The following is a 922,746-nucleotide window of genomic DNA, read 5'->3' as shown; positions in this document are numbered from 1 at the left end:
CGGTCGCCCCGCTCAGCACCGTCGAGTTCATGCCGATGAGGCACCCGTTCTCGATCACCGCACCGTGCACGACGGCGTTGTGGCCGATCGAGACATCGTCGCCGATGACGGCGGCACCGCCTGCACCGCGCTGGGTGTGGATCACTACGCCGTCTTGCACGTTGCTGCGTGCACCGATGCGCACGGAGTTGGAGTCGCCGCGCACGACGGCGTTGTACCAGACGCTTGAGTCGGCATCGATCTCGACGTTGCCGACGATGACGGCGCCCGGCGCGATCCAGCTCGACTCGTGCACGCGCGGGGCGCCGTAGGGTGCGACTGTGATGATCTGGCCGTGGTGGTCGGGGTGCCGCTCGCGCATCGATCCTCCTGTGGATAGCAGAAAACCCTCACCGTTACGGTGAGGGTTTCGATTGCTCCCCCGGCTGGGCTCGAACCAGCGACATCCTGATTAACAGTCAAGCGCTCTGCCAACTGAGCTACAGGGGATCATTGCCGCAGCAACCCCTCTATGTTAGCAAGCGCGATCGAGGCGGTGCAAATCGGTGCGGGTCGCCCGGGCGAGGCGCGGCCGGAGGTGTCTAGTCGTCTGCGATCTCGTCGTATGCGGTGGCCCGCAGCGCCTGCGCGAGCCGCTGCACGTAGCCGTGATCTGCGTGGCGGAAGATCTCGTTGATGTCGCCCTGCCCCACCATGTGGCCGTGCTGCATGACGATCACCTCCTGCACGAGCGCTTCGAGCATGCCGATGTCGTGGCTGATGAGCAGCATCGTGGCGCCGGTGCGCTCGCGGTACCAGCGCAACAGTTCGACGATCTTGGGCCTGTTATTGGCGTCGACGCCGAGCGTGGGCTCGTCGGCGATGAGCAGGGCCGGATCGAGCATCAGCGAACGCATCACGGCGACACGCTGGCGCTGACCTTTCGAGAGTTCGTAGGGGTATTCCTGCAGCTTCGCGAGGGGCAGCGCGACGATATCCATCATCTCGGCGATGCGCTCGCCCAGGGCTTCGCGGTCGAAGTGCTTGCTGCGCTCAGCGATCGGCTCGAAGAGGATGTCGCCGACGTTCAGCTCGGGGGTGAGCGTTGCGCCGGCATCCTGTGCAAGGTGGCCGACGTAGGCGGTGAGGCGGGAGCGGGTGCTTCGGCTCAGACGTCGCATGGGCACGTCGAAGACGGTGGCGGCACCGCCGGTGAGCTTGATGCGGGCGGCTTTCTCACCGGCGTCGGCGGCGCGGCCGGCGAGAAACTTGGTGAGCGTCGACTTGCCGGATCCGCTCTCGCCGAGCAGCCCGACGACCTCGCCGCGGGCCACCTCGAAGCTGACCCCCTCGACCGCTTGGAATGCGCGCCCGCCGGCGTGCGCCGGATATGCGAGCGAAAGGTCGGAGACCTGTACCGTCGGATGAGCGTCGAGTACGGGGTGTGCCATGGTTGACGATCTTACTCTTCGCGGAGCCCGCGTCGCGCAGCCTCGAGGGCAACGAGTTGCTGCTGGATGCGGCGCGCGCCGGGGTCTGCCGCGTCGCCGATGCGCTGGTGGCGTGCCAGCAGTTCTTGCTTGAGGGCGAGCAGGTCGCGGTCGAGCAGCGAAATCACCACGTCGCGGGCGTAGGCGGCAATCAGCTCGGGTTTGCGCTGCGGCACGGGAGCGATTGCGAGCTCGCGCACGAGGCCACGGTGGCTTTCTGGGGCGGATCCGATGACGGTGTCGAGCCAGGCCTGCGTGCCGAGTGCCGGCAGTGCCTCCGCGATGGCATCGCGCACCACGCGCAGATTCGGCTCGCTCACCTGTGCAGTGACGGCCTGCTGCAGCAGGTCTGCGCCGACGGCCTCGCTCTGCTGCAGCATCGCCATGAGGGCGTCGCGTTCGAGCCAGGTCGTCGGAGCATTGCGCAGTGAAGATAGCCCGATGCGCGGGCGTGCGGGTTCGGGCTGCGAGCCGGTGCCCGGCTGCGCCTGTTCGGTTGTGGGGGCGGATCCGCCGCGCCCTCGCGGGTTCCGCTCGGCCGCGCGCACCGCCTGCTGCACCTCTGCAAGTTCACTGCCGAGCATTCGTGCGAGTTCTCGCGTGTACCCGGGGCGCAGCGAGGGATCTTTGATCTCGGCGATGATGGGCGCGGCGGCGCGCAGCCCGTTTACGCGCCCTTCGACGCTGTTGAGGTCGAAGCGGGACACCGCCTGTTTCAGCGCGAACTCGAACAGCGGCGTCTTGCGCGTGAAGAGTTCGCGCACGGCGTCGTCACCGCGGTGCAGCCGCAGATCGCAGGGGTCGAGGCCGCCGGGAGCGACGGCCACATAGGTTTGCGCGGTGAAGCGCTTCTCCTCGCTGAACGCTCGCAGCGCGGCCTTCTGGCCGGCCTCATCGGGGTCGAAGGTGAACACGACCTCGCCCGCGGCGTCGTCGCCCATGATGCGGCGCAGCACCGCGATGTGATCTTTGCCGAAGGCGGTGCCACAGGTGGCGACCGCTGCTTCCTCGCCTGCGAGGTGGCAGGCCATCACATCGGTGTAGCCCTCGACCACGATGGCGCGCTTGCCGCGCGAGATCGCCTTCTTCGCGAGATCGAGCCCGTAGAGCACCTGCGACTTGTGGTACACCGGCGACTCGGGCGTGTTGAGGTACTTAGGGCCGTTGTCGTCGTCGTAGAGTTTGCGGGCACCGAAACCGAGCGTTTGTCCGCTGGTGTCGCGAATGGGCCACACCACGCGCCCGCGGAAGCGGTCGTAGATGCCGCGTTGCCCTTCGGAGACGAGCCCGGCCTGGGTGAGCTCTTGCGGGGTGAAGCCCTGCTGGCGCAGATGATCGGTGAGGTGGTTCCAGCCGCGCGGTGCGTAGCCGACGCCGAAGCGTTCGCAGGCTGCTGGATCGAAGCCGCGCTGCGATAGGAACTCACGGCCCGCCGCGCCCTCCTCGCTCGCCAGCTGGGCGACGTAGTAGGCGCCGGCAGCCTGGTTCGCAGCGAGCAGCCTCGCGCGGTTCGGCCCGTCCTGCCGGCGTTCGCCGCCCTCTTCATAGGTGAGAACGTAGTGGATGCGGGCCGCAAGGCGCTCCACCGACTCAGAGAAGGAGAGGTGATCCATCCGCTGCAGGAAGGTGAAGGCGTCGCCGGATTCGCCGCAGCCGAAGCAGTGGTAGTAGCCGAGCGCCGGGCGCACGTGGAAACTCGGGCTGCGCTCGTCGTGAAAGGGGCACAGGCCCTTCATCGAGTCGATCCCGGCGTTCTTCAGCGTGACGTAGTCACCCACCAGATCGGCGAGATTGGTGCGGCGCTTCACTTCCTCGATGTCGCTCGCCCTGATCCGCCCTGCCATAGCTGCAGTCTAGCCAGTTCCCCGCCGCGACCCCGCCCGGTTATGCCAGCGGTGCGTCGCAGAGGCGCTTGTACCAAGCAATCGCCGACTGATCGGTAAGTGAGGCCACCTGATCCACCACGGCTCGTCGGGCGGTCGCCTCATCGGAGGCCGCGCGCAAATCGGCCGCGTAGGCCGGTTCGAGTTCGTGCGCCCCGGTCTCCCACAGCGTGTGCAGCAGCTCGATGAGCAGCCCGCGCTGCCGACGGTAGGTGGGTTGACGTCTGCCGCTCTGCATCACGAACGCGGCGACCACGCCCTTGAGCACTGCGATCTCAGCGCGGATCTCCCGCGGCACCACGATTTCGGCACCGTAGCGTGCGAGCGGGCGGCCGTCTGCAGCTTCGAGCGTTGCGGCGATCGCGAAACGAGCGAAACGACCGATCATGTCGCTGGTGAAGTTCTTGAGCTGCGCCTGGTGCCGGCGCGAGCCGTCCCAGCTGGTGAGCCAGTTGCTGCTCTCCGACATGCGATCGAATGCGGCACCCAGTTCGTCGACGGTGTAGCTGCCGCCCGCCCATTCGGCGACGGCGCGGATCAGCGCGCCGTGACCGGAGCGGGCCGTGAGAAACTGCGGATCGATGTGCTCGGCGACGATGGCGTCTTCGAAGTCGTGCACCGAGTAGGCGATGTCGTCAGAGAGATCCATCACCTGCGCTTCGACGCTTTTGCGGCGCTCGGGCGCGCCGCGCCGCAGCCAGTCGAACACGGGTGCGTCGTCGGTGAAGTAGCCGAACTTTGCGCTGCCAGGTGCAGCCTCGGACAATGCCCACGGATACTTGCAGCTCGCGTCGAGCGTGGCTCGCGTCAGATTGAGTCCGACGCTTTCACCGTCGTCGGTGAAGTGCTTCGGCTCGAGTCGGGTGAGAATACGCAGCGTCTGCGCATTGCCCTCGAAGCCGCCGAAGTCTGCCATCCACTCGTTTAACGCCCGCTCACCGTTGTGCCCGAAGGGCGGATGCCCCAGGTCGTGCGCGAGGCATGCTGTGTCGACAACGTCTTGTGAGATGCCGAGTGCTACCGCGAGTTCTCGGCCGATCTGCGCGACCTCGAGCGAGTGGGTGAGGCGGTTCCGGGCGAAGTCGACGCCGGCGGTGGGGCTGAGCACCTGTGTTTTGGCGGCGAGTCGGCGCCACCCGCTCGAGTGCAGGACGCGGGCGCGATCTCGTGCGAAGTCGCTGCGGTGGCCGCTGTGCTGCTCGGGCACGAAGCGTTCGGCATCGGGTGGCGAATACCCCGCCGGCAGTGTGGGCTCAGCCACCGTCGGATCCTCCGTCGACGCGTTCTGCTTCGGCGACGATTGCACGGGCCGCAAGGTCGGTGGTGCGGCTGTTGAGCCAGCCGTCGGGCAAATGTACTCGCTTCGGGCTGCCGGCGCGGCCGCGCTGACCTTCGGCGCCCTCGCCCGGGTAAGGCATGGCGGCATCCATTGTCGCGAAGATCTCATCCATCTGTTCCAGCGACTCGACCGCCGCGAGCGCGCGCCTGGTGTCGCCCCCCACACCGTAACCCTTGAAGTACCAGGCGACGTGCTTGCGGATGTCGCGGCAGGCGCGATCCTCCTCGCCGTCAAAGAACTCGACGAGCAGTTCGGTGTGGCGACGCATCGCGTCCATCACGAAGCCCAGCGGGGGTCGCGCCATTGAAGCCTCAGCCTCTGCACGGCTGATCTCCCCCGCCTCTGCGCGGAACGCAGCGGAGAGATCACCGAACAGCCACGGCCGTCCCAGGCAGCCGCGGCCCACCACAACACCGTCGCAGCCGGTCTCGCGCACCATGCGGATCGCGTCGTTGGCCGACCAGATGTCTCCGTTGCCGAGAATCGGCACGCTGGTGATCGTCTGCTTGAGCGTTGCGATCGCGCTCCAGTCGGCGTGCCCCGAGTAGAACTCGTTCGCCGTGCGACCGTGCAGCGCGATTGCTGCTACCCCCGCCTGCTCTGCGGCCTTCGCCGCGTCGAGATAGGTGAGGTGATCGGGATCGATGCCCTTGCGCATCTTGACGGTGAGCGGGATGTCGCCGGCCGCTTGCACGGCACCGGTCACGATCGCTTCGAACAGGTCGCGCTTCCAGGGCAGCGCGGATCCGCCGCCCTTCCGCGTCACCTTCGGCACCGGGCATCCGAAGTTCAGGTCGATGTGGTCTGCGAGATCTTGATCGACGAGGAATCGAACCGCCTCCGATACCGTCTTCGGATCGACCCCGTAGAGCTGAATCGAACGCGGAGTTTCGCTCTCGTGATGCTTGATCAGTCGCAGCGAGGCCGGAGTGCGCTCGACGAGGGCACGGCTGGTGATCATCTCGCTCACGTAGAGGCCGGCGCCGTATTCGCGGCAGAGCCTGCGGAAGGCAGTGTTGGTGATACCTGCCATGGGTGCCAGCACCACGGGCACATCGAGCTGGAGCGGTCCGATGCATAGCGGCGAACCAGTCAGAGTCTGAGGAGTCATAACCACCCCATTCTCTCACTATTCATCGCTTCGCCCCGTCAGTGCTGCCCCGTGTAGGCCGCCCTGCTGTGAGGTTGCTCAGGAGGGTTGGTCGACGGCGCCGCCGAAGCGGCGATCGCGCGCGTGATAGATCTGGATCGCACGCCACAGCTCCTGCCTGCCGAAATCAGGCCACAGCGTGTCGAGAAACACCATCTCGGCGTAGGCCGACTGCCACAGCATGAAATTGCTGATGCGCTGCTCCCCCGAGCTGCGCAGAAACAGATCGACGTCAGGTAGCTCAGGCACATACAGGTGGCGCTCGATCGTGCGCTCGGTGATGCCGCGCGAGGTGAGGCGGCCGGCCTCGACCTCCGCCGCAACCGCCCGCACCGCATCGGTGAGCTCGTTGCGACCGCCGTAGTTGACGCACATGGTAAGCGTCAGTCCCGTGTTGTCGGCGGTTGCGCGCTCCGAGGCCTTCAACTCGCTGATGACCGAGCCCCACAGTCGCGGCCGCCGGCCCGCCCAGCGCATCCGCACGTTCCACGCGTCGAGCTGCGCGCGGCGGCGACGCAGCACATCGCGGTTGAAGCCCATCAAGAAGCGCACCTCGTCGGGCGAACGGCGCCAGTTCTCGGTCGAGAACGCGTAGACGCTGAGGTGCTTCACTCCGGCCTGCACGGCACCGGCGACCACGTCGAGCAGCGCCTGCTCCCCCATGCGGTGACCCTCGACGCGCGGCAACCCGCGGCGGTTCGCCCAGCGGCCGTTGCCATCCATCACGATCGCCACATGCTGCGGAGGTGGGCCGGTGAAGGCGGGCGGCTGCTCGCCTGTCCAATCGACGGGGACCAGGCTGTCCGGGGCGTGATGCATGGGTGAAAGTCTATTAGCGGCGGGCGTTGAAGGAGCGCAGCCCGCGTTCGAGATGGAACTGGGTGTAGGCCGCCGCGATCTCGGCAGCTTGGCCGCGCTCCCGTTCGCCGCTCGCGAGCGAGGCATCCCAGTCGCCTGCGAGCAGCGCTGCGAGCAGTGAGATCGACCCAGGGTCGAGCCGGGGTGTGCCCTGCAGTCGGCAGGCCTGGCAGGTCACCCCGCCCAGCTGCACCGCGACCGCGGTGTGCGGGCCGGAGGTGCCGCAGTTGACGCAGCTGTCGAAGCCGGGGGTCCACCCCGCGAGACTCATCGCGCGCAGCAGATAGCCGTCGCGCACGAGCTCCGGGGGAATCTTCGCTGTCGCGAGCGTGCGCAGCGCCCCCACAAGCAGCGCGTACTGCTCACGCGACGGTGCGCCCTCGGCGAGACGCTCAGCAGTTTCAACGATCACACAGCCGGCACGGTAGCGGTCGTAGTCGGCGCTGATCGCGGGACCGTAGGCGCCCAGCGTCTCAGCCTGCGTGATGGTGTCGAGGCTGCGCCCCTCAAAGCACTGGATATCGGCAACCATGAACGGCTCAAGCCGGGCACCAAACTTCGAAGAGGTACGGCGCACCCCTTTCGCCACAGCGCGCAACAGCCCGCGACCGCGCGTCAACATCGTGACGATGCGGTCGGCCTCGCCCAGCTTGTGGGTGCGCAGCACGACGCCTGCTTCACGGTAGAGGGGCACCCCACTATTCTCGCATCAGAAGGGGCAGAGGCCGAGTGCGGCGGCACGGGATCGTGCACCGGGGGCCCGAGCGAGCGTGTGCGCTCCGACCCGCGATCCGCCATCTGCCCAAAACCGCGCCGCCCCAGCCGTGAGCTCCCACGGTGCGCGAGAATAGAGGAGTGCTCGACCAGACCTTCCAGACGCCGCTCGCCGCAGACCTCGTCGCGGTGGCCGCGGGCAGCCTGCAGGGTGCCCTCTTCGCGGCCGGCTTCAAACGGATCGACATGCTCGGCGTCGCGTTCATCGGTGTCGCAACGGGCATCGGCGGCGGCCTGCTGCGCGACATGCTGCTCGGCGTCACCCCTGCAGCGTTCTCGAACAACCTCTACCTGATCGTCGCAGTGGGCGCGGCGCTGCTCGGCATGCTGCTGCCGCGGCTGTTCCGCCGCCTCGACCCCCTCATCTCCCTGCTCGACGCGCTCGGCATCGGCATGTTCGGCGCGATCGGCGCCACCAAAGCCCTCGCCATGGATCTGCCGCTCGTGCCAGCGCTGTTCATCGGCGTGGTCTCTGCCGTCGGCGGTGGCGCTCTGCGCGATGTGATGCTCAATCTTCCGATCGCCGTGATGCACGTCGGTTCGCTCTACGCGGTCGCGAGTCTCGTGGGTGTCTCGGTGCTCGCCGTGCTGCTCGCTTTCGAGGTGCCCGTGGTGATCAGCGGCATCGTCTGCGTGGCGGTCACCACGGCGGTGCGCCTGCTCGCCGTGCGCTTCGGATGGAGCCTGCCAGAGCAGCGCGCCCTGAGCAGGGTGCGGCTGCGCCGCCAACGCCAGGTGGAGCAGGCAATCGATGAAGCCCTGCAGACCGGCACCATCACGCTGCCGATCGTGCTCCCCGACACGGCCTCTGATGCAGACACGCCAGGGGGTCGCCGCGATGAACCCGAGGAAGGTCGCCACGCGTGCTGAGACGAGCAGGACGCATCAGGATCGCGGATCCGATTAGGATCGCGCGCCGCGCCGCCGGCCGAGCTTCGACTCGGCCTCTCGCCATGCCCGCTGTGCCGGGGTCTCACCGCTGGGGCCCGCAACCGGCGCATCGAAACGCTCCATGCGCTGAGCCGCCCCGCCGCGGCCCAAATGCCAGGCGTGCGTGATCGCGAGGGCGAGTGCGTCGGCGGCGTCCGCCGGCTTCGGCGGGGCCGCGAGCCCCAGCAGCCGCGTCACCATCGTGGTCACCTGCGCCTTGTCGGCGCTTCCATAGCCGGTCACCTGCGCCTTCACCTCGTTCGGGGTGTAGAGGGCGACCGGGATCCCCCGCTCCTGCGCAAGAAACATGACCACGCCGCTGATCTGCGCAACCCCCATCACGCTCGCGACGTTATCCTGCGCGAACACGCGCTCCAGCGCGATACCGGCGGGCTGCTCCCCGTCAAGGAGGCGGGCGATACTCGAGCCGATGCGATGCAGCCGCTCTGGCAGCGGCATATCAGCCGAGCTGCGCAGCACCTCGACATGCTCGAACGTCACCTTGCGGGAAGGGCCTGCGGTGACGATGCCAACACCGCAGCGCGTCAGACCAGGGTCGATACCGATGATGCGCATAACGGTGGCCCTTCGATCGATCGGTGGAGTGAAGACGGCGACGGCCGGGCATCGGAAGTGCCGAGTGCCCGGCCGTCGCCGCAGAGCATTGCGAGCTACTCGTCGTTCGCGAGCTCGGCCTGCACCTCGGCAGACAGGTCGAAATTCGAGAAGACGTTCTGCACATCGTCACTGTCTTCAAGGGCGTCGATCAGGCGGAACACCTTGCGCGCAGTGTCGGCGTCGATCTCGACCTTGAGGTTCGGCACGAACTCGGCCTCGGCCGATTCGTAGTCGATGCCTGCCTCGACGAGCGCCGTGCGCGCGGCGACGAGATCGGAGGCTTCGGTGAACACCTCGAAGGCTTCGCCGTTCGGGGTGGGCACGACCTCTTCGGCACCGGCGTCGAGCACGGCCATGAGCACGTCGTCTTCGGTGGTGTTCGCCGCAGGAACGGTGAGCACGCCCTTGCGCGCGAAGTTGTACGCGACGCTTCCGGGATCGGCGAGGGTACCGCCATTGCGGCTGAGCGCCGTGCGCACCTCGGCCGCAGCGCGGTTCTTGTTGTCGGTGAGGCACTCGATCATGAGGGCGACACCGTTCGGGCCGTAGCCTTCGTACATGATCGTCATGTACTCGACGGCGTCACCGTCAAGGCCGGCACCGCGCTTGATAGCGCGCTCGATGTTGTCACCGGGCACCGAGTTCTTCTTGGCCTTGTGCACGGCGTCGGCGAGGGCGGGATTGCCCGAGAGATCGGCGCCGCCGATCCGCGCGGCAACCTCGATCACCTTGATGTACTTGGCGAAAGCCTTTGCTCGACGCGAGTCGATGATCGCCTTCTTATGCTTCGTGGTCGCCCACTTGGAGTGTCCGGACACGGGAGCTCCTGTTCCTGTCGGTTGAAGTTCAGTAGATCATTCTAGGTTCGGCCTAGATCGCCGGCCCAGGGTCCACGGGCCAGGCGGCGGCGATCGACGCGCGCACATCGCCGAGCAACTGCGGCAGCGCCTTCGTCTTCGCAATGATCGGGAAGAAGTTCGCATCGGAAGCCCAGCGCGGCACGATGTGCTGGTGCAGGTGCGCCGCGATCCCCGCCCCCGCAATCTCGCCCTGATTCATGCCGATATTGAAGCCGTCGCAGCCCAACACCTCTCGAGCCACCCGCATCGCGGTTTGGGTGAGAGCACCGATCTCGGCGACCTCCTCAGCGGTCGCCTCGTCGTATTGCGAGATGTGGCGATACGGGCACACCAGCATGTGCCCGGTGTTGTACGGAAACAGATTGAGCAGCACATAGGCCGTTCTTCCCCGCGCCACGATGAGGGCGTCCTCGTCGCTGCGCGCCGGAGCCGCGCAGAACGGGCAGTCGCTGCGATCTGGCTGGTGGTGATCCTGCACATAGACCATGCGATGCGGCACCCACAGCCGCTGCATCCCGTCGGGGGTGCCGACGGCTGCGGTCTCGCCCAGGGTCTCTACTCGGTCCACGCCGTCGACACCTGCTCGTGGGTCTCGATCGCGCGCACGATCCGCTCAACGGCCTCAGCAACAGGCACACCGTTCAGCTGCGAGCCGTCGCGGAAGCGGAAGCTCACCGCACCCGCGGCTCGGTCGTCCTCGCCCGCGATGAGCTGGAACGGCACCTTCGCCTTGGTGTGCGTGCGAATCTTCTTCGGCATGCGGTCGTCGCCGTGATCCACCTCAGCGCGCACGCCGCGCTCGCGCAGCTGCGCAATCACACCGTCGAGATACTCGCCGTACTGCTCGGCAACAGGAATGCCGACCACCTGCACGGGCGACAGCCACACCGGGAACGCCCCGGCATAGTGCTCCAGCAGGATCGCGAAGAAGCGTTCCACCGAGCCGAGCAGAGCGCGGTGAATCATCACCGGCTGCTTGCGCGTGCCATCGGCTGCAGCATACTCAAGCTCGAACAGTTCGGGCTGGTTGAAGTCGAGCTGCACCGTTGAGAGCTGCCACGTGCGGCCGATCGCGTCACGCGCCTGCACCGAGATCTTCGGCCCGTAGAACGCAGCCCCGCCGGGATCGGCGACCAGCTCAAGACCCGACTCCTCACCCACCTCGCGAAGCGTCTGCTCGGCGACAGCCCACTGCTCCTCGGTGCCCACCGACTTCTCGGGATCCCGGGTCGAAAGCTCGAGGTAGAAATCATCAAGGCCATAGGCGCGCAGCGTCGCGAAGACGAACTCCAGCTGGCGCTTGATCTCGTCTTTCACCTGCTCATCGGTGACGTAGATGTGCGCGTCGTCCTGGGTCAAACCGCGCACACGGGTGAGCCCCGAAAGCGTGCCGCTCTTCTCGTAGCGATACACCGTGCCGAACTCGGCCAGACGCAACGGCAACTCGCGGTAGCTGCGGGCGCGAGCCCGGAAGATGAGGTTGTGGAACGGACAATTCATGGGCTTCAGGTAGTAGTCCTGGCCCTGCTTGACCACGTGGCCCTCGCCGTCGGTCACCTCGTCGAGGTGCATCGCCGGGAACATGCCGTCCTTGTACCAGTTGAGGTGCTGGCTCGTCTCAAACAGCGTGCCCTTGGTGATGTGCGGGCTGTTGACCACCTCGTAGCCGTTCTTGAGCAGCTCGCTGCGCATGAACGTCTCGATCTCGTGGCGGATGATGCCGCCCTTCGGGTGGAACACCGCAAGCCCCGAGCCGATCTCATCGGGGAAGCTGAACAGGTCGAGCTCAACACCCAGCTTACGGTGGTCGCGCTTCGCCGCCTCCTCCAGCCGGGTCTGATACTCGCGCAGCTCGTCCTTCGTGGGCCATGCAGTGCCATAGATGCGTTGCAGCATCGGGTTCTTCTCGCTGCCGCGCCAGTAGGCACCCGCCGAACGCATCAGCGCCCAGCCATTGCCGATGACGCGAGTGCTCGGCACATGCGGGCCGCGGCACAGATCCTTCCAACACAGTTCGCCGGTCTTCGGATCGACATTGTCGTAGATGGTGAGCTCGGCGCCGCCAACCTCAACGCTCTCGTTGTCGGAGCCCTGATCCGCCCCGCCTTTCAGCCCGATCAGCTCAAGCTTGTATGGCTCGTTCGCAAGCTCCTCGCGGGCCTCAGCCTCGGTCACCACGCGACGCACAAAACGCTGACCCTGCTTCACGATCTTCTGCATCTCCGCAGAGATCGCCTTCAGATCTTCAGGGGTGAACGGCTCGGCCGGGTCGAAGTCGTAGTAGAAACCGTCGGTGATGGGCGGACCGATGCCGAGCTTCGTCTCCGGGTTGATGCGCTGCACCGCCTGCGCAAGCACGTGCGCCGCGGAGTGACGCAGAATATTGAGCCCGTCTTCCGAATCGATCGCGACAGGCTCGACAGTGTCCGTCTCTGAGACCGTCGTCGCGAGATCCTTGAGCTCGCCGTTGACGCGCATAGCGACGATCGAGCGATCGGTGAACAGGGAGAAGCCATCGGCCACAGGGGCACACTCCTTCGAGACGGAAGCACTAACCCCACGATTCTACCGGGTGAGGCGAGGCCACCTGAGAAACGACGAAGGCCCCCGCATGGCGTACGCGGTGGCTTCTCTCACCAGAACCCGTGGGACTGCGCATCAGTCGGGGAGGAAACCCCGGTCTGCGTGCTCACGGTGCTCACCGCGCGCCAGTTTGTTAGGCGCCCGTCAGGGTCAGTCCGATCCCCGTATGGGTTCTGTAGGGACGCATGTTTCCGGGGTGGGAGCGGGTGTTTGATCGGGAATCGCGCCCGCTGTTCCGGGCCGCGAGGCCAGCGGATCTGCTGTCGCCTGTTATCTGAATGGAGCTTGCTGTGCTTGACATCGTCTTCGTGCTGGGCGTGATCGCCTTGTTCCTCTTCTTGGGGCTGCTGGGGAAGGCGGTGGAGAAACTGTGATCGTCAGTGAACTTCTCGCTGCCTGTCTCGGGGTTGCGGCGATTGCGTATCTTGTTGTCGCACTCGTGAAACCGGAGCGCTTCTGATGGCGTGGCTCTCACCGCTTCTCGTTCTCGCCACCGTCGCCATCATCCTTGGAGTGCTGTATCGCCCCTTCGGTGACTACATGGCCTGGGTGTACACCTCCCGCAAAGATTGGAAAGTCGAACGCGGGGTCTACAAGATCATCGGTGTCGACTCCGCTGCCGAGCAGACCTGGCAGGCCTACCTGCGCAGCGTCCTCGCCTTCTCCGCAGTCGGCCTCCTCATCGTCTACGGGCTGCAGCGCCTCCAGCAGTGGCTCCCATACTCGCTGGGTCTTCCGGCCCCGTCTGAGCATCTGTCGTTCAACACAGCGGCATCATTCGTGGGCAACACGAACTGGCAGTCGTACTCCCCGGAACTCACCGTCGGATACACCGTCCAGTTCGCGGGCCTCGCGGTGCAGAACTTCGTCTCGGCCGCGGTGGGTATCGCGGTCGCGATCGCACTGGTGCGCGGATTCGCGTATCGCCGCTCGGGCACGATCGGGAACTTCTGGGTCGATTTGATCCGCGGCACGCTCCGCATCCTGCTCCCGATCGCGGTGATCGGCGCGATCGTGCTGATGATTGGCGGAGTGATCCAGAACTTCAACGGCTTCACCACCGTCACGACACTCACCGGCGCTCACCAGACGATCCCCGGTGGTCCGACGGCATCGCAGGAAGCCATCAAGCTCCTGGGCACCAACGGCGGCGGGTTCTTCAACGCGAACTCCTCCCATCCCTTCGAGAACCCCAGCCCCTGGACAAACGTGTTCCAAGTGCTGCTGATGCTCGTGATCCCGTTCTCACTCCCCCGCACCTTCGGCCGGATCGTGGGCGACAACCGTCAGGGCTACGCGATCCTCTCGGTCATGGCGATGCTCTACGTTGCATCGTTCGGCATCCTCACCGCACTGGAATCTGCGGCTATGGGCACCGCTCCGGAACTCGCCGGAGGTGCCATGGAAGGAAAGGAACAGCGATTCGGGATCGTCGGGTCGACACTGTTCGCCACCACCAGCACCGGAACCTCTACCGGGGCGGTGAACTCCATGCACGACTCGTTCACCGCGTTGGGCGGGATGATGCCGATGCTGAACATGATGCTCGGCGAGGTTACCCCCGGCGGTGTGGGCTCCGGTCTGTACGCGATGCTCATTCTCGCGGTTATCGCCGTGTTCATCTCGGGCCTGCTGATTGGACGCAGCCCGGAATACCTCGGCAAGAAGATCGGCCCGCGGGAGATTAAGCTCGCTGCCCTCTCCATCCTGGTGATGCCCACCCTGGTTCTCACGGGCACGGCGCTGAGCTTCGCGATCCCCGGTATCCGGGACGAGGTGGAGAGCACGTCGATCTGGAACCCGGGAATCCACGGCATGTCAGAGCTGCTGTACGCCTTCACATCCGCGGCGAACAACAACGGTTCCGCGTTCGCCGGTCTCACCGCGAACACGCCGTGGCTCAACATCACCTTGGGGCTCGCGATTCTGCTGGGTCGCTTCGTGCCGATCGTGTTCGTTCTTGCCCTTGCGGGCTCGCTCGCTGCCCAGAACAAGGTCCCCACGACCTCCGGGACCCTCCCCACGCACCGTCCGATGTTCATCGGGCTGCTGTGTGCGGTCACGATCCTCGTGTCCGCACTGACCTTCTTCCCCGTTCTCGCGCTAGGTCCGCTAGCGGAAGGGCTGATGTAAACCATGTCCATCATGACTGAAACACCTCCGACCACGACGGTTGCCCCCACCTCACAGGGCGGGTTCACCTGGGAACACGTTCGGGCAGCCCTGCCCGGCGCGTTCCGCAAGCTCAACCCCGCAGAACAATGGCGCAACCCCGTCATGTTCCTCGTTTGGGTGGGTGCCGCACTCACCACCATCCTCGCAATTGCCGAGCCATTCACCGGTGGCCCGGCGCAATCCGGCGGCACAGTCGTGCCGTGGTCGTTCACGGGCGCGATCGCAGGGTGGCTGTGGCTCACCGTCTTGTTCGCGAACCTCGCCGAATCGGTCGCAGAGGGCCGTGGCAAAGCGCAGGCGGAAACCCTGCGGAAGACCCGCGCCAGCACGATCGCCAACCGCGTCGCGAGCTACGATCCGAAGGCGGATGCTGCCGCGGAGCGGGCCGCGACGACGCAGATATCATCTGCAGATCTCACCCTCGGTGATGTCGTTGTCGTCACGGCCGGAGAGCTGATTCCTGGCGACGGCGACATCGTGTGGGGTATCGCCTCGGTGGATGAGTCAGCGATCACGGGCGAGTCCGCCCCGGTGGTGCGTGAATCTGGTGGTGATCGCTCTGCCGTCACCGCCGGCACCCGGGTGCTGTCGGATCGGATCGTCGTGCGCATCACCTCAAGGCCGGGTGAGACATTCGTGGATCGGATGATCTCCCTCGTCGAAGGCGCGTCACGTCAGAAGACTCCGAATGAGATCGCGCTGAACATTCTGCTAGCGTCCCTGTCGATCATCTTCGTCATTGTCGCACTGACCCTGAACCCGATTGCCTCCTACGCGGCCGCTCCAGTGAGCGTTACCGTGCTGGTCGCGCTCGTGGTGTGCTTGATCCCGACGACGATCGGAGCGCTCCTCAGCGCGATCGGAATCGCCGGGATGGACCGGCTCGTGCAGCGTAATGTGCTGGCGATGTCCGGGCGTGCAGTTGAAGCCGCAGGCGATGTCACCACGCTGCTGCTGGACAAGACCGGCACCATCACCCACGGGAATCGGCGCGCCAGTGAGTTTGTGCGCCTCGGCGGCGTGCAGGAGCAGGAGTTGATCCTGGCTGCCGCACTGTCGTCGTTGGCGGACCCGACCCCAGAAGGTGTATCGATTGTCGAACTCGCCGAGCAGCAGCAGGGAGCCTTCGACCGGAACACGGCCGGTGAGATCATCCCGTTCACGGCGCAGACCCGCATGTCGGGCCTGGACCTGCCAGACGGTACTCAGATCCGGAAGGGCGCCGGCTCCGCTGTGCTGGCTTGGGTCGCAGCCGATGGAAACTCGCCGGCGTCGTCTCTGGTTGCTGAGCTTGATGCGTATATCGAGCGCATTTCCCAGTCCGGTGGCACCCCGCTCGTAGTTGCCACCAAAGATGCGACCGGTGCCGGGCGCATCCTCGGTGTCGTGCATTTGAAGGATGTCGTCAAGGAGGGGTTGCCGGCGAAGTTTGCCGAGATGCGGGCAATGGGGATCCGCACAGTAATGATCACTGGGGACAACCCGCTCACTGCCGCTGCGATCGCTGCAGAGGCAGGCGTGGACGACTTCCTCGCCGAGGCCACCCCGGAAGACAAGCTCGCCTACATCCGTCAGGAGCAGGAGGGCGGCAACCTCGTTGCGATGACCGGCGACGGCACCAACGATGCGCCTGCGCTCGCGCAGGCGGATGTCGGAGTGGCTATGAACTCCGGCACTTCGGCTGCGAAAGAGGCCGGGAACATGGTCGACCTCGATAGCGACCCGTCAAAGCTCATCGACGTTGTGCGGATCGGCAAGCAGCTGCTGATCACCCGCGGAGCGCTCACGACGTTCTCGATTGCGAACGACCTCGCGAAGTACTTCGCGATCATCCCGGCCATGTTCATGGGTGTGTTCCCGCAACTCGCGGCGCTGAACATTATGGGACTGCATTCGCCGGCCTCGGCGGTGCTGTCGGCGATCATCTTCAACGCCATCGTGATCGTCTTCCTGATCCCGCTTGCGCTGCGCGGCGTGAAGTACCGGGCGGGAAATGCGTCGAGCATTCTCGGACGCAACCTCGCCATCTATGGACTCGGAGGTGTGATTGCACCCTTCGTAGGAATCTGGATGATCGACCTGCTCGTTCGTCTTATCCCCGGCTTTTGACACGCCCTCAGAAAGACAGAGAACCACATGAACACGCAACGTCGCGCAGTCGCGCGCACAGTCGGGGTTGCAACCCGCGCCATGATGCTCCTCACCCTCACCCTCGGGGTCGGATACACCCTGGTGATCACCGGTGTCGGTCAGCTCGCCCTGCCCGCGCAGGCCCAGGGGTCGATCGTCACGGACCAAGCCGGCGATCCCGTCGGTTCGTCCCTGATCGGCCAGTCCTTCACTGACGCGCTCGGCAACCCGCTGCCCGAGTACTTTCAGTCCCGACCCTCCGCTGCTGGTGACGGCTATGACGGTGGAGCATCCTCAGGCTCGAACTACGGGCCGGAGAACGAGGATCTGATCGCCGCCATCACGGAACGCAAGGCCCAGGTCGCGGAGTTCAATGGCGTCACCGAGGCAGAAGTGCCTGCCGATGCGGTTACGGCCTCTTCGTCAGGGCTGGATCCCCACATCAGCACCGCATATGCGGATATCCAGATCACGCGGGTCGCTGAAGCACGCGGAATGCCGGTGGAGCAGGTGCGGGAGATCGTCACGGCGCACACTGCTGGCGCCGACGCTGGGTTTTTGGGAGAAACGAGGGTGAACGTCTTGGAACTCAACCTCGCGCTCGATGAATGGGAGGGCTGATCATGCCGAAACGGGGGCAGCTTCGGGTGTTGCTCGGCGCTGCCCCTGGCGTCGGCAAGACCTTCTCAATGCTCGAAGAAGGGCGGCGCCTGATCGGAGCAGGCGTCGACGTCGTCATCGGGATCGTGGAGACGCACGGCCGCGCCGCCACGGCCGCAATGGCCGAGGGAATCCCCAGTGTGCCTCGCATCGTGACCGAGCACCGGGGGGTGGCACTCGAAGAGATGGACCTCGGGGCGGTGCTGGAGCGAATGCCCACCGTTGCGCTGGTCGACGAGCTCGCCCACACCAATGTGCCCGGTTCAAAACACGACAAACGGTGGCAGGACGTCGAAGAACTTCTCGCCGCGGGGATTGACGTGATCTCCACCCTGAACATCCAGCATATTGAGTCTCTCAACGATGTCGTCGAGCAGATCACCGGAGTCCCCCAGAGGGAGACCGTCCCGGACAGCTTCCTGCGCGGTGCCGAGCAGATCGAAGTGATCGACCTCGCGCCCCAAGCTCTCCGCGACCGACTCGGTGGCGGGTTCGTGTATCCGGCCGAACGCATTGACGCAGCCCTGTCCAACTACTTCAGGCTCGGAAACCTCACCGCATTGCGTGAGCTCGCGCTCATCTGGCTGGCCGACGAAGTCGACCAGGCCTTACAGGGCTACCGAGAGGATCACGGCATCGACAGCACCTGGGAGGCCCGCGAACGAGTGGTCGTTGCCCTCACCGGTGGCCCTGAAGGTGAGACGTTGCTGCGCCGAGGCGCCCGCATCGCCGCCCGCTCAGCAGGCGGCGAACTCATCGCGGTTCACGTCACCAGCCAGGATGGGCTGCGTACAGGCAACCCCGCAGCACTCGCAGAACAGCGGGCGCTCTCGGAGAAACTCAACGGCACCTACCACCAAGTCATCGGCGAGGATATCCCCACCGCGCTGGTGGAATTTGCACGCTCGGTCAACGCCACCCAACTCGTCCTCGGCGCGAGCCGCCGAGGACGCATTGCTTCCGCGATAACCGGGCCAGGCATCGGAGCGACCGTGGTTCGTGAGTCCGGCGACATCGACGTCCACATGGTCAACCACGCCGCCGCCAGAAAACGGCGCGCGCTGCCGCCGCTCACGGGGGCACTCACTCGAAAACGCCGCATCCTTGGCAGCATCGTCGCTCTCCTGGGAGGGCCCGCACTCACGGCACTGCTGGCTCTGTTTCGCAGCGAAGACTCCATCACCACGAACGTTCTTTCATATCAGCTGCTCGTGGTTGTCGTCGCCCTGATTGGCGGAATCTGGCCGGCGCTGCTCGCCGCGGTGCTGTCGGGGATCACCCTGGACTTCCTCTTCATAGAACCGCTTCACACGATCCATATCCACCAGCCCCACCACCTCATCTCCCTGATCCTGTATGTAGTGATCGCAAGCCTGGTGAGTTTTATCGTCGACCGTGCCGCTCGCTACACTCGGGCTGCCCGCAGATCCGCCTCAGAATCCGAGCTGCTCCAAACGATTGCGGGCGGTGTGCTGCGAGGTGGGAACGCGATTCAAGCGATCATCGACCGCACCCGCGAAGCGTTTCAACTTCAGGGGGCACGTCTCATGCGCGGAGAAGAGGTGCTTGCCTGCTCGGGCGAAGCCCTGTCCGACGGCCTTCCCACCATCATCCGCGTCACAGACGACACCCACCTGGAACTGTACGGTCCCGACCTCGCCGTGGCTGAACAACGCATCCTTGCGGTGGTCACCGCGCAGCTCACTGCCGCCCTCGAACACCAGCACCTCACCCAGACGGCGCAGCAGATCGAACCGATCGCAGCGTCGGACCGCGTGCGGGGTGCCCTCCTCTCAGCTCTCAGCCACGACCTGCGCCGCCCCTTGGCCGCAGCGTCCGCCGCCGTCGGAGGCCTCAAGACCGCAGGCCCCAGCCTGGGGCCGGGCGACCAACAGGAGCTGCTGGACACCGCGGATGAGAGTCTCGCCGCCCTTGCTGCCCTCGTGACCGACCTGCTCGACGTGAGCCGTCTCCAAGCCGGAGTGCTCACCGTCACCGGCATACCCACCGATCCGGCAGAAATCGTCGCGCCGGCCCTGGATGAGCTCGGCTTGGAACCGAGCGATGTCACCCTCAACATCGCCCACGGCGACGCGCTCGCGCACGCAGACCCCGTGCTCCTGCAACGAGTGCTGGTCAACCTGCTCGCCAATGCCCATCGCTATGCCCCGGTCGACACCCCGGTCCATGTCAGTACCAGCACCTTCAAAAACCGGCTCGAGATCCGCATCGTTGACCATGGCCCCGGTATTCCTCCCGAGAAGATCAATGACATTTTTCTCCCCTTCCAACGCCTCGGCGACACCGACAACACCACCGGTCTCGGCCTCGGCCTTGCGCTCTCGCGCGGATTCATCGAAGCGATGAACGGCACGCTCACACCCGAGGACACCCCCGGCGGTGGCCTCACCATGGTCATTTCTCTCACCACCACGAACAACGCCAGCCAGGAGCATGCATGAGAATCCTGATTGCCGATGATGACCCGCAGATGCTTCGCGCTCTGCGTCTCACGCTCAGCGCCAGAGGGTACAAGATCTATACCGCGGCCGACGGCGCGCAGGCGATCACCGCTGCCATCGACCACCATCCCGACACCTTCCTCATCGACCTCGACATGCCCAAGCTCGGCGGTATCGACGTCATCCACGGCATCCGCAGCTGGTCGCAAGCCCCGATCCTCGTGGTCTCCGGTCACGCCAGCGCCGCCGACAAAGTCGAAGCCCTCGACGCTGGCGCAGACGACTACATCACAAAACCCTTCGCCATTGACGAACTTCTCGCGCGCATCCGCGCCCGCACACGCCGCGCATCCGCAGAAGAAGCCACCCCCGTGGTGCATCTCGGTTCGATCACCATCGACCTGGTCGCGCAGCGCGTCACCCGCCACACGCCTGATGGGCATCAGCAGATCCGACTGACCCCCACGGAGTGGCAGTTCATCGACATCCTCATTCGTAACGCCGGAAAGCTCGTCACCCGTCACACCATTCTCACCACCATCTGGGGTGCCGGGCACGCCGAAGACACCGGCTATCTCCGTCTCTACGTCTCCCAACTACGTCGAAAGCTCGAAGAAGACCCCGCGAGGCCCGTGCATCTGCTGACGGAGCCCGGCATGGGCTACCGTCTTGAAGGCATGACGACCTGACGGCCACGACGTGACCGCGATGCTGAGCGGGGTTGGCGCATCGGATGCACTGCTGTCATGCATTGATGCGCGAATCGACGTGGTGAATGCAGAGACGGTGAGCGATTCCATCGCCATGCTCGACCTGGCAGTTTGGGTGCCAGACCCGGCATTGCTCAGCAGCACACGATCCAGTAAGAGACGTCGAATCCGCGCCTATCGCATGCAAGAACGTCAAGAATTTGGTGGGCGATACCAGACTCGAACTGATGACCTCTTCCGTGTGAAGGAAGCGCGCTACCAACTGCGCCAATCGCCCGTGTGACCCGGATCAGCGATCCGCACCAACCCGACCAATCTTACACATATCTGCAGGCCACTGCGCCAATCGTACCGCGACCGGCGGAATCATGCCGGTCGCGGGCGATTCGAGCCTCACTCGCTCGGGCGTGTCGTGACCGGAGCGAGGTCGCTGTTCAGCTGCTGGTCGAGCTCCGAACTCAGCTCCCCCAGCTGCTTCAGCTGCGCGCCCAAGCCGTTGTAGTAATCAATGTCAGCCTGCAGTTGAGTGAGTGTCTGTTCGAGTGCATCTCGGCGATCCGCGAGCTCACCGCGAATGCGATCGAACTCGCCAGGGTTGCTCGAGAACTCGTAACGCTCGTTCCGTGCACTGAACTCCGCGGCGTCCTCGTTGAAGCGGCGCACATCCTCGTCATAGGCGGTCTTGCGGGCCTCAATATCTGTCCTCAGCGTCGACATCTCAGCCTGAAGCGTGTCGGCCTGCTGCTGCAGATCGACAAACACGGCGTGATACCTCTCGAAGATGTCGACGAGCGATCCGCGATCCGCAAACCACTGCGCATAATGCTCTTCCAGCCAATCGGGGAGCCCGCGCACCTCCGTGCCAAGCACCGAATGCAACTCATTCGCAAAAGCCGCATCCGACAGGTGCTCGTAGACCTGCATGCGATCCCGAAGGGCGGGATCCTGCGCCGACAACTCCTCGTAGACGGCCCGCAGACGCGGCGCGAGCGCGGCGCGATCACCCTCCCCCAAACGGGCGTAGGTGGCGTGCAACAGCTCGTGGGCCGCAGTGACCTCAACAACGCCCTGTACGCGATCGTCGGTGACATCGAACAGGTGGATGCGCTCCCCCGTGAAACACCCCAGCACATGGCCTTGCTCGGAATGATCCACCTCGGCGCACTGCTCATTGAAATGCTGGCTGCCATCGATCGTCGGCTTCGTGGCAAGAAAGACCCGCTCCCCCGACGCGGTGAGATCGAGCTCGCCCATCACCTCAACCACCCGCGGATGCGGCTCGAAGCCCATTGCAGCGAAGTGATCGCGGATCTCCTGTCGGTGCGAGAACGCGAACACCGCAATCGCCGCCACCAGGAGCACGCACAGCAGTGCGACTCCCCGCTTCAGAGCCGACCGCCCGCGCTTGCCCATGGACACCACGCTAGTCGGGATCGGGGCCGCAGGGGTGCACATTCGACCTCAGTTGACGAGGAATGTTGCACCAGGGTGCACAAACTGCGTGAACACGAGGTGAAAATGAGGCGGAGACAGGCGGCGCGCCCGGGCGTTCCAGGCTGATTTGCGTCGCGCCAGGGACGCGCATATAGTTATTCAGGTCGCCACGGCAGCGGAAACGCAGCAGGGCGGCGATGCGGATGTAGCGCAGTTGGTAGCGCATCACCTTGCCAAGGTGAGGGTCGCGAGTTCGAGTCTCGTCATCCGCTCGAGTGGCCGAGTTTTCTCGGCCGCTTGTGGTGTCAACCACCACTGCGGTGGCGTGGCCGAGAGGCGAGGCAGCGGCCTGCAAAGCCGTATACACGGGTTCGAATCCCGTCGCCACCTCGCTTACAATTTCATAAGCCTGAATAGGCGCGATTGGCGCAGCGGTAGCGCGCTTCCCTGACACGGAAGAGGTCACTGGTTCGATCCCAGTATCGCGCACAGCGAGACCCCCTCTACGAGGGGGTCTTTTTTGTTGCGCGCAGTACCGGGCTCTCCCCCAGTGACCTCGCGAGAATTGCGAACGCTTCGCGTCCGCCCTGAAATTCTCGCGCTGGTTCGATCCCAGTATCGCGCACAGCAAGACCCCCTCGATGAGGGGGTCTTTTGTGTCCGCGATATGTGTCTCTTCCTACTCCGCGGTGTTCATGCGCTGGCGTTCTCGCTGCCCGTGAGTCAGCATCCTGATGTCTGCATCGGAGTCAAAGCTCGACCCGAGCGCACCGGCCACGGTGCCGAGCGAAGCGCTCAGCACCGCGATATCTAAGTAGTTCGAGAAGCGCGCCTCCGATCCGAGCACGCTGCTCATGAAGTCGGGATCGATCACGATGAGCGCGCTCAGCAAGATGATGACGACGAGCGAACCGTAGAGAGCGAGCACGCACAGCAGCAGCGTCAATACTGTCGACAGGTTGTAGAGCAGGATCACCTCGGTCAGGCTCGCATACCGGGGCCGATCCCACAGGCGGTTGCCAATCAACAGCCAAACTATGATCACGAAGATCGCGAGTCCGCTGATGAGCGCGAGACGAGACGGACTGAGCGCCGCCGACATCTGCCAGATCGAGTTGTAGAACACTCCGAAGGCGCCTGCAGCGGCCGCAGCCGCGAGCGCACTAGATAGCTTGGGCACGATCCGCCAGGGATCGTTCGCGAGCACCATGCCACAAACGGTGCGCGCGCCCCCTGACAGGCGGCGTGCTTGCAGCAGCCTGTTGGCGTTCTCAGCACTCCCCCGCCACCTTGCCCAAGATATGCGGTGCTGAGCGTCTTCCTCGGCCGGTGCAGCGCGCATCTGCATGATGCACGAGACCATCACGCGCAGCAGGCGACTGTTCACGGCTCCCACCCCGAGGGTAGGCAGTGACACGACCGCCACATCGTCCGCGACGAGCACCTCGGAGACCAGAGGCCGACCGAATCTGTGGCGTGGGATCTCGGTGGCCATCAAGACGATCTCGAGGCCCTCGTGCCCGTTTGAGCGCCGTTTCACATCCGAAACGTCCAGTGTGTCGTCTGGATCGATGCGGATCAGCTCAGTGCGCATCTGCACTGCTACCGGGGTCGTCAGCGCTCGCTCGAGCTCGGCCTCCAACCGCTCGCGAATGCGTAAAACGCGGCGTGATGGCTGACCGGGATCAGCAACGACAAGCACCCTCAGCATTCCTCCTCCTTGACGGCGCAGGCGATTGCGTCACGAAGCCCACACCGTGCATTACCTCGGCCGGGCCCAGAAATGCAGAAGTCCCCGCGAACCCCTTCCGGGGTTCGCGGGGACCGTCTGTGTGGGAGGTCAGTGACCGAAGACATCCTTGGCGGCGTCCTTAGCGTTCGCGGCAGCGTTCTTGAGGTCGCCCTTCGCCTGGTCGGCTTTGCCTTCAGCGACCTTTTCGTCGTCACCGGTGACGTGGCCCAGGGCCTCTTTCGCCTTGCCCTTCGCCTTGTCCATACCGGCCGACAGCTTGTCTGATGCACTCATGTGGCTCCTCCTTCGTGTTGACGCACCCCACTCTTCCAGGCACCGCAGGGCATCTCCAGGGGGTTGCCCGGCGGCCTGATTTGTGCGATCCTTCGCGCCCGCGTCTGTCACCACCTCGGTGCCTCGCATGCGCGGAGCACCGGATACGCTCGAAGCGTGAAACCCGAGGTGAAATCTGCGGCACGCTCTGCAGAACGCAAGACGCCGCTTCGCGTGCTGGCCCGCAGCGGCTATGTAGCGAGCGGTCTCATCCACCTCATCATCGGCGGTATCGCCCTCGCTCTGGCGTGGGGCGGGCGGGGGGAGGCGGATCAGGCCGGCGCACTCACGGCGCTTGCTTCGGCGCCGCTCGGCTTCGCCGCGCTCTGGGTGGTGGCTGGGCTGCTGTGGGCCTTGGCGGCGTATCACGGCGTACACGGTGTCGCGCTGCGCATTGAACAACGACCGAAGCGCTGGGCCCGCCGGTCCGCCGAGTGGGGGCAAGCGGCCCTGTTTCTCGTAATGGGGGTGCTCGCTGCGGCTGTTGCGGTCGGGGCGCGCCCGGATCCTGATTCGAGTGCCCGTGAGGCCAGTCGTGGGCTGCTCACCGTTCCGGGCGGGCCGGTGCTGCTGGGGCTCATCGGGGCGGGCGTGGCGATCGGCGGCGTCTCGTGGATCGTGATGGGCGTGCGGCGCAGCTTTCGCAAGCGGGTGGCGTTGCCGCCCGGACTGTTCGGCAGGGTGGTCGCCGGGATCGGCGTGCTCGGTTTCGTGATGAAGGGGGTCGCGCTCACGGCGGTGGGTGTGCTGCTCGTCGAGGCTGCGGTGCAGCGAGATCCTCAGGCGGCGGGAGGCTTCGACGCGGCCATTGAATCGCTGCGGGGTTTGCCCTTCGGCGGTGCGCTCGTTGCGGTGATGGGAACGGGCTTTGTCGCGTACGGGGTGTTCTGCGTGTTCCGCGCCCGCTACGCCAAGCTCTAGCGCGCTACAGCGTAGAAGGTGCCCGGTGGTCGTCCGGGAGACCGCCGGGCACCCTCAGCTGCGGTCGCTACTCGTTGCCGATTTTGCCGTCGAGGTTGTCGCGCAGTTCAGTGACCTTGTCGCTGTGCTTGCCCCCGGTGACCTTGTTCGCGAGGTTCGCCGCACCGTCGAGAATCTTGTCGCTGATGCCTTCGGCCTGCTCGCTCTGCAACGCCTCCTCGATCTTGCCGGCATTCTGCTTCGCGAACTCGCCGGCCTTGCCTGCCAGCTGGGACGCCTGCTTGCCCAGATCCTCAATGCCCATATGCAGCTCCTCTCGTCGCGCGCCGACCGATTCGTCGCGTTGTCGACATTATGGCCCGGGACGGAGCCGCCCAACAGGGGCGGGGCCGAGAATCACCCGCGAATGCCGTGCAGCCGCGCGACAGTCTGCACTGCCGTCACGAAGTGTTCGCGGTCCAGCACGTGCCCTTCGCGGCGCATACCGCTGTCGGTGATCCGCAGCACCCGATCGGGAGCGAGGAAGCTCTCGCGCCCCTGACTGTCCCAACCGCCGCTGCCGACCGAAACGAAGCCGCGATGCGGTTTCGTGCTCAGATAGCAGCCAGCCGTCGTGCCACCGTCGATCCGTGCAATGATCAGCACCGGCCGGTCCTTGCCGCGGCCGTCGTGTTCGGCGTAGGGCACCCAGGTCCACACGATCTCACCGGGGTCGGGGTCGCCGTCCGGGTGAGGCTCGTAGCTGGGTCGCAGACTGCGAATCTCAGCTGCAGTGAGGTCGCGGGTGGCACCCGCACCGTTGCGGCCCGGACTGTCGCTCTCGTCGTGCGGCACTAATTGCGCGCGGCTTGCGGAACGCAGGGTGGCGGATCCGCCCCGCGAACTACGGCCAGAAGCACCGCGCCGCTGCGAGCCGACCAGCACGTCGGTCACGGCGCGCGCGAGCAAGCGCAGCAGCCCGCCCTCCGATCCCCCGCCGGCCACGCGCTCCTACGCTTCGATCTCGCTCGAAGTGAGCGCGTTCAGGCGCGACATGCAGCGCAGATACTTCTTGCGGTAGCCGCCGTCGAGCATGCCGCCGCCGAAGATCGAAGTGAGCGGTGTTCCTGTGGCGCGGATCGGGATCTGCGCGTCATAGACGCGGTCGATGAACGCTACGAAGCGCAGCGCTGCCGACTGGTCGGTGAGCTGGTGCACGTCGCGCAGGCCGATGCACTGCACGCCGTCGAGCATGCCGACGTAGCTTGAGGGATGCACGGTCGCCAGGTGGGCGATGACCTGGGAGAAGTCGTCGTCGGTCATGCGCTCCCCCGAGGCCGCCACATCGGCGAGCGCGAAACGGTAGGCGTCGGTGTCGAGCGCGACGGCGTCGCCCTCGATGTCGCGCTGGCGGTAGTCGACGCCGTCGATCCGCACCGTGACGAAGCGATCAGACATCGCCTGAATTTCGCGCATGAAGTCGGCTGCGGCGAAGCGGCCCTCGCCCAGCGCGTTCGGCGGGGTGTTCGAAGTCGCGATGAAGCGGGATCCTGTCGCAGTGAGGTCCTTGATGAGCCGCGTCATCAGCATGGTGTCGCCCGGATCATCGAGTTCGAACTCGTCGATGCAGATGAGACGCGCACCCTGCAGCACGCCCACGGCTCCGTCGTAGCCGAGTGCGCCCACAAGCGCCGTGTACTGGATGAAGGTGCCGAAGTACTTTCGCCCGGCGGTGGCGTGCCACGCCGCAGCAAGCAGGTGGGTCTTCCCCACGCCGAAGCCGCCGTCGAGGTAGACACCCGGCCTGCTCGGTGCGCTGGGACGCGGATCTGCGGGCTTCTTCCGACCGAAGCCGAAGAAACCGCCGCGAGCGGCGGGCGGCTCAGGTTCGGTAAACGAGCGCAGCAGGCTTCGCGCCTCGTCCTGCGACGGGTACGCGGGATCGGGCCGATACGAGTCGAACGAGGCGTGATCGAACTGGGGAGGCGGAACGAGCGTCGCGACGAGGTCGGCACCGGAGATGCTCGGGTGACGGTCGACGAGACGTGCGGAGCTGTGCTGGGGGTCTGAAGACATCGCCCACCAGTCTACTGCCGCCGAGGCGCCATCTCAGCCGCGCCAGGCCGGGCGGGGCAGCGCTCGCGCGAACTGCTCCGTGACCCGCTCCCACGGTTCGGGATCCACGTTCCACAGTTTCACATGCTCGCCGTGCTGCTGCAGGCGCAGCTGCACCAGATCCGGTCGTTCCTCAGCGAGGCTCTGCGACCCGCTGCACGGCACGAAGGTATCCTGCTCGCTCGCGTGAATGAGCACGGGAACCTGCAGCTCGCGCCCAAATGCCGCCGCGTTCAAACTGTCGAAGGCGATGCCGCCGTGCTCACCGCTGCGCACCCGCCCCTGCCAGAGCAGGCGGATCCCGAGCTCAGCGACCAGCCGCGGGGCCCGCCTGCCGGCCGCGTGATACCGCAGCAGCTCGCTCCAATCCACCGCGGGAGAATCGAGGATCAGACCGTCGATCACGTCGCGATTGGCACCCCGAGTCGCCGTGACCAGCGCCGCCGTGCCGCCCATCGACCAGCCGAACAGCGTGACGCGCTGCGCCCCACGGCGGCGCGCCTCAGCGATCGCCGCGTCGACATCGCGGGCCTCCGACACTCCCACGCCGTAACGGCCGTTGACCCCGCTCGGAGCCCCCGGATCATTGCGGTAGCTGATCACCAGGCTCGTCACACCCGCACGTGCGAGCGGGGCGACCCCGCGCAGCGCTTCCTCGGGTGGGGCGCCGCGACCGTGCACATGCACCGCCCAGCGCTTCCTGCGAGCGCGGGCGGGGTGCACGATCCACGCCTCGGCATCTCCGAGTTCGGTCGGGTAGGTGATCCGCTCAGTCGCATACCCGAGTTCCTCTGGTGAGGTGTACCACCAGCCCGTCAAGCGGCCCGTCATTCCTGCGCGAGGCTCGCCACGATCCATCCGCAGGAGCTCACGAATCGTGCCGTCCTGCCCTGAGGCGAGCACCGGCCCCAGACGGGCATGGCCGGCACCGTGATCAAACACCAGGGAGTAGCGCCCCGGAAGATCGCAATCGACGCCCCGCATGCGCACCAGGGTGGCTGCCCCCTCGCGATGCACACCGAGCACCGTGACCGGAGACTCGGCCTCCTGCTCCGGGGTGACCGCGATCCGCGCCAGGGCCACACCGCCGGCAATGACGCCCACCGCTCCAACCGCCGCCGCACCCGCTGCGAAGCCGAGTGCGCGAGCGGTGTTCCGCTGCCAGTCCTCCATGAGCCGGTCTCCTCTCCTGCGATCCACCCCTGCCCGGCGTGGCATCGCAAAAACCCTCACAGCAAACTCTAGTGTTCCCTCTGTGATGGCAAGGATTGGTCTGCAGTCGATCGACTTCGATGTCGCCGCCGCTCAGATCCGGGGCGCGCAGCTGCGCAGCGAACTCGTGACGCAGGAGATCCCCGCCCCCGAACACATCGCGCCGCGATCGATTGCGCTCGCAGCAGGGGTCGCGCGAGGGCCCCGACGCGGCCTCTCCCCCGATGGCTCGATCGATTCGCATTACGGGGCCGGCCGTCTCGTGTTGATGCACGACCCGGACTCCGCCGAAGAGTGGGGCGCGCCCTTCCGCATCGTCTGCTTCGCGCAAGCCCCGCTCGAAGTCGAGATCGGTGTCGATCCCTTCATTTCTGACGTCGCCTGGTCATGGCTCGTTGACGCGCTCGATTCTCGCGACGCGCAGTACACCTACCTCTCGGGAACCGCGACGAAGACGTTGTCGAGCGGCTTCGGCACGCTTGAGGCCCAGGGCGACGCTGCCCAGATCGAACTGCGTGCTTCCTGGACACCACTCGGCACCGATTTCGCAGCTCACGCCGAGGCCTGGTCTGAACTGCTCTGCCTGCTTGCGGGCCTGCCGCACCGAGAGAGCGAGTGACCATGGTCGAACAGTCAGAACTCGACACCGACTGGTTGCTCGTCACCGACGATGCCGGCCTGGAGCGTGCCGCCGAAGCGCTCGCCGCAGCCGATGGGCCGGTGGGTGTCGATGCTGAGCGAGCCTCCGGGTTCCGCTACGGTTCAGACGCCTATCTCGTGCAGATGTTTCGACGGGGCACCAGGCCGTTCCTCTTCGATCCGACCGAGATCGAGAGTTTCGCTCCCCTGGCCGAGGCCATTACCGACGAAGAATGGATTCTGCACGCCGCGAGCCAGGATATTCCCTGCCTCAGCGCGCTGGGCCTCTCCCCCACACGCCTGTTCGACACCGAGCTTGCAGCGCGTTTGCTCGGCTACGAGCGGGTCGGGCTCGGTGCGATCGTCGAATCTTTGCTCGGCATCAGTCTTGAGAAAGCTCACTCCGCAGCCGACTGGTCGCAGCGGCCTCTGCCTGAACCTTGGCTGGAGTACGCAGCTCTTGATGTCGCGTTGCTGCCGGACTTGCGCGATGCGGTGGCGGCGGATCTCGAAGCGCAGGGTAAATCCGAGTTCGCGCGGCAGGAGTTCGAGGCCGTGCGCACTCGACCCGATAAGCCTCGCAGCCCTGAACCGTGGCGCAAGCTCTCGGGTGGGCATTCCTTGCGCTCGCCGCGCTCCCTCGCGATTGCGCGGGAGCTGTGGCTCGCGCGCGACGAGCTTGCCCGTGAGCGGGACGTCGCTCCGGGTCGTTTGATCCCTGATGCTTCGCTGGTGGCAGCTGCGTCTGCCAATCCCCGTTCGAAGGGTGGTCTCGCCCGCCTGCAGACGTTCCGGGGTCGCGCAAGCCGCACCGAGATCGATCGCTGGTGGCGGGCGATCCTGCGCGGTAAAACGACCGAGGACCTGCCCGGCCCGAAGCCTCGCGATCCTGACTCGGTGCCGCATCATCGCGGCTGGTCGCAACGGCACCCCGAGGCCGCCGCGCGGCTCACAGCGGCTCGAACCGCGCTTGAGGCCGAGGCGGAGCGGCAGCGGATCCCGATCGAGAATCTTCTCACCCCGGATACGCTCCGCAGGGTCGTGTGGAGCCCGCCGGGTGACCGTTCAGCCGATGCCGTGGCACTGCGTCTCAAGGAACTGGGTGCCCGCGATTGGCAGATTGGCATCACTGCACCAATCATTGCTGCCGCTTTTGTGGATCTCGCATAATTACTGCGGCGATACCGCTCGGAATTGCGGCGAACCCGCACGCCCCCTTCCATCTGTGAGACTCCGTCTCTAGGATGGTGAGCACGCAGATCACACACCTGATGGAGGCACAGTGGCCGCAATGAGAGAAGTCGTGTTCGTCGACGGGGTGCGTACCCCGTTCGGGCGTGCCGGCGAAAAAGGTATGTACGCGGGAACGCGCGCCGACGACCTCGCAGTGAAGGCGCTGCAGGGGCTGATCGAGCGCAACGAGGCGCTGCCGCTCGAACGCATCGACGACGTGGGCATTGCCGCGACCACGCAGCAGGGCGATCAGGGGCTCACCCTCGGCCGCACAGTTGCGATGCTTGCCGGGCTGCCCGTCACCGTGCCGGGCTTTGCGCTCGACCGCATGTGCGCAGGTGCCCTCACCGTCGCCTCCTTCATGGGAGCCGCAATCGGATCCGGGCAGTACGACCTCGCTATCGCAGGCGGCGTGGAACACATGGGGCGCCACCCCATCGGCCTCGATGCCGACCCGAACCCGCGCTTCGTCGCCGAGAAGCTCGTCAGCCCGGACGCCCTCAACATGGGCATCACCGCCGAGCGACTGCACGACCGCTTCCCCGAACTCACGAAAGAGCGCGCAGACCGCTTCGGCATGCTCAGCCAGCACAAGGTGCAGGCGGCATATGACCGCGGTGACATCCAGGCCGACCTCGTTCCGGTCGCGACGCGCTCCGCAAACGGCTGGGGTCTGGCCACCGAAGACGAGGGCCGCCGCCCGCAGACCACGATGGAAGCGCTCGCCGAGCTCAAGACCCCCTTCCGCCCCCACGGCAGGGTGACCGCCGGTAACGCCTCGCCGCTGACCGATGGCGCAACGGTCTCGCTCCTCGCCGGTGCCGACACCGCCAAGGAGCTGGGACTCGGTGCCAAGATGCGACTGGTCGGTTTCGCCTTCGCGGGCGTACAGCCGGAGGTGATGGGACTCGGCCCGGTGCCCTCCACCGAAAAGGCGCTCCGTCGTGCGGGGCTCACCATTGACGACATCGGCCTCTTCGAACTCAACGAGGCCTTCGCGGTGCAGGTGCTCTCCTTCACCGATCACTTCGGCATCGCCGACGACGATCCCCGCGTCAACCCGTGGGGCGGAGCGATCGCCTTCGGCCACCCCCTCGCAGCCTCGGGCGTGCGCCTCATGATCCAGCTCGCGCGCCAGTTCGAGCAGCGACCCGATGTGCGCTTCGGCGTCACCGCCATGTGCGTCGGGCTCGGCCAGGGCGGCACCGCCATCTGGGAGAACCCCCACTTCGACGGCAAGAAGGGCAAGAAGTAAGCGCCATGACCGACTACAGCAAGATCGATTTCTCTCCGATCATCGAAGCCTCAGCCGATGAGGTCGTCACCGAGTCGTACGTGCGCGATGTGGCGCTGCCATCAGGCGGCACACTCGCACTCATCACCCTCGACAATGGTCGCGACCACACTCGCCCCAACACCCTGGGCCCGCGCACCCTGCAGGCACTCGAGCGCGTGCTCGACGAGCAGCGCAGCCGCGCCGCAGCAGGAGAAATCCGCGCCGTCGCCATCACCGGCAAGCCGTTCATCTTCGCCGCTGGCGCCGACCTCTCGAAGGTCTCCACCCTCGCCACCGAGCAGAACGCCCGTCTCATGGCGCAGTACGGCCACCGTGTGCTCGGAAAGCTGGGCACCCTCGGTGTGCCCTCTTTCGCCTTCGTGAACGGACTCGCATTGGGCGGTGCGATGGAGATCGCCCTGAATTCCGACTACCGCACGCTCGATGCCTCCGCGGCCGCCCTCGCCTTCCCCGAGGTCTTCCTGGGCATCATCCCCGGCTGGGGAGGCGCGACGCTCGTGCCCAACCTCATCGGCATCGAGAAGGCGCTCGAGATCATCGTCTCGAACCCGCTCAAGAACAACAGAATGCTCAAGCCTCAGCAGGCCTTCGAACTGGGCCTGTTCGACGCGATGTTCGGCGCCGCGAGCTTCCTGGAACAGTCCATCGCCTGGGCCGACGGCGTCATCGCCGGCACCGTCAAGGTGGAGCGCCCCCATGTGCCCGGCAAGCTTGAACGCCTCACCAAGTGGCCGGCGGCGATCAAGATCGCCCGCGACACCCTCAAAGCACGTATCGGCACCGCGGCGAAGGCGCCTTATGTCGCGCTCGATCTGCTCAGCGCCGCGAAAGACAACGACATCGAGCGCGGCTTCGAACGCGAAGACGAGGCGCTCGCGCAGCTCATCTCGAGCGACCAGTTCGCTGCCTCCATCTACGCCTTCGATCTCGTGCAGAAGCGTGCGAAGCGCCCGGCTGGTGCCCCCGACCGTGAGCTCGCCCGCCCGGTGAAGAAGGTCGGTGTGATCGGTGCCGGCCTCATGGCTAGCCAGTTCGCGCTGCTCTTCGCCCGCAAGCTGCGCGTGCCGGTGCTCATCACGGACCTCGACCAGTCGCGCGTCGAGAAGGGCCTCGCCTACATTCGCGGCGAGATCGACAAGATGCAGGAGAAGGGCCGCCTCTCCTCTGATGACGCCAACCAGGTGAAGGCGCTCGTGAGCGGCACCACCGACAAGTCGCTCTACGCCGACTGCGACTGGGTCATCGAGGCGGTCTTCGAAGAACTCGGGGTGAAGCAGCAGGTGTTCGCCGAAATCGAGCCGATCATCTCGTCCGAGGCGATTCTCGCGACGAACACCTCGTCACTCTCGGTCGAAGAGATCGGCGCGAATCTCGCGCACCCCGAGCGACTCGTGGGCTTCCACTTCTTCAACCCTGTCGCGGTGATGCCGTTGATCGAGGTCGTGCGGGTGCCCGCCACCGACGACCCCACACTCGCCACCGCGATGGCTGTTGCGAAGAAGCTCGGCAAGAGCGCCGTGATCACCGCAGACCGCCCCGGCTTCGTGGTGAACCGCCTGCTGGCAAAGGTCATGGGCGAGGCCGCCCGGGCACTCGATGACGGCACCCCGCTGCCCGTTGTCGAACGCGCGCTCGGGCCGATTGGTCTGCCGATGGGCCCCTTCGAACTCATCGACCTTGTGGGATGGAAGGTCGCGGCGCATGTGCAGGACACGATGGTGCACGCCTTCCCGGATCGCTTCTACGCTTCCGAGAACCTGCACCGGCTGGCCGAGGTCGACGGGCCGCTCCTCAAGACCAAGCTTGGCAAAGTGGAGGATCTCTCGAAGGCGGGTCGCAAGGCCGTCGTGCTGGGCAAGACCGCTGTGAGCGAAGAAGAGATTCTGCGCCGCGTGGAGGACCAGCTCGCTGAGGAAATCCGCATCATGCTCGACGAGGGCGTAGTGGCAGCCGCAGAGGACATCGATCTCTGCCTCATTCTCGGTGCCGGGTGGCCCTTCCAGGCAGGCGGGGCGACCCCCTACCTCGACCGCGTCGGAGCAAGCGAACGTGCTGCCGGCGGCGCCTTCCACAACCCGCGCATCCAGGGCGCCCACTAACAGCGCACTGCAGCACAGAGCCCCTGCTCGGGTCATGTCCGAGCAGGGGCTCTTGCCTATATGAAGATGTGGCCGCGAGTGGCGGCTACTCCGGGCGGGCGATCGGGATCCGCTTTCCGCGCACCTGATCCGCCACCGCCGTAGCGATCTGTTCAGCGGTCAGGCCCGCGTCCTGCAGCAGCTCCTCACGGGAGGCGTGCTCCGGGAACGCATCAGGCGTGCCGAGCTCGCTCACCGCCGTGTCCACGCCGGCATCGCGCAACGCCTGCCGAATACGTGTACCGACGCCGCCCACACGAATGCCATCTTCGATGCTGATGAGCAAACGGTGGCTGCGTGCGAGCTCGGTGACCGAGTGTGCAACAGGCACCACCCAGCGAGGATCCACAACCGTGGCCGTGATGCCCTGCTCGGCGAGGATTGCGGCGGCTGCAAGGGCCACCCGAGCCATCGGGCCCACAGTGACGAACAGCACGTCAGTCGATGACGTGTCGGTCTGCTCAGCGCTGTCAGCATCGCTGCCCGACGCACCTTCGTGTGCTTCGAGCAGCACGTCGACACCATCGTGGAGGCGCCGCACGGCCGGCACCGGCGCGCCCACCGAGCCCTTCGGATACCTGATCACCGTGGGGCCGTCATCCACCAGCACGGCCTCCCCCAGCAGCTCCCGCAGCGTCGCCTCGTCTCGGGGTGCGGCGATCCTGATGCCCGGCACGATCTGCAGCGTCGCGAGATCCCAGACACCGTTGTGGCTCGCACCGTCAGGGCCGGTGATGCCCGCCCGATCCAGCACGAAGGTGACGCCCGCGCGGTGCAGAGCGACGTCCATGAGCAGCTGGTCAAAGGCGCGGTTCATGAAGGTCGCGTAGATCGCGACCACAGGGTGCAGCCCACCGTAGGCGAGCCCTGCCGCGCTCGTGACCGCGTGCTGCTCGGCGATCCCCACGTCGTATACGCGCTCAGGGTGTCGTTCGGCGAGCAGGTCGAGGCCGGTGGGTGCGAGCATGGCAGCAGTGATCGCGACGATGCGTTCGTCGCCCGCAGCAAGCTCCACGATCCGCTCACGGAACACCGACGTCCAGCTTGCACCGGATGCCGCCTGCACGGGCACACCGCTATCGGGGTTGATCTTGCCCACCGAGTGGAACTGGTCGGCCTCGTCGTTTTCTGCGGGAGCGTAGCCGCGCCCCTTCTCAGTGATGACGTGCACCAGCGTGGGGCGGCCGTAATCTTTCGCCTGCCGCAGCCCTCGCTCAACAGCCTCGAGATCGTGGCCGTCGATGGGGCCCACGTACTTGATGTCGAGATTCGAGTAGAGATCCTGGTTACCCGATGCCCGGCTCGCGATGCCGCGCATCGCCCCGCGCGTGGCACGGTATACGGTACGGCCGGGAGCGCCGAACGCAGAGAAGAAGCGCTCACTGCCCTCTTGCAGCTCGCGGTAGCTCGTCGAGGTGCGCACACCGTTGAGGAAGCGCGCCATGCCACCGATGGTGGGGGCATAAGACCGACCGTTATCGTTGACGACGATCACCAGGTTGCGGTCGTTGTCATCGGTGATGTTGTTGAGCGCCTCCCACGTCATCCCGCCGGTGAGGGCACCGTCACCCACGACGGCAACCACGTGCCGGTCGTGCTGGGCGCGCCGGGCGAATGCTCGCGAGATACCATCGGCCCAGCTCAACGAGCTCGAGGCGTGTGAGCTCTCGACAATGTCGTGCTCGCTCTCGGAGCGCTGCGGGTAGCCGGCGAGCCCGCCGCGCTGACGTAGCCGCGAGAAGTCTCTACGGCCCGTGAGTAGCTTGTGTACGTAACTCTGATGGCCGGTATCGAAGACGATCGGATCCCTCGGTGAGTCGAACACCCTGTGAATCGCGATCGTGAGCTCGACGACACCCAGGTTCGGGCCGAGGTGACCGCCGGTCTTCGCAACCTCGGCGATGAGAAACTCCCGGATCTCGGCCGCGAGCTTCCGGCACTCCTCGGGAGTGAGTGCGTCGAGGTCTCGGGGTGTTTCGATTCGATCCAGGATCGCCACTCGCCACCTCCGCTGTCGGTTCCGGCGGAATGCGCCGGGCATCCCCCGAGTCTACCGCGCCCGGCCAAGACGAAAGCCCGCCCCGCCCCAGCGAGTCGAGGACTCAGGGCGGTGCGGGCTTTCGTGCGGTGCTGGCTCAGACAGTGTTCATAGTGCCGGCCACGCGCAGCGCAGGCGGTGTTGGTTCAGATGGTGTTGGCTCAGACCAGCGAGCGCAGCACGTACTGCAGAATGCCACCGTTGCGGTAGTAGTCGGCCTCACCGGGGGTGTCGATGCGCACGATCGCGTCGAAGGCGACCTGCGAGCCGTCTTCCTTGGTTGCGGTGACCGCGACAGTCTTGGGGGTGACGCCCTCGTTTAGCTGCTCAACACCGGTGATGTCGAAGGTCTCAGTGCCGTCGAGGCCGAGGCTGTCGGCGCTCTGACCCTGGGGGAACTGCAGCGGCAGCACGCCCATACCGATGAGGTTGGAGCGGTGGATGCGCTCGAAGCTTTCGGTGATGACGGCCTTCACGCCGAGCAGGCTGGTGCCCTTCGCCGCCCAGTCGCGAGACGAGCCCGAGCCGTACTCCTTGCCGCCGAGAACGACGAGCGGAATGCCCGCGGCCTGGTAGTTCTGGCAGGCGTCGTAAACGTAGGCCTGGGGTGCGCCCTCCTGGGTGAAATCGCGCGTGAAGCCCCCCTCGACCCCGGCGCCGTTGTTCTCGGCGGCGAGCAGTTGGTTGCGGATGCGGATGTTCGCGAAGGTGCCGCGGATCATGACCTCGTGGTTGCCTCGACGCGAGCCGTAGGTGTTGAAGTCCTTCGGGGCGATGCCGTTGGCGACGAGGTACTGACCCGCGGGGGTCTCTGCCTTGAAGCTGCCGGCGGGGCTGATGTGGTCGGTGGTCACCGAATCACCGAGCTTCAGCAGCACGCGCGCACCCGAGATATCGCTGACGGGCTCCGGATCGCGCTGCATGCCGTCGAAATAGGGCGCCTTGCGCACGTAGGTCGACTTTTCATCCCAGGCAAAGGTGTTTCCGTCGGGGGTGGGGAGCGAGGTCCAGTGCTCGTCACCATCGAAGACCGTGGCGTACTTTTCGACGAACATCTCGGAGCCGATCGAGGCGTCGGCGATCTGCTGCACCTCGACGGGATCGGGCCAGATGTCGCGGAGGTAGACGTCGTTGCCCTCGGAATCTTCGCCCAAGGGCTGGTTCTCGAAGTCGAAGTCCATGGTGCCCGCGAGCGAGTAGGCGATCACGAGCGGCGGGCTCGCGAGATAGTTCATCTTGATGTCGGGGTTAATGCGACCCTCGAAGTTGCGGTTGCCCGAGAGAACTGCCGTCACGGCGAGGTCGTTGTCGTTGACGGCCTGCGAGATCTCTTCGTTCAGCGGGCCCGAGTTGCCGATGCAGGTGACGCAGCCGTAGCCGACAGTGTAGAAGCCGAGCGCTTCGAGGTCGTGCTTGAGGCCAGACTTCTCGTAGTAGTCGGTGACAACCTTTGAGCCGGGAGCGAGGGTGGTCTTCACCCACGGCTTCGCCTTGAGGCCCTTGGCGACGGCATTGCGGGCGAGCACGCCGGCCGCGAGCATCACGGAGGGATTCGAGGTGTTGGTGCAGGAGGTGATCGACGCGAGGGTGACCGCGCCGTGATCGAGCTCGAACTCGTTGCCGGCCTGATCCTTCACCTTGGCGGGGTTCGCGGCCTGGGCGTAGTTCTTGAGGTCGGTTTCGAACTGGCTCTTCGCGTTGCTGAGCTCGATGCGATCCTGCGGGCGCTTCGGACCTGCGATCGACGACACCACGGTGCTGAGGTCGAGCTCGAGGTACTCGCTGAACTGCGGCTCGCGGGCAGGATCGTGCCACATGCCCTGCGCCTGCGTGTACGCACGCACCAGCTCGATCTGCTCCTCGCTACGACCGGTGAGGCGCATGTAGTCGAGGGTGACATCGTCGACCGGGAACATGGCCGCGGTCGAGCCGAACTCGGGGCTCATGTTGCCGATGGTGGCGCGGTTGGCGAGCGGCACCGAGCCGACGCCCTCGCCGTAGAACTCGACGAACTTGCCCACGACGCCGTGCTTGCGCAGCATCTGGGTGATGGTGAGCACCACGTCGGTAGCGGTCACACCAGCGGGGATCTGACCCGACAGCTTGAACCCGACGACACGCGGGATGAGCATCGAGATGGGCTGGCCGAGCATCGCGGCCTCGGCCTCGATGCCGCCAACGCCCCAGCCGAGAATGCCGAGGCCGTTCTGCATGGTGGTGTGCGAATCGGTGCCCACGCAGGTGTCGGGGTAAGCGCGCAGCACGCCGTCAACAGTGCGGGTGAAGGTGACCCGTGCCAGGTATTCGATGTTGACCTGGTGCACGATGCCGGTCCCCGGGGGAACCACCTTGAACTCGTCGAAGGCGCCCTGGCCCCAGCGGAGGAACTGGTACCGCTCACCGTTGCGCTGGTACTCGATCTCGACGTTGCGCGCCGCAGCGCCGGGCGTGCCGTAGACATCGGAGATCACCGAGTGGTCGATCACCATCTCAGCCGGCGCGAGCGGGTTGATCTTGTCGGGGCTGCCGCCGAGATCGACGACCGCTTCACGCATAGTAGCGAGGTCGACGACGCAGGGAACGCCGGTGAAGTCCTGCATGATCACGCGCGCGGGAGTGAACTGGATCTCGGTGTTGGGCTCTGCGGAGGGATCCCAGCCGCCGAGCGCCTCGATGTGCGCGCGGGTGACATTGGCGCCGTCTTCGGTGCGCAGGAGGTTCTCGAGCAGCACCTTCAGGCTGTAGGGCAGGCGCTCGTGTCCCGGCACCTGATCGATACGGAAAATCTCGTACTCCTGCTCGCCTACGGCGAGAGTGCCCTTCGCTCCGAAGCTGTTGACCGCTGCCATTGCAGTTCCTCCACTCATGTCACGACACGCCGTATTCGGCGCCCTGCCCGCAGGCAAGATATCTCGATGTCGAGATAATTCTACACCCACTGCGGGCGCTCTTCGATCACTCTACCGGAGGCGGAACCCCTGCTTTTGCAACGGTTTCGGGCGCTTAATCATCAGATGATGGGGTCGTGTTCGACTGCTCTGCGAGCGACGCAGACACCCGACTCAGCACAAGCCAGGTCAAGATCGCGGCCAGCGCGAACAGCGGAACACCCATCAGCAGCCGGGCGAGTCCCAGCGCATCCACCGCAGCGTCTCCTCCGCCGCGCTCCGCAGCGAAATAGAGTGGCAGCTGCACGGCGAGACGCGCGCCGAAGGCGGCAATCCAGAACACCGTGCAGAGCTTCGCAGCGCGCCGCAGCACCGGGATCCGCCGCCACTCCGTGAGTGATCCGCGCAGGAAGCCGAGCAGCAGACCGATCAGCGGCCAGCCCACAAGCAGCGACACCGTGTGCGCCACGATCCACGCCGCGTTGATCCAGAATCCGGGCAGGTAGTAATCCTCGCCGCGGCCGGTGAACATCGTCACTGCCACACAGATCAGCACACCCACCAAACCCGACAGTGCCGCAGAAACCGGCTCCCGACGGATCAGCCGCCAGCCGAAAGCGAGCAGCGCAATCACGAGAGGCGCGATCGCCGCCACCCGGGCGTCGCGGGTGACGATGTACACGCCCAAATAGAGCGTTGCCGGCACCAGTGCCTCCGCGATCCCGCGCCAACCGCCGATCGCATCGAGCACGCCCCGTGCCGAGACGCCCTCGCCGTGCATCCCAGCCTCGACAACACCGCCCAAGCCGCCCCGAGACCCCAGAGCACGCGCATCGGGGCCGGTCGTTGCCTCAAGCCCCTCGGATGCGTCGTCGGGTCTGGCGCTCACGCCTGCTGAACCCCACCTGCGGCAGGCTCCTGGCGCTGCGCCTGCACACCTGCCGGCACGCGCAGCGGCAACAGTTCGCTCGGAGGCATCGGCTGCTCGCCACGCACCACAACGAGCTCACGGAACAGATCCATCACCCGCTCGCGAGTCGCCACATCAATGGCAGCCTTGCCCATGATCACGCCGCGCAGCATCCAGCGAGGGCCGTCCACTGCGATGAAGCGCGCAACACGGGTGCCGCCGCCCTGCTCCGCCGGAACTGCAGTCTGCGCCACAAGCTCTGGACCGAGCGGGCCATCTTCCTCAACAAGCGCCGCTCCCTGGCCAGCCATCTGCTGCGCAAGCTCAGCGCGCACGCCATGCCATAGTCCAGTGGATTTCGGCGCAGCGAAAGCCTGCACCTGCAGCAGCGACTCCGCATAGTCGAGCGACACTGCAACTACGCGATTCGCGCGCTCATCGACCTCAAGACGCAACTGCAGCCCCTCGCGCGGCGCCACCTTGATGCCGCCCAGATCCACGTAGGGGCGCATCGCAGGAACTTCGCTCGCGTCGAAGGGGCCCGCTTCGGCCCGATCCGCGGGCGCCGACTTCGCATCGTCGATCTGCGGCGCCTGAGGCTCCCTCAGCTCGACCTCGTCGGCCTGTCGTTCTTCGCTCATCCTCGGAACACTCCTTATTCGTGCCCGGGCTTCCGGGCTCTCCGTCAATTGTGGGAGCGCGGTCTCAGCCGCGCACTCCTGTCGATCCGAACCCTGACTCGCCACGCACGCTTTCAGGCAGCTGGGACACCGGCACGAATACCGCGCGAGACACCGGGGTGACGATCAGCTGCGCGATCCGGTCGCCGGCCTCCACCTGGAACGGTTCGGAGCGATCCGTGTTGAGCAGCGTCACCTTGATTTCACCGCGGTATCCGGCGTCCACCGTGCCGGGCGAGTTCACCACGGTGATGCCGTGCTTTGCGGCAAGACCACTGCGAGGCACCACGAAAGCCGCGTAGCCCTCGGGCAGTGCAATGGCCACTCCCGTGCCGATCAGCGCACGCTCCCCAGGCTCCAGCAGCACCGATTCGGAGGCGAACAGGTCGGCCCCGGCATCATCGGCGTGCGCATAGCGCGGGGGGATCTCGGCTCGAATGGGAATCTCTACGACATCGGTCACCCGGACAGGCTACCGGATCCGACCGAGAACCCCTGTGCGCCTCAGCAGCCGAGCCTCGGCGCTCGGCATCCTCCCCGCGCGACGCTGGGATAATGGAGGCATGACGAGTCGATCAGACGCAGCGCCCACCGCCCGTGCCTACCGGGAGCGACTGCTCCCCGGGGTCGGCCTCTACATCGCCCTGCTGCTGCTCGTGCCCGCGGTCGCGCTGGTACTCACCCCGATCGATTCGACACTCGCCTTGCCGGTAGGCATCGCGGCGTACCTCATCGTCGCCGTCGCGGTGACGCTCATGTGCCCGCTGATCACCGTGCAGGGGCAACGCCTGACGGCCGGGCGGGCCGAGATCCCGGTGCAGCAGCTCGGCAGCATCGAGTTGCTCGGCTCAGAGGGCATTCGCGCAGCAATCGGGCCGGGCGTCGACGCGCGCAGCTACCTCGTGGTGCGCGGGTGGATTCACCGAGGTGTGCGGATCGAGAACATCGACCCCGCTGATCCGGCACCGTTCTGGATCATCACCACGCGGCACCCGCAAAAGCTCGCCGAAGCGATCGAGGCCGCGAAGGGCTGACTCGTGTTCTGCCCGAGGCGAGAGCCTCGGACAGAACACGACTCTCCGCTGGCTGAATTCAGGCAGCGCATTCCCGGAGCTAAGGCCCCGGTGCGGCATGCGCTGAATCGCCTGCTGGATTCAGGCTGCGCACTCCGCGCAGACCGGTCCGAGATCAGTCTCCTCGGCCATCTGCGAGCGGTGGCGCACCAGGAAGCAGCTCACACAGGTGAACTCGTCGTCTTGCTGCGGCAGCACTACCACGTCGAGCTCGACGTCGGACAGGTCCGATCCGCCGATGTTGAAGCTCGGGTTGTCGGCATCCTCCGAGTCGATACCGGAGGCTCCCTTGGCGGGTCCGCGTTCCTTCAGAGCCTCGATCGACTCGGCTTCTTCCTCGGACTTGCGCGGGGCGTCGTAATCGGTGGCCATTCTCTCCTGCATTCCCGTGCCGCGGGAGCGGCACCTCATCGTTCGAGCGGCCATAGTCTGCCCTACGATCACGGTTCGGCGCAAACTCTTCGCCTCGGATTTCTCTGTACGCGAAGTCTCGCAGGCATGTTCTCCGCGGCATTCTGGGGCACGCGCCGCGTCAATACCCAGAGGAACGGCGGATCTGTGGCAGCCTGGGTCGCGACTCACGAAGGGAAGCGCCGATGGACGAATTGCGCCTTGTGCGACGCGAAGAGCGTTCGCTGATCGTTGCCAACGACGCCGGCGAGGAGTTCCGTCTCGTCGTCGACGATGCCGTGCTCAGCGAAATGCGCCATCTGGGCCGGCGGGAGCGCGACACTTCCCGCGTGCGCCCACGCGAAATCCAATCCCTCATCAGAGCTGGAAAGACACGCTCGCAGGTCGCGCAGTTGACCGGCCTCGACGAGGCCGACATCGAGCGCTATGAGGAGCCCGTGATCGCCGAGCGCAACTATGTGCTCGAACGCGCCCACGCCGTACCCGTGCGCACCGGATCGGACGATGACGGCGATCAGCGCTTCGGCGCCGTGATCGCTGAGCGTCTCATCGGCCTCGGATGTGACACTAGTGAGTGGTCGTCATGGCGTGATCCCGAGACTGGTTGGATGATCGCCCTCGAGTTCATCTCCCACGATGTTGCGCATCGCGCGGTCTGGGCGTTTGAGCACCGCAAGGGCCTGCTTTCCCCGGTCAACCCCGACGCCGTCAACTTGTCGAAGCAGGGCGATGTCGGAGACAGGCTCATCCCGAAGCTGCGTGCCGTCGATGCAGCCGATGCCTCACCGCGTTTCGACTCCGGGGCTTTCCGCGAATCGTCCGAGGCTGAATCAGTTGCTTCCGAAGACGCCGCAGAAGCGCACGGTGACCCCGTCGAACCAGAGACCACTGCAGACCTCCCCGCCCCACTCTCCGACGCGAACGCCGAGTACCAGCGTCGTCGCGAGATCGATCAGCGCGCGATCAAGTCGGAGGCTGCGGACTCCGATCTGAGCCAAACCGCGGATCTGCTCGACGCTCTGCGCAAACGACGTGGCGAGCGCGATCGCAGCCGGAACACCGCGGAGGAGCCGCTCGAACGGCCGACGCCAGTGCACCCCAGTGTGCAGCCCGTGCCTCCGGCTCCTCCCGCTCCTGCGGCCGATCCTGAACCAATCCCAACTCCCCCGCGCAGCATCTGGGGTGCCGTGAGCGGCGCCCCAGAGGCAACTGAGCATACGACGGAGCAAACCGAGCTGGCCCGCCAGAACGAGGCAAACCGCAAGCCAGACTCCGGCCGCAAGGGCGAATCGTCGGAGGGCGAACGAGGCGGGCGAAAGGGCCGCGCTTCGATTCCCAGTTGGGATGACATCCTCTTCGGCACCCGCAGCGACGAGGACCCGGCGTAGGGGGTCTCGGCAACGCCCGCGAGGCGCTGTCTAAAACGCCGGCGTCGCTGCTGCGACGGCTGAAGCGAAGCCGCTGCCCGCGAGCGCACCCGCCAGCACAAGCGGCACGCCTCGCTCGTCCTCGCTGAACGACCCGTGCTGCCCCACCATGTCGAGCGAGCGCGGATCGTCGGCTGAGCTGTAGTAGGCCACCTGCTTGCGCGCCGCGATCACCACGTCGCCGATCCGCTGCGCAACCTCCGGCGCGACAGCACCGAAGCACCCGGAAGCGACGGCTTCCTCTCGCGTCGCGACCCACGCGCGGGCACCCTCGGCCTCGGCCCAGAGGCGCGCGACTGCCTGCGCGTCGGCACCGTCGAGCAGGAACAGTGAGCGGAAGCGGGGCTCTCCCCCAACCTCGTCGACATCCGCGAACAGCTCGGTATCGGCGTCGAGCATCACTTGCTGGTGCGCGCCAACGTCGACAATGCCGTGATCGGCTGTCACAACGACCCCAACGTCTCCAGGCAGCGTACGCAAGAACGCATCGAGTTCGGCGTCGAAACGTTCGAGCCACCGCGCCCAGGCGTCGCTCTGCCAGCCGTGCTCATGCGCCGCCTTGTCGAGCTCGTCGATGTAGAGATACGCCACGATAGGCTCGCCGCGCCGCAGCAGCTGCGACGCGGCCGCGAAGCGATCCTCGATCCGCTGCCCTGGTACGTACTCAGCACCGCTGAGAATTGCCTCAGTGAGGCCGCCTGTAGCGTGCGCCGGTCGCCCGATCGCGACGGGCCGAGCGCCGATAGCGCTGGCGACCGTGAACAGCGGCGTCGCTCGCTGCCAGGCCGAGCGATCCTCGATGCCCTGCCAATCTTTCAACGTGGTTACGAGGCCGAGCTTTGGGTGGCGGATCCGGTAGCCGATCAATCCGTGCGCACCGGGCAGGCGCCCGGTGGTGAGCGTGGTGAGCGCCGCACCCGTGGTCGATGGGGCAACGGTTTCGATGCGCCGTTTGGGCAGCTTGGCGAGCGCCGGGGCGTGCCCCTTGCGGGCCTGCAGATTCGCGTGGCCGAGGCCGTCGACCACGATCATCACGAAGGAGCGGATCGCGGGGAGCTTGGCGGTGTCGGGCACTGGCACGCCCGGGGTGATCTCGAGCGCTGCTCGCGGATCGACGCCGAGCCCCCTGGCGACCGCGGAGATCCCGCTTGGCAGAATCGCGGCCAGCCTCGCACCGTTGTCGGCGGTCGTCGGTAGCATGATCTCCATTATGACCGAATCCCGAAGTGACGCCCCGCACGAGACCGCGGGGGAACGCATCGAAGACATCGACATCTCGCAGGAGATGGAGGGATCATTTCTCGAGTACGCCTACTCGGTGATCTACTCGCGCGCTCTTCCCGACGCCCGCGACGGGCTCAAGCCCGTGCAGCGGCGCATCCTCTTCATGATGCAGGACATGGGCCTGCGCCCCGAGAAGGGCCACGTGAAGTCGGCGCGCGTCGTGGGCGAGGTGATGGGCAAGTTGCACCCGCACGGTGACGCGTCCATCTACGATGCGCTTGTGCGCCTCGCCCAGGGATTCGCGATGCGTTTGCCACTCGTCGACGGCCACGGCAACTTCGGCTCGCTTGATGACGGCCCAGCCGCGTCGCGTTACACGGAGGCGCGCCTCGCAGGCGCCGCGCTCGCGATGACCGAAGCGCTCGACGAAGACGTCGTTGACTTCGTGCCCAACTACGACAACCAGATCATGCAGCCGGAGGTGCTGCCCTCAGCGGTGCCCAATCTGCTGGTGAACGGTGCCAGTGGCATCGCTGTCGGCATGGCCACGAACCTCGCCCCGCACAACCTCATCGAGGTCGTCGACGGCGCGAAGCATCTGCTGCATCACCCGGAGGCCACCATTGACGAACTCATGGAGTTCATCCCGGGCCCAGATTTGCCGGGCGGCGGCATCATCGTCGGTCTCGACGGTGTGAAAGACGCCTACCGCACCGGGCGCGGCGCGTTCCGCACCCGCGCAAAGGTGTCGGTCGAGCCGCTCGGGCCGCGACGCACCGGCTTGATCGTCACCGAACTGCCCTACCTCGTCGGCCCCGAGCGCGTCATCGAGAAGATCAAGCAGGGCGTCGAAGCGAAAAAGCTCTCGGGCATTTCCGATGTGGCCGACCTCACCGACCGCAAGAACGGGTTGCGACTCGTCATCACCCTCAAGACCGGGTTCTCGCCTGAGGCCGTGCTCGAGCAGCTGTACCGCTACACCCCGCTTGAAGACTCGTTCAGCATCAACTCGGTGGCTCTGGTGAAGGGGCAGCCGCAGACGCTCGGCCTGCGTGAAATGCTGCGGGTCTTCCTCGACCACCGCGTCTCGGTGATTACGCGCCGCAGCGAATACCGCCTGAAGAAGCGCCGCGAACGGCTGCACCTCGTCGAAGGCCTGCTCATCGCGATCCTCGACATCGACGAGGTCATCCAACTCATCCGCACGAGCGACGACGCCGAGACGGCCCGCACGCGGCTCATGCAGGTGTTCGACCTCTCCGAGCCGCAGGCCGAGTACATCCTCGAGTTGCGCCTGCGCCGCCTCACGAAGTTCTCCAGGGTCGAGCTCGAATCCGAGCGAGACCAGCTGCGTGCCGAGATTGAGGCCCTGCTCGAAATTCTGAGCAGCGACGAGAAGCTCCGCGGCGTCGTCGCCGCCGAACTCGACCAGGCGGCCGAAGCGTTCGGCACCCCACGACGCACCGTGCTCACCGGAGCGGTGGCGCGACCAGCGCGCGCCTCAGCATCCGCGGCCTCGCTCGAAGTGGCCGACACCCCTTGCACGGTGCTGCTCTCGGCGACGGGCCGCGCGCTACGCATCGACCGCGACCCCGAGGCCGCAGAGTCGCCCCGCGCCGCAGCCCGGGCGACCAAGCACGGTGCCGTGGTGTCGCGCGCCGACGGCACTGTGCGGGGCGAGCTGGGCGCGATCCTCTCCGACGGCACCCTGCACCGCTTCACCCCCGTCGACCTGCCGCTCGTGCCGGCCGCATCCATCGCGTTCTCGGCCGGCGTGAAGATCGCCGATTACCTGGGCCTCACCGACAAAAAGCTCCGCGTCGTGGGTCTCGTGCCGCTCGACGTCGAAACGCCAGTAGGTCTCTTTACCGAGCAGGGCACGGTGAAGCGTGTGGTGCTCACCGACCTCCCTGCGAAGCCCTCGTTCGAGGTGATCGGGCTGAAAGCGGGCGACCGCCTCGTCGGCGCCTTCGCGGCGCCAGACGACAGCGAGTTCGCGGTGGTAACGAGCGATGCGCAGCTGCTGCGCTTCGCGGCATCCTCGGTGCGACCGCAGGGTCGCCCCGCCGCCGGAATGGCGGGGATCCGCCTCGGCAACGAAGCACGGGTCGTGTTCGCGGGAGCCGTGCCCAACGGCGCAGAGGCTCGCGTGGTCACCGTCGCCGACAGCTCGATCACTCTGCCGGGCACCGACGTCGCCACTGCGAAGGTGACCGAGTGGTCGGAGTTCCCAGCGAAGGGGCGCGCCACCGGCGGTGTGCGAGCTCAACGCTTCCTCAAGTGGGAAGACCAGATCGCCTGCGCGTGGATCGGCACCGGTGAACCTCGCGCTCTCGCCGCCGACGGCACAGCTCGCAAGCTGCCGAGCGAACTCGGCAAGCGCGACGGCTCCGGGCAGCCCATCGACGGTGCCGCAGCCTACGTCGGCGAAGCCCCGTAGCATTCATGTGGCACGGCCTTAGCGGGCCGTGCCACATCAGCGGCCGGCGATCCGCCCCCGCATGCCTGCGTCACAGCGCCACCATCAGCACCCCTACCACCACGATCCCCGCGGCCAGCAGCCGCAGCACCGGTCGGTTTTCTTTGTAGCGGATCGCACCGTAGAGCCCCACCAGCACCACGCTCACCTCACGCACAGGCGCCACCAACGACACCGGCGCAAGTGTCACAGCCGTCAACACGAGCACGTAGGAAAGCGGCGACAGCACACCAAAGGCGAGCAAACGCAACCTATTGCGGCGCAGCTCCTCACGCAGCCGCGCGATCGCTCCTCCGCGCTGCTCAAGCAGCAGCATCACGGAGAAAAGCGGAATCTCGGCGAGCGTGCACCCCACCATGAACGCCACAGGCGCGATTCCCGTGCCCGCCACTGCGTGAGCGTCCCACACCGTGTAGGCGGCAATCGCCACCCCTGTCAGGAGCCCATAGACGAGCCCGGGATCGAAGCGACGCCGCCGCACTCCTCGGCCGGGTCGGCCGACAACACCAAACGCCGCAACACCTCCGATCACCAGTAGCACACCGATGAGCGCGCCAGGGCCGGGGCGCTCGCCGAGCAGCGCGACGGCCACCACCACAGTGAGGATGGGAGCGGTGCCCCGCGCCGTCGCGTACACCGTGGAAAGATCACCGCGCGCATAGCCGCGTTGCAGCACGAGCATATAGAGCACATGCAGTGCACCGGAAACACCGACACCCAGCAGGAACGCGCCGGCCGAGGCAGTGCCGAGCCCGCCGGTAACGGGCACCACAGCAGCCCAGAGGAGGGTGCTCGCCACCAAGCCCCACCAGAGGAACGGCACACCGGAACGGCTCGAACCGTGCGCGATGATGTTCCACGCCGCGTGAGTGATCGCCGCAGCGAGCACGAGAAACAGGGCTGAAATGGGCACGGCAGAACCTTCTGCCCGATCGCGAACGGCGCGACGGGCGAGGTTCCTCCGGGCTTTTGTCCTGTCAGATGACGCCGGATCATGGAACCCGACGTGGCACCGCTCGGACCAGACGGATCAGGTGCGAACACCGCGACCCCGGAACCCTAGGCGCTATCGCTTTCAAGCCTAGCAGCGGGCCGACCGCCCGTGAGCTCGGCCGGTCCGCTGTACGCTACGCGTCGATGCGCTCCCTGTCGAGATCGTCGGCGTTCTCCACGATGAACTCCTTGCGTGGAGCAACCTCGTTGCCCATCAGCAGCTCGAATACCCGAGAGGCGGCCTGCGCATCCTCCACACGCACGCGACGCAGCGTGCGCTGCGAACGATCCATTGTCGTCTCCGCGAGCTGATCCGCATCCATCTCACCGAGGCCCTTGTACCGCTGAATGGGCTCCTGATACTTCTTACCGCGCTTGCGCAGATCGGCGAGCAACACCGTCAGCTCGCGTTCGCTGTAGGTGTAGATGACGTCGTTCGGTTTGCGCCCGGCGTTCTGCACGATCACCCGGTGCAGCGGCGGCACTGCGGCGTAGACGCGCCCCGCCTCGAGCATCGGCCGCATGTAGCGGAAGAACAGCGTGAGCAACAGCGTGCGAATGTGCGCGCCATCAACATCGGCGTCGCTCATGAGGATCACCTTGCCGTAACGTGCCGAATCGATCTCGAAATCACGGCCAGACCCCGCACCGATGACCTTGATGATGGCACCGCACTCGGCATTCGACAGCATCTCGGCGACAGAGGCTTTCTGCACATTGAGGATCTTGCCGCGAATCGGCAGCAGCGCCTGAAACTCGCTGTCGCGCGCAGGGCGGGCCGTGCCGAGTGCGCTATCGCCCTCGACGATGAACAGCTCGGTTTCGGCCACGTTCTTCGAGCGGCAGTCGATGAGCTTCGCCGGCAGCGACGAGCTTTCGAGTGAGCTTTTCCGACGCGCGGTATCCCGCTGAGCTCGCAGCGCGATGCGGGCCTTCATCTCGGAGACCATCTTCTCGAGCAGGGCGCTCGTCTGGGCTTTATCGTCGCGCTTGGTCGAGGCGTAACGCTCGTCGAGACCCTTCACGATGGCGCGGGAGACGATGGAGCGCACAGCAGCGGTGCCGAGCACCTCCTTGGTCTGGCCCTCGAACTGAGGTTCTGGCACACGCACGGTCACCACTGCGGTGAGACCAGTGAGAATGTCGTCCTTGTCGGGCCGGTCGCTGCCGGCCTTCAGCTTGCGAGCGTTCTGCTCGATTTGCTTGCGGAAGAAACGAGTGAGCCCCTGTTCGAAGCCGCTGAGATGCGTGCCGCCCTTCGGCGTCGAGATAATGTTGACAAAGGTTTGCACCTCGGTGTCGTAGCCGGTGCCCCAGCGCAATGCGATATCGACCTCGCAGCTGCGCTCCACCTCGCGCGACACCAGGTGCCCGGTTTGTTCGTCCATCACGGGCACCGTCTCAGTGAAGGTGCCGGAATCGATGATCCGCCAAGTTTCAGTGAGGGGCGCATCGACCGCGAGGAAATCGACGAACTCAGAAATGCCACCCTCGTACTCGAAGCGGTGCACCGGCGGCTCACCGGCCTCGGTGAGCGACTCAGGCCGACGATCAGTGATTTCGATGGCGAGGCCGGGCACGAGGAACGCGGTCTGACGTGCCCGGGCCACGAGAGCATCGGGTTCGAAGCGGGCGGTGGCGAGGAAGATTTGCGGATCGGCCCAGTAGCGCACGCGGGTGCCGGTTACGCCCTTCTTCACCTTGCCAACGACGCGCAACTCCGAGGAATCCTCGAACGCGGTGAACGGGGCATCGGGACCATCGCCGTCGAAGATGCCAGGCTCGCCGTGACGGAACGACATCGCCCAGGTCTTGCCGTCGCGATCGACCTCGACGTCGAGCCGGGAAGAGAGTGCGTTCACCACCGATGCGCCGACGCCGTGCAGACCACCGGAAGAGGCGTAGCCGCCGCCGCCGAACTTGCCGCCAGCGTGCAGCTTCGTGAAGACGAGTTCGACGCCGGACAGGCCGCTCTTCGGCTCGACATCGACAGGCACGCCGCGCCCCTGATCGGAGACCGTCACACTGCCGTCTTCGTGGAGGGTGATGCCGATCTCACGGCCGTGTCCTGCCAGGGCCTCGTCGACGGAGTTGTCGATGATCTCCCAGAGGCAGTGCATGAGACCGCGCGAATCGGTCGTGCCGATGTACATGCCGGGCCGCTTGCGCACCGCTTCGAGACCTTCGAGCACGGTGAGGTGCCTGGCGGAGTAGCTCGACTCCGCTGAGGTGGACGTTGCCGCCCCGGTCGCTGAACGCTCCGATGCCACTGTGGGGATCTCCTCTGCTCGACGGACGCATCTACCCTAGGGCAGACCACCGACGTGGACTGTCGTATCGCTCGGCGAGTGCGGATCCCGCGCGATGCGGGGCTACGCGCACAGCGAACCCGGGCTCGCTGAGGCACGAAAATCACCTCGGCGTGCTTGGATAGAGGTGGAACGATTGATCGGACGAACGGGAGGATGCCATGACGACACTCGAGCAAGATCGTGCGACCGAGGTCGAGGCGGCGGATCGCCCGCTCAGCGCCTTGGACCGCTGCGACAGCTGCGGCGCCCAGGCATATGTGCGAGTGATGCTCAGCGGCAGTGAGCTGCTTTTCTGCGCCCACCACGCCCACAAGCATGAAGAGAAGCTGCGCCCGATGGCAGAGGTATGGCACGACGAGAGCCACCGCCTCGGGGCCTAGAACTTTCCCGCAGCACACACGAAGCGCCGCCCCTCGAATCACTTCGAGGGGCGGCGCTTCGGCTATGCGCCTGCTGGCGACTTACTCCAGGTAGTCGCGCAGCTGCTGCGAGCGTGAGGGGTGACGCAGCTTCGCCATCGTCTTCGACTCGATCTGGCGAATGCGCTCGCGCGTCACACCGAAGGTGTCACCGATCTGATCGAGCGTCTTCGGCATCCCGTCACCGAGGCCGAAGCGCATGCGGATCACTCCGGCTTCGCGCTCGGAGAGCGAATCGAGCAGCTGCTCGAGCTGCTGCTGCAGCATCGTAAAGCCCACCGCATCGGCCGGCACGACCGCTTCGGTGTCCTCAATGAGATCACCGAACTCGCTGTCGCCATCTTCACCAAGCGGGGTATGCAGCGAGATGGGCTCGCGCCCGTACTTCTGCACCTCGACGACCTTCTCAGGGGTCATGTCGAGCTCGCGGCTCAGTTCTTCAGGGGTGGGCTCGCGGCCGAGATCCTGCAGCATCTGACGCTGCACGCGCGCGAGCTTATTGATGACCTCCACCATGTGCACCGGGATGCGGATGGTGCGAGCCTGATCAGCCATGGCGCGCGTGATGGCCTGGCGGATCCACCAGGTCGCGTAGGTCGAGAACTTGAAGCCCTTGGTGTAGTCGAACTTCTCAACCGCGCGGATCAGGCCGAGGTTGCCCTCCTGAATGAGGTCGAGAAACTGCATCCCGCGTCCCGTGTAGCGCTTCGCGAGCGACACCACGAGGCGCAGGTTCGCGCCGAGCAGATGGCTCTTCGCGCGCTGGCCGTCACGAGCCACCCACTTGAGTTCACGGGTGAGCTTCTTCGAGAGGCCCTTCTCAGTCGCGAGCTTCTCCTCCGCGAACAGGCCTGCTTCGATTCGCATCGCAAGCTCGACCTCTTCAGCGGCATTCAGCAGCGCAACCTTGCCGATCTGCTTGAGGTAGTCCTTCACCGGATCCGCGGTTGCACCGGGGATTGCGGTAGTGACAGTGGGCACGTCCTCCTCATCGGAGGCCTTGAGCACGATTGCACCGGTGGGCAGAGGCTCGGCCACCACGGGGCTGGGCTTCTCCTCCTCGGCTTCTGCGTTCTCTTCATCGACCTCGGCGTCGACTTCGTCGAGCAGATCGTCTTTCTTGCTCGCGCGACGCCCGGCAGGCTTCTGAGCTGCCGACGCGGCCTTCTTGGGCGCAGCCTTCTTGGCGGCGGGGGCTTTCTTCGCCGCCGGCGCCTTCTTCGGTGCCGCGGCCTCGACGACCTCCTCCGTTGCGACCTGATCGGCCGTCTCGGAATCCTTCTTCGCCGCCTTCGCGGACGTTGCACGAGTCCTGGTCGTGGATGCAGTTGCCACGCAGCCGCCTCTCTGTCTGGTGTCTCCGCCTGAGCCGTCGATGGCATCGACGAGTGCTCACAGCATGAAAACCCATGTCAAGCCCGTCGTATTCCCGAGCACGGGATAACGCCGGATTGAATGGGCTACAACCTCTATTATTGCATGCCGAGCGCGCCCCATCTGACAGCCGCTGCAGTGCCCTCAGCGACCGCCGCCGAGTCCGCTATCGCCGTCCGATCCGGCGCCTGAATCATCGTCGGAATCGGATCCGGTTTGGCGCTCCGCGAGGAAGCGCTCAAGCTCGCTCGCCAGCTGCTCCGCGGTCGGAATCATGCCGTCTTCGCCGATCAAAGGCGAACGGATGGTCTGATCCTCCATATATGCGTCGTAACGCCCCTCAAGCGTGCGCACCATATCGAGCGACTCCTGATTTCCGGCGATCTGCTCGTCAACCTGCGTCATGAAACGACGTGAGGCCTCGCGTACCGAGTCGGTCGATAGGATCAGCCCTGTTGCCGCCATGATGCCGTCGAGAGCCGCGTAGAGGGCCTCCGGGTACTCGGTGTTCGCGAGATAGTGCGGGATCAGCAGCGCGAATCCCACCACCTCCTCACCGAGGCTGTGCAGCCGATACTCGAGCACATGCGCCGCAGAGGCCGACAGCCGAGTGGTCGGACGCCACACCGAGCGCTCCTCGATGAGATCATCACGCGATCCGCTGACCGTCATCGATATTGGCCGAGTGTGAGGCACCGGCATGGGAAGCGCGTGCGACCACACCGTGATCGAGACCTCGAACTCGTGCACCAGCAGCAACACCGTGTCGATGAACTGCTCCCAGCGGAAGTCGGGCTCGTACCCACTCAACAGCAGGAACGGCTTGCCGAGCTCGTCGTGCACGAGGCTGAGCATGAGCTCCTCGGGAGAGTAATCGACGAGGTGATCCTCATCGAAAGTGATGACCGGCCGACGCGCGCGGTAGTCGAGCAGCAGGTCTGCGTTGAAACGCACCAGCTCTTCAGGCTCGTAGCGATCCCAGAGATACTCCTCGAGCTGCGAGACCGCGCCGCCGGCATCGGTCAGCCCCTGCATGGCAACAACGAGCGGCAGGCCGCGCGGCACCCGCGCCCGTCGCTCGGCGTAGTCTGCGGAGAAGATCGAATCGGTCACGCCTCCATCCTACGAAGCCACGAGCACGGCGCGCCCGTGCGCCGTCACGCCGACAGCGAACCGGCCAGCCGCATGCGGAGCACCCGAGCCACCACACAGCGCCGGGTGTAGGCTGGACGCAGTGCGCCCGACACCACCCCGGGCCGCCGAGACACATTGCGAACACCCCGAGGGAGATCCCACTTGGCCGATCAGCAGTTTGACATCGTCGTTCTGGGCGGCGGAAGCGCCGGCTATGCAGCCGCCATCCGTGCGACGCAGCTCGGCTTCAGCGCCGCCGTCATCGAGAAGGACAAGCTCGGCGGCACCTGCCTGCACCGCGGTTGCGTGCCCACCAAGGCCCTGCTCCACTCTGCCGAGATCGCCGATGTGGCGCGCGACGGTGAGGCGTACGGCGTGCTCACGAGCGTTTCCGGCGTCGATATCGCAGGCGTCACCCGATTCCGCGAGAACCTCGTGGCGGGCAAGTTCAAGGGCCTGCAGGGTCTCCTCAAGGCCAACGGCATCACTGTCATCGCCGGAGAGGGCCGCCTCGTCTCGCCCACCACGGTGCAGGTGGGCGAGGATCGCATCAGTGGCAAGCACGTCGTGCTCGCCACTGGTTCATTCTCACGCTCGCTTCCCGGGCTTGAGATCGGTGGCCGCGTCATCACCAGCGAGCACGCACTCGAACTGCAGGAGATCCCGAAGCGAGTAGTCATCCTTGGCGGCGGCGTGATCGGTGTGGAGTTCGCCAGCGTGTGGCGTTCCTTCGGCTCTGAGGTCACCATCGTGGAGGGTCTCCCCCACCTGGTTCCCAATGAAGAGGAGTCTGTCTCGAAGCAGCTCGAGCGCGCCTTCCGCAAGCGCGGTATCGACTTCAAGATCGGCGTGCGCTTCAAGTCGGTCTCTCAGGATGCAAACGGCGTCTCGGTGTCGCTCGAAGACGGCACCGAGCTGGCAGCCGACTACCTGCTCGTCGCCGTCGGTCGCGGCCCCGCGACGCAGGGCCTCGGTTTCGAGGAGGTCGGGATCGCAATGGATCGCGGCTTCGTGCTTACCGATGAGCGGCTCGCCACCAACGTGCCCGGCGTCTACGCCGTCGGCGACATCGTTCCCGGCCTGCAGCTCGCGCACAGGGGCTACCAGCAGGGCATCTTCGTTGCCGAAGAGATCGCCGGTCTCGCACCTGTCGTGGTGCAGGACGTCAACATCCCGAAGATCACCTACTGCGACCCTGAGATCGCGTCCGTCGGGCTCACCGAGGCCAAGGCTAAAGAGCAGTTCGGCGCCGAAAACGTGAGCAGCTACGAGTACAACCTCGCGGGCAACGCGAAGAGCTCGATCCTGGGCACCGCCGGCACGGTGAAGGCCGTGCGCGTGAACAACGGCCCCGTGGTGGGTGTGCACATGATCGGTGCCCGCGTTGGCGAGCTCGTGGGCGAAGCACAGCTCATCGTCAACTGGGAAGCGTACCCAGAAGACGTCGCCCCCTTCATCCACGGCCACCCGACCCAAAACGAGACCATCGGCGAGGCCATGCTGAAGCTCGCCGGCAAGCCGCTGCACGCCATCTGAGCGCGGCGACAGACTTTTACGAACGAAACAGGAGATAAGCACGATGAGTGAATCGGTGGTCCTCCCCGCACTGGGCGAGAGTGTGACCGAGGGCACGGTGACCCGCTGGCTGAAGAACGTGGGCGATACCGTCGAGGTCGACGAGCCCCTGCTCGAAGTCTCGACAGACAAGGTCGACACCGAGATCCCCTCCCCCGTCTCTGGCGTGGTGGAAGAGATCCTCGTGCAGGAGGACGAGACCGCTGAGGTCGGTGCCGTGCTCGCACGCGTGGGTGACGGCAGCGGTGCATCCGCTCAGAACGCGGCACCTGCTGCTGCGGCTCCCGAGGCGCCCGCGGCACCTGCCGCTGAAGCCCCCGCGGCCCCGCAGCCCGCAGCTGCTCCCGCGCAGCCCGCAGCGGCGCAAGAAGCACCGGCTGCCCCCACCTCCGCTGACGCGCAGGACATCGTGCTGCCCTCCCTCGGCGAGAGCATCACCGAGGGCACGGTGACCCGCTGGTTGAAGAGTGTCGGTGAGACCGTCGAGGTCGATGAGCCTCTCCTTGAAGTGTCGACAGACAAGGTTGACACCGAGGTGCCCTCGCCGATTGCGGGCGTGCTGCAGGAGATCGTGGTGCAGGAGGACGACACCGTCGAGGTCGGCGGCGTGCTCGCGCGCGTCGGCAGCGGTGCCGTTGCCCAGGCCGCCCCCGCCCAGCCGGCGGCCGAGGCCACCCCCGCGCCGGCGGCCCCCGCCGTTGAACAGCCCGCGGCAGCCGAGGCCCCCGCACCTGCTGCCGAGACGGTACAGCCGGCCGCGGCACCCGCGCAGCCCGCAGCTGCTGCACAGCCCGCTGCGGCACAGCCCGCTGCGGCACAGCCCGCAGCTGCTGCTCAGCCCGCTGCGGCACAGCAGCCCGCTGCCCAGGCGCAGTCGACAGCCTCCGCAGGCTACGTGACACCGATCGTGCGCAAGCTCGCTCACGAAATCGGCGTCGACCTGTCGGCGGTCGCGGGCACCGGTGTTGGTGGCCGCATCCGCAAGGAAGACGTGCTGGCCGCCGCCGAGACGACGAAGAGCTCGGCACCCGCGGCAGTAGCTGCCCCCGCGGTGCAGGTATCGGAGCTGCGTGGCACCACGCAGAAGATGAGCCGCCTGCGCAAGGTGATCTCTGAGCGGGCCGTGGCATCGCTGCAGAGCACCGCACAGCTCACCACCGTCGTCGAGGTCGACGTGACGCGCGTCGCGCGTCTGCGTCAGGCGAAGAAAGACGAGTTCCTGCAGAAGACCGGCTCGAAGCTCTCTTTCCTGCCGTTCTTCGCTTTGGCCGCGGCTGAGGCGCTGCGCACCTACCCGATCATCAACGCGACCGTTGACGGCGACTCGATCGTCTACCCCGATACCGAGAACATCAGCATCGCGGTCGACACGGAGCGCGGTCTGCTCACCCCGGTGCTGCGCGCCGCTGGTGAGAAGAACCTCGCGCAGATCTCGGGCGAGATCGCGGATCTTGCCGAGCGCACTCGCGACAACAAGCTCACCCCCGATGAGCTGAGCGGTGGCACCTTCACCCTCACCAACACCGGTTCGCGTGGGGCGCTCTTCGACACCCCGCTCGTGTTCCTGCCGCAGTCCGCGATTCTCGGCACCGGCGCTGTGGTGAAGAAGCCTGTTGTGATCTCGGGCCCCGAAGGTGATTCGATTGCGGTGCGCTCGACGGTCTACCTGGCACTCTCCTACGATCACCGCATCGTCGACGGTGCAGACGCCGCCCGCTTCCTCACCCAGGTGAAGCAGCGTCTTGAGGCCGGCGATTTCGAGGGCAACCTCGGCATCTGATCCGTATCAGAACCCGCGTGGGCCGCGGTCGCCTTATCGGCGGCCGCGGCCCATTTCATTGCATGGGTCTTGCCACGGCGCGGGCGTGATCCTCTGGCGCAACGCATAGGAAATCGCATCGCACGCGAATTGTAGGTCCCACTGGCCTCCGAGCGCCTCGATATCGCCCACGGCCTCTTCGAGAGCCTCACAGACGAGCCCAGCAGCTCCGGTGGTGTCCCAGGCGCGCACGGCGCTCGTGAGGCGACGAATCGGCAACCCAATTGCCGTGCATCCTCGATCGTGGGTGTGGGCGTCTGGCAAGCGGCCTGATCCGCCGCGGGGGTCTGCGCAGCCCCCCAGTGACCTGAGTTCGATTCCTGCAAGGCAGATCCGCTCCGCCCTGGCCGCGAGCCGCGAGGCACTTCCGGCCCGCGTAACCGTGCGTGCGCTTCGTCTCATGCTGCTCCCTCTGCGACTCCCGGAGATGAGCCCGGGCGCGACACCAGTCTCGCCGGTGCGCGACTGTGGACGACTCTTACAAAAGGCATCTGTGGAGAACTCGCCCGAAGTTCGCCGAATCCTGCTGCTGTGAGCGAACATCCGACTCCCTACGGGTGTCGAGAGGCGCCGCGCGGTCGGCAGGCACGGCAAGAGCCGATATCCTAGATGGCATGGCAGCAGAGAAGGCGAAGCGCAACGGTCGCATCAGGCAGATGGTGGAGATCTACAAGACCACCAAGGTTCACGATCGCAACCTCCCCTGGGTGCTACTGCTGTGCTTCATCGCCCCCGTGGCAGTCTCCGTGCTGCTCGCGTGGCTGCTGCCCGGCGGCTGGTTCGGGTGGATCATCTGGCCAGTCACGGGTGTGCTCGTCGGCATCCTGCTGGTAATGATCATGCTCGGCCGACGCGCCGAACGCATGGCGTACCAGCAGATCGAAGGGCGACCGGGTGCTGTGGGCGCGGTTGTGCAGAGCGCTCTGCGCCGCTCCTGGCGCGGATCCGAGGTTCCCGTCGCGATGAACCGCAACCAGGATGCGGTCTACCGGGTGGTGGGCCGCGGAGGTGTCGTGCTGATCTCGGAGGGTTCCCGCCAGCGCACCGAGCGCATGGCGGCCGACGAGGAACGCAAGATCAAGCGCGCGCTTCGCAACGTCGAGGTCGTGCACCTGTATGTCGGGCCCGACGGCGACGGCGTTCCGCTGCCGAAGCTCTCAAAGACACTGGTTCGCCTGAAGCCCAAGCTCAACCGCAATGAGGTTGCTGCGGTCTACAACCGGCTCTCCTCGCTACAGGCCACACCTGTGGGCATCCCCAAAGGCATGGACCCCAATCGGGTTCGCCCGCAGCGCCCGCGTTGAGCCCCATGCCAGCGCCCTCCGCTCCGCAACGATTCGGCGATCTCGAGCCCAGCAAGTGGCCGGGTGAGCGCCTCGGTCTCCCCGATGCGGGCCCGCGGTCCGTTGCCCGGCTCGGCCGCCGAACGCTCGCGATCCTCCTCGACTGGGGGCTCGCCGCACTGCCGGCGTACCTGCTCATCGGGGGCGCTCATCCCGAGTGGTGGAACTACCTGATCTTCGCAGTGATGCAGATCGTGTTCATCCCCACCATCGGCGGTTCCATCGGTCACCGCCTGCTCGGTATGCGCGTCGTGCCGATCGCCGGTGGTTGGGTGGGCCTGTGGCGGCCAGTGGTGCGCACGCTGCTGCTGTGCCTCGTGATCCCGGTGCTCGTGTGGGACTCCGATCAGCGCGGCTTCCACGACAAGATCGCAGGGACGGTGCTGATCCGTGCCTGATCCTGTTCAGGGCTATCCGCACCCCCGTGTAACACCCGCGAAACACACGAATCACGGATTTGAAATCAGGCTCGCATAGGCTGGTACCAAGCAATCGGCCTGCGACGTCGTGAACGCACGGCCGATCTGACATCGAGGAGCAGTATGTTCACCACCCCCCAAGAAGTGATCGACTTCATCAAGGAGACCGACGTCAAGTTCGTCGACATCCGCTTCGTCGACCTCCCCGGCGTGCAGCAGCACTTCAACATCCCGGCATCCACCGTCGACCTCGAGTTCTTCGAGATCGGGCAGATGTTCGACGGCTCTTCGATCCGCGGCTTTGCAGGCATCGCTGAGTCCGACATGCAGTTGATCCCCGATGTCAGCACCGCCTACATCGATCAATTCCGCGCCGAGCGCACCCTGATCCTGGTCTGCGACATTTTCAACCCGCGCACCGGTGAGATCTACTCGAAGGATCCCCGTCAGATCGCGAAGAAGGCAGAGCAGTACCTCGCCTCCACGGGCATCGCCGACACCGCGTTCTTCGCACCCGAAGCCGAGTTCTACATTCTCGACTCGGTGCGTCATGAGACCACCCCCCGCCGCACCTTCTTCGAGATCGATTCCGAGGAAGCCGGCTGGAACTCCGCCCGCGCCGACGAGGGCGGCAACCTGGGCCACCACACCCCAGCCAAGGGCGGCTATTTCCCTGTCTCCCCCGTTGATAAGCAGGCGGATCTGCGTGACGATATTTCGCTGCGACTGATCGAGGCTGGTCTCCAGCTTGAGCGCTCACATCACGAGGTTGGCGCTCCCGGCCAGGCGGAGATCAACTACCGCTTCGACACGCTGGTAAAGGCTGCCGATGATGTGCTGAAGTTCAAGTACATCGTCAAGAACACCTCCGAGCTGTGGGGCAAGACCGCAACCTTCATGCCGAAGCCTGTCTTCGGAGACAACGGTTCGGGCATGCACACCCACATGTCGCTCTGGAAGGGCGGCGAGCCGCTGTTCTACGACGAGAACGGCTACGCTCAGCTCTCGGATGTGGCCCGCTGGTACATCGGCGGCATTCTGCACCACGCGCCAGCGCTTCTCGCGTTCACGAACCCTACGATCAACAGCTACCGCCGCCTGGTCAAGGGCTACGAGGCGCCCGTCAACCTCGCCTACTCGGCGGGCAACCGTTCGGCTGCGGTGCGCATCCCGCTCACCGGCTCCAACCCGAAGGCGAAGCGCATTGAGTTCCGCGCACCCGACGCCTCGGGTAACCCCTACCTCGCGTTCGCCGCGCAGCTGATGGCCGGCCTCGACGGCATCCGCAACCGTATCGAGCCGATGGAGCCGATCGACAAGGATCTCTACGAGCTTCCCCCGGAGGAGGCGAAGAACATCCCGCAGGTGCCCGGCTCGCTCGACGAGGCCCTTGATGCACTCGAGGCGAACCACCAGTTCCTCCTTGAGGGCGGTGTCTTCAGCGAAGAAGTGATCCAGACCTGGATCGACTACAAGCGCGAGTACGAGATCCTGCCAATGGCAGTGCGCGTGCACCCCTTCGAGTACGAGCTGTACTACGGGGTGTAACGACCCGTAGTACCGATGCGAAGCGCCCCTCACCACTCTCCGTGGCGAGGGGCGCTTCTCTGCGCCATCAGACCTCTGCAGCGCCCGTTTTCAGTGGTCGCTGACCCCGGATGAGGGTGCATGGAGACCGCACTGAGGTCGCGACCGCATACGGTTGGAGGTGCTGCGGCATTATCTCGAGGCTTTTCGTGCGGTGTCTGAACAGCCGCGGTACTACGCTGACCTCAAGGCATTGAGACTCGAAGGGGAGCCGCTCATGGAAACCGTTCTGTTCATCACCCAACTTTTGGTCGTACTCGGTTGCATCGTAATGGGCACACGCTCCAGCGGTGTTGGGCTTGGGCTTTGGGGCGGCACAGGTGTAGCGATCCTCGTATTCGTCTTCAGGCTCACACCCGGAAACCCGCCGGTAGACGCATTGCTCATCGTGCTTTCAGTCGTCCTCGCCTCTTCGATGATGCAGGCCGCCGGTGGCATCGATTGGCTCGTTTCCGTGGCTGCAAAACTCATCGCGAAGAACCCCAAGCAGATCACGCTCGTCGCCCCGCTCGTCTCCTTCGTATTCTCAGTCGGAGCCGGCACTTCGAACATTCTCTACCCGTTGCTGCCTGTCATCCAAGATCTGTCGTATCGCAATGGCATTCGCCCCTCGCGGCCGCTGTCGCTCTCAGTAGTCGCGACTGGTGTAGCCCTCGCCTGCAGCCCGGTGTCAGCTGCAATGGCAGCAATGGTCACGCTCACCGATGTCGCGCCCTGGAATTTCGAGCTCATCGATATCCTAAAGGTGACCATTCCAGCTGCCATCGTGGGCATCGTGTTGTCAAGCTTCATCGTCAATCGAATCGGCGCGGAGATCTCCGCGGATCCTGAGATCCAGGCGAAGATCACGTCAGGAGAGATTCCACCGCCTGGGGACTCTGGGGCCGCTGTCCAGGCAAATGTTACTGTCACCAAGTCGGGGCGCAATGCAGCGCTGGTCTTTCTCCTTGGCGTTGTTGCCATCGTCATATTCGGGCTCTGGAAAGGTCTGCGCCCACTCGACGGAGCCGGTGACCCAGTTTCTATGCCGCCGATTATTGAAATCGTGATGTTTGCGGTCGGCACGATCATCTTGCTCGTTTCTCGCCCGAAAGTCGCGGAGATACCGACCACAACAGTGTTCAAAGCAGGCATGGTGTCGGCAATTGCGCTCTTCGGTCTCGCCTGGCTCACCGACACCTTCCTTTCGGCGCACACCGATCTCATCGCTGGTGGTGTTGGCGCGCTCGTAGAGGTCGCCCCGTGGATCTTCGCGCTCGGCATCTTCCTCGTCTGCGTTCTCACAACGAGCCAGTCAACCGCCACCCGCACCATCGTGCCCATTGGCTTGGCTGCAGGCGTACCGCTCGGACTGCTGTCGGGCATGTGGGCCGGAGCATTTGCAGGTATCTATCTTCTGCCTACGAATGGTTCGCAGATTGCCGCCGCGAACTTCGACACCTCTGGCTCGACGAAACTCGGCACCAAGCTCTACGACCACTCGTTCTTCGTACCGACGTTGGTTCTGGCTGCGATTACCATTGCGTTCGGCGCATTGTTCGGTGCGCTCTGGGGTGGGTAGCGCTACGCTCCCGTCAGATCATGCACTTTCGCGGAACAGATTCCACGATCGCATACAGCTGCGGGCGATCATATCGATGTGCGCCTGATCCTCGTCGACCCAGTCAATTCCGGGCCGGTGGAGCTCTTTGGCCGCAGCTTCACCGAGCAGAAACTCACGAAGAAACTCTGCCTGTACCGCTCCGAGCACAAGTCCAGCTGCTCTGGCTTCCTCCGCGAGGTCTCGAAACTTCTGGCCGTCGACAAGAATTTCTTGGCTTCCGAGGTATGGCTGGTTGAGCGCGACATCTTCAGGCTCGCGTACTTGGAAGCCCTCCCGGTGTGACTCGGCCAGGCGTCTGAGCGCTGCAGGGAGCATGGTCGGAGGATCGTCGGGGGCTCGCGACTCGCCGCGAGCATCACCTCGGTTCGACAGAGCCACCACTCTTGGCAGCCGATCTTGGGGCAGGCGCTCGACGTTCACCGCTCCCTCTCGTGTGGTGGTGGTGTTCATCGTGTCGTGAAACGAGAGTCGGGTGAAGCTGCCTCCATGTTCGAGCCCGCGAGCTACGAATCTGTCTACGAGATCTTCACAGGTGCGCTGGTAGACGTCGACACCTTGCTGAGCGGTGGTAGCGAACGCGTCAACCAGCCGATCGAGGTCTGCGGAGTTCTCGGGAATCTCAATTATTGGAAAGAAGGAGAAGGTCACCGGCCGGATCGCATCAACACCGGTGAGGTCAACTCTCTGCCAGGGACCCGCCGCCCTCACGCGCGCAATCGCCTCGGCTAGCTTCGCGCGCACGTCATCTGGCTTCGCGCGATTCGGGTCGCGCACGAGACGCGGATGCTGGTTGATCACAGCAACAATTCGAGGATCGATCTCGGCCCAGCGCTTCACAACGCCTGCCGTGGCAACGTCCGAGAAGTCATTCTGCAAGCGTCGAGTGAGAGCGGGTGAGATGAACTCCGCGATCTCTTCAGGAATTGCGGAACCTGAATGCGGGGTGGTCACGAGAACATCAGCTTGCGAAATAGCCTGCTCGAGCGTGCGGCCACCGTTAGTCTTCCCCTGCCAATGCGTGATTTCGTCGGCAGAAAACGTTGTACCTGCGGGAATGAGATCGAGACCGCTCATGGCCTCAGCGTAGCCGCCCGGACAGGGTTTCCCAAGGAATGCTCTACAACGGAGCTTCGGAAGCCCGCCAGCACCCCGCGAGATGGTCGTCGACCATGCCGGCCGACTGCATCAGCGCGTACATGGTGGTCGGCCCCACAAACCGGAAACCCCGCCGGCGCAGCTCCTTGCTCAGTGCCGTCGACTCGGGCGTGGTGGCAGGCACCTCCGCCATCGAAGCGGGGCGCAGGCGGGCAGCGTCACCCGAAGGCGCGAACGACCACATCAGCAAGTCAAGTTCGCCTCCCCGCATGTCACGCACCAGAGCAGCATTGCCGATCACGGCGGTGATCTTCGCGCGATTGCGCACGATGCCGGCATCGGCCATCAAACGAGCAACGTCATCGGCATCGAACTCTGCGACCCTGGCTGGTTCGAAACCTGCGAATGCCTCACGAAAATTGGGCCGCTTGCGCAGGATCGTGATCCACGAGAGCCCCGCCTGAAAACCTCCCAGCGACATCTTCTCGAACAGCGCACGGTCTCCCCGCAGCGGAATACCCCACTCTTCGTCGTGGTAGCGGCGGTACTCCGGGTCGTCTCCGACCCAGCCGCAGCGAGCGATTCCATCAGACCCCGTCACGATCGCGTTCACCAAGACAGGCTATCAAGCCGAGCCATCCGGCACAGCAGAAGCCCCCGGCCGCAGGGCCGGGGGCTTCGCTCTTTCGTGTCAGGCGACGTCGCTGTCGCGTGGCTCACCGATCAGGATTCGAGTTCGTCTTCGAACTCAGCACCGTCTTCAGCGAGGAGGGCCTCGAGAAATGACTGTAGGTACTGCATAACGATCAGATTACGCTTCGGTAACGCTGTAGGGAAGACCTGAGCGTGAACTTCGCGATGATATTGCGTATCGTGACGGTGAACGAGGTCACGGCAGTGGGAAGCGCACGTCCTGATCCGTGTAACCGAAGAACTCGCGCTCGAAGACGGTGCGGGCACGACGGGACACCGCGAACCAACGCTCCTCAAGCTCGAATGTGCGGCCCCGAGGCAGGTCGAGCACCCCGGCAATGCCATCAAGATCGCTCCGATCGACAGGCAAAGAATCAGAAGAACGGCCCGTCCACAGCTTCAAGGCACTGCGCACCCGGCTCGCGAACCGCCACGAGTCGGCAAGGTGCTCGGCATCGATCGGATCGAGCAATTCGAGCTCGCTCGCCGCCGCCAAAGCGCGCAACGTCGAAACCGTGCGCAATGCTTCGAAGCGAGCTCCCTCGCGCAACTGCAGCAACTGCACCAACCACTCAACGTCGCTGATGCCGCCAGGGCCAAGCTTTAAATGCCGGCGCGGATCCGCCCCCTGCGGCAGCCGCTCCGCCTCGACGCGGGCCTTGATCCGCCGCACCTCCCGCACCTCAGCGTCACCGAACTCCGTGGGATAGCGGATCTCATCGGCCAAGGCAATGAAATCGGCGCCCAGCGCGGCATCACCCGCCACCACCCTGGCGCGCAGCAGCGCCTGGGCCTCCCACGTCACCGACCAACGCCGATAGTAGGAGCGGTACGCCTCAAGGCTGCGAGCGAGCGGGCCGTTCTTCCCCTCGGGCCGCAGATCGAAATCGAGGTCGACAGGGAAACGCGGATCCGAAACCAGCCGGCGCAGCTCCGAGATCAGCCGCACCCCCTCACGAGAAGCGAGATCCGGAGCCACCCCCTCAGGCGCGCGGAACACCGCGACCACATCGATATCGGAGGCGAAGCCGAGCTCTCCCCCGCCGTAACGGCCCATTCCCACAAGCGCGACCTCAAGCGGTTCGCCTTCCCACTTCGCGGCAGCATCGAGCCTGATCGCGGTGAGCAACGCGTCGAGCAGCGCAGTGTGCGCCGCATCAAGCCCCGCAGCAACCTCGGCCTCGCCGATGACCCCCGTCACCCTGCCCATCGCCAGCCGCAGCACCTCGCGCCGGTGCACCGTGCGCAGCGCAGCAGCAGCTGCCTCTGCGCCGTCACGGCGTGATGAGAGCGAACGCATCTCAGCAAACAGTTGATCACGGCCCACGGGGCGCAATTGCTCATCGCGCTCCAGCCACGCCACCGACTCTGGCAGGGACTCGAGCAGCTCGGCGGCGAAACGCGAGCACGACAGCACCCGGGTCAGCCGTTCGGCGGCCTCCGTGCCGTCGCGCAACAGACGCAAATACCAGGGCGTTTCACTGTTCGCCTCGCTCACGCGGCGAAACGCGAGCAGACCGAAATCGGGGTCGGTGCCCTCGGCGAGCCACTGCAGCAGCACCGGCATGAGATTGCGTTGGATGCGCGCCCGCCGGGAGGTGCCGCGGGTGAGCGCGGCGAGGTGCCGCATCGCCCCGTCAGGATCGCGGAAGCCGATGCTCACGAGACGTGCGCGCGCCTCGTCGCTGCCGAGCACGAGTTCTTCTTCGGGCAGGGCTGCGACCGCGCTCAGCAGCGGCGCGTAGAAGATTTTCAGGTGCAGCTCGCGCACTTCACGCTTGGTGCGCTCCCAGCGCTGCAGCATGTCGGTGCCGGTGGACGCGAGGCCGGAAGCGCGGGCGAGCACCCGCAGCGCCTCATCGTCGGTGGGCATGATCGCGGTACGACGCAGCTCGCGCAGTTGCAAACGGTGTTCGAGCACCCGCAGAAAACGGTAGTCGGCGGCGAGCCTGTCGCCGTCACTGCGAGCCACGTAGCCGCCCTCGACAAGCGCGCGCAACGCCGGCAGCGTTCCGCGCAGATGCAGACGGTCATCGTATTGGCCGTGCACAAGCTGCAGCAGCTGCACGCTGAACTCGATGTCGCGCAAGCCGCCGGGGCCCAGCTTGAGCTGCACTTCGAGCTCGTCGTCTGCGATGTGTTCGGTGACGCGCTGCCGCATACGCTGCACCGAGCCCACGAAATCTTCGCGCGACGCCGACGCCCACACCAACTGCCGGGTGCGCTCCACGAACTCGCCGCCGAGTGCGAGATCGCCGGCGAGGGGCCGCGCCTTTAGCAGGGCCTGGAACTCCCACGCCTTCGCCCAGCGCTCGTAGTAGCTGAGCATCGAGCCGAGCGTGCGCACGAGGGCACCGTGGCGCCCCTCCGGGCGCAGATTGGCGTCGAGTTGCCACAGCGGCGGCTCAAGCAACGGATCGTGGATCCCTCGCATGGTTTCGCTCGCGAGGCGGGTGCCAACGCGGATCAGCGCATCACCGTCGAGTACGTCTTCATCTGCGCTTGCGGCGATGAAGACCACGTCGACGTCGGAGACCACGTTGAGTTCTTCTGCCCCGCATTTGCCCATCGCGACGACCGCGAGCTGCGCGGCGGCAATACGCTCGGGTGCGATCTGTGGGCCGGCTCCGCCAGCTGCGAGGGTGGCCCGTGCCACCGCGAGTGAGGCCTCGATCGCAGCACCGGCGAGCGCTGACAGCGACAGCGCGACCTCTTCGAAGACGGCGGGCGCATCGCCTTTGGCGCCGCGCCTCAGATCGAAAAGCATCAGTTCGGCGAGCAGTTCGCGGTAGCGTACCCGCAGCGCGTTCCAGCCGGCCTCAGCTGCGCGCACCTGGCCGGCGCCGTCCCCGCCATCGGCATTGGTGTCGACAACCGCGTCAAGCAGCGCGGTGCGCGCTTCTTCGGCGCTGATCACCCGGCCACCGCGCTCGAGAATCTCGCCGAGCCGCTCGGGGCGCCTGGCGAAGAAGTCGCCCATCGCCGGTGAGGCACCGATGAGCAGGCAGAGCCGCCGCAGCTGCGAGCTGCTGAGCGCCCGCAGCTGCTCGGGGTGGGCATCGGCGAGATGTCTGATGCGGATCAGCGCGGCGTCGGGATCGGCCGCACGTGCATACGCCTCGAGCAGTGCACCGACGGGCGCCTGGAGCGCTTCGGCGAGAGCGTGCAGCTCGCCTCGCGCGGAGGAGAGCTCCCTGAAGCCAGCACGCGCCACTTCGGCGAGGCGCAGGACTGTCGGCTCGACCACGCTGGGATGCCCCTTAGATGGTGTCGAGCATCGAGCCGAGCTCGTAGGGTGTGACCTGCGAGCGGTACTCGCTCACTTCGCGCCGCTTGTCTCGAATGAGGTAGGCGAACACCTGCTCGCCCAGCGTCTCGGCAACCAGTTCGGAACGCTCCATCACCGCGAGGGCGTGGTCGAGGCTCGTGGGCAGCGGATCGAAGCCCATCGCACGGCGTTCGCCGTCGCTGAGCGCCCACACGTTGTTCTCGGCCTCGGGCGGCAGCTCGTACTCATCACGGATGCCTTTGAGACCAGCGGCGAGCAGCACCGAGAAGCCCAGGTAGGGGTTCACTGCACTGTCCATGCCGCGGTATTCGACGCGTGCGGCACCGCCCTTGCCGGGCTTGTACATGGGCACCCGCACGAGCGCCGAGCGGTTGTTGTGCCCCCAGCTGACAAAGGAGGGCGCTTCGTCGCCGCCCCAGAGACGCTTGTAGGAGTTGATGAACTGGTTGGTGACGGCAGTGATCTCTGGTGCGTGTCGCAGCAGACCCGCCACGAAGCGGCGGCCCGTCTGCGAGAGCTGGTAGAGGGCGCCCGGATCATAGAAGGCGTTCGTGTCGCCCTCGAAGAGCGAGAGATGGGTGTGCATACCAGAACCGGGGTGCCCGACGAGCGGCTTCGGCATGAAGGTGGCGTGCACGCCCTGCGAAATGGCGACCTCTTTCACCACGGTGCGGAAGGTCATGATGTTGTCGGCCATGGTGAGGGCGTCGGCGTAGCGCAGATCGATCTCGTTCTGGCCGGGGCCGGCCTCGTGATGGCTGAACTCGACTGAAATGCCGAGTTCTTCGAGCATCGCAACGCTCTCACGGCGGAAGTCGTGGGCGGTGCCACCGGGCACATTGTCGAAGTAGCCCGCGCGGTCGACCGGGATCGGGCCCTCCGGGCCGTACTCTGCCGACTTCAGCAGGTAGAACTCGATCTCGGGGTGAGTGTAGAAGGTGAACCCCTGCTCGGCAGCCTGCGCGAGGGTGCGCTTGAGCACGTTGCGGGGGTCGGCGACGGCGGGTTCGCCGTTGGGGGTGCGAATGTCGCAGAACATGCGTGCGGTTGGCGCCGACATGCTGCGCCAGGGCAGCAGCTGGAAAGTCGACGGATCGGGCACCGCGAGCAGATCGGACTCGTAGGCGCGGGTGAGCCCCTCGATGGCAGAGCCGTCGAAGCCGATGCCCTCGCTGAACGCACCCTCGACCTCGGCAGGCGCGAGCGCCACTGACTTCAAGGTGCCAGAGACATCGCTGAACCAGAGCCTGACGAACTTGACGCCCCGCTCCTCGATGGTGCGAAGAACAAAATCGCGCTGTTTGCTCACGCCGGCTCCGTTCGCTCAGTTGACGGTCATGGACAGACTAGCGCGCCCCTGTGACATCAGTGTTTCGGGGAGCGGTGCACTGTCGCCTACGAATCTTCTCTGGCGTCTTCTTCGGCCCACTCCCGGGCGCGCTCCTGCAGCTTGGCGGGGCCGTTCTCCGCCTCTTCGCGCGTTGCGAACGGGCCGATCCGATCGATTCCGAGCGACTGCGGCCCTTCCTCGACCTGCCCGGTGCGCGTGTTGTACCAGTACGTGGTCTCGGAGTCGTCGACTCCCCAGTCCTGCTTGCTCATCGTGGCCTCCTCGCTCAGCGCGGATCGCGCGTTCTTCGACACCCGTCGGCACCCGGAGGATCCGGGCCCGAAGCATCGGGCTCACTTCATAGACTAGAGGTATGCCCTTCGACGCACACGGTCATTTGATTCCGGGATCCACTCCGCAGCCGCGCACGGTGCCGCAGCACATCGCTCGCCCACCATACGTCGGCCTCGCCGTGCCGCCCGCGTACACCGGTGACGACACCTACACCGAAGACGAGATCGCGCGTATCCGCGCCGCCGGCCGCATCGCATCCGGCGCGCTCGATGCCGTCGGAGCTGCGGTGCGCCCAGGAATCACCACCGCGGAGCTCGACAGGATTGCGCACGAGTACGTCGTGTCCCACGGCGCCTACCCGTCGACGCTCGGCTACCGCGGCTACTCCGCCTCTTCGTGCACTTCCGTCAATGAGGTCATCTGTCACGGCATCCCCGATGACACCGTGCTGCGTGAGGGCGACGTCGTGAACGTCGACGTCACCGCCTACCTCGACGGCTTCCACGGCGACACCAACCGCACCTTCCGCGTTGGCGAGGTTGCCGCAGATGTCGATCTCCTCATCGAGCGCACCCACGAAGCGATGATGCGCGGCATCAAGGCGGCGAAGCCCGGCCGTCAGGTGAATGTGATCGGACGGGTCATCGAGACCTACGCGAAGCGCTTCGGCTACGGGGTGGTGCGCGACTTCACCGGGCACGGCGTCGGCTCGTCATTCCATTCCGGGCTCATCATCCCCCACTACGACTCGGCTCCCGCCTACGGCGACGTGATCAAGCCGAACATGGTCTTCACCGTCGAACCCATGCTCACGCTCGGTTCTCATGAGTGGGATCAGTGGGACGACGGCTGGACCGTCACCACGCGGGATAAGAGCATCACCGCCCAGTTCGAGCACACGATCGTGGTGCGCGAGAACGGTTTCGAGCTGCTCACCGTCTCGGAGTGAGCAGAGGGGGAACGGGCCGGCTGTACGCCGGGTTCTGTCCCGGCCGCCGAAGCGGCCGGTGACGGTCATCTCTCTCGGGGCACTGTTGCCAGTACCCTCTAGCGGCCTACCCGCAGGCTCGGCGAGGAGCGTCAACGCCTGCTGTCTGGCCTTGCTGCGAACGAGGTTTGCCTGGCCGCCCGTGTCACCACAGACGCCGGTGGTCTCTTACACCACCCTTTCACCCGTGCCTCCCGGCTTGCACCGGGAGGTCGGTCTGCTCTCTGTTGCACTTTCTCGCGGGTTGCCCCGGGTGGGTGTTACCCACCGTTCTCCTCTGTGCAGCCCGGACGTTCCTCGGCGCATGCGCCGAAGCGCTGCGACGCGACCGTCCGCCGGCCCGTTCCGGCGACCAGTCTACTCCCCCTCGACCCGCACGAGAATCGCGCCCGTTCCCGGGCAGAAGACCAGCTCGTCAGGCGCGGCGGCCCGGATATCGCTGAGCTCGGCGGGCGTCAGCGCCATGTGGCTCGCCTCGGAAACCCCACCGCGCAACCGTGCCGCCCCGACCCCGAGGCGACCGCGCAGCTCTTCGTAGAGATCGAGCAGATCGCGCTGCAGCTCGGCTGCGAGCCCTGCCCGCTCCGCCGTGTATGTCGCGAGATCCTGATCGATGCGCTGCTCGGCTTCGGAGATTTTGGCGCGGATCGCGGCGCGTCGCTCGTCCACTCCTGCGAGCACCTGTTGCGCGGCTGAGAACTCGGCCTGCGCCCGCTCCTGCACCTCCATGATTTCAAGCTCGCGATCTTCGAGCTCGCTCTGCCGCCGTGCGAGGGTGTCGAGTTCGTGCTGCAGCGCCTGAGCCTCTTTCGAGGAGGTACTGACGGCGATCAGCTCCTCGTCGCGCTCCCGACGTTGGCGCACGAGCTGCACATCGGTCTCGAGGCGTGCGATCTCTGCGTTCTGCGCGTCGAGGTCGCGCTGCGCCGCCATGAAACGATTTCTGGCCTCACCAGCCTCACCGCTCTGCCCTTCGAGCTCCGCCCGCTCGGGCAGCGTGCTGCGCTTGCGGCGCAACCTGGCGATCGTGTTGTCGAGGTCTTGCAGGTCGAGCAGCAGCTGCTGCTGGCGAGGGCTGGCTTTCATGGCTCCAGCCTACCGGGGCGGCACTGGCCGAGGTTCCCGCAGACGGTGCCGAATTCTCAGAGCGTTCGCCGCGCACCGGTCCGGTGCACGGTGTTGTCCGAGGCAGCGGAGTGCGGCGCTCCGCCCGACGCAGCGCCGTTCAGTTCGCGGGCCCGCCCACGGCGAAGCTCCACGGATCGGTGCGTCGACGACTCACCATGAACTCAACACCGGGCAGCCTGGCCGACAGCCGCTCGGCAGCGCCGTCAAGCCACAGCGACTCGCTGGCCCAGTGAGCGACGTCGACGAGAGCCGGGCCGCCCACCGTCAGTGACTGCTCCAGCGACTCCTGCGCGGGGTGGTGGCGCAGATCCGAGGTGAGGTAGACGTCGGCGCCTCGCACCGACGGGTGATCGAGCAGACTGTCGCCCGCGCCGCCGAGCAACGCGATGCGCCGCACCGGCCGCTCCGGGTCACCGGCAACGCGCACACCACCAACAGTAGCGGGCAGGATCGCAGCGACCCGCTCGGCGAACGCACGCAGCGAGATCGCCTCCGAGAGTTCACCGACGCGCCCCACACCGAACACCTCGCCGGGCCGTGGGCCGACCGCGGGCACAATCGCCTCAGCGTGAGCGAGCCCCAGGCGTTCGGCAAGCACCGCTGAGACACCCCCCTCCGGCTGATCCGCGTTCGTGTGCGCTGAGAGCAGCGCACAGCCCCCGCGAATGAGCTTCGCGAGTAACGCGCCCTTCGCCGTGTCCTCGGCGATCGTGTGCACGCCGCGCAGCAGCAGCGGATGGTGGGTGAGCAGTGCGTCGGCTCCCAGCTCGATCGCCTCATCCACGGTCGCCGCGACAGCATCGACGGCGAGCAGCACCCGCCGTAGCGGTGCGTTGCCGGCCCCTGAGATGAGGCCGACACGATCCCAGCCCTCTGCAGTCGCAGCCGGCCAGAACTCCTCCGCGATCCGCTGCAGATCACTGAGAGTGCTGATCCTAAATGACACCGGTTACCTCCTGAGCAGCTTGCGCGCGATCACGTTGCCGAGCAGCTGCACGAGCTGCACGATCGCGATGATGATGAGCACCGCAGCCCACGTCACCCACGGGTTGAACTGCCGGTACCCGTACTGCAGCGCGAGATTACCCAGACCGCCGCCGCCGATCACACCGGCCATCGCGGTCATATCGACCACGGCGATGAACGCGAAGGTGTAGCCGAGCACCACCGGGCCAAGACCCTCGGGAATGAGCACCGTGAGGATCGTGCGCAGCGGCCCGGCGCCCATCGCGCGAGACGCCTCGATCACTCCCGGCGGCACGGTGAGCAGGTTCTGCTCGACGAGGCGGGCGATGCCGAAGGTCGCGGCGAAGACAAGTACGAAGATCAGGGCGCGGTCGCCGATGCCGGTCCCCACAGCGATGCGCGCGAGGGGCTGGATCGCCGCGATGAGGATGACAAACGGGATCGGCCGGAAAAAGTTCACGAGGAAGTTCAAGATCCAGTACAGCGCTCGGTTCTGCAGGATGCCGCCCTGCCGGGAGACCGTCAACAGCACACCGATCACGAGGCCCAGCACACCCCCGATACCCATCGCGAAGACGACATAGACGAGGGTCTGGATCGTCGCCTCGAGGAACTTGCCGTTTGCGAGCAGCTCGATGAGCTTGTCCATCAGGCCAGCACCTCCAGGTCGGTTTCCTGCGCGAGCGCCGCGATCGCGTGCTCGACGCGCAGCTCCTCGCCAATGAGTTCGAGGGTGAGTTTGCCAAAGCTGCGTCCGCCCACGTCCGTGATGCCGCCGTGCACGATGCTAACGCCGACGCCGCGCTCGGCGAGCGTGCGAAACACGACAGGCTGATCCACATTGCCATCACGGAAAGTCAGGGTGACGAGCCGGCCGCGATGACGCTCACGCAGCTGTTCGAGATGTTCAGCCTCGGGCTCCGTGGGCAGCGCACTCGAAACGAAGCGCCTCGTCGTGGCGCTCTGCGGGCTCGAGAAGACATCGAAGACGCCGCCCTGCTCCACCGCGCGGCCCCCGTCCATCACGGTGACGCGGTCGGCGATCTCGCGCACCACCTCCATCTCGTGCGTGATGAGAATGATCGTGATCCCGAACTCCTGATTGACGCGCTTCAGCAGCGCGAGCACCTCCTGCGAAGTCTGCGGGTCAAGCGCGCTCGTGGCCTCGTCGGCAAGCAGCACGCCCGGGTTCGTGGCGAGGGCGCGGGCGATGCCCACGCGCTGCTTCTGGCCGCCGGAGAGCTGATCGGTGTAGGCCTCGGCCTTGTCGGCGAGGCCGACGAAGTCGAGCAGCTCGGCCACGCGCCGCTTGCGCTCGGCCGCCGCGACGCCCGCCACCACGAGTGGATACTCGATGTTTCTCGAGACTCGCTTCGAGTGGAACAGATTGAACTGCTGGAAGATCATGCCGATGCGGCCGCGCACCGCACGCAGCTTCGCCTCGGGCAGGCTGGTGATCTCGTCGTCGCCCACGAGGATGCGCCCCGAACTCGCCTGCTCGAGCCCGTTGACGAGCCGTAGCAGCGTGCTCTTGCCGGCGCCGGAGTAGCCGATGATGGCGTGGATCTCGCCGGAGGCGACATCGATAGAGACGTCGTCGACGGCGACCACAGGCTCCGCACCCTTCCCTCGGCCCGGGTAGCGTTTCGAGACGCCGATCAACTGGACTCGCGTCATGCGCGGTCTCCCTCCTGCTTGCTGCGGATGCGGATCGGGGCGCCCGGTATCACCGAACGCCCCGATCCTAATCGCTGCTCGCGCTGCGCGCAGCGCGGCTACTTGTTGTCGCGAACCTGAGCCTCGGAGTCGGCGAGGATCTGCTGCAGCTCCGAGACCGGGGTCTGCACGAGGATCGCGCTGTCGCCCGAGTTCTTGAAGACGCCGTCCTGCACATCCTGGTTGGTCTGGTAGATCTCGACGAGCTTCTTGTAGGTCTCGTTGTCCTTGTCCTCGGCACGCGCCGCGAAGATGTTGATGAAGTACTTCGCGCCGTCATCCTCGGGGTCGTCCTGGTAGAGCGCCTCGTCGAACTTCAGGCCCGCGTCGGTAACGAAGTCGTTGTTCACGACCGCGGCATCGACGTCGGCGAGCGAGGTCGCGGTGAACGAGGCGTCCATCTCAGTGACCTTCACCTTCGACGCCGAGGCGTCGATGTCGTCGGGGGTCGAGAAGAGGCTGCCGCCGTCGCTGAGCTTGATGAGCTCTGCCGCCTGCAGCACGTTCAGCGCGCGGGCGCGGTTCGTCGGATCGGAGGGGATCGCGACGGTGCCGCCCTCGGGGATGTCGGCGAGCTTGTCGTGCTTGGTCGAGAACACGCCGAGCGGGTAGATCGCGGTCGAGCCGATCGCCACGAGGTCGTCGTCGTTCGCCACGTTGTAGTCGGCGAGGTACACGATGTGCTGGAACTGGTTGAGGTCGAGCTCGCCCTCGCTCAGCGCCGGGTTCGGCTGGTTGTAGTCGGTGAAGTCGACGAGCTCGACCTCGATGCCCTCCTCGGCGGCAGCCGCGGTGAAGGTCTCCCAGTAAGGATCGCTCGCGCCGACAACACCGATGCGCACGGTCTCGGATGCACTGTCGCCGCCCTCCGTTGCTGCGGGGGCCGAGCAGCCTGCGAGCGCCGTCGTGGCTGCCAGCGCGAGCGAGGTGAACGAGGCGGCGAGAAGGCCGCGCTTCTTGAAGGTCATGATGCTCCTCATGATCGATGTGCGGGTGGAACGCAGCGCAGCGGGCGCGGCGGGTACGGGATCAAGCGTGCAGGATCCCGCTCCGACCCGAGAAATCAGGGTGTCACACGACGTCATCGAAGGTGGTTCGTGGGATACTGGCAGAGACGAACAAGCGTCTTCGGCGGGCAGGCCGATTCTCTTCATGACAGTGTTGGAAGGAACCCTCCGTTCACATGATTCAGCGTGCTGATGCTCACCTCGAAGCTTGGAAGGCGAAGCAGGAACTCGCAGAGCGGATGATTCCGCTGATCGGCCAGCTCTACCGCGACCACGACGTCGTCATGTCGGTGCACGGTCGCAGCCTGGTGGGCCGCTCCCCCATCGACATCATCCGCGCGCATTACTACGCGCACAAGATCGATGACGTCGAGCTGCCCCTGGCCGAGACCTCTGCGATCGTCGAGGCGCTCGCCCGCATCCAGCCGGGCCCGGTCTCGCTCGACCTCGCCCTGCTCGCAAACGACTTCCGCGCCTCGGGTGGCGACGACGTCGAGGCCTACCTGCGCGAGCAGCTCGCGCCGGTGCTCGACGCGAGTTCCGGTGAGGGCACTGATGTGGTGCTCTACGGCTTCGGGCGCATCGGCCGCCTGCTCGCCCGCATCATCATCGACCACTCGGGCAGCGGCAACGGCCTCAACCTGCGTGCGATTGTGGTGCGCCGCGGTTCGGAGAACGACCTCGTGAAGCGCGCCAACCTGCTGCGCCGCGACTCGGTGCACGGCCCCTTCAACGGCACCATCAAGGTGCTCGAAGACGAGAACGCGATCCTTGCGAACGGTGTGCGCATCCAGGTCATCTACTCGAACGACCCGGCCAGCGTCGACTACACCGAGTACGGCATCGAGAACGCGATCCTCGTCGACAACACCGGCCGCTGGCGCGACGCCGACGGCCTCGGCCAGCACCTGCAGAACAAGGGCATCTCCCGCGTGCTGCTCACCGCACCCGGCAAGGGCGACATGCTCAACGTGGTGTACGGCGTCAACAACGACAAGATCACCGACGAGCACACCATCCTCAGCGCAGCATCGTGCACCACCAACGCGATCACCCCGGTGCTCAAGGTGCTGAACGACCGCTTCGGTGTGAAGCGAGGCCACGTCGAGACCGTGCACTCGTACACCAATGATCAGAACCTCATCGATAACTTCCACAAGGGTGACCGTCGTGGCCGCTCCGCCGCGCTGAACATGGTGCTCACCGAGACCGGCGCCGCGAAGGCCGTCGCGAAGGCGCTGCCCGAGTTCGAGGGCAAGCTCACCGGCAACGCGATCCGCGTTCCCACCCCCGACGTGTCGATGGCCGTGCTCAACCTGCAGCTCGAGCAGGAGACCACGAGCGATGAGATCAACGCCTTCCTCGAGGAGGTGTCGCTCACCGGCGCACTGCGCACCCAGATCGACTACGTCGCCTCCCCCGAGATCGTGTCGAACGACTTCGTCGGTTCGAACCGCGCGGGCATCGTCGATGGCCTCGCAACGATCGTCACTGGCGACAGCGCTGTGGTCTACGTCTGGTACGACAACGAGTACGGCTACAGCTGCCAGGTGGTACGTATCATCGAGCAGCTTGCGGGGAGCCACCCTGCGCATCTGCCGGCGCTGAAGGCCTGAGCCCAGCGCCGCGCAACCGAGAGAAAGGAAACGAAGATGTCACTGAAGTACCTCATCGGTGTTGACGGATCCGAGCAGAGCCGGGTCGCACTCGCCTGGGGTCTCGCCCGCGCTTCCGAGCGCGGCGCCGAGGTCGAACTACTGCACGTCGCAGACGATTCCTTCCTCTCGGAGAGCGTGGCGTTCCTCTCAGAAGCGCAGCAGGCGTCCGAGCAGATGCTGCAGGCCGAGACCGAGTACGCTCGCAGCCTCGGCTTCACCGGCAAGATCTCGGGCACCGCGGTGGTCGGTCACCCGATCGCAGAGGTCGAGGAGGCCTCGAAGCGAGCTGACCTGCTCATTCTCGGCGCTCACAACGGCAGCCGCTTCGCCGGCTCGTTCTTCGGCACGCGCGCGGTGAAGGTCGCGGCGACCGCGCACTGCCCGGTCGCCGTGATCCCCGCGGTCGCGGCGGCCGAGCCGAAGCCCGGTGTGGTTGTCGGCGTCGACGGCTCGGAAGCCTCGAAGAAGGCGATCGCCGTCGCCGCCGAGGCTGCCTCGTTCCGCGGCTCGCCTCTGATCGCGGTCTATGCGTGGATGCCTCCCCTCACACCCGGTCTCGAGTATCTGTGGAGCGAGGAGCTTGTCGAGTCGCAGCGCTCCGCGGCTGAGGAGGCCATCGCCATCGGTGTGGCCGGCCTCGCCGAACGCTACCCCGATCTCGAGATTCGTCGTGAGATCGTGCAGTCGCCCCCGGTGGCCGCGCTGGTACAGGCGGCTGAGGGTGCTGAGCTGCTCGTCGTGGGTAGCCGCGGCCGCGGCGGCATCTCGCGTCTGCTGCTCGGCTCGGTGAGTCACGGTGTGCTGCAGGCATTGCCGTGCCCCGTCGTAGTGACCCGTAGCTGAACCGTCTGAGCCTCATGTCTGCTGCACGGATCGACAAGGTGGTGACCCGCGGCCTCGTCGGCGCGGGTCGCCCCGGCTACCCGGTCGATGGGGTTGAACTCGAGAACAACACGTGGATCATCGGCGACGACGAGCAGGCGCTCATCATCGACGCCTCGCACGACGCCGAAGCGATCGTGGCTGCGGTGGGTGAGCGGGACGCCCTCGGGATCCTCCTCACTCACGGCCACGAAGACCATGTGAACGCTGCGCTGACTGCTGCAGCGCAGCTCGACACGCACGTGTACCTGCACCCTGCGGATCTGTTCCTTTGGCAGCAGACGCACGGCGACGCGCTGCCCGACTTCGAGCTCGCCGACGGTGCAACGTTCTTGGTTGCCGGTGTCGAACTCGCGGTCGCGCACACGCCCGGCCACACCCCCGGTTCGGTGTGCTTCATCGCGCCGGCGCTCGGAACGGTGTTCTCCGGCGATACCCTCTTCCGGGGTGGTCCGGGTGCGACCCGCTGGGAGTATTCGAGCTTCGATCAGATCGTGGAGTCGATCCGCACTCGTCTCTTCACACTGCCTGGCGCGACCGTCGCCAGGCCGGGCCACGGCGATGTCACCGCGGTGGCCGATGAGATGCCAGATCTTGAGGCGTGGCTCGCACGAGGCTGGTAGTCGGCTCTCAGCACCGTTGCGTGCCGTGGTGTCGCATTGCGGCAAGGGCCTAGACTTGACCGGTCGCAGTGCCGCGCAGTTCTCAGTGCGCGGGTGGATCCGGGCGCTCCCCCGCCACCTGAAAGGTCGACCGTGACCGTTGCCCCGCATTCTCCGCTGCGCCGCGGAGTCGCACTGTTCGCGCTCGCCTTCGGCGGCTTCGGAATCGGCGTGACCGAGTTCGCCACAATGGGGTTGTTACCCGATATCGCCGGCGAACTGCTGCCCGGCTTCGACCAGGCCCCCGACCAGGTGATCGCGCAGGCCGGTGCGCTCGTCACCGCATACGCGCTCGGCGTGGTGGTGGGTGCACCCACGTTTGCGGTGCTCGCCGCGCGCATGTCTCAGACGAAGCTCGCGTTCTGGCTGCTCGGCCTGCTCGTCGCCGGCACTGTGGCGTCGGCGTGCATGCCGACGTTCGGCTCGCTCGCGATCTTCCGCTTCGTTGCCGGGCTGCCGCACGGTGCCTATTTCGGTGTCGCGTCGCTGCTCGCGGCGCGCATCATGGGTCCGGGGCGCCAGGGCCGCGGGATCGCACTCGCCCTCTCAGGACTCACGATCGCGAACGTCATCGGCGTGCCGCTCGCCACCGGCATGGGGCAGGCGCTGGGCTGGCGTTCGGCCTACGTGCTCGTCGCCGTGATCTTCGCAACGACGCTGCTGCTCGCCGTGCTCGCGCTCCCCCGCTACCCCGGGAATCCGTCGCGCAGTCCGTTGCGGGAGCTGTCGGCGCTGAGTAACCCCCGAATCTGGGTGATGATCGCCGTCGGCTCGGTGGGGTTCGGCGGATTCTTCGCCGTCTACTCGTACATCGCCGAGGTGACCACCCGTGAGACGGGCCTTCCCCCGACGATGGTGCCGTGGGTGCTGGGGTGCCTGGGTGTCGGCATGACGATCGGCAACCTCATCGGCGGCTGGGCCACTGATCGCAACCCTCGCCGCACCGTCAACTGGGGGTTTCTCGCCTTCATCGCCGCGCTGGTGCTGTACACACAGCTCGCGTGGCATCCGCTGGGGTTGTTCGTCTGCGTGTTCCTCCTGGGCAGCACCGCGTCACTGCTGATCCCGTCGATTCAGGCGAGGCTGATCCGCATCTCCGATGAAGCGGCGCTGCTCGGCGCCGCAGTGAATCATGCCGCCTTCAACATCGGCAACAGTCTGGGAGCGTGGCTCGGTGGTCTGGTGATCGCGGGCGGCCTGGGGTATCTCGCGCCGGGCTGGGTTGGGGCCGTGCTCGCGGTCGCCGGGCTCGCACTCATGCTGTTCAGCAATGCGCTCGAGGCGCGCGACAAGGCGAGCGGCCTCAACACCGTCGGCGTCAGGATCCGCTAGACGCGAGCACTACTCCACCGGCGCAAGGGTGCGGAACGCGCGGTCGAGGTAGACCATGGGGTCGGCCGGTTCACCGAAAACGGCGTCAAGCACTTCTGCGACGACGATCACCGAGGCGCCCACTCCAAGCGAGTGCAGGGTGCGGCAGCGTAGCGCGACACGGGTGCTCGGCAGGTACGGTTCTCCTGTAGGCAGGGTTTCCCACCCCTGCTCTGCGGTGAAGCGCTCGGTGCCCGAGACCGCGAATGTGGCCCCGATTGATGCGTGGCGGGCATCGAGCAGGTGCACGAGGTAGGTGTCGGCTGCGAGGATGCCTCCTGCGCTGCCCGTAGCGCGGGTCACCGAGAACGAGAGCGTCGCAGGATCGAGTCCCACCGAGGCGACGCTTGACGCGGTGAGCCCCACCGGGCCCTCAGGGGTTTGCGCCGTGATGAGCGACACCCCCGCCGGGTGCTCCCTGAAAGCGCGCTTCAGCGCTTCGGCTCCGGTGTGCTCGGACTGCGGATCTGCGGCCATCCGGTGGCTCTCCCTCATCTCGTGGGCCGCATCGGGGCGGCCGCGTTCATCGACGCGATTCTCAACGCGGCGCGATCCGCAATCATTCCTCGCGGTGTCTGGCAGCGTGTCTGCGCGAGGCGTAGGCTGGCCATATGAACGAGCTGCGCGAGGTTCCCCTGACCACCATCGATGGCGAACAGACTTCGCTCGCCGAGTATGCGGATCGTGCGGTGCTCATCGTCAACGTGGCCTCGAAATGCGGCCTCACACCGCAGTATGCAAAGCTCGAAGAGCTGCAGCGGCGGTATGCGGATCGTGGCCTGACGGTACTCGGTTTTCCCTGCAATCAGTTTCTTGGTCAGGAACCGGGCAGCGCTGAAGATATCAAGACGTTCTGCTCGATGAGCTACGGCGTGACCTTCCCGCTCATGGAGAAGGTGCGCGTGAACGGGCGCCGCAAGCACCCGCTGTACGCGCTGCTGCGGGAAACACCGGACGCAGACGGAAAGCGGGGGCGGATCAGCTGGAACTTCGAGAAGTTCCTCGTCGCCCCCGACGATTCGGTGACCCGCTTCCGCCCCACCGTGGAGCCGGATGATCCTGCGGTGATCGCCGCTATCGAAGCCGCACTTCCGGCGTAGGTAGATCACGATCCTGCTTCGCAGTACGGCGATGAAGTGAATGGTGGGCCCTGAGGGACTCGAACCCCCGACCCTCTCGGTGTAAACGAGATGCTCTAACCAACTGAGCTAAAGGCCCCGACCGCGAAGCGGACTTCACCAGCATAGGGGAAGCCGCCTCGCAGTTGCGAATCAGTCGCGGTGTCGCGCGAGCTGCGCTCAGGGGAGCTGAGCAAGCGCCTCACGATAGGCACCAAAGTCGCGGGCCTCACCGGGCGCGGTCTCGAACGAGGCCAGCACGCGGCGGTCCTCACCGATGATGAGGGTTGCTCGGGTCGCGATCCCCGCTTCCTCGACGAATGCGCCGTACTGACGCGCCACCTCACCATGCGGCCAGAAATCGGAAAGGATCGAGAACTCGTAGCCCTCCTGCTGCGCCCACGCCTGCAGCGCGTACACGGAATCGATCGAGATGCCGAGCAGACGCACCTTGCTGTCGGCGAAGATCGACAGGTTGTCGCGCAGCTCACACAGTTCACCGGTGCAGATGCCGGAGAACGCGAAGGGGAAGAAGACGAGCGCAACGGGCCCCTCCGCCACCATCTCCGACAGCGTCAGCTCCTCGCCGTGCTGATCCGAGAGCGTGAAATCTGGCGCCTGCGCGCCGACCTCGAGCACCATGGGTGCCTCCTTACCGGCGCCGGGAGCGCCATCGATGTACAAACGCCTCCACACTACCGATCCCCGCTCGTCGCAGACGAGATCCGCCGCCTCCGAATCGCCACCGAATATTGTGCGTCTGTAACACCCTCGACAAGAGATGTGCGAGTTTCTTCGTGGAACTTCGATAGTCTGGACCCGACCCGCGGACCAGCGGGGCTGACCGAGCATGCCGTGAACGACTGCACCAACCCGCTTCGCAGCGCGGCGCTCCCAGTGGTGATTGGAGCACAACCTTGGCTGTGAACACGCAGGATCCCTACGCGCCCGATCGTGATGATATGGACCCGCAGGAAACCGCCGAGTGGCGCGAGTCGCTTGATGCCGTAGTCGAGGAGCGTGGCGCAGGCCGCGGCCGCGACATCATGACCAGCCTGCTCGATCGTTCGCGACAGCTGCACTTGAACGTTCCCCAGGTGCCCACCACTGACTACGTCAACACCATCGCCTCGGCCGACGAGCCCGACTTCCCCGGCGATCACGACGTCGAGCGCCAGTACCGCTCATGGATCCGCTGGAATGCAGCGATGACCGTGCACCGCGCGCAGCGCCCCGGCATCGGCGTCGGCGGCCACATCTCCACCTACGGCTCCGCTGCCTCCCTCTACGAGGTCGGCTTCAACCACTTCTTCCGCGGCCAGGATCACCCCGGTGGCGGCGACCAGATCTTCATTCAGGGTCATGCCTCCCCCGGCATGTACGCCCGTGCCTTCCTCGAGGGTCGCCTCAGCGAGGATCAGCTCGACGGCTTCCGCCAGGAGAAGTCGCACGCCCCCCACGGCCTGCCCAGCTACCCGCACCCGCGCCTGCTGCCCGATTTCTGGCAGTTCCCCACGGTGTCGATGGGCCTCGGCCCGATCAACGCCATCTACCAGGCGCAGCTCAACAAGTACCTCACGAACCGCGGCATCAAGGACTGCTCGGATCAGCAGGTGTGGGCCTTCCTCGGCGACGGCGAGATGGACGAGGTTGAGAGCCGCGGCCAGTTGCAGGTCGCAGCGAACGAGGGCCTCGACAACCTCAACTTCGTGATTAACTGCAACCTGCAGCGGCTCGACGGGCCGGTGCGCGGCAACGGCAAGATCATTCAGGAGCTCGAAAGCTTCTTCCGTGGTGCCGGCTGGAACGTCATCAAGGTCATCTGGGGCCGTGAATGGGACGACCTGCTCAACCGCGACACCGATGGTGCGCTGCTCAACGTGATGAACACCACCCCCGACGGTGACTACCAGACCTACAAGGCCGAAAACGGTGCGTTCATCCGCAATCACTTCTTCGGTAAAGACGAGCGGGCCCTGCGCCTCGTGGAGAACTACACCGACGACCAGATCTGGCAGCTGCGCCGCGGCGGCCACGACTACCGCAAGGTGTACGCCGCCTACGCAGCCGCGGTCGCCCACAAGGGCCGCCCCACGGTGATCCTCGCAAAGACCGTCAAGGGCTACGGCCTCGGCCCCCACTTCGAGGGCCGCAACGCGACCCACCAGATGAAGAAGATGACGCTCGAAGACCTCAAGCTCTTCCGCGACACCATGCACATCCCCATCTCGGACGCGCAGCTCGAGGCCGACCCCTACCGCCCGCCCTATTACCACCCGGGCGAGAACGACTCCACGATCCAGTACATGCACGATCGCCGTCGCGCGCTCGGCGGGTACCTGCCGGCGCGTCGCAGCACACACACCGAGGTCGTCCTGCCCGAACCGAAGAGCTACGCCATCGCGGCGAAGGGCTCCGGCACGCAGGAAGCAGCGACCACTATGGTGTTCGTGCGCATGCTGAAGGATCTCATGCGCGACAAGGGCTTCGGATCACGCCTCGTGCCGATCATTCCCGACGAAGCGCGCACCTTCGGCATGGATTCCTACTTCCCCACCTCGAAGATCTACAACCCGCACGGCCAAAACTACGTGTCGGTCGACCGCGAACTGCTGCTCGCCTACAAGGAGAGCCCTGAGGGCGTACTGCTGCACGTCGGCATCAACGAGGCCGGAGCCACCGCAGCATTCACAGCGGTCGGCACTTCGTACTCGACGCAGGGCGAGCCGATGATCCCGATCTACATCTTCTACTCGATGTTCGGGTTCCAGCGCACGGGTGACGCCTTCTGGGCTGCTGGCGATCAGATGGCGCGCGGCTTTGTCATCGGCGCGACCGCCGGCCGCACCACGCTTACGGGCGAGGGGCTGCAGCACGCCGACGGACACTCCCTGCTGCTCGCAGCCACGAACCCCGCAGTCGTCTCCTACGACCCGGCATACGGCTACGAGATCGGCCACATCGTGCGCTCCGGCATCGAGCGTATGTACGGCGGCCAGCACCCCGACCCCAACGTCATGTACTACCTCACCGTGTACAACGAGCCGATCGTGCACCCCGCCGAGCCGGAGAACGTCGACGCCGAGGGCATCGTGCGCGGTATTCACCGTGTCAGTGAGGCCGCAGCAGGCGGCCACCGTGCGCAGATCCTCGCGTCCGGCGTTGCTGTGCCGTGGGCGATCGAGGCGCAGGAGCTGCTCGCACGCGACTGGGGTGTTGCCGCTGACGTGTGGAGCGTTACCAGCTGGAACGAGCTGCAGCGCGACGGTGCCGCCGCTGAGGAGCACAACTTCCGCTCGCTCGACGGCGAGACCCGCGTGCCCTACCTGCAGCAGAAGCTCGCCGACGCTGAGGGCCCCTTCGTGGCCGTCAGCGACTGGTCGCGCCAGGTGCCCGAGCAGATCCGCCCCTACGTGCCGGGCGACTACTCCGTGCTCGGTGCAGACGGTTTCGGGTTCTCGGACACCCGTGCTGCTGCGCGCCGCTACTTCGGAATCGACCGCGAATCGATCGTGGTGAAGGTGTTGCAGCGTCTTGCCGCGCAGGGCCGCATCGACGCAGAGGTGCCCCGCCGCGCCGCCGAGCAGTACCGTCTGAACGACGTGAACGCCGGCACTACGGGCGGCGCTGGCGGCGACGCCTGATCGAGCGATCGCACATGGATCGGACGAAGGAGCAGGAACTCGCCTGGCTGCGCACCATCACAGGCGAACTCTCTACGCGCACCATCACCCGGCTCGACGAGACGCTGCCCTGGTACGGCAAGATGCCGCCCAGTCGGCGCTCGTCGGTCGGGCTGGTGGCGCAGACCGGCATCACCTCGTTCATTCAGTGGTACGAGGATCCGAGTTCGACACCGTGGATCGCTTCTGATGTGTTCGGTTCAGCTCCGCGCGAGCTGCTGCGCTCGATCAGCCTGCAGGAGACTCTGCAGCTGATCCGCGTGGTGGTTTCGGTCGTCGAGGAGCGTGTGGCTCCTCGGAGTGAGTCGCTGCGCGAGGCCGTGCTGCACTATTCACGCGATGTCGCGTTCGCTGCGGCCGATGTGTACGCACGCGCTGCTGAGGCTCGCGGGCTGTGGGATGCCAGGCTGGAGGCGCTCGTCGTCGACTCGATCCTGACGGGTGAGAGCGACGACGAGCTGCCGAGCCGGATCGCAGCTCTCGGCTGGCACGGCGACGGCGAGGCCGCGGTGCTGGTGGGCACGGCTGAGCGTGTCGTCGATGTGGACCAGCTGCGCCGCCTCGCGCGACACGCCGGTGCTGATGCGCTGATCGGTTTGCAGGGCACACGTCTAGTGCTGGTGCTCGGCCGTTTGGATGCGCCGCAGCCGGGTGCGCCTGCTGCTGAGAGCCGCCTGAGCTTTCTGGAGATCGCAGCCCGACTGGCTGATGGTTTCTCGGATGGGCCACTGGTGCTTGGCCCCACCGTCGACAACCTGGTGGATGCGTCGCGCAGCGCTCGGGCCGCGCTTGCTGGGGTTGCTGTGGCGAGGTCGTGGCGCAACGCTCCCCGCCCTGTTGCTGCCGACGATCTGCTGCCTGAGCGTGCGCTCGCAGGCGATGGTCTTGCGCGCCGCACCCTCATCGAGCAGATCTATGAACCGCTCGCTGCGCACTCGGGCGAACTGCTGGAGACGCTGTGGTGCTATCTCGACAACGGGCGCTCGCTTGAGGCGACCGCTCGCGAGCTGTTCGTGCACCCCAATACGGTGCGCTACCGGCTCAAGAAGGTCTCGGAGGTGATCGGCTGGAATGCGACGGGTGCGCGGGAAGCACTGATCCTGCAGTCCGCCCTCATCACCGGCTCCATCGCCCACAATGGACGGCGCGCAGCGCCGTCTGCAAAGTAGCCGCGACGGCCCACAGGCCGGAGCGGAACCTCCGCTGTTGCGCGCAGCGCCGTGTGACGACCCTTCGAGCACCGAAACTGCTGTTTCCCACAATCATTTTCAAGATTTATCGTTCGCAATATGCAGGATCTGGGCCGTTGATCTGAGAAACTGGACGACGTGATTGTTATCGCCTGCCCTGGACAGGGCTCCCAAACCCCCGGATTCCTGAACGAGTGGCTTGAGCTGCCCGGCAGCCGCGAGTTCCTCGGCACCGCATCCGAGCGTGCGGGCGTCGATCTCATCGAGCACGGCACCGTGAGTGGCGCCGACACGATCCGCGATACCGCGATCGCGCAGCCGTTGATCGTTGCGGCGAGCTTGCTCGCGTGGCGTGAGCTGTCGGCGCGTGTGGCTGTGGCTGAGGCCGGTATTGCCGGTCACTCGGTGGGCGAGTTCGCTGCGGCTGCTGCCGCGGGTGTGCTCTCTGAAGACGACGCCCTGCGCCTTGTCGGGGTGCGTGGTCGTGCGATGGCCGAGGCGGCCACGCAGGCGAGCACCGGTATGGCTGCGGTTGTGGGTGGCGTGGAGGCCGATGTGCTCGCGAAGATCGCGGAGCACGGGCTGACTGCCGCGAATCGCAATGGCGGCGGCCAGATCGTCGCCGCCGGTTCGCTTGAGGGCCTGGCGGCGCTTGCGGAGGACGCACCGCGCGGCGCACGCGTGATCACGCTGCAGGTGGCCGGCGCGTTCCACACCGATTACATGTCGAGTGCCATTCCTGCTCTGCGGGAGGCCGCTGAGAGCGTGACCGCCGCCGCGCCCACGCACCCGCTGTGGACGAACGCTGACGGTTCGCTTGTCGACAGCGGATCGCGCTTTGTCGAGCTGCTGGTCTCGCAGATTGCGAGCCCGGTGCGCTGGGATGCGTGCATGGAGGGCTTCCAGCAGGCCGGCATCTCGGGGCTTGTTGAGCTCGCCCCGGCTGGCGCGCTCACGGGAATCGCCAAGCGCGCCCTGAAGGGTGTGCCCGCTGTTGCGGTGAAGACCCCAGCAGATCTCGACGCCGCTGTGGCGCTCATCACCGAGACTGCGTCAGCAGCCTGACCGTCGAACCGAAAGGACCCATGCACATGGCATCACTGGTGCAGCCCACTGGCCCCGCGCACACGCGGATCCTCTCCGTCGGCGCGGCCCGCGGCAACCTCGACGTACCGAACGACGACCTCGTCGGCCCGATCGATTCCTCGGATGAGTGGATTCGCCAGCGCACTGGCATCGTGCAGCGTCGCCGTGCCAGCGCTGACGTGGCCGCGGTCGACCTTGCGGTGGCCGCGGGCGAGGAAGCCATCGCGAAGTCGGGGCTTGATCGCTCCGAGATCGACGGTGTCATCATTTCGACGATTTCGAACGTGGCGATCACCCCCTCGATGGCGGCGCTTGCGGCGCATCGCCTCGGGCTCACGCCCGCCGCGGCATTCGACATCTCGGCTGCTTGCGCCGGGTACGTTTACGGCGTGGGCCAGGCCGACGCCCTCGTACGCTCGGGGCTGTGCAAGAACGTGCTCGTGATCGGCGCCGAGAAGCTCTCCGAGATCGTCGATCCGACTGATCGCAGCATCTCGTTCCTGCTCGGCGACGGTGCCGGCGCCGTGATCGTCGGCGCGAGCGACCACACCGGCATCGGCCCCACCGTGTGGGGCTCTGACGGCGAGAAGTGGGACACGATCCGCATGACCTCGACCTTCGAGGAGTACCGCAGCAACCCGTCCGAGGTGCCGTGGCCCACGCTGCGTCAGGACGGTCAGACCGTGTTCCGCTGGGCTGTCTGGGAGATGAAGAAGGTCGCTCAGCAGACCCTCGAAGCCTCGGGCATCGAACCCGGCGATCTTGCCGCGTTCATCCCGCACCAGGCGAATATGCGCATCATCGACGAGTTCGCGAAGCAGCTCAAACTTCCCGAGTCCGTGGTCGTGGCCCGTGACATCGAGATGCAGGGCAACACTTCGGCGGCGTCGATTCCCCTGGCCATGCACGCGCTGCTCGAGCAGCACCCCGAACTCTCGGGCGGCCTCGCCCTGACGATCGGCTTCGGGGCCGGTCTCGTCTACGGCGCGCAGGTCATCGAACTCCCGTAGCCGGATCGCGCGCGTCTCCACGGCGCCGCGCCTGACGGCACGTACACTTCTTCAACCCCCACCCATATCAAGGAGAAACACACAATGGCATTCAGCAACGAAGAGGTCCTCGCGGGTCTTGCCGAGATCATCAACGACGAGACCGGAATCGCGGCCGACGTCGTCGCCCTCGACAAGTCGTTCACTGACGACCTCGACATCGACTCGATCTCGATGATGACCATCGTGGTCAACGCCGAGGAGAAGTTCGACGTGAAGATCCCCGACGAGGAAGTCAAGAACCTCAAGACCGTCGGCGACGCTGTCGACTTCATCGCCAAGGCTCAGGCCTAAGGTTTGCGGAACGGGGTCGGGCTCAGCCCGACCCCGCCTCCTCACCACTCACCCAAGTTCGTTCCCCACCAGATCGCGGAGCACGCAAGCATGAGCAAGAAGATCGTCGTCACAGGTATCGGCGCCTCCTCCCCCATCGGCGGCACGGCCCCTGAGAGCTGGGAGTCGCTCCTCGCCGGCGAGTCGGGCGTACGCACCCTCGACTACGACTGGGTGACCGAATACCAGCTTCCCGTCACCTTCGCCGGTCAGGCCCGGGTGAAGCCCACCGAGGTGCTCGACCGTCCGGTCGCGAAGCGCCTCGACCCATCGAGCCAGTTCGCGCTGGTCGCCGCGAAGGAAGCTTTCGCCGATGCCGGCAGCCCCGAGCTCGCCCCCGAACGTCTTGGCGTCGACTGGGCGACAGGGATCGGTGGCGTATGGTCGCTGCTCGACGCCTGGGACACCCTGCGCGAGAAGGGACCGCGCCGCGTGATGCCCTTGACCGTGCCAATGCTCATGCCGAATGCTCCTTCGGCAGCGGTCTCTATGCACTTCGAAGCGCGCGGCTACGCACGCACCGTGGCGTCAGCCTGCGCCTCCAGCACCGAGTCGATCGTCAACGCTTACGAGCACCTGCAGGCGGGGCTTGTCGACGTGGTGATCGCCGGCGGCTCCGAAGCTGCAATCCACCCCATCACCGTGGCATCGTTCGCGTCGATGCAGGCCCTCTCGCGTCGCAACGACGATCCGGCCACGGCTTCCCGACCGTACAACATCGACCGTGACGGCTTCGTCATGGGCGAGGGCGCTGCTGCGCTCGTGCTCGAGACCGAAGAGCACGCGCTCGCGCGCGGCGCGAAGATCTACGCCGAGATCGCCGGCGGCGGCGTCACCGCAGACTCCTACCACATCACCGCGAACGACCCCGAGGGTCGCGGTGCGATCCGCGCCATGCAGATGGCGCTGGAGCAGGCCGGGGCAACCCCCGACGATGTGACGCACATCAATGCGCACGCCACCTCGACGCCGGTGGGCGACATCAACGAGTTCACCGCGCTGAAGGCGATCTTCGGTGACCGCGCCGAGCAGATCCCGATCTCGGCGACGAAGGCCGCCACCGGCCACTTGCTCGGCGGCACCGGCGCGCTTGAGGCACTGTTCAGCGTGCTCGCCGTGCAGCACCGCATCGCGCCCCCCACGATCAACCTCATCGACCAGGATCCCGAGATCCCCGTCAATGTCTCCTCGGAGCCGCAGCCCCTGGGTGACGGCCCGCAGCTCGCGATCTCGAACTCGTTCGGGTTCGGTGGCCACAACGCCGTCGTCGCGATTCGCTCCGTCGACTGAGCGCAACTCCACTGAGCTACGGGGCGTCTGCCCGGCCTGATGGGCCGGCGCGGGCGCCCCGTAACAGTTCGAGATGCGTTCGGCGACGATCCGCACACGCGCTACGGTAGTACCCATGAAACCGTTCCTGCTCATCACGACTCGGGGCGAAGACGACGTCGCTGCCGATGAGCATGCGGCCTACTGTCGCTTGACCGGGCTGCTGCCCGAGGAACTCGCGTGGCGGCGCATCGATAGAGCCCCGCTCGGTTCCGTAGATTTCGGTTCCTATTCGGGCATCATCCTCGCCGGCAGCCCGTTCACTGTGAGCGAGCCTGTTGAACGCAAATCAGAGACCGAACTGCGTGTCGAACGCGAGCTCGCGCAACTGCTCGACGATGTGGTGCGGGCCGATTTTCCCTTCCTCGGCGTCTGCTACGGGATCGGCACGATCGGCGCCCATCAGGGCGCTCGGGTAGACCGCACCTACGGAGAATCTTCGCAGGCGGTGCGTATCAGCCTCACCCCTGCCGGCATCAGCGATCCGCTGCTGCACCAACTGCCCGCCGACTTCGAAGCCTTCGTGGGCCACAAAGAAGCGATTGCCGAGGTGCCTGAGAGCATCACCGTGCTGGCGAGCTCACCCACGTGCCCGGTGCAGGCGTTTCGTGTGGGTCGCAATGTGTATGCGACGCAGTTTCATCCCGAGCTCGACACGGCCTCGTTCACGTCGCGGGTGCGTGCCTACGCCGATCACGGCTACTTCCACCCGGCCGAGGTCGAGGCGATCATCGAGCGGGTCGAGCGCGCCGATGTGCGCGCCTCGCACATGGTGCTCGGACGTTTCGTGGAGGAGTATCTCGATTCGCGGCCCGCGCAGACAGGGCCGTTGATAGCGCTGCCTGCTGCGAGCATCGGCATCGAGTCTGAGCGCGCGAGCACGGTGGCGCCGTCGGGCGTCTGAGCGCTGCGCTACTCGAACAGCGCCTGGGCGAGAAAATCACCCGACTGCACGCCCGATGGAATAGCCCACAGCCCTGAGCCGATGTGACGGATGTACTCGTTCAGGAGATCCGCCCGCAATGACTGCTGCACGCGCACGAAGGTCTGCGGATCGCGCTGGAACGAGATGAAGAACAGGCCGGCGCCCAGCTGTCCGAGCCCGTTTGAGCCGTCGACGTAGTTGTAGCCGCGCCGCAGCATACGGGCACCACCGTTCTGATTGGGGTGCGCGAGGCGCATGTGTGCGGCGATGTCGATCGCTGGGTGCGCCGCATTCTCCGCACTCGGAGCAGCGAAGTCGGGCGCTGCGAACTCGTGCCCGCCGCTCAGCGGGCCGCCTTCGCGTTTCGTGCGGCCGATGATCCGCTCCTGCTCACCGAGAGATGCGCGATCCCAGCTTTCGATGGTCATCTGAATCTTTCGAGCCACGAGGTAGCTGCCGCCGCGCATCCAGTCCGGGGCTTCGGTGCCAACCCAGATGTGTTCGGCGAGAGAGGCCTCGTCCTCGGCCATGATATTCGCGGTACCGTCTTTGAAGCCGAAGAGGTTACGCGGGGTGTCCTGGCGGCGTGAGGTCGATGCGGTGCGTCCGAAGCCGAGCTGGCTCCATGAGAGATGCGCGCGTCCGGCTGCGATGCGGGCAAGATTGCGGATCGCGTGCACTGCGATCTGCGGATCATCGGCGCAGGCCTGCACGCAGAGATCTCCCCCGCTCTGGGTGGCGTCGAGCAGATCGAACGCGAAGGATGGAAGCGGCTCGAAGGCGCGTGGCAGGCGAGAGCGGATCACGAATGGATCTTCGGGGTCGGCCGCCCCGGTGCGTGCGGTGAAGAGCTGCCTGCCGAGCCCGAAGGTGAGGGTGAGGTTTCCCGCGCCGAGGCTGGCAGCCTCGCCTGTATCGTCTGGCGGCAGCAGCGGGTTGTCGGGTTCGAGGCCGGTGCCAACTTCCTGTCCACGGACGAGCCGCTCGGCTGCCTCGGTCCAGTCCCGCAGCAGCGCGATGAGATCGTCTCTGGCTGTGCCCGACACCATGTTGAATGCGGCGAAGTGGAGGCGGTCTTGCGCGGGGGTGACGATACCGGCCTGGTGGGCGCCGTGGAACGGCACTGCGCCGGATTCCGGGCCCGAGCCACCACCGGCCTGAGCCGCGAGGGCGGTGGCTGCGCCGCCGCCGAGCGCGAGGCCCGCCGCGCCGGCGCCGAGCAGCCCGAGGAGGCCGCGTCGCGAGGGTCGCAGGGCGCCAGGGTCGCTCTCCTCCGTCGTCTGTCCGATCTCGTCGGGCTGCTCGTGCGCCGTCATCAGCCCTGCACGACGCCCGCGGTGAGCTTCGACATGGGTTCGCTGAGCGCGGTGAGCTTCGCCGCGAGCTCGTTGCGCTGCTGCTGGCCGACGGTGTCGTAGAACACGAAGCCCGCATCGTAGGAGCCGTAGCTCTCGAGCAGCGCGAACATGTCGGCGAAGCGCGTGTCGAGCTCTTGCGCGAGGTCTTCACCGCCGTTCGCCTCAAGCAGGCCGCGCACGGTGTCGAAGGCCACCTGGGCGCCCTCGACGTTCGCGGTGAAGTCGTAGAGGTCGGTGTGCGCGAACTCGTTCTCTTCGCCGGTCAATTTGCCATCGGGGGCGGCAACCTCGTCGAGGAGGCCTTTCGCGCCCTCGGTGATGTCGGCGAGGGTGAGCGTGAAATCGGGGCTCGCGACCTCGTCCTTCAGCTCGTTCACATCGGCGAGCAGCTGCTCGCCGAGCTCCGTGCGCTCCTCGGGGGTGAGCGGCTTGAGGTCGTCCTTCGGGTAGTGGTCTTTCTCGGGAGTCGAGTAGTTGGCGATCGCCTCGTCGAGCCACAGGTCCTGCTCGATGCGGTGGAAGCCGGTGAAGGGCAATCCCTCTTCGATGGCACCGGGCTTGCGGTAGTCGATCTTTGGGTCGAGGTCACCGAACTGCTCGGCGGTCGGCTCGATGCGCTCGTAGTTGATGCGCGCGATCGGGAAGAGTGTACGAGCGGTTGCGTCGTCACCGGCCTGGTAGGCCGCGACGAAGGCCTCCACTTGCGGCACGAGCTCCTCGGTCTGAGCTTTGACGTAGCTGATGTACTGCGCGACGACCGCGTCCTCCTCGGGTGTCGTCGCCACGGCGTCGCCGGTGACCGCGAACGCGGCCTGGCCGACGCCGGCACCGACCATACCGGGCTTGCAGCTCGTGAAATAGTCGCCGGGGCCGAGCTGCACGGTGAGGTTGCGGCTGGTGCCGGGTGCGATGTTCTCGACCTCGCCGAGGATCGTCAGCTCGTTGCTGCCGAGCAGATAGAACTCGGTGACTTTGCTGCCGTTGTTCTGCACGGTGAAGGTGAGCGTGCCGCTCTGCGCCTGCGCGGTCTCGACCTCGCAGGCCGTATCGCTCGCCGTGACGGCGATGGACTGCGCGTTCGCGCCGGTGCCGGCGTTGGGCACGCAGGCGGTGAGTGCGAGACTCGCGGCGCCGATGGCGGTTACTGCGACGATGCCGCGGCGTGTGCTGATGGTGGGCAAGGGGCTTCCTTTCTCGGGGCGCGCGCTCCTCGGTATGAGGCGATGAGGAACAGCGGAAGGGTGATGGCGAGGTAGAGCGCCCAGGCGATCACCTCGAGTCTGGTCATCTCCGGCGAGAAGCCGACGGTGCCCTTGAGCAGCACGCCGAGCACTCCGTCTGGAGCGATGATGTGGGGAATGCGGAACGCCCAGGCGGCATCGCCGAACCAGGTGGCGAGGACTTCCGCTCCGGGCGGCGGGGCGGCGAAGGGGCCGGGGAGCAATCCGGCCTCCTGCAGGTCGTGGACCGCGTAGGCGAACACGCCGGCGGCGAAGACGATGAGGAGCGCGCCGGACCAGCGGAAGAACACGGTGAGGTTGATCCGGAGCATGCCGCGATAGAGCAGCCAGCCGAGCACCGATGCCAGGAGAATGCCCGACACCGCCGAGAGGAAGCCGACGAGGGGTGCTGTGTCGCTCGCCCGCGTGGTGGCCCAGATGAAGAGGGCGGTCTCGATGCCCTCCCGCGCCACCGAGACGAAGCCGACCGCGGCCACGCCCCAACCGTTGCCGAGCAGGGCCCTGTCGAGCTGCGATCGCAGCTCGCTGCCGATGCCGCGGGACATGCGCAGCATCCAGAAGACCATCCAGGTCACCATGGCGACGGCGACGAGCGACAGTGCGCCGCCGATCGCCTCCTGCGCGGTGAAGGAGAGCCCGTAGGCGCCGTAGGTGAGCACGGCGCCGGTGATGAGGGAGAGCAGGATCGCGGCTGCGACGCCCAGCCAGATCTTGCGGGCTGCGTCGCGACGTCCGAGACGGTTGACGTAGGCGAGCAGGATGCTCACGACGAGCGCGGCTTCGAGCCCTTCGCGCAGGCCGATGAGCAGTGTGGCGATCATGCGGGAGCACCCTCCGAGGCTCATTCGACAACATGTGATGTTAGTAAGGCGCGCCTTACTGGAACAACATAGCACAATTCATCTGATGTGAAACCCGCGGAGGTAACGCAACAGGGCCGCGCCCCCACCAGGAGAGACGCGGCCCTGTACACCCACCGCGCACAGGGCGCGGCTGAACTCGTCAGTCGGCGTAGTGCGAGAAGAGGAACCAACGATCCTTGTCGAACTGCTGCGCGAATGCGATTGCGAGATCCTGGCTCACGGGGTCGATATCTTCGAGCCCCTTCACCGCGGCGTAAATGGTCTCGAGCGTAGCGTCGAGCTGCGCAACAACCTCACGCACCGTCACCTCGGACTGCTGAAAACCGACAGTCATCTCCGGCGTTGAGGTCTGCGCTGCGACGGTGCCAATACGACCATCGACAGGCAAGCCCAGGGCCACCATGCGCTCCGCAGCCGTGTCGGCAGCATCCTGCGCGTGCGCTACGACCTGGTCGAGAAACTCATGCACGCCCATAAAGTTGCTGCCGCGCACATGCCAGTGCGCCTGCTTGCCATTCACCGCGAGAGCGATCAAATCGTGCAGAACCGGCGTCAGGTGCTGCGCAACCCCTGAGAGTCGCCCAAACTCGCCCTGCGCTGCGATCGGCTGCTGCTCGAGAGTGGTCATAGTGAACCTCCGTCTGATCTGCCGGGGAGCTTCTCTCTGCCCGGTACACCCTCCACGATACGCCGATCCGAGCGATCCGCAAGCAAGTGAAGGCTTGCCTAAACTGCGTTCTACCAGGGATTTTTACGCCGACACCGCGAACTTGAGCAGTATCTCAGGGTCGCGGCGCGGACCCGTGAAGAAGGGCGTCTCCTCAATCACGTGCCGCCGCGCACCCGTCGCCCGCAACTCGCGCATCATATCCACGATCCGCGTCAGATCGTCGGCCTCAAAGGCGAGCAGCCACTCATAGTCGCCCAGCGCGAACGAGGCCACGGTGTTCGCGAGCACATCACCGTAGTCTCTGGCCGCAGCACCGTGCTCGCGTAGCAATTCCCTGCGCTCTTCATCAGGTAGCAGGTACCACTCCCGGCCACGCACGAACGGGTACACGCAGACGTAGCCGCGTGGCGCATCACCCGCGAGAAACGCTGGCACGTGCCCACGATTGAACTCAGCTGCGCGATGCACCCCGATCGACGACCACACGGGCAGCAGACGACCGCCGGCCCAGTCAAGCACTGTTCGGTAGGCATCTTGCAGCGCCTCGGGGCTCGGAGCGTGCCACCACACGAGCACATCGGCGTCCGCACGATAGCCGGCAACGTCATACCATCCGCGGGTGGTCAGGCCGTCGATGCTGTCAAGCTCGGCGAGCAGTCCTCGCACAATCGCGCTCCAGGCCGGGGTGAGCCCGAGGGCAGGCCCTGACCGTGACGCGCTGAAGACCGCATACATCGTGTAGTTGACGTCGGCATTGATGGCGTCTGCGACGGCGGAGTGGTCAACGGTTTGGCTGCGTGCAGTCATAGGTGCTCCCATGTTTCTCAGCATCCTGCTGGTCGGTTCTCAGTTCTCAGTTCCGGTGAGGCGGGCACTCAGTCATCCACGCCCGCGAGCACCGGGATGCCGGTGGACTCGCCGTGACGCATACGACAACTCCCGGCGGGAGCATCGTCTGGGAAGGCAGCCAGTGCGCCGACGGTGCGGGCCGGGGCGGTCTCGCCACGCTCGCGCGCAGCCCGCTCGAACACCATGTCGATGAGCCCGGCCACGAACTCCCTTCGCACCCCCGCGGTGCCGGCACGAACCGCAGCGATGCCCTGTTCTCGTGCCGTTTCGAGCGCTTCGACGTCGAGGTCGAAAGCGACTTCCATATGGTCGGAAATGAAGCCGATGGGCGCGATCACGATCTTGCGCACGCCCTGTGCAGCCAGCGCCTCGATGTGGTCGTTGACGTCGGGTTCGAGCCACGGAACTCGCGGATCCCCCGAACGGGAGCAGTAGGCGAGTGAAGAGGCAACTTCGGTGCCGGTGCGCGCAGCCAGTGCAGCGTCAAGGGTAGCGCGCACGTCTTCATGCTGCTCGCGGTAGCCGGGACCGGTAACCGCTGAGGCATCCTGCATCGTGTCGGGGATCGAGTGGGTCACATACACGATATGCGCGCCCGCAAGGCCGCCGTCGAGTGCTCTGGCCGCCTCTTCGATGGCGCGACGGTTGGCCTCAACGAAGCCAGGGTCATTGAAGAATGGGCGGAGCACGTCGAGGCGCGGAGCCGCATCGCCGAGTTCGGTCACGGCGGCCGCAAGGTGCTCACGGTACTGCCGACTGCCCGAATAGGAGGCGTAGGCGCTGGTGACGAGCACGAGGATACGCTGCGCGCCGAAGGCTGAGGCGTCTCGCAGCGTATCGACAGTGTAGGGGTGCCAGTTGCGGTTGCCCCAGATCACCGGGAGGTCGGCACCGCGCTGCCGCAGTTCGTCTCGCAGTGCTTCGGCGAGGGCGAGGTTCTGGGCATTGATCGGGCTGCGCCCGCCGAAGTGGTGGTAGTGCTCCCCCACCTCGGCGAGCCGATCTTCGGGGATGTTCTTGCCCCGTGTCACGTTGCGCAGGAAGGGGATGATGTCATCACTGTGGTTGGGGCCACCGAATGAGCACAGCAGCAGGGCATCGTAGGGCAGCGGATCGACGGAAGGACTGGCGGGGTGATCGTTCTCGGTCATGTGCTGCACCGTATCACCAGCTTGCCTGTAGATCTGATGTATAACATCAGATCTACACGGGGTGGTGGGTATGGTCAGAATCACGCACTGCAGAACCGATGCACCCCAAAGCGCGGCGCACCGGCGTAGCATGATCGCATGTCCGAGACGGTGTCGCTGTGGATCACGCCCCCGCCTCTGCCCCGTCGACTGAGGGGCGGCCAGGCTGAGAGGCGGCACTATGGGCAAGAGCCGCCCACGATGCCGGATCCGCACCCCTCAGGCCGAGCCCATCGCAGCACCGCGGTAAGGAGCAGATCGTGAACTCACCCCCAGATCACACCACGCAGGAAGCACGCAGCACCCCAACTGGCCGCGAAGACACGCTTCGCGCGGTGCCTGACGACCAGGGCATCACGCCGCGTGTGCTCGTGCTCGGCGCGACGGGTTACATCGGCGGCCGCCTCGTGCCCCGACTGGTCGCCGCCGGTTACCGGGTGCGCGTGCTTTCACGATCCCGTGAACGAGTCGCCGCCCTCCCCTGGGCCAATGAGGTCGAGATCGTCACCGGCGACGCCTCAGACCCAGAAGCCGTCGGCCAGGCAATGCGCGAGGTAGACGTGGTCTGCTACTTGCTGCACTCCATGTCGAGCGGCGCCGACTTCGAGCGCCTCGACCGGGAGATCGCCCGCACCGTCGCGGGCGCGGCTGAGCGTGCCGGTGTGAGCCGCATCGTCTACCTTGGAGGCCTGCACCCCGAAGGAGCCTCACTCTCACGGCATCTGCGGTCACGAAAAGAGGTGGGCGACATTCTGCTCGCTTCGGAGGTGCCCACGATCGTGCTCCAAGCAGGGGTAGTCATCGGCTCAGGCTCAGCATCGTTCGAAATGGTGCGGCACCTCACCGACGTGCTGCCCTACATGCCAGCCCCCAAATGGGTGCGCAACTTCATTCAGCCAATCGCGGTGCGCGACGTGCTCTACTACCTGCTCGCTGCGGTGCGACTCGAACCCGAAGTCAATCGCGCACTCGACATCGGCGGGCCGGACGTGCTGCGCTACGGCCAAATGATGAACGGCTACGCCCTCGAAGCCGGCCTCAGGCAGCGTCGGATCGCCTCACTGCCCGTGCTCACCCCGCGGCTCGCCTCCCACTGGGTGGGGCTCGTCACCCCCGTGCCGCGCCGCATCGCACGCCCGCTCGTTGAATCACTGCAGCACCCCTGCGTGATGCGGGATCACGCCATCGACGCACTCATTCCGCCACCACCGGGCGGGCTCACCCCGTACCGCGACGCCGTGAAGCTTGCTCTCGGCCGCATTGAAATCGACGCCGTCGAAACCAGCTGGGTCGACGCGCGGTTGGACGGCGCCCCCAGCGATCCGCTGCCCAGCGACCCGGACTGGGCTGGCCGCACCGTCTTCACCGACGTGCGGCGTCGCCGCACCTCAGCGGATGCGGCAGCCGTATGGTCGGTGATCTCCCGCATCGGCGGTGCGAACGGCTGGTATTCGGCGTCGGTGCTGTGGGCGGTGCGCGGTTGGCTGGACCGGCTCACCGGAGGCGTCGGCCTGCAGCGCGGCCGGCGCAGCCGATCGCGAATCACCGAGGGCGACGCGATCGACGTGTGGCGCGTGGAGCGCGTCGAACCCGAGCGGCTGCTGCGGCTGCGCGCCGAGATGTGGACACCGGGAAGCGCGTGGCTCGAACTCGGAATCGACGACTCCCCCGGCGGTGTCAAATACTGGCAGCGGGCGGTCTTCTTCCCTCGGGGCTTGCTCGGGAGACTGTACTGGCTCGCAATGCTGCCCTTTCACGGCCTCATTTTCAGTGGCATGGTGAGCAGGATCGTGGCGCTCGCCGAAGCCGACGATGCTCGCAGTAGTTCCGCGAATCGCGCCCGGCACCGCTCCGAGTGATGGAGCGGTGCCGGGCGTGGAAGGTGGCGTGAGCGGCCAGATCTCACCAGAATACGGCTAGCGCAATGTTGACGAGGGTCAATCCGCCAACCGCGTGCGCAACACCGACCGGAACCGCCTCACTCTTCTTGACTTTTCGGCGCCCGATCCATGCTGCAACCAGGATGACGACGAGAATAGTGAGCTTTGCCGCGACTTTTACGTGATTCACTCCCCCGTCGCTCATCTCGTTGACTCCGACCAGCAGAATACCGGTCACCAGTTGCACCCAGGCACCGACGAACTGAAAGAGGCCGACGGTCGGAGTCTTGAATGTGGCGAGCCATCCGCCGAGGAGTGCGGCTGCTCCGAGAATGTGTAGGAATACGAGCGAGGCATGAAGTAGGTCCATGCTTTCAACGTATCCGGCATACTCCTCCCTCGACCCCCCATTGGCAACCGGTCACGGATACTCACAGTTCCCTTTCAGATTTATCGACATACTGTTGACATGTTTGTTGACAGGTAGTCGATAAAATGCTGGCGGGAGAGGAAGACATGTTTCTAGCGATCCGCGAACTGAGGTTTGCGCGCGGGCGATTCGGCCTCATGGGTGCAGTCGTCTCGCTCGTCGCGCTGCTGATAGTTCTACTCTCGGGCCTCTCCTCGGGCTTGGTCAACGACGGCGTATCTGGGCTCAAATCGATGCCGGTCACCGCGTTTGCGTTTGACGCCGGCACGAAGACCGACAACGCATTCTCGCGCTCAGTGGTCGAGGAGTCTCAGCTCGAGATCTGGCAGGCTTTTCCCGGAGTGGAGGCCGCGAGTCCGGTCGGGGCGGGAATGACGAATGCCACGACCGAAGATGGGGTTCAGATTGACCTCTCGCTGTTTGGCATTGTCCCTGATTCCTTCATGAGCCCGAACGTCTCTGAGGGATCGACCATCTCGGGGCTTGGGGGCATCGTGGTGTCCGAAACAGCGAAAAGCGACGGTCTCGAACTGGGCAGCATCATCACCCTTGATCGGCTCGATACCCAACTTGAGGTGGTCGGTTTTACCGAAGGACAGGCCACGTTCGGTCACGTCGACATGGCCTATCTCAACATTGATACCTGGCGGCTCATCGCCTCCGGAGCAGCACAACCCGGCGTTCCGACACAGGATCAAGTAGACGCGCTCGATTTCGATGTCGCGAGCGTCATCGCAATCCAAGCGAGCGATGCAGAAGGGCTCGATCTCGCCGCAGGCGACCTTCAGGCGACGACCACAGCCGTGCCCCTGAAGGAATCTTTCAACTCATCTCCGGGCTACGAGGCAGAGACACTGACGCTCAGCATGATTCAGATGTTCCTCTACGCAATTAGCGCCCTCGTGGTCGGAGCCTTCTTCACCGTCTGGACGATTCAACGGCAGCATGAGCTCGCGGTGCTCCGAGCTGTCGGTGCCTCGGCTCGTTATTTGCTTCGGGACTCGCTGACCCAAGCGGCGATCCTGCTCGTATCTTTCACAGCAATCGGTGTGGCTGCTGGTGTCGGGCTGGGCTCCATCATGCCGGACGGCATGCCTTTCGCTCTTGAACCCACGCCCGTCCTCACCGCCTCCTTGATCACAATCGCTCTGGGCCTCATCGGGGCTGCGATTGCGGTTCTCCGCATCTCGCGAATCGAACCCATCTCCGCCTTGGGAGGGCAGCGCTAATGTCTTCTGCACACAACCTGGAAACAGTACTGCGCTTTGAGAATGTCACGCTCGAACTCGGAGACGGCGACAGTAGGGTGCGACCCCTGGACTCCGTGAGTCTTGAGATCGCGCGGAGCGAATTCGTGGGCGTGGTGGGCCCATCTGGAGCCGGAAAGTCGACCCTTCTTGCCGTGGCAGGAGCACTACAGTCACCCGACAGCGGTTCAGTTCGAGTGCTCGACCAAGAACTCACAGAGATCGCCGGTTCTCAGGGAAAAATGGCCAAGTTTCGTCTCAGAAACATCGGGTTCGTCTTCCAATCGGGCAATTTGATCCCCGCACTCAACGCTGCAGACCAGCTCCGTCTCGTGAACCGGCTCGCAGGCGGATCATCGGCGTTCGACCCGATGCCGTTCCTGGAGGCCGTTGGCATGGCGCACAAGGCGAAGAATCTTCCCCGGCAGCTCTCCGGGGGCGAGCGACAGCGCGTAGGCATCGCCAGAGCGCTCGTCACCAGTCCGGGTCTCCTACTCGTCGATGAACCAACCGCAGCACTCGACCGTGCCCGAAGCCAGCAGGTTGTCGCTCTCCTCGCGGAACAGAGTAGGACCCAAGGAGTTGCCATCATGATGGTCACCCATGACCACGAAGTGCTCGGGCACTGCGACCGCGTACTCGAGATGGTCGACGGCCGACTCGGAGCATTCCAACCGGCGACAACGTAGCCTCCACGAGTCTTCCACCTCGCCCGAACGGTCAGCTTCACGGTAAGTTCAGTAGCAGGCGACGGAATGAGACCGGTGGAGGATGAACTGTGCCACGAATCACTGCGAATACCGTAGCTGAGCACCGCGCAAATCAAGAGCGCCTGCTCCTCGACGTCGCACACGCGATCCTTGAGGAAACGGGCGAAATCGGAAGCATGCGAAATGTCGCTGAGCGCGCAGGGTTGGCAAGATCAAGTGTCTACCATTACTTTGAATCCACGGAAGCGTTGCTTCAAGCACTGGTGGAGGACATTTTCCCCAGATGGACCATACGCATCACTGATGCCATGGATGCTGAGGCCGAGCCAAGCGGCCGACTCGTTGCCTACGCAGTTGAGAATCTTCGTCTCGTGCATGAAGGAGCACACGCCGTCGGCTCTGCACTTGCGGCCCTCTCTCCCGGAGAAGCCCTGAACGAACAAGCAGCGAGCATGCATCGGGCCATTCAGGAGCCACTGATTCGCACACTTGACGACCTGGGGGTCGAAGATTCCGAGGCTCTGGGTGAGATGATCAATGCGGTCGTTCACTCGGCCACTCGTCTCCTGGAAGCGGGGAAACCGTTCGATCAGGTGTCATCAACACTCATCGCCATGATTAAGCCGATGGCAGTCGAACTGCAAAAACGGGCCGCAGCAAAAGAATCGTAGGATCTCAGAGATCCCACTTGCTCAACCCCGGACCTCGGAGGCATCGGGCTCCCGGGCTGAAGTCAACGCCTGAGCAGGGTTTTGGATGGGTACCCACAAATCGCCGATCAACGAAGACCGCGCAGTGCTTTCCAAGCACTCGTAGGGCGTGCGGGGCTTGAACCCGCGACCGACGGATTATGAGTCCGCTGCTCTGACCGACTGAGCTAACGCCCCTTGCAACCGTTCCATAATAGTGGAGCAGACGATGCGTCTCGCGCGGCCGCAGCCACCTCAGGACCGGATGCGGTTCGGGTCGTAGCCGGCATCGATGAGCGACGTGGCGCGCTCGGTCTGCCCGGTGAAGTCGAGCATGTCGGTGCGCAGGCCGAGGTCGCGATCGACATGCAACGCCATCGAGTGCGCCGCGTTGCGCACATCGCGTGCGGCGATGGCGTCGAGCACGGCACCGTGGTCGCGGTGCATCGTTTCAAGTGTGGTGCCGAGGATCACACGGCCCTCGGTGCTCGCCCCTTCAAGCACCGACATGACCCCGAGGTAGAGGTCGAGCAACAGTTTGCTGCCGCTCGCCTCGACCACGAGCCTGTGGAAGGCGTCGGGGGCGGTGCTGCGGTTACAGGTATCAAGGGCTTCGGGCGAGGCCGCGCCGGCAATCCCCTCGTGCACTCGGCGATACGCCTCCCGGAGCCCCTCGAGCTGTTCCTCGGTGCGGTGCACGGCGGCGTGTTGGGCGGCTTCGATCTCGAGAGATCGCCGGTAGACGAGCACTTCTTCGAGATCGTGATCTGCGAGAAATTCCGACAAGATCGAGCTCACCGGGGTGCGGGATCGCACGAAGGTACCCACGCCGGGAACGGTTTCAAGCATGCCGAAGGCTGCGAGCGATCGCACTGCTTCGCGCACAGTGGAGCGGCCCACGCCGATCAGTTCGACAAGCTCGGGTTCTTTCGGAATCAGATCGCCGACCGACCATTCGCCGCTCGAGATCCGGCCGCGCAGGAAGTCGAGCGTGTCGCGCGCCTTCTGGGAGCCGCGGGTGGTGCTTGCCATGTCAGACCTCGTGGGGGGGGTGTGGGGAACTGCGTCAACTCTATCGGGTACACACAGGCGGCTCACACCGATTGCGTGGTGTTGCTCATATCACGATGGTGGTGGCCGACACGTCGACGCGGCGCAGCCGATTCGCAGTCCAGATGATGAGCGCCCCGAGCAGCACGAGGCAGATGCCCCCGATCACGGCGATCACGGCGAGGGCGATTCCAGGCCAGGCCAGCGCAACGATTCCGCCGACGAGGATCAGCACACCGGGCACAAGAATCACGGGGCTGCGCCCAGCGAAACGAGCACTGATCGCGATCCACAGCACCCCGAAGACGACGAGCGCCACACCGACGAAGGCGACGATCGCACCGACGGTGAGGTCTGAGAATACGATCGCGAGCACTCCGGCTGCGATGAGCACGAGGCCACCGATGAGCGCGGCCGAGGAGCCGGCGGATCGTGTGAGCACGGCAAGGCCGTTCGCGATGAGTGCGGATCCGAAGAGCACGACGAGCATCCAGCTTGCCGCAAAGAACGGCCAGATGAGGAAACCGACGCCGACGGCCGCAACGAGCACGCCGGTGATAAGCAGCGTCCACCAAGGGAAGCGCCGCTGCCCGGTGCTGGTGACTATGGGATACTGGCTCACTGTCGACCTCCTCGGCACCCTGATGGTGGACGGGCGCTCCCTCCCAGCGTACGGCACGGGCCTTGCATCAGAATGGATGGGTGGATCGCGAGCTGTTTTTCTCCCCCGCTCTTGAGGTGGCCCCGATGCTGCTGGGTGCCAGGCTCGCCGTCGCCGGTGATGACGGCGTCGGGGGTCGGGGTGTGGTGGCGATCCGCATCACCGAGGTTGAGGCTTATCACGGGGTCGGCGTTCCGGGCCCTTATGATCCTGGCTCGCACTCGAAGGATCGCCGCACCGATCGCAATGCTTCGATGTTCGGCCCGCCCGGTCACGCCTACGTCTACTTCAGTTACGGGATGCACTTTGCGCTGAATCTCGTGTGCTCCCCGGAAGGCGCCGCTTCCGGGGTGCTGATCCGGGCGGGCGAGGTGGTCGAGGGGCACGAGATCGCGCAGCGGCGTCGTTCGGCGAAGCGGGGTGGCACGATGGTGCCGGCGCATATGCTCGCTCGGGGCCCTGGCAATGTGGCGACGGCGCTCGGCATCTCTCGTGAGATGCACGACGGCCTTGACCTGTTCGAGGCGCCATTCATATTGCGCGCACCAGAGGCGCCTGCGGCGGATCTTCGGAGCGGCGCGCGGGTGGGGGTTGCCGGTGAGGCTGGAGGCCCTGCATTCCCGTGGCGCTTCTGGATTGGGGGCGAGCCCAGTGTGTCGGCGTTCAGGCCCGGCCGCGGCGCACCTCGGTCGTATCGCGGCTGAAAGGCACGCCTCAGTCAACCGGCGCAGCTGATTCAGGCAGGTGCGCCGGTGCCCGCGGGCAGCCAGGCACGCAGCGCAGCGCCGTCGGGTTTCGACTGCAGGATGAGTTCGCCGCCTCGATCCGAGATGCGACCGCCCAGGCGGGCGAGCCCGCTGAGTTCGGGGTTGTCGACGGGTGCCGCACCGAGGTGGCGCACTTCGGCAAGAATGCGACCGTCGCTTCCTTCGAGCCTCAGCGCCAGCTCACTCGCCTCACCGTGACGCAGCGCGTTCGATACGCCTTCTTCGATAGCGCGCACGAGCAGCAGCCTGCTCGTGCGGTCGAGCGGGTCTGGCACGGGTACCTCATTGACTGAGACATGCACGGGGATGGAGGGCGGAATGCGGGCCATAAGCGCCCGGGCTGCAGGCACCAGACCGAGATCGAGCGCTTCGGGATAGAGCGCAGCGCTCAGGGCGCGCAGTTCGCGCTCGCGCAGCTCCTCCAGTTCGGCGCGTACCGCGCGCACACGTTCCGCGACAACCCGGGATTCGGCGGCATCAACGCCCGAGTCAAGCTGCGCGCCTGACTCGGCGAGTGACGCTGCGAGCATCACGAAGCGATTCTGCAGGGTCCCGTGCAGGGTGTCTGCGACTTCGCGCCGCACCCGGATCTCTTCCTGCTGCAGTTCGTCAAGGGCTTCTGCGGCGCGGATCGCCGCCGCATGCCGTTCTCGGTCTGCAGAACGCGCCCGCCTACTCAGGGCGACAATCGCCACTCCGGTGCCGAGCACTGCGAGCGAGACTGGCACCAAGGTGATGGCGTCGTGCAGGGTGTCCAGGGGTTTCTCGACAGGGTGAACGTCGAACGTGAGTTGGAGGGCACCGCGCACCGTCGCCGCGACGACTGAGACGAGCAGCGCGCAGGCGGCGGCGATCCAGAGGGGTCTGTCGATGATCCGCATCCACGCGGCCCCGAGTGCAATGATGCCCACGGTGAGCAGATTGATCGAGGCCCGCAACGTTGCTTCCGCAACGGGTCCGAGCGCGTGTCCGCCGAGGCGAGGTGCGGGCACACCGTGCACGAGCATGGACTGGGCTGTGGCGCCGAAGGCGAAGAACACGCCGATGAGCACCACCGTCAGTATCAGCAGCCGTGCATCCGCGGCTTGATCCGTGGGGTGCGGATCGCGTGACGAGTCTGGAATCACGCGGTCTCCGCCAGGAAGATGCGTGCCGCAGCAACGCGCGGGTTGCAACGTTCTCGGTCGATGTCGAGGCTCGCGTAGATCGCATTGACGTGGTTGTTCACTGAGCTGAGGGCGATGCCGAGCTGTTCGGCGATCGACTGGTTGGTGAGCCCCTCGGTGACGAGCTGCAGCACCTCGACGTGGCGGGCGCTCAACGTGGCGAGCCGGCCGCCTGCCCGCACCGTGCGGGAGGTGATGATCTCGGGGTCGATGATGCAGTGTCCCGCTGCGGCGGCGCGCAAGGTGCGGATCAGTTTGGCCGCGGAGGTCGAAGAATTCTTCGAAAGGTAGCTCCACTGCTCGCGTTCATCGAGGTCGACGAGCAGCTGCGTCCGATCTACGGCCGAGAGCAGCACGATAGCGAGATGGGGGTTGGCTCGCTGCAGGGCACGCCCAGCGTCGATCCCGGTGCCGTCTGGCAGTTCGACATCGAGCAGCGCCACGTCGAGGTGTTGCGGATCCCAATTGTCTCGCGCAGCGGCGCAGTCGCCGGCGGCTACCGCCGTGAAGCCCGGCACGGAGCGGAGCAGGTGCAGCAGCATCTCCCGAAAGAGCGGCTGGTCTTCGAGAACCCCGATGCTGAGTGTCTGCGTCACCCGTCTCTCCTCCATCGATCGTGCCTATTGAGCGTCAGTTCCCGTCTGATACGGCAGGATTCGCGTCTCTCACTTGCTGCGAAGGTCCGTCGGGGTCCGCACCAGCCTCATCGAGCGCCGAAGCACCCGTCTGCGGATGGAACTTCGCGAGCCCCACCACGCCCACCACGGCCAGCGCACCAGACCCGATGAACGCGAAGATTGCCCACAGCGGGGCGTTCGCGGCCTCCCCCAGCACGACGATACCAATGAGCACCGCGACAATCGGATCGATCACCGTGAGCCCGGCAACCACGAGATCAGGCGGGCCCGAGGAGTACGCGTTCTGCACGAAGACCATACCGAGCAGTGCCCCCACCGCGAGCGCTGCTACGCAGAGCCAGGTGAGCGTCTCGAACTCGCCCTGCTGCAATCGGCCGATGACGGCCTTCGCGAAGGTCGCGACGAAGCCATAGAGCACGCCGGCACCCACGATGTAGATTAGCGCCACCCCGCGGTGCCGCAACAGCACGAAGGCGGTGAGGGCCACCACCAGGACCACGGCAAAAGTGATGAGGATCGTGGTGAGCTTCGCGTCGGTGACCGGCCTATCAGTGGCGGTGAACGCCGCGATGCTCACGAACACGACGATCCCGAGCACTGCCAGAGCCACAGACACTCGCACCTTCTTGTCGAGCCGCACGCCACTCATGCGCGAGTTCAGGATCGAAGTGATGACCAGGCCCACCACACCGATCGGCTGCACGATGATGATCGGCGACAACGCCAGCGATCCGATCTGAAACGCCACCGCGAGACCGAGCAGCAGCGTGCCACTCACCCACGACGGTCGGCGCAGCAGACCGAGCACATGCCGAAAGGAGAGGCCAGAGCCGGCGCTCGCACCGACGAGGCGCTCAACCTTGTTGAGACCACGCGACTGAAACTGCGCACCAAAGGCGAGCAGCGCCGCGCCGATCAGCGCGAGTGGGATCCCCAAGAACTGCTTCGGGTCGAGCCCAGCAACCTCTTCGATCCCGGACATGACCAGCATCGTCACGGTCACGCACCGCCGCGCATGAGCTCGACAAGACGTGCTGCAGCGCGCGGCACCTCGTCATTCACGATGATCTCGTCAAACTCTTCGGCAGCAGCCAGCTCGACCTTCGCGGTCTCAAGCCGACGCTCCCGCTCCTCTGCATCTTCCGTGCCCCGCCCCACGAGGCGGTTTACCAGCTCATCCCAGCTCGGCGGGGCAAGGAACACGAGCCGCGCCTCCGGCATACTCGCGCGCACCTGACGCGCTCCCTGCAGGTCGATTTCGAGCAGCATGAGTTCGTCGCGCGCGGCCGCTTCGAGCACCGGACCGCGCGGCGTGCCGTAGCGGTACTTGTTGTGCACCGTAGCCCACTCCAGCAGTTCGTCGGCGGCGAGCATCCTGTCAAAGCCCTCATCATCGACGAAGAAATAGTGTCGACCGTGCTCTTCGCCGGGCCGCGGCGCACGGGTCGTCGCAGACACCGACAGCCGCACTTCCGGGTAATGCTCGCGAATGTAGGTGGCGACGGTGCCCTTGCCGACCGCTGTCGGGCCGGCGAGCACGGTGAGCGGCGGCCGCTCCGAAGAGGCAGCACCGGTGCGCTCGCGCACGAACCCTTCGAGCCGTTCGCGCTGGAGCGCACCCAGCCCGCCCAGACGCTTACGTTCCGAAATGCCGAGATCATCGCGCACGCGGTCGGCCTTCACCGCACCGATCGCCGGGAACGAGAGCAAGAAGTCGGTGATGCGCAGCGTCGCCTCGGTGCTGCCAGGCACCCGAGACTGCTCAAGCACCCGCAGCGGCGACACCTCGCCGCTGCGCAGCCGCCGCTTCAGCTCGGCGCGCGCCCGGCGTGCGGCGATCGCGGCGCGATTTGCCGCAACCCTGTCGACCTCGGGCATCGTGCGCTGCTGCGGTGTGCCATTCGTGCTCATCGTTCTGCTCCTCAACTCCCGGTTCCAGGCTATACGCGCGAAGCGCTGAGCGCCGCAGCAATCGCCTCGGCGCGTTCACGCACGCGAGCGGCGAGGCCATCCGCTCCCCCGGCGAGAATACTGCGCGACTCGTTCGCGAGCAGCGCGTGACCGATACCACCGAAGATCTGCGCGGCCTCCTCGATACGGGCGCCCTGATGGCCGAAGCCCGGTGCCAAGACTGGCAGCGCCGGGCCGACCGCCGGCTTCGCAACGTCGATGCCAAAATCTGCCAGGTCGAGCGTGGCACCCAGCACCACGCCGACAGCACCCACCGCAGCCGCGGTCGACCCCGTCGCGAGATCGGCGTTGAACGCCTCAGCGTCTTCGACCATGGCGCGGGCGACGCTGCGTGAGTCGTCGCGCACCGCACGCTGCACCTCACGCGCCTCCGGGTTCGAAGTAGCAGCAAGCACGAACAGGCCCTTGCCGTGATCGCGCACCTGCGTGAACGCACCCGCGAGGCTGCCGAAGCCCTGATAGGCCACCGCCGTCATCGCATCGGCCTCCAGCGGCGACCCCGGGGCCAACCAGGCTTCAGCGTAGGCGCCGAAGCTCGAACCGATGTCACCCCGCTTCACGTCGGCGACCACCAGCAGCCCGGCCTCACGGGCGTCTGCGAGCACGCGTTCAAGAGCTGCGAAGCCCGCCGAGCCGAAGCGCTCGAAGAACGCCACCTGCGGTTTCACGCAGGCGGCCACCCCGGCAGCAGCGGCCACAACCTCACGGCCCATCCGCTCCGCTCCGGCAGCGTCATCGCCGAGCCCCCAATCGGCGAGCAGCGGCGCGTGGGGGTCGATACCGGCGCAGAGGTGCCGGCCCGCGGCGAACTCCGCCGCGAGCCGAGCACCGAATGCGAGAGACGTCATCGCGCGGTCGCCGCCTCGCTGAGAGCCGCGTCGCGATCCGCCTGATACTCCTGCAGCGACTTCACCGCGAAGCCCTGCTGCTGCGCCGAAATCGCACCCACAGCAGCCGAAAGCTCAGACACCGTGGTGAAGATCGGCTTATCGGCGGCGACGGCAGCGGCACGGATCTCGTAGCCGTCGGCGCGCGCGGACGAGCCCGAAGGCGTGTTCACGATCATGTCGATCTGCCCGCTGTTGATGAGGTCAACGATCGTGTCGCCCTCAGCCTGCGCGGAGTGCTTGCGCGCCACCTCCGAGGAGATCCCGTTGCGGGCCAGCACCACCTGGGTGCCCTGCGTCGCAAGAATGCGGTAGCCCAACTCCTGCAGGCGCAGCGCCGGCAGCACCACCGCACGCTTATCGCGATCCGCCACAGACAGGAACACCGTTCCCGAGGTCGGCAACTCGCTGCCAGCGGCCGACTGGCTCTTCGCGAACGCGGTCGGGAAATCACGATCCATGCCCATGACCTCGCCCGTCGAACGCATCTCAGGGCCGAGCAGCGAATCGACCACAAGACCCTCATGCGTGCGGAATCGCTTGAAGGGCAGCACAGCCTCCTTCACCGCGATAGGCGCATCGATCGGGGCGCGCGAACCATCGCGCTCCGGAAGGAAACCACCTTCGATGAGCTGCGCAATCGTCTCGCCGGCCATGATGCGCGAAGCCGCCTTAGCGAGCGGGATCCCCAGCGCCTTCGACACGAATGGGACGGTGCGGCTGGCGCGCGGGTTCGCCTCGAGCACGTAGAGCACGCCCTGGCCGATCGCGAACTGCACATTGAGCAGACCGCGCACGCCGATGCCCTCGGCAATGCCGAGCGTGGCCTCGCGCACCTGGGCGATCTGATCGTGGCCCAGCGTCACCGGCGGCAGCGTGCAGCTGGAATCGCCCGAGTGTACGCCCGCCTCTTCAATGTGCTCCATCACGCCGCCGACGTACAGCTGCTCGCCGTCGTAGAGCGCATCGACATCGATCTCGATCGCGTCATCAAGGAAGCGGTCGACCAGCAGCGGGTGTCCCGGGCCCACAAGCGCGTGGCCCTCGATGCGCCCGAAGTAGCCGCGCAGCGAAGCCGTGTCGTACACGATCTCCATGCCGCGACCGCCGAGCACGAACGACGGGCGCACGAGCACCGGGTAGCCGATCTCCTCTGCGATCCGCACCGCACCGTCCTCGTCGATCGCGGTGCCGTTGCGCGGGGCGGTGAGGCCGGCGCGCTCAAGGATGCGGGAGAACGCGCCGCGCTCTTCTGCGAGGTCGATGGCCTCAGGAGTGGTACCGAGGATCGGGATCCCGGCATCCTTGAGCGGCTGCGCGAGCCCGAGCGCCGTCTGACCCCCGAGCTGCACCACAACGCCCAGCAGCTCACCCGAAGCCTGCTCGGCGTGGATGACCTCGAGCACGTCCTCGAGCGTGAGCGGCTCGAAGTAGAGCCTGTCGCTCGTGTCGTAGTCGGTGGAGACCGTCTCGGGGTTGCAGTTGATCATGATCGTCTCGTAGCCCGCCTCGCTCAGCGCGAAGGAGGCGTGCACGCACGAGTAATCGAACTCGACGCCCTGGCCGATGCGGTTGGGGCCCGATCCGAGGATCACGACCTTCTTGCGTTCGGAAGGGGTGACCTCGGTTTCGAGATCATACGAGGAGTAGTGGTAGGGCGTGAGCGCCGGGAACTCGCCCGCGCAGGTGTCGACGGTCTTGTAGACGGGGCGCAGGCCGAGACCGTGACGGAGGCCGCGGATCTCGCTCTCGCTGACTCCGCGGATCGCGGCGATCTGCGCATCGCTGAAGCCGTGATCCTTCGCCTCGCGCAGCACGTCGAGCGTGAGCTGCGGCGCCGTGCGAACGGATTCGGCGACCTCATTGATGAGCTGAATCTGATCGAGGAACCACGGATCGATGGCGGTCGACTCGAACACCTGCTCGATGGTCGCGCCGAGGCGCAGCGCCTGCTGCACGTCGACAATACGACCGTCGGTGGGACGCTTCGAGCTCTCCAGCAGTTCGGCGACGCGCGCCTCGCGCTCGGACTCCGCAACAGGATCCCAGTGGAAGGAGGTGCCGCGCTTCTCGAGCGAGCGCAGCGACTTCTGCAGCGCCGTGGTGAAGTTGCGGCCGATCGCCATCGCCTCGCCCACCGATTTCATGGTGGTGGTGAGGGTGTCGTCGGCGGCGGGGAACTTCTCGAACGCGAATCGGGGCGCCTTCACCACGACATAGTCGATGGTGGGCTCGAAGCTCGCGGGAGTCTTCTGGGTGATGTCGTTCGGGATCTCGTCGAGGCGGTAGCCGAGGGCGAGCTTCGCCGCGATCTTCGCGATCGGGAAGCCAGTGGCCTTCGATGCGAGCGCCGAGGAGCGAGACACGCGGGGGTTCATCTCGATGACAATGATGCGGCCGGTCACCGGATCGACGGCGTACTGGATGTTGCAGCCGCCGGTGTCAACGCCGACGCGACGAATGATGTCGATGCCGATGTCGCGCAGCTTCTGGAACTCGTGGTCGGTGAGGGTGAGCGCGGGAGCCACGGTGATGGAGTCGCCCGTGTGCACGCCCACCGCGTCGACGTTCTCGATCGAGCAGACCACCACAGTGTTGTCGGAGGTATCGCGCATGAGCTCAAGCTCATACTCCTTCCAGCCGAGGATCGACTCCTCGAGGAGCACCTCGCTGGTGGGGCTGTAGTGGAGGCCATCGCCGGCGATGCGGATCAGGTCCTCCTCGGTGTAGGCGAAGCCCGAGCCGAGGCCGCCCATGGTGAAGGAGGGGCGCACCACGAGGGGGTAGCCGAGATCCTTCGCGAATTCCTTCGCTTCTTCCAGAGTGTGCGCGATGTGCGAGCGGGCCACGTCGGCGCCTGCCTCGAGCACGAGATCCTTGAAGATCTGGCGATCTTCGCCGCGGCGGATCGCATCGACCTTCGCACCGATGAGCTCCACGTCGTACTTCTCAAGGATGCCCTGCTCGTGCAGCGCCATGGCGGCGTTGAGCGCGGTCTGGCCACCGAGGGTGGGCAGAATGGCGTCGGGCTGCTCCTTGATGATGATCGACTCGATCACCTCGGGGGTGATGGGCTCGACGTAGGTGGCGTCGGCGAAGTCGGGGTCGGTCATGATCGTCGCCGGGTTGGAGTTGACGAGAATCACGCGCACGCCCTCCTCGCGGAGGACGCGGCAGGCCTGGGTGCCCGAGTAATCGAACTCGCAGGCCTGACCGATGACGATCGGGCCCGATCCGATGACGAGAACGGAGTTGATGTCTGAACGCTTGGGCATGGCTTAGTTGGCTCCTTCTGCGCTGGCCGAGCCTGCCGAGGCCCGATCCGTCACCAGCTGGCGGAATCGATCGAAGAGGTAGAAGGCATCGTGCGGACCTGCCGCAGCCTCAGGGTGGTACTGCACCGAGAACGCGGGGATGTCGAGGCACTCGAGCCCCTCAACCACCTGATCGTTGAGGCTGTAGTGGCTCACCTGAACCCGGCCGAAACCCTCGGGCGCGTCGTGCACGCCCTCGATCGGGGCGTCGACGGCGAAGCCGTGGTTCTGGGCCGTGATCTCAACCCGGCCGGTGCGCTTATCGAGCACGGGCTGGTTGATGCCGCGGTGGCCGAAGGGCAGCTTGTAGGTGCCGAAGCCGAGCGCGCGACCGAGCAGCTGGTTGCCGAAGCAGATACCGAAGTAGGGGATGCCGTCGCGCAGCAGTTCGCGCAGCAGCACCACCTGCTGCTCGGAGGCAGCAGGATCGCCGGGGCCGTTCGAGTAGAACAGCGCGTCGGGCGCAATGGCGCGAATCTCGTCGACCGAGGTCGTCGCGGGCAGCACGATCACGTCGAAGCCGTGCTCCGAGAGGTAGCGCACGGTGGCGCGCTTGATACCGAGATCGAGCACCGCGATGGAGCCGACACGCTCGACGCCCTCAGCAGCCGGCACCTCGTAGCGCTCTGCAGTGGTGACCTCTGCCGAGAGATTCTTGCCTGCCATGCTCGCCTGCTCGCGCACGAGGGCAAGCTGCTCATCGGCCGAGAGGGCGAGGTCTGCGCCCGAGAAGACACCAGCGCGCATGGCACCGGCGGATCGGATGTGCCTAGTGATAGCGCGGGTGTCGACCCCGGAGATACCGACGACACCGTCATTGACGAGGTCTTCGTCGAGCGAGCGCTGCGCACGGAAGTTGGAGACGCGACGTGCTGGGTCGCGCACCACGAAGCCCGCCACCCAGATCTTGCGCGACTCCATATCGGTGTCGTTGGCGCCCGTGTTGCCGATGTGCGGCGCGGTCATCAGCACGATCTGCCCCGCGTACGAGGGGTCGGTCAGCGTCTCCTGGTAACCGGTCATGCCTGTCGAGAACACGACCTCACCGAGCGTGCGGCCGGTCGCACCGTAGGCTCGGCCCTCGTAGCGGGAGCCGTCCTCGAGCACCAGCACGGCCCCGCCCTGCGGCACTGCGGCTGCCGGTGGCGCCGTCACAACGCTCGTCGTCGACTGGGGGGTCGACACCTCTTCACCTGTGTTCGTGGTCACGCGTCCTCCTGCGTCGTTCCGTGTGTGTCCCGGTCCCCCGCCCCGCACGCTGCGGGGGTAAGGATCTGTTTGATAGCCGCTGAGAAGCGCCGCTGTTCGGCGGCATCTGCAAAGCGGAAGCTTGATTCGAGGATCCGGCCATCATCGCCGGCCTCGGGAGTGCCGTGGCTGTCGTCGGCTCGCCACAGCAGCAGAGAGAGCCCACCCTGTTCGACGGCTTTGCCGATCCGCATGCCCGCCTCATCCGTGCCGAGCACCCGCGCTGCGCCGATGTGCACGGGCCGCTCGCCGGTGACCTCGATCGTGACGCCATCCCGGCGCACCGTCACATCGGCGTAGCCCTTGTAGCGCAGGCCTGGCAGCGCGATCCGTTCAAGCGGAGCACCCTCGGCAGTGGTCGAGACATACGCCGCACGCGGGAAACGCGCGATCGTCTCACCGTCGGGCGCCGGTGATGACGCAGCCGCGGCGGCGTCCCGTCGGCTGCGCGCGCGCCAGGCGAACCACATGCTCACGAGCACCAGCACACCGGCGGCGGCGAAGAGCAGTGCGATCGAGGCAGCGCTCACCGTGCCCCCTCCAGCGCAGCCGCTGCGGCGGCGACAACCTCAGGCGCGACGAGTTCGCCGCCGTCGAGGGTGAGGTACCCGCGACGCACCGTGTAGGCGACGCGGCCGGGCAGCTGCATCCCCAGGAACGGCGAGTTGACGCTGAGGCCGTGCAGGCGGTCGACGTCGAAGGCGCTCGACCCGCTCGGGTCGATCAGCGCGAGATCGGCGGGCTCGCCCTCGGCGAGCGCCGTCGGGTGGCCCCGCAGGCGCCCAATCTCGGCGGGCTTCTGCGAGAGCAGCGTTTCAAGCTCGGCCCAGCTGGCATGGCCCTCGTTCACGAGAGTGAGCAGCGCAATCGGCAGCGCCGATTCGAGGCCCACCATGCCGAAGGCGGCGACATCCCACTCGCACTCCTTCGCCTCGACAGGGTGGGGGGCGTGATCGGTGGCGATGATGTCAATAACGCCCTCGGCGACAGCGGCCCGCAGGGCGCGCACATCGGCCTCGCGACGCAGCGGCGGGTTGACCTTGTAGCGCGGATCATAGCTGCGCACCAGCTCCTCCGTGAGGATGAGGTGGTGCGGCGTGACCTCGGCGGTGACCTGCACGCCGCGGGCCTTTGCCCAGCGCACCACCTCGACGGAGCCGGCCGTCGAAAGGTGGCAGATGTGCAGTCGCGCCCCGATATGCTCGGCGAGCAGTACGTCGCGGGCGATGATCGATTCCTCGGCCACGGCGGGCCAGCCTTTGAGGCCCAGCTCGCTCGACAGTGCGCCCTCGTTCATCTGGGCACCCTCGGTGAGGCGCGGATCCTGCGCGTGCTGCGCGATCACGCCGTCGAAGGTTTTCACGTATTCGAGGGCACGGCGCATGAGCAGCGGATCGTGCACGCACTTGCCATCGTCGGAGAACACTCGCACGCCCGCACGCGACTGCGCCATCGCTCCGATCTCGCTGAGGCGCTCCCCTGCAAGATCTTCGGTGACGGCACCGATGGGGCGCACGGTGGCGTAGCCGGCGGCGTCGCCGAGCGACTGCACCTGCTCGACGACTCCGGCGGTGTCCTGCACGGGCATCGTGTTGGCCATCGCGAACACACTGGTAAAGCCGCCGGCTGCTGCCGCGCGGCTGCCCGTGAGCACCGTCTCGGACTGCTCGAAGCCGGGCTCGCGCAGGTGGGTGTGCAGGTCGACAAGGCCGGTGATCGCGACGAGACCGTCGGCTTCGATCACACGATCACCCTCGCGGGGCTGCAGCTCGGCACCGCGCTCGATGATGCGTCCGCCTGAGATCCGCAGGTCGACCGGTGCGGCGGAGCTGAGGTCAGCGCCGCGCTCGGTGAGGTCTGCGGCGATTCGAGCGCCGCGGATCAGGATGTCGGGGTTGCTCAATGGGTGCTCCGTTCAGATCCGCTCAACAACAGGTACAGGGCGGCCATACGCACCGAGACGCCGTTCGCGACCTGCTCGAGCACTGTCGACCGATCGGAGTCGGCCGCCCGGGATGAGATTTCGAGGCCGCGATTCATGGGGCCGGGGTGCATCACGATGGTGCGCTCGCCGAGTCTGGCGAGACGCGCGTCGTCAAGGCCCCAGTTACGGGCGTATTCACGCTCATTGGGGAAGAACGCGGCGTGCATGCGCTCGGTCTGGATGCGCAGCAGCATCACCACATCGGGCTGCTCTTCGCGCAGGGCGACATCGAGGGAGTGATGCAGGGTGACGGGCCAGTTGCGCGCGCCGTAAGGCAGCAGCGTCTCGGGCGCGACGAAACTGACGTGCGCGCCGAGAGCATTCAGCAGCCACAGATTGGAGCGGGCCACGCGCGAGTGCGCGATATCGCCGACGATCACCACGGAGACGCCGTCGAGGTCGCGGCCACGGCTGGCATCGCCGAAGAGACGGCGGCGCATGGTGAAGGCGTCGAGCAGCGCCTGCGTGGGGTGCTCGTGGGTGCCGTCGCCGGCGTTGAGCACACCGGCGTCGATCCAACCGCTACGGGCGAGTCGTTCGGGTGCGCCGGAGGCCGGGTGGCGGATCACGACACCGTCGGCGCCGATGGCCTGCAGGGTCTGGGCGGTGTCTTTCAGGGATTCGCCCTTCGATACCGACGATCCCTTCGCGCTGAAGTTGATGACGTCGGCGCTGAGGCGCTTCGCGGCGGCCTCGAAGGAGATGCGGGTGCGTGTCGAGTCTTCGTAGAAGAGGTTGACCACGGTTTTGCCGCGCAGGGCCGGCAGCTTCTTCACCTCGCGCTGCTGCGCGGCGTCCATCTCCTCGGCGGTGTCGAGGATGAGGATCGCGTCCTCACGGCTCAGGGTGCGCGTGTCGAGCAGGTGCCTCATGCTGGGGCTCCTCCATCGTTGCTGCCGATCGCGACCTCGTCGACGCCGTCGAGCTCTTCGAGACGTAGTGAGATGCGCTCGTGCTTCGCGCTCGGCAGGTTCTTGCCAATGTAATCGGCGCGGATCGGCAGCTCGCGGTGCCCCCGATCGATGAGCGCGGCGAGGCGCACGGCGCGGGGCCGGCCGTGGTCGTTCAGCGCGTCGAGGGCAGCGCGCACGGTGCGGCCGGAGTAGAGCACGTCGTCGACAAGCACGACAGTGACGCCGTCGACGCCGGCCACGGGCATGTCGGTGGGCTGCGGTGCGCGGGCGGGCTGGCGCGAAAGGTCGTCGCGGTACATGGTGACGTCGAGGCTGCCGACAGGAACGTCAACGCCTTCGATTCTGGCGATGTTCGCGGCGATGCGGTGCGCCAACAGGGTGCCGCGTCTGGGAATGCCGACGAGGATCAGGTCGTCGGTGCCCTTGTTTGCTTCGACGATCTCGTGCGAGATGCGGGTCAGCGCTCTCGAGATGTCGTCGGCGTAGAGGAGGGTACGCATGTGCCCAGCACTCCTTTCCCGCCTCACTGGACGGACTTAAAGGAACTCATTTCCTTCAACCATACCAGGCCCGGCACCCCAGACCCACGCACAACACCCCACGCCAAGCCCCCGTGCTGCGCCCACGCACCCCGCCGCACCCCTGCGGCCGCAGCAGACCCCTCGAAGGGCGGATTTCGCGGCGAAACTCGCAAATCCACCCGCGAAATTCGCCCTTCGGCGGCAGCACTCGGCACAGCGGGGTCACAGGCCCCACCCCAAACACACCGACGGCCCGCGCTCCGAAGTTCGGAGCGCGGGCCGTCGTCGTGCTGAGGGGCTGCCAGGCTATGCCTGCGCGTGGTCGGCGATGCGTCCCAGCACGCCGTTCACGAAGCGGCCGGAATCATCTGTGGAGTACTCCTTGGCGAGTTCCACAGCCTCGTCGATCGCCACAGCCGTGGGCACCTCGTCGTTGAAGAGAATCTCCCACGCCGCGAGCCGCAGCAAGGCGCGGTCGACGTTCGGCATGCGCTCGAGCGTCCACCCCTGGGAGTAGCTCATGATGAGTTCATCGATCTCGTCGCGGTGATCGGTGACACCATCGACGATCTCGCGAGCATACAGCCACGAGGCCTCACGGTCTGGTTCACCGGCGGCACGCCGAGCCTCGGCGCCCACGATCGCGGTGATCGGCTCGTGGCGCACATCGGCCTGAAAGAGCATGTCGAGGGCGCGTTTGCGCGCCTTGGAACGAGCTGACACGGTGACTAGTCGTTGACGCGGCCGAGGTAGTCACCCGTGCGGGTGTCGACCTTGACGCGGGTGCCGGTCTCGAGGAAGAGGGGCACCTGGATCTCGGCGCCGGTCTCGACGGTGGCGGGCTTGGTGCCGCCCGTGGAGCGGTCGCCCTGCAGGCCCGGCTCCGTGTAGGTGATCTCGAGCACCACCGAGGCGGGCAGCTCAAGGTATAGCGGAGCGCCCTCGTGCAGTGCGATCTGCACATCCTGGTTTTCGAGCATGAACTTCGCCGAGTCGCCGACGACAGCGGCTGCGACGGTCAGCTGGTCGTAGTCGCTCTTGTCCATGAAGACGAAGTCGGCACCGTCCTGGTAGAGGTACTGGTAGTCGCGACGGTCGACGCTGGCGGTCTCGATCTTCGCGCCGGCGTTGTAGGTCTTGTCGATGATCTTGCCCGAGACGACGTTCTTCTGCTTGGTGCGCACGAAGGCACCGCCCTTGCCCGGCTTCACGTGCTGGAACTCGACCACGCTCCAGAGCTGACCGTTCTCCTTGATCACGGTGCCGTTCTTGATGTCGTTCGAGGTTGCCATACGGGTATTCTCCGGGTTCTATCGGGTTCGAGCGCCAGACCAGCGCCGATACAGTTTACACCGCCCTCGCGGCACCGACCTTGCAGCTCTCCCACAAATGGTGTGCGTTGCGTGCCGCCGCGGCCCTATCCTGCGGTGATGCACATGCTCTTCCGCACCTTCTGGCATCTCTGGTTCGTCGGGCCCCGCGGCCCGAGGCTCGGCTTCGGCGACGTTTCGCGTTCGCGGTTTCGGGTGTGGCCCACCGACCTGGATGTGCTGCGCCACATGAACAACGGCAAGTACCTGTCAATCATGGACGTGGCGCGTTTCGACCTGATTCAGCGCAACGGCGCACTCGATGTCTTCAAACGCGAGGGCTGGTACCCGGTGGTTGTGGGCCAGACCATCTCATATCGCAAATCGCTGAACCCGTGGATGCGGTTCTGGATCGAGTCGCGCATCCTCGGCTTCGACGAGCAGGCGGTGTATATCGAGCAGCGCTTCGTGCGCCCCGACGCGCAGCGGCGCCCTGAGATTTACGCTCGCGCAGTGGTGCGGGGCCGTATTCTGCGCCGCGGCGGCGGCACGGTGCCGGTGGCTGAGGTCATTGAGAAGAGCGGTGCGGATCCGGATCAGCTGCGCGTTCCCGACGACGTACTCGCGTGGGGCACTGCCTCCCGACTGCCTTCGACGCGCGCCGACGCCCGGAGCGTGTGGGAGTAGGACCGCTCAGCCGATCGGCGGCCGGGCCCCGAGGTGCGGGCCCTGGTTTCCGACCTCGCGGCAGTTGATGCGCACGCTGTGCTCGGCGGCGTCGTAGACGTGTCTGGCGGCGAGTCGGCCGTCGGAGAGCGTGCCTGCGAGCCAAGTGAAGCTACGAGCGTCAACGAGAGGCTCGCCCGCAACGGCGCGCATAAGCTGCAGCATCAGCATTTCCGGCAGCGTCGCGTGCGGGCCGTGCTCGAAACTGAGGCCGAGCACCGCCGGCGCGAGGCCGGCGGGCACGAGTCGCAGGGTCCAGTCGACGCCGCCGCTGTCGCGCACGACGGGAACCCCTGCGGCGGCGCGGTCGAGACTGGTGAACTCCCGTTCAGCTTCACTCGCCAGCACGAGCGGGGATCCGCCATCCTGGTGCGACAGCGGGCCGTCGTCTGCTGCAGCCCGCGCGAACAACCGCCGCCACCCAGCCATGCCGAGGCCGTGGGGCGCGGGCACGGGTAAAAGGGTGGGGTCGGCTGCGAGGGCTGCGCCGAGCCCGCTGAACGCGACGCCCGCGTGGGCGAATGCCTCCGGCTGCGGCAGTGCGAGGTCGAGCCACGCTGCGACGGCGCTTGCCGCCGCGAAGGCGCGTTCGAAGCGCTCGCGCTGGGCCACGTCGAGCACCTCGGTGAACGCGGCCGCACCGATGGTGGTCGCACGCAGTCGCGCGGTTTCGCCGTCGAGCCAGGCATCGAAGTCGTCGGCGGTGCCGCCGTTCGCAGCGAGGGCACCGTCGAGTTCGGCCGCGAGCTCGGGGAAGAGCCCTCGCATCAGGCGGGTGCGATCCCCCGTGTCTGCCGCGGTCATGTGGTCTCCGATCTGGTGTGGCTCACCATCACCGTATCCCACGTTCGACAAGCTGTTGGATCGCCTCGGCGATGCCTGCGGGGTCGTCGATGCGTCGGCTGCTCGGGGCGTAGCGCCGCACCACCTCATCCGAGCCGATGCCGATGCCGTGCACCTCGGCTCCGGCATTCCGCAGCCGACGCAGCTCACCCGCGGCGGCGGCGGGATCATTCGATCCGCCATCGCTCACGAGCAGCACCACGCGACGCCGTTCGACGCCGTCGCCGAGCGGGCCAGCAGTGCCAGAAACGCCCGCAGCGCCCGGCACGATGCCGAGCTGCTGGGCGGCCAGCCGCAGCGCCGCCCCGTCGTTCGTGGATCCGCGCGGGGAGCGGATCTCGGTGTGCATGCGGCGACGCACTCCATCGTCGAGGCCACGACTCAATGGCTTCACGAGGACCGGCTCGCCGTCGAACACCACGAGCGCCGTGCGGATGTCGAGATCGAATTCGACCCCGGCCTGCTGCTCGGCGTGCGCGATGTCGCGTTCGACACCGGCGAGCGCTTCCAGCATGATGAGTGCGGCATCAGCTGCGGCGTCGGCGACGCGGCCCTGCATGGAGGCCGAACGGTCGACGAGTAGGACGTAGTCGGTGCTGCCTGCGCGCCGCCGCCGTCGGGGGCGCGTTTCCCGCCGCAGGAATGCTGCCGGGCGCGCCACACCGGCGCGCGCTTCTGCGACGGCACGGGCAAGGGCATCGGGGGCGAGCATTTCCCCCTCGGGCACCGGGCGCCGCCCGATTCCACGCAGTTGCGCGATGCGTTCGGCGATGACCTGCGCCCACACAGCGCGCATGCGTTCGATCGCGTCTGCGAGTTCTGCGACTCTGTCGCGGTAGTCGGCGCGGGCGCTGCCGCCGCCCCCGTCGGCCGAGCCGCCGCCAATGTCGCGCTGCTCATCGCCCGGCTGCGGGGTGGCCTCCAACTGGGGCAGCGCCATCGCTTCCAGCAGCGCACCCTCGGCTGGCAGGGGGGTGGCGAGCATCGCGGTGACGAAACCGGCCTGCTCGGCGGCGAACAGGTCGGCGCCTTCGGCTGCTTGCCGCCCCTCCCCTGCGCGCGCCCGCTCGTCTTCGCCCGGCGCTTCGGTTTCGCCCTCGGCGGGGCCGTCGTCGGTGGCTTGTTGTTCGGCGTCACCGCCAGCCCCGGCGGCTCCGAAGTCGTCTGAGGCCGCGCCGCCCTCGTGGTGTTCTGCCTCTGCGCCGCGGGGGCCGTCGCCGAGGCCGCGCTCCTGCGCATCGCGAGCGAGCAGTCGTTCGTAGGGCGGCAACAGCAGCGCGAGCGCTCGTTCGAAGCGTTCAAGCGGCGCCCGGCTCGGGTCCGGGGCGAGCACTCGCCGCAGCGCGTCGCCGTCGCGGGAGGCGTGCACGAGGGTGTCCCATTCCGCGACGACTTCGGGTGCGAGACCTGCAAGGCGTGCGGCGCCGGTGCCTGCTGCGAGCAGCAGCGCGACCCACTGCAGATGCCGGGGCTGTTCGGCGAGGCTGCCTGGGAGGCTGCGCACGATTGCTGCGGCGAGCCGGTCCCGGAGCCCTGGCAGCGCAGTGAGCAGCTCGGATACTGCTTGCAGGCGGATCACCGCGGCCACGAGCGGCTCAGCGAAGGGGTGTGCGGCGATGATCGAGCGACCGCGGCGCGCCCGCTCGGGGGCGCGCCGTTCGCCGTGCACGCTCTCCCAGAGTTGCAGCAGCGCGAGCGCTACGGCCTCTTCGTGCCCGTGCCCGCGGCTGGCGTACCAGCCGAGCCCCACCCGCAGCGCACTGTCATCGAGCTCCCAGATCTCATCATCGGTGACAATGATCGGCACCCCGATAAGCGCGCCAACGGCTCGCAGGCGCTCGCGCTCCTCGATGCCTGCGTCCACCATGCCCACACCCTACCGGGCCACGACGGCCGTGGCGCGGTGGTAGCGTGACGGGCATGCTGGCTTTCGACGCTGACCCCGTGCTGCGCGAGGCGCGCACCCTTGCTGACGAGCGACGCCTGGTGCGTCGCGCTCTCGCATCGTCTACCGGTCAGGCGGAGGCTGCAGAGCATCGGGCCGATCTCGCGGCTGTTGAGGGCCGACTCGCTGCGATACTCGACGACGCCGATAGCCGCTCATTGATCGAGGCCGCCCTTGATGAGCGTGCGCGCGTGCTGCGCACCACTGTGGCGGCGCATCGCGAGGGGGCGTCGCGCAGGGCGCGTCTCGCTGCGGCCGACGCGGTTGTGGCGCGAGCTGTGGTCGCGGGGCGGGCTCTGACCGCGTCGGAGGGTGTGCGCGTTCGCGAGCTGCGCGCCGCCGCTGAGCTGCGTTCGGAGGGCGGCTGGCGATCCGCGGTGTCGACGGCCGATCGGCGCGACGCCGTGCTGGAGTCCCTGGGCACCTTGCGGCTGCGTCGGGCGGCGCGTCAACTGCGCGGCGGTCTGCTCGAAACCGATCAGATGCGGGGCATTATTTCTGAGGCGCTGCCCGCAGTGCTGCGGGGGGATCCGGTGCTGCTCGTCGGTGAGACGGGCGGCGCGAAGACGGCGCTCGCCGAGCATCTGTCGCGCCTGGCCGTCGGTGCGGAGCCCGAGTTCGTCTCGGGCTACGGCGACATCACCGGAGCGCAACTGATCGGCACCCACGAGTTGCGGGCGGAGGCCGGTGCCACGGTGAGCGTGTTCGTGCCGGGGCCGCTGCTGCGTGCGATGGCGGAGGGGCGGCCGGTGATCCTCGACGAGGTCAATGCGATGCCCGCTGAGTTTTTGAAGCGTCTCAACCGGGTGCTGCAGTTGCGCCCCGGCGATGTCTTCAGCGTGCAGGAGGATGCTGGCCGGGAGCTGCGGATCGCCTCGGGTTTCGCGATCCTCGCCACTGCCAACGAGCAGACGCCGCATCGCTATCGGGGTCTCGACCGGCTCAGCGCCGAGCTCGTCAACCGCTTCGGTGCGAACGCTTACCGGGTGCACTATCCCGATACCGGTCTGGGCTACGAGGAGTTTCCTGCCGAGAACGCGCTGCTCGCGGCTGCGGCCGTCGTCGACGAGCGCGGCGAGTTGCCGCCGGGTATCGGGGTCGACGAGCTGCTGCGGGTAGCGCGGGCTGCGTTTATCAGCCAACAGGTGTTTTCGGGTGAGCACGGCGAGGGTTTCGGTGCGTACGTGAGCACGGAGCGCGAGATCGATGGCCGCCCGGGTTTGGAGGAGGCGGTGCTCGCGCCGCGCACGCTCGTGGCGATTCTGCAGAAGGTGGCCGGCAGTGCCGGGGCCGTGACCCTTGATCGGGCGCTGAGCCGCTTCGTGGAGGGCGTGATGCACAGCGAGGATCGCCGCGTGCTCGCGCTCATTCTGCAGGGCCAGGGGTTCAGGATCGCCTGAGCCGCCCTCTAGAAGATCTGGCGCAGGTTGGTGCGTGCCAGGTCGAGCACCTCGTCGCCTCTCCCCGAGAGCACGGAGCGCAGCGCGTAGAGCGTGAAGCCTTTCATTTGCTCGACGCTGATCGAGGGCGGCATCGACAGCTCCTGGCGGTCGGTGATCACCTCGACGAGCGCGGGCCCGTCATGGGCGAAGGCGTCGCGGAGTGCGTCTTCCAGCTGCTCTGATTCGCTCACCCGGGTGGCGTGCAGACCGATCGCCCGCGCCACGGCGGAGAGGTCGGGGTTTTTGAGCTCGGTGCCGTAGTTCACGAATCCCGCGGCTTTCATCTCGAGTTCGACGAAGTTCAGCGAGGAGTTGTTGAACACCACGATCTTGAGCGGCAGCGGCGCGTTCTGTTCGAGTGTGAGCAGTTCGCCGAGCAGCATTGCCAGCCCGCCGTCGCCCGCGAGCGCTACGACCTGACGGCTGCGGTGGGAGGCCTGCACGCCGATGCCCTGCGAGAGCGCGTTCGCCATTGAGCCGTGGCTGAAGGAGCCGATGAGACGGCGGCGGCCGTTCATGGTGAGATACCGGGCCGCCCACACGACGGGCGATCCGACGTCGGGAATGAACACGGCGTCGTCGGCGGCGAGGGTGTCGATGAGCCGGGCGACGTACTGGGGGTGGATCGCCTTCCCCGGCCCCGTGGGCGTGGCGAGCTCATCGAGCTTCTTGCGCGTTTTTCGATAGTGCTCGAGCGCGTCGTCGAGGTGGGATCGGCGCTGCTTGCGCTGCAGCAGCGGCAGCAGTGATGCGGCGGTCTCGCGCACGTCACCGACGATTCCCAGGTCGAGCGGAGCGCGGCGTCCCAGCTGCTCACCTCGCACGTCGACCTGGATCTTGGTCGCGCCCGCCGGGTAGAACTGCTGGTACGGGAAGTCAGTGCCGAGCATGAGGATAGTGTCGGCTGCCTCCATGGCGCGGTAGCCCGAAGCGAAGCCGAGCAGTCCGGTCATGCCCACGTCGAAGGGGTTGTCGAACTCGATGTGCTCCTTGCCGCGCAGTGCGTGCACGATGGGCGCGGCGAGGGAGTCAGCGAGGGCGATCACCTCATCATGGGCGCCGGCGACGCCAGCTCCCGCGAGGATCGTCACCTTCTTCGCACCGTTCAGCATTTCGGCTGCGAGCTCCAGCTGCTCCTGCTGCGGCACGACCCTGGGCCGCACCGTGGTGACTTTGGCGAGTTCGTTGCTGGGGATCTCGGAGAGGGCGATGTCGCCGGGGATCACGAGCACCGCGACGCCCTGCTTCTCTACCGCGGTCTGCATGGCAATACGCAGCAGCCGGGGCATCTGCGCCGGGTCGGACACGTGCTCGACGTAGACGGAGCACTCGCGGAAGAGTTCCTGCGGGTGCGTTTCCTGGAAGTAGTTCGAGCCGATCTCGGCGCTCGGGATGTGCGCGGCGATGGCGAGCACCGGCACGCGCGAGCGCTGTGCCTCGTAGAGCCCGTTGATGAGGTGCAGGTTACCGGGGCCGCAGCTACCGGCGCACACCGCCAGGCTGCCGGTGACTGAGGCCTCCCCTGCGGCGGCGAAGGCCGCCCCCTCCTCGTGACGGGCGTGCACCCACTCGATGCCCGAGGTGCGCAGGGCGTCGGTGATGCCGTTCAGCGAGTCGCCCGGAATGCCGTAGACGCGTTCGATCCCGTTCGCCTCGAGTGTGTCGACGAGGTTCTGAGCAATCGTGGTCATGGGATCCCCTCCGACGGCGGAGGGTCCGCCGCTCCCTCCCCATCCTCAGTGTGATCCGGGAGGAACGCAAGGGGTTGCGGAGGGGCGGCGGCCATGCGGGCTCAGGCGGCGGGCGCCTCGTAGGTGAGCACCCGTGCAACATCGTGCTCGGGCTTCTTCTCGCCGGCGAGCACCTCGAAGTCGAGGTGGTTCTGGCGGGGCGGCAGCGGGCAGGTCACGAAGTTGGTGACCGCGCACGGCAGCGCGACGGCGTAGTTGAAATCGATCCAGTCGATGCGACCGGCGCCGTCCTCGGAGAACTGCAGCTCGATCACGCGGCCGGCGCCGTAGCTGATGGGGCCGCTCGTGGCGTCGCGGATGTGGGCGACGGGCTGCACCCGATCTCCCGCGTCCTTACCGATGAGCACGATCTCATACGGCGTGCCGTTGTGCTCGAAGCGCAGGGTGCCGATGCGGCTGGTGGTCTCCCGCACGCCGCGCTCGACGGTTTCTTGCTCGACATCGTCGCGTTCCGCCGGGGTGAACACTGCGGGGAGGCGCCACGCGGGGTCGTAGTCGAAGGCTGTGAGGCCGATCTGCTCGGCCCGCACCGACACCCGCGGATCGCGCACGCGCACGCCGAAAATGCGGTCGCCCGCATCGTTGGTGCGCGGCACCGTCTCGACTTCGCAGGCACCGAAGTAGACGGGCACGCTCGCGCCGTGACCGTAGGTCTGATTGCGGCCGGTGACGATCTCGACGGGCCCGGTCGGGTACTCGCCGTTGACGGAGAGCTGCGGCCCTTCTTCCGCGGGGGTGTGGATCACCTTGCCGTCGCTGACGCTCCAGGTGCCGGGCAGCAGCTCGAGCTCCACGTCTGACGCTCCCTCGTGCAGCCAGTACTGCGCGACGAGCGCCGTCCAGCCGTAGGGTCGGGTGAGGTCCGAGACGTGCTTGTGGCGCCACTCGCGCCACTGCCCGGCGAGATGCTCAGTTACCGGCATCACTGCTCCTTATCGTTGATGGTTGGAAGTGTGACGCGACGCCGTGCGGTGCACGAAGGCGCAGACCTGTGCGAAGGAGTCGGCACTGGCTTCGGCGTTGCCTCGCGGGGTGCCGCCGTTCGAGTAGTGCACCCCTGAGACGGGGTGCATGCGCTCGATCTCGGTGCTCGGCAGGTGCGGGATCGCGATGCCGTGGCCGGCGTCGACGTAGTCGAGGTGCAGGCGCTCGGCGGTGTGGCCGTGCCGCGCGAGAGTGTCGAAGACGATGCGGGAGGCGAAGCTCGACGGCCAGGCGCGATCGTCGAGGCCGGATACGCAGGCGACGGGGCCTGTGAAACGCTCGATGGGGATGCGCGAGGCGCGGGCGAGCTCGCGGTCGTGCAGGCCGTCGACGTAGACGTCTGCGTGCCTGGTGGGCGCCGGGTCGTCGTTCCAGGGCTGCCAGTCGACGCCGCTGTTGTTGTGCCAGAGGTGTTCGAGCGGTGCGCCGCCCAGGGTCCAGGTGGGCCCGTTCCAACCTTCGGCGGGGTCGGCTGCGCCCTGGGCGCCGAACACGAATGCAGCGGGCACGAAGGCGACCGCGCCGAGGATCCGCTCAGGAAACAACGATGCGAGCAGCAGGGTGAGTTCTCCGCCGCGCGACTGCCCGCTCACGAGCGGTGCGCCGCCCAGTGGGTCGAGTTCGGTGGTGACGAAGTCGATGGCGCGCTCGAAGTACTCGAGGGGGGTGCGCGAGATGTAGTCGGGCAGGCCGGGGGCTTTGAAGTAGCCGAGTGCGAGGGCTTGGATGCCGTGCGCCGCGTAGAGGGCCGCACGCGCCTCGTTGATACCGCCGCCCGAACCGTTCATCACGATGATGGTGGGGTGCGGGCCCTCGCCGGTCGGCGTGAACAGGGTGCCGACGAGCCCATCGCGCCGAATCTCAGCGCGCTGCACGCCGTCGGCGAGCAGCAGTTGCTCGATGACCAGCTCGGCTGAAGCTGGTTGCGCGCCAGCGCGGAGGACCCCTGCGGCAGGCACATCGAGCAGGCCGGTGCCCGGCTCGGCGTGTGCGGTGATGCGGGTGCGGATCGGCGCCGACACATCACTCGGTTCGACGCTGCCGCCTGCGTTTGTCTGACGGCGCTGCGCCCAGAACAGCCCCATTGCGTCGGCAACGCGGTAGTCGCCCGAGACGGGCGCTGAAGTATCGAGGTCGAGCCGACCTGCAGCGTCGACGAGGTACGTCGCCTGCGCCGCCCACAACTCGGCCCCACGTCGGGTCTCGGCCCGCAGGGTGACGAGCGATCCGGGCACCGCCGAGTCAACGGTGATGCGGCGGCGCTGCGAGAGCAGGCCGGTCCGCGGCTCCGCCTCAATGCGCAGCACGCCAGGGTTTGCGGGGCCGCTCACGCGCCGGCCTCGCCTGCGCGGGCGAGCAGCGCATCGAAGTCGGTCTGTTGCAGACGGATCACCGTGTCAGGCGCCTCCGAGTGCGAAGACTCGAGCGCGTCGAAACGCCCCGGCACATGCCCACCTGCCGCACGCCACTGCTGGGCGATCTCAGCACAGGTTTCAGAGACGTGCGTGCCGCCTGCACGAGCGGGATCGATTGCAATCACCACAGCACCACGCCCATCGACAGGGGTGCCCGCGGGTGCGCGGCCACCGACAGCGGCCCCCGCAAGCACTTCGACGAGCAGACCCGCGAGTGAGCCGAGGCGCCCCTCGGGCAGCAGCGCGGCGACCTCGTCGGGAGCTGAGGTGGGGTGGCCTGCGGCGTCAATGGCGACTCCATCGGGCAGTTGCTCTCCTGCCTCACGGAGACGACGCAATTCGGCGAGCGTGATCTGCGAGGTCGCGAAGTCAGCGACGAGCGGCGCAGAGCCTGCCCGGGGTGCAGCGAATGCGATCGGGTTGGTGCCGATCGCCGGCGCGGATCCGCCCCACGGCGCGACCATCGCCGGCGCCTGCGCCGAGATCAGCGCAACCCGCCCACGCTCAGCGAGCACGCGCGCCGCGAGCCCCAGCACACCGAGCGCACCCACGTTGCGCACGCCAACAAGCCCGATGCCGTGGGATGCCACGGCGGCCTCGGCGATCCGCACCGCAGCTGCGAGAGCCAGCGGCCCGGGGATTCCCGCCGCGTCAATATCTGAAATCGCGCCGGAGAACGAGGAATCACCGGCAGGATCGATGTCGGCTGGCCTGGTGTGAGCTGGAACAGCCGGCCGCGATCCGCTCTCCACCCGGCGCAGATCCCGCAGCAGCATATCGACACCGAAGCCCGCAAGACCAAGGTGCTCAGCCTGCACAATCCAGCAGGCCGCGCGATCCGCATCCTCAGCGACATACACGCCGCCCGCCGCATACGGCGCGAGCACCCGAGCCACCGCGAGCCGCACCCTCCCGGCCGCGACCTCCATCACCGCATCCACCGCGCTCAGTACTTCACCCACGGCACCACACGGCGCTCGATCACGCCTTCGAGCGCGGTTGCGCCATAGCCGAGCGCAGAGATCGTGACAATGCCCACGTACATCTTCGACACCGCGAACGTCGACCACGAACTCCAGATGAGATACCCGAGACCGCTCTGCGATCCCACGAACTCAGACGCCGCGATGATCACGAAAGCGCCACCCGTGGCAAGCTTCATACCCGTGAAAATCGACGGCAGCGCGTACGGGAATGACACCGTAAACCAGCGCTGCAGGCGGGTAGCCCCGTTCGCGCGAGCCACATCCTCGTACAGCGTCGGCGTCTGCATCACCCCGCTCATCGTGTTGAAGAACAGGTAGAAAAACACGCCGATTGCGACGATCACATACTTGCTCGTCTCACCAAGACCGAAGATGAGCAGCAGCAGCGGGAAGATCGCCACCTTCGGAATGGGCAGCAAGCTCGAGAAGATCGGTTCGAGCAGCTGACGCAGAGGCCGCACCGTGCCCAGCAGCACCCCCAGCAGCACCCCGGGAATCGCCCCCAGCAGGAAGCCCACGAAGATGCGCGACAACGTCATCGCCGTGTGCTCGATGAGCACCCCGTCCATGAGCATCTTCACGAAGGTCTCGACAATCGAGCTCGGCGGAGGGAAGAACCTCGCGTCGAGCACACCTGCGCGGCTCAGCACCTCCCACACGAGGATCAGCAGCAGCGGCGTGTACGGGCCGATACGGCGAATCCACGGCGAGCCCTTCTCAGCGTGCACGGCAGAGGCAAGCTTCCGCTTGACCTCTTCACGCGACTCCGCAGGATCCTGCGTGGCTTCCTCAAGCTGAGCGGTCACGCCGCCTCCTCCCCCGCCGCGTCCTGCTCAAGCAGGTTCCAGAGCTGATAGGTGATCTCGCCGTAGCGAGGGTCGCGCCGCAGCTCGATGATGTCGCGCGGCCGCTCGAACGGGATCTCGATCTCGGCCACGATGCGGCCGGGCCGTTGCGACATCACCACGACGCGGTCGGCGAGGGTCAACGCCTCATCGACGCTGTGCGTAATGAACATCACCGACTTCGAGGTCTGCTCCCAGATGCGCAGCAACTCCTGCTGCAGTGCCACACGGGTCTGCTCGTCGAGCGCACCGAACGGCTCGTCCATGAGCAGCGCGTCGCCGTCGTCGGCGAGAGCGCGCGCCACCGAAGTGCGCTGACGCATACCGCCGGAGATCTGTGCTGGATAGTAGCTGCCGAAATCTGAGAGCCCCACGAGTTCGAGCAGCTCGCGCACCCGCTCCCGCCGCGCCGAACGGGGCATGCCCCGCAGCTTGAGCGGGTAACCGACGTTCTCGGCGACGGTGAGCCAGGGGAACACGCCGTGCTCCTGGAACACCACCGACGGGCGGCTCGCCGTCTCGACAGAGCCAAGGCTCGGCTTCTCAAGCCCGGCCGCCACCCGCAGCAGTGTGCTCTTCCCGCACCCGGACGGGCCGAGCACACAGACGAATTCGCGTTCGCCGATCTCCAGGGAGACGTCCTCGACGGCGACGAGCACATCGCCCTTCGAGTCGGCGTCGGGGAACGCCTTCCAGAGATTGCGGATGGAAATGCCGGGCTTCGTCACTTCGCGGCTGCCTGCTCCGCGGCCTGCGCGACCGCCTGCTTCAGGATGTCCTTGCGGAAGACCTGCTCGATACCGGAGGGGCCGTCGAACTCGAGAGCGCCGCGCTCACGGAAGAACGCCTCCTGACGGGCAACATCCTCCCAATCGATGGCACCCTCGGGATCCTGCTTGGTGAGGCCGATCGCGGTGAGAGTCTCGACGGGCAGGTCGGTGTACTCGGCGATGATCGCCTGATCGGCGGGATCGTTCCAGCCACCGTCCTCAAGCTCCTGCACAGCACGCAGGTACGCGGCGGTGAACGCCGTCACGGCTTCGGGGTACTTGTCGACATACTCACTGTTGAAGACGAGCGCACCGAGTTCGACGCCCGACTGGTAGTCGATGGGCAGCAGGTCATGCCCGATGTCCTTGCCTGAGATCGCCGAGGAGATCGGTTCGATCGTCCAGCTCGCGTCGACGGAGCCGTTGGCCATCGCCGGCGGGATATCGCCGGGGCTCAGGTTGACGAGCTCGACGTCGTCGAGGCTGAGGCCGACGGAGTCGAGGGCGAGGTGCACCGAGTAGATGCCGAAGCCGCCATCGCCGGGGATACCGATCTTCTTGCCCTTGAGCTGCTTCGCGTCGGTGATGCCCGACTGCTCTGATGCCATGAGCGGCGCAGGGTTCTTGCCCTCGTCGGGGATCTTCGAAACGCTGGCGATCACCGAAAGCGATGCACCGGCCTTGGTCGCGTTGAAGAGGCCCGCACCCCAGGTGGCGCCGCCGGCCGTGATGCTGCCGGTGCTGACCTGCTGGTAGGTCTCACCCGAGCTGCCGCTCTTCGAGATCAACTCAACATCGAGGCCGGCGTCCTTGAAGTAGCCCTTGTCCTCGGCGATGAAGAACGGGGCGTAGTCGGCGTACGGCGAGTAGAGGAAGGTGATCTTCGGTGCGTCTGCCGGATCGCCGCTGCCTGCCTCGGCGGTGCCGCCCGAGGCGCATCCGGCAAGCAGGACAGCACTGGCAAGGAGGGCGATGCCTCCCGAGAGTCGGCGTCGAAGGCTCATGGGGAAACTCCTGTGTCAAGTGGGGTCGCGGTGTCGCCCGCAACCAGTCAAATCTATCGGCCCGGCAAACGTCCGGCGCGTTGCGTGTCACATTCAGCAACACCGTGTCGCACCGGGGCACGGCCAGACGCGTTTAGGAGGCGATTTCCTGGTAGGCGAACTGCAGCACCGACTCATCGACGCCCGCGAGCACCCGCGGCTTCGCGATGTCGTCGAGCACGATGAAGCGCAGCATCCCAGCCCTCGCCTTCTTGTCCCGTTGCATCGCGGCGAGCAGACCGGGCCAGCGGCCAGCGGGGTATGAAAGCGGCAGCGACAGCGATGACAGCACCCGACGGTGGCGCTCCACCGCCTCATCCGAGAGCGAGCCGGCCATGCGCCCCAGCTCGGCGGCGTACATCATGCCGATCGCGATCGCCACACCGTGACGCCACTGATAGCGCTCGGCGTGCTCGATGGCATGGCCAAGGGTGTGGCCGTAGTTGAGGATCTCACGCAGTCCACCCTCGCGGAAATCCTCGGAAACCACACGCGCCTTGACACCGATGGCGAGCTCGACGACGCGCTGAAACTCGGGGGTCGCCGGATCGGTGGCGCGATCCACATCGGCTTCGAGAATGTCGAGGATTTCTGGTTCGGCGATGAAGCCGCACTTCGCAACCTCAGCGAAGCCGGCAAGGATCTCGTTCTTCGGCAGCGTGCTGAGCAGATCGAGATCGCAGATCACCGCTGCGGGCGCGTAGAAGCAACCGACGAGGTTCTTGCCCTCGGCAGTGTTGATGCCCGTTTTGCCACCCACCGAGGCATCGACCATGCCGAGCACCGAGGTGGGGATCTGCACGAGCCGCACGCCGCGCAGCCAGGTGGCTGCAACGAAACCCGCGAGGTCGGTGACGGCGCCGCCGCCCAGACCGATCACGGCGTCGGTGCGAGTGAAGTCGGCCTGACCCATGATCTGCCAGCAGAACGCCGCAACCTCGACGCGCTTCGCAGACTCGGCATCGGGCACCTCGGCGAGCAGCACCTGGCCGTAGTGCTGCTGCAGCTCGCTGCGTAGCTCGTCGGCGAGACGCCCCACCGTGGCAGTGTGCACGATCAGCACCTTGGCGACTCGATCACCCAGTGCCTCGGCCACCCTGTCGAGCACGCCGCGCCCCACGGTGACGGTGTACGCGGCGTCGCCGGTGACCTCGATGCGGGTGGGGGTGTCGCTCATGCCTGGTCGCTCCTCTTTCTGAAACTGCGGGCCCACTGCGCCACACGGCGTGCGAGCTGTTCCTTGGTGGCCCTGTCGGTGCGATAGGTCACATCCGCGACCTCCTCGTAGAGCGGGCGCCGCTCTTCGAGAATGCGGCCCCACGCCTCCGGGTCGTCACGCAGCAGCGGCCGACGAGACAGGTTCGCGGTGCGCAGCACCGCTTCCTGCGTGGTCATCAGCAGCACGACGGGGTGCCCGGCGAGCAGTTGCCGAGTGCTCTCAGTGAGCACCGCTCCCCCGCCGAGGGCCACGATCCGCCCCCCTGCGACCGCGAGTTCGGCCGCGATCACCTCGGCCTCGATACGCCTGAATTCTGGCTCACCGTGCCGCTCGAAAAACTCCGTAATGGGGCCGTGCTCACGCACGAACACCGCATCAGTGTCGATGAACGGCACCCCGAGTTCACGGGCGACCCGCTTACCGAGGCTCGTCTTGCCCGCGGCCATCGGCCCCACGAACACGACGGCACGATCCGGCAGGCGCGCACCGCCCCGCCGCCGCCGGCGCCGCCGCGAGCGGCCACGCGCGCCCGAGGGAGCCGCGGCTCGACGCGACGCGGCGGAAGCCACTTCGTCGGTTGCCCCGGCATCACCCGACGGGGCAGGCTTCGTGGGCGGCGCGGGCTTCGGCTTCGCCGCGGGAGGCCCCGAGGCGCGGCCCGCTCGCCGGTGACCGTTCACGACTCGATGACGGTCGCCAGCCGCTCGGGGATCGCCGCCACATAGGCCTCGAGGTTGCGCCGGGTCTCGGGCACGCTGTCGCCGCCGAACTTCTCGGTCACAGCGTCGGCGAGCACGAGTGCGACCATCGCTTCAGCCACAACGCCGGCCGCGGGCACCGCGGTGACGTCACTGCGCTGATGGTGCGCCTTCGCCTCCTCACCGGTGGCCACATCGATCGTGGGGAGCGCGTGCGGCACAGTGGCGATCGGCTTCATACCAGCGCGAACGCGCAGCACTTGGCCGGTGGTCATGCCGCCCTCGATGCCGCCGGCACGACCCGTTTCGCGGGTGATGGTGCCGTCGGCGAGGTGCAGCTCGTCGTGCGCGGCAGATCCGCGACGGCGGGTGGTCTCGAAGCCATCGCCGACCTCGACACCCTTGATCGCCTGAATGCCCATGAGGGCGCCGGCGAGGCGTGAGTCGAGGCGACGGTCCCAGTGCACGTAAGAGCCGAGCCCCGGCGGTAGGCCATAGGCAAGCACCTCGACGATGCCACCCAGGGTGTCGCCGGTCTTCTTGGTGTCGTCGACCTCGGCAACCATGCGCTCGCTCGTTGCAGCATCGAAGCAGCGCAGCGGATCGGCATCGAGCGCGGCGACATCTTCAGGGCGCGGCAGCGGCGCACCGGCAGGCACGGCCACCTCACCCATGGAGATGGTGTGGCTCACGAGCGTGATTCCGAGTTCTGCGAGGAACGCACGGGCCACGGCGCCGAGTGCCACCCGGGCCGCGGTTTCGCGCGCACTCGCGCGTTCAATCACGGGGCGGGCTTCGTCGAAGCCGTACTTCTGCATACCCGCAAGATCGGCGTGCCCGGGGCGGGGGCGGGTCAGTGGGGCGCCGCGGCCGCGTGACTTCTCGGTGAGTTCGGTCTGCTCGGCGCTCATCACCTCGGTCCACTTGGGCCACTCGGTGTTGCCGATACGGATCGCGACGGGGCCGCCGATCGAGACGCCGTGCACGACGCCTCCTGAGAGGTGCAGTTCGTCTTGTTCGAACTTCATCCGCGAGCCGCGGCCGTAGCCGAGCTTTCGCCGAGCGAGGTCTTCGCGGATTCCGTCGAGCGAAACGGGCACGCCGGCGGGCAGCCCTTCGAGGACGGCGATCAGTTCAGGGCCGTGAGATTCTCCGGCAGTCAGCCAACGCAGCATACCTGCTATCTTCCCATATTCGTGGGCGTCGCCGCGTCGCGCATCACCTCGAGGAGGCGTTCTTCGTGCTGCAGCGGCGTCGCAGGGTCGCCTGCCACGAAGATGCGAATCTGCAGCAGTGCCTGCTCGATGAGCATGCCGTCTCCCGAGTGCGCTGCGCTTCCAGCCGCGCGCCAGCGCTCTGCAAGCGGTGACGGCCAGGGATCATAGGCGACGTCGAAGAGCGGGGCGCGCAGCAGCGCCTCTGGCAGTTCGAGTTCGTTGCCGGCCTGGCCTGGCAGCGTTGAAATCACGAGGGTGGGCACCGCTGCCTGCTGCGGCGCGGAGTTCTCGGCCGCACCCGTGCGGTCAGGTTCCTGCGACGTCACGGTGCCCGAGACCTGCAGCGGCCGCTCCGTGCCGGGCTCACAGGTGTCGCAGAAGCGTGCAACCAGGTCGGCGACAGCAGCAGCGTTGCGCGCCACGATCTCGACGTGCTCGGCACCCAACCGACGGGCCGCCAGCAGCGCTGACACCGCGGTCGCCCCCGATCCGATCACAGCTGTGCGCGTCGCATCGAGGCCGGCCTTGGCAATCGCGGCGGCAAGCCCGCCAACATCGGTGTTGAAACCGGCCCAGGCCGATCCACCGCCAGGGGCGGGCACGCCGAGGCGCAGCAGCGTGTTGACAACACCGCTCTCCTCAGCGATCGGATCACGCACGAGAGCGATCCGATGGGCTTCTTCTTTGAGTGGCATCGTGAGCGACAGCCCCCGCCACTCGGGGCCGAGCCCGGCAAGAAAGCTCTTGAGATCCGCTGCCTGCAGTTCTTCTCGGCCGTAACTCCAATCAAGACCGAGTTGCGTGTACGCGGCGGCGTGAATCGCGGGCGATTTCGAGTGGCGGATCGGCGATCCCAGCACGGCAAGGCTCGCCGTCGGCAGCGCCGTCACAGGCGGGCGGGGCTGAGCGTGCTCGTGCTCGTGCTCGTGCTCGTGCTCGTGCTCGTGCTCGTGCTCGTGCGACACCTCAGCACCCGCTGTCGGGTGTCGCAGCGCACCAATCGCGGTACACCTGGACCGCAGCCTCGTGATCCGCCTCGTTTGAGGTGAAGGTCAGTGCGCCGTTGCCGCCTGGCGCGTTCACGAAGAAGAGCCAATCGGTGTCGGCCGGGTGCAGAGCCGCATCGACCGCGGCGCGCCCCGGGTTGGAGATGGGGCCGATCGGCAATCCCTTGTGCACGTACGTGTTCCAAGGATTGTCGTCGCTCAACGCCTCGTCGCTCGACCAGAAACTGCCGTGCTCGCCTGAGCCGTACTGCGCCGTCGAATCCATACCCAATGCCATATCGATCGCGAGTCGCTTGTGGATCACCTGCGAGATCATTGCGAAGTCGGCGTCGCGGCCCTCGCGCTGCACAATCGACGCGATGGTGAGCACGCGCTCGCGATCCGCCTCGGGCACTCCGAACTCGTCGAGCACCTGCACCTGATGGCTCACGAGCAGGGCGATGATGTCCTGCGCGGTCATCTCCGGCGAGAACTCGTAGGTGGCGGGGAACAGCCAACCCTCCAATGAGGGCACCCCTGCGGGCACGCCGTATGCTGCCGGGTCGGCGGCGGCCGCGGCGAACTCCTCATAGGGGATACCGGATCCCTGTGAGAGCCGCTCAAGCGTGCCCTCGATGGTGAGCCCCTCTGGAATAGTGGCGCTGAGCTGACGACGGTTCGCGGGATCCTTCAAGGCGTCGAGCGCAGCCTGTGCACTCATACGCTCACGCACCGTGTATACGCCGGGAAGGAACTCAACCTGAGGCTGCTGCGCGAGCAGCAGCTCGTAAAAGGCGTCGGAGGTCTTCACCACACCGGCCTTGTGGAGCGAGGCCGCGATATCGGAGCCAATCTCGCCGGAGCGGATGGCAACCGTCACTTCCTCACCCTGATCGCTGTCGTCGTAGTCGTTGGTGGACCACCCCATCGCCAGAGAGATCTGCTCGCCATACTGCGACCAGAGAAAGGCCCCGGCACCGGCGAGACCGCCGAGCAGCAGCAGGGCGACGAGCAACGAGATGAGCACACGGCGGCCGGTGCGGCCCTCCTGCTCTGATGAACGCGCGTTCATGGGCGAGTCTCCTCCTCGGGGGGCTCGGGAAGTGCGGCCGCCTGGCCGGGGGCTTCTCCCCTGGCGCGCTCCAAATCGAGCGCGTGCTGCAGGATCACCACGGCCGCCGCCTGGTCGATGATCGACCTGCTCTGCTTGGTCTTCTTTCCGGCCTGACGCAGATGCCCCTGCGCCGACACCGTCGACAATCGTTCGTCGACAAGCCGCACCTTCGCCGCCTCTCCCCCCAGGCGGGCGGCGAGGCGCCCCGCGAACGCTGCCGCGTCGTCAGTCGAGGGGGTACGCTCGCCCCGCAGGTTCAGCGGCAACCCCACGATCACCTCGAAGGCGTCGTGCTCTGCGACGATCTCGGCGATGCGCGCGAGATCGGCGTCACCACCGAGGTCGCGCGGCACCGTCTCAACCGGCGTCGCCAGCATCCCGTGAGGGTCGCTGCGGGAGACGCCAACGCGGGCTTTACCAACGTCAATCCCCAGACGTACTCCGCTGCGCATCAGCCACCCAGGTGTCGCCGGATCTCGGCCAGCGCATCGTCGATCTTCGCAGGATCGGCACCGCCGCCCTGGGCGAGATCGGGCTTGCCGCCTCCCCCGCCGCCGAGCACCTGAGCACCGAGCTTCGCGAGATCACCGGCACGCACGCCACGGTCGCGCGCATCAGCGGTTGTCGCGGCGAGCACCACGGGCTTGCCACCGGTCTCGCCGGCGAGCACCACAACGCCTGCCTCCGAGGCGAGCCTGTCGCGCAGCTGCAGCACTAGAGCGCGCACATCATCTGCCGAGCCGACAGTGCCGAGCGATCCGAGCACGGCGCGCACCTCGCCGAACTGCTGCGCACCAGCCAGCAGCTCAGGCACCCGTTGCCCCAGTTTCTCGGCCTCGAGGGCCGCAATCTTCTTCTCGGCCGCCCGCAGCTGTGCGCCGAGATCCTGCACCTTTGAGACAAGCTCGGCCCGCGGCACTTTCAGGCCACCGGTGAGCTGCTGCACAATAGCGCGCTCAGCAGCGAAATTGCGGAAGGCTTCGATGCCGACGAGCGACTCGACGCGGCGGTTCGTCGAACCGACCGAGCTCTCGGAGATGAGGCTGATCATGCCGATCTCAGACGAGCTGGACACGTGCGTGCCGGCGCAGAGTTCGCGCGACCACGGGCCGCCGATGTCGACGACGCGCACACGGTCGCCGTATTTCTCGCCGAAGAGCGCCATCGCGCCCATGGCCTTCGCCTCGTCGATGGGCATCTCGCGAGTGACAACGTCGAAGTCGCTGCGGATCGCAAGGTTCGAGATCTCCTCGATCTCGCTCTTCGTCTCTGCCGAGAGGGCTTCGGCGTGGGAGAAGTCGAGCCTCAGATACCCGGCCTTGTTGTAGGAGCCGGCCTGGTGGGCACTCGAACCGAGCACCTCCCGCAGCGCGGCGTGCACGATGTGCGTACCCGAGTGGGCCTGCGTGGCACCACGGCGGTAGTCGGCGTCGACACGGGTCTCGGCCCGCGCGTCGAGCCCGATCGTGCCGATCGTCACCTTGACGGTGTGCACGATGAGGCCGGGCACCGGCCTCTGCACATCGAGCACCTCAGCCTCAAAGCCGTCGCCCACGATGAGGCCCTGGTCAGAATCCTGACCGCCGGATTCAGCCCACAAGGAGGTCTCAGCGAGCACGATCTCGGCCATCTGGCCCTCACGCGCCTCAGAGGCGGGGGTGCCGTCGACAACGATCCCGAGCACGCGGCTCTCGTGGTTGAGTTCGTCGTAGCCAACGAACGCGGTCTCGCCGAGGCCGCGCAGCTCCTTGTAGACGGAGAGGTCGGCGCGCTGGCCCTTCTTCGCCTTGGCGTCGGCCTTGGCGCGGTCGCGCTGCTCCTGCATGAGCGCGGTGAAGACTTCGCGGTTCACCGAGACGCCGGCCTCCTCGGCGATCTCAAGCGTCAGCTCGATCGGGAAGCCGTGGGTGTCGTGCAGCAAGAACGCGGTGTCACCGGGCACCGAGACGTCTGCAGATTTTGCTGCAGCCACCGCCGAGTCGAGAATCTGAATGCCCGAGGCGAGGGTGCGCAGGAAGGTCTTCTCCTCGGCGTAGGCGGCTCGCGAAATGAAGTCGAAGTCGCGCTCCACTGCCGGGTAGGCCGACTGCATCGCGTCGCGCGACACGGGGAAGAGTTCAGCGAAGCTCGGGCCGTCGAAGCCGAGGAGACGCATCGAAAGAACAACGCGGCGCAGCAGGCGGCGCAGGATGTAGCCACGGCCCTCATTAGATGGGGTGACCCCGTCGGCGATGAGCATCAGGCCGCTGCGCACGTGATCGGCGATGACGCGCAAGCGCACATCGTCCTCGTGGTTCGCACCGTAGGTTTTGCCCGCGAGTTCGGCAGCGCGATCGAGCACGGGGCGCACCTGATCGATCTCGTACATGTTCTGCACGCCCTGCTTGATGAACGCGACACGCTCGAGACCCATACCGGTGTCGATGTTCTTGTTCGGCAGCTCGCCCACGATCGTAAAGTCGGTCTTCGACTTCACATCGGTGATCTGGTATTGCATGAAGACGAGATTCCAAATCTCGACGTAGCGATCGTCGTCGGTGGCGGGGCCGCCATCGACGCCGTACTCCGGGCCCAGATCGTAGAAGATCTCGGAGCACGGACCAGCGGGGCCGGGCTGACCGGTCGACCAGTAGTTGGTGTCTTTGCCGAGGCGCTGGATGCGTTCGTCGGGAAGCGACGAGTGCTGCTTCCAGAACCCGATGGCCTCATCGTCGTCTTCGTAGACGGTAACCCAGAGGTCCTTCGCCTCAAATCCGAGGCCGCCTTCGGCCTCACTCGTAGTGAGCAGTTCCCAGGCGAAGCGAATCGCTTCTTCCTTGAAGTAGTCACCGAAGGAGAAGTTGCCGCACATCTGGAAGAAGGTGCCGTGACGCGGGGTCTTGCCGACCTCTTCAATGTCGTTGGTGCGAATGCACTTCTGCACGCTCGTGGCCCGCTTGTATGGAGCGGGAACCAGACCCGAGAGGTAGGGCACGAACGGCACCATGCCGGCAACGGTGAACATGAGGCTCGGGTCGTCGCTCACGAGGGAGGCCGAGGGCACGACAGTGTGTCCTCGCTTTTCGAAGAAGTCGAGCCAGCGGCGGTGGATTTCGGCGGTCAGCATCCGAGCGGAGTCCTTCTGGGTGTGTGGGTGGTGGGGTCAGCGCTGCTGGCGCAGCTTGCGCAGCGCGTTCTCGACGTCGTCGAGCAGTTCGTCGGCTTCGGCTTCGGCTTCTCGATAGCCGGTGACGAAAGCCCGGTTCAGCTCGTCGACCCCGCGGTTGACGCGAGCGAAGAAGCGTCGCCCCTCCGGCGTCTGATTGACGAAGTGCGCGGCGACGAATCCCAGCACCACTCCGTTCAGCAGCCACAGCAGTTTGCGCATGTTTCCATTCCTCCTCGTGGCGTTCGTGCGCGATTATCGGTCGTGCACGAGAAACGTTTCTCAAGCTTAGCGGTAGCCTCCGACACCCAGCGGGATGTCCCCCGGAGACGCCGAAGGGGCGCCGGATTGCTCCGACGCCCCTGCGGCATATGATGCTCGGTGCTTAGCGGCCCGAGTAGTACTCGACCACGAGCTGCACTTCACAGGTCACGGGGACCTCAGCGCGCTTCGGGCGACGCACGAGACGTGCCTGGAGCTTGTCGAGCTCGACCTCGAGGTAGCCGGGAACGTTCGGCAGCACCTCGGCGTGACCGCCGGCAGCTGCGACCTGGAAGGGCTCCATGCCCTCGGAGCGCTCCTTGACGTGGATGAGCTGGCCCGGCTTCACGCGGAAAGAGGGGCGGTCGACGATCTTGCCGTCGACGAGGATGTGACGGTGCACGACCATCTGGCGAGCCTGCGCGGTGGTGCGGGCGAAGCCGGCGCGCAGCACGAGTGCGTCGAGACGCATCTCGAGCAGCTCGACGAGGTTCTCACCGGTCAGGCCGTCCTGACGACGGGCTTCCTTGAAGGCGATGACGAGCTGCTTCTCGCGGATGCCGTACTGGGCGCGGAGACGCTGCTTCTCACGCAGACGGACGGCGTAGTCGCTGTCGCTCTTGCGCTTGGTGCGGCCGTGCTGGCCGGGGCCGTAGGGGCGCTTCTCGAGGTAGCGCGCAGCCTTGGGGGTCAGCGCGATGCCGAGCGAGCGGCTCAGGCGGGTCTTGGAACGGGTACGCGACGTAGTCGACACGTTGATCCTTTCGGGTTTCTGACAGTGCGAGCTCGGGATCGAGCCCTGTGTTCTCTCGGCCACGCTGCGCCCGCATTCACGAACCTTCGTTCGCAATGCACGCGACGCAACAAACCGTCTTCGGTGAGGGAACGACCAGTGCAGAAACCCGGCTACAGGGCGACTGCCACCTGCTATTCCGCGCGCAGCCGTGCGCGGCAGCGGTGTTGGCCAGCGACTATCGTATCAGAAACTACTGCTTCTCTCAGAATTCGCCGCTGCTCACCCCCTGGTGATGCGGCGGATCTTGTCGAGGCGCTCTGAGATCTCGCGTTCGTTGCCGTGCTGCGTGGGCGCGTAGTAGACGCGGTCGGCAAGTTCTTCGGGGAGATACTGCTGCCGGGAGACTCCGCGCGGATCATTGTGCGGGTAGAGGTAGCCCTTGCCGTGGCCGAGCCGCTTCGCGCCCGGGTAGTGCGCGTCGCGCAGGTGCTTCGGCACGAGGCCGAAGCGCCCCGCCTTCACATCGGCAATGGCCGAGTCGATCGCCGTGATGACGGCGTTCGACTTAGGCGCCGTAGCAATATAGATCGTGGCCTCGGCGAGCGGGATCCGCGCCTCAGGCAAACCGATCAGCTGCGTCGCCTCAGCCGCCGCGACCGCAATCGGAAGCGCCTGCGGGTCTGCAAGGCCCACGTCTTCTGCCGCGTGCACCATGAGGCGCCGCGCGATGAATCTCGGATCTTCTCCTGCCTCGATCATGCGAGCAAGATAGTGGATCGCGGCATCGGGGTCGGATCCGCGCAGCGATTTAATGAAGGCGCTGATGACGTCGTAGTGCTGATCGCCGTTGCGGTCATAGCGCAGCAGCGCACGGTCCACCGCTGCAGACACGATCTCGGCGGTCAGCTGTGCACGCTGAGGCCCGGCCTCACCGTTGATCTCAGGTTCTTCGTCAGAGCGAGCCGTGCTGTCTGGCTCAGTTTCGGCGGCGGAGACGGCCACTCCCCCGGCGAGCGCCGAAGCGGCCGAGGCCTCGAGTGCGGTGAGGGCCCGCCGCGCGTCGCCCGATGCGAGCTGCACCAGCGCATCAAGCGCCTCACCGTCGGCTTCGACAGCACCTGCCAAACCTCGTGGGTCGGCGATTGCGCGTTCGAGCAGCCTACGCAGATCGGCATCGTCGAGAGGTTCGAGGGTGAGCAGCAGCGAACGCGACAGCAGCGGGCTGATCACCGAGAAGGACGGGTTCTCTGTCGTCGCGGCTACCAGCGTCACCCACCCGTTCTCGACACCGGGCAGCAGTGCATCCTGCTGCGCCTTGGTGAATCGATGGATCTCGTCGAGGAAGAGCACCGTCGCGATGCCGTACAGATCGCGATCGTTCAAGGCGCGCTCCATCACGGTGCGAACGTCTTTGATGCCTGCGGTCACTGCCGACAGTTCGACGAAGCGGCGCCCACTCGAGTGCGCGATGGCCTGGGCGAGCGTAGTCTTGCCCGTGCCAGGCGGCCCCCAGAGAATCACGGAGACGGCCCCTCCGCCCCCTTCGGAGTCGGAAGCGAGCGTGCGCAGCGGTGATCCTGCCCGCAGCAGATGCTGCTGCCCCACGACCTCATCGAGCGAGCGCGGCCGCATGCGCACCGCAAGAGGAGCGGTGTGCGCCGGAGCGGTGTTCGATTCCACGCCCCCAATGCTACCGAGCACCCCTGACATTCGCGGTCAGTACGGGCCCGGGCAACGCTGGCTATGGCATAGTGGAGGGGTCTATTCCGTTATGGTCGGCGAGCCGGCCCCACACGACAGGTGAGCAGAACCTTGAGCGAAGCGAGCAACGAAACGCCCTGGGGCCGAGTCGACGACGACCGCACCGTCTATGTTCGCGAGGGCGACAGCGAACGCGCGGTTGGTTCGTTCCCCGACGGCACCCCCGAAGAGGCACTGGCCTACTTCACCCGCAAGTACGCCGACCTCGAAGGGCAGATCGTGCTACTCGAGGCGCGCGTCGCACGCGGCACCGCCGACGGATCGGCGGTTGACAGCGTCGCCAAGCTGCGCGAACAGCTCGTTGAGCCCGCTGCGGTGGGCGACATCGCGGCACTGCGCAGCCGTGTCGAGAAGCTCGCCGAGAAGACCGCTGCCCTCGGCGAGAAGCAGCAGGCCGAGCGCGAAGCCGCCCGCCAGGAGGCCGTCGCCAAGCGCGAGGCCATTGTCGCCGAGGCTGAGCGCCTCGCGGCCCAGCCCGAGGCGTCGATCCGCTGGAAGGACACCAGCCAGACCTTCGAGCAGCTCTTCACCGACTGGCAGACCGCGCAGCGCAGCGGCCCCCAGATCCCCAAGGCACAGGCAGACGCCATGTGGAAGCGTTTCCGCACCGCTCGTCAGTCCTTCGACTCGGCACGCCGCGCGCACTTCGCGCAGATGGACGCCAACAACAAAGACGTGAAGCAGCGCAAGGAGCGGATCATCGCCGCAGCCGAGGCGCTCGCATCTCAGGGCATCGACGGCATTCCCGCGTATCGCGCGCTGCTCGACGAGTGGAAGGCTGCCGGCCGCGCCAGCCGCAAGCTCGACGATCAGCTCTGGGCTCGCTTCAAGGCCGCCGGTGACGTGCTCTACGAGGCGAAAGCCGCCGAGGCCGCGCAGACCAACGAAGAGTACGCTGCGAACCTCACCGCGAAGCAGGCACTGCTCGACGAAGCAGCCCCTATCCTCGATCAGCGTGAGCACGGTGCAGCCCGCAAGGCACTCACCGATATCCAGCTGCGCTGGGATGAGATCGGCCGGGTGCCCCGCGAGGCGCTGCGTGATATCGAGTCACGCCTGCGCAAGATCGAAGACCACGTCAAGGGTCTCGAAGAAGAGCACTGGCGCAAGACTAACCCGGAGACGAAGGCTCGCAGCGAGGGCCTGCGCGGCCAGCTCGAAGCCTCGATCGCCGAGCTGACCGCCGAGGTTGAGGCGGCACGGGCCGCCGGAAACGCACAGGCGCAGGCTGAGGCCGAGCAGAAGCTCGCAACTCAGCAGTCGTGGCTCGCAGCCATCGGCGACTAACTCAGGCTCCGCTCACAGCCGCGCGACTCGCGCAGCCTTGGGCGAGTTATCCACATTCGACGCCGGGGTCTGGCATTTTCAGGCCCCGGCGTCGAGCATGGGGAGCATGACTCAGCGCTCCCTGCCACCGCTCCCCTGCTTTGATCACTGGCCCGCAGCCGTTCGCTCGGCCGAGCGGCTCAGAGGCACGCTGCTGCGATGCGGCCCCGGTGTGCGCGGCGTCGGCTGGCCCGAGACACCACGCGTGCGGGCAGCAGCACTGCGCCCCTGGCTCGACGCCGATCACGTCGCAGTGCGACTCACGGCCGCCTGGGTCTGGGGTGTTTGTCGCGAGCCAGGGCACCCGCTTGAATTCTCAACGCTCAACAGGCGCAGACCCGAACGCCGCACACCGGCCCCGGGCGTCTCGGTGCATCAATTCGCTTACGCACACCACGAGCTGAGTGCCTTCGCCCCAGATCTGCGGGTCACCACCCCTGCGCAGACCGCATGCGACCTGCTTCGCAACCCCGAAGCCTTCGACCGTGCGCACCTGGTGGCAGTGCGCCTCCTGATCCGCATGATCCCAGGCGGCTCCGACCAGCTCCGCACCACGCTCAGGAACGGTCGGGCGCAGTACCGCGCGGTGGCGCTGCGGCGACTCGATTCGCCCACGAAGCAGATCCCGCGCCAGACGCCGCCCGCAGCGCGCAAACCAGTCGATCAGTTCGTGATGCGATAGACGTCGTAGACCCCGTCGATGCGACGCACAGCGTTGAGCACATGGTCGAGGTGCGTCGAGTTGGCCATCTCGAACACGAACTTGCTGACCGCCAGCCGCGCCGTCGAGGTGTTCACCGAAGCCGAGAGAATGTTCACGTGGTGCTCCGACAACGAGCGGGTGATATCGGAGAGCAGACCAGAACGATCGAGCGCTTCGACCTGGATCTGCACGAGGAACACGCTCTTCGAGGAGGGCGCCCACTCGACCTCGACCACTCGATCCTGCTGCTCTCGCAGATTGATGAAGTTGTGACAGTCAACTCGGTGCACCGAAACACCATCGGACTTCGTGACAAAGCCCATCACGTCATCTCCGGGCACTGGCGTGCAGCACTTCGCCAACTTCGCAAGCACACCCGAAGCACCCTTCACGGCAATGCCGCTGGAATCGGCCACCCGGCTCGCGCGCGGCGCTTCGATGATCGGCAAAGTGGCAAGAGCGGGCTCCGTCGAGCTTTGCTCGTCGAAAAGCAACCCGGTGACCTTCTCCACCACCGACTGCGCCGACACGTGCCCGGCTCCCACGCCTGCGTAGAGCGCCGTGACATCTGCGTAGCGCAGCTGCAGCGCCACCTGCTGCAAGCCCTCAGAATTCATCACCTGGTGCAGCGGCAGCCCCTGCTTGCGCAACGCCTTCGTGATCTCGACCTTGCCGTTCTCGGCGTCTTCTTCGCGACGCTCCTTGGTGAACCACTGTCGGATCTTGTTCTGGGCTCGCTTGCTTTTCACGAAATCGAGCCACGACTTATTCGGGCCCGCGTTCGGATCCTTCGAGGTAAACACCTCGACAACGTCACCGTTCTGCAGCGGCGTCTCGAGCGACACGAGGCGGCCGTTCACGCGGGCCCCCATCGTGCGGTGCCCCACCTCCGTGTGCACGGCGTAGGCGAAGTCGACAGGGGTGCCGCCGGAGGGAAGCCCGATAACGCGCCCCTTCGGGGTGAAGACGTACACTTCCTTCGCGCCGATCTCGAAGCGCAGCGCATCGAGAAACTCGCTCGGGTCTTCAGTCTCAGCCTGCCAGTCCGAAATGTGCGCGAGCCAGGCCATATCGCTGGAACCTGGCGCCTGCTGCCCCTGCTGGCGCTGCTTGTACTTCCAGTGGGCTGCCACGCCGTACTCGGCGCGCTGGTGCATCTCGACGGTGCGGATCTGGATCTCGACAGCACGCCCGTCAGGCCCGATCACCGTGGTATGCAGCGACTGGTACAAGTTGAACTTCGGGGTGGCGATGTAGTCCTTGAAGCGGCCCGGGATCGGGGTCCACCGCGCGTGCACCGCACCGAGCACGGCGTAGCAGTCGCGAATCGAGTTCACGAGCACGCGGATTCCCACGAGATCATAGATGTCGTCGAAGTCGCGGCCGCGCACCACCATCTTCTGGTAGATGGAGTAGAGCTCCTTGGGGCGGCCCGTCACCTCGCCGCGAATCTTCGCATCGCGCAGATCATTCTCGATCGAACTGATCACCGTACCCACGAGCTCGTCACGCTGCGGATTGCGCTGCGTCACGAGGTTCTCGATCTCGGCGTACAGCTTCGGCTTCAGCACTGCGAAAGAGAGATCTTCGAGCTCGGCCTTCAACGACTGAATACCGAGCCGATGCGCGAGCGGCGCATAGATCTCAACAGTCTCCTGCGCCTTGCGCTTGGCGGAATCGCCGGGCACAAAGCCCCAGGTGCGGGCGTTGTGCAGCCGATCCGCCAGCTTGATCACCAGTACACGGATGTCTTTCGACATCGCGACCACCATCTTGCGCACGGTTTCGGCCTGCGCAGAGTCGCCGTACTTCACTTTGTCGAGCTTCGTCACACCGTCGACGAGCATCGCGATCTCATCGCCGAACTCGGCCGTCAGCTGTTCAAGGGTGTAGTCGGTGTCTTCGACGGTGTCGTGCAGCAGCGCGGCAGCGATCGCCACGGGAGCGACGCCCAGCTCGGCGAGGATCTGAGCGACCGCGATCGGGTGGGTGATGTACGGCTCGCCACTGCGTCGCTTCTGCCCGCGATGCGCGCGTTCTGCAACGACGTAGGCACGCTCAATGACGGAGAGGTCGGCGCGCGGATAATTCGCACGCACGGTGCGCACGAGCTGGTCGACGGCGCCCGGTGAGCTGCCTCGGGAGAAGATTCGAGGAACCAGGCGACGCAGCGCCGTCGTACCGCTCTGCTGCGTGACGTCGTTCGTGACCACTCTGACCTCCCTCGAATGTTTGAACGTTACACCACGAGAGGTCATTCCCACGAACCGGCGCTAAGCGCTGATCGCGGCCCCGTTCTGCTCCTCGGCGTCGCTCGACTGAGCCTTTCGCGCACGCAGCACCTTCTCGTCGTGACGCTTGATCGCGGGCTCGTTCTCGCGCAGATGCGCATAGGCCGGCGCAGCGATGAAGATCGTCGAGTATGCGCCCACCAGAATGCCGATGAACAGTGCCAGTGAGATGTCGCGGAGCGTTCCTGCACCGAGCACGAAAGCACCGATGAAGAGAATCGAAGCGACCGGCAGCAGGGCGACGACCGAGGTATTGATCGAACGCACGAGCGTCTGGTTGACACCCAGGTTGACCGACTCAGCAAAGGTGCGACGGTCGTTCAGCTCGCCCCCTGAGGTGTTTTCGCGAATCTTGTCGAACACCACCACGGTGTCGTAGAGGGAGTAGCCGAGGATCGTGAGGAAGCCGATCATCGCAGCCGGCGTGATCTCAAATCCCGAGATGCCGTAGATGCCCGCAGTGATGACGAGGTCGTGCAGCAGCGCGATGATGGCCGCCAGCGACATCTTCCAGGTGCGGAAGTAGATCGCCATCACCAGCGCAGCGAAGAGCAGGAACACCACCAGGGCGATGACCGCCTGCTTGGTGATGTCCTGGCCCCAGGCCGGGCCGATGTACGAGTAGGTGACCTCATCTTCGCTGACGCTGTAAGCCTTGGCGAGGGCGGCGTTCACGGCCCGGTTCTCGGACTCGTCAAGCGCCTCGGTCTGCACACGGATATCGGTGGGGCCGAGCTGGGTGACGCGAGGGGCCGCAGCAGGCAGCACCTCGGCCACTGCGGATTCAGCAAGCGCGGGGTCACGGTCACCGCCTTCGGCGAGGTGCACCTGGAACTGGCTGCCGCCAGTGAACTCGATGCCGAAGGTGAAACCGCCGCGCGCGAGCGGGCCGAGCACCGAGAGCACAATCAGCACGAGGGAGACCAGGTACCAGACCTTGCGCTTGCCGACGAAGTTGATCGACTTCTCGCCGGTGTAGAGAGCGTTGCCGAATTCGGCGAATGAGCGAGCCATGCTTAGCTCTCCTTTCCGGTGTTGGCGGATTCGAGCGAGATGCCCTGTTCCGCCGCCTTACGCTCGGCGATGGTCTGCCGGCGTTCTGCTTCCTTCTGGCTGCGGGCGTTCTTCTTGCCCGCACCCTTCGTAGCGACGACGGGCTCGCGGAACTGCGCGCGCCCGCGGTAGACGGCGCCCAGACGCTTCGGATCGAGACCCGAGGCCGGGTGGCCCGAGCGGTAGAAGCGGGTGCGGGCCAGCAGCACCATCATCGGGTGCGTGAAGAGTGCCACCACGAGCACATCGACGAGCGTGGTGAGGCCCAGCGTGAACGCGAAGCCCTTCACGTTGCCGACGGCGAGAATGAAAAGGATCACCGCGGCAAGGAAGTTCACGCCGTCAGAGGCGAGCACCGTGCGGAAGGCGCGCTTCCAGCCGTGCTCGACAGCGCTCTCGATGCTGAAGCCGTCACGCAGTGCGTCGCGGATGCGCTCGAAGTAGACGATGAACGAGTCGGCGGTGAAGCCCACCGCCACGATGATGCCGGCCACGCCCGCGAGCGACAGACGGTAACCTTGTCGCCACGAGAAGAACGTGAGCAGCAGGTATGTCAGAATCGCGGCGACGCCCAGAGAGGCGATCGTCAGCGAACCGAGAGCTCGGTACTGGAAGATCGAGTAGACCACCACGAGCAGCAGACCGATCAGGCCCGCGAGCAGGCCAGCCTGCAGCTGGTTCGTGCCGAGTGTCGCGGAGATGTCCTCCTGGCTCTGCACGGTGAAGTCCATCGGCAGTGCACCGAACTTGAGCTGATCGGCGAGCGCCTTCGCGGACTCCTGGGTGAAGCTGCCGCTGATCGAGGGGCGGCCGTCGAGGATTTGCCCGTTCATGGTGGGAGCCGAGAGCACGCTGCCGTCGAGCACGAAGGCGAAGCGGTTCTGCGGTTCTGCGGCACCGAAGAGCCTGGTGCTGATCTTGCCGAAGGTGTCGGCGCCCTTACGGTTCATGGTGATCTGCACGACCCACTCACCGGTGCTGGCGCCGGTGCTGGTGGTGCCCATCTGAGCGACGGCATTGGTGATGACGTCACCGCTCAGCTCGACCGGGCCGAGGATGAACTTCTCCATGCCGGCGTCGTCGCAGGTGATGAGGGGGCGATCCGCTGCAGCATCGCGCGTATCGAGCGCAGCCTCCGAATCGCAGCTGAACGCATCAAACTGCTGCTGCAGAGCGGGGGTGATCCAGGCCAGGTCGCCGGCCTCGGTGGGCAGCGGATCAGGGTCGACAGGCCCCGCGGCTGCGTCCTTTGCGGCAGCGTCCTTTGCGGCGGTGTCATCCTGCGCAGCGGCAGCGGGATCGGCAGTGTCGCCCTCGGCGGTCGCCTGCTCGTTCTGCTGCTGCAGCTTTTCGAGGTCGACGCCCATACCGGTGGCGAGCACAGGGCGGAAGTCGAGCTTCGCGGAGGCTTCAATGCGCTTCAGCGTCGCTTCGTCTGCCTTGCCGGGGATGGAGACCGAGATGTGCTGGCTACCCTGCGTGGTGATCTCGGCTTCGGAGACGCCGGCCGCGTCAACGCGCTGACGGATGATCGAGACCGCCTGCTGCAGTTGCTCACCGCTCACGGCCTGACCGTCGGTCTGCTCGGCGGCAAGCAGGATCTGCGTGCCGCCCTGCAGGTCGAGAGCCAGTTTTGGCGTCCACGTCGCATCGCTGCGGAATACGCCGTAGGTGATGAGGCCCGCGAGGCCGACGATGAGGACCAGAAGGAATACGAGGGAGCGACGAGCCCTCCGCACCGCAGGTGTGGACGCCAAGACTGACTGCTTTCTGTCTGAGTGAAGTGGTTCTTGCCGCGGTCCCCTCCCACGGCGGTGGCCGATCAGGCCTTGGGCGTCTGCCCGTCGGTCTGATCGTCGGCGTCGGGGCGCTCGCTTGCTTCGCCGGTGGCCTCGGGAGCCTCAGTGGTCTCATCAGCTGCGGGGGTTGCGTCGCTGGGCGCGCCCTTAGCGAGACGTTCACCGAACTCGGGATCATCGTCAGGTGCGAAGGATGCGGTCGCCTGAACGGCATCGTCGGCGCCTTCGACAGGGGTGACGATCTGCGAAATCGCGTTGCGGTGCACCACGAAGGTGGAGCTGCCGCTGCGCACGGTGGCGCGGTTTTCGTTCTCGTCGATGGACTCGATGGTGCCGAAGATGCCCGACTGCAGCATCACCTCAGCGCCGGGCCGGAGGCCGTTCTGGAGTTCCTGCATCGCCTGCTGACGCTTCTTGCCGTTGCGGAACATGAAGAAGATCAGAACGGCGATGAGGCCGAACATGATGAGGCTGATCGGGTCGAGAGTCACGAGGATCCTTTCGGTGGGCGGTCCCGAAATGTGGAGCCGCGAGGCACAGATTTCATTAGCTTAGCGTGCTCCGGCTGCAAACCCCGACCGTTCCAAGGCACTGTTCAGCAGCGCCGCACCGCTCAGATCAGCGTGGGTGTGCCCGCCGCTGCGGGCGGTACGACGCCGACATGCTCCCAGCCGAGCCGGGTCGCCACTCGGCCGCGCGGGGTGCGGGTCAGCAGCCCGGTGCGCACGAGGAAGGGCTCAACGACAGCCTCGATCGTCTCGGCTTCCTCCCCCACTGATACCGCAAGTGTCGAGAGACCGACGGGGCCGCCGGCGAAACGTTCGACAACCGCGCGCAGCACCTCCCTATCGAGCCGGTCGAGCCCGTGCTGGTCGACGTCGTACAGTGCGAGGGCGGCCTGCACGCTCTCAGTATCGCCGGGTGTCTCGTGCACGAGGCTATAGTCGCGCACGCGCCGCAGCAGCCTGTTCGCAATACGAGGCGTACCCCGCGACCGTCGGGCGATCTCCTCGATGCCCTGCTCCGAGAGGCCGAAGTCGAGCAGCCCGGCAGCGCGACGCACCACGCTCGCCAGCTCATCATCCGAGTAGAACTCGAGATGTGCAGTGAACCCGAAGCGATCGCGCAGCGGGTTCGGCAGCAACCCCGCCCGCGTGGTCGCACCGACAAGAGTGAAGGGAGCGAGCTCCAGTGGCACGGAGGTGGCTCCGGCACCTTTGCCCACCATGATGTCGACTTTGAAGTCTTCCATCGCGAGATAGAGCATTTCTTCAGCACTGCGGGCCATACGGTGAATTTCATCGACGAACAGCACCTCACCGGGGGTGAGCGCTGAGAGCACTGCCGCGAGATCGCCGGCGTGCTGGATCGCCGGGCCCGAGGTCTGGTGCAGCGGCTTGCCGAGTTCGGCGGCCACGATCATCGACAGCGTGGTCTTACCCAGGCCGGGAGGCCCCGCCAGCAAGATGTGATCGGGCGTGTGCCGCCGCATCGTGGCGGCGTCGAGCAGCAAACCGAGCTGACGACGCACCTTCGACTGCCCGACGAACTCGGACAGCGTCGAGGGGCGCAGCGCACCCTCGTAGCCCTGCTCCGACGGCGATGCCTGCGGTGACAGCTCCCCCGTCATCGGCGTGCTCCGCTGCGCGCGGCCTGCAGCAGCGCAAGCGCTGCACGCAAGAGACCTGCGTGATCGTCTGGGGCTCCGGCGTCGCGAGCGTCCTGCACGGCCTGGCGAGCATCGGCATCAGACCACCCCAGCCCCACGAGACCTTCTCCAACGGCTTCTGCGACGAGCTGCGCGGCGTCACCTGCTCCTCCAGCGGGAGCACTGTCGTCGGCGAATCCGAGTTCCGGGAGCTTACCGGCGAGCGACACCACGATGAGCTTCGCTGTTTTGGGGCCGATGCCCGAGACCTTGCGGAACGGCTTTTCGTCTTCGGCGGCCACCGCACGGGCCACCTCTGCCGGGCTCAGGGCCGAAAGCACCCCGAGCGCGCTGCGAGGCCCCACTCCGGACACCGCGATGAGGTGACCGAACACCTCGAGTTCGTCTTGCGTGGCGAAGCCGAAGAGCGTCAGGGAATCTTCACGTACCACCAGAGAGGTGTGCAGGAAGACCTCATCGCCGACGACAGCCTGGGACGCTCTGCCACTGGGCACTTCGACGCGCATACCGATCCCGCCAACACCCACGACGACCCAAGCGGCACCGGATGCGAGCACGGGCCCGCCTATCGAAGCAATCACATCCCCAGCCTAGGGTGCGCCTCCGACAGACGGGCCCGCGCCACACCGATTATTCGAATATATCTACGAACGGCGTGCTCGGGGCAGTTGCGTTAGGCGTTCGCCCCGACAACCTGCACCTGCTCGTGCGATGCGCGCACCGCACGGTTCACGGCCGACACGATTGCTTTGAGAGTGGCCCTGGTGGTGTCGGGGTCGATGCCGACACCCCACAGCCGCTGCCCGTCGACCTCGAGGTCGACGTAGGCCGCCGCCACGGCGTCGCCACCCGAGCTCATGGCGTGCTCGACGTAGTCGAACAGGGTGACGTCGTGGCCGTTCTGGTTGATGCCCGAGATGAAGGCATCGACAGGCCCGTTGCCGCGCGCGGTGAGCTGGTGCTCCCCCTCGCCGTCGCGGTAGTCGACGGTGAGCTCGGTGACACCGTCGCCCGCGCTGGTCGAGGCCGTGCGGAACAGCTCGTAGCGGCCCCAGCGATCGAAGGAGGAATCGGTGGTGGGGAGGTATTCGTCCTGGAAGATGCGCCAGATCTCATCGCTGGAGACCTCGCCACCCTCGCTATCGGTGAGGCCTTGCACCACGGCACTGAACTCGATCTGCAGACGACGCGGCAGGTCGAGACTGTGGTCAGTCTTCAGCAGGTAGGCGACGCCACCCTTGCCCGACTGCGAGTTGACCCTGATGACCGCCTCGTAGGAACGGCCGAGATCCTTCGGATCGACGGGCAGGTAGGGCACAGCCCACTCGATGTCGTCGACGGTGACGCCCGCTTCTTCGGCGTCGCGCGCCATGCGCTCGAAGCCCTTCTTGATGGCGTCCTGGTGCGAACCCGAGAAGGCCGTGTAGACGAGGTCGCCGGCCCAAGGGCTGCGCTCGGGCACCCGCAGCTGGTTGCAGTACTCGGCGGTGCGGCGCACCTCGTCGAGACGGGAGAAGTCGATCTGCGGATCGATGCCCTGCGTGAACAGGTTGATGCCCAGCGCGACGAGGTCGACGTTGCCGGTGCGCTCGCCGTTGCCGAAGAGGCACCCCTCGATGCGGTCGGCCCCGGCCAGGTAGCCGAGTTCTGCGGCGGCGACGGCGGTGCCGCGGTCGTTGTGGGGGTGCAGCGAGATGATGACGTTCTCGCGGTGGTTGAGGTGTCGCCCCATCCACTCGATGGAATCGGCGTAGACGTTGGGGGTCGCCATCTCGACGGTGGCCGGCAGGTTGATGATCACCTTGCGCTCGGGGGTGGGCTCGAAGATCTCGAGCACCTCGTTGCAGACCTCGACGGCGTACTCGAGCTCAGTGCCGGTGTACGACTCGGGCGAGTATTCGTAGTAGATGTCGGTGTCGGCGCAGATCGCCTCGCTCTCACGACAGAGCTTCGCGCCGTCGGTGGCGATCTTCTTGATGCCTTCACGATCCGAGCGGAAGACCACGTCGCGCTGCAGGATGCTCGTGGAGTTGTACAGGTGCACGATGGCCTGCTTGGCGCCAATGAGCGACTCATAGGTGCGCTTAATGAGGTGCTCGCGCGCCTGGGTGAGCACCTGGATGGTCACGTCGTCGGGGATCGCATCGTCTTCGATGAGCTGACGCACGAAGTCAAAATCGGTCTGGCTTGCCGAGGGGAAGCCGACCTCGATCTCTTTGTAGCCCATCTTGACGAGCAGATCGAACATGATGCGCTTGCGCTCAGGGCTCATGGGATCGATGAGGGCCTGATTGCCGTCGCGCAGATCGACCGCGCACCAGCGGGGGGCCTCGGTGATGCGCTTCGTGGGCCAGGTGCGATCGGGCAGATCCACGTTGATGATCTCGTGGAACGGGCGGTAGCGGTGCACCGGCATACCTGAGGGCTTCTGCGTGTTCTTCATGGGCTCGTACTTTCTCGTCTCAATATCTCTTGCTCAGCCAAACACGAACACCGCGACGAGGGAGGCCTGGGGTTAGGACTCGTCGCGGCAGCTAAGGAGAAGCGAGCCGAACAGCATGCAGCAACTATAGCACCGCCTGGTGACACTCGCGGCGGCGCAGCCATAGGGTGGATCGTATGAGGACGATGCGGAGAACGCTGCTCGGGATCGCTGTCGCACTGCTTGGGATCGGCGCGGCGGTGGCCACTGCGCCGACCCCGGCCGCGCACGCCGGCACGGAGGATTTCAGCTACGACAGCTGGCAGGTCGAGTATGAGGTCGACACCGACGAGGACGGGCGCGCCCTCGCGCACGTCACCGAGACGCTGACCGCCCGCTTCCCCGACTTCGATCAGAATCGCGGTCTCGTGCGCGGGCTGCCGATCGACTATCAGGGGGCGTCTACCGATCCGCGTGACTTCTCGGTCTCCGACGCGGCTGGCAAGCCGGTGCCCTTCGAGATCGAGTACGACAACGGCTTCGTCGCGGTGCTCACGGGCGATGATCGGTACCTGCGCGGTGTGCACAGCTTCGTGATCGAGTACACGCTGAGCGATGTGGTGCTTGCCCGTGATGACGGCAAAGCCGACGAGTTCTACTGGGATCTCACCGATTTCGAGCACCAGCAGCCCATTGATGACTTCTCTGCGCGAATCACGTTCTCACCCGGACTCGCCGAGCGATTGAACGGCGAAGCCCGCTGCTACTTCGGAGCACCGAACTCCACGCAGGAGTGCACCATTACCGAGTCCGGGAGCACCTTCGCAGTCTCTGGCATCGCGTTGGGCCCCGAGGAGGGTGCCACGGTCGCTATCGGGCTCGCGCCTGGGAGCGTGGTGCAGCCGCCCGCGCGCCTGCCGAACTTCGCCCTCGACACGCTACCCCTCGCGGGTGCAGCAGCGGCGCTCGGTGTCGGAGCCGCCGGCCTGATCCCGGTGCTCGCCCTGCGACGGCGCAGCCGTACTGCGCGCGGAGTGATTGTGGCGCAGTACGATGTGCCGCCCTCGCTGCCGCCGCTTCTGGCCGCCCCGATCGTCGGGAGCACCTCGAATCCCACCTCAGCACAGCTGGTGCACCTCGCAGTGAACGGCACCCTCCGCATCGAAGACGGCGTTCCCGAGCAGGGTCTGTTCGGGCCGAAGCAGGCGCAGCCGGTACTGCGCCTGCTCGATCCCGAGCGCGTCGGCGATCCGCTCGACAGTGATACCGTGCGGCGGGTGTTCCCGCATGCGGCACCGGGCGAGGCATTCACGATCCCCAAGCAGAGCGAATCGTTCGCCTCGAAGATGAGCAAGCTGCAGTCGAAGGGAGCCGAGCAGGCTCGCGAACGCGGCTACTTCCGGCGTGCGCACAGCCCTGCAGCGCGCGTGCTCGGCATCGCCGGCATCGTGCTCTCGCTGGGCGTGCTTGTACTATCGCTGATCGCGGTTGTCCAGCGCGACAGCGCGGCCGGCGTTGTCGGCCTCGTGGCTGCCGCAGCAGGCGTGGTGCTCTCGATCATTGCGATTTGCCCGCACCGGGTGCACACCCCTGTGGGAGCCGAAACCCGGGAATACCTCAAGGGAGTGCGCGAATTCATCAGGGTTGCCGAAGCAGATCGCATCCAGATGCTGCAGTCGTACACGGGAGCCGAGCGGTTGCAGGACGGATCCGTCAACGTGATCCACATCTACGAACGACTGCTGCCCTACGCAATGCTCTTCGGGCTCGAAAAGCAGTGGACTCGCGCACTCGCCGTGCGATACGAGCAGAGCCCCGGCTACGTGCCGTACTGGTATCCGGCCGTTGCCGTTCACGGACTCGGCGCCTTCGACAGCACCATCTCGCGATTCACCAGCTCCCTGAACTCGTCGGTGAGCTACACCTCCAGCAGCTCAGGAGGTTCGAGCGGCGGCGGCTTCAGCGGCGGCGGCGGGGGCGGCGGCTTCAGCGGCGGCCGCTGAGCACCGGCACCACAAAGCAGGGATGGCCCGGATTCACCGGGCCACCCCTGACGGCGGGCCGAGTTGCCTCGGCACGGAATGTCGATCAGACGCGACGCTCGCTGTACTGGGCGCTGCCGAAGCCGATGATGAGGTAGCCGATCACGGAGAACAGCCACAACAGGAAGAACGAGAATGCTCCGCCCTTGCCGAAGCGCTCACCGAGACGGATCGCCACGAAGATGCCGAACACGATGTTGACGATCGGAATGAAGTAGAGCAGCGCCGCCCACGCCGAGTAGCCCGCCACCTTGACGAGGAAGAACACGTTGACGATGGGGATGAGCGCGAGGATCCCGGGGTACCCGGCCTTCGAGAACACCCGCCACAGGGCAATCGCGACGACAACATACCAGGCGATGGCGAACACACCGTACTCGGCTGAGAGCGCGGTGATCTGAGCTTGATCGGTGATTGATTCAGTGAGCTGCATACTGCAGACAATACTGGATTCCGGTCAGAATCCGAGCCTTCCGAGCGCTTTCGGATCCCGCTGCCACTCCTTGAGCACCTTCACACGCAGCGACAGATAGACCCGCTGCCCGAGCAACGCCTCGATCTCGCGCCGAGCGCGCTCCCCAACATCGCGCAGCCGCGATCCGCCCTTGCCGATCACGATGCCCTTTTGGCTGTCGCGCTCGACATAGATGGAAGCGTAGATTTCAAGCAGGTCCGGCGCCCCGTCAACGCCCTCGCGCAGTTCGCGGTCGTCGACAGTCGCGGCCAGCGAGTGCGGCAGCTCCTCGCGCGCGCCCTCAAGCGCGGCCTCGCGAATCAGCTCCGCAATGCGGTCGTCTTCGCCTTCATCTGTGGTGGTCTCGTCCTCGTACAGCGGGGGCGAGGTCGGCATCAGTCCAAGCAGCACATCGCTCAGCACATCGAGCTGCTCCCGAGTCACCGACGAGATCGGAATGACGGCATCCCACTCCCGCAGCGAGCCGAGGCGCGTGAGCTGATCAATGATCTCGCCCTTCGAAGCCTCGTCGACCTTGGTGAGGATCGCCACCTTCTTTGCACGCGGGAAATCGTCAAGGCGTTCGTTGATGAAGCGATCGCCAGGCCCCAGCTTCTCATTCGCCGGCACGCAGAACCCGATCACATCAACATCGCCGAGGGTGGCTTCGACAAGCGCATTCAAGCGCTCACCCAGCAGGGTGCGGGGCCGGTGAATGCCCGGTGTGTCGACGATGATGAGCTGGCCGTCGGGCCGGTGCACAATACCGCGGATCGCGCGGCGCGTGGTCTGCGGCTTCGGGCTCGTAATCGCGATCTTCTCGCCCACGAGGGCGTTGGTGAGCGTCGACTTGCCAACGTTCGGTCGCCCCACGAACGACACGAAGCCCGCACGGAAGTCGGGGGTCACCCCCGGAACAGCCGCCTCGGCCCCACCGGAGCTCTGCTCGGCACCGCCGCTGCGCTGCTCACTCATTCGTCTTCCTCTTCCTCTTCTGGCCCGACCCAGCGGGCCACGACGGTCAGCAGTCGCTGACGCTTTCGCTCAGTGTCGGCGGCGGTGAGCTCGACGCCCTCCACGGTCACCGTGTCGCCGGTCTCGGGCAGACGGCCCAGATGCTTCGCGACAAGCCCGCCTACGGTGTCGACGTCGTCATCGTCGAGTTCGATGCCGAACAGTTCGCCCAGGTCATCGATCGAGAGCCTCGCGTTCACGAGGTATGAGCCATCTCCCCGCTCGGCTACCTCCGGCACTTCACGATCGTGCTCGTCTGCGATATCGCCGAGCAGTTCTTCAATGAGATCTTCGAGGGTCACGAGGCCCGAGATGCCACCGTACTCGTCGACCACGAGCGCCAGGTGATTCGACTCGCGCTGCATCTGCCGCAGCAGCTTGTCGGCCGGCTGCAGCTCCGGCACGAACATCGCCGGCTTCATAATTCGGGTGACCGATTCGGTTTCGGCTTCCTCGGGACGGCGCAGCACGAAGCCGCTCGCGTCACGCAGATAGGCAACACCGGCGACATCGTCAGGGCCGCCTGTGACCACAGGCATGCGCGAATGGCGCGAGGTCAGCAGCGATTCAAGCGCCTCTCGCACGCTCTGCGTCGCATCAATCGTGCTCATATCGGTGCGGGGCACCATCAGCTCGCGCACAATGGTGTCGCCGAATTCCAGGACCGAGTGGATCACATCGCGGTCGTCGTCATCGAGCAGGTCTTGATCCGCCGCCTGATCGACAATCGACAGCAGCTGCTCCTCATCACGCACGCGACCGCGGCCGAGCGCCACAATCGCGCCGATGCGCTTCGCCGTTGCCGACAGCCGGCGCGGCAGCGGAACAGAACCTGTCGGAGGATCAACGCTCACTTGCGACCCCGTTCACGCATCGCAAACGAGAGCAGCAGATCCCGCTGCAGACCGAACATCTCAGCCTCCTCATCAGGAACAGCATGATCAAAGCCCAGCAGGTGCAGCATGCCGTGGGTGAGCAGCACCGCCATCTCCTGCTGCAGATCGTGGCCCGCGGCCTCGGCCTGCACCTCGGCAACCTGCGGGCAGATCACCACATCGCCCAGCAGACCCGCCGGGGTGCGGGCATCAATACGACCGGGGCGCAGCTCGTCCATGGGGAAGCTCAGCACATCAGTAGCCCCGGGCTCGTCCATCCACTGCACGTGCAGGCGCTCGATCGCGGACTCATCGACCATCATCACTCCGAGCTCGGTGTCGGGGTGCACGTGCAGAGATTCGAGCACGAACGCCGCAAGCCGCTGCAGACTGGACTCCTCGACTTCGACGCCCGACTCGTTGTTGATCTCGACGCTCACTGGGCGTCTCCCTTCTGCTGCTTCTGGTCGTAGGCGGAGTATGCGTCGACAATGCGACTTACGAGGTTGTGGCGCACGATGTCGTCCGAGCCGAGCTCTGCGAAGTGGATGTCGTCGACGCCACGCAGGATGCGGTTCACCACACGCAGGCCACTCGCGGCGATCGGCAAATCGATCTGGGTGATGTCGCCCGTCACCACCATCTTCGAGCCGTAGCCAAGCCTGGTGAGGAACATCTTCATCTGCTCGGGAGTGGTGTTCTGCGCCTCGTCGAGGATCACGAAAGATTCGTTGAGGGTGCGCCCACGCATATAGGCGAGCGGTGCCACCTCGATCGTTCCGCTCGCGAGCAACTTGGGCACCACATCGGGATCCATCATCGATCCGACGGCATCGAACAGGGGGCGCAGGTAGGGGTCGATCTTGTCTTCGAGGCTGCCAGGCAGATAGCCCAGGCGCTCGCCGGCTTCGACCGCAGGTCGCGTCAGGATGATCTTCGCGACCTCGCGCCGCTGCAGCGCCTGCACAGCCTTCGCCATCGCGAGGTAGGTTTTGCCGGTGCCTGCGGGGCCGATGCCGAACACGATCGTATGCTCGTCGATGGCGTCGACGTAGGCGCGCTGCCCCCGAGTCTGCGGGCGCACGGAGTGACCCCGCACCGAGAGGATGGGTTCGCTGAGCACCTGCGCCGCGGTGGGCCCGTTGCCCTCGTGCACCATTCGGGTGACCTCTTTCACATCGTGACGAGAGACCGCGCCGCTGAGCTTCGCGATCTGCAGGATTTCATGCACCACCTGTTCGGCGGCGCGCACCTCAGGAGCAGGCCCGCGCATCGTCAGCACCTGGTCGCGGGCGTGGAAGGTGACGCGCGGGTGCTGCGATTCGAGGTCGGCGATGAGCTGATCTCGGTGCCCGAGAAAGGACGCCAGGTCGACGCCGGCCAACAGCACCGTGCGCTGCAGCTCAGCTTCGGAGCCCTGCTGAGGGGCGTCGCCGCCTTGCGCGTCAGTCTGATTCACGGGCTCCCTCTCTAGGATCCAACGAGCGAGCGCTCCTCGAGTTCACCGGCGAGCACGTGCGCGTGCACATGGAACACGGTCTGACCTGCGCTCGCACCATTGTTGAAGATGATGCGAAACTCGCCATTCGCTCGTTCATCGGCGAGCCGCTTCGCGACAGCGATCATTTCGGCGAGCAGTTCGGGATCGCCTGCAGCAAGCTCGGCCACATTCTCGTACTGCGTGGTCTTGGGGATCACCAGAATATGCACCGGCGCCTGGGGCGCGATGTCGGGGAACGCGATGACGCGTTCGGTCTCCGCGAGAATCTCGACGGGGATCTCGCCCGAGACGATCTTGCCGAAAATGGTGTCCTGTGCCATGGATGAAGTCTATCGCCGTGCCGCGCAGTCCTACCAGCGACCGAGCGCGGCGCCGAGCACTGCGAGCGCGGCCGGCCCTGCAGAGGAGGTGCGCAGCACGGTGCTCCCGAGCACCAGCACCGATGCGCCCGCGGCTTCGAGTGCGTCGAGCTCAGCGTCGGCAAAGCCGCCCTCGGGACCGACGACGAGCACAATCTGTTCGGCTGCGCGAGCTTCGCTTTGACCGGCCCACTCCACGAGGCGGTTTCCGCTGCGGGGGTGCAGTGCCACAAGCTCAACACCGGGCTGGCCTGCGAGACGGCAGAGATCGTCGGTGGTCACCACCTCGCCGATCTGTGGCACCCTCGCACGGAGCGACTGCTTCGAGGCCTCGCGGGCGATCCGGGCCCACTTCGCAATACCCTTCGCTGCTTTGTCAGATGCGGATCCGGTGCCGCCGGCATCCCAGCGCGACACCGAGCGCGCAGCCTGCCAGGGCACGATGGCATCGACGCCGAACTCGGTGGCCTGCTCAACGGCCCGCTCATCTCGGTCGCCCTTCGCGAGCGCCTGCACAAGCACGAGCCGCTGGCCGGGCTCAGGCACCGTCTCGACGTGCTCGATGCGCACCGCGAAGCGATCCTTCGCCACCTCTTCAGCAACCCCCTCGCCGAGCGAGCCTGCGCCGTCACCCACGAGAATCCGCTCCCCCTGGCGCAGTCGGCTCACCCGCACCGCGTGGCGCGCTTCGTCACCGGTCACCTCGACGATCGCGCCCGGAGCGATCGCCCCGGCTGCGAGATCTTCGCGGTAGTAGAGGTTGGCCATTGTGGGCTAGCCCTGCCTGAAGAAGCGGTCGCGCAGCTTGCCGAAGAATCCCTGCTGGAACTCACCGAGATGCGGCGGCTCGTCGCCGCGCAGCGAGGCGAGCTGACGCACGAGATCCTGCTCGCGCTTCGAAAGCTTCGTGGGGGTGTTCACCTGCACCGCGATCTTCAGATCACCGCGGGTGGTGCTGCGCAAGCCCTGAATGCCGCGGCCGCGAACCGTGAGCACATCGCCCGACTGCGTGCCTGCGGCCAACTCGATCTCGACCTCACCATCAAGCGCCTGCAGCTTCGCCGCGGCACCGAGCACCGCGTCAGTCATCGACACCTGCATCGTGCAGAGCAGATCGTTGCCATCGCGGCTGAACACGTCGTGATGCATCACCCGGAACTCGATGAACAGGTCACCGTTGGGGCCGCCGCCGGGGCCGACCTCGCCGCCGCCGCGCATCTGCAGGCGCGTGCCCGTGTCGATGCCGGAGGGGATATCGACGGGGATCGTGCGACGCTCGCGCACCCGCCCCTTGCCTGCGCACTCCACGCACGGGTGCTCGATGACGGTGCCGTAGCCGTGGCAGCTGCCGCAGGGATGCATGGTGACGACGTTGCCGAACAGCGAGCGCACCTGCCGCTGCACCTGCCCCTGACCGCCGCACACATCACAAGTGACGGGCTGCGTGCCGGGCTGGCAGCAGCTGCCTTGACACACGCCACAGAGCACCGCGGTGTTCACGGTGATGTCGCGCTGCACACCGAAGATCACGTCTTCGAGAGAGACATCGACGCGGATCATGGCGTCGTCACCACGCTCGGTGCGCGAACGCGGGCCGCGCTGACCGCCGCCGAAGCCACCGCCGAAGAACGTCTCGAAGATATCGCCGAAGCCTGCCGCTCCGCCCTGGCCGCCGCCCATGTCGTAGCGCTGACGTTGCTCCGGGTCGCTCAGCACGTCGTAGGCGTGGGTGACGCTCTTGAAGCGCTCCGAGGCTTCTTCGCTCGGGTTGACATCGGGGTGCAGCTCGCGCGCGAGCCGGCGGTAGGCCTTCTTGATCTCTTCGGGCGTCGCCTCGCGCGACACGCCGAGGGTCTCGTAGTGGTCGGCCACGTTGTGCTCCTCAGGGGTGTTGTTCAATGAAACGGATAACCGGGCTGCGGGGCGGGACGCCCCGAGGTGCTACTGCTCCTCGCCCAGGAAGCGGTTGAGATAGCGTGCCACGGCACGCACGGCGGCGATGTTGCCGGCATAGTCCATGCGCACGGGCCCGAGCACGCCGAGCCGCGAGACCGAGTCGGCCTCCTGCTCGTAGCTGGAAGCGATCACCGAGGTCGCAGAGAGCCCGTAGGGGGCGTTCTCGCGGCCGATCGATGCGGCGACGTCGCGGCCATCACGGGCGAGTTCACCGAACAGTCGCAGCAGCACCACCTGCTCTTCGATGGCTTCAAGCACGGCCGGCAGTGAACCTGCAAACTCGCTCGGCCGTGACAGGTTCGCGGCACCCGCGACGGCAATGCGCTCACTGCGGTTGGCCTGCAGCTGGCTCAACACAACCGAAAGCACTCGACGCACCAGTTCGGCCTCAGCGGGCTGCGCCCAACTTTCGACGCCCTCGATCAGGCCCGTCACCGCTGCAACCGCCGTTTCGACGTCGGACCCCACAGCGGCCTCGGCGATCCGCTGCCTGAGCCCGTGCACCCACGCCTCGGTCACCTGCGAAGCCGGCAGCCACGCCACCTGCTGCTCGACGACGCCGCTGCCGAGAATGAGCACGCACAGCACCCGATCCTCGCCGATGGCCACAAGGTCGATGTGGCGCACCACCGTGCGCCGCAGCGACGGGTACTGGGCGACGGCCACCTGGTTGGTGAGCTGCGCGAGCAGCCGCACGGTGCGGGCCATCACATCATCAAGGTCGCTCGACTCCCCCAGAAAGCGTTCGATCGCGGATCGCTGCGCCGCACTGACGGGGCGGATCTTCGCGAGCGTGTCGACGTAGAGCCGGTAGCCCTTGTCGGTGGGCACACGACCGGAGGAGGTGTGGGGCTGTGCGATCAGCTCGTCTTCTTCGAGCAGCGCCATGTCGTTGCGAATCGTGGCGGCGGACACGCCGAAACTGTGCCTGTCCACAATCGCACGGGAGCCGACGGGCTCATTCGAGGAGACGTAGTCGCTCACGATCGCGTGCAGCACCGCCAGGCTGCGCTCCGACACCATGTCACGCCCCTCCTTCTTGGCACTCACCAACTCAGAGTGCCAAGTCTATCGCAGGCCCCTCTGCGCTGTCGGCAGCGAATCACGCCGTCGGCGAAACCCGGAGCCGGAAACAGCCGGGGCCATCCGTCAGCCAAGCAGACGATGCACCACGGTGTCTGCGAGCAGACGGCCACGCAGCGTCGGCACCACGCGCGCGATCCGTCCCGGCCCCGCAATCGCAGCCCTGCCGTCGATGAGACCGTCAGCGATGAGCTGCGGGATCGCACGGCGTTCCGCAGGCTTCAACACCTCGACGGGCAGACCGTCGGCGATCCGCGTCTCCAGCAGCACGCGCTCCTCGCGGCGCGCATCCTCGCTCAGCGTCTCGCGAGCGTGCGCCGGGGACACCCCCGCTGCAATGCGCTGCGCATAGGCGCCGGGATGCTTCACGTTCCACCAGCGCACCCCGCCGATGTGACTGTGAGCGCCGGGGCCCGCAGCCCACCAATCCTCGCCAGTCCAATACGAGAGATTGTGCCGCGAGCGGGTCTGCGGCGTGCGCGACCAGTTGCTGATCTCGTACCAGGAAAACCCCGCGGCCGCGAAACGAGCTTCGGCGAGCTCATACATCTCAGCGTGCAGATCCTCGTCGGGTGCCGGCACCTCGCCGCGCTTAATCTGCGCCGCGAGCTTCGTACCGGGCTCCACGATCAGGGCGTACGCCGAAATGTGATCGGGCTCGGTCGCGAGCGCGGCATCGATCGAGCGCTCCCAATCGGCGAGCGACTCCCCCGGCGTGCCGTAGATCAGGTCGACGCTCATCTGCAGGCCCGCCTCGCGCGCCCACCGCGTCACGAGCGGAATGCGCTCGGGGGTATGCGTGCGGTCGAGCGTGGCAAGCACATGCGGCACCGCCGACTGCATGCCGAAGCTGACGCGAGTGAACCCGGCCTCCGCGAGCGTCGCGAGATAGGCCGCATCGACCGAGTCAGGGTTCGCCTCGGTGGTCACCTCAGCTCCGGATTCGAGGCCCCACTCGTCGCGGATCCTGCCGAGCATCGCCGCGAGATCACTCGCGGGCAGCAAAGTGGGCGTGCCACCCCCGAAGAACACCGTCGACACCCGGCGCTCGGGTAGCCCCGCTCGCCGCAGCACCTCAGCACCGAAGCTCAGCTCATGCTGCACCTGCGCAGCGTAGTCATCGCGGCGGGTGCCGCCGAGTTCCGTGGCGGTGTAGGTGTTGAAGTCGCAGTAGCCACAGCGCACCCGACAGTAGGGCACATGCACGTAGACACCGAAGCGGCGCTCTGCTGCACCATCGGCGACACCGAAAGGCAACGAACCGTCAGCCGGAGCGGGATCGCCCTCAGGCAGAATGCTCGGCATCGTCACCCGCATCCGCGCCGTCGTGGCCCGCGGCCTCGGATGCGGCTTCGGGATTGGATTCAGCTTCGATGCTCTTCGGAGCGTTCGGATCAACGACGGGCACCGCACCCGGTGCGAGCGCCGCGAGCTGCGCCCTCACTGCCTCGACAGCGACGCGCAGATCAGCGCGAGCTTTCAAGCCCAGCAGACCGCTCTTCGGTGCCGCGAGGAAGCCGCGCGCAACAGCCCACACCGTGTCATCTTCGCGATGCTCCACAAGAAACAGCTGCTCGCCAACGGCACCGGCCTCATCGCAAGTGCCCCACGCGAATCCCGAGCTCCGCTCCTCATCCACCGTGTAGACGATCAGCACACTGCGGGGATCCTGCCCAGGCGCGTGCAGCACAGCGGTGGTGCCGGCCACCAAATATGCCTCGCCGTCAGGACCGAACTGCTCTTCGATCTCGCCCGCGGCCTGCGGCGTGCCGGCGTCGTCAAAACTCACACCGGCGTAGCGCTCACCAGAGCCACGCACCACATCGGCGACGGCGACACCGCTGCCGCGCTGCGCACCCCAGGTCATCAGCAGGCTCGATGCCAGCAGAAAACGCTCCTGCCCACTGCCCAAGCGCAGCGACTCCTCATAGGGAGTCGTGCCCTCCGGCGGAAAGCGCAGCAAATCTGGGGCCTTCGAAGCGCCCACCGCCGCGTAGGCGACAGGCATCTCGACGTGGCTGCTGCGCCGTGCGGGCTGCTCGTTGCTCATCGTCAGACCCCTACTTCTTCGCGGTTTCCTTGCCGTCGACGTCGCCCGAGAGGGCGGCGATGAAGGCTTCCTGCGGCACCTCGACGCGGCCCACCATCTTCATGCGCTTCTTGCCCTCTTTCTGCTTTTCGAGCAGCTTGCGCTTACGGCTGATATCGCCGCCGTAGCACTTGGCGAGCACATCCTTGCGGATCGCGCGGATCGTTTCGCGGGCGATGACGCGCGCGCCGATGGCGGCCTGAATCGGCACCTCGAACTGCTGACGCGGGATCAACTTGCGCAAGCGCTCGGCCATCATCGTGCCGTAGTGGTAAGCGTTGTCGCGGTGCACAATCGCGCTGAAAGCGTCAACTTTGTCGCCCTGCAGCAGAATGTCGACCTTCACCAGATCGGCCTCCTGCTCACCCATCGGCTCGTAGTCGAGGCTCGCGTACCCCTGGGTGCGGCTCTTCAAGTGGTCGAAGAAGTCGAACACGATCTCTCCGAGCGGCATGCTGTAGCGCAGCTCCACGCGCTCGCCGAGATATTCCATGCCCAGCAGGCTGCCGCGGCGGCTCTGGCAGAGCTCCATGATCGCGCCCACGTAGTCTTTCGGAGCGAGAATCGCGGTCTTCACGACGGGCTCACGCACGCTCGCGATCTTGCCGTCGGGGTACTCGGAGGGGTTGGTGACCGTGACCTCTTTGCCGTCGTCGGTGGTGACCTGGTAGATCACGCTCGGCGCGGTCGCAATGAGATCGAGATCAAACTCGCGGCGCAGGCGCTCCGAAATGATCTCCAGATGCAGCAGCCCCAGGAAGCCGCAGCGGAAGCCGAAGCCGAGCGCCACCGAGGTCTCAGGCTCGTACTGCAGCGCCGCATCCGACAGCTTCAGCTTGTCGAGAGCCTCGCGCAGAATCGGGTAGTCACTGCCGTCAAGCGGGTACAGGCCCGAGAACACCATCGGCTTCGGATCGGTGTAGCCAGGCAGCGGATCCTGCGCCGACTTCAGCTTCGTGGTGACGGTGTCACCCACCTTCGACTGGCGCACATCCTTCACACCGGTGATGAGGTAGCCCACCTCACCGACCGCGAGCCCCTTCGTCGGGGTGGGGCCGGGAGCCGAAACGCCGATCTCAAGCGCCTCGTGCTCGGCCTTTGTCGACATCATCAGGATCTTCTCGCGCGGCGTGAGCCGCCCATCGATCATGCGCACATAGGTGACGACGCCGCGGTAGGGATCGTAGACCGAATCGAAGATCATGGCACGGGCAGGAGCATCGATCGCACCCACCGGCGCAGGAATGCGCTCGACCACACGATCGAGCAGTTCTTCGACCCCGGCACCGGTCTTGCCTGACACCTTCAGAATGTCTGCGGGGTCGCCGCCGATGAGATCCGCGATCTCACGCGCCACCCGCTCAGGATCAGCAGCGGGAAGATCGATCTTGTTGAGCACCGGGATGATCTCAAGGTCGTTCTCCATCGCCAGATAGAGATTGGCGAGCGTCTGCGCCTCAATACCCTGGGCGGCATCGACGAGCAGGATCGCTCCCTCGCAGGCGGCAAGCGAACGCGACACCTCATAGCTGAAGTCGACGTGCCCGGGGGTGTCGATCATATTGAGAGCGAAGTCGGCACCACCCAGCGACCAGTGCATGCGCACGGCCTGCGACTTGATCGTGATACCGCGCTCGCGCTCGATATCCATGTTGTCGAGGTACTGCGCACGCATATCGCGATCCGAGACGGTGCCTGTGATCTGCAGCATTCGATCGGCGAGCGTCGACTTGCCATGGTCGATATGCGCGATGATGCAGAAATTGCGGATCTGCGCGGGGTCGGTCGACGCCGGCACTGGGGGGTTCACACTGCGAGGAGACATTGCCCGCCATTATCCCACAGCACAGCCCCTCCCTCCGCCGCGCATCCGCGCGATGCCCGCACTGCAAGGATTCCGCACGGGCCGCCGACACAACCGTATGGAAACCGTAAGGATTCTCTCGCCGCCCCTCACGCAGCGCTTCGATAAGAGTGTGCAACGAACATCGACGACCTCGTCACTCGAGCGGCTCCCGGTCGACGCGCCCTCACGGCGCAACGCCGGCAGCGTACGCCGCTGGCTTCTCGGCGACAACGCCGAATCGCCGGGCAGGCAGACGGGCCCCCACGGCCAGCCCGAGGAGCACCGCCGCACCCACTGGCTGCGCGTCATGTGCCTCACAGGCGTCGACTACTTCTCCACCCTCGGCTACCAGCCCGCCATCGCAGCGCTCGCCGCAGGTGCCGTTGCCCCCATCGCCACGATCGTGTTGGTGCTCGTCACCCTGCTCGGTGCGCTGCCCGTGTACCGCCGCGTCGCGAAGGAGAGCCCGCACGGCACCGGCTCAATCTCGATCCTGGCAAAACTGCTGCCCCGCTGGCGCGGCAAGCTTGTGGTGCTCGTGCTGCTCGGCTTCGCAGCAACAGACTTCATCATCACCATCACGCTCTCCACCGCAGACGCCACCGCGCACCTCATCGAGAACCCGTTCGCCCCGAAAGCACTGCACGGACAGCAGGTGCTCGTCACTCTCGTGCTGCTCGCTGCGCTCGGCGCCGTGTTCCTGCGCGGCTTCCGCGAAGCGATCCGCCTCGCCACAGCGCTGGTGGCGGCCTTCCTCACACTGAACCTCGTGGTGCTCATCGTCGCCATCGGACACCTGGTCTCCAGCCCCGTCGTGATCACCGACTGGTGGACCACCCTCACCACGCAGCACGGCAACCCGATTCTCGTCGTCGCCGTCGCGCTGCTCGTCTTCCCCAAACTCGCTCTCGGACTCTCCGGCTTCGAAACCGGCGTCGCCGTCATGCCCCAGATCAAGGGTGACGCGAGCGACACCGAAGCAAATCCTGAGGGGCGGATCCGCGGCGCGCGTCGGCTCCTCACGACGTCCGCGCTCATCATGAGCGGCTTCCTCATCACTTCTTCTGTAACCACGGTGGCCCTCATCCCAGCCGCAGAGTTCCAGGAAGGCGGGGCCGCAAACGGGCGCGCACTCGCCTACCTCGCGCATGCCTACCTCGGCGAAGGCTTCGGAACCGCCTACGATCTCGTCACCATCATGATTCTCTGGTTCGCAGGCGCCTCGGCGATGGCCGGGCTGCTCAACCTGGTGCCCCGCTACCTTCCCCGCTACGGCATGGCGCCTGCATGGGCGCGAGCCACCCGACCGCTCGTGCTCGTCTTCACCACGATCGCGGTGATCATCACCATCATCTTCCAGGCAGACGTCAACGCACAGGGCGGCGCCTACGCAACGGGTGTGCTCGTGCTCATCACCTCCGCGGCAGCGGCTGTCACCCTCGTAGCTCGCCGCCGCAAAGAGCGCGCAGCAACCATCGGCTTCGGCATTGTGACCGCGGTGTTCCTCTACACCACAGTCGCGAACATCATCGAACGCCCCGACGGCATCAAGATCGCCCTCTGCTTCATCATCGGCATCGTCGTGGTGAGTTTCATCTCCCGCATTGCGCGCTCCACCGAACTGCGCGCCACCTCGGTGCGCCTCGACACCGCAGCCGCCGAGTTCGTCGAAGCGTGCCCCGAGGGCGCGCTCAGGCTCGTCGCCCACACCCCGAACGACATCAGCGCGAAACGCTATCGGGCCAAGCTCGAACACGCTCGGATCGTGCACGGCCTGCCAGACGACGACGTGCTCTTCCTCGAGATCGAAATCGCCGACAGCTCTGACTTCGAAGGCGAACTGCTCGTCGAGGGTGTGGAACGCCACGGCTACCGGGTGCTCACCGCCCGCGGCAGCACGGTGCCGAACGCCATCGCGGCCATCGCCCTGCACCTGCGTCGTGAAGTGGGCTGCACCCCGCACGTCTACTTCCGCTGGACCGAAGGGCACCCACTGCACCACCTGATCCGCTTCCTGATCCTCGGCGACGGCGAGATCGCCCCGATGACCCGCGAGGTGGTGCGCGAAGCCGAACCCGATGTCACCAGGCGACCCTGGGTGCACGTCGCGTAACAGCCCGCTCGCCGCAGCACGGCATACAGTGGAGGCGTTGACCAGGGAATCGGGGATCGGATGAGCGTGCAGCGTGGAGTGAGCCTCAGTCGCCAGCTCGGCGGATTCGCGCTCGCCATCGGCGGCGGCCTGCTGCTGCTCATCCCCCTCCGGTCGCTGCACGGCCCCGAGACGATCACCGTCGAAGTGCTGAGCTACCAGCTGCTCGTCGTCGCCGTTGCACTCGTCGGCGGCATCTGGCCAGCACTCACCGCCGCAGCCTTCTCGGGGGTGGTGCTCGATCTCGCCTTCATCGCGCCCTACCGCGACATCACCATCGCCGACCCGATTCACCTACTTGTGCTGCTCATGCACGTGGCCATTGCGGTGCTCGTCAGCTTCGTGGTGGGCCGCGGCGCGCGCACCCGGCGGCGGCTGGAGGCAACCGTCGACGAATTCGAGACGGTCACCGGATCCGATCGCTTGCGCGGAGCACTGCTCTCCGCACTGAGCCACGATCTGCGGCGCCCCCTCGCCTCGGCAACGGCCGCCGTCGGAGGCCTGCGCGCGACGGGATCCGCGCTTTCCGATGGGGATCGCGCAGCGCTCCTCGAAACCGCCGACGAAAGCCTGGCAGCGCTCAGCACCCTCATCACCGACCTGCTCGACGCAAGTCGCCTGCAGTCGGGAGTGCTCGCAGTGGCTGAGATTCCGTGCGACCCCGCCGAGGTGATCCTGCCAGCGCTCGACGAACTCGATCTCGGCCCCGGACAGGTGCGACTGGCCCTCAAACACGGCGACAGCCTCGTCCGCTGCGATCCGGTGCTGCTGCAACGCACTCTCGTCAACCTCATCGCGAACGCGGCCCGCTACACCCCCGAGGGCAGCCTCGTGCTCATCGAAACCATCGCCCTCGACGCCCGCATCGACATCCGCATCGTCGATGAGGGGCCTGGTATTCCCGCCGACCGCTTCGAACAGGTGTTCCTGCCGTTCCAACGACTCGGCGACACCGACAACACCACAGGCCTCGGGCTCGGCCTCGCCCTGTCGCGAGGCTTTGTCGAGGCGATGCACGGCGAGCTGCGACCCGAACAGACACCCACCACAGGCCTCACCATGATCGTCTCGCTGCCCGCAGCAGACACCCCATCGCACCCGGAGGCGAACTCATGAACATCCTCATCGCCGACGACGACCCGCAGCTGCTCCGCGCGCTGCGCATCACCCTCACCGCCAAAGGCTACGACGTGCTCACCGCCGCAGACGGTGCCGAGGCAGTATCGCTCGCCGCCGATCACCGCCCCGAGCTCGTGCTGCTCGACCTCGGCATGCCGCGGCTCGACGGCGTCGAAGTGATCCAGGCCATCCGCGGCTGGTCAGAGGCCCCGATCCTCGTCGTCTCCGGCCGTGCAGGTGCCGACGACAAAGTCGAAGCGCTCGACGCCGGTGCCGACGACTACGTGGTGAAACCCTTCTCAATCGAAGAGCTGCTCGCGCGCATCCGGGCGCTCACCCGCCGCCAAGCCGGGCAAGAACCAGCCCCCATCGTGCGCTTCGGTACCGTCACCATCAACCTCGCAGCGCACACCGCCATCGAGGCCACTGCGGGCGGCGAACAGCGGATCCGCCTCACCCCCACCGAGTGGCAGATCATGGAACTGCTCATCCGCAACGCGGGGAAGCTTGTCACACGGCAGATGCTGCTCAGCAGGATCTGGGGCACCGAGCACGCGCGCGACACCGGCTATCTGCGGCTCTACCTCTCACAGCTGCGCAAAAAACTCGAACCTGACCCTTCGAGCCCGCGATACCTGCTCACCGAGCCTGGCATGGGATACCGGCTGCAACTCGACGCCTGACACCTCGAACGAGGGGTCACTTCGGAGGGTCACGGCACAGACGGCGGGGCGACGCGTGGCGGGGCGACGCGCCGCGATCCGCCACGACACGAACCTCCTCTGCGCGGCCTTCTCAAAAGCCGATCTGCTAGACTTGGTTCTTGGCTTGCGTGTGGTGACATCCACACAACCCGCAAGGTGCCCTCTCTCACCGCGCGGAACAACCGTAAACCTGTATTTAAAGGACACTATTCAACGTGGCAAACATCAAGTCGCAGATCAAGCGCATCAAGACCAACCTCAAGGCGACCGAGCGCAACAAGGCCTACAAGAGCGAGCTCCGCACCGTCGTGCGTGCAACCCGCGAGGCCATCGCTGCCGGCGACAAGGCTGTGGCCGAGCAGAAGCTCGCCCTCGCCAGCAAGAAGCTGGACAAGGCCGTCTCGAAGGGCGTCATCCACAAGAACCAGGCTGCGAACCGCAAGTCGAAGCTCGCCACCCAGGTGGCCGCGCTCTAAGCGACAGCTTCTTCAGCAGTTTCACGAAAAGACCCCGCCGCGGCGGGGTCTTTTCGCGTCCCGGGCGGTCCCGGGTCCGCTCAGTCGGCCCCTCCGTGCCGAGTCGGCCTGCTTGTAGCGCGATTCGGGGGCCGAGTCGATAGCAACAGGTCTACTCGATGCGCGAGCGCGAGCTACCGGCCGCGCTTCGCAACGAACAGCAGATACTTCTCCAGGGCATACTCGGGGTCGCGGCTGCCACCCTTGAGCAGCCACTCGGTCTCGGCAGCGAGATCGATGCAGCGCGCGAGATCCTCCTCGCGCCAACCACGCACCTCGCGCAGCGCGCGATCCACCTGCCACGGCGCCATGCCCAGCTCCTTCGCGAGCTGACCGCCCGATCCGACGGCGCCATACACCCTCGCCATCGCCCGCACCTTCATGTTGAGCGCGGCGAGCATCGGGATGGGGTCAGTGCCTGTCGACAGCGCCTGACGCAATAGCACCAGCGCATCGGCTGCACGGCCGGCCGTAGCCGCATCGGCCACCTTGAAGGCATTCGTCTCGACACGCCCCTCAGTGGCGCGGTTCACTTCTTCCTCGGTGATGCGCGACCCGGCGTCTGAGACGAGCTGCGCGCAGGCGCCCGCAAGCTCGCCGATGCCGCCCGAATAGGCCCCCACGATCATGCGCAGCGCGCCCGGGGTGATCTGTGCGCCCAGGCGGCGAAACTCGGCCTGCGCAAACGTCAAGCGATCCTGATCCTTCTTCACCTCGGCGCACACGACTTCGATACCGCCGACCGTTCCCCCACGCACCGCGTCGAGCAGCGCCTTGCCGCGCTGCCCACCCGCATGCCGCAGCACGAGCGTGGTGTCGTCTGCCGGCTCGGCGATGTAACGCTTCGCGTCTTCGATGAACGCGTCGGAGCACTTCTCGACGCCCTCGACCCGGATCAGCCGCGGCTCGGCGAACAGCGACGGGCTTGCAATAGTGAACAGCTCACCCGCCGTGTAGGAGGCGGCATCGACATCGTGCACCTCAAGCTCGTGATTGGCATCGAGCAGCGCGGCGCGGATCGCCTGGGCGGCACGGTCGGCAAGGAAAGCCTCCGGCCCACTCAACAGCACCACCGGCGCGGGGCGCGCCTCCGTCCAGTCGAGCTGCGGGATCTTGCTCTTCGCTCCTCGTGCTGCTGCCACCCCTCAAGCCTAGTCGCCCCGCGCTGCGGCAGGCGCAGCGCGTTCGCCCCAGACTCGGAGCTTGCCGGGCTCGCCGCTGACCGCGATCGAACCGTGCGTATCGGTGCGCAGCGGGCGTGAGCCTACGAGGGCGAATGCGTCGAGTGTCTCGGCGACCGGGTGGCCGTAGCTATTGTCTGCCCCAACCGAAACGAGCGCGAGTTCAGCTTCCACCGCGGCGGCCAGCGCCGGATCCTGATCCCGGCTGCCGTGGTGCGCCACCTTCACCACTGCCGCGTGCAGATCGGCGCCGACCGCGCGCAGCGCGCGCTGTTCGTCTTCGCCAGTGTCAGCGAGAAGGAGCACTGTCGCTGCTCCCGCACGCACCCGCAGCACCAGACTGGCGGCGTTGGTGTCGCCTGGCGTGCTCCCGTGACGCGGGGCGAGCACTTCCCAGGCGAGACCGACACCGCCGCGCTGCCCAGCAGCGCCCACCCGGTAAGGGATGCCTGCGGTGTGCAGCTTGTCGAGCAGCGGCCTGCTGCCGCCGTCTTCCTGTGCGTTGGGCGCTATGAGCGCGGAGTCGGTGTGGCTGACCACCTCACTCAGCGCGCCCACGTGGTCGCGGTCGTCGTGAGTGAGCACGAGCAACGCGATACGAGACACTGCGAATCGGTCGAGGCAGGCCCGCAGCAGGCGCGGCTCATCACCGGTGTCGATGAGCATCACCGTGCCGGGGTCAGCGGGATCGCGCAGCAGGATCGCGTCACCCTGACCCACATCGCAGGCCACGACGAACCAGTCGCTCGGCGTGCCGATCCTCTTCACCGCCGGAGCGACAAGCACAGGGCCCGAGAAGGTGCCCCCAGCGGAGCAGAGCAGCACGGCCACAAGCACGCGCGCACGCAGCGAGAGTCGTCGCCGCGCAAGCCACGGCCGACGGCCGGATTGCCGGTCTTCGGGAAGCGCGAGCCTCCGCGTTGCGAACGCCCAGGCGAGGAGCAGCACCAGCTCGATCGCCGTGAGCAGCAGCGCCCCGGGGCAGCCATCCGGCCAGGGCCAGCGTGCGAACGGCAGCCCCTCGGTGATCTCGGCGGTGGCCACGATCCACCGCGCCGGCAGGCTTGCAAGCCGCACAGCCGCGGCCCCCGCGTCCGGCCACCACGGGAGCAGCAGGAGGGCGTGCAGACCGAGACCGGTGCCGAGCGGAGCGGCGGGGCCGGCGATGACATTGGCGAGCACGCCGACCGCTGGGATTCCCGGTTGCAGCAGCAACAGCAGCGGCCCGCAGGCGAGCTGAGCCGACAGCGCCACCGCGATCGGGAGCAGCATCCAGCGCGGGATCGGCAGAAGTCGTCGCAGTCCACGTTCGAGCCCTGGCACGAGCAGGAGGATCCCGGAGGTCGCCGCCACAGACAGCGCGAACCCGGGTTGCAGCGACTGCCAGGGGTTTGCAAGCAGCATCACGAGCATCGCCGCGCCCAGCGCGGGAAGAGCCACGGCCTGTTTGCCGCCGAACCGGGAGAGCAGCACGACGGAGGCCATGAGCGCGGCACGCTGCACGCTTGCGTCGGGGCCGACGATGAACAAGAATCCGGCGAGTGCGGCAGCCGCGACGACGATCCGGGTGCGGCGCCCCGCTCCCAGCATGGCTGCGCACCACACCACCGCACCGGTGACGAGTGCGCAATTGGCCCCCGACACCGCAACGAGGTGCGTCAGCGAGGTGTGCTGCATGCGCAGTTCGAGTGATTCGTCAACGAGGGTGGTGTCGCCCACCGCCAACCCCGGCACCAACGCAGCTCCTGGCACCGTCTCAGCGGCCTCACGTAACCCGCCCCGCAACTCGGCTGCCGCCCGGCCCGCCATCTCCAAGACACGCGCCGGCCCGGGCACCCCAGCTGCTGGGCTCGCTTCACTCACCCGGACCCCGTACGCAGCGGCTGAGCTCGGCCCGAGTGAGACCGGCACCCCGCGCACCACGAGCCGAGCGCCAGGCGCCCACTGTTCGCCCCCAGGAGCGGCCCCCTGCAGCCACAGCACCACAGGCGCTTCTCCGCCGGGAACACGCACACCGGCCGCGACCCAGCCCGAGAAGCTGCCGGGCCCCGCACCCGCGGCGGGCCCCGCAGACCCCGCAGCTCCCTCAGACCCCTCAGGCCCGGCATACCCGGCTGCCCCCGAACCCCCCGCACGATCCGCACCATCCGCACCATCCGCACCATCCGCACCATCCGCACCATCCGCACCATCTGAACTGCGAGTGTGCGGGAATCCACGCAGCACCACCTCCAGGTCGACTGCGGAGCCGTCGTCTGCCGCCGCAGCGAGGTGCGGATCGGCACGCGCTCGCTCGCCCGCCTCAACAGCAGCGCCCAGAAGCACCAGCGCAGCGCAGAACACCGCCCCGTAGCTGAGACCGGCTCTGCCGAACTGCCGGAGCCGCGCCAGAGTTCCCCGCCCTGCCTGCGGGAGCCCGGGCCGAGTGCCTGCAAGCACCAGCAGGAGCACGCCGGCACCGCCCGCAAGCAGGGCGACCACCCGCCCGGAGCCTGGGTGCCCGATCGCGAGGGCCGCCACCACCCAGACGAGCAGGGCGGGGGCGAACAGCCGCCAAGTACCCGGTGGGGAGCGCATGCGCGCACCGGCCTGCGCTGGCGCGTCGCCAAACGCGCACTTCTCTGGCGACGCAGTGCTGCCCGCCGCGACGAGCTTCGGTGGCCTTCCTTGATCGAGACCGCTGGCGCGCGGAACCGGGCTCGGATGGCCGCTCATACGCGCAACCGCTCTCGCATTCCGTCGAGAATCTTCGCTCCGATGCCTGGCACTTCAAGCAGTTGATCAACGCTCGTGAAGCGACCGTTCGCGGCCCGCCAGTCGAGAATGCGCTGGGCGAGCGCCGGCCCGACTCTCGGAAGCGTTTCGAGGGTGCCAGCGTCGGCGGTGTTGAGGTCGACCACCGCGGGCGCGCCGCCATCTCTTGCCGCACCGCCGACCCCAGCTGCACCGCCGCTTCCGGTCGCAAGGGCGCCTGGCATCGCCCCATCTTGCACCTGCTGCGCGTTGGGCACCACGATCTGCTCGCCGTCGACAACAGCGCGCGCGAGGTTCACCGCCGACAGCGCTGCAGTCTCCGAAGCGCCTCCGGCAGCTTCGATGGCCTCGGCCACTCTCGCGCCGCTCGCCACCTCGATCACTCCGGGGCGGGCCACCTCCCCCACCACATGCACGAAGATCCGCTGCGGCCCCGTCTCACCGCCCCCACCGGACCCGGTGCCAGCGCCGGCCCCCGCGCCTCCCACCGGCTTCGAAGATCCGCCCCCGTCCACAGCACCCCCATTACCGGCAGCACCCCCGGAAGCAGCGTCATCGCGCAGCTCGGTGCCCGTATCGGCGCTGGCGAGATCGACCCCCGTGCCTCCCGGCTGCAACGCCGCAACGGCGATCGCGATCAACACTGCAACCACCAGCACCACCGCGCCCGCCAGAACCGGCACCGACACCGCATGCCTGATACGACGCCGCAAGCTCGGCGTAGGCTCGCGCTCGAGTGCCGCGGGAGCTCCTCGCGCCGCTCCCGCTTCAGGGGGCTGCTCACGCCACAGACCCCGTTCCAGCACCGCCTCTGAACGCCACCGCTCGCTCGGCCCTGCGGGCTCGCTGCTGCGCCCCGCGGCCCACCCTTCACCGGGCGGCGACTCGGATCCGCTCACGTCTACCGGAGTGGTCGCAGCGTGCTCCGGCAACCCCGGCACCACCGCCTCTGCCAACACCACCGGCACCGCCGTCGTCTCGAAGGCTCCCGGCGGCTCGGGTACATGCCACGAGCCGTGCCGCGGCGACCCCGATGTGCTCCCCTGCAGTTGACTCATGCGCCCACGCTAGGCGAGTGCGCCCACCCCTGAGCATGCCCCGCAAGCATCTGTGGAAAAGTCGGGTCATAACCGTGACACTCCCCCACTGTGAGCGAAGTCCCCGCGGCCGAAGCCACTCAGGCCCTCACGATCCCCCACATCACGAGCCCAACACCAAAACCCACGAAGCAAGGCCCTACAACGACTCGTGCCTGGAGCGCTATCCCAGAGATAGCGCACCAGGCACGAGTGCAATCCCAGCGAGCGGCTATTCCCGAGCGGCTATTCCCGAGCGTCCACACCGCTCCGCCTACTTCGTGGCGATGCTCACGATCTTCGGCACGCGCACGACCACGTTGACGATCTCGCGGTCGCCGATGGCGCGCTGCACGGCGGCGGAGGCACGGGCGGCGGCTTCTGCCTCGGCCTCGGTAACTGAGGCAGGCAGCGTGAGGCGATCTCGCACCTTGCCGTCGACCTGCACCACCATGGTGACCTCGGCTTCGACAAGCAGCGACGGGTCGGCTGCCGGCCACTCGACGAGCGCCACCGTGGGCTCGTGGCCAAGCTTCGCCCACATGTCTTCTGCGGCGTAGGGCGCGAACAGCGAGAGAATCACCGCGATTGCTTCGGCCGACTCGCGCACTGCAGGGTCTGCGACGCCGCAACCGGAGTCGATGGCCTTGCGGGTGACGTTGACCTGCTCCATGAGCCGGGCGACCACCACGTTGAACTTGTACGCTTCGATCAGCCCGGGTGCGTCGGCGAGCAGGTGATGAGTGTGCTTGCGCAGCGCGGCGTCGCCGCCTGTGAATGGCACGCCGACGGGCGCCCCGGCGGTCTCGATGTCGTCGGCGATGCGCCACGCACGCGCCAGGAACTTCGCCGAGCCCTGCACCGACACGTCTGCCCAGTCGATGTCGTCCTCAGGCGGGCCTGCGAAGGCGAGGGTGACGCGCAGCGCGTCGGCGCCGTGCTCTCTCAGCTCCGAGGCGAACTCGACGAGGTTGCCCTTCGACTTCGACATCTTGGCACCGTCGAGCAGCACCATGCCCTGGTTGAGCAGCGCGGTGAAGGGCTCCTCGAAATCGAGGTAGCCGAGGTCGTGCAGCACCTTGGTGATGAAGCGCGAGTAGAGCAGGTGCAGGATCGCGTGCTCGACGCCGCCGGCGTACTGATCGATGGGCCCCCAGCGCTTCGCGGCTGCCGGGTCGAAGGCCTGCGTGTCGTCGTTCGCCGAGAGGAACCGCAGGTAGTACCAGGAGCTGTCGACGAAGGTGTCCATGGTGTCGGGGTCGCGCGTCCAGCTCTCGCCGGTGACAGGGTCGACGACGGTTGCCCACTCGGTTGCGGCGCCCAGCGGCGACGAGCCCTTGGGCTTGAGGTCAAGCCCTTCAGATGAGGGCAGCTCGACGGGCAGCGCCGACTGCTCGACGGGCTTCATCTCGCCGTCGGCGCCGTGCAGGATGGGGATGGGGGTGCCCCAGTAGCGCTGGCGCGAGATCAGCCAGTCGCGCAGACGGTAGGTAGTGGCGGCGCGGCCGGTGCCGCGCGCTTCGAGCACCTCGATCGACTTCGCGATCGCATCAGCCTTCGCAAGGCCGTCGAGCTCGGCGGAGTTGATGAGGGTGCCGTCGCCCACGAGCGCGATGCCGCTCTCTGCGGGGTCGGGCAGCTGTGCACCGTCGGCGTCGCGCACATCGAGCACGACTCGCACGGGCAGTTCGAACTTGCGGGCGAAGTCGAGGTCGCGCTGGTCGTGCGCGGGCACGGCCATGATCGCGCCGTGGCCGTAGTCGGCGAGCACGTAGTCGGAAGCCCAGACGGGGATGCGCTCACCGTTCACGGGGTTGACGGCGAAGTGGTCGAGGAACACGCCGGTCTTCTCACGGTCGGTGCTCTGACGCTCGATCTCGGTCTGCTTCTGCGTCTGCTCGAGGTATGCCTGAAACTGCATACGAGCCTCGGGCGAGGCTCCGGCTGCCAGTTCGGCGGCGAGATCGGAGTCGGGAGCGACCACCATGAAGGTGGCGCCGTGGAGGGTGTCGGGGCGGGTCGTGAAGACGGGCACCTTCTCGGCGCGGCCCTCAATCTCGAACTCGACCTCGGCACCGCGCGAGCGACCGATCCAGTTGCGCTGCATGTTGAGCACCTTGGCCGGCCACTGCCCCTCAAGCTGGTCGAGGTCGTCGAGCAGGCGATCCGCATAGTCAGTGATGCGGAAGTACCACTGGGTGAGCTTCTTCTTCACCACAATGGCACCCGAGCGCTCGGAGGTGCCGTCGGCGAGCACCTGCTCATTGGCGAGCACGGTCTGGTCTACCGGATCCCAGTTGACCCAGCTCGCCTTGCGGTAGGCGAGTCCCTTCTCGTACATCTTGAGGAACAGCCACTGGTTCCACTTGTAGTACTCGGGGTCGCTCGTGTGCAGCACGCGGCTCCAGTCAAACGACGGCGCGTAGATGCGGAACGACGCCTTCTGCTGGTCGATGTTGGCGTAGGTCCATTCGCGCGGGTCGACGCCGCGTTTGATCGCGGCGTTCTCTGCGGGCAGACCGAAGGAGTCCCAGCCGATGGGGTGCAGCACGTCGTAGCCGCGGCCGCGCCAGTAGCGGGCGAGCACGTCACCGAAGCAGAATGCCTCGGCGTGGCCCATGTGCAGGTCGCCCGAGGGGTAGGGGAACATGTCGAGCACGTACTTGGCGGGGCGGTCGCTGTCGCCGCTCACTTCGAAGGGCTTCAGCTGGTCCCAGACCGGCAGCCACCGGTCCTGGATCGCTTGGAAGTCGTAGCCTTCGGCGTCTCGCGCCTGCTGCTCGACTGCGCCCACCTGGCTGCTCGCTTGCCGCTCGCTCACACACACCTCGATCTCGTTCTGGATCGCCCGCTGCCGCGGGCTCGCACATATTGTTCAAGACTACCGCGGATGCGGCGTGCGATCGGTGCTCCGGCCTGCGGGGCGGCCACGGTCGGCTATGCGGTGGCGCAGGAGGCGAGTGCGGCTAGGACCGGGGCTGCTTTGAGGTGCTTCTCTGCTGTTTCTCGATGCGGATCGGAGTCGGCGGTGACCCCGCCCCCGGCGCCCACCAGCGCGACGCCCTTCCCCGCGCTTCCGCGCAGTTCGATGCTGCGGATCGTCATGGCGAGTTCGGCGTCGCCGCTGTCGGCGATCCACCCGAAGCAGCCGGAGTAGAGGCCGCGCGGCCCTCCTTCGAGGGCGCGCAGAATCTCGACGGCGCGCCGCTTGGGTGCGCCGGTCATCGAGCCGCCGGGGAAGCACGCGGCGATGGCATCGAAGATGTCGTGGCCTGCGCGCAGTTCGCCGCTGATGGTGCTGACCAGCTGGTGCACATGCGGGTGGGTTTCTACCCGCAGGAAGCCTTCGACGGCCACGGTGCCGGTTGCGCAGACCCGACTGAGGTCGTTGCGCATGAGGTCGACGATCATGAGGTTCTCGGCGCGCTCTTTTGGGTCGTTCGCAAGCTGCGCGGCGAGGGCGTTGTCGGTTTTCGGGGTGGTGCCGCGGGGCCGGGTGCCTTTGATCGGGTGGGTGAAGATGCGCTGCCCACGCACGCTGAGGAAGCGTTCGGGGCTGGCGCTGACGAGCGCCCGCTCCCCCGCAACGATGACGCCGCCGCGCACGGCACCGCCGCTCTCGCGAAGCCGCAGGTAGAGGTCGAGGGGGTCGAAGTCGCCGCTCGCCTGGGCGGTGTCGGTGAGGCAGAGCACGTAGGCGTCGCCGTCGCGGATGGCGGATCGACACGCCTCGACCTCCGCGGCGTACTCGGCGTCGCTGCGCCGCCACGCACCGGCGTGCTCACCCGCACAGGCGTGCACGGCGCGGTCGGACGAGGCGCAGGAGTCGAGCAGGGCGGCGAGCTGCGCGGTGTCGCCGCGGGCTTCGACGGTGCCGCGCTCGTGGTCGATAGCCAGGACGCCGTCGAGGCGCAGTGCCAAGGCGGGCGGCGCGGGATCCGCTGCGATCCCCGAAATCGGGTCGAGGCCGAGCAGTGCCAGGCCGAACTCGTAGCTCAGCGCGACGGCCCACCCGGATTCCAGCCCCGGCGCCATGACTCCCCCCGGGGCGGCGCGCAGCCCCGCCAGAAACTCGCGTTCCAGACCGGACTCGGCGATCCGCAGTCCTGCCGCCACCCCGAGATAGCTCACCCGGGGTTCTCCGGGGGCTGCGGCTGCCCCGTCGAACCAGGCCCAGGGGCGGCCGCTTGCGGCGAGCACGCGCGCGATCTCCGCTGCGTCGCTCGGCCAGGCTTGTCTCCCCGTCACCTGACCACCCTACCGAGAGCAGCCCGTGCCGAGCGCGCGGCGGGTAGGGTGGGCGCGTGAGCGCAGCATCGAGCAGACGGCTTCTCGTGGCCGATTCGTTTCGTGTGCGCGCGAATCCGGGCACGGGCGCCCCGGAGGTGCGCGGGCTCGACGATCATCTGCGCCGCTTCCAGAGTTCAGCGCTCGGGCTGCTGCCGGGTGCCGAGGGGGGCGCGCGCATCGACACCTTCCTTGATGACGCCAGAGACCGTATCGCCGAATATGGCGCGGGCTTTCCCCGCCTCGAACTCTGGGAAGCCGAGCGCGCGGGCGGCGATCCCCAGCTCTCGCTCTCGTTGCGGCCGCTGCCCGAGCTGCGCGACACCATCGAGCTGCGTTCGTCCCCGGGCGTGAGCCTCGACCATCCCGAACGCAAAGGCCCGAACATCTCGCGCCTCGCGGAGCTGAACCGCAGGCTCGGTGCCGAAGCGTTGCTGCTTGATGCAGCGGGGCACGCGGTCGAGGGCGCAACGACGAGCCTCATTTGGTGGACCGGCCCCGGCGACGCCTCCGGCCACTACGTCGCCGACGCGCCATCGCCAGGGAGCGCAACCCGCGTCGCATCGGTCACCGAGGGGCTGCTGCGGCGGGTCGCAGACGCGCGTCTCCTGGGGCGCAAACCTGAGCGACAGCGCCGCGGCTCCCTATCACCGGCCACGCCCACGGTGGCGCAACTCGCGGGCTCCGAGGTGTGGGCGGTGAACGCACTGCACGGCATCCGCATCGTGACGAGCATCGACGGCGTGCCGCAGGCCGCCCCCGAGGAGCAGCGCTTGCGCTGGTTCCACGAGGCCCTCGACCTCTGCTGGCAGCCGCTGCGCTGACCCCGGGGGCCACCGCAGCCCGGGACTATTTCTGCTTCGGCCCTCGCACGCTCACAGGGCGAGGTGGCGAGCCTCAACCCCCGCGGGCAGTTCGGTGTGGGTGATGAGGATCACGGCCCGGTCGGCGGGCACGGCCCCCAGCAGTTCGGTGAGCAGCCGATCGGCAAGCTCCCGATCTACCCCGGCTGTGGGTTCGTCGAGCACCACCACGGGGAAGTCGGCCAGGATCGCGCGTGCGAGTGCGATCCGCTGCGCCTGCCCGCCCGACACGAGCGCACCGTGCTCGCCCACCGCGGCGTCGAGCCCGCCCCGATCGCGCGCCCAGTCGCCGAGCCCGACACGGTCGAGCGCGACCATGAGTTCGTTGTCGTCGGCGGTGTCGCGGGCAAACTTGAGGTTCTGCCGAAGGTCGGCGTCGAAGAGGTGCGGAGTCTGCTCGCAGAGGCCGACGGTGCGGCGCACCTCGGCGATCGGCAGCTCCCGGGCTTCGACGCCGCGCAGGCGGTAGCTGCCGCGGTAGTCGAGAAAGCGCACGAGTGCGAGCGCGAGGGTGCTCTTGCCTGCGCCGCTCTCGCCGGTCACCACCAGCGTCTCCCCCGCCCGCAGTTCGAAGCCGACGCCTGCGACGGCATCGCGTGCGGCACCGGGGTGCCGCACGGCGAGGTCACGCACCGCGATCAGGGGGGCGGTCGGCACCGGCTCAGGCACGCCGGCAGCAACATCGACGGGAATCTCGGCGGGTAGCGGTGTCTCGGTAAGCGCGGCGACTCGGTCGGCGCTCGCCCGCACGGCCCTGCGAGCTGTGAGCGCCGCCGGCACCTGCGCGAAGATTTCGAAGACCGCCGCCGGCACCACCACCACGGCGGCAAAGAGCGGCGCTGTGAGTGCTGCCCCGAGCGCGGGCAGCAGCGTGACGAGCAGCAGCAGCGAAGCGAGACCGGCCCCGAGCGACAGCAGCCCGCCGGTGAGGCCTGCGGCACGCGCCCGGCGCAGCTGCACACGCGAGAGACGCGCCTCTGCGGCGGCGATGCGCGCGCGCTGCATCTCGGTCGCACCGAAAGCGGCAAGCACCTCGGCAGAGGAGAATCGTTCGAGCAACGCATCGACGAGCCCGGCGCGGGCGGCACTGAGCTCACGGTCATCGGCTCCGGCAAGGCGTGCACCGAGCACCACGGCGAAGCTGCCCGCAGCCAGCAGCACCGCTGCCAGCAGCAGTGCCGCAAGGGGTGATGCACAGGCGATGAGCAGCAGGCTGAGCACCACCACGACCCCGCTCACGAAGAGCGGCTGGCGCACGCGCAGAGGCTCGTCTTGCAGCTGATCCACATCATCGACGAACGCAGCGAGCACCTCGCCGCGCCGCTGCGATTCGATGGCACCGGGCACGCGGGGCACGAGCGCGTCAAAGGTTTGCGCGCGCAGCGTCGCGAGCTGCGTCAGCGCAGCGTCGTGGCTGAACAGCCGCTCGGTGTAACGGAGGGCGGCGCGCCCGATCGCGAGGGCGCGCACTCCGACGATCGCGAACGTGAGATGCAGAATCGGCGGCTGTTCGCCGGCCCGCACAATCAGCCACATGCTGAGCCCGAGCAGCCCGACGACGCAGGCGTCGGCGAGCACGCCCAGCAGTGTGCCAGGGATGCGACGGCGCAGCGATGGCATGGCACGCGCGAGCACGGCGCGGCGCGGCGCTTCGTTCACGGTGGTGCGGCGGATCATGCGTCCCCCTCCTGCCCGCTTGCGGTGGTGCCGCCGGCAGAGCCGGGCACGGCGGGGTCGACGGCAGCTGCAATGCGCACCACTCTGTCGGCGGCGGCGAGTACAGCGGGACGGTGGCTCACCACGAGCACTGTGCGGCCCGCCTGTGCTTCGTTACGCAGCGCCCGGCAGACCAGCGCCTCATTGTCGGCGTCAAGCGCTGAAGTGGGTTCGTCGAGCAGCAGCAAGGGTGCGTTGCGGATCCACACCCGATACAGGCAGCGGGCGATCGCAACCCGCTGCGCCTGCCCCCCTGAAAGCCCCGCGCCGGTGGCCCCGAGCTGGGCTTCCGGGTCGAGGCCTGCGAGGCCGACCGCCCCAAGTGCGCGCTGCACGAGCGCCGCGTCAGGGCGAGACTCCCCCAGCGCCACGTTCTCTGAGACGCTGCCCTGCAGCAGGCCGGGCCGCTGCCCGCACCAGGCGACCTCGGCCGGCCGCGCGATCCGCCCCTCTTCGGGAACAATGAAGCCGAGCAGCGCCGCAAGCAAAGATGATTTGCCGGCGCCCGACGGCCCCGCGATTCCCACGACCTCGCCGGGAGCCGCGCTGAGGCTCAGCGGCCCCGCCACGCGCCGCCCACCGCGGCGGAGCACCACAGCGTCGACACACACTCCTTCGCTCGTGGCGACTTCGGCGACGCTACCGCCCGCGCTGCGCTCGATCAGCTCGAACACCTGCGAAGAAGCAGCAAGCCCCTCGGTCGAAGCATGGAACGCGGCACCCACCTGCCTGATGGGGATGAACACCTCGGGCAGCAGCAACAGCACAAACAACCCGAGCGCGAGCGGAAACGCACCGTCGACCAGACGGGTGCCCACCGTCACCGCGACGAGCGCAATCGAGAAGGTGCCCGCCAGGTCGAGCACAAACCCCGACAGGAAGGTGACGCGCAGCACCTGCATGGTGCGCGAACGATACTCGCCTGTCTCACGGGCGATGCGCGCCGACTGCCGCCCCTCGCGGCCGAAAATCTTCAGCGTCGCAAGCCCTGAAACGGCGTCGAGAAACGAGCTCGAAAGCCGCTGCAGCTGCGCCCACTGGCGGTCCTGCACCGCCTGGGTGGCAAGCCCGATGAGGATCATGAAGAGGGGGATCACCGGGAAGACGATCAGCACCGTGACCCCGCTTACCGGGTCGGCGAGCAGCACCGCGAGCACCAGCAGCGGCGTTGAGACCGCAGTCAGGATGAGCTGGGGCAGGTACGCCGAGAAGTAGCCGTCGAGCGCGTCGAGGCCGCGCCCCAGCATGGTCGCCTGCTCGGCATCCGAAGGCCCCTCGCGCAGCGGTGACGACGCGTCGATCACATCAAGCGCAACAGCACGCAGCTGCGACTTGACCTGCACGGCGCCGCGTGCCGCGACAGCATCCATGGCCCACGACGAAGCCGACCTGACTCCCAGCGCAACAAGCGCGCCGAGCAGCAGCCACGGCAGCTGCTCGGGCGGCAGCGCGTCCTCAGAAACGCGGCCCGATCCGCCACCCAGCCCCCCGAGCACAGGAAGCACGGCCACCGCGAGAGCCTGCGCCAACAACCAGCTCCAAGCGAGAATCGCGAGCGTGCGCACGGCACCGAGCATCGCCCCGATCAGCAGTACACCGCGAGCGGCGCGTGCGTGCCGGAGCAGCCTCGGATCGAGTGGTTTCACGGGGTTCCTATGGGTTCGTGCGTGCAGAACAAGGGCGAGCGATGTCCGGCTCACCAACGGCAGTCTAGGGCAGTTCTGCACCTCACATCTGATGAGCGACACAGGCACCGCATACGAAGACGGGCGCCGCATCACCGAAGCGACACGACGCCCGCTGCGCTATCAGACTAGGCCTGTCAGTGCGCGCCCGCGGTGATCGTTTCGCGGGTGAGCCGCTTGCGGAACACCCAGTACGTCCACGCCTGGTAGGCGAGCACGAGCGGCAGCGTGAAGACCGCCACCCAGGTCATCAACTCGAGCGTCTTCTGCGAGCTCGCCGCCCCCTCGATCGACATCGAGAACGCGGGATCGATCGTCGAGTACATGAGGTAGGGGTAGAGCGCGGAGAAGATGGTCAGCAGCGCGAACGCGATGCCGACGGCGTTACCGGTGAACGCCCAACCCTCACGACCGGCGAGGTTCGCAACGAAACCGCCGATGAGCGCGAGCGCGGCAACCGCGGCGCAGGTGATGATGAGCCAGAGCAGTTCGTGGTCGAGGTGCATCACGATGGTCCACACGAGGAACACCGCGCCGGCGAGGATCGCACCGATTCCCACCTTCGTCGCGAGCGCACGCGCCCGCTCGCGCATGTCGCCCGTGGTCTTCAAAGAGATGAAGACGAGACCGTGCGTGAAGGTAATGAGCACCATGACCATGCCACCGAGCAGCCCGTAGGGGTTGAGCAGCGTGAGCAGCGTGCCCTCGTAGATCCAGCCACCGTTGGGCAGCAGGCCGATCGGCAGGCCCTGCACGAGGTTCGCGAAGGCGACGCCCCACAGCAGCGGAGGCACGACGGAGCCCCAAATGATGAACTGGTCGAACCAGCGCGTCCACCGTTCGCCCTTGCCCTGATGCCGGTACTCGAAGGAGACACCGCGCAGAATCAGTGCGACAAGGATCAGCAGCAGCGCCAGATAGAAGCCGGAGAACATCGTCGCGTACCACTCGGGGAACGCGGCGAACAGCGAAGCACCGGCCACGATGAGCCAGGTCTCGTTGAGATCCCAGACCGGGCCGATCGTGTTGATGATGAGTCGGCGGTCGGTGTTGTCCTTGCCGAGGAACGGCAGCGCCATGCCCACGCCGAAGTCGAAGCCGTCGAGCACGAAGTACCCGATCAGCATCACTCCGACAATGAGGAACCAGACTGTGGTGAGTTCCATGTTTCCGTTCCTCCTAGTAGACCGTCGCCAGCTTCTGCTGGTCTGGTTCGCCTTCGCCGTCAGCGTCGCCGTTCATCTCAATCTCGGGCGGCCCCTCTTTCGCGGCCTTAGTGATGAGCTTGAACTCGACAACCGCGAGGCCGCCGTAGACGAGCGTGAAGACGATGAGCGAGACCAGCACGGCCCAGCCCGGCACGCCTGGTGAGACCCCCTGCTCGGTAGTCATCAGACCAAACACGATCCAGGGCTGACGGCCCATCTCGGTGAAGATCCAGCCTACGAGCGAGGCGAGCATCGGGATCGGCGCGGTCCAGATCGCGACCTTCCACACCCACTTGGGCAGATCGGCGTTCTTGCGGGTGATCCAGAGACCCACGGCCGAGACAAGTGCCGCGAATGCGCCCAGGCCGATCATCCAGCGGAACGCCCAGTAGGTGACCCACACGATGGGCACGAAGTTACCGTCGCTGGGGCAGGTCAGGGCGCTGTCGGCGCCGCAGAAGGCCAGCTCGTACTCGGCCTGCAGATCGCGAATGCCCTCGACGCTGCCGTCGAAAGTGCCGTTCGAGAGGAAGGAGAGCAGGTACGGAATGCGGATCGAGAAGATCTCGTGCGCCCCATCGGGCGTGCCCCAGCTGAAGATCGAGAAGGAGGCGTCAGCACCGCTCGCGGTGTTGTAGAGCGCCTCCGCGGCGGCCATCTTCATGGGCTGGGTCTGCGTCATCACCATGCCGAGCTCGTGGCCGGTGAGGCCGACACCGAGGAAGGCGATGATGTTCGTCCAGGCCCCGAAACGCAGCGTGGTACGCATCTCGTCGACGAACTGGCCGCGCTGCAGGTGCCAGGCCGCAACCGCGACCATTACGACACCGGCGAACATGATCGACGCGAAGAGGGTGTGCGGGAACTGCGTGAGGGCGACGGGGTTTAGCAGCACGCTGCCGATACTCTCGAGCTCGGCGCGCCCGCGCTCTTCGTTGATCGTGAAACCGTCGGGGTTCTGCATGAACGCGTTGGCCGCGAGAATGAAGTAGGCCGAGAACACAGTGCCGATCCACACGAACCAGATCGTGAGCACGTGAACCTTCTTGGGCAGCTTGTCCCAACCGAAGATCCAGAGACCGATGAAGGTCGCCTCGAAGAAGAAGGCGATGAGCCCCTCCATTGCGAGGGGTGCGCCGAAGATGTCACCGACGAAGCGGGAGTAGTTCGACCAGTTCATGCCGAACTGGAACTCCTGCACAATGCCCGTGACGACGCCCATCGCGAAGTTGATGAGGAAGATCTTCCCGAAGAGGCGGGTGAGACGCAGGTACTTCACCTTGCCGGTGCGCACCCAGACGGTCTGCAGAATGGCGACCAGCAGGCTCATGCCGATGGTGAGGGGCACGAAGATGAAGTGGTAGAGCGTCGTGAGCCCGAACTGCCATCGGGCGAGCGTCAACGCGTCGAAGAATTCGTTCATGTATCGCTCCTGAACGAAGGAGGCCGCGCCTCACTGAGGAGCGCACTCCCGTAGTGAGATCCGCCACGAGATGTCATTCTCGCCGGAGCTGCCGATCGGCGACCGGCCACTCACGATTCTACCCTTTCTGTGAGTTTCCTGCGAGTGCATTTCGACGTCAAGACAGTTTTCGTTCGACGTCGAAACTCTTTTCATTCGATGTCGAGAAAGCCGCGACCGCGCGACACCACACCCTGAGGTGACACCCAGCGCCCGCAAGGAACCGCGAAGGGTCGCCCCCTAGACTGGTCGGGTGACCCTGAACGCTCCGCCAGACACCCGACCTCGCTTCGCGGCGCGCCTCGAAGACTGGGTGCATGGACGACGCGCGAGGCGGGCTGTCGCGCGCGGCAAGGTGCCTTCGGTGATCCCCTATATCGGCTACGGCGGTGATGGTTGGGTACGGGTATTGGGCCGCGTGCTGTTCTTGAAGCCCGAGAGCCGTGAGCACACGCGCCTGCGCCCCGACGTGGCTGCGGTGTCGCGTGTGCGCGGCTGGCGCACCTTCACCAGCCTCAATGTGCCCTATCAGCAGGTACGGGTCTCCATCGACGGTGAGTTCGTCACTGAGATTACGGCGGATCGCGGCGGCGTGATCGACGCGATGGTGCCCGTCGCGCTCACCCCCGGCTGGCACACCATCACCCTGCAGGCCGGCGCGAGCGAACCCGCCGACGCGCCCGTGGTCGTGGTCGATCCCGACGCGAAGATCGGCGTCATCTCCGACGTCGACGACACCATCCTCATCACCGCGCTACCGCGCCCCTTCGTAGCCGCGTGGAACAGTTTCGTGCTCGACGAGCACGCGCGATCCGCCACCCCAGGAATGAACGTGATGCTCGATCACCTGGTGGCTTCGCACCCCGGCGCACCGGTGATCTACCTCTCCACGGGTGCCTGGAATGCCGCGCCTGCGCTCAGCCGTTTCCTGGCGCGCAATCTCTACCCGATGGGCCCGCTGCTGCTCACCGACTGGGGGCCCACCCACGACCGCTGGTTCCGCAGCGGCAAGGAGCACAAGCGCCGCGAACTGCAGCGCATCGCCCAGGAGTTCCCCGACACGCAGTGGGTGCTCTTCGGAGACGACGGTCAGCACGACGAACAGCTCTACCACGAGTTCGCGACCGAGCACCCCAACAACGTGGCCGCGGTAGCGATCAGGCAGCTTTCCGTTGGCGAGGCCGTGCTGCAGGGTGGCCGCTCGAAAGCGCGCCTGCACCGCAGCACGAGCGGTGTGCCGTGGGTTTACGGGCCCGATGGGGCCACCCTCCGCGACGAACTGCGCAAGCTGGGGCTGCTGCGATGAATGCGGGCTGCGGCGCAGGCCGGCCCCGGGTGCGGGGGCGGCTGTGACCGGCCCCTCCCCTGCGGGCTGGCGGCGTGCACCGCAGCAATTGACGGGGCGGTTCATCGCGGAGCGCCGCACACCACTGATCCAGGTGGTGAAGACGCTGGTGGCGATGGTGCTCGCCTGGTTCACCTGCCTGCTCATCTTCCCCGAGCAGTTGCCCATCTTCGGGGCGATCGCGGCGCTGCTGGTGGTGCAGGACAACGTCGACCAGTCACTGAGCAAGGGCGTGGAGCGCGTGGTGGGCGTGCTGCTCGGCGTGACTGTGGCGCTGCTCACCGGCGAGGTGCTGGGCCAGCACTCGTGGCTGTTCATCGCGGCCCTCGTGGCGGGCCTCGCGCTCGGCTGGGTGCTGCGCATGACGCCGAGCGCCGCGAATCAGATCGTGGTGAGCGCGCTGCTGATGATCGCGCTCGGCGGGCTCGAGCTGCACTACGGTGTGGAGCGGCTGGTGGAGACGCTGATCGGCGCGCTCATCGGTGTCGCGATCAACGCGCTCGTCGCGGCCCCGGTGCGCACGCTGCCGGTGCACGAGGCGATCGTGTCGCTCACGGCCGATGCTGCGGCGTCACTGCGGCGGATCGCCGACGCTCTCGACGCTCCGCGAGATGACGCCTGGCTCGAGCAGATGCACGTCGAGGCGCGTGCGCTGCAGAGCGAGCGCACGCGGGTGCACGGGCTGCTGCGGCAGGCGCGGGAGAGTCTGCGGCTGAACCCGCGCAGTCGACGGTACCGGCGGGGTCTCGCCGAGGATGATGCACTGTTTCAGCGGTTGCAGCCGATTGTGACGCAGGTGATTGGCATGTCGCGCGCGGTGTACGACCTGTATGAGCCCGACCTCGTCACCGACCCATCGGTGATCGGCATGGTGGAGGAGATGCGCCGAGCCGCGCACGACCTGGAGCGCCTGGTGTCGCTCTCCGGCGACGAGGGGCACGAGGTCGAACCGCCCGCACTCACGCAGCCGTACACGATTCCGCAACCCCACCCTGATCACTGGGTGCTCATCGGCTCCCTGATGGAGGATTTGCGGCGGGTGCGGGGGCGGATCGTGGGCGAGCTCGACTGAGGTGCCACCACCCCGAGCCGCGGTTTCGCGGCACTCGCAGGGCTGCCCGCCACCAGCGCCCCGCAAACGACGGTGCCCCCTCCGGAGGTCGGAGGGGGCACCGGCAGCGGGGCATGATTGAGCGCTGGATGCGCCGAGCGCCGGGTTACTCGGAGGCGAGTGCTGCCTGGATGTCGAGGGTGATGGTGACGTCGGAGCCGAGCAGCAGGCCGCCCTTCTCGAGGGGGGCGTTCCAGGTGAGCCCGAAGTCTTCGCGCTTCACGACGGTGGTGGCGGTGAAGCCGGCCTTGTAGTTGCCGTAGGCGTCCTCGCCGAAGCCGCCGAACTCGAAGTCGAAGGTGACGGGCTTCGTCACGCCGCGCATGGTGAGGTCGCCGTCGACCTTGAACTCGCCGTTCTCCTCGCGCACACCGGTGGAGACGAAGGTGAGCTGCGGGAACTCTTCGGCGGCGAAGAAGTCGCCGGTGCGCAGGTGGCCGTCGCGGTTCTTCTCGTTGGTGTTGATGGAGGCGACCTCGGCGGTGGCGGTCACGGTGGTGTCGAGGGGGTTCTCGGCGGTGACGAAGGTGGCATCGAACTGCTCGAACTTGCCCTTGACCTTGCTGATCGCGAGGTGGCGCACGGAGAAGCCGACCTCGGAGTGGGTGGGGTCGACCTTCCAGGTGCCGACGCGGTAACCGGGGATCTGATCAGCGGTGATGGTCATGGTGTGCCTTTCTGTCGTGGGGGCCGCTCGCGGCGGCTTCAGGAGAGAGTAACGGGGCCACTCAGAACTATATTCCCGTGCATATAAATTTTCTTGCGCGGGTTCCGGATCGCGGGATGCCGCCCGCCTCTCGCTTCGTTCCGCCAGGCTTCATCTGCCCACCGGCACTCCCCCACGGCACAAACCGTCAGCGGCAGCCGTTGGCCGACGCAACGATGTCCATCGGCCAGCCTGCAACACAGGCCGCCCGCCGCGTCCTTACCGCGGGCGGCGCTTCGCGCTTTCGCGCGCCCGCTGCACGGTCTCGTCAACACCGGCGACGGGCTCGAAGGAGCCGTAGCGACGCCGCGCCGCTTCACCGATCAGGAAGTCACTGAGCGCCGGGTTCTTCGGCAGCAGCGAACCGTGCAGGTAACTGCCGATCACGTTGCCGGTGCGGGCACCCTCGAAACCGTCGTCGGGGTTGTTGCCCGCGCCCTGCGTGACGCGCCCCAACGGCCGCGATCCGGGCCCCAAACGCGTGTCGCCGCTGTGGTTCTCGTAACCGATGATCTCGCCGAACTCTTCGGAATCAAGCACGATGTTGCCGATCATGCGCACGTCGCCGCCGCGCGTCTCAACATCGAGCACCCCGATACCCACCAGCTCTTCGCCCGTGTAGGTGATGAAGCGGTGCCCGAAGAGTTGATACAAACCGCACACCATCAACATCGGCACACCGTCAGCAGCGAGGGCACGAATCTCATCGGCTCGCGCCGCGAGATCCTGCGCGACGCGCCCCTGACCCGAATCCTGGCCGCCACCGCCCAGGACGATATCGACGTGCTCGGGCAGCGGATCGCCGGGATTCACCTCGACCACACGCGGCTCGAAACCGTGAGCTGCGGCGCGCCGCGCGAGTGACAGCACATTGCCGCGGTCGCCGTAGATGTTCATGTCGCGCGGGTACAACGACACGATGACCAGCTCGCGGCCGCCGGCGCCCTCAACCGTGCCCTCAACAGTGCTCACCAGATGTCCTCCACGTCGGTCAGCTCGGCCAGCGCCCGCCGCAGTTCGAGCATGGCGGTGTAGGTGCAGTAGATGCGGCGTGGCCGGGCACCCGCGCCGTCGCGCAAGGTGCGTTCACGGAACGACGCGAGGGCGCGACCCAGATCTTCTTCCACCTGCCCCACCGGCACATCATCGTGTTCGAGCCGCAACGCCATATCCCAGGCTCGCGTGCCCGACACCGTGTCGACACCCTCCTCGGCGAGCGAACCGAAGTCGACATCCCACAGCCACGACATATCGCGCCCGTCAGCGTACTGGTCGTTGATCGCGATCATCACATCGACGCCGCTCGCCTCGAAGGAGGCAAGCCCCAGCCGAAACCCAGCGGGGTTCTTCACGAGCACGAGTTCGAGCGGCTGCCCATCGAGCACCAGCTGCTCACCGCGACCGAACGCCGGCCGCACCTCGGCGAGCGCGGCGACGAGTGCCGCGTCGGTGTCGGCTGTGCGATACGAAGCCGAGTGCCCCGGCAGCGGGCCGGCGTCGAGCACCATCCGCACGGTCGCGAGCGCCGCCGCAGCATTGAACGTGTTGTAGAGGCCCTCGAGCTTGAGCGCGGTGCGGTGATCGTCGCCCGCGATGCGGAAGACGGCTTCGTGGTCGCCGAGTTCAACGAGGGTGACGTCGGCGTCGGGGCGCTCCGGCGCGTCATCGGCCGCGGCACCGGCGAGGGGCGTCGCGTGGAAGTCGTCGTCGCTCGGGAAGGTGGAGAGCAGAGCCGATGACAGGCCGAACTCGCGCACAACCGGCAGCCCATCAGGGGTGGCGGATCCGCCGCGCTCGCGCGTGCGCTCGCCAATCGCGGCCACCAGCCGATCCTCACGATTGACCACCACACCCTCGGAGGTAGCGTCGGCGATGCGCTGCAGCAGCTTCGCCGTGGTGTCGATCTCACCGAAGCGGTCGAGCTGATCGCGAAGGACATTGAGCAGCAGCGTGAAGCGAGGCCGCACCCTGTCGATGAAATACATCGCGTGCGCCTCGTCGAGTTCGAGCACCGCCACATCGGCGTCGAGCTTGCCACCGAGCGAGCACTCCTGAATCGCCGCCGCCACAACACCGCGCGAAAAATTCGAGCCCGTCTTGTTCGTGAAGACACGCAGCCCACGAGCCTGCAGCAACTCCACGATCATCTTCGTGGTGGTGGTTTTGCCGTTGGTGCCGCTCACCGCGATCACCCCGTAGGGCAGCCGGCCGAGCACCCGGCCCATGAACCCGGGGTCGAGTTTTTCAACGACGAGGCCGGGCAGGGCGGATCCCCCACCACGCAACCTCGCCGCCTGCCGCACCGACTTGCCGATGACGGCGGAGAGAACATCACGCATAGATCAAGCCTAGAGCCTCAGCCACACCGACGTTACTCAGCAGCGTGACGGCCGCGCGACTCGCCGCGCAGCTCGCGCGGCAACAACTCCGGGCGCACCCGCCGCGTGCGCTCAATGCGCTGCTCGCGACGCCAGGACTCGATGGCGGCGTGGTTGCCGCTCAGCAGCACCGGCGGCACCGCGCGGTCACGCCACTCGGCAGGCTTCGTATAGCTGGGGTATTCGAGCAGGCCGTCTTCTTCGTGCGACTCCTCGACCAGGCTCTCAGGGTTGCCCACCACACCCGGCAGCAGCCGCCCTATCGCCTCGATCATCGCGATCGTGGCAACCTCTCCCCCGTTGAGCACGTAGTCGCCGATGCTCACCAGGCGCACCCGCCCGCGCGCGGCATACTCGTCGAACACGCGCTGGTCGATGCCCTCATAGCGACCGCAGCCGAAGACGAGATGCTGCTCGTGGGCGAGCTCCCGGGCCATGCGCTGCGTGAAGACCTCACCGGCGGGCGAGGGGAAGATGATGAGCGGATCGCCGGCAGCGCCGGGCTCGGCGTCAGCCGCAGCTCCCGCCGAATTGCCCGCCTCAGCCAGGATGCCGTCGAGCATTTCGCCCCACGGCTCCGGCTTCATCACCATGCCGGCGCCGCCACCCGTGGGAGTGTCGTCAACGGTGCGGTGCTTGTCGTGAGCGGCGTCGCGCAGATCATGCACGCGCACGTCGATGAGCCCCCGCTGCTTCGCCTTGCCAAGCAGCGACAGCTCGAGCGCGTCAAAATAGCCGGGAAAGATCGATACGACGTCGATCCTCATGCGGGCATGCCCTGCTGCGAGTCGTCGCCGGGAGCCTCAGCGGCATCTTCAGGGATCTCCTCAAAAAGGCCTGCCGGCGGGGTGACACGCACAACACCGGCCTCGATATCGACGCTCGGCACGATGGCCTCAACGAAGGGCACCAGCACGGTGCCGCCGTCGGTGTTCACGACGAGCAGATCCTGCGCCGGGAAGTGCTGCACCTCTGCGACGGTGCCGAGCTTCACGTTGCCGGCCTCGCCTTCGCCTTCGCGCACCACGTCGAGCCCCACGAGCTGGTGGTCGTACCAGGCGTTGTCTTCTTCGCCTTCGGCCACGGCCTGCTCATCGATCCACAGAATCGCGCGCACAATGCCTTCGACCGCGGTGCGGTCGGGCAGCTCCTGGAAGAAGCCGACCGGTGACTCGTTGAACCAGCGCAGCTCACGCATGGTGATGGTGCGACCGAACCACGGCGACTCTTCTGGCACCTGGAGGTGGAAGACCGCGCCGGGCGTGAAGCGCAGCTCGGGGTTGTCGGTGAAGAGCTCGAGCTTGACGCCGCCCTTCAGGCCGTGAGGTTTGGTGAGGCGCCCGACGCGCAAACTCCCCGCCCCGCTTGCGGGACGGGGAGCTCGCACACGCCCGTGAGCGTCGGCCATCAGACGGCGCCCTCCGCGTCGACCGAACCGGCCTCGTCGCCGAGGTCGTGCTGGTCGGTGTCGATCACGTCGACGCGCACGCGCCCGCCGTCGGCCAGCGCCGACACGACGGTTCGCAGCGACGACGCGGTACGACCGCCGCGGCCGATCACCCGGCCGAGGTCGCTCGGGTGAACGCGCACCTCGAGCACCTCGCCGCGCGGGGTCTCACGAGCATCGACGCGCACCCGCTCGGGGTTGTCGACGATGCCGCGCACCAGGTGGTCGAGCGCTTCGGCCAGCGCCTGCTCAGCCAAGAGGATTAGGCCTCGGTGGTCTCGGCAGCGGCCTCATCGGCCGGAGCCTCAGCAGCCTCAGCCTTTGCTGCGGGCTTCTCAGCCTTGGGACGCAGCACGGGCTTCTTGGCAGCGTCGACCTCGAAGACGGGCTTGGGCTCGACGGGCTTGACCTGCGACTCGGTGTTGCCCTCGCCGGTGAACTTACCCCAGTCGCCGGTGAGCTTGAGGATGGCGGCAACCTGCTCGGTGGGCTGGGCGCCCACGCTCAGCCAGTACTGCGCACGCTCCGAGTCGACCTCGATGAACGAGGGCTGCTCGGTGGGGTGGTACTTGCCGATCTCCTCGATGACGCGACCGTCGCGCTTGGTGCGCGAGTCGGCGACGACGATGCGGTAGTAGGGGGCGCGGATCTTGCCGAGGCGCTTGAGACGGATCTTGACAGCCATGATGACTCCTTGAATCGAGTGAAACGACGCCGCGCCTCGTGATTCGAACGGGAGCGGAAGCCTGGGCGCGCAGGATTGCGCGAACCCTTCAATCCTCACACATTTCGGCCCCAGACGCAATTTTTGTCACGATCAGGGATTTTGTCCCATTCCCACGTCTCCCACCACTGGCGAGACCGCCCGCAACCCGATCCGCCTGGCAGCTTCGCGGCACGAAAGCACTTCGCGCAAACGGCCATCATAGGCTGGCCAGGGTCGAATCAGCGCGAGGATCGGGTGCCGCCCAGGCGGCGCTCAAGCGCCGAGAACAGACGCTCGGCCACCCCATCATGATGCACACCGTCATGCTCATACTCGTTCGTCACCCACGCATTGGCCGAGCCCACCCGCGCCGCAGTGTCGAGCGAGAGCTGCGCATCGACGTACATGTCATCGAAGTAGACGGCCGCTTCGACCGGCACCTCGTTCGCGGCGAGCCGCTCGGCGTCGTAGAGCGCGATCGGCCACTCACCCTCGGCAAGCCGCTCCACACCGGCGCGGAAACCGTGCAGCGAACGGATCTCCTCGAACATCCACGGGAAAACCATCTCACCGGTGAAGAGGAGCGGCCGCGACGACTCCGCGAACTCCGGCCGCCGATCCCGCTCGCGCTGCGCCGCCCACGCCGACGGACCCGGCCCGTAGATCGCCTCCTGCAGGGCCGCGTACAACGGCTGCCCCGCAAACCCCGTGGCAGCCCCGACCGCCTCCACGAAGGTGTCGCTCAGGCGCGTCTCCGCGGCATCGGCGAACGCCTCGTCGAACAGCCAGTGCACCCGATCGAAACCGGGCGCCACCCCAAATTCGAAGCCGAGGGTCTGCAACCGCCGCACGGTGAGACGATCGCCGTCTGCCAAGCGCACATCCTCCGAAGCGAGCACCTCGGCCGCCCGCGAGATCCGCTCCGCCACATGCGGCACGCGCTCACGGAACGCTCGATTCTTCTCGACGACGCGAGGGAAGGTGCGGCGGTAGACCTCCGCAGGATCCGCATCGAGACCCGCAAGACCTCCTGTCACCGCCGAGCCGATAATCGCCTCCGGCGCCGCCGAGAGGTAGTGCAGCGTGAGGAAGCCGCCATAGCTCTGCCCGATGGTCCACCACTGGCGCCCCTCGTAGTGCGTCTTCCGCACCGCCTCGAGATCGCGCACGATCGAGTCGGCGCGGTGCAGCGCCAGACGACGGGCAGCCTCATCGGCGGGCATCGCCCCGAACTCGGCACCGCTCACCGGCGTCGAACGCCCGGTGCCCCGCTGATCTGGAATCACCAGACGGAAACGATCGAGCGCCGCCCCCACCCAGCCCGAACGGCCGAGCGGACGCGAGCCCTTGCCACCCGGGCCGCCCTGCAGATGCACGAGCAGCGGCAGATCTTCGTTGCGCTTCTCGGCGGCCACCAGCTCACGGGCGAAGACCCTGATCGTCTCACCGTCAGGATCCGACCAGTCGAGCGGCACCGTCGTCCACACGTCCCGGGCCACGATGTCCGTACCGATCCAATACTCGGGGCTGCTGCTCATGCGATCCACCCTATTGCCAGCCGCAGCCGCACGGCACCCGCCGACGCAGCCGGCATCCGGGCCACCGGATTCACGAACGAGGACGCGCCCGCCTCCGCCCCGCGACCATCAGCCGGAAGTAGTCGACCCCCACCACGACGTGCATCACCACGCCGACGGCCGTGATCCACCGCCCGATGTCGCCGAGCCACCCGAGCCCCGGCAGGATCCCGAACCCCACCGCCGCGATCCCCGTCATCATGACCGCGGTGCGCGCCTTGCCCAGCAGACTGGCCTCGGGAATGCGCGCCGGACGCGCCACGGCGTAGACCACCAGCAGCACCAGTTCGACCCCGGGGATCGCGATCGCCGTCCACGCAGGCAGCAGGCCCGCCACGATCATCGCGAGCACGATCGCCACCACCCCGATCCGATCCGCGAGCGGATCGAACAGCTTGCCGAAGCTTGACACCTGGCCCAGCAGCCGCGCAAGCGTACCGTCGATCCAGTCGCTCGCGCCAAAGATGACGAGCAGCACCACGGTAAGCACCGGCTGCTCCCCCTCGACCAGCAGCACCACAATCGGCACCACCAGCAGCAGTCGCAGCAGCGTAATCGCGTTGGGCAGCGTCGCCCAGGAGTGCTTCTGTGTCATGCGCCCTCCCCTCGCGTCTCCGAGCAGTCTACGCGGGCGAGCACGGGCACCCCAGAGCTGCCGAGCGGAAACCGGAAGTCACCCACCCAGTCAGGCACGGTCGCGACTCAGCGCAGCCCCTTGCCGAGCATCTGCTGCAGCTTCGCAAGATCTTCCTCACTCGGCTGCGCCTTGCCCGCCGCGCCGAGCCCGAAACCGGAGCCCGCTGGAGCCGCGGCCTGCTGAGCGGCCACGCCGGCGGCCTGCTGGGCGCGCTTCGCCGGGTTGCCCGACTGCTTCTTGCCTTTGCCCTTCGCCTGCTGCTTCTTCTTGCCACCGTGGCTCATGCCCGGCATCGGCCCCATGCCCGGGATCTGCGGCACGCCGCCACGGGCCACCGTCTTCATCATCTTCGCGGCCTGCTCGAAGCGCTGCACGAGCTGATTGACGTCGGTGACCGTCATGCCCGAACCCTTCGCGATGCGCAGACGGCGTGAACCGTTGAGGATCTTCGGATTCTGTCGCTCGGCCTTCGTCATCGACTGGATGATCGCCTCGGTGCGCACGATCTCGCGCTCGTCGAAGTTGTCGAGCTGATCCTTCATCTTGCCCATACCGGGCAGCATCCCCATCATCTTCTTCAGGGAGCCGGCCTTGCGCAGCTGCTGCATCTGGCCGAGGAAGTCGTCGAGGGTGAAGGCGTCGGTGGCGATCTTCTCCGCGACCTTACGCGCCTCTTCCTCATCGAAAGCCTGCTGCGCCTGCTCGATGAGGGTGAGGATGTCGCCGAGGTCGAGGATACGGCTCGCCATACGGTCGGGGTGGAAGGGCTCGAAATCGCCGAGGCCCTCACCGGTGGAGGCGAAGAGGATCGGGCGGCCTGTCACGCTGCGGATCGAGAGAGCGGCGCCGCCTCGGGCATCGCCGTCGAGCTTCGTCAGCACCACGCCGGTGAAATCGACGCCCTCCTGGAAGGCCTGTGCCGTCGCGACGGCGTCCTGGCCGATCATGGCGTCGATGACGAAGAGCACCTCGTCAGGATCGGTGGCCTTTCGGATATCGGAGGCCTGCTGCATCAGCTCGGCGTCGACGCCCAGGCGGCCGGCGGTATCGATGATGACGAAGTCGTACTGCTTCGACTTCGCCTCGGCTACGCCGTTCTTGGCGACCTTCACCGGATCGCCGACGCCGTTGCCGGGCTCCGGCGCGTAGATCGCAACGCCCGCCTGCTCAGCGACGACACCCAACTGGGTGACCGCGTTGGGGCGCTGCAGATCACAGGCCACGAGCATCGGCGTGTGGCCCTGATCCTTCAACCACTTCGCAAGCTTGCCGGCGAGCGTTGTCTTGCCTGCACCCTGCAGGCCCGCGAGCATGATCACCGTGGGCGGGTTCTTCGCGAATTCCAGCCGGCGCTGCTCGCCGCCGAGGATGCCCACGAGCTCCTCATTGACGATCTGCACGACCTGCTGGGCCGGGTTGAGCGCCTGGTTGACCTCATCACCGAGCGCGCGCTCGCGCACCTTGCCCGTGAACTCCTTGACCACGTCGAGCGCGACGTCAGCCTCGAGCAGGGCGCGACGAATCTCGCGCACCGTGCTGTCGACGTCGGAGGCCGACAGCTTGCCCTTCGCACGGAGGTTCTTGAAGGTCTCGGTGAGCCGAGCAGACAGGTTTCCGAAAGTAGCCATAGCGGATCCAGTCTACCCGGCTCGCCCCCGGTCTTCGGACCTCACTCGTAGGAGTAGAAACCCCGGCCCGAACCCTTACCCAGGTAGCCCTTGTCGATGTACTCGCGCTTGATGTACTCGGCGAACTGGCGCTGCTCGGGATCGTCGCTGTCCTTGCCCAGGTTGTAGGGGGTCATCATGCCGACTACGTCGTAGATCTCGAACGGCCCGGCCGGTGCCCCGGTTGCGATCTTCCAGGTGCGGTCGATGTCTTCAGGGCTCGCCACGCCGCGCACCAACAGCCGCGAAGCCGCATTCAGGAAGGGCACGAGCAGCGAATTCAGCACGTAGCCCGGCTGCTCCTTGTGAATGCGGATCGGCACCATGCCGATCTCTTCGGCGAACTGGGCGACGGCCTCGAAGGCCTCGGGGTCGGTGCCCGCATGCCCCATCACCTCGCCCGTGTTCTTCGCCCACACCTCGTTCGCGAAGTGCAGCGCGAGAAACTTCTCGGGCCGCCCCGTGAACGGAGCGATGTCACTCGGCAGCAGGGTCGAGGAGTTCGTGCAGAAGATCGTGCGCTCGGGGGCCACCGCGGCGACCTTCTCCCAGGTCTGCTGCTTGATGTCGAGACGCTCGGGCACGGCTTCGATGATGATGTCAGCATCGTGCACCGCGTCGGCGAGGTCGGAGCTCGTGCGAATGCGCGCCACGGCCGCATCGAGCTTCTCGGGAGTCGCGTCAGGCAGGTCGCGCAGATAGAGGGGCTTCAGGTACTCCCATCGGGCGGGCAGCTTCGCGAGGATTTCGTCGCTCAGATCGTAGGCGACCACATTCTTGCCGGAGTATGCGGCCTGGAAGATGATCTGGGATCCGAGTACGCCGGTTCCGAGTACGGTGAGGTTCTGCAATGTCATGCCTTTCTCGAATGATCCGCCTCGTGGGCGGTGATCCGGTCCGGCGGTCGCAGCGCGGGGCTCGGCCGTCAGGCCTCACCCTCTGGTCTACTCCTCTTCACAGCGCGAAGGGGAGGTTTTCGCTGACAGCGAGAAAACGGCGGCGTGAGCCGACCCGCTGCTGGGCAAAAACGTGCGGCGTCAGCCGACCAGCTGCTGGGCAAAAACGTGCGGCGTGAAGCCGGTGAGATCGCCAATGCCCTCGCCCTGGCCCACGAGTTTGATCGGCAGGCCGGTCTTCTGCTGCACAGACAGCACGAAACCGCCCTTTGCCGAGCCGTCGAGTTTGGTGAGCACAAGACCGGTGACCCCCGCGTGCTCGATGAAGGCTTCGGCCTGCGCGAGCCCGTTCTGGCCTGTGGTGGCGTCGAGCACCAGCAGCACCTCGGCGACGGGGGCCTGCTTTTCGATGACGCGGCGCACCTTGCCGAGCTCGTCCATGAGGCCGCCCTTCGTCTGCAGGCGGCCGGCGGTGTCGATGATGGCGATGTCGTAGTTCTCGTTCTTGGCACGTTCGACGGTTTGGAAGGCAACCGAAGCGGGATCTTGCCCCTGCTGCTGCGGCTTCACGATGTCGACGCCGGCCCGCTCGGCCCAGGTGCCCAGCTGTTCGACCGCGGCGGCGCGGAAGGTGTCGGCGGCGCCCACCAGAATCTTCTTGTCGAACGCGGTGAGGTAGTTCGCGAACTTGCCGATAGTGGTCGTCTTGCCCACGCCGTTGACACCCACGACGAGGATCACCGCGGGGCGCTCGGAGAGGTGCAGTGTGGGGTCGTAGGCGGCAAGCCGCTCTTCGATGGCGTCGCGCAGCATGCGGCGCATGTCTTTCACCTCGGTGACACGGTGGCGTTCGACGTCGACGCGCAGCTGGTCGAGGATCGACTCGGTGACGTCGGGGCCGAAATCGGCCGTGATGAGCGCGGCCTCGAGATCGTCCCACGTCTCCTCGGTGATGAGCTCGGGGCCCGTGAAGAGAGTGCGGAACGCTTTCGAGAAGGACCAGGATCGCTCAGCCATTGCTCAAGTGTACCGAGATCGGCCCGCCCGTTGCCCCGTCACTCCTCGCGGCCGACGCGCTGGCCGACCACAGCGCTGATGCCGTCCTGGCGCATGGAGACACCGTAGAGCGCGTCGGCGATCTCCATCGTGCGTTTCTGGTGCGTGATCACGATCAGCTGCGAGTTCTCACGCAAGCGTTCGAACACCTGCAGCAGGCGCCCAAGATTCGCATCGTCGAGCGCGGCCTCGACCTCGTCGACGATGTAGAACGGGCTGGGGCGCGCTTGGAAGATTGCCATCAGCCACGCCACCGCAGCAAGGGAGCGCTCGCCACCCGACAGCAGCGACAATCGTTCCACCTTTTTACCTGCCGGTTTCACCGCCATATCGATGCCCGTGTTCAGCAGATCGTCGGGGTCGCTCAGCGCGATCTCACCCGATCCGCCGGGGAACAGAATCGGGAACACCTCAGCGAAGGCCGCCCGCGTGTCCTCGAACGCCGCTGCGAAGATGCCCTGCATCTTGCGGTCGAGCTCTTCGATGATGGCCAGCAGGTCAGAACGGGTCTTGGCGAGGTCCTTCAGCTGCTCGCTGAGGAAGCGGTGACGCTGCTCCAGCGCCGCGAACTCCTCAAGCGCGAGCGGGTTGATGCGGCCCAGCTGAGCAAGCTGCTTCTCTGCCCGGGCGAGACGCCGCTCCTGCTCCGCGCGCACATAGGGCACGGTGTCGTGTTGCTGGTTCGCCAAGGGTGGCGGATCCGCCGGTGCTGCAGGCCCAGCCGAGGCCGCGGGCTGCGCGCCCGCCAACCCTAGCTCAGCTGCAAGCTCAGCCTCGAGTGCGTTCGCGAACGCGGGTTCGGTATCCGGCTGCGCCGCTTCCCCGGTCTCGTCGTCGTGTTGCGCGGGAACCGGGATCCCCACCAGGGGGCCATACTCGGCGATCAGCACATCCTCGACAAGCCCCAACTCGTTGCCCGAACGCTCCAGCAGCGCCGAAAGCTGCAGCTTGCGCTCGTAACTCTTCAGCTCGGCGCCGTGCACCCGCTCGGTAAGGGTCTGCAGTTTCTGCCGTAGCTCGGACTCCTCCGAGCGCAGCAGAGTCAGCTCCTGACTGTGCTTCGCTCGCTGCTGCTCGGCGGCCTGCTGAGCAAGCCGCGCCTCAGCCAGCGAGCGATCGCAGGCATCAAGAATCGCGGGCAGCAGCTCAGCCACCCGCTCGGCCTGCGCCACCTGCCGCGACCGCAGCACGGCCCGTCGCGCAGCCTCTTCAGCGGCCAGCCGTTCAGCATCGAACTGCTCAGCGAGCGCACTGCGGCGCGCTTCAGCAGCGCGCGCCCGCTCACGAGCGGTTTCCAGTGCAAGCCGCAGCTCCACCTCGGCCGAGCGTGCACGCTCCAACTCAGCGAGCATCTCATCGCGCTGACTCGCATCAAGAATCGGCCGAGGCTCCGCCTCAGCCGCCGCGAACGCCTGCGCTGCGCGATCCGCCTCCGCAGCAGCCTCACCCACCGACTGCTCAACAGCGACAAGCGCCTGCCTGGCCCGGTCAGCCTCGGCCTGCGCAGCCTCCGCCCTCGTCGAAAGCCTGTTGCGCTCCTTCGCCGCCTCGGCGAGACGCGCATCCGCGGCGCGCAGCTCAGCGAAGGCCCGCTGCGCGTCAGTCTTGGCTCGCGCCGCAGCCTCGCGCAGCTCGGCCAGCTCGGCCTCCGTCTCAGCGATCCGCTCCGCCACGCGGGTGCGAGCCTGCTCCGCCTGCTCCAGTTCGGCGGTGAGCTCGATACGCGACGGCGCCAAACCTGATCCGCCACTGAGCGTGTGCTCCGTGAGCACATCTCCCCCGCCGGTGACCACCGTGTAGGCACCGCCGGGCCAGCGCTCACGCAGCGCATCGGAGACGCGGATCGCAGACGCCAGATCATCAACGATGTAGCTGCGGGCCAGCAGACCGCGCACCCCGGCCGGTGCCTCAACGATCACATCGACGGCCCTGGTCGCGCCGTCGATCTCGGGGCCGGCACCTGCCTCGGGATCCGCATCGCCCCGCGCACCGCCAGCCAGCACCGCCCGCAACCTGCCCAGATCGCGTTCGTGCGCGGCAGACACCGCGAGGCCGGCAGCCGCCGCCGATTCGGCGAGCAGCGCGTCGCCGAAGACACCCAGCGCCGCACCCACGGCGGCCTCCGCTCCCTCGCGCACCCGCACATGATCAGATACGCGGCCCGCAATTCCGCTCGGCGCATCAGCGAGCAGCGCCCCCGAAGCGTCGCGCTGATCCAGCGAACGCGTCAACGCACTCACCCGCGCCTCAAGCCCAGCCCGCTCCTGCTCAAGCGCGTGCAGCCGCTCCCGCGCCTCATCGCGGCGCTGCTCGGCATCGCTCTGACGCTCCTGCGCAGCACGGTACGCGGCATCCCAGTCGGCGATGCGGTCACTGTCGCCGGGCGCCGCAGCACCCGGATCCTCGGCCTCAGCGCGCTCCCCGAAACCCGCAAGCTCCGCGCGGGCTGCCTCGGCCCGCTCCTCGGCCTGCGCAACCGCGTGCTGCCGCCGCGCCAACTCCTGCGCCACCGTCGCACGCTTCTGCTCGGCCGTCTCGGCCCGCCCCCGCAACTGCGACAGCTGCAGATCGTGCCGCGACACCAGCGCGCTCTGCGCCGCGATATGCTCGTCGATCGCGTCGAGCGCCTGCTGCGCCTGACGTGTCACCGCACCGCCGTGCTGCCACGCCAACTCAGCCTCGGGGATCAACGCCTCAAGCGCACGCACCTCCTCGGCGGCCTCATCGACAGCCGCGCGCGTCAGACGATTCACCTGCTCCGGCGCCTCCGCCTGCGTCGCCAAGAACGTGAGCCGCTGCTGCGCCTGCGAAAACAGGCCACGCAACTTCGACTGCGCAGACTCCAAACCGATCGTCACCCGCCGCGCCGCATCGAGCTCGTCGCTCTGCTGCTCCTGCTCCAGACGCTGCACCCGCAACTGCTTCTGCTCCGCCTGCTCCTGCAGCACGATCCGCTCAGAATGCCGCTCCGCCTCATCCTTCGCCAGCTCGTCGAGTTCGGCGCGCAACCGTGCGACATCGTCGGCGAGCAGCCGCGCCTTCGCATCGCGCACCTCAGCCGCGATCGTCTGCGCCTGCCGCGCCACTTCTGCCTGACGCCCCAGCGGCTTCAATTGGCGGCGGATCTCACCCGCGAGATCGTTCAAGCGGGTGAGATTCGTCTCCATCGCATCGAGCTTGCGCAGCGTGCGCTCCTTGCGACGACGATGCTTGAGAATGCCCGCGGCCTCCTCGATGAAGCCCCGGCGATCCTCAGGTGTCGCACGCAGCACCGCGTCGAGCTGCCCCTGGCCCACGATCACATGCATTTCGCGGCCCAAGCCAGAATCGCTCAACAGCTCCTGCACATCGAGCAGGCGACAGCTCTCACCGTTGATCGCATACTCGCTCGACCCGTTGCGGAACAGGGTGCGACTGATCGTCACCTCGGTGTACTCGATCGGCAGCGCACCATCAGAGTTGTCGATCGTGAGGCGCACCTCAGCACGGCCCAGCGGGCCGCGGGTGGAGGTGCCCGCGAAGATGACATCCTCCATCTTGCCGCCACGCAGCGTCTTCGCGCCCTGCTCGCCCATCACCCAAGCGAGCGCATCGACCACGTTCGACTTGCCCGAACCGTTCGGGCCAACGATGGCAGTGACCCCGGGTTCGAACTGGAAGGTGGTCGACTGGGCGAAGGACTTGAAGCCCTTGAGCGTGAGGCTCTTGAGGTGCACGCCGCCGCCTTTCCGTCTCTCGCTCGGCCGACAGGAATCCGTCGATCTCTACGAGAGTACCCGGCCACACCCCGCCAGGCCGCCATTGCTGCCGCGCGAGTACAGCCGCATAGCCTCCTCTACCCCAGCACGCTCCCCACCGGGATGATGCTGCCGTCGGCGTCACGGAAGCCGAAGCCGAAGGCGCGATCCGCCGCAATATGCACAAACCAAGCAGCACCCGCGAGCGCGAGCGGCCAGAACCCACCATCGAAGCCGCCCGTGATGAAGAACGCGACCGCGCCGAGCACCAGCATCGCAATAGGCACCGGCATCGAGTGCAGCGTGTTGTAGAACTTCACACGCTCGGGCTTCAAGCGACCCTGCTGCGCGAAACCACCGATGAGCGCCACATCAGGAAGCGCCCCGAACAGCACCGCGATCCCCACGGCCGGCCAGCCCAGCGCCACGCAAGTCAGCACGATGAAACCGAACCAGACGAAGGCACTCATGCCCCAGCTCACACGCATGAAGTTCATGAGGTCAATGCTATTGCTCAGCCCGCCGCCAGCTGCGCCACGAGCCAGCTCCCCACGAAGAGCAGCAGCACCCCCACCAGTAACGGCCAGAATGCCCGCCTACCGCGCGGCGTCACCGACCAGATCGCGAGACCATAGCCGATCGCCCCGGTCAGGAAGTACGGGAGGCTCGCGAAGCAGAGCACCATGAAGAGCCCGGCTCCCCACGGGCTCGGGCCGATGACCCTATTCACCACCTCGACCAGGATCACCAGCGCGAACACTGCGGCGAGCGCGATGCTGCTGAACATCAGCGACTGGAGGAACGGATGGAACTCTCGCAACCAGGGGCCAAGCACCGCCGCGGTCGCGATCATCACCAGTAGTTGCGGTACCCCGAACCAAACCAGGTTGAGAGTAATCTCGGGCATCGTGGTGCCGATGAGAAGCGTGATCACCAGCAGCACGCAGAGCCCGGCAACGATTGCCCCGAGCGCCGCACGCCACACGATCCCCCACCGCGAGAGCGCAAGCCACGGGTGCTCCGGGGGCAGACCGGACTCCGTCTGATGCAGATCGACCATCCCGTCTGCCTACGCTCGACCACGCTCGTCGACGGGGCGTGCGCGGTACTCCCGCCAAGCGGCGAGCAGTTCTTCACGGCTGCCATCCGGGTGGGCGGTGTGCCAGGCCCGCGTGAAGCGGTTGTATTCGAACTGGGCGTCAATGCCGCGCTCTCCCTGCTCACGCGTCGCAGCCCAGTAGTCGAGGGCGTGCTGCAGTGTCTGCGTGCCATCCGAGGCCGCGAAGAAGGCGCGCATCTCGGCGTCGAAGTGGAAGCCCGACCCCACCTGCTCCGTCATCCACGCCCGCACCGTCTGGCTGCACCGCTGCCCCACCGGGATCAGGGTCTCGGGCGTCAACGTACCCGCGAGCTGACGTCCACCGGAGCGCCTCGGCTGCGACGGCTCGACGAACTTGCGGCCGTCAAGGCGAGCAGCGATCCGCTCCGTCAGCAGATCCTTGCCGCCGGTAGTCCGGATACCGAGCGACCGCGCGAAATCGCTCAGTTCGTCTTTCAGCCAGTACCAGCGCCGCAGCTCGGCGCCTGAGAGCCCCGGCGTGAGCGCGGGGCGGTCGGAACTTGGCGAGGAGTGGGTCATCCCTTCACCCTATGGGCGACTGCGATCTCCCGGTAACCGGGCCGTCATCCCAGTCCCGAGATGAGATTGACCACGTTCGCAATGATGCCAACGCCGAAGAGGTAGCCGAGCAGCGTCTGCGCGATCACCACGCGACGCAGATCGGAGCTGCTGACATTCGTGTCTGCTACCTGGTAGGTCATGCCGAGCCCCACCGAAAAGTACACAAAGTCGGTGTACTGCGGCGGATCGGCCTGATTGAAGTCGATACCGCCCCGTGGCGCACCATCAGGGCCGCTCGCGTAGTAGAGCGCGGCATACCGCAGCATGTAGTCGGTGTGGATCAGCGCCCAGGAGCTTGCGACGCTGAGCAACGCAATGCCCGCGAGCAGGAACGCCTCAATGCCGTGAGCCTGTTGCGCCTGCGCCGCCACGACCGCGACCGCCACCAGACTCGCAACGCTCGCAGCCACAGCGACCACCCGGGCGAGGCCGCGGCCAGGATCCTCAGCGGTCGCATGCGCCCGCGTCTGCTGCGGATCCATGTGCCAGACCGTCAACAGCGCCCACACCACATTGATGAGTGCGATGAGCCCCCAACCCGCAAGCAGCGCTGCCGCAACCCCGAGCGGAGGTGCCACCACAGCACCCACCCCGATGCCGATCAGTATGGAGACGCCGACGCGCAGCCGCAGATGCGCGTGCGAGGTAACTTTCGAACCCATGGGCGCAGTCTATGTCGAAGCGGGGTCGGGCAGCGCGCGCATAGGATGAGGTCATGCATGTGTGGAACGGTGAACGCCTCGGCCGTCTGAGCCTCCGCATCGACGCGGCCTACTGCGCAGCGCTCGGAACGGGCGTCGCAATCGCCGGCCCGGCAATTGCGCCAACCCTCGCTTTGCCCGCTTGGCTGGTCGTCGCCATCGGCGTCGTTGTGGTCGTCTGGGCCGGTCTGATCCTACTCATGCTCACCAAGCTCCGACTGCGCACCTCCCTCCGGCTGGTGATGGTCGCGAACCTGCTCGCCTCCGCCTCAGTGGCAGCGGTCTCGGCAGCGGGTGCCGCGGTGCTGGTCGCCCTCGCCGTGCTCGCCATAGCCATCGACATCGCTCTCTTCGCCGCCAGCCAGGCCGTCGCGCTGCGACGCCTGCGCTTCGCCGCCTGACCTCGCGTAGCAGTGATCGGCACGCTGCCTCCTGCGACAATGATCGGATGCATCTCGAAACCTCGCGCCTGCAACTTCGCGAACTGAACGAGGATGACCTGCCAGCACTCCGCGCCATCCTGCAGGACGAGCAGACGATGACGGCCTACGAGGGCGCCTTAGACGAAGCGATGGTGCAGGGCTGGCTGCAGCGCATGCGTGAGCGGTATCGGGAGGATGGTTTCGGGCTGTGGGCTGTTGAGCTCGGTAAAACCGGCGAAATGATCGGGCAGTGCGGGCTCACCCGGCAGCACATTCTCGGCGATGACGTTGTCGAGGTCGGCTACCTCTTCAATCGCGCTCATTGGCACCTTGGCTACGCCGTCGAAGCAGCGACCGCCTGCCGCAATTACGCCTTCGATGAGCTCGCCGCCGAGCGGGTGTGGGCTCAAGTGCGTGACACGAATCTCGCCTCGATGAACGTGGCGATCCGCCTCGGAATGACCGTGCGCGGGCGCTTCGTGAAGCACTATCGCGGCGTCGAGATGCCGCATCTGGCGTTCGCAGTGGATCGCGGCGACCGTTGACCCGAAGCGCGGTACACAGGTCACAACTGCCGGGTCGGATCCATTCGCTGATGCAGAATGCGGATCACGTCGATGCCGGGCTCTGCCTCGACGTAGAAGATCAGGTGGCTGCCCACGGCATAGCGGCGATAGTTCGCTCGCACTTCGTCGCAGCGCCTCCCCCGCTCCGGCTGTTCTGCCACGCGCTCAATGGCAGACCGGATTTCACCGATGTAGATTTCGGCCTGGCGCACATCCCATCGTTCCTGCGTGTAGTCCCAGATCGAGGAAAGATCTCTGCGGGCTGCAGGGGTTAGCCGAATGGCGCTCACGAACGCTTCGCGGCGATGAACGCATCAAAGTCGAAGGGTTCAGCGGCACCGCTTGCCTCACCCTCGACCAGAGCCTCACGCAGCGCTGCCATCTGCGTTTCTCTGTCTTCGAGCAATCTGAGGCCTGCCCGAACCACCTCGCTCGCCGAGCGATAGCGGCCCGTTGCAACCTCGCGGGACAGAAAATCAGCGAAGTGATCGTCCAAACTGATCGACGTGTTGCTTGCCATACGACAAGATTACCAAGAAGTGGTAACAAGTGGAACTCACCATAGCTTTCAAAGCATCTACGTGAGGGTGTGATTTTCTCCTCCCTATGTATCGACTGTCGCGATCAGACAAACAACACACCTATCTCACAACTCAATATCCTGAACTCACTCGCATTCATGCACGAGTCAACACAACTGGCCATGAAGTGCCCCAGCCTAATCACTTCGCGACGGAAGCCTCCTGTGCAATAGCCCGTGCCACGACTTCACCGCCGCTCGTGCGCAAGGCACGCCGCCACGGCAAGGTTCCCTCAATTTCAATCTGGATCGACATGCTCAGCACCGTTCTGATGAGCACGATGAGACCCAGCACGGCAGCATCCTCGAGCGACGGGGCCGAGAGGGTGTGAATGATGTCCGCCGCGACAAAGATCTCGAGGCCGAGCAAGATCGATCCACCGATCGTGGTGCGCAGTACCTGATAGGCGGCTTGGCCCCCGGCGCCGCGGCGAAGCGCGCGCGTGGCGAGCACGGCGGCGATCCCAAACCCGATGATGACGACGCAGACCCCGATAACTTCGATCACCATGACGACAACCGCGAACAGTGACTCAGTGAACATGTGCACAGTATATGGAGCCACAGCGACCGCATGGCTCCTCAATTTTCCCGTTGAGACTCAGGGGGTAGCAACAGCAGCCTGACCACCACAGTCGCGTGCATGTATACGCCCGGCCACATGCGGCGTTGTTCGGTAGCGTCCGCGAAGTCCTCAAACGCAGACGATTGATCTTGCTGCGCTTGTTGAGCCTGACAATTCAGACCAGAACTCTGAGCAGTACCAGGCTCGAAATCGCTGCGCTGCTCCTTGAAGTGAGGTGCACTGGGGTCAGCGTCGGCGCTGACACCTCTGACAGAAATGCGATGACCGCCCGCCGATGATGATGCGCCGGATGGGCTCACCGCAGCGGGGGCATGGCTGCCCGGTGCGACCGTAGGCGTTGAGCGAGTGCGCGAAGTAGCCCGCCTGCCCGTTCACGTTGACGTACTGTGCGTCGAAGCTGGTGCCGCCCTCGGCGAGGGCTTTGGCGAACACTTCGCGCAGCGCGGCGAGCAGTTCGCGGGCCTTTCGGGGGCCGACGGCGGCACCCGCGGTTTCGGGGTGCAGCCGGGCTCGCCACAGCGCCTCGTCGGCGTAGATGTTGCCGACCCCGCTGATGAGCCCCTGTTCGAGCAGCAGCTTTTTCACGCCTGTGCTGCGGGATCTCAGGGCAACGAGGAAACGCACATCGTCGAAGAGCGGATCGAGCGGGTCGCGCGCGATGTGGCGCGCCTGGCTCGGGATCATGCCTCCTCCGTCGGCCTCGGCGAGCGCGTCGAGCGCGAGCGAGCCAAAGAGCCGCTGGTCGGCGAAATCGAGCCGAAGTTCGCCGTGCTCGGGGTGCTCGATCCACAGCCGGATTCGCACGTGCCGGTCATCGGGTGCGTCGAGCGCGCGCAGCAGCAGCTGACCGCTCATGCCAAGGTGCGCGAGGAGAGCGGATCCCGGTTCGGCTCCGCCTTCATCCTCAACGGGAATCCACATGAACTTGCCGCGCCTTTGCGGTGCCGCGAGCCGTAACCCCGTGACTCGCCGCTCGAAATCGGCAGAGCGCGCGAGGCCAGCCTCGAGCGGCAGCGTGACGCTGTGCCCGCCGAGCCCGTCGTCGCAGGGCAGCCCGTCAATGCCGAGGGGCAGGTGCCGTTTCAGGGCGCGCGGATCGCGCACCTCCACCGCAGCAACTCTGGCGCCTGTTATGGCGGGGGCGAGGCCGGCGCGCACCACCTCGACTTCGGGCAGTTCGGGCACGCAGGGCTACTTTCGGTGCCCGCGCTCGGCGCGTTGACGGCGCGCTGCGAGCAGTTGCTCGACAGCGTCGCGCGCTGCCGCAAGCTCTGCAACCTTCTTGCTGGTGCCTTCGCCCACGCCTGTGACGCCGTCGAGCACAACCCGGGAGGTGTAGCGCCGGTCGTGGTCGGGGCCGGTGCCCGTGGTCTCATAGGGCGGGTGGGGCAGGCCGCGCCGGGCGGCCTCCTTCTGCAGCGAGGTCTTCGGGTCGACCGCCGCCGTGAACCGTTCAGGGTCGGCGAAGAGCGGGGCCACGAGGTCGAGTACGAACCGGTTCGCCGTTTCACCGTCGGTTGACAGGTAGACGGCACCGATGATCGCTTCGACGGTGTCGGCGAGAATCGAGTCTTTGTCTCGCCCACCGGTTTGACGCTCACCCTTGCCGAGGCGCAGTGAGGCACCGATTCCGAGCCCGCGCGCCAGTTCAGCGAGCGCGACCGTCGACACGAGCGCCGAGCGGCGCTTCGCCAGCTCACCCTCGCTCAGCTCAGGGTAGTCGCGGTACAGCTTGAGCGTGACGGCCTGGCCGAGGATGGAGTCACCGAGAAACTCGAGCCGTTCGTTGTGCGGTGCTCCCCCGTGCTCATACGCCCAGGAGCGGTGCGTGAGGGCGAGTTGCAGCAGCTCGGGATCGATCCGCACCCCAAAGGGCACGAGAAAGCCGCCGGGGTCGCCCTGCGGCGTTCCCGACGGCTCTCGAGAATTCGATGCCAATTTAGGCGTCGGCGACCTTGCGGCCCTTGTACTCGAGGAAGAGGGCGTTGCCCTGCGAGTCCTCGACCACGCGGGCGCGGTGCGGGAGGCTGTACACGGTGCGGCCGTTCTCGACGGTCTTCACCAGCTTCGGGGCCTCGGCCTTCCACGCCGAACGGCGGTGGCGAGTGTTCGAACGCGACATCTTGCGCTTGGGAACAGCCATGATGCTCTCTTTCCTAATTGCTTTCAGGATCGGCGAACCGATCCACGTCTTCTTCCTCGGCCAGATACCCGGCCAGCGCAGCCCATCGCGGATCCACCACGCTGGGCTCGGCTGCAGCCTCGGCCTCGCGCAACTCACCGGACTCGGGATCGAGCCCCGGGCAGTCCGGGCGACACACTGGCTGAAACGGAAGTGCAAGCACTACCGCGTCTCGGAGCGGGGGTTCAAGATCCACGTGATCACCGTGAACCCCATACTCGTCGGCCTCCGTAGGAGTATACGCGAAAAGCTCCTGAAACTCGACTTGAAACGGCGTGGCGAACTCTTTCAGGCAGCGGCCGCACTCCGCGTGCACCGTGGTGCGCACCTCAGCGGAGACCAGAATGCCCTCGTGCACCGACTCCAACCGCACATCAAGGTCGAGGTTTTCGCCCTCGGACACCCAGGCCAGCCCCTCGCCCAGCTTTTCGGGTGCAGCGACGGAGCGTGAACGCTCACGCATCTCACCCGGGCGGTTGATGAGATCTCTGATGCTCTCCTGGAACACGCGTGCATTGCTCATCAGGCGGGCCTCGTCTTCGCGAGGAAGCGTGCAACGGCCGGCGGCACATAGGCCGACACATCGCCGCCCATCGAGGAGACCTGACGCACCAGCGTGCTCGACACATGCGCGTGCGCAGGGTCGGGCAGCAGGAACACAGTCTCGACACTCGCGAGGCTGCGGTTCATGATGACCATCGGGGTCTCGTAGGCCACGTCGATCTGCGAACGGATGCCCTTCACGAGCACCGAGGCGCCCACCTCGGTGCAATAGTCAACCAGCAGGCCGACAGACCATGACGCTACGAGCACATTGCTGGGCATCTGCGGATCTTCATCGAGGGCTTTCTGAATCAGGCCCACGCGCTCCGAGATCGGCAGCATCGCATCTTTGCCGGGGTTGTGCACGACGAGAACATGCACCTCGTCAAAGATGTCGGCGGCTCGACGGATCACGTCGAGGTGCCCAAGGGTGACCGGGTCGAATGACCCAGGTACGACGGCAATCTTGCTCATAGCTTCCACCCTACCGGCCACAGCTTGATACATCTCTGAGTCGTCAGCGATCGCGCAGCATTCGCATTCGCACTCGACCGAGCTCTAGAGCCCGTGTCGTTTCGCGAAGATCACTGCATGCACGCGATCACGCAGCTGCAGTTTGGCGAGCACCCGCCCCACATGTGTCTTCACAGTGGACTCGGAGAGAAACAGTTTGGCGCTGATCTCAGCGTTGTTGAGCCCCTCCGCGATGAGCCGCAGCACGTCAAGCTCCCGCTCGGTGAGTACCTCGAATACCTCTGCGACCCCGGCAGCGCCGTCTGCGGCCGAGGTGGTCGGCACTGCCGCCATCGGCGCTGCCTCACCCAAGCGCAACTGCTCGATCAGTCGCCTGGTGACGCTCGGCGCCATCGCGGCGTCACCGCCCGCAACTCTGCGGATCGCATCGATCAGGTCGTCGGGCCGCGCGTCCTTCAGCAGAAAGCCGCTCGCCCCAGCCTGAATCGCCCCCGTCGCGTACTCGTCAAGGTCGAAGGTGGTGAGCACCAGCACTCGCGTGTCAGGATGCTCGGCGACAATACGGTCGGTCGCCTCGATACCGTTCATTCCCGGCATCCGCACATCCATCAACACCACATCGCACCGATCGCCGCGAGCCTCCATCTCAGCGAGCGCTGCCAACGCGGCTTCTCCGTCGGCCGCTTCTGCAACAACGTCGATGCCGGGCTCAGCCAATAGCACCAGGCGGAACCCCGTGCGGATCAGCTCCTGGTCATCGACAAGCATCACCCTGATCTGAGCCTCGCTCATCTGTTCTCCCCTTCAGTTTCCGGATCGGCGGCTGCGCCGCCACTCTGAGACCCCGCTCTGTCGCTGGGCGCACGCTCGCGCGCCTCCGCGCTGACAGGCAACTCGGCGCGCAGCCGCCAGCCGCCGCCGAGATCCGCCACCGGACCAGCCGAGATCTCACCGCCGAACACACGGGCCCGCTCACGCAGCCCCGCGATCCCCCGCCCCGAGCCAACACCTGACACCGGCGGGGTCATGCCCGCGGCCGCACCGAAATCTCGCACCTCGATCACCGTGCGATCAGGCAGGCGCTCGATCCGCACTTCCGCCCGCGCACCCGTGCCCGCATAGCGCAACACGTTGGTCAAGCCTTCCTGCACCACCCGGTACACCGCAAGATCTTGCCCGCGATCACCGGATGCCTCGCCGCACACCACCAGGCTGACATCGATGCCGGCATTACGGAAACCACTTGCAAGCTCGGGCAGATCTTGCACCCCGGGCTGCGGCACGAGTTCGGCCTGCTCGCCCTGGTCGGTGAGCGCGCCGAGCAGGCGGCGCATTTCGGCGAGCGCGGTGCGGCCCGTCTCAGCACTGCGGGACATGGCATCGGCCGCGGCTTCCGGAGCAGCCTGCGCCGCCCGCGCCGCACCCTCGGAAAGAGCGATCATCACCGACACCGAATGCGCCACGATATCGTGCATCTCGCGGGCGATGCGCGAGCGCTCCTCCGCGACGGCAAGCTGCGCGAGCTGGTCGCGTTCACGTGCGAGCTGATGCGCCCTGTCGATGATCGCCTGCAGGTAGCGCCTGCGGTTGCCGAGGTTGATGCCGAGCATGAGCACGGCGAGATACCAGATCGCGGTCATCACACTGATCGTGATGAAGTCGGGCCACGAAGTGGGGCCAGCACCGTCCACGCGACTGATCCCGCCAGGAGTTATCTCGCCGACGGTCCCCCACGTCGCATCCGACAGCATCCAGACGAGACTGCTGCCCACACTCGCCACCACTGCGATGGCATAGCCGATCCACCCGGCAGCAACACTGCGGTAGACGGGCACCGCATACAGCATGAAGAGCAGCGCAACCCCCGATGCCAGCGCCTGCGCACCGTGCTCGCCGAGCATCGCAACAGTCACGACGATGAGGCCCGTGAGCGGGTAGCGCCGCCTGAACAGCAGCGCCGCACCGATGACCACAACCCGCAGCACGGCCAGCGGCCACCACGGCCACTGCAGGTAGCCAGGCAGCGAGAACCAGTCGGAAATGGCAAGACCATCGACGGGTGCCTGGGCGGTCACCAGATCGATGAACACCCCCAGCAGGCACCCGATCACAAACCAGACCACGATGAACACGTCAACCGCAAGCGGATGCGCCGCCATCGCCCGCCGGATCACTCCCGGCGGGCGTGGCAGCCGCACCTCATCAGAGGCCGTCAGTTCTGGGTTCACCCCTTCACCCTACTGATTCACGCAGCGCAGCGGATCAGCGCGCGTCGCGGCGCTTGAAGAGCAGCGCGGCAGGCACCAGGGCTGCCACTGCCCAGACCACCATGGCGATGAGCGCCTGCCAGTAGCCAAGGCCCGCTGCTTCGCCCTCGACGGGCATACCCGCAGGCGTCGACGCGTCGGCGATTCCGGCGGCGAGGGTGCTGCCGAGGTCACTCGGCAGATAGGCCGCGGCGGTGGGCAACCATTCCCAGCCCGTCAACATGAGCACCTGCATGGCAATCGGCAGCACGAAGGTGACACCGGCGATCACGGCGACACCGCCAGCCGTCGAACGCAGCATCGTCGCAATGCCGAAGGCCAGCAGCGTGATGAGTACCAGATAGGCCACGGTGCCGAGGCCGCCCGAGATCACCGCGGTCGAACCGAGCTGGCCGGCCGACTCCGGCAGGAACGCCATGGCGAGCGCAAGACCGCCGAGCACGAGCACGATCGCGGTTACCGCTGCGACCGCTGCCGTCACGATCGCCTTCGCCACCAGCACCGGTGTGCGCTGCGGCACCGCGGTGAGCGTCGACAGGATCATGCCGCTCGAATACTCGCTGGTGACGGCGAACACACCCAGCACCCCGAACACAAGCGAAAGGAAGGGCGCAGTGAAGGTCGAGACGATCAGCAGATAGTTTTGCAAGCCCGCAGCATCGGCGGCCATCATCGCGTCCGCACCTCCCACTTCGCGGCTCCAGAGCAGCGCGATCATCGCACTCAGGCCAAGACCGGCGAGCACGGTGATGAGCAGAGTGAGACGGATACTGCGCAGCGACGACAGCTTGATGCGCTCAGAATGCAGCACACCGCCGAAGGTGAGCCGCGGTGCGCTGCCCATCGCTGGCTTGGGGGCGGATTGGGGGGCGGATCCGCCGGCATCGTGGCCGGGAACGCGGCTCGCGTCGATGGTGATGGTTGAGGTCATGGTCTGATTCCTTCGTGAAGTGGATGGGGCATGGGCGCGTCTCGTGGGTGGTTGCCGTTGCGAGCAACGCCTGGGCGGGGTGCCTACGCGGCCTGGTACTCGAGTTCGCCGCGGGTGAGAGCGAGGTAGGCGTCTTCGAGCGAGGAGGTGATTGGACTGAGTTCGTGCAGTTCGATCCCCTGTGCGGCGGCGGCGCGACCGATCTCAGCCGCAGAGATGCCGCGTGCCAGGAAGGCCTGCTCCCCCTCAGGGTCAAGCTCTACGCCTGCCGCGGTCATGAGCAGCGCGGCGAGCCGTGCCGCGTCCGGGCTCTGCACCCGCACTCGCTCCCCCTGTGCACCACCGGCGACGAACTCGGCGATGGGTGCGTCGGCGACGACCCGGCCGCGCCCGAGCACGATGACGTGGTCTGCGGTCTGCGCCATCTCGCTCATCAGGTGGCTCGACAACAGCACCGTGCGGCCCTCACCTGCGAGGTGGCGCAGCAGCTGCCGCACCCACAGCACACCGTCGGGGTCGAGGCCGTTGACGGGCTCGTCGAGAATGAGCGTCTGCGGGTCTCCGAGCAGCGCCGCGGCGATGCCGAGCCGCTGCCCCATGCCGAGGGAGAAACCGCCGACGCGCTTGCCTGCGACCGCGGAGAGTCCGGTCTGTTCGAGCACCTCGTGCACGCGGCGATCGGGGATGCCGTGCGTTGCCGCGAGTGCGCGCAAGTGGCTGCGGGCACTGCGGCCCGGGTGCACACCCTTCGCGTCGAGCAGCGCGCCCACCTCAGCGAGCGGTGCCGGGGAATCGGCGTAGCGCTTGCCATTGACGGTGACCGTGCCCGCCGTGGGCCGATCCAATCCCACCATGAGGCGCATGCTCGTCGACTTGCCGGCACCGTTGGGGCCGAGGAAGCCGGTCACCTGGCCGGGCTTGATCGAGAAGCTGACGTCATCGACGGCGGTCTTCTTGCCGTACTGCTTACTCAGGCCTCGTGCCTCGATCATGGTGCTCTCCTTCGCGTGGACGATTGTCGATGCACAGTGCTGCATCGTTATCTTCACGCTACGGGCAAGCGGATTCGGGCGGATCAGCCCCGGGTGCCTCGCGGATGGTACCTGGGTACTGTGTTCGCTACGACTTCGCCAGATTGTCGAGCAGGCCAGCCTCGTGTTCGCGCGCGATGAGCTCTGCGAGCTGCGGCGCGGTGTGCAGCTTGGGATCGCGTTCGAGCAGCGCGGCGGCAACATCGCGGGCGTGCGAGATGAGCTCACCGTGCTCAGCCACGCGCAGCAGTTTCAAGGTCGACCGCCCGCCCGACTGCGCGGTGCCGAGAATGTCGCCCTCGCGCCGCAGTTCAAGGTCGACCTCGGCGAGTGCAAAGCCGTCGGAAGTCGCGGCAACGGCCTCGATGCGCTCACGTGCAACTGAGCCCTGCTCGGCAGCGGTCATGAGCAGGCAGAGCCCCGGATGCTCGCCGCGCCCCACACGGCCGCGCAACTGGTGCAGCTGTGAAATGCCGAAACGGTCGGCGTCACGCACAATCATGATGGAGGCATTGGGCACATTGACGCCCACTTCGATCACCGTGGTGGCGACGAGGATGCCGATCCGCCCCTCGGCGAAGCCGCGCATGATGCGGTCTTTCTCATCGCTCGCCATACCGCCGTCGAGCCCTTCGATCTGCACCCCCGCATATTCTGGGCGGCGGCGCAGCTCGGCGACGGTGTCTTCGACATTGGCGAGCGGCCGCGCTCCTTCGGCGGTCTCTTCGACGTCAAGCTCGGGATCGACCTCGCCGGCCGAGATCGCCGGGCACACCACATACACCTGCCGACCAGATGCGAGGTCTTCAGCGGTGCGAGCCCAGACGCGGGCGGCCCGGTTGGGCATCTCAAGTTCGGGCACCGTGAAGGTTTCGATGCCCTGCCTGCCCGGGGGAAGCTCACGGATCGTGGTGACTTCAAGATCGCCGAACGCGGTGAGCGCGACCGTGCGCGGGATGGGGGTGGCGGTCATGGCGAGCACATGCGGGGAAGCACCCTTGCGTCGCAGCGCCTCACGCTGCTCGACGCCGAAGCGGTGCTGCTCGTCGACGACGATGAAACCCAGGTCGTAGAAGGTGACGTTGTCGCTGATGAGGGCGTGCGTGCCGACCGCAATACGGCAGCTGCCCGAAGCCAGTGAAAGCAGCGCCCGCTTGCGCTCCGCAGCCGGCATGCGGCCCGTGAGCAGCACCGGGTTCAGTTCGGCCGTGAGATCGGGACCCAGCACATCCGTGATCGAGCGAAAATGCTGCGCGGCAAGCACCTCGGTGGGTGCGAGCAGCGCGCTCTGCCCACCGCTCGCAGCCACCTGCAGCATCGCGCGTAGCGCGACGAGTGTTTTACCCGAGCCCACCTCGCCCTGCAGCAGCCGATGCATGGGGTGGGGCTGCGCAAGCTCGCGCGCAATAGTCTCGCCCGCGAGGCGCTGGTCTCCTGTGAGATCGAACGGCAGCGCAGCATCGAAACGGCAAAGGGGGGTGGCTGCTGCTGTGCCTGCTGCGAGCGGCCGCGGGGTGCTCGCTTCGAGCCCCGCACGGCGGCGGCGATCGAGCAGGGCGAGTTGCAGCTCGAACGCCTCCCGGAAACGGAGACTCTGCTGCGCGCCACGCCAGTCTGCGTCGTGTTGCGGCCGATGGATGAGTTCGAGCGCCCGACCATACGGCATCACGCCCTCTGCCTCGCGGATCTCTGCGGGCAGCGGATCTGGCACCGGGCCGAGCGCGTCGAGGGCGAGTTCGACCGCGCGCTGGATGGTCCAGCTCGGCAACTGCGCGGTGGCGGGGTAGATCGGCACCGGGGTCTCGGCCCACGCCTTCGCAGCAGCCTCGTCGAGCTGCTCAGCGCCCGGCGCCTCATCGCGATTCTCGAACAGCTCATACTCGGGGTGCTGCAACTGCAGATTGCCCCGATACTCACTCACCTTGCCTGCGAAGATGCCGCGGCGCCCGGCCACCAGCTCGCGGCTTCGCCACTGCTGGTTGAAGAAGGTGAGGGTGAGCGTGCCCGTGCCGTCGGTGATGCGGGCTTCGAGCAGGCTGCCGTTGCGGCGCTGCATGCGACGCTCGCGCACATCGAGCACCTGGGCCACCACGGTGATCTGCTCACCGATGGGCAAACCCCGCAGCGGCGTCAACTCACCGCGGCGCGAGTAGCGGCGCGGGAAGTGGTGCAGCAAATCTGACACGGTGCGCATCTCGAACGCGCGCTCGAGCGGCTTGGCCGTGCGCGCGCCCACCACGCCATCAAGGCGAGTGTCGAGCGAAGCCTGGGTCATACCTCAAGCGTAGCGGCGACCTCTGACGTGCACCGCAACCGACGCCTGCGACGACGAGGCGGTACCCTCGTGGGATGACCAGAATCATCGCCGGAGCCGCAGGTTCGCTGCGCCTCGACGTGCCGAAGTCGGGCACCCGGCCGACCAGCGACCGGGTGCGAGAAGCGATCTTCTCGACCCTGGAATCCTGGGGCCTCGTCGACGGTGCGCGCGTGCTCGACCTCTACGCCGGTTCAGGCGCACTCGGGCTCGAAGCCGCGAGCCGCGGCGCCTCGGCAGTGACGCTCGTGGAGAAGCATCAGCAGGCGGCCCAGGTGGCAAACCGCAACACGGGCACGGTGCTGGGGGCGTTCGGCGGATCTGGATCCGCCCCCCGTGTCGAGGTGGTGCGGCAGTCGGTGCAGGGATTCCTCGACAGGGCGGGTGCCGCGCGCTGGGATGTGGCGCTGCTCGATCCGCCCTACGATCTCTCCGAGGCTGAGCTCGCCGCGAACCTCACTGCCCTCGTGCCGCTGCTCGCCGAAGACGCCGCCGTGCTCGTAGAACGCAGCAGCCGCTCCCCCGAGCCGAGCTGGCCGACAGGGCTCGCCCCCGTGCGCGAGAAGCGCTACGGCGAAACCGCCCTCTGGTGGGCCGAACCCATCTAACCCGCAGCCCCCGCACACACCTCGGGCCCGAACCCTCGGCAGAGGTTTCGGGCCCGAGTGCGAATTCCGGCTCGAACTACGAGCGCGGGATGAGCGTGTACTTCGTCGAGAGGAACTCGTGAATGCCGTCGAAGCCGCCCTCGCGGCCGATGCCCGACTGCTTCACGCCGCCGAACGGTGCAGCCGCGTTCGACACGAGGCCCGTGTTGAGGCCCATCATGCCGGTCTCGAGCTGCTCGATCATGCGGTGACCGCGTGCGAGGTTCTCGGTGAACACGTACGAGACGAGGCCGTACTCGGTGTTGTTGGCGATCTCGACAGCCTCCTCCTCGGTGGAGAAGCGCACGATGCCGAGCACAGGTCCGAAGATCTCCTCGCGCATGATCGCAGCCTGCGGGCTCAGGTGGTCGATCACGGTGGGCTGGAAGAAGTTGCCCGGGCCGTCGATCGTCTCGCCACCGGTGACGATGGTGCCGCCGGTCTCGACTGCGTCTGCCACGAGGCGAGCCGTGTTGGCCACGGCCTTCTCCTCGACCAGCGCGCCGATGTCGTTGCCCTCGTCGGCGCCACGACCGATCTTCATCGCAGCAACCTTCTCGCCCACGCGGCGCGCGAACTCGTCGGCAACCGACTCGTGCACGATGATGCGGTTCGCGGCGGTGCAGGCCTGTCCAATATTGCGGAACTTCGCAAGCATCGCACCCTCGACAGCCTTATCGAGATCCGCATCTTCGAAGACGATGAACGGCGCGTTGCCGCCGAGCTCCATCGAGGTGCGCAGCACGTTCTGAGCCGCAGCCTCGAGCAGCTTCACACCCACCGGGGTCGAGCCAGTGAAGGAAAGCTTGCGCAGGCGCGGGTCGCTGAGCAGCGCCGACGACTGGGCGCTCGACTTCGAGGTGGGGACCACGTTGACAACGCCTGCGGGGAGGCCCGCCTCTTCGAGCAGCTGCACGAAGTAGATGGTGGTCAGCGGGGTGAGCGCGGCGGGCTTGATCACCGAGGTGCAGCCTGCTGCCAGCGCCGGAGCGATCTTGCGGGTCGCCATCGCGAGCGGGAAGTTCCACGGCGTGATGAAGTAGCAGGGGCCGACGGGAATGTGCGAGACCACCATGTTGCCGGTGCCCTCGGGGTTCTGTCGGTAGTCGCCCTGCACGCGCACGGCCTCCTCCGAGAACCAGCGCAGGAACTCGCCGCCGTAGACGACCTCACCGCGCGCCTCGGCGATGGGCTTGCCCATCTCCATTGCCATGAGCAGCGCGAACTCTTCCTTGCGCTCCATGAGCAGGTCGAAGGCGCGGCGCAGAATGTTCGAGCGCACGCGGGTGGGCGTGTTGGCCCATTCCTGCTGCGCCTCGACGGCAGCATCGAGCGCGCGCACGGCGTCTTCGACGGTGGCGTCGGCGATCGTCTTGATAACCTCGCCGGTCGCAGGGTCGGTGACGTCGAAGGTTGCGCCCGAGGTGGACGCCTCCCACTTGCCGCCGATCCCGAGGCCGCTTTCGACGCGGTCGAGCAGATCTTGCTCGTTGGGCTTCAGTGCCATGTTCTCTGTCCTTTCATAACGCCGCTCCGCGGCCGTGAGGCTGTGCGAAGCGGCGTGTCGTCTGTGGATCCTGCGACTGCGACAGGATAACGGGTCGTCGAGATTCCGCGCCTGTGCGCGGAATCCCGACGAGGCCGATCAGTTTGCGGTGAGCGCGTCGGCGACGACCTGCAGGCCCTCGCGCAGCAGCTCGTCCGAGATGGCGAGCGGCGGGAGGAAGCGGATCACGTTGCCGTAGGTGCCGCAGGTGAGCAGGATAACGCCCTGCTCGCCGGCGAACTTGGCGATGGCACCGGTGAGGGCAGCGTTGGGGGTCTTCGAACCCGACTGGACGAGCTCGATCGCCTTCATGGCGCCGCGACCGCGGATGTCGCCGATGCGGTCGTCGCTCTTCGCCAGCTCGCCGAAGAACTCGTCGATGATCGCGCCGATCTCGCGAGCGCGCTCGGTGAGGTTCTCCTCCTGGTAGGTCTCGATCGTGGCGAGGGCCGCAGCGCAGGCGATGGGGCTGCCGGCGTAGGTGCCGCCCAGGCCGCCGGCGTGAGCGGAGTCCATGATCTCGGCGCGGCCGGTCACTGCGGAGAGCGGCAGGCCGCCCGCGATGCCCTTGGCGGTGGTGACGAGGTCGGGAACAATTCCCTCGTGGTTCGCGGCGAAGAGATCGCCGGTGCGAGCGAAGCCGGTCTGCACCTCGTCGAGGATGAAGACGACGCCGTTGGCGGTGGCCCACTCCTGGAGGGCGGGGAGGAAGCCCTCGGCGGGGGCGATGAAGCCGCCCTCACCCTGGATGGGCTCGATGATGATCGCGGCGAGGTTGGCGGCGCCGACCTGCTTCTCGATCTGGGTCAGTGCGACCTGAGCCGCCTCGGCGCCGGACAGGCCGTCGCGGAAGGGGTACGAGGTGGGCACACGGTAGACCTCGGGAGCGAAGGGACCGAAGCCATCCTTGTAGGGGATGTTCTTCGCGGTCATGCCCATGGTGAGGTTGGTGCGGCCGTGGTAGGCGTGGTCGAACACGACGACGGCGTTCTTCTTGGTGTAGTGGCGGGCGATCTTGATCGCGTTCTCGACGGCCTCTGCGCCCGAGTTGAACAGCGCGGAGCGCTTCTCGTGATCGCCGGGGGTGAGCTCGTTGAGCTTCTCGGCGACCTTGACGTAGCCGTCGTAGGGGGTGACGGTGAAGCAGGTGTGAGTGAACTGCTGCACCTGCTCGGTGACGGCCTTGACCACGGCGGGGGCGGAGTTGCCGACGCCCGTCACGGCGATGCCCGAGCCGAGGTCGATCAGCGAGTTGCCGTCGACGTCGACCATCACGCCGCCGCCTGCAGCGACGATCGAGACGGGGAGGGCCACGCCGACGCCTGCGGCGACCGCGGCGTTCTTGCGGGCCAGCATCTCCTGCGACTTGGGGCCGGGGATGCTGGTGACGAGCTTGCGCTCCTGCGGGAGCGAGGGGCCGCCGACGATCGTGGCGTCTGCCATGAGGTGTTCTCCTTGCCTGGGGCTTGGTGCGGCGCCCGGGTGCGGACGTCGCGGTGTTGGAATGTGATTCTGGATCAGCCTAGCCCCGAGCAGCCACCACTTCCTGTGCCACAATGGAGTAATTCAATTCGAAGTTTCGACACTTCGGCAGATGGGGTCGGAGGAGGACCATGACCCAGCAGGCCGCGCCTTCTGTGCGCCCCACCGCCGCCCATTCCCCGACCATCGAACTCGGAGCCCTGCTGCGCCAATACCAGCTTGGGCTCGTGCTCATCGCCGGCGCGAGCGATGACGCAACCGAGCGCCCGGTGCAGTGGGTGCACGTGAGCGAACTCGAAGATCCGGCTCCCTTTCTCACCCCGCGCACGGTGCTGCTCACCACGGGCGCACGTTTTTCGGCGGTGCACGATCAGAGCGACGCCGATGCCTATGTGCAGCGGCTCCTCAGCGCCGGGGTCACAGCCCTTGGCGTCGCTGTCGGCCTGCACTGGGACCGCGTACCCGCGCAGATCGTGTCGGCCTGCGACAGCCTCGGTCTGCCGCTCTTCCGCGTGCCCTACGACACGGCCTTCATCGAGATCGTGCAGACCGCAGCACGCTTGCTCGAGGCCAGTGCCCGCGAGCGCGATATCTGGGCGCTCGAATCGCAGCGCGCGGTGGCCTCGGCCTCGCTGCAGCGGGACGGACTCGGATCGGCGGTGCGCGAGGCAGCCGCCCGCCTGGGGCGCTGGGTCGGCATCACCGACCGCTCCGGTCGCATCGTCGAGTTCGCACCGGATGCGGCTCGTTCAGAAGTGCAGGCCGAGTGGATCCGCCGCGAAACCCGACGGCTCGTGGAGCGCGGGGCGAGTGCCGGGCGCATCGGCGGCGCTGGCGGCGGCGTGCGCATGCAGACGCTTGGGCGCAGAGGCAGGGTGCTCGGCGTGCTTGCGGTTGAAGACCATGGCGCACCTGACACCGCCGAGCGCACCCTCATCGGCCTCGTAGCTGCGCTCGCGACCGTGCAACTGGAGCACCGCGGCGGTATCGACGCCGCCCAGTCGTCACTGCGCGATGCGATCGTGCAGTTGCTGCTCGCAGGCGACTTCGCCCTCGCCGAGAAGATCGCAGCCGGTGCGCTGGTACGGGTGCCGCAGGGGGCCGTGGTTGCACTGCGCTATGGCTCCCCCGACAGCCTCGACCCCGCAATCGTCGAAGACCTGCAATCGTTCGATGCGGGCAGCCCCGGCCTCATCACTGCGATGCTCGACGACTCGCCGCTCATCATCGCGGAGACCCGGCATCTGCCTTCGATCCGCCGCCTGCTGCTCACGCGCCGCATCCACTCGGGCGTTTCCGAGCGCGGCACGCTGACGCAACTCGCCGACCTCATCGACCAGGCCGACCGGGCACTCGACTACGCCGTCGCAAGCGACGCCGAAGGCCCGGTCGACTACTTGCCGGCACTGCACGACGGCGTGCTGCACCTACTGAGCGCGCTGCCCGACGCGCACCGGCGCGCCGAGGGGCTGCTGGCCCCGCTGCGCGAACACGACAGGCGACACAGTGACACCCTCGAGCACAGCCTGCGGGTCTGGCTTGCGCACCTCGGCCAGACCAGCCCGGCAGCGACCGAACTGGGCGTGCACCGCCACACCCTCAAGTCTCGGGTGCACACAGCCGCACAGCTGTTGCAAGCCGATCTCGACTCCCCCGACACCCGCGCGGAACTCTGGGCGGCGCTGCGCCTCACCGACTGACCCGACCGCCACTGCGGCGCAAACGTTTCAGGAGCCGGGCGGGCGCACGGTGTAGGGATCCCAGCCTGCCGGGACGAGCGGGGCGCCGTTGAGGCGTACTCCGGGAGCCTCGGAAACGGGTCCACCGCCCCCGCCGATTGCCGACCGCACCACTCCGATGGGGCGAAATCCGTGAGGCAGCGCCTCCGACGCCGGGAACGTCGCGAGCAAGCCGTGATCCTCGCCGCCCGTGAGCATCGCCTCGATCGGCACCGCTGCATCCTGCTGCACTCCGAATCCGTCTTCCAGCAGCTGCGCGTCAAGGTCGACAGCCACCCCACTCGCCCGCGCCAAACGGTCGGCGTCGATGGACAGCGAATCGGAGACATCCATCATCGCCGTCGCACCCGCCACGGCGGCGGCAACACCGAGCGCCACTGGCGGCTCCGGGGCGAGCTGGGCGGCGAGAGCCGCCGGGTGGGCGCGCCGCAACTCGGGCAACGACCGGGAATGGGCGGTGCCGTCGGGATCCGCTGCCTCTGCAAAGAGCAGCGACAAGCCGAGCCCCGCAAGCCCCAGCGCGCCGGCATAAGCCACCGTATCGCCGGGCTGCGCAGCAGAACGCACCACCGGGCGCCGACCGTCAAGTTCGCCCAGCGCCGTTACCGACGCCATCACCACAGGGGCACGGCCGAGATCCCCTCCGACCACCCCGCAACCCGGCGCGAGTTCGCGGCACGCAGCATCAAGCCCGGCCGCGATCCGCTCCAACAACCCCACCGGGGTGCCATGCGGCACCGCGAGCGCAACAGTGAGCGCTGTCGGCCGAGCCCCCATCGCCGCAACATCAGACAGGTTGGTAGCCGCGAGCTTCCACCCCAGATCAAACCCGTCATGCCAGGCCAGACGAAAATCAGGCCCCTCGATCATCGTGTCGCTCGTCACCACCGTGTCGCCCGAGAAGCGGAGCACCGCGCAGTCATCGCCAGGGCCGAGCACCGCGCCCCCGGCTGCACCCAGCTGCGCGAGCACGCGGGCGAGCACTTCCCGCTCCCCCAGCTCTCCCACGGTCTCAGTCACCCTCTCAAGTTAGCGCACAGGCGCGACTCGCTAGGCTGGATGCGTGACTTCGCCCCGGATCCGCCTGTTCGCGTTCACCGCAGCCGTGCTCGCCGCGGCACCGCTGCTCACCGCTTGCGCGGGCGACGTGCCGATGGATGCCGCAGAAGACGCCAACAACCCCGCCTGTGCCGACGTCATCGTGCGCCTTCCAGACACCGTCGCCGGTATGGACCGTCGCACCACCAACGCGCAATCGACAGGGGCTTGGGGCGATCCTGCAGCCGTGCAGCTGCAGTGCGGCATCGAACCGAGCGGCCCCACCACCGACGCCTGCGTGAACGTCGACGGCGTCGACTGGATCGTCGACGACTCGCAGGCACCGCTCTACCGCTTCGAAGCCTACGGGCGCTCGCCAGGCCTCGCCGTGTTCGTCAACTCCGAGCACGCGAGCGGCACCGCAGCCGTGCTCGACCTCGGTGCCGTCGTCAAGCTGCTGCCGCAGACACGGGAGTGCGTCGGCATCGTCGACACACTCGATCTGTAGAGCTGCGGCCCGCTCGAAAGCGAGAGCCTAGGGCGTGCCTCGTAAATCGTTGCCGTTGCGAGCAGCGTCTGGGAGGGGTGCCTCGCAAGGCGGAGGAGGACGGTTTGCTGGTTGTAAATCTGACGACGACAACGCAGCGAGGCGCCCCGAACAGGCGCGCGCAGTAGGCGAGGATTTGCGAGACACGCCCTAGTACGCAGGCTTCTTCGCGATAGCCAGCTCGATCAGTTCGGTGATGAGCTCGGTGTACCCGAGCCCCGACTCCTGCCACAGACGCGGGTACATCGAGATCGGCGTGAATCCCGGCAGCGTATTGATCTCGTTGAGCACCGGGCCGTCCTCGGTGAGGAAGAAGTCGATGCGGGCGAGCCCTGCGCACTGGGTCACCTCGAACGCGAGCACAGCGGCATCACGGATCGCCGCGAACTCGGCGTCGGTCACCTGTGCCGGCAGTGCGAGTTCGACACCGGCAGCACCCAGATACTTCGCCTCAAAGTCGTAGAAGTCGCGGCCGGTGAACACAATCTCACCGATCACCGAACTCGTGCGAGGCCTGTCGTCGCCGCGGCCCTCAAGCACCGCGATCTCAACCTCGCGACCGGTCACGCCCGACTCGACGAGCACCGTGCGATCCTCGGCAAACGCCACATCGAGCGCGGCGGGCAGCTGCGAACGCTCAGTGACACGGCTCACGCCCACCGATGAACCCGCGCGGGCCGGCTTCACGAACAGCGGGTAACGCAGCCCGTCATCCAGCCGCTCCACGAGATACGGGTCATGCACCAGCTGCTCACGGGTGACCGTGCGCCACGGCGCGACCGCGATACCGGCGTCAGCGAGCACTGTCTTTACAGCGTGCTTGTCCATGCAGAGCGCCGAACCCAGCACACCGCTGCCGACGTAGGGCAGGTCGACGAGGTCGAGCATGCCCTGCACTGTGCCGTCTTCCCCGTAGGGTCCGTGCAGCATCGGCAGCACCGCGTCGACATGACCGAGTGAACGGAGCGAACCCGCCTGGTCAATCACGGTGAGCGAGCGTGTCGCCGTCGACGCCGGCCACAGCACGCGGGTGCCGTTGTCGTGCACCTCAGGCAGGGCCCCGGCTTCGAGGCGGTAGCCCTCGAGGTCTTCTTCGTGCATCAGCACCGTGGCGCCCTGCTTGGTGATACCCACCAGGATCACATCGAAGCTGGTTCGATCGATGGATCGCAGCACACCGGCTGCGGTCACGCAGCTGATGCCGTGCTCGCTCGACCGGCCGCCGAACAGCAGCGCAACCGTGCGTCGCGCATCAGCGCCGGTCTGAACGTCGGCCTCTGCCGAACGGGAGGAGGATGCGGTCACGCCTGGGTTCCCTTCACACGGTTGAACAGCCGGCGCAACGCCCCGGCCGGGGGTTCCGCGAGCGTCTGCTCTGGCTGCGGTACATCGTCTTCGGTGGCAAGGTGCGGGCCGAGATCCCGTGGCGCCATACGGCCCGCGAGCACCATCTGCACCTGCTCCACAATGGGCATGCGAATGCCGAGCTCGCGAGCCAGTTCAAGCACGGGCGGCACCGAGGTGATGCCCTCCGCAACCTGCTGCATCTGCTCTTTCGTCTCCTCCTGCGTGTACCCCTGGCCGATGAGACGGCCGGCGGTGTTGTTGCGGGAGAGCGGCGATTGACAGGTCGCGATGAGGTCGCCCAGCCCGGCAAGCCCGGAGAGCGTCGCCGGATCCGCACCCTGCGCAACCGAGAACTGCGTCATCTCAGCAATGCCGCGCGTAATGATCGCGGCCTTCGTGTTCTCGCCGTAACCCACACCGTCGACAATGCCGATCGCGAGCGCGATCAGGTTTTTCAGCACCCCGCCGAGCTCGGTGCCTGTGACGTCAGTGTTGACGTAGGTGCGGAAGTAGGGCGCTGAGGCGGCTGTCGCGATCTCCTGGGCGACCGTCAGATCGACGCAGGAGGCTACCCCGCCCGTGGGCTGCTCCTTCGCGATCTCAAGCGCAATATTGGGGCCGGACACGACGCCGATGCGGGCGGGGTCGAGGTCGAGGGTGTCGGCGATCACCTGCGACATGCGCATCGTGGTGATCTTCTCGACACCCTTCACCAGGCTCACCAGCACGCTGCGCCTGTCGAGGTAGGGCTCGAGGTCGATGAGGTTCTGGCGCAGGGTCTGGCTCGGCACGGCAAGGAACACCAGACCGGCGCCGCGCAGCGCAACGCTCAGATCATCGGTGGCCTTCAGGGTCTTCGGCAGGTTGATGCCGGCAAGATACTGACTGTTGCGCTTCGCCACCTGGATTTCATGCGCCACCTCGCGACGGCGCGCCCAGATCGTGACGTCGCAGCCCGCATCGCAGAGCACTTTCGCGAAGGTCGTGCCCCAGCTGCCCGCACCGATCACCGCAACCTTTCGGCCGCGATTGCGCAGATTGCGGCCAGTGACCGTGGGGATCGGTCGAGTGCTCAAAAGCGCCCCGTTTCGCTCTGCTGGTGCTTGCTCGGATCCCAGCGCTCAGACGGCGCCTGCTCGCCGCGCAACTCGGCAAGCAGCGCAGTGATCGCATCCATGAGCTGGTTCGTGGCTTCCGAGACGACGCGCTGGTCGAGAGGCCGTCCCGCGAAACGGCCGAGATCGAGGGGCTCCCCCACCGACACATGAATCGTCTTGCGAGGGAAGGGGTGGATCCGCTTCGCATAGCGAGGCATCAGCTCTTGCGTGCCCCAGTGAGCGACAGGGATCAGCGGAATACCCGATTCGAGAGCGAGTCGCACCGCGCCCGACTTGCCACGCATCGGCCACAGGCCGGGATCGCGGGTCAGCGTGCCCTCCGGGTACACGATGACACCAGACTCCCGCTCGATGAGCTGAGCGGCGGCACCCATGGGGTTCACACTGTCGCTGGACGCGCGCGCAGATCCCTGCCGCTCGACGGGGATCTGGCCGGAAGCGCGCAGCAGCCAGCCGAACACAGGCACACGGAACAAACTCGCTTTCGCCATGAACCGGGGCAGGCGGCCCAGATGCCACACCGCGGCCCCCATGGCGATCGGGTCGATCTCGCTGTAGTGGTTCGGTGCAAGAATGAACGGCCCCGACTGCGGCAGCTTCGACTGCGGCGTGAAACGGTAGCGCACCATCAGCGACCAGGCCGGCAGAATCAGCGAGGCCAGCACCCAGAAGACGGAGGGCCGACGCTTCTCCGCAGAGGAGCGGCTGCGGAACTTTACCGTGTCAGTCATGATCTCATTATCTCGCCCTCGCGCTCCCAGCACGGAATGCCGTGCCGGGAGCGCGAGATCGCGGATCAGCTCTCGTAGACGAAGTCGGCGCCGAGCTGGCGCAGCTTTTCGATGAAGTTCTCGTAGCCGCGCGAGATGATGCCGAGATTGGTCACCTTCGTCTGCCCTTCGGCGGTGAGACCGGCGATGAGGTAGCTGAAACCACCACGCAGATCAGGCACTTCGATCTCAGCGCCGGTGAGGGGCGTGGGGCCGGCGATGACGGCAGCCTGCTCGAACTCGCGGCGATTCACGCGCCGGGCGTCATCGTGCAGGCCGTCCTTGTAGACCTTGATGTCGGCACCCATCTTGTTGAGGGCATCGGTGAAGCCGAAGCGGTTCTCGTAGACGGTCTCGTGGATCGTCGAAACGCCCTGCGCCTGCGTCAGCGCCACGACGAGCGGCTGCTGCCAGTCGGTCATGAATCCGGGGTGCACATCGGTTTCGATGGTCACCGGGGTGAGTTCACCACCGGGATGCCAGAAGCGGATCCCATCGTCGTGCACGTCGAAATCGCCGCCGACCTTGCGGAACACGTTCAGGAAGGTCATCATTTCTTCCTGCTTGGCACCGCCGACGAACACGTCACCTCGGGTGGCCAGCGCCGCAGAAGCCCAGCTTGCAGCCTCGTTGCGGTCGAAGATCGCGCGGTGATCGTACCCGCGCAGCTCCTTCACACCCTCGATGAAGATCACCCGGTTCGGCTCGACGGTGATGATCGCACCCATCTTCTGCAGGATGCAGATGAGGTCGATGATCTCGGGCTCGATCGCGGCATTGCGCAGCTCAGTCTGCCCCTCGGCGAGCACGCTCGTGAGCAGCACCTGCTCCGTGGCGCCGACAGAGGGGTAAGGCAGCTCGATGTTCGCACCCTTGAGCCCGTTGGGGGCGGTCAGGCTGATGCCGCTGGGCAGCTTCTCGACAACCGCGCCGAATCGGCGCAGCGCGTCGAGGTGGAAGTCGATCGGGCGGTCGCCGATGCGGCAGCCACCGAGATCAGGGATGAACGCCTTGCCGAGCCGGTGCAGCAGCGGGCCGCAGAACAGAATCGGGATCCGAGACGACCCAGCATGCGCGTCGATATCCGCGTGATGCGCGTGCTCGACGTTCGAGGGGTCGAAGTGCCACTCACCCGGATCTTCACCGCGGGTGATGAGCACACCGTGCAGCGCGAGCAACCCAGCGACAACGCGAATATCGGAGACGTTTGGCACATTGCGCAGGATGCTTGGGGTCTTGCCGAGCAGTGCCGCGACCATCGCTTTGGGGGCGAGGTTTTTCGCACCGCGCACCTCGATGCGCCCCTTGAGCGGGCGCCCACCGTTGATGAGGATCTCATCCGAGGAGAGCCCCACACGGGCGGCAGCCTTCCGCGCGTCGATCTTCAGACCCTCGGCATCGACCTCAGTGGTCGGTGCGTCCTGCTCGCTCACGCGGCCTCCAACGGGGTGGTTGTGGGCATCCAGCTGGGCCGCCGGGCCTCGAAATCAGAAATCGCGCTCTCGTTGCGCAGCGTGAGGGAAATGTCGTCAAGACCCTCCATCAGACGCCAGCGCGTGTAATCGTCAATCTGGAACGGCACCGTCAGATCCCCCACCGAGACGGTGCGATCTTCGAGGCTGACGGTGAGCTGCACACCGGGTTCGGCGTCGATCGCCGCCCACAGCCGCTCAACATCGGCCTCTTCAACCTGGGCTGCAAGCAGACCCTGCTTCCCGGAGTTGCCGCGGAAGATATCGGCGAAGCGAGGCGAGATGACCACCTTGAAGCCGAAGTCGCGCAGCGCCCACACGGCGTGCTCACGGGAGGAACCGGTGCCGAAGTCGGGGCCGACGACCAGGATCTCGGATCCGGCGAAAGCCGGCTGGTTGAGCACGAAGGTGTCGTCTTGCCGCCAGTGGTAAAAAAGCGCGTCATCGAAGCCGGTCTTGGTGACGCGCTTCAGAAAAACGGCGGGGATGATCTGGTCGGTGTCGACGTTGGAGCGCTTCAGCGGCGCCGCGACTCCGGTGATCGTGGTGAACTTGTCCATGATTACGCTGCCTCCACCTTCTCGTCCGCGGCATCGGCTTCCGCGTTGTGCGTGATGCCCCGCTCGGTATCTTCCTGCAGATCCCATGGGCTTGAGAGCGTGCCTCGGATCGCGGTCGCCGCCGCCACGAGCGGCGACACCAGGTGGGTGCGACCACCCTTGCCCTGGCGCCCCTCGAAGTTGCGGTTGGAGGTCGACGCGCAGCGCTCACCCGGAGCCAGCTGGTCGGGGTTCATACCCAGGCACATCGAGCAGCCCGCGAAGCGCCACTCGCCACCGAACTCCTCGACGATCTTGTCGATGCCCTCGGCTTCGGCTTCGAGGCGCACGCGCGCCGAACCCGGCACCACCATCAGGCGAACACCCTCGGCCTTCTTCTTGCCCTTGATGATGTTCGCGAAGGTGCGCAGGTCGTCGAGCCGGCTGTTGGTGCACGAACCCATGAACACCGCATCGACCGCGATCTCCTTCATGGGGGTGCCGGCTTTGAGATCCATGTATTCGAGGGCTCGTTCTGCGGCGGCACGCTCGTTGGGATCCTCGATATCGGCGGGGGTCGGCACGCGCTCGCTAAGCAGCACGCCCTGCCCGGGGTTGGTGCCCCAGGTCACGAAGGGCTCCAGCTGGCTCGCATCGATGAACACTTCGCGGTCAAACACTGCACCCTTATCGGTGGGCAGCGTCTTCCAGTATTCAACGGCGCGATCCCAGTCCTCGCCCTGCGGGGCGTGCGGGCGCCCCTTGACGTACTCGAATGTGGTCTCGTCAGGGGCGACCATTCCGGCGCGGGCGCCGGCCTCGATCGACATGTTGCAGATCGTCATGCGGCCATCCATGGAAAGGCCGCGGATGGCGGATCCGCGATACTCGAGCACGTAACCCTGGCCGCCGCCGGTGCCGATCTTCGCGATGACGGCGAGGATGATGTCCTTGGCGGTCACCCCGGGGCGCAGTTCTCCCTCGACATTGATCGCCATGGTCTTGAACGGCTTCAGCGGCAGCGTCTGCGTGGCCATCACGTGCTCGACCTCGCTCGTGCCGATGCCGAAGGCGAGCGCCCCGAAGGCGCCGTGCGTCGACGTGTGGCTATCACCGCACACGACGGTGATGCCGGGCATCGTGAGGCCGAGCTGCGGGCCGACGACGTGGACGATGCCCTGCTCCTTGTCGCCCAGAGGGTGGGCGCGCACGCCGAACTCGGCGACGTTGTGACGCAGCGTCTCGATCTGCAGGCGGCTGGTGGGATCCTCGATCTGGCGAGTGATGTTCACCGTCGGGGTGTTGTGATCCTCGGTCGCGATCATCAGATCGACGCGACGGAGGGGTCGACCCGCTGTGCGGAGCCCATCGAAGGCCTGGGGGCTCGTTACCTCGTGGATGAGGTGCAGATCGATGTAGATGAGATCCGGCTCGCCGTTCTCGCCTTTGACGACGACGTGGTCGTCCCACAGCTTTTCGGCCAGCGTTCGGGGCTTCAGTGCTTCAGTCATACGTGCGCTTCTCTATTCCGTAACTTGCATGCGCAAAAACGCGCGATTGCTTTTCGGCCGTGCTGGACTCCGCGACGGGAGGGCCGAGCAGCTACACCCCGTCGCGGCAAGGAAGAAGAAGCTGCCAACGACGCATGGCGAAGAGTCTACCACCGGGTGCCTGCATTCCCTGGAAGCGGGCACCCGGTGTAGGTTCTCAGTCGTCTGCGTTCTCGGGCGCGCCGAGGTGAAGCCGTTCGCCGTGCCGCTTCGCGTCGCGGTTCATCTTCACCACGCTCGCGATGGTGGCGACCGCCATCGCAGCGACGATGAAGCCGAGCGACATCCAGGTGGTGATATCGGGAACGGGCACATGCTCGCCACCGTTGATGAAGGGCAGTTCGTTTTCGTGCAGCGCGTGCAGCACCAGCTTGACACCGATGAAGGCGAGAATCGCCGCGATGCCGTACTTGAGGTACACGAGACGGTCGAGCAGGCCACCCAACAGGAAGTAGAGCTGACGGAGACCCATTAGAGCGAACACGTTCGCGGTGAACACGATGAAGGGGCTGCGGGTGATGCCGAAGATAGCCGGGATGGAGTCGAGCGCGAACAGCAGATCAGTGGTGCCGAGCGAGACGAGCACGAGCAGGAACGGAGTCCACATGCGCTTGCCGTCGACTGTGGTGCGCAGCTTGCCGCCGTCGTAGTGCTCGCTGATCGGCATGACCTTCTTCACCTGGCGGATCACCCAGCTGTCGCCGGCGTGCGCGTCTTCGCCGGGCTTCACCTGCTGCCATGCCGTCCAGATGAGCCAGGCGCCGAAGATGAAGAAGATCCAGATGAAGCGCTCGATAAGGGCGGCGCCTGCGAGGATGAAGATGCCTCGGAAGATCAGGGCGAGCACGATGCCGATCATGAGTGCGCGCTGCTGGTAGGCGTGCGGCACCTTGAAGCTTGCGAGAATCAGCACGAACACGAAGAGGTTGTCGATCGACAGGCTGTATTCGGTGAGCCAACCAGCCAAGAACTCGGTGCCGTGCTGCACATCCCCCAGCAAGAAGATCGCGCCGGCAAAGACGAGCGCCAGCAGCACGTAGAAGCCCACCCAGAGGCTGGCTTCGCGCATGCTTGGCACGTGCGGGCGCTTGATGATGAGAAGCAGGTCGATGATGAGGATCGCGACGAGCAGGATCATCGATCCGATCTCGAACCAGAACGGAAGAACAGGGGTCACAGCATCTCTTTCGGTGCGGCGCGGGCGCGCGAATGAACCGAAAGTCTCTCCCCGGCGAGGCTCCCCGCGAGGCGGCGGAACGTCACCGCGTCCGCACCGGCCGGGCCACGGAGCACGGCGTATTGACGACACGGACGAAACGGAATACTCCCTTTCGAAGGCACCATCATACCCCGCCATGCCGGAAGCCTCGCCGAGGCGCGATCGCTATTCTCAGCGGTGTCTGGCGAATGACTCGCTACGATGTGATCCTCAGCAGACGAAAGGATCCTCGTGACCGACCGTTCCAACCCGCCGATCACGCGCAGCGCCGAGCGTGGCCCGGGGCCGGCTTCCCGCACCCTCGCCGCATTCATCTTCGCCAGCCGCTGGCTGCAGGCACCGCTGTACCTCGGCCTGATCATCGCGCAGGCCGTCTATGTCGTGCTGTTCTTCGTGGAGCTCTGGCACCTGATCGACAACGCGATCCTCGCCGGGCATATCAGCGAGACCGAGGTCATGCTGAGCGTGCTCGCGCTCATCGACATCGTGATGATCGCGAACCTGCTCATCATGGTGATCATCGGTGGCTACGAGACCTTCGTGTCGAAGATCCGCGTCGAGGGCCACCATGACGAGCCCGACTGGCTTTCGCACGTCAACGCGAACCTGTTGAAGGTCAAGCTCGCGATCTCGATCATCTCGATCTCCTCAATCCACCTGCTCAAGACCTTCATCGAGGTCGGTCGCATGGACGACGGCATCGTTCGCAATGCCGACGGCACGGTGCTCTACTCATGGGATGGCGTGTTCTGGGAGGTCATGATCCACCTCGCCTTCATCATCTCGGCGCTCGCGCTGGCCTGGATCGACAAGATGAGCCATCAGCACCCCGCTCCCCCGAAGAGCGAGCAACTCACCGCTGGTCGTTTGGAGGCCTCGCTGCGGAGTGCTTCCCCGGCAGCCGATGCAACCCCCAGCTCTGACGGCTATGTCACCGTCCGGCTCCCCGCCGGGTCGCAGCTTCCCGAGGGTGCCCGCATCGTCGACTGATTGACTCGCTGCACGCAAGATAATGGGGCCCGGCATCTGCCGGGCCCCATTTTTGCGTTCAGATCAGAACTGGTTCATGGTGTTGTCTTTGCCGCCAGCCTTGAGTGCGGCGTCACCGGCGAAGTACTCCTTGTGGTTGTCGCCGATATCGCTGCCGGCCATGTTCTGGTGCTTGACCGTGGCGATGCCTTGGCGAATCTCTTCGCGCTGCACGTCACGCACGTAGGTGAGCATGCCCTCGTCGCCGAAGTAGCCCTTGGCGAGGTTGTCGGTGGACAGCGCGGCCGTGTGGTAGGTCGGCAGGGTGATGAGGTGGTGGAAGATGCCAGCACGGGCGGAGCCATCGCGCTGGAAGGTGCGGATCTTCTCATCGGCGAGGCGAGCAAGCTCGGTGCCGTCGTAGTCGACGCTCATCAGGCTGTCGCGATCGTAGGAGGAGACATCGGCGCCCTGCTCCACGAGCGCGTCATAGGCCTGCTGACGGAAGTTGAGGGTCCAGTTGAACGAGGGGCTGTTGTTGTAGACAAGCTTCGCGTTCGGGATGACCTCGCGGATCCGGTCGACCATGCCGGCGATCTGCTCGACGTGCGGCTTCTCGGTCTCGATCCACAGCAGATCCGCGCCGTTCTCCAGCGAGGTGATGCAATCGAGCACGCAGCGATCCTCACCGGTGCCCTTGCGGAACTGGTAGAGGTTGCTGGCGAGGCGCTTCGGGCGCAGCAGCTTGCCGTCGCGCTTGATGACCACATCGCCGTTGCCGAGATCGGCGTCGGAGATCTCTTCGACGTCGAGGAAGGAGTTGTACTGATCGCCGAGGTCGCCGGGGGTGTTGGTGACTGCGAGCTTCTGGGTCAGACCGGCACCGAGCGAGTCGGTGCGGGCAACGATCACGCCGTTGTCGATTCCGAGTTCGAGGAAGGCGTAGCGCACTGCGTTGATCTTCGCGATGAAGTCCTCGTGCGGCACGGTGACCTTGCCGTCCTGGTGACCGCACTGCTTCTCGTCGGAGACCTGGTTTTCGATCTGGATCGCGCAGGCGCCTGCTTCGATCATCTTCTTCGCGAGCAGGTAGGTCGCCTCGGGGTTGCCGAAGCCGGCATCGATATCGGCGATGATCGGCACGATGTGGGTCTCGTAGTTGTCGATCTGCGACTGGATGAACTCGACCGCGGTGTCATCACCGGCGCGGCGTGCTTCATCGAGCTTCGAGAAGAGCAGGTCGAGTTCACGGGCGTCGGCCTGGCGCAGGAAGGTGTAGAGCTCTTCGATGAGCGCCGGCACGGCGGTCTTCTCGTGCATCGACTGGTCGGGCAGCGGGCCGAACTCGGAGCGGAGCGCGGCGACCATCCAACCCGAGAGGTAAAGGTAGCGCTTGTTGGTGGTCTGCAGGTGCTTCTTGATCGAGATCAGCTTCTGCTGACCGATGAAGCCGTGCCAGACACCGAGCGACTGGGTGTACACCGAGGAGTCGGCGTCGTACTCGGCCATGTCGCGGCGCATGATGTCGGCGGTGTACTGGGCGATTTCGAGGCCCGTGCGGAAACGGTTCTGCGCACGCATGCGAGCGACGTGCTCGGGGTTGATGGCATCCCAGCTCGAGCCGTTCTGCTCCTTGAGTGCCTCGATGGCCTCGATGTCGTTCTGGAACGCAGTCATGCTGACTCCTTTGTGTGATGGCGGCTAGCTCCGATGTGAACTACTTCTACTCTGCGGCACGCTAGACCCCCACCACCAACGAATCAGAGGGTGAAGATTCGCAGAATTTCTGCTCTACGGAAAAGTTGGTGCCAGCTCAGGCACGGTTGGCACCGCAGACGAGGAGCGCGTGCTGCGCACTGCACCGACCACAGGAGCCGATATGCTGTCAGCGGCCCTGAATGGGCCGAGCGCGAGTGGCGGAATTGGCAGACGCGCTGGATTTAGGTTCCAGTGTCTTCGGACGTGGGGGTTCAAGTCCCCCCTCGCGCACGCTATACGGGATACGGGCAGAAGCCGACACCGGCTTCTGCCCGGCGTGCGGATGGCGCGCAGATACAGGGCCCCTCTGGCAATGAGCTCACACGACCACCTGCATCAGTTATTCCCGCGCACAGCTTCGTCTCCCGGGGCCGCACTCCGCGGGTGCGACCGTCTCGCGGCATTCGCGGTGACTCCATTGGCAGAATGGATGCCAGTAGTGTCGAATCTCAACAGTGGGTGCGAACCTCGGTCAGTACTGATCCAGTGGGCACCAAAATAGGAGCATCACGATCAAGCTACTGCGAGCGCAGGCAGACCTGACCGCACCCGGAACCACAATGCCAACTCCTTTGCCGCCCGCCCGGAGGTAACAGCGGTCGGAACTTCAGCGATATCGGCGAAGGAGTCCCTGAACCCGTCAGGCGCGGGAACACCGTCAGACCGCATCGCCCGATAACCCATGGTCCAGTCGTGGAACTGGCGAGTCAGACTCCATTCATCGACGCCAACGCGAATGTTCGTGTGCCGACGATCTCGTTGAATCTTGAGCATGAGTTCGTCAATCGCGGCAGGTTCACCTTCAAGGAATTGAATGAACCGGTCGTTCCGGTACAGCAACAGTCCCGTGATACCAACGGCACTGTTCCGCGACCGCGCATCCGAGAGCAGCAGTTCGAGGTCTTCTTCGTAGAACCTGGTTACCGCGAGACTGGAATACACCAGGAACCGGAGCGTCCCCTTCGGCAAGAGCGTATTCTCAGCTCCCTGGACAGAGTCACGCATCGTCCGAACCACCTTCGTTCATCCCAGGCAGCGACTGAACTGCCTCCATCGCTTCGTCGAGGGAACCGAACTGCCCCAATGGTCGGGAGAGCATGTCCCATGCCATGGCATGACTTTCATGAGCATCATCGACGTAGCCTAAGAATTCCCCGAACCTGCTTCCCACATAGAAGTCATCTTCAACTCGCGCCCACGTCGTGTGAACGCTAGAACGACCGTTGTTCACCTGCCGCGCCCCCTTACTGCCCGTTTCAGCTGGGCGGGTTCGCACAGAAGGCGAATCATCGCTCGGGTCACCTCGAAAATGTACTGCCCGCCAAAGCTCATCAGTAGCCCTTGCGCCTCCGGAGAGAATCCGGTAGCGCAGCCAAAGGACTTCTGACCCGACTGGTCTGGGTGGGAAGCCTCAACGAACATCCGCAAGTGCAGGCACCATTTCTTGGAGTATCCAGTTCCCGGGGACGTGAACCTCGCTCACTCAACAGCAGTTGACCGCTTCTGACGCTCAACACCGAAAGCGAACACCCACCTGTCGGGTAGATCGGAATGTCACCTCAGCGCCCAACCGCTATGACCCCCATAAGTGGGGATGGCCCGCATGCGGCGCCGCAAATACGTTTGAACTTTGAGCGCCAAGGGGCGTGCGAGAAGCCCAACACGGCTTGCCAACCCCATGATGCGGGTCGAACACAAACGCAACGGACTGAAGAACGACTGTTCTCGGAGCAGTCAAGAACTCACTGACATGGATAAGGGGTGGAGCACCGTGAGCAGGACACGACAGGCTTCAGGTAAAACCGCATTGGCATTTCTGGTGGCGGCCGCAGGGTCACTCATCGCGGTGAGCGTGCCGAGCCCGACTCAAGCGAGTGTGCCCGATCCTCCAGCATCTGAGCAATTCCAGGCACCCTTATGCTCTGGGAACACCAGCTATGACCCTCGGGAGCACACTGGCATCTCCGACGACCTGAGTGTTGTGTTTGGCCAACGCCTCTCGGACTACAACGCAGGCAGAATGGTAATGCTCTACAACACGGCCGGACTCAACCAGGGCGATCCGCCGATTTGCGGAACGCGTCATGTTGCCGGTGTCGGAGCGGTGTCAGAGTGGATGTACTGCACCGATATGGACTACAACACCTGCGCCGAAACAGACCAAGAAGGTCGCCTGACACATCAAGGCGGCACGATCATCGAAGGCCTCGAGGACCGAGCTTCCAACCCCAGACTTTCCGCTGATCAAGAGCGGCTCGTCCGATATATCCTTACCAACGATCTTCAAGTTCTTGATCACAACAATCTCGTCTCGGCGAGCGACGAAAATGATTACAGCCGCGATCTACGACAACTGGCAGTGTGGTGCATCACTGAAGACCAGGAAAGCCTCACAGGCAATATCGCAAGCTACTGCGACACCAACTTTTCTGAACTCAGGCAGCAAGAGATCCTCGACTCGCTCTCCGCAGAACCTACGTTCACGTCGGTCGTTACTCCACATGTGGACCAGATGACCCCTCGGGTTGGTGAGACAGTGGTGATCGAGGTGTCCACCAACGTGTATGCCTCGCCCATCTCGATTGACGCGCCAGGTGCGGAAGCCGAGATCTGCTCCCAGTCTGCGCTGCTCGCGCACTTCGAAAATGGGCAGCTCGTTGTCAACCCGTCAACCGCATCATCCGAGACCATACATCTGTGCCTGACATGGGAGACATCCGGGTCGAAGCAAGTGCGACTCGCAGTGACGCCCTCAGAAAGCACTCCCCAGGCGCTCTCGTGGGTGCAATCTCCGACGCTGATCGAAGAGAAACCCTGTCAGGTCTATTCGAACTTCAACTCCGCGCTGGGAATGACACTTAGTACAGAGCTTGTTGTCGACGTGGCCGCGGCCGAGAATCCCATCGACCCAGGTGCGCCCGGCGAGCCTACCGCCCCAGAAGAAGCGGTAAACCCTCCTCGAACGAGCGAGACCACGGAGCCACAGGAAGCCGCAGCTGCAGGAAGCTCGCAGCGCCCGAACGACAGGCAGCTGGCTTCCACAGGCGGCAGTTCGATGCTTGGAGTAGGCACCGCAGCCTTCTTGCTTGCCGCGGGAGGTGCAGTCCTGGTACTCGTGCAGAAGCGCGCACGGCAGGTCGCGGTCACGTCCGGCACCCAGGTGGATCATTCTTGAGTGCGGTCTTGCCCCCAAGCGGCTCGAGTCGGTGACAGCTGCGTGGGGCCACGAGTGCGACTTGCTCGTTCATCATGATCCCGTGGTTGACCAGAGCCAGGCGGCCGAGGCAATCCCGCCGGTGCCACCCCTCCCCCAGTGCGGGACCGTCTGCACAACGCATCCTGCGAAGTATTCCAGCGCAGGGTGCGTTGTGCGTTGCTCTGCAGGGAGCGTGACTCCATTCTTGAGTCGAGCGAGCATTCCGGGATACGGCTGAAAAACACATCGCCCACGACGAAAACACCCCGGCCCTGGCGGGTCTCATGCGCTGAACTGTCACAGATAGCGCTCAGGTCGCTGATGCGCTGCGCATTCGGGCGAAACGGTCGTCATTCGCTGGCAGGTTCGGCCCTTTCCTAGTGACGCTCAGTTTCCTCGCCCAAGCGATCATCCACTCAGTGCCGCAGATAGGGGGCTACGAGGATCGGTTGCAGATGGGCTCGCGAGGGTGTCGTGCTTCTTCGACGATGATCCCCACGTGCGGGCAGCCCCTGCCCCGCAATATATGCGAGGGAGAGGGGTGCATCCACCTCGCACAGCACCACTGCATCCTGTTCCAGGAACTCGTTGCGGTGCAGGGTTTCCCGGTTCTCATCGGTCCTGGGGCGGGTGGCCCCAGTTTGATCGCTTCGCTCAATGTGAGCCTGCCAGCCCCCGATCGAGCGCGCAGGCGCGCACATCGTGTCTCTTCGCGACCCGGGCAATTGGAGCCACTGGTCTGGTTTCGTGGCGACTCCTACGAAGCCAACGGACACTTGCGAACAGCTGGGAATGCTAGCGACCACACTCCTGACCGGCCGAAGCTCCCCCGGTGAGATGTCGCATCACCGAAAGCAGACCGCCCACCGATCGCCCATTACGCCTCGGACATGCCTTCTTGGCGCCTACACAGCGTGATGGGTCGCTGTGCCAAAGCCCAGCGACCCATCACTTTCAATTCGGTCAGCAGCCAGCGGCGTCGTTGACCCTCACCCGGCAGGAGCCGCGATCATCAGCCCCGTACGGCGCGGCGACGATGCGCGATCCACACTCCGCTTCCTGCGGTCAGCAGCATTGCCGCGACCAGTCCGGCCCACACGGGCGCGGTGCTCCCCGTGCGCGCAAGTTGCTGGGCGCTTTCCTGACCCTCTGCACCAGGGGCGACTCCCACCGCCGGCGCAGCAGGGCTGCTCGGCTCGGATGAACCGCCCGGAATCACGGGACTTGCGGGCTCGACGGGAACAACGGGGTACTCCACTGCAACAGTGAGCCCAGCGGTCAAGACGTCAGTCACCTGCGAGCGGAAGTTCGAGAAGACCTGGCAGGGCTTTCCGTCAACGATGCTCGGCGACTGCACCCACCCGAGCGCCTCACTCGAAAGGGTCTCAGGGAGTGCCGAGAAGCCGATGGCATGCGTGCCGGCTTCCTGCCATGAGACGCAGAGCGACACCGTCGCCTGCGCAGCATCACCTGAGCTGACAAGCAGCACACCATCAACGATGTTCGCGGTGCCCTGAGACGCAGGGCAGACACTCACCGTGGCGCCAGGGGCATCGATCGTGATCGGCGTGCCGAACAGGTTCGTGGTCAGCGTCACCTCGACGGTATCGTCGATTCCAATGCTCGCTTCGCTCGAAGCCGCCGACAGGGTTGGCTCGAAGAAGGGATCTGCAGGCAGCGCGTCAAGCATGGCCTGCTTCTGCGCATCAGTGAAGTTTGCCGCGCAGAACGCCTGCAACAGATCGAAGTCCCCTCCGTCGGGGTCAGAGACGCACCACACCGACCACTGCCGGTAGGTGCGCGATTCCCCGTTCGCATTGCCGATCACCAGGGGTGATCCGTTGACCATCACCGTGAGATCAGTGGTGAGAATATGTCGGATGAGGCGTTCCTGCGAGGCATCGAGCCGTGGGTTCCCGTCAAGGTCGAGCAGGCCGTCGACAACGACATCGCCCTCAACGAGACGCCCCTCGGCGTCGGTTGCCGAGCAGGTGAGACTGTGAATATCTGTGCAGTACAACCATTCAGAGACAGGCCCACCCAGCTCGGCTTCGTAGCGGGTGCCGCACACCGGCACCTCTCCGTCGACGTTCATACCCGAGTTGGCGTACAACATGACCATCTTTCCGGCGTTGTAGTCGGTGAGTCGTTGTCCAAACACCTCACTCAAGTCGCTGATCGGGTCGTTCATCGGGTGCAGGGGGTCGAATCTCGTCGCGCCCTCGCACAGCGGGGCCTGGAATGGCTCTGCAATCTGTGGGTTCGGGGCGACGGGTTGCACCGCCTCAGCGGGCACAGTGCCGACGAGCGCCATCATCACTCCGATGACAGGCACGAGGAGCCCCATCACCGCACCTCGTATCTTGCGTCGTCTCATAAGTTTGTCCCCTCAGAATCTTGCGTACCGTGGACCCCGGGGCACGTGTTTTGCACCCTGCACCAGAGTCAACCTCTCAACTTCGAACGCGCCTGCACGGCACCCGGCCGCTTGACGCACCTGACTATGTTCGTTGCGGGATCCGCCGTGAACAACCCCCACTGATTGGGGTTTTGAGCACCCCAGAAGCGCTGTAGCTTGGTGCTGGTCACTCGACCATCTCGGCGGCCCTGTGACCCCACACAGGCCAGGCCCGAGGCCCACGCCCAGCGCTCCCAGAGCTCCTTGGGCGGTGGTGAGCGGTGCCGGGTCGTCCCCCATACCCCGATCCGATGCCGCTCACCACTTTGCGGTACTGTGCGAGTGAGGTCGCGTTCTCACGAGGGCGCCGTTCTATTCACTCGGGCTGCGTCCCGATCGGAGCGCTGTGCCCTGGAGGGACCATGATCAACATTGGGGTTATCGACGATCATGCGGTGATCGCGCAAGGCGTGACAGCGCTGCTGAACGCTGAGAAGGATATTGAGGTCGTCGCTACTGCGACTTCACCGAACGGTCTGCCTCGACCGCCACACCCCTATGACGTGGTGCTTTTGGATCTGTCTCTCGGCGACGGCTCGACCACCAGCGACAACGTCGCAGCAGTGAGCAAGCTCGCCAAGAAGGTCATCGCCTTCACGAGCGGAGAGCAGCCCCACCTGATCCGCGAGGCGACCCGTGCGGGGGTGGCTGCTGTGGTGCGAAAGTCGGCTCCGCCGCAAACGCTCGTCAGCGCGATCAGAGCAGTGCACGGCAACACCGCGGTGCCCGATGCTGAGTGGGCTGCGGCGCTCGAAGCCGACCGCGGCTTCGTCGCCACGCTGCTCACGCCCCGAGAGGTCGAAGTGCTCGCACTGTACGCGGGCGGCGAGCCTGCGAAACGCGTGGCCAGGGCGTTGTTCATCTCGGAAGACACGGTGATCGACCACATTCGCAATATCCGCGCCAAGTACGCCGATCAAGATCGGCCGGTGAGTTCGAAGATTGATCTCTTCCGCCGCGCTGTGGAGGATGGCATTCTGCGTATCGATGACTGATTCAGCTTCTCGTATCGAGCTTCTGAACCGGCGATTCGCCGGTTTCGTCGCGCTCGGCGGTCTCGCTCTTGGCGCGATGTGGATCGCAGAGCAGTGGCTCTCCCCCACGCGGCAGGCCTGGTGGGCGATCGCGGGGTATGCCGTGCTTCTGCTTGGCCTGCTCATCGTTGCTGTGGGGGCAACGCGGATGCGGAGCCGCACGCTTTACATACTGCTGTGCTTGATGGTCGTGCTCGGCTTCCTGTTGCAGGTGCTCACATTCCAATCACTCACCGGGGAAATCTCTCCCGAGGTGTGGCAGACCGGCTGGATGCTCACCGGCGTGTATCTAAGCTTCATTGCGCTGCTGCGGCGAGCCTCGCACCCGTATCTGACGATTAATCTCTTCGCTGCACTCGTCGCTACGTTTCCCGCGCTGTCATTCTGGTTCGATTCAGGGTTCGTGACGGTGCACATGGTGGTCGTCACACTGGTGCAGTTCACGAATGTTGGTTACCCGGTCGTGTTGCTCGCTCTGCGCGCGCGTCTTATGCACTACGGTGCCCGCCAGGATCGTTGGCGTCAGCGTGCGGTCGACGCGGCAGCGACGCGTGAAGAACTGCGTGAGGCACGGCGGCTCGGTAGCGCAGTGCATGATCGCGCGCTGGGGGTGCTCACTCAGGTGATGTGGAGCGGCGGTGCCGTAGACAATGCTCTCCGCTCCTCGGCCCGAGCAGCGCTGACGCTTCTGGAGGAACAAGAGCGACGCAGTGCCGGTGAAGTCAATGTTGAGGAGATTGACGCAGTGCTGCCGAGCGACTTCGCTCAGATCGATCCCGAAGTCTCGGTCGTGGTGCTTCGCAACGAGGGCACTCTCCCGAGCATCGTGATTGCTTCGCTCCTGGATGCCGCGCTTGAGGCGCTGCGCAACAGTGCGAAACACGCGCCAGCTGCACACCGTAAGGTGCTGATCTCGTTCCAGGATGATTGCGCACGGGTGGTGGTGTCTGATGATGGGCCCGGCTTCAGTCCGTCAATCATCGGCGAGAATCGGCTCGGGGTCTCAGGCTCGATTGTGGCCCGAATGAGGGATCTTCCCGGCGGAGAGGCGCGGGTGGTCACATCCCCAGGTTCGGGAACGGAGGTGGTGCTGACGTGGAGACGCGTGTAGGCGGCGGGACAATGTCGCCGTCCCACTTCAAGCGACGTGATTCCACCTGGGTCCCGCTGCACCGGCCGGGGCCGATGATCTGGCTATTGATCATGCTGCTGGCAACACCTCTCATTGAGGCTGCGCTGAAACGCGACGTTGACGCGGCGGCGGCGTCCGTGGTCGTGTGGGCGGCGGTTGCAGCGTGTCTGGGCACAGCAACATACCTGAGTGGTTTCCACCCGGCACTGCACAGGTTTCGCAGGAGCCGCGTTGCCATTATCGTCGCGTGCGCCTACGGCACCGCCGTGATCAGGGTAAACCTCAACACCACCGAATACCTGCCCTCGCTGTTCACATTTGCGATGGTGCTCGTCATCTTGGTGCTGCTGGAGGGGCATCGGGTGCTGGCACTCACTGCGGGCATGCTGATGCTGGCGGCTGCGGCTGTGCAGGTCGTTGCGAACGGGCCGAGCCTGCGCGAGTTTCTCTCGCTGGGCTATCTCTTGTGCATGCTGCTGTTGGCCCTCGCTTGGGTCGTCTATGTTGGCCGCTTGCTGCGGGCTGGCAACACGTTCGACTCCCGGGCAGCTGCGCTCCTGGATGCCCGCAGAGCTGATGCTCGTGAATTGATCCGCTTGCGGCTGCACCATGCACTCACCGATTCCGGCACGAATGACGTGCTGAGACGCCTCACCACCGCAGACACTGTCGACGAGGAACTGATGCGCGATGTTCGCATGGCTGAGGCGAGCTTGCGCGACCAGCTCAGCGCCCCCATCTTCAATCACCCGGCGATGACGTCCGAGGTCGCGGCAGCCAGGCGGCGCGGCGTTGCCGTGCGATTGACGGGAGAGTCGCTCGGTGCTCAGCGAGGGGGCACCGTGGGGTTGGCGCTTGCAACGCGACTTGCGAGTGTCTTGCGGGGGCTGCACGCCGGCAGTTCCGTGGTGATTCGTCACCGGCCGAGCACGGCAGCAGACACGTTCACTGTGGTCATCGAGGCCGACGATGAAGTCTCCCAACTGACATTCAAGGCCAGCGGAGAGGTGCTGAGTGATTGATCACTCGCGTGTGATGGGCGGATCAGCGGGCCCTCAAGAGGCAGCACCGACCGCCGCTGGCGCAGCCGTCGTGCTGTTGCACGGCTTCGAAAGCAGACCCCTCACCGGAAGGCCCTGCTGATCCCAGCACCGAGCTGCGTCAATTGCATCCAGATCACAAAGCGGTGCACGGGCCGCAGCAGCGGCTGCAGCAGGCGGCGGATCCGCGTTCCGCGTTCCAGGTTCCGCTCCCACGCGAGGGAGGTGCGCAGCTGGGTGCCACCGGCGGCCTGTTCGAGGGCGATGCGGATCCGTTTCGTGTTGCTGCGCGGAGCGTCTGGCCATGAGAAGCGCCACTCGATGAGGTGCAGGGGCTCGCGTGCGGTGAGTTCGACGAGCGAGGCGCGGTAGTGGGGGTTGACCCGCAGCGGCTTCCCGTCAGGGCGCTCCGTGCGGGTGAGGGCGCGCCAGCTTGAGCCGACGCACACGCGCTCAGGAACATCTTCGACGCTTGCGGTGCCCGGCTCCCACTCCGCGAAGCGGGCGGGATCGTCGAGCAGCGCCCAGACGTGCTCTGGCGGTGCCGGCACGAAGCTTTCGGCCGAGCCCGTGAGCACTGCGGGGGTGATCCCCGCCTGAGGCAGGCCGGGGAGTTGCTCGGCCCCGGCGAGCCGGGTGCGCACCTCATCGACTTCTGCCCCGAGGCGGCGCAGCACGGCCTCGACGAATCCGCTCGGTTCGGCGATGAGTTCGCGCAGCACGGCTGAGGCATCGCCCTGGCGCGAGCCTTTCGATGCTCTGGTAAGAATGTCGAGCGCCTGCTCACCCCAGCGGTAGTCTCCCGTCTCATGGAAGGTGATCCGGCCGGACGGGGGTGCTGCGGCGGTGATACCCAGCGCGGCGAGTTGGGCGGCGTGCTGCGCCGCGACGGCTTCGCGCGCAGTGTCGAGCGTGATTCCGAAGCTGCGCAGCACCTGCCCTGCCGCCTGCTCACTCACCACGAGCGCGAGCAGCAGGTGGTCGACGCCGGCGGTGCGCTCCCCTGTGCGGGAGGCTTCCTCCATCGCAGCGAGTGAAAGTGTGTGGCTCGTGGCCGCGGCGGTCGTGAATTTACTCACCGGGTTCTCCTCGGAACGGGGATCGATGGGTCGATCCGTTTGGCATACTTCTTGTGCACCGCCTGACGTGACACCCCGAGCGCGTCAGCGATCTCCTGCCAGTTCATACCGGCGCGTAGTCCTGCTTCGACCTGTGCGAGTTCGAGACGTTCAGTGAGGGAACGCAGCGAGGCGATGGCGCGCAGGCCTGTTCGGGGGTCTCGCGTATCAGCGGCGGCTTCGGCGACGTGCAACGATTCCATATTGTCAACCTACATTGCCAAGCGACACTTCGTCAACCAAGGTTGCTCACAGTGGGCGGTCACCCCCGAGGCCGGCCAGACGCGCGGGCCCGGGGCGACCGGGATCCGCCGCCAGCGCGGCATCCGCGCGCATGCCCACCCACAGCTGTAGGATGCGAGCACCGTCACACGGTGGCATCGCACCGATCCGAGGAGCTCCATGGCCAAGAAAGAGCCGGCAATGTCACCCTCCGACACGCCAGTGGTCGAAGTACTCGACCGCGTTTCAGGCCCGCGCCGCGCCGAAGCCGACGAACTGCTCGCCCTCCATACCGACCTCAGCGGCACCGAAGGCTTGGTGTGGGCAGGCCGCATCATCGGCTTCGGCGAATACACCTACCACTACGACAGCGGCCACAGCGGACGCGCCCCCGAGCTCGCCTTCGCAACAGGCTCAGCAAAACACACTCTCTATCTCACGCCTGACTTCTCAGAACGCTGGCCAGAGCTTCTCGAACAGCTCGGGCCGCACCGCGCAAGCAAAGCCTGCCTCTACCTGACACGCCTCTCCCAGGTCGACCGGCGCGTGCTGCGCGAACTATTGGAGCGAACCCTCGCAGAAACCCGCGGAGCGTAAGACCAGGCCGCACCGGCACGACTTGTCGCCGCAGCGCGATCCTGTTAGGGTCGCTGCGGATCCTCCGCACCACCCACCGGCGAAGCCGTCGATCCACGCAACACGAACGAAGCGAGGTGAGCCCGATGTCAAGTGACAGTTGCAGTCATCAGCCGGGCTTCGTGCTCGCCTCTGCTGCCCGCCTGCACTAGTTGACGGCAGCCCGCGGCCCGGCGTCATATATCCATGCGCCGCGCGCTCAGAACGCCTGCGGCGCGACGCACCGCGCACGCGCCCCGCTGCGCGCCTCCTCGAAGGAGCCCTTATGGCCGCCCAGAGCACCCCCGTATTCGACGGAATCATCGACACCATCGAGCAACAACTCACGGCACGAGATCTGCACGCGCTGACACACACGCTGGCACCCCTCGCGCCCGCAGATATTCTTCCCCTCTTCGATCGACTCAGCCTACGGAAACGGGCCATCGTGTTCCGCCTCCTCAGCAAGGAGTGCGCCTTGCAGGTCTTTGAATCACTCGACCCAGAACTGCAGAGCGACCTCTTCGCGGGTCTGCACGATGCAGACGTAGCGCACCTCTTCGCAGAACTCGACCCCGACGACCGGGCCCGGCTACTCGAAGAACTACCCGCCTCGCTCGCCAACCGGCTGCTGCGCGGACTGCCCGAACAAGACCGCCTCGTCACCGCCACCATACTCGGCTACCCGCAAGGCAGCACCGGGCGGAGGATGACCACCGAGTGCGTGACGACCCGCGTCGGCCTCACCGTCGAGCAATCACTCGCGCGCGTACATGCCGGCCTCGACACCGCAGAGACCGTCTACACGATCCCGGTGCTCGACGCTGGCCGGCAGGTGGTCGGTGTCGTAAGCCTTCGCGACCTGCTCGGCGCAGCAGCAACCGCTCCCGTCGAAAGCTGTATGCAGTCGGCTCACACAGCCGAGGCCGTAGAACCGGCCGAGGGTGCGGCACGACGCTGCGCCGACCTCGCCTTACTCGCGCTGCCCGTCGTCGATAGTGAGCACCGGCTCGTCGGCATGCTCACCATCGACGACGCCGTGCGGGTGCTCGAACGAGAAGAAAACGAAGACACGGCCCGCCAGGGCGGCACCGAACCGCTACGGCGCCCCTACCTCTCGACACCGGTGCGCACGATCGTGCGCTCACGAGTGGTGTGGCTGCTGGTGCTCGCGATCGGGGCCACCCTCACGGTGCAGGTGCTCTCAGTGTTCGAATCAACCCTCGAACAAGTGACCGTGCTCGCGCTCTTCGTACCGCTGCTCATCGGCACCGGAGGCAACACTGGCAACCAGGCAGCGACCACAGTAACCCGCGCCCTTGCCCTCGGCGATGTGCGGCCAAAAGATGTCGTGCGCGTGCTCTCCCGCGAACTGCGCACCGGAGCCATGCTCGGGCTACTGCTCGGCGGTCTCGGCTTCACGATTGCGTCGCTCATCTACGCGCCGAACATCGGCGCGGTCATCGGGCTCACGCTGCTCGCCGTGTGCACCTTGGCCGCTGCTGTGGGTGGCTGCATGCCATTGCTCGCGCGAGCGGTGCGCGTCGACCCAGCAGTGTTCTCGAACCCGTTCATTTCGACATTTGTCGACGCGACCGGGCTGATCGTGTACTTCATGATCGCGAAGGCAATCCTGCAGCTGTGATGCCGAGTCGAGCTGGGCTGGCTTGCCGGAGTGCTTGCTTGCCGGCTGACTTGCTTGCTGATGGGCGCGTTCTCGTTGCGAGGGTGCACTCGGCTGGGACCGGTCGGGGGCTTGCACACGTGCAGAGGCCCCCGACCGATCGAGATCACCAACCGGTGCTGAGCACTCGGTCGAGCTGAGCGACGACGAAATCGGCGCTCTCGGCGGTGAGACACAGCGGAGGCTTCACCTTGAGCACATTCGATCGCTCAGAGGTGGTGAGCACGATCACACCAAGCTCGCGCATGCGCTCGCAGATCGCCGCAGCCTCCTCGGTGGCGGGCTCCATCGTGTCGCGATCGCGAACCAACTCGACACCGAGGTAAAGCCCTTCGCCGTGCACCGGGCCGATGATCTCGTGGCGCTCGGCGAGCGCGCGGAACCCCTCGGCGAGACGGCTGCCGACCTCTAGTGCGTTCTGCTGCAGCCCTTCCTGCTCCATGGCGTCGAGCACCGCGAGCCCCACCCGGCAGCTGAGCGGGTTGCCGCCCGCCGAGGAAAAGAACTGCCCCTGCGTGGCGAGCGCGTCTGCGATGCGCTTCGATGTGATCACCCCGCCGATCGGGAAGCCGTTACCCATGGGCTTTGCGATCGTGATGAGATCGGGCACGGTGCCCGACTGCTCGAAGCCCCAGAAGCTGGAGCCCATACGACCGAAGCCCACCTGCACCTCGTCGGCGATGCAGAGCCCACCAGCGGCCCGCACTCGGGCGTAGGCGTCGGCCAGATAGCCGTCAGGCAGCAGCACGCCGCCCGCGTTGCCCAGCACCGACTCGCAGATGAACGCGGCGACGTCGCGGCCGGATGCGGCAAGGGCGTCGAGTTCTGACCCGAGATCAGCGGCGTAGCGCGCGCCCACGCTCACATCGCCGGCCTCGCCGCGGTGCGTACCGCGGAAGCGATTGGGCACATCGGCGACGTGCACCCAGTCGGGCCTGTTTTCGAGCGCGTAGGGGTTGTCGTAGGCGCTCGTGGTGACGGCATCGGAGGCCATCGTCCAGCCGTGGTAGGCCTCGCGCAACGCCACCACGGTCTTGCGGCCGGTGGCGGCCTGCGCAAGCCGCAGCGCGAGGTCGACGGCTTCGGAACCTGAGTTCACGAGCAGTACCGTGTCGAGCCCCGATCCTTCTGGCAGCAGTGCGAGCAACCGCTCGCTGTACTCGGCCAGTTCGCGGTAGAGGAAGCGGGAGTTGGTGTTGAGGATGCGGATCTGGCGGTTCACCGCGTCGGCAACGCCGGGGTGCCCGTGCCCGAGCCCGGTCACATTGTTGACGATATCGATGTAGCTGCGTCCGGTGGTGTCGACGAGGTGGTGACGCCACCCTCGCTCGATCTGCATGGGGCGCTCGTAGTAGCGTTCCTGCGCGCTCGCGAAGATCTGCTGGCGTCGTGCCTGCTCGTCGCCGGCCTCGTCGCGCTGCGCCCACGATTCGAGGCCGAGCAGCGCGGCGGGGTCGTGAGTGAATCGCGACCAGGCAGGCACGCGCTCGGGCGCGATGAGCTGGGCTCGCCCGGCCTCGGGCACCTCGACCGAGAGAATGGGCGGTTCGATACCGTCGAGCGCGTCGCCGCGGCAGAGCGTTATGGCGAGCGGACGGGGCGCCTCGGAGGCACTCAGAGCAGCCACTCGCTCGCCCGCCGCCACCTCAGCACCGAGTTCGACCGCGGCGGGAGCACCGTCGATCGACAGATACCAGCCGTGCGGCAGTTCGAGTAGCAGCCCGCGCTCGGTGGCTGCCGCTACCGTGCCTGCGATTGGAGTGGTCACGTCTCGTGTGTCACCACCGGCCACCCACACTTCGGTGCCGATCGGCCAGGTATCGGCCGCATCAGCCGCGTCGACTACAGTGCGGGTGAGCCGGTACACCCCGTAGGGCAGCACTGCGGCTTCGGCGCCGTCGCCCAGCGCGGCGGCAACGAGCTGCTGCTCGGCATCAGACGCGAGCCACTTGCCTGCATCGAGCGCCTCGCTCTCGACGCCCGGGTCGAGCACCGCCACCTCGCCATCGAACCCCGCCAACAGGGATGACAGCGGGTGCGGATCGGCCGCCACTGCGGGGGCCTGCGGCACCGCGAGCAGCTGCAGATCTGCCCCGTGGGCGACGCCCTGGAAGCCGAGACGAGCGAGCACCTGCTCGGTCGCTTCCGCGAGCGGCACCGCGGTTGCAGCTTCGAAGATCGCCTGCTCGCCCGCAATACGCTCGCGGGCGTAGTCGTTGCTGCCATCGATCTCCAGCTGACGCCAGCCGCTCGCAACGAGCACTGCCGCGCGCAGCACGATCAGCGGCCACACGGCCCGCGCTTCGGCAGCCGAAAGCGGGGCGACCCTGTGGAACGCGGCGATCGTGTCGAGCACACGCAGCGGCCGTTCCGGGTCGTGGTGCAGCATCGAGCTCGCGGTGACTGCAAGTTCGGACACCCGCCAGCCGTAGGCGAGATCACCCAGGTCGAGCATCACGTGCGGGTGCAGACGCCCATCGCGGCCGCGAAGGCCTGTCACGTTGTCGTCGGTGAGATCACCGTGGATGGCTTGGACGGGCAGAGCCTCGACCACACAGTCGAGCGCGCGCTGGGCCGAGTCGGCCATGTCGAGCACGCGCTGACGCAGCTCACCATCGGCGATGGCGGGTGCCAACGCCGCAGTCTGCGCGTGGGCGACTTCCATCACCCACATGTGATCGCGCTCGAGGCCGGGGTGGGTGAGATCGGCGAGTGCGTTCGCCGAGGCCGCAGCGAGGGCTCCAAACTCTTCGAGCACGACGGGAGCGAGATAGCCGGCGTCGACAATCGGCTCGCCCTCTGCGAATGCGCTGCGTCGCACCGCGAAGCCGCGCCAGCGCTGGGTCAAGGAACCATCGAGACCGGGCAGCACGGATGCAACACGCATCCCTGCGTCTCGATAGGCATCGAGCGCTGCGTGCTGAGCGTCGCGCTCGGCGTCGCTGAACACCGGGTTGTCGACGCGCAGCACGCTGCGGCCGCCGTCGGTTTCGATCAGCACGAAGTTGCGATCCTGGTTGCTGCCAAGCTCGTGCGCTTCGGCCTCGATACCGAAGCACTCGCGCGCGATCGTCGCGGCATCTGCCGCAGATACCTCGGGCCGAACCAGGCCCCCCTGCGATTCGCTCACTGTGTGTCCTCCCTCATTGGAATCCATCGAAGAATGTTGCCTTTCCGGCCGCTTGTCCAGCTGGCCGAGTTGCTCCCTGGCGACCGACCGGCCGAGCGTTCATCGGCCGGCCGACCAACCGACCGCCGATCATCGGCAGGACTGCCAAATGTCCGTTCAGCCCAGCTGCGAGCGGATCGCCGGCGCGAGCGCCGAAAAGGCGCGTGTGCGGTGCGACAGCAGATCTTTCTCAGCTGCCGTGAGTTCTGCGGCCGAACGCTGCTCACCATCGGGCTGGAAGATCGGGTCGTACCCGAAGCCGTGCTCACCGGCCGGCTGGCGCAGCACGCGACCGGGCCAGACGCCGAGTTCGCACACTTCACCAGCGCCAGGGCCACCGGTAAGGTGGGCGCCCTCACCAGGAGGCACCACCAGCGCGGCGGCGCATACGAAGCTCGCGGCGCGGTGCTCGTCTGCGACATCGGTGAGCTGCCACAGCAGGAGGTCGACATTTCCGGTGTCGCTGCGGGCGGGGCCACCCCAGCGGGCCGAGAAGATGCCGGGGCATCCGCCGAGCACGTCGACGGCGATACCGGAGTCATCGGCGATGGCCGGCAGACCCGTGTGAGCGGCTGCCGCGCGCGCCTTGATCAGCGCGTTCTCTTCGAAGCTCAGGCCATTCTCGACGGGCTCAGGCCCGTCGTATCCGATGAGCTCGATACCGGGAATCAGCGGCCCGAGAATGCGGCGCAGTTCTTCAAGCTTGTGTGCGTTGTGCGAGGCGAGCACCAACTGCTGCGTCATTGTCATCGCCCCCCAACGGTCTCGGTGCCGCTCGACGCGGACTGGGCGAGCGCGGCGCGCTGCACCTGCCCGAGCTCTGTGGTGCTCGCGAGCGCCAGGTCGAGCAGGGCGTCGAGCTCGGCGCGCTTGAACGGCGCGCCCTCGGCGGTGCCCTGCACCTCGACGAAGTCGCCGGAGCCGGTCACCACGACGTTCATGTCGGTCTCGGCGCGAGAATCTTCGACGTATGCGAGGTCGGTCATCGGAGTGGTGCCGACGATACCGACAGACACCGCTGCAACGCTGTCGCGCAGCGGCTGCGCCTTGCGAGCGATGTGACCCTGCTCACGCGCCCACTCGATCGCGTCCGCCAACGCCACGTAAGCACCCGTGATCGAGGCTGTGCGGGTGCCCCCATCGGCCTGCAGCACATCGCAGTCGATCACGATCGTGTTCTCGCCCAGAGCCTTCGTGTCGATCACGGCACGCAGGCTTCGGCCGATCAGTCGCGAGATCTCGTGGGTGCGGCCCCCGATTCGGCCCTTCACTGATTCACGCTGCATGCGCTCATTGGTGGAACGCGGCAGCATTGAATACTCGGCGGTGACCCAGCCGGTGCCCTTACCCGCAAGCCAACGGGGCACGCCGGGGGTGAATGACGCCGTGCAGAGCACGCGCGTGTTTCCGAAGGAGATCAGAGCACTGCCCTCGGCCTGGGCACTCCAGCCCCGCTCGATCGTCACCGGGCGCAGCTGCTGCGGTGTGCGCCCATCGGCGCGGGTCTGGTCACTCATGTGGTCTCCTTCGGTGGGGGGTCAAGTCGAGAGGATCGCTGCGGGTCGGCTCTGCCGGTACGGTACCGGCTACCACTGACATTCCTGCGCAGCGGCTTCGGTTAGCCGGGCAGCGTGATCGCGCCGGTTTCAAGACGGTCAACGGCGTCGATACCGATTCCGAGCATACGGCGGGCAAGATCGACAAAGCCCCGCGCATCCGCGCCCGTTGCCTCGTAACGAATGACTGGATCGCCTGAGGCCGGAGGCCGCAGCAGCCCCTGCTCGGTCAGCACGCGAAACACCTCGTTCGCGGTTTCGATGTCGCTCGATACGAGCGCCACATCGGGGCCCATAATGCTGGCGAGCACACCACGCAAGAACGGGTAGTGCGTGCAGCCGAGCACAAGCGTGTCGATGCGCTGCGCAATGAGCGGGGCCAGGTATTCCTCAGCAACAGCGTGCACTTCGGGCCCGCTGGTAAGACCGGCCTCGACAAGCTCCACGAAGCGCGGGCATGCTGCCGAGGTGAGCGCGATCTCAGGCCGCATCGCGAACAGATCGTCGTAGACGCGCGACTGAATCGTGCCCTGGGTGCCGATCAGCCCCACCCGCCCGTTGCGGGTGATCGCAGCAGCACTGCGCACCGTCGGGCCGATCACCTCGACCACGGGCACTTCGTAGCGCTCTCGGGCATCGCGCAGCACCGCAGCCGATGCCGTGTTGCAGGCAATCACCAACATCTTCACGCCCTGGGCCACGAGGTCGTCGAGAATTTCGAGCGCGAAGCTGCGCACCTCGGCGATCGGGCGCGGCCCGTATGGCGTTCGCAGCGTGTCACCGACATAGATCATCGACTCGTGCGGCAACTGATCTCGAATCGCCCGCGCCACAGTCAGACCGCCGACGCCCGAGTCGAATACGCCAATCGGCGCATCGCTCAACATGTCGCGGTTACTCACCTCACCAGCCTATCGCGCCGCAGCTCAGACAGCAGATCGCAGCTCAGGCGGAGATCCCCGCTGTTTCCTCCGTCTGGGCTGCGATCCACGCCCTGAACGGAGGTCCAGCTGAGGTCCAACCGCGATGCGCCCCCTGAACGTCGCAGCAGCGGCCCGAACGAGCTACGCGGTGGGCTTGATCCAGGTGTGGCGGTGCAACTCGGTGAGGCCACTGGCGGCGATCCCCTCGTAGTGTGCCCGCGATCCATACCCCTTGTTCGAAGACCAGCCATACTCGGGATGCGCCTCATGCGCCTCGCGCATCAGCGCATCGCGTTCGACCTTTGCACGCACCGAGGCCGCAGCCACGGACGCGCAACTGCGATCCGCCCCCACCCGAGTGCGCACCAGCAGCGGGCTGCGCAGCACCGGGCTGAGCCAATCATGCGAGCCATCGAGCAGGATCAGCGCGCGTTCAACCGCGACACCAGCCGCGTGCAACTCCAGCAGCGCCCGCCGCCCGGCCTCACCGAGCATCGCGTTGATACCGTGCTCGTCGATCTCCTCGGCGCTAGCGAAACCGACGGCACCGGCACCCCACAGACGCACTGCGGGGGCCAACGCCTCGCGGCGCTTCTCGCTCAGCAGCTTGGAATCGCGCAGCCCCTCGGGAAACTCATTCGTACCCCGCAGCACCGCGTGCACGCCTACAGCAACAGGCCCAGCCACCGCGCCGCGCCCCACCTCGTCGACCCCGATCACCATGTCGAAGCCCTCATCGAAGCACGCCGATTCGATATCGAGCGTGGGGTCTTTGGAAGGCGCGTCGCTGACGGAACTCTCGCCGGTCACTACTTGCTTGCCTGCTCGCGAGCCTGCTCAACACCGGTGAAGGTGCCTTCGGGCGTGCCCAGCCAGGTGAACCTGTTGAGCGGCCAGTTCAGCACGAAGGCCCGGCCCACGATCTCGCTCTCGGGCACGAAGCCGCGCCCCGGCTGATCCTGGTTGTAGCGGGAATCCTTGCTCTGGTAGCGGTTGTCGCCCATCACCCACACCGAGCCCTCGGGCACGGTGACGTCGAAGTCGATCTTCGACGCGCGGCCGCCCTCGCCCGGCGGGATCACGATATAGGGCTCGTTGATGGGCACACCGTTCACCATGACGCGCCCTTCAGCGTCGCAGCACTGCACCCTGTCGCCGCCGATGCCGATGACGCGCTTCACCACGTACTCGTTGCTCGTGTCGGCGGCGAGGCCGATGGTCTGCAGCACCTTCTCGAAGCCCTGAGGCGGTTCGCTGCCGCGCGGCAGCAGCCATCCGCCCGGATCTCTGAAGACCACGATGTCGCCGCGGTTCACACCGATCACATCGGGCACCAGCTGATTTACCAGGATGCGATCGTTCACCTGCAGCGTCTGCTCCATCGACTCCGACGGAATGTAGAAACTGCGCACCAGGAAGGTTTTCAGCAGGAACGATACGAGAAACGCAACCACCAGAATCACGATGAGATCGCGCAGGAACCCGAGCAGCCCGCTCCTGCGACGCCGAGGCCGCACAGCCGCTTCATTCATCTCGTATTCCTTCTCTCCTGCGCCGTCGATCGACCGCACCCGTCCATCCTGCCACTCACGCCCTGAGAACACAGAAACCCCCGCCGAAGCGGGGGTCGCTGTTCAGAAAAGCTCGACTCAGCGGTCGCGCTTCTCCTTGATCTTGGCCTTCTTGCCGGTGAGGCCGCGCAGGTAGTAGAGCTTTGCACGGCGCACGTCGCCGTGCGTCACGACCTCGATCTTGTCGATCGCGGGCGAGTGCACGGGGAACTTACGCTCCACGCCCACCTGGAAGCTGATCTTGCGCACCGTGAAGGTCTCACGCACACCCTCGCCGTGGCGAGCGATCACAACACCCTGGAACACCTGGACACGCGAGCGGTTGCCCTCGACGATGTTGACGTGCACCTTGACGGTGTCGCCGGCGCGGAAATCGGGAATGTCGCTCTTGAGCGACGCGGCATCGACGTGGTCGAGCTTCTGCATGATGATCTCTCTCTGCGCCCGCCGCAAGTCGGAACGCGGAATGAATGGTGAAAGTATTGAGGTGTTGGGCTCACGGCGTGTGCGGACCCTCGCGGCAGTGCCGCACCGTGGCACAAAGAACTATTATGCCACACGGATTGCGGATCGCGGATCGCGGCGAGCCTTCCCTGCGGCGACCCGCCGGTGCCGCAGCAATGTCAGTGGTCTCTGCGATCATCGGGGCATGGATATCAAGGAGCAGACCATCCGCGACGAAGCCGTCGAACTGCTGCGCAGGCTTACGGGTCGACACGACGCCGAGTTTCACGAGGGCCAGTTCGAGGCGATTCACGCGCTGGTTGCCGAGCACCGTCGGGCGCTGGTGGTGCAGCGCACCGGCTGGGGCAAGTCGGCGGTCTACTTCGTGGCGACGGCGCTGCTGCGCGCGCGGGGTGCGGGGCCGACACTGCTCGTTTCGCCGCTGCTCGCGCTGATGCGTGACCAGGTCGCAGCTGCTGAGCGCGCCGGGGTGCGGGCGGCGGCGATCAACTCCGCCACGATCGACGAGTGGGATCGCATCGAGCGCGGGTTGGCCGCTGACGAGATCGACGTGCTGCTGGTCTCGCCGGAGCGCCTGAACAATCCGAGCTTCCGCGCGCAGCAGCTGCCTGGGCTGCTCGCACGCATGGGCCTGCTCGTCATCGACGAGGCGCACTGCATCTCCGACTGGGGCCACGACTTCCGCCCCGACTACCGGCGCATCGCTGGGCTTCTGGCGGGGCTCGACCGGAACGTGCCCGTGCTCGCCACCACGGCGACGGCGAATGCTCGGGTGGTCGATGATGTGGTGGATCAGCTGGGGCACGACGTGCTGACACTGCGGGGCTCGCTGGCCCGAGATTCGCTGCGACTGGGCTGCCTGTCGCTGCCCACGCCCGGTGAACGTCTTGCCTGGCTCGTCGCTCACTTGGGCGAGCTGCAGGGCAGCGGCATCGTCTATGCACTCACGGTCTCGGCGGCAGAAGACACCGCCCGGCTTCTGCGCGATGCCGGATATGAGGTGGCGGCCTACACGGGCCGCACCGACCCCGAGGAGCGCGATCGCCTCGAAACCGCCCTGAAAGCGAACGAGGTGAAGGCGCTCATCGCTACAAGCGCCCTGGGTATGGGCTTCGACAAGCCAGACCTGGGTTTCGTCGTGCATCTCGGGGCGCCCTCCTCCCCCGTCGCCTACTACCAGCAGGTCGGCCGCGCCGGTCGTGGAGCGGCGAACGCCGATGTGCTGCTGCTGCCGGGCTCCGAAGACGCGGCGATCTGGAAATACTTCGCCACCGCCTCGATGCCCGATCCTGAACGTGCGGCCGCCGTGCTCGCCGCGCTCGGCGACCCTGGTTCCCCGCCGTTCTCCGCCCCGGCGCTGGAGGCGCGGGTCGATATCAGGCGCAGCCCCTTGGAACTGCTGCTCAAAGTGCTCGACGTCGACGGCGCCGTGCAGCGCGTGTCAGGTGGATGGGTCGCCACGGGCGTGCCTTGGCAGTATGACGCCGAACGCTATGCACGCATCGCCGCCGCCCGCGAGGCCGAGCAACGGTCGATGCTCGACTACGAACGCGGCGACTCGTGCCGCATGGAGTTGCTGCAGCGCGACCTCGACGACCCGAGCGCGACACCCTGCGGGCGGTGCGATGTCTGCGCGGGAGCGTGGTACGCCGCAGAGGTGCCGGCACAGGCGGCAGAACAGGCCTCCGGCCAGCTGCAGCGCGTGGGTGTGCCGATCGATCCGCGCAGCATCTGGCCCACGGGTGCCGATCGCCGCGGTCTCCCCGTGAAGGGCCGCATCCCGGAGGCCCAGCGCCCCGCCGCAGGGCGGGCCGTCGCTCGCCTCACCGATCTCGGCTGGGGCGGGCCGCTGCGTGAACTCTTCGCCGCCGGGACCGCAGACCGCCCCATCGACGCGCGTCTGATGGAGGGCGTGATCGCCACCTTGCGCGACTGGCCGTGGGAAGTGCGGCCCGTCGCAGTGGTCTCCATGCCGTCACTCACACGACCGCAGCTTGTTGCAAGCACGGCTGCGGCGATCGCCGAACGCGGCCGCCTGCCACTACTCGGCAGCCTCGACGTCGACGCTTCGATTCCCGTCGCGGGCCCCGGCGGCAACAGCGCCTTCAGGCTGGCGTCGGTGTGGAATCGCTTCAGCGCCGGCTCCGAGCTCGCCGCGGCGGTGGCCCAGACCCCCGGGCCGATTCTGCTCGTCGACGATCTCGTCGACAGCCGTTGGACGCTCACCGTCGCAGCACGCGCACTGCGCGAGGCCGGTGCGCCGTCGGTGCTCCCCTTCGCCCTCGCCAGCGTCGGCTGAACCGCAGGCGGCGCACCGCAGCTGCCCCGAGCTACGCCTCAGATCACAGCTGGCAGCCGGGGCACCAGTAGAGCTTTCGCGCCCCGAACTCTTCGAGCACGATGTTCGTGCCGCAACGTTTGCAGGGCGTTCCTTCGAGCTTGTACACCCAGTGGCGCTCGTCGCGCTCGGCGAGCGCCCGCTGGTAGCGCTCCCCCCCAAGACCGTCGATCGTGATCATCTGGCCCACGGTGATGCCGATGTCGAGGAGTTTTGCCCAGTCGTCCCACAGGTCTTCGAGCACGACGGGATCGAGGGTGTTCGCCGGAGTGTGCGGGTTCAGTCGCGCCCGGAAGAGCATCTCAGCGCGATACACGTTGCCGATTCCGGCGACGATGGACTGGTCCATCAGCACCAGCCCGATCGGTGTCTTCTTCTTGCGGGCGCGTGTCACGAAGCGATCCCGCTCGGCGGGGGTGTTCGCATTGGCGGGGTCGGGGCCCAGCTTCTGGATCACGGCATCGACCTCGGCAGGGGTGAGCACTTCGCAGGCGGTCGGCCCACGCAGGTCGGCGCACACGGTGTCGGTGAGCAACCGCACCCGCACCTGCCCGACGGGGTCGGGCGGGAACGTGCCATTCACAGCCTCGGCTTTGTCGCGTTCCGCCATGCGCACATGCGCAACGCGGGAGCGCCGCGGTGCCCCGATCGAGGTCACGGAGTCTTCGCCGGCACTGTCCACGGGGCCGTCGGCCACTCCTGCCATACCGGTTTGACCGAACTTGCCTCGACCGAACGGGCTGGCGTGAATCTGAATCGACGGGTCGACGGCCACGTCTCCGGCGAAATCCCAGGCACCGTAGATGCCGAGGTGCACGCGCAGCCAGTGCCCGCCCTCGAACTCGAGAAACATCTGCTTGCCCACGGCGCGAGCGTCGATCATCTCACGCCCACTGAGCAGCGCAGCCCCCTGCGAGAACCGACCCTGCGGGCTCGTCACCTCGGGTGCAGTGCCCACAAAGTTGACGCCGAACTGGCGCGCGATGCGGTGTACGGAGTGGCCTTCTGGCACGGCTCCCCCACTTTCTGCTCGGGTCGGCGGCTCGGATCGGGCCCGCTGTTGGCACGCACCGACGAGCGCACCGATCCGGCCCGCATGCGGCTCAGATCTGATCGACCTGCTTGCCGGCGATGGTGCCGGTGCGCTCGTACTCGCCGAGCTGGCCGATGCGGCGCACGTGACGCTCATCACCGGTGAAGGGCGTGTCGATGAACAGGTCGATGAAGCGGATCGCATCCGCGACGTCGTGCTGACGGGCACCGATGGAGATGACGTTGGCGTTGTTGTGCTCGCGGGCGAGCTGGGCGGTCGACTCGTTCCACACGAGGGCGGCGCGGATCCCCTCGACCTTGTTCGCGGCCATCTGCTCGCCGTTGCCTGATCCGCCGAACACCACACCGAGTGCGTCGACACCGTCACGCTCATCGCGGGCGACACCAACTGCCGCATTGATGCAGAACGAGGGGTAGTCGTCAAGCGCGTCGTAGGCCTCGGGCCCGTGGTCGATCACCTCGAAGCCGCGGTCGCGCAGATGCTGCTGCAGCTGCTGGCTGAATTCGAGTCCGGCGTGGTCAGTGGCAACGTGGATGCGCATGGGAACGATTCTATCGGGCTGCGGGCGAGGAGCCCGCGCGAAGCCGGAGCAGGCGTGCAGGCCCGCCCCGGCTCAGCAGGTTCAGAACTGCGGACCTGCGGTGCGACCGCGCTTGAGCTCGTAGAAGCCCGGCACGCTTGCAGCCGCGACGATACCGTCCCAGAGCTGCAGTGCGGTCTCGCCCGTGGGCGACGGGGTGACCACCGGGCCGAAGAACGCGACGCCGTTCACCGAGATGATCGGCACGCCCACGTCTGGGCCTGCGATATCCATGGCATGGTCGGTGTTGCTGCGCAGCTGCGTGTCGTGCTGCTCATCGTCGGCAGCTGCGGCGAGCGCGGCTGGCAGTTGGAGCGCGGCGAGCGACTCGGCGATGATCGCGTCAGTGTCGTTGCGTCCGCCGGGGTGGATGCGGGTGCCGAGTTCGGTGTAGAGCGGTCCGACGAAGTGTTGCCCGTGGGCTGCGCGGGCGGCTTCGACGACCCGGCCCATGCGCAGTCCTTGGCGCTGGCCTTCGGCGTGGTCACCTGCATCGCGGCCCTCGTTGAGGATGGCGAGGCTGATGGGGTGCCAGGCGACGTCGAAATTGCGCGCTTCGGCAACTTCGGCGACCCAGCGGCTGGTCATCCAGCACCAGGGGCAGATCGGATCGAACCAGAACTCGACTGTGGGTGCGGCAGTGCTCATGGGCTCAGTCTACGGTCCTGGCCTGGCTGCTCGGAAGGCGCGGCAGCGATCCTGAGCCTTCGCAAAGCACACAGGCATAGGCTTGAGGGGATAGTCATCAGAGTGCGGGCCGATCCTCCGTGAGATCCGGCCCCGGCACCGACCGCAACGCCTGAAGGAGCACTGTGTCCGGAGAGAACCTGACCCGCGTCGAAGCACGCGAGCGCGCCAGCATCGTCACCACTGAGAGCTACGAGGTCAACCTTGATCTCACGACCGGGGCTGAGACGTTCGCTGCGGTGACGACGGTGCGCTTTACCGGGCGCGCGGGGGCGTCGACATTCATCGATCTCATCGCTGATTCCGTGGAGAGCGTCGAGCTGAACGGCCGTTCGCTCGACCCGGCTGCGGTGTTCGCGGATTCGCGGGTGCAGCTGCCTGAGCTGGCTGAGCAGAACGTGCTGCGGATCGCGTCGACTCAGCGCTACATGAACACTGGTGAGGGGCTGCACCGTTTCGAGGATCCCGCCGACGGCGAGGTGTACCTGTACTCGCAGTTCGAGGTGCCCGATTCGCGCCGCATGTTCGCGGTGTTCGAGCAGCCTGATCTCAAGGCGACATTCCAGTTCACGGTTACGGCGCCTGCGCGCTGGCAGGTGGTGAGCAATCAGCCGACGCCCGAGCCTGTTGCGGCGGGCACGAAGGCGGGCGCGCAGGGCGAGAGCTGGCCTGAGCAGGCGATCGCCACCTGGAGTTTCGAGCCGACGCCGGTGATGTCGAGCTATATCACTGCGCTGGTTGCTGGGCCGTACCGGGTAGTGCGCAGCGAGCTGACGAGCCGCGACGGCCGCACGATCCCCCTCGGCGTGTTCTGCCGTGAGTCGCTTGCCGAGCATCTCGATGCCGATTACATCTTCGAGAAGACTCGTGAGGGCTTCGCGTTCTTCGAGGAGCAGTTCGACTACCCCTACCCCTTCGACAAGTACGATCAGCTGTTCGTGCCCGAATACAACATGGGCGCGATGGAGAACGTGGGCGCGGTGACGTTCACCGAGGCGTATGTGTTCCGCAGCCAGGTCACCGACGCGATGCGTGAGCGCCGCGTGGTGACGATCCTGCACGAGCTGGCGCATATGTGGTTTGGCGATCTGGTGACGATGCGCTGGTGGAACGATCTGTGGCTCAACGAGTCGTTCGCCGAGTACATGTCGACGCTCGGTGTGGCGGAGGCGACGGAGTGGAGCGACTGCTGGACCACTTTCGCGGCTTCCGAGAAGTCGTGGGCGTACCGGCAGGATCAGCTGCCCTCGACGCACCCGATCGTTGCCGAGATCCGCGATCTTGAAGATGTGCTCGTAAACTTCGACGGCATCACCTACGCGAAGGGCGCTTCGGTGTTGAAGCAGCTGGTGGCGTGGGTGGGTCGTGAGCCGTTCATGCGCGGTGTGCACGACTACTTCGTGAAGCATCACCACTCCAACACCGAGCTCACCGATCTGCTGACCGAGCTTGAAGCGCAGAGCGGCCGTGATCTCACGGAGTGGTCGAAGCTGTGGCTCGAGACCGCTGGCGTGAACACGCTGCGTCCGGTGTTCGAGCTCGACGAGGCCGGCCGCTACAGCTCCTTCGCGATCGAGCAGACCGCGATCGCCGAGTACCCCACGATTCGCCCGCACCGCATTGCGGTGGGCCTCTATTCCACGGTCGACGGCGCCCTGCGCCGCGTGCACCGCATCGAGCTCGATGTTGACGGTGCCCGCACCGAGGTGCCCGAGCTGGTAGGTGCCGAGCAGCCCGAACTGCTGCTGCTCAACGATGACGATCTCAGCTACGCGAAGATCCGCCTCGATGCACGCTCCCTCGACACGGCGGCTGCGCAGCTGGGTGCCATCGAGGATTCGTTGGCCCGCGCGCTCGTGTGGGGCACGCTGTGGGACGCGACTCGCGACGCCGAGTTCCCGGCATCGCGCTTCGTCGACATCGTGCTCGCGCATATCGCCCGCGAGACCGCTTCGACCACGCTGCGCACGGTGCTCGGTCAGCTGCTCCTCGCTGCTGAGAGCTATGTGGATCCCGCGCATCGTGAGGCCTCGCTCACCCGGGTCGCTGCGGGGCTGCGTGAGCTCGCTGAGACGGCGGAGCCCGGCTCTGACGCTCAGTTCCAGTTCGTGAAGGCTTTTGCGCAGCTGGCGGCGAGCGACTCCGATCTCGACAGGGTGCAGTCGCTGCTCGATGGATCCGCCCCGCTCAGCGGCCTCGATATCGACACCGATCTCAGCTGGGAGCTGCTCACCTCGCTCGCGGCGGGTGGCCGGGTGGACGAGGATCGGATCGCCCAGCAGCTTGAGACCGACCGCACCGCGAACGGCAACCAGTCGGCTGCGCACGCTCGCGCCGCGCTACCGGGCGCTGCCGACAAGCAGCGAGCCTGGGCTTCGGTGTTCGAGGACAGCGACAAGCCCAACGCGATCGTGCGTGCGACCGGCGCAGGCTTCACGCGAGCCCACGATCTGGCGCTGCTCGAACCATTCGTCGCACCCTTCTTCGACGCGCTGCTTCCTGTGTGGGAGTCGCGCAGTTACGCGATCGCCGAGGAGCTGATCGATGGCTTCTACCCGGCCCCGCTCGCGAGCGCTGAGCTTGCCGCGACGACGCGGGCGTGGCTCGACGAGCACCCTGACGCACCTGCCGCGCTGCGTCGCATGATCGTGGAGCACCTTTCGGGTGTGGAGCGCGCGCTGAACGCGCAGCGCACCGACCAGGAGGCCCGATGACGGGATTCCGGCTTGAAGGCGCCGAAGACGTTCCGGCTGTTGTGGGCAACGTCTTTGGCGACTTTGTGACGGCCTATCAGGTGCCGTTGCGCATCCTCCTCATCATCGTCGTCGCGGTGGTGTTGAACTGGGCGCTGCGTCGCGTGCTCATGCGAACGGTCACTCGTATCGTGCAGGGGGTGAAGCGTGCGCAGGACGTCGATACGACGTCTGAGATTCAGGCTGCCCCGTATGTGAACGCGCGCGCGGTGCAGCGCACCCGCACCCTCGGCACGGTGGGTCGCGCGATCATCACCTGGGTGATTGTGGTGATCGCGCTGATCCTGGTGCTATCCGAACTGCAGGTGAACGTGGGCGCGCTTGTCGCTTCGGCAGGCATTGTGGGCGCGGGCCTCGCTTTCGGTGCGCAGAACATCGTGAAAGACATCTTGAACGGCATTTTCATGGTGTTCGAGGATCAGCTCGGCGTAGGTGACATCGTCACGATCGGCGAGGTGAGCGGCACCGTGGAGGATGTGGGGATTCGCGTCACCCAGGTGCGCGCGATGGACGGCACGCTGTGGTTCGTGCGCAACGGTGAGATTCTCACCCTCGGCAACTCTTCGCAGGGGTGGGGTCGTGCGGTGATCGATGTCACGGTGCGCGCCGACAGCGACCTTGCGAAGGTGGAGCGGGTGACGCTCGAAACCGCGAAGAGTCTGATGCACGATCCTGCAACGGCCCGCAAGATCTCGGGCGAGCCTGAGGTGTGGGGTGTCGAGAGCGCCTTCGGTGACCGTGCCACGCTGCGCCTCGCCGTGCGCACCCGCCCTGAGGCTCAGTGGGCGGTGAAGCGAGCGCTGCGTGCTGCGCTGATTCGCCGCTACAACGAAGAGGGCATTCAGCTCGCGGCTGAGCTGCCGAAGTATCCGGGAGGCACCGTATGACCGAGCCGATCCGGCCTCGCCCGCAGTTGACGCTCCGATCCGCAGCTGACGGGGCGGCCCTGACCGACACGCTGTGGGCGCAGGTGGGTGGCACCGACACCTTCGAGCGGATCGTGCGCCGCTTCTACGACGGGGTGCGCGAAGACGAGGTGCTGGCACCGATGTACCCCGACGCTGATTGGGAGGGCGCGATCTGGCGGTTGCGCTCCTTCCTGGAGCAGTACTGGGGCGGGCCGACAAGCTATTCCGAGCAGCGTGGGCACCCGCGACTGCGGATGCGGCACGCGCCGTTCCCGGTCACTCCCGATGCGAAGGAGCGCTGGCTGCGCCACATGCACGCGGCCCTCGACGAGGCCGAACTGCCGCCGATGCACGATGCTGCATTCCGCGACTACATCGAGCGGGCCGCCCTCGCGATGGTCAACCGCTTCGAGTGATGCGGTGGGGCGGATCGGCGTCACCGCGATCCGCCCCACTCCCCTGGCCTGCTACCGGCCCGCGATCAGCATTTCTGCGAAGCCGAAGGCTCGCAGCTGCAGATCTTCAATGCGGCGGATCCGGGCAGCCCCGACGTCGTAACCCTCATACGCCGGCGGCGGGTCGTTGCGCACATTGCGTGAACATTCGAAGTCGCGGCAGATAAGTGTGCCGACGGTGCTGCCCTTCCGGCCCGCCGGACCCACCCGTTTCGCGCTCCAGAAGGCGACATCGTTCGGCAGGCGCACGTCTCGGCACCAATTGCACATTGCTCGCGAACGCGGCATCGCCTCCGTCTGCGTTAGCGCGACACCGACGGGCTCGGCGTCGAGACGCGGCAGCACGACGTAGGCGCGCCTGGCAAATTTCGGGTCACGCCAGCCGAAGAAGTCGAGGTCGCGCCAGGCGGACTCGGTGAGGGTGTCGAAGTGAGTGGGGAGGCCCATTTCCGCCACTTCCCGCCGGGAAGCGTTGATGAACGAAGAACGGATGAACGGTTCGGTGAGGGGTTGCATGAGAGATCCTTGCTCGGATCGCGCAGCGCGCAATCCGAAGAGCGGTGCGGGGTCGACGATGTCGGCCGTGCAGAGCGCAGTTGCGCGGGCACGGCCTCGACGGCTCAGCTAATCGTCGTCGGCGAGTGCTTCGCCGACGACCTCCTGACGCTGGGAGTACAGCTCTCGATAGCTCACGGGTTCAGTCTACTCGCGCCAACTGCGGCAACGCCCTGGGGTGAGAGCCCCGGCTAGCACAGGGCACGGGCGCGGGTCGGCCCTCAGACGACCCGCAGCACCGCTCAAGCAGGGCCGCTCACACCGCCCCGGTATCCGCCGCGAGCACCTTGGCGAGGTCTGCGGGGCGACTCCACATCGGCCAGTGACCCGTCGGCAGGTCAATGAAGCTCGTGTTGGTGTACCTGCAGACTTCGGCGAACATCGGGTGACCGGCCTCGGCCAGCTCGCGCACTTGCGCACTCTGCATGGAGCAGCACACGAATGTCGTGGGCACCTCGAAGCGGGCCTGGTTGGTGAGCTCGACGGTCTGCCGGAGCACAGGCCCCGGCTCGGCGACGGCGCGAGCACGGAAGCGTTCGAGTGCCTCGGCGCTGAGCCCGTCAAGGCTTGCCTGCTGCGCGAGCACGTCGAAGGGCGGCAAGGGCAGACCTTCGCTTCCCTCTGGGAAGTCGGGCGCGAACGCCAGGCCCGAGGTCACGGGGCCGCTATCGACCCACACCACACGCGTCATACGTTCGGGGTGCTGATCGAGCACGCGGGTGACCGGCGCGTTCGCACCACTGTGGGCGACGACGATGACGGGCCCGGGCTCAGATTCGAGCAGCTGCTCAATGGCCGCGACCTGTTCGTCGAGGGTGCGTTCGGCGCGGTGAGGGTCGTCCTTGTCGAGGCCGGGCAGCGTCAGCGCCGTCGCTCGGTGCCCCAGATGGCTGAGATGCTGCAGTACCTCGTCCCAGGCCCAGGCCCCGAGCCAGTGGCCGGGGATGAGCATAATGGTCGGCTGCTGTGTGTGCGTGGTCATGTATTGATCCTCGCAGCGCCGCTGGACAGCGGCATGTCACTATTTCTGACATGATTTGATGAACTTGCGGAGGTGATGAGATGAAGCGCGCTGAACGACTCCACGCGATCACGGAAATGCTGCGGCGCAGCGGATCAAGAGGATGCACCGCCGAGCGCCTGGCGCACGAGTTCGAGGTGTCGACGCGCACAATCAAGCGCGACCTCGACACCCTCGAACACAGCGGCGTGCCAATCTGGTCGCGCCCCGGCCCGGGCGGCGGCTACGGAGTCGCCGCGCGCTCAAACCTGCCACCGATCAGCCTCAGCCCCGCCCAGGCGGTGGCGCTTCTCGCCGCCGTGTCGGCCGCGGCCGACGCCCCCTACGCCGACCTCGCGTCGGCAGGGGTGCGCAAGATCATCGACGTGCTCGATCCGCGCACCCGCGCGAAAGCCGATCAGCTCGCACGCCGCATCTGGGTCGACAGCGACCGACCTGCGACACGCGCGGTGCGGTCGGCGCTGGAGGAAGCGATGACCGAGCAGCGTGTGGTGCGCATTCGCTACACCGCGGGCGGCGGCGAGCGCACGGTGCGGGAGGTGGAGCCCGTAATCTTCGCCTCCACGAACGGGCACTGGTATCTCATCGGCTGGTGCCGCCTGCGCGATGCGATGCGGTGGTTTCTCATCACCCGCATCGAGCGAGCCACGGTCACTCAGGCACCCTGCTCTGGCCACTCTGTTGCCGAGATCGGGACCCCGCCGGCAACGGCCGCACCGCTCTTCGCCGAAGAGCCACAGTGATATCCCACTTGAGTTCTGAGGTGCCGCTGCAATACTGAACCGTATGAGCCTGCACCTCACTGACGATGCCGCGGCCGACAGGCTGCTGACCGACAACCCCCTCGCGCTGCTGATCGGCATGCTGCTCGACCAGCAGGTGGCGATGGAGGTGGCGTTCTCGGGGCCGCTCAAGATCGAGCAGCGGATCGGCGCGGTCGATGCCGCAACGATCGCGGGCTGCGACCCCGACGACTTCGCGGCAGCGTTCAAGCAGACACCCGCGGTGCATCGCTTCCCCGGCTCCATGGCGGATCGCGTGCAGACGCTGTGCCGCACCGTCATCGACGAGTGGGGCGGCGACGCCTCCGCCATCTGGACCGACGGCGACCCCGACGGTGCGACGGTGCTGAAGCGACTCAAGGCCCTGCCCGGTTTCGGTGATCAGAAGGCGCGGATCTTCCTCGCACTGCTCGGCAAGCAGTGCGGCTTCGCGGGCGAGGGCTGGCGTGAGGCCGCCGGCTCCTACGGCGAGGAGGGCTCGTATCGCAGCGTGGCCGACATCACCTCCCCCGAAACACTGCTCAAGGTGCGCGAGTCGAAGCGTGCAGCAAAGGCCGCCGCGAAACAGCGGGGCTGATCCGCAAAAGCCGACCACTCAGCCGATCACGCCGGTATCGCATTTCAGAGTCAGATTTCAAGCCCCTTGCGCTGGAGCACATAACCAACACGCACCCAAAGCCCCAATAATGGCGCTCTTTTTTACGACTTGATCAGGTGTTCTTGCCACCCTTCCGCGCAAGGTGCACCCAAGCGCTCCTGAAGATATTTTATTTACGCCTGTAGCCCTTTACCTTCGATATCAAGTTGGTTACCATCCAGCTTTAGAGGTGAGCACTGCAACTGTCGAAGTTGGGAGCGCTGTGGGAAGCGCGAGTGATCACCCTATTCCAAGGGGGGGAAATTTGTTTCGTCGATCATCAGGCACCCGTCCACGGCGAATAGGGCGCATACTCCTCGTCGCCGCGGTGGTGGGGTTCATGGCGGTACCCATCCAGGCTCCGTTGGCAGCTCAAGCTGTTCGTGTGGCCGGGGTCACTGCTACCAGTGGCGGCTACACGCAGACCTTCACCCAGCCAGGGGCTCCAAACGTTGTAGCGACCTATACGTTGTCGGGAGGGACTGTCAAGAGTTCACCAGACACCGCCGCGTTCCCTACGAAGAACAGCAATGCTGGAATGTACTCTCAGACCATTCCCGCAGGCACCGCAACAGCGCAAATCCAAACCGAACCCGCTTCTTGCGGCACCGCAGTCGGCAACTTCGAGTGCGCGAATCGCGGCACGGTGAAGATAGCGTTCAGTTCACCGGTCGACAATCCGGTCGTTCACATTGCCGGCCTCGGCGCCTTCCAAGGGGAAAATCGCTACGGCGCGGCAGGGGTGCTTTCGTCGGTCCCAGCAGGCGCAACGATGTCAGTGGCGGGGAACGCCACGAACCTCCAGGTCGTGAATGGCGGAAGAAAGTTCCAGACCACGTCTTCCCGACCCAACACCGTATGCGATGCGACGCCCGCAGGAGCGAACGGCACCGCGGGTTGCGGCAGCCTGCAGGTGGCGGGATCGGATCTCACCGAGATCACCTTCAATTTGAGCTTGAAGGGCAACCGAGGCGTCAACGCGGCAATCGAGACAGCCGATCAGTGGACGATCTTGGTGACCTTGCCAGATGCACCGACCCCTGCCCTGGACATCGTCAAGACGTCGAATGTGCAGCAAATCAGCGCAGCCGGCCAGGTTGTAACGTATTCGTTTGCCGTGACCAACACCGGAAACGTACCGCTCGACGAAGTGACTCCGCAAGAGACGAGCTTCACAGGCACCGGGAAGATGAGTCCCTTCAGCCCTGGCCCGGTGAACCTCGACCCCGGAGAAACCCAGACGTTCACTTCCCGCTACATCGTCACCCAGGATGACATCAATGCGGGAACCCTGAACAACGTTGCGATCGCGACGGGCACCGGCCCGAAGAACACTCCAGTTGAATCACCACCATCTGAAGTCACCATTGCGGCACCGGCGGCGCCTGATCTGACGATCGTGAAGTCGGCGACCCCGTCGGACTCAGATTCGTTCACTGTCGGGCAGCAAATCGAGTACTCATTCCTGGTGACCAATACGGGAAACACCACGCTCACAGAAGTCACCCCTTCGGAGGAGGCTTTCACGGGAACAGGAGAGCTCGGAGCCTTCTCTCCCGGACCGGTGACGCTTGAGCCTGGTGCTCAGCAGCTGTTCACCGCTGACTACACGCTGACCCAGCAAGACGTTGATTCTGGACGAGTTGACAACACGGCCACTGCCACGGGAAATCCCCCGAACGGGCCTCCCACTGAGGCGCCGCCGTCAGAGTATGAGATCCCCGTATCTCCCAACCCCAGCATCTCTCTGGTGAAGTCTGCCAACACCGCACAAGTAAGCCTTGGCGACACCATTACCTACAAGTTCTTGGTGGAGAATACCGGCAACGTCACGCTGACGGACGTGGCCCCTTCTGAAACCGAGTTCTCCGGGTCGGGCACGCTTTCCGGCTTCACACCGGAAACCGTTGATCGTCTGATTCCCGGTGAGCGCGCCACGTTCACCGCCGAATATACGGTGACGCAGGATGATGTCGATAGAGGTGCGATTACGAATGCCGCGATTGCGACCGGGACGCCCCCCACTGGGCCCCCTGTTAATTCGCCTCCGTTTGAAGTGGAGATTCCCGCACTCCAAGATCCGGAGCTCACGATTGTGAAAAGCGCGGATATCACCGATACCGCATCGTTCACAGCCGGACAGAAGGTGACGTATTCATTCCTCGTCACCAACACCGGCAACCTGACGCTCACGGATGTGACCCCGGTGGAGGGCGACTTCACTGGCTCGGGTGAACTCGGCCCGATCACCCCAGGCCCGGTAACGCTCACTCCTGGTCAAAAGGCGACGTTTACGGCGGAGTACACGCTAACGCAAGCCGATGTTGATTCAGGCTCTGTGTATAACTCCGCCACCGCGACAGGCGTGCCCCCGTCGGGCCCTCCGGTCGACACGCCGCCGTCCGAGGTCACCATTCCAACTCCTGCAGAATCGGGGCTGTCGATAGTGAAGTCGGCTGACAAGTCGGAGATCACCACCGCGGGCGAAATCGTCACCTACTCGTTCCTCGTCGCCAACGTCGGAAACGTCACCCTCACTGATGTTGCTCCCGTCGAAGTCGAGTTCTCGGGCACCGGCGAACTCAGTGCTTTCGAGCCAGAGACGGCAACACTGGCCCCAGGCGAGGACACCACGTTCACGGCGACATACACCGTTACCCAGGCCGATATTGATGCCGGTGGTATTACCAATGCCGCATCGGCAACTGGCACGCCGCCGGAAGGAAGCGAACTCCCGCCGACACCACCGTCGGAGGTCACTGTTCCGTCGACGCCGAACCCGGGACTGTCGATTGTGAAGTCGGCGACACCGTCCGACATCGAACGATTCCTCGTCGGTCAGGAGATCACGTACACCTTTGTGGTCACGAACACCGGAAACGTCACGCTGACGGATGTGACTCCGGTTGAGGGCGACTTCACCGGCTCGGGCGAGCTCGGCCCTATCACCCCGGACGCCGTCACGCTCGCACCGACAGAACAGGCAACGTTTACCTCCACGTATGTTCTGACCCAGGCTGACATCGACTCAGGATCAGTCAGAAACACGGCAACCGCGACGGGCGTTCCCCCGATTGGCCCGCCTGTCGATTCGCCTCCTGCAGAGGTGGAAATTCCCACCCCTGCAATGCCGGATCTCACGATCGTGAAGACTGCCGATGTGCAGAAGATCACTCACGTGGGGCAGCTCGTCACCTATTCCTTCGTGGTTGAGAACGTGGGCAACGTGACGATGACTGATGTGCATCCCGTAGAGGTTGCATTCTCTGGCACCGGTCGGCTTGGCGCTATCACGCCTGAGTCTGTGAACTTGGCCCCGGGCGAGAAGGCCGTTTTCACGGCGACATACTCGGTCACGGCCGCGGATCTTGAGCATGGCACGCTCGAAAACACCGCGACCGTCGAAGGTGTCCCGCCGGGTGGCGGCATCGTCGAGGGGCCACCTTCGACGGCCAAGGTGCCTGCCGCACCTCTGCCGGGCCTGCCCACTACCGGCAGTTCTGGTATCGCAGGGCTCGCCCTGATGGGTCTGGCCACTCTGGCAGCAGGAGGATACCTGTTGATGCGTCGCCGTAAGCTGCACCTGCAGTAGCAGCGACCGAATGGTTACGGGGTGTGAGACTCAGCAGAGCCTCACACCCTGTAGCGCTGTCTTCAGCGACCACATCGACGGCGAGGGGCGCGAATCCCTTCGCGCTGTCGATCGCGTCGGCACTCGACCGCCCGCTCGGCCGCATCTTCGAGGACGCGATCGTTATCGGCCGACTGCGCTCAACAGCAGTTTGTTTCGTTGCCGGATGAGGCGCTGCATGTACGGAACCAGCACGAGTCGTTCTGCGGCCGCCCCAAAAATTGGAGACGCGATCGTGATGGTGTCGGTCATCCGGCAGCCGTCGAGCGTGTCCTCGAAGAGATGCTCGTGGACAAACATTGCGAACGGCCCACTCACCTGTTCATCAATGAAGCGATGGGGACGGTCGAGCTCGGTGATCTTCGAGGTCATCGTGAACCAGATACCAAAGTGCCGGGCGCGCCACGTGACGGTCTCGCCGAGGCCGATCCGGCCAGTAGTGACGCCGCCGACTGCGATCTCGCGCGACCGAGCCATTGATCTCACGTGCGTGTCGATGTCCAGCGAGATATCGAACATCGAGGCAGCATCGCTCGGGCACTCGGTGACGATCGTGAAGGTGCTGGCCATAGGACTCATTCTGCTACAGACGCCGCGAGATTCGGATGCTCGTGCGAAGAGACACTATGTGGTGGGTGAAACGTTGAGCTGCTGTGCACCCCGAAGGCTCGTCCATTCACTGCTCCAGCGCACCTCCAGGGCAGCTTTCGTCAGAACCCACTGTGCGGCGATGAAACCCACCAGACGCTGCGGAGGCCGCCCCACGTGTCAAGCGAGCAAGATGGATGGTGCCCCCGGAGAGATTCGAACTCCCGACCGGCGGATTAGAAGGCCGCTGCTCTATCCACTGAGCTACGAGGGCAACCACACCAGCGTACTATGCCGCCTCCCTGCAAGGGGTTCGTTCCAGGACTGACCTGCGCAGCTTCGAGCATTGCTCACGGCACCAGTCCCCCAAAAATGTGTTGGTGCCGCACATTGCAGGCTCTAGTGTTGACCTCAGATGCCCCACTGAGCGGAGGTCGCATGTTCGAGCACGATGCGGTGGATGTCGAGCAGCGAGCGCTCACAGGGGCCTTGCCGCCACGGTCGCACGTCGCCGAGCTCGTAGCCGAAGCGCACGCACGCTATGCCGGGCTCGACGAGGGCGAGGTCGCCGATTACATTCCGGTGCTCGGCGCCGCCGACCCGGCGCGCTTCGGGCTGTCGGTGGTCGACATCGAAGGCACCTCACATGAGGTCGGCGGTGTCGGAGACACCTTCTCGATTCAGTCGATCTCGAAGGCGTTCGTGTTCGCGCTGGTGTGCGAAGAGCTCGGACATGAGGCGGTGCATGATCGTGTCGGCGTGAACAACACCGGTCTCGCGTTCAACTCCGTGATGGCGATCGAGCTGAACGGCGGCAGCCCCATGAACCCGATGGTCAACGCGGGCGCGATTGCGACGACCGCGTTGGTGCCGGCGGCATCTGCAGAGGAGCGTTGGGAGCTGGTACGCGGAGGCCTGTCGCGCTTCGCCGGCCGTGAGCTCGAACTCGATAATACCGTCTACCGCTCCGAGGCAGAGACCAACCATCGCAACCGTGCCATCGGCAGACTGCTGCAGAGCTACGGTCGGCTCGACCCCGACCCGCTTGAGACCGTAGACGTTTACACCAGGCAGTGCGCACTGTCGGTGACGGCGCACGATTTGGCGGTGATGGGCGCGACGCTCGCCGCAGGCGGGGTCAACCCCGCGACCGGGGAGCAAGTGGTCTCGGCCGAGGTGTGCCGCGACACGCTCACAGTGCTCGCCTCATGCGGCATGTACGAGCGCTCGGGCGAGTGGCTGTTCGAGATCGGTCTGCCTGCGAAGTCGGGGGTGTCCGGCGGTATCGTGGCCGTCGCGCCCGGCAAGGGCGCCGTAGGCACCTACTCGCCCCTCCTAGACCCGGCCGGCAACAGCATCCGGGGCCAGCGGGCCTGCGCCTACCTCTCGCGCGCCCTCGGCCTCAACCTCTTCGCCTCGATCCACCGAGGCGCTTCCGAACTGGAGGCATCGCATGTCTGAGCAGTCGACTTCCGCTCGCAGCGCACCGGAGCGGGCCGAACGAAGCTCTTGGGCGCCGATGGTGGGCCTGTTTCTCGCACAGGTCCTGATGTCATTCAACGTGGCCGCGCTTCCCATCTCCTTGGGCGGCATGGTCGAAGATTTCGGTGTGCCGCCAACCGCTGCGAGCACCACGATCGTGGTGTACGGCATCGCGGTGGCGGCGCTCGTGATGACGGGTGCCAAACTGGGTCAGCGTGTGGGCTGGGTGCTCATCTTCCGCGTGGTGATCGTGGTGTTCGCGGGTTCTTCACTGATGATGATCCTGTCGCCCTCGATCGGCTGGGCCATCGCCGGCCAGGTGCTGGCGGGCGCCTCAGCTGCGATTATCGTGCCGGCCCTGGTGGCGCTCATCGCGGAGAACTACCACGGCGATCAGCAGGCCACCGCTGTCGGATCGCTCGGATCCGCTCGCGCTTTCTCGGGTGTCAGCGCCTTCCTCATCGGCGGCACGCTCGGCACGCTGGTGGGGTGGCGGCCCGTGTTCGGGATCACCCTTGGCCTTGCCGCGCTCGTCTTCCTCTTCAGCTTCCGGCTGCGGTCGGATCGTGGCAACCCTGCTGTCAAGATCGACCTCGTCGCTTCGGCGCTGATCGGCGCCGGGATCGTGCTGCTCACGCTCGGATTCAACAACCTGAACGGCTGGGGCATCCTGTTCGCCGAGCCGGGAGCTCCCTTCGGTATTCTCGGCCTCTCCCCCGCACCCGTGTTCGTGGTGCTCGGCCTGGTGCTGGGGCAATGCTTCTTCCTGTGGACCAATCGGCGCATGGCGCGCGGTGAGGTGCCGCTCGTCGACCTGAGCGTGCTCAAGGAGCCGACTGAGCGTGCTGCCGTCTACGCCATGTTCATCATTGTCTCGATGGAGGCCGCCGTGAACTTCACGGTGCCCACCTACATCCAGGTCGTGCAGGGCCGCACCCCGTTCGACACCTCGCTCGCGATGATGCCGTTCAACCTGACAGTGTTCGTCACGGCGACACTGATCGTGCGCTTCTACAAGCGCTACGCACCGCGCACGATCGCCCTCTTCGCGTTCGCGCTCACCACGGCGGCGCTCGTGTGGTTGGCCTTCGTGGTCACGAACAACTGGGAGACGCTGCCCACGATCATCGGTCTGATCGTGTTCGGCATCGGGCAGGGCGCCCTGGTGACGCTGGTGTTCAACGTACTGGTCACAGCCGCACCGAAGCGCTTGGCTGGCGATGTGGGGTCGATCCGCGGCACCACGCAAAACCTGGCCTCGGCCGTGGGGACCGCGGTTATGGGTGCGGTGCTGGTCACCACTTTGGGGCTCGGGATCGGCAGCGCCGTCGCTGAGCACCCTGATCTGCCGCCGGAGCTCGCCGCCCAGGTGGATCTCGACAGTGCGAATTTCATCAGCAATGACGATCTGCGGGCGGTGCTCGAAGACACGACCGCTGACCCTGCGCAGGTTGAGGCGGCCGTCGCGCTCAACGAGGAGCAGCGGCTGCGCACGCTGAAACTCGGTTTCCTGCTGCTCGCGGGTATCAGCGCGCTCGCGGCGCTGCCTGCGTCGCGGCTGCCGAAGTATCGGCCCGATGAGATTCCCGCCGACGCCGTGGGATCTGCCGAGTGACCGCGCCGATCCGCCATCTGCCGCGCACCCGGGCCCCGGCTTCCTCCTCCCCCATCCATCCCTCCGAAAGGATCCCCGTCATGCAACGCTCGCGCACCCTTCTCACTACCGCGCTCTTCGGGGCCGCCGCGGTCCTCGCTCTCTCGACCGCCGGCTGCTCCGGCAGCAGCTCGAACGCCTTCGTCGGCACCTGGGGCGACGAGGGCGACGGCTCGGCACCTTCCCTCACGATCGAGCAGAACGGCTCCTTCTCAGGCACCGACGGCTGCAACCGTCTGGGCGGCACTGCTACCTTCGACGGCGACACGATCGACTTCGGCCAGGTCGCGAGCACGCTCATGGCCTGCGAGGGCGTCGACACCTGGTTGCAAGCTCTCAACACCGGCGCAGTGGTCGATGGCAAGTTGCAGATCAAGGACGAGAGCGGCGAGGTGATCGGTTCGCTGCCCAAGCAGTAGCGACCGCCTTGCGATCCTCACGATGAGAGCGGATCTCGCGGTGAGTAGCACAAGCATCTCGGGTGAATGGTTCCGCTTCAGGCTCCTTGCTTCCCACCGTCGAGGGCGTCGATTGCTGCGGTGAGACGGCGGCGCTCCTTGGAGATCCACTGACCGTCGGCGTAGTTCGCGAGGAAGGTTTCGGCGAAGTCGACAGGGTCGTCTCCGACGATGGCGCGCACCGGGGTGCCGTCGGATGCGGCGCGCTCGAAGAGTTCGGTGAGGTCTTCGGTCATCTGCACCAGGACGTCGCCCTTCGAGATGGCACCGAAATAGCTGAGGTAGCGTTCGACTGCCTGCGCGGCTGCGCGGTGGCCGGCGGGGAGGGCTTTGATGCGGACCTGGCATTCGCGCCAGCGGCGCTTATCGCCGAGATCGCCGAGGATCGTGTCGAGGATGTTGCTCATGGTGATACTCCTTCGTGAAGTGTGGTGATTCGCTCGGTGAGGAACTGCCAGGACTGCCAGAACTCCTCGAGGTAGCCGCGGCCTGCCGTGTTCACGGAGTAGACCTTGCGGGGCGGCCCTTTCTCGGAGGGGGTCTTGACGACGTCAACGAGGCCGCGTTGTTCGACGCGCACCAGCAGCGCGTAAATGGTGCCCTCAGCGATGTCGGCGAAGCCTAGTTCTTGGAGCCGCGACCGGATTTCGTAGCCGTAACTGGGATGCTCGGCGATGATGGCGAGCACCATGCCTTCCAAGACTCCCTTGAGCATCTCGGTCATGTGTTTTGCCATCGCATCGCTCCTTGCTACCTAGCGTTACTCGGTACTGCTGCAACGTAACACTAAGTAGCTCGCTGCACCACCCCTCAATCCGAGCGCCAGCTAAGATCGACGAGTGCGCGCAACCACCAGGCCCCGCCTCCCCTTCGAGGTCTGGGCCCTTGTCGCCGGCGGCTTCACAGTCGCGCTCGGCTATGGAGTGGTGGCACCAGCGATCCCCCAGTTCGCCCTCGAATTCGGCGTGTCGGCCTTCGCAGCCTCTGTGATCGTCAGCGCCTTCGCGCTCATGCGACTGCTCTCAGCACCCCTGGCCGGTTGGGTGGTGGGGCGATTCGGCGAACGGCGCAGCTACACCACAGGCATCCTCATCGTCGCACTCTCCACTGGCGCCGCCGCATTCGCAGCCGACTACACCCAGTTCGTCGTGCTGCGCGGCCTGGGCGGCATCGGCTCGACAATGTTCACGGTCGCCGCAACGGCGCTGCTCGTCAAAGTTAGCCCGCCCGATGCCCGCGGCCGCGTCGCAAGCCTCAACGCCGCCGGATTCCTGCTGGGCGGCCTACTCGGCCCCGTCTTCGGCGGCATCGTCGCAACGTTCGGTCTGCGCGCCCCCTTCGTGTTCTACTTCGTCACCCTCGTCGCCGCGGCCACAGTCGTGGCCATCGCGCTGCGACGCTCGCAGGCCGCGGGCGCCCCCGCACCGCTCAGCGGCACCAATGCCGAGCCCCCGGCAACGGTGCGACTGCGCGAAGCCCTGCGCGTGCCGCAGTATCGCGCACTGCTGCTGTCGGTGTTCACCTTCGGCTGGGCCTCCTACGGTGTGCGCGTCTCGGTGCTGCCGATCTTCGTCGCGGTCGCCTTCAGCGGCGACGCCACGGTCGCCGCCTGGGTGCTCGCCGCTTACGCCGCCGGCAACGCCATCCTCATCTTCCCCTCGGGCCGCTGGAACGACTCCCTCGGCCGCAAACCGGTGCTCATCGCGGGCATGGCGGTGCTCGCCATCACCTACGCGGCCGTACCGGCAAGCCCCGGCATCTGGACCACCGCGGCCGTGATGTTCGTCGCCGGAGCGGGATCCGCACTCGTCAACCCCGGCCAACAGGCGGTGCTCGCCGATGTGCTCTCGCAGCGTCGTGGGGGCCAGGTTGTCGCAGGCTACTCCATGATGAGCGACCTCGGCGGCGTGCTCGGCCCCGCTATCGCCGGGGCCGTTGTCGACTTCGCAGGCTTCGGCTGGGCGTTCGGAATCACGGCCGCACTGCTCGCAGCGGCTTCCATCATCTGGTCGCTGATCCCTGACTCACGCAGCCTGAGCTTGGCGGATCCGGCCCGCTGACGCGGCCCGCAGGGCGCACCCATCAGGAGCCTGTTGCGGCTCTGCACACACAGCTGCGGGGCTCAGCCCTCGAGATCGTCGACGCCGGGCAACCAGCTCAGCCCTGGCCTACCCCAGCCGTTCTTGCGCTGCGCCTTCTGCGCACCACGGTTCTCGGGGTGCACTAGGCGGTCCACGTAGAGCAAGCCATTCAGGTGGTCGAACTCGTGCTGCAAAATACGCGCGAACCAGCCGCTCGCCTGCACTTCGAAGGGCTTCCCGTCGATGTCTTGAGCGCGCAGCAGCGCGCGGGGCGAGCGGCGCAGCGCGAAGCGCTCACCTGGGAAAGAAAGGCAGCCTTCAACCTCATCCTCATCGGGAAGGCCGGGCTCGAGCGGCGCAATCCACAGCTCAGGGTTGATCGCGACACCCTCTGCCGGCGCTTCATCCTGATCCTCATACATCCACACGAACACCCGCTGCCCCACACCCACCTGGGGGGCCGCAAGACCCACACCGGGAGCGGCAACCGTCGTCTCGAACATGTCGTCGACGAGGGTGCGCAGCGCAGAATCGAATTCAGTCACGGGCACCGCCGGACGGTGGAGAACCGGCTCACCGGAGATCACAATAGGAAGAACTGCCATGCGCACCAGTGTAGAGGCGAGCCTTCAGCACCGGCGCTAGACTGAGGCGGTTCGAGGTGCGGGATCCGCGATCCCGACCATACAGAGCAGCAAGCAACGGGAACGAGGAACGACAGTGTCGAACGCCCCAGCAGATCAGATCGTCTGGATCGATTGCGAGATGACGGGTCTCGACGTAGACCGCGACGGCCTCTGCGAGATCGCCGTCATCGTCACCGACTTCGACCTCACTCCCCTCGACCCCGGCTTCGAGATCGTCATCAATCCGGGCGCGGAGGCACTCGCGCAGATGAATGACTTCGTGCGCAAGATGCACACCGAGTCGGGCCTGCTCCCCCGCATCGAACACGGTGCCTCCCTCGAAGAGGCCGAACAGCAGGTGCTCGACTACCTCAGCAAGCTCGTCACCCCCGGGCGCCGCCCCCTCGTCGCAGGCAACACGATCGGCATGGATCGCCGCTTCATCTCCAAGTACCTCCCGAAGCTCGACGCGCGACTGCACTACCGCAGCATCGACGTCTCCACCATCAAAGAACTGAGCCGCCGCTGGTATCCGGCCGCCTACTTCGGCGCGCCCGAGAAACGTGGCGGGCACCGCGCACTCGCCGACATCGCCGAGTCCATCCAAGAGCTCGCCTACTTCCGTAGCGCCGTCATGACACCCGCTCCCGGCCCTGACAAGGCAGCATCCGAAGCACTCGCCCAAACCGCGAGCGCCACCTACTCGACACTCATCGACGGGCTCGTGCAATCCGCCGAGAACAGCGCTGACTGACACTCAGTTCCAGACGCGGCGCGCCGAAACAACGGCGTGCCCACCCACAGCAGCAACCGTCGATTCGCCCGCGATCACAGGCAGCAGCGGGGACACACCTCGCGCACCTCGCAGAAAGCCACCGGTGCGGGCCTGACACATGCCATGATTGACCTTGCGAAACCGCAACGCACCGCGCCTCGATGACTGCGCACAATCCGCGGAGACTCAGAGGAGGGACCGTGCTCAGGCCTTTGGACACGACGAAGCGGGGCACCCTCTTCGCAGCACCATTCGCCCTGCTGGCTCTCGGTGTCATCGGGTTCGGCCTGGCCGAGCTGACGCGCTCCACGCCGGAATCCTGGACGCTCGTCATCACCGTCATCGTAGGAGTGATGATCTGCGGCTCACTGCAGCTGCAGGTGGGGCGCCGCCCCGGCTTCCCGCTCGTTGGCATCGCGATCGTGATGATCGCCATTCCCCCAATGCCGGGCTTCCCGCTGTTCAACGTCGCCGTCTGGGCGCTCGGGCTGCTGATCTCGCAGACCTTCCTGCACCGCAACGTGAGGCATGCCCTCTACCTGACAGGGCTGGGTGCGGTGAGCGCGCTGGCATTTGTGCTCACCCAGAGCTGGCTTGCGAACCTCGGTGTCTGGGTGCCACTGAGCTACCTGGCAGCGACCTCGGCCTACTACGCACTCTTTTTGATGGGCGAGTTCTTGCGGCAGTGGAGCAACACCGAGTCCGACCGCGACCTCGGCCTGTCGGCCATCGACCCTCTCAAGCTCACCCTTGTCGTTCTCATCGTCGGGGCCACCTCAACGGCAATGGACTACGCCGACACCCAACTGATCCCCTGGCTCGAACAAGACCCGCGAGCAGATCTCACCCCGCTCGTGGTGCTGCTCGCAGCATCGGTCTTCTACATGTTCGCGCAGCACAGTCGCTTCTCGCACATCGAACGCCGTCTCAGCGCCCTCGTCAACGCCGCCGTGGAGCTGCCGCGCATCACCGCGCAGGGCGGCCTGGCCCCCGCATTGCTCAGCCGCACCCAAACCATCGTGCAGGCGAAGCACGTCGAACTACGAGAGGCACCACCCGAGCGTCACGAGATCGGCGCCCCGGTGCGACTCGACGCCGCACGCAACGAATACCTCGTCGCCTCCCGCAAGACCGGCGGGGTGCCCTTCGAACGCGAAGACGAGCGCGCACTCACCACGCTCGCCCACGTTGCCAGCGAGACGACACGCGCGCAGCACGAAGTCGAAGATCTCGAGCGCCGCGCGAACACTGACGATCTGACAGGCCTACCCAACTACGGCGCCTTCCAGAAAGCGCTCATCGAAGCCAACGAAAACCGCTCGTACCATGCGGGCATCGCTCTGCTCTTCGTCGATCTCGACAACTTCAAGAAGCTCAATGACGCCCACGGCCACCGCATTGGCGACGAGTTGTTGAAGACCGTCGCCCAGCGCCTGCTCGAGGCGTCCGGCGGCGGAGACTTCGTCTCCCGTGTCGGCGGCGACGAGTTCGTGATCATCTTCTCCGATCTCGACTCACTCGACCAGGCGAAGGCCTCAGCCGACCGCATTGTCGAGACCGCCAGCCAGGCGGTCTTCATCGAGGGCCATCAGCTTCGCCCCACCCTCAGCGCAGGCCTCGCGTTTTCTGGGCATCGCGAACTCGACCCCCAGGCCCTCGTCGAAGTCGCCGATCGCGCCATGCTGCACGTCAAACGTTCGCGGCGGCGCGGCGGCGCGGCCACCGGTAGCGGGGTCAGCGTCTCCTCCCATCGTGCTTCCCGCACCAACGACATCGTCGCGCGGGCGATCCGCGAAGACCGGCTGCTCGTCGCTTTCCAACCGATCGTCAGCCTGGAGCGGGGCGAGATCTGGGCCTTCGAAGCTCTCGTGCGCTACGTTGATCCCGAGCTCGGCCCCATCTCCCCGCCCTCGCTCGTGGCCCGCGCGAAAAGCCTGGGCCTCATGAATGAGCTCACCAAGCAGGTCATCAGCAAAGCGCTCGACGCGGCCGACGAGTTCCATCGGCTCGAGCCCGGAATCGAGTGCATGACGGTCAACCTCGAGGTCGGTCAGATCACCGACTCGGAGCTCGGCTCGTTCGTGCGCGAGGCGGCCCGCACGCACCCCGACGTCTCCCTCTGCATCGAACTCAACGAGCGCTCGCTGCACGGTGTCACCGACGAGCTGCGCCGCGACGCGGAGGCACTGCAGCAGGACGGCGTGTTGCTCGCCCTCGACGATTACGGCTCCGATGCCTCGTCTGTGGGCGCGCTCGTGCACTTTCCGATGAACATCCTCAAGGTCGATAAGAGCCTCATCGACGATCTGGGAGATGCGCGTCAGCGCGAGGTTGTGAAGGCGCTGCAGGGGTTCGGGGACCGCCTTGGCTATACGGTCATCGTCGAGGGCGTGGAGACGCGCGAGATGGCCGATGTGCTCACCAGCCTCGGCGTGCGCAGTGTGCAGGGGTATTACTTCGGCAGGCCGCTCTCGTTCGCGCAGACGATGAGCCGCCTGCGCGGCTCAGGCACGCGCGCGCTCTTCGACCGCTGAGCATTCGGTTGGTCACCGCGGCTCCCTGAGCCGCAGCACTGCGGTTCGACGAGCCGCAGCACTGCGCTTCCGGCCCGCAGAGCAGGCAGCCGGAAGGTTCAGTATCCGTCGTCGGAATCAGAGCCGGCCGCGAGGTCGACGCCGCCGCTGAGCCGGGCGATTGCTTCGTCTGCCTGAAAATCAGGATCGGGTTCGATGAAGGCATCGACCACGCCCACGAAGGCGAGCGATGCAACCGACCACTCCTCGGGTTCTGATTCTCCGTCAACGGGGAAGTCGAAGTGGGCTTCAACAAGGGCAGGCACGGTGGCGCGCACGATCCCAAGGCCCTCGATGACGGAGGCCGCCGCCACAACGAACGGCTGCAGATCGCCGTGGAACTCGGGTTTCAGCCGGTAGCCAACAGTCGGCAGCACGTTGCGGTAGAAGCTCTCCATCGTCTCAACGAAGGCGATTTCGCTCGCTCGCAGCGCGTCGGTGATCCGGGCTCCGGCTGCGGGGTCGGCCCACGATTCGATCGTTGTGGAGAGCGCAGCGTAGGTGCGCCACTTGTTCGAGGCTGTCACCACCTCGAAGTTGTACTGCGCGGCGGTGCGGATGATGTCGATGAGCACCCGTCGCCTGCCGATGCTCGACCGCAGCTCGTCGACGCGCATGCTGAGGTACTGCCAGGTGGAGAGCAGGGTTTGGCTGTCGGCGCGGTCGATCCGCGCCTGATTGGCCAGATCGCAGAAGAGATCCGCGAGGAAAGCGTCGTGGCTGGGCCACACTCGCGAGAACTGCTTGGGAGTGATGCCGGCATTCGCCGCGATCCGCTCGATGAGCGGCCCGCTGACTCCTAACGACAGACCGACGGTATCGACGTACTGGGTTGCGCTCAGCAGCATGCGGGCGCGTACATCGTCGTTTCCCGACGGGTCGTACAGGCCACCCGTCGAATGCGTTTCGTCCTCGGACACGGCAGCGTCCTCTCCTTGGCTGTCAATTTCCCTCATCGTACCAATGCGGGCGACGATCTCGGGTTTTTCGGAGTGGCAGTTCTCCGGTGAGAGGCCTTCCTGGTGCAGAATAGAGGTTCGACCGAGCCGTGCGCGCTCGGAGTGCGGGGGAAGCGTGGACGGTATGTTGCAGGGGATTTACAGCACGCAGGGGGTCAGCTCAGTTGTCTCGCATTGATCGCGACATTACGAATCATGAGGTGATTCCCGTCGTCGCGTCGGGCTTGTTCGCCGCTGACTCCGCTGCGCGGCTCGCGTGCGGCATCATTGCCGTCGATGGTGTGGCGGTGCCGGGGCTCGAGGCGGAATATCGGGCGCACTTCGATTTGCGCAGGCGCGTCTACGTCGACCAGACCGGCCAGCTCGATGTCAGCGATCTGCACGAGGATGGCACTGATCGCGATGCTGACGACGCCCGCTCGGTGACGTTCGGTGTGTTCGAGAATCACCGTTCCGGGGTGCGCGTGCTGGGCGTCTCGCGGCTCATTGTGCGGGGCGATGTCCTGGCGCTTCCCGTCGAGGAGTTCTGTCCGGATTCCTTCGCCGACGAGGCGCTCGCCGCGCACAGTGTCGAGGTGTCTCGCGTGATCGCGCGCCACGAGTCTGCAGCAATGCAAGACCTGGTGCAGTGGCATCTGTTCACGATGATGCTCGCCTACGTGGCGAACCACGAGCTCGGTCGCACCTTCGCGATTATCGAGCCGTGGCTTGAGCGTCATCTGCGGGGCATCATCTCCATCGAGTCCATCGGTGAGGCGAGGTATGTCGAGCACTACCTCGACTACAACATGCCCATCGAGATCGACATTGCCGCATCCACTGTGTTGGCGAATGCCCGCAATGGCGATTTTGTCGATCGCTATCGGCAGGCGGAACCAGACATGACCTTCTTCGGTCGCGTCGTCGGCGCTTCCCGAGATCGGGCAGCCTGATGGCGCGTCGTATCTCGTCACCCGAGTTCTCGCGCAACTACGGGTTCTGGAGCGAGCCGGAACAGCAGGCGCTCATGTCGGCGAGCGTTGCGATCGCGGGGGTCGGTGGCGACGGTTTCCAGTTGGGTTTGAAGCTTGCGCGCATGGGGGTTTCGCGGTTCAGCATTGCGGATCCCGAGGTGTTCGAGCCCGAGAACGTCAACCGGGTGGAGGGTGCGAGCACGTCGACGTTCGGGCGGCGCAAGGCGGAGGTGTTCCGTGATCGGGTGCTCGACATCAACCCGGACGCCGAGGTTGAGGTGTTCTTCGACGGCGTCACCCCTGACAACGTCGAGGCGTTCATGCGCGGCGCCTCGCTGGTGCTTGATGAATCGGAGCTCACGAAGCCTGAGATCGGCTCTCTCATTGCTCGGCGGGCGCGGGCGCAGGGCATTCCCGATCTGCTGGTGATGAACGTGGGCTTCGCCGCGCAGGTGACCTCGTTCGCACCGCGTTCGTCGTGGACCTTCGAGCGTTTCATGGGTTTCAGCTCTGACGCTCCGCTCGATGAGATCGCTGAGGCCGGTGTCGATCTCAGTCGTTGCCTGCCTTACATTCCGGGCTACACCGATCTGCGATCGTTGCAGGCTGTGATGGGATCTGACGACGCGGCACCGGCCCCGCTGCCGTCAATCTCGATCGGCGTCGATGCGGCTTCCGCTATCGGCACCGCGCAGGCGTTTCTGCACCTGACGGCGGGGATCTCCAACCGTCGCCGCTCCCCCATCTGGGCGCCGCGCGTGGCCTACACCGACGCGTATCTGCTGCGCACCCGCGTGCTGCGGGCGGGGCGGGCCTCGCACCTGCGGCATTTGATGTTCGCGGCGGCACGGCAGCAGCTGGGCTTCAATCCGCGCGCGGAGTACACGCCAGCGGATATCGCCCGCCGCTCTGAGGAGTGCAGGGTGCCGGGCACCGGGTCTCGCGGGCTCGGGTCTGGTACCCCCGAAGCATCCCGTCCTTGAGCACACCAAAGCCTCCCGCCCCTTTCAACGAGCTCAGGGGGCGGGAGGCTTCTGCGTGCTGCCGGCGTTAAGCGGCTGCGGTGGGGGTCTCCTGCGGCTTCTTGCGGCGGCCGAAGATGGCGAAGAGCAGGCCACCGGAGATGAGGATCGCGCCCCCGATACCGATGGCGGTCATCCCGGCCCCGCCGAGCACGGGGAGGGCGCCGGCCTGGCGCATCTGGTTGGGCACGTGCACCGCGGCAGCACCCGTAGGGGTAGCACTCGGGGTGACAGTGAACTCGGTCGGGGTGGTCGAGGCGACGTAGCCCGCAGGAGCCTTCGTCTCGACAGCCCAATACTTGATACCCGCCTGCGAGGCCTTGAGGCCAGGAAAGGTGACACTGCCGTTCGCGTCGGAGGTGAGGGTTTGGGTTCGAGTCGGAATCCAGGAGTAAGCGTCGGGGTTGAACGTCGATGTCTCGAATGTGAGGCCGGTGGTCACCGGCTGGCCCGCAGCAACCCGTGCTGCTGCAGCGTCGGCTGCGGCCTTGTCGGCGAAGATCTGGAACTCGGCACCGGCGAGCACCTTCGAGGTGTCACCTGCAGCGTGCTTCGTGAACTGCGCTTTGCCCCACAGCGTTTGCGACTCAGACGTCATGTTCGTTTCATTCACTCCGACTTCCGCTTGATTGCGCACGACACCATTTGCTGGAAGCTCGTTCACTTTCGTCTCGTACACGAGCTCGATCAATGTGCCCGGCTTGATCCCCTCACCAGAGCAAAAGAACGCAGGACCGCCCGGAGAGCCACACTGCGAAGAACCGTCGGTGCGGACCCCACCGGGCTCAGTAAAATAGATGAGATCTGGCTTGGCCTCTGGACCGCTCCAGGCCTTCCCGACACCGGTCCGCAGCAGGTACGGCCGATTGTATTCTCCCCAGGTCCACCCCTCTGGCCTATCCAAAAAATCAACCGAGTCGACCACATACCCCTGGCTGTTCGGAATCTGAATGGATACTGTCCAGGTCACCGTGTCGCCCACCGCATGCGCGGAGCGATCGTCAACGGTTTTCACCATGTACGGCTGATCACCGAGGGTGTTCTTCGGATACGCGTGCACGTCGTAGCGGAACACACCGGGATCCGCGGTCGGCATGGGGAGGGTCACGAGGAACGGCTGCGCGGGTGCCTTGATCGAGTTCGGTCCCGGGTTCGTCTCGGTCACATAGAACAACCCCACCGGCAGCGTGTTGAACACTGCCAGGCCACCGTTCGCGGTCACCTGCTTCACCGGCGCACCCAGGGTCGCATTGCCCGGCACGAAGGGAGTGGTGCCGTTGAGGTACGGCTGGATCGTGGCCCACCCTGCGTCAGTGTTCAGATCGACAGCCTTGCCACCCACAGCGGTCACCTGCTGCACCGTGAACTCCACCCCGTTGATCGGCAAAGCGTCAGCCGGCAGGCTCCCCGGCGCGAGCTCCGAACCATCACCAGCAACGCCAGCCGTGGCGGGCTGTGACAGCTTATGAATGGTGAGCGACCGCGGCGTGTTCGGGTCGATATTCGACGGCGCCGCCGAAGCAGCCGATACCGCCACCCCCATCAGCGCGGTCGCACCCAACGCGACAGCAGCTACCGCGGCGCTGAGCCGCCGGCCATACCTGGGCGCACGCATCCGCGCACCCCGAACTTCTTCATGCATAGCAGCACTCCCAAGGTCGATCCAACTCCCCCGTTGCCGCGTCGTTCCCCTCAACGCACCGATCGACCCGGGTTTCCCGTCAACGCTACAGGCACCCCAAACGCACAAGCCCCAAACGCATCAATATTTCACCCCCACTTTCACCCCACCCGGTCTGCGATCCCCACCCTGAACCGCGGCACAGGGTCGCAGTGGTGCAGACTCGGAACCGCGCAGGCCAGACCAGGGAAGATGAGAGCACCCCGAGAGTGCGTGACCCCGCACAGCGCAGGCGATCCGCACCACACAAAAATCGGCCCCGACGCGAACGTCGGGGCCGATTTATCAGGGTGGCTAACGGGACTTGAACCCGCGACCACCGGCACCACAAGCCGGTGCTCTACCAACTGAGCTATAGCCACCATACTGACCACACTCGCCGGGGGCGAACGAGGCAACCCCACGATCATAGCCCACAACTCCCCCGCTTCGCCAAACCGACACACACGCCGGGGGCGGCGCACCCGCACCACCCCTCGCCCGGGCAACTTTCACCCCGAAACTCCCACGCGCACGTCAGCGCATCTGTGTAGGGTGAAAACATGCTCGAGATGTCGCACGAGGAGTTCGAATCGCTGGTCGCTGACGGCCTCGATTCGCTGCACGACGACATGCTCGCCCAGCTCGACAACGTGATCTTCCTGGTCGAAGATCGTCCCGCCGATGGCAGCGACATCCTCGGCGTCTACGAGGGCTTCTCCCTCGCCGAGCGCGACGTGTACGGCTACGGCGAAGAACCCGACCGCATCATCCTGTTCCGCGAGACACTGCTTGAGCACTGCGGCGACCGCGAAGAGCTGGTGCGTGAGATCCGTGTCACCCTCGTCCACGAAATCGCGCACTTCTACGGCATTTCCGAGGAGCGCATCCACGAACTCGGGTGGGGGTAATGCGGTGGTCACTATGAGCGCAACGAGAACGGGCACTCAACGACACGAGACACCCCAGGCCACCGCCGACCCAGTGTGGCAGACGGTCGTATGGGACGATCCCGTGAATCTGATGTCGTACGTCGCATACGTGTTTCAAACCCACTTCGGTTTTGCGCGTGATCAGGCAGAGGAGCTGATGCTGCGGGTGCACCATCGCGGCAGCGCGGTCGTGGCCGAGGGTGGCCGCGAGGCGATGGAGATGCACGTTGAGGCGATGCACGGATACGGTTTGTGGGCCACGGTGCGGCAGGCGGGCGAGGCATGAGACTGCTGCCGTTGCAGAACGGCGGGCTGCGACTGCTCTTGGAGCATGACGAGGCCGCGATGCTGGATCAATTGGTGACGCAACTGATCCAGTTGCTGCAGAGCCACAGCAGCACCGCACTCGACCCGGATCCGCTGTTCGCGAGCCTTGAGGTCGGGGGCTCCGATGAGGCACCGCATGATCCCGCGCTCGCGAGGCTCTTCCCCGACGCGTACGCGGGTGACGAAGAGGCCGGTGCGTTCCGGCGCGTCACCGAGCAGGGGCTACTCAACCGCAAGATGCAGGACGCGATGCAGCTCACCTCAGCGCTCGGCTTGGGCGGTGGCATGCCGAACGAGGAGCGCACGGTCGAGGTCGACATCGTAGCCGCCGAACTACCCGCCTGGGCACGCACGCTGACGGCGCTGCGACTCGCGATAGCGGCTCGCATCGGCCTGGACGCCGCCGAAGATCACGCCGCACTGCTCGACGACGATGAGACGCGCGGCACGGTGATGGTGTTCGATTGGCTCGCCGCGATCCTCGAATCGGTGCTCGCAATCATGGCGGCGGATCGCCGCGACGAGAGCGACGACTCGTTCGGGCCGGGCAGTTTCAGCGTTTAGGCAGGCGGCTGCAGAGAGCGGGGATCGACAATCTCGTCGCGCTCCCGCAGCAAACTCGCGGGGCGCACGCCGGAGGCGCCGAATCGGTCGCGCACCTCATCGACGGCCTGGTCAACGGCACGCCAGTCTTCGTCATCGCTCCAGAGCGCGGCGGCGTCGCTGCCAGCCGCGAGCAGTTGCTCTGCGCGCACGCCGATGAGTCGCACTGGGCGCCCTGCGGCACCCAGCGTTTCGAAGAGTTCGACGGCGGTGCGATAGATGCGCTGAGACGAGTTCGTGGCCTCGGGCAGCGTGCGCGAACGGGTGACGGTGTCGAAGTTCTCCCAGCGCACCTTGATCGACACGGTGCGGGCTTCGGCGTCGGCTGCGCGCAGCCGCTCCCCTGTGCGGGTGGCGAGGCGCAGCAGTTCACGGTGCAGCACGCGGGCGTCGCGTTCGTCGTTGGCGAAGGTTTCTTCGTGGCCGATGCTCTTCTCGACGCGCGAGGTTTCGATGCGTCTCGCGTCGCGTCCGTTCGCGAGCTCGTGCAGCCTGCGTGCGTTCGCGGGCCCCACGATCCGTTCGAGCGATGGCAGCGGCTCGCGTGCAAGATCTGCAACGGTGCGGATCGCGCGGGCCTGCAGCGCTCCTGCTGTGGCGCGCCCCACACCCCACATCGCCTCGACGGGCAGCGGGTGCAAGAATTCGAGTGTGCGGGCCGGCGGGATTTCGAGCACACCGTCGGGCTTGGCGCGCTGCGACGCAAGCTTGGCCACGAACTTCGTGCCGGCGAGCCCCACCGAGGCCGGCAGCCCGGTGCGTTCGCGTATCCGCTCGCGCAGGCGCCTGGCGATCTCGCCAGGCTCACCGAAGAGGCGCACAGAGCCGGCAACATCGAGGAAGGCTTCGTCGATGCTGAGCGGCTCGACGAGCGGGGTGAACTCCTCAAAGATCGCCATCACCTCGCGGGAGGCGCGCCGGTATTTTTCGAAGGTGGGCGGCACGAGCACCAGTTGGGGGCAGAGCTGTTTGGCGCGGGCCACGGGCATGGCGGATCGCACCCCGAAGCGGCGGGCTTCGTAGCTCGCGCTCGACACCACTGAGCGCACGGTGTCGTGGGCTGCGGCGACGGGAAGCCCCCGCAGCTCTGGGCGGTCGAGCAGTTCGACAGACACGAAGAAGGAATCCATGTCGACGTGCAGGATCGAGGCCGAGGTGCGAACGCCAGCGGAAACTCCCGCAGCGGTGTCGCCCGGGCCGTCGCTCATACCCGTCATTCTCTCACGGGGTTCACGTGGCAGGGCTGTCGACTGCGAGCACCTGCCTGGCGAGGCTTTCGTCGACGACGAGGTCGGTGATGATGCCGGCAGCGAGCGCACCGCGCAGGCTGTCGCGCTTCGCAGCGCCCGAGACCACGCAGAGTCGCTGCGGGATGCGCCTCACCACGTCGAAGCGGGGCCCGCTCGAACGTTCGTTCATCGCGATTCCCTCAGTGCTTCCATCGGCCTTGTAAAAAACTGTGGCGCAGTCGCCCACGACGCTCTGCTCGACCAGGGAGCGCAGATCTTCTGCGCCGAGGTAGCCGCCAGAGTAGATGTGGGAGCGCGGATCGCCGATGCGGGATCCGAGGCCGAAGACGAACAGGTTGACCGAGGCTTGCAGGTCGATCACGCGGCTTACGGCCCGCTCTCGCCAGAGCGCGGTGCGGGTAGCAGGGTCGTCGAAGATGGCGGGCACCGGAAACTCGTAGATCTCGGCTGAGAATGCGCCGGCGAAGCCTCCGAGCAGGCCTGTGGCGTAGGAGACTCCCGTCGTGCGCCCGTTCGCGGCGCCGTTCATCTGCACGACTCGGGTTTCGGCTGTCGGTTTTCGTGGCAGGCTGCGGGCGACGGCGCTCACCGTCGACCCCCATGCCACGCCAATCGTGGTGCGCGGCGCCACGGCACCGGCGATGAGTTGGGCCGCGGCCTGCGCCGTGCGCTCCAGCCGTTCGTGCTCGGACTGTCTGTCGGATCCTGGCACAACATGCGCGGTGACGCCGAAGCGCTCTGAAAAGCGCTGTTCGATGCGGGAGCGCGCCTCCTGCGGCGAGTGGATGCGGATCTCGACGAGCCCCGTGGAACGGGCGTGGGTGAGCAGGCGAGAGACGGATGAGCGCGATACCCGCAGGTCTTCGGCGATCGCCTCCATGGTGAGGTTCTGCTGGTAGTAGAGCTGGGCTGCGCGCAGTGCGTCGCGCGTTTTCGCAGGACTCTGCCGTTCGGCCATGGTGTGAAGCCTCCGATCACGCACCATTCTGCACATATGTGCAACAACTTTGCAATTCGGTTCAGATGTGGAGCATTCTGGCCGAAACAGTCTCGAAAGGTTCTGGAAATGAACGAGCGCCCAGCAGCAGCATCACGCCCATCGGTCGAGCAGCTTCGCGCGCGCCCCCACGCGGACGTGCTCATCATCGGCGGCGGCATCAACGGCATCGCCACCTTCCGCGATCTCGCCCTGCAGGGCATCGACGTTGCGCTCGTCGAGCGCGCCGATTTTGTCTCGGGTGCATCATCTGCGTCGAGCCACATGGTGCACGGCGGCATTCGCTACCTCGAGAACGGCGAGTTCCGGCTCGTCAAAGAGTCAGTTACCGAGCGCAACAGGCTCGTACGCAACGCACCCCACTACGTGCGCCCGTTGAAGACCACGATCCCGATCTACTCCACATTCTCGGGCATTCTCTCGGCACCCTTCCGGCTGCTCGTCACCCACGGTCGGGGTAAGCCGAACGAACGCGGCGCTGCGCTCATCAAAATCGGCCTCATGATCTACGACACCTTCTCGCGCGCAGGCGGCCAGGTGCCCCGCCACCGCTTCCTGGGCAAAGCGCAGTCGCTGAAGGAGCTGCCGCAGCTCAACTCCAATCTCAAGTACACGGCCACCTACTTCGACGCCTCAATGCACGACCCCGAGCGCCTCGCGCTCGACGTGCTCAACGACGGCCTCCTCGCGGGCGGCGCCCGCGCCCGCGCCGCGAACTACCTCCCGGCAGTAGGCAGCTCCGAGCACGGCGTACGCCTGCGCGACGAGGTCACCGGCGAGGAGTTCGACTTCTCAGCACGCCTCATTCTCAACACCAGCGGCCCCTGGACCGACATCACCAACGAGGCCCTCGGCGACACCACCCGCTACATGGGAGGCACGAAGGGCTCGCACATCGTGCTCGACCACCCCGAGCTCCTCGCCGCAACAGGTGGCAGGGAGATCTTCTTCGAGCACTCCGACGGGCGCATCGTGCTGATCTACCCGCTGAAGAACCGCGTTCTCGTCGGCACCACCGACATCGACGCCGACCCCGCAAAACCTGTCGTCTGCACCGACGACGAAGTCGACTACTTCTTCGATCTTGTACACCATGTCTTCCCCAAGATCGCCGTCGACCGCTCGCACATCGTTTACTCTTTCTCCGGCATTCGGCCGCTCCCCCGCCACGACGACACCGCCCCCGGCTTCGTCTCCCGCGACTACCGCATCGTTGCCACCGAGCACCGCTCCACTCCCGTGCTCAGCCTCGTCGGCGGCAAGTGGACCACCTTCCGCGCGCTCGCAGAACACCTCGCCGATGAGGCGATGGGTCAGCTCGGCAAGCAGCGCCGGGTGAGCACCGAGAAACTCGCCGTCGGTGGTGGCGACGGCTACCCCGTCGATGCTGCCTCCCGGCTGCGCTGGCTCGCGGCCCACGCAGACGGGCGCGACCGCGGTCGTGTATCAGTGCTGCTCGACCGCTACGGCACCCGCGCCACTGAGGTGCTGGCGGCAACGCCCGAGCGAGACCCCGAATTGCCAGAGCTGCCCGGCTACACCGCCGCCGAGCTCGCTCACCTCGCAGCCACCGAGCAGGTGGTGCACCTCGACGACCTTCTGCTGCGCCGCACCTCCATCGCGTTCGTTGGCGGGCTCACCGAGCCGCGCATCCGAGCTGCCGCGGCAGCGATCGCTCCCGCACTCGGCTGGGATGAGGGTACGATCACGGCAGAGGTAGACCGCACCATCGAGCTGCTGCGCAACGCGCACCGCATCGATCCCTCGAAGGGAGGCTCATTCACCGCAGGGTGAGCGATCAGCTCCCCTCCGAGCCGCATCCGGCTCGCGAATCCACCGCTTCTTATGCACCCTGACCCGCCACGGTGGCGCGTCAGGAGTCACCCGAAAGGTCAATGGAGACAACTATGGATATCAATCTGGGACTCTACTTCCTCTCCGAAATGGTCGGCACCGCCATGCTGGTGTTGCTCGGCTGCGGCGTCGTCGCCAACGTGGCCCTCGCAAAGACGAAGGGCAACGCGGGAGGCTTCCTGATGGTCAACTGGGGGTGGGGGCTCGCGGTCTTCGCCGGCGTTCTCGCCTCCGCCTACTCCGGCGCGATCCTGAACCCCGCGGTCGGCATCGGCCTGCTCATCGCAGGCACCATCACCGCCCCCATGTTCTTCGTCGCATTCGCCGCTGAGCTGGTCGGCGCGATCATCGGCGCGATCCTCTGCTGGGCCGCCTACAAGCAGCACTTCGATGATGAGCCCGAGGCCGCCAACAAGCTCGGCGTATTCTCGACCGGCCCGGCGATCCGCTCCTACGGCGCCAACTTCATCACCGAGGTCATCGGCACCTTCGTGCTCGTCTTCGTGATCCTTGCCTTCGCTGACTACGGCGACGTCAACGTCGGCGTTCCTGGCGGCCTCGGACCGCTGACCGCTCTGCCCGTCGCCCTGCTCGTCGTGGGCATCGGCGCCTCGCTCGGTGGCCCCACGGGCTACGCCATCAACCCTGCCCGCGACCTCGGCCCCCGCATCGCGCACGCCATCCTCCCGATCAAGGGCAAGGGCGGCAGCGACTGGGGCTACGCGTGGGTGCCGGTCTTCGGCCCGCTCGTGGGCGGCGCGATTGCAGCATTCGCCGCTCCCGCACTGCTCTCCCTGGCATAACTCCTCACGCGGGATACCCCCGCCGCACCGATCATCTGCGGAGGGGGTCGGCCCCAAAGGCCGCCCCCTCCCCACACCCCGGCGAAGCACCGCCGCCTCGCCGCATCGAAAGGAATCCCATGTCCAAGTACGTCATCGCCATCGACCAGGGCACCACCTCGAGCCGCGCCATCATCTTCGACCGCTCGGGATCCATCATCTCCGTCGGCCAGAAGGAGCACGAGCAGATCATGCCGCAGGCCGGCTGGGTCGAGCACGACGCCGCAGAGATCTGGCAGAACGTGCAAGAGGTGATCGGCATCGCGCTCGGCCGCGCCGACCTCACCCGCCACGACATCGCCGCGATCGGTATCACCAACCAGCGCGAGACCGCCGTGGTCTGGAATAAGAAAACCGGCCAGCCCGTCTACAACGCGATCGTCTGGCAGGACACCCGCACCCAGGACATCGTAGACCGCCTCGCAGCCGACGGCGGCACCGACAGGTTCAAGCAGATCGTGGGCTTGCCGCTCGCGACCTACTTCTCCGGCACGAAGATCGCGTGGATCCTCGAGAACGTCGAGGGCGCCCGCGAGGCCGCCGAAGCCGGCGATCTGCTCTTCGGCACCACCGACTGCTGGGTGCTCTGGAACCTGACCGGCGGTGCCGAGGGCGGCGTGCACGCCACCGATGTCACCAACGCCTCGCGCACCCTCTTCATGGACCTCGAAACGCTCGAGTGGCGCGACGACATCCTCGAAGCCTTCGGTGTGCCGCGCTCAATGCTGCCCGAGATCCGCTCCTCCTCCGAGGTCTACGGCCACGCCGAAGACTCGTCGCTGCTGCGCGAAACCCCCATCGCCGGCATTCTCGGCGATCAGCAGGCAGCCACCTTCGGCCAGGCCGCATTCGAGGCCGGCGAGTCGAAGAACACCTACGGCACCGGCTGCTTCCTCATCTTCAACACCGGCGAAGAGATCGTCCACTCGAAGAACGGCCTGCTCACTACTGTCGGCTACAAGCTGGGCGACGCCCCCACCCACTACGCACTCGAAGGTTCGATCGCAGTGACGGGCTCGCTCATCCAGTGGCTGCGCGACCAGCTCGGCATCATCGAGTCGGCGCCGCAGGTCGAAGAGCTGTCGGCGAGCGTGCCCGACAACGGCGGCGTGTACATCGTTCCCGCGTTCTCCGGCCTGTTCGCCCCCTACTGGCGCCCGGACGCCCGCGGCGCGATCGTGGGCCTCACCCGCTACGCCAACAAGGGCCACATTGCGCGGGCAGCGCTCGAGGCCGTCGCGTTCCAGACACGCGATGTGCTCGACGCCGTCAACGCCGACGCAGGCGTCGACCTCACCGAGCTCAAGGTCGACGGCGGCATGGTGGCGAACAACGCGCTCATGCAGTTCCAGGCCGATGTGCTCGGGGTTCCGGTGGTGCGCCCGGTCGTAGCTGAGACCACCGCCCTCGGTGCAGCCTACGCAGCCGGCCTCGCGGTCGGGTTCTGGAACGGCCTCGACGATCTCTCGGCCAACTGGCAGGAGGATCGCCGTTGGGAGCCCGAGATGGACGAAGCCGAGCGCGACCGTCAGCTGCGCAACTGGCGCAAGGCCGTCACCAAGTCGATGGACTGGGTCGACGAAGACGTGAAGTAAGCGCATCGCAGCAGTGAGGCCGGGGCGGCGGGAGGAGATCCCACCGCCCCGGCCTCACTGCTGCGCGGCGTCGCCGCTGCTGCGCCGGGTCGTTCCGGCCGACCGTCGCCGCTGCCGCCGATCGCTACTCCGCTTCGAGCGGATACAGGGGGTTGTGCCCGGCAGCGATCCGCTCCCCCTCGGGCACCGGCCCGGGTGGGATGCCGTCACCGAACGGCTCACCACCGAGCCGCGCACGATCGTGAGGTTCGAGCCAGCCGGCGAGATCTGGCCCCACCGGCACGATGCCCGTGGGGTTCACGTCTTCGTGCGTGATGTAGTAGTGCTGCTTGATCTGCACGAAGTCGATCGTGTCGCCAAAGCCGGGCGTCTGAAACAGATCCCGGGCATACCCCCACAGGTGATCCATCTCGGCGAGCTTGCTGCGGTTCGTCTTGAAGTGCCCGTGATAGACGGGGTCGAAGCGGGCGAGCGTGGTGAAGAGGCGAACATCTGCCTCCGTGATCGTGCCGCCCATCAGATAGCGCCGCGTCGAAAGCCGCTCCTCAAGCCAATCCATTGCCTCCCAGAGGCGCACGTAGGCCGCCTCGTACGCCTCCTGGCTGCCCGCGAAGCCGCAGCGGTAGACGCCATTGTTCACCTCGGTGAACACCCGCTCGATCACGGGCCACATCTCGTGCCGCAGCGCATCGGGCAGCAGATCGGGTGCGCCCTCGCGGTGATATTCGCGCCACTGGGTTGAGAAGTCGAGTGTGATCTGAGGGTAGTCGTTCGTGACGACCCCGCCTGAGGGGATATCGACGATGGCAGGCACCGTGATGCCCCGCGGATAGCCCGGAAAGCGGGCGAAGTAGTTCTGCTGCAGACGCTCGGTGCCAAGCACCGGGTCTCGGCCCCCGGGATCGAGATCGAAGGTCCAGGATCGCGCGTCGTGCGTGGGGCCGGGCCGGGCGAGCGAGATCGCCTCTTCGAGCCCCAGCAGCCGCCGCACGATCACGGTGCGATTCGCCCACGGGCAGGCGTTGGCCGCGACGAGACGATAGCGGCCCGGCTCGACCGGCCACGCCTCGGCCCCCTCGCTCAGCCCGAAGCCGAGCGAGCCGATCTTGGAGGGCGGCGGTGCCGGCAGCCGCCGGATCGCCGCCGGATCCGCCACGATCCGATCCTCGATGTAGTGCGTGTCGCGCGTGAACTCGGCACCGCTGGTGACGTATGCACCTCGCGTCGAGTGCTCGTTCGCGGGCGCATCGCCGCCTGGGTGGGGTGCAGGTGCGTCGTTCGACATACGGGGCCTCCTCGGTGCGGCCGGCGAAAACCGGATGCGGGCGATTCTAGGGCGGAATCCTTCACGGCCTCCCAGCCGACTCCCGTTCCGGTGCATCGGCATCGCATTTCTGCGCGGTCAGGGGTGCACACGCAGCAGAATGCCCCGGGAGCGGTGAACGCGCCCGGGGCATCATGTCGAACACACGCGCGGTGCTACTCCTGGCCGGCGCGCTCCAGTACCAGCTCACGCACACGAGCCGCGTCGGCCTGGCCGCGCATCGCCTTCATGACGGCGCCAATGATCGCGCCGGCGGCCTGCACCTTGCCGTCGCGAATCTTTGCGAGCACATCCGGCTGCTCGGCGAGCGCCGCATCGACTGCCGCGATGAGCGCGCCATCGTCGGAGACGATCGCGAGCCCACGTGCCTCAACGATCTCCGCGGCGGTGCCCTCACCGTCGATGATGCCGGCGATGACCTGACGCGCCAGCTTGTCGTTGAGGGTGCCGGCATCGACGAGCTCGACGACGGAGACGATCTGCTGCGGAGTGATGAGATCGGCGGGCGCAGCCGAGCGCTCGTTCGCGATGCGCGCGATCTCGCCGGTCCACCACTTGCGCGCCGTCTGCGGCGGCACGCCGGCCGCAACAGTAGCCTCGATGGTCGAGAGCAGGCCGGCGTTCACCACGTCCTGGAACTCGAGCGCACTGAACTGCCACTCCTGCTTCAAACGGCGGGTGCGCAGCGTCGGGTGCTCTGGCAGCTGGGCCCGCAGCTCCTCGACAAGCTCACGCGACGGGGTGAGCGGCGCGAGATCGGGCTCGGGGAAGTAGCGGTAGTCGTCGGCGTCGCTCTTCGGGCGGCCGGGCGACGTCTCTCCCGTGTCTTCGTGCCAGTGGCGGGTCTCCTGCGTGATGGAGCCGCCGTCAGCGAGAATCTGAGCCTGCCGTTGAATCTCGAAGCGCACCGCGCGCTCGATCGAACGCAACGAGTTCACGTTCTTCGTCTCGGTGCGGGTGCCGAGCACGGACATGCCGGCACCCTCGTTGCCGCGGGGGCGCAGCGACACGTTCGCGTCGCAACGCAGGTTGCCACGCTCCATGCGGGCGTCCGAGATGCCGAGCGCGATCACGATCTCGCGGATGGTCGCCACGTAAGCGGCGGCAATCTCAGGGGTGTCGGCCTCGCCGCCGAAGACGGGGCGGGTCACGATCTCCACGAGCGGCACGCCGGCGCGGTTGTAGTCGACGAGGGAGTACTCGGCGCCCTGGATACGGCCCGTCGAACCGCCGACGTGGTTGAGTTTGCCTGCGTCTTCCTCCATGTGGGCGCGCTCGATGGGCACGTGCACAACACGCCCCGATGCGAGCTCGATCTCCACGGAGCCGTCGTACGCGATGGGGTCGTCGTACTGGGAGATCTGATAGTTCTTCGCCATGTCGGGGTAGAAGTAGTTCTTCCGAGCGAAGCCCGAAACCTCGGCGATCTCGCATCCGAGCGCGAGGCCGAGGCTGATCGATCCGCGCACCGCCTGCTCGTTGACCACGGGCAGCGAACCGGGCAGGCCGAGGCACACCGGAGTGAGGTTCGTGTTCGGTTCAGCACCGAAGGTGTTGGGTGCCGAAGAGAACATCTTCGTCTTCGTGTTGAGCTCGACGTGCACTTCGAGGCCGATCACCGGCTCGAACAGTTCGAGGGCCCGCTCGAAGTCCATCAGCTTGGTCTTGGCCATCAGTTCGCCGCCTCTCCAGTCGAAGCACCTGCAAGGGAGGGCGCCTGCGCCCAGAACGGAGATCCGTCGCGCTCGGTGATGAGGCTTTCGATGGCGGATCCCGCGCGGTACAGGCGGGCATCCTCGAAAGCGGGAGCCATGAGCTGCAGGCCCACGGGCAGGCCGTCCTCGCTCGCAGTGCCGATCGGCAGGCTGAGTCCGGGGATTCCCGCGAGGTTCGCGGGGATCGTGGTGGCGTCGTTGAGGTAATCCTGCAGCGGATCGCCGCCGTGGGCACCGAGCTGCCACGCTGTCGTGGGCGCGGTGGGCGAGGCGATCACGTCAACCTTGTCGAAGGCGCTGGCGAAGTCGCGCTGAATGAGGGTGCGCACCTTCTGCGCACTGCCGTAGTAGGCATCGTAGTAGCCGGCCGAGAGGGCATAGGTGCCGAGAATGATGCGTCGCTTCACCTCGGTGCCGAACCCTGCGGCGCGGGTCTCGCTCATCACGCTCTCGACGGTGCCGCCGCCCTGGGGGGTGACGCGCAGGCCGAAACGCACGGAGTCGTACTTGGCCAGGTTGCTGGAAGCCTCGGCGGGCAGGATCAGGTAGTACGCTGCGACGGCGTACTCGAAGTGAGGGGCGTCGATCTCCACGATCTCGGCACCCTGCGCTGCGAGCAGTGCCAGTGCCTCATCGAAGCGGGCCTTCACACCCGGCTGCAGGCCGTCAACCATGAGCTGCTTCACCACGCCGACGCGCAGCCCCTTGAGGCTTGCCGGATCGGCACCGCCTCTGGCGGCCTCCGCCATCGACGGCCAGGCGAAATCGAGCGAGGTCGAATCGTGGTGGTCGTGACCTGCGATGACGTCGTGCAGCAGCGCCGTGTCGAGCACGGTGCGGGCGCACGGGCCGATCTGGTCGAGCGATGAGGCGAGCGCGATGGCCCCGTAGCGGCTGACACCGCCGTAGGTGGGCTTGACACCAACAGTGCCGGTGAGCGCGGCGGGCTGGCGGATCGAGCCGCCCGTGTCAGAACCCAGCGCAAGCGGCGCCTCGAATGCGCCAACAGCCACGGCCGAACCGCCGCCGGAGCCGCCGGGCACCCGGTCGGCCGCCCACTGGTTGCGGGTGGGTCCGTAGGCGGAGTTCTCGGTGGAGGAGCCCATCGCGAACTCGTCCATATTGGTCTTGCCGATGCTGATGAGCCCGGCCGCGCGGGCCTTGGCAACGGCGGTCGCATCGTAGGGCGAGCGGTAGCCCTCGAGAATCTTGGAGCCCGAGGTGGAGGGCATGTCGGTGGTGACGAGCACATCTTTCACGGCGAGCGGCACGCCGGCGAGCTCGCCAAGGGCCTCACCGGCAGCGCGGCGGGCGTCGATGTCGCGGGCCGCCGCGAGCGATGCCTCGGCATCGGTCGCGAGGAAGGCGTTCAGGGCACCATCAACGGCCGCAATGCGGTCGAGGTGGGCGCGCGTGGCCTCCTCGGAGGAGACCTCGCCAGAGGAGAGCTTCGCGGCGAGCTCCGCCGCGGTCATTCTGATCAGTTCACTCATGCCGTTCGCCTTACTGCTCTTCACCGAGGATCGAGGAAACGCGGAACATGCCGTCGCTCGTCTCGGGTGCGTTTGCCAGCGCCTGCTCGCGTGTGAGCACGTCGGCGACCTCATCGGCCCGGGTGACGTTGCTCAGCGGAATCGGGTGGCTCGTGGCCGGCACGTCGGCGCGTGCGACCTCGCTCACCTTGGCGATGTTGGCGAGGATCGAGTCGAGCTCAGTGGTGAGCGAATCGATCTCCGCGTCGGTGAGGGCGATCCGGGCGAGTCCGGCGAGATGCTGCACGGTCTGCGCCGTGATCTCGCCGCTCGCCCCAGCGCGTTCTGCCGCAGGGGTGTCAGGCATGCTGCTCCATCGTGACGTTATGAAAAGTTCGGTGAACCACACCATCCTACCGAGGAGAGGGTGGGGCGAAGCTCTGCATGCCGCGCCCGCGTGAGCGCAGGCCACCGACCGCCTCAGCGTTCAGACGACCTCGCTGCTGAAGAGCTGAGCGCTGATGCTGGTGAGGGCTGCTTCTCTGCCGATCTCGCGCCCGAGCAGCCACCGACCTCCGCCGAAGCGCTCGGCGGTGCGATGCGGGTCGAAACTCTCGAAGTACTGCAGCGTTCCCCTGGGCGGGATCTGCATACCGCCGAACGAGCCGATGGCCCAGAAATTCGCGGTTCCCACAAGCATCTGCGGGTCTCTCGCCGTGACGAATGACGTCGGCAGGCAATCGGTCGTGGCTCGCTGCCACATGGTGACGCCGGCGCGTCCCCGGCGGTGCTCGATCACGAGCCACATCGCCGATCCGGTGCCCCGAAGGTACGCTTCAAGCCACCCATCTTTCGCGTCCTGGCAAGAAACCAGGCCCGCAACGCGCATTTCCTGATCCTGGAGTCGCAGTGGCGCACCAGGCAGCAGGCGCGAAGCCAGCACCTCAAGGCTGGACGGAGAATCAAGACTGAGCCGATTCACGATGCGCCACGCCACCCTTTCATGGGCTTCGAACGCCCCCTCGTTCCAGCGATCCGATCCGCTGAACCGACATGCCCAGCCCGCGTTTCGAAACGTACCAGCGACCCGCACCAACAAATAACTGGAACGATCGCTTTACTTATCGTATCGTGGCCTGGGCCCAAAACATCACCAGACCCGAGCACACTCGGGCCGACCGCCACAGAATCGATCACGACTAAGCTGGGGCGGGGGCAGTCGCGACGGGAGAGGGTGCAGGGTGACGCAGCGCAGAACGGCAGCGCAGGATCGTGGGCGGGATACGCAGATTCGCATTCTCGATGGTGCCGCTTCCGAGTTCATGAAACACGGCTACGGCACCGTGAGCATTCGCAGCATCGCAGAAGAGTCGGGGATCTCCATCGGATCCATCTACTTCCACTTCCGCACGAAGGAGAGCATCGCCAAGGCGATCACCGAAGAGCAGCACCATCGCTCATTGCGGCTCATCGAAGAGATCACCAAGCCACTCGACGGCACCCTACAGAAACTCGTGCACGTGTCTCGCGCACTTGCCGAGCAAATCGCATCCGACCCGATCGTGCGCGCAGGCATGGCCCTCTCCTTCGAAAAAGAAGAGTTCACCGGAGACGTCTCCGGGTTCTACGCCGACTGGATCCAGGCCGTCACCGAAGATCTCCGCGCCTCCTTTGCAACCGGCGAACTCGAAAGCCGCCTCACCCCGAGCCAGCACGCCGAATACCTCGTCGCGCACTTCGCAGGCATCCTGTCACTCGCGATGGCCCGACAGAACATCGACCGACTCGGCGAATCACTCGCAACGATGTGGCTCGGCTCGGTCGACGGGCTCGTACCCGCCAAGCTCCGCGAAGATGCCGTCACCATGATCCGCAGCGTCTACGCCGACGCCCTCGCTCCGACAGGCGACGCAGACACCACCTCCTAGCCAACGGCGGCACCGCCGCCCCAATCCGCCAACGTGTCGTTTTGAAGCAAGACGAACGTACGAGTTAAGCTAAGCCCGCGAGACCGGGGATCCACCCCTCGTGCTCCCCCACCACTCACCCCGCTCAGTGCTGAGCACAGCAAGATCTCGAGGAGACCGCGTGCCCGCAGATGTTCAAGAACTGTCGCTCGAGCATTGGCTCGGCGCTGCCGGGGAACGCTACTTCGGTGCTGGCTACAAAGACGTCACCTACCAGATGCGCGCAGCCCGCCCCGGCCTCGCAGACTTCGCCGTGCACTACCCCGAGGCCTGGTCGCTCGACGCTGCAGGGCAACCACGAGAAACCCACCTCAGCTCGGTCGATGCCGTGGTGCTCACACTGATGGCGACCCAAGCCCAAGTCACGGTCGGCCGCACAAACGAGACAGCCCGCGTCTCAAGCGTCGAACTGAGATCCGGCCGAACACCCTGGCTCGACCTCACCCGGGTGCCACTCGCGTTTTCCACACAAGCCGGCAACGGCAACGGCGAAGACGTTGTCATCGAGGCGACCGCCGGCAACATCCGCACGCGCATCGGCCTGCGCGAAGGTGGGCGACACGGAGACACCCCGTCCCTTCGCATTCCACCCGGATCCGCCCCCACGTACCCGGCAGCGCTGCGTGCAGTGAGCTCCCAAACCCGCATCTCCCAGGTGGACAGGGCCGCTTCGAGCATCAGCGCAGAACACGAGTTCACAGAGAACGAGTCGTCGATCGGCTGCTACGGCGGCATCGAAGGGGCACGGTGGCCATCGATCACCGTCATCGACTACCTCGTCACCATGGGGCAGATGAGCCAGGCAGTGGTCTGCCTTGCGAAAGGCATTACCCGCGCAGGAATGGGCAACCTCTGGATGCGCACCATGAACATTCGCGCCACCGGCCGTTCAACGCCGCTCGGCGCTCAGATCACCACTGAGACGCGCCTCGTCCACGACCGCGCCTGGGTGCGCGACGGCACGAAGGTGCACGACCTGCAGGTGGAATCGCGCTCCAGCGACGGCATTGTCGCAAGCGCGAAACTCGCATTCTTCGACGAGCAGACGCCAGCTTCGACTGGGCGGTAGGGGGCAACCGATATGACCAGGATTGACGACACCATGCTGCTTGCGGCAGCAGAAGAGTTCGCGCTGCGCGGGTACCACAGCGGTCAGCTCAACTGGATGCTCGCGGGCGACGTCGACGCGCTCGCGGGCCGACCGCCCACCAGGCACGAGTTGGGCGTCGCCGTGCTCAACGCCGAGGGCACCGCAATGCGCGGTGCTCAGGCAGCCGCAGCCCGACGCGCTTCAAGCCCCCTCGAACGCCTCTATTGCGCCTTCGACGAGGTGGGCGAGTTGATGGCAGGCAATGTGCTGGTGCGCGCCGGCATGCGCCTCGCTGCAGAATCACGCACGGAGTTTCCTGAGCGGCGGATCGACCCCTACGCGACCTGGCACACCTTTTTGACGGGTGCGCTCACAGAAGCCGCCGCAGCCGGAGAACTCCGCCCCGACACGAACATCGATGAGGTCGCCTGGACCCTGGTAGCCGTGGGCTTCGGCACGAAAGATCTCGTCGGCTTTCACGGCCGCTGGGAAGAGGTCGGGCCGCGCCTGCACGCCGCCCTCCACTACGTGCTCGGGAGCGTCGTCGCGCAGCGTTGAGCAACGGGCGGGCTCGCCTGTCGAGCCGAGAAACCGGTGAGTCAGCCTTCCGGGCCGAGCTCGAAGCTCAGCCCCTCGTTGGCGAACCGCTCACGGGTGCTGGGCGAGGACCCGATCAGCACCAGGCGCTTCGCGAGCCGCGCCGTGGGAAGGTCTGCGGCAGAATCGGTGGCGAACTCCGCCGCAGCCATCGGCACCGCATGCTCAATCAAGGCATCGGCCTTGCGCTGCCCCATCCGATGATCCACGAACCGCATACCATCAGGGGCCGCCGCGAGCAATGAAGCACAGAGCATGTCGTAGGGCACCCCGGCCGCCCGCAGCAGCGATTCCGCGAGCCGCTGCTCCGTCGCGGTCGCAATCACTATCTGCGCGCCAGATTCGTGCTGTGCCCTGATGCGCTGCACCGTGCTCTGCCTGATCCACGCAGGATCCACGCCGACGCGGGCACCGAAGCCTTGGGCAAGCTGCGCGTACGCCTCCTCCGACAGCCCTCGCAGCGCCACCCGTGTGATGCGCTGGGCGAAGGCCGATCGACTCGCAGTGGTGCGGCTCGCAGCCCACCCCGCGATCAGCGGAAGCGCTCGCGCATATCGAAGCCGAGAGGCGCGCAGACGCCCGAGCAGCAGTGCGACGAAGGTGTCACGCGTGGTGATCACCCCGTCGAGGTCGTAAACGTACAGCTCTGAGGGAGCCTCGGCGTCACTGTGCATGATGCGATCATCGTAGCGCGGCCGGGGTGCCGTGCTGCTGCGTCCGACTGCGAAACCCTGCCAAACGGTGAGCCGTCACTCCCCGCGGCTCACTTCAGTGCTATCTGAACCTGTTTCAGGCCTCAGATGCTTCGGTCTCGCCCGCTGCCAGCGCCAGGGCCGCAGGGCCCTCGGTGACAAGCACCGCGAACTGCGCGGCGTCGAGCACCGGAATATTCAACTCCTCAGCTTTGGCGAGTTTCGAGCCTGCCCCGGGGCCGGCGGCCACGAAGTCGGTCTTCTTCGAAACGCTTGACGCCGCCTTGCCGCCGGCCTGGATGATCGCCTCCTTGGCGCCGTCTCGCGTGAACCCTTCGAGGCTGCCTGTAGCGACCACCGTAAGCCCAGCGAGCACCCCGCCCTCGGCAACCGCGGCACCGGGTCCAGGGTGGCCTGGCGTCGCCCACTGCACCCCTGCAGCGGCCCAGCGATCGACGATCTCACGATGCCAGTCGACTTCGAACCACTCCTTGAGCGACTCGGCGATGATGCTGCCCACGCCATCTACCTCGGAGAGTTCTTCGACGGAGGCCTGGCGGATCGCATCGAGCGAACCGAACCACTCCGCGAGCGCTCGTGCCGCAACCGGCCCGACGTGGCGGATGTTCAGGGAGACCAGCAGACGCCACAGCGGCTTCGTCTTCGCCTTCTCAAGCTCGGTGAGGAAGGTCTCGGCGTCTTTCGAGGGGAGCACCACACGGTGGTTTTTGCGGAAACCTGCCTTGCGCCGTGCCGCGGCATCGAGCCCGGCAGCGGCGGGCGGATACTCGAGCACGACGCGCTGGAACGGTGAGCGTCGCCGCGGCTCACCGGTCTCTTCATCGATCACAGGCTCGCCTGTTTCGCTGTCGCGCACGACGACAGTGATCGGAACGAGCTCATCGAGGCTCAGGTCGAAAAGCCCTGCCTCGGTTTCGAGTGGTGGAACGGCGGGAATCTCGGGTTGGGTGAGAGCGGCCGCGGTGATCTCGCCGAGCACCTCGATATCGAGTGCGCCCCGTGATCCGATGTGTTCGACACGGCCGCGCACCTGTGCAGGGCAGGCACGTGCGTTCGGGCAGCGCAGGTCGATGTCGCCCTCCTTCATGGGGCGCAGGGGTGTGCCGCACTCGGGGCAGTGCTCGGGCATGCGCCACTCGACCTCACTGCCGTCTCGCAGTTCGATCACGGCTCCGAGCACCTCGGGGATCACGTCTCCGGCTTTGCGGAGCACCACGGTGTCGCCGATAAGCACGCCCTTTGCCTGCACCACTTGCTGGTTGTGCAGCGTGGCCTGACGCACCGTCGATCCCGCAACTTTGACAGGTTCCATTACCGCGTAGGGGGTGGCCCGGCCAGTGCGACCCACGCCGACGCGGATGTCGAGGAGGCGGGTGTGCACCTCTTCTGGCGGGTATTTGTAGGCGATGGCCCAGCGCGGGGCTCGGCTGGTCTCGCCGAGCTCAGCGTGCAGCTCGAGTTCGTCGATCTTCACCACGATGCCATCGATCTCATGTTCGACGTCGTGGCGGTGCTCGCCGCGGTCGGCGATGAACTCGACAACCTCGTCGACAGTGTCGAAGACCCGCGAGTGGGGTGAAACCGGCAGCCCCCACTCGGCGAGCAGCCCGTAGACCTCTGATTGGTTCTCGATGCCGGGCTGCTGCCAGGCACCGATGCCGTGCACGTAGAGCGACAGCCGCCCGAGCCTGTCGCGCATGAGCGCCAGATCGGTCTCGTTCTTCTTCTCGGCTCGCTGGCGCAGGGTGCCGGCTGCAGTGTTGCGGGCGTTCGCGAACTCTGGGTAGCGGATCGCGATCCGCTCCTCTGGGATTCCTTTTGCCCGCTGCTCTGCGGCCGATTGAGCCTGGAGTTCGTGCTGGCGGCGGTTGAGAGCTTCGAAATCTTCGCTGCTCAAGAACACCTCGCCGCGCGCCTCGAAGAACTCGGGGATGCCCTCACCGTGCAGCTCGCGGGGGATGACAGGGATGAGATCGATATTTTCGGTGATGTCTTCGCCCACACGCCCATCGCCGCGAGTGGTTGCGGTTTCGAGCACTCCATCGCGGTAGGCGAGGCTGATCGCGAGTCCGTCGATTTTGAGCTCGGTGAGCCAGCGCACCTTGCGGCCGGCGGCCGCCTGGGTTTTCTCGGCCCATTCGCGGAACTCGTCGAGCGAGAAGACGTTGTCGAGGCTGAGCATGCGTTCGGCGTGCTCGTGCTCGGGGAAGCCTGCGGAGACAACGGCGGCGCCCACCTCACGGGTGGGACTGTCTTGGCCCGCGAGTTCGGGGAAGGCGCGTTCGAGAGCTTCGAGCCTGTGGAACATCTCGTCGTACTCGGCGTCTGAGACCAGGCTCGTCGCCTCGGAGTAGTAGGCGCGGCGCAGACGCTCGATCTCGACGGTCAGCTGCTCGGCTTCAGCACGAGCCTCATCGAAGGTTTCGGGGATCGGCGGGTTCTCGTTCACCTCTTCAGTCTAGAAGCGACCGCTGACATTCGCGCCCCCGGCCCCTCCCTCCCGCAGCGAGGTAACGCGTGTGGTCGTTTCGCCGGGGCTCAAACTGCCCCACCGACGACCTCAGTGAGCAGTGACGACGGTGGGCGCAGCGGACGCAGCGGGCGCAGCGGACGCAGCGGGCGCTGCAGCAGCCACGGCCCTGTCGATCGTGAACTGGCCGAGCACCCGCGTGCCGATGTAGACCACCGCGGTCTGGCCAGGCGCCACCCCCAGCAGAGGCTCTGCGCGCGCGAGATCGATGTCAACCACGATCTCGTGCGTCGCATCGGCCCGATGCTGCTCGGTGCGCTCTGACTCGAGGATCGGCTCGAGCCTGGCCCGAGCCGGCACAGGATCGGCGTGCGCCCGAATCTGCACCTCGCAGTCGAAAGTCTCGCTCACATCGAAGCCGGGCTCGCCGGCCCAGCTGAAGCGCCCGCCCGCAATGCGTCCGATGGCAAGGCTCTGCTTCGGGCCGACCACCACCTGGTTCGAAACCGGGCGGATCGAGAGCACGTAGCGCGGCTGACCGTCGGGTGCCGGCCGACCCAGCTGCAGGCCGCGCCGCTGCCCCACGGTGTAGCCGTGGGCGCCGTCGTGGCGCCCGACGACCTCACCTGACTCATCCAGGATCTCCCCCGGTTCGCGCGCCAGGTGATCCGAGAGCCACCCGCGCGTGTCGCCGTCGGGGATGAAGCAGATGTCGTGGCTGTCGGGCTTCTGGGCTACCTGTAGCCCGCGATCCTCGGCCTCTGCCCGGATCAGCTCTTTTGAAGGGGTGTCACCGAGCGGAAAGTAACAGTGCGCGAGCTGCCGCTCGGTAAGCACGCCGAGTACGTACGACTGGTCTTTCGCCCAGGCACTTGCGCGGTGCAGTTCACGGCCGTTCGGGCCGTCTTCGAGCGTCGCGTAGTGCCCGGTGGCCACGGCGTCGAAGCCGAGGGCGATCGCCTTGTCGAGCAGCGCGGCAAACTTGATCTTCTCGTTGCAGCGCATGCACGGGTTGGGTGTGCGACCTGCCGCGTACTCCGCGATGAAGTCGTCAACAACGTCTTCTTTGAAGCGCTCGCTGAGATCCCATACATAGAAAGGAATCCCCAGCATCCCGGCGGCACGGCGCGCATCCATTGCGTCTTCAATGGTGCAGCAGCCACGGGAACCGGTGCGCAGTGTGCCGGGCATCCGGCTGAGCGCCAAATGCACACCCACGACATCGTGCCCCGCCTCGACAGCGCGTGCTGCCGCCACGGCGGAGTCCACTCCCCCACTCATCGCCGCCAGAATCTTCATCCGAAACAGTCTACGCGTTCATCGCAGAACACCCCAGTAGGAGAAATCCTTCGCGAGCGACGAGCGCTCAGGAGAGGCCCGCTTCTCTCGCTCGTTCGAGTGCGGCCGGCAGGGCTTCGAGCAGCGCGTCAACCTCATCGTCTCGGGTGTCGGGGCCGAGGGTGAAGCGCAGGGCTCCCGCCGCTTCGGCCGCAGGCACCCCCATTGCGAGAAGCACATGTGAGATCTCGGCGACGCCGGCACGACATGCTGAGCCGACCGAGACCGAAACTCCGACGGTATCGAGCAGGAACACGAGCGAGTCACCCTGGCAACCAGGAAAAGTGAAGTGAGCATTGCCCGGCAGTCGCGGCGCAACAGCGGGCTCAGCAGCGGGCTCCGGCCCGCGCAGCACAGCGCCCGGGTCAACCGCGCGCACCCCTGCGACCAGCCGGTCACGCAGCGCCGCGAGGCGCGCCGTGCGTTCAGGATCGGGGCGCGCCTCGGCGTCGAGCGCGATGTCGAGGGCAGCAGCGAAAGCGACGGCCCCGGCAACATCTTGGGTGCCCGAGCGTGCACGCTGCTGCGTGCCGCCGTGCATCAGCGCATCCGCGGAGGTGCGCCGCCCCAGCACGAGGGCCCCCACGCCCACTGGCCCGCCGATCTTGTGCGCCGAAACTGACACGGCAGCGGCACCAGACGCAGCGAAGTCGATCGGGATCTGGCCCAAAGCCGATACGGCATCGACGTGGGCGGGAACGCCGACCTCCGCCGCGATCCGGCACAGTTCCGCAACCGGCTGCACCGTACCCACCTCGTTGTTCGCCCACAAGAAGGAGACGAGCGCGACCCGTTCAGCGCCCTCCTCGGCGAGCGCGGCCGCAAGCACGTGTGGCTGCAGCACCCCTTCGGCATCGACGGGCAACCACCGCAGCCGAGCGCCCTGGGCGTCGCGCAGCCACTCAGCGGCTTCCACAGTGGCGTGGTGCTCGCCCTCGGCCACAAGGATCACCGGATCCGACCCCAGCACGGCACGGCGCGCCCAATAGATGCCTTTGATTGCCAGATTGATCGATTCGGTGCCGCCGCTGGTGAGAATCAGCTCGGCCGCATCGCAGCCGAGACCCCGCGCGATGCGTTCGCGGGCCTGCTCGAGCACCTCGCTGGCGCGCTGACCGTGCCCGTGGGTGGATGCGGGATTGCCGACCACGCGCAGCGCGTCGCTGTAGGCGGCGAGCACCGCCTCGGGCATCGGAGAGGTCGCCGCGTGGTCGAGATAGGCGCGCACGTTACTCAGGACAGGTCATGCCTGCTCAGTAGAGCAGGCTCGCGAGACGGCCGCGGGCGGCGGCGACCCGCGGATCCGCAATCCCCACGACCTCGAAGAGTTCGAGCAGGCGTTCGCGGATCGCGGCGCGATCATCGCTCTCAGCGCTTTCGGCGAAGAGTTCGAGCAGACGCAGGAAAGCGTCCTCAACATGCCCACCCGAGACGTCGAGGTCGGCGACCCGCATCTGCGCCGCAACATCGCGCGGAGCCGCCGCAGCCGCGCTTCGGATCTCATCGACGGTGAGCCCCTGCAGCCGCTGCAGCAAGCGCATCTGCACGAGCGCGGCACGGGCTTCGGCGTCGGCTGGGGCCTTCGCAAGCACCGCTTCCCACTCCGCTACCGCCGCGGCGTAGTCGCCCCGCTCGGCAGCCTCTACCGCAGCACGGTGCGCCTCAGGAATCTCGGGTTCCACAGGACCAGCGGGCGTCTGCTCGCCTTCAACGCCGCCTTGATCCGGCGCACTCACGCGACCGACCACCCCATGCTGCTCGGCCAGCTGCACCAGCTGCACGAAGAACTCGCGCACCTGCGCCTCGGGCACGGCTCCCTGGAACAGGGGCACCGGGCGGCCCGCAACGAGCGCCACCACAGTGGGAATCGACTGCGCCTGGAAGGCCTGCGCCAGGCCGGGATTCGCGTCGACATCAACCTTCGCGAGCAGCACCCGACCGTCGAGTTCGCGCGTGATCTTCTCGATCACGGGGCTCAGCGTCTTGCAGGGCTGGCACCATTCGGCCCACAGGTCGAACACCACAGGTACCACCGACGACAGCTGCGCGATCTGCTCGAACGTGGCGTCGGTGACGTCGAGCACGAGCGAAGGCACGTCGACGGTCTGGGCCGCCGCCTGAGGCTGGCCCGCTGCCGCCGCGCCTGGCTGACCACCGGGCGCAGCCTGGCCGCGAGCTGCGAGATGGCTCAGGTCGACTCCGCCACCGGGAATGCGGGCGGGCATCTGCTGGGTCATGTCTAGTTCCTTACTCCTACGAGTTCGCTGGTCACACCGAGCAGCTGGATTTTGCTTCCATCGGTTTTGCTGGGTACGAAGAAGAGCAGCTGGTGGGCGACCTCTTGCACAAGGCGCCCCTGCTCACCCGACAGGCCGGAGAGGGCGGTGACCGCCCCGTTGGCCTGCGGCTTGTAACGGCCACCCGCAGCGTCGACGATCTGCTCTTCGATTACCGTGGTCGCGACGAGGGCCCCGCCCACGCCTGTCGAAAGCGCGACAGGCTCTTCGTCGCCCTGACGGGCCGCAACCGAATAGGCCATGGTCTGGCCCTTCGCGTCCGACTGCGCCTGAGCCTGCTCGGCGAGGGTCTTGCCATAGTGCTGCAGCAGGGGGTCATCGGCAATGTCGAAGGCCTCAGCCTCTGGCACATCGGGGCCTCCCTGCAACACGGCCGCGAACTGCGCGCCGACCTCGCCCGGAGGCAGCACCAGCGACTCGATATCGTTCGCGAGCAGCGCGGTGCCCTCCTCAGCCGGGGCGGCCTGCGGCATCGAGATGCCGCCGCGCAACGCAATCACACGCGAAACCTGGTAGTTCTGCTGCGGAGTCTCCTGCGTGAGCACGAGGGCAAGCGAGGGTGACGCCGCCGGGGTCTCACCGTCGGCATTCTCAGCGCCCTGCTTGTTTGCGTCTTCGCGCGAGGAGGCCACGGTAACGAACAGGGTGCGGGGCCACGACTCAGTGCTCTGCACGAGCTCGTAGTCGAGCTCTTGGTCGGTGATGCGCGGGGGCACCACGCTGTAGTCGGGCATGCTGGCCCTGATCTTGTAGTTCGCAGTGCGCTGGGCCAGGGCGTCTCCGGTGAAGCGTTCACTGAGGATGTCGGCGCTGAGAGCGTCGTCGGCTTCGTTCGCCACGGCCGACACACGCTCCACGATACGGTCGAGCTGACCGTCTGTGACAGGAACAGGCGCGGCCGAAGACGGCGTGGGAGCCACCGTTTCTTTCTCACTCGAGTTCGAGCCGGGCTGCGGCCAGTAGCTGGGCGAGCAGCCGGTGAGACCCACCACCGCCGCGAGCCCGAGAGCCGGAATCGCGAAGCCACGCCGCAGCCGCGAGCGGCGCAAGGAGCGCATCGACGCGGTGCCGCTTTCGGGCTTTGCTGGATCAGAGGATGCGGATCCGCCACCCTCATGAAGCTGCGCCTCACCGCTGTCACGACCATCCGGGGCAGCGGCAGCGCCGCGAGCGGGCCTGCCGAATGCGTTGCGAATGCCCTGCAGCGGCCCACGACGGCCACGCCGCGGGCCGAGACCGCGACGGTTGTGATCAATCGCGAGCAGGTAGAGGACGCCTCCGAGCACCGCAAACAGCGCACCGCCCACGAGCAACGGGCCAGCCCAGGGAGTGTTGCGATCCTGCACCCACACGAGCGAAACGTCAGAAGGCACAGGATCCTCCCCATTCGAGGCGATCAGCACAGAATGGTCGGCGTCGAGCGCGACCGGCACCCGCAGCGTGCTGGCATCGGCGCTCTGCCCGTCATCGTCGATGGAGCGCTCTTCGAGCCACAGATCGCTGCCGCGCGGATCGATCGGCTCGGGTGCAACAGCCTCGCCACCGTCTTCTGGAGCGTCAACCACGGCCGGCGCGATGAGCGCACTCAGCAGGCGCTTCTGCTTCGTATCGACGCTGAGTTCGGCGTGCAGGTAGGGTTCGACCCAGCCCTCGACGTCGCGAGTCTGACCGGTGGCAACAAATCCCTGCCCACCCTTCAACACGATATTCGCTTGCCCCGGCACCTTCGCAAGCTCGGAACCGTCGACAAAGGCATAACCGGCCTCGGAATTGGTCTCGATTGGAAAGCTGATCTCGGACGGGCCTGCAAGAAACGTGCGCTGGCCGATGCCCAGCAGCAGCAGAACACCGGAGATCACCAGCGCTGCGATCGCGAGCACATATCGCACGGGGGCTCCTATCCACGGATGACGGCGCTCGACCACCCACCGCAGACGGCGACGGGCGTATCGAGCGCGACTCTTCACCACAACGCTACCGGAGCTTCCTCGAAGCGGCATGGGTGCGACCCGAGCAGCTCAGAAGTTGGGGGGCTGCGACCGCGGGCAGCAAGCGAAACCGATCGGCCCGTTTCTCAATTCGACTCAATGTTCATCCGAATCCACCCGAGGGTGATTTTTCCCGGATCTCGGTTCACCCTGCCGGTGGGTGCGATAATCTGGACCTCATTCTCCGTGCCGACCCAGCCGCCCCGTCGGGCCCGCACGATCTCGTACGATTCCCGGAGGCCACGTGTCCGAATCAGCTCAGCAGTTCTCCCCTGCCTTCCGCGGTTACAACCGCGAAGAGGTAGACGAGCGCATCGGCTCACTCACCGGCCACATCACCACCCTGCAGTCGCACCTCGAATCGCTGCAGTCGGCGCACCAGCAGGCCACGCATGTCGGCCAGGAGCAGCGACAGCTGATCGCCGAGCTGCAAGACCAGGTCGCCGAACTCGGCGCCACCGGCTACTCCGGGCTCGGGCTGCGCGTCGAGAAAAGCCTCAAGATCGCCGAGGATCACGCCCAACGCCTCATGGCACAGGCCGACCTCGACGCCGAGAAACTGCGTCGCTCCTCAGAAGAAGAAGCCAAGCGGGTGCTCACCCAAGCGCAGAGCCGGGCCGACGAGCTGCTCGCCTCCGCTTCCGAGCAGGCCGAGATCATCATCACAGGTGCGCGCACCGACCTCGCCGAGCAGACCGCCGCTGCCAATGCTGAGCGTGAACGCCTCGTGGCAGAGGCGCGCCGCGACGCAGAGCTCACCCTCAGCTCAGCCGCTCGCGAAGCCGAAACCCAACGCGAAACCGCTCACCGTGACGCGCAAGCCGAACTCGCGGCAGCCCGCGCAGAAGCGGAGCAGCTCACCGCAGACGCGCGAGCCGCAGCGAATGAGCTGCGCGCCGAGACCGAGCGCCACGCTGAGGCATTCGACAGGCAGAAGGCCGAGAGCGAGCGCGAGGCAGAACTCGAGCGCGCCAGGCTCGTGCAGGAAGCCGAGCGCGCCCGCGCCGAGTTCGAAGCCAAGCGTCAGCGCGAAGAGGCAGAACTCGAAGAGCGCTACACCGAGCGTCAGCGCGAGCTGGAAGGCCGCCTCGACGCTGAACGACGCGCCCTCACCACCGAGATGGAGACGCTGCGGGGTCGCATCGCCCAGGAGCGCGCGGAGCACGACAAAGCCATCGCAGCTGAGCGCGAAGCGCACGAGCGCCGCATCGCCTCAGAGCAGCAGACCCACGCCGAGCGCATCACGCAAGAGCGCGCCCAGCACGACGCCGCCATCGCGCGCGGCCTCGAAGCGCAGCAGGCTGAGCTGACAACGCTCGCCGAACAGGGCGCACGCGAGCGCGCCCGCGCCGATGAGAGCGCTGCTCTCGACCGCGCAGAGGCCCAGCAGCGCCTCGAAGCGGAACTTGCAGCGGCGAGCGAGCGCCAGGAACAGCAACTGCGGCAAGATCTTGAAGCCCACCAGGCACGGATCACCGCCGAGCGCGAGGCTCACGAGCAGTCGGTGCGCGAGGAGCGCGACGCTCACGACGAGTCGATGCGTGCCGAGATCGTCTCGCATGAGGCCCGCCTGAAGAACGAGCGCGATGCCCAGGAGGAGCGTCTGTCGGCAGAGCTCTCGGCTCACGTTTCCCGTCTCGCTCGGGAACGCGAGACGCACGAGCAGGCCATCACGCAGGAACGTGAGACCCACGATCGTGAGCTCGCCGGTGAGCGCGAAGAGCACGAGACCCGCATCAACCGCGAGTCGGAGGCCCACGCGAACCGCATCGCCCAGGAGCGCGAGGAGCACGAAGCCCGCATCGCCCAGGAGCGCGCCGAGCACGAGGCCCGCATCGCCCAGGAGCGCGAAGAGCACGACGCCGCCATCGCGCAGGAGCGTGAAGAGCACGAAAGCCGCATCGCCCGCGAGCGTGAAGAGCACGAGGCCCGCATCAACCGCGAGTCGGAGGCTCAGGCAGGCCGCCTCGCCGATGAGCGGGAGCTGCAGGACCGCGAGCTCGCGGCTCAGCGCACCTCGCAGCAGAACCTTCTCGCGACCGAGCTCGAAGCGCATCAGGCCCGGATCACCCGCGAGCGTGAAGCCCACGAGAACCGCATCGGCAGCGAACTCGCCGGCCATCAGGACCGCCTGATCGCCGAGTGGGAAGATCACCGCGGCCGCATCGATGCTGAACGTCAGGCGCACGAGACCGAACTCGCAGACGAGCGCGCGCAGCAGGAGAAGCAGCTGGCTCGCCAGCACGAGGAGCACCGTGCACAACTGGCCGATGAGGCCACCGTGCACGCTGAACGGCTTGCCTCGCAGCTGCGCGAGCACGAGCAGCGCATCGCCGATGAGACCACCGCGGCAGAGGAACGGCTGCGGATCCAGCGCGAAGAAGCTGCCGAAAGCCTGGGGCTGCAGCGCGAGGAGCTTGAGCTGCAGGTGGAGCGCGAGCGGGCGAAGCTTGCGGCCGACATTGCGCGCGAACGCGAGGAGCTCGATCGAGCACTGGCGGCGGCCCGCGCTCAGCACGAGGACGACCTGCGCCGCGAGCGCGAGGCTCAGGCTGCCGCGATCGAGCGCGAGATCGCGGCGAAGCGGGCCGAGGTCACCGAGGAGACCGACCTGCTGCGCACCGACACCGTCGCTGAGCTCGCTGAGCACCGCGCCACGGAGGAGGCGCGTCTCGCGCAGCTGCGCAGCGAAACCGAGGACGCGGTGCGCGCCCTGCGCGAGCAGATCGACGCAGACACCCTCGAATTCAGCACATCTGCGACACAGCAGCGCGAAGCTCTCGAACAGGATCTCGCTGCACGCCAGCAGGAGGCCGCCGAGGCGTCTCGCCGAGAGATCGAAGCCACCCGCGCCGAGTTGTCGGCACTGCGCGAGCAGCTTGAGGAGGGACGCGCCGAGTACGAGCGCATCACCACTGAAGCCGCCCAGGACGCGCGCAACGTGCGTGCCGAGGCAGAGCGTCACGCCGCTGAGATCATCGTCGAGGCCGAGCAGCGCGCTCAGACCACCTTCGCAGCCGCCGAAGACCGCGCGACGAAGGTGCTCGCGGCTGCCGAGGACCGCATGACCCAGCTGAAGGTCGAGCGCGGCGCCGTGGCCCGCTACTTCGAGAGCCTGGGTGAGGTGCTCACCAACGCGCAGAAGATGAGCAGCGTCGCGGGCCGCGTGGTTGAGCAGCCGCTCACGCCCGCCACCGATGAGGCCCCCCAGCAGGGTGCAACCGGGGGCGAGCAGGCGTGACGCTCACCGCTGCGGCCGACGGTTCAGCCCTCGGCAATCCGGGACCTGCCGGCTGGGCTTGGGTGATCGACGGTGAGCAGTGGCGGGCTGGCGGATGGCCCCGCGCTACAAACAATCAGGGCGAGCTCATGGCCGTGCTCGATCTGCTGCACGCCACCGCTGAACGCGCCGACGAGGCGCTCCTGGTGCTCTGCGACAGCCAGTACGTCATCAATTCGCTGACGCAGTGGATGGCGGGCTGGAAGCGGCGCGGCTGGCGCAAAGCCGATGGCAAGCCGGTGCTCAATCGTGAACTGCTCGAACAGCTCGACGCTGCGCTCACGGGGCGTGACGTGCGCTTCGAGTGGGTGAAGGGCCACGCCGGTCACCCCCTCAATGAGGCGGCGGATCAGCGTGCTCGTGCTGCCGCACTCGCGTTCCAGGAGGGCAGGCAACCCGACCGCGGGCCGGGCCTCGGCGGTGCGTCGAAGCCGACGCCTGAGGTCGATGTGGCGGCGCCTCCCGCTCCCCCGACACTGTTCTGAGCGGGGTTCACGGGGGCTCGCTCAGGCCGACTGCCAGCAGTAGCTGTGGTAGTGGCGTCTGTCGCGCACGGCTGCTTCGTCGCCGAAGAAGTGTTCGGCGTTCCAGGCGACGATGTGCGCCTGCCCCGGGGGCACCTCATTGGCGCAGATCGGGCAACGGTAGCTTTTCTCCGCACGGTGCGCCGGAATCTCCCGCACGAACCATTCCTCGCCGCGGCGAGTTTCTCGTCGAGCGCCGCCGTACGCGAGGCGGGTGACATCGCGGGGCGGAGTTGCGGCTGCGCGAGCGTACTTGTTGACGCGCCTGCTACGCGCCACGCTGCGATCCTGCTCGCCGCCCCAGCTTCACCGGTGACTCACCACCAGTGGTTGGAGGTCCAGAAGGCGTAGGCCCCAGCCCAGCTGCCGTACCGCCCCACCGCGTAGCCGTTCGCCCATCGCAGGTTGTCGACGGGGTTGTAGCCGCTGCCGGGCACCTTGCTGCACGGGTTGGCCTGGATCAGACCGCAGGCACCCGAGCTGGCGTTGGTGGCGTTGGGGTTCCAGCCACTCTCCTTGGAGGCGATGTAGTCGACGTAGCCCCAGTCGCTCTCGGCGATCCCGGCGGCCGCCATCCACTCGGCCGGCGAGCCGCCGCCGGTGTACCGGGGCGGGGCTCCCGCTGCCGTCTTTGCAGGCGACGATGCTTCTGCGGCCTTCTTCGCGGCGGCGGCTGCTTCTTCAGCCTTCACGCGCTGCTGCTCATCCTGCGAGAGCTCGGCCGGCACCTCAGCGTAGACGAGATCGGCTTCAGGAGCTTCGCTCGGCACAAACTCCTGGTGGATCCGCTGTTGGAAGGCCATAGATTCTGCGTCGGCAGGGGCACTCGGCATTGCCAGCGGAGCCACGACGGCTCCCCCGAAGATGCCGGCAACCGCGATCACCGCGACGGGAACCTTCAGACGGGACCAGCGGGACACAGAGGCGGAGGCAGAGTTCACGGCAGACACAATGTAACGATTCTATCTCAGACTGTCGGGTCGTTCAATGAAAATGGCGGATCCGATGGCACAGGCCGTGCATCACCGCGTGGCGAGAATCAGTTCGACAACCGCATCGAGCAGGGCATCCACCTGGTCCTCGTCATAGCCGCGCCACTGAGAATGAAAGACGACATCCCTCACTTCAGCGGGAGACAGACCGAGCTCACGCCGCTCAAACATGTCGAAGACCCTGTCGAGAAACGCATCGACCTGTGAGCGCCGATATCCCGTGGCGAACAGGCCGCGCCGGCGGAATCGCTTGCCGCGGGGCCGCTGCATGCGCCCCCGCACCTCGGAGAGCAGCTGACGGGTCTCATCCCACCAGGCCTCCTCACCATCGGCGCGCACCCGAGCCCGGCGTTCACGCTCGAAGAAGACCTCTTCAAGGCGATCCATGGCTGCGTCGACGTAGCGCGAGGCGTAGCCGCCGCGTTTCACGGCGAAGGCGGTACGACGCACCTCGTCAGCCGTCAGAGGCTCTTCGCCTGCGCCCTCGTAGGTTGCGCGAGCCCTGTCGAGAAAGGCGTCGACCTGCTCAGGCTGATAGCCGAGCTGGGATCCGGTGGCGGTGGGGAATGACGCGTGCACCGCACCATTCTTGCGGACCGACCGCGCGGGCTGCTGTGAAGGCTCTGTCATCACACCATCCCCAGCGCCAGTGCCACGCCGTAGACTCCGACGGCCGATGGCAGCAGGGAGTCGAGACGATCGAGGAAGCCTCCGTGCCCCGGAATCCAGGAACTCATATCTTTCACTCCCAGGTTGCGTTTGATGAGCGACTCCGTCAGATCACCCATCGTCGCGGTAAGCAGCACCACCACGCCGAGAATGATTCCCACCCACCAGGGCTGCTGCAGCGCGAACACGGACACCCCGACACCCGCGGCCGCAGCGACAATCGCTGCGCCGGCGAAGCCCTCCCAGGTCTTGTTCGGGCTGATCCTCGGCGTCATCTTGTGCTTGCCAAGGGTCACACCGGCGGCATACGCACCGACGTCGACCGAGACGACCACGAGCACCAGCGCGAACACCCACCACTCTCCCCCGTCGGCGGCCACGAGCAGCACGGCAAAGGACGCGAGAAAGCCGACATAGACCAGGGTGAACAGGCCAGAGAAGACATCGCGCACCAGCGTTCGCGGCGGAGTCTCCCACGCGGGCACCAGACCCTCGATCAGGCGCCACACGGTAAGCAGGGCCGAGCCGGCGAACAGCCCCAGCAGCATGCCCTCGGCACCCCAGAAGAAGGCACCGCCCACCACTACGAGCCCGCCGAGCACAACGCCGATCCGCGGCACCCGACGACCAGAAATTCGGAAGGCCGCAGCAAGCTCAACGAGGGCGACAGCCACAATCGCCGCGACAAGGAGCACGAACACCTGCTTCACCAGCAGCAGGCTCGCAAGGAAAATCCCAGCAAACACAAGGCCGGAAAGCACCGCGAAGAACAGGTTGCGGCCGGCCCGCGCCTCGATTCTGGCATTCGTCGCTTCAAGCTGCGCGCGCTTGCTCTCAAGCGCGCTGCGCAGCTCGTCGCGTCGGTCAGAACCTGTCATGGAGACTAGACCTCGAGCAGTTCGGCTTCTTTGCGCTTGAGCGCTTCATCGACCTGATCGATGAACTGCTTCGTCACCGATTCGAGCTCCTTCTCAGCGCGAGCCACCTCGTCTTCACCGATCTCGCTCTTCAGCGCGTCGAGATCGTCTTTGCCGCTGCGGCGCACGTTGCGGATCGCCACACGCGCATCCTCGGCACGCCCCTTGACGATCTTGACGAACTCCTTGCGGCGCTCCTCGGTCAGCTCGGGAAGCGACACACGGATCACGGTGCCGTCGTTGTTCGGGTTCGCGCCAAGGTTCGGCATGTCGCGGATCGCCTGCTCGATATCCTTCATCGCACCCTTGTCGTAGGGGGTGATGATCAGACTGCGGGCGTCCTGATTCTGCACCGACGCGAGCTGCGACAGCGGGGTGGGCGTGCCGTAGTAGTCGACCTGCACGTTCTGCAGCAGCGAGGGATTGGCGCGGCCGGTGCGCACCGTGGCGAAGCCCTCCTTCGCGGCCTCGACAGCCCGGGTCATGCGGTCCTTGACATCGACGAAGACCTCTTCGATCACGGTGCTCTCCTTCTGAAACCTTCTGAAAACGCTCTGATACCAGCTTAGCGGTGCACCAGGGTGCCGAGCTGCTTGCCTCGGATCGCCTCGGTCACATTGCCAGCCGGCTCCATACCGAACACGCGCATCGGCATCCCGTTGTCCATGCACAGGCTGAACGACGTCGAATCGACCACCTTGAGACCGCGCACGAGGGCGTCGTTGTAGCTGATCTCCTCGATGAGCGTCGCGTTGGGATCCTTGTTCGGGTCGGCGGTGTACACACCGTCGACGCCGTTCTTCGCCACCAGCACCTCATCGGCGTGGATCTCGAGGGCACGCTGCGCAGCAACGGTATCCGTAGAGAAGTAGGGCAGGCCGGCGCCCGCGCCGAAGATGACCACGCGCCCCTTCTCAAGGTGGCGGATCGCGCGCAGCGGGATGTAGGTTTCGGCAACCTGCGTCATGGTGATGGCCGACTGCACCCGGCTCGACACGCCGGCCTGTTCGAGGAAGTCCTGCAGAGCGAGCGCGTTCATCACGGTGCCGAGCATGCCCATGTAGTCTGCGCGGGCGCGGTCCATGCCGCGCTGCGAGAGCTCTGCTCCGCGGAAGAAGTTGCCACCGCCGACAACGACAGCCACCTCGGCGTCGTCCATCGCAGCAGCGATCTCGCGGGCGATCTGACTGACCACATCGGGGTTCACTCCGAGCGTGCCACCACCGAAGGCCTCCCCCGACAGCTTCAGCAGCACTCGGCGCTTGCGTGCGGTCTCAGTCATAGGGGTTCTCCTTCGCTCGGTGGTCTGGTAGGTAGCTTATGGGGTGGCTGCTGGACGCAGCATAAGGGCCCGGGTCGCAATTGCGACCCGGGCCCAGGAAGACGCTTAGGCGCCGACCTTGCTGCGGGCAAAGCCGGTTACGGTGATGCCGGCGGCGTCAGCCACCTTCTTGACCTCGCGCTTGTCGGCGTCGAGAGCGTGCACCTGCTCGTTGAGCGCAACCTGCTTGAAGAACGCGGTGAGGCGACCCTCAACGATCTTCGGCAGAGCAGCCTCGGGCTTGCCCTCGTTCTTCGAGATCTCGGTAACGATCTCGCGCTCCTTCTCGACGTCGGCCTCGGGCACGTCTTCACGGCTGAGGTAGACGGGATCGGCGAACGAGATGTGACGCGCGATGCTGAGAGCGGTCTCTGCGTCGTCGCCCTCGTACCCTACGACCACGCCGATCTGCGGGGGCAGATCCTTCGAGGTCTGGTGCAGGTAGATGGAGGTGGCGGGTGCCTCGACACGCGAGACCTTGCGCAGCTCGATGCGCTCACCGATAACGGCGGCCTCATCGGTGATCAGCTCGGCAACAGTCTGGTCGCCGGCGGGAGCCGCAAGGGCTTCCTCGGCGTTCTTCGCACCGGCGGCGACCACGGCGTCGAGCACGCGGTCGGCAAGCGCGAGGAACTTCTCGTTCTTCGCAACGAAGTCGGTCTCGCAGACGAGCTCGATCATCGTGGCAGCGCCTTCGCTCTGCTTGGCAGCGACGAGGCCCTCGCTCGCCTCGCGGTCGCCGCGCTTGGCGACGCCCTTGAGGCCCTTGAGACGCAGGATCTCGATCGCCTTCTCGATGTCGCCTTCAGCTTCGACGAGCGCGTTCTTGCTGTCGACCATGCCGGCGCCGAGACGGTCGCGCAGTTCCTTCACAGCGGCCATGCTCACTGCAGCCATGTGTGACTCCTTCTTCTGTCATCCTGCGCCCCGCGAGAGAACGCGGGGCGCAGGAACATCAAACGTTGTGGTGTGGGCTTACTCGGCGGCGGGGGCCTCGGCGGCGGGCGCCTCCTCGGCGGGCGCCTCAGCAGCGGGAGCCTCCTCGGCAGCAGCCTCGGTGGTCTCGGCGGAAGCGTCGGTGTTCAGCAGCGCGACCTCCCACTCGGCGAGGGGCTCAGCAGCAGCCTCAGCACCCTCGGCGGGCTTCTGGTGGCGCTCCATGAGGCCCTCGGCCACGGCGTCGGCAATCACGCGGGTGAGCAGAGCCACCGAGCGGATCGCGTCGTCGTTGCCCGGGATCGGGTAGGTGACCTCGTCGGGATCGCAGTTGGTGTCAAGGATCGCGATGACGGGGATACCAAGCTTCTGCGCCTCGTCGATGGCGAGGTGCTCCTTCTTGGTGTCGACGACCCACAGAGCGGAGGGGGTCTTGCCCATGTTGCGGATGCCGCCGAGCGACTTCTGCAGCTTCTCGAGCTCGCGCTTCTTGAGCAGCAGCTCCTTCTTGGTGAAGCCGCTGGTGGTGCCCTCGAAGTCGAGCTGCTCGAGCTCCTTCATGCGCTCGAGGCGACCGGTGACGGTCTGGAAGTTGGTAAGGAGGCCGCCGAGCCAGCGCTGGTTCACGTAGGGCTGGTTCACGCGGGTCGCCTGCTCGGCGATCGCTTCCTGTGCCTGCTTCTTGGTGCCGACGAAGAGCACGTTGCCGCCGCGGGCGACGGTGTTCTTCACGAAGTCGTAGGCGGCATCGATGTAGCCGAGCGACTGCTGCAGGTCGATGATGTAGATGCCCGAGCGCTCGGTGAAGATGAAGCGCTTCATCTTCGGGTTCCAGCGGCGGGTCTGGTGCCCGAAGTGGACACCGCTGTCGAGCAGCTGACGCATGGTAACGACGGCCATTGCCGTTCTCCTGTTCTGCGCACCCTAGGGGCACGCGCTTGCGGTTGTTATCGGTCGCGGATGCGACCAGATCCTGGTGCCCCGGGCTCAGCCGCCCCGTGACGTGTGAAACACACGAACGGAGACCGTCGGCTTCGCTCCGCTGTGCGGGCACGCGAAGTCACCTCTTCCGAGATGCATCGTCAAGTGTAGCATCCGCGCTCCGGCATACTCCGCTCACAGCCCGCCGAATACATCGAATTTTCGGCTTCTATCCACAATCTGCCCATTCCGCCTCCGTCGCCCCGCGCTCTCCCGCAGGCTGAGGGCAGGAGGCACCCCATGAACACTTCGACACACAACCAAACACTCGGCGCTCACGGCGAAGCGATCGCCGCCGCGTTCCTCGAAGAGCGCGGCTTCGTGATCCTCGACCGCAACTGGCGCAACCGCTACGGTGAGCTCGATCTGATCGCCCAGGAGGGGCGCGCACTCGTCGCCGTGGAGGTCAAAACACGCAGCGGCGACGGCTTCGGCAGCCCGCTCTCGGCGATCACCGCCCGCAAAGCAAGCCGGCTCAGACGACTCCTGCTCGACTGGGCTCGGGCCCACGACAGCCGCGCACCGGAAATGCGCATCGACGCCGTCGGCATCACCCTCTGCGGCGACAGCACGCCGCGTATCGACCACCTCAGGGGCATCCAGTGAACCGCGCGGTCTGCAGGGCAGCGGCGATCACCCTCACAGGGCTCCAGGGAACCGCGGTAATGGTCGAGGCCGCGGTCTCCCAGCAGATCCCCGGAATGGCGATCATCGGCCTTCCCGATGCCTCACTCGCCGAGGCGAAGCTGCGCGTGCGCTCGGCCACCGCACAACTCGGCATGCCCATTTCGGAGCGTTTCGTCACCGTGAACCTCAGCCCTGCCTCGCTGCCGAAGCAGGGATCCGGATTCGACCTCGCAATCGCGCTCGCAGCGCTCGCGGCGCTCGGGCACCTCCCCGCCGCCGAGCTGTCGCAGATCGCCCACCTCGGTGAACTCGGGCTCGACGGCGAACTGCGCAGGCCCGCCGGGCTTCTGCCCGCGGCCGTTGCGGCACGCGCCCTCGGCTTCCGCAGCGTCATGGTGCCTGAAACGTGCAGCGCCGAGGCCGCGCTCGTGCCCGACCTCGAAGTGATCGCCGTGCCCAACCTGGCCGCCGCGGTGGCCTGGTACCGAGGCGACCGCAGCAGCAGGCGCATCGCGGGCCGGCGCGGCGGCGAGCGCGACCCCGAATCGCTGGATATCGACGATTCCGCCCTCGACATCGCGGATGTCATCGGACAGCCCGAGGCGGTGGAGGCGCTCACCGTGGCCGCCGCCGGCCGACATCATCTCTCGTTGCTCGGGCCTCCCGGGGCGGGAAAGACGCTGCTCGCCTCACGTCTGCCCACGATCCTGCCCGATCTCACCGCGGCAGAATCGCTCACCGCCAGCAGCATCGCCGCCCTGGGTGGTGTGTCGCTGACCACCCTCGTGCGGCGGCCCCCGATGGAGTCGCCGCATCACACCGCGTCGAAGGTGGCGGTGATCGGAGGCGGTGACAGCGGCGGGGTGCGCCCCGGTGCCATCACACGGGCCTGCCATGGGGTGCTATTTCTCGATGAGGCTCCTGAGTTTCCGAGTTCGGTGCTCGATGCGCTGCGGCAGCCGCTCGAATCCGGGTGCATCGAGATTCACCGTGCCCGCGTGCACACGGTGCTGCCTGCGCGCACCCAGCTGGTGCTCGCATCGAATCCCTGCCCATGCGGCAACGCGGGGGCGCGTGACACCGCCTCGGAGTGTCGGTGCTCCCCCAGCCGGCGCGTGAAGTATCTGCAGCGCATCTCCGGCCCGCTCAACGACCGCATCGATCTACGGCTGACGGTGCAGCGCGTTCCGAGCGCGCTGCTCGCCGACACCGGTGCAACTCGTCCGTCAAGCACTGTTGTGCGGCAGCGGGTGACCTTGGCGCGCGAGGCCGCCGCCGCCCGCTTGAACGGAACACCGTGGCACACGAATGCCGAGGTACCGGGCAGCTGGCTGCGTGGGCCGGCTGTGCGATTGCCCCGAGCAGACACCGCGGTGCTCGATCAGGCCTATGCCCGGGGCGCATTGACGCTGCGGGGCTACGATCGCGTGCTGCGCGTGGCCTGGAGCGTCGCCGATCTCTCGGGCCGTCAGCGCCCGGGGCGCGAGGAGATCGCTCAGGCTCTCGCGATGCGGGGCGGTGATCCCCGGTGAGCCCCGGCGATTCGGAGGCCCGTGGGCTGCTCGGGGTCGACAGCGAGGTGCGCGAACGCTTGGCCCGGCTGGTGCCCGCAACAGCTGCAGTGATCCGCACCCCCAACAGCAATAGCGGCGGCGGATCGGGCGCGGCCAGCGACGGGGTCGGTGCTGACGCCGACGCCGCGCTGTTCGCCCGCGTGGTCTGGGCTCGGTTGGTGGAGCCAGGCGATGCTATTGCGGGCAGTCTCGTATCGGCACTCGGCGCAGTGGGTGCGCTCGGGCTGCTGCTCAGCGGTGCTGCGGCGAGCCAAGCCCGCGATGCGGCGATCGCGGAGGGCGGGGTCGAGCTTGAACGAGAAGCGGTGGCACAGGCGTTCGCGCGCTGGCAGTTGCGCCTCGACCGCGCTGCGAGCCTCGGTGATCTCGACCGCGCCATTGCCGCGGGAATACGGCTCGTGGCACCGGGGTCGGCGCATTGGCCGAGCGCGCTCGACGACCTGGGCGCACACGCCCCGCTGCTGCTCTGGGTGCGGGGTGAGGTCACTGCGCTCTCGGCGTTCTCGGTCGCTGTCGTGGGCGCTCGGGCTTGCACGGGCTACGGGGCCGGTGTCACCGCAGAGCTCACCGAGGCGCTGTGCTCGGCGGGCGCGGTGATCGTCTCCGGGGCCGCCTACGGCATCGATGCCGTCGCGCACCGCACCGCGCTCGCTCTCGGCTCCCCCACTATCGCGGTGCTCGCGGGCGGAGCGGATCGGGTCTACCCGAGCTCGCATGGCCCGCTGCTCGCCAGCATTACCGAAGCGGGAGCTGTCTGCTCCGAAATGGTGCCAGGTGCTGCACCCACGCGATGGCGCTTTTTGCAGCGCAATCGCACGATCGCCGCGCTCGCCAGTGCCACGCTCGTCACCGAGGCCGGAGTGCGGTCAGGCTCGCTCAACACCGCCGGGCACGCAGCCGCACTGGGGCGCCCGCTCGGAGCGGTGCCGGGCCCCGTCACGAGCTCAGCATCGGCGGGGTGCCATCGACTGATCCGTGACTACGACGCCGCGCTCGTGACCAGCGGTGCGGATGCCAGAGAGTTCGCGGGGCTGGACTGGGAGCCTGCACTGTTCGCAGCAGCAGTGGGGCCGCCGCGCGGCTCGAGTGCGGCGGGGCCGCTGCGCGGCTCGACAGCAGAGATGCCAGAGATGCCAGAGATGCCGATATCACCGGGGGTATCAGAGACATCATCACCGTCGCAGTCACCGGAGCCGTCGCGGTCACCGGAGCCGTCGCGGCCGAGCAGCGGCTCACCACTTTCATCTGACTCCGCCACGCAGCGGCCACTCGACGCCTCTCGCCAGCCTTCTCTGCATCGGCGAGTCCTCGACGCCCTTCCTTTACGAGGAGCACGCGGACTCCTGGAGATCGCTCGCCTGGCAGGCATCGACGCGCGGGAGGCTCGCGGTGCACTCGCTGAACTGGAACTGCTCAGAACAGTGGAGCGCCGCGAAACGCCGGACGGGTCGGCTCCGCAGTGGGCGCTGCAGCGGCGAGAATGAGCGTATGGAGTTGGCGGCAGCGATCGAACAGTTCATCGCAGCAGTGCGCCTCGAATATGGCTACTCCGAGCACACAGTGCGCGCCTACCAGCGCGATCTGCGCAGCTTCTGCGATTTCGCGGAAGAGTCCGGCGCCCACACGCTCGCCGCGTGCGACCTCGAACTCATGCGCGGGTGGCTCTGGCAACGCCAGCAGCACGGGCTCGCCGCGAGCACGCTCGCCCGCAACGTGGCAACGCTCAAGTCGTTCGGATCCTGGCTGGAACGCCGCCGCCTCGCCCCCGGCAGCCCTGCCTCGCGTCTGCGCGCGCCGAAGAGCCGTCGTGAACTCCCCCGGGTGCTCGCCGATGAGCAGATCACCCGCATCCTCGACCGTGCCGCCAGACTCGCCGAGAGCGGCGACCCCGATCAGCTGCGCGACCACGCCGTGCTCGAACTGCTCTACGCGTCAGCACTGCGGGTTTCAGAGCTCTGCGCGCTCGATCTCGTCGGCGTTGACAGACGTGAACGCACCGTGCGGGTGCTGGGCAAAGGCGGCAAGGAGCGCGTGGTGCCGCTCGGTGCCCCGGCGGCGAGCGCGCTTGGCAGCTATCTCGAAGCCGGGCGCCCAGCGCTCGCAGCGCGCGCCGAACAGCCCGACGCCACCGCCTGCTTTCTCAGCCGGAGAGGCGCACGGCTGGGGAGCAACGCCGTCTACCGTCTGGTCGCGCGCGAGCTCGAACGCGAACCGGGAGGCGGGCCCCGCGGCCCTCACACTCTGCGGCACACCGCAGCTACGCACCTGCTGAACGGAGGTGCCGATCTGCGTGTGGTGCAAGAACTGCTCGGCCATTCCAGTCTCGCCAGCACGCAGGTCTACACCCACGTATCCACGGAACGGCTCGCGGAGAGCTACCGCCAGGCCCACCCCCGCGCTTGAAAGACACGGTGAGCGAAGCATCTCCGCTCCGCCTGCAGGGGTAGCCCGCGGGTGCCACTTGCAGGGGCTGCCTGCAGGTGCCGCAGCAGAGGTCGAAAGCGAGATCGAAAGCGAGGTCGCAGGCGAGGATGCACGATCACCAGGGCAACAGCTCCGGCCGACTGCGGAAGTAGCGCAACGGATTCACGTACTCGCCTCCCACCCGCACCCCCAGGTGCACGCACTCCTGCTGGCAATGACCGCCGCCCGACACCTCGCCGAGCAGGGCACCGGCGGCCACCCTCTCTCCCGCCACAAACCCGCTGCGCACGGGCTCCAAAGAGTAGACGATCCCGTCACCCGCCCGCACCGAGACCACTGGCCGATCCACTACTGTGCCCGAAAAGGTCACCGTTCCTGAGGTCGGCGCCACCACAGTCATTCCCACGGCAGCGGCGAGATCGATGCCCCGATGGCCAGAGCCGTAGCGGTGTGGCGGGGGCCGGTACGGGCCCGTCACCTCCAGGGACCCGAAGGGTGGAATCCAGAGCGTCGGTGCACGCGCATTCCAGACTGCGGGCGCACCGCCACTGTGCACGACCGATGTTTCGAGTGTCGGCCCGCCCGCGCCCGCGCTCGTGGAAAGCAGGGGAAGCGCGAGAAGCACTGCGAGTGAACGAGCGAGGAGAATCATGCTCCGACTCTCGCACTCCGCTCGGGCCAGCGAGACCGTGCGCCGAGATCTGTGGATAACCAGGCCATCTGGCACGCGCCTGCGCGGTTGTGAGCGGAGTCTCCGCCACACCAACGATTGTTACTCGTCGAGCGACAGCTCCTGCGGCAGTTTGAACTCGCGAGCTGAGAGTTCTTCGACATTCACGTCTTTGAAGGTGAGCACTCGCACCGACTTCACGAAGCGGTCGGAACGGTAGACATCCCACACCCAGACATCGCTCATCGACAACTCGAAGTAGAAATCACTGCCGGCGTCTTGCCGCTTCAGATCGACCTCGTTGGCAAGGTAGAAACGGCGCTCGGTCTCGACGACATAGCGGAACTGGCTGGCGATGTCGCGGTACTCGCGGAACAGCGACAGCTCGGCCTCGCGCTCGTAATCGTCTAGCTCGTCCTCGTTCATCCCTCCCATCCTACGCGGTCTTGGCGGGTGCCCCGATCCAGCTTCACGATGGGCGCGCCAAGGTTGACTTATTCGAACATATGTTCGAACATTGCTGCATGAATCCCGCCGCGACCGTTCGCTCGCTGCAGCAGCGCATCACCGAGATGCAGCCCCTGCGGCTCGACGATCGCGCACTCCCCACCACCCCGGGCTTGCGCCCCCTCCTGCCGGGCGGGGCTCTGAGCAAAGGGGCCAGCTATGCGGTGCACGGGTCGATGCAACTCGCGCTCGCACTGTTGGCCGAGGCCTCTTCAGCAGGATCATGGTGCGGGGTGATCGGCTGCCCCGGGTTCGGCGCCGAGGCGGCAGCCTCGTTAGGTGTTGCGCTCGACCGGTGCGTGCTCGTCCCTGATCCGGGAGCTGACACCCTGGGGATCGTCGGCGCACTGAGCGAGGTGCTCACCGTGGTGCTGCTGCGCCCGCCGTCGCGCGTGCGGCCTGGCGAGGTCGAGCGCATCTCGGCCAAGCTGCGCGAGCACGGTTCCGCGCTGGTCGCGATGGGCGACTGGCCTCGGCCCGAGAGCACACTCAGGGTGACCGAGTCGCGGTGGCGCGGGCTCGGCGAGGGTCACGGTCTGCTCAATGAGCGCGAGCTCACCGTGCAGACGCTCGATCGACGGGGCCCGGCTCGCCACACCGTACGGTTCGCGGGCGGCGCCGTAGCTGATCCCGCCCTTCCCGAGATCCGCAGGCTGGTGCCGCGATGAACGCCACTGTCGATCGGGCGGCGCCTGGCACCGCAGAGCGAATCATCGTCTTCTGGGTTCCCGACTGGCCGGTGCACGCCTACCTGCGCGAACTGCAGGGCACCGCGCAGGAACCACCACCCTCCCCCGCCATCGCACTGATCGCGAATCGGCGGGTGGCCGCATGCTCGGAGGCCGCTCGCGCGGAGGGTGTGCGGATCGGCCTGCGGGAGACCGAAGCCCAGTCACGCTGCCCGTCACTCGTGGTCACGCCGCATGATGCCGAGGTCGATGAGCGCCGCTTCGCCCCCGTGCTCGCCGCAATCGAACAGCTCATCCCTGGGGTCGAGCCCATTCGAGCGGGCCTCTGCACGATGCGCGCCCGTGGTGCGGCGAGATACTACGGGGGCGAGCAGCCTGCGGCCGAAGCCGTGCTGAAGCTCGCCGCGCAGCTGGGGCTGCCGGGGGCGCGCATCGGAATCGCCGATGGCCGCTTCGCTGCAGAGCAAGCAGCGCGCGCGGCCGCCACCGAGCCGGGCCTCTTGGCACCCTCCGAGGGGGTCCGCATCGTACCGGCTGCAGCCGCAGCAGCATTCCTCAGCGGGCTTCCCGTGGCCCGCGCCGCCGACCCTGCCTTCACCGAGGTGCTGCACGGCCTCGGCATCCGCACGCTCGGGGCGCTGGCGGCACTGCCAGAGGACGCGGTGCGGCAGCGCTTCGGGCCGCAGGGCGTCGCCGCCCACAGGCGGGCTTCAGCCGCAGGCCCACAGCACGGCTCAGAGCTGCGGCCACGCACACCGGTGCGCGAGCTCTCCGTGGAGCTCGCGCTGGAACCTCCCGTCGCACACGCGGAGCAGCTGGCCTTCGCGTGCATGACCCTCGCCGAACGCTTCATATCGGGGCTCGCCGAGGAACGCCTCGTCTGCACCGCGCTGCGCGTCGAGCTCACCGACGACATCGGTGTCAGACACGAACGGGTGTGGGCCCACCCGCATCGCTTCACCCCGGCCGACGCCGTCAATCGGGTGCGGTGGCAGCTGGCCGCGATGCCCACCGCGCCTGAGGGCGTCGAGCACGGCCGAGAGGGTGCCGGGATCGGCCATGTGCGTCTGTCACCGGTACACACCGACCGCGCCGCCGCGCACGAACCCGGGCTCTGGAGCACTGAACCAGACACCCGCGTGCACCATCACCTCAGCAGAGTGCAGAGTCGGCTCGGACACACGAGCGTGGGCACGATCGCCCTCACCGGTGGCCGCCTGCTCACCGACAGGCAGAGCTTCATCCCGTGGAGCACCGACAGGCCAGGGCGGCGTGGGGCGCGCGGATCCGCTGCCGATCCCTGGCCAGGCTCGCTCCCGGGGCCTGCGCCGACCCTCGTCTTCCCCGCGCCGCTTCCCGCAGAGCTTGTCGACGACACCGGCAGTGCCGTGGGTGTCGACGATGAAGATCTGCTCACCGCCAGACCGACTCAATTGCGGGTGAACAGCACTGCCCTCTCAGCGCTCGTCTGCGGCTGGTCGCCGCTCTGGCCCCTGCGAGAACAGTGGTGGCGAGGGTCGCCCCCACGATTCCGGCTGCAACTGCAGCTCAGCGACGGAGACGCCTGGCTGCTGCTGCACGAGGGTGGGCGCTGGCACGCGGAGGGAAGGTACGACTGATGAAGTGGCAGAACTCACCCCTGCCCTGGCAGGAGTTCGAGCGGCGGCTCTCGGGCCGAACCCCAGCCCAGCCCTCGGCTGAGGCGACGCCGACAGCCACCGCAGACAGCGCACCAGCGGCCGGTGCACCAGCCCCGCCAGGGCAGCCAAGGCATGCACCGCAGCAGCGCAGCTCACCGGCTGTGCCGCAGCAGCGCAGCTCACCGGCTGTGCCGTACGTCGAACTGCACGCACACTCCCACTACAGCTTCCTCGACGGCGCGTCGTCGCCGGAACAGCTCATCGAAGAAGCCACACGGCTCGAACTCACCGGTCTCGCGATCACCGACCACGACGGCCTCTACGGCGCGGCGCGCTTCGCGGAGGCCGCCGAAGCGCAGGCCAGACAAGACGCTGCGGCCCGCGAGGAACAGCCAGAACAAGCTCAACAAGCTCAACAAGCTCAACAAGCTGCACGATCCCCGCTCCTCACCGTCTACGGCGCCGAGCTCTCCCTGGGGCTCGACGTGCCCCAACTCGGGGCTGCCGACCCCGCGGGCACCCACCTGCTGGTGCTCGCCCGCGGCCCAGAGGGATATCACCGGCTTGCCGGAGCGATCACCGAAGCCCAGCTCGCCGGCGGCGAGAAGGGCCGCCCGGTCTACGATCTGGAGGCGCTCGCTGAGGCTGGGCGGGGCTACTGGGCGATCCTCACAGGCTGCCGCAAGGGTGCCGTGCGTCGCGCGCTCGGCTCCGCGCCCGCCGCGATCCCGCCGCACCGGGTCGACGACACCGCCGCCCTGGCAGAACTCGATCGCCTCACTGCACTCTTCGGCTCCGACAGCGTGTATGTCGAGCTGAAGCACCACGGGCACCCCGGCGACGACCCCCTGAACGACAGACTCGCAGCGCTTGCCGCGCAGCGCGGCCTCCCCACTGTCGTCACCGGCAATGTGCACTACGCCTCCCGCACCCACGCTCCCCTCGCCGAAGCGATGGCCGCGGTGCGTGCCAGGCGCAGCCTCGACGAACTCGATCCGCACCTGCCGGCCACCGGGGCCGCCCATCTGCGCAGCGGCGCCGCGATGATGCGCCGCTTCGCCAAGCACGCCGACGCCGTTGCACGCACGGTGCCGCTCGCACAAGAACTCGCGTTCCCACTCAGGGCCGCACGACCCCGGCTCCCGCAGCTCAACCTTCCCGCTGGCAGCACGCAGATGAGCTGGCTGCGCAGCCTCGTGTGGGCGGGCGCCGAACGCCGCTACGGCCTGCCCCTGCCCGAGAGCCATCGCAGCAGAATCGAGCAAGAGCTCGCCGTCATCGAGCAGAAAGACTTCCCCGGCTATTTCCTCATCGTGCACGACCTCGTGCGTGAGGCGCGCGAGCGGGGCATCCTGTGCCAGGGGCGCGGATCGGCCGCGGGTTCTGCCGTCTGCTATGTCCTGGGCATCACCGCGGTCGACGCCATACGCTACAACCTGCCGTTCGAGCGATTCCTGTCGAGCCTGCGCGACGAAGAGCCAGACATCGACGTCGACTTCGACTCCGAGCGGCGCGAAGAGATCATCCAGTACGTCTACGAGAAGTACGGCAGACGCAATGCGGCGCAGGTCGCGAACGTGATCAGCTACCGTCCCAAGGCCGCGATCCGCGACGCCGCCAAAGCGCTCGGCTACAGCGCGGGCCAGCAGCGAGCCTGGACCAAAGCCCTGGAGCGCTGGAGCGGTATCGATGACGACCCCGCGAGCCCGATCCCGCCACCCGTGCAGCAGCTGGCCAGGCAGTTCATGCGCGCCCCGCGCCACCTCGGTATCCACTCGGGCGGCATGGTGCTGACCGAGCGCCCCGTGGGCGAGGTCTGCCCGATCGAGCACGCACGCATGCCGGGCCGCACGGTGCTGCAGTGGGACAAAGACAGCTGCGAAACGATGGGCCTCGTCAAGTTCGATCTCCTCGGTCTCGGCATGCTGAGCGCGCTGCAGAAGACCATGGACATCATCGCAGCGCACACGGGCGAAGAGTGGACCTTCGACACCATCCCCAAGGAAGAGCCAGGCGTCTACGACATGCTGTGCCGCGCCGACGCGGTCGGCGTGTTCCAGGTGGAGAGCCGCGCACAGCTGAACACCCTGCCGCGGCTTCTGCCCCGCCGGTTCTACGACCTCGTGATTGAAATCGCGCTCATCCGCCCCGGGCCGATCCAGGGCGGAGCCGTGCACCCTTACCTGCGACGCAGGAGCGGTGAAGAGGCCGTGAGCTACCCTCATCCCAAGCTCAAACCGGTGCTCGAACGCACCCTGGGCGTGCCGATCTTCCAAGAACAGCTCATGCAGATGGCCGTCGCCGTCGGCAACTGCTCAGGCGAAGACGCCGACCTGCTGCGCCGCTCCATGGGGTCGAAGCGCGGACAGGAGCGCATGGACAGCCTGAAGGCGAAACTTTTTGCCGGGATGCGCGAGAACGGCATCGGCGATGACGATGCGCAGCGCCTCTACGAGCAGATCGAAGCCTTCGCCAGTTTCGGCTTCGCCGAAAGCCACTCGCTCAGCTTCGCGCTGCTCGTCTACATCAGTTCGTGGTGCAAACTGCACTACCCCGCCGCATTCCTCGCCGGGCTGCTGCGCTCGCAACCGATGGGGTTCTACTCCCCCCGCGAACTCGTGCAGGATGCACGGCGTCACGGCGTCACCGTGCTGCCTCCCGATGTGCAGTATTCGGAGGCACAGGCCGATCTCGAAGCCCTCACGCGCCCCGATCAGGCCCGCGGCTCCGGCTCCGGCTCCGGTTCCGGCTCCGGCTCCGGCTCCGGCTCCGGCTCCGGCTCCGAAGCCTGTCTTGCGCATATCCAGCCGCCTGTGGGAGATTTCGTCGCGGGATCCCCCGACACGAGCGGCACCCACCGCCGCGACGGCCCCTTCGCGGTGCGTTTGGGTCTCACCGGAATTCGGGGCATCGAAGCCGAAACCGCCGAGCGCATCGCCCGCGCACGCAAGCAGGCGCCCTTCGTAGACCTGGCCGATCTCGCCAGGCGGGCAGACCTCGACCACAGCAGGATCGAAGCCTTGGCCTCAGCGGGCGCGTGCGAGAGCCTCGGCATCGGCCGTCGAGAAGCGCTCTGGGCGGCCGCACCGGCCGCTGATAACCGGGAACGATTCCTGCCAGGCATCGCCGTGCACGTGCAGCCGCCGTTGCTGCCCGTACTGGCACCCGCCGAACAGACCGCACTCGACATGTGGAGCACCGGCATTCCGCTCGCGATGCACCCACTCGCCCTGCTGCGCGACTCGCTCGATGCGCGCGGCGTGGTGCGTTCGGATCGGCTGCGGCTCACCCGTCCAGGATCGATCGTCGAGGTGGCAGGCCTGGTGACGCACCGGCAGCGCCCGGGCACCGCCGGCGGCATCGTCTTCGTGACGCTTGAAGACGAAGCCGGCAGCGTCAACGTGGTGACCTGGCGCGACGTCTGGCTGCGCAACAGACTCGTAGCGCGCTCTGCTCCTGCGCTCGTGATCCGCGGCGCGGTCGAACGTTCGCCCGAGGGGGTGATCAATGTCATCGCAGAGTCCTTCGAACCACTGGCGGCGCCCGCAGGAATCACGTCCCGAGATTTCCGTTAGCGGCGTACACGGTGCCCGCAGAGGTGGCGCGTCACCGGCTATGCTGACGGCGTGCACACGTCAACGGCTCTCCTCACCGATCACTACGAGCTCACGATGGTCGACGCCGCACTGCAGGCCGGCACGGCCCACCGCGGCAGCGTCTTCGAGCTCTTCGCACGGCGCCTCTCGGGTGCGCGCCGCTACGGCGTGGTCGCGGGCACCGGCCGCCTGCTCGACGCCATCGAACGTTTCCGCTTCGGCGACGCCGAACTCGAGTTCCTGCGCGAGCGGGGCATCGTGAGCCCCGCCACCCTCGACTGGCTGAGCAACTTCCGCTTCTCGGGCGATATCTGGGGCTACCCCGAGGGCGAGGTCTTCTTCCCAGGATCCCCCGTCATCACCGTCGAATCGAGCTTCGCCGAGGGTGTGCTGCTCGAAACCCTCGCACTCAGCATCCTCAACGCGGATTCCGCGGTCGCCACCGCGGCGTCCCGCATGAGCCACGCATCGGCAGGCAAACCGCTCGCCGAAATGGGATCGCGGCGCACCGGCGAGTACAGCGCTGTTGCCGCTGCCCGATCCGCCTATCTCGCAGGGTTCAGCGCGACCTCCAACCTCGAAGCCGGGCGCAGCTACGGCATCCCCACAATGGGCACCGCAGCCCACAGCTTCACCCTGCTGCACGACAGCGAACGGCAGGCCTTCGAAGCGCAGATCGCCGCTCTCGGCACTGACACGACACTGCTCGTCGACACCTACGACATCGAGCAGGGCGTGCGCACCGCCATCGAGGTCGCAGGCCCAGAGCTCGGCGCTGTGCGCATCGACTCCGGCGACCTGCCCATCGTCGTCGCGCAGGTGCGTCGACTGCTCGACGAACTGGGCGCTACGCGCACCCGCATCACGGTCACGAACGACCTCGACGAGCACACTGTCGCCTCGCTCGCCGCATCACCCGTCGACAGCTTCGGGGTGGGCACCTCGGTCGTCGTCGGATCAGGCACCCCCACGATGGGCATGGTGTACAAGCTTGTGGCGCACGAGAACGAGTCTGGCGAGTGGATCGCGGTCGCCAAGAAGTCGGCGGAGAAAGCCTCCGTCGGCGGGCGCAAGAGCGTGCGCCGATGCTACGACGCGCGCGGCACCGCCACTGCCGAACTCATTCTGCTCGGCGACGGCCCCGGCGGCGAGCCTGAGGGCGAAGACCTCGCGGGCGCGACTCGCGAGGTGCTCGCACCGCTCGTGCGCTCGGGTGAGATTCTGCCCGAGCACGTAGGCGCCGAGGGGCTTGCTGCCGCCCGCGAGCGGCACCGCATCCGCGTCGCAGAGCTGCCGCCTGTTGCCCTGAGCCTCACGCGGGGCGACCCCGCGATCCCCACTGAATACCGCTGATCCACACGCATCACGCGAGCAGCACCACCAGCACGGTCAGCGCACATCCACACGCGAACAGGCCGCCGGTATCGATGACACCGGCGGCCTGTTCGCGTGTGCGCCGACTCAACTCCATCACCGGCGCGACGTCGGTGCCGCGGCATCAGCCGCGGCACCGACCACGCAAGCGCTACTTCTTCATGCGCTCGTAGACCTTCTTGCAGTCGGGGCACACCGGAAACTTCTCGGGGTCGCGGGAGGGAGTCCACTTCTTGCCGCAGAGCGCGCGCACCGGCTTCCCGGTCACGGCAGATTCGAGGATCTTGTCTTTAGGCACGTAGTGGGAGAAGCGCTCGTGGTCGCCGTCTTCGATCTGCGAGTCTTCCAGCAGCTTTTCAAGCTCGCGATCGAGCACATCGGTGCCGCCGCCAACGGTTTCGGGATCACGACGCGAGAACATACCCATGCTCTGATTGTACCTCGGGGCACCGCCGCGCGTTAGTCGAAGATCTGGGTGACGGCGATGAGTTCGGGGCCGCTGCGATCGAAAAGTCGACCACCGATGGCCACGCCGAGCAACAGCACGATCACCCCGTAGCCGATGCCGAAGCCGAGCGCCCACATGTTGCTCCCGAACTCGACGTTCACGATCGCGATGATCGCGTACCAGACGGGTGCCACGACGAGCAGCAGTGCAAGGATCATCGACAGCGTCTGCGCGAGGCCGGATCCCGAGCCCGACCACTGCGGCTGCGAGAAGGGGCTGTCACCGGGCCGGGTCGCCGGGTACGGCATCAGCACAGAGAAGACGCTCGACACCGCACAGGCCACGAGCAGCACGGAGATGTTCATACCGATCACAGCGGGCAGCACTCGCCACTCGCCGAGGATCGTCACGGTAATGCTGGATCCGATGAGAGCGAGCGGCAGACCGATCATGAGTACCGGGGCAAGACGCCCGGCTCGATCCGCCCAGCCTCGAATGCCGCTGGCAACATGCTCCCAGATCGCCGTCGAGTCCATGGAGACGTCGTTGTGCTGCGACCAGCCCAGCAGGAACAGGATCACGGGCAGCGGTACGAGCGCGAGGGGGCGCAGGTCTGCTCCGGCGACGGCGAAGGCGATGAGCATCACGACCGGCGCGACCGGGATCGCGAACAGCGCAACGCGGTAGCGGGGGTCGCGCGCCCAGTAGGTGAGCTGGCGCGCAGCGATCACCTGTGCGGGTCGCGCCGAGAAGCGTTCGAACCAGCCGAGGCCTGCGCGTGCCGTATCGGGGGCTAGCGGGCGATCAATGCGCTCGTTGGAGAGGCGCACGAGCGGGAACCACGCCAGCAGCAGCAGGAGGATCGCGGCCCCCACGACAGCCAGGTGCAACAGGGCCCCGCTGTGGTCGCCTGTCGCTGCAAGAGCCATCGCCCCGAACGGCGCGCCGAACGGTGTCCAGGCCACAGCTGCAGCGGTGCTCGCTGCAGCTGCTGTGCCGTCGGCCCCGAATGCGGTTGCGGCGGCGAACACGGCAACGGGCAAGAAGGCGACGAAGAGCACGACGCCCACGGTGCGGATCGTACCGGCGTTACGGGCTCCGGCAAGGAGTTTGGAGAGCGCCGACACCACGCGCACGGCGCAGAGGGCGAGCAGCGCTGCGAGCAGTAGGGCGGCGGGCGCAATCCACCCGGCCTGCAGCCATTCGGGCCGCACCACGGTGAGTGCGGTCAGCCAGCTCAGCAGCAGCAGGAAGGGCCAGGTCGCGATCGAGGTCACGAGCAGTGCCACGCCGATCGCTCCGTTCCCGACGGGGAACTGCGCGAACTGACGGGGTTCGAGGTTGCGCCGGTTCTCGAAGAACGGCACCACGAACGCGGCGCCCAGCACGATGGCACCAATGATGGTGTCGACGGTCGCGCGCTCCTGCCCCGAGGGTAGCAGACGCGCGGGTGCCACGGCGAGCAGCACTGCGGCGGCACCAAGCAGAGCGTAGAGCAGCCCGGTTCGCAAGCCCTTCGCGGCCGAGCCTCGGAATGCGCCGCCGAGCAGCGCTACTCGGAGTCGGAAGAGCCGTGCAACCATTCGAGCCCCTTCCTGGCGTCGCTCATGCCTGTGAGTTTGGTGAAGCGTTCTTCGAGGCTGAGGCCGTCGCGCACGGCGTCGACGGTGCCCTGCGCGATGACGCTGCCGTCGACAATGATCGAGACGTGGTCGCACACGCGCTGGATGAGATCGAGGCTGTGGCTCGACATTACGACGCTGCCGCCGCCTGCGACGAACTTCTCGAGAATGTCGGTGACGTTCGATGCCGAGACGGGGTCGATCGCTTCGAAGGGTTCGTCGAGCACGAGCACCTCGGGTGCGTGAATCATGGAGCACGCCAGTGCGATCTTCTTCTGCATGCCTGCCGAGTAGTCGGAGACAAGGCGCCCCAGGGCTGATTCGAGACCGAAGGCCTCGGCAAGCTCAGCCGAACGCTGCGCGACCACGCCCTCTGCAACCCCGTGCAGCACCCCGCAGTAGTAGAGCAGCTGCGCTCCGGTGAGGCGATCGAACAGACGCAGCCGATCCGGAAGCGTGCCGATGAGGCGTTTCGCCGCGGGACCATCGCTCCACACATCCACATCGCGCACGCTCACTCGACCGGAGGTGGGGCGCAGCAGGCCACTGATCATTGACAGCGTGGTGGTCTTGCCCGCACCATTGGGGCCGACGACCCCGGTGAAGGAGCCCGCGTGCACCTCGATGGACACCTCGTTGGCGGCGACGAGCGAGCCGTAAGTTTTCGTGAGCATCTCGGTGCGCAGCACGATGGGATTCTGCTCGGCCAGCCGGCCGCGCTCCCTGGCGCGCACCACCGAGGGCACTGGCACTTGAATACGGCCGGTGCGTGGGGCCGCAGCGGCCGCGGCCGGCGTGTGATTTTCAGCTGCCCTAGGGGGTGCGGATCCGCCTTCGGCGTCGCTATTCGCCCGGCTCGGTCGCACCCGCGGGGCGCCCCCGGCGAGTGCCGATTCGGTGCTGAGCTCTTCGCCCTGCCCGCCAACCTCGCGAGTTTCCCTCAAAACCGGTTCACCCGACCTCGAGCTCTCTGCAGACTCGGAAACAGGCTCGGTCGAAGGCGATACGGGCGGCACCTGTCCAATTTATCAAATCCTCGCCGCGCCGGTGGCCGCCCCGCCGGGCTGCCCAAGGGGCATGATTCGGCGAGCGCAGCAGACCTCAGAAGCCGCGGCTGCCGAAGGCTCAGGGAAAACCGGGCAGAATGGCTGTGTGACGTTTTCCTCCGAGTCCCGAGCGGCGCGCAAGCGTGCGTGGTCGTCGCTGTGGCTGCTGACCAGGCGCGACCTCAAAGTGCGCTACTCCACGTCCCTGCTGGGGTATCTGTGGTCAGTGCTCGATCCGCTGCTGATGAGCCTCATTTACTGGTTCATCTTCACGCAGGTGTTCAGCCGTTCGGTCGGCGAGGCCCCCTACATCGTCTTCCTGCTCACGGCCTTGCTGCCCTGGGTGTGGTTCAACGGTGCGGTATCTGATTCGACGCGCGCATTCCTGCGCGATGTGAAGCTGGTGCGTTCGGTGGCGCTCCCCCGTTGGATGTGGGTGGGGCGCATCGTCTGCTCGAAGGGTGTCGAGTTTCTGCTGAGCCTGCCGGTGCTGATCGTGTTCGCGATCGCCTCGGGGGCCACTGTGGGCTGGCAGATCGCGCTGTTCCCTCTGGCCGTGCTGATGCTCGCAACGCTCACGCTCGGGATCGGCCTGCTGGTGTCGCCGCTGGTGGTGTTCTTCCGCGATTTCGAGCGGGCCACGAAGCTGATCCTGCGCGTGCTCTTCTATGCTTCGCCGATCATCTACGGCGCGGCAGACCTCCCCGATTTCGCCCGCCCGCTGGCGTGGCTCAACCCGCTTTCGGGTATCTTCGCGCTATTCCGTGCCGGGTTCTTCCCCGACCAGCTCGATTGGGGTCTCGTCGGCGCCTCGGCTGTGGGCACCGTAGTCTTCCTCGTGGTCGGCGCGCTCGTGTTCCGACGCTCCGTCGGCGGCGTCTTGAAGGAGCTGTAATCGATGTACGAATTCGACAAGACCACCGAGCGCGATAGTTCCGCAGACGCTTCCCCCATCATCTCCGTGCAGGGGCTCGGCGTGCGCTTCCGCCGCAACAAAGGATCCCGCCGCAGCTTCAAGGATCTCTTCTCGGGGAGTTCGCGTCGCAGCCGTCCCGGTGAGTTCTGGGCGCTGCGAAACGTGTCGTTCGAGGTGCGCCCTGGTGAGGCGATCGGCGTGGTCGGTCGCAACGGCCAGGGCAAGTCGACGCTGCTCAAGCTCGTCGCAGGCGTGCTGCTGCCCGACGAGGGTTCGGTCACGGTGCACGGCGGCGTGGCCCCCCTCATCGAGATCACCGGCGGCTTCGTCGGCGACCTCACCGTGCGCGACAATGTCACACTCGCGGCGGGTCTGCACGGGCTCAGCCGGCAGGAGATCGCGGCTCGCTTCGACAACATCATCGATTTCGCCGGTGCCGAAGATGTGATCGACACCCCTTTCAAGCATCTGTCGAGCGGCATGAAGGTGCGCGTTGCGTTCTCCGTGGTGTCGCAGCTCGATGAGCCGGTGCTGCTCGTCGACGAGGTGCTCGCAGTGGGCGACCGGGCGTTCCGGGCGAAGTGCTACCGACGCATCGAAGAGTTGCTCGCCCAGGGCAAGACGCTCTTCCTGGTCTCGCACAAGGAGGGCGATCTGCGGCGCTTCTGCACCCGCGGCCTCTACCTCGACCGCGGCCGGCTGGCGCTCGACGCGCCCATCGCGGAGGTGCTGGATCGCTACAACAGCGACCACCCCGTGAATGACTAGGGCCGGAGCTGAGTTCAGCCCCGGCCCCGGATCGTATGCTCAGGCGCGCTATGCCGCGTGCTGCCGTTCACGCCACGCATCTGCCTCGGCCAGCAGCGCCGCGATCGCCTCATGGAAGCGGCGCGTGGGAGCTCCGGGCGAAGTGTCGCCGAAGTAGTGCGCTGACCAGGTGCCCAGCCGCTCACGCGCGGCTGCGTCTCCGATCACCCTGTCGAGCACCGTCGCAATGTCGCCGGTTTCGCCCGCATCGAGCCACTCGCAGACGCTCAGGTAGCCGCCCTCGTCGATCTCGGCCTCTGGCGCGACCGGGCGCGTCACCATGAGCGGCTTGCCTGTTGCGAGCCTGTCGTAGACCATCGCGGAGATGTCGCAGATCGCCACATCGGGCAGGCTGAGCTGCCAGCCCAGGGCCGGTGCGGTGTCGTAGACGTGCTGGGCTTGGGGATCCTGCTGGTTCGCCTCGCGCAGCATTTCGATAATGCGCTGGTTCGCGGCACCGAACGCGGCGTCAACGACACCGCTGCGGGGATGGGGACGGTACACGACGCGGTGTCGCCCGGTTGCGATCAGCTGACGCACGAGAGTTTCGCCGTGGGTTGCAACGGATCCGTAGCACGCGGCGGGGCGGTCACCCTCCCAGGTGGGGGCGTAGAGCACGACGGTGCGACCATCGGGCGAGAAGGGCGGATCGCCTCCCAGATGGTCGGCTTGCGGCCGCCCGATGGGAATGGTGCGGCGCTCGACGTCATAATCCCAGAGCGCCTTCGACAGTCTGGCCCTGGCAGCGTCACCCGCGACAAGCGCACGATCGTACGCCTTGTGCTGGTTGCTGGTCATGTACATCTTGTCGCTCTCACCGTGGTTGATGAACACGTGCCAGCGTCGGCCGTAGCGCATCATCTGGAAGTTGCGGGTGTTCTGATTCACATACAGGATCACGTCGAGCGGCTGCTCCTCGATGAGGGCTTCGATGTCGGTGACTTTCTGCACGAATGCGACATCGAGGCCGCTCTCCTGCATGAGCTGCCGCGCACCGGCCGCGTTGCGGGCGAGTACCAGCACTGGCCACTGCTTCGACAACTCATGCAGTGGCGCATACCACTGCCGCATCTGATAGATGTTGACGTCGCTGTCGGCGAAGTAGACACCGATACGGAAACGCTGCTCAGGCAGGGGGCCTCGCTGCTCGATCAGCTCTTTGAGGTCGAAGTAGGCCCGTCGTCCCTTCATCACGCGCTTCGCCAGTCGCACCGCACGTTTCGCATCGTTCGCCAATTGCATCCCCCCAGAATATCGGCGGTCCCCGTGAAGCCCCTGCTCGTGAGCCTGTGGGAGGATCGTGGAGTGCATCTTCCTCCCCTTCCCGAACAGCCGGCCGTCAGCTACGTCATGCCGGTGCTGAACGAGGAGCACTACCTCGAAACGGCAGTGCGCACGATCCTCGACCAGGATTACGCGGGAGAAAAGGAGATCGTGCTCGCGCTCGGCCCGTCACGCGACCGCACTGCGGCGATCGCAGCTGCCCTCGCAGCTTCTGATTCGCGTGTGCGCCTGGTAGAAAACCCGCAGACGCACATTCCCGCGGGCCTCAACCTTGCAATCGCGGCGAGTCGCCACCCCGTCGTGGTGCGCGTCGACGCCCACTCCGAACTCACCCCCGACTACACGCGACGCGGCATCGAAGCGCTACGCCGTGAAGGTGCCGTCAACGTCGGCGGGGTAATGCGCGCAGCTGGGCGTGGCGCCGTGCAGCAGGCGATCGCCCGTGGCTACAACAGCCCCTTCGGTCTCGGCGGCGGCGCTTATCACGGCGACGGGGTCGCAGGGCCTGCCGAGTCGGCGTATCTCGGCATTTTCAGACGAGAGGCCCTCGACGCGGTCGGCGGCTACGATCCGTCGATTCTGCGCGGTGAGGACTGGGAGCTGAACCTGCGCATCCGTCGCGCGGGCGGGCTGGTCTGGTTCGAGCCGGAGCTCGGGGTTACTTACTGGCCGCGCGCCTCGCTTCGCGACCTTGCCAGGCAGTTCTTCGCAACGGGCACCTGGCGGGCAGTGCTCGTGCGGCGGTACGGCCGCGCGAACCCGTGGCGGTTCTTCGCGCCCGGGGCGCTGGTGCTCGGGGTCGCGGCGAGTGTTCTCGCGTTCGTGCTGCTTGTCTGCGGTGTGCTCCCCTGGGGGTCGGCGTGGACGCTGCTGCTCGCCCCCGCGGCACTGTATCTGCTGGGGATCGCATACGCGACGGTGCGGATCCCGGATCAGCCCAACTTGCGCGACAGGCTCCTCACCGCAGCCACCCTCATGACCATGCATCTCAGCTGGGGGTCAGGCTTTCTGCGCGGGATCATCTTCGGCGGGGGCCGAGTAGTGGACCGCTCACGGGTGTAGCCGGGGCGCGCCCCGGGATCCGCCCCTCGCCGAGCCGGTGCGGGATCTTCAGCCGAGCGCACCACGCTCCGCAAGCGCGGTAACCACGCGCGCTGAGGCTCCGCCGTCGTCGTGCGGGTTGAAGCGCGCACGCCAGGCAGCGGCAGCGGGCTCCGCCGAACGCACCCACGCGGCGTCCGAAGCGAACTCGGCGAGTTGCTGGGCGCACGCGACGACCTCTGCGCGCCGCGACAGCAGCGGCCCAGGTGCAGCCCGCTCGAAGTCGAAGGTGAAGCCGCGCTCGCGGTCGCGGTAGGCGGCGAGATCGGGCACGAAGAAGAGCATCGGAAGCTGCGCGATCGAGGCGTCGAACATGATCGACGAGTAATCGGTGACGAGCAGATCGGCGGCGAGAATCACATCGTTCACATCAGGGTGCTGCGAGGCATCGATCACTCGCGCCGAAGCGCCGCCGTAGCGTCCGAAGGCGTGGGTGCGGGTGTGGCCTCGCGCCACGATGGTCCAGTCGTCGCCGAGTTCTTCAGCGAGGGCGCGCACGTCGAGCTCGTCGACGAGGGTGAGGCCGCCGTCGCGCCAGGTCGGGGCGTAGGCGAGCACGCGGGCATTCGGGGCGATGCCGAGCGCGGCCCGGGCGCTGCGCACCGCAATGGGGTTGCGTTCGCTGCCGAGCATAGCCTTCGCGAGACGATCGTCTCGCGGGTAGCCGGTCTCGAGAATCTCACCGCGGAAGGCATAGCTCGCCCGAAACTGCTCGGTCGAGTGGGGGTTCTGCGAGAGCATCAGGCTCCAGCGACTGCTTTCGCGGCGGATCGCGAGGCGTGTGCGCAAACTCACTCGGGGCCGCCCGAGCGCGAGGTGCTTGAGCATGGTGCCGTGCCAGGTCTGCAGCACGGTCTGCCCGCGGCGTCTGCGGAAGCGGTTGCCGCCGAGACCGCCGTGCAGCCAGTCGTTCACCACGAGCAGTCGGGCGGTACGACGCGCGGCGAGCCACTCACGGCCGCCGACAAGCAGCGCTACACCACCCTCCGGCACCTGCTGACGTTCGCTGGTGACACTCCAGTAGCGGGTGAGCGCTGGGAACCGTGCGGCGATCTCACGATCGAGCGCGAGCGGGTTGCAGCTCACCTGACGCCCGTAGAAGCTCTCGAAGAACACCGACTCCCCGGTGACGAGCTCACGCAGTGGCGTGCGCAGCGCGGTGATCTCGGCGAGCACTCGCTGCGCAGCTCCCCCTTCAGGATGGGCGTGAAAGCGGGCGGCGAGGACGCGCGCCTCGGACTGGGCGGCGCGGTGCGCCAGCGGGTTGCCGCGCAGTTCGCTCAGGCGCCGCGTCACATCGGCCCAGCTGCGATCGACACGGCCCGCGCTTGTCACCTCGAGCGGCTCGTAGAGACCGCGACTGGCGGTGTAACGCTCAAGATCGGGGGCGAACCACACGATCGGCCGCCCCATCAGCGAGAAGTCGATGGCGAGCGAGGAATAGTCGGTGACGACGATGTCGACTCCGCCGAGAAGGGGGGTGATGTCGCGCACCCTGTCGGCACCGAGCAGGTGCACGCGCTCCCCCGTGAGCGGTTCATAGGCACCGCTGCCGAGGGGGTGGGAGCGGATGATGAGGTGCGCGCCGATGTCAGCGAGAGTGCGCCTGATCGTCGCGATCTCGGCTGCCTCCGGCACGGCGGGGTCTGGCTCGCCGTCTCGCCAGGTGGGCGCGTACAGCACGATCGTTTCGTTGTCGCCGACAGCGGATCCGGCATCGCCGAGCGCTGTGACGAGCCGGGCGCGGGCGTCGGCCGCGGCCTTCGGGTCGCGCGCTTGCCGCGCGAGTTCGTCGTCTCGCGGGTCGCCGAGCACACGAACCTTGCCGGGGTCGACGCGGAAGGCCGAACGGAGGCGCTCGGCGGCAAGCACTGAGCCGGCGACGAAGAGGTCAACCTCACGCGCGCCTGCCAAGTACATGCGGCGCAGCAGCGCTCGCACGATTGCGGGGCCGCGCACGGCCGTGGTGACGGGAGAATCGAGGTGGAGACGTTTGAGGGGGGCGCCGTGCCACAGCTGCACAACGGTGGCTCCGGTGACGCCGAAGCGGTTGGCGTCGCCGAGGCCGTGGGTCACGACGATGGTGCCGGCCCGTAAGGTGTGCCAGTACCCGGCCCAGCCGATCCGCGGCACGGCCAGGAACCCTTCGGCCCTCGCGAGATCTGCTTCGGCTTCGTCGGCGACGAGCCACACGATGCGTGCTGCTGGGTCGCTGTCGCGCAGGGCTCTGGCGAGGGGCAGTGCCCCTTCGCCGACGCCGATGCCGCTTCCGAACACCCATCGCTGCCGGCCACGTGGAACAACCCACGAGACCAGCAGCGACAGCAGATATTTGGGAAGCGCGAGCAGCTTTGCGAGGTTGCCGCTCGCGAAGCTGAATCCGGCAGTACTCATCTGACTCAGCTTAGCGTTGACGAGCAGCCGTGCGGGTCGATGCCCTGAACGGACATCGACCCGCACCGATTACCACTCGAGCGTGCCGAGCGTGGCTTCCGTCTGCTTCGCTTCGCCACCGCGCGTGTAATCGATCGAGACCTTGCTGCCACCGGGGTGCATGCGCACCAGGGCCGAGACCGAGGTGCCGTCAACTGCCGGCACTCCGTCGACGGCGGTGATGACGTCACCGGCGCGCAGCCCCGCGGCGTCTGCGGGCCCGCCGCGCACAACATCCACGAGCAGACCGCCGGCGTGGTTCGCATCCTCATCGGTGTCCTGCGAGGAGTCGGCCACGGAAGCACCCAGCAGGCCGTGCGAGGGCTGCTCCCCTGCGATGATCTCGTCGGCGACGCGGGTGGCGAGATTGACGGGGATCGCAAAACCGAGACCGTCGCTGCCGGCCACGCCCTGCGAACTTGTCGGCGATGCGATCGCCACATTGATGCCGATCAGTTCGCCCTTGCCGTTGAGCAGCGCACCGCCCGAATTGCCGGGGTTGATGGAAGCGTCGGTCTGGATCACGGGGAGCGTCACAGTGCCGCCAGAAGACTGCTGCTGTTGCTGCTCCTGCTGCGGCTGCCCGGGGAGCCCGAATCGGAAATCCCAGGGGCTGCCGCTGTTGCCCTCGCCCTCCTGCGGCGTCTGATCCTGCGGCACGAGTGCGCTGCCGACCGAAATGCCGCGGTTGACCGCGCTGACGACGCCGCTCGTCACGGTGTTCGCCAGGTTCAGAGGAGCACCGATCGCGACGGTGAGATCTCCGACGTTGAGCTTGTCAGAGTTCGCCACCTTGATGGCCGGCAGTCCCTCGGCGTCTACCTTCACCACGGCGAGGTCGGAGTATGGCGCGGTGCCGACAACCTTGCCATCGAGAATGCGACCGTCACTCAACTTGACGCGCACCTGGGGGTCGAATGTGGCCCCGTCGAGCGTGACCACGTGGGCGTTCGTAATGATGTAGCCGTCTTCGCGGTAGATCACACCGGAGCCGGAACCCGAGGCGTTCTCACCCGAGACCTGCAGGGTGACCACGCTGGGAGTTGCGACAGCTGCAACCCCGGAGATCTGGGTCGCATTTTCGGCGTTGTTGAGCGTGAGCGTTCCGGTGCCCCCGCTTTCGGCGACGGTCTGCGGGGCCACATTGGAGGCGACGATCGCTGCGACTCCGCCGCCCACGACACCGCCGAGCAGTGCGCCGATGGCGAGCCCCGCGAGCAGCGCACCGCTGCGGTTCTTGGGCTGCCCCGGGGCAGTTGCCACCGCCGGCTGACCTTGGTGACTGCCGGGCTGTCCGAAGCTCGCGCCCGCCGTCGCGCCCTGAGCGGTGTGCGGGGTCTGCCCCGCTGCACCGAAACCGTCCGGCTGCTGGCCAGGAATCTCGGTCGTAGCAGCCTGCTGGGCATAGGGCTGGGCATGGTGCTGAGCCTGAGCCTGGTGCTGAACCGAGGGCTGGTGCAGCTGCTGCGCAGCCGGCGCATGGGGTGCTGCGGGGGTCTGTGTCGCTGCAGGGGCCTGAGGCGCAGGCACCTGAGCTGCCGGGGCCTGCGGTGCCGCCGTGCCGTGCCATGCGCCCTGCTGCTCTGCGGGACTCTCAGGCAGCGGAGTGGTGGGCTGCGTCTGGTGGGGTGCGGGCTGCTGCGGTGCGGCTGCACCGGCTCCCGGGGCTTCCGGCGCGGGCTGCTGCGGCGCGGCACCCTCACCGGCCCCTGCGGGGGTGCCAGGAGTGCCGGGGGTGTGCTGGGCGCCCGGGTGATCGTGCTCGGGGGTGGTGGTCATGGGTGCTCCTTTCTCGTATATCCCACCTTGGCGCGTGAACTTATGAATTGCATTTATGCACGCTGCGTGTCAGCTGCGGATCGCGCGCCGCCCCGGAGCACTCGGCCACCGGATTCTGCGTTTTCGCAGGTTCAGGCCACGGAGCGCCACCTCTGCGACACCTCGGCACGGCCGCGCTTGCGCGTGTGCATGCTGCTGCCGAGTAGGCTGTTTCTCCGCCTGCGCGCACGCACGGTCGCCGCGCCAGCTGTCGCCGCACCTCCCACAAGCAGCAGGCCCCCGACGGCTGCGATCATCAGCAGGCTGCGATCGCCACCTGTCACCGCGAGGCGCACCTGCGCCGGGACATCCGGCGCTTGCGGAGCCGGAGGTGGCGCGACGTTTTCTGTGGCCGGCGGAGGATCCGCCACTGTGGTCACTTCATCGCACTGGTCATCATCGGCGTCGAGCGTGTCGTTTGCAACGCAAACGGCATCCACCGCGCGTGCCGCGAGGCCCCCGGCCTCGACAGTGGCGCGATTGACATGCCGAAGCGGCTCGCCCGCCTCAGGCACCGGCAGCACCGCTGAGTATTCCATCGCGGCGGCGGCTCCTCCGTTCAAGGAGAAACCATCCCACACGCCGGTCTGGGGATCGAATGTCCCAGCCGGAGCATCGGCCGGTGTGGCGTGAGGCCCTGACTCCGGCACACCACCTGCGAGCAGTGTCGGCGGGGTCACCAGCGTCACTTCTCGTGCGCCCTCAGGAAAGGTGTCGCGCACTACTGCTGCGTCAGCCCATGCATCGACAGCTCCGGTGTTGCGCACCTCGATGCGATAGCTCACCGTCATTGCGGTGCCGTCTTCGGCGAGCACGGGCTCTCCCAGTTGAGCCTTGTCGATCTGCAGCTTCGCAGTCTGACGCGGCGGTGCCCCACCCTCGACCTTCGAACACTCCGTTCCCTGTTCCAACAGGACGGGGCCGGTCACGCACTCGCCCATTCCTTCCAAACCGAAGGAGTTGACGGAGGTGACGATCCGTGGCCCGCCCGCTTGCAGCCAGGCTGCGGCGTTGAAGGGCACCGAGGCGGTGATGCTCTCCCCCGGTTGCAGCATGGGATAGGTCCAGGTGTTCCCCGCAGCCGTGCCGCGGGAGGGCTCGACGATGGCCACCCCGGGGGTAGCCGGGTCACCGTTGACCACGAAGCGGTCCACTGCGGTTCCTGGCCGCACCACATAGCCGGCGTCACCCTCGGAGGGGTTGCTGATCCGCAGCAGATATCCCCGGTCGCCATCGAGAGTTTTCTCGAACATGGGCGGTCCGACCGGCCGCGCTTTCCCTCCGACCGACCCATAACCCGCCTCCGGCGACACCAGGGCCGCCGCTCCACCGTCCACCCTGAAGCTGCCGGTGATCTGGCGATGGTGCGGGTCGAGATGCTGTCCTACGAGTGCAGAACTCCCGGACACATGCACAACGAAGCGTCGATGGTCACCCAGCCGCGAGGCCACGAAGCTGAGGCCCACATCGCCGTTCGGCAGTTCGGTAATGTTCAGGCCGTTCTGCACGTCGAATTGCTGCTCCGTTCCGATGATCGGACGCAATCGGGTGTCATTCACCGCGTAGCTCGCCGCCTTCAGCGCTCGTGGATTCAGCCGATACTCATGGGGGTTCGACAGCACCACCTCGATGCGACGACCCTGTGCGCCCGCCGGGCCGGCGTCAACATGGTGCGAGAGCTGCCAGTTCATCCCTGCTCCAGGCACCGAGGCGTAGGAACTGGTCACTCCCATCGGAATAGCGGTCTCGAGCACGACCCCCAGGTCGGCGTTCAACACGGGCATGCAGCTCGATACACGGCCGGTGAGCTGCGTGCCGAGGGCGGGCAAATCGCCGAGCCCATAGAACTCGTAGAACGATGAGAACGAGATACGTCGATCGACCAGGCTGTCGATCGATGGCAGGAACTCATATTCCACCCAGGTCGAGGCCCTGTTGTTGGCACCGTAGGGAGATTCGCTGCCGACGGCCCGAGCCACCTGCACACCGTTAATCTCGAGCGTGTCGGGCCACGAGGCAAAGGCGTTTTCGAAGGTGATCCGCGCCCGGCTCCCGGCCGTAACCGACGGCGCGAGATCCAATTCGAGGGTGTAGTTGCCGCTCCCGGCGAACCAGCGAAATTGCCGCAGCTGGTAGTCGTAGAGCACAGACCCCGAGGTGCCCGTCACGGTGTTGCGTGTGATCGCGGCCTTCGCGATCGGGCACTCGACGGCACCCGGTTCGCTGCCTCTGGCAAGGGGATGCGAGGCTGCAGAAAGCGACAGCGGCACGAAGGAACGCTGCGCGGTGGCGGCCCGCGCCTCGGCGGGCGGTGCCGCGTGCGCCGCAGCGGCTGTGGTGCAGGCGGCGCCGACGAGAACGGCGGCGGTGACCCCGAGCCCTGCAGCTCGGAGCAGGGCTCGCGGCACGGGCTGCAAGCCAAAATCTGCGCCACAAGCGCCGCGGTTCTTCATCGGGTGGCGCTGGCTTCGGTTTTGCGGCGGATCGAGATGTTGCATGGGGTTTCCCTTCTCAGGATCGATGGGTGTTGAGGTGCGCCCCGCCGCACCGGCGCGCATCTCCCCCTGATGCTCTCCCCAGCAACAGCAGCGCTGCAGACCTTGTCCACAGGCACCATCCGAGCCTGATTTGCATCGACCAGATTCCCCATGTATAGTTAATTCTTGTGCCGCGGGGTGGAGCAGTTCGGTAGCTCGCCGGGCTCATAACCCGGAGGTCGTAGGTTCAAATCCTGCCCCCGCAACGATGAGATTGGCCCCTGATCAGGTGTTTACCACCAGATCAGGGGCCTTTCGCTTGCCTGGAAGCTACCCCGGCGGCCATCACCACAGGCCCATCAGGAAACACCTGTAGCGCAACGGTAGGCTACACCCATGACTACCGCCGTACAGCTCATCCGCGCTCCTCACCTCTCCAACGTCGCCGAATACGCCTACGCAGCCACGGCACCCGCCGAGGCCCGATTGATCTTCCTCGCGGGCAGCTGCCCACTCAACCACGATGGCACCACCGCAGCCATTGGGAGCTTCTCCGGACAGGCCGCAGCCTGCATCGAGACCATGCAGGGTGCGCTCGCCGCAGCAGGGGCCACTCTCACCGACGTGATCAGCACTCGAGTGCTCGTCGCCTCGTCAAAACAGCACGATCTCGTGGAGGCCTGGGAAGTGGTCCGTGAAGCCTTTGGCGAGCACGACGTTCCCAGCACCCTCATTGGTGTTGCAGCGCTCGGATACGACCATCAACTCGTCGAGATCGAGGCAGTCGCCGCCGTCATCGACTGAGCATTCTGGGCGTTCCAACACCCAAACCACCTCGCTGCGCACTCACCACTAGGCTTTCTCAACCAAGCCTTCTGCGTCTCATGTGAGCGAAGTGCGGGCGCACGACAACGGCCGGGGCGGGGATCACTCCCCGCCCCGGCCGCGCTTCAATGCGCAGGCGCGTTACTCCGCAGCGAGAGCCGCTTCCAGCGCCGCACGCAGTCGCGCATCGGCCTCACCGAAGGCCGTCCAGTCGCCCGCCTGCATCGCCTGGTCGCGGTCGCGGATGGCCTGCTTCATATCGCCCAGCGCAGCGTCGAGCGCAGCGTTGCTGCCACCGGTCGGCCCACTACCGGTATCGCCGCCCGAGGTGCCAGCGTCGGGCGCAGCGGTTCCACCGTCGGCAGGCTTCTCGGTTGTGGGCGTTGTGTCGCCGTCACCCGCGCTCGCTCCCGAGTTGCCACCGAAGAGGGCGTCGAGGGCCGCGTCGAGGGTGTCTTCGAACGCGATCTGGTCGCCGAAGGAGACGAGCACCTTCTGCAGAATCGGGAAGCTGGTTCCCGAGGAAGCCTTCACGTAGACGGGCTGCACGTACAGCAGGCCGCCACCGACAGGCAGGGTCAGCAGATTGCCGCTGATGACCTGGCTCTCACCCTGGCGGAGGATGTTGAGCAGGCGTGACACCTCGGAGTCGGTGGTGAAGCTGTTCTGCACCTGGCCCGGACCCGGAATCGGGTCGCCCTTCGGCAGCGTCAGCAGCTTCAGCGTGCCGTAGTCGTCCGAGACCTTGCCGGCTTCGGAGCCCGCGTTGGAGTTCGCGGCAAGGTATCCCGTGAGGATATCGCGCGAGCCCTCGCCCTTCTGATCCGGGATGTAGGTCGAATAGATCGAGTAGTTCGGCTCGGCATCAGCGCCCGCGGCGAGCGTGAGGTAGTAGGGCGGTTGCGCGAGTGCCTGCGCGCCTGCCCCGGCGCTCGATACGGGATCGTTCGGTGTGCGCCACCGATCCTCGGCCGAGTAGAAGGCGTCGGCGTCGGTGACGTGGTATTCGCCGAGCATAGCGCGCTGCACCTTGAAGAGGTCGCTCGGGTAACGAACGTGAGCGAGCAGGTCTCCGCTCATCTCGGAGACGCTCTCCAGCGTGCCCGGGAAAATGCTGCCCCACGCCTTGAGCAGCGGATCTTCGCTGTCCCAGGCGTACAGCTTCACCGAGCCGTCGTAGGCGTCAACAGTCGCCTTCACGGAGTTGCGGATGTAGTTGACGGGCTTAGGCAGCGGATCGGTGCGCTCGCTGTCGGCATCAACCGTCAGCGCGTTCATATCGGTGACCTGCGAATAGGGGTAGTCGTCTGAGGTGGTGTAGCCGTCGACGATCCAGACGATACGCCCGTCGACAACCGAGGCGTACGGGGCTTTGTCCATCGTGAGGTAGGGCGCAACCTTCTGCACACGCTCGACGGGGTTGCGGTCATAGAGAATCTGCGATCCGTCGACAACAGCACCCGACAGCAGCACCTCCATGTCCTGGAATTTCAGGGCGTAGATGAGCTTCGTGAAGAGGTTGCTGAGCTCGGGACCGCCGTTGCCCGAGAAGGTGGTCATGTTCTGACGGCCGTTACTGCCGTCTTCTTTGACAGTCTCAGACTTCGTCGACTGGTCTTCGGCAGGAGCCGCTTCACCTGAGGCATCGGCCGAGGCTTCTGCCTCGCTCTCGGCGTCAGCCGGGTAGTCGAGCTCGATGGCACGCTTTCGCTCACCGCCCACGATGGAGTACTCGGGCGAGTTGATGCCGAAGTAGACGCGCGGTTCGAAGGTGCCGAGCTTGCCGCTGGTGGGGATCCCGTTCTCGAGGAACACGGGCTCACCGCCCGGTGAGCGCTGGTTGCCGTAAGCGGCGACCAGGCCGTAGCCGTGGGTGTAGACGAGGGTGCGGTTGTACCAGCCCTCCTGATCGCTGATGTCGATGTCGCGAACCGCCGAGACGGTGTCTTCGACCTGCCCGTCGATCTCGTAGCGGTCGACGTTGAGCGAGCGCGGGAACTTGTAGTACTGACGAATCTGCTCGAGCTGCGCGAAGGTGGGCGACACGATCTCGGGATCAATGATGCGGATGTTCGCGGTGGTCACCGCATCGTTGCGCAGCGCGCCGGGTTCCGCGTTGGTAACAGCGTCGTAGCGTTCGACCTCGACATCGTTGATGCCGTAGGCGGCCCGGGTGGCCTCGATATTGCGCCCGATGTATTCGGCTTCGAGGCTCTTCTCATCTGGCCCCACCTGGAACTGCTGCACCGCCCAGGGGTAGCCGACGCCGAGCACGATGCTCGACACGAGGAACAGCGCGGTGCCGATCACCGGCAGACGCCATTTGCCGGTGAAGGCGGTGATGAGGAACAGCACGGCCACGATCACTGCGATACCGGCAAGAATCTGCTTGCCCGGGATCACGGCCTGCACGTCTTGGAACAGCGCGCCCGTCCAGCGGCCGGCACTGTCGTTGAGCGACGCGTACTGGTCGAGCCACAGGCTCGCAGCCTGGAGCACCAGGTAGATCGTGGCGATCACGGCGGCCTGGATACGGGTCGCCTTCGACACGCGCACGTCGCGGCCCGAGAACGAGATGCCGCCGTAGAGGTAGCTCGTGGCAACCCCGGCGATGAGCGCGATAAGGGTGACGGCAGATGCGAAGCCGACAATGGCCTGCATCATCGGCAGGTCGAAGAGGTAGAAGGAGACGTCGAATCCGAATTGCGGATCTTTCTCACCCGTGGGCTCACTGTTGAGCCAGAGCAGTGCACGCTGCCACTGCGTCGCGGTGCTGATACCGGCGAACAGGCCGAAGGCGGAGGGCAGCGCCCACTTCACCAGGCGCCGCAGCGGTTCGAACAGTTCCTGGTAGCGATCGAGCTGTGCGGTGAGTCGCGCGTATACGGGGCGCTTGCGGTAAGCGATATCGATCGCGAAGAACAGCGGCACTGCCATGCCGAAGAACCCAATAAGGAACATCGCAGCAGCGGCGATCCACTGCGTGGTGAGCACCGGGAGGTACCCGATCTGGCGATACCACAGCACCTCGGCCGTCACAGCGGCAACCGCGAGGAAGCCGAGGATCAGCAGCACCACCAGCACAACGGTGATGGCGAGCGGGGAGATTTTGCGTGGAGTGGCGGCCGGAGCGCCTGCGTTCTGGTCGGTCACGTCGTCGGGGTTCTTCCTGTCCTGAGTGCGCGCCTCAGGCGCGCCGGGCGGGGGCTGCGCTCCACCCTATCGGGCGCCGCTGACAATGCGCCGAGGCATCAGCCAGTGAGCTCGCAACGTTCGACGCCCGCGGGCTCCTTCCCATCCGCGACTGTCTCGACGGCGGCGATCGCCTCGTCGAGCGTCGCAACGGGTGCGATCCTGAGCCCCTCCGGGCGTTTGTCTGGCAGATCACCGCAATTGGCCATCGGCATCAGGAAGAGATCGCTCTCGGCCCGATCCGCCGCCCACATCTTCTGCGTGAGACCGCCGATCGCCCCCACATTTCCTGCCCCATCGATGGTGCCCGTCGCACTCACCGTCTGCCCGCCCAGCATCTCGCCTGGCGTGAGCTTGTCGACGATCGCGAGGGCGAAGACGAGACCCGCGCTCGGGCCCCCGATGCGCGACAAGCTGATATCGACCTCGCTTGGCAGCTCGTATTGCGATGCGATCGTCGCCCCGATGAGCGGCTCTTCGCCGCCCTGGGGCAACTGCGGCATGAGCGTGACCTGCTGCTCGCTGCCGTCGCGCTCGATACCGAGCACCAGTGTGCCGCCGGCTCCGGCGGCGATGACGTGCTTCCGCAGCGCTGTGAAGTCACCGACGGGCTCCCCGTTTGCGGTGCGCAGCACGTCGCCATCCTGCAGCACACCAACTGCGGGGCCGCCCTCCATCACCGCTGCGACGCTCAGTTCGACAGGCACTGGCTCCCCCAACCAACGGAATGCCGCTGCCGCAGCTTGCATCTGCGACGAATCCATGTATGCGGCGTTCTGGGAAGTCCGCTGCTCAACGGTCAGCCCCTCCGGGTAGAACTCGCTCACCGGCGCGATGCGCTGCGCGGGATCGAGCAGCGCTGGCAGCAGCGACAGCCAGCTTTTCGGGTGCTCGGGATCGCCGAGGATCGAGACGGTGAGCAGGTTCAGCTCACCACCGGTCTTGAACAGCTCGGCGTCGTCGATGGTGATCACAGGGCCGGTCTCCCCGTCGTCGACCTGCACCTCGCCGAGCACGTTCACGACGGGCCCTGGTCGCTCGATCGCGAAGGGCGACGGGATCAGCGCGGCCAGCAGCACCGCGCAGGCGGCGAGTCCGATTGCGAGCATGATGCGCAGGCGGCGTCGCTCGATCCTGTCGTTGTTCACTGGTCTCCTCCGGCGGGCGGATCCGCACCGCACCTGTTCGCAGTCGGCGCAATGGGATTCGCCGAGCGACGGCCAATCTAGCAGGCGGATCTGACGGCGGTGCCGTAGCGTGGATGGCGACGCACGAGCGGAGGAACGGGCAATGAGCGAGAGCGACCACGACAACCCCGGCAACAGGGGCCCGGAAGATTTCGAGGAGCTGCAGCGCATCCTCAGGGAGATGCTCCAGGGCGGTGGCGGGGCGAGCGGCCTTGACGCCGAGCAGTTCGCGAAGGCCGCGGGAATCCCCGTCGACCCGAAGACCCTGCAGGGTCTGTTCAGTACACTGCAGGGCGCAATGCAGCACCCCAGTGACGAGATCGACTGGTCGACGGCGCGCCGCACCGCGATCGAGGTGGCGAGCACGGGTGCACCGACAGGCGATCCTGCCCCGGCAATGCGGGCCTTCCCAGTCGCCTCGCTGTGGCTCGATGAGGCGACGGAGCTGGGGGCGACGCCGGATGCGCCGCGCACGCTCACCCGCATCGAGTGGGTGCAGCAGTCGGTTGATACGTGGATCAGCCTCGCCGAGCCCGTTGCGGAGTCGATTACGCGCGCGCTCGTCGAGGCGTTGCAGAGCCAGATGCCGGAGGAACTGAACGGCGCGCTGCAGGGCGCGAAGCCGATGCTGCGCAGCGTGGGCGGCGCACTGTTCGCAGTGCAGCTGGGCACGATTGTGGGGCAGATTTCCGGGGAGGTCGTGTCAGCAGGCGACATCGGGATCCCGCTGCTGTCCGGGCCGGGCCGTGAGGGCGGTGCCCTGCTGCCGAGCGGGGTCGCGGCGTTCGCCGAGGGGCTCGATCAGGACGCCGAAGCAGTCACCCTCTATCTCGCTGTGCGTGAGCTTGCGCACGCACGCCTGTTCCGACACACGAAGTGGCTGCGGCTGCACCTCCTCACCGCGATCACCGACTACGCGCGCGGCATCAGAATCGACACCGATCGCATTGAGGAGATGGCGCGGGAGATCGACCCGCAGCACCCTGAACAGATTCAGGAGCTGCTGTCGAACGGTGCGCTGATCCCGCCGAAGACCGAGGCTCAGGAAGCCGCGCATGCGCGGCTTGAGACGATGCTCGCCCTCATCGAGGGCTGGGTCGATGTGGTCACCGCGGATGCTGCGAAGCGGATCCCGGGTGCAGAGGCGATCGCCGAGATGGTGCGGCGGCGGCGGGCGACCGGCGGACCAGCGGAGCACGCCTTCTCAGCGCTCGCAGGTCTCGAACTGCGCCCCCGACGACTGCGGGATGCTGCAGCCGTGTGGCGACTGGTCGCTGAGCGCAGCGACGCCGCTACTCGCGACGGGTTGTGGGCCCACCCCGATCTGCTGCCCACCGCGGAGGAGCTCGATCATCCGGCACGGCTGCTCGAACGTCTCGGCCTTGCCGGAGCGGCACCCGACACCGAAGCCGACGACTTCGATGCCGCGCTGGCGCAGTTGCTCGACGGCGAGCTTCCCCCGCACGAGGGCGGCGAAGACGGGCGCGATCGCGCCGTGTGACTGCGTCGCGGGATCGGGTGATCCCGCGACGCTTGGCACTCCGCTCACAGCGGGGCGAATCCAGGGGCCTCTCGCCGATCTCGACTGATCTCTGTGGATAACCGCTAGGGCGGATCGGGTATGCCGCAAACTCGTGGCATGAACGACACGATCACCCGCATCCGCTCCGATTTTCCGCTCTGCTGGGAAGACCCAGACACGCTGCGCGTGGGCTTCGAGCGCGCCGAGGCCCGCGTGCACCAGCCGAGCGCTGGCGTGCAACGCCTCATCGGCGCGCTCATCGCCGGTATCCCGCCCCGCCGCATGACGCGAGAAGCACGCCGGCTGGGCGCTACCCCGCAGGAGACGAGGGCAGTGCTCTCGGCGCTTTCGCCGGCACTCGAATCGGTGGCGGCACCGGCGCACACGGGTCGCGGGTCGGAGACGACGCGGCACGCCCTGCGCACCCTGCTCTGCGATGACGGGCGCGAGGTGCCTGCGCTGCGCGATGCGCTGACAGCCACCGGTCTCTGCGCACTCGACGCGGTGCCCGACGCAGACGCCGCATACGAGCTGGTAGTGCACGTCGAACGTTTTCTCGAACCGCTGGAACGGGCACAGCGCTGGCTCAGTCTCGCGGTGCCGCACCTGCTCATCAGGTTCACCGATCGAGCCATCCTGGTGGGCCCGCTCGTCTCAGAGCACGGAGCACCGTGCCACACCTGTTGCGCGCTGACGATGCTCGCAGCAGACCCCGCCTACCCGGTGCTCGCAGCGCAGCTCCACGGGGCGAATCCGCGCACCGAGACTGCCGCCGGGGCACATATGGCCGCAGCGTTCGCGGCGATGCTCATCGGTCGTTGGCGCGCCGATGACGCATCGGCTCACTTGACACGCGCGGTGATCCCGATGCGGCAGGGCCAGGTGAGCGCCGCGCCGCGCCTCACACGCGTCTCCGCGCATCCCGAATGCGCCTGCGGAGCACTCACGCCAGCAGACCGGCCTCAGCGATGAATCTCGACGGCTGCCGCGGCGCGCGCGCTCCCCCACCAACACCCGAGAGCCTCAGCACATCGCGCGCCCGGGTGAAGGCGACATATGCGAGCCGCCGTTCCTCATCGATCGCGGCTTCATCATCGGCGTGAGCGATCGGCAGCAGCCCCTCGCTCATTCCGACCACGTGCACCATCGACCATTCAAGACCCTTGGCCGCGTGGATGGCGCTGAGCGTGACGGCTTCGAGCGTGGGCTCGTGCTGCGTGCGCTGCCTGGCAAGCAGCTCCTCGCTGAACTCGCGAATCCCTGTGCCCGGCGGCATCTCATCGACGAGCGCAAGCAGCGCGCTGAGCGCCTCCCAGCGTTCACGCGCGGCGGCACCCTCGGGAGCTTTGCCCGTCCACCCGCCGGCTCGCAGCACATCGCTGACGATCTGGAACAGCGGTCGCGGATCGGCGACCTTCGCCTCCCCCCTGATGAGCATCACGGCCTGGCGCACGTCGGCGCGCTCGAAGAATCGCTGGGCGCCGTGCACGCGCACACTGATCCCGCGCTGCTGCAGGGCCTCCTCGAAGCGAGCGGACTGAGCATTCGTGCGATACAGAATCGCGATCTCGGAGGCCGGGGTGCCTCGCTTCATGGCGTCTGCGATCGAATCGGCTACGGCCGAAGCCTCGTCCTGCTCGCTACCGAACCACTCGAAAGTGGGCGAAGCCGCATCCGTGCGTTCACGAGTCGCGCGCAAGGTGAGCGCGCCGGGGCGATCCCGCATCAGCTTGTTCGCGAGCCGAACCACGGGCTCGGTCGAGCGGTAATTGCGTTCGAGCCTGATCTCGCGAGCGTGCGGATACTCGGTGCCGAAGCGCAGCAGATACGAACTCGACGCGCCCGCGAAGGAGTAAATCGTCTGGCTCGCATCGCCCACCACGCAGAGATCATCGCGATCCCCCAGCCACACCCGCAACAGCGCATGCTGCAGGGGCGACACGTCTTGAAACTCGTCGACGGTGAAGAAGCGATACCGCTCGCGCACCTGCAGCGCCGCTAGTGGCTCGGCTTCGAGCATGCCCGTGAGCAGCACCAGCACATCCTCGAAGTCGATCTGCCGCCGCTCTTCAAGCAACTCCCCGTACGCACGGTGCAGATCGACGAGCTGTTCGGCGGTGAGCCCAGTGGGCAGCGGCCGATTCTGCACCCGTTCGGCATAGGCGTCAATGCTCAGCATCGACGTTTTACGCCACTCGATCTCGGAGGCAGCGTCGCGGAGGGCTTCGCCCCCGATCCGCAATCCCATGCCCTCCACAGCCTGCGAGAGCGCAGCAACTTTGCCTGGCAGCACCTTCGGCGCAGTTCCCCCCACCAGCTGCGGCCAGAAATGCCCCAGCTGCGCGAGCGCCGCACCGTGGAAGGTCTGCGCTCGCACGCCATCAGCACCCAGCCCGCGTAGCCGCCCCTGCAACTCCCCCGCTGCTTTGCGGGTGAAGGTTACGGCGAGCACACGCTCGGGCGCGTACACACCGCTGCGCACGCCGTGGGCGATGCGGTGCGTGATCGCGCGCGTCTTGCCGGTGCCGGCACCCGCGAGCACAGCGACCGGGCCCCGCAAACTCTCTGCAATCTCCCGCTGCTCGGGGTCGAGCGCCGCAAGAATCGGGTCGGTGTCACTCGCCATGTGCACCCTCCGCGTGGGGAGTGACAGTCTTCGCGGCAGCACCACATTCTTGCGCAGGCGAGCCAGGCGAGCCAGGCGAAAGTGCAGCCGCGGTTTCGCCCTCGGCGACCCAGCAATCGATCAGCCAGCGCGCAATCGACAGCGGCCGCGGCAGGGTGATGCCGGGCGCGGGACTGCGCAGCTCCTGCCTCGTGAACCACCGCAGCTCTGAGATCTCATCGGGATCCGGGTGCAGCTCGTGCGGATCCGCCCCCGGCGCCAGCCACGCACGGAACCCCAGCATGAGCGATCGAGGAAACGGCCACGGCTGCGAGGCCACATACTCGACCTCGCCCAGGCGCACCCCCGACTCTTCGAACACCTCGCGCACCACAGCCTGCTCAAGCGACTCCCCCGCCTCAACAAACCCGGCGAGCAACGAAAATCGACCGCTTTCCCACAGCGCATTCGACCCGAGCAACACCCGACCCTCATGCTCGATGAGCACGATCACCGCGGGGTCGGTGCGAGGAAAATGCTCACCGCCGTGAGCATCACGCCGCATCCAGCCACCGAGCGCGGGCTCCGTGAGGCTGCCGTCACGCGCGGAGAAGCGCGCAGATTCATGCCAGCGCGCGAGGCCCGAGGCGACGGCGATCATCTCGCGCTCCGCCTCCGGCAGCCTGTCGGCGACCGAGAACGGATGGCACCAACGCTCACCGGGCAAGCCAGGCGCGTCGGCGGCACCGTCGTGCAGTACGAGCGCGAACACGGGAGCACCGTTCACACGGCCAAGAAAGAGATGACGGGCGTGCTGATCCTGATCCGCCGCCTCGAACTCACCCGCGGGAGGAATCAGCGCCAGCCGCGGCCCCGCACCCAGCTCACCGTCGCCCTCCACCACAGGAATCTCACTGCCGCGCAACCGCAGGAGGCGCGCCGCAGGATCATTCCAGGCATCGCGCAAACGCTCGGCATCGGTGCGTGTCTCGGCATCACGGTCAAGGGCACCGCCCGCAAGCGGCGGGTGATCCGCAATCATCGGGTCTCCTCTCGCGCGGTTCGCGTGCTGCAGGCCGAGGCCACCGCGGCCCCTCGAAGTTTCGCCCGGTGTGACGTACGATGCGCGTGGCGCAGCCGCTGAGCCTGCTCACGTGCATACCCTGAATACATGGCCACCATTCCCTTCACTCTAGCCGCGCTCGCGACTTCGGCTGTACCGGGCCTCGTGGTCTTCGGGGTGCGCGAGCACGAGGGCGATGAGAGCTTCGCCTCCGCCGTGATCGCGAGCGAGGATGCGGAGCTGCTGGTGCGGGTGCCGCGCACCCAGGCGGCCGAAGTGCAGCAGTCGGCAGAGCTGCTGGGGCTGGCCGCACTCACCGAGGGGCCTCGCAGCCGCCTGCCATTCGCGGTGCCGGAAACACTCGGCATGACACGCGCCGGCGACACCAGAGCAGTGGTGTCGACCATGCTCCCGGGCTCGCACTTCGAGGCCGAAGATCTCTCACACGATGCGCACCTACTGCAGCCGATCGCCGAGGTGCTCGGCGCCGTGCACGACCTGCCGACGAGTGTGGCACAGCACGGCGGCCTGCCCATCCGTAGTGCGCAAGATCTCCGGCTGCTCACCACGCGCCTCATCGACAAGGCAGAGGCAACACGACTGCTCCCCGAGACCGTGCTGCGACGCTGGCGACTGACCGTGGAAACCGCGGAAATCTGGGATTTCACACCCACGGTGGTGCACGGCTCACTCGATGCTGAGCATCTGCTTGTCGAAGATGAGCGGATCACGGGCGTGCTGGGCTGGTCAGAGCTCTCCGTCGGCGACCCCGCTGGCGATCTCGCCTGGCTGCTGGCGGCAGGATCTGAAGTGCTCGACGCGGTGCTCGCGCGGTATGCGCAGCATCGCAACACCGGTTCGCTGTCGCATCTGCGGGTGCGGGCAGCGCTCTACCATGAGCTGGAGGTGGCACGTTGGCTGCTGCACGGTGTGGAGTCGCACGATCAGGCAGTGATCGACGATGCGGTCGCCATGCTCGATCGCATGGTGGGCACCTCTGGGCCCCTTGGGGCGGCGTTTTTCGCCGCCCAGCATCACACGCCGCTCGATGAGTCGGAGGTGTCGGCGCTGCTGGAGGAGACCCCGGAAGTTGTGGATCATCTCTCCGATACCGCCGCCTACGAGGCCCTGGACGAAGACCGCATGTTCGGCGTTGACACCGATTTCATTGAACCGCTCGATGAGCGGGGCGAGCAGCGCGGGGACCGCGAGGCGGCTGAGCAGCACGGCGTGGCCGACCGCGAAGACGGCGATGACCGCTCAGAGCACGTCACCGAGTCGATCTCGGAGCAGCTGACCGAGCCGATCTCGGAACACCTCACCGAACCGATCTCGGAACAGCTGACCGAGCCCATCGACGCCGACGAGCTGCCGGAGCCCCCGAGCCGCTGAGGCCCGCTATTCCCCGGTGCGCAGTTTCGCAGCCGCTGAGTTCCAGATCTCTTCGAGTTCGTGCAGGCTTCGCGGTCGACTGCCGGTGAGTTCGACGCCCTCAGCGACGTAGAACAGGGAAACATCGATGCGTTCGGCATCGATGCCGGCCCACTGCGCGTAGGCGTGCCGGTAGAGGTCGAGTTGAAAGAACCGGCTTTCACGCTCGGCCTCCGTGCGGGGCGATTGCCCGGCTTTCCAGTCGACGATCTCGAAGCGGTCAAGCTCGGCAGTCGTTGCGGGGGCGTTGGCATCGCCGGGCACGCGGTACACGGCGTCGAGCTTGCAGACCAGCGTTCGGCCAGCGAAGGGCAGCGTCACCTCTTGCTCGACTGCAATGGGTTGGCGCTGGGCCCACCGCGACCGTTCGAACTGCTCGATGAGGGGCCGCAGCTCGGCTTCGCTCTCGAATTCAGTCAGCTCAGGATCGCCGCTCTCCAGGTCGAGGCCGGTGAGGGGCAGCGCAGTGCCTCTCGCCGTGGTGGCCCGCCGCTCGACCCACTCGTGGAAGCGGTTGCCGATGCGGGTGCGCCGGTAGGGTCGCTGAGGCACCGGCCGGAGCCGACGACGCTCGGCGAGCTGCGGGTTCTCGATGAACTCGTGGAACGTCGACGCGGTGATGCGTTCGGGGAGCGCGGTCGCTGCCTGGGCGAGCACCGATTCGGCGCGGGGGCTCGTCGGGGCAGGCCGGCTCGAAGCTGGGCTGGTGCCCGGCAGTGAGCCTGCATCCTCGGCATCCTCGGCGGCCTCAGCAGCCGCGACCGCGCTGAGGTTCGTGCCGTGGCCTGTTTCGGGGTCTGTGCCGGGAAGCGGCGCAGCAGTTGGGTGCACCCCGGCCCGAGATGCGCGTCGTTCGGCGATCAGCAGCCTCACGGTGGGGTGCAGCTCGGGGTCTTCGAGCGGATCAGGCTGCGCGTCTGCTGCGTTCAGGGCGAGGATGACAGCCTCGGCCGCGCGTCGCACCGCGGGCCCTCGGGAGCCGAGTGGGTCGAGCGGCCACTGCAGGGTGAGTTCGTCGAGTTCGCTGGGGTCGGTGTCGTGGGCGCTCTGCTCCGGGAGCCCAGAGATCAAGCCTGCCTGCTGCAGTTCGAGCAGGTATGGAGAGGGCGTACGAGGCCTGGTCTGGCCTCCCCAGAATGAGCCGCTGAGCAGCAGGCGGCTGGCGGAGCGTGTCACTGCGACGTAGGCGAGCCTGCGTTCTTCGTCTTGGTGTCGTTCTTTCAGTTCTTCTCGATAGTCGGTGATGCGGTCACGCAGTTCTTGCTGCGTCGCTGCGATCCGCCAGTTGAGCTCGGGGCGCGCAGCGGCGTCGCCGCGGAGTTCGTCTGGCAGTTCGCCGGTGCGCAGCCAGCCGGCACCGCTGCGCGGGGCTCCGGGAAACTCGCCCGCGACGAGTCGGGGCACGGCGACGAGATCCCACTCAAGGCCTTTGGACCCGTGTGCGGTGATGAGCTGCACGGTTCCCGGGGCCGGCGCGGCGACGTGCTCGGCTGTCTCGTCTGCTTCGACCGCTCGCTCGATCCATTCGAGCAGCGAGGCGAGTGTGCCTCGGCTGTCGACGGCGAGATACCCTTCGACGAGCTCGGTGAAGATGTCAAGGTTGGCGTGGGCTGCCGAGCTGCCGGCGTGCTCGCGCGCTTCGTTGGCGTCGAGTTCGATGTCGAGGCGCAGCGCCTGTGCGGTCGCCCCGATGAGCTCGGGGATACTGCCACCGACGCCCTGCCGCAGCTTGGCGAGCATTCGTCCCGCATCGCGCAACCGTTCTCGGCCGTTTGGGGTGATCCCGCGCAGCGCCGAGTGGTCGAGGTTGCGCATGGTCGCGATCTGGTCGAGTGCGTCGATGAGCGTGAAGCGGCGGTCAGGGTCGGGGAGTACGCTGTCGTCGGCACGATCCTCGGCGCTGAGTAGCTGCTGCGAGATGTCGCGCTGCGCGAACCATCTGGTCGCGTCGCGCAGCCCGGCGAGGTCGGCAACGCCCAGGCGGAAACGGGGGCCCGCGAGCAGTCGGATGAGGTCGTTCCCGGCGTCGGCGTACCAGACGCAGCGCAGGGTGCTCACGATGTCGGTGACTTCAGGGGTGGTGAGCAGCCCCCCGAGGCCGATGATTCGGTTGGGCACCCCGACATCGTCGAGCGCCGCCGAGAATGCGGCCATGGGGCTGCGCTTGCGGAAGATGAGTGCGGCCGTGGGCGGTTCGCCGTGTTCAGCGAGGTGCGCATCGCGCGCATCGCGCATCCACTCGGCCACCGCGATGCGTTCTTCATGTACGGTCTCGGGGTATCGCCATTCGATGCTGCCGCTGGCGGCACCGGGGCGCGGTGCCAGTTGTGGCACATCGATCGCAGCGTCGGCCGACAGCGGGGCGGCGATGATGTTCGCAGCGTCGAGCACGCGATCGGGGTTGCGCCAGCTCGTCGACAGGGTGAGCGTGGCTGGGGGTGTGCCGCCGGCGGTGCCGCGACCGCGGAAGTCAGCGTGGAACGACTGCAGCCCCTCGGCCGAGGCACCCCGCCAACCGTAGATCGACTGGTGCGGATCGCCCACTGCCATGACCGAACCGCCTGCGAAGATGCGGGAGAGGAATCGGGTCTGCCCCACGGAGGTGTCTTGCACTTCGTCGAGCAGCACGGCGCGATGCCTGCGCCGCAGCACTGCGACGGCATCGCCTGAGCGTTCCAGGGCGAGGGCGGCAAGGGCGAGCTGGTCTGAGAACTCGATCACGCCTCGGCGCTGCTTCTCGGCCGCATACTCCCGAGCGAGACGGGTGATGAGCGGGGTCTCGGCGAGGCTGGCCACCGCGTCGCGCACGGGTGCGTACACCTTGCCGCTGGGCTCGCCTCCGAGCTCTTTGTCGTTGTAGGGCAAGTGGATCACGCGCCCGAACTCTTCGACGACGCGGTCGACGCGATCGAGCGAGGTGAGGTGGTCGGAGACGGCGCGATCGAGGTTGAGCAGGTGTCGAACGAGCTGCGGCAGGCTGAGGTCGCTCCGGGCGAGTTCGGGATCCCGGCTCGCGATCACCGTCTCTCGGGCGATGCGCCAGGCGGTCGCCTCGTCGATGATCGCGGCACCGGGTGCGACACCGGCTGCGGCACCGAATTCTTGCAGCACGCCTGCTGCGAAGGAGTTATAGGTGTTGACGTCTGGGATGTCGAGACCGTCGGAGAGCTGCTCTGAGAGGGCGCCGGCCCGACGAGCTTCTTCTGCCGAGAGTGCACCGCGTTCTGCAGCGTCGCGAAGCCGTTCGACGAAGGCGTCGATCCTGCCCGAGATGCGTTCGCGGAGTTCTCCCGCGGCTTTGCGCGTGAAGGTGAGGCCGAGTACCTGGTCGGCTTCGAGCAGACCGTTCGCGACGAGCCAGACCACGCGGTTGGCCATGGTCTCGGTTTTGCCGCTGCCCGCTCCGGCGACAACCAGTGTGCTGCCACCGAGCGGGTGCTCGATGACCGCGCGCTGCTCATCGGTGGGAGTCAGCGGGGCCTTGGGCGGCACGGCCAGAATCTCGGCGATCCGGGAGGCCGAGAACACGGGAGCCTCGCGATGGGTGGATCTGGGCTGGCGGCTGTTCATGCGCGGCTCACCGCCGGGATAATGTGCAGCCGACAGTCGCCTGGCTGGTGCGGGTCAGAGCAGTGGTGCTCGACGCGGGCAGTGAACTCTCCGGCGGCCATAATCTGTGCAATGTCGGCGACGCGCCGCTGCAGGAGTTCACTCGCCTCTGGCGTGATCGGCTGCTGCACCCGCTCGATGTAGTCTGCGCTCTTGGTCGCATCGGGGTGCACGTATAGCAGGCGGGCGCCGCCGCTGTGCGCGTGCGCCGGCATTTGGGTGTTCTCGGGGAGTTCGAAGGCTCCGCGCGCCACCCCCAACTGGTACGCCTGCAGCTGGGCGTGGGCTTCGGCCGCGGCTTTGCTTGGCGGTGTGCGGCCGGTTTTCAAGTCGAGCACTGTCACCTCGGTTTCGCCGTCTGGTCGTTCGACGGCTTCGAGTCTGTCGGCCATGCCGCGCAGCACGGCCCTGTCGATCGGAATCGAGAACGGTGTCTCGCGCCCGAGCAGGCGGCGGTCGGACGCTTCGAAAGATCTGAGGTAGGCGGCGAGGCTTTCGGTCATAGCGCGGGCGAGCCGTTCGGCTCGTTCTGATTCCCACTCGGCGTCAAATGGCAGCTTGGCCCACTCGGCCTTCACTGCGTCGAGCATTGCCTCGGCGTCGGGGCTTTGGGCCGTCTCGAGTGCGTGGTGCACGAGCGTACCCAGGCTGGCCTGCAGGTTACCGGTGCCGCCGCCGAGACTTGCAACGGCCCAGTCGAGCGGGCACGTCTCTGCGCGTTCAAGCTGCGAAGGGCTGACGGGCACGATGGTTTCGGGGTCGTTCAGTTCGAAGAGGGGCGCTGTGGTGCTCGGGGGCAGCACTCCGTACCATTCTTCGGGCCGGGCACCGGGCGCCGATTCACGGGCGAGGGCGACGAGCGAGCGCAGCGCCTCGGTGTCAGCAGGGTTGAGCGTGATCCGCCGCCGCATCTCTGCCACGGATCCGCGCAGCGTGAGCCGACTGCTGGGCAGCCCCTCGCAGCGATGGTCACGACCCAGGCCGAAGAATGGGCTCGGATGCTGGTCGTCATCAGAGATCGCCACGACGAGCAGCTCATCGCGTGCGCGTGCACAGCTATGCACGAACAGGCGCAGCTCGTCATGCATGGTGTCTTTGCGGGAGGGCGGGATCGCCTCTGCCCCGCGCAGCCAGCGTTCGAGGGAGGCTGTGCCGAGCAGCGAGCCCCGTGCGCGCAAATTCGGCCAGGCTCCGTCTTGCACACCGATCACGGCGACCACCGAGAACTCGCGTCCGATCGCACCCTGCGGCGTAGTGACGGTGACCGCTGCACGTTCGCTGCGTTGCGCGAGAGAGTCTTCTGGAACGGCGCTGAGGAGGAGTTCTTCGAGCAGATCGCCGATCGGCTGCTCGCTGTCCTGCTCTTCATGCCGCTGCAGCGCGAAGAACAGACCCATCACCGCGTCGAGCGAGCGGTGCGCCTCGTCTGCCCGCGCCCCACGCCCATCGAGGGCCTCAGTCTGCCAGCGCTCTGCCAGCCGCGTGCCCTCCCACAGCGCCCAGAGCGTCTCACGAGCGGTGCCCCCGGCCTCACGCACCCGCACGGCCGCGGCCGCGAGCAGGCCGATGCGACGCAGTGCTCGCCCGCCTGAGCTGTCGATCAGGGGGGTATCGCCCGGGTGGGCGAAGGCTTCGAGAACGATGTCGCCGATGTCACCGGCCGCACGCTGTTCAGTGCGGGCGTCTCTGCGCTCTTGCATGAGCAGCGCCCCGCGCAGTCGCCTGATCGCGACGGGGTCGAGGCCTCCGATCGTGCCGCCGGCGAGCTGCAGCACCTGTTCACCGGTGAGCGGTGCAAGCCCAAGCGCGTGTTGCAGCAGCCGTACGAGTTCACGCACGATCTGGTGCTCTCGCAGCACGATGCCACCGGCGGCGACCCCCGTGGGCACCTGATGGGTGGCGAGCGCCCTGGAGACGCGAAGCGCTTCGGAGCGGCTGCGACAAATGACTGCCATCTCGCTCCAGTCGATTCGAGTGCGAGCGTCGAGCCCCAGATGACGCGCGCGCAACCGATGCGCGATCACCCCCAGTTGCTCTGCGGGCGAGCCCACTACGGCGAACTCGACTGTGCCCGGGGTTTCCGCCGCTCCCCCGGCAGCCCGCTGCTCGCCCGCTCCGGCCGCACCGACACGCTCGGTGAGGTGCTGCACGAAGCCGCGCAGCGCAGCCCCCTGGCGATGCACCCTGCCGAGCACCGCGCGCTGTTCGGGGTCGCTGGCCGCGCCGCGCCGCCGCAGTTCGTCGCCAAGCCTGGCGAGCACCGCGGTGCGTTCGCCGTGGAAGGCCCCCGTCGCTGAGTCAGGGTCTCCGAACACCCACACCCGACTCCCCACGCTTGCGCAGGCGGCAAGCAGGGCGAGTTCACCCTCGCCGAGTTCTTGGGCGTCGTCGACGAGCAGCAGCCGCGGCACTGGGAAGGTGCCGGGCTCGACCGACCTGCCGTCGCTCGCCGCACCGCTCTCCTGCACGGCCGCCGCCGCAGCGCGCAGCAGCGCGCTCGAGCTGAGCTCTCCCGGCCGTTCGCGGGTCAGCTGTTCAGCGACGGCGGCGATAAGGTCAAGGCCGTCGCACCAGCGCTCGAGCGTTTCGGGCGCCGGCAGCCGCGTCAGTGCCTCGCTGCCGGCGTCGCCCCGCAGCTCACGCAGCTGTGCTGCGAAATCCGCAGCGTGGAGATTGAAGTCGTCGACGATGCGCCACAGCTCACGCAGTTCGGCGCGGAACGCCGGACTCTGCAGCACCTCAGGTACGAGGCCCGATATCCTCGCAGCCCCGCTCAGGCCCCGCTCGATCGTCTCGGCAATCGCTTCGTCTTGGGCGGTGCCTGTGAGCAGCCGCGGAGCTGGTCGGCCTTCGACAGCCGCTGCACGGGCGAGCACGGCGAAAGCGAGCGAGGTTGCAGTGCGCACCGGGGTGCCGCCGATCGCGCGCCCCGCACGGCGCTCAACCCTGCCGCGCAATTCGCTCGCCACCAAACGGTTCGGGGCCATCACGAGCGCGTGATCTTCATCCCAGCCATCGCGGCTGATCGCGCGCGCGAACGCCTCGATCAGCACCGCGGTCTTGCCCGTTCCCGCCGCACCCAGAACGCGCGCGTGGCGGCCTGGATCGAGGGCCAGAACGGCCTGTTGAGACGGGTCGAATGAAAACATGGGATCACCCTATCGACCACCTCGGACATTCTTCGCCGAGCACCGCCTGCTCACCGCCGCAACTGCATCGAGGTCACCCGTATGGTCGTTATCCCACCACTGAAACGACCTCACGGGTGACCTCGATGCATCGCAGCACAGCGCCACAGCGCCCCCACCTCCGACTGCGCCGAGGGCGAACGCACCCTCGGTTCGACGCGCAAGGCCTGCTCACCGCCATACACTCGAAGCAGTTGCAATCACACTCCGCGGCTTCGGCCGCGACATCCGAGGAGGCACCCGTGGAAGTTCGTATCGGCATCAAGCACTCGCCCCGTGAGCTGGCGTTCGAAACCGAGGCGAGCGCCGGCGAGGTGCGCGGCCTCATCGACGCCGCAATCGCGCAAGATTCCGCGCTCCTGGCCCTCACCGACACCAGGGGTCGCCAGTACCTCGTCGACACCGACTCGATCAGCTACGTCGAGCTGGGTGGCGAGGCCGGCCGCAAGGTCGGCTTCATCAGCTGAGCTGAGCTGGCCTGAGCTCAGCCCCGGCTCCCCCGCCTCACCCCGGGCTCAACGAGAGGCCCGCACCAATCCCCGCCCCCAGCACCACGCTGCGCCGCTTGATCTCTCGCGTGTCACGCCTTCAACGCTGTACATTCGATGCACGGTCGAACGGATTCGAGGGGAACCATGAGTGCAGGCGCGCATGAGAACCGCTGGCAGCAGTTCTGGAACAGCGGCGGCTGGTGGAAGGCGCTGCTCCTGGTGCTCGTGTACTGGGGGGTCTACCAGCTGATCGGCCTGGGCACCTCGACGCTGTTCCACTCCTTCATCGACGCCAAGAACCCGCTGTCTGGCCCGGGGACGATCTTCTTCGGTGTGGCGCTGCCGATCATGCTTGCGGGCGGCCTACTGTTGCTGTTCGGGTTCTCCCTCGGTTGGCTGCGCGAGCTATTCGCCCGGCAGCCGGTGCCCGGCCGGCCCTGGATGTGGATCGCGGTCGTGCTGGTACTCATCCCCGTTGTCATCCGTCTGGTTGCGACGCGCTGGGAGGCGTACGCGGTGTCGACCGTGCTGACGCTGCTGCTCCTGGGCCTGTGCATCGGCTTCGCCGAGGAGCTGCTCACCCGAGGCTTCGTCGTGAAGATGCTGCGCGATCGCGGCCACGGCGAGAAGCTGGTGCTGGTGCTGTCGTCGGCCTTTTTCGCGCTGCTGCACGCGGGCAACGCCCTCGGCGGGCAGCCGCTGCCGACGGTGCTGTTCACCGTGGCGTACACCTTCGGATTCGGCGCGATGATGTATCTTTCGCTGCGGATCACCGGGCGGCTGGTGTGGGCGATCCTGCTGCATGCGGCGACCGATCCGACCACAATGCTCGCCACCGGCGGCATCGACGCGCAGACCGCCACGGCGTCGACGTCGCAGGGGCTGCTCACCTTCGCGGGTCTGTTCGATTTCGTGTACATGGCGCTCGCGCTGCTCGCCATTCTGCTCGTGAAGAACCGAGCGGATCGCGGGGCAGCTGCCCCGCACCGCGCAAACGCGGCATCGCACGCAGCCCGCGTCGAGGGCTAACCGGCGGGGGCCGGCGGAGCGTTACCGCAGTTCGTCGCGCACGGCGTCGAGCAGGCGTTCGGCCACTTCTCGTTTCGTGCCGTGCACTTCACGGGCGAGGTGCCCATCGGCGTCGAGCACGAGCAGGCTGTTGTCGTCGGTCTCGAAGCCGGCGTGCCAGCCGACCGCGTTCACGGCGAGCAGGTCGACGCCCTTGCGCGCGAGCTTGCGCCGCCCGCGTTCGAGCAGCTCAGCCCGGGCCGACGGCGCTTCGCCTTCGGCGGCGTCAGCGACGGTTTCAGCGGCGAAGCCCACGATGATCTGCCCTTCGCGCCGGTCGCGCACCAGCCCCACGAGCACATCGGGGTTCTCGACGAGTTCGAGCACGGGGGCTTCGCCCGGAGAGTCTTCCTTGCGTAGCTTCTGATCCGCTACCTTCGCCACCCGGTAATCCGCGACGGCGGCCGCCATGATGATGGCTTCGGCACCCGATGATGCCGCATGGGCGGCGGCTTCCAGTTCGGCGGTCGTGCCGACAGGTACCACGCGCACGGCGGCGCGATCCCGCACCTCCGCAAGCACAGACTCGTCAATGTTGGCTGCGAGCAGCACCACCTTCGCGCCGCGATCCGCTGCGGCTGCTGCGATCGCCACCCCCTGCCGGCCGCTCGACCGGTTGCCGAGGTATCGCACGGGGTCGATGGGTTCGCGGGTGCCGCCTGCGGTGACGAGCACCCTGATCCCGTCGAGGTCACCGGGCACTCCCGGCGCCGAGAATGCCTCTGGCTCGATGGCATCCGCCGGCTGTGCCTCAGTCGGCGGCACAACGTCAGCATCGGACGACGCGCCGGGATCCGCCCCGCCGACCAGCATGCTCTCAATGCACTCCGCGATCCGCTCAGGCTCGCTCATACGACCCGGGCCACTGTCGTCACCGGTGAGGCGACCGCTTTCGGGGCCGATGAATCGCACCCCGCGTGCGCGCAGAATCGCAACATTGTCTTGCGTGGCGGGGTGCTGCCACATCTCGGTGTGCATGGCCGGCGCGACGAGCACTGGTGCTTTCGTGGCGAGCAGCGTTGTGCCGAGCAGGTCGTCGGCGAGCCCAGCGGTCATGCGGGCGAGCGTGTTCGCGGTGGCGGGTGCCACAACCACGAGGTCTGCACGCTGGCCGAGCGCGACGTGGCGCACCTCGGGCACGTCTTCGTGCACCGAGGTGGTCACGGGGTGCCTGCTGAGGGCCTCCCAGGTGGGCTTGCCGACGAAGCGCAGCGCGTCATCGGTGGGCACCACGTGCACCTCGTGGCCGGCTTCGACGAGCAGCCGCGCGAGCGCAACGGCCTTGTAGGCGGCGATACCGCCGGTCACTCCGAGCACGATGTTCATAGGGACATCCTGCCATGCCCGTGTCTGCCCACACCCCGGTTGCCGGCGCAAGGTATGGGATCTGCCGAAGGTATGGCCGATTCGGGGCGGATCGGCCATACCTTCGGCAGATCCCCTATCGACGGCGGTCAGACTTCAGCGGCGTTCGAGCAGCACGGCGACCTCGAGGTGCCGCGTGTGGGGAAACATGTCGAACACTCGCGCCTCGCGCACCACGAAAGCGGGCATCGCTGCAAGATCCGTGGCGAGGCTCTCAGGGTTGCAGCTTGAGTAGACGACGTGCGTGATGCCGTCAGCGGCTTCGAGCCAGGCAGCGAGTTGACCGCCGATGCCGCGCCGCGGCGGGTTCACGATCACAGCTTCGGGCACCTCGTCCGATCCCAGCGCGAAGGCTGTCGCATCGCCCGCTTCGAATCGGGCCGCGATTCCGGCCTCGCGGGCGCTGCGCCGTGCCGAGCGCACCGCTTCCTCGCTGATCTCGACACCCAGCACACTGGGCACGGCCCCAGCGCAGTGCAGGGCGAAGCCGCCAACACCGCAGTACAGATCCCAGAGCGAGCTCGGGCCGGCAAGGCCGATCCACTCGGCGGCTTGCGCGTACAGCGCTCGCGCCACCTCGGTGTTGGTTTGGAAGAAGCTCTGCGGCCGCAGGTGCAGCGCGAAGCCGGCGCCGGTGTCCATCGCGAGCGAGGAGCCGAGCAGCAGTTCCTCGTGTTCGCCTTCGAGCACGGCCTTGTGCTCGGGCAGCAGGTTGACTGAAACGACGGTCGCGGCTGGAACGGCGCGTCGCAGCCGCGGCAGGCTGTTGCGCAGCACTTCGAGTGCCTGCTCGCTGCGCACCACGAAGCGCAGCATCAGCTCATCTGCGGGCGACACCGTGACATGCACGAACTTGAGCTCGCCACGCCGCTTTGGCACGTCGTAGGGCGGCAGGCCGGTGTCTTCGATGAAGCGGGCCAGGTGCGGGATCGCTGTGCGGATAGCGGGCTGCTGGATCAGGCAGTCGCGCAGGTCGACCCCGGTGCCATCCGGCCCGAGGATGCCGAGCGTCACCCGCCCGGGGCGTCCTCCCACGACGAGCTTGGCCTTGTTGCGGAAGTCGCGCACGCCCCCGGGCACGCTGGGGAGCCAGGCCTGCTCGGGCACGCCGGGCAGCAGTGCGCGGCAGCGCTGCTCTTTATCGTGGAGCTGTTGCGCTGCGGGGGTTTCGATGAGCGTGCAGGAGCGGCAGCGACCGGCCTCGAAGTAGTGGCAGATCGGGGGGTCGCTCGCGAGCGGGAGGCGCGTGCGGTCCCCCGGCTCCGAGGCTGGCAGGCGCCGGGAGGGGCTCATGCCGTCAGACCGAGACCGTCCATACGGCGGATGTGGTCGGCGATAAGTTCAGTGAAGACAGGCTCGACTTCGCTTTCCACGAAGGGGCGCGACTCGCTGAGTGCCAGCACGGCACGCGAGACGAGCAGCGTGTCTCCCACGAGGCGGCGACCCCACAGGGCGAGCCAGCTCGACAGCCCTTCGTCTGCGGCGAGCGCGGCTTCGAGCAGCGCCTTCAGTTCGGCGCGGCCGGTGTCGTCGCGCAGGATCGCAATGGCTTCGCTGCGGTAGCCGTCGCGCAGCCCGCTTGCGAGGCTCGCGAAGAAGTCGTCGAAGAGCCCGCCTACGAGGTAGAGGGAGAGCACGTGCTGGTGCCAGTCTGCGGCGTCGATGCGGCGCACGTAGCGTTCGATGACGGGCGCGAACGGCGTCATGACGACGTGCGGTTCTTCGCCGCGCTTGCGAATCTCGGCGGTGAGCCGCTGATGCTTCGAGAGTGTCTGCCCGGCGACTCGGGCGAGCACGTCTTTTGCTTCGAGCGTGGCCGCACCCGATACGGCGCGCGTGGCGCCTTCGTAGAGTTCGAGCTGCAGGTACGAGGTCAGGCCCAGAAACGGCATGATGCCGGGGGCGAACTCGGAGAGTTCGACGCGCTCGGCGTCGCCGGCATCGCCGCGCGAACGCAACTTGCGCGCTGGGGCATTCTTCTTGCGCAGCCCACGGATCCACTCGAACACCCTGTCAGCTTACCGCCGACCCGCGATGTTGCTGGAATAGACTGTGCTCGATTGTATTCATCGCCGGTGACGCAGGAGCGCCGGCCGCTGCGCTTCGTGATTGCGCGCAGCATCGCACTCTCGAATAGGACGCAACGTGACGACATTCCTCGAACTCGGCGTCGACCAAGACATGGTCGATGCGCTCACCGATAAGGGCATCACCGAGGCCTTCCCCATCCAGGAGCAGACGATTCCGCTCGCGCTCACGGGGCAGGACATCATCGGTCAGGCCAAGACTGGCACGGGCAAGACCTTCGGTTTCGGCCTGCCGCTGCTGCAGCGCGTGGGCGCAAATCCCGCGCCTGGTGTGCAGGCTCTCGTGGTGGTGCCCACCCGCGAGCTGTGCGTGCAGGTGTACGAAGATCTCGAGCTGGCGGCGAAGAATCGCGGCGCGACGGTGGTGCCGATCTACGGCGGCAAGGCTTACGAGGGGCAGATCGAGCAGCTGAAGGCGGGCGCGCAGATCGTGGTCGGCACGCCTGGTCGTCTGCTCGACCTGGCTAGCCAGCGTCTGCTCGATCTCGGCAATGTGCGCGAGATGGTGCTCGATGAGGCTGACAAGATGCTCGACCTCGGCTTCCTCGCCGACATTGAGAAGTTGTTCGCGAAGACCCCTGCGACGCGCCACACCATGCTGTTCTCTGCGACGATGCCTGGCACGATCGTCACGCTGGCTCGCCGCTTCATGTCGAAGCCGATCCACATTCGTGCGAGCGATCCTGATGAGGGCGCGGCTCAGGCCAACATCGAGCACATCATCTACCGCGCGCACTCGCTCGACAAGGACGAGGTGATCGGCCGCATTCTGCAGGCCGAGGGTCGCGGCAAGACTGTGATCTTCATGCGCACGAAGCGTGCTGCGGCGAAGCTGCAGGAGGAGCTTGTGGATCGCGGCTTCAACGCCGCTTCGGTGCACGGCGACCTCAATCAGGATCAGCGTGAGCGGGCAATGGCCGCGTTCAAGTCCGGTAAGAAGGACATTCTCATCGCCACCGATGTCGCCGCACGCGGTATCGATGTCGACGATGTGACGCACGTCATCAACCACACCGTGCCCGATGACGAGAAGACTTACCTGCACCGAGTGGGCCGCACGGGCCGCGCGGGCCGCACGGGCATCGCGGTCACGTTTGTGGATTGGGATGACCTGCACAAGTGGGCGCTCATCAACAAGGCCCTCGATTTCGGTGTGCCCGAGCCTGTCGAGACGTACTCGTCGTCGCCGCACCTGTTCGCCGACCTGAACATTCCTGAGGGCTCGAAGGGCCGCCTGAAGGCAACCCCCGTCAAGGAGCGTGCACCGCGCTCGGAGGGTTCGCGCTCGGGCGGTGACGGCGCTCGCGAGGATCGTGGCCGTTCGCGCAACCGCAGCCGCACTCGCAGCGCCAACCCGAAGGGCCCGGGCCGTCACGAGGCTCACGGTCATGAGCAGCACGGTCACGATCAGGAAGGCGGCGGTGAGCCCGGTGCCCCGCTGCTGCAGGACGGCAGCGAGGGGTCGACCACGCGCCGCCGGCGTCGGCGTCGTCGTGGTGGCTCGCAGGCCGCCGATGGCGCAGCGTCGGGCGGTGCCGCATCGGGTGATGGTGCGGCTGTGAGCGCGGCTTCGGCCGAGTAGCGCGGCGCTCTGCTTGTAGACGCGAGCCCCGTTCTTCTGCCTTCTCTCTTGAGGGGCGGCTGAGCGGGGCTCGGGTGTTTTTGGGGTGCCTTGCACGGGGGGCGGATCTCGATGCTCTGTGGCGGGGTCGCGTCAGCGCGGCGTGGCGACGTGCTCGCGCAAGAGGTGCACGAGGGCGGGGTCAGTTGTGCGCTCCCCTAGCAGGTTGGGTTTGCCTGCCCCGTGATAGTCGCTTGAGCCGGTGATGGCGAGGCCGGTTCGGGTTGCGGCTTCTGCGATGGGCGGCAGCCAGTCGTCGCGGTTCTCCGGGTGGGCGAGTTCGACGCCCCAGAGGCCGGCCGCTGCGAAGTCGCGCAGTTCTTGCGCCCCGGTGGGAGTGCGTTGCCTGAATGCGGCGGGGTGGGCGAGCACGGCGGCTCCCCCGGCGGCTCGCACGAGCCTGATCGCTTCGAGGGTGTCGATGGCGTGGGTGCCGAGGTAGTAGGGCGATCCGGGGTGCAGGATTTCGGCGAACGCGGTGCTGCGGTCTGCGAAGTACCCGGCGGCGACGAGCGCGTCGGCGATGTGGGGGCGGCCGACGGTGCGGGCGTCTTCTTCACCGACCACGGCTTCCCAGGTGATGGCGTAGTCGGTTGAGAGCCGTCGCACCATCTCTTGCGCTCGGGTGAGGCGGGAGCTTCGCACTTCGGCGAGCGCGGCGAAAAGCTCGCCTGCGGCTGGGTCGATGCCATAGCCGAGCAGGTGCCGGGAGCGCCCGGCGTGCTTGGTGGTGATCTCGATGCCGGGAAGAAACGCGATGCCTGCGGTATGCGCGGCGGATCGGGCTTCGTCCCAGCCGTCGATGGTGTCGTGGTCGGTGAGCGCGAAGCCTGCGAGGCCGAGTTCGGCGGCCTCATACGCGATGTCGGCGGGTCGCGTCGTTCCGTCGGAGAACACCGAGTGGGTGTGCAGGTCAAACCCCCGCTGCGTCCCAGATCGCACCATCCCCCCATCCTACGAGTTCCCGCCCTCCTCCCCACACCTATCTCCAGGGGGCGCCACGCAGGCAGCCGTAGCAGGGCGCACACGTCTCATCCGCCCAGGGCGGGGTGAGAGGATAGGGGTATGACCGAGAGCGCGCAGAACACCCACGAGGTGGAGATCGATAACAGCAACCGCAGCACCACCCCGCAGACCGCGGTGTTTCTCGAGTACATTTCTTCGCACTGGGCTGATCGCGCAGATACGATTCCGGATCCGCTGCCTGTTGCTACCTACGCGGCGAGCCGCCGTGCCGCGCTTGGCGCACTGTTCCCCGGCGAACGGCTGGTGCTGCACGCAGGTGCGATGAAGCAGCGTTCGAACGACACCTTCTACCAGTTCCGCGCACACAGTGCGTTTGCGCATCTCACGGGTTGGGGTGCTGAGAGTGAGCCCGGTTCGGTGCTCGTGCTCGACCCTGCGGGCGATGGGCACGAGGCGACGCTCTACTTCCGTGAGCGCGCGGGCCGTGACAGTGACGAGTTCTTCGCCAACCCTGAGATCGGCGAGTTCTGGATCGGCGCGCGCCCGTCGCTCGCGCAGGTTGCTGGTCTGCTCGGCATCCGCACCGCTCCGCTTGCCGAGTTCTCTGCTGCTGAGACAGACCGCACCATCGGGCGCGGCACTGTTGACGCTGACGGGGAGGTTGCGGGTGATGACGAGGAGCTTGCCCGCGCGGCATCCGAGCAGCGGCTGGTGAAGGATGCGTTTGAGCTTGCCGAGATGCAGGCAGCGGTAGATGCCACGGCGCGCGGTTTCGAGGAGGTGCTCGCTGCTCTGCCCCTGGCGAGCGCGCACCCCCGTGGCGAGCGCATTGTGGAGGGCGTGTTCAATCAGCGCGCCCGCCTTGACGGAAACACGGTCGGCTACGAGACGATTGCGGCTTCCGGCCCCCACGCCTGCACGCTGCATTGGATTCGCAATGATGGCCCAGTGCGCAGCGGAGATCTGCTGCTGCTCGATGCCGGTGTCGAGATGGACAGCCTGTATACGGCCGACATTACCCGCACGGTGCCGGTTTCTGGCACCTTTACTGCGGTGCAGCGTCGCGTGTATGAGGCGGTGCTTGAGGCTGCTGATGCTGCGCGCGCGATGGTGCGCCCTGGCATCCGTTTCAGTGAGGTGCACGATGCCGCGATGGCGGTCATCGAGCGTCGCACCCGCGAGTGGGGGTTGCTCCCCGCAGACGATGGCACCGCTTATCACCGCCGCTACATGGTGCATGGCACGAGCCACCATCTGGGGCTCGATGTGCATGATTGCGCGCAGGCCCGCCGCGAGATGTATCTTGACGGCGTGGTTGAGCCGGGCATGGTGTTCACGATCGAGCCGGGGCTGTACTTCCAGCCTGACGATTTGACGGTGCCTGAGGAGATGCGCGGGATCGGTGTGCGTATCGAGGATGACATCGTGGTCACCGAGGATGGCTGCGTGAACCTGTCGGCCGGGATTCCGCGCTCGGTTGACGAGGTTGAGGCGTGGATCCGTTCGGCGCAGGCGCGAGCTCAGGCCTAACCGCCAGCCCATGCCCCACCAGCTCTCCTCGCGCACGCAGCTTGCCGGGGTAGCATCGGTTTCCGATGTCACACATGTCTGTTCGCCCGGGGGTGTCCCGCTGGTCTCGCTTTCTCGGAGCGAGTGCTGCGGCGAGCGTGGTGGTGCTGATGGGTGCGGCGGTCCTCGCCCCGTATTCGATATCGACGGCGTTCGCGGCTGATGGCGGCACCATGCAGCAGCGGCAGCAGCAGCTCGAGGCGGCGCAGGCTTCGTCGGCGCCGATTGATATGAGCGTGGAGGCGTCGCAGCTTCCGGCGGCGGCTGGCTCGGGTGGGAAATCGGCTGCGGCGCTCTACACGCTTGAGCAGTTCATGTTCACGGGTGCTGTGAATTGGGGCGGGTATCGTTTCACCTTTTACAGTCAGCAGGTGCTGCCTGGTTCGGGGCTCAACATTCCTGGCCGCCATGTGAACGAGGCCGGCTATGTGAGCGATGCTGACGGCTTTATCGTGCTGGCGGGCTCGCATCCGAAGGGCACGGTGTTCGAGACGCCTTTCGGCTACCCCGGCAAGATTTACGACCGCGGCACCTTCGGCAATCACCTCGATGTGTACATTCGCTGAGGCGCACGGTTGTTGCGGCGGCGGTGCGCGGCTGTAGCGGATCGTGGGTGAGCCGGTTGCAGATGCGGCGGTCAGTGGCGGATCAGGCGGTGGCGGATCCCGGGTGTTCGTTGATGTCGCCGTCGACGTACACCCAGCGTCCGGCGTTGTCGCGGGCGAAGCGGCTCCGTTCGCTGAGTTCGATGCGGCCTTCGGGGCTGCGCCCTACCGCGGTGAAGGCGACCCTGCCGGTGGTGTCAGTAGCGCCGCCAGCTGTGGTGTCTCTGATGAGGAGCCGCCGCCACTCGATAGTGTCGTCGAGGTCGAGTTGCGCGGGTCGGGTGGACTGGTGCCAGCTTGCGAGCAGGTATGCGGCGTTGCCGAGCGCGAAGGCGCTGAATCGGGAGCGCATGAGGCGTTCGGCCGTGGGGGCTGGGGCGCCCTCGTGCAGCGGCCCGCAGCAGGCGGCGTAGGCGAGCTTGCTTCCGCAGGGGCAGGGGTGCTGGTCATTCACGCTTCCAGCCTAGGCCGCGCCGACGGCACCGGCGGCACCGGCGGCACCGGCATCGTCACCCCTTTGCCCACCCCGCGCACACTCCCCTCCCCGTCGGGATAGGATAGAAGCATTGCGGCGTGCTCTTGTGGCGCCGCTCCAGCACCACGACATTCGCGAGGAGACACCGTGAAGATCCGCACCCGCATCGCCACCGCCGTGACCGCGGCCATTGCCTCGGTTTTCGTGGCGGTTCCCGCTTTTGCTCACGATGGCCACGAGCACGAGTCGATGTTCTCGTCGGCCGGCCAGCCTGTCGATGTGGTGGCGATCTCGATCGTCGGCGTGGTGCTGCTCGCTGTGGTGCTGATCGGCTCGACCCTGATCGGCAACCTCTTCCAGAAGAAGTAGGCTTCCGGGCATAGCGAAAGAGGCGGCGGATCCTTAGGGATCCGCCGCCTCTTTCGGTGTTCGGGCCCGGCACACTGGCCGGGCCCGAATCACCGATGCTCAGACAACGACGCGAATCCCGGCGACCTCAGCGTCGACGGCGCCGCGCACATAGCCTGTGGGCGACGCGGCGACGGCCTGCAGAAAGTCGACGGTGTCGGCGGTGATTTCTTCGCCGGGCAGCAGGTTGGGGATGCCGGGCGGGTAGGCGGCGAGCGTGTCGGCTGAGATGCGGCCGACGGCCTGCTCAGCGGGCACGACCTCGCTGGCACCGAAGTAGGCGTCGCGGGGCAGCATGCGCAGGGCACCGGGCTCGGGCAGCTCCGGGAATGCGTGCGTCGCTTCTGCGCCGAGGCGCGCAGCTTCATGTGCGGTTTCGTCGAGTGCGGCCATGAAGCGGTCGACGTCGATCTCTCGGGTTGCGCCGATGACGGCGACGATGCTGGTAGCTGTCGACATCTCGATGTAGACGCCGTGGCGCTCTTTGAGGGTGCCGCGCACCCAGTGGCCGCTGCGGCCGAGGCGTGACACGTCGATGGGGATGCGCAGGGGGTCGGTGGCGGCGATGTCGGGGAAGGCTGCGAAGCCGTCACCGATATCGGCAAATCGCGGATCCTGCCGCAGCCGGTCTCGGATCTCTGCTGCGGCCTGCACGGCACGTCCGATCCGCTCCTCCCCCGTTGCCATGGCGTGCCGCGCGACGTCAAGCGATCCCATGAGCACGCCGCTCATCGATGTCGATGAGGTCATGCTGTAGGCGCGGGCGACGAGCGGTTCGAGGCGGTCGGCGAAGGGTCCGTGGCCGAGGTGCAGCATGGCCGACTGGGTGAGGGAGCCGGCGAGCTTGTGGGTGCTCGATACGACGAGGTCGGCCCCGAGGCGCGCGGGCGACTCCGGCAGCTCGGGGTGGAAACCGAAGTGGGCGCCCCACGCGTTGTCGACGATGATGGCGGCACCGTGCTTGTGCGACACCTCAGCGAGCCCGGCGACGTCGGCGACGGAGCCGAAATAGCTGGGCGAGACCACGTAGACGCTCGACACGGCGCGGCCGGCGTTGGCTTCGCGGGTGAGGGCGGCGTCGAGGGCTGCAGGGGTGAGGCCGTGGGCAATGCCGTGGGTGGTGTCGACGGCGGGTGCCACGAAGGAGGGCACGAGGCCTGAGAGCAGCACGCCGTCGGTGAGGCTTGAGTGCATGGCGCGTTGGATCATGATGCGCTCGCCGAGGCCGCGCACCGCGATAGCGGCGGTGCGGTTGGCCTGCGAGGCACCGTTGGTGAGGAACCAGCTGCGGCGGGCACCCCAGGCGTCGGCGGCGAGCTCCTGCGACTGCTGGAGGGGGTTGTTCTCGCCGGCGTCGATGCCTTCGAGCAGCAGGGGCACGTCGAGTTGTGCGACACGAGCACCGAAGAGTTGCGCGATGTGTTCGGCGCCGCCTGCAGGGTCGTTGCCGTGCCCGGGCACCATGAGGGAGAGCGGGTGTGAGTCGCCGAACGCAGTGATGGCGTCGGCGTAGGGGGTGCGGTTCTGGTCATGGGCGTAGCGAGGGGCGGCGGGATGCCGTGCGGCATCGTTCGTCGCCTCGGGCGCGGGGAGGCCGGAGGTGCCGGTCGTGCCGGGGAGGCCTGAGGTGGAGGTTTCCTGATGCAGCATGAGCCCAGTTTTTCGCGCGCGCGGTACGCGGGGGAACCCCGCAAAGCCCTCACGGGAACCATATACTGTCTGGAGCGACGCCCGGAGATAGCCCGGTCTCGCTCCAGAAGGTGACGGGAGTACCGATGATCGATCTGCGCCAGCTGCAAGCACTCAGCGCTGTGGCAGCCGAAGGTTCGGTGGCACGCGCAGCCACGCGGCTGGGCTGGAGCCAACCCACTGTCGACTATCACCTCAAAAACCTCGACCGCCTAGTGGGTGCCGATCTCACGATCCGCAGCACCCGTGGCAGCCGCCTCACCACCGCGGGCGCGCTCATGCTCGAGCGCGGCGAGGAAATTCTGGGGCTTGCCGATCGCGCACTCACGGATGTGCGCGACCTGTCGCAGCTCGGGCGGATCCGCCTGCGTTTCGGCATCTTCCCCACGGCCGCTGCCCGACTGCTGCCGGGCATTGTGAGCCGCGTCTCCGAGTTCGGCATCGAACTCGATGCCACCCTCGAAGAGGTGTCCCCGCTGGTGGCGCGCGTGAATCAGCACACGCTCGACGCGGCACTGGTGTACGCGGCTGGCGGCTACGAACTGCCGTTTCGGTCTGAGGTGCACACTACGCGGCTGTTCACGGATCCGCTGCTGATTGCGCTCCCGGCAGCGCACCCGGCCGCGAGCCACACCCGCTTTGACCGAGCTGCACTGCTGTCGCTGGCATCGGATAGTTGGGTGGTGGGCTCCACCCCGGGCGACACGATCGATGATCTGGTGTGCGCACTGTTCGACGCGGAGGGGCACAAGATCGACGTTGCAATCCGCACCGATGACTATTCGGTGATGCTCGGTCTCATTGCGGCCGGGATGGCTGTGGGGGTGGTGCCGAGCCTGGTTGCGGCGAATCCGCCTGAGGGCGTGGTGCTGCGGCCCATCGACGATGCGCGTTTTGCGCGCGAGCTACTGCTCGCCGCACCCGCCGGCCCGGCCGGGCCGGTGACCGCGGTGCGCCAGCTCGCGGAGGCGGTGCGGCGCTCGATTTCTGCGACGGAGTGAGGCCCGTGCGGATCGGCCACCGGCCCGCGCCTCAGTGCCCGCCCGCAACTTCCTGATCGGCGGGCTTGCGCACAAAGTAGGCGAGCACGAGCGGCACGATAGAAATGCACGCCGCCACGAAGAAGGCCGCGTGGGTGCCTGGTTCGCCGGCATCGGCCGTCGACAGGCCACGGGCTTCGCCTGCGTGCAGGAAGGTGGAGTAGATGGAGATCAGCACAGCCGTGCCCGCAGCGCCGCCCACCTGCTGCAGCGTGTTCAGCACGGCCGATCCGTGCGAGTAGAGAGAGCGGTCGAGCGAGCCGAGCGAAGCCGAGAACAGGGGCGTGAACGAACTGGCGAGGCCCACCGACATGGCGATCTGCACCACGACGAGCAACCACACCGGCGTCTGCGTGCCCACCGTCGAATACATGAAAAGCGCTGCGGTGATGAGGGTGGTGCCCGGCACGAGCAGCGTTCTGGGGCCGCGGGCGTCGTAGATGCGGCCCATCACGGGGCCGAGGAGGCCCATCAGGATCGACCCTGGCAGCAGCACCAGGCCGGCGACGGTGGGGTCGAATCCGGCGACGTTCTGCAGGTAGAGCGGCAGCAGTGAGAAGGTGCCGAACATGGAGAGCGCGATCACCGCCATGATCACCACGGAGACCACGTAGTTGCGTGTGGTGAACACGCGCAGGTCGAGCAGTGCGTCGTCGCGCTTCTGCAGGGCGAGCTGACGCCACACGAACAGGCCGAGGAATACCGCACCACCCACGAGCACCGCCCACGGCGGCACGCCGGTGCCGTCTCCCGCTGCGCCGCCGTGGCCGCCGATCTGGCTCAGCCCGAAGACGATGCCACCGAAGGCGAACACCGACAGCACGATCGAGAGCACGTCGATGGGGGCCTCGCGCGTTTCGCCGAGGTTGGTCATCCATTTGGCGCCGAGCGCGAGCGCGACGACCGCGATGGGCAGGATGATGCCGAAGAGCCAGCGCCAGCCGAGGTTGTCGAGCACGACGCCGGAGAGCGTGGGGCCCAACGCCGGGGCGAGGCTGATGACGAGACCGACGCGGCCCATCATGCGGCCGCGCTGGTGAGGCGGCACGACATTCATCATGGTGGTCATGAGCAGCGGCATCATGATGCCGGTGCCCGCGGCCTGCACGATGCGGCCGAGGAGCAGCACGATGAAGCCGGGGGCGATCAGGCAGATCGCGGTGCCGAGCACGAAGGAGATCATCGCGGCCAGGAAGATCTGGCGGGTCGTGAAGCGCTGCAGCAGGAAGCCTGTGGTGGGAATCACCACGGCCATGGTGAGCATGAAGGCGCTGGTGAGCCACTGACCGAGCTCGGGCGGGATGCCGAGCGACACGTTGAGCGCGGGAATCGCGATCGCCATCGTAGTTTCGTTGAGGATGGCGACGAAGGCGGCGACGAGCAGCAGCCAGATCACTCGCATTCCTGCGGGGTCGATGCCGTCGCCCGGCACGGGTGTGGCCCGCTGCGGAGCAGGATCTGTGGTCACGGCAAGACTCCTTGAGATGGTCTGCCTCGGCCGCGGTCGCGCAGAAGACCATTCGGAGGCAGACGCACTAGCTTACGCGCTCGGGTGGCGTCTGTGCAAGGTCTCGTGGGGTGGCGGATCGGGCATTGCGGGTGCGGGGCATGCGGGAGCGGGGCATGCGGGAGCGGCGAAGCCTCCCGACCCTGGGGGTGCTCAGGGCCGGGAGGCTTCGGAGGGGGCAGCCTGGGTTAGGCAGCTGGGGTGGGGGTCTCCTGCTGCTTCTTGCGGCGGCCGAAGATCGCGAAGAGGATGCCGCCGGCGATGAGGATCGCTCCCCCGATACCGATCGCGGTCATGCCGGCACCACCGAGCACGGGCAGGGCGCCTGCGGTGCGCTGCGCGTTGGCGATGTTCACCGTCGCACCGGCGCCCGAGAGATCGGTGCCGGGGTAGACGGTGATCTCGGTCGGTGTGCTCGATGCGACGTAGCCTGCGGGGGCGGCGGTCTCAACCACCCAGTACTTCGTGCCCGCAGCCGACGCTTTCAGACCGCCGATAACCGCGAAGCCGTGATCGGCACCCTGATCCTTCGTGGTGAAGGTCTTGTTGTCGGCGTCAGCACCCGCACCCGGGCCGAAGGTGAGACCGCCCGTGACGGGCTGCCCCGCGGTGACCTGCGCGGCTGCTGCAGTGGCGGCGGCCTGAGTGGTGAACACCTGGAACTTCGCACCCGCGAGACGCTTCGCGGTGTCGCCCTGCACGTGCTTGTTCAGGCGAGCGGTGCCCCACAAGGTCTCGGCATTGGCAAACTTATTGATGCCGTTGACTGCAAACTCGGCTTCATTGCGAACCTTTCCGTTCGCAGGGATCGCCAGCACTCGCGTCTCGTACACGAACTCAATGATTGAGCCCGGACCTGCAGTGTTTACCTTCATGAGCCCACTACCCGAGAGTTCGGTAATTGGCCCCGGGCTCGAACTGGATGCCAGATCTTCAGGATGGAGCGGGACAGGTGCCCCGCCCTTCGGCGTCACGGTCGCGCTATCGGGGAACTGGGTTCCGTCGTCGGCGCTCCACACTTTGTTGGTGTCCCACCGCGCGAGCGAATCGAGATCCGGCATTTCGTACACCCCGTAGGTCGATACCTGGTATCCCGCACTGTCAGGCAGCTTGGTAGACACCCGCCATGTCACCTTGTCACCGATTGCGTGCGCGGACGCATCGTCCACGGTCTTCACCGTGTACGGGTCATCACCGAGGGTGTTCTTTGGGTAGGCGTGCACGTCGTAGCGGAAGGTGCCCGGCTCTGTCGTCGGCATCGGGAGCGTCACCAGGAACGGCTGCGCGGGGGTCTTGATCGAGTTCGACCCCGTATTGGTCTCGGTCACATAGAACAGGCCCACCGGGAGGGTGTTGAACACGGCAAGACCACCGTTCGCGGTCACCTGCTTCACCGGAGCACCCAGCGTTGCGCTGCCCGGAACGAACGGGGTAGTGCCGTTGAGGTACGGCTGGATGGTCGCCCACCCGGCATCGGTGGTGAGATCGACCGGCTTGCCACCAATCTGGGTGACCTGCTGCACGGTGAACTCGATCCCGTTGATCGGGAGCGCGTCGGCGGGCAGGCTGCCGGGGGCGAGTTCCGAGCCGTCACCGGCGACACCCGGGGTGGCGGGCTGCGACAGCTTATGGATGGTGAGGCTGCGCGGCTGGTTCGGGTCGATATTCGACGGCGCCGCGGAGGCCGCGCTGACCGCGACCCCCACCAGCGCGGTCGCACCCAACGCGACAGCCGCGACCGCGGCGCTCAGCCGCCTCGTGGTCCTGGACATAGTGTGTTTCCTTTCCTCCACCCCCGAGGGGGAATCCTTTGGTGTTACAAAAACTGCAATTCAAATCACGCTTCAGGCACGGACGACCCGGCCGTCTGCGGCACCCGGCGGCGACGCCAGAACACGGCAGCGAGCAGGCCGGCCGCGACAATCAAGCCACCCCAGGTGAGAATCCCCTGCACGGTCGCACCGCCCAGCACCGGGAGCGGGAACGCAAACCACTGCGGCGTCGCAAGCGACACCTTGCACGCAGGCTGCGCACCCCCGCACCCGGTCGGCTTCACCACACCATCACCGGTGACGCTGTTGACGAGCGGCACCCCGTAGGCGTCGTTGTTCACGGTGACCGTGTAGGAGACCTGCTGCGACAGACCCGGCGCCACATTCGGCACCTGCCACGACAACTGCGACCCGGCACGCGTCACCCCCGCGGGCAGGTTGCCGGTGAGCTTCGCACTGTTCAGCACCTGCGACGCATTATCCTGCACCACCAGGCCAGACAGGGACACGTCCCCCGTGTTCGTGGCCGTCAGCGTGTACGTGACTTTCTCACCCGGCCGCACCGTCGCACCATCCGCAACGGGCACAGCCTTCCCGCCGCGCTCCACGGTGGCGGACTTCGACAGCTCCCACGACCGCTTCCCGAGCGACGCTTCAAAATCATCAGACGCGGAGACGAGCATGCCCGTCGTCGCCGATCGGCCGTTCAGGGTCACCCGGTCCTGATGCTTCGGATTCGCGGCCGAGAGAGCTGGGAGGGTGGCCGTGCAGGTAATCGAATCGACAGACTCGCTGAGCAGCACCACGGGATCCCCCGCATGGTCCAGCATCGGGCTGCCCAGCGTGATCTCTCCCCCACCCATGCCCTGGAAACACTGGAGCCCGGTCAGCGCGGGCCCCGCCAGCGTCGCATCAGAGAGCGTCAGATCAGTCAGCGCATCCGTGCCCGTATTCGCGAACCGCATCGACACCGTCAACGGATCACTCATACCCTGCGCATTCGGTGCCAGCACTGCCGGGTCACCCAGCGCGCTCGACTTCACGGCAGTGAGGGGGCTTTTCGCGACCGTGACCCCGAGGTCGACCCAGTGGTCCGAGCCCCCGGCGGCTACCGTCAACGGTCCAGCCGCGCTCGTCAGCGGATCAAAACAACTCGCAGGTCCACCGACCGGACAGTTCTGCTGCCCCGGAAACATCGGAATAATGCCATAGCTGTACTTCGATGCGTCTTGTCCCGGGCCGACAATATTGTCGACAACCGCCTGGGTGGGCCTCTCACCCAACACTCCAGTCATCACCCGATAACCAGAACTCGGAGGAAGATTCTCGAAAACGAAATAGCCGGGCGCATGCCCTTCCACCCGCCCCGAAGCAGTCTCTCCAACTTTGAGACCCTGAGCATTGAACACGCTCATCGGCACCCCAGTCACGTACACCCCGCCACCGGCAGAGAAATCACGACCGTTCACCGAGGTGTACACCGTGCCTTCAAGCTTCCCCGGCGTCGTCTTCGCCACCGGAACCTCCACCGGCACCTGATCACACGAATCCGGGGTCGTCGCATTCTGGCCGTTGGCCTTCGTGTCGCAGGACGCATTGCCGGGAATACCGGTGGGGTCAGGGCTCGCACCGGGATCCTTCGGCAAGATCGGCTTCGCACGACCCGCCGAAGCATTCTTCGCAATCCCCGCGTACGGGGTCGACGGCGACGTGAACCACGCCTGATTCAGCACATTGCGGGCGGCGGCACCCTGGTTCGTCTTGCCCCGTACCACGACCTCAACCTTGCCCCCAGCAGGGATACGGTCGATACCGTACTGCCGCTCCACAAACCGCGTCGCACCATCCGCGACGGGAGTCACCGCCTTGGGTGACAGAGAGTCGGCGAGAGCACCTGGTTCGGGTAGTCCCTGAACTAGCTGCGCCGATGGATTCGACGCAGTTGAATTGTTTCCGTTCGCGCCTTGCTGGCCGACCCCCCACGAGTAGACTTTTCCGTCAGCCCCTCGCGCGAAACCCCCAGGAGTATCGCGTCCAACCACCTGTGTAACTCTCTGGGGAAGCCCCTGCACCAGCGCCGCCGTCGCATTGTCAGTGGTACTGCCGTTTCCGTTCGCACTAAAGTCGCCGTATCCCCAGGAGTACACGCGCCCATCACCAGCCAACGCAAAGCCACCGGAGCTGGCGCGTACGATCACCTGCGTAATGCTCAGAGGCAGACCCTGTACGAGCTGCGCCGTCAGGTTGTTCCCGGTACCACCATTCCCATTCGCACCCTTACTACCTGACCCCCAGGAATACACGCTCCCATCACCAGCCAACGCAAACCCGCCATAGTCGCTGCGGGCAAACACCTGCGTGATACCCGCAGGCAGACCCTGCACCAGCTGCGCCGTCAGATTGTCACCTATACCACCATTCCCATTCGCACCATTGCTGCCGCTTCCCCAGGAGTACACGCGGCCATCACCAGCCAACGCAAACCCGCCGGAGTTGCTGCGGGCAAACACCTGCATGACACCCGCAGGCAGACCCTGCACCAGCGCCGCCGTCAGGTTGTTGCCGGAGCCGCCGTTCCCGTTCGCACCACTGCTGCCGTACCCCCAGGAATACACACGCCCATCACCAGCCAACGCAAAGCCACCATCGCTGGAGCCGCCGCGGGCGATCACCTGCGTGATCCCCGCAGGCAGACCCTGCACCAGCTGCGCCGTCAGATTGTCACCGATACCACCATTCCCATTCGCACCATTGCTGCCGCTCCCCCAGGAGTACACGCGCCCATCGGTCGCCACCGCGAACGCACCGTATCGATCTCGAGCGATCACCTGAGTGATCCCCGCAGGCAGGCCCTGCACCAGCTGCGCCGTCAGATTGTCACTGATACCACCATTCCCATTCGCCCCGTTTTCGCCGATCCCCCAGGAGTACACGCGCCCATCGGTCGCCACCGCGTATGCACCATGCGAAGAGCGAGCGACCACTTGCGTGATCCCCACCGGCAGTCCCTGGACCAGCTTGGCAACGAGGTTGTCGGCGGTCGATCCATTACCATTCGAACCACTGCTTCCACGCCCCCACGCGTACACTCGCCCAAAGTCGGTAATCACGTACCCACCTCTCTCGCGGCGCGCAACAACCTCTTTCACGGGTTCCCCGATTTGCCCGTAGATCGCTTCCATGTCATAGACGCCGTCGCTGGCGGTGTCGGTGAGGGTGCCCGCGGTGATGTCGGTGTCGCCGAGGTTGGTGATGGTGACCTGCCACGCCACATCACAGATGCCCGTGGTGTCATTGCAGGTGACTTGGCCGGCGCTCTTGTCGATGTCGACCTTGGGGTGGGTGTCAGCGAAGCCGAAGTCAACACTGCCCACGGTGCCGCCGAGGCTCACCGTAAACGGGGTGGACGCGAGCTGCGCTTTGGTGAGGCGCTGGCCTCTGTAGGAGTAGGTGGGGTCGACGTTCGCCGTTTTCCCGTAGTAGCTCGTCGTCGACGCTGGCAGATTCGCGCCGCGGCCAGTGATCTTCACTACATAGTCACCCGAGCGCACATTCGCGAACGAGTAGTCGCCGCCCGCACCAGTGGTGACGGTCTGCACCGGGTTCTGCTCCGCCACCCCGTTCGTCGCCTTGAACAACCCCACGGAGACACCCTGATAGCCGGGCTCACCGGCCTTCTTCACGGCGTCACTGTCGAGGTCATTCCAGACCGTGCCGTTGACCGTGCCAAGCACGGTGTCAATCTTTCCCGGCCACGGGGCCGGACCCGCCGCTCCCCCACCCGTGGGGGTGACACCGCCCGCCCACAGCACATGGGCGTCACCGGCCGTGTTGCCACTACTGGCAGTCATGACCGTGAGGCGCGCGTTCGCGCCCGTGTCTGCTGCGGGCAGCACCACCTTGAGCGCGGTCGCCGCAGCAAGCTGCGCCGGGGTCACACCAGTCACCGGCAGCCAGGTGCTCTCCGCGGGGACCAGGCTCGGGTTTGCTTGGGTGGTGTAGAACAGGGTCGCACCCGCCGTGGTCTGCTCGGTCACCAGTGATGAGGTTGTGAGGGTGCGGGTGCCGCCGAAGTGGGAGCCGCCACCTGACCAGGTGGGCACGAGCGCCCCATAGCGGGCCGCGTCACCCGGGCTGGGCAGCGCGACCACGGTTTCCGAAGCGCCAGAGGAGGCGAGGTCGACCGTCCAGGAGAGCGCGTCACCGGGTTGCACTTTGACGGGGGCCGCGGTGACCTGCGCCAGTGATGACGATTGGGTGAGCACCGCCAGGAGAGCATCGGCGGCGGCGGGCACGGGCATGGCCGAGCCTGCGGGCTGCTCCCCCGTGAGCGCGAACGCTGCAGCATTCGAGACGGCGGTGCGGGCGGTCTGGGTGGCCTGCGCGGTGTACTTAATCTCAGGCAAGGCGGCGATGCGGGTGGTTGCGTTCCACGACTGCGCATACATCGGCGCGCTCGCGGGGGTGAAGGTGAGGGTGGCGGGCTTCGACTGCGCATCACCACACACCCTGCCCGAGGGGCCAGCGATGGCGTCGGTGACGGTCACCATCCAGCCCGGGGTCTGATTCACCGGGGCCGTCACACAACGGTCGAGGGTGACGGTCACCTGCGGGGCGAAGCCCGCACCCACAATCACGGGCTTTTCAATCCGCGGGGTGACCGTGTAGGTGGCAGCCCCGCCCGGGTACACGCTCGTAGTGCTCACCGTGTGTGTCAGCTGCAGGGTGGGGGTTTCGGGGAACACGAGCCGCACCACACCCGGGGCGGAGACCACGCTCCCGGTGCCCACCCGGCCACGCAGCGTGTCCTGAGCAAGCACCCCGACCCCCGGGGTGACGCCCTCACGAATCCGTGAGGGCAGGGTCACGGTGTACTTGCCCGCACCGGGGTCGGTCGCAACCGGGAGCGCACCGGGGGCAAAGACCACGCGCAACGCGCGGGCATCCTGCGGGGCTTGCTCTTGCTCCACCCAGCCCGCAGTCACTGCGGTGTCGGCGACCGGGGTGCCGGTTGCGGTCGTCGACCAGAACAACCGATACTTCGACCCATCCACCGGGTTCCCGTCAGGGCCGGTCACATTCACGAGACCGTCCACGCGTTGCAGGGCGGGATCCCACTCGTCCGACACCACGATCTCGGGCGACCGGGCGGGCTGACCCTGGGCTTGGAGCTCGTTGGTGTAGACGGAGAGCTGCTGCCGGAACTGCGCCCCCGGCGCCAACTCCGCAGGCGTTGACGGGTTCGATACCCCCGTCTGGGCGGCATTCACCCAGAAGCGGTTGCCCGGCTCGAACTTCGACACCGAATCATCACGGGGGTACTCCACTTGCTTCCCGAACTGCGCCCCCGGCGTGGGCACGGGCCGGTACACCGTGACGGCAGAGAAGTCATTGTTGGGGAACGGGGTGCCCGCGGTCGCACCCGTCGCCGCATCGTACGTCGCGAAGGTCTTCGGTTTGCCACCACCGGGCTGCGAACCATCACCATTGTTCAGATAGTCGGCCGTTGCGAACGCGGTCTTCGCGACATCCAACTGCACTTCGTACGTCTTGGAGTCGCCCTCGGCAAGCTCGGGCCACTTCCCACCCGGCAACGCAAACGTCAGCGTCTGCGTGCCCGAGATCGCGCCCTGAATCCACCCGTCCGTCACGGGCAGCGTATAGGTCCCCACCTTCCACACCGTGCCCGCGGGGAACGCCGACACATTCACCCGTGTCTGCCACGCGGTCGACGCGGTTGCACCCTTCGACGGAGAGAACCCCGGCTTACGCAGTTGGGTGGGGCCCACAATGAAGCTGCCCGTGCCATCCCCGTTCCACAGATACGACGACGAACCGGGGCGGATCGTGAGATCCGCCAACGGTGCCGACACCACCGACACCGCACCACCCTCGACCGAGGTGTACAACTGCTGCCCCTGCACGCCCAACTGCGCCGTGATCTTCTGACCCGCCTGCACCGCCCCGGCGCTATCCGTCGCCGTTGCCACCACGGTGCGGGTCACACTCGCCGACACTCCCGCCGACACACTGAACACGCACGCACCCGACACCACCGACGCCGACGCCCCCGGCACCGACTGACAGAACTGCGCCAAAGAACCAGGCGACACCGACAAATGCGAGGCACCCGCGAACTTCACCGACACCTGCCGCGCCGCACCCGGCAAAAACCTGAGCGCCAACTCGTAGCCGACCATATCACCCGAGGACACCACCCCGTCAGTGGCCGTGTTATCACCCGGCGAGAACCCATTCGCGGTGTTCACAAACGACGCCGACGACGTGCCATGCCCCGTGCCGTCAAACACCTTCGTAAACGTCATCTCGGTCAACGGGTTCGGGCCCGGAGCCGCAGACGCCAAACCCGCACCCACAGCCACCCCGCCACCCGCAAGCAGCGCCACAACCGCCACCCACGCCGTGCTGCGCCGAAACACCCCACGCAAACGTGCCCACGACGAACGGCGCGAACGAAGGGAACTCATACACGCACCCCGAAGCAGAGCTGCCGCGGCCGGTGAGACGCCGCCGATACCTTCAAGCTGTTCACCGAACGGGACAAGATACGATCTGCCACGTCAGGCTGAGGCTCGCGAGCACCATCAACGCCTGCAGTTCGCACGAAAGCAACACCCCTCAGAGCCACAACACCAGCACCATCCCCGATGCCGCCTCGTTCCCCTCAACGCACTGCAGACCCCGGATCGGAAAAGCCTACCGAAGGCACACCGAACACACAGGCAAAAGTGGGCAAAAATCACCCTCAACGCACTCAAAATTCACCCGCGACCCACGCACACAACACAAACGGGGCCCCTCGTAGCCGCGTGTCGCAACGACACCCGACCACAAAGGACCCCGATCAAAGATTGAACGCTAGCGCGCGTCACTCCCCAAACGGATCACGCACCCGAGCCAAAAACTCCCGAGTCTCCTCCCGCTGAGGATTGTCGAAGATCTGCTCAGGCGACCCCGACTCCACAATCACGCCATCCTTCAAATAGACCACGCGATCCGCCACCCGACGCGCAAACGACATCTCATGCGTCGCCATCACAATCGTCGAACCCGCGGCCTTCAACTCGCGCACCAGATCAAGCACCTCACCCACCAGCTGCGGGTCAAGCGCACTCGTAATCTCATCAAGCAACAACAGCTCAGGATCAGTCGCAATCGCACGCACAATCGCCACACGCTGCTGCTGACCACCCGAAAGGCGATCAGGAAACTCCTTCGCCTTATCGGCAAGACCAATACGGGTCAACAACGCAAGCCCCGCACGCTCAGCCTCACCCCGAGACACGCCAACCACCTTACGCGCAGCAAGCGTGACATTGTCGATCACATTCATGTGCGGAAACAGGTTGTAGTGCTGAAACACCACGCCGATCCGCGCCCGCACGCGATCAGGATCCACCCGCGGATCAGTGATGTCCTCAAGTTCACCCGCAGTGCCACCATCATCCGCAGACGCGCGCGCCAGCAAAATACGGCCATCATCGATCTGCTCAAGCAAATTGATCGTCTTCAACAACGTTGACTTGCCCGAACCCGAAGCGCCAATCAGCACCACAACCTCATGCCGATCAACAGTGAGATCAATGCCGCGCAACACCGGATGCTCGCCAAAACGCTTATGCACCCCCCGCACCTCAAGCACGGGCCGCGCCACGGGATCCGCCACCCGCTCCACCGATGCGGTCATACGACGCCCCCCACCTGCTCACGCTTCTGCGCGCGAGCCGTCAACCAATCGGTAAGCCGAATAAACGGCCACGACAACAGCACAAACAGCACGCCAGCAAGCACATACGGCGTGAAGTTATAGCTCGACGCCACCTCAATCTGCGCCGCCCGCACCGCATCAACAGCACCGAGCACCGAGATCAAACCCACATCTTTCTGCATCGACACAAAATCGTTCATCAGCGCCGGCGTCACCTTGCGCACCGCCTGCGGCATCACCACAAGCCGCAACGTCTTCCCGTGGCTCAAACCCAAGGAACGAGCAGCAAGCCGCTGCGAAGGATGCACCGCATCAATACCCGCGCGCAACACCTCAGCCACATACGCCGAATAACTGAGGATCAGCGCAATCGTGCCCCAGAACTGAGCCGGCATACGCCCCGTCAGCTCGAGGCCCGGAATGCCAAAGCCCACAAGATACAACACCAACAGCACCGGAATACCGCGGAAAATATCGGTGTAGCCCGCAGCCAGCAAACGGATGGGCGTAAATACCGGCCCCTTCAAGGTGCGCGCCACCGCGAGCAGCGTGCCCAGAATCGCCACACCAATCGCCGATACGAACAACACCTGCACGTTCAGCCACAGGCCCTCGATCACCCGAGGGAACGACTTCACAGCCACCTCGACGTCGAAGAACGTCTCGCTCACCCGGCTCCAGCCAGGACTATTCACGAGCACAACAGCAATCACCGCAGCAAACACGAGCGTGCTCAGCACACTGAACAGAATCGACCGCTGCTTGCGGGCACGACGGAAAGCGCGCCGTTCGAGCTCGATAGCCGAGGGCTCGAACGGCGCGCTGCCGGGAAGAGAAGAGGTCACGAGGAAATGACTACTTCAGAACCGGAGCACCCTGGTCAGCGATCCACTTCGCCGCCAGCTCATCAAGCTTGCCGTTCTCGCGGAGGGTATCCAGCGCCTTCGACACCTTCGACGTCAGCGACGAACCCTTCGGCAGCACGAACGCGAACTCGTCGCCACCCTCAGCCGAATCAAGCTGACCCACGATCACACCGTCATCGAGCTGCGCATCACGCACGTAGAACGCACCCGGCAGATCAGTGACCATCGCGTCGATCGTGCCGTTCTGCAGGGCCGCAACCGTGTCATCGACGTTGTTGAAGACCTGGATCTGCTGGTTCGGTGCGATCACCTCTTCAGCAACCTTCAGCGAAGTAGTGCCCGAAGCGACACCGATCACGGTGTCCTTCAGATCGGCGATGCTCTTCGCGTCAGCCGCGGGCGTGCCACCGGCAGCCACCACAGCCTGCGTGGTCTCGTAGTACGGCGACGAGAAGTCGACAGCCTTCGCGCGCTCCTCGCTCACCGAGAACTGCTGCACATTGAGATCCCAATCCTTCGGGCCCGGAGCGATCGCCGAGTCGAAGCTCGAACGCACCCACACCACATCGCCCTCGGCGTAGCCCATCTCCTCAGCCACGGCGTACACGACTGCGGCCTCAAAGCCCTCGCCGCTCTCGGGATCATCGTTCAGCACCCACGGGGCGTAGGCGGGCTCGCCGGTAGCAACAGTGAGCTTGCCTTCGGTGACCGGGCCAACCTCAGCAGCGCCGCCATCAGACGAAGCGCCGCTGGTGCAAGCGGTGAGGGCGAGCAGGGCCGCGGCGCCGGCAGCGGCGGCCGCAACAAGGCGGGAGGTGCGTGACATGGGGGCTCCTTCGATCAGTGCAGAGGCGCGGGCGCGTCCGGGCATGGCGCAGCCGCGCCGACCACAGACCAGTCTATGAGATTCCAGGCCGCACACCGCACCGCGCGTCATCGGGAGTCACACGAGCCGCACCCCTCCCCGACAGGTCGCCATCCGTCGAGAGGCGGATTTCGCATGCGAGATCTCGGCTCGCCATGCAATATCCGCCTCTCGGCGGGGCGTGACGCTGCGAGCGCGCGCTACGCGCGGAAGCGCTCCACACCCTCGACCACGGTGCGGCGAACACGGCCGACGCCATCTTCAACCAGCTCAGCCAGGGCTGCATCAGGGTGCCGCGACGCACACTCGAAGAACGCAAGATCAGCCATCGCGCCGACCCCGAGCTGCCCAATACGACGCTTCCCCACATGCTGCCCCAGGGCCGCAGCCCCGCCCAGGGTGGCCGCCGTGAAGAGGCGCTGATGCAGGTCATCGTCACGGTAGCCCTGCGACCGCGCCACCCGATACAACGCAGCAACATCAGCCATCAAGTCGAGCGAGGGCGAAGACGAAAGCGAGTCAGTGCCGACCGCGATCAGGTTGCCCTCACGCAGATACGAAGCCACAGGAGGCATGTCGAGGCCAATCACCTCGTTCGACCTCGGGCACAACGCCACGCTGGTGCCCCTGGCGCGCAGCAGCGCGCGATCCTCGGCACTCACATACACGCCGTGCGCAATATGACAGTCAGGCCCGAGCACCCCGAGATGATCCACAAACTGCGTCGACGAAACGCCGATGCCGTGCGAACGCAGCGCGCGGAAACTGTCTGCGCCCAGCTCGGGCCACTCACCATGCCCGCCCGGCCCAGCACCCACATAACCGTCGATGCCATCGAACTCGCGCTCCATATGCGCTTCGGCAAGGTGAATATGGAGCCGCAACCCCTCCTCGCGCACAATGTCGGGCAACTCCAGCAGCGGCTGCACCTCAAGCGAGTAGGGAGCGTGCGGCGAAACACCAGCCCCGGGCGGCGTAGGAATCGCGCGGATCTGCTCACGCACCTCGTCGCGGGCAGCAGCATCCCAGTCGGCGTTGCTCTTGCCGTACACCTCCCAGTAGGCAATGCCGTGCATACCTGCATCGTGCAGCGCACTCAACGCCTCACGGTCGGTCACAACATCGGCCGCAGCGGTCACACCCGCAGCGAGACTCTGCCGTGCACCATCAGCTGCGGCAGCAGCCCAGTCGTGCCCACCACGCTCATACACCACGTCGAAGGCGTCACCCCAGTCGTCAAACCCGTTGTAGCTGCGCTGCGCCACCTCGGCCATGCGCGTGTACTGCAGATGGGTGTGCGCGTTCACCAGGCCGGGGGCGAGCACGCCCTCCCAGTGCTCCTCGCGATGCTCGACCCCGCGGGCGGCAAGCGCATCAAGCACCCAGCGGCGATCCCCCACATGCAGGATGCGCCCGTTCTGCACAGCCACGGCGCCGTCTTCAATGCGCGGGCTGACGACGGGGAAGACGAGGGAAGCGCTGTAGACGACGATCTCGGGTGCTGTGCTCACCCGCACGAGTCTAGGGCGTGCGACGACATGCTCGGCGCAGCCACCGCCTCAGCGGGTGGCGCGGTAGCGGTGCACAGACCACGGCTGAGCTGCGCCGCCGGGACGGCTGCGGGAGGGTGCCGGATCGGCGGATCCGCCGCGCACCGCGAGCGCCGCCCGCGCAACCCTGGCCTCGTCTTCCGCAGTCAGCGTGTGCACGCCGGGAGCGAGGTCGCCGCGCATGAGCCGAGTGAGCGCAGCGAGCTGGGTGGCGAAAGAGAGATCCATCACCTCGATGGGGTTGCCTTCGGCTGCCGTGTAATTGACGCCGCCGCCGTCGGCGAGCACCAGCGGGCCGTGCTCTTCGCCCGGGGCGACCCACTGTGCCACGCCATCGACCTGGGGCTGCACCCGCCACCCCGCAGCCCGCAGCTCGTCGAGCGCGAGTTCGTCGTCGATGCCGCCCGCAACGGCAACCGCGGTGCCCGGCCGCAACAGCGCGAAGCCACGTGCATCGAGGGTGTGCCAGACTCCGGTGGCGCTCACCACCACATCGGCAAGGGGCAGTGCTTCTTCAGCGCAGCGAGCCTCGAAGCCGTCGTGCATGGCGGCCAAAGCACGCACAGGATCTCGCTCGACCACGGTGACTGCAGCGCCAAGCGCAGCGGCGAAGCGTGCGGTGCCGACGCCGACGGGCCCATACCCGATCACCACCCACCGGCTACCTGCGACGCCGGAATACCCGCTGCTGCCGGAATACCTGCGGGTGCCGGAGGGCGCAGCGCCCACGCCGGGCGGCGCCCAGCCGGCACGGTCGAGCAGCTCGGCGATCGCGAACACGCACGACTGCCCGGTGCCGACGAGGTTGTCGAAGTCGGTTTTGGTGCGGGCGTCGTTGACCGTGATCACGGGGATGCGCAGCACGCCCTCAGCCGCCATCTCGCGCAGCGGGCGCACGCCGCTGGTGGTCTCTTCGGCGGCACCTCGCAGGCTGTCGAGCGCGGCGGGGCGCTCGGTGTGTGCGAGGCGGATCAGGTGGGATCCGTCATCGACAAGATATTCGGGGCCCCAGTCGAGTATCGCCGCGGCATGATCGGCATCGAGGGCGGCGGATCCCTGCTCGTCGGCGGCCTCGGCGCTTGTGGGGGCGAACACCTCGACCCTGCCATCTGCGGCGAGCGCGGCGGCAACCTCGGGGTCGGTTTCTGAGACGGCGCTGAAGAGCGCCACATCGCAGCCTGCGTCGGCGAGCGCGAGGGTTAGCGCAGCGGTCTTCGGTTCGAGCACGAGGCTGACGCCGATGCGTGGCCGGGAGCCAGCACCAGCCTGGGCGACCTCGGCGAACTCGGCGGCGAGACGCGCTGTGGCGCGCATGCCGTCTGCCGCCCACGCGATCCGCGCCGCTGCATCTCCGCCGCGGGCCGAGGAAACCCCACCGTCGAGCGCCACGATCACCGGGGCGAGCCCTGGTCCGGCCCGGTTAGCTTCGCCCGATCTGCTTCCCGCGGCGGCACCGGAAACCGCAGCAGCGCGACCCGCATCGCTCAACTGATCAACGAACACGAACTCCGCCTGGCTGCCTGCCGCCGCCTCAAGGCGCACCCCCATACGGGCGAGCGCAGCGATCAGCATGTCGCGCTCGCCCCCGTCTGTGAGCTCGACCCGGGCCACCCCACCCGCCAGCAGGCGATTTCCTGAGCGGGCTGCAGCACAGATCGCGCGTTCCACTCGCAACGCCGCAGCGGCCCGCGATCCTGATTCGTCGAGTTCGATCATCAACCCTGCGCCTTCCGCTCGGTATCGTCTGCGCCTAACCCTGTGTCTGCACCCACGTCTGCATCACCAGCACCTTCGCGCTCCGACTGCTGAGCCTGCCACTGCGCGCACGCCGCTTCGGGGTCGGCCGGCAGCCCCAGCGCGGCCCTCGCCGCCGCAGCAGCCTCCCCTGATTCGGCGGCACCCTGCCAGACGTAGCCCACAGCGGCCACGGCGTCGAGCTTTGCGACGCTCACGGCCTGCTTCCGATCCGCCTGCAGCGTTTTGCGCACCTCCGCCACCGGAGCCTCTGCGGCCGCAGGCCAGCTCTGCTGCTCAGTGTCGAGCTGCTGGCCGGCTTCGGCGCTCACCTCGGCAACACGCCCCATCGCCGCGGCGAAGCGCGTCGTATCGATCTTCGCGTCACCACCGCGTGCCACCGCGATGCGCAGCTTGTCGAGCTCAACGTCGGCCTCATCCCATGCGGCATTCACCGGGCAGACGGCGTCAAGATACACGCCCCCGGCTTTCGTAGCCGACAGCACCTCAGGCGCGGGTGCGGGCTCAGGCGACGCGCAACCCACGAGCCCGCCCACGATCAGCAGGCAGGCCAGCACCCCGATCGGGGCGCGATGGAAACGAGGCAGCTGAGGCACTCTTTGAGAATAGTCGGCACCACCGACATTCCTGACGCAGCACCACTAGACCCCCACATCAGCACGCGCACGCCGCACCGCACTCAGCTCTGCAAACGCTGTCAAGCTCTACGCATTCGCGGCTCCCGCGCGTACATTAAAGAGCATGGCGAGATACTTGGACGAGCAGCAGGCCGCGGCCGACGGGTTCAGCATCGTGCACGAGCCCGAAGAGCAGCGCTATGCGATCTACCAGAGCGAGAGCGCAAGCACCGGGCAGCACGAGCGCGCTGGCCGAGGCCGGCTCGTGGGAGAAGCGCACTACTCCCTCATCGGCGAGCGCACGATCGACTTCGACCACACCGTCGTGCTGCCCGAGCTGCGCGGCACCGGGCTCGCCGGCCTGCTCGCGCACCATGCACTCACGGGCGACGCGATCGGCACACGCCAGCTGCACGCCTCATGCTGGTTCATCGACGGCTACCTCACCCGGCACCCGGAGTTGCGCGAGCGCTGAGCACTTACTCTTCGGTTTTGCGCTTGCGGCGCAGTCGGCTGGGCTTGGCCTGCTGCTGCACGAGCGCGGTGAGGTCTTTCTCGATGAGCTGCTGAATGCGGCTCTCGCGAGCCTCGCGGTACTCCTCGTTGTCGCCGCCACTGTAATAGGGGTGTGTGGCGCGCTCTTTGAGCGAATCGCCGATCTCATTCCACGCCATGGAACGGGCACGCTCTGCGGTTTCTGCGAGGTAGGTGTCGTCTGCGGCGCGCTTCTGCAGCTCTTCTGCGACCCGCTCGTACACTTCCTGGCGGTGACGCAGGGTGCGGTTGTCGTCGTTGCCGTAGTCGGACTCGCTCCATGAGCTGCGGCCGGTATCGCGGATCTCGTCGCGCATGCGCGCGATGTGCCTCGCGTCGCGCTCTCGCTCGCTCGCAAGATCTGCAGTGGCCTGGCGCACCATTTCACGGATCTGGGTCTGGTCGTAGTCGGCGTGGCGCTTGAGGGCGTTCATGATGATCTCGTTTTTGACCGTCATGCGCACGGCAACGTCGGCCACGAGCAGCCCCTGCTCGACGATCTCTTCGACGGGCGCGAGTACGCGTCGGGGCAGCCGTCGCGGCGGCCGCGCATTGCTGCGCTTGCGTTTCTTCGACCAGCCGAACACCGCGCTCCTTCCGGGGCCCACCCGGGCCTCCCCTATTATCTCGTAAAACGCGCCCGCGTCACTCCTCTGCCTGCTGTCTTTCGCATACGGCCTTCGCGCCACCATTCCAGAAATCGGGGTCGTTGTTGGCCGTGTCGCGGCCTCCGACACGGCCAACAACGACCCCACTTTCTGAGGGCAGGCCGGACAGGCGAACTTTAGCTGTGCAGATCCCGAGCACCGTGGCGGCCGGCGCGTGCGACACTGGATGCGGCCCCTTTTCCGGGGGCGCGGACGAGGGAGCTGTACCCGCAACGTAGACGACGGCCAGAAAGAAGCCGAGTCATGTCACTCGCGTGGATATTGCTCATCATGAGCGGAATGCTCGAAGCCGTATGGGCGACGGCCCTCGATGCGTCGAAGGGTTTCAAACGACTTCGGCCAACACTGCTGTTTCTGGTCTCCTATCTCGGCAGCATGGCGGGGCTGGCCTGGGCCATGCGCGAAATTCCCGTGGGCACCGCTTATGCGGTGTGGGTGGGGATCGGTGCCGTGTTGACGGCGGCCTGGGCGCTGATCACACGAAAGGATCGAGCGACGGTGCTGCGGGTTGCACTGCTGATCGGCTTGATTGCCTGTGTAGTCGGCCTGAAGGCGGTGAGCTGATCATGGCTCGTCGACCGCTGCGCGGGTCTCCCGAAGTCAAGACCGCGTCGATCCGTCACTGGCTGGTGCTACTTGCGAGCGCGGTGCTCGAAGCAGTGTGGGCGATCGCACTGAAGCAGTCACACGGGTTTACGGTGCCAGCGCCGACCGTGGTCTTCTTCATCACCAATCCCATCAGCCTGTTTGGCCTGGGCTACGCCATGCGGGGTCTGCCCGTGAGTGTGGCCTACGCGATCTGGACGGGTCTCGGCGCTGCGCTGACCGTTGGCGCCTCCTTCGTGCTCGGCACCGATACGCCCACCGCCCTGAAACTCGTTTTCCTCGTCGGCATCGTGGGCTGTGTGATCGGCCTGAAGTTCGCGAAAGATCCGGAACCCGCGGAATCGCCCGATCCCGCCTAGGGGCCGCTATCGCGAGGTCACCGTCACCCACACCGATGCGGCGGCGGCGGGGCCGAGGCTCACAGGAGCTTCTGCCTCGCCGACGCGCACCGTCACGGTTTCTGAGTAGGGCTCGCCCGGCAGCACTTCGAGTTCAGCGTCTACGACAAGGCCGCGGCTGGCGAAGTACTGCAACATCTCGTTATCTGCATCGGAGATGCGCTCGACACGGGCACGGCACGGGGCAGGAACGGCGGCCAGGATGATGGCGTCGGGCCGATGCACGCGCCCGTCGGCACTCGGGATCGGGTCGCCGTGCGGATCGCGGCTCGGGTATCCGAGCATACGGTCGACCCGGTCGATGAGTTCGTCGGAGACGGCATGTTCAAGCCGATCGGCTTCTTCGTGCACCTCATCCCATTCGTAGCCGAGCGCTTGCACGAGGAAGGTCTCGAGCAGCCTGTGGCGGCGGATCATTGACACTGCGTGCTCGCGCCCGAGCTCGGTCAGGGTGACGGTGCCGTAGCGCACATGGCCGATGAGTTCTTGGTCGGAGAGTTTGCGGAGCGCGTCTGAGACTGTCGACAGCCGCACCCCCGCGGCTTCGGCGATCGCCGAGTTCGAGACGGGTGCGTCGGACCACTCCTGCAGACCCCAGATCACCTTGAGGTAATTCTGCATACTTGGCGATAGATCGTCGACGCTCACGCCCTCAGGATAGCTTGCGGGCGCGGGCGCTCGCGGTGCGGAGGCTGTCGTCTGACGGTTCGGCCGGGGCGCACCCGCTGCCGAATCGATTTGGCAGCGGAGCTCGGGCGACCTACCCTAGAACCACACGGCGCAGCCGAACCAAAGGAGCCGCATGACAGCCTCGCACGCACCCGTTCCGACCCCGGCAGCGGAGCGCGCGCAGCAGGCCGAACCCGAGGGCCTCTCCCAGGTGATCACCCGCCTGCGCGAGCTGCTCGACACCCACCTCGCCGCGCTCCCCGCCGGCACGGTGCCGCCCGCCCAGGCGGCCGCTCTGGCGGGAGGCAAGTATGTGCGCGCACGGGCGCTGATCGCGGTGGCGCACGCCTACGGCGAGCCCGATCCGCAGGTCATCACCGAGGCAGCCGCAGCCGTCGAGCTGCTGCACACAGCCTCACTCGTGCACGATGACATCATCGATGCCTCGACGATGCGGCGCGGGGCCGCCGCACTGCACACGGTGTCGGGCGAGGCCACCGCGATTCTCGTGGGCGATCTGCTGATCGGGGTCGCCCAGGAGCTGGTCGCCCCGCTCGGATCCCAGACAAGCAAGCCGCTCGCACGGGCGCTGCGGGCGCTGAGCACCGGGCAACTGGTCGAATCGGCCCTCGACTGGGGCCCCGATGCTCCTGCGGCGTTGGAGCGCTACGCAACACTGAAAACCGGTGCACTGTTCGGGGCCGCCTTCGAACTCGGCGGAGCCGCCTGCCGACCGGGTACGGCCGCGGCCCCGGATCCCGCCAGGCTCGCCCTCGCCGGCGAACGCCTCGGACTCGCCTTCCAGCTCGCAGACGATCTGCTCGACGTGCACGGCGACGTGGCAGAACTGGGCAAGGACCACGGAGCGGATCTGCGCAACGGCATCCCCACGATCCCCCTCTGGCTGGCATTCCATCGCCTGACAGTGACAGGAAGCAGAGCGAACTCCGGTGACCCCGACCCCGCCACCGTTCCCGCTGACACGCTTGCAGTCGCCGCGGGCGCACCCGAGGTGACAGCCGCCGCGGAGGCACGCATCGCCGAGCTCTGCGCCGAAGGCCGAGCGCTGCTGCCTCCCGCGATCCGCCCCCACCTGCTCGATCTCGCCGCAAGCATCGTCGTGCCGGGTGCCGCGTTCAAGCCTGTGACCCCCGGACAGCACCACCAGTGAAACGAGGCACCGTGAAACCGCGAAGAATCACCATCAAGGATGTGGCCGCCGAGGCCGGGGTTTCGGTCGCGACCGCCTCTGAGGCGCTGAACGGCAAGGGGCGCGTCGCACCGGCCACCCGCCAGAACGTGATCGACACGGCGGCGCGCCTCGGGTACACCGTCAACCGCATCGCGAAGAACCTCAACGCCGGCCGCACCGGCTCACTCGTGCTCACGGTGTCGCCCATGGCCGCACAATCGACGAAGCCTGGGCAGCCCGAGTGGGACGTCGAATACTACTTCCGCGTGCTGAGCGGCGCGAGCGCGCAGGCCTTTCAACGCGGCTTCCTGCTCTCGATGCTGCCCTCGCACGAGTCGTCGCGCACCTTCTTCTCAGCGGCCGACGGCCTCATCGTGGTCGACCCGAGCCAGAACGATCCGCTGCTCGCAGCAGCCGCCGGTGCGGGCATCGCCTGCGTCACCGTCGGCCGCAACTCAGATGATCTGAGCTGGGTCGACAACGATTTCTCCTCGGGCACCACCACAGCGCTCGCGCACCTCGCGGCGAACCGTGACGCAAAACCCGCACTGTTTCTCAGCGAGACCAGCTCGTCGTATGTGCGAGATGAGCTTTCCGCCTACCTCGACTGGTGTTCGGCGGCCGGCATCGAGCCCATCATCATCCGCTCCCCCGGGCCTCGCGTCGATGAGGCCGAGCCGGTGATTCAGGCCGCACTCGCCTCCCCCGATCGCCGCTTCGACGCCGTGCTCACCACGCTCGACACGCTCGCCCACGCAACCGAGCGCAGCGCGCACACCCTCGGCCTCGACGTGCCCGGCGAACTGCAGGTGCTCAGTCTCACCGACAGCCGCTACCTCGACTACGGCCTGCAGCGGCCGATCACCGCCCTCGATCTGCACCCGGTGCGCCTGGGCGAGATCGCCGTCGATCTGCTGATCGATTCGCTCGACGGCACCGCCGAGCGACGGCGCGAACTGGTGCCGACGTCGCTGAACGTGCGCGAATCCACACTCGCCGGCTGAGCGCCCGCACCGGAAGGGGCGCCGGCTCATGGAGCCCTGCGGCGGCGGGCTGATCCGCTGCTGTGCAATACGGCGGATCGCGCACAGCGATGCCGCGCAGCCCTGAGGCGCGCGGCATCGCCAGGTTCAGGCGCGTTTGCTGCCAGCGGGCGCTTCGCGCAGCCCTGCAGGCACGTCGTCGTCTTCGTCGTCATCGGACTCGTCGCGCTCGACGATCACGATGGTCGACCCGGTAGTCGCCGCGTGCACTCGCTTGCGGTGCACCCACGCTTCAACAACGATGCCGAGCACTCCGACGGCAGCGACACCGATGATCGTCGACCAGTCAGTCGCCCAGCCGGCCCCGCTCTCCCGAGGCCACGCAACATTCGCGATCTGGAACACCAGCCACACGAGTGCGAGCAGGCTGACAATTCGCCCAGCGCGGCCCAGGAAGAGCTGCGGATCGTCGCTCCAGCGACCGGTGAAGCGCGCGATCGCCATGCCGAGCACCGGGAACAGGAACGAGATGAAGAACCCAACGGAGGAGAAGGAGATGAGCGCCATCTGAATCCCCTCGCTCTGGAACGGGATGAACAGCAGCACCGCGATCACCGCCGTCACGATCACTGCGCGGCGGGGCAGCCCCGTCTCACCCGACAGCTTGGTGAGGAACCGTGCGAACGGCAGCTCGCCGTTGCGGCCCGTGGCCCACACAATGCGCGACACCGTGATCTGGATCGTCATGAGGCTCGCTGCGAACGCGATCACGAACAGGGCGAGAATGCCACGGAACACCGGCTCCGGGAAGGTAGCAGCCATAATCGCGACGGCCGGATCGGCGGCATTCTCAGGGTCTTGCAGGAAGGCGTCGCTCGGCACGGCCAGCGTGAAAGCGAGGGTGCTCAGGAGCACAATGATCATGATGGCGAAGAATGACACCACCATCGCGCGCGGCACGGCCTTCTTGGGGCGGCGCACCTCCTCGGCGATGGAACTCGCGCTCTCGAAACCGATGGCGAAGTAGCTCGAGAACGCGATCGCCATAACGAGCGGGGCGGAGAAGAAGACGCCGCTGTAGTCACCGAGCGAGGCGGGCGACAGGTAGTCGAGGCCCTGGTGGCGCTCGAACAGCAGCAGCCAGATCGCCACGCCGATGGAGCCCACGGCCTCTGCGACGATGACGCCGACCATCAGGATCTTGATGAAAACCCGACCTGCGAGATTCACGATGGTGCTGAAGGCGAGCAGGCCCACTGCGAGCCAGGTGACCAGGCCGTGATCGGCGGCCGGCATGTCGAAGATCGGCGGGATCAGCACGGCGCCCGCGTAGGCCACAGCGGGGAGGGTGATGAGCAGTGTCCAGATGTAGGTCCACGATGCGAACCAGCCGTAGCGGTGCCCCAGCAGGCGCCTGGACCACTGGTAGATGCCGCCGGAGTCGGCCCACTTCGACGCGAGCACGCCCAGGGTGAGCACGACGATGAACTGACCGAGGTAGAGGATCATGCCACCCCAGATGAAGGCCGGGCCCGAGGTGGTGAGGCCGAGCCCGAGCACGCTGTACAGCGCCACGATCGGTGAGACGAACGCGAATGCGACTGAGAGCGCTGAAAACATGGTGAATTCTCTCTTCATCACCGTCGGCGCCGTGGTCATAGAAACTCCCTTGGTTCAAGATACGGCGACGGAGTGCGACAATCATCGGCGCCTCCGCCGGGAGTGCCGGAGCGTGCCGCCTGGGCGCGATCCTGCATCATCCGCCGCCCACGCTACCGCAGCCGAAACGTTTTAACAAGATGCCTCTTGGTCTTTATTTTCGCGACATGTGATTATCGAAACGATTTAGCAACCGTGGACGCAGACCGCACCGGCATGCGAGAATATGAGCATCATGAGCACCTCAACCCTTCGCATCACCGTCATCCAGGACGCACCGCTCCCCCGCGACATCGCGCGCAACCTCGATCGCGTGCGCGAGGCGCTCGCCACGAGCGATGCCAACCTCATCGTCTTCCCGGAGCTGTTCCTCACCGGCTACCAGACCGAACACCTCCACGAACTCGCCCTCACCATCGACGACCCGCGCATCACCGCGCTCGCCTCGGCGTGCCGCGACGCCGAAACCGCACTCCTCATCGGCTTCATCGAAGCCGCAGAAGGCGGCCACTTCGACGCCTACCTCGCCATCGACGCCGACGGCCACGTGCTCCCCGCGATCCGCAAAACCCACCTCTTCGGCAACGAACGTGACGTTTTCCTCGCCGGGGACACCATCGCCCCCATCACCCTCTGCAACGCACGCATCGGCGTCATCAACTGCTTTGAGATCGAGTTTCCAGAGGTGGGCCGCAGCCTCGCGCTGCGCGGGGCCGACCTCCTCATCGCCGGATCCGCGAACATGCACCCCTACGAACTCGACCACCGCACCGCGGTCACCGCCCGCGCCTTCGAAAACCGGGTTCCGGTCGCCTACGCCAACCGCATCGGCAACGAATCTGGCCATCACTTCTGCGGCTCGAGCCGCATCGTCGCCCCCGACGGCACCACCATCGCCGAACTCGACACCGAAACCAGCGGCGAGCTCACCGCCACGCTCGCACTCGGAGCCGGCGGCGACGGCGCCACCGCGATGCTCGCGCAGCGGCGACCCGAACTCTACGCAGCGTAGGGCGGCAGAGCGAGGCGCATGGCGCGATCCGCCCGATGCTCCAACCCGCAGGGGCGAGCCAGGGATTCACCCCAGCCCGCCCCTGCAGTCTCGCGACTCAGCCGACGTATACCGGCGTGTTCGGCGAACCGGCGTGGAACGCGAGCGCTTCCAGCGCGATGCGCCCGGCGATCAACTGGGTGCGGGTGGAGTGGTCGAGCGACGGCGCGGGCTCGGCAATATCGAGCCCGATAAGGCCCGCGGGCGCGATGCCGCGCACGATCTCGAAGGCCTCGCGAATCGTCATACCGCCCGGCGTGGGCGCGCAGGTGCCCGGGGCAAAGGCCGCGTCGAGGGCATCGACGTCGAAGGTGAGGTAAAAGCCCTCCTCGCCGACCCGCTCAAGAATCTGCTCAACAGCCCACAGGGTGCCGTTCTGCCAGATGTCTTCGAGCCAAATCACGCGGATGCCATTGTCGCGGCAATACTTCAGCTCGGTTTTGGGGTTCATCCAGCCACTGATGCCCACCAGCACGATCTTTGCGGGATCGTAGCCGTTGTCAACGGCGCGGGTAATGGTGCAGCAGTGGTTCAGCTCTTCGCCGCCGACGTGCGGCGCGGCGTCGAGGTGGGTATCGAACTGCACCCAGCCGGGGCTCGTGCCGGGCTTCTTCGCAGCCTTGCCCACGGGGATGCTCACGGAGTGGTCACCGCCGAAGACTACGGGAATCGCACCGGCCGCAACGATCTCTGCGATGTCGGCCTCGACTCGCTCGAAGGTCTTGGGGGTGTTGCCCAGGGCCACCTGGCAGTCGCCGCCGTCGACGAGCGGCAGGTGCGCGAACAGGTCAAAGTCGAACGTCGCCTGGAAGTTCGTGTACTGCACCGAGGTCTCGCGAATCGCGCGCGGGCCGTAGTTGGCGCCGCTGCGGCTGATGGTGGTGGCGTCGAAGGGGAAGCCGTAGATGACGGCCTTCGCACCGGAGGCGATGATCGCGTCGCGCTGCAGTTCGACGCTGGGCACGCCCATGAAGGTGCCTCCGAGGCCGCCGTGCAGGAGGCCGTTCCACATGGTCTCGTCGAACGAGCCTGTCGACTCTTCAGTCATGGTTCCTCATTTCACTGGTGGCGCGGGCTAAGCCCACATTGATCTATGTTGAAACGTTTTGGAGCTTCTTTGCTTCACAAGCATCGATATGCCGTAACGTTTCGGCAAGCGTATCAGCAGCGTGAGCCGCGGTCCAGTGCAGCGCGCACTTCAATCGCCCGCATGCACCACGAGCGCCGCCATTCAGATCGAGCGCAGGATCCGCCCCAATTGCCCCAGCGCAGCCTCGAACTCGGCATCATCGGGGCCGCCCATGCCGAGCACCACACCGGCCGCACGATCGGGCCGATGATGCTGCCAGTAGGCGCCCAGCGCCGCAATGCCGAGCCCCGCCGCAAACTCAGCCGAGCCGCGAGACGCCAGCTCAACCGCGCGCGCTTCTCGCAGCGCAGCCCCCTCCCCCGAGAACTCCAGCACCGCATGCAGGCCGCCGCTCATCGGCCGCACCCGCACACGCGGCACCCCCGCAAAGCACTCCGAAATCAGATCGCGCCGCGCCGCATGCCGCCGCCGCACCCGCGCAATGTTGCGGCGCAACTCGCCCGTCGAGAGGTAATCGGCGAGCGCCAACTGCACCACAGCAGACACCGGCGAACCGAGATCCTGACGCACCGGTTCGAGCAGCGCACGCAGATTGCGCGGGGCCAGCAGGAAGCCGGCGCCCACCGCGGGCGTCACCGTGCTTGAGAACGTGCCGAGCGTCACCACCGAGCCGGTCTGCGGGTCGTCGAGCGCGGCGAGCGCCGGCAGAGGCCCGCCGGCGTGCCGCAACTCCGAGTCGTAGTCATCCTCAACGACCACGATGCCGGTGCGCCTCGCCCAGTCGAGCAATTCACGCCTGCGCGGCAGCGGTAGCGAACCGCCTACGGGGTACTGATGACTGGGGGTGACGATCACCAGATCGAGCAGCCCCTCGGGCAGTCGATCGGTGCGCAACCCTTCGGCGTCGACGGGCAGCGAAACAATGCGGGCCCCGTGACGTGCCGCAACGCTGCGCAGCGACGGAAACCCTGGATCTTCAACACCCACCACCAGGCCGTGCCCACGCGTCGTGCCGAGCGCGGTGAGCAGCAGGCCGAGCCCCTCGCGCGCGCCGGCGGTGACAATCACATCATGCGCTGGGCGAGCCGTGCCGCGCACCAGGCGCAGGTGCTCTGCGACTTCGAGCCGCAGCGCGGGCTCACCCAGGGCCGGTGACCGGCGATCCGCTCGCGCCACCGCCGCGCGCCACGCCGCACGCCAGGCGGGCCGCTCGGTCGCATCGGTGAGTGGTGTGCCCGGCGCGAGCGGCGGCCGCGGGGCAGGCACGGCACCTTCAAGGTCCTGGTTCGGGTGCGGATCGGCGCTGCGCGCGGATGGGGCCCCCGTGTCGACACGCTCACGCGATCCGCCACTGCTGTCGATTGCGGATCCGGCATCAAACGCCCCCGCACGGGATGGGCCACTGTCGGCGAGCCCCACCGCCTCGCCATCTCCGGCGCGTGCTGCGGCCCGGATGGTCGCCGCGGTGCCGAGGTCGGGGTTCACGAGGGTGCCGCGGCCGTGCTCGGCGTGCAGATACCCCTCCGCGATGAGCTGCTCATAGGCTGCAACGACGACCCCTCTCGCGACGCCAAGCCGCCCGGCGAGCGCCCGCGTGGCAGGCACCCGCTCACCCGGCCGCAGCCGGCCGGCGTCGATCGATTCGCGCAGGGCCGCGGCAAGCTGGGCCGGCAACGGCACAGCGGCGGCACGGTCGAGCTGCATCACGAGTTCGGCGGGGCCGCGAAGTGCAGGATCGGTCACCGCTCCAGTCTGGCACCCCAGCATGAGGTGGTCCACTCAGCCGCCACTGGCTGCCACAGTTTCATGGGCCACCTGCGCTCCGCCGATCCGCTGCCCTCATCGAGGTCACCCGTGTGGCCCTGAACAGATCGCCGAAACGACCACACGCGTAACCTCAATGCACCGGCATCGCCGCCCGCGCACCTCAGACGAAGACCGGCGCGGCACCGGCGAGCCGGCCGCGCATCACCTCAATCGCCTCAGGATTGTCGTCGATCAGCATGAAGCGCCGACCCAGCTCCGCCGCCGCCGCACCCGTCGTGCCACTGCCTGCAAACGGATCAAGCACCCAATCCCCCGGCCGCGACGACGCCTGCACCATACGGCGCACCACGCCCAGCGGCTTCTGCGTCGGATAACCCGTGCGCTCACGGCCCGTTGGCGACACAATCGTGTGCCACCACACATCCGTCGGCAGCTTGCCCCGCTCGACCTTCTCGGGCGTCACCAGCCCGGGCGCCATGTACGGCTCGCGATCCACAGCCTCGGCATTGAAGTAAAAGTGATCGGGATGCTTCGCGTAGACAAGAATGTTGTCGTGTTTCGCAGGCCAACGACGCTTCGTGCGCGCCCCGAAATCGTAGGCCCAAATGATCTCATTGATGAAGCACTCCGGGCCGAACAGGGCGTCGAGCAGCACCTTCGCATAGTGCACCTCGCGATAGTCAAGGTGCAGGTAGAGGGTGCCGTCGGGGGCGAGCACCCGCCACGCCTCCTCCAGACGAGGCTCGAGAAAATCCCAGTAGTCGCCGAAGCGATCGTCATAGGCGAGCGTGCGCTCCCGCGTCACCCGATAGCCCTGCCCACGAAACCCCAGCCGCTCCCCGCGCGCAAGCTCAGCCCCGGCCTCGCGATCGGCCTCCAAGCGCGTGCCCCGCACCCGCTCAGCCTGACGCGTGCGGCCGGTATTGAACGGCGGATCGAGGTACACCACCGAGAACGCGCTGCCGGGAAGCCCCCGCAGTATCGGCAGATTATCGCCCGCGGCCACCAGGTCGGGGCCGTCAGCGGTCCAGTGCATCCCCCCAGGGTATCGTGGAGCGCACACCTCACCGAGCGAGCGGAGCCATCATGATCAGACTGGGCATGATCACTGTCGACACGGAAGATCCACGCCCCCTCGCCGCCTGGTGGGCCGAGCGCCTGGGCGGCGAAATCGTGCATGATGCCGAGGGCTGGTTCTGCATCGTGCGCGCACCCGAGGTGCCCGTCGCGCTGGGATTCCAGCGGGTTGAGAAGGTCGCCGCGGGCAAGAACCGCATGCACCTCGACCTCGACCGCAGCGCCGACGTCGACCGCGAGCAGATGGTCGCCGAGTGGGTCGGTGCCGGCGCAGTGCACCTCGGCCGGCGCGGAGAGCAGGGCTTTTCGTGGGACACCTTCGCAGACCCCGCAGGTAACGAGTTCTGCATCGGCGACCCGCACTGAGCCGGGTCCGGCGCTGAGCCTGCGCCCCCAACCACTGCGCCGCCAGCCGCCGCGCGGGCAGCCGCGAGGCTAGGGGGTGAGAATCGCCGCGAGCTCCACGGGGTCGAGATCTTCAATGCGCGCGGGCGACCAGCGCGGGTTGCGATCTTTGTCGATCACCTGGGCGCGCACGCCCTCCCTGAAATCGGGGCGCGGCGCCACACGCCCCAGCACCCGCAGGTCATCGGCGAGCACCTCGGCGAGGCCCAGCCCGAGCGTGCGCGTGCGGTCGATCTGCGCGAGCGTCACCGCGACCGAGACCGGGCACATCGCGCGCACCGTCGCGGCGGCGTCAGCAGCTTCGGCTGCACCCGCTCCCCCACCGCCCGCCGCAGTTTCGAGTGCACGCACCAGCCGGAGCGCCGCCCCTGCGGGATCCTCGGACGCGGCCGGGTACGAGCCGCCGAGCGCGGCCTCCACGATCGCCCCCCACCACGGCTGGGCTGCGAGCAGGGGCGCACTCGGGGCCGGGTCGGCGAAGCGCGCGCACGCGGCTCCCGGATCCGCGCCCCCAGCAAGGGCCTCCCGCAGCGCGCCGATCCGCTGCGACGGCACAAAATAATCTGCGAAGCCCAACGCAATCGCATCACCCGGGCCCATCTCGGCGGCGGTCGCTGCAAGCATCTCCCCCAGACGACCGGGCGCACGCGCCAACAGCAGATGCCCGCCAACATCGGGCACGATTCCAATGCGCGCCTCGGGCATCGCGAGGCGGCTGCGCTCGGTCACCACGCGGTGCTGCACATGCCCCGCCACGCCGATGCCACCGCCCATCGTGATGCCATCCATGATGCTCACCACCGGCACGGGCGACTCAGCGAGGGCGAGATCGAGCCGGTACTCGGTTGCGAGGATGCGCATCGTGTCACCACCCGAGATCTCCTTGATATCGCCGCCGCCGCAGAAACCCCGCTCACCAGCGCCGTCGAGGAGAATCACGGCGGAACCGTCGCGCTGCGCCGTCGCGAGCGCCGCGCCGAGCAGCTCGAACATCTCGAGCGTGAGGGCGTTGATTGCGCGCGGGCGGTTGAGCGTGATGCGCGTCATAGCGCCGTGGCGGCGGGCGATCACGAGGGGTTCGGGGGCAACCTGGGGTGCGTCGGTGCTCATGTCTGCACGGTATCAGGTGGCCTGCGAGCGTGCGGGGATCCCTCCCGCCCAGGATCGGCGTCGAGAGGCGGATTTCTCGGCTGAGCGAGCACAGCTACCCGCGAAATCCGCCTTTCGGTGGGGCGGATCCGCCCCCGGCTCTACGGGGTGGGGTGGAGCGCGTCGTACCGCTGGAAGCCGCGGGCGGTGCGCAGCAGCACCAGCATGATCGCGCAGATGAGCAGCCCGCCGACGAGCGGCGGCGCCCACAGTGCGAACAGCGTCGCAAGACCGCCTGCCACAAGGTCGCCCACGCGCGGCCCGCCGGCAACCACCACGTAGAAGAGCCCCTGCATGCGCCCACGCACATCGTCAGGCGCCGCGGCCTGCAGCATCGTGGTGCGGAACACCGCGCTCACATTGTCGGCGGCACCCGCCCCAGCCAGCGCGAGACCCGCCAGCACGATCGCCCCCACATCTGCGGGGATGAACGCATCATCGTCGGCCGCCACCATCGCGATCAGACCCTCGTCGACTCCCAGCGCAGTGAGCAGCAGCACCGCCCCGAAGAGGGCCGTGCACACGCCGAACGCAGCCACGGCGAGCGTCACCGCACGCCCCTGCCGACGCACCGCCCCCAACGGCCCCGAGACGAGGCCACTCAGCAGCGCACCCGCCGCGAAAGAAGCCGTGAGAATCCCCACGGTCACCGGCCCGCCGCCCAGCACAATGGCACCGGCAGCGGGAAACACCACCCGAGGCTGCCCCAGAATCATCGCGATCAGATCCCAGACGAAGGTGGCGCGCACATTCGGCGCACGCCGCAGAAACCGCATGCTGTCGACCACGGAGCCGATCCCGATACCGCGCCGCTCACCGTCAGGAGCGATCCGCGGCAAGCTCATGATCCCGAGAAATGCGCCAGTAAACAGCACCACATCGAGCAGGTAGGTCCATGCGAAGCCCACGCTCGCCACCAGCACCCCGGCCACCGCCGGCCCGACAGTCACCGCGAGCCCCATCGTGATTCCACTCAGCGCCGCTGCCGCCGGCAGCAACTGGGTGGGCAGCAGGCGAGGCAGAATCGCACCCTGCGCCGCACCCTTGATCGTCGCCGACGCGGCGTTCACTGCGGCGAGCGCATAGTACGGCCAGGTCGTCTCAACCCCGAGAAAAGCGATCACCGCGAGGGTGCCCGTGCTGCACCACGCCACGATCGCAGTGACGAGCGCAACCGCGCGTCGGTCGAACGCATCGGCGAGCGCACCGCCCACAAAACCCGCGAGGATCATCGGGCCGAGCGCCCACAACGCCACGAACGACACCGCCAGTGTGGAATGGGTGATGTCGTAGATGTGCAGGCTCACCGCAACAATGGTCACCTGCGCGCCGATCTGCGCGATCGAGGTGCCCGTCCAAAGCTTCGCGAACGCAGGGCTCGCCCGCAGCGGGGTGACGTCGACGAGGAGGCCGCGCAGACCGCGGCGCCGGGGAGTTGATTCGTCGGGGTCGTCGCGCACCGGCCCAGCCTATCCGGAGCACAGGCCGGCGCCTGGGCGCCTGCAATATGGAATCTGCCGTCAATCTGGCATTTCGGGGGCGGATCCGCCATATGCACGGCAGAATCCATCTCTCCCACAGATCCAAGATCACGTTGAGGCGACCGCGCCCAACACCGCCACGCGCTAGGCTCGGGTTCCGTGTTCGACCCCCGCTACGATGACGACCCGCTCGCCAAGATGAAGCCCCGCCGCGGCCCCGTGCAGCGCCGCGAAGTGCCCCTCGCCCGCGGCCTCGTCGTCGAGCACAGCGAGACCGAGTGGTGCGGTGCCGTTGTCGGTGCCCGCGAAGGGCTCGTGCAGCTCGAGGATTTCCGCGGCAAGGTGCGCGCCTTCCCGCTGAGCGACGGCTTTCTCATCGATGGCGAACCCGTGCGGCTCGTGCCGCCGAAGCGCCAGCCATCCGCACGCCAGCGCACCGCCTCCGGCTCGTTCGCAGCCCCGCAGCAGCGCGCGCGAGTCGCCATGCCGAGCCGCATCTTCGTAGAAGGCAAGCACGACGCCGAACTCGTCGAGCAGGTGTGGGGTGACGATCTGCGGGTCGAGGGCGTGGTTGTGGAGCTACTGCAGGGTGCCGACAACCTTGAGCAGGTGCTGGCCGAGTTCGGCCCGGCTGCGGATCGGCGGGCCGGGGTGCTGCTCGACCATCTCGTGCGCGGCAGCAAAGAAACGCGGATCGCGGAGGCGATCGCGCGGGGGCCGCACGGGGCGCATGTGCTCATCGTCGGCCACCCCTTCGTCGACATCTGGCAGGCGGTGAAACCTGCGCGGGTGGGGCTTGAGGCGTGGCCCGAGATCCCCCGCTCGATCGAGTGGAAGACGGGGATCTGCCGTGCCCTCGGCTGGCCCTCGGACGAGCCCGCCGACATCGCCGACGCCTGGGCGCGCATCAGAGGCCGAGTGCGCAACTTTCGCGACCTCGAACCCGAGCTCGTGGGCCGGGTCGAGCACCTGATCGACTTCGTCACCGTGGGCTGAAACGGCGCAGGCACACAGAATTCGCTGCCGACACACCGCCCAGGCGGAGTATTCTGGAAGGGCGCACGAGGCGAGGAGGCGCTGTGTCGAAACCCGTGTTTCTGATGATGCCCGAGTGGCAAGGATCAGCGTCGTCGCGAGCGATGCAGCTCGCGGAAGGAGCTGAGACGCTGCGCGAAGATCTCCCGTCTGCTGCAACCCGCGAGGTGCCCGTGCCGCTCGAAGCCGGCGACGCGCTCGGCACGCCTGTGGCGCGACTCAGCAGTCTGCTGCGCGCCCGCGATGCGGCGCGCCAGACGATCGGTGAGATCGACGGTGCTCCCCCGGTGATCGTCGGCGGTGATTGCGCTTCGTCATTGGCGGGCCTCGAAGCTGCGGTGCGCGCGCACGGTGCGGATCGCCTCGCGGTGCTCTGGTTCGACGCTCACCCTGATCTGCAGCACCCCAGCACCTCTCCGTCCGGGGCGGCCTCCGGTATGACGCTGCGCCACGCCCTCGGCGACGGCTCGCCCGATCTCGCGAGCGCGACCCCCATCAATCCGGCGCATCTCACCCTGGTCGGCACGCGCGCGATCGACCCGGAGGAAGAGACGGAGATCGAGCGGCACGGCGTGCACCTGCTCGACCCGGTTTCGATCTCGGGTGTCACTGATCCCGGGCAGCCTGCCGATCCAGGCGCGCTCGCCGCCGCGGTGCGGGAGCGTCTTACCGAGTCGGGTGCCGAGCATGTGTACGTGCATGTCGACTTCGATGTGCTCGACCCCGCTGAGTTCTCGGCCGTGCACGAAGCGGTGCCGTTCGGCTTGACCGTCACGCAGCTGACGGCGGCGATCAGGGCGGCTGTGACCGCACTGCCGCTCGCGGGGGCGGCGATCTGCGAGTTCGCGCCGGCGAATGCTTCGGCTGCGGCAGAAGACCTGCCGACGGTGCTGCGGGTGCTTGCGGCGCTCACCTCGGGGTCGGCTCGATGACGGGGGCGGAGCCGACTGAGAGCACGCGGTGGCCGCTCGCACGGCTCGGCTACCTCTACGCCACAGCGGTGGGATTTGTGTGGGCACCGGCGTCGACGGAAACGCACCGCGTTTCCGCAGCCGGTGAAACGCCGCACACGGCGGCGAATACACAACGCACCCCACACCCGCGGTGGCCGCTCGCACGGCTCGGCTACCTCTACGCCACATCGGTGGGATTTGTGTGGGGTTCCATCTGGAGCACTGGCCGTGTGGAGCGCCACGAGGGGCTGTGGGTGTTCCGTGGCATGCCGCGGTGGACGTTCGGTCGCGGCGGCAGCTGCGTCGGATCGTGCTATCTCACCCACAGCAACGTCTCACCGGCGGTGCTGCGGCACGAACTCGTGCATCGGGAGCAGTGGCGCCGGTACGGTTTCGCGATGCCGCTGCTCTATCTGCTCGCGGGACGCGATCCGCTGCGCAATCGCTTCGAGATCGAGGCCGGTCTTGAAGATGGCGGCTATGTGCGGCGGTCGGCCACGGCGAGACACCGCGCGGGCTGAGACCGCGGGAGAGCGCACTCCGCTCACAGGATGGCGGATCCGCCCCTGTGACCGAAGTTCTCCACATATCGAGGGTTCAGCCAGCACGCCCGTCTGCACAGTGGCAGCATTGGGGATGCATAGAGCAGAATGGAGGTGTGATCGAATTGACTGAACCCCAGGTGTGGACCCTCATCGGCGTGTTCGCCGCCGCGCTCGTCGGCATGATCACGTTCACCACCCAGGTGATGTGGCGCGCGATCACGGCGCAGTTCGTCTCGTTCAGGGCCGAGATGCAGGCCGAATTCAGCACGTCGCGAGCTGAGCTTGCTGCATCACGAGCCGAGGTGAGCGCTGAGCTTGCCGAGATACGGGCCGAAATCGGATCGCTGCGCACAGAGGTTCGCCACCTCGACCGCGATGTGCAGGCGATCAGCCGCCGGGTGTTTCCCGAGTAGCCGCAACGCGACCCCTACACTGGCGATATGAGCAGCGAGGCCGAGTTTCCAGGTGACGACGAGTTCCGATTCCTCGAGGGCGACGCCGCCCGAGTGCACCGCAGCGCACCGCTGCCCAAGGTCGCACGTGTCTCGGTGCCCGTCGCCGAGGGCAGGGCGCTGAGCGGGCTCCACTTCGACGCCCCCGCACCCCCAGAACTCGTCGTACTCCACGGTGCGGGCCTGAACGCTCACAGCTTCGATCCGATGCTGCTCGCTTTCGGCCGCCCGGCACTCTCGCTCGACCTTCCCGGGCACGGTCGCAGCGACTGGCGCAGCGATGCCGACTACCGGCCGCAGCTGCTCGCCGCCGATATCGTCGCGGCGCTCGACGCACTCGCGCCCGAGCCGATCACTCTTCTCGGGCACTCGCTCGGCGGGCTCGCCGCTGCGCTCGTGGCACAGGCAAGACCCCAGTTGGTGCGGCGCCTCGTGATGGTCGACATCACCCCGGGCATCACACCCGGCGGCAATGCGGGGGCGGTTGTCGAGTTCATCACCGGGCAACGCGACTACGGTTCTGTCGAGGAGATCGTTGATCGCGCGATTCGTTTCGGTATCGGCTCCGACAGGGCCGCTTTGACCCGCGGCGTCACCCTCAACACCCGTCGCCGCCCAGACGGAAGGCTCGAGTGGACGCACCACCTCGCACACCTCGAAGCGATGCCCGGCGCCACTGATGGTGATCCGCACCCCTATGCCGCGATCTGGTCGATCGTGCAGCAGCTCGCGGTGCCGGTCACGCTCGTGCGAGCGCAGCGCGGGATACTCAACGACGCCCTCGCTGCGGAGTGGCAGGAGCACCTGCCCGGCGCCGCGATCATCACCGTGCCCGGCCCGCACAATCTGCACGAGGCAGCCCCCGAGCTGCTCGCCTCGACCGTGCGCGATCTCTCACTCCCAGCCGCAATCGCAACCACCTAGGATGAACCCGTGATCTCCTCACTGCTCCCCATCGAAGGCACCTTCAATTTTCGAGATCTCGGCGGCTTCCGCGCCGACGGCGGCCACACCAAGTCGGGAACGCTCTTCCGTTCCGACGCGCTCGCCGCACTGAGCGAGAGAGGCCGCGAGCAGATTGCCGAGCTCTCTGTCACGCGGGTCATCGACCTGCGCGATGACGCCGAGCGCGGCCCGCAGCCCGATCTTGTTCCGGAGAACGCCGTTGTGGTGCCCCACCCCATCTTCCCCGACGTGACGCAGCACATTTCGGCGCAACTCGATATCTACCAGCTCACCGAAATGCTCTACCTTGAGCACGGCGACAGGCTCGCCTCAGCGGTGACGATGCTCGCCGAGCCCGGTGCGACAGTGTTTCACTGCACCGCCGGGAAAGACCGCACCGGCGCAGTCGCGGCGCTCACCCTCCTGGCGGTGGGGGTGGATCGCGACGATGTGATGCACGATTACGCGGCTTCGGAGCACAACCTCAGCGGCGAATGGCGGGCGAAGAATCTCGAGCTCATCAAGCACCTCGGCATCGAGGTCACCCCTGAGCTTGAGCAGTTGCTCGTCGCAACGCCGCTTGCAGCGATCGAGCGCGCGCTCCACGCCGTCGACGAGCGCTTCGGTTCGGTGCGCGACTATCTGCGCGTCAACGACGTCACCGACGCAACCATCGAACGGCTGCACGCGCAGCTCGTCGAGTAGCGGCAGCGCTCAGCTGTCGACGCGGAGCCCCCGGAGAATCGCATCGCGCAGGTCTTCGGGGGCGCAGTTCTCGCGCTCTTCTTCGCAGGCGCGGCGCACCACCTCGGTGAGGCGAATGCAGACCGTCTCCTCGTCGCGGCAACCGGGGCAATTCTCGAGGTGCTCGCGGATCGGCGCCGACTCTTCAGCGCAGAGCTCTCCGCGCAGCAGCTCGTAGAGGTTGGCCTTGGCCTTCTCGCAACCGCAATCGCTCATCGCGTCGCTCCCTCTTCTGTGTTCTTGGTCTTCGTACGGCCGGCCGGCTTCTTCGTCGCACTTCCTGCCGCATTGAGTCCAACGCCCTGCTCGCGCGCGTATTCCCCAAGGGTCTTGCGCAGGCGCGTGCGGCCCCGATGCAGGCGGCTCATCACGGTGCCGATGGGCACTTCGGCAATGTCGGCGATCTCCTGGTAGCTGAATCCTTCGACGTCGGCGAGGTAGACCGCGATACGGAAATCCTCTGGCAGCGCATTGAGTGCTTCGCTCACCACCGCATCAGGCGTGCGGTCGATGGCCTCCGCTTCGGCGGAACGTGCCGACATTGCGGTGGCTGATTCTGCGCCGCCCAGCTGCCAGTCCTCGAGTTCGTCGACAGCCCCGAGATACGGTTCCCGCTGCCGTTTACGGTACGTGTTGATGTAGCTGTTCGTCATGATCCGATACAGCCAGGCCTTGAGATTGGTGCCCTCCTGAAACGACGCGAACGCCGAGAACGCCTTCAGGTAGGTCTCCTGCACCAGGTCTTGCGCATCTTGCGGGTTGCGGGTCATCTTCATCGCTGCCCCGTACAACTGGTCGAGCAGCGGCAGCGCCTCCTGGGTGAAGCGCTGCTCCAGGACCGGCTTGTCGTCGTGCGCCGTGGTGTCAGTCACACCCACGATCCTACGCCTCCCCGCCTGAACCCCGCCCGCACCCCGCCACCCCACCCTCGCGCGCCCCCGTTCTCTCCCCCGTACTCCCCCTCCCAGGCCCCGATCCCACCCCCGACCACCGCAGCTCAGGGCGTGGAGGGAAGCAAGGCTGGAGGGAGAGAGGGGCACGCATGGCGGCGGGGCTGCGCGGTAGACTCGGGGCGATGCTTGAAGCAAAGATGAACCAGGGCAAGGACGGCGACGAGGCCCGCTCGGGCGAAGGCCCGGGCGAGGCTGCTGCACTCTGGGCTGCGCCTGTTGCCGCGGGTGCGCTTGAGGCCCGGGTCGCACTTCCGGGATCGAAGTCGTTGACGGGTCGCGAGCTGATCCTTGCTGCGCTTGCGGATGGGCCTGGCGTGCTGCGCGCTCCTCTGCACTCGCGTGATTCCGCGCTCATGATCGAGGCCCTGCGCGCACTCGGCACGGGCATTGAGGAGGTGCCGTCGCGCAGCGGCACCGATCTGCGCGTGGTACCGGCCACCGAGCTAATGGGGTCGACCAGCATCGGCTGCGGGCTTGCCGGCACTGTGATGCGTTTCGTGCCGCCGGTAGCGGCGCTCGCGCTCGGCCCTGTGGCGTTCGACGGTGATCCGTACGCTCGGAAGCGGCCGATGCGCCCGGTGCTCGACGCGCTGCGCGCGCTCGGTGCCGACATTGCCGATGAGGGGCGCGGCGCGCTTCCGTTCACGGTGCACGGCAGCGGATCGCTGCGCGGTGGCCGGGTTGAGCTCGATGCCTCGCTGTCGAGCCAGTTCGTCTCTGCACTGCTGCTCTCGGGCGCGCGCTTCGAGGAGGGCGTGCACGTGGTGCACACCGGCGAGCGGTTGCCGAGCCTGCCGCACATCGAGATGACGATCGAAACCTTGCGGGCGCGCGGCGTCGAGGTCGCCTCCCCCGCCTCCGGCGAGTGGGTGGTGGCGCCCGGCCCAATCCGCGCCCGTGATGTGACCATCGAACCTGATCTGTCGAACGCTGCCCCGTTCCTGGCTGCCGCAGCCGCTGTGGGCGGCCGGGTTACCGTGCCCGGCTGGCCGTCAGCGACGACGCAGGTGGGCGATCAGCTGCGTGCGCTGCTGCCCGCGTTCGGTGCGGAGGCGAGCCTCGCCGCTGACGGTTCGCTCACGGTGTCCGGTGACGGCAGGCTCCGCGGGGTGCGTTTGCATGTACCTGAGGCCGGGGAGCTTGCTCCCACGCTGGTGGGGCTTGCGGCGCTCGCTGCGCACGGCTCCGACGGCAGCGACGGCGAGGCCAGCGAGATTACGGGCATCGGCCATATCCGCCACCACGAAACCGACCGCATCGCCGCGCTCGTCGCCGAGATCAACGGGCTCGGCGGTCGAGCGCGCGAGCTTTCCGACGGGATCGCGATCGACCCGGCCCCCCTGCACGGCGGGCTGTGGCGCAGTTACGCCGATCACCGCATGGCGACGACGGGCGCGCTGATCGGTTTGCGTGTGCCGGGCGTCGAGGTGGAGGACATCGCTTCGACGTCGAAAACGCTGCCGCAGTTTTCCGAGCTGTGGCGGCGCATGCTCGGTCTCGCGCCCGAGGCCGGCGGAGAGCTCGGCCTGGCCGCCCGCACCGTCGAGACCTCCGAGGCCGGCGATCCTCCTCACAGCAGCTTCGTCTTCCCCGATATGAGAGATCTGCTGCGGTAATGAGCTGGCTGATCCCCGACGACGACGAAGACGGCCCGTACGCCGAGTACGCCGATCACGCGGTGCGCCAGCGCCCCAATCCGAAGGCGAACCGGCCGCGCACGAAGCGGCGGCCCGAACACGGCGATGCCGTGGTCGGTATGGTGACGGCGGTGGATCGCGGTCGCTACACGGCGCTCGTCGCCCGCGGAGCCGACCCTGCCGATCCTGCCGAACGAGTTGTTGTTGCGGCTCGCGCCCGCGAGTTGCGCCGCACGCCCATTGTGATCGGCGATCGGGTGCAGCTTGTGGGCGACACCAGCGGCAACGAGGGCTCGCTCGCCAGGATTGTGAGCATTGAGGATCGTCGCACGCTGTTGCGCCGCAGCGCCGACGACAGTGACACCGTTGAGCGGGTGATGGTGGCGAACGCCGACCAAATGCTGATCGTGGTGGCGGCGGCGAACCCTGAGCCGCGGGTGCGTCTCGTAGATCGCTACCTGGTGGCGGCGTACGATGCCGGGATCCGCCCCCTGCTGTGCATCACGAAGACCGACCTTGCCGACCCTGAGCCGTTTCTCGCGTACTTCTCGGCACTTGAGGTGCCCGTGTTCCGGTCGCGTCCGGGCGCGTGGCCGCTCGCCGAGATTCGCGCCTCGCTTGCGGGTCGCACCACGGTGTTCGTTGGCCATTCTGGTGTGGGTAAGTCGACGCTCATCAACGAACTCGTGCCGGAGGCGGGCCGCGCGACGGGGCACGTCAACGAGGTAACGGGGCGCGGGCGCCACACGTCCTCCTCGTCGGTGGCGTATCGTGCCGATACGCCGGGCTGCCCTGGCGGCGACAGCGGTTGGGTGATTGACACGCCGGGCGTGCGTTCCTTCGGCCTGGGCCATGTCACAAGCGAGGGCATTCTGCGCGGTTTCACCGATCTCGCCGACATCATTGACGCCTGCCCGCGCGGCTGCACGCACCTGGAGGATGCCCCCGATTGCGAGCTCGATGCTGCTGTGGCTGACGGCCGGCTCGACGCCGGTGGTGCGGCGCGTGTGGAGTCGCTGCGACGCCTCCTGAAGTAGCGCGACTAGGCTGGAAGCATGACCGAACGCGTGATTCTCGAGCCCACCCAGCCCGCCCCCGACTTCTCGCTCCTCGATCAGGATGGCGTGCGCCGCTCGCTCAGCGATTTTCGCGGTGAGCAGGTGGTGTTGTTCTTCATTCCTGAGGCGATGACGCCCGCCTGCACGAAGGAGTCGTGCGAGTTTCAGGAGTCGTCGGCATCGCTCGCGGCGGCTGGCTACCGGGTGCTGGGCGTGTCGCGTGATGCTGTGGAGCGGCTGCGCCGCTTCGCCGACCGCGACGGCCTGGAGTACCCGTTCCTCAGCGACCCCGACGCTGCGGTGCATCGCGCCTACGGCGCCTACGGCACCAAGAACAGCTACGGTCGCATCGTCGAGGGTGTGATCCGTTCCACCTTCGTGATCGACGCGGAAGGGCGGATCGCCCACGCGCTGTACAACGTGAAGGCCACCGGGCATGTCGCGCGGGTGCGCAAGCTGCTCGGGCTTGACGCGGCCTGAATGATGCGGTGGGGGCGGATCATGATCCGCTCCCCCACCTGCAGGATCGAGTTGCTACTGCCCCTCGCCCGGGTCTGCGCCTGGCTGCAGCGTGGGCCGGGCCAAGATCGAGGCCGCGAACCCTGCGAGGGCGAGTGCGATGAGTGCGAAGCCCAGCCACCAGGGTCCGATGCTGAGTTGCAGGCAGCCGGTGCCTGCGGCGAACAGCAGCACCTGCATGGTGAGCGATGATGCGCGCACCCAGCTGGCGCGTGATTTGGCGGCACCGATGAGGGTGACGGCTACCCAGGCGAAAGCCAAGGCCGCAGTGACAATGAGGCTGAGATTTTGCAGCGGATCGCCTCCGGGGGCGAACGCGCCGACAAGGGTGACGCCGAGCACCCAGACCATGAGTGCGGTTTCGGCTGCCAGCAGCGCCCCCAGCGCCCGCCAGGCAATTTGGGACCGCGGGTGATCAGCAGGTGACGAGGGCATTTCGGGCCTCTTTCCAATCAATTGCAAATACACTATTGATTTGCTTCTACATCCGTGAAACTATATATTCCGTCGAGTTTCGCGCACACTGACGTGAGCATTCTCAGCCACGTTTCAGATAGTTACGGCGCGAGATTCCAGGCAACAGCCTCCAGTGTATTTCGTGTGCGTGCGTTTACAAATGGAGGACACACATGGATTGGCGCGAGAAGGCTGCTTGCCTCACCGTAGACCCGGAGCTTTTCTTCCCGGTCGGCAACACTGGGCCTGCTGTTGAGCAGATCGAGCGCGCAAAGTCGGTTTGCGCTCGCTGCACGGTGACCGAGATGTGCCTGCAGTACGCGATGGACACCGGTCAGGATTCCGGCGTCTGGGGTGGCCTCAGCGAGGATGAGCGCCGCGCCCTGAAGCGCCGCGCCGCTCGCGCGCGCCGCGCCTCCTAATCCCCCCGGCGGCTTTCGAGCTCGCCGTGACAGCCCCCGCTTCGCCGATAGTGTCGGCGGATCGGGGGCTGTCGTAGTTTCGGAGCTCGTGCGGCGGGCTGGCTCTGCATCGAGAACGCACTGTCGTATTGCGATCCCAGACGCATGACGGCCCGGGTTCAACTGAACCCGGGCCGTCAAGGAGGCGTCACTGCAGGCACCGTACAGGTGCCTGCAGTGGCACGATTGGGAGCGGCTAGTCGGTTCCGGAGTCGAAGGCGGCCGACAGGCCGAGCGCGTCGCTCTCCTCATCGATGCCGCCGACCGCGTCGGCGATCTCCGCGGCTCCGCCGACTTCGAGTTCGCCCACGAGTTCGGCGGTTGCGCCGCCGACAAGCCCGAGCTGCGCGTACTGCTCGAGGCGCGCACGCGAGTCGGCGATGTCGAGGTTGCGCATGGTGAGCTGGCCGATGCGATCTTCAGGGCCGAAGGCGGCACCCACGGTGCGCTCCATCGACAGCTTCTCGGGGTGGTAGCTGAGGTTGGGGCCGGTGGTGTTGAGGATCGTGTAGTCGTCGCCGCGGCGCAGTCGCACGGTGACCTCGCCGGTGATCGCGGAACCGACCCAGCGCTGCAGCGCTTCGCGCAGCATCAGCGACTCGGGGTCGAGCCAGCGGCCCTCGTACATGAGGCGACCGAGCTTGCGGCCGTCGGTGTGGTACGAGGCGAGCGTGTTCTCGTTGTGGATCGCGTTGACGAGGCGTTCGTAGGTGATGTGCAGCAGCGCCATACCGGGAGCCTCGTAGATGCCGCGCGACTTCGCCTCGATGATGCGGTTCTCGATCTGGTCGCTGGCACCGAGGCCGTGACGGCCGCCGATCGCGTTCGCCTCGTAGACGAGTGCCACCGGGTCGTCGAACTCGACGCCGTTGATCGCGACGGGGCGGCCGGCCTCGAAGCGCACCGATACCTCCTCGGTGGCCACCTCGACGTCTTCACGCCAGGCAGCGACGCCCATGATGGGCTCGACGATGTCGAGGCCGGCGTCGAGGAACTCGAGCTTCTTGGCTTCGTGGGTGGCGCCCCAGATGTTGGCGTCGGTCGAATACGCCTTTTCGGTGGAGTCGCGGTAGGGGTAGCCGTGGGCGACAAGCCACTCGCTCATCTCCTGGCGGCCGCCGAGCTCTTCGACGAACTGCTTGTCAAGCCAGGGCTTGTAGATGCGCAGCGCCGGGTTGGCCATGAGGCCGTAGCGGTAGAAGCGCTCGATGTCGTTGCCCTTGTAGGTGGAGCCGTCGCCCCAGATGTCGACGCCATCTTCTTTCATGGCGCGCACCAGCAGCGTGCCGGTGACGGCACGGCCGAGCGGCGTGGTGTTGAAGTAGGTCTTGCCGCCCGAACGCACATTGAAGGCGCCGGTCTGCAGGGCAACGAAACCCTCTTCGACGAGTGCGCGCTTCGCGTCCACGTGACGCGCGATCTCGGCGCCGTACTCCTTGGCGCGACCGGCGACACCGTCGATGTCGGGCTCATCGTACTGGCCGATATCGGCGGTGTACGTGCAGGGGATGGCACCGTTCTCGCGCATCCAAGCGACCGCGCACGAGGTATCGAGACCACCGGAGAATGCAATGCCGACGCGTTCGCCGACAGGCAGGGAAGAAAGCACCTTAGACATGCTTCCCATCCTACTGGGCCGAAGGGGTGAGCCTCGTTCGCTGCAGTGCCCGGCCCGAGGCGCACGCGTTCCGGGCCCACCCCGAACCCGGCATCGGGCCAGACCGCGATCCGCCCTCGGCTCTGAGCGGCCCGCGATCTCCCGCTCAGATCAGCCCGAGCCGCCGCACCTCGTCGCGCTCCGCGACCAGCTCCGCCACCGACGCATCGATGCGCTGCTGGGAGAACTCGTCGACGCTGAGCCCCTCGACGATCTGCCAATCGCCACCGCGCGACACGACGGGGAACGACGAAACCAGCCCTTCAGGCACGCCATACTCACCGTGCGACACGACCGCAGCGCTTGTGCGCCGTTCGGCACCGTTCGCAGCGGTGCCAGTGCCCAGCACCCAGTCGCGCACATGCTCGATCGCGGCGTTTGCTGCCGACGCGACCGAAGAACCGCCCCGCACCTCGATGATCTCGGCACCGCGCTTCGCGACTCTGTCGATGTAGGCGCCGCGCGCCCACGCCCGGTCGACGACGTCGAGCGCCGACCGGCCGCGAATGGTGGCGTGGCTGAGATCGGGGTACTGGGTGGCCGAATGGTTGCCCCAAATGGTCACCCCGTCGATCTCGCCCACCGTCGCGCCCGCTTCTGCGGCGAGCAGCCCCACGGCTCTGTTGTGATCGAGGCGAGTGAGGGCGGTGAAGCGTTCAGCCGGCACATCGGGGGCATGCTGCTGGGCAATGAGCGCGTTGGTGTTGGCGGGGTTGCCAACCACGATCACCCTGATGTCGTCGGCCGCGTGCGCACCGATCGCGCGCCCCTGCGGCCCGAAAATAGCGCCGTTCGCTTCGAGCAGGTCACCGCGCTCCATACCGGCGGTGCGAGGGCGCGAGCCGATGAGCATCGCCACATTCGCGCCATCGAAGGCTGCGACTGGGTCATCGAAGACGTCGACTCCTGCAAGCGTCGGGAAGGCACAGTCGGTCAGTTCGAGCGCGGCGCCCTCAGCCGCACGCATGCCCTGCGGGATTTCGAGCAGACGCAGGGTGACCGGTTGCTCGGTGCTGAGCATGTCACCGGCGGCGATTCTGAACAGCGCGGCGTAGCCGATCTGCCCGCCGGCGCCCGTGAGGGTGATGGTGATGGGCTGTGCGTGAGTGGTCACTGCGTCTCCTTCATCTCTGGCTGCGGATCGCGGCTGCTGATCGCGGCTGCTGATCGCGGCTGCTGAGCCGTCGGCACGGCACTTGCGCCCGGGCGGCAACTACCGCCCAGGCTGCCGGGGTCAGCGCACGTCGAAGCTGCGGGGGTCGGGCCCGTAGTTGGTGCCCGCCTCCAACGAGTCGATGGCTTCAAGTTCGGTGCCGTTGAGCTCGAAGTCGAAAATGTCGGCGTTCTCGATCATGCGCTCCCGGCGCCCGGTCTTCGGGAAGATAATGCGGCCCTGCTGCAGGTGCCAGCGCAGCACCACCTGGGCGGGGGTCTTGCCGTGGCGCTCAGCCGCAGCGACCACCTCGGGGCGTTCGAAGAGGTCGGTCTTGCCCTGGGCGAGCGGACCCCACGCTTCGACTGCGATGCCGTGCTGGGCGCAGAACGCGGTGAGTTCGCGGCGCTGATGCAGCGGGTGCAACTCGATCTGGTTGGCCGCGGGCACCACACCGGTCGCGTCGATCACCTGCTGCAGGTGCTCGATCTCGAAGTTGGAGACGCCGATCGCCGAGGCGCGGCCGGTCTCCGCGATGTCGATAAGGCCGCGCCACGCAGTGAGGGCGCTGCCCTCGAACATCGGAACGGGCCAGTGCACGAGATACAGGTCGACACGGTCGAGACCGAGCTTGTCGAGGCTCTTCTCGAAGGCATCGGCGGCGTGCTCGTGGTCGTTGTTCCAGAGCTTGGTGGTGATGAAAAGCTCATCACGGGGAATGCCACTCGCCGCAATCGCGCGCCCCACCTCTGCCTCGTTGTCGTAGATGCGCGCGGTATCGATGTGGCGGTAGCCCACCTCCAGCGCGTCAGAGACGACCCGCTCGGCCTCACCGGGTTCGACGAGGAAGACGCCGAGGCCCAGCTGCGGGATCTCGGTTCCATTGCTGAGGGTGAGGTTCGGGGTGTCGAGCGCAGCCATGATTCTCCTTCGGTACCTGGCGGATGTGCGCTCAGTCTACGGGCCGCCTCTGACACTGAGGCGAGCACGCACGCTCCCACACGGGATAATGGTGGGATCATGACGCAGCCCCGCATCGAATTTCCAGCGGATCTCCCCGTCTCGCAGATGCGCGAGGAGATCGAGACGGCGATCCGCGACAATCAAGTGGTCATCGTGGCGGGCGAGACGGGCTCGGGCAAAACCACCCAGCTGCCCAAGATCGCCCTCGCTCTCGGCCGCGAGCGCATCGCCCACACGCAGCCGCGCCGTATCGCCGCCCGCACGATCGCCGAGCGCATCGCTGAAGAGCTGGGCTCCGAACTCGGCGGCCTCGTCGGCTATCAGGTGCGGTTCACCGACAAGGTTTCTGAGGATACGCGGATCCGCCTCATGACCGACGGCATTCTGCTGAACGCGATCCACCGCGATCGCGAGCTGCGCGCCTACGACACGATCATCATCGACGAAGCACACGAGCGGTCGCTGAACATCGACTTCCTGCTCGGCTACCTGCAAACCCTCCTCCCCCGCCGCCCCGACCTGAAGGTGATCATCACCTCGGCCACGATCGACCCAGAATCGTTCGCGAAGCACTTCGCCGACCCGCGAACCAAGCGCCCTGCGCCCATCATCGAAGTGTCAGGCCGCACCTACCCCGTCGAAATCAGGTACCGGCCACTCATCGAAAACATCGAGCGGCCCGATCCCAAGAACGGCCCACCGAAAGTCGTGACAGTCGAACGCGACCTCTTCGACGCCATCGGCGACGCCGTCGAAGAGCTCGGCCGCGAAGATCGCGGCGATGTGCTCGTGTTCCTGAGCGGCGAAGCCGAGATCCGCGACGCCGCCGACGCGCTGCGCGGCCGCCTCGGCGCGAACCGTGCGAACCCCGTCGAGATCCTGCCCCTGTACGGCAGGCTCAGCGCGGCCGAACAGCACCGCGTCTTCGAGCGCCCGAGCGGGGCGCACGCAGCAGCGCGCCGCATCGTGCTCGCCACGAACGTCGCCGAAACCTCGCTCACCGTGCCCGGCATCCGCTACGTCATCGACGCCGGCACCGCACGCATCTCCCGATACTCGGCGCGCAGCAAAGTGCAGCGCCTCCCCATCGAAGCCGTCTCACAGGCGAGCGCCAACCAGCGTTCGGGCCGCTCCGGCCGCACCAGCCCAGGCATCGCGATCCGCCTCTACTCAGAAGAAGACTTCGAGAGCCGGCCCGCCTTCACCGAGCCCGAGATCCGTCGCACCGGCCTCGCCTCAGTGATTCTGCAGATGCTGTCGCTCGACCTCGGCGACATCGCCAAGTTCCCATTTCTCACCCCGCCCGACCAGCGCGGCATCGCCGACGGGCTCGGCCTGCTCACCGAGCTGGGCGCCGTCGAAGCAGCCGGGCGCGGCGGAGCCCGCGAGGCTCGCGGCAGGGGCCGGGCCGGAAAGACTGGCGGATCCGCCACCCACCGCATCACGAAGATCGGCCGCGAGCTGGCCCGTCTGCCCATCGAGCCACGCTTCGCCCGGATGGTCATCGAGGCGCGGCGGCACGAGGTGGTGCCGCAGGTGCTCGCTATCGTGGCGGGCCTCACGATCCAGGACGTGCGCGAACGGCCGCAAGAGCAGCGTGCGCAGGCCGATCAGATGCACGCCCGCTTCGCCGACCCGCAGGGCGACCTCATGACCCTGCTCAACCTCTGGAACTACCTGCAGGAGCAGCAGCGCGAGCTGTCATCGAGCGCGTTCCGGCGGCTGTGCAAGGCCGAATACCTCAACTTTCTGCGCGTGCGCGAGTGGATGGATCTCAACAGGCAGCTCGCGCGCATCGCCGGCGTGAAAGGCGGGGCACCGCGCACCCGATCACAGGCCGCCGGCGCGGCTGAGGGCGCAGCTGACAGCAGCGGCGGATCCGCCTCAGCCTCCGGCGAAGCGATTCACCGCGCGATCCTCGCCGGTCTGCTCTCTCAGCTCGGCGTGCGCGACGACCGGCAGGATCGCAGCGCGCCCGCGCGAGGTCGTGGTGTCGCTGGCGCCGTCAAGCGCAAGCCCGCTCAGGAGTATCTCGGATCGCGCGGCACCCGCTTCGTGCTGTACCCGGGATCAGTGCTCGCCAAGAAGCCGCCAGAGGTGGTGATGAGCGTCGAACTCGTCGAAACCTCCCGGCTCTTCGCTCGCTCGAACGCGGTGGTCGACCCGGCCTGGGCTGAAGAGCTCGCAGGCCCGCTCGCCAAGCGGCAGGTCTCCGAACCGCACTGGGAGAAGAAGCAGGGCGCCGCAGTCGCCTACGAGCGGGTCACCCTCTTCGGCGTGCCCATCGTAGACCGCCGCCGTGTGCAGCTCGCCCGCTTCGACAGGGAGCACGCGCGTGAGCTGTTCATTCGTCACGCCCTCGTCGACGGCGAATGGGATTCGCCGCAGGCCTTCGACCGCGCCAACCGGCAGCTGCGGCGCGAACTGGAACAGCTCGAAGAGCGCACCAGGCGCCGCGACCTCGTGAGCGACGAAGAGGCTGTCTACGATTTCTACGACGCCCGCATTCCCGCCGATATCGTCTCGACCCGCAGCTTCGAAGGGTGGTGGAAGGAGGCGCAGCGCACGCAGCCGAAGCTGCTCACCATGCGCCGTGAAGACCTCATTGAGGGCGAGGCCGCCGACGTCGACGAGAGCGAGTTTCCGCGCCAGTGGCGCCACGGCGACCAGACGCTGCGCTTGAAATACCGCTTCGACCCCACCGCCGACGACGACGGTGTCACCGTGAACGTGCCACTGCCGCTGCTGCCCCGCCTCGAACGCGGCGACTTCGAAAAGCTCGTGCCCGGGCTGCGGCAGGAACTCGTCACCGCACTCATCAAAACCCTGCCGAAGGCGATCCGCAAACACGTGGTGCCCGCCGCCGACTGGGCGCGCAGCCTCCTCGAAACCGTCGAACCGAAACTTGCCGAGGCCGGCGGGGCTACCGGGGCCGGAGATGCGCCGTCGCTGCTGCAGTTGCTCGCCGATGAGATCCGCCGCCGCACCAGCGTGCCAGTATCACCCAGCGACTTCGACCCGTCGCGGCTACCCGCCCACCTCACACCCACTTTCCGCGTGGTCGACGGCCGCGGGCGCACCATCGGCGCAGGCAAAGACCTCGCCGCGCTGCAGGCCGCGCACAAGGATCGCGCAACGCAGGGCGTCGCGAAAGTGGCTGCCGCGGCACTGCCCAAAAGCGACCTCGAACGCCGCGGCTCAACGAGCTGGGACTTCGGCGAACTGCCCCGCCACGTCGACACCGCCTACGCGAAAGGCCGCGGATCGGGCGGCGGCGTGGTGCGCGCCTACCCCGCCATCGTCGACAGGCGCACCGGCGTCGACCTCGTGCTCGTCGCCGACGAAACCGAGCAGGCCCACCTGTCGCGGCGAGGGATCCGCCGACTCATCGCGCTGAGCTCACCCTCCCCCGCCAGCTACATCCGCGACCACCTCTCTAACCAGGAGAAGCTGCTGCTCGGCGCCGGCCCGTACCGCTCACTCGACGCCGCCATCGCCGACGTCTCGCTTGCAGTCGCCGACGGCGCGATCCGCCGCCACGCCCCCGACGGGCTGGTGTGGTCTGAGGCCGTATTCGAGCGAATCGCGAACGACTATGCGCGCTCCCTCATCGACGACATCTACGGCGCGATCGCGCTCACCGCGCGAGTGATCGACGGGGCGCGGCTCGCCCGCAAAGCCATCGACGGCGCCAAGACGATCCAGGTGCTCGGCCAGGTCGCCGATGCGGCAGCGCAGGTGGACCGACTGGTGTGGGCCGCTGGGGGCGCTGGAGGTGCTGCTGCCGGCGACGGTTTCGTGTCGCGCACGGGCCTCACCCAGCTGGCGCGCCTGCCCGTCTACCTCGAAGCCGTGCAGCTGCGCATGCGCGGCCTCACCGAGAACGCGGGGCGCGACCGAGCCTGGCAGAACGAAGTGGATCGCGCGCTCGCACTGTTCGAGCAGGCCGGCGGGTCGATCCCACTGCCGATAACAGCCCCCGAACACCTCGTGCGCGCGCGCTGGCTCATCGAAGAACTGCGAGTGAGCCTCTTCGCGCAGCAACTGCGCACCGCCGAACCGGTCTCCCTGCAGCGCATCCAGAAACTCCTGCGGGAAGCGTAGCGGCGGGCGCGCCCGCGCGCCCGCGCGGCCCGCGGCGGGCGGCGGGCGGTCCGCGGCCCGCTACTGCTGCGCCGACTCCACGAGCAGGCGGCGGGCCTCATGCACGAGCTCGGGCTCGGTGATGAGGTCGTAGCGGGTGGCGACCATCTGCATCACCGAGGAGAAGTCGCGGCGGTTACGGTTCATGGCGTACGACAGCACACCGAAGAGCATGCCGAAACCGGCACCGATGACCACGGCCGAGATGAACACGCCGAAGATGGCAGCGTTGTCCGGCTGGAAGATGAAGAGCAGCAACCCCAGGAAAAGACCCAGGTAGGCACCCGAAAGCGCCCCCATGAGGGCGACGCGCCCGTAGCTGAGCCGACCGGTGACGCGCTCGACACTGCGCACATCATTGCCGACGATGCTGATGCGCTGCACGGGGAAGCTGGCGCGGGCGAGCACGTCGACGGCGTGCTTCGCGTCTTCGTAACGGTCGTAGGTGGAGACGATCTCACCCTGCGGGATCTCGGGCATCAGCGGTGCGCGCGAGGAAGAGAGGGGGCCGGGAGTAGTCATACCGTCTATTCTCTCACTGCAGGCCCCGCCACCACTACGCTAGAGGGTGTGAGTACTATGCGGGTCTTCGTCGGGCGCCTCGCCGGGCGCGGAGTGTTCGATCCTGTGGGCGACAGGATCGGCAAAGTGCGCGACGTGCTCGTGGTGTTCCGCGCCGCGGGCACCCCGCGCGTGGTGGGCTTAATCGTCGAGATTCCCGGTAAGCGGCGCGTGTTCGTGCCGATCGGCAGGGTCACCTCGATTGGTTCCGGCCAGGTCATCACGACGGGTCTCATCAATGTGCGCCGCTTCGAGCAGCGCGGCGGCGAAACGCGCATGATCGCGGAGATCATTGGCCGCGACGTGCAGCTCGCAGCGGATCGCCCTGGCGGCGCCCCACTGTCGGCGCGCATCGAGGATGCAGCGATTGAGCGCACACGCACGGGCGAGTGGGTAGTGTCAGAGGTCTTCCTGCGGCTGCCGAAACCCGCGGCACCCTTCAGTCGCGGCGATTCGCGGATCGTGCGCTGGTCGGATCTGGTGCTGCCGAGTTCGAGTGAGTCGGCGCAGTCAGCAGAGCTGCTCATTCAGACCATGGTCGATCTGAAGCCCGCCGACCTCGCCGAGGCGCTACTCGAGCTGCCGCAGCCTCGCATGCTCGAGGTGATCGGTGAGCTCGCAGACGAGCGGGTTGCCGACGCGCTCGAAGAGATGAGTGAGCAGGATCAGCTGGCGCTGCTCGCACAGTTGCCCCCCGATCGCACCGCAGACGTGCTCGATCGCATGGAGCCCGACGACGCCGCCGACCTCATCTCGGCGCTGCCCACGGCGAAGGGCGAAGAGCTGCTCGACCTGATGGAGCCCGAAGAGGCTGAGGACGTGCGCCGCCTTCTCGAATACGATGCCGACACTGCCGGCGGTCTCATGAGCCCGGCCCCGATCGTGCTCTCCGGTGAGTCGAGCGTCGCCGAGGGCTTGGCGATGATCCGCCGCGCCGAGATCCCGCCCGCGATGGCGTCGGCGGTGTACGTCACTCATCCCCCGTATGAGACGCCCACGGGCGAGTACATCGGCATGGCACATTTCCAGCGCATGCTGCGCTTTCCCCCGCACGAGCGACTGGTGGCACTGATCGACACCGAAATCGAACCGGTGACGGTCGATGCGAGCGCCGCTGAGGTGTCGCGTCGTATCGCGAGCTACGACCTGGTGGCGATCCCCGTGGTTGACGGGCAGCACCGGCTGGTGGGTGTGGTGACCGTTGACGATGTGCTCGATCATCTGCTGCCAGACGACTGGCGTCACGCCGACGATGAGCCGCAGGGTGGACGGCGATGAGCCTGTTCAAGCGAGATCCGGGCCTCGACGCTCCGCTCTCTGCCAGCACGCGCAGCGGCAGGAGCGGGTCGGGCAATGAGCGTTTCGGGCGGTGGACCGAGAGCATCGCCCGCGGTATGGGTACGCCGTGGTTCCTGCTGATTCTCTCGCTGATCTGTGTGGCGTGGTTGGCGTGGAATACCTGGGGCCCTGAGAGCTGGCGTTTCGATTCGGCGGCTCTGGGTTTCACGGCGCTCACGCTGATCCTGTCGTTGCAGGCGTCGTATGCTGCGCCGATGATCCTGCTCGCGCAGAACCGTCAAGACGACCGCGATCGCGTGCAGATGGAGCAGGATCGGCAGCGCGCTGAGCGTAATCTCGCCGACACCGAGTTTCTGGCGCGTGAGGTGGTGGCGCTGCGGATCGCGTTGAAGGATCTGCCCGATCGTGATTTCATCCGTGCGGAGCTGCGCTCGTTGCTTGCCGAGTTGGAGGCTGAACGCGAGGAGGCTTCGGTGCAGAACGATCCTGGTCCCGAGGCACCGCTCCCCCAGCCTGCTGCAGGCGAGACCGCTGAGGATCGCGATGCCGACACCCGCTGAGGCTGCGGTGCTCGCCGCGCTCGATGGGGTGCGGGATCCCGAGATCATGCGGCCCATCACCGAGCTCGGCATGGTGCGCGAGGTGCGGGTTGATGAGGCCGGCCAGGCGACGGTGTCGATTCTGCTCACCATCGCCGGCTGCCCGGCTGCCCGCCGCATCGAGGCCGATACGCTTGCGGCAGCTGAGTCGGCGCCCGGGGTTTCCTCCGCCACTGTCGAGGTGGGCGTGATGTCGCCTGCTGAACGTCGCGCCTTCGTGGAGCGGGTGCGCGGCGACCGCGGCGCACGACCGCAGCAGTTCGGCCCGGACTCGCTGACGCGCGTGATCGCGGTCACGAGCGGCAAGGGCGGGGTGGGCAAGTCGTCGCTCACCGCCGGTCTCGCGGTCGCGCTCGCGCAGGAGGGGCTGTCGGTGGGCCTCGTTGACGCTGACGTGTTCGGCTTCTCGATCCCCGGTATTCTGGGGCTCAGCCGCGACGGGCGCACCGAGCAGCCGACGCGCCTCGACGACATGATTCTGCCGCCGGTGGCGCACGGTGTGAAGACGGTGTCGATCGGTATGTTTTTGGGCGATGCGGATCCGCGCACCACGGCGGTGTCGTGGCGCGGGCCGATGTTGCACCGCACCATCGAACAGTTCTTGCGCGATGTGTGGTTCGGTGATCTCGATGTGCTGCTGCTCGATCTGCCGCCCGGCACCGGAGATATTGCGATCAGCGTGGGCCAGCTGCTGCCGAACGCCGAAGTGCTCGTGGTGACGACGCCGCAGGAGGCCGCCGCCGATGTGGCGGTGCGCAGCGCGCTGGTGGCGCGCCAAACGGGGCAGCGCGTCATCGGCGTCGTCGAGAACATGGCTGGACTGGTGCAGCCTGACGGCAGCGTTGTTGAGATTTTCGGCAGCGGCGGCGGGCGTTTGGTGGCGGATCGGCTCAGCGACGACGAGCACGGCCAGGTGCCGCTGCTCGGCAGTGTGCCCCTGAGCCCAGCATTTCGTGAGGGCGGCGACCGTGGCGAACCTGCGGTGCTGTCAATGCCCGGCGACCCCGCGGCGGCGGCAGTGATCCGTGTGGCGCGCACCATCGCGGCACAGGGCCGCGGGCTCGCAGGCAGGTCGCTCGGGATCGCTCCGCGCTGAGCGGATCAGCGCCGTGCGCGGCGCGATCCGCCCCCCATGATCGGCAGCGAGCTACACGCATCCGTTCGCAACAGCGATCCGCCTCACCGCGCACAGGAAATCGGCAACTCTGCGTATCACCGCACCGTGAGGGTCTCGTCAACGGGGCGCGGCCGCGCGAACAGGAAGCCCTGGAAGGCGTCTACGCCGAGATCGCGCAGCTTCTGAAACTGTGCCTCCGTTTCGACGCCTTCGGCGACGACCTGCAACTCGAAGGTGCGCCCCAACTGCACAATGGTGCGGGCGATAGCCGCCGACTGCTCATCGTCGCCAACCGATGACACGAACGACCTATCGATCTTGATCTGTTGCACGGGCAGGTGGCGCAGGTAACTCAGCGAGGAGTAGCCGGTGCCGAAATCGTCGAGCGAGGAAAGCACGCCCTCCGCCCGCAGCAAGGACAGCAGCCTGATGGTGCGGTCGAGATCGGTGTGCAGCACGCTCTCGGTCAGCTCAAGCTTCAGGCTGCCGGGGGTGATGCAGTGACGGGTGATGATGTCTCGCACGCGCTCGGCGAAGTCTTCGACGCGCAGCTGCCGCTCGCTCAGGTTCACTGAGAAGGTGAGGTGCTTGCGTTCGGGGTCGCTCTTCCAGGCGGCGAGCACGCGACAGGCCTCTTCGAGCACCCACTCGCCGATCTCGACGATGATGCCGGTCTGCTCGGCGAGCGGGATGAAATCTCCGGGCGGCACGAGCCCCCGCTCAGGGCTGAGCCAACGGATCAAGCCCTCCTCGCCGATCACACGACGGTCACGATCGACAATCGGCTGCGCGAAAAGACGCAGCTCGCGCTGCTCGATGCCACGTCGCAACTGAGAAACAAGATGCACCCGCTGCTGCGCCTCATCGAGCATGCTCTGACGGAAGTGCCGCAGGCGCCGCTGCCCGCCGGCGCGGCGAGCCCGCTTCCTGGCGATGTCAGCGCATTTGATCACCTCGTGGGGGTCAGCAGTCTCGATGTAGCCGTCGGCACTTGCCGCGTCGCCGTTCTCTTCGGCCTGGCGGTGCTGCCGCACCCCCGGCGCGGCCCAGAGCACATAGCCGACACTCGCAGAAGCATCGACAACCACTCCCGAGCCGAGATCGACAGGGCCGCTGAGCAGCGCAAGCACCCGGTGCACCACCTCCGCAGCCTGCTGCTCGGCAAGGTAGTGATCATTGCCGATACGGGGCAGCAGAATGCCGAAGGTGTTCGAGCCGATCCTGGCGACGCTCAGCCCCTCACCGGCCAGACCGGTGAGCTTCTGCGCTGCATCGAGCAGCAGGCGGTCCCCCACCTCGTAGCCGAAGGCGTCGTTGACGACAGAGAGGTCGTCAACGCTTGCCGCGATAAAACCACTGAACTCGCACCCCGGTTTCCGCAGCATCACACCATCGATCACTCTCAGCATCGATGCCCGGTTCGACAGCCCCGTCGCCCGGTCCCAATAAGCGAGCCTATTCGCCTGCTCCTCGGCAAGATGGCGCTGCGTCTCCTCGGTGCGGATCGCAACATAGCGCTGCGGCCGACCGTCGTCATCGAGCAGCGGAATGATGGTGGTGTCGACCCAGTACTCACTGCCATCTTTCGCGCGATTGCAGATCTCGTTCTTCCAGACTTCGCCGCGTCCGATGACGCGCCACATCTCTTTGAAGAACTCACGCGGATGGCGACCGGAGTTGATGATGCTGTGGGTGCGACCGATCAGCTCATCCCTCGAATACTTCGATATCTCGCAGAAGCGGTCATTGACATGCAAGATGATGCCTCGCCGATCGGTGACCGCGACGATTGAGAAGTTATTGAGGGCTGCGATGATCTCGCTGAACTCGCTATCCGAAGCGCTGAACTGCTCTCGCAGCTCGGTGCCGGCAGCTTTCGGGGCGGCGCCCGATGCGCTCACGTGGCCTCCTCGTCATAGTGGAGCCCCCCTGGTGGTGCATCTGCTGCGGCATCAGCGGTTCCCGAGACCGCCCGCCGGTTCTGGGCCGCCTCAGCAACCCGCGTACGGCGCGCAGCAGCACGCGCCTCACGTTCATCTTCAACGAGCGCGTCACGGATGATGCGACGCGGATCGTACTGCCTCGGGTCGAGCTGTTTCCAGTCGACCTCATCGAACTCCGGCCCCATTTCGTCGCGCAGACGCTCCTTGGCGCCGTCGGCCATGCGCTTTGCCCCGCGCACGAACTCTCCGAGCTTCTTGGCATAGACCGGCAACCGGTCGGGACCCAGCACAAACAAGGCGATCACCATGATCACCAGAATTTTGTCTATCGTGAGCCCCATCGAGAACTATCGTACCTCTCGGAAGCTCCGGGCGAGGTAGCGATACGCTAGAACACATCGGCGCGAGGATGCCGCAGCACACCGGAGGAGAACGTGAGCAAACTCGAACGCAACTGGCAGTATGCCGAGCAATACCCCGGCGAGACCGATGCGATCGTGCGCGCACGCCGCCTCTCGCTCGAACTCGGCATCGAGCCCGTCAGCCGATCCACCGCCGCACATCTCTCTGCGCTGACCGCACTCACCCGCGCTCACGCCATCTGCGAGGTCGGCACCGGCGTGGGGGTGAGCGGGCTCGCACTACTGCGCTACACCGCAGACGCTACCCTCACCTCGATCGAAATCGAGCCGGAGCACCTGCGCGAAGCGCGCACCGTGTTCGCAGAGGCAGGAGTGCCCTCCTCGCGACTGCGCCTGATCGAGGGCGATGCCCGACACGTCATGCCCCGTCTGAACCTCGGCGCTTATGACCTGGTGCTGCTCGATGCCGAGCCACAGGCGCTGCTCGAACACTTCGAACACGCCCTCGGCATCGTACGGCCCGGCGGCTGCATCGTAGTGCCGGGAGTTTTCGCCCACGGCCGCGTGCCCGACCCGGCGGCCCGCGACGAGGCAACTGTCGCCTGCCGCGACCTGCTCGCCCTCGTTGCCGAGTCGCCCGCCATCGCACCGATGCTCTCCCCCGCTGGCGACGGCGTGCTCACGCTCGTACGTCTCGACGGCTGACGGCGCGGTATTCGGCGTTTCACACCTGTGACGTCATCGCGAGGCCGCGTCGGCGCAGCTGCGGTAGACAGCGAAGAGCCCCGGGAATCCTAAGATTCCCGGGGCTCTTGCTCTAGCTTCTGCGCCTCAGTGTCTAGCCGTCGAGCACTGCCGACAGCACGTCGCGCAGCTCAGTGGCTTCCTGATCGTTGACCGACACCACGAGACGGCCGCCGCCTTCAAGCGGCACGCGCACGACGATCAGCCGACTCTCACGAACCGCCTCCATGGGTCCGTCCCCAGTCCTCGGTTTCATTGCAGCCATGACGCCTCCTCGAAAGTTATGGTTGATGTCCAGTTTATCGGGCCACCCCAGACAAGGGCCAACCCGCGGACGTTGGATTACGCTTCTGCGGTCTGCAACCAGGCGCGCAGCGCCCGCTCGGTGAACTCGATCTGACTCACCGGCACCCGCTCGTCGTCGGCGTGCGCGAGCAGCGCGTCGCCGGGGCCGAAGTTGACGGCGGGGATGCCGAGGGCCGAGAAGCGGGCCACATCGGTCCACCCGAACTTCGCTGTGGGCTCGACGCCGACGGCAGCGACGAAGCGCTGCGCGAGCGGCGCGTCGAGGCCGGGCCTGGCGCCGGGCGCAAGGTCGACGATCTCAACCTCGTCTGCATCGGCGAAGAAGTCGCGCACCAGCTGCGCGGCCTCTTCGGTGGAGCGGCTGGGGGCGAAGCGGTAGTTCACCTCGAAGCTGCAGCGATCGGGGATCACGTTGCCGGCAACGCCGCCCTCGATGCGCACCGCGTTGAGACCTTCGCGGTATTCGAGGCCGTCGACGACGATGCGCTCGGCCTCGAACCGCGCGAGCTTGTCGAGCAGAGCACCGGACCGCTGAATCGCGTTCACGCCCATCCAGCTGCGCGCGGAGTGGGCGCGCTTGCCGTGCGTCGTGACCCGTGCGCGGAGTGTGCCGTTGCAGCCGCCCTCGATGGTGCCGTTGGAGGGCTCGCCGAGGATCGCGAAGTCGGCGTCGAAGAGCTGGGGGTGGTTGCGCATGGCTCGCCCAAGGCCGCTCAGCTCCGACGCGACCTCCTCGTGGTCGTACCAGATCCAGGTGAGGTCGACGGCGGGCTCGGTGAGCTCGACGGCGAGGGCGAGCTGCACGGCGACGCCGGCTTTCATGTCGACGGTGCCGCGGCCCCAGATCATCGTCTCCCCCGTCGCGGGGTCGGTCTCGTCGCGCACGGGCAGGTTGTTGTTGATGGGCACCGTGTCGAGGTGGCCGGCGATTGCGACACGACGCTCGCGGCCCAGCTCGGTGCGCGCAACGATGGTGTCCCCGTCTCGGGTGATCTGCAGATGGGGGGCGCGCTCGCGCAGCATGTTCTCGATGGCATCGGCGATGAGCCGTTCGTCGCCCGATACCGAGGGGATATCGCACAGCTGGCGGGTGAGTTCGACGGCGCCGAGGGCCGGGTCGAGGCGGGCAGCGGAGGCGGGGAGCGGATCGGCATTCACCCGACCCAGCCTAACGGTAGCCTAGATCTCATGACTGACTCCCGCTTTGCATGGTCCGCCGGTATCGCCACCACCGCTGCCGACGGCACGGTTCTTGACGCTTGGTTCCCTTCGCCCACGCTGGGCAAGCGGCCGGCGGATCGCGATCGTTGGATCGCCCCCGCCGAGCTGGAGGAGCTCGCGGGCTCCGATGAGCTGCGCGGTGTGGACCTGCGCCCCGTGAACGTGGAGATCGATCTTGATGCGGCCCCGGCCTTCACGGAGGATGCCTACCTGCGTCTGCACCTGCTCTCCCACTGCCTCGTGCGCCCCAACAGCATCAACCTCGACGGCATCTTCGGCAAGCTGCCGAACGTGGCGTGGACCACTGCCGGCCCGATGCTGCCCGAGGTCTACGCCGCCCGCCTGCCGCAGCTGAAGCGCGCGGGCATCACCGCTGTGGGGCTCGACAAGTTCCCCCGCCTCACCGACTACGTGGTGCCTGAGGGTGTGCGCATTGCCGATGCGTCGCGGGTGCGCCTCGGCGCGCACCTCGCCCCTGGCACCACCGTGATGCACGAGGGCTTCGTGAATTTCAACGCGGGCACGCTGGGTGCGTCGATGGTTGAGGGGCGCATCTCGCAGGGCGTGGTCGTGGGCGACGGTTCCGATATCGGGGGCGGTGCTTCGATCATGGGCACGCTCTCGGGCGGCGGCACTCAGCGGATCACGATCGGCGAGCGGGCGCTGCTTGGCGCGAACTCGGGCATCGGCATCTCACTGGGCGATGACAGCGTTGTCGAGGCGGGTCTGTATGTGACGGCCGGCACCAAGGTGATGCTGCCCAAGGGTACGGCGCAGTCGGGCGGCGAGCCTGTCGAGGTGAAGGCCGTTGAGCTGTCGGGGCTGCCGCAGCTGCTGTTCCGCCGCAACTCGCGCAGCGGCGGTGTCGAGGCGCTGCCGCGCGAGGGCGCCGGCATCGAACTCAATTCCGAGCTGCACGCGTAGCTCGCCGCGCCCGGCGGCCCACTGACCCGTCGTGCGCCCGTCGAGTCGGCCTCCCCGTATCGAGTCGGCCCAGAATTCGCGTGAATCCTGGGCCGACTCGATACACAGGGGCCGACTCGATTCGCAGAGGGCGGGATGCTACTCGGCGGGGGTTTCTTCGGCGGGGGCCTCGGTGGGAATCTCTTCGGCGGGGGTTCCGGCCTGGGTCTGGGCGAGCTCTGCGGCGTTGAGCACGAGCGGGCCCGCGTTGACGATCACGTCGGCAGCGGGGCGGTAGATCACGGCGAGTTCGGCCTCGGGGAAGATCAGCACCTTGTCTCCCTTCTTCGTCTTCGCGAAGAAGGCCTGCGAGGCGAGCGACTTCGCGTCTTCGACGGTGGCGATGGTGGCCTCTTCGTCGGGCAGCAGCATGAGCTTTCCCGCGCGCTGCACGACCTGCTTCGCGCTCTCCGACTGCGCGGCCTCTGCGGCTGCGGGGTCGCGCAGCTGCTGCAGCTGCGCGAACTGCACGGCGACGAGCGTGCCGAGACCGAGCACCAGCACCACGCCCAGCGAGATGAGCACGAGCATCGGGCGCTGCATGCCGCTCCGAGTCGCCCCGTTCCGCGCCGATGATCCCTTCGAGCCAGGCTTCTTCCAGCCGCGGCGCTCACTGGCGCGGAATCCCTCGCTGTCACTCATATTCGCAATTCTCCTCAACTTCCAATCAGTCTGCTGAGATCGTATCGTGTCGCGAAGTGGGGTGCGGATCCACACCTCAGACAGCTCGTCGCCTCAGCGCACACTCGAACACCGCCCCTCACCGAGGTCACCCGTGTGGTCGTTATGCGCACCGACTAACAGCCATACGAGTGACCTCGATGTACCGGCGCGGCGCACGACCCGGGCAAGCCAGGCAAGCCGGCATCAAGTCAGGCATACGTAGGAGGCTCCCCGCCGAGCTCTGCGAGCTCGGCGGGGAGCCTCCTACGTGATCAGCCGATCAGCGACCCAGGTGGCGCTCCGGCGCACCCGTGTACAGCTGCTGAGGGCGGCCGATCTTGGTCTGTACGTCGTCGCGGGCCTCGCGCCACTGGGCGATCCAGCCGGGCAGACGACCGATAGCGAACAGCACCGTGAACATGCGCGTGGGGAAGCCCATCGCCTTGTAGATCACGCCGGTGTAGAAGTCGACGTTCGGGTAGAGCTTGCGCTCCTTGAAGTAGTCGTCTTCGAGCGCGATCTGCTCAAGCTCCTGCGCAAGGCCGAGCAGCGGATCGTTGACGCCCAGCTCTTCGAGCACGCGGCTGGCGCTCTCCTTCACAATGCGGGCCCGCGGATCGTAGTTCTTGTAGACGCGGTGCCCGAAGCCCATCAGCTTGACGCCGTCTTCCTTGCGCTTAACCTTCTCCACGAAGGTTTCGACGCTTTGCCCGGAGTCGCGGATCTGGGCGAGCATATCGAGCACGGCCTCGTTCGCGCCGCCATGCAGCGGGCCCGAGAGCGCGTTGATGCCCGCCGAAACCGACGAGAACATGTTGGCGCCGGTCGAACCGACAAGGCGCACCGTCGAAGTCGAAGCGTTCTGCTCGTGATCGGCGTGCAGAATGAGCAGCTTGTCGAGCGCGTCGACCAGCACCGGGTTCATCTCGTAGTCTTCGGCCTTGTTGCCAAAGTTGAGACGCAGGAAGTTCTCGACGAAGCCGAGCGAGTTCTTGGGGTACAGGAACGCCTGACCGATCGACTTCTTGTGCGCGTACGCCGCGAGCACGGGCAGCTTCGCGAGCAGACGGATGGTGTTAACCTCGACGAACTCGGGCACCGTGGTGTCAAGCGAGCTCTCGTAGTAGGTCGACATGGTCTGCAGACCACCGGAGAGCACCGCCATCGGGTGCGCCGTGTGCGGCACGCCCTCGAAGTAGTAACGCATGTCTTCGTGCAGCAGCGTGTGACGGCGGATCTCGTCATCGAAGGCCGCGAGCTCGTCGGAGCTGGGGAGCTCACCGTAAATGAGCAGGTAGGCAACCTCGAGGAAGGTCGAGTTGCGGGCGAGCTCCTCGATCGGATAGCCGCGGTAGCGCAGCACGCCTTCTTCGCCGTCGATATAAGTGATGCCCGACTTCGTGGAGGCGGTGTTCACGAAGCCGTAGTCGAGGGCCGTGTAGCCCGTCTGCTTGGTGAGCGTGCTGAGATCGATGGCCGAGTGCCCGGCGACCGAATCGAGGATCGGGAATTCTGCCTGCCCGCCAGGGAAGGTGAGCTTGGCGGTGGCCGGGTCCTGCTGCTGAGTCGAATCGGTCACGTCGTCTCCTCGTGAGGTCTCATACGGAAAGGCATCGGGTAGACGCCTTCGTTCTTATCACCCTATCGGCTCCGTGGGAGCGAACGTGCACACCGTCGCTTCGCTGTGCCGCCACCTAGAATATCTTGACGTCGAACAAAATGCGATTCGACGGCGCGCCCGGTCAGACCCCCGAAGCCGCCTCGCGGATGCGCTGCGCCGCCGCCGCGATGGCCTCGTCGCTCGCGGTGAGGGCGAGTCGCACATGGCGGGCCGAATGAGCACCGTAAAAGTGCCCCGGCCCCACCACGATGCCGAGTGCGGCGAACTCCGCCACCGCTTCCCAGGCGTCGGCATCGCGGGTAACCCACAGGTACAGCCCCGCTTCGCTCCCCTCGACCCGGTACCCCGCTGCCTCGAGCGCGGGCCGCAGCACCTCGCGTCGCGCGCGGTAGCGCTCGCGCTGCTCTGCGACATGCGTTTCGTCTGCGAGCGCGGCCACCATCGCGGCCTGCACCGGTGCCGGCGTCATCAGCCCGGCATGTTTGCGTACGGTCAGCAGGCGGTCGATGAGTTCAGGATCGCCGGCCACGAATGCGGCACGGTAACCCGCAAGATTCGACTGCTTGCTGAGCGAGTACGCTGCGAGCACACCGTGGTGGTCATCGCCCACGACGCGCGGATCGAGGATCGAGGGGATCCGCTCCGCATCCCACGGCGACTCCCAACCGAACTCGGCGTAGCACTCGTCGCCGACGATCACAGCGCCAAGTTCGCGCGCCCGCGCCACGGCAGCCCGCAGCGCGTCAACGTCGAGCACGCGCCCATCGGGATTCGAGGGCGAGTTGACCCAGACCAGGCGGGTGTGTTCCGGCCACTCGGCAGGGTTGTCGGCGGCGATCGCCTCAGCGCCCACGAGCGCCGCCCCCATCGCGTAACTCGGATAGGCGATCCGGGGGAACACCACGGCTTCCTCAGGGCCCAATCCCAAGAGGAATGGCATCAGGGCGACGAGTTCTTTTGACCCCACCGTGGGCAGCACCGCGGCAGGCTCGACTGCCACACCGCGACGCTGCGCGAACCACTCAGCGATCGCCTCGCGCAGCCCGGCAGTGCCGGCGGTAGCCGGGTAGCCATGCGCGTCAGTGGCTGCGGCGAGCGCGTCGCGCACGCTCTGCGGTGCCGGATCGACGGGCGATCCCACCGAGAGGTTCAGCGCTCCGCCCGGGTGGCCGGCCGCCTGCTCGGCGTAGGGCGCCATCGCGTCCCAGGGGTATTCGGGAAGCGGGCCGCGCATGCGACTACTCGCCCTGCGGCGGCAGCGCCGCGATGATCGGGTGATCGAAGTCGTAGACACCGACCTTCGCCGCCCCGCCGGGCGAGCCGATCTCGTCGAAGAACTCGACGTTGGCCTTGTAGTAGTCGGCCCACTCCTCGGGGAGGTCATCTTCGTAGTAGATGGCCTCGACGGGGCAGACCGGCTCGCACGCACCGCAGTCGACGCACTCGTCGGGGTGAATGTAGAGCGAACGTTCGCCCTCGTAGATGCAGTCGACCGGGCACTCATCGACGCAGGCACGATCCTTCACGTCGACGCACGGAAGAGCGATCACATAGGTCACGATGCCCCTACCTTTCGTTGCACTCCATCAGGCCGCGGCGCTCGCCACGGCGGTCGAACGGCGATGGATCACCATTCGCCTCAGCCGACCGTCTTCACTCGGCTCGTAACGCACCTATCCTATCCCCCGCCGGGTCGCCGCCCTGGCCTGCCGCGCTCAGAGATCGAAGGAGTCGCGTGTGGGAATCTCAGTGGTGACGGTGGGCAGATCGGGGTACAGCGGCGGCAGCACACCGGTGTCGCCCTCGCGCGGCAGCATGCCGGCCGAAAGCCCACGGAACGGGCCGAGATCGGGGCCCTGGTTAGCAAGGGCCACCTCCTGGCGCACGCCGGGTGCGATCTCGACGCGCTCACCGCGCACGGTCACCGCAACGGGCTCCTCACCCTCGATCATGTCGAAAGCGATGCGATCCTGTCGCAGCTCGACCGCGATCCGGCACCCGCGCCACACCAGTTTGAACCGCAACGCATCCCAGTGCACCGGTAGCCGCGGATCGAAGGCGAGCTGCCGCCCTGCGGAGTCGCGCATCCCTGCGAAGCCCTGCACGAGCGTCATCCAGACGCCGCCGGTGGAGGCGATATGCACCCCGTCTGCAGAGTTGCGGTGCAGATCATCGAGGTCGACGCGCAGCGCGTGCTCGAAGTAGCGGTAGGCCAGCTCGGGGTAGCCCACCTCTGCTGCGATGATCGACTGCACCACCGCCGAAAGCGTCGAATCCCCCGTGGTGAGCGCGTCGTAGTACTCGAAATCGCGCAGCTTCTCAGCTCGGGTGAACTCGTCGCCCGCGAGCAGCAGGGCCAGCACCACATCGGCCTGCTTGAGCACCTGGAAGCGGTAGATCACGAGCGGGTGGAAGTGCAGCAGCAGCGGCTTCTGCTCGGGCGGCGTCGCCGCGAGATCCCACACCTCGCGGTCAAGGAAGTGGGCGTCCTGCGGGTGGATGCCCATCTCATCCGAGTAGGGCACGCACATCGCGTCGGCCGCATCCTCCCACGCCTCCACCTCTTCGGGGGTGAGGTGCAGTCGGTCGACCAGGCCGGCGTAGACCTCCGGCGCCTCCTGTTCGAGACGGCGCACCATCTGCGCAGCGACACGCAGATTGAAGCGCGCCATAACGTTGGTGAAGAGGTTGTCGTTCACCACTGTCGTGTACTCGTCGGGCCCGGTCACCCCGTGAATGTGAAAGCGTCGCACCCCGTCGCGATCCGTGCGCCAGAACCCGAGGCTGCGCCACAGCCGCGCCGTCTCGACTGGAATGTCACATGCGCCCGACAGCAGATACTCAAAGTCACCCGTTGCGAAGACGTACCGCGCCAGCGCATAGGTGATGTCGGCGTTGATGTGATAGGCCGCGGTGCCCGCGGCGTAGTAGGCGCTCGCCTCCTCGCCGTTGATCGTGCGCCACGGGAACAGCGCACCGTCCTCATTCAGCGTGACCGCGCGGCGTCGCGCCTGATCGAGCATCCGCTCCCGCGAACGCAGCGCGTTGCGCGCCCACAGCGGCGTGGTGTAGCTCAAGAACGGCAGCACGTAGATCTCAGAATCCCAGAAGTAGTGGCCGCTGTACCCCGAGCCTGTCAGCCCCTTCGCGGGGATCCCGCGCCCGTCGGCGCGCGCCGCAGCCTGAGCAAGCTGGAACAGATTCCAGCGGATCGCCTGCTGCACACCCGGCTCCCCCTCGACCTGCACGTCGCTGCGATCCCAAAACGCGTCAAGGAACTCACGCTGACGCTGCCACCGCAGCTCAGCGGGTTCCGTGGCGACCTTCGCGAGCGTGTGCACGCAGCGGTCGAGCAGTTCCTCCGGGCCCGCCGTCGCCGAGGAGTGGTAGGCCGCCGTCTTCACGAGCCGCACCGTGCGCCCCTGCCTGGCGGTGCCCTGGAACAGGTGCCGCACCCGATCCGATGAGGTCTCGACGCGGGTCTGCCACTCGCTCGCGTCGCCCCCGTCGAAGTCGTGGTCGACCCCCACTCCCATCGTCATGCCCGAATCGTGCACCCGGTAGCTCAGCACGCTGCGGCCGCCCTCGTGACGGGCGGGGCCGGGGTCGAGGATCCGTTCCTCCGTCAGCTGCTCGCTCTTGCGGGGATCCGCGATGCCCGTGGCCTCCTTCTCGGCACGCACGCGCCGCAGATCCTGCCGGTTGATGATGAGGCTGGAGATGGTGAGATCCGCGTCGGCATCGAGCACCGTGACGCGCATCTCGATCGTCGCGAGGTGCCGTGACGCGAACGACACCATGCGCCGCGTCTCCACACGCACCCGCTTGCCCGTGGGGGTCAGCCACAGCAGCGTGCGGGTGAGGGTGCCCGCGCGCAGATCGAGCACGCGCTGCACATCGAGAATCTCTGACGATTCGAGGTTGAGCCGCTCATCATCAACATAGATGCGGATCGTCTTCACATCGGGCGCGTTCACGATTGTCTGCCCGTGCTCGGCAAAACCGTAGGCGTTTTCGGCGTGGCGGATCCGCCACGTCTCATGCAGACCGTTGATGAAGGTGCCGTGACTGCCGAGCGGCAGCCCCTCCTCATGATTGCCGCGCAGACCCAGATAGCCATTCGCCAGCGAGAACAGGGTCTCATCCTCAGCCGCGAGCGAACCATCGATGCCGCGCACCACCAGCCGCCACGGATCCTCGCCGAAATCGCGGTGCAGATCCTCAACGGGAATGTCGAAGAGTTCAGGGGTCATCGCACCAGCTCCTCAAGATCGGCAACCACGAGATCTGCACCCGCCTCAGTAAGCATCGCTGCACCAGCGCCGCGATCCACCCCCACCACTAGGCCGAAGCGTCCCGCGCGCGCCGCAGCGACACCCGAGGCGGCATCCTCGAACACGGCAGTGCGCTCCGGGTCGGCACCCAGCAGCTCAGCACCCCACAGGAAGGTGTCTGGCGCGGGCTTCCCCGGCAACCCTTCACGCTCGGCAACAACCCCGTCGACCACGGCTTCGAAACGATCCCGCAGCCCCGCTGCACGCAGCACCGCCTCCGCATTGCGCGAGCTCGACACCACCGCAAGCGGGCGACCCAGCCCGGCCAGCCTGTCGAGCAGCCGCAGCGACCCGGGGTACGGGGCAATGCCGTCACGCTGCAGCACCTCGGTGAACACCCGATTCTTGCGGTTGCCCACTCCGATCACGCTGCCGAAGCCGTCATCTCCGGGCTCACCCTCGGGCAGCACGATGCCGCGCGCCCGCAACAGGGCCGCCACCCCCTCGAAGCGGGGCCGGCCGTCGAGCGATTCGTAGTAGTCGCTCTCGCGGTACGGCGCCTGCCCCAGTGCCGAGAACAAGCTGTTGAAGGTTTCGGCCCAGGCCCGCATGTGCAGTTCGACTGTCGGCGTGATGACCCCGTCAAGGTCAAACAGATAGGCGTCGTATCGGTCGATCAAGCGAATTGCCCTCCCGGAAACTACTTCTGCGACCCCGCCAGCAGCGCCTGTACGAAGTATCGCTGGAATGCGAAAAACACTACCAGTCTCGACATGAAGGCTACGGGGTGACCTCCGTGCCGATGCCGCGCTCCGTGAAAATCTCGAGCAGCACCGAATGCGGTTCGCGACCGTCAATGATCGCGGCCTTCGGCACGCCGCCGCGCACCGCATCAAGGCAGGCACGCATCTTCGGGATCATGCCGCTCTCGAGCGAGGGCAGCAGCTGCTCAAGCTCGCTCGTCGTGATGCTCGACACGAGAGAGTCGCGGTCGGGCCAGTTCGCGTAGAGGCCAGCAACATCGGTGAGAATGACAAGCTTCTCGGCACCGAGCGCCGCCGCGAGCGCAGACGCGGCAGCATCAGCGTTCACATTGAGCGAGTCGCCGGGGTGATCGACATCCGGCGCGATCGACGACACCACCGGGATCAGACCGGCTTCGAGCAGCGCCAGCACCGGCTCGGGACGCACATCGATCACATCGCCGACCAGCCCCAAATCGACACGCTCACCATCGACGTCGACAGGTGGGCGGCGGCGGCCGATGAACAGCCCCGCATCCTCACCAGTGGTGCCCGCGGCGAGCGGCCCGTGCGCGTTGATCTCGTCGACGAGCTCGGGGTTCACCTTGCCGGTGAGCACCATGCGCACCACGTCCATCGTCTCAGGCGTCGTGACGCGGTAGCCGCCCTTGAACTCACTCTCGATGCCGAGCCGCGCCAGCATCGCGTTGATCTGCGGGCCACCGCCGTGCACCACGACAGGCATGATGCCGGTGTGCCGCAGATACACAACATCCTCGGCGAACGCCGCCATCAGGGCGTCGTCGATCATCGCATTGCCGCCGAACTTGATCACCATGATCTTGCCGCGGAACTTCTTCAGCCACGGCAGCGACTCGATGAGCACCTGGGCCTTGCCTGCAGCCTGCTCGTGGTCGAGGGTTCTCGTGGTGGTGGTCATGCGCTGCCTAACTTGAGTACGCCGAGTTCTCGTGCACGTATTCGTGCGTGAGATCGTTGGTGCGGATCGTAGCCGTGTGATCGCCTGAGAAGAGATCGATCTCGACGTGCGTGCGGCGAGGCGTCAGATCGCACTCCTCGACGGGGCGATCGGGGCCGCCGGCGTGGCAGAGGCGCACTCCGTTGAAGCTCACGTCGACTTGATAGGGGTCGAAGGCCGCCTCGGTGGTGCCGATCGCGGCGAGCACGCGGCCCCAGTTCGGGTCGTTGCCGAAAATCGCCGCCTTGAACAGGTTGTTGCGAGCCACCGAACGGCCCACCTCGAGCGCGTCGGCCACGCTCGCAGCGCCACGCACCTCGATGTCGATGTCGTGGCTCGCCCCCTCAGCGTCGGCCTGGAGCTGTGCGGCGAGACTGTCGCAGACCGCAGCGAGGGCATTGGCGAAGGTTTCCTCTTCGGGCACCACGCCTGAAGCGCCGCTGGCGAGCAGCGTCACCTGATCGTTCGTCGACATGCAGCCGTCGCTGTCGAGCCTGTCGAAACTCGCGCCAGTGGCACGGCGCAGCGCCCGGTCGAGCGCGTCATCGTCGAGCAGCGCATCGGTGGTGATCACCACGAGCATTGTGGCGAGGCCCGGCGCGAGCATTCCGGCGCCCTTCGCCATCGCGCCGATGGTCCAGCCGTCGCCCGTGTGCACGGCGGTCTTTTCGACTGAGTCGGTGGTGAGGATCGCGGCGGGCGCCGTGGTGTCGTCGGCGGCGAGCGCGGCGACGAGCGCGGGCACATTGTTCACGATCTTGTCGCGAAAGGCCTGGTCGCCGGTGCCGATGAGACCCGTGGAGCAGACGAGGATCTGCTCGGCGTCGACGGTGTCGGTATCGAGCTGAGCCGCGCCGAGCGCAGCGGCGACGGCCTCAGCCGTGAGCCTGGTGGTCTCGTAGCCGAAGTCGCCGGTGAAGCAGTTCGCACCACCCGAGTTGAGGATGATGGCGCGTGCGGGGCCGTTCTGCGCGACCTTGCGGCTCCACAGAATGGGGTTCGCCTGCGCGCGGTTACTCGTGAACACCACGGCAGAAGCTCGCTCGGGCCCGTTGTTGACGACGAGGGCGAGGTCGGGCTTGCCGGTGCTCTTCAGGCCGACGGCGATGCCCGCCGAGGCAAAGCCCTGGGGTGCGGTGACGCTCACTATTGCTCCTTCTGCTGCTGCGCTGATGTGTGTTGGCCGGCTCTGCAAGCGAGCCTCGCAAGGTCGCGACCCTGTTGCCCGCTCAGAATCCCGCCGAACGGCTGATATTGCATGCGGATCGCGGGGTGCTCGTGCGAAACCCGCCTTTCGGCGCGGTTGATGGTCACGGGGCGACGCCGTTCACCGACAGGCCAGTGGTCTCGGGGATGCCGAGGGCGATGTTCGCCGACTGGATCGCGGCGCCAGCGGTGCCCTTCGCGAGATTGTCGAGGGCGGCCACCACCACCACGCGACCCGCTGCCTCATCGACCGCGAGGCCCATGAGGCAGGTATTGGCGCCGAGCGTGTCGGCGGTGCGCGGAAAGACCCCCTCGGGCAACAGCTGCACGAAGGGCTCGGCGGTGTAGGCATCTTCCCAGGCGCTGCGCACCTGCTGTGCGGTGACGCCGGGGGCAAGCCGGGCGGTCGAGGTCGCGAGAATCCCACGGCTCATCGGCACGAGCACGGGCGTGAAGCTGATGCTGGGTTCGACCGCGGCGCCCGCCCCGCGCAGCGCCTGCCGAATCTCCGGGATGTGCCGGTGCGTGCCGCCGACGGCGTAGGGGTTCGCGGTGCCCATCAGCTCGGCACCCAGCAAGTGTGTTTTCGCGGCCTTTCCTGCGCCGCTCGGCCCCACGGCGAGCACGCTCACAATGTCGCGCGGCTCAATGACACCGGCGGCGATACCGGGAGCGAGCGACAAGGCCACCGTCGAGGCGTTGCAGCCGGGTGCCGCGATGCGCGTCGCAGCTGCGAGATATTCGCGCTGGCGTGTCCAGATCGGGGTGCCGTCTGCCGCGAGCTCGGCTTTGATGAGCTCGGGCACTCCGTACTCCCAGGCGCCGTGGTGTTCGCCGCCGTAGAACGCAGCCCAGTCGGCGGCGTCGGTGAGGCGGTGATCGGCGCCGCAGTCGATGACGAGCCGCACATCGCGCAGTTGCGCGGTGAGCGCCCCCGAGGCGCCATGCGGCAGGGCGAAAAAGACGACATCGTGGCCGTCGAGCACTGCCGGCTCGGTCGGCTGGAGCACGAGGTGCGCCAGTGAGCGCAGATGCGGCTGCGATTCGATGAGCGGGCGCCCCGCTGTGGAGTGCCCCGTGACCGTGCGAATCTCAAACTCAGGGTGCGCAGCCAGCAGGCGCAGCAGCTCGCCTCCGGCGTACCCGCTCGCCCCGGCCACAGCCACTGAATACGTCATCTCGCACCCTCCGTCGTTACCCGTCTATTCTGGCACCTCGCGCAGCGGCGCGCTCCGCCCTACCCGACGCTCCCCACCTTGACCGGCGCACTCAGCGCTGACCGGCGCACTCAGCGCTGCCCGGTGCGCTCCGTGCTGCCCGCAGCAGCTCAACGGTGCTTAAACTCGGCGGCGCGCTTCTCGGTGAAGGCCCGCATCCCCTCTTTCTGATCATCAGTGGCGAAGGCGGCCGCAAAGGCCTGGCGCTCGAACCGCAGCCCCTCAGCGAGCGGCGTCTCCTGCGCCACCTGCAACGCTTCCTTCGCGGCGTACACCGCCGGCAGCGACTTCGACGCAATCGTCTCCGCAGTCTGCGCGGCCTCGGCAAGCAGCTCAGCTGCGGGCACCACGCGCGACACGAGACCGGCGCGATCCGCCTCCTCGGCACCCATCATGCGGCCCGTCAGCACCATCTCGGCTGCCTTGTACTTGCCGATCGCGCGCGGCAGGCGCTGCGACCCACCGAACCCTGGCAGCACCCCCAGGTTGATCTCGGGCTGGCCGAACTTCGCGGTGTCGGCGGCAATGATGATGTCGCACATCATCGCAAGCTCGCAACCACCGCCGAGGGCGAAACCGGCGACCGCGGCGATCACGGGCGTGCGCATGCGCTCGAAGCCACCCCACCCCGGGAACGGCCCGCCCAGGAACATGTCGGCGTAGCCTTGATCCGCCATCTCCTTGATGTCGGCCCCCGCAGCGAACGCCTTTTCCGAACCTGTGATCACGATCGCGCCGATGCCGGGATCGGCATCGAAGGCGAGTGCCGCCTCGATCAGCTCACGCACCAGCGTCGAGTTGAGGGCATTGAGCGCCTCAGGCCGGTGCAGGGTGATGGTGGCAACCCGCCCCTGCGTCTCGGTCTTGATCGTCGTGTATTCGGTCATCGCTGCTCCCTTGCTCGGCTGGCCCCGTCGAGGATCCCGTTCTGGCTCCTCCCCCACGTTACCGCGGCCGCTCAGTCGGCTTCGGCGGCACGCTCCGCCGCCGCAAGCTCCTCCTTGCTCGGCACGTATCCCGCGATGTGACGTTCATCGGGTCCGTTGTAGGCGGAGAGCGGGCGGATCAGCGCATTCGAGGCCGCCTGCTCCATGATGTGCGCTGTCCAACCGGTGACGCGCGATGCGATGAAGAGCGGCGTGAAGGTGAGCGTGTCGAAGCCCATGAGGTTGTAGGCCGGGCCCGAGGGATAGTCCAGATTGGGGTAGATCCCCTTGCGCGACACGAACTCCCGTTCGAGCGCCTCGTAGAGTTCAGCAACGTCGGCGCGGTCGTAGTGCTCGACGAGCGTGTCGAGCGCCGCCTTCATCGTGGGGACGCGCGAATCGCCCTTCTTGTAGACCCGGTGCCCGAAGCCCATGATCTTACGCTTCTCGGCGAGCGCACGGTCGAGCCACGGCACCACGTTCGCGGCGTCGCCGATCTCGTTCATAATGTGCAGCACGGCCTCGTTCGCGCCGCCGTGCAGGGGCCCCTTAAGGGCGCCGATCGCGGCCACGACTGCGGAGTACAGGTCGGAAAGCGTCGAGGCGACCACCCGAGCGGTAAACGTCGACGCGTTGAAGGAGTGCTCGGCATACAGCACCATCGAGCGGTTGAAGGCGTCGACCACCGTCTCGTGGGGGTCCTCACCGAAGGTCATCCAGAGAAAGTTCGCAGCGTAGTCGAGATCGTCCCGGGGCTCCACGAGCCCCTGTCCGCGGCGGCGGCGCTGCCCGTAGGCGACGATCGCGGGCAGCACCGCGTAGAGCCGAATCGAGCGGTCAAGGTTCTGTTCGGGGCTGCCCGAGGCATCGAGCACCGAACCTGAGCCGGCCGTATCGAGGGCACCGATCACGCTCACCGCCGTACGCACCTCGTCCATCGGATGAGCTTTGAGCGGCAGCAAATCGATGGCCGCCCGCACCTCGCCGGGGAGAGCTCGGTGCTCGCGCTCGAGTGTCCGGAGCTCGGCCAGCTGATGCGGGGTCGGCAGCTCACCGTTCCAGAGCAGGTAGGCGACGGCCTCGAAGGGCTGGGTCGCGGCGAGCTCCTGCACCGGGTAGCCGCGGTACAGCAGACTGTTCGTCTCTGGGTTGACCTTCGAGACGGCGGTGACGTCGGCTACGACACCCGCGAGGCCCTTCCTGATATCGGGATCGGTCATGATGGCTCCTTTGCTCATGCTCTGCTGGGAAGTGATGCGCCCGGCGCTAGCGCTCGACCGTGAAGTTGAAGACGCTGGTGTCGAAGTGGTTGTAGCTCTCGTAGTCGATGAGCTCGTACAGCTCGGCTCGGTGCTGCATCTGGTCGAGTTTCGAGGTGAGGTGCCCCTCCTGGTTCAGTGTGTCGAGCGCCCGGCCGGTCGCGCCCATCGCGATCCGCAGCATCGATACCGGCCAGATCACGATGTTCACGCCGATATCGGCGAGTTGCTGCGAGGAGAACAGCTCGCTCTTGCCGAACTCGGTCATGTTCGCGAGGATCGGCACGTCGAGCGCCTTCCGCATCGCCTCGAACTCTTCCAGGGTGCGCATCGCCTCGGGGAAGATCGCGTCGGCGCCGGCGTCGACGAGGGCCTTCGCCCGGTCGACCGCTGCGTCAAGCCCCGCCCGGCCCTCCGCGGTGGCGCGGATGTCGGTGCGCGCCATAATGAGGAAATTCGGATCGCGGCGCGCGTCGACGGCTGCACGGATGCGCTTCGTCGCGGTGGCCTCGTCGACCACCGACTTGTTGTCGAGATGGCCGCAGCGCTTCGGGTTCACCTGATCCTCGATGTGAGTTCCGGCGAGGCCTGCGTCTTCGAGGGTCTGGATCGTGCGCGCCACGTTCATGGGCTCGCCGAAGCCGGTATCGGCGTCGACGATCGCGGGCAGTTCGGTCATGCGGGCGATCTGCTGGGACCGCCCGGCGACCTCGGTGAGCGTGGTGAGGCCGATGTCGGGCAGCCCGAGATCGGCGGAGAGCACGGCACCCGAGATGTAGACGCCGTCGAAGCCCTTGCGCTCGATGAGGCGAGCCGAGAGCGGGTTGAAGGCGCCGGGGAAACGCAGCAGTTCGCCGCTGGCGAGCCGCTCGCGGAAATGACGGCGCTTCTCGGCCGGGGTGGTGGTGGCGTACAGCATCAGAACAGCCCCTTCGGTGCGGCGGCGAGATCGATCACGCCGGGTCGTGCAATGATGTTCAGCTCGCGCACCTCGGCGGCGGTGAGTTCGGGTAGGCGCTGGACGAGGTCGAGGAAGCGGTCGATCTCGGCGGCGTCAAGCACCGGCTCGGCGAGCAGGCGGAACTTCGCGACGTACTGTTCGCGGGCGAAGGGGCGCGCGCCCAGCGGGTGGGCGTCGGCGACGGCGATCTCGTCGACGATCCTGGTGCCGTCGGCGAGCTCGATCTCGACACGACCACCGAAGGACTTCTCGTCCGGATCCTCCGAGTGGTAGCGGCGCGTCCACTCGGCGTCTTCGGCCGTGGTGATCTTGTGCCACAGCTCGACTGTGTCGGGGCGGCCTGCCCGCTCGGGGGTGTAGGAGTCGACGTGGTGCCAACCGCCGTCCTGCAGCGCGACGGCGAAGATGTACGGGATCGAGTGGTCGAGGGTCTCCCGGGAGGCCTGCGGGTCGTACTTCTGAGGGTCGTTTGCGCCGGATCCGATGACGTAGTGGGTGTGGTGGCTCGTGTGCAGCACGATGGCGGTGACGTTCGCCGGGTCGGCGAGATCGGGGCGCTCACGGTGCAGCTTGCGGGCGAGGTCGATCCAGGCCTGAGCCTGGTACTCGGCGGAGTGTTCCTTGGTGTAGCTGTCGAGGATCGCGCGCTTCGGCTCGCCTGCCGCTGGCAGCGGCACCTCGTAGGAAGCATCGGGGCCGTCGAGCATCCACGCGATGACTCCGTCTTCACCCTCGTAGATGGGGTTCGGCGAGGTCTGACCGCGCATGGCGCGGTCGACCGCCTCGACCGCCATCTTGCCCGCGAACGCGGGAGCGTGGGCCTTCCAGGTGGAGATCTCTCCCTTGCGGCTCTGGCGCGTGGCGGTCGTGGTGTGCAGGCTCTGGGCGACGGCCTGCGCGATGGTGGGGACGTCGAGGCCGAGCAGGGTGCCGATGCCTGCCGCAGCCGAGGGGCCGAGGTGGGCGACGTGGTCGATCTTGTGCTTGTGGAGGCACATCGCGCGCACGAGGTCCATCTGAATCTCGTAGCCGGTGGCGATACCGCGAATCAGCGCCGCGCCGTCGGCACCGACGTGCTGTGCAACGGCGAGGATCGGCGGGATGTTGTCGCCGGGGTGGGAGTACTCCGCGGCGAGGAAGGTGTCGTGGTAGTCGAGTTCGCGCACGGCCACACCGTTCGCCCAGGCGGCCCACTCGGGGCTCGTGAGCTTGGCGGCTGCTCCGGTCATGGGCAGGCCGAAAATCGTGGCTCCGGCTCCCCCGGTCGAGACGGGGTGCGAGAGCGCCTGGGCGCGCGCTGCGACGATCGGTGCGCGTGTGAGGGACGCGGCAGCGACAGAGGCGTTGTCGATGATGCGGTTGACGATCATGTCGACGACCTCGGGCTCGACCTCCACGGGGTCGGCTGCGACCTCGGCGATCTTCCAGGCGAGCTGCTGATCGCGGGGCAGCTCTTCTTCGCTCTTGTAGACGCGGACGTGATGGGTGACGGTCATGGCGTTCCTTCCGGGGACGGCGGATCGATCGAGTGCAGGATCGAGCTGAGGGCGTGGTGCAGGTGCACGTGGGTGGCGTGCGCGGCAAGCTCGGCGTCGCCGCGGGAGATCGCCTCGGCGATCAGGGCGTGTTCGGAGACCGATGCGGCGAGGCGGTCGCGGTTGTCGCGGGCGAGGCGACGCGCACGGGCAAGGTGGGTGCGGATCGTGCGCAGCGCACTAACGAGGTAAGCATTGTCAACGGCGGCGTCGAGTTCCGCGTCGAAGCGGGCGATAAGGGCGTAGTAGTCGTCGGCGGCGAGTGCTCCTGCCTCGGGGTGCGCGCGATCGAAGGCAGCGGCGAGCGCTGCGAAGGCGGAGCGCTCTCCACGCTGGGCGGCGAGCCGTGCCGCGGTCTCTTCGAGAGCACGGCGCGCCTCAAAGAGCGCCCGGATGTCGGCGGCGTCGAAGCCGGAGACGACAAGCACCCGGGGCGATTGCTGTCGCACGAGCCCCTCGGCCGAGAGACGGCGGATCGCCTCGCGCATCGGAGTGCGGCTCACACCGACGCGCTCGGCCTGCTCGACCTCGCCGATCACGGTACCCGGGGGCAGTGCGCCGCTCTGGATCTCCTCCAGCAGGGCCGCATAGGCCCGGTCGCTCGCGCGAATCGGCTGCTCACTCACCCCATCAGCGTATACACAAAGCGCGCATTACTGCAATCAAATGCGAGAATTTGCCATTTGTGTATACGCAAACCGGGGTGGTAGTCCTAGCCGATGAGGCTCGGCTGCAGATCGCGCAGCGTGCGCGAACGCATCATGCGAGCCACCCCGAGCGCCGCCAGCAGCACCGCAGCGACCAAGAACAGCGCCAGCTTCACAGCGTCGGCCCCCGCATGCCCCAGATCGCCGCCGTACATCAGCTGCCGCAGCCCATCAACAGCGAACGACATCGGCAAATAATGATGCAGCGCGGCCAGCGGAGCAGGCAGCGTCTGCCATGGGAATGTTCCACCCGCGGTGACCAACTGCAACACCATCAGCACCAGACCGAGGAACTGCCCGACACTGCCGAGCCACACGTTCAACGCAAGAATGATCGCCGCGAAGGTGGCTGACGCGAGCGCCATGAACGCGTACGCCGGCAACGGATGCGTCACCCCGAACCCGAGCGACCCTGCCACAATCCCGAACAGGGCCAACATCTGCACCGCGCCGAGCAGCGCAGGCGTCGCCCAGCCCGCAATCGCAACCCGCACAGGCGCGTGAAGCGCGGTAACCGCACGCCGCGAAACAGGCTTCAAGATCAGGAAGAGCGCATAAATACCGATCCACGCCGCCAGACTCACGAAGAACGGAGCAAGACCCGCGCCATACGTGCCGGCAGAGGTCACCTTCGAGGTGCGCACGTCAACTGGATCCGCAATGTTCGCAGCCTGCCGACCCCGCAACTCCTCGCTGCTATCCGGGATCTGCTCCACCCCCTGCGCAAGCCCATCACGCAACTGCGCAGTGCCATCGAGCAAGGCGCCCAGCCCCCCGTCGAGGGTCTGCGCACCAGCATCCAACTCCGCGAGACCGCTGTCGAGCCGGGCCGCCCCATCAGCCGCCGAAGCAATCCCCGAGGCCAGCTGCGGGCTCGCATCAGCGAGCGCACGGGATCCATCAGCAAGCTGCCGGGCACCCGAAGCAAGTGCGTCGAGCTGAGCGCTCGCACCCTGCACGCGATTGTTCGCCTCGCCGAGCACCGCCCCAGCGCCATTCAGCCGCTGCTCGACAGCCGCCACCACCGCAGGATCGACGCCGGCCGCGGCGAGATCCGCGACAATGGCATCACGATCAGCGGCAAGACGATCCACCGCCTGAGCACTCGCACCCGCAACCTCACGACCCAGCTGCGCCACCTGCGCGTTCCCATCAGCCACCTGCGCCGCGCCACTCGCAAGCCGCTCGCTCTGCGCTGGCAGCTGCGCCGTTGCGTCGCGCAGCTGGCCCAGCCCACTCGCAAGCTCAGACGAGCCGGCGTGAGCCTGCTGAGCGCCGTCTGCGAGGCGGTGCGCGCCATCCTGCGCCGTGGCCGCACCATCTGCGAGCTGCGCAGCCCCATCACGAGCATCCACAAGCGACACCCGGATCTCGGCCACGCCGTCGAGCATGGACCGTGCCGCCTCCTGATTCACCGACCGCACCACCTGCTGGCGGATCTGCTTCACGGCCTGCTCGCCGATCGTCGACGCCAGATAGCTGTTGGCGTCGTTCGTCGTGAGAATCACCTCGGCACGATGCGGATCATCACCGCGCGACGAACCCAGTGCCTCACTAAAATCACGGGGAAGGGTGACCGAGAAATCGTAGGCGCCATCTTCAACCCCGCGCGCAGCCTCCCGTGCCGACACCCGATGCCAGTCAAAGCTGCCATCCTCGATGAGGTTGCGGGCGACCTCGTCACCGATCGTGCGTCGCGCATCGCCCTGCTGCACCCCGACATCAGACACCACAAGTGCAACAGGCACCTGATCGAGCTTCGCGTAGGGATCCTGATTCGCCCACAGATAGAGGCCACCGTAGAGCAGCGGCACGCACATCAAGGCAACGAAGGCGATGCGGGCCATCGGTGTCGCCCACAGCCGCGAAAACTCCGAACGAATCATCTGCGGAATCTTCACGGGCGATCCTCCCCATTCGGGTGCACCTGGTGTTCCGCGGGTGTCAGTGGGTGCTGGGAGACTGGACCATCAGCACGCAGCGGGGCAACCTCGCCCGTGCCCCAACCACCGGGAGCCGCGGTGATCGCAGCTCGAGAAGCGAGACCCGCGATCACCAGAATCGCAGCCCCCCGGCTCGCCAGATCGCAAGCAATCGCCCACCACTCCGAAGGGTCACCGCCATGACGATCCGGCGACACGAGCACGAGGCCATCAGTGCCCGGTCGATCGAGTGCGAGCTCGCACAGCACCCGCACCCGTGCGCCCGGAGGGAGATCTGCCATCGGCGTGCGCGCGTGCTGCGCAACACCCAGATCTTCGAGCACACGTCGCACCGCAAACGGACCGCGGGGGCGACCCGCGAACATCAGCTCCTCAGCAACCACGTCAGCGAGGCGCACGTCACCGTGCGGCTCGCTCACCTCGGGCGCGTCGACAAGGGCCAGCCGACGCCGCAGCGCCCGCGCATCTGGGGCTCCGTCGATCGTCACCTCACCCGAGTCGGGCCGCATGCGGCCGGTGACGATGAGACCGAGCACCGTGGGCCGCTGGGCAGTCTCGGCCTCGACGAACACCGCAGTGCCCGAAGCCAAGTGCACCTCGGTAGGAGGCAAGGCCCGACCACCCGGCCCCTTGCTCACCGAACTCGCACGCACCCGCATTCGGGCTCCCTCCGACTCTTTCCACTGCACATCAGCACTCCGGAGTGTACCGCCGCCAGAACCTCTCTCCGCGCACCCCAGACGTAAGGTGCAGGTGCGAAGCCGGACTCGCAGACGCCCTCCCGTGCCGGGCCGTGTTCTACCCCCAGACCCGAGCCCCCTCCCAAAGAACCCGCCCGCCCCACCTGCAAAACCCAACCTCATCTACGGAACCCGACCCCCGCCTACAACCCGAGCCCCCCACCTGCAGAACCCGACCGGCAGACCCCGGCTTCAGAAATCGGCGATCACGATCTTCTTCATCTCCATCATGTGCGCGTAGGCATCGGGGCGCTGCATCAGCTCCCCCATGTTTGCCGGCACAATTTGCCAACTCACACCGAAGCGATCCGCAAGCCAGCCGCACTGCTCAGCCTCGGGCACCGCTGAGAGCGCCTCCCACAGAGCGTCAATCTCAGCCTGATCGTCGCACTGCACTTCGAGCGAGACCCCACAACCGAAGTCGAACGGCTGTTCAACACCCGAATCCATCACCGCGAACCACTGCCCGCCCACACGGAAATCGCCGTACATGAGCGCCTCTGCGCTCGCCGGCCCCGAGGGTACACCGTAGGGGAAGCGGCCGCCCGCCGCAGCGTCACTGAACACGGCAGTGTAGAAATCTATGGCCTCCGAGGCCCGGTTTTGCGCCCGCCCGGAGAACATGAGCGACGGGACGATGAACGGACGCGGCTCGCCTGCGGGGTCGGTGAGCATGAGCTGCCAGCTCACGCCAAAGCGATCCTGCACCCAGCCGTAGCGTCGGCTGAACGGATACTCCCCCAAATCCATGAGCACGCTGCCACCCTTGGAGAGCAGGCTCCACAGCTGGTCGAGCTGCGCCCGCGCGGCGTCTTCGTCGCCGCCAAACATGAGCGGATCGAAGTTCAGCATGAACGAGATCGACGGATTCGGCGCGAACTCGTCGCCCGCGTTGATGAGCGTCAGGCGCGTCGTGTCGGCGCGTCGCGGATCAGGGATGTCGACCGACACGGTAAGGGGCGCGCCCGCGAACTCCAGCTGGAAGTCGAGCAGGCCGCTATCCGGGTAGCGCGCCTCGACCGTCGAGCTAGCCCCCGGAAAGGCCCGCGCGTAGAAATCACCGACCTGCTCGGCGTTGCGGTTGCACCAGATGTTGGGAATGATCTTCTGAGCGGTCATGATCGCCTCCTCGCGATGGTGCTCTTCAGTATCCTCGCAACCACCGACACTGACAACGGAAAGACAGCATTCACGCGAGCTCAGCCTGCGATCCGCGCACAGCTACGATCACACGCGGCCACGATCCGCGATCCGCATCAATCAAGCACCGCCTACGATCCGCCTCAATCAAGCACCGCGGTCGCCTCGATCTCGATGAGCACATGCGGTTCAAACAGCGCCGCAACACCGATCAGCGTTGCGGGCGGCATCGGCTGCGGGATCCCGAGCTCCTGCGCAACCGCCGCGATTCCGGCCAAAAAATCATCGTGCTTCTCGGTGCGCCAATCGGTGAGGTAGAACCGCAGCCGCACCACGTCGGCGAAGCTTGCGCCCGCCCCGGCCAGGCCCGCCGCAACATTGCGCAACGCCTGCGCCACCTGGCCACTCAAATCACCGGGCGCGACCGCCGCACCCTGCGCATTCACAGACACCTGCCCGGCAACGCACACCGTGCGGCTGCCTGTGCCGACAGCCACGTGCCGAAACGGCACCTCCTGAGCCAGCCCCTCCGGGCTCAATAGTTCAACGCTCACTGCGACGCTCCTTCGCGCTCTGCCTGCGGCGCACGGCACATGCCGCACCCACCCCAGTCGTACCCGAGCACAGGCAGCATCGGCAAACATCCCACCCAGCCGTGCACCGCAGGTCAAGCCCCGAGCGCTGCACCGCAGTTGCGCAGACGCATGCGCCAGAACCACCTCAAGACGACAGTTGCCCGCGCATCTGCGACACTATCCGGGAATAGTGCCGAAGATGCGCGGGCAAGTTCGTGAGAGACCGAGAGACCAAGAGGCTCAGGATCCGCCAAGGAGCCAATCGGTGGCGGGAACCGCCCCCGGCCCCTACTCCCGCAGCTTCGCGTCGAAGGCCAGCTCAGCCGCGGCGACACCCGCGAGCTTCGCCTCGCTCGCCTCTTCGGCTTTCAGGGTGCGGTCGGCAGCGCGGAAGCGCAGCGCAAAGGTGATCGCCTTCTGCCCCTCCTCAATGCCGGTGCCGCGGTAATCGTCGACGATCCGCGCCTGTTCAAGCAGTTCGCCGGCTCCCGCCACCACAACGGCGAGCACATCACCAGCAGGCACCTCATCGGCGACCACAAGGGTGAGATCCTGCGTGGCCGCAGGGTAGCTCGACAGCGGAGCAGTCTCGGGCTCACGCGGAGCGAGCGCGATAACACGGTCAAGGTCGAGCTCGAAAGCAGCGACACGACCGGGCAGGTGATGCGCTGCCACCAGTTCAGGCAGCAGCTCACCCGCGACACCCACGGCCTCAAGACCGCCCTCGTCACCATCGGAGTCATCGGCTACGCGGATCGCCAGCTCAGCCGTGCGGCCCGGGTGGAACGCGCGATGCGCGCCCTGCGAAACCACGAGCTCCGCCGACACCGCACTGGCAACCGTGCGGGCCGCGTCGAGGGCGTCAGCCCAGTCGAAGGCGCGCGCAGCCTCGCCCGGCTGCTTGGCAACGGCTTCCCCGAGCAGCAGACCGGCGGCGCGGCGCGGCTGAGCTGGAATCGAAGCGTTCAGTTGAGCGAGCACTTCGTCGGAGGGGCGCTCGGCCAGCGGCGGCACCGTCTCGGTGCCGATCTGGCCAGCTGCGGTTGACGGTTCGAACACCGCACCGAACTCGACGAGCGCCACATCGGTCATGCCGCGCGACACATTGCGCTGCGCTGCGGTCACGAGGCCCGGCAGCAGCGAGCGGCGCAGGAACGGCGCCTCACCGTCAAGCGGGTTCGCGAGGCGCACCGCATCGACGGGAGCATCGGCGTCGATGTCAGCGGGCTCTGCGCCCGCGCCGAACGCGGTGAGCTGCGCACGCGACACGAAGGGGTAGCTCTGCACCTCGTCGAGACCGGCAGCGGTCACCACGTTCGCCGCGCGACGGCGCAGGCGCTGCTCTCGGGTGAGCCCGCGACCGGCAGGGGCGACGGGCAGTTCCGAGGGAATGCGGTCGTAGCCGACGATGCGGGCGACCTCTTCGATGAGATCTGCGGGGCGCGACAGGTCGCTGCGCCAGCTGGGCGGCGAGACGAGCAGCACACCGGGCTCCGCCAGCGAAACCTCGCAGCCGATCATCTCGATCGCGCCACGGATCTCGTCGTCGCTGTAGTCGGCGCCGAGCAGGCCATTGACGCTCGCCATCGGCAGGCGCACCTCCGGGGCCTCCCACGGTGCGACGATGTCACAGCCGAGTTCGTCGGCAGTGCCGCCGGCGAGCTCCACGAGCAGATCGACCATGCGCTGCGCTGCGGCGCGCGCCACGAGCGGATCGACGCCTCGCTCGAAGCGCTTGGACGCCTCGCTCGGCAGCTTGTGGCGGCGCGAGGAGCGCGCGATCGACACGGGGTCGAAGGTGGCTGCCTCGATGAGCACGTCGGTGGTGTGTTCGTCTGCCTTGGTGGATTCGCCGCCCATGACGCCCGCGAGGCCGATCACACCGGAGTCGTCGACGATCACGAGATCTTCGGGGTGCAGTGCGCGCTTCTGACCGTCGAGCGTCACCAGCTCTTCGCCGGCTTGCGCGCGACGCACCGTGATGCCGCCCTGCAGCTTCGCGAGGTCGTAGGCATGCAGCGGGTTACCCAGTTCAAGCATCACGTAGTTCGAGATGTCGACCTCGAGCGACAGTGAACGAATGCCCGCGAGCTGCAGGCGCGCCACCATCCACGCCGGCGTGGGGCGCGACTGGTCGATGCCGCGCACGACGCGGGTCACGAAGCCTGTCGCTCCTGCGCGCCCGCGGATGGGTGCGTCATCGGCGAGGGTGACGGGGAAGCCCGATGCGGGGGCCGGATCGCTCGCGAGCGCCGGATCGGTGAAGGCGGCCCCCGTGGCGTGAGCGTATTCACGGGCGACGCCGCGGATGGAGAAGGCGTAGCCGCGATCCGGGGTGACATTGATTTCTACAGCGGTCTGATCGATGCCGAGCAGCGCCTTCGCATCGGTGCCGGGCACGAGCTGCGCAGGGTCGAAGCCGAGGCGTGACAGCACGATGATGCCGTCGTGGTCGTCGCCGAGCGACAGCTCACGCGCCGACGCGATCATGCCGTCGGAGACGTGGCCGTAAGTCTTGCGGGCGGCGATTTCGAATCCGCCCGGCAGCACGGCGCCGGGCAGGGTCGCTACCACCTTGTCGCCCGCTTCGAAGTTGTGAGCACCGCAGACGATGCCGCGCACGTCTTCGCCGCCGTCGGCGGCACGCTCCCCCTCGGGGGCGACGCGCACCTGGCACCAATTCACGGTTTTGCCGTTGGAGTGCTCCTCGGGTTCGCGCGAGAGCACTTCGCCGACGACCACGGGGCCGGTGACATCAAATCGGCGGATCGACTCTTCCTCGAAGCCCACGCGCACGAGGTCGGCGTGCACCTGCTCCGGGGTGACGTCGTCGGGCAGCGAGACGAACTCGCCGAGCCAGCTGAGTGGAACGCGCATTAGACCAGTCCTCCGAACTGACGGTTGAAGCGAACGTCGCCCTCGACCATGTCTCGCATGTCGTTGAGGTCGTTGCGGAACTGCAGGGTACGTTCGATGCCCATGCCGAACGCGAAGCCCTGGTACTCCTCGGGGTCGATGCCTGCCGCGAGGAGCACCTTCGGGTCGACCATGCCGCAGCCGCCCCATTCGACCCAGCGTGCGCCGCCCTTGGCGTTGGGCTGCCACACGTCCATCTCGGCGGAGGGCTCGGTGAAGGGAAAGAAGTTGGGGCGCAGGCGGATCTTCGCCTCGTCGCCGAACATCTGCCTGGCGAAGTGTTCGAGCGTGCCGCGCAGGTGAGCCATGGTGAGGCCGCGGTCGATCGCGAGGCCCTCGATCTGCTGGAACACGGGTGTGTGCGTCGCGTCGAGTTCGTCGGTGCGGTACACGCGGCCGGGGGCCACCACATAGACGGGCAGTTCGCGTTCGAGCAGCGCACGAATCTGCACCGGCGAGGTGTGGGTGCGCAGCAGCAGGTGACGGTCGGCGGGTTCAACAAAGAAGGTGTCTTGCATGGCACGGGCGGGGTGGTCGGGGTCGAAGCCGAGGGCGTCGAAGTTGAACCACTCGTGCTCGATCTCGGGGCCTTCCGCGATCTCCCAGCCCATGCCGATGAAGATGTCGGAGGCTTCTTCCTGCAGCTGGGCGAGCGGGTGGCGGGTGCCTGCGGCACGGCGCACGGGCGCCGCGGTGACGTCGACGGTCTCGGCGACGAGACGGGCGGCTGCTTCTTGCTCGGCGAGTTCGGTCTCGCGCCCCTGGTAGGCGCCCTCGATGCGGCCGCGCGCCTGGCCCATCAGCTTGCCGGTGGCGGCTTTCTCCTCCTTGGGCACCTGACGCATGAGCGCGTTGAGCTTCGCGATGGCGGAGCCCTCACCGGCGTGCTCGGTGCGGGCGGCCTTCAGCTCTGCGACGGAGCTTGCTGCTGCGAAGGCGGCGAGGGCCGCTTCGACGGCGGCGTCGACCGCTGGCTGGGTGATCGGGTTGGACGGCTGCGGCTGCTGGGCCTCGCCCGCCCCTGCGGGGTTCGTTTCACTCGCTGACACGAGGCACCATTCTACCGGTTCAGCGGCTGGCCTTCCCCACCACTTCTACGAGCAATTCGGCGAGGGCGGCCCGGTCACCCGCCGCGTTCAGTCGGTTGAGCGCCGCGGCGAGCGCGCCGGACACCGTGACTCGGTGGCGCCGGCCGTCGATCTCGATCGTGAACGAGACCGTTTCGGGCACGGGGGCGTCGAGACCGAGGGGTTCGCCGGGTTCGTCGGGGTCGACCGGGTGGAAGCGCACTTCGGCGCCGGGAGCCAGCTGCGCGACGCGATCCAGGTCGGCGTCGATGACGGTGCCGATGACCGGGTAGCCTCCGGTGACGGGGTGGTCGGCGAGGAAGAGCACCGGCAGGCCGTTCGGCGGCACCTGCACGGAGCCACGGGTCATCCCCTCAGTGGCGAGCTCTCCCGGGCGGGAGCGGGTAAGCGGATCGCCGTCGAGTCGGAGGCCGACGCGGTTGGATCGCGGCGAGACCCGCCACGCCTGGCTGATGAAGGCAGCGCGGGCGTCGGCGGTGAACCAGTCATCGCGAGGGCCCGGCACGAAGCGCAGCACGGCGCGCCGCGCGGTCGGGGGCTGGGCGGCGGATCGGGTGAGATCCGAATCCGGGCGCGCTCCCCCCGGTTCCGGCCCGAGCGCGAGCATGTCGCCCGAGCTAAGCGGAGGCGTTCCGAGCCCCGAAAGGCTGTCGTACGCGGCGCTGCCGAGCACCTCGCGCCCCGTCGCGAGGCCGCCCTGCACGGCAAGGTAGTTTCGTAGGCCGCGCCGTGGGGCCCCGATGTGCAAGGTTTCTCCAGCGCTCAGCTCGACGGCGTCGCCGAGCGGCACGGCGCGCGGCACACTGGGTTCGGCAGATTCGACTCTGATCTCGGCCTCGGCGCCGGTCACGGCGATCCGCAGCGCGCGATGCGCCCGCAGCACGAGGCCGCCGTTCAGGTGTTCGAGTCCGGCAACGCCGGGCGCGTTGCCGACCGCGAGGTTGGCTCGCTGCAGTGCGCCGCGGTCGAGCGCGCCCGATGCGGTAACGCCAAGAGCGGCGTGGCCCTGGCGCCCAGCATCTTGCACGAGGGTGAGCAGGCCCGGGTCGAGCACGGTAAGGGCGGGCTGGGCAGCGGGTGCGGCGGGGCTTGCCTGGGCTACTGATTTCCTGAGGCGCGGATCGCGGGGTGCCTGACCGCCTGCCTCCCCCAGCGCAAGGCGCACGACTTCCCGCACTGCACGAAACCGTACTGTGTCGCCGGGCGCGACGCGGGCCGGGCGATCCTGGGCCTCGTCCCACATGCGCTCACCCGTGCGCCCGATCAGCCGCCAGCCGCCGGGCGACGCCCCCGGATAGACGGCCGAGAGGCCGCCCGCGAGTGCGACTGAACCCATTGGCACCGTGGTGCGTGGCGAGGCAAGGCGAGGCACCTCAAGACGTGGATCGCCGCCGGCGAGATAAACGAAACCCGGTGCGAATCCGCCAAAGGCCGCGCGCCACGCGGTTTCCGTGTGAGCGGCGATCACGCCGTCGTGGCCGAGCCCAGTCAGCTCGCCTACCTCGACGAGATCATCGCCGTCGTAGACCACGTCGATCGTCACCTCGTCACCGGCAGCCTCACCCGCCGAGATCCGCTCGTCGAACCCGGCGACCGTCTCGGCGACGCGTCGCACCGCCGCGCGATCGACGCAGACCACGAGCACCGTGCGGGCGGCGGGCACGACGTCGATCATGCCCGGGGGGTCGAGTTCGCGCAGCCGGGCGGCGACGCCCAGCACCCGGTCGATGTCCGGCAGCTCGACGATGCAGGCGCGGTCGCCGACGGGCCGCACCCGGAACACGCCGCCGGCGAACACTACGCAAAGCTCCTGATCGAGACACCCACGCCTTCAAGTGCAGCACGAACTTCACGGGCGAGTCGCACCGCCGCCGGATCGTCGCCATGCAGACAGATACTGTCAGCTGCGATGGCGAGCTCGGTGCCGTCAAGCGCGATGATCCGCCCCTCAGTGGCGATCCGCAGCGCCTGCGCAACAGCAGCCTCCGGCGCGAGCAGCGCGCCGGGGAGCCCCCGGCGCACGAGCGTGCCGTCGGGCAGGTAGCCGCGATCCGCGAAGGCCTCAGTGACGGTGCGCAGCCCCGCATCCCGCGCCACCCGCTCGATCACCGAGCCGGGCAGCACCATCAGCGGCAGCGAATCGTCGAGCTCGAGAATGGCCCGCGTCACCGCGCGCGCCTGATCTTCGCGCACCGTGACGGCGTTGTAGAGCCCACCATGCGGCTTCACGTAGCGCACCTCGGTGCCCACGCTGCGCGCCACCGCCTGCACCGCGCCGATCTGGTAGATCACCTCGTCGGTCAGCTCGCTCAGGTCGACATCCATGAAGCGGCGGCCGAAGCCCTCGAAGTCGCGGTAGCCAGGATGCGCCCCCACCGTCACCCCCAGCTCGGCGGCGCGACGACAGGTGAGGCGGATGCCTCCCGGCTCGCCCGCGTGGAACCCGCACGCCACGTTCGCGCTCGAGATGGAGGGCAGCACCGCGGCGTCGTCGAACACCCGCCCGCCGCCCGACTCGCCGAGATCGCTGTTCAGGTCGATGCGGCCGGTCATCTCCCGGGTCTGCTCACTGCGGGACATGCACCCTCCTCGACGAAACCGGCGGCGCAGCGCGCCTCTCCTTCCTATTCTCCCGCAGCCTGCTTGCCACTAGCCCACCCGATCCGCACCGCTGATGCGTCGAGGTCACCCGTGTGGTCGTTTCCCCGGCCCGCAAACGACCACACGGGTGACCTCGATGCAGGTGGGGGTAGGGCGGAGTGCGGGGCGTGGCTCGGGCAGCGCGGGCGCAGCAGTAGACTGATGGGTATGCAGGGATTGCGGTCGCAGGAGCGCGCTCATGGGAGCGCCGTCTCGCATCGCATCCCCATGAGCCGTGGTGCGCGTACCGCGCGGGGTGCGGCGGGTGCGCTCGCGGCCACGCTACTCGCCGCGGCCTCACACGGGATCGCCGGCGGTGCGATCACCTGGCCGGCGGTCGCGGTGACCGCGATCCTCGCCCTCCCGCTCTGCACCGCTCTTGCGGGCCGTATCGCCTCACTGTGGCGGCTCGCCGCGGCCGTGGGCATCGCGCAATTCCTCTACCACTGGATCTTCGCCGGTATCGATCTCGTCGGCACCGCCCAGACCGGCCCCGCGGTCTCGCCGCACGCCGCCCACCTCGCCGCACTGCAGAACTTCGCGCCGGAGGTCGCGACCCCGGCCTCAGCAGACGCTGCGATGTGGCTCGGCCACGCCATCGCGGCAGTGCTCACCGTCGCACTGCTGCACCGCGGCGAGCACGCCTGGCTCGCCCTCGGCCGCCTCGTGCGTCGCGTGCTGCCGCGGCCCCGCCCCCGGCTCGTCGCAGTGTCGTGGCGCCCCGCGATCCGCCCCCTCATCTTCCGTGCGCCGCTACGCACACGCACCTCCGCCCACTCCGCGATCAGTCACCGCGGCCCTCCCGCGCTCTCGTTCTCCGCATAGGGGTGCGCCCGTGCTCGCGCTGCGAGCGCGCACGGCGATACCCTCACTCACCAGAACTCCGCCCGGAGCACTGCAGTGCCGTATGCGCGCACGCCGTGCTGCCCGGGTCGAACGAGAAAGACAACCATGCACACCACTGCTTCACCGCGACGCACCCGCATCGCAAGCCTCGGCCTCGCGGCGCTCGCCGCGATCGGCCTCACCCTCGGCGTCGCTTCTCCGACGCTCGCCCACGACGAACTCGTCGACCGCAGCATCGTCGCCACCGATGATGGCCGCGTCGACGCGATCCGCCTGAGCTTCAGCAACAGCATCATCGAGGTCGGCACCGAGATCGTCGTCACCTCGGCCGACAGTGCCGACATGACCGATGGGGCACCTCAGATCGCCGGGCCCGACGTGGTGCAGCCGCTCACCGCGGATCTGCCCGAGGGTGACTACGACGTGGCCTGGCGCGTCGTGTCGAGCGACGGCCACCCCATCGACGGGTCCTTCGTGCTGCGACTGTCAAAGCCCGATGCCTGGCAGGCCGAAGGGGCCGCCCTCGTTGAACCTGACCAGAGGCTCACGGAAGGCTCCGAGCAGAAACCCACCGAAGGCACCGATGCCGCCCACGAGGGCGAGGGCCACGACAGCGCCGACCACGGCACCGACACGACGTCCGAAGAGGGCGGCCTGTCGACAGGCGCCATCGCAGCGATCTCCATCGGCGCCGTACTCGTCGCCGGCGGCGCACTCGCCGCGGTGCTCATCGGCCAGCGCCGACGCGCCGCAGGCATGAACGCCGACGCCGCAAACAAGGAGGACCGCGCATGATCAACGTTCGCTCCCTCACTCGCAGCCGCGCCGCCCGTTCTGTGGCAGCGCTCTCCGCAGCCGTGCTCCTGCTGGCCGGCTGCTCAACCTCCGCGCCCACGAGCGACACCAGCGCAGCTGGCGCACCGAACACCGACTTCGTCGACGGCTGGGCGAAAGCCGGCGATGAGGGCGGCATGACGGGTGTGTTCGGCACCCTCGAAAACAACGGTGACGAGGATCTTGTGATCGCGTCTGTCACCAGTGAGTCGGCGGCCAGCGCCGAACTGCATGAGGTGACCTCGGCCGGAGTGATGCAAGAAATCGCGGGCGACGTCACCGTGCCGGCAGGCGACTCAATCGAGTTCGTGCCTGGCGGCAACCACATCATGCTCATGGGCCTCACCGCTGCCCTGCTCGCGGGCGAGGAAGTGCCCATCACGATCACATTCACCGATGGCAGCAGCATCTCTTTCTCGGTGCTGGTAAAGGCTTACTCGGGAGCCAACGAGAGCTACGACGAATCGGGCGAGCACGGCGGCATGGGAGAGCACGGCGGCACCGGTGAGCACAGCGGTTCTGGCGAGCACAGCGAATCCGGTGAGCAGGACGGCCATGCCGGGCACTGAGCCCGCGCCTCGCACAGCCTCAACCCAGCCCGACGCCACGGGGAGCACCGTTTCCTCCGGAGACCCCGGCTCCTCAGATCCCGGCTCGGCCGCGGTGGGGCGCGCAGCTGCGCGTCCCACCGCGGGGCCGCCTTCCGGCCCCCAGATCGGTCGCCGGGCGCTGCTCACAAGCGGTGCTCTCGGAGCTGGGCTCGGGGCCGTGCTGGGCGTTGGCGGAACGCTCGGCGTCGGCGCGGCCAGGAGCGCAGCCGATCCCCCGCCTCCGGGGGCTGCTGCGGCAGCTGAAACCGAACCCTCGCTCGGCCCGGGCGGGGATCTGCCCGGTTTCGGCGGTGAGACGCTGCCCTGCCACGGCGCACACCAGGCTGGGGTCACCACAGTGCCCGCCGCTCATGTGCACTACGCCGCGTACCGTCTGCTGCCGAGCACCGATGCGGCAGCGCTGCGCCGCATGTTCCGGGTGCTGACGGGCGACATCGAGGGGCTCACCTCGGGTGAGGCGCCGCTCGCAGACCCGGAGCCGGAGCTGGCCGCGCGGCCGGCTCGGCTGACGGTGACCGTCGGGGTGGGGCCAGCACTGGTCGACCGCGCCGGTGCTGCTCGGCCGCCGTGGCTCGGTCCGCTGCCGAGCTTTGAGAGGGACCGGCTGAGCGGAGACTTCGATGGCGGCGATCTGCTGCTGGCGATCGAGGCCGACGATCCGCTGCCGATTTCGCATGCGGCCCGCATGCTGGATCGGGATCTCACCAGTTTCGCCGAGCCGTTGTGGCGGCAGCGCGGCTTCCGCCGTGCACGCGGTTCCGAGGGTGACGGCACCACGATGCGCAATCTCATGGGGCAGCTCGACGGCACCGTGAATCCGGCCCCGGCGGATCCGGGCTTCTCGGGGCTGGTGTGGTTGGGCCGAGATGCTGGCTGGCTTGCGGGTGGTTCCGCGTTCGTGCTGCGGCGGATCCGCATGGAGCTCGACACCTGGGACCGGGTGGATCGCCCCGGCCGCGAGCAGGCTGTGGGTCGCAGGCTTTTCGACGGCGCGCCGCTGAGCGCCCCCGAGGGCGCCGGTGAACACACGCCCGCCGATTTTGCGGCGAAGGATGAGCGGGGCTTGAGCGTGATACCCGTAGCCTCGCATATTCGCCGAGCGCACTCAGCGGATCCGTCCGAGCGGATCGTGCGCCGGGCCGCGAACTACGATGATGGGCATGAGGCGGGGCTGCTGTTCGGCTGTTTCCAACGCGATCCGCTCACGCAGTTCGTGCCGATCCAACGCCGGCTGGACGAGGCCGATCTGCTCAACGAGTGGGTCACCCACGTCGGCTCGGCGGTGTTCGCGGTGCTGCCTGGTTTCCGGGCGGGGCAGACGCTGGGGGCGTCGCTGTTCGCATAGCCGCATTCGGTGCCGGGCCCGGGTCGCGGGCTCGGCACTGCGGCTGTGGTGGCGGATCGCGGCGGCGGATCACGGCAGCTGCTGAGCCGGGCCTGCAGCTCGGCCGCTCCAGCAGCAGCGCCGTTACGGCAGTGGGATTGCGGCGAGGGCCTGCGTCGCTTGCCCCAGATATGCGCAGGCGCCCGAGGCGATGCCAGCTGCGAGCAGGCAGGCGGTGAGGAGCGCAGTCGGCACGAGGATGACGGGGCGGCGCAGGAGTGTGATGAACCTCATGATTCCATCGTCGCCGAGCCGCCACGGCACCGCATCGGCCCGCAGTACCCCGCGGGTAGTACCACAGACTGAGATCGTCGTAGCCGCCGGGTGCGCCTGGCGGGAACGCGCTATCCGCGCTGCGAGAAGGCGGTTTCGTAGAGCAGAACGCTCGCGGCGGTAGCCAGGTTCAGCGACTCGGCTGCACCGTAGATGGGCAGTTTGAGCGAGCGATCGGTCAAGCCACGGTCGGCTTCGCTGAGGCCACGGGCCTCATTACCGAACACCCAGGCCACAGGGCCTTCGAGCAGCCCCTCCGCGCGAGCCTCGAGCAGCTCCGCACCGCGCACGTCGGCCGCCAGTGAGGTGAGCCCGGCCGCTCGCGCGGCGTCGATGGCCTCTGCGAGCGTGGACGCGACGGCGACCGGCAGATGGAATAGGGAGCCTGTCGTCGAGCGCACCACTTTCGGGTGGAACGGGTCGATGCTTTCCCCCGAGAAGATCACGGCGTCGGCACCGGCCGCATCGGCGGCACGCAGCACCGTGCCGGAGTTGCCAGGGTCTCTGATCTCGTGCAGGATCGCGACGAGCCGCGCACCGCGCAGTGTCTCTGCGAGGTCGGTGCGCCAGCTCTGCGCCACCGCGACAACGCCCTGGGGGTTGACGGTTTCGCTCATCGCTGCGATGACCTCATCGGTGGCCCGTTCGATCCGCACGCCGGCGTCTGAGGCGAGGCGGTCAATCTCGTGCTGCCAGGCTTCGGTGCCTGTTGAGGCGTAGACGGTCTCTGCGAGTTCCGGCCGGTGCACGAGGAGTTCGCGCACTGACTGCGGCCCTTCTACGAGGAACCGCCCCTGTTCGTGGCGTTCCTTCTTGCGCACGAGGGCGGCGGCCCGCTTGATCCGGGGGGCCTTCGGGTTGCTGAGGATCGCATCGTTCACCCGTCCACACTACCCGCGGGATGCAGAAGAACCCCGTCACCGAGCCGGTGACGGGGTTCTTCAGAACGTCAGGTGCTTACGCAGCCTTCGGTGCCGAGGTGTCCTCGGGGAGAGCGTTCTTGGCAACCTCAACGAGCGTCGCGAAAGCGGCGGGCTCGTTGACAGCAAGCTCGGCGAGCATGCGGCGGTCGACCTCGACACCCGCGAGGCCGAGGCCCTGGATGAAGCGGTTGTAGGTGAGGCCGTTCGCGCGCGCACCGGCGTTGATGCGCTGGATCCACAGGCGGCGGAAGTCGCCCTTCTTCTTGCGACGATCGTTGTACGCGTAGACGAGCGAGTGGGTGACCTGCTCCTTCGCCTTCCGGTACAGGCGCGAACGCTGTCCGCGGTAGCCCTCGGCGCGCTCGAGAATAACGCGACGCTTCTTGTGGGCGTTTACTGCCCGCTTGACTCTAGCCATTTCAGTTCTTCCTTACGAAAATCTCAGGTGAAAGCTTGTGCTCGCGGCTTAGTGGCCGAGGAGCTTCATCGCCTGCTTGGCGTCGCCCTTGGCGAGCACCTGCTCAGCGTTCAGGCGGCGCTTGCGCTTCGAGGACTTCACCTCGAGGTTGTGGCGCATGCCGGCCTGCTGCTTCATCAGCTTGCCGGAGCCGGTGAGCTTGAAGCGCTTCTTGGCCCCCGAGTGGGTCTTCTGCTTGGGCATCGATTTCTCCTTGTTGTGTGCGCGCCGCGAACGGCTGCGTATTGCACGGGGCAGCTGCGCGAGGCAGTGCGCCGTAGATTACTCGCCGGCGGGGGCGGGCCCTGCCGCCTTGTCCGCCTTGCGGATGGCCTTCTCCTCGGCGCGGCGGGCGTTCTGCTCGGCCTTCGCCTCGGACTTGTTTTTGACCGGGGTGATCACCATGACCATGTTGCGGCCGTCGATGCGGGGTCGCGACTCGACGGTGCCGAACTCGGCGATGTCTTCGGCGAACTGCTGCAGCAGGCGCACGCCCATCTCGGGACGCGACTGCTCGCGGCCGCGGAAGAGGATCATGGCCTTCACCTTGTCGCCCTGCGCAAGGAAGCCGATGGCACGCTTCGTCTTGGTCTCGTAGTCGTGCTTGTCGATCTTCAGGCGGAAACGGACCTCTTTGAGAACCGTGTTGGCCTGGTTGCGACGGGCTTCCTTCTGCTTCTGAGCTGCCTCGTACTTGAACTTGCCGAAGTCCATGATCTTCGCCACGGGAGGCTTCGAGTTCGGGGCAACCTCAACGAGATCAAGATCGGCGTCGGCCGCCATGCGCAGCGCAGTCTCGATCGGGACGACCCCGACCTGCTCGCCACTGGGTCCTACCAGTCGCACCTCGGGGACGCGGATTCTGTCATTCGTACGGGGATCGCTGATCGCCGGCTCCTCTGATCTCAGGTGAAGGGCGCCCCGGTTCGGAGCGACGGAGGGAGATCAGGGCCGCGCAAGCGCTGCCCGCACCCTTGTAAGCTGCCGCGAACGGCGGGGTGCCAACTACCCGGTAACCTTGAAGGCGGTGCCGGGTGGGAGAATCTCCTCTTCCGCATCTCGGCAAGTAGCCGAGAACCACAGGCAACTTTAGCACAGATATTCATCGAATAGTCAGGACATCATGAGCGAGAACCCGCAGCAGGACGTATCGATCCACGAGGCCGAGGCGCAGACCGCGGCTCAGGCGGCGCGCGACATCGCCGAGGTGCCCGCGGTCGAGGTCATCACCGCAGCCGCGGTGAATCTGCTCAGCGCTGCCGCGATCAAGTGCGGTCTCGCCGACGACCCCGAGACCCAGACCGACCTCGATGAGGCACGCAAGCTCATCAATGCCCTGGCAGGCCTCATCACTGCCGGCGCCCCCGAGATCAGCGATTCGCACGCTCGGCCGCTGCGCGACGGCCTGCGCTCGGTGCAGCTCGCCTTCCGCGAAGCCTCCGCCATTCCCGACGCCCCTGGCGCCGGCCCGGGTGAGAAGTACACCGGCTCGGTCATCTGAGCGGGTCTCCCCCGCCACTCATCAGCCGATACCTGAATCTGCCGTGCCTTCGACCGCCGCCGACACCGCTGAGCAGGGGCGTCCTGCGCGGGCCGGGGTCGCGCAGGGCGTGCGCGATTCTCTCGGGGTGGGGATCGGCATCTTCCCTCTCGGAGTGGCGCTCGGCATGCTGGTCGTGCAAGCCGGCCTGCCTTGGTGGCTCGCCCCTGCACTCTCAGTGGGGATCTTCGCGGGATCGGTGGAACTGCTCATGGTGAGCATGCTCGCCTCAGCGACGCCGCTCATCACCATCGCCGCCACCGTTTTCGCACTCAATTTCCGGCACGTCTTCTATGCACTCTCCTTCCCACTGTCACATGTACGGCGAGGGTGGCCGCGGGCCTACTCCGTCTACGCGCTCATAGACGAGGCCTACGCCACCTACGCGCTGATGCCGCCCCAGCAGCTCAGTTCGACGCGGATCGTGACCGGGCAGCTCACCATGCAGGCGTATTGGGTGGCCGGCGGTCTCGTGGGCGCGGCGGTCGCCTCCTCACTGCCCAACCCGATCGAGGGCTTCGAGTTCGCACTGTACGCGCTGTTCATCGTGATGACCCTCGACGCCGTGCGGAGCCGCCGCGAGATCCCGTCGATCGCACTCGCCGGACTGGCTGTATCCGTGGCGATCGTCGTCGCGCCGGACTCGCCGCTGATTGTGGGACTGATGATCTTCACGGCCCTCCTCATCGCACGCCATTTTTGGAGGCGCCGGCACCCTGACGCCCGCAGCACGAGCGGAGGCGACGACGATGCCTGACGCGCCTGTCTGGTACCTACTCGCGGCAGTCGCACTGGGCGGTGTCATTACCCTCGGGCTGCGCGCCATCCCGTTCGCCGTGCTGAAGCCACTGCGCAAGTCGAGGCTCGTGCAACGGCTCGGCACCTGGATGCCCGCCGGGCTGCTGCTGATCCTGGTGGTCGTGGTGCTGCGTGACGAGCTCATCGCCCGCCCCGGTGAGCTCTGGGCACTCGCGATCGCTACTGCGGTGACCGTCGCCGTGCACCTACTCTTCGGCAGACGGGCACTGCTCAGCATCGCGGCCGGCACCGCCTGTTACGTGCTATTACTCAACCTCTGGTGAACGATCCGGGTTGTCTGCCCGGCGTCGCTCACGTGTCGCGAATGGGCGGCAGATCGTAAACTTCTTCGCCGGCAGGGTCGTCTCCCCCTGCCGGATACTCTGTGACCTCTGGCCGCCGCGCGAGGAACAGGGCGCTCACCAGGAGGCCGCCCCACACGATCACGGCGGCGAGCACCAGGAACAGGATTGCGATCGGAGTCATCGCGCACCTCCCTCGGTTGAGGCGGCGTCGGCCGCTCGGTGTAGTGTGGCTGCTGGGCCGGCCCGGCGCCCGGACACCTCGAGCGGGGGCCAGGGGGTGAAGCGATCTGGTGCGACCTTCCACGGCAGCACCGTGAGCACGATCGACCCGGCGATCATCAGCAGCACGGAGCCCCAGCCCACCACGAGCAGGTAGCCGGGGTCGTACCCCTCATAGGGTTCGGCGATCAGGGAGACCACTGTTGCGATGAGCATGTAGCCGAGCACCACGGGCCCCAGCACCGAGACCAGGAACAGCCAGACGCGGCCGACCTTGAAGGTGGAAAGGGTGCTGAGGTGACCGCTCAGCTCGCGGCCGGCGCGACGAATCCAGAGCACGGTGATCGTGGTGACCACCGCCGAGGCGACGATACCGATGTTGTTGGCCCAGTTGTCGATGGTGTCGAGTGCGATGAGACCGGATGTGGTGCCAAAGAGCACGACGGAGATTACCGCGAGCACCCCACCCAGGCCGTAGGCGGCCGTCTTGCGGCTGATGCCGAACTTGTCGATGATCCCGGCGAAGACGACCTCGAGGATGGAGATCAGCGAGGTCAGTGCCGCGAGTGTCAGCGATCCGAAGAACAGTGCACCGAAGAACGGGCCGCCAGGCATCTCGGCCACGATTGCGGGGAATGTCATGAAGGCGAGCCCCACGCCGGTGAGCCCTTCGAGTTCGCTCACCGCAATGCCCTGCTGGTAGGCGAAGAAGCCCAGCGTGGCGAAGACGCCGATGCCCGCAAGAATCTCGAACGAGGAGTTGGCGAACGCCACGACGAGGCCCGGCGTGGTCATGTTCGAGCGACGTTTGCGGTAGGAGGCGTAGGTCATCATGATGCCGAATGCCACCGACAGCGAGAAGAAGATCTGGCTGTAGGCAGCCACCCACACTCCCGGGTCGGCGAGAGCCGAGAAGTCAGGGGTGAACAGCGCGTTCAGACCTTCGGCTGCGCCGGGCAGCATGAGCGCCCGCACCACGAGCACCAGAAAACCGACGACGAGCAGCGGCAGCGCGATCATGTTGAGCCGCTGCACGCCGTTGACCACCCCGGCACCGAGCACGATGAGTGCGATCACCCACGCCAGCACCAGCGGAATCAGCACGCCGGGCACGAACTCCATCGTGAACGGTGCATCGGAGAGCTTGAGGTACTCGCCGACGAAGAAGCCTGTCGCATCATCACCCCACGGAATGCTGAACGAGAAGACGAAGTAGCTCGCAGCCCACGCCAGCACCGCGGTGTAGTAGACGGCGATGAAGATGCAGATCATCACCTGGAACCAACCGATGCCCTCACCCAGCTTGCCCGCGATGCGACGCAGGGCAAGCGGTGCCGAACCGCGGAAGCGATGGCCGATGGCGTAGTCGAGGAAGAGGATCGGGATACCAGCGGTGAGCAACGCCACGATATACGGGATGAGGAAGGCGCCTCCGCCGTTTTCGTAGGCGACGCCTGGGAATCGCCAGATGTTGCCCAGGCCGACTGCGGAACCGATGGCCGAGACGATGAAGCCGATCTGCCCGGTCCACTCCGCGCGCGGCGCTGCGGCGGGGGTGTGAGATGTCATGTGGCGCCCCTTCGTTGCCAGCTCGATGTGTACGCGAGCGTAACAGCTGCCGCCGACACGCGCACACCCGCCACGCGCCGAACCGCCCTCACCCACCGGCGAAGCGTTCGGCGTTCAAGCGAGAGAGGCCGCAGCCACTCTCACGCAGCGACGGGCCGCACCCGCAACGAATCCACACGCTCGGCGATAATCGCATCCGCAGCCCAGCGCTGCTGCGCCTCCACGACGATCCGCTGCAACGCGTCTCGCGCCAGCCCCGGCGCAAGCCGCAGCACCACGTCGGTCTCGGGGGCGAGCAGTCGCGCCTCGGGATCGCCGGGCAAGAGCAGCACCTCCGCGACGCGGGGCTCGCCCGCCATCGACGTCCGGAAGGCCTCGAGCACCTGCGGATCCGCCCACGCAGGCACGCAGTGCTCGCCAAGCGCTGCGGCCCGCAACTGCGTGCGACGCACCCCGAACTCCTGCTCAGGTGTGCCCGCGTCGATGATGATGAGGTCGGTCTCCTCCTGGGCGGCGGCGAGCGCGAGCTGCGGGCCGGGCACGGGAATCGGTCGCGCCTCGTCATGCCAGCGGCGCATCGCCTCAACGGAGCTGAACGCCGGCATGACCCGCCTGCCATCAGGCGCGGCGACCGTCACAATCGACAGCTCCTGCGACTTCTCCACGACGCGGCCCTCCGGCGTCAGCCCCGTCTCGCCGGCCTCCGCGAGCAGCGGAATCAGCAGGCGCACACTCGAGAGCGCCACAATCGCATCGGCGTGAGCCGCGGCAAGCGCATCGAGATCCGCCCCGGGCTCGCCCGCAGCGAGCCGAGCCGCGGCTCGGCGCACCCTGGCCACCGCCGTGCTCCACGCCGCCGGCGTCGCGCCGTCGTCGTCGGCAAACGCGGTGCCGTGATGATCGAAGGTGCGGCCATCCCACGGAAACCCTGCAGAATCGGCGGCGCCACCGGGCACCAGACTCTCGGGCACCCCTGTCGAGCGCGGTGCGTCACCCGTCGAAGGCAGCTTCTTGATAGCCATGCGTGCGCGCGAACGCGATCCGTCAGCGACCAGCCACGTCGAGTGCGGCGGGCAGTGTGAAGGCTCCGTCGTAGAGCGCCTTGCCAATAATCGCGCCCTCCACACCGAGCGGAACGATCTCGCGCAGCGCGACAAGATCGTCGAGACTCGACACGCCGCCCGAGGCGACCACGGGGCGAGACGTTCGCGCGCACACCTGCCGCAGCAGATCGACGTTGGGTCCGCGCATCGTGCCGTCCTTGGTGACGTCGGTCACCACGTAGCGCGAGCAGCCGGCCTCTTCGAGGCGCTCCAGCACATCCCAGAGGTTGCCGCCGTCTTCGGTCCAACCGCGAGCAGCAAGCGTCTCCCCGCGCACATCGAGGCCCACCGCGATCTGCTCGCCGTAGCGGGCGATCACCGCGCGGGTCCACTCGGGGTTCTCAAGCGCCGCCGTGCCGAGGTTGACGCGGCGAGCACCCATTTCAAGCGCGGCCTCCAAGCTCTCGTCATCGCGGATACCCCCCGAGAACTCGATGTTGACGTCACCGACGCGCTTGATGATCTTGCGCGCCACCGCAACATTGCTGCCGCGACCGAAAGCCGCATCGAGATCGACGAGGTGAATCCACTCGGCACCCTGCTCGATCCAGTCGAGCGCCGCATCGACGGGGCTGCCGTAGTTGGTCTCGGTGCCGGCCTCGCCCTGGGTCAGGCGCACCGCCTTGCCGTCGACCATGTCGATCGCGGGCAGCAGCTGCAGCTTCGGGCCCTGCGCCAGTTCGCTCATGTGTGCGGTGCTCCTTCGGTACGAGGTGTGGGTGCGAAGATCAGAGAGTCGAGATCCAGTTGCGCAGCAGCTGAATGCCGGCTTCGCCAGATTTCTCGGGGTGGAACTGAGTGGCGCTCAACGGGCCGTTTTCGACCGCGGCAACGAAGCGCTCGCCGTGCTCGGCCCAGGTGACGATCGGCCGCGTCGACGCGCCGCGCCCTTCAAGCGTCCACTCGGTGGCGGCGTAGCTGTGCACGAAGTAGAAGCGCTGCTCGGCAAGCCCGCGGAACAGCACCGAGTTCTCGGGCGGTGCGACGGTGCTCCAGCCCATGTGCGGCAGCACGTCAGCTTCGAGCCTGCGCACGGTGCCCGGCCACTGGCCGAGCCCCTCGGTCTCGATGCCGCGCTCAAGGCCGCGCTCGAACATCACCTGCTGGCCGACGCAGATGCCCAGCACAGGGCGCCCCCCGGCAAGCCTGCGGTCGATCATCTCGTCGCCGCGCACAGCTCTCAGCTGCTGCATCACAGCGTCGAAGGCGCCCACGCCGGGCACGAGCAGGCCGTCAGCTTCGGAGACCGCCCGCGGATCTCGGGTCAGCTCGACCTCGGCGCCCGCCTTCGCAAGCGCCTTCACCGCCGAGTGCACATTGCCAGAGCCGTAGTCGAGAACGACGACGCGCCTGTTCTCGGTTTCTCCGGCGACGCCGCTCCCCGTCACAGGGCTCCCTTGGTTGAGGGGATGCCCGCGACAAGCGGGTCGAGCGCCTTCGCCTGGCGCAGTGCGCGGGCGAAGGCCTTGAACTCGGCCTCGGCGATGTGGTGCGGATCCCGCCCCTCAACCAGCTTCAGGTGCACCGTGAGGCGCGCGTTCAGCACCAGCGCCTCGAAGAAGTGCCGCACCATCGAACCAGTGAAGTGCCCGCCGATGAGGTGGAACTCGAAGCCGACGGGCTCGCCGGAGTGCACGAGGTAGGGGCGACCGGAGATATCGACCACGGCCTGCGCGAGCGCCTCGTCGAGGGGCACGAAGGCATCGCCGTAGCGCGAAATGCCGCTCTTGTCACCGAGCGCTTCAAGGATGGCCTGGCCGAGCAGAATGCCAGTGTCTTCGACGGTGTGATGCACGTCGATGTGCACGTCACCGGTAGCGCGCACCGTGAGGTCGGTGAGCGAGTGGCGGGCGAAGGCCGTGAGCATGTGGTCGAAGAACGGTACGCCGGTGTCGATGTCTGAGGTGCCGGTGCCGTCGAGGTCGAGACTCAAGCTGATCTGCGACTCGCTCGTGGAACGTTCGAGCGAGGCGGTGCGTGCGACTGCGGTCATGGGCATGATTCTATCGGGGATCGCGGGGCGCATTTGCTGCCGGTGCCTGATCACGCGGCTCGGAATCGGGGCGCAGCGCCTGGCGCACCGCGATCCACATGCCGCCGACCAGCAGCACGGCGACAACGAACGCCCAGTTCGGGATCGCGGCCGATGCCTGCTGCACCCAAGCCTCGATGCGGGCCTGCTCCGAATATCCGAGCACGCTGCCGAGCGTGCTCGTGCCGCGGGTAACGAGCAGCAGCACCCCGATGCCCACCGTCAGCGCACCGCCGATGACACTGCTCCAAGCGTTGCGCCAGCGGCCGATGACAAGCTCACGCGGCCGCACCAGGCGCCGCACCCCGGGGATCCGCTCCCACAGCAGTGCGAGCAGCAGCAACGGCAGCGCCATGCCCGCCGCAAACACCAGCATCACCGCACCGCCGAGCAGCGCGTTGCCGCCGTACGCGGCCATGGTGAGCGCAGCCCCGAGCAGCGGCCCCGCGCACACCCCCGCCAAGCCGTAGACAGTGCCGAGCAGATACACCGAGGCAACAGACGTGCTCTTCGCGCCGCGCTGCCCGATCAGGGCGGGCGGGCGGATGCCGAGCATCATCGCGATACCCAGCACCATCACCACGATTGCCGCCGCGGTCATCAGGCCATCGCGATGCATCGTCACCCACGCACCGACAGTGCCGGCGAGCAGCCCCAACGGCACCAGCGAGGTAGCGAGGCCAAGGAAAAACACCCCCGTGCGCGCGATGAGCGCCCCCGGGCTGCTGAAGGCGTACGCGAAGAACGCCGGCAGCAGCATCGCCGAACAGGGGCTCAGCAGTGTCAGCGTGCCACCAAGAAACGCACCGAGCAGCGTAAGCTCCACCTCGCGTTACTCGCCCGTCTCACCACGACCGGCATCGGCCACCGCTTCGTCGAGGAGACTGCGGAACTGCTCGATCGACTGGGCGCCCTGCAGCACCCGACAGTTCGCGGTCTCTGCGAAGAACGGCACCGCGCCGACGCCCAGCTGCTTCGCCTGCTCGCTGCTGACGCGCACCGCTTCGCGCAGCTCGGGACTGTCGAGATCACGCGTGAATCGGGCGATATCGGCCACGCCGGCCTCCTCGGCATAGCCGATCAGCAGCGCGTCGGTGATGGCCGGTCGATCCTGGCTCATCGCCTCGTACACCGCGAACAGGTACGGGAAGTAGCGTCCCTGCTCGCCGGCAGCACGCGCCGCCACCGCCACCCGGGCCGACACTTCACCCTCGATGAAGTCGACGTCGTGCACCTCAAGGCGCACCTTCCCAGTATCGACGTACTCGTCGAGCAACACCGGCAAGGTATCTCGCGAGAACACCCCGCAGTAGGGGCACCGGAAATCGGTCCACTCAGCCAGCACCACGGGAGCATCGACGTCGCCGAGCGCCATCGCGTCGGCGGCATCGCGGCGCTCGGGAGCAGCGCAACTCTCGGCTGCGGCGGATCCGTCCGGTGCTGAAGCGGAACCGTTCGCAGCACCGTCGGTGCCGCCCGTCACCGACCCCGAACTTGCCGCAGCGCCGCCCCGCAACTGCGCGAACTGTGAGACAGACACACCGGTAAGCACCACGACGAGCGCCACCAGCAGCACAACAACATTGCGCATCAAGCGGTATCGCCGTTCGAGCGTGCGGCGGTCGAGCCCCTCCGCCGGGCCGCGGCGAGACCGCACAGCCGGGGGCTGGGCCTGGGCAGGGCTGTCAGGCTCGGCCTGAGATTCCGGCTCGGCCTGAGCGTCCGGCTTGGCTTCAGCTTCCGGCTTGGCTTGGACTTCTGCCTGGCGCGGCTGCGCGGCGGGTACCGCCGCAGCGGGCTGCTGGGCGGCAGTCTGCCGGGCATCACCCGTCTCTGGCTGTGGTGCGGCATTGTCAGCTGCATCCGAAGCGTTCTCGGATCTGGTCGCGCGGTCGTGTTCGTGCTGAGACATCGCGCCAAGCCTATCCACGCGCCCGAGAGTTAGCTGTCACTTGTATGGGAACCGCTCCCGGTGTAGCCCCGGCGGCCAGCGCCGACCCACGCCCCCGGCCAACGGACGCACACGCCACGATCGCTGCGGCCTCCACAGAATCGGGGTCACTCTTGGCCGGGTGTTGTCGCAACACGGCCAGAAACGACCTCGATTGCACCGGTGCGCACGGGCCGGGCGGGCCGCGGCAGATGCGGAGTCAGCTCGCGGCGTCAGCCCGGCAGCGTCATCGCGCGGGCGTGAGCGCGGTGATGGCGTCGATTACGGCGGTGGTCTCGGCTTCGGTGCCCGCGGTGATGCGCAGGTGGCCCTCGATGCCGAGATTGCGGATCAGGATGCCTTGCGCACGCAGCGACTCGAAGACTCCGTCTGGGTCGGCGAAGCCGCCGACGAGCAGGAAGTTCGCGCCGGAGGGGTGCACCGCGTAACCGAGCGCTTCGAGGGCTTCGGCGAGCCTGTCGCGCTGCTCACGGATATCGGCAACGGTGGCAAGCATTTCCTCGGAGTGGCGGATCGCTGCTGTTGCGGCAGCCTGCGTCAGGGCCGAGAGGTGGTACGGCAGGCGCACGAGACGCAGCGCGTCGATCACCGCAGGGTCGGCGGCGAGGTAGCCGAGCCGCACACCCGCGAAAGCGAAGGCTTTGCTCATGGTGCGCGAGACGAGCAGGCGGTGGCGCCCTGGCAGCAGGGTGACAGCGCTCTCGTGCTGCGCGTCGAACTCGTGGTACGCCTCGTCGACGATGAGGATACCGTCGAAGGCATCGTAGGCGGCGAGGATCACGTCGCGGTCGAGCGGGGTGCCGGTGGGGTTGTTCGGGCCGCACAGAATCGCAATATCGGGGCGGTGTTCGCGAAGCGCCTCGACAACGAGTTCGGGGGTGAGCGCGTAGTCTGCGGGACGCTCCACTGCGACCCACTCGGTGTCGGTGCCCGAGGCGAGCAGCGGGTACATGGAGTAGGTGGGGGTGAAGCTCAACAGCGAGCGACCGGGGCCGCCGAAAGCTTGCAGCACCTGCTGCAGCACCTCATTGGAGCCGTTCGCGGCCCACAGCTGCTCGGCGGTCAGGCCGTGACCCAGATATCCGGCGAGCGCTTCGCGCAGTTCGGTGAACTCACGGTCGGGGTAACGATTGACCCCGCGCACCGCGGTCGCGAGCGACTGCACGATGTCGGCGATGACATCCTCCGGAATGGGATGCGTGTTCTCGTTGACATTGAGGCTCACCGGCACGGGATCCTGCGGAGCCCCGTACGGCTGCTTGCCGACAAGATTGGCGCGAAGAGGAAGGTCACTCAGACTGGTCACCGAACCAGTCTAGAACCCAACTCCCACTGAGCCGTCAGCCCCCAGACTCACGCCCAGCATGCCCCGAGCCACACCCGGCAGATTCAGACCCTGCAGATTCAGACCCTGACCCCAACCCAACAGGCCCAGACTCACACCCGCACCCCGCAGACCCAAACCCGCACTCAGCACACCCGTGACAACACCCGGCAAACCCGGGCCAGCACCCGGCAAGCCCGCTCAGACTCCGAGTTCGTCAGCCTGGAAAACAGCCGGGCTGTCGGAGTAGCGCAACGGCACCGCGATCGCGTCTCCCGCCTCGATACCGGATCCGTCGAGCTGGTTCAGACGAACGATCTCGGCCACGAGCTCGCGCGGATCGGCCTGGGGATCGAGCTCGGTGGCCAGCGTCCAGAGGGAGGAGCCGGGCTGCGCAACGACGTAGTGGAACTGCTGCTTCTCGGATGCAGAGACCGATGCCAACGCCTGAGGCGCGGCGAAGGTCGCCACCATCGCGAGCAGGGCCGCCACGAGCACCGTGAGCAGCGAACCGAATACCACGCGCCCTCGTCGGGTGAGGCGAAGTTTTGCTTCGCCTCCCACTGAGGGAATCTCGTACGACTCGTGCTGCAGAACTGCCTGTGCACTCATAGTGGCTTCTCCGTTCTCTGCGACGCCCGCGAATATCACATCGGGGCGAACATCTGTTTCGAATATATCTTCGATTATTCGAAACCACAAGCGCCTGTTCGAAGATATCTTTCGTTCTTTTCCGCGACACTCGAACAGGTGTTTGGCCGTGTTCGAATACAGGGACTAGGGTTTCGAGCAACGGCATCACTGAATCAGCAACCACTGACATTCATGGATCGACCGGCACCATCACCGCCCTCGGGCCTCGGAAAGGACAGCGATGAGCGACGTTCCCCACTCCCGGAAGCCCCTCAGCGAGAAGCAGCAGGCGATCCTCGAATACATCGCCCGCTCGGTTGAGTCGAGGGGCTACCCGCCCAGCATGCGCGAGATCGGAGATGCTGTCGGCCTGTCCTCTCTCTCAAGCGTCACGCACCAGCTCAGCCGCCTTGAGCTCGGCGGCTACATTCGACGCGACCCGAACCGCCCACGCGCGCTCGAGATCCTCGTCGAGCTTGCGAGCACGAACGCGGCCATCGCCGACGCACCTGCGCAACAGGTAGAAGAGGCCGCCTACGTGCCGCTGGTCGGGCAGATTGCGGCCGGCGTGCCCATCACCGCCGATCAGCAGGTCGAGGAGATCGTGCCGCTTCCCCGCCAGCTGGTGGGCGACGGCCAGTTGTTCATGCTGCGCGTGGTCGGCGATTCCATGATCGACGCGGCCATCTGCGACGGCGACTTTGTTGTCGTGCGCCAGCAGCGCGAGGCCGAGAACGGCGACATCGTCGCGGCCATGCTTGATGGCGAGGCAACGGTTAAGGTATTCCGCCGCCGCGACGGCCACACCTGGCTGCTCCCCCGCAACAGCGCTTTCGAGCCGATCCTCGGCGACCACGCTGAAGTGCTGGGCCGGGTCGTGGCGGTCTTCCGTTCAGTCTGACCCTGCCAGGCGTCAACGCAACAACGGCCCCTCACTGTCTCTTACCCCAGCAGGGCACAGCAAGGGGCCGTTCCGTGAAGCGCGCTTAACCCACAGGATCTGGCGTCAGCAGCTCAAGTTCGCGCAGCACCGAAAGCACCTGCTCGTGCCTGTTGAAGGTGTACAGGTGCACTGAGGGCGCACCGCCGGCGAGGAGTTCGCGGGCGAGTTCGAGCGTGTGCTCCACACCCAATTCCGGGGCGTATCCCCCAGCCTCCTCAAGCGCTCGCACCAGCCCTTCGGGCGCTGGCCGCCCCGCCAGCGAGGCGACCTTGCGCAGCTGCCCACTCGTCGAGACCGGCATCAGCCCCGGCAGCACGGGGATGCGCAGCCCGGCCCGCTGCGCGTCGTCAACGAATGAGAGATACTCTTCCGCACGGAAGAACAGCTGGGTAATTGCGAACTGTGCACCGGCCTCCTGCTTGGCGACGAGCCAGTCGATGTCTTCCGAACGTGAACGCGATTGCGGGTGTCCGTTCGGGTATGCGGCGACCGACGTGCGGCCCACACTCGTCAGCGGCGGCCGTTCGGCACGAGCCTCAGCGATGAGTTCGACGAGTTCGAGCGACGACAGCGACCCCGCGACTGCGGGCGCGTCTTCGTCGAGACCTCGCGGCGGATCCCCGCGCAGCGCGAGAAAGTCGTGCACGCCTGCGTCCATGACGCGATGGATCGTCTCGCGGACCGCGTCGCGGCTCTCGCCGACGGTGGTGAGGTGTGCGAGCGGCAGCGCATCAGTGTGATCTCGCAGGTATCGCAGCAGGTCGAGCGAGGCGTCGCGATTGGAACCGTTGGCCCCGTAAGTGACCGAGATGAAGTCTGGCCCTGCCGCAGACAGGTGCTGCACGGCGTGCCCCAGCGCGAGCGCGGCCGCCCCGCTGCGCGCAGGGAACACCTCGAAGGAGAAGCGGGCGCGCGTGGCTGCGCTGCCCGCGAGCGGCAGCGGGCTCACGGGGCTACCCCCGCCAGCGCCTCCGCGGCAAGATCGGTGCCGCGCACGCGCGCTGCGATCTTCGCGAAGGCGACATCGCGGGCAAAATCCGGGGAGCCGTGACGCGGCTTCTCATCGATGAGATAGGGCGAGAAGCCGCAGTCATCGGTGGATCCGAGCAGCTCGGGCGGCACGAAGCGCGCTGCGCGCACCAGTTGATCGCGCACCTGCTCCGCCGTTTCCAACCGAGGATTCGTGGGGTTCGTCACACCGATCAGCACCCGGGGCGCGGCACCGCTCGACGCGCGCCCGCGCAGCTGCGCCCCCACGAGACGAGCGACGCGATCCGGATCCTTCTCCCCAGCGGCCTGCACCAGAAAGTAGCCCGCCTCGATCTGGAACAGCTCGGGGATCAACTCGGCGTAGTCGACGTCGGCGCTGTGCGCAGAGTCGTTGTCGTTGCCAGGGCAGGTATGCACGCCCACGGCGGCCCGCTGCTCGGGAGCGAGACGATCCAGCACCCGGTTCATGAGGTCAATGAAGCCCCCGAGGGCTTCCGGCCCCGCCCACGGAGCGCGCAGATCGCGCCGCAGCGCGAGCCGTCCCTCGGTGAAGTCGATCGTGATGCGCGAAGCGCCGGCCTCGAAGCAGCGCACAATATCTTCGGCGCAGCCCGCAACAACATCACTCAAAAAGTCGGCGCGCGAGTAGTTACCAAGACCCGCGTCAGGCACCATCAGCGACAGCATCGACGGCGAGATCACAGCCTGTTTGAGCGGCAGATCGGTCAGCTCGCGCGCCGCAACAACATCGTCGGCCGCCCACGCGCGAAACGCGAAGGGCGCGCTTGCGAGGCTCGGAATGACTCTGTGGTGTCCATCGGCGAACACCGCGAAGACGGGGCCCTCCTCAACATCGGCGGTGCCCAGCGGATAGCTCGCGAAGCTGTGCCTGCGCTGCTCGCCATCAGTGATGATCGGCGAACCCGTCGCGGCGAGACGCCCGAGGGTGTCGCGCACGGCAAGATCTTGTTCTGCGCGCAGCTCCGCCAGCGAGGCGAGCCCGGTCTCGGCGTCAAGCACCGCGCGTTGCAGCCGCGCCGGTCGCGGCAGTGAACCGACGGGCTCAGTGGGAAGCCCGGTGGCCGGCCAGGGGGCGCGAGTGCCCCCTGACCGCTGCTGCGAAACGGGTCGCGGGGTCACACCGCTCCTTCGCGCACCGCCTGAGCCGCCCGCACGAGGTTCGTGAGGCTTGCCACGGTTTCCTCGTAGCCGCGAGTCTTCAGACCGCAATCGGGATTGACCCACAGCTGCTCACCGGGGATGCGGTTCGCGGCGATGCGGATGAGCTCGGTCTGCTCGGCAACACTGGGCACACGCGGTGAGTGGATGTCGTAGACACCCGGGCCGATGCCGCGTGAGTAGCCGTGATCACCGAGGGGCTCTACAACGTCCATGCGGCTGCGGGCCGCCTCGATCGAGGTCACATCGGCGTCGAGACCGTCAACGGCGTCGATGATCTCGCCGAACTCGGAGTAACAGAGGTGGGTGTGGATCTGCACTTCCGCTGCCGCACCGCTCGTCGCGAGACGGAACGCCCCGACTGACCAGTCAAGGTAGGCGGGCTGGCGCTCGGCTTCGAGCGGCAGCAGCTCGCGCAGTGCCGGCTCATCGACCTGAACAATCTTGATGCCTGCGTCGACGAGGTCATCGATCTCGTCGCGCAGGGCGAGTGCCACCTGGTTGGCGGTGTCGGCGAGGGGCTGGTCATCGCGCACGAACGACCACGCGAGGATCGTGACGGGGCCCGTCAGCATGCCCTTGACGAGGCGATCCGTAAGCGACTGTGCATACGCCGACCACGCGACGGTCATCGGAGCTGGCCGCGACACGTCGCCCCACAGGATCGAAGGGCGCGTAGCGCGCGTGCCGTACGACTGCACCCAGCCGTGCTCGGTGACCGCGAAGCCGTCGAGCAGTTCGGCGAAATACTGCACCATGTCGTTGCGCTCTGCCTCACCGTGCACGAGCACGTCGAGACCGATCTCTTCCTGCAGCCTGATGACGCGCTCGATCTCCTCGCGCAGGAAACCATCGTAGGCGTCCTTGTCGATCTCACCGCGCGTGAACGCTGCCCGCGCCTGACGAATCTCGGTGGTCTGCGGGAACGAACCGATCGTGGTGGTGGCGAGGTTCGGAATGCCGAGCGCGCGCTGGGCCTCGCGGCGCGCTTCCTCGTCGGCGCGGCTGCGATCCGCTGCGGCCACAGCCGAGACGCGCTCGCGAATGCCATCGACGCGCACCCCAGGAGCGGCCGCGCGATCCGCGAGCACACGATCGACCTCGGCCACCTCACCCTCGATGGCCGCGGCACCTTCGCTGAGGCCGCGGGCGAGGATCGCCACCTGCTCAACCTTCTGATCGGCGAAGGCGAGCCACGACTGCAGGCGCTCATCGAGCTTCGTCTCGTCGTTCACATCGTGCGGCACATGCTGCAGGCTGTTGGAGGTGCCGACCACGACGTCGACGCCCGAGGCGCGCAGCGACTCGGCGATGCCAAAGGCCTTGCGCAGATCGGTGCGCCAGATGTTGCGGCCGTCGACGACGCCCGCAACGAGCTGCGTGCCGGTGAAGGCATGTGCCAGCGCACCGGAGTCGTGCGCCTCGATCGGCAGGGTGCCGCGCACGAGATCGGCGTGCACCGCCTCGACCGGCAGGGCGGCAAGGCGCAGCAGCGCAGCAGACGAGTCACCGTAGGGCGTCGTGAGCAGAATCTGCGGGCGCTGCACGATATCGCCCGCCGCCGCGGCAGCGCCGAGCACACCGTAGGCGCGCTCGGCAAGCGCGAGTGCTTCCTCACGCGACACGGGGAGCGCATCCGAGACGAGGGCGGGCTCGTCGAGCTGCACCCACCCGGCACCCGCTGCGGCGAGCGCGCCCAGCAGCTCGGCGTAGACCGCCACAACCTCGTCGAGGCGATCGATCGGGCGGAAGTCTGGCGCGGCATCGTCGGAAGCCTTCGCGAGCAGCAGGTAGGTGACGGGGCCCACGAGCACAGGGCGCGATGCGATGCCCTGCTGGGCGGCCTCGGCAAGCTGTGCGACGAGGGCTGCCGGGTTCGCAGCAAAGGGGGTGCGCTCGTCGATCTCGGGCACGCTGTAGTGGTAGTTGGTGTCGAACCACTTCGTCATTTCGAGCGGCTGGTGATCGTTGTCGCCGCGTGCGAGAGCGAAATAGATTTCGAGGTCGCTCGCACCCGCGGCGACATCGGCGAACCGGGCCGGGATCGCCCCGAGCGCCAGGCTTGCGTCGAGCACCTGATCGTAGAAGCTGAAGCTCTCGGGCACCGCCCCGCCCGCAGCGGGCAGACCGAGCTCGACCAGCCGGGCACGCGTGGCAGCGCGCAGCTCGCGCGCCGTCTGCACGAGTTCTGCCTCGCTGGTGCTGCCCTTCCAGTAGGACTCGATGGCGCGCTTCAGTTCGCGGCGGCGGCCGATGCGCGGGTATCCGAGGATCGTGGCGTTGGGCAGGGACGTCGTTGCGGACATGCTGGTCCTTCGGTTCGGGGGCGTGGGATGCCGGAAGCTGTCCGGTCATCCACACGCTATCCCGCACCACCGACACGGAGCCCGCATGTTGCGCTGTATGAACTACGAAGTGTTACGCCCGGGCCATGCCGCCGCCCCGGGTGACCTGTTTACCCCAGATAGGGCTGCAATTTTGCGAGCATCTCACCGGTGACATAGGCACGCACTCGAGTGCCCTCTGCCACGTACTCGGTCGACAGCACGCGGTTGCGCTCGTGCAGCTCGGCAACGAGATCGCCGCGGTCGTAGGGCACCACGACGGTGACCTCGCGATCCGGAACCGGCAGCGCCGCGGTGATGCGCCGCCGCAACTCCTCAATGCCCTCACCCGAACGCGCCGACACGAACACCGCGTCAGGAGCAAGCCCGTGCAGCACCAGCCGCTGCGACTCGTCGAGCAGATCGGCCTTGTTGAAGGCGACGATCTCGGGGATGCCCTGGGCGTCGACCTCTGCGATCACCTCGCGCACCGTGCGGAGCTGGGCGGCGGGATCCGGGTGCGAACCGTCGACGATGTGCAGAATCACATCGGCTTCGCCGACCTCCTCAAAGGTGGAGCGGAACGCCTCGACAAGCTGGTGCGGCAGATTGCGCACAAACCCAACGGTGTCGACGTAGGTGAAGCTGCGCCCGTCAGCGGTCTCGGCGTGACGCACCGCCGTGTCAAGCGTGGCGAAAAGTTGGTTCTGCACCAGCTCCTGCGTGCCCGTGAGGCGGTTCAGCAGGCTCGACTTGCCCGCGTTCGTGTAGCCCGCGATCGCCACCGATGGCACCTCGCCACGCTTGCGATTCGCTCGCTTCGCATCGCGAGCGGGAGCGAAACCGGCGATCTGCTTGCGCAGCTTCGCCATGCGGGTGTGGATCTTGCGGCGATCAAGCTCCATCTTCGTCTCACCGGGGCCTCGAGATCCCATACCGGCACCCGCCGAACCAACCTGGCCGCCTGCCTGACGCGACATCGACTCACCCCAACCGCGCAGGCGCGGCAGCAGATACTGCAGCTGAGCGAGCTCGACCTGGGCCTTGCCCTCGCGGCTCTTCGCGTGCTGGCTGAAAATGTCGAGGATCACCGCGGTGCGGTCGATCACCTTCACCTTCACCACGTCTTCGAGCGCGCGCCGCTGGCTGGGGGCCAATTCGGTGTCAGCCACGACGGTGTCGGCACCGACAGCGGCCACGAGCTCGGCAAGCTCCTGAGCCTTGCCCTTGCCGAGGTAGGTGGCAGGGTCGGGGTTCGCGCGGCGCTGCAGCAGACCGTCGAGCACGCGCGCGCCCGCCGTCTCGGCGAGGGCCGCAAGCTCGCGCAGCGAGTTCTCGGCATCCTCAAGCCCGTCGCCCGAAGAGCCCGTGTACAAACCAATAAGCACCGCGTTCTCCAGCCGCAGCTGGCGGTACTCCACCTCGGTGACGTCTTCAAGCTCAGTGGAGAGGCTGCCGACACGGGTGAGCGAGGCGCGCTCCTCGCGTTCGAGGCGGATCAGCTCAAAGTCTTCAGCGAGCTGATCGTGGGCGGCATCACCGAGCGCCTGTGCGCCACCGGTGAGGTTGTCGATGCCGGATCCGCGTTCGCTGGTGTCGCGGATCACAGTAGCCGAGCCGCCGCGCGCCGCACGTGCGAACAGCCTGTCGAGCGGGTCTGCGCTGTCGGGGGCTGTGGCATCGGAGCCAGCAGTATCGTCTACGTCGGCTGCATCGGCTTCGCGCCGCGCGCTGCGATCGGCCTGCTCGGCTGCGACGGCCTCGTCGAGTTCTGATTCTTCAGTGAAACGTTCTGTCATCTGGCCTCCAGTGTACGTCGGATCGTGCCGCGCGCGCCGTCAGTTCGCCCACAGCGCGATCCGCAGAGGCTACCGCCCACGAGGCATGCGGCAGCCTGGGATACTGAGAAGGTGACTCAGCACTACTTCTCAGAGGCGCCCTCAGGCGACTTCCGCCCCCGCGAAATCAACGCGATGCTCGGCGGATCATCGCGCAGCGTGCTCACGGCCGGCGGCGTTTTCAGCCCAGAGCACCTCGACCGCGGCACCGAAGTGCTGCTGCGCACAGTGCCTGATCTGGCCAACGCCCCGGTCGGCCCGGTGCTCGATATCGGCTGCGGCTGGGGGCCCATCGCGCTCGATGCCGCCCTCACCGCCCCCGAGCGCGAGGTCTGGGCTGTCGACGTCAACGAGCGATCACGCGAGCTCACCCGGGAGAACGCCCGCCGTCTCGGCCTCGACGGGGTGCGCGTTGCAGCCCCTGAGGAGGTGCCGGAGGACATCACCTTTGCCGAGATTCGTTCGAACCCTCCCATCAGGGTCGGCAAAGAGGTGCTGCACGGAATCCTGCGTCTCTGGCTGCCGCGGCTCAGCCCAGGAGCCGCCGCCTATCTGGTCGTTGCGAAGCATCTGGGTGCAGACTCACTGCAGCGGTGGATCGCGGCGGAGTTCAGCGAGCTCGACGTGTCCCGTGCAGGCCGCGACAAGGGGTTCCACGTCATCGAAGCGCGGGCGTAGCTCGGGAGTCCCTGCGGAGCGCGGCGCGCGCAGGCCGAGCGATCCGCGATCCACGATCCGCGATCCGCGATCCGCGATCCTGCTTGCGAGCTTGCCGCTCTACGGCAGCTCGATCTCCCCTGAGTAGACCAGCTCAGCCGGGCCATTCAGCGACACGTGCTCACCCTCCTCAGTGGGGAACATGCGCACCGCGAGGCGCCCGCCGGGGACATCGATGCGCCAGTGGTTCGGCATGCCCTCGCCACCCCAGTGACGGAACGCGAGCGCGGCCGCCGCGGTGCCCGTGCCACAGGAAAGCGTCTCGCCCACGCCCCGCTCGTGCACGCGCATACGGATGCGGGCCACACCGTCCTTCACCAGCGGATCTTCAGGCACAACGAACTCGATGTTCGCCCCCTGCGCGGGCGCCGGGTCGAGCCCCGGAGCTCGGTGCAAATCGAGGCCGTCGAGCTCGCCTGCGTGCGCGAGCGCCGTCACCACATGCGGGTTGCCGAGGTCGATGCCAAGGCCTGGGCGGGCAACATCAAGGCCGGCAGCCGAGACCAACCGCTCCTCAGCGAGACGCCAGCGGCCCAGATCGACGGTGTAGCCCGACACCCCGGCGAGCACATCTTTCACACCGGCGCGGGTGCCGATCGGCAGCGTGTCACGGCGTTCAGGGGCGACCAGCCCCTCGCTGATCAGGTAGTGCGCGTAGACGCGAATGCCGTTGCCGCACATCTCGGCGGGGGTGCCGTCAGCGTTCCAGTAGTCCATAAACCACTCGGCCTCCGGCTCCTCCGCGAGGGAGGCCGCACCCTCGGGGAGCGCCCGCGAGCGCACCGCACGAATCACACCGTCGGCGCCAATGCCGAAGCGGCGGTCGCAGAGGAAGCGGATCTGCTCGGGAGTGAGCGAGCGCTCGCCGTCGGGGTCGGTGAAGAGCACGAAGTCGTTGCCCGTGCCGTGGCCCTTGGTGAACGCGAGGGTAGTCATCCCTCAAGTCTAGGGCCCGGCGCTTCGTGCCCCTTCCGCCGCGTCACGTCATCCCCGCCCGGCCCTTCCCTCTGTCCCTGCTATCACCCTTGCCCCGACACCCGCCCACGCCCCTCTCGATCATTGAGGTCACCCGTGTGGCCCCTATCCCGGGGCCGAAAGGGCCACACGGGTGACCTCGATGGGGTGTTTGGCCGGAAGCGCGGGGCGGGGCGGGTTGCGGCGCAGGGGGAAGGGCCGGGCGATCCGCTCAGTACCAGATGCTGAGGAAGGGTGCGCCCGCGATGTGCAGGGCCGCGTCGAGACTCGCGATCGCCGCGGCGTCACCGCGCAGCCGACCGGCCTCGGCAAGCGAGCGCGCCGAAACCCCGCCGAGGTAGAGCGACGACAGCTCGGCAACCCCCAGCTCGATGTCGGGCTCCGCCCCTGGCACCGCGGTAACCCGGCCCGCACCCTCAGCTGCAGCCTCCACCCGCCACACGCCCTCGGTGAAGCCGAGGGAATCCGCCACACGCAGCACGATATCGATCGGCGCCGCGAAGCTACGGGCCGCGATCACTGCAGGCAGATCGAGAATGCGTAACCAGCCGTGATCCGCCGTCTTGAGCTTCGCGGCGCGCGCATCGGCGAGCAACCACGGTAGCGGCTCATCCACGGGCCGCAGCTGCGCGATCACCGTGCCAATGAGGTCGTGTTGCAGTGCGTACCGCCAGAGCGCGGCGCGCGCTTCGGGGGTCTCGCCGATGAGGTGGCGGACCTCCAACCGCGACCGCGCCCAATCTTCGTCGGACTCGATGATGCGGTACGCCATCGCCCCGCGCAGCTCTCCCCCGCCATCGATGTAGCGCACGCCCCGAATCGCAGCGGCGTGCGGCTCACCCGGTTTCGCCCCGGAAATCTGCTGCCAGAGCAGCGGCCACCCAGGGATCTCTCCCACCCGCGAGTTGCGCGTGCGCTCGTGCAGCTCGCCCAGCGCCACGGCCGTGGCGTCCCTGTCGAGAAACTGCACCGCCCCCTCGGGTTCGACCCCCGCCCATCCCGCACGCCGCGTGTCGACCGACACTCGTGTGTGCCAGGTAGCCGGCCCGAACCCATAGCGACCGTAGATCGTCGCTTCAGACACGGTGAGACCGGCAAGCGGCACCTCCGCTGCGGCCGCGGCACGCAGTTCCCCCTCGAGCATGGCCCGCGCGATCCCGCGTCGACGGTGCGTGCCGGCCACGGTGACCTCGCTCACCGCCCACATGGGCAGCTCACCGCCGGGCACCGTCACGGGCGCGATCCATGATCCGACCGTTGCTACGGGGAGCTCGGCTTGCGGGCTTGTCGCATCGAACACGCCGACCAGGCGACGACCCGCTTGGCCGGGGCGGGCGGCAATCACAGTCTCCTCGCTCGGCTCCTCCTCAATGAAACCGCGCGCGATGGCGCGGGTGAGATTGTCGAGCGCGGGCTCGTCGGCGGGATCCACCCGCCGGTAGTCAAGGCCCTCGTTCCGAAGCTGCTCGAGGGAGACCTGATCCAGGTCGACTGTCTGCGCATCTGGCTGCATCATGGTTCCACCCTACGGGCTGGGTTTCAGGCCCGAATAGGGGTGATGCGGCAGCACTCAGGCGAGATCGAGCTGTTCAGCGGCCGGGCCGTCGACCCAGGTGATGTCCGGGTAGCGCTTGAACCAGCTCACCTGACGGCGGGCGTAGCGCCTCGTGAGCGCCTGCGTCTCGGCAATCGCCTCGTCACGGGTCGCGTCGCCGCGCAGTTCGGCGAGGGCCTGCGCGTAACCGATGGCTCGGCTCGCGGTCTTCCCCTGTTCGAGGCGGTTCGGGATCAGCCCGCGCACTTCGTCGAGCAGCCCGTCGGCCCACATGTGCTCGACCCGCCGATCGAGGCGTTCCACAAGCGTCGCCCGCTCGCAATGCACTCCGATGATGCGGGTTTCGGCGCACCACAGGGCCGGCTTCTCCGGTAGCGTCACCCGCGCATCGCCGCCGAGCATGGCGACTTCGAGCGCGCGCACCACGCGGCGGGGGTTGCGGGCGTCGACGGCCGCCGCGGCCTCGGGTGCCAGATCGCTGAGCCGAGCGAGCAGCGGATCGACGCCACCCTCGGCGAGTTCAGCTTCGAGGCTCGCACGCAGGGTGTCGTCTCGCGGAGGGAACGCGAAATCGTAGATGACGCTCGACACGTAGAGCCCGGATCCTCCGACCAGGATCGCGTCGGCGCCGCGAGCGTGGATCTCCGTCACCGTCTCGCGCGCCACGGGCTGATACCAGGCGACGGCAGCCTCCTCTCTCGGGTCGAGCGCATCGAAGAGGTGGTGCGGGATGCCTCGGCGTTCGGCGAAGGGAAGTTTGGCCGTGCCGATGTCCATGCCCCGGTAGAGCTGCATCGCGTCGGCGTTCACGATCTCGGCGGGTCGCCCTGCCGCGGCAAGGCGCTCGGCCAGATCGAGCGAGAGCGCTGACTTTCCGGTGCCGGTGGCGCCGACGACGGCCCAGAGCCGCGGCTGCCTAGTCATGGCTGCCGCCGCTGAGACGACGTCGGCCGCGGTGCCGCATACGGGCGAAGACGTCGGCGATCGGCAGCTTCATCGTGTGTCGCGGGTGCGGAGCGTTGGCAGCCCAAGGCTGACGGCCCGGGGGGCACCGGCTGCCGCCGGTGCCGGCACACCGCAGCTTTCTGCCTGCCGGCGATCCCACGCGTCGCCTGCGCGGGTGCGGCGCACCGCGTAGGTGCCGGTGAGGTCGGCGATGAGGAAGTGCGGGGCGGCGGCCGTCACCTGCACGGTGACAGTGTCGCCCGGCCGGGGCTCCTCGGCGCCCTCGGGCACGGCGAAGTGCACGAGGCGGTTATCTTCTGCGCGGCCTGAGAGACGACGTGTGGCGGCGTCTTTCTTGCCTTCGCCCACTGAGACGAGCACTTCGACGGTGCGCCCGATCTGCGCGTGGTTCTCTTCCAGCGAGATGCGCTCTTGCAGTGCGAGCAGACGCTCGTAGCGCTCTTGCACGATCGCCTTCGGCAACTGCCCGTCCATAGTCGCCGCGGGTGTGCCTGGTCGGATCGAGTACTGGAAGGTGAAGGCGCTCGAGAACCGAGACTGTTCGACCACGCGCAAGGTGTCTTCGAAGTCGGCGTCGGTTTCGCCGGGGAAGCCGACGATGATGTCGGTGGTAATCGCAGCGTCGGGGATGCGCTCGCGCACCGCGTCGAGAATGCCGAGGAACTTCTTGGAGCGGTAGGAGCGTCGCATCGCCTTGAGCACCGTGTCGGAGCCCGACTGCAGCGGCATGTGCAGCGACGGCATAACGTTGTGGGTTTCGGCCATCGCTGCGATGACGTCGTCGGTGAAGGCCGCGGGGTGCGGGCTGGTGAATCGCACGCGTTCCAGGCCTTCGATCTCACCCATTGCGCGCAGCAGCTTGCCGAACGCCTGCCTGTCGCCGAACTCGACGCCGTAGGTGTTGACGTTCTGGCCGAGCAGCGTCACCTCGATGGCACCGTCGTCGACGAGGGCTTGCACTTCGGCGAGAATGTCGCCCGGTCTGCGGTCTTTCTCTTTGCCGCGCAGGGCGGGCACGATGCAGAAGGTGCAGGTGTTGTTGCAGCCGACGGAGATCGACACCCAGCCGCTCGACGCGGAATCGCGCTTCGTGGGCAGGGTTGAGGGGAAGGTCTCGAGCGATTCGAGGATCTCAACCTGCGCCTCGTGGTTGTGGCGGGCACGTTCAAGCAGGGCGGGCAGGGAACCCATGTTGTGGGTGCCGAAGACGACATCGACCCAAGGCGCCTTCTCGACGATGGTGCCCTGGTCTTTCTGGGCGAGGCAGCCACCGACCGCGATCTGCATGCCCTCGCGCTCGCGCTTCACCCCGGCGAGGTAGCCGAGGTTGCCGTAGAGCTTGTTGGCGGCGTTCTCTCGCACCGCGCAGGTGTTGATGACGATCACGTCGGCGCCGTCGGCGTCTTCGGCTGCGACGTAACCGGCGGCTTCGAGGGAGCCCGAGAGGCGTTCGGAGTCGTGCACGTTCATCTGGCAGCCGAGGGTACGCACCGTGTAACTGCGGGGGCTTCCGTCGGGCCGGAGCGCGGCGGGCGACGGGGCGATCTCGGTCGGTTCGGCTGTGACGATGGTCATGCCGAAATTCTACCGTCGCGGATCATTGCGCCAATCCGCGCGCCCGTCACCGCGCCGCACGCGCGCCTCAGCGAAACCGCACCCCCGATCTCCCCGAAGAGGAACCGTCGAGCGCTTCACGGGCTGCTCGCATCGCGGGCTCGCCCGACCAGCCTCGTCTGGCGAGGAAGCCGAGCAGCCGCCGCTCCGCCGTCTGGCGGTCGAGCCCGCCGAGCTTGCGGGCGCGATCCCGCGCGGTTTCGCGCAGCAGGGCGAATTCTTCGTCGATATCGAGCTCACCGAGCGCCGCTTCAATGATTGCATCGGGCAGGCGCCGTTCGCGTAGTTTGACGCGAATCTGCCCACGGCTGGCGCGCTTGGTGTCGCGAAGCTTCTCGGTGACCGCCCTCGCGAGGCCGGCATCGTCAAGGTAATGGCTCTGCTCGAACTCGTCGATGACGGCCTCGACAGCGTGCGCGGGATGGTCGAGTCGCTGCAGTTCATCGCGCAGCTCGCCACTCGATCGGGCGCGGCGGGCGAGCAGCCGCACCCCGTCGTCATAGGCCGAGCTGCGCTCGCTTTCGGCGGCATCAGCAGGAACGATGGGATTGACTGGCTCAGCGGGATCAGCGACCTTCGTTGGATCGACGGCATCGACGGGCTGGGTGAGATCGTCACGCTCGCCGGTAGGCGACCCCGCACGGAACGCGTCGATGCTCACAATGCGCCGAAAGCCCGAAGACGCATCCGTGACCGTCGATACCTCTGCATCGCCGTCGCCGTGAACTTCAGCCTCAGCCTCGCGTACAGATTCAGCCTCAACTCCGCGTTCAGGCTCAGTACCACCTGCAACAGCGATATCAGCGCCTTGTGTCGCGGCTGCACCCGCTTGACCCCAGCCCCGGCCACCGAGCAGCGACCGCAGCTCGATGACCTCGGCCAGATCTTGCCGGCTCTCCTCCCCGCCTGCGGGGCGTTCTTCGGGAGGAGGCAAGAATCGAACGGCCACGGGTTTAGGCGCTCGCGCGCTGCTCGGGCTCGACTGCCGGAGCAGCCGCCGGAGCAGCCGCCTCTTCGGCCTCTTCGCTACGCCCGTTCACGCCGAGCTTCGTGAGGATCTTCTCCTCGATCTCCGCCGCAATATCGGGGTTCTGGATGAGGAAGCGGCGGGCATTCTCCATGCCCTGACCCAGCTGGTCGCCGTCGTAGGTGAACCAGGCACCGCTCTTCTTGATGAAGCCGTGCTCGACGCCGTAGTCAATGAGGGAGCCCTCACGGGAGATACCGATGCCGTAGAGGATGTCGAACTCGGCCTGCTTGAAGGGTGGGGCCATCTTGTTCTTGACCACCTTGACGCGGGTGCGGTTGCCCACCGCATCGGCACCATCCTTCAGCGTCTGAATGCGGCGGATGTCGAGGCGCACCGAGGCATAGAACTTGAGCGCCTTGCCACCGGAGGTGGTTTCGGGGCTGCCGAAGAACACGCCGACCTTCTCGCGCAGCTGGTTGATGAAGATGGCGGTGGTCTTGGTGGCGTTCAGGCTGCCGGTGATCTTGCGCAGCGCCTGCGACATGAGACGGGCCTGCAGACCGACGTGGCTGTCACCCATCTCGCCGTCGATCTCGGCCTTCGGCACGAGGGCCGCAACGGAGTCGATGACGACAAGGTCGACCGAGCCTGAGCGAATGAGCATGTCTGCGATCTCGAGTGCCTGCTCACCCGTGTCGGGCTGAGCGACGAGCAGCGCGTCGATGTCGACGCCGAGCTTCTTGGCGTATTCCGGGTCGAGCGCGTGCTCGGCGTCGATGAAGGCGGCGATACCGCCGGCGCGCTGCGCATTGGCGATGGCGTGCAGCGTAAGCGTGGTCTTGCCCGAGGACTCGGGGCCGTAGATCTCGATGATGCGACCGCGCGGCAGACCGCCGATGCCGAGCGCGACATCGAGAGCGACCGAGCCAGTGGGAATCACCTCGACGGGCGCGCGCTCAACACTGCCCATGCGCATGATCGCACCCTTGCCGAAGTTCTTGTCGATCTGCGCGAGTGCCGCTTCAAGCGCCTTCTCGCGATCCTTGGGAGGCCCCGCGGGCGACTTCGATGCTGCTGCCATGATCTTGCTCCTTCGATGTGCGCGGCCACGCCGCTGGTCTGCTGCCTATCGACTGTCTCGACCCCGATCACGGAGTAGACAAGGCATCGATATTCGGTGTGCTTCACACCCTAGAACCGACCACTGACATTCTTGGATCGAGCGGCGAATCTGAGGATAAGTTGGGCAAACCGACTACCTGTGCACGAAGCTACCACGAATCGAACATATCTTCGAACGGGCGAATAGGCGTGTCGCCTTCACGGCCGACCACGGAGCGCTCGCGTCACTCGCGAGGATCGCGCAGACCCCGCCCATGCCGCCGCTCAAGCGGCACATCGAGGTCAGCGCACAGCGCCCCCCAGACATCGCGGGGCGGCACGCCGCGCTCAAGCGCATCTCCGGGCGTTCCCCCGAGCGCGGCGAGCCAGTGGTCCCTAATCAGCACTCCCGCATAGTCGGCACCGAATTCAGCGGCGCAGGCGCGACGAAACTCGCTCAGCTTCACGAAGCGCTACGACACCAGTTCGGGAGCGTATCCCGACATGAGTTCGGCAGGCACCGTATCAGGCACCCGCCCGGCGAGCGGCATCGCGAGCCCCTCAACAACAGCAAGGCGTTCGCTCACCTCGCCCATAATGACCGAGAGCGGCGTATCGAGCGCATCGGCGACCGCCGCGAGGATCTCGCTCGAGGCCTCCTTCTGCCCGCGCTCCACCTCACTGAGGTAACCGAGCGCAACACTCGCGTCGCCGGCAACCTGTCGGAGCGTGCGCCCCTTCTGCAGACGGAAGTCACGCAGCACGTCACCGATCTCTTGACGCATCAGCACCATGTGAACCCTCCTTTACTGCACGACCAGGGGTCATGCCTCCACAATACCCGCTCATCGACAAGCCACCGAGGCGGGGACGCCACTCCAGTCTGGAGGGAGTCACTGGGAATAACCCCGACATTACCGCGCCTATTCCTGAAACTTTGCTGAACTTGAGTCAGTCTGACTCAAGTTCACTGCTCGACGAACTACCCAGCTCCGCGAGCAGCAGCCCGAGGGCCGCAGACACCGAATCGCGGCGGATCTCGCCCCGATCACCCGAAAACGCAAATTCGACGGCGCGCGTGCGCTCCCCCACGCTAAGTCCGATCCACACGGTGCCAACGGCTTGCCCGGTCTGCGGATCCGGCTCCGGGCCAGCTACACCGGTCGTCGCGAGACCGATATCGGCGGGCAGCGACGCAGTTGCCGACTCACGGGGCACCGCGCAGAGCTGCCGCACACCGCTGGCCATTTGCCGTGCCACCTCGCCGTCAACGGGGCCGGTCTGCTGCAGCCGCTCCCCATCTACCCCCAGAACCGACTGCTTCAGCGCAGTATCGTAGGCGACCACTCCGCCCGAGAAGACCTGCGATGAACCGGGCACTGATACGAACGCGTCGGCGAGTAAGCCCCCGGTCAACGACTCCGCAACGGCAATTCGCAGCCCCCTGGCGACAGCGATCTCCACGACCGCACGTGCGAGTTCACCACCGACTCGCGACGCAGACTCCCCCGCGGGTTTCACTGGCGGCCTCGACGCGCCTTCGCGAACGCAACAACGTAGTCGATGCCGCTGACGATGGTGAGCACCACCGCTACGGTCATGGTGAACACGTTCGCCCAGTAGGCGAACGGTGCTGCCGGGCCGAGCACGGCCGCAAGTGGTAGCAGCGCCAGCGTGATGGCAACGGACTGGGCGACGGTCTTGAGCTTGCCCATCCAGGCCGCAGCGACGACAACATCGTGGGCGATCATGAGACGGTGCACTGTGATGCCGATCTCGCGCACCAGCACCACGACGGTGATCCACCACGGCAGCTCACCCAGTATCGACAGCCCGACGAGGGCGGCACCGGTGAGGGCCTTGTCTGCGATCGGATCAAGCAGCTTGCCGAGGTCGGTGATCAGACCCCGGGAGCGCGCAATGTGGCCGTCCCAGGCGTCAGTGGCGATCGCGACAACGAAGAACACCGCCGAAGCCCAGCGCAACGGTCCATTCTCGCCGCCGTCGGCCAACAGCATCCAGAGGAAGAACGGGGTGGCGACAATGCGCGCGCCCGTGATGATGTTGGGCGCGTTCCAGTTGCTCGGCTTCGCCTGTGGTTGCTGTGCGGTCATCTCTTCCTCGTGTTCGCTCGCCGACGGCCGACCGCGGCTACTCACGACCTGTCAGCTGCCAGGCGTCTTCGTCGTCGTCGCCATCGACCTCTTCAAGCGTGGCCTGATACTTCGCAACAGGGTCGTCGTAGCGCTCATCTCCGAAACCGCGGGTCTCGGTGAGAGGCTCGATCACATCGGTGGCTGAGTCGCTTGCGCCATCGGGCACCCCGGGCAATGGCGTGGTGGGAGGAGCCGACTGCGGTTCCATCAGGGCAGCGGGAGGCTCCGCAGCGACAGGCTGCTGGAACGGCGTCGGGGCGACCGAGCCACCCTTGATCTTCGCAAGCACCTCGGGCAACTGCTCGGGCGACACGAGCACGTCTCGCGCCTTCGAACCTTCCGAGGGGCCCACGATGTCGCGGGACTCCATGAGGTCCATCAGACGCCCCGCCTTCGCGAAACCGACACGTAGCTTGCGCTGCAACATCGAGGTGGATCCGAACTGCGAAGTGACCACCAGCTCGATGGCCGCGAGCAGCACTTCGAGGTCGTCTCCGATGTCTTCGTCGATCTCCTTCTTCTCGGCGACCTGCGCCACATCGGGGCGGTACTCCGGCTGGGCCTGCGCCTTGACGTGGGCCACAACCTTTGCAATCTCGGCCTCTCCTACCCACGCGCCCTGCACGCGCATCGGGGTGGATTCGCCGTTGAGCAGTAGCAGGCCGTCACCCTGACCAATCAGGCGCTCGGCGCCGACCTCGTCAAGGATGACGCGGGAGTCGGTGCCGGAGGCCACCGCGAAGGCGTAGCGGCTGGGCACATTCGACTTGATCACACCGGTGACGACGTTTACGGAGGGGCGCTGCGTGGCGAGCACCAAATGGATGCCGGCGGCACGGGCGAGCTGCGTGATGCGCTGAATGGAGTCTTCGACGTCTCGCGGGGCGACGAGCATGAGGTCTGCGAGCTCGTCGACCACCACGAGCAGGTAGGGGTAGGGCTTGAGCACCCGCTGGCTGCCAGCGGGCAGCACGATCGAGCCGGAGCGGACGGCCTCGTTGAAGTCGTCGATGTGGCGGAAGCCGAAGCTCGCCAGATCGTCGTAGCGCATGTCCATCTCTTTCACGACCCACTGCAGCGCCTCAGCCGCTTTCTTCGGGTTCGTGATGATGGGGGTGATGAGGTGCGGCACGCCCTGGTAGACGGTGAGCTCGACGCGCTTGGGATCGACGAGCACCATGCGCACCTCGGCGGGGGTGGCCCGCATGAGGATGCTGGTGATCATCGAGTTGATGAAGCTCGACTTACCGGAGCCGGTGGCACCGGCCACCAGCAGGTGCGGCATCTTCGCCAAGTTGGCGACAACGAAGCCGCCCTTCACGTCTTTGCCGACGCCGATCGTCATGGGGTGCGGGCTGCGCTGCGCACGGTTCGAACGCAGCACGTCACCGAGGGCGACGTTCTCGCGATCCTTGTTGGGGATCTCGATGCCGATCGCGCTCTTGCCCGGGATGGGCGAGAGAATGCGCACCTCGTTCGAGGCCACCGCATACGAGAGGTTCTTCGACAGCGCCGTGACCTTTTCGACCTTGACGCCAGGCCCCAGCTCAACCTCGTACTGGGTGACCGTCGGCCCTCGCGAGAATCCGCTCACGCGCGCATCGACCTTGAACTCCTCGAAGACGCGCGCGATAGCCGCCATGATCTGGTCGTTCGCATCGGTGTGCGTCTTCGGGGCATCGCCAGCGGCCAGCGTGCCCTGGTCGGGCAGCAGGTACTCGGCGCGCTGGCTCGGATCGTGCGGGGGTGCTACAGCGAAGGGGACTGACTCGGCAACCGCCGCAGGAGACGGCGCCGGCTCTGGATCAGCGGGTGCGTCCGAGAAGTCGTCCCACGAGTCGTCGCCGAGCCCGGAAGCGCGCGTTGCGCCGACCGCCTCCACGGCAGCCTCGGCCTGCTCGAGTTCGTCGAAGAGCCCCGCCGGGAACGGATCGGCGGCTTCGGGTGCGAGCGCCGATTCGAAGGCGCCGTCGTGCTGCTCTTCTGCGGTGCTCGGATCGAGCGCCGAATCGAGTGCTGATTTGTCGTCGGCGTAGGCCGGATCTTCTTCACGGCCCGAGGAGTTGCGGCGCCACCACGGCAGCGATCCGTCGCCGGTTTCTGTCTCGTCTTCGAGATCGAAGAGGGCCTGCTGCGACTGTGACCCCTCGCGTCGCTTTGCCTTCGCCTGACGGCCCTCGTCCTGCGCTGTGTCGCCGCCATCGGTCACACCGAACAAGAATTCGTAGGCCTCCCGCAGACGCCGCACAATGCGGCCGGGCGGGGTCTTCGTGACGATGAGCACCGAGAACAACAGCATCAGCGACAGCACCGGTGTGGCTACCCACACCGTTAGCGCGAGCAGCGGCGCGCCGACCATCCATCCGAGCAAACCGCCGGCCTCCGCCAGCGCGGGCATGCCCTCGCTGGGGACGGGGCGACCGCCATAGATGTGCGAGAGACCAGCCACGCTCATGATGGCGATGAACAGGCCAATCGCGATGCGCCGATTGTCGTTGACGCTGGACGGGTGATTGAACAGCCACAGCGCGAACCCGACCATAATGATGGGCAAACCGAAGGCCACCCGCCCGAACAGGCCGCCGAACGACCACGCATCGAACTGCACGGCCACCGGCTGCCCGATCATGAACCATTCGACGATGGCACCCACCACCGCGAGCAGCATGAGCAGCAGCGGGATACCATCGCGCCGATCTTCTGGGGCGAGCGGCTCAAGCCTGAACGCGCGCGCGGCACCGCCGATGGCGTGGGCGAGCGCGTTCCAGGAGCGCACGAAGGCGTTTTCGCGCGGCTCCGGCTCGGCGAGCACCCGCGTCTTCGCGGTGGCACGGGATGACGCGGCGCGGGATCCCCGTGCCGTGCTCTTGCCCGATTTTTCGCGCGACGAAGTTTTGCTGGCCATGCTACGAGGGTACGTTCGACTGCCGACATTCGCGAGGTGACGCTCCGAGTGCGGCCGTTTCGGACGGCGCGGCCACGGCCTGCCGGTAGACTCGTGCATCATGAGTGCACCCGTGCTTCGCGCCCGATACGCGACAGCCCAGGAAACAGCCGACTGGGACTCGCTCCTTGCAGAGAACCCGGACGGAGGCGATTTCCTCTCCTCCTCGACCCTCGCCGAGACCAAGCAGCTCGTGGCCTGGCACAACCGCCGCGTGGTGTTCGAACGCGACGGGGTGCGATACAGCATCGCGCTCATCCTCGAACGACGCATTCCCCTCCTCGGGCGGCTCTGGTACATCCCCCGCGGCCCGGCGGGCGCCGACATGGCCGAGGTTGCCGAGCACATGACCGCGCTGCGCGACTTCGCAAGTGCCCACGAGCGCAATGTCTTCGCCATCACCTTTGAACCCCCGGTGACCGTCGCCGACCCGGCACAGACCGAAGGCGCCCCGCCCGCAGAGCTGCAGCGCATCGGCGCGATCCGCCGCCCCGCAATTCAGGGCAGCGCGAGCACCGCCATCGTGCGGCTCGACCGCGACGACGACGCACTGCTCGCAAGCTTCGACAAGAAGTGCCGCAACATGGTGCGTCGCGCTCAGCGCGACGGCGTCACCGTGCGCACCCTCCCCGCCGAACCTGGAACCTTCGAGCAGATGCACCGGCTGATGCGACTCGTCGGCGGCGGCAGCGCGAAGCTCGCCCTGCGCCCCCGCGAATACACCGAATCGCTGTGGCGAGGCTTCGCCGAACGCGGCCAGGGCCGGTTCTACGCCATCGACGTCGACGGCACCCCCGCGGTGATGAGCTACATGATCGTCATCGGCAAGCGCGCCTTCTACAAAGACGGGGGCTCCGAGCGAGACCGCGTCTCCCCCGGCATGTCGAACCTCATCATCTGGCAGATGATGCTCGACGCCCGCGACGCGGGTGCCACCGAGATCGATCTCGTCGGCATCGCCCCAGCGTGGGCGACGAGCACCGACGATCACCCGTCGTACGGGCTCGGGCTCTTCAAGCTCTCGTTCGCACGTGAACGCACCGACTACGTCGGTGCCTTCGATCTGGTGCTGCGCCCCGCGGCGTATCGCATGTGGCAGCGGATCGGCGAGCGTGTCGTCGCAAAACTGCATCGACGCCGCTACCGCGACATCGGCCTGTACTGAGGCGCGGGCGCTCGATTCGGATCCGCCCCCAAAAAAGCGTTGACTCAGCCTCGCCCGAGCCTGCGCCGCAGCACCGAAACAACCTCGCCGACCTCCGAGGAGCGCATCGCCACAAGAGCGACGATGTAGACCGCCGCGACCACTGCGCCGACGGCAATGGCGAACACGAAGGCCTGCACCACGCTGTAGCCGGGCACCGCACTGCGCAGCAACCAGGTGACCGCCAGCCCGGCGGCTCCGGCGGGCACCGCCGCGATGCCGAACCGCAGCAGGCTACCCAGCACCCGGCGCCCGTCGATCCGGCCGATCTTGCGCCGCAGCAGCACCGTCGCGAGGGCCGCTTGCACGATGGTGGCGACTGAGTACGCCACCGTCACCGCGGCACCTCGCACATCGAGCGGCACGAACAGGCACAGCAGCGTCAGCATCACGAACACCACCTGCTGCACCACCGTGAAGATGAAGGGCGTGCGGGTGTCGGAGAGCGCGTAGAAGGATCGCTGCACCACGAACAAGAAACTGAACGGAGCCAAGCAGAGCACGTAGCACTGCAGCACGAAGGCGAACTGATCCACCTGTACCGGCCCGCCCCGTTCGATCAGCGGGCTCAGGAACGACGCGGCCGCGAAAATCGCCGCCGCCGCGAGCATCATGACCAGCGACACCTGCCGCACCGACGCCGAGAAGTCACCGCGGAAGTCATTCATACGGCCGTCACGGCCCGCCTCCGAGAAGCGCGTGAAATACGCCGTGGCGAGCGACACCGCAAGCACCGAATGCGGCAGCATGAGCACCAGCCAGGCATTGCCGAGCGCTGAGGTCGACGGCCCGGCACCGGATGCCGTGCCCACCACGTTCGAGGTCACCCAACCACCGATCTGAATGACGACGATCATGGCGAGACTCCAACTCGCGATCTTCGCAGTCGCGCCGAGTCCCATGCCCTTCCAGACGAAGTCGGGGCGGTAGCGGATGCCCGCGCGGCGCCACGAAGCGAACAGGATCAGCGCCTGCGCCACCACACCGAGCGTCGCACTGCCTGCGAGCAGCGCAATACCTGGCAGCGTCCAGTCGGCAGCGGTGCGGTCCCCCATCGGGTCGGCGCCGTACCACACCATGAACGCGATGATGCCGGCGATGCTGATGATGTTGTTGAGCACCGGCGCCCAGGTGTAGGGACCGAACACGCTGCGCGCGTTCAGCACCTCACCCATCACCGTGTAAATGCCGTAGAAGAGGATCTGCGGAAGGCACCAGTACGCGAAGGCCGCCGACAACGCCAGCTGATCTGCACTCCACGACATCTGGAACAGGAACACCAAAAGCGGCGCGGCAGCCATCGCGAGCACCGTGATCGCGGTCAACGCGACGATCACGAAGGTGAGCACCTTGTTGATGTAACCGGCACCCCCATCGGGGTTGCGCGCCGCCTTCACGATCTGCGGCACCAGCACCGCGTTGAGCATGCCGCCCAACAGGATCGTGTAGACCGTGTTCGGCAGCATATTGCCGTTCGCGAACGCATCGGCCGAGACCGAAGCGGTCTGGCCGATCGCCGCCGCCAGCACCACGACCTTCGCGAGGCCGAGGATGCGCGACAGGATCGTGCCCGCGGCCATCACCGCGCTCGCGCGCATGATCCCCACAGCGCTACTCCTTCGCCGCGGAACCGTCGCCAGTCGCACCGTCACCAGTCGCGCCGCGACTGCGGAGCTTCGCCCGCAGCTCGTGCAGGGCGTCGAGGGTGCGGCGCACCGCGTAACGGCCGGGCTTCACCGGGATCTCCCACGCACCAGAGAACTGCACAGCGTGGCCGCCGAAGGTGCGCTTGAAGACGGTGAAGCCTGTCCACTCGTCGGGCACATCGTCGCGAGCGGAGATGCCGTAGAAGTCGAAGGTGCGCAGCCCGCGAGCCTTCGCATCGAGCATCAGGAAGACGATGAACGGCGCGGAGATCTGCATGCTGTTGTTCGAGAGATCGCGGCCCACATACAGGTAGTAGCGGGTGTCTTCGTCGTCGATCACATAGCCTACGACCTTCGTCTCGCCCTCGTGCTTCGCGACGAACACGCGCGCGATGCCCTCCTCGACGAGACCGCGGAAGTGCTCGAAGTAGCTGCCGTCACGCACCTCGAAGGAGCGCGTCTCGCCTGTCAGACGCAGCAGTTCGACACCGAGATCGTAGTCTGCGGGGTCATCGCACTCGGCGAAGGTGTAGCCCCGTTTCGCGGCACCACGATGCTGCTTGCGGCGGGTCGCATTCATCCCGCGCACGATCTCGTCTTCGTCCTGGGTGAGGTCGACGACGTGGGTGCGGCTCGGCTGGAAGCCGGTGAGCATGCGCTTGCCGCGCGCAGCTGCCTGCTCCGGGGTGATCGGCAGCGACGGCTCGATCACCAGGCGGTAGCAGCCGAGACGCTTCGCCTGGGCCCGAGCGTCTGCGATCGCGGCGTCAAGCGTGCGCTCATCGGCAACCACCGGGCCGTAAGGCAGGTAGAGGTACGGCCCTAGCGCATCGCGCACGATGCGGCCGAAATAGTGCCACCCTTCCCCACGGCCCGAGACAACCTCTTCGCCCAGCGCGCGCTGAAACTCCCACCAGCGCTCCGTCTGAAAGAAGTTCGCCATACCGTTACACCACCACCACGACGGGAACGATCATTGCCTTGCGGCGCAGCTTCGTGCCGACCCAGCGGCCGACGGTGCGGCGGGTGATCTGCTGCAGCTGGTGGTGATCGGTCACGCCATCCTTCATCGCCGCTTCGAGCGCGTCTGCGATCTGCGGCTTGATCTTCTCGAAGACGTGCGCCTCCTCGGCAACACCCTTCGCGTGGATGTCGGGGCCGGAGACGATGTGCGCCGTGGTGGGCTCGACGACGGTGATCACCGAGATGAAGCCCTCCTCGGCGAGCGTGCGGCGGTCGCGCAGATCGTCGTCGGTGACCCGGCCGACGCTCTTGCCGTCGACGTAGATGAACTCGGTGTCGAGCTGACCCACGGCGCGGGCAACCCCGTCGGCGAGGTCGACGACGGTGCCGTTCTCGGCGATGACGGTGCGGTTCTGCGGCACGCCGGTCTCGATCGCGAGGGCGGCGTTGGCGACGAGCATGCGGTATTCGCCGTGAATCGGCATCACGTTCTTCGGGCGCACGATGTTGTAGCAGTAGAGCAGTTCACCGGCGGCGGCGTGACCCGAAACGTGCACCTTCGCATTGCCCTTGTGCACGACATTGGCGCCGAGCTTGATGAGGCCGTCGATCACGCGGTACACGGAGGTTTCGTTGCCCGGGATGAGGCTCGACGCCATGATCACGGTGTCGCCCTCGCCCACCTCGACCTGGTGCTCGCGGTTCACCATGCGGCTGAGCACAGCCATTGGCTCACCCTGCGAACCGGTGGACATGTAGACGATGCGGTGATCGGGGATGTCGCCACTCTTCTTGAGATCTACGAGCACGCCGTCAGGCACGTTGAGGTAGCCGAGATCGGAGGCGATCTTCATGTTGCGCACCATCGAACGGCCGAGCAACACGACCCGGCGGCCGTTGGCCTGGGCTGCGTCGAGCACCTGCTGCACGCGGTGCACGTGGCTTGAGAAGCTGGCGACGACCACCTTGCCGGGAGTCTTCGCGATGACCTGCTCGATGACGGGCCCGATGTTCTTCTCGAGCGGAGTGAAGCCGGGCACATCGGCGTTCGTCGAGTCGGTCATGAAAAGGTCGACGCCCTCTTCGCCGAGCTTCGCGAACGCGCGCAGATCGGTGATGCGGCCGTCGAGCGGCAGCTGATCCATTTTGAAGTCACCGGTGCCGATGACCAGGCCGGCCTCGGTGCGGATCGCAACGGCAAGCGCGTCGGGGATCGAGTGGTTGACCGCGATGAACTCGAGGTCGAAGGGGCCGTACTGCACGCGGTCGCCCTCGGCCACCACACGGGTCTTGGGACGGATGCGGTGCTCTTTGAGTTTCGCCTCGACGAAGGCGAGCGTGAGGCGCGAGCCCACGAGAGGAATGTCTTCGCGCATCTTCAACAGGTAGGGCACGCCACCGATGTGGTCTTCGTGGCCGTGCGTGAGCACGACGGCGACGATGTCGTTCAGACGGTGCTCGATCTTGGTGATGTCGGGGAGGATCAAGTCGACACCGGGGTGCTGCACCTCGGGGAAGAGCACACCGCAGTCAACGATCAGCAGCTTGCCGCCGATTTCGTAGACGGTCATATTGCGACCGACCTCGCCAAGTCCGCCGAGCGGGGTGATGCGAAGGGTGCCCTTTTCGAGCTTGGGCGGTGCGTAAGGGGGGTTTGTCATGTGTTCCTTGGCTGTTCCCGGAGCCTGTCGAGGGGATTCAGCTATCGGGTTCCCCCTGCGACAGGCTCAGGGGGCCGCTTCGTTAGCGGGTGGTGCCTGCGATCTTGGGCAGGGCACCGCCGGCGGCCGCATTGCGGTCCGGCCTGAAGTTCGAGAGATCGACGCCGGGCACGTCGGTCACGAGGGCGAGTTCGTCCTCGATGAGGGCTGCTTCCCACTCTTCCGGACCCACGAGGGGCAGGCGCACGCGCGGGCTGCCGATACGGCCGAGGCCGTGCAGGATGTACTTCGCCGCGACAGTGCCGGGCACGTGGGTCATCACGGCGCGCACCAGAGGCTCGAGACGCTGGTGCGCGTCGCGGGCGGTGTGCAGATCGCCGGCGTTGACGGCATCGACGATGGCGCGGTAGGGAGCGGCGGCAATGTTGGCGGTGACGCCGATGAGGCCGGTGGCCCCGATGGAGAGGTGCGGCAGCACATTGGCGTCGTCGCCAGAGAAGTAGAGCAGATCGGTCTGGTTGAGCACACGGCTCACCTCGCTGAAATCACCCTTTGCGTCTTTCACGGCGAGGATGTTGGGGTGCTTCGCGAGGCGCAGAATCGTCTCGTACTTGATGGGCACGCCCGTGCGGCCGGGGATGTCGTACAGGATCACCGGTAGCTCGGTCGCGTCTGCGACCATGCGGAAGTGGGTGAGCAGGCCCGCCTGGGTAGGCTTGTTGTAGTAAGGGGTGACGATCATCACGCCGTCGGCGCCGGCCTTCTCGCTGGCCTTGTAAAGCTCGATCGCGTGCGCGGTCTCGTTGGATCCGCCGCCAGTGATGATCTTGGCGCGGCCCGCCGACACCGACTTTGCGACCTCGACGAGCTTGATCTTCTCGGGGTCGGTCAGCGTTGAGGTCTCGCCGGTGGTGCCGGTGACGACGATGCCGTCTGCACCGCTCTGAATGCAGTCGTCAATGTGCTTCTCGACCGCAGGCCAATCGACCTCGCCGTCAGCCTGGAAGGGCGTGACGAGCGCGACGAGCACCTGACCGAAGGGGTTTTCCTGGATTGCCACCGTACTAGGCTACCGGACTCCGCCGACACGGGCCCGTGCACACCCACCGCCCTGGCCGAAACGGACCGAACGCGGGTCGCGCTCGCCGGTGCGCCTACCGGATGCATCTCATTCGCAGAGCGTTTTCTCCTACGACCTCAGCGAGCGCCTACGATAGATGCACTCCCTCGGGAGCTCAGTTCGAATCCCCTACTGCTTCGAGTTCGCGGAACTCGAAGAGCCAAGATCTGGAACCCGTGAATGCCGGAAATCGATACCAATCTCGACTCGATAGACCCGGGCGCCCCAGTTCCCGTCTTCAGTGCCGAAAGTTGCCCTCGCATCACTGATCCTGCGACGGGCGAACCACTCGTCGTTCCGTCATTTGCGACCCTGGATCAGGCCAGAGAACGCGCACAGCGTGAGAAGAACGGGGACCTGCATCGGCTGCGCTTTTTCCTCGATCACGGTCACGAGTGGCCGCTCTGGGACACACGCTGCGGATACACAGCCGAGCCGAGCTGCTATGGCCTGAGCCTGGGTCTCGTCGAGAAGATCGCAGCTTGGAGCGACACCTGGCGGAACGCCGCGAACGAACTACTCCGAGGCCCCGACATCAATGTCCCGCTCGTGCTCGATGCCTCGTGGTACCAGACCGGGTGGGCACTCGCCCGATCGACGGCGCAGGAGATCTGGCACATGGGCGACGTCTTCCCGGAGTTCCTCAACGGTCTGCGACCTGCCTCCTGCCGGGCACGCTCTGGGTACGTTCGCACCGGATTCTCTCAGCAGCATCGCCGACCAGAATGACATATCTGGCCTCCCTGAACTAGCCAACAAGCGGCTAACCCAAGCACGCCACGCTCTTCATCTTGATCGGGCCTAATTGTGTCCGATACCCCCGAGTACACCCTGTGCTTAAGCGCGTTTGGAAGCAGATCGAACTGAAAGCACTCAATGCGTCGAGCGGAGATCGGATCGGCTTGGGTTGCTCGAACACCAGTCATGAACTGCACCGCCAGGCCTGAACCACACGAGCAGAGGAATAGCCGCCTCGAAGCCGGCCATCAATGCGGCCAGGAGAAGCGCGCCGTCCGCGCCTTTCGAACACTCGATTACTAGGAAAAAACCTAGTTAACATGTTAACTTTTGATTGTTTACCTACTTAAATGAAATAGTAAAAAAGAGGTTGCAATGAAGCAATTTGTCTCATATTTCACTAGAAGCATTTCACTCATGGCCCTTTGCCTCTTCATGGCATATGGACTTTCCGCCCTGGACTCTTCCGCGGCGCACGCCCTCTCAGACGATCAGACCAGCCCCACACCCGAGCACACTCAAGACATCCGCCTTGTCGTTCTCGCTGAGGATGGCACGCAAACTCCAGTTGAGACTCCGCCTCTGGGAGGACTTGCACCGCAAGAAGACGCTCTTGCTCCATATCTCATCGACTTCAATCAGTGGAGCCAGTGCTACTCATTTAACAATTCTGGCTTCGTCCTCAAACAATATGGGTGGATCAACGCTCCCGGATCAGCCACAATGGTCACGCTCAAGTGCGGCACGGAGGGCTATGGCTACAAGCACATTACACAGAACCACAGGTCCCACTGGGAGACGGTTCTAGCGAACGCGGAGGCTACTGGCTGGAAGAAGACAACTTACATGATCAATACGTGGGACGACCTAATGTTCATGGCACTTGTCAATGCAGTGAGCGGCCCCGCAGGGACCAGCAATAACCCAGCGAGCAATAAGGCCTGTGCCAACGTTCAATTTGGACTCGTGGATAGCTCTACGGGCGCTGTCAAATACAGCTTCAGAGCCGAAGGTGTAATTTCGATGAATAACCTGACCACAATCACGGCCTTTCCCTCAAGTAGAACGTGGTGTAACCATGTGTGACGCAGCATAAACACCTCAGTCTGAGACCTAGCGAACGCGCAAGATGAGCTTTACGGAAGCGCCCCGATGTTCTGTCGGGGCGCTTCTATGCACCCCACAACCTTGCGCCATTCAGAACTCCATTGAACACAAGTTCAGCTGGCTGACCGCAGGCGGAACTGCATAGTCCGAGATCAAGCGGAAAGGCGTTGGGTTCGCCAAGACGTAGGGACTCCGCCGACACGGGCCCGTGCGTCGGTGTCAGCGGCGCAGCCAGCGCTCGAAACGGTAGCCGAGACCGGTCGTCGATACGAGCGGTGTGCCTGGGTCTGCGAGCCGCCATTCGGGCCCGATTTCGGGCGCGAAAGTGTCGGCGTCGGGCACGTCGAGTTCGATTCGCGTCACCACGAGTTCGTCGGCGAACGGCATGGCCGCACGGTACAACTGCCCGCCACCCATGATCCACGCGGCCCTGGTCGGCCAGGTGCCCGGATCCTGGCACGTTGTGCCGGGATTATCGGCGATCCGGCTGAGGTGCGCCTCGTACTCGTCGCGCACACGACCTCGGGTGCGCTCGATCGCTGCTTCGAGCGACGTCACTGCGGTCGCCCCGGGCGTTTCGAGGTCTCCCGCGCGCGTCACCACAACGTTTTCGCGGCCCGGAAGCGGTCTGAAGCGTTCGGGCAACGACTCCCACGTGCGGCGGCCCATGATGACGGGCGCGCCCCAGGTGGTGTGCTTGAAGTGGGCGAGATCTTCGGGCAGATGCCAGGGCATCGTGCCGTCTCGACCGATGGCGCCGCCCCGGGCCTCGGCCCAGATCATACCGATGCCCGCGCCGATGCTGTCGCCGAGGTCGGCTCGCAGGCGGTCAGCGTACGTCACGCCTCACACCGCCACAGGCGCTTTGATACCGGGGTGATGCTCGTAGCCGACGATCTCGAAGTCGTCGAGGGTGTAGTCGAGTATCGAATCGGCCTTGCGGATCTCGATGCGGGGGTAGGGGAAGGGCTCGCGGGCGAGCTGCCGTTCGACCTGCTCGAGGTGATTGTCATAGATGTGGCAGTCGCCGCCCGTCCACACGAATTCGCCGGGTTCGAGCCCGGTCTGCTGCGCGACCATGAGGGTGAGCAGCGCGTAGCTTGCGATATTGAAGGGCACGCCGAGGAACATGTCGGCGGATCGCTGGTAGAGCTGGCAGGAGAGCTTGCCGTCGGCCACGTAGAACTGGAAGAAGGCGTGGCAGGGGGCGAGCGCCATCTGGTCGAGTTCGGCGACGTTCCAGGCTGAAACAATGATGCGACGCGAATCGGGGTCGGATCGCAGCTGCTCGACGACCCGAGCAATCTGGTCGATGTGTTCGCCGTTCGGGGTGGGCCAAGAGCGCCACTGCACTCCGTAGACGGGTCCAAGATCGCCGTGCTCGTCAGCCCACTCATCCCAGATCGTAACGCCGTGCTCGCGGAGGAAGCCGATGTTGCCCTCGCCGCGCAAGAACCACAGCAGTTCGACGGCCACCGATTTGAAGTGCACACGCTTCGTGGTGATCAGCGGGAACGACTCTGCAAGATCGAAGCGAATCTGACGGCCGAAGAGGCTGCGAGTGCCAGTTCCAGTGCGGTCGCTCTTGGGGGTGCCATGCTCGTAGACCTCGCGCAGCAGGTCTTCGTAGGGGGTCGGGATCGCGTTCGCAGTCACGCTGACGAGTCTAGCGCGGCAACCTTGCGGCGCTGCTTGTCGGCGAGCATGCTGAGGTCGGCGCGAGAAATGAACTCTTTCGGCGTCTCACCCGGCTGCCACTGGGCGATCCCGAACGACCAGGTTGGGGTGAACACCTCGTTCCTGAGCCGCTCGGCTGACTCCCTCGCCTGTCGGGCATCGCAGTCGATCAGCAGCAGCGCGAACTCGTCGCCGCCGAAGCGCGCGAACACGTCTTCGGTACGGATGCGTTCATCGATGTCTCGGGCGAAACTGCGCAGCATCTGATCACCGACAACATGCCCACGGCCGTCGTTGATGGCTTTGAAATTGTCAATATCGAGATAGACGAGCGCCAGCGGACGCTCGTTGCGTTCGGCCACAGCCACAGCTTTCGAGAGCAGGTACTCGAAACCTCGTCGGTTCCACACATTGCAGAGCGAATCGGTGATCGCTTCGCGCTCAAGCCGCCGCTTAAACCGGTGCACGAGCTCACCGAGGGTAGCGCCGCTCACAACCAACACGAGCAGGACTGCCGCCGGGTCCAGCCCATACTTTACGATGACGGCCCCGCAGAAGAGCGCCAGCCAACTGTAGCCCAGCAACCGGGCGAACCAGATCGGCAAGAACCAGACGAGGAAGATGAAGTAGGGGAAGAACAGGAAGCCCAGCGACAGCACACGCAGTTCATGGGATGAAAACAGCACGTTCGGAACGGCAGTCAAGAGCGGCAGACTCATGACGACACCTGCCGCGATTCTTGAGAAGCGATCTCCAATGATGAGGATGCCGAGAGCCGCACTGAAGGAGAGCACAGCGATCACCAGCAGGTCGTAGCGCGGACCGGCCGTGAGACGGAATATCGTTGCGTTCAGCAGCGGGAACAGTCCGCCGGCGAAGTAGAAGGAAGCGGCAGCGAGCGAGCGATCGTTCTGCTTTCTCATCCGCAACACGTTCCTCCCCCTGCCCTCCGTTGTGAATCCTACCGACTCGCAGCCTGCAAATCCGAAGGGTATCGCAGAACGGAGCATGTCCGTGATCCTGTACAGATTGCGGACATGCTCCGTTCCGGTGCGTTGCGGCAGGGCGGCAGCTACGAACCGAGCCCATCATCGAAGACCTGCAGCGCCGAGGTGTCGTTGCTGGCGTCGGCCTTCGCGAGCACGCGGCCCTTGAAGAAGTCGGGAGCCACGCGCGCCTGCAGCAGCATGAGCACCACGCCGATGCCGAGCACAGCCACACCGATGATGCCGACGAGGCCGATTCCGCCGATGTTGCTGCCCGATCCGAAGCTCGGGTTCATGCTGTCGATCGTGGTCTGCACGAACACGATCAGCAGCAGCACGCCGCCGATGCCGGGCAGCACGATCTTCGAGATGACCGAACCGAGACCCTCCTTGAGCGCCGCCTTGCGGAAGTACCAGGGGCTCGCGAGGGCGGTGATGCCGTAGTAGAAGCACACCATCATGCCGAGCGCCGTGATGGTGTCCCACAGCACGTCTTCGCTGATGAAGCGCATGATGGCGTAGAAGGCCGATGCAACGATCGACGACCACATGAGCGCCACGTAGGGCGACTTGTACTTGGGGTGGATGCGCTTGATCGAAGCGGGCAGCGCGCGGTAGTGCGACATCGCCAGCAGCGTGCGGGCCGGCGAGATCGCGGTCGAGTTGATCGAGGCCATGGCGCTGACGAGGATCGCGAGCGAGAGCAGGATCGCGGCGGGTCCCATCACCGGGTGCGCGAGCGCGGCGAACACGTTCTCGGCGATGTCGGGGTTGCCGAGACCGGTGGGGCCGTCGCCGATGCCTGCGTAGGCGACAGTGGCGGCGGCGGTGCCGACGTAGAGCACGACGAGGATGAGCACGAGGATCGTGGCAGCCTTGCTCTCGGTCGAGAGGCGTCCCTTCGAGGGCTTGGTCTCCTCGCCCATGGTGAGCACGGTGTCCCAGCCCCAGTAGACGAAGATCGACACGGCGATACCGGCTGCGAAGGCGCTGAAGCTGTCGACCTCGAGCGGGTTGAACCACGAGAGTTCTGGCATGCGGCCCTCGGTGTTGGCGGAGTCGCCCGCACCGATGAACATCGCGATGATGAACCAGACGAGCACGATCATCTGGAAGGCCACGGTGACGTACTGGAAGATCTTGGTGGAGGTCATGCCGCGGTAGGAGATGAACGTGGCGATTGCCATGAAGCCGAGACAGACCGCGATGTTGATGAGGCGGTTGCTCGCGAGGTCGGCGATCGAGGGATCATCGGCGACGATACTGATCGACTGGAAGAGGAACTCGACGGCGATGCCGGCGAGGTTCGAGAGCACGAGCACGGTGGCGGCGATCAGGCCCCAGCCCGCCATCCAGCCCACCCAGGGGCCGAAGGCGCGGGCTGCCCAGGTGAAGGAGGTTCCCGAATCGGGCATCGCCGAGTTGAGGGCGCGGTAGCCGAGTGCGACGAGCAGCATCGGGATGAACCCCATGAGGAAGATGGCGGGGGTCTGATAGCCGACCTCGCTCGCAGCCGGGCCGACCGCCGAGGTCAGCGTGTAGGCCGGGGCGCAGGTGGAGAGTCCGATAACGAGGGCACCGAGCACCCCCACCGTTCCCGAGGGGAGCCCCTTCTTGCTGATTCCTGTCACCGAATCCAGCGTTCGCGTCGCTGGTTCGGCGGCCGTCAGGTCGTACTTGGCCATAGTGTTCTTCACCGTTGCTTTCCCACGCACCGTAGCGTGTTCGCGCATTCGGCGGCAGGATGATCGCGGGGTCATCCGGGCCCCGTCCTGCTGCCGTCCGCGGACGATTGTAGGCCGGAAGTTCGGAATTCCCTAACCCTGCACGGATCACCTACGAATTTCGTCGCGTTCCAGGGAGATTGCTTGTCGGATCGCCCCTCTTGCGCGTCGTCGATCACCGCAGGCGTCATACACGATGCCCAGCCGCATCCACGCCCGCCACGAAGCCGGATCCGCCTCAGCCTCGTCGCGGTAACGCGGGAACGCCGCGTCGGCATCCTCGCGCACAGGGCGCCCTGATGGGTGCGTGGCGACGGGCTCCTCGGGAAGGCCCCCCTCAGCGGCGAGCCTGTCGGCGAGCCTCGTCGCGCTGCGCCCGAACTGCAGCTCGCGCACGAGCGCCCACACGCCAATCAGCGGCAGGATCAGCATCGCCGCACCCATCATCACCGGGATCGGCTCCTGAGAAGCGAGCAGGGCCACCGCGCGAATACCCGCGAACACGAAGTAGAGCACCAACAGCACGCTCATCACCGCGACGCCCAGCACAGACCGCGCCCGAGGGCTCATGCGTTGGCTCCGAGCACGCCGATGCCGAGCACGCTGTCAAGACCGACCGTGAGCCCACGAGCTTCGCCGACGGCTTCGAGCGCTGCGCGGATCCCCGCGCGATACGCCTCGTTCGAGTGGGTGTCATGGGTGACGGTGAGCACCTCGCCAGGCCCGCCGAACCGCACCTCCTGTTTCGCGACCACACCGGCAAGCCGCAGACTGTGCACCGGGATTCCCGCGACAAGCTGCCCACGCGCCGGCTGCTCGGCGAACGGTGCCTCGAAGGGGCGGCCCTCGCGAGCCTCAGCCATCAGCTCAGCAGTGCGCACCGCCGTACCCGACGGCGAATCGACCTTCGCGGGGTGGTGAGCCTCAACAACCTCGACAGCGTCAAAATAGGGCGCCGCGATACGCGCGAGCGCCGTGCCGATCACCGAGCCCAGTGAGAAATTCGGCACCACGATCACGCCAGCATCGGGCAGGCCGGCAAGGCGCTTGCCCAGCTCGGCGAGGCGATCCGCCGACCAACCGCTCGTGCCGACGATGACGCGCTGCCCCCGCGCCAGCGCACGCTCCACAATGGCAGGCGAGGCATCGGGGTGACTGACATCGATGAGAATCTCGGCCTCAGCACCCGCCTCAGGCTCAGACGCACTGGTCAGCCGAGCGACAAGCTCGAAATCGGGGTGCTCCTCCACCACTCGGCAGACGAGGGACCCCAGACGGCCGGTGGCACCCGCCACCGCAACGCTCGCAGACATGCCTCCTAGGGTACCGAAGTTCGACTGGGGTACCCTCGAAGTATGACGACGGCTCCCGGTTCTTCCCCCTCGCGCCCCCGCCTCACATCCCTCGCAGAGATCACGGAGCACCTGCGGAACGACCCGCAACCCTTCTTCTACGTGAGCCGATCCGCAACGAACCTGCTCGGCGTCGACCGCTGGGTCGGCGGGTTCCGCTACATCTCGCTGCGCGATTCCTGGGACGGTGCCCACCCGCGCGCCTTCGCCCCCACGAACGTGCCCGACATCGAACCCCGCGGCAACATCAACATCGTCAACTGGTTGCTCAGCAACGAACAGGTGCAGCGCTACATCGCCGAGCAGACCCCCGCCGGCCTGCGCCCGAAGATCGTGATGGCAATGTTCGATGAGCGCAGCGAGCGCATCTGCCGCGAACTCGGCTACGACATCGCGATGCCCGAGGTCGCCCTGCGCAGCCGCCTCGACTCCAAGATCTCCACTACGCAGCTCGGCAACGACGCGGGCGCGTTCAGCGTGCCCAACATCCTCACCACGATCACCGGCTGGGACGACCTACGCAGCCAGGCACGCGATGCCGGGCTTGGCGAGCACCTGGTGATCCAGCTCCCCTACGGCGATTCCGGCCGCACCACCTACTTTGTCTCCTCGCACGCCGACTACGAACGCGTCGCAGCCGCGATCACAGGCCCTGACATCAAGGTGATGCGACGCATCGCGCACCTACCGCTTGCCGTGGAGGCTGTGATCACCGCCGCCGGCACCGTCACCGGCCCGGTTCTGCGCGAGATCACCGGCCACCCCGAGCTGACCGCGTACCGCGGCGGCTGGGCCGGCAGCGAACTCTACCCCTCCCTACTCGGCGACGACGCCCGCAACCGCACCCTCGACCTCGTCGAACGCTTCTGCAACCGTCTCGCCGCAGAGGGCTACCGCGGCATTCTCGAGGTGAGCGTGCTGCTCGACACCGACACCGACGAGGTATATCTCGGTGAACTGAACCCGCGGATCAGCGGATCGTCACCGCACTCGAACCTCACCCCGCACGACACCACACTGCCGCTCTTCGCCTACCACGTGCTCGAGTTCTCAGACGTCGACTTCGACCTCGACCTCGCACAGATCAAGGCGGAACGCGCTGCCGCGCTCGACAACGAGACCTGGAGCACACTCGTGATCCAGTACCCCGGCCCCGACACCGACCGCGTCGTGGAGGCCCCCAGCACCGGGCGCTACCGGGTATCGCAGGACGGTGCCCGCCTCGACTTCATCGCAGCAGACCTCGACTGGCAGGCGCTCCAGTCGCCCGACGAAGTCTTCTGGATGCGCGCCGTGGGCGTCGGCGACTACCGCGGACGCGGCCTCGATCTCGGCATGCTCATCACTCGCACTCGCGCGCAGGAGCAGCATTACGCCCTCACCGAACCCACCAAGCGCCTCATCCCGGCGGTGCAGGGACTCTACCGCGGCACGCGCGTGCCGACGGCCAAGGTGTATTGGCGCGCCGGCATGCGCAAGCTGCGGGAGATCACTCAGCGGTCGCGCTGAGCGTCGACCTCGCCGTGTCGCCCACGGCCACAATCGTGAGCGGACGAGCCGCAAGATCGGCGGCGATAGCACGGATGTCGTCTGCGGTCACCGCTGCGAAGCGCTCCAGCGAGGCGTCGAGATCGTACAGCTCACCGCTGCCGAGCTCCGCCCGCGCGAGACGTCCCATACGGGTATCGCTGTCTTCGAGCGCGAGCGCCGACGACCCCGCAATCTGCCCGAGCGCACGTTCGCGCTCTTCCTCGGTGATGCCGCTCTCTGCGATCCGCTGCAGTTCGAGACGGCTTAGCTCCACCACCTCTGAGGCCTTCTCGGGCGCGCAACCGGCGTACATCCCGAAGAGGCCGGCATCGCTGTAGCTCGCGCCGAACGAATACGCCGTGTAGGCCAGGCCGCGCTTCTCACGGATTTCCTGGAAGAGCCTGCTCGACATGCCCCCGCCCAGCACCGAGTTCATGACACCGAAGGCGAATCGACGCGGATCATTGGCGCGCAGACCCTCAGCGCCGATCAGTAGATTGATCTGCTCGCTCGGACGCGCAGTGATGTGCACGCTCGGCTCGGTGCCGCGCTCGGCAAGCGACGCGAGCGAGGCCGCGCGATCCGCCGCCCCTGCCTGCGCGCGGCGCACCGGAAGCGCCGAACGGCCCGTGTGCCAGCGATCTTCAGGCGAGAGATCGAGGGCCGAGAGCACCTGCTCCACGAGCTTGTCGTGGTCGACAGCCCCGGCAGCCGTGATGACGAGCGTGCTGGGGTCGTAGCGGTGACGGTAGTGCGACGCGACGTCATCTCGTCGAGCGGCACGGATGGTTTCGGGCAGGCCTCCGATGGGGCGGCCGAGCGGGTGCTCCCCCATCACCGCCTCGAAGAACCGCTCGTTTGCGACGTCGGCGAGATCATCAGCGGCCATCGCGAGCTCTTCGAGGATCACACCCCGCTCCATCTCGAACTCGTCGGCGTCGAGCACCGAGCTCGTCACCATGTCGGCGAGCACGATCACCGCACCCTCCAGATCGGCGTCACGCACCTTCGCGTAGTAGCAGGTGTACTCCTTGGCCGTAAGCGCGTTGTGTTCGGCCCCGATGCGATCGAAGCTGGTAGCGATCGAGTAGGCGTCGCGTGTCGGCGTGCCCTTGAACAGCAGGTGCTCCAGGAAATGTGTCGAGCCGAGACTGCCGGGGGCGTCATCGCGCTCGCCCTGCTCGTCGCGCGAACCGACGCCCACCCAGAAGCCGATGGAGGCGCTGCGGGCGCTCGGCATGCGCTCGGTGAGCACGCGCAGGCCACTGGGGTGCACGGTGCGCCGCACGACGCCTCCGGCGAGATCGGTTTCGAGTTCCGGCTGATCAAGCGGCAGCAGAATAGGTTCGCGCATCCTGACAGCCTATGCCCTCGTGCACTGCACCTCTGCCGCCCAGGCTGCACGTCGCCGAGAATGGCGAAGAACCGCCTCTCAGCAGCGCCTCACTCCCCCATCAACACGGAAGCGCCCGCCGAGCCTGAGCTCGACGGGCGCTTCGTGATCCGCACCGGCACTGCCGGGCCGCAGAGGGTTATTCTGCAGCGGCCTCCTCAGCGGGGGCCTCAGCGGCGGTCTCTTCGAGCACCGGCTCGAGCGAGAGCTTGCCACGATCATCGACCTTCGTGATCTTCACGAGGATCTTCTGACCGACGGAAAGCACATCGTCAACGCTCTCGACACGCTTGCCACCGGCGAGCTTGCGCACCTCGCTGATGTGCAGCAGACCGTCCTTGCCGGGAAGCAGCGACACGAAGGCGCCGAAGGCGGCGTTCTTCACCACGGTGCCGAGGTACTGCTCGCCCACCTCAGGGTTCTGCGGGTTCGCGATGGCGTTGACCTGGGCGCGAGCGGCCTCAGCGGAGGGGCCGTCGACGGCGCCGATGTACACGGTGCCGTCGTCGTCGATCGAGATGTCGGCGCCGGTCTCGTCCTGGATGCCGTTGATCGTCTTTCCCTTGGGGCCGATCAGCTCGCCGATCTTGTCGACGGGGATGTTCACCGTGATGACGCGGGGCGCTGTGGGCGCCATCTCGTCGGGGGTGTCGATCGCCTGCGAGAGCACGTCGAGGATGGTGGTGCGAGCCTCCTTTGCCTGCGACAGCGCACCAGCGAGCACGTCGCTGGGGATACCGTCGAGCTTGGTGTCGAGCTGCAGCGCGGTCACGAACTCTGAGGTGCCTGCGACCTTGAAGTCCATGTCGCCCAGTGCGTCTTCGGCACCGAGGATGTCGGTCAGGGTTGCGTAGCGGGTCTCACCGTCGACCTCGTCGGAGACGAGACCCATGGCGATGCCTGCGACGGGCGCGCGCAGCGGCACGCCGGCGTTGAGCAGCGACAGCGTCGAAGCGCAGACCGAGCCCATCGAGGTCGAACCGTTCGAGCTGAGCGCCTCGCTCACCTGGCGGATCGCGTAGGGGAACTCCTCGCGGCTGGGCAGCACCGGCACGAGCGCGCGCTCGGCGAGGAAGCCGTGGCCGATCTCGCGGCGCTTGGGGCTGCCAACGCGGCCCGTCTCACCAGTCGAGTAGGGCGGGAAGTTGTAGTGGTGCATGTAGCGCTTGCTGCTGGTGGGCGACAGCGAATCAATCTGCTGCTCCATCTTCAGCATGTTCAGCGTGGAGACGCCCAGGATCTGGGTCTCTCCGCGCTGGAAGATCGCCGAACCGTGCACGCGCGGGATCACCTGGACCTCGGCGTCGAGCGCACGGATGTCGCGCAGACCACGACCGTCGATGCGGGCGCCCTCAGAGAGGATGCGACCGCGCACGATCTTCTTGGTGACCGACTTGTAGGCGGCAGACACCTGGCCCTCGATCGCGGCAGGCAGTTCGCCGGCCTCGATCTTGGCTGCGATGGCCTCCTTGACGCGGCTCTTCAGCGCGTCGTCGGCGTCCTGGCGCTCCTGCTTGTCGGCGATCTGGTAGATCGCGGTGAGCTCGGCCTCGGCGAGCTCGGCGACAGCGGCGTAGGCCTCGTCGGTGTAGGGCAGGAATACGGGGTACTCCTGGACCTCCTTTGCGGACTGCGCGGCGAGCTGCTCCTGCGCCTTCACCAGCTGGGTGAGGAAGGGCTTCGCGGCTTCGAGGCCCTGGGCGACGACGGCCTCATCGGGCTTCGTGGCGCCGGCCTGGATAAGGTTCCAGGAGCCCTCGGTGGCCTCGGCCTCGACCATCATGATCGCGACATCTTCGGTGCCGTCGGCCTTGGTGATCACGCGACCGGCGACCATCAGGTCGAACACGGCCTCCTGCAGCTGTTCGGCGTTGGGGAATGCCACCCACTGGTCGCCGATGAGCGCGAGGCGCACGCCTGCGATCGGGCCGGAGAAGGGCAGGCCCGAGATCTGGGTCGACGCCGATGCGGCGTTGATCGCGAGCGCGTCGTAGAACTCGCCGGGAGCGATCGACAGCACGGTGACAACGATCTGCACCTCGTTGCGGAGGCCGTCGACGAACGACGGGCGCAGCGGGCGGTCGATGAGGCGGCAGACGAGGATCGCCTCGGTCGAGGGGCGGCCCTCGCGGCGGAAGAACGAGCCGGGGATCTTGCCTGCTGCGTACGAGCGCTCTTCGACGTCGACGGTCAGCGGGAAGAAGTCGAAGTGATCCTTCGGCTGCTTCGATGCGCTGGTGGCCGAGAGGAGCATCGTCTCCTCGTCGAGGTATGCGGCGACGGCGCCCTGCGCCTGCTGCGCGAGGCGACCGGCCTCGAAACGGATGGTGCGCTTGCCGAACTTGCCGTTGTCGAGCACGGCCTCGGCGAACTTGATTTCAGGACCCTCCACGGGTTCTCCATTCACTTGCGAGAGCGCGTGGCGGCAGCTCGAGACGCTGCGAGCGGTGCTGCGCAGGCCCGGGTGCTGATGTTCAGTAGAAGACCACCCCGGTTCTGCGGCCCGCGCAGGGGCCGGCGGGGGGGATCCACCACCGAAGACCAGCCCGCCGACCGACGCGCTCGGTTCTTCATTGAGGCGGGCAGATGCCCGCACACCAAGGTTATCACCGGTGCTTTGAAAAGGCTCGGGATCGCGTGTGTTCTGCACGCTCGCCGCTCCGAGGCCCGTGGCGGGCACCGGCGAGCCCCGCACCGAGCTACCTGTAGAAGCCCTCGCGCAGATTGATGCCGTGCTCCAGCCAGGCCTTCATCGCGGCCAGCATGCCCGTCCATCCCATGCAGTTGCCGAAGGCCCCCACTGCACCGCCCGGTGTGGAACGCCACGCACGCTCCGTGATCCGCACCTCGGTGCGTGCGCCGTCATCGACTGAGCGGAACACAAACTCGACCTCGGTGCCCCGCGGGTCGAGCGTCGCGGCGGAGTCTCCCGCCCATCGCAGGCGGATGCGGGCGGGCGGCACGGCCTCGATGATTTCGACGGGGAACGCGCCGGGAGAATCGGCGAAGTTCCAGCGCACCGTCGCGCCGGTCTCGATGCGGCCGATGGCTCCACCGGTGGTGAAGTAGCGGCTGAGAATCTCGGGGTCGGCCACAGCCTCGTAGACCTCGGCCGGCGGTCGGGCAATGAAGCCGAACACGGTGAAGTCGAGTTCGGCGAGGCCGTCATCCATACTCATGCCCCGACTCTACGCCGCCGCTGCGCAAGCGTCACCCCCTCACCTTCCTCTCCCGGCCCCTACTTGCTTCCTTCCCCACGGAGGCATCCGTCGAGAGGCGAAAAAAGCGCCGCAACCCGCCTACGAAGCCGCAAAATCCTCCACTCGGCGAGGTGGATCCCGGGGCCAGCAGGGGGCCAGGCGAGAGACGGCAGGCTGCATAGCGGCGGGCGGCGGGCAACCCTGGGCAGAGCAGAGGCCCCGGTCCCCGCTTATGCGGGGACCGGGGCCTCTGACCACGCGCCTACTGCGCGAAGGTGGTGCAGCTGCGCCTACTGCGCACCGGCACCGTTCGTGCGCCTACTGCGCGATGGCACCGTTCGTGCGCTTACTGCGCATCGATGCTGATCGTGCTGAGGGTCTCTGCCCCGATCGCACCGCGCAGCGCGCCAATGAGCGACTCCTCCACAGGGGCGTCGACCGAGAGCACCGACAGCGCGGTGCCCTTCTTCTCGTCGCGCGCGATCTGCAGGCCGGCGATGTTCACGCCGGCCTCGCCCAGGATGCCACCGTAGGCCGCCACGATGCCGGGGCGGTCGACGTAGCTGAACACGATGAGGTGGTCCGAGAGCGGCAGTTCGAGCTCGTAGCCGTTGATGCCCACGATCTTCTCGATCTGCTTCGGGCCGGTGAGCGTGCCCGACACCGACATCTGGGTGCCATCGGTCAGCGATCCGCGGATCGTGATGACGTTGCGGTAGCTCTCCGACTCGGCATCAACGGTGAAGCGCACCTCGACATCGCGCTGCTCGGCGAGAAGCGGTGCATTCACGTACGACACCGGATCGCTCACGATCTTCGAGAAAATGCCCTTGAGCGCAGCCAGACGCAGCGCGTCGACGTTGTGCTCGGAGAGTTCACCGTGCACCTCGATATCGAGCGACGCGATCGCGGTGCCCGCAAGGCCCGCGAAGACCTGGCCGAGCTTTTCGGTGAGCGGCAGGCCGGGGCGCACATACTCGTCGATGGCACCCCCCGCGACGTTGACGGCGTCGGGCACGAGATCGCCGGCGAGGGCGAGACGCACCGACTTCGCGACCGAGACGCCCGCCTTCTCCTGAGCCTCTTCGGTCGAGGCGCCGAGGTGAGGCGTCACGTTCACGTTCGGCAGGCCCGTGAGCGAGGTGTCGGCCGGGGGCTCCTGCATGAAGACGTCGAGCGCGGCACCGGCGATCTCACCGGCTGCGAGCGCGCCGACGAGCGCGGCCTCGTCGATGAGGCCGCCGCGGGCGACGTTCACCACGTAGGCGGTCTTCTTCATGGCGCGCAGCTGCTCGGCACCGATCATGCCGAGCGTTTCGGGGGTGCGCGGCATGTGGATGGTGAGGAAGTCGGCACGCTCAACGAGTTCGTCGAGCGTCACGAGCTGCACGCCGAGCTGCTGGGCGCGGGCCGCGGTCACGTAGGGGTCGAAGGCGATGAGCTCGACGCCGAAGCCGCGCAGGCGCTCGGCCACGAGGGCGCCGATACGGCCCAGGCCGACGATGCCGATGGTCTTCTCGTACAGCTCGGTGCCGGTGAACGACGAGCGCTTCCATTCGCCGGCCGAGAGCGAGCCGTGGGCGCGCGGCAGGTGCCTCGCGAGGCCGAGGATGTGGGCGACGGTGAGTTCTGCCGCGCTGATGATGTTGGAGGTGGGCGCGTTGACCACCATCACGCCGGCCTGCGTGGCCGCTTTGATGTCGACGTTGTCGAGGCCGACGCCCGCGCGGGCGACCACCTTGAGATTGGGGGCCCAGCCGAGCGCTTCCGCGTCGATCTGCGTGGCCGAGCGCACGAGCACCGCGTCGGCGGTGGCGAGGGCGGCGCGCAGGGCGTCGCGATCAGTGCCGTCGACGTGCACCACCTCGAAGTCGGGGCCGAGAGCGGCGATGGTGGCGGGAGACAGTTGTTCGGCGATCAGCACGACCGGCGCAGACATCAAGCGGATCCTTCGGGTCAGCGGCAGGAGATTTCCGGCCCGACACGCGGAACCGGATTTCCATCCTATCCTGCCGCGCCAGCTGGGCTGCGGCCCGAAGCCGCCCCGCGTCATCCCGCGTCATCAGGGCGCGCGGCAGCCATCGCGGTGCTGCGACGGGATCGGGCGGCGGATCCGGATCCGCCATCCCATCATCAGCAGAGAAGCGACCGCGCGCTTAACCGAAGAAACTCGACTGCGGCACGAGGTGCAGCACTTCGAGCTGCACCGCCGCAACCAGGCCGAGCCCGGCCGCGATCACGAGCAGTCGCGGGCCGGCGGTGCGGCCCTTGCCGATCAGCAGGGCGAGCGCGTAGACGAGCACGGGCAGGGCGATGCCGAACACGAGCCAGAACCAGCCGGCACCCGAGATGCCGAGCCCCATCGAGTCGGCCATCTGCGGCAGCAGCACGGCGTTGCCGATCGCCGCAATGACGGTGTAGATATAGAGCGCGGTGAGCAGCGCGGCGGCCGCCCACACCGTGATGCGCCGGGCCATCAGGCTCCTCCTCCGAAGACGGGCAGGGGTAGCAGCACGACGGCCCCGATCACGATCCAGATCGTGAGGCGTCGCATGCCGGCCCCACGGCACAGCACCATTGCCGCAGCGAACCAGAGGATCGGGGCGAGCGGTGCCGCCCAGAACACGATCTGCTGCAGCACGGCGCCGAGCGATCCGCTTGATTCTGCCACCGAGGCGTTCTGTCCGGCGTAGAACTGGGCCCAGCTGAGCCAGATCCAGGCGTAGAGCAGGTAGAGACCGCCGAAGACGCCCAGCAGCACGAGCGCAGCGTTCGACAGTTGCGCTGGGGGTGCGTCAGCCTCCGAGTCGGCGGCGTCGACTGAGCCGTCGTCGATTCCGCTGCCCGCGGCTTCGCTCGGGGTGTCGTCTGCTGCGGGTGCGTGATCCGCTGCGGGAAGCGGATCGGCGTGCACCGTCCATCCGCTCGCGATGGCGCTCTCGCGCTCCTCGCCGTCTGGTTCTGCCATGACCACCAGCCTAGCGAGCGGAGTCTCGGAGCATGCCGAATGCGCACTCCCGCCACAGGGCGCATGCGGTACCGCCCGTAGGATGAGTGCGTGACCGCCCACCGCTTCGATCTCGACCGCATCGGCGCGGGGCTCCCGGTGGCGGCGGCGCACACCGCCATCGCAGAGGCCTCGAGAAGCGGGGCGTGCGTCATCACCGCACCGCCCGGCACCGGCAAGACCACCTATGTGCCACCGCTCATCGCGAACCTCACCGCCGCGAACGGCGGCGGGCGGGTGCTGCTGACGCAGCCACGCCGGGTAGCGGTGCGGGCAGCGGCCCGGCGGATCGCGGCACTCGATGGCGGCGGCGACCTCGGCGGCAATCTTGGCGGCAACGATCTCGGCGCAGTGGGCTTCACCGTGCGCGGCGAACGACGCGTCGGCCCGCGCACCAGGCTCGAGGTACTGACACCTGGTGTGCTGCTGCGGCGTCTCATCGCTGACCCCGCGCTAGAGGGTGTTGACGCGGTGATCCTCGATGAGGTGCACGAGCGCTCCGTCGACGGTGACCTCCTGTTGGGGCTGCTGGCCGAGGTACGGGCACTGCGCGATGATCTGCGCCTGGTCGCCATGTCGGCAACGCTTGATGCCCGCGGGATCGCCGCACTGCTCGGCACTGACGGCGCCCCGGCCCCCGTCGTCGATATCCCGTCTCCGTTGCATCCGCTGCGCATCGACTTCGCGCCCTTCGAGGGCGCCAGGCTCGATGACCGGGGCACGACCCGCCCGTTTCTGACGCACCTCGCCGCTGTCGCCGCGGCGGCGCAGGCCGAGCAGGGCTGCGATGCGCTCGTGTTCGTGCCCGGTGCCCGCGAGGTCGACGAGGTGGTGCGGCTGCTGCGCGAGCAGCAGCGGGGCGGCAGCCCTGTCGAGGTGCTGCCCCTGCACGGCCGCATTTCGGCGCGGGATCAGGATCGCGCCGTGCGCGGTCGCGGCAGCGGCGATCCGCCCCGCATCGTGGTGAGCACCTCGCTGGCCGAGAGCTCGCTCACCGTGCCGGGGGTGCGTCTTGTCATCGACTCGGGCCTGGCGCGCGAGGTTCGCCGCGATCGTGCGCGCGACATGACCGGGCTGGTCACCGTGAGCGCTTCCCGTGCGAGTGCCGAGCAGCGGGCTGGCCGCGCTGCTCGGCAGGGGCCGGGCCGGGCGGTGCGCGCCTACTCGGAGACTGATTTCGCGCGCATGCCGGCCGCGGCGGCCCCCGAGATCGCCTCCGCCGACCTTGCCGATGCGGCCCTGCTGCTCGCCGCGTGGGGCACCCCTGGCGGGGTGGGCCTGGCGCTGCCGACAGCGCCGCCGGCTGCAGCGATGTCTGCTGCCGGCGAGGTGCTGCGCACCCTCGCACTTGTCGATGCGGCCGGACGCATCACCGCGACGGGTGAGCGCGTGGTGCGGATGCCTGTGGGGGTGCGCGAGGCAAGGGCGCTGCTCACCGGGGCCGAAGTGCTCGGCGACGCAACCACGGTCAGTGAGATCGTGGCGGCGATGTCGGATGATCACCGGGCTGTCGGCGCGGATCTCACCGGGCTGCTGCGCGAGCTGAGCGCGGGGCGGCATCAGGGGGCGGATCGCTGGCGCCGGGAGGCCCGCCGCCTTGCCGGCATTGCGGGCGGCGACGCGGCTCCCACCGCAACCACGACTAACGCAGGCGCTGCCGGCGCGGCGGCAAACCGCGCGACGCCGCCGGGATCCACCCCCGGCATCGTTACTGCACTGGCCCGCCCTGAGTGGATCGCGCGCCGCACCGGGGAGCACTCCCGCAGCTATCTGCTCGCGAGCGGCACCCGGGCCGCACTCCCCGAGGGCAGTGCGCTGCTCGGCAGTGAGTGGATCGCGGTGCGCGAGGTGCAACGGGCCGCTGGGCGCGCCGCCGACGGCACGGGTGCCGTGATCCGCCTCGCCGCACCGCTCGACCCCGATGATGCCTTGCGCATCGGAGACGCGCTGCTGCTGACCGAGCGAGTTGCCCGCGTCGATGCCGGCCGTGTGCGGGTGCGTGAACAGCGCAGGCTCGGCGCCATCACACTCTCGTCGCTCCCCGTCGCGGCGACGCCCGATGATGTGGGGCCGGCGCTCGCCGCGCACCTGCGCGAGCACGGGCTTGCCGCGCTCGATTGGACCGAAGCGGCGGCCTCACTGCGTAACCGTCTCGCCCTGCTGCACCGTGAACTCGGCGAGCCGTGGCCCGCTGTCGACGACGAGGCGCTGACCGCGCGCATCGAGGAGTGGTTGGGCGCAGACCTGGCACGGCTCCGCCCGGACGCCTCGCTGCGCGGCATCGATGTTGCCACAGCGCTGCGTCGTCTGCTGCCGTGGCCCGAGGCTGCGCGCTTCGACGAGTTGGCGCCCGAGCGTCTGACGGTGCCATCCGGCTCGAGTGTGCGCATCGACTACCCGGATGCGTCGGCTGACCCTGCCGCGCGGCCCGTGGTCGCGGTGAAGCTGCAGGAGGTGTTCGGTCTCGCCGCCACCCCGCGCATCGCGGGTGGCAAGGTGCCGATGCTCTTCCACCTGCTCTCCCCCGCCCGCAGACCGCTCGCGGTCACCGACGATCTTTCATCGTTCTGGAACGGCCCCTACGAGCAGGTGCGGCGCGAGATGCGCGGCCGCTACCCGAAGCATCCGTGGCCGGAGAACCCCTGGGAGGCAGAGCCGACGGCTCGCACGACGCGCGCCACGAAGCGGTGACTGCGGTGAGGTCACAGCGCCGCGGCACTGGTTCTCCCTCGCAATAGCGAACGGGCCCCGGGGCCACTTCGAGATGTTCGAAGCGGCCCCGGGCCCGCGGGTGCGCTGCGGCTTAGCGCAGCGCGTTCTGCTTCCGGGCGCGACGCACGAACAGTGCGGTCGCACCGAGCAGGAGCAGCGCGGCCGAGCCGATCGCGGGGCCGGCGATGGAGCCGCCGGTCTTGGCGAGCGGAGCCGAGGGTGCTGCCTTGGAGCCGGTCGAACCGCCGGGCGTGGGCTTGGGGTCCACTCGCACCGTGGGGATCTGATCCTGTGAGGGGTCAGACGTGACCGGCGAGGCCGTGCCACCGGCGAGAGCACGGGTCTGCATCGTCAGTGGCTTGCCATTGAGGTCGCCGGGCACGGTGGTGTACTCCACGGAGCACTCGATCGATTGGCCGGGCAGCAGCGGGTTCGGCGTTGCCGGGCAAACGGGGGTGCCGATCTTGCCTGCACCACTGAAGCTGGTGATCTCAACGCCGGGGTCGGTCAGCGAGACATTGCCGTTGTTGGTCACGGTGAAGCTGTAGCGCACGCGCTGACCGGCACGGTCGATCTTGGTGGTGTCGGTGGTCTGCTCGAGTTCGAGCTCCGGAGCAGGCGTGATCGTCAGCTCGGTCTTCGAGGGGCCGCTGGTGACGGGGCCGGGCGTCAGCCCGCCCGCGGGAACGCTACCCGTCGCGGTCGCGGGGCTCAGCACCGAACCGCGGTCGATGTCTTCCTGGGTGAGCTCGTAGTCGGCGGTGCATACCGATTCGGCGTTGACGGCAAGATCCGTGGGCAGCGCGGGCGTGCAGCTCAGGTTCTTGAGTGCGCCGGATCCACCGAAACCGCTGGTGTCGAGGGTGACCCCGGTGAGGGGCTCGGTGCCGGAGTTCTTCACCTTGAAGGTGTAATCCACCTTCTGACCGGCACGGTACGCACCGGGAACCGAAGGCGTCACGGTCTGGTCGACGGTCAGCTTGGGCTCGGTCACCACGAGGGAGCTGTCGGTAGCGCGGTCCACGAGGTTTGCAGACTCGGAGGTCAGCTCGTCGGTGCCGACGGGGAGCGTGCCGGCAACATCAGTGGTGAAGGGGATCTTCACCGTGCACACGCCACCGCGGGTGACATCGAGCTTGCTCGCGTCAACGACGCCGCCGGTGAGGGTGACGCTGGGCGCGGTGCCGCAGTTCTCGAACACGGGCGTGGCCCCCTCGGGCACCACGAACCACTCCGGCAGCTTGTCGGTGAACTCGAGACCGCTGAAGTCGACCTGACCGTCGACGTCTGGGTTCGTGAGCGTGTACACGAGGAAGCCACCCTCGCCCTTGCGCACCGGTGTGGGTGTGACGCTCTTTGTGAGGTTTGCGGTGGGGAACGAGAAGTACCAACCCCAGCCGTCGTTGGCGGTGACGGTCTCGGTGAAGTTGACCTGGCTCACTGCGCCCGGGCCAAAACCGAAGGAACCGCAGCGACCGTTGGGGTTCGACCCGTCGTTGCCGATGCACCATAGACCAGCAGTGGCAGCGGGCGAGGTGTTGATGGTGTTGGTCGCCGTGTTGGCCTGCATGGCGTTGTTCTTGCTCAGCGTAGTGAGCTGCAACGGCGCACCGGCCGTGTTGGTGCCGGACACCTTGACATCCGTGCTGTCGATGTTGAGCACGTGGTAGAGCAGGCCCTGCACGGGCTTCGAGAAGCTGAGGCTGTAGCTCACGGAGCCGGGCCGGCTCTCACGCGCTGCCATTGCCACGCCAGCAGCGGGCGCGGGCGTCAGAAAGGCGAAGCTGTTGCTCGCACCGGCCGGGTTGGCGAACTGCTGCCAGCTGTTCTTCATAGCGCCGCTATTGGTGACCGCGGTGATCTGCTCGGTAGCGGTGACCATATCAGCACCTGCTCCGAAGGTGTAGGTGCGCTGCCCGCCGACGAGGGCATCACCCGACACGGGGCCCGACGGCACGCCCCACGACTGCGACGAGGGCGGTGCCGCCTCAGCGGCTGTCTCCCCCGCGGCGGTGGTGGCAACCGCCAGCCCACTCACGGCAAGCAAGCCCGCCAGGCCCAGGGCACTGAGTCGGGCAAGCTGCGAATGACTGCCGGGTTCTCGATTTACGCGCACACGCACTCCTGTTGACTATCTCAAAAGCATTAGCCGAAGGCGTCTCAGCGCACGGGTCAAGAAAAATACGCGACCCGCAAGTTGCACCAATACACCCAGGCAATTCCTCATTTCAACGTAGTCGGCAGCAATCAGCACCTCGTCTCCACCTCCACCTTTTCACCCTGGTTTTCACCCCCGCATCACCCGCTCTGTTGCTCCATTCATCTGTGCCGCACACACAAACACCGCAGGCACCCGGGGAATCCCCGGGTGCCTGCGGTGGTGTGCGATGCTGAAGCGGCGTTAGGCCGATTCAGCGTCGCAACGCGCAGCCGATTCGGCTGCGCAACGGATCAGCGGGCGGCCGAACCGTCGGTGTAGTCGTCGTCGCTCTGCTGCCATGCGAAGAGCTTGCGCAGCTCGGCACCGGTCTTCTCGATGGGGTGCGACTCGGCCTTGGCGCGCAGCTGCTGGAACTCGGCGCCGCCGTTGTCCTGATCCTCGATGAAGCGCTTCGCGAACGCACCCGACTGGATGTCGGCGAGCACGGACTTCATGTTCTCCTTGACGGAGGGGTCGATGACGCGGGGGCCGGAGACGTAGTCGCCGTACTCGGCGGTGTCGCTGACCGACCAGCGCTGCTTGGCGATGCCGCCCTCCCACATGAGGTCGACGATGAGCTTGAGCTCGTGCAGCACCTCGAAGTAGGCGATCTCGGGCTGGTAGCCGGCCTCGGTGAGGGTCTCGAAGCCGTACTGCACGAGCTGCGAGGTACCGCCGCAGAGCACGGCCTGCTCGCCGAACAGGTCGGTCTCGGTCTCTTCGGTGAAGGTGGTCTTGATGACGCCGGCGCGGGTGCCACCGATTGCCTTCGCGTACGACTTCGCGGTCTCCCAGGCGGTGCCGGTGGCGTCGACCTCGACGGCGATGATGTCGGGGATGCCACGGCCGGCCTCGAACTCGCGGCGCACGGTGTGGCCCGGAGCCTTGGGGGCGACGAGGATCACGTCAACGCCTGCAGGTGCCTCGATGTAGCCGAAGCGAATGTTGAAACCGTGTGCGAAGGCGAGGGTCTTGCCCTCGGTGAGCTTGTCCTTGATCTGCTCGTTGTAGATCGCACGCTGGTGCTGATCGGGAGCGAGGATCATGATGAGGTCTGCCCACTCAGCAGCATCGGCAACAGTCTTGACCTCAAAGCCGGCCTCTTCAGCCTTCTGGATCGACTTCGAGCCTTCCTTGAGCGCGATGACGACCTCGACGCCCGAATCGCGCAGGTTCATTGCGTGGGCGTGGCCCTGCGAACCGTAGCCGACAACGGCGACCTTCTTGCCCTGGATGATCGACAGATCGGCGTCGGCATCGTAATACATCTCAGCCACTTGGGACTCTCCTTGTGTTGTGTGGGTGTGTCAGTTGTTCAACGAGGTCGGCGCGACCTCGTTAGTTTTTGAAGACGCGCTCCGAGATCGACTTCGAGCCGCGGCCCATTGCGATAAGGCCGGACTGCGCGATCTCCTTGATCCCGTAGGGTTCGAGCACTTTCAGGAAGGCATCGATCTTGCCGGTGTCTCCGGTGACCTCGATGGTGAGCGCATCGGGCACCACGTCGACCACGCGAGCGCGGAACAGGTTTACGGCCTCGAGCACGTGCGAACGGCTCTGGTTGTCGGCGCGCACCTTGATGAGCACGTGCTCGCGCTGCACCGAGGTGGACTCGTCAAGCTCGACGATCTTGATGACGTTGACGAGCTTGTTGAGCTGCTTGGTGACCTGCTCGAGCAGGGTCTCGTCTTCGTCTACGACGACGGTGATGCGCGACAGGCCGCGCATCTCCGTGGGGCCGACGGCAAGCGACTCGATGTTGAAGCCGCGACGGGCGAAGAGCCCGGCGACACGGGTCAGCAGACCGGGCTTGTCCTCCACGAGGAGGCTGAGTACGTGACGGCTCATGGTTACTCGTCCTCCCACTCGGGGCTGTGTTCGAGGGCGTACTGAATATCGCTGTTAGAGGTGCCCTGGCGCACCATCGGCCACACCATCGCGTCGGCACTCACCACGAAGTCGATGACGACGGGGCGGTCGTTGGTCTCAAGCGCGAGCTTGATGGCATCGTCGACCTGGTCTTCGCGCTCCACGCGGATCGCGAGGCAGCCGTAGGCGTCGCCGAGCTTCACGAAGTCGGGGATGCGCTGCGAGCCGTGCCCGGTGTTGAGCTCGGTGTTCGAGTAGCGACCGTTGTAAATGAGGGTCTGCCACTGGCGCACCATGCCCAGCGAGGAGTTATTGATGATCGCGACCTTGATCGGGATGTTGTTCACCACGCAGGTGGCGAGCTCCTGGTTGGTCATCTGGAAGCAGCCGTCGCCGTCGATCGCCCACACCACACGCTCAGGCTCTGCGACCTTCGCACCCATTGCGGCGGGAACGGAGTAGCCCATCGTGCCGGCGCCACCCGAGTTGAGCCACGCACCGGGGCGCTCGTACTTGATGAACTGCGCAGCCCACATCTGGTGCTGGCCGACACCGGCCGCGTAGATGCCCTCGGGCCCCGTCAGTTCGCCGATGCGCTGGATGACGTGCTGCGGGGAGAGTAGTCCGTCGCTCGTCTCCTGGTAGCCCAGGGGGAAGCGCTCCTGCAGCATGCGCAGGCGCTCCCACCACGCGGAGATGTCTGCGAACTCTCGGCTGAGCTTAGCCGTGGAGACCGCGGCGATGAGATCTGCGATGACGTCGGCCGCGTCACCGACGATGGGCACGTCTGCGGCGCGGATCTTGCCGATCTCAGCGGGGTCGATATCTGCGTGAATCACCTTCGCCTCGGGGGCGAAGAGCGCTGCCTTGCCGGTGACTCGGTCGTCAAAGCGGGCACCGAGCGTGATGAGCAGGTCGGATTCTTGCAGCGCGAGCACCGCAGGCACGGTGCCGTGCATACCGGGCATGCCGAGGTGCTGCGGGTGCGAGTCGGGGAAGACGCCGCGCGCCATCAGCGTGGTCACCACGGGGGCGCCCACGAGCTCGGCGAGCTGCAGCAGTTCTTCGGATGCGCCGGCGCGGCCGACGCCACCGCCGACGTAGAACACTGGGCGCTGCGCTGCCGCGATGAGTTCGGCTGCGGCCTGAATCTGCTTGCTGTTGGCCTTCGTGATGGGCCGGTACCCGGCAAGCTCGACGCGTGCGTCCCACTCGAAGTCGAGGATGCCCTCCTGGGCGTCCTTGGTGATGTCGACGAGCACGGGGCCGGGGCGGCCCGTGGAGGCGAGGTGATAGGCCGCGGCAATAGCGCCGGGGATTTCCTCGGGCTTCTTCACCAAGAAGGAGTGCTTCGTGATGGGCATAGTGACACCGACGATGTCGGCTTCCTGGAAGGCATCGGTGCCCATGAGGTGCGAGAACACCTGGCCGGTGATCGCGAGCAGCGGCACGGAGTCCATGTAAGCGTCGGCGATCGCGGTGACGAGGTTCGTCGCGCCGGGGCCTGAAGTGGCGATGCAGACGCCCACCTTGCCCGTCGCAGCTGCGAAGCCTTCTGCTGCGTGGCCGCCGCCCTGTTCGTGGCGCACGAGCACGTGGCGCAGGCGATCGGCGTCCATGAGTGCGTCGTAGAGAGGCAGCACGGCGCCACCGGGAAGGCCGAAGACGTCGGTGACGCCCAACGCTTCGAGGCTGCGCACGACGGCTTGGGCACCGGTCATCCGCTCACCGCGTTGCGCCGCGGGTTTCGATGGGGGAACTGCACTCGATTCCGAGGTCATTGCTTGCTTTCCTGGTCTGAGGTGTGAATGCGTTCGGCACGGCTCCGAGGCCGACATGCTGCGGCGGCTCGGAGTGAGTGCCCACTCCGCGGAGCGGGCCTCTGCTGCGAGCCGCCGGGCGTTGTCGGCGGCACCGGATCAGCCGGTGACGGCGCCTTCGGAAGCCGAACGGACGAGCTTGGCGTACTTTGCCAGAACACCGCGCGTGTATCGCGGGGGAAGCGGGGCCCAGCTTGCTCGGCGGGCCTCGAGCTCGGCGGGATCTACCAGCAGATCGAGCGTTTGTGCGACGACATCGACCCGAATCAGGTCGCCGTCGCGGACCAGGGCAACCGGACCTCCGTCCGTTGCCTCAGGCGCGATGTGGCCGATACACAGGCCGGTTGTGCCGCCTGAGAATCGTCCGTCCGTCAATAGTAGTACATCCTTGCCGAGCCCTGCGCCCTTGATGGCGGCGGTGATCGCGAGCATCTCGCGCATGCCGGGGCCACCCTTGGGGCCCTCGTAGCGGATCACGACGACGTCACCCTTGTTGATGGTGCCTTCGGTGAGGGCGTCCATCGCGGCGCGTTCACGGTCGAAGACGCGGGCGGGGCCTTCGAAGACCTCGGCGTCGAAGCCTGCAGTCTTCACCACGGCGCCCTCAGGGGCGAGGCTGCCGGTGAGGATGGTGAGGCCGCCGTTCTCGTGCAGCGGATCATCGAGCTTGCGAATCACTTTGCCGTCGAGCTCGGTGGTGACGTCGGCGAGGTTCTCGGCGACAGTCTTTCCAGTGACGGTGAGTGCGTCGCCGTGCAGCAGACCGGCATCGAGCAGCGCCTTCATGATGACGGGCATGCCACCGACACGGTCGAAGTCTTCAGCGACGTACTGGCCGAAGGGCTTCATATCGGCGAGGTGCGGGGTCTTCGCGCCGATGCGGGTGAAGTCTTCGAGGGTCAGCTCGACCTCGGCCTCGCGCGCGATGGCGAGCAGGTGCAGCACGGCATTCGTGGAGCCGCCGAGCACCATCGCCACGGTGATCGCGTTCTCGAAGGCCTTCTTGGTGAGGATATCGCGGGCCGTGATGCCTTGACGCAGCAGGTTAACGACGGCCTCGCCCGAGCGGTGGGCGAAGTAGTCGCGGCGGCGGTCGGCGCTGGGGGGCGCCGCCGAGCCGGGCAGGCTCATGCCGAGCGCTTCTGCAACGCACGCCATGGTGTTCGCGGTGTACATGCCACCGCAGGCACCCTCGCCCGGGGCGATCGCGCACTCGACGCGCTTCAGGTCTTCTTCGCTGAGCGTGCCGGCCTTGCACGCACCCACGGCCTCGAAGGCGTCGATGATGGTCACCTGCTTCTCGGTGCCGTCTGAGAGCTTGACCCAGCCCGGCGCGATCGAGCCGGCGTACAGGAACACCGAGGCGAGATCGAGGCGAGCCGCGGCCATCAGCATGCCGGGCAGCGACTTGTCGCAGCCCGCGAGCAGCACTGAGCCGTCCATGCGCTCAGCCATGATCACGGTTTCGACGGAGTCGGTGATGACCTCGCGGGAGACGAGCGAGAAGTGCATGCCCTCGTGGCCCATCGAGATGCCGTCAGAGACGGAGATGGTGCCGAACTGAAGCGGGTAGCCGCCGCCAGCGTGCACGCCCTCCTTGGCGCCCTGCGCAAGCCTGTCGAGGCTCAGGTTGCAGGGGGTGACGTCGTTCCAGGAACTCGCAATGGCGATCTGGGGCTTATCCCAGTCTTCATCGCCCATACCGACCGCTCGGAGCATGCCCCGGGCAGCGGCCTTCTCGATCCCATCGGTGACGTCGCGGCTCCGCGGCTTCATGTCAATCTCTGCCATGTCAACAGTCTAGCCGCCACCGAGGACACCGACGCAGCATACGCAAGAGCGCCGAAGGATCCAGGATCCTCCGGCGCTCAGTATCGGCGAACCGCCGCGCTACTTGCCGATCGCGGGCAGCAGAGAGAAGGGCAGCACGAAGCCGACGATGGTGGCCGCCAGGCCGCCGATGAACGTCCACAGCTCAACAACCTGACCCAGTGTGACATTGAAGCCGAAGCTCATCAGCACCATGCCGCCGATGACCAGCACGATTGAGAGGATGAAGAAGATCGCGGTAGTCGCGCTCACCGCCCCCTGCGAGCTCTCCTCGAACAGCGTCTCCTGCTTCGCCATGCCGGCCTCTCCTTCGCTCTCGCTTCGGTCGGCCTCTCCGAGGCCGGGTGTGATCTGCCCGCGGCGCGGGCTCCTGATGGCAAGATTACCCCACTGGCGCGCAGCGCCTGATCCGCCCCTCGCGCAGCGCCCGATCCACCCCTCGCACAGCACCGCAACGAACAGTGGCTTATCAGAAACGAAGCGGCGTGGGAAGGCAGCTGATCGCGGGCGGGCAGGGAGTAGGCTGGCGGGAGACCTCGATCCGCAGCGGATCAGTCCAGGCAACCCGAGGGAGGAATCGTGTCGATCGGCAAGTACGTGACCAATCCCGGCGTGATCGGAGCAGCCGCGGGCGCGCTCAGCACCGCCCGGCGCACGCAGTCCATGCGGAAAGACTGGCGACGCATGCTCGTGTGGGGCGTCTGGCTCGCCGGATTCGCGCTGGCGATCGCCACGGTTGCGATGCAGGAGCAAGACACCGAGTACGAGCTCGAGAACGAAGCGGCGAAGCGCCGCAAGAAGCAGGGCTAGCCACCCCCAAGTACACTCGTCTCGGCGCGTCGGGAAGTCTGGTCGACACTGTAACGAGAGTCCCCTTCCTGAAAGGCGCGAGATGAACGAGCCCCGCCACTCCCCCGAAGCCCCCAGGCGGCAGCCCAGACCGCGCCGCCTACTGCGGCTTGTCAACCAGCGGGAAGCCGCGCGCGTCAGCACGCTGCTGCGCGGCGAGGTGGTGGGTGGTGTGATCGTGATGGTCGCCGCCCTGATCGGCTTCATCGCGGCGAACAGCCCCCTCGCTGACGACTACTTTGCACTGCGCGACACCCGCATCGGCCCCGCATCCCTGCACCTCGATCTATCGCTCGGCCAGTGGGCCGCTGACGGCCTGCTGGCCATCTTCTTCTTCATGGTGGGGCTCGAACTCAAACGAGAGTTCGTCGCGGGCGAGCTGAGCCGCTTCTCGACGGCGATCGTGCCGGTCGCAGCCGCGTTCGGCGGGGTGGCCGTGCCGGCGCTCATCTACGTGGCGTTTACCGCGGGCACCCCAGCAGTGCACGGCTGGGCGATCCCAACAGCCACCGACATCGCCTTCGCAGTCGCCGTGCTCGGCCTCATCGCCCCCCGGATTCCGCCGGCGCTGCGCATGTTCCTGCTGACCCTCGCGGTGGTCGACGATCTCATCGCGATCAGCATCATCGCGATTTTCTACACTGAAGGCATGCAGTGGCTACCCCTCGCCGCGAGCCTGCTGCCGATAGCGGCCTACGCGTTCCTGGTGCGGCGCTTCCCTGCCTGGTTCGCGAAGTCGGGGTGGGGTCCGTGGCTGATTCTGCTCCCGATCGGGGGTGTTGCGTGGGCGCTCTTCCATGCCTCCGGCATCCACGCCACGATCGTGGGCGTGGTGCTCGCGTTCCTGGTTCCTGTCTCGGGTGTCGGCGGCACCCAGCTCGCGGAGGTATTCGAGCACCGCTTCCGCCCACTCTCGACAGGTATCGCCGTGCCCATTTTCGCGTTCTTCGCAGCCGGGGTGGCCGTTGGGGGTGACTCGCGCTTCCCCTTCGACCCGATCGCGCTGGGCATCATGGTCGGCCTGGTCGTGGGCAAGCCCCTCGGCATCGCGGTCTCGACGTGGCTGCTCACCCGCTTCACGAGGGCCGAGCTCGACGAGTCGGTTCGGTGGCGCGAACTCATTGGCGTGGGCGCGCTCGCGGGCGTTGGGTTCACGGTGGCTTTGCTGGTGGCGGATCTGAGCTTCGTCAATGCTTCCGATGCTGACACGGCACGGCTCGCAGTCATGTCGGGTTCCGTGATTGCCGTGGTGGTGGCCGCGGCCCTGCTGGTGCGGCGGCCTGCTGCCCGCAAGCGCTGACACTCGGAGGCCGGGCGACACGCCCGTGATCCGCCGTTTGCCGACTGAATTTGAACGGTTGGAAAATCCCGTGTTAGTATTTTCCCTGTTGCTCAGCGAGCAGCAGGCGCCTTTAGCTCAGTTGGTAGAGCAGCTGACTCTTAATCAGCGGGTCCACGGTTCGAGCCCGTGAGGGCGCACGCAGTGAGAAAAGCTCCACCTCAGGGTGGGGCTTTTCTCGTATCCGAACCCGGTTTACCGACCGTTCATGGAAGGCGTGCGATGCCCGCTTCACTCCCCATCCCCTCGACCGATCTCGCGTTCGCGCTCGATCTCGCCGATCTCGCCGATGCGGTCTCCCTGCCGCGCTTCCAGTCGGCTGACCTCACGATCGAGACGAAGCCCGATCGCACCTTCGTCACCGACGCCGACAAGGCCGTCGAGCGCGCACTGCGCGAGCGGATCGAGGCCGAACTGCCCGGCGACAGCTTCTTCGGTGAAGAGTCGGGTCGCTCCGAAAAGGGTTCTCGGCGCTGGATCATCGATCCGATCGACGGCACCGCCAACTTCCTGCGCGGCGTGCCGAACTGGGCGACCCTCATCGCGCTCGAGGTCGACGGCGAGCCGACGGTGGGAGTGGTCTCTGCACCCGGCTTCGGCGCGCGCTGGTGGGCAGAGACCGGGAGCGGCGCCTGGGGTCAGCAGGCCGGGCAGGATCCGCGCAAGCTGCGCGTCTCGGGCATCAGCGAGCTCGAGCATGCTTCTCTCAGCTTTCAGAGCATCGAGCAGTGGGATGTTGCCGGCTACCTGCAGCCCCTCATCGAGCTCAGCCGCGCGGTGTGGCGGGATCGCGCCTACGGCGATATGTGGTCGTACATGCTGCTCGCCGAGGGCTTGCTCGACGTCGTTGCCGAATTCGATGTGAAGCCCTACGACCTCGCAGCGCTCGTGCCCATCGTGCGCGAGGCAGGAGGCCGTTTCACCGACATCGCAGGCTCAGAAAGCGCTTGGAATGGCAGCGCTCTCGCCACGAACGGCGCCCTGCACGACGCGGTGATCGCCACCATCGAGGATGCCCGCGCGGCCGACGGAACCACCCGGTGATGGGCCGCTCCCCCGCGCCCTGGCGTGCGGCTCTCGCCCTCGCAGTCGACGCGGCTCTCGTGCTCCTGTTCGCGGGGATCGGCCGCGCAAGCCACTCTCGTGGCGGAGCACTGCTCGGCCTCATCGAGACTGCGTGGCCGTTCCTCGTGGGGTTGCTGCTCGTGTGGGGCTGGGGCATGGTGTGGCGTGAGCCCGTGCGACCGCTGCGCTCCGGGGTGCCCGTGTGGGTCGGCACCGTGGTGCTCGGCATGGCGATGCGACTGCTCTCGGGGCAGGGCACCGCGCCGGCGTTCATCATCGTCGCCACGGTGACCCTCGGGGCCTTCCTGCTCGGATGGCGCGGGATCGTCACGCTCGTGCTGCGCATCCGACACCGGAAGCATCACCCGAAACACCCCTGAACCACAACGAACCCCGACGCCCGCAGGCGCCGGGGTTCGTCAGTGCGAGAACCTTGCTCAGTCAGCCATCTTGGCGAGCATCTCGGCGGCCCGGTTCGAGAACCCCCACTCGTTGTCATACCAGCTGGTCACCTTGACGTGCTTGCCCTGCACCTCAGTCAGCTCGGAATCGAAGATCGAGGAGTGAGAGTTGCCCACGATGTCTGAGGAGACAAGCGGCTCGTCGGAATACTCGAAGACATGCTCGAGGGCGCCCTCCGCGGCGGCGGCCCGGTATGCCTCGAGCACCTCCTCGCGCGTCACCTCGCGCGACACTGCGGCGTTGAGCTCGACGATCGAACCGACCGGCACCGGTACGCGCATCGAGGTGCCCGACAGCTTTCCGTCGAGCTGCGGCAGCACGAGACCGATGGCCTTGGCTGCACCCGTTGAAGTGGGCACAATGTTGAGGGCAGCGGCACGAGCACGCCTCCGGTCCTTGTGCGGGCCGTCGATCAGGTTCTGATCCTGGGTATAGGCATGCACCGTGGTCATGAAACCCTGCGTGATCCCTGCGAGGTTATCGAGCACCTGCGCGAGCGGCGCAAAGGCATTGGTGGTGCAGGATGCGTTCGAGACGATGCGGTGCTTCGCTGGATCGTAGAGGTGATCGTTCACACCGACCACGACGGTGAGATCGGCACCCGTTGCCGGGGCGCTCACGAGCACCCGCCCGGCGCCGGCGTCGAGGTGCTTGCGGGCATCGTCGGCCTTGGTGAAGCGCCCCGTCGACTCGAGCACGACGTCAACACCGAGCTCGCCCCAAGGCAGCTTCGCGGGGTCAGCCTCGGCGAACACCTTGATGCGACGGTCGTCGACGATCAGCTCTCCGTCTTCGAAGGAGATGTGCCTCTTCAGGCGACCGTAGACGCTGTCCCACTCCAGCAGGTGCGCAAGCATTTCACCGTTGGTGAGGTCGTTGACCGCGACCACTTCGATGTCGCTCTGGTTTTTCAGGATTGCGCGCAGCACTCCTCGTCCGATACGTCCGAATCCGTTGATAGCCACCCGTGCGGTCATGGTTGCACTTTCTCCTTCAGCGTTGATCGCGAAATGCCTCATATCTAGGATGAGGCGAATTCCGCACCACGTCCAGTGGCACTAATGCCAGTGTTCGAACGTATTCTGCCAAGATGTGGTGACGATCCGCCCCCTCCGCGACCCTCACCCCGATCACACAACCAGGCCACCGCCACTCACGACCTGCGAGAAAAGGTGCGCCGATAATCGCTCGGTGTCGTGCCCAGTACCGCACGGAAATGCCGTCGCAAATTGGTCGCCGTGCCCAACCCCACGATGTCCGCGATCTCCTCTACCCCAAGCCCCGTCTCCTCCAGCAACTCACGCGCACGATCCACACGCGCCCGCATGATCCACTGCATCGGCGTATACCCTGTCTCATCACGAAAACGGCGCGCCAAGGTGCGTTCCGACACCCGAGCATGAGCCGCAAGAAGCGGGATATCAAGCGGCTCACCCAAACGCCGCAGCGCCCAGGCCCGCGTCTCAGTGAATCGCTCGCCATGCGTCTCAGGCACCCCCTGCGGCACAAACTGCGCCTGGCCGCCACTCCGATACGGGGCCGCCACAAGCCGCCTCGCAGCGTGATTCGCCACCGCCATGCCCGCCTCCTTGCGCAAAATATGCAAGCAAAGATCGATGCCAGATGCAGCACCGGCCGAAGTCAACACCGAGCCCTCATCGACAAACAGCACCCGCTCGTCAACCCGCACCTCTGGAAACCGTTCGGCAAGCACACGCGAATAATGCCAGTGCGTCGTAGCGCGCCGACCATCGAGCAGCCCCGTTGCGGCGAGCGCAAACGCGCCCGTCGAGATCGCCGCGAGTCGCGCCCCACGCGCGTGAGCGGCACGCAGCGCCTCGATAAGCGCCGGCGGCGGAGCATCGCGGTCAGGGTGCCGGTAGCCCGGAACGAACACGAGATCCGCCACCTCAAGCGCCTCAATGCCATGCTCCACATGGTAAGAAAGGCCATCGCCGCCCGCGATCAACCCCGGCTGCACCCCGCACACCTCAACCGAGTACGGCATGCTGGCACGAGTCGTGAACACCTGCGCGGGAATACCGACATCGAGCGGCTTCGCCCCCTCCAACACCACAACCGCAACCCGCTTCATGAACCCTCAGCCTACCCGCGGGGCGGGTAGGCTGAGGGTATCCCCGACCCGAGCGAAGGCCACTCCTGCATGAGCCGTCAGCACTCCCCCGCCGAGGCGTTTCGAGCGTTCTTGAAACTGGGGCTTACCTCCTTCGGGGGCCCTGTCGCCCACTTGGGGTATTTTCGCGATGAGTTCGTGGTGCGGCGGGAATGGCTGAGCGACAGGCAGTATGGCGAGCTGGTGGCGCTGTGTCAGTTTCTGCCTGGTCCGGCGTCGAGCCAGGTGGGCTTTGCGCTGGGTCTGATGCGTGGCGGCCCGCTGGGTGCGCTCGCCGCGTGGGCAGCGTTCACCTTGCCGTCGGCGGTGTTGCTGGTGTTGTTCGCGGTCGGTGCGCTTGCCTTCGACGGGCCACTGTGGGCGGGGGTGCTGCTGGGGTTGCAGGCGGCCGCAGTTGCGGTTGTGGCGCATGCGGTGTGGGGTATGGCACGCACGCTCACCCCTGATGCGCCGCGTCTCGCGATCGGTATCATGGGTGCGGCTTTGGCGCTGTTGTTGCCTGGCCAGTTTGGCCAGTTCGGGGCGATTGCGGCTGGTGTGGTCGCGGGTGCTGTGTGGTGTCGGCGTTCGTTGGGTGAGGATCCGCCTGCGTTGCTGCTGCGGGTGTCGCGGCGGGCTGGTGTGATCGCGTTAGCGATGTTTGTTGCTGTGGTTGTCGGTTTGCCGATGCTGAACAGTCTGGTGCCTTCACTGTGGGTGGGAATTGCTGACGCGTTCTCGCGGGCTGGTGCGGCGGTGTTTGGCGGTGGTCATGTGGTGCTGCCGCTGTTGCAGGCTGAGCCGGCGGTTGCGGCGGCGGTGTCGCCTGAGCAGTTCATTGCGGGGTATGGGGCGGCGCAGGCGGTGCCGGGGCCGCTGTTCACTTTCGCGGCGTATCTGGGGTTTGAGATGGGGGCTGGGTGGACGGCTCCGTTGACCGCATTGCTCGCGCTGGTTGCGGTGTTTGTGCCGGGTATGTTGCTGCTAGTGGCGGCGCTGCCGTTTTGGAACGGGCTTCGTGCGAGGCCGCTTGCGCGCGCGGCGATGGCGGGCGCGAATGCTGCTGTGGTGGGGATTCTTGCGGCGGCACTGTGGCATCCGGTGATCACTTCTGGGGTGGCGGGCCCGGCATCGCTGGCGATTGCGGTGGGCGGGCTGCTGATGCTCGCTCTTGCGAAGTTGCCTGCGTGGTGCGTGGTGCTTACGGCCGCGGCTGCAGGTGTGCTCGCGGGACTACTCGGAATCCCGTAGCCCCGTCGGTTCCTCTTCCGGGCGTTCCTCGGCGAGACGCCGTTCGACTTCCCGGTTCGGCAAGCCGAAGCGGATCGCGGCGGCGCCGATCAGGGTGACTGCCGCGCCGATGACAAAGGCGAGCAGCGAGCCGTCGAGCAGACTCGCGCGAGCACCGTCGAGGATCTCCTGCGTATAGTGCGGGTACTGCTGCGCGACATGTTCGGCCGAGGCGAACGACGATTGGAGGGCTCTGGTGACCTCGGCGCTCAGGGAGGCGGCATCCGGGGAGGCCGCGATCTTGCCTGCGATGACCGCGGCGAATCCGCTGGCGAGCACTGCCCCGAGGAGCGCTTGCATCACTGATCCGCCGAGGTCGTTCTGCAGGTCTGAGGTTGCTGAGGCCATGCCTGCACGGCGCACGGGGGTGCTGCTGGTGAGCGCGCGCCGGGAGGCTGTCATGACGAAGGTGACGCCGATCCCGATCATGAAGAATCCGAATCCCACCAGCGGGTAGGGCGAGTGTTCGCGCCAGAGCAGCATACTGAGCATGGCGGTCAGCAGAAAGGCGTAGCCGAGGAGCATGGTGTCGCGGGTGCCGAACCGCCCCACGGCGCGGGCTGAGAGCGGTGCTGCGAGCATGAGGCTCACGGCGGCGGGGATGACGGCGAGCCCGGTTTGCAGTGGGCTGTACCCCATCACGCTCTGCATGAACTGTTCGCCGACGAACATGGCACCGCTCAGGGAGCCGACGGCGATGAGCCCACCAACTGCGGGCAGCCAGAAGAGCCGCTGTTTGGCGACACTCAGATCGAACAGCGGAAAGCTTGCCCGTGCTTGCCGCAGCCCGAACAGCAGGAGCAGAAGCGCGGCGGCTGCGAGCAGCACCACGCCGATGGTTGCGCCGCCCGGCGCGAAGACGATGCTGACGCCGAGCACGAGGGCACCGAGCGCGGTCGCTGAGAGCACGCCGCCGAGGTGATCGACGGGGGTGTTCGATTCCGCGATGTGCGAGGGCACGAAACGCAGCACGAGCACGAAGGCGATTGCTGCGATGGGGGTGCTGAGCATGAACACCCAGTTCCAGCTGGTGAGCACCAGCACGAGGCCCGCGAGGATCGCCCCGGCGATAGTGGCCATGCTCGAAACGCTCGACCAAATCGCGATGACGCCTGTGCGGCCGGGGCCTTTCGCCCAGAGCGCGGTGATGAGCGAGAGCGTGGTGGGGAACGCCATTCCGCCGGCAAGCCCCACCAGCACCTGCGCGACGATCAGCATCTCGACCGAAGCTGACAAGCTGGAAAGCGTGCTGGCCGCGAGCGTGCTCGCGATCCCGATGAGCAGCATTTGCTTGCGGCCATAGCGGTCGGCGACGGCCCCCAGGTAGAGCACGGAGATTGACAGGCCAAGGCCTGTGGCGAGTGCGACGAGATTGAGCGCGGTCTGCGACGCTCCGAACTGCTCCCCGATGTCAGGAACGGCGATGCCAGCAACAACCGTGTTGATGTTGCATACAGCGGCAGCGAACAAAAGCGCAACGAGCGTGCCGCGCGCCCGCGGGGGCGCGTCGGTTGTGCTCGCTTCGGGGGTTTCGGTGGCGACGTCCACGGGGCTCCTTTGTCTCGCACCCGGTCGCGTGATCGGTGCCGCACCAGTATCCCGTATCACGGGCGGGCAGCCCAAGCACCGGGTCGCCGAACCGAACAGACGGCACCGAAACGACGGCACCGAGTCGACGTTGGCCGGGCTGCGCAGCGGAGCCGCTCAGGGCAACGGAGACTCGGGGCGATGATCGCGCGCCGCTTCCTCCTGCTGGTAGACATCGGGGGTGCCATCCCCATCGGCATCCACCTGTTCACGCTCGAGGGCCTTGCCATGTGCACGATTCCGCAGACCCAAGAGCACGGACGCCAGCAGTGCGGCGGTCACCGAAGCCGCGAGGATCGCGAACTTCGCGAAGCCGTACTCGGGCGCTTCGGGAGCGAAACTGAGCTCTGCGATGAGCAACGACACTGTGAAACCGATGCCGGCGAGAAGGCCGACCCCGATGAGGTCGACCCATCGGAGAGCCGGGTCGAGCCGGATACCCGCAGCCCTCGTCAGCAGCCACGTGGTCACGACAATGCCCAACGGTTTACCCACGACCAGCGCTGCGACGATGGCCACTGTGACGGGGGCTGCAACCGCGATCTGCACCCCGTCCCATCCGCCGACGGCCACCCCGGCAGCGAAGAACGCGAACACCGGGACCGCGACCCCCGCTGAAATCGGCCTGAATCGATGTTCGAACTCCTCGGCAAGCCCGCGACCTGCCGATGGGTCGCGATCCGCTGCCGCCCGGAGCTTCACCGGCACCGTGAAGCCAAGCAGCACGCCCGCAATTGTGGCGTGGATCCCCGAAGCGTGCATGAACGCCCACGCCACGATGCCGATCGGCAGCAAGATGACCCACGCTGCGAATGCGCGCCGGCCGAAGAACTCCCGGTAGCGCTGGGCGATGCAACCGTAAACAACGATGACCACAAGCGCAATGACCAGCGGGATGATGTCGATGCGATCCGTGTAGAAGATCGCAATGATGCTGATGGCGATGAGGTCGTCGACGACCGCGAGCGTCAGCAAGAAGATGCGCAGCGCGCTCGGAAGTTTCGACCCGATGATGGCGAGCACCGCGAGCGCGAAGGCGATGTCAGTCGCGGTGGGGATCGCCCACCCCTGGCTCACGGCTGCGTCGCCGCGCACGATGAGAATGTAGACGACCGCAGGGACCGCCACTCCCCCGACCGCGGCAGCCACCGGCACGATCGCCGTGCTGAAGCGTCGCAGATCGCCGGCAACGAACTCCCGTTTGAGTTCGAGGCCGACGAGGAAGAAGAAGATCGCGAGCAGGCCGTCTGCGGCCCAAGCACCGAGACTGAGCTTCAGATGCCAAGGTTCATAGCCGAGCTCGAAGTCACGGATGGTGAAGTAGACCTCTGCGGCCGGTGAGTTCGCCCACACGATGGCAATCGTGGCGGCGACGACCAGCAGAACGCCGCCAACTGTTTCTTTCCGCAGAATCTCTGAAATTCGGCCGGCTTCCGAGAATGAGCCGTATCGAGGAAACGAACGTCGGGTACTCCGCGAGGAATCGGTCATGGTTGCTCCAGTTTTCTGGTCGATGCATTCTTCGCCGACCAGACTTCCCGGCACTCCACTGCGGCCGCTGGCGTCCGCAGACCTCCATCCTATGGTGCGCATGCGGGAAGCGCACCTACGCACCGAATGCGCGATTCGGCGTGACGCGGACGTGTCGGACGAGTATACGATCGAGTGCGTCCTGCATCTGTAACAAGAAGGGACTCAAGCTGGGAGGTTCGCCGATCATGGAGCCACACACCGGAGCCATCGCGCTTGGGCAGCTGAGGCGGCAAGCGCGTCACTCATGGCACCGGGTGCGCTACATGCTGGGCCATTCCCCGGCCCGCATCGCGATCAGCGTGTTCATCGCAGCAGTGTTCGTGTTCACTCTGCTACTCACCTTGCCGGCAGCTTCGGCCGACGGCACTGCGACCGCCCTCCCCGACGCACTGTTCACCGCCGTCTCGGCCGTGACCGTCACCGGGCTTACGAGTGTGGACACCGCGGCGCACTGGTCATTCTTCGGGGAAGCGGTGATCCTTGTCGCGATCCAGACCGGTGGGCTCGGCGTCGTCACCATCGCTCTTCTGCTCGGGCTCATGGTCACTCGTCGACTCGGCGTCAGTAGCCGCGTGTTCGCGAAAGCCAGCATCGGTTCCGAGGGACTCGGCGAGGTCGGCCGACTGCTCCGAGTGGTCGTCGTGACGACCCTGGCGATCGAGGCAGCGCTCTTCGCTGCGCTCGCGCCAGCGTTCATCACCGCCGAAGGGTCCTTCGGGCAGGGGCTTTGGAATGGAGCGTTCTACGCGATCTCCGCATTCTCCAATGCGGGGTTCACCCCTCATGACGGCGGGCTGGCAGCATTTGACGACAATCTCTTCGTGCTCGCGCCGATCACCATCGGGGTGTTCGTGGGCAGTTTCGGCTTTCCGGTCTATCTCAACCTCATCCGCGCGAGATGGACACGCCAGCGGTGGACGCTGCACACCAAACTCACTTTGGCGACGACGACGATTCTGCTGCTCCTCGGCACGGCCGCGTGGGCGCTCTTCGAATGGAATAACCCGGCGACCGTCGGTGCCGAACACTGGGGAAGCAAGCTCGGACACGCGCTCTTCGCATCAACGATGATGCGCTCGGGTGGTTTCGCTATCGTCGACATGGAATCCTCGACCTCGACCACGATGCTGCTCAGCGACGCGATGATGTTCGTGGGTGGCGGCTCCGCATCCACAGCGGGTGGCATCAAGGTCACCACTCTCGCGGTGCTGTTCCTCGCGATCATCACGGAGGCACGCGGTCGCCAGCACACGAATGTGATGGGGCGCCGCATTCCGAACAGCACGCTGCGGCTGGCGATCAGCGTGACATTCCTGGGGGCGACGCTCGTCTTCGTTGCGTCGGCTCTGCTCACCGTCGTCAGCGATGCGAAACTCGATCGGATCCTGTTCGAGGTGATCTCGGCCTTTGCGACCTGTGGACTCTCCGTGGGGATATCGAGTGAGGTCGGGGCGTTCGGAAAGTACGTGCTGTCGGCGCTCATGCTCGTCGGTCGAGTCGGACCCATCGTGCTCGCATCAGCTCTCGCCCTCCGGCAGAAACGCGAATCGTTCACGCTGCCGACCGAGCGCCCGATCATCGGCTAGGCACGAGACGCGCGTCTCGCAAGATCAACTCACGGCGACGCCGAACAACACCCCAATCACATAGGTGGCCACCATGGTCGCCGAGCCCATCACCACGTTGCGCAGGATCGCGCGGCCTCGCGGTGCCCCGCCGAGCGCGGCGCTGATCCACCCCGTGAGCAGCAAGCCGAGCACCACGGCCACTGCCGCAATCCACACTCGATGCTCGCCGAAGGGCAGCAGGATCATGATGAGCGGGACCAGCGCGCCGACAGTGAACGAGATGAACGACGAGACCGCCGCTGCCCACGGGCTCGTGTACTCGTTGGGGTCGATGCCGAGTTCGACCTCGGCATGAGCAGCGAGCGCGTCCTTCGCGGTGAGTTCCACCGCAACCTGGTGCGCAAGATCAGGCGACAACCCGCGGTCACGGTAGAGTCCGGCGAGCTCCTCCAGCTCTTCTTCGGGCATTTCGGCGAGTTCGCGCCGCTCTTTCTCGATCAGCGCGCGCTCGGTGTCGCGCTGCGTGCTGACCGAGACGTATTCTCCGCCCGCCATTGAGAAGGCGCCTGCGACGAGGGCTGCGATGCCTGCGGTGGCAATAGCGATCACGTTGTTGGGTGTGGCCCCGGCCACACCGATCACCACACCGGCCGTCGATACGATGCCGTCGTTCGCGCCGAGCACTCCGGCGCGCAGCCAGTTGAGGCGCTGTCCGATGTTGCCACCGTGGGCTTCGCCCTGATGGGGCTGCGATGCGGGGGTGGCGGGCTTGGTTTCGCTCATACTCATATCCTGGCCGCTGGCTGCAGCACCCGCAACGCAGGAAAGCCTGGCCTCACCACAAAGCGCAGAGGCCGCCCCTGGGGGCGGCCTCTGCGGTGTGTGGTGCAGTGCGTGATGCGAATGCTCTGGTGGAGCCGCGGGGAATCGAACCCCGGTCCACTTCGACGATTCCGTGCCTTCTACGAGCGTAGTTCATGCAAACGTTCTACTCGGCCCCGTTCCTTGTCACGAACACCTAGAACGACAGGCCCAGTCTCAGTGAAAGTCCCGATGCGCCCTGAGACACGACGCATCAGCAAGCCTCCTAGATGACGCCAGGAAACCGGGGCGGAGGCCCACCCGACCTGACGGACTCGGTCTCGTGCTTAGGCAGCGAGAGCGAAGTCGGTGCGCTTAGCGTTGGCACCTATGGTTTGCGAAGGGCGTTTACGAGATAACTCCGCGTCCTCGGCCCGCTTCTCACAGTCTCAAAATCGACGTGTCGAAACCGATCGGCCCCGTGTGCGCCGCAAGCGGCGCTCGCACCCTGGGGTGCAGCTTAGGGGCATTCGCATCACGCGCTGTTGAATTTTCAATCCGGGATTATCCCGGCCTTACAGAATACCACCGTCGGCCTGCTGTGTATAGCGGTGCGCCACGCGCTCCCGCAGGGTTCCCGGCGTGAGGCCGAGCGCCCACTCGCACACGTCAGCAACGAAGTGCACGTAGGCGGCGTGTTCGAAGGGCGCGGGGTCGTTGGCGTAGGAGCCGAAGCCGTCGACCGCCATGAAGATGCGCACGCAGGCCTCGAAGGGATCCTCGACGGTGAAGACACCGTCGGCGCATCCCGCTTCGATGACCTCGGCCAGCCGGCCGCGGTCGAGGCCCTCCTGCTCCTCGATGGCGTCGGCGAGCGCCGGCGTGAATCTGGCGAGGTGCCGGGCGTTCAGCCAGAGCCGCGAAAAGCCCTCTTCTTCGAACTGCATGCGCTGCACGAAGACCACCAGCCGCTCAAGGGGGTCGCCGCTGACGGAGAACAGATGCTCCCGCTCCCCCGTGATGGCGAGCACGAATGCTGCCGCGACGAGATCTTCGGCGGCCGGGAAGTAGTGGCTGATGAGGCCGGGCCGCACGCCGAGGCGGTCGGCAACGGCGCGCAGTGTGATGCGTTCGAGCCCCTCTTCGAGGGCGATACGTGCGGCCTCAGTGAGGATCTCTGCGCGGCGCTCTTCCGGCTGCTTCCGCACCCGCGACGACACCCGCTCCGATCCACCCGAAGCACTCTGTGGCACCCCTGCAGCAGCCCCGTTTCCCCCGGGCTGCGCCGCCCTTGGCTCTCCGCTTGACACCATGCCCATCATCCTATTGGATAGGTGACCAACAGAGTCCATTGGCCCCATGACCAATAGCAGCGCTGCTCACATGCCACCAGCAATGATGCTCGGGACTCCGCCGAGAGGATCCTCACCCGTGTCCAACGACCCCACAGTCGCCCCTCACGAATTCGTTGACGTCGCCACCCACCCGGAGACCCGCGGTATCGAGCTTGTCGCTCCTTCCGAGCGCCACGGCCGTGCCCGCGACCTCTTCGCGGTGTGGGCCGCGCCGAACGTCAGCGTGCTCAACTTCACCATGGGCGCCACGCTCACCCTCGTGCTCGGGCTCGAAATCTGGCAGGCCATCATCGTGATCGTCGCCTCAGCGCTGCTGTGGGTGCTCCCCGGCATCGTCGCCATCAGCGGCCCCGCGGCGGGCACCTCCGGCTCCGTCATCACCCGCGCGATCTACGGCGTGATCGGCAACAAGTTCGTCATCGCCTTCTACGGCTGGTTCATCTCCGGCGTCTTCCTCGCCCTCAACTGGGTCGCCTCGACCTTCATGGGCGCCGAACTGCTGCGTCGCATGGGCATGGAGAACGAGACGCTCAACATCGTGCTCGTGAGTCTCGTGGTGTCGGCGGTCACCGTGCTGGTGGCGGTGTACGGCCACGCACTGATCCTGCGCGCCTACACCGCGATCACCGCGGTGCTGCTGGTGATCTTCGTAGTTGTGGTGGGCTACATCCTGCCCCACGTCGATTGGGCGTTCACGCAGCCTGAGCCGCTTGAGGGCATCGGCCTGTGGTCGGCGATGGCGATCGGCTTCGCGATCCTCGCATCCACCCCGCTCTCCTACTCGAACAGCGCCGATCTCGCCCGCTACCTGCCGCGCGAGACCAAGCCCTCCCACATCATCGCCGCGACGGCGCTTGGCGGCGCGCTCCCCTGCATCGTCTTCACCTCGTTCGGCGCGCTGCTCGGCGGCGCCGTCAGCCCCGAGGATCTAGCCTTCGGCATCGAATACCCGCTGCTCGACATGGTTCCCGCCTGGTTCGGCCCGATCTTCGTGCTCGGCGTCATCGTCAACACGATCGCCCTCAACGGCATGACCACCTACACCTCGAGCATGGTGTTCCAGTCGATTGGCATCCCGATCAAGCGCATCCCCTCGGCCGTGCTGGTGGGCGTCCTCGGCACCATCTTCACCGTCGTGCTCGCGCTGTCAACGAGCCTCATCGACGCGGTGAACCTCATGCTGCAGTTCCTGCTCATCATCTCGGCACCGACCATGACCGCCTACGTCACCGACATCATCATGCGGCGCAACCGATACAGCGGTTTCGACCTGTTCGACGAGACTCGCACCGGCGCGTTCTGGTACTCCGGCGGCTTCAGCATCGGCGGCCTGGTGTCGGTGGTCGCGGGCGGCGCGGCGACCGCGCTCTTCCTGTCGACCGACATCTGGACCGGCCCGCTCGCGGAGGCGATCGGCTACATCGACCTGTCGGTGCCCGCCGGCATGATCGTCACCGCGGTGCTCTACATGGTCTTGAATCGCAGTCGTATTGCGGCGCAAAACGCCGAGTACGAGGCCGAGCACGGCACGGGCCAGGCAGCAGCATGACCGGCGAGGCTCTGACGGGCGCCCACCCGCCCCGCTTCCCCGGCGCAGAGCCCGGGCAGCCCCACCTCGACAGCTGGCAGGAGGCACCGCAGAACCGCTGGGCGTTCGCCCACCTCGGCGAGCTGCTCCCGTCGGCGACGATCTCCCGCCGCTCGCCCGCGGCGCCCCTCGCAGCGCACGTGCGCCTCGAAGCGCTCACCCCGCAGATGCCCGATCTCCAGGCGCGACTCGAGCAGACCTACACCGACGCGTTCCTCGTGCTGCGCGGCACCGAGGTCCTGGCCGAGTACTACGCACCGGGCTTCGCGGCCGACGATCTGCACCTCCTGATGAGTGTGTCGAAGTCGCTGTGCGGCACGGTCGTTGGGGCGCTGGTGGACGGGGGGCGGATCGACCCGGCCCAGCCCGTCACCGCGTATGTGCCCGAGCTTGCGGGGTCGGTCTATGACGGACCGCTGGGTGATCCGTCAGCCCCGCGGGTCACGGTGCAGCAGGTGCTCGACATGGAGATCGCGATCGACTACAGCGAGGACTACGTCGATCCTGCTTCTGAGGTGCAAACGCACGATCGTTCGGCAGGCTGGCGTTCGCGGCGTGAGGGCGACCCGGCCGACACCTACGAGTTTCTCACCACGCTGCGCGGCAACGGCGCTACGGGCGAGTTCCAGTACTGTTCGGCGAACACCGACGTGCTCGCCTGGATGATCGAGCGTGTCACTGGCTTGCGTTACGCTGAGGCGCTTTCGGTGCATCTGTGGTCGAAGCTGGGTGCGGATCGCGACGCTACGATCACGGTCGATTCGGCGGGCTTCGGGTTCGCGAACGGCGGGGTCTCGTGCACGGCGCGCGACCTCGCCCGCGTGGGCCGCATGATGCTCGACGGGGGCGTCGCTCCCGGCGGTCGCGTGGTCTCGGAGGCCTGGGTGCGCAGTGTGATGAGCGGCGGATCGCGCGAGGCCATGACCGACCCGGGCTTCACAGGCGCCTTCCCCGAGGGCAGCTACACGCGCCAGTGGTGGTGCACCGGCAACGAGCGCGGCAATGTGAGCGGGATCGGGATCCACGGCCAGAACCTGTGGCTGGATCCACAGACCGACTCGGTGATCGTGAAGCTCTCGACGTGGCCGGATCCCGACACGGAGCACTGGCACGGCCTGCAGAGCGGCGTGCTGCTCGACGTGAGCCGCGCCCTCGACGCGGTGGTGTGACAGTGGGGCGGATCCGCCAACTGATGTGACTGCGCCCCTCGCAGGTGAGCACAGTTTCGACGCGATGTCGGGGCTGGCTCGGCTGCGAGGGGCGCAGTGCTGTGGGGGCTACTCCCCCAGGCGGTTGCGGGCGCGCATGGCGCGCTCTGCTTCGCGCTTGTCTTGCTGTTCGCGCAGGGTTTGCCGCTTGTCGTATTCTTTCTTGCCCTTCGCGAGGGCGATTTCGACTTTGGCGCGCCCGTCGAGGAAGTAGAGCCGCAGCGGCACGATGGTCATGCCGCCCTCGCGTGTCTTCTGGTAGAGCTTGTCGATCTGCTGGCGGTGCAGCAGCAGTTTGCGTTTGCGGCGCGGGGCGTGGTTGGTCCACGAGCCGTTGAGATATTCGGGGATGTAGGCCGCGTCGAGCCAGGCTTCTCCGCGCTCAATGAACACGTAGCCGTCGACGAGCGAGGCGCGACCCATGCGCAGCGACTTCACTTCGCTGCCGGTGAGCACCATGCCGGCTTCGTAGGTGTCGAGGATGTGGTACTCGTGCCGTGCCTTCTTGTTGGAAGCGATCAGCTTTTCGCCGGTCTCTTTGGGGCTCATGTCACATCCTCTCTCCGCGCCGGGGTCTGGGTTCGCGCACAAGCGCGAAGATCAAGCCTAGCGCACGCGCGGCCGCGGCGAGCACGACTGATGCAGCGAGACGGCCTGTTCCAGCGCCTCTGCAACAGGCCGCCTCGCCGAAATGCTCAGTCTCGCCGCACGGCAATGCCGGCCGCGAACTCGCTACACCCGCAGGTAGCGGGTGATCGCGATCTTCGCGGCGATAGCAGAGAGCACCACGCCAACGAGCACGAGCACGGGTGGCACGACGAGCGATTGCTCGACGGTGATGTAGCTCGTGAACGGCACTTCCCGGGCCAGGAATCCTTGCACGAAGAATTTCACGATCCCCACTGAGGCACCGCCGGCGAGCACCGCACCGACGAGCGCAGCGATGATGCCCTCCAAGATGAAGGGGGTCTGGATGAAGCGGTTCGATGCCCCCACGAGGCGCATGATGCCGATTTCGCGTCTGCGCGAGTAGGCGGAGAGGCGGATCGTTGTGGAGATGAGCAGCATGGCGGCGACGAGCATGAGGCCTGCGATAGCGATAGCCGTGTAGCTGGCGACGCCGAGGAACAGGAAGATTCTGTCGAGCAGGCTGCGCTGATCGGACACGCTCTGCACGCCGGGAATACCCGAGAACGTCTCAGTGACGATGTCGGAGCGGGAGGGGTCTTTGAGTTTCACCCAGAAGGTCTGGTTGAGCTGTTCTGGGCGTGTGATGTCGAGGATGGGGTTGCCCTCGAACTGCTTGGTGAACTCTGCGTAGGCCTGCTCGTGGTCGACGAAGAAGAAGTCGTCGATGTAGGGCCGCAGCGTGTCGGATTTGAGGGCGTTCTCGACGGCGGAGATTTCTTCTTCGTTGGCGTCGGTGCCCGAGCAGGTAGCGCTCTGGTCGAAGTCGGTGCACAGGTAGATGGCGACCTGCGCCCGGTCATACCAGAACGTCTTCATCTGCTGGATCTGCAGCTGCATGAGAATCGCGGCACCCACGAAGGTGAGCGACACGAAGGTCACGAGGATCACCGAGATGACCACTGACATGTTGCGGCGCAGGCCACTCCAGACCTCGCCGAGTACGAGTCCTGCTCTCATCGCACCGGCCCCACATCTGTTTCGTCGTCGTCTTTTCGGCTGAGTCCGAGGTGTTCGGCGAGGTTGCCGGTTTCAGACATCTGCACGGGGTCTATGGGGCGCCCCGGGTCGAGGAAGCTGGGGATGCGGCGCAGTTGTTGGCCGTCGGCGCGCACGGTGTCGTCGTCAACTTCGGGGTCGACCTGGCCGAGCGGCTGGGGTTCTTCGAAGACGGAGGCTTCGCGCGGCGCGGGCGCAGGCGTCGGGGCCACGGGCGCAGCCGGCGGTGCGACAGGGCGCTGCGGGGCTTCGGGGGCCGCAGGTGCTTGTGCGGCGGGGGCGGCGCTCGGTGCCGGGTAGCGGATCGGCTCGGCGAGCGCAGCGGGAGCGGCCTGAGCCGGAGCTGCCGGTGCCTGGGTTGCCGGTGCCTCGCCGCCGTCTTCCGGTGCAAGCGCGGCGCGCACCACGGCTTCGGTGGTGCGCAGCACCTGCACGCCCTCTTCTGAGAGGTCGGCGACAGGGATCGAGGCGGTCTGGCCGTAGCCGCCGCCGACTTCGTCGCGCACTACGACGCCCTGCGAGAGTTCGACCACGCGCTGCTGCATGATGTCAACGAAGGTGGCTTCGTGGGTAGCCATCACGACGGTGGTGCCCGAAGCGTTGATGGCGCGCAGCAGTTGCATGATGCCGAGGCTGGTGGCGGGGTCGAGGTTGCCTGTGGGCTCGTCGGCGAGCAGGATCGAGGGCTTGTTGACGATGGCGCGCGCGATGGCGACGCGCTGCTGCTCACCGCCGGAGAGTTCGTGGGGGAAGCGTTTGGCTTTGCCCGCGAGACCTACCATTTCGAGGGTGTCGGGCACTGCTTCTTGAATGAAGCCGCGCGACTTGCCGATCACTTGCAGAGAGAAGGCGACGTTGTCGTAGACGGTCTTGTTGGTGAGCAGACGGAAGTCTTGGAACACCGTGCCGAGGTTGCGTCGAAAGTAGGGCACTTTGCGCGAGGAGATCTTGCTGAGATCTTGCCCGAGCACGTGGATCTTGCCGGAGCTCGGCTGGTCCTCGCGCAGGATGAGGCGCAGGCAGCTCGATTTGCCCGAACCGGAGGCACCCACGATGAACACGAACTCGCCGCGGTCGACGCGCAGGTCGATGCCGTCGAGCGCCGGTTTCGCGGTGCCCCGGTACTTCTTGGTGACGTTCTCGAAGAGGATCATGACGTCACGACACTACGCCACTTGTGCTGGAAGCCGGCAGAGGCGCGCGGCGCGAAGTCGCCTAGGCCTCGTTCTTCGAGAGTGAGCGCCAGCGAATACCCGCGGCGATGAAGCCGTCGAGGTCGCCGTCAAACACGGCGTCGGGCTGCGACGACTCATGCCCCGTGCGCAGATCTTTCACCAGCTGCTGGCCATACAAGAAGTACGAGCGAATCTGATCGCCCCAGCTCGCCGTGACCGAGCCGGCGAGCTCCTTCTTCTTCGCGGCCTCCTGCTCTTTCTGCAGCAGCAGCAGGCGCGTCTGCAGCAGCCGCATCGCGGCCGCACGGTTCTGAATCTGCGACTTCTCGTTCTGCATCGAGATCACGATGCCGGTGGGAATGTGCGTAATGCGCACCGCCGAGTCGGTGGTGTTGACCGACTGGCCGCCGGGCCCAGACGAACGGAACACATCGACGCGAATGTCGTTCTCGGGAATATCGACCGCGGTGGCCTCTTCGAGCAGCGGGATCACCTCAACACCGGCGAAGCTCGTCTGCCGCTTATCAGCCGACCCGAAGGGGCTGATGCGCGCGAGGCGGTGCGTGCCGGCCTCAACCGAGAGCGTGCCGAAGGCGTACGGCGCATCGATCTCGAAGGTTGCCGATTTGATGCCGGCACCCTCGGCGTAGGAGGTATCGAGCACCTTCGTCGAGTAACCGTGCTGCTCGGCCCAGCGCAGGTACATGCGCAGCAGAATCTCTGCGAAGTCGGTGGCATCATCGCCGCCGGCACCGGAGCGGATCGTCACCACGGCCGCACGCTCGTCGTACTCCCCCGACAGCATCGTCTGCACTTCGAGGTCTTGCACCAGCTTCTCAAGCGCAATGAGCTCGTCTGCGGCCTCCTGAGCCGAATCGGCATCATCAGCTTCCTGCGCCAGCTCGATCAGCACCTCGAGATCATCAAGCCGGCTCTCCACCGCACGCAGCTTGCGCACCTGCGCCTGCCGGTGCGAGAGTCCGCTCGTCACCTTCTGCGCAGCGGCGGGATCATCCCACAGATCGGGGGCGGCGGCCTGCTCTTCAAGCTCGACGATCTCCCGCTCAAGGCGCGGCAGATCGAGAACCGCGGCGATGTCGGCGTAGGTGGCGCGGAGAGCGCGGATGCGAGCGCTGAAGTCAAGATCGAGCATGATCCCCTAGCTTACAGTCCAGCACCGAAACCCACCCCGCAACGCCCCTCACACCACCTCGGCGGTCGCCGGTGCCGCAGCCGCAGCCCCACCGCCATCCCAGGCCTGGCGCAGCAGCTCGACAGCGTGCGGCAAATCGACCCCCGAGACCGCGAACGGCAATCGCACGAAACGTTCGAACACCCCCGGGCTGCCAAATTGCGGGCCAGGCGAGATGCGCAGGCCCAACCGGGCCGCCTCCCGGCTCAACCTGGTGCTGCGCGCCGCGCCCAGATCTGCCCACACACTCACCCCGCCCGTCGCCGGTGAGATCCGCCACTCAGGCAACCGCTGCGCGAGCGCACCCGTCAGCGCCCGATGCCCCGCAGTGAGCTCGCGGCAGCGATCCGCAAGCACCTCGTCATAGCGTTCCAGCGAGAGCGCACCGAGCAACTGCGCCCAGGTGCTCGTGCCCAGATCGCCCACCACCCGCGCCGCCTCGAGGCGCGCGATCAGCTCGGGCGCCGCGCGGATCCACCCCACCCGCAGGCCGCCCCACACCGTCTTCGCTAGCGAACCGACGGTGAGGATCGCGTCGCGCTGGTGCGGTAGCACCGCCGACGCCGCGAACGGCAGCACACCTCGCGGCTCGCCCAACACCAACTCTGCCGTCGTCTCGTCGGCAATGATGTACGTGCCCTGCTCGGTGAGGTTCGTGATAAGACGCTCGCGCAGCTCGGGGGGCATGCTGAGGCCAGTGGGGTTGTGATGATCGGGAATCAAATATGCGAGACGGGCCGAGGTGCGACTCGCGATCTCCAGCATGCTGGCCGCGTCATAATCGTGCGGGCCGACGGGCAACTCAGCCACGAGCGCACCGGCCGAGGCGAGCGCCTCCCGGGCGTGCGGGTAGCTCGGAGACTCGATCAGACTGCGATCACCCCGATTCAGCAACGTGCGGGCAATCAGAAAGATCGCGTGCTGGGCGCCGAGCGTCACCATGATCTGCTCGGGCACAGTGGGCAGGCCGCGACGCGAATAGCGCTCCGCGACATGCGCGCGTAGCGCGGGATGGCCGATCGTGTCGTAGCCGTCGAGGAGGAAGGCGTCAGGGTGTTCTGTGAGCGCCAGTTGCGCCAGCTCGGGCAGCCGCTGCCAGGCGCCGGGCGAGGCTCGCGTGAGGGCGATTTCATCGGGGTCGCCCTCAGCCCAGACGCCACCACGCACTCCCACGCGACCGAGCACCACGGTGCCGGAGCCGCGTCGAGATTCGACGACGCGCTCCTCGCGCAGGCGCTGGTAGGCGGCCGCTACGGTGGTGCGGCTCACGCCGAGCTGTTCGGCGAGGGGGCGCTCGGCGGGGAGCACCGAGGCGGGTGGCAGCCGTCCGTCGCGCACGAGGAGCGTGATGCTCTCGCTCAGCTCACGGTAGCTGTGGCCGTTGCCGCGCCACGCTCCGAGGAGTTCTTGGAGCCGGCGGGCGGAGAGACGCTGCGCGATCATGAGGCCACTGTATGCGAATTGGCATCTTGAAGGCCAGTCCAATCTCATGTGGACTGGTCGCATGTTCTCCCGACTGCTCCGCCTGGTCCCTGGCCTCCTGCTCTACGGCGTCGCCGACGCCTTCATGATCCGCGCCGCCATCGGCGTCGACCCCTGGACCGTCTTCGCCCAGGGCATGTCAGTGCGCACCGGCCTCGGCATCGGGCTGCTCACCAACATCATCGGCCTCGCTGTGCTGCTGCTCTGGATCCCCCTCCGCCAGAAACCAGGCCTCGGCACCCTGCTCAACATCATGCTCGTCGGCCCCGGCATCGAACTCGGCCTCTGGCTGCTGCCCACCCCCGAAACACTCTGGGCCAAGATCGCCTTCTTCGCAGCCGGGCTCCTCCTGCTCGCCATCGCCAGCGGCATCTACATCGGCGCCCACCTCGGCCCCGGCCCGCGCGACGGCCTCATGACAGGCATCCACAACCGCTTCGGCACCCCCATCTGGATGGGCCGCACCGCCGTCGAAGTAACCGTGCTGCTCATCGGCTGGGCGCTCGGCGGCAACGCAGGCATCGGCACACTCGCCTTCGCCCTGCTCATCGGCCCGCTCTGCGGCATCACCCTGCCACTGCTCGACCCCGTGGCGCGGCACGAACGCCGTGAACGCAAAACTTCCGGGGCCGGGCGCCATGCGCCGCAGCCCCGGAAGCCCGAGGGTGAATCTGACGAACGCCCCTACTCGACGCCCTCGACAACCTTGTTGTAGCCCGTCACCGGCTGATTCTCATCGAAGGCGGCCACCTTCTTCTTGAAACCCTTCGTGAGGAAGAGCAGATAGAGGAAGCCGAGACCTGTCCAGATGAGACCGCCGAGCAGCGCGTGCCCATCGAGGTTCACCCACAGCAGGCCCGTGAGAGCCGTGCCGAGGACCGGCATGACGATGTAGTTGAAAATGTCCTTCGGCGTGTGACGGCGGCCCTTGCGGATCGCGAACCACGCAATCACCGAAAGATTAACGAAGGTGAAGGCGATCAGCGCGCCGTAGTTGATGTAGGCCGCGATCATCTCCAGGGTGAAGGCGATCGCGAGCAGCGAGATCGCACCGGTGAGCACAATGTTGAAGGTGGGGGTGTGCGTCTTCGCGTTGATGTAGCCGAAGAACCTCTTCGGGAGCACATTGTTGCGACCCATCACCAGCAGCATGCGCGACACCGAAGCGTGCGAAGCCAGACCCGAAGCAAGCGTCGCCGCGAAGCCCGCAGCCGTCAGCACCGCCGCAAGCACCTTGCCGCCGACAAGCTCACCGATGATCGGCAGCGTCGAATCCTCGACGAACTGCATGTCGCCGCCGGGAGCGAACTCGTTCCAATCGGGGAAACGCTGCTGCGTGAAGTAGCCGGCGACCAAGAAGATCGCACCGCCGAGCACCACCGTGAGCAGAATCGCCTTCGGCATGATCTTCGGCGTCTTCGCCTCCTCGGCGTACATGGTGACCGCGTCGAACCCGATGAACGAGAAGCAGACAATCGTGGCACCCGCGAGCACCGCACCGAGCTCGACCTCATTATGGAAGAACGGCTGCACCGTCACCACACCACCCACACCCGCGCCGCCGGCGAGCTGCACCACAACCATCACCACGAACACAGCCATCACCGCGATCGAGAACACCAGCAGGATCATGTTCACATTCGAGGTGCCGCGCATCGTCAGGTAAATGATGCTCGTCACAAAGACGACGTAGATGATGACCCACACCCAACCGGGCACCGCGGGGAAGAACGCCTCAAGGTAGCTGCGAATGATGAGGCAGTTGACCATCGGGAGCAGCATGTAGTCGATGAGGGCGGTCCAACCCACCAGGAAGCCCACATTCGGGTGCATCGACTCGCGAGCGTAGGTGTAAGCCGAACCGGCGCTCGGAATCGCGCCGGCGATCTTGCCATAGCTGATCGCCGTGAAGATCATCACGATCAACGCGACGGTGTATGCGAGCGGCACCACATTGTTCGTGTCGCGCGCAACCAGGCCGAAGGTATCGAACACCACCGTGGGTGTCATGTAGCCCAGTCCGAGGCCCACAATGGCCCACAGGCCGAGGCTCCGCTTCAGGGACCCGCCACGCTTCGCGGCCGGCATCAACGTCTTCGTCATGTGCTCTCCGAGTCTCCGGTGGTCGCTCGGGCGGCTCGCCACGATGCGACACGATCTGCGGCGGGTTTGCACCCCACCAGGCAATCATCCTGCACCCGAAGCGCCCCCGACGCAAAAACAACAGCTTCCCGCCGCAGAATCTGCGGCGGGAAGCTGTCCAAATGGGTAACCCTGTTCTCTAGCGACGCGCCAACCGCTTCTGCTTGTTGATATTGACCATCTGCACGATGATCACGAGCAACAGCGCCCCGATGAACACAATCGACGCCAGCACATTCGCCTGCGCCGGCACACCCTTCAATGCCGAAACATAAATGAACTTCGGGAAGGTCGTCGCTGTGCCCGAGTTGAAGTTCGTGATGATGAAATCATCGAACGACAGCGCAAAGGAGAGCAGCGCCGCCCCGATAATGCCGGGAAGCAACATCGGGAAGGTGATCCGCCAGAACACCTGCGCAGGCGAAGCGTAGAGATCGCGACCCGCCTCCTCAATCGCGGGATTGAGACTTGCGACCCGAGCCTTCACCGCGACCACAACGTACGAGATGCAGAACATCGTGTGCGCCAGAATGATCGTGCCGATGCCCTTTTCTACACCCACCAGCAAGAACTGGGCGGCAAGACCCGCGCCCAACACCACCTCAGGGGTGGCCATCGGCGTGAACAGCAACAGGCTGACCGTCGAGCGGCCCTTGAACTTGAAACGCACCAGCGCAATCGCGATCATCGTGCCGAGCGTGGTCGCAATCACCGTGGCAACCACACCCACCAGAATGCTGTTGCCGAAGGCCTGGCACACCTGCGGGGCTCCGCAGGGATTCTGCCAGTTATCAAGCGTGAACCCGCGCCAGATGATGTTGTTGCGCCCCGCATCGTTGAACGAAAACAGAATCACATGGGCGATCGGCAGCAGCAGGTAGATCAGCGTGATCGTGGCGATCACAGGCACAAAGCCCTTACCGAGACTGAACTTCTTCACAGCAGATCCTCCGCCCCGCTCTTACGCACATAGGTGGCGACAAACACCAGAATGATCAGCATCAGCAAGATCGAAAGCGCCGCAGCCATCGGGTAGTTCTGAGTCTGCAAAAAGTTCGACTCGATCACGTTGCCGATCATCGTGGTGCCCGTGCCGCCCAAGAACTCGCGAGACGCATTCACGTAGTCGCCAGACATCGGAATGAAACTGAGCAGCGTGCCCGAGACCACACCGGGCATCGACAGCGGCAGGGTGATCTTGCGGAATGTCGTCACCGGCGAGGCATACAGATCGGAACCCGCCTCGAGCAGACGCAGATCGAGCGCCTGCAACGACGCAAACATCGGCAGCACCATGAACGGAATGAAGTTGTAGACCAGACCGAAGATCACCGAGAAATGCGTACCGACGAGATCACTCGGCAGAATCGACTTCCAGGCGAGCGTACGCAACAAGAAACTGATGAAGAAAGGCGCAACCACGAGGATCAGCAGCACCCCCTGCAGCATCGGCTTCGAACGCACCTTCACACCGATCAGATACGCCAGCGGGTAACTGATCAACAGACCGATGATCGTCGCAGTGAGGGCGTAGACGAAGGATCGCAGCAACTGCGGCCAATACTCGACCAGCGCAGCCCAGTAGTTGGAAAACTGAACAGCGGCCACATACTGGCCGATGCCGCCGCTCTCAGCCGGCACCTGCAGCGAAGTGAGCGCCAACTGCACGAACGGGGCGACGAAGAAGAGCAGCATGTAGGCGATGCCCGGTGCGAGCAGCACCAGCGCCATACGACCCTTCTTATTGGGCTGCTGCTCGACAGCCTTCGAGCTGCCGGAGAACGCGGTGAATGCCATGTGCGTTCCCTACTCGCTGAGACTCGCCTGCGAGGCAATCGCCCGAGTCGAGAAATCGGCGGTGAGCGCACCGGTGTCGAGACGATCATCGGCAAGGCCGAAGGTGTGCTCGACGTGCCAGCTCAACCAGACTTCCTCGCCGAGGCTCGCAGCAGGGCCGGCCTCGACGTTCTGCGAGAACACCTCGACCGCTCCGGCACCAGGCACCTCGACCGTGTATTCGGTGCTGACACCGATGAACGAGACGTCGGTGATGCGGCCAGGGCCGAGCACATTCCTGCCCGCAGTGTCTACGGGTGCCTCACGGTGCAAGCGCAACTTCTCAGGTCGCACGCCGATTGTGATCGCGCCGCTGTCGCGCTCACTGCGCGATCGGGGCAGCGTGATCGGCGTGCCCAGCAGATCGGTGTGGATCGCCGTGTCAGTGCCGCCCACCACATCGACCGCGAACAGATTCGACTTGCCCAGGAAGTTCGCCACGAACACGGTGCGCGGCAACTCGTACAGTGCCTCAGGGGCACCCATCTGCTCAATGCGCCCCTTGTTCATCACCGCGACGGTGTCGGCCATTGTCATAGCCTCCTCCTGATCGTGGGTGACGTGCAGGAAGGTCAAGCCAACCTCCTGCTGAATCTGTTTGAGCTCCTGCTGCATCTGACGTCGCAACTTGAGGTCGAGTGCGCCGAGCGGCTCGTCGAGCAGCAGCAGCGCCGGCCGGTTCACCACGGCACGGGCAAGAGCCACGCGCTGCTGCTGACCACCGGAAAGCTGCGCCGGCTTGCGATCCGCCATGTGATCGAGCTCGACGAGCTGCAGCGCCTCATGCGCCTTCGCAACCGGATCGCCGACCTTGCGGCGGCGCAGACCGAACGCGACATTCTCGAGAATCGTCATGTGCGGAAACAGCGCATACGACTGGAACACGGTGTTGACCTGCCGCTGGTGCGGTTTCAGCGCGGTCATGTCTTTGCCGCCGATGAGGATCTTCCCCTCAGTGGGATCTTCGAGACCAGCCACCATGCGCAGCGTTGTGGTCTTGCCGCAACCCGAAGGGCCCAGCAGTGCGAAGAACGAGCCTGCCGGAATCTTCAGATCGAGGTTCTCGACAGCGGTGAAACCGGGGTAGCGCTTCTGGATACCGACGAGTTCGAGGTCTGCGCCGGATGTTGCAAGTGAGTTTTCTGCCATGGTTAGAGCCCCAACACATTCTGGAATTCCGTGGAATAGCGCTTGTCTTCTTCAGCGGTGAGACTGCGGAACGAGTGCAAGTGCTGCCAATCGGCTTCGCTCGGGAAGATGAGCGGGTTGTCGGCATTCTCAGGGTTGATTTCTTTCATTGCTTCTTGCGTGCCCTTCACCGGCGGGATGAAGGTGACATAGTTGGCCACCTCGGCCATGACGACGGGATCGTAGTAGTAGTCGATCAGCTGTTCGACCTTCTTCTTCGCCTCCGCCGAGGTGCCATTGGGCACCGTAAAGGAGTCGGCCGCGATCATGCCACCCGACTCAGGGATCTCAAGGGTCCACTGATTGTCGTTCTCGGCGTTGAGCATCACCACATCACCGGTCCACGCCATCGCGGCGAGCGCGTCGCCCGTGATGAGATCTTGGGTGTAGCTGTTGCCCTTGACGTTGCCGATCTGGCCGCTATCCAACCCATCAGCGAGCCACGCTAGCGCCTCATTGAATTCCTTGTCGCCCCAGTCGCCCGAGGGGTCGTAGCCGAGACCGGCGAGCACCATGCCCATGGTGTCGCGCATCTCGCTCAGCACCACGACCTTGCCCTTCAGCTCCGGGCGCAGGAAATCGTCGAGGGTCTTAATGCCCTCCGGCACCGCCTTGGTGTTCCACACCCAGCCTGAGGCGGGGAGCTGCCACGGGATCGAGAACTTGCGGCCGGGATCGACATCGAGCGCATCCCACTGCGCATCGACAAGGTTGGCCTTCACATTGGGGAGGTTGGCGTAGTCGAACTCCTGCACCTGCCCCGCCTCGATGAGGCGGGCGTTCATCCAGTCGGTGAAGGTGACGACGTCGTAACCGGTGTACTGGTCGAGCTTCAGCTGATCCTTGATCTTGCCGTAGAAGGTGTTGTTGTCGTCGATGTCTTCGATGTAATCGACGTTGAAGCCGGCCTCCTGCACAAAGGCCTCGAGCGACGGGTAGGTGCCAGTCGCCTCATCGAAGTCGAGGTAGTAGGTCCAGTTGCCCCAGACGATGCCGTCTCCGCCACCGCCGCCACCACCTGAGCAGGCTGAGAGGCCGAGCGCACCGGCACCCGCGGCCCCCACCGCGGCACCGCGCAGCAGCTGACGCCTGTTGAACTGCGCCCCGCGCAGCATCTGAACGATATTGCGGACAATCGGATCTTCTGGTTGACGGGCCATGAGTATCTCCTTTGGTTCTCACGGATGGGACCGACAACGCGAACGGCTGCACTGCCGGGTCTGAACATGAGACTGGATTAGAAAAGCGGCTGACGCCAAGCCCCCGCCCCGTGATCTGGCATTTCGTCACGAAAGGGTTACCTCACTCGTGCATGGCGGTGAATCTCGGCATCGATCCACCACCTGATCGACGCTTTCCGAAGCATCGCTTCCACTTGCACAGCGCGCATTGATACAGTGCTGTCAGCACCCTCCCCCGCCTTCCCAGCCGCGCACGAGAAGCGCTCATTGCTTGAGCAACGAGGCGGAGATAAGCAGAATTTGCCACCCTTTTCTTCGGATTCCTTTGCTATTTCAGCATTTCACTGCAAGAATCAGTGGCGTGAGCAGCAAACGCACTTCGCCAGCGCTCGACGCAACGTCGAAGGCGATCATCGAACAGCTTCAACGCGATGGTCGCCGCTCGTACGCGGAGATCGGCAAGGCGGTCGGCCTCAGCGAGGCCGCCGTACGCCAGCGCGTGCAAAAGCTCACGGATGCCGGGGTCATGCAGATCGTTGCAGTGACCGACCCAATGCGACTCGGCTTCAGCCGACAAGCAATGCTCGGCATCCGCGTTTCCGGCGACACCAGGGTCGTCGCCGACCGTCTCGCCGAGATGCCGGAGATCAGTTACGTGGTACTCAGCGCTGGCTCCTTCGACATCCTCGCCGAGGTTGTCTGCGAGGACGACGACGGTCTCATCGAACTGCTCAACGAGAAGATCCGCAAGATCGAGGGCGTAGCAGCGACCGAGAGCTTCGTCTACCTCCAACTCACTAAACAGAAATACGACTGGGGAACACGATAACCATGTCCTACGATCCCACTGCAGCCGTGGATGCCGCCGCGCTCCAGGCTTCGGCCCGCAACCACATGTGGCCGCACTTCACCAACCGCAAGGTGCTCAACGACGGCATCCCCGTCATCACCCGCGCCGAAGGCCACCACATCTACGACGCCGCAGGCAAGCAGTACATCGACGGCCTCGCCGGCCTGTTCGTTGTCAACGCCGGCCACGGCCGCCAGCGCATCGTCGAGGCAGCTGCCAAGCAGATGCAGCAGCTCGACTTCATGCCCCTGTGGTCCTACGCACACCCCGCCGCCGTCGAGCTGTCGGAGCGCCTCGCTTCGTACGCGCCCGGCGAGATGAACAAGGTCTTCTTCACCACCGGTGGTGGCGAGGCCGTTGAGTCGGCTTTCAAGCTTGCCAAGCACTACTGGAAGATCCAGGGCAAGCCGATGAAGCACAAGGTCATCTCCCGCTCGGTCGCCTACCACGGCACCCCGCAGGGCGCCCTGGCGATCACCGGCATCCCCGACATGAAGAAGTTCTACGAGCCGCTGACCCCCGGTGGTCACCGCGTGCCCAACACGAACTTCTACCGCGCAGAGGAGATGGGCGCCCCCTCGAACGACCTCGAGGCCTTCGGCCAGTGGGCCGCGAACCGCATCGAAGAGGCCATCCTCTTCGAGGGCCCCGACACCGTCGCCGCTGTCTTCCTCGAGCCCGTACAGAACTCGGGTGGCTGCTTCCCGCCTCCCCCCGGCTACTTCAAGCGCGTGCGCGAGATCTGCGACCAGTACGACGTCCTGCTCGTCTCGGATGAGGTCATCTGCGCCTACGGCCGTATCGGCGACTTCTTCGCGTCGAAGGCCCTCGGCTACGAGCCCGACATCATCACCTCGGCCAAGGGCATCACCTCGGGCTACGTGCCCCTGGGCGCCATGATCGTCTCGGACAAGGTTTCCGAGCCCTTCAACTCGACCGAGAACACCTTCTACCACGGTTTCACCTTCGCCGGTCACCCGGCGGCGGCAGCTGCGGCGCTCGCCAACCTCGACATCTTCGAGGAAGAAGACCTCAACGGCCACGTGCGCGAGAACAGCCCGCTGTTCCGCGCCGAGCTTGAGAAGCTTCTCGACATCGACATCGTCGGTGACGTGCGCGGCGAAGGCTACTTCTTCGGCATCGAGCTGGTGAAGGACAAGGCCACCAAGGAGACCTTCAACGAGGAGGAGTCGGATCGACTCCTGCGCGATTACCTGTCGCCCGCGCTGTGGGAGGCCGGCCTCTACTGCCGCGCCGACGACCGTGGAGACCCCGTCATCCAGCTCGCTCCCCCGCTGACCATTGGTCCGGCTGAGTTCGCAGAGATCGGCGGCATCCTCCGCAGCGTGCTGAAGGACGCCTCCTCGAAGATCTAATCTCGAGCGCGTAACAGCCCCAGACCAGTCTCGGGTTCGCAGCCCCCTCACCACCGGCCACGCCGGCGGTGAGGGGGCTTTCGCGTGCGTGAGGGGCGTGCGGGAGAGGTGTGCGGGTGGAGGCCTGGCAGCAGTCGCGGCTTGCGGTGCACAAGGTCAGCGGATCAGCGGCTGCGGATCAGCAGCGGATCGGCGACACGCCGTGACGGCCTGGCGACAGATTTCCGGCGGTCCCCCGTCTATATCTATGGCGGGCCCGCACACGCAGAAGCGCCCCGCTCCTCCGAAGAGGAGCGGGGCGCTTGCAGTAAGCCTGAGCGGCGATCGCTTAGCGGCGAAGGCCCAGACGCTCGATGAGCGAACGGTAGCGCGCGATGTCGACGTTCTGGAGGTAACCCAGCAGACGACGGCGCTGGCCGACGAGCAGCAGGAGGCCACGGCGCGAGTGGTGATCGTGCTTGTGGGTCTTCAGGTGCTCGGTCAGATCCTTGATCCGCTGCGAAAGCATCGCAACCTGCACCTCGGGGGAACCGGTGTCACCGGGCTTGGTCGCGTACTCTTCAATGATCGCCTTCTTGACTTCTGCTTCCAGTGCCATAGGGATCCCCTTCCTCTTGCTGCGCGGCGCCATCAGCGGGATGCTGGGGCTCTCTTTATCCGCGGCCGTTCTAACGGCAACCTGTACATCCTAGCACCTTTACTCCACCGGGGCTTCTCGAAGTAGTGTTCGGGCTCGCCCTGCGCCACATGGATCTGCCGTCCGCATGAGATCTGCCGTCCGCATGAGATCTGCCGTCGATATGACGCCCGAGGCAAGTGTCGCCATATCTGCCGCAGATCCCATACCGAGGGCCGAGGCCGAAACTCCGGCCGAAGGCATGTGACCATCCAGAAACCCACCCGTGACCCGACCGTGACACCTCAGAGACAGCCCCGAAACAGCGGCAGCGCACACTTGTCAAACCGACGGCCTACTATCGGGCCGGTGCAGAGAAAGGCAGCAGCCATGGAACTCACTCCGCAAGACGTCTGGACACTCGCGAGCACCGCGCTCGTGCTCATCATGACCCCGGGCCTCGCCCTTTTCTACGGCGGCCTCGTGCGCGTGCGCTCCGTGGTCAACATGATGCTCTTCAGCGTGAGCGCCATGGGCGTCGTCGGCGTGCTGTGGATCCTCTTCGGCTACAGCATGAACTACTTTGCCGAGGGCGAGAGCGGCTTCGCAGGCGACCCCTTCAAAGACTTCGGCCTGATTGCCACTGCCCCGGCCGACTTCATCGGTGTGGGCTTCGGCGCCGTGTTCGCGATGATCACGACCGCCCTCATCTCGGGCGCGATAGCGGATCGGGTGGGGCTCGGCTCGTGGGTGATGTTCGCGGGCGTGTGGGCCACGCTCGTCTATTTCCCCGTCGCGGCCTGGGTGTGGGGCGGCGGCTGGATTCAGCACCTGGGCAGCGTGCTCGGCACCCCCGACGTGATCGACCTCGCCGGCGGCACGGTGATCCACATCAACGCGGGCGCTGCAGCGCTCGCATTGGCGCTCGTCGCGGGCAAGCGCCTGGGCTTCGGGCCAGGATCGCACAAACCGCACAGCATCCCGCTCGTGACGATCGGTGCCGCACTGCTGTGGTTCGGGTGGATCGGCTTCAACTCAGGTCTCGCCACAGAGACCGGCGAGGCCGGCCTGATCCTCGTCAATACCCTGGGAGCGCCGGCCGCAGGCATCGTGGGGTGGATCGTGGCCGACGTGCTGCGCGGCAAGAAGCCGGGAGTGATCGGCGCGGCATCCGGCGCAGTCGCGGGGCTCGTCGCAATCACCCCGTCTGCTGCGAATCTGGCACCGATGTGGGCGCTGCTGCTCGGACTCATCGCCGGCATCGCGTGCGCCTTCGCAATCGAGTGGAAGTACCGCCTCGGCTACGACGACTCCCTCGATGTCGTTGGCCTGCACCTCGTGGCGGGCGTGATCGGCTCGCTCTATCTCGGCTTCTTCGCCTTCAACGACGGGCTGTTCACCGGCGGCGACGCAGGCTTGCTGCTGGTGCAGACGATCTCGGTGCTCGCCGTGATGGTCTACTCCTTCACCGTCTCGCTGCTGATCGCACTGGGCGTGAAGCTGCTGACCGGGCTGCGGGTGCCTGCCGAAGTGGAGGAGAGCGGCATCGACGCCGTCGCCCACGGCGAAGAAGCCTACGCCTACGAGGTGCCGGCGCTGCGATGACCCGGCGCGGGATCGGCGTTAGGCTCAGAACATGACTCCCGCGCAGCCCCACGACGCCCAGCAGCTCGCCAGCATCGCCTCAGAGGTCGCCGTCGCGGCGGGCAAGCGCATCCTCGAATTGCGACGCGGCGGCGTTGCCGTCGCCGCGAGCAAGTCGAGCGAGGTCGACATCGTCACCGAAGCCGACCGCGCCTCAGAGCAGATGGTGGTCGAAGCGCTGCTCGCCGCAAGACCAGACGATGGCGTGCTCGGCGAAGAAGGCGCGGGCATCACGGGCACCAGCGGCATCACCTGGGTGATCGACCCGATCGACGGCACCGTCAACTACCTCTACGACCTGCCCGCCTACGCGGTGAGCATCGCGGCTACCGTGCCCGACACCGCAGCGAGCGCCGACGGTCGACGCGCGATCGCGGGTGCGGTGTTCGCGCCGCGCACAGGTGAGCTCTTCGAGGCGTGGCAGGGCGGCGGATCACGCCTCAACGGCTCCCCCCTCGCGATCTCGGGCAAGCAGCAACTCGCGACCGCGCTCGTGGGCACCGGCTTCGGCTACACGGCCGAGCGCCGCACCGAACAGGCGGCGATGCTCTCACGCACGCTGCCGAAGGTGCGGGACATCAGGCGATCAGGATCCGCCGCCTACGACATCTGCAGCTTCGCGGCAGGCCGTCTCGATGCCTTCTACGAGCACGGCCTGCAGCCCTGGGACTACGCCGCGGCACTGCTCATCGCCCGCGAAGCCGGCGCAACGGTGATCGGCGTCGACGACACCACCGCACCGGGAGAACCCGGATTCTTCGCGGCAGACGCCCAGCTGGTGGGTGAACTGCGAGGCCTCGTGCTCGGAGCCTGAGCCGCGCCCGGCTCGGTGCGCGGCCGGGGGCGCGGTGATCCGCCCCCGCGATCCGCATGTCAATGAAAATGACAGCGACATGGATTTGCCCCGCCGGGATATGTGAGGATGGGTGAGAGAGACGTCGCAACAGCGACGCAGTTTCCAAAGGAGGGAACATGCTCCGTCAGCCCGCTGACCCCATCGTGCGCGAGCTCATCAACCGCGCCAGGGCCACCCAGCTCAACCGCCGCCAACTGCTGCGCGGCACCACCGTCGGAGCAGCACTGCTCGGCATGGGATCACTCGCCGCCTGCGCAGGCCCCAGCGGCCCCGGCGACGGCTCCGGCGGCACTGTACGCTGGGCCAACTGGACCTACTACCTCGACTACGAGGACGAGACAGCCAACTGGCCCTCACTCGACGCCTTCATGGAACAGAGCAACATCCGCGTCGAATACTTCGAAGACATCGACGACAACAAAACCTTCATCGCCAAGATCAAAGACCAGCTCAAACTCAAGCAAGACATTGGCTACGACGTCATCGTGCCATCAGACACCACCCTCGTGCGCCTGCTCGAACAAGACCAGCTCACCGAATTCGACCGCTCGCTCATGCCGAACGTCGACGCGCAAATGATCGACATGGTGCAGCACGCCTCATTCGACCCGGATCGAAGCTGGTCGATCCCCTACCAAGCAGGCATGACCGGGCTGGTCTACAACACGCAGCTCTACCCGAAGGGCGTGCGCGAAGTCTCCGACCTGTGGGCGCCGGAGCTCAAAGGCAAAGTCAACCTGCTCACCGAGCAAGACGACACCCTCGCCCTCATCATGCTCGAACAAGGCGTCGACATCGAAGGCAACTGGGGCGACGACGAGTTCGAAGCCGCGCTCGCAGTCGCGGCGAAGCACATCGACAGCGGCCAAGTCGCCACCGTGAAAGGCAACTCCTACACGCAAGATCTCGAACAGGAGACCGTCTGGGCCGGCATGGCCTGGTCAGGCGACATCGCCATCCTCAACGAAGACGCCGGCGAAGAGATCTGGAAGTTCGTGGTGCCCGACTCCGGCGCATCAGTCTTCATCGACTCGTTCTGCATGCCCACAGCCACCGAGGCATTCGAACAGGTGCACCAGCTCATCGACTACTACTACGAGCCCGAAGTGGCAGCCCAGGTCGCCGAGTACGTGCAGTACGTCACCCCCGTCGCCGGCGCGCAAGAGGCCATGGCGAAGATCAACCCGGAGCTCGCCGAAAACCCCCTCATCTTCCCCGACGAAGACATGTCGAAGCGCATCTTCGACATGCGCTCCCTCACCGCAGAAGAAGACAACCGCTACTCGCAGGCATACCAGCGCATCCTCGGCAACTGAGGTGCGCTGACACGACGAAGCCCCCGGGTCCACGATGATGGCGGATCCGGGGGCTTGATCGTGCGTGACGTTATACGCCGAGGAACGCCTCGATCGGGCCACGAGCGAAGAAGACCACGAAGCCCGCCGCGACGACCCACAGCAGCCAGTGAATGCTGCGCGCGCGGCCGCTGAGCGCGTGGATCAGCACCCAGGCCACGAAGCCCGCGCCGATGCCGTTGGCGATCGAGTAGGTCATGGGCATGACCGCGACGGTGAGGAAGACGGGCAGCAGCACGCGGAAGTCGCTGAGGTCAATGTTCTTGATCTGGGCCATCATCAGCGCACCGACGATCACCAGGGCCGCCGCGGCAACCTCGGTGGGCACGATCTGGGTGAGCGGCGTGAAGAACATCGCCAGCAGGAACATGAGACCGGTGATGACGTTGGCGAAGCCGGTGCGCGCGCCCTCGCCGATACCGGCGCCGGACTCGATGAAGACCGTGTTCGACGACGACGAGGTCATGCCGCCCGCGATCGCGCCGACGCCCTCGACCACCAGCGCCGACTTCAGTCGGGGGAAGTTGCCCTGCGCATCGGCAAGACCGGCCTCACGCGACAGACCCGTCATCGTGCCCATCGCGTCGAAGAAGTTCGTGAACAGCAGCGTGAAGACGAGCATCACCACGGTGACCACGCCAACACGGCCGAGATCAAAGCTGACCGCACCCACGAGGCTGAGATCGGGCACGCCGAACGGGGCGCCGCCCAGCTCGGGCACGGTCAGGCCCCAGCCGCCAGGGTTCGCGATCTCGCCGTCAGCGCCGGTGCGGGGCCCGAGCTGCGCGATAGCCTCAACGATCACCGAGATCACGGTACCGGTCACAAGACCGATGAGCAGGCCACCCTTCACCTTGGCTGCCACGAGCACGCCGGTGAGCACGAGGGTGATCGCGAAGATGAGCGTCGGCACAGTGAAGACCGAGCCGTTCACGCCGAGGCCCACGGGCGGCGAGCCCTGGCCGGTCGCCGTCACGAAGCCAGAGTTGACGAAACCGATGAACGCGATGAAGAGGCCGATGCCCACCGTGATCGCAAGTTTCAGCTCGACGGGCACCGCGTCGAAAATCATACGGCGCAAGCCCGTCGCGGCAAGCAGCACAATGAGCACACCGTTGATGACCACCAGTGCCATCGCCTCAGGCCAAGTCACCTGACCCACCACCGAGAAGGCGAGGAAGGCGTTGATGCCGAGCCCGGCCGCAAAACCGAACGGCAGACGCGAGACGAGACCGAACAGAATCGTCATCACGCCCGCGGTGAGCGCAGTCACCGCGCTGACAGCGGGGAACGAGAGCGAATTGCCCTCGACATCGACGCCGCTGGTGAGGATGATCGGGTTGAGAATGACGATGTACGCCATAGTCACGAAGGTGACGAGCCCACCCCGGATCTCGGTGCCGAATGTCGACCCCCGCTCCGTGATGTGGAAGAAGCGGTCAAGCGCTCCCTTCGGTTCGGCCGCCACCGCGGCCTGCTTCGTCGTCTCCTGGCTCGCCTCTGCCACCGTGGCTCCGTTTCTCAAGCTGAACGTTCGCTGAACACAGCAACGCTACCATCCGTGCCCTTGGACCGCCGAGCCGCCCGGATCACTGAGGTGCACGGATTGCTGAGGTGCCCGGCCCGTGCGGCACCGATCGATGTTCTTGCACCTCGCTTCTTGGGTTTTCGGTGCACGAATGTCGATCGGTGCACAAGGAAGGAAGCAAGGAGGGCAGGGTGCACGCAAAAGAGCCCGCCCCGAGGGGGGCGGGCTCAATGGCTCAACGAGTCCTGCGCACCGGGTTAGCTGACACCCAGCAGGTCGATGACGAAGATCAGGGTCTTGCCCGAGAGGGGGTGCCCGCCCGAGACGCCGTACGCCTGCGCCGGGGGCACGATGAGCTTGCGGCGGCCGCCGACCTTCATGCCGGGGATGCCCACCTGCCAGCCCTGGATGAGGGCGCGCAGCGGGAAGTTGATCGACTCGCCACGGCTCCACGAGGAGTCGAACTCTTCGCCCGAGTCGTACTCAACTCCGAGGTAGTGCACGTCGACAGTCGAGCTGGCAAGCGCCTCCTCGCCGGTGCCTTCAACGAGATCGACGATCTGCAGTTCTGCGGGGGCGGGCCCGTCGGGGAACTCGATCTCCGGCTTGGTCATGGCTGATTCACTCATTCCTCTATTCTGTCCGATCCCGCGGGGCGTCGCTCACGCGTTCGCTCTCGGGGAACCCTGCATTCGGTGGCTGATCGCGGCAGCGCGGCACAATCCGCAGCAGTGCGCTCCCCACAAAGATCACGCATCGACACGTGAGAGAACCGCTCGAAACACAGGCTCGGCGCCTTCTCGGCTACGCTGGAGACGTGAGATTCGCGCACCTGATCCTCTCCCCCTCCGGCACCCCCGAGCTCGTCGTCGTGCACGACGACCGCTTCGCACCGGTTCGACGCCTCGGCGCCGACTACCCCACCCTGCAGCACCTCATCGAGGCCGGCCCGCAGGAGCTTGATCGTCTGCGCAGCGCAGTCGCCGAACTGCCGGAAGACCCCTGGGCTCCGCTCGCAGACGCGGTCTTCGCTCCCGCCGCCATCGGCGCCCCCATCGTGCTGGCTGTCGGCCTCAACTACGATGAGCACGCCAGCGAGCTGAGCCTCGACAACGACTCAGGCCCGGTGCTGTTCTCGCTCTTCCCCAATTCGCTCGGCGCCCACGAGGGCGAAGTGCCGCTTCCGGCGCACATCAGTGAAGAGGTCGACTATGAGGGCGAACTGGCCGTGGTGATCGGCCGCGCCGTCAAGAACGTCTCCCCCGAAGAAGCGCTCGACTATGTCTTCGGCTACACCGTGATCAACGACATCACGGCCCGCAACGTGCAGTTCCAGGAGCCGCAGTGGTCGCGCTGCAAGTCGTTCGACGGCTTCACCCCGATCGGCCCCGTGGTGGTGACCGCCGATCAGATCCCCGATCCGCAGGTGCTGCGCATCACCACCGACGTCGATGATCTGCGCGTGCAAGACTCAACCACCGAGTTCATGATCCGCACCGTCGCGCAGCTCATCTCCTCGATTTCGCAGTCACTCACGCTGCTGCCCGGCACCGTCATCTCGACGGGATCCCCCGGTGGCGCTGGCCGCTCGCGCAAGCCCCCGCTCTACCTGCGCCCCGGCACCGACGTCACCGTGACCATTGAGGGCATCGGCGCACTGACTTCCCACTGCATCGCAGCCGAATAGCGGCAGCGCAAGACGAAGGGCGGGCGGATCCTCGGATCCGCCCGCCCTTTGTCGTGTGCCGAACCGGGCCCCGAACGCGAACGGAGGGCGGCGGATCACCGATCCGCCGCCCTCCGTCGTGATGTGCCGTGGCTTACTCGCCCTGGGGCTCGTCGACCTCGTCGGCGGTCTCGCCGTCCTCGGTCTTCTCCGGCGCAGCGCCACCCACGGTGTCGATGACCCCGGTCTCGGGTGCGAGACCCGCGAGCTTCTGCGGCTGCAGAATATCGGCGAGCTGCGCCTCATCGAGCAGGCCGCGGGAGACCACCAGCTCGGAGACCTTTTCGTTGGTCGCGAGCGCCTCCTTCGCGAGCTTCGCAGCCTCGGCGTAGCCGATCACCGGCGCGAGCGCGGTGATCACTGTGACCGAACGCGAAACGGTGTCGGCGAGGCGCTCCTCGTTCGCGGTGATGCCGTCGACGCAGTTGACGCGCAGCGTCTGGCAGGCGCGCTCAAGCCACGTGATCGACTGGAACAGCGAGTGCGCGATAATCGGCTCGAAGGCGTTCAGCTGCAGCTGACCGGCCTCGACCGCCATCGACACGGTGACGTCGGCACCCGCGACCGAGTAGGCGACCTGCGACACCGCCTCGGGGATCACCGGGTTGACCTTGCCCGGCATGATCGACGAACCCGCCTGGCGCGCCGGCAGGTTGATCTCGCCGAGACCCGCCTGCGGGCCGGAGGAGAGCAGACGCAGATCGTTGGAGATCTTTGAGAGCTTCAGCGCGCTGCGCTTGAGGGCACCCGAGAAGGTGATGAACACGCCGGTGTCGCTCGTGGACTCGACGAGGTCGCCGGCGGTTTCAAGCTCAAGGCCGGTGTTCTCGCGCAGGTGGCGGATCACGGTCTCCTTGTAGCCCTTGGCCGCGTTGATGCCGGTGCCGATCGCGGTCGCACCCATGTTGACCTCGCGCAGCAGCGAGACGGCCTCGGTGAGACGCTCGATGTCTTCGCGCAGGGTCACGGCGAATGCGTTGAACTCCTGGCCGAGGGTCATCGGAACGGCATCCTGCAGCTGGGTGCGGCCCACCTTGATGATGTGTGAGAACTCGCGACCCTTCGCGGCGAAGGAGTCTGCGAGCAGCGCGAGCTCGTCGAGCAGGCTCGTGAGCGAGAACGCGAGCGCGATCTTGATCGCGGTCGGGTAGGTGTCGTTGGTCGACTGGCTGCGGTTCGTGTGGTCGTTGGGGTTGATGAAGGCGTAGTCGCCCTTCTGGTGCCCCGCCAGCTCGAGCGCGCGGTTGGTGATGACCTCGTTCGCGTTCATGTTGGTCGAGGTGCCCGCACCGCCCTGCACCACGCCAACCACGAACTGGTCGTGCAGCATGCCGGTCTTGATCTCTTCGCAGGCGCGATCGATGAGGGTGGCGCGCTGCTCGTCGAGTGCTCCGATCTCAAGGTTGGCGCGAGCCGCAGCCTGCTTCACACAGGCGAAAGCGCGAATGAAATCGGGGTACACCGAGATGGGTCGTCGCGCGATGGGGAAGTTCTCGTGAGCGCGAGCCGTGTGCACCCCCCAGTACGCTGAAGCCGGAATCTCGACACTGCCGAGCGAATCCGTTTCGGTGCGGGTTTGTGCTGACAAGAAGTCACTCACCGGTATCAAATCTCCATCGTCAGAGAACATGCGGTCGAAACCGCGGGGTCGACACATAGCCTACCCGCGAATCGGCGCAGATCAGCAGCCGCTCACGGCCGAGCCGCAGGATATTCATCATCGGGCCCAGCCCCAGAATCATCACGGGTGTTACGGGGGCCAAAACGCGGCTCCTGATCGCCTTCGAGGGGAACCTGCATATCAGCATCCGCGACGGCATCAGGGGGCGGATCAGGCAGCCGCACCATCCCCGTCGCCGGGCCCGCCGCCAGGCCGTCCTGAGGGGCTGACTCCCCCGCCCCGATCAGCTCGCCCTCGCGGCGCAGCACTGCGAGCGGGGCCGTCAGCGTCTCGGTCTGCCTGGCAGGATCATCGTCAACGCCGGGGCGCCCGGCGTGGGTCACCCGCAACCGCATACCTCCGTCGCGGTGGAAGCGCAGACGACGCTCCGTGAACAGCCACGCCACGCCCACGCCGAACGCCGCGAAACCTGCAACCGCACTGATGAACAGTGTGGATCGCGGGCCAAGCGCATCGGCCGCAGCACCCACAAGCGGTGCCCCCACAGGAGTGCCGCCCATCAGCACCGCCATGTACAGCGCCAGCACACGGCCCCGCACCGCAGGTGCCGCCGTGGTCTGCACAAACCCATTGGCCGTGGTGAGCATCGTCGAGATCGCAAGACCGAAGAACACGAGCGTTGCCGCGAAGGTCCAGAACGTCGGCATGACCGCCGCCACCAGGCTCACCACCCCGATGCCGCCAACCGCAAGAATCACCACCCGCATGCGCGCCGACGGCCGGCGCGCGGCAAGCAGCGCCCCCGATAACGAACCGATCGCGAGAATCGAGGAGAGCAACCCATAATCTCCGGCACCCCTGCCGAACTCGACAGCCATCGTCGACGAGATCACCGGAAAATTCATGCTGAACGCGCCCACCAAGAACACCATCACAAAGATCACGAGCAGGTCGTGTCTCGCACGCACATACCGAAACCCTGCCGAAAGCTGACGCCACTGCGACTCCCGCGATCCGCGATCCGCACGCTCAGGGCGCGAATCGATCAGCAGCAACGCCCCCAGCACCGCGACAAACGACGCCGCGTTGATCAGGAACACCCACCCCGAACCCACAACCGCGATCAACACCCCAGCAACAGCCGGGCCCACCAGGCGCGCCGAATTGAACGACGCGGAATTGAGCGCAACCGCATTCGACAGCTGCGTCGGCCCCACCAGGTCAGAGACAAAAGCTTGCCGCGAGGTCGTATCAAAGGCGTTCACCACGCCGAGCGCGAGTGCGAAGCCGTACAGATGCCACAGCTGCGCTTGCCCCGTAATGAGCAGCAGACCCAGCGCCGCCGCAAGCAGCATCAGCAGCGACTGCGTCACCAGCAGCACCCGACGACGGTCGAAGCGATCCGCCACCGCACCGCTGAACGGCACGAGTAGCAACTGCGGCCCGAACTGCAACGCCATCGTCACCCCGACGGCTGCAGCATTCGTGTCGGTGAGCTCGGTCAGCACCACCCAGTTCTGGGTGGTCGCCTGCATCCAAGCGCCCACATTCGACACGAGCGCTCCCGTGAACCAGATGCGGTAATTGCGCACCGAGAGGGAGCGGAACATGTTCGACACGACTGGGGCGACCTCCTCGGCTCGGTGCCCCCTACCCTACGCCCCCGCGCCCCGCCGCGGCAGGGGCTTGACGCGGCAAAACACGGAAGGAGCCCCTAGAACTTGCCGCCCATGTCAAGCAGACGGCGGATACGATCCGGGATCGGCGGGTGGGTCGCGAACAGACGGCTCATCAGGCCGGGCTTCAGCGGATCCGCAATCCACAGATGCGCCATGCTCGACTGCTGCTTCTGCAACGGCCGTCCATACTCGGAAAGCTTGTGCAGCGCGCTCGCAAGCGCTTCAGGGTGGCGCGTCGTGAGCGCACCCGTGGCGTCGGCGAGATACTCGCGCTGCCGCGACACCGCCAACTGCACGACCGATGCAATCAGGGGTGCGACCAGCATCGCAACCAGACCAAAGATCAGCACCACAGGGTTGCCGTTGTTGTTATTGCCGCGCGCGAAGAACGCCATACGCATGAACATGTCGGCCAGCATGCCAATCGCCACGACCAAGCCGTACACGATCATCGAAACGCGGATGTCATAGTTGCGCACGTGCCCCAGCTCGTGGGCCATGACGCCCTCGAGTTCGGAGTCGGTCATGATGTCGAGCAGGCCTGTCGTGGCCGCCACCATCGCGTGCTCAGGGTTGCGTCCCGTCGCAAAGGCATTGGGGGCCGGATCGTTCACGATATACACCTCGGGCATCGGCGTGCCCGTGGTGATGGAAAGATTCTCGACGATCCGATACAGACGCGGGTTGTCAGCCTCGGTAATGCGCTGCGCCCCGCTCATCGAGATCGCCTGCCGACCAGCGGCGAAATACTGAATCAGCGCGTACCCAGCCGCGAACACCACCACGGTAATGACGATGCCAGGCGAGTTGTAGATGTAAGCCGCCAGCCAGCCGAGCGCACCGATGATGGCGACGAACAGCAGGATGATGAGGACGCTGTTGACCTTGTTGCGGCGAATCGCGCTGTACACGGACCGCCCCGGTTAGAACTGGATGCGCGGCGGCTCGGAGATCGAAGCGACGTCTTCGACCTCGAAGAACTCACGCTCGGTGAAGCCCATGCCGCGGGCGAACAGCGTGTTGGGGAACACCTGGATCTTGGTGTTGTACTCGCGCACGCCACCGTTGTAGAACCGGCGCGAAGCTTGAATCTTGTTCTCGGTGTCGACGAGCTCGCTCTGCAGCTGAAGGAAGTTCTGGCTGGCCTGCAACTGCGGGTAGGCCTCAGCCACCGCGAAGATGCTCTTCAGAGCCTGCTGCATGTGGTTCTCAGCGGCGGAAGCCTCAGCCGGGCCCTGCGCAGAGATGGTCTCAGCGCGGGCCTTCGTGACGTCTTCGAAGACGCCCTTCTCATGCGCAGCGTAGCCCTTCACCGACTCAACCAGCGAGGGAATCAGATCGGCACGACGCTTCAACTGCACCGTGATATCGCTCCACGCCTCGTCAACGCGCACACGCAGCGTAACGAGAGAGTTGTATGTGATCCAGACGTAGCCGATCAGCAGCACGAGCACGCCAGCTGCGATGAGCAGGGCAATCAATCCACCAGACATGTGTGCATCATATGCCACGAAGGCAATGAAAATACTGAGGATACGGGGCGCTCACCACCGCGGTCACGCCGAGGCGCAAGCGACCGCACGCGGCGAGCCTTGCCACCCGCACAGACACCCAAATCTGTTCAGCGCCCCAGCACCCGCTCCAGATACGAATTCGTGAAAAGCCGGTCAGGATCAAGCCGATCCCGAACCGCCACAAACTCATCGAACGCCGCATACCGCTCACGCAGCGAGTCAGCAGTCTGCGTGTGCATCTTGCCCCAGTGCGGGCGGCCGCCATGCGCGGCCAGAATCGCCTCAGCGTCACGAAAATAGCCGCGATCCCGATCCTTCCAATACCGGTGCACCGCCACATACCCGGTTTCCCGCCCATGCGCCGTCGACAGCAGCAGACCATCAGCAGCAGCCGCACGCACCTCAACCGGGAACGACACCAGATAGCCGCGCCGCTCGATCATCGCACGCAGCTCGCGCACCGCATCAGGCACCGCCTCGAGCGGCAAGCCGAACTCCATCTCATGGAACCGCACCCGGCGGTGCGTGACATACACCCGGTGCGACTCATCGCTGTACACACGTCGGCTCGACAGCGACTCGATCAGCCTGTTGATGCGCGGAATGGCGGCAGGCAGCACCCCGCCGATCGCGGTGCACGCACCGAACGCCACATTGTTGGCAAGCTCCTCATCGGCGAAGCGGGCGGCACGGCTCAACGGCGCGCGATCCGCATCGAACGGCAACCGAGTGTTGGTCTTCGTACGCGCGCCACGGGTGTGCGGAAACCAGAAAAACTCGAAGTGATCCACCTGTCGCGTGCGCTCCACAAACCCGTCAAGCACCTCATCAAGCGGCATCGGCGCCTCCTCAGCCCGCAGCAGATAGCGCGGCACGCACTGCAGCGTCACCGTCACCAGCACCCCGAGCGCGCCGAGCCCAAGAGCGACCGCCGGCAGCAGCTCCGCATGATGATCCTCATCAATCACCAGGGTTTCGCCAGCGCCCGTCACTATCGTCGCGCCCACCACACCCGTCGCGAGACCACCAAGCCGCACACCGGTGCCGTGGGTGCCCGTCTGCGTGGCACCCGTGATCGTCTGCCTGTCAATGTCACCCATATTGGGAAGCGCAAGACCGAGCGGACCCAGGATTGCAGGCAACTCCCACAGGTGCGTACCACCCCACAGGGTGACGCGGCCGCGGGCAGGATCGGCCGACACCAGACCCCGCAGGCGACTCATATCAATGCGGATCCCATCAGTGGCACCAATACCCGTGAAGCTGTGAGAGGCGCCGATCGGCTTCACCGTGCGACCCGTCTCCCGAGCGCGCTGCACCGCGAGCTCGATCTGCGCAACGTCGCGCGGCACGATCTCAAGCTCGGGCCGTGAGCGCTCAGTGCGCGCCCAGTTGCTCCAACTGGTGTGCCAGCGGGCGTGCGGCCCCAGCGCCGACTGCTCGTTCTGTCTCCCGGTCACAGGAAGCACCGCCCCTCTCCTCGATAGCTCGGGATCGGCGGCAGCGCCGTCCCGTCAGCGCGCACCGGCACAATATCGGCCGTGTGCTCCAACGCTTCGCCCGCCTTGGCATGTCGCAGCCACACCCTGTCGCCCACGTGCAGATCGCGCGCGGCCGCGCCCCGCACAGGGGTCTGCACCTCCCCCGCACCCTCGCGCGGTTCGAAGCCGAGCCCGGCCGGCCACACCGGCAGCGGCAGACGGTCGGCCGCCGCGGGGCCAGAGGCGATCCAGCCGCCGCCGAGCAGCGTTGCCAGATCAGGCGAAGGCTTGCGCACCACATCGAGCGCGAAGGCCAACGCCGGGGCCGGCGCGAAGGCGCGATAGTGGTCGAAGAGGTGCGGCCCGTACAACCCGCTGCCCGCCGCAACCTCGGTCACCGCCGACTCCGCAACCGTGCGCTCGATCGAACCCGTGCCGCCGCCGTTCACGAACTCCAGTTCCGCAATCCCGCGCACCGCTGCAACCGCTGCGGCGCGGCGATCCGCCAGTTCCGCAGCGCTCGCCCGCTGCACGGCCCGCAACAGGGCACCCTCAGCGCCCCGACCGGCGGGCGCATCGGCTACTCCCGCTATCTGCGCCTCGTATGCCATCACCCCGACAAGTTCGAAGCCAGGCCGCCGCGCAACGATCTCAGCAAGCTCACGCAACTGCTCTGGGGTGCGGATCGGCGAACGTCGCACCCCCAGATGCCCGAGCGCACGGGTGCGCCACGAAGCATCGAGGTCGAGGCACACGCGGATCGACGAACGCTCACTCGGGGAGATCGCGGCGTCGATCAAGTCGAGCTGATCCGCACTGTCGACCATTATTGTCACCCGAGCCGCCGCCTGCTCATCGCGGCCGAGCGACGCAAGCGCAGCGCGGTCAGCCGTGGGATACCCCACCACCACATCATCGATGCTCGACGCCAACCACAAGGCCTCCGCGAGCGTGAACGCCAGCACACCCCGAAACCCCGGCAGCGCAAGCACCGCGTCAAGCACCGGACGCGACCGCACCGACTTGCTGGCAACGCGGATCGGCAACCCGCCAGCACGCCGCAGCAGATCATGCGCGTTGTAGCTCAACACTTCGACGCTCAACGCGACGACCGGCGCCGGTCGATCGCGCGTCGCTTCGTCCAGGGCGCGCCAGAAGCGATCCGCATCGCACCAGGGGCGCCGCTCGGCCGCAGCCCGCACCTCTGCGGTGGCGAGATCGAGTGTCATGTATCGCAGTGTAGGGGGTGGCGGGCATCGACGGGAAGGGCTTGGTGGGCCGGGCGCCTGAACGGGACTCGGTCTCAGTAGGGGTCGTGCTGCGGAGCTGATGTGGCGTCAGTCGCCGCGCAGATCCCGGTCAAGCTCCGCCTGCCAGACCGCCCGCTCCTGAGCCCGTCGCGCCCGCCACGCGCGGACGCGCAGAAACAGCGCTAGCAGAATCGTGACGACGATGACGATCACGAGCAGTGCCTTGCCGAAAACCATCGCCCCAGCCTACGCCGTGCGCGGGCCGAGGTGAGCGCGTGGCAAGATTGTGGCGTTGCCCCCATAGCCCAACCGGCAGAGGCAGCCGACTTAAAATCGGCACAGTCTGGGTTCGAATCCCAGTGGGGGCACTTGCTGTGGTCGTGCCTCCGCGCAGGGTGAGGGGCTTTCGCTCAAGACTCCTCTTCGATCTTGAGCCCCACTCCAAGCGCGAACAGTGTCGGAGCCCACTCACCGATGAAAAGCCCCCAGCGGTCCGACTGCGGCTTCTCATCACCTTTGCCGCGCGAGAGCACCCAGGTCAGAAATGACACCCCCACTGAGAGAAGGCCCAGGCTGTAAGCGTGCGAGCTTCGTACTCCCCACGCGTTGAGAGTCTTCATAGGGTTCCAAGCCGTGGCTTCTGCGGCCTTCTTGATTTGCTTGCGCGTGCTCATGGTTTCCACCTTTCCTCGTATGCATTGCAATGCGACGCTTCCCAGCCTGATCGACTGGCTCTCACGATGGAACACCCTTGCCGCAGAACCCCCCGGGTGGTAGTGGGCCGCCGCCGCGGCGAACTCAAAGCACGGATATAGTCGGGGGCATGAACACCAAAGAGCTCGATGGCGTCACCTACACTCTCACCCGCCGCGACGCGCCGGGCCCCGACCTGAGCGCGTGGTACTGGCTGGGGTCGGATGGCACGGTCCTCGAACTCGATGAGGCCGAGCAGCGCGCGCTGCGCGCGAGCGACATCATCCTCGACGAGTAGCCCGCCCGTAGACGCACCCCTCCAAAACACCACCCCCTGGTTGCGGAGATCGTGGTTTGCTACGGTGGCAGCCCACGCGACACGCAGCGAAAGGGGCGCAACGATGCAAGATGTAACACGGCGGGCGGTGCCCCGCCCAACGGTGGCGCGGCAGATCGCGGTCGGTGTTGCGATGCTGGCAGCGGTCTCGCTGGTCGCGTGGGGCGGATCGCTGGCGAGCACCACCAACATCGACGGATGGTACGCCGAAGCCCACAAAGCCCCCTGGAGTCCACCGAATGCGGTCTTCGGGCCGGTGTGGTCGGTGCTGTATGCGCTGATCGCGCTGGCGGGCTGGCTGATCTGGCGATCGGGTGCACGCTCCGACGCCCCCAACGCTGCACCTGGGGTGCTGCGTCTGTTCGTGACGCAACTCGTGCTGAACGCGCTCTGGACGCCCGTGTTCTTCGCCGGCTACCCCCTCATGGGCGCAGCCGCCTGGTGGGTGGCGCTCGCAATCATGGTTGCGCTGATGGCATCAGTCATCCTGCTCGGGATCACAGCGGCTCCGCTCTCGCGGATCGCCTCCTGGATCATGATCCCCTACCTGCTCTGGCTGATCTTCGCGACGTCGCTGAACGTCGCGGTCATCGCGCTCAACTAGCGGACGCAGCAGGATCCGCGATCCGCGATCCGCGATCCGCGATCCGCGATCCGCGATCCGCGATCCGCGAGAAAGAGTAAGCCCCGCCGTTGGGCAGAACGACGGGGCTTACGGTCTATGTCGCCCCTGGGACAGATCCCAGGGCGGCGGATCGGCGCACGGGCCGAGCCGCGCGCTTAGGCGCTGAGGCGCTGGCGCAGCTGCGCGAGCTGCTCACGCAGAGCCGCAGGCACGCGGTCACCGAACTGAGCGAAGAACTCCTCCGTGAGCTCGGCCTCCGCGAGCCACGACTCGGGATCAATCGCGAACAGCTCCGCAAGATCCTCGGCAGGCACCTCGATGCCGTCAAGGTTGAGCTCGCCCTCGGCGGGCACGGTGCCGATCGCGGTCTCGCGGCCCGAGACCTCGCCCTCGACACTGCGGATGATCCAGTCGATCACACGCGAGTTGTCGCCGAAGCCGGGCCACAGGAAGCGGCCGTCGGCACCCTTGCGGAACCAGTTCACCTGGAACACCTTGGGAGCCTTGTCGCCGAGGGTATCCCCCATCTCAAGCCAGTGGCCCCAGTAGTCGGCCATGTTGTAGCCGCAGAACGGCAGCATCGCGAAGGGATCGCGGCGCAGCTCGCCCACGGTGCCCTCCTGAGCGGCGGTCTTCTCAGACGACACCGTCGCGCCGACGAACACGCCGTGCTCCCAGGAAAGCGACTGGGCAACCAGCGGCACATTGGTGGCGCGGCGACCGCCGAAGAGGATCGCGTCGAGCGGCACACCATCCTGCTCGTACCAGTCGGCGGCGAGCGAAGGGGTCTGCTGGATCGGCACCGTGAAGCGCGAGTTGGGGTGCGCTGCGGGGCGGTCGGCGTCGGGGGTCCAGTCGTTGCCCTGCCAGTCGGTCAGGTGCGCGGGCACCTTGTCGGTCTTACCCTCCCACCAGACGTCGCCGTCATCGGTCAGCGCGACGTTCGTGAAGATGGTGTTGCCCCACAGTGTCTCCATCGCGACGGGGTTGGTCGACTCGCCGGTGCCAGGAGCGACGCCAAAGAAGCCCGCCTCGGGGTTGATCGCGTAGAGGCGACCATCCTTGCCGGGGCGCAGCCAGGCGATGTCGTCGCCGATGGTCTCGACCTTCCAGCCTGGGATCGTGGGCTGCAGCATCGCGAGGTTGGTCTTGCCGCAAGCCGACGGGAAGGCCGCCGACAGGTGGTATGCCTTGCCGGTTTCAACGTTCGTGAGCTTGAGCAGCAGCATGTGCTCTGCGAGCCAGCCCTCGTTGCGGCCCATCACCGAGGCGATGCGCAGCGCGAAGCATTTCTTCGAGAGCAGGGCGTTGCCGCCGTAGCCCGAGCCGTACGACCACACCTCGAGGGTCTCGGGGAAGTGGGTGATGTACTTGGTGTCGTTGCAGGGCCACGCAACATCGTCCTGGCCCTCATCGAGCGGCGCGCCAACCGAGTGCACCGTGCGCACCCACTCGCTGCCCGGCTTGATGCCGTCGAGGGCAGGCTGCCCCATGCGGGTCATGATGCGCATGTTGAGCACGGCGTAGGGCGAGTCAGTGATCTCGATGCCGAGCTGGGTGATGGCGCCACCAACAGGGCCCATCGAGAAGGGCACCACATACATGGTGCGACCGCGCATGGCGCCGTCGAAGAGCGGCATGAGCTCGGCCTTCATCTCGGCGGGAGCGACCCAGTTGTTCGTGGGGCCGGCGTCCTCCTCCTTCTCGGAGCAGATGAAGGTGCGGTCCTCGACGCGGGCGACGTCGGCGGGGTGCGAACGGGCGAGGAAGCTTCCCGGGCGAAGATCCTTGTTGAGCGGGATCAGGGATCCTGCCTCGACCATCTCAGAGGTGATGCGGTTCCATTCATCCTGAGAACCATCGCACCAGACCACCTCAGCGGGCTTCGTCAGCTCGGCAACCTCGGTCACCCAGTGCAGCACCTCCTCGTTGGCGGTGGTTGCAGTCGCTCGCACGAGGTCGGCGATCGCGTTCGCGGTCTCGGCCTCGATGATCTGGGTGGCGCTCATACCTTCGTTCTCCTCGGGTTCGCACATCGTCGGTGAAGAATCGGTGACATCTCCATTCTCTGTAGCCCGTTCATCCCCCATTCACCAAATGGGCTGTAAATTTTCCAGATTCTTGACATATAGTCAAAGAATGGCACCCGATGCGACACCCGCCCAGGGCGAATCCGAACTCGACCGTCTGCTCCTTGGCAAGCGACTGCGCTTCTTCCGAGCCCGCGCCGGCCTCACCCTCGAACAGCTGGGCGAGCGCGTCGGCGTGGTCGCAAGCCAGCTCTCGCACATCGAGAATGGCCGCCGCGAGCCAAGACTCGGCCTGCTTCAGGCCATCGCGCGCGAGCTCGGCATCGATCCATCGGAGTTGCTGCGCCGCGAGGCTCCGGATCACCGCAGCGCCCTCGAAATCGAACTCGAACGTGCGCAGAGCACACCGGCCTACATGCGCCTCGGCCTCCCCCACGTGCGCACTCCGCGCACCCTCGGCGACGACGCACTCGAATCATTGGTCGGCCTGCACCGCGAACTGACACGGCGATCGCGCGCAGCCGCCGCCACCTCAGAGGAGGCACGCCGTGCGAACACCGCGATCCGCCTCCAAATGCGCGAGCGCGACAACTACATCCACGAAATCGAGCTCATCGCCTCAGACCTGATGCGCCGTGTTGGGCACACCACCGGCGCCGTCACCCACCGAACCGTGGCGATGCTCGCCGAAATGCTCGGGTTTACGCTGATCTTCGTCGACGATCTGCCCTCGAACACGCGCAGCATTACCGACCTCGAAAACGGGCGCATCTACCTGCCCCCGGCCTCAATTCCCGGCGGGCACGGCCTGCGCTCGCTGGCGCTGCAGGCCATGGCGCACCGCGTGCTCGGCCACGCCGAACCGGCAAGCTACGCCCAGTTCTTGGAGCAGCGACTGCAGATCAACTACTTCGCGGCAGCCTGCCTGATGCCCGAAGCGCGAGCGGTCGACTTCCTGCAGCAAGCGAAACGCAACCGCAATCTGGCGATCGAAGATCTGCGCGACGCGTTCGGCGTCACGCACGAGGCCGCAGCGCACCGTTTCACGAACCTCGCCACCCGGCACCTCGAGCTGCGGGTGCACCACTACCGCGCCGATGGCGAGGGGGTGCTGGTGCGCGGCTACGAGAACGACGATCTGCCGTTTCCGAGCGACGCCTCAGGGTCGATCGAGGGCGAAATGCTCTGCCACAAGTGGGGCGGCCGCACCGCGTTCCACCGCACCAATCGCACCAGCGAGTTCTACCAGTACACCGACACCCCCGCCGGCACCTTCTGGTCGAGCGTGCAAACGGGCGACGCAGAGCAGGGCCCGTTCGCGATCGCCTGTGGGGTGGCCTTCGACGATGCGAAGTGGTTCCGCGGCCGTGACACGACAGAGCGCCGCGTATCAACCTGCCCCGACGAAGCCTGCTGCCGCACCGCCGCCCCGGAGCTGCTGAGCCGCTGGCAGGGCAAGGCCTGGCCGAGCGCCCGCATGCACCAGCACGTGCTCTCGCCACTGCCGACGGGCACCTTCCCCGGCGTCGACGACACCGCCATGTACGAGTTCCTCTCGAAGCATGCGCCGGAGGCTTAGGGAGAAACGCGTCAGCGTTTCTCCGCCGGAGGCGCCCGGCTCACAAGCCGGGGAGCATTAGGCCTCACCCCATCGAGGTCACCCGAGCAGCATGCTCGCGAGCACGAGCACCTGCACCAGCACCCGCAGCTCGCGCATACGCCGAGAGCCCCGCGGCGAAACGCTGCGGGGCTCTCGGGGTGAGGCGCTCGGGGCGCCGTGGAGGTGTTAGTCGGTCTTCGGCTTGGGGCGCGAAGCGAACTCCTCGAAGATCGCGCGGGGCTCCTGCACGGCCTCGATGTTGACGATGTCGCGGCCCAGGAAGAAGTGACCCACCCAACCGCCGAACACGCGCCACTTGCGCTCCCACGTGGGGATCGCGAGGCCGTGGTAGAAGCGGTGCGCGAGCCACGCGAAGTAGCCCTTCATCGCGAAGTTGCCACCCGAACGGAACACGCCGGTGTTCACGCCGAGGCCGGCAACAGCGCCCATGTTCTTGTGGATGTACTGGCGCACGCCCTCGCCGCGCAGGTCGGCGACGATGTTCTTGGCGAGCAGACGGCCCTGGCGCACAGCGTGCTGCGCGTTGGGCACGCAGAAGCCGCCGGGGCCGGGGGTCGAGGAGATGTCGGGGGTCTGCGAGGTGTCGCCCGCGGTCCAGGCACCCTCGAGCGCTTCGCCCTCTTCGGTGGTGATGCGCAGCTCGGGGCTGCCGATGACGTGGCCGCGGGGGCCGATGGGCAGGTCGGTGCCGCGCAGGAAGGGGCGGGGCATGACGCCGGCGGTCCAGACGATCAGGTCGGACTCGAACTTCTCGCCGGTCGACAGCTCGATGTTGCCGTCGACTGCGGAGGAGAGCTGCGTGTCGAGGTGGATGTTCACACCGCGGCGGGTCTGATCCTTCACAACCCAGTCGGCGAGCTTCTCGGTGACCTCGGGCATGATGCGACCCATGGCCTCGACGAGGTGGAACTTGGTCTCCTCGAACGAGATCTCGGGGTAGCGGCGCAGCAGCGACGTCGCGAAGGAGCGCAGCTCGGAGATCGTCTCGATGCCGGCGAAGCCGCCGCCGACCACGGTGACGGTGAGCAGGCGGGCACGCTCGGGCGAGCCGGCGGGCAGCGAGGCGGCGCGCTCGAAGTTGCCAACGAGGCGATCGCGCACGGCGACGGCTTCTTCGATGGTCTTCATGCCGATGGCGTTCTCGGCGATGCCCGCGATGGGGAAGGTGCGCGAGACCGAGCCGGTGGTGACGACGATGTGGTCGTACTCGAAGTCGAAGGGTTCACCCTCGTTTGGGGTCACCGTCGCGGTCTTGGTGGCGTGCGAGATGCCCGTCACCTTGCCCGCGATGTTGTGCGTGCTGGTGAGGTGCCGACGGCGGGCCACAACCGCGTGACGCGGCTCGATCGAACCAGCAGCAACCTCGGGAAGGAAGGGCAGGTAGGCCATGTAGGGCAGCGGATCGACGATCGTGACCTCGGCCTCGCCTGCACGGAGCAGCTTCTCGAGCTTCCATGCGGTGTAGAAGCCGGCGTAGCCACCACCAACGATCAGAATCTTCTTCGCCACGAAGCGGTCTCCTTGATGCAGTGAGCGTGAATGCCCGGATCGCGGGCACAGAAAAACCGGGCACGTCGTACCCGACATCCCATCCTACAGCTTTGCGAGAGCGGTCACTGCTGTTTCGGCGGGCATTCCGCAGAACATGCCGCTATTCGTCGGCTTGGGGGCGGATCGCCTGCAGTTTCTCCGGCAGATCCGCCGTTCGCGGGGCGAGACTACGCGCTTGCGTAGCCTTCCCACCCGCAGCGGGCCAGGGCAAGGTCGCCGATCGGGTTGACTCCCGGCCCGGCCGCCAGCGCGTGCCCGATGAGCGCGTGCAGGCACTTCACGCGTGTGGGCATGCCGCCGGCGCTTACCCCGGCAAGCTCGGGCACCTCGCCAACACTGTCGCGATCCGCAATGTACTGCTCGTGCGCGCGAGCATACTGAGCGCGCACCTCTTCGTCTTCGGCGAGCATCTCGTTGAACTCGTTCATCATGCCGACCGCTTCAAGCCTCGACGCCGCCGCAACTGCCTCCGGGTGGCACAGGTAGTAGAAGGTGGGGAACGGTGAACCATCGGGCAGCCGCGGCGCGGTCGCAACGACAGTCGGGCTACCGTCGGCGGCTCGCGCGGCAATCCCCACGACGCCACGCGCCTCACGACCAAGCTGCTCGCTCACGGCATCGATGTCGGCGGCGGTGGGCTCGGTGTACGGTGGGCGGCTCATGGCTGGGGCTCCTCGGGAGTGGGGTCTGGTGCGGGTGCGGTGCCCGCGAGTTCTTCTGGCGGTGCTGCGGTGGTGCCGGCTGTCAGGAACGAGGCTGCGATACCCCTAGCCCAGTCGCTCGTGAAGCGGGAGAGCTCAGGGCTGGTCTCCTCATCGGACTCGACCGGGAGCACGATGTCATTGACCACACCGAGCTGAGTCTCACCGGGCATCACGTAGAAAAGCCTGTCGCGAGCCTGTGACCGCACGTAGACGGGATCTTTCCATTTCACCCGCTCTGCGTCGATCTCGCTAACGGCCTCCTGATGCAGGCGCACACTTTCGCGCAGTTCCGAGATCTCTCGGCGCTGCTGCACGAAGGTGGAGAGGCTGGGGCTCACGATAACGGTGCCAGCAGCAATCAGCACCACGACGAGCACTGTGAAACCGCTGAAGCGGAGGCTCGAAGCCCAAGCCCCGAGATCCTCCACCCAGCGTTTCACAGTGCTGCCGTTCGTGTTCGCGTGCTGCGGTTACGCCGTGAAGCGCGGGAAGGCAGCGCGGCCCGCGTAGGCAGCAGCACCGCCGAGCTCTTCCTCGATGCGCAGCAGCTGGTTGTACTTTGCGACGCGATCCGAGCGGGCCGGGGCGCCGGTCTTGATCTGGCCGCAGTTCGTGGCGACGGCGAGATCGGCGATAGTGACGTCTTCGGTTTCGCCGGAGCGGTGCGACATCACCGCGGTGTAGCCGGAGCGCTGCGCGAGCTGCACAGCGTCGAAGGTCTCGGTGAGGGTGCCGATCTGGTTGACCTTCACGAGCAGCGAGTTCGCAACGCCCTGCTTGATGCCCTCGGCAAGACGCTCAGGGTTGGTAACGAAGAGGTCGTCGCCCACGAGCTGCACGCGATCGCCGAGCTCAGCGGTGATGTGCGCCCAGCCCTCCCAGTCGCTTTCGTCGAGCGGATCTTCGATCGAGACGAGCGGGTAGCGGTCGAGCAGGTCGGCGTAGTAGGCCGTCATCTCGGCCGCGGTGCGCTGCTGACCCTCGAAGGTGTAGACGCCGTTCTCATGGAACTCGGAGGAGGCGACGTCGAGCGCCACGGCCACGTCGCGGCCGGGCTCGAGGCCGGCGCGCTTGATGGCCTCGACGATCAGATCGAGTGCTGCCGCGTTGTGGGGCAGATCGGGGGCGAAGCCGCCCTCGTCGCCGAGCGCGGTGGTGAGCCCCTGCTCCTTGAGCAGCGCCTTGAGAGCGTGGTAGACCTCAACACCCCAGCGCAGACCCTCTGAGAAGGTCTCGGCACCGAGCGGCACAGCCATGAATTCCTGAATATCCACGCCGGTGTCTGCATGCGCGCCACCGTTGATGATGTTCATGAGCGGCACCGGCAGCGTGTTCGCGGTCGGCCCGCCAAGGTAGCGGTAGAGGGGCAGCTCAGCGGAGGCTGCGGCGGCGTGAGCGACAGCGAGGCTGACACCAAGGATCGAGTTCGCGCCGACACGCGACTTGTTCTCGGTGCCGTCGACCTCCCTGAGCACAGCATCGATGATGCGCTGATCGTCGGCGGCGAAGCCCTCGATCGCGGGCGCGAGCTCATCGAACACGGCGTCGACGGCCTTGGTCACGCCCTTGCCGAGGTAGCGATCCTTGTCACCATCACGCAGTTCGTACGCCTCGAAGGCGCCGGTCGACGCACCCGAGGGCACGGCTGCGCGCCCCACGGAATCGTCGGTGAGGCCGACCTCAACCTCAACGGTCGGGTTGCCACGCGAATCGAGAATCTCGCGGGCGATCACCGCGTCGATAAATGCCACCATGCGCTCCTTCGGAGTGTTGTTACGGGGGTCAACGGCACTGTGTGCACCGCGGTTCCAGTGTAGCGGCAGCCTCTGACCCGCTCGCTGCGAAGCGGCCCCGGATCGGCGGGCATGCGAGCCCGGGCCGCGCTCAGTCGGCGAGGGTGCGCAGCTCCAGCGTGTCGGCGGTAGACCCGGCTCGCACATTCGCAAAGCTCGTGAAGCCCTCCTCTGCGACGCGCGCGAGCAGGGTCTTCATGTTCTTCTGCCGCTTCTCGAGCCGCACGCGGTGGCCGCGATCCACAAGCTCCCGCTTGATCGCAACAAGCTCAGCGAAGGGCACATCTGCGTCGTAGACCAGAGCGACAGCCTCCGGGCCGGCCGAGCCGGGCAGCGAGATGAGATCCACCACCCGCTCGAACCCGATCGAGAACCCGACCGCCGGCACATCCTGCCCCAGAAAGCGCCCCACCATGCCGTCATAGCGGCCGCCACCACCGACCGAGCTGCCCGAGCCGGGGTGAGCGACTTCGAAAATGGTGCCCGTGTAGTACCCCATACCGCGCACCAGCGTGGGGTCGAAGCGCAGCGCAACCCCGCTGGGCAGCGCACCATCGAGCGCCGCACCCAACTCGGCGAGGCTGTCGATGCCGGCGGCAGCTCCCGGGTTCTCGGCGGCACCGGGCAGCGCGGCTTCGATAGCGGATCGGGTGAGAGCGATGCCCTCCCCCGCAAGCGCGGGTTCAACAGCGGCGAGCACAGCCCCGATCCGCTCAGCAGCATCACCGTCGATATCACGCAGCTCTTCGACGACGCCCGCGGCACCAATCTTGTCGAGCTTGTCGATAGTGATGAGCGCGCGGTCGTGGGTATCGGTCGCGAAACCGCAGTGCTCAAGCAGGCCGAACAGAATGCGGCGATCGTTGATGCGGATCACGCAGCCCTCAAGCCCCAGCGCCGAAAGCGCCTGCGAGGTGGCCGTGATCAGCTCGATCTCAGCAAGCAGGCCGGCCTCGCCGATCACGTCGATGTCGGCCTGCACGAACTGCCGGTAGCGGCCCTTCTGCGGTCGCTCGGCGCGCCACACCGGAGCGATCTGAATGGAGCGGAACACCGGCGGCAGCTCAGCGCGGTGGCTCGCGTAGAAGCGGGTGAGCGGCACGGTGAGATCGAAGCGCAGGCCAAGATCGGCGAGCTGCTCAGCGTTGCCTGCCTCGCTCGCAGCGGCGAGCGCCTCAGGCCGAATGCCGCGCTTGAGGATCGAGAAGCTGAGCTTTTCGTTGTCTCCGCCGAGGCCAGCGTGCAGCCGCGCGTAATCCTCGACAACGGGGGTCTCGATCTCGTCGAAGCCGTGGGCGCGATATACGCCCTTAATCACGCCGAGCGCGTGCTCACGGCGTGCTTTGTCTGCGGGGAGGAAATCGCGCATGCCGCGCGGCGGGTTCACGGGTGCTGCCATGGTCACCTATTCTTCCACGCCCGGCGCGGGGCGCGCTCGCACCCGCGCTCGCTCGAGGGGTGGAGCCCACCCTCGACGACGCTGCGGGCAGTGTGGGGCGATCCGCTCACCTAACGTCGGGTCACTCACCATGAGTGACGCGGGCCGTGAAACGATCGACAGCGAGACGCAACGCACGATCAGGATCGACACCCGCGGCGTTCGCCCGCACCACGAGCGCGAGCAGCGCATCACCGATGCCGTTCTCGGCCATACGCTGCTCATCAGGCCCGATCGCCGTGGCAAGCGGATCATCGGGGTAACTGTCGCCCGCACTCGGATTCACGAGCTTGGCACGCTTCAACCGTTCCACAACCTTCGCGGCACGGGCGAGCGTGGGCATGCCTGCAGGGATGCCGTCGAGCGGGCCGCGCGATCCGCGATCCTCTCCCGCGGCGTCCTCTTTCAGCCGCTCCCACTCAGCATGCAGCTCCTCGACAGTCATGTCACCGCGGTCACCGAACACGTGCGGGTGGCGGGCGATCAGCTTCGCGTCAAGCGCCTCGGCGACGCCCGCGAGGTCGTACCCCTCGCCGTCGCGCTCGGCAATCGCGGCGTGAAACAGCACCTGATACAGCACATCGCCCAACTCTGAACGCACCTCATCCGACGGCAGCTGCCGCTCCACCGCGTCAATGAACTCGGCGGTCTCCTCCACGAGGAACGGAGTCAACGACTCATGCGTCTGCGCCGCGTGCCAGGCACAACCGCCCGGCCGCACCATCGTGCGCACCGTCTGCATCGCCGCCGCAACAGCCTCCGCATCGCGGGCAGCGGCCTTGCCTCCACCATCCGCCGAGAAATGCTGGGCGGCGGTCTGGTCGACGTCAACGTCCTGATCCATGCCGCCCAGCCTACTGACGCCGACTGGCAGGTCCGTGAGCGATCCCCCGCGTTCGTCGTCGACCAGCGCTCACCTACCGAGCGGCCCACGCCCGCCGTTCGGACGGCGGATCACAGCGCGGAGCGCAGCAGAGCACATCGGAGCGCATCGCGCCTACGAAGCGGGATCCTCTTCGAACAGCGTCGCAAGCACCCGCCCGGTCCACGCCACGATGTCGCCCTCGTCGCCGACGTTACGCTGACCGACACCCGCGAGGGGGCTGCGGGCCAGGGCGGTGCCACCGGGCAAGGGAATCTGCAGGCTGCCTGTCGCCTCGGTGTAGCGCGAGCCCGGATACATGCGGTTCATGCGCATGCGGCGCGAGTCGAGCAGCTTGACAGGCTCGATGCGCAGCGCCGGCCCGGCGGCGACGACCTTCGACAGGCCGAGCTTCGCCGCACGACGGCGCAGCGCGGAGACTGCGGCGAGGCGCTGCACCTCGGCGGGGGGTTCGCCGTAGCGGTCGGTGAGCTCTTCGAGCACGAGGGTGACGTGGTCTTCTGGGGCCTGCGGGTGGGAAGCTGCCGAGAACTTCTGGTAGGCCTCGAGTCGTAGGCGCTCGCTTTCGACGTACTCTTCTGGAATGTGGGCGTCGACGGGCAGCTCGAGCACCAGCTCGACGGGCCCTGTCGATTCTTCACCCTTGAAGGTGTTGACTGCTTCGCCGATCATGCGCAGGTAGAGGTCGAAGCCGACGCCTGCGATGTGGCCCGACTGCTCGCCGCCGAGCAGGTTGCCTGCGCCTCGCAATTCGAGGTCTTTCAAGGCGACCTGCATGCCGGAGCCGAGCTCGTTGTTGGTGGCGAGCGTTTCGAGGCGCTCGTGCGCGGTCTCGGTGAGGGGCTTGTCGGGGTCGTAGAGGAAGTAGGCGTAGGCCCGCTCACGGCTGCGCCCCACGCGTCCGCGCAGCTGGTGCAACTGGCTCAGGCCGTATTTGTCTGCCGCGTCGATGATGATGGTGTTGGCGTTCGCGATGTCGAGACCGGTCTCGATAATCGTGGTCGACACGAGCACGTCAAACTTGCGCTCCCAGAAGTCTTGCACCACCTGTTCGAGCTGGTGCTCGCTGAGTTTGCCGTGCGCGACCGCGACGCGCGCCTCGGGCACGAGTTCGGAGATCTGCGCGGCGACGCGGCTGATCGAGGAGACGCGGTTGTGCACGAAGAACACCTGCCCCTCGCGCAGCAGTTCGCGGCGGATCGCGGCGGTGATCTGCTTGTCGCTGCGGGCGCCCACGAAGGTGAGGATGGGGTGGCGGTCTTCTGGCGGGGTGGCGAGAGTGGACATCTCACGGATGCCCGTTACCGCCATTTCAAGGGTGCGCGGGATGGGGGTCGCGCTCATCGCGAGGATGTCGACGTTGGTTTTGAGCTTCTTCAGGGCGTCTTTGTGCTCGACGCCGAAGCGCTGCTCCTCGTCGATGATGAGGAGCCCGAGATCTTTGTAGCGCACGTTGTCAGAGAGCAGCCGATGCGTGCCGATGACCACGTCGACGGTGCCTGCAGCGAGACCGTCGATGGTGTCCTTCGATTCTTTGTCGGTCTGGAACCGGCTGAGCGCCCGCAGCCGCACGGGGAACCCGGCGAAGCGGTTCTGGAAGGTTTCGAGGTGCTGTTCGGCGAGGAGCGTGGTCGGCACCAGCATGGCGACCTGCTTGCCGTCTTGCACGGCTTTGAACGCCGCTCGCACAGCCACCTCGGTCTTGCCGAAGCCCACGTCGCCCGCGATGAGCCGGTCCATGGGGATGGAGCGCTCCATGTCGCGCTTCACCTCGTCAATGGTGGTGAGCTGGTCGAGAGTTTCTGCGTAGGGGAACGCTTCTTCGAGCTCGTGCTGCCAGGGGGTGTCTGGGGAGAAGGCGTGGCCCTTCGAGGCGACGCGCGCCGAGTAGAGCTTGACCAGTTCGACGGCGATATCGCGCACCGCCTTGCGCGCCTTCTTCTTGGCGGTGGCCCAGTCGCTGCCGCCCATCTTCGAGAGCGGCGGGGCCTCGCCGCCGACGTAGCGGGAGAGCTGGTCGAGCTGGTCGGTGGGCACGTAGAGCTTGTCTCGGGGCATGCCGCGCTTGGTCGAGGCGTATTCGAGCACCAGGTACTCGCGCAGCGCCTTTGTTGCGTCACGGCCGATGCCTGTGGGCACCATACGCTGCGTCAGCTCGACGAAGCGGCCGATGCCGTGGGTCTCGTGCACCACGTAGTCGCCGGCGACGAGCTTGAGCGGGTCGACGACGTTCTTGCCGCGGCGGCGCGCGAGCTTCTGGCCTGAGGCGGCTTGCGCGCTGACCGCGCGGCCGAAGAACTCGGCTTCGCTCGCGAGCAGCAGCTTCGCTTCGTCGCTCGCGAAGCCCGACCAGGCGGTGCCTGCGACGAGGTAGATGACCCCCGCTTCGAGACGTTCGGGCAGTTCGTCGACGATGCGGGCGGCCGCACCGGCTTCGACGAGCACGTCGCGGGCACGCTCGACCAGGCCCACACCCTGCGCGGTGACGACGACGTGCCAGCCCTCGCTCACGCGATCGGAAAACAGGCGGATCGCGGCGCTCGTGGCGTCGGCTCCTGCTGCGGGCCGCGGGAACGGGCCGCCTGCGACGTTGATGCGATCCGGCTCGGCAGGATCGACCGCGGCAGCAGCCACCGCGGCAGCATCGTCACCGGCGGTGTCACCCTGTGCGCCCGCACCGGGTGCGGGGGCGTCGTCGCCGGCCACGAAGGTTGAGATGGACCACCAGGGGCGGCCGTGCGAGGCTGCCCGCAGTTCGGAGACCGAGAGCATGCCGTTGTCTTCGGTGGGCACGGGGGCGTCGGCACCGGCGGTGGCGGCGCTCCACGCGGCTTCAAGGAATTCGCGGTTGGTCTCGGCGAGACTCACTGCGCGGCTGGCGACCCGCTCGGGCGAGGCGACGAGCACTGCACCGCCTGCGGGCAGCAACGCCGTGAGCGGTGCGATACCGGGCACGAGCTGCGGCAGCAGGCTCTCCATGCCTTCGACGGGCATGCCCTGGCTCATCTTCTCGAGCAGCGAGGAGAGCGCGGGGAAGCGCGGCAGCAGCTCGGCGGCGCGCTCGCGCACGTCGTCGGTGAGCAGCAGTTCGCGGGCCGGCCACAGTTCGAGCTCGGGCAGCGGATCGCCTGCGCTGCGCTGGTCGGAGACGGCGAAGCGGCGGATCTGGTCGACTTCGTCACCGAAGAAGTCGACGCGCAGCGCCTGATCTGCCGTGGGCGGGAACACGTCGAGGATGCCGCCGCGCACTGCGAACTCGCCGCGCCTGGTGACCATGTCGACACGTGTATAAGCGCGCAGCACCAGTTCGCGTGCCACGCCGTCGAGCGCGCCCCCGGCCTGGTCGGCACCGAGCGGCACCGCTCCGGCGCGCAGCACGAGCGGTTCGGCCTGTGCCGCGTGCGGCGACACGGGCTGCAGTGCGGCGCGCACCGAGGCCACCATGACGAGAGGCTGCGCTCCGGTGTGTTCGCGCAGCAGTCGCAGCGCCACCGCACGACGCCCCACGGTTTCGGCGCTCGGGCTCAGCCGCTCGTGCGGCAGCGTCTCCCATGCTGGGAACTCGGCGGTCACGGCCTCGGGCATGAGCGAGGCGAGGGCCGAACGCAGCGCTTCTGCTTCTCGGCTTGTCGCAGCGATGACGAGCAGCGCACCCCGGTCGCCCGCTTCGCGCCGACGCCGCAGCAGCCCTGCGATGAGTGGTGCGCGCAGCCCTTCGGCGATCGAAAAGTCGGCGTCGCTCGCAACGGCACCGTCTGCGACCTCCAGCGCGCGGGCGAATGATGGCGATGCTTCAAGCAGCCTGTCGATACCTCGAAGCGTCACTTGACTGCCCTCCCGTGGAAGCGCTGCTGAGCCGCTAGCAGGCCCTCATCGACGAGGGCCTCTGCCGCGTCAGCGGCGTCTTCGAGCAGCACCGCCAAGGTCGGCCGCTCTGCGGAGGAGAAGGGGCGCAGCACGAAGTCTGCGGCGTCTTGCTGACCGGGCGGGCGGCCGATGCCGACCCGCACGCGCAGAAACTCGGGGGTGCCGAGGGCTTTCGCGATGTCGCGCAGGCCGTTGTGGCCACCGTGACCGCCGCCCAGCTTCAGCTTGATGGCGTCGAAGGGCACGTCGAGTTCGTCGTGGATGACGATGATGCGCTCGGCGGGCACGCTGAAATATTTGGCGAGCCCGGAGACGGGGCCGCCTGAGGTGTTCATGTAGCCGTTGGACTTCGCGAGGATCAGCTTCGGCCCGCCCGGCCGCAGCCGCCCCTCGGCCACGCGCGACCCGGTGCGGTGCGGTGAGAATCGGCCGCCGATACGCTCGGCGAGCACGTCGAGCGCCATCTGCCCGACGTTGTGCCTGGTGGCTTCGTACTTCGCCCCGGGGTTGCCGAGGCCGACGATCAGCCAGCTGTCATCGGACACGCGATCCTCTTTTCTTCGCTTCTGCCAGAACATGAGTCTCTCCTCGCTCACGATGATCGCAGAGACCACCGACATTCGCCCTGAGAGACGAACGGCCCGCCGGGCGGCGACGCATCGCCGACCCGACGGGCCATCGGTATCGGAGGGTTACTCCGCAGCAGCCTCAGCCTCGTCATCGCTTGCAGCGCCGCGCGGAGCGACGACGTGCACGACGAGCTGATCTGCGTCGTCGAGCAGCTCAGCGCCCGCGGGCAGTGCAATCCCACCGGCGAGGATCTGGGTGCCGTCTTCGAGGCCGTCGACGTTCACCTCGACGTTCTCGGGGATCGAGGTCGCGGGAACGCTGAGGCGCAGGGTGTTGAGCTCCTGCAGCGCGTTGGTGCCCGAGAAGGACTCGCCGATGACGTGCACGGGCACCTCAACCTCGACGGTCTCACCCTGCTTCACGACGAGCAGGTCGATGTGCTCGATGATCTGGCGCACCGGATCCTTCTGCACGTCCTTGACGAGCACGAGCTCGCTGCGGCCGTCGATGTCGAGCTCGATGATGGCGTTGGCGTGACGCACGATGAGGCTCAGCGGGTGGGTCTCAACCGAGACGTGCACGGGGTCGGTGCCGTGGCCGTAGACAACGGCGGGGGTCTGGCCTGCGGCGCGCAGCTTGCGGGCTGCACCCTTGCCGAAGTTGTCGCGCACCTTGGCGACGAGCTGGTTCTTCTCGCTCATGATGTTCTCCTTGCGGGCTTGCGCCCAACTGAGGCGGGTGGCCCGCCTGCATGATATGTCTCGCCGTGTGGCGCGTCAGAAGGGCCCGCAAGAGGCTCCACCGCGTCGATCACGGGCGCATGCGCGCCCCTCGCCGAAGTACAGCCATCAATTCTACACGATGCGCTGGCCGGTGCTCGCGGTTACGCGAGTCGCCAGTCGACAGGCTCGGCTCCCTGTGCCACGAGGGCTTCGTTCGCCCGGCTGAACGGGCGCGACCCGAAGAATCCGCGTGAGGCAGACAGCGGTGAGGGGTGGGGGCTCTCGATCCGCGGCACTGCGCCGAGCATCGGCCCGAGAGCGCGCGCGTCATTGCCCCAGAGCATCGCCACGAGCGGCCCCCCACGGTCCACGAGGGTGCGGATCGCGTGCTCGGTGAACGCCTCCCAGCCTTTCCCTCGGTGCGAGGCCGGCGCCCCGGCGCGCACCGTGAGCACTCGGTTGAGCAGCATCACGCCGTGGTCAGCCCACGCCGTGAGGTCGCCGTGGGTGGCGGGCGGTATGCCGAGATCGTCGTGCAGCTCGCGGTAGATGTTCTGCAGGCTGCGCGGGATGGGGCGCACCTCGGGTGCTGTGGCGAAGGAGAGCCCGATGGGGTGGCCCGGCGTAGGATAGGGATCCTGCCCCACGATCAGCACCCGCACCTCGGCGAGGGGGCGCTGGAAGGCCGCAAGGATCCGCTCCCCCGCGGGCAGCACCTGCTGCCCCTCGGCCCGCTCGGCGTTGAGAAAGCGGCCGAGTTCGGTGAGTCGGTCACCCATCGGTGCGAGCGCTTCCGCCCAGTCGGGCGCGATGCGCCCGTGCTCGGCGAGCTCGGCAAGCGTCATCGCCACCGCGTTCACTGCCCCTTCGGCGTGAGCGGGCCCCGGTGCGTGTGAAACACGCTCGACTGGGCTACGGGGCGCAGCACGATGAGGTCTTGGTTGACGTGCGGCGGCTGCTCGAAGGCACCCACGAGCACCCGCGCCACATCGTCGGCCTGCAGCGGCTCGACATCGACGTAGGGCTTCGCCGCTGCTGCGGCGTCGCCGCGCAGCCTGTTGAGCGTGAACTCCTCGGTGTGCACGAGACCCGGGGCGAGCTCCATGACGCGGATCGGCTCGCCGGCCAGTTCAAGCCGCAGCACGTTCGTCACTGCGTGAGCCGCATACTTCGCCGCGTTGTACCCGCCACCGCCCGGGTAGGCGTCATGGCCGGCGGTCGAGGTGAGGTTGAGGATCGATGCGGATCCGCTGCGACGAGCACCGTCGCGCAGCACCGGCAGCAAGGCTGCGGTTACCGTTCTGAGACCGATGACGTTCACTTCGAACATGCGCCGCCAGTCGTCGTTCACGGCGTGCTCCACCGACTCGGTGCCGAGCGCACCGCCCGCGTTGTTCACCAGGCCCGTCGCACCGCCGGTCTCTGCGACCTCGGCGGCAAGGCGCGCCACCTGAGTTTCATCGGTGACGTCGCACACGATCGGGTGGGCTCCGGTCTCGGCGGCGAGCGCACGCAGCCGATCCTCTCGCCGCGCAACCGCGACAGTCTGCCAACCGAGCTCGGCGAAACGGCGCACCGTCGCCGCTCCGATCCCCGAACTTGCGCCCGTTACCACCACTCTCCGCAGCATCCTGCTCCCCCGCTCTTCCGCTCAGCGCCAATCCTATGGGCCAGCAGCACCGTCCCAGCCCCGCCTTCCCCCGTCCACCGGCTCGTCTATCATGAGGGCACCAGCCGCTTGCCCCACTTCAACGTCGAGACCGAGGCCGCCGTCATGTCGAACGTGAACCCCATCGCCGCCCCGGATGCAGCCACCTGGACGCAGCTCGCCGACCGTGCCGACATCGCCGCGCAACTCGACGCCCTCCCGGCATCCGCGCCGGACACCCCCTTCGCGCTCGCCGTGAAGGCGAACATCGCAGTGCGCGGCTTTCGCAGATCCGCCGCCTGCCCCGTGTTCGACACCGCAGCAGCACCCGCCGACGCCGCAATCGTCGCGCAGCTGCGCCGAGCAGGTGCCGTGGTCGTCGGCACCACGAACATGCACGAGCTCGCCTTCGGCGTCACCTCCCGCAACGCCGCATTCGGGGCCGTCGGGGTTCCCGGGCACCCGGGCCACTCCGCAGGAGGCTCATCGGGTGGCAGCGCCGCAGCCGTCGCGGGCGGCGCCGTCGAACTCGTCCTCGGCACCGACACCGGCGGGTCGGTTTCGATCCCGGCAGCCCACTGCGGGATCGTCGGGTTTCGCCCCAGCACCGGCCGCTGGTCGACCGACGGGATCCTCGGCCTGTCCACCACCCGTGACACCCCGGGTATCTTCTGCCGCACCGTGAGTGAGGCCGACCGCATCGACCGCATCGTGGTGAACGACACCCGCCCGGCCACCACCATCACCCGGCCCGCCCGCCTCGGCCTGCCAGAACAGCTGCGCGCGCAGCTGCACCCCGCAACCCGCGCTGCCTTCGACGCAGCCCTCACCAAACTCGACGAGCACTTCGAGCTCGTACCCATCGACTATGCCGAAGTGCTCCAACTGTGCGACGCCGCCGAAGCCCCGCTCGTGATGTGGGAGTCGCGTCGTCTCCTCGGCGACGCTGCCGCCCGCGCACTCGCACTCGACCCCGTCACCGCGTTCGAACGACTCGTCAACGGCGTCGCCAGCGATGATGTGCGTGCGATCCTGCAGGCCGAACTGCGCTCCCCCACCTCCCCAGAGGCCTACGCGCTGGCGCAAGCGCGCACCCTCGCCGCACGAGAAACGGCCACGCTGATCCACGATGCGATGCGCGTCGACGCACTGCTCTTCCCCAGCACACCGGCCCCCGCTCCTCCGCTCGACACAGGCGGCACCGTCACCCACTTCGGGCAGCAGGTTCCGCTGTTTCCGCTCTACACGCGCAACACCGCTCAGGGCACGATCCTGGGAGCCCCGATGGTCACCCTGCCCGCGCCCGTCACCGCGGGCGCGCTGCCCGTCGGTATCACCCTGCAGGGCCGCCGCTTCGACGACCGTCGCACGCTCGGGCTCGCGCACATCATCGAAGCGGCGCTCGCAGGGGCGTGAATCGGCGCAACGTTACGCGGCGTGTCGCACACCATTGCCGTTCCCAGGCGCGCTTCGTAGTCTCATGTGCATCGCCCATCCGAGCGAACCGTCGCCGTACACCCCCACGTACCGAACTCACCGAGGAGCATCCATGACCGAGCAGAACTGGTCCTTCGAAACCAAGCAGATCCACGCGGGTCAGCAGCCCGACGAGACCGGCGCACGCGCCGTGCCGATCCACCAGACCACCTCCTTCGTGTTCGCAGACACCGAACAGGCCGCGAACCGCTTCGCGCTCGCCGAGCTCGGCCCCATCTACACCCGCATCACCAACCCCACCCAGGCGGTTGCCGAAGAACGCATCGCCGCACTCGAAGGCGGCACCGCAGCACTGCTACTCGCAAGCGGCCAGGCAGCATCGACCTTCGCCGTGCTGAACATCGCCAACTCCGGCGACCACATCGTCTCGTCGAGCTCGATCTACGGCGGCACCTACAACCTCTTCAAGTACTCACTCGCGAAGCTCGGCATCGAGGTGACCTTCGTCGAGGATCAGGACGACCCCGCCGCCTGGCAGCGCGCCGTGCGCCCCAACACGAAGCTGTTCTTCGCCGAGTCCATCGCGAACCCGCGCTCGGCGATCCTCGACATCCGCGCCGTCGCCGACGTTGCGCACGAGAACGGCCTGCCGCTCATCATCGACAACACCGTCGCCAGCCCCTACCTGGTGCGCCCCTTCGAGCACGGCGCAGACATCGTGCTGCACTCGGCCACGAAGTTCCTCGGCGGCCACGGCACCACCCTCGGCGGGGTCATCGTCGACGGCGGCACCTTCCCGTGGTCGCAGCACGCCGACCGCTTTCCCGGCCTCACCGAACCTGACCCCTCCTACAACGGTGTCAGCTACACGGGTGCCGTGGGCGACGCGATCGCCTACATCATCAAGGCGCGCGTGCAGCTGCTGCGCGACCTGGGTGCGGCGATCGCCCCCAACAGTGCCTGGCTGCTGCTGCAGGGCATCGAAACGCTGTCGCTGCGCATCGAGCGCCACGTGCAGAACGCTCAGGACGTCGCAGAGTGGCTCGACAACCACGACGACGTCGCCACCGTCTCCTACTCGGGCCTGCCGTCGAGCCCCTGGTACGCGCTCGCCAACCGTTACGCACCGAAGGGCGTGGGCGCGGTGCTCTCCTTCGAACTGAAGGGCGGCGTCGATGCCGGCAAGGCCTTCGTCAACAGCCTCGAACTGTTCAGCCACGTCGCAAACATCGGCGACGTGCGCAGTCTGGTGATCCACCCCGCATCGACCACCCACTCGCAGCTCACCCCCGAGCAGCAGCTCACCGCCGGCGTCACCCCCGGTCTTGTGCGCCTCTCGGTGGGCCTCGAGAACATCGCCGACATCAAGGCCGATCTCGAGCAGGGCTTCGCCGCCGCTCGCCGCATCGTGGCCGAGTCGAACGCACGCGCGTAATCATCGCCGCACTGCAGGGGTTCGGGCTTCGGCCCGGGCCCCTGCAGCTTTTTCAGACCGCGCGTGAGGTCGCCACGACACCGGCACTCGCCGCGACGACGAGCAGGATCGCGAGCAGCTGTCTGGCATCGAGCTGCTGGTGCAGCACTGCAAACCCGGCGAGGGCTGCGACGGCCGGCCCGAGGCTCGACAGCACCCCGAACACCCGAGCCGACATCCGCTTGAGTGCGAGAAATTCGAGACCATAGGCGATCACGCTGGTCATGAGGGCGAGGATCGCGAAAGCCCCGAGCAGGCTTGGGTCGTGCCGCACGGCCGCCACGGCATCCGCAGTGCCGAAAGGCACCACCACGAGCGCAGCCACCACCACGGCGGCGACGAGACCATCGATTCCGCGCACCTTCGCGCTGGTGCGCGCGGATGCGATGATGTAGAGCGCCCAGAAGGCGGCCGCCATTGCAGCGAAGAGGGCACCCCGCAGCGTCACCGCCCCGCTCGTGTCGAAACCGAGCAGCAAGATGCCAACCACCGCGAGCACCACCCAGGCCGCGTCGACGGAGCGCCGGATGCTGGCTGCCGCCACGGCCAGCGGCCCCATGAGTTCAATGGTCACGGCGAGGCCGAGGGGGATCTCGGCGATGGCGAAGTAGATGCACACGTTCATACCTGCCATGCCGATCCCGAGCAGCGCCACCCCGAGCCAGGTGCGCCCGGTCCAGGTGCGCACCTTGGGGCGCACGATGGCGATAAGGATGAGGGCTGCGAGGCCGAGCCTCAGAGCGGCGGCGCCGAGTGGCCCCACCTGCGCGAACAGCGAGCCGACGAGTGCGTTGCCGAATTGCACGCTGAAGATGGCGGCAACGGCCAGCAGGCTCGAAGGTATGCGGAAGGGCTGGGCGGCGGTCACCCCAGCACCCTATCGGCGGGCACCCCCTTCTTCTCGGGCAGCCATCGCTATGGGATCTGCCGAGGATATGGCGTCAGGGCCGGAATCGGGCATATCTGCGGCGGATCCCATATCGACGGCAGGGCACCAGCGCCGTGATCACGTAACATTCGCCCGCGCCGACTCCGACCCGGGCAGAATGGTGACTTATGGACTGGCAGACCCCCGAGGACTCGTTCCCCACCGATTTCATCACCGACGCGCAGTTGCGGGCGTTGATGGGGCGGCCGCCGATCTCTGGCGGGTGGCGCGACGGTGACCCTGTTGGCGAGCGCAAGTTCGTGGGAATCGGCGCGCTCACCACGGAGGCCGGTGCGGAGATTCCGAATGTGCGGATCGCCTACGAGGTGTTCGGTGAGCTGAACGAGCGCCGTGACAACGCGATCCTCGTGTTCCACGCGCTCACCGGGGATAGCCACCTCGTGGGCCCTGCCGGACCCGGCCATCCGACGGACGGCTGGTGGAGTGAGATCGTTGGGCCTGGTCGCCCGCTCGACACGAGTCGCTACTGCATCATCGCACCGAATGTGCTGGGTGGCTGCCAGGGCTCGACGGGGCCGGCGAGCCTTGACCCTGACGGTCAGGAGTGGGGCGGGCGGTTCCCGTATCTCACGATCCGTGACCAGGTGGCGGCTGCTGCGCGCTTCGCCGATGAGATCGGTATCGAACGGTTTGCCGCGGTGATCGGCGGGTCGATGGGTGGGATGCACGCCCTGGAGTGGGGTATCGCGCATCAGCAGCGCACGGAGCGGCTGGCGGTGATCGCGGCTCCCCCGGTGACGACGGCGGATCAGATCGGCCTCAACCTGGTGCAGCTTGAGGCGATCCGCTCCGACCCGTTCTACCGGGGCGGTCACTACTATGACGCCCCTGATGGGGTGGGCCCGCATCACGGTCTTGCGACGGCCCGGCGGCTCGCGCTGCTGAACTATCGCAGTCACACCGAGCTGGATGATCGTTTTGGGCGGGCGTGGCAGTCGGCGGTGAGCCCGCTGGGTGGCGGTGGCCGCTTCGCCGTGGAGAGCTACCTCGATTTTCATGGCAACAAGTTCACGCGCCGCTTCGATGCAGGCAGTTATGTCACGCTGGTGCAGGCCATGAACTCGCACGATGTGGGGCGCGGGAGGGGCGGGGTGCGCGCGGCGCTGTCGACGCTCGACTTGCCCACGCTGGTGCTTGGGATCCCGAGCGATCGGCTCTTCACCGTCGAGGGGCAGGATGAGATCGCCCGCCATACCCCCGGCAGCCTCGACTGCGACCGGGCGACGCGCATCGACTCCCCATTCGGGCACGACGCTTTCCTCATCGAGTTCGAGCGGGTCGGTGAGCAGCTGCGCCGCCTGCTCGCGGTGTCAGGACCGAGGGACTGAGGATGAGCGGATCAGCGGATCACCCGCTCAGCTGATCTGCCGATCCGCCGATCCGCCGAGCCGCCGAGCCGCCGAGCCATCCTCGCCCTGTCAGCGCCCCTCGACCGCTTCGACTGCCTCGACCACGGCGGCGAGTGCGGCGCAGGTCTCGCGGTCTTTCGCTTCGTCGTCGGCGGTGTTCCAGGCGCTGGTCTTCACGATGACGGTCTCGCTGTCGGGGTCGACCCAGAGGTATTGGCCGTGTACGCCGAGGCCGGTGAAGGCGCGCCTTTCGCCGCCGAGCGTCCACCACTGGTTGGAGTAGCCGTAGTGGGCGTAGCCGCCGCCGACGAGTGCGCCGGGCTGCAGCTGCGGCAGATCGGAGCCGCGGCTGCGCGCGACCCACGCTTCGGGCACGAGTTGCACGTCGCCGACGCGGCCTCCGGCTGCCATGATCGCGCCCACGCGTGCAACGTCGCGCAGAGTGGCGTTGAGCGATCCGCCGCCGAGGGCGGTGCGGGGGTGTCCGCGGGTGAGGAAGTAGAAGGCGTCGCTTTCGGCGCCCATGGGCCGCCAGAGCTGCTGCTGGGCGTAGGCGGCGATGCTGCGGCCTGTGGCGGCTTCGAGCACCCAACCGAGGACGTGAGTGTCGATAGTGGAGTAGTTGAAGGCGGTGCCTGCTGGGGTGACGCGCGGGGTGGATCGGATGACGTCGAGCACGGATCCGCCTGTGGTGACGGCGGTTTCGAAGCGGCGGATGGGTGCGTCGGGGATGGTCCAGTCTTCGACTCCACCGACGCCGCTGCGCATGTCGAGCAGTTGGGCGACGGTGACGCCCTCGTAGGCGGTGCCTGCGAGTTGGGGCAGGAGGTCTGCGACGTGCTGTTCGGTGGAGGCGAGTTCACCGCGTTCGAGGGCGATGCCGAGCAGCATCGAGGTCACTGATTTGGTGAGGGAGAACAGCTGGAAGCGGGCGCTCGGCGAGGCGAAGGCGCCGGGGTAGCTTTCGTGCAGGAGGATGCCGCGGTGCAGCACGAGAAATCCTGTGGTGTGGGTGCGGCGGTGCAGCTGTTCGAGGCTGTATTCGCGGCCGTCGAAGGTGTAGGTGATGTGAGCGAGGGCTTGTGGGGTGGCGGGCAGCGCTCGGCTGCAGGCGGGTCGGCGCACCTCTTCGATGGGCATCACGCGGTGCATGTGGGTAAAGGTCCACTCGTTGATCGGCCGCCGGGTGGCGATCTCGCCCTGGTGGCGCCAGAGCCATGCGCCCCCGGCGATGGCTGCGGCGGCGGTTACGGACGCCGCCAGCACCTGCGATGCGCGCATGGATCCTCCTGGGTGGTCGCGGTTTCCGAAGAATATGGGAGGGGCGGATCGGGCCACGGCTGATCCTGGGTGCCCTCCCACCACCCTCTCACTTTGGCGGCGTAGTCTCACCGGGTATTGAACGTTCGCGAGAGGAGCCGGGCCATCGTGACTGCTGTGTCGTCGCGCCGTTCTGTGCGCACTTTCCGCGCGGTCGCAACGGTGTCTGCGGCGCTGCCGCTGTGTTTGACGGCTTGCGCTCCGGTATCGTCGGTGGCGCATCAGGTGGCCGAGTTGCGTGCGGCGACGGGCTCAGATCTGCTCGAGGTATCAACCGAGCAGGTGTACGACGCTGTTGAGACGCACCTGCTCACCGATGCGGGCGGCGGTCGCTTGTCGGCGTTGATCGGTGACTCCCTCTCGACGAGCGGCTACATCGTGCTCTTCGATGGGGTGATCACGGAGGCAAAGCTGCGGATGCACGCGGCGGGCTTGCCTGATGCGGCGTTCGAACTGACTGAGCCGACTGCGTTGCGGCGCGATATGAGCGAGAACGCCACAGTCAGCGCTGTGGGCACGCTTTCGGCCGGGGGCGTGGTGCGGCCGCATACGACGCTGCGGGTGACGCCCACGGCACTCACCGAAGACACTGTCGAGTTCGATGTGCGGTTGAGCGTGCCCGATAATCCCTTGTTTGCCCAAGACTCAGCATTCGCTGACGAGCTTGCGGCGCATGTGGTGTTCGCCGCGCACTGACACCGGCGCACACAGCGTGCGGTGACCGGGAGATCCGCGATCCGCCCCTCTCATGAGGCTTGCGGATCGCGGATCGCCGTTCAGTCGAAACGCCTGCGCCGTGTGGCGTCGTGAACTTCACCCACCAGCTCTTCGATGACATCTTCGAGGAAGACCACGCCGAGGTCTGCGCCGTCGCCGTCGTAGATGCGGGCGAGATGGATGCCACGGGCCTGCATGCGTGCCAGCACATCTTCCAGCTCGGTGCCGGCGTGGATCGACATCATTGCGCGGATGCGCTTGCCCGGAATGGGCTGAGCGATGCGGTCTTCGCCGAGCCGCACCAGATCCTTGATGTGCACGTAACCGTCGAGCCCTCCGGCGGGGTCCGCGATCGGGTAGCGCGAGAAGCCGTGGCGTGCAACCGCGGCGTCGACATCGAGCGGGGTCGCCCCTGCAGGGAGCACCACGAGCCTGTCGAGCGGTACGAGCAGATCTTCTGCACGTTTCTCGGTGAACTCGAACGCCGCGGTGAGCGTGCCGCTGCGGTCTTCGAGGAGGCCTTCGCGAGTCGATTGGTTGACGATGCTCGCGACTTCTTCGAGGGTGTAGGTGCTGGTGGTTTCAGACTTCGGTTCGACGCCGAAGAGCCTGAGGGTGCCGTTCGCGACCGCGTTGAGCGCGGCGATGATGTGCTTGAGCACCCGGGACACGGCGACGAGCGGTGGCGCGAGCAGCAGCACCGCCTGGTCTGGCATGGAAAAAGCTGCGTTCTTGGGCACCATCTCACCGAGCACGACGTGCAAGTACGACACAAGCAGCAGCGTGATCACGAAGGCGGCGATAGACACAGCTTCGGGGCTGAGCCCGGTCCAGGCGAGCGGCCCCTCGAGCAGGTGGTGGATCGCAGGCTCAGAGACGTTCAGGATCAGCAGCGAGCACACCGTGATGCCGAGCTGGCTGGTGGCGAGCATGAGCGTGGCATGCTCCATCGCGTAGAGCGCGGTCTTCGCGCGCTTCGATCCGGCTTCGGCCCGCGGTTCGATCTGTGAGCGGCGCGCCGAAATAACGGCGAACTCAGCGCCGACGAAAAAGGCGTTGGCGGCGAGCAGCACGACCAGCCAGACGATTCCCATCCAGTCGCTCATGGGCGCTCCTCCCGTGCTTCGCGGGCCTCAGTGGCTTCGCCGGCTCCGTCGGCTTCGTCTGCGGGTATGGGCGGGCTCGTGTAGCGCAGGCGCGAAATGCGTCGCCCGTCCATGCGCTCGACGCGCAGAGTGCCGCCATCAGGCAGCGCCACTTCGTCGCCCGGGTCGGGGATACGGCCCAGTTCGCGCAGTACGTAGCCAGCGACGGTGTCGTAGGCGTCGTCGTCTGGCACGTCGATGCCGGTCTGGTCGCGCACCTCGTCGGGGCGCAGATCGGCGGGGAACGTCATTTGCTCGGCGGTGCCGACGACGCCTGCGGCTGCGCGGTCGTGCTCGTCTGCGACTTCGCCGACGATCTCCTCGACGAGGTCTTCGAGGGTCACGATGCCGGCGGTGCCGCCGTATTCGTCGACCACGATGCCCAGCTGGAAGCCAGACGAGCGCAGCGCTTCGAGCAGGTGGTCGAGGTGCATGGTCTCCGGCACGCGCACCACATCTTCGGCGAGTGCCGCGACGGGCACCTCGCCGCGCTTGTTGCGGGGCACGGCGACGGCCTGCTTCACGTGCACAACCCCCACTACGTCGTCGCGATCCTCATCAATGACGGGAAAACGCGAGAAGCCGGTGCGGCCGGAAAGTTCGAGCACGGCCTGCGCGGGTTCGAGACGCTGGAGGCTTTCGATGCGCAGTCGCGGCGTCATCACATCTGCGGCGGTGAGCTCTGAGAATCGCAGGGTGCGGTCGAGCAGGGTGGCGGTGTCGGCTTCAAGCAGGCCGGCGCTCGCCGAGTGGCGCACGAGCGAGGAGAGCTCTTCAGCGGATCGCGCGCCCGACAGCTCTTCCTTGGGTTCGATACCGATGGCGCGCAAGATGCCGTTCGCACTGCCGTTGAGCACAACGATGGCGGGCTTGAACGTGGTCGTGAACGCCGCCTGCGCCGGCATCACCACGCGTGCTGTGGCGAGCGGCTTGGCGAGCGCGAAGTTCTTCGGCACGAGTTCGCCGACGATCATCGAGAACACCGTCGCCAGCGCCACCGCGAGGGGGGCACTGATAGCGCGTCGCAGGCCTTCAGGCACGCCGAGTGCTGCGAGCGGCATATCGAGGAAGCTGCTGATCGATGGTTCGAGCGTGTATCCGGCGAGCAGCGTGGTGAGGGTGATGCCGAGCTGCGCACTCGAGAGGTGCGTCGAGGTGCGCGTCAACCCGCGAATCACACGGTCGAGCCCGCGCTGGCCTGCAGCACGGCGGCGTTCGAGATCGTGGCGATCGAGGGCGACGAGGGAGAATTCCGCGGCGACGAAAATGCCGGTGCCTGCGGTGAGGAGAATGCCGATCAGGAGCAGGAGCCAGTCGTTCACTGGCGGCTCCTCGGCGATGCGGAGGGCCGCGCGTCAGCGCGGCAGGTACTCGGGGGGTCCGAAGGTCTTCGAGAGTCTGCGTCCATAGCCCTCCCGATCCTAGCAGTCGGGAGTGGGGGTTGTTCCTGAGAGTCATTGCCCATCGGGTCTGCGAAAGGCGTAGGCTTGTCTATTGGATACCGGCTACGGAGCCGGTCCGGGCCACGAGTTGCCACTTACCACATCTACGAAGGGAAGTCGCTTTGGCGGAGCGCACGGAGACCACCGGTCAGGTTGGTCCCGCAGGAGATTTCGGTGCGAACGAGTGGCTCGTCGATGAGCTCTGGAAGCAGTACCAGCTCGACAAGAACTCAGTAGATCGATCGTGGTGGCCCGTGCTCGAGCAGTACGGGCAGTCCTCCGGAGCCCCGGCCGCATCGACGGCCGCCGTGCCCAAGCCGAAGGCCACCGCGCAGCCCGCTGTCGTTTCGCCTGCCGCCCCTGCGACAGGGTCGGTTCCCACTTCCACGCAGCCTGCGCGCACCACCAACGCGGCTCCCCGCGAGACCCCGATCCCCGCCGATGCGCCGCGCACCGCTGCCCGTTCAGAAGCCACCGAGGTGCAGCAGGAAGACACCGTCACTCCGCTGCGCGGTATGGCCCGCACGCTCTCCAAGAACATGGATCAGAGCCTCACCGTGCCCACCGCCACGAGCGTGCGCACCATCCCGGCGAAGCTGCTGATCGACAACCGCATCGTCATCAACAACCACCTGCGGCGCAGCCGCGGCGGCAAGGTCTCGTTCACGCACCTCATCGGGTGGGCGCTGATCCAGTCGCTGAAGGAGTTCCCCAGCCAGAACGTGGCCTACGCCGAGATCGACGGCAAGCCATCACTCGTTGCACCGGCACACATCGGCCTCGGCATCGCCATCGATGTGCCCAAGCCCGACGGCACCCGTTCGCTGCTGGTGCCGAGCATCAAGCGCGCAGAAACCCTCGACTTCAACGAGTACCTGGCAGCCTACGAAGACCTCGTGAAGCGCGCCCGCAACAACAAGCTGGGTGCCGCAGACTTCCAGGGCACCACGATTTCGCTCACCAACCCGGGCGGCATCGGCACCGTGCACTCGGTGCCACGCCTCATGAGCGGGCAGGGCTCCATCATCGGCGCCGGCGCGCTCGAATACCCGGCCGAGTTCCAGGGCGCATCCGAAGAGGTGCTTGTGCGCCTGGGCATCTCGAAGACGATCACGCTCACCAGCACCTACGACCACCGCGTTATCCAGGGCGCCGGTTCCGGCGAGTTCTTGAAGCTCGTCCACGAGCGCCTCACGGGCGGCCACCGCTTCTACGAGCAGATCTTCGCGGCCCTGCGCATCCCCTACAAGCCCGTGCAGTGGGCCACAGACATCCACGTCGATGTTTCGGGTGCGGTCGACAAGACGGCCCGCGTGCAAGAACTCATCAACTCCTTCCGTGTGCGCGGTCATCTCATGGCCGACATCGATCCGCTCGAATACGTGCAGCGCACCCACCCCGACCTTGAGATCGAGAATCACGGCCTCACCTTCTGGGATCTCGACCGCGAGTTCGTCACGGGCGGCATCGGTGGCAAGCGCACCATGAAGCTGCGCGACATTCTCGGCGTGCTGCGCGACTCCTACTGCCGCAAGATCGGCATCGAGTACATGCACATCCAAGACCCTGAGCAGCGGCTGTGGCTGCGCGAGCAGCTTGAGGTGCCCTACGCGAAGCCCAGCCGCGACGAGCAGATGCGCATCCTCGAAAAGCTCAACGAGGCCGAAGCCTTCGAGACCTTCTTGCAGACGAAGTACGTAGGTCAGAAGCGCTTCAGCCTTGAGGGCGGCGAGTCCGTGATCCCGCTGCTCGATGCGATGCTCATCGACGCCGCTGAAGACGGCGTCGACAGCGTAGATATCGGTATGGCGCACCGCGGTCGCCTCAACGTGCTGTCGAATATCGCGGGCAAGACCTACGGCCAGATCTTCCGCGAGTTCGAGGGTGCTCAGTCGCAGAAGGCCGGCTCGGGCGATGTGAAGTACCACCTGGGCACCTCGGGCGTCTTCACCGCCCCGAACAGCACACAGGTGCCGGTGCACCTTGCCGCGAACCCGTCACACCTCGAAACCGTCGACGGTGTACTCGAGGGCATCGTGCGCGCGAAGCAAGATCTGAAGCCCATCGGCTCCTTCACCACGCTGCCCGTGCTCGTGCACGGCGATGCGGCGATGGCGGGCCAGGGCGTCGTCTACGAGACGCTGCAGATGTCGCAGCTGCGTGCGTACCGCACGGGCGGCACGATCCACATCATCATCAACAATCAGGTGGGCTTCACCACGCTGCCGCTCGATTCGCGCTCGGGTGTGTATTCGTCCGAGATCGGCAAGGTCGTGCAGGCCCCGATCTTCCACGTGAACGGCGACGACCCAGAATCGGTGGTGCGGGTCGCGAAGCTGGCCTACGAGTTCCGCCAGCGCTTCCACATCGACGTCATCATCGACCTCGTCTGCTACCGCCGCCGCGGTCACAACGAGGGCGACGATCCCTCGATGACGCAGCCGCTCATGACCGACCTCATCGAGGCGAAGCGATCCACCCGCCGTCTCTACACGAGCGCTCTGGTGGGCCGCGGTGATATCACCGAGGAAGAGTACGAGAAGGCCAAGCAAGACTTCCAGGATCGCCTCGAGGTCGCCTTCCAGGAGACGCACGCCGCGCAGACCGGGTCGATTCCGATCGTGGGCTCCGGCGGCATCGGTGAAGTCGCCGAGGTGGGCGGCCCCGGGCCGGCACCGCTGGAGACCGCGGTGGATCGCGCCGTGATCGAGCGCATCGGTGACGCCTTCGGCAACAAGCCCGAGGGCTTCACGGTGCATCAGAAGCTGCAGCAGCTGCTCAACAAGCGGGTCGAGATGAGCCGTGAGGGCGGGATCGACTGGGGCTTCGGCGAGCTGCTGGCGCTCGGTTCGCTGCTGATGGAGGGCACCGCGGTGCGCTTCGTAGGCCAGGATGCCCGCCGCGGCACCTTCGCGCAGCGGCACGCGGTGTTCCACGACCGGGCCAACGGCCAGGAGTGGATCCCGCTGCTCAACCTCTCCGACGATCAGGCTCGGTTCTGGATCTACGACTCGCTGCTCTCCGAGTACGCGGCGCTCGCCTTCGAGTACGGCTACTCGCTGCAGCGGGAAGACGCGCTCGTGCTGTGGGAGGCCCAGTTCGGTGACTTCGCCAACACGGCGCAGGCGGTGATCGACGAATACATCGCCGCGGCCGAGCAGAAGTGGGGTCAGCGCTCCTCGGTGGTCATGCTGCTCCCCCACGGCTACGAGGGTCAGGGGCCGGATCACTCCTCGGCGCGCATCGAGCGATACCTGCAGCTCTGCGCCGAAGACAACATGATCGTCGCCCGCCCCTCGACGCCGGCGAACTACTTCCACCTGTTGCGGCGTCAGGCCTACGCGCGTCCCCGCAAGCCGCTCATCGTATTCACGCCGAAGCAGATGCTGCGCCTGCGCGGCGCGGCCTCCGCCGTCGAAGATTTCACCACCGGCACCTTCCAGCCCGTGCTCGACGATCCCACGATCGAGAACCACGCGGCGGTGGAGCGGGTGGTGCTCGTCTCGGGCAAGGTCTACTACGATCTGCGCGCCGCGCTCGAGAAGCGACCCGACCCGCGGGTGGCGCTGGTGCGGGTGGAGCAGTTCTACCCGGTGCCGAACGTACAGCTGGGCCGCGTGCTCACCCAGTACCCCGGCGCTGAGCTGGTGTGGGTGCAGGATGAGCCCGAGAACCAGGGCGCGTGGCCGTTCATCTCGCTTGAGCTCTCGAAGCATCTGGCGAACGATCGTATCCGCGTGGTCTCCCGCCCCGCTTCTGCGGCCCCGTCGACGGGTTCGGCGAAGGTGCACGCAGTCGAGCAGGAGCGCCTCATCGCGCGCGCGCTCCGCTTCGACGACGAATCCTGATCGGGGGCACGGGTGCAGAAACCCCCGCTGGGGCAAACCCCTCAGCACGGCGAGAGCGATCCCGGCGGCCCGAGTGTCGGCGGGATCGCCCAGCGGATCGCTGCGGCGATCTCTATGGGCGTGCTCACCGTAGGCGAGCGCCTGCCCGTCGAGGCTGAGCTCGCCACGCAGTTCGGGGTTGCGGTCGCGACGCTGCGGAAGGCGCTCGCCGAACTGCGCGCGCACGGCATTGTCGAGACCCGACGGGGCCGCAACGGCGGCACCTTTGTGGTGCAGGCACCGTTTCCGTCACCGCAGGAGCTGCGGTCGTCGTTGGCGCGCACGAGTCTGGTGGCGTTGCGCGACTTCTTCGATGAGCACGCGGCGATCTCCGGGATGGCGGCGCGTCTGGCTGCTGAGCGCACGCAGCCGGGGATGCGAACGAGGCTCGCGGAGTTCGCATTCGAGGCTCGGGAGGGGCGCAACGGTCGTGAGCGTTCACTGGCCGACAGCCGTTTCCACTTCGAGATCGCGGTGCTCAGCCATTCGCGCCGGCTGCTGTCGGGTGAGCAGCGGCTGCACTCGGAGCTGGCTCCGTTCTTGTGGTGCGATGCGATCTGCCGCGCTTCGGTGCAGCAGGCTTTCGCGGAGCATCTCGCGATCGCGATGGCGATCGAGCAGCAGCAGGCCGATGAGGCCGAACGGCTCGCCGTGGAGCACGTCAGGGGAAACATGCAGCTCATCGTTGATGGCAAGCTGGCGCTCGACGCTTCGGAGGAGCTGTCGTGACCGCGGCGGAGCTTTCGGCGGCGATCGCCGGGGTTGACGGCTGGTTGCATGACCGCTTCGCCCACCTTGAGAAGCTGTCGCATGATTTTACGGCGCTGCTGACGCTCGATGAGGCGGGCCGGCTCGATCTGGGTGAGACGGTGCGGCGTCGGCTGCGTGGGCTTGCCGTGCGTTATCTCGCCGACAATGCTGTTGTCGATGGCTGCGGGCTGATTTTTGCGCGTTCGGTGCTGAGCTTCGAGCGTGGTCATCTGGAGTGGTGGGTGCGCGAGGATGAGACGCGCTTTGCCCGTTACTCGTTCGGTGTGGTGCCCGGTGCCGACCGCTACTACGACTACGAACACCATGAGTGGTTTATCAGGGCGTTCCACGAGGGCACCCCGGCGCTGGTGGGGCCCTATATCGACTATCTGGGTGTTGAGGCCTACGTGCTGACGCTGACGGTGCCGGCAAGTGTTGGCGGCGTGCGGGTGGGCGCGATCGGCAATGACATTCAGGTGGCTGATCTTGAGACCGAGCTGCTGCCGCTGTTGCAGCGCAGCGGCACCGAGATGGCGCTTGTGGGCCGTCACGGCAATGTGCTGGTGGGCAACTCGTCGCGGCTGCTCTCTGGGGTGTTTGTGCCTGAGACGGGCGGTGGCTTCGATGGCTTGACCCGCAAGCGGATCGGCCCCGAGGGTGCCGACGTGCACCTGATCTACCGCGCCGAGGCCTAGAACTCGCGCGTCGAGCCGGCCTCTCCATTTCGTGCCTCACCGAGTCGGCTCAAATGTATCGAGCCGGCCTGCTATTCGCGTGAATTGCAGGCCGGCTCGGCACAAAGGGACCGACTCAACGGGAGCGCGTGGGCCGGGGCGCGGCGCGGGGGGGGCGGCGCGGGGGGCGGCGCGGGGGGCGGCGCGGGGGGGCGGATCAGGCGCTGCGCTGGGCGAGCTCGGCGAAGCGATCGGCGATCGGCAGCCAGACGGCGCCGAGCCGGGGTTCGGCCGCGCGCACGTCGCCCACAAGCACGGCCTCCTCGAGGCCGAGGTCGTCGATGCTCTGACGATCCTCGTCCACCCAGTCCTGCGCGGTGCCTCCGAGCGCCTCGGGATGAAACTGCACTCCCCACGCCGCAGCTCCGATGCGGAACGCCTGATTGCGGCAGGCGGGGCTCGACGCGAGCAGCTGGGCGCCTTCTGGGAGGCTGTCGGCTTCAAGCCAGTGCCACTGCACGGCCGGCACCGAGGTGCCTGCGAGGTCTCCGAAGAGCGGATCGCCGGCAGCCGAAGCGGCGAAGCCGACATCGAGCAGCCCCACTTCTGGGCCCGCCGGCATGGTGCGCACGTGGCCGCCGGTGGCGGTGGCGAGCAGCTGCGCGCCGAGGCAGATGCCGAGGGTCGGCACTCCCTGTTCGACGCCGTCTCGCAGCAGTTTGCGGGTGGCAGGCAGCCAGGGTGCCTGCTCGTCTTCGGTGGGGCCCATGGCCCCACCGAGCACGATCAGCGCGTCATAGCCGTCGAGCGTTTCGGGCACGGGGGCGCCGGCGTCGGGCCCCACGGTCTCGAGGTTCAAGCCGTGTTCGATGAGCCGATCCGATAGCTGTCCCAGCCCCGCGTTCTGCTGATGTTCGATCACCAGCACTCGTGCACTGCGCATTCCGTTTCCCTTCTGTTCTCAACCGCCTGCTTCTGATCCGCCGCCACCTGCCGAGCGAGATCTCCGCTCCGCAGCACGCGGCACCGCGACCCCGGGGCGGGCGACCCGGCTGCCGGTGCCGCCGTCATGCGTCTCGCCCCATTCTCGCCCGTGCCTCCTCGATGAGCCAGGCGAAGAGCGCGTGCTGGCGCTCGTCCGCCGCGGCGTTGTCCTCCGGGTGCCACTGCACGGCGATGAGCGGCGCGTCGGGGTGCTCAATTGCTTCGACCACGCCGTCGGGTGCGCGCCCGGTGACGCGCAGCCCCTCCCCGACGCGGTCGATCGCCTGGTGGTGGTACGACGACACGGGCAGGCTTGAGGCGCCGATCGCTGCGGCGAGCGCTGAGTCTGCTTCGAGTTCGACGTCGTGCACTGAGTTGCGGTGGGGGCTGTCGGCTTCAACGTCTTGCACGAGCGTGCCGCCGTATTCGATGTTCAGCAGTTGGAAGCCACGGCAGATCGCGAGCACGGGCACCCCGATCCGGATCGCCGCGGCCAGCATGCCGGCTTCGAAGTCGTCCTGCTCGGCGAAGTCGGCGGGCGAGACGGCGGCGACGGGCTCCTGCCCGTAACGGCGCGGGTCGATGTCCGATCCGCCCGGCACGAGCAGCGCATCGAGGCCGCGCAGCCGTTCCTCCGGCGGCAGCGCGCTTTCGGCGAACAGGGTGAGCGGTTCGCCGCCCGCCCGGATCACGGAACGCAGCACCGCCGCGGCGACCGCGCTGCCGTCGAAGCGCAGGCCGTGGATCTGGTTCGACCACATCCCCGTCACGCCGATGCGCGGCATCCGATCGCCGCGGAGGGCCGCCATTACGCCTCGCCTACTAGCGGAAAGTCGAGCAGCGGCATCCACTTGCGCCAGACCGCTTCGAGCGAGCCGTCGGCGATGACATCCTCGATGGCGCGGTCGATCTCCTGGCGCAGCGCGTCGTTGCCGGGTGCGACGCCGATCCCCCAGCGATTGCCGGTCTGCACGGTGAAGGCCTCGACGAAGTCGGGGTCTTCTTGGCCGAGCGGGATCATCACGACGTCGTCGTCGACGAAGCCGTCGATCTCGCCTGATCGTGTGGCCTCGATCATGTCGCTGAAGACGTCGTCGCTCGCGCCGAAGCTGACGAGTTCGACGCCGGGGAAGGTCTCGGCGAGCTTCATGTTGGTGGAGCCTGCGATCGCACCGATCTTGTAGCCTGCCAGCTGCTCAGGTGAGCGGGCGGGATCGTCGGCGCGCACGATGAGGGTTTCATTGAACACGGCGTAGGGCTTGGTGAAGTCGACCTGCGCTGCGCGTTCGGGGGTGATGCCTTGGCCGCACCAGACGGCGTCGGCGTCGCCGCGGCGCACTGCGGGAATCATCTCTTCCCAGGGCACCATCACCCATTCGATGTCGGCAGATCCTCCGGCGAGCCGCGACATGACGAGGGCGGCCGCTTCGGGTTCGTAGCCGCCTCGGGTGCGGCCGTCGGTGCTCTTGGAGAAGAGCGGCAGCGCCTCTGAGTCGATGCAGGCGAGCTTGATGGTTCGGTTGTCGGTGGTCACGGAATTGCCTCCCAGTACTGATCGAATTCCCACTGCGTGATGATGCCGCAGTAGCGCGCCCATTCGTCGCGCTTGAGCTGCAAGAAGATGCGGGTGAGCTCTTCGGGCATGGCGCCCATGAGGTACTCGTCGGCCTCGAACGATTCGATGGCCATGCCGAGGGTGTTCGGCACTGCGCCGCCCTGCGCGGCTTCGCTGAGCTGGCCCGGGTCGCCCGGGTCAATCTGCGCTTCGAGACCGTGCTCGATGGCGGCGAGCAGGTAGAGGTGCGACAGGTAGGGGTTCACGCTCGCATCGGGCAGGCGGTACTCCATGCGACCGTTCGCGGAGATGCGGATCGCGACGCCGCGCGTGTCAAGACCCCAGTCGGCCCCTGAGGGTGCGAACTGGCCCGCATCCCAGTAGCGCTTGTAGGAGTTGACCGTGGAGGCCATCACGAGCATCGAGCCGGGCGTGTGCAGCAGCAGGCCGCCGATCGCGTGGCGCGCAGTCTGCGTGGCGTGCAGTTCGACGCGGCCGTCTTCGATGACATTCTCTGCGGGGCCGTCTTCCGAGACGCGCCACAGGCTGAGGTTGTGGTGGCAGCCATTGCCCATCTTGCCGTTGTAGGGCTTGGCCATGAAGCTCGCTTCGAGGCCGAGTTCGCGTGCCACCTGCTTGCAGATCTGGCGGTAGGTGGTCATGCGCTCGGCGGTGAGGTCGGCGCGGTCGTAGTCCCAGTTGAGTTCGATCTGGCCGTCGTCTTCGTAGTCGCCCTGGATCATGGTGAAGTCGAGCGCCTGGCCGTAGCTGATGACCTTCTTGTAGACGGGGCGCATCTTCTCGAGGTTCTCGACCTGATAGGCGGGGCTCTGATCCTGCTTGCTGATGGGTTCGATACCGGGGCCGATCCAGGTCATCTCGGGTTCGAGGCCGCTGCGCAGTTCGAGGCCGGTGCGCTCGGTGAAGCCGCGGTGCGCGGCCTTGAAGAGGGCACGGGTGTCGAGCGCGACGAGCCGGCCGCCGCCTTCGCCGAGGTGGGGCGGATCGTAGGCGGTGCAGAAGATGCGGCCGACCTCGGTATCCCAGGGCAGCACCTGGAAGGTCTCGGGTTCGGGGAGGCCCCAGAACTCGTGTGCATCGACGCCGCCGCCGATCAGTTCGCCCTCGCGGCTGGTCTGCAGATCGGTGAGGGCGGTGCGGTGGAAAGCGATGCCCTTCTTCAGCATGCGCTCGTAGAGTTCAGCGGGCACCACCTTGGCAACGGTGCGGCTGCCAAGGGTGGGCAGCATGTAGTAGATGTATTTGACGCCGGACTCGCGGATGCGGTCGCCGAGCGCCTGCACGGTCTCGGGTCGCAGGTTCGCCGCCTGGTGCCGCGAGAATGCGGTGTCGTCGGCGAGGATCTCCCGCAGGGCGGCGCCGAAGCGCCCTCCTGTTGTGAGGTCGGACATGTGGTTCCTTTCGTCTTTGGAAGGTCTGTCTGGTGCGGATCGGGTGCCCCGGCCGCGTTCATGGGTGCGGATCAGGTGTCCCGGCCGCGTTCATGAGTGCGGATCAGGTGTCCCGGCCGCGATGCGGGCGTTGCCGCTGCGGGGCGCGCGGTGTCAGCGCACGGTGAAGGTGATCGGCAGGCGCACGGGGCCGTGGTTGCCGGAGTCGGGCAGCCACTCGTCGCCGCCGGGGCAGGAGATGTCGGTGAAGGCCTGGGCGAGCAGCGGCAGGGCGACGCTCATGTCGGCGCGGGCGATGTAGTGGCCGAGGCAGTGGTGCACACCGCCACCGAAGGTGTGGTGCTGCTTGCGGCGTTCGGATCCGGGCTCGCTGCCGGCGTTGAGGTCGATGTCGGGGTCGGGGAAGGCCTCGGGATCGGTGCCGCTCGACATGGTGAAGAGGTGCACCGTGGTGCCCTTTTCGATTTCGAGGCCGTGGAACTCGAAGTCTTCGTTGGCTTCGCGGGTGACCCAGCGGGTGGTGGGGTTGACGCGCAGGCCCTCTTCGAGGGCGGGCTTGGCGTACTTCGCGGGATCCTGGGCGAGCAGTTCCCACTGCTCGGGGTTGCGCATAAAGGTCTGCAGCAGCAGGCCGATCTGGTTGCGCGTGGTGTCCATGCCGCCGAACAGCATGAGCACGAGGGCGTTGCGCAGTTCGGCGTCGCTGAGCTTGTCGTCGGCCTGCGAGAACTGCACGAGGCGCGAGACGACGTCATCGCCGGGCTGTTCGCGTCGTTCGTCGATGAGCCGGCCCACGAAGTCGTAGAGTTCCTGTACGGCCTCGTCGACGCGGTCGATGTCTTCTTTGATGGTCACGCTGAGCGCGTAGCCGACGGTGTTGGCGCGTGAGGCGATGAAGGGCCAGTGGTCGTGGTCGAGGCCCATCATGGCGCAGAGTGCACGGGTGGCGAAGGGCTCGGAGAAGTCGGCGACGAATTCGACCTGCTCGCCGCGGGCGTGCTTCTGCTTCATGCCGTCGATGAGCTCGTTCGCAATCTCAGCGAACTCGGGTTCGAGCTTGCGCGCGACGCTGGGCGAGAAGGCGGGGTTGAGCAGGCGGCGGATGCGGTGGTGCTCTTCTCCTTCGAGCACGAGCAGGTTCTTCGCCCACCACTCGTAGAAGATGCCGGAGTGCACGCCGTGGTGGTCGGGCCACTTCGCGCTGCCCTGGTTGAGGCTCGGGTGCTTCAGCAGCTCGGTGACCTCCTTGTAGCGCAGCACACCGTAGCCGTAGTTGGTCTTCGCGTACCAACTGCGTTCGCGGGCGTCTCGCACCGCTTCCGAGTTCATGGCGAACTCGGGCGAGGCGATGTCGAGATACGGGACGTCAGCCTGGATCGTCTCTCCGGTCATCCGTACTCCTTTGTCGAATTCTGATCCGCTCAGTTTCACGAGCGGCCGGTGGTAAATAAGTTATCTGTGAATGTTTTATTCCGCAAGCCCGTCAGGGGAATCTGTGGGCCAATTGGGGAATATCAGGAAAAATCATTCACTCAACACATCTTTAGCGCTACACTGATGACATCGACCGGATTGCAACGAAGCACCGGATCGTGGCACTGTGCCAAAACTCCCCCTGCCGCACCGCACCGCAAAGGAGCTGCGATGTCGTCATCCACGACCCCGAAGATCGCCGTGATCGGCAGCGGCCCCGCGGGCTGCTATCTCGCTCAGTCACTGCTGCGCGCCGTGCCGGGCTGCGAACTCACCATCTTCGACCGCCTCGCGTCGCCCTTCGGGCTGGTGCGCTACGGCGTCGCCGCCGATCACCAGCACACCAAGGCCATCACGCGGCAGTTCGACAGGCTCTTTCAACACGAGGCGGTGCGCTTCGCCGGCGGCATCGAGGTAGGTCGCGACGTCTCCCTCGCGCAGCTGCGCGAACTGTTCGACGCGGTCGTGATCGCGACCGGCCTCACCGCCGACCGCGAGCTCGGCATCCCGGGGGCCGAGCTGCCGGGCGTCATCGGCGCGGGTGCCATCACGCGCACCCTCAACGCCCATCCCGATGCGGCCGCGCCGCTGCCCGCGCTGGGCTCCGATGTGGTGATCATCGGCGGCGGCAACGTGGCGCTCGATGTGCTGCGCTTCCTGGTGAAGGATCGCGCCGCCTACGAGGGCAGCGACGTCGCAGATGAGGCGCTTGACGCCTACCTTGCAGCCCCCGCCGAGCGCGTCACCCTTGTCAGCCGCTCCGCAGCCCCTGATTCGAAGGGCGACCCGCAGATGCTGAAAGAACTCGCGGCACTCCCCCGCGCCGTCTACTCTTCACCCGATCCCATCGAGGCAGGCAATGCCGGCGAGGCGCTCGACAGAGCTGCGGCTGGGCGCGTTGCCGCGATCCGCGAAATGATTGCAGCGGATCGCCCCCGCAGCACCGGGCCCGAAGTGACGCTGCGTTTCGGCTTGACCCCGCTGCGGGTGCTCGGCGAGCACCGAGTCGAGGGCGTCGAGTTCGCAGCCGGCGACGAGGTGATCGTGGTGCCCGCAAGCTCTGTGGTCACGGCGATCGGTTTCGCGGCGCACCCCGACCACGCCTTTGCGGCTCTCACCGCCGCGGGCGCGGAGACCGGCCGTGTCGAGCCCGGCCTCTATCGCACCGGCTGGGCAAAGCGGGGACCGCGCGGTGCGATCCCCGAGAACCGCGCGTGCGCGAAGGCCGTCTCCGACGAGATCGTGGCAGACCTGGCGGACGGCTCGCTGTCGGCCTCGCCGTCTACACTCGGCTTCGACGGGCTCGCCGCGGAGGTGCGCGATCGCGCCATCGGCTACGAGCAGTGGCTCAGGCTCGATGAGCACGAGCGCTCCCTCGCCGCCTCCGACCGGGTCAGACGCAAGCTTCCCGACCACGACCGCATGATCGACATCGCCCGCGGGGCGTAGACCACCGAGCCCCGGGCTCGACCCCCGACCACCGAGCACAACGCTCCTTCTGAGAGGAAACCAGCTGTGAAGTTCACGGTTCTCTACGGCACCGAATCCGGCAACTCCGAGCTCATCGCCGAGGATCTCGGCGCGAAGCTGCGCGAGACCCACGACGATGTGGAGGTCTTCGACCTGCAGAACTTCGACCCGGCAGAGCTCACCCCCGAGCGCTTCACCATCGTGGTGTGCTCCACGCACGGCGAGGGAGATCTACCCAACACGGCGATCCCGTTCGCCGAGGCCTTCGACGCTGCGCTGCCCGATCTCACCGGTGTGCGCTACGCCATGTTCGGGCTCGGCGACACCTTCTACGAAGAGACGTACAGCCAGGGCAGCGAGCACATCGACCGCCGCTTCGCGCAGCAGGGCGCCGAGCGGGTGGGCGACTACGGCCGCCACGACGCCTCTTCATGGGACATGGGCAGCGATGTCGCGCTCGAGTGGCTGCCCGGCGTGCTCGAAGCGGCCTCCGCCACGGTGTAGCCGACCCGGGCGACCGTTGGCTTTCGGCCTCAGGGTCCCCGCCTCCTGCACACGCCTTCGCAGGGGTGCACTATTCACTCATAGTGCACCCCTGCGAAGGCATGTTGGCCACGACGGAAGCCGCACCGCCGAACGCGCTCAGGCGGCCCGACGCACGAGCTCGCCGAAGATCAGCGCCCGATCCGCCGCATCCGCATCCGGTTCCTCAGGATGCCACTGCACCCCGAGCACCCAAGCCGCTTCGCGATGCTGCGTCGCCTCCACGATGCCGTCGTGCGCGTGCGCCGTCGCCCGCAGCGCGGGCGCGACCTCCGCGACGGCCTGGTGGTGGCCGTTGCGCACGATGGCGCGCGAACGCCCCAGAATGCGCGCGATCTCTGAGCCGGGTTCGAGTATGACCTCTTCGTCGATGAAGAGCTCCTCACCGGGGCCGCCCTTATGCATCGGCCAGTTGCCGATGTCAGGAATCAAGGTGCCTCCGAACGCCACATTGAGCAACTGCGAGCCGCGGCAGATCGCAAGCGTCGGCAGATCACGATCCACCGCGTCGCGGATCAACCCGATGCAGTAATCATCGGCGCGACGATCCACACCGTACAGATTCGCCGGCGGCGGGCCGCCGTGGCCGTAACAATCGAGATCGACATCTCCGCCACCGAGGAACACCACTCCGTCAGCACCGCCCAGCACCTCCTCCGCTGACGCCAGACGCGCGCCGGCCGAATCGACGAGCCGCGGCCTGCCGCCCGCCGCGCGCACCGCGTCGAACGCGATCCGCGTGAACTCGTCCTGCAGCCTGTGCGACAGGGCATCCATCCCTGGGAAGGTGAGTGACACCACCATCGGGATCAGCGGGCCATCCGGATCCTCCTCACCCACGGCGAGGAAGGGGGTCGGGTCGACGACGAGGTCGGTCATCGGGGTCCTTTCTACTGAGAGACGGGAGTCCCGCCGCCCTGCCCCGACTTCTGTGGGGCAGGGCGGCGGGACTCCCGTCGTGTGTTGCGAGGCGAATCGGGATCAGACCGTGGTGCGGATCGGCCCGCTCGCGTCACCGGCGGGCGCGTCGCCCTTGGCGTACGCCTTCGAGGCCAGCATGTAGATCCAGCCGAAGCCGACAACGCCGACGGTCGTCATGATAAGCAGGTAGTCCTCGCCCCAGCCGCCGCCCGTGGGACGCGGCCAGAGGATATTGACAACCGCAGCCAACCCCCACACGAGCGCGAGAATGTTGACCGGGTACGCCCAGGCACCGAGCCGGAACTTGCCCGCCGGCTGCCAGCCGAGGATGCGGGCTCGCAGCGCCGCGAAGACCACCATCTGGAAGCCGATGTAGATGCCCACGGTGCCGAAGCTCACCATCGCCGTCAGGGCGTCCTCGAGCAGCAGCGAGAGCAGCAAGATCATGGCCGGGAAGAAAGCCGCGGTGAGCAGCGAGTTCGTCGGTACGTGGCGGCGCTCGTTGAACTTCGACAGGAAGTTCGACGCCGGCAGGAAGTGGTCGCGGCTCATCGAGTAGACGAGACGGGTCGCAGCGGCCTGCAGGCTGGTGATGCACGAGACGAACGCGATCACGATGACCGCCATCGCGACCGGGTAGACCGGGCCGAAGGCCTGCTGCAGCAGATCCGCGATCGGGTCGGCGACCTCGCCGTCGGCGACCGCCATGAAGTTCGGAACCGCGAGCGTCAGGGAGAAGGTGAGCAGGATCGTCGCGAAACCGCCGATGTAGAGCGTCATGCGCATCGCCCGGGGCACCACAGAGCTCGGGTTCTTGATCTCCTCGGCCACGTCACCATTGGCTTCGAAGCCGTAGTAGGCGTACATACCGATCAGCGCTGCAGCCGCGAACGCCCCGAGGTAGCCACCGGGGGCGTCGAGACCGATCCCCATGTTGTCGAAGAAGATCGAGAAGTCCCACTGGCGACCGAAGAGCAGTAGGTAGCCGCCGATCACGAGCGCGCCGATCATCTCGGCGATGAGGCCGACAGTCGCAGCCCAGCTCAGCACCTTCGTGCCCGAGAAGTTGAGCAGCGTCGCCACCACGAGCGTGCCCAGCGCAATCGCCACCGTCGTGCCGGCGCTCACCTCAGCACCGAACACCGCACCCACGAAGGGAGCCGCGCCGTAGGCGACCGCGGCGATCGTGCCGACGAGCGCGACCACGTAGATCCAGCCGTTCATCCACGCCCACTTGCGACCCCACAAGCGCCGCGACCACGGGTAAACGCCACCCGAGACGGGATAGTTCGAAACAACCTCGCCGAACACCAGCGCAACGAGGAACTGACCGACGAGGGCAATCACCACAGCCCACGCCATGGGAGGCCCGGCGGTGCCGAGCGAGATCGCGAACATCGAGTAGACGCCGGCGATCGGTGACAAGTAGGTGAAACCGAGCGAGACGTTGCCCCAGAAGGTCATGTCTCGTTTGAAGGTGGTGTCGTAGGAATAGCCGAGGGACGCGAGATGAGCCGCGTCCTCGTCGTGCTCCACGACGGTTGTATTGTCTGACATGGTCGCAAGTACTCCCTTGTACGTCTGCTGGTAGTGGCGCACCCGCCGTCGCCAACGGGATCGCCAAATACAAACTACATGTAGATGATTTTGAATCGCAAGCGATGCGCGGCAACGAAATCGATATCGCAACACATTGGAAACAAATTCATGCACAGATGCATGAATTTATCGAGCAGATGTCGCCGAGACGACAAAGGCCGGGATCTCACGACCCCGGCCCCTGCCCGCACAACAGTTCAGAGCATCACGTAAAACTTCTCAAGCGCCTCGGTAATCTCCCACGTTCCCTTCCAACCGACAGGAAACGACGCCACATCGCCGGGGCCGAGTTCGACGGGCTCGCCACCCTGCTCGGTCACTACCATTCGACCTCGCAGCACATGGATCACCTCACCCATATCGGCGAAGTCCCACTCCGAGACACCCGGGTCGCAGCGCCAGAAACCGGTGTGCACGCCCTTCTCGGAATCCGAAGTGAACTCCTCAAGCCAGGTCTGCGTGGGGCCCGTCGTCGAGGTGCCCAACGGAGCGCCCAGCGGCCCAGCATCGGCGATGCGCTCGAAAACCTCGGTCACGGAAACGTGTTGCGTCATTGCAATCTCCATCGTTGGATGTTCGTCAAACGGTGGGCAGCTGCGCCCGCCAACTAAACCTTAGCGTGATAGATGATTTATGCGGAAGGGGCGGATCGCGATCCGCCCCCCCACCCTCTCGCCACCCCACCCCCTCGCCCCCTCGTCCCCCTCGCGCCATCTTCCCGCACCGATCGAGGTTCAAACACCCCGATCCCCGAGAAATCGGTGCATGAACGTCGATCGGTGCGCGAACGGTGAGGGACGACCCCACGGTCCCGCAACCCGGCACCCCGTCACCGCGCCGACCGAGACACAGCCCTCACGCGCCAGGTAAACTGGCACGCTAGCGGCCTGCTTGCCTGCTTTGAGGTGGCGCCGCGAGATTCAAGGAGCAACCACATGACTACTTGGCGCATGCCCATCGAGGGACACGAGCAGGAGCGGCTCTGGCTCGCGTGGCCGACCAGCGGCTACACCCTCGGCGAAACCGAGGCCGAGGTCGAAGAAGCCCGCACCACCTGGGCAGCCGTCGCGAACGCCGCCAGCGAGTTCGAAGCCGTCACCGTCGTCGTCAACCCGGGCGACGAAGACATCGCAGCGAAGTACCTCTCGGCGCAGATCGACCGCATCACCGCGCCCCTCAACGATGCTTGGATGCGCGATATCGGGCCCAGCTTCGTCATCGGTGACGACGGCCGACTCGGTGCCGTGAACTACGTCTTCAACGGCTGGGGCGGCCAGGACTGGGCCCAGTGGGACAAAGACCAGCACATCGGCCGCATCGTCGCAGAAGCCGCCGGCGCCGAACTCATCAACTCCGAGATGACGAACGAAGGCGGCGGCATCCAGGTCGACGGCACCGGCCGCGTCATCCTCACCAAGACCGTGCAGCTCGATCCGGGCCGCAACCCCGGATGGACGCAGGAGCAGGTCGAAGCCGAACTCGCACGCACCATCGGCACCACCAGCGCCATGTGGCTGCCCCGCGGCCTCACCCGCGACCACGACACCTTCGGCACTCGCGGGCACTCCGACATCCTCGCCGCATTCGCAACGCCCGAGGTGCTGCTCATGCACCCCCAGGACGCCGAATCGCACCCCGATCACGTCATCGCAAAGACCAACCGCGCCGTGGCCGAGCAGTACCGCACCGACACCTCCGCAGGCTTCGAGATCATCGACATGCCCGCACCTGAGACGCTGCGCGACGAAGAAGGCTTCGTCGACTACAGCTACATCAACCACGTCGTGCTCAACGGCGCAGTGCTCGCCTGCGCCTTCGGCGATCCCGCAGACGATCGCGCCCTCGCCACACTGCGCGAGGTCTACCCGGGTCGCACCTTGGTCGGCATCGATGCCCGCCCGCTCTTCGCGCGCGGCGGTGGCATTCACTGCATCACGCAGCAGCAGCCCAAGGTCGCCTAAGCAACCTGCACTCGCGCAACGCCCCTGCGGCCGGATCATTCCGGCCGCAGGGGCGTTGCGCTATCAGGCCCGCACGGCTCCCCACCCTGCAACTGTGCAGACCGGCGGCACACGGCATGCGCGCGCGTGGCACAATCTCCCCATGACCAACGAAGCGCTCTCCCCCGAACTCGAGGCCGTCGTCGCCGCAGCCGCCGCAGCCGCGCCCGCCTTCGCCGCTACGGCCCCCACCGACCGCGCCCGAGCGATCGTGGCAGTCGCCGACGCACTCGAAGCCGCGAAAGAGCGCCTCGTCGAGATCGCGATGCGCGAGACCGGGCTCACGGAGGCCCGCCTGAACGGCGAAGTGGTGCGCACGGCCGTGCAGCTGCGGCTGTTCGCCGACACCCTCGTCGATGGCGGCTACCTCGACGCCCGCATTGACCCCGCCGACGCCGACTTCGCACTCGGCGTGCGGCCCGACGTGCGCCGCACGCTGCTGCCGCTCGGCCCCGTCATCAACTTCTCGGCTTCGAACTTCCCCTTCGCGTTCTCGGTGCTGGGCGGAGACTCCGCTTCGATCCTCGCTGCGGGTTGCCCGCTCATCGTGAAGGCGCACTCCGGCCACCCCGAACTCTCCGACGCAACCGCCGAGGTCGCGCGCGAAGCGCTCGCCGCGGCAGGCATGCCCGCGGGCGTCTTCCACCTCATCCATGGCCGAGAGGCTGGCGTCGCAGTGTTGAAGGATCCGCGGGTGAAGGCCGGCGCGTTCACCGGCTCGATCGGCGTGGGCCGTCTGCTCGCCGACATCGCCGCATCCCGTCCTGCCCCGATCCCGTTCTACGGTGAACTCGGCAGCGTGAACCCGGTGTTCGTCACGGCAGACGCCATCGCCGAGCGCGCCGAGGAGATCGCCCAGGGCTTCCTCACCAGCGTCTCGGGCTCGGCCGGCCAGCTCTGCACCAAGCCCGGCTTCGTGTTCGTGCCGGCAGGCTCGGCGCTTCCTGCGGCGATCACCGCCGCGGCCGGCGACTTCCTCGCCGAGCACCGTCTGCTCGACCCGCGCATCGCCCGCAGCTTCGAAGAGCGTCGCACCGCGATCCTCGCCTCGCCCGGCGTGAGCGCCGTGGTTCCGGGTGGCATCCGCTTCGACGAGGCGGGGCAGGGCTGGGCCACCCCCACGGTCGTCACTGTGTCGCTCGACGACTTCCGCCGCGGCAAGGAGGCGCTCGTCGAGGAGGCCTTCGGCCCGCTCGCGATCCTGGTCGAAACTCCTGATGGCACCGATCTCGCGGCCCTCATGCCCGAGTTCTACGAGGGCAACCTCACCGGCACGCTGCACCTCAGCGCAGCCGAGGCGACGGGTGAGACCGCGAACGCCGAGGAGCTCCGCGCCCTCGTCGCCGCGCTGAGCCGCCAGGTGGGCCGCGTGCTCTTCAACGGCTGGTCGACCGGTGTGGCCGTCACCCCCGCGCAGCAGCACGGCGGCCCGTGGCCCGCCACCTCCAACGACACGAGCACCTCGGTGGGCACCGCGGCGATCACCCGCTTCCTGCGGCCGGTCGCGTTCCAGAACGCACCCGCCGCGTTCCTGCCCGAGGCCCTCCGCGACGACAACCCGCTCGGCGTGCCCCAGGCAATTTCCCCCGCCGGTGAGTCGAAGCAGTGGGGCGCCCGCTGGCGCTGAGGGCCCCAGCACCCCTTCAAGCTCGGGGCAATTCCATAGGAGACGACCCTAGGGTGGGAGCATGAACCGATCTCTGCGTGTGCTGGCGCTCTCCGCTACGGCGTTCACCGGGCTGCTCGCGCTCAGCGCCTGCACCGCGGCCAACGAACCGTCGGTGATCGGCGCCTGGGGCGCCCCGGGCACCAGCGGCGAGCCCTCAATCGTCTTCGCCCCCGACGGCAGCTACACCGGCAACGATGGCTGCAACGGGGTCGGCGGCCGCTGGCGCGATGACACCGGCACCGACCACACTGTCGACCTCGGCACCATGCACTCGACGCGCATGTTCTGCGAGGGCGTCGACACCTGGCTGAGCCTCGCCCGCTCGGCCGAGCTCTCCGGGAACACGCTCACCCTGCTCGATGAGGGCGGCGTGGAGATCGGCACGCTGCAACGCGCAGACGGCTGAGTCAGGCGGATCGCGATCCGCCGCCCGCGAGACACCGCGATCCGCCACCACATGCCGCCGGCCCCGGCCTCACACCCCTAGCCCCCGCCCCCAACGCACATCGGCCCGGCCCATCCAAAGATGGGCCGGGCCGATTTCAGCTCAGCAGCTCGCGGCTCAGTGCCAGAGCACCGCCAGTGCCACGTTGAGAAGCGACAGGCCCGCCACCGCACCGATGACGCTACCGGGCACGCTGTCCCGCTTGCGGTTCACGAGGATGACCACGATGATCGCGATGAGCACGAGGGTCTTCACCCCGATCTTCATGTTGTTGGGCTCGTTGCCGAGCATGTAGATCGACGCGACGAGCAGCAGGCCTGTCGCGAACAGCAGCGAGGAGCCGTGCAGAATGCCGGGGGTGATGCGTGCGCGGCCGGCCTTCACAGCGGGCAGCTGCGCGAGCGCGCCGCCGAACACCGCGCCGAAGCCGACGAGGTGCAGCACGACGAGAATGCCTTTGACGATTTCCATGTGTTCTCCAATGTAGGGGTGCTTCGGGTACCGCGTGCGCCGTCAGAGTCCGGCGCATGGCTTCAGGCTTAGTGGAAGAAGTGGCGTTCGCCCGTGAAGTACATGGTCACCCCGGCGGCCTGCGCCGCTTCGATGACCTCGGGGTCGCGCACCGACCCGCCCGGCTGCACGACGGCTCGCACGCCGGCGTCGATCAGCACCTGCAGACCGTCGGCGAAGGGGAAGAAGGCGTCCGACGCGGCGACTGCACCGCGCGAGCGATCCCCCGCACGCTCCACCGCGAGGCGGCAGGAGTCGACACGGTTGACCTGGCCCATGCCGACGCCCACCGAGGCGCCGCCCTGCGCGAGCAGAATCGCGTTCGACTTCACGGCACGGCAGGCGCGCCACGCAAACTCGAGTTCGGCGAGGGTGGCAGCGTCGGCCGGCTCACCGGTGGCGAGCTGCCACTCAGATGCCGGGGCAAAGCTGCGATCGGCGTCCTGCAGCAGGAAGCCGCCCGATACCTGACGCAGTTCGACGGGGCTGGGAGTGAAGTCGGCGGGCAGTACGAGCAGCCGCACGTTCTTCTTCTGAGTGAGGATCGCGAGCGCGTCAGGCTCGAAGCCGGGCGCCACGATCACCTCGGTGAAGATGCCGGCGACGGTCTCGGCCATCTTCGCGGTGACAATGCGATTGGCGGCGATCACGCCACCGAACGCGGAGATCGGGTCGCAGGCGTGCGCCAGTTCGTGTGCGGCGGCGATGGGGTCTGCGGCGCCCTCGGGTGCGACCGCGATGCCGCAGGGGTTGGCGTGCTTGATGATCGCGACTGCGGGGCGCTCGTGGTCGAAGGCGGCGCGCAGGGCGGCATCGGCGTCGACGTAGTTGTTGTACGACATCTCCTTGCCGTGCAGCTGCGTGGCCTGGGCGATGCCGGCGCCTTCATTTTCGGTGAAGAGGGCGGCGCGCTGGTGGCTGTTCTCACCGTAGCGCAGCACCGCCTCGCGCAGACCGAACACCTCGTAGCCGACGTAGCCCTCGGTGGTCTCGAAGATGCTGTCGATCGAGCCGTCTTCTGCGGGGGTGTCGTCTGCGGGGGCGTCGCCCCACGCGGCGTCTTCCTGGTCAAGGAACCAGTTCGCCACAGCGGCATCGTACTGTGCAGTGTGCACGAAGGCCTCGGTTGCGAGCGAGCGGCGCTGCGCAAGGGTCGTGCCGCCGGCACGCACCGCCTCGATGATCTCGTCGTAGCGGCCGGGCGACACCACGATTGCCGCGTTGGCGTGGTTCTTCGCGGTGGCGCGCACCATCGCGGGGCCGCCGATGTCGACGTTCTCGATGACGTCGGCGGCGGGCTTGCCCGAGTTGACGGTCTGCTCGAAGGGGTAGAGGTTGACCACGACGAGCTCGAAGGGGGCGAAGCCGAGCTGCTGCAGCTGTGCGCGGTGGTCGGCGAGGCGCAGGTCGGCGAGCAGGCCGGAGTGCACAGCGGGGTGCAGGGTCTTCACGCGGCCGTCGAGGGCCTCAGCAAAGCCGGTCACCTCGGAGACGTCGGTGACCGGGTGGCCGGCGTCACGGATGGTGGCGGCCGTCGAGCCCGTGGAGACGATCTCGACGCCGGCTTCTGCGAGTGCGGCTGCGAGGTCGAGCAGGCGGGTCTTGTCGCTCACTGAGATGAGGGCGCGCCTCACGGGCACCAGGTCGCGGTGCTCGTAGAGGCTGGGGTCGTGGCTCTGGACTGCCATGTGGGGTTCCTTTTGGTCTGGGAGGCGGTGCGGATCGGGGTGCGGATCCGGTGGCGATCAGGGGCTGATACTGCGAGCGGGTGCTACTCCGATGGGGTGCGGTGCTCGGCGAGGCTCATATCGTTGGCGGTCAGGGGTGTGTTGGAGGGCTCAAACCTGGGCTGCGGCGGTCAGCTCGAGCTTGCCGAGCGCGATCTCGCGCACGGTCTGCACGAGCAGCGGGCGTTCGAGCTGTTTGATGCGCTCGTGCAGTGCCTCTTCGCTCTCGCCGTCGCGGATATCGACGCGCGCCTGGCGCAGTACGGGGCCGGTGTCGACGCCCTCGTCGATGATGTGCACGGTGACGCCGGTTTCGGTGGCACCGGCGGCGAGCGCGTCGCGCACGGCGTGGGCACCGGGGTAGAGCGGCAGCAGTGCGGGGTGGGTGTTGATGAGGTGCGGCGAGAATTCGCGCACGAAGCCCGCGGGCAGGATGCGCATGAGGCCGGCGCTGACGACGAGGCCGGGTTCGGGGCCGGTGCCGACGCCGTGCTCTTGGATGGCGGCGGCGAGCATCTGCCCCCACTCTTCTCGTGAGGCGTAGTCGCGGGGTCGCACCACGAAGGTGGGCACGCCTGCGGCTTCGGCGTGGGCGAGGCCGGGGGCATCGGTGTCGGAGCCGACGCACACGATCTTCGCGGGGAACTCTGGATCGGTCGCAGCTTCGAGCAGCGCCTGCAGGTTGCTGCCGCCGCCGGAGATCAGAACCGCAAGTTTCAGCACGGCAACCAGTCTACCCGGCGCGGCGCTGCCCGACCGCTCGGCCCCGGCACCTCGAATCCGCCGCCGATCTGGAACCTGCCGTCGATATGGAATCCGCCTGAGATATGGCGGATCCGCCCAGGAATGCCCTATTGACGGCAGAACTCATATCGAAGGGCGGGCAAGATCACACCCGCCGCACGTCGTCGGCGAGGCGCCACGGCTCGTGTTCGGCGTAGAGCGTGTCTTCCTGGGTGGCCCAGCGGTCCCAGTGGGGGGCGTAACTGTCGCCGTCGCGGGCGAGGGCTCGGGATCGGCGCACCTCGTCGGGGCAGTCGAGCCAGAGGCTGCGCACCACCGCACTCTCCCCCGCTGCCCGCACGGCCCAGCGGCGGGCCGCTGCGAGGTTGCGGGCCGTGATCGCACCGCACCCTTCGATCACGAGCGGCGGGCGGAGTGCAATGCGATGCTCCTCAGCAAAGGTGCCGGCATACCAGTCGTAGCGGTGGTAGCGGCCCTCGTCGAGCACTGCGGCGAGCGCGGCGGATCCTTCGGCGAGCCCGTCCCACCCCGGGTAGAGATCTTCAACGCGGAGCAACTGCGGCTCGGCAGTGGAATGATGCGGATCATGCGGATCAGCGCCGGCAGCGCCCGCCCCGCGCAGCTCCCGCACGATGCGCGCGGCAAGCGAGGTTTTGCCCGATCCCGAGCGCCCGTCAATGAGCAGCACGTCGAAACGATCCTCCATCAGAACAGCTCCCCTTGCCGTCGCCCGCCCCAGCGTCCGTCAACTCGCAGCCGCTCGGCGATGAGCATGATGGCCGCGGTGAGCGTGCCCAGCAGCACCGCCGCGGCGAGACCCGCACCGTAGCTGCCTGGTGCTTGGTGCCCGATCAGTTCGCCCACCGCGACCGGCAGGGTTTGCGCCCCGGGCCGCACCAAAAACGAGGTCGCCCCGAACTCGCCAAGCGACGCGGCGAAGGAGAACCCGAGCGCGAGGCCCGCGCTGCGGCCGAGCAGCGGCAGGTCGATGGTGCCGAGCACCGTCATCGGGGCGGCGCCGAGGGTCGCCGCGGCGAAGCGGATCCGCTCATCGATGCCGCGCAGCACCGGCAGCAGAATGCGCACCACGAGCGGCAGCGCCACCAGCGCCTGCGCAACCGGGATCAGCACCGTCGAGGTGCGCAGATCGAAGCCGATGCCGAGGGGCCGGTGCATCGTGATGAGCAGGCCGAAACCGAGGGTCACCGCCGACACCCCGAGCGGCAGCATCACGAGCCCGTCGAAAAGGCCCTGAGCGCGCCGTAGCCCGGGCGCGGCAGGCTTGCGCGACAGCACCAGCGCGATGAGCATTCCCAGCACCAGCGCGAGCAGAGCCGCGATGGCCGCGATGCGGATCGACAGCCACACCGCCTGCGCAACCGGGGCGTCGAGCGGCAGCTCGGCTGGCGGCTGCACAAGCGCCGCGTAGTTGGCGAGCGTCCAGTCGCCGTCGCGGCCGCGCAGGGAGCGGATCACGAGCGTCAGCAGCGGCACAGCATGCAGCAGCAGCGCGGTGCAGGCGAAGACGAAGATCGCGGGGAGCTCTGCGAGGCCGGGCCGCCGCTCGCGGGGGGCGTCCTCGCGCAACTCCACGGCCCGCTCGCCCGCGCGTCGCAGCCGCGCCGACACCACGAGCGTCGCAGCAACGATGGCGAACTGCGCAAGCGACAGCACGGCAGCCCCCCGCAGATCGAGAAACTGCACCGTCAGCCTGTAGATCTCGGTCTCGACGTTCGAGAACTCGCGCCCGCCAAGAATCAACACGATGCCGAACGATGTGGAACAGAAGAGAAACACGAGGGCCGCAGCCGATGCGAGAGCGGGTGCAAGAGCCGGCAGCGTGACGGTGCACCAGGCACGGATCCGCCCAGCCCCCATCACCCTCGCCGCCATCGCTGAACTGTCGTCGAGCCGCGCCCAGAAACTGCCGACCGTGCGCGCCACCACGGCGACGTTCGGAAACACGAGGGCGAGCACCAGCACGGTGAGCGTGCGGTCGAGCCCCAGCCATTCGAGCGGCCCCGCCGGCCCGAACAGCGCCGAGAAGGCGACGCCCACCACCACCGTCGGCAGCACGAAGGGCACCGTCATCAGCCCGTGCAGCAGCGTGCGCCCAGGGAAGTCGAGTTTGTACAGCACGTAGGCGGCGGGCACGCCGAGCACGACCGCGAGCGCCGCGGCGAGACCGGCTTGCAGCAGGGTCTGACCGATGACCCGCCAGGTGCGGGCCGCCCCGAACACCTCCGGCACGGCCCCCAGATCGAGGCGGCCGTCGTCGGTGAAGCCCGTGGCCACGAGCGAGAGCACCGGCCACAGGAAGAAGACGATCAGGAAGGCGAGCGGCAGGGCCGTCGCGAGGGTCCACCCCGCGACGGCCCACGCGCTCGTGCGCGCGGCGGTCCTGCTCCGCCGCGCCACGTCAGAGCCCGATCGTATCGCCCAGGGTCTGCAGCCAGCCCTCGCGGCCCCGCTCGATCACGCTGGGCGCGAGGTCGTGGGTCTGGCCCTCGGCGGGCTCGGGTGCGAACTTCGCCCACGCCTCGGGCATCTCCACCGATGCGTCGACGGGGCTCATGTACATGGCGTCGGGGATGGTCTGCTGAAACTCGTGCGACACCAGGTAGTCGACGACAGCCTGCGCGCCGGCCTTGTTCGCGGCGCCCTGCAGCACGCCAGCGTACTCGACCTGGCGAGTGCAGGTGTCGAGCAGTGCCCGCGTGCGGCTCGCAGTCAGTTCGTCGTCGACGGTGAACGCGGGCGACGAGGCGTAGGAGACGACGATCGGCTTCGTGCCGCCTTCGCCGCCCTGCGTGAACTGGCCGTAGTAGGCGTCGCTCCAGCCCTGCTCGATGCGGGCGCCGTTGTCGGTGAGGCGCTGCCAGTAGTCGGCGAAACCGTCCTCGCCGAACTGCGCCACGGTGCCCACAAGGAAAGAAGCCCCGGTCGAGGATGCGGTCGGGTCGAGCAGCGCGGTGAGCGCGGCGTACTCGGGCTTTGCGAGATCTTCGTAGGTGGCGGGCTCGGCCAGCCCCTGCTCGGCGAACCAGGCGGGGTCGATGTTGACGCAGGTGGCGCCGTGATCGACGGGGGTGAGGGAGAACGGCTCGCCGTCTGCGCCTTCGCCGTCGATCGTGAACGCGAGGCCGCTGTCGGGGAACCCGGCCGGTCGGTAGGGCTCGACGACGTCGCGCTCGATGAGCCGCGAGGCGAAGATGTTGTCGACGCCGAAGAAGGCGTCGGCGATGGGGGCACCCGCGGTGAGCACCAGCTTGTTGGTGAGTTCGCCGCCGTCGCCGGCGGAGATTACCTCGACGTCGTAGCCGGTGGCGGCGCTCGCGGCCGCGGCGACCTCGTCGTTCGGGAACGAATCGTGCACGACGAGCGTGACCTTCTCGGTCTCGGCCTGGCCGTCGGGGGCGGATCCCGCGCAGCCGGTGAGCGCGAGACCGCAGACCGCGGCGAGCGCGATGAGCGGGGCGGCGACACGACGGGCGGGGGTGTGCGTGGGGCGTGCAGGCATCATTGAAGGCTTCCTTCCTCCGCTGGAATGAACCAGATCAGGTTGAACGGTCGGAGCACGCGTGCTCCCTCTCAGCCCCTCGCGTTGGGACTCCCGTGGATTGCCTGTCCAGCCTAACAGCTTGGGCGGGCGGCCAGGCCAATGACTCGGGCGGGCGGATCGGGCTCAGCGCTTGCGGCGCAACCAGGGGCGCGGGCGGTGGGGCGGATCGGGCTCGTCGCCGAGCGGCGCGCCCTCGTCCCAGGAGTAGGCGCGCAACAGTGCCTCGGTGTCGTGGGCGGTGTCGTCATCGACGGCGGTATCTTCGGGTTGGCGAGCGTCGCGGGCTGCGCTTGCACTGGCTGCGCCATCGTGGGCTGCGATCGCGGAGTCGGAGGCGGTGATGTCGAAGGCGGCCGTATCGAGTGCAGCGGTGTCGAATGAAGCCGTATCCTGCACATCTGCGGCATCGTTACCAGCATCATGCGCAGCATTGGCACGCGTGTGAACGAGCGGATCCGCCGCATCATCACCCTGCGCAGCCGCACGCAGCACCTCGTCATCAGACTCGCTCAAGAACGGCAGCGCCCCCGAGTTCGGCTGCTCACCCCGCACCCGCCCCTGCGCCGCTCGCACGGCATCGGGAAGCGCGATCCGCACCCGCTGCAGATCCACCCGCGACGCTGCAACACCGAGCAGCAGACCGGCCCCCAGCTCACCGGCCGCAAGGCCCCCAGTCAGCCACGGCTCAGCACCCACAGTGTCGAGCCTGCCAGGCCCCACCGAACCAGCGGCGAGCGCGCACAGCGCCGCCACCGCGAGCCCCGCAAGAGCCGCAGCAGCAACCGCAGTGGTGAGCACCACAGCCCAGCTCGACCGCCGCTGCAGCGGGCCGCGGGCGAACCACACGCCCAGCAGCACACCCATCAGCACCACCGCCGCCGGGGCGAGCGCGCCGAACGCCCCCCACCCCTGCGGGATCGCCCCGAACAACGGCAGCGCAGGCAAAGGTCCCAACAGCGCCTCGAACGGCGTCGCCGAACTCCCGGCCCCCACCGCGAAGCCCGCCCCCGTCAACCACGCAACGCCCCAGACGACCGCAACAGGCAGCAGCGCCAACTGCACCAGGAATACCAGCACCGATCCCAGCGGATCAAGATGCAAGCCCTGCGTCAACGCGATCACATGCGGGTAGCCCACCACCACCGCAACCGTGAAGGCGAACGCGGCAAGCCCCAGCACAGCAACGATCGCAGCCGTGGCGAGACGCACCACCTCAGCCACGCGCACCGGCATTGCCGCAGCCGCATACGACGCCCCCAGTCGTTCCAGCGCGCGCTGCGCCGCCCGCGTACACGCCTGCCACCAGCCGTGCTCGTCACGCGCAGCACGCACCACGAACGCCGCAGCCGAAACAGCGCCGTAGCTCAGCGCCGGCACCAGCACCTCAAGCCACAGCGGCCACACCCCGAACGGGGCCGCCACCGTCGCCGCAGCGAACGCGACAAGCCCAAAGCCGAACACACCCCCGAGCGACCCCGCGGCGCCCGTGCCACCGCGCGCACCAAACCGCCACCCGGCCCGCGCCGCAAGCAGCACCGTCACGAGGGTGATCCCCAACGGCGCAAGCGAAATCACAAACGCGAGCGGTTCCGGGGCGAGGCCCAACCCCAACGCCGCCTGCGCATCGATCTCAAGCCGCATCGGCACCCAGTGCGCCAGCAGCCACACGCTCGCGATCCCCGCAGCAACAGTGCCCGGTTCTGCAGCCAGCCCAAACACCACCGTCCACAGCAGCAGCGCAGGCACCGCAACAACAGCGAGCCCGGCGAAGGCGACGGCAGCCGCCTCGATCGCGGCGACCACGGCGGTGACTATGGCTCTCATCGCCAGCAGCTTACTCCGCATCCCCGAGGAGGCGCCGACTCACCCCGTGCGGGGCGCGTCGCGGATCAGCGCGAGAATGTCATCACTCAGACCACGGAACTCAGGGCTGCGCTCCGACGCTAGCGTGCGCGGGCGCGCGATGGGCACATCGATAATGCGCTGCACGCGGCCCGGGCGCGGGCTCATCACCACCACCCGATCGCTCGTCACCACGGCCTCATCGATGTCATGCGTGACCAGCAGCACCGTCAGCCGGTGCTGTTCCCAGACCTCGAGCAGCAACTCCTGCATCGTGCGGCGCGTCAGCGCATCGAGCGCCCCGAAAGGCTCATCCATCAGCAGCATGTCCGGGCCATAGCTCAGCGAGCGAGCCAGCGCCACCCGCTGCTGCATGCCGCCCGAAAGCTGTGCCGGGAAAGAACGCTCGAAACCGTCGAGCCCCACCAGCCGCAAGAACTCGCGGGCCCGATCCGCACGATCACCGCGCGACAACCCGGGCTCACCGCGCAAAGCGAACTCGACATTCTGCTGCACCGTCAACCACGGCATCAGCGTGGCCTGCTGAAACACCACCCCACGATCCCGGCCAGGCCCGGTCACCTCACGGCCGCTCACCTCGATAGTGCCCTCGCTCGGCTCATCCAGACCCGCGACAAGCGACAGCAGCGTCGACTTGCCGCAGCCCGACGCGCCCACGATCGACACGAACTCGTTCTCGGCCACCGCCAGATCGACGCCCTCAAGCGCCGTCACCGCGCGATCGCCGCGACCGAACCGCTTCATCAGCCCGGCAATCTTCAGTTTCGGCGCAGCCGCAGCATCACCCGCAGCCACAGCATCACCCGCAGCTGCAGCATCACCCGCAGCCGCAGCCCCGGCCGAAGCCGCCCGATCCTGACCGCTCATGCCCGACCCTCCTGATACGCGAACATCCGGCGCCCCGCGGCACGCATCGCCTGGTCGAGCACCAAACCGAGCAACCCCAGCACGAACACGTAGCCGATGATGAGATCCGTCTGGAAGAAACGCTGCGCCACCGTGATGCGGAAGCCCATCCCGCTCGACGCCGCCACCAACTCAGCAACCACCAACCAGGTCCACGCCCAGCCGAGGGTGATCCGCAACGCATCCCAGATGCGCGGCATCGCCGACGGCACCACGATACGACTGAGCAGCTGCAACCAGCTCAGGCCGAGCGTCTCCCCCAGGCTCACCAGCGTGCGCGGCGTGCGGCGCACCGCATCAGCGACCATCAGCACCTGCTGGAAGAACGTGCCCATCCAGATGATCAGAAACTTCTGCCCCTCATCGATGCCGACCCACACGATCGTCAGCGGCACGAACGCCACCACGGGCATGTAACGAATGAAATCCATCAGAGGCTCGAGCGCGGCCTCGACCCGCGGGCTCACCCCCATCAGCGTGCCGATCGGCACCGCCATCACCGTCGCCAGCACGAAACCCACCAGAATGCGGAACGCGCTCACCCCGATATCGGCCCACAGCTCACCGTTCGCGGCCTGCGCCGCAAGCGCACCCAGCACCTCACCCGGGCCGGGCAAGAACATCGGATCGACAAGCCCGAGCGCCGCGACGAGCGCCCAGATCACGATGAGCAGCACAAAGGTGCCGACGGCCGTCGCGAGGTAGGCGGGGCGGCCGATAGGACGGCCGATGCGGGCGCGGCGGCGCGACTGACGGGGCGGGGCTGTGCTGGTCATCGCTGCGCTGGCTACTTGCCGAGGAATTCGGGGCGGATCGCGCCTTCGGCGTCGACATCGCCCGAGATCAGTCCGATGCGCTGCGCCACCGCGATCAGCGCAGGCAGCGTCTCAGCGGTGTAGTCGCCGTTCAGCAGCTCACGGTTCTCGGCGAGCGTGTAGAAGTGCACGCCGTCGAACGCGCTCTCCAGATCTGCAACATCGGAGCCCACCCCGGCAGCGATCACCGCACGCGCCTCAGCGGTGTGCTCGTCGGTGAACGCGACGGCGTCATCCCACGCGGCAAGCACTTCGCGCACCTCGTCGGGGCGCTGCTCGAGCACGTCGTTGCGCACCACGAGCACATCGGTGATGAGGCCCGGGTACTCGCCCGCGGTGGTAACGGTCTCGATGCCCTTGCCAGCGCTCAGCGCCTCGCTGATGTAGGGCTCGTAGGTGACGCCTGCGTCGATGCTGCCCGACATCAGCGTGGGGGCCACCTTATCGGCCGACAACTCGACGGTCTCGATATCGTCGAACGACATGCCTGCGGTCTCCAGCGCCTCTGCAAGCAGAATCTCGCTCGTCGCGCCCCGCTCGAAGCCCACCTTCTTGCCCGCGAGATCCTCGACAGAGGTGACGCCCTCGCCCGCGATGATCGCGTCGGCCTCGGTTGCCGAGTCGAGCAGCATCACGATCGAGACGTCAACGCCCTCCTCGATGAACTGCAGCGCGGCCTGCGCGCCCACGTTCGCCATATCAAGACGCCCCGCGGCAAGCGCCGCGTTGACATCGGCATCGGCGTTGAAGCTCGACAGCTTCACATCGACGCCACGGTCAGCGAAAAAGCCCTGATCCTCAGCCACATACCACTGGCCGTAGCCCAGCCACGGCTGCGTGCCCATGCGGATCGTATCGCCCGCGGCCTGCTCGGAGGAGGCTGCGCCGCTCGCGCAGCCTGTGAGGCCGAGCGCGAGAGCGGCTGCGGCCGCGGCGGTAACGGAAAGCGAACGAAGCAGACGACTGGTCACAGGGGTCCTTTCGGGGGCTGCCGCGCGGCAGAAGACCGCGGATCGGCTGTTGAGATGCCGGTACGAAGCGGGCGCGCGGATCAGCCCGCGCAACCCCACCATTCTACGTCACCCGTCACGTAGTGACCCGCCGCCGCTCGTGGTGCGCTCGGGGCGAGGGCCGGCGTCGGCCCGGAGCCCGGAATCAAGCCGCGCGTCTCGCGCGAGTGCGGCGGCGTGCGCGCGGTTCTCAGCGCCGAGCTTGACCAAGATACTCGAGACATGTGTTTTGACGGTTGGCACCGAGATGCCAAGCCGTGCCGCGATGCGCGCGTTCGAGCGGCCCGAGCGCATCGCGTCGAGCACCTGCCGTTCTCGAGCCGTAAGCTGTTCGAGGCCCGGCAGCGGCGCCGACACGTTTACCTGCGACGCCGATGCGAATGCGGCGAGCGCCCGCCGGGTCACCCTGGGATCGAGCACGCCCTCGCCAGCCGCGACTCGTCGCACCGCTTCGACGAGCGGAGTCGCCTCTGTGGTCTTCAGCAGGAACCCGGCAGCTCCCGCTCGAATGGCCGCGAGCACCAGTTCGTCTTCGTCGAAGCTCGTGAGCACCAGCACTTCGGCGCTTTCCTCGGCGACGATGCGGCGGGTGGCCTCGACGCCATCGATCCCCGGCATGCGCAGATCCATGAGCACGACGTCGGGGTGCAGTGCAGCCGCGTTGCGGATCGCCGCCGCACCATCGCCTGCTTCACCTACCACGACGACGCCGTGAGTCTCGAGGATCATGCGGAGGCCCTCGCGGATCATGCCGTGGTCGTCGGCGAGTAGCACCCGCGGAGGCGTCTCACCGGCGCGCCCCGAGCTCACCGCCGCAGTCCGCTCATCGTCCCCCGCCTTCACGCTGCTCCCTCCTCGGGCAGTCGGGCGCGCACCGCCCACACGCCGGCGCCCTCCGGCCCGGCGAAGAGATCCCCGCCGAGCGCGCGCACGCGCTCTCGCAGCAGTTCCAGCCCCATTCCACTGCCGATGAGCGCGGGGCTGGCGAGGGCGGAGCCTCCACGCGAGACCACGTCGACGCGCACCTCGCCCTCGCCCCTCGACAGCCGCACGTCGACGTCGGCGCCCGACGAGTGGCGCACGCTGTTCGCGAGCGCCTCGCGCACCACGCTGCCCACGGCCTGATCGAGCTGCGCGGGCAACCCGCTGCCGCCTTCGTCGCTCAGCGTCGCGGCGACCCCTGAACCGTTCGCGGCCTCGACCAGCCCGGGCAGCCCGGCACGGCCGGGCGGCAGCTGGAAGTCACGTTCACCCGTCCGCAGCACCTGGATCATGGTGCGCAGCGCACCGTGGGCTTCAAGGCTCGCGTCGCGCATGGCACGCAGGGCGCGCCGCTCATGTGTCTCGCCAGCAGGGCTCGCGGGCAGTCCGAGCGCGGCCTCGCTGCGGATCGCGATCGCGGAGATGTGCCCTGCGACGACGTCGTGCAGCTCACGGGCCATGCGATCGCGCTCTCCCTGCACCGCGGCGGTGCGGTCGAGCTCGGCGAGCCGGGCAGTGTCGTCGGCTCGCTGTCGGTAGAGCGCGACCAGCTCACGCGACTGCGCAACTGAGTTCGCATACCAGTACGTCAGCCCGGCGAGCCCGACGAACTGGATGCCCACCATCACCGCCTCTCGCGGGTCGTCGGAGAGCACGAGGGCGGCCAGCACGAGAGCAAGCGCGCTCACGATCACCACCCCGAGCATGCGCCTACGCTGGGCCGGGGAGAGGCGAACCGTGCGCGCGTGGAAGAGCTCGAGTAGCACGAGCAGCGGTACGAGCCCACCGACGGTGAGCAGGTCGGCGATAAAGACGCCCCCAGCGGCGATAAGGCCCATCAGCGGCGCGCGACGCCGCAGCAGCACCAGCGCGCAGGCGGGTGCCGCCGTCGCCAGCCCCCACCACGGCGATACCCCGCTCGGCAGCAGCGAGAACATACTCCACAATCCCGACCACCCCAACGCTGCGAGCACGATCGCCAGCACCAAGTAGCAGCCCGCGAGCGCCGCCGGTCGATCGGCGATCGCGCGGAGCACCCCGTGGGGCCGCGCTGTCTCAGTGGTCATACTTCTATCCAAGCAGCAGCATCGGACATTCGTCTCCGTCGAAAGGATGAGGCGGTGTCGTGCCTTCCGCCGATGTGCAGGCGCGGAATAGCCGCGAGAGTGGCGTCATGCTCGTCACCGCCCAGCTTCCGCTCCTCGCCGATGTCCCACTGCCTCTTGCCCTCGCGCTACTCGCCTTGCTCGACGGGCTCAGCGTCGGCACCCTGCTGATCCCCCTGTTCTTTCTCATCGCACCGGGGCCGCCTCGTGTCGCCCGCATCCTGCTATACCTGGGCACGATCACACTGTTCTACCTCGCGATCGGCGTGCTCTTCACGCTGGGCCTCGTCAATCTCATCGACGCGGGACGCGATTTCATCGGCTCGACGCTCGGCCAGTGGGTGCTGCTTGCGGGCGGGCTCGCGCTGCTTGCGAGCGGCATCGTAATCGGGGTGTCGGATGCGCTCAAACGAAAGGCCGCAACGACGGGGCCTGACAGCAACCCGACGGCTCAAACAAGCGGGCGGATCCTGCGGTGGCGCGACCGCCTGCTTTCCGACGGCACGGGACGCGCCGCAGTCGTGGGTGTCGCGCTCGCTGCGGGCCTCGCCGAGGTGGCGGGCATGCTTCCTTACCTCCTCGGCATGACGATGCTGGCCGATGCTCCCATCGGCATGCCGACCCGCTTCGCGATGCTTGCGGGTTACTGCGTCGTGATGATCCTGCCCGCCCTGATCCTGCTGGCTGCACGCCTGGTCGCTGCACGCTCTGTTGACCGCCCGCTGCGCCGCCTCACCGGGTGGATGCAGCGCACGGGCGCGGAGAACACGGCGTGGATTCTCGGCATCATTGGCTTCCTGCTCGCCAGATCAGGCGCGACGCAACTCGGGATTGACCTGCCGATCATAAGTTGAGCAACGGCCGGAAGGATCGTCGTGGCGTGATCCGAGCCGCTACCAGGCTGCGGCGACCGCCCGATGCGTCTCGAACAGCGGGACCGTGGTGCCCTCGGGGGCGCGGCCGAAGCCGCACTCGGTGGCGACGCCGAAGGAGCGGGACACATGCTGCTGGGCAGCCGCAATGCGGCGCTCGGCACCCTCTGCGCCGTCCTCGCGGTGCACGAGACCGAGGTAGAGCTCGGTTTGCTGCGGGATCGCGAGCCCCGCGAGCGCCGCGAAGTACTCGGCGTCGTCGCGTTCGATCGGCACCGGGAGGTGCAGCCAGGTGAGCGGGCGCTCTGCGGCCCCGACCGCGAGGTTCGCGAATCGCACCAGGTTCTCGGTGTCGCGCGGCTCGACGAAGTGCTTCTCGGCAACGTCGCCGTAGCAGAGATGCACGCCCGCCTCCACGTCGGCTGGCACCCTGTCGATCTGGCGCGCAAGCCGCGCACTGGTGCCGGCCCAGACGTCGTCGAACCATTCGTAGGGCTCACCCATGAAGCTCTTCTGCTCTTCAAGCATCGCGAACTCGAGCGCCGCATCCCACTGGATCGCGAGCTCGTGGTGCGGGATCGCAGCGAGCATGCGGTCGAGCTCGGCGGCGAGCGCTCGCTCGTAGACCGGCTCGAACTCGGCGCGATCCGCCGCCCACACGAAACTGCCGACCACACCGAGCGGCGTGGGCAGCGACACCTGGAAGCGGGTGGCCGCGGGAATCACACCCTCACCCTTCAGCCGTGAGAACACGGCGTACGAAGCGAGCGCAGCGTCGGCGTAGCCGAGCGGCGGCAGTTCGAGATCAGCAGCGCGCACCCCCTCGGCGAGGCGCACCTGGCGCATGTCGAGCATGCGCAGCGGGATCGGCGCGTCACCGACTCGCTCAATGCCTTCGGCCGCGCCCAGCCTGTCAGCCTGGAACACGATCCAGTGAAAGCGCTCCCCCACCTCGCCGTCGGGGATGCGCTTGAGGCGGTCACCGAGATGCTCTGCGGCGGTGCGCATCGTGGTCTCGGCGTCGTCGAAGTTGATGCTGCCGACGAGGTGTGCTCCCTGGGGTTCGCTCATGCGCTCCAGTGTAGTGAGCGGGGTTGGAGGCCTGGGTGCTGAGCCCCTGCCCCTGCCCCGCTGCCAGAACGCGCGAAAGGCGGATTTCGCATGCGGATCCAAGGATCCAGCTGCGAAATCCGCCTTTCGAGGGGGTGGATCGCGATCGCACGAGCACAGGCATGCAACAGGGGCGGATCGCACAGCTGCGCGATCCGCCCCTCAGCACCGGCGAGCGCACTCGCCCGCCACCTACAACCCGGCCTGGTTACAGTGCCGCGTACGCCTCGCGCAGCAGCTCTGCGGTCTCGGTGGGAGTCTTGCCCACTTTGACGCCGGCGGCCTCGAGGGCCTCCTTCTTCGCCTGCGCGGTGCCCGCCGAACCCGACACGATGGCGCCGGCGTGGCCCATCGTCTTGCCCTCGGGTGCTGTAAAGCCAGCCACGTAGCCGACCACAGGCTTCGTCACGTTCGCCTTGATGAACTCGGCCGCGCGCTCCTCGGCGTCGCCACCGATCTCACCGATCATCACAATCGCCTTCGTCTCGGGATCTGCCTCGAACGCAGCCAGGGCATCGATGTGCGTCGTGCCGATCACGGGGTCGCCGCCGATACCGATCGCCGTCGAGAAGCCGAGATCGCGCAGCTCGTACATCATCTGGTAGGTGAGCGTGCCCGACTTCGAGACCAGGCCGATCGGCCCCTTGCCCGTGATCGTCGCAGGCGTGATGCCAGCAAGCGCCTCACCGGGCGTGATGATACCGGGGCAGTTCGGCCCGATGATGCGGGTCTTGTTGCCCGTGGCCTTCGCGTGGGCCCACAGCTCCGCCGAATCCTTGACGGGCACCCCCTCGGTGATGATCACCAGCAGGCCGATGCCCGCATCGATGGCCTCGACGGCGGCGTCCTTGGTGAAGGCCGGGGGAACGAAGGCGACCGATACGTCGGCGCCGGTCTGCTCCATGGCCTCGGCGACCGTCGCGAAGACGGGCAGCTCGACAGCATTGCCGTGCTGATCGGTGTGCGTCACCGTGGTGCCGGCCTTGCGGGCGTTCACGCCGCCCACAATGTTCGTGCCCGAGGCGAGCATGCGCGCGGTGTGCTTGGTGCCCTCGCCGCCCGTGATGCCCTGCACGATGACCTTGGAATCCTTGTTCAGGAAGATCGACATTCTGTTGCTTCTTTCCGTGAGTCTCGTGGGTTAGCGGGCGTTAGCGAGTTCGGCAGCCTTGTCGGCGCCCTCGTCCATCGTGGCGGCGAGCGTGACGAGCGGGTGCGCAGCATCGGTGAGGATCCGGCGGCCCTCCTCGACATTGTTGCCGTCGAGTCGCACGACGAGCGGCTTGTTCGCCGAATCACCGAGCTTCTGGAGTGCACCCACGATGCCGTTGGCCACCGCGTCGCAGGCGGTGATGCCGCCGAAGACGTTGACGAACACCGACTTCACCTGCGGATCACCGAGGATCACATCGAGACCCGCAGCCATCACCTCAGCCGAAGCTCCACCGCCGATATCGAGGAAGTTCGCGGGCTTCACCCCGCCGTGGTTCTCGCCGGCATACGCGACCACGTCGAGCGTCGACATCACGAGGCCCGCACCGTTGCCGATCACACCGACCTCGCCATCGAGCTTGACGTAGTTGAGTTCCTGCGCCTTCGCCTTCGCCTCGAGCGGATCCTCAGCGGCCTTGTCTTCGAGCTCTGCGTGCTCGGGGTGACGGAAATCGGCGTTCGCATCCAGCGAGACCTTGCCGTCGAGCGCGATGATGTCACCGGCGCCGGTGAGCACCAGCGGGTTCACCTCGACGAGCGTCGCGTCTTCACCGGTGTATACCGCGTAGAGACGCTCGAACACGGCAGCTACCTTGGCGACCAGCTCTTCGGGGAACTTCGCTGCACGAGCGATCTCCTCGGCCTTCGCGGCGTCGATGCCGACGATCGGATCGACCTCGACGCGCGCCAGCGCCTCCGGCTTCTCGACAGCGAGCTGTTCGATCTCCATCCCACCCTCAACCGAGCACAGCGACAGGTACGAGCGGTTGGCACGATCCAACAGCACCGAGAAGTAGAACTCCTGCGCGATGTCGGCACCGGCGGCGACCATCACACGCTGCACTACGTGCCCCTTGATGTCGAGCCCGAGGATGGCCTGCGCCGCCTCGAAGGCCTCATCGGGGGTCTTCGCGACCTTCACACCGCCGGCCTTTCCGCGGCCGCCGGTCTTTACCTGAGCCTTGACCACGACCACGCCGCCGAGCTTCTCGGCTGCGGCTCGCGCCTCCTCCGGTGTGTCAGCGACGATGCCGGCAAGCACCGGCACTCCGTATCGCTCAAAAAGATCTCGTGCCTGGTACTCGTACAGATCCACGTACTGTCCTTCGCTTGGGAGTAATGGTGATCCGAGGCAGAAAAATGTCTCGATGTCGAGATATATCGACAATTCGAGAGTCTAGCACCGCGATATGGGCGCCTCCTCGCCGCAACTCAGCTCAGGCGCCGTGCGCCACGACCGAGATACAGCGCAGCATCGGCGCGCGCGATCGCCCCGTCCAGCCCCTCGGACGGCTGCACCACCACCACACCCCACGACCACGAGAACGGAGACTCCTCGTGCGCGCGACTCAGATTCGCTTCCAGCTCCCCCGCACCGGCGTGCGCCACCAGCAAGAACTCGTCTCCCCCGAGCCTCGCCACGAAGCCGCCGCCGCGACCGGAGTGCCCGCGCATGCCCACCATCGCAGACCACTGCCGCACCGACTCGCGCAGCGCCGTATCACCGGCCGCATGCCCTCCCGCGTCGTTGACGTGCTTGAAATCATCGAAGTCGATCACGGCCACCGCCAGCGGCTCGTCTAGGCGTGCGGAACGGCGCAGCATCCGCGATCCCGCCTCCGCCATCCCTCGCCGGTTCAGCGCACCCGTCAGCGCGTCGATGCTCGCCTGCGTGCGCAACTGACGACGCACAGCCCGCGCACCCTCAAAGCAGAACAGCATGATGATGAGGGCATAACCGATCATCACGATCGGCGATCCGACGGCATGGCCCATGTTGGGGTTCCAGATCAGCGTGCTCGACACCCGCACCATGCTCAAGCCGATGAACCCCCACGCGATCACCGTGGGGTAGAACCAGGCCACGTAGAGCGCCACCAGCGGCAACTCCAGCAGCGCGTTGATCTCGGCGTGACTGTGGCGGGAAAACAGCAAGAAGTAGCTCGACCAGGCCTCCATGCCTGCCACAACCACCAGGCCCGCCCAGAGCGGATATCGGCGCCCCAACACCAGCGGAATCACCGCCAGCAGCAGGTACAACACCAGCCACAGCACCACCATCCACCGCTGGATGTGCGGATGCCCCACCAATAGGTCGGAGGCGAACACCAACACGAGCATGAGCGGGATCAAAGCACTCACCGTCGAGAACGGCGTCTGCCAGCGCACCCAACGCCGCAGCAGCGCGGCCGCACGGTCGAGCACGCCCGCCATCATGTCGCCCAGCCCGCTAGTCACTGCTACTCACCCGCCGATCACGCCTCGACTGCTTTTCCCGATACAGTTCGACGTCAGCCCCACGCGAGCATCGCCGACGGCGTATCGCCGGCTCTGGACTCTGCGATCCCCGCCGACCAGGGATGAGGGGTTTCGCTCCGCAAGCGGTCTACAATGCTCTGAGCCTCCTCGGCCTGCACATGCGGTAGCAGCAGCACGAACTCATCCCCGCCGATCCTGCCGACAGCGTCACCGGCACGCAGCTCCGCTCGCCAACCCGAAGCCGTCTCGAACAGGGCCTCGTCACCGGCCGTGTGCCCGCGAGTGTCGTTGAGATGTTTGAAGTCGTCGAAATCGATCACCACAAGGCAGAACGGATCCCGCCGGGTCGAGCGGCGCTGCAGGCGGTGCGTGATCCGCTCGATAATCGCGCGCCGATGGTAGGCGCCCGTCAGCGGATCGATTGCGGCCGACTGCGCCTGCCGACGCCACAAATACATGCCGGCACCGAAGCAGAACAGCATCGCGAGCAGCGCATGCACCGCAACGGGGGCCCCGATGACTCCGTACGCTCCGAACAGCGGATTCCTCAGCATCGTGATACCGAACGACACCAGACACACCAGCACCAGCACCAGCGCCAGCCGCGGCCGCACGAACCACCCCAGGTAGAAGGCCACCACTGGGAGCTGCTGAGCGGAGGAGATCACCGCCTGAGGGTCTTCGGCGAGACCCAGATAGTAGGTCTGGGCCACGATGAAGATGAGCACACTGAGGATGCCGATCCACCGCGGAACCTGCTTGCCAAAGATGAACGCCGCGCACCCACCCACCACGCAGAACAGCAGCAGCCCCCACGTCATCGCGGGATTGCCCATGCCGGCGTGGAACACCACATCGACCACAAGCGTGAGCCCGAGCAGCAGCGCAGCCGATGACAGGTACAGGGAGTGCGCATCCTGTCGCCGCATCAGCGCTGAGACTTGCCTCATGACTCCCCTTCCCCGGCGTCTCCCCATCCCGTCGACCACCCTGCCCGTTGCTGCCAGCGTACACACGCTTCAGTGTGGAATCACCCTGATTTCACCCTGCGCGCCGACTCGCGGCCACCGGAATCCCAGGCTGCGAGCGGTATGCTGAGGGGGCTGCTGACAGTGGAGTTTCCCCGCGGAGGCATCAGGCCTCTCCGGCAGCCGGTGAACAAGGGAGGTGGACGTGGAAGAGACCAAGACACCCCAGCGCGAGGGTCTGCGGGCGCGCAAGCGTCGCGCAACCGAAAACGCCATCGAAACCTCGGCCGTGAAGCTGGCCCTCGAACACGGCGTTGAACACGTCACCGTCGAGGCGATCTGCGAGATGGCAGACATCTCACGCAGCACCTTCTTCAACTATTTCGCCGGGCGCGACTACGCCATCGTGGGGCGCGCGATCAACATCCCGGAGGGCGACGCAGCGTTCGGGGTGCTCGACAGCTGCCCCGACAACCTCACCCTTGGCATCCTTCGCCTCGTCTTCGCCGCGATCGGGCACAGCAACGTCAACACCGAGGTGGCCCGTCTGCGCGCCCAACTGCTCGCCGAGCAGCCAGAAGCCGCACGCCTTGCGCTCATCTCCATGCTCGAATCGGCCCACCACCTCACCTCCACGGCCACCGCCTGGCTCATCGCGCACCCCGAGCACGCAAAGCTCGATTCCCCCTCCCGGGAGGCCACAATGGCGGCGTCGCTCGCGCACGGCGTCATCAGCGCGCAGCTCGGCGAGTGGATGCAGCGCGACGGCGACATCGCCGCCGACGAAGACGACCTCACGCGCATCATGCAGGAGTACCGCATCCTCATCGGCTGAGCCGACTGGCCGCGAAGATTCGCAGGCCTCTGTGCGCGGATCAGGGCGGATCGGGCGGCGGATCGCGCCAGCGATCGACCCCCGTCACCACACCCGCGGCTCAGTCAACCTTCGCGATCGGAGCGAGCTTCACGAGCAGCTTGCGCTCCCCGACAGCGTCGAACACGACGTGCGCGATCCGCTTCGAACCAGCACCAGTGATGCTCGTCACCCGGCCTTCGCCGTACTCGTCGTGGCGGATGCGATCGCCAGAGGCGAGTTCGAGGTCGCCATTGTCGCGCGCGGCACCGCCGATCATATTGGGAAAGCCACCTCCCGCGGCCTGCGCCGCCTTCGCCTGCCGTTTGCGCTCGCGCCACTTGTCGAGCGCTGACTGCATATTGCCGCTGGCCGGCTCGCTGACAGCCGCTGATCCGTAGCCGCCCGAGGTGCCAAACGACACTGAGGATTCAACGCGCCCCCGCGCCCGAGCGGCACCCGACCCGTAGCCCGAGCCCGAGCCTCGAGGCGCATTGAGCGCGCGCGATTCAGTGCCGCCGCGGCCCGTGACCTCGCCAGGCGACTGCCGCCAGTCGATCAGCCCCTCGGGGATCTCCTGCAGGAAGCGCGACGGCATCGCAACAGACACGTCGCCGAAGGTGGCGCGGGTGGAGGCGAGCGTGAGGTACAGCTGCTCGCGGGCGCGCGTGATGCCGACGTACATCAGTCGCCGCTCCTCACTGATGCCCCCGACCTCATCGACCGACATCTGGTGCGGCAGCAGCCCCTCTTCCACCCCCGTGATGAACACGGCCTTGAACTCGAGGCCCTTCGCGGTGTGCATGGTCATGAGCGAGACGGTGCCGCTGGTGTCGTCGAGATCATCTGCGGCAGCGACAAGACTGACCTCGGTGAGGAATGCGATGAGGCCGGCGCCCGGCTGCTTCGCGTCGAACTCGCGGGCCACTGCGATGAGCTCTTCGAGGTTCTCGGCGCGCGCATCGTCTTGCGGGTCGCGTTTGGCCCGCAGCTTCTCGATCATCTCGGTCTCGTCGAGGATGAGCTTGAGCACGTCACCCACCGGGGCGGGCTTCGCTTCTTCTGCTGAGTCGTCGGTCGCACCGCCGCCCGCGGCCATACGAGCGGCACGGGTGAGCAATTCGGCGAGCTGCCGCACGGTGCCGCGCAGCTTCGGCCCGATGGCGGCGATCTCGTCGACGCGCAGCATGGCGTCGTGGAACGAGATGCCCTGCGCCTCCTGGAAGTTGGCGAGGTGCGCCTCTGCCATCGGCCCGATCCCCCGCTTGGGGGCGCCCAGCAGCCGCGACCACGCGATCGGGTCGTAGGGATTGGCGATGCTGGTGAGGTAGGCCATCGCGTCTTTGATCTCGGCGCGCTCGTAGAACTTGGTGCCGCCGAGCACCCGGTATGGGATCGCGGATCGGATGAGCAGCTCTTCGAGCGCTCGGGTCTGCGAGTTGGTGCGGTAGAACACGGCGACGTCACCGTAAGCCATGCCGCCCCGGTGCAGTTCTTCGATCTCCTCGGCGACGAAGCGCGCCTCGTCGTGCTGCGAATATCCGGTGAAGCCCACGATCTTCGCGCCGTCGCCCTCGGTGGTGAAGAGGTTCTTCTCCTGGCGGTCGAAGTTGTTGCCGATGACGGCGTTGGCCGCCGACAGGATGTTCTGGGTGGAGCGGTAATTCTGTTCGAGCTTCACGACCTCGGCGCCGCGGAAGTCGCGCTCGAACTCGACGATGTTGCGGATGTCGGCCCCGCGGAAGGCGTAGATCGACTGATCGCTGTCACCCACGACGGTGAGGCTGGCCGGCGGGATGCGGCCGCTCGCGTCGAGCTCGCGAGCCCTGGCGGGAGGCACGAGCCTGCTGACCTCTTCGGGCTCGATGTGGCGAGTGAGTTCGCGGATCAGGGAGTACTGGGCGTGGTTGGTGTCTTGGTATTCGTCGACGAGGATGTGGCGGAAGCGCCGCTGGTAAACCGCCGCAATGTCGGGGTGCGCGCGGAAGAGCTGCACGGTCTGGCCGATGAGATCGTCGAAGTCGAAGGCGTTGGCGCGGCGCAGCTCCTGCTCGTACATCTTGAAGATCTCGACGAAGAGGCGATCCCGCGGGTCGCTCTCGTTCATCGTCGCGGCGTAGTCGTCGGCGTCGCTCAGTTCGTTCTTGAGCTTGGAGATCTTCGAGCCGGCGTTCGCTGGGGTGAAGCCGTAGGTGTCGGCGTCGAGCTCCTTGATGATGCGCTTGAGCAGCGCGCGCGAATCGGCAGAGTCGTAGATGGTGAAGCCCGAGACGTAGCCGAAGCGCTCGGCTTCGCGCCGCAGGATGCGCACACATGCGGAGTGGAAGGTGGAGACCCACATGCCCTGCGCACCCTCGCCGAGCAGCCCTTCGATGCGCTCGCGCATCTCGGCTGCGGCTTTGTTGGTGAAGGTGATCGCGAGGATCTGGCTCGGCCACGCTTCTTTGTTGCGGATGAGGTGAGCGATGCGGTGGGTAAGCACGCGGGTTTTGCCGGATCCGGCGCCGGCGACGATCAGCAGCGCCGGGCCGCGGGACACCACGGCCCGCTCCTGCGCCGGGTTCAGCCCATCAAGCAGCGGATCGCGGCCATCTGCCGCCCCCGCGCCGCCCGCCGAAGGACCACCGAACGGAGCCCCTGGCTCCAGAAGTTCAAACTCGCTCATCGTGGGATCCAGTCTAGGCATGACCACTGACATTCACGTCCGAGCCTCACCCGATCCGCCCCCTCACTCCGTTCCTCTCCACCCACCCGATCCACCCCCACCCCTGCCCTGCCATCGAGGTCACCCGTATGGCCGTCACCCACCTCCGCAAACGACCCCACGGGTGACCCCGATGACACTCCGAGTCGAGCACGGTGACGCGACGTGGATCTGAACCGTTCGCCCAGACCGGCAGAATAGAGGGATGGCTACTCCCAGCGTGCTCGTCTTCGCGACGGGCGGCACGATCGGCATGCACGAGACCGACACGGGGCTCGCACCCGACCCCGATTTCCCCGAGGTGCTCGAAGGCCTCGTGGCCGGCATCTGCGGCCCACTCGGCGTCGAGGCGCGCATCAACCACCTGCTCCCCGCGATCGACAGCGCGAACGCCGACGCCGACACCGCACCCCGAATCGCCCGCGCGATCAGCGCTCGCGTGCGCACCCACCGCCCTCGCGGGGTCGTCATCCTGCACGGCACCGACACCCTCGCTTACACGGCGTCGCGGCTCGCGTTCGAACTCTCGGGTATCGGCAGCCCCGTCGTGGTGACAGGCAGCCAGCTCGCCCACGGTGCCCCCGGCACCGACGCCGTCGATAACCTTGCGCTCGCAATCCGCGCCTCGGTGAAGGCGGCACCCGGCGCGCCCGTGTCGGTGGCGTTCGGGGGCGCGATCCTGCCCGCCGTGCGCGCGGTCAAGCACGACAGCGTCTCACTCGCGGCGTTTCGCGCCGAGCGTGCGCTCGCTGCCGGACCCGCCGGAGTGCCTGCGGCCCCGGCCGGCCAGCACTCCCCAGCCGCACCCGCCCGCGTGCTCTCATTCCGCTTCACTCCGGCGGTGACCGCGGCCGATCTGCGCGCGGCTGTGGGCGGGCAGCCCGAGGGGCTCGTGCTGGAGTGCTACGGTTCGGGCAACGCGCCCATGGCGCGGCCAGGCATGCTGGGCGCGCTGCGCGAAATCTGCGGATCGCTGCCCGTGGTGGCCGTGACGCAGTGCTCGGTCGGAGGCGTGGATCTTGCCCGCTACGCGGTCGGTCGCGAGCTGGCGGCGGCGGGTGTGATCGACGGATCCGACCTCACCGCGGAGGCCGCAACGGCCAAGCTCGGCTTCCTGCTCGACCGCGGCCACCGCGGCGCCGAACTGCGCACGCTGATGGAGCAGAACCTCGTCGGCGAACTCACCCGCTGAGCCCCCGAGCTGCCCCCCCCCCCCCCCCTCACCCTCCACCTCAGCGCACCGATCGACGATCCAGCACCCCGAACACCCGAATGGGGGCGCGAGAACGTCGATCGGTGCGCGTAGAGAGTCAGCAGGGGCGAGTATGAAGACAGGTCTGGTCGAGCAGGAGACGGCAGCTAGAGCAGCTACAGCAGCGAGAGCGGCTACGCTCGCGCGTCGCGGATCGCCACGCCAAGATCGGGGTGATCGAGGAAGACGCCGTCTACTCCTGAGCGCATGAGCAGCCCGAACTCCGCCTGCCAGTCGCCCCACTCGGCCCCGCGCAGCGAGCTCTGGTGGCGCACGTTGAGGTAGCGGTTCTCGGGCCGCAGCGTCCAGGTGTAGACGAGCAAGCCACGCGCGTGCCCCCGCGCCACGAGGTCGGTGTTGCCGATCGCGCGCCCCAGCGCGTTCACCCTGATCAGATTGCCTTTGGCGACGCTGATGCCATCGACCCGCTGTGCGAGCAGATCGAGCCCCGGGTCGCTGCGGTACCAGGCGAAGCTGCGCGACGGGGCGCTGTCGACGGGTTCGTCGGCAGGCGACCCCAATCGGTCGGTAAGAAACACGAGGTCGGCGTGCACCCCGGCGGTGCGCAGCCGATCCAGCACCCCCAGCTCGAACGATTCGATCACCAGACGTTCGCGATCCGCATCCCACCCGGTGGCCGCGAGCTCGGCGAGCAGCAGCGCGCCAAGGTCGTGCCCGATGCTCGCGAAATAGGCGGCGTGCTTCACCTCGATCACGGCACCTAACCGCCGGTCCAGCCGCTCACTCGCCGCATCGATGATCGCGAGCACGTCGCGCAGGCGCAGGATCGGCTCGGTGCCGTCAAACTCACGATTGCCGGGACGCACCCGCGGCAGCCGCTCGGTGCAGCGCAGCGTCGCGAGCTCATCCCAGGTGAAATCCTCAGTGAACCACCCGGTGAGGCGTTTACCGTCGATGGTCTTGGTGGTGCGGCGATCCGCGAACTCGGGGTGCTGCGCGACGTCGGTGGTGCCTGAGATCTCGTTCTCGTGCCGCACCACCAGCACCCCGTCGCGTGTGGCTACGATGTCCGGCTCCGCAGCGTCGGCACCGAGTTCGAAGGCGAGCCGGTAGGAGGAGGCGCTGTGCTCGGGGCGGTAGCCCGGTGCCCCACGGTGGCCGATGATGAGGGGCGCAGGGTCCGGGCTCTCCATGCGACCAGCCTATCCGCGCTGCGCGAACACGGGCTGCGGATCGGGCAGAGTCACAGCCACGGAGGCATCACCTGTGGATAAGCTGGAACAGACCCATACGCCAGGAAAGGATTCCGACGCATGAGCAACCCGGCTCTCAGCAATAACCCGGCACTCAACGGCAAGACCCTCACCGCTGATGAGCTGCGCCGCATCTACGATCAGCCTGCCGCGCAGACGCAGCGGCCAGGCATCGACGAACCGGTCGCGGAGGCCGGTTTCGGCGGCGAGCAGCCGCCCGTCATCGCCCCCTCCGACCGACCCATGACCTACGAGAACACCATCTCCAAGACGGTGATGCTGTTCCTCATCGTGCTCGTCTTCGGCGCGGTCGGCTGGTTCATGCCGCTCCTGACGCTGCCCGCGGCGATCATCGGCCTGGTGCTCGGCCTCGTCAACTCCTTCAAAAAGGAGCCGAGCGTTCCCCTCATCGTGCTCTACGCGGTGTTCCAGGGCGTGTTCCTCGGCGGCATCTCGAGCGTTTTCGAGGCGCAGTGGTCGGGCATCGTGTCGCAGGCGATCATCGGCACCCTGTCGGTGTTCGGCGTGACTCTGCTGCTCTTCCGCAGCGGCAAGGTGCGCACCAGCCCGAGGCTCAACAAGATCTTCATGATCGCCATCTTCGGCTATCTGGCGTTCTCCGTCGTCAATCTGGTGCTCATGCTCTTCGGCATCAACCAGAATCCGTGGGGTCTGCGCACCGGCTGGATCGGCGTCGCGATCGGCGTCCTGGCCGTGCTGCTCGCCGCGTACTCGCTCGTCATGGACTTCGAGCTCATCCAGAACGGCGTGAAGAACCGCGTGCCCGAGAAGTGGGCCTGGTCGGCGGCTTTCGGCCTCATGGTGACGCTGATCTGGCTGTACGTCGAGATCCTGCGTATCCTCGCGATCCTGCGCGGCGACTAATATCGTCTGCGACGCCGGAGCCTCGCGCTCCGGCATTCGGGGCCGGTCATCCACTCGGGTGATCGGCCTCAGTCGTATCTCGGGCTGGTCGGGGCTGTGGACAACCACGCGCAGGGTGCGACGACGCCCGCTACGGTGGGGGCACCCGACCCGAAGGCAGGTGCCATGCAGACCCCCGATCCGGTGCCCGCGAGGCCCCGCGCACGCACGCACCTCAGGCTGACGTCCCTTGCACTGGCGGCGGCCGCACTGTCAGCGGCCCTCATGACGACGGCCGTGTCCCGGTGGTGGCCGCAGGCCAGCCCCGGCGTTGACATCGAGGGGGCCAGCTTCTGGCTGCTGCTCGCCGCCTACGTGCTGCTCGCCGTCGCCAGCGCAGTGCTCTGCGTCATCGATCTCGTATTGCACACCCTGCCGAACGTGATTCTGCTGCCCTCCGGCGCTGCACTACTCGCCCTCGTGCTCGCGGCAGCCATCGCCGCTGGCGACGCCGGGCCGCTGATCCGTAGTCTCGTCTGCTGCCTAGCGCTCGCAACCGGCTACGGCCTGCTGTGGCGCTGCTCGCCACGCAGCCTCGGCGGCGGTGACGTCAAACTCGCTGCGTTGCTCGGTGCGGCGCTCGGCCCTCTCGGCTGGGGTGCGGCACTCGTCGGCGCGCTCGCACCGTTCCTGCTCGGCGGTGTGCACGCGGCGGTGCTGCTCCTCACACAGGCTGCGCGACGCAGGCTCGGTCAATGCAGCGGGGCGGATACGCACCGTCCGACAGCCTTCCCCTTCGGGCCGTGGATGCTCGTTGGCGCGTGGACCGGCATCTTCGCCGGCACGGATATCGCCTCCGCGATCCTCACCCCCACGTAACCTCGAAGCCCGAAACGCAGCCCCCAGAAACGCCAAAACCGGCGGCCTCCTCCGCAGAGGCGGCCGCCGGTCTCAGACGGGCGAGCACTCAACTCACTCCCACTCAGCTGTTACGCGAGCGGGAGCTCCTTCGTCACTCCCACTCGATCGCTGGCGCGATCGAGTTCCACCCAGCACTTACGCGAGCGGGAGCTCCTTCGTCACTCCCACTCGATCGCTGGCGCGATCGAGTTCCACCCAGCACTTACGCGAGCGGGAGCTCCTTCGTCACTCCCACTCGATGGTCCCCGGGGGCTTCGAGGTCACGTCGAGCACGACGCGGTTGACCTCGGGCACCTGATTGGTGATGCGGTTCGAGATACGGGCGAGCACCTCGTAGGGCACGCGGGCCCAGTCGGCAGTCATCGCGTCTTCTGAGGAGACGGGGCGCAGCACGATCGGGTGGCCGTAAGTGCGGCCGTCGCCCTGCACGCCAACGGAGCGCACATCGGCGAGCAGCACCACGGGGCACTGCCAGATCTCGGCGTCAAGGCCGGCTGCGGTGAGCTCTTCGCGGGCAATCGCGTCAGCCGCGCGCAGCGTCTCCAGACGGTCGCGGGTCACCTCACCGACAATGCGGATGCCGAGGCCGGGGCCAGGGAAGGGCTGACGCCCCACAATGGCCTCGGGGATACCGAGCTCGCGGCCGATCTCGCGCACCTCATCCTTGAACAGGGTGCGCAGCGGCTCGATCAGTTCGAAGTCGAGGTCTTCGGGCAGGCCGCCAACATTGTGGTGCGACTTGATGTTCGCGGTGCCCGCGCCGCCACCCGACTCGACCACGTCGGGGTAGAGGGTGCCCTGCACCAGGAACTTCACCTTCTCGCCCTCGGCCTTCGCCTCGGCAACAAGGTCGAGCTGCACTTTCTCGAAGGCGCGAATGAACTCGCGGCCGATGATCTTGCGCTTCTCTTCAGGGTCAGTGACCCCTTCGAGGTGGCCGAGGAAGACGTCAGCAGCGTCGACGGTGATGAGACGCACGCCTGTCGAGGCGACGTAGTCGCGCTCCACCTGCTCACGCTCCCCCTGACGCAGCAGGCCGTGGTCGACGAAGACCGCGGTGAGCTGATCGCCAATGGCCTTGTGCACGAGCGCCGTCGACACCGCCGAGTCGACACCGCCTGACAGCGCCGAAATGACTCGGGCATCGCCAACCTGAGCACGGATCCGCTCCACTTGCTCGGCGATCACATTGCCGGCGTTCCAATCGGCAGGGATGCCGGCGACATGATGCAGGAAGTTCTCGAGGATGCGCTGCCCGTGATCGGAATGCTTCACCTCAGGGTGCCACTGCACGCCGTAAAGCTTGCGCTCGGGCGAACCGAACGCCGCCACGGGGGTGACCGCCGTGCGGGCGAGCACGTCGAAGCCCTCCGGTGCCTGCTGCACGGCGTCGCCGTGGCTCATCCAGACGTTCTGCGTCTCGGGCTGGCCGCCGAGGATCGCACCGCCGTCGCCGAGGATCGTGGCCTCGACGCCGCCGTACTCGCGGTCGCCGGTGTTGCCGACGGTGCCGCCGAGGGTATGCGCCATGATCTGGAAGCCGTAGCAGATGCCGAGCACAGGCACGCCAAGCTCGAAGATCGCCGGGTCGAACTGGGGCGCGCCCTCCTCGTACACCGACGAGGGGCCGCCCGAGAGCACGATGCCGAGCGGCTGCTTGGCCTCGACCTCGGCAGCGGTGATGCTGTGCGACACGAGCTCGGAGTACACGCCGGCTTCGCGCACGCGGCGCGCGATCAGCTGCGCGTACTGCGCGCCGAAGTCGACCACGAGAACCGGACGGTGGTCCGTGTCAGTCTGTTCTGCCATTGCAGGCCTTTCAGGGGTTGTGGGTGAGGAAGTCGATTCTACTGAAGTGAGGCCGGAACGGCTTCGGCTTCACGGGCGTCGAGGAATCCGGTGACCTCGCGCACAATGCGAGCCTCCAGGATGAACGACATGAAGGGGATCACACCGCCGAGGGCGATCAGAATGAAACGCCAGAAGTTCCAGCGCATCGGGCTCCAGAGCAGGAAGTCGGAGACGAGGTAGATGACATAGAACCAGCCGTGGGCGATGAGAATCGCCTTGAACAGGTCGAAGCCCTGCGGCTGGAAGTCAGCCTCGACACCCTCGGGCGCGATCGCGTAGAAGTGAGCGAAGCCATCGGGCGTGAAGAGGTAGAGCTGCACGCCGAAGGCGTACTTCATAACCATCACGGCGCACAGCAGCAGTAGCATGACGCCGGTGATCATCGAAGTCACCTTGTAGAAGCTCAATGCCTTGCGAATGCGCGGGTAGTCGGCGGGCTTGGGCTGCAGTTGCATGGGTTCCATTCTATTCTTGCGCCGCGTGAAGCAGCTTGAGTTCATGCTCCTTCTCCCAGGCGTCCCGCGTGAGGCGATACCAGAGGAAGAGCGCGAAGCCGGCGAACACGATCCACTCGACCCCGTAGAAGATGTTGAGCCAGTTGATGGTCTCAGCCGGCAGCGGTGCGACAGAGTCGACGGCATCGAGCTGCGCCTCGGCGAGGAGCGCTGCGGTGCCGGCCTCATCGTGCAGCACGAGATAGCCGGAGTACACGGGGCTCTCGACCCCGGTCCACACATTCGCGAGGAAGGCCGGGATCATTGTGCGCAGCACCTGTGGATCCTCGCTCGGCTTCGGCACCTGCGGCCCCTCGGGCGGCATGAAACGGCCCTCGACAGTGCGGGGAGCGGCGAATGCCGGATCCGCATCGAGCTGCGCGATCGCCCGCTCAGCATCGGCCTCGCTCGGTGCCCAGCCAAGAGCCACCGCGAGGTGCGCGCCAGGCTCGGCGTCAGGGCCGTCGGTGACGAAATGGCCCACCACCCAGGCACCGGTCTCACCCGCGTTGACCCGCGGTGCCACCACACGCGAGTCGCCAGGCACGAACGCTCCTTCGAGATGCACGACCACGCCAGCTCCGGCGTCGGTGACGCCCTGCAGGGTATCGGCGACCTCGGCGAGCGGCCGCGGGGTCTCCGTGTCGATCTCCTCGACCGTGGCCTGGCGCACCGCGCTATCCATCTGCCACTGCCCCAGCCACGCGAAAGCTGCGGCGACGAGCATGGCGAACACGAGTGCGAGGATCCAGCGGGGCCTGCGCATGACCTGACCGAGCGTAGGGTCGCCCAGATACTCAGGTCGCTTCTGGCTGCTGTGCGGGGTCGGCTGCACGCCGGCCCCGGGCTGACCCGTAGGGCCCGGAGAGGAAGGCTGGCTTGAGGACACCGGCTCTGCGGCCCCCTAGCGCTCGGCGTGCACGACGCCGACGCGCTGGAACTCCTTGAGCTCCGAGTAGCCGGTGGTCGCCATCGCACGGCGCAGCGCACCGATCAGGTTGGCACTGCCGTCGGCGACGTGCGCCGGCCCGTTCACGATCTCCGAGAGCGGTGCCACCGGCGCAACGCGCAGGCGCTTGCCGCGGGGAAGATCCTCGTGGTGGGCTTCCTGGCCCCAGTGCCACCCGTTGCCGGGGGCATCCGAAGCCTTCGCGAGCGCAGTGCCCAGCATGACGGCGTCGGCGCCGCACGCCATCGCCTTGATGAGATCGCCCGAGGTGCCCAGGCCGCCATCTGCGATGACGTGCACATAGCGCCCGCCCGACTCGTCGAGGTAGTCGGTGCGCGCACCGGCAACATCGGCGATCGCGGTCGCCATTGGTGCGCGGATGCCCAGCGTGGCTCGCGTAGTCGATGACGCGCCGCCGCCGAAGCCGACCAGCACACCGGCAGCGCCCGTGCGCATGAGGTGCAGGGCCGACTGGTAGGTGGCCGCACCGCCCACGATCACGGGCACGTCGAGCTCGTAGATGAACTGCTTGAGGTTGAGCGGCTCGCGCCCCTCCTTGGCGACGTGCTCGGCGGAGACGGTGTTGCCGCGGATCACGAAAAGATCGACGCCGGCCCGCACCACCGTCTCGGTGAACTCTGCGGTGCGATGCGGTGACAGCGCACCTGCGACGGTCACACCGGCCTCGCGGATCTCGCCGAGACGCGCGGTGATGAGTTCGGGGCGGATCGGCGCCGAGTAGAGCTCCCGCATACGGTGCACCGCAGCGATCTCGTCATCGATGCTCGCGAGTTCTGCGAGCAGCGCTTCAGGATGCTCGTGCCGAGTCCACAACCCCTCGAGGTTGAGCACGCCGAGCCCGCCGAGGCGGCCCAGCTCGATCGCGGTTGCCGGCGACATCACGGAGTCCATGGGCGCGCCGAGCACGGGGATGTCGAACTGGAAGGCGTCGATCGACCAGGAGGTCGAGACCAGCTCGGGATCGCGGGTGCGCCGAGTAGGCACGATACCGATCTCGTCGAAGGTGTACACGCGGCGGGCGCGCTTGCCCCGCCCGATCTCGATCTCGTTACTCACCCGACCAGTCTATCCGGCCTCCCCTGTGCGGTGGTCCGGCGGGGGCGGGACGCGTTCGCAGTCCCTCCCCCGCCGTCGACGTCACGGCTCAGTGCTGCACGGGCGGTTCCGCGCCGTGGCCGGTGAGCGCCCGTACCTCCATCTCGGCCGCGAGTTGCTTCGACTCGCGGCCGGGGTCGGTGATCGACCCGAGCCACCCGAGCAGGAAGCCGAGCGGGATCGAGACGATGCCTGGGTTCTTCAGCGGGAAAATCGCGAAGTCCACCCCGTCTCCCAGCATGGCGGCCGGATCACCGGAGACGACCGGGGAGAACGCGATCAGCAGCACCGCAGAGAGCAGACCACCGACCATCGACCACACGGCCCCGCGCGTCGTGAAGCGGCTCCAGAACAGCGAGTACAGGATCGTGGGCAGGTTGGCGGATGCGGCGACCGCGAAGGCAAGCGCCACGAGGAACGCGATGTTCTGCCCTTGGACGCCGATGCCGCCGATGATCGCCGCAGCACCAATCACGAGCGTCGTGATCTTCGCGACCTTCACCTCCTGCCGGGCTGAAGCCTGGCCCCGCTTCATCACGCTGTTGTAGATGTCGTGCGCGAACGACGCCGAAGCCGTGATTGTGAGTCCCGCGACCACCGCGAGGATCGTGGCAAACGCGACGGCCGAGATGAAGCCCAGCAGCAGCGGTCCGCCGAGGTGCAGCGCCAGCAGCGGAGCAGCAGAGTTCTGCCCGCCGGGAGCGTTCGCGATGGTCTCCGGGCCGACGAGCGCCGCGGCGCCATAGCCGAGCACCAGCGTGAAGAGGTAGAAGACACCGATGAGCCAGATCGCCCACACCACGGAACGCCTGGCCTCCTTCGCGGTGGGCACCGTATAAAAGCGCATCAGCACGTGCGGCAGGCCGGCGGTGCCGAGCACGAGGGCGAGCGCAAGCGACACGAAGTCGATCGGATTGGCCCCGTACTGCAGGCCAGGGGCGAGGATCGCCGCACCGTTGGCGTTCTCAGGGTTGGTGACGGCGGCGTCGAGCACTGCGCCGAAATCGAAGCGGTTGAGCGCGAGCACCCAGACAGTCATCGCGGCGGCTCCGGCGATGAGCAACACCGCTTTGATGATCTGCACCCAGGTCGTGCCCTTCATACCGCCGATGAGCACGTAGAGAATCATGACCACGCCGACCACAGCGATCACGAGCGACTGCCCGAGCTTGTCGTCGATACCGAGCAGCAGCGAGACGAGACCACCGGCGCCTGCCATCTGTGCCAGGAGGTAGAAGAAGCAGACCGCGAGTGTGGTGAGCGCTGCGGCCATGCGCACCGGCTTCTGGCGCAGCCGGAACGACAGCACATCGGCCATGGTGAACTTCGCCGTGTTGCGCATCAGTTCGGCGACGAGCAGCAGCGCGACGAGCCAGGCGACGAGGAAGCCGATCGAATAGAGGAAGCCATCGTATCCGTTGATCGCGATCGCGCCGCAGATGCCGAGGAAGGATGCGGCCGAGAGGTAGTCGCCCGCGATTGCGAGGCCGTTCTGCCGGCCTGAGAACGAGCGTCCACCGGCGTAGAAATCGGCAGCGCTCTTGTTGTTCCGGCTCGCGCGGATCACGATGACCATCGTCACCGCGACGAACGCGAGGAAGATTCCGATGTTGAGCACCGGGTTCTGCTGACCGGCTGCGGCCTGGAGAGAGAGGATCTGCGTGTTCATCGGGAACCTCCCTCGGCACCGGCGATGCCGCTGTTATTCGGGCTGACCGGCGCCGCATGTTCGAGGCCTTCGAGTTCGGCGCGCAGCGCCGTCGTCGCCGGGTCGAGCTTCCGGTTCGCGAAGGATACGTACCACATGGTGATGCCGAAGGTCGTGACGAACTGTGCCAGGCCGAGCCACAGCCCGACGTTCAGGCCGAGCATCGGCTGCGCCATGAACTCGTGCGCGTAGGCAGCGAGGACGACGTAGAGCAGGAACCAGATCATGAACGCCACCGCAATCGGGAACACGAAGCGCCGGAAGCGGTGCTTGTACTCCTGAAACTCGGGCCGTGCCTGAAATGCTTCGTAGTCGATGGGGGTGGTCTCTTCAAACCCCCGGGGTTCATTGGACATGGGGCCTCCTTGCCTCATGGGAATACGGGGAACGACGACGGTCCGCTCAGCGCGGCACCGTCACCGCCTGAGTCGCAGGCGCTGAGACGGTGTCGCCGAGCGCAGCGATGAGGTCGTCGATCACGGCGGGATCCTCGATGGTAGCGGGCACGCGGTACTCCTCGCCGTCGACGATCTGGCGCATGGTCTTGCGCAAGATCTTGCCCGATCGGGTCTTCGGCAACCGCTCGACGATCGTCACGTCGCGGAACGCCGCGACGGGTCCGATGTGCTCGCGGACGAGCCGCACGAGCTCGGCCGCGAGCTCTTCCCGCACCACAGTCTCTCCGTGCTTGAGCGCGACGAAGCCGGCGGCCCGCTGTCCCTTGAGTTCGTCGTGCACTCCGATCACCGCGCACTCGGCTACCGCCGGATGCTGTGTCAACACCTCCTCCAGCGATCCCGTGGAAAGCCGGTGCCCGGCCACGTTGATGACATCGTCCGTTCGCCCCATCACGAAGAGGTATCCGTCCTCGTCGAAATGGCCGGCGTCGCCGGTGGCGTAGTAGCCGGGGAATGCCGATAGGTAGGAGTCGACGAAGCGCTGCGAGCTCCCCCAGATGCCCAGCAATGCGCCCGGCGCGAGCGGCAGCCGGATCGCGATGTTGCCCTCGACGCCCGGCGCCGTGATGTCAGCGCCCCTGGAGTCGACGATACGCACGTCGAAACCGGGCATCGGCACGGACGTCGAACCCGCCTTCGCGGGCAGCGTCTCGATCCCGAGAGGGTTGGCGCAGATCATCCACCCCGTCTCGGTCTGCCACCAGTGGTCCACGACGGGCACTCCGAGGCCGTCGTTGATCCAGTGCCAGGTCTCGGGATCCATCCGCTCTCCCGCGAGATACACCGCGCGCAGTGAGGAGAGGTCGTGCTTCACCAGCTCGGCGAGCTCGGGATCCTCGCGCCGGACCGCACGCAGCGCTGTCGGAGCGGTGGAGAGCATTTTCGCCCCGTAGCTCGACAGGATGCGCCAGAACGCTCCCGGGTCCGGGGTTCCCACCGGCTTTCCCTCGTAGAGCACCGTCGTGCCGCCCGCGAGTAACGGGCCGTACACGATGAACGAGTGGCCAACAACCCAGCCCACGTCGGACGCTGTGAAGATGGTGTCGCCTGGACCGAAGTCATAGATGTTGCGCATCGCCCATCCGAGTCCCACGGCGTAGCCGCCGCTGTCACGCACGACGCCCTTCGGACTGCCCGTGGTGCCCGAGGTGTAGAGGATGTAGAGCGGATCCTCGGAGCGCACGGGCACCGGATCGGCTGGCGCGGCTTGCTCCTCCAGCGCGTCCCAGTCGAGCCACGCGACGTCCGCCTCGTCCGCGAAGTCGGCGGCCGACCCCGGCACAGTTTCGCGGTCGCGCACGATGACTGTCTCGACGCCGGAGTCGGCGCCGCCCGCGATCTCGATGGCCCGGTGTACGAGCGGCAGGTATTCGACGACCCGCTGGGGTTCCAGACCTCCGGAGGAGGTGACGATCACGCGGGGCTTGGCGTCTGCGATCCGCACCGCCAACTCGTTGGCCGCGAATCCGCCGAACACGACCGAGTGGATCGCGCCGATGCGGGCGCAGGCGAGCATCGCGACCACTGCCTCGGGCGTCATCGGCAGATAGATCAGCACCCGGTCGCCGACGACCACGCCCGCATCGCGCAGGACGCCGGCGAAGCGCGCCACTCGGTCGCGCAACTGCGCGTAGCTGATCCGGGCGCGGGAACCGGTCATCGCAGAGTCGTAGATGAGAGCGGTCTCCTCGCCGCGACCGGCCTCGACGTGGCGATCGAGCGCATTGAAGCAGACGTTCAGCCGTCCGTCCGGAAACCAGCGCCACTCGGTGGCGCTGCGCTCTTCGATGGCGCGGGTCGGTGGGGTCGTCCATGACACCCGCTCGGCGGCCTCGAGCCAGAAGGCGTCGCGGTCTCGGGTGCTCCGCGCGATGATCTCTGGGTAGTGGTGCCCGGGACGGGGAATCGATGTTGCTGTGCTCACTCATTTCTCCTTTGAAACTTCGGCGACAACGCTGTCGCTGTGTGCATGGATTAGGCTATTGACGGGGGACGCCCAGGCAATACCCCCGAAAGTTGGTAGTCCCGATGCAGCGACTCGACCCTCAGGCTCAGCAGACCTTGCTCGAAATCGCCGTGGCCGAGTTCGCCGCGGCAACGCGCTTCCCCCTGGCCTTCGGCGGTTTCGACACGCACGGAACGGCGACGATGACAGCGCTTTTCGGACATCGCACGCTGAGCCTGCAGGGACTCTGCGTGCAGGCGGGACGGGGCCTCGGAGGACGAGCGCTCGCCGAGCATCGACCCCGGCTGACCATGGACTACCGGCGCTCCCGCCACATCACCCACGACTACGATACGCAGGTGCACGGCGAGGGGATCGTGGCCCTGTTCGCACACCCCGTGATCGTCGACGGGGAGACCCGTGCGGTGCTCTACGGCGGTACCCGCGAGGCGACGCTCGCCGGATCGGCGTTCGCCCGGTCCGCCGCGGCCGTGGTCACCGATCTCGCCCGCGAGATCAGAAGACAAGACGAGGTGGAACAGCGCGCGGTCTGCCTCGCCGCGCGCCTCGCGGCCGAGCAGCAGGCGCGCCACGCGCTACCCGGGCCCGCGCTCGAGGCACTGCGCAGCAGCCACGCCGAACTGCGCAGCATCGCAGCGGCGGTCGCCGATCCAACACTTCGGGCGCGCCTCGCTGAGGTCGACCGTCGGCTCACAACAATCGAGACGGGAGCCGTTCACGTCACTGCGTCGTACAGCCCGGGGCGCGGCGCCCGGTCCGGCGACACCCCGCGCGCCGAGTCGGCATCAAGCACGACCGATACCGGTGCTCCCCCCGACCGCGTTCACCTGACGCCGCGAGAGCTCGATGTGATCTCCCACGCCGCCCTGGGCGGGACCAACGCCGAGATCGGGCGCGCGCTCGGGCTCACCGAGAGCACGATTAAGAGCTACGTCAAAACCGCCATGTCGAAGCTGCAGGCCTCCACCAGGCACGCCGCAGTCGCGGCCGCACGCCGCCATGGCCTCATTCCCTAAAACGCAGAGCGTGCCAGGAACCTGTGGATCCTGGCACGCTCTGCGTGGGGCCGGAGAGGCTGCGCGGCAAGCGCACCGCAACGCAGCACTCCTAGCGCTTGTAGTTGGGTGCCTCCACGACCATCTGCACGTCGTGCGGGTGGCTCTCCTTGAGGCCCGCCGAGGTGATGCGCACGAACTCGCCGCGCTGCTTCAGCTCTTCGACCGAGCGCGCACCCACATAGAACATCGACTGGCGCAGGCCGCCGATCATCTGGTGGGTGACGGCACCGACGGGGCCGCGGTAGGGCACCTGGCCCTCGATGCCCTCGGGGATCAGCTTCTCGTCGCTCGGAACGTCGGCCTGGAAGTAGCGATCCTTCGAGTAGGAGGTGCGTTCGCCGCGGGTCTGCAGCGCGCCCAGCGAACCCATGCCGCGGTAGTTCTTATACTGCTTGCCGCCCACGAAGACCAGATCGCCGGGGCTTTCGTCGGTGCCGGCGAGCAAGGAGCCCATCATCACCGAGGAGGCGCCTGCGACGAGCGCCTTCGCGATGTCACCCGAGTACTGCAGGCCGCCGTCGGCGATCACGGGGATGCCTGCGGGGGTTGCAGCCTTCGCGGCTTCGTAGACCGCGGTGACCTGAGGCACGCCCACACCGGCAATGACGCGGGTGGTGCAGATCGAACCGGGACCAACGCCCACCTTGACAGCATCGGCGCCGGCGTCAACGATCGCCTTCGCCCCTGCGTAGGTTGCCACGTTGCCGCCGATTACGTCGACGCCGGCGAACGCCGGATCGCTCTTGATCTTCGCGATGATGTCGAGCACGCCCTTGCTGTCGCCGTTGGCGGTGTCGACCACGAGCACGTCGACACCGGCGTCGATGAGTTCGCCGGCGCGCTTCCACGCATCACCGAAGAAGCCAACGGCAGCGCCTACGCGCAGGCGGCCTGCGTCATCCTTCGTGGCGAGCGGGTACTGCTCTTCCTTGTCGAAGTCTTTCACCGTGATGAGACCGGTGAGGCGGCCCTCGCCATCGACGAGGGGCAACTTCTCGATCTTGTGCTGGCGGAAGATCGCCGCGGCGTCGTCGCGGGAAATGCCCACCGGGCCCGTGATCAGCGGCATCTTCGTCATCGCCTCGGAAACCCGCACCTGCGAGCGATCCTTCGGGTCGATGAAGCGCATGTCGCGGTTCGTGATGATGCCGAGCAGCACGCCGTTCGAGTCCACCACGGGAAGGCCCGACACACGATACTCGCCACACAGGGCGTCGACCTCGGCCACGGTCGCGTCAACCGAGGTGGTGACCGGGTTCGTGATCATGCCGGCCTCACTGCGCTTGACACGATCCACCATCTCTGCCTGATCCTGGATCGACAGATTGCGGTGCAGGATACCCAGACCGCCGTTGCGAGCCATCGCAACAGCCATACGGGTCTCGGTGACCGTGTCCATGGCAGCGGAAATCAGCGGGATATTCAGCCGGATCCGGCGGGTGAGCTGGGTGGAGGTGTCCGCATCGCTCGGGATGACGTCGGTGTGCGCAGGAAGCAGCAGCACGTCGTCGTAAGTCAGACCGGTGAACGCGAAGGGGTCACGCTGTTCCATGGAACCTCTTTTGCTGTGGGAGTGGGCCGATGGGTGCAGGCAACCGGATCACGGCGCCTCCCCCATTTAGTCTAAGGGAATGGGGCCGGTGTTCGTCTGCGCGCTGGGCGAACGTTTGAGCTGAGCGAACATATCGGCGATGAGGATCACGAGCGCGATCCACACCGCGACAAACCCGATCCAGCGACTGAACGGCATCTCCTCGTGCATCACGAAGTAGCCGTACAAGAAGCCGAGGATCGGGGTAAGAAACTGCAAGAAGCCCAGATACGACAGCGGCAGACGCCGCGTTGCCTCCCCGAACAGGATCAGCGGCACGGCCGTCATGATGCCGCTGAGCATGACCAGCGCTGTGACGCCTGGCCCGAACGAGAAGACGCCGATCCCGGACAGCCCCGCAACGATGAGCAGCTGCACGATCGCGATCGGCAGCGAGGCGAATGTTTCCACGGTGAGGCCGGTGATGCCGTCGACCTGCTCCCCCGCATGCTTGTGCACTGCGCCGTACAGGCCGAACGATCCCGCGATGCCGAGCGCAATCCACGGGAACGCACCGTACGCAACCGCGGCGGTCGCAACACCGACCGCAGCGACGCCCACAGCCCACCACTGCGGCCTGGTGAGACGCTCCTTGCGCACGACCACGCCGATAAGGATCGTAAAGAGCGGGTTGATGAAGTAGCCAAGCGAGGTCTCAAGCACATGGCCCGTCATCACACCGATCACGAACAGCTGCCAGTTCGCGTAGAGCAGCACGGCCGACAGCGCGAACCACCCGAAGAGCCGAGGAGCGCGCAAAATGGCGCCCACCTGCCCCCACCGACGGGTCACCGAGACGAGGATCACGCAGAAAGCGAGGGTCGCACCGACGCGCCAGGGCACCACCTCGAAGGGCCCGACCATCGCAATGAGGCCGAAGTAGAAGGGAAAGATACCCCAGATGAGATATGCGCCCAACCCATATCCCAGCCCTGCGCGCGAAAGTTTCACCGGCCCAGTCTATTCCCGCCGCAGCACAAACAGGCCGGGCCCCGATCCTGAGATCGGGGCCCGGCCTGTTCGCGAGGAAGCGTCTTAGCGCTCGACCACCGCGAGGATGTCGCGAGCCGAGAGCACGAGGTAGTCGGCGCCGCCGACCTTCACCTCGGTGCCACCGAACTTCGAGTAGATCACTACATCGCCCACGGCGACGTCGAGGGGGATGCGGGTGCCGCTGTCAGCCACGCGGCCGGGGCCCACTGCGACGACCTCGCCCTCCTGGGGCTTCTCCTTCGCGCTGTCCGGAATCACCAGACCGGACGCGGTGGTCTGCTCTGCCTCGACCTGCTTGATGACGATACGATCCTCGAGCGGCTTGATGGCTACCGACACGGTTGACCTCTTTCCAATGTCTGAACGTTCTCTCGCGCCCGCCTCGTGCGAGCGCTCTACAGCAGAGTTTAGAACCCCGGCTAGCACTCTCGCAAGGGGAGTGCCAGCCGGACGACGGCGGATCGCCAACAGCGAACGGGATCCGCCGCCATCGACCAAGATTCTTCTTCCCCGCGCCGCCTAGAATCAGAAGGAACAGCCGATGCGCATCCCGCGGATCGGGATCCAGCAACCGCTCGAGGAGCAGTCATGACCACCCCGATCCCTCCCCAGCAGCCCGGCACGCAGCCCACGACGCCCTACCCCGCGGCACCGCATGCCGCGGCACCCCAGGCCGATACGAACGCCGCACAGTACCAGCAGCAGGCCGCACCGCGTACCGCCTACCGTCCGCAGTCGGCCGTGGCCACCACCCTCGGCGACACCAACACCTACGCGGTCCTCGCCGTCATTTTCGGCTTCCTCGTGCCCATCGCGGGCATCGTCTTCGGTCACATGGGCCTCTCCCAGATCAAGCGCACCGGCGACGCCGGTCGCGGCCTCGCACTGACAGGCATGATCGTCGGCTACGCCTACTTCGCGTTTCTCGCGATCTTCCTCATCGCCTACATCGGCTTCATCGCCATGATGTTCGCTTCGATGGGCAGCATGATCAGCGGATCCGATCTCTACTACTGATCCGCCGACGCCCCGCCGTCGCACCTCGTTCGCCGAAAGGAACCCCGTGACTCACCCCCAGCCGCCCGTCGGCGACTCCCCCCAGCAACCCGAGGCGGGCAACGCGAGCCAGCAGCCGCAGTACGCCGCACCGGTGTACGCGCAGCCGCAGCAGCCGCAGCAGCCGCAGTATGCTGCGCCCCAGCAGGCGTACTCACAGCCCTATGCGCAGCAGAGCTACCAGGCCGCGTATGTCACCTCCGCACCCACCAACACGCTCGCAATCCTCTCGATGATCGCAAGCATCGTCGGCCTCTTCACCTTCGCGCTCTTCGCGATCGGCGGCGTCGTGATGGGGCACATCTCACTGAATCAGATCAAGCGCACCGGCGAGAGCGGGCGCGGCATGGCAATCGCCGGCCTCATCGTCGGCTACGTGGCAATCGGCTTCTGGGTGCTGCTGCTGCTCTTCTACATCGTCGCCATCGGCTTCGCCATTTCGGCGAGCGGCTACTGACCGCCACCGCGGTGACAGCAACCGGAGCAGACGGCACCACCGGGGCGGGCGAGCGCACAGCACTCGCCTCCCCCGGTTGGGAGCAACTCACCGCTCCAACAGGCGCACGCCTCCTCGCCCGCATCACTGCCGGGCTCGCTGAAGGGCGCAGCCTCGACCAGCTCGCACGAGCCCTCCGCGCCGACGGCACCGACCCCGATCTGCTCGCAGCGGCGCTGACGCAGACCGATCTGCAAGCCCGCGCCGCAGCGAAGTTCGGTGAGCGAGCCGCAGACATGCTCTTCACGCGCGCCGCCCTGGAACAGGCCACCCGGGCGCGCGTCGCCGCGCTGCACGCCGAGCGCTTCCGCAAAGCCGGCTGTCACTCCGTCGCCGATCTCGGCTGCGGTATCGGCGCAGAGTCTCTGGCGTTTCTCGAAGCGGGCCTCACCGTGCACCCCGTCGAACTCGACCCCCTCACCGCAGCATTCGCCCAGCACAACCTCTCCATTGCCGCCGCACGCCTCGGCGCCTCGCAGCCGTTCGTGCGCGTCGGCGATGCAGAGGCGATCGGCCCTGGCGATGCCGAAGCCGCATTTCTCGACCCGGCCCGACGCACAGCCGGGCACAGCGGCACCCGCAGGCTCGCCTCACCCGACGACTACTCGCCCTCGCTGCGTTTCGCCTTCGGCCTCGCCGATGAACGGCCGACGGGCATCAAGCTCGGCCCCGGCCTCGACCGCGAACTCATCCCCGACACTGCCGAGGCCCAGTGGATTTCGGTCGACGGCCAGCTCGTTGAGACCGGGCTCTGGTTCGGATCCGCCGCACGATCCGGCGTGCGACGGGCAGCGCTGGTGCTGCGCGGCACCGATGACAGCGCCGAACTCACGGCCGCGCACGACGCCGACGACGCTGAGGTGCGCAGCCTCGGCGACTACCTCTACGAACCCGACGGTGCGGTGATTCGCGCCCGTCTGATCGGCACCCTTGCTGAACAGACGGGAGCCGGAATGTTGTCGGCCGGGATCGCCTACCTCACCAGCGATACGCACGTCGACACACCTTTCGCGAGCGGATTCCGGGTGCTCGAAACGCTCAGCCCCCGCGAGAAGGATCTGCGGCATGCCCTCGCGGCCCGCGAGATCGGCACGCTCGAGATCAAGAAGCGCGGTGCCGACGTGGATCCTGCAGCGCTGCGACGCCGCCTGAAGCTGCGCGGCGCGCACAGTGCCACGCTCTTCCTCACACGCGATGAGCACGGCCGTCACACCGCACTGCTGACGGAGCGCTGCTGACCGCAGCAGCTGTTGCGTTCCCGATTCCCCGATGAGGTTCGCGGCGAGATAGCGCGAACCAGCACGGAAACACGAAGCGGGGCGGATCCGGGACAATCCCGAACCCGCCCCGCAGGTCACGCGTCGATCAGTAGTTCACATCGGCGCAGGAAACGGTCTGCCCGGCGATCTCAACGAACTCGGCGCCGTTCATGCACTGCTGCACCGCGTCGACGCCCACACCGGCGAGGCCGACGAGGGTGATGATGAGGATGATGTAGCCGATGGTGCCGAGAGCGCCGATCACGATGCCGACGATGCCGGGCACGTTGCTCGCGCCGACCTTGCGCGACTGCACCACAGCAACGATGCTGAGAATCAGGCCGATGAGCGGCATGAGGAACGCGACGATCAGGCCCACAATGCCGAGCGTCTTGCCGGGGGTGCTCTGAGGTGCCGGGGCGGCTGCAGCGTAGGCCGGTGCCGCAGGCTGGACGGGGTTCTCGGCGGGCTGCTGGCCGCCGGGCTGGGTATCAGACATAATGCTCCTTCGATCAAGCTTGACGGGGCGCTCCCCCGATCGCTCTTTAACCATAATGAAGAGCGGACCCCCACCGCGACCCTGTGCCGCAGCGTCACCGAGTCGTGACCAAAGCGTGTCCGCAGTCAGCGCACCTGAATCTCGGTCACGGGCAGGGTCGAATCGGCGCCGAAGCCGAGCCCCGATGGTTCGTGACCGGCCGCCACCAGCTGCGCCCCGATCGAGGCGATCATCGCCCCGTTGTCGGTGCACAGCGAGAGCGGCGGCACGCGCAGTTCGACCCCGGCGGCTTCGCAGCGCTCTCGCGCGAGTTCGCGCACCCTCGCGTTGGCAACGACGCCTCCGCCGAGCAACAAGCGCGGCACTCCAAGATCGCGGCAAGCGGCGAGCGCCTTTGTGAGGAGCACGTCGGCGACGGCCTCGCGGAAGCTTGCCGCGACGTCGGCGACGGGCAACGACTCACCGCTCTGCTCGTGCTTCTCGACCCACCGTGCCACTGACGTTTTGAGCCCCGAGAAGGAGAAATCGTAGCGGTGCCGTTCGAGATCTTTCGGCAGGGTGAGCCCTCGCGGGAAGCGGATCGCGTGCGGATCGCCTTCGGCTGCGACGCGGTCGATCTGGGGCCCGCCCGGGTAAGGCAGGCCGAGCAGTCGAGCGACCTTGTCGAAGGCCTCACCGGCCGCGTCGTCGATGGTTTCGCCAAGCATTTCGACGTCGCTCACAAGGTCGCGCACGAGCAGCAGCGAGGTGTGCCCGCCCGAGACGAGCAGCGCGATAGTGGGCAGTTCGAGTTCGCCGACGGCCCCCACTGCCTCGCGGAGACCGTCGCCCTGCAGCAGGTCGGCACCAACGTGGCCCACGAGGTGGTTCACCGCGTAGAGGGGCTTGCCAAGGCCTACTGCGAGCGCTTTCGCGGCTGCGACGCCCACCATGAGCGCGCCTGCGAGCCCGGGGCCGCAGGTCACGGCAACGGCGTCGAGCTCGTCGAGGGTGACTCCGGCTTCGGTGAGCGCACGGTTGATGGTGGGGGTCATCGCTTCGAGGTGCGCGCGCGCTGCGACTTCGGGCACCACCCCGCCGAAGCGAGAGTGCTCGTCCATCGACGACGCGATCGCATTAGCGAGGAGCGTGCGCCCGCGCACGATACCCACGCCGGTCTCATCGCAGCTCGTCTCGATGCCCAGCACCAGCGGCTCGCCGCTCGTGTCGGGGGTGCTGCCGAGCGGCTCGCCACTGGTGCTGTCGACGCCGTCGAGGGGTGCGCTGCTCTGGCCGGAGGTGTCTGAGTCGTTCATCGACCACCCTTCGTCTCGAGTTTCATGATGACCGCGTCGACTCCGTCTGGCTGGTAGTAGCGGGGTCGCACGCCCAGCTCTTCGAAGCCGAGCGAGCGGTAGAGGCCGCGGGCGACGGGGTTGTCTGCACGCACTTCGAGAAAGACCTCGCGCACTGCTGCCTGTTCGGCTTCGTGGAGCAGGGCGCGCATGAGCCGACGCCCGTGCCCGTTGCCGCGTGCAGCAGGAGCGATGGCGATCGTTTGCACGTCGCCTTCTTGGCCGACGATCAGCAGGCCGCCGTAGCCCTGCACTGCCCCGTCGACGTCGACAAGCACCAGGTACCGGCGGTGGTCGGCGGCGAGTTCTTCGCGCATCATCTCGCGGCTCCAGGCATCGGATCCGAAGACGTCGCTCTCGATCTGCCAGATCGCGTCAAGGTCACTCGCTGCGGCATCCCGCAGCGTGAGGCCTGCCGGGCGGCTCATGAACTCACCCGCTTCGGAGCCCCTGGCAGCTTGACGTCGGGGGCACGCAGGTACACCGCGCGATCAGCCTCGAAGTCGCGGCCCGCCGCCAGACGTCGCGCCGCGAGGCCCACGAGCGACGCTGCGGGAATGCTCGCGGGCCACACCTCGTTGGGCACGGCTTCGTAGTCAATGCGAGCGACAAGCCCCGGGCCTGCCACTCGCTCAGGAATGCCCGCCCAGTCGAGACCCAAGAACTCGGTCACGAAGAGTTCGCGTCGGCGGGCGTCCTGCACCACACGCACCCCGCTGCTCGCCCCTCCGAGCAGATCGAGCGCCACCGCTTCGTGGCCCTGCAGCGGAAGCAGTGGAACGCGCCTCGCGACGGCGAAGGCGTGCGCTGCCGCAATACCGACGCGGAGTCCGGTGAACGGCCCGGGCCCGATACCGGCAACCACCCCTGTGATCTCGGTCGGAGAGACCCCGCTCCACCGGAACACTTCGGCAAGCAGCAGACCGATCGCCTCGGCGTGCCCGCGCGGGTCATCGCTCGACACCTCGAAGATGCGCCCAGCGGCGCCCACCGCTACGCCCGTGCCGATCGCGGTATCGATCGCGAGCAGCACCCTGTCGCCCAGCTCGGGCGCTGCGACTTCTCGGTAGCGCGGCGCGGACGCCGTAGCCGGGGCCTGGACCTGTGCCTGCGCCTGTGCAACAGCGGGCACCCCCTGCGTCTGCTCGATCGCCTCACTCATCGCAGCTCCTCTCCCGCATCGCGGGAATCATCTCTCTGGCTGTCACCGGCAATAGCCTCGGCCTCGATCGCCGCGAGTGGATCCTCTGATGGCCCGCCCCAGCGCGGCCCGTAGCCCTTGACCGTGACGGTACGGCGCTCAACGATGGTCTCGCCCCAGTCGGGTTCAGTGTCGTCGTCGCTGTGCTGCCCAGAAACCGCAGCTTCATCGTTAGCACCAGCACCAGCACCGCGCGGTCGCTCGATCACCACCTCGATCCAGGAATCACTCACACCGACCACTCCGGCACCCCACTCGGCCACCACCACCGAGCCCTCGAAATCAAGATCGAGATCGTCGAGTTCGTCGGCCCCGCCGTCGTTCTCTCCAGCGAGCCCGCCGAGCCGGTACGCATCAACGTGCACCAGCGGTGCACCGCCCACGAGTGACGGGTGTGTGCGCGCCAGCACGAAGGTAGGGCTCTGCACAGGCCCCCGCACCCCGAGCCCTTCACCAATGCCGCGCGTGAGAGTGGTCTTGCCTGCCCCCAGCGGCCCCGTCAGCAGCACCAGATCACCGGCGGTCAGCAGCCCGCCGAGTCGCACACCGAGCCGATGCATCGCTTCAGGGTCGGCCACGCTCAAGCGCACCACGCGCCCCTCGCCACTCACTCGGCACCTCCGTCAGAGGCCACGCGCCGCACCCGAGACCCGATCCCCGCCACGATCTCATAGTTGATCGTGCGCATCAGCCCGGCCCAGATCTCCACGGGCGGATGCCCCAGCTCAGGGTCGCCGAACAGCACCACCGGCTCTCCCAGCGCCACCCGACCCGCCAGAGGGCCCACGTCCACGATGAACTGGTCCATGCCGATCCGCCCCACAATGGGCCGCGGCTCTCCCGCCACCGTGACCCAAGCGCCAGCACCGTTGAGCGCGCGCGGCATCCCATCGGCGTACCCCATGGGCACAAGCGCGAGCGTCGTCGCGGTCTCGCAGACATGATTAAAGCCATAGGAGACACCCGTGCCTGCCGGAACACCGCGCAGCGCGACGATCTCAGAACGCAGTGTCATCGCAGGCACAAGCCCCAGCTGCGCCGAGGTCTTATCGGCAAAAGGACTCAGCCCATAGGCTGCCATTCCCACGCGAACGGTGTTGTAGTGCAGATGCGGTGAGGAGAGTGTCGCCGCGCTGGCAGCCAGGTGCTGCATCTCAGGATCGATGCCCGCCTCGCGCAGCAGAGCGATCGCCTCGTCGAAGCGCGCGGCCTGGCCCCGGTCATGCTCATCACCGGCATTCGCAAGATGACTGAAGACGCCGCGCACGCGCACCAAGCCCTGCTGCGCAAGCTCAGCGGCTCGCGCGAACAGCCCCGCCCACTCATCTGGAGCGGCCCCGTTGCGGCTGAGCCCCGTGTCGACCTTCAGCTGGGCCGTAGCGGTTCGGCCCACCCGCCGCGCCGCATCGGCGAGCGCTTCGAGCTGCTGCACTCGGCTCACACCGATCTCGATATCTGCGGCAACAGCATCAGCGAAATCGACGCGCACCCCGTGCAACCAGCACAGAATCGGAGCCTCGATCCCCGCCTCACGCAGCGCCAGCGCCTCCTCGAGATCAGCGGTTGCCACCATCGCGGCTCCGCCAGCGAGGGCGGCCTCAGCGGCGATGCTCGCACCGTGACCGTAGCCGTCGGCCTTCACCACCACGATCACCGCGCCGCCGGTCAGCTCGCGCACACGGGCAACATTGTGCCTGATCGCCGACAGAGAGATCTCCGCGACCCGCATCGATCCTGTTCTCATGTCGTCTCCGATCCCTGCTGCGGCGTCGGACCATCCGGCGTCGGCGATGCTGCGAGCGTACCGCCGACCCCCGACATTCCTGCGATCGGCGCCGCCGACTCCACGATCACGAACGCCGTTGCCACCCCCGCGTCATGCGTCAACGAAAGGTGCGCGCGATCCGCACCGCTCCCCGCGAGCGCCTCCACAAGCGCAGACGTCGCAGCGAACGACGGTGCGCGATCCGCGTCACGCACCACCTCGAGATCATGCCAGCCCAGCCCCGCAGAACCGCCAAGGGCCTTGATGAGCGCCTCTTTCGCCGCGAACCGAGCAGCCAAGGATGCGAGCGGCAACTCGCGCTCGGCCTGCGTGAACAACCGCGCCCGCAATGCAGGAGTGCGCTCAAGCTGTCGCTCGAAACGCGCGATATCGACGGTGTCGACGCCGATGCCCCTGATCATGGCTGTGCTGGTTCCGACTGCGCTGGAATGAGCGAGGGGCTCACTCCACCGTGACCGACTTCGCGAGATTGCGCGGCTGATCGACGTCGAGACCCTTCACCGTGGAAAGCTCGAGCGCGAACCACTGCAGCGGCACAACCTGCAGCAGCGGCTCGAAGAGCGCATCGGCGAGCGGCAGCCTGATCACTTCGTCGGCGAAGGGCAGCACCGCAGTGTCGCCCTTCTCAACCACGGCGATCACCCTGGCACCGCGCGCGCGGATCTCCTGAATGTTTGACACAACCTTCGAGTGCATCAGCGGCGACGTGCGCGGGCTCGGCACCAGCACGAACACAGGCTGCCCGTGGTCGATAAGTGCGATCGGGCCGTGCTTCAGCTCGCCCGCGGCGAAACCCTCGGCGTGAATATAGGCGATCTCTTTGAGCTTCAGCGCGCCCTCTAGCGCCACGGGATAGCCCACATGGCGACCGAGGAACAGCACCGAACGGGTGTCAGCCATCCAGTGCGCCAGCTGCGCGATCTGGTCGTGCGTCTCAACAGCTTCGCGCACCTTTTCGGGCAGTTCCTCGAACTGCTGCACAGCCTGAGCCGCGACCTCTGCCGACAGCGTGCCACGCACGCGGCCCAGGTGCAGACCTACCAAGTACAGCGCCGTGATCTGCGCGATAAACGCCTTGGTGGAGGCGACCGCAACCTCAGGGCCTGCGTGCGTGTACACAGCAGCATCTGACTCGCGCGGAATCGTTGCGCTCTGCGTGTTGCAGACCGAAACAGTGGTGACACCGCGCTCGATCGCGTACTTCACAGCCATGAGCGTGTCCATCGTCTCGCCCGACTGGCTCACCGAAATCACCATCGTGCGATCCGAGAGCACCGGGTCGCGGTAGCGGAACTCATGGCTCAGCTGCACCTCGACGGGAATGCGAGCCCACTGTTCGATCGCGTACGCGGCGACCTGACCGGCGTACGACGCCGTGCCGCAGGCGATGATGATGATCCGCTCAATGCCGCGCAGCCGCTCATCTCCAAGCTCGGTGAGCTCGGGAATCTCGACACCGGTCTCCGAGATGCGACCGCGCACCGTGTTTGCGACGGCGTCGGGCTGCTCGTTGATCTCCTTCGCCATGAACGACGACCAGCCGCCCTTGTCGGCAGCATCCGCATCCCACTGCACCTCGTATTCGGAGAACTCGACAGGATTGCCCGCGAAATCGGTGATACGCACCTCGTCAGGGGTGATGATCGCGATGTTGTCCTCATCGACCGCGACGGCGCGGCGCGTCGACGACACGAAGGCTGCCACGTCCGAGCCGAGGAAGTTCTCGCCCTCGCCGAGACCCACCACGAGCGGCGAGTGATGGCGAGCCGCCACCACCTTGCCGGGCTCATCGCGGTGCATCGCGAGCAACGTGAAGGTGCCGTGCAGGCGAGTGACTACCGCACGGAACCCGGCCTCCAGATCGCCTTGGCGCGCCACCTCACGGCCCACAAGCGCTGCTACGACCTCGGTATCGGTCTCGCTGAGCAGTTCGATGCCGTCGGCCTCGAGCTCGGCACGCAGCTCGGCGAAGTTCTCGACGATGCCGTTGTGGATCAGGGCAAGCTTGCCGCCGTCACCGAGGTGCGGGTGCGCGTTGATATCGGTGGGACCACCGTGCGTCGCCCACCGGGTGTGCCCGATACCGGTTCCGGTGGCCTGCACAGGGCTCACCTCAAGCAGCTCCTCAAGCCGCGCGAGCTTGCCCGAGCGCTTACGAACGGCGAGCTCACCAGCCTCATCGACCACCGCGATACCCGCAGAGTCGTAGCCGCGGTACTCGAGGCGCCGCAGACCAGTGATGAGCGCCTCAACCGTATCGTTGGGGCCGACGTATCCGACGATTCCACACATGAGGTCAAGTTTAGTGGCACGATGGATGAACAATGGCCGAGTACAGCACCCCTGACCCTGCGCGTGTCGACGACGATCCCCGCGCCGCGAACCAGCGCGGCACGCTGAGCACCGACACGCAAGCGCTCATGCGACCCGAGTTCACCTCACCGTTCACGGAGATCGACAGGGCGGAGTGGTCACGCCTCGCCGGCGAGACGCCGATGCCGCTCACCGAGCAGGAAATCGACGCCTTCCGCGGCCTCGGCGAACCGCTCGACCTCGCCGAGGTCTCCGAGGTGTACCTGCCGCTCAGCCGCCTCATCAACCAGTACGCGATCGCGACTCGCGAGATGCATCAGCGCACGCGAGGCTTTCTGCAGCGCAACGGCGAGCGGCAGAGCCCCTTCGTGATCGGGATCGCGGGATCCGTCGCCGTGGGCAAGTCGACGGTCGCGCGCATCCTGCGAGATCTGCTGGCACGCTGGCCCGAGACGCCGAACGTGCAGCTCGTCACCACCGACGGCTTTCTCTACCCCACTCGCGAGCTCGAGCGCCGCGGCATCGTGCACCGCAAGGGCTTCCCGGAGTCGTACGATCGCCGCGCCCTGCTGCGCTTCGTGTCGCAGGTGAAGGCGGGCGTCGAGGAAGTGCGCGCCCCGGTCTACAGCCATCTCGTTTACGACATCGTGCCCGACCAGTTCACCGTTGTGCGGCAGCCCGATATCCTCATCGTCGAAGGGCTCAACGTGCTGCAGCCGGCCTCGATGCAGCACCCGCTCGCGGTGAGCGACCTCTTCGACTTCTCGCTGTACGTTGACGCGCGAGTGTCCGACATTCAGCGCTGGTACCGAACGCGATTCCTGCATCTGCGGGAGAGCGCGTTCTCCAACCCGCGCTCGCACTTCCGCCGCTTCGCCACGCTCAACGACGAGGCGGCCAGCGCCATCGCCGACGAATTCTGGAACAACATCAACGAGCCCAACCTCGTCGAGAACATCAGGCCCACGCGGGCCAGGGCCACCCTGGTGCTCCGCAAGGAGGCGGATCACCGCGTGCAGAAGGTGCTGTTGAGGAAGCTGTAGGGATCCGTCCCCATTCCCCCATCCTCCCCCCTTCCCGTCCATATGGAATCTGCCGGAGATATGCCGCTCTCACCCGGATCTTCCATATCGACGGCAGATCCCATACTGAACACAGCGCTTCAACGACATGCCCCACGGCTCAGTCCAGGTGCAGACCCTGGGCGATGGCATCGATGACCAGAGCCTGCACCTCAGGCCACCGGAACATCACCTGTTCGTAGCAGACCCGGAACACGGTGAACCTTCGCAATCTCAGCTCGGCATCGTGGGTGATATCGCTCGAGCGCTGACGACCTGTGTGGTGGGCGCCGTCGATCTGCAGCACCAACCGCTCACCAATGACGGAATCGACGTGATGTCCGCACAACCAGGATTGGCAGACGATCCGCACCCCGAATCTCCGCAGCGGCAGCCTCACGTATGTCTCCAGCCCGGAGTCAGCGAAGGGGGTGGTCTGCGCGAGCAGCGCCCGCACGGTCCCGTCGAGGGGCAGCCGTTCGAGCACGGATCGATCGACGAGCCTCTGATTCGTACCAGCTTGCCATCAGACACGGCGCAGGCCACACGGTGCTTGCTCACCCCGTGTTCGAAGAGGGCACGGGGTGCGAACAACGCCATCGTAGGAGGCGAGGATCTCTCGAAGCATGGCCTCAGCCTGGACGATGTTCCCCCACCAAAGGCCAGGATCCATAAAATTGTGGACAATTCACCTCGCCCGAGCCGAAACCTCCCCTGTGAGCGAGGTTCGTAGCTATGAAAAATGCCGTGGATATGGAGATTTCGAAGGAACCTCCATATCCACGGCAGATCACATACCGTGGGAAACGACCAGCCAGCTCAGACCGCGAGCCGCTCCTGCACAATGGCGGCCAGATCGTCGGCCAGACGCTGAGCCTGTTCCTCATGCTCGGCTTCGACCATCACCCGCACCACGGGCTCGGTGCCGGATGGGCGCAACAGCACCCGCCCCTTGCCGCCCAGGGCGATCTCGGCTTGGTGCACGGCCTGCTGCAGCAGTTCATCACCGGCCACACCGGTGCGGTCCACGCCCTTCACGTTCACGAGCACCTGCGGATACACGGTCATGCACTGCGCAAGCTCGGCGAGCGATTTGCCCGTGCGCTTGACCTCAGCGGCAAGGTGCAGCCCCGTCAGAATGCCGTCGCCGGTAGTCGCGTAATCGCTCATGATGACGTGACCCGACTGCTCGCCACCCAGCGAGTAGCCGTGCTCATTGATGGCTTCGAGCACGTAGCGGTCGCCCACTCCGGTCTCGACGACATCGATACCGTTGTCGGCCATCGCGAGCTTCAAGCCGAGGTTCGACATGACCGTGGCCACGAGGGTGTTGCGTTCGAGGCGACCGCGGGTGGCCATGGAGAGCGCGAGGATCGCCATGATCTTGTCGCCGTCGACGACATCGCCGCTGCCGTCGACCGCGAGGCAGCGATCAGCGTCACCGTCGTGCGCAATGCCGAGGTCGGCGCCGTGCTGACGCACAGCTGCGATCAGCGGTTCGAGGTGGGTGGATCCGACGCCGTCGTTGATGTTGAAGCCGTCGGGATCGTTGCCGATGACGGTGACCTTCGCGCCGGCGTCGGTGAAGACATCTGGCGAGATGCCGGCTGCCGCACCGTGGGCGCAGTCGAGCACGACGTGCAAACCTTCCAGCCGCACCCCTTCAAGGGTGCCGAGCAGGTGCACGAGGTAGCGGTCTTCGGCGTCGGCGAAGCGGCGGATCCGCCCCACCTCGCGACCGGTGACCGCAATCCGCGGGCGATCCATTGCCGCTTGGATCTCGTCTTCGATGTCGTCGGCGAGCTTGCGCCCGCCTTCGGCGAAGAACTTGATGCCGTTGTCGGGGGCCGGGTTGTGCGAGGCCGAGACCATCACGCCGAAATCGGCGCCGGTGTCGGCGACGAGGTAGGCGGCGGCGGGAGTCGGGATCACACCGGCGTCGAGCACATCGACTCCGGCTGCGGCAAGCCCGGCCGACACCGCCGCGGCGATGAACTCACCGGATACGCGCGGATCGCGCGCCACGACGGCGACAGCGCGACGGCTCTCGCCCCGGGCTGAACGCCCGAGTACGAGAGCCGCTGCGTGAGCGAGGTTCATGGCCAGCTCGGCGGTCACATCGACCCCGGCTAGACCACGAACCCCGTCGGTGCCAAACAGGCGTCCCATGAAAGGGTGCTTCCTGCTTAGCGCTTCGAGTACTGAGGCGCCTTGCGGGCCTTCTTGAGACCGGCCTTCTTGCGCTCCTTGATGCGAGCGTCGCGGCTCAGGAAGCCGGCCTTCTTGAGGGTCGGACGGTTGTGCTCGGCGTCGATCTCGTTCAGCGCACGGGCGATCGCGAGGCGGAGCGCGCCGGCCTGGCCCGAGGGGCCGCCGCCGACGATACGGGCGATCACGTCGTAGGAGCCGCCCAGTTCGAGCACGGTGAAGGGATCGGTGATGAGCTGCTGGTGCAGCTTGTTGGGGAAGTACTCGTCGAGCTCACGACCGTTGACGGTCATCTTGCCCGAACCGGGGATGAGGCGCACGCGGGCGATGGCCTGCTTGCGGCGGCCCACAGCGGCACCGGGAACGGTGAGCGCGGGGCGGGGGGTCGACACGGTCGCCTGCGAAGCGGGCGTCTCGGTGGTGTAGCTCTCGGGGGCCACGGTCTGCTCTTCAGTCACTGTGCAGTCTCTCTCTGAATGTCTCGTCGTCGCCGCGATTACTGCGCGACCTGGCCGAAGGTGTAGGGGGTGGGCTGCTGAGCCGCGTGCGGGTGCTCTGCACCGCGGTAGACCTTCAGCTTGCGGAACAGGTCGGCTCCGAGCGAGTTCTTCGGCAGCATGCCGCGGATGGCCTTCTCAACGGCGCGCTCGGGGTTCTTCTCGAGCAGCTCGGTGTAGCTGACGGAGCGCAGGCCGCCCGGGTAGCCCGAGTGGCGGTAGGCGAGCTTCTTGGCCGCCTTGTTGGCGGTCAGCACGACCTTGTCGGCGTTGATGATGATGACGTAGTCGCCCATGTCCATGTGGGGGGCGAAGGTCGGCTTGTGCTTGCCGCGGAGCAGAGCTGCGGCGTGCGAGGCGAGGCGGCCGAGCACGACATCGGTGGCGTCGATGACGAGCCAATCATGCTTCTGATCGGCGGCCTTCGGCGAATATGTGCGAGTCACTGGAGTGCTGCTTTCTGTCGAATTGGAGGTGTTCGTGGATCCCACTCCGATGCCCGGTCCCCTGGGGGTGCTCGGGCGCGTGGAGGGCTCAACAAATCGGGTGCTTGCGCACCAAATGTCTACTTTAGCACAGCTTCGGATCCGGGCTGAGCTCCCGGGCTCAGCGGCTGCTGAGCACGCTCTCAACGGCGATCGCCGCCCGGATCGCGCGAGACATTTCGCGCCGGGCATGGAAGTTCATGACGAGATGGGAGCCCCGGGCTCGGTCGTGAAAGAGGTAGGTGGCGAGGGATCCGAGGTGCCCGACGGGTCTCGGCAGTCCGCGCAGCAGGGGCGAGAATCCGTCGAAGCGCAGCTCCATCATGGCCGCACCGTAGTGAATGCCACCGCGCACCCGACTGCGCATTTCCATCATGATTGCAAGTTCTCGCGACGTGACGAGCCGCCCTCCGTGCAGCGCCTCACTGAAGGTGATGAGGTCGGCCGGCGTTGCAGCGATGCCACCTCCGGCCCAGCCGCAGCTCAGCGCACCGGAGGTGCTGAGGTCGTCGCGTCCGACGTAGCAGGCTGCGAGACGGCTTTCGCCACGGATCGGCGAGGTGAGGCCGGGCAGGAAGGTGCGCTCGAGCCCGAGGGGCTCGATGATGCGATCCCGAACGGCCTCGTGATAGGCGACGCCACTCACCTCCTCTATGAGGCGCCCAAGCAGCACGTAGCCCGTGTCGGAGTAGCGGAAGCGCTCCCCAGGCTGCCCGACAGGCCGGTGATGGTCTCGGGCGAAGTCGAGCATCTCGGCGGGGGTCCAGACTCGGTCGGGCTGAGCTGCGACGACGCGCACGAGGCCATTCCGGCGGCCGCGGTCACCCTCGAAGTAGTCGGCTGCACCGGAGGTGTGGCGCAGCAGTTCCAGCACCGTGGGCGGGCGAGAGCCGGGGGCGAAGAGCCCCGTGATCTCGCGCGCCGGGAGCAGTGCGTCGATGCCGGAGTCGAGGTCGAACGCATCGCCGCGCGCGAGCTGCAGCACGATGGCGCCCGTGGCCAGCTTGCCGATGCTGGCCGCGTGGAAAGGCGTCGACTGATCGCCATAGCTGAACTCAACGCCGGGGGCGCGCAGCAACACCTGGGGCGCTCCGAGTCTCCCCCGCCGCCGGGTAATGCGATCGAAGCGGGCGCGCAGCGGCTCCAGGGACATGTCGGACTGATCGGGCATGATGATCCTTAACACGAACGAACTAACATTACTCAAAGAAACATTACTTTGAATAACATACCGGAAAGGCGCCCGTGGCGTACGTAGTTCTCGGCCTCCTCATCGCGGTGGGCCCGCAGACCGTCTACAGCCTCAACAAGTTCTTCGAGGCAGGCATCTCGCTCTTCTACGCGGCGAGCCTCGGCGCGCAGCGCCAAGCGCTGCAGCGCCTGCTCGGCGACGGGCTCGTCACCGTCACCGAGGAGCACGACGGTGGGCGGGCGAAGAAGGTCTACGCCGTCACCGCCGAGGGCCGATCCGCGTTCCGTAACTGGATGCTCGGCCCGATCGCCGATCGCGATCTGGAAGTCGCAGCGCTTTCACGGCTGTACTTCCTCGGCGCGCTGCCCTCACCCGCCGAGCGCCGCGCCGTGCTCGAACACATCGCGCAGCGCGCGGCCGAAGACGAAGCCCGGCTCGAATCCCTCGCCACGATGATCGACGCCGCTGAGGTACCCGAGCAGTATCGCGAGCTGGCGCGCTACCAGCGCCTCACCGTCGAGTACGGCCTGCGCACCCACGGGCTGGGCCGAGCCTTCTTCACCGAGCTCGCCGAGGCCGAACACGACTGATCGCACCCCCAGGACCGTCTGATTCACTCGCCCGAGAGCGGATCGCGCCGCGCCCGCGTCTGCTCGGCCCGCAGCGCGAGCTCGGCATCGGCGGGGTAGGCGATCTCTTCCAACGACAGCCCGTGCGCCGGCATCACTGTGAAGCGGCTCGACCGTTCGCGGGCATCTCGGAGGGTCACGAGTTCATCGTGACCGATCCGCCCGCTGCCGACAGCCACCACCGCGCCCACCAGCGCGCGCACCATCGAATGGCAGAACGCGTCGGCTTCGATGCGCGCCGCGTAGGCGCCGTCCTCGGTCTTGCGCCATTCGAAGCTCAGCAGATCGCGCACCGCGGTCGCGCCCTCACGGGCTTTGCAGAAAGTGGTGAAGTCGTTGAGGCCGATCAATTCGTCGCTCGCCCACTGCATCGCGGCGAGATCGAGTGGCTTCGGCACGTCGGCGGTGAAGCGCGCGGTGAGCGGATCGCGGCGCATCCCCTCCCCCCGCAGCCGGTACTCGTATCGGCGACGCAGGGCTGAGAAGCGGGCGTCGAACGCGGCGGGCACGACCCTCGCCTCATGGATCACGACGTCGGGTGCCGAGCGCTTCAGCACCCCGTTCAGTTTGCGTGCCCGTGTCGCCGACTCCGCCGCGTCGCCACGGCCCGCGTCTTCGCCCCGGCGGGCGCTCCACTTGGCGAGTTGGGCGTCGCTGACGTCGAGGTGCGCCACTTGGCCCCGGGCGTGCACTCCTGCATCGGTGCGGCCGCCAACGGTCAGCCGCGGGGCGTCGCCCGCACCGGTGCGCAGCAGCACCGCGAGGGCGGCTTCGATCTCGCCCTGCACGGTGCGCAACCCCGGCTGCGCCGCCCACCCCGAGAAATCGGTGCCGTCGTAGGCAAGGTCGAGGCGCAGGCGCGTGAGAGGCGATTCGAAAGTCACGCCTCGATCCTGCCAGATGCCGCGCGACGGGCGTGCCTGCCCCGGCTCGTTCTCGGCTTCCGCGCGTAGGATGGTCCGATGCGCGCTCCCTCGCAGCGCCGAAAGCTTCCCATGACTCCTCCCCCGCCCACTCCTGCCCCGCGACCCGCCCGATTCGGCGGTCTCGACGGTCTGCGAGCCGTCGCGGTCGGCCTGGTGCTCTGCTACCACCTCTTCCCTGCGCTGCTTCCCGGCGGCTTCCTCGGCGTCGACGTATTCTTCGTGATGAGCGGCTTCCTCATCACCTCGCTGCTGCTGCGAGAGTACGAACTGGATGGGCGGATCCGCCTCGGCGTCTTCTGGCGCCGCCGCGCTCGCCGGCTGCTGCCCGCCCTCGGGCTCGTGCTGCTCGTAAGCACTTCGCTCGCGCTGGCGGTGGGCGGAGACCTGCTCGTCGGCATCAAGCAGCAGATCGCGGGGGCTGTGTTCTTCGTGAGCAACTGGGTGTTCATCGCGAACGGGGCCGATTACTTCGCGCGGGACACGCCTGAGCTGTTCCGCAACATGTGGTCGCTGGCGATCGAGGAGCAGTTCTACATTGTGCTGCCGTTGCTGGTGCTGCTGCTCGTCAGGCTGCGTTCCCGAGCCGCTCGCGCCATTCCACTCGCAGTGCTCGGCCTCGCCTCGGCTGCGCTGATGGTGGCGCTGTCACTGCTCGGAGCTGACCCCACTCGCATCTATTTCGGATCTGACAGCCACACTTTTGGTCTGCTGCTGGGCGCGGCAATGGCGGCCGCGCTGCAGCGCTCCCGGTCTTCGATGGCGGCGGATCCGGGCGCCCTGCGGCAGCTCGTTTGGAGCACCGTTGCGGTCGTCGGCCTTGGCGCGCTCGTGTGGCTTGCGCTCACCCTCGCTGAGGGCAGCCCCGCCAGCTTCCGGTGGGGCTTTCAGCTGGCGACAGTTGCCTCGCTGCTCGTGGTGTGGGCGGTGACCCGACCGGGGGTGTGGATTGGCCGCGCGCTCGATATGGCGCCGCTGCGATGGGTGGGCGAGCGCTCGTACGGCATCTACCTCTGGCATTGGCCGCTGCTGCTGATTTGCGCCGCGGCCCTGAACGCCGACCTCGACTGGCTGGTGGCGCCGCTGACCTTGGCAGCCACGATTCTTGCCGCGGCGCTCTCCTACCGTTTCGTGGAGCAGCCGGTGCGCCGCTTCGGGCTACGTCGTGCGCTGCGCCTGCTCGTGCGCCCGAGCGACCACACGTCGCGGCGGCGCTTCGTCGCCGTCTCACTCGGTGTGGTGCTCGCCGCGACAGTGCCGCTTACGGTTGTCGCACTGGTCAGGGCACCGCAGCAGAGCTCTGCGGAGGCGGCGATCGCGCGCGGGCAGGAAGCCCTCGAGCGCAGCCACCAGCTTGCCGAGGCTACTGTTGCTTCTGGCGCCGAGGGCACTTCAGGCAAGGGCGACAGCCCAGACTCGGCTTCAGCCGGTGCCGATGGCGCTGCCACCAAGGGCTCTGGCTCCCAGGGGTCTGGCGCAGTCGGATCCTCGAATTCTGCCGAGACGACGCGCATCGCGTTCGAAGGCGGCGACCTCGTCGCGGTCGGCGACTCGGTGATGCTGGCGAGCCTGCCCGAATTGGAGGCCGCCTACCCGGGGATCTCGGTCGACGCTGCGGTCTCGCGAAGCATGGGTGCAGGCACCGAGATCGTGGCCGAGCTCGCCTCACAGGGCGAGCTGCGCAGCGTGCTCGTCGTCGGCCTCGGCACCAACGGTCCCGTGCAGCCCGAAGACCTCGACACGATCCACCGCGCGGCGGGGACGCGTCCCCTCGTGCTGGTGAATGCCCACGCCGACCGCGACTGGATTCCCGGCGTCAACGAGCTGCTCGCCTCCTATGCCGAGGCCCATCGCGGCGTTGTGGTGGCTGACTGGACCGGCGCGGTCACCGGCGTGCCCGATGCGCTCGCCGGGGACGACATCCACCCCAATCCGAGCGGCGGCGAGATCTACGCGGCAGCTGTGCAACGCGCACTCGACAAGCTGCAAAGTCCCAGCGAAGCCATCGGCTTCGCGCTCCCCCGCCGGTAGCTCACCCCGCGATCGACGCTCCGCGATCCACCGCAGCGCGATCCGCCTGCCCCACGATCCGCCCGCCGACTCAGTCCATAGCCGCGCCAAACAGCGCAGCGCCCCGTGATCCGAACGGATCACGGGGCGCTGCGGCACTGCGAGTGCGAAAACCTTACTCGGCCTTCTCCTCAGCGGGAGCCTCGGTCTCGGCGGGCGCCTCAGCGGCCTCCTCGACAGCGGTCTCCTCAGCGGGGGTCTCGACGACCTCTTCAGCCTTGGGCTCGGCCGCAGCCTTCTTCTTCGCCTTGGCCTTCGGGGCGACGGGCTCGAGCACGAGCTCGATCACCGCGAGGGGTGCGTTGTCACCCTTGCGGAAACCGGTCTTGATGATGCGGGTGTAGCCACCCTCGCGGTTCTCGACGAGCGGGGCGATCTCGGTGAAGAGCTCGTGCACGACGCTCTTGTCGAGGATCTGACGCATCACGCGACGGCGAGCGGCGAGATCGCCGCGCTTCGCGAAGGTCACGAGGCGCTCGGCCACGGGCTGCAGGCGCTTGGCCTTGGTCTCCGTGGTCTGGATGCGCTTGTGCTCGAAGAGCTGCGCAGCCATCTGGTTCAGCATCAGGCGCTCGTGTGCGGGGCCGCCTCCGAGGCGGGGGCCCTTGTTGGGCTTGGGCATTGTTTACTCCAGTAAGTGTGCGATCAGGCGAACAGTGCCGGATCGTTAGTTGTTGTCGTCTTCGTAGCTGTAGAACTGCGCACCGTCGAAGCCGGGCACGGCATCCTTCAGCGAGAGGCCCATCTCGGTGAGCTTGTCGCGCACCTCGAATACGGACTTCTGACCGAAGTTGCGGATGTTCATCAGCTGCGCCTCGGAGAGCGCAACAAGCTCGCTCACCGTGTTGATGCCCTCGCGCTTCAGGCAGTTGTAGCTGCGCACGGAGAGATCGAGATCCTCGATCGGGATCGAGAGCTCACCCTCGGCGACGACCTCGACGGGCGCGGGGCCAATCTCGACGCCCTCGGCCGCGGTGTTGAGCTCGCGGGCCAGACCGAACAGCTCGACAAGCGTCGAACCGGCCGACGCGATCGCGTCGCGGGGGCTGATTGCGGGCTTGGTCTCAACATCGACGACGAGACGATCGAAGTCGGTGCGCTCACCGGCACGCGTGGCCTCCACGCGGTAGGTGACCTTGAGCACCGGCGAGTAGATCGAGTCGACCGGAATACGGCCAACCTCGGCGTCCTCGTTGCGGTTCTGCGCTGCCGAGACGTAGCCGCGGCCACGCTCGATGGTGAGCTCGAGCTCGAACTGCGCGGAATCGCTGAGCGTCGCGATCACGAGCTCGGGGTTGTGCACCTCGACGCCCGCGGGAGCGGAAATGTCGGCTGCAGTCACCTCGCCGGCACCGGTCTTGCGCAGGTACGCCGTGATGGGCTCGTCGTGCTCGCTGGAGACGACGAGGTCCTTGATGTTGAGGATGATCTCGGTGACGTCCTCGGTCACGCCCGGAATGGTCGTGAACTCGTGGGCGACGCCCTCGAAGCGCACGCTTGTCACGGCGGCACCGGGGATCGACGAGAGCAGGGTGCGGCGCAGCGAGTTGCCGAGCGTGTAGCCGAAGCCGGGCTCGAGCGGCTCGATGGCGAAGCGCGAACGGTACTCGGAGATCGATTCTTCAGTCAGAGTGGGTCGCTGTGCAATGAGCACTGTGTGTGGTCCTTTCGCTGGAGTCCGCTATATGACTCATGCGGGTAAAGGGAGGAACTTGCGTTCTGATCGGGTATGCGGTTTCCCCGATGGGTCAAGCCGTGTCCGGCTTGACCGGAGAAATCGCCGAGCCGACGCGGCGACTTCTTCCACGACCGGGAGGTCGCAGTCGAAGCCAACCGCAGTCGGCTTGACAACGAATTCAGACGCGGCGACGCTTGGGCGGCCGGCAGCCGTTGTGCGTCTGCGGGGTGACGTCGGTGATCGAACCGACCTCGAGGCCCGCGGCCTGGAGCGAACGGATCGCGGTCTCGCGACCCGATCCCGGACCCTTCACGAAGACGTCGACCTTCTTCATGCCGTGCTCCTGCGCCTTGCGGGCAGCCGACTCGGCAGCGAGCTGCGCGGCGAACGGGGTCGACTTGCGCGAGCCCTTGAAGCCGACGCCGCCCGAGGAGGCCCAGCTGATCACGGCACCGGTGGTGTCGGTGATCGAGACGATCGTGTTGTTGAACGTCGACTTGATGTGGGCCTGGCCCACGACAACGTTCTTCTTGTCCTTGCGACGCGGCTTACGAGCCGCGGTCTTGGGTGCAGCCATTGAGTGTTCTCCTGAAAAGCTCTGTGTGTTTGGTCAGTGAACCGGCGATTACTTCTTCTTGCCGGCGACGGTGCGCTTCGGGCCCTTACGGGTACGAGCGTTCGTCTTGGTGCGCTGACCGTGCACGGGCAGGCCCTTGCGGTGACGGAGACCCTGGTAGCTGCCGATCTCAACCTTGCGGCGGATGTCGGCTGCGACCTCGCGGCGGAGGTCGCCCTCAACCTTGAAGTTGCCTTCGATGTAGTCGCGGAGCGCGACGAGCTGGTCGTCGGTGAGGTCCTTGACGCGGATGTTCCCGTCGATGCCGGTGTCGGCGAGGGTCTTCAGCGCGCTGGTGCGGCCGACGCCGTAGATGTAGGTGAGTGCGATCTCGACGCGCTTATCGCGCGGGATGTCGACTCCTGCGAGACGTGCCATGTTGGCTCTCCTTGCGGATCTTGGAGGTTTGGTGCGTATCGGGGGTTCGGGCCTCCGTCCCGAGGTGTCCCCCGCGCTTCACCGGCCAAGGCCGGGTGGGCGCGGGTTCTTCGATGCGCTGGATCAGTTGTTGAGTTGTGTTGCTGTCATTCCGTGCGTATGGAGCGTTGCGGAATGCGGATCGCATCCTGCGCGCACGGGCTGACGACCTGCTTAGCCCTGACGCTGCTTGTGGCGCGGGTTGCTCTTGCAGATCACCATGACGCGGCCGTGACGGCGGATCACCTTGCAGTGATCGCAGATCGGCTTGACGCTGGGCTTGACCTTCATGATGTTTCCTTACTGCTTCGCTGTCCTCGTACTCGCGGGATGCCGCGAGCCGTTACTTTCCAGCGCCTACTTGTAGCGGTAGACGATGCGGCCGCGGGTCAGATCGTAGGGTGTCAGTTCTACGATCACGCGATCCTCCGGGAGGATACGGATGTAGTGCTGACGCATCTTTCCCGAGATATGAGCGAGCACTTTGTGTCCATTGGTCAGCTCGACGCGGAACATCGCGTTCGGCAGAGCCTCGACAACCTGTCCCTCGATCTCGATGACGCCGTCTTTCTTCGCCATAGCCTCACTATCGCTTGCGTAGGTGTGTGCTGGTCTTGCGAATGCCCTTCGTCCGCCCCGCGGGCCTGATCCAGAACTGCGATCGGGAACGCGAAAACAGGCGCAAAGCACCAAAGATCAAGAGTACCGGGCGTGTCGGTGTTTGTAAAGCCCGCACTCAGAGCACACCGAAGCTCAAGCCGCGGTCGCGTAGCTGCTGAACGGCGGCGAGAATCCCGGCCGCGGTGCCTGATCCTGGCTGGTTCATGTGCGCGATCACGATCTCGCCGCCAGCGGCTGCACCCACGGCGACCGTCACACTGTGCGCGGGGAGGGTCGCGCCGCCGTCGCCGTTGATGGCGAAGCCGGCGATCCGCTCCCCCAATGCCGTGGAGACACTGAGCGCGACATCGTCGAGATGGGCCGTGCCTGGGCGAAACCAACGCGGTGCCACCCCTGTCAGCTCGGTGAGCGCGACATGGTTCTCCCACACCTCAAGCGCGACTTCGCGCACACTCGCGGTGCCGGGGATACCGTACGCCGACGAACCATTCACGCTCAGGGGAAGGTGGCGCGTACCGTGATTCTGAATGGAGAACAGCGGATTGGCGGCCAAAGCGGCGGCGAGCTGGTAGTTCGCCGCGATCCACCCGTGATTGAGAAACAGCGTCGCCGGAACCGCCGCCGCAGTGAGCCCCTCGATCAGGGGGGCATCGAAACCGGATCCCGCACTCCCGCCGCAGGCGTCAAGGGTGAGGTACACGGCGGCGGGGTCGAGGCCGGCCTCGCCGCCGGTGCGGATGACACCGGGAATGTCGGTGCCCCATTGGCTCGGCGCGCGGCCCTCGTGTGCGGCGATGATCGCCTCGACATCGGGCAGCGGCGGGGCTGCTGGTGCAGCGGCGGCAGGCGGATCAGCGGGAGCCACCTCACGGGGGTGCGGATCGGCCGTCACCCGAGACGAACCGGGCGCGACGGGGCGCGCGGTCGCGCACCCCGAGAGCGCCAGGCCGAGGATGCCACCCACTCCGAGCAGGGCGCTGCGACGGGCGATCCGGTGCTGATTCATGCGCGCACCCCCTCACCGAGCCGTGACTGCCTGGTTATGGGATCGGAACCGGCGTGATCCCGAGCGGCTCAAGCCCGCTGGCGCCGCCGTCTTCTGCGGTCAGCACCCAGATTCCGCGATCGTGCACCGCGACCGAGTGCTCCCACTGGGCGCTCATTGAGCCGTCGGCCATGGTCACGGTCCAGTCGTCGTCTTCGATGATCGTGTCGATGCCGCCCGCTGAGATGATGGGCTCGATCGCGACGACGAGCCCCGGCTTCACCTCGGGGCCGCGGCGCTTCACCGGCACATTGAAGACCGGCGGGTCTTCGTGCATGCTGCGACCAATGCCGTGGCCGATATAGTCCTCGAGCACACCGTAGTCGCTGTGCTTGCGCACATACGCCGAGACGGCCTCGCCGACCTCGTTCACATGTGAGGCTGTGGCAAGACGCGCGATACCGCGCCACATCGCAGCCTCGGTGACCTGACTGAGATGTTCGAGAGCGGCGGTGTGCTCGGGACGTGCAGGGTCGGGGATCACTGCGGTGATCGCAGCATCGCCGTTCCAGCCGTTCACCACGGCACCGGCGTCGAGGGCGACGATGTCGCCCGGCTGCAACGGCCTGTCGGTGGGGATACCGTGCACCACATGCTCATTGACGTTGGCGCAGATGGTGTGGCGGTATCCAGGCTCGAGCATGAAGTTGGGGGCGCCTCCGCGTGAGCGGATCGCCTCCTCGGCAATCGCATCGAGTTCGAGGGGCGTCACCCCGGCGCGCACTGCATCGCGCATCGCCGCAAGCGCGGCACCCGTCGCGAGACCGGGTTCAACCATCAGTCGCAGTTGGGCAGGCGACTTGTAGATGGAACGTCGCAGGATCCCTCGACGCGACACGAACTAGCGCTCCACCGGCGCTGCGAGCTTGGCCTCAAGACCTGCTGCGATGCGGGCGGCGACATCCTCGACCGAGCCGAGCCCGTCGACGGTGACCAGAATGCCGCGCTCGGAGAACAGTTCGACGAGCGGAGCGGTCTGCTGTGCGTAGACCTCCTGGCGGTGACGGATCACGTCTTCGGTGTCGTCGGCGCGGCCCTCAATCTCGGCACGCTTCAGCAGACGGGCGACAACGGCATCGACGTCGGCTTCGATCAGCACCACCGCGTCGAGCGAGGCACCTTCGAGCATGCCGTCAAGAGCGTGCACCTGGTCGACGGTGCGGGGGTAGCCATCGAGCAGGAAGCCGGGAGCCGCGTCGGGCTGCGCGAGGCGATCAGCGACGATCTCGTTGGTGAGCGAGTCGGGAACGAGTTCGCCCCGCTCGATAATCTCTTGCACGCGCTTTCCAAGCTCGGTGCCGCCCTTGATGTTGGCGCGGAAGATATCGCCGGTGGATATCGCGGGGACACCGTAGCGCTCGGCGATCGCCGCTGCCTGGGTGCCCTTGCCCGCACCGGGCGGGCCGATGATGAGCAGGCGGGTGGTCTGGGTGTCGGTCACTTGAGGAGTCCTTCGTAGTGGCGCTGCTGCAGCTGGGCGTCGATCTGCTTGACGGTCTCAAGGCCGACGCCGACAATGATGAGGATCGAAGCACCACCGAACGGGAAGTTCTGGTTAGCTCCGAAGAATGCGAGCGCGATGAGCGGGAGCAGTGCGATGAGGCCCAGGTAGATGGACCCTGCACTGGTGATGCGGGTAAGCACGTAGTTGAGGTACTCAGCGGTGGGGCGACCCGCGCGTATACCAGGAATGAAGCCGCCATACTGCTTCATATTGTCGGAGACCTCTTCAGGATTGAAGGTGATCTGCACGTAGAAGAAGGTGAAGCCGATGACCAGCAGGAAGAAGACCAGCATGTAGATCGGCTGATCGCCGTAGACGAGGTTGTTCTGGATCCAGACGACCCATGCCTTCGGCTCTTCGCCGATCTTGGGCTGGTTGAACTGGGTGATCAGCATCGGCAGGTACAGGATCGCCGAGGCGAAGATCACGGGGATCACGCCGGCCATGTTGACCTTAATCGGAATGTAGGTGCTGCTGCCCCCGTAGGTGCGGCGGCCCACGACGCGCTTGGCGTACTGCACCGGAATACGGCGCTGCGACTGCTCGACGAACACGACTGCGGCGACGACGACGAGGCCGACTGCGAGCACCAGGAAGAAGACTTCCCAGCCGCGCGACTCCTTGATGATCCACATCGCGTTGGGGAACGTGGCTGCGATCGAGGTGAAGATGAGGATCGACATGCCGTTGCCGACGCCGCGCTCGGTGATGAGCTCACCGAACCACATGATGAGTCCCGTGCCTGCGGTCATCGTGAGGATCATGATGAGGATGGCCCACCACTCCTGCGACACGAGGTTCTGGCACGACTGATCGGCCACAGCGCCGAACAGCTGGCCCGAGCGGGCGACGGTGATGAGCGTGGTCGACTGCAGCACCGCGAGTGCGATGGTGAGGTAGCGGGTGTACTGGGTGAGCTTGGCCTGGCCGGCCTGGCCCTCCTTGTGCAGCGCCTCGAAGTGCGGGATGACGACGCGCAGCAGCTGCGTGATGATGGAGGCCGTGATGTACGGCATGATGCCCAGCGCGAAGATCGACAGCTGCAGCAGTGCACCGCCGCTGAACAGGTTGATCATGTCGTAGAGGCCGGAAGCGCCGTTCGCGTTCGCCGCCAGACACGCCTGCACATTGGCGTAGTCGACGAAGGGTGCCGGAATGAATGAACCGAGCCGGAACAGCGACACGATAGCGAGCGTGAAGACAATCTTCCGTCGCAGGTCGGGAGTCCGAAAGATCCGTCCGATGGCGCTGAACAAAATCTGCCTCCTGGAAACGTCGTGGGGCCTTCGCCTGACGACGAGAACCGATTGCACCAGCCTACATGTCAGCCGGGCGTCGAACACGCGGATCCGCCGAGCGGGATCCGCGAAAGAAAAACGGGGGTGGGCGGAACCGGCACATGGGCCGGTTCCGCCACTCCCCCGCTACCCGAGAGAGACTCGGGCGATCGAGTTCTGACGAACCCTTACTTGATCTCTCCGCCTGCGGCGACGATCTTCTGCTCAGCGGAGCCGGAGACCTTGTCGACCGAGACGGTGAGCTTCACCTGCAGGTCACCGTCGCCCAGCACCTTGACGGGCTGGTTCTTGCGAACGGCGCCCTTGGCGACCAGATCGTCAACAGTCACGTCGCCACCCTTGGGGTAGAGCTCGGCGAGCTTCGCGATGTTGACAACCTGGTACTCGGTGCGGAACGGGTTCTTGAACCCGCGCAGCTTCGGGGTGCGCATGTGCAGCGGCATCTGCCCACCCTCGAAGCCGGCCTTCACCTGGTAGCGGGCCTTGCTGCCCTTGGTGCCACGACCAGCCGTCTTGCCCTTCGAGCCCTCGCCACGACCCACGCGGGTCTTGGCCTTCTTGGAGCCGGGAGCCGGACGGAGGTGGTGCGCCTTGAGCACCTGATCGCGCTCCTCGTTCTTCTCGCTCATGCGTCGATCTCCTCAACCTCTACAAGGTGAGCGACAGCACGCACGTAACCGCGGTTCGCCTGCGTGTCCTCGCGAACGACCGACTGGCCGATCTTCTTGAGGCCCAGGCTGCGGAGAGTATCGCGCTGGTTCTGCTTCTCACTGATAACGGACTTCGTCTGCGTAATCTTCAGGCTCTTCGCCATTACGCACCTGCCTTTGCCTTCGCGGCAGCGTCGGCCGCAGCCTTCGCCTCAGCGCGCACGATGCGAGCCGGGGCGACGCGGTCGAAGTCAAGGCCGCGGCGAGCTGCGACGGAGCGAGGCTCCTCGAGCTGCTGCAGCGCCTCGACGGTCGCGTGCACGATGTTCAGGGTGTTCGACGAACCGAGCGACTTGCTCAGCACATCGTGGATGCCGGCGCACTCGAGTACGGCGCGAACCGGACCACCGGCGATAACACCGGTACCGGCAGCGGCCGGACGCAGCAGCACGACACCAGCAGCGGCTTCGCCCTGCACGGGGTGCGGGATGGTGCTGCCGACGCGGGGCACGCGGAAGAAGTTCTTCTTGGCCTCCTCGACACCCTTGGAGATAGCGAGAGGCACCTCCTTCGCCTTGCCGTAGCCGACACCGACGGTGCCGTTGCCATCGCCCACCACGACGAGCGCGGTGAAGCTGAAGCGACGGCCGCCCTTGACGACCTTCGAGACGCGGTTAATGGTGACGACGCGCTCGAGGAACTGGCTCTCGTTGCGGTCGCGTCCGCCGCGCTCGCCACGGGTCCCGCGGTCACGGCTACCACGACGCTGCTCGCGCGGCTCGTTGCGGTGATCCTGAGCCGGGGCCTCGGCGGCCTGAGTCTCAGCAGACACTTCCTGCTCCTTCGTTTCGTTGCTCACAGCGCCAGCCCCCCTTCGCGAGCGCCATCGGCGATCGCGGCGACACGGCCTGCGTACTTGCTGCCGCCGCGGTCGAAGACGACAGCCTCGACACCGGCGTTCTTGGCACGCTCTGCGACGAGCTCGCCGACCTTGCGGGCCTTGGCGGTCTTGTCGCCCTCGAACGAGCGCAGATCGGCTTCCATCGTCGAAGCCGAAGCAACGGTGATGCCCTTCGAATCGTCGACGATCTGGACGAAGACGTGGCGCGCAGAGCGGTTGACGACCAGGCGAGGACGGGCCTCGGTGCCGACAATCTTCTTGCGCAGGCGGGTGTGGCGGCGGATACGAGCAGCCGTACGACCCTTAGCCCGAGATACTGAAGCGGCCATGGGTTACTTACCAGCCTTTCCTGCCTTGCGACGGACATTCTCGCCCGCGTAGCGAATGCCCTTGCCCTTGTAGGGCTCCGGCTTCTTCAGCTTGCGGATGTTGGCGGCGGCTTCGCCGACCGCCTGCTTCGAGATACCGCTCACGGTGATCTTCGTGTTGCCCTCGACGGCAAGCGTGATGCCCTCGGGAGCGTCGACGTTGACCGGGTGCGAGAAGCCGAGGGCCAGCTCAAGGCCGGTGCCCTTCTGCTGCACGCGGTAGCCCGTGCCCACGACCTCGAGCTGCTTGGAGTAGCCCTCGGTGACACCGATGATGTTGTTGTTGATGAGCGTGCGGGTGAGACCGTGCAGCGCTCGGGATTCGCGCTCATCGTTGGGACGGGTGACGAGCACCTGACCGTCCTCGAGAGCAACGCGGATCGGCTCGGAGACGACGAGCTCGAGCTCGCCCTTCGAACCCTTGACCGTGACCTTCTGGCCTTCGATCTTGACGTCTACACCACCGGGAACGGTGATGGGAAGCTTACCAATACGTGACATGACGGCTTACCACACGTAGGCGAGGACTTCCCCGCCAACGCCCTTCTGCTCAGCCTCGCGGTCGGTGAGGAGCCCCGAGGAGGTGGACAGGATCGCGATGCCAAGACCACCGAGCACGCTCGGGATCTCGGTCGAGCCCGCGTAGACCCGGAGGCCGGGCTTCGACACGCGCTTGATGCCCTCGATGGAGCGCTCGCGGTTGGGGCCGTACTTCAGCGACATGGTGAGGGTGGTGCCGACGCGAGCCGACTCCACCTTCCAGTCCTTGATGTAGCCTTCGCGCTTGAGGATCTCAGCGATCCGCTCCTTCAGCTTCGAGCCGGGAAGCGAAACGTCGTCATGATGCGCAGAGTTTGCATTGCGCAACCGGGTCAGCATATCTGCGACCGGATCAGTCATCGTCATGAGTGACTCTTCTTTCTCGCCTGGTATCACACACCGTTACACGGAGTGTGACCTGGGTGACACACGGATCGGGTGCCCGGGAAACTCCCGGACACCCTCTCCGCTTGGACTATTCAGTTATTCCGACTTGAAGGGGAAGCCGAGCGCCTTGAGCAGCGCACGACCCTCGTCGTCGGACTTTGCGGTGGTGACGACAGTGATGTCGAACCCACGCACTCGATCAATCTTATCCTGATCGATCTCATGGAACACACTCTGCTCGGTCAATCCGAAGGTGTAGTTGCCATTTCCGTCGAACTGCTTGGCCGAAAGACCGCGGAAATCGCGGATACGGGGCAGTGCGAGGTTGATCAGACGATCGAGGAACTCCCACGCGCGGTCACCACGGAGGGTAACGTGCGCGCCGATGGCCTGGCCCTCGCGCAGCTTGAACTGCGCGATCGACTTGCGGGCCTTGGTCACCATGGGCTTCTGGCCGGTGATCTTGGTGAGGTCTGCAATAGCGCCCTCGATCACCTTGCTGTCACGAGCCGCCTCACCGACACCGGTGTTCACGACAACCTTGACGATGCCGGGCACCTGCATGATGTTGGCGTAGTCGAACTCCTCGCGCAGCTGCGGAACGATATCGCCCCGGTACTTCTGCTTGAGACGGGGCTGAACCTTGGTCTCAGTCATTTAGAGGTCCTTCCCAGACGACTTGGCGTAGCGCACGCGAACGGTCTTCTTCTTGCCGTCCTTCTCGACCTCCTCGACGCGGAACCCGACGCGAGTCGGCTTCTTCGTCTCGGGATCGACGATGGCAACGTTGGAGACGTGGATCGGGGCCTCAACGGTCTCGATACCACCCTCGCGGGTGCCACGGTCGGACTGACCGACGCGCACGTGCTTCTTGACGTAGTTCACGCCTTCGACGACGACACGGTCGCTCTCAGCGAGCACGTCGATGACGCGCCCCTGCTTGCCCTTGTAGCCGCCGCGCTCCTGCGACGGGCCCGAGATGACCTCGACGAGGTCACCCTTCTTGATCTTTGCGCCCATAGGACTAGATCACCTCCGGTGCGAGCGAGACGATCTTCATGAACCGCTTGTCGCGCAGCTCACGGCCGACCGGCCCGAAGATACGGGTACCGCGGGGCTCCCCGTCGGCCTTGAGGATGACGGCTGCGTTCTCATCGAAGCTGATGTACGAGCCATCAGCACGACGAGTCGACTTGCGCGCCCGGACGACGACGGCCTTGACCACGTCACCCTTCTTCACGTTGCCGCCGGGGATCGCGTCCTTGACGGTCGCGACGATCGTGTCGCCGAGACCGGCGTAACGACGCTTCGAGCCCCCGAGCACACGGATGGTGAGCAACTCCTTGGCACCGGTGTTATCGGCAACCTTGAGTCGGGATTCCTGCTGAATCACTTGTTACTCCTTCACTCAGTAAGCGCGAGGCTTACTTCGCCTTCTCGAGGATCTCGACCAGACGCCAGCGCTTGGTTGCGCTCAGCGGGCGGGTCTCGTGGATGAGCACGAGATCGCCGATACCGGCGGTGTTCTGCTCGTCGTGGGCCTTGACCTTCGACGAACGGCGCATGACCTTGCCGTACAGCGGGTGCTTCACGCGGTCCTCGACCTCGACGACGATGGTCTTGTCCATCTTGTCGCTGACGACGTAGCCGCGGCGAGCCTTGCGGTAACCGCGCTGCTCGTTCTCGACCTCAGCAGTCATTCTTAGGCCTCCTTCGTTTCGGTGCTCACCGAATCACTGGCGGCGTCCGCCTGCTCGGTCTTCTTGCTGCTCTTCTTCGCCTTCGCGGGAGCAGGGGCGGCCGCAGGGGTGACCCGCAGGCCGAGCTCGCGCTCGCGCAGCACGGTGTAGATGCGAGCGATGTCGCGCTTCACCTGACGCACGCGGCCGTGGCTCTCCAGCTGGCCGGTGGCCGACTGGAAACGAAGGTTGAAGAGCTCGGCCTTGGCCTTCTTGAGCTCCTCGGCCAGACGCTCGTCCTCGAAGCTATCGAGTTCGGTGATGGCCAGTTCTTTGGTACCGATCGCCATTACGCGTCGCCCTCCTCGCGCTTGATAATACGGGCCTTGAGCGGCAGCTTGTGGATCGCGCGGGTGAGCGCTTCACGAGCGAGCTGCTCGTCGACGCCGGCGACCTCGAAGAGCACGCGGCCCGGCTTGACGTTGGCCACCCACCACTCGGGCGAACCCTTACCCGAACCCATGCGGGTTTCCGCAGGCTTCTTGGTGAGGGGACGGTCGGGGTAGATGTTGATCCACACCTTGCCACCACGCTTGATGTGACGGGTCATCGCGATACGAGCGGACTCGATCTGACGGTTCGTCACGTAGGCGGGGGTCAGGGCCTGGATACCGAACTCACCGAAGGCGACAGTGTTGCCGCCCTTCGACTGACCGCTGCGGCTGGGGTGGTGCTGCTTGCGGTACTTGACTCGACGGGGAATCAGCATGCTTACTTCTCCGCTCCTGCTGCAGCGGGTGCAGCCTCAGCCTGAGCGCCACGGGGCGCACGGCGACGATCGCCGCGGTCGCGCGACGGCTTCTGGGCCGCCTGCTCGCGAGCGAGTTCCTTGTTGGTGAGATCGCCCTTGTAGATCCAAACCTTCACGCCGATACGGCCGAAGGTGGTCTTCGCCTCGTAGAAGCCGTAGTCGATGTTCGCGCGCAGCGTGTGCAGCGGCACACGACCCTCGCGGTAGAACTCCGAACGGCTCATCTCGGCGCCGCCGAGGCGGCCGGAGACCTGGATACGGATGCCCTTGGCACCCGCGCGCTGGGCGCCCTGCAGACCCTTGCGCATCGCACGACGGAACGCCACGCGAGCAGCGAGCTGCTCGGCGATGCCCTGAGCGACGAGCTGAGCATCAGCCTCGGGGTTCTTGACCTCGAGGATGTTGAGCTGGATCTGCTTGCCGGTGAGCTTCTCAAGGTCGGCGCGGATGCGCTCGGCCTCGGCGCCGCGGCGGCCAATGACGATACCGGGACGTGCCGAGTGGATGTCCACGCGGACGCGATCACGGGTGCGCTCGATCTCGACGCGCGAGACGCCGGCGCGATCGAGCTGCTTCGTCAGGTGCTGGCGGATCTTGATGTCCTCGGCAAGGTAGTCAGCGTAACGCTGGCCCTTCTTGGTCGAGTCCGAGAACCAGCGCGACACGTGGTCGGTGGTGATCCCGAGGCGGAAGCCGTAGGGATGAATCTTCTGGCCCATACCGTTAGGCTCCCTTCTTCGCAGCGGCGAGTTCGTCAGCGGTCTGCAGAACGACCGTGATGTGGCTCGTGCGCTTGTTGATACGGAATGCGCGACCCTGAGCGCGGGGACGGAAACGCTTGAGCGTTGCGCCCTCGTCGACGAAGGCGCGAGCTACGACGAGCTCGTCCTCGTTGAAACGCAGGTTCTCGTTGTCGGCCTTGACGCGGGCGTTCGCGATCGCCGAGGCGACGAGCTTGAACACCGGCTCTGCAGCGGCCTGCGGGGCGAACTTCAGGATGGCCAGGGCCTCCTGAGCGTTCTTTCCGCGGACCAGGTCAACAACGCGACGGGCCTTCTGGGGGGTGATGCGGATATGACGCACGCGTGCGATCGACTCCACCATTTCTCTTCCTCCTTCACGTCACCGCTTAGCGGCGACGGCCCTTCTTGTCGTCCTTCACGTGGCCACGGAAGGTGCGCGTGGGCGCGAACTCGCCCAGTTTGTGACCCACCATGGTTTCGGTGACGAACACCGGGATGTGCTTACGACCGTCGTGCACCGCGATGGTGTGACCCAGCATGGCGGGGATGATCATCGAGCGGCGCGACCAGGTCTTGATCACGTTCTTGGTGCCGGCTTCGTTCTGGGCAACCACCTTGTGCAGCAGGTGGTTGTCGACGAAGGGGCCCTTCTTGAGACTACGAGGCATCTTCTACTCTCTCCTACCTGCCGCTTAGCGCTTCTTGCCGGTCGGGCGGCGACGCACAATGAGCTTGTCGCTTTCCTTGTTCGGGTGGCGCGTACGGCCTTCCTTCTGACCCCAGGGGCTGACCGGGTGACGACCACCCGAGGTGCGGCCTTCGCCACCACCGTGGGGGTGATCCACCGGGTTCATGACGACACCACGCACGGTCGGGCGGACGCCCTTCCAACGCATGCGGCCGGCCTTGCCCCAGTTGATGTTCGACTGCTCGGCGTTGCCCACCTCGCCGACGGTTGCGCGGCAGCGCACGTCGACGTTGCGGATCTCGCCCGAGGGCAGACGCAGCTGAGCGTAGGGGCCGTCCTTCGCCACGAGGCGAACCGAGGCACCAGCCGAGCGAGCCATCTTCGCACCGCCGCCGGGCTTCAGCTCAATGGCGTGAATCACGGTACCGGTGGGGATGTTCTTCAGCGGCAGGTTGTTACCGGGCTTGATATCAGCACCGGCACCCGACTCAACGATGTCGCCCTGCTTCAGCTTGTTCGGGGCGATGATGTAACGCTTCGTGCCGTCCTCGAAGTGCAGCAGCGCAATACGCGCGGTGCGGTTCGGATCGTACTCGATGTGCGCAACCTTGGCGTTCACGCCGTCCTTGTCATTGCGACGGAAGTCGATGACGCGGTACTGGCGCTTGTGGCCACCGCCGATGTGGCGAGTGGTGATGCGACCCTGGTTGTTGCGGCCACCCGTCTTGGGGAGCGGGCGGAGCAGCGACTTCTCAGGGGTCGAACGCGTGATCTCAGCGAAATCAGCAACGCTCGAGCCGCGACGACCCGGGGTCGTCGGCTTGTACTTGCGAATAGCCATGTTGTGTTCCTCTTCGCCCCTTCTACAGCGCAGCCGTGAAGATGTCGATGGAGCCGGACTTCAGCGTGACAATGGCGCGCTTGGTGTCCTTGCGCTTGCCCATGCCGAACTTGGTGCGGCGGGTCTTGCCCTTGCGGTTGAGGGTACGGACCTTCTCGACCTTCACGCCGAAGACAGTCTCGATGGCGAGCTTGATCTCAGTCTTGTTCGCGGTCGGCTGCACCTCGAAGGTGTACTGGCCGTTCGCGTCGATGAGGTTGTAGCTCTTCTCCGAGACGATGGGGCGGATGATGACGTCGTGTGCGGACTTGTTCAGGCTCACTTCGTGTCCTCCTTGGCGGCGCGGCCGGCGACGAATGCGTCGAAGGCAGCCTTGGTGAAGACGAGATCGTCGCTGACGACCACGTCGTAGGCGTTGAGCTGATCCTGGTACAGCACGTGCACGTGCTGCAGGTTGCGGACGCTGAGCACGGTCGCCTCATCCTCACGGGTGACGACGACGAGCACGCGCTTGCCCGGCGCGACCGATGCGAGGAACTCGCGGGCCGACTTGGTGCTGGGCTTCTCAGCGATACCGAACGACTCGACGACGTGCAGACGGTTCGCGCGAGCGCGATCCGAGAGCAGGCCGGTGAGCGCCGCGGCGATCATCTTCTTGGGGGTGCGCTGCGAGTAATCGCGCGGCACGGGGCCGTGCACGATACCGCCGCCGCGGTGCTGCGGCATACGAACCGAACCCTGACGGGCGCGGCCGGTGCCCTTCTGCTTGAAGGGCTTGACACCCGAACCGGAGCGCTCGCCACGGTTCTTGGTCTTGTGCGTACCCTGGCGCGCAGCTGCGAGCTGAGCGGTGACCACCTGGTGGATCAGCGGGACGTTGGTCTCGGTGCCGAAGATGGCCTCGGGAAGATCGACCGAACCGGCCTTCTTGCCCTTAGCGTCGAGCACCTCGAGCTTGGTAGCGGTAGCCATGAACTACGCCCCCTTCACTGCGTTGCGAACGAAAACGAGACGACCGCGAGCGCCGGGAACCGCACCCTTCACCAGGATGAGACCCTTCTCAGCGTCGATCGCCTGCACGGTGAGGTTCTGCACGGTGACACGATCGCCGCCCATGCGGCCTGCCATGCGCTGACCCTTGAAGACGCGACCCGGGGTAGCTGCGCCACCGATCGAGCCCGGCTTACGGTGGTTGCGGTGCGCACCGTGCGAAGCCGAAACGCCCTTGAAGTTGTGGCGCTTCATGGTGCCGGCGAAGCCCTTGCCCTTCGAGGTGCCAACGACGTCGATCTTCTGACCGGCCTCGAACGTGGCGTCGACGGTGAGCTCCTGACCGAGCGAGTACTCGGCGGCGTCTGCCGTGCGCACCTCAGTGAGGTGACGACGCGGGGTGACGCCCGCCTTCTCGAAGTGACCGGCCGAAGGCTTGTTCACCTTGCGGGGATCAATCTGACCAGCCGCGATCTGCACGGCGCTGTAGCCGTCGACCTCGGGGGTGCGAATCTGGGTGACCACGTTGGGGGCCACCTCGATCACGGTCACGGGAACAACGTTGCCGTTCTCATCCCAGACCTGCGTCATACCGAGCTTGGTGCCCAGAAGACCCTTCACGTTACGTGCTACTGACATGTTCGGATCCCCCCTTAGAGCTTGATCTCGATGTTGACGTCGGCAGGCAGATCAAGACGCATCAGCGAATCGACTGCCTTCGGGGTGGGATCGACGATGTCGATCAGGCGCTTGTGCGTGCGCTTCTCGAAGTGCTCGCGGCTGTCCTTGTACTTGTGGGGCGAACGGATCACAGCGATCACGTTCTTCTCCGTGGGGAGCGGCACGGGGCCGATCACGGTTGCACCCGCGCGGGTCACCGTGTCGACAATCTTGCGTGCGGAGCTGTCGATGACCTCATGGTCATACGACTTCAGTCGAATGCGGATCTTCTGTCCCGCCATGTGACTCTCTACTTTCTACTTGCGTCGTACCGCAAACCCTCAGAGCGTGTCGAAGGGCTGGCGGCATTGGACGTCTTGCGTACCAGCGCCCTGGCACACGCACTCTGACGAGCGCAACGTGCTGGGTCTCTGTTCACCTGTCAAAAACCGCGCCTGCGATATACACAGGGGCGGCCCCGCACACAGAAAGCGACCGGGCTTTCGCCGAGCCGCTTCGATGCACGGGTGGTGTTCGCTACCCGCGGCCTCACCCACCCGCTCCGATTCCCGGACAATCCAAGACACGAAGCGGTGGCAATGCACTGCCTGGCAGTGATCCGCGCCGAAGCACGGAGTACTGAACCTGTCTATTCTCGCACGGGGAAGTTGAATGATGCAACCCGGGCGTGTCGCGGTTCGGAATCGCGCGCCCGCTAGGCGGGGACCGTGAAGCTAGGCATTTGGGCGGGCGGGGAGGAGGTTGGGGAGGAAGGAGTAGAAGACGACAACGGCGAGACCGGCGACGAGCAGGGCAAGTGTGCCCCACAAACCGGTGAAGAGCGACGCGATACCGAGCAGCGAGGCGATCGCCGTGCAGCCCGCCGTGATCGCGGATGCTTGCACATGCGTGTAGCCGCGCTGCTGGATGCGCTGGTAGGCGTGCTCCTTGTGCGGCTCATCCCAGCGCTTGCCAGCGCGCACCCGCTTCACGAGCGTCACCCCGACATCACCGAAGTAGATCACCATCGGGCCGATCGTCGCGAGGAACGGCACCCCCGCCACAAGCGCGGCGAAACTCGTCACCGCCACCGCTCCCCCGAGCAGGTAACTGCCGACATCACCGAGGAAGGCCCCCGGTTTCGTAAGGTTCCATGGCAGGAACCCTGCGAAGCCCCCGGCGAGCACCAGACCCACCAGCAACAACCAACCGTGCCCCGTGACAAAGCCCGCCACAGCGAAAGCGAGTCCGGCGATGACGCCGTGGAAACCGCTGATGCCGTTAAGCCCGTCCATGAAGTTCGCCACGTTGATGTAACTGGAGATGAAGAGCACCGCGTAGACCGCGAGCAGCAACAACGCCCACACCGGCGGCTGGATGAACACCCACCCGTTCACCCACTGCAGCACGACCGGGCTGACGAGCCCCGATGATCCGCCGAACAACTGCGGCTGCCACAGCAGCGACACCGCAACACCGGACGCGATGAGCAGCAAGCACAAGCTGCGCACCTTGACGCTCAAACCGCGCAGATCTTCGGAGAGACCCAGCAGACCCGCCGCAATCGACCCGGCAACCACCGTGATCGTGTTCGTCGACACAGCAGGGTGCCCGAACAGCAGAGGCAGGAACACCGATAGAATCCCGCCGACCGCCATCGCGATGAGCACCGCAAGCCCCAGGCCGCGCAGCACCGGACGCTCATGCGAAGAACGCTCATTGGGTACATCCATGATCCCAAGCTTCGTCAGCAGCGGCTTCACCGCGAACGGCAGCAGCAGGCTGAGCAAGAACGTGATCGCGCCAACCGCGATCACGCCGAAAAGTTCTGTCACTGCACCCGCTCCTCAGCAGCCTCGGTGAGATCGAGGCGCGCGATCCACCCCTCATGATCGAGCACATCGGGCGAAATCGTGTCGACGTGTGCGTGGGAGATCTTGGGATGGAAGGGACGTTCCCGCCCCTCACCATCGCCCACCAACTCCTCGTGCAGCTTCTCACCGTGGCGCAGCCCGGTGAACACGATCTCGATGTCTTTGCCCGACTGCGCGATCATGCGGCGCGCGACATCGATGATGCGCACAGGCTCCCCCATATCGAGGATCAGCACCTCGCCGGGCCGCCCGATGCCCCCCGCCTGCACCACCAACTGGCACGCCTCGGGAATCGTCATGAAGAACCGAGTAACCTCGGGGTGCGTCACAGTGAGCGGCCCACCCGCATCGATGAGCTTGCGGAAAGTGGGCAGCATCGAGCCGCGGCTGCCGATCACATTGCCGAAACGCACCGAAAGATAACGCTGCCCGGTCTGCTCCGCCATCCAAGCGGTGAGTTTCTCCGCTACGCGTTTCGAATGGCCCAGCACACTCGTGGGGTTCGCAGCCTTGTCAGTAGAAATGTTCACGAACGCACCGACACCGGCGCTGCGAGCCGCGCGCAGCACGTTGAGCGTGCCCATCACATTCGTCTTCCAGGCCTCGTCAGGGTATTGCTCGAGCATCGGCAGATGCTTGAGCGCCGCAGCGTGGAACACCACCTCAGGGCGTCGCTCCAGGAAGATTCTCTGCAGCGTGGCTTCATCGCGGATATCAGCAAGCACCACATCGTTCGTGTCGAGCAGGCCGTGCCCACTGATCGAAAGCTGCGTCTCCTGCAGCGCCGTCTCGTCACGGTCGAGCATGATGAGCTCGCTCGGCGCGAAGCGCGCGAGCTGACGGCACAACTCGGAGCCGATCGATCCGCCAGCACCCGTCACCAGCACCCGGCGATCCTGCAGATACTCGGCGATCGACTCGGTCTCAAGACGTACTGGGTGGCGACCGATGAGATCCTCAATGGAAAGCTCACGCACATCGGATATCGCCGAGGCGTTCTGCAGGATCTGCTCCAGCGGAGGCAGCACCATCGCGGTCACACCCGCGCGATCCGCCGCCTGATCAACCCGGCGCATCATCGCCGCATCAGCATCGCCGATACACACGATGAGGCGCGTCGCACGGGTCTGGCGCACCGCGTCTGCAAGGTCATCGAAACCGCCTAGCACGCGCACACCGCGCACCACCTGGTTGCGCTTCGAAGGGTCGTCGTCGAGGAAGCCGACCGGCAGCACCGCACCCTTGGCATCGGTGAGCAGCCGCTTCGCGGTCTGCACGCCCAGGTAGCCAGCACCGTAGAGCAGGGTGCGCTCGGCCTCAGCGCCAGGCTTGAGCTGACGCTCGCTGTAGAGCCGCAGCACGTAGCGAGAGACACCCATGAGACTAAAGGTGATCGGCGCGGCGATAATCATCGCGCTGCGCGGGATCCCGTTGCCATACCCCACCAGGAACGCGAAGATCCAGCCCACGATCATGACGGCCGTGATGTCGAAGACCAGGGCTCGCACCTCGTCGAAACTGCCAATCTCGTAGCGGTTGCGATACAGCCAGAACACCCAGCCGCCCAGGAGCTGCAACAGCACCGTGACAGCGATCACTGCGAGCGTCCAACCCCAGTGGATGCGGTTCAGATTGAAATCGAAGCGCAGCACCAGCGCCGCGAGAATCCCCACAGCCCAGGAAGCGGCATCGAGCAGGAACAGCAGCCCGTACTGTCTGGTGAAGTGGGCGACGCGCTCACCGGGGGTCTGCGGCACACGTACTCCATTCGATCTGATGAAACGGCCCTGGGTGGAACCCGGGAACATCTTCGAGGATACCGCCCGCGCCTCCGCTCCCCTCTGAGCAGACCTGGTGCGCCGCAGAACCTGCGATGAGCGAACGCATAAGAACCCGGACTCCGCTCCCCCTCGGGATGCGAAGTCCGGGCTCTGCTCGATATGGTGCCTGGCGCAGCCTGCCCATCTTCGACCCGAGGGACCCCCCGAGATCGGATCAGAGGCAGGTCACACCAGCAGCAATGGCGGCGGTGCCGTGATCCTGCCGCCCGGTGGCCCGAGCGAAGCTACCGTGCTCGATCCGCCATATTCCCACTCATCACCGAGGAACACGAAGCGGAACCTCTTCTCAGTGAGGGTGCGATCCCACTCTTTCGTGAAGAGTTTGAACTTCACCTTCACCTCGTAGCCCAGCTCAGCAAAGAGCTCGGCGGAGAACACCCACTTGTTCTTCGCGACACTGTACTTGATGCCACCGGCGACGCCGGCCCGGATCGAGATGTCGAGTTGGGGCCCGGCTAGCCCGTAAAGCGCCGTGTTCGGCGCAAACACGGGGCCGACAGCCAGCTCACCCTCAAACTCAGCGTTCAGATCAGCAATGGGACTGAAACCGAGCGGCATGCTCGACGACTTCGCCGGCTGGTTGAGTGATTCCCACCCGTTCTTATCGGTGTATTGCGTGCCAACCACATCGGTGCGGCTAAAGCCGATCTTCGCGGTGGCCGTCGCCTTCAACTCCAGCGTCGCTTTGATTTCGAGGTTGATGGTGTTCTGCAGCACAATCGGCACGGGCCCCGCCATGATCGTGGTGACCGGCATATTGATCGACATCACCCGCTGCGACAGCGTCATGGCGCCCTCGAACTTGACGAAGAGCGAGACCGCGGCCTGCGCCTTGAGCGTGTTCGACAGCTCAATCGAGAACTTAGTGACGGTGATGCCCGTTGGGATCACCCGCCACTTCCAGGTGATATCGGTGTCGAGTGTGAACTTGAGCGACGGAAGCGCCTGCGCAGCGAGCGATATGCCGACCCCGCCCTTGACGGAGCCTTCCTTCGCCCAGCGCTTGACCTCGTTCGCTACCTCGGCTTCGGGGTCGGAGGACGACGAACCGACGTCGGTCACGCCCCAGCTCTTCTCCTTCTTCACAATCTTCGTATTGACCTTGAAGCCGAACGCGGCCGAGATCTCCGCGCCCGCAGCGGGCCGGATTCCCACTGGCCCCGTCTGCTGCATCAGCGCAGAGCTAATACTCCCCTGTGCGGCGCTGGAACCGACGGTGTCAACCATCGGCACCGGCGGGCACTGCCCATCGCCCTGGTCGGTCGCATTGGGATCGCACTCGTAGGGGAATGGGTCGAGGTCAACCTCATCCCCGGTCACGATCTCGGCGGTTTCGTATCCGGTGTCACCGGGCACGCGTTCCGCCTCGACAGCCTCGGGCACGCCGTCGACCTCTACAGTGGCGCCGAAGCCCGACTCGTCAAGCCCGCTCTCCTCAAGGTTCTCGTACTGCTCATGCTCGTCGATGTCGACCTGCAGGAAGACGTCTTCGATCTTCGCCGACTTGGTGCGCACTCGCCACCGTTCACCCACGAGATCTCGTGACTCGACCTCGGCGAAGAGGCCGTTCGGTGTGGTCTCGGTGGCACCTGAGATCAGCGTGTCACCAGGCTTCACATTCCAATGCGTCGCCACATAGACCACGTCGGGCTCCTCAGGCACCACAGTGGCATCGACGGTGCCGGCAGTCTGGTTGAGCACGTGGATTTCAGGGTCGATGACGGTGTCGTCTTCGGTGAAGCGCTGCACATTCAGAGTGACCTCGGCGCGCTTCGCATTGTCGCCGCGGTCGAAGGCCTCGACCGCGTAGCCGAAGGTGCCGCTCTGCGGCGCCGAGAGATCCGCCTCCCAGCGCAGCACGCCCTGCTCTTCCCAGACATCGGCGTAGCCGAGAATCCCATCGACGCCGTCGACCGATATCTCGATCCGGTCGAGGCTCGGGGTGCCCGACTCGCTCGAGACGGTGCCGCCCAGGGTGAAGTAGCCTTCCTCGGAGAGGTCGACCTGCTCGCCCTGCTGGTGCGTGTCGATCGTGATATCGAAGTTCTTCGTGGCCTGCCTGCGCTCAGCGCCGAGGATGTCGCCAACGGGCAACCATGACAGCTGCGCCTCCCCTCGCCGCAGCGTGTAGCCGTCTTCGTTGCTGCCTGTCGAGGCCGGCACGATCACGAGCTGAGGCGCAGCGCCACGGGCAGGATCGACGACGGCGCCCCGCGCGCGGCCTTCATAGGCCGGGCCGAACTCGAAGAAGCTGCGCTCAGTACCGGCCGTGGGGGTGAGCGCCACAAGCGCGATCGAATAGGCGGCATCCGAGTTACGAGTGGCCGTGGCGAAGTCATCGCGTCGTTCAGTGACCTTGTCGGTGTAGCTCTCGTCGAGGCTAGCCGTGGGGACGAAGCTGCCAGGCAGGCTCAACTGGGTTCCTTGGTCGGGCGCATCAGGCATCCAGCCGACGACGTGCAGCAGGAGTTGCCCCGTCGCACCGGCAACACGCACAGGCACGCCCCCGTTCTCGTCCGGAGACAGCACCGTGGTGAAGGTGCTCACCCCGGCCGGCAGCGGCATTCGCTGCGTACCGAGGTCGAGCGTTCCTGCGCGATCGAGCTCGACCGTGGCGGTGACATAGGCGGCGCGCACCCGCTCACTGGGCACGCCTCCCTGTCCCGTCAGGCCGACGTAGACCGGATCGCCGCCGAGGCCCGAACCGGCGAGGCCATTGCGCGTGTCGGCCCGCAGCACAGGCTCGGCGAGCACCAGGGTGGAGCCGGGCTGAGCCTGGGAGCCGTTGAACGCGGCAAGCACCTCGACGCGCAGCTGCACAGGTGCATTGGCCCAGAGCTGCGCCCGCCCTTCGGCATCGACGGGCACCAGCATCGTGGTGGATGCGGAAACGCCCGCAGCGGTCTGCAGCGATGGCACACCACCTGCACGGAACACGACGGTGTCCTGTGCGGGTGAGAACACCGACACCCGCACCAGTGCGGAACTGTAGTTGATCGCCCCCTCTCCCAGGGAGACCAGACTGCCTGCTTCGGTGCCCAGCACCGCTCCGATACCGACCTCTGAATCGACCTCCGGGAGGCGGTCGCGATCGTTCACCCGGTAGCCGATCTCACCGGTGACCGGAACCGGATCGTAGTCGTCAGGATTCACGGGATCGGCATGCGCCGAAGCCGCGGAGCCGAGCACGAGCATGACAGCCGTGACGGAGGCGATGGCCAGACGTGTCATATGCTTCATCGTGCGACCTCCTCGCGCGAGGCGCGCACGCGGCGCACGCTCCAGACCGTACCGCCGGCAACCACGAGCAGCGCACCGGCCAGCGCCAGCCAGATCTGCTCCTCACCGCCGGTGCGTGCCATCTTGCCCTTCGCACCGCGCTGCTGCGAATCAGTGTCAGTACCAGGGACAGCAGGCTTCGGCTCCTCGCCAGGCTTAGCCGGGCCGGCCGGGATCGCGAGGCGCAGATTCGCGCTCTGCAGCACCTGCCCCTGGGCGTCGAGCACGGTGACCGCAAGATCGGGCCGCGTCGCCGGCGCTCCCGGCTTCGGCAGGATCGTCAGCTTCAGCGCGCCGGGCACCGCCGCGATCTCGCCGTGTAGCCCGAAGGTTGTCGGCGTCATCGTCACATCGACGGTCGACGCACCGTTCTCAGCGCGCACTGAGACAGCTTCCCTGCTCAGGCCGCTCTGCTCGAGCTCGATCCACACGCGTGCCGTTTCCGACGGCAGTGTGATCCCGCCGATCGGGTCTGAACCTGTGGCGTGAGCCGCCGTCACCCCGCCGAACAGCGTCGCCAGGAGCACACTCCCGATCACGCCGAGACGAAGCCTGTTTCGCATCCCCATCTGCTACTCCCCATACTCCGAAGCCCGCGAGCGCGGGCGACGCATGGGAACACCTTACGGAGCGGCGACACGAGAAAGAAACGGAGTAGGTGGAAACGCCTACAAGGAAGCACCCTCACCGCGCACCCCGGAAACGCAAAAGACCCCCGGGATTGCTCCCGGGGGTCTTTCTTAGCTCGCTAGCGAGACTTACTCGACAACCTTGGTCACCGTGCCGGCGCCGACGGTGCGGCCACCCTCACGGATCGCGAAGCCGAGGCCCTCTTCCATAGCGATCGGCTGGATCAGCTCGACCGACATGTCGGTGGTGTCGCCGGGCATAACCATCGGCTTGTCCTCGGGCAGGGTGATGACACCGGTCACGTCAGTCGTACGGAAGTAGAACTGCGGACGGTAGTTCGTCTCGAACGGGTTGTGACGGCCGCCCTCTTCCTTCTTGAGGATGTAGGCAGTGCCCTCGAACTTGGTGTGCGGGGTGATCGAACCGGGCTGAACGACAACCTGGCCGCGCTCCACGTCCTCGCGCTTGGTGCCGCGGAGGAGGAGGCCACAGTTCTCGCCGGCCCAAGCCTCGTCGAGCTGCTTGTGGAACATCTCGATGCCCGTGACGGTGGTCTTCTGCGTCGGACGCAGACCCACGATCTCGACCTCAGAGTTGATCTTCAGCGTGCCGCGCTCGGCACGACCGGTGACGACGGTGCCGCGACCGGTGATGGTGAAGACGTCCTCGACGGGCATGAGGAACGGCTTGTCCTTGTCACGCACGGGATCGGGGATCGACTCGTCGACAGCCTCCATGAGCTCGAGAATGGAGTTGACCCACTTCTCTTCGCCCTGCAGAGCCTGGTAGCCCGAGACGCGCACGACGGGAGCGTTGTCGCCATCGAAGCCGTTCTTGGTGAGCTCCTCGCGGACCTCCATCTCGACGAGCTCGAGGATTTCCTCGTCGTCGACCTGATCGCACTTGTTGAGCGCGACGAGCAGGTAAGGAACGCCGACCTGCTTAGCGAGAAGGATGTGCTCCTTCGACTGAGCCATGAGGCCATCGGTCGCGGCGACCACGAGGATCGCGCCGTCCATCTGAGCGGCACCGGTGATCATGTTCTTGATGTAGTCGGCGTGGCCGGGTGCATCAACGTGAGCGTAGTGACGCTTCGGGGTCTCGTACTCAACGTGCGAGATGTTGATGGTAATGCCGCGCTGGCGCTCCTCGGGAGCCGAGTCGATCGTGTCGAAGTCGCGCTGGACGTTGGTGTCCGACGGGAACTTGTCAGCGAGGGTCTTCGAGATCGCCGCGGTAAGGGTGGTCTTACCGTGGTCGACGTGACCGATCGTACCGATGTTTACGTGCGGCTTGGTCCGCTCGAACTTGGCCTTCGCCACTATGGTCCTCCTCAGGACGTCGTTGCACCTGCTTCTCTCCGACGGTTTCGGAGAGCTACCGGTGCGGGGTGTGTGTACCTATGTTACAAGCTCAGGCCGATGATCGCGACTTGAGCCTTGGAGCCGGCGGCGGGGCATTTTCCCCGCCGCCGAACCCCTGGACGGAATTACTCGCCCTTAGCCTTCTGAACGATCTCATCGGCCACAGCCTTCGGCACCTCAGAGTAGGAGTCGAAGGTCATCGAGAACACCGCGCGACCGCTGGTCTTCGACCGCAGATCGCCAATGTACCCGAACATCTCGGAAAGCGGCACGAGTGCGCGCACCACCTTCACGCCACTCGCATCTTCCATGGCCTGGATCTGGCCACGACGCGAGTTGAGGTCGCCGATGACGTCGCCCATGTACTCCTCGGGAGTACGCACCTCGACGGCCATCAGCGGCTCAAGGATCACGGGCTGCGCCAGGCGCGCGGCCTCCTTGAAGGCCATCGAGCCGGCGATCTTGAACGCCATCTCCGAGGAGTCGACGTCGTGGTACTGGCCGTCAAGCAGAGTCGCCTTGACGTTGACCACAGGGAAGCCAGCGAGGATGCCGTACTGCATGGCATCGCGGATACCGGCGTCGACCGAGGGGATGTACTCGCGCGGCACGCGGCCACCGGTCACCTTGTCCTCGAATTCGTAGGTCTTGTCGGTGCCCTCTTCGACCTCGAGCGGAGCAAGCGCGATCTGCACCTTAGCGAACTGACCGGAACCACCGGTCTGCTTCTTGTGGGTGTAGTCGTACTTGTCGACAGCGCGACGGATCGTCTCGCGGTAGGCCACCTGGGGCTTGCCGACGTTGGCCTCGACCTTGAATTCGCGCTTCATACGATCCACGAGGATGTCGAGGTGCAGCTCGCCCATACCGGCGATAACGGTCTGACCGGTCTCGGCGTTGAGGCTCACGCGGAACGTGGGATCCTCTTCGGCGAGCTTCTGGATCGCGACGCCGAGCTTCTCCTGGTCACCCTTGGTCTTGGGCTCGATAGCCACCTCGATCACGGGCTCGGGGAAGGTCATCGACTCGAGCACGACCGGGTTGGCCGGATCACAGAGGGTGTCACCGGTGGTGGTGTCCTTGAGTCCGATCACCGCGTAGATGTTGCCTGCGGTGAGCTCGTCAACAGGGTTCTCCTTGTTGGCGTGCATCTGGAAGATCTTGCCAATGCGCTCCTTCTTGCCCTTGGTCGAGTTGACGACCTGGGCACCGGAGTCTGCACGACCCGAGTAGACGCGCACGTAGGTGAGGCGACCGAAGAAGGGGTGCACGGCGATCTTGAAGGCGAGCGCCGAGAACGGCTGGTCGGCAGCGGGCTTGCGCTCGATGACGACGGTCTCATCCCGGGGATCGTGCGCCTCGATGGCACCGACGTCGAGCGGGTTCGGCAGGAAGTCGACAACCGCGTCGAGCATCGGCTGGATGCCGCGGTTCTTGAAGGCCGAGCCGCAGTAGACGGGGTAGATCTCGTTGTTGACGACGAGCTTGCGAATACCCTTCTTAAGCTCGTCGACGCTGATCTCTTCGCCGCCGAAGAACTTCTCGAGCAGTTCGTCGTCGGTCTCGGCGACGGTCTCGACGAGCTGCGCGCGGTACTCCTCGGCCTTGGCCTGGAGCTCAGCGGGGATCTCGCGGGTCTCGTAGTTCGCACCCATGGTGACGTCGCCCTTGGCGTCGCCCTCCCACACGAAGGCCTGCATCGAGAGCAGGTCGACGACGCCGGTGAAGTCGGACTCCGAGCCGATAGGAAGCTGCATCACGAGCGGCTTCGCACCGAGGCGGTTGACGATGGTGTCGACCGTGAAGTAGAAGTCGGCACCCATCTTGTCCATCTTGTTGACGAAGCAGATGCGGGGCACGCCGTACTTGTCGGCCTGACGCCAGACGGTCTCGGACTGGGGCTCAACGCCCTCCTTGCCGTCGAAGACGGCAACGGCACCGTCGAGCACGCGGAGCGAACGCTCCACCTCAACGGTGAAGTCGACGTGACCCGGGGTGTCGATGATGTTGATCTGGTTCTTGTTCCAGAAGCAGGTCACCGCGGCACTGGTGATCGTGATGCCGCGCTCCTTCTCCTGCTCCATCCAGTCAGTCGTCGCGCCGCCGTCGTGGGTCTCGCCCAGCTTGTGGTTGACACCCGTGTAGAACAGGATGCGCTCGGTCGTGGTGGTCTTGCCGGCATCGATGTGGGCCATGATGCCGATGTTGCGGACCTTGCTCAGGTCGGTGAGCACGTCTTGTGCCACAGGGGTCTCCTCCGAATAGGGGGTGAAAAATGTGTGCGGACCGGTGGTGCCGATCAATCATCGAGCTTGTCGAGGTGACGGGATCCGCCACCTCGACAAGCTCAATGCGCGGATGACTACCAGCGGTAGTGAGCGAACGCGCGGTTCGACTCGGCCATCTTGTGAGTGTCCTCACGGCGCTTCACAGCGGCACCGAGGCCGTTGGAAGCATCGAGGATCTCGTTGGTGAGGCGATCCGTCATGGTGTTCTCACGACGAGCCTTCGCGTAGCTGGTGAGCCAGCGGAGCGCGAGCGTGTTCGCGCGGTGCGGCTTCACCTCGACGGGCACCTGGTAGGTGCTGCCGCCGACGCGACGCGAACGAACCTCGAGGGTGGGGCGCACGTTGTCGAGCGCCTTCTTGAGCACGGTGACGGCGTCCTGACCGGACTTCTCGGCAACGTTCTCGAGAGCACCGTAAACGATGCGCTCAGCGAGACCCTTCTTACCATCAAGGAGGATCTTGTTGACGAGCTGGCTGACCACGGGCGAACCGTAGACGGGATCTGCGACGACGGGGCGCTTGGGAGCGGGACCTTTACGGGGCATTACTTCACCTTCTTTGCACCGTAGCGGCTACGAGCCTGCTGACGGTCCTTGACCGCCTGCGTGTCGAGCGCGCCGCGCACGATCTTGTAGCGGACACCGGGGAGGTCCTTGACACGACCACCGCGCACGAGCACCAGCGAGTGCTCCTGCAGGTTGTGGCCCTCGCCCGGAATGTAGGCGGTGACCTCGGTGCCGTTGCGGAGCTTCACACGAGCGACCTTGCGCATCGCCGAGTTCGGCTTCTTGGGCGTGGTGGTGTAGACACGGGTGCAGACCCCGGCCTGCTGCGGGTTCGCCTTCAGGGCGGGCGCCTTGGTCTTGGAGACCTTCGGCGTACGGCCCTTGCGAACCAGCTGCTGAATAGTAGGCACTGATTCTCCTCATTCGTCCTGCACGGTGACAGGAATGCTTATACGGTCAAGCATGTGCGGCTGCTTGCGCGGCCGCTGAGCTGCTGTTGCCAAAGATGCGCGAGCGCGCCTCCGAAAACCGAGTGCAGCTATGCCGTGGGGGTGTCGACTCTGCTGAGCGATGAACCCTACTGGTGGCACTCCCCCGCTCGCTCCACTGCATGCACAACGAAACCACCGGTGGAGGGCACCAGCATGCAACTCTACGCGCTGCTATACCAGAGCGCAAGACCCCGCACTACTGCGGAGCTTCCAGATGCTGCGAAAGCTCTTCGAGCATGGTCTGAATCTGGGGCTCGACGAATCGCTGGATCGCGGCCCCGATCCGCTGCCGATGCGTCATCAAGGCGAAGCAGACTTCCCGTCCCGTCTCCTCCGCGATGGCATCGGCGAGCTCGATCTCCCGACGCAGGCGCTGCTTCTCCTCGGCGCTCAATGGCGGCCTCGGCAGCGGCGGCTCCGGTCGACTCTCCTCGGCTAGGCCTGCCAGGGTGAATAGGAACGGCTGCTCACCGTCATCGGGCTCGGGATCAGGATCCAGTCCCTCATACTCCGGTGCGAGGTTCGCCGCGGGATCGTAGCCGCCGCTGCGCCACAGCTCCTCACCTGCGAGCTCATCGTGCAGTGCCGGCAGCTGCGCCGCAGTGAACTCGTCGACACGCTTATCGATGATGCGCTGCATCCGCGACACCAGTGCATGGGTCACCTGATGCGGCACGTCGCTCGCGAGCCCCGCCGCCGACAGCAGCGGCGACCCGGTGCATCTGCCGCACAGCCGCGATCGCCCACGATGCGTGCCAGGCTTCCAACTCGGCACCCACCGCAGCCAGGCATCGACCGCCGCATTCACCCGCTCGTCGATCGCGCCAGCCACGATCACTCGTCCTCTCCTGCGCGCTCCCACGGCCACCGCGGAGCCGGACGCTTCGTATACACCCGCCGTGCCAGCACCGCCCAGAACAGCAGCGATGCCACAGCCCAGATCAGCGGGAGCGCCCCGGCGAAGGGACTCACCCAGGTCTCATCAACCGAAAGCCCGGCGATCACGCCACCGAGGCACCACAGCAGATAGACGCCGCCTGCCGCAGCCACGATCACGCCCCATGCCGGGCCGCGCCGGCCGCGCAGCAACACCAGTGCCTGCTGCCACAGCGCCGCAGCAAGCAGCACCAGGCCGAGCATCAGCAGCAGCGGAGCGGCCCACAGCGGCACACCGTCGCTCGACACCGGATCCCGCTGAAGCATCAGCGCAAGCAACCCCCAAGCCGCAATGAGTAACGCTGCGGCCACGATCGCTGCGGCCAGAACCAGGCCAGCAACGTAGCCGCGCGTCACCCCACGACGGGAGCCGTCAGTCACGACTGCTTCGCCCGCTTCCGCGACTTCTCAGGCTTCGACACCGCAATCGGCTGCTCCGGCTGCCCGTGCTTCTCCTGCACCTCTGCAAGCGCGGCCTCGTACTCGGCAAGCGCGATCGCGTTGCGCTGCTTCATGCGACGGCCACGACCGCCGATCCACGCACCGAACCAGATCGCAGCCTCTCGCGCCGCGAGACCGGCCAGAATCGCGGGCACCGTCAGACCGAAACGCTCCGCGATCACCGCGGGCGCAATGTTGAGCAGCGCACGGAACCCGGCCTCATCGACGAGCAGACCCGCCGTTGCCGCGATCCACACCACCACGCCCACGAGGAAACTGCCGAGCACATACGCCCACCGACCGGCCCGGCCCACGATGAGTACCAGCACCGACAACCCCACGAAGAACGCAGTCGCGGCAGCAGCGGTGCTCCACGACATCAGCTGCTCAGTAAGGCCGTCGACAAACTGAGACGGGGCAAGCGTCGGCGCGAGCCACAGCGCGATCACCCCGGTGTACAGCAGCACGAAGCCCACCGTGGCCAACAGCGCGATCAGCACACCGGCGCCGCGATTTCCGCGAATCTCAGGAGGCATCGGAGTCTGCATGTAGAGCGCGGCCATCGGATGGTCCGAGCTGATTCGGATCTCACCATCGCGCTCCGGCGGCAACTGCGCCTCACCCGCGGCAGAGGGCAGCTCGTCAAGAGTGGGCAGCGACGCCAGCTCAGGTGCCTCGTTGGAAGTGCGCGACGCAGAGGGCATCTCCAGATCGAGCTGCGTGTCAACCTCGGAGGCGGCCTGGCGCCGGGCCTGCTCGGCCAGCGCCGCATCGTCTGCGGCCACGGCCTCGCTCGACTCGACCACTACGGTCTCCTCAACAACCACGAGTTCGTTCTTCGCGTCATCGGTCTCGGGGTCAGCGGAAGCGCCCTTCGAGCGTTCCACCGCCGCCAACACCTCGGTCTGACTCGCCGCGGCCTCTTCTACGGGCGCTCCGGCATTCGCCGACGTCTCAGGAGCCTCTGCGGCTCTCGATGCCGGGGTCTCGCGCTCGTCGCTCATCGCTGCACCTCTCGTCGTGGGCGCTCGTTGCCGAGCACATACTCTGGCCGCCACAATACAAGCCACCACTGACAAAGCAGGCATCACGCGCGCAGAACACACGAAAAAGGGCGTCCGCACCGCAGTGCGAACGCCCTTTCAGACCAGAGGATCCCGCGCACAGCACGCGGGATCCTCAGCCCGGACCCTAGCTGTAGTTGCCGGGGTTGAACTCGTCAGCGGTGAAGCTGTCGAAGTCCACGAACGAGAGATCATTCTCGTCGAAGGTGCCCTCGGTCGCGAACAGGCGGTTCGGGTAGCGCTCCGCCTTCGCCTCCTCGGTCGCCTCGACATCCACGTCACGGTAGGTGCTCAGGCCGGTACCGGCCGGGATGAGCTTACCGATGATGACGTTCTCCTTGAGGCCGATGAGCGGATCGCGCGATCCCTCCATCGCCGCCTGCGTGAGCACGCGGGTGGTCTCCTGGAAGGAGGCCGCCGACAGCCATGACTCGGTCGCGAGCGAGGCCTTGGTGATACCCATGACCTCGGGACGCGCGGTCGCGGCACGCTTGCCCTCGAGCAGTGCCTCGCGGTTGATCCGCTGGTAACGCGAACGATCCACAAGCTCGCCGGGCAGCAGCTCAGTCTCGCCGTGATCGACCACGGTCACCTTGCGCAGCATCTGGCGCACGATCACCTCGATGTGCTTGTCGTGGATCGGCACACCCTGCGAGCGGTAGACGCCCTGCACGCCCTCGACGAGGTACTTCTGCACGGCACGCTCACCGGGGATGTGCTTGCCCTCCTCGGTCGAACCGACCTGCAGGATGTCCTTCGGATCGAGCGTGCCCGCCAGGAACGGCTGGCCGAGCTCGACACGATCGCCGTCCTCGACGAGCAGCGTGGCGCGCTTCAGCACGGGGTACACCTTCTCCTCGGTGCCGTCGTCCGGCGTGAGCAGAATCGTACGGCCCTTGGGCGTGTCCTCGATCGTGATGCGACCAGCGGCCTCAGCGATCGGCGACGCACCCTTCGGGGTACGAGCTTCGAAGAGCTCCTGCACGCGGGGCAGACCCTGCGTGATGTCAGCCGCCGAAGCCGAACCACCCGTGTGGAAGGTACGCATCGTCAGCTGCGTACCGGGCTCACCGATCGACTGGGCCGCGATGATGCCGACGGCCTCACCGATATCGACGCGCTGACCGGTCGCAAGCGAACGGCCGTAGCAGGTGGCGCAGACACCGACAGCCGAGGTGCAGGTGAGCACGGAGCGCACCTTGATCTCGGTCACGCCTGCCTCGATGAGTCGGTCGATGAGCACATCGCCAACATCCTCGCCGGCAGCCGCAACAACGGTGCCATCAGCCGTAACGGCGTCAGTTGCGAGCGTGCGAGCGTAAACCGAGTTCTCAACGGTTTCGTCACGCACGAGCACGCCGTTGGCATCAGCCGCAGCGATCGGCAGATCCAGACCACGACGGGTGCCGCAGTCTTCTTCGCGGATGATGACGTCCTGCGACACGTCGACCAGACGACGGGTCAGGTAACCCGAGTCGGCGGTACGCAGAGCGGTATCGGCAAGACCCTTACGGGCACCGTGGGTCGCGATGAAGTACTCCGCCACCGACAGGCCCTCGCGGTACGAGTTGATGATCGGACGAGCGATGATCTCGCCCTTCGGGTTCGACACCAGGCCTCGGATACCGGCGATGTTCCGGATCTGCAGCCAGTTACCACGAGCACCCGACGACACCATGCGGTAGATGGTGTTGTCCTCGGGGAAGTTCTCGCGCATCGCCGTTGCGACCTCTTCGGTCGCCTCGGTCCAGATGTCGGTGAGCGCCTTACGACGATCGACATCGCTGATCATGCCGCGATCGTAGTCGCGCTGCACCTTGGCGGCGAGCTTCTCGTGCGCCGCGATGATCTCGCCCTTGTTGGGCGGGGTCACGATGTCCGAGAGGGCGACGGTGATGCCCGAACGCGAAGCCCAGTAGAAACCGGCATCCTTGATGCGGTCGAGGGTCGCGGCGACCTCCACCTTCGGGTAGCGCTCGGCCAGGTCGTTGACCAGGCCCGACAGGCTGCCCTTGTCGGCAACGCGCTCGAAGTAGGGGTAGTCGACAGGCAGCGCCTCGTTGAAGATCGCGCGGCCAAGAGAGGTCTCGACGAGCACGGGCTTCTCGGAGGTGACGCCGTTCGCATCGGTGTAACCGATGAGACGGATCTTCGCCAGAGCACCGAGATCGAGGGTGCCCTCGTCCATCGCCAGGATCGCCTCGGCGATCGAGCCGAAGGCGCGGCCGGTGCCGATGGCGTCCTTCTTGACAGTCGTCAGGTGGTGCAGACCGATGATCATGTCCTGCGAGGGCAGGGTCACCGGGCGACCGTCAGACGGCTTCAGGATGTTGTTCGACGCGAGCATCAGCACGCGCGCCTCGGCCTGAGCCTCGACCGACAGCGGCAGGTGCACTGCCATCTGGTCACCGTCGAAGTCGGCGTTAAAGGCAGCGCAGACGAGCGGGTGCAGCTGGATGGCCTTACCCTCAACGAGCTGCGGCTCGAAGGCCTGGATACCGAGGCGGTGCAGGGTGGGGGCGCGGTTCAGCAGCACCGGGCGCTCGCGGATGATCTCCTCGAGCACATCCCACACCTCGGAGCGCGCGCGCTCCACCATGCGCTTCGCAGCCTTCACGTTCTGCGCGTGCGACAGATCCATGAGGCGCTTGATGACGAACGGCTTGAACAGCTCGAGCGCCATCTGCTTGGGCAGACCGCACTGGTGCAGCTTGAGCTGCGGGCCGACGACGATGACCGAACGGCCCGAGTAGTCAACGCGCTTGCCGAGCAGGTTCTGACGGAAGCGGCCCTGCTTGCCCTTGAGCATGTCGCTGAGCGACTTCAGGGCGCGGTTGCCGGTGCCGGTAACGGGGCGGCCACGGCGGCCGTTGTCGAACAGCGCGTCGACGGCCTCCTGCAGCATGCGCTTCTCGTTGTTCACGATGATCTCGGGAGCACCGAGATCAAGCAGGCGGCGCAGACGGTTGTTGCGGTTGATCACACGACGGTAGAGGTCGTTGAGATCGGAGGTCGCGAAGCGACCACCGTCGAGCTGCACCATCGGGCGCAGCTCCGGCGGGATCACCGGCACCACGTCGAGCACCATCGCGGCCGGGCTCGCACCCGTCTGCAGGAAGGCGCTGACCACCTTCAGGCGCTTGATGGCGCGGATCTTCTTCTGACCCTTGCCCTCGGCGATCTGCAGGTGCAGTGTCTCAGCCTCAGCCTCGAGATCGAAGCCCTCAAGACGCTTCTTGATCGCCTCGGCGCCCATGTAGGCCTCGAAGTAATCGCCGTAGCGGTCCATGAGATCGGCAAACACCGCGTCCTCGGGCTTCAGGTCGCCCACCTTGAGGTTGCGGAAGTCTTCCCACACGCGCTGCAGACGAGCGATGTCGTCGTCGAAGCCCTTGCGGATCGCAGCCATCTCCTTCTCGGCAGACGCCTCAGCACGACGGCGCTGATCCGCCTTCGCGCCCTCGGCCTCAAGTGCGGAAAGATCCGACTCAGCCTGCTGCTGGCGCTGCGCGATCGCGATGTCGCGCTGATCCTCGAGTGCCTTCAGCTCAAGACGCAGTTCGGCCTCCAGCTCGGCGAGATCCTCGTGACGACCTTCCTCATCGATGTCGATGATCATGTAGGCCGCGAAGTAGATGACCTTCTCGAGATCCTTCGGTGCCATGTCGAGCAGGTAGCCCAGACGCGACGGAACACCCTTGAAGTACCAGATGTGCGTGACGGGCGCGGCGAGCTCGATGTGGCCCATGCGCTCGCGTCGCACGCTCGACTTCGTCACCTCGACGCCGCAGCGCTCGCAGACGATGCCCTTGTAACGCACGCGCTTGTACTTGCCGCACGCGCACTCCCAGTCACGGCTGGGGCCGAAGATCTGCTCGCCGAACAGACCGTCCTTCTCGGGCTTCAGCGTGCGGTAGTTGATGGTCTCCGGCTTCTTGACCTCGCCGAACGACCAGCTGCGGATATCATCGGCGGTCGCCAGACGGATCTGCAGCTCATTAAAACTCGTACCCTCGAGCAAAATGTTCTCCTTGGTATGGAATCTGTATGTCTATGACCCGGTCATCTGCGGGGAGTCGCAGGATCTGAGGATCCTGCGACTCGCTCGCGCAGAACGACAGGGTGGATACGGCTCTTAGATCTCGTCGACCGACGAAGTCTCGAAGCGGCTGGACAGGTTGATGCCGAGCTCTTCCGCGGTGCGGTGAGCCTCATCGTCGTTGTCGCGCAGGTTGACGGCCTGGCCATCAGCCCCGAGCACCTCGACGTTCAGGCAGAGCGACTGCATCTCCTTCATGAGCACGCGGAACGACTCGGGCACGCCGGGCTCCGGGATGTTCTCGCCGCGAACGATCGCCTCGTACACCTTGACGCGGCCGAGGATGTCGTCGGACTTTACCGTCAGCAGCTCCTGCAGCGCGTATGCGGCGCCGTAGGCCTCGAGCGCCCACACTTCCATCTCACCGAAGCGCTGGCCGCCGAACTGGGCCTTACCGCCGAGCGGCTGCTGGGTGATCATCGAGTAGGGGCCCGTCGAACGCGCGTGGATCTTGTCGTCGACGAGGTGGTGCAGCTTGAGGATGTACATGTAGCCGACCGAGATCGGGTACGGGTACGGCTCGCCCGAGCGACCGTCGAAGAGACGGGTCTTGCCGCTGGAGTCGATGAGGCGGTCGCCATCGCGCGTGACGAGCGTCGAATCGAGCAGACCTGCGATCTCCTCCTCCGTCGCGCCGTCGAACACTGGGGTCGCGACCTTCGTGTTCGGAGCAGCCTCGAGCGCCTCCTGCGTGAGCTTCTTGGCCCACTCGGGGTTGCCCTCGACCTTCCAGCCCTGCTTCGCGATCCATCCGAGGTGGATCTCGAGCACCTGGCCGAAGTTCATGCGACCGGGGATACCGAGCGGGTTGAGGATCACGTCGACGGGCGTGCCGTCTGCGAGGAACGGCATGTCCTCGACGGGCAGGATCTTCGAGATGACGCCCTTGTTGCCGTGGCGGCCGGCAAGCTTGTCGCCCTCGGTGATCTTGCGCTTCTGCGCGATGTAGACGACCACGCGCTGGTTGACGCCCGAGCCCAGCTCGTCATCGTTGTCGTTCTCGGCGTCGAACACCTTGACCGCGGTGACCGTGCCCGAGACGCCGTGCGGCACCTTGAGCGAGGTGTCGCGCACTTCGCGGCTCTTCTCGTTGAAGATGGCACGCAGCAGGCGCTCTTCTGCGGAGAGCTCGGTCTCGCCCTTCGGGGTGACCTTGCCGACGAGGATGTCGCCCTGCTTGACCTCTGCGCCGATGCGGATGATGCCGCGCTCGTCGAGATCCTTCAGCGCCTCCATGCTGGCGTTGGGGAGATCACGAGTGATCTCTTCCTTGCCGAGCTTGGTGTCGCGGGCATCGATGTCGTACTCCTCGATGTGGATCGAGGAGAGGGTGTCGTCCTTCACCAGGTTCTGGCTGAGGATGATCGCGTCCTCGAAGTTGTGGCCCTCCCACGACATGAACGCGACGAGCAGGTTGCGGCCGAGCGCGAGCTCGCCGTTCTCAGTTGCGGGGCCGTCGGCGATGACCTCGCCGGCCTCGATGCGCTCGCCCGCCTTCACGATAACGCGGTGGTTGTAGTTCGTGCCCTGGTTGGAGCGGTCGAACTTGCGCATGAAGTAGCTCTTGCGGCCGCCCTCATCCTCCTGGATGGTGACGACGTCGGCCGAGACATCTTCGACAACGCCCGACTTCTGCGCGGTGACAACGTCACCGGCGTCGATCGCGGCGTAGCCCTCCATACCGGTGCCGACAACCGGCGACTCGCTGCGTACGAGCGGCACGGCCTGACGCTGCATGTTAGCACCCATGAGCGCGCGGTTCGCATCGTCGTGCTCGAGGAACGGGATGAGCGAGGTCGCCACCGACACCATCTGGCGCGGCGAGACGTCCATGTACTGCACGCGCTCGGAGTCGACGAGCACCACCTCGGAACCGCGGGGGCGCGCGAGCACCTGCTTCTCGGCGAACTTGCCGTCCTTGGTGAGGGGAGCGCCCGCCTGCGCGATGAGGTACTCGTCCTCTTCGTGAGCGGTGAGGTAATCAACCTGATCGGTGACCTTGCCGTCGAGGATGCGACGGTAAGGGGTCTCGATGAAGCCGAAGGCGTTGATACGCGCGAAGGTTGCGAGCGCACCGATCAGGCCGATGTTCGGGCCTTCAGGGGTCTCGATCGGGCACATGCGGCCGTAGTGCGAGGGGTGCACGTCTCGCACCTCGACGCCGGCGCGGTCGCGCGACAGGCCGCCGGGGCCGAGAGCCGAGAGACGGCGCTTGTTGGTCAGGCCCGCGAGCGGGTTGTTCTGATCCATGAACTGCGACAGCTGCGAGGTGCCGAAGAACTCCTTGATCGCCGCGAGCACAGGGCGCGTGTTGATCAGGGTGTTCGGGGTGATCGCCTCGATGTCCTGGGTGGTCATGCGCTCGCGCACGACGCGTTCCATGCGGCTGAGGCCGGTGCGCACCTGGTTCTGGATCAGCTCGCCCACCGCACGGATGCGACGGTTGCCGAAGTGATCGATGTCGTCGGTGTCGAGGCGCAACTCGATGGGCTGGCCGTCACGCACGCCGGGAAGCGTCTCGGTGCCGGCGTGCAGGCCGACGAGGTACTTGATCGTCGCGACGATGTCTTCGAGCGACAGCACCGAGTCGGTGATGGGAGCGTCGACGCCGAGCTTGCGGTTGATCTTGTAGCGGCCGACCTTTGCGAGGTCGTAGCGCTTCGGGTTGAAGTAGCTGTTGTCGAGGAGGGCCTTAGCCGCCTCGATCGCCACCTGCTCGCCCGGACGCTGCTTGCGGTAGATGTCCTTGAGGGCTTCTTCCTGGGTGAGGATGCCGTCTTTCTCAAGGGTGAGCGCGATCGACTCGTAGCCGGCAAACTCCTCGAGGATCTCCTCGCTGGTCATGCCCAGCGCCTTGAGGAACACGGTGACCGACTGCTTGCGCTTACGGTCGATACGCACACCGACCTGGTCGCGCTTGTCGACCTCGAACTCGAGCCAGGCACCGCGGCTCGGGATGACGCGAGCGGTGAAGACGTCCTTATCGCTGGTCTTCTCCTGCACGCGCTCGAAGTACACGCCGGGGCTACGCACGAGCTGCGAGACGATGACGCGCTCGGTGCCGTTGATGATGAAGGTGCCCTTATCGGTCATGATGGGGAAATCGCCCATGTAGACCGTCTGGCTCTTCAGCACCTGAGTCTCGGTGTTGTAGAAGGCCGCCTCGACGTAGAGCGGGGCGGCGTAGGTCTTGCCGCGCTCCTTGCACTCCTCGATGGTGAACTTCTGCTCGTCGAGGATCGGGTTCTCGAAGGACAGCTGCATGGTGCCGGCGTTGTCTTCGATCGGGGAGATCTCGTCGAAGATCTCCTCCAGGCCGCTCTTCAGCGCGATGTCGTCGCGCCCCTCGGCTTGTGCCTCGACGACGCGCTCTTTCCACGCGTCGTTGCCGACGAGCCAGTCAAAGCTCTCGAGCTGCAGTGCCAGCAGATTGGGCACCGACAGCGTGTCGGAAATCTTGGCGAAGGAGAGTCGCGAGTGGTTGCGACCGTTCTTCGGTTGGGTGGTTGACGATGCGTTGCGCGCAGCAGCCAAGGAAACTACCTCCGTGGGCCCCGTCGGGCCGGTTGACCTGGTCTTGCGAGAGATGCATCGGATCACGAGGGCGAGGCTCATCTGCGCTTTCGCGCCAGCTCCCGTCGCCTCCCGCTATATGAAGGCATACTGGTGTCCGTAGTGCAACTATCGACTGTAACACCATTGTTATCGACTGTCCACTGCACACAACACTGTTCTCGCGGATCGCAGGCCACTCCCAGCATATTCCCCGCCAGCCCGTTCCGCCCAATTGACGCCTCCGGATCCGCCGCCGCCGGGATCCGCCGCACTCGCCCAGCCTTCCTCATGCAACAGCACCGATGCACCGTAGCGCACCTTTTCACCGCCGCAGGAGGTGCGCCAACGTCGATCGGTGCGCGAAGAACGGCCGCGCGCCGCCTTCGCAGACTGCCCGGCTAGCGTAGAGCCATGTCCGCTCCCCCGCAGTCACGCTCCATCGCGCGCCGCGCAACCCCCTGGGCCGTCGTGGGCCTCGTGCTGATTGCGGGGTTCGGCGCCTACTTGCGCTTCGCGCACGCAGGCCCCTTCGCCATTGACGAGTGGTGGCACGGCGTGGCCGGGGTGAGTGACGGTTCGGTGGCCCGGGCAATCGCCGTCTTCATGGCGGAGGCCGGCAGCGGGATCGGGGCCGCCGCCTGCACCGCCATCGCCACCGCGCTGCTGCTCGCGCTGCGCCGCCCCCGCGATGCCGCGTCGGTGGCTACGGCAATGCTCATCGGCATCGCCGCGTCAGAGACGATCAAGGCTCTCGTGCTGCGACCGAGGCCGTGGGAGCAGCTCTACCACGCGGCTGGCAGCTCCTACCCCTCCGGCCACTCGATGGGAGCCGCCGCGCTCGCCGTGTCGCTCGCGCTGATCGCCGCTGAGTCTCGCCGCCTCTCGCGCACCGCGACGCGGTGGGCCTGGGTCATTGCGGCGGCCTGGATCGTCACCATGATGTGGAGTCGCACCGCCCTGCACGTGCACTGGCTCAGTGACACCGTCGCCGGCGCTCTGCTCGGGATCTGCGCGGCCGTGCTCGCCAGACGCCTCTGGGAGCGCCCCCCGGCATCAATGTCGGCGGCGCCGCCTAGGCTGGACGCATGAGCGAAACCATCATCTTCGGAGCCGACTGGTGCGGTGACTGCCGCCGCGCCAAGCTCATCTTCGACAGGGCCGGAGCCCCCTACCGCTATGTCGATCTCGTGCAAGATCCCGCTTCCGTCGAGGTGGCCCGCGATATCAGCGGCCGCACCAACATCCCGGTGATCGTCTACCCCGACCGCAGCCACCAGGTCGAGCCGTCGAACGCCGACATGCTGCGCAAGATCGCTGAGCTGGCGTTGGGAACTGCCGCGGGCGATGGGGCGAGGCGGATCGGCGACGGCGAACACCCCACAGGAACGGCCCCGTGATTCTGCCGGAAGCCGTCGTGCTGAGCTCGGGCCTCACGGCCGAGTTCGAGGAGGATCGCTGGGTTCCCGGCGCGATCCAACTGCTCATCGACGGCACGCCGCAGTCGCACCTCGATCTGCGCAACCCCTCTGAGCTGTTCTTCGAGTACGTGCGGCGCATCGGTCACGTCATCGACCTGTTCCGGCCGGTCGGCGCGCCCATCTCGGCGCTGCATCTCGGCGGTGGCGCGTTCACACTGCCGCGCTACGTCGAGGCGACACGACCAGGCAGCCGCCAGCAGATCGTCGAACTCGAAGGGGCGCTCGTCGACCTCGTGCGCGAGGCCGCGCCGCTCCCGCGCCGTGCGAGCATCAGGGTGCGCCGCGGTGACGCCCGCGAGGTGCTCGGCAAACTGCCAGACGGGATGCGCGGTGCCATGGACCTCGTGGTCGTCGACATCTTCGCGGGAGATCGCACGCCAGCGCACGTGTCGAGCGTCGAATTCTACGAGCTCATCAGACCGCTGCTCGCTCCGGGAGGCGTGGTCGTGGTCAACGTGACCGACGGTGCCGGGCAGGCCTTCACCCGTGGTCAAGCAGCCACGCTCGCCTCGCTTTTCGACACCGTCGCCGCAATCGCAGAGCCGCAGGTACTCAAAGGCCGACGCTTCGGCAACGTCGTGCTGCTGGCCACCGGCGGAGAGGCCGACGGCACAGGAGGTGGTGCTGGCGGTGGTGCCCACGACGTTGACGGTGCTGGCGGCGGCTTCCACGACGATCTCGACTGGTTGCCCCGGCTGCTCGCGAGCGGCCCGCACCCCGCGCGCATGCTGGTTGGGCGTGAACTCGCCGATTGGCTGCGCGGCGCGCGAGCGGTGAGCGACGCCGACGCAGCCCCCAGCCCTGCGCCGCCACCCGAGGTGTTCGGGCGTGGCTGAGCCTGGCGACGACCGTGGCTGAGCTGGCGCGCGTGCGCGTGTGGGCAGACGCACTGATCCGCATGCATCTCGAACCACGCTTCGGAGCATCGAGTTGGACCTTCGACTTCGACAGGGCGAAGCGCCGCGCCGGACTCTGCAACTACACCGAACGCCGCATCACCGTGTCACGCTACCTCGCCGAAAAGTTCGACGACGATGAGATCCACCAGGTGCTGCTGCACGAGATCGCGCACGCGATGGCAGGGTCGGCCGCCGGGCACGGACCCGCCTGGAAGCAGATCGCGGCCGAGATCGGCTACGTCGGCGGGCGCACACACGACGGGGAGATCGCCCACGAGCGAGCCCCGTGGATCGGAGCCTGTCCCGCAGGGCACGAGCACTACCGCTTCCGCAGGCCAACCCGCGTCACCTCATGCGGCCGGTGCGCTCGCGGCTTCTCACGCGCCCACGTCATCGTGTGGCAGCCGCGAGGCTGATCCGCAACCGCGAAACCGAACCGCAACAGCCGCGAAAGCGATCAGTAGCCTCCGGCGGCGAGCGCATCACGCAGCAGCCGCCCGCGGCCGTCGGGAAGCTCGTCGAGCGTCTGCGGCGACACAGCCTCATCGGGCGACATCCACGTCACTTCAAGGGCGTCCTGGCGCGGGTTGCACGTGCCGGTTACCGGCACCACGTAGACCAGCGACACTGCGTGCTGGCGCTCGTCGACATACGGCGAGATGCCCGGCATGGGGAAGTATTCGGCCACCTGCACAGGCACCAGGGTGGTGGGCATCTGCGGGAACGCCATCGGGCCGAGGTCGTTCTCGAGGTGACGGAACAGCGCCTCGCGCAGCGTCTCACCGAAGCGTACTCTGCCCGACACGAGCGATCTGTTGAGTACACCCTCCGGGGTGCTACGCAGCAGCAGGCCCACCTCGGTGATCTTGCCAAGCCCGTCGATTCGCACCGGCACCGCCTCGACGTACACCACCGGCAGTCGGCCTCGCACGAAGCGCAGTTCGTCGTCGCTCAGCCAACCGGGGTTGCCCGCCGGAGCGGGACGATCCTCAGGCCCTTCGGGCTCGGGCAGCTCGGCCGTGTCGATGCTCATGCTGCCATTCTTGCACCGCGGCGGCCGCAGCGGGGGTCGCCGCAGTGTCAGACGCTGTCGTTAGGCTGAGGGCATGACCGCGACGAAGACGCCCGCCAGCCCGGCAAGCCCTGCCGGGATCCGCCGCATCGCCCTCGTGCAGGTGGCGAGCCCCGACTCAGAGACTCCCGCTGAGCGCATCGAACGCGTCGAGCAACTGCTGCGCCAGCACGAAGGCATCGACATGTTCGTGCTGCCCGAGCTGTGGAGCGCCGGCTACTTCGCGTTCGACAGCTACGAGGCGCGCGCCGAAACCCTCGACGGGCCGACAGTTGCGATGGCGCGGCGCGTGGCCCGCGATCTCGGCTCGGCGGTGCACCTCGGCAGCCTCGTCGAGCGGCGTGTCGATGGCACGCTCAGCAATACGGCGGTGCTCGTCGACGCCGGGGGGCGGATCGCGCAGGTCTACCGCAAGATCCACGTCTTCGGCTACCGCTCGCTTGAATCGCAGCTGCTGCGCCCGGGCGCCTCGCTGAGCGTGGTGCCGGGCCCGCTGGGCCAAACCGCGAGCACCACCTGCTACGACCTGCGCTTCCCGGGCCTGTGGCAGGAGCTGAGCGCTCGCGGCGCTGAGGCCGTCGTGGTGCCTGCTGCCTGGCCCGCCGCGCGTCGTGAACACTGGCGCCTGCTGACGCAGGCCCGCGCGGTGGAGCATCAGCTGTGGGTGCTGGCGTGCAACGCCTGCGGCACGCAGGGCGAGGGTGAGGCGGCTGTGACGCTGGGGGGTTTCAGCCGCGTGGTCGATCCTTCGGGGCGGATCGTGGCCGAGTGCGGTGACGGCGAGGAGGTGCTCGTAGTGGATGTCGATGCGGCGCGGGTCGCTGAAGTGCGCAGTGAGTTTCCCGTCATCGCCGACCGTCTGAGCGCTGAGGCGTACGCGGCCCTCTCTCCCGATCCCTCGGCCGAGCCGCGAGGCTGACGCACCGCCTGCACGAAGCCGGCTCCCGACTGCACGAATACGCTTGCGGCGTTAGGCTCGTCGGGTGACCGCTGCAGCAGAACCTCTCCTCATCCGTGTGAGCGCCGTCGTGATGCGCGACGAGGCGGGGCGGGTGCTCAATGTACGCAAGCGCGGCACCGCTGCGCTGATGCTTCCCGGTGGCAAGCACGAGGCGGGCGAGGATCCGCGTGACACTGCGGTGCGAGAGTTCGGTGAGGAGCTCGGGATCGCGCTCGACCGCGAACGACTGCGCGCCCTGGGCGTATTCCGAGCCGCGGCGGCGAACGAGCCCGGGCACACCGTCGTGGCCTCCGTGTTCGAGCATCCCTTCGTGGCGGCTGCGGCCGACGCAAAGCCGCTCGCCGAGATCGAACATCTGGAGTGGGTGGACCCGGCGGCTGAGCGCAGCGATATGGCGCCGCTCAACACCGACTTCGTCTTCCCAGCGCTGCTCGCAGGCTGAGCTGGGGTGAGGTAAGCAGGTCTGAGCCTCTGAGGTGAGCATGGCCGAGCCGCTGACCAGGGCTCATCCCAGCGAAGCTGAGCGGCGCGCATCACCGAGCCTGCAACGCCGCCCCCGCACCCATCAAAGCGCGTCGCCAGGCGGCGTTTGCAGGCCAAGCAGCGCGTTCTCCACAACCTCCATGAGTGCCGGGTGTATCCAATACTGGCCTCGCGCCGCGGTGTGGGCGTCGATACCGAAGCTCATCGCCATCACCACGACCTGCACCAGGTTTGATGCCTGATATCCCATCGCGTGCGCCCCGAGCAGGCGCCCGTCACTGCGATCGGCGATCACTTTGAACACCCCGGTGCGGTCTTCCATCGCCCAACCGTAGGCGGTGTCACCGTAGCGCTGCACCTTCGCGGTGACATGCTCGGCACCGATGGCCTCGGCCGCCTCTTGCTCGGTGAGGCCGAGCTGCGCGAGCTCGGGGTCGCTGAACACTGCCGCAGGCACGGCGTCGTGCCTGGATCGTCGCAGCTCGTGCGGGTGTTCAAGGTTGTGCGCCACCACCCGCGCCTCATGGTTCGCGACATGCTTGAGCTGGAACGGCGAACACACATCGCCGAGCGCATAGACGCCGGGCAGCGGTGATCCGCCCGACAGCACTCGCTGGTACTCATCGACCGCGATCCGCCCGTCCTCGTGCAAATCGATGCCGGCTTCGGCCGCCCCCACGAGATCGGAGTTGGGGCGGCGGCCCGTTGCCGCGAGCACGATGTCGGCCTGCAGCGTCTCGGCCCCGGAACCGGCAAGCGTCACCCGCAGCCCGCCGGCCTCATGCTCGGCGATCGAATCCGCCGAGCAGCCGAGCCGCAGCTGCCAGCGTTTCGCTGCCTCTGTTGTGAAGCTCTCCGCGATCTCGGCGTCGAGGCGAGGCAGCAGGCGATCCCCGCGCACCAGCTGCACCACCTCGGAGCCGAGACCGGTGAATATCGCGGCGAACTCGCAGGCGATGTAGCCGCCGCCGATCACGATCACGCGGGCCGGCAACGCGTCAAGACGCATCACCGTATCGGAGGTGTGCACGCCGGGCAGTTCGATGCCGGGAATGTCGGGCAGCACCGGCCGCGAGCCCGCGGCGATCACGAGCTGCCGAGCTTCAACACGGCTGATCCCCGCCCCCTCGCCGGCATCCGTGCTGCCCTCGACCATGAAGGCACGCGGGCCGTCGAGTCGCACCCGCTTGGGAATCAGCTCGACATTGTCGAGTTCGTGGGCACGATAGTGCTCCCCCGCGGCTGAGATCGCATCAATACGGGTGAAGATTCGGTCGCGGATCGCGGTCCAGTCGGCGCCCTCGAAGCGCAGCGCCACACCGAGTCTGGCGGCCTCTTCGGGGGTGCGGGCGAGGGCGGCCGGCCGCACATACATCTTGGTGGGGATGCAGCCCACGTTGAGGCAGGTGCCGCCAAAGACGCCGTGTTCGGCGATCACCACTCGCTTGTCGTCCCAGAAGGGCGTGACGAGCGAGTTGCCCGAACCCGAGCCGATGATCGCGAGATCCGCATTGAGGGTGCTCATAGCTCGTATCTTCTCAGACCTCGGCGGCCCGCCTCCTCTCAGACCAGCTTCTTCTCAGCGAGCCAGTCGGCCGCGATGCGGTCGGCCGGCAGCTCATCTTTCACGCTACGCCCGTTCATCGCGACCAGATCTTCCGTGGTGAGCGCGGCGCTGACCTTGTTGATGATCTCCTCGGCGCCCGCATCGACGCGCTCACTCGCGAGCGGCACCACATGCGAGGCGAGGAACAGACCCTTCGTGTCTTCGAGTGCGACGAGGTTGTTCTCAGCAACGGTGGGATCCGCCGTGTAAATGATGGCGAGCTGAATCGACCCGTCACGCAACGCCTTCACGGTGAGCGGGCCACCGCCGTCCTCAATGGGGGTGAATCCCACGTCCGCGACCCCATAGACGTCGGCGAGGCCCTTCGGGCCGTAGGGGCGGGTTTCTGCCTCGGAGTTGGCTCCGAGCGTGAGGGGTGCGTCGACTCCGGCGAGGTCTGCGACGGTCTTCAGCTTCCACTGGTCTGCGAACTCGCGGGTCACCATGTACGAGTCCTGGTCGGTCGCGGGGGCCTGGTCGAGCACGCGCAGGCCGTCGGGGGCGGCCTCCTCCAGCGCAGCGTAGACGTCGTCGCTCAGACGCGCCTGGGTGTCAGGCTCCCAGTACTGCAGCAGATTGCCGGTGTACTCGGGAAAGAGATCAATGGAGCCGGCCTCGAGCTCGGGCAGGTACACCTCGCGCTGCCCGATGCGGAACTGCCTGTCAACCTCATAGCCGCCGTCTTCGAGCGCCTGCGCGTAAACCTCGGCAATGATCTCGTTGGAGTAGTAATCCTGCGAACCGATGACGATGGCGTCACCCTTCGCGGGGTCGGCGGATTCTGGTGCGGCGAGCGGATCGCCACCACCGCAGGCGGTGAGCAGCGTCGCCGAGAGGGCGACGGTGCCCGCTGCGAGCGCGGCACGGCGCCACGGAGAGCGGCGGAGCTGGGGGCGTCGGTTCATGATCGGACTTCCTCTCGTTGGGCGGGTGAGGCTGGGTGAGTTGCGTCGGGGGTCGGCAACGTCGGCGCGGTCGCCGCGCGGGAGCGCGAGGCGCGACGGCGGACCCGGGATCCGGGACGCCCGAAGCGAGCCGTCGCGGCGCGCTGGCAGGCGGCGAGCAGCACTTCGAGCACCAGGGTGAGTGTGATGACGAGCAGGGCTCCGGCGAGCATCTGGGCATAGTCGCGGGATTTCAGGCCGGAGAACAGGTAGCGACCGAGTCCGAGATCTGCGGTGTACGCGGCGAGCGTGGCCGTCGACACGAGCTGCAGCACGGCGGCACGGATACCGCCGACCATCACGGGCAGCGAGAGCGGCAGTTCGACGCGCAGAATCACCTGCGCCGGGCTGAACCCCACCGCTTGCGCGGCCGCCGGCACGGCGGGGTCGATCGCCTGCACCCCAGCGTAGGCACCCGCGAGCAGCGAAGGGATGGCGAGCACGACGAGTGCGAGCAACGGCGCTGTCAACCCGATACCGAAGGCAAGCCCAAAGAGGGTGAGCAGGCCGAGCGTGGGAAGCGCACGTGCCGCGCCGGTGAGTCCGCCGACAAGGGCGGTTCCTCTGCGCGTATGCCCGATGAGCACGCCGGCGGGCAAGGCGACGACAGCTGCGATCACGAGCGCGAACGCGGTCACCCCCAGATGCTGCAGCACGCGGTTCGGAATTCCGCCCGCCCCGGCCCAGTGCGCAGGGTCAGCAAGCCAGGCGAGTGCCTCACCGAACAGGCCGAGCGCCGCGGGCGTCACGCGCGCACCGCCCGTGTCCACGGGGCAACCGCGCGGCCGATCCCCAGCACCACGGCGTCAAGCAACAGCGCGAGCAGCGCCGTTGCGAGCACACCGGTCCACACCTCTGCCGCGATCCCCCGCTGAAAGCCATCGGTGAGCAACGAGCCAAGCCCCGGCACTCCGATAAGCGCACCGAGCGTGACCAGGCTGATCGTCGACACCGTGACCACCCGCACCCCCGAGATCAGCACCGGCACCGCAAGCGGCAGATCCACCCGCCAGAACAAGCCCCGCGGCGAGTAGCCGGTGGCAAGCGCCGCATCACGCAGCTGCGGGTCCACCGCCGAGAACGCATCGCAGACGGTGCGCACGAGCAGCGCAACACCGTAGACGGAGAGCGCAATCACCATGGTCTGCCACGACCGCAACGGTGTGCCCACGATCGCCGGGATGATGATGAGCAGCGGCAGCGCCGGGATCGCGTAGGCAAGCGTCGTCATCGTGAGCAGCGGGCCGCCGATGCGGGGTCGCCGAAAAGCGAGCCTGCCGATCGGCACGGCCACAAGCACGCTGATCAGAATCGCCGGCAGGCTCAGCAGCAAGTGGTCGAGCACCAGCCCCGCCACCGACCCCCAGTTCGCGAGCAGCCAGTTCACCCGTCGAGCACCCCCACAGGCCGACCGGCCTCATCGACGGCAATGCTGCGACCGCCCACCTCCACCGGGCGCAGGCGACGCTCGGCGCGGTCAGCGCCCACGAAGTCGCGCACGAAATCGTCAGCCGGATCCGCCAATATCTCGGCGGGAGATCCCTGCTGCGCGATCCGCCCCTCCCGCTCGAGCACGATCACCTCGTCACCCAGCAGAAACGCCTCATCGATGTCGTGTGTGACGAACACGATCGTCTTTCCCAACTCGGCCTGCAATTGCAGCAACTCGCTCTGCAGCTCACGGCGCACGATCGGGTCGACAGCTCCGAACGGTTCATCCATGAGCAGGATGTTGGGGTCGGCGGCGAGCGCGCGTGCCACGCCGACGCGCTGCTGCTGGCCACCCGAGAGCTGGGCGGGGTAGCGGTCGCCGAGCGCGGGGTCGAGGCCCACGCGCTCCAGCAGTGCACCCGCCGCGGCGCGGGCCTCCCGACGAGAGACGCCCGTGAGCATCGGCACCGTAGCGACGTTGTCGCGCACAGTGCGGTGCGGCAGCAGGCCGCCGTGCTGCATGACGTAGCCGATGGCGCGACGCAGCTCGACGGCATTGCGCTCGCGAACGTCCTCACCATCGATGAGCACGCGTCCCTCACTCGGGTCGACCATCCGGTTGACCATGCGCAGCAGTGTGGTCTTACCGGATCCGGAGGAGCCGACGAGCACCACGCAGCGGCGGGAGGGAATGACGCAGGAGAAATCGCGCACCGCGACGGCACCGCCCGGATACGTCTTAGACACCTGCTCGAACTCAATCACAGCGGCACCTCCCCTGAGGCCGGGCGCACCCGGCGTGCGCTCACCCCACCCTAACCGCCACCTTCCCGCAGCGCACTGACCCTTGCCATCCGGGCCCGCCAGGGTGTATGTGCGACGGCAATCCTCGCGAATCAGAAGCGGCTGTGCGGGAGTAGGCTCGGAGGGTGCCTGCAGAGAGCGGATCCGTCGCACGCCCCGGCCCGGTGTTCTTCATCGGCCGCGCAGTGCTGCGCCCGCTGCTGCGCCTGCGATTCCGCCCCCGCGTGACGGGGCGCGAGCATGTGCCTGAGCAGGGGGCGGTGCTGCTCGCGAGCAATCACCTCTCGGGTCTCGACACGATCCTCATCCCTTCGTTCTCGCCTCGCAAGGTGCAATTTCTCGCGAAGGCGTCGCTCTTCGAATCGCGCCTGGGCGGCTGGTTCTTCAGGCAGATCGGCGCGATCCCGGTGCACCGGGAGGCCTCGGCCGCCGCCCAGGAAGCGCTCGACGCCGGGCGAGAAGTGCTTGCAGCCGGCAGCGTGTTCGCCGTGTTTCCCGAGGGCAGTCGGTCCCGCGACGGCAGGCTCTACCGCGGCCGGGCCGGTGCCGCCTGGCTTGCACTCGAAACGGGTGCGACGGTGGTGCCCGTGGGCCTCATCGGCACGAACCGGGCGCTACTGAACCCCGACACAGGACGCCCCGATCGCGTCGAGCTGCGCTTCGGCGCGCCGGTCGCGCTCGACGATCTCGCCGGCCTGCCGCGAGGCCGAGCCCGCCGCGAGGCGACCGAGCGCATCATGGCGGCGATCCACGCCCTCACCGGGCAGCCGCTCGCCGACGATCATGCCGCCGGGGGCCGCGGCGCCTGACACGAACAGCGCCTGCTGCGAGCGGCGGTGATTCAATCGGATCCGGCGGCAGCGAGCCCCGATATCGCGGGCCGCGCGAGACGGTTGCGCTCCAGACGGTCGAGGCTCCACTCATAGCGTTCGAGCCAGACGAAGGCGTGCACCCACGTCTCGACGTGCTGCACCCCAGGGTGGGCGCGAATCGCCCGCACAATATCGGTGTAATCGGCGAGTGAGCGCGCCGCAATCGTTGCGATCAGGCCGTAGCGGCCGAGGGTTCGAGCGGCGAACTCGATCGTGGGAATGTCGAGCAACAGCTCTTCGGCGCTTGCCGTCTGCGCCTGGTCCCCACGGAGCACGATCCCGACTCCTGAGAGCACTGAACTTGTCGTGCTGCGGCGGCTGCGCACCGCGCCGATCCGCATCACCCCTGAGTCGAGCAGCCGCAGCACGCGCGCCCTGCAGGCCGACGCCGAGCGGCCGGTGCGTCTGGCGAGCTCGCCGAAGGTGAGTCTGCCGTCGAGCTGCAACTGGGCGATGAGGGCGATATCGAAGTCGTCGAAGACGAGGTCGGTGGCCTCGGGGTCTTCGCCGAGGCGCAGGCGACGCAGCACGCGGTCGTAGAGCGAAAACTGCGTTTCGACCACGCCATCGATCGCCTGGATCGCGCGGATCGAGCGTGCGACGTCTTCGCGGTCAGCCGCCCAGACTTCGACCACCGCCTGGGATTGGCCGGTGATCTCGGAGAGGAACACGACATTCGTGAACTCTTGGATGCGTTCGAAGATGGGCGAGGTGGGGCCGCTGATGCGCAACTGGAGATTTGCTTGGATGGGCAGACCGACGGCCCTCGGGTGCACGGCCGCGAGGATGCGGATCTCGCCGGAGGCGAGCAGATCGTGCACGCGCTGGGCGACGACAGTGCGGTGCACGCCGAGTTGGTCTGCAAGCGTCGAGAACTGCGCCCGACCATCGAGCTGGAGCGCGCGGATCAGGTCCTCATCGAAATCATCCATGCCTGAGATGATGCCAGACCGACAGCACCCCTCGCCTCACTTCATCTTCCAGAGTCCTCATATTTACGCATTAGCACGCGAAAATGCCACACCATATCGACATTTCCGCTTTCTGAATCATTGTGACGCTTTTTCTGCTTTCATCGCCCACGAATTGCGCGTACTCTCGGAGCGATTCGAGACAAAGGAGTTCACCGTGCGCAAGCTCGCCTTCACCCAGGCACCCACTGCCGCCGCACCGCAGATTGTCACTGCCGCCCGCATCGATGCGCTCGACGCCACTGGCAGCACCCCCGAAGCGTTCCTCGTGATCGGCGACCGTTTCGCCCACGTCGGCACCATCGACGAATGCCGTGAGGCGGCAGCATCCGTGAGCGCACTCGCCCCCGAACTCGTCGACCTCGGCGAGGCCGTCGTAGTGCCCGGCTTCATCGACGCCCACGCCCACCCCCTCATGCTCGGCCAGATGATGAGCTGGGTCGACTGCGGGCCCGCCCAGGCCGGCTCGATCCCGGAAATCATCGCTCTGCTCAAGGAGGCCGCGAAGACGCTGCCGGCCGGCCGGCCCATCCGCGGCTACGGCTACGAGCAGCGCAACCTCGCCGAGCGCCGGCACCCCACCCGCTTCGAACTCGACGAAGTCGCCACCGACCGCGAGGTCTACCTCATGAACGCATCAGGGCACGGCGGTGTGGTCAACTCGTACACCTTCGAACTGCACGGTGTCACCCGGGACACCCCCAACCCCAAGGGCGGCGAATTCTTCCGCGACGCAGACGGCGAACTCACCGGCGAACTCTCCGACGCCGCCTGCAATGTGCTCACCGGCCTCGAGGGCGTGAAGATCGGGCACCACGGCCCCAACTTCCACCTCGCCGACGAGCCCGAGGAGCACAAGCGCCAGCTCGCCGCGGCGCAGCAGAACTTCCTCGAAGGCGGTGTCACCACCATCGGCGATGCGCAGGTCAGCCGGCGCGAGTTCGACATGTACCTGCGACTCGCCGAATCCGGGGACCTCAAGGTGCGCGTGAGCATGTACCTGCTCTCCCACCTGCTCGACGAAGCCATCGAGATGGGCCTGCACGGCCAGTTCGGCAACGAGCACCTCAGCTTCGCCGGGATCAAGTTCTATTCGGACGGCACCCTCGGTGGCTGGACCGCCTACTTCCCCGATGGCTACGTGGGCGACCCGTGCCGCACCGGGCAGCTCTACCACGAGCCCGGCGACTACGCCGAGCTGATCCGCAAAGCCCACCGTGTCGGCCTGCAGACCGCCACGCACTCACAGTCACCCACCGCGCTCGAAATGGTGATCAGCGCGATCGAAGCCGCGCTCGAAGATCGTCCCGACCCCGACGCCCGCCACCGCATCGAGCACTGCGGCCTGCCCACCCCCGAGCAGATCACCCGCATGGCGAAAGCCGGCATTTATCCCGTCAACCAGCCGCAGCACCACTACAACTGGGGCGAGGGCGTCGAACAGGCCATCGGCACCCCCGGTGAGCGCTTCAACCCCCTCGGCGAATTCGAACGGGCCGGAGTTCCGGTCACGATCTCCTCGGACGCCCCCGTGGCCGATCCACGCCCGATGGAGGCCATCCAGGCCGCCGTCTCCCGCATCACCCGCCGCGGCACGCAGCTCGGCCCCGACGACCTCGCCGTCTCACTCGACACCGCGCTGCGCGCCCACACCATCTCGGCGGCCCGAGCGCTCGGCCGCGAAGACGAACTCGGCAGCATCGAGGCCGGTAAACGCGCCGACTTCGCCGTGCTCGACAGAGACCCCCACACCACCCCCGTCCCGGAGCTCGCACAGATCTCCGTGACCGAAACCTGGGTCGGCGGCGAGCGCGTCTTCGCCCGCTGACCCCTCAGGGTCGGGGCCGCCACGCCCCGACCCCCACTCCCCCGGCATCCAGCAAAGGAGCTCACATGTCCACGTCCACGGCCACCGCGCCGAACTCCCACAAACGTGCCCTGAGAGGCGGCATGGCCGCCCTCGTCGGCACCTCGATCGAGTGGTACGACTTCTACGTCTACGCGACCGCGGCGGCAATCATCTTCCCGCACGTCTTCTTCCCCGAGGCAGAACCGGCGCTCGCCACGCTCGCCTCATTCGGCACCTACGCCGTCGCCTTTTTCATGCGACCCATCGGCGGCATCATCTTCGGTCACGTGGGCGACAAGCTCGGCCGCAAACCCGCACTCACGATCACCCTGATCCTGATGGGTGTCGCCACCACACTTGTGGGGGTGCTGCCCGGCTACGCGACCATCGGCATCTGGGGCCCGATCCTGCTCATCCTGTGCCGTATGGCGCAGGGCCTCGCCGTCGGCGGCGAGTGGGGCGGTGCCAGCCTCATGGCCGTGGAGAGCGCACCGGCGAAGTGGAAGACGTTCTACGGCGGCTTCACCCAGGTCGGCAACCCGCTCGGCGCGATGATGGCCACAGGTGCCTTCTGGGCACTGTCGACGCTAGGCGAGGATGCCCTGCTGAGCTGGGGATGGCGCGTGCCGTTCCTCTTCAGCATCGTGCTCATCGCGGTCGGCTTCTGGGTGCGCTACCGCGTCGAGGAGACCCCCGTGTTCGAAGCAAAGGTCGACGGCAAGGAGCAGTCGACGCCGCTGCTGTTCGCGCTGAAGAACAACTGGCTGCCGATCCTGCTCGGCTTCTGCATCATCGCGATGTCATCGGGCGGCTACGTGATCGCCACGACCTTCGTGCAGAACTACGCAGACAGCCCCGAGATCGGGCTCGACCCCTCGATCATTCTGGGTGCGATGACCGTCGCCTCGTTCGTTGAGTTCCTCGTCACCCTGCCGATCGCCGCGCTCGGCGACAAGATCGGCGCGAAGACGGTGATGTACCTCGGCATCATCCCGTCGTTCCTGGTCATCATCCCGCTGGTGATGTCGATCCAGGCGAAGAACGTGGGACTGATCTGGCTCTTCGTGATCCTGATCCGTGTCACCCTGAGCGGGGCTTGGGCGCCGCTGTCGACGCTGATGGCGCAGATGTTCCGCCCGCAGTCGCGCTACACCTCGATGTCGCTCTCCTACGGCATCGGCGCCGCTGTCTGGGGCGGCCTCTCGCCCGCGATCGCGTCGATGCTGCTCATCGCCACCGACGGCAACTTCTGGTCGGTCGTAGCGTTCTTCGGTGTGCTCACCGTGTCGGCGTTCATCGGCGTGCGCTTCGCACCGCAGCACTCCGATGAGGCCCCGGTGACGGGATCCTTCAGGCCCCGTCTCGACACCACCACGATCGACACCCGGGATCCGCACACCCCCTAATCCCCCGCTCCACCCCCGCCGAGAGGCGGATTTCGCCGCAGCATCGCACGATCCGGCTGCGACATCCGCCTCTCGCCCCACCGCCCATCACTGTGAGGAACAACATGCACACCACCCCGAAGCGCACGACCGGCTGGGTCGTCATGGAAACCCTCCGCGGCTACGGCATCGACACCGTCTTCGGCATCCCCGGCACCCACAACCTCGAGCTCTACCGGCCCCTCGGCGCGCTCGGGATCCGCCCCGTCACCACCCGCCATGAGCAGGGCGCGGGCTACGGCGCCGACGGCTGGTCACTGCAGACAGGGCTGCCGGGCGTCGTTATCACCACGAGCGGCCCGGGCCTGCTCAACGCGCTTTCAGCGGCAGGCACCGCCTACTGCGAATCGCGCCCTATGATCCTCATCTCGCCGGGCCCGGCCCGCGGCGCCGAATTCGCCGACATCGGCACCCTGCACGAAACCAAAGATCAGCTCGGCGCAGCCTCCGCTATCGTCGAGTGGGGGCGCCGTGCCCACTCGGCAGAAGAGGCCGTCGCCGCGATCCACGACGCCTTCGAGCTGTTCGCCACCACACGCCCGCGCCCCGTGTACCTCGAAATCCCGCTCGACGTCCTCGAAGCAGAGACCGCAATGCCCGCCACGGCCACGGCTCCGCGCAAGCACGCCGCAACGGCCGCCCCCGAGGCCGAGTCCGTCACGTCGGCCGCTGCGCTGCTCGCGGGCGCTGCGCAGCCGGTGATTCTCGCAGGCGGCGGATCGCGCGGTGCCACGGAGCAGCTGCGCGCGCTCGCTGAGCGGATCGCCGCCCCCGTCGTCACCACCCTCAACGCGAAGGGCGCCCTCGACGAACAGCACCCCCTCGCTGTCGGCTCGAACCTGCGGCTCGCCGCGGGGCGGCGGATCGCGCAGGAGGCAGACGTGCTGCTGATCGTCGGCTCGAAACTCGGCGAAGCCGAGCTGTGGGTGCCGCGGCTCGAAGCCGAGGGCACCGTGATCCGCGTCGACCTGCTCTCCTCGCAGATCGACAAGAACCAGACCGCACAGGTTGGTCTTGTGGGCGACGCCGCCGCCACGCTCGACGCGATCCTCCGCGCGCTGCCCGAGGGCGAGGCCGGGGCCGACCGCACCGAACGGGCCACAGCCCGCGTGCGCGAGAGCATCGCCGCCGCGCGCGCCGAGTCCGCCGAGCTGTCGGCAGAGAACACGGCCCTCGCCGAGTGCATCACGGCTGCGCTGCCACAGCACGCGATCGTCGCAACAGACTCCTCACAGATCGCCTACTGGGGCCTGCTCAACGCGCTGCGCGTATCCGAACCGAATTCCACCCCGTACATGGCCACGTACGCGACGCTCGGCTACGGCCTGCCCGCGGCCCTCGGCAGTCGCATTGCGGCCCCGCACCGCCCCGCCTTCGTAGTGACGGGCGACGGCGCCCTCATGTTCTCGATGAACGAGTTCATCACCGTGATCGAGCAGGGCGAAGACGTCACCGTGGTCGTCGTCGACAACGGCGGCTACGCCGAAATCAAGCAGAACGAAGTCGACGCCGGCATCGCCCCGGTGGGCGTAGACCTCGCCCAACCTGACTGGGTGGCTGTCGCGGCGGCCTTCGGCGGGCGGGGTCGCCGTGCCGCCACTCCCGGCGAGCTCGCCGACGCCGCCGCAGCGGCCGTGCGCGAGGGCGGCCTGCAGTTGATCCATATCGAGCAGCATTCCTTCAATTTCTCCGAGGAGGCCACCGCATGAGCGCCACCACTGGGCGACCTCTCGCCATCTACACCGATATCGACGACACCGACCCCTCGGCCGGCATCCGGCTGCTGGAGGAGCACGGCTTCGAGGTGCGCGTGCTCGGCACCCGCGACCCCGCCGAGATCATCGCGGGAGCGCAGGGCGCGGTCGCCTTGCTGCCCGGCTACGCGGCGATCAACCGTGAGGTCATCGAGGCGCTGCCGTCGCTCAAAATCGTGTCGCTCATGTCGATGGGCTTCGACTACGTCGACATCGAAGCCGCGAGCGAGCGCGGCGTCTGGGTGACGAACGTGCCGGGAGCTGCCACCGAGGAGGTCGCCACGCACGCGCTCGCGATTCTGCTCAGCAGCGTGCGTCAGCTCCCCTTCTACACGGCCTCTGCAACGCCCGCCGATTGGAACGATCGGGCCCCCATCGCTCCGCCCCGCCTCAGCGAGACCACGCTCGGGGTGATCGGGCTCGGCAAGATCGGGCGCGAGCTGGTGCGGCTCGCAGCTCCCCTCTTCGGATCCGTGCTCGGCTACGACCCGATGCTGCCAGACACCCCGGAAGTGCGAGCAGAACTCGCCGCACTCGGTGTGCGGCGCGCGAGCCTCGAGGAGGTGCGCGCGGCAGCCGATGTGCTCTCCCTCCATCTGCCGCTCACCCCGCAGACGGAGCATATGGTCGACGCCGGATTCATCGCAGCGATGCCGCGCAGATCCGTGCTCGTCAACGTGTCACGCGGAGGTCTGATCGACTCCGCAGCGCTCGCTGCCGCACTCGACTCCGGCCACCTTGCGGGTGCGGCGCTCGACGTGCTCGATCAGGAGCCGCCTGCACCGGGCCACCCGCTGCTCGGCCGCGACGATGTGGTACTCACCCCGCACATCGCCTATTTCTCGGCGCGCACCGAGATCGAGTATGTGCGGATCCAGGCGCAGAACGCTGTCTCGCTGCTGCAGGCCGGCGTACCGGACTCGCCGGTCAACACACCGGCGTAATCGAGGCTCGGGCTGATCCGGCTCAGCTGCATGCTGCGGATCCGGATCAGCCCGCTGCAGCGAGCGCCGACGCGTAGGCCGGCTGATCCGGGCAGCTCGCGAGCACCCGACGCATCGCGTCGCCCTCGGCATCCGTCACCCACAGACCGTACGCGGCCTTCACCGAGATCTGACGGGCCACGTACTCGCAGCGGAAGCCCCGCTCGGGCGGCAGCCACGTCGCGGCGTCACCATCACCCTTGCGGGAGTTCGCAGCGCCATCCACGGCCAGCAGGTTCAGCGGATCGTTGGCGAACGCGATCCGCTGCTCCCGAGCAAGCGCCTGCGCACCCTTCTGCCAAGCATCCGAAAGCGCGACGACGTGGTCGATCTGCACCGCCTGCGAGCTGCGCTCGCCACGCAGGAAATCGATGTCGGCACCCGTGTACGGGTCACGCAGCACCCCCGACAGCACCCGGCAGCGCTCGTCGATGCTGACATCTACGAGGTCGCGACGCAGCACGTCGTTGCGGGCGTCGCAGCCGTTACGATCGGGATCTTGCCAGCCATCCCCGAACCCCGCTCGGCGGTCGTAGCCCGTCTTCGGGGCACGACCCTTGACGGGGATTGCGTCGAGCACCTCGACCGCGGTGCGCTCAGCGACGGGTGCGGGCGAGGCTCCGCGATCCGCACCGACCGGCCCCTTCGGCTGCGGCTCCGTCTGCCGGAGAGTGCCCGTGCCCGCTTGGGGAGACGCGGAGGATCCGCCGCCTTCCGCCGAACCCTGGGCAACGAATGCACCGGCCACAGCCAGCGCGCACACTGCCAGAGCCGCGAGCACCAGCGCGCGCACGCCACCCCCCGAACCTCCCGCGCCGCCGCGCCGCCGCGCGCCGATCAGCTCTCTCCCCCGAGCGTGCCCGTGAGACGCCCATGCAGATCGCTCGTGCGCGCATTCATGCCGACCAGCTCGACCCGCTTGCCCAGACGCGCGTACTTCGTCACGACCGCGTCAAGCGCGGCAACCGTCGACGCATCCCACACGTGCGCCTCAGACATGTCGATCACTACACGCTCAGGGTCGCCCCGGTACTCGAACTGGGTGGTGAGATCGTTGCTCGACGCGAAGAACAGCTCGCCCGTCACCCGATAGCGGGCGAACTCGATACTGCCCTCGGCGGGCACAGCGGGCTGCACCTCGCGATCCACCCGCACGAAGTGGGCGACCCGTCGCACGAACAGCACCGACGCCACCAGCACACCGCCGATCACCCCCACCGCGAGATTGTGCGTGACCACCACCAGCACCACCGTCGCCAACATCACGAAGGTCTCGCTCTTCGGCAAGCGGCGCAGGGTCGATGGTGCGATGCTGTGCCAGTCGAACGCCTCAATCGACACCATGATCATCACCGCGACGAGGGCCGCCATGGGGATCATCGCGACGAGATCTCCAAGCACCACCACGAGCACCAGCAAGAAGACGCCGGCGAGGAACGTCGAAATGCGGGTGCGCGCCCCCGACGCCTTCACGTTGATCATCGTCTGGCCGATGACCGCGCAACCACCCATGCCGCCGAAACAGCCCGAGAGCAGATTGGCAACCCCCTGCGCCCAGCCCTCACGCGTCTTGTTCGAGTGGGTGTCGGTGATTTCGTCGACAAGCTTCGCCGTCATCAGCGACTCCATGAGACCGACAAGCGCCATCGCGAAGGCATACGGCGCGATCGCCGCAAGCGTGCCCCACTCCCACGGCACCGCCGGGAATACGAGCTCGGGCAGGCTGCGCGGCAACTCGCCCTGATCTCCCACCGTGGGCACATTGATCGCGCAGACCACCACCACGACGGTCACCACAATCACCGACACCAGCGGCGCGGGCACGGCCTGGGTGATCCGCGGCATGATGAGCAGGATCAGGATTCCGCCCGCCACGAGCGGATACACCAACCACGGCACGCCGATCAGCTGCGGCAACTGCGCGATGAACACCAGAATCGCGAGCGAGTTCACGAAGCCGACCATCACACTGCGCGGGATGAACCGCATCAGCTTCGCCACCCCCAGCGCGGCGAGCAGAATCTGAATCACCCCTGCGAGCAGCACCGTCGCAATCAGATACTCCGGCCCGTACTCTCGCACCACCGGGGCCACAACCAGCGCAACCGCCCCCGTCGCCGCCGTGATCATGGCGGGCCGCCCGCCGAGGAACGCGATGCTCGTCGCCATGATGAACGACGAGAGCAGCCCCATACGAGGATCCACACCAGCGATCACCGAGAACGCGATCGCCTCCGGGATCAGCGCGAGCGCGACGACAAGCCCGGCCAGCACCTCCCTCGTGAGCAGCCGCGGGCTGCGCAAGGCCGTCAGTACGGAGGGGTCGGGTCGGTATCGGGCGCGCTCATCGGGGGCCTCCCGAGATGCGGTCGCTGGGGTCACAACGGTTCCTTCATAGCTGACGGCGGGGCCTCGCCAAGCGCCGAAGCGCCCGGCTCAGGAGCAGCCTAGCGGTGCCTGGGACGCGGCACTGGTGGCGGTGCTGGGGATCGTGCCTCGCGGCGCGGGCGCGGGCGGTGCACCGGGTGCGGCACTGGGCGACACACTGGGTGGTGCGCTCAAGCTGATGGGATAGGCTCACCCCACAATCGGCCCCGAACCGTCGGGGGTTCGGGGAGGTGGGGATGCCCGGAATCGCAGACATCGTTATCGTGCTGCTGCTGATCATCGGGCTCACGGCCGGCTTCCGCGCCGGGCTGTTCTCGTCGCTGGGCATGACACTCGGGCTGGTCGCCGGAGCTGCGGCCTCCCCCTGGGTGCTGCCGTTGATCGCGCGCGCACTGCCAGAAACAGCGTGGCGCAGCACTGCCGTGATCGCGTCGGCCGCGCTGCTGCTCGCCATCGGCGGCAGCGTTGGCGCGAGCATCGGGTCACTGATCCGACGAGGAGCCGACCGGATCCGCTTGCGCCCACTCGACCGCATCCTCGGAGGAGCCGTCGGCCTGCTCGCCGCCGTCACCTCGGTCGCGCTCATCGGCTCCGCGGTCGCGGCCTCCGGGATCCCCGGGGTGTCCTCCACTGTCGCCTCGTCGTCGATGCTGCGCTTCATCGAGCGCGTCACCCCCGATCCGCTCGTCACCGCCATGTCGCGCCTGCACGCCGCAGTGCTGGGAGACACGGTGCTGCCCACGATCGACGGGCTCATCGACGAGTCGCTTCTGCTCGCCTCACCCGATACCTCTCGCATCGACACCGACGACCCCGCGCTCGCCGCCGCCGCCGCCTCTGTGGCGCGCGTCTCCGGTATCGCCTACGGATGCGGCACCATGCCGAGCGGCAGCGGATTCGTCGTCGCCGAGGATCGCATCGTCACCAACGCGCACGTCGTCGCCGGCATCGGCACGCCCCTCGTCGAACTGCCAGGCGAACCCGCCCGCGACGGCCGCATCGTCTACTTCGACCCGGTCGCCGATCTCGCCGTCGTAGCCGCCGACGTCGACGCCGCGCCGCTCCCGCTCGATGACTCTCTCGCGCCGGGCAGCGTCGGAGCGGTGCAGGGCTACCCGCGCGGCGGCCCGTTCCGCACCGTGGCTGCCGGCGTGCTCGCGACCGGCTCGACGACGGTTCCCGACATCTACGGCGCAGGAGGCGCGCTCCGCCAGGTGCACACCCTCTCCGCCGACGTGCAACCGGGCAACTCCGGCGGGCCGCTGCTCACCGAAGCCGGGGCCGTCGCCGGAGTCGTGTTCGCCCGCGACGCGGTGCGCCCCGGCATTGGCTACGCCATGACCCTCTCCGAACTGCTGCCCGTGCTCGCAACGCTCGACGCATCCGCCGAGCCCGCTGCGGTGTCGTCGGGGCAGTGCGTGGGGTAGGCCCGCGGGGTCGGCCTCAGATGACTTGCTCATCGAGGAGACGCGCTCGCGCCGAGAAAGACTCCGGAAACCAGAACAGCCCCGCGCTGCGGGGCTGTTTCGTGGTGGATCTGAGGGGAATCGAACCCCTGACCTTCTCATTGCGAACGAGACGCGCTACCAACTGCGCCACAGACCCTGACAGCGACCAACTGTAGCAGCCGCTGGGCTGGGACGCGAAATCCGCTCCACGCTCTCCACCCGAACACCCCGCTGTGAGCCCGGGCGAGAACAGTGGTGGCCTCGCAAGGCTGGTTTCGCACAGTGGGCGCGGGCTGGCATGGTGGGCACGGGGTGGGGCAGCGCTGCGGATCGCGGGGCTCACGGAGTAGAGCAGGCGAGCCCTGCAGTTGCTAGCTCGCGTTGCGGCGACGGCGCAGGGCGGCGTCGAGGTCGGGCATGCCCTGGCTGGTGTCGCCGATCACACCCATTTGCCGCAGCCGTTCGCGGGCTGCCTGCTCCTGGGCGCTGTGCGCGGATCCGGGGGCGCGGCGTGCGGCGCGGCGGGCTTCGCCTGCTTCGCGCGCGGTGAGCGGTGCGGCAGGCCGCGATGGGATCGCGCTGCTCGCTGCTGCCTCGACACCAGCTGTTCCAGAAGCACCAGCACTGGAAGCACCTGCACCAGCCGCATCAGGAACCCCCTGAGCCGCTGCTCCGCGGGCTGCGCTCACCTGCGCGCGAGCCTCGCGCAGCAGGATGGAGTCGGTCTGGTTCTCACGGGTCGCCGGCCGTTCCGCTCTGGCGCGGGCCAGCGCGCGGGCGCGGTCGATACGGTCGGCGGCTGCGCGCTGCGCGGCGGCGTGGGCGGCCGCGGTGCGCTCGGTCTCACCGGTGGCGATGGGGGTGGCCGGGGCGATGGATGCGGGCTCTGGTGCGGCCTGCACCGCGACCCGTTCGGCCTCGATGGAGCGCATGCGGGCGCGTCCGGGAGCGAGCAGCACGAGCGCACCCAGCGAGGCTACGAAGACGAGCCCGCTCCAGGTGAGGATGGCGGCACCGCTGCCGGCCACGGCGAGCCCCGCTCCAACGAGTGCGCCGAGCAGTCCGATGAGGGCTCCGAGCGCGGAGAGTGCCCGCACGCGACGCACCAGCGGTTTGCGCAGCTTGGCTGCCCGCTGCGCGGCGGCTTGCTTGCGGCGCATCTGCTGGGCGCGGATCTCGGCGCGCAGTTGCTCGGCGCGGGCTTCGGCGAGCTGTGCTTCGCGTTCGGCTTCCTGCCGTTTCTGCGCGGTGCGCAGCAGCTTCTCATGGGCGAGCGCCTCACGTGCGGTGGCCTCGAGGTGCAGCTCCTGCGGCACCTCCGAGGTTTCGGCGAGCACTCGCAGCGTGCGCTGTAAGCGCATCGCGTTGCGCTCTGCGCTGCGGAACTCCCGGCGTCGAATCCACGCGGGAACCAGCACGGCGCCCCAGAGCAGCGCGGCAACCACGAAGATCACTCCACCACCCAGTGCCCCGCCTGTCATGGGCATCACTGTACGGTGTTCGTGGCGGTCGTGGTGCCCGGCGCGCCGTGATCCCGCAATCGATTACTGCAGGCGGCGCAACAGGCCGTCAGGGATCTCTTCTCTGGTGATCGCGTAACTTTCGTGGTCGCGCCAGGCGCCGTCGATGTGAATGTATGCGGCCCGGCGCCCCTCGTATCGCAGCCCGAGCTTCTCGACGACCCGCAGCGAGGCCGCGTTCTCGGGGCGAATGCAGATCTCCACTCGGTGCAGCCCCAGCTCTGCGAAGAGGTAGTCGACGGCGAGCGCGACCGCAGCTGGTGTGACGCCCTGCCCTGCGACGTGCTGCGACACCCAGTAGCCGATCTGTGCCGATTGCAGCGCCCCGCCGCTGATCTCGGAGACGCTGAGCTGCCCGACGACGTTACCGTCGAGCAGCATGACGAAGGGCAGGCCGCTGCCGGCGCGTAGCTGCGCACGCAGCAGGCGCACGGTCGGCCGCATCGACACGCTGCCGGGGGCGACGCTTCTCCCTGCGGGGTGCGTCGCCTCCCATTGCCGTAGCCAGCCGCGGTTCTCGGCGAGCAGTTGGCGCAGCGGTTCTGCGTCGCGTTTGCGGATCACCCGCAGTTCGACGCGGCCGACGCGCAGCGGCGGCGGCTCCTCGATCGGGCGACCGAGCGGCATGTCTTAGCCGTTGGCGTTGCTGGCGCGAAGGCGGTCTGCGAAGTCGATGATCCAGTTGGAGATCTCTTCGCCGAGTTCTTCGTGGTCGACACCCAGCAGCACGTTCGCTTTGATCCAGTCGGCGCGGTCGCCGGTGTCGTAGCGGCGCCCACGGAACACGACACCGTAGACGGGGCCGTCTCCTTTGTCTTCTGCGAGGTGGTTGAGCGCGTCGGTGAGCTGGATCTCGCCGCCGCGGCCGGGCTCGAGGCCGTCGAGCACGTCGAAAATCTCGGGGCGCAGCACGTAGCGGCCGATGATTGCGAGGTTCGAAGGTGCTTCTTCTGCCGCAGGCTTCTCGACGAGGCGGGTGATACGCACCACGTCGGGGTCGTCGGTCGCTTCGACGGCCGCGCAGCCGTAGAGGTGGATCGACTCCTGCGGCACCTCCATCAGCGCGATGACGGTGGCGTTGCGCTTGTCGTGTTCTTCGATCATGCGATCGAGCAGCGGATCGCGGGCGTCGATGAGGTCGTCGCCGAGCAGCACGGCGAACGATTCGTTGCCGACGTGGCGGCGAGCGCAGGCCACGGCGTGACCGAGGCCGAGGGGCTGCCCCTGGCGCAGGAAGTGGATTTCGGCGAGCTCGCTCGACTCGTGCACCTTGCGCAACTTGTTGGTGTCGCCCTTGCGTTCGAGGGTGCGCTCGAGTTCGGGCACGCTGTCGAAGTGGTTCGAGAGGTTGCCCTTGTTGCGTCCCGTGATCACGAGCACATCGTCGAGCCCGGCGGCTACCGCTTCTTCCACGACGTACTGAATTGCCGGCTTGTCGACGATCGGCAGCATTTCCTTGGGCGTCGCCTTGGTGGCGGGCAGGAAGCGCGTTCCCAGGCCGGCTGCGGGAATGACGGCCTTGGTCACTGAGCTACGAGTGGGCTGATTTTCAGTCATGACGGCCAGCCTAGTCTCCGGGGTGGGCCTGGCAAAGCTGCCCGGGCGGCGTCTCATGGGGAGCTGCGGCGTGTCTGGGAGCGGGCCTCTATGCTGACTCGCATGGGGTTCGATGCCGCTGAGGAGATCACGCAGCAGAAGTGGCATGTGCGCGAGGAGGTGCGCCGCCGCCGTGCCGCACTCACGCCGGCTGAACGTCTGCGGGCGCGTGATGCGCTCACGGATCATTTGGTGTCGCTGGTTCGGGATCGCGGCGCCGCAACGGTTTCCTGCTACGTGCCGCTGCCCGATGAGCCCGACACCTCTGGTTTCCTGGCCTGGGCGGCCAGTGCCGGGGTGGAAGTGCTGCTGCCGGTCTCGCTGCCAGGGAGGCGCCTTGCCTGGACACGCTCGGGTTCGCCCCTCATCGCCGGCCGTCACGGCATTCTCGAGCCGAGCGGCCAGCAATTGCCGGCGTCGGTCGCGTCGGGGCTGGATCTCATGCTGTTGCCGGCCTGCGCGGTCGATCTGCGGGGCACGCGTCTCGGCTGGGGTCTGGGCTACTTCGATCGCTGTCTGTCCGAGTTGCAGCGCAGGCCGCCGCTCTTCGCCGTTGTGCATGAGGCCGAAGTGCTGCCGGCCCTGCCTGGTGAGACGCACGATATCCCCGTCGATGGCGCGGTCACCCCGGAGGCGATCCGCTACTTTCCGCGCTGACAACACACCTCGCCGCCCCGCGGTGGCGGCCCGTCGCGGCCCGTCAACCGCGGGCGGTAGAATCGTCTCGTGCCTACCTATGCCTACCGCTGCGCCGATTGCGAGCACGCTTTCGACATCTATCAGTCCTTCTCCGACGCTGCGCTGACGGAGTGCCCGGAGTGCGGCGGCAAGCTGCGCAAGGTCTTCGGCTCCCTGGGCGTCACCTTCAACGGCTCTGGTTTCTACCGCACGGATTCCCGCTCCGGCGGGTCGGGTTCGGGTTCGGCTGGCGGATCGGGATCCGCATCCTCATCAGGCTCGTCTGCGCCCGCGACGTCCTCGACCAGCTCCTGACCGCTGCGGCGATCCCATCAGCCCCAGTGGGGCGGGCGATCACCGAGCAGCCTGGCGTCGTTCTCATGCTCTGAACGCCGTTCGGCAGGCGGATCATAGGGTGCGGGATCGCTGCCCTCCGGCGCGGGGAGCGTCGCGCGGCGGCGACGCCTCACCACGCGCTCACCAGCAGCGTCGCGAGGAACGCCCCCGTCAGTGTCGCCTGTTGCGGCGTCGCCGGGGTCGATTTTGTCGCTCACGCCGACTCGGCCTCGCCCGTGTCGAAGCCGACGATGCGGGCGATCCGCGACGCCACCTCGTCGGGGTCGGCGAACAGGTCGAAGCTGTGCACGCGATGGTAGTGCCACCCGAGACGACGCAGCACCGCAGGCCGCAGGCGCAGCGTGTCGCGCAGGCTATCGCCGCCATCGATGCCGCCGAGGTCGAGATCGATCGCGATGGCACGGTCGCCGATGGAGGCCGCCAGCGGAATCACACCGCGGTAGTCGATCGCCACTGAGAAGCCCATCGCTTCGAGCCTGTCGGCCAGTTCGCCCATCATCGGGTCGCGTTCGGCTGGCAGGGCGGGTGCCTCGGGCTCGGGATGCTCAAATGCGAGCAGCTCGGCGAGTTCGACGACGCCGTGCTTAATGCGGTTGGTGTCGAGGTGTTCGGGCTTGAAGCAGCTCACGATCGTCATGGCGCGACGCGCGCGGGTCATCGCGACGGCGAGCAGGCGTTCGCCGCCAGGGCGCCCCAGACCGCCGAAGTTCGACAGCACGCGCCCGTGCGGGGTGCGGCCGTAGCCGATCGAGAAGATGACGCGGTCGCGGCTCTGCGCCGTGGCCTGCTCGAGCGTGAGTACGGCGAAGGGCTCCGCCCGCTCCCCCAGCAGGAACTCGCGATACTGCGGGAACTTCGAGAAGGCCTGCAGCACCGCCTGGTACACGCGCACGGCATGGCGCTCGCTCGCGGTGATCACCATCAGCGACTCACGGGGGCGCTCGCTTGCGTGTTCGAGCACGAGCTGCACCACCCGATCAACCTCGGCATCGGTGCTCTCGACCGCTCCGGTCTGCTGATCGGGCAGCCCCTGACCGCCTGGCACGAACTCGTAGGTGAGGCTCGAATGGCCCAGGAAGCTGCCCGCCCAGGGCAGCGTCTGGATCGCGCCGTCGTAGAAGCGACTGTTGACGAGGTTTGTGAGGTCTTCACCGCCGGCGCGGTAGCTGCGGGTGAGGGTGAGCGTCGGCAACACCGTGCCGAGCTGCGCGAAGGCGGAGCTGCGGTGCAGCGCATCGACATCGACGGACTCGTCATCGCTGTCGCCGGACGCCCCGCCGACAGGGATCTCGAAGGGTGACGGGGTCTGCGTCATGGTGTCGCCGAAGGCGACCACCTGATCGGCGCGGCGGATCGCCCCGAGGTTCTCGACAAGCGTCGTTGCCCCGGCATCGACGAGCAGTGCGGTGTCGAACCGCATCGTGTCGGGCAGCTGCGCCACCTCGTAGGGCGACATCACCCAGACCGGTGCGAGCACGCTGAGCAAATTCGGGGATCGCTGCGCGAGTGCCGCGGGCGACACGTATCCACTGCGCAGGGCTTCGCGCAGCGCCAGCGCTTCTTGCTTATGGTCGAGCACGGCGACACGCCAGGCGTCGGCGAGCGAGCCCGCGAGCAGCGAACCGTTCGCGCCGGCGTGCGCGTCGTCGACGAGCCTGAAATCGGCTTCCAGTCGCTCGATCACGCTCGTGTTCGCGCTGAGCAGTGCCTGGTTGGTCTGCAGCATGCGCTCGAGCACGGACTGCCACCACGCTAGTTCGAGCTCTGCCGCAACGTCTTCTGCCGGCACGTGGCGGGCCGAGAGATCGTCGAGCAGCGGCTCGAGGTGAGCGGCGCGCATGCGCTCCACGATGGTGGTGCGCTCCTGAATGTTCTGCAGCACCTCAGACTCGCGGGCGAGATCGGAGATGCGGTGAGCCAGGCGACCGAGCGTCATGTTCTTCAGGCGATCCGCATCGCCCGCCGTGCCGAGCACCCGGTCGAGCTCGTCAAGATCCTGGTACGCCGACTGGAACGCGACCACCACATCGGCGATGCCGAGCGGCACCTCGGGCCGGGCACCCACCACAGTGGTGTAACGCTGCCAGAGCACGCGCTGCTGCTGGATCTGCACCAGGCGCGAGTACATGTCGGTGATGTGCACGCCAGGGCGCACGTACTCGCGGGCGAGCTTGCGCAGGCGCCGCTTGTTGGCCGCCGACATCTCATCGCCGCCCCGCGGCGCGTGCGCCGCGATGACCTCGGTCAGTGAGCGGTCGTAAACCTGCGGGGTGAATCGATCAAGCGTATCGCGGATGCCCATGAGCAACCGCAGGTACACACCCAGCTCAGCGACGGTGTCGTAGGGCCGCATGGAGGTCTGGCCGATCACCTCGTTCGCCATCGAGATGAGGCGGGGCAGCTGCGACTCGGCGAGGTCGACGGCGAGACCGTACGCGGTGCGCGCCTCCTCCGTCGTGGTGAAGCTCACGCCGTACCACGGCGAATCCTCAGGACCGTATTGGAACTGCCCGAGCCGGGCCACTTCGGTAAGGGCCTCCGCAACCGATGAACGGTCGAGGGTGAGCTGGCCAAGAGCCTGATCATCGAGGCGCACCGTGGTGCTCGGGGGTCGCTCTCCGAGCGCGAGCACGGTGAGACGGCGCAGCGCATCGAGCGGTGAGACACCGTAGCGCTGATCGGGGGTCGAGAGCGCTCGCTGGTAGTCGAGCAGCACGCCGCGCAGGCGGGTGAGCGCCTCATCGACGTCGCGCAGCTGCTCACCGCGCGCGTTCTCGTTGCGACTGATGGCTTCGACGAGGTTGCGGCGCAGGCGGCGCGGCGTCACCGCGAGCCCGGCGAGACCGGCACGGGTGAGACGGTGAGTGATGCCGTCGAGCGCGGCGCGACGCGGCGACACCACGAGTACGCGCTTACCTGCCCGCACGAGATTGCCGATTGCGTTCACCACGGTCTGGGTGCCGCCGGTGCCCGGCAGAGTGTGCACCACGAGCGAGTGGCCGGCGTCGATCTGCGCGAGCACATCGTCTTGCTCGACGTCGGCGTCGTAGAGGTTGCGGTCGGTGTCCGGGGCACGCTCGTCAGGCGGCGTGGGGCTGACGGGTCGGTAGGCCTCTGCGAGGCGACGGGCGGCGGGCTCGCTGCCGCAGATCGCTGCGAGGATCGGCGAGTCGAGATCTTTCGCGTCGGCAACCATGCGCTGCGACACGTTGTGGAACGACGACACTACGAGCCGCGGCTGCACCACGAAGCCGGGCACCCCGGCCGCCATCTGGCGCAGCCTGTCAATGACGGGCTGCGGTTTAAAGACGCCCTCAGACTGAGAGAGCTCGATCAGCGCGCGGGCGTCGACGACGATCCCGAACTGCTCGCGCAGCGCACGAATCAGCTCAGAGTTGACGACGGGGTACTGCTTGAGCTTGAGCTCGAAGTCGCGACCGTAGCGGCGGATCGCGAGCGGGCGCAGCAAGATCGGGGCGCAGAACTCCTCGCCTTCGAAACTCCACTTGGCGATGCCCACGCCAAGGTTGACGGTTTCGAGGCCGCGCACCGTGCGCATCTCGATGGCTTTGTCGGTGACGCGGCCGGCCGCTGCGCGTGCGTGGCGCAGCGCGAGATCGTCGCGGATCAGAGCCGACAGCAGAATCTTGTTGCCGGTGATGAATTGCGGCAGACCGCCGGGGTGCGTCGTCGAAAGCTCGATGCGGTTGGCGGGTCTGTCGTCGAAGTGGAGCAGTGGATTGCGCCCCCCGATGCGGGAGAGCTCTTCGCGCCACTCTGCGTGCTCATCGGCGTAGGCATCGACGAGTGAAACGGGGCCGGTCAGGCGGGCCGTGAGATCGTCGTCGGGAGCTGCGGAATCAGGTGCGGGATCGGGCGCTTTCGCGAGGGAACCCTCGTTCTGAGGCAGCGCGACCTCAGTGACCGCCTCATCCGGCGCTCCCTTGCTGCGACCATTGGCACCGTTCTGCCGTCGCCGATCTACACTCCACACACGGCCACCCTAAGCGGCCATGCCGAAAATCGCCGCAACCCAGGCGGTGTTTCGCCGCGACTCAGCGCGTTCTCACGGAGTACACCGATGTTTCGGACCGCTGTGCGGGGTGCGGATCCGAAACATCGGTGTGCTCCGAGCCTGCGGCACGGCCCGACAGTCGGCGGGCCGAGCAGACAGTGCTAGTGCTTGGCTGGAGCGCGGCTCGCGCCGGTCTCGGCAGTCACCACCGGATCCGCCACCTGCACTTCACCGCCGCGCAGCTTCGACAGCCCACTCATGAGGTGGTAAACGGCGATCGCAGCGATGGTGCCGAGAGCGATACCGTTAAACATCACCGAGCCGAGCTGCAGCGTGAAATCTGCGATGCCGACAATGAGCGCCACAGCCGCGGTGAACTGGTTGATGGGCTTGCCGAAGTCGACCTTGTTGTCGATCCAGATCTTCACACCGATCAGGCCGATAAGGCCGTAGAGCGCGACGGTAACGCCCGCGAGCACACCCGCGGGGATCGTGTTGATGAGGGCGCCGATCTTCGGCGAGAAGCTGAGCAGCACTGCGATGATGCCGGCCACCCAATAGGCAGCGGTCGAGTAGACGCGCGTGGCAGCCATGACGCCGATGTTCTCGCCGTAGGTGGTGGTGCCCGATCCGCCGCCGAAGCCGGCGAGCACCGTGGAGATGCCGTCAGCGAGCAGAGCGCGGCCCGTTACCGGGTCGAGGTCGCGACCGATCATGAGGCCGACGCTCTTCACGTGGCCCACGTTCTCAGCGATGAGCACGAGCACGACAGGCAGGAACGCGGGCAAGAGACCCCAGAGCGTCGGATCGGCGAAGGGGTTGCCGACAGCGTGGAAGGCGGGCAGACCGATCCACGCCGCGTCATTGACCGATGCAAAGTCAACCTCGCCCATCGCTACTGCCGCGATGTACCCGACGGCCACACCGAGCACAATCGAGAGGCGGCCGATGAGGCCGCGGAACAGCACCGTGATGAGCAGCATCGCCACGAGGGTGATGAGCGCCACCCAGCCGGAAAGCTCGGTCGCGTTCCAGTTGTTCTTCACTGCAGGGCCGAGGTTGAAGCCGATAAGCGCAACAATCGCACCCATCACCACGGGCGGCATGAGGGCGTTGATCCACCCGGTGCCCCACTTCGCGACGATGATGCCGACGATCGCCATCAGCACGCCGATGGCGAGGATACCGAAGGAGGCGCGCGCAAGCCCCTCAGCGCTGTCGCTACCACCGGCGCTGGCCGCCATGATGGGCGCGATGAACGCGAAGGAGGAACCGAGGTAGCTCGGCAGGCGGTTGCCGGTGAGGAGCAGGAAGAGCAGCGTGCCGAGGCCCGAGAAGAACAGGGTCGCGGTCGGGCTGAAGCCCGTGATGAGCGGCACCAGGAACGTGGCGCCGAACATCGCGACGACGTGCTGAGCGCCGAAGCCGATCGTACGGGGCCAGGTCATGCGCTCCTCGGGCAGCACGATCGCATCGGGAGAGACGTGCTTGCCGTCTCGGTGCAGCTTCCAGGGCAGCGCCATTGGTGGCTCCTTCAGGTTCGGGATCGGCGCGCTCGCGCCAACGCATTATCCTAATGCGCTGAGTGCCACCTGCGCGCCTACTCGGCCGAGATGTAGACCTTGCGGATGTGATCTTCGACGGTCCACCGGGTGCGGGAACCGGCGAGGAGACGCATCACGTCACCAGCACCCACCTCAACGGTGCGATCCTCATCGAGGAACTCGATCAGCGCACTCCCCGAGAGCACGACGAACAGCTCGTCGACCTCGGTGTCCGTGACCACTCCCCCGCGCAGCTCCCAAATGCCCGCTTCTGCACCGCCGATGCTGCCGAGCTCGGCGACGCCCTGCTGCGGTGAGCCCGAGACGACGTCTTCGGCGGGCACGTCTTCGAGGTCGACACCGAGGGTGCGCCCGTTTACGGCCAGATTCATGTCGTTGGGCAGCAGCTCGCTCATGAGTCGAACCCCAGTCCCAGCGCGTCGAGCGTTTTCAGCAGCAGATTGCGCTTGCCGTCGTTGTGGTCGGCTCGGTCGAGCGCCCAGCGAGTGAGGTTGATGCCGATCGACGCCGCGGGCTCAGGCGGGAAGGGCAGCGGCACCTGCTTCACCATTTCGAGCTCGGTGCGCTCGGTGACGCGGCCCTCGAAACGGTCGAGGAGCACATCGGCGGCGAAGTGCGTAGCCCCCACGCCCAATCCTGTGAAGCCCGCGACGTACTGCACACGACCGCCGTGGGCCTGCCCGAAGAACGCGCAGAAGCGGGTCGAGGTGTCGATGACGCCGGCCCAGCGGTGGGTGAACTTGACGCCAGCGAGCTGGGGGAAGGTGGTGAAGAAGTGGCTGGCGAGCTTGCGGTGGCTCTCCATGCGGTCTTCGTGCTCTCGCTTGATGCGACCGCCCGCGAAGTAGACCGCGTCGTAACCGCCCCAGAGAATGCGGTTGTCCTTGGTGAGTCGGGAGTAGTGGAACTGGTTCGCCATGTCGGCGAGGCCTTCGCGACCCTCCCACCCGATCGAGGCCAGCTGCTCGTCGGTGAGCGGTTCGGTCATGAGCACGTAGTCGTATACGGGCACGGTGTGGAAACGGTAGCGCTTCAGCAGCGACGGGAAGACGTTGGTGCAGAGGGCAACCCGCTCTGCGGTCACGGTGCCGGATTCGGTGGTGAGGCGGATCGGCGCATCAGCCGAGCCGTCGAGGCGTGTGACCGGGGTCTGCTCGTAGATCTCGACGCCGATGGAGGCGGCGTGACGCGCGAGCTCTGCTGCCAGCTTGGCGGGATGCAGGTTCGCGTTCTCACGGGGCGCGAACTCGCCGCCAAGGAAGGTGGGCGAGGCAATGCGCTGCTGCACCTGCTCACGGTCGAGGGTGACCACGTGCGGATCGTCGCTCTCGCCGAGCCATTCGGCCTGGTAGGGCTCGTTCGCGACGGAGAGCTGACCGGTGCGCTCGAAGTCGACGTCGAGACCGTGCTCGTCGATGAAGCGCTCGATCGCATCGAGATTCTCGTAGCCGAGGCGGCGCAGCGTGCCGGTCTCGTTGGGCCAGCGCGACTCGGCGTTGGGTTCGCCGTGCGTGATGCTCGCCTCGCAGAAGCCGCCGTTGCGGCCGCTCGCGGCCCAACCGACCTGCATCGCTTCGAGCAGCACAACGCGACGCTCGGGGTGTTCGTTCTTCAGCTTGATGGCCGTCCAAAGGCCCGCGTAGCCGCCGCCGACGACTGCGTCGTCGCCGCGCTGATCGCCGTCGAGCGCTGGGTAGCGTGCGGCGTCGGCGACGTCTTCGGTCCAGAAGACTCCGAGCTTCGTATCGGCCAGCGAGTCGTCGATGATCTTCGCGGCGGGGCGGTTGGTTTCGAAAATGGTGGGTTGCATGGGATCCTCGTCCTCGATTTCCTCACTGATCCTCGCACACTACGAGCCGAATGTAAATGGGAATGTCAATGGCATTTACATTCCCGGGCGAGTGGGCGCCCGGCTACTCGGTAGGCGGCTTCATGATGGCACCCGTCGCAAGCCCCATGGCGAGGCCAGCAGGCAGCCACAGCCAGAATTGTGTGAGTGCCGCAATCACCACACCTACCACGGCGCCGATCACCAGCGCCACGATGAACTGCTTGCGACGCGCCCGCTGCGAGGCCTCATCCTGCTCATCGCGCTGCTTCCGAGATTTCGATCCGCTGCTCATAGCACCAGCCTACGGCGTCTCTTCCTGAGCAGCCCGGCGATCCGAGGCATCAAGCTGTTCGAGAGCGGCGATCTCCGTATCCTCTGCCCCAGCGGCCCGAGCCACTGCGATCAGTTGCCCCGTCGCCCGAGCAATCTTCGCAAAGCTCAGCGACGGCGTCGCGCCGGCCGCGAGCAGCACCGGCTCCACACGATCAAGCACCGCCGCACCGGCATCACTCGAACCGGCGGCGGGCAGCAGCTCAGCCTCCCATTCCCGCCAGACACGACGCACACCAGTGACCCCCTCGCGGGCGCGCACCCTGTCATCCGCGATTTCCACAAGTTCCCGCCCCGCCGCATCGCACAGCACCATGGTCGTGCGCTCGGTCTCTAGCTCAGCGATCGGCAGTAGGCGATCGAACGAGACGCCGATCCGCCCCTCAATCTCCTCCCGCAGCGCCTGCGGCATCTCGGCACTGTACGGCCACAACAACTCGCGAGTGCCCTGCACAGTGCGCTGCTTCAGATGCCAGCCGTCGTCCTTGCCGCCCTGCCGCACCCGCACCGCGAAGCCGCCACGGGCCACGTCACCGTTCGAAGTATCGAAATAGCGCGCAGAGAGGCGCTGCACGTCTGGCTCCCGCGCCACGAAACCCGCTGCCGCAAACGCATCCGCACCGGGCAGTCGCAACCCAATCGCAGCCTCGTACTTGCGCTCAACCTCAAGCGATTCAGCCCCCTGGGCCGCAGTTTGATCAGTCACACCGCCAGCATAGGGCTCTTCAAGAGGGCAACGGCGGCACCAGCTACGGCGAGCGTCGCTCCCCCGCCAACCACACAATGCCGGCACCGGCCACAACCACCAGCACCACACCCACAACCGCAACCGGAGTCAGCAACTGGCCCAAGAACACGGCCCCGATCACAGTACCCACCACCGGATCGAACGCGAAAAACACACCCAGCACCCGCGCAGAAGTGAGCCGACCAGCCATCGTGTCAACCGTAAAGGCAAGTGCCGTACCCAGCAGCGCCGAGGAAAGCAACGGCACTACATGCTGCGGCTGCAGCAGCGGCACCACCGGCACCGAGAACGGCAGCATGAGCACCGCAGCAACCACCACAGCAAGCGCCACACTCGGCAGCCCACCCTCGGACTGGCCGACGCGCGCCGCAAGCAGCGTGTACAGACCGAACGACGCGCCCGCAAGGGCCGCGAACACTAGACCCATCGGCTCGAAAGGCCCGCCGAAGCCCGCGATCAGACCGACTCCGATCAGGGCGGCGACCGCGAGCAGTCCCTCCCGGGGCCGCCTCGACGCCGCCAGGGCGACGAGGCACGGCCCGAGAAAGTCGATCGTCGTGGCGACCCCGAGCGGCAGGCTGCCGAGCGCGAGGTAGAGGAACGCATTCATCGCCGCCATAGCAACGCCGTAGAGCACAATGGCAAGCCACTCGCGGCCACTGCGCCCACGCAAGCTCGGTCGAAACACCGCCAGCAATACCAGCGCCGCAATCGACATACGCACCGAACTCGTGCCCAGCACGCCCAGCTCGTCGAACAGGCCGATCGCGATCGCAGCCGAGCCCTGCACGCCAATCGCCCCGACGAGCACCAGCAGCATGGCGCGGATCGTGGCACGGCGGGCGGCGCTCTGCGCAGCTGATGAGACGGTCACCGGCCACAGTCTAACGGCGGCTACACTGGCCGCATGACGGCTGAGATCTCCGACGCCGCAGCACGAGCTGCGCAAGCGTGCGCGGAGACCGCCGCGGCGCTGAGATCGGCCGGAGTGGCACCCGAAGCCCTCGCGGAGTATGTGCCGCCGCGGCGCGTACTGCTGTGGACACGACCAGCCACCATGCAGGCGCTCGGCGAAGTCTGGCGCCTCGGCGCGCTGCTGCTCGGCGACGACGGGCAGCTCTTCGCGGCGGGCCGGGCAACCCGCGCCGCCGAACGGGGCAGACCCGGCTACCAGTCAGTGTCTCGCGAAGAACGCCGCGAGATCGCAGCCGCAGCCCTGCGCGGCGGCTATCCGGCGGGAACACCTGTCAACTTCGATGCGGCCGCGATCCGCCTCGACCCAGCCTCACTGGCGGCCTCACTCACCGCGACATCCGAGAGCCCCGACAGCCCCGTCGGTTTTGCCGAGGGTGAGGTGCGTGTGCGGTGGCGCGCAGGCGCACCGCTCACCGGCGCGCCCACGCTCGCGTCGTTCCTCGCCGAGCGCGCGAGCCTGCTCATCGAGCCACCGCTGTAGACGCCGACCCATTCATGTCAGCTTCGTTCTCCCCCGCAACACCCACGCCCCGCACTGGTATTCCGCCGTGGACGATGGCCATCGCCGCGATGCTGCTCATCCAAGTCTCGAACGCGCTCTCCGTCGGGGTGATCGAGCAGGCCGGTGCCGCGGGCACCGCCTGGCTGCGCATGTGTTTCGGCGCGGTCTTCCTCTGGATCATCGTGCGGCCCTCGCTGCGGTCGATCAAGCTCCGGGATCTCCCAGCACTGCTCGCCCTCGGCGCGGTCACCGGATTCATGACCACGTTCTTCCTCGCCGCGGTCGAGCGCATTCCGCTCGGCACCGCCGTCGCGATCGAGTTCCTCGGGCCGCTTGCGGTGGCCGGCATCGCGAGCCGGCGGCGGAGCGGGCTGGTCTGGCCGGGGCTTGCCCTGGTGGGCGTGGTGCTGATGACCGAGCCCTGGCACGGGCGCGTCGAACTGCTGGGCGTCGGCTTCGCACTGCTCGCGGGCGTGTGCTGGGGGCTCTACAACGTGCTCACACAGGTCATCGGCGACCGCTTCTCAGGCATCATCGGCCTGTCCATCACCATCCCCATCGCGGCAGTGTTCACCACGGCGTTCGGGCTGCCGCAGGTGATCGAAGGCGCACCCGACTGGCGAGTGGTGGGGCTCGCCGCACTCATCGCGCTCATCACACCCGTCATCTCATTCGGCCTGGAAATGCTCGCGCTCCGACGGATGACCCACACCGCACTCGGAACACTGCTCTCGATCGAACCCGCATTCGGCGTCCTGATCGGGCTCATCGTGCTCAGCCAGACCCCCACGCCCATGCAGTTCGCCGGAGTCGTGCTCGTGGTGCTCGCAGGAGCGGCAGCACAGCGCGATGGCAGGCGCCCCGATCCACTCACATCCTGAGCTATGCGACCTCTAGCTTTCGCCAACTCGCCCAATAGACCAGGCCGGCGAGCACCGAGCACGCCATAGCCAGCGAGTGCGCGGCAAGGTACAAGTTCCATTCAATAACCGGATCTTGCAGCGTATACGCCAAAGATCCAACTACGAGCAGCACGCCGAGCGCGAGCAGCACCGCCGCACCGAAGGCCATCAGCACCACATACACAACCCGCAGTTTCGGCGCACGATCAACGCGCGAGATTCTGCCGGCACGGTGCAAGATAAGGGCGGCGATCGCCCCCATCATCAGGGCCACCATGTCACCGCCCAGGGTGTCAGAGAAACGGTGCCACTTCGCCGTGACAGTGTAGGCACCGATGCCGATCGCCCACGTCATCACCACGAACATCGCCAAGCCACGATAACGGAACGGCACCACGAGGAGCACCGCAACCAACGCAGTCATCGCAATCGTAGTGTGACCGCTGGGGAACGAGTTCTGCACGAAGTCGCCGGTCACCGGGACCAGCTCCGGGCGGGGCAGAATGAACCGCTTGAGCGACTGGGTGACGACTTGGCCGCCCACGATCGTGCCCACTGCCACGGCGGCAAGCAGGTACTTTTTTCGCAGCACTCCGATGAGTCCGATGAGCACCGTGCCCACGGCAAGGCTCCAGACGGTGATCTGGCCCAGACTCTTCCAGGCCTGATCCGAGTCAGGGTCTGACACCTGATCCGCACCCCTGAGCGCTGCGTTCTCAAGCGATTGGCCGCCCGCCGTCTGCACCGCAAGCACGTAGGTGATCACCAGCACCACAGTGGCGCACGTCAGAAGCACCCACCATCTCCGCGCCAAGCCAGGTATCACGACACGGGCGCCGGAATCACGAGCACCAGCGCTGACAACGATCTGCTTCTCCCCCAAGCTCACAGTGCAACCGTACACCCCGTTGTGCATACAGCCCAGCTGCGCGGCTGCGAGGGCTACGGGATGGCGTTCAAGCGGCCTCCGGCCGTTCGGCAGTGGGCCGCACCCGGTAGCGGGCGCAGACGAAGTCGCGGTTGCGCACGGTGTCGATGAGTTCGAGATCGAGGCGGCGAGGCAGCAGCGGACGCCCCTCGCCGAGCATCACCGGCGCGAACTGCACCCAGAATTCGTCGAGCAGCCCCGCCTCTGCAAACTGACCGGCGAGGTCTCCGCCACCCACCACCCAGACGTCGCGCTCCCCGGCCGACGCGGTGATCGCCTCGTGCAGATCCTGCACCTTGCCCTGCGCGAAGCGCACATCGGCGCCTTCCGGAACGGGCAGCTCACGATGGGTGAGCACCCACGTCGGCTGCGTGTAGCCCCAGGTCTGCTCGTTGCGCAGCAGCCACTCGTAAGTGGAGGCACCCATGACGAGCGCCCCGACCCCCTCAATGAAGGCGGGATACGCCATCGGCCCTTCAAGATCGAAATCGTGCGCGAACAGCCACTCGAGCGAGTGATCAAGGGTCGCGATAAAACCGTCGAGGGTCGACGCTCTGTAAAAGTGCGTGGCCATGCCCCCACCATAACCGTCGCGTTGACCGTCGGTGGGCCCAGAGCGACAGCGGAGCGGCAAAGTGCCCTGGAGAGGAATCGAATAGCATCAGGCCCCAGTCGCCGCCTCAAGCTCCGCATGAATCTGCGGAACTTGAGGGGCGTCGAGGGACCTCAGGGGGCGTTGTGGGTGGTCAAGTGTGGGCAAAATGTGGGCACGCCGGGCGTCATCCATCGCCGCACCAACCGCATCGAGATCGTCCTCGAAGAGGTCAGCGTAGACGTCGAGCGTCATCGCCGCAGACGCATGCCCAAGCATCCGCTGCACCGCCTTCACGTTCGCTCCAGCCTGGATAGCCAGCGACGCAGCCGTGTGGCGAAGGTCATGCGGCGTGATGACCGGGAAAGTACTGTCGATCGCTCGGCATCGCTTCACGGCGCCGGAGAACCAGTTACGGCCCGCCGCCGGCGCCGACTGATGCGTCACTCCGTCGCCGATGACGAGCGCGTCGGGCCCGCGTCCTTCGACTTGTTCGAGCAGGTCAGCGAGGAGGAAGGCTGGGACAGGCACAGTCCGGGCGCGGTGCGTCTTTGGTGTGCCAGGGATGATCTTCCCTGCCACGGTTACGGCGTTGCGAGAGACGCGCAGCCGCTTCCGCATCTGGTCGATGTCGGAGACGTGCAGTGCGGTCGCTTCTCCCCATCGAAGACCGGTGTAAGCGAGCAGGTTGACCAGCAACGAGTGCTCTTTGGCTTCGCGGGCGAGGTGGGCGACCTGCGCGTGTGTGAGGTAGGCGTGGCGTCGGCCTACCTTACGTGGCAGCTTCACTCCTCGGGCAGGGTTCGACGCTATGAGGCGGTCGCGTGCTGCCGCATCGAGCACCGCGGAGAGCACGCTATGGGCGCGGTGCACTGTCGTAGCACTCTTCGGCTTCCGCACCCACTCCCTTTCCTCGGGTCCAGGGATGCCCGCGGTGAGTTCCGACACCCACGCCTGGATCTCGGAGTAGTTGATCGATGCGACTTGACGGTCACCCCATTGGGGTTCAACGTGTGTGCGCCACGACCCCGCGAACGCCGCCTTAGAGGACGGCTTGAGGTGCGTCTGCGCGGCGAGCCAAGCCGCACCGATCACTCGAACCGTGGTGCGTCCGGCCTGCGGGTCGATGTATTCGCCAGTCGCTTTCGAGATCGTCGTCGACGCGAGGAAGAGCTCAGCCTCACGCTTCGTCCTGAAACCCCTCTTGTCGGTCTGCGCACCATCCGGCTTTCGATACCGCACCCGGTAGCGCTTCCCTGCTGCAGTCTCGTACGGCTTGATCGTGGCCATCAGTTCACCGCGATTCGGGCGCGCTCGACTATCGTTATCTCCATCGGTTCACCTTCCTGGTGGATCGTGTCTATGGCCCTCGTGGCGCGATTCTTGCTTGCCGGCGGAACGCGCTGCGGGGGTCTTTTGTGTCGGCAAACTTCTACATGCGAGAGAGAATCTCGGCCTTCTTCATCGCGAACTCCTCGTCTGTGAGCACGCCGGCGTCGCGCAACCCTGCGAGCTGCTGCAGCTGAGCTGCATAGTCGGGCGCCGTGGAGGGTGCCGATGCAGCGGTTTGCTGAGCGACCGTTACATTGACCTGAGTGGCCGACCCCGTCTTGCGAGCTTGGATCGCGTTGAGGATGGCCTGACGGAAGTCAGCAGCTTCATCGCGACTCACGCGGAATCCGATCGTGTTGACCGCCCCGCCGGATGCAGTCTGGACTTCTACGAGATGGTAGAGCATCCCATCTTTGCGGTTTGACACGTTGGTCACGTGCTCCAGAAGCAGCATGTCGTATGCGTCCTTGCCACCTTTCACACCAGTCGCGAGCATCGAGAGCCCTCCGGTCATGACACCGGCGGTGATCTTCGCTCCCGATACACCGCGCTTCCGCTCCCACTCAATGCGATCCGGCCAAAGCCGCACCATCGCGTTCTTACCATCAATATGACTCACGGCCTGGTAGAGAGGCTGGGTGCCTGCTGGAGCGACAATCGCAGGCTCCTCATCCCGCGATTCGGCAGCGACATCGGCGCGGGTCAAGGAGACGGCCTGTTTGGCCTCTGACATCGCCTGCGCGGCGGTGTCCTTCATCTTGTCGAAGAGTCCCATTCTCGATTTCCTTTCGTCTTAGGCGGCCCGCGTGAGGAGCTGGCTGCCGTGGTGCTTCCGCCACTCAAAAATGATGTTGGTGGTGAGGTCCATGTCGAGCGCAATCGCCGCCGGGTGCGGATTGATTCGCTCTGAACGCGCGTACTCGTCGACGTTGACGAGGAACCGCGTCGCCCACCTCCATGCTTGCGCTTCGGTTGTGGGGTCGGTGCAACCATGCCCGTAGATGCTGTGCCCGAGTTCGTGGCCGCAAGTCTCGAGATACTGCGGGAGGACCAAGGCCTTATCGACGATGATTAGGTTCAGGTCCGGAAGGCTGGCTCCGCGCAATGGCGGCTCGAGCGGTGCACGGTGAATGGTGATGCCGCGTCGAGCAGCTTCGGCATGGAGGCGCCGCGCGATCGGATGTTGGTCCATGTCTCTCCGTTCTATGGATGCGGGTCAGCTTCGGCTTCTTCGTCTCGGCCGTCCCGCTCATCCGCCGCGAATCGGTGGGTCTTGAGGAGTTCGGCCGCTTCGTCGGCGGTGAGGTCTTCGCCGAGCGCGCTGTCAAGGCCAACAGCCTGGCGTCGGGCCTTGAGATCGTGCACGGTGGCATCCTGCCTGGATCCACTGACATTCCCAGCGCGCTCCACGGCTTCGGTGACTGGCACATCCCAGTTCAGTGATGACGGGGTGACCTCGAGGCGCCGCCCAACCTCGACCACGAGTTGCTCGTCAGTGGCAGCAGCGAGCGCGCGCTCAATTCCCTCGATTCCAGCGTCGGCCTCACTGAGATGACCCAAGGCAATGAGGTCGGCGAGCACCGAGCGCCCATACGCCCGGGACACGTCGCGCACCGTTTCAAAAGTGAGTTGATTGTCGTTGACCTGGCGGATCAGCTTGGCGGAGGTGATGTTCGCCTTGCGCGCTGCCCCTCGGAGGGAGTCAGTTCCTCGAACATCGTCGATCCACTGCATCGCTTCATTCATGACTCAAGAATAAGACACATGCGTATCGCGCGCAAGCCATTTGCGTTGCTGGCTTGACGAAACGAGTTGCCAGAGTGATGATTGGATCATGAACGCAGCAAATGACATGGATGTAAGTCAGCCGACTCGGATCTTTCGCCCCGGCCTTCTCGACCGCATCAAAACCAACAACGGCATCCAGTCCGACGAAGCCCTTGCCCGCATCATGGGCATTAGCAGGGCAACCCTGCAGCGCTACAAGGGCGGCGACGAGCCCTCACTCCGCGCTATTGCGAACCTCGCCGACGCATTCGGGCTCGCGCTCGGCGAGATCGTCGTGAAGCCGGTACCGGCCGAGCCCTCCGAGCAGCGTGAGGCAGTGGGAGCGTGAGGCACCTACAAGCCGATCAGGCCCCCAACCAAGGTGAGCGCGGCCGTGCCGAACCCGGAGATTGCACCCCAAAGAGCACCATGCCTCCGAGCCGCATTCGCAAGGTCGTGCTGCTGACGCGCCGTCGCTTCTTCATCGATCGAGTAGGGCTCCACAAGTGGGCGCGACGCCCGACGATCGCGATACTTCATCGGCTCCGTATGGCGCATCAGCTCACTGGTAGCGGAGTTCAGGAGATCAAGGGAAGTCGCGCGAATCACGGTGCTCGCTTTCTGTCCATCGGTTCGCTGCCGGAGCTGGTAATCGACGATGCGCTGGCCTTCTGGTGTGAGTCCGTCGCCGCTGCGGGTGCGCATAGCAATTGTCCGGCGAAACACGAGTGGTCGCTTCGCGATCGTCGGGGCGAGCTTCGCAACGTCATCGACGCCCTTGGCGAAGTCGGGCGTTCCTTTGGTGTCGTTCTCGATCCAGACGCCCTCGGAAACGATTCCGATCTTGTTGATGAAGGCTTCGAGAGTGTCTGCGTCGGTGAAGTAGCGCGGTTTACGGAGAACGCGCTCATGCATCCGATTGATCGCGATTCGGTCGGTCCACTCTGGGTGCTCGAGTCGCGCGATTGCCCCCCGTCAGGCCTCTGTTGACCCGCGCGAGGGACCTGATGGTAAAGGCCTGCATTCTTCTCGCCACATCGACTCCCATGGTCCATACGAAGATGCCCCGCCGTTGCAGCGGCGGGGCGAGAACACCGGAAAGTAGGAAACCGCATGTCCAGTCAGATCGTACCGTTCGATTTCGGCGAGCACCACGTGCGCGTCGTGCTCATCGACGGCGAGCCCTGGTTCGTGCTCGCTGACCTTTGCCGAGTGCTCAGCATCGGCAACCCCTCTGAAGTCACCCGCCGCATCCGCGAGTCGCTCGGCGATGATGCCCTCAGCCTGACTGAGGTCATCGACTCGCTGGGTCGGAAGCAGTCAGCGACCACAGTGTCCGAGGCCGGCATGTACGAAGTCGTGATCCGTTCCGATAAGCCCGAGGCCGTGGCATTCCGGCGCTGGATCACGTCGGAGGTGCTCCCCCAGATCCGCCGCACCGGATCCTACAGTGTGCAGGCGGCGCTCTCGGAGGATGAGATCGTGCACCAGGCGCTCGCGATCACCGCGCGCCGTGTCGAGCAGCTTGAGGCGAAGATCACTGCGGACGCACCCAAGGTGCACTTCGCGGAGGCCGTGGCCGCATCCCCGTCGACGATCCTGGTGGGTGATCTCGCGAAGATCCTCCGAGCGAACGGAGCCGCGTTCGGCGCGAACCGCCTGTTCGAGAAGCTCCGCGCCGATGGGTATCTGATTCGGCGGCGTGGCTCGGACTGGAACATGCCCACGCAGAAATCGATGGAGCTGGGCCTGTTCGAGATCAAGGAATCGACCCGGCAGCATCCCGACGGTCATGTGCTGCTCACGAAGACCCCGAAGGTCACCGGGAAGGGGCAGCAGTACTTCATCGAGAAGTACGCAGCGCTGGATCAGCTCGATCTGGGTGGGGCCGCAGCATGAGTGCCGTCGTTTCGGCTCTGCGCACAGGTAGGTCGACGCCCAAGCGCGAGCCGGTCTGGCTCTCGCCCGAGATGGTCTGTGAGCGAGTCCCGGGCCTCACGGTAGAGATCCTTTCGGATCGGCGGAAGAAGGGCCTCCGCCCTGACTGGAGGAAGCCGTCGCAGAAGACGGTGATTTACGAGCAGTCGGAGATCGACGACTGGGTCGAATCGACTCGTCACGTCGGCCGAGCTTCCTAAGACAGCTCTTCTCCCAGTCCAAATTTTGCGCCCTCTCTGGGGAGGGCCAGCTACAGCATTGCCAATTTCGGAAGGAAACCATCATGGAAGCATTCGCCCTCGCCGCGTCGGTCGCGGTGGTGATCGTGTCGGGTACGTACCTCGTGCTCACGCTCCGGGCCGAGGCTCGGCGCCGGAAGCGTGAGCGTGCGCTCGCGGAGATGCTCGATCTCGCGAACGAGGCGCTCGAAGCCGATATCGCCCGTGTGAAGCGAGGCACCACTGTCGCGTCCGGCGTGATGGAGGTCGACCCGTCCTCCCCGCTCGGGCGAGAGCTGCTCGAGCAGATCCGCATGGGCTGTCAGTGCCCGAACTGTGAAGAGACGCGGCGCATCGCGCACGCTGAGCAGCAGAAGCGGGGCGAGCAGTGAATGCGCTCCCCAAAACGAAGGTGCTCCCCGTCGCTCCTGTTGTGGCGGGTCCTGTGCGGGCTCGCGATCACGTCGCTGCTCGCCACGGTAGCCGGCCTGATCCCGCCCGGGTGGGTGGCGGTCGCCGCGGTGCCGGTGTGGGTCGTCGCGGGCTGCGTGCTCGTGGCTGGGTGGCACGACTCGCAGAGCGCATGCCGAGGGCGACCCGATGACGTGGCAGCCGAGGTTCGCGTTCCGGGCCGGTGGCGAGCCGCTGCCGAAGGAGCGGCCGAGGGCGACGAAGACCGGCAGGTCGTTCACGCCGAAACGCACCCGGGATGCGGAGAAGCGAGTCCTTACAGCGTTCCGGGCGGCCTACCCGGACGCTGAACCTCTCACCGGCCGACTGCTGGTCGAGGCGAGGTTCTACCGGGCGACGCGGCGCGGCGTGGATGCCGACAACCTCGCGAAGCTCGCGATGGACGCGCTCAACGGAGTCGCGTTCGTCGACGACGAGCAAATCGAAAAGTTCATCGTCGAGCGCCACTACGGCGCTGGCGACCGGGCCCGCACTGAGGTGCGGATCTACGAGAAAGACTCCCCCGCCTGACCGGGCTGGGGCCAACGGAAGGAAACCCATCATGGTACTCAAGTACACGTCGAAGCGTCCCGACGAGGAGCTCGACGGCATCCAGAGCCTCGAAGACCACTTCAAGGGGCACCAGCCCGGTGATGTGGTCGCGGTCGTGGTCGTCAGCGGTCACAGCATCGTCGAGAGTCTGGCCGACGGCGCTCGGACGGCGACGGTGCGGATCAAGCAGATCGAGCCGGTTACGGGTGCGGATGCGCAGACGGTGCGCACGCTCCTCGCTGAGCGGTACGAGCAGCGCACGGGGAACGCTCCCCTGCCGCTCGAAGACATCGAGGAGGGTGCTGACGAGCTGCCCTCGATCCCGTGGGGCGGTGAGGAACAGTGAGCCTCACGTTTACGGATCTCGACCCGGTGCCCGCGCTGCTCGACTTGGAGTCGCGTGCCGGCGCTTCGGACCAGGACCGGGAGGCCTGGCTCGCCGAGCGGCGTCAGGGAGTAACCGCGACTGAACTCGCGAAGATCATGGCCGCGAGCAACCGCGATGTCGCGATCCAGGATCTCGTGAAGCAGAAGCGCGAGGGCGACAACTTCCACGGCAACGCATTCACCGAGTGGGGCAAGGTGCGGGAGCCAGTCATCGCGGCCGACCTCGCAGGCTTTGGGGTGGCCCCTGAGTCCCGGGTCTTCCATGCCGCGGGCAACTCCCGCCACCTCGCCTCCCCCGACGGCATCTCGGTCGACTTCGACGGGAACATCGTGCTCGACGAGATCAAGACCTGGGGGTCACCTAAGCCCAGGGGGTCGGCTGCGCTCGCTGCCTCCGGGTACGAGTGGCAGATGATGTGGTGCTGCTACGTCACCGGTGCGATCGGGTGCTGGCTGAACGGCGAAGTGCGCCTTGGCGGGCCAGGCGAGTTCTATCCCGGGAAGCGCACCCGTGAGTGGTTCCCGCGGGATGACGAGATGATCGCCCAGCTCGTGGAGGTCGCCGACTTGGTGCTCGCCGCCATGGACTACGACGAGGCACCCGAGATCGACGAGGAGCAGGACACCAACGCTCTGAACTATCTCCGTGGTCTGGCCGCGGAGAAGGAGGGCAAGGCGCTCAAGGAGGCCTCGTACAAGGCGGCGATCGAGCGAGGCATCTCGCAGGAGTCTCCGCTTGCTCGGGTGACGATCACGCCGGGCACCCCGGATGAGGAGTTCGACGACGAGGTGGTCGACCTTGAAGCGGCGGAGGCGGCGTATCCGAAGGAAGCGCAGCAGCTCGCCCGGGCGAAGGCCCGCGTGACGAAGCTGCAGGCCGCGTTCGACGAGCTGGCGAACCAGCACACGAAGACGGTGCGGGCCGTGAAGAAGGGCAAGCCGGCGCGGGCAACGATCACCGCCGGCAAGCAGACGAAGGAGGCGAAGTGATGGGCACTGAGCTCATGGAGAAGCTGCCGCAGGACGCCAACATTCAGGCGTGGTCGGCCTCGCAGTATGCGCTCATGCAGCAGCTCGGTCTCGTGGATCGCAGCAACTGGAAGGGGAAGCAGCCCGACGCGCCGCTCGGCGTGATCGAGGCGTTCCTGATGCAGTGCCAGCGCACCCAGCTCGACCCCGCTGCCCGGCAGATCTACGCAGCGGAGATGGGTGGGAAGTGGACGGTGCTGATCTCGATCGACGGGTTCCGCCTGATCGCTGATCGCACCGGACTGTACCGGGGCAAGAAGCCGACGGAGTGGTGCGGCGACGACGGCATCTGGCGGGACGTGTGGCTGTCCAGCGAACCTCCGGCCGCGGCGCGTGTCGCGGTAATGCGAGAGGGTTTCTCAGAGCCGCTCGTGGCGGTTGCCACCTACGCTGGCTACTGCCCTCGTGACCGGAAGACCGGTGACCTCAAACCTTCTGGGCAGTGGATCAACAACCCGTCGAACCAGCTCGCAAAGTGCGCGGAGATGCTGGCGCTCCGGCAGGCTTTCCCGAACGAGCTCTCGGGCCTGTACGGAACGGAAGAGATGCAGCAGGCGGGCACTGCGAAGCCCGTGCAGCGCGCGCCGCAGCCTGCACCCCAGGCCGCTCCGTCTCCCGCCGCGGAGGAGGAGCCCGTGGAAGCCGAGGTCGTCGACGATGCACCGTCGTTCGAGCCGGCGGCGTGGGTGGAGCGCGTGCAGCAGTGCCTCGCGACCGAGGAAGCGACTATCGCGGTCGACATGCTGCGCACGCTCTACGGGGAGGCGAAGGAGGCGGGCCTGCTGCGCCAGGTGCTCGTCGAGGACATGACCGTCGACCAGGTGCTGCGCGGAGCGAAGGCCGAGATCCTCGCCAGGGGTGAGGCGTGAACGCCATGCCGCACTCTGCCGCGGAGGTCGAGGGGTGGGTGGCGAAGATGCGGCAGGAGATCGCGATCGAGCCGCCCGCCCCGGGCACCATCCGCACCCCGGACGAGATCATCTTCCAGCTCGAGCGCGTGGACTCGGTTGCGAACAAGGCTCTGTGGATCGTGAAGGAGGCTGACCGGGTGCGCGGGGACGCGGCCGAGGTGCTGCTGCGGGCGAAGTCGAAAGCGCAGGCCGGCGCGGAGGGGAAGAACGCGGCCGAGCGAACAGCGGCGGTGGATCTCGCGACCGAGCAGGAGCGGGCGGAGGAGGCCGCGGCGCAGATCGCGTACCGGTATGCGAAGGGCCTCGCCGACCTTGTCGACTCCCGTAAGAGCAGCCTGCAGACGCAGTCGAAGCTCGTGCTCGCCACCTACCAGCTCGCCTCGAACCCGAGGAGGGCGTGATGGTGAAGCTCGAAGAGATCCACGTCGGCGACGTCGTCCGCGTCGACGACGACCCGCAGCCGTGGCGGGTGGAAGGGCGCACCCGGAAGGGGATGCTCACGCTTGAGGCGCTGCACGCGATGAATCGGATGACGTGGACGGGTGTGCACGAGTTCCGGGTCACGAAGGCCGGGGTGTTCGCATGAGCAACAAGCGGACCGGCCGGATGCCGCAAGAGCACGTCGATCTTCTCGAAGAACGCTCGGGTGGCATGTGCGAGGCGGGGTGTGGGAAGCGGGCAACGCAGATCCATCACCGCCGCTTCACGGGGCGTGGCGGGAAGCACAACATGGCGAACCTGCTCGCGCTATGCGGGTCTGGCAACCACACCGGCTGCCACGGGATCGCCCACCAAGGGCACGCGCCGGCCGGGTGGGCGATCAGCCGGCACGAGCGCCACCACGAGGACGTGATCCCGTTCGTAGATCTCGGGGGCCGGTCGTGGTGGCTCGATGACGAGGGCGGCAAGCATGACCGCCCGCAACACGCAGGAAGGAGATGAGAGAGATGGCAGAAGGATTCGCAGCGATCCCAACGTGGATGTTCCGGGAGCACGAGCGCGTGTCGCTCTACGCCGTGATGGTGTTCGGCGCCCTGGCAACTCGCGCCGGGCTCCGGGGGAACTATCCGTCGCAGGAGACGCTCGCCGACGAGGCGCGCTGCTCGGAGCGGAAGGTGCGGGACGCGCTCACCGAGCTCGAAGCGCTCGGCGTCGTCGAGCGGGTGAAGCGAGGCTCGAAGTCGGGCGGTCGACTCCCCGACGGTTACCGCCTGATGGACCGCCCGCTCAGTGCGCACGAGTTCCCGGCACATGGTGCCGGAAAGGGTGGTGGGTTTCCGGCACAGGGTGCCGAGGTTACCGGCACCAGCGAACATTCGTACCTCTCTATAGAGGTAGATAGTTCTGAGGTAGATACATGCGCAAATGCGCATGCGCAGAGTGCGCACTCGTTCGATGAGTGGTGGCAGGTCTACCCGCTCAAGAAGGACAAGGGCCGGGCGCGCGTCGCCTATAGGTCGGCGCTCAAGAAGACGGCGCCCGATGTGCTCTTCGCTGCAGCGGTCGCCTACCGGGATGATCCGAACCGTGCGGATGCGTTCACGAAGTATCCCGCGTCTTGGCTGAACGCTGAGGCGTGGGAGAACGGGCCCCTCCCCCGGCGCGCGAGTGGTGGCGGGACCGCGGTGGAGCGCATGGCTGAGCGTGCTCGGGCGATGCAGGCCGAGGGGGTGCGCCGTGAGCTCGGAGCATGACGGCAAGACGCACGCGGAGCGCGCCGCCCTGGGGTGCACAGCGGGCGATCAGGCCCGCCTCGGCCAGTCGGTCACCCCCTCGGATTCTGAGGCCGCAGATCGCCATCCACGGATCGTGTCGTGGCAGGACGCGTTCAACCTGCTCGCCTACGCGGCAGCGTTCGACGGGCGTGTGCGCGGCGAGCACGAAGCGCGGGCATGGTTCGACGCTCTTGGACCGTCGCGCTTCAAGGTCGAGGATGCGCGCGCCGCAGTCGCCGCGTATTTCAAGGGCCCCGACCGGCACAGGTGGATCACCCCTGGCGACGTCATCCACATCATCGAGGAGGGGGAGGCGCTGTGACCGTGCTCGAGTACGATCCGCAGACCGAGGCGTTCATGCTGGGCGCCGTGTTCGATCAGCCGTCTCGCATCTGGGAAGTACGGCAGATCGTCCGCGAGTCGGACTTCGCCGTGCCCAGGAACTCGGCCCTGTACTCGATCATGTGCGACGTCGCGGACCGGGGCGGCACGGTCTCCCCGATCACCGTGAACGATCGCGCGATCGCCGCCGGCCGCTCGCACGAGTTCGACGCGACGTACCCGCACGAGGTGTACGGTCTCGGCGCGTACGGCTACCAGGCCATGCAGTACGCCGAGATCGTGCGTCGGCACGGGGAGCGGCGAAGGCTGTCGGAGGCAGCCGCGAAGATCCAAGCGATAGCAGCCGCGGGGGACGACGCAGACGGCGACATCGTCGAGCAGGCATCGTCCTTGATCGATGAGCTGCGCGACGGTTCGTTCGAGACGTCTCAGAGCCTCGGCGACGTGCTCCAAGAAGCGCTGGCGGCGCAGGATAGGCCAGCAGAAGTCACTCAGACTCCGTGGCCGTCGCTAAATGCACTGATCGACGGGGTCCGACGCGGAGGACTCTATACGGTCGCTGCCAGGTCAGGCGCCGGTAAGAGCATCTTTGCGTTGCAGCTCGCACTCCATATCGCCGAGAAGGGTCAGCGGGTGGTCTACATCTCGCTCGAGATGTCACCAGTCGAACTCGTGAACAGGCTCGTCGCGTTAATGCAGGGCGTCAACATTCGCGGCATCTTGAACAGCCAGCTCACGCCTCAGGGACGTGAGGCGTTCGCGGATGGAGTGGCCGCAATCGGACGCTTGCCGCTCGACCTGCGAGAACCGGCCCAGATGCAGTGGAAGAACATCCAGGGCATCGCGCGCGCGGCTCACCGCCAGGGGGATCTCGGTCTCGTCGTCATCGACTACCTCGGCATGATCCCCTCCCCGCCCGGCTCACGCAGCAGGCCGCAGGACCTCGCCGACATGGCGAACGACGCGAAACGCCTGGCGCGCGAACTCAACTGCGCGGTCCTGATCGTGGAGCAGCTCAATCGCAACATGACGAACCGCCCCAATCCCAGGCCGATGATCACCGACCTCAAAGGTTCATCGGGACTGGAGAACGCATCGGACACCGTGCTGCTGCTGCACCGCGGCGAGAAGAAGGTCGGCGGAAAAGTCGTCCAGACCTCCGACGTCGACTTCATCGTCGCCAAGGCCCGTCAGGGAGAAACCGGTGTGCGCACGCTCCGCTTCGAGGGCCAATTCGCACGCATCGTCCAGAAAGAACACGAAACCACGGCTCTCATCGAGCCGGGAGAGGTATAGATCATGGCCGGAGAGCCGCTCATCACCGTAGTAGGAAACATCGTCGCCGACCCCGAGGCTCGTGTGTCGCAGTCGGGCAAATCGTGGGTGACGTTCCGCATTGCTTCCACCCCGAGGGTACGCGATCGACAGTCCGGGGACTGGGCCGACGGCGAACCCCTGTGGCTCGGATGCCGCGCGTACGGCGAATACGCCGACAACATCGCGGCGTCACTCACGAAGGGCATGCGCGTCATCGTGCAGGGCCGCCTGTCGCAGCGCTCGTACACGGACAAAAACGGGGAGCAGCGCACCTCACTCGATCTCGACGTCGAGGAAGTCGGACCTTCGCTCCGGTTCGCCACGGCCGCGGTCTCGCGCGGTGGCAGCGGCCCCGCCGGGGGCGGGTACGCGAAGACCGGGAACGGGGCCCAGCCCACCTACGGGCAGACCGAGGGAGGCGGCTACGGTCAGCCTGCCTGGGGGTCGCCCGCCGCACAGCAGCAGGCCAGCGAGGGGCAGCAGTCTTTCGGCGGGTTCGACGATGAGCAGCCGTTCTGATGAGCGTCGTCATCGAGAAGCTGCGCCGAGCAAGGGATATCGCTTGGGCGGACCTCGTGCCCGCGTTCGATCACGCGATCGTGCTCGCCGAGGAAGCGGAGGCTCTTGCGGAGCACGCCCAGAACGCAGCCCAGACCGGGTGCGCGCCCGCCTATCCTCCGCTCGTCATGAAGCTCGCCGAGTCGGTGCGTGATGGGTCGGTGCACAAGATCAGGCAGGAAGTGCCTTGGCCGCCGAACTCTGAGGCGACGTACATGCTGACGCGGTTCCGCTGCGACTGCGGGTGGGCGGGGTCGACGTTCGTCGACGCCCGTGATGTGCCCGAGGAGTTCGAGAAGGGGCGTGCAGAAGCGGCCCGACATATGTTGGAGGAGGTGCCCTGGTGAGCATCAGGGAACAGATCACTGTCGACATCGCGACCGTGGAGATCAACGACGAGTACCGCGTCGAGCTCGCCCAGCTTCGGAAGGTGCAGGACTACTCCCCCGAGCAGGCCCGCGCTCTCGCGGATGAGCTGATCGAGCGCGCGAACGCGGCGGACGAAATGATCGCGGACCACATGCACGAGCAGTTGCAGCGCATGACCGCGTCGACGCCGCGCACGATCACCGGGGAGGTCGTGCTGTGAGCGGCGTCACCTGCATGGCCTCCCCTGTCTCCTGGCGCTCCTCGTACTGCGGGAGCACCCGGAACGCGATCGCCCCGCTCAGCGCGAGCACATGCCCGAACTGTCGAGCCGCGTTTCGAGCGGACGAGGAAGCGGCCGAGCACCGAGGCGGTACAGCATGAGCGCCCCGATCACCGCAGTCGACCACTTCGCCGGCCTCGGCTGGGGTGTCGCGTGCGAGCGTCTCGGGATCCGCGAGTACGGGGTGGAGATCGCCCCGTCCGCGATCCGGATGCGCAGCGCGAATGGCATGAGGACGATCTATCGAGACGTGTGGACTGGCCTCTTCGGCTCCGAGATGGTGCCCGAGCACGATCTCTACATCGCGTCCCCGCCTTGCCAGACGTTCTCGATGGCGGGCAAGGGCGAGGGTAGGAAAGCGCTCGACGACGTGCTGAGCCTCATCGACCGGCATGCCTACAGCAGCGGGTGGATGCTCGAGCATTCCACACTCAACCTCGACCCGCGCACCGCACTGGTTCTCACCCCGCTCGCGCACATCTGGCAGCACCGGCCCCGCCTGATCGCGCTCGAGCAGGTGCCCGAGGTGCTCCCGGTCTGGCACGCCTACGCGACCGTGCTGCGCAGTATCGGCTACTCGGTGTGGGCGGGCATCCTCCGCGCCGAGCAGTACGGCGTGCCGCAGACGCGGAAGCGGGCGATCCTCATGGCCCGCCTCGACGGCAAGGTTGAGCCCCCGACGCCGACGCATTCCCGTTTCTACGAGACGAACCGTGCCCGCCTGGATCCGGGCGTCGAGAAGTGGGTGTCGATGGCGCAGGCACTGGGCTGGGGCATGACGCAACGCCCCTATCCGACGATCGCGTCCGCCAGGTCAACGGGAGGGCCGGACAAGGAGAAGGTCGGCGGCTCGGGTGCTCGGAAGAAGATCTACGACGAGCTCGAGGCAGGCCGGTGGCTCGGCCCTGGAGGAGTGGACCCCCGCTATCCGGCGACCTCTGTCACCACGAAGCACATCATCGGTTCCCGCGGCCACCACGGGAAGGGCGAGTATCTCAAGGCCCCCGTTCCGTCGGACGAGGTTCGTGAAGCGTTCAAAGTTATGGGTTCCGGCATGGTGGAGCGCCACGGGGAGCGGCCCGCACGAAGCCAGGATGAGCCTGCGTTCACGATCCGCGCGAACGCGGGCGGTGCGGAGCCTGGCGGGTTCCGCATCCGGGAGATTGGCGAAGGGGCGGACCCTCGGGGCGTCCGAATCTCCCTGCTCGAGGCAGCCGCGCTGCAGTCGTTCCCTCCCGACACCGTATGGAAAGGCACCCAGACGCAGCGATTCACTGTCGTCGGGAACGCGGTGCCGCCGCTGCTCGCCGAGGCGATCCTCGCCGCCCTCATCGCACCGCCGGCCGAGCGTGACGCCTGGGATCTGGCGTTTGCGGAGGTGTACGGATGACCTGCCATATAACTCACAGTCGCCGGGCCGGGTCAAGAAAGTCATCAACTCCAACAATTCGACTCTTCCAGCGTCTAACGGATCCGATTGCTTCGCCCCGATATGGGTTCCGAGTCGTTTCATCAGCGAACGACTTCATGCGCGCCCACGTCCGTTCGAACCAGATGGAGAGCGGAACGGGTTGTTCGTCGGGGTGGAGCAGCTCGATCTCGACAACGGCTTCAATCTTCAGATTATTCGCCTTGTCTTGCATTCGAAGTGCTTCATCGGTGCCTGGAGAATTCTGCGCAAAACGAATTGCTGCGTCTAACGCCCAGAATGATCGCGTCATTGCTGCGGCAGCAGCATGTCGCTTCTCGTCTCTGAGCCGCTCGCGTTCAGCAACCCTATCGGCCTCATCACGGTCGCTAGCTTCCTTCGCGATCCTTGTGGCGGTCATGCCGTTCTTGAGCGCTGAGACGCCAAGCACCAATGATGCAGAGAAGGACAGCAACGTGGCCGCAATCATCCACACGTCGCCTTCATGGGGACCAAAGACCACGGGAATGGCATCGCCGACATCAAACATGTCCCGAACTATACCGACCCGCGCGAGGCGCAATTGCTCCGTGCGCCCCCTCACCGAGTCTGAGCTTGCTGTGCTTGCTCGTCTCGATATCACCCCCGAAGACCTGACAGGAGAACACCATGACCGAACGAATTGACCACGCGAACGAGGCTATGGCGTGCCTTGTTGCGGCAGATAGTCACCTATCCGCAGAAATGGCAGCAGAGACAGGTGAGTACAAGGCTGACGTGCTTGCCTACGCGCAGGTGCACGCCACACTCGCCCTGGTGGAGCAGCAGAGGGTCTCGAACCTTATAGCCCTCGCGGATAAGTTCGACCAACCCCAGGCGATTGACGCGATTCTCAACCGCACTCCGCCTAATGGTGACAAAGGGTGGGTGCACCACGGAGTGCAGCCTGAGATCGCTGCTGCTCTCGGTATCGAGGAGGTGCGGTCGTGACCGCTCGCGCCATTCTCGGAGAGGAGAACGACCATGGCGACTGAGCGTGACATGCTCAACCTGCTCGGTCAGCGGTACACCAGGATCAGGCCGGGCACGATGGCTGATCGTTATGTGCGGGCCGAGCATGTGCGCCGAAAGCTCGGCCACGCTATGCCGCAGTACATCGCCGACTTCATCGCGCTCGACAAGTTTCCAGGAATCCCCTACGGGACTCAGGCGGCAATGCATTGGCATGAGGTGAAGGTCAGCCGCTCGGATTGGCTGGCTGAGCTGAGGCGGCCGGAGAAGAGTGAAGCGTTCACCGAGGTCGCGCACTACCGCTGGCTCGTCGTATCGGATGCCAAGATCGTCGCACCGGGCGAGCTTCCAGACGGCTGGGGGCTGCTCGTGCAGTCTGGTGCGAGGCTGCGCGCCAAGGTCGCGGCCCCGCGACACGAGCCAGCACCGCTGCCGTTCGACTTGTCTATCTGCATCGCCGCGGCGGCTCACCGAACCGGAGCGCGCGAGATCGGGCATCGAGACGCCGCCACCGCCCACATCAACACATGGGATCCGAAGTGCGCCGTCTGCGGCGTCATCGGCCCCTGCGAATGGCACCAGCCGCGGGCATTCCACGCGGCACGAAACGAGGAGACCGACCATGACCGATGAGAAGACCCGCGCCCTGATCGCGGAGGCTCGCGACCGGGCTGACCACATGACGTTGCTCGCGAAGCTCACGGAGAACGGCCCCGGTGCGGTCGTAGCGCGTGAAGAGGCTGATCGCATGACTCGTTTCGCTGATGCTCTTGAGGCGCTCACGGTACCGGACGGAGACGCGCGGGAGAAGCTGATCGACGTGCTCGTGATGACCGACCTGTCGGACTACGCGGGCACGGACATGGGCATGATCCACGCCGCTGCCGACGCGATCCTGGCCGCGCTTCCGGCGCTCTCTCGTGCTGCTGCACCCGAATCCGGTCGCGAAGATCTTTCGACTGAGATCACGGCGAAGCGCGAGATGACGAGCCCTGTGTATGTGCTGCGCGGCGGAGCGTACCTCCTCGACGAGTACGCCGGCGTGCTGATCGACTCGGCTGGTAACTATTCGGCCAAGACGAGGGGCGACCGGCGAGCGCTTGCGGTGCTGCTGAAGTCGATCGCCGAGGACATCGAAGAGGACACGGAGCCACTGCCGGTAGGGGGTGAGACCGAGTGATGCGGAGGCCGCACTGCTATCCGCCTCCGTACTGCGGCGAGTGTCCCTCCTGCCGGGCAGGAATCGACCAGGTCAACCGCGAAGAGCGAGAGAGGAAAGCTCAGATGACCACCACACCTGACACCCGACCCGTGGTGGAGATCATCGCGGACACGCTGATGGCACTCCATCGCCGTGACCCGATCGAGCCCACGACAGCGTATCGACAGGCCCGCCGGATCGAGAAGGCGCTCGACGCTGCGGGCAAGCTCGGGGCGACCCCAGCGAGGAACAGACCGAGAGGGCATGGGCCGTGTGACGAGACAGTGGCGAAGGCCGCGCGTGTGTTGCACATCGCGAACTGCTGCAACCTCTCGGATAGCGCAGAGCATCAGGAGCCCCAGAACGAGGACATCTACACGGCTGGCGTGGTGCTCAATGCGGTTCCGCTGGACGCTCTCGCCGGTGCTCGTGTCGCCCCGCGGGAGCCGTCACCGGTCGCGTCGACTCCGACGGTAAGCGACGATAGCGGTCACGGCGGAGATGATGATCGCGGCGGCCGTGAAGATGGTCCAGAAGACGAGGGGCGCAGTCACCAGGCAACGGTAGCAGGCACCCCGCAGAGGCCGAGCGGGTGCGCCGAGTGCCACCGCGCTTCGGGTCACAAAATGGACTGCTCGCACCGCTTCGCTGCTCAGCCCATGCTCGACCCCGAGAAGGTGCGGCTGGTTATCGCGCACTCCGTAAGGGAAGGGATGAAGTTCGGTGACCTGTACCGAATTGCCGACGCCCTCTGTGAGGCGGCGAAGCGGGGTGAGCTGACGTGAGCACCGACCGCACCTGGGCCGAGTGGTTCCGCTGGCATCTCGATCAGGCTCCGTTCCAGATCCTGCACATGCGTGAGCTCGTGGAGACGACGGTGCGGGCGCAGGACACCGAAGCAGTACGAGTGTCGGGTGGCAGCAACCCTGCCCGTCTCCCCTACAACGCGGACCCCGCCGACGACGCCGACGCCCTCTACGTCGAGCTCGTCCTGTTCGCGAGGGAGGTGTCCGAGCACACCGGGATCCTCGCACCGGCCCCCGTGCGCAACGGCCTCTGGCAGGGCGCGAGCGAGCCCCAGGGCCTCCCCGTCTGCCGACCAGATCAGGCGTTCGCGTGGGCGGGAGAGATCCGCACCTGGCTCACCAACCAGATCAGCGACCTCGAACAGCTCGCGCACGACGGAAAGCTCGGCGACGCCCCCGAGCACCTCGTCGACACGATTCGGGAGATGCGGAGGCACTACCCACGAGCAGAGCCGAAGTTCAAGGCGTACCGGCCCCGCCCCTGCCCCACGTGCGGCGAACGCACAATCAGAGCGCTATGGGGACCTCACGGGCTGAAAGGAGCAACATGCGATCACTGCGGGGAAACGTGGTGAGGAAGTCAAGAATATATCCCCTCCTTACAATAGGGACAGGGGGGCCCGCCGTTGCCCCGCGCCAAATCGACTTGACTCCGGAACTGCTCAATAAGCCCCTCAGCGATTTCTCCATCCTTGAAGAATGTCATGGCTATCACGCTGAGTGCGCTAAGGATGTGACCAGCTTTATAGGGGTCACTCTGGTACTCGCTGGACTCCAGTTCGTCTCGAACCGCTTTGAACAGTTCTCTGGTCTTGCCCGTGGTTACCAAAAAGGCTGCAGACGACTCGAGCTTAAGTCGAAGCACCGGCCCAGGCTTGGTGGATCGATCGGCAAAATACTCCTCGGAGATGGCCTCCGGGTGGCGCCTCTCAAAATGCCTGAGCTTGTTGATCGTGAGCAAGTCCCTGACTATATCGCTCGTGTGAAACCGCAGAAAACGGGCAAGCTCTTCGACATTCAGGCGATGCTGCCGCGCGGTCTCTTCGCTCGCTCGAACGTCAGCAGCTTGATTTCTCTCGTCGCTTCTTACTTCAGCATCGTCTTTCCGACTCGCTCGGTACAAGAAGTAGCTAAGAAGGCCGCCGACGATCGCACCAGCGGTCGCCGCAAGCCCGCCAGATACCACTGTCGACCAGAAAGAAGCTTGATCAAAGCGCGAGAGACCCTCAAGAAGGTACTGAATCTCGCAAAGCCGATCATTGTAGGCAGGGCAGTTCATGAATCCAGAATCTAGCGCACGTCGGTGGCACACCTACAGGCAGGCGGCATCCCGAGTCGGCCGCTCGGTGAGGTCAATTAAGAGATGGCGCCGAGAGGGCATGCCAATGAGCTTTGACGGGTTCGGCCGCCGAATCGTTGCTGAGGGAGTCCTCTTAGCTGAGTACCGCCGTCGGCTCGCATCGGACCCTGTTCATCAACACCGTCTCCGCGCCATGGCAGGCGACACGCCGCAGGATGACCTTCTTGACACCCTCTCGGTGTCACCCCCTACTGTGATGGTTGAGTAAGTGGGCCGGGAATGCAGAACATGCGCCCCGGCCCTTTCTCATTCCTTCCGACCCGCGGTGTGTGTCGGGCAAGGGCGCCCAAAGCCCGCGCACACCGTCGGATAACCAAATGGTCACGGAAACGCGCATACGGGATACATAGACGACGACCGTCTGCCATTATCTCCTCATGAGCACACCCAATGGCGAGCAGCCAACCAACGCCCAGCCCACCTACGCACCGCCCCAACCGCAGTATGCACCCCCTCAGCCACCTTCCGCACCAAAGGGCCTCGCGATCACTGCCCTCGTGGTCGGCATCGTCGCATTCCTGCTCGGGCTGGTCCCGGTCCTGGGAATCATCCTCGGTCTCACCGGCGTGGCATTCGGAATCATCGCACTCGTGAAGAAGCAGCCGAAGGCATTTGCGCTGACCGGCCTTATCCTCGCCGCGTTGGCTCTGATCGCTTCCTCCTTCACCACCGCCGGCCTCGGCGCAGCGGTCGAATCCGTAGCGAAAGACACGGCCACCGCTCAGACCAACGAACCGAGCGACACCGAAGCGTCAGAACCGGCAGCAGAGCCAAAAGCAGAGGAAGAGCCCCAACCGGAACCCAAGGAACGACTCACTCTCGACGAGGGATGGACTGTCGCCCCCGACGAGTACGGGTTCTCAACTATCGTCAGCGGCTACGTGTCCAACAACAGCGACAAGGCAATCACGAACTACGTTCAGATCACCTTCGACTCGTACGATGCCGCCGGCGCAAACCTCGGCACATGCCTTGCGAACACGAACACCATCGACGCCAACGGCAAGTGGAAATTCGAAGCACTCTGCCTCGACACCAACGGAGAAATCGCCGAGGTCCGATTCAAGGAGATCACCGGCTTCTAACCATCCACCAACATCATCACTGACTGAGCCCCGGAGCCATCACGGCATCGGGGCTCAGCCATTCCCGGAGGTGACCGTGGGCACGCAGCAGATCCGCAACGGTCACGGCCACCGCGCGTACCGTCGCAAGCAAGCCGCGCTCAAGCGCCGCACCGCCCGCGACAACCTCCCCTGCGGATGGGGCAGCGACTACGGATGCGGCCAGCCAATCGACACGACACTCCCCTACACGGATCCGATGTCGTTCACCGCCGACCACCCCAACGCGCTCGCCAACGGTGGGCACCTCGTGAAGCAAGACCTGCACCCGTTCCATCGGAAGTGCAACCGAGACAAGGGCGACGCCGCAACCGTCGAGATATGGGAGGCAACGTGAACCCGATCATCCTCGCCGTCAGCATGCACGACGCCGCCGAGTACGCGAAGCAGCGCGGGTGGCGCCACCACGTCACCGTCACGCCCCGCACCACCTGGGCCGCACGAGGCCGCACCGGCCCCGTCTACGCCACCTCCGCGGCCGCAGACCACCCCGCCTACGACGAGATGCTCGCAGAGGCCGCACCGTGCGCGTACACCGTCGATCGCGACCGCGTCGCTTAACGCGGCCGCGACGGGATAGGAAATCTCCATTCCAACTGGCTGGCGTCACCGGGTCGCTTCCAGCACACAACGATGTCTCGCACCCACGGATCCGACATTCGGGACCCGTACATGATCTTGACTGCGCTGCGTGCTCCAATCTTGCCCGGCATCTCCATCCCGATCTGAAGAGCCAACTCCTCTGGGTGTGACGAGATCGCGACGTCCAACGCATCCACAGAACTCGTATTGGTAAGCAGGTAGGTATCGCCGCTCCACCATTCAAAGCTCCACGGTGGTCTATTGAACGCGCTCTCCTGCATCATCACTGACCGCTCATTGATGCGCGCAGCCTCTACCGCGGACTTGTTCGCCTCATCTTGAGCGCGGAGGGAGTCGCCTCTTGCGAACCATGCGACGACGGCTGACGCGACGGCCGCCGCAGTTCCACCCAATGCAACCCAAAGCGCAGCAACTTCCATGTGAGTCACCATACCCACCGACCGGAGAACCCACCATGGCCACCACTCTCGGCACGATACCCATCAAGGTCCACGCCTCCATCTTCGACGGGACACCGTTCGAGATCGGAACCATCGCGATCCCCATCACCGGCGAACTCATCGCCTCCGACACCAAAGCCGGGCGCATCGTCATCGCCGAAGCACTGGAACGCGCAGCCACAGAGCTCCGCGACGAACTCAAGAGCATCACGCACGACCCGCACGCCTGCCCCGAAGGGCGCACTGCCGCGCGGTGCATCCTCGACTGCCCACATACCTGACCCCCTCCCCCTGAAAAATCCAGATCCATCCCTCCGCTGCCACTCTCCCGCTCGGCCGAGGCAGGTATCCCCCCGTGCGAATTCGTGTGGGGTGCGAATTGAGTTAAGGGGGTGCGATATGGCGCGTCCGAAGGCCCCGTGTGGGACGTACGCGGCGTATCGGCGGCATCTGCGGGAGAAGTCGCCGGTGTGTGATGCGTGCAGGGATGCGAAGCGCGCGAATTCGCGTGAGCGTTCTAACTCGGCTGAGGTTCGGCGGGAGAAGCAGGTCGCTCGCGAAGCCGAAAAGGCACCGGTTGTTGTTGAGCCGGTGCCGACGACGCCTGAGGGGCACGTCTCACGGCTGGAGACGCTGCGGGAGATGCTCGAGCAGTCGCGGTCGGTGGTTGCCGCGTTGACGACGTCCGATCCGACGCGCGCGTACCTCGCGTTGCGGGAGCAGCGGGAGATCCTGCGGGAGATTTCCGAGATTCAGGGCAACGGCCAGTCGACGAAGGGGGTCACCCTTGAAGACCAGCTTGCTGCTGCCAGGGCAGAGCGGGAGCAGCGAGAAGCTGCTCGGGCTGCAGGAGCCTAGCCTCCTCCGCATCCCCGACCGGGCCGGATCTCGGGTAGGCGAGGCCCTAGACCTCGCTGCGGTTGCCGGCCTCCGCGAGGATCCGTGGCAGGAACTCACGCTCGACGCGATTCTCTCAATCGACGGCTTGGGCAGGTGGGTGTGCACGGAGTTCGGTGTGCTCGTGAGCCGGCAGAACGGCAAGGGCAACATCATCTTGCCGTTCGAGCTCGCGCACCTGTTTCTGTGGCCGAAAGCTGATGGGGAGCCGAAGACGATCCTGCACTCCGCGCACGAGGTGAAGACCGCCGTCGAGGCCTTCCGACGTCTGAAGAGGGTCATCACCTCGTCGCCACTGCTCATGGGCGAGTTGCTCGGCGGTGAGCGCGGCATCAAGGACAATAACCAGTGGCGCGGCTTCGAACTCGCGAACGGCAACCGCCTCATCTTCATGGCCAGGTCACGAAACGCGGGTGTCGGCTTCACTGTCGACGTACTTGTCGTGGACGAGGCGCAGGAGACCCCGCAGCCGGCGATGGATGCGCTACTACCGACCATGTCGGCTGTGGACAATACTCAGGCACTCTTCACCGGAACGGTACCTGACGAGCTGAACAACTCGGAGTACTTCGAAGGGGTGCGCGACCGTGGCCGCGCGGGCACGGACCCGCGCACCGGGTGGGCGGAGTTCAATCCGAAGGGGTCGCACGATCCCGATGTCGCGGCGAAGATCGACATTCGAGATCCTGAGGTGTGGCGGGCCGGGAATCCTGGCCTGGGCTACCGGCCGGGGCTGACTCGGGCGACGATCGAGGACGAGATCTCGCGTCTCGATCCTGAGTCGGTGAAGCGGCTGCGCTTCTCGATCTGGCCGAACCGCCGCGAAGAGGAAGCCGTGCAGCTCTCCGAACTCGACATCGCGGTGTGGAAGCGCGTCGCGGGCGAATACCCGGTGAAGGGTGACGGCGGGGTGATCGCGGTCGCTGTCGGCCGGGGCGGAGGGTACGCGACGATCTCGAAAGCGATCCGCGTCGACGACGAGCACATTGCTGTCGAACACCACAAGACCGACCGCAAGGTTCGGTGGGTCGCCGACGAAGTAAAGGCACTCAAGGCAGAGCTTGGAAATGCGCTCGTGGTGGTTGACCCGAAAAACGCGGCGATGATCCTCGCGGACCTCGACCGTGTCGGCGTGAAGTACCTGCCGATGAGTATCGACGAGCTCGCCGCCGCACACTCGATCTTCATCGAGATGTCGAACGACGGCCTCGTGCTGCACCGTGACCAGGCCGAGGTCACGAAGTCGCTCGAGCTCGCGACGACTCGCGCGATCGGCCGCGCCGGCTTCACGTGGGAGCCGTCCGACCCGACGAAGCCGATCTCGCACGCCCAGTCGGTGACTTGGGCCGTGTGGGGCGTCATCAAGTCCGAAGCATCACCGAAGAAGCGAACGCCGCCACCTGCGAGGGCGGCGGTTTTGACCCGCGGCAGCGTCGCACGAGATGAAGTGGACCTCCGTTCGGCGGGGTTCTGAGAGGGGGTCCGCCTTGGCTGAGATCGGATACCAGGTGGATGCCGGGGTTCTCGGGTGGGGGAAGCTTACGGCGGAGACTCACGAGGAGAACCCTGATCTGCAGTGGCCGCAGTCGATCGATGTGTTCGACCGGATGCGCCGCGAGGATCCGCAAGTTAAGTCGGTGCTGCGTGCCGTCACGCTCCCGATCCTGCGCACCGAGTGGGTGGTAGACGGGACAGGCTGCCGGCCCGAGGTCGTCGCCCACGTCGCTGGCGACCTCGGCTTGCCCGTGAAGGGCGAACCGTTCGTCGCTCCGCTGCGCACGAAGGGCCGGTTCTCGTTCAAGGAGTTCCTGCGGCTCGCGCTGCTCGAGCTGGTCTACGGTCACAGCTTCTTCGAGCAGGTGTACGACCAGAGCACGGGTGCGACGCATCTCGGGAAGCTCGCGTGGCGTCCCCCGCGCACGATCGCCGATGTCGAGGTCGCACAAGATGGTGGCCTCGTCGCTATTAAGCAGCACGGCCGCAATGGGCGTGCCGAGGTCAAGATCCCGGTCGATCGTCTCGTCGCGTTCGTCAACGAGCGTGAGGGCGCGAACTGGATCGGCGAATCGCTACTGCGGTCGGCGTACAAGATGTGGATCCTCAAGGACCGCGTCCTGCGCATCCAGGCTCTCGCCGCGGAACGGAACGGGCTCGGGCTGCCGGTGTTCACAGCGGCTCCTCCACCAGAGGGAACTTCCTACGAGGAGATCGTCGCCTGGGCGGAGAAGGAGATCGATCGCGGGCTGGACATCGCGAAGAGTGCGCGCGCGGGTGACGCCGCCGGCGCCTCACTCGCTCACGGCTCCACGCTGCAGTTCGTCGGCGTCACCGGGAAGATCCCCGACCTCGACAAACCGATCAGGTACTACGACGAACAGATCGCGCGCGCTGTACTCGCGCACTTCCTGAACCTCGGCACCGAGACCGGTTCATGGGCGCTGGGGTCGACGTTCGCGAACTTCTTCACCGATTCCCTGAACGCCGTCGCCCAGCACATCGCCGACGTGACCAACCAGCACGTCATCGAAGACATCGTCGACCTGAACTGGGGAACGTCGGAGCCCGCGCCGCGACTTGTGCCCGCGGCGATCGGCGAGCAACAGCCGGTCACGGCCGACGCAATCCGGGCGCTCATCGACTGCGGAGCGATCGAGGTCGACGAGCCCCTCGAGGCGTGGATCCGGGAACGCTTCGGCGCCCCCGTCAAGGCGGAGCCCACCGCCGGCCGCGAAGAGGATCCGGACGCCGATGCCTCCGCGCGAGCACGCGCTGCGGCGGAGACCGCGCAGAAGGTGTACCTCGCGACCGACAAGGTCCCGCTGCGGCAGGACGAAGCGCGCGAGCTCATCCGGCTCGCCGGCGCGGACCTGACAGGAGACGGTCCAGACGTGAGTCGGATCCCGAACAACGAGCCCGAGGAGGCCGCATGAACCCCTTCCGACACGCTGCCCACGGAGACGTGCAGCGCACCCCCATCCGCGCCGAGGCGCCGACGTCCCGCTCCGACGGGACCGTCGCGACGCTCCGCCTCTACGACCCCATCGACAGCTGGGGCGAGTGGTGGGGCGTCTCCGCGAAGGAGTTCACGCGCGTCCTCGACGAGCTCCCGCCGGAGACGACCGAGATCCGGCTCCTGATCAACTCCCCCGGCGGCGAGGTGATGGAGGGCATCGCGATCATGAACGCGCTCCGCGCCCACCCGGCGCGCGTCGTCGCGGTTGTCGAGGGCATCGCGGCGTCGTCGGCGTCGTTCATCGCCGCGGCGGCCGACGAGCTCGTGATGATGCAGAACACGCAGCTCTACATCCACAACGCGTGGGGCGTCGTCATCGGCGATGCGGCGGATCTGCGGGCGGTCGCCGACGAGCTCGAGAACCACTTCGACCGGAACATCGCGTCGATCTACTCGGCGAAGTCGGGCGATCCGGTCGAGCACTGGCTCGCCGAGATGGACAAGGACCGGTTTCTCACCGCCGAGCAGGCGGTCGCGGAGAAGCTCGCCGACCGGATCGAGGGCGTCGGTGACGCCGAAGCCGCGAAGGCGAAGTTCGACCTGTCGGTGTTCGCGCGATCGGACGGTCGCCGCGCCGCCGATCGCGCGGACGCCCCCAAGCCCCCGAGCTCGTCCGAGCCGGGTGACCCCAACCGAAAGGAGAACGTCGTGGCTTACGACGATCTGACGGCTGGCATTCGAGAGCGGCTCGGCGTGACCGATGCCGACGCCTCCGACGAGACGCTGCTCGCGGCGCTCGACGAGGCGCTCGAGGAGCGAGCCGAGACCCCGGCGGCACCGTCCGCCGCCATCCCCGAGGGCGCCGTCGTGATGGACGCCGCCACCCTCGAAGAGCTGCGCCAGAACGCCGCGCTCGGCGCGCAGGCTCGCCGCGAGCAGGAGTCCGCCCGACGCGACGCGATCGTCGCCGCGGCACTCCGCGACGGCCGCATCGCCGCGTCGGCCCGCGACAACTGGCGCGCTCAGCTCGACAAGGACGAGGAAGGCATCGCCGCGCTGCTCGAGTCCTTCCCCAAGAACGCCGTCCCGGTGCAGGAGGTCGGTCACTCCGACACCCTGACCAGCGCCGACGACGCCCTGTACGGCGCCGTGTACGGCTCGACCGAGAAGGAGGCCTGAGATGGCTGACTACCTGCCCAAGTTCAAGCCCGGCCAGTCGGTGACCTTCACCGCCGCGGCCGACGTCACCGGCGGGCGCCTCGTCGAGGTGACCGGCAACCGCTCGGTCGGGCCGGCGGGCGCCGACTCCGCGAGCGTGGTCGGCGTGGCCGGCTTCGACGCGAAGGCCGGCGAGCGGGTGACCGTGTTCACGCGCGCCGGCGGCGTGCAGCAGCTCACTGCGAGCGGCCCCATTGCGGCTGGCGACAAGGTCTCCTCGGCTGCGGCCGGGAAGGCGCAGACGCTCGGCTCCACCGAGAACCCGATCGGCCTCGCCCTCGAGGCCGCGGCCGCCGACAACGACGTCATCGACGTCCTGTTCATCTGAGAGGAGATGACATGGCCTACACCTACCCCGTGAGCCACCCCTCGGGGACACTCACCCCGGAGCAGCTGCACCTGTTCCTGTCCCGGCCGAACCTCATCGCGCGCCGCGTTGCGGACATCACGAAGATGCGGTTCATCGCCGACTACCTCCTCCAGGGGCGCTTCGACGCCACCGGCGGGGGCATCTTCTACGAGACCGGAGAGCCCGTCGACGCCGGCGCCGATCCCGAGTCCATCGCACCGCTCGGCGAGTACCCGCTCGTCGTGCTCGACGAGGGCGAGGTCGTCTCCGCGAAGACCGACAAGTGGGGCCTGGACACGATCGTCTCCGACGAGAAGATCGCCCGTCAGGGACGCACCCCGGTCGACCGCGGCATCCTCCGCGTCAGCAACTCGATCGTGCGCTACGTCGATTCCGTCGCGATGGCCGTGATCGCGTCGCGAGTCTCGAGCACCTTCAACGCGGGCGCCTGGGACACCGCGGGCGCTGCAGTCGAGTCCATCATCACGCTCCAGGCCCAGCGCGAGGAACTCGGTCTCGGACTCGAGCTCGACACGGTCGTGCTGCGGCCGGCGCAGTACGCGAAGGTCATCGGCATGCTGATCGACGACAAGGCGCTCCCCCGCGAGTCCGGCGCGACGGCGGTGCAGGGCAACCTCCCGGTGGACGCGCTCGGGCTCACCTGGGCGACCACGCCGCACTTCCAGGGCCCGAACCCGCTCCTGGTGGATCGGGACCAGCTGGGCGGCATGGCCGACGAGAAGCTCAACAGCCCGGGCTACGCCTCGGCCGGCGACTTCGGCGTCGAGGTCAAGAGCATCCGCGACGACGACACCGAGGGCTACAAGCTCCGCGGGCGCCGCGTCACGGTGCCGGTCGTCACCGAGCCCCTCGCGGGCGGCCAGCTTGTCGGGACGGGCCTCTGATGGCCGGCCTGAGCGCCGCTGAGAAGGCGGCCGAAGAGCAGGCGGCAGCCGAGAAGGCAGGGGCCGAGAAGGCCGCTGCGGCCAAGGCGGCTGAGGAGAAGGCGGAGACCGACAAGGCTGCGGTGAGAGCGTCGTCGGCCAAGCCCGCCGCACCGAAGGTGCCGGCCCTCGTCGTGACCGCCCCGGTCGCGGTTCTCCCGCTCGCCGCTGGCGGGGAGCGGTACGTCTACCGCGGGACCCCCGTCGGCGACGAGTTCACCAAGGAGGGCGTCAAGCACGCCCAGGCTGTCGGCCTCGTCGGCAAGCCGAAGAAGTAAGAGAGACAGGGGGCGTTGACGTGATCACGCACGACATGATCGGCACCGATGAAGACCTCGCACGCGAGGTGCTCATCGTCGCTCGCGGCATCGCCCCCTGCATCTCCTCGTTCGCTGGAGGCAGTGAGGAGCAGAAGGACGCGATCGCGATTCTGCGCCGCATCTACACCGACATCGTGAAGCGCGGGCCGCGGTTCGTGAAGTCGCAGCGGATCGGATCGGCGGCCGTCGACTACGGCGCGATCACGTCCGCCTTCGACGGCGACCCGACCCGCGCGCTGCGCGCGCTCTGCTCGAGCACGAACGGTCAAGGGCTGTCGGTCGGCAGCTTCCCGAAGGAGCGGCCAGTGTCGCGGATCTGGCCGGAGAGGTACTGAGCATGGAGTTTCCTTATGGCAGCACCGTCTACCGTCTCCGCGCCGGCCTCGTCGACGACGAATACTCCGGCGGCCAGGTCGCCGGCGACTGGGATCGCGCCGACGTGCTCAAGATCCCTGGCGCGTTCGTCGCGCAGACCTCGACGTCGATGCTCTCCGACGCGACACGCGAGCAGGCGCTCGAGGCGAAGTCGCTCTACTGCGAAGGCGAGTTCGATGTCCAGAAGGGCGACCGGGTGTTCACCGGCACCTTCGACCCGCCACTACCCGAGGGCGTGCGGAGCATCCCGGCGGGCACGGAGATGCTCGGCGAGGTCTATTCGATCGACGGCATCCCGCCTGCCGCGGACACAAACCCGTTCACGGGGTGGACGCCGCCTCGTGAGATCCCGCTGACCCGCTCGGTCGGCTGACCGGAGAGGACCGCATCATGGCCCGCAGCGGCGACACCGAGCTCGATTTCAACCCGCGATTCTTCGAGACCGCGATGCGACAGCCGAAGGTGCAGCGCGTCACCGACGCCGCCGGGCAGCGCGCACTCGCGAAGGCGAAGGCGAGCGCGCCGGTCGACACCAACGCCTATCGCGACAGCCTGCACATCGAGCACCACGAGTCCCGGTACCGGCGGACAACGCGCGTCGTCTCCGACGACCCGAAGGCGCTTCTCGTGGAGTCGAAGACCGGGAACCTGGCGCGGAGCCTGAAAGGTGCTAAGCAATGAGGATCACGCCCCCGGACCTCGAGCTCTGGATGACCGGCTACGTCCGCCGCGAGGCGGCGGCGGCTCAGCTCTCGGTCGACGTCGGCAACAAGGAACCCGCCGACCTCGAGCTCCCGTTGCGCCGCCCGCTGATCGTCATCCGCGACGACTCCGGCACCCGCCGCGACTGGCCCACGTTCGACCGCTCGCTTGGCGCGTCCGTCCTAGCTGGCACGCGCACGAACGACAAGCCCGCGAACGACATCGCCCGCTGGCTCGCGGGCCTCATGTTCGACGATGCGCTCCCCCTCGTCCACGGATCGCCGATCGCGGCCGTCGAGTGGGGCGGCTGCAACGGCCCCTATGCCGTCCCCGAGAACCTCGATGTGGCGCGGCGTTATCTGACGGCGCAGTACGTCGCGGCCGGCTCCTGGTGAGCCACCCCACCACCCACACCTGAAGCCCCGCAGGTCGCGGGGCTTCTGCTTTTTCGAAGGAGTACACCCATGGCTGCTGATGAGCAGGGATTCGACCTCGACGCCGTTGGCGTCCCGATTACCGGTATGGCGGCGTACGCGCCGCTGAGCCCGGAGAATGTGCTGACGTCCGCGCAGCTCGCCGCGAGCCCGCTGGAGCTTCCCGCAGGGTTCAAGAAGCTCGGTCTGTACAAGCAGGACGGCGGCCCTTCGCCCTCGCGCGAGTCCGGTGACGCGCTCGAGTTCTTCCAGATCGGCTACAAGAAGTCGGGCGACGGCACCCGAGCACTCACGATCGGTCTGGCTGAGAACAACCCGACCGTGCTCGCGCTCATCGAGGGCGTCGAGCCGGACGAGCACGGCGTCTACAAGGTGTCGTCGAACCTCCCCGATAACCGCTTCATCCTGTTCTCCTCGATCCGCTACCGCGGCGGTATCGAGGAGCGACAGATCGGTGTCGCGTCGATAACCGCGGTGGAGCCAGACCAGGCCGAGCGGGGCTCGGTGAAGGGCGCCAACGTCACCTTCACCTGGCAGGAGCACGACCTCTTCGAGGGCTCCCCGTTCTGGCAGTGGGGCCCCGCGGTCCCCGGCGCACCGGTCGCCCCGACCGGAGTAACCGCCGGCACCCCGGGAGCGTTCACCCCGACGGGCGCCGCGCTCCCGACGACGATCGCCGCGCTGCGCGCCCTCGGCCCGCTCGGCCAGACGACCGCGTGGACCACCGGCCAGTACGTCGAGTACGGCAACGGCATGAAGGCCCACTGGGGCGGCGACGACTGGGCCACCGGCGAGGCCGCGTAGCCCCACCTGACCGCTGGCCGGGGCGCTATCGGGTCGCCCCGGCCAGCTTCACACCCGAACCCGACCCACCCGAAGGAGAGCCACCATGGCCGCACCCCGCACCACCAAGAGCAAGCCCACCCCGACCGAACCGGAGACCGTAGTCGAGTACGACTTCGACAGCTGGACGCCCGAAGCCGAGGAAGCCGCGCTGCGCGCCCTCAACGACGTGCAGTACATCATCGTCGGCCAGGACTTCGTCGGGCGCTTCTCCGACGGCGAGATCGTGAAGATCCCGCTGAGCCTGAGCCTCGCCGTCATCGACGAGCTGCAGGAGCAGTTCGACGAACCGACCGACCAGTTCCGGCACCTCATCAAGACCTACGCCGGCGCCCAGCTCGCCGACGGCCTGAACGAGCGCAACCTGATCTCGGTGGCGATCATGACCGAGAAGTACTTCCGGGCCCTGCGCCGCGCGCAGACGCTCGCATTCCCGGAATCCTGAGCGTCGTCCAGTTCATCCGCGAGCACCACGCCGACGTCGCGCGCACCCTGCGCGAACGCTTCGGCGTGGGGCTCTCGGACCTGGGCGGCGCCGTCTCATGGGGTGAAACGAAGACGCTCCTCGAGGAAGCCGCGAGCGACCCCTCGACCGTGCTCGGCGCCGCGCTGGCGGGGTGGGCCTACCCGGCGACCACTCCCGAGCTGATTGGCCTGATCGCGCAAATCGGGAACCCGCGAGCGTCCAAGCGGCTGATGCCGTGGGCGCTCGAGAACCCGCGTCGCAAGAAGACGGTCGCCTCGGCCGAAGAGGTCGCGGAGGCCACCGCAGCCCTCGAGGACGGCATTGTGTTCTCGACCTAACCACCCGGGGAGGTGCCATGTCGTCCGAGGTCGGCTCCGCCCACATCAGTATCTTCCCCGTTATGACCGGCTTCAAGAGCCGCGTGTCGAAGGACACGAAGCAGGCCGGCGCTGCCGGCGCGAAGTCGTTCGACGCCGGATTCAAGGGCGCCGGCCAGAAGGCGGGGCGGTCGCTCGGCGCCGACCTGAAGTCGTCGCTGTCGACCTCGGCTGGCAACCTCGGCGCGGCGGAGCTGTCGAAGCTGAACCGCAACGTCTCCGCGGCGGCGGCCGCGCTCTCCCGTGCACGGCTGAAGCAGCAGGACGAGGCGGGCAAGGTGCGCGTCGCCGAGGTGCGCCTGCAGGAAGCGATCGCGAAGTCGGGCGAAGGGTCGTCACAGGCCGTCGCCGCCGAGGAGCGCCTCGCCACTGCACGCCGAAACCACGCGGCCGCCGTCGACACCGTCTCCGCCGCGTCGAAGCGGCTCAAGACCGCACAGGACGCAGTCAACGCCGCCAACCGCGCAGTGACCGCCTCCACGGTCAAGAGCGCGGGCGGACTGAAAGCACTCGCCCAGCATATTCACGCCGGCTACTCGGATGCGCGTGCCGCGCAGTCAGCGTTCACTGGTGTCGCCGGGTCCATTGGTGGCATCGCGAAGGAGACCCTCGTTCTCGCTCGGAACACCACCCTCGGGCGGTGGGCCGCGACGGCCGCGCAGCAGACCTCCCGCGCGTTCACGTCGATGGCGACCATGGTCGGCGGCGGCCTGGCGAAGGCGTGGCAGGCCTCTTCGCGCTGGATCTCGGGTGTCGGCTCCTACGTGCGCTCTGCGTTCGCCCCGATGGGGCAGTACGCGGCCGCCGCCGGCACGCTCATGGCAGCCCCGTTCATGCGCCTCGGGGCCCGCGTGTCGAGCTGGCTGACGCCGGTCACCACGCAGGTGTCGGGACTCTTCTCGAAGATCGCGGCCGCGGGCGGCCCCGCCGCGCAGGGCCTGATCGCCCGCTTCCGTTCCGGGCTCGCCGGGATCGGATCGGCGACCTCATCGGCGCTGCAGTCGGTCGTAACCGCGGCCAGCAGCGTCGCCTCCCGCGCCGGCGCTGCGCTCGGTAACGGACTCCGCAACACCGCGGCCGCGGGCGTCACCGCCGCAGCTGCAGGAATCGGTGTCGCGCTCGGCAAGGGCTTCGGTCGCCTCACCGCGATCGACACGGCCCAGGCGAAGCTGCGCGGGCTCGGGAACGACGCCGGCACCGTGACCGCGATCATGGGCGACGCCATGGCGTCCGTGAAGGGCACGAGCTTCGGCCTCGGAGAGGCCGCGACCGTGGCCGCCTCGGCGGTGGCCGCGGGCATCCGGCCAGGGGAGGCTTTGCAGGGGCACCTGAAGCGGATCGCGAACAACGCCTCCGCGGCGGGCATGTCCATGGAGGAGATGGGTGGCATCTTCAACAGGGCCGCCACCCAGGCCAACGGCGTCCAGAACGATGTCATTTCCCAGCTCGCCGACCGCGGCATCCCGATCTACCAGGCTCTCGCCGACCAACTCGGAGTCACCTCGGGCGAGGTCTTCAAGATGGCTTCCGAGGGCAAGATCGACTTCGAGACCTTCTCGGCCGCCGCGGAGAAAGCCGCCGGCACCGTCGCCGAAGAAATGGGGAAGACCGTTCCCGGCGCGTCGAAGAACTTCTTCGCCGCGATGGGCCGGATCGGCGCGAACGCGCTCGAGGGGATCTACGGCAAGATCGGCCCGCTGATCGCCGCCGCGACCTCCGCCCTCGGCCCCATCGAGGAACGAGCGAAGGCCTTCGGTACGACTCTCACGACCGTGCTCGGTCCCGCGATGGACTGGGTTACGAACGCGCTGAACCAGGTCGGCTCGGGGGCGGGTGGCGTGTTGTCCGTGTTCGACGGTCTCGGCAGCGTGATCGCCCCACTCGGGGCCGCGTTCGCCGCTCTGGGTGCCGGGGGGATCGCCGGTGTGCTCGCGCGCCTCGGTCCGCTCGGGGCACTGCTGCCTGGACTCGGTGGAGCGCTCGCGGCCCTCGGGTCGCCGCTCGGCATCGTCGCGGCCGCACTGGCCGGCTTCGCGCTCTCGGGCGGGGACGCCGGCGCGGTCGTGTCGGCGCTGACGGGGATACTCGATCAGGTCGTCGCCGCGCTCCCCGGAATTGTCCAGCAGGTCGCCACCGTGGTCCCGCAGCTCGTGTCCTCGATCGTGGCGCAGGTGCCGCTGCTGCTGACCGCGGCATCGGGGATCATCACCGCGCTCATCGAGGGGCTCGTCGCCGCGATCCCGATGCTCGTATCGGGTGCGGTGCAGCTGGTACAGGGGCTCGTGCAGGCAATCACCGCGAACCTGCCGCTGATCATCGACGGTGCGATCCAGCTCGTGATCGCCCTCATCCAGGGCATCATCACCGCGCTGCCGCTCCTCATCGAGGGTGCGATCCAGCTGGTATCCGGGCTGCTGACGGCGATCGTGGGCGCTCTGCCAATGATCATCGAGGGCGGCATTCAGCTGCTGATGGCTCTCGTGATGGGCCTGGTCGCCGCCCTGCCGCAACTGCTGCAGGCAGCGCTCGATCTCGTAATGGGGCTGCTCGGCGCGATCATCGACAACCTGCCGATGATCATCGAGGCCGGCATTCAACTGCTGATGTCGCTGATCGAGGGACTGATCGGTGCCCTACCGCAGCTGATCACCGCCGCGATCGACCTCGTGCTGCGCCTGGTAACCGGGCTGCTGCAGATGCTGCCCGAGCTGATCCGAGCCGGAATCGAACTGGTCGTCGCGCTGATCAAGGGACTCGTCGAAGCGATCCCGCAGATCCTGCAGATGCTGCCGCAGATCATCTCCGCAATCTGGGACGGCCTGATGGGTGTGAACTGGCTCGATCTCGGCGTGCAGATCGTGATGGGCATCATCAACGGTCTCGGCTCGATGGTCGGCTCACTGGTCGACGCAATCGTTGATCTGGCCGGCGCCGCTTTCGACGGGTTCAAGGACTTCTTCGGGATCAAGTCCCCGGCCCGGAGAATGATCCAGCCCGGCCGCGATGTGGTGCGGGGCGCTGTCGTCGGTGTCGACTCTGAGGCCGATAGCCTCGGTGACTCGCTCGTGTCCATGGCGGAGTCCGCCTCCCGGCGCGCGCAGGCGGCGATGTCGTCGGTGTCTGCCACGATCACCGCCACCAGCACCGTGACCGGGCAACCGGGCACGGGGGGACAGGCGCCGAGCTCGTCGACGGTGGTGGAGATCAACGGCAACGTGTACGGCGACCCTGAGCACGTGGCCGAGGAGATCGACAAGAAGCGCCGCCGAGCCGACGCCGTCTATGGGGTGGGAGGTATCCGATGATCCGTCACGAGCTGAGAATGCCGCACCCCACCCAGGCGGCCCGGTTCGTCGTGTGGGATCTCACGGAGGCCCGATATCGGATCGAGACGGCGGCTGGTGCCGTCGTCTCGTCCGGTATCGGGCCTCGCGTCGCCACCGGCATCGAAGGCATGGGCGGCCCCGGGATCGACGTGTTCGCGCGCGAGACACAGCGCGGCGCCGGCCGCGTCCGCACCGGCACCCGCGCCAAGCACCGCACCGCCTTCCTCCCCGTCGTCTTCGAGCAGCGCGGCCAGGAATGGGTTGCCGTGCAGCGACTGTTCTGGTCGTGCCTGTCCCCGGATCGGGAGGCCGCATGGCGGGTGTACGCGCCCGACGGATCCTGGCGCGAGCTCCTCGTCTACCTCGACGAGAACGGCACCGTCTACCACCAAGACCCCACCCAACGCACCCAAATCATCGGCGTCGCGCTCGCCGCCGACAACCCGTTCTGGTTGGGACCGGAGCAACTCGCGGTGACTGCGGTGCAGCCATCGGTGGCGCCGTTCTTCGGCGCGACCGGGGTCGGGCCGCCATTCCAGATCGTGCCGGGTGCTCAGGACGGCTCGACTGGGCTGACGGTGGCCGGTGATGTGGAGGCGTGGCCGACGCTCACGATCCTGGGGCCCGCGAGCGCTTTCAGCACGCAGCCGCTGTTCGTGGAGTCGGCTGTGTCGGCCGAGATCCCGGTGTCGGGGTCGGAGCAGCTTGTGATCGACTTCGATCCAACCGCGCAGGCGGCGATGCTGCGCGCAAAGGGCGCGACCAGCGGCGGCACCAACGTGACGGCGCAGCTCACCGGGCGCGCGTTCTTCCCGATCGCGCCGACCTTCGAGCCGGACGTGCAGGTGGTGTTGCTCACCTTGGCCGGTGCTGGTGAGGCGCGGCTTTCGTACCGGCCTAGATACTGGAGGGCGATCTGATGGCACTGCTCAACGACAGTTTGGAGATCCGGCTGTGCTCTCCTGACTATCAGGAGGACTGGGGCGTGCTCGGTGACCCTATGCACGTGGTGCTCACGAGGCTCCGTTCGTCGGCTGATGTGCTGGAGATCGGGCTCGATGCGGACTCGCCGCAGCGCGAGTTGCTGATGCGGGAGATGTGCGGCGTCGTCGTGCGATTCCGTGGGAAGTGCGAGTTCATCGGGCACGTGTACCAGCGTGCCGGCGGGGTTCGCCCCGACGCGCCGATCACTGTGTACGCCCGCAGCGAGGACGAGGTGTTCGATCAGACGCTCGCGTGGGTGCTGCCGACGCCAGCGGTCTACTCGGGATCCTGGGCGGGCCTCTACTCCTCCTCGAAGATTGAGGCGGAGGCCGAGAAGGATACGGCGCAGTCGTTCCCGGATCCGTTCATGGACCCCGGTCACTACATGTGGGTGTGGCCCTACACGGATCCAGCGACGTGGACCTTCCGTCGGAAGCCGATCGTTGTGGGCGAGCTTATCGCGCCGATGCTCGTGTCGAATCTTAAGCGGGTCGGCTACCGGCGCGGCACGCTGTGGAGCGTACACCCCTCGACCCCGGAAGGGGACGGGCTGATCGAGGGTTCTGGTATCAACCTGTCGAGCCTGTTCGGGGCACCGTACCAGGTCGTCGATGCTGCACGGTGGGGCTCTCCAACCGAGGCCGTACCGTGGGCGTATGGGTTCGACGGTTTCTCGCCGCGATTCCAGACGCTGCGCGAGGTGATGGCGGCGTTCCAGGTATGGGCGGATCAGAACACCAACAGCTTCAACGTCACCGCGTCGGGAGAGATTGGGGGCGGTGCCTACAACGTTCGCATCGGCTACGAGGCGTGCCCGGATCCGTACCCGGTGCCGCTGTCGGTCGCGGCGGGCACCGTGGTTGATGGTTCCTGGTCTACGTCCGAGCACACCGGGTCGCGGGTGATCCTCGGCGGCCCCGGTGAGCAAGAGGCGCGGCTCTTCCAGGAGCGCCAGCAGCTCGACAGGGAGCAGTACGGCCGCGTCATCGAGGTATTCAAAGACGCGACTGGGGCGAAGCTCATGTCGCTGAACCAAACCGGGTACGAGTTTGAGCCGCGGTGGTACTTTGTCGACCCCGACGTGCCCGCTGGGTACAAAAGCCGTGCTAGGTCGTACTTCGATCAGCAGGGCGCACGCTATCTCGCTGAGGCCGCGCCGGAGACCGAGGTATCGGTCGAGCTGCAGGAGACGAGCGAGATCCATTACGGCGGCGAGTCCGGCTACGTCCTGGGGCAGATCGTCTCGATCGACCTGGGGTGGATGGTGCTGCGTAAGCGGGTCGAGAAGGTCACGATCACGCTCTCCCGCGAGGACGGGTTGAAGGTGACCCCGCAGGTCGGGTCCGAGGTGGCGTCGTCGGATGAGGTGCAGGCGCGCGCACTGCGGGCGGTCGCCGACCGCCAACGCAGAGACAACTCAAGCAGATAGGAGATCCAGATGGCTATGACGATTGCTGGCTTCCAGGGCACCGTCTCGGAGACGCAGTGGGCGAAGATCATGACCGCCGTGGCGCAGAAGTACGTGCTCACGGCGGGAGACCCGGTGCGCTCGTCCGGGCGCACGCTGCTCATCGACCCCCGAACCTCGGTCGGGGCCGGGGTGATGGTCGAAACAGACACCGTCACATCGGTCCCGGTGCCTGCGCCTACGACGGGGCAGTGGCATCTGCTCGTGCTGCGCCGCACCTGGGGGGTGTCCCGCTCGGCGCAATACATGCTGGTACCGGGCGCGACCGGCCCGAACTCGGCGCAGACCGCACCACCATCGACGCTGCCTGCTGGCCGCAATAAGTCGGTCGGTGTCGTCGATGACGAGCCGGTCGCTTGGGCCTACGCCAGATCGGGGACTACCGATCTGCAGATCTGGCAGATGAGTGCGAGGCCGGGCGGTGTCATCCCTGGCATGTGGGCGGTGTGGGATATCGCCGAGCAGGGGCCGCTCAACCGCGCCGGGATTATCAATGAATCGGCGAAGGCGTGGGATGTCACGGTCGGCACTACCTTTCTGCGCCAGTTCACCGCGCCCGTGCCGGTCACGATCAACCCGAGCCTGGAGACGATCCAGGTTACTCCGCTCGTCACCGGCTCCAGCTATGGATTTATCACCGTCGCCAGAATCGACCCGTCCGCTGGTGGAGTGACCAACGTCATCATCCGCTTCATGCAGGTTGGAAACGCCGTGCAGAGCGCCGTCTCCCTGTTGTGGCGCGTCGTCCCGCTGAGCGCATAGTCACCACGCAGGCACTCGCACCGCACCACGGGAGCCTCCGTACATCAGGAAGGAGCGCCATGCTCACCGAATCCGATCTCGCCGCGTACGTGCAGCGCGTCCGATACCAGTGGATCGACGTCGACAAGGTGTTCGGCGCGCAGTGCTGGGACCAGTGGTCGCACTACGCGAGCGCTTTCCTGGGTGTGCCGTCGTGGCCGACGTACACGAATGCTGGCGGCACGCACCCGCACGCTGGGTACGCCTGCAATGTGCACCACAACGCAGCACGCTCTGGCCTCGCGCAGTGGTTCGAGATCCTGCCAGCCACGGCCAGCCCGCGCCCGGGCGATGTCGCGTTCTGGGAGTTCGGGTCCACCTGGTATCCGCTCTCGCACGTCGCGACCGTGCTCGACATCACGCACGGCGGGCGGACGCTGCGCTGCCTCACCCAGAACCCCGGCGCGGTGCAAGTCTCGGACCTGATCACGAGCGGGATCATCGGCTACCTGCGGCCCCGCACGCTCATCAGGGGCGGCATCGTCACGAGCCGCACCCCATCTCTCCACGCATCCCAGAAGGTCGCGGCGCTCGCGCGTACGCGACGACGAAAGGACGACCCCATGCACTACATCGTGCTCACCGAAGGCGCACGCCAGGACGGCTCCGCCGCGTACGCGATCTACCGTCCAGGAGTGAAGGGCTCCTGGGAGGAGTTCGACACCAACAGCGTCCGAGGAATGGCCGCGAACGCACTCGCGAGTCAGTTCGGTCAGCCGATGGAGGTCACCTTGGACCGGTGGCTCCAACTGCAGAAGAAGTACGCATGATCCCGACCACGGCGATCCTCCTTCTTGGTCTCGGTCTCGCTCTCGCGGGTGCCGGGGCCACGCTCGGAGCGCACCTGATCATCCGACGGCTCACGAAGCGGAGGCGCGAATGACCGAAGACCAGCTCACCCGATTGTTTGGTGATGCGACGATTGTGCAGGGCGCGCTCTGGATTCTCGCGATCATCGCGCTCGTCGTCCTGATCGTGAAGCTCTGGCCGGCCCTCTCGAACGCAGTCACTCTGATCAATCTGCTCGCCCGTCTTGCGGTGCGTCTTGACGTGATCGAGACGAAGCTGGAAGCGGTGCGGGAGCAGGTGCAGAACTCGCATGAGACGAACCTGCGTGAAGAGCAGGACGAGCGACACGAAGAGGTCGTGAAGCGTCTCGACCGGCTCGATGGGCGTCTCGACGGGACCGCGCGCGACATCGGCCGACTCGACCGACGTGACATCCTCCGCGTCGAAGAGACCCAGGAGATCCGCCGCAGCCTCGCCACGGTCGAAACGAAGACCGCGGCGATCGATGAGACCGTCGCTAAGCACCTCAAATGGTCCGCGGAATGGTCAGCCGACATTGAAGACACCCTGAACCCTCGGAAGGAGCAGTGATGTTCACTCTCGTTTTCTGGCGCGACGCGATCGAGCGCGCCATCAAGACCGCAGCCCAGACCGCGGTTGCCCTCATTGGCACCGGCATGGTCGGCATCCTCGATGTTGACTGGGTGCAGGTGGGATCCGTCACTCTCGTGGCGGCTGCCCTGTCTGTCCTCACGTCGATCGGGTCAGGCCCGGTCGCGGATCCCGGTACGGCTTCGCTCGTGCGTCGTGGCCGGTACGCCGCCGACTGACCCCTGATTCGAAAATCAGAGAAAATCCCGCTTTCGTTTTCTATACGCATTGTGCCCCCGCTGCTCTTCGGAGTGGCGGGGGCGCTTTTCGTGCTTCTGGTAGGCGGGTGCCCCGACCTTGGGGAAGGCCCCATGTCGCAGTCTCCACGAATGGGGTGGGATTTTCGGGGCACCCTAAGCGAAGAATATGCCAAGTTGGCGGTACTCGCTGACATTCTCAGCAAGCCGTAACGGCTAAGCGCCCTACGATGCGTAACCGACCGGTATTCTGAGTGGTCGTCGCAGCGCTAGAAGCGCATTCGGTGGTTAGTTCGTATCTCCGCGGTCGGCATCGTATTCCTCAATTTGAAACCGCAGTGCGGATTCGTCTTCGGCACTCAATGCCGGAGCCTCCATCGGGCTATCGATGGTCGACACTGCGATGGGGAAGCCGGTACCGAGCAAGAGTGCGACGCGTGATAGTTCGTGGGTGCCGTTGATATAGCCGGAGAACTCGGCTTGTTCGGTGGCCCCATGGGGGGACGGGATTGAGCGGAGCCCGAAGGCGGGCCCCTCGTTTTCTTCGAGGTTGATGTGGTGTCTTGAAGCGGCGGCCTGGGCCAGTTCGAGGACAGCATCTGCCACGTTGTCCGAAACATCGATGGTCAAGTTTCCGTAGTGAACTCGTTTCATGCCGTCAACCATATGCAAAAGCGCCGTCGCGCTAGAGGGGGCTAGCTGGGGGTGATTGCAGGCGATAAGATTCTCCGGCGAGCTCTGAGGCCAGCGATAGAGGAACCCCAATTCAGATCTTCACGTTTTCCTTCGGGTGTGGGAATCTAGGGACATGGGACTCATGTTGTACGGCGGGAATCGCTACTCATTCGAAGATCGGCAACTCGCGCACATCAAAGTTGCGCTGCAGAGAAAGCTCCGCAAACAGGAGTGCTTCCTCATGAGTTGGACGGTGGAACCCTCGGACGGCAGTGGTCGCGTGTCCTTGTGGATGTCGCCTGCGATCCCGCTCGCTTTTCACTTCTCGGGCAGCAGACAGCCGGTCCTCAATGAGGAGTGGCTCGCGGTGCTCGAGCACACCTCGCATTCGCCTCGCGGACTCGTACTCATTCCGGAGCAAGACGCTGAGGCTCTCGCCCAGAAGCTCAAGAAAAAGTCCCAGCAGGGCATCACGCAGGCCTGAGGTGTTGTCGCCTACCTACGCCGAAACGCATTCGCGTCGGCTTTCACAGCTCAACTTCTCATCAATTCAGTGGGTGTCCCGATGGGTCATTTGATCTACGGTGGCACCCGTTATGAGTTCGAGGATCGGCAACTCGCGCACTTACAGCTCGCCCTGGAACGTTCGTTGTCTCGGCACGGGAGCTTTCGCATGAGTTGGTTTCCGGCCGCTGACGAGGATACTCAGAAGACGTCGTTGTGGATGACGCCTGATGTCGCACTCGACTTCGAATACGGAGACTCCACGCCTCCGCAGATCAACGAGGCTTGGGTCGCGATCATGGAACGCGCTTCCCACACACCGCTCGGACTGGTCTTGATCTCTGAATCTGACACCGCCGAGGTCATTGAGCGATTGATTCAGGAGATTTCCTCACAGGCGCCCCGGGATGGCCTATGGGCAAGCGTGCGGGAAACATGACCCGGGGCACCCTGTAGCAGATCGTAAGGCGGCCTGGCCCAGTCGGCGATTCCTTCCCGTCACTACCGCCGTCATGAGAGGCTGTGCCGCTCCACCGGCTTGTGCCGCTGATCCCATGACCGCCAGGTCACCGCGGCAGCCATCTGCACGCTCGGGAAGTACCCGACCAATGCTCGGTCGTCGGGGTTCTCGTCGCCGGTCACCGACCGCCACAGCAGCGCAGAAGGTCGCCCGATCCGCACACGACGGATGATCGCGATTCGGATGGCGCCGTCGTACATCCACGCCTCCTCGTCACCTACGCGCGTCAGCGCCATCAACGGACTCCACGGCATCCCACCCATGCGGGGAGACTAAGCCGCGCCACCGACATTCACGCTTTGGCTGCCCAGAGTGTGGGCAAAATGTGGGCAAACACGGCTCGCCACGGATAGACAAAGCCCCCTACTCGCCAATGTTTTCTAGGCGAGTAGGGGGCTTGAAGCTTGAGTGCCCTGGAGAGGAATCGAACCTCCGACACCTTCTTTAGGAGAGAAGTGCTCTATCCACTGAGCTACCAAGGCGGGGCCCACAGGGCCTCTGCGAGTCTATCAGCCCGCAGACAGCACAGCGGGCGGGGTCGAAACCCCGCCCGCTGTGTGAAACTTCGATCCCTTAACCGAAGCGCACGACCGAAGGCGTGGAACTCAGGTACCCACGATTGTTATAGGAATCAACCACAGTTTGATTGCCACCATAGCCTCCGTGCACGGCCTGGCCGTTACCGATGTAGACCGCCACGTGGCGACCCGGCCAGATCAGCACGTCGCCGGGGGCGTAGTCGCCACCCTCAACGAGGGTGCCACCAAGAGCGGTGTACTCGCCGACCTGCGTGCCAAGGTCTCCTGCCGGGATGCCGACGGCGCGCAGCGACTTCTCGACCAGGGCGGTGCAGTCCTGCATCACTCCGAGTTGCGCAAGCGCGGCTGCGACGATGCCCTGAGCGCCGACGCCAGCCGGGATATCCTTACCCGAGAACGACGATGACGTCTGAGTCTTGACCTCCTCGGTGCGCTTGGCAGCCTCTTCGGATTCCTTCTGCTGGCGCTCCTGCTCGATAGCCTCGGCCGAGACGGCGCCCTCGGGCGCCGCAATCGGCACTACCGTTTCATCAACCTGCACGGTCTGCAGCGACTGGGCGGGAGCCTGATAGCCATCAATGAGGCCCTGCGACTCGGGTGCGGTCGCATAGGCAGGAAGGCTGAAAGTGCCGACCAGTCCGAAGCTGAGTGCCGCAGCACCCGCCATCTGTGCGATTCGCTTTGCCTTCTTTGCGGTCGGCTGGGCGGCGTCACCGGAGGCTACGAGCTCCGTGCTGGGATTCTGTGTCACGAGATTATCTGCCTAACGTTGCTTTGCGGTGTCTCTGCGTGAGAAACGGCCCTTTCGAGCCGCGACCGTTTAAGAGTAACTGAAGATCACGGGAATGTCACGCTCAGGTCACAAAACCCTCAACCTACCTTGAAACTTCAAGGATCATTGGGGTTCTCGGGCGAAAAACTCTCTCGACGCCGAGAGATCAGATGACGCCCTGTTCGAGCATCGCCTGGGCAACGGTCACAAAACCCGCCGAGTTGGCCCCGAGCACATAGTCACCGGGGCGACCGTAGCGTTCAGAGGCTTCGTACGCCGCGGCGTGCACATCGCGCATAATGTCGTGCAGTCGCGACTCGCTCTTGTCGCGATCCCACCGCGAACGCGCGGCGTTCTGACTCATCTCGAGCGCAGAGGTCGCCACACCACCCGCATTTGCGGCCTTCCCCGGCGCGAACAGCACGCCCGCCTGCTGGAAGAGTTCAACCGCGCCCGGCGTGGTAGGCATGTTTGCCCCCTCCGCCACGGCGCGCACGCCGCCCGCGATGAGTGCGCGTGCGTGATCCTCATGCAATTCGTTCTGCGTGGCGCACGGCATTGCGATCTCCGCGGGCACATCCCACACCGAACCGGTGGCCACGAATCGCGCCCCTGGCCGACGCGCCGCGTACTCCGAAATGCGGGCGCGTTCAACGCCCTTCACCTGCTTCAGCAAGTCGACGTCGATGCCGTGCTCATCGACCACATAACCGCTGGAGTCGGATGCGGTGATGGCCTTGCCGCCCAGCTGCTGAATCTTCTCGATCGCATAGGTCGCCACATTGCCCGAGCCCGAGACCACGGCCCGCCGGCCCTCAATCCCTTCGCCAGCGCGCAGCAGCATTTCCTCAGCGAAGAACACCGCACCATAGCCGGTGGCCTCGGTGCGCACCTCAGCACCACCCCAGCCCACACCCTTGCCAGTCAGCACGCCGGCTTCATAGCGCTGAGTGATCCGACGGTACTGGCCGAACAGGAAGCCGATCTCGCGTGCACCCACGCCGATGTCGCCCGCAGGGATATCGGTGTGCTCACCGATGTGGTGCACCAGCTCAGTCATGAAGCTCTGGCAGAACCGCATCACCTCGGCGTCGCTCTTGCCACTGGGGTCGAAGTCGGACCCGCCTTTGCCGCCGCCGATCCGCTGCGAGGTAAGTGCGTTCTTGAAGATCTGCTCGAACCCGAGAAACTTCACCACTGAAAGATTCACGGATGGATGAAAACGCAGACCGCCCTTATACGGCCCCAGCGCAGAATTGAACTGCACGCGGAAGCCGCGATTGACGCGCACGAACCCCGCATCATCAGTCCACGGCACCCGGAAGATCAGTTGCCGCTCCGGTTCGACGAGTCTGTCGAGAATGCCAGCCTCGATGAAGTCGGGGTGCTCTGCGAGCACCGGGGTGAGGGTGTCGAGCACCTCATGGACCGCCTGCAGAAACTCTGGCTCTGCAGGGCTGCGATGCTTGACAGTCTCGGTGACGGCGCGGATATGCGCCTCGGGGGTGGGCAGCGTCAACGTGGACTCCTCGGTCTATCAGCTCCATTGCGAACAGGAGCGGTGCACTCCCGTCTGTTACCTGTGTCCGCCCGCTTACACGGGCACGCCTCTACACCGAGACGAAAATGTGGGCCGCGATCTCGAACGGCAGATCGATCGCCTCATCGGATGCATCGGCTTCGATGTGCACGATGTCTCCGCGGCGCGTGAACGTTGCCGAACGGCCGGGCACCACGCCCGCTGCCGCGAGCTGTTCGAGCAGCTCGGGGTCGACCTGCATGGGTTCGGCGAGGCGCTTGATGTTGGCGGTCACGGATCGGTCGTGCTCGACGAGCAGCTCGCCGAGCCCGGTGACACCTGTCTGGAACGAGCCGGTGCGCGTGCCGCCGAGCTCTTCGAGGCCGGGGATCGGATTGCCGTACGGTGACTCGGTGGGTCGACCGAGAATGTCGAGGAGTTTGCGTTCGACGCGCTCGCTCATCACGTGCTCCCAGCGGCAGGCCTCCTCGTGCACGTATTCCCACTCGAGCCCGATGACATCGGCGAGCAGCCGTTCGGCGAGGCGGTGCTTGCGCATGACGTGCACCGACTTCATGCGACCCTCGGCCGTCAATTCGAGTCGGCGATCATCAGTGACGATGACAAGACCGTCGCGCTCCATGCGTCCCACCGTTTGGGATACCGTCGGCCCGGAATGCCCGAGACGCTCTGAGATGCGCGCACGCAGCGGCACGATCCCCTCTTCCTCGAGCTCGAGGATGGTGCGGAGATACATCTCGGTCGTATCGATGAGATCAGTCATCGCCGTCCTCTCAGCACGTCGAAGTTGCTCCCACGGCGCCCGGCGCCGGGAATACCCAGCCTAGAGCATTGGGGGTGTCGGTTTCCGCGCTGCGAGCGAAGGCGCTGAGCTCGGGGGCCCGGTGCATGAGTGTCCGAGGCCGTCGATAAGATATGAGGCATGGCCGACATCACGATCCCCTCCGACCTTCTTCCCGCCGATGGCCGCTTCGGCTGCGGGCCTTCCAAGGTGCGCGACGAGCAGCTCAGCTTTCTCGCTTCGCTGCAGCCCGGGGTGCTCGGCACCTCGCACCGTCAGGCACCCGTGAAGGATCTGGTGGGCAGCGTTCGCTCGGGTCTCGCCGAGCTCTTCCGCGCCCCCGAGGGGTACGAGATTCTGCTCGCCAACGGCGGCGCAACGACGTTCTGGGATTCCGCAGTGCACTCGCTCATCGAGCGTCGGAGCCAGCACCTCACCTTCGGCGAGTTCGGTGCGAAGTTCGCGAAGGCCGCTGCTGCGACTCCGTTCCTCGATGAGCCCGATGTGCGCAGCGCAGATGCGGGCTCGCGCTCCCAGCTCGCGGCTGTCGAGGGCGTCGATGTCTACGCCTACCCCCACAACGAGACTTCCACGGGTGTGATGGCTCCGGTGCAGCGCGCGGCCGGGGATGCTGGGGCGCTCACCGTCGTCGACGCGACGAGCGGTGCCGGTGGCATCGACTTCGACGCGAAGGAGGTCGACGTCTACTACTTCTCCCCGCAGAAGAACTTTGCCTCGGATGGCGGCCTGTGGTTCGCACTCGTCTCGCCGGCAGCGATCGAGCGTATCGAGCGCGTCACCGCCTCGGGCCGCTACATTCCCGAGACCCTGAACCTGGCCGGTGCGATCGAGAACTCCCGCAAGAACCAGACGCTCAACACGCCGGCGCTCGCAACCCTCGGGCTCATGGATGAGCAGGTGCGGTGGATCAACGCGCAGGGCGGCCTTTCCTGGGCGGCGGATCGCACCCGCGAGTCGTCCCAGGTGCTCTACGACTGGGCCGAGCGCTCCGCGGTCGCCACGCCGTTCGTCGCAGACCCCGACCATCGCTCGCAGGTGGTCGTCACCATCGACTTCGACGAGTCCATCGACGCCGCCGCGATCTCGCAGGCGCTGCGCGCCAACGGCATCGTCGACACCGAGCCCTACCGCAAGCTCGGCCGCAACCAGTTGCGCGTCGCCACCTTCACCGCGATCGAGCCAGACGATGTGCGCAAGCTGACCGGCGCGATCGACTACGTGCTCGAGCGCCTCGGCTGACTCGCCCGGTGCTGGGCCGTCTTCGAGCGAGACGGCCCAGCACCGGCCCAACACACGCAAGAACCCTCCGATCACACGATCGGAGGGTTCTTGCGTTGGGGAGGGCTACTCCTCTTCTGAGCGGTCCCGCCCAGTCGAGACGTCACCATCGGCGTCATCCGCCTCGTCGTCGGCTTCATCGTCAGCGTCATCGGCGTCGTCGAACAGTTCGCTCTCGTCGACGTCGTCTTCGCGATCCTCGTCGAAGTCATCGTCGTCCGAATCGTCATCTTCCGAATCGTCTTCGATGTCGACCCCGTCGAGTTCATCGTCGAAGTCGCTGAAGTCGTTGTCGAGGATGTCGGATTCGGCGTCTTCGTCGTCGAGTTCAGCTGCGGCCTCTTCGGCGGCAGCAGCCTCTTCGGCGGCCTGCTTCGCCTGCGTCTCACGGTACTGCGCCAGTCGCACCGACCACGGCACCCACTCGGGCGCCACGACCGAACCCTCACTGGGCAGCAGTTCGACCTCGAGCACGTTCACCGGCGATTCTTCGTCGACGCGGGCAAGTGTGGCCGCCCAGCGCCAGCCGGGGTAACCGGCCAGGCTGCACTCGAAGAAGAGAGTGAGAACGTGGTCCTCGTGCACTTCGTGGCCGGCCTCGGCACCGATCGACCCCGGATCGGCGATCTCGGCAAGCGCCTCTCGCGCCTGCGCGCGAGCGGCAAGCAGCACCGGGTCTGCGGTCGCGGGCTCAGACATCGAAGTCATCCGCGACGTGACGCAGCACCGTGGCAACCTTGCGCGATTGGGCGCGCTCGGGGTACTGCCCGTTCTTGAGCCTGCCGCCGATCCCGTCGAGCATCTTCACCAGATCTTCGAGAATAATCGCGAGCTCATCAGCGGATTTGCGAGATCGCTTGGCGAGCCGCGGGGTCTCGAGCACGCGCACTGAGAGCGCCTGAGGCCCCTTGCGCCCATCGGCGACGCTGTACTCCAGCCGGGTGCCTGCCTGCACATCGGCACCGTCAGGGATCACCGACGCGTGCAGATACACCTGCGCTCCGTCATCCCCCTGGATGAACCCGAAGCCCTTCGCCTCGTCATAGAACCTGACCTTGCCGTTCGGCATGCCTCGTTCCTTTCCTGTCCGGCGGATCTTCCGCGCAATGAGGGCCGAGCGCCGAGCGCTCGCATACCCGACCAAGTCTATCCGTCAGAGCTTCGCGTCACACGCAGCGCTTCCCGCGATAAAATGGAGCGGATGTCCACAGAACCCAGCAATCCGTCGCTTCTCGAGCGCATTCTTGCGTATGCCTCGCTTTCCATCATCGCGGTGGCACTCTTGTCCTTCTTCGTCACGCTCATTGTGGGGATGAATGATCGCTACGCCATGGCCGAGGGGTTGTGGCCCTTCGTGTATGGGTTCTCGCTGTTCGGCCTGCCGGTCGGCTTCGTGCTATTGATCCTGCTGCTGATCCTGAGTCAGCGGCGTCGCCGCGCCGAGTTCCGGCGCGAGAACGAGCGCTGAGCGATACTCGCACGATGAGCGGCACCCTCGCGCTCGCCTCCGCCGTAGCGGGGATGGATCGCGCCGAGCTTGATCGGCTCGTGCGCAGCAGGCGCGTGCAGTCGCCGGCCGCGGTGCTCGATCCGATCGGTCTTGCAACCGAGCTGCTGCGGCCTGAATCAGTGGCGCGCACACTATCGAGGCTTGATCGGAGCAGCCTCGCCGCATTGTTGGATGCGGATCACGCTGCTCCGTCGACGCTCGACGCGCTTGCCGCGCTGGGGCTTTTCGGCCACGACGAACGCAGCAGCGAGGCTCAGCACGGTGACCGGGTGCCTCTGCCCGAGGTCGAAGCGGTGCTGCACGACGCGCTCGCGGCCGCGGGTATCGACCCCGCTGACGTGCAGCGCAGCGAGGATCGGATCTCGGGTTCGAATGTGGATCCCTCACTCGCATCAGATCCCGCCGTTTCCTGGTTCGCGACAGGGCTCACCGCTGTTGCGCAGGCGGCCGAATGCCTGCGTGTGCTCGGCGAACGCCCTGGGCGCCTCAATCGCAACGGCACAGTCGCCGTGGCGACGGTGCGCGCGCTTGCGGAGGCGACGCGCATCGACGCAGATCAGACGGCCCGCACACTGACTGCACTCGACAGGGCAGGGCTCATCAGCACCGTTGCTGCAGAGGCTGTGCTGGTTCCGTCAGCCGATTCGGTCGCGTGGCTGCTGAGCCCGTCCGCCCCACGCTGGCTCACCCTCGCAGAGGCCACGCTCGACGCGATGAGCCGAGAACTGCGCATCACGCTGCTGCACGGCGATCCTTCCGACCTCGCCGTTGCAGTCAACACGCTGTCGCATCGCTTCCCGCTGCTGCCAGACGCCGAGTTCGCGGCGGCGCGATCCTTCGCCCTCGACGCCGAGCATCTGGGGCTCACTGTGCGGGGCAGGCTCAGCGAGGCGGCTCGGCAGCTGCTCGCCGGAGATCTGGCGGCGGCGAGCGCGCACGTCGACCACGTCTTCCCACCCCCATCGCCGGGGGTCTATGTGCAACCCGACCTCAGCGTTGTCGTGCCCGGCCCGCTCTCCCCCGACGATGAGAGCGTGCTGGCCTCGCTCACCGCGCCCGAGCATGTGGGGGTGGCCTCCACCCGTCGCGTCACGGAGGCCTCCGTCTCAGCGGGCCTCGAGCGCGGGCTCTCAGCGCCAGAAGCACGCGCCGCCTTCGAGCGGCTCTCACTCACCGGGATTCCGCAACCGCTCGACTATCTGCTGAGCTCACTTGCCGAGCGCCTCGGCAACATCGTCGTCGAGGAGCACCACGGTGACGACTGCCGCACGCGGATCACCGTGGCCCGGCCAGAGCTCGCCGAGACGCTGCTCGTCGATCGCGCCCTGCAACACCTGCAGCTGCGACGCGCCGCCAGCACCAGCACCAGCACCAGCACCAGCACCAGCACCAGCACCAGCACCAGCACCACGCTCCTCTCCCGGCTGCGCATCGACCACGTGCTCGCCGCGCTCGCCGACGCCCGCTACCCTGCAACCGCCCGTCGACCCGCACCCTCGGACGGCGCTCCGGGATCCGCCGCCCCTGTCAACGCGGCGAGCGCAGCAACCGCAAGCACAACGCGCCCCCCGAGCAACCCCGGCACCGCACCGGATGCGCAAGCACACGATCTCCTCACGGCACTCGTCGACCGCGTGTTCACCGCGGCCCGCTCCGAACCGGGATCGGGCGACTTCACACGGCGGCTCGAACTTGCAATCAGAGACCGCAGCCCGGTGCGCGTCACAGCGGAGGCGCGCGGCGAAAGCCGCACCTTCACCCTGCTGCCCGTGTCGGTGAATGCCGGCAGGCTGCGGGCCAGCGACCAGGCCGCCGGTGTCGAACGCACCCTGCCGATCAACACGATCACCGCCGTCGACCCCGTCTGACACGCGCCCCGCAGCTCACCTGCACCGCGCTGCAGGATCCGCGCAGAACACCCTCCCGCGACCACCGCAGACACCATCCACAGGGGCAGATCCACATCAGAGCGGCGTAGACTCGATAGCTATGACTCTCGGGCCCCTCATCGTGCAGAGCGACCACACCGTGCTCCTGGAGGTCGCGCACCCCGACGCAGAAGACGCCAGGCACGAGCTCGCCGTGTTCGCCGAGCTGGAGCGCGCTCCCGAGCACATCCACACCTACCGAGTCACCAGGCTTGGCCTCTGGAACGCCCGCGCAGCCGGGCACACCTCTGAAGAAATTCTCGGCACACTAAACCGCTACGCCAAGTTCCCCGTGCCCACCGGCGTCGCAAGCGACATCGAAGACACCATGCGCCGCTACGGCCGCCTCACCATCGAACGCGACGCCGATGGCGCACTGGTGCTGCGCTCAGACGACCCCGCGATCCTCCGCGAAGTCACCAGCGCGAAAAAGATCGCACCGCTGCTCGGCAACCGCATCGACGAGCGCAGCTACCCGCTGGAGCCGTGGGCGCGCGGCGAGCTGAAGCAGCAGCTCGTGGTGCGCGGCTGGCCCGCAGAAGACCTCGCCGGCTACACCCCCGGCGAGCCCTACGCCATCGACCTCGAACAGCAGGGCTGGCAACTGCGCGACTACCAGGCGAAGGCCGTGGACGCTTTCCAGCGCGGCGGCTCCGGCGTGGTGGTGCTGCCCTGCGGGGCAGGCAAGACGATCGTGGGTGCGGCGGCAATGGCCGCCGTCGGCGCGAAGACGCTGATCCTCGTTACCAACGCGGTCTCAGCCCGCCAGTGGCGCGACGAACTGATCCGACGCACGAACCTCTCCGAGGACGAGATCGGCGAATACTCGGGCCAGGTGAAGGAGATCAAGCCCGTCACCATCGCCACCTACCAGATCCTCACCAGCCGCCGGAAGGGCGAGTACCAGCACCTCTCGCTGCTCGACGCCGAAGACTGGGGCGTGATCGTCTACGACGAGGTGCACCTGCTGCCCGCGCCAGTCTTCAAGCTCACCGCCGACCTCCAAGCGCGGCGCCGCCTCGGCCTCACCGCGACCCTCGTGCGCGAAGACGGCCGCGAAGGCGACGTGTTCAGCCTCATCGGACCGAAGCGCTACGACGCGGCCTGGAAAGACATCGAGGCTCAGGGCTTCATCGCCCCAGCAGCCTGCTTCGAGGTGCGGGTGCAGCTGCCGGAGTCGGAACGCATGGACTACGCGGTCGCCGAAGATCAAGACCGGTACCGCATCTCATCATCGACGCCTGAGAAGCAGCGGATCGCGCGGCGCATCATCGAGAAGCACCCAGATGAGCAGGTGCTCGTTATCGGCCAGTACATCGACCAGCTCGAAGCGATGTCCGATGCGCTCGGCGCCCCGCTCATCACCGGTCAGACCCCCGTCGACGAGCGCGAGCGCCTGTTCCAGGCGTTCCGCAGCGGCGAGGAGCGCATTCTGGTGGTCTCCAAGGTTGCGAATTTCTCGGTGGATCTGCCAGACGCTTCGGTCGCCATTCAGATCTCCGGCTCCTTCGGATCGCGTCAGGAGGAGGCGCAGCGCCTAGGGCGCTTGCTGCGGCCCAAGCGGGAAGGCATCACTGCGTCGTTCTACACGCTGATCGCGCGCGACACCGTCGATCAGGATTTCGCTCAGAACCGGCAGCGCTTCCTCGCCGAGCAGGGCTACAGCTACACGATCCTCGACGCCCACGAGGTGTAGCGGGTGGTGGCTACGGCCCGTCGGCTTGCCCACAGCCAGCGCAGACCGCGCAGACAGCCCAGCTCCTCCGAGCAGCTCGGCGACACGCAACACGCAATCGCGCACACTGTCAGCCGCTTCATAGCAAACTTCCAGATACTGAAGTCATGACTACGCAGAACAAGGGACCCCGGATCCTTATCGTCGACGACGAGCCCAGCATCCGTGAGCTGCTCAGCACGAGCCTGCGATTCGCAGGTTTCGGCGTGCGCGCGGTTGCCAACGGCGCGCAGACCATCTCGGCGGTGCTCGAGGAAGAGCCAGACCTCATCATCCTCGACGTCATGCTGCCAGACATGAACGGCTTCAGCGTCACCAAGCGGCTGCGATCCGCTGGCTACACTGCACCGATCATCTTCCTCACCGCGAAGGATGACACCGAAGACAAGGTGGAGGGCCTCACCGTCGGCGGCGACGACTACGTGACCAAGCCGTTCAGCCTCGACGAGATCATCGCGCGCATCAAGGCCGTGCTACGCCGCACCATCCAGGAGGATGAGGACTCGGTGCTCGCCGTCGGCCCGATCACGATGGATCAGGACACCCACGAGGTGTCTGTCGACAACACCCCTGTCGAGCTCTCCCCCACCGAGTTCAAGCTGCTGCGCTACCTCATGCAGAACGCGAACCGCGTGCTCTCGAAGGCGCAGATCCTCGACCACGTGTGGGAGTACGACTTCAACGGCGACGCCGGCATCGTCGAGTCGTACATCTCGTACCTGCGCCGCAAGCTCGATCCGCTCACCGAGGAATCGCTGATCCAGACCAAGCGCGGCTTCGGATACATGCTGAAGACCGAGACCAAGTAGGGTGGCTCGCCTCGCCGACCGCTGGGCCGATGTCTCGCTGCGCGCGAAGATCACCGGCGTCACGGTGTTCATCCTCTTTCTGGGGCTCATCGTGGCCGGCGTTGGCACCCTCTCGGTGCTGCGGCCTATGCTCGCACTGAATCAGACGAACACGCTCATTCAGCTGCGCAGCAACCCAGCCGACGCGCTCGCGCAGGGTGCTGACATCAACAACCTCACCCGCAACGATATCCTCTACGCGGATCGCCTGTACTACGTCGCGCTGCTGGGCTCTGACGGCACCCTGCAGTACGACAACGCCAGGGGCGAGGGCACCTCGTCGACCCCGCAGGTGCCCGAACCCGACGCGATCAACCGCGAGGGCTTCACCCCACTGTCGAGCCCCGACGGCACGGAGTGGCGCGCTATCGCGCTGCCCATCGCCGAGAACGGTCAGATCCGCGGCACCCTGCTCATCGCGGCATCGAGCGGCTTCATCAATCAGGTGCTCGCGCAGTACGTGGTGATCTTCACAGCCTTCGGCATCGCGGTGATCCTGCTGGGTGCGGCGCTCACCCGCCTGCTCGTGACCGCCACGTTCCTGCCGCTCGCCGAGGTCGAGCAGACCGCGCTTGAGATCTCGCGCGGCGACTACTCGAAACGCATCATGGTGTCGAGCCCGCACACCGAGGTGGGACACCTCGGCGAATCGCTTAACGTGATGCTCGACCGCCTCGACGGATCGCTCGAAGATCAGGCTCGCACCATCGAACGCATGCGCCGCTTCATCGGTGACGCCAGCCACGAACTGCGCACCCCCCTCGTGTCGGTGCGCGGCTACGCCGAGCTGTACCGCATGGGCGCCCTGCAGAACGACGAGCAGGTGGGTCAGGCCATGGAGCGCATCGAAAAGGAAGCGATCCGCATGACCTCGCTCGTCGAGGATCTGCTGGCGCTCGCCCGGCTCGACGAACGCCGCTCGCTCGAACTCGCCCCGCTTGCGCTCGGCAGACTCGCACACGATGCCGCGCTCGATGCGCGCGCCCAGGCCCCCGACAGGGAAGTCAGCGTGGTCGAAGACCCCACTGACCCGCAGGTGCTCGGTGACGAGCACAAAGTGCGCCAGCTCATGACCAACCTCATCGGCAACGCGATGCGGCACACTCCCGAGGGCAGCCCGATCGAGATCGTGGTCTCGGCGGTGCCGCCGCAGGAAGGCAAGCCGGCCATGTCGCGCTTCGACATCGTCGACCACGGCGAGGGCATCCCCGAGCAGATCCGCGATCGCATCTTCGGCCGTTTCTGGCGGGCGGACACCTCCCGCAACCGTGAGACGGGCGGATCGGGCCTCGGTCTCGCCATCGTGAAGTCGATTGTCGACGCCCACGGGGGCAGCGTCAAGGTGCACGAAACCCCCGGCGGCGGCGCGACGTTCCGCGTCGAGCTGCCCGCACCCGGCACCGACTCCTGAGGGCGGCAGCGCTCCCGCAACCGCTATGCGGCGCGGGAGCGCGTGCGCGACCAGGCGCCCGCAATGCACAGCGCTGCGAGCGCCGCGACCACCAGTGCGCCACCCCACCAACGCGCCGCACCCTGCTCCCACATCGTGTCGGGCTCGGTCAGCGAGCCCGCAACCGCGGCACGCTCGACCTCATCAGCAATGACGAGCAGGCCATGCAGATCGATGCTGTTCGCACCCAGCGCCAGCGTCCAGCGCGTGGGCACCCCCATCGACGCAGCGTTCAACACCGCGCTGTCGACCAGCGGGATGAGACCACCGTTGAGCACCATCTGCGCCATCAGCACCACGATCAGCACCGGCATCACCTGGTTCTGCGAGTTGACGAGCGCTGACAGCAACAAGCCCATACACGCGCCCACGATGATCGTCGCGGCTAGGGCCATTCCGAGCTCGACACGCGCGCCCAGCCCGATCACCCCATCACCCGTGGGTGGATCCGCAATCACCCCCGACACCCCACAGATCACCGCGGCACCAAAGAACGCAAGGGCCGAGAAGACCAGCAGCTTCGAGCCGAGATACGCCGAGGTGCTGAGCCCCACCGCGCGCTCCCGCTCATAGATGCTGCGCTCACCAACGAGATCGCGAATACTCATCGAGATCCCCATGAACACGGCACCAATCATGAGCAGCGTGAGGATCATCTGCGGCTCTTGCGCGTTCTTCGCCTGCTGCACCTGGGTGAGCCCGGTTTCGCCGGGCACCACGATCGGCAGCAACCCCACGAACAACGGGAGGGCGAGCAGGAAGAGCGTGTAGCCGCGATCCGCGACCATCAGCGCGAGCTGACGCTGCACGAGGGTAGCGAGCTGCGCCCCGCGCGAGGTGGCCCGAGACGCACGCTCGGCTGTCGGCAGCTTCTTCGGCACTGACGGGCCGGCCGGTGCGGAGATGCGCTGCGCGGTCTCCGTCGCGGCCCAGCGGGCCGCACAGCCTTCCGGGTCGGCCGCAAGACGCTCGAAGATCTGCGACCAGTCATCGGTGCCGAAGAATGCCAGGGCGTCGCTTTCTGGGCCGATGAACGCGGGAGCACCGCCGGGCACCAGCACCACCACCTGGTCGCAGAGCGCGAGACAGGCCACCGAATGGGTGATGGTGACGACGGTTCTGCCGCCATCTGCCAGCGAACGAAACTCCTCCATCAGCTGACGGTCAAGAGCCGGATCGAGGCCCGATGTCGGCTCGTCAAGCAACAGGAAGGCCGGCTCTGTCAGCAGCTCCAGCGCAACCGACGCTCGCTTGCGCTGACCGCCGGAGAGGCTTGAAATGCGCGTGCCGACATGCGCTTCGAGGTCGAGCTGCGCGAGCGCGTGCTGCACGCGGGCCTCCCGCTCTGCAGGGCTGACGCCATCGCCGAGCCGCAGCTTCGCAGCGAAGCGGAGGGCGCGGATCAGCGTCAGCTGGCCGTGGATCACGTCTTCCTGCGGCACCATACCGATCATTGGCTTCGCGCGGTCATTGTCTTCATGCACGGTGATGCCGTCGAACGACACCGTGCCCTCGCTCGCCTGGCGTAGCCCGGTCACCGTGCGCGCAAAGGTCGACTTTCCGGCGCCCGACGGCCCCACCACGGCGGTGAGGGTGCCCCGCGGCGCGTCGAGGGAGATATCCCGCAGCAGGGGCCTGCCGTTCGCCAGCCGAAAGCCCAGGCCGCGGATGCGCAGCCCCTCCCCCTGCACGACAGGCCGTGTCAGTGCCTCGGCGGCAGGCCTGTGGGTGACAGATATCGGGGCGGCGGCATGCGACGGGTCTCCCAGGAGGTGCTGGGCCCCCACCGGGTGCGGGGCTCTGGCAGGAGCGCCTCCGTACTGGTGTTGCGGCTCTGCGCTCGCGGGCTGGGCATCGAAGAGCGGCGGCGGGTCGAGCTGTCGAAGCGCGGCGCCGAACATGTCTCGTGTGATCGGAGCGCGAGTCGGCGTGGCTGCGGGGACGAGCCTGATGAGCGGGCCGGTTCGCGGATCGCCGAGGCGCAGCTCGGTGGGGGCCATGATGGCCTCACGCGCGATTCGCTCCTCACCGATGTAACTGCCGTTGCTCGAACCGAGATCTTCGACGAACCAGCCCTGCTTGTAGCCGATGACCAGGTGCCGACGCGACACGATCGGGGTGTCGAGGCGGAGGTCGGGATGCCCTGACCTGCCGACCACGAAGAATGTGCCGGGCAGCACCGTATGCCGTGTTCCGTCGCTGATGACTTCCAGCCTCGGCGAGAGCACCGCACCGCCGGTCATCGGCCCACCTGCCGAAACACCAGCGTCACCCCGCCGAGCATGATGCGCTGCGGAAGCAGGTAGGGGGTTCCCGGTGCCGCCAAGGGCGCCGAGGCATCGGAACCGAGGCAGGTGCCGTTCGTGGAGCCCAGATCGGTAATCCACCAGCGGCTGCCGTCGAACTCGAGCAGCGCGTGCATCAGCGAAATCATGCGGCTCGGGTCGACGATCTTCACGAGCTGCTCCACGCTGCCGCGTGTGGTGCGGGGGCGCCGGCCGAGGATCACGCGGCGGGCGAGGAGCTTGGCTGCGGTGCCGTCTGGGAGGAACAGTTCGACGCCGCTCTCGCCCGGGGTGACCGGTGTAGCCGGCCCATCGGCGGGAGACGCAAGTGGCGCAGCGCCGGCAGGAGCCACGGGCCGCGGCCAGCCACCGCCCGGGATCGTGGTCATCTCGGCGTCGGTGTCGGGGTGCCCTTCGCTCACCAGTGCGTCTCGCAGCCGGTGCAGCATGTCATAGAAGCGGATCGCCTGCACCGGAAGCTCGGCACCTGCCGCAAGCTTCGCATCGGATCGCGCAAGGAAGCTCTCGACCATCCGCACCCGAAGTTCGTTGTCGCATCTCTGCCAGATATAGCGCCGAAGCGCTTCATCGGCCGACGGGTGCTCGGCGACGTCGAAGGCCAGCGACGCATCGGCGGTAAGAGCCTGCTGCAACTGCGGGAGGGTGGATCCCGGGTGGAGTTGGGGCCTGTGCGAGCCGCTCAGGGCGAACTGCGACATACTCGGAAGTTCCTCCACGGGCGCTGGGATGACTCCTGCGATTCTAACAGCTCACGCACATGCGATCATCCCGGAACACACAAACGCGGCGGCCGCACCCGAGGGTGCGACCGCCGCGTTTGCGAGAGGCTGTGGACTTAGAAGTCCATGCCGGCACCGGGGTCAGCCGGAGCCGCCGAGGCGGGCTCAGGCTTGTCGGCGACAACAGCCTCGGTGGTGAGGAAGAGGCCGGCGATCGATGCCGCGTTCTGCAGCGCCGAGCGGGTCACCTTGGCGGGATCGAGGATGCCCTGGGCGACGAGGTCACCGTACTCGCCGGTGGCGGCGTTGAGGCCGTGACCGGTGGGGAGATTGGCGACGCGATCCGCAACAACACCGGGCTCGAGGCCCGCGTTCTGAGCGATCTGACGCAGCGGTGCCTCGATAGCAGCGCGCACGATCTTCGCACCCACGGCCTCATCAGCCGAGAGCTCCAGCGTGTCGAAGACGTCCTTGCCGGCCTGGATCAGGGCGACACCGCCGCCGGGCAGCACGCCCTCTTCGACAGCAGCCTTGGCGTTGCGCACGGCATCTTCGATGCGGTGCTTGCGCTCCTTGAGCTCGACCTCGGTCGCAGCGCCAGCCTTGATGACGGCGACGCCACCGGCGAGCTTCGCAAGGCGCTCCTGCAGCTTCTCGCGGTCGTAATCGCTGTCGGTCGACTCGATCTCGCGGCGGATCTGAGCCACGCGGCCCTGGATCTGCTCCTCGTCGCCGCCACCCTGGACGATGGTGGTCTCGTCCTTGGTGATGATGACCTTGCGGGCGCTGCCGAGCATGTCGAGGGTGGCGTTCTCGAGCTTGAGGCCGACCTCCTCGGAGATGACGGTGCCGCCGGTGAGGATCGCGATGTCCTGCAGCATGGCCTTGCGGCGATCGCCGAAGCCGGGAGCCTTGACAGCAGCCGACTTGAAGATGCCGCGGATCTTGTTGAGCACGAGGGTGGCAAGCGCCTCACCCTCGACGTCCTCAGCGATGATGAGGAGCTGCTTACCCGACTGGATCACGGGATCAACGACGGGGAGCAGATCCTTGATGTTGGAGACCTTGCTGTTGACGATGAGGATGTAGGGATCCTCGAAGACCGCCTCCTGGCGATCAGCGTCGGTGACGAAGTAGGCCGAGAGGTAGCCCTTGTCGAAGCGCATGCCCTCGGTGAGCTCGAGCTCGGTGCCGAAGGTGTTCGACTCCTCGACGGTAACGACGCCCTCCTTGCCGACCTTGTCGATCGCCTCGGCGATGAGCTTGCCGATCTGCTCGTCAGCGGCCGAGATCGAAGCGGTGGCAGCGATCTCGTCGGTGGTCTCGATCTCCTTCGCGTTTTCGAGGAGCTTGGCCGAGACAGCTGCGACAGCCTTCTCGATGCCCTTCTTGATCGCGATGGGGTCGCTGCCGGCGGCAACGTTGCGCAGGCCCTCGCGCACGAGCGCCTGAGCGAGCACAGTGGCGGTGGTGGTGCCGTCGCCCGCGACGTCGTCGGTCTTCTTGGCGACCTCCTTGACCAGCTCGGCGCCGATCTTCTCGTACGGGTCGTCGAGCTCGATCTCCTTGGCGATCGAAACGCCATCGTTGGTGATCGTGGGGGCGCCCCACTTCTTCTCGAGAACGACGTTGCGGCCGCGCGGGCCGAGCGTCACCTTGACGGCGTCGGCGAGGATGTTCAGACCCCGCTCAAGTCCACGACGCGCTTCCTCATCAAACGCAATGATCTTTGCCATGTGTTTCGCCCCTCCCGGACGTCTCTACTGATGGTGGGCTCCGTGCCGGCGCCGGGCACCGACGCACGGATGTTTTAGCACTCAGTCGATTCGACTGCTAACACCAATCTTGGCACTCAAGCATGCCGAGTGCAAGCAGCGTTGCTCGCGAGGAGCGAACACGCAGGGAGCGCGAAGTGCTCCACAGAAGACTGCCCCGGCAGACGAGGGCTACGGCGCGGGCAGCGTCGCAGGGTCGACAGGCTCGCCGGTTTCAGGGTTGACCGGCCAGCCGGAATCCGGGTCGATCAGCCAGCCCGTGCCCGGATCAATGAGACGCCCGGTTTCCGCGTCGATCTGGTAGCCCGTTGCGGGATCAACCTGAGTCTCCTCCGCGGCCGGGCTCTGGGTCTCCCCCAGGCCGGGCCCGGCATAGTCAGCTCCCAGCAGCACGATGAGGCGCGCGCCGTACTCCTGATAGGTGTCGGCCGGGTAAGTGGAGATGCCGCCCAGCTTCGCGGCAAGACCCGCAGCAGCAGAGGCGTCAGCGGGGTCGGAGTAGAAGACTGCGGAGATCTGCACATCGCTGGCAGCCGCGCTGCCACTGAACAGAATGGTGCCCCACTGCTGCTCGGTGATGATCTGATCGACAGCGGCGGCAAGATTCGGGGTGGGGGTGCCGTTGAGCACCGCGACAGTTGCGGCGGGGTCGAGAATCGCCTCAGGCGCTTTGGTTGAGCTCGACGAACTCGAGGGGGTATCGCCAGCGAACTTACCGGCGTTGCCGATCCCCGTGACAATGGCGATACCAACGGTGGTGAGCAGCGCAAAGCCGAGCAGCCCAGCGATCAGGTACTGCCAGACATAGCGAGGACGAGGAGTGATGCGGTGCGCGCCGACACGACCGCTGCGCGGCACCCTGTCGAAACGATCTTCCGGGTAGTCCTGGCGCACGCCACGAGTGGTGCTCGTGTCTTCGATCTTCTGCGCCAAGCCTGCTCCCGTTCCTTCGCCCGCGGCCCCTGCCCCGCGGATTCCACTAGCGTACCCCGACCATCCCTGACAGTTCTCCAGCTGAGGGGTGAGTTGATCGCGACAACGCTTCGCGTTGTCTACAGCGAATCTCCTCCGTGCTCCGCACGTCGGCTGGCTCGTAAGCCAGCGCCGGATCGCGACAACGCTTCGCGTTGTCTACAGCGAATCTCCTCCGTGCTCCGCACGTCGGCTGGCTCGTAAGCCAGCGCCGGATCGCGACAACGCTTCGCGTTGTCTACAGCGAATCCGGCGCATATATCGCGCGGGCGAGGCCGTCGATCACGTCGGGGATCCGCGTGCCGCCCGCGAAGAGCACCGCATCGTCGACATCAATGATGCGACGATGCTGCCCCGCCGAGGTGAGCGCGATACTCGGTTGCGCCTGCAGCAGCCCGTCAACCCCGCCCGCACTGTCGAGGCCCTTCGTCATCACGATGATGATGTCGGGGTCCATCGCGATCAGCGCCTCCTCCGTCATCGGCTTCTCGCCGTTCCAGCCGATCTCGGCGGCCACATCGACGGCACCCACCGAGCGGATCAGTGAATCCACACCGCTGCCCTCACCGAAGAGATAGAAGACGCCCGCGGTGCCGCGCACATACAGGAACGCCACCCGAGGCAGTTTCGAGGTGTCTTCGGGCAGCAAGCGCTGCACCTCTGCCTCCTTGGCTGCAATGGCCTCGCGCAGCGAGTCGACAAGGGTGGGGCCTGCGGTGCCCACCCCGAGTGCGTCGGCAACCTGCTGGGCAGTAACAAAGCTGCTCTCGGCATCGACCGCCCGATCCACGGTGACCACGGGAATCCCGGCATCGCGCAGCTGCAGCACCACATCGCTGGGCCCGATACTGCCGTCGGTGATGATGAGGCTTGGGTTGAGCGCGAGCACGCTTTCGGCGTCGATCGAGTGGCCGTCTTTCGTGACGACTGGTACATCGTCGGAGCCCGGGAAGGTGGTGGAGATGTCGCGACCCACAATGTTGTCTGCGAGACCGAATGCGGTGACGAGTTCGCCGACGGATCCGCTGAGCGAGAGCGGCACGATGCGCGAGTTATCGGTGACCGTCACGTCGGTGTCGCCGGAGCGGTCGTGGGAGACAACAGTGACGGGGAGCTGCGCCTCTGCCGCCTCAGCGAGCGGAGGAATGCTGGGGCCGCCCACGAGCGCGGTCGTAGGGCCCTCATATGCGGTCGGGTCTTCGAGCGGGGTGACCTCGCTCAGCGGTGGCAGATTGATCGGTTCGGCCGCTGCAGCGCCTCCCTGCGAGCCGCCGCTCTGGCAGCCTGTCACACCGATCCCGAGCAGCGCCACGAGCGCGAGCGCGGCCACGCGACGCTTCGTTCCCAACTTCATACGACGGCGCTCCTCAATCCATCAGACGAATACCGGGTTTAGCCTAACCCAGCTAGGTATGATGATTCTCGGACTTCGAAGATCCACCCCATTTCCACACCGGCCGAGCCGCGCTCGCCGCGTGTGTCACGCAAAGGTGTTCCGAGCTCGCATGACCCCATCCTCGTCCGCCACGACGTCACGTCACGCGACGACGAAGACAGTGCTCTTCGTATGTCTCACAGTGGCGCTCATCGTCTCGATCGTGCTGTCGGGCAGCACGGGGCAGCTCGGAATCCCACCGCAGGAGGTGCTCGGTTCGCTGCTGCACCGCGTCGGCATCGACTGGCTGCCGCTGCCGAGCCACCCGATGGGCGATCAGACCCTCTGGACCGTGCGCTTCCCCCGCGTCGCGATCGCGGTGCTGATCGGCGCGGGCCTCTCCGTGGCCGGTCTGCTCATGCAGGCGATCTTCGGAAACCCGCTCGCCGAACCCGGCGTGATCGGCATCTCCTCGGGAGCAGCTGTGGGCGCAGGGCTCGCGATCGTCTTCGGCGTCACCGTGTTCGGCGAGTGGACTACGGCGGTGTTCGCCTTCGTCGCGGGCCTCGGAGCCACTCTGCTCGTCTATGCGATGAGCCGTGCCGATGGCCGCACCGAGGTGGTCACGCTGGTGCTCACCGGCATCGCAGTGAACGCGATCGCGGGCGCCGGTATTGCCCTGCTCACCTTCCTCGGCGATACGCAGTCGCGTGAGCAGATCGTGTTCTGGCAGCTCGGTAGTCTCGCCGGCAGTCGCTGGTCGCAGGTCGCGATCATCGCCCCGGTGATCGCGGTGGGCCTGCTCGCGGCTTACTTCGCGGCCCGCAAACTCGATCTGTTGTCGCTCGGTGAGCGCAATGCGCGACACCTCGGCGTCAATGTCGAGATGCTGCGGATCACCATGATCTTCGTCGTGGCACTGCTGACCGGGGCTGCGGTCGCCTTCGCCGGCATCATCTCCTTCGTAGGCCTCGTGATCCCGCACTTGATGCGTATGATTCTTGGCCCGGCGCATCTGCCGCTTGTGACCGCTTCTGCGCTGGGCGGGGCGCTGCTGCTCACCCTCGCCGATCTCGCGGCCCGCACGGTTGTGCCGAACGCCGACATGCCCATCGGCATGCTGACGGCGCTCGTGGGTGGCCCGTTCTTCTTCTGGCTGTTGCGACGCACCCGCAAGCGGAGCGGGGGGTGGGGATGATGGCCCGCCATATCGAGGTGCCGCAGCGCGCCATGCTCGGCGAGACCGTTTGCGCGGCGGAGTCCGTGCACCTGGAGCGCGGTGGTCGCGTGCTGCTCGATTCCGTTTCACTTGAGCTGCGGGCGGGCGAGGTGCTCGCTCTGCTCGGCCCGAACGGCGCAGGCAAGTCGACGCTGCTGAGCGTGCTCTCGGGTGATGTCACCCCGGATCGCGGATCTGTGCGTTTTGGCGACCGCGACATCTCCGACTGGTCGCTCTCTGATCTGTCGCGGCGTCGCAGCGTGCTGCTGCAGGACAATCAGCTGCTGTTTCCGTTCACCGTGCATCAGGTTGTCGAAATGGGGCGGGCGCCGTGGCGCCGCACTCCGCTCGAAGAAGACGACAATGCGGCGATCTCCGAGGCGATCACCGCAGCCGACGTCGCGCATCTCGGCAATCGCAGGGTGCCGTCGCTCTCCGGCGGCGAGCGAGCCCGCTCGGGCTTCGCGCGGGTGATGGCGGGGCGCACGGGTGTGCTGATGCTCGACGAACCTACTGCCGCACTCGATCTGGGTCATCAGGAGGCAGTGCTCGGGATCGCGCGCGAGCGCGCCAAGGCCGGCGACGCCGTGCTCGTGGTGCTGCACGACCTCAATCTTGCCGGGGCGTATGCGGATCGGATCGCGCTGCTGCGCGACGGCAGCATCCTCGCCTGCGATGCACCGGATCGGGTGCTCACCGCGGAGATCGTGAGCGAGGTGTACCGCACCCCTGTGGAGGTGGTGCCGCACCCCGTGACGGGCAAGGGGATCGTACTCCCCCTGCGCGTCTGAGACGGGGGCGGATCCGCGATTCGGATCCGCCCCCGCACCGGTCTGCGCAGGCAGCAGTGTGCCGTTCCGCAGCGCGGCGTCATCGAGTCAGCCCAGATATACCGAGATGGCCCACGATTCACGTGAATCGTGGGCCATCTCGGTACTCGTAGGCCGGCTCAGACCTCGGTCGACGACGCGTCGTCGGTGCCTGGCTCAGCGGTGGGCTGCTTCTTACCCCGGCCGGCGATGAGCATGCCGACGGTGACGCCGATCACGAGCACCGCAACGCCGGCGATCACGATCGGCACCCAGGGCACGCTCGGCGCTGCGGCCTGCTGCGGCGCAGCCACCTCGGCGGGGGCCGGCTCTGCAAGCGCTTCGACGCTGCTCGCCGCGAGCAGGCAATCGACGGTGGCGGTGACGTTGACGGGATCGAGTTCGTCACCCGAGACGTAGCTGCCGTACTCACCGTTGAACGCTTCGGCACCCTCAGCCGTGAGGCGGGCGGGAGCCGACACGATCTTCAGATCGCCGTCCTGCGCGGACACGGCACCCGCGAGGTCGATCTTCGCAGCCCGCACCTCTGATGCGCTGGCCGCGCCGCCCGCGTTCGCGGTGTCGGTCGCGCCCATTGTGAGCATCAGATAGGCGGTGTCTTCGCCCGCGAACTCGATCGCGGGATTGGCGATGTCGAGCTGCATCGCACCGTCGTGGCCAGTGAAGTGCACGGCGCCGGTGAAGGCAATCCGCCCCTCATCGAGCGTTTCAGAGACGCTTCCCGAGGCCTGGTTCCAGATGAAGTTGGGCGTCTCGTAGCGCATGTCCTCGCTCACGGTCCATTCACCGTTCGCAATCGATCCGCTGATGTATGAACGAAAGCTCTCTTTCACCCCCCAGGTCATCTCCGCGGTCTGCACGGGGCAATTGCCTGCGGCCACGGACGCGGCAGGGGCCGCTGTCGCGGCTGCTGGCGCCGCCAGAGCCGCTGCAGCAACGATAGTGGCCGTGAGAAACCCTTTGATCACTGCCGTTGTGTTCGTCATTTCTCTCCCGCGTGTCCTCGGCGCTGCACGACCACCAGACCGGTGGTCGCTCCTGCGATCACGAGCAGCGCGATCGCCGCGACCCACCATACCCACACGGGGCCCGAATCCGCTCCGAGCACTCCGGCGGCCATCGGTTCGGCCTGCTCTGCGATCTTCGCGGTGGCGTCCTTCTTGGCCTTCTCCGTTTTCACGGTCTCGGCCTTCTCGGCGACCTCAATCACCGCACCGGCGTTGATGCTGCCCTGCAGGGTGATCGTGTGCGTGCCAGGTGCGAGATCTTCGGGCAGGGTGCCAATCCAGCGCACGGTGCCGTTCTCATCAGCGCCCGCGGCCTCGTCGAGCACGATCGGATCCGAGTACACCACCACGAGGATGTCCCGCTCCTTGCTCTCGAAGCCGGGAGCCTCGATCTCAATCTCGCCGCCCGGCACGAGCTTCTTCGCCGGAGTCACCACGGTCACGCCCGTGGTTGCCGGAGGGGCCGCAGCGGGGGTGCGCTTCGTCTGCTTCGCCGACACCGTGGTGGTGCCGTAATTTGCTCCGCTCACCGCGCCCACGGTGAAGGTAACCGGGTCGATGCCGAAGGAGCCTCCACCCGCTCCGCTGCCCGTCGATCCGCCGCCGCTGATGGCACCGGCGACGGGTGCCCCAGCCCAGGTGGCCTCGCCGTTCGCCCCCACTGACTTGGCCGCGACGGCGAGATTGAGGGCGTACGATTCGCCGCGCACCGTGATGGTTCCCGAGAGCGCGTTGTGCACGGTGATGACGGGGTTGGCGAAGGTTTCACGCATGAGTCCGGCGTGCCCGGTGAAGGTCACCACGCCCGAGTACTGCACGGTGCCGGTGTGCGAGGCGGCGTTCCAGGCGCTGCCGGCCTGCGGGAAGACGTAGCCGCCCGCGCCGCCGCCGACGCCGTTCCCCGTTACGCTGCCCTTCGCGATGGGACCTGTCGCATAGGCCGCGAAACCTGAGGACACACCCCAGCTGAGTGAGCCGGCCTGCTGTGTGCCCTGGGCGGGCACGGGTGCCGGTGTCTCGGGCTTCGGCTCGGGCTTCGGCTGCGGAGTCACCGGGTCGGTGGGCTTCGCATCAGAGGCCGCGCCAACGGTGAAGGTGACGGGATCCATCTGGCTGCCGGCGGTGTAGAAATCGAGGAAGTGCGTGACGGCCTCTGCCCGGAGCGTGCTGGGCGCGCCGGACCAGGTCACGGCACCGTTGTCTTCGCTTCGCTTCGCCTTGCTCAGGTCGATATCGGCGAGCGCCACGCGGGCGTTGTCGATCTTGGCGCTCAGCACGGCTCGTGATGAGCTTTCGACGGTGATCTGCGGATCGGCGAGCGTGAGCGCGAGTGCGCCGCCGTGCCCGGTGAACGTCACCCCTCCCGCGTAGTGCACATCACCGGTGCCGTTCTTCGCGTTCCAGGATCCGCCGTCGATCTGCGGGAACTCGAACACGCCGCCGGAGCGCTTCGCCGCACCGAGCATCGAGATGCTGCCGCCGGCACCACCCTCGACGTAGCTGCGGAAGCTATCTTTGACGCCCCACTTCAGGCCGCCCTTGGTGAGGTCGGGGTCGGGCTTGGGCGTGCGATCCTTGCCTGCGAAGTTGATCGCAACCATCCGCTCCTGGGCGGCGTTCTTTGTGTTGACGCCGCCGGCGTAGGTGTAGATGCCGAAGTTCCCGCCGTTTACGAGATCTGCGGGCTCTTTCAGCGTTACCGTCCAGGTGAAGGATCCGCTCGCGGGATCGATCTCTGTCCACTCGCTTCGGATCGTGTCTCGGTACTGCGCGGGAACGTCCTGCTCCAGGGTGTCCTTCGCAAGTGCCCAGGCCCGGTTACTCTTGTCGATCTTGCGCTGGTCGCTCGGCGCGCCCTCAGAGGGACGCCAGTGCTCACCGAAGTGACCAAAGACAGCAAAGGTGCCCTGGGGCTTGTCGGACGGGATCGGGTTGCCGAGGCCGCCGAGATCGCAGACAGGCTGCGCCGTGAAGCACTTGTTCACGTAGGGATCGTAGCCGGTGCCCTTGACGACGAGCTTGTCGCCTTCCTTCACCTGACGGCCGTCGTAGGGGGTGACGCCATCGGCGAGGAACACCTTGAGGTCGGCTTCGTACGAGGGTGCGACGGGCCGCTCGGTGTCGGTGTAGTTGAGCGCGAGCTTGGTTTCCTGCGCCTTGTTGTTCACGCCACCCGCACCATAGGTGTAGATGCCGTAATCACCGGTCACCGTCGCGGCATCCTTCGGATCAGCCAACGTCAGCTCAGCAGTCCACGAACCATCAGCGGCAAGCGGCACCCACTGCGCACGCACAATGTTCTGGTAGCCACGATCATTCGGAACCTGATTCAGCACACTCTCCGCAAGCACCCACCCCTGCGGGCCAGCCTTCCGCGCAGAAGCCGCAACACCATCAGCCGGGCTCCACACCGGAGCAAACTTCCCGAACACCACATACGAACCCTGCGGCAGCGTGTTCGGAATCGGAACACCACGACCACCCACATTCGCAGCCGGATCAAACCCGGTGCCCGTGATCCTCAACTTGTCACCCTTGTACACCTGCGCACCCGGAGCAAGCGGAGTCGTCGAATCACCCAAGAACACCTGCACCCCAGGCGACCACACCTTCGGCCGCTCGGTGTCGGTGTAGTTGAGCGCGAGCTTGGTTTCCTGCGCCTTGTTGTTCACGCCACCCGCACCATAGGTGTAGATGCCGTAATCACCGGTCACCGTCGCGGCATCCTTCGGATCAGCCAACGTCAGCTCAGCAGTCCACGAACCATCAGCGGCAAGCGGCACCCACTGCGCACGCACAATGTTCTGGTAGCCACGATCATTCGGAACCTGATTCAGCACACTCTCCGCAAGCACCCACCCCTGCGGGCCAGCCTTCCGCGCAGAAGCCGCAACACCATCAGCCGGGCTCCACACCGGAGCAAACTTCCCGAACACCACATACGAACCCTGCGGCAGCGTGTTCGGAATCGGAACACCACGACCACCCACATTCGCAGCCGGATCAAACCCGGTGCCCGTGATCCTCAACTTGTCACCCTTGTACACCTGCGCACCCGGAGCAAGCGGAGTCGTCGAATCACCCAAGAACACCTGCACCCCAGGCGACCACACCTTCGGCGGCGCGGCGGGAGTGGAGAAGGTGAAGACATCGGTGGCCTGGCCCTGGTAGCGCGCGACTCCGGCCGGCGCGAGCGTTGACGCGAACACGCCCTCCGCGGCCGTCCACTGCTGCAGTGAGTTCGTCTCGGCCGAAGTCCCCGTCGCAGCGATCGTCGCCACGACAATGCGGGCAACGGAGTCGGCTCCAGCGGTGTCGGTGGTGCTCATCTCAGCTGAGACGGTGGCCGCGCCGTCGGCCGCAATGGTGATCCGCGGGTTCTGCAGCGCGATCGTGAAGCCGTGCGCGGGGTTATCCCAAATAACACCACCGGTGTAGGCGATCTCACCGGTGCCCGCAGCTGGGTCGAAGCTCGACGCGGCCGACTCGGGGAAGCGAGTGGTTCCGTCAGGGTTGAGTGTTGCACCGCCGTACGGGGTCTGCGTGCCTCCCACGCCCGCGAGGTAACCGCGCCAGCTGGCCTTGAAGCCCCAGTCGAGCGATCCGCCATTCTCACGCACCGCTTCCAGCGTTGCGGGCGGCGCCGCGGCGAGCAGCGAGGGAGCCGCTGCTGCGGTGTCGTCGACGGGCTGAGCGGTGTCAGCTCCGGAGGGCGTTTCGGCGGCAGGCTGCTGCGGTGCGGCTGGCTCTTCAGCGGGGGCCTCGCTCGGCGTGCCGTTGCTGGGGGCCTCGGGGATCGCGGTCTGCTCGGTCAGCGGATCGGCGGGCAGTTCTTCTGCGGAAGCGGCGGTGCCGCCAAGCAGCGCACCCCCCGCGACCAGGGCCGACACCAGCAATGTTGCGAGTGACGCTCGCAAACCCTGACGTGCAAACATGCGCAACGCACTCCTTGATGGATGGAATTGGGGTGTGCACGGGATTGCGGCGGAGCCGCAATCGGTGTCACATCCGACTCAGATGAGGTATGCCTAACTCGAGGCATCGCAGAATAGTCTGACGAATATCATCCGATGATGCAAGTCGGGGTGATCCGCCCCTCCCGCGCAGTCGCCATTCCCGGCCCGCAAGCAGCCTCGCGGCGTACACTGACAGCGCACCGCAGCGCGCAAAGGAGCATCATGAGCCAGCCCATCGGATCCGACAACAACTACGAAGTAAGCCTCGACGATGCCGAGTGGCGCGCCCGCCTCTCCCCCGAGGAATACGCGATCCTCCGCCAAGCCGCCACCGAGCGCGCTGGCACCGGCGCACTGCTGCACGAGGAACGCGACGGCCTCTACCACTGCCGCGCCTGCGGCAACGAACTCTTCGTCGCGGGCACCAAATTCGATTCAGGCTGCGGCTGGCCCAGCTTCTACGAGAGCATCCGCCCCGAGGCCGTCGAACTCATCGAAGACCGCAGCCTCGGCATGGTGCGCACCGAAGTGCGCTGCGCGAAATGCGGATCGCACCTCGGCCACGTCTTCCCCGACGGCTTCGGCACCCCTACAGGCGACCGCTACTGCATGAACTCCCTCGCACTGTCGTTCGAGCCGGAGGCCGGATCCGCCGACGAGCGCCGGTGATCGAGATGCCCGCAGAATCATTGACGCCCCGCCCTGCGCTACAGGCGGTTCGCAACCGACGGTCCCACTCCAAAGTCACCGAAGACGCTCCCTCACCGACTGAAATCGCAGAACTCGTCTCAGCAATGTCGAGCATCGCCGACCACTCCGGCCTGCGCCCCTGGCGCATCATCAGCCTGCGCGGGGACGCTCGCAACAAGCTCGGCAAAGCCCTCGCCAAAGCAGAAGGCGGATCGCGCGGCAAGTACATCGCGAAAGCGCAACGCGCGCCCCTGCTGCTCACCATCGTGGTGAGCCCACGCAAGAGCAAAGTGCCGCTGTGGGAGCAGGAAGCCGTCGCGAGCGGCGTCGCCCACACCCTCGGACTGCTGCTGCACGAGGCCGGCTGGGGCACCTTCTGGCGCACCGGTTCGCTCACCCGCGCCAAAGCGGTGCGCAAAGCACTCGGCGTGCAGAAGCCCGAATACCTGCTCGGCTGGATCTACGTCGGTGGCATCCCCGACACAGACCGGCGCAGCAAACCACGCAAACCCATCGACCTGTCACGGCATCTCAGCGAACTCTGAAACGCCCCTCCGGTCACGACCGTGAGCGCCGCCCAGGCAACGACGCGATCAGCACAGCCACCAAAGCCACCACTGTGCCCACAGCCATCAACGTCGTCACCCCGCCAGCGAGCGGCAATGACGCCTCAAGTAGCACCGAAGCGATGAGCTGCCCCGCAACATTCGACATACTCAGCAGCAGCACCCCTGTGAGCCTCACGAGCATCGCAGCCACCGCAATAAAGATCATGCCGATCGCCCCACCCGCATAGAACCAGGGCTCGCTCGGCCAACTCGCAGGCCACCCCTGCACCGCCAACGACACCGCAGCAGCCACAACCAACACCGCAGTGCCCACCAAGAAGTTCACAAAAGTCGCCGCGATCGCGCTCTGCGCCGCAGCCCGCACCAACCCGTTCACAGCCGACTGCCACGCCATACCGACCCCAGCGATCAGCGGAACCACGACAAGCCACGGCGATCCAGAACCCCCCAGCCCGCCAGCCACAGACACCGCAACAGCCACCACCGCGAGCCCCGTGCCCACCACCCGCGGTAGCGACGGATCAACGCGACCACCGGGGCCGATGCCGATGCGATCCATCAGCAAGCCGCCAAGCACCTGGCCCGCCACAATGCCAACAGTAAACAGCGCCAGCCCGATCACTGACGCCACCAACCCCTGCGTGAGCACAAAGAACGCGCCGCAAGTGCCCCCGAGCAGGCCCCACACCGGGTAGCCCCCCGAACGCACCTCAGCAGAGAGCAGGCGCATGCCACGCCGCGCCCGTGGGGTGGCAAGCGTGATCAGCGCGAGCAGCAGCATCCCTGAACCAAACGAGACAGCGGCCGCAAGATATCCGTTGCCGATCTGCTGACTCAACCCGCCATTGATGCGCGACTGCACCGCAACCAGCATGCCCGCAGTGCCCGAACCGAGCAGTGCGACGGGAACCCTCAACCTCACATGCACTCGGACAACCTTACTCCCGCGGCAGGAGCAGGGCGAACGAGCGGTGACGGGAGTGGGTGCGGCGCAACGAGCGCAGCGAGTGGAGCCCAGCCCGCGCTTCGCTCCGTAGCTGGCGCTTGTGAGCGCCGCGGCTCTGCGACGAAACGCTGACGCGTTTCTTACTTGAGCCGCCTGTCGGACTTGCTTTCCGTGCTTGATGCAACGCGCCAGCGTTGCGCGCGGGAAGCCGGTGGAGCCTGCGACACCGGAGTCGGTTCGCAGGCCGGAAGGCGGCGCAACGAGCGCAGCGAGTGGAGCCGCCTGTCGGACTCGAACCGACCACCTGCGCTTTACAAGGGCGCTGCTCTACCAGATGAGCTAAGGCGGCAAAGGGGCGGTAGCGTGCGCTACCGCCCCGGATAGCTTACTCCGACTTCTTCGTGTCTGCAGAATCAGTCTTGTCTGAGGCCGCGCTGTTCTTTTCGACCTCGCCCTTCACCTTCAGCAGGTACGACTCGAGGTCGCCGTCACGGGCCTGGTTCCACTGCTGACCGTTGACGATCACGGTGGGGGTGCTGACGAGACGCTGCGCCTGATCGGCGGGCTGCAGCTCGGTGCCGCCGGGGCCGAACATCTGGGCACCCTTAGCGAGGCCCTGCACGCCGGTTTCGCTCACGGCCTTGTAGTTCGCCGAGATGAAGCTGCCGAAGCGCACGTCCTTGACGCACTGGCGCAGCTCGGTGGTGAGCTCGGCGCCGGCGCTCTTGGCCTGTTCGAGCAGCTGATCGTCGGTGAGGCCGGTGCTGCCTTCCTTAGGCTGCACTTCTGCGCTCAGGAGCGTGTTGTGCAGCTTGAACGCAACGTCGGGCTGCTGCTCGACCACGCAGGCGAACATGTTCGCTGCGCGCGTCGAATACTTGGTGCCGAGCGAGGCACTGTCGAGGAAGTTCAGCGGGTACACCTGCAGATTGACGTCACCACTGCCCACGTAGTTCTCGAGCATGGTGCCGTACTGCTGCTCGAAGGCACCGCAGGCGGGGCACATGTAGTCGACGTAGATGCTGACATCGAGGGGCAGCTGTTTACGATCGACCTCGGGGGCCTTGCGCTCTGAACCGGCCTGCAGTGCGGGCGTCTCGACCACCTTGAGATCCTTGGTGAAGACCACACCACCGGATGCCATGTTCTCGGGGCCCGGGCCGGCGGGCTTCATGGTCTGGGTGAGGACGAGCGCGACGACCGCGAGGATCGCCAGTACACCGACGACGATGCCACCCTGCAGCATCAGGCGGCCGCGCTTCTCGCGGCGCTTCTCGGCTTCGCGGGCGAGGCGCGCCTGCTCGCGGGCGCGCTCTCGGCGCTCGTTCTTCGTGAGTTTCTCTGCCATGGCTCTCTCCAGGTCGGGCCGCAGTCGGCTCCGGTTCTTCGTTCGGGTGCGTGGGCGGCGCTGCTCGCCGCCCACGCCCTACTTCTTCTTGTTGGCGCGACGCTCGGCGCGGTTCGCGGTGCCGCCCTCAGCGGGCACCTGCTGGCCGAAGGCTCCGCGCTGCGTGGGCTGCTGGGGCGCCCCGGCGGCCTTGCCGCCAGCCGCCTGCGCCCCGCTGACAGACGGCGCGCCGTCTTCGTCGGGGGCGGTGTAGCTGAGCTTGGACTGATCCGGAGTCTGCTGCTCTTCGAGCCCGCCGCCTTCGAGGTGCACGTGATCCTGGGGGCCTTCGGCGGGGCGCACCTTCACCTCGAGGTTGTAGAGCAGCCCCATCGACTCTTCCTTGATCTGGCCCATCATGCCCTCGAACATGGTGAAGCCTTCGCGCTGATACTCGACCAGCGGGTCGCGCTGCGCCATTGCGCGCAGGCCGATGCCCTCCTTGAGGTATTCCATCTCGTACAGATGGTCGCGCCAGCGGCGGTCGATCGTGGCGAGCACGACGCGGCGTTCGAGCTCGCGCATGGCTTCCTCGCCGAGTTCTTCTTCGCGTTTGCGGTAGGCGACCTCAGCGTCGGAGAGGATCTCACGGCGCAGGAAGCCCTTGTCGACGCGGGTGCCTCCGGCCTCAGCGATGAGCTCGTCGACGGTAATGCCGATCGGGTACACCTGCTTGAGGTCGCTCCAGAGGGCGTCGAAATCCCACTCACCGTCGTGTCCGTGGGAGTCGAGGATCGCGTCGAGCGTCTGCTCTCGGAACGCGTCGATGCGGCCTTCGATTTCTTCGCCGTCGAGGATCTGCTGGCGGTCGCCGTAGATGGCCTTGCGCTGGCGGTCGAGAACGTCGTCGTACTTGAGCACGTTCTTGCGAATCTCGGCGTTGCGCTGTTCGACCTGGCTCTGCGCGCTCTGGATGGCGCGGGAGACCACCTTCGATTCGATCGCGAGGTCGTCGGGGAAGCCCTCACGGTTCATGAGTGCGGCTGCGGCGCCCGAGTTGAAGAGGCGCATCAGGTCGTCGGCGAGCGACAGGTAGAAGCGGCTCTCGCCGGGGTCGCCCTGACGGCCGGAGCGGCCGCGCAGCTGGTTGTCGATGCGGCGCGATTCGTGGCGTTCGGTGCCGAGCACGTACAGGCCGCCGACGGCGCTGACCTTCTCGGCTTCTTCTGCGACGGTGCGCTTGACGGCGTCGAAGACGTCGTCCCAGGCGGCTTCGTAGGCTTCGGGATCTTCTTCGGTGGAGAGACCGCGGGCTGCCATTTCCTGCACGGCGAGGAACTCGGCATTGCCGCCGAGCATGATGTCGGTGCCACGGCCGGCCATGTTGGTGGCTACGGTGACAGCCCCCAGTCGACCGGCCTGCGCGATGATCGCGGCTTCGCGTGCGTGGTTCTTAGCGTTCAGCACCTCGTGGCGCACGCCCTTTTTGGCGAGCAGGCGGGAGATGTATTCGCTCTTCTCGACGCTGGTAGTGCCGACGAGCACGGGCTGACCCTTTTCGTGGCGCTCGGCGATGTCTTCGACCGCCTGCTGGAACTTTGCCTCTTCGTTCTTGTAAACGAGGTCGGGCTGGTCCTTGCGCTGCATGGGCTTGTTGGTGGGGATGGGCACCACGCCGAGCTTGTAGGTCGACATGAATTCGCCGGCCTCGGTTTCGGCCGTGCCCGTCATACCCGAGAGCTTCTCGTAGAGGCGGAAGTAGTTCTGCAGGGTGACGGTGGCGAGCATCTGGTTCTCGGCCTTGACCTGCACGCCTTCTTTGGCCTCGATGGCCTGGTGCATGCCCTCGTTGTAGCGGCGGCCTGCGAGGATGCGGCCGGTGTGCTCGTCAACGATGAGCACTTCGCCGTTGAGCACGACATAGTCCTTGTCGCGGGTGAAGAGCGCCTTCGCCTTGATCGAGTTGTTGAGGAAGGAGATGAGGGGGGTGTTCACCGACTCGTAGAGGTTGGTGATGCCGAGGTGGTCTTCAACCTTTTCGATGCCGGGTTCGAGCACGCCGATGGTGCGCTTCTTCTCGTCGACTTCGTAGTCGGTGCCGGCTTCGAGCTTGCGGGCGATGCGCGCGAACTCGGCGAACCAGCGGTTGGCTTCTCCTGAGGAGGGGCCGGAGATGATGAGCGGCGTGCGGGCTTCGTCGATGAGGATCGAGTCGACCTCGTCGATGATGGCGAAGAAGTGGCCGCGCTGCACGCGCTCTTCGGCGCTGGAGGCCATGTTGTCGCGCAGGTAGTCGAAGCCGAACTCATTGTTGGTGCCGTAAGTGATGTCGGCGTTGTACTGTTCGCGGCGGGTGGCGGGATCCTGCCCGGAGACGATGCAGCCGGTGGTCATGCCGAGGGCGCGGAAGACGCGGCCCATGAGCTCACTCTGGTAGCTGGCGAGGTAGTCGTTGACGGTGACGACGTGCACGCCCTTACCTGCGAGCGCGTTGAGGTAGGCCGGCATGGTGGCGACGAGGGTTTTACCTTCACCGGTCTTCATCTCGGAGATGTTGCCGAGGTGCAGGTTGGCACCGCCCATCACCTGCACGTCGAAGGGGCGCAGCCCGATGGTGCGTTTGGCGGCTTCACGCACGGCGGCGAATGCTTCGGGGAGCAGGTCGTCGAGGGTTTCACCCTTCGCGAGCCGCTCGCGGAACTCGTCGGTCTCTCCGCGCAGGTCTTCATCGCTGAGGTCGGCGAAGGAGCTCTCGAGCTCGGTGACCGTTTTGGCCAAGCGCTGGAGCTTCTTCAGGGTGCGACCCTCGCCGACGCGAAGGAGCTTTTCGAGAACTGTCGCCACGTTGTGTCTCCTGTAAGGTTCTGCACGGTGGTCCGCTTCGCGACTTCACCGCCGTTGCCGAATTGTGACAACTCCTCAGCTTAGCAAGGCGTAGCCCAGCATCGGCTGGGGACTTGCCCGGATGGAGATGCTGTGGGCGAACCCTCGCACGCTGTGCTCGTGATCCTCCCTACGTACAACGAAGTCGGCACCCTGGCGGCCGTGGTTTCGCGGGTGCTGCATGCGGTGCCGGAGGCGCAGGTGCTGGTTGTCGATGACGGCAGCCCCGATGGCACGGGCGCGCTCGCGGATCGTTTGGCGGTGGCGCATCGGCGGGTGAGGGTGTTGCATCGCTCGGCAAAGGGCGGGCTCGGCACGGCGTACATTGCGGGCTTTCGGTTTGCGCTGGCGGAGGGGTTCGGGCTAGTTGTCGAAATGGATGCAGACGGGTCGCATCTCGCCGAGGAACTGCCACTGCTGATCGATGCTGCGCGCCGCGCGGGCGGTGCCGCGATCGGGGCGCGCTGGGTCGAGGGCGGGCGCATTGTGGGCTGGCCGCGTTACCGGCGGTGGATCTCGCGCACTGGCACTCGGGTGGCGCGGATCGCGCTGCGTTCGGGCTTGCACGACTTGACGAGCGGGTTTCGGGCGATCGACGCTTCGTGGCTGGCGCGTCTCGATCTGGGGGCGCTCGACTCCGAGGGGTACGGCTTCCAGGTGGAGTCGGCGTGGGAGTTGGAGCGGATGGGTTGCCCGATTATTGAGGTGCCGATCACGTTTGTTGAGCGTGTCGGCGGCCGTTCGAAGATGACGTGCGGGATTGTGTTCGAAGCGCTGTGGAATGTGCTGCGCCGCGGCTGGCGGCTGCGGCAGACTTTGTAGTGGACGCCGGAATTTTCAAACGCGCAAGACATGTTCGGGCCCACATCTTCGGCTGACAGCACCGCAGCAACTCCCGGAGCACCGCACAACTGAGCCCGCCGCCCCTGCGATACGCAGGAGCGGCGGGCTCCATATGAGGATCAGCGCCTCACGCAGCAGCGGACGCTGCGCTCGGCGACAACCCTTACTCCTCGGTGAGCGTGATCACCCCGTAGTTCCACCCCTTGCGGCGGTACACCACACTGGGGCGACCCGAACCGTGCTCGACGAAGAGAAAGAAGTCGTGCCCCACGAGCTCCATCTGATCGACAGCGTCTTCGACGGAGAGCCGCTCAGCGGGGAACTCCTTGCTGCGGATCACCACGGGCGAGTACTGCTCGTCGCCGCCCTGCTGCTCGGGGATGGGCACAGCGCCGGTTGCCACAGCATCGATCACCTCGGCGGGAGCCGGCGTTACGTCGACCTCGGCGAAATCATGAGCTGCAGCATCTCCCAGAGAGAGACGTCCGTGGCCGCGGCGATCCTTGCGCTTGTCTTTCATACGGCGAATGCGTTCCAGCACGCGCCCGTAAGCCATATCAAAGGCCGAGTACTTGTCTCCGCCAGCAGACTCCGCGCGAATCACGGGGCCCGGGCCGATCAAGGTGATCTCAACAAGATCACCGTGCTTCGGGCTGCGATCACTCTGCCGCGAGACCTTCACCTCAAGCGACTGAGCCCTGGGCAGCAGGCCCGACACCTTCTCGGTCTTCGATTCGACATAGCTCTCGAAGCGGTCAGTGATCCCGACGTTCTTGCCGCGGATGTTCACGTCCATGGTGACCTCCCAGGTGACTCAGGCGGGTGGGCCTCTGTGGCGCACCGTTACGCCTTTCCCGAACTCTACTGCACTCGGCAGCAGCGTTTCCACCTCGTCACCGGGCTCCCAGCGGAAACCCCGGAAACTCATTGAAACCCCACCGCACCCTTCCGTTCGAGCACCGTTCTCAGACGAGAATCCCGCGCGTGTCTCGGCGTTGCGCGTGACAGAGCGCCACAATCGCTACCACCACCGCACCCTTGGCTTCGAGTGCGTCACGACACGCAAGCACCGTCGACCCCGTGGTGATCACGTCATCGACGAGGATCACTTCTCGGCCGCGCAGTACGGCGCTTCGTGAGGCCCGCACCCGCACTCTCGCGGCATTGCGGGCGCGTTCACCCGCCGCGAGCCCCACCTGGCTGCGCCGCCCCTGCCCCGCCCGCAATGCGGCAACCCGCAAGGCGCGCACCCCCTGCCCGCGCAGCGCGCGACTCACGAGCAGCTCGACCTGGCGAAAGCCGCGCCGCCGAACGCCGACGCGGCGAGAGGGTGCCGTGATGATCACCGGCGCGGCCGGCCCTCGGCATACGTCGAGGGCCGCCACGAGCGGCACACGCAGCTGCTCCCCCAGTTCACCCGCAAGCCCAACCCTGCCGCGATGCTTGAACGCCACCAGCGTCGCCCGCAGCACCCCCTCATAGGGCCCCCGCACGAAACAGGGCGCGCCGATATCAGGGCGCAGCAGTGGTGCCGAACGGCGCAGCTCCACGCGACACGGCAAGCAGCAGTCACGATCGGGCTCACCGCAGCCCACGCAAGCAGCGGGCCACAGCAGCGCAAGCAGGTCGAGGCCGAGCTCGGTGAAATTCAACAAGGGCGCCATGCACCGATCCTGCCGCGCCGAAGACCCTTCGCCGCGGCGTTCGCCGGCATCTGTGGAGAACTGCCGCACCCACCGTTGAGACGCTCACTGTGAGCGGAGTCTGCTCACAGTGCGAGAAACCCAGCGAATCAGTTGCGTAGGCGGATCCGCAACACACGGCAGCCCCGCGGCGAGCGCGCACCCGCCCGGATTCACCCCCGCTTCGCGAGCAGCGACACCCCGCTATCCATGCGCTGCCAGCCGCTGCCCTGCGCCGCGAAAAGATCGCCGCTCTCGCTGCGCACGCGCAGCTGCGTGCGTCCGCCCCCGCCCGACACTTGCGTGCCACCCGAAATCGAACCGCCCTGCTCCACGCCGAAGCGACCCGGACCGCCGACAGTCACCTTGCCGGCGTCGTCGACGCGGGTCAAGGCAACAAAGCTCTGCTGCCCCACCCAGTCGAGATCCGTCGGCTTCCCAGCCGCCCACATCTGCACATCGGCTTCCTCCGTCGTCGCAACAGGCACACCGTTCTCGCCCCGCACCACCCCGGCAACGAGCACCTGGCTGCCGGAGTCGCTGGACACGAGCGCCGCGATCCGCGCCCCCTCAGGCGACACCCGCACCGCAACCGGTTCGCGCCCCGCAAGCCACGGTGCCGGGATTGTCATAGACGAACCGTCAGGGCCCCACACCTGCAACTGCTGCGCCGAAGACCGCTGCACCGTCCAGACATGGCCGAAGATATCGACCCCGGGCTCGAGCAGCCCACCACGGGCATCGACCAGCACGCGACCGTCAGCGTCGAGGCGCGTCACACCCTCGGCGTTCAGCACCGCCGCCGTCTTCCCGTCGAGCGAGAGCGCCACCGCCTTCGGCGCGAACGCCGCGATGCCCTCCGTGAACCCCGGCGCAGCCGCGAAACGGTCGGAGATGAGCGTGCCGAAGCGCCCGTCGACGAGCACCGACGGCTCATACACTTCGCTGAGCACGCTCGGCCCGGTGCCCTCTGGGGGAGGCTGCACCTGCACCCCGTCGACGAACATGTCGAAGCCGTTGACATCGGCAACGGTCTGCAGGCTCATGCGCACCTGCTGATACACCTCGGCGAGCTGATTCTGACCACCCTGCAAGAGCGCACCGGAAAGATCAATCCGCGCCCGGCCATCGACCACGGGAACCGCATTCGACACGAGCGACGTGCCCGAGGGGAATCCGCTGTGCACGGCCTCGCGCAGCCGCTCCGATGGCCCATCGAGCAGTCTGCTCACGATCGCCGTCGGCAGCGACGAACGGTTCAAGAACCAGCGCGTGTCGGGCACGAGCAGTTCACCAGGCCCCACGAAGTACAGCTGCCGCGGCGACCAGATCGAGGTGAACGTGGTGCTGTCGAGGATCACGCCAGCCGGTGCCGACGAGATGCGCCACTCCCCGGAAACCTTCGTGAACTCGAACCGCATATCCGTTGCCGGCCCCGGCGGCACCGGCAGCATCACACCGCTCTCGTCGACCTTTGCAACTGCGGCGAGCGACAGCACACCCGCAGCCTCGCCCTCGGCCCGATACGGGCGGCTGCCGTCATCGATGAGCACTCCCAGATGCGGATCCCACTGCCCCGCATACTCGGGTGCCAGGAACTCCCGCGCCACAGCGTAGTCGTCAGCACTCGAAGACGCCGCTTCGACAAAACCGCGCACCACGTCTTTCTGGCTCGCGCCAGAGGACGGACCCGAAGGAATGCTCTGCCACGTCTGGTCGACCTGCTGCAGATTCGTGAGCCCCGGCTGCACCGCCCCGGAGGAGGGGATCGCCGCGCACCCCGCAAGCAGCGTCACCGCCGCAAGCGCAGCCGCCGCACTCGTCCACCTGGTCATCGCCGCTCCTTTCGGATGCGCCGGCCCGGGCGCCGCAACCACCCGCCGGTCTTCTGCTGATCGCCCGCATCGGCCTCGACGTCATCCGGAACAAGCGGCAACGGCGACATGAAACTCGTGATCGCATCCCCGCGCGGCAGCGTCAGTCTGAAATTGGAGCCCTCACCGGGCCGTGACCAGGCCTCCAGAATGCCGCCGTGCACCGCGGCATCCTCCTGCGCAATCGCGAGGCCGAGGCCCGTGCCGCCGAGGGTGCGTTTGCGCGAGGGATCCGCCCGCCAAAAACGATCGAAGACGTGCTCGACATCCTCCGCCCGCATGCCGACCCCCCAGTCACGCACCGCGATCGAGATCGCCGCAGCATTGGAATCGATCGTCACCACGATCGGATGCCCCTCGCCGTGCTCGATCGCGTTGCCCACGAGGTTCGAGACGATACGGCGTATCCTGCGGGCATCGACCTCGACAGGCGCGTACCCGCCGAGCGGCCGCACCTCGATCAGGCTGTCCGACAGCGGCTGCAGGCCGTCAACAACCTCGTGCGCGAGCGACACCAGGTTAGTGGGCTCGGTATCGAGCGTCACCCTCCCGGCGTCATAGCGCGAGATCTCGAGCAGATCACCCAGCAACGACTCGAAACGCTCAACCTGCGTTCCGAGCACCTCGACGGCGCGCTGCTGGCCGGGGCCGAGCCCTTCGGCGCTGTTCTGCAGCACCTCACTCGCAAGCCTGATCGTGGTCAGCGGCGTACGCAGCTCATGCGACACGTCCGAGACGAAGCGCTGCTGCATTTCAGAAAGGTGGTCGAGCTCACGGATACGGGCTTGCAGGGTGTCGGCCATGTCGTTGAAGCCCTCTGACAACGCATCGAAGTGCTCATCGTTCTGCCAGGGCATGCGGGCGTCGCTCTCGCCCGCTGCAAGCCGCCTGCTGGTGTCGGCTGCAGCGCGGATCGGTCGGAACACGATCCGCGTCATGATCCACACCAGGATGCCGATGAACGCCATCATCGCCGCCGCCGTGATGAGCAGCGTACGCTGCACGAAACTCAGGGTGTCTTCGGTGTCGGCGAGGTTGTAGCCGATGAAGAGATCGTAGCTGCCGGCCTCCGCAGGGAAGGTCAGGGTCGAGCCCACCACAATGCCGGCCGACTGCGAACCGTCGTCACCGTGGAACGTGACGGCCTGCCAGTGCTGCGGCGGGGTACCGCTGCCGACAGCACGGCTCAGCTCCGCACTCACCGCCTCGCGCAGCATCGCGCTCGTCGCAGCCGAAGAAGGTGCCTCGGGGTAGGACGGCTGACCGGGCTGCCGTCGCAGGTACACGAGCTGGCTTGCCGAAGTGTCTTGCACCGTTCGCCGCACGGACACGGCCAGCTCTCTGAGCCCCACCGCGTCGGTGGCCTCAGAAGCATCGATCTGACGCTGCGCGGCGAGCGTCGCGCGCGCAGAATCCTGCAATGCCTGATCACGGCGCGACGAGTAGAGATCGTCGCTGATGCTCGTCAGTGTGAACACGCCCGCGACGAAAATGATAAAGCCCGTCACCAGGCCCGTGATCGTCATGGTGCGCAGCATCAACGAACGCCGCCACCTGGCACGGAACGGTCCGAGCACCGGTTGCGTGGCCCTGAACCAGCGCAGCTGCAGACGCCGCAGCGCAATACCCGCGCGGGATCGCCCCCGGTGCGGCAGGGGCGGCTGCGCTCGGAGGGAGGGCACGGGCACCCCTACTCGACGGGTGTGCCGGCGCGGTAGCCGACTCCGCGCACAGTTGTCACAATGGTCGGGTGATCAGGATCTTGCTCGATCTTGGCCCGCAGCCGCTGCACATGCACGTTCACAAGCCTCGTGTCGGCCTTGTACTGGTAGCCCCACACCTTCTCGAGCAGCACCTCGCGGGTGAACACCTGCTGTGGTTTGCGGGCGAGGATCGCCAGCAGATCGAACTCGAGCGGGGTGAGCGGGATCGGCTGCGAGCCGCGCCGCACCTCGTGCGCCGAGACATCAATCGTGAGATCGCCGATGCGCAGCGTCTCGGCGGCGTCCTGCTGTGGCTCCCGCAAACGCGCGCGGATGCGTGCGATCAGCTCGGCAGGGTTGAACGGCTTGACGACGTAGTCGTCTGCGCCGGCTTCGAGACCGCGCACTACATCACGCGTGTCGGTGCGTGCGGTGAGCATGATGATCGGGGTGCCTGATTCGGCGCGGATTTGCTCCGCAACCTCAATGCCGTCGAGGCCGGGAAGCATCACATCGAGCAACACCAGGTCCGGTCGCATCTCGCGAAACTTTTCGACGGCCTCCGCACCGTCGACCGAGAAATCAGTGGCGAAGCCCTCACCCTGCAGCACCATGCCGAGCATCTCAGCAAGGGCCCTGTCATCGTCAACCACCAGGATGCGCGCGCTCATGGTTCCCATTATGGCCGCTCCTCCTCTGAGTCGGTGGATTGCGGCGACACCAGCCGCTCAGTAGTGCTCGAAGCGGCCAGGCAGCAGCTCCCACGGCTCCCGGCCGAGATACTCGCACACCGCCTGGTAGACGCAGTGCTCTACGAAGTAGCGGCGGTGCTCGGCATCATCGACGTGCAGGCCACGAGCCCGCTGGATCGGCATGCGATACATGATGATCGTGCGAGCGGCGCGATCAACCGAGTAGAAGAGCGGAAACTTGCTCTCACCGCGCCCGGTCGGCGCCGTCTGAAAACCGATCTGCACCTCGCGCAGCTCATCGGGAAAGCTCGATTGCAGCAACTCGACTGCGCCGCGCGCATCGGCCTCGAAGCGCAGCACGCGGGCGTTGGGGTCTGGCAGGCCGGCACCCGTGAGGGAAGATCGCATCGCCCGCCGCCCGTGCCGCCGCTGCGCGCGCGCAGGGGCGGGGGCGGGGGCGGAGGGCTTGCGATCGCGTCGGAACATGACACCCAGTCTACGGCCGTGCCGCCCGCGCGGGGCGCGCAAGGTCAGCGGGTGTAGACGGTAAGCGCGCCCTCTCGCGGATCGGGGGCGAGCACGGGATACCCGGCGATCAAGCCCCCGCTCACGTAACGCACCCCGGCATACACGGGAACCGAGCTCGTGAGCAGGGCATCAGCGGGAGCCTGCACCACAGCAGCAGCACCGGCAGGCAACTTCTGCGTGCGGGGCGCACCGCCGCCATCGGCCTGCTCGATCACCAATTTGGCTTCAACGTCACCGGGGTTGACCACGACGAGCTCGCCACCCGCAACCACGGGCACCGCTGCAGGCATCTCAGCAGCAATAACCGGGGCCGGTGCGAACCACTCGTAATCGTGCCCTTCGGCAACCGTCGCGGAGCCGAGCGCCGCAGCGATCACCGGCACATCCGCATTCACCATCACCGCTTGGGCGCCCTCGGGCCAGTGCGGCACGAGCAGTTCACCGACCGACGCCCCGCTGAGCGCAATATCGCCGAGATCGGTGATGCCCCCGCTCGCGTCGACGGCGCGCACCTGGGCGCGGCCCTCCTCACCGCCGGGCGCGAGCACCCGCACGGCCACAGGGAAGTCGTCGCCCTCACCGGAATCGCTCGGGCCGTGGCCGTGGTCGCTTCGATTCGCAACCCCTGGAATCACGAGCGCAGTCTCCGGGTCGACCTGACGGGTCACCGACGACACCGCGAACGGCGAAATACCGGAGGTCTGACCCACGCCCAGCGTTGCTGTGACGGGTGCGCCCGTGCTGATCACACGGACGGCGACCCGCTCCCGCTCGGGGGCATAGCCATTCAGCGACACCGTCTGCATGGTGCCAGCGGCAACGAGCACACCCGCGGTCTGCACCGCATCGACAGGGCCGGACTCGTCATAGACGCTGATCTGCACAGTGGCCGGAACAGAGCCGGGATTGCCCAGGCTGAGCGTCGTCGACACCCCGAGCATTGTGGAACCGCCGAGTAGCCACTGCTCGTTCAACGGCTCAGCGCAGGCGCTCGCCGCCGCACCGCTCAGAGTCTCAGTGCTCACTGCCTGGATCTGCGCGGCGGCCAGCGGCTCATCGGCGGGAGCTTCGATCACCAGCGGCGACGATGCTCCGCCCTCCGGCCGCACCAGGCTTCCGACCTCGCTCGGTGCGCCCGAGATCGCCACAGCGGGACTCCCTGTTGGCACGGCCACCCCGGGCTGGGAAGGATCGGCGCCAAGCTCTCCGAACGGACCGGCGCAAACCAGGCTGCGCACCGTGTTCTGGGTGCTGTCGACGGTCACAGCGATCGGGGCGCGCTCAACCGCGGGCAGTTCGGTCTGGCTGAGCAGCAGCACCGCGGTCGCGCACACGCCGACCACGACAAGGCCCGTCGCAGCGCGCGCGCCGCCGCGAAGCACTCGGGAACGATCACTCATCGTGGGTCTCCGTTCTCGGGATGCTCGGGATACTCGGGATGCTCGGCCACAGGAAGCCCGCTCGCCGGGCCCTCCTGGCCCGCAGGAGCGGTGGCCCCAGCACCCTGATCCGCCACTGATTCGACCGGAGCCACAGCAGGCGCGGCAGCCACCGGTGCCGCAGCATCAACCGGGCTCGCCTGCACCGGCAGCCGAGATCTAGCAGCGGCGCGCTTCGCCGCGCGGCGACTCGGCCGCTTGCGACGCTCGGGCCGGTAGGTGACCTCACCCGTCGGCAACGCCAGCAGCACCACGGCGATCAGCACCACAAGCTGAATGCCCCAGATCGTGCTCCCCGTCAACGAGGTGCCGCCGAGCCTGGTGCCCGCATCGCCCTGCGAGTCGGCAACGGACTCGGGATCCGCCACCCGCCACAGCAGCCCCTGCGAGGTCAGACCCGCGCTCGCAAGCGCAGCATGCTGGTCGAACACGCGCTGCAACTGCGCCCGCTCCACATCGCTGCCACTGTTCACCAGCAACACAAACCCAATACCCTCGTCTCGCAGGCTCTCGCGCATATCGGCTCCGCCCACGCTCGCGAGACCGCCCACAAGCTCGGCAAGGCGACGATCCTCCGCAGTCTCAACGGGGGCCGCAAGCGAGGAGCGGATGCGATCAAGCCGCAGACCGCTTCCCGTCACCAGCTCGGCGCGCACGCTATGACCCGCCTCCGGAGTGAGCACCAGCGTGCGCACATCAGCATCGTTCTCACCCGCAGCCTGCACCAGCGCAGGCATCTGCGCGCTCGCCGGCACGAACGGCACACGATTCAACAGCAGGTTGCCGGCCACCGGCACCACCGCGAGCAGTGCAGCCACAAGCGCCACCGCAACAACAGGCGCCGCACCGCGCCGCAGCGCCGTCGCACCCACCGCCGCAAGACTCAGCACCGCAATCCAATACACGGCAAGCCCCGAACCCGTCCACACGGACACGCTCTGCTCACCGACGATCGCAATCTGCAACTGCCCGGCCGCAATCGCCGTCAACATACCCAGCCCGCCGAGCACAGCATTGAACACCGTGACCGCAACACGGCCCGTGAACAAGCCCAGCAGCGCGAGCAGTGCGATCGGAGCCATGAGTACCCCGACCAGCAACGTGGCAGGCGGCCCGCCCAGACCGATCCCGTCGAGAATGGCACCCCACCCCTCAAGACCGAACTCGGGAAAGCCGAGCAGCAGGTGCCAGGTGGTGCCCGCGTCAAAAGGCACGATCACGCCCGGATCGCGCAGCAGATCCAGCGGGCGACCGTTCACGAGCAGATAGACGACCTTCGGCGCGAACAGCACCGCAGGCAGCAGCGCCGTGGTGAGCACGCGCGCGGCACCCCGCAGCGTGCTGAACAGTCCCACTACGAGCAGCACTAGCGCCGCGGGAATGAGAATCGGTGCCGCAGCGAGTGCCACCGCGGCAAGCAGCGATGCCGTACCCGCCCAGCTCCACGACTCGCGGCAACGGGTCGCAGCCAGCAGCAGCCACGGCAGCACGATGGCGAGCACCAGAGTGGGCAGACGCCCCGATTCGAGCGAACCGAGCAGCACCGGGCTCAGCGCAAAGCCGAGACTCAGCAGCACACGCGCTGCTCGCGACTCCGTGAGCTGCGCCCCCCAGATCCAGCCGCCCAGCGCGGTGAGCGGGATCGCTGCGATCATCAGCAGCACGAGGGCGTGCGACGGGTTCCAGAAGGTCAACGTTCCCAGCAGGGCGAGCACCCAGGTGAACGGATCAGCGGGCACGCCGCCGAGGGGGCGCGTGTTCCACCACAGCTGATCGATCGCGCTGAGCGGTGCGAGCCCCCCACCGGCAAGGCTCGTCTGCGGGAACGCCCACCAGGTAAGCGCAACCGCAGCAACCAAGGCGGCGACAAGCACCCCAAGGCCACCGCTCGAAATGAAGTGCAGCTCACGCCGCTGCCTACCGGAGGAGGCGAGGATCGCCTCTCTGTCGATCATGCGCGAGGTGCGCACGCTCTTGGGATCCACCCGCAACTGCCTGATCGCGGGCCAGCCAGCAGTCGAATGCGCGCGGATGCGACGGCGCGACGCGATGATCGCGTGCGGCCTGAAGAACACGGTGAGCGCCGCCACGAACTCGCCGAGCATGTAGCCCGGCTGCTCGCGGATCAGCGACCACAGCACGCGCAGCACGGCGTATACGGGCAACCCAAGCCACTCGAAGAAGGCGACGGGTGCCGGAGCGTATGAGATCCGCCGGTGCAGTTGCGAGGTGCGGGCCTGCCGGTGCGCCGCACGCAGCACCGAGCGGCGACGGTCGAGGTGGGGGCCTGCCACGCCGCTCTGCGCGAAGCGCACCCGCGACGCTGGCGCGACCTCGACACGGTGCCCCGCAAGTCTGGCGCGCACGCAGAAGTCGAGCCCGTCGTCGTAGACGGGCAGCGCAGGATCGAAACCGCCGAGCTGCTCCCAGATATCGCGCCGCACGAGCATGCCGACAGGGCCGACGCCCAACACATCCTGCAGGTGGTCGTACTGCTGCTGGTCGAGTTCCTGCCGGCGCAGCGTCCAACGCGAGCCGTAGCGGGTGAGGCTCTGGCCCAGCTCGATGATGCGCTCCGGGTGATCCCAGTCGACGAGCTTGGGGCCGGCGACCACCACCGAGGGGGCGCGCTGCACGCTGCTGAGAATGTGTTCGAGGGCCTGCGTCTCCGGGCAGGAGTCTTCGCTGAGCAGCCAGATCCAGTCGTCGACGCCCGCAACGGCCGGAACCGTCTGCACGGCGCGTGCAACAGCCTGACCGAATGAGAGCCGTGATGACAGGCCCACCACGCGCTCGGCACCGCTGTGCATGAGCTGCTCGCCGACCCGCTGCGCTCCCCCGTTGTTCACAGCCACGATCGCATCCGGTGCGACGGTCTGGCCCGCGATCCCGGCGATGGTCTGGTCGAGCCATTCGCCGCCCCGCTGGGCGACAAGAATGGCGGTTACTCTCGTACGCATATCGCGCTCAGTCTAGGCGGCGATGCCTGACGATCCCCGCCGCCATGCCAGGCAGCCGCCAAATAGCCATCGCCCCTGCCGCACGATTCGTCGAGGGCGCAGCTGGGGCGATGGTGAAGTTGAGGGTGCGGATCAGCCGCTGTGCGACGGCTCAGCCGGCCTCGCGGCGTAGCCTGCGGCGCTCACGCTCAGAGAGACCGCCCCAAATGCCGAAGCGCTCGTCATTCTGAAGCGCGTAGTCGAGGCATTCGGAGCGCACTTCGCAGCTCTCGCAGATGCGCTTGGCCTCTCGAGTCGATCCGCCCTTTTCGGGGAAGAATGCTTCAGGGTCGGTCTGCGCACAGAGGGCGTCGATCTGCCAGGCGAGCACTTCTTCGTCACTGCGAACCCCCGGAACACCGAGGAAGACGGGGTCGACGAACCAGTTTCCCGGAACGGGGGTCTGCGACGGATCCGACACTGTCGCTCCTTTCCTCTCCTCCGGGGCACGCGATGCGCGCTGATACCTCACAATTACATCGGTGTGATTCGTTCAAGTCAAGCCGGGAAGTTTAAACCCTCAATCACTGCTTGAGGGTGGAAGACACGCCAGCGTGTCGCAAACGTGTCACCAGCGCCCGCTCTAACCCCAGATCACCAGCATGCGGTAGCTCATCACAGCCACCGCAAGGTGCACCACCGCGAGCACCAGATTGGCCCAGCGAGTGCGATCCACCAGCGCCCAGAACCCGGCAGCCGGCGGCAGCAGGAACGCCACAATCAGGTACATCCAGAATTCAAGCGGATCACCCACCGCGGTATTGCCCGCGAACGGCGCCGCAATCGAAATGACAATCTGCGCGAGCAACAGCAGCGTCACCAGCAGAGTTGCACCCATCGTGAAGTCATCAGGCCCCCGCTTCCGCAGCGCCGCGACCAAACACAGCGCTGCCCCGGCAAGCGCGACCGCAATCAGAACGACGGTGAACCAGAGGATCACGCGGCACCCCCCACATCGCTCGCACCGTTCGCAGCTGCATCCGCACCCGCGCCCGCAGCCGCATCCGGGGTCGGAAAATTCGTAACCACCCTCGTGCGCCCGCGTTTCACCTCGACAAGCCCCACAAGCCGCCCATCAGGCGCAACAGCGGCCACCAGTTTCGCATCGGGGCACACCTCCGGATCCACATCCACCCGCTTGCCGTGCCCCAGATCGATAGCCTGCTCCGCCGTCAGCACCAGCTCGGGAAACAGCGCGGTCGCCACCGCAGTCGGCTCAGCAAGCGCGCCGATCCGACCCTCCACCAACTGCTCAATGGAGGTGACACCCTCCACCGCAAACGGGCCAACCTCAGTGCGCCGCAGCGCCGTCAAATGCCCGCCAACTCCGAGCGCAGCCCCCACATCACGGGCGAGCGCGCGAATATAGGTGCCAGACGAACACCGCACCGTCGCCTCGATATCGAGCACCGCATACTCGCCGCCGTCAGGGCCCACAGCAAGACCGGCCCGCGGCTCACCGATCTCGAAGGCGTGGATCGTCACCGGCCGCTTCTGCAACTCAACATGCTCACCGGCCCGCACCCTGTCGTAGGCGCGGCGCCCGTCGACCTTGATCGCACTCACCGCGCTCGGCGCTTGCTCGATGTCACCCGTCAGCTCGGCAACTGCTGCAACGATGCGGGCCGGATCGGCCGCGAGGCGGGCCACATCAGCCGGATCCGCAATGCTCACGGTATCGCCCTCGCGGTCGTCGGTGACCGTCGCAGAGCCGAGGCGGATCGTCGCCGTGTAGGTCTTGTCCAGGCCCACGAGGTGGGTGAGCAACCGCGTCGCAGGGCCGGCGCCGAGCACCAGCAAACCCGTTGCCATCGGGTCGAGGGTGCCAGCATGCCCCACCTTGCGGGTGCCGAGCGCACGCCGCGCCTTGGCGACGACGTCGTGGCTGGTCCACCCCTCAGCTTTGTCGATCAGCAGGATCGCCCCCTGCGGGGGCAGCGGGCCGGGCGCGTTCTGAGCCTGATTCGTCACCCCCCAAGCCTAGCCCTGAGCGTGCGGGGTGAGCGGCCTCCGTTCACACCGTGGATCGCAGCTCAGGCCGAGGTTCTCGCCGAACACCTCAGTCTGAGCTGCAATCCACGCCTTGAGCTGCGGCGGGTGATGCATCCAGAGCCCCATGCTCGGAGTTGCGGATCGCTAGGCTATGGGCCGTGGACACCACTCCGATCGCGAGCGCACTCAACGCCTGGTACGCGCGCACCGCGCGAGAACTGCCCTGGCGCGCCGCTGCAGTGACGCCCTGGGCGATCCTCGTCTCCGAATTCATGCTGCAGCAGACCCAGGTCGACAGGGTCATCCCCCGCTGGACCGCCTGGATCGAGCGCTGGCCCACACCCTCAGCACTCGCCGCGGAGGAGCCAGGCGAAGCCGTGCGCGCCTGGGACCGTCTCGGCTACCCGCGCCGCGCACTCTGGCTGCACCGCGCCGCCATCGAAATCGCCGAACAGCACGGCGATCAGGTGCCCTCAGACGTGGATCAACTGCTCGCCCTCACCGGTATCGGCCCGTACACGGCGCGAGCCGTCGCAGCCTTCGCATTCGGCGAACGGCACCCCGTCGTCGACACCAACACCAGACGCGTGCTCGCCCGCATGATGCACGGGAAAGCCGCCGCAGGCATGCCCGCGCCCAGCGACCTGAGCGACATGGAGCAGCTGCTGCCCGAACAGCCCGAAGCGGCTGCCGTCTGCAACGCCGCCGCGATGGAGCTCGGTGCCGTGGTCTGCACTGCGCGCGCACCCCGCTGCGACGCCTGCCCTGTTGCACAGTGGTGCGAATGGCGCGGCGCGGGCTATCCCGACAATGCCCCATCAAAGCGACCACGGCAGGCCAAGTTCGCAAGCAGCGACCGCCAGGTGCGCGGCCGCATCATGGCCGTGCTGCGCAACGCCGCAGCCCCCGTCTCAACAGCGCAGGCCCTCGCTGCCGCAGCCGATGGAGGCGTGCGCGACCCCGAGCAGCCTCGCCGAGCCTACGACTCCCTCATCACCGACGGGCTGATGGTCGAGTTCGACGGAACCGTGCGCCTGCCCTGAGCAGACCCGCACTGCCCGTGCCGCGCACAGCCCGCGGCTGCGTCAGCGCGGATCAGCGCTCGTCGTCGTCTTCTTCGCGAGGCTTCACATAGGGGTCGGCCTCGCCGGCGTACTGGGCGCCGGCAGCGAGTGCCGCAGCCTCTTCGTCGCGGCGCTTCGCCTCGGCCAGCAGATCGTTGAGGTGCTGCGCGCTCTCGGGAAGCTCGTCGTGGATGAACTCGAGCACAGGCGTGAGCCGGGTGCCCAGCTGCTTGCCCACCTCGGTGCGCAGCATGCCGGTGGCAGCCTTCAGCGCCGCCGCCGAATCGGCCTGCTCCTTCTCATCGCCGTACACCGTGTAGAACACACTCGCCTGCTGCAGATCACCCGTGACGCGCACATCGGTGATCGTCACGAAACCGAGGCGCGGATCCCGCAGCCCCTTCTCCAGCCTGCGCGCGATGATCTGCTGGATGCGCTCTGCCACCTTGCCGGCCCTCGGATTGCTCATACCACCAGCCTACCGCCAGCCCCCGACACGCAGCGCACCGGCCCTGTCGCTCCGAGCGGTCGGATCCGCGAAGATGGACCCGTGAGCAGAGCCGACGAAGACCGCCTGCACGATCTCGTGCGGCTGCGGAAGGTGCGCGACCGCATCGACCGCGACTACGCCAGCCCCCTCGACGTGGCCTCGCTGGCCAGCGGCGTCGGCTTCTCGGCGGGGCATCTCAGCCGCGAATTCAAAGCCGCGTACGGCGAATCCCCCTACAGCTACCTCATGACGCGCCGCATCGAACGCGCCATGACACTGCTGCGCCGCGGCGACCTCAGCGTCACCGAGGTGTGCTTCGCCGTGGGATACGGCTCGCTCGGCACCTTCACCACCCGATTCACCGAACTCGTCGGCATGTCGCCCGGGCGCTACCGCAGGGAGGGCTGCGAACCGCTCGCCGGGCTGCCAGGCATCATCACGATGCGCGCCACGAAACCGGTCAGGAATCGAGAAGTTTCTCGCTCAGACGGTGAGTAGCGTGACGGGCATGAAGATCAACATTCACGTCACATTCCTGCCCCACACCGACCCCGAGGCCTCCCTGGCGTTCTACCGCGACGTGCTCGGATTCGACGTTCGCAATGACGTCGGATACGCAGACATGCGCTGGATCACGGTCGGCCCGCCCAACCAGCCCGATACCTCTATCGTGCTCACACCCCCCGCCATCGACCCTGGTCTCACCGACGACGAGCGCCGCGTCTTGCGCGAACTCGTCGCGAAGGGTGCCTACGCCTCAGTCGTCTTCGCGACCGACGAACTGCAGCCGCTCTTCGAGAAGGTCGAGGCCTCCGGCGTCGATGTGCTCCAGGAGCCCATGGACCAGGACTGGGGCACCCGCGACTTCGCCTTCCGCGACCCCGCGGGCAACACCGTCCGCGTGCAGCAGCTCGCCTGATCCGCCCCCCCCCTGCATACTCTAAGCTTGCCGCCGCCTTCCCCCTAGCTCAACAGCAGCAGGGTGCAGGCCGGAGCAGCTGCAATGCAGACAGGGGCGGGGCGCATCGGCGCATTGCCGACCCGCCCCGCCCCTGTTCGCGGGAACCGCTCGCTACGCGCGCGGCTTCTCCACCATCTCAGTGGTCTCGATCTCGTCACCCGGCTGGATGTCGTTGTACTTGCCGAGGCCGATACCGGCCTCGAAGTCGGTCTTGACCTCGGTGACGTCGTCCTTGAAGCGACGCAGCGACTCGATGGCCAGGCCATCGGCGATCACCACACCCTCACGGATGACGCGTGCCTTCGCGTTGCGCGTGATCGTACCGCTGCGCACGATGACACCGGCGATGTTGCCGAACTTCGAGGAGCGGAACACCTCGCGGATCTCGGCCACACCCGACTGGACCTCTTCGTACTCAGGCTTGAGCATGCCCGTGAGCGAGTTCTCGATGTCGTCGAGCGCGTTGTAGATGACGTTGTAGAAGCGGATGTCGATACCCTCGCGCGCAGCACGCTCGCGAGCCTTGACGTCCGGCCGCACGTTGAAGCCGATGACGATCGCGTTGTCGATCGTGGCAAGATCCACGTCCGACTCGGTGATCGCGCCGACGCCGCGGTGCAGAATACGCAGCTGGACCGAATCGTCGACCTCGATCTTCATCAGCGACTCCTCGAGCGCCTCCACAGCACCCGACACGTCACCCTTGATGATGAGGTTGAGCGACTCGACCTTGCCATCCTCGAGAGCCTTCGTGAAGTCTTCAAGGCTGATGCGCTTGCGGGCCTTCGCGAGCTGGGCGTTGCGCTCGGCAGCCTCACGCTTCTCAGCGATCTGGCGGGCCGTGCGGTCCTCGGAGGTGACGATGAAGTTATCGCCGGCGCGCGGAACGCTCGACAGACCCTGCACCTGCACCGGACGCGAGGGAAGCGCCTCGAGCACGGGATCGCCGTTCTCGTCGCTCATCGCACGCACACGACCGTAGGCGGTGCCCGCCACGATTGCATCGCCGACGCGCAGCGTACCCGACTGGATGAGCACTGTCGCGACGGATCCGCGGCCCTTGTCGAGCTTCGCCTCGATCGCGACACCGCGCGCATCCTTATCGGGGTTCGCACGCAGGTCAAGACCGGCGTCCGCGGTGAGCAGCACGGCGTCGAGCAGATCGGTGATACCGACGTTGTTCTTGGCCGAGACATCGACGAACATGACGTCGCCGCCCCACTCCTCGGAGACGAGACCGAACTCGGTGAGCTGCTGGCGCACCTTCTCGGGGTTCGCACCCTCCTTATCGATCTTGTTGACCGCGACCACGATCGGCACGTTCGCCGACTGGGCGTGGTTCAGCGCCTCGATCGTCTGCGGCATAATGCCGTCATCGGCAGCGACCACAAGGATCGCGATGTCGGTGACCTGCGCACCACGGGCACGCATAGCGGTGAACGCCTCGTGACCCGGGGTGTCAATGAAGGTGAGCGCGCGCTCCACGCCATCGTGCACGGTATGCACCTGGTAGGCGCCGATGTGCTGCGTGATCCCGCCGGCCTCGCCGCCGCCCACGTCTGCCTTGCGAATGGCATCGAGCAGTCGGGTCTTACCGTGATCGACGTGGCCCATGACGGTAACCACGGGAGGCCGCGGCTGCAGCACCTCGTCACCCTCGTCTTCGAGCTCGCCCTCGATATCGATATCGAAGCCCTCGAGCAGCTCGCGGTCTTCGTCCTCAGGCGAGACGATCTGGATCTTGTAGCCCAGCTCGTCGCCGAGGATCTCGAAGGTCGCCTCGTCAAGCGACTCCGTCGCAGTCGCCATCTCACCGAGGTGGAACAGGATCGTCACGAGGTTCGATGCACTCGTATCGATCTTGTCGGCGAAGTCAGAGAGCGATGCGCCGCGACGCAGACGGATCGGCGTGTTGCCGTCGCCGCGAGGAACCTGCACGCCGCCAATCGACGGCGCCTGGCGCATCTCGAACTCTTGCCGCTTCGCCCGCTTCGACTTGCGTGCCTTGCTCTTGGAGCCGCCACGGCCGAACGCACCGGCAGTGCCGGCACCACGACCACCGCGACCGCGACCAGCAAAGCCGCCGCCGGGACGGGGCCCACCGAAACCGGTGCCAGTGCCGGCACCGGGGCCGGTGCCACCGCCGCCGGGACGGTTGAATCCGCCGCCACCACCGGGACGACCGCCGCCGGGACGACCCGGACCACCGGGACGACCAGCACCCGCACCGGCACCCTGCGGGCGAGGAGCGGGACGGGGGATGTTGCCAGGGTTCGGGCGACCTGCGCCACCACTGCGGTTCATACCCTGGTTCGGCGCGAAGGGATTGTTGCCGGGACGCGGCGGGCGGGGAATGCCCATGCCCTGGCTCGACGCGAAGGGATTGTTACCCGGGCGGGGGCCTGCAGGCTTCGGGCCGGGCTTAGCACCCGGCTGCGATGCGGCCGCGGGCTTCGCGCCGGGCTTCGGTGCTGCCGCCGACTTCGGGGCAGCAGCCGATTTCGGAGCCTCCGCAGCACCAGCGGCGCCATCGGCCTTGGGGCTTGCGGGCTTCTTCGGAGCCTCAGCAGCGGGAGCTGCGGGCTCTTCGACTGCCTTCGGCGCCGGCTTCGGGCCGGGCTTGGGCGCTGCGGGCTTCTTGGCAGTCGGCTTCGCCTCGGACGGCGCATCGTCTTTCTTGGTCACGCCATCCGCCTCGAGGGCAGCCTTGACCTTGCGCGCCACCGGGGGCGCGATTGCGGACGAGGGCGCCTTGACGAACTCGCCCATCTCCTTAAGCTTTGCAAGGACGACCTTGCTATCGACACCGATCTCAGTAGCGATCTCGTGTACGCGTGGGTTTGCCACTTTTCTCCTGTCTGGGTTCACGCCAGACAGGCGAGAACCTTGGTTATCGGACGGGCCTCATTGTGAGCCGCTCATTAGTTGTCCATGAGTGTTTTCAGCCTGTTCTCTAAAGGGCCGGCGTCGGGCTTCCCCGACACCTTCAGCGCACGCGGAAAAACCCCGCGCGACACCGCTCGATTCAGACACTGCGCCGTGGGGTGCACCCAGGCTCCCCGCCCCGGAAGCACCGCACGATCATCGGCTACCAGCCGACCATCTTGCAGCACCACTCGCAGCAGTTCATCACGCGACGCACGCTTGCGGCACGTGACACAGGTCCGAATCGGATCCATCTTACCAGCTTCCTCCACGAGGCATCCTCCCGGGCGCTCCCCCGGCGTCCGCTCGCAGCGATCCCGGGCGTTGTCTCAGGTGGCGGATCGCAGTTCAGGCGGAGGATTCTCCTGCGACTCCTCCACCTGAACTGCGATCCACGCCCTGAAGAGAGCGCCCCAGTGGGTGATCTCAGTCGTTCATAATGCGGCGCGGTGGCGCCGCCGCGGATCGCGCAGAACCGCTGGCGCGCTTCTGCTCAAGCGATCCCCGCAGGCTGGATGTCTGTATTTGCTGCACTCGCCTGGCGCAGTGGCGCCACCGCAAAATGCGAGAAAACGCTGACGCGTTTTCCCTTGTAGCATTTCGCGCTCGCGAACCGGAGCGCGAAATCGCTGGCGCGATCTCTCTGAGCGCTCCGGCGCAAAGATCGAAACACCCAGCCCAATCATCTCAGTCGTTCATAATCGAATCGGGCTGGATGTCGATCTTTGCGCCCGTCAGTTTCGCGGCGAGGCGGGCGTTCTGACCCTCCTTGCCGATCGCGAGCGAGAGCTGGAAGTCGGGCACGAGGGCGCGCACCTGCTTCAGTGACTCGTTCAACATGAAGACGTCGGTCACCTTCGCGGGCGAGAGCGCATTCGCGACGAACGCCGGCAGCTGGGAGGAGTAGTCGACAATGTCGATCTTCTCCTCACCAAGCTCGCTCATCACCGCGCGCACGCGGCTGCCCATCTCACCGATGCAGGTGCCCTTGGCGTTGATGCCGGGCTGCTTCGCGCGAACAGCGACCTTCGTGCGGTGCCCCGCCTCACGGGCGAGTGACACGATTTCGACGATGCCTTCGGCGAGCTCGGGCACCTCACGTTCGAACAGCTTGCGCACGAGACCGGGGTGGGTGCGCGACACGATCACCTGCGGGCCCTTCAGACCCTTCGAAACGCTCGTAACGTAGACGCGGATACGCGCGCCGTGCGGGTACTTCTCGCCCGGTACCTGCTCCTCAGGGGGCAGGATCGCCTCAAGATCGCCCAGGTCGACGTGCACCATGCGTGGGTTGGGGCCCTGCTGCACGACGCCCGAAACGATCTGGCCTTCTTTGTCCTTGAACGCGCCGAGCACGGCGTCGTCGGTGAGGTCGCGCAGGCGCTGGTTGATGACCTGCTTCGCCGCGCTCGAAGCGACACGACCGAATTCGTCGGTGGTGACGTACGCCTCGCCGATGATCTCGCCCTGCTCGTCAAGCTCAGGCACGAGCACCGAGATCTGACCGGTCTTGCGGTCGAGGGTGACACGAACCTCGTCTTCTTTAGGAACCGGGATGTTCTGGTTCTCCGCGTGGCGCAGGTATGCGGACTGGATCGCCTGCTCGATGATCTCCACGAGCTCATCGAAGGGAATCTCCTTCTCACGCTCGATCTGTCGCAGTGTGACGAGTTCGATCTTCACGGCGCCTCCTTGAGTTATTGAAATGTCTATTCAGCTATCGATCCGGCATCGGATCAAACCAGCATTCTAACCCACGTGTCTCCGCAGCGGATCGGGGCCCCGGCCGGGTCACGCCCGATAGCCCTGTGGCGGCTGGGCGACCGGCTGGGGCGCCCGCCCAGATCGGGCGCAAGGGACGCCGGGCACCCGTTGCGAGGTGGGCCCTCGTCAGGCCAGTAGAGCTTCTTGCAACGTCGCAGAATCGGCGAAGGCCACGTGTACCGGATGCGCCCGACCGTTCTCGATGACGAAACCGCGACCCGGCGGGAAGTCTGCTCGACGCACCCTACCGAGATCTTCACGGAACGGGCTCTGGGATTCGTGCTGGTCAGGCTGCAGCGACAGCCCCCACTTCGGCTGTTTGAGCGCCTGGTAGAGATCCCACACGGCACTCGCGGTGCCTGTCTCGAACTCGCAAAGCACCAGCACCCCGGCCCGGCGCGCGACTTTCACGAGGGCGACGAGCTGCGGCAGGGCCTGGGTCCCCTCAGCCTCCGCGGGCCGCTCGATCACGATCACGCCGCGGGCCCCTGACACCGCTGGAAAGGCGGGAACCTGAGCCTCCGCAGCTACCGTCGCCACGCCACCGACGCCGTCGGAACCGGCCGCACTGACGGCTCCAGCACCCACAAGGCCGGTAGCTGCAAGCCCGACACCCATCCCACTGCCAAGCCCACTATTTAGTGCCCCGCCTCCCAGCAGCGGGCCTCGTGCCGGGACTTGTCCGCCGAGGGCCACGACCAGCTCGGCGGCGACCCGCTCGATGTCGGCTGCGCCGCTTGCAATTCGATCCCAGTGGCGGCTCCCTCCGATGCCGCGCTCATCGAAGCTGAGCAGCACCGTTTCGAGTACTTCGCCCCGCTCCGCCGCAGCTCGTTCCACGGCGGCCACGCAGCACAGCGCCGTTTGGGAGAGGCCAGCTCCACTCGGACCGGCGATCACGCCGAGACCGGAGAACGGCATCACCACCGGCTCGAAGCTGCGCACGTCGATCCCGAACACCGGCCGACCGTCGATGGTCGCCGGCAGCTCAGAGAGTGGCTGCCGCTCGGGCGCATTCACAATGCGCGGTGCGGGCTCGTCGTCCCGCTGGCTCACTTCGGCAGCGAGCACTTCGATCGCCGCCGACTGCGCGATGAGGTCAGCACCCCCGGCAACCGCGAACTGGATCTCACGGTCGTCTCCCGAGAGAAGCGCCCGCCCTGGCGGGGCGTCTTCGAGCGCATCGGCGAGCACTCCGAGGGAAACGTAGTCGTGCGAGTTGGCGAGTCTGAGCACGAACTGACGCTGCAGGCTCGCACTCATCGACGCCGGAATCGCCGAAGCCCGATCGCTCGTGAGGATCACATGCACACCGAGAGCGCGTCCGCGCATCATAATGTCGCCAAGCAGCTGAAACGGCGAATCAGAGCCTCCCATCGATTCTGTGGCTTGCCGGAAGGCGGCGAAGCCATCGATGAGGAGGAACACTCGGGGCTCCCGGCGCTGCGGCTCCGCAGCCCGATAGGCGTCAAGCCCGCCCGCGCGCACCGCGGCATAGCGTGGGCCGCGCTCATCGATCAGTTCACTGAGGTGGCGGAGCACTCGATGCATGAGTTCGTCATCGGCGAGAGGCGCAACGGCGCCGACTGTCGGCAGCGGGCTGATGGTCTGCAGCGCGCCTCCTGCGCAGTCAATGCCGTAGATCTGCACCGGCTCGCTGCGTGCTGCAGCGCTCAGCGAGGTGACGAGGGTGATGAGAGCGCTCGTCTTTCCGGTGCCGCCAGCCCCGATGATGGACACATTGCCGGCTTCTTCGAAGTCGATACACACCGGGTCTTGGGCTTGCGCGGCAGGGTCGTCGCGCAAGCCGATGGGCGCATTCGAACCGTCAGCGATCCGCTGATCCAGCGTCGCGAGCGTGAGTAACGTCGGCAATTCGTCGAGCCACGGCCGGCGCGGCGGCACCAGCGAAAGTGAACGCGCAGCTTCGACGATGCCGTCACGCAGTCGTTCAATGTCACGAGCCTGGCGGCTGCCTCGTGTTGGCGGACGCGCTTCGGATGGGATGTTCCACGGCTCTCTCTCCACGAAACCGAGGGACCGCAGCTCGATGTCGGCAGCGCGATGCTCCGCCGAGGGCCGCCCGCCGAGATACCCGGTCTGGAAGTGGGTGATCCTGCCGGGCCCCACTTTGATCGCGCCACGACCCGGGGTCTCCGCGTCGAACAGCGCAGCATCCTTCACGCCGATCACGTCGGCGCTGTCGGTTTCATCAGCCATGCGCAACGCAACCCGCAGGTTCGTGTTGGCCCGGAGGTTGTCGGTGATGACGCCGGCCGGCCGCTGCGTCGCCATCACCAGGTGGAGGCCGAGGGATCGACCACGCTGGGCGACGTCGATGACCCCGGCGACGAACTCGGGCACGTCGCTCGCGAGCGCCGCGAACTCGTCGATCGCGATGACGAGCACCGGCGGGGCTTCCGCAGCCGAACGCCGCTCCATGGAGATGAGATCTTTAGCACCGTGCGCGGCGAGCAACTCTTCGCGGTAACGCAGCTCGGCGCGCAGGGAGGTGAGAGCCCGGCGCACGAGGTGCGGGCTGAGGTCGGTGACGAGCCCAACCGAGTGCGGCAGATCCACGCACTCAGCGAATGCGGCACCGCCCTTGTAGTCCACCAATAGAAACGTGAGCCTATCGGGGCTCAACTTCGCGGCCATGCTCATGATCCAGCTCTGCAGGAACTCAGATTTTCCGGCACCCGTGGTGCCCCCGACGAGGGCGTGGGGGCCGTGTGTGCGCAGATCGAGCACCGCAGGCCCCTCCGAACCCTGCCCCACCACCGCTGCGAGCGAGATCGGCTCACGATCTTGCCCCTGCTGCCACTCGGAGATCAGAGATCCACTGTCGGCCCAGGCCTGAGCGATCGGTGCTGCACCGCCGAGCAGATCGGTGGCGTGCAATTCGCGCAGGTTCACGGCCCGCGGGAGGTCAGTCTCATCGAGCACCCGCGCTGCAGTGTCTTCAACAGGTGCGAGCCGACGCGCGAGATCGTAGGCCAGCGGCGATTCAACGTGCTCATGCCGCGACAGCGGCACGATCGTAGCCGAACGCACGAAGTGCACGCGCCCCTCGCCGCGGCCGAGCTCAACGAAGGTGCGGCAGGCTGCCGGCAACGAGGCACGATTGCCCGCGACCCAGAGCACATGCACACCGTAGTCAGGGCCGGTCTCTGCGAGCTCGATGAGGCGTGCCGGATCGACAAGGCCATCTTCGAGCACCAGCACAACGATGGCGGGCAGCGTGGGCAGCTCCAAGACAACCTCGCCCTGCGCGTCGTCGTTGCGGGTGTGGGCGGCAAGGTGCGAACGAACAGCGGTGCGTGTGCCGCGAGCCGCCATACGAGATTCGAGCACACCCTCGATGGCGGTGATCAGCCGAACCGAGCTCGTCTCCGAGTCGGCGATCTGCCAGCCTGAAATGGGGCTGGCAACTGGATCGACGTGGGGCAACCACTTCAGCCACCCCCAGGTTTCGTCATGCTCTGCGCCGGCGAAGCATGCGAACACGAGTTCATGAGGCGAGTGCAGCCCCACCAGTTGCAGCACCAGCGACGCCGCGACGCCTTCGGCCCAGTACCGCTCGCCGACAACACCAAGCGAACCGCAACGATCGAGCCGTTCGATGACCGGCACAGGCGCAACGTGCGCGAACTCGTCGGCGAGCAGACGCACCCGATCCCATTGCATGCGCGGGGCTTCGCCTCGCTCAGGCATCACCATCTCCGTGCGGCTGGGAAGTATTCCGTCGCCGAATCGAACCTCCAAGAATGCGCGGTGCTCAGGGCGCCGGGTCCAGAGCAGTTCGTCCCGCTGCTCGATCGCGACGCGCACCTCCTCGGTGGTGGGCGTCTCAGCCGCCCGCACCGTGATCTCTTGTTCCCGCAACGCAGCGAGCTCGGCCCGTTCTCCCGCCAACTCTCGTTCGAAGCGGCCAGTTTCTCGCATGAGCTTGCGACGCCCGCCGATCCGCCCATCAAGCCACGACCCGATCATCATGATCGGCGAGAACGCAACCATCATGAGGCTCATCGGCGACTGCGTGATCGCATACATCGCGCCGCCCATCAGCATGGGGGCGAGCATTGCGAGCATCGGCATCCGACTGGGATCAGCGGGCGTCGGGGGTGCCGGCAACTCACGCTTCGACGCCGGAAAATACGGGGACACCCGTGGGGACCGGGTGTGCGTCACCCGATGAGACAGCACTGGGGAATGAGGTGAGGGAGCACCCGGAGTGATGCGCAGATCGACCGCCCCCAGTCGCAGCGTCGTCGGGGCGGTGATGGGGTACCCGAGCAGGCGCTCCTCGGCGACGAGCACCCCGTTGGCCGAGCCGAGATCTCTCACGGAGATGGCACCGGCGCGATCGATACGTACCTCCGCGTGGCGGCGCGACACGCTTTGATCGAGCAACTGCACCCTGCAGTTGTGGTCGCGTCCGATGACATTGCTGCCCGCGATCAGGCTGAAGTACACGCCTCGCTGTTCGCCGTTCAAGACTTCAACGGATGCCGCGGTCTCGATCACGCGCTGAGTCGGGCCGGAGAACCCAAACTCCGGCACTGGCTGGATCACGTGACCGGATTGCAGACCGGAAACCGCGACTGGTGTGGCGGGGTCGAGCAGCAGCGCACGAGCGCCATCGCGGCCGGTACGCAGCGTCAGCGGCGCCAATCTGCGGTTCGCGATCTCCAGGAACCGTGGATCAGCACCAAAGCCCGCGCGGATCAACGCCCGTGCGACATCGGCCACAGTCGCCGTAACGTCGCACGACAGCGTGACATCACGCTCGCCGCCGTGCGGCAGCGCCACCGACACCTTCAGTTTCACGGCTCACACCTCTCCGGCTCGCGCAGCACCGATCACTATCGCTTCTGCTTCGGCGGGTTCACTACGGGATCATCCCAGGCAGGGAAAGGCACCCGCACCCCGGGGACCGTGAGCTCGTCTTCGAAAGCTTCATCGGGCGTGCGCTTGACGATTTCAGCTGTAAGCACGCTGTCACTCCCCCAGAAAGGACCGGCAGACACGCTCATCACGTACCACCCGTTCGCCTGCACGCGATACTCCAGCCTGTACCCGTCCCCCGTATCGGCGTACACCTCGTGGTGAAACTCCGCCACATCGTTGATCTGGTATTCCCAGCCCTGAGCGTCGAAGTACGCAAGCATCGAATCAAGGTCGGCCCGATCCCCCACCGCTCCCGGAAGCTCTATCGCACGGTCAGCTCCTAGGTAGTAGGAATCCTCACCTCCGGCTCCTGGCAGTGCGCCTCCCGGAGCAAACAACCCGTTCTCTGGAGCCATGCCCCGGGTGAGGTACTTCCATTTGTCCCCACTCACCTGCATCTGGGCCTCAGCCAAGAGATCCTGCAACCGGTCATACCGCTCACCCAGCAGAGCGAACTGCTCCCCGAGGGGCATCCGCTCCACTTCAGACCGGGCGAGCCCAGCCACATCTCGCACATCGCTCTTCAGCATCACGCCGACCTCTCCGTTCTCCTTCTCGGCGCGGACGCACCCAGACAAAGCCGCCACACACAGCAGTAGCGCGGCCACCGCGAATACTCGAGCTACTCCCGATCTCATAGGACATTCCTCGACTTCCCTGTCGCAAGAACCGATGCGGCTTCTCTCACCGAGCTTGTCCCGGGCGACAGATACCCGACCTCATCGCTCGGCGCACCGTTTTCATCGAACTCCGGCACGAACATGTCATGCACGTTGGTTTGTTTCTCGCCATTGCCCCCCTCAGCCGAGAACTCAACGGCTCCGATCTGCCGCGGATCGATCCGATCGCTCAGGTAGAAATCCGTTCCTTCCTGAGCTTTAATCGGCACCTGCGCTAGCGAATCCTTCTGTGCTTGCGTTGCATACAGACGCCCCGTGTCCTTGATCCCGTGTCTCAGATCTTCAGAGGTAGTGTCGGCCGCGAACCCGGCGGATCCGTAGGTCACGACGTTGTCGACTTTGAAGTCCAGCGAGCTGTGCTGCAGCGCTTCCGCAACCGCGGTCGAACCGTATAAGTGAGCGAACACCGCGAACTGTTCAAGAGGAGCGTGTCTCGTGCCACGACTGGCCTGAATACCATCAAGAAAGCTCGCGATATTCTCCGCGGCCCCGGTCGCGCGCGTCATCGACCCCACACCCCAGAACGAGGGAGCTCGATATCCGATCACCATCACTACCGCATACGATCCGCCCGGAAACCCCCTTTGGGCTTCCTTGAAAATCTCCGCAACGCCGTCCACTCCGTTGCCGATTCCTGCGACGCTTGAACCCATGCCTGCATAGTTCACCCCTACATGAGATGCGCGATCGAGGTCACCGAGCGAGATCCCAGCGGTCAGGGCACCATCGTGAACGCCCAGATTCACCAACTGGATCTTCGTTGCTTTGGGGCGCGCCCGTCCGACTTTCCCTTCAGCGCTGATGAGCGCCTCGTTCAACCCTTCGATGTGTCGTATGAACTCTGTGAGAGCAAGTGGATCACCGTGCCGTGACCCGTACACGAGTTCGTACCCCGCAGCAGGATCAGTCAGAGCACGCTCGAGCACGGCTCGCCCCGCAATGTCCTGCACCCAAGCCGGAACACCGTTCGTCCGAGCCAGCACTGCGAGCACTTCGAGAGGAAGGTCACGCACGTCATCCTTTCCGTACCTCCGCGACTCGCGGATTGACTTCCACGCTGCAGCGACTTCAGGCTCAGAAAGTTCACCCGAGAGAATCTCTTGCAAACTCGAATCTTCAGCGAAGTCTTGCGACTGCTCTGCTCCGCCGAGAACGGCGGTGAACATGCCTGATTAGACGGCACCGCCGGAGAAACGAATCAGCTCGCCGAGATCCGTATGATCCAATGCGTTCACAAGTGCGTACTCGGCGGCCCTCCGGTCTTCGACCAAAGCTCGCCACATGCGTTGCTCTGCTGAGATTCGTTCCAGTGCGCCCACCCATACTTGAGCTGCACCGACCCAGTCTGTCTCGGCCTGAGCCCGCGCCGCACGCCTCGCCGCTCGTTGCATTGCGGCCGCAGGATCGTCCAGCTCGGATCCGCCACGCATTGCCCCGACAGAGCTCGCAGGCGGACACACACTCGGCGGTTCGTGCCAAGCGTCGGGCACGCAGGAGGAATTCACCTCAAGACCGGCACAAGCAGCTTCGAGTCGACGTGACGCTGCGATGATCAGGTGAAGATCGGATTCCACCGTCGCAACGACTGCGCGGGCCGCACGGTGAATTCCCTCGATTTTGGAACTATAGGTTCCGAAGGCCTGCGCACCTGCAGCCACCGAATGCGTGAATGCGCGAGCGGCGGGCACCACCCGTCCGTCGAGCCGGGTACGCAGCGTCGCGAGGCTCACCCCCCGCATTGCACCGAGAGTACCTGAGGCCTGCGCAACGTGCCCAACCATGTCTTCCACCTGACGCACTACGCGGCGCAGCACGTGGGCCGCCTGAGATGCATCGTCCGGCGTCCCGACAATGGGCGACCGCTCTTGCAGCACACCGCCCTCGATCACGGGATAGGTTACGGTCATGTCGAGGCCGCAACTGCAATGCCACAACTCACGCTTTGCGCAAGACGCGCATCGGTCTGCTTCGCAGCATCAGCGATGGTATCCACCGCAGTGCCGGAGCACGCCAGCGAGGCTGAAAGCTCTTCCATGCCATTCGCGACAGCCTGAATAAATGCATCGATACGACCGGTCACGCCCTCGTAGGTGGCGGCACCGCGCATCGGCAATGTCAGCACATCACTCGTGGCAACCGCACCGCTTGCTCGTCGCAGCCCGGACGCTGCTACGTCCAAACCTGCGGTAGAAACCTTCACATCGGGCACCACACGCCTCTCCCTTCTCCCGAACCGCTCACCTCGCGCTAGTTGATCCGCGCCGCGATCTGCGCGTCCATGTCGCGCATGGCGTTCGCGGTCTGGGTGAGAAAGCTCTGGATCTCGGTGAGCTTTTCGATCACGGTGTTTGCGCTCACCGTGTACTGGGTGTAAGCGTCGTTGAACTTCACCGATGCTTGATCGGTGACGAAGCCCGACGACACCAGCGCCGCGATCTGCTGCTGCAACTGCTGCAACTTCTGGGTGATCTCGTCGCGTCCCACTCCCAACTGGGTGGCCGACTGCTCGATCTCGGCGTAGGAGACGCTGATGTTTGCCATGGTGGTTCCAATCGCTGGGGCCAACGAGCACACCTCGTCAGCCAGGATGAATTATCGATGCGTATCGATAACACAAACCCTAGTAAGACTATGCATTGCAAAAGAGAACAATGAGACAATCTATGGATAACTCAGCACGATCACCCACCGACCCCAACTGTGAGCGAAGCACCGCGGAACGCACGAGGCCCCGGATCGCCGTGCGATCCGGGGCCTCGAATGTCGCGCGATTCCGCGCCGAGGTACGTTACTGCGAAGCCTCGAAGAGCGCAGGAACCTCGCTCAGCGCCACCCGTTCCTTGGTGCCGGCCTCGCGATCCCATACCTCGGCGAACCCCTCAGCTGCATCGCGGCCTACGACCACGACGCGGGGCACACCCAGCAGTTCGGCGTCGCCGAACTTCACGCCGGGAGACACCTTGGGGCGATCGTCAAATAGCACGTCAGCACCCACTGATTCAAGGCTCGACGCAAGCGACGAGGCGATGTCGTACACGGCAGTGTCCTTGCCGGTCGCCACGAGGTGCACGTCGAACGGCGCCACTGCGGCCGGCCAGATGAGGCCACGGTCATCGTGGTGCAGCTCGGCGAGAATCGCCATGATGCGAGTGACTCCGATACCGTACGAGCCCATGGTGACGGTCACGAGCTTGCCGTTCTCGTCGAGCACTTTGAGGCCCAGCGCCTCGGCATACTTGCGGCCGAGCTGGAAAACGTGGCCGATCTCCATGCCACGGGCGGTTTCGATGGGGCCCGATCCGTCGGGAGCGGGGTCGCCATCGCGCACGGTGGCGACATCGGCCACACCGTCGGCGGTGAAATCGCGCCCGGCGACGAGGTGCGCCACGTGCTTCTCAAACTCGTTTGCACCGGTCACCCAGGGGGTTCCGTCGATAACCCGCGGATCAAGCAGGAAGCGAATACCGCTCGATCCTTCCAGCCCGAGCACGGCCTTGCCATGCGCAGCAGGACCGATGTATCCCTTCACCAGCTCCGGGTGCTTCTCGAAGTCGGCGGCGGTGGCGGGCTCGACCTCGCAACCGGGGAACGCCACCTCGACGCGCTTCATGTCGGCGTCGCGGTCTCCTGGCACGCCGATCACCACGAGTGAGCGTTCGCCTTCAAGGTCGGTGACGGCGAAGACGAGGCACTTGAGTGTGTCGGAGGCTTCCCAGGCGCGGCCATCTTCGCGCGGCAGCACCACGTTGGCGTGGGCCACGAGGGTCTCGATCGTGGCGGCGTCGGGCGAATCGAACACGATCGGCTGCGGCAGGTCGGCAATCACCTCGGCCGGCACGGGGTCAGGCACGGGAGTCTCGTAGGCTTCGACATTCGCGGCGTAGCCTCCGGCGGAGCGCACGAAGGTGTCCTCGCCGATCGCGGTCGGCAGCAGGAACTCCTCGCTGCGCGATCCGCCCATCGCACCGGCATCGGCCGACACAATCACGTATTCCAGACCGAGACGCGCAAAGATGCGCTCGTATGCGTCGCGCTGCTTCTGGTAGCTCGCGGCCAACCCCTCATCGGAGACGTCGAAGGAGTAGGCATCTTTCATGGTGAACTCGCGTCCGCGCAGCAGTCCAGCGCGGGGCCGGGCCTCGTCACGGTACTTGTCCTGGATCTGATACAGCGACAGCGGCAGGTCTTTGTACGACGAGACGATGTCCTTCACCATCAGTGTGAAGGCTTCTTCGTGTGTGGGCGCGAGCAGGTAATCGGCGCCGTGCCGATCCTGCAGCCTGAACAGGGCGTCGCCGTATTCTTCCCATCGCCCGGTTGCCTCGTAGGGCTCGCGCGGCAGCATTGCTGGGAAGTGCACCTCGTGTGCACCGGCCGCGGCCATCTCCTCGCGGATGATCTGCTCGATCTTGCCCTTGACGCGCAGGCCCAGCGGCAGCCACCCAAACACGCCGGGCGCCTGTCGGCGGATGTAGCCCGCGCGCACGAGGAGCTTGTGGCTGGCCACCTCGGCGTCTGCGGGATCCTCACGGAGAGTCTTCAGGAAGTAGTTGCTGAGCCGCGTAATCACCCCACTATCGTAGCCCTCGCGAGTGGGCGATCCCATCTCCCACCTCCACTCAGGCCGTGGATCGCAGCTCAGACTCGTGGTTTCGTGTGTTTCGATCAGCCTGAGCTGCGATCCACGCCCTGAGCAGCGCGGCATGCGGTGGCGGTGACGCGCGGCGGCCCTATTCTGGGGGCATGAGGGGATTGCACTGGCTGCGGTGGATCGCGCCTGTGCTGGTGCTCGGGATCGCGGCCGCGCTCCGTTTCTGGGCGCTGGGGCGCCCCGGCGTGCTCGTGTTCGACGAGCTCTACTATGTGCGCGACGCGATCAGCCAGCTCGCGCACGGCTTTCCGACGGTGTGGCCTGACGACGACCCTTCGATGGCTGGGGGCCGTGCGACCGCGTTCAGCGATGCTCCGTCAAACGCGGTGCACCCGCCACTCGGCAAGTGGTTGATCGGCTTGGGGATTCTGGTCTTCGGCCCCGACAACGGGTGGGGGTGGCGCAGCGCGGTCGCTCTTGCGGGAGTGGCGACGGTGGGGATCGTGATGCTGCTCGGCTGGTTGCTCACGCGCAGCCTGGTGATGTCGTGGCTCGCCGGGCTGCTGCTCGCAATCGACGGGGTGCATGTCGTACTCACCAGGGTGGGGCTGCTCGACGGGTTTCTCACGCTGTTCATCGCGATGGGCGCACTGTTCGTGTGGCTGGACATCGAGTGGTCGTCGCGCCGGGCCGAGGGTCGTTTGCGGACGCGGCAGCGGCCGGGTGGGGCGGCGGGGCGGATCGGGAAGTCTGGGCCGGTCCTCGTGTGGCGGCCCTGGCTCATCGCCGCCGGGCTTGCCTTCGGCGCTGCTGCGGCTGTGAAGTGGTCGGGGCTCTACCCGCTGGCGTTCTTCCTCGTCTTCGTGTCGCTGCGTGATCTGCTTATTCGGCTACGCCGCTGTGAGCGCGGCGCTTTCTGGAGGTCGGTGCTCCAGGCCGGGCTCGTGGCGGTGTCGGCACTGCCCGCCGCTGCCCTCGCCTATCTTGCGAGCTGGGTGGGCTGGATCACGCACCCCGGTGGCTGGGCGCGCACGCCCGGCACGCCCTGGCCTGCGGCTCTCGTCGAGTACCACGCCGAAATGCTGGCCTGGCACAGCACCTTGACCGCGCCCCATCCGTTTCAGTCGCATCCGTTGAGCTGGCCGCTCGCGCTGGTTCCGACGGCGATGTATGAGGCGCGCTGGACCGAGGAATGCCCGTGGCACGAATGCGTCTCGGGTGTTTCGCCGCTGCCGAATCCGCTGGTGACGTGGGGCGGCGCTGCGGCGCTGCTCGTGCTCGCTTGGCTGATCGTGCGGCAATTGCTTCGCTCGAAGCGAGGGTTCGCGGCTGAGGCTGCGACTGCGATCAGCCCGCTCCCCCTGGCGGGCGCCTTCGTGCTGACTGGTTTCCTCTCGGGGTGGCTTCCGTGGGTGCTGACCTTCTCGCGTTCGGCGGTGTTCCAGTTTTACGCGGTGGTGTTGACGCCGTTCTCTGCGCTGGCACTCGCAATGGTGCTCGGTCTGCTGTGCGGCCTTCCGTTGCGTTCCGGGGGCGGATCCCGGTTCGTGCTGGCACTCGACGGCGAGCCGAGTGCGGTGCTCGGGCGGCGGATCGCAGTGACTGTGTTTCTGGTGGTGGCGGCGGTGCTGGCGGTGTTCTTCGTTCCGGTCTGGACGGGGATGCCCGTCGCCGACTGGTTCTGGCAGCTGCACCTGTGGCTGCCTGGATGGAGCTGACGGGGGCGGCTGGCTTTCTCCAATCGCGGAGCGCCCGAGGCCACGATGCCGATGCTCAGAGCAGGCGTCGTTGCAGCGCCCAGGCGGTGAGTTCGTGCCTATTTGAGAGCTGGAGTTTGCGGAGCACCTTCGACACATGGGTTTCGACGGTTTTCACCGAGAGGAAGAGCTCTGCTGCCACTTCTTTGTAGGCATAGCCTCGGGCGATCATGCGCATGACTTCCTGCTCTCGCGCTGAGAGTCTGTCGAGTTCGTCGTCGGCCGCGGCGGTCTCGCCCCCTCCGGCACCGAAGGCGTCGAGCACGAATCCGGCAAGCCGCGGCGAGAACACCGCGTCTCCGCCGTGCACGCGCATCGCCGCGGCGGTCACCTCGGAGCCTGACGCAGCCTTAGTGAGATAGCCGCGTGCGCCGGCACGGATGACGCTCACCACGTCATCGGCGGCGTCGGAGACGCTGAGGGCGAGGAAGCGCGTGGCACGCAGCGCGGGATCTCCTGCGAGTTGTTGCACCACCTCGGCCCCGCCGCCTCCGTTTCCGCCTGGCAGGTGCACGTCGAGGAGCACCACGTCGGGCGTCAGCGCGGCAATGCGGGCGACGGCCTCATCGACGTTCGCAGCCTCACCCACCACGTCGAGTTCCGGGCCGAGTTCGGCCCGGAGTCCGGTGCGAAAGATCTGGTGATCGTCGACGATCACCACCCGGATTGAGGGGACCGTCTGCTCGTGTGCGGTGGCGTCTCGTGCACCGTCTCCGCCTGCACCATCAGATTCGTGCGGATCGGTCATTGTGTGCTCCCTCGTGGCTCGTGTGTGTCGGGTGCGGCCGCGGGCCGCGCATCCGCCTCTGGCACCGACTGCTCGACAGGCATCGCGAGGCGCACCGAGGTGCCGCCTCCTGGGCCCGGCACAATCTTCGCGGATCCCCCTGCTCGGTCCATGCGTCCGAGGATCGATTCGCGCACGCCCATGCGACCCTCGGGCAGCTGTTCCGCGTCGAGGCCAGGCCCCCGATCAGTGATGTCGATGGAGATGCGGTGCGGTGCAGCCTCGATATAGACCGTCACGTCTCCGCCGGCGTGGCGCGCAGCGTTGAGCATTGCCTCCCGCGCGGCCAACACAATCGCCTCGGGGGCGGTGGCACTGCCGCCGACGGAGACAATTTCGAAGCGCACGGCGTGCACCTCTTCGAGCGCCGTGGCGTGCGCCCGAAGATCTGCGTCGACAGCCGCACGCGGTGCCGGCGGGGCACCGTCTGCAGAACGGAACAGCCACTCACGCAGTTCTCGTTCTTGGCCGCGAGCAATGCGCGCAACGTCGCTGCCTGGTTCGGACCGCTGCTGGATCAGCGCAAGTGTCTGCAGAACGGAGTCGTGCAGGTGCGCTGCGATGTCCGAGCGTTCTGCCTCGCGAGCACGAGCAGCACGTTCCGCGATCAGCTCGCGATTGATCCGCAGCAGCCACGGCGCGATCGCGAGGGCGACTCCAGCGAGCACGGCCAGTGACGCGGCAACCACGGTCCAGGCGTTCGGCTCGCGTGACGTGACGAAGATCATGAGCACCCCGACAGCAACAAGCGCGAGTGCCCCGAGCACGCGGGGCAACTGATTGCGGTCAGGGCGATCGCGATCCGCGATCTGCCACCAGGTGAGCCCAACGCCGACGAGCACCGCAAGCGCGGGCAGCATCAGCTCGAGTTCGAGATGAGCCCCCAGGCGGTCGAGCACGAGCCCGACCCCTGCTATCAACAGACACACCCCGAGCAGCAGTTCAGCAATGGGCCATCGTCTCCGGAACCCGGCCTCACTCGCGCCAGGTGGCTCGGTTCGGCCGGGCGCTCGGGCATCCCCCGCCGACCCTGAGGCATCCGTGAGCGCTGCCAGGCGTGCAGGCCCCGCCGAGGCCGCCGACGCTCTCGGGCCGACTGAGAGAGGCCTCGAATCGGTGCCATGCGGGGCTGTTCTCGTGAACCCGCCTGATGCCGGAGCGGGCTGCCGCGGCTGGTCGGCCGCCGGCCTCGTGAGGGCACGGCGCAATGGCAGCACTCCGTCTTCGTCGCCAGCCAACGGCACCGTGCCCCAGAGCCAGAGATACAGCAGCCCGCCGGCTCCACCGAAGACGCACGAGGCGAGCATGACCCCGCGCACCATCGCGAGCGGCCAGCCGAGGTGTTCGGCGAGGCCGGCGCAGACGCCGGCGAGAACGCCGGCGTCTCGCGATCGCGTCAGAGGTGGTCGTTGCATGGTTCCATCCAAGCACGGGCCACCGACACCAAGGGGCTCGGGGTCGAAACCTCAGGGGTCGCTCAGGGTGAACCCCGATGGCACAGTGTCGGTGGTCAGCGTCAGACTCGAAGCATGAACGATTCACCAGATTCCGAACGCCCCGAAGGCGCCCCCGCCGGGCACGGCTTCTTCGCCTGGCTCCGCGACCTCGACATCGTGCGCGGCTCCGATCGCTGGCTCGCCGGCGTGGCCGGAGGGCTCGCCGCCAGAACCGGCATCGACCCCCTCATCGTGCGCGGCATCTTCATCGTGCTGGCACTGCTCGGCGGTCCCGGCGTGCTCCTTTACCTGGCCGGCTGGCTGCTGCTGCCCGACAGCAGCGGCCGCATTCACCTCGAAGACATCTTCCGGGGGCGAGCGTCAGCCGGGGTGGTGACTGCGGCGATCGTCATCGGCGCACTTGTCGTCATCCCGGCAGCCTTCGGAACCGCGTTCGCAGGGGTGCCGCTGCTCGGCATCTCCGGCCCCTGGGGCTGGGATATCTGGAGCGCGGTCAACATACCTGGCTGGATTCCGCGCACCGCCGCCTGGCTGTTCTGGATCGCGATCATCGTGTTCGGTCTGCTCTGGCTGAGGAAGGCCACGCTGAACCGGGGCCGTAGCCAGGCGCAGCAGCAGCACCAAACGCAGCAGCAGGCGCAGCAGCACAACCAGTCCAGCGCGGGTGCCGGCCCGCATTCCGCCACCGAATCCACTGAGGCTGCGACCGGGTCGTACCCTGCTCAGCCGAACGGTGCCGCTTTCGCGGCGACGACCGACGGCTCGGGCACCGAACCGCTTGGGACCCCTGGATCCGCCCACCCCACAGCAGAGCAAGACACCCGCTCATTCACCGAGCGCACCGACGACTTCGCGCGGCGCGCTGCTGACGGGGCAGCGGCCTGGGGCGAGCGCGTCGGAGAGAAGGCCACACGCTGGGGCGACGAGGTCGGTCGCCAGGCCGACGAGTGGAGCGCGCGCTACGCGCAGCACCACGACGCGCACCGCATGGGTGCTGCGCAGGCGGTGCTCACGCTCGCACTCGCGCTGCTCGCTGCCGGAGGCACTGCGCTCTGGGTGATGGGGCTCGACACGCCACCGCAGGTGAGCAGCGTCGCTCCGGCGCCCCTGCTCGCGGCAATCATCGCAGCACTCGCCGTGCTCGCCGTCTCGCTCATCGTGGCGGGAGTGCGCGGTCGGCACACCGGCTGGGTCGGTTTTCTCGCAGCGTGCGGGGTGTTCGCGCTGCTCCTCACAGTCGTGCTCCCCTGGGGCACCCGCTTCCACCCCTTCGGCACGGCGCACGTCGACGGGCTTAGCCCGGCGGGAACCGTCGTTCTTGTGGGCACGACCAATGTCGATCTGCGCGACCTTGACGATCTCCCCGAAGAGCCGAAAGATCTTGAGATCTGGATGCTCGCTGGCACAACTTCGATTCAGCTGCCTGAGCATCGCTCCACCGCGGTCCGAGTGCGGGTGCTCGCGGGCACCGTGGAAGAAGACGCCTCTGGGCGAGACACCCCCCGGCTCTCCGGCCTCTTCCTCTCGCACGACACTGGGAACACCGCGGCCACCAACAGCGACGCCTTCGCTGACGAATCGACCGCGCACGTTACGGTCTACCTGCTGGCAGGCACCGTGAACATCGAGGGCAGTGGCACCACCGCCGACAGGCTCGCAGAGCGCAGCACGGCCGAGCGGGATCGCCTCTCCGATCAGAGCCGTCGCGATCTCGCCGAGCAGCAGGCTGCCGACCGTGAGCAGCTCGCGGAAGCCCGGCAATCGCTCGATCGAGTCGAGTGGCAGTTGCAAGAACCTGGCCTCAGCGCCACGGAGCGGCGACAGCTCGAACAGCAGCGCAAAGATCTGCTCAACACCGTGAACGACCTCGAACAGGAGATGGCGCGATGAACACGAACCACCCCGACTCCGACCCCACCGGCCCGGTGGACGCCTCCGGCGCTGCAGGCCCAGTGGGAGCCACTGGGCCTGCAGACGCCACATCACCGGCACAGCACCCGCCGACGGCGAATGCTGCCGCCCCGAACGCGGCTGCCCCAAACGCCGCACCCCCTTCGAATCCGTCCTCAGCCCCGAGTAAGGTGGGGCCCCGCACAGCTCCGATCGTTTGGGGCGCGCTGATCCTCGCGTTCTGCGGCTACGCCGCGCAGCGAGCATTCGGCGGCGACAGCATCGACACCGCGTGGTGGATCACAGCCACGGTAATCGGCCTCGGAGTGCTGCTGCTCGTGGTGGGCGGCGCGATTCTGCTGCGCGGGAGGCGCTAGCAGCGTAGAGAAGCGCTGACTCCGCGGAGATGCGATGACTCCGCGGAGAAGCGCTGCCGCTGCAGAGACGGCCGGCGTCAATGAGCCCAGCGCATCTTCGCAGGAGGAACGAGTCGCCAGCCCCAGCCGCAGAACCAGCACTCAGGCTAGCCCCAGCCGCAGGACCAGCACTCAGGTTAGCCCCAGCACCCTCCGTCTACGGCAGCACTCGGGGGTTTTCACGCGTCGTCGTGGGGATGCGGGGAATCTCTCGCGTCTGGGCAGAGATCCAGTGCAAGGGCACCTGCACGGCCACACGAGTGCCGCCCCCGGCGTCGGGGCCCCAGACGATGCTGCCGCCCAGTTCGCCTTCGACCAGGGTGCGCACGATCTGGGTTCCGAGACCGTCGCCGACGGTGCCGCCGGGCAGGCCGGTTCCCGTGTCGATAACTTCCACCGAGAGCCTGTCGTCACTGCGGTTGGCCTTGATGAGCACTTCGCCCTCGCGACCGGCGAGGCCGTGCTCTACGGCGTTCGTCACGATCTCCGTAAGGGCCAGCGCGAGCGGGGTGGCGTACTCCGAGGGAAGCTCGCCGAACTCGCCTTCCTTGCGCAGGTGCACTGTGGTGTTGTGCAGGCTGGCGACCTCGGCGGCGAGCCCCAGCACACGGTCGAACACCACGTTGAAGTCGACGATCTGCGACAGCCCCGTCGAAAGCGTGTCGTGCACCACGGCGATCGCGGCGACGCGGCGCATGGCCTGACCGAGCACCTGCTTCGCCTCTTCGCTGCGGGCTCGTCGCGCCTGTACTCGCAGCAGCGAGGCGACAGTCTGCAGGTTGTTCTTCACCCTGTGGTGAATCTCGCGGATCGTGGCGTCTTTGGTGATCAGTTCTTGAGCCTGCTGTCGCAACTCGGTCACATCGCGGGTGAGCACGATGCCGCCCACGCGGGCTCCGTCACGGATCACCGGGATCGACCTGAGATTCACGGTGCGTCCGCGCGCGGTGATCTCGCCACGCTTCGCCACCTTGCCCTGGGCGATAAGCGGCAGCGACTCGTTGGTGTCGAACTGCCCCTTGACGATTTCAGCAATCACCTCAGCGAAGTTTTCGCCCTCGAGCTCGTCACGGAAGCCGAGCCTGTTGAAGATCGTCTGCGTGTTGGGGCTCGCGAACGTCGCGGTTCCTTCAAGGTCAATGCGCACGAGTCCGTCCGAGGCGCGCGGTGCGCCGTGCTCACGACCGGCGGAGGTGCCCGGCGACGGGAAGAGACCGTGCTGGATCATCGCGAACATGTCGTCCGAGACCTCGCGGAATGCCGCACCGATCCGCGACGCCTTCTGGGTGTCGGCGACGCTCGTGTGCACTGTCGCAACCGCGAAGGGGCCATGCTCACCGTTCTCGGTTCGGCGGCTCACCGAGTAGGCGGAGAGACGCATCGGGTTTTCCTCGTACCAGGCGGGTGATGTCGAGATGACGGGTTCGCCGGTGCCCATCGCCTCGTCGACGAGTTCGCGCCAGTCCGGGCGCAGAAACTCACCGATCACGTCGCGGTAGAACAGCGTGACCGAACCGGCCGGGCGACTGTGCGCCACAGCGAGGTAGTCGCCGTTCTCCGTGGGCACCCACAGCACGACATCGCTGAGGGCGAGGTCGGCGAGCAGCTGCCAGTCAAGGGCGAGCAGCTCGAGCCACTCGATCTCCTCTTCGTTCAGGGTCGAGTACTTCGTCGCGAGATCACGCAGAGTAGCCACCCCCTCAGCCTAGGGCACCACAACCTCAGGAAAACCAATTTTTCCCACCACCGAAATGCGGGTGCAGCCTCTCACCGTCCACACGTTGGCCCAGATCCTCCGCATTTCAAGCAAACTGACAGAACTACAACTCAGCACAGATATAACACAGCTTCTTTGACCAGTTTCCAAACGCACTTGACTGGCATAACTGGGTGTTCTCTAGCATGGACCTTCCACTGACTCCACGACATCTGCCGCTGAAGTCACGACGATGCACCGTCGCATCATCGCCTGGCGCGACATTCGCCGGGTTGAAAGGAGACCGCTATGTCATCTTCCGCCGCTCTCAGGCCAGCCAGCAGCACTCAGGTGCGCGCAAGTCCTCCGCCAGCTTCCGAGCGAGTTGCGCAGCCCGCACCCGCTCCCCCTCCCGCTCCCGCCGCTACAGAACGCAGCAGCCCAGCCCGGCACCTGCGCGCGGTGCCCGCACTCACGGCTCCTGCCCTTGACCGAGCCGCGGACCCGCCCTCCGATAGCCTCATTCCCGCCCCGCCTCCGCAACTGATCCAGAAGCTTGCGCTCTACGCCTTTGAAGCACTCGAAGGCACTCGCGCGATTGCACAGCTCGGCGGCTGGGTCACTCCCGCAGTCGTGCAGCAGCTGCAGGAACGCCGGGCGGCCCGCACCGAGCGACGCACGCTCTACCACGACGAACGCCGCATCGTCGCGACTCCAGGCCGCGCGCATATCGGGCGCCCACTCCCGCACATCATCGAGGCAACCGTCGTGCTCTACGCCCAGCCACGGTCATGCGCCGTCGCGCTGCGCTTCGAGCACTGCGCCGGTCGGTGGCGAGCCACCGACCTCACAGTACTGTGAGACGACCCGGCGCAGCTCGCACGCGATCGCGCACGAACGCTCGCTCCAGGCGCGGGTGTGGGGGCCCCGAAATCGAGGCCCACACACCCGCAAACCAAGCGGGCGAAACCACTACTCAGCGCGAAGCTTCGCCACCTCGTAGAGCGCCACACTCGCCGCGATACCCGCGTTGAGCGACTCGGTTGCAGAGGAGATCGGGATCGACACGACGGCGTCGCAGTGCTCGGTGACGAGACGCGACAGGCCCTTGCCTTCGCTGCCGATCACGAGCACGAGCGGGCGATCGGCCAGTTCGAGCCCGGGCAACGAAACATCGCCGCCGCCGTCGAGCCCCAGCACGAACACGCCCTGCTTCTTGAACTCTTTGAGCGTCTGGGTAAGGTTCGATGCCATCGCCACGGGGATACGGGCCGCGGCACCGGCAGAGGTCTTCCAAGCGGCCGAGTTGAGGCCGGCGGAGCGGCGCTGGGGCACCACGACGCCCTGCCCGCCGAAGGCTGCGGTAGAGCGGATGATCGCCCCCAGGTTGCGGGGGTCGGTCACGCCGTCGAGTGCGACGATCAGCGGCACCTGATTGCGGGCGATGATCTCGTCGAGCATTTCGAGGGGGTGCGCGTACTCCATCGGAGGCACCTTGAGCACAACACCCTGGTGCACCGTGTCGCGCTCGGTCATGCGATCCATCTCGGGACGCATTACTTCGAGCACGGGCAGGTTGCGGTTCGTCGCGAGGCGCAGGATCTCACGCGTGCGATCGTCCATCTCGATGCGAGCGGCGATGTACAGCGTGGTAGCGGGGATACGGGTGCGCAGCGCTTCGAGCACCGCATTGCGGCCGGTGACCAGCTCCGACTCGTCCTTCTTCGACCCGCCGCGACCACGCTCAGGCGAACGACCCGAGCCGCCCGCGTGCCGCAGCTTGGCAGCTTCGTAGCGCTCACGCGACTTCTTGGCCTTGTATGCGGCGTGATACTCGCGGTCTTCGGCGCGAGGTGTGGGGCCGCGGCCTTCAAGGGCTTGACGCCCCTGCCCGCCCGAGCCCACGGCCTTGCCGAGACCCTTCTTGCGCACGGCGCCGGTACGGCTCTTCTTATTACTCATGACAGGCTCCAGCGAGTTCCGTTCGGGGTGTCTTCCAGCGCGATGCCGGCTGCCAGCAAGCGGTCGCGAATTGCGTCACTTGCGGCGAAGTCTTTGTTCTTGCGGGCCTCGGCGCGCTCATTGGCGAGCTGCTGCACGAGTGCATCGAGCGCGGATGCGCTCGCGTGTTCGCTAGCGGATCCGCCTGCGGCGCCGGCCCACGACGCTGCGCGCGGGTCGAGGCCGAGCACGTCGAGCATAGCGGCGAGCTCTGTGGCGCGGGCCACCGCGGTAGCGGCGTCGCCGGAGTCGATCGCGGCGTTGCCGGCGCGCACGGCACCGTGCACAGCCGCGAGCGCCTGTGGCACGGCGAAGTCGTCGAGCATCGCTTCGACGAACGCCGAGGGCAGTCGCTGCGCGGCACCGGTCGCACCGGGTGCGGGAATCTGCTCGGCTCCTTCGAGTTCAGCTGCGCGCTCCAGGAAGCTCTCGATCCGCGAGAATGCAGCATCCGCTTCTGCGAGCGAGTGCTCCGAGAACTCGAGCACCGAGCGGTAGTGGGCGGATCCGAGGAAGTAGCGCAGCACGATGGGTCGCGCGGCAGCGAGCAGATCCGCTGCGAACAGCGAATTGCCCAGCGACTTCGACATCTTCTGGCCGCCGGTGTTCACAAGGCCGTTGTGGATCCAGTGGCGTGCGAAGGGGTGCCCTGCCGCCTGGGATTGCGCCAGCTCATTCTCGTGGTGCGGGAAGCGCAGATCGAGCCCACCGCCGTGAATGTCGAATTCCTCGCCGAGGTAGCGCGTCGCCATCGCCGAGCATTCGATATGCCAGCCCGGCCGGCCACGCCCCCACGGGGACTCCCACGAGGCCGATACCGGCTCGTGCTCGCGGTGCGCCTTCCACAGCGCGAAGTCTTGCGGGTTGCGCTTGCCCCCAGCGTTCGCAGAATCGGCGGCGTCTTCCATCTGCTCACGGCTCTGGCGCGTCAACGCACCATACGCAGGCCAGCTGGCGGTATCGAAGTAGACGCTGCCGGAACCGTCGGTGGCCGCATAAGCGTGGCCGCGCTCGACGAGCCGTTCGATGAGCGCCACCATCTCGGCGACGTTCGCGGTCGCCCGCGGCTCGTAGCTGGGCGGCAGCACGCCGATGGCGTCGTAGGCTGCAGAGAAGTCACGCTCTACCCGATAGGCGAGCGCCCACCACTGCTCGCGTGAGCCTGTCTGCTGCGCCGCGCGAGCATTGTCGAGGATCTTGTCATCAATGTCGGTGACATTGCGGATCAGCGTGACCTCGTGCCCGGTCGCCGTGAACCAACGTCGCATCTGGTCGTAGACGAGCGCGCTGCGCAGGTGCCCGATGTGCGGGGCCGACTGCACGGTCGGGCCGCAGACGTAGAGGCCGATCCTGCCCGCCTCGCGGGGCTCAAGATCGACGACCTGCTGCATGCGCGAGTCGTAGATGCGTTGTTTCACCCTCTAAGCCTACCTGCGGCCGGCCGCACGGCAGACGCGGATGCGACAGACGCGCGATCGATCCCTGGCGCGGCGAACCTCAGCGCGCCTCAGTCGAGGGTACCGCTGAGGAAGAACTGCACCTGCTTCGCGATGCTCACCGCGTGATCGCCGAAACGCTCGTGGTAGCGGCTCGCGAGCGTCGCATCGACGGCCCCCATCGGGTTGTCGGCGAGCTTGTCGCTGAGCACCTTCTCGAAGACCTTGGCGTGCAGCTCGTCGAGATCGTCGTCGAGATCGCGCACCTCCTCGATGACCCGCGCATCGAACGCGCTGAGCAGCTCGACAATCTTGCTCGCCATTTCGACATCGAGCGCCCCCATGCGCACAAAGATCTTCTTCAGCCCCTTGGGGATTGCGCTCTCGGGGTAGCGGTAGCGGGCGAGCTGCGCAATGTGCTGCGCCAGGTCACCCATACGCTCCAGCGATGCACTCATGCGCAGCGCACCGACCATAAGGCGCAGATCGGAGGCAACGGGCTGCTGCCGGGCGAGGATGTCGATCGTGAGCTGGTCGAGCTGCGCCGCGAGCACGTCGATCTCCTCGGCACCGTCGAGCACCTGCTCCGCAAGTGCGACGTCGGAGTTGCCGAAGGCTGCGGTGGCGTTCTCGATCGCCGCCTCTACGAGCTCGGCGATCTTGACCAGGCGCTCCTGCACCTCGCGCAGTTCCTGCTGAAAGACCTCACGCATGCCGTTTCCTCTCTAAATCCTGCACCCAACGGGCACCCTCACCAGTCTGGGCCGGGCCGGTGAACCACGGCGCACGGGCAGGTGAACAACAGTTGAACTCTGAATCTCCGGTCGGGGGCCACCTCTACGATAAAAGACATGGACCCCTCCCTGCTCGTTCTCGCCTCGACGGCGCTGGGTGCGGTTGTCGGCGCAGGCGTCGCCGTCGCCATTCTGAGCATGCGCCGGGCGGGCCGTCTCCGGGCAGCTGAGCTGCGCCCAGAGCTTGAAGAGGTCGCCACCACGATCCTCGACGAAATCGACATGTTCGCAGTTGTGCTCGATTCTTCACTGACCCCCGTATACGCGAACCCGATCGCGCGCCAGGAGCGTCACATCAGCGACGACGACATTCGCAATCCCGAGTTCCTGCAGCGGGTGCGACGGGTGATGACCACGGGCATCCCAGACACCCATGAACCAGATCCGAACGACCCTTCCGATACGGTGCGCATTCATATCGTGCGCATCCAGCGGCGCTTCGCCGTGGTTCTCGCCGAGGATCTCGGCGAAGAACAGCGCGTGAACGCGATGCGACGCGACTTCATCGCGAACGTCAGTCACGAGCTGAAAACCCCGATCGCAGCAATCGGCTTGCTCTCCGAGGCGGTGCAGCAGGCCGCCGACGACCCTGCGGTAGTGCTCGATTTCGCAAAGAGCCTGGTGAAGGAGTCGCGCCGGCTGGGTGAGCTGAGCCGCGACATCATCCAGCTCTCAGAGGCGCAGTCTGCGCTGCGCCCCGAAGACCGCGAATCGGTATCCCTGCGCAACCTCGTGCGCAGTGAGGTCGAGTCGCACCGGGAGTTCGCGGTGCAGCATGGTGTTGAGCTGGTGGTCACCGACGAATCCGATACGGATCGCGATGCCGTGATCCTCGGCCGCCCTGCTTCGCTCGGCGCCGCCGTCGCGAACCTGCTGAGCAACGCGATCAGGCACTCCCCCGACGGCGGCAGGGTGGGCGTGGGCATGACGATCCGCCGCCGCAGCTTCATCGTAACGGTCACCGATCAGGGCGCCGGTATCGCCCCCGAGCACCAAGCCCGCATCTTCGAACGTTTCTACAGGGTCGATGGTGCCCGCACCCGCGGCGACGGCGGCACTGGTCTCGGGCTCAGCATCGCCCGCCACACGATGCGCGCGCACGGCGGAGATGTCGATGTCTGGTCGCAGCCTGGGGTCGGCTCGAGTTTCACGCTCACGTTCCCGCTCCACGATCCCGAGGGCTCGACGAAGAGCTCGAAGCGTGCAAAGAAGGCGCGCCGAGCCACGCGCGGATCCTCCGAGACCGCGTCCGCCCCCGAAGCTGCCCAGTAAGCCCAGAAGAAAGGACCCCGCAGTGGCCCAGCACATTCTGCTCGTCGAAGACGAGGAGTCTATCTCCCGCCCGCTCGCCTTTCTCCTGGAACGGGAAGGCTACCGGGTCACCGTCGTCGACGACGGTGCCGAGGCTGTCACAGTGTTCGGCAGCGCGCGCCCCGACCTGGTGTTGCTCGACCTCATGCTGCCTGGTCTGCCGGGCACGGAGGTCTGCCGCGCGATCCGCCTCACCTCTCGCGTGCCAGTGATCATGCTCACCGCGAAAGACAGCGAGATCGACATCGTGGTGGGGCTCGAACTCGGCGCGGACGACTACATCACGAAGCCCTATTCGACGCGTGAACTGCTCGCGCGCGTGCGGGCGGCGCTGCGGCGTTCGGGCGCAGGCGATGAGGAACGCGAGGAGGAGCTCGACGAGATGGTGCTCGACGAGCTGGGGATCCGCCTCGATTCGGAGCGTCACGCAGTGACGGTGCGCGGCGAGGAGATCGCGATGCCGCTGCGCGAGTTCGAGCTGCTGGAGATGCTGATGCGCCACTCGGGGCGGGTGCTGACACGTGGCCAGCTCATCGACCGTGTCTGGGGCAGCAATTATTACGGCGACACCAAAACACTCGATGTGCATATCAAGCGGATCCGGGCGCGCATTGAAGAGGAGCCGTCGAAGCCGACGCTCATCTCGACGGTGCGCGGAGTGGGCTACCGCTTCGGCTGATCGCGCACGATGCTCGCCCCTTGCTCTGCCCGAGGGAATCAGCCGAGATACACGAAGCGCCCCCGGATCCTCGGATCCGGGGGCGCTTCGTGTGTGGGGCTTCGCCCTTACTGGGGCTGGTCCTCGTTGTTGTCGGAGATGTGCGACTCCGCCGCTTCCTGCTGCTTCTCCGTGGACTGCTCGGCCTTCTTGCTGGGGCCGCTGAAGTCGGCGGGCAGCACGTAGTCGCGGTACTCGGCGAGCGTGCCGTCGAGCACGGGAACCTGGTACTCGACCTCGGGGCTGCCTGCGGCCTGGAAGTAGGCGGCGACAGTCGCACCGGGGGTCAGGCCGGGCAGCGATACGAGCACGGGGGTCTGCTCGCCATCAGGGTTGCCGAAGCGGGTGTTGCCCGTGGGGATCTCGAACTCGGCGCTGGCGGCGGCCGAGCCCTTGCCCACGAAGTTGATGATGAGCTTCTGCACGCTGCCGCTGCGGTTGACGGCGCTGAACACCACGTTGAAGTTCTCACCGGTCTCGTCGGCGATGAGCATGATGTTGCGCACGTCGACGTTCTTGGTGGAGATGTCGCGGCCATCGCTGGGCGCGTAGGGCGCGGTGGTGCCCTGGGGTGCGATGAGGCTGCATCCGGTCGCGCCGAGCGCGAGCGCCGCCGCGAGAGCGATGGACGAGGCGATCCGAATCTTCAAGAGGTCCTCCGAGCGGTGGTTCGATGACATGCGTCGCATACGCGATCACAGTTTGAACTCATCATACCGGTCCCGGTTTGCCACGTGCAGCTTAGGTAAGCCTAACTCTGAAGTGACGAGTGTGGTATTCTAGTACTTGAACTGCTGTAAAGGAGCCAACTCGATGCAATTTGAGGTCGGAGAGACCGTCGTCTTCCCCCACCACGGTGCCGCCAGGATCATCGATGTCAAGAAGCGCAAGCTCGGCGGTGAAGAGAAGCTCTTTTTGAAGCTGCAGGTCGATCAGGGCGATCTCACCATCGAGGTCCCGGCCGAGAACTGCGAACTCGTCGGTGTGCGCGATGTCATCGACAAAGAAGGCCTCGAGCGTGTGTTCGAGGTGCTGCGCGCCCCCTTCACCGAAGAGCCGACCAACTGGTCGCGCCGCTACAAGGCCAACACCGAGAAGCTCGCCTCCGGCGATGTGATCAAGGTGTCAGAGGTTGTGCGCGATCTGTGGCGCCGCGACCAGGAAGTGCGCTCGCTCTCCGCCGGCGAGAAGCGCATGCTCGCGAAGGCTCGCCAGATCCTGGTCTCCGAACTCGCGCTCGCCGAGAAGACCGATGAGGAGAAGGCCTCCGAGGTGCTCGATCAGGTGCTCGCCTCCTAAACCGAACACACCTCGGGATCCCCCATCCCACCACGTGAAACGCCCCGCCCCGTGCGGGGCGTTTCACGTTTCCTGCGCCCTGCAGAAGCCGAGCGACAGCCCGCCTTGCCGGGTACGCTGGGGCTATGAGCCCCCTCACGAACGACGTTCCCGGAACCACCCCGCACGAACTGCCGTCTCTGGGCGTCGTGCTCGTCGCCGCGGGTCGCGGTGAACGGCTCGGCGCAGGGGCACCCAAGGCCTTTGTCGAACTCCGCGGCCGAGCCCTCCTCGAATTCGGGATCGGCGTCGTCACCTCCCTCCCTCACCTCGGGCACCTCGTGGTGGTCGCCCCCGAGTCGCACGCAGCTCAAGCGCTCGACATCGTCGAGCAGGTGCTTCCCGCAGCATCTTCCTGGGAGGTCTCCGTGGTGCCCGGCGGGCGCGAACGCCACGAATCGGTGCGGTTCGGCCTCAACGCACTCCCCGACAGCGTCGAAACCGTGCTGGTGCACGATGCCGCCCGACCCTTCGCAAGCGCTGCGCTCTTCGAGCGGGTCATCACGGAAGTGCGCCGCACCGGCGACGCTGTGGTGCCGGCGCTTCCCGTTGTCGACACGCTCAAGCGCGTCGACCCAGAGGGGATCGTGCACGAAACAGTAGACCGTGCACCGCTTGTAGCCGTGCAGACACCGCAGGGCTTCGTGCGTGAGACGCTCGCGGCAGCGCACGCCACCGCGCAACTGCAGCACGAGGGCGGGCTCCCCACCGACGACGCCGAGGTGGTGCAGCGCGCCGGTGCGAAGGTGCGAACAGTGCCAGGCGAGCAGCGCGCCCACAAGCTCACCACACCCGCTGATCTCGCGATCCTGGAGCACTTCCTCACGGCCAACCTGCTCGGTCTGGAGGCGGAGGCGTGAGCGCCCCCGCGGAAGTCGCGCACCCCGCCGTGCCGCAGATCCGTGTGGGCACAGGCTTCGACGTGCACGCCTACGATGCGGCCTCGCCGCTGCGCCTCGCCGGCCTCGATTGGCCTGGCGAGCCCGGCCTCTCCGGGCACAGCGACGGTGACGCCGTTTGCCACGCCATTGTCGACGCGCTGCTCTCAGCGGCAGGGCTCGGCGATATCGGCGGCCTGGTGGGTGTCGACCAGCCCGACACCGAGGGAGCTGCAAGCACCAGCTTCGTGCGGCTCGCGCTCGCCAGACTGGCCGCGCAAGGTTGGCAACCGGTCAACGTATCGGTGCAGATCGTTGGCGACAAGCCCAAGTTCGCGCCGCGCCGCGAGGAGGCGCAGCGGATCATGACCGAGCTCGTCGGAGCACCGGTGAGCCTCGGCGCCACCACGAGCGATCACCTCGGTTTCACCGGCCGAGGCGAGGGACTCGCGGCCATCGCCACAGCCCTCATCGTGCGGGCCTGACAGACCCGCAGCCCCGGGTGCTGGATCGCCGCGCTCAGCCGACGATCGGGCACCCGGGCCGAAACTCAGCCCGCGTAGCCGCCCACGAGGCGCACTGCGCCTCCGTCGACGCCCTTTGCGCCCTGTTCGAAGCCTGCGAAGTCGCGCGCCTCGGTCGACACGGTGCCGGCGACCCAGGTATCGAGACCCTCTGCGGTGAGCGCAGCGGCGACCTGCGGGGCGCGATCCGCCGCCACGACAGCGAACATGCCGATGCCGAGGTTCCATGCCCCCTCGAGCGATTCGAGCGTGTGACCGCCGAGCTCTGCAAGATGGCGGAACACGGGCAGCGGCGACCACGAGGCGCGATCCACCTCAACCCACGCCCCCTGCGGCAGCACGCGCGCAAGATTCGCAGCGATCCCGCCGCCGGTGACATGGCTCAGCACGTGGATCGCGCCGTCGAGCGCGGGATCGTCGAGCACGCGCAACAGCGGAGCCGTGTACAGCGCGGTGGGCGTCAGCAGCGCCTCACCGTAGCTCGCCCCCAGATCGTCACTGCGATCGCCGTAGCCGATGCCGCGCTCGGAAAGAATGTGGCGCACCAGCGAGAAGCCATTGGAGTGCAGCCCCGAGGCCGCCATCGCGAGCACCACATCGCCGTGCTGCACAAGCGCGGGCTGCAGCATACGATCAGCCTCCACAACGCCCGTCGCCGCACCGGCGACGTCGTAGTCGTCGGGGCCGAGAAGACCAGGGTGCTCGGCGGTCTCGCCGCCGACAAGAGCCGTGCCCGTGGCCTCGCAGGCCTCGGCGATACCGCGCACGATGTCAGCGATGCGCTGGGGCACCACCTTGCCGCAGGCGATGTAGTCAGTCATGAACAGCGGCTTCGCGCCGACCACCACGATGTCGTCGACGACCATCGCGACAAGATCCTGGCCGATGGTGTCGTGCTTGTCGATGGCCTGCGCGATCGCCACCTTCGTGCCCACTCCGTCGGTCGAGGAAGCGAGCAGCGGGCGCTTGTAGCCCAGCAGAGCGCTCGCATCGAACATGCCGGCGAAGCCGCCGACGCCGCCCAGCACCTCGGGGCCGTGCGTGCGGCCAACAGCCGACTTCATCAGTTCGACGGCGAGGTCGCCCGCCGCGGTATCGACTCCGGACTGGGCATAGATCGACGCGTTTTCGCTCACAACTCCAGCGTACCGTGCCCCAGGGCAGCTTCGGCCTGATCCGCGCGCAGCCTCAGACAGGGCCTCACACACACAGCGGCATGTGGGACACTAGATTCTGCGTCTGCCTGACGCCCCATCGCATCCCAGGGAGCATTCACACAAGCATGTGCGGCATCGTCGGTATCGTCTCGCAAGAACCTGTCAATCAGCAGGTCTACGACAGCCTCCTCCTGCTGCAGCACCGCGGCCAGGACTCCACGGGCATCGCCACGCTCGACGGCGATTTCTTCCACTCGGTGAAGGCAAAGGGCCAGGTGCGCGAGGCCTACCGCACCCGTGACATGCGCACTCTGAAGGGCAATATCGGCCTGGGTCACGTGCGCTATGCCACCCGCGGTTCGGCAGCGGCAGAAGAAGAGGCGCAGCCCTTCTACGTCGGCGCCCCGTACGGCATAATCCTGGTGCACAACGGCAACCTCACCAACACCCGCGAGCTCACCGCCGAGCTCTACAACATCGACCGACGCCACCTCAACACGCACTCCGACACCGAGCTGCTCCTCAATGTGCTCGCGAACGAGCTGCAGGCTGGCATTGCGGGGCTCTCCCTCGACTCTGAGCAGGTGTTCGAGGCGGTCTCCCGTGTGCACCAGCGCGTCGAAGGCTCCTACGCCACCATCGCGCTCATCGCTGGCTACGGGCTGCTGGCCTTCCGCGACCCGAACGGCATCCGCCCGCTCGTGCTCGGCCGTCGCACCGCCGCTTCCGGCGCCGACGAGTGGGTGGTCGCTTCCGAGTCGCTGGTGCTCGAATCAGGCGGATACGAGATTGTGCGCGACGTCGAACCCGGCGAGGCGATCCTTATCTCGCCAGACGGCACGCTGCAGTCGCGCCAGTGCGCAGAGCGCACCCGCCTCGTGCCCTGTGCGTTCGAATACATCTACCTCGCCCGACCCGACTCCGTGCTCGACGGCATCGCCGTGTACGACGCGCGCCTGCGCCTCGGCGACGTGCTCGCCGAGGAGATCGCCGAGCAGCTGCCGGACGTCGAGATCGACGTGGTCATGCCGATCCCCGATTCCGCGCGTCCCAGCGCCATGCAGGTCGCACAAAAGCTCGGCATCGAGTATCGCGAGGGCTTCTTCAAGAACCGCTACGTGGGTCGCACCTTCATCATGCCCGGCCAGGCCGTGCGCAAGAAGAGCGTGCGCCAGAAGCTCAACGCGATGAGCATCGAGTTCAAGGGCAAGAACGTGCTCATCGTCGACGACTCGATCGTGCGCGGCACCACCTCTCGCGAGATCGTCGAGATGGCGCGTGCCGCGGGCGCGAAGTCGGTCATCTTCGCCTCGGCGGCTCCCCCTGTGGTGTTCCCGCACGTCTACGGCATCAACATGCCCTCACGTGCTGAGCTGATCGCGCACGGCCGCAGCAGCGATGAGGTTGCCGCCGAGTTGGGCGCTGACCACCTCATCTACATGAGCGTCGAGGGCATGAACCGCGCCATCATGCAGGGGCAGGACCGGGTCACCGAGCTGGAGCAGAGCTGCTTCACGGGCGAGTACATCGCTGGCAATGTCGACGCAGAATATCTGGCCTGGGTCGAAGCGACGCAGGAAAGCTGACGACCGGGCCCGCACACCGATACACGAAGCGGGGCCGCGCTTAATGAGCGCGGCCCCGCTTCGTGTATCGGTGAACTGTTACGGCTTGTCGCCGGGAGCGGTGTTGCCGCCTTCTCGAGGCTCGGGGCGAGCGGTGTTCGAGTGCCCACTCTCGCTGCTCGGAGATTCGGGGGCACCGTCGCTGCCCTTCTCTGCTGCATCGTCGTTGCGTACTTCCTTTTTGAGGATGCGCATCGACTGGCCCAGGCTCTTCGCCAGGCCCGGCAGCTTCGGCGCGCCGAAGAGCAGCAGCACAATGAAGAGGATGACCACCAGGGTGGGGCCGCTCAGGTTGCCGAACATGCGGGAAGGCTCCGATCGTCAGGTCAGATGGTTATGGCTGCTCGGGTCGCTGCGGCGTGGCTTCCTGCGCTGCGGCCGGAGCCGGAGCGGGAGTGGCCTGTGCGGCGGGAGCGGCCGGAGCCGCAGGGGCTTCGGCGACGGTGTCGGCGCGAGGAGCTGCCGTGTCAGCGTCGTCGTTGCGTACTTCCTTTTTGAGGATGCGCATCGACTGGCCCAGGCTCTTCGCCAGCCCTGGCAGCTTCGGCGCACCGAAGAGCAGCAGGACGATGAAGAGGATGACGATGAGGTGCGCTCCACCCAGGTTTCCAAGCATCGGGTGAACTCCGTTCGTGAGTGATGGGCCGATTATCGCACGTCGCGCTGAATGGCGACACCGACGCCGCTTCCGCGCTTCGCGAGGAACCCGAGAACAATTGAGAAGAGCCCGGCGATACCGAGGCCGATGGCCCCGCCGATGATCGCGCTGATACCCACGGCCTGCGCCATGGTGTACTCCGCGTCTTCTGGCACGGGGAAGAGCAGGCAGGCGAGCATCGCCACAATCGCGCCAAGCACAGCGCCGCCGATCAGCACCCGCCCGTAGCGCACGGTGCGCTGCAGCACCACCTCATGCTCAGTTTCTTCGATCACGGCTTCATGGGTGTCGAGGGCGTCTTCGGCTGGGGCCGGGGCAGCCGGTACGGCCTGCGCGGTCTCTGTTGCGGTTTCGACGGCGGCGCGCTGCTCGCCCGCATCGGGAATGCTCATGCCTCTATTGTCTCAGCCTGCGTCTGTGCGTCACCTCCGATGTTGGCGCGCGGATGCAGTCAGCCGGTCGCGAGCGGTTCTACATCGCAGCTCACGCGAGCGGGAGCAGGCCGTGCAGATCGGCTCGGGATCCCGAGGCAACGACCCGAGCGGTGTCGAGAGCGGTCTCCCAGTCGAGCTGCCCCGTCGCGAGTGCGATCCAGGTAGCCGGGTCGGTTTCGATGACGTTCGGCGGGGTGCCTCTGGTGTGCCGAGGGCCGGCAACGCACTGCGTTGCCCCGAAGGGGGGCACCCGCACCTCGACGGAGTTGCCCGGCGCGCGTTCGGCGAGTTCTTCGAGCAGGTAGCGCACCGCTGTGGCGAGCACAGTGCGCGTGTCTGATCCGGCCCGCGCTGCGGCGAGCGCGGCCAGCCCGTCTTCGATCGACACTTTGCGCTTCGCCACGGCTCCCACTGTAGCGGCGCAGCACCCCACTATCCTGGAACCGTGAAGATTCTCGTCCTGGGCCCCGGCGCCCGCGAACACGCCATCGTCCTCGCCCTCCGCACGGAGTCAGCCGATCACGAGATCGTCTGCGCTCCGGGCAACGCCGGAATCTCGGCGAGCGGGGTCGAAACCCCCGAGCTGGCTTACTCAGACCCAGATGCTGTCGCCGCATTCGTGCGTGAGCGCGGCTTCGATCTCGTGGTGGTAGGCCCCGAGGCTCCGCTGGTTGCCGGTGTCGCGGATCCGCTGCGCGCTGCCGGCGTCCCCGTGTTCGGGCCTGATCAGGCTGCCGCCCAGCTGGAGGGTTCGAAAGCGTTCGCGAAGCGGGTGATGGAGGCTGCCGAGGTGCCCACTGGTCGGGCGACAGGGGTTGCCTCGGTGGAGGAGGCCGCTGCGGTGCTCGACGAGTTCGGCGCTCCCTACGTGGTGAAGGCCGATGGTCTCGCGGCTGGTAAGGGCGTGCTGGTGACTGAGGATCGGGCGGCTGCGCTCGACCATGTGGCGAGCTGGGCACCCCACGGGGAGGTGTTGATCGAGGAGTTCCTCGACGGGCAGGAGGTGTCGCTGTTCTTCTTCGCAGATGGTCACGACGTGCTGCCGCTGACCCCCGCGCAGGATTACAAGCGCATCTTCGATGGCGATGAGGGCCCGAACACGGGCGGCATGGGCGCCTATTCGCCGCTGCCGTGGCTGCCCGGCGGCGTGGATGCGTTCGTCGAGGAGATCACCCGCACGGTAGCGCTGCCGACTGTGCGCCAGCTCGAAGCGGAGGGCACGCCGTTCGTGGGCCTGCTCTACTGCGGCCTCATCGTGACGTCGAAGGGTGTGCGCGTCATCGAGTTCAATGCGCGTTTCGGTGATCCTGAAACCCAGGTGGTGCTGGCTCGCCTCGAATCACCGCTGAGCCGCTATCTGCTGGCTGCGGCGCAGGGCGAGCTTGCGACGCAGCAGGCTCCCGAGTTCTCCGATGAGCCGGCAGTGATCGTAGTGGTGGCGAGCGAGGGCTACCCCGGTGCGGTGAGCACGGGGCGCGCGATCACGGGTATCGCAGACGCCGAGCAGGTGCCCGGCGTGCATGTGGTGCACGCCGCAACGGCACGCGACGCCGAGGGCGGCTGGGTTGCGACAGGCGGCCGGGTGCTCGGTGTGGTCGCCCGCGGTGCCGATTTCGCTGCGGCGCGCGAGCGCGCCTATGAGGCCGTGGGGCGGATCTCGTTCGAGGGTTCACAGCACCGCACGGACATCGCGGCGCGCGTCGCATAGCGCAGCCCCACACGAGAACGGCGCCTGCACCCCTGCTCGGGGTGCGGGCGCCGTTCTCGTGTGAGTGCGAGGGCAGCGCCGCTTAGAGACCTCGGATGAGGGCGTCGAAATCGGGATCGCCGGTGAAACTGTCTGCTTCGGGTTCGTGGCGTCGCTTCGACTGCTTCGGCAGATCGGTTGCTTCGTCACTCGCTTGCGGATCCGCCACGGCATCAGCCACAGGCTCGGCGAGCGCATCGCTCTCGGCAGCCTCAGTCTCGGTGTCGGTCGCCGTACTGCCGTCGGCGGCAGCGTCGTCATCAGCATCTTCGGCATTGATGATCTGCACGGATCCGGTGTCGAGTTCGAGGTGCTCGCCGAGCTGCGGCTCGGCGTCGACCTCAAGCACCAGCTCGCTTTCGGTTTCAAAGACTTCGCCGTCGACTTCTTCGGGCGCGAGCTCGATGGCTCCGGCGGGGGCGCTGTCGGAATCGTCACGCGGCAAACGCGCGACGGGCACGGTTTCGTCGCTCGGAGCTTCGGCGTCGGGCGCCGCCGGGGCGGGCGGGTCTTCTGCGGTGATGATACCTGCGGCAACGCCTGCATCGATCGCCTTCGCCAGTGCAGCGAGCAGCACCTCCCACCCCTGCTGCGAAGCTGCGGCTCTCTCAGCGGGGGCCGGCAGCGCATCGAATCCAGTTTCGGTGACCGTCACTCCGGTTTCTCCGGCCTGGCTGCGCAGTGTCAGCAGCACCGCCGTGTCACGGGTGTCTCCGGCCTCGCGCCAAGTGAAGCCGACGGCGTGGCCCTCCACCCAAACATCCACCTGACCGGCGGCGTCACGGCTGACCGCGTCATCGCCGGAGCCCTCGCTCCAGCGCTCGGCGATGCGGCCGCCGATCCGCGTCTCCAATTCGAGTTCAGGCCACCACTCGGCGCGTCGCACGGGGTCGCTCACGAACGACCACACTCCGGTGCGCGCGGCTCTCATCCGACTCCGAGCCACCACCGGTCCCAGCGGGATCATGTTTCTCCTCAGCGTTACTCACCGGGTCATTCTCTCCCTCGCGTCCGGCTCCCGGCGAGCCTGCAACACGGAGGTTCCCCTCGATAGGAAGCGTAGCCCTACCCGCTGACAAGGAGGTCTCATTCGGGTGGCAATTCGCGTGGAAGAATGGGGTCGTGACCGATATCGCTTCGCCTCAGCAGCTCGCAGCTTGGACGCACATCTATTCAGGAAAGGTGCGCGACCTCTACGTTCCCGCCGACGGCTCCGACGAGCACCTGCTCGTGGTGGCGAGCAACCGCGTAAGCGCCTTCGATCACGTGCTGGAGCCGCCGATCCCGGGCAAGGGTGCGCTGCTCACGGCGCTGTCGAACTGGTGGTTCGCCCGCATCGACCTCCCCAACCACCTCGCCGGTGCCGATGCACCCGCCGTGCCAGCAGAGGTTGCGGATCGAGCCGTGGTGACCCGCCGCCTGGAGATGTATCCGATCGAGTGCGTGGTGCGGGGAGCGCTCACCGGATCCGGCTTCGCCGAATACCAGCGCACGGGCGCGGTCTGCGGCATCGAACTGCCCGCCGGCCTGCAAGACGGCGACCTGCTCGACACCCCCATCTACACCCCCGCCTATAAGGCCCCGCTCGGCGAGCACGACGAGAACATCAGCTACGAGCAGAGCCTCGAGCTCGTCGGCGACAAGGTTGCGTCAGCTCTGCGCGACGCTTCGCTGCGCATCTTCACCGCGGCCCGCGATCTGGCTGCCGAGCGCGGTGTGGTGCTGGCCGACACAAAGTTCGAGTTCGGTCGCGATCCGCGATCCGAAGATCCCGCCGAGTTGGTGCTCGCCGACGAGGTGCTCACGAGCGATTCGTCACGGTACTGGGACGCCTCGGCATACTTCGACGAGCGCAATTCGCGGTCGGATCGCCTGGCCTCCTTCGACAAGCAGATCGTGCGCAACTGGCTCTCGGCCAACTGGGACAAGCAGGGCGAACCGCCGGTGCTGCCAGAGGAGATCGTGTCACGCACCCACGCGCGCTACGCGGAGCTGTACACCCGGCTCACCGGTTCGCCTGCCGGTGAGTGACCAGCACCGCGGCCACGCACCGGCGGATGCGCCTGCCACTGCGGGTAGACTGATGTTCGACTTCTGTGTTCTCGAGTTGGAGGCTCTCTAGTGCCCACGATTGTTGTTGATGTCATGCCGAAGGCCGAACTGCTCGACCCGCAGGGCAAGGCGACCACGGGGGCGCTCGCGCGCCTCGGCCATGGCAAGTTCGAGAACGTGCGCATTGGCAAGCGTTTTGAGTTCACCGTCGAGGGCGAGGTCGACGAGGCCGTGCTCGCCGAGGTGCGTCAGCTCGCCGAGGAGATTCTCTCGAACTCGGTGATCGAAGACGTCGTGGCGATCAGCGTTGACGGCGAGGCTCGCTGATGTCGACCCGCATCGGCGTCGTCACCTTCCCCGGTTCCCTCGACGACCGTGACGCGCAGCGCGCGATCCGCCTCGTGGGTGCTGAGCCCGTGGAGCTGTGGCACGCGGATCACGATCTGCAGGGTGTTGACGCGATCGTGCTGCCCGGTGGGTTCAGCTACGGCGACTACCTCCGGCCGGGTGCTATCGCGGCGGTCTCGCCGATCATGACCGAGGTGGTCGAGGCTGCTGGCAAGGGTATGCCCGTGCTCGGTATCTGCAACGGCTTCCAGGTGCTCGTCGAGTCGCATCTGCTGCCCGGTGGCCTGATCCGCAACGCACACCAGCAGTTCATCCGCCGCGATCAGCGTCTCGTGGTCGAGAACGCCGACACCGCCTGGACCAACAGCTTCGAGCAGGGCGAAGAGATCGTGATCCCGCTCAAGAACGGCGACGGCGGCTTCATCGCCGACGACGAGACGTTGAAGCGTCTGGAGGGCGAGGGGCTCATCGCTTTCCGCTACGCCGGCGTCAACCCCAATGGTTCGCTTGACGATATCGCGGGCCTCACCAACGAGCGCGGCAACGTGGTCGGCCTCATGCCGCACCCCGAGCACGCGGTCGAGCCCGGCTTCGGCCCCGACATGCCCGACGCCATGCGCTCAGGCATCGACGGCCTGCGCTTCTTCGAGAGCGCCGTGGCCGCTCTCGCGGCCCGGGTCTAACACCCGCACGTCGTCACCGTGAGGGGCGGGGATCACTCGATCCCCGCCCCTCACGGCTTTCATGCCCGGCCTCAAGATATGGAATCTGCCGAAAATCGGGCGAATCCGGACCTGAATCCCATATCTTCGACAGATCCCATATCTACGGCGGGGACGGCTCGGGTCAGACCACGGGGGCCGCAGGGACTGCTTCGGCGGCAGCCCTGGCGGCAGCGGGCAGCGCCTCGACCACACGGGAGATCGCGGCTGCGTCGTGGGCAGCGGTAACGAACCACGCTTCGAAGGCGCTGGGTGGCAGATTGACGCCGCCCTCGAGCATGGCGTGGAAGAACGCTCGATGCTGCTGCGTTTCCTGCCGCTGCGCCCCGGCATAATCGTGCGGCCCGTCGGAGAACTCACCAAAGAACACGCTGAACAGCGTGCCCGCACGCTGCACCCGATGCGGCACCCCGGCGGTGTCGAGCGCACGTGACACCTCGCCGGAAAGCACCTCGGCTGCGCGCCCGAGCGCCGCATAGGCGGCGTCATCTGCGTGGCGCAGCGTGGTGAGCCCCGCAGCGACGGCGAGCGGATTGCCAGACAGCGTGCCGGCCTGGTAGACCGGCCCGAGCGGTGCCAGCATCTCCATTAGCTCCGCCCGCCCGCCGAGCGCCGCAAGCGGCAGCCCGCCGCCGACCACCTTGCCGAAGGTGAACAGATCAGGCGCGAGCGCCGACGCCATCCGGGCCCGCTCGATCCCCCAGTAGCCGGAAGCCCCCGCCCGAAACCCCGTGAGCACTTCGTCGAGGATCACCAGTGCGCCGTGCCCGTGCGCAAGCCCGATCATAAACTCCGTAAACCCGGGCTCGGGAGGCACCACCCCCATATTCGCGGCAGCAGCCTCCGCAATCACCGCGGCGATCCGGTCGCCGTGCTCGGCGAACGCCGCCGCCAGAGCTGCCGGATCGTTGTAGGGCAGCACGAGCGTCTGCGCCGCGGTCTCCGCGGTCACTCCCGCCGAGCCGGGCAGCGCGAGCGTGGCAAGCCCCGACCCTGCCTCGGCCAACAGGCCATCGGAATGACCGTGGTAGTGGCCGGCGAACTTCACGATGAGCGGCCGGCCGGTGGCCCCGCGCGCGAGCCTGATCGCCGTCATCGTCGCCTCGGTGCCCGTGGAGACGAGGCGCAAGCGTTCGAGGCCGGGCACCCGCGAAATCATCTCCTCGGCAAGCTCGGCCTCCTCGGGAACCGAAGCACCGAAGCCCAGCCCCCGCGCCGCAGCCGTCTGCACCGCCTCGACCACAGCAGGGTGGGCGTGCCCCAGCAGGGCGGGCCCCCACGAAGCGACAAGGTCGACGTACTCGGTGCCATCGACGTCGGTGACATACGGTCCGCTCCCCGAAACGATGAAGCGCGGGGTGCCACCCACCGAGCCGAAGGCCCGCACCGGGGAGTTCACCCCGCCGGGAATCACACGCTCCGCGCGCTCGGCGAGCTGCGCGCTGCGCATCGCCGATCCGCCCCTCATCGCAGCCACCCCGCAAGCTCCACAGCGAAGTAGCTCAGAATCGCATCGGCCCCCGCACGCTTGATGCCGAGCACCGACTCCTCGACCGCGCGCCGGCGGTCAATCCACCCCTGCGCGGCCGCCGCCTCGATCATCGCCGCCTCACCGGACACCTGATAGGCCCAGACAGGCACCGGGCTCGCCGCCGCGACATCCGAGAGCACATCGAGATAGCTCATCGCAGGCTTCACCATCACGATGTCGGCGCCCTCGGCGATGTCGAGCTCCGCTTCGCGCAGCCCCTCGCGTCGGTTCGCCGGATCCTGCTGATAGCTGCGCCGGTCACCATTGCTCGAAGGATCGGCACCGAGCTGCGAATCGACCGCCTCACGGAACGGCCCGTAGAACGCTGAGGCGTACTTCGCGGAGTAGCCGAGAATCGCGGTGGCCTGATGCCCGGCAGCATCGAGCGCGCCGCGCACCGCCGCGACCTGGCCATCCATCATGCCCGAGAGACCGAGCACCGCCGAGCCGGCCTCGGCCTGTGCGAGGGCCATCGCACAGTACCTGTCGAGGGTGGCATCGTTGTCGACCTCGCCGCGCGCGTCGAGCACCCCGCAGTGGCCGTGATCGGTGAACTCGTCGAGGCAGAGGTCGGTCTGCACGACGAGCGCATCACCGACCTCCTCCGCGACAGCGCGGGTGGCGACATTGAGGATGCCCCCGGGATCGTCGGCGGCGCTGCCGCGGGCGTCGCGCACGGACGGCACGCCAAAGAGCATGATGCCGCCGATGCCAGCAGCGGCGGCATCCGCTGCGGTTCGACGCAGCGAGTCGAGGGTGTGCTGCAGCACTCCCGGCATCGCGGAGATCGCGCGGGGCTCGTCAATGCCTTCACGGACGAAGGCCGGCAGCACCAGCTCGGCGGGATGCAGCCTGGTCTCGGTGGCGAGACGGCGCAGCGCAGGGGTGGCGCGCAGGCGACGCGGGCGGACGGTGGGGATCATGCGGATCTTCCTTCCGGGTGGTGCGGGAGTTCGGGATGGTCGGTAGTGGGCGCAGCCGCACGGTCGAGGAGCGCGGCGAGGGTGTCGAGCAGCCCGTCAGCGGTGTGGCGGGTCGCGACGGCGTCGGCACGGAGTCCGTGAGAGGCGAGCGCCCGAGCTGTCGGGGCTCCGATCGCGACGAGATGGGTGCCCGGCGGGAGCGGCGCGAAGCGGCGGGCGGTCTCGGCGGCGCCGGATCCGCTCATCACGAGGATCGCATCGACAGCCCGCCCCCGGGATTCGAGCCGGGCATCGCGCGGGGTGGGGAGCGTGCGGTACGCGGTGACGCGGTGCGGGGCGTGACCGGCGGCGGTGAGGGCGTGTTCGAGCTCGGTTCCCGCGATCTCGGAGAGCGGCAGCAGCATCTGCTGGGCCGCGTCACTCCCGTCGGCCGTGCCGATCACGGTGAGCAGCGCCTCGGCGAGACCGACCGCAGAGAAGTCGTGGTCTGGCTGCACGGCCACCTCGAAGCCGTGCTCGCGCAGCGCTTCGGCGGTAGCAGGGCCGACAGCTGCTATGCGCCGCATGCCGGGGCGCGCACCCGCCGCGACGACGGCATACACCCCGTTCGCGCTCGTGCAGACGAGCCAGTCGTAGCAGCCCAGGTTCCAACGCTCAACAGCGGCGGCAAGCGCTGCCGGATCCTGCGGCGGCACCGTCGTCGTGAGTGGCACGATGACGGGGAGACCGCCGCGTGTGCGAATGGCCGCCGCGAGCTGTTCGCCTGGGGGGCCGCCGCGCGGCACCAGGATGCGGCACCCCGCCAGATCGGAGGTGGTCGGCCGGCGGCCATTCTGGTGGGAGGTCACGGGGTGGCCTCGGAGCTGGCGGGCTCGGTGTTGCCCGACTCGGGATGCGAGCCCCCGAGCGGGGCGATCTGCGCCGCACCCATGTCGAACAAGCGCCGCGCCACGATTTCTCCCAGGCGGCGCGGTGTCTCGCGGGCTGCGGTAGACGGTGCTGCGGAGTCAGCAGCGGATCCGCCACCCGTGTCGGCGCCGGAAACGACACTGGCACCCCCACCAGCCCCAGCCTCAGCCCCAGCCGCCCAGGGCAACCCCTCCTCGGCGAGCAGCCGCTGGGTTCCGTCGAGGCTCGACACCTCGGCGCGCAGCACCAGGCGTGCATCGTCAACCATGGCTGTGGCGCCGACAGGGGCCGCGCAGCCCGCTTCGAGCGTCGCCAAAACGGCCCGCTCGGCGAGCGCGCACGCCCGCGATTCAGCGTGATCGAGCGCGCTGAGCGCAGCCACGTAGGGGGCGCGGCGCGCATCTTCGCTGCGCACCTCGATCGCGAGGGCACCCTGCCCCGGGGCGGCGGGCGCCTCATCGAGCGGAAAGCGCTCGGTGATCGCTTCCTCGCGCCCCAGCCTGTCGAGGCCCGCGCAGGCCAGCACCACAGCATCGAGATCGACACCCACCCGGCCGAGCCTGGTGTCGACGTTGCCGCGCAGATCGACGACGTCGAGATCTGGTCGCCTGCCGAGCAGTTGCGCGGCGCGGCGCGGCGAGCCGGTGCCCACCCTCGCCCCCGCAGGTAGTTCGGCGAGCGTCAGACCGTCCCGCGCGCACAGCGCGTCTCGAGCGTCGGCGCGCACCGGGATGGCGCCGATTTCGATACCGGGGCACGCGCCCGTGGGAAGGTCTTTCAAGGAGTGCACTGCGAGGTCGCATGCCCCGTCGAGCAGGGCGTCGCGCAGCGCGCTCACGAAAACGCCCGTGCCCCCGAGCTGCGCCAGCGGCGCAGCGGAGACGTCGCCTCGGGTGGTGACGATCACGAGCACGACTTCGAGCCCCGTGGCGACCGAGACCGCCTCTGCCACAGTGGTGGATTGTGCGACGGCGAGGGCGCTGCCGCGTGTGCCGATGCGGATCAGCCCGGGGTCGGCCGCAACAGGGGTGTCGGAGCGGCGCACACGCGGGGTGCGAGGGCCGGTGGCGGTGATGCGATTGGTCATCGCGTGCCTCCTTCGGAATGCGGGGCGGCTGAGTTCAGGGAGTCGAGGACGCTGCGGGCGGCGGCGCGGGCAGCTGGCACGACGGTCGCAAGCCCGGTGCCGCTCACCCAGTCGCCGGTGATCGCGACGCGGGGCGGCGGCACGAGCTCGGATGCGGCGGATCCGGTGGCGGATCCGCGGCCGTCGCCCAATCCGCGAGCCGAACCGGTGCACCACTCGCGACGGCGCATGTCGCGCACGGAGGCTGGGTTGAGCGCGACGCCGAGAATGCGCGACGCATCCGCCACCGCGATCTCGCGCACCTGCTGATCGGGGAGCCCCGCGGTCTCGGGGGCGCTGCCGTGGCGACCGTAGGAGAGTCGCAGAACATGCGGGGTGGGGCCAGGTGCCGTCGCGCGCTTCGGCCACTTCGCCGTGACATGGGTGAGAGCTTTCGCCCGGATGCCGTGTTCTCCCTCGGCGACCAGGGCACCGGTGCCGCGGGGTGCGGCGTCGAGACGAGGGTCGTCGACCGCGAGCAGAACGACTTCAACGCGGGTTTCGGGGTCGGTCGCTGGGGCGCCCAGCAGCGCGCGGGCGGCGGTTTCGGGCACGGCGAGCACGACGGCGTCGAAGCGCAGGACGCCCGTGAGTGCGGTGCTTGGCGGCGCGGTGCGTGTGGTCGCGATGTTCGCGGCGGCTGTGCGGTCAATGCGGACCCGGATGCCGCCTCCGGCAGCGGCGATCTCGCGCACCGCTGTTCCAGTGCGCGTCTCGATGTGCAGACGCTGCAGCTCTGCGGCGAGCGCTTCGACGAGGGAGCCCATTCCGTCTCGCAGACCAGCGACGGCGCCGCCCGCGGCGGAGCGCCCGTGGCGCAGTTCACGGGCGGCCGCGATGAGGGAGCCGTGGCGCTGCAGGGCGGCTGCAAGTCCGGGCACGGCGTCGATCGACAGTTCTTCGGGGTCGGCGGAGTGCACGCCGCGCACCACAGGCCGCACGAGCCTGTCGAGCACGCGCGCGCCGAGTCGCAGGCGCACCGCTCTGCCGAGGGTTGCGCCGCGGCCGAGGGAGCGTGGCAGCAGCGGTTCGATGGCGGCGCGCAGCGCCCCTGCCAGCCCGAGCACGCGCCGCGTGTCGGCCGCGAGCGGAGCTGTGGGGATGCCGACGGCGCCAGCAGCCGGCAGCGGGAGCGCCCGGCCCGCGGAGATCACCCAACTGCCGAGCGGGGCGGGGCGTTCGATGCGGTCGCCGAGGCCGAGATCTCCGAGGAGTGCGGCGACGGCGCCGCCGCGCGTGGCGAAGGCTTCGGCGCCCACGTCGACCGGCACGGATGCGAGGGTGTCGCGCTGCACGCGGCCCCCGATGCGGTCTTGCAGTTCGAAGAGCACAACATCGGCGCCGCCGAGCGCGAGTTCGCGGGCGGCGACGAGCCCCGAGACCCCGCCGCCCACGACAGCCACGCGACGGCCTGAGCTGCCCGCTGCGCAGGCGAGGTCGGCGAATCCGGTGCCTTCAGCACCGTCAACACTCTCAGTGCCGTCAGCGTTGTCATCGACTTCACCGAGCATGCGCGAGCTCTACGATACGGGTGAGCACTTCAGGGTCGGTGTCGGGTGGCACGCCGTGCCCCAGGTTGAGCACGTGGGCGGGGGCGCGGGTTCCCCGGCGCAGCACCTCGTCGAGGTGCGCGACAAGCCGCTCGGGCGGCGCTCCGAGGTAGGCGGGGTCAAGATTGCCCTGCAACGGCACGGTATCTCCGAGTCTGCGGCTCGCCTCGTCGAGCGGGGTGCGCCAATCGACGCCGATCGCGCTCACCCCAACGGCGGCGAGTTCTTCGAGCAGGTGGCCAGAGCCCACTGCGAAGTGGATCGCGGGCACGGTTTCTTCGCACGCGCTGTAGCCATCGCGGTGCGGGTGCCGATACGCGATATGCCGCACGGCGTCGAGGGTGCGTCGGGATGCGGGCGCCACATGGGCGCGGTAGTCGGCGGCGCTGAGCGATCCCGCCCAGGAGTCGAACAGTTGCACCGCACTGGCACCGGCTGAGACCTGCGCTTCGAGAAAGACGCCGCTGAGTTCTGCGGCCCAGTCGAGCAGTTCGCGCCAGGTCTCCGGTTCGGCGTGCATAAGGGTGCGGGCTCGCAGGTGGTCGCGGGAGGGACCGCCCTCGACGAGGTAGGCCGCGAGGGTGAAGGGTGCACCGGCGAAGCCGATGAGCGGTGTGTTGCCGAGCTGTGCGACGGTCAGCGCGACGGCGTCGCGCACGGGGTCGAGGGCTTCCCGAAGGCGATCGGCGGTGAACTCGGCGCGGCAGCGCCTGACGTCGGCGGCGCTGCGAACGGGAACCGCGAACACCGGACCTCGCCCGGCAACGAGATCGACTTCGACGCCCGCGAGTTTCAGCGGCACGACGATGTCACTGAAGAAGACTGCGGCGTCGACGCCGTGCCGCCGCACAGGTTGCAGGGTGATCTCGCTCGCGAGTTCGGGGTTCACGCAGGCGTCGAGCATACGGTGGTCTGCGCGGATGCTGCGATATTCGGGGAGCGACCGACCTGCCTGGCGCATGAACCAGACGGGAACCCGCTCGGGGCGGTGGCCGTTGAGGGCTCTGATCAGAGGGGCGTCGCTCGTTCGGCCATCGACGAGCGGGTGCGAAGCTGGGAGTGAGTTCATCGATCGAGATGCTAGCTTATAGATCTGATGTTTCACATCAGATCTACTCAGCTGGGCGTGCGGCGCCGCGCTGATCCGCTCCCCATCCCGAGAACCCTGCCGAGAATCCATGCTCCTCTGCCTCACCGTCGATCACCGCAACGCCGATCTGGCGCTGCTCGAACACATCGAACGGCGCACCGACACCGTGACCGCCACGCTCAGCGATCCCGCACTCAGCCGCGGTGCCGTCGTGCTCGCGACCTGCAATCGCTTCGAGGCCTATCTCGACGCCCCCGGCCTCGCCCCCGAGCACGCCCTCGACGGACTCGCGCGAGCCACCGGTCTCCCCCACGGCGAACTCGCCGCAGCCTGCTCGGTGCACCGCGGCGAGGCCGCTGCCGAGCACCTCTTCGCAGTGTCGAGCGGTCTCGAATCCGCTTCGGTGGGCGAGACCGAGATCGCGGGGCAGGTGCGCCGCGCCATCGACACAGCGCGCGCATTGGGCCGGTCGAGCACCGAACTGGAACAGCTCTTCCAACAGGCCATCGTCGTCTCGAAGCGCGTGAAGCATCGCACCGGCTTGCAGAGCAGAGGCCGATCGCTCGTGCAACTCGCACTCGCGCTCGTCGACAGCAGGGTCGGCGACTGGCAGACCTGCCGCGTGCTCCTCATCGGCACCGGCGCCTACGCCGGAGCGAGCCTTGCGGCGTTGCGCGCACACGGTGCCCAGCGCATCGCGGTCTACTCCCCCTCAGGCCGGGCAGCATCATTCGCGGAGTCTCACGGCATCCGCCCCGTGGCGCACAACGACCTCGATGCCGAACTGCGCCACAGCGACCTCGTCGTCGCGTGCAGCACCGTGCACGAACCCCTGCTCACCCGAGAGCGCTTCGACGACACCGTCACCGAGGGCAGCCCTCCGTTCTGTGCCCGCTTCGGCAGGCTCTCCGTCTCTGAACGAGGCCGAACGCGGCCCCGGCTGCTCATCGACATGGGTCTCCCCCGCAACATCTCCCCCGGCGTTGCCGCGGTGCCAGGGGTCGAACTGCTCGACCTCGAGACCATCGCACTGCACGCGCCGATCCCCGAACTGGGAGCCGAACTCGAAGCGCGCGACATCGTGCGCACCGCGGCGGCCGAGTTCACGGCGCTGCGCGCCGAGCGCGACGCGATCCCGGCACTGCAGGAACTGCGATCATTCGTGAACGGCATGCTTGACGACGAGATCAGGCGGATCAGCCATCGCGCGAACGGCGGCGCTGCCGAGCCTGCTCGCACCGTCGAGACCGAGGCCGCTCTGCGGCACCTGGTCGGGCGCCTGCTGCACCGACCCACCGTGCGCCTGCGCGAACTCGCCCGCGCAGGCCGCGCCGCAGAGGGCCGCGCCGCAGTCTCCGCGCTCTTCGCCGAGACCTCGGAGCACCTCAGCGCCTGATCCGCTGATCGCATCGGGCTCGCATCGGTGAGCGCTGAAGCTGCCTACGGCCGGTAGTACACCGCGACACGGCGACCGTCATGTTCGAGCACGTCGACCGGGGTCTCGAAAACCCGCTCCAGCACCTCGGAGGTGATGATCTCATCGGGGGTGCCGGAAGCGACGATCCGCCCCTCGGCAAGCGCCACAATGCGGTCGGCGTACGCCGCCGCGAAGTTCACATCGTGGATCACGAGCACGACAGTTTTGCCCAGCGCATCAGCAGCCGCCCGCACCTGCCCCATCATGCTCACCGCGTGGCGCATATCGAGCCCCGTCAGCGGCTCATCGAGCAGCACGAAGTCGGTATCCTGCGCCAGCACCATGGCCACGAAGGCGCGCTGCCGCTGACCGCCGGACAACTCATCGATGAAGCGCTCCTCGAACCCGGCCAGATCGAGAAACGCGATCGCAGCGTGGATCGCGCGATGATCGGCCTCGGTAATCCGCCCGGCTGAGTGCGGGAAACGACCGAAGGTGACGAGCTGACGCACGGTGAGGCGCGCCACGAAATGATTCTCCTGTTTCAAGATCGAGACCACCCGGGCGAGCTGCTTCGGCTTGGCGGCACGCACATCGAGCCCACCCACGGTGACGCGCCCGCTGTCGGCTTCGAGCAGGCGCCCGATGATCGTGAGCAGTGTCGACTTGCCTGCCCCATTCGGGCCGATCAGCGCCGTTACACCACCGCGTTCGAGACTGAGGTCGATGGGGCCGAGCACCCGCCGCCCCGCGTACGTCTTCGCAACATCGCTCAGCTCGATCCCCTGGCCGCGGCCCGGTTCAGACTCAGCGGCGCGCACCGCAGCCCCGGCCGTCCCTGCCGGGGCGTCGAGCCCCATTCCGATTTGCGCGTCAGTCATCGCAGCCCCTTCCTGAGCAGCACGATCAGAAACAGCAGGCCGCCCGCGAACTCGATGATCACCGTCACGAGACCGGCCGCGGCGAACACGTGCTTGAGCACGAAGGTGGCGCCCAGCAGCGTGACAAGCCCGATACCGATGGCGAGCGGAATCGTCTCGGCGTGCGAATCCCCCCTCGCGAACTGGTAGGCGAGCGTCGCCACCAGGAAACCGTAGAACGTCATCGGGCCGACCATCGTCGCCGACACCGAGACGAGCACGGCCACAAGCACCAGGATCGTGACTACCTCGCGCCGGTAATTCACGCCCAGGCCGATCGCCACATCGCGACCGAGCGCGACCACGTCGTAGCTGCGCCGACGCAACCAGACGAAAATCAAGATCCCGCACACGATCGCAGCCGCGATCGGCAGATACTCGGGATTTCCCTTACTGATACTGCCGAAGAGGCGAGCGCTCAGCACATCGAACTCGCTCGGGGTGAGCGTGCGCTGCATCACCATGGAGACCGAGCCGAAGCCGATCCCGAGCACCACACCCACGAGCAGCAGCAACTGCAGATTTGCTCGCGGGCCCGAGAACAGCCAACCGTACAGCAGCGTTGCGAACAGCACCATCAGCGCGCTCTGCGCAATGATCTTCGGAATCCCCTCCATGCTCGCCGCCGTGGTGCCGAAGACGAACACGAGCGCCGTCTGCGTGAGCACGTAGAGCGCATCGAAGCCCAGGATGGAGGGGGTGAGAATGCGATTCGAGGTGGCAGTGTGAAACAGCACCGTGGCGAGCGCCTGAGCGACGGCGACGAAGGCAATCGTCGCGAGCGAAGTGAGACGCGACTGCACGATAATCCAAAAGCCGGGGCTGCCCGCGGGCGCCGGATTGCCGGTGACGAGGATCGCGACGGCGAGCACCGCGGCGACGACGAACACCACAACGATCGGCAGCGCCGCGCGCCAGCGCGACGCACGCGACGACGGCGCGGCCGGCGGCTCCCCCGTGCTCGCGAGCCTCACAATACTGCTCTCCACGATCACCTCTGCCGCAAAAGCAGCGCGATGAACACGACAGCACCGACGAGGCCGAGCACCATCGAGACCGGAACCTCGAAGGGCATTATCACCACTCGCCCGACAATATCGCAGGCCACCACGAGCGCGATGCCGCCCAGACAGACCCACGGCAGGTTGCTGCGCACATTGTCGCCGCGGATCATCGAGACCATGTTGGGCACGACAAGCCCGAGCAGCGGCAGGAAGCCGACGACCACGGTGGTGACACCGGCGGCCACGGCCACGAGCGCGGTGCCCGCGATGAGGATCGCCTCGTAGCGCACGCCAACGCTCGTCGCCATGTCTTTACCGAGGCCGGCGACAGTGATGCGATCCGCCATGAGAAACAAAAGTATCGTGACCACAGCCACCACCCACAGCACCTCGTAGCGGCCCCGCACCACCGCGGTGAAGCTGCCCATGAACCAGGTACCGAGCATCTGCAGCAGGTTGAACTGCGCGGCGAGGAAGGTGGTAAGCGAGCTCACGATCGCGCCGAGCATGATGCCGATGAGGGGGACGATGAGGGTGGTGCGGATCACGACGCGGCGCAGGATCAGCATGAACAGCATCGCCCCGATAAACGCGCAACCGCTCGCGATGACCATCTTGCCGACGAGCCCAATCCCGGGCAGGAGCAGCGAGGCGAGCAGCAGGCCGAGCGCCGCCCACTCGGTGGTGCCCGAGGTGGTGGCGTCGACGAAGCGGTTCTGGGTGAGCATCTGCATCACGAGACCGCTCGTGGCCATCGCGGCACCGGCCAGCACGAGCGCGATCGTGCGGGGCACCCTGGTGATCCAGAACATTTCTGATCCGAACTCGCTGCCCGCGATGTCGTAGACACCGATCACGAGCGATGCCGCGAGGAGACCCAGCACCGCGATAATGGCGGCGAGCAACGCCCCAGTGCGGCGCCGCGTGGGCAGTGCGGCGCCGCTCAAGACCGGCGTGCTCGAAACTGTGGGGCTCATGCCGCCGAGAACGCCTCCTGGAGCTGCGTGAACAGCCCGGTGTAGGCCTGGATGCCCTCGGTGAGGTAGAAGTTGGGATCGAGGATCACGATGCGGCCCTGCTGCACCGCGGAGACGTTCTGCAGCGCCTCGGAGCTCGTGATGAGCTCATCGGCGGGCGCCGAACCGGGCTCGCGCTCACTCGGGGCGAACGCCGCATCGCGATCAAGCGCCACGATCCAGCCGGGGTTCGAAGCTGCGATCGCCTCGACGCTGATGTCGTCACCCTGGTGATCATCGCTCGCACCCTCAATTTCGAGAGCGGGCTGCCAGCCGAGGGCGGGGAACACCGGGCCGAGGCTGCGGCCCACCACTGGCGCGATGTATCCGATACGACCCGCGGAGGTATTGACGGCCATGACGGTGTCGGTGCCGTTGTAGGCCTGCTTCGCGCCGGAGATCGCGCTGTCGAGCTCGGCGTTCAGCGCGGCTGCTTCGTTGTCGTGATCGAAGATCTGACCCAGGATCTCGGTCTGGCGCTTGAGCTCGTCGAAGGTGTCCTTGCCATCTCGGGGCGCGATCTCGATGACGACGGCCTGAGGGTTCTGCTCCTTGATCTGCTCGTAGTAGTCACCGAAGCGGTAGCCGCCGATGATGAGGTCGGGCTGCTCTGCAACGATCACCTCGAGGTTCGGTTCGCGGTGGTTGCCGACGTTGGCGACCTCGGGGTCGTCGGTGTAGCCGGGCCAGACCGAACCCATGACGTCCTTGGGCACGGCGGCGAGCTCGATTTCCCACTCGGCGAGGGTGTCGAAGACCGTGTTGTCGAGCGCGACGACCGTTTCGGGCTTGACCGGCACCTCCACCTCGCCGTGATTGTCGGTGATGGTCACTGTGGCGGCGGCAGATTCGGTGCTCGGCTCGCTCGCGGGTGCGCCGGAGGCGCAGGCCGAGAGAACGAGCGCTGCGGCCAGAGCCAACGCTGCGGCTGCACTGCGGGTGGTGCGGATTGACACTGTGGGCTCCTGGGGTTCGACGGGCAGCTGACATGTGCCGGCTGCTTCGATGTGATGGGCAAAAAGAATGCACCGATACGGCGCGCGCATCGATGCTTCGCGATTCCTGAGGTGCCATCACGGCCCCCGGAACGCCAAGGTAAGCCTATACATACCTTCATCTGATGTTCAAGCGGGAAAGAATGCGCTCCTCATAAAACCCTGCTCAGACCGTAAATGCGTAGGCCATGAGCATAAGCTTCGTGCCCATCGCGTCGAACTCATATTCACGCTCGGGCACCCGCTCGAACCCCATCCGCTCGTACAGCCGCTGAGCCGCAACCATCTGCGAAGACGTGTGCAGCACCAGACGCCGAGCCCCGCGCTCTCGGGCGAGCGACACGCAGTGCCGCATCAACAGCTCACCGACGCCCCGCCCGCGAGCTTCCCGCGCGACACCCAGCAGTCGCACATCCATCTCGTCGGGGGCACTGTCACGCTGCAGCCGTTGCCCCGGAAACGGGGTCGTCACACTGCCGAGCACCGCGCCCGAGACTCGATCCACCGCAACCCACAGCTGCGCCGACTCTGCACGACCCCGCACATCGACGATCTCACCGAGATACTCGGGATCAAGTCGATAATCTCCCCCGTAGGCGGCGCGCAACAGCTCACTCGTCGCATCGGCCTCATCGAGGCGCATACTGCGAATCTCAACCCCCGCGGTCACCCCCGGGGCGACTGCAGCACGGAGAAATCGGGCTGCCCATCAGCCCCCGCAGGCAGCGGGCGCCCGTCGGGGAACGTTGGCCAAGGCAGCAAGGGCTGCGCCCCCGCCACCGGCGCCTGCTGCATCACCGTCGGCTGCGGCTGCGCCCGATACGCCTCAGCCGCCGGAACCGCCGAACGCGCCCCGCGCACAGCATCGCGTGCCGCAGAACTGAACGACCACCGCAGCAGCAGCGTGATCGACAGCCCAAGCGCGGTCAAGATCAGCAGAGCCGTCGCGATCTTCCAGTAGAGATCGGGAATGTGCAGATCGAACGCTTCGATGCCGACAGGAGCGGTGAAGAGGATGCCCGAAAGCACCGCGAGCACACTCGTCACGAAGGCGAAACGGGTCACCACATCGGGCAGCCTCGCGCTCATACCGAGCAGCAGCTGGCAGCACAGGATCACCAGCCTCGTCACCAGGATCACGAACACCGACTTCCAGAAAATCTCGAGCACCAGGCCGAAGGCCTGGTAGGGAGTCATCCAGATCACGATGAGCAACAGCCCCAGAATGTAGGCGTTGGCGATGAGCGCAACGGGCGCGTACCACTCCGACTTCTGCTCGCGACGGGTGTCGAGTGCGGTGAGTAGCACGAACACCGCGAAGAGCACGAACGTCGAGAACACACGCTCGAACTTGCCCTCAAGTTCGCCGATGAACAACAGCGAGATCGAGGCGATCGTCAGCGCTGCAAGCAGAATGATGCTGACCTTCAAAAAGGTCGACAGCCCCTCTGCCTTCGCAGCGCGCTGCTTCGAGGAGGCCGCCTGGTGCGGCGCACCCTGCGCAGGCTGCGACACCTGCGGGTTCTGGCCGGTTGCGTTCGGATTCTGATCGCTCATGCACCAAGTCTTGCGCGTTCCCCCATGAAACAGCAACCGCCCGGCGTGACGGCGGTTTCCCCGGCCCGCATCTGGCGGGCAAGCCCGCCACAGGGGCGGGATAGACTGGGGCTGCATGTTTCGGCTCGCGGAGCCGATCCCGATCCCTCACTCACTGGAGCACACCGAGCGTGACCGACACCGCCGCCCCCATCGACGCCCACCGCCCCGATACGGTGGCCGACGCGATCGCCACCCCCGAGAAAGAGCAGCCCTACGGCGCCCTCGGCCTCAAGCCTGACGAGTACGCGCAGATCCGCGAGATTCTCGGCCGCCGCCCCACCTCTGGCGAGCTCGCCATGTACTCGGTGATGTGGTCTGAGCACTGCTCCTACAAGTCGTCGAAGATCTACCTGCGCCAGTTCGGCAAGAAGGTCAACGACAAGATGAAAGAGCGTCTGCTCGTCGGCATGGGCGAGAACGCCGGCGTGATCGACATCGGCGAGGGCTGGGCCGTCACCTTCAAGGTCGAAAGCCACAACCACCCCTCCTACATCGAACCGTTCCAGGGTGCCGCCACCGGCGTCGGCGGCATCATCCGCGACATCATCTCTATGGGTGCCCGCCCCGTCGCCGTCATGGATCAGCTGCGCTTCGGCGACATCGACGACCCCGACACCGCCCGCGTGGTGCACGGCGTCGTCTCGGGCATTTCCTCCTACGCGAACTGCCTCGGCCTGCCCAACCTCGGCGGCGAAACCGTCTTCGACAGCGTCTACCAGCAGAACCCGCTCGTCAACGCGCTCGGCGTGGGTGTGCTCCGCCACGAAGACCTCCACCTCGCCAACGCCTCAGGCGCCGGCAACAAGGTCGTGCTCTTCGGCGCCCGCACCGGCGGCGACGGTATCGGCGGGGCCTCCATCCTCGCCTCCGACAGCTTCAGCGAGGGCGGCCCCACCAAGCGCCCAGCCGTGCAGGTGGGCGACCCCTTCGCCGAGAAGGTGCTCATCGAGTGCTGCCTCGAACTCTTCCGCGGTGACCTCGTCGAAGGCATCCAGGATCTCGGCGCCGCCGGCATCTCCTGCGCCACCTCGGAGCTCGCAGCCAACGGCGACGGCGGCATGTTCATCGAACTCGACAGCGTGCTGCTGCGCGACCCGTCGCTCACCGCCGAGGAGATCCTCATGTCGGAGAGCCAGGAGCGCATGATGGCCGTCGTCGCGCCCGAGAAGCTCGACGCATTCCTCGCCGTCACCGAGAAGTGGGACGTTGAGACCAGCGTGCTCGGCGAAGTCACCGACACGGGTCGCCTCATCATCAACTGGCGCGGCGAGGAGATCGTCAACGTCGATCCCCGCACGGTCGCCGTTGACGGTCCCGTCTACGAGCGCCCCGTCGCCTACCCGTCGTGGATCGACGAGCTGCAGGCCTCGGGCGTGCGCGCTGCAGGCCTTGCCCGCGCGGCCTCGGGTGACGAACTGCGCGCGCAGATGCTCACCGTCGCAGGCTCCCCCAATCAGGCCTCGGTCGACTGGATCACCAACCAGTACGACAAGTACGTGCTCGGCAACACCGCACTCTCCTTCCCCGACGGTGCCGGCATGATCCGCGTCGACGAAGAAAGCGGCCTCGGCGTCGCCATCTCCACCGACGCGAACGGCCGCTACTGCCAGCTCGACCCTTACGTCGGCTCACAGCTCGCACTCGCCGAGGCGTACCGCAATGTGGCCGCCTCCGGCGCCGTGCCCACCGCGGTGACCGACTGCCTCAACTTCGGCAGCCCCGAGAACCCCGAGGTCATGTGGCAGTTCTCGCGCGCCGTAGAGGGCCTCTCGGATGCCTGCCTCGCACTTGAGGTGCCCGTCACCGGTGGCAACGTTTCGCTGTACAACCAGACCGGCGACACCCCTATCCATCCGACCCCCGTTGTGGGCGTGCTGGGCATCATCGACGATGTTGCCCGCCGCATCCCCACGGGCTGGCAGGATCAGGGCGAGCACCTCTATCTGCTCGGTGTGACCCGTGATGAGCTCGACGGCTCGGCATGGGCGGAGGCCGTGCACGCGCACCTGGGCGGAAGGCCGCCCGTTGCAGTGCTCGACGACGAGCGCGCACTCGCAGAGCTGCTGCAGGCGGGTTCGCAGGGCGGCCTCATCTCGGGCGCCGTCGACCTCTCCGAGGGCGGCCTCGCTCAGGCGCTCGCAGATGGCGCGCTGCGCTTCGGCGTCGGTGCCCGCGTGTGGATCGACGAGATCATCTCGCGCGACGGCGTCGACGAGACCGCAGCGCTCTTCTCCGAGTCGCAGGCGCGCGTGCTCGTTGCGGTGCCTCACGAGGAGGAAGTGAAGTTCCGCGGGCTCTGCGAGGGTCGCGGCTTCCCCGTGCTGCGCATCGGTGTCACCGACGGTGCCGGCGCCGACGCCTCGATCGAGGTGCAGGATCGCTTCACCCTGCCCCTCACCGAGCTGCGCGCCACCTCGCAGGCGACGCTGCCGCAGCGCTTCGGCCCGGTCATCAGCGAGTAGCCGACCGCCGCCTCCGCACTGCGATCGAACGCCCCCGCCACACAGCGGGGGCGTTCGTCGCTTCCGGGGCTGCCCTCCGTTCAGAGCGCGGTCAGAGCATGGTCAGAGTGCGGTGAGCAGGGGGGCCACGCGGGCGATCACCGCGGCATTGAGCTCATCGGCGGGTCGCGTGGCATCGAGCACCAGGTAGCGCTCGGGATCGGCCTGCGCCAACTCCACAAAGCCTTCCCGCACGGCCAGGTGGAAGTCACTCGCCTCGGATTCAAGACGGTCCACCTCACCACCGCGCGAAACGCGCCGAGAGGCCGCCACCGCAGGGTCAAGGTCGAGCAGCACCGTCACCGCTGGCTTCAGCCCGCCGGAAGCCCACTCGCTGATGCGGCGCACCTCGGCCACATCAAGCACTCGGCCAGCGCCCTGATACGCGAGCGAAGAATCGATGTAGCGATCCTGCACCACGATGGCGCCGCGCTCAAGCGCCGGCCGCACCACCTTGGCGACGTGCTGCGCCCGATCCGCCGCATAGAGCAGCGCCTCTGCGCGGGGATCCACCTCTCCGATGTCATCGCCACCGTGCAGCAGCAGACGACGCACCTCAACTCCCAGCCGGGTGCCCCCCGGCTCGCGGGTGCGCACCACCTCATGGCCACGCGCCTCAAGCCAGGCCCCCAGCAGCTCGGCCTGCGTGCTCTTGCCCGCGCCGTCGCCGCCCTCAAGGGTGATGAAGATTCCGCTCATGCGTCCAGTCTGCCATTGCCCGCGACTCGGCGACCCGCAGTGCCGCTGTTCACGCCTCGCCGCGGCGGCGCGGCGAGGGACCACCGAGCAGACCAGGCGCGGGATAGCGGGTGCCCGTGCACCGGTGCCACACCAGCGCCACAGCCACAATCGCGGTCGAGGCCGCGAGCACCGGCACCAGCAAAAACATCACACCCGCCCCAGTGACGAAGGCGAGCACGGTGTTCGCGATCGCAGGAGGGTGGATGATCCGCAGCACCGCCATCGCAGCGACCGGGCACCCGGCGACGAGCGCGATGCTCCACCAGTGCACCGGCAGCACGAGCGCACCAGCCACCCCCACCAGCGCTGCGACGAGCTGCCCACCGATCACCGCGGCAGGCTGCGAGACCGGCGCTTCGGGAAGCGCGAAGACCAGCATGCAGGTCGGCGCGAAGCCCACGAATAGCGGCAGCAGCGCGACGGATTCGCCCAGCAGCCCGAGCATGGCGACAACGACCGCAACCCCGAGAGCGGCAAGCACCAGCCGCCGCCACGGCAGTCGCGGCTGGTTAGGCAGGAAGACGTCTCTGAGGCGCACCTCTTACTGTCCTGCGGCTTCAGCGGCTTTCTTCGCCGCATTCGCCTTGCGCGTCTCCGCTGCTTTCTTCGCCGCGGCCGAACGCGCCGGATCAACAGCCTTCTTCGCAGCGGTCTTCTTGGCCGCGGGCTTCTTCGCTGCGGGCTTCTTGGCCGCCGTCTTGCGCGCGGGAGCCTTCTTCTTCGCCGGCCCCTTGGCGCGCTTGATGGCGAGCAACTCGATCGCACGCTCAAAGGTGATGTCGTCGACGCTGTCGCCGCGCGGAATGGTCGCGTTGGTCTCCCCATCGGTGACGTACGGGCCGAAGCGCCCATCGCGCACCCGCACCGCCTTGCCACTCACGGGATCGGCGTCGAACTCCTTCAACGCCGCGCTGGCCTTCCGCGCGCCGTACTTCGGTTGCGCGAACAGCTCCTGGGCGCCCGCGAGGTCGATCGAGAAGATCGCATCTTCGCTCGGCAACGTCCGAGTATCGGTGCCTTTCTTCAGGTAGGGGCCGTAGCGCCCATTCTGAGCCGTGATCTCGGCGCCGGACTCGGGATCCGCTCCCACGACCCGCGGCAGGTCGAGCAGCGCGACAGCGGTATCCAGATCGATCGTCGCGGGATCCATGCTCTTGAACAGCGATGCGGTGCGCGGCTTCTGCCCCTTGGGTAGCTCCTCACCCTCGTCGGGCAACTCACTCACGTAGGGACCGAAACGGCCGTTCTTCGCGATGACGCGCTTGCCCGTCTGCGGGTGCAGGCCCACAACCCGGTCCTCGGCGGGCTCGGCCGCAGCGAGTTCATGCGCGCGTTCCGGGGTCAACTCGTCGGGCGCCATGCCGTCCGGGATGTTCACGCTGCGCGGCTTGAGCGCACCGTCGTCGCCGACTTCGCACTTCTCGTCGAACACTTCGAGGTAGGGGCCGTATTTGCCGTTGCGCAGCGAAATCTCGTCGTCGATCTTGATCGTGTTGATCGCGCGGGCGTCGATCTCGCCGAGGTTGTCGACCACTCCGCGCAGACCCGGGTGGGTGTCGGTGCCGAAGTAGAACTCACCCAGCCACTTGCCGCGAGCGGCCTCGCCTGCGGCGATGCGGTCGAGGTCGTTCTCCATCTCGGCGGTGAAGTCGTAGTCGACCAGCGCGCTGAAGTGCTCTTCCAGCAGGCGCACCACTGAGAAAGCGATCCAGCTGGGAACCAGCGCCTGGCCCTTCTTGGTGACGTAGCCGCGATCCATAATGGTGCTGATGATGGCCGCGTAGGTCGAGGGACGGCCAATACCGAGCTCTTCAAGCCGCTTGGTGAGGCTCGCCTCGGTGTAGCGGGGCGGCGGGCTCGTCTCATGGCCCTTGGCCGCGGGATCGGCGATCTGGAGGCTCTGTCGCTCGGAAAGCTGCGGCAGCGAGACGTTCTGCTCGGCGTCGCCGCGCTTCTCGTCGCGGCCTTCCTCGTAGGCGAGCAGGAAGCCTGGAAAGGTGATCACGGTGCCGCTGGCGGTGAATTCGAGCGCGGTGGCGGCGCTTTCGCCGGCCTCCACCACGGAAGCCCCCACGGTGACAGTGTCTGTGGATCCCTTGGCGTCGGCCATCTGGCTGGCGACGGTGCGCTTCCAGATCAGCTCGTAGAGGGCGTACTCGCCCTGGGTGAGCTTGCCCTTCAGCGCGCTGGGACGCTGGAAAGTGTCACCGGCAGGGCGGATCGCCTCGTGGGCTTCCTGTGCACCCTTGGCCTTACCCGTGAACACACGGGGCTTCTCGGGCAGCGTTTCGGCACCGTACAGCTCGGCCGCCTGTTTGCGGGCCGCCTGGATCGCCTGGCTCGAAAGAGTGGGCGAGTCGGTACGCATATACGTGATGTAGCCGTTCTCGTAGAGCGACTGCGCGAACGACATGGTCTGGCGTGAGCTGTAGCGCAGCTTGCGGGAGGCCTCCTGCTGCAGCGTGGAGGTGGTGAACGGGGCCGCCGGGCGGCGGGTGTGCGGCTTGGTCTCCACGGAAAGCACCGTGGCTGCGGTGTCGTCGCCGAGCAGTTCGGCAAGGCGCTCAGCGCGCTGTTGTTCGAGGCCGACGACGTTGGCCTTCAGCGCTCTGGGCGTGAGCTCGCCATCGTCACCGAAGTCGCCGCCGGTCGCCACGCGCCGCTCACCGACGCGCACGAGCTTCGCTTCGAAGGCTGTTGCATCGGTTGCATCAGCGCCGGGCTGGAACGTTGCAGTGAGATCCCAGTACTCGGCCGCGCGGAATGCCCGCCGTTCGCGCTCGCGGTCGACAACGAGGCGCGTCGCTGCCGACTGTACACGGCCGGCCGACAGCTTCGGCGCGACCTTGCGCCACAGCACGGGTGAGATGTCGTAGCCGTAGAGCCGGTCGAGGATGCGACGCGTCTCCTGAGCGTCGACGAGGGAGATGTCGAGGTCGCGCGTGTTCTGCTTAGCCTGCTCGATCGCCTCGCGAGTGATCTCATGGAACACCATGCGACGCACGGGCACCTTGGGCTTCAGCACCTCAAGCAGGTGCCACGCGATGGCCTCGCCCTCGCGGTCTTCATCGGTGGCGAGCCAGAGCTCGTCAGCTCCCTTCAGGGCGCGCTTAAGTTCGGAAACTGTCTTCTTCTTGTTGTCGTTGACGACGTAGTAGGGCGCGAAGTCGTTGTCGACGTCGACGGCGAACTTGCCGAAGGGCCCCTTCTTCAGCTCGCTCGGGAGCTCGGACGGCTCGGCGAGGTCACGAATGTGCCCGACCGAGGCGATGACCTCGTAGTCGTCGCCGAGATAGGCGCCGATCGTGCGCGCCTTGGTCGGCGACTCGACGATCACGAGTTTCTTCGTACCCTCCACGGGGTCTCCTTCGTTGCTCCGAGCTCACGGCTGGTGAGTCGTCTGCTCGACGACTGCCGGTTGCTGCACCGGCACGCGGTTCTGCACCGACACGATACACACTCTCGTGTAAGAAACCACTATCGGCGATGCGCGGTGCTCCTCTATTCATACCATCGCTGCGGCCCAGAACACCGCGCTACGGGCCTCAGCCGTATCCTGAACCCCACGGATTCGGCTCGCGCGACGGTGCTTCTGATCGTCCCGGCCGTCCGGTCGCCATTCAGCTCAACGGGCCTGCTCACGGCGGCCCGAGGTAGCTGAGCGGATCGATATCAGGATTCGTGTTCGACGGCGACGATGCAAGCGTGAAGTGGGTGTGCGGCCCAGAAGTGCAACCGCTCATCCCTGCGCTCGCAACCCGCTGCCCCGCCACCACCCGCGCACCGGGCACCACGCCGAAACGCTGCGGCGAGCCAGGCGCGACGTGGTTGTGCGAGCTGTAGAGGGTGCGATCGCCGAGATCATGCCGTATGAGCACGGTGTGGTTGACGCCTCGCCACCATTCGGGGTGGGCTCGGCAGGGTTCGGGCACTCCTCCCCCGTCTGGCCCTGCACGCACCACCACTCCGGCGTATGGAGCGTAGAGCGCCCCCTCCGCAGTTACCGCAAGATCGAGCGAGTACCCATCGTGGAATCCCTGCGAGAGAGCCCGGCGATCCGACGGCCATGCCCAACCGTTCGCCCCCACCGGGCCTCCCGCCGCCCAGTCCGAGCTCGGCGGTTGCCCGGCTCGCGCGGTGGCGGTTGAGCCGCCGAGCGGCAAGGCGATCCGCACCTCGACCCGTGCCTCACCCGAGGCCGACGAAGCCTTGCACGCCACGAACACCCCACCCGCTTCGCCGGCGACGCGCTCGGCGAGTGCGCATGGTTCACCCTCGATCCAGCCGGTTGCCGCATCTGCGGCGGCGAGCGCGGCGGCGTCGGCCGCTGCCGCAGCGCGGTGCCCGGCCTCGAGCTGAGCGCTCGCTGCGATCACCGGCAGGCCCAGGCAGAGCGCCGCAGCGCCGCAGGCGAGCAGTGCCGGGGCACTCATGGCGAGGCCCCCTGTTCGCCGCTCACCGCGGCGCACGACCGACTCTCGACGGCAATGGCCGAGAGCATTCCGCGCCCGGGGCTGGCTCTGAGGGTGACGCAGAGGAGCGAGCCGCTGCGATCCCGCTGCACGGTGATCGCGCCTTGAGCCTCATCGAGTCTGGCGCGGGCGCGATCGGTGTCACCCCTGGCTTCGAGCCGAGCGACCTCAGCCGCGAGACTCACGAGGGTGATGCGGTGGGCTGCGATGAACACCCCGCCGATCACGAGACCGAGCATCACCAGCACCGCCGGCATCACCACCGCGAACTCTGCGGTGACCGTGCCTCGCTCGTCACGTATGAGGCCGCCCGCAAGGCTACGGGCACCGGCGGCGCCGGCCGCGTGCACCCGGAGCTCCCCAGATGCACGCCCCGTGCCGGCCGTGGCGCTATCCACCGGAGCCGAGAGCATTCTCGACCAACTGCACGAGCATGGCGCGAATCTCGGCCGACCGCATGATTGCCACGAGCAACCCCGCGAAGGCGACCGCAGCGAGAATGACGACGGCATATTCCGCCGTAATCGCCCCTCGCTGGTCACCGAGCAATTCGCGGGCGGCCAGCGGCTTGCGCGTTCTGCGTGCGGCTGCGCCGCTGCGGCGAGCGCGCGCCACGAACTCCGGGTGGTGGTCGCCCGGAGGCGACGGCGGTTGTTTCGGCAGTGCAATACCGCGATCAGATACAAGTTCGAGTTTGGCATTCATGGAATGTTCCCTTCGTCGCACACGGCCCGGCGGTCGCCGGTGCACCCATCCTGCGGCAGTCGAACGAGCCCTGAGATGCCGCTCAGCGATCTGTGGAAAGGTCGCCGCGATCCGCCTCGAATGCCCCATTGTGAGCGAAGTGCGAAGCGGATCAAGCGCCCAGCATCGCGATGAGCACAGGCAGCACCCCGAGCACGATGAATGCGGGCAGCACGCACACGCCCATCGGCACCAGAACCCGCACACCGAGCCGTTCTGCCCCCTGTTCGAGCCGCGCCTGCGCTCGCGCACGTGCGGCCACCGCTTCTTCCAGTAGAAGCCGCTGCAGGGGCGCTCCGGTGCTCTGCGCCGCCGCGACAGCGGCCGCAAGCGCCCCCGAGCGCTCGAACGCCGCAAACGGCACCCACTCAGCTCCGAAAGCGTCGATGGCATCCGCGGCACGCAGCGCCGCAGCGCCCGGCGGCGCTCCTCCGCCCAAGGCCACCCACACCAGTTCGAGCTCGATCCCTGCAACGCAATCCTCGCGTTCGAGCTGGCGCAGCAGCGCACGGCCCCACGCCACCCCGGCCGCGAGCAGCAGCGTCCCTGCTGCGAGCAGCGCAGCCCCCAGCGAGCTCAGCAGCACGGGCACAGGGTCAAATCCGAGCAGGGCTCCGAGCAACAGCGCGAGGGGCGGCAGCGCAGAGACGAGGCGCACCGTCGCGCGCGGCCCCGCGAGCAGCACCGCCCGGCGAGCGCGCAGCTGCTCCAGGCCCCGCAGGGCGGTGCCGATGCGGTGCAGGGCCGGGGCAAGCGGTGCCCCGCTCTGTTCGGCGAGCCGCCACGCGACGGCGAGCACCCGCCATTCGGGGGCCCCGCAGCCCGCAAGCGATTCTGACGGTGAGCAACCGTCAGCAATACGTTCGGCGATGCCCGCATAACCCAAACCCGCAGTACCGCCCCTGCCCCGCTGCCCGCCCACTGCGCGCGCATCGGGCGGATCCGCACACGCGAGCACCACCGCCCGCGCAGGCAGCACCCCACCGCGCAGCAGCGCCGCGCAGCGGAGCGCCAGTTCGGCCGCGTCTCCGGCCCCGACCGTGGGCCGCCCGCGCCGCACCCCCGTCACGGCCGCACCTCCTCGACCCGGAGCAGACCACCCCGATCGAGCCGCAATTTGCCAACCCCGGTCACGCGGTGCACGCCTCTGCGGCGTTCGAGGTGGATCACCCCGTGCAACGCCGACGCAGCTTGCCGTGCCAGGGCCGGCGGGTCGAGCCCGGCGAGGGCGCCGAGGGCTTCCAGGCGAGCGGGCACATGCTCGATACGGTTCGCGTGCAGCGTGCCGGCGCTGCCGTCGTGGCCGGTGTTCAGGGCGGCGAGCAATGTTGCCACTTCTGCGCCCCGGCACTCGCCGAGCACAATTCTGTCGGGGCGCATGCGCAGCGCTTCACGCAGCAGGCTGTCGAGTGCAACCTCGCCGAGCCCTTCAGCGCTCGGCCTGCGAGCTTCGAGCGAGAGCGCGTGGGGGTGGCGCAGTCGGAGTTCTGCGACGTCCTCGATCACCAGGATTCGTTCGCGAGGGTCAGCCAGGCCGAGCAAAGCGCCGAGCACCGTGGTCTTTCCGCTCCCAGTGCCGCCGGTGACGAGCAGATTGCGGCGCGCCGCAACCGCGCCGCGAAGCGCATGAGCCATGGCCTCCGAGCAGAGCCCACCCCGCACGAGCGCGTCGAAGTCCGGGGGCGTGATCCGGGGCACCCTGATCGAGACCGCAGCGCCCTCGACGGCCACCGGCGGCAGTACGGCGTGCACTCTGATGCCGTCGCCGATCCGCACATCCGCGCACGGCTGCAGCTCGTCGAGGTGGCGACCACCGGCCGCGATCAACTCAGAGGCCAGCCGGTACACGGCGTCTGGTGCCGCGCTCCACCCGTGAATGCGCTGCAGGCCACCGCCGCGATCCGCCCAGAGGTGCCCCACGCCGCCGCTCACCTGCACGAGCAGGTCGTGTAGAGCCGGGTCGTCGAGCAGTGGCAGCAGGCCTCCGAAGGCGCGGCGTTCGGCGATGCCGAGGCGCGCTGTTCGTGCAGGATCGCAGTCGGATGCCGGGACAACTGAACCGGGCACGGGTGTGCTCCGGGGGTTGGAGACAGCTTCGGCGATCATGTCTCTCAGAGAAGCATCTTCTGACGGGCGGCAACCCGGAATCGGAGCACTTGTGGATAAGTCGGCCGATCTTGAAGCAGCGGCGAATTGTGAGCGCAATGCCACGCGACGGCGACCCCTCCGACGGTATAGCCTGACACCACCACGCATTCTCACGCGCGCGGTCTCGGCAGACAGGAGCTGAGGCCGCGTGCGGATGACCAGAAAGACGGATAAGGGCGTCCATGACTGATCAGAACGGCACCATCGAGAGTCACCCGCTGCAGCACGGCGAGGAGGTGGAGGTGTACCCGCCGTCGGAGGAGTTCCGCGCGCAGGCCAATATCAACGACTCCTCCGTCTACTGGCAGGCGGCTCAGGATCCCGAGGCGTATTGGGCGGAACGCGCCCGCCAGCTCAAGTGGTCGAAGCCGTTCACCGAGATTCTCGACTGGTCGAACCCGCCGTTCGCGAAGTGGTTCGCCGATGGTGAGCTCAACGTCGCCGCCAACTGCCTCGACCGCCACGTGGCGGCGGGCCTCGGGGACCGCGTGGCGATCCACTTCGAGGGCGAACCCGGCGACACCCGCTCCCTCAGCTACGCCGAGCTGACGCACGAGGTGAAGCGCGCCGCGAACATGCTCACGAGCCTCGGCGTCTCCGCGGGTGACCGCGTCGCGATCTACATGCCGATGATCCCAGAAGCCGTGATCGCGATGCTCGCGGTTGCGCGTCTCGGAGCAGCCCACTCGGTCGTGTTCGGCGGGTTCAGCGCTGAGAGCCTGCGCGCCCGCATCGATGATGCCCGCGCCGAGCTCGTCATCACCGCCGATGGCGGATACCGCAAGGGCCGGGTCTCGGCGCTGAAGCCCACCGTCGACGACGCGCTCGCGCTCGACACCGGCACCCCGCTCTCCGTCGAACGGGTGCTCGTGGTGCAGCGCGGCGGCAACGAAGTGGTCATGCAGGAGGGCCGCGACCTCTGGTGGCACGAGGAGATCACGGCCTTCGACGGACAGCACGAGGCGAAGGGCTTCCCCGCGGAGAACCCGCTGTTCATCCTCTACACCTCCGGCACCACGGGCAAGCCGAAGGGCATCCTGCACACCTCGGGCGGCTACCTCACCCAGGTCTCGGCGACGCACAGCGATGTCTTCGACCTCAAGCCCGAAACCGACGTCTACTGGTGCACCGCCGATATCGGCTGGATCACGGGTCACAGCTACGTTGTCTACGGCCCGCTCGCGAACGGTGCCACACAGGTCATCTACGAAGGCACCCCCGAGACCCCCGATTGGGGGCGCTGGTGGAGCATCATCCAGAAGTACGGTGTGAGCATTTTCTACACCGCTCCCACGGCGATCCGCGCCTGCATGAAGGTCGGCCGCCAGGTGCCCGAGCAGTACGACCTCTCCTCGATCCGTGTGCTCGGCAGCGTTGGCGAGCCGATCAATCCTGAGGCATGGCGTTGGTACCACGAGGTGATCGGTGGCGGCAAGGCACCCATCGTAGATACCTGGTGGCAGACTGAAACCGGCGCCATCATGATCGCGCCGCTGCCCGGACTCACCGGCCTGAAGCCTGGCAGTGCGCAGGTGCCGCAGCCCGGCATCAGCGCCACCGTCGTTAATGACCAGGGCGAGCAGGTCGGCCACGGCCAGGGCGGGCTGCTCGTGCTGCAGCGCCCCTGGCCCTCGATGGTGCGCACCGTGTGGGGCGACGACCAGCGCTTCATCGACACCTACTGGGCGAAGTTCGGTGATCAGTATTTCGCGGGCGATGGCGCGCGTTTCGATGATGACGGCGATATCTGGTTGCTCGGCCGAGTCGACGATGTACTGAACGTGTCGGGCCACAGGCTCTCGACCGCCGAGATTGAATCGGCGCTCGTCGAGCATCACGCCGTCGCGGAGTCGGCGGTAGTCGGCGCGCACGATGACACCACGGGCCAGGCTGTCGTGGCGTTCGTGATCCTCAAGTCGCAGCAGACGCTGCTCGCGCCCGAACAGGCAGAGGTTGAGCTCAAGCAGCACGTCGCCGCGCATATTGGGGCCATCGCGAGGCCGCGGCGGGTGCTCGTCGTGTCCGAGCTGCCGAAGACGCGGTCGGGCAAGATCATGCGCCGCCTCCTCAAGGATGTTGCCGAGGGCAAGCAGGTCGGCGACACCACGACCCTCGCCGATACGAAGGTCATGACCACAATCCAGGAGCAGCTGCGCGCGGGCCAGTAGGAGCGGTCCCCGGCCGCAGATGAACGAGGCGGGTCGTCAGCCCACACCGGCGGCTCCCCCCCCCCCTCCCGGCCTGCGTGGAGGGGGCGGGTTGGGTTTGCCCCTTTACACCAACCCCATCTCGGCGGGGGGGTCGCGGGGCGGCGCCGGGGCCCCCCCCACCGCCCGCGCGCGGGTGTTGGGGGCCGCGAAGAAGCGACCCCCGGACCATGACTC

The 922,746-nt window shown here is 66.7% G+C and carries 843 protein-coding genes, 16 tRNA genes, 2 other RNA genes, 1 pseudogene and 1 riboswitch (1 of these 863 only partly in view); of the genes and pseudogenes, 295 read left to right on the top strand and 567 right to left on the bottom strand.

The genetic code is table 11. The features are described from left to right. From WFL22_RS04300 to recO, 8 genes are all read right to left on the bottom strand, one after another. Nucleotides 1–361: the 5' portion of a gamma carbonic anhydrase family protein gene (locus WFL22_RS04300; RefSeq protein ID WP_336991612.1), read on the bottom strand. 197 nt of this gene lie to the left of the window's left edge; 361 of the gene's 558 nt are visible here — the first part of the coding sequence; its start codon is at nt 359–361; its stop codon lies beyond the left edge, outside the window. Between the two features lie 55 nt (nt 362–416). Then, nucleotides 417–489: transfer RNA gene (locus tag WFL22_RS04295), tRNA-Asn, on the bottom strand. A gap of 92 nt (nt 490–581) precedes the next feature. Next, nucleotides 582–1,430, bottom strand: a complete 849-nt coding sequence (locus tag WFL22_RS04290) for an ABC transporter ATP-binding protein (RefSeq protein WP_336650969.1) — start codon at nt 1,428–1,430, stop codon at nt 582–584. An 11-nt stretch (nt 1,431–1,441) separates the two neighbouring features. Further along, complete coding sequence (gene dnaG, locus WFL22_RS04285; RefSeq protein WP_336991610.1) at nt 1,442–3,313, bottom strand: DNA primase; 1,872 nt, start codon at nt 3,311–3,313, stop codon at nt 1,442–1,444. Between the two features lie 40 nt (nt 3,314–3,353). After that, on the bottom strand, nt 3,354–4,613 hold the full coding sequence (locus WFL22_RS04280) for a deoxyguanosinetriphosphate triphosphohydrolase (RefSeq protein WP_336991608.1): 1,260 nt from the start codon (nt 4,611–4,613) through the stop codon (nt 3,354–3,356). Next, on the bottom strand, nt 4,606–5,802 hold the full coding sequence (gene dusB / locus WFL22_RS04275; protein ID WP_336991606.1) for a tRNA dihydrouridine synthase DusB: 1,197 nt from the start codon (nt 5,800–5,802) through the stop codon (nt 4,606–4,608). The genes WFL22_RS04280 and dusB overlap by 8 nt, the downstream gene beginning before the upstream one ends. 78 nt (nt 5,803–5,880) lie before the next feature. Beyond that, a complete protein-coding gene (locus tag WFL22_RS04270) occupies nt 5,881–6,660 on the bottom strand; it encodes an isoprenyl transferase (protein ID WP_336650973.1) in 780 nt (259 codons plus the stop codon). Nucleotides 6,661–6,673: 13 nt separating this feature from the next. Further along, nucleotides 6,674–7,393, bottom strand: coding sequence for a DNA repair protein RecO (gene recO / locus WFL22_RS04265; RefSeq protein ID WP_336991604.1), 720 nt, complete (start codon nt 7,391–7,393; stop codon nt 6,674–6,676). 161 nt (nt 7,394–7,554) lie between these two features. Here recO and WFL22_RS04260 point away from each other — a divergent pair, with 161 nt between their 5' ends. Beyond that, nucleotides 7,555–8,343, top strand: coding sequence for a trimeric intracellular cation channel family protein (locus tag WFL22_RS04260; RefSeq protein WP_336650975.1), 789 nt, complete (start codon nt 7,555–7,557; stop codon nt 8,341–8,343). 33 nt (nt 8,344–8,376) lie between these two features. Here the strand turns inward: WFL22_RS04260 and ruvC are convergent, their stop codons facing one another. From ruvC to thrS, 4 genes are all read right to left on the bottom strand, one after another. After that, on the bottom strand, nt 8,377–8,979 hold the full coding sequence (ruvC, locus tag WFL22_RS04255; RefSeq protein WP_336650976.1) for a crossover junction endodeoxyribonuclease RuvC: 603 nt from the start codon (nt 8,977–8,979) through the stop codon (nt 8,377–8,379). 95 nt (nt 8,980–9,074) lie between these two features. Further along, nucleotides 9,075–9,839: a YebC/PmpR family DNA-binding transcriptional regulator gene (locus tag WFL22_RS04250; RefSeq protein WP_336650977.1), complete on the bottom strand. Its 765-nt coding sequence runs from the start codon at nt 9,837–9,839 to the stop codon at nt 9,075–9,077. Between the two features lie 52 nt (nt 9,840–9,891). Further along, the gene (locus tag WFL22_RS04245; RefSeq protein ID WP_336991805.1) at nt 9,892–10,395 is read right to left on the bottom strand and encodes an HIT family protein; all 504 of its coding nucleotides are present in this window, start codon (nt 10,393–10,395) and stop codon (nt 9,892–9,894) included. A 41-nt stretch (nt 10,396–10,436) separates the two neighbouring features. Beyond that, nucleotides 10,437–12,359: a threonine--tRNA ligase gene (gene thrS, locus WFL22_RS04240; protein ID WP_336991804.1), complete on the bottom strand. Its 1,923-nt coding sequence runs from the start codon at nt 12,357–12,359 to the stop codon at nt 10,437–10,439. Between the two features lie 475 nt (nt 12,360–12,834). On the opposite strand from thrS, the gene WFL22_RS12420 reads away from it, so the two are divergent. From WFL22_RS12420 to WFL22_RS04215, 6 genes are read left to right on the top strand one after another with little or no spacing between them, the layout of a single operon-like run. Next, complete coding sequence (locus WFL22_RS12420; protein ID WP_336650978.1) at nt 12,835–12,924, top strand: potassium-transporting ATPase subunit F; 90 nt, start codon at nt 12,835–12,837, stop codon at nt 12,922–12,924. Continuing rightward, nucleotides 12,924–14,597, top strand: a complete 1,674-nt coding sequence (gene kdpA / locus WFL22_RS04235) for a potassium-transporting ATPase subunit KdpA (protein WP_336991603.1) — start codon at nt 12,924–12,926, stop codon at nt 14,595–14,597. Before WFL22_RS12420 ends, kdpA begins: the two co-directional genes overlap by 1 nt. Before the next feature lie 3 nt (nt 14,598–14,600). Beyond that, nucleotides 14,601–16,748: a potassium-transporting ATPase subunit KdpB gene (gene kdpB, locus WFL22_RS04230; protein WP_442918410.1), complete on the top strand. Its 2,148-nt coding sequence runs from the start codon at nt 14,601–14,603 to the stop codon at nt 16,746–16,748. 27 nt (nt 16,749–16,775) lie between these two features. Next, the gene (kdpC, locus tag WFL22_RS04225) at nt 16,776–17,390 is read left to right on the top strand and encodes a potassium-transporting ATPase subunit KdpC (RefSeq protein WP_336991601.1); all 615 of its coding nucleotides are present in this window, start codon (nt 16,776–16,778) and stop codon (nt 17,388–17,390) included. A gap of 2 nt (nt 17,391–17,392) precedes the next feature. Beyond that, complete coding sequence (locus WFL22_RS04220; RefSeq protein ID WP_336991599.1) at nt 17,393–19,891, top strand: ATP-binding protein; 2,499 nt, start codon at nt 17,393–17,395, stop codon at nt 19,889–19,891. Continuing rightward, nucleotides 19,888–20,580 carry a response regulator gene (locus WFL22_RS04215; RefSeq protein WP_336991598.1) on the top strand — a complete coding sequence of 231 codons (693 nt, stop codon included), beginning with the start codon at nt 19,888–19,890 and terminating at the stop codon, nt 20,578–20,580. Before WFL22_RS04220 ends, WFL22_RS04215 begins: the two co-directional genes overlap by 4 nt. Before the next feature lie 222 nt (nt 20,581–20,802). Here WFL22_RS04215 and WFL22_RS04210 read toward each other — a convergent pair. Next, nucleotides 20,803–20,878: transfer RNA gene (locus WFL22_RS04210), tRNA-Val, on the bottom strand. Nucleotides 20,879–20,994: 116 nt separating this feature from the next. Next, the gene (locus WFL22_RS04205; protein ID WP_336991597.1) at nt 20,995–22,014 is read right to left on the bottom strand and encodes a hypothetical protein; all 1,020 of its coding nucleotides are present in this window, start codon (nt 22,012–22,014) and stop codon (nt 20,995–20,997) included. A 220-nt stretch (nt 22,015–22,234) separates the two neighbouring features. On the opposite strand from WFL22_RS04205, the gene WFL22_RS04200 reads away from it, so the two are divergent. The 3 genes from WFL22_RS04200 (at nt 22,235) to WFL22_RS04190 (ending at nt 22,524) form a co-directional block, all read left to right on the top strand. Continuing rightward, a tRNA-Gly gene (locus tag WFL22_RS04200) sits at nt 22,235–22,307 on the top strand. Between the two features lie 47 nt (nt 22,308–22,354). Beyond that, nucleotides 22,355–22,425, top strand: a tRNA-Cys gene (locus WFL22_RS04195). 27 nt (nt 22,426–22,452) lie between these two features. Next, nucleotides 22,453–22,524, top strand: a tRNA-Val gene (locus WFL22_RS04190). Between the two features lie 190 nt (nt 22,525–22,714). Here the strand turns inward: WFL22_RS04190 and WFL22_RS04185 are convergent. Both WFL22_RS04185 and WFL22_RS04180 read right to left on the bottom strand, forming a co-directional pair. Beyond that, nucleotides 22,715–23,746 carry a hypothetical protein gene (locus tag WFL22_RS04185; protein WP_336991596.1) on the bottom strand — a complete coding sequence of 344 codons (1,032 nt, stop codon included), beginning with the start codon at nt 23,744–23,746 and terminating at the stop codon, nt 22,715–22,717. Nucleotides 23,747–23,875: 129 nt separating this feature from the next. Continuing rightward, nucleotides 23,876–24,061, bottom strand: coding sequence for a CsbD family protein (locus tag WFL22_RS04180; protein WP_336650986.1), 186 nt, complete (start codon nt 24,059–24,061; stop codon nt 23,876–23,878). A 156-nt stretch (nt 24,062–24,217) separates the two neighbouring features. On the opposite strand from WFL22_RS04180, the gene WFL22_RS04175 reads away from it, so the two are divergent. Beyond that, the gene (locus WFL22_RS04175; protein WP_336991595.1) at nt 24,218–25,021 is read left to right on the top strand and encodes a DUF1206 domain-containing protein; all 804 of its coding nucleotides are present in this window, start codon (nt 24,218–24,220) and stop codon (nt 25,019–25,021) included. 67 nt (nt 25,022–25,088) lie between these two features. On the opposite strand, the gene WFL22_RS04170 is transcribed toward WFL22_RS04175, so the two are convergent. The 4 genes from WFL22_RS04170 to WFL22_RS04155 all read right to left on the bottom strand — a co-directional run bounded on the left by WFL22_RS04170 (nt 25,089) and on the right by WFL22_RS04155 (nt 28,288). After that, nucleotides 25,089–25,325 (bottom strand): Rv0909 family putative TA system antitoxin, encoded by a 237-nt coding sequence (locus WFL22_RS04170; RefSeq protein ID WP_336650988.1) that lies wholly within the window; start codon nt 25,323–25,325, stop codon nt 25,089–25,091. Between the two features lie 92 nt (nt 25,326–25,417). After that, nucleotides 25,418–26,005 carry a hypothetical protein gene (locus WFL22_RS04165; RefSeq protein ID WP_336991594.1) on the bottom strand — a complete coding sequence of 196 codons (588 nt, stop codon included), beginning with the start codon at nt 26,003–26,005 and terminating at the stop codon, nt 25,418–25,420. Nucleotides 26,006–26,011: 6 nt separating this feature from the next. Continuing rightward, a complete protein-coding gene (gene zapE, locus WFL22_RS04160; RefSeq protein WP_336650990.1) occupies nt 26,012–27,076 on the bottom strand; it encodes a cell division protein ZapE in 1,065 nt (354 codons plus the stop codon). Between the two features lie 33 nt (nt 27,077–27,109). Continuing rightward, the gene (locus tag WFL22_RS04155; RefSeq protein ID WP_336991593.1) at nt 27,110–28,288 is read right to left on the bottom strand and encodes an alpha/beta hydrolase; all 1,179 of its coding nucleotides are present in this window, start codon (nt 28,286–28,288) and stop codon (nt 27,110–27,112) included. Nucleotides 28,289–28,373: 85 nt separating this feature from the next. Between WFL22_RS04155 and WFL22_RS04150 the strand changes: the two genes are divergently transcribed. The 4 genes from WFL22_RS04150 (at nt 28,374) to WFL22_RS04135 (ending at nt 33,595) form a co-directional block, all read left to right on the top strand. Next, nucleotides 28,374–28,946 carry a DUF3000 domain-containing protein gene (locus WFL22_RS04150; protein ID WP_336991591.1) on the top strand — a complete coding sequence of 191 codons (573 nt, stop codon included), beginning with the start codon at nt 28,374–28,376 and terminating at the stop codon, nt 28,944–28,946. Between the two features lie 2 nt (nt 28,947–28,948). Continuing rightward, nucleotides 28,949–30,136, top strand: a complete 1,188-nt coding sequence (locus WFL22_RS04145) for an HRDC domain-containing protein (protein WP_336991590.1) — start codon at nt 28,949–28,951, stop codon at nt 30,134–30,136. Nucleotides 30,137–30,257: 121 nt separating this feature from the next. Next, a complete protein-coding gene (locus tag WFL22_RS04140) occupies nt 30,258–31,454 on the top strand; it encodes a thiolase family protein (protein ID WP_442918407.1) in 1,197 nt (398 codons plus the stop codon). Between the two features lie 5 nt (nt 31,455–31,459). Further along, a complete protein-coding gene (locus WFL22_RS04135; protein WP_336991589.1) occupies nt 31,460–33,595 on the top strand; it encodes a 3-hydroxyacyl-CoA dehydrogenase NAD-binding domain-containing protein in 2,136 nt (711 codons plus the stop codon). Between the two features lie 85 nt (nt 33,596–33,680). Here the strand turns inward: WFL22_RS04135 and dxs are convergent, their stop codons facing one another. The 5 genes from dxs to dut form a co-directional block, all read right to left on the bottom strand. After that, nucleotides 33,681–35,633 carry a 1-deoxy-D-xylulose-5-phosphate synthase gene (gene dxs / locus WFL22_RS04130; RefSeq protein ID WP_336991588.1) on the bottom strand — a complete coding sequence of 651 codons (1,953 nt, stop codon included), beginning with the start codon at nt 35,631–35,633 and terminating at the stop codon, nt 33,681–33,683. 200 nt (nt 35,634–35,833) lie between these two features. Beyond that, nucleotides 35,834–38,521, bottom strand: a complete 2,688-nt coding sequence (gene acnA / locus WFL22_RS04125; RefSeq protein ID WP_336991587.1) for an aconitate hydratase AcnA — start codon at nt 38,519–38,521, stop codon at nt 35,834–35,836. Between the two features lie 154 nt (nt 38,522–38,675). Next, nucleotides 38,676–39,449 carry a DUF3159 domain-containing protein gene (locus tag WFL22_RS04120; protein WP_336991586.1) on the bottom strand — a complete coding sequence of 258 codons (774 nt, stop codon included), beginning with the start codon at nt 39,447–39,449 and terminating at the stop codon, nt 38,676–38,678. Further along, the gene (locus WFL22_RS04115) at nt 39,446–40,111 is read right to left on the bottom strand and encodes a DUF3710 domain-containing protein (protein ID WP_336650998.1); all 666 of its coding nucleotides are present in this window, start codon (nt 40,109–40,111) and stop codon (nt 39,446–39,448) included. Before WFL22_RS04115 ends, WFL22_RS04120 begins: the two co-directional genes overlap by 4 nt. A 64-nt stretch (nt 40,112–40,175) precedes the next feature. Beyond that, entirely contained in the window at nt 40,176–40,613 is a 438-nt protein-coding gene (dut, locus tag WFL22_RS04110; protein WP_336650999.1) for a dUTP diphosphatase, read from the bottom strand. Nucleotides 40,614–40,713: 100 nt separating this feature from the next. Between dut and WFL22_RS04105 the strand changes: the two genes are divergently transcribed. After that, nucleotides 40,714–41,184, top strand: a complete 471-nt coding sequence (locus WFL22_RS04105; protein WP_336651000.1) for a DUF3093 domain-containing protein — start codon at nt 40,714–40,716, stop codon at nt 41,182–41,184. Between the two features lie 120 nt (nt 41,185–41,304). Here WFL22_RS04105 and WFL22_RS04100 read toward each other — a convergent pair whose 3' ends face one another. Further along, nucleotides 41,305–41,595, bottom strand: a complete 291-nt coding sequence (locus WFL22_RS04100; RefSeq protein ID WP_336651001.1) for a DUF4193 family protein — start codon at nt 41,593–41,595, stop codon at nt 41,305–41,307. Between the two features lie 224 nt (nt 41,596–41,819). Here WFL22_RS04100 and sepH point away from each other — a divergent pair, with 224 nt between their 5' ends. After that, a complete protein-coding gene (gene sepH, locus WFL22_RS04095) occupies nt 41,820–43,022 on the top strand; it encodes a septation protein SepH (protein ID WP_336991584.1) in 1,203 nt (400 codons plus the stop codon). Nucleotides 43,023–43,052: 30 nt separating this feature from the next. Here sepH and WFL22_RS04090 read toward each other — a convergent pair whose 3' ends face one another. Next, on the bottom strand, nt 43,053–44,261 hold the full coding sequence (locus WFL22_RS04090) for an alkaline phosphatase family protein (protein ID WP_336651003.1): 1,209 nt from the start codon (nt 44,259–44,261) through the stop codon (nt 43,053–43,055). A 10-nt stretch (nt 44,262–44,271) separates the two neighbouring features. Here WFL22_RS04090 and WFL22_RS04085 point away from each other — a divergent pair, with 10 nt between their 5' ends. Next, complete coding sequence (locus WFL22_RS04085) at nt 44,272–46,725, top strand: DNA gyrase/topoisomerase IV subunit A (protein WP_336991583.1); 2,454 nt, start codon at nt 44,272–44,274, stop codon at nt 46,723–46,725. Nucleotides 46,726–46,795: 70 nt separating this feature from the next. Here the strand turns inward: WFL22_RS04085 and WFL22_RS04080 are convergent, their stop codons facing one another. Further along, nucleotides 46,796–47,677, bottom strand: coding sequence for an EamA family transporter (locus WFL22_RS04080; protein WP_336991581.1), 882 nt, complete (start codon nt 47,675–47,677; stop codon nt 46,796–46,798). A 214-nt stretch (nt 47,678–47,891) separates the two neighbouring features. Continuing rightward, a complete protein-coding gene (locus WFL22_RS04075) occupies nt 47,892–50,027 on the bottom strand; it encodes a DNA gyrase/topoisomerase IV subunit B (RefSeq protein WP_336991580.1) in 2,136 nt (711 codons plus the stop codon). A gap of 200 nt (nt 50,028–50,227) precedes the next feature. Between WFL22_RS04075 and WFL22_RS04070 the strand changes: the two genes are divergently transcribed. Further along, a complete protein-coding gene (locus WFL22_RS04070) occupies nt 50,228–50,449 on the top strand; it encodes a DUF7455 domain-containing protein (RefSeq protein ID WP_336991579.1) in 222 nt (73 codons plus the stop codon). 81 nt (nt 50,450–50,530) lie between these two features. On the opposite strand, the gene WFL22_RS04065 is transcribed toward WFL22_RS04070, so the two are convergent. Next, entirely contained in the window at nt 50,531–51,823 is a 1,293-nt protein-coding gene (locus tag WFL22_RS04065) for an RNA polymerase sigma factor (protein WP_336651008.1), read from the bottom strand. Between the two features lie 183 nt (nt 51,824–52,006). After that, on the bottom strand, nt 52,007–52,975 hold the full coding sequence (locus tag WFL22_RS04060; RefSeq protein ID WP_336991578.1) for a proteasome assembly chaperone family protein: 969 nt from the start codon (nt 52,973–52,975) through the stop codon (nt 52,007–52,009). Between the two features lie 183 nt (nt 52,976–53,158). On the opposite strand from WFL22_RS04060, the gene lpdA reads away from it, so the two are divergent. The 6 genes from lpdA to WFL22_RS04030 all read left to right on the top strand — a co-directional run bounded on the left by lpdA (nt 53,159) and on the right by WFL22_RS04030 (nt 61,300). Next, nucleotides 53,159–54,532 (top strand): dihydrolipoyl dehydrogenase, encoded by a 1,374-nt coding sequence (lpdA, locus tag WFL22_RS04055; protein WP_336991577.1) that lies wholly within the window; start codon nt 53,159–53,161, stop codon nt 54,530–54,532. Nucleotides 54,533–54,575: 43 nt separating this feature from the next. Then, the gene (gene sucB / locus WFL22_RS04050; protein WP_336991576.1) at nt 54,576–56,351 is read left to right on the top strand and encodes a 2-oxoglutarate dehydrogenase, E2 component, dihydrolipoamide succinyltransferase; all 1,776 of its coding nucleotides are present in this window, start codon (nt 54,576–54,578) and stop codon (nt 56,349–56,351) included. Nucleotides 56,352–57,004: 653 nt separating this feature from the next. After that, nucleotides 57,005–57,694: a DUF4191 domain-containing protein gene (locus WFL22_RS04045; RefSeq protein WP_336651012.1), complete on the top strand. Its 690-nt coding sequence runs from the start codon at nt 57,005–57,007 to the stop codon at nt 57,692–57,694. Nucleotides 57,695–57,699: 5 nt separating this feature from the next. Further along, nucleotides 57,700–58,131: an RDD family protein gene (locus WFL22_RS04040; protein WP_336651013.1), complete on the top strand. Its 432-nt coding sequence runs from the start codon at nt 57,700–57,702 to the stop codon at nt 58,129–58,131. Nucleotides 58,132–58,275: 144 nt separating this feature from the next. Continuing rightward, a complete protein-coding gene (gene glnA, locus WFL22_RS04035) occupies nt 58,276–59,700 on the top strand; it encodes a type I glutamate--ammonia ligase (protein WP_336991573.1) in 1,425 nt (474 codons plus the stop codon). A gap of 160 nt (nt 59,701–59,860) precedes the next feature. Then, nucleotides 59,861–61,300 carry an anaerobic C4-dicarboxylate transporter family protein gene (locus tag WFL22_RS04030; RefSeq protein ID WP_336991572.1) on the top strand — a complete coding sequence of 480 codons (1,440 nt, stop codon included), beginning with the start codon at nt 59,861–59,863 and terminating at the stop codon, nt 61,298–61,300. Between the two features lie 18 nt (nt 61,301–61,318). On the opposite strand, the gene WFL22_RS04025 is transcribed toward WFL22_RS04030, so the two are convergent. From WFL22_RS04025 to WFL22_RS04005, 5 genes are all read right to left on the bottom strand, one after another. Further along, nucleotides 61,319–62,416, bottom strand: coding sequence for an N-formylglutamate amidohydrolase (locus tag WFL22_RS04025; protein ID WP_336991571.1), 1,098 nt, complete (start codon nt 62,414–62,416; stop codon nt 61,319–61,321). 43 nt (nt 62,417–62,459) lie between these two features. Next, on the bottom strand, nt 62,460–63,050 hold the full coding sequence (locus tag WFL22_RS04020) for a DNA-3-methyladenine glycosylase I (RefSeq protein WP_336991570.1): 591 nt from the start codon (nt 63,048–63,050) through the stop codon (nt 62,460–62,462). Nucleotides 63,051–63,326: 276 nt separating this feature from the next. After that, nucleotides 63,327–66,377 (bottom strand): bifunctional [glutamine synthetase] adenylyltransferase/[glutamine synthetase]-adenylyl-L-tyrosine phosphorylase, encoded by a 3,051-nt coding sequence (locus tag WFL22_RS04015; RefSeq protein ID WP_336651018.1) that lies wholly within the window; start codon nt 66,375–66,377, stop codon nt 63,327–63,329. Nucleotides 66,378–66,390: 13 nt separating this feature from the next. Further along, the gene (locus WFL22_RS04010) at nt 66,391–67,728 is read right to left on the bottom strand and encodes a glutamine synthetase family protein (protein ID WP_336651019.1); all 1,338 of its coding nucleotides are present in this window, start codon (nt 67,726–67,728) and stop codon (nt 66,391–66,393) included. Nucleotides 67,729–67,814: 86 nt separating this feature from the next. After that, entirely contained in the window at nt 67,815–68,021 is a 207-nt protein-coding gene (locus tag WFL22_RS04005; RefSeq protein WP_336651020.1) for a methionine aminopeptidase, read from the bottom strand. Nucleotides 68,022–68,122: 101 nt separating this feature from the next. On the opposite strand from WFL22_RS04005, the gene map (WFL22_RS04000) reads away from it, so the two are divergent. Then, entirely contained in the window at nt 68,123–68,992 is an 870-nt protein-coding gene (gene map / locus WFL22_RS04000; protein ID WP_336651021.1) for a type I methionyl aminopeptidase, read from the top strand. Nucleotides 68,993–68,999: 7 nt separating this feature from the next. Here map (WFL22_RS04000) and rnpB read toward each other — a convergent pair. The 6 genes from rnpB to WFL22_RS03970 all read right to left on the bottom strand — a co-directional run bounded on the left by rnpB (nt 69,000) and on the right by WFL22_RS03970 (nt 73,809). After that, nucleotides 69,000–69,375: RNase P RNA component class A (gene rnpB / locus WFL22_RS03995), an RNA gene on the bottom strand. 13 nt (nt 69,376–69,388) lie between these two features. Further along, entirely contained in the window at nt 69,389–70,117 is a 729-nt protein-coding gene (locus WFL22_RS03990; RefSeq protein ID WP_336651022.1) for a zinc ribbon domain-containing protein, read from the bottom strand. Nucleotides 70,118–70,256: 139 nt separating this feature from the next. Further along, nucleotides 70,257–71,105: a Nif3-like dinuclear metal center hexameric protein gene (locus WFL22_RS03985; RefSeq protein WP_336651023.1), complete on the bottom strand. Its 849-nt coding sequence runs from the start codon at nt 71,103–71,105 to the stop codon at nt 70,257–70,259. A 3-nt stretch (nt 71,106–71,108) separates the two neighbouring features. Further along, nucleotides 71,109–71,774, bottom strand: coding sequence for a methionine ABC transporter permease (locus WFL22_RS03980; protein ID WP_336651024.1), 666 nt, complete (start codon nt 71,772–71,774; stop codon nt 71,109–71,111). Then, nucleotides 71,774–72,802 (bottom strand): methionine ABC transporter ATP-binding protein, encoded by a 1,029-nt coding sequence (locus tag WFL22_RS03975; protein WP_336991569.1) that lies wholly within the window; start codon nt 72,800–72,802, stop codon nt 71,774–71,776. Before WFL22_RS03975 ends, WFL22_RS03980 begins: the two co-directional genes overlap by 1 nt. 98 nt (nt 72,803–72,900) lie before the next feature. After that, entirely contained in the window at nt 72,901–73,809 is a 909-nt protein-coding gene (locus WFL22_RS03970) for a MetQ/NlpA family ABC transporter substrate-binding protein (RefSeq protein WP_336991568.1), read from the bottom strand. Nucleotides 73,810–74,024: 215 nt separating this feature from the next. Here WFL22_RS03970 and WFL22_RS03965 point away from each other — a divergent pair, with 215 nt between their 5' ends. From WFL22_RS03965 to WFL22_RS03950, 4 genes are all read left to right on the top strand, one after another. Next, complete coding sequence (locus WFL22_RS03965) at nt 74,025–75,464, top strand: glyceraldehyde-3-phosphate dehydrogenase (protein ID WP_336651027.1); 1,440 nt, start codon at nt 74,025–74,027, stop codon at nt 75,462–75,464. A 36-nt stretch (nt 75,465–75,500) separates the two neighbouring features. After that, the gene (locus WFL22_RS03960; protein ID WP_336991566.1) at nt 75,501–76,349 is read left to right on the top strand and encodes a universal stress protein; all 849 of its coding nucleotides are present in this window, start codon (nt 75,501–75,503) and stop codon (nt 76,347–76,349) included. A gap of 14 nt (nt 76,350–76,363) precedes the next feature. Further along, on the top strand, nt 76,364–77,011 hold the full coding sequence (locus WFL22_RS03955; RefSeq protein ID WP_336991564.1) for an MBL fold metallo-hydrolase: 648 nt from the start codon (nt 76,364–76,366) through the stop codon (nt 77,009–77,011). A 132-nt stretch (nt 77,012–77,143) separates the two neighbouring features. Next, nucleotides 77,144–78,382 (top strand): MFS transporter, encoded by a 1,239-nt coding sequence (locus tag WFL22_RS03950; protein WP_336991562.1) that lies wholly within the window; start codon nt 77,144–77,146, stop codon nt 78,380–78,382. A 9-nt stretch (nt 78,383–78,391) separates the two neighbouring features. Here WFL22_RS03950 and WFL22_RS03945 read toward each other — a convergent pair whose 3' ends face one another. Further along, on the bottom strand, nt 78,392–78,898 hold the full coding sequence (locus WFL22_RS03945) for a flavin reductase family protein (RefSeq protein ID WP_336651031.1): 507 nt from the start codon (nt 78,896–78,898) through the stop codon (nt 78,392–78,394). A 134-nt stretch (nt 78,899–79,032) separates the two neighbouring features. On the opposite strand from WFL22_RS03945, the gene WFL22_RS03940 reads away from it, so the two are divergent. Further along, nucleotides 79,033–79,521, top strand: a complete 489-nt coding sequence (locus WFL22_RS03940) for a glutathione peroxidase (RefSeq protein WP_336651032.1) — start codon at nt 79,033–79,035, stop codon at nt 79,519–79,521. A gap of 41 nt (nt 79,522–79,562) precedes the next feature. Here WFL22_RS03940 and WFL22_RS03935 read toward each other — a convergent pair. Together WFL22_RS03935 and WFL22_RS03930 are read right to left on the bottom strand one after the other, a co-directional pair. Next, nucleotides 79,563–79,639: transfer RNA gene (locus tag WFL22_RS03935), tRNA-Val, on the bottom strand. 80 nt (nt 79,640–79,719) lie between these two features. Continuing rightward, the gene (locus WFL22_RS03930) at nt 79,720–80,181 is read right to left on the bottom strand and encodes a peroxiredoxin (RefSeq protein ID WP_336991560.1); all 462 of its coding nucleotides are present in this window, start codon (nt 80,179–80,181) and stop codon (nt 79,720–79,722) included. A 275-nt stretch (nt 80,182–80,456) separates the two neighbouring features. Here WFL22_RS03930 and aceE point away from each other — a divergent pair, with 275 nt between their 5' ends. From aceE to WFL22_RS03895, 7 genes are all read left to right on the top strand, one after another. Beyond that, complete coding sequence (gene aceE, locus WFL22_RS03925; RefSeq protein WP_336651034.1) at nt 80,457–83,183, top strand: pyruvate dehydrogenase (acetyl-transferring), homodimeric type; 2,727 nt, start codon at nt 80,457–80,459, stop codon at nt 83,181–83,183. 14 nt (nt 83,184–83,197) lie between these two features. After that, complete coding sequence (locus WFL22_RS03920; RefSeq protein ID WP_336651035.1) at nt 83,198–84,391, top strand: PucR family transcriptional regulator; 1,194 nt, start codon at nt 83,198–83,200, stop codon at nt 84,389–84,391. Nucleotides 84,392–84,550: 159 nt separating this feature from the next. Further along, complete coding sequence (locus WFL22_RS03915) at nt 84,551–85,477, top strand: ACP S-malonyltransferase (protein ID WP_336991559.1); 927 nt, start codon at nt 84,551–84,553, stop codon at nt 85,475–85,477. A gap of 26 nt (nt 85,478–85,503) precedes the next feature. After that, nucleotides 85,504–86,508, top strand: a complete 1,005-nt coding sequence (locus WFL22_RS03910) for a beta-ketoacyl-ACP synthase III (protein WP_336991557.1) — start codon at nt 85,504–85,506, stop codon at nt 86,506–86,508. Nucleotides 86,509–86,592: 84 nt separating this feature from the next. Further along, nucleotides 86,593–86,841: an acyl carrier protein gene (locus WFL22_RS03905; protein ID WP_024356007.1), complete on the top strand. Its 249-nt coding sequence runs from the start codon at nt 86,593–86,595 to the stop codon at nt 86,839–86,841. A gap of 90 nt (nt 86,842–86,931) precedes the next feature. Then, nucleotides 86,932–88,170: a beta-ketoacyl-[acyl-carrier-protein] synthase family protein gene (locus WFL22_RS03900; RefSeq protein ID WP_336991555.1), complete on the top strand. Its 1,239-nt coding sequence runs from the start codon at nt 86,932–86,934 to the stop codon at nt 88,168–88,170. A 115-nt stretch (nt 88,171–88,285) separates the two neighbouring features. Continuing rightward, on the top strand, nt 88,286–89,113 hold the full coding sequence (locus tag WFL22_RS03895; RefSeq protein ID WP_336651039.1) for a glutamine amidotransferase: 828 nt from the start codon (nt 88,286–88,288) through the stop codon (nt 89,111–89,113). 8 nt (nt 89,114–89,121) lie between these two features. On the opposite strand, the gene efeB is transcribed toward WFL22_RS03895, so the two are convergent. The 6 genes from efeB to WFL22_RS03865 form a co-directional block, all read right to left on the bottom strand. Beyond that, nucleotides 89,122–90,450, bottom strand: coding sequence for an iron uptake transporter deferrochelatase/peroxidase subunit (gene efeB, locus WFL22_RS03890; protein ID WP_336991553.1), 1,329 nt, complete (start codon nt 90,448–90,450; stop codon nt 89,122–89,124). Beyond that, complete coding sequence (gene efeO / locus WFL22_RS03885) at nt 90,450–91,673, bottom strand: iron uptake system protein EfeO (protein ID WP_336991552.1); 1,224 nt, start codon at nt 91,671–91,673, stop codon at nt 90,450–90,452. The genes efeB and efeO overlap by 1 nt, the downstream gene beginning before the upstream one ends. Then, a complete protein-coding gene (efeU, locus tag WFL22_RS03880; protein ID WP_336991551.1) occupies nt 91,634–92,554 on the bottom strand; it encodes an iron uptake transporter permease EfeU in 921 nt (306 codons plus the stop codon). Before efeU ends, efeO begins: the two co-directional genes overlap by 40 nt. A gap of 181 nt (nt 92,555–92,735) precedes the next feature. Then, nucleotides 92,736–93,224: a Dps family protein gene (locus WFL22_RS03875; RefSeq protein WP_336651043.1), complete on the bottom strand. Its 489-nt coding sequence runs from the start codon at nt 93,222–93,224 to the stop codon at nt 92,736–92,738. A 123-nt stretch (nt 93,225–93,347) separates the two neighbouring features. Further along, nucleotides 93,348–94,073: a hydrogen peroxide-dependent heme synthase gene (hemQ, locus tag WFL22_RS03870; protein WP_336991549.1), complete on the bottom strand. Its 726-nt coding sequence runs from the start codon at nt 94,071–94,073 to the stop codon at nt 93,348–93,350. Between the two features lie 68 nt (nt 94,074–94,141). Further along, nucleotides 94,142–95,266 carry a ferrochelatase gene (locus WFL22_RS03865; RefSeq protein WP_336651045.1) on the bottom strand — a complete coding sequence of 375 codons (1,125 nt, stop codon included), beginning with the start codon at nt 95,264–95,266 and terminating at the stop codon, nt 94,142–94,144. 299 nt (nt 95,267–95,565) lie between these two features. Between WFL22_RS03865 and WFL22_RS03860 the strand changes: the two genes are divergently transcribed. After that, nucleotides 95,566–97,164 (top strand): SDR family oxidoreductase, encoded by a 1,599-nt coding sequence (locus tag WFL22_RS03860; protein WP_336991548.1) that lies wholly within the window; start codon nt 95,566–95,568, stop codon nt 97,162–97,164. Between the two features lie 43 nt (nt 97,165–97,207). Here WFL22_RS03860 and WFL22_RS03855 read toward each other — a convergent pair whose 3' ends face one another. Next, nucleotides 97,208–97,555, bottom strand: coding sequence for a hypothetical protein (locus tag WFL22_RS03855; protein ID WP_336651047.1), 348 nt, complete (start codon nt 97,553–97,555; stop codon nt 97,208–97,210). Nucleotides 97,556–97,701: 146 nt separating this feature from the next. On the opposite strand from WFL22_RS03855, the gene WFL22_RS03850 reads away from it, so the two are divergent. The 3 genes from WFL22_RS03850 (at nt 97,702) to WFL22_RS03840 (ending at nt 100,243) form a co-directional block, all read left to right on the top strand. Next, nucleotides 97,702–98,844 carry an ABC transporter permease gene (locus WFL22_RS03850; RefSeq protein WP_336991546.1) on the top strand — a complete coding sequence of 381 codons (1,143 nt, stop codon included), beginning with the start codon at nt 97,702–97,704 and terminating at the stop codon, nt 98,842–98,844. Continuing rightward, nucleotides 98,844–99,551 carry an ABC transporter ATP-binding protein gene (locus WFL22_RS03845; RefSeq protein ID WP_336651049.1) on the top strand — a complete coding sequence of 236 codons (708 nt, stop codon included), beginning with the start codon at nt 98,844–98,846 and terminating at the stop codon, nt 99,549–99,551. The genes WFL22_RS03850 and WFL22_RS03845 overlap by 1 nt, the downstream gene beginning before the upstream one ends. 89 nt (nt 99,552–99,640) lie before the next feature. Continuing rightward, nucleotides 99,641–100,243, top strand: a complete 603-nt coding sequence (locus WFL22_RS03840) for a TetR/AcrR family transcriptional regulator (protein WP_336991545.1) — start codon at nt 99,641–99,643, stop codon at nt 100,241–100,243. Between the two features lie 142 nt (nt 100,244–100,385). Here WFL22_RS03840 and WFL22_RS03835 read toward each other — a convergent pair. The 3 genes from WFL22_RS03835 to WFL22_RS03825 all read right to left on the bottom strand — a co-directional run bounded on the left by WFL22_RS03835 (nt 100,386) and on the right by WFL22_RS03825 (nt 101,933). After that, nucleotides 100,386–100,459: transfer RNA gene (locus WFL22_RS03835), tRNA-Ile, on the bottom strand. 57 nt (nt 100,460–100,516) lie between these two features. Further along, a complete protein-coding gene (locus WFL22_RS03830) occupies nt 100,517–101,293 on the bottom strand; it encodes a FadR/GntR family transcriptional regulator (protein ID WP_336651051.1) in 777 nt (258 codons plus the stop codon). A gap of 85 nt (nt 101,294–101,378) precedes the next feature. Next, nucleotides 101,379–101,933, bottom strand: coding sequence for an HdeD family acid-resistance protein (locus WFL22_RS03825; protein WP_336991544.1), 555 nt, complete (start codon nt 101,931–101,933; stop codon nt 101,379–101,381). Between the two features lie 80 nt (nt 101,934–102,013). On the opposite strand from WFL22_RS03825, the gene WFL22_RS03820 reads away from it, so the two are divergent. After that, the gene (locus tag WFL22_RS03820) at nt 102,014–102,676 is read left to right on the top strand and encodes a DNA-3-methyladenine glycosylase (protein ID WP_336651053.1); all 663 of its coding nucleotides are present in this window, start codon (nt 102,014–102,016) and stop codon (nt 102,674–102,676) included. A gap of 32 nt (nt 102,677–102,708) precedes the next feature. Here WFL22_RS03820 and WFL22_RS03815 read toward each other — a convergent pair whose 3' ends face one another. The 13 genes from WFL22_RS03815 to efp form a co-directional block, all read right to left on the bottom strand. Beyond that, the gene (locus tag WFL22_RS03815; protein ID WP_336991541.1) at nt 102,709–103,866 is read right to left on the bottom strand and encodes a sensor histidine kinase; all 1,158 of its coding nucleotides are present in this window, start codon (nt 103,864–103,866) and stop codon (nt 102,709–102,711) included. Then, a complete protein-coding gene (locus WFL22_RS03810; protein WP_336651055.1) occupies nt 103,863–104,501 on the bottom strand; it encodes a response regulator transcription factor in 639 nt (212 codons plus the stop codon). Before WFL22_RS03810 ends, WFL22_RS03815 begins: the two co-directional genes overlap by 4 nt. A gap of 34 nt (nt 104,502–104,535) precedes the next feature. Beyond that, the gene (locus tag WFL22_RS03805; protein ID WP_336991540.1) at nt 104,536–105,525 is read right to left on the bottom strand and encodes a DMT family transporter; all 990 of its coding nucleotides are present in this window, start codon (nt 105,523–105,525) and stop codon (nt 104,536–104,538) included. Between the two features lie 17 nt (nt 105,526–105,542). Further along, nucleotides 105,543–106,454 (bottom strand): guanylate kinase, encoded by a 912-nt coding sequence (gmk, locus tag WFL22_RS03800; RefSeq protein ID WP_336991539.1) that lies wholly within the window; start codon nt 106,452–106,454, stop codon nt 105,543–105,545. A 29-nt stretch (nt 106,455–106,483) separates the two neighbouring features. Continuing rightward, entirely contained in the window at nt 106,484–107,362 is an 879-nt protein-coding gene (gene pyrF / locus WFL22_RS03795) for an orotidine-5'-phosphate decarboxylase (protein ID WP_336991538.1), read from the bottom strand. After that, entirely contained in the window at nt 107,359–110,676 is a 3,318-nt protein-coding gene (carB, locus tag WFL22_RS03790; protein WP_336991537.1) for a carbamoyl-phosphate synthase large subunit, read from the bottom strand. Before carB ends, pyrF begins: the two co-directional genes overlap by 4 nt. Nucleotides 110,677–110,679: 3 nt before the next feature. Beyond that, nucleotides 110,680–111,870, bottom strand: a complete 1,191-nt coding sequence (gene carA, locus WFL22_RS03785; protein ID WP_336991803.1) for a glutamine-hydrolyzing carbamoyl-phosphate synthase small subunit — start codon at nt 111,868–111,870, stop codon at nt 110,680–110,682. Nucleotides 111,871–111,920: 50 nt separating this feature from the next. Beyond that, nucleotides 111,921–112,493: a PH-like domain-containing protein gene (locus WFL22_RS03780; protein ID WP_336991535.1), complete on the bottom strand. Its 573-nt coding sequence runs from the start codon at nt 112,491–112,493 to the stop codon at nt 111,921–111,923. Further along, nucleotides 112,490–113,866 (bottom strand): dihydroorotase, encoded by a 1,377-nt coding sequence (locus tag WFL22_RS03775; protein ID WP_442918953.1) that lies wholly within the window; start codon nt 113,864–113,866, stop codon nt 112,490–112,492. The genes WFL22_RS03780 and WFL22_RS03775 overlap by 4 nt, the downstream gene beginning before the upstream one ends. Further along, a complete protein-coding gene (locus WFL22_RS03770; RefSeq protein ID WP_336651062.1) occupies nt 113,863–114,819 on the bottom strand; it encodes an aspartate carbamoyltransferase catalytic subunit in 957 nt (318 codons plus the stop codon). Before WFL22_RS03770 ends, WFL22_RS03775 begins: the two co-directional genes overlap by 4 nt. Further along, on the bottom strand, nt 114,816–115,361 hold the full coding sequence (gene pyrR / locus WFL22_RS03765) for a bifunctional pyr operon transcriptional regulator/uracil phosphoribosyltransferase PyrR (protein WP_336991534.1): 546 nt from the start codon (nt 115,359–115,361) through the stop codon (nt 114,816–114,818). Before pyrR ends, WFL22_RS03770 begins: the two co-directional genes overlap by 4 nt. A 327-nt stretch (nt 115,362–115,688) precedes the next feature. Beyond that, nucleotides 115,689–116,105, bottom strand: a complete 417-nt coding sequence (gene nusB, locus WFL22_RS03760; RefSeq protein ID WP_336651064.1) for a transcription antitermination factor NusB — start codon at nt 116,103–116,105, stop codon at nt 115,689–115,691. 5 nt (nt 116,106–116,110) lie between these two features. Then, the gene (gene efp / locus WFL22_RS03755; protein ID WP_336991533.1) at nt 116,111–116,674 is read right to left on the bottom strand and encodes an elongation factor P; all 564 of its coding nucleotides are present in this window, start codon (nt 116,672–116,674) and stop codon (nt 116,111–116,113) included. Nucleotides 116,675–116,812: 138 nt separating this feature from the next. Between efp and WFL22_RS03750 the strand changes: the two genes are divergently transcribed. Continuing rightward, nucleotides 116,813–117,379 (top strand): acyl-CoA thioesterase, encoded by a 567-nt coding sequence (locus tag WFL22_RS03750; RefSeq protein ID WP_336651066.1) that lies wholly within the window; start codon nt 116,813–116,815, stop codon nt 117,377–117,379. A gap of 6 nt (nt 117,380–117,385) precedes the next feature. Here WFL22_RS03750 and WFL22_RS03745 read toward each other — a convergent pair whose 3' ends face one another. Together WFL22_RS03745 and WFL22_RS03740 are read right to left on the bottom strand one after the other, a co-directional pair. Continuing rightward, nucleotides 117,386–118,222 (bottom strand): hypothetical protein, encoded by an 837-nt coding sequence (locus WFL22_RS03745; RefSeq protein ID WP_336991532.1) that lies wholly within the window; start codon nt 118,220–118,222, stop codon nt 117,386–117,388. Between the two features lie 28 nt (nt 118,223–118,250). Next, nucleotides 118,251–120,128 (bottom strand): vWA domain-containing protein, encoded by a 1,878-nt coding sequence (locus WFL22_RS03740; RefSeq protein ID WP_336991531.1) that lies wholly within the window; start codon nt 120,126–120,128, stop codon nt 118,251–118,253. 53 nt (nt 120,129–120,181) lie between these two features. On the opposite strand from WFL22_RS03740, the gene WFL22_RS03735 reads away from it, so the two are divergent. Further along, nucleotides 120,182–121,606: an AAA family ATPase gene (locus WFL22_RS03735; protein ID WP_336991530.1), complete on the top strand. Its 1,425-nt coding sequence runs from the start codon at nt 120,182–120,184 to the stop codon at nt 121,604–121,606. Nucleotides 121,607–121,614: 8 nt separating this feature from the next. Here WFL22_RS03735 and poxB read toward each other — a convergent pair whose 3' ends face one another. From poxB to WFL22_RS03650, 17 genes are all read right to left on the bottom strand, one after another. Further along, complete coding sequence (gene poxB / locus WFL22_RS03730; RefSeq protein ID WP_336991529.1) at nt 121,615–123,339, bottom strand: ubiquinone-dependent pyruvate dehydrogenase; 1,725 nt, start codon at nt 123,337–123,339, stop codon at nt 121,615–121,617. Nucleotides 123,340–123,440: 101 nt separating this feature from the next. Then, a complete protein-coding gene (locus WFL22_RS03725; RefSeq protein ID WP_336651071.1) occupies nt 123,441–124,322 on the bottom strand; it encodes a DUF1684 domain-containing protein in 882 nt (293 codons plus the stop codon). 9 nt (nt 124,323–124,331) lie between these two features. Beyond that, on the bottom strand, nt 124,332–125,714 hold the full coding sequence (locus WFL22_RS03720; RefSeq protein WP_336991528.1) for an acyl-CoA thioesterase/bile acid-CoA:amino acid N-acyltransferase family protein: 1,383 nt from the start codon (nt 125,712–125,714) through the stop codon (nt 124,332–124,334). Beyond that, nucleotides 125,711–126,760: an Ldh family oxidoreductase gene (locus WFL22_RS03715; RefSeq protein ID WP_336991527.1), complete on the bottom strand. Its 1,050-nt coding sequence runs from the start codon at nt 126,758–126,760 to the stop codon at nt 125,711–125,713. Before WFL22_RS03715 ends, WFL22_RS03720 begins: the two co-directional genes overlap by 4 nt. Next, nucleotides 126,745–127,590, bottom strand: coding sequence for an ABC transporter permease (locus tag WFL22_RS03710; RefSeq protein WP_336991526.1), 846 nt, complete (start codon nt 127,588–127,590; stop codon nt 126,745–126,747). Before WFL22_RS03710 ends, WFL22_RS03715 begins: the two co-directional genes overlap by 16 nt. Next, nucleotides 127,587–128,357: an ABC transporter ATP-binding protein gene (locus WFL22_RS03705; protein ID WP_336651075.1), complete on the bottom strand. Its 771-nt coding sequence runs from the start codon at nt 128,355–128,357 to the stop codon at nt 127,587–127,589. The genes WFL22_RS03710 and WFL22_RS03705 overlap by 4 nt, the downstream gene beginning before the upstream one ends. Beyond that, nucleotides 128,354–129,403 carry an ABC transporter substrate-binding protein gene (locus WFL22_RS03700; protein ID WP_336991524.1) on the bottom strand — a complete coding sequence of 350 codons (1,050 nt, stop codon included), beginning with the start codon at nt 129,401–129,403 and terminating at the stop codon, nt 128,354–128,356. Before WFL22_RS03700 ends, WFL22_RS03705 begins: the two co-directional genes overlap by 4 nt. Before the next feature lie 133 nt (nt 129,404–129,536). Continuing rightward, nucleotides 129,537–130,619 carry a 3-dehydroquinate synthase gene (gene aroB / locus WFL22_RS03695; RefSeq protein WP_336991523.1) on the bottom strand — a complete coding sequence of 361 codons (1,083 nt, stop codon included), beginning with the start codon at nt 130,617–130,619 and terminating at the stop codon, nt 129,537–129,539. Then, on the bottom strand, nt 130,616–131,341 hold the full coding sequence (locus WFL22_RS03690) for a shikimate kinase (protein WP_336991522.1): 726 nt from the start codon (nt 131,339–131,341) through the stop codon (nt 130,616–130,618). Before WFL22_RS03690 ends, aroB begins: the two co-directional genes overlap by 4 nt. After that, nucleotides 131,338–132,534 (bottom strand): chorismate synthase, encoded by a 1,197-nt coding sequence (gene aroC, locus WFL22_RS03685; RefSeq protein ID WP_336991521.1) that lies wholly within the window; start codon nt 132,532–132,534, stop codon nt 131,338–131,340. Before aroC ends, WFL22_RS03690 begins: the two co-directional genes overlap by 4 nt. Nucleotides 132,535–132,539: 5 nt before the next feature. Beyond that, the gene (locus tag WFL22_RS03680; RefSeq protein ID WP_336991519.1) at nt 132,540–133,541 is read right to left on the bottom strand and encodes a shikimate dehydrogenase family protein; all 1,002 of its coding nucleotides are present in this window, start codon (nt 133,539–133,541) and stop codon (nt 132,540–132,542) included. Between the two features lies 1 nt (nt 133,542). Further along, nucleotides 133,543–134,634: an endolytic transglycosylase MltG gene (mltG, locus tag WFL22_RS03675; protein WP_336991518.1), complete on the bottom strand. Its 1,092-nt coding sequence runs from the start codon at nt 134,632–134,634 to the stop codon at nt 133,543–133,545. Then, nucleotides 134,631–135,128, bottom strand: coding sequence for a Holliday junction resolvase RuvX (gene ruvX, locus WFL22_RS03670; protein ID WP_336651082.1), 498 nt, complete (start codon nt 135,126–135,128; stop codon nt 134,631–134,633). Before ruvX ends, mltG begins: the two co-directional genes overlap by 4 nt. Beyond that, nucleotides 135,128–137,782, bottom strand: a complete 2,655-nt coding sequence (gene alaS / locus WFL22_RS03665; RefSeq protein ID WP_336991517.1) for an alanine--tRNA ligase — start codon at nt 137,780–137,782, stop codon at nt 135,128–135,130. Before alaS ends, ruvX begins: the two co-directional genes overlap by 1 nt. Before the next feature lie 36 nt (nt 137,783–137,818). Next, nucleotides 137,819–138,043, bottom strand: a complete 225-nt coding sequence (locus WFL22_RS03660; RefSeq protein WP_336651084.1) for a hypothetical protein — start codon at nt 138,041–138,043, stop codon at nt 137,819–137,821. A 163-nt stretch (nt 138,044–138,206) separates the two neighbouring features. Continuing rightward, complete coding sequence (rpsD, locus tag WFL22_RS03655) at nt 138,207–138,836, bottom strand: 30S ribosomal protein S4 (RefSeq protein WP_336651085.1); 630 nt, start codon at nt 138,834–138,836, stop codon at nt 138,207–138,209. Between the two features lie 261 nt (nt 138,837–139,097). Next, on the bottom strand, nt 139,098–140,450 hold the full coding sequence (locus tag WFL22_RS03650) for a replication-associated recombination protein A (protein ID WP_336991801.1): 1,353 nt from the start codon (nt 140,448–140,450) through the stop codon (nt 139,098–139,100). Between the two features lie 180 nt (nt 140,451–140,630). Here WFL22_RS03650 and WFL22_RS03645 point away from each other — a divergent pair, with 180 nt between their 5' ends. Then, nucleotides 140,631–141,866: a DUF349 domain-containing protein gene (locus WFL22_RS03645; protein ID WP_336991516.1), complete on the top strand. Its 1,236-nt coding sequence runs from the start codon at nt 140,631–140,633 to the stop codon at nt 141,864–141,866. Nucleotides 141,867–141,972: 106 nt separating this feature from the next. Then, nucleotides 141,973–142,587: a hypothetical protein gene (locus tag WFL22_RS03640; RefSeq protein ID WP_336991514.1), complete on the top strand. Its 615-nt coding sequence runs from the start codon at nt 141,973–141,975 to the stop codon at nt 142,585–142,587. On the opposite strand, the gene WFL22_RS03635 is transcribed toward WFL22_RS03640, so the two are convergent. The 7 genes from WFL22_RS03635 to leuA form a co-directional block, all read right to left on the bottom strand. Beyond that, nucleotides 142,569–144,821, bottom strand: coding sequence for a RelA/SpoT family protein (locus tag WFL22_RS03635; RefSeq protein ID WP_336651088.1), 2,253 nt, complete (start codon nt 144,819–144,821; stop codon nt 142,569–142,571). The two genes, WFL22_RS03640 and WFL22_RS03635, sit on opposite strands and share 19 nt — an antisense overlap. Before the next feature lie 60 nt (nt 144,822–144,881). Further along, nucleotides 144,882–145,913, bottom strand: a complete 1,032-nt coding sequence (gene secF / locus WFL22_RS03630; RefSeq protein WP_336991513.1) for a protein translocase subunit SecF — start codon at nt 145,911–145,913, stop codon at nt 144,882–144,884. Between the two features lie 2 nt (nt 145,914–145,915). Continuing rightward, complete coding sequence (gene secD, locus WFL22_RS03625) at nt 145,916–147,709, bottom strand: protein translocase subunit SecD (RefSeq protein ID WP_336991511.1); 1,794 nt, start codon at nt 147,707–147,709, stop codon at nt 145,916–145,918. 65 nt (nt 147,710–147,774) lie between these two features. Continuing rightward, entirely contained in the window at nt 147,775–148,242 is a 468-nt protein-coding gene (gene yajC, locus WFL22_RS03620) for a preprotein translocase subunit YajC (RefSeq protein ID WP_336991510.1), read from the bottom strand. A 122-nt stretch (nt 148,243–148,364) separates the two neighbouring features. Beyond that, nucleotides 148,365–149,381 carry a Holliday junction branch migration DNA helicase RuvB gene (gene ruvB / locus WFL22_RS03615; protein ID WP_336991509.1) on the bottom strand — a complete coding sequence of 339 codons (1,017 nt, stop codon included), beginning with the start codon at nt 149,379–149,381 and terminating at the stop codon, nt 148,365–148,367. Continuing rightward, nucleotides 149,378–150,001 (bottom strand): Holliday junction branch migration protein RuvA, encoded by a 624-nt coding sequence (gene ruvA / locus WFL22_RS03610; RefSeq protein ID WP_336991508.1) that lies wholly within the window; start codon nt 149,999–150,001, stop codon nt 149,378–149,380. Before ruvA ends, ruvB begins: the two co-directional genes overlap by 4 nt. A gap of 92 nt (nt 150,002–150,093) precedes the next feature. Continuing rightward, a complete protein-coding gene (gene leuA / locus WFL22_RS03605; RefSeq protein WP_336991506.1) occupies nt 150,094–151,863 on the bottom strand; it encodes a 2-isopropylmalate synthase in 1,770 nt (589 codons plus the stop codon). A 176-nt stretch (nt 151,864–152,039) separates the two neighbouring features. Between leuA and WFL22_RS03600 the strand changes: the two genes are divergently transcribed. Beyond that, nucleotides 152,040–153,845: a DUF2207 domain-containing protein gene (locus tag WFL22_RS03600; protein ID WP_336991503.1), complete on the top strand. Its 1,806-nt coding sequence runs from the start codon at nt 152,040–152,042 to the stop codon at nt 153,843–153,845. An 85-nt stretch (nt 153,846–153,930) separates the two neighbouring features. Here the strand turns inward: WFL22_RS03600 and WFL22_RS03595 are convergent, their stop codons facing one another. The 12 genes from WFL22_RS03595 to lepA all read right to left on the bottom strand — a co-directional run bounded on the left by WFL22_RS03595 (nt 153,931) and on the right by lepA (nt 165,040). Then, the gene (locus WFL22_RS03595) at nt 153,931–154,317 is read right to left on the bottom strand and encodes a DUF5684 domain-containing protein (protein ID WP_336651096.1); all 387 of its coding nucleotides are present in this window, start codon (nt 154,315–154,317) and stop codon (nt 153,931–153,933) included. Between the two features lie 24 nt (nt 154,318–154,341). Beyond that, the gene (gene era / locus WFL22_RS03590; protein ID WP_336991502.1) at nt 154,342–155,313 is read right to left on the bottom strand and encodes a GTPase Era; all 972 of its coding nucleotides are present in this window, start codon (nt 155,311–155,313) and stop codon (nt 154,342–154,344) included. Further along, nucleotides 155,310–156,206, bottom strand: coding sequence for a hemolysin family protein (locus WFL22_RS03585; RefSeq protein ID WP_336991501.1), 897 nt, complete (start codon nt 156,204–156,206; stop codon nt 155,310–155,312). The genes era and WFL22_RS03585 overlap by 4 nt, the downstream gene beginning before the upstream one ends. Beyond that, entirely contained in the window at nt 156,203–156,667 is a 465-nt protein-coding gene (gene ybeY, locus WFL22_RS03580) for an rRNA maturation RNase YbeY (RefSeq protein WP_336991500.1), read from the bottom strand. Before ybeY ends, WFL22_RS03585 begins: the two co-directional genes overlap by 4 nt. After that, nucleotides 156,664–157,686: a PhoH family protein gene (locus WFL22_RS03575; RefSeq protein ID WP_442918952.1), complete on the bottom strand. Its 1,023-nt coding sequence runs from the start codon at nt 157,684–157,686 to the stop codon at nt 156,664–156,666. The genes ybeY and WFL22_RS03575 overlap by 4 nt, the downstream gene beginning before the upstream one ends. Nucleotides 157,687–157,697: 11 nt before the next feature. After that, nucleotides 157,698–158,048, bottom strand: a complete 351-nt coding sequence (locus tag WFL22_RS03570) for a histidine triad nucleotide-binding protein (protein WP_336991499.1) — start codon at nt 158,046–158,048, stop codon at nt 157,698–157,700. Between the two features lie 30 nt (nt 158,049–158,078). Beyond that, on the bottom strand, nt 158,079–158,855 hold the full coding sequence (locus tag WFL22_RS03565) for a 16S rRNA (uracil(1498)-N(3))-methyltransferase (RefSeq protein ID WP_336991498.1): 777 nt from the start codon (nt 158,853–158,855) through the stop codon (nt 158,079–158,081). 6 nt (nt 158,856–158,861) lie between these two features. Further along, nucleotides 158,862–159,959, bottom strand: coding sequence for a molecular chaperone DnaJ (gene dnaJ, locus WFL22_RS03560; RefSeq protein WP_336991497.1), 1,098 nt, complete (start codon nt 159,957–159,959; stop codon nt 158,862–158,864). Nucleotides 159,960–160,028: 69 nt separating this feature from the next. Continuing rightward, nucleotides 160,029–161,066, bottom strand: coding sequence for a heat-inducible transcriptional repressor HrcA (gene hrcA / locus WFL22_RS03555; RefSeq protein WP_336991797.1), 1,038 nt, complete (start codon nt 161,064–161,066; stop codon nt 160,029–160,031). A gap of 126 nt (nt 161,067–161,192) precedes the next feature. Continuing rightward, complete coding sequence (gene hemW, locus WFL22_RS03550; RefSeq protein WP_336991496.1) at nt 161,193–162,431, bottom strand: radical SAM family heme chaperone HemW; 1,239 nt, start codon at nt 162,429–162,431, stop codon at nt 161,193–161,195. Beyond that, nucleotides 162,412–163,176 carry a DUF1990 family protein gene (locus WFL22_RS03545; protein ID WP_336991494.1) on the bottom strand — a complete coding sequence of 255 codons (765 nt, stop codon included), beginning with the start codon at nt 163,174–163,176 and terminating at the stop codon, nt 162,412–162,414. Before WFL22_RS03545 ends, hemW begins: the two co-directional genes overlap by 20 nt. A 10-nt stretch (nt 163,177–163,186) precedes the next feature. Then, entirely contained in the window at nt 163,187–165,040 is a 1,854-nt protein-coding gene (gene lepA, locus WFL22_RS03540) for a translation elongation factor 4 (RefSeq protein WP_336991493.1), read from the bottom strand. A gap of 328 nt (nt 165,041–165,368) precedes the next feature. Here lepA and WFL22_RS03535 point away from each other — a divergent pair, with 328 nt between their 5' ends. From WFL22_RS03535 to rpsT, 4 genes are all read left to right on the top strand, one after another. After that, nucleotides 165,369–167,174: an amino acid transporter gene (locus WFL22_RS03535; RefSeq protein ID WP_336991796.1), complete on the top strand. Its 1,806-nt coding sequence runs from the start codon at nt 165,369–165,371 to the stop codon at nt 167,172–167,174. A gap of 60 nt (nt 167,175–167,234) precedes the next feature. After that, nucleotides 167,235–168,329 carry a sensor histidine kinase gene (locus WFL22_RS03530; protein ID WP_336991492.1) on the top strand — a complete coding sequence of 365 codons (1,095 nt, stop codon included), beginning with the start codon at nt 167,235–167,237 and terminating at the stop codon, nt 168,327–168,329. Beyond that, entirely contained in the window at nt 168,326–169,015 is a 690-nt protein-coding gene (locus WFL22_RS03525; protein WP_336991490.1) for a response regulator transcription factor, read from the top strand. The genes WFL22_RS03530 and WFL22_RS03525 overlap by 4 nt, the downstream gene beginning before the upstream one ends. A 236-nt stretch (nt 169,016–169,251) precedes the next feature. Then, complete coding sequence (gene rpsT / locus WFL22_RS03520) at nt 169,252–169,512, top strand: 30S ribosomal protein S20 (protein WP_017885049.1); 261 nt, start codon at nt 169,252–169,254, stop codon at nt 169,510–169,512. 173 nt (nt 169,513–169,685) lie between these two features. On the opposite strand, the gene holA is transcribed toward rpsT, so the two are convergent. From holA to WFL22_RS03495, 5 genes are all read right to left on the bottom strand, one after another. Further along, nucleotides 169,686–170,693, bottom strand: coding sequence for a DNA polymerase III subunit delta (gene holA / locus WFL22_RS03515; RefSeq protein ID WP_336991489.1), 1,008 nt, complete (start codon nt 170,691–170,693; stop codon nt 169,686–169,688). Between the two features lie 9 nt (nt 170,694–170,702). Further along, nucleotides 170,703–173,309, bottom strand: a complete 2,607-nt coding sequence (locus tag WFL22_RS03510; protein ID WP_336991487.1) for a ComEC/Rec2 family competence protein — start codon at nt 173,307–173,309, stop codon at nt 170,703–170,705. 134 nt (nt 173,310–173,443) lie between these two features. Further along, nucleotides 173,444–174,544, bottom strand: a complete 1,101-nt coding sequence (locus WFL22_RS03505; RefSeq protein WP_336991486.1) for a ComEA family DNA-binding protein — start codon at nt 174,542–174,544, stop codon at nt 173,444–173,446. A gap of 292 nt (nt 174,545–174,836) precedes the next feature. Further along, entirely contained in the window at nt 174,837–177,356 is a 2,520-nt protein-coding gene (gene leuS, locus WFL22_RS03500) for a leucine--tRNA ligase (RefSeq protein ID WP_336657451.1), read from the bottom strand. 143 nt (nt 177,357–177,499) lie between these two features. Further along, nucleotides 177,500–178,810, bottom strand: a complete 1,311-nt coding sequence (locus WFL22_RS03495; RefSeq protein WP_336991485.1) for an anthranilate synthase component I family protein — start codon at nt 178,808–178,810, stop codon at nt 177,500–177,502. A gap of 56 nt (nt 178,811–178,866) precedes the next feature. On the opposite strand from WFL22_RS03495, the gene WFL22_RS03490 reads away from it, so the two are divergent. Beyond that, nucleotides 178,867–179,673, top strand: coding sequence for an aminotransferase class IV (locus tag WFL22_RS03490; RefSeq protein ID WP_336991483.1), 807 nt, complete (start codon nt 178,867–178,869; stop codon nt 179,671–179,673). A 51-nt stretch (nt 179,674–179,724) separates the two neighbouring features. Here WFL22_RS03490 and cydC read toward each other — a convergent pair whose 3' ends face one another. From cydC to WFL22_RS03470, 4 genes are all read right to left on the bottom strand, one after another. Further along, complete coding sequence (gene cydC, locus WFL22_RS03485; RefSeq protein ID WP_336991482.1) at nt 179,725–181,389, bottom strand: thiol reductant ABC exporter subunit CydC; 1,665 nt, start codon at nt 181,387–181,389, stop codon at nt 179,725–179,727. Beyond that, entirely contained in the window at nt 181,386–183,074 is a 1,689-nt protein-coding gene (gene cydD, locus WFL22_RS03480; protein ID WP_336991480.1) for a thiol reductant ABC exporter subunit CydD, read from the bottom strand. The genes cydC and cydD overlap by 4 nt, the downstream gene beginning before the upstream one ends. A gap of 176 nt (nt 183,075–183,250) precedes the next feature. After that, complete coding sequence (gene cydB, locus WFL22_RS03475; protein ID WP_336991478.1) at nt 183,251–184,279, bottom strand: cytochrome d ubiquinol oxidase subunit II; 1,029 nt, start codon at nt 184,277–184,279, stop codon at nt 183,251–183,253. A 13-nt stretch (nt 184,280–184,292) separates the two neighbouring features. Next, nucleotides 184,293–185,744 (bottom strand): cytochrome ubiquinol oxidase subunit I, encoded by a 1,452-nt coding sequence (locus WFL22_RS03470; protein ID WP_336991476.1) that lies wholly within the window; start codon nt 185,742–185,744, stop codon nt 184,293–184,295. A gap of 292 nt (nt 185,745–186,036) precedes the next feature. On the opposite strand from WFL22_RS03470, the gene WFL22_RS03465 reads away from it, so the two are divergent. After that, entirely contained in the window at nt 186,037–187,089 is a 1,053-nt protein-coding gene (locus WFL22_RS03465) for an App1 family protein (RefSeq protein WP_336651117.1), read from the top strand. A gap of 43 nt (nt 187,090–187,132) precedes the next feature. Then, nucleotides 187,133–188,200 carry an FUSC family protein gene (locus tag WFL22_RS03460; RefSeq protein WP_336991474.1) on the top strand — a complete coding sequence of 356 codons (1,068 nt, stop codon included), beginning with the start codon at nt 187,133–187,135 and terminating at the stop codon, nt 188,198–188,200. A gap of 145 nt (nt 188,201–188,345) precedes the next feature. Here WFL22_RS03460 and WFL22_RS03455 read toward each other — a convergent pair whose 3' ends face one another. The 17 genes from WFL22_RS03455 to WFL22_RS03375 form a co-directional block, all read right to left on the bottom strand. Beyond that, the gene (locus tag WFL22_RS03455) at nt 188,346–188,906 is read right to left on the bottom strand and encodes a YceI family protein (RefSeq protein ID WP_336651119.1); all 561 of its coding nucleotides are present in this window, start codon (nt 188,904–188,906) and stop codon (nt 188,346–188,348) included. A 258-nt stretch (nt 188,907–189,164) separates the two neighbouring features. Beyond that, nucleotides 189,165–189,917 (bottom strand): type 1 glutamine amidotransferase, encoded by a 753-nt coding sequence (locus tag WFL22_RS03450; RefSeq protein ID WP_336991472.1) that lies wholly within the window; start codon nt 189,915–189,917, stop codon nt 189,165–189,167. Further along, entirely contained in the window at nt 189,914–191,284 is a 1,371-nt protein-coding gene (locus WFL22_RS03445) for a MurT ligase domain-containing protein (protein ID WP_336991471.1), read from the bottom strand. The genes WFL22_RS03450 and WFL22_RS03445 overlap by 4 nt, the downstream gene beginning before the upstream one ends. Nucleotides 191,285–191,316: 32 nt before the next feature. Beyond that, the gene (trmD, locus tag WFL22_RS03440) at nt 191,317–192,090 is read right to left on the bottom strand and encodes a tRNA (guanosine(37)-N1)-methyltransferase TrmD (protein WP_336991470.1); all 774 of its coding nucleotides are present in this window, start codon (nt 192,088–192,090) and stop codon (nt 191,317–191,319) included. Continuing rightward, nucleotides 192,087–192,731, bottom strand: coding sequence for a ribosome maturation factor RimM (gene rimM, locus WFL22_RS03435; RefSeq protein ID WP_336991469.1), 645 nt, complete (start codon nt 192,729–192,731; stop codon nt 192,087–192,089). The genes trmD and rimM overlap by 4 nt, the downstream gene beginning before the upstream one ends. Beyond that, entirely contained in the window at nt 192,731–193,027 is a 297-nt protein-coding gene (locus tag WFL22_RS03430) for an RNA-binding protein (protein WP_336991468.1), read from the bottom strand. The genes rimM and WFL22_RS03430 overlap by 1 nt, the downstream gene beginning before the upstream one ends. 5 nt (nt 193,028–193,032) lie before the next feature. Then, on the bottom strand, nt 193,033–193,455 hold the full coding sequence (gene rpsP, locus WFL22_RS03425) for a 30S ribosomal protein S16 (RefSeq protein WP_336651125.1): 423 nt from the start codon (nt 193,453–193,455) through the stop codon (nt 193,033–193,035). Nucleotides 193,456–193,715: 260 nt separating this feature from the next. Continuing rightward, nucleotides 193,716–195,014 carry an alpha/beta fold hydrolase gene (locus tag WFL22_RS03420; protein WP_336991467.1) on the bottom strand — a complete coding sequence of 433 codons (1,299 nt, stop codon included), beginning with the start codon at nt 195,012–195,014 and terminating at the stop codon, nt 193,716–193,718. A 70-nt stretch (nt 195,015–195,084) separates the two neighbouring features. Then, on the bottom strand, nt 195,085–195,648 hold the full coding sequence (locus WFL22_RS03415) for a CDP-alcohol phosphatidyltransferase family protein (RefSeq protein WP_336991466.1): 564 nt from the start codon (nt 195,646–195,648) through the stop codon (nt 195,085–195,087). A gap of 107 nt (nt 195,649–195,755) precedes the next feature. Further along, complete coding sequence (ffh, locus tag WFL22_RS03410) at nt 195,756–197,318, bottom strand: signal recognition particle protein (RefSeq protein ID WP_336651128.1); 1,563 nt, start codon at nt 197,316–197,318, stop codon at nt 195,756–195,758. Nucleotides 197,319–197,359: 41 nt separating this feature from the next. Then, on the bottom strand, nt 197,360–198,214 hold the full coding sequence (locus WFL22_RS03405; RefSeq protein ID WP_336651129.1) for a 3-hydroxyacyl-CoA dehydrogenase: 855 nt from the start codon (nt 198,212–198,214) through the stop codon (nt 197,360–197,362). A gap of 180 nt (nt 198,215–198,394) precedes the next feature. Beyond that, complete coding sequence (gene ftsY, locus WFL22_RS03400) at nt 198,395–199,270, bottom strand: signal recognition particle-docking protein FtsY (protein ID WP_336651130.1); 876 nt, start codon at nt 199,268–199,270, stop codon at nt 198,395–198,397. 38 nt (nt 199,271–199,308) lie between these two features. Continuing rightward, on the bottom strand, nt 199,309–203,025 hold the full coding sequence (gene smc, locus WFL22_RS03395) for a chromosome segregation protein SMC (RefSeq protein WP_336991464.1): 3,717 nt from the start codon (nt 203,023–203,025) through the stop codon (nt 199,309–199,311). Nucleotides 203,026–203,144: 119 nt separating this feature from the next. Continuing rightward, entirely contained in the window at nt 203,145–203,543 is a 399-nt protein-coding gene (locus tag WFL22_RS03390; protein ID WP_336991463.1) for a DUF4260 family protein, read from the bottom strand. A 17-nt stretch (nt 203,544–203,560) separates the two neighbouring features. Beyond that, a complete protein-coding gene (locus tag WFL22_RS03385) occupies nt 203,561–204,106 on the bottom strand; it encodes a hypothetical protein (protein WP_336991462.1) in 546 nt (181 codons plus the stop codon). A 9-nt stretch (nt 204,107–204,115) separates the two neighbouring features. After that, nucleotides 204,116–204,685 carry a DUF6434 domain-containing protein gene (locus tag WFL22_RS03380; protein WP_336991461.1) on the bottom strand — a complete coding sequence of 190 codons (570 nt, stop codon included), beginning with the start codon at nt 204,683–204,685 and terminating at the stop codon, nt 204,116–204,118. A 44-nt stretch (nt 204,686–204,729) separates the two neighbouring features. Continuing rightward, the gene (locus WFL22_RS03375; protein ID WP_336651134.1) at nt 204,730–205,389 is read right to left on the bottom strand and encodes a DUF1345 domain-containing protein; all 660 of its coding nucleotides are present in this window, start codon (nt 205,387–205,389) and stop codon (nt 204,730–204,732) included. A 53-nt stretch (nt 205,390–205,442) separates the two neighbouring features. Between WFL22_RS03375 and WFL22_RS03370 the strand changes: the two genes are divergently transcribed. Both WFL22_RS03370 and WFL22_RS03365 read left to right on the top strand, forming a co-directional pair. After that, a complete protein-coding gene (locus WFL22_RS03370) occupies nt 205,443–205,829 on the top strand; it encodes a hypothetical protein (protein WP_336991460.1) in 387 nt (128 codons plus the stop codon). 47 nt (nt 205,830–205,876) lie between these two features. After that, nucleotides 205,877–206,395 (top strand): GNAT family N-acetyltransferase, encoded by a 519-nt coding sequence (locus WFL22_RS03365; protein WP_336651136.1) that lies wholly within the window; start codon nt 205,877–205,879, stop codon nt 206,393–206,395. 20 nt (nt 206,396–206,415) lie between these two features. Here the strand turns inward: WFL22_RS03365 and WFL22_RS03360 are convergent, their stop codons facing one another. From WFL22_RS03360 to WFL22_RS03300, 13 genes are all read right to left on the bottom strand, one after another. Continuing rightward, nucleotides 206,416–206,706 carry a type II toxin-antitoxin system RelE/ParE family toxin gene (locus WFL22_RS03360; RefSeq protein WP_336651137.1) on the bottom strand — a complete coding sequence of 97 codons (291 nt, stop codon included), beginning with the start codon at nt 206,704–206,706 and terminating at the stop codon, nt 206,416–206,418. Beyond that, entirely contained in the window at nt 206,703–206,936 is a 234-nt protein-coding gene (locus tag WFL22_RS03355; protein ID WP_336651138.1) for a type II toxin-antitoxin system ParD family antitoxin, read from the bottom strand. Before WFL22_RS03355 ends, WFL22_RS03360 begins: the two co-directional genes overlap by 4 nt. Nucleotides 206,937–207,138: 202 nt before the next feature. After that, a complete protein-coding gene (locus WFL22_RS03350; protein ID WP_336651139.1) occupies nt 207,139–207,540 on the bottom strand; it encodes a DUF1622 domain-containing protein in 402 nt (133 codons plus the stop codon). Between the two features lie 267 nt (nt 207,541–207,807). Further along, nucleotides 207,808–208,767: a bifunctional DNA-formamidopyrimidine glycosylase/DNA-(apurinic or apyrimidinic site) lyase gene (mutM, locus tag WFL22_RS03345; protein ID WP_336991459.1), complete on the bottom strand. Its 960-nt coding sequence runs from the start codon at nt 208,765–208,767 to the stop codon at nt 207,808–207,810. 6 nt (nt 208,768–208,773) lie between these two features. Further along, entirely contained in the window at nt 208,774–209,460 is a 687-nt protein-coding gene (rnc, locus tag WFL22_RS03340) for a ribonuclease III (RefSeq protein WP_336991795.1), read from the bottom strand. A gap of 61 nt (nt 209,461–209,521) precedes the next feature. Continuing rightward, nucleotides 209,522–209,725, bottom strand: a complete 204-nt coding sequence (rpmF, locus tag WFL22_RS03335; RefSeq protein ID WP_017885009.1) for a 50S ribosomal protein L32 — start codon at nt 209,723–209,725, stop codon at nt 209,522–209,524. A 13-nt stretch (nt 209,726–209,738) separates the two neighbouring features. After that, nucleotides 209,739–210,287, bottom strand: a complete 549-nt coding sequence (locus WFL22_RS03330; RefSeq protein ID WP_336651141.1) for a YceD family protein — start codon at nt 210,285–210,287, stop codon at nt 209,739–209,741. Next, nucleotides 210,287–210,781, bottom strand: a complete 495-nt coding sequence (gene coaD / locus WFL22_RS03325; RefSeq protein WP_336651142.1) for a pantetheine-phosphate adenylyltransferase — start codon at nt 210,779–210,781, stop codon at nt 210,287–210,289. Before coaD ends, WFL22_RS03330 begins: the two co-directional genes overlap by 1 nt. An 84-nt stretch (nt 210,782–210,865) precedes the next feature. Continuing rightward, nucleotides 210,866–211,573 (bottom strand): response regulator transcription factor, encoded by a 708-nt coding sequence (locus tag WFL22_RS03320; protein ID WP_336651143.1) that lies wholly within the window; start codon nt 211,571–211,573, stop codon nt 210,866–210,868. Continuing rightward, the gene (locus WFL22_RS03315) at nt 211,570–213,009 is read right to left on the bottom strand and encodes a sensor histidine kinase (RefSeq protein ID WP_336991458.1); all 1,440 of its coding nucleotides are present in this window, start codon (nt 213,007–213,009) and stop codon (nt 211,570–211,572) included. Before WFL22_RS03315 ends, WFL22_RS03320 begins: the two co-directional genes overlap by 4 nt. A gap of 34 nt (nt 213,010–213,043) precedes the next feature. Then, the gene (locus tag WFL22_RS03310; RefSeq protein WP_336991457.1) at nt 213,044–213,979 is read right to left on the bottom strand and encodes an ABC transporter permease subunit; all 936 of its coding nucleotides are present in this window, start codon (nt 213,977–213,979) and stop codon (nt 213,044–213,046) included. Between the two features lie 83 nt (nt 213,980–214,062). Then, complete coding sequence (locus tag WFL22_RS03305) at nt 214,063–214,971, bottom strand: ABC transporter ATP-binding protein (RefSeq protein ID WP_336991455.1); 909 nt, start codon at nt 214,969–214,971, stop codon at nt 214,063–214,065. A 127-nt stretch (nt 214,972–215,098) separates the two neighbouring features. Continuing rightward, nucleotides 215,099–217,285, bottom strand: coding sequence for an ATP-dependent DNA helicase RecG (locus tag WFL22_RS03300; RefSeq protein WP_336991454.1), 2,187 nt, complete (start codon nt 217,283–217,285; stop codon nt 215,099–215,101). A 74-nt stretch (nt 217,286–217,359) separates the two neighbouring features. On the opposite strand from WFL22_RS03300, the gene rsmD reads away from it, so the two are divergent. Next, nucleotides 217,360–217,932, top strand: coding sequence for a 16S rRNA (guanine(966)-N(2))-methyltransferase RsmD (gene rsmD, locus WFL22_RS03295; RefSeq protein ID WP_336991453.1), 573 nt, complete (start codon nt 217,360–217,362; stop codon nt 217,930–217,932). A 76-nt stretch (nt 217,933–218,008) separates the two neighbouring features. On the opposite strand, the gene WFL22_RS03290 is transcribed toward rsmD, so the two are convergent. Together WFL22_RS03290 and gabT are read right to left on the bottom strand one after the other, a co-directional pair. Further along, nucleotides 218,009–219,478, bottom strand: a complete 1,470-nt coding sequence (locus WFL22_RS03290) for an NAD-dependent succinate-semialdehyde dehydrogenase (protein ID WP_336991451.1) — start codon at nt 219,476–219,478, stop codon at nt 218,009–218,011. A 138-nt stretch (nt 219,479–219,616) separates the two neighbouring features. Beyond that, entirely contained in the window at nt 219,617–220,960 is a 1,344-nt protein-coding gene (gene gabT, locus WFL22_RS03285) for a 4-aminobutyrate--2-oxoglutarate transaminase (RefSeq protein ID WP_336991450.1), read from the bottom strand. A 170-nt stretch (nt 220,961–221,130) separates the two neighbouring features. Here gabT and WFL22_RS03280 point away from each other — a divergent pair, with 170 nt between their 5' ends. Then, the gene (locus WFL22_RS03280) at nt 221,131–222,699 is read left to right on the top strand and encodes a PucR family transcriptional regulator (RefSeq protein WP_336991448.1); all 1,569 of its coding nucleotides are present in this window, start codon (nt 221,131–221,133) and stop codon (nt 222,697–222,699) included. A 27-nt stretch (nt 222,700–222,726) separates the two neighbouring features. Here WFL22_RS03280 and thiL read toward each other — a convergent pair whose 3' ends face one another. Next, entirely contained in the window at nt 222,727–223,758 is a 1,032-nt protein-coding gene (gene thiL / locus WFL22_RS03275) for a thiamine-phosphate kinase (RefSeq protein WP_336991447.1), read from the bottom strand. Between the two features lie 43 nt (nt 223,759–223,801). Between thiL and WFL22_RS03270 the strand changes: the two genes are divergently transcribed. Next, nucleotides 223,802–224,284, top strand: coding sequence for a DUF3515 family protein (locus WFL22_RS03270; RefSeq protein ID WP_336651153.1), 483 nt, complete (start codon nt 223,802–223,804; stop codon nt 224,282–224,284). Nucleotides 224,285–224,473: 189 nt separating this feature from the next. On the opposite strand, the gene WFL22_RS03265 is transcribed toward WFL22_RS03270, so the two are convergent. From WFL22_RS03265 to WFL22_RS03235, 7 genes are all read right to left on the bottom strand, one after another. Further along, nucleotides 224,474–225,628 (bottom strand): D-alanine--D-alanine ligase family protein, encoded by a 1,155-nt coding sequence (locus tag WFL22_RS03265; RefSeq protein WP_336651154.1) that lies wholly within the window; start codon nt 225,626–225,628, stop codon nt 224,474–224,476. After that, entirely contained in the window at nt 225,625–226,746 is a 1,122-nt protein-coding gene (locus tag WFL22_RS03260; RefSeq protein ID WP_336651155.1) for an NAD(P)H-dependent glycerol-3-phosphate dehydrogenase, read from the bottom strand. The genes WFL22_RS03265 and WFL22_RS03260 overlap by 4 nt, the downstream gene beginning before the upstream one ends. Next, nucleotides 226,743–227,519: a lysophospholipid acyltransferase family protein gene (locus tag WFL22_RS03255; RefSeq protein ID WP_336651156.1), complete on the bottom strand. Its 777-nt coding sequence runs from the start codon at nt 227,517–227,519 to the stop codon at nt 226,743–226,745. Before WFL22_RS03255 ends, WFL22_RS03260 begins: the two co-directional genes overlap by 4 nt. 65 nt (nt 227,520–227,584) lie before the next feature. Beyond that, nucleotides 227,585–228,913 (bottom strand): UDP-N-acetylglucosamine 1-carboxyvinyltransferase, encoded by a 1,329-nt coding sequence (murA, locus tag WFL22_RS03250; protein WP_336651642.1) that lies wholly within the window; start codon nt 228,911–228,913, stop codon nt 227,585–227,587. Nucleotides 228,914–228,987: 74 nt separating this feature from the next. Continuing rightward, the gene (leuD, locus tag WFL22_RS03245) at nt 228,988–229,590 is read right to left on the bottom strand and encodes a 3-isopropylmalate dehydratase small subunit (RefSeq protein ID WP_336651157.1); all 603 of its coding nucleotides are present in this window, start codon (nt 229,588–229,590) and stop codon (nt 228,988–228,990) included. Between the two features lie 2 nt (nt 229,591–229,592). Beyond that, nucleotides 229,593–231,080 (bottom strand): 3-isopropylmalate dehydratase large subunit, encoded by a 1,488-nt coding sequence (leuC, locus tag WFL22_RS03240; protein ID WP_336991445.1) that lies wholly within the window; start codon nt 231,078–231,080, stop codon nt 229,593–229,595. Nucleotides 231,081–231,276: 196 nt separating this feature from the next. Further along, nucleotides 231,277–232,296 carry a TerC family protein gene (locus tag WFL22_RS03235; protein ID WP_336651159.1) on the bottom strand — a complete coding sequence of 340 codons (1,020 nt, stop codon included), beginning with the start codon at nt 232,294–232,296 and terminating at the stop codon, nt 231,277–231,279. A gap of 273 nt (nt 232,297–232,569) precedes the next feature. On the opposite strand from WFL22_RS03235, the gene WFL22_RS03230 reads away from it, so the two are divergent. Then, on the top strand, nt 232,570–233,328 hold the full coding sequence (locus WFL22_RS03230; protein ID WP_336651160.1) for a TIGR00645 family protein: 759 nt from the start codon (nt 232,570–232,572) through the stop codon (nt 233,326–233,328). A gap of 63 nt (nt 233,329–233,391) precedes the next feature. Here WFL22_RS03230 and WFL22_RS03225 read toward each other — a convergent pair whose 3' ends face one another. Then, nucleotides 233,392–234,984: an isocitrate lyase gene (locus WFL22_RS03225; RefSeq protein ID WP_336991444.1), complete on the bottom strand. Its 1,593-nt coding sequence runs from the start codon at nt 234,982–234,984 to the stop codon at nt 233,392–233,394. Between the two features lie 230 nt (nt 234,985–235,214). Here WFL22_RS03225 and WFL22_RS03220 point away from each other — a divergent pair. Next, a tRNA-Leu gene (locus WFL22_RS03220) sits at nt 235,215–235,296 on the top strand. A gap of 282 nt (nt 235,297–235,578) precedes the next feature. On the opposite strand, the gene WFL22_RS03215 is transcribed toward WFL22_RS03220, so the two are convergent. After that, nucleotides 235,579–236,070, bottom strand: coding sequence for a BLUF domain-containing protein (locus tag WFL22_RS03215; RefSeq protein WP_336991443.1), 492 nt, complete (start codon nt 236,068–236,070; stop codon nt 235,579–235,581). After that, on the bottom strand, nt 236,063–236,296 hold the full coding sequence (locus WFL22_RS03210) for a hypothetical protein (protein ID WP_336651163.1): 234 nt from the start codon (nt 236,294–236,296) through the stop codon (nt 236,063–236,065). The genes WFL22_RS03215 and WFL22_RS03210 overlap by 8 nt, the downstream gene beginning before the upstream one ends. Nucleotides 236,297–236,743: 447 nt before the next feature. Here WFL22_RS03210 and WFL22_RS03205 point away from each other — a divergent pair, with 447 nt between their 5' ends. Further along, nucleotides 236,744–238,240 carry a hypothetical protein gene (locus WFL22_RS03205; protein WP_336991442.1) on the top strand — a complete coding sequence of 499 codons (1,497 nt, stop codon included), beginning with the start codon at nt 236,744–236,746 and terminating at the stop codon, nt 238,238–238,240. A gap of 1,033 nt (nt 238,241–239,273) precedes the next feature. On the opposite strand, the gene WFL22_RS03200 is transcribed toward WFL22_RS03205, so the two are convergent. Further along, nucleotides 239,274–240,638 carry a hypothetical protein gene (locus WFL22_RS03200; RefSeq protein ID WP_336991441.1) on the bottom strand — a complete coding sequence of 455 codons (1,365 nt, stop codon included), beginning with the start codon at nt 240,636–240,638 and terminating at the stop codon, nt 239,274–239,276. 443 nt (nt 240,639–241,081) lie between these two features. Here WFL22_RS03200 and WFL22_RS03195 point away from each other — a divergent pair, with 443 nt between their 5' ends. The 3 genes from WFL22_RS03195 (at nt 241,082) to WFL22_RS03185 (ending at nt 243,907) form a co-directional block, all read left to right on the top strand. Beyond that, nucleotides 241,082–241,714 (top strand): response regulator transcription factor, encoded by a 633-nt coding sequence (locus tag WFL22_RS03195; RefSeq protein ID WP_336651166.1) that lies wholly within the window; start codon nt 241,082–241,084, stop codon nt 241,712–241,714. After that, a complete protein-coding gene (locus WFL22_RS03190; protein WP_336991440.1) occupies nt 241,707–242,864 on the top strand; it encodes a sensor histidine kinase in 1,158 nt (385 codons plus the stop codon). The genes WFL22_RS03195 and WFL22_RS03190 overlap by 8 nt, the downstream gene beginning before the upstream one ends. Before the next feature lie 92 nt (nt 242,865–242,956). Next, on the top strand, nt 242,957–243,907 hold the full coding sequence (locus tag WFL22_RS03185) for a hypothetical protein (protein WP_336991438.1): 951 nt from the start codon (nt 242,957–242,959) through the stop codon (nt 243,905–243,907). A gap of 101 nt (nt 243,908–244,008) precedes the next feature. Here WFL22_RS03185 and WFL22_RS03180 read toward each other — a convergent pair whose 3' ends face one another. Next, nucleotides 244,009–245,004, bottom strand: a complete 996-nt coding sequence (locus tag WFL22_RS03180) for an SRPBCC family protein (protein ID WP_336991436.1) — start codon at nt 245,002–245,004, stop codon at nt 244,009–244,011. Next, the gene (locus WFL22_RS03175) at nt 245,001–245,246 is read right to left on the bottom strand and encodes a hypothetical protein (protein ID WP_336651170.1); all 246 of its coding nucleotides are present in this window, start codon (nt 245,244–245,246) and stop codon (nt 245,001–245,003) included. Before WFL22_RS03175 ends, WFL22_RS03180 begins: the two co-directional genes overlap by 4 nt. Before the next feature lie 199 nt (nt 245,247–245,445). On the opposite strand from WFL22_RS03175, the gene WFL22_RS03170 reads away from it, so the two are divergent. Both WFL22_RS03170 and mgtE read left to right on the top strand, forming a co-directional pair. Further along, nucleotides 245,446–245,862 carry a DUF1801 domain-containing protein gene (locus WFL22_RS03170; RefSeq protein WP_336651171.1) on the top strand — a complete coding sequence of 139 codons (417 nt, stop codon included), beginning with the start codon at nt 245,446–245,448 and terminating at the stop codon, nt 245,860–245,862. A gap of 304 nt (nt 245,863–246,166) precedes the next feature. Beyond that, nucleotides 246,167–247,525 carry a magnesium transporter gene (gene mgtE, locus WFL22_RS03165; protein WP_336991434.1) on the top strand — a complete coding sequence of 453 codons (1,359 nt, stop codon included), beginning with the start codon at nt 246,167–246,169 and terminating at the stop codon, nt 247,523–247,525. Nucleotides 247,526–247,670: 145 nt separating this feature from the next. Here the strand turns inward: mgtE and WFL22_RS03160 are convergent, their stop codons facing one another. The 7 genes from WFL22_RS03160 to rplS form a co-directional block, all read right to left on the bottom strand. Continuing rightward, nucleotides 247,671–250,694 (bottom strand): aminotransferase, encoded by a 3,024-nt coding sequence (locus WFL22_RS03160; RefSeq protein WP_336991433.1) that lies wholly within the window; start codon nt 250,692–250,694, stop codon nt 247,671–247,673. Between the two features lie 156 nt (nt 250,695–250,850). Next, nucleotides 250,851–251,477: a non-canonical purine NTP pyrophosphatase gene (locus WFL22_RS03155; RefSeq protein WP_336651174.1), complete on the bottom strand. Its 627-nt coding sequence runs from the start codon at nt 251,475–251,477 to the stop codon at nt 250,851–250,853. 2 nt (nt 251,478–251,479) lie between these two features. Continuing rightward, complete coding sequence (gene rph, locus WFL22_RS03150; protein ID WP_336991432.1) at nt 251,480–252,250, bottom strand: ribonuclease PH; 771 nt, start codon at nt 252,248–252,250, stop codon at nt 251,480–251,482. A 101-nt stretch (nt 252,251–252,351) separates the two neighbouring features. Beyond that, on the bottom strand, nt 252,352–253,173 hold the full coding sequence (murI, locus tag WFL22_RS03145) for a glutamate racemase (protein ID WP_336651643.1): 822 nt from the start codon (nt 253,171–253,173) through the stop codon (nt 252,352–252,354). Nucleotides 253,174–253,353: 180 nt separating this feature from the next. Further along, entirely contained in the window at nt 253,354–253,935 is a 582-nt protein-coding gene (locus WFL22_RS03140; RefSeq protein WP_336651644.1) for a ribonuclease HII, read from the bottom strand. An 86-nt stretch (nt 253,936–254,021) separates the two neighbouring features. Continuing rightward, nucleotides 254,022–254,744, bottom strand: coding sequence for a signal peptidase I (lepB, locus tag WFL22_RS03135; RefSeq protein WP_336991431.1), 723 nt, complete (start codon nt 254,742–254,744; stop codon nt 254,022–254,024). Between the two features lie 117 nt (nt 254,745–254,861). Further along, nucleotides 254,862–255,209, bottom strand: a complete 348-nt coding sequence (rplS, locus tag WFL22_RS03130; protein WP_024357218.1) for a 50S ribosomal protein L19 — start codon at nt 255,207–255,209, stop codon at nt 254,862–254,864. A gap of 223 nt (nt 255,210–255,432) precedes the next feature. Between rplS and WFL22_RS03125 the strand changes: the two genes are divergently transcribed. Beyond that, nucleotides 255,433–257,547, top strand: coding sequence for a RecQ family ATP-dependent DNA helicase (locus WFL22_RS03125; RefSeq protein WP_336991430.1), 2,115 nt, complete (start codon nt 255,433–255,435; stop codon nt 257,545–257,547). Nucleotides 257,548–257,590: 43 nt separating this feature from the next. Here the strand turns inward: WFL22_RS03125 and WFL22_RS03120 are convergent, their stop codons facing one another. From WFL22_RS03120 to WFL22_RS03110, 3 genes are all read right to left on the bottom strand, one after another. Continuing rightward, a complete protein-coding gene (locus WFL22_RS03120; RefSeq protein WP_336991429.1) occupies nt 257,591–258,598 on the bottom strand; it encodes an Fpg/Nei family DNA glycosylase in 1,008 nt (335 codons plus the stop codon). Between the two features lie 91 nt (nt 258,599–258,689). After that, nucleotides 258,690–259,181: a ribose-5-phosphate isomerase gene (locus WFL22_RS03115; RefSeq protein WP_336651179.1), complete on the bottom strand. Its 492-nt coding sequence runs from the start codon at nt 259,179–259,181 to the stop codon at nt 258,690–258,692. 81 nt (nt 259,182–259,262) lie between these two features. After that, on the bottom strand, nt 259,263–259,868 hold the full coding sequence (locus WFL22_RS03110; RefSeq protein WP_336651180.1) for a mycothiol-dependent nitroreductase Rv2466c family protein: 606 nt from the start codon (nt 259,866–259,868) through the stop codon (nt 259,263–259,265). A 164-nt stretch (nt 259,869–260,032) separates the two neighbouring features. Here WFL22_RS03110 and pepN point away from each other — a divergent pair, with 164 nt between their 5' ends. Genes pepN through WFL22_RS03095 form a run of 3 tightly spaced genes read left to right on the top strand, consistent with a single transcriptional unit; the run spans nt 260,033 to nt 263,984 of the window. Beyond that, entirely contained in the window at nt 260,033–262,621 is a 2,589-nt protein-coding gene (pepN, locus tag WFL22_RS03105; RefSeq protein WP_336991428.1) for an aminopeptidase N, read from the top strand. Next, on the top strand, nt 262,618–263,547 hold the full coding sequence (locus WFL22_RS03100) for a mechanosensitive ion channel family protein (RefSeq protein WP_336991427.1): 930 nt from the start codon (nt 262,618–262,620) through the stop codon (nt 263,545–263,547). Before pepN ends, WFL22_RS03100 begins: the two co-directional genes overlap by 4 nt. Next, nucleotides 263,544–263,984: a globin gene (locus WFL22_RS03095; protein WP_336651183.1), complete on the top strand. Its 441-nt coding sequence runs from the start codon at nt 263,544–263,546 to the stop codon at nt 263,982–263,984. The genes WFL22_RS03100 and WFL22_RS03095 overlap by 4 nt, the downstream gene beginning before the upstream one ends. 51 nt (nt 263,985–264,035) lie before the next feature. Here WFL22_RS03095 and WFL22_RS03090 read toward each other — a convergent pair whose 3' ends face one another. Both WFL22_RS03090 and WFL22_RS03085 read right to left on the bottom strand, forming a co-directional pair. After that, nucleotides 264,036–264,539, bottom strand: coding sequence for an FBP domain-containing protein (locus tag WFL22_RS03090; RefSeq protein WP_336651184.1), 504 nt, complete (start codon nt 264,537–264,539; stop codon nt 264,036–264,038). Between the two features lie 295 nt (nt 264,540–264,834). Beyond that, nucleotides 264,835–265,560, bottom strand: coding sequence for an alpha/beta fold hydrolase (locus WFL22_RS03085; RefSeq protein WP_336991426.1), 726 nt, complete (start codon nt 265,558–265,560; stop codon nt 264,835–264,837). An 80-nt stretch (nt 265,561–265,640) separates the two neighbouring features. Between WFL22_RS03085 and WFL22_RS03080 the strand changes: the two genes are divergently transcribed. The 3 genes from WFL22_RS03080 (at nt 265,641) to WFL22_RS03070 (ending at nt 270,610) form a co-directional block, all read left to right on the top strand. Beyond that, complete coding sequence (locus tag WFL22_RS03080) at nt 265,641–266,342, top strand: helix-turn-helix transcriptional regulator (protein WP_336651186.1); 702 nt, start codon at nt 265,641–265,643, stop codon at nt 266,340–266,342. Nucleotides 266,343–266,385: 43 nt separating this feature from the next. Next, the gene (locus WFL22_RS03075) at nt 266,386–266,958 is read left to right on the top strand and encodes an HhH-GPD-type base excision DNA repair protein (protein ID WP_336991425.1); all 573 of its coding nucleotides are present in this window, start codon (nt 266,386–266,388) and stop codon (nt 266,956–266,958) included. A 598-nt stretch (nt 266,959–267,556) separates the two neighbouring features. Then, nucleotides 267,557–270,610 (top strand): DUF7507 domain-containing protein, encoded by a 3,054-nt coding sequence (locus WFL22_RS03070; RefSeq protein ID WP_336991424.1) that lies wholly within the window; start codon nt 267,557–267,559, stop codon nt 270,608–270,610. Nucleotides 270,611–270,772: 162 nt separating this feature from the next. Here the strand turns inward: WFL22_RS03070 and WFL22_RS03065 are convergent, their stop codons facing one another. Further along, a complete protein-coding gene (locus tag WFL22_RS03065; RefSeq protein WP_336991423.1) occupies nt 270,773–271,219 on the bottom strand; it encodes an SRPBCC family protein in 447 nt (148 codons plus the stop codon). 216 nt (nt 271,220–271,435) lie between these two features. Further along, nucleotides 271,436–271,511: transfer RNA gene (locus tag WFL22_RS03060), tRNA-Arg, on the bottom strand. Between the two features lie 164 nt (nt 271,512–271,675). Between WFL22_RS03060 and glsA the strand changes: the two genes are divergently transcribed. The 3 genes from glsA to WFL22_RS03045 all read left to right on the top strand — a co-directional run bounded on the left by glsA (nt 271,676) and on the right by WFL22_RS03045 (nt 274,792). Further along, nucleotides 271,676–272,698, top strand: coding sequence for a glutaminase A (gene glsA / locus WFL22_RS03055; RefSeq protein WP_336991422.1), 1,023 nt, complete (start codon nt 271,676–271,678; stop codon nt 272,696–272,698). Continuing rightward, on the top strand, nt 272,691–274,334 hold the full coding sequence (locus WFL22_RS03050) for an MFS transporter (protein WP_336991421.1): 1,644 nt from the start codon (nt 272,691–272,693) through the stop codon (nt 274,332–274,334). Before glsA ends, WFL22_RS03050 begins: the two co-directional genes overlap by 8 nt. An 80-nt stretch (nt 274,335–274,414) precedes the next feature. After that, nucleotides 274,415–274,792 (top strand): META domain-containing protein, encoded by a 378-nt coding sequence (locus WFL22_RS03045; protein ID WP_336991420.1) that lies wholly within the window; start codon nt 274,415–274,417, stop codon nt 274,790–274,792. A 77-nt stretch (nt 274,793–274,869) separates the two neighbouring features. Here the strand turns inward: WFL22_RS03045 and WFL22_RS03040 are convergent, their stop codons facing one another. Together WFL22_RS03040 and WFL22_RS03035 are read right to left on the bottom strand one after the other, a co-directional pair. Further along, nucleotides 274,870–275,238, bottom strand: coding sequence for a DUF1048 domain-containing protein (locus WFL22_RS03040; RefSeq protein WP_336991418.1), 369 nt, complete (start codon nt 275,236–275,238; stop codon nt 274,870–274,872). Beyond that, entirely contained in the window at nt 275,235–275,567 is a 333-nt protein-coding gene (locus WFL22_RS03035; RefSeq protein WP_336651193.1) for a PadR family transcriptional regulator, read from the bottom strand. Before WFL22_RS03035 ends, WFL22_RS03040 begins: the two co-directional genes overlap by 4 nt. A gap of 103 nt (nt 275,568–275,670) precedes the next feature. Here WFL22_RS03035 and WFL22_RS03030 point away from each other — a divergent pair, with 103 nt between their 5' ends. Next, complete coding sequence (locus WFL22_RS03030) at nt 275,671–276,891, top strand: MFS transporter (RefSeq protein ID WP_336991417.1); 1,221 nt, start codon at nt 275,671–275,673, stop codon at nt 276,889–276,891. 62 nt (nt 276,892–276,953) lie between these two features. Here WFL22_RS03030 and def read toward each other — a convergent pair whose 3' ends face one another. Continuing rightward, nucleotides 276,954–277,517, bottom strand: coding sequence for a peptide deformylase (gene def, locus WFL22_RS03025; RefSeq protein ID WP_336991416.1), 564 nt, complete (start codon nt 277,515–277,517; stop codon nt 276,954–276,956). A gap of 115 nt (nt 277,518–277,632) precedes the next feature. Between def and orn the strand changes: the two genes are divergently transcribed. Both orn and WFL22_RS03015 read left to right on the top strand, forming a co-directional pair. Further along, nucleotides 277,633–278,292 (top strand): oligoribonuclease, encoded by a 660-nt coding sequence (gene orn / locus WFL22_RS03020; RefSeq protein WP_336651196.1) that lies wholly within the window; start codon nt 277,633–277,635, stop codon nt 278,290–278,292. Nucleotides 278,293–278,513: 221 nt separating this feature from the next. After that, complete coding sequence (locus WFL22_RS03015) at nt 278,514–280,847, top strand: putative bifunctional diguanylate cyclase/phosphodiesterase (RefSeq protein ID WP_336991415.1); 2,334 nt, start codon at nt 278,514–278,516, stop codon at nt 280,845–280,847. 98 nt (nt 280,848–280,945) lie between these two features. Here WFL22_RS03015 and WFL22_RS03010 read toward each other — a convergent pair whose 3' ends face one another. Beyond that, the gene (locus WFL22_RS03010; RefSeq protein ID WP_336991414.1) at nt 280,946–281,806 is read right to left on the bottom strand and encodes a hypothetical protein; all 861 of its coding nucleotides are present in this window, start codon (nt 281,804–281,806) and stop codon (nt 280,946–280,948) included. A 203-nt stretch (nt 281,807–282,009) separates the two neighbouring features. On the opposite strand from WFL22_RS03010, the gene WFL22_RS03005 reads away from it, so the two are divergent. Both WFL22_RS03005 and WFL22_RS03000 read left to right on the top strand, forming a co-directional pair. Next, complete coding sequence (locus WFL22_RS03005) at nt 282,010–282,777, top strand: hypothetical protein (RefSeq protein ID WP_336991413.1); 768 nt, start codon at nt 282,010–282,012, stop codon at nt 282,775–282,777. Beyond that, the gene (locus WFL22_RS03000; protein ID WP_336991412.1) at nt 282,777–283,781 is read left to right on the top strand and encodes a ThiF family adenylyltransferase; all 1,005 of its coding nucleotides are present in this window, start codon (nt 282,777–282,779) and stop codon (nt 283,779–283,781) included. Before WFL22_RS03005 ends, WFL22_RS03000 begins: the two co-directional genes overlap by 1 nt. Before the next feature lie 67 nt (nt 283,782–283,848). Here WFL22_RS03000 and WFL22_RS02995 read toward each other — a convergent pair whose 3' ends face one another. Further along, entirely contained in the window at nt 283,849–285,462 is a 1,614-nt protein-coding gene (locus WFL22_RS02995) for a SpaH/EbpB family LPXTG-anchored major pilin (protein ID WP_336991411.1), read from the bottom strand. Between the two features lie 328 nt (nt 285,463–285,790). Further along, nucleotides 285,791–285,863 (bottom strand) — tRNA-His (locus WFL22_RS02990). 180 nt (nt 285,864–286,043) lie between these two features. Between WFL22_RS02990 and WFL22_RS02985 the strand changes: the two genes are divergently transcribed. The 3 genes from WFL22_RS02985 to WFL22_RS02975 are packed head-to-tail and all read left to right on the top strand — an operon-like array spanning nt 286,044 to nt 287,303. Continuing rightward, nucleotides 286,044–286,391, top strand: coding sequence for a metallopeptidase family protein (locus tag WFL22_RS02985; protein ID WP_336991410.1), 348 nt, complete (start codon nt 286,044–286,046; stop codon nt 286,389–286,391). Nucleotides 286,392–286,404: 13 nt separating this feature from the next. Next, the gene (gene clpS / locus WFL22_RS02980) at nt 286,405–286,698 is read left to right on the top strand and encodes an ATP-dependent Clp protease adapter ClpS (protein WP_336991409.1); all 294 of its coding nucleotides are present in this window, start codon (nt 286,405–286,407) and stop codon (nt 286,696–286,698) included. Continuing rightward, on the top strand, nt 286,695–287,303 hold the full coding sequence (locus tag WFL22_RS02975) for a DUF2017 family protein (protein WP_336991408.1): 609 nt from the start codon (nt 286,695–286,697) through the stop codon (nt 287,301–287,303). Before clpS ends, WFL22_RS02975 begins: the two co-directional genes overlap by 4 nt. Here the strand turns inward: WFL22_RS02975 and dinB are convergent. Further along, on the bottom strand, nt 287,300–288,550 hold the full coding sequence (gene dinB / locus WFL22_RS02970; protein ID WP_336991407.1) for a DNA polymerase IV: 1,251 nt from the start codon (nt 288,548–288,550) through the stop codon (nt 287,300–287,302). The genes WFL22_RS02975 and dinB overlap by 4 nt on opposite strands. Before the next feature lie 22 nt (nt 288,551–288,572). Then, nucleotides 288,573–289,550 (bottom strand): sugar-binding transcriptional regulator, encoded by a 978-nt coding sequence (locus tag WFL22_RS02965; protein WP_336651205.1) that lies wholly within the window; start codon nt 289,548–289,550, stop codon nt 288,573–288,575. Nucleotides 289,551–289,658: 108 nt separating this feature from the next. Here WFL22_RS02965 and WFL22_RS02960 point away from each other — a divergent pair, with 108 nt between their 5' ends. From WFL22_RS02960 to glpK, 3 genes are all read left to right on the top strand, one after another. Further along, complete coding sequence (locus WFL22_RS02960; protein WP_336991406.1) at nt 289,659–291,383, top strand: glycerol-3-phosphate dehydrogenase/oxidase; 1,725 nt, start codon at nt 289,659–289,661, stop codon at nt 291,381–291,383. 113 nt (nt 291,384–291,496) lie between these two features. After that, on the top strand, nt 291,497–292,246 hold the full coding sequence (locus WFL22_RS02955) for an MIP/aquaporin family protein (RefSeq protein ID WP_336651207.1): 750 nt from the start codon (nt 291,497–291,499) through the stop codon (nt 292,244–292,246). Between the two features lie 119 nt (nt 292,247–292,365). Continuing rightward, a complete protein-coding gene (gene glpK / locus WFL22_RS02950) occupies nt 292,366–293,880 on the top strand; it encodes a glycerol kinase GlpK (RefSeq protein ID WP_336651208.1) in 1,515 nt (504 codons plus the stop codon). A gap of 124 nt (nt 293,881–294,004) precedes the next feature. Here glpK and WFL22_RS02945 read toward each other — a convergent pair whose 3' ends face one another. From WFL22_RS02945 to WFL22_RS02925, 5 genes are all read right to left on the bottom strand, one after another. Then, a complete protein-coding gene (locus WFL22_RS02945; RefSeq protein ID WP_336991405.1) occupies nt 294,005–295,165 on the bottom strand; it encodes a glutathione S-transferase family protein in 1,161 nt (386 codons plus the stop codon). Nucleotides 295,166–295,359: 194 nt separating this feature from the next. Beyond that, nucleotides 295,360–296,877 (bottom strand): Asp-tRNA(Asn)/Glu-tRNA(Gln) amidotransferase subunit GatB, encoded by a 1,518-nt coding sequence (gene gatB / locus WFL22_RS02940; RefSeq protein WP_336991404.1) that lies wholly within the window; start codon nt 296,875–296,877, stop codon nt 295,360–295,362. After that, complete coding sequence (gatA, locus tag WFL22_RS02935; RefSeq protein ID WP_336991402.1) at nt 296,877–298,412, bottom strand: Asp-tRNA(Asn)/Glu-tRNA(Gln) amidotransferase subunit GatA; 1,536 nt, start codon at nt 298,410–298,412, stop codon at nt 296,877–296,879. Before gatA ends, gatB begins: the two co-directional genes overlap by 1 nt. Nucleotides 298,413–298,422: 10 nt before the next feature. Further along, the gene (gatC, locus tag WFL22_RS02930) at nt 298,423–298,758 is read right to left on the bottom strand and encodes an Asp-tRNA(Asn)/Glu-tRNA(Gln) amidotransferase subunit GatC (protein ID WP_336651212.1); all 336 of its coding nucleotides are present in this window, start codon (nt 298,756–298,758) and stop codon (nt 298,423–298,425) included. A 120-nt stretch (nt 298,759–298,878) separates the two neighbouring features. Next, the gene (locus WFL22_RS02925; RefSeq protein ID WP_336661106.1) at nt 298,879–299,373 is read right to left on the bottom strand and encodes a hypothetical protein; all 495 of its coding nucleotides are present in this window, start codon (nt 299,371–299,373) and stop codon (nt 298,879–298,881) included. Nucleotides 299,374–299,632: 259 nt separating this feature from the next. Between WFL22_RS02925 and WFL22_RS02920 the strand changes: the two genes are divergently transcribed. From WFL22_RS02920 to WFL22_RS02910, 3 genes are all read left to right on the top strand, one after another. Next, nucleotides 299,633–300,319 (top strand): ScbR family autoregulator-binding transcription factor, encoded by a 687-nt coding sequence (locus WFL22_RS02920; protein WP_336991401.1) that lies wholly within the window; start codon nt 299,633–299,635, stop codon nt 300,317–300,319. A 160-nt stretch (nt 300,320–300,479) separates the two neighbouring features. Further along, complete coding sequence (locus WFL22_RS02915) at nt 300,480–301,427, top strand: AvrD family protein (RefSeq protein WP_336991400.1); 948 nt, start codon at nt 300,480–300,482, stop codon at nt 301,425–301,427. A gap of 12 nt (nt 301,428–301,439) precedes the next feature. Beyond that, the gene (locus WFL22_RS02910; RefSeq protein WP_336991399.1) at nt 301,440–302,006 is read left to right on the top strand and encodes a hypothetical protein; all 567 of its coding nucleotides are present in this window, start codon (nt 301,440–301,442) and stop codon (nt 302,004–302,006) included. 41 nt (nt 302,007–302,047) lie between these two features. On the opposite strand, the gene WFL22_RS02905 is transcribed toward WFL22_RS02910, so the two are convergent. The 6 genes from WFL22_RS02905 to WFL22_RS02880 all read right to left on the bottom strand — a co-directional run bounded on the left by WFL22_RS02905 (nt 302,048) and on the right by WFL22_RS02880 (nt 310,752). Continuing rightward, nucleotides 302,048–302,719, bottom strand: a complete 672-nt coding sequence (locus tag WFL22_RS02905) for a haloacid dehalogenase-like hydrolase (RefSeq protein WP_336651217.1) — start codon at nt 302,717–302,719, stop codon at nt 302,048–302,050. A 115-nt stretch (nt 302,720–302,834) separates the two neighbouring features. Continuing rightward, nucleotides 302,835–305,207 (bottom strand): NAD-dependent DNA ligase LigA, encoded by a 2,373-nt coding sequence (gene ligA / locus WFL22_RS02900; protein WP_336651218.1) that lies wholly within the window; start codon nt 305,205–305,207, stop codon nt 302,835–302,837. 111 nt (nt 305,208–305,318) lie between these two features. Next, nucleotides 305,319–306,527 carry a tRNA 2-thiouridine(34) synthase MnmA gene (mnmA, locus tag WFL22_RS02895; protein ID WP_336991397.1) on the bottom strand — a complete coding sequence of 403 codons (1,209 nt, stop codon included), beginning with the start codon at nt 306,525–306,527 and terminating at the stop codon, nt 305,319–305,321. 67 nt (nt 306,528–306,594) lie between these two features. Beyond that, nucleotides 306,595–307,794 carry a cysteine desulfurase family protein gene (locus WFL22_RS02890; RefSeq protein WP_336991395.1) on the bottom strand — a complete coding sequence of 400 codons (1,200 nt, stop codon included), beginning with the start codon at nt 307,792–307,794 and terminating at the stop codon, nt 306,595–306,597. A 25-nt stretch (nt 307,795–307,819) separates the two neighbouring features. Continuing rightward, nucleotides 307,820–308,803, bottom strand: coding sequence for a tetratricopeptide repeat protein (locus WFL22_RS02885; RefSeq protein WP_336991393.1), 984 nt, complete (start codon nt 308,801–308,803; stop codon nt 307,820–307,822). A gap of 2 nt (nt 308,804–308,805) precedes the next feature. Continuing rightward, nucleotides 308,806–310,752, bottom strand: a complete 1,947-nt coding sequence (locus tag WFL22_RS02880; RefSeq protein ID WP_336991392.1) for a glycosyltransferase — start codon at nt 310,750–310,752, stop codon at nt 308,806–308,808. 343 nt (nt 310,753–311,095) lie between these two features. Between WFL22_RS02880 and WFL22_RS02875 the strand changes: the two genes are divergently transcribed. After that, on the top strand, nt 311,096–314,092 hold the full coding sequence (locus WFL22_RS02875) for a hypothetical protein (protein WP_336991390.1): 2,997 nt from the start codon (nt 311,096–311,098) through the stop codon (nt 314,090–314,092). Next, nucleotides 314,089–314,616, top strand: coding sequence for a ribonuclease H family protein (locus WFL22_RS02870; protein ID WP_336991388.1), 528 nt, complete (start codon nt 314,089–314,091; stop codon nt 314,614–314,616). Before WFL22_RS02875 ends, WFL22_RS02870 begins: the two co-directional genes overlap by 4 nt. Before the next feature lie 21 nt (nt 314,617–314,637). Here the strand turns inward: WFL22_RS02870 and WFL22_RS02865 are convergent, their stop codons facing one another. The 8 genes from WFL22_RS02865 to rpsB form a co-directional block, all read right to left on the bottom strand. Beyond that, on the bottom strand, nt 314,638–314,934 hold the full coding sequence (locus WFL22_RS02865; protein ID WP_336651225.1) for an ATP/GTP-binding protein: 297 nt from the start codon (nt 314,932–314,934) through the stop codon (nt 314,638–314,640). 38 nt (nt 314,935–314,972) lie between these two features. Beyond that, nucleotides 314,973–315,575, bottom strand: coding sequence for a transglycosylase SLT domain-containing protein (locus tag WFL22_RS02860; RefSeq protein ID WP_442918958.1), 603 nt, complete (start codon nt 315,573–315,575; stop codon nt 314,973–314,975). Nucleotides 315,576–315,677: 102 nt separating this feature from the next. Beyond that, nucleotides 315,678–316,277, bottom strand: a complete 600-nt coding sequence (locus tag WFL22_RS02855) for a DivIVA domain-containing protein (protein WP_336991385.1) — start codon at nt 316,275–316,277, stop codon at nt 315,678–315,680. Continuing rightward, nucleotides 316,277–317,194 carry a phosphatidate cytidylyltransferase gene (locus WFL22_RS02850; RefSeq protein ID WP_336991383.1) on the bottom strand — a complete coding sequence of 306 codons (918 nt, stop codon included), beginning with the start codon at nt 317,192–317,194 and terminating at the stop codon, nt 316,277–316,279. Before WFL22_RS02850 ends, WFL22_RS02855 begins: the two co-directional genes overlap by 1 nt. Nucleotides 317,195–317,199: 5 nt before the next feature. After that, on the bottom strand, nt 317,200–317,718 hold the full coding sequence (gene frr, locus WFL22_RS02845) for a ribosome recycling factor (RefSeq protein WP_442918453.1): 519 nt from the start codon (nt 317,716–317,718) through the stop codon (nt 317,200–317,202). Between the two features lie 80 nt (nt 317,719–317,798). Continuing rightward, nucleotides 317,799–318,515: a UMP kinase gene (gene pyrH, locus WFL22_RS02840; RefSeq protein ID WP_336651230.1), complete on the bottom strand. Its 717-nt coding sequence runs from the start codon at nt 318,513–318,515 to the stop codon at nt 317,799–317,801. 105 nt (nt 318,516–318,620) lie between these two features. Continuing rightward, entirely contained in the window at nt 318,621–319,451 is an 831-nt protein-coding gene (tsf, locus tag WFL22_RS02835) for a translation elongation factor Ts (protein WP_336651231.1), read from the bottom strand. A gap of 78 nt (nt 319,452–319,529) precedes the next feature. Continuing rightward, entirely contained in the window at nt 319,530–320,390 is an 861-nt protein-coding gene (rpsB, locus tag WFL22_RS02830; protein WP_336991382.1) for a 30S ribosomal protein S2, read from the bottom strand. A gap of 321 nt (nt 320,391–320,711) precedes the next feature. Here rpsB and WFL22_RS02825 point away from each other — a divergent pair, with 321 nt between their 5' ends. The 4 genes from WFL22_RS02825 to WFL22_RS02810 are packed head-to-tail and all read left to right on the top strand — an operon-like array spanning nt 320,712 to nt 325,075. After that, nucleotides 320,712–321,077, top strand: a complete 366-nt coding sequence (locus WFL22_RS02825; RefSeq protein ID WP_336991381.1) for a YraN family protein — start codon at nt 320,712–320,714, stop codon at nt 321,075–321,077. Continuing rightward, entirely contained in the window at nt 321,074–322,630 is a 1,557-nt protein-coding gene (locus WFL22_RS02820; RefSeq protein WP_336991380.1) for a YifB family Mg chelatase-like AAA ATPase, read from the top strand. The genes WFL22_RS02825 and WFL22_RS02820 overlap by 4 nt, the downstream gene beginning before the upstream one ends. Beyond that, on the top strand, nt 322,627–324,156 hold the full coding sequence (dprA, locus tag WFL22_RS02815; RefSeq protein WP_336991379.1) for a DNA-processing protein DprA: 1,530 nt from the start codon (nt 322,627–322,629) through the stop codon (nt 324,154–324,156). The genes WFL22_RS02820 and dprA overlap by 4 nt, the downstream gene beginning before the upstream one ends. 4 nt (nt 324,157–324,160) lie before the next feature. Further along, nucleotides 324,161–325,075 (top strand): tyrosine recombinase, encoded by a 915-nt coding sequence (locus tag WFL22_RS02810; protein WP_336991378.1) that lies wholly within the window; start codon nt 324,161–324,163, stop codon nt 325,073–325,075. 136 nt (nt 325,076–325,211) lie between these two features. Here WFL22_RS02810 and WFL22_RS02805 read toward each other — a convergent pair whose 3' ends face one another. Then, nucleotides 325,212–325,748: a M23 family metallopeptidase gene (locus WFL22_RS02805; protein WP_336991376.1), complete on the bottom strand. Its 537-nt coding sequence runs from the start codon at nt 325,746–325,748 to the stop codon at nt 325,212–325,214. Between the two features lie 120 nt (nt 325,749–325,868). Beyond that, nucleotides 325,869–326,192, bottom strand: coding sequence for a DUF2469 domain-containing protein (locus WFL22_RS02800; protein ID WP_017884881.1), 324 nt, complete (start codon nt 326,190–326,192; stop codon nt 325,869–325,871). A 98-nt stretch (nt 326,193–326,290) separates the two neighbouring features. On the opposite strand from WFL22_RS02800, the gene WFL22_RS02795 reads away from it, so the two are divergent. From WFL22_RS02795 to WFL22_RS02780, 4 genes are read left to right on the top strand one after another with little or no spacing between them, the layout of a single operon-like run. After that, complete coding sequence (locus WFL22_RS02795; RefSeq protein WP_336991375.1) at nt 326,291–326,941, top strand: hypothetical protein; 651 nt, start codon at nt 326,291–326,293, stop codon at nt 326,939–326,941. Beyond that, a complete protein-coding gene (locus WFL22_RS02790) occupies nt 326,938–328,581 on the top strand; it encodes a DNA polymerase Y family protein (RefSeq protein WP_336991374.1) in 1,644 nt (547 codons plus the stop codon). The genes WFL22_RS02795 and WFL22_RS02790 overlap by 4 nt, the downstream gene beginning before the upstream one ends. Further along, entirely contained in the window at nt 328,581–332,177 is a 3,597-nt protein-coding gene (locus tag WFL22_RS02785) for an error-prone DNA polymerase (RefSeq protein WP_336991373.1), read from the top strand. The genes WFL22_RS02790 and WFL22_RS02785 overlap by 1 nt, the downstream gene beginning before the upstream one ends. Before the next feature lie 51 nt (nt 332,178–332,228). Next, nucleotides 332,229–333,551, top strand: coding sequence for a nicotinate phosphoribosyltransferase (locus tag WFL22_RS02780; RefSeq protein WP_336991372.1), 1,323 nt, complete (start codon nt 332,229–332,231; stop codon nt 333,549–333,551). A gap of 172 nt (nt 333,552–333,723) precedes the next feature. Here the strand turns inward: WFL22_RS02780 and WFL22_RS02775 are convergent, their stop codons facing one another. The 3 genes from WFL22_RS02775 to WFL22_RS02765 are packed head-to-tail and all read right to left on the bottom strand — an operon-like array spanning nt 333,724 to nt 336,331. Then, nucleotides 333,724–333,999, bottom strand: a complete 276-nt coding sequence (locus WFL22_RS02775; RefSeq protein ID WP_336651245.1) for a DUF3039 domain-containing protein — start codon at nt 333,997–333,999, stop codon at nt 333,724–333,726. Between the two features lie 32 nt (nt 334,000–334,031). Continuing rightward, the gene (locus WFL22_RS02770) at nt 334,032–335,603 is read right to left on the bottom strand and encodes a hypothetical protein (protein WP_336991370.1); all 1,572 of its coding nucleotides are present in this window, start codon (nt 335,601–335,603) and stop codon (nt 334,032–334,034) included. Then, nucleotides 335,573–336,331, bottom strand: a complete 759-nt coding sequence (locus WFL22_RS02765) for an ABC transporter ATP-binding protein (RefSeq protein ID WP_336651247.1) — start codon at nt 336,329–336,331, stop codon at nt 335,573–335,575. Before WFL22_RS02765 ends, WFL22_RS02770 begins: the two co-directional genes overlap by 31 nt. A 463-nt stretch (nt 336,332–336,794) precedes the next feature. Here WFL22_RS02765 and WFL22_RS02760 point away from each other — a divergent pair, with 463 nt between their 5' ends. Together WFL22_RS02760 and WFL22_RS02755 are read left to right on the top strand one after the other, a co-directional pair. Further along, on the top strand, nt 336,795–337,583 hold the full coding sequence (locus tag WFL22_RS02760) for an ABC transporter permease (protein ID WP_336991369.1): 789 nt from the start codon (nt 336,795–336,797) through the stop codon (nt 337,581–337,583). A 3-nt stretch (nt 337,584–337,586) separates the two neighbouring features. After that, nucleotides 337,587–338,372 (top strand): ABC transporter ATP-binding protein, encoded by a 786-nt coding sequence (locus tag WFL22_RS02755; protein ID WP_336651249.1) that lies wholly within the window; start codon nt 337,587–337,589, stop codon nt 338,370–338,372. Nucleotides 338,373–338,420: 48 nt separating this feature from the next. On the opposite strand, the gene WFL22_RS02750 is transcribed toward WFL22_RS02755, so the two are convergent. Next, complete coding sequence (locus tag WFL22_RS02750) at nt 338,421–339,653, bottom strand: hypothetical protein (protein WP_336651250.1); 1,233 nt, start codon at nt 339,651–339,653, stop codon at nt 338,421–338,423. A 63-nt stretch (nt 339,654–339,716) separates the two neighbouring features. Between WFL22_RS02750 and WFL22_RS02745 the strand changes: the two genes are divergently transcribed. Then, the gene (locus WFL22_RS02745; protein ID WP_336651251.1) at nt 339,717–340,757 is read left to right on the top strand and encodes a glycosyltransferase family 2 protein; all 1,041 of its coding nucleotides are present in this window, start codon (nt 339,717–339,719) and stop codon (nt 340,755–340,757) included. A 48-nt stretch (nt 340,758–340,805) separates the two neighbouring features. Here the strand turns inward: WFL22_RS02745 and WFL22_RS02740 are convergent, their stop codons facing one another. The 3 genes from WFL22_RS02740 to WFL22_RS02730 all read right to left on the bottom strand — a co-directional run bounded on the left by WFL22_RS02740 (nt 340,806) and on the right by WFL22_RS02730 (nt 347,545). Next, nucleotides 340,806–343,190, bottom strand: coding sequence for a CDP-glycerol glycerophosphotransferase family protein (locus WFL22_RS02740; protein WP_336991368.1), 2,385 nt, complete (start codon nt 343,188–343,190; stop codon nt 340,806–340,808). A 69-nt stretch (nt 343,191–343,259) separates the two neighbouring features. Further along, nucleotides 343,260–345,008, bottom strand: coding sequence for a S1C family serine protease (locus WFL22_RS02735; protein WP_336991366.1), 1,749 nt, complete (start codon nt 345,006–345,008; stop codon nt 343,260–343,262). Nucleotides 345,009–345,139: 131 nt separating this feature from the next. Next, entirely contained in the window at nt 345,140–347,545 is a 2,406-nt protein-coding gene (locus WFL22_RS02730; protein WP_336991364.1) for a hypothetical protein, read from the bottom strand. A gap of 171 nt (nt 347,546–347,716) precedes the next feature. Here WFL22_RS02730 and WFL22_RS02725 point away from each other — a divergent pair. After that, nucleotides 347,717–347,790 (top strand) — tRNA-Met (locus tag WFL22_RS02725). Between the two features lie 130 nt (nt 347,791–347,920). Beyond that, nucleotides 347,921–348,328, top strand: a complete 408-nt coding sequence (locus WFL22_RS02720; protein WP_336651255.1) for a RidA family protein — start codon at nt 347,921–347,923, stop codon at nt 348,326–348,328. Nucleotides 348,329–348,490: 162 nt separating this feature from the next. On the opposite strand, the gene WFL22_RS02715 is transcribed toward WFL22_RS02720, so the two are convergent. Together WFL22_RS02715 and WFL22_RS02710 are read right to left on the bottom strand one after the other, a co-directional pair. Next, nucleotides 348,491–351,502, bottom strand: coding sequence for a UPF0182 family membrane protein (locus WFL22_RS02715; RefSeq protein WP_336991362.1), 3,012 nt, complete (start codon nt 351,500–351,502; stop codon nt 348,491–348,493). 98 nt (nt 351,503–351,600) lie between these two features. Continuing rightward, a complete protein-coding gene (locus WFL22_RS02710) occupies nt 351,601–352,689 on the bottom strand; it encodes a YlbL family protein (protein WP_336991360.1) in 1,089 nt (362 codons plus the stop codon). A gap of 142 nt (nt 352,690–352,831) precedes the next feature. On the opposite strand from WFL22_RS02710, the gene WFL22_RS02705 reads away from it, so the two are divergent. Together WFL22_RS02705 and WFL22_RS02700 are read left to right on the top strand one after the other, a co-directional pair. After that, entirely contained in the window at nt 352,832–354,229 is a 1,398-nt protein-coding gene (locus WFL22_RS02705) for a zinc-dependent metalloprotease (RefSeq protein WP_336651258.1), read from the top strand. A 138-nt stretch (nt 354,230–354,367) separates the two neighbouring features. After that, complete coding sequence (locus tag WFL22_RS02700; RefSeq protein WP_336991359.1) at nt 354,368–355,222, top strand: hypothetical protein; 855 nt, start codon at nt 354,368–354,370, stop codon at nt 355,220–355,222. Here the strand turns inward: WFL22_RS02700 and WFL22_RS02695 are convergent. Both WFL22_RS02695 and nudC read right to left on the bottom strand, forming a co-directional pair. Continuing rightward, the gene (locus WFL22_RS02695; protein ID WP_336991357.1) at nt 355,194–356,876 is read right to left on the bottom strand and encodes an ATP-dependent helicase; all 1,683 of its coding nucleotides are present in this window, start codon (nt 356,874–356,876) and stop codon (nt 355,194–355,196) included. The two genes, WFL22_RS02700 and WFL22_RS02695, sit on opposite strands and share 29 nt — an antisense overlap. Further along, complete coding sequence (gene nudC / locus WFL22_RS02690) at nt 356,866–357,897, bottom strand: NAD(+) diphosphatase (protein ID WP_336991356.1); 1,032 nt, start codon at nt 357,895–357,897, stop codon at nt 356,866–356,868. The genes WFL22_RS02695 and nudC overlap by 11 nt, the downstream gene beginning before the upstream one ends. A 129-nt stretch (nt 357,898–358,026) precedes the next feature. On the opposite strand from nudC, the gene WFL22_RS02685 reads away from it, so the two are divergent. Then, a complete protein-coding gene (locus WFL22_RS02685) occupies nt 358,027–359,310 on the top strand; it encodes a phosphotransferase (RefSeq protein WP_336991355.1) in 1,284 nt (427 codons plus the stop codon). A 6-nt stretch (nt 359,311–359,316) separates the two neighbouring features. On the opposite strand, the gene WFL22_RS02680 is transcribed toward WFL22_RS02685, so the two are convergent. Further along, the gene (locus tag WFL22_RS02680) at nt 359,317–362,919 is read right to left on the bottom strand and encodes an ATP-dependent DNA helicase (protein WP_336991354.1); all 3,603 of its coding nucleotides are present in this window, start codon (nt 362,917–362,919) and stop codon (nt 359,317–359,319) included. Next, nucleotides 362,916–366,107: a PD-(D/E)XK nuclease family protein gene (locus tag WFL22_RS02675; RefSeq protein ID WP_336991353.1), complete on the bottom strand. Its 3,192-nt coding sequence runs from the start codon at nt 366,105–366,107 to the stop codon at nt 362,916–362,918. Before WFL22_RS02675 ends, WFL22_RS02680 begins: the two co-directional genes overlap by 4 nt. A 281-nt stretch (nt 366,108–366,388) precedes the next feature. On the opposite strand from WFL22_RS02675, the gene WFL22_RS02670 reads away from it, so the two are divergent. Together WFL22_RS02670 and WFL22_RS02665 are read left to right on the top strand one after the other, a co-directional pair. Further along, nucleotides 366,389–366,613 carry a DUF3107 domain-containing protein gene (locus WFL22_RS02670; protein WP_336651265.1) on the top strand — a complete coding sequence of 75 codons (225 nt, stop codon included), beginning with the start codon at nt 366,389–366,391 and terminating at the stop codon, nt 366,611–366,613. A 168-nt stretch (nt 366,614–366,781) separates the two neighbouring features. Continuing rightward, nucleotides 366,782–367,666: a CPBP family intramembrane glutamic endopeptidase gene (locus WFL22_RS02665; protein ID WP_336651266.1), complete on the top strand. Its 885-nt coding sequence runs from the start codon at nt 366,782–366,784 to the stop codon at nt 367,664–367,666. A 21-nt stretch (nt 367,667–367,687) separates the two neighbouring features. On the opposite strand, the gene WFL22_RS02660 is transcribed toward WFL22_RS02665, so the two are convergent. The 3 genes from WFL22_RS02660 to WFL22_RS02650 form a co-directional block, all read right to left on the bottom strand. Then, the gene (locus WFL22_RS02660; RefSeq protein WP_336991351.1) at nt 367,688–369,031 is read right to left on the bottom strand and encodes a bifunctional phosphopantothenoylcysteine decarboxylase/phosphopantothenate synthase; all 1,344 of its coding nucleotides are present in this window, start codon (nt 369,029–369,031) and stop codon (nt 367,688–367,690) included. 135 nt (nt 369,032–369,166) lie between these two features. Then, the gene (locus WFL22_RS02655; RefSeq protein ID WP_336991349.1) at nt 369,167–370,363 is read right to left on the bottom strand and encodes a methyltransferase domain-containing protein; all 1,197 of its coding nucleotides are present in this window, start codon (nt 370,361–370,363) and stop codon (nt 369,167–369,169) included. After that, complete coding sequence (locus WFL22_RS02650; RefSeq protein ID WP_336651269.1) at nt 370,360–371,079, bottom strand: ferritin-like fold-containing protein; 720 nt, start codon at nt 371,077–371,079, stop codon at nt 370,360–370,362. The genes WFL22_RS02655 and WFL22_RS02650 overlap by 4 nt, the downstream gene beginning before the upstream one ends. Nucleotides 371,080–371,251: 172 nt before the next feature. Here WFL22_RS02650 and WFL22_RS02645 point away from each other — a divergent pair, with 172 nt between their 5' ends. Further along, nucleotides 371,252–372,739, top strand: a complete 1,488-nt coding sequence (locus WFL22_RS02645; RefSeq protein WP_336991794.1) for a DEAD/DEAH box helicase — start codon at nt 371,252–371,254, stop codon at nt 372,737–372,739. Nucleotides 372,740–372,871: 132 nt separating this feature from the next. Here WFL22_RS02645 and WFL22_RS02640 read toward each other — a convergent pair whose 3' ends face one another. Then, the gene (locus WFL22_RS02640; protein WP_336651270.1) at nt 372,872–373,723 is read right to left on the bottom strand and encodes a PHP domain-containing protein; all 852 of its coding nucleotides are present in this window, start codon (nt 373,721–373,723) and stop codon (nt 372,872–372,874) included. A gap of 120 nt (nt 373,724–373,843) precedes the next feature. Between WFL22_RS02640 and WFL22_RS02635 the strand changes: the two genes are divergently transcribed. Next, on the top strand, nt 373,844–375,274 hold the full coding sequence (locus WFL22_RS02635) for an aminopeptidase P family protein (protein WP_336991348.1): 1,431 nt from the start codon (nt 373,844–373,846) through the stop codon (nt 375,272–375,274). Nucleotides 375,275–375,348: 74 nt separating this feature from the next. After that, entirely contained in the window at nt 375,349–375,879 is a 531-nt protein-coding gene (locus WFL22_RS02630) for a hypothetical protein (RefSeq protein ID WP_336651272.1), read from the top strand. 82 nt (nt 375,880–375,961) lie between these two features. Here WFL22_RS02630 and WFL22_RS02625 read toward each other — a convergent pair whose 3' ends face one another. After that, nucleotides 375,962–376,372, bottom strand: coding sequence for a YchJ family protein (locus WFL22_RS02625; protein ID WP_336651273.1), 411 nt, complete (start codon nt 376,370–376,372; stop codon nt 375,962–375,964). Between the two features lie 168 nt (nt 376,373–376,540). On the opposite strand from WFL22_RS02625, the gene WFL22_RS02620 reads away from it, so the two are divergent. Beyond that, nucleotides 376,541–376,762 carry a hypothetical protein gene (locus WFL22_RS02620; protein ID WP_336651274.1) on the top strand — a complete coding sequence of 74 codons (222 nt, stop codon included), beginning with the start codon at nt 376,541–376,543 and terminating at the stop codon, nt 376,760–376,762. A 99-nt stretch (nt 376,763–376,861) separates the two neighbouring features. Here the strand turns inward: WFL22_RS02620 and WFL22_RS02615 are convergent, their stop codons facing one another. Further along, nucleotides 376,862–378,451, bottom strand: coding sequence for an aminotransferase class I/II-fold pyridoxal phosphate-dependent enzyme (locus tag WFL22_RS02615; RefSeq protein WP_336991347.1), 1,590 nt, complete (start codon nt 378,449–378,451; stop codon nt 376,862–376,864). Between the two features lie 125 nt (nt 378,452–378,576). On the opposite strand from WFL22_RS02615, the gene WFL22_RS02610 reads away from it, so the two are divergent. Continuing rightward, nucleotides 378,577–379,491, top strand: a complete 915-nt coding sequence (locus WFL22_RS02610; RefSeq protein ID WP_336651276.1) for a LysR family transcriptional regulator — start codon at nt 378,577–378,579, stop codon at nt 379,489–379,491. Nucleotides 379,492–379,522: 31 nt separating this feature from the next. Here the strand turns inward: WFL22_RS02610 and WFL22_RS02605 are convergent, their stop codons facing one another. From WFL22_RS02605 to WFL22_RS02565, 9 genes are all read right to left on the bottom strand, one after another. After that, nucleotides 379,523–380,998 carry a DHA2 family efflux MFS transporter permease subunit gene (locus WFL22_RS02605; RefSeq protein WP_442918366.1) on the bottom strand — a complete coding sequence of 492 codons (1,476 nt, stop codon included), beginning with the start codon at nt 380,996–380,998 and terminating at the stop codon, nt 379,523–379,525. Between the two features lie 227 nt (nt 380,999–381,225). After that, a complete protein-coding gene (locus WFL22_RS02600; protein WP_336991346.1) occupies nt 381,226–382,809 on the bottom strand; it encodes a SpaH/EbpB family LPXTG-anchored major pilin in 1,584 nt (527 codons plus the stop codon). 65 nt (nt 382,810–382,874) lie between these two features. After that, nucleotides 382,875–389,297: a DUF7927 domain-containing protein gene (locus WFL22_RS02595; protein WP_336991345.1), complete on the bottom strand. Its 6,423-nt coding sequence runs from the start codon at nt 389,295–389,297 to the stop codon at nt 382,875–382,877. Nucleotides 389,298–389,698: 401 nt separating this feature from the next. Then, nucleotides 389,699–390,517 carry an amino acid ABC transporter ATP-binding protein gene (locus tag WFL22_RS02590; protein WP_336991344.1) on the bottom strand — a complete coding sequence of 273 codons (819 nt, stop codon included), beginning with the start codon at nt 390,515–390,517 and terminating at the stop codon, nt 389,699–389,701. After that, on the bottom strand, nt 390,514–391,383 hold the full coding sequence (locus tag WFL22_RS02585; protein ID WP_336991343.1) for an amino acid ABC transporter permease: 870 nt from the start codon (nt 391,381–391,383) through the stop codon (nt 390,514–390,516). Before WFL22_RS02585 ends, WFL22_RS02590 begins: the two co-directional genes overlap by 4 nt. 10 nt (nt 391,384–391,393) lie before the next feature. Continuing rightward, complete coding sequence (locus tag WFL22_RS02580; protein ID WP_336991341.1) at nt 391,394–392,230, bottom strand: ABC transporter substrate-binding protein; 837 nt, start codon at nt 392,228–392,230, stop codon at nt 391,394–391,396. Nucleotides 392,231–392,469: 239 nt separating this feature from the next. Next, nucleotides 392,470–393,786 carry an amidohydrolase family protein gene (locus WFL22_RS02575; protein WP_442918951.1) on the bottom strand — a complete coding sequence of 439 codons (1,317 nt, stop codon included), beginning with the start codon at nt 393,784–393,786 and terminating at the stop codon, nt 392,470–392,472. Nucleotides 393,787–393,828: 42 nt separating this feature from the next. After that, on the bottom strand, nt 393,829–395,535 hold the full coding sequence (locus WFL22_RS02570) for an adenosylhomocysteinase (protein WP_336991339.1): 1,707 nt from the start codon (nt 395,533–395,535) through the stop codon (nt 393,829–393,831). Beyond that, nucleotides 395,535–396,170: a hypothetical protein gene (locus tag WFL22_RS02565; protein ID WP_336651284.1), complete on the bottom strand. Its 636-nt coding sequence runs from the start codon at nt 396,168–396,170 to the stop codon at nt 395,535–395,537. Before WFL22_RS02565 ends, WFL22_RS02570 begins: the two co-directional genes overlap by 1 nt. A gap of 145 nt (nt 396,171–396,315) precedes the next feature. Here WFL22_RS02565 and WFL22_RS02560 point away from each other — a divergent pair, with 145 nt between their 5' ends. After that, entirely contained in the window at nt 396,316–396,666 is a 351-nt protein-coding gene (locus WFL22_RS02560) for a GNAT family N-acetyltransferase (protein ID WP_336991337.1), read from the top strand. A gap of 4 nt (nt 396,667–396,670) precedes the next feature. Here the strand turns inward: WFL22_RS02560 and WFL22_RS02555 are convergent, their stop codons facing one another. Next, nucleotides 396,671–397,312: an asparagine synthase gene (locus tag WFL22_RS02555; protein WP_336991336.1), complete on the bottom strand. Its 642-nt coding sequence runs from the start codon at nt 397,310–397,312 to the stop codon at nt 396,671–396,673. Between the two features lie 324 nt (nt 397,313–397,636). Here WFL22_RS02555 and WFL22_RS02550 point away from each other — a divergent pair, with 324 nt between their 5' ends. Both WFL22_RS02550 and WFL22_RS02545 read left to right on the top strand, forming a co-directional pair. After that, on the top strand, nt 397,637–397,957 hold the full coding sequence (locus tag WFL22_RS02550) for a DMT family transporter (RefSeq protein WP_336651287.1): 321 nt from the start codon (nt 397,637–397,639) through the stop codon (nt 397,955–397,957). Between the two features lie 2 nt (nt 397,958–397,959). Continuing rightward, nucleotides 397,960–398,358, top strand: coding sequence for a DMT family transporter (locus tag WFL22_RS02545; RefSeq protein WP_336651288.1), 399 nt, complete (start codon nt 397,960–397,962; stop codon nt 398,356–398,358). A gap of 6 nt (nt 398,359–398,364) precedes the next feature. Here the strand turns inward: WFL22_RS02545 and WFL22_RS02540 are convergent, their stop codons facing one another. Further along, nucleotides 398,365–399,045 (bottom strand): metal-dependent transcriptional regulator, encoded by a 681-nt coding sequence (locus WFL22_RS02540; protein ID WP_336651289.1) that lies wholly within the window; start codon nt 399,043–399,045, stop codon nt 398,365–398,367. 154 nt (nt 399,046–399,199) lie between these two features. Here WFL22_RS02540 and WFL22_RS02535 point away from each other — a divergent pair, with 154 nt between their 5' ends. Further along, a complete protein-coding gene (locus WFL22_RS02535) occupies nt 399,200–400,237 on the top strand; it encodes a polyprenyl synthetase family protein (protein ID WP_336651290.1) in 1,038 nt (345 codons plus the stop codon). A gap of 11 nt (nt 400,238–400,248) precedes the next feature. Continuing rightward, nucleotides 400,249–401,262, top strand: a complete 1,014-nt coding sequence (locus WFL22_RS02530) for a LacI family DNA-binding transcriptional regulator (protein WP_336991334.1) — start codon at nt 400,249–400,251, stop codon at nt 401,260–401,262. A 126-nt stretch (nt 401,263–401,388) separates the two neighbouring features. On the opposite strand, the gene WFL22_RS02525 is transcribed toward WFL22_RS02530, so the two are convergent. Further along, entirely contained in the window at nt 401,389–402,900 is a 1,512-nt protein-coding gene (locus WFL22_RS02525) for an APC family permease (protein ID WP_336991333.1), read from the bottom strand. Between the two features lie 235 nt (nt 402,901–403,135). On the opposite strand from WFL22_RS02525, the gene WFL22_RS02520 reads away from it, so the two are divergent. Then, nucleotides 403,136–403,912, top strand: coding sequence for a nitrilase-related carbon-nitrogen hydrolase (locus tag WFL22_RS02520; protein WP_336991332.1), 777 nt, complete (start codon nt 403,136–403,138; stop codon nt 403,910–403,912). Between the two features lie 97 nt (nt 403,913–404,009). Here WFL22_RS02520 and speB read toward each other — a convergent pair whose 3' ends face one another. The 3 genes from speB to WFL22_RS02505 all read right to left on the bottom strand — a co-directional run bounded on the left by speB (nt 404,010) and on the right by WFL22_RS02505 (nt 407,844). Then, nucleotides 404,010–404,999: an agmatinase gene (gene speB, locus WFL22_RS02515; protein ID WP_336651294.1), complete on the bottom strand. Its 990-nt coding sequence runs from the start codon at nt 404,997–404,999 to the stop codon at nt 404,010–404,012. Nucleotides 405,000–405,182: 183 nt separating this feature from the next. Next, nucleotides 405,183–406,784 (bottom strand): aminotransferase-like domain-containing protein, encoded by a 1,602-nt coding sequence (locus tag WFL22_RS02510; RefSeq protein ID WP_336651295.1) that lies wholly within the window; start codon nt 406,782–406,784, stop codon nt 405,183–405,185. Between the two features lie 184 nt (nt 406,785–406,968). After that, a complete protein-coding gene (locus tag WFL22_RS02505; protein WP_336651296.1) occupies nt 406,969–407,844 on the bottom strand; it encodes a DNA-methyltransferase in 876 nt (291 codons plus the stop codon). A gap of 50 nt (nt 407,845–407,894) precedes the next feature. Here WFL22_RS02505 and WFL22_RS02500 point away from each other — a divergent pair, with 50 nt between their 5' ends. Further along, entirely contained in the window at nt 407,895–408,251 is a 357-nt protein-coding gene (locus tag WFL22_RS02500; RefSeq protein WP_336651297.1) for a VOC family protein, read from the top strand. A gap of 69 nt (nt 408,252–408,320) precedes the next feature. Here WFL22_RS02500 and WFL22_RS02495 read toward each other — a convergent pair whose 3' ends face one another. Together WFL22_RS02495 and WFL22_RS02490 are read right to left on the bottom strand one after the other, a co-directional pair. Beyond that, a complete protein-coding gene (locus WFL22_RS02495; RefSeq protein ID WP_336991329.1) occupies nt 408,321–409,400 on the bottom strand; it encodes an enoyl-CoA hydratase/isomerase family protein in 1,080 nt (359 codons plus the stop codon). A 140-nt stretch (nt 409,401–409,540) separates the two neighbouring features. Next, entirely contained in the window at nt 409,541–410,899 is a 1,359-nt protein-coding gene (locus WFL22_RS02490; protein ID WP_336991327.1) for an MFS transporter, read from the bottom strand. A gap of 180 nt (nt 410,900–411,079) precedes the next feature. Between WFL22_RS02490 and WFL22_RS02485 the strand changes: the two genes are divergently transcribed. From WFL22_RS02485 to WFL22_RS02460, 6 genes are all read left to right on the top strand, one after another. After that, nucleotides 411,080–411,916 (top strand): DUF3097 domain-containing protein, encoded by an 837-nt coding sequence (locus WFL22_RS02485; protein ID WP_336651300.1) that lies wholly within the window; start codon nt 411,080–411,082, stop codon nt 411,914–411,916. Nucleotides 411,917–411,999: 83 nt separating this feature from the next. Then, the gene (locus WFL22_RS02480) at nt 412,000–412,887 is read left to right on the top strand and encodes an arginase family protein (protein WP_336991326.1); all 888 of its coding nucleotides are present in this window, start codon (nt 412,000–412,002) and stop codon (nt 412,885–412,887) included. A 77-nt stretch (nt 412,888–412,964) separates the two neighbouring features. Then, nucleotides 412,965–413,429: a Fe-S oxidoreductase gene (locus tag WFL22_RS02475; RefSeq protein ID WP_442918957.1), complete on the top strand. Its 465-nt coding sequence runs from the start codon at nt 412,965–412,967 to the stop codon at nt 413,427–413,429. 137 nt (nt 413,430–413,566) lie between these two features. Further along, entirely contained in the window at nt 413,567–413,866 is a 300-nt protein-coding gene (locus WFL22_RS02470; protein WP_336991323.1) for a hypothetical protein, read from the top strand. A gap of 27 nt (nt 413,867–413,893) precedes the next feature. Continuing rightward, nucleotides 413,894–414,829, top strand: a complete 936-nt coding sequence (locus WFL22_RS02465) for an alpha/beta fold hydrolase (protein ID WP_336991322.1) — start codon at nt 413,894–413,896, stop codon at nt 414,827–414,829. Between the two features lie 9 nt (nt 414,830–414,838). Further along, the gene (locus tag WFL22_RS02460) at nt 414,839–415,555 is read left to right on the top strand and encodes a tyrosine-protein phosphatase (RefSeq protein WP_336991321.1); all 717 of its coding nucleotides are present in this window, start codon (nt 414,839–414,841) and stop codon (nt 415,553–415,555) included. 9 nt (nt 415,556–415,564) lie between these two features. Here the strand turns inward: WFL22_RS02460 and WFL22_RS02455 are convergent, their stop codons facing one another. Both WFL22_RS02455 and WFL22_RS02450 read right to left on the bottom strand, forming a co-directional pair. Further along, entirely contained in the window at nt 415,565–415,810 is a 246-nt protein-coding gene (locus WFL22_RS02455; RefSeq protein WP_336651306.1) for a zf-HC2 domain-containing protein, read from the bottom strand. Beyond that, nucleotides 415,807–416,466, bottom strand: a complete 660-nt coding sequence (locus tag WFL22_RS02450; RefSeq protein ID WP_336991319.1) for a sigma-70 family RNA polymerase sigma factor — start codon at nt 416,464–416,466, stop codon at nt 415,807–415,809. The genes WFL22_RS02455 and WFL22_RS02450 overlap by 4 nt, the downstream gene beginning before the upstream one ends. A 203-nt stretch (nt 416,467–416,669) precedes the next feature. On the opposite strand from WFL22_RS02450, the gene aroA reads away from it, so the two are divergent. The 3 genes from aroA to WFL22_RS02435 are packed head-to-tail and all read left to right on the top strand — an operon-like array spanning nt 416,670 to nt 419,722. Beyond that, a complete protein-coding gene (aroA, locus tag WFL22_RS02445) occupies nt 416,670–418,163 on the top strand; it encodes a 3-phosphoshikimate 1-carboxyvinyltransferase (protein WP_336991317.1) in 1,494 nt (497 codons plus the stop codon). Continuing rightward, a complete protein-coding gene (rsgA, locus tag WFL22_RS02440) occupies nt 418,163–419,221 on the top strand; it encodes a ribosome small subunit-dependent GTPase A (protein ID WP_336651309.1) in 1,059 nt (352 codons plus the stop codon). The genes aroA and rsgA overlap by 1 nt, the downstream gene beginning before the upstream one ends. Before the next feature lie 18 nt (nt 419,222–419,239). Continuing rightward, the gene (locus WFL22_RS02435; RefSeq protein WP_336651310.1) at nt 419,240–419,722 is read left to right on the top strand and encodes a peroxiredoxin; all 483 of its coding nucleotides are present in this window, start codon (nt 419,240–419,242) and stop codon (nt 419,720–419,722) included. Between the two features lie 54 nt (nt 419,723–419,776). Here WFL22_RS02435 and WFL22_RS02430 read toward each other — a convergent pair whose 3' ends face one another. Beyond that, a complete protein-coding gene (locus tag WFL22_RS02430; protein WP_336651311.1) occupies nt 419,777–420,196 on the bottom strand; it encodes a hypothetical protein in 420 nt (139 codons plus the stop codon). Between the two features lie 194 nt (nt 420,197–420,390). Between WFL22_RS02430 and WFL22_RS02425 the strand changes: the two genes are divergently transcribed. Then, entirely contained in the window at nt 420,391–420,639 is a 249-nt protein-coding gene (locus WFL22_RS02425; protein ID WP_017884807.1) for a WhiB family transcriptional regulator, read from the top strand. 235 nt (nt 420,640–420,874) lie between these two features. Here the strand turns inward: WFL22_RS02425 and argG are convergent, their stop codons facing one another. From argG to WFL22_RS02410, 3 genes are all read right to left on the bottom strand, one after another. Continuing rightward, nucleotides 420,875–422,296 (bottom strand): argininosuccinate synthase, encoded by a 1,422-nt coding sequence (gene argG / locus WFL22_RS02420; RefSeq protein ID WP_336651312.1) that lies wholly within the window; start codon nt 422,294–422,296, stop codon nt 420,875–420,877. Nucleotides 422,297–422,441: 145 nt separating this feature from the next. Continuing rightward, nucleotides 422,442–423,449 (bottom strand): malate dehydrogenase, encoded by a 1,008-nt coding sequence (locus WFL22_RS02415; RefSeq protein WP_336991313.1) that lies wholly within the window; start codon nt 423,447–423,449, stop codon nt 422,442–422,444. A gap of 120 nt (nt 423,450–423,569) precedes the next feature. Beyond that, nucleotides 423,570–424,409, bottom strand: a complete 840-nt coding sequence (locus WFL22_RS02410; protein ID WP_336651314.1) for an aldo/keto reductase — start codon at nt 424,407–424,409, stop codon at nt 423,570–423,572. Nucleotides 424,410–424,508: 99 nt separating this feature from the next. Between WFL22_RS02410 and hrpA the strand changes: the two genes are divergently transcribed. Beyond that, on the top strand, nt 424,509–428,555 hold the full coding sequence (gene hrpA, locus WFL22_RS02405; protein ID WP_336991311.1) for an ATP-dependent RNA helicase HrpA: 4,047 nt from the start codon (nt 424,509–424,511) through the stop codon (nt 428,553–428,555). Between the two features lie 60 nt (nt 428,556–428,615). On the opposite strand, the gene WFL22_RS02400 is transcribed toward hrpA, so the two are convergent. Then, the gene (locus WFL22_RS02400; RefSeq protein WP_336651316.1) at nt 428,616–429,116 is read right to left on the bottom strand and encodes a general stress protein; all 501 of its coding nucleotides are present in this window, start codon (nt 429,114–429,116) and stop codon (nt 428,616–428,618) included. A 48-nt stretch (nt 429,117–429,164) separates the two neighbouring features. On the opposite strand from WFL22_RS02400, the gene WFL22_RS02395 reads away from it, so the two are divergent. The 3 genes from WFL22_RS02395 to WFL22_RS02385 are packed head-to-tail and all read left to right on the top strand — an operon-like array spanning nt 429,165 to nt 432,149. Next, entirely contained in the window at nt 429,165–430,433 is a 1,269-nt protein-coding gene (locus WFL22_RS02395; protein WP_336651317.1) for a magnesium transporter MgtE N-terminal domain-containing protein, read from the top strand. Continuing rightward, nucleotides 430,430–431,014 carry a DUF1003 domain-containing protein gene (locus tag WFL22_RS02390; RefSeq protein ID WP_336651318.1) on the top strand — a complete coding sequence of 195 codons (585 nt, stop codon included), beginning with the start codon at nt 430,430–430,432 and terminating at the stop codon, nt 431,012–431,014. Before WFL22_RS02395 ends, WFL22_RS02390 begins: the two co-directional genes overlap by 4 nt. Next, complete coding sequence (locus tag WFL22_RS02385) at nt 430,998–432,149, top strand: Mrp/NBP35 family ATP-binding protein (protein WP_336651319.1); 1,152 nt, start codon at nt 430,998–431,000, stop codon at nt 432,147–432,149. The genes WFL22_RS02390 and WFL22_RS02385 overlap by 17 nt, the downstream gene beginning before the upstream one ends. Nucleotides 432,150–432,265: 116 nt before the next feature. On the opposite strand, the gene WFL22_RS02380 is transcribed toward WFL22_RS02385, so the two are convergent. Both WFL22_RS02380 and WFL22_RS02375 read right to left on the bottom strand, forming a co-directional pair. Next, nucleotides 432,266–434,071, bottom strand: coding sequence for a putative bifunctional diguanylate cyclase/phosphodiesterase (locus tag WFL22_RS02380; protein WP_336991309.1), 1,806 nt, complete (start codon nt 434,069–434,071; stop codon nt 432,266–432,268). Further along, nucleotides 434,068–434,454, bottom strand: a complete 387-nt coding sequence (locus tag WFL22_RS02375) for a twin-arginine translocase TatA/TatE family subunit (protein WP_336651321.1) — start codon at nt 434,452–434,454, stop codon at nt 434,068–434,070. Before WFL22_RS02375 ends, WFL22_RS02380 begins: the two co-directional genes overlap by 4 nt. Nucleotides 434,455–434,547: 93 nt before the next feature. Between WFL22_RS02375 and WFL22_RS02370 the strand changes: the two genes are divergently transcribed. Then, entirely contained in the window at nt 434,548–435,180 is a 633-nt protein-coding gene (locus WFL22_RS02370; protein WP_336651322.1) for an O-methyltransferase, read from the top strand. Nucleotides 435,181–435,313: 133 nt separating this feature from the next. Here the strand turns inward: WFL22_RS02370 and WFL22_RS02365 are convergent, their stop codons facing one another. After that, the gene (locus WFL22_RS02365) at nt 435,314–435,484 is read right to left on the bottom strand and encodes a DUF3117 domain-containing protein (RefSeq protein ID WP_223044349.1); all 171 of its coding nucleotides are present in this window, start codon (nt 435,482–435,484) and stop codon (nt 435,314–435,316) included. Between the two features lie 77 nt (nt 435,485–435,561). After that, complete coding sequence (dapE, locus tag WFL22_RS02360) at nt 435,562–436,683, bottom strand: succinyl-diaminopimelate desuccinylase (protein ID WP_336991308.1); 1,122 nt, start codon at nt 436,681–436,683, stop codon at nt 435,562–435,564. Between the two features lie 30 nt (nt 436,684–436,713). Here dapE and dapD point away from each other — a divergent pair, with 30 nt between their 5' ends. Beyond that, nucleotides 436,714–437,670, top strand: a complete 957-nt coding sequence (gene dapD, locus WFL22_RS02355) for a 2,3,4,5-tetrahydropyridine-2,6-dicarboxylate N-succinyltransferase (RefSeq protein WP_336651324.1) — start codon at nt 436,714–436,716, stop codon at nt 437,668–437,670. Nucleotides 437,671–437,808: 138 nt separating this feature from the next. Here the strand turns inward: dapD and WFL22_RS02350 are convergent, their stop codons facing one another. The 22 genes from WFL22_RS02350 to WFL22_RS02245 all read right to left on the bottom strand — a co-directional run bounded on the left by WFL22_RS02350 (nt 437,809) and on the right by WFL22_RS02245 (nt 464,782). Continuing rightward, nucleotides 437,809–438,351: a hypothetical protein gene (locus tag WFL22_RS02350; protein ID WP_336651325.1), complete on the bottom strand. Its 543-nt coding sequence runs from the start codon at nt 438,349–438,351 to the stop codon at nt 437,809–437,811. 301 nt (nt 438,352–438,652) lie between these two features. After that, on the bottom strand, nt 438,653–439,951 hold the full coding sequence (locus tag WFL22_RS02345; protein WP_336651326.1) for a citrate synthase: 1,299 nt from the start codon (nt 439,949–439,951) through the stop codon (nt 438,653–438,655). 163 nt (nt 439,952–440,114) lie between these two features. Then, nucleotides 440,115–441,227, bottom strand: coding sequence for a succinyldiaminopimelate transaminase (dapC, locus tag WFL22_RS02340; protein WP_336651327.1), 1,113 nt, complete (start codon nt 441,225–441,227; stop codon nt 440,115–440,117). 4 nt (nt 441,228–441,231) lie between these two features. Next, nucleotides 441,232–441,552, bottom strand: a complete 321-nt coding sequence (gene fdxA, locus WFL22_RS02335; protein ID WP_024356322.1) for a ferredoxin — start codon at nt 441,550–441,552, stop codon at nt 441,232–441,234. 156 nt (nt 441,553–441,708) lie between these two features. Next, nucleotides 441,709–444,246 (bottom strand): glycoside hydrolase family 65 protein, encoded by a 2,538-nt coding sequence (locus tag WFL22_RS02330; protein WP_336651328.1) that lies wholly within the window; start codon nt 444,244–444,246, stop codon nt 441,709–441,711. Further along, entirely contained in the window at nt 444,243–444,947 is a 705-nt protein-coding gene (locus WFL22_RS02325) for an HAD family hydrolase (RefSeq protein WP_336651329.1), read from the bottom strand. Before WFL22_RS02325 ends, WFL22_RS02330 begins: the two co-directional genes overlap by 4 nt. 100 nt (nt 444,948–445,047) lie before the next feature. After that, entirely contained in the window at nt 445,048–445,950 is a 903-nt protein-coding gene (argB, locus tag WFL22_RS02320; RefSeq protein WP_336651330.1) for an acetylglutamate kinase, read from the bottom strand. 7 nt (nt 445,951–445,957) lie between these two features. Further along, entirely contained in the window at nt 445,958–447,136 is a 1,179-nt protein-coding gene (gene argJ, locus WFL22_RS02315; protein ID WP_336651331.1) for a bifunctional glutamate N-acetyltransferase/amino-acid acetyltransferase ArgJ, read from the bottom strand. Between the two features lie 163 nt (nt 447,137–447,299). Next, nucleotides 447,300–448,373, bottom strand: coding sequence for an N-acetyl-gamma-glutamyl-phosphate reductase (argC, locus tag WFL22_RS02310; RefSeq protein ID WP_336991307.1), 1,074 nt, complete (start codon nt 448,371–448,373; stop codon nt 447,300–447,302). A gap of 149 nt (nt 448,374–448,522) precedes the next feature. After that, nucleotides 448,523–449,299 carry an enoyl-CoA hydratase gene (locus WFL22_RS02305; protein ID WP_336991305.1) on the bottom strand — a complete coding sequence of 259 codons (777 nt, stop codon included), beginning with the start codon at nt 449,297–449,299 and terminating at the stop codon, nt 448,523–448,525. Between the two features lie 71 nt (nt 449,300–449,370). Then, nucleotides 449,371–450,558 (bottom strand): bifunctional 2-methylcitrate synthase/citrate synthase, encoded by a 1,188-nt coding sequence (locus tag WFL22_RS02300; protein ID WP_336991304.1) that lies wholly within the window; start codon nt 450,556–450,558, stop codon nt 449,371–449,373. 46 nt (nt 450,559–450,604) lie between these two features. Then, nucleotides 450,605–451,516: a methylisocitrate lyase gene (gene prpB, locus WFL22_RS02295; RefSeq protein ID WP_336991302.1), complete on the bottom strand. Its 912-nt coding sequence runs from the start codon at nt 451,514–451,516 to the stop codon at nt 450,605–450,607. Next, nucleotides 451,516–453,054 carry an MmgE/PrpD family protein gene (locus WFL22_RS02290; RefSeq protein ID WP_336991301.1) on the bottom strand — a complete coding sequence of 513 codons (1,539 nt, stop codon included), beginning with the start codon at nt 453,052–453,054 and terminating at the stop codon, nt 451,516–451,518. The genes prpB and WFL22_RS02290 overlap by 1 nt, the downstream gene beginning before the upstream one ends. Then, a complete protein-coding gene (locus WFL22_RS02285; protein ID WP_336651649.1) occupies nt 453,051–453,704 on the bottom strand; it encodes a GntR family transcriptional regulator in 654 nt (217 codons plus the stop codon). The genes WFL22_RS02290 and WFL22_RS02285 overlap by 4 nt, the downstream gene beginning before the upstream one ends. Before the next feature lie 101 nt (nt 453,705–453,805). Next, nucleotides 453,806–455,701 carry a YhgE/Pip domain-containing protein gene (locus WFL22_RS02280; RefSeq protein ID WP_336651337.1) on the bottom strand — a complete coding sequence of 632 codons (1,896 nt, stop codon included), beginning with the start codon at nt 455,699–455,701 and terminating at the stop codon, nt 453,806–453,808. Then, nucleotides 455,698–456,339 carry a hypothetical protein gene (locus tag WFL22_RS02275; RefSeq protein WP_336651338.1) on the bottom strand — a complete coding sequence of 214 codons (642 nt, stop codon included), beginning with the start codon at nt 456,337–456,339 and terminating at the stop codon, nt 455,698–455,700. Before WFL22_RS02275 ends, WFL22_RS02280 begins: the two co-directional genes overlap by 4 nt. 336 nt (nt 456,340–456,675) lie before the next feature. Continuing rightward, nucleotides 456,676–457,602, bottom strand: a complete 927-nt coding sequence (locus tag WFL22_RS02270) for a VOC family protein (RefSeq protein ID WP_336651339.1) — start codon at nt 457,600–457,602, stop codon at nt 456,676–456,678. A gap of 164 nt (nt 457,603–457,766) precedes the next feature. Next, complete coding sequence (locus WFL22_RS02265; protein WP_336651340.1) at nt 457,767–458,177, bottom strand: RidA family protein; 411 nt, start codon at nt 458,175–458,177, stop codon at nt 457,767–457,769. 309 nt (nt 458,178–458,486) lie between these two features. Further along, nucleotides 458,487–461,075 carry a phenylalanine--tRNA ligase subunit beta gene (gene pheT, locus WFL22_RS02260; RefSeq protein WP_336991298.1) on the bottom strand — a complete coding sequence of 863 codons (2,589 nt, stop codon included), beginning with the start codon at nt 461,073–461,075 and terminating at the stop codon, nt 458,487–458,489. Then, nucleotides 461,075–462,163 carry a phenylalanine--tRNA ligase subunit alpha gene (gene pheS, locus WFL22_RS02255; protein WP_336651342.1) on the bottom strand — a complete coding sequence of 363 codons (1,089 nt, stop codon included), beginning with the start codon at nt 462,161–462,163 and terminating at the stop codon, nt 461,075–461,077. The genes pheT and pheS overlap by 1 nt, the downstream gene beginning before the upstream one ends. Nucleotides 462,164–462,182: 19 nt before the next feature. Continuing rightward, complete coding sequence (locus tag WFL22_RS02250) at nt 462,183–464,000, bottom strand: 5-oxoprolinase/urea amidolyase family protein (RefSeq protein ID WP_336991296.1); 1,818 nt, start codon at nt 463,998–464,000, stop codon at nt 462,183–462,185. Then, nucleotides 464,000–464,782, bottom strand: coding sequence for a LamB/YcsF family protein (locus tag WFL22_RS02245; protein ID WP_336651344.1), 783 nt, complete (start codon nt 464,780–464,782; stop codon nt 464,000–464,002). Before WFL22_RS02245 ends, WFL22_RS02250 begins: the two co-directional genes overlap by 1 nt. A gap of 228 nt (nt 464,783–465,010) precedes the next feature. On the opposite strand from WFL22_RS02245, the gene WFL22_RS02240 reads away from it, so the two are divergent. From WFL22_RS02240 to WFL22_RS02225, 4 genes are all read left to right on the top strand, one after another. Continuing rightward, complete coding sequence (locus WFL22_RS02240; protein WP_336651345.1) at nt 465,011–465,667, top strand: hypothetical protein; 657 nt, start codon at nt 465,011–465,013, stop codon at nt 465,665–465,667. A 126-nt stretch (nt 465,668–465,793) separates the two neighbouring features. Beyond that, nucleotides 465,794–466,483 (top strand): copper resistance CopC family protein, encoded by a 690-nt coding sequence (locus tag WFL22_RS02235; protein WP_336991294.1) that lies wholly within the window; start codon nt 465,794–465,796, stop codon nt 466,481–466,483. Continuing rightward, on the top strand, nt 466,480–467,091 hold the full coding sequence (locus WFL22_RS02230) for a copper chaperone PCu(A)C (RefSeq protein WP_336651347.1): 612 nt from the start codon (nt 466,480–466,482) through the stop codon (nt 467,089–467,091). The genes WFL22_RS02235 and WFL22_RS02230 overlap by 4 nt, the downstream gene beginning before the upstream one ends. Then, a complete protein-coding gene (locus tag WFL22_RS02225) occupies nt 467,078–468,478 on the top strand; it encodes a Dyp-type peroxidase (protein WP_336651348.1) in 1,401 nt (466 codons plus the stop codon). Before WFL22_RS02230 ends, WFL22_RS02225 begins: the two co-directional genes overlap by 14 nt. Before the next feature lie 123 nt (nt 468,479–468,601). Here WFL22_RS02225 and WFL22_RS02220 read toward each other — a convergent pair whose 3' ends face one another. The 5 genes from WFL22_RS02220 to infC all read right to left on the bottom strand — a co-directional run bounded on the left by WFL22_RS02220 (nt 468,602) and on the right by infC (nt 471,016). Next, complete coding sequence (locus tag WFL22_RS02220) at nt 468,602–468,751, bottom strand: hypothetical protein (protein ID WP_336651349.1); 150 nt, start codon at nt 468,749–468,751, stop codon at nt 468,602–468,604. A gap of 110 nt (nt 468,752–468,861) precedes the next feature. Further along, entirely contained in the window at nt 468,862–469,671 is an 810-nt protein-coding gene (locus tag WFL22_RS02215; RefSeq protein WP_336651350.1) for a TrmH family RNA methyltransferase, read from the bottom strand. Between the two features lie 76 nt (nt 469,672–469,747). Further along, complete coding sequence (rplT, locus tag WFL22_RS02210) at nt 469,748–470,131, bottom strand: 50S ribosomal protein L20 (protein WP_024356295.1); 384 nt, start codon at nt 470,129–470,131, stop codon at nt 469,748–469,750. Between the two features lie 48 nt (nt 470,132–470,179). Then, the gene (gene rpmI, locus WFL22_RS02205; protein ID WP_024356294.1) at nt 470,180–470,374 is read right to left on the bottom strand and encodes a 50S ribosomal protein L35; all 195 of its coding nucleotides are present in this window, start codon (nt 470,372–470,374) and stop codon (nt 470,180–470,182) included. Between the two features lie 78 nt (nt 470,375–470,452). Then, nucleotides 470,453–471,016 (bottom strand): translation initiation factor IF-3, encoded by a 564-nt coding sequence (infC, locus tag WFL22_RS02200; protein WP_442918360.1) that lies wholly within the window; start codon nt 471,014–471,016, stop codon nt 470,453–470,455. A 277-nt stretch (nt 471,017–471,293) separates the two neighbouring features. Here infC and WFL22_RS02195 point away from each other — a divergent pair, with 277 nt between their 5' ends. Genes WFL22_RS02195 through WFL22_RS02185 form a run of 3 tightly spaced genes read left to right on the top strand, consistent with a single transcriptional unit; the run spans nt 471,294 to nt 472,792 of the window. Continuing rightward, entirely contained in the window at nt 471,294–471,671 is a 378-nt protein-coding gene (locus WFL22_RS02195; RefSeq protein ID WP_336991291.1) for a DUF1844 domain-containing protein, read from the top strand. A gap of 43 nt (nt 471,672–471,714) precedes the next feature. After that, nucleotides 471,715–472,467 (top strand): AzlC family ABC transporter permease, encoded by a 753-nt coding sequence (locus WFL22_RS02190; RefSeq protein ID WP_336991290.1) that lies wholly within the window; start codon nt 471,715–471,717, stop codon nt 472,465–472,467. After that, a complete protein-coding gene (locus tag WFL22_RS02185; RefSeq protein ID WP_336991289.1) occupies nt 472,460–472,792 on the top strand; it encodes a branched-chain amino acid transporter permease in 333 nt (110 codons plus the stop codon). Before WFL22_RS02190 ends, WFL22_RS02185 begins: the two co-directional genes overlap by 8 nt. A gap of 28 nt (nt 472,793–472,820) precedes the next feature. Here the strand turns inward: WFL22_RS02185 and WFL22_RS02180 are convergent, their stop codons facing one another. The 10 genes from WFL22_RS02180 to WFL22_RS02135 form a co-directional block, all read right to left on the bottom strand. Next, nucleotides 472,821–472,994 (bottom strand): methionine/alanine import family NSS transporter small subunit, encoded by a 174-nt coding sequence (locus WFL22_RS02180; RefSeq protein WP_336991287.1) that lies wholly within the window; start codon nt 472,992–472,994, stop codon nt 472,821–472,823. After that, the gene (locus WFL22_RS02175) at nt 472,991–474,601 is read right to left on the bottom strand and encodes a sodium-dependent transporter (protein ID WP_336991286.1); all 1,611 of its coding nucleotides are present in this window, start codon (nt 474,599–474,601) and stop codon (nt 472,991–472,993) included. The genes WFL22_RS02180 and WFL22_RS02175 overlap by 4 nt, the downstream gene beginning before the upstream one ends. 140 nt (nt 474,602–474,741) lie before the next feature. Further along, nucleotides 474,742–475,623 carry an SseB family protein gene (locus tag WFL22_RS02170; protein ID WP_336651356.1) on the bottom strand — a complete coding sequence of 294 codons (882 nt, stop codon included), beginning with the start codon at nt 475,621–475,623 and terminating at the stop codon, nt 474,742–474,744. A 22-nt stretch (nt 475,624–475,645) separates the two neighbouring features. Beyond that, the gene (gene priA, locus WFL22_RS02165; protein ID WP_336991284.1) at nt 475,646–476,392 is read right to left on the bottom strand and encodes a bifunctional 1-(5-phosphoribosyl)-5-((5-phosphoribosylamino)methylideneamino)imidazole-4-carboxamide isomerase/phosphoribosylanthranilate isomerase PriA; all 747 of its coding nucleotides are present in this window, start codon (nt 476,390–476,392) and stop codon (nt 475,646–475,648) included. Nucleotides 476,393–476,432: 40 nt separating this feature from the next. Further along, the gene (gene hisH / locus WFL22_RS02160; RefSeq protein ID WP_336991283.1) at nt 476,433–477,092 is read right to left on the bottom strand and encodes an imidazole glycerol phosphate synthase subunit HisH; all 660 of its coding nucleotides are present in this window, start codon (nt 477,090–477,092) and stop codon (nt 476,433–476,435) included. Beyond that, nucleotides 477,089–477,697 carry an imidazoleglycerol-phosphate dehydratase HisB gene (gene hisB / locus WFL22_RS02155; RefSeq protein ID WP_336651359.1) on the bottom strand — a complete coding sequence of 203 codons (609 nt, stop codon included), beginning with the start codon at nt 477,695–477,697 and terminating at the stop codon, nt 477,089–477,091. The genes hisH and hisB overlap by 4 nt, the downstream gene beginning before the upstream one ends. 10 nt (nt 477,698–477,707) lie before the next feature. Beyond that, nucleotides 477,708–478,562 (bottom strand): cytochrome c biogenesis CcdA family protein, encoded by an 855-nt coding sequence (locus tag WFL22_RS02150; RefSeq protein WP_336991282.1) that lies wholly within the window; start codon nt 478,560–478,562, stop codon nt 477,708–477,710. Nucleotides 478,563–478,568: 6 nt separating this feature from the next. Next, nucleotides 478,569–479,648: a DsbA family protein gene (locus WFL22_RS02145; RefSeq protein ID WP_336991281.1), complete on the bottom strand. Its 1,080-nt coding sequence runs from the start codon at nt 479,646–479,648 to the stop codon at nt 478,569–478,571. Between the two features lie 265 nt (nt 479,649–479,913). Next, nucleotides 479,914–480,993, bottom strand: a complete 1,080-nt coding sequence (locus tag WFL22_RS02140) for a histidinol-phosphate transaminase (protein WP_336991280.1) — start codon at nt 480,991–480,993, stop codon at nt 479,914–479,916. A gap of 219 nt (nt 480,994–481,212) precedes the next feature. After that, entirely contained in the window at nt 481,213–481,623 is a 411-nt protein-coding gene (locus WFL22_RS02135; protein ID WP_336651363.1) for a hypothetical protein, read from the bottom strand. A 262-nt stretch (nt 481,624–481,885) separates the two neighbouring features. Between WFL22_RS02135 and lexA the strand changes: the two genes are divergently transcribed. Continuing rightward, nucleotides 481,886–482,545 carry a transcriptional repressor LexA gene (gene lexA, locus WFL22_RS02130; RefSeq protein ID WP_336651364.1) on the top strand — a complete coding sequence of 220 codons (660 nt, stop codon included), beginning with the start codon at nt 481,886–481,888 and terminating at the stop codon, nt 482,543–482,545. A gap of 85 nt (nt 482,546–482,630) precedes the next feature. Here the strand turns inward: lexA and WFL22_RS02125 are convergent, their stop codons facing one another. The 4 genes from WFL22_RS02125 to hflX form a co-directional block, all read right to left on the bottom strand. Continuing rightward, nucleotides 482,631–483,536: a methylenetetrahydrofolate reductase gene (locus tag WFL22_RS02125; protein WP_336651365.1), complete on the bottom strand. Its 906-nt coding sequence runs from the start codon at nt 483,534–483,536 to the stop codon at nt 482,631–482,633. Beyond that, nucleotides 483,533–484,717, bottom strand: a complete 1,185-nt coding sequence (locus WFL22_RS02120; protein WP_336991278.1) for a hypothetical protein — start codon at nt 484,715–484,717, stop codon at nt 483,533–483,535. The genes WFL22_RS02125 and WFL22_RS02120 overlap by 4 nt, the downstream gene beginning before the upstream one ends. Beyond that, complete coding sequence (gene metE / locus WFL22_RS02115; RefSeq protein ID WP_336651367.1) at nt 484,714–487,062, bottom strand: 5-methyltetrahydropteroyltriglutamate--homocysteine S-methyltransferase; 2,349 nt, start codon at nt 487,060–487,062, stop codon at nt 484,714–484,716. The genes WFL22_RS02120 and metE overlap by 4 nt, the downstream gene beginning before the upstream one ends. Before the next feature lie 149 nt (nt 487,063–487,211). Then, a complete protein-coding gene (gene hflX / locus WFL22_RS02110; protein WP_336991277.1) occupies nt 487,212–488,879 on the bottom strand; it encodes a GTPase HflX in 1,668 nt (555 codons plus the stop codon). Nucleotides 488,880–488,990: 111 nt separating this feature from the next. On the opposite strand from hflX, the gene WFL22_RS02105 reads away from it, so the two are divergent. Beyond that, nucleotides 488,991–489,596, top strand: a complete 606-nt coding sequence (locus WFL22_RS02105; protein ID WP_336991276.1) for a class I SAM-dependent methyltransferase — start codon at nt 488,991–488,993, stop codon at nt 489,594–489,596. Nucleotides 489,597–489,695: 99 nt separating this feature from the next. On the opposite strand, the gene dapF is transcribed toward WFL22_RS02105, so the two are convergent. The 11 genes from dapF to WFL22_RS02050 all read right to left on the bottom strand — a co-directional run bounded on the left by dapF (nt 489,696) and on the right by WFL22_RS02050 (nt 501,877). Then, a complete protein-coding gene (dapF, locus tag WFL22_RS02100) occupies nt 489,696–490,571 on the bottom strand; it encodes a diaminopimelate epimerase (protein WP_336991275.1) in 876 nt (291 codons plus the stop codon). A 250-nt stretch (nt 490,572–490,821) separates the two neighbouring features. Next, nucleotides 490,822–492,126, bottom strand: a complete 1,305-nt coding sequence (locus tag WFL22_RS02095) for a GNAT family N-acetyltransferase (RefSeq protein ID WP_336991274.1) — start codon at nt 492,124–492,126, stop codon at nt 490,822–490,824. A 54-nt stretch (nt 492,127–492,180) separates the two neighbouring features. Further along, nucleotides 492,181–493,089: a tRNA (adenosine(37)-N6)-dimethylallyltransferase MiaA gene (gene miaA, locus WFL22_RS02090; RefSeq protein ID WP_336991272.1), complete on the bottom strand. Its 909-nt coding sequence runs from the start codon at nt 493,087–493,089 to the stop codon at nt 492,181–492,183. Nucleotides 493,090–493,158: 69 nt separating this feature from the next. After that, nucleotides 493,159–494,706 (bottom strand): tRNA (N6-isopentenyl adenosine(37)-C2)-methylthiotransferase MiaB, encoded by a 1,548-nt coding sequence (miaB, locus tag WFL22_RS02085; RefSeq protein ID WP_336991270.1) that lies wholly within the window; start codon nt 494,704–494,706, stop codon nt 493,159–493,161. A gap of 67 nt (nt 494,707–494,773) precedes the next feature. Then, the gene (locus WFL22_RS02080) at nt 494,774–495,694 is read right to left on the bottom strand and encodes a regulatory protein RecX (RefSeq protein WP_336991268.1); all 921 of its coding nucleotides are present in this window, start codon (nt 495,692–495,694) and stop codon (nt 494,774–494,776) included. A 4-nt stretch (nt 495,695–495,698) separates the two neighbouring features. Continuing rightward, the gene (recA, locus tag WFL22_RS02075; protein WP_336651375.1) at nt 495,699–496,796 is read right to left on the bottom strand and encodes a recombinase RecA; all 1,098 of its coding nucleotides are present in this window, start codon (nt 496,794–496,796) and stop codon (nt 495,699–495,701) included. Between the two features lie 265 nt (nt 496,797–497,061). Next, on the bottom strand, nt 497,062–497,283 hold the full coding sequence (locus tag WFL22_RS02070; RefSeq protein WP_336651376.1) for a DUF3046 domain-containing protein: 222 nt from the start codon (nt 497,281–497,283) through the stop codon (nt 497,062–497,064). A gap of 6 nt (nt 497,284–497,289) precedes the next feature. Next, on the bottom strand, nt 497,290–497,610 hold the full coding sequence (locus tag WFL22_RS02065) for a helix-turn-helix domain-containing protein (RefSeq protein ID WP_024356255.1): 321 nt from the start codon (nt 497,608–497,610) through the stop codon (nt 497,290–497,292). A 157-nt stretch (nt 497,611–497,767) separates the two neighbouring features. Continuing rightward, a complete protein-coding gene (locus tag WFL22_RS02060; RefSeq protein WP_336651377.1) occupies nt 497,768–498,337 on the bottom strand; it encodes a CinA family protein in 570 nt (189 codons plus the stop codon). Beyond that, entirely contained in the window at nt 498,334–498,930 is a 597-nt protein-coding gene (pgsA, locus tag WFL22_RS02055) for a CDP-diacylglycerol--glycerol-3-phosphate 3-phosphatidyltransferase (protein ID WP_336651378.1), read from the bottom strand. The genes WFL22_RS02060 and pgsA overlap by 4 nt, the downstream gene beginning before the upstream one ends. 37 nt (nt 498,931–498,967) lie before the next feature. Continuing rightward, entirely contained in the window at nt 498,968–501,877 is a 2,910-nt protein-coding gene (locus tag WFL22_RS02050) for an FtsK/SpoIIIE family DNA translocase (RefSeq protein ID WP_336651379.1), read from the bottom strand. A gap of 100 nt (nt 501,878–501,977) precedes the next feature. On the opposite strand from WFL22_RS02050, the gene WFL22_RS02045 reads away from it, so the two are divergent. Continuing rightward, a complete protein-coding gene (locus WFL22_RS02045) occupies nt 501,978–503,081 on the top strand; it encodes a lipid II:glycine glycyltransferase FemX (RefSeq protein WP_336991266.1) in 1,104 nt (367 codons plus the stop codon). A gap of 44 nt (nt 503,082–503,125) precedes the next feature. Here WFL22_RS02045 and murJ read toward each other — a convergent pair whose 3' ends face one another. The 4 genes from murJ to dapA all read right to left on the bottom strand — a co-directional run bounded on the left by murJ (nt 503,126) and on the right by dapA (nt 508,450). Then, nucleotides 503,126–504,718, bottom strand: a complete 1,593-nt coding sequence (gene murJ, locus WFL22_RS02040; protein ID WP_336991792.1) for a murein biosynthesis integral membrane protein MurJ — start codon at nt 504,716–504,718, stop codon at nt 503,126–503,128. Between the two features lie 13 nt (nt 504,719–504,731). Then, entirely contained in the window at nt 504,732–505,709 is a 978-nt protein-coding gene (locus WFL22_RS02035; RefSeq protein ID WP_336991265.1) for a lipid II:glycine glycyltransferase FemX, read from the bottom strand. Between the two features lie 4 nt (nt 505,710–505,713). Next, the gene (locus tag WFL22_RS02030; RefSeq protein WP_336651382.1) at nt 505,714–507,390 is read right to left on the bottom strand and encodes a ribonuclease J; all 1,677 of its coding nucleotides are present in this window, start codon (nt 507,388–507,390) and stop codon (nt 505,714–505,716) included. 82 nt (nt 507,391–507,472) lie between these two features. Beyond that, nucleotides 507,473–508,450: a 4-hydroxy-tetrahydrodipicolinate synthase gene (gene dapA, locus WFL22_RS02025; RefSeq protein WP_336651383.1), complete on the bottom strand. Its 978-nt coding sequence runs from the start codon at nt 508,448–508,450 to the stop codon at nt 507,473–507,475. A 240-nt stretch (nt 508,451–508,690) separates the two neighbouring features. Between dapA and WFL22_RS02020 the strand changes: the two genes are divergently transcribed. After that, nucleotides 508,691–509,239, top strand: coding sequence for a hypothetical protein (locus tag WFL22_RS02020; protein ID WP_336991263.1), 549 nt, complete (start codon nt 508,691–508,693; stop codon nt 509,237–509,239). 384 nt (nt 509,240–509,623) lie between these two features. After that, nucleotides 509,624–510,334, top strand: a complete 711-nt coding sequence (locus tag WFL22_RS02015; protein ID WP_336991262.1) for a hypothetical protein — start codon at nt 509,624–509,626, stop codon at nt 510,332–510,334. Nucleotides 510,335–510,574: 240 nt separating this feature from the next. Here WFL22_RS02015 and WFL22_RS02010 read toward each other — a convergent pair whose 3' ends face one another. From WFL22_RS02010 to dapB, 6 genes are all read right to left on the bottom strand, one after another. Then, the gene (locus WFL22_RS02010; RefSeq protein ID WP_336991261.1) at nt 510,575–511,198 is read right to left on the bottom strand and encodes a dihydrofolate reductase; all 624 of its coding nucleotides are present in this window, start codon (nt 511,196–511,198) and stop codon (nt 510,575–510,577) included. A 3-nt stretch (nt 511,199–511,201) separates the two neighbouring features. Further along, a complete protein-coding gene (locus tag WFL22_RS02005) occupies nt 511,202–512,011 on the bottom strand; it encodes a thymidylate synthase (RefSeq protein ID WP_336651387.1) in 810 nt (269 codons plus the stop codon). Next, nucleotides 512,008–512,955: a GGDEF domain-containing protein gene (locus WFL22_RS02000; RefSeq protein WP_336991260.1), complete on the bottom strand. Its 948-nt coding sequence runs from the start codon at nt 512,953–512,955 to the stop codon at nt 512,008–512,010. Before WFL22_RS02000 ends, WFL22_RS02005 begins: the two co-directional genes overlap by 4 nt. A gap of 149 nt (nt 512,956–513,104) precedes the next feature. Then, a complete protein-coding gene (locus WFL22_RS01995; protein ID WP_336991258.1) occupies nt 513,105–514,703 on the bottom strand; it encodes an APC family permease in 1,599 nt (532 codons plus the stop codon). Between the two features lie 147 nt (nt 514,704–514,850). Continuing rightward, complete coding sequence (locus tag WFL22_RS01990) at nt 514,851–515,312, bottom strand: hypothetical protein (RefSeq protein ID WP_336991257.1); 462 nt, start codon at nt 515,310–515,312, stop codon at nt 514,851–514,853. Then, nucleotides 515,309–516,055, bottom strand: coding sequence for a 4-hydroxy-tetrahydrodipicolinate reductase (gene dapB, locus WFL22_RS01985; protein ID WP_336991255.1), 747 nt, complete (start codon nt 516,053–516,055; stop codon nt 515,309–515,311). Before dapB ends, WFL22_RS01990 begins: the two co-directional genes overlap by 4 nt. Nucleotides 516,056–516,097: 42 nt before the next feature. Here dapB and WFL22_RS01980 point away from each other — a divergent pair, with 42 nt between their 5' ends. After that, nucleotides 516,098–517,603, top strand: a complete 1,506-nt coding sequence (locus WFL22_RS01980) for a biotin carboxylase (protein ID WP_336991254.1) — start codon at nt 516,098–516,100, stop codon at nt 517,601–517,603. On the opposite strand, the gene WFL22_RS01975 is transcribed toward WFL22_RS01980, so the two are convergent. From WFL22_RS01975 to WFL22_RS01950, 6 genes are all read right to left on the bottom strand, one after another. After that, nucleotides 517,584–518,978, bottom strand: a complete 1,395-nt coding sequence (locus WFL22_RS01975) for a M16 family metallopeptidase (RefSeq protein WP_336991253.1) — start codon at nt 518,976–518,978, stop codon at nt 517,584–517,586. The genes WFL22_RS01980 and WFL22_RS01975 overlap by 20 nt on opposite strands. Before the next feature lie 178 nt (nt 518,979–519,156). Further along, nucleotides 519,157–521,409: a polyribonucleotide nucleotidyltransferase gene (locus WFL22_RS01970; protein WP_336991252.1), complete on the bottom strand. Its 2,253-nt coding sequence runs from the start codon at nt 521,407–521,409 to the stop codon at nt 519,157–519,159. A 307-nt stretch (nt 521,410–521,716) separates the two neighbouring features. Beyond that, nucleotides 521,717–522,196: an SRPBCC domain-containing protein gene (locus tag WFL22_RS01965; protein ID WP_336651395.1), complete on the bottom strand. Its 480-nt coding sequence runs from the start codon at nt 522,194–522,196 to the stop codon at nt 521,717–521,719. A gap of 367 nt (nt 522,197–522,563) precedes the next feature. After that, entirely contained in the window at nt 522,564–524,156 is a 1,593-nt protein-coding gene (gene serA, locus WFL22_RS01960; RefSeq protein ID WP_336991251.1) for a phosphoglycerate dehydrogenase, read from the bottom strand. Between the two features lie 217 nt (nt 524,157–524,373). Beyond that, nucleotides 524,374–524,694 (bottom strand): hypothetical protein, encoded by a 321-nt coding sequence (locus WFL22_RS01955; RefSeq protein ID WP_336991249.1) that lies wholly within the window; start codon nt 524,692–524,694, stop codon nt 524,374–524,376. Then, entirely contained in the window at nt 524,694–525,185 is a 492-nt protein-coding gene (locus tag WFL22_RS01950; RefSeq protein ID WP_336651398.1) for a hypothetical protein, read from the bottom strand. Before WFL22_RS01950 ends, WFL22_RS01955 begins: the two co-directional genes overlap by 1 nt. Nucleotides 525,186–525,275: 90 nt before the next feature. Between WFL22_RS01950 and hrpB the strand changes: the two genes are divergently transcribed. After that, nucleotides 525,276–527,915, top strand: coding sequence for an ATP-dependent helicase HrpB (gene hrpB / locus WFL22_RS01945; protein WP_336991247.1), 2,640 nt, complete (start codon nt 525,276–525,278; stop codon nt 527,913–527,915). Between the two features lie 112 nt (nt 527,916–528,027). Here hrpB and WFL22_RS01940 read toward each other — a convergent pair whose 3' ends face one another. From WFL22_RS01940 to WFL22_RS01915, 6 genes and pseudogenes are all read right to left on the bottom strand, one after another. After that, entirely contained in the window at nt 528,028–530,052 is a 2,025-nt protein-coding gene (locus tag WFL22_RS01940) for a DUF7507 domain-containing protein (protein ID WP_336991246.1), read from the bottom strand. 335 nt (nt 530,053–530,387) lie between these two features. Next, nucleotides 530,388–531,431 (bottom strand): annotated as a pseudogene (gene ilvC, locus WFL22_RS01935) (ketol-acid reductoisomerase); the annotation flags it as partial. Between the two features lie 43 nt (nt 531,432–531,474). Continuing rightward, nucleotides 531,475–531,984, bottom strand: coding sequence for an acetolactate synthase small subunit (ilvN, locus tag WFL22_RS01930; protein WP_336651401.1), 510 nt, complete (start codon nt 531,982–531,984; stop codon nt 531,475–531,477). 2 nt (nt 531,985–531,986) lie between these two features. Beyond that, nucleotides 531,987–533,786, bottom strand: coding sequence for an acetolactate synthase large subunit (locus tag WFL22_RS01925; protein ID WP_336651402.1), 1,800 nt, complete (start codon nt 533,784–533,786; stop codon nt 531,987–531,989). Between the two features lie 138 nt (nt 533,787–533,924). Next, nucleotides 533,925–535,616 (bottom strand): dihydroxy-acid dehydratase, encoded by a 1,692-nt coding sequence (gene ilvD, locus WFL22_RS01920; protein WP_336991243.1) that lies wholly within the window; start codon nt 535,614–535,616, stop codon nt 533,925–533,927. A 99-nt stretch (nt 535,617–535,715) separates the two neighbouring features. Further along, the gene (locus WFL22_RS01915; RefSeq protein WP_336651404.1) at nt 535,716–535,952 is read right to left on the bottom strand and encodes a hypothetical protein; all 237 of its coding nucleotides are present in this window, start codon (nt 535,950–535,952) and stop codon (nt 535,716–535,718) included. A gap of 282 nt (nt 535,953–536,234) precedes the next feature. On the opposite strand from WFL22_RS01915, the gene WFL22_RS01910 reads away from it, so the two are divergent. From WFL22_RS01910 to WFL22_RS01890, 5 genes are all read left to right on the top strand, one after another. Beyond that, nucleotides 536,235–536,465 (top strand): hypothetical protein, encoded by a 231-nt coding sequence (locus tag WFL22_RS01910; RefSeq protein WP_336991242.1) that lies wholly within the window; start codon nt 536,235–536,237, stop codon nt 536,463–536,465. Nucleotides 536,466–536,547: 82 nt separating this feature from the next. Then, entirely contained in the window at nt 536,548–537,804 is a 1,257-nt protein-coding gene (gene nhaA / locus WFL22_RS01905) for a Na+/H+ antiporter NhaA (protein WP_336991240.1), read from the top strand. A gap of 106 nt (nt 537,805–537,910) precedes the next feature. Then, nucleotides 537,911–537,983, top strand: a tRNA-Lys gene (locus WFL22_RS01900). Nucleotides 537,984–538,065: 82 nt separating this feature from the next. Next, complete coding sequence (locus WFL22_RS01895) at nt 538,066–538,887, top strand: inositol monophosphatase family protein (protein WP_336991238.1); 822 nt, start codon at nt 538,066–538,068, stop codon at nt 538,885–538,887. After that, a complete protein-coding gene (locus WFL22_RS01890; protein ID WP_336991237.1) occupies nt 538,887–539,288 on the top strand; it encodes a DUF3054 domain-containing protein in 402 nt (133 codons plus the stop codon). Before WFL22_RS01895 ends, WFL22_RS01890 begins: the two co-directional genes overlap by 1 nt. 57 nt (nt 539,289–539,345) lie before the next feature. Here the strand turns inward: WFL22_RS01890 and gap are convergent, their stop codons facing one another. Beyond that, nucleotides 539,346–540,347 carry a type I glyceraldehyde-3-phosphate dehydrogenase gene (gene gap, locus WFL22_RS01885; RefSeq protein ID WP_336651409.1) on the bottom strand — a complete coding sequence of 334 codons (1,002 nt, stop codon included), beginning with the start codon at nt 540,345–540,347 and terminating at the stop codon, nt 539,346–539,348. 176 nt (nt 540,348–540,523) lie between these two features. Further along, nucleotides 540,524–541,465: a GlxA family transcriptional regulator gene (locus tag WFL22_RS01880; protein ID WP_336991236.1), complete on the bottom strand. Its 942-nt coding sequence runs from the start codon at nt 541,463–541,465 to the stop codon at nt 540,524–540,526. A 69-nt stretch (nt 541,466–541,534) separates the two neighbouring features. On the opposite strand from WFL22_RS01880, the gene chrA reads away from it, so the two are divergent. Then, the gene (gene chrA, locus WFL22_RS01875; protein WP_336991234.1) at nt 541,535–542,734 is read left to right on the top strand and encodes a chromate efflux transporter; all 1,200 of its coding nucleotides are present in this window, start codon (nt 541,535–541,537) and stop codon (nt 542,732–542,734) included. Here chrA and WFL22_RS01870 read toward each other — a convergent pair. Both WFL22_RS01870 and nhaA (WFL22_RS01865) read right to left on the bottom strand, forming a co-directional pair. Further along, nucleotides 542,717–544,321 carry an MFS transporter gene (locus tag WFL22_RS01870; protein WP_336991232.1) on the bottom strand — a complete coding sequence of 535 codons (1,605 nt, stop codon included), beginning with the start codon at nt 544,319–544,321 and terminating at the stop codon, nt 542,717–542,719. The genes chrA and WFL22_RS01870 overlap by 18 nt on opposite strands. A gap of 156 nt (nt 544,322–544,477) precedes the next feature. Further along, a complete protein-coding gene (gene nhaA / locus WFL22_RS01865) occupies nt 544,478–545,851 on the bottom strand; it encodes a Na+/H+ antiporter NhaA (protein WP_336991231.1) in 1,374 nt (457 codons plus the stop codon). A 227-nt stretch (nt 545,852–546,078) separates the two neighbouring features. Between nhaA (WFL22_RS01865) and WFL22_RS01860 the strand changes: the two genes are divergently transcribed. Beyond that, a complete protein-coding gene (locus tag WFL22_RS01860) occupies nt 546,079–547,479 on the top strand; it encodes a TrkH family potassium uptake protein (RefSeq protein WP_336991230.1) in 1,401 nt (466 codons plus the stop codon). Nucleotides 547,480–547,503: 24 nt separating this feature from the next. Here the strand turns inward: WFL22_RS01860 and WFL22_RS01855 are convergent, their stop codons facing one another. From WFL22_RS01855 to WFL22_RS01845, 3 genes are all read right to left on the bottom strand, one after another. Beyond that, nucleotides 547,504–548,244, bottom strand: coding sequence for a VIT1/CCC1 transporter family protein (locus WFL22_RS01855; RefSeq protein ID WP_336651415.1), 741 nt, complete (start codon nt 548,242–548,244; stop codon nt 547,504–547,506). A gap of 126 nt (nt 548,245–548,370) precedes the next feature. Next, nucleotides 548,371–548,743, bottom strand: a transfer-messenger RNA (tmRNA) gene (gene ssrA / locus WFL22_RS01850). A gap of 94 nt (nt 548,744–548,837) precedes the next feature. Continuing rightward, on the bottom strand, nt 548,838–549,575 hold the full coding sequence (locus WFL22_RS01845) for a TetR/AcrR family transcriptional regulator (protein WP_336991228.1): 738 nt from the start codon (nt 549,573–549,575) through the stop codon (nt 548,838–548,840). A gap of 118 nt (nt 549,576–549,693) precedes the next feature. On the opposite strand from WFL22_RS01845, the gene WFL22_RS01840 reads away from it, so the two are divergent. Both WFL22_RS01840 and nylB read left to right on the top strand, forming a co-directional pair. Continuing rightward, entirely contained in the window at nt 549,694–551,166 is a 1,473-nt protein-coding gene (locus tag WFL22_RS01840) for a purine-cytosine permease family protein (RefSeq protein WP_336991227.1), read from the top strand. After that, nucleotides 551,163–552,374 carry a 6-aminohexanoate-dimer hydrolase gene (gene nylB, locus WFL22_RS01835; protein ID WP_336991225.1) on the top strand — a complete coding sequence of 404 codons (1,212 nt, stop codon included), beginning with the start codon at nt 551,163–551,165 and terminating at the stop codon, nt 552,372–552,374. The genes WFL22_RS01840 and nylB overlap by 4 nt, the downstream gene beginning before the upstream one ends. 108 nt (nt 552,375–552,482) lie before the next feature. Here the strand turns inward: nylB and smpB are convergent, their stop codons facing one another. The 5 genes from smpB to yczR all read right to left on the bottom strand — a co-directional run bounded on the left by smpB (nt 552,483) and on the right by yczR (nt 557,909). Next, nucleotides 552,483–552,962, bottom strand: a complete 480-nt coding sequence (gene smpB / locus WFL22_RS01830; protein WP_336651419.1) for an SsrA-binding protein SmpB — start codon at nt 552,960–552,962, stop codon at nt 552,483–552,485. 183 nt (nt 552,963–553,145) lie between these two features. Continuing rightward, a complete protein-coding gene (gene ftsX, locus WFL22_RS01825) occupies nt 553,146–554,060 on the bottom strand; it encodes a permease-like cell division protein FtsX (protein WP_336651420.1) in 915 nt (304 codons plus the stop codon). Next, nucleotides 554,057–555,253, bottom strand: a complete 1,197-nt coding sequence (ftsE, locus tag WFL22_RS01820) for a cell division ATP-binding protein FtsE (RefSeq protein ID WP_336991224.1) — start codon at nt 555,251–555,253, stop codon at nt 554,057–554,059. The genes ftsX and ftsE overlap by 4 nt, the downstream gene beginning before the upstream one ends. A gap of 61 nt (nt 555,254–555,314) precedes the next feature. Beyond that, nucleotides 555,315–556,427 (bottom strand): peptide chain release factor 2, encoded by a 1,113-nt coding sequence (gene prfB, locus WFL22_RS01815; protein ID WP_336651422.1) that lies wholly within the window; start codon nt 556,425–556,427, stop codon nt 555,315–555,317. A gap of 48 nt (nt 556,428–556,475) precedes the next feature. Then, complete coding sequence (gene yczR / locus WFL22_RS01810; RefSeq protein ID WP_336991223.1) at nt 556,476–557,909, bottom strand: MocR-like transcription factor YczR; 1,434 nt, start codon at nt 557,907–557,909, stop codon at nt 556,476–556,478. Between the two features lie 61 nt (nt 557,910–557,970). On the opposite strand from yczR, the gene yczE reads away from it, so the two are divergent. Next, entirely contained in the window at nt 557,971–558,663 is a 693-nt protein-coding gene (gene yczE, locus WFL22_RS01805; RefSeq protein WP_336991222.1) for a membrane protein YczE, read from the top strand. Here yczE and WFL22_RS01800 read toward each other — a convergent pair. The 5 genes from WFL22_RS01800 to WFL22_RS01780 form a co-directional block, all read right to left on the bottom strand. Next, nucleotides 558,633–560,051, bottom strand: coding sequence for an APC family permease (locus tag WFL22_RS01800; RefSeq protein WP_336991221.1), 1,419 nt, complete (start codon nt 560,049–560,051; stop codon nt 558,633–558,635). The two genes, yczE and WFL22_RS01800, sit on opposite strands and share 31 nt — an antisense overlap. 178 nt (nt 560,052–560,229) lie before the next feature. Further along, complete coding sequence (locus WFL22_RS01795; RefSeq protein ID WP_336651425.1) at nt 560,230–561,030, bottom strand: ABC transporter permease; 801 nt, start codon at nt 561,028–561,030, stop codon at nt 560,230–560,232. Then, on the bottom strand, nt 561,027–561,887 hold the full coding sequence (locus WFL22_RS01790) for an ABC transporter permease (protein ID WP_336651426.1): 861 nt from the start codon (nt 561,885–561,887) through the stop codon (nt 561,027–561,029). The genes WFL22_RS01795 and WFL22_RS01790 overlap by 4 nt, the downstream gene beginning before the upstream one ends. A 9-nt stretch (nt 561,888–561,896) precedes the next feature. Then, nucleotides 561,897–563,075: an ABC transporter ATP-binding protein gene (locus tag WFL22_RS01785; RefSeq protein WP_336651427.1), complete on the bottom strand. Its 1,179-nt coding sequence runs from the start codon at nt 563,073–563,075 to the stop codon at nt 561,897–561,899. Between the two features lie 2 nt (nt 563,076–563,077). Continuing rightward, nucleotides 563,078–564,274, bottom strand: a complete 1,197-nt coding sequence (locus tag WFL22_RS01780) for an ABC transporter substrate-binding protein (protein WP_336651428.1) — start codon at nt 564,272–564,274, stop codon at nt 563,078–563,080. A gap of 382 nt (nt 564,275–564,656) precedes the next feature. Between WFL22_RS01780 and WFL22_RS01775 the strand changes: the two genes are divergently transcribed. Beyond that, nucleotides 564,657–565,124, top strand: coding sequence for an Lrp/AsnC family transcriptional regulator (locus tag WFL22_RS01775; protein ID WP_024357680.1), 468 nt, complete (start codon nt 564,657–564,659; stop codon nt 565,122–565,124). A 2-nt stretch (nt 565,125–565,126) separates the two neighbouring features. Continuing rightward, nucleotides 565,127–566,521 (top strand): aspartate aminotransferase family protein, encoded by a 1,395-nt coding sequence (locus tag WFL22_RS01770; protein WP_336651429.1) that lies wholly within the window; start codon nt 565,127–565,129, stop codon nt 566,519–566,521. A gap of 328 nt (nt 566,522–566,849) precedes the next feature. Here the strand turns inward: WFL22_RS01770 and rpsO are convergent, their stop codons facing one another. Next, entirely contained in the window at nt 566,850–567,119 is a 270-nt protein-coding gene (gene rpsO / locus WFL22_RS01765) for a 30S ribosomal protein S15 (protein WP_017885160.1), read from the bottom strand. Nucleotides 567,120–567,527: 408 nt separating this feature from the next. On the opposite strand from rpsO, the gene WFL22_RS01760 reads away from it, so the two are divergent. From WFL22_RS01760 to WFL22_RS01750, 3 genes are all read left to right on the top strand, one after another. Then, nucleotides 567,528–568,742, top strand: coding sequence for an ammonium transporter (locus WFL22_RS01760; protein WP_336991219.1), 1,215 nt, complete (start codon nt 567,528–567,530; stop codon nt 568,740–568,742). Nucleotides 568,743–568,773: 31 nt separating this feature from the next. After that, nucleotides 568,774–569,595 carry an inositol monophosphatase family protein gene (locus WFL22_RS01755; RefSeq protein ID WP_336991217.1) on the top strand — a complete coding sequence of 274 codons (822 nt, stop codon included), beginning with the start codon at nt 568,774–568,776 and terminating at the stop codon, nt 569,593–569,595. Between the two features lie 158 nt (nt 569,596–569,753). Further along, the gene (locus tag WFL22_RS01750) at nt 569,754–570,953 is read left to right on the top strand and encodes an ABC transporter substrate-binding protein (RefSeq protein ID WP_336991216.1); all 1,200 of its coding nucleotides are present in this window, start codon (nt 569,754–569,756) and stop codon (nt 570,951–570,953) included. A 70-nt stretch (nt 570,954–571,023) separates the two neighbouring features. Here the strand turns inward: WFL22_RS01750 and WFL22_RS01745 are convergent, their stop codons facing one another. Together WFL22_RS01745 and WFL22_RS01740 are read right to left on the bottom strand one after the other, a co-directional pair. Further along, the gene (locus tag WFL22_RS01745) at nt 571,024–572,499 is read right to left on the bottom strand and encodes an NCS2 family permease (protein WP_442918950.1); all 1,476 of its coding nucleotides are present in this window, start codon (nt 572,497–572,499) and stop codon (nt 571,024–571,026) included. A gap of 278 nt (nt 572,500–572,777) precedes the next feature. Further along, a complete protein-coding gene (locus WFL22_RS01740) occupies nt 572,778–573,149 on the bottom strand; it encodes an FKBP-type peptidyl-prolyl cis-trans isomerase (protein WP_336651433.1) in 372 nt (123 codons plus the stop codon). A 188-nt stretch (nt 573,150–573,337) separates the two neighbouring features. Between WFL22_RS01740 and WFL22_RS01735 the strand changes: the two genes are divergently transcribed. Continuing rightward, nucleotides 573,338–574,207, top strand: a complete 870-nt coding sequence (locus tag WFL22_RS01735; RefSeq protein ID WP_336991215.1) for a fumarylacetoacetate hydrolase family protein — start codon at nt 573,338–573,340, stop codon at nt 574,205–574,207. Nucleotides 574,208–574,340: 133 nt separating this feature from the next. On the opposite strand, the gene WFL22_RS01730 is transcribed toward WFL22_RS01735, so the two are convergent. The 7 genes from WFL22_RS01730 to WFL22_RS01700 form a co-directional block, all read right to left on the bottom strand. Next, complete coding sequence (locus WFL22_RS01730) at nt 574,341–575,876, bottom strand: aspartate ammonia-lyase (protein WP_336651435.1); 1,536 nt, start codon at nt 575,874–575,876, stop codon at nt 574,341–574,343. Between the two features lie 62 nt (nt 575,877–575,938). Next, entirely contained in the window at nt 575,939–577,477 is a 1,539-nt protein-coding gene (locus tag WFL22_RS01725) for an MFS transporter (RefSeq protein WP_336651654.1), read from the bottom strand. Nucleotides 577,478–577,581: 104 nt separating this feature from the next. Then, nucleotides 577,582–578,457 carry a M48 family metalloprotease gene (locus tag WFL22_RS01720; RefSeq protein ID WP_336991214.1) on the bottom strand — a complete coding sequence of 292 codons (876 nt, stop codon included), beginning with the start codon at nt 578,455–578,457 and terminating at the stop codon, nt 577,582–577,584. A gap of 12 nt (nt 578,458–578,469) precedes the next feature. Then, nucleotides 578,470–579,039: a LemA family protein gene (locus tag WFL22_RS01715; RefSeq protein ID WP_336651437.1), complete on the bottom strand. Its 570-nt coding sequence runs from the start codon at nt 579,037–579,039 to the stop codon at nt 578,470–578,472. 128 nt (nt 579,040–579,167) lie between these two features. Further along, complete coding sequence (locus WFL22_RS01710; RefSeq protein ID WP_336991213.1) at nt 579,168–580,520, bottom strand: D-arabinono-1,4-lactone oxidase; 1,353 nt, start codon at nt 580,518–580,520, stop codon at nt 579,168–579,170. Next, on the bottom strand, nt 580,517–581,770 hold the full coding sequence (locus WFL22_RS01705) for an alanine racemase (RefSeq protein ID WP_336991211.1): 1,254 nt from the start codon (nt 581,768–581,770) through the stop codon (nt 580,517–580,519). The genes WFL22_RS01710 and WFL22_RS01705 overlap by 4 nt, the downstream gene beginning before the upstream one ends. A 108-nt stretch (nt 581,771–581,878) precedes the next feature. Beyond that, entirely contained in the window at nt 581,879–582,028 is a 150-nt protein-coding gene (locus tag WFL22_RS01700; RefSeq protein WP_169447474.1) for a hypothetical protein, read from the bottom strand. Nucleotides 582,029–582,085: 57 nt separating this feature from the next. Here WFL22_RS01700 and WFL22_RS01695 point away from each other — a divergent pair. Then, nucleotides 582,086–582,159 (top strand) — tRNA-Leu (locus WFL22_RS01695). Between the two features lie 42 nt (nt 582,160–582,201). Here the strand turns inward: WFL22_RS01695 and WFL22_RS01690 are convergent. Continuing rightward, nucleotides 582,202–582,465: a hypothetical protein gene (locus WFL22_RS01690; protein ID WP_336991210.1), complete on the bottom strand. Its 264-nt coding sequence runs from the start codon at nt 582,463–582,465 to the stop codon at nt 582,202–582,204. 149 nt (nt 582,466–582,614) lie between these two features. On the opposite strand from WFL22_RS01690, the gene WFL22_RS01685 reads away from it, so the two are divergent. Together WFL22_RS01685 and WFL22_RS01680 are read left to right on the top strand one after the other, a co-directional pair. Further along, a complete protein-coding gene (locus WFL22_RS01685) occupies nt 582,615–582,782 on the top strand; it encodes a hypothetical protein (protein ID WP_161608008.1) in 168 nt (55 codons plus the stop codon). Between the two features lie 103 nt (nt 582,783–582,885). Then, entirely contained in the window at nt 582,886–583,425 is a 540-nt protein-coding gene (locus WFL22_RS01680; RefSeq protein WP_336991209.1) for a TspO/MBR family protein, read from the top strand. Nucleotides 583,426–583,601: 176 nt separating this feature from the next. Here WFL22_RS01680 and WFL22_RS01675 read toward each other — a convergent pair whose 3' ends face one another. Next, entirely contained in the window at nt 583,602–585,455 is a 1,854-nt protein-coding gene (locus WFL22_RS01675; RefSeq protein WP_336991208.1) for a phosphoenolpyruvate carboxykinase (GTP), read from the bottom strand. A gap of 130 nt (nt 585,456–585,585) precedes the next feature. On the opposite strand from WFL22_RS01675, the gene WFL22_RS01670 reads away from it, so the two are divergent. Next, nucleotides 585,586–587,055, top strand: coding sequence for a helix-turn-helix domain-containing protein (locus WFL22_RS01670; protein WP_336991207.1), 1,470 nt, complete (start codon nt 585,586–585,588; stop codon nt 587,053–587,055). Between the two features lie 207 nt (nt 587,056–587,262). Here WFL22_RS01670 and WFL22_RS01665 read toward each other — a convergent pair whose 3' ends face one another. The 11 genes from WFL22_RS01665 to WFL22_RS01615 all read right to left on the bottom strand — a co-directional run bounded on the left by WFL22_RS01665 (nt 587,263) and on the right by WFL22_RS01615 (nt 600,255). Beyond that, nucleotides 587,263–588,606 (bottom strand): NAD(P)/FAD-dependent oxidoreductase, encoded by a 1,344-nt coding sequence (locus WFL22_RS01665; RefSeq protein ID WP_336991205.1) that lies wholly within the window; start codon nt 588,604–588,606, stop codon nt 587,263–587,265. A 209-nt stretch (nt 588,607–588,815) separates the two neighbouring features. Next, nucleotides 588,816–589,310 (bottom strand): DUF501 domain-containing protein, encoded by a 495-nt coding sequence (locus WFL22_RS01660; RefSeq protein ID WP_336991204.1) that lies wholly within the window; start codon nt 589,308–589,310, stop codon nt 588,816–588,818. Next, nucleotides 589,307–589,792, bottom strand: coding sequence for an FtsB family cell division protein (locus WFL22_RS01655; protein WP_336991203.1), 486 nt, complete (start codon nt 589,790–589,792; stop codon nt 589,307–589,309). Before WFL22_RS01655 ends, WFL22_RS01660 begins: the two co-directional genes overlap by 4 nt. 30 nt (nt 589,793–589,822) lie before the next feature. After that, the gene (gene eno / locus WFL22_RS01650; RefSeq protein ID WP_336651448.1) at nt 589,823–591,103 is read right to left on the bottom strand and encodes a phosphopyruvate hydratase; all 1,281 of its coding nucleotides are present in this window, start codon (nt 591,101–591,103) and stop codon (nt 589,823–589,825) included. Between the two features lie 133 nt (nt 591,104–591,236). Further along, a complete protein-coding gene (hisS, locus tag WFL22_RS01645; protein ID WP_336651449.1) occupies nt 591,237–592,544 on the bottom strand; it encodes a histidine--tRNA ligase in 1,308 nt (435 codons plus the stop codon). 121 nt (nt 592,545–592,665) lie between these two features. Beyond that, complete coding sequence (locus WFL22_RS01640) at nt 592,666–593,427, bottom strand: MazG nucleotide pyrophosphohydrolase domain-containing protein (protein ID WP_336991202.1); 762 nt, start codon at nt 593,425–593,427, stop codon at nt 592,666–592,668. A 153-nt stretch (nt 593,428–593,580) separates the two neighbouring features. Beyond that, entirely contained in the window at nt 593,581–597,291 is a 3,711-nt protein-coding gene (gene mfd, locus WFL22_RS01635) for a transcription-repair coupling factor (RefSeq protein WP_442918949.1), read from the bottom strand. Continuing rightward, complete coding sequence (gene pth / locus WFL22_RS01630) at nt 597,288–597,911, bottom strand: aminoacyl-tRNA hydrolase (protein WP_336991201.1); 624 nt, start codon at nt 597,909–597,911, stop codon at nt 597,288–597,290. The genes mfd and pth overlap by 4 nt, the downstream gene beginning before the upstream one ends. 114 nt (nt 597,912–598,025) lie before the next feature. Continuing rightward, nucleotides 598,026–598,604, bottom strand: coding sequence for a 50S ribosomal protein L25/general stress protein Ctc (locus WFL22_RS01625; protein ID WP_336991199.1), 579 nt, complete (start codon nt 598,602–598,604; stop codon nt 598,026–598,028). A gap of 182 nt (nt 598,605–598,786) precedes the next feature. Then, the gene (locus WFL22_RS01620) at nt 598,787–599,476 is read right to left on the bottom strand and encodes a uracil-DNA glycosylase (protein ID WP_336991788.1); all 690 of its coding nucleotides are present in this window, start codon (nt 599,474–599,476) and stop codon (nt 598,787–598,789) included. A gap of 5 nt (nt 599,477–599,481) precedes the next feature. Further along, nucleotides 599,482–600,255, bottom strand: coding sequence for an SDR family oxidoreductase (locus tag WFL22_RS01615; RefSeq protein WP_336991198.1), 774 nt, complete (start codon nt 600,253–600,255; stop codon nt 599,482–599,484). 108 nt (nt 600,256–600,363) lie between these two features. Between WFL22_RS01615 and WFL22_RS01610 the strand changes: the two genes are divergently transcribed. Both WFL22_RS01610 and WFL22_RS01605 read left to right on the top strand, forming a co-directional pair. Then, the gene (locus WFL22_RS01610) at nt 600,364–601,689 is read left to right on the top strand and encodes an amidase family protein (RefSeq protein ID WP_336991197.1); all 1,326 of its coding nucleotides are present in this window, start codon (nt 600,364–600,366) and stop codon (nt 601,687–601,689) included. 133 nt (nt 601,690–601,822) lie between these two features. Continuing rightward, nucleotides 601,823–603,145, top strand: a complete 1,323-nt coding sequence (locus tag WFL22_RS01605; protein ID WP_336651455.1) for a bifunctional o-acetylhomoserine/o-acetylserine sulfhydrylase — start codon at nt 601,823–601,825, stop codon at nt 603,143–603,145. A gap of 52 nt (nt 603,146–603,197) precedes the next feature. On the opposite strand, the gene WFL22_RS01600 is transcribed toward WFL22_RS01605, so the two are convergent. Then, nucleotides 603,198–604,052 (bottom strand): EamA family transporter, encoded by an 855-nt coding sequence (locus WFL22_RS01600; protein ID WP_336991196.1) that lies wholly within the window; start codon nt 604,050–604,052, stop codon nt 603,198–603,200. Nucleotides 604,053–604,240: 188 nt separating this feature from the next. Between WFL22_RS01600 and metX the strand changes: the two genes are divergently transcribed. Beyond that, nucleotides 604,241–605,461: a homoserine O-acetyltransferase MetX gene (gene metX / locus WFL22_RS01595; protein WP_336991194.1), complete on the top strand. Its 1,221-nt coding sequence runs from the start codon at nt 604,241–604,243 to the stop codon at nt 605,459–605,461. A 90-nt stretch (nt 605,462–605,551) separates the two neighbouring features. Here the strand turns inward: metX and WFL22_RS01590 are convergent, their stop codons facing one another. Further along, the gene (locus tag WFL22_RS01590) at nt 605,552–606,763 is read right to left on the bottom strand and encodes a serine hydrolase domain-containing protein (protein WP_336991193.1); all 1,212 of its coding nucleotides are present in this window, start codon (nt 606,761–606,763) and stop codon (nt 605,552–605,554) included. Nucleotides 606,764–606,910: 147 nt separating this feature from the next. Here WFL22_RS01590 and WFL22_RS01585 point away from each other — a divergent pair, with 147 nt between their 5' ends. Continuing rightward, nucleotides 606,911–607,498 carry a hypothetical protein gene (locus WFL22_RS01585; protein ID WP_336991192.1) on the top strand — a complete coding sequence of 196 codons (588 nt, stop codon included), beginning with the start codon at nt 606,911–606,913 and terminating at the stop codon, nt 607,496–607,498. An 80-nt stretch (nt 607,499–607,578) separates the two neighbouring features. Here the strand turns inward: WFL22_RS01585 and WFL22_RS01580 are convergent, their stop codons facing one another. Further along, nucleotides 607,579–608,625: a hemolysin family protein gene (locus WFL22_RS01580; RefSeq protein ID WP_336991191.1), complete on the bottom strand. Its 1,047-nt coding sequence runs from the start codon at nt 608,623–608,625 to the stop codon at nt 607,579–607,581. Continuing rightward, entirely contained in the window at nt 608,622–609,986 is a 1,365-nt protein-coding gene (locus tag WFL22_RS01575) for a hemolysin family protein (protein ID WP_336991190.1), read from the bottom strand. The genes WFL22_RS01580 and WFL22_RS01575 overlap by 4 nt, the downstream gene beginning before the upstream one ends. Before the next feature lie 242 nt (nt 609,987–610,228). Here WFL22_RS01575 and WFL22_RS01570 point away from each other — a divergent pair, with 242 nt between their 5' ends. The 3 genes from WFL22_RS01570 to WFL22_RS01560 are packed head-to-tail and all read left to right on the top strand — an operon-like array spanning nt 610,229 to nt 615,438. Then, on the top strand, nt 610,229–613,954 hold the full coding sequence (locus WFL22_RS01570) for a multifunctional oxoglutarate decarboxylase/oxoglutarate dehydrogenase thiamine pyrophosphate-binding subunit/dihydrolipoyllysine-residue succinyltransferase subunit (RefSeq protein WP_336651461.1): 3,726 nt from the start codon (nt 610,229–610,231) through the stop codon (nt 613,952–613,954). Between the two features lie 12 nt (nt 613,955–613,966). After that, on the top strand, nt 613,967–614,722 hold the full coding sequence (locus WFL22_RS01565; protein ID WP_336651462.1) for a FadR/GntR family transcriptional regulator: 756 nt from the start codon (nt 613,967–613,969) through the stop codon (nt 614,720–614,722). Continuing rightward, on the top strand, nt 614,719–615,438 hold the full coding sequence (locus WFL22_RS01560; RefSeq protein ID WP_035733496.1) for a cache domain-containing protein: 720 nt from the start codon (nt 614,719–614,721) through the stop codon (nt 615,436–615,438). Before WFL22_RS01565 ends, WFL22_RS01560 begins: the two co-directional genes overlap by 4 nt. Before the next feature lie 196 nt (nt 615,439–615,634). Here WFL22_RS01560 and WFL22_RS01555 read toward each other — a convergent pair whose 3' ends face one another. From WFL22_RS01555 to WFL22_RS01535, 5 genes are all read right to left on the bottom strand, one after another. Continuing rightward, nucleotides 615,635–616,360: a type 1 glutamine amidotransferase gene (locus WFL22_RS01555; RefSeq protein WP_035733492.1), complete on the bottom strand. Its 726-nt coding sequence runs from the start codon at nt 616,358–616,360 to the stop codon at nt 615,635–615,637. Nucleotides 616,361–616,484: 124 nt separating this feature from the next. After that, the gene (locus WFL22_RS01550) at nt 616,485–617,210 is read right to left on the bottom strand and encodes a gamma-glutamyl-gamma-aminobutyrate hydrolase family protein (RefSeq protein ID WP_026937603.1); all 726 of its coding nucleotides are present in this window, start codon (nt 617,208–617,210) and stop codon (nt 616,485–616,487) included. Beyond that, the gene (locus WFL22_RS01545; RefSeq protein ID WP_336991189.1) at nt 617,210–617,935 is read right to left on the bottom strand and encodes a substrate-binding periplasmic protein; all 726 of its coding nucleotides are present in this window, start codon (nt 617,933–617,935) and stop codon (nt 617,210–617,212) included. The genes WFL22_RS01550 and WFL22_RS01545 overlap by 1 nt, the downstream gene beginning before the upstream one ends. Further along, complete coding sequence (locus WFL22_RS01540) at nt 617,932–619,368, bottom strand: glutamine synthetase family protein (RefSeq protein ID WP_336651464.1); 1,437 nt, start codon at nt 619,366–619,368, stop codon at nt 617,932–617,934. Before WFL22_RS01540 ends, WFL22_RS01545 begins: the two co-directional genes overlap by 4 nt. A 153-nt stretch (nt 619,369–619,521) precedes the next feature. Continuing rightward, the gene (locus WFL22_RS01535; protein WP_336651465.1) at nt 619,522–620,760 is read right to left on the bottom strand and encodes a cytochrome P450; all 1,239 of its coding nucleotides are present in this window, start codon (nt 620,758–620,760) and stop codon (nt 619,522–619,524) included. Nucleotides 620,761–621,012: 252 nt separating this feature from the next. Here WFL22_RS01535 and WFL22_RS01530 point away from each other — a divergent pair, with 252 nt between their 5' ends. Both WFL22_RS01530 and WFL22_RS01525 read left to right on the top strand, forming a co-directional pair. Beyond that, nucleotides 621,013–622,290: an FAD-dependent oxidoreductase gene (locus tag WFL22_RS01530; RefSeq protein ID WP_336991188.1), complete on the top strand. Its 1,278-nt coding sequence runs from the start codon at nt 621,013–621,015 to the stop codon at nt 622,288–622,290. A 66-nt stretch (nt 622,291–622,356) separates the two neighbouring features. Continuing rightward, nucleotides 622,357–622,815, top strand: coding sequence for a flavodoxin domain-containing protein (locus tag WFL22_RS01525; RefSeq protein WP_026937598.1), 459 nt, complete (start codon nt 622,357–622,359; stop codon nt 622,813–622,815). Between the two features lie 138 nt (nt 622,816–622,953). Here WFL22_RS01525 and WFL22_RS01520 read toward each other — a convergent pair whose 3' ends face one another. From WFL22_RS01520 to WFL22_RS01510, 3 genes are all read right to left on the bottom strand, one after another. Then, nucleotides 622,954–623,733 carry a gamma-glutamyl-gamma-aminobutyrate hydrolase family protein gene (locus WFL22_RS01520; RefSeq protein ID WP_336991187.1) on the bottom strand — a complete coding sequence of 260 codons (780 nt, stop codon included), beginning with the start codon at nt 623,731–623,733 and terminating at the stop codon, nt 622,954–622,956. A gap of 102 nt (nt 623,734–623,835) precedes the next feature. Continuing rightward, on the bottom strand, nt 623,836–625,332 hold the full coding sequence (locus WFL22_RS01515) for an APC family permease (protein WP_026937596.1): 1,497 nt from the start codon (nt 625,330–625,332) through the stop codon (nt 623,836–623,838). Nucleotides 625,333–625,571: 239 nt separating this feature from the next. After that, nucleotides 625,572–625,928: a cupin domain-containing protein gene (locus tag WFL22_RS01510; protein WP_026937595.1), complete on the bottom strand. Its 357-nt coding sequence runs from the start codon at nt 625,926–625,928 to the stop codon at nt 625,572–625,574. A 381-nt stretch (nt 625,929–626,309) separates the two neighbouring features. On the opposite strand from WFL22_RS01510, the gene WFL22_RS01505 reads away from it, so the two are divergent. The 3 genes from WFL22_RS01505 to WFL22_RS01495 all read left to right on the top strand — a co-directional run bounded on the left by WFL22_RS01505 (nt 626,310) and on the right by WFL22_RS01495 (nt 629,449). After that, nucleotides 626,310–627,335, top strand: coding sequence for an agmatine deiminase family protein (locus WFL22_RS01505; protein ID WP_336991186.1), 1,026 nt, complete (start codon nt 626,310–626,312; stop codon nt 627,333–627,335). Between the two features lie 142 nt (nt 627,336–627,477). Then, nucleotides 627,478–629,001, top strand: a complete 1,524-nt coding sequence (locus tag WFL22_RS01500) for an aldehyde dehydrogenase (NADP(+)) (protein ID WP_336991185.1) — start codon at nt 627,478–627,480, stop codon at nt 628,999–629,001. A gap of 61 nt (nt 629,002–629,062) precedes the next feature. After that, the gene (locus tag WFL22_RS01495; protein WP_336991184.1) at nt 629,063–629,449 is read left to right on the top strand and encodes an META domain-containing protein; all 387 of its coding nucleotides are present in this window, start codon (nt 629,063–629,065) and stop codon (nt 629,447–629,449) included. 156 nt (nt 629,450–629,605) lie between these two features. On the opposite strand, the gene WFL22_RS01490 is transcribed toward WFL22_RS01495, so the two are convergent. The 12 genes from WFL22_RS01490 to WFL22_RS01435 all read right to left on the bottom strand — a co-directional run bounded on the left by WFL22_RS01490 (nt 629,606) and on the right by WFL22_RS01435 (nt 642,673). After that, the gene (locus tag WFL22_RS01490; protein WP_336651472.1) at nt 629,606–629,959 is read right to left on the bottom strand and encodes a hypothetical protein; all 354 of its coding nucleotides are present in this window, start codon (nt 629,957–629,959) and stop codon (nt 629,606–629,608) included. Between the two features lie 68 nt (nt 629,960–630,027). Beyond that, nucleotides 630,028–631,686 (bottom strand): bifunctional phosphoribosylaminoimidazolecarboxamide formyltransferase/IMP cyclohydrolase, encoded by a 1,659-nt coding sequence (purH, locus tag WFL22_RS01485; protein WP_336991183.1) that lies wholly within the window; start codon nt 631,684–631,686, stop codon nt 630,028–630,030. A gap of 150 nt (nt 631,687–631,836) precedes the next feature. Then, nucleotides 631,837–632,448: a phosphoribosylglycinamide formyltransferase gene (gene purN / locus WFL22_RS01480; RefSeq protein WP_336651474.1), complete on the bottom strand. Its 612-nt coding sequence runs from the start codon at nt 632,446–632,448 to the stop codon at nt 631,837–631,839. 166 nt (nt 632,449–632,614) lie between these two features. Beyond that, on the bottom strand, nt 632,615–633,175 hold the full coding sequence (locus WFL22_RS01475) for a hypothetical protein (protein ID WP_336991182.1): 561 nt from the start codon (nt 633,173–633,175) through the stop codon (nt 632,615–632,617). Beyond that, nucleotides 633,175–634,887: an ABC transporter permease gene (locus WFL22_RS01470; RefSeq protein WP_336991181.1), complete on the bottom strand. Its 1,713-nt coding sequence runs from the start codon at nt 634,885–634,887 to the stop codon at nt 633,175–633,177. The genes WFL22_RS01475 and WFL22_RS01470 overlap by 1 nt, the downstream gene beginning before the upstream one ends. Before the next feature lies 1 nt (nt 634,888). Further along, entirely contained in the window at nt 634,889–635,992 is a 1,104-nt protein-coding gene (locus WFL22_RS01465; protein ID WP_336991180.1) for a thiamine ABC transporter substrate-binding protein, read from the bottom strand. Next, a riboswitch (TPP riboswitch) is annotated at nt 635,987–636,096 on the bottom strand. (Overlaps the previous gene by 6 nt.) A gap of 58 nt (nt 636,097–636,154) precedes the next feature. After that, on the bottom strand, nt 636,155–637,855 hold the full coding sequence (locus WFL22_RS01460; RefSeq protein WP_336991179.1) for a cell division protein PerM: 1,701 nt from the start codon (nt 637,853–637,855) through the stop codon (nt 636,155–636,157). 39 nt (nt 637,856–637,894) lie between these two features. Continuing rightward, entirely contained in the window at nt 637,895–638,761 is an 867-nt protein-coding gene (locus tag WFL22_RS01455; RefSeq protein ID WP_336991178.1) for an ABC transporter ATP-binding protein, read from the bottom strand. Further along, nucleotides 638,758–639,576, bottom strand: a complete 819-nt coding sequence (locus WFL22_RS01450) for an ABC transporter permease (protein ID WP_336991177.1) — start codon at nt 639,574–639,576, stop codon at nt 638,758–638,760. The genes WFL22_RS01455 and WFL22_RS01450 overlap by 4 nt, the downstream gene beginning before the upstream one ends. Before the next feature lie 11 nt (nt 639,577–639,587). Further along, entirely contained in the window at nt 639,588–640,586 is a 999-nt protein-coding gene (locus tag WFL22_RS01445; RefSeq protein ID WP_336991175.1) for an aliphatic sulfonate ABC transporter substrate-binding protein, read from the bottom strand. Nucleotides 640,587–640,694: 108 nt separating this feature from the next. Further along, complete coding sequence (locus WFL22_RS01440) at nt 640,695–641,375, bottom strand: response regulator (RefSeq protein WP_442918956.1); 681 nt, start codon at nt 641,373–641,375, stop codon at nt 640,695–640,697. 89 nt (nt 641,376–641,464) lie between these two features. After that, entirely contained in the window at nt 641,465–642,673 is a 1,209-nt protein-coding gene (locus WFL22_RS01435) for a sensor histidine kinase (RefSeq protein ID WP_336651482.1), read from the bottom strand. 107 nt (nt 642,674–642,780) lie between these two features. Between WFL22_RS01435 and WFL22_RS01430 the strand changes: the two genes are divergently transcribed. Next, nucleotides 642,781–643,566, top strand: coding sequence for a GAP family protein (locus tag WFL22_RS01430; protein WP_336651483.1), 786 nt, complete (start codon nt 642,781–642,783; stop codon nt 643,564–643,566). Between the two features lie 39 nt (nt 643,567–643,605). Here the strand turns inward: WFL22_RS01430 and WFL22_RS01425 are convergent, their stop codons facing one another. From WFL22_RS01425 to WFL22_RS01405, 5 genes are all read right to left on the bottom strand, one after another. Next, complete coding sequence (locus tag WFL22_RS01425; RefSeq protein ID WP_336991174.1) at nt 643,606–644,655, bottom strand: hypothetical protein; 1,050 nt, start codon at nt 644,653–644,655, stop codon at nt 643,606–643,608. A gap of 247 nt (nt 644,656–644,902) precedes the next feature. After that, the gene (gene sucD / locus WFL22_RS01420; protein ID WP_336651485.1) at nt 644,903–645,805 is read right to left on the bottom strand and encodes a succinate--CoA ligase subunit alpha; all 903 of its coding nucleotides are present in this window, start codon (nt 645,803–645,805) and stop codon (nt 644,903–644,905) included. Nucleotides 645,806–645,835: 30 nt separating this feature from the next. Further along, nucleotides 645,836–647,002, bottom strand: a complete 1,167-nt coding sequence (gene sucC / locus WFL22_RS01415) for an ADP-forming succinate--CoA ligase subunit beta (protein WP_336991173.1) — start codon at nt 647,000–647,002, stop codon at nt 645,836–645,838. 116 nt (nt 647,003–647,118) lie between these two features. Then, the gene (locus WFL22_RS01410; protein ID WP_336991172.1) at nt 647,119–648,144 is read right to left on the bottom strand and encodes a GGDEF domain-containing protein; all 1,026 of its coding nucleotides are present in this window, start codon (nt 648,142–648,144) and stop codon (nt 647,119–647,121) included. 53 nt (nt 648,145–648,197) lie between these two features. Further along, complete coding sequence (locus WFL22_RS01405) at nt 648,198–649,115, bottom strand: GGDEF domain-containing protein (protein WP_336991171.1); 918 nt, start codon at nt 649,113–649,115, stop codon at nt 648,198–648,200. Nucleotides 649,116–649,338: 223 nt separating this feature from the next. Here WFL22_RS01405 and WFL22_RS01400 point away from each other — a divergent pair, with 223 nt between their 5' ends. Further along, on the top strand, nt 649,339–649,968 hold the full coding sequence (locus tag WFL22_RS01400; protein ID WP_336991170.1) for a TetR/AcrR family transcriptional regulator: 630 nt from the start codon (nt 649,339–649,341) through the stop codon (nt 649,966–649,968). Between the two features lie 100 nt (nt 649,969–650,068). Here WFL22_RS01400 and WFL22_RS01395 read toward each other — a convergent pair whose 3' ends face one another. Next, a complete protein-coding gene (locus tag WFL22_RS01395) occupies nt 650,069–652,651 on the bottom strand; it encodes an ATP-dependent helicase (protein WP_336991169.1) in 2,583 nt (860 codons plus the stop codon). 244 nt (nt 652,652–652,895) lie between these two features. On the opposite strand from WFL22_RS01395, the gene WFL22_RS01390 reads away from it, so the two are divergent. Further along, nucleotides 652,896–653,882 (top strand): asparaginase domain-containing protein, encoded by a 987-nt coding sequence (locus WFL22_RS01390; protein WP_336651491.1) that lies wholly within the window; start codon nt 652,896–652,898, stop codon nt 653,880–653,882. Between the two features lie 194 nt (nt 653,883–654,076). On the opposite strand, the gene WFL22_RS01385 is transcribed toward WFL22_RS01390, so the two are convergent. Next, the gene (locus WFL22_RS01385) at nt 654,077–655,096 is read right to left on the bottom strand and encodes a glycerophosphodiester phosphodiesterase family protein (protein WP_336991168.1); all 1,020 of its coding nucleotides are present in this window, start codon (nt 655,094–655,096) and stop codon (nt 654,077–654,079) included. A gap of 120 nt (nt 655,097–655,216) precedes the next feature. On the opposite strand from WFL22_RS01385, the gene WFL22_RS01380 reads away from it, so the two are divergent. After that, complete coding sequence (locus WFL22_RS01380) at nt 655,217–656,041, top strand: Bax inhibitor-1/YccA family protein (protein WP_336651493.1); 825 nt, start codon at nt 655,217–655,219, stop codon at nt 656,039–656,041. Between the two features lie 165 nt (nt 656,042–656,206). Beyond that, nucleotides 656,207–656,899, top strand: coding sequence for a prepilin peptidase (locus WFL22_RS01375; protein WP_336991166.1), 693 nt, complete (start codon nt 656,207–656,209; stop codon nt 656,897–656,899). A gap of 267 nt (nt 656,900–657,166) precedes the next feature. Here WFL22_RS01375 and guaA read toward each other — a convergent pair whose 3' ends face one another. From guaA to WFL22_RS01340, 7 genes are all read right to left on the bottom strand, one after another. After that, a complete protein-coding gene (gene guaA / locus WFL22_RS01370) occupies nt 657,167–658,750 on the bottom strand; it encodes a glutamine-hydrolyzing GMP synthase (protein ID WP_336991165.1) in 1,584 nt (527 codons plus the stop codon). Nucleotides 658,751–658,788: 38 nt separating this feature from the next. Continuing rightward, on the bottom strand, nt 658,789–659,247 hold the full coding sequence (locus WFL22_RS01365) for a DUF3817 domain-containing protein (protein ID WP_336651496.1): 459 nt from the start codon (nt 659,245–659,247) through the stop codon (nt 658,789–658,791). A 10-nt stretch (nt 659,248–659,257) separates the two neighbouring features. Beyond that, entirely contained in the window at nt 659,258–660,052 is a 795-nt protein-coding gene (locus WFL22_RS01360; RefSeq protein WP_336651497.1) for an SURF1 family protein, read from the bottom strand. Nucleotides 660,053–660,190: 138 nt separating this feature from the next. Next, nucleotides 660,191–661,312: a GuaB3 family IMP dehydrogenase-related protein gene (locus WFL22_RS01355; RefSeq protein WP_336991164.1), complete on the bottom strand. Its 1,122-nt coding sequence runs from the start codon at nt 661,310–661,312 to the stop codon at nt 660,191–660,193. An 88-nt stretch (nt 661,313–661,400) separates the two neighbouring features. Next, nucleotides 661,401–663,020, bottom strand: a complete 1,620-nt coding sequence (locus WFL22_RS01350; protein WP_336991162.1) for a solute symporter family protein — start codon at nt 663,018–663,020, stop codon at nt 661,401–661,403. Next, complete coding sequence (locus WFL22_RS01345; RefSeq protein WP_336651500.1) at nt 663,017–663,415, bottom strand: DUF485 domain-containing protein; 399 nt, start codon at nt 663,413–663,415, stop codon at nt 663,017–663,019. The genes WFL22_RS01350 and WFL22_RS01345 overlap by 4 nt, the downstream gene beginning before the upstream one ends. Nucleotides 663,416–663,461: 46 nt before the next feature. Beyond that, on the bottom strand, nt 663,462–665,441 hold the full coding sequence (locus tag WFL22_RS01340) for an AMP-binding protein (RefSeq protein WP_336991161.1): 1,980 nt from the start codon (nt 665,439–665,441) through the stop codon (nt 663,462–663,464). Between the two features lie 104 nt (nt 665,442–665,545). On the opposite strand from WFL22_RS01340, the gene WFL22_RS01335 reads away from it, so the two are divergent. After that, on the top strand, nt 665,546–666,499 hold the full coding sequence (locus WFL22_RS01335; RefSeq protein ID WP_336991160.1) for a helix-turn-helix transcriptional regulator: 954 nt from the start codon (nt 665,546–665,548) through the stop codon (nt 666,497–666,499). A 91-nt stretch (nt 666,500–666,590) separates the two neighbouring features. Here WFL22_RS01335 and guaB read toward each other — a convergent pair whose 3' ends face one another. From guaB to groES, 3 genes are all read right to left on the bottom strand, one after another. After that, nucleotides 666,591–668,093 (bottom strand): IMP dehydrogenase, encoded by a 1,503-nt coding sequence (gene guaB, locus WFL22_RS01330; protein WP_336651503.1) that lies wholly within the window; start codon nt 668,091–668,093, stop codon nt 666,591–666,593. Nucleotides 668,094–668,159: 66 nt separating this feature from the next. Continuing rightward, nucleotides 668,160–669,083: an EamA family transporter RarD gene (gene rarD / locus WFL22_RS01325; RefSeq protein WP_336991158.1), complete on the bottom strand. Its 924-nt coding sequence runs from the start codon at nt 669,081–669,083 to the stop codon at nt 668,160–668,162. Nucleotides 669,084–669,167: 84 nt separating this feature from the next. Further along, on the bottom strand, nt 669,168–669,464 hold the full coding sequence (gene groES / locus WFL22_RS01320) for a co-chaperone GroES (protein WP_024356817.1): 297 nt from the start codon (nt 669,462–669,464) through the stop codon (nt 669,168–669,170). Between the two features lie 249 nt (nt 669,465–669,713). On the opposite strand from groES, the gene WFL22_RS01315 reads away from it, so the two are divergent. The 3 genes from WFL22_RS01315 to WFL22_RS01305 all read left to right on the top strand — a co-directional run bounded on the left by WFL22_RS01315 (nt 669,714) and on the right by WFL22_RS01305 (nt 671,915). Beyond that, entirely contained in the window at nt 669,714–670,142 is a 429-nt protein-coding gene (locus tag WFL22_RS01315) for a DUF4190 domain-containing protein (protein ID WP_336991157.1), read from the top strand. A gap of 46 nt (nt 670,143–670,188) precedes the next feature. Next, nucleotides 670,189–670,638, top strand: a complete 450-nt coding sequence (locus WFL22_RS01310; protein ID WP_336651506.1) for a DUF4190 domain-containing protein — start codon at nt 670,189–670,191, stop codon at nt 670,636–670,638. A gap of 122 nt (nt 670,639–670,760) precedes the next feature. After that, on the top strand, nt 670,761–671,915 hold the full coding sequence (locus WFL22_RS01305) for a class I SAM-dependent methyltransferase (protein ID WP_336991785.1): 1,155 nt from the start codon (nt 670,761–670,763) through the stop codon (nt 671,913–671,915). A 127-nt stretch (nt 671,916–672,042) separates the two neighbouring features. Here WFL22_RS01305 and WFL22_RS01300 read toward each other — a convergent pair whose 3' ends face one another. The 8 genes from WFL22_RS01300 to glmS all read right to left on the bottom strand — a co-directional run bounded on the left by WFL22_RS01300 (nt 672,043) and on the right by glmS (nt 679,048). After that, on the bottom strand, nt 672,043–672,435 hold the full coding sequence (locus tag WFL22_RS01300; protein ID WP_336991155.1) for a DUF4190 domain-containing protein: 393 nt from the start codon (nt 672,433–672,435) through the stop codon (nt 672,043–672,045). Between the two features lie 125 nt (nt 672,436–672,560). Next, a complete protein-coding gene (tsaD, locus tag WFL22_RS01295) occupies nt 672,561–673,730 on the bottom strand; it encodes a tRNA (adenosine(37)-N6)-threonylcarbamoyltransferase complex transferase subunit TsaD (protein WP_336991154.1) in 1,170 nt (389 codons plus the stop codon). Beyond that, nucleotides 673,727–674,197, bottom strand: coding sequence for a ribosomal protein S18-alanine N-acetyltransferase (rimI, locus tag WFL22_RS01290; protein WP_336991153.1), 471 nt, complete (start codon nt 674,195–674,197; stop codon nt 673,727–673,729). The genes tsaD and rimI overlap by 4 nt, the downstream gene beginning before the upstream one ends. Further along, nucleotides 674,194–674,931, bottom strand: coding sequence for a tRNA (adenosine(37)-N6)-threonylcarbamoyltransferase complex dimerization subunit type 1 TsaB (gene tsaB, locus WFL22_RS01285; RefSeq protein ID WP_336991151.1), 738 nt, complete (start codon nt 674,929–674,931; stop codon nt 674,194–674,196). The genes rimI and tsaB overlap by 4 nt, the downstream gene beginning before the upstream one ends. Continuing rightward, nucleotides 674,928–675,581: a tRNA (adenosine(37)-N6)-threonylcarbamoyltransferase complex ATPase subunit type 1 TsaE gene (gene tsaE, locus WFL22_RS01280; RefSeq protein ID WP_442918948.1), complete on the bottom strand. Its 654-nt coding sequence runs from the start codon at nt 675,579–675,581 to the stop codon at nt 674,928–674,930. The genes tsaB and tsaE overlap by 4 nt, the downstream gene beginning before the upstream one ends. Beyond that, complete coding sequence (alr, locus tag WFL22_RS01275) at nt 675,578–676,714, bottom strand: alanine racemase (protein WP_336991149.1); 1,137 nt, start codon at nt 676,712–676,714, stop codon at nt 675,578–675,580. Before alr ends, tsaE begins: the two co-directional genes overlap by 4 nt. Beyond that, nucleotides 676,711–677,157: a holo-ACP synthase gene (locus WFL22_RS01270; RefSeq protein WP_336991148.1), complete on the bottom strand. Its 447-nt coding sequence runs from the start codon at nt 677,155–677,157 to the stop codon at nt 676,711–676,713. The genes alr and WFL22_RS01270 overlap by 4 nt, the downstream gene beginning before the upstream one ends. Nucleotides 677,158–677,197: 40 nt before the next feature. Next, complete coding sequence (glmS, locus tag WFL22_RS01265) at nt 677,198–679,048, bottom strand: glutamine--fructose-6-phosphate transaminase (isomerizing) (protein ID WP_336991147.1); 1,851 nt, start codon at nt 679,046–679,048, stop codon at nt 677,198–677,200. A gap of 128 nt (nt 679,049–679,176) precedes the next feature. Between glmS and coaA the strand changes: the two genes are divergently transcribed. Continuing rightward, complete coding sequence (gene coaA / locus WFL22_RS01260) at nt 679,177–680,112, top strand: type I pantothenate kinase (RefSeq protein ID WP_336651660.1); 936 nt, start codon at nt 679,177–679,179, stop codon at nt 680,110–680,112. Between the two features lie 139 nt (nt 680,113–680,251). Here coaA and WFL22_RS01255 read toward each other — a convergent pair whose 3' ends face one another. From WFL22_RS01255 to WFL22_RS01235, 5 genes are all read right to left on the bottom strand, one after another. Next, complete coding sequence (locus WFL22_RS01255; protein ID WP_336651513.1) at nt 680,252–680,617, bottom strand: endonuclease domain-containing protein; 366 nt, start codon at nt 680,615–680,617, stop codon at nt 680,252–680,254. 332 nt (nt 680,618–680,949) lie between these two features. Then, entirely contained in the window at nt 680,950–682,299 is a 1,350-nt protein-coding gene (glmM, locus tag WFL22_RS01250) for a phosphoglucosamine mutase (RefSeq protein ID WP_336651514.1), read from the bottom strand. A gap of 17 nt (nt 682,300–682,316) precedes the next feature. Beyond that, complete coding sequence (gene rpsI / locus WFL22_RS01245; protein ID WP_336651515.1) at nt 682,317–682,796, bottom strand: 30S ribosomal protein S9; 480 nt, start codon at nt 682,794–682,796, stop codon at nt 682,317–682,319. Between the two features lie 38 nt (nt 682,797–682,834). Beyond that, complete coding sequence (gene rplM / locus WFL22_RS01240; protein ID WP_024356799.1) at nt 682,835–683,281, bottom strand: 50S ribosomal protein L13; 447 nt, start codon at nt 683,279–683,281, stop codon at nt 682,835–682,837. A 160-nt stretch (nt 683,282–683,441) separates the two neighbouring features. Beyond that, nucleotides 683,442–684,491 carry a serine hydrolase domain-containing protein gene (locus WFL22_RS01235; protein ID WP_336991146.1) on the bottom strand — a complete coding sequence of 350 codons (1,050 nt, stop codon included), beginning with the start codon at nt 684,489–684,491 and terminating at the stop codon, nt 683,442–683,444. A 74-nt stretch (nt 684,492–684,565) separates the two neighbouring features. Here WFL22_RS01235 and WFL22_RS01230 point away from each other — a divergent pair, with 74 nt between their 5' ends. Beyond that, nucleotides 684,566–685,102: a PadR family transcriptional regulator gene (locus WFL22_RS01230; RefSeq protein ID WP_336651518.1), complete on the top strand. Its 537-nt coding sequence runs from the start codon at nt 684,566–684,568 to the stop codon at nt 685,100–685,102. A gap of 23 nt (nt 685,103–685,125) precedes the next feature. On the opposite strand, the gene truA is transcribed toward WFL22_RS01230, so the two are convergent. After that, on the bottom strand, nt 685,126–686,025 hold the full coding sequence (gene truA / locus WFL22_RS01225) for a tRNA pseudouridine(38-40) synthase TruA (RefSeq protein WP_336991144.1): 900 nt from the start codon (nt 686,023–686,025) through the stop codon (nt 685,126–685,128). A gap of 78 nt (nt 686,026–686,103) precedes the next feature. On the opposite strand from truA, the gene WFL22_RS01220 reads away from it, so the two are divergent. After that, entirely contained in the window at nt 686,104–688,095 is a 1,992-nt protein-coding gene (locus WFL22_RS01220) for an acyltransferase family protein (RefSeq protein ID WP_336991143.1), read from the top strand. 154 nt (nt 688,096–688,249) lie between these two features. Here the strand turns inward: WFL22_RS01220 and rplQ are convergent, their stop codons facing one another. From rplQ to rpoB, 43 genes are all read right to left on the bottom strand, one after another. Then, nucleotides 688,250–688,756: a 50S ribosomal protein L17 gene (rplQ, locus tag WFL22_RS01215; RefSeq protein WP_336651521.1), complete on the bottom strand. Its 507-nt coding sequence runs from the start codon at nt 688,754–688,756 to the stop codon at nt 688,250–688,252. Between the two features lie 45 nt (nt 688,757–688,801). Continuing rightward, complete coding sequence (locus WFL22_RS01210) at nt 688,802–689,788, bottom strand: DNA-directed RNA polymerase subunit alpha (RefSeq protein WP_336651522.1); 987 nt, start codon at nt 689,786–689,788, stop codon at nt 688,802–688,804. A 202-nt stretch (nt 689,789–689,990) separates the two neighbouring features. After that, nucleotides 689,991–690,389, bottom strand: coding sequence for a 30S ribosomal protein S11 (gene rpsK, locus WFL22_RS01205; protein ID WP_017885301.1), 399 nt, complete (start codon nt 690,387–690,389; stop codon nt 689,991–689,993). Nucleotides 690,390–690,437: 48 nt separating this feature from the next. Next, complete coding sequence (rpsM, locus tag WFL22_RS01200) at nt 690,438–690,806, bottom strand: 30S ribosomal protein S13 (protein ID WP_017885302.1); 369 nt, start codon at nt 690,804–690,806, stop codon at nt 690,438–690,440. Nucleotides 690,807–691,019: 213 nt separating this feature from the next. Next, nucleotides 691,020–691,136 carry a 50S ribosomal protein L36 gene (rpmJ, locus tag WFL22_RS01195; protein ID WP_017885303.1) on the bottom strand — a complete coding sequence of 39 codons (117 nt, stop codon included), beginning with the start codon at nt 691,134–691,136 and terminating at the stop codon, nt 691,020–691,022. A 66-nt stretch (nt 691,137–691,202) separates the two neighbouring features. Then, nucleotides 691,203–691,424, bottom strand: coding sequence for a translation initiation factor IF-1 (infA, locus tag WFL22_RS01190; protein ID WP_017885304.1), 222 nt, complete (start codon nt 691,422–691,424; stop codon nt 691,203–691,205). A gap of 157 nt (nt 691,425–691,581) precedes the next feature. Next, a complete protein-coding gene (locus WFL22_RS01185; RefSeq protein WP_336991140.1) occupies nt 691,582–692,472 on the bottom strand; it encodes a polysaccharide deacetylase family protein in 891 nt (296 codons plus the stop codon). A 34-nt stretch (nt 692,473–692,506) separates the two neighbouring features. After that, the gene (gene map, locus WFL22_RS01180) at nt 692,507–693,289 is read right to left on the bottom strand and encodes a type I methionyl aminopeptidase (RefSeq protein WP_336991139.1); all 783 of its coding nucleotides are present in this window, start codon (nt 693,287–693,289) and stop codon (nt 692,507–692,509) included. A gap of 63 nt (nt 693,290–693,352) precedes the next feature. After that, complete coding sequence (locus tag WFL22_RS01175) at nt 693,353–693,952, bottom strand: adenylate kinase (RefSeq protein WP_336651526.1); 600 nt, start codon at nt 693,950–693,952, stop codon at nt 693,353–693,355. Beyond that, a complete protein-coding gene (secY, locus tag WFL22_RS01170; RefSeq protein ID WP_336651527.1) occupies nt 693,949–695,271 on the bottom strand; it encodes a preprotein translocase subunit SecY in 1,323 nt (440 codons plus the stop codon). The genes WFL22_RS01175 and secY overlap by 4 nt, the downstream gene beginning before the upstream one ends. Nucleotides 695,272–695,480: 209 nt before the next feature. Then, complete coding sequence (rplO, locus tag WFL22_RS01165; RefSeq protein ID WP_336651528.1) at nt 695,481–695,942, bottom strand: 50S ribosomal protein L15; 462 nt, start codon at nt 695,940–695,942, stop codon at nt 695,481–695,483. Next, a complete protein-coding gene (gene rpmD / locus WFL22_RS01160) occupies nt 695,939–696,127 on the bottom strand; it encodes a 50S ribosomal protein L30 (RefSeq protein ID WP_024356787.1) in 189 nt (62 codons plus the stop codon). The genes rplO and rpmD overlap by 4 nt, the downstream gene beginning before the upstream one ends. Then, complete coding sequence (rpsE, locus tag WFL22_RS01155) at nt 696,127–696,822, bottom strand: 30S ribosomal protein S5 (RefSeq protein WP_017885310.1); 696 nt, start codon at nt 696,820–696,822, stop codon at nt 696,127–696,129. The genes rpmD and rpsE overlap by 1 nt, the downstream gene beginning before the upstream one ends. Next, complete coding sequence (gene rplR / locus WFL22_RS01150; protein WP_024356786.1) at nt 696,819–697,193, bottom strand: 50S ribosomal protein L18; 375 nt, start codon at nt 697,191–697,193, stop codon at nt 696,819–696,821. The genes rpsE and rplR overlap by 4 nt, the downstream gene beginning before the upstream one ends. Nucleotides 697,194–697,196: 3 nt before the next feature. After that, complete coding sequence (rplF, locus tag WFL22_RS01145) at nt 697,197–697,733, bottom strand: 50S ribosomal protein L6 (RefSeq protein ID WP_336991137.1); 537 nt, start codon at nt 697,731–697,733, stop codon at nt 697,197–697,199. Nucleotides 697,734–697,739: 6 nt separating this feature from the next. Next, nucleotides 697,740–698,138: a 30S ribosomal protein S8 gene (gene rpsH, locus WFL22_RS01140; protein WP_336991136.1), complete on the bottom strand. Its 399-nt coding sequence runs from the start codon at nt 698,136–698,138 to the stop codon at nt 697,740–697,742. Between the two features lie 117 nt (nt 698,139–698,255). After that, a complete protein-coding gene (gene rplE, locus WFL22_RS01135) occupies nt 698,256–698,816 on the bottom strand; it encodes a 50S ribosomal protein L5 (RefSeq protein ID WP_336651530.1) in 561 nt (186 codons plus the stop codon). Next, a complete protein-coding gene (gene rplX, locus WFL22_RS01130) occupies nt 698,817–699,179 on the bottom strand; it encodes a 50S ribosomal protein L24 (RefSeq protein ID WP_024356782.1) in 363 nt (120 codons plus the stop codon). 4 nt (nt 699,180–699,183) lie between these two features. Continuing rightward, nucleotides 699,184–699,552, bottom strand: a complete 369-nt coding sequence (gene rplN, locus WFL22_RS01125) for a 50S ribosomal protein L14 (protein WP_017885317.1) — start codon at nt 699,550–699,552, stop codon at nt 699,184–699,186. A 31-nt stretch (nt 699,553–699,583) separates the two neighbouring features. Continuing rightward, nucleotides 699,584–699,859: a 30S ribosomal protein S17 gene (gene rpsQ, locus WFL22_RS01120; protein ID WP_336651531.1), complete on the bottom strand. Its 276-nt coding sequence runs from the start codon at nt 699,857–699,859 to the stop codon at nt 699,584–699,586. A 2-nt stretch (nt 699,860–699,861) separates the two neighbouring features. Next, nucleotides 699,862–700,188: a 50S ribosomal protein L29 gene (rpmC, locus tag WFL22_RS01115; protein ID WP_336651532.1), complete on the bottom strand. Its 327-nt coding sequence runs from the start codon at nt 700,186–700,188 to the stop codon at nt 699,862–699,864. Next, on the bottom strand, nt 700,188–700,607 hold the full coding sequence (rplP, locus tag WFL22_RS01110; RefSeq protein WP_017885320.1) for a 50S ribosomal protein L16: 420 nt from the start codon (nt 700,605–700,607) through the stop codon (nt 700,188–700,190). Before rplP ends, rpmC begins: the two co-directional genes overlap by 1 nt. 2 nt (nt 700,608–700,609) lie before the next feature. Further along, on the bottom strand, nt 700,610–701,368 hold the full coding sequence (gene rpsC / locus WFL22_RS01105) for a 30S ribosomal protein S3 (protein ID WP_024356779.1): 759 nt from the start codon (nt 701,366–701,368) through the stop codon (nt 700,610–700,612). A 4-nt stretch (nt 701,369–701,372) separates the two neighbouring features. Further along, entirely contained in the window at nt 701,373–701,753 is a 381-nt protein-coding gene (gene rplV, locus WFL22_RS01100) for a 50S ribosomal protein L22 (RefSeq protein ID WP_024356778.1), read from the bottom strand. Nucleotides 701,754–701,778: 25 nt separating this feature from the next. Beyond that, complete coding sequence (gene rpsS, locus WFL22_RS01095) at nt 701,779–702,060, bottom strand: 30S ribosomal protein S19 (protein ID WP_017885323.1); 282 nt, start codon at nt 702,058–702,060, stop codon at nt 701,779–701,781. A gap of 24 nt (nt 702,061–702,084) precedes the next feature. Further along, complete coding sequence (gene rplB / locus WFL22_RS01090) at nt 702,085–702,921, bottom strand: 50S ribosomal protein L2 (RefSeq protein WP_024356777.1); 837 nt, start codon at nt 702,919–702,921, stop codon at nt 702,085–702,087. Between the two features lie 22 nt (nt 702,922–702,943). Then, on the bottom strand, nt 702,944–703,243 hold the full coding sequence (gene rplW, locus WFL22_RS01085) for a 50S ribosomal protein L23 (protein WP_336651533.1): 300 nt from the start codon (nt 703,241–703,243) through the stop codon (nt 702,944–702,946). Then, a complete protein-coding gene (gene rplD, locus WFL22_RS01080; protein ID WP_336651534.1) occupies nt 703,240–703,893 on the bottom strand; it encodes a 50S ribosomal protein L4 in 654 nt (217 codons plus the stop codon). Before rplD ends, rplW begins: the two co-directional genes overlap by 4 nt. A 3-nt stretch (nt 703,894–703,896) precedes the next feature. After that, nucleotides 703,897–704,550, bottom strand: coding sequence for a 50S ribosomal protein L3 (gene rplC / locus WFL22_RS01075; protein WP_223044596.1), 654 nt, complete (start codon nt 704,548–704,550; stop codon nt 703,897–703,899). Between the two features lie 14 nt (nt 704,551–704,564). Continuing rightward, nucleotides 704,565–704,873, bottom strand: a complete 309-nt coding sequence (gene rpsJ / locus WFL22_RS01070) for a 30S ribosomal protein S10 (RefSeq protein WP_010156393.1) — start codon at nt 704,871–704,873, stop codon at nt 704,565–704,567. A gap of 432 nt (nt 704,874–705,305) precedes the next feature. Next, nucleotides 705,306–706,406 carry a UDP-phosphate alpha-N-acetyl-D-fucosaminephosphotransferase gene (locus WFL22_RS01065; RefSeq protein WP_336991135.1) on the bottom strand — a complete coding sequence of 367 codons (1,101 nt, stop codon included), beginning with the start codon at nt 706,404–706,406 and terminating at the stop codon, nt 705,306–705,308. Next, nucleotides 706,403–708,202, bottom strand: coding sequence for a polysaccharide biosynthesis protein (locus WFL22_RS01060; protein ID WP_336651536.1), 1,800 nt, complete (start codon nt 708,200–708,202; stop codon nt 706,403–706,405). Before WFL22_RS01060 ends, WFL22_RS01065 begins: the two co-directional genes overlap by 4 nt. Before the next feature lie 249 nt (nt 708,203–708,451). Further along, the gene (locus WFL22_RS01055; RefSeq protein WP_336991134.1) at nt 708,452–711,526 is read right to left on the bottom strand and encodes a hypothetical protein; all 3,075 of its coding nucleotides are present in this window, start codon (nt 711,524–711,526) and stop codon (nt 708,452–708,454) included. Then, nucleotides 711,523–712,128 (bottom strand): LPXTG cell wall anchor domain-containing protein, encoded by a 606-nt coding sequence (locus WFL22_RS01050; protein ID WP_336991132.1) that lies wholly within the window; start codon nt 712,126–712,128, stop codon nt 711,523–711,525. The genes WFL22_RS01055 and WFL22_RS01050 overlap by 4 nt, the downstream gene beginning before the upstream one ends. A 195-nt stretch (nt 712,129–712,323) precedes the next feature. Continuing rightward, nucleotides 712,324–713,517 carry an elongation factor Tu gene (gene tuf, locus WFL22_RS01045; protein WP_336651539.1) on the bottom strand — a complete coding sequence of 398 codons (1,194 nt, stop codon included), beginning with the start codon at nt 713,515–713,517 and terminating at the stop codon, nt 712,324–712,326. A gap of 167 nt (nt 713,518–713,684) precedes the next feature. After that, nucleotides 713,685–715,805 carry an elongation factor G gene (gene fusA / locus WFL22_RS01040; protein WP_336991131.1) on the bottom strand — a complete coding sequence of 707 codons (2,121 nt, stop codon included), beginning with the start codon at nt 715,803–715,805 and terminating at the stop codon, nt 713,685–713,687. A 116-nt stretch (nt 715,806–715,921) separates the two neighbouring features. Next, entirely contained in the window at nt 715,922–716,392 is a 471-nt protein-coding gene (gene rpsG / locus WFL22_RS01035; protein WP_024356767.1) for a 30S ribosomal protein S7, read from the bottom strand. Beyond that, on the bottom strand, nt 716,392–716,763 hold the full coding sequence (gene rpsL / locus WFL22_RS01030) for a 30S ribosomal protein S12 (protein WP_017885335.1): 372 nt from the start codon (nt 716,761–716,763) through the stop codon (nt 716,392–716,394). The genes rpsG and rpsL overlap by 1 nt, the downstream gene beginning before the upstream one ends. A 277-nt stretch (nt 716,764–717,040) precedes the next feature. Continuing rightward, nucleotides 717,041–717,682 (bottom strand): spermidine/putrescine ABC transporter substrate-binding protein, encoded by a 642-nt coding sequence (locus WFL22_RS01025; protein WP_442918332.1) that lies wholly within the window; start codon nt 717,680–717,682, stop codon nt 717,041–717,043. Next, the gene (locus WFL22_RS01020) at nt 717,679–718,161 is read right to left on the bottom strand and encodes a hypothetical protein (protein WP_336991130.1); all 483 of its coding nucleotides are present in this window, start codon (nt 718,159–718,161) and stop codon (nt 717,679–717,681) included. Before WFL22_RS01020 ends, WFL22_RS01025 begins: the two co-directional genes overlap by 4 nt. Continuing rightward, on the bottom strand, nt 718,158–719,225 hold the full coding sequence (locus WFL22_RS01015) for a hypothetical protein (protein ID WP_336991129.1): 1,068 nt from the start codon (nt 719,223–719,225) through the stop codon (nt 718,158–718,160). Before WFL22_RS01015 ends, WFL22_RS01020 begins: the two co-directional genes overlap by 4 nt. A gap of 187 nt (nt 719,226–719,412) precedes the next feature. Continuing rightward, nucleotides 719,413–723,306: a DNA-directed RNA polymerase subunit beta' gene (locus WFL22_RS01010; protein WP_336651544.1), complete on the bottom strand. Its 3,894-nt coding sequence runs from the start codon at nt 723,304–723,306 to the stop codon at nt 719,413–719,415. Between the two features lie 114 nt (nt 723,307–723,420). Next, on the bottom strand, nt 723,421–726,918 hold the full coding sequence (gene rpoB, locus WFL22_RS01005; protein ID WP_336651545.1) for a DNA-directed RNA polymerase subunit beta: 3,498 nt from the start codon (nt 726,916–726,918) through the stop codon (nt 723,421–723,423). A 432-nt stretch (nt 726,919–727,350) separates the two neighbouring features. Here rpoB and WFL22_RS01000 point away from each other — a divergent pair, with 432 nt between their 5' ends. Genes WFL22_RS01000 through WFL22_RS00985 form a run of 4 tightly spaced genes read left to right on the top strand, consistent with a single transcriptional unit; the run spans nt 727,351 to nt 729,732 of the window. Beyond that, nucleotides 727,351–728,028: a phosphatase PAP2 family protein gene (locus WFL22_RS01000; protein WP_336991128.1), complete on the top strand. Its 678-nt coding sequence runs from the start codon at nt 727,351–727,353 to the stop codon at nt 728,026–728,028. Further along, complete coding sequence (locus tag WFL22_RS00995) at nt 728,025–728,336, top strand: glutaredoxin domain-containing protein (RefSeq protein WP_336991126.1); 312 nt, start codon at nt 728,025–728,027, stop codon at nt 728,334–728,336. Before WFL22_RS01000 ends, WFL22_RS00995 begins: the two co-directional genes overlap by 4 nt. After that, nucleotides 728,333–729,253 carry a spermidine synthase gene (locus WFL22_RS00990; RefSeq protein ID WP_336991125.1) on the top strand — a complete coding sequence of 307 codons (921 nt, stop codon included), beginning with the start codon at nt 728,333–728,335 and terminating at the stop codon, nt 729,251–729,253. The genes WFL22_RS00995 and WFL22_RS00990 overlap by 4 nt, the downstream gene beginning before the upstream one ends. 14 nt (nt 729,254–729,267) lie before the next feature. Then, nucleotides 729,268–729,732, top strand: a complete 465-nt coding sequence (locus WFL22_RS00985; protein ID WP_336651549.1) for a SprT-like domain-containing protein — start codon at nt 729,268–729,270, stop codon at nt 729,730–729,732. A 41-nt stretch (nt 729,733–729,773) separates the two neighbouring features. On the opposite strand, the gene WFL22_RS00980 is transcribed toward WFL22_RS00985, so the two are convergent. Beyond that, nucleotides 729,774–730,349 (bottom strand): DUF4916 domain-containing protein, encoded by a 576-nt coding sequence (locus WFL22_RS00980; RefSeq protein ID WP_336991124.1) that lies wholly within the window; start codon nt 730,347–730,349, stop codon nt 729,774–729,776. A gap of 73 nt (nt 730,350–730,422) precedes the next feature. On the opposite strand from WFL22_RS00980, the gene WFL22_RS00975 reads away from it, so the two are divergent. Next, entirely contained in the window at nt 730,423–731,307 is an 885-nt protein-coding gene (locus tag WFL22_RS00975; protein WP_336991123.1) for a nitrilase-related carbon-nitrogen hydrolase, read from the top strand. Between the two features lie 64 nt (nt 731,308–731,371). After that, nucleotides 731,372–731,791: an NUDIX hydrolase gene (locus tag WFL22_RS00970; RefSeq protein WP_336651552.1), complete on the top strand. Its 420-nt coding sequence runs from the start codon at nt 731,372–731,374 to the stop codon at nt 731,789–731,791. 123 nt (nt 731,792–731,914) lie between these two features. On the opposite strand, the gene WFL22_RS00965 is transcribed toward WFL22_RS00970, so the two are convergent. The 5 genes from WFL22_RS00965 to WFL22_RS00945 are packed head-to-tail and all read right to left on the bottom strand — an operon-like array spanning nt 731,915 to nt 736,578. Next, nucleotides 731,915–733,357 (bottom strand): mycothione reductase, encoded by a 1,443-nt coding sequence (locus WFL22_RS00965; protein ID WP_336991121.1) that lies wholly within the window; start codon nt 733,355–733,357, stop codon nt 731,915–731,917. A gap of 38 nt (nt 733,358–733,395) precedes the next feature. After that, nucleotides 733,396–734,343 (bottom strand): ABC transporter substrate-binding protein, encoded by a 948-nt coding sequence (locus WFL22_RS00960; RefSeq protein WP_336651554.1) that lies wholly within the window; start codon nt 734,341–734,343, stop codon nt 733,396–733,398. Further along, nucleotides 734,340–735,152, bottom strand: a complete 813-nt coding sequence (locus WFL22_RS00955; protein ID WP_336991120.1) for an ABC transporter permease — start codon at nt 735,150–735,152, stop codon at nt 734,340–734,342. Before WFL22_RS00955 ends, WFL22_RS00960 begins: the two co-directional genes overlap by 4 nt. Then, nucleotides 735,128–735,769 carry an ABC transporter permease gene (locus WFL22_RS00950; RefSeq protein WP_336651556.1) on the bottom strand — a complete coding sequence of 214 codons (642 nt, stop codon included), beginning with the start codon at nt 735,767–735,769 and terminating at the stop codon, nt 735,128–735,130. The genes WFL22_RS00955 and WFL22_RS00950 overlap by 25 nt, the downstream gene beginning before the upstream one ends. Further along, on the bottom strand, nt 735,766–736,578 hold the full coding sequence (locus tag WFL22_RS00945; protein ID WP_336651557.1) for an ABC transporter ATP-binding protein: 813 nt from the start codon (nt 736,576–736,578) through the stop codon (nt 735,766–735,768). The genes WFL22_RS00950 and WFL22_RS00945 overlap by 4 nt, the downstream gene beginning before the upstream one ends. Nucleotides 736,579–736,742: 164 nt before the next feature. Between WFL22_RS00945 and WFL22_RS00940 the strand changes: the two genes are divergently transcribed. Further along, entirely contained in the window at nt 736,743–737,426 is a 684-nt protein-coding gene (locus WFL22_RS00940; RefSeq protein ID WP_336991119.1) for a lysophospholipid acyltransferase family protein, read from the top strand. 32 nt (nt 737,427–737,458) lie between these two features. Here the strand turns inward: WFL22_RS00940 and WFL22_RS00935 are convergent, their stop codons facing one another. Beyond that, nucleotides 737,459–738,421, bottom strand: coding sequence for an Lrp/AsnC family transcriptional regulator (locus WFL22_RS00935; protein WP_336991118.1), 963 nt, complete (start codon nt 738,419–738,421; stop codon nt 737,459–737,461). 196 nt (nt 738,422–738,617) lie between these two features. Here WFL22_RS00935 and WFL22_RS00930 point away from each other — a divergent pair, with 196 nt between their 5' ends. From WFL22_RS00930 to WFL22_RS00915, 4 genes are all read left to right on the top strand, one after another. Then, on the top strand, nt 738,618–740,288 hold the full coding sequence (locus WFL22_RS00930; protein ID WP_336991117.1) for an amidohydrolase: 1,671 nt from the start codon (nt 738,618–738,620) through the stop codon (nt 740,286–740,288). A 65-nt stretch (nt 740,289–740,353) separates the two neighbouring features. Then, nucleotides 740,354–741,715 carry an MFS transporter gene (locus tag WFL22_RS00925; RefSeq protein WP_336651561.1) on the top strand — a complete coding sequence of 454 codons (1,362 nt, stop codon included), beginning with the start codon at nt 740,354–740,356 and terminating at the stop codon, nt 741,713–741,715. Between the two features lie 104 nt (nt 741,716–741,819). After that, nucleotides 741,820–743,463, top strand: coding sequence for a thiamine pyrophosphate-dependent enzyme (locus tag WFL22_RS00920; RefSeq protein WP_336991116.1), 1,644 nt, complete (start codon nt 741,820–741,822; stop codon nt 743,461–743,463). Further along, nucleotides 743,460–744,452 carry a C-terminal binding protein gene (locus WFL22_RS00915; RefSeq protein WP_336651563.1) on the top strand — a complete coding sequence of 331 codons (993 nt, stop codon included), beginning with the start codon at nt 743,460–743,462 and terminating at the stop codon, nt 744,450–744,452. Before WFL22_RS00920 ends, WFL22_RS00915 begins: the two co-directional genes overlap by 4 nt. A 46-nt stretch (nt 744,453–744,498) precedes the next feature. On the opposite strand, the gene WFL22_RS00910 is transcribed toward WFL22_RS00915, so the two are convergent. Together WFL22_RS00910 and WFL22_RS00905 are read right to left on the bottom strand one after the other, a co-directional pair. Next, nucleotides 744,499–745,284: an HNH endonuclease family protein gene (locus WFL22_RS00910; protein WP_336651564.1), complete on the bottom strand. Its 786-nt coding sequence runs from the start codon at nt 745,282–745,284 to the stop codon at nt 744,499–744,501. A 44-nt stretch (nt 745,285–745,328) separates the two neighbouring features. Further along, entirely contained in the window at nt 745,329–746,873 is a 1,545-nt protein-coding gene (locus tag WFL22_RS00905) for a SulP family inorganic anion transporter (RefSeq protein WP_336991114.1), read from the bottom strand. Nucleotides 746,874–747,115: 242 nt separating this feature from the next. Between WFL22_RS00905 and WFL22_RS00900 the strand changes: the two genes are divergently transcribed. Continuing rightward, nucleotides 747,116–748,306: a MarP family serine protease gene (locus WFL22_RS00900; RefSeq protein ID WP_336991112.1), complete on the top strand. Its 1,191-nt coding sequence runs from the start codon at nt 747,116–747,118 to the stop codon at nt 748,304–748,306. 102 nt (nt 748,307–748,408) lie between these two features. Here the strand turns inward: WFL22_RS00900 and WFL22_RS00895 are convergent. From WFL22_RS00895 to galU, 4 genes are all read right to left on the bottom strand, one after another. Then, nucleotides 748,409–748,484 (bottom strand) — tRNA-Ala (locus WFL22_RS00895). 214 nt (nt 748,485–748,698) lie between these two features. Further along, nucleotides 748,699–749,808 carry a hypothetical protein gene (locus tag WFL22_RS00890; protein ID WP_336651578.1) on the bottom strand — a complete coding sequence of 370 codons (1,110 nt, stop codon included), beginning with the start codon at nt 749,806–749,808 and terminating at the stop codon, nt 748,699–748,701. A gap of 63 nt (nt 749,809–749,871) precedes the next feature. Beyond that, nucleotides 749,872–750,474, bottom strand: a complete 603-nt coding sequence (locus WFL22_RS00885; RefSeq protein WP_336651579.1) for a GNAT family N-acetyltransferase — start codon at nt 750,472–750,474, stop codon at nt 749,872–749,874. 3 nt (nt 750,475–750,477) lie between these two features. Then, nucleotides 750,478–751,404: a UTP--glucose-1-phosphate uridylyltransferase GalU gene (gene galU / locus WFL22_RS00880; RefSeq protein WP_336991111.1), complete on the bottom strand. Its 927-nt coding sequence runs from the start codon at nt 751,402–751,404 to the stop codon at nt 750,478–750,480. A 102-nt stretch (nt 751,405–751,506) separates the two neighbouring features. Between galU and WFL22_RS00875 the strand changes: the two genes are divergently transcribed. Then, a complete protein-coding gene (locus WFL22_RS00875; RefSeq protein WP_336991109.1) occupies nt 751,507–752,100 on the top strand; it encodes a 5-formyltetrahydrofolate cyclo-ligase in 594 nt (197 codons plus the stop codon). A 69-nt stretch (nt 752,101–752,169) separates the two neighbouring features. Further along, nucleotides 752,170–752,436, top strand: coding sequence for an FmdB family zinc ribbon protein (locus tag WFL22_RS00870; RefSeq protein WP_336651582.1), 267 nt, complete (start codon nt 752,170–752,172; stop codon nt 752,434–752,436). 17 nt (nt 752,437–752,453) lie between these two features. On the opposite strand, the gene WFL22_RS00865 is transcribed toward WFL22_RS00870, so the two are convergent. The 8 genes from WFL22_RS00865 to WFL22_RS00830 all read right to left on the bottom strand — a co-directional run bounded on the left by WFL22_RS00865 (nt 752,454) and on the right by WFL22_RS00830 (nt 761,841). Next, a complete protein-coding gene (locus WFL22_RS00865; RefSeq protein ID WP_336651583.1) occupies nt 752,454–752,675 on the bottom strand; it encodes a hypothetical protein in 222 nt (73 codons plus the stop codon). Next, on the bottom strand, nt 752,672–756,388 hold the full coding sequence (locus WFL22_RS00860) for an AAA family ATPase (RefSeq protein WP_442918955.1): 3,717 nt from the start codon (nt 756,386–756,388) through the stop codon (nt 752,672–752,674). The genes WFL22_RS00865 and WFL22_RS00860 overlap by 4 nt, the downstream gene beginning before the upstream one ends. 266 nt (nt 756,389–756,654) lie before the next feature. Beyond that, nucleotides 756,655–758,016 carry a uracil-xanthine permease family protein gene (locus tag WFL22_RS00855; protein ID WP_336651585.1) on the bottom strand — a complete coding sequence of 454 codons (1,362 nt, stop codon included), beginning with the start codon at nt 758,014–758,016 and terminating at the stop codon, nt 756,655–756,657. 77 nt (nt 758,017–758,093) lie between these two features. Next, entirely contained in the window at nt 758,094–758,453 is a 360-nt protein-coding gene (locus tag WFL22_RS00850) for a cupin domain-containing protein (RefSeq protein WP_336651586.1), read from the bottom strand. Further along, nucleotides 758,450–759,868 carry an NAD(P)/FAD-dependent oxidoreductase gene (locus tag WFL22_RS00845; protein ID WP_336991106.1) on the bottom strand — a complete coding sequence of 473 codons (1,419 nt, stop codon included), beginning with the start codon at nt 759,866–759,868 and terminating at the stop codon, nt 758,450–758,452. Before WFL22_RS00845 ends, WFL22_RS00850 begins: the two co-directional genes overlap by 4 nt. A 103-nt stretch (nt 759,869–759,971) precedes the next feature. Next, nucleotides 759,972–760,181, bottom strand: coding sequence for an HPP family protein (locus WFL22_RS00840; protein WP_336651588.1), 210 nt, complete (start codon nt 760,179–760,181; stop codon nt 759,972–759,974). Between the two features lie 9 nt (nt 760,182–760,190). Next, entirely contained in the window at nt 760,191–760,925 is a 735-nt protein-coding gene (locus WFL22_RS00835; protein WP_336991105.1) for a CYTH domain-containing protein, read from the bottom strand. Nucleotides 760,926–760,968: 43 nt separating this feature from the next. Next, entirely contained in the window at nt 760,969–761,841 is an 873-nt protein-coding gene (locus tag WFL22_RS00830) for an EamA family transporter (RefSeq protein WP_336651590.1), read from the bottom strand. A 33-nt stretch (nt 761,842–761,874) separates the two neighbouring features. Between WFL22_RS00830 and WFL22_RS00825 the strand changes: the two genes are divergently transcribed. Together WFL22_RS00825 and WFL22_RS00820 are read left to right on the top strand one after the other, a co-directional pair. Then, complete coding sequence (locus WFL22_RS00825; RefSeq protein ID WP_336991103.1) at nt 761,875–762,423, top strand: hypothetical protein; 549 nt, start codon at nt 761,875–761,877, stop codon at nt 762,421–762,423. 14 nt (nt 762,424–762,437) lie between these two features. Then, nucleotides 762,438–763,325 carry an EamA family transporter gene (locus WFL22_RS00820; RefSeq protein ID WP_336991101.1) on the top strand — a complete coding sequence of 296 codons (888 nt, stop codon included), beginning with the start codon at nt 762,438–762,440 and terminating at the stop codon, nt 763,323–763,325. Nucleotide 763,326: 1 nt separating this feature from the next. Here the strand turns inward: WFL22_RS00820 and WFL22_RS00815 are convergent, their stop codons facing one another. From WFL22_RS00815 to WFL22_RS00790, 6 genes are all read right to left on the bottom strand, one after another. Beyond that, nucleotides 763,327–764,142, bottom strand: a complete 816-nt coding sequence (locus WFL22_RS00815; protein WP_336991099.1) for a phosphatase PAP2 family protein — start codon at nt 764,140–764,142, stop codon at nt 763,327–763,329. Between the two features lie 160 nt (nt 764,143–764,302). Then, nucleotides 764,303–764,848: a dihydrofolate reductase family protein gene (locus WFL22_RS00810; RefSeq protein ID WP_336991097.1), complete on the bottom strand. Its 546-nt coding sequence runs from the start codon at nt 764,846–764,848 to the stop codon at nt 764,303–764,305. An 87-nt stretch (nt 764,849–764,935) separates the two neighbouring features. Continuing rightward, the gene (locus WFL22_RS00805; protein ID WP_336991095.1) at nt 764,936–766,156 is read right to left on the bottom strand and encodes a tyrosine-type recombinase/integrase; all 1,221 of its coding nucleotides are present in this window, start codon (nt 766,154–766,156) and stop codon (nt 764,936–764,938) included. Nucleotides 766,157–766,298: 142 nt separating this feature from the next. After that, on the bottom strand, nt 766,299–766,973 hold the full coding sequence (locus WFL22_RS00800) for an SHOCT domain-containing protein (RefSeq protein WP_336991093.1): 675 nt from the start codon (nt 766,971–766,973) through the stop codon (nt 766,299–766,301). Nucleotides 766,974–766,991: 18 nt separating this feature from the next. Continuing rightward, nucleotides 766,992–767,390: a hypothetical protein gene (locus tag WFL22_RS00795; RefSeq protein ID WP_336653041.1), complete on the bottom strand. Its 399-nt coding sequence runs from the start codon at nt 767,388–767,390 to the stop codon at nt 766,992–766,994. 11 nt (nt 767,391–767,401) lie between these two features. Continuing rightward, on the bottom strand, nt 767,402–767,944 hold the full coding sequence (locus tag WFL22_RS00790) for a hypothetical protein (RefSeq protein ID WP_336991092.1): 543 nt from the start codon (nt 767,942–767,944) through the stop codon (nt 767,402–767,404). Between the two features lie 88 nt (nt 767,945–768,032). Here WFL22_RS00790 and WFL22_RS00785 point away from each other — a divergent pair, with 88 nt between their 5' ends. Beyond that, the gene (locus tag WFL22_RS00785; RefSeq protein ID WP_336991091.1) at nt 768,033–768,314 is read left to right on the top strand and encodes a helix-turn-helix domain-containing protein; all 282 of its coding nucleotides are present in this window, start codon (nt 768,033–768,035) and stop codon (nt 768,312–768,314) included. A 5-nt stretch (nt 768,315–768,319) separates the two neighbouring features. Here the strand turns inward: WFL22_RS00785 and WFL22_RS00780 are convergent, their stop codons facing one another. Beyond that, the gene (locus WFL22_RS00780) at nt 768,320–768,880 is read right to left on the bottom strand and encodes a hypothetical protein (protein WP_336991089.1); all 561 of its coding nucleotides are present in this window, start codon (nt 768,878–768,880) and stop codon (nt 768,320–768,322) included. Nucleotides 768,881–769,078: 198 nt separating this feature from the next. Between WFL22_RS00780 and WFL22_RS00775 the strand changes: the two genes are divergently transcribed. From WFL22_RS00775 to WFL22_RS00695, 17 genes are all read left to right on the top strand, one after another. Next, complete coding sequence (locus WFL22_RS00775) at nt 769,079–769,864, top strand: phage antirepressor (protein ID WP_336991087.1); 786 nt, start codon at nt 769,079–769,081, stop codon at nt 769,862–769,864. Next, the gene (locus tag WFL22_RS00770; protein WP_336991085.1) at nt 769,861–770,103 is read left to right on the top strand and encodes a hypothetical protein; all 243 of its coding nucleotides are present in this window, start codon (nt 769,861–769,863) and stop codon (nt 770,101–770,103) included. The genes WFL22_RS00775 and WFL22_RS00770 overlap by 4 nt, the downstream gene beginning before the upstream one ends. Before the next feature lie 83 nt (nt 770,104–770,186). Next, complete coding sequence (locus tag WFL22_RS00765; protein WP_336991083.1) at nt 770,187–770,513, top strand: hypothetical protein; 327 nt, start codon at nt 770,187–770,189, stop codon at nt 770,511–770,513. A gap of 208 nt (nt 770,514–770,721) precedes the next feature. Next, the gene (locus tag WFL22_RS00760; RefSeq protein WP_336991081.1) at nt 770,722–771,102 is read left to right on the top strand and encodes a RusA family crossover junction endodeoxyribonuclease; all 381 of its coding nucleotides are present in this window, start codon (nt 770,722–770,724) and stop codon (nt 771,100–771,102) included. A 31-nt stretch (nt 771,103–771,133) separates the two neighbouring features. Continuing rightward, nucleotides 771,134–771,469 carry a hypothetical protein gene (locus WFL22_RS00755; RefSeq protein WP_336991079.1) on the top strand — a complete coding sequence of 112 codons (336 nt, stop codon included), beginning with the start codon at nt 771,134–771,136 and terminating at the stop codon, nt 771,467–771,469. Further along, nucleotides 771,466–772,500, top strand: coding sequence for a YqaJ viral recombinase family protein (locus WFL22_RS00750; RefSeq protein ID WP_336991078.1), 1,035 nt, complete (start codon nt 771,466–771,468; stop codon nt 772,498–772,500). Before WFL22_RS00755 ends, WFL22_RS00750 begins: the two co-directional genes overlap by 4 nt. Continuing rightward, nucleotides 772,500–773,408 (top strand): phage recombination protein Bet, encoded by a 909-nt coding sequence (gene bet / locus WFL22_RS00745; RefSeq protein WP_336991076.1) that lies wholly within the window; start codon nt 772,500–772,502, stop codon nt 773,406–773,408. Before WFL22_RS00750 ends, bet begins: the two co-directional genes overlap by 1 nt. A gap of 5 nt (nt 773,409–773,413) precedes the next feature. After that, entirely contained in the window at nt 773,414–773,851 is a 438-nt protein-coding gene (locus WFL22_RS00740) for a hypothetical protein (protein WP_336991074.1), read from the top strand. Continuing rightward, nucleotides 773,851–774,036 carry a hypothetical protein gene (locus WFL22_RS00735; protein ID WP_336991072.1) on the top strand — a complete coding sequence of 62 codons (186 nt, stop codon included), beginning with the start codon at nt 773,851–773,853 and terminating at the stop codon, nt 774,034–774,036. Before WFL22_RS00740 ends, WFL22_RS00735 begins: the two co-directional genes overlap by 1 nt. After that, complete coding sequence (locus WFL22_RS00730; RefSeq protein WP_336991070.1) at nt 774,033–774,392, top strand: hypothetical protein; 360 nt, start codon at nt 774,033–774,035, stop codon at nt 774,390–774,392. The genes WFL22_RS00735 and WFL22_RS00730 overlap by 4 nt, the downstream gene beginning before the upstream one ends. Before the next feature lie 5 nt (nt 774,393–774,397). Further along, nucleotides 774,398–775,144, top strand: a complete 747-nt coding sequence (locus WFL22_RS00725; RefSeq protein WP_336991068.1) for a helix-turn-helix domain-containing protein — start codon at nt 774,398–774,400, stop codon at nt 775,142–775,144. Then, a complete protein-coding gene (locus WFL22_RS00720; protein WP_336991066.1) occupies nt 775,128–775,487 on the top strand; it encodes a hypothetical protein in 360 nt (119 codons plus the stop codon). The genes WFL22_RS00725 and WFL22_RS00720 overlap by 17 nt, the downstream gene beginning before the upstream one ends. Beyond that, nucleotides 775,484–776,803: a replicative DNA helicase gene (locus WFL22_RS00715; protein ID WP_336991065.1), complete on the top strand. Its 1,320-nt coding sequence runs from the start codon at nt 775,484–775,486 to the stop codon at nt 776,801–776,803. Before WFL22_RS00720 ends, WFL22_RS00715 begins: the two co-directional genes overlap by 4 nt. A gap of 3 nt (nt 776,804–776,806) precedes the next feature. Continuing rightward, complete coding sequence (gene ssb / locus WFL22_RS00710; protein WP_336991064.1) at nt 776,807–777,343, top strand: single-stranded DNA-binding protein; 537 nt, start codon at nt 776,807–776,809, stop codon at nt 777,341–777,343. Then, complete coding sequence (locus WFL22_RS00705) at nt 777,343–777,729, top strand: hypothetical protein (protein WP_336991062.1); 387 nt, start codon at nt 777,343–777,345, stop codon at nt 777,727–777,729. Before ssb ends, WFL22_RS00705 begins: the two co-directional genes overlap by 1 nt. Then, on the top strand, nt 777,726–777,971 hold the full coding sequence (locus tag WFL22_RS00700) for a hypothetical protein (RefSeq protein WP_336991061.1): 246 nt from the start codon (nt 777,726–777,728) through the stop codon (nt 777,969–777,971). The genes WFL22_RS00705 and WFL22_RS00700 overlap by 4 nt, the downstream gene beginning before the upstream one ends. A 157-nt stretch (nt 777,972–778,128) precedes the next feature. Then, nucleotides 778,129–779,421 (top strand): DNA cytosine methyltransferase, encoded by a 1,293-nt coding sequence (locus tag WFL22_RS00695; protein ID WP_336991060.1) that lies wholly within the window; start codon nt 778,129–778,131, stop codon nt 779,419–779,421. 13 nt (nt 779,422–779,434) lie between these two features. Here WFL22_RS00695 and WFL22_RS00690 read toward each other — a convergent pair whose 3' ends face one another. Next, nucleotides 779,435–779,989, bottom strand: coding sequence for a hypothetical protein (locus tag WFL22_RS00690; protein WP_336991059.1), 555 nt, complete (start codon nt 779,987–779,989; stop codon nt 779,435–779,437). 119 nt (nt 779,990–780,108) lie between these two features. Between WFL22_RS00690 and WFL22_RS00685 the strand changes: the two genes are divergently transcribed. The 5 genes from WFL22_RS00685 to WFL22_RS00665 all read left to right on the top strand — a co-directional run bounded on the left by WFL22_RS00685 (nt 780,109) and on the right by WFL22_RS00665 (nt 783,032). After that, the gene (locus tag WFL22_RS00685; RefSeq protein ID WP_336991057.1) at nt 780,109–780,429 is read left to right on the top strand and encodes a hypothetical protein; all 321 of its coding nucleotides are present in this window, start codon (nt 780,109–780,111) and stop codon (nt 780,427–780,429) included. 33 nt (nt 780,430–780,462) lie between these two features. After that, nucleotides 780,463–781,083: a hypothetical protein gene (locus WFL22_RS00680; protein ID WP_336991056.1), complete on the top strand. Its 621-nt coding sequence runs from the start codon at nt 780,463–780,465 to the stop codon at nt 781,081–781,083. Then, nucleotides 781,073–781,630, top strand: coding sequence for a hypothetical protein (locus WFL22_RS00675; RefSeq protein ID WP_336991055.1), 558 nt, complete (start codon nt 781,073–781,075; stop codon nt 781,628–781,630). The genes WFL22_RS00680 and WFL22_RS00675 overlap by 11 nt, the downstream gene beginning before the upstream one ends. 104 nt (nt 781,631–781,734) lie before the next feature. Further along, nucleotides 781,735–782,436 carry a hypothetical protein gene (locus WFL22_RS00670; RefSeq protein ID WP_336991054.1) on the top strand — a complete coding sequence of 234 codons (702 nt, stop codon included), beginning with the start codon at nt 781,735–781,737 and terminating at the stop codon, nt 782,434–782,436. Continuing rightward, the gene (locus tag WFL22_RS00665; RefSeq protein WP_336991053.1) at nt 782,433–783,032 is read left to right on the top strand and encodes a hypothetical protein; all 600 of its coding nucleotides are present in this window, start codon (nt 782,433–782,435) and stop codon (nt 783,030–783,032) included. Before WFL22_RS00670 ends, WFL22_RS00665 begins: the two co-directional genes overlap by 4 nt. Before the next feature lie 5 nt (nt 783,033–783,037). Here WFL22_RS00665 and WFL22_RS00660 read toward each other — a convergent pair whose 3' ends face one another. After that, nucleotides 783,038–783,736: a hypothetical protein gene (locus WFL22_RS00660; RefSeq protein ID WP_336991052.1), complete on the bottom strand. Its 699-nt coding sequence runs from the start codon at nt 783,734–783,736 to the stop codon at nt 783,038–783,040. Nucleotides 783,737–784,314: 578 nt separating this feature from the next. Between WFL22_RS00660 and WFL22_RS00655 the strand changes: the two genes are divergently transcribed. The 25 genes from WFL22_RS00655 (at nt 784,315) to WFL22_RS00535 (ending at nt 804,060) form a co-directional block, all read left to right on the top strand. Continuing rightward, on the top strand, nt 784,315–784,902 hold the full coding sequence (locus WFL22_RS00655; protein WP_336991051.1) for an FxLYD domain-containing protein: 588 nt from the start codon (nt 784,315–784,317) through the stop codon (nt 784,900–784,902). Nucleotides 784,903–784,978: 76 nt separating this feature from the next. After that, nucleotides 784,979–785,278 (top strand): HNH endonuclease, encoded by a 300-nt coding sequence (locus tag WFL22_RS00650; RefSeq protein ID WP_336991050.1) that lies wholly within the window; start codon nt 784,979–784,981, stop codon nt 785,276–785,278. Beyond that, nucleotides 785,275–785,502: a hypothetical protein gene (locus WFL22_RS00645; protein WP_336991048.1), complete on the top strand. Its 228-nt coding sequence runs from the start codon at nt 785,275–785,277 to the stop codon at nt 785,500–785,502. The genes WFL22_RS00650 and WFL22_RS00645 overlap by 4 nt, the downstream gene beginning before the upstream one ends. A 496-nt stretch (nt 785,503–785,998) precedes the next feature. Then, nucleotides 785,999–786,265 (top strand): hypothetical protein, encoded by a 267-nt coding sequence (locus WFL22_RS00640; protein WP_336991047.1) that lies wholly within the window; start codon nt 785,999–786,001, stop codon nt 786,263–786,265. A gap of 118 nt (nt 786,266–786,383) precedes the next feature. After that, entirely contained in the window at nt 786,384–786,842 is a 459-nt protein-coding gene (locus WFL22_RS00635) for a hypothetical protein (RefSeq protein ID WP_336991045.1), read from the top strand. Beyond that, the gene (locus tag WFL22_RS00630; protein WP_336991044.1) at nt 786,772–788,355 is read left to right on the top strand and encodes a hypothetical protein; all 1,584 of its coding nucleotides are present in this window, start codon (nt 786,772–786,774) and stop codon (nt 788,353–788,355) included. The genes WFL22_RS00635 and WFL22_RS00630 overlap by 71 nt, the downstream gene beginning before the upstream one ends. A gap of 13 nt (nt 788,356–788,368) precedes the next feature. Next, nucleotides 788,369–789,811, top strand: coding sequence for a phage portal protein family protein (locus tag WFL22_RS00625; protein ID WP_336991042.1), 1,443 nt, complete (start codon nt 788,369–788,371; stop codon nt 789,809–789,811). Then, nucleotides 789,808–791,013, top strand: a complete 1,206-nt coding sequence (locus tag WFL22_RS00620) for a head maturation protease, ClpP-related (RefSeq protein WP_336991040.1) — start codon at nt 789,808–789,810, stop codon at nt 791,011–791,013. The genes WFL22_RS00625 and WFL22_RS00620 overlap by 4 nt, the downstream gene beginning before the upstream one ends. A 1-nt stretch (nt 791,014) precedes the next feature. Then, a complete protein-coding gene (locus WFL22_RS00615) occupies nt 791,015–791,380 on the top strand; it encodes a DUF2190 family protein (protein WP_336991039.1) in 366 nt (121 codons plus the stop codon). A gap of 11 nt (nt 791,381–791,391) precedes the next feature. Next, entirely contained in the window at nt 791,392–792,306 is a 915-nt protein-coding gene (locus WFL22_RS00610; RefSeq protein ID WP_336991037.1) for a phage major capsid protein, read from the top strand. Continuing rightward, nucleotides 792,306–792,623: a hypothetical protein gene (locus tag WFL22_RS00605; RefSeq protein WP_336991035.1), complete on the top strand. Its 318-nt coding sequence runs from the start codon at nt 792,306–792,308 to the stop codon at nt 792,621–792,623. The genes WFL22_RS00610 and WFL22_RS00605 overlap by 1 nt, the downstream gene beginning before the upstream one ends. 20 nt (nt 792,624–792,643) lie before the next feature. Then, nucleotides 792,644–793,000, top strand: a complete 357-nt coding sequence (locus tag WFL22_RS00600; RefSeq protein ID WP_336991034.1) for a hypothetical protein — start codon at nt 792,644–792,646, stop codon at nt 792,998–793,000. A 2-nt stretch (nt 793,001–793,002) separates the two neighbouring features. Further along, nucleotides 793,003–793,413, top strand: a complete 411-nt coding sequence (locus WFL22_RS00595) for a hypothetical protein (protein ID WP_336991032.1) — start codon at nt 793,003–793,005, stop codon at nt 793,411–793,413. A gap of 17 nt (nt 793,414–793,430) precedes the next feature. After that, nucleotides 793,431–793,721, top strand: coding sequence for an HK97 gp10 family phage protein (locus WFL22_RS00590; RefSeq protein ID WP_336991031.1), 291 nt, complete (start codon nt 793,431–793,433; stop codon nt 793,719–793,721). Beyond that, nucleotides 793,718–794,137, top strand: coding sequence for a hypothetical protein (locus WFL22_RS00585; protein ID WP_336991030.1), 420 nt, complete (start codon nt 793,718–793,720; stop codon nt 794,135–794,137). Before WFL22_RS00590 ends, WFL22_RS00585 begins: the two co-directional genes overlap by 4 nt. A gap of 69 nt (nt 794,138–794,206) precedes the next feature. Then, nucleotides 794,207–794,980 (top strand): hypothetical protein, encoded by a 774-nt coding sequence (locus WFL22_RS00580; protein ID WP_336991028.1) that lies wholly within the window; start codon nt 794,207–794,209, stop codon nt 794,978–794,980. An 85-nt stretch (nt 794,981–795,065) separates the two neighbouring features. After that, nucleotides 795,066–795,464, top strand: coding sequence for a hypothetical protein (locus WFL22_RS00575; protein WP_336991026.1), 399 nt, complete (start codon nt 795,066–795,068; stop codon nt 795,462–795,464). Between the two features lie 65 nt (nt 795,465–795,529). Further along, nucleotides 795,530–795,823: a hypothetical protein gene (locus WFL22_RS00570; RefSeq protein ID WP_336991025.1), complete on the top strand. Its 294-nt coding sequence runs from the start codon at nt 795,530–795,532 to the stop codon at nt 795,821–795,823. A gap of 17 nt (nt 795,824–795,840) precedes the next feature. Then, the gene (locus WFL22_RS00565; protein WP_336991023.1) at nt 795,841–799,167 is read left to right on the top strand and encodes a phage tail protein; all 3,327 of its coding nucleotides are present in this window, start codon (nt 795,841–795,843) and stop codon (nt 799,165–799,167) included. Nucleotides 799,168–799,184: 17 nt separating this feature from the next. Then, nucleotides 799,185–800,108, top strand: coding sequence for a hypothetical protein (locus WFL22_RS00560; RefSeq protein WP_336991022.1), 924 nt, complete (start codon nt 799,185–799,187; stop codon nt 800,106–800,108). Beyond that, nucleotides 800,108–801,601, top strand: a complete 1,494-nt coding sequence (locus WFL22_RS00555) for a Gp37-like protein (RefSeq protein WP_336991021.1) — start codon at nt 800,108–800,110, stop codon at nt 801,599–801,601. The genes WFL22_RS00560 and WFL22_RS00555 overlap by 1 nt, the downstream gene beginning before the upstream one ends. 9 nt (nt 801,602–801,610) lie before the next feature. Then, nucleotides 801,611–802,402 carry a hypothetical protein gene (locus tag WFL22_RS00550; RefSeq protein WP_336991020.1) on the top strand — a complete coding sequence of 264 codons (792 nt, stop codon included), beginning with the start codon at nt 801,611–801,613 and terminating at the stop codon, nt 802,400–802,402. Between the two features lie 59 nt (nt 802,403–802,461). Next, nucleotides 802,462–803,211: a hypothetical protein gene (locus WFL22_RS00545; RefSeq protein ID WP_336991019.1), complete on the top strand. Its 750-nt coding sequence runs from the start codon at nt 802,462–802,464 to the stop codon at nt 803,209–803,211. Between the two features lie 109 nt (nt 803,212–803,320). Continuing rightward, a complete protein-coding gene (locus tag WFL22_RS00540; RefSeq protein WP_336991018.1) occupies nt 803,321–803,821 on the top strand; it encodes a hypothetical protein in 501 nt (166 codons plus the stop codon). After that, nucleotides 803,821–804,060, top strand: coding sequence for a holin (locus WFL22_RS00535; protein ID WP_336991017.1), 240 nt, complete (start codon nt 803,821–803,823; stop codon nt 804,058–804,060). The genes WFL22_RS00540 and WFL22_RS00535 overlap by 1 nt, the downstream gene beginning before the upstream one ends. 306 nt (nt 804,061–804,366) lie before the next feature. Here the strand turns inward: WFL22_RS00535 and WFL22_RS00530 are convergent, their stop codons facing one another. After that, entirely contained in the window at nt 804,367–804,732 is a 366-nt protein-coding gene (locus WFL22_RS00530) for a hypothetical protein (RefSeq protein ID WP_336991015.1), read from the bottom strand. Between the two features lie 154 nt (nt 804,733–804,886). Between WFL22_RS00530 and WFL22_RS00525 the strand changes: the two genes are divergently transcribed. Further along, nucleotides 804,887–805,237, top strand: a complete 351-nt coding sequence (locus tag WFL22_RS00525; protein ID WP_336991014.1) for a DUF7882 family protein — start codon at nt 804,887–804,889, stop codon at nt 805,235–805,237. An 81-nt stretch (nt 805,238–805,318) separates the two neighbouring features. Further along, on the top strand, nt 805,319–805,696 hold the full coding sequence (locus WFL22_RS00520; RefSeq protein WP_336991013.1) for a DUF7882 family protein: 378 nt from the start codon (nt 805,319–805,321) through the stop codon (nt 805,694–805,696). Between the two features lie 71 nt (nt 805,697–805,767). Here WFL22_RS00520 and WFL22_RS00515 read toward each other — a convergent pair whose 3' ends face one another. The 5 genes from WFL22_RS00515 to WFL22_RS00495 form a co-directional block, all read right to left on the bottom strand. After that, the gene (locus WFL22_RS00515; protein ID WP_336991012.1) at nt 805,768–806,013 is read right to left on the bottom strand and encodes a hypothetical protein; all 246 of its coding nucleotides are present in this window, start codon (nt 806,011–806,013) and stop codon (nt 805,768–805,770) included. A gap of 173 nt (nt 806,014–806,186) precedes the next feature. Further along, a tRNA-Arg gene (locus WFL22_RS00510) sits at nt 806,187–806,259 on the bottom strand. Between the two features lie 91 nt (nt 806,260–806,350). Then, a complete protein-coding gene (locus tag WFL22_RS00505; protein WP_336991011.1) occupies nt 806,351–807,067 on the bottom strand; it encodes an NlpC/P60 family protein in 717 nt (238 codons plus the stop codon). 187 nt (nt 807,068–807,254) lie between these two features. Next, nucleotides 807,255–808,607, bottom strand: a complete 1,353-nt coding sequence (gene gdhA, locus WFL22_RS00500; RefSeq protein ID WP_336652709.1) for an NADP-specific glutamate dehydrogenase — start codon at nt 808,605–808,607, stop codon at nt 807,255–807,257. A gap of 91 nt (nt 808,608–808,698) precedes the next feature. Then, nucleotides 808,699–809,391, bottom strand: coding sequence for a metal-dependent transcriptional regulator (locus WFL22_RS00495; RefSeq protein ID WP_336991010.1), 693 nt, complete (start codon nt 809,389–809,391; stop codon nt 808,699–808,701). Between the two features lie 159 nt (nt 809,392–809,550). On the opposite strand from WFL22_RS00495, the gene serC reads away from it, so the two are divergent. After that, a complete protein-coding gene (gene serC, locus WFL22_RS00490) occupies nt 809,551–810,669 on the top strand; it encodes a phosphoserine transaminase (RefSeq protein ID WP_336991009.1) in 1,119 nt (372 codons plus the stop codon). Between the two features lie 105 nt (nt 810,670–810,774). On the opposite strand, the gene WFL22_RS00485 is transcribed toward serC, so the two are convergent. Both WFL22_RS00485 and WFL22_RS00480 read right to left on the bottom strand, forming a co-directional pair. Further along, nucleotides 810,775–811,407 carry a DUF3027 domain-containing protein gene (locus WFL22_RS00485; RefSeq protein WP_336652712.1) on the bottom strand — a complete coding sequence of 211 codons (633 nt, stop codon included), beginning with the start codon at nt 811,405–811,407 and terminating at the stop codon, nt 810,775–810,777. Beyond that, the gene (locus WFL22_RS00480) at nt 811,400–811,777 is read right to left on the bottom strand and encodes a cold-shock protein (protein WP_336652713.1); all 378 of its coding nucleotides are present in this window, start codon (nt 811,775–811,777) and stop codon (nt 811,400–811,402) included. Before WFL22_RS00480 ends, WFL22_RS00485 begins: the two co-directional genes overlap by 8 nt. A gap of 132 nt (nt 811,778–811,909) precedes the next feature. On the opposite strand from WFL22_RS00480, the gene WFL22_RS00475 reads away from it, so the two are divergent. The 5 genes from WFL22_RS00475 (at nt 811,910) to WFL22_RS00455 (ending at nt 818,140) form a co-directional block, all read left to right on the top strand. Then, the gene (locus WFL22_RS00475; RefSeq protein ID WP_336652714.1) at nt 811,910–812,176 is read left to right on the top strand and encodes a hypothetical protein; all 267 of its coding nucleotides are present in this window, start codon (nt 811,910–811,912) and stop codon (nt 812,174–812,176) included. A 14-nt stretch (nt 812,177–812,190) separates the two neighbouring features. After that, nucleotides 812,191–814,086, top strand: a complete 1,896-nt coding sequence (locus WFL22_RS00470) for a helicase-associated domain-containing protein (protein ID WP_336991008.1) — start codon at nt 812,191–812,193, stop codon at nt 814,084–814,086. Nucleotides 814,087–814,207: 121 nt separating this feature from the next. Beyond that, nucleotides 814,208–815,842 carry a DNA repair helicase XPB gene (locus WFL22_RS00465; RefSeq protein WP_336652716.1) on the top strand — a complete coding sequence of 545 codons (1,635 nt, stop codon included), beginning with the start codon at nt 814,208–814,210 and terminating at the stop codon, nt 815,840–815,842. Nucleotides 815,843–815,988: 146 nt separating this feature from the next. Further along, on the top strand, nt 815,989–816,690 hold the full coding sequence (locus WFL22_RS00460; RefSeq protein WP_336652717.1) for a response regulator transcription factor: 702 nt from the start codon (nt 815,989–815,991) through the stop codon (nt 816,688–816,690). Nucleotide 816,691: 1 nt separating this feature from the next. Next, entirely contained in the window at nt 816,692–818,140 is a 1,449-nt protein-coding gene (locus tag WFL22_RS00455; RefSeq protein ID WP_336991006.1) for a sensor histidine kinase, read from the top strand. A gap of 23 nt (nt 818,141–818,163) precedes the next feature. On the opposite strand, the gene WFL22_RS00450 is transcribed toward WFL22_RS00455, so the two are convergent. The 5 genes from WFL22_RS00450 to WFL22_RS00430 all read right to left on the bottom strand — a co-directional run bounded on the left by WFL22_RS00450 (nt 818,164) and on the right by WFL22_RS00430 (nt 825,305). Beyond that, complete coding sequence (locus WFL22_RS00450) at nt 818,164–820,422, bottom strand: ATP-binding cassette domain-containing protein (RefSeq protein ID WP_336991005.1); 2,259 nt, start codon at nt 820,420–820,422, stop codon at nt 818,164–818,166. Continuing rightward, on the bottom strand, nt 820,419–821,183 hold the full coding sequence (locus WFL22_RS00445; RefSeq protein ID WP_336991004.1) for an FHA domain-containing protein: 765 nt from the start codon (nt 821,181–821,183) through the stop codon (nt 820,419–820,421). Before WFL22_RS00445 ends, WFL22_RS00450 begins: the two co-directional genes overlap by 4 nt. 137 nt (nt 821,184–821,320) lie before the next feature. Continuing rightward, entirely contained in the window at nt 821,321–822,940 is a 1,620-nt protein-coding gene (gene groL / locus WFL22_RS00440) for a chaperonin GroEL (RefSeq protein ID WP_336652721.1), read from the bottom strand. A 210-nt stretch (nt 822,941–823,150) separates the two neighbouring features. Continuing rightward, complete coding sequence (locus WFL22_RS00435; RefSeq protein WP_336991003.1) at nt 823,151–823,912, bottom strand: LytR C-terminal domain-containing protein; 762 nt, start codon at nt 823,910–823,912, stop codon at nt 823,151–823,153. 277 nt (nt 823,913–824,189) lie between these two features. After that, nucleotides 824,190–825,305, bottom strand: coding sequence for a heme/hemin ABC transporter substrate-binding protein (locus tag WFL22_RS00430; RefSeq protein ID WP_336652723.1), 1,116 nt, complete (start codon nt 825,303–825,305; stop codon nt 824,190–824,192). A gap of 151 nt (nt 825,306–825,456) precedes the next feature. Here WFL22_RS00430 and WFL22_RS00425 point away from each other — a divergent pair, with 151 nt between their 5' ends. Next, nucleotides 825,457–826,524 carry a FecCD family ABC transporter permease gene (locus tag WFL22_RS00425; protein ID WP_336652724.1) on the top strand — a complete coding sequence of 356 codons (1,068 nt, stop codon included), beginning with the start codon at nt 825,457–825,459 and terminating at the stop codon, nt 826,522–826,524. Continuing rightward, on the top strand, nt 826,524–827,336 hold the full coding sequence (locus WFL22_RS00420) for a heme ABC transporter ATP-binding protein (protein WP_336652725.1): 813 nt from the start codon (nt 826,524–826,526) through the stop codon (nt 827,334–827,336). Before WFL22_RS00425 ends, WFL22_RS00420 begins: the two co-directional genes overlap by 1 nt. A 158-nt stretch (nt 827,337–827,494) precedes the next feature. Here the strand turns inward: WFL22_RS00420 and WFL22_RS00415 are convergent, their stop codons facing one another. Both WFL22_RS00415 and WFL22_RS00410 read right to left on the bottom strand, forming a co-directional pair. Then, nucleotides 827,495–828,361 (bottom strand): HtaA domain-containing protein, encoded by an 867-nt coding sequence (locus tag WFL22_RS00415; protein ID WP_336991001.1) that lies wholly within the window; start codon nt 828,359–828,361, stop codon nt 827,495–827,497. Beyond that, the gene (locus WFL22_RS00410; protein ID WP_336991000.1) at nt 828,358–832,317 is read right to left on the bottom strand and encodes an HtaA domain-containing protein; all 3,960 of its coding nucleotides are present in this window, start codon (nt 832,315–832,317) and stop codon (nt 828,358–828,360) included. The genes WFL22_RS00415 and WFL22_RS00410 overlap by 4 nt, the downstream gene beginning before the upstream one ends. A gap of 243 nt (nt 832,318–832,560) precedes the next feature. On the opposite strand from WFL22_RS00410, the gene msrB reads away from it, so the two are divergent. Then, nucleotides 832,561–833,007, top strand: coding sequence for a peptide-methionine (R)-S-oxide reductase MsrB (msrB, locus tag WFL22_RS00405; RefSeq protein ID WP_336990999.1), 447 nt, complete (start codon nt 832,561–832,563; stop codon nt 833,005–833,007). A gap of 5 nt (nt 833,008–833,012) precedes the next feature. Beyond that, nucleotides 833,013–833,573 carry a nitroreductase family protein gene (locus WFL22_RS00400; protein WP_336991783.1) on the top strand — a complete coding sequence of 187 codons (561 nt, stop codon included), beginning with the start codon at nt 833,013–833,015 and terminating at the stop codon, nt 833,571–833,573. A 13-nt stretch (nt 833,574–833,586) separates the two neighbouring features. Here the strand turns inward: WFL22_RS00400 and WFL22_RS00395 are convergent, their stop codons facing one another. The 4 genes from WFL22_RS00395 to secA all read right to left on the bottom strand — a co-directional run bounded on the left by WFL22_RS00395 (nt 833,587) and on the right by secA (nt 838,714). Beyond that, nucleotides 833,587–834,525 (bottom strand): DMT family transporter, encoded by a 939-nt coding sequence (locus WFL22_RS00395; RefSeq protein ID WP_336990998.1) that lies wholly within the window; start codon nt 834,523–834,525, stop codon nt 833,587–833,589. 291 nt (nt 834,526–834,816) lie between these two features. After that, nucleotides 834,817–834,892, bottom strand: a tRNA-Thr gene (locus tag WFL22_RS00390). 36 nt (nt 834,893–834,928) lie between these two features. Then, nucleotides 834,929–835,891, bottom strand: coding sequence for a DsbA family protein (locus tag WFL22_RS00385; RefSeq protein WP_336990997.1), 963 nt, complete (start codon nt 835,889–835,891; stop codon nt 834,929–834,931). A 78-nt stretch (nt 835,892–835,969) separates the two neighbouring features. Then, nucleotides 835,970–838,714 carry a preprotein translocase subunit SecA gene (secA, locus tag WFL22_RS00380; RefSeq protein WP_336652731.1) on the bottom strand — a complete coding sequence of 915 codons (2,745 nt, stop codon included), beginning with the start codon at nt 838,712–838,714 and terminating at the stop codon, nt 835,970–835,972. 132 nt (nt 838,715–838,846) lie between these two features. Between secA and WFL22_RS00375 the strand changes: the two genes are divergently transcribed. Further along, nucleotides 838,847–839,575, top strand: a complete 729-nt coding sequence (locus tag WFL22_RS00375) for a polyprenol monophosphomannose synthase (protein ID WP_336990996.1) — start codon at nt 838,847–838,849, stop codon at nt 839,573–839,575. Between the two features lie 184 nt (nt 839,576–839,759). Here the strand turns inward: WFL22_RS00375 and hpf are convergent, their stop codons facing one another. The 11 genes from hpf to truB form a co-directional block, all read right to left on the bottom strand. Further along, on the bottom strand, nt 839,760–840,392 hold the full coding sequence (gene hpf, locus WFL22_RS00370; RefSeq protein ID WP_336990995.1) for a ribosome hibernation-promoting factor, HPF/YfiA family: 633 nt from the start codon (nt 840,390–840,392) through the stop codon (nt 839,760–839,762). 169 nt (nt 840,393–840,561) lie between these two features. After that, the gene (locus WFL22_RS00365; RefSeq protein ID WP_336990994.1) at nt 840,562–841,260 is read right to left on the bottom strand and encodes a ComF family protein; all 699 of its coding nucleotides are present in this window, start codon (nt 841,258–841,260) and stop codon (nt 840,562–840,564) included. 191 nt (nt 841,261–841,451) lie between these two features. After that, complete coding sequence (locus WFL22_RS00360) at nt 841,452–843,113, bottom strand: GerMN domain-containing protein (RefSeq protein ID WP_336990993.1); 1,662 nt, start codon at nt 843,111–843,113, stop codon at nt 841,452–841,454. Beyond that, the gene (gene mtrB / locus WFL22_RS00355) at nt 843,110–844,834 is read right to left on the bottom strand and encodes an MtrAB system histidine kinase MtrB (protein ID WP_336990992.1); all 1,725 of its coding nucleotides are present in this window, start codon (nt 844,832–844,834) and stop codon (nt 843,110–843,112) included. Before mtrB ends, WFL22_RS00360 begins: the two co-directional genes overlap by 4 nt. A gap of 8 nt (nt 844,835–844,842) precedes the next feature. After that, nucleotides 844,843–845,526, bottom strand: coding sequence for an MtrAB system response regulator MtrA (mtrA, locus tag WFL22_RS00350; RefSeq protein ID WP_336652737.1), 684 nt, complete (start codon nt 845,524–845,526; stop codon nt 844,843–844,845). A gap of 57 nt (nt 845,527–845,583) precedes the next feature. Continuing rightward, complete coding sequence (locus tag WFL22_RS00345) at nt 845,584–846,033, bottom strand: metallopeptidase family protein (protein WP_336990991.1); 450 nt, start codon at nt 846,031–846,033, stop codon at nt 845,584–845,586. Between the two features lie 44 nt (nt 846,034–846,077). Then, nucleotides 846,078–847,475 carry a DUF5719 family protein gene (locus WFL22_RS00340; protein WP_336990990.1) on the bottom strand — a complete coding sequence of 466 codons (1,398 nt, stop codon included), beginning with the start codon at nt 847,473–847,475 and terminating at the stop codon, nt 846,078–846,080. Further along, nucleotides 847,472–850,474 carry a glycosyltransferase family 2 protein gene (locus WFL22_RS00335; protein WP_336990989.1) on the bottom strand — a complete coding sequence of 1,001 codons (3,003 nt, stop codon included), beginning with the start codon at nt 850,472–850,474 and terminating at the stop codon, nt 847,472–847,474. The genes WFL22_RS00340 and WFL22_RS00335 overlap by 4 nt, the downstream gene beginning before the upstream one ends. Nucleotides 850,475–850,625: 151 nt before the next feature. Beyond that, nucleotides 850,626–850,844, bottom strand: coding sequence for a WhiB family transcriptional regulator (locus WFL22_RS00330; RefSeq protein ID WP_336991782.1), 219 nt, complete (start codon nt 850,842–850,844; stop codon nt 850,626–850,628). A gap of 252 nt (nt 850,845–851,096) precedes the next feature. Continuing rightward, the gene (locus WFL22_RS00325; RefSeq protein ID WP_336652741.1) at nt 851,097–851,453 is read right to left on the bottom strand and encodes a hypothetical protein; all 357 of its coding nucleotides are present in this window, start codon (nt 851,451–851,453) and stop codon (nt 851,097–851,099) included. After that, nucleotides 851,450–852,484: a tRNA pseudouridine(55) synthase TruB gene (truB, locus tag WFL22_RS00320; RefSeq protein ID WP_336990988.1), complete on the bottom strand. Its 1,035-nt coding sequence runs from the start codon at nt 852,482–852,484 to the stop codon at nt 851,450–851,452. The genes WFL22_RS00325 and truB overlap by 4 nt, the downstream gene beginning before the upstream one ends. A gap of 179 nt (nt 852,485–852,663) precedes the next feature. On the opposite strand from truB, the gene WFL22_RS00315 reads away from it, so the two are divergent. Beyond that, complete coding sequence (locus WFL22_RS00315; RefSeq protein WP_336990986.1) at nt 852,664–853,548, top strand: A/G-specific adenine glycosylase; 885 nt, start codon at nt 852,664–852,666, stop codon at nt 853,546–853,548. Between the two features lie 52 nt (nt 853,549–853,600). Here WFL22_RS00315 and rbfA read toward each other — a convergent pair whose 3' ends face one another. Then, nucleotides 853,601–854,038 (bottom strand): 30S ribosome-binding factor RbfA, encoded by a 438-nt coding sequence (gene rbfA, locus WFL22_RS00310; RefSeq protein WP_336652744.1) that lies wholly within the window; start codon nt 854,036–854,038, stop codon nt 853,601–853,603. 81 nt (nt 854,039–854,119) lie between these two features. On the opposite strand from rbfA, the gene WFL22_RS00305 reads away from it, so the two are divergent. Together WFL22_RS00305 and WFL22_RS00300 are read left to right on the top strand one after the other, a co-directional pair. After that, nucleotides 854,120–854,557 carry a helix-turn-helix transcriptional regulator gene (locus tag WFL22_RS00305; protein ID WP_336990984.1) on the top strand — a complete coding sequence of 146 codons (438 nt, stop codon included), beginning with the start codon at nt 854,120–854,122 and terminating at the stop codon, nt 854,555–854,557. Between the two features lie 10 nt (nt 854,558–854,567). Further along, nucleotides 854,568–854,978, top strand: a complete 411-nt coding sequence (locus WFL22_RS00300) for a VOC family protein (protein ID WP_336990983.1) — start codon at nt 854,568–854,570, stop codon at nt 854,976–854,978. Between the two features lie 153 nt (nt 854,979–855,131). On the opposite strand, the gene infB is transcribed toward WFL22_RS00300, so the two are convergent. The 10 genes from infB to WFL22_RS00250 all read right to left on the bottom strand — a co-directional run bounded on the left by infB (nt 855,132) and on the right by WFL22_RS00250 (nt 869,909). Continuing rightward, nucleotides 855,132–857,867 (bottom strand): translation initiation factor IF-2, encoded by a 2,736-nt coding sequence (infB, locus tag WFL22_RS00295; RefSeq protein ID WP_336990981.1) that lies wholly within the window; start codon nt 857,865–857,867, stop codon nt 855,132–855,134. Between the two features lie 74 nt (nt 857,868–857,941). Next, a complete protein-coding gene (locus WFL22_RS00290) occupies nt 857,942–858,199 on the bottom strand; it encodes a YlxR family protein (protein ID WP_336991780.1) in 258 nt (85 codons plus the stop codon). Between the two features lie 433 nt (nt 858,200–858,632). Then, nucleotides 858,633–859,628 carry a transcription termination factor NusA gene (gene nusA / locus WFL22_RS00285; RefSeq protein WP_336652748.1) on the bottom strand — a complete coding sequence of 332 codons (996 nt, stop codon included), beginning with the start codon at nt 859,626–859,628 and terminating at the stop codon, nt 858,633–858,635. Nucleotides 859,629–859,835: 207 nt separating this feature from the next. After that, nucleotides 859,836–864,539, bottom strand: coding sequence for an FtsK/SpoIIIE domain-containing protein (locus WFL22_RS00280; RefSeq protein ID WP_336990980.1), 4,704 nt, complete (start codon nt 864,537–864,539; stop codon nt 859,836–859,838). A gap of 35 nt (nt 864,540–864,574) precedes the next feature. Further along, nucleotides 864,575–865,297: a hypothetical protein gene (locus tag WFL22_RS00275; RefSeq protein WP_336990979.1), complete on the bottom strand. Its 723-nt coding sequence runs from the start codon at nt 865,295–865,297 to the stop codon at nt 864,575–864,577. After that, nucleotides 865,294–866,505 carry an alpha/beta hydrolase gene (locus WFL22_RS00270; RefSeq protein ID WP_336990977.1) on the bottom strand — a complete coding sequence of 404 codons (1,212 nt, stop codon included), beginning with the start codon at nt 866,503–866,505 and terminating at the stop codon, nt 865,294–865,296. Before WFL22_RS00270 ends, WFL22_RS00275 begins: the two co-directional genes overlap by 4 nt. A 6-nt stretch (nt 866,506–866,511) precedes the next feature. Then, on the bottom strand, nt 866,512–867,246 hold the full coding sequence (locus WFL22_RS00265; RefSeq protein ID WP_336990975.1) for a hypothetical protein: 735 nt from the start codon (nt 867,244–867,246) through the stop codon (nt 866,512–866,514). Continuing rightward, complete coding sequence (locus tag WFL22_RS00260) at nt 867,243–867,551, bottom strand: hypothetical protein (protein ID WP_336990974.1); 309 nt, start codon at nt 867,549–867,551, stop codon at nt 867,243–867,245. Before WFL22_RS00260 ends, WFL22_RS00265 begins: the two co-directional genes overlap by 4 nt. A 35-nt stretch (nt 867,552–867,586) precedes the next feature. Next, nucleotides 867,587–867,880 (bottom strand): WXG100 family type VII secretion target, encoded by a 294-nt coding sequence (locus tag WFL22_RS00255; protein WP_336990973.1) that lies wholly within the window; start codon nt 867,878–867,880, stop codon nt 867,587–867,589. 247 nt (nt 867,881–868,127) lie between these two features. Continuing rightward, nucleotides 868,128–869,909: a proline--tRNA ligase gene (locus tag WFL22_RS00250; RefSeq protein WP_336991778.1), complete on the bottom strand. Its 1,782-nt coding sequence runs from the start codon at nt 869,907–869,909 to the stop codon at nt 868,128–868,130. Nucleotides 869,910–870,082: 173 nt separating this feature from the next. Here WFL22_RS00250 and WFL22_RS00245 point away from each other — a divergent pair, with 173 nt between their 5' ends. After that, nucleotides 870,083–871,648 (top strand): phospholipid carrier-dependent glycosyltransferase, encoded by a 1,566-nt coding sequence (locus tag WFL22_RS00245; protein WP_336990971.1) that lies wholly within the window; start codon nt 870,083–870,085, stop codon nt 871,646–871,648. A gap of 55 nt (nt 871,649–871,703) precedes the next feature. Here the strand turns inward: WFL22_RS00245 and WFL22_RS00240 are convergent, their stop codons facing one another. Further along, nucleotides 871,704–872,435, bottom strand: coding sequence for a LuxR C-terminal-related transcriptional regulator (locus WFL22_RS00240; RefSeq protein WP_442918947.1), 732 nt, complete (start codon nt 872,433–872,435; stop codon nt 871,704–871,706). Next, entirely contained in the window at nt 872,432–873,889 is a 1,458-nt protein-coding gene (locus WFL22_RS00235; protein ID WP_336990970.1) for an ATP-binding protein, read from the bottom strand. Before WFL22_RS00235 ends, WFL22_RS00240 begins: the two co-directional genes overlap by 4 nt. Nucleotides 873,890–874,003: 114 nt before the next feature. On the opposite strand from WFL22_RS00235, the gene WFL22_RS00230 reads away from it, so the two are divergent. Beyond that, a complete protein-coding gene (locus tag WFL22_RS00230; protein ID WP_336990969.1) occupies nt 874,004–875,821 on the top strand; it encodes a PspC domain-containing protein in 1,818 nt (605 codons plus the stop codon). Further along, the gene (locus WFL22_RS00225) at nt 875,818–876,198 is read left to right on the top strand and encodes a hypothetical protein (RefSeq protein ID WP_336652757.1); all 381 of its coding nucleotides are present in this window, start codon (nt 875,818–875,820) and stop codon (nt 876,196–876,198) included. Before WFL22_RS00230 ends, WFL22_RS00225 begins: the two co-directional genes overlap by 4 nt. Before the next feature lie 196 nt (nt 876,199–876,394). On the opposite strand, the gene WFL22_RS00220 is transcribed toward WFL22_RS00225, so the two are convergent. Beyond that, nucleotides 876,395–877,933: a sensor histidine kinase gene (locus tag WFL22_RS00220; RefSeq protein ID WP_336652758.1), complete on the bottom strand. Its 1,539-nt coding sequence runs from the start codon at nt 877,931–877,933 to the stop codon at nt 876,395–876,397. A gap of 462 nt (nt 877,934–878,395) precedes the next feature. Here WFL22_RS00220 and WFL22_RS00215 point away from each other — a divergent pair, with 462 nt between their 5' ends. Next, complete coding sequence (locus tag WFL22_RS00215; protein WP_336990967.1) at nt 878,396–878,794, top strand: Rv3235 family protein; 399 nt, start codon at nt 878,396–878,398, stop codon at nt 878,792–878,794. A gap of 111 nt (nt 878,795–878,905) precedes the next feature. On the opposite strand, the gene rlmB is transcribed toward WFL22_RS00215, so the two are convergent. The 3 genes from rlmB to phoU all read right to left on the bottom strand — a co-directional run bounded on the left by rlmB (nt 878,906) and on the right by phoU (nt 882,083). Next, nucleotides 878,906–879,895 carry a 23S rRNA (guanosine(2251)-2'-O)-methyltransferase RlmB gene (gene rlmB / locus WFL22_RS00210; protein WP_336652760.1) on the bottom strand — a complete coding sequence of 330 codons (990 nt, stop codon included), beginning with the start codon at nt 879,893–879,895 and terminating at the stop codon, nt 878,906–878,908. Further along, the gene (gene cysS, locus WFL22_RS00205) at nt 879,892–881,352 is read right to left on the bottom strand and encodes a cysteine--tRNA ligase (protein ID WP_336652761.1); all 1,461 of its coding nucleotides are present in this window, start codon (nt 881,350–881,352) and stop codon (nt 879,892–879,894) included. Before cysS ends, rlmB begins: the two co-directional genes overlap by 4 nt. Before the next feature lie 89 nt (nt 881,353–881,441). After that, entirely contained in the window at nt 881,442–882,083 is a 642-nt protein-coding gene (gene phoU / locus WFL22_RS00200) for a phosphate signaling complex protein PhoU (RefSeq protein ID WP_336652762.1), read from the bottom strand. A gap of 138 nt (nt 882,084–882,221) precedes the next feature. Between phoU and WFL22_RS00195 the strand changes: the two genes are divergently transcribed. Together WFL22_RS00195 and WFL22_RS00190 are read left to right on the top strand one after the other, a co-directional pair. Further along, a complete protein-coding gene (locus tag WFL22_RS00195) occupies nt 882,222–883,436 on the top strand; it encodes a sensor histidine kinase (protein ID WP_336652763.1) in 1,215 nt (404 codons plus the stop codon). Between the two features lie 22 nt (nt 883,437–883,458). Then, nucleotides 883,459–884,154, top strand: a complete 696-nt coding sequence (locus WFL22_RS00190) for a response regulator transcription factor (protein ID WP_336652764.1) — start codon at nt 883,459–883,461, stop codon at nt 884,152–884,154. A 107-nt stretch (nt 884,155–884,261) separates the two neighbouring features. On the opposite strand, the gene WFL22_RS00185 is transcribed toward WFL22_RS00190, so the two are convergent. Beyond that, entirely contained in the window at nt 884,262–884,843 is a 582-nt protein-coding gene (locus WFL22_RS00185) for a DNA modification methylase (RefSeq protein ID WP_336990965.1), read from the bottom strand. 163 nt (nt 884,844–885,006) lie between these two features. Here WFL22_RS00185 and WFL22_RS00180 point away from each other — a divergent pair, with 163 nt between their 5' ends. From WFL22_RS00180 to ispF, 3 genes are all read left to right on the top strand, one after another. Further along, on the top strand, nt 885,007–885,492 hold the full coding sequence (locus tag WFL22_RS00180; protein ID WP_017883579.1) for a CarD family transcriptional regulator: 486 nt from the start codon (nt 885,007–885,009) through the stop codon (nt 885,490–885,492). 125 nt (nt 885,493–885,617) lie between these two features. Beyond that, nucleotides 885,618–886,391, top strand: coding sequence for a 2-C-methyl-D-erythritol 4-phosphate cytidylyltransferase (ispD, locus tag WFL22_RS12415; RefSeq protein ID WP_442918946.1), 774 nt, complete (start codon nt 885,618–885,620; stop codon nt 886,389–886,391). Further along, nucleotides 886,388–886,894 carry a 2-C-methyl-D-erythritol 2,4-cyclodiphosphate synthase gene (gene ispF / locus WFL22_RS12410; protein WP_442918945.1) on the top strand — a complete coding sequence of 169 codons (507 nt, stop codon included), beginning with the start codon at nt 886,388–886,390 and terminating at the stop codon, nt 886,892–886,894. Before ispD ends, ispF begins: the two co-directional genes overlap by 4 nt. 65 nt (nt 886,895–886,959) lie before the next feature. Here the strand turns inward: ispF and purM are convergent, their stop codons facing one another. Next, the gene (gene purM, locus WFL22_RS00170; RefSeq protein ID WP_336652768.1) at nt 886,960–888,069 is read right to left on the bottom strand and encodes a phosphoribosylformylglycinamidine cyclo-ligase; all 1,110 of its coding nucleotides are present in this window, start codon (nt 888,067–888,069) and stop codon (nt 886,960–886,962) included. A gap of 146 nt (nt 888,070–888,215) precedes the next feature. On the opposite strand from purM, the gene purF reads away from it, so the two are divergent. Next, on the top strand, nt 888,216–889,676 hold the full coding sequence (purF, locus tag WFL22_RS00165; protein ID WP_336990963.1) for an amidophosphoribosyltransferase: 1,461 nt from the start codon (nt 888,216–888,218) through the stop codon (nt 889,674–889,676). 78 nt (nt 889,677–889,754) lie between these two features. Here the strand turns inward: purF and tatA (WFL22_RS00160) are convergent, their stop codons facing one another. The 4 genes from tatA (WFL22_RS00160) to WFL22_RS00145 all read right to left on the bottom strand — a co-directional run bounded on the left by tatA (WFL22_RS00160) (nt 889,755) and on the right by WFL22_RS00145 (nt 891,210). Next, nucleotides 889,755–890,018 carry a twin-arginine translocase TatA/TatE family subunit gene (gene tatA, locus WFL22_RS00160; protein WP_336990961.1) on the bottom strand — a complete coding sequence of 88 codons (264 nt, stop codon included), beginning with the start codon at nt 890,016–890,018 and terminating at the stop codon, nt 889,755–889,757. Nucleotides 890,019–890,049: 31 nt separating this feature from the next. After that, a complete protein-coding gene (tatA, locus tag WFL22_RS00155; RefSeq protein ID WP_336990959.1) occupies nt 890,050–890,331 on the bottom strand; it encodes a twin-arginine translocase TatA/TatE family subunit in 282 nt (93 codons plus the stop codon). A 32-nt stretch (nt 890,332–890,363) separates the two neighbouring features. Beyond that, nucleotides 890,364–890,765 carry a hypothetical protein gene (locus WFL22_RS00150; protein WP_336990957.1) on the bottom strand — a complete coding sequence of 134 codons (402 nt, stop codon included), beginning with the start codon at nt 890,763–890,765 and terminating at the stop codon, nt 890,364–890,366. 91 nt (nt 890,766–890,856) lie between these two features. Beyond that, on the bottom strand, nt 890,857–891,210 hold the full coding sequence (locus WFL22_RS00145; RefSeq protein WP_336652773.1) for a sterol carrier family protein: 354 nt from the start codon (nt 891,208–891,210) through the stop codon (nt 890,857–890,859). 42 nt (nt 891,211–891,252) lie between these two features. Between WFL22_RS00145 and purD the strand changes: the two genes are divergently transcribed. Further along, nucleotides 891,253–892,515, top strand: a complete 1,263-nt coding sequence (gene purD / locus WFL22_RS00140; RefSeq protein ID WP_336990956.1) for a phosphoribosylamine--glycine ligase — start codon at nt 891,253–891,255, stop codon at nt 892,513–892,515. Nucleotides 892,516–892,597: 82 nt separating this feature from the next. Here the strand turns inward: purD and WFL22_RS00135 are convergent, their stop codons facing one another. Continuing rightward, entirely contained in the window at nt 892,598–893,485 is an 888-nt protein-coding gene (locus tag WFL22_RS00135; RefSeq protein WP_336990954.1) for an SRPBCC family protein, read from the bottom strand. A gap of 191 nt (nt 893,486–893,676) precedes the next feature. Between WFL22_RS00135 and WFL22_RS00130 the strand changes: the two genes are divergently transcribed. The 3 genes from WFL22_RS00130 to purQ all read left to right on the top strand — a co-directional run bounded on the left by WFL22_RS00130 (nt 893,677) and on the right by purQ (nt 895,637). Then, entirely contained in the window at nt 893,677–894,585 is a 909-nt protein-coding gene (locus WFL22_RS00130) for a phosphoribosylaminoimidazolesuccinocarboxamide synthase (RefSeq protein ID WP_336990953.1), read from the top strand. Between the two features lie 90 nt (nt 894,586–894,675). Continuing rightward, on the top strand, nt 894,676–894,933 hold the full coding sequence (gene purS, locus WFL22_RS00125) for a phosphoribosylformylglycinamidine synthase subunit PurS (RefSeq protein ID WP_336652777.1): 258 nt from the start codon (nt 894,676–894,678) through the stop codon (nt 894,931–894,933). Further along, the gene (purQ, locus tag WFL22_RS00120; protein WP_336652778.1) at nt 894,933–895,637 is read left to right on the top strand and encodes a phosphoribosylformylglycinamidine synthase subunit PurQ; all 705 of its coding nucleotides are present in this window, start codon (nt 894,933–894,935) and stop codon (nt 895,635–895,637) included. Before purS ends, purQ begins: the two co-directional genes overlap by 1 nt. Before the next feature lie 163 nt (nt 895,638–895,800). On the opposite strand, the gene hemL is transcribed toward purQ, so the two are convergent. From hemL to hemE, 6 genes are read right to left on the bottom strand one after another with little or no spacing between them, the layout of a single operon-like run. Next, on the bottom strand, nt 895,801–897,126 hold the full coding sequence (gene hemL / locus WFL22_RS00115; RefSeq protein ID WP_336990950.1) for a glutamate-1-semialdehyde 2,1-aminomutase: 1,326 nt from the start codon (nt 897,124–897,126) through the stop codon (nt 895,801–895,803). 14 nt (nt 897,127–897,140) lie between these two features. Next, entirely contained in the window at nt 897,141–898,130 is a 990-nt protein-coding gene (hemB, locus tag WFL22_RS00110; protein WP_336990949.1) for a porphobilinogen synthase, read from the bottom strand. After that, entirely contained in the window at nt 898,127–898,978 is an 852-nt protein-coding gene (locus tag WFL22_RS00105; protein WP_336990947.1) for a uroporphyrinogen-III synthase, read from the bottom strand. Before WFL22_RS00105 ends, hemB begins: the two co-directional genes overlap by 4 nt. After that, entirely contained in the window at nt 898,975–900,126 is a 1,152-nt protein-coding gene (gene hemC / locus WFL22_RS00100; protein WP_336990945.1) for a hydroxymethylbilane synthase, read from the bottom strand. The genes WFL22_RS00105 and hemC overlap by 4 nt, the downstream gene beginning before the upstream one ends. Continuing rightward, nucleotides 900,123–901,676: a protoporphyrinogen oxidase gene (gene hemG, locus WFL22_RS00095; protein ID WP_336990943.1), complete on the bottom strand. Its 1,554-nt coding sequence runs from the start codon at nt 901,674–901,676 to the stop codon at nt 900,123–900,125. The genes hemC and hemG overlap by 4 nt, the downstream gene beginning before the upstream one ends. Beyond that, nucleotides 901,666–902,784 (bottom strand): uroporphyrinogen decarboxylase, encoded by a 1,119-nt coding sequence (gene hemE / locus WFL22_RS00090; protein ID WP_336990941.1) that lies wholly within the window; start codon nt 902,782–902,784, stop codon nt 901,666–901,668. The genes hemG and hemE overlap by 11 nt, the downstream gene beginning before the upstream one ends. Nucleotides 902,785–902,893: 109 nt before the next feature. Between hemE and WFL22_RS00085 the strand changes: the two genes are divergently transcribed. Beyond that, on the top strand, nt 902,894–904,201 hold the full coding sequence (locus tag WFL22_RS00085; protein ID WP_336990940.1) for a glutamyl-tRNA reductase: 1,308 nt from the start codon (nt 902,894–902,896) through the stop codon (nt 904,199–904,201). A gap of 44 nt (nt 904,202–904,245) precedes the next feature. Here the strand turns inward: WFL22_RS00085 and WFL22_RS00080 are convergent, their stop codons facing one another. The 6 genes from WFL22_RS00080 to WFL22_RS00055 all read right to left on the bottom strand — a co-directional run bounded on the left by WFL22_RS00080 (nt 904,246) and on the right by WFL22_RS00055 (nt 909,714). Continuing rightward, the gene (locus WFL22_RS00080; RefSeq protein ID WP_336990939.1) at nt 904,246–905,103 is read right to left on the bottom strand and encodes an iron ABC transporter ATP-binding protein; all 858 of its coding nucleotides are present in this window, start codon (nt 905,101–905,103) and stop codon (nt 904,246–904,248) included. Continuing rightward, a complete protein-coding gene (locus tag WFL22_RS00075) occupies nt 905,100–906,131 on the bottom strand; it encodes an iron chelate uptake ABC transporter family permease subunit (RefSeq protein WP_336990937.1) in 1,032 nt (343 codons plus the stop codon). The genes WFL22_RS00080 and WFL22_RS00075 overlap by 4 nt, the downstream gene beginning before the upstream one ends. A 2-nt stretch (nt 906,132–906,133) precedes the next feature. Beyond that, complete coding sequence (locus WFL22_RS00070; RefSeq protein WP_336990935.1) at nt 906,134–907,123, bottom strand: ABC transporter permease; 990 nt, start codon at nt 907,121–907,123, stop codon at nt 906,134–906,136. Next, a complete protein-coding gene (locus tag WFL22_RS00065; protein ID WP_336990934.1) occupies nt 907,120–908,118 on the bottom strand; it encodes a siderophore ABC transporter substrate-binding protein in 999 nt (332 codons plus the stop codon). Before WFL22_RS00065 ends, WFL22_RS00070 begins: the two co-directional genes overlap by 4 nt. A 205-nt stretch (nt 908,119–908,323) precedes the next feature. Then, complete coding sequence (locus WFL22_RS00060) at nt 908,324–908,800, bottom strand: GNAT family N-acetyltransferase (RefSeq protein ID WP_336652790.1); 477 nt, start codon at nt 908,798–908,800, stop codon at nt 908,324–908,326. A 23-nt stretch (nt 908,801–908,823) separates the two neighbouring features. Further along, nucleotides 908,824–909,714 (bottom strand): hypothetical protein, encoded by an 891-nt coding sequence (locus WFL22_RS00055; RefSeq protein WP_336990933.1) that lies wholly within the window; start codon nt 909,712–909,714, stop codon nt 908,824–908,826. 170 nt (nt 909,715–909,884) lie between these two features. Here WFL22_RS00055 and purL point away from each other — a divergent pair, with 170 nt between their 5' ends. Then, nucleotides 909,885–912,218 (top strand): phosphoribosylformylglycinamidine synthase subunit PurL, encoded by a 2,334-nt coding sequence (gene purL / locus WFL22_RS00050; RefSeq protein WP_336990932.1) that lies wholly within the window; start codon nt 909,885–909,887, stop codon nt 912,216–912,218. Between the two features lie 102 nt (nt 912,219–912,320). Here purL and tmk read toward each other — a convergent pair whose 3' ends face one another. The 8 genes from tmk to WFL22_RS00010 form a co-directional block, all read right to left on the bottom strand. Continuing rightward, complete coding sequence (gene tmk / locus WFL22_RS00045) at nt 912,321–912,956, bottom strand: dTMP kinase (RefSeq protein WP_336652793.1); 636 nt, start codon at nt 912,954–912,956, stop codon at nt 912,321–912,323. Between the two features lie 49 nt (nt 912,957–913,005). Beyond that, nucleotides 913,006–913,536: an HPP family protein gene (locus WFL22_RS00040; protein WP_336990930.1), complete on the bottom strand. Its 531-nt coding sequence runs from the start codon at nt 913,534–913,536 to the stop codon at nt 913,006–913,008. A 3-nt stretch (nt 913,537–913,539) separates the two neighbouring features. Next, entirely contained in the window at nt 913,540–916,356 is a 2,817-nt protein-coding gene (gene topA, locus WFL22_RS00035) for a type I DNA topoisomerase (RefSeq protein ID WP_336990928.1), read from the bottom strand. A 280-nt stretch (nt 916,357–916,636) separates the two neighbouring features. Beyond that, nucleotides 916,637–917,431 carry a M23 family metallopeptidase gene (locus WFL22_RS00030; protein ID WP_336990927.1) on the bottom strand — a complete coding sequence of 265 codons (795 nt, stop codon included), beginning with the start codon at nt 917,429–917,431 and terminating at the stop codon, nt 916,637–916,639. After that, a complete protein-coding gene (locus WFL22_RS00025; RefSeq protein ID WP_336990925.1) occupies nt 917,428–917,868 on the bottom strand; it encodes a TadE/TadG family type IV pilus assembly protein in 441 nt (146 codons plus the stop codon). Before WFL22_RS00025 ends, WFL22_RS00030 begins: the two co-directional genes overlap by 4 nt. Then, nucleotides 917,861–918,175, bottom strand: coding sequence for a DUF4244 domain-containing protein (locus WFL22_RS00020; protein WP_336990924.1), 315 nt, complete (start codon nt 918,173–918,175; stop codon nt 917,861–917,863). Before WFL22_RS00020 ends, WFL22_RS00025 begins: the two co-directional genes overlap by 8 nt. 151 nt (nt 918,176–918,326) lie before the next feature. After that, nucleotides 918,327–919,283: a type II secretion system F family protein gene (locus tag WFL22_RS00015; RefSeq protein WP_336990922.1), complete on the bottom strand. Its 957-nt coding sequence runs from the start codon at nt 919,281–919,283 to the stop codon at nt 918,327–918,329. Then, nucleotides 919,280–920,320: a CpaF family protein gene (locus WFL22_RS00010; RefSeq protein WP_336990921.1), complete on the bottom strand. Its 1,041-nt coding sequence runs from the start codon at nt 920,318–920,320 to the stop codon at nt 919,280–919,282. The genes WFL22_RS00015 and WFL22_RS00010 overlap by 4 nt, the downstream gene beginning before the upstream one ends. A 224-nt stretch (nt 920,321–920,544) precedes the next feature. Between WFL22_RS00010 and acs the strand changes: the two genes are divergently transcribed. After that, nucleotides 920,545–922,530 carry an acetate--CoA ligase gene (acs, locus tag WFL22_RS00005; RefSeq protein ID WP_336990920.1) on the top strand — a complete coding sequence of 662 codons (1,986 nt, stop codon included), beginning with the start codon at nt 920,545–920,547 and terminating at the stop codon, nt 922,528–922,530. Nucleotides 922,531–922,746: the final 216 nt, after the last annotated feature.

This window comes from Leucobacter sp. VD1 (genome assembly GCF_037150695.1).
Lineage (GTDB): Bacteria > Actinomycetota > Actinomycetes > Actinomycetales > Microbacteriaceae > Leucobacter.
The sequence above is the reverse complement of the archived record's forward strand: the minus strand, read 5'-3'. Positions and strand labels throughout refer to the sequence as shown.

Coding starts and splice junctions, on each gene's coding strand:
- WFL22_RS04290 (WP_336650969.1), bottom strand. CDS start 1,430: ATGGCACACCCCGTACTCGACGCTCATCCGACGGTACAGGTCTCCGAC.
- dnaG (WP_336991610.1), bottom strand. CDS start 3,313: ATGGCAGGGCGGATCAGGGCGAGCGACATCGAGGAAGTGAAGCGCCGC.
- dusB (WP_336991606.1), bottom strand. CDS start 5,802: ATGACTCCTCAGACTCTGACTGGTTCGCCGCTATGCATCGGACCGCTC.
- WFL22_RS04270 (WP_336650973.1), bottom strand. CDS start 6,660: ATGCATCACGCCCCGGACAGCCTGGTCCCCGTCGATTGGACAGGCGAG.
- ruvC (WP_336650976.1), bottom strand. CDS start 8,979: ATGCGCATCATCGGTATCGACCCTGGTCTGACGCGCTGCGGTGTTGGC.
- WFL22_RS04245 (WP_336991805.1), bottom strand. CDS start 10,395: ATGCAGCGGCTGTGGGTGCCGCATCGCATGGTCTATGTGCAGGATCAC.
- thrS (WP_336991804.1), bottom strand. CDS start 12,359: ATGCGCGTCAACGGCGAGCTCAAGGATCTCGCGACGACGGTCTCAGAG.
- kdpA (WP_336991603.1), top strand. CDS start 12,924: ATGGCGTGGCTCTCACCGCTTCTCGTTCTCGCCACCGTCGCCATCATC.
- kdpB (WP_442918410.1), top strand. CDS start 14,601: ATGTCCATCATGACTGAAACACCTCCGACCACGACGGTTGCCCCCACC.
- kdpC (WP_336991601.1), top strand. CDS start 16,776: ATGAACACGCAACGTCGCGCAGTCGCGCGCACAGTCGGGGTTGCAACC.
- WFL22_RS04220 (WP_336991599.1), top strand. CDS start 17,393: ATGCCGAAACGGGGGCAGCTTCGGGTGTTGCTCGGCGCTGCCCCTGGC.
- WFL22_RS04215 (WP_336991598.1), top strand. CDS start 19,888: ATGAGAATCCTGATTGCCGATGATGACCCGCAGATGCTTCGCGCTCTG.
- WFL22_RS04205 (WP_336991597.1), bottom strand. CDS start 22,014: ATGGGCAAGCGCGGGCGGTCGGCTCTGAAGCGGGGAGTCGCACTGCTG.
- WFL22_RS04185 (WP_336991596.1), bottom strand. CDS start 23,746: ATGCTGAGGGTGCTTGTCGTTGCTGATCCCGGTCAGCCATCACGCCGC.
- WFL22_RS04180 (WP_336650986.1), bottom strand. CDS start 24,061: ATGAGTGCATCAGACAAGCTGTCGGCCGGTATGGACAAGGCGAAGGGC.
- WFL22_RS04170 (WP_336650988.1), bottom strand. CDS start 25,325: ATGGGCATTGAGGATCTGGGCAAGCAGGCGTCCCAGCTGGCAGGCAAG.
- zapE (WP_336650990.1), bottom strand. CDS start 27,076: ATGTCTTCAGACCCCCAGCACAGCTCCGCACGTCTCGTCGACCGTCAC.
- WFL22_RS04155 (WP_336991593.1), bottom strand. CDS start 28,288: ATGGAGGACTGGCAGCGGAACACCGCTCGCGCACTCGGCTTCGCAGCG.
- WFL22_RS04150 (WP_336991591.1), top strand. CDS start 28,374: ATGGCAAGGATTGGTCTGCAGTCGATCGACTTCGATGTCGCCGCCGCT.
- WFL22_RS04145 (WP_336991590.1), top strand. CDS start 28,949: ATGGTCGAACAGTCAGAACTCGACACCGACTGGTTGCTCGTCACCGAC.
- WFL22_RS04140 (WP_442918407.1), top strand. CDS start 30,258: ATGAGAGAAGTCGTGTTCGTCGACGGGGTGCGTACCCCGTTCGGGCGT.
- WFL22_RS04135 (WP_336991589.1), top strand. CDS start 31,460: ATGACCGACTACAGCAAGATCGATTTCTCTCCGATCATCGAAGCCTCA.
- acnA (WP_336991587.1), bottom strand. CDS start 38,521: ATGGCAGCGGTCAACAGCTTCGGAGCGAAGGGCACTCTCGCCGTAGGC.
- WFL22_RS04115 (WP_336650998.1), bottom strand. CDS start 40,111: ATGAGCGAAGAACGACAGGCCGACGAGGTCGAGCTGAGGGAGCCTCAG.
- WFL22_RS04105 (WP_336651000.1), top strand. CDS start 40,714: ATGACGAGTCGATCAGACGCAGCGCCCACCGCCCGTGCCTACCGGGAG.
- WFL22_RS04100 (WP_336651001.1), bottom strand. CDS start 41,595: ATGGCCACCGATTACGACGCCCCGCGCAAGTCCGAGGAAGAAGCCGAG.
- sepH (WP_336991584.1), top strand. CDS start 41,820: ATGGACGAATTGCGCCTTGTGCGACGCGAAGAGCGTTCGCTGATCGTT.
- WFL22_RS04090 (WP_336651003.1), bottom strand. CDS start 44,261: ATGCTACCGACGACCGCCGACAACGGTGCGAGGCTGGCCGCGATTCTG.
- WFL22_RS04085 (WP_336991583.1), top strand. CDS start 44,272: ATGACCGAATCCCGAAGTGACGCCCCGCACGAGACCGCGGGGGAACGC.
- WFL22_RS04070 (WP_336991579.1), top strand. CDS start 50,228: ATGACGACACTCGAGCAAGATCGTGCGACCGAGGTCGAGGCGGCGGAT.
- sucB (WP_336991576.1), top strand. CDS start 54,576: ATGAGTGAATCGGTGGTCCTCCCCGCACTGGGCGAGAGTGTGACCGAG.
- WFL22_RS04045 (WP_336651012.1), top strand. CDS start 57,005: ATGGCAGCAGAGAAGGCGAAGCGCAACGGTCGCATCAGGCAGATGGTG.
- WFL22_RS04040 (WP_336651013.1), top strand. CDS start 57,700: ATGCCAGCGCCCTCCGCTCCGCAACGATTCGGCGATCTCGAGCCCAGC.
- glnA (WP_336991573.1), top strand. CDS start 58,276: ATGTTCACCACCCCCCAAGAAGTGATCGACTTCATCAAGGAGACCGAC.
- WFL22_RS04025 (WP_336991571.1), bottom strand. CDS start 62,416: ATGAGCGGTCTCGATCTCATTCCCGCAGGTACAACGTTTTCTGCCGAC.
- WFL22_RS04005 (WP_336651020.1), bottom strand. CDS start 68,021: ATGAGCAAGCAGGACTGGGGAGTCGACGACTCCGAGACCACGTACTGG.
- map (WP_336651021.1), top strand. CDS start 68,123: ATGCCCTTCGACGCACACGGTCATTTGATTCCGGGATCCACTCCGCAG.
- WFL22_RS03990 (WP_336651022.1), bottom strand. CDS start 70,117: ATGAAAGCCAGCCCTCGCCAGCAGCAGCTGCTGCTCGACCTGCAAGAC.
- WFL22_RS03980 (WP_336651024.1), bottom strand. CDS start 71,774: ATGGACAAGCTCATCGAGCTGCTCGCAAACGGCAAGTTCCTCGAGGCG.
- WFL22_RS03975 (WP_336991569.1), bottom strand. CDS start 72,802: ATGACGCGAGTCCAGTTGATCGGCGTCTCGAAACGCTACCCGGGCCGA.
- WFL22_RS03970 (WP_336991568.1), bottom strand. CDS start 73,809: ATGACCTTCAAGAAGCGCGGCCTTCTCGCCGCCTCGTTCACCTCGCTC.
- WFL22_RS03965 (WP_336651027.1), top strand. CDS start 74,025: ATGATTCAGCGTGCTGATGCTCACCTCGAAGCTTGGAAGGCGAAGCAG.
- WFL22_RS03960 (WP_336991566.1), top strand. CDS start 75,501: ATGTCACTGAAGTACCTCATCGGTGTTGACGGATCCGAGCAGAGCCGG.
- WFL22_RS03955 (WP_336991564.1), top strand. CDS start 76,364: ATGTCTGCTGCACGGATCGACAAGGTGGTGACCCGCGGCCTCGTCGGC.
- WFL22_RS03945 (WP_336651031.1), bottom strand. CDS start 78,898: ATGGCCGCAGATCCGCAGTCCGAGCACACCGGAGCCGAAGCGCTGAAG.
- WFL22_RS03940 (WP_336651032.1), top strand. CDS start 79,033: ATGAACGAGCTGCGCGAGGTTCCCCTGACCACCATCGATGGCGAACAG.
- WFL22_RS03930 (WP_336991560.1), bottom strand. CDS start 80,181: ATGGTGCTCGAGGTCGGCGCGCAGGCGCCAGATTTCACGCTCTCGGAT.
- WFL22_RS03920 (WP_336651035.1), top strand. CDS start 83,198: ATGGATCGGACGAAGGAGCAGGAACTCGCCTGGCTGCGCACCATCACA.
- WFL22_RS03910 (WP_336991557.1), top strand. CDS start 85,504: ATGGCATCACTGGTGCAGCCCACTGGCCCCGCGCACACGCGGATCCTC.
- WFL22_RS03905 (WP_024356007.1), top strand. CDS start 86,593: ATGGCATTCAGCAACGAAGAGGTCCTCGCGGGTCTTGCCGAGATCATC.
- WFL22_RS03900 (WP_336991555.1), top strand. CDS start 86,932: ATGAGCAAGAAGATCGTCGTCACAGGTATCGGCGCCTCCTCCCCCATC.
- WFL22_RS03895 (WP_336651039.1), top strand. CDS start 88,286: ATGAAACCGTTCCTGCTCATCACGACTCGGGGCGAAGACGACGTCGCT.
- efeB (WP_336991553.1), bottom strand. CDS start 90,450: ATGACGGCGCACGAGCAGCCCGACGAGATCGGACAGACGACGGAGGAG.
- efeU (WP_336991551.1), bottom strand. CDS start 92,554: ATGATCGCCACACTGCTCATCGGCCTGCGCGAAGGGCTCGAAGCCGCG.
- WFL22_RS03875 (WP_336651043.1), bottom strand. CDS start 93,224: ATGACCACTCTCGAGCAGCAGCCGATCGCAGCGCAGGGCGAGTTTGGG.
- hemQ (WP_336991549.1), bottom strand. CDS start 94,073: ATGACTGCACGCAGCCAAACCGTTGACCACTCCGCCGTCGCAGACGCC.
- WFL22_RS03865 (WP_336651045.1), bottom strand. CDS start 95,266: ATGACCGAGAACGATCACCCCGCCAGTCCTTCCGTCGATCCGCTGCCC.
- WFL22_RS03855 (WP_336651047.1), bottom strand. CDS start 97,555: ATGGACCTACTTCATGCCTCGCTCGTATTCCTACACATTCTCGGAGCA.
- WFL22_RS03850 (WP_336991546.1), top strand. CDS start 97,702: ATGTTTCTAGCGATCCGCGAACTGAGGTTTGCGCGCGGGCGATTCGGC.
- WFL22_RS03845 (WP_336651049.1), top strand. CDS start 98,844: ATGTCTTCTGCACACAACCTGGAAACAGTACTGCGCTTTGAGAATGTC.
- WFL22_RS03830 (WP_336651051.1), bottom strand. CDS start 101,293: ATGGCAAGCACCACCCGCGGCTCCCAGAAGGCGCGCGACACGCTCGAC.
- WFL22_RS03805 (WP_336991540.1), bottom strand. CDS start 105,525: ATGTCCGGGATCGAAGAGGTTGCTGGGCTCGACCCGAAGCAGTTCTTG.
- gmk (WP_336991539.1), bottom strand. CDS start 106,454: ATGAGCACGAATGGCACACCGCAGCAGCGCACGATGCCCGAGGTCGAC.
- pyrF (WP_336991538.1), bottom strand. CDS start 107,362: ATGACGTCTCTCGCATTCGGTGCTCGGCTCGCGGCGGAGTTCGCCGCG.
- carB (WP_336991537.1), bottom strand. CDS start 110,676: ATGCCCAAGCGTTCAGACATCAACTCCGTTCTCGTCATCGGATCGGGC.
- WFL22_RS03770 (WP_336651062.1), bottom strand. CDS start 114,819: ATGAGGCACCTGCTCGACACGCGCACCCTGAGCCGTGAGGACGCGATC.
- pyrR (WP_336991534.1), bottom strand. CDS start 115,361: ATGCGTACCCTCCTCTACGCCGACGACATCTCGAGAGCGCTGACCCGC.
- efp (WP_336991533.1), bottom strand. CDS start 116,674: ATGGCAACCTCGAACGACATCAAGAACGGCACCGTGATCAAGGAGAAC.
- WFL22_RS03750 (WP_336651066.1), top strand. CDS start 116,813: ATGCACATGCTCTTCCGCACCTTCTGGCATCTCTGGTTCGTCGGGCCC.
- WFL22_RS03745 (WP_336991532.1), bottom strand. CDS start 118,222: ATGACCGCGGCAGACACGGGGGATCGCACCCGCCTGATGCGAGGGCTC.
- WFL22_RS03740 (WP_336991531.1), bottom strand. CDS start 120,128: ATGGTGGACGCAGGCATCGAGGAGCGCGAGCGCCTGCGAGCCGTTGGC.
- WFL22_RS03735 (WP_336991530.1), top strand. CDS start 120,182: ATGCTGGCTTTCGACGCTGACCCCGTGCTGCGCGAGGCGCGCACCCTT.
- poxB (WP_336991529.1), bottom strand. CDS start 123,339: ATGACCACGATTGCTCAGAACCTCGTCGACACACTCGAGGCGAACGGG.
- WFL22_RS03725 (WP_336651071.1), bottom strand. CDS start 124,322: ATGCCGGTAACTGAGCATCTCGCCGGGCAGTGGCGCGAGTGGCGCCAC.
- WFL22_RS03700 (WP_336991524.1), bottom strand. CDS start 129,403: ATGAGCCTTCGACGCCGACTCTCGGGAGGCATCGCCCTCCTTGCCAGT.
- aroB (WP_336991523.1), bottom strand. CDS start 130,619: ATGAGCGACACCCCCACCCGCATCGAGGTCACCGGCGACGCCGCGTAC.
- aroC (WP_336991521.1), bottom strand. CDS start 132,534: ATGCTGCGTTGGCTGACTGCCGGAGAATCTCACGGCCCTGAACTGATC.
- mltG (WP_336991518.1), bottom strand. CDS start 134,634: ATGAACGCGCGTTCATCAGAGCAGGAGGGCCGCACCGGCCGCCGTGTG.
- ruvX (WP_336651082.1), bottom strand. CDS start 135,128: ATGCGCAGCGGAGTACGTCTGGGGATTGACGTTGGTAAAGCCCGCGTT.
- alaS (WP_336991517.1), bottom strand. CDS start 137,782: ATGCTGACCGCCGAAATCCACCGCCGCTGGCTCGACTTCTTCGAAAAG.
- WFL22_RS03660 (WP_336651084.1), bottom strand. CDS start 138,043: ATGCGCAAACTGCTGTGGCTGCTGAACGGAGTGGTGCTGGGATTCGTC.
- WFL22_RS03650 (WP_336991801.1), bottom strand. CDS start 140,450: ATGCGGCCGCGCTCGCTCGATGAGGTCGTGGGGCAGCAGCATCTGCTG.
- WFL22_RS03640 (WP_336991514.1), top strand. CDS start 141,973: ATGACTCAGCGCTCCCTGCCACCGCTCCCCTGCTTTGATCACTGGCCC.
- secF (WP_336991513.1), bottom strand. CDS start 145,913: ATGGCTCGCTCATTCGCCGAATTCGGCAACGCTCTCTACACCGGCGAG.
- ruvB (WP_336991509.1), bottom strand. CDS start 149,381: ATGACGGGGGAGCTGTCACCGCAGGCATCGCCGTCGGAGCAGGGCTAC.
- leuA (WP_336991506.1), bottom strand. CDS start 151,863: ATGAAGAACACGCAGAAGCCCTCAGGTATGCCGGTGCACCGCTACCGC.
- WFL22_RS03600 (WP_336991503.1), top strand. CDS start 152,040: ATGAGGACGATGCGGAGAACGCTGCTCGGGATCGCTGTCGCACTGCTT.
- WFL22_RS03595 (WP_336651096.1), bottom strand. CDS start 154,317: ATGCAGCTCACTGAATCAATCACCGATCAAGCTCAGATCACCGCGCTC.
- era (WP_336991502.1), bottom strand. CDS start 155,313: ATGAGTGAGCAGCGCAGCGGCGGTGCCGAGCAGAGCTCCGGTGGGGCC.
- WFL22_RS03570 (WP_336991499.1), bottom strand. CDS start 158,048: ATGGCACAGGACACCATTTTCGGCAAGATCGTCTCGGGCGAGATCCCC.
- WFL22_RS03565 (WP_336991498.1), bottom strand. CDS start 158,855: ATGGCCAACCTCTACTACCGCGAAGATCTCGCAGCCGGGGCGATCGCT.
- hrcA (WP_336991797.1), bottom strand. CDS start 161,066: ATGGTGTCGGAGCGCAGCCTGGCGGTGCTGCACGCGATCGTGAGCGAC.
- hemW (WP_336991496.1), bottom strand. CDS start 162,431: ATGCCGAGCATTCTGCCTGAGGGCGATCCCGCTCCGGCTGACGGTTCG.
- WFL22_RS03545 (WP_336991494.1), bottom strand. CDS start 163,176: ATGAGCAACGAGCAGCCCGCACGGCGCAGCAGCCACGTCGAGATGCCT.
- lepA (WP_336991493.1), bottom strand. CDS start 165,040: ATGTCTCCTCGCAGTGTGAACCCCCCAGTGCCGGCGTCGACCGACCCC.
- WFL22_RS03535 (WP_336991796.1), top strand. CDS start 165,369: ATGTGCCTCACAGGCGTCGACTACTTCTCCACCCTCGGCTACCAGCCC.
- WFL22_RS03530 (WP_336991492.1), top strand. CDS start 167,235: ATGAGCGTGCAGCGTGGAGTGAGCCTCAGTCGCCAGCTCGGCGGATTC.
- WFL22_RS03525 (WP_336991490.1), top strand. CDS start 168,326: ATGAACATCCTCATCGCCGACGACGACCCGCAGCTGCTCCGCGCGCTG.
- WFL22_RS03510 (WP_336991487.1), bottom strand. CDS start 173,309: ATGCGCTCCCCACCGGGTACTTGGCGGCTGTTCGCCCCCGCCCTGCTC.
- WFL22_RS03505 (WP_336991486.1), bottom strand. CDS start 174,544: ATGAGTCAACTGCAGGGGAGCACATCGGGGTCGCCGCGGCACGGCTCG.
- cydC (WP_336991482.1), bottom strand. CDS start 181,389: ATGATCCGCCGCACCACCGTGAACGAAGCGCCGCGCCGCGCCGTGCTC.
- cydB (WP_336991478.1), bottom strand. CDS start 184,279: ATGGAACTCACCACAGTCTGGTTCCTCATTGTCGGAGTGATGCTGATC.
- WFL22_RS03470 (WP_336991476.1), bottom strand. CDS start 185,744: ATGAACGAATTCTTCGACGCGTTGACGCTCGCCCGATGGCAGTTCGGG.
- WFL22_RS03455 (WP_336651119.1), bottom strand. CDS start 188,906: ATGACCATCACCGCTGATCAGATCCCCGGTTACCGCGTCGGCACCTGG.
- WFL22_RS03445 (WP_336991471.1), bottom strand. CDS start 191,284: ATGCGTGATGTTCTCTCCGCCGTCATCGGCAAGTCGGTGCGGCAGGCG.
- trmD (WP_336991470.1), bottom strand. CDS start 192,090: ATGAGGATCGACGTCGTATCGATCTTTCCCGGCTATTTTGACGCGCTC.
- rimM (WP_336991469.1), bottom strand. CDS start 192,731: ATGGCCGACGCTCACGGGCGTGTGCGAGCTCCCCGTCCCGCAAGCGGG.
- rpsP (WP_336651125.1), bottom strand. CDS start 193,455: ATGGCTGTCAAGATCCGTCTCAAGCGCCTCGGCAAGATCCGCGCCCCC.
- WFL22_RS03420 (WP_336991467.1), bottom strand. CDS start 195,014: ATGAGCAGCAGCCCCGAGTATTGGATCGGTACGGACATCGTGGCCCGG.
- WFL22_RS03415 (WP_336991466.1), bottom strand. CDS start 195,648: ATGACACAGAAGCACTCCTGGGCGACGCTGCCCAACGCGATTACGCTG.
- ffh (WP_336651128.1), bottom strand. CDS start 197,318: ATGGCTACTTTCGGAAACCTGTCTGCTCGGCTCACCGAGACCTTCAAG.
- WFL22_RS03405 (WP_336651129.1), bottom strand. CDS start 198,214: ATGACATTGCAGAACCTCACCGTACTCGGAACCGGCGTACTCGGATCC.
- ftsY (WP_336651130.1), bottom strand. CDS start 199,270: ATGGCTGAGCGATCCTGGTCCTTCTCGAAAGCGTTCCGCACTCTCTTC.
- WFL22_RS03390 (WP_336991463.1), bottom strand. CDS start 203,543: ATGAACTTCATGCGTGTGAGCTGGGGCATGAGTGCCTTCGTCTGGTTC.
- WFL22_RS03385 (WP_336991462.1), bottom strand. CDS start 204,106: ATGGTCGATCTGCATCAGACGGAGTCCGGTCTGCCCCCGGAGCACCCG.
- WFL22_RS03380 (WP_336991461.1), bottom strand. CDS start 204,685: ATGACCCACTCCTCGCCAAGTTCCGACCGCCCCGCGCTCACGCCGGGG.
- WFL22_RS03375 (WP_336651134.1), bottom strand. CDS start 205,389: ATGGGTTCGAAAGTTACCTCGCACGCGCATCTGCGGCTGCGCGTCGGC.
- WFL22_RS03370 (WP_336991460.1), top strand. CDS start 205,443: ATGCATGTGTGGAACGGTGAACGCCTCGGCCGTCTGAGCCTCCGCATC.
- WFL22_RS03365 (WP_336651136.1), top strand. CDS start 205,877: ATGCATCTCGAAACCTCGCGCCTGCAACTTCGCGAACTGAACGAGGAT.
- WFL22_RS03355 (WP_336651138.1), bottom strand. CDS start 206,936: ATGGCAAGCAACACGTCGATCAGTTTGGACGATCACTTCGCTGATTTT.
- WFL22_RS03350 (WP_336651139.1), bottom strand. CDS start 207,540: ATGTTCACTGAGTCACTGTTCGCGGTTGTCGTCATGGTGATCGAAGTT.
- rpmF (WP_017885009.1), bottom strand. CDS start 209,725: ATGGCTGTTCCCAAGCGCAAGATGTCGCGTTCGAACACTCGCCACCGC.
- WFL22_RS03330 (WP_336651141.1), bottom strand. CDS start 210,287: ATGAGCAATGCACGCGTGTTCCAGGAGAGCATCAGAGATCTCATCAAC.
- coaD (WP_336651142.1), bottom strand. CDS start 210,781: ATGAGCAAGATTGCCGTCGTACCTGGGTCATTCGACCCGGTCACCCTT.
- WFL22_RS03320 (WP_336651143.1), bottom strand. CDS start 211,573: ATGAGCGAGGCTCAGATCAGGGTGATGCTTGTCGATGACCAGGAGCTG.
- WFL22_RS03310 (WP_336991457.1), bottom strand. CDS start 213,979: ATGACCTCAACCATCACCATCGACGCGAGCCGCGTTCCCGGCCACGAT.
- WFL22_RS03305 (WP_336991455.1), bottom strand. CDS start 214,971: ATGATCGAGGCACGAGGCCTGAGTAAGCAGTACGGCAAGAAGACCGCC.
- WFL22_RS03300 (WP_336991454.1), bottom strand. CDS start 217,285: ATGACCCAGGCTTCGCTCGACACTCGCCTTGATGGCGTGGTGGGCGCG.
- rsmD (WP_336991453.1), top strand. CDS start 217,360: ATGACCAGAATCATCGCCGGAGCCGCAGGTTCGCTGCGCCTCGACGTG.
- WFL22_RS03290 (WP_336991451.1), bottom strand. CDS start 219,478: ATGGCACTGAAGCCCAACGAGCAAGATCTGCTCGACCGCGTCGAAAGC.
- gabT (WP_336991450.1), bottom strand. CDS start 220,960: ATGGCAGACGCCACGATCGTCGGCGGCCCCTCGCTCCCGCAGGAGCGC.
- WFL22_RS03280 (WP_336991448.1), top strand. CDS start 221,131: ATGACCCAGCAGGCCGCGCCTTCTGTGCGCCCCACCGCCGCCCATTCC.
- WFL22_RS03255 (WP_336651156.1), bottom strand. CDS start 227,519: ATGACTGACACGGTAAAGTTCCGCAGCCGCTCCTCTGCGGAGAAGCGT.
- leuD (WP_336651157.1), bottom strand. CDS start 229,590: ATGGACAAGTTCACCACGATCACCGGAGTCGCGGCGCCGCTGAAGCGC.
- leuC (WP_336991445.1), bottom strand. CDS start 231,080: ATGACTGAAGCACTGAAGCCCCGAACGCTGGCCGAAAAGCTGTGGGAC.
- WFL22_RS03225 (WP_336991444.1), bottom strand. CDS start 234,984: ATGACTGCGTTCCAGAACGACATCGAGGCCATCGAGGCACTCAAGGAG.
- WFL22_RS03215 (WP_336991443.1), bottom strand. CDS start 236,070: ATGCGTGACTCTGTCCAGGGAGCTGAGAATACGCTCTTGCCGAAGGGG.
- WFL22_RS03205 (WP_336991442.1), top strand. CDS start 236,744: ATGATGCGGGTCGAACACAAACGCAACGGACTGAAGAACGACTGTTCT.
- WFL22_RS03200 (WP_336991441.1), bottom strand. CDS start 240,638: ATGAGACGACGCAAGATACGAGGTGCGGTGATGGGGCTCCTCGTGCCT.
- WFL22_RS03195 (WP_336651166.1), top strand. CDS start 241,082: ATGATCAACATTGGGGTTATCGACGATCATGCGGTGATCGCGCAAGGC.
- WFL22_RS03190 (WP_336991440.1), top strand. CDS start 241,707: ATGACTGATTCAGCTTCTCGTATCGAGCTTCTGAACCGGCGATTCGCC.
- WFL22_RS03185 (WP_336991438.1), top strand. CDS start 242,957: ATGCTGCTGGCAACACCTCTCATTGAGGCTGCGCTGAAACGCGACGTT.
- WFL22_RS03175 (WP_336651170.1), bottom strand. CDS start 245,246: ATGGAATCGTTGCACGTCGCCGAAGCCGCCGCTGATACGCGAGACCCC.
- WFL22_RS03170 (WP_336651171.1), top strand. CDS start 245,446: ATGGCCAAGAAAGAGCCGGCAATGTCACCCTCCGACACGCCAGTGGTC.
- mgtE (WP_336991434.1), top strand. CDS start 246,167: ATGGCCGCCCAGAGCACCCCCGTATTCGACGGAATCATCGACACCATC.
- WFL22_RS03155 (WP_336651174.1), bottom strand. CDS start 251,477: ATGACGCAGCAGTTGGTGCTCGCCTCGCACAACGCACACAAGCTTGAA.
- rph (WP_336991432.1), bottom strand. CDS start 252,250: ATGAGTGACCAGACCCGCGCCGATGGGCGCACACCGCAGCAGCTGCGC.
- WFL22_RS03140 (WP_336651644.1), bottom strand. CDS start 253,935: ATGGTGATCGGGGTCGACGAGGTGGGGCGCGGCGCGGTGGCTGGGCCT.
- lepB (WP_336991431.1), bottom strand. CDS start 254,744: ATGAATGAAGCGGCTGTGCGGCCTCGGCGTCGCAGGAGCGGGCTGCTC.
- rplS (WP_024357218.1), bottom strand. CDS start 255,209: ATGCAGAAGCTCGACCACGTCGATGCCGCGTCGCTCAAGAGCGACATT.
- WFL22_RS03125 (WP_336991430.1), top strand. CDS start 255,433: ATGGATATCAAGGAGCAGACCATCCGCGACGAAGCCGTCGAACTGCTG.
- WFL22_RS03115 (WP_336651179.1), bottom strand. CDS start 259,181: ATGCGCATCCACGTTGCCACTGACCACGCCGGACTCGAATTCAGCCAG.
- WFL22_RS03110 (WP_336651180.1), bottom strand. CDS start 259,868: ATGAGCACTGCCGCACCCACAGTCGAGTTCTGGTTCGATCCGATCTGC.
- WFL22_RS03100 (WP_336991427.1), top strand. CDS start 262,618: ATGACGGGATTCCGGCTTGAAGGCGCCGAAGACGTTCCGGCTGTTGTG.
- WFL22_RS03095 (WP_336651183.1), top strand. CDS start 263,544: ATGACCGAGCCGATCCGGCCTCGCCCGCAGTTGACGCTCCGATCCGCA.
- WFL22_RS03090 (WP_336651184.1), bottom strand. CDS start 264,539: ATGCAACCCCTCACCGAACCGTTCATCCGTTCTTCGTTCATCAACGCT.
- WFL22_RS03085 (WP_336991426.1), bottom strand. CDS start 265,560: ATGACCACGCACACACAGCAGCCGACCATTATGCTCATCCCCGGCCAC.
- WFL22_RS03080 (WP_336651186.1), top strand. CDS start 265,641: ATGAAGCGCGCTGAACGACTCCACGCGATCACGGAAATGCTGCGGCGC.
- WFL22_RS03075 (WP_336991425.1), top strand. CDS start 266,386: ATGAGCCTGCACCTCACTGACGATGCCGCGGCCGACAGGCTGCTGACC.
- WFL22_RS03070 (WP_336991424.1), top strand. CDS start 267,557: ATGTACTCTCAGACCATTCCCGCAGGCACCGCAACAGCGCAAATCCAA.
- WFL22_RS03065 (WP_336991423.1), bottom strand. CDS start 271,219: ATGGCCAGCACCTTCACGATCGTCACCGAGTGCCCGAGCGATGCTGCC.
- glsA (WP_336991422.1), top strand. CDS start 271,676: ATGTTCGAGCACGATGCGGTGGATGTCGAGCAGCGAGCGCTCACAGGG.
- WFL22_RS03050 (WP_336991421.1), top strand. CDS start 272,691: ATGTCTGAGCAGTCGACTTCCGCTCGCAGCGCACCGGAGCGGGCCGAA.
- WFL22_RS03045 (WP_336991420.1), top strand. CDS start 274,415: ATGCAACGCTCGCGCACCCTTCTCACTACCGCGCTCTTCGGGGCCGCC.
- WFL22_RS03040 (WP_336991418.1), bottom strand. CDS start 275,238: ATGAGCAACATCCTCGACACGATCCTCGGCGATCTCGGCGATAAGCGC.
- WFL22_RS03035 (WP_336651193.1), bottom strand. CDS start 275,567: ATGGCAAAACACATGACCGAGATGCTCAAGGGAGTCTTGGAAGGCATG.
- def (WP_336991416.1), bottom strand. CDS start 277,517: ATGGCAGTTCTTCCTATTGTGATCTCCGGTGAGCCGGTTCTCCACCGT.
- WFL22_RS03000 (WP_336991412.1), top strand. CDS start 282,777: ATGGCGCGTCGTATCTCGTCACCCGAGTTCTCGCGCAACTACGGGTTC.
- WFL22_RS02995 (WP_336991411.1), bottom strand. CDS start 285,462: ATGCATGAAGAAGTTCGGGGTGCGCGGATGCGTGCGCCCAGGTATGGC.
- WFL22_RS02985 (WP_336991410.1), top strand. CDS start 286,044: ATGCTCGAGATGTCGCACGAGGAGTTCGAATCGCTGGTCGCTGACGGC.
- clpS (WP_336991409.1), top strand. CDS start 286,405: ATGAGCGCAACGAGAACGGGCACTCAACGACACGAGACACCCCAGGCC.
- WFL22_RS02975 (WP_336991408.1), top strand. CDS start 286,695: ATGAGACTGCTGCCGTTGCAGAACGGCGGGCTGCGACTGCTCTTGGAG.
- dinB (WP_336991407.1), bottom strand. CDS start 288,550: ATGAGCGACGGCCCGGGCGACACCGCTGCGGGAGTTTCCGCTGGCGTT.
- WFL22_RS02965 (WP_336651205.1), bottom strand. CDS start 289,550: ATGGCCGAACGGCAGAGTCCTGCGAAAACGCGCGACGCACTGCGCGCA.
- WFL22_RS02960 (WP_336991406.1), top strand. CDS start 289,659: ATGAACGAGCGCCCAGCAGCAGCATCACGCCCATCGGTCGAGCAGCTT.
- WFL22_RS02955 (WP_336651207.1), top strand. CDS start 291,497: ATGGATATCAATCTGGGACTCTACTTCCTCTCCGAAATGGTCGGCACC.
- glpK (WP_336651208.1), top strand. CDS start 292,366: ATGTCCAAGTACGTCATCGCCATCGACCAGGGCACCACCTCGAGCCGC.
- WFL22_RS02945 (WP_336991405.1), bottom strand. CDS start 295,165: ATGTCGAACGACGCACCTGCACCCCACCCAGGCGGCGATGCGCCCGCG.
- gatB (WP_336991404.1), bottom strand. CDS start 296,877: ATGGCCAAGACCAAGCTGATGGACTTCGAGCGGGCCCTCGAACTGTTC.
- gatA (WP_336991402.1), bottom strand. CDS start 298,412: ATGAGTGAACTGATCAGAATGACCGCGGCGGAGCTCGCCGCGAAGCTC.
- gatC (WP_336651212.1), bottom strand. CDS start 298,758: ATGCCTGACACCCCTGCGGCAGAACGCGCTGGGGCGAGCGGCGAGATC.
- WFL22_RS02910 (WP_336991399.1), top strand. CDS start 301,440: ATGACCAGGATTGACGACACCATGCTGCTTGCGGCAGCAGAAGAGTTC.
- WFL22_RS02905 (WP_336651217.1), bottom strand. CDS start 302,719: ATGCACAGTGACGCCGAGGCTCCCTCAGAGCTGTACGTTTACGACCTC.
- mnmA (WP_336991397.1), bottom strand. CDS start 306,527: ATGAAGATTCTGGCGGCGATGAGTGGGGGAGTGGACTCCGCCGTGGCG.
- WFL22_RS02885 (WP_336991393.1), bottom strand. CDS start 308,803: ATGACCCAGCAGATGCCCGCCCGCATTCCCGGTGGCGGAGTCGACCTG.
- WFL22_RS02855 (WP_336991385.1), bottom strand. CDS start 316,277: ATGACAGAGCCTTCACAGCAGCCCGCGCGGTCGGTCCGCAAGAATGGT.
- WFL22_RS02850 (WP_336991383.1), bottom strand. CDS start 317,194: ATGACAGGTTCTGACCGACGCGACGAGCTGCGCAGCGCGCTTGAGAGC.
- frr (WP_442918453.1), bottom strand. CDS start 317,718: ATGACCCGGGCTGTCGAGGCCGCGAAGGAGGGCTTCGCCACGGTGCGC.
- pyrH (WP_336651230.1), bottom strand. CDS start 318,515: ATGACTGAGACCGCACGCAAGCGCCGAGTGCTGCTGAAGCTGTCGGGG.
- tsf (WP_336651231.1), bottom strand. CDS start 319,451: ATGGCTGCAGTGAGCATGGCCGCTGTGAAGGAACTGCGCGACCGTCTC.
- rpsB (WP_336991382.1), bottom strand. CDS start 320,390: ATGGCCGTCGTTACCATGCGTCAGCTGCTCGACAGCGGTGTCCACTTC.
- WFL22_RS02825 (WP_336991381.1), top strand. CDS start 320,712: ATGAACACTTCGACACACAACCAAACACTCGGCGCTCACGGCGAAGCG.
- WFL22_RS02810 (WP_336991378.1), top strand. CDS start 324,161: ATGGAGTTGGCGGCAGCGATCGAACAGTTCATCGCAGCAGTGCGCCTC.
- WFL22_RS02805 (WP_336991376.1), bottom strand. CDS start 325,748: ATGATTCTCCTCGCTCGTTCACTCGCAGTGCTTCTCGCGCTTCCCCTG.
- WFL22_RS02800 (WP_017884881.1), bottom strand. CDS start 326,192: ATGAACGAGGACGAGCTAGACGATTACGAGCGCGAGGCCGAGCTGTCG.
- WFL22_RS02795 (WP_336991375.1), top strand. CDS start 326,291: ATGAATCCCGCCGCGACCGTTCGCTCGCTGCAGCAGCGCATCACCGAG.
- WFL22_RS02790 (WP_336991374.1), top strand. CDS start 326,938: ATGAACGCCACTGTCGATCGGGCGGCGCCTGGCACCGCAGAGCGAATC.
- WFL22_RS02785 (WP_336991373.1), top strand. CDS start 328,581: ATGAAGTGGCAGAACTCACCCCTGCCCTGGCAGGAGTTCGAGCGGCGG.
- WFL22_RS02775 (WP_336651245.1), bottom strand. CDS start 333,999: ATGGGTATGTTCTCGCGTCGTGATCCCGAAACCGTTGGCGGCGGCACC.
- WFL22_RS02770 (WP_336991370.1), bottom strand. CDS start 335,603: ATGGTTGCACGGCTCTTCCGACTCCGAGTAGCGCTGCTCGGCGGCGCA.
- WFL22_RS02755 (WP_336651249.1), top strand. CDS start 337,587: ATGTACGAATTCGACAAGACCACCGAGCGCGATAGTTCCGCAGACGCT.
- WFL22_RS02750 (WP_336651250.1), bottom strand. CDS start 339,653: ATGCAATTGGCGAACGATGCGAAACGTGCGGTGCGACTGGCGAAGCGC.
- WFL22_RS02740 (WP_336991368.1), bottom strand. CDS start 343,190: ATGAGTACTGCCGGATTCAGCTTCGCGAGCGGCAACCTCGCAAAGCTG.
- WFL22_RS02735 (WP_336991366.1), bottom strand. CDS start 345,008: ATGACCACCACCCCCGAGCACGATCACCCGGGCGCCCAGCACACCCCC.
- WFL22_RS02730 (WP_336991364.1), bottom strand. CDS start 347,545: ATGCAACATCTCGATCCGCCGCAAAACCGAAGCCAGCGCCACCCGATG.
- WFL22_RS02720 (WP_336651255.1), top strand. CDS start 347,921: ATGACTACCGCCGTACAGCTCATCCGCGCTCCTCACCTCTCCAACGTC.
- WFL22_RS02705 (WP_336651258.1), top strand. CDS start 352,832: ATGAGCGAGAGCGACCACGACAACCCCGGCAACAGGGGCCCGGAAGAT.
- WFL22_RS02700 (WP_336991359.1), top strand. CDS start 354,368: ATGAACGACACGATCACCCGCATCCGCTCCGATTTTCCGCTCTGCTGG.
- WFL22_RS02695 (WP_336991357.1), bottom strand. CDS start 356,876: ATGGCGAGTGACACCGACCCGATTCTTGCGGCGCTCGACCCCGAGCAG.
- nudC (WP_336991356.1), bottom strand. CDS start 357,897: ATGATTGCGGATCACCCGCCGCTTGCGGGCGGTGCCCTTGACCGTGAT.
- WFL22_RS02685 (WP_336991355.1), top strand. CDS start 358,027: ATGGCCACCATTCCCTTCACTCTAGCCGCGCTCGCGACTTCGGCTGTA.
- WFL22_RS02680 (WP_336991354.1), bottom strand. CDS start 362,919: ATGAACAGCCGCCAGCCCAGATCCACCCATCGCGAGGCTCCCGTGTTC.
- WFL22_RS02675 (WP_336991353.1), bottom strand. CDS start 366,107: ATGTTTTCATTCGACCCGTCTCAACAGGCCGTTCTGGCCCTCGATCCA.
- WFL22_RS02665 (WP_336651266.1), top strand. CDS start 366,782: ATGAGTGCAGGCGCGCATGAGAACCGCTGGCAGCAGTTCTGGAACAGC.
- WFL22_RS02660 (WP_336991351.1), bottom strand. CDS start 369,031: ATGAACATCGTGCTCGGAGTGACCGGCGGTATCGCCGCCTACAAGGCC.
- WFL22_RS02655 (WP_336991349.1), bottom strand. CDS start 370,363: ATGAGCCCCTCCCGGCGCCTGCCAGCCTCGGAGCCGGGGGACCGCACG.
- WFL22_RS02645 (WP_336991794.1), top strand. CDS start 371,252: ATGGTCGATGCGCTCACCGATAAGGGCATCACCGAGGCCTTCCCCATC.
- WFL22_RS02640 (WP_336651270.1), bottom strand. CDS start 373,723: ATGGTGCGATCTGGGACGCAGCGGGGGTTTGACCTGCACACCCACTCG.
- WFL22_RS02635 (WP_336991348.1), top strand. CDS start 373,844: ATGACCGAGAGCGCGCAGAACACCCACGAGGTGGAGATCGATAACAGC.
- WFL22_RS02630 (WP_336651272.1), top strand. CDS start 375,349: ATGTCTGTTCGCCCGGGGGTGTCCCGCTGGTCTCGCTTTCTCGGAGCG.
- WFL22_RS02615 (WP_336991347.1), bottom strand. CDS start 378,451: ATGCTGCATCAGGAAACCTCCACCTCAGGCCTCCCCGGCACGACCGGC.
- WFL22_RS02610 (WP_336651276.1), top strand. CDS start 378,577: ATGATCGATCTGCGCCAGCTGCAAGCACTCAGCGCTGTGGCAGCCGAA.
- WFL22_RS02600 (WP_336991346.1), bottom strand. CDS start 382,809: ATGTCCAGGACCACGAGGCGGCTGAGCGCCGCGGTCGCGGCTGTCGCG.
- WFL22_RS02595 (WP_336991345.1), bottom strand. CDS start 389,297: ATGAGTTCCCTTCGTTCGCGCCGTTCGTCGTGGGCACGTTTGCGTGGG.
- WFL22_RS02590 (WP_336991344.1), bottom strand. CDS start 390,517: ATGACCGCATCGGTGGAGCGGGTGGCGGATCCCGTGGCGCGGCCCGTG.
- WFL22_RS02580 (WP_336991341.1), bottom strand. CDS start 392,230: ATGTCACGCACCTCCCGCCTTGTTGCGGCCGCCGCTGCCGGCGCCGCG.
- WFL22_RS02570 (WP_336991339.1), bottom strand. CDS start 395,535: ATGATCGAACTCGACGAATCAGGATCGCGGGCCGCTGCGGCGTTGCGA.
- WFL22_RS02560 (WP_336991337.1), top strand. CDS start 396,316: ATGGCGAGATACTTGGACGAGCAGCAGGCCGCGGCCGACGGGTTCAGC.
- WFL22_RS02550 (WP_336651287.1), top strand. CDS start 397,637: ATGTCACTCGCGTGGATATTGCTCATCATGAGCGGAATGCTCGAAGCC.
- WFL22_RS02545 (WP_336651288.1), top strand. CDS start 397,960: ATGGCTCGTCGACCGCTGCGCGGGTCTCCCGAAGTCAAGACCGCGTCG.
- WFL22_RS02535 (WP_336651290.1), top strand. CDS start 399,200: ATGACAGCCTCGCACGCACCCGTTCCGACCCCGGCAGCGGAGCGCGCG.
- WFL22_RS02525 (WP_336991333.1), bottom strand. CDS start 402,900: ATGACCACGGCGCCGACGGTGATGAAGAGAGAATTCACCATGTTTTCA.
- WFL22_RS02520 (WP_336991332.1), top strand. CDS start 403,136: ATGAGCACCTCAACCCTTCGCATCACCGTCATCCAGGACGCACCGCTC.
- speB (WP_336651294.1), bottom strand. CDS start 404,999: ATGACTGAAGAGTCGACAGGCTCGTTCGACGAGACCATGTGGAACGGC.
- WFL22_RS02505 (WP_336651296.1), bottom strand. CDS start 407,844: ATGCACTGGACCGCTGACGGCCCCGACCTGGTGGCCGCGGGCGATAAT.
- WFL22_RS02500 (WP_336651297.1), top strand. CDS start 407,895: ATGATCAGACTGGGCATGATCACTGTCGACACGGAAGATCCACGCCCC.
- WFL22_RS02495 (WP_336991329.1), bottom strand. CDS start 409,400: ATGAGCACCGACGCACCCCAGGTTGCCCCCGAACCCCTCGTGATCGCC.
- WFL22_RS02465 (WP_336991322.1), top strand. CDS start 413,894: ATGAGCAGCGAGGCCGAGTTTCCAGGTGACGACGAGTTCCGATTCCTC.
- WFL22_RS02455 (WP_336651306.1), bottom strand. CDS start 415,810: ATGAGCGATTGCGGTTGCGAGAAGGCCAAGGCCAACCTCTACGAGCTG.
- aroA (WP_336991317.1), top strand. CDS start 416,670: ATGCTTGAAGCAAAGATGAACCAGGGCAAGGACGGCGACGAGGCCCGC.
- rsgA (WP_336651309.1), top strand. CDS start 418,163: ATGAGCTGGCTGATCCCCGACGACGACGAAGACGGCCCGTACGCCGAG.
- WFL22_RS02435 (WP_336651310.1), top strand. CDS start 419,240: ATGACCGAACGCGTGATTCTCGAGCCCACCCAGCCCGCCCCCGACTTC.
- WFL22_RS02430 (WP_336651311.1), bottom strand. CDS start 420,196: ATGCCCTCGTCACCTGCTGATCACCCGCGGTCCCAAATTGCCTGGCGG.
- WFL22_RS02425 (WP_017884807.1), top strand. CDS start 420,391: ATGGATTGGCGCGAGAAGGCTGCTTGCCTCACCGTAGACCCGGAGCTT.
- argG (WP_336651312.1), bottom strand. CDS start 422,296: ATGTCTAAGGTGCTTTCTTCCCTGCCTGTCGGCGAACGCGTCGGCATT.
- WFL22_RS02410 (WP_336651314.1), bottom strand. CDS start 424,409: ATGGCTGCGCTCGACACCCCGAACCTCACCCTCAGCAATGGAACCGAG.
- hrpA (WP_336991311.1), top strand. CDS start 424,509: ATGACGCAGCCCCGCATCGAATTTCCAGCGGATCTCCCCGTCTCGCAG.
- WFL22_RS02400 (WP_336651316.1), bottom strand. CDS start 429,116: ATGACTACTCCCGGCCCCCTCTCTTCCTCGCGCGCACCGCTGATGCCC.
- WFL22_RS02390 (WP_336651318.1), top strand. CDS start 430,430: ATGAGCCTGTTCAAGCGAGATCCGGGCCTCGACGCTCCGCTCTCTGCC.
- WFL22_RS02385 (WP_336651319.1), top strand. CDS start 430,998: ATGCCGACACCCGCTGAGGCTGCGGTGCTCGCCGCGCTCGATGGGGTG.
- WFL22_RS02375 (WP_336651321.1), bottom strand. CDS start 434,454: ATGGGGCTCACGATAGACAAAATTCTGGTGATCATGGTGATCGCCTTG.
- WFL22_RS02365 (WP_223044349.1), bottom strand. CDS start 435,484: ATGGCTGCAATGAAACCGAGGACTGGGGACGGACCCATGGAGGCGGTT.
- dapD (WP_336651324.1), top strand. CDS start 436,714: ATGACTGACTCCCGCTTTGCATGGTCCGCCGGTATCGCCACCACCGCT.
- WFL22_RS02350 (WP_336651325.1), bottom strand. CDS start 438,351: ATGAGTGACAGCGAGGGATTCCGCGCCAGTGAGCGCCGCGGCTGGAAG.
- dapC (WP_336651327.1), bottom strand. CDS start 441,227: ATGCGCGGCCCGCTTCCCGAATACCCCTGGGACGCGATGGCGCCCTAC.
- WFL22_RS02330 (WP_336651328.1), bottom strand. CDS start 444,246: ATGACCCCTGAACTCTTCGACATTCCCGTTGAGGATCTGCACCGCGAT.
- argB (WP_336651330.1), bottom strand. CDS start 445,950: ATGACCACCACCACGAGAACCCTCGACCACGAGCAGGCTGCAGGCAAG.
- argC (WP_336991307.1), bottom strand. CDS start 448,373: ATGACGTATTCAGTGGCTGTGGCCGGGGCGAGCGGGTACGCCGGAGGC.
- WFL22_RS02305 (WP_336991305.1), bottom strand. CDS start 449,299: ATGACCGAATACACGACGATCAAGACCGAGACGCAGGGGCGGGTTGCC.
- WFL22_RS02300 (WP_336991304.1), bottom strand. CDS start 450,558: ATGACCGATCCCGATATCAGGAAGGGCCTCGCGGGTGTCGTAGCCGAC.
- prpB (WP_336991302.1), bottom strand. CDS start 451,516: ATGCTGTACGCCACCACCACCCCGGCCGAGAAGCGCCGTCATTTCCGC.
- WFL22_RS02290 (WP_336991301.1), bottom strand. CDS start 453,054: ATGACCGTCACCCATCACGTCCGCGTCTACAAGAGCGAAGAAGAGCTG.
- WFL22_RS02270 (WP_336651339.1), bottom strand. CDS start 457,602: ATGACCGCTCAGAAGATCATTCCCAACATCTGGTGCAACCGCAACGCC.
- pheT (WP_336991298.1), bottom strand. CDS start 461,075: ATGCGCGTTCCACTCAGCTGGCTCGGCGAGTTCGTCTCGCTGCCCGAC.
- WFL22_RS02245 (WP_336651344.1), bottom strand. CDS start 464,782: ATGTCCCGCAGTGAGCAGACCCGGGAGATGACCGGCCGCATCGACCTG.
- WFL22_RS02240 (WP_336651345.1), top strand. CDS start 465,011: ATGCAGGGATTGCGGTCGCAGGAGCGCGCTCATGGGAGCGCCGTCTCG.
- WFL22_RS02235 (WP_336991294.1), top strand. CDS start 465,794: ATGCACACCACTGCTTCACCGCGACGCACCCGCATCGCAAGCCTCGGC.
- WFL22_RS02230 (WP_336651347.1), top strand. CDS start 466,480: ATGATCAACGTTCGCTCCCTCACTCGCAGCCGCGCCGCCCGTTCTGTG.
- WFL22_RS02225 (WP_336651348.1), top strand. CDS start 467,078: ATGCCGGGCACTGAGCCCGCGCCTCGCACAGCCTCAACCCAGCCCGAC.
- WFL22_RS02220 (WP_336651349.1), bottom strand. CDS start 468,751: ATGAGGTTCATCACACTCCTGCGCCGCCCCGTCATCCTCGTGCCGACT.
- rplT (WP_024356295.1), bottom strand. CDS start 470,131: ATGGCTAGAGTCAAGCGGGCAGTAAACGCCCACAAGAAGCGTCGCGTT.
- rpmI (WP_024356294.1), bottom strand. CDS start 470,374: ATGCCCAAGCAGAAGACCCACTCGGGGGCCAAGAAGCGCTTCAAGCTC.
- WFL22_RS02195 (WP_336991291.1), top strand. CDS start 471,294: ATGAGCGAGAACCCGCAGCAGGACGTATCGATCCACGAGGCCGAGGCG.
- WFL22_RS02185 (WP_336991289.1), top strand. CDS start 472,460: ATGCCTGACGCGCCTGTCTGGTACCTACTCGCGGCAGTCGCACTGGGC.
- WFL22_RS02180 (WP_336991287.1), bottom strand. CDS start 472,994: ATGACTCCGATCGCAATCCTGTTCCTGGTGCTCGCCGCCGTGATCGTG.
- WFL22_RS02175 (WP_336991286.1), bottom strand. CDS start 474,601: ATGACATCTCACACCCCCGCCGCAGCGCCGCGCGCGGAGTGGACCGGG.
- WFL22_RS02170 (WP_336651356.1), bottom strand. CDS start 475,623: ATGGCTATCAAGAAGCTGCCTTCGACGGGTGACGCACCGCGCTCGACA.
- priA (WP_336991284.1), bottom strand. CDS start 476,392: ATGAGCGAACTGGCGCAGGGCCCGAAGCTGCAGCTGCTGCCCGCGATC.
- hisB (WP_336651359.1), bottom strand. CDS start 477,697: ATGACCGCAGTCGCACGCACCGCCTCGCTCGAACGTTCCACGAGCGAG.
- WFL22_RS02145 (WP_336991281.1), bottom strand. CDS start 479,648: ATGTCTCAGCACGAACACGACCGCGCGACCAGATCCGAGAACGCTTCG.
- WFL22_RS02135 (WP_336651363.1), bottom strand. CDS start 481,623: ATGAGTGCACAGGCAGTTCTGCAGCACGAGTCGTACGAGATTCCCTCA.
- lexA (WP_336651364.1), top strand. CDS start 481,886: ATGAGCGACGTTCCCCACTCCCGGAAGCCCCTCAGCGAGAAGCAGCAG.
- metE (WP_336651367.1), bottom strand. CDS start 487,062: ATGTCCGCAACGACGTCCCTGCCCAACGCCACGATCCTCGGATACCCG.
- hflX (WP_336991277.1), bottom strand. CDS start 488,879: ATGACAGAACGTTTCACTGAAGAATCAGAACTCGACGAGGCCGTCGCA.
- dapF (WP_336991275.1), bottom strand. CDS start 490,571: ATGACTACCCTCGCGTTCACCAAGGGCCACGGCACGGGCAACGACTTC.
- WFL22_RS02095 (WP_336991274.1), bottom strand. CDS start 492,126: ATGATGCAGCCAGATGCGCAGACAGTCGACCTGGATCAGGTCTCCCTC.
- miaA (WP_336991272.1), bottom strand. CDS start 493,089: ATGACTAGGCAGCCGCGGCTCTGGGCCGTCGTCGGCGCCACCGGCACC.
- miaB (WP_336991270.1), bottom strand. CDS start 494,706: ATGACCATCGTCACAGCCGAACCGACCGAGATCGCCCCGTCGCCCGCC.
- recA (WP_336651375.1), bottom strand. CDS start 496,796: ATGGCAGCAGCATCGAAGTCGCCCGCGGGGCCTCCCAAGGATCGCGAG.
- WFL22_RS02065 (WP_024356255.1), bottom strand. CDS start 497,610: ATGGTGCTGATGCGTCAAGAGATCGGTGACGTGCTGCGTGACTTCCGT.
- pgsA (WP_336651378.1), bottom strand. CDS start 498,930: ATGACCGCACAGCAACCACAGGCGAAGCCGAGCAACTGGAACGCGCCC.
- WFL22_RS02050 (WP_336651379.1), bottom strand. CDS start 501,877: ATGGCCAGCAAAACTTCGTCGCGCGAAAAATCGGGCAAGAGCACGGCA.
- WFL22_RS02045 (WP_336991266.1), top strand. CDS start 501,978: ATGAGTGCACCCGTGCTTCGCGCCCGATACGCGACAGCCCAGGAAACA.
- murJ (WP_336991792.1), bottom strand. CDS start 504,718: ATGCGCGCGAGCGCGGTGATGGCCGCGGGCACGATCCTGTCGCGCATC.
- WFL22_RS02035 (WP_336991265.1), bottom strand. CDS start 505,709: ATGGCGAACTTCTTTCAGACGGAGCGCTGGTGGGAGTTTCAGCGCGCG.
- WFL22_RS02030 (WP_336651382.1), bottom strand. CDS start 507,390: ATGACAAACCCCCCTTACGCACCGCCCAAGCTCGAAAAGGGCACCCTT.
- WFL22_RS02020 (WP_336991263.1), top strand. CDS start 508,691: ATGCCGGAAATCGATACCAATCTCGACTCGATAGACCCGGGCGCCCCA.
- WFL22_RS02015 (WP_336991262.1), top strand. CDS start 509,624: ATGAAGCAATTTGTCTCATATTTCACTAGAAGCATTTCACTCATGGCC.
- WFL22_RS02000 (WP_336991260.1), bottom strand. CDS start 512,955: ATGAGAAAGCAGAACGATCGCTCGCTCGCTGCCGCTTCCTTCTACTTC.
- WFL22_RS01995 (WP_336991258.1), bottom strand. CDS start 514,703: ATGGCCAAGTACGACCTGACGGCCGCCGAACCAGCGACGCGAACGCTG.
- WFL22_RS01990 (WP_336991257.1), bottom strand. CDS start 515,312: ATGAGCCCTCGGGCGCGGTCTGTGCTGGGCGTCGCGGTGATGAGCGTG.
- dapB (WP_336991255.1), bottom strand. CDS start 516,055: ATGTCTGCGAGCGTTGCGGTGGCGGGTGCCACCGGCCGTCTGGGGTCC.
- WFL22_RS01980 (WP_336991254.1), top strand. CDS start 516,098: ATGACGACGGCTCCCGGTTCTTCCCCCTCGCGCCCCCGCCTCACATCC.
- WFL22_RS01975 (WP_336991253.1), bottom strand. CDS start 518,978: ATGCGCGAACCTATTCTGCTGCCGCTTGATCAGCCGGAACTCGAAACC.
- WFL22_RS01965 (WP_336651395.1), bottom strand. CDS start 522,196: ATGAGTATGGATGACGGCCTCGCCGAACTCGACTTCACCGTGTTCGGC.
- serA (WP_336991251.1), bottom strand. CDS start 524,156: ATGTCTGCGCCGGTCGTGCTGATCGCCGAACAACTGTCTCCCGCCACC.
- WFL22_RS01955 (WP_336991249.1), bottom strand. CDS start 524,694: ATGGCCCGGCGCATCACGGTGTGGGCGGCCGCCGCGCTGCTCACCGCG.
- WFL22_RS01950 (WP_336651398.1), bottom strand. CDS start 525,185: ATGGCAGAACCAGACGGCGAGGAGCGCGAGAGCGCCATCGCGAGCGGA.
- ilvN (WP_336651401.1), bottom strand. CDS start 531,984: ATGAGCCGTCACGTACTCAGCCTCCTCGTGGAGGACAAGCCCGGTCTG.
- WFL22_RS01925 (WP_336651402.1), bottom strand. CDS start 533,786: ATGACCTCGGAATCGAGTGCAGTTCCCCCATCGAAACCCGCGGCGCAA.
- ilvD (WP_336991243.1), bottom strand. CDS start 535,616: ATGGCAGAGATTGACATGAAGCCGCGGAGCCGCGACGTCACCGATGGG.
- WFL22_RS01915 (WP_336651404.1), bottom strand. CDS start 535,952: ATGGCGAAGCAGGAGACGCTGTTCGAGGAGAGCTCGCAGGGGGCGGTG.
- nhaA (WP_336991240.1), top strand. CDS start 536,548: ATGAACGAGCCCCGCCACTCCCCCGAAGCCCCCAGGCGGCAGCCCAGA.
- WFL22_RS01895 (WP_336991238.1), top strand. CDS start 538,066: ATGCCCGCTTCACTCCCCATCCCCTCGACCGATCTCGCGTTCGCGCTC.
- WFL22_RS01890 (WP_336991237.1), top strand. CDS start 538,887: ATGGGCCGCTCCCCCGCGCCCTGGCGTGCGGCTCTCGCCCTCGCAGTC.
- gap (WP_336651409.1), bottom strand. CDS start 540,347: ATGACCGCACGGGTGGCTATCAACGGATTCGGACGTATCGGACGAGGA.
- WFL22_RS01880 (WP_336991236.1), bottom strand. CDS start 541,465: ATGAAGCGGGTTGCGGTTGTGGTGTTGGAGGGGGCGAAGCCGCTCGAT.
- chrA (WP_336991234.1), top strand. CDS start 541,535: ATGAGCCGTCAGCACTCCCCCGCCGAGGCGTTTCGAGCGTTCTTGAAA.
- nhaA (WP_336991231.1), bottom strand. CDS start 545,851: ATGACCGATTCCTCGCGGAGTACCCGACGTTCGTTTCCTCGATACGGC.
- WFL22_RS01860 (WP_336991230.1), top strand. CDS start 546,079: ATGGAGCCACACACCGGAGCCATCGCGCTTGGGCAGCTGAGGCGGCAA.
- WFL22_RS01855 (WP_336651415.1), bottom strand. CDS start 548,244: ATGAGCGAAACCAAGCCCGCCACCCCCGCATCGCAGCCCCATCAGGGC.
- WFL22_RS01845 (WP_336991228.1), bottom strand. CDS start 549,575: ATGGTGTCAAGCGGAGAGCCAAGGGCGGCGCAGCCCGGGGGAAACGGG.
- nylB (WP_336991225.1), top strand. CDS start 551,163: ATGACCGGCGAGGCTCTGACGGGCGCCCACCCGCCCCGCTTCCCCGGC.
- smpB (WP_336651419.1), bottom strand. CDS start 552,962: ATGAGCCCCAAAGAGACCGGCGAAAAGCTGATCGCTTCCAACAAGAAG.
- ftsX (WP_336651420.1), bottom strand. CDS start 554,060: ATGAGAGCAGGACTCGTACTCGGCGAGGTCTGGAGTGGCCTGCGCCGC.
- ftsE (WP_336991224.1), bottom strand. CDS start 555,253: ATGATCCTCTTCGAGAACGTCACCAAGAAGTACCGGGGCACCGCGAAA.
- prfB (WP_336651422.1), bottom strand. CDS start 556,427: ATGCTCGATCTTGACTTCAGCGCTCGCATCCGCGCTCTCCGCGCCACC.
- yczR (WP_336991223.1), bottom strand. CDS start 557,909: ATGATCGCGCAGCGTCTCTCCGCCCGCCGGCTCCAAGAACTCCTCGGA.
- yczE (WP_336991222.1), top strand. CDS start 557,971: ATGTTCTCCCGACTGCTCCGCCTGGTCCCTGGCCTCCTGCTCTACGGC.
- WFL22_RS01800 (WP_336991221.1), bottom strand. CDS start 560,051: ATGACGAAGACGTTGATGCCGGCCGCGAAGCGTGGCGGGTCCCTGAAG.
- WFL22_RS01790 (WP_336651426.1), bottom strand. CDS start 561,887: ATGGCATTCACCGCGTTCTCCGGCAGCTCGAAGGCTGTCGAGCAGCAG.
- WFL22_RS01785 (WP_336651427.1), bottom strand. CDS start 563,075: ATGGCAGAAAACTCACTTGCAACATCCGGCGCAGACCTCGAACTCGTC.
- WFL22_RS01780 (WP_336651428.1), bottom strand. CDS start 564,274: ATGGCCCGTCAACCAGAAGATCCGATTGTCCGCAATATCGTTCAGATG.
- WFL22_RS01770 (WP_336651429.1), top strand. CDS start 565,127: ATGTCCTACGATCCCACTGCAGCCGTGGATGCCGCCGCGCTCCAGGCT.
- rpsO (WP_017885160.1), bottom strand. CDS start 567,119: ATGGCACTGGAAGCAGAAGTCAAGAAGGCGATCATTGAAGAGTACGCG.
- WFL22_RS01760 (WP_336991219.1), top strand. CDS start 567,528: ATGGAACTCACTCCGCAAGACGTCTGGACACTCGCGAGCACCGCGCTC.
- WFL22_RS01755 (WP_336991217.1), top strand. CDS start 568,774: ATGACTCCCGCGCAGCCCCACGACGCCCAGCAGCTCGCCAGCATCGCC.
- WFL22_RS01750 (WP_336991216.1), top strand. CDS start 569,754: ATGCTCCGTCAGCCCGCTGACCCCATCGTGCGCGAGCTCATCAACCGC.
- WFL22_RS01740 (WP_336651433.1), bottom strand. CDS start 573,149: ATGAGTGAATCAGCCATGACCAAGCCGGAGATCGAGTTCCCCGACGGG.
- WFL22_RS01730 (WP_336651435.1), bottom strand. CDS start 575,876: ATGTTCTCTGACGATGGAGATTTGATACCGGTGAGTGACTTCTTGTCA.
- WFL22_RS01725 (WP_336651654.1), bottom strand. CDS start 577,477: ATGTTCCGCTCCCTCTCGGTGCGCAATTACCGCATCTGGTTCACGGGA.
- WFL22_RS01715 (WP_336651437.1), bottom strand. CDS start 579,039: ATGTCTGGTGGATTGATTGCCCTGCTCATCGCAGCTGGCGTGCTCGTG.
- WFL22_RS01705 (WP_336991211.1), bottom strand. CDS start 581,770: ATGACACTCGATCTCGCCACCGCAGAGGTGCGGGCTGCGGCCGAGCGG.
- WFL22_RS01700 (WP_169447474.1), bottom strand. CDS start 582,028: ATGGTTTTCGGCAAGGCACTGCTCGTGATCGTCATCGTCGTCACGATT.
- WFL22_RS01690 (WP_336991210.1), bottom strand. CDS start 582,465: ATGAGCACGCGCAAGCAAATCAAGAAGGCCGCAGAAGCCACGGCTTGG.
- WFL22_RS01685 (WP_161608008.1), top strand. CDS start 582,615: ATGAACACCAAAGAGCTCGATGGCGTCACCTACACTCTCACCCGCCGC.
- WFL22_RS01680 (WP_336991209.1), top strand. CDS start 582,886: ATGCAAGATGTAACACGGCGGGCGGTGCCCCGCCCAACGGTGGCGCGG.
- WFL22_RS01675 (WP_336991208.1), bottom strand. CDS start 585,455: ATGAGCGCCACCCAGATCATCGAGGCCGAGACCGCGAACGCGATCGCC.
- WFL22_RS01670 (WP_336991207.1), top strand. CDS start 585,586: ATGGCACCCGATGCGACACCCGCCCAGGGCGAATCCGAACTCGACCGT.
- WFL22_RS01660 (WP_336991204.1), bottom strand. CDS start 589,310: ATGAGCCGCCCACCGTACACCGAGCCCACCGCCGCCGACATCGATGCC.
- hisS (WP_336651449.1), bottom strand. CDS start 592,544: ATGGCAGCACCCGTGAACCCGCCGCGCGGCATGCGCGATTTCCTCCCC.
- WFL22_RS01640 (WP_336991202.1), bottom strand. CDS start 593,427: ATGGATCAGGACGTTGACGTCGACCAGACCGCCGCCCAGCATTTCTCG.
- pth (WP_336991201.1), bottom strand. CDS start 597,911: ATGTTCTGGCAGAAGCGAAGAAAAGAGGATCGCGTGTCCGATGACAGC.
- WFL22_RS01625 (WP_336991199.1), bottom strand. CDS start 598,604: ATGAGCGAGAAGAACCAGCTCGTCGCCAAGGTGCGCGACAACTTCGGC.
- WFL22_RS01615 (WP_336991198.1), bottom strand. CDS start 600,255: ATGCTGCGGAGAGTGGTGGTAACGGGCGCAAGTTCGGGGATCGGAGCG.
- WFL22_RS01605 (WP_336651455.1), top strand. CDS start 601,823: ATGACCGAGCAGAACTGGTCCTTCGAAACCAAGCAGATCCACGCGGGT.
- metX (WP_336991194.1), top strand. CDS start 604,241: ATGGACTGGCAGACCCCCGAGGACTCGTTCCCCACCGATTTCATCACC.
- WFL22_RS01590 (WP_336991193.1), bottom strand. CDS start 606,763: ATGCGCGCATCGCAGGTGCTGGCGGCGTCCGTAACCGCCGCCGCAGCC.
- WFL22_RS01580 (WP_336991191.1), bottom strand. CDS start 608,625: ATGAGCGACTGGATGGGAATCGTCTGGCTGGTCGTGCTGCTCGCCGCC.
- WFL22_RS01555 (WP_035733492.1), bottom strand. CDS start 616,360: ATGCGCAGTGCACGAGTGCTGGTGATCGAACATCAGCAGAACGCGGGG.
- WFL22_RS01550 (WP_026937603.1), bottom strand. CDS start 617,210: ATGGCGGCCCTCCGCGGCGATCGGATGCCGCGCATCGGCGTGACGGGG.
- WFL22_RS01540 (WP_336651464.1), bottom strand. CDS start 619,368: ATGTCCGACCTCACAACAGGAGGGCGCTTCGGCGCCGCCCTGCGGGAG.
- WFL22_RS01535 (WP_336651465.1), bottom strand. CDS start 620,760: ATGACCGGAGAGACGATCCAGGCTGACGTCCCGTATCTCGACATCGCC.
- WFL22_RS01530 (WP_336991188.1), top strand. CDS start 621,013: ATGTCGTCATCCACGACCCCGAAGATCGCCGTGATCGGCAGCGGCCCC.
- WFL22_RS01520 (WP_336991187.1), bottom strand. CDS start 623,733: ATGACCGACCTCGTCGTCGACCCGACCCCCTTCCTCGCCGTGGGTGAG.
- WFL22_RS01515 (WP_026937596.1), bottom strand. CDS start 625,332: ATGTCAGACAATACAACCGTCGTGGAGCACGACGAGGACGCGGCTCAT.
- WFL22_RS01510 (WP_026937595.1), bottom strand. CDS start 625,928: ATGACGCAACACGTTTCCGTGACCGAGGTTTTCGAGCGCATCGCCGAT.
- WFL22_RS01505 (WP_336991186.1), top strand. CDS start 626,310: ATGACTACTTGGCGCATGCCCATCGAGGGACACGAGCAGGAGCGGCTC.
- WFL22_RS01500 (WP_336991185.1), top strand. CDS start 627,478: ATGACCAACGAAGCGCTCTCCCCCGAACTCGAGGCCGTCGTCGCCGCA.
- WFL22_RS01495 (WP_336991184.1), top strand. CDS start 629,063: ATGAACCGATCTCTGCGTGTGCTGGCGCTCTCCGCTACGGCGTTCACC.
- WFL22_RS01490 (WP_336651472.1), bottom strand. CDS start 629,959: ATGGAAATCGTCAAAGGCATTCTCGTCGTGCTGCACCTCGTCGGCTTC.
- purH (WP_336991183.1), bottom strand. CDS start 631,686: ATGGCAGTCCAGAGCCACGACCCCAGCCTCTACGAGCACCGCGACCTG.
- WFL22_RS01475 (WP_336991182.1), bottom strand. CDS start 633,175: ATGGAGGATCGTTTCGACGTGCTGCTCATTGACGGGCGCTCGGGATCG.
- WFL22_RS01465 (WP_336991180.1), bottom strand. CDS start 635,992: ATGATGCCTGCACGCCCCACGCACACCCCCGCCCGTCGTGTCGCCGCC.
- WFL22_RS01460 (WP_336991179.1), bottom strand. CDS start 637,855: ATGAGAGCCATAGTCACCGCCGTGGTCGCCGCGATCGAGGCGGCTGCC.
- WFL22_RS01455 (WP_336991178.1), bottom strand. CDS start 638,761: ATGAGCGGTCAGGATCGGGCGGCTTCGGCCGGGGCTGCGGCTGCGGGT.
- WFL22_RS01450 (WP_336991177.1), bottom strand. CDS start 639,576: ATGACCAGCACAGCCCCGCCCCGTCAGTCGCGCCGCCGCGCCCGCATC.
- WFL22_RS01440 (WP_442918956.1), bottom strand. CDS start 641,375: ATGATCCGCGAGGGCCTCCGCATGATCCTCGAGACTCACGGCGTCGTC.
- WFL22_RS01435 (WP_336651482.1), bottom strand. CDS start 642,673: ATGACCACTGAGACAGCGCGGCCCCACGGGGTGCTCCGCGCGATCGCC.
- WFL22_RS01430 (WP_336651483.1), top strand. CDS start 642,781: ATGCTCGTCACCGCCCAGCTTCCGCTCCTCGCCGATGTCCCACTGCCT.
- WFL22_RS01425 (WP_336991174.1), bottom strand. CDS start 644,655: ATGAGCGAACCCCAGGGAGCACACCTCGTCGGCAGCATCAACTTCGAC.
- sucD (WP_336651485.1), bottom strand. CDS start 645,805: ATGTCGATCTTCCTGAACAAGGATTCCAAGGTCATCGTGCAGGGCATC.
- WFL22_RS01405 (WP_336991171.1), bottom strand. CDS start 649,115: ATGAGGCAAGTCTCAGCGCTGATGCGGCGACAGGATGCGCACTCCCTG.
- WFL22_RS01395 (WP_336991169.1), bottom strand. CDS start 652,651: ATGAGCGAGTTTGAACTTCTGGAGCCAGGGGCTCCGTTCGGTGGTCCT.
- WFL22_RS01390 (WP_336651491.1), top strand. CDS start 652,896: ATGGCTACTCCCAGCGTGCTCGTCTTCGCGACGGGCGGCACGATCGGC.
- WFL22_RS01385 (WP_336991168.1), bottom strand. CDS start 655,096: ATGGAGAGCCCGGACCCTGCGCCCCTCATCATCGGCCACCGTGGGGCA.
- WFL22_RS01380 (WP_336651493.1), top strand. CDS start 655,217: ATGAGCAACCCGGCTCTCAGCAATAACCCGGCACTCAACGGCAAGACC.
- WFL22_RS01375 (WP_336991166.1), top strand. CDS start 656,207: ATGCAGACCCCCGATCCGGTGCCCGCGAGGCCCCGCGCACGCACGCAC.
- guaA (WP_336991165.1), bottom strand. CDS start 658,750: ATGGCAGAACAGACTGACACGGACCACCGTCCGGTTCTCGTGGTCGAC.
- WFL22_RS01365 (WP_336651496.1), bottom strand. CDS start 659,247: ATGCAACTGCAGCCCAAGCCCGCCGACTACCCGCGCATTCGCAAGGCA.
- WFL22_RS01360 (WP_336651497.1), bottom strand. CDS start 660,052: ATGCGCAGGCCCCGCTGGATCCTCGCACTCGTGTTCGCCATGCTCGTC.
- WFL22_RS01350 (WP_336991162.1), bottom strand. CDS start 663,020: ATGAACACGCAGATCCTCTCTCTCCAGGCCGCAGCCGGTCAGCAGAAC.
- WFL22_RS01345 (WP_336651500.1), bottom strand. CDS start 663,415: ATGTCCAATGAACCCCGGGGGTTTGAAGAGACCACCCCCATCGACTAC.
- WFL22_RS01335 (WP_336991160.1), top strand. CDS start 665,546: ATGCAGCGACTCGACCCTCAGGCTCAGCAGACCTTGCTCGAAATCGCC.
- guaB (WP_336651503.1), bottom strand. CDS start 668,093: ATGGAACAGCGTGACCCCTTCGCGTTCACCGGTCTGACTTACGACGAC.
- WFL22_RS01315 (WP_336991157.1), top strand. CDS start 669,714: ATGACCACCCCGATCCCTCCCCAGCAGCCCGGCACGCAGCCCACGACG.
- WFL22_RS01300 (WP_336991155.1), bottom strand. CDS start 672,435: ATGTCTGATACCCAGCCCGGCGGCCAGCAGCCCGCCGAGAACCCCGTC.
- tsaD (WP_336991154.1), bottom strand. CDS start 673,730: ATGAACGACTCAGACACCTCCGGCCAGAGCAGCGCACCCCTCGACGGC.
- rimI (WP_336991153.1), bottom strand. CDS start 674,197: ATGAGCCGCCCGGCAGGCCTCACGCTGCGGGATGCCGCAGCGAGTGAC.
- tsaB (WP_336991151.1), bottom strand. CDS start 674,931: ATGAGTGAGGCGATCGAGCAGACGCAGGGGGTGCCCGCTGTTGCACAG.
- alr (WP_336991149.1), bottom strand. CDS start 676,714: ATGAGAACAGGATCGATGCGGGTCGCGGAGATCTCTCTGTCGGCGATC.
- WFL22_RS01270 (WP_336991148.1), bottom strand. CDS start 677,157: ATGATCAGGGGCATCGGCGTCGACACCGTCGATATCGCGCGTTTCGAG.
- glmS (WP_336991147.1), bottom strand. CDS start 679,048: ATGTGTGGAATCGTCGGATACGTCGGCCCCAACGATACGGTTGAGGCG.
- coaA (WP_336651660.1), top strand. CDS start 679,177: ATGCGACCCGAGTTCACCTCACCGTTCACGGAGATCGACAGGGCGGAG.
- glmM (WP_336651514.1), bottom strand. CDS start 682,299: ATGGGACGCCTGTTTGGCACCGACGGGGTTCGTGGTCTAGCCGGGGTC.
- WFL22_RS01235 (WP_336991146.1), bottom strand. CDS start 684,491: ATGCCCGATCAGTCCGACATGTCCCTGGAGCCGCTGCGCGCCCGCTTC.
- WFL22_RS01220 (WP_336991143.1), top strand. CDS start 686,104: ATGCGCGCTCCCTCGCAGCGCCGAAAGCTTCCCATGACTCCTCCCCCG.
- rplQ (WP_336651521.1), bottom strand. CDS start 688,756: ATGCCCAAGCCCAACAAGGGCCCCCGCCTCGGAGGCGGCCCCGCACAC.
- rpsK (WP_017885301.1), bottom strand. CDS start 690,389: ATGGCTGCACCCAAGACCGCGGCTCGTAAGCCGCGTCGCAAGGACAAG.
- rpsM (WP_017885302.1), bottom strand. CDS start 690,806: ATGGCACGTCTCGCAGGAGTCGACATCCCGCGCGATAAGCGCGTCGAG.
- rpmJ (WP_017885303.1), bottom strand. CDS start 691,136: ATGAAGGTCAAGCCCAGCGTCAAGCCGATCTGCGATCACTGCAAGGTG.
- infA (WP_017885304.1), bottom strand. CDS start 691,424: ATGGCGAAGAAAGACGGCGTCATCGAGATCGAGGGACAGGTTGTCGAG.
- WFL22_RS01185 (WP_336991140.1), bottom strand. CDS start 692,472: ATGAATCAGCACCGGATCGCCCGTCGCAGCGCCCTGCTCGGAGTGGGT.
- map (WP_336991139.1), bottom strand. CDS start 693,289: ATGGTTGAACCCGGTCTCGCGACGGGTGCCGCGCTTGCGGCGATGCGC.
- rplO (WP_336651528.1), bottom strand. CDS start 695,942: ATGAGCGAGAAGAACGAGGAGCGCGATCAGGTGCTCAAGGCGCACCAC.
- rpmD (WP_024356787.1), bottom strand. CDS start 696,127: ATGGCGAAGAGCCTGAAGATTACGCAGACGAAGTCCGTTATCAGTGAG.
- rplR (WP_024356786.1), bottom strand. CDS start 697,193: ATGGCCGCTTCAGTATCTCGGGCTAAGGGTCGTACGGCTGCTCGTATC.
- rplF (WP_336991137.1), bottom strand. CDS start 697,733: ATGTCACGTATTGGTAAGCTTCCCATCACCGTTCCCGGTGGTGTAGAC.
- rpsH (WP_336991136.1), bottom strand. CDS start 698,138: ATGACGATGACTGATCCGGTCGCAGATATGCTGACCCGGTTGCGCAAT.
- rplE (WP_336651530.1), bottom strand. CDS start 698,816: ATGACTGAGACCAAGGTTCAGCCCCGTCTCAAGCAGAAGTACCGGGGC.
- rplX (WP_024356782.1), bottom strand. CDS start 699,179: ATGGGCGCAAAGATCAAGAAGGGTGACCTCGTCGAGGTCATCTCGGGC.
- rpsQ (WP_336651531.1), bottom strand. CDS start 699,859: ATGACTGCTGAGGTCGAGAACGAGCAGCGCGGTTACCGCAAGGCTCGC.
- rpmC (WP_336651532.1), bottom strand. CDS start 700,188: ATGGCGATCGGTACCAAAGAACTGGCCATCACCGAACTCGATAGCTTC.
- rplP (WP_017885320.1), bottom strand. CDS start 700,607: ATGCTGATTCCCCGTCGAGTCAAGTACCGCAAGCAGCACCACCCCAGC.
- rpsC (WP_024356779.1), bottom strand. CDS start 701,368: ATGGGCCAGAAGATTCATCCCTACGGCTTCCGCCTCGGGATCACCACC.
- rplV (WP_024356778.1), bottom strand. CDS start 701,753: ATGGTGGAGTCGATCGCACGCGTGCGTCATATCCGCATCACCCCCCAG.
- rpsS (WP_017885323.1), bottom strand. CDS start 702,060: ATGCCTCGTAGTCTCAAGAAGGGCCCCTTCGTCGACAACCACCTGCTG.
- rplB (WP_024356777.1), bottom strand. CDS start 702,921: ATGGCTATTCGCAAGTACAAGCCGACGACCCCGGGTCGTCGCGGCTCG.
- rplD (WP_336651534.1), bottom strand. CDS start 703,893: ATGGCTACCGCTACCAAGCTCGAGGTGCTCGACGCTAAGGGCAAGAAG.
- rplC (WP_223044596.1), bottom strand. CDS start 704,550: ATGTCAGTAGCACGTAACGTGAAGGGTCTTCTGGGCACCAAGCTCGGT.
- rpsJ (WP_010156393.1), bottom strand. CDS start 704,873: ATGGCGGGACAGAAGATCCGCATTCGACTGAAGTCGTATGACCATGAG.
- WFL22_RS01055 (WP_336991134.1), bottom strand. CDS start 711,526: ATGAAGCATATGACACGTCTGGCCATCGCCTCCGTCACGGCTGTCATG.
- WFL22_RS01050 (WP_336991132.1), bottom strand. CDS start 712,128: ATGCGAAACAGGCTTCGTCTCGGCGTGATCGGGAGTGTGCTCCTGGCG.
- rpsG (WP_024356767.1), bottom strand. CDS start 716,392: ATGCCCCGTAAAGGTCCCGCTCCCAAGCGCCCCGTCGTCGCAGATCCC.
- WFL22_RS01015 (WP_336991129.1), bottom strand. CDS start 719,225: ATGAGCGACGAGCGCGAGACCCCGGCATCGAGAGCCGCAGAGGCTCCT.
- WFL22_RS01000 (WP_336991128.1), top strand. CDS start 727,351: ATGTCCGCTCCCCCGCAGTCACGCTCCATCGCGCGCCGCGCAACCCCC.
- WFL22_RS00995 (WP_336991126.1), top strand. CDS start 728,025: ATGAGCGAAACCATCATCTTCGGAGCCGACTGGTGCGGTGACTGCCGC.
- WFL22_RS00980 (WP_336991124.1), bottom strand. CDS start 730,349: ATGAGCATCGACACGGCCGAGCTGCCCGAGCCCGAAGGGCCTGAGGAT.
- WFL22_RS00975 (WP_336991123.1), top strand. CDS start 730,423: ATGACCGCGACGAAGACGCCCGCCAGCCCGGCAAGCCCTGCCGGGATC.
- WFL22_RS00965 (WP_336991121.1), bottom strand. CDS start 733,357: ATGAGCACCCTCAATGCGGATCTCGCGATCATCGGCTCGGGTTCGGGC.
- WFL22_RS00960 (WP_336651554.1), bottom strand. CDS start 734,343: ATGAACCGACGCCCCCAGCTCCGCCGCTCTCCGTGGCGCCGTGCCGCG.
- WFL22_RS00935 (WP_336991118.1), bottom strand. CDS start 738,421: ATGGATGATTTCGATGAGGACCTGATCCGCGCGCTCCAGCTCGATGGT.
- WFL22_RS00925 (WP_336651561.1), top strand. CDS start 740,354: ATGTCCACGTCCACGGCCACCGCGCCGAACTCCCACAAACGTGCCCTG.
- WFL22_RS00920 (WP_336991116.1), top strand. CDS start 741,820: ATGCACACCACCCCGAAGCGCACGACCGGCTGGGTCGTCATGGAAACC.
- WFL22_RS00915 (WP_336651563.1), top strand. CDS start 743,460: ATGAGCGCCACCACTGGGCGACCTCTCGCCATCTACACCGATATCGAC.
- WFL22_RS00900 (WP_336991112.1), top strand. CDS start 747,116: ATGCCCGGAATCGCAGACATCGTTATCGTGCTGCTGCTGATCATCGGG.
- WFL22_RS00890 (WP_336651578.1), bottom strand. CDS start 749,808: ATGACAGGCGGGGCACTGGGTGGTGGAGTGATCTTCGTGGTTGCCGCG.
- WFL22_RS00885 (WP_336651579.1), bottom strand. CDS start 750,474: ATGCCGCTCGGTCGCCCGATCGAGGAGCCGCCGCCGCTGCGCGTCGGC.
- galU (WP_336991111.1), bottom strand. CDS start 751,404: ATGACTGAAAATCAGCCCACTCGTAGCTCAGTGACCAAGGCCGTCATT.
- WFL22_RS00875 (WP_336991109.1), top strand. CDS start 751,507: ATGGGGTTCGATGCCGCTGAGGAGATCACGCAGCAGAAGTGGCATGTG.
- WFL22_RS00855 (WP_336651585.1), bottom strand. CDS start 758,016: ATGGCGCTGCCCTGGAAGCTGCACCGAGACGGCAAGCACGTCTCTCCC.
- WFL22_RS00850 (WP_336651586.1), bottom strand. CDS start 758,453: ATGAGCGAGCTGCTGCCCAACGACATGAATCTGGCCGTAAACGGGCGC.
- WFL22_RS00845 (WP_336991106.1), bottom strand. CDS start 759,868: ATGCAACCCACCATTTTCGAAACCAACCGCCCCGCCGCGAAGATCATC.
- WFL22_RS00840 (WP_336651588.1), bottom strand. CDS start 760,181: ATGAGCAGCGGATCGAAATCTCGGAAGCAGCGCGATGAGCAGGATGAG.
- WFL22_RS00825 (WP_336991103.1), top strand. CDS start 761,875: ATGACGGCTGAGATCTCCGACGCCGCAGCACGAGCTGCGCAAGCGTGC.
- WFL22_RS00820 (WP_336991101.1), top strand. CDS start 762,438: ATGTCAGCTTCGTTCTCCCCCGCAACACCCACGCCCCGCACTGGTATT.
- WFL22_RS00810 (WP_336991097.1), bottom strand. CDS start 764,848: ATGGCCACGCACTTTTACAGAGCGTCGACCCTCGACGGTTTTATCGCG.
- WFL22_RS00805 (WP_336991095.1), bottom strand. CDS start 766,156: ATGGCCACGATCAAGCCGTACGAGACTGCAGCAGGGAAGCGCTACCGG.
- WFL22_RS00800 (WP_336991093.1), bottom strand. CDS start 766,973: ATGGGACTCTTCGACAAGATGAAGGACACCGCCGCGCAGGCGATGTCA.
- WFL22_RS00795 (WP_336653041.1), bottom strand. CDS start 767,390: ATGGACCAACATCCGATCGCGCGGCGCCTCCATGCCGAAGCTGCTCGA.
- WFL22_RS00790 (WP_336991092.1), bottom strand. CDS start 767,944: ATGAATGAAGCGATGCAGTGGATCGACGATGTTCGAGGAACTGACTCC.
- WFL22_RS00785 (WP_336991091.1), top strand. CDS start 768,033: ATGAACGCAGCAAATGACATGGATGTAAGTCAGCCGACTCGGATCTTT.
- WFL22_RS00780 (WP_336991089.1), bottom strand. CDS start 768,880: ATGCATGAGCGCGTTCTCCGTAAACCGCGCTACTTCACCGACGCAGAC.
- WFL22_RS00775 (WP_336991087.1), top strand. CDS start 769,079: ATGTCCAGTCAGATCGTACCGTTCGATTTCGGCGAGCACCACGTGCGC.
- WFL22_RS00770 (WP_336991085.1), top strand. CDS start 769,861: ATGAGTGCCGTCGTTTCGGCTCTGCGCACAGGTAGGTCGACGCCCAAG.
- WFL22_RS00765 (WP_336991083.1), top strand. CDS start 770,187: ATGGAAGCATTCGCCCTCGCCGCGTCGGTCGCGGTGGTGATCGTGTCG.
- WFL22_RS00760 (WP_336991081.1), top strand. CDS start 770,722: ATGACGTGGCAGCCGAGGTTCGCGTTCCGGGCCGGTGGCGAGCCGCTG.
- WFL22_RS00755 (WP_336991079.1), top strand. CDS start 771,134: ATGGTACTCAAGTACACGTCGAAGCGTCCCGACGAGGAGCTCGACGGC.
- bet (WP_336991076.1), top strand. CDS start 772,500: ATGGGCACTGAGCTCATGGAGAAGCTGCCGCAGGACGCCAACATTCAG.
- WFL22_RS00740 (WP_336991074.1), top strand. CDS start 773,414: ATGCCGCACTCTGCCGCGGAGGTCGAGGGGTGGGTGGCGAAGATGCGG.
- WFL22_RS00735 (WP_336991072.1), top strand. CDS start 773,851: ATGGTGAAGCTCGAAGAGATCCACGTCGGCGACGTCGTCCGCGTCGAC.
- WFL22_RS00730 (WP_336991070.1), top strand. CDS start 774,033: ATGAGCAACAAGCGGACCGGCCGGATGCCGCAAGAGCACGTCGATCTT.
- WFL22_RS00725 (WP_336991068.1), top strand. CDS start 774,398: ATGGCAGAAGGATTCGCAGCGATCCCAACGTGGATGTTCCGGGAGCAC.
- ssb (WP_336991064.1), top strand. CDS start 776,807: ATGGCCGGAGAGCCGCTCATCACCGTAGTAGGAAACATCGTCGCCGAC.
- WFL22_RS00705 (WP_336991062.1), top strand. CDS start 777,343: ATGAGCGTCGTCATCGAGAAGCTGCGCCGAGCAAGGGATATCGCTTGG.
- WFL22_RS00695 (WP_336991060.1), top strand. CDS start 778,129: ATGAGCGCCCCGATCACCGCAGTCGACCACTTCGCCGGCCTCGGCTGG.
- WFL22_RS00690 (WP_336991059.1), bottom strand. CDS start 779,989: ATGTTTGATGTCGGCGATGCCATTCCCGTGGTCTTTGGTCCCCATGAA.
- WFL22_RS00685 (WP_336991057.1), top strand. CDS start 780,109: ATGACCGAACGAATTGACCACGCGAACGAGGCTATGGCGTGCCTTGTT.
- WFL22_RS00680 (WP_336991056.1), top strand. CDS start 780,463: ATGGCGACTGAGCGTGACATGCTCAACCTGCTCGGTCAGCGGTACACC.
- WFL22_RS00675 (WP_336991055.1), top strand. CDS start 781,073: ATGACCGATGAGAAGACCCGCGCCCTGATCGCGGAGGCTCGCGACCGG.
- WFL22_RS00670 (WP_336991054.1), top strand. CDS start 781,735: ATGACCACCACACCTGACACCCGACCCGTGGTGGAGATCATCGCGGAC.
- WFL22_RS00660 (WP_336991052.1), bottom strand. CDS start 783,736: ATGAACTGCCCTGCCTACAATGATCGGCTTTGCGAGATTCAGTACCTT.
- WFL22_RS00640 (WP_336991047.1), top strand. CDS start 785,999: ATGGCCACCACTCTCGGCACGATACCCATCAAGGTCCACGCCTCCATC.
- WFL22_RS00635 (WP_336991045.1), top strand. CDS start 786,384: ATGGCGCGTCCGAAGGCCCCGTGTGGGACGTACGCGGCGTATCGGCGG.
- WFL22_RS00620 (WP_336991040.1), top strand. CDS start 789,808: ATGAACCCCTTCCGACACGCTGCCCACGGAGACGTGCAGCGCACCCCC.
- WFL22_RS00615 (WP_336991039.1), top strand. CDS start 791,015: ATGGCTGACTACCTGCCCAAGTTCAAGCCCGGCCAGTCGGTGACCTTC.
- WFL22_RS00610 (WP_336991037.1), top strand. CDS start 791,392: ATGGCCTACACCTACCCCGTGAGCCACCCCTCGGGGACACTCACCCCG.
- WFL22_RS00605 (WP_336991035.1), top strand. CDS start 792,306: ATGGCCGGCCTGAGCGCCGCTGAGAAGGCGGCCGAAGAGCAGGCGGCA.
- WFL22_RS00595 (WP_336991032.1), top strand. CDS start 793,003: ATGGAGTTTCCTTATGGCAGCACCGTCTACCGTCTCCGCGCCGGCCTC.
- WFL22_RS00590 (WP_336991031.1), top strand. CDS start 793,431: ATGGCCCGCAGCGGCGACACCGAGCTCGATTTCAACCCGCGATTCTTC.
- WFL22_RS00585 (WP_336991030.1), top strand. CDS start 793,718: ATGAGGATCACGCCCCCGGACCTCGAGCTCTGGATGACCGGCTACGTC.
- WFL22_RS00580 (WP_336991028.1), top strand. CDS start 794,207: ATGGCTGCTGATGAGCAGGGATTCGACCTCGACGCCGTTGGCGTCCCG.
- WFL22_RS00575 (WP_336991026.1), top strand. CDS start 795,066: ATGGCCGCACCCCGCACCACCAAGAGCAAGCCCACCCCGACCGAACCG.
- WFL22_RS00565 (WP_336991023.1), top strand. CDS start 795,841: ATGTCGTCCGAGGTCGGCTCCGCCCACATCAGTATCTTCCCCGTTATG.
- WFL22_RS00560 (WP_336991022.1), top strand. CDS start 799,185: ATGCCGCACCCCACCCAGGCGGCCCGGTTCGTCGTGTGGGATCTCACG.
- WFL22_RS00555 (WP_336991021.1), top strand. CDS start 800,108: ATGGCACTGCTCAACGACAGTTTGGAGATCCGGCTGTGCTCTCCTGAC.
- WFL22_RS00550 (WP_336991020.1), top strand. CDS start 801,611: ATGGCTATGACGATTGCTGGCTTCCAGGGCACCGTCTCGGAGACGCAG.
- WFL22_RS00545 (WP_336991019.1), top strand. CDS start 802,462: ATGCTCACCGAATCCGATCTCGCCGCGTACGTGCAGCGCGTCCGATAC.
- WFL22_RS00540 (WP_336991018.1), top strand. CDS start 803,321: ATGACCGAAGACCAGCTCACCCGATTGTTTGGTGATGCGACGATTGTG.
- WFL22_RS00535 (WP_336991017.1), top strand. CDS start 803,821: ATGTTCACTCTCGTTTTCTGGCGCGACGCGATCGAGCGCGCCATCAAG.
- WFL22_RS00530 (WP_336991015.1), bottom strand. CDS start 804,732: ATGAAACGAGTTCACTACGGAAACTTGACCATCGATGTTTCGGACAAC.
- WFL22_RS00525 (WP_336991014.1), top strand. CDS start 804,887: ATGGGACTCATGTTGTACGGCGGGAATCGCTACTCATTCGAAGATCGG.
- WFL22_RS00520 (WP_336991013.1), top strand. CDS start 805,319: ATGGGTCATTTGATCTACGGTGGCACCCGTTATGAGTTCGAGGATCGG.
- WFL22_RS00515 (WP_336991012.1), bottom strand. CDS start 806,013: ATGGCGCTGACGCGCGTAGGTGACGAGGAGGCGTGGATGTACGACGGC.
- WFL22_RS00495 (WP_336991010.1), bottom strand. CDS start 809,391: ATGACTGATCTCATCGATACGACCGAGATGTATCTCCGCACCATCCTC.
- serC (WP_336991009.1), top strand. CDS start 809,551: ATGGCCGACATCACGATCCCCTCCGACCTTCTTCCCGCCGATGGCCGC.
- WFL22_RS00485 (WP_336652712.1), bottom strand. CDS start 811,407: ATGTCTGAGCCCGCGACCGCAGACCCGGTGCTGCTTGCCGCTCGCGCG.
- WFL22_RS00480 (WP_336652713.1), bottom strand. CDS start 811,777: ATGCCGAACGGCAAGGTCAGGTTCTATGACGAGGCGAAGGGCTTCGGG.
- WFL22_RS00475 (WP_336652714.1), top strand. CDS start 811,910: ATGTCCACAGAACCCAGCAATCCGTCGCTTCTCGAGCGCATTCTTGCG.
- WFL22_RS00470 (WP_336991008.1), top strand. CDS start 812,191: ATGAGCGGCACCCTCGCGCTCGCCTCCGCCGTAGCGGGGATGGATCGC.
- WFL22_RS00465 (WP_336652716.1), top strand. CDS start 814,208: ATGACTCTCGGGCCCCTCATCGTGCAGAGCGACCACACCGTGCTCCTG.
- WFL22_RS00460 (WP_336652717.1), top strand. CDS start 815,989: ATGACTACGCAGAACAAGGGACCCCGGATCCTTATCGTCGACGACGAG.
- WFL22_RS00450 (WP_336991005.1), bottom strand. CDS start 820,422: ATGACCGGCGGTGCGGTGCTCTCGCCGAGGCTGGAAGTCATCAGCGAC.
- WFL22_RS00445 (WP_336991004.1), bottom strand. CDS start 821,183: ATGTCGCAGTTCGCCCTGAGCGGCTCGCACAGGCCCCAACTCCACCCG.
- groL (WP_336652721.1), bottom strand. CDS start 822,940: ATGGCAAAGATCATTGCGTTTGATGAGGAAGCGCGTCGTGGACTTGAG.
- WFL22_RS00430 (WP_336652723.1), bottom strand. CDS start 825,305: ATGAAGTTGGGAACGAAGCGTCGCGTGGCCGCGCTCGCGCTCGTGGCG.
- WFL22_RS00425 (WP_336652724.1), top strand. CDS start 825,457: ATGACCCCATCCTCGTCCGCCACGACGTCACGTCACGCGACGACGAAG.
- WFL22_RS00420 (WP_336652725.1), top strand. CDS start 826,524: ATGGCCCGCCATATCGAGGTGCCGCAGCGCGCCATGCTCGGCGAGACC.
- WFL22_RS00415 (WP_336991001.1), bottom strand. CDS start 828,361: ATGACGAACACAACGGCAGTGATCAAAGGGTTTCTCACGGCCACTATC.
- WFL22_RS00410 (WP_336991000.1), bottom strand. CDS start 832,317: ATGTTTGCACGTCAGGGTTTGCGAGCGTCACTCGCAACATTGCTGGTG.
- msrB (WP_336990999.1), top strand. CDS start 832,561: ATGAGCCAGCCCATCGGATCCGACAACAACTACGAAGTAAGCCTCGAC.
- WFL22_RS00400 (WP_336991783.1), top strand. CDS start 833,013: ATGCCCGCAGAATCATTGACGCCCCGCCCTGCGCTACAGGCGGTTCGC.
- WFL22_RS00385 (WP_336990997.1), bottom strand. CDS start 835,891: ATGGCAGAGAAACTCACGAAGAACGAGCGCCGAGAGCGCGCCCGCGAG.
- hpf (WP_336990995.1), bottom strand. CDS start 840,392: ATGGACGTGAACATCCGCGGCAAGAACGTCGGGATCACTGACCGCTTC.
- WFL22_RS00365 (WP_336990994.1), bottom strand. CDS start 841,260: ATGGCGCCCTTGTTGAATTTCACCGAGCTCGGCCTCGACCTGCTTGCG.
- WFL22_RS00360 (WP_336990993.1), bottom strand. CDS start 843,113: ATGACCAGGTGGACGAGTGCGGCGGCTGCGCTTGCGGCGGTGACGCTG.
- mtrA (WP_336652737.1), bottom strand. CDS start 845,526: ATGAGCGCGCGCATCCTGGTGGTTGACGATGACAGGGCCCTTGCTGAG.
- WFL22_RS00345 (WP_336990991.1), bottom strand. CDS start 846,033: ATGTTCCGACGCGATCGCAAGCCCTCCGCCCCCGCCCCCGCCCCTGCG.
- WFL22_RS00340 (WP_336990990.1), bottom strand. CDS start 847,475: ATGAGTGATCGTTCCCGAGTGCTTCGCGGCGGCGCGCGCGCTGCGACG.
- WFL22_RS00335 (WP_336990989.1), bottom strand. CDS start 850,474: ATGCGTACGAGAGTAACCGCCATTCTTGTCGCCCAGCGGGGCGGCGAA.
- rbfA (WP_336652744.1), bottom strand. CDS start 854,038: ATGAGCAATCCGAGGGCCGGCAAGGTGGCAGAGCGCATCCAGCAGATC.
- WFL22_RS00300 (WP_336990983.1), top strand. CDS start 854,568: ATGAAGATCAACATTCACGTCACATTCCTGCCCCACACCGACCCCGAG.
- WFL22_RS00290 (WP_336991780.1), bottom strand. CDS start 858,199: ATGGATCCGATTCGGACCTGTGTCACGTGCCGCAAGCGTGCGTCGCGT.
- WFL22_RS00275 (WP_336990979.1), bottom strand. CDS start 865,297: ATGAGATCGGGAGTAGCTCGAGTATTCGCGGTGGCCGCGCTACTGCTG.
- WFL22_RS00270 (WP_336990977.1), bottom strand. CDS start 866,505: ATGTTCACCGCCGTTCTCGGCGGAGCAGAGCAGTCGCAAGACTTCGCT.
- WFL22_RS00265 (WP_336990975.1), bottom strand. CDS start 867,246: ATGACCGTAACCTATCCCGTGATCGAGGGCGGTGTGCTGCAAGAGCGG.
- WFL22_RS00255 (WP_336990973.1), bottom strand. CDS start 867,880: ATGGCAAACATCAGCGTCTCCTACGCCGAGATCGAGCAGTCGGCCACC.
- WFL22_RS00245 (WP_336990971.1), top strand. CDS start 870,083: ATGAGGGGATTGCACTGGCTGCGGTGGATCGCGCCTGTGCTGGTGCTC.
- WFL22_RS00240 (WP_442918947.1), bottom strand. CDS start 872,435: ATGACCGATCCGCACGAATCTGATGGTGCAGGCGGAGACGGTGCACGA.
- WFL22_RS00235 (WP_336990970.1), bottom strand. CDS start 873,889: ATGCAACGACCACCTCTGACGCGATCGCGAGACGCCGGCGTTCTCGCC.
- WFL22_RS00230 (WP_336990969.1), top strand. CDS start 874,004: ATGAACGATTCACCAGATTCCGAACGCCCCGAAGGCGCCCCCGCCGGG.
- WFL22_RS00225 (WP_336652757.1), top strand. CDS start 875,818: ATGAACACGAACCACCCCGACTCCGACCCCACCGGCCCGGTGGACGCC.
- rlmB (WP_336652760.1), bottom strand. CDS start 879,895: ATGAGTAATAAGAAGAGCCGTACCGGCGCCGTGCGCAAGAAGGGTCTC.
- phoU (WP_336652762.1), bottom strand. CDS start 882,083: ATGCGTGAGGTCTTTCAGCAGGAACTGCGCGAGGTGCAGGAGCGCCTG.
- WFL22_RS00195 (WP_336652763.1), top strand. CDS start 882,222: ATGGACCCCTCCCTGCTCGTTCTCGCCTCGACGGCGCTGGGTGCGGTT.
- WFL22_RS00180 (WP_017883579.1), top strand. CDS start 885,007: ATGCAATTTGAGGTCGGAGAGACCGTCGTCTTCCCCCACCACGGTGCC.
- ispD (WP_442918946.1), top strand. CDS start 885,618: ATGAGCCCCCTCACGAACGACGTTCCCGGAACCACCCCGCACGAACTG.
- purF (WP_336990963.1), top strand. CDS start 888,216: ATGTGCGGCATCGTCGGTATCGTCTCGCAAGAACCTGTCAATCAGCAG.
- tatA (WP_336990961.1), bottom strand. CDS start 890,018: ATGTTCGGCAACCTGAGCGGCCCCACCCTGGTGGTCATCCTCTTCATT.
- tatA (WP_336990959.1), bottom strand. CDS start 890,331: ATGCTTGGAAACCTGGGTGGAGCGCACCTCATCGTCATCCTCTTCATC.
- WFL22_RS00150 (WP_336990957.1), bottom strand. CDS start 890,765: ATGAGCATTCCCGATGCGGGCGAGCAGCGCGCCGCCGTCGAAACCGCA.
- WFL22_RS00135 (WP_336990954.1), bottom strand. CDS start 893,485: ATGAGAGCCGCGCGCACCGGAGTGTGGTCGTTCGTGAGCGACCCCGTG.
- purQ (WP_336652778.1), top strand. CDS start 894,933: ATGTCGACCCGCATCGGCGTCGTCACCTTCCCCGGTTCCCTCGACGAC.
- hemL (WP_336990950.1), bottom strand. CDS start 897,126: ATGCGCAGCGCGCAGCTCGCCGAGCGCGCGGAGCGTGTGATTCCCGGC.
- hemB (WP_336990949.1), bottom strand. CDS start 898,130: ATGATCCCCACCGTCCGCCCGCGTCGCCTGCGCGCCACCCCTGCGCTG.
- hemC (WP_336990945.1), bottom strand. CDS start 900,126: ATGACCAATCGCATCACCGCCACCGGCCCTCGCACCCCGCGTGTGCGC.
- hemG (WP_336990943.1), bottom strand. CDS start 901,676: ATGCTCGGTGAAGTCGATGACAACGCTGACGGCACTGAGAGTGTTGAC.
- hemE (WP_336990941.1), bottom strand. CDS start 902,784: ATGAACTCACTCCCAGCTTCGCACCCGCTCGTCGATGGCCGAACGAGC.
- WFL22_RS00085 (WP_336990940.1), top strand. CDS start 902,894: ATGCTCCTCTGCCTCACCGTCGATCACCGCAACGCCGATCTGGCGCTG.
- WFL22_RS00080 (WP_336990939.1), bottom strand. CDS start 905,103: ATGACTGACGCGCAAATCGGAATGGGGCTCGACGCCCCGGCAGGGACG.
- WFL22_RS00070 (WP_336990935.1), bottom strand. CDS start 907,123: ATGAGCCCCACAGTTTCGAGCACGCCGGTCTTGAGCGGCGCCGCACTG.
- WFL22_RS00060 (WP_336652790.1), bottom strand. CDS start 908,800: ATGCGCCTCGATGAGGCCGATGCGACGAGTGAGCTGTTGCGCGCCGCC.
- WFL22_RS00055 (WP_336990933.1), bottom strand. CDS start 909,714: ATGAGCGATCAGAATCCGAACGCAACCGGCCAGAACCCGCAGGTGTCG.
- tmk (WP_336652793.1), bottom strand. CDS start 912,956: ATGAGCGGAATCTTCATCACCCTTGAGGGCGGCGACGGCGCGGGCAAG.
- WFL22_RS00030 (WP_336990927.1), bottom strand. CDS start 917,431: ATGAGTGCCCCGGCACTGCTCGCCTGCGGCGCTGCGGCGCTCTGCCTG.
- WFL22_RS00020 (WP_336990924.1), bottom strand. CDS start 918,175: ATGAATGCCAAACTCGAACTTGTATCTGATCGCGGTATTGCACTGCCG.
- WFL22_RS00010 (WP_336990921.1), bottom strand. CDS start 920,320: ATGATCGCCGAAGCTGTCTCCAACCCCCGGAGCACACCCGTGCCCGGT.
- acs (WP_336990920.1), top strand. CDS start 920,545: ATGACTGATCAGAACGGCACCATCGAGAGTCACCCGCTGCAGCACGGC.